Consider the following 922,746-nt stretch of genomic DNA (forward strand, 5'->3'; position numbering starts at 1 on the left):
AAGACCACCGCGCGCACGCCGCAGACCACGCCCGCGCCGACCTCCAACGCGGCGCCCACCTCCGGTGCCCCGAAGACGGACGCCCCGGCCGACGAGGCCAAGGTGCTGCGTGGCGCCGCCGCCGCGGTCGCCAAGAACATGGCCTTGTCGCTGTCGATCCCGACCGCGACCAGCGTGCGTGCCATCCCGGCGAAGCTGATGATCGACAACCGGCTGGTCATCAACAACCACCTGGCCCGCACCCGCGGTGGCAAGATCTCGTTCACCCACCTGCTGGGCTACGCGATCGTGCAGGGCATCAAGGCCTTCCCGAACATGAACCGGCACTTCGCCGAGATCGACGGAAAGCCCAACGCCATCACCCCGGCGCACACCAACCTCGGTCTCGCCATCGACCTGCCCGGCAAGGACGGCAGCCGATCGCTGGTCGTCGCGGCCATCAAGGGCACCGAGTCGATGACCTTCGGCCAGTTCCACACCGCCTACGAGGACATCGTGCGCCGCGCCCGCGACGGCAAACTCACCGCCGACGACTTCAGCGGCGTCACCATCTCGCTCACCAACCCCGGCACCATCGGCACCGTGCACTCGGTGCCCCGCCTCATGCCGGGCCAGGGCGCCATCATCGGCGCGGGCGCGATGGAGTACCCGGCCGAGTTCCAGGGCATGAGCGACGAGCGCATCGCCGACATCGGCGTGGGCAAGCTGATGACGCTCACCTCCACCTACGACCACCGCATCATCCAGGGTGCGGAGTCCGGTGACTTCCTGCGCACCATCCACCAGCTGCTGATCTCCGACGAGTTCTACGACGAGATCTTCCACGGCCTCGGCGTGCCGTACGAGCCGGTGCGCTGGCGCAAGGACATTCGCGAACGCGGCGTCGACAAGAGCACCCGCGTGCTCGAGATGATCGCCGCCTACCGCAACCGCGGCCACCTGATGGCGGACACCGACCCGCTGCGGCTGGTCAAGGACAAGTTCCGCAGCCACCCCGACCTCGACGTCACCCAGCACGGCCTGACGCTGTGGGACCTGGACCGCACGTTCAACGTCGGCGGCTTCCACGGCCAGGAGCAGATGAAGCTGCGCGAGGTCCTCTCGGTCCTGCGCGACGCCTACTGTCGGCACGTCGGGGTGGAGTACACCCACATCCTGGAGACCGAGCAGCTGCAGTGGATCCAGGAGCGGGTCGAGCAGAAGCACGTCAAACCGACTGTCGCACAGCAGAAGTACATCCTGAACCGGCTGAACGCGGCGGAGGCCTTCGAGACCTTCCTGCAGACCAAGTACGTCGGGCAGAAGCGCTTCTCGCTGGAGGGCGCCGAGGCCGTCATCCCGATGATGGACGCGACCATCGACCAGTGCGCCGAGCACGGCCTCGACGAGGTCATCATCGGCATGCCGCACCGCGGTCGCCTCAACGTGCTCGCCAACATCGTCGGCAAGCCGTACTCGAAGATCTTCACCGAGTTCGAGGGCAACATGAACCCGGCCGGGGCGCACGGCTCCGGCGACGTGAAGTACCACCTCGGCGCGCACGGCACCTACCTGCAGATGTTCGGCGACAACGAGATCGAGGTTTCGCTCACCGCCAACCCGTCGCACCTCGAGGCGGTCGACCCGGTGCTCGAGGGTCTGGTCCGCGCCAAGCAGGACCTGCTGGACAAGGGCGACGGTCCGGACGGCTACTCCGTCATGCCGCTCATGCTGCACGGTGACGCCGCGTTCGCGGGTCAGGGTGTGGTCGCCGAGACGCTGAACCTGTCCGGGCTGCGCGGCTACCGCGTCGGCGGCACCATCCACATCGTGGTGAACAACCAGATCGGCTTCACCACCGCGCCGGAGAACAGCCGCTCCACCGAGTACTCCACCGACATCGCGAAGTTCATCGGCGCGCCGATCTTCCACGTGAACGGTGACGACCCGGAGGCCTGCGACTGGGTGGCTCGCCTCGCGGTCGACTTCCGGCAGAAGTTCCGCAAGGACGTCGTCATCGACATGGTCTGCTACCGGCGCCGTGGCCACAACGAGGGCGACGACCCGTCGATGACCCAGCCGTCGATGTACGACGTCATCGACACCAAGCGTTCGGTGCGTAAGGCCTACACCGAGAGCCTGATCGGCCGTGGCGACATCTCGCTGAAAGAGGCCGAGGACGCGCTGCGCGACTACCAGGGCCAGCTGGAGCGGGTGTTCAACGAGGTCCGCGAGCTGGAGAAGTACACGCCGGAACCGAGCGAGTCGGTCGAGGACGACCAGAAGGTCCCGACCACCGTGCAGACGGCCGTGGACAAGGCTGTGCTGCAACGCATCGGCGACGCGTTCCTGCACGTGCCCGACGGCTTCAACGTGCACCCGCGCGTCAAGCCGGTGCTGGAGAAGCGCCGCGAAATGGCCTACGAGGGCAAGGTCGACTGGGCCTTCGCCGAGCTGATGGCCTTCGGCACGCTGATCGACGAGGGTCGCGCGGTGCGCCTGACCGGTCAGGACTCGCGCCGCGGCACGTTCACCCAGCGGCACTCGGTGATCATCGACCGCAAGACGGCCGAGGAGTACACCCCGCTGCACAACATCGGCAGCACCAACCCCGGTTGGTTCGCGGTGCACGACTCGGCGCTGAGCGAATACGCCGCCGTCGGTTTCGAATACGGCTACTCGCTGGGCAACCCGAACGCACTCGTGTTGTGGGAGGCGCAGTTCGGTGACTTCGTCAACGGCGCGCAGTCCATCATCGACGAGTTCATCTCCTCCGGTGAGGCCAAGTGGGGTCAGCTCTCCGACGTCGTGCTGCTGCTGCCGCACGGCCACGAGGGTCAGGGTCCCGACCACACCTCCGGTCGGATCGAGCGGTTCCTGCAGTTGTGCGCCGAGGGCTCGATGACGGTCGCCGTGCCGTCCACCCCGGCGAACTACTTCCACCTGCTGCGCCGCCACGCGCTGGACGGCATCCGCCGCCCGATGATCGTCTTCACCCCGAAGTCGATGCTGCGCAACAAGGCCGTCGTATCGGATCTGAAGGACTTCACCGAGAGCAAGTTCCGTTCGGTGTTCGACGAGCCCGCCTACGAGCAGGGCATCGGCGACCGCAGCAAGGTGAAGCGGATCCTGATGACCAGCGGCAAGCTCTACTACGAGCTGGCCGCCGAAAAGGCGAAGCAGAAGCGCGAAGACGTCGCGATCGTGCGGATCGAGCAGCTCTACCCGCTGCCCACCTACCGCCTGAACGAGTCGCTCGACCGCTACACCAACGCGACCGACATCGTGTGGGTCCAGGAGGAACCGGCCAACCAGGGCGCCTGGCCCTTCTTCGGCCTCAACCTCCCCGAGGTCCTCCCCGACCGCCTCGGCAAACTGCGCCGCATCTCCCGCCGCGCCATGTCGGCCCCCTCCTCGGGTTCCAGCAAGGTGCACGCGGTAGAGCAAGCAGAGATCGTCGCCGAAGCCTTCGAACCGACCAGCTAACAGTTCACCGTTGCCCCCGGACGCCGGGTCGAATCCGCTCCTCCCCGAGCGAATCCGACCCGGCGTCCGGCATTTTCCGTGGTCGACAGTGCACAGTGCCGTCAGTAAACTTCGCCACCATGAGCGACGGGGGTACGCCGACAACATCCGGCCAGCAGGTTTCGGTCGTTCCCGAGCAAGTGCGTGACGTCGGGAAGTACGTCTACGAGTTGGCCGAGGCTTTGCGATCGGCGTTGGATGCTGCCGCCAAAGACGTGGACGGATTGACCAACGGAAGCTGGACCGGCGACTCGGCCACCGAGTTCGCCAACGGCTGGACCGACGTGCGAGACGGAGGCGTTGCGATCATGTCGGCCTTGACCGGCATGGCGGAGAAACTCGGCGTCACCGCCGACACGTATCAGGCTCGGGATACAAACAACGCCGCAGCGCTCAACACGTCCACCCTGGACCTGCCATGAGCTCAGAATTCTCGGTCGACTTGGAACACCTCGATCAGATCGTCGCCCGGCTCGCCGGACTGGCCGGATTCGTCGCCGAGCACCTCGATGAAATCGACGACCGCGTCGCGGCGCTGCACGGCACCGGGTGGGAAAGTGTTGCCGCCGACGCCTATTCCGACGCCCACCGTCAATGGGCCACCGGTGCACGCGAATTCGTCGAGGGGGTGCGCGAGATGAGTGATGCGGCGAAAAAGGCGCACGGCCGCTATACCCGAGCGATCGAACTCAACAGCAAGATGCTGCAAGGGGGCTGAGCCGTGCGCATCGACTGGCAGACCTACTACGACGCCGCCAAGAAATGCCACGATCTCGCCACCGAACTGCGCCAGGCCGACAAGCTGGTGCACGACGCCGTCAAAGGCGAGTGCGCAGGCATGGCCGGCGACGCACCCGGCTGCAAAGAATGGGGCGAGAAGTACGACCGCACCGCACGCGACACCATGCAGTCGTGCACGAACCTGGCTGATGCCCTCACCAACTTCGGCTACGTGCTGTACGCGACCGGCTACAACTACGGCATCGGCAACAAGAGCAATCCGCCACCCGCCCGCCCCGATGTTCGCGAGGTACCGCAATACCAGGTCACCATCCCGACCTCGGTGCGCGACAACGGAATCGGCATCGAACACCACGGTGGAGTTCAGGAACTCTTCGATCTCTTGATCGCGCAGATCCTGGAGAAGTTCGGAAAGCTACCCAACGGCGACATCAAGAAACTCGAGAAGGCCTCGTCCACCTGGACAACCTTCGCCAACCACGAGACCGTCACCGGCGCCGCAGCCCGAATCACCACGATCATTGGACTTTTCGACAACATCAAAGACAAGACGAACCTCCCCCCGCTGCTGAACCACCTCGAAACTCTGCGCAACGGCGCAACCCAGGTCGCAGCCGCAACCCAAAACCTCGCCGCGCCGGTCGCCGACTACCACGCGGGCACCGTCCAAGTCCGCGGAAACATCGAATCCTCGATCACCCAAGCCGAATGGGCCATCGGCCTCACCGTAGTCGCCGCCGCGGCCGCCGCCTTCTTCACCTTCGGTGGCAGCGCCGCAGCAGGAGCCGGTGGTGTCGGCGTCATAGTCACCAACACCATCAACACAATCCGCACCGTCTACCAGGGCAGCAATCTCCTCAAAGCAGTAGGCCTGGCCACCGCCGCCGCCGGAGCCGTCGGCGTAATCAAATCCTTCGACAAGGTCCCCGACCTAGGCACCACCCTCACCTCCCTGGCCTCCATCATCGCGATGCGCGTGCTTATCGATGATTCCGACGACATCAATCCGAGCAATCCCAGCGGTGCATTTACGACAGCTTCGCAAACGACGAAGATCAACAAAATTGCCAGCTACTACGATGTTCCGGTGAAGGATGTAAAAGATGCAATCCATCGCATAAAATCGTATAGCGGATGGCGCGGAGACGGCGCCAATAGAAACCCAGATGTCGTGGTAGATTTGGAAACTGGAGAGGTCTACGTAAAGAAGCCAGATGGCACCGCCTCCGACGACAGCATCGGTAATATACGCGAAGAATTGGATAGATAACAGGCGGGCTGAAATGAATCAGGAGATTACGGAATACGAAGACCGGTGGCTGTTGCGCCCTTTGCGGCACAGCCAGGTTACTCATATCGCATGGGGCTCGGACAACTTCGAGCTGTTGCTGGATCCCCCGTTCCGTATCGTCGCCGGTTACAGTGCCGAGCTGTCACCGAGGTCGTTGTCTCGAGATGATCCCAACCGACACGTAATCACTCACTGGCCGACAACCGAGGTCGAGCGAAACCTTTCGGCACCAATCGTCGCCGCAGTCTTTTTCAAGGTCGGCAGCCTACGGCTGGGCTTCCGAAATGGATGGAACATGTTTGTTTCCGACCGACATCCGGACGTTTCTGTTGCAATTTACTCAGACGATACGTTGCTATTTGACCGGTCAGGCATAGTAGATCAGACGAAGTATCCCGTTGTTCAGGTTGATCCATGGACCGGAAACCGAATCATAGCGCCACCCTGGCCACCCAAACCGGCCGATCTCGACATTGACTACGATTCGGACGATATCAACAGCTGATAGCCGAGATCGAGAACGATTTGCTTCGTCGACGACCGGCCTGTCACCACCCGAGATCTACACCGAGGCCCAACCGTCCCTAGCGAGCCCGGTTTGCAACGATGTCACGGTGCATCCTTTGTTGCGGGCGGCCGTCGTTGCCGCCGTGCTCACGCTGACCGCCTGCTCGTCCGAGGATTCGCATCGGCAAGGGGTTGCCTCCGAAATCAAGTCCACGACCGGCAACCGACCTGCGGACCAGCGTGTCGGTGCGCTTGCCGAGGGGACGCGGATGGCTGAGGCGCTCGTGTTGCCGGCTGAGACCGATCCGGCGCTCGTCTATCCGGGCGTCTCCGGGGTGCTGACCAGGTCGATGCTGTTGGTCAGTGTCGGGCACAACGATGTCATCCGGGATGCCGCAACGAGGAACGGCCTTTTGACCGGATTCATCACCTCGAGCTCTGATAGACCGGGTACCTCATTCAATAAAGTTTTCACACACGGCGTCATGCGATTTCCGGACAAGTCGTCGGCAACCCGCGCCGCCGACGCCCTCGCTCACGCGGCATTGACATCGCGGGGGATGCTGGAAACGGAGTCGCGCCACGCTGTTTCACTGCCGGACGCTCCTGATACGCAGTTCAGCCTGTACAACCTCCACAGTATTTCCAGTGGAACCGACCGCGTCGAAAGTATGGCCTTCACGCCGCATGACAAGTTCGTCATCTTCACCATCGTGTCCGCGAGGACCGAGGCAGAAGCGACGGCGGCGACGATACGAGCTGCTGACCTGCAACGCCCATTGCTCGACTCCTTCGCTCCTACGGAGGAGTCCAAATTTGCCGAGCTACCCACCGATCCGGCCGGGATGTATGCGCTGTCCATCGGCGACGAATCCGCCGAGTCCGGTGCTTACGGCCCCCGTGGCGCAGCGCTTTTCGCATACGATCAGCTCAGCACGCTGAAAATATTTCAGGATGTCGGTATGACGGCCATGGGCGTTCGAGGTACCTATACCTACCGCACCCGTGACCCAGAAGCAGCTCAACAGCTCGCGAACGCATTAGCGGAATCCGCCGTTCGCTACCGCAGAATTCGGAACGACATGCTCCTCCCCGCGGCGAGCCCATCAGCCGCAGCAGCCTCGCGCTGCTGGTCGATCGCCGGTGCCGGCAGCAATAGCTGGCACTGCGTCGTATCGGAAGGCACCTACGTCGGCGAAATCTGGGCCGACAACGAAACCCAGGCGCACGACCTGACGACCGAACAACAGCGCGCCTTCGCCGCAGCCCGATGATCCATGTGGCCGCGCCCGCCACCCCGGCCAACCACTAGAGCAGGTTCCGCAGTCCAAGACCATTGGGCCAAAGGTGACTTGACCTATGGAGCTGGCTCTTGACGACGGTTGCAGCGTGCGTCAAGAGGGTGTTTCGTGCGTTGAGTCGTTGTTACGGGGGTTGGGCACCTCGGGGGCTGGAGCCTGGCGTAGGTAGGGATCAGAGGGCTCCGTATAAACCGCCGGCGTCGATGGGGATTGCGGAGCCGCTGATGTAGGACGCTCGGGACGAGAGTAGGAATTCAACTACTGCGGCGACTTCCGCGGGGGTGCCGATGCGGGCGGTGGGGTTTTTGGTGCGTAGGTGGGTGAGGAGTTGGATGTGGAGGCCGCCGAGCATGTCGGTGTCGATGACGCCGGGGCAGACGGCGTTGATGCGGATGTTGTCTCGGGCGTATTCGGCGGCTAAGGCGCGGGTCAGGCCTACTACGGCGTGTTTGCTGGCGGTGTAGGAGACGGAGAGGCTGTCGGCGGCGCGGAGGCCGGCTACCGAGGAGCAGTTGACGATGGCGCCGGTGGCGTTGGCGGACATTATGCGTAGTTCGTGGCGGAGGCAGCGCCAGAGACCTTTGACGTTGACGTCGAAGACGGTGTCGAATTGGGCTTCGGTGGAGTCGTGGAAGCGGGCGCCGCGCAGGATGGTGTCGGTGCCGATCACGCCTGCGGCGTTGAAGGCGCCGGCGAAGTCGGTGGCGTACTTCTCGACGGCGTCGAAGAAGGAGTCGACGTCGGCGGGGAGGGTGACGTCGGCGGCGATGAATTCGACGTTGTCGCCGAGCTTTTCGCACAGCGCGTGCCCGGCGGCGCGGTCCCGTCCGCAGAACACGACGTGGTTGCGTGGGTCGGCGGCGAGCAGTTCGACGGTCGCGGCGCCGATCCCCCTGGTCCCACCGACCACTACGTGAACCGAACGATTTCCCATGCTGTCCAACCTATTCCGCCGCAGCCAGGCGAGAACCCGCTTGCCGCAATCGTTCCACCACATCGATGAGCACTTCGGGGTCGTGTGCCGCGGTTACCGTGGACCGCAACGCACCACCAGGCCGCGAACTCCACGCGCCGGATAGCGGCAACAAGAACACGTCGGCATCCAGCGCCGCATGGAACCAGCGGGCGGTATCCGCGGCGTCCGGAAACAGCAGCGGCACAATCGCGGTCGCGGAGACACCGGTATCGAATCCGGCCGAGTGCAGCGCGGTCGTCCACGTCGCTCGATTCGTCGCGAGCCGCTCCGTCAACTTATCTCCCTCGCGCAGCAGCAGTTCGACGGATTCGGCGGCCAGCGCTGCCGCCATCGGCGAGATCACCGTGGAGAACGTAGCCCCGCGATGCCGGCGCAGCTGCTCGGCGTACGCGCCTGAGCTGGTGACGAACCCGCCGCCACCGACGAACGCCTTGGCGAGCGAGCCGACCCGGACATCGATGCTTCCGGGCATTCCGTAGTGCGCTTCGATACCACGCCCACCCGGACCGAGCTGGCCCACCGAGGACGCCTCGTCGACGAACAGCACAGCGTTCGCGTCCCGGGCGCAGGCGACGAGGCCGGGCAGGTCGGCGATGTCCCCGCCGACGCCGAAGATCGCCTCGCACACGACGACTCGCCGTCCGCGGGTGGGGAAGCGCTGCAGCTGTGCACGCAGGTCATCGGGGTCGTTGTGCCGATAGATGTGCAGCGCGGCACCGCTGAGCAGGCAGCCGTCCAGCAGCGAGCGATGGCACCGCTCATCGATGAACAACGCGTCGTCGGGCCCGGCGATCGCGGGAATGGCGGAGACGTTCGCCAAATATCCGGAGCTGTACAGGGTGATGGCCTCGCATTGCAGCAGGGCCCGCAGTGCATCGGTCAATCGTTGATGTACGACGGTGTAACCATTGATCGCACCGGACCCGTGTGAGCCGAAAGTCGTGGAACTCCGGGCGAACTCGACCATCGCCGCCCGAATATCCGGGTGAGAGTTCAGGCCGAGATAGCTGTTGGAACACAGATGATCGAAGCGCCGACCGCGAAAATGGATCGTGGTTTCGCTGACCTCCGCGGCGGGCCCGAGCAGCGCGCGCACATCGAGCTGCGCCGGCGTCGGCGCACTGGACGGCGGGGTGGCCACCTTGCGAGCTCCGGTATCGAAGAGAGCTTGCACCAGCTCGGCGGCGGTGAGCGCGTTGGTCATACCGGCCCGCGACGCTCCGGGCCCGGCAACCCTGCTGAGCAGCGCGGCGAACCGGAGCGAGTCGATTCCGAGGGCGTCGAACGGCGCATTCATGTCGGGCTCATCGAGTCCCGTTGCGTAGCGCAGATAGTCACGGATTTGCGCCTCGGTACCCGTGGCCGCGGCATCCCCACTCGGCCTCGGCGCGGACAACATCGCACGCAAGGCCGCGACATCGACCTTCCCGTTGCGCGTCATCGGCATACCGGTCACCGTCAGCACGCGCTGCGGCAGCATGTATTTCGGCACCCGCGCCGCAAGCGAGGCCCGAAAGGCCATGGGCTCGAACCGGATCGAATCATGCACGGGAACGAGGAATACCGCCAGCGCCGTGGCGCCGTCGAGCTCGAACCCGATGGTGGCCGCATCCTTCACCGCGGGCATGGTGCGGCACTTCTCCGAGATATGGTCGAGCTCGATGCGGTAGCCGTTGATCTTGACCTGCTGATCCGCGCGCCCCCCGAACATCACCCCGTGGCGGGGCGAACGATAACCGAGGTCGCCGGTCAGATAAGCGGGAATCATGCTGCCCTCCGGTATTCCGCTACAGAACTTCGTCGCGGTCAGCTCGGCATCCCCCGCATAACCCAGCGCGACTTGCGAACTGCGCACCACGATCTGCCCGGTCTGCAACGGCAAGCAGACCCGGCGTCCCGGCGTGACAACGAGAACGTCGACGTCCTTCATGCCCGAACCGACCGGAATGACCTCGGGCACCCCTGCCAACCCGGCGGCACTGGTGTCGACCTCGAAATAGCCGACGGCCCTTTGTGTTTCCGTAGAGCCGTACAGATTCACGATGCGCGCGCCCGGCGCGACCCGGGCCACCGTCTTCACCTGCGCACGGGTCAGCGCCGCGCCGACGAGAAAGACGGCAGCCAGCTCCGACAAAGCATCTTCGGCACCCGCGAGCAGCCGGATCGCCGCCGGATTGACGCACACGACCTGCACCCGATGCTCGGCCAGCCAACGCGGAAAAGCCTCGGTGACAGTCGAATTGCGATGCTCGGGCACCACGATGGTGCCGCCGAGGTAGAGCGGAGTCATGATGTCCCGCTGCAACGGGTCGTGACCGATGCTCGAACACATACCGAACCTGGCGCCGCGCAGCGAGCCGAATCGACTGTCCATCCAATCGAAGAAGTAGGTGAGCGAGCCGTACCGTCCACGCACCGCCTTGGGCGTCCCGGAGGTCCCCGAGGTGAAGGTGATGATCGCGCAGTCGTCGCGCCGGAACCGTTCAACCTCGTATCGACCGGGCTCGACGGCGGATTCGAGCCCGAGCGACGTGAACGCCCCCGCGATGCCCACACCGGCGAGATCGGCCACATGATCGGCGCCCGCGACCCGCGCGCACTCCTCGATATAGCTGGTGGGAGCCTCGGGATCCGCGATCGATACGGTGATCCCGGACTTGAGCGCCGCCACGAAGGTCGCGACGAGCGTCTCATCCCGGTTGGGCACGAGCAGCAGCGTCTCGCCGGCCCGCACGCCGCGCTGCTCGAGGTCGGCGGCGATACCGTCGGCAGTGTGATCCAGTTCGGCGTAGGAGATCGCCTTGGTGGCCGTTTCGATGGCAATCCGCGACGGGTAGTCGCGAGCCATCTGCACGAAACGGGTGACGAACAGGTCCGGCTCGTCGGCCCGAATTCGCTTCTCCAGACTCGGCCCGGTAAACGCTTCTTGCAGAACCACTTCCGCCCGAGCCAAAACCCCCTGAGCCCACGCGCCGGACATCACCTCGACGACCTCGCGCACCTCGACATCACCGTCTTGCGGTAGGGCAACACTGATTTCGCCGCTACCGATGTGCACCGCGGTCAGCGGCCGGAACCGCTCGATCAACTCGAGGTGCCGCGCCGGTTCGACATCGGAAACAAGATGTCCCGCCGCGACATCGACCGCACGCACTACCGGCGAAGCCTTGATCAATGCACACAGATCCGCCAGCGTATGCCGCTCGACATCGACGCCGGACACATCGACCATCCGCAGCCGCGCCGAAGTCGCGATCACAATACTGGCCCGCGCGCTGAATACCCGATCGAGCAGCGCATGCAATGCCACCGCAACTACAAGGGGCTCCCAGTCCACCCGAGCCACGAAAGCACCGGACCGATAAGCGCGATGCAGCGAATTGTTGTCGAGACCGATGGTGTCATTGCTGAACATGCTCAATTGTTTTGTCCCAGTCGTCATATCGTCGCGTCGAACCTTCGCCGCGCTACCTACTGAAGGGCCACTCCCACTCCGACGGTCACCAGCGCAACGCCCACCCCCGTATCGATCCGCCGCCGTGTCCGCGCCTGCGCGAACCGCGCGTGCAGCCACGTCACAACGCTCGTGACGAAGAGGAACCACGCCGTCACCACTGCCACCGCAACCAAAGGGAGCACCACCGCGTCAGTCACCGTCGCCCCGTCCGGAATGAACTGCGGAATCAGCGCGACGAAGAAGACCGCCGTCTTGGGATTGAGGATGCTGCTACCGAAACCACGGCCCAGATCACGCCGGAAACCCTGCGCCACAACAGGTCTGAGCAACACGTCGCCGGTTGTCCGCCGCGCCTGCACCAGCGCATGCACCCCGAGAAAGATCAGATACGCCGCCCCGAGCAGCCGCACCGCGGTGAACGCCTCCGACGACGTCGCGAGCAGAGCCGACACCCCGGTCACCGCCGCGAGCACCCACAGAAACATCCCGGCCGCCACCCCGAGCGTCGCCGCCGCACCGGCCGCCCAGCCGCTCAGCGCCCGGCTCATGATCACCGCGAGGTCCGGCCCGGGGGACGCCGACACCACCAACATCACCCCGGCGAACGCGGCGTATTGCGTGATGGAGGACATCGTTGGGTCCCCTCCCCCTGAACTCCCTGTATCCGGCGGCGGGCTTCGCCGCAATGCGCTCGGAAGGCATTGGGATAAACGCTATCTCGTCACCCGACAGACGTCATGACAGGAATTCTGGGTGCAGCATGACAACAACTTGCCCCCGGTCGGGGGGTTGTTCAGGCGCGCAATGCAGCGGTAAGTTCCGGGCTCAACGCAAGCGCGGGTAGCGATTCCACCAGCAATTCGATGAGTTGCGCCCGCGGAATGGGTTTTTCGCTCATCCAGGTGAGAATTGTTTCCTCCACGAAGGCGATCCACCCGCGAATGGCCAGCTTCAGCCGCGGCCGATCGGGATCGTCCGGCGGGATCGGAATCTCGGTGAGTACGAGTTCGGCGATGGCGCTGCGGGATTCGTTGACGTAGGTGACCATGCCCGGGTTGTAGCTCGACGGACCGCGCAGGATCGCGTGGTAGGCGGCCCGGTTCTGCTCGACGTAGTCGACGTAGCGCTCGACCGAGTCGCGCAGCATGTCGAACAGGCCGAGGCTGCGGTCCGGCGCCGTCGCGAGCAGGAACTCGGCGCTGACCTGCCGGGCGATGGCCTCATGAAATTCGTTCACCGAGGCGAAGTAGTGGAACAGCAGGCCGCGTGAGATGCCCGCCTGCTTGGCGATGTCCTCGACGGAGATATCTTCCAGTGCCCGCTCGGCGAGCATCTCGGCACCGAGGGTGATCAGTTGTAGTCGGCGCTCGTCCGGGCTGAGCCGGACGCGCTTGGTCTCTCCTGAACCGGAACGACTGCTACTCACACCGACATCCTACTGAACGTGATTCAATACTGTTGACTGCTGCTCAATAAGCCTCTACGCTCGGTTATATGAGTCGCAAGGTTACAGACAAAGCTGTCGGCGACCGGCCCGTCCGCCGTGTCAAGACGATCATCATCGGTGGCGGATTCTCGGGCCTAGGCCTAGCCATCCGCCTGAGCCAGCAGGGTCGAAACGACTATCTGGTGCTCGAACGCGGTAACGATGTCGGCGGCACCTGGCGCGACAACACCTACCCCGGCGCCGCCTGCGACGTGCCCTCGCACCTGTACTCCTACTCGTTCGCACTCAACCCGGACTGGTCACGCTCGTTCTCCCGCCAAGGCGAGATCCAGCAGTACATCAAGGGCGTCGCCGAGAAGTACCAGGTCCTCGACAAGCACGTCTTCAACTGCGACGTCACCAGCGCACGGTGGAACAACGACACCGCCGAGTGGGAAGTCGAGTCGTCCAAGGGCAGCTTCGTCGCCGACACCCTCGTCTCCGCGATCGGCGCGCTCTGTGAGCCCGCGCTGCCGGATATCAAGGGCATCAACGACTTCGAGGGCGAGATCTTCCACTCCGCCCGATGGAACCACGACGCCGACCTGACTGGCAAACGCGTCGCGATCATCGGCACCGGCGCCTCGTCCATCCAGATCGTGCCCGCCATCGCGGACAAGGTCGCCCACCTCGACGTCTACCAGCGCACCGCGCCCTGGCTGCTCCCCCGCATCGACCGCCCGTACACCAAGGCCGAACACCTCGCCTTCAAGTACGTGCCGGGCTTCCAGCGGCTGTCCCGCGCCGCCATCTACGCCGCCCGCGAGACCCAGGTGGTCGGCCTGGCCAAGTTCCCCGCGCTGATGCAGGCGTTCGAGCTGATCGCCCGGGCCAAGCTGCGGTACGAGGTCCCCGATCCGGAACTGCGCGCCAAGGTGACGCCGAACTTCCGGATCGGCTGCAAACGCATGCTGATCTCGAACAACTACTACCCCGCGATCAGCCGCGACAACGTCGACGTGGTCACCGACGGCATCACCGAGGTGCGGGCGAACTCGATCGTCACCGAGGACGGCACCGAGCGGGAGATCGACGCGCTCATCGTGGCGACCGGCTTCCACGTCACCGATTCGCCGACCTACGAGACCATCTCGGGTCGCGACGGTCGCACGCTCAGCGAGGTGTTCGACGAGATCGGTCAGCAGGCCTACAAGGGCGCGACCATCGCCAACTTCCCCAATATGTTCTTCCTGCTCGGCCCGAACGTCGGCCTCGGCCACACCTCGATGGTGTACATGATCGAGTCGCAGCTCAACTACGTGGCCGACGCACTGGCCACCGTCGATCGGCTCGGCCTGAAAACCGTCGAGGTGCGCCGCGACGTGCAGGACGAATACAACGTGGACCTGCAGCGCAAGCTCAGCAAGAGCGTCTGGATCAATGGTGGCTGCGCCAGCTGGTACCTGGACAAGCACGGCAACAACACCACGCTGTGGCCGGACTTCACCTTCGAATTCCGTAGGCTCACCAAGAATTTCGACTTGTCCGCCTATGAAACGACCAAAACGTCCCGAGCCGATGTGAAAGTGGGAGCACAGTGAGCAAAGACGCTTACTTCGTCGACAAGGTTTGTGTGATCACCGGAGCAGGCTCCGGTATCGGTCGCGCACTCGCTGAAAACCTGGCCAAGCGCGGCGCCAAACTCGCGCTGTCCGATATCGACACCGACGGTCTGGCCGAGACCGTGCGCCGCTGCGAACAGCTCGGCGCCGAGGTGAAATCCGATCGGATCAACGTGGCCGAGCGCGAGGCCGTGCTGCTCTACGCCGACGCGGTGCACGCCCACTTCGGCAAGGTGCACCAGGTCTACAACAACGCGGGCATCGCCTACCACGGTGACGTGATCAAGTCCGAGTTCAAGGACATCGAGCGCATCATGGACGTCGACTTCTGGGGCGTCGTCAATGGCACCAAGGCGTTCCTGCCGTTCCTGATGGAGTCCGGCGACGGACACGTGGTCAACGTGTCCAGCCTGTTCGGGCTGATCGCGGTGCCCGGCCAAAGTGCTTACAACGCAGCCAAATTCGCGGTGCGCGGGTTCACCGAGTCGCTGCGTCAGGAGATGCTGGTCGGCAAGCACCCGGTCAAGGTCACCTGCGTGCACCCCGGCGGCATCAAGACCGCCGTCGCGCGCAACGCCACCTGGGCCGAGGGCATCGACGGCAAGAAGGCCGCCTCGATGTTCGACGCGAAGCTGGCCATGCACACACCGGAAATGGCCGCACAGACCATCACCGAAGGCGTGCGCAAGGGCCACGGGCGCGTGCTGATCGGCTGGGAGGCCAAGCTGCTCGACGTGTTCGTCCGGGTCACCGCCTCCGGTTACCAGCGCATCGCCGCCGTCGTGAATCGCCCGTTCCTACCCTGATTCGAGTTTGACCCATGCGGGATCTCAACCTTCCGATGCCCGTCGCACGAGCGGTGCTGCGTCCCATCTTCCGTGCCACGCTGAACCAGCGAGCACCGTGGTGGCTGCAGCGCCGCTTGCTCGAACTGGGCTCGGTAGCGCAATTGGTGCCCGCGGGCACCACCGTGCAACGGATTCGACTCGGCGGCAGGCCCGCCGAACGCCTCACGGCCACCCCGACGCCCACCGGCGCGGTGCTTTACCTGCACGGCGGCGGTTACGCGGTCGGCTCGCCGGCCACCCATCGATCGCTGGCCGCCCGGCTCGCGCACCAAACCGGTGCTGCCGTCTACGTTCCCGACTACCGACTGGCTCCGGAGCATCCGTTCCCCGCCGCGCTCGACGACGCCGAGGCGGCGTTCCTCGAGCTGGTGGAGAGTGCGGGCTACCGCCCGGACCAGATCGCCCTGTCCGGTGATTCGGCGGGCGGCGGATTGTCGCTCGCCACCGCCCAGCGGCTGATCGCCCGGCACGGGCACACTCCGGCCGCGCTCGGCCTGATCGCGCCGTGGACCGACCCGAACCAGATCCCGGAACGCGACGGCGACCTGGTGATCAACCGGCTGTGGTCGCGCGCCTGCGCCGCCGCCTATCTCGGCGACGGAGACTCGAGTGATCCTGGTTACGCGCCGCTCACCGGCGTATTAGTCGGGTTGCCGCCGACCTACGTCCAGGTCGACGTCGACGAGTTGCTGCACGGGCAATGCGGGGACCTGGTCGCCGCACTACGCGCTGCCGGGGTAACGGTGCGATTCACCGAGAGCAACGGCCTGTGGCACGTTGCGCAACTCCAGGCCGCACTGGTCGCCCCCGCCGCCGCGGCGCTCAGCGAACTGGCCGCGTTCCTGCGGGAAGCGATTCAACCGGCGGATGTCCGGGACTTAGGATAACTACGAAGCGGGTCCGTAGCTCGGGTGTTACGCACGGATCCGTTTCTGGTGGTCGACCTCACGGCCCTGACACAGGTGTCGTAGATTACTGACGAGTAAACCCACGTGGAAGGGCACTGATGCGAGAGTTCGAAGTCCCGGCTTCCTACACCATTCCGGAAGACGCGAACAATTCCGACAACGTCTTCCGGCATGCCGAGCAGTCGCCCGACGCGGTGCTGTTCAATGTGCCGGCCGGCAACGGTGGCTGGCGGGATGTGACGGCCGCGGAGTTCGCGAAGACCGTCACCGGCGTCGCCAAGGGCTTGATCGCCTCGGGCATCGAACTCGGTGACCGGGTCGCCATCATGGCCCCCACCCGCTACGAGTGGGCCGTGCTCGACTTCGCCATCTGGGCCGTCGGCGGCTGCACCGTCGCCATCTACGACAGCTCGGCGGCCGAGCAGGCCAAGTGGATCCTGCAGGACTCCGCCACCAAGCTGCTGATCGTCGACAGCGACAAGCACCGCGCCACCATCGATGAGATCGAGGCGGGCGCGCTGACGGAGCTGAAGGAGACCCTGCAGATCGACAAGGGTGTCGTCGACGAGCTGATCAGCCGCGGCGCCGAGCTGGACGACCAGCTCGTGCACGACCGGCGCAAGCAGGTGAACGCCGCCTCGGCCGCCACCCTTATCTACACCTCCGGCACCACCGGTCGCCCCAAGGGCGTCATGCTCACCCACGCCAACCTGTACGCCGAGTCCAGGTCCGACGGGATCGCGCTGGCCACCTTCATCCGGCCGGGCAAGAAGACGCTGATGTTCCTGCCGCTGGCGCACGTCTTCGCCCGCGCGGTCGCGCTGGTCGCGTTCGACGCCAAGGTGACCGTCGCGCACACCTCCGACTGGTCCACCCTGGTCGACCAGTTCGGCACGTACAAGCCGCACTTCATCCTGTCGGTGCCGCGCGTGTTCGAGAAGGTGTTCAACAGCGCGAAGCAGAAGGCGCACGACGGCGGCAAGGGCAAGATCTTCGACGCCGCCGCGGACACCGCCATCGCGTGGAGCGAGGCGATCGACAACGGCGGTCCCGGGCTGGTGCTCAAGCTCAAGCACGCGCTGTTCGACAAGCTGGTCTACAGCAAGCTGCGCACCGCGCTCGGCGGCCAGTGCGACGCCGCGGTCTCCGGCGGCGGCCCGCTCGGCGCGCGCCTGGGCCACTTCTTCCGCGGCGTCGGCGTCACCATCTACGAGGGCTACGGACTCACCGAGACCACCGCGGCGATCACCGTGAACACCCCCGAGAACATCCGGGTGGGTTCGGTGGGTCAGCCGATCCAGGGCCACGCCGCCAAGATCGCTGAGGACGGCGAGCTGCTGCTGCGCGGCTCGGTGGTGTTCGACGGCTACTGGGGTAACCCGGCGGCCACCGAGGAAGCCTTCCAGGACGGCTGGTTCAAGACCGGCGACCTCGGCGCCATCGACGCGGACGGCTTCATCACCATCACCGGCCGCAAGAAGGAACTCATCGTCACCGCGGGCGGCAAGAACGTGTCCCCCGCGCTGCTCGAGGACTCGCTGCGGGCGCACCCGCTGATCAGTCAGGTGATGGTGGTCGGCGACGGGCAGCCGTTCATCGCCGCGCTGATCACGCTGGATCCGGAGGCGCTGCCGGGCTGGCAGAAGAACCACAACGTGCCCGCGGACACCCCGATCGAGAAGCTGATCGAGAACCCGGAGCTGGTCGCCGAGATCGACGCGGCGGTCGCCGAGACCAACAAGAAGGTCTCGCATGCCGAGGGGATCAAGAAGGTCAGCATCCTGCCGGTCGACTGGACGCAGGAGGGTGGCGAACTCACCCCGAAGCTGTCGCTCAAGCGCGCGGTCGTGATGAAGCAGCACGCCGACGATGTAGCGAAGATCTACAGCTGAGCTGAACCGCCTGGAGGCGTCGCCCGCGAGGTTTCCTCGCGTGCGGCGCCTTTCGGCTATGTACAGGCGGCGATCCGGTCGGCTCTGGCTGCCGGTGGGCTAGCTCTGCACTCACCGGATCACAGCCGCCACTCGCGTCGCGATCCGATGCTCGGCCCGAGTTCCCTCGCGGCTCAGCCCGAGTCCTCTCGTGCGAGAAGACTTTTCGGCCTTTTGCGTCGCACCGACTGCTGTTCGGGTTTCAATGGAGCAACCCCATCGCGAACCGGAGGTTGCTGAAATGACTGATGGCGCAAGGAAATTGCTCGCCATGATCCAGGCGGAACTGGCGCCGCGGGACGCGGACAATCGACTCATACCGCTGATCACCACGGGTAAGGCGGCGCGGGCGGTGTTCGCCGCGATCGCCACCGAGGAGTGGCGGATCACCAGCAGCGACTGGCGCAGCTTCCACGCGCTGGCGGCCCGGGCGGACCACCCGCATTCCCGCACCTTCTTCGGCATGCTCGCGCCGGGCGAACAGCAGGCGCAGGAGATGTTGCACGCACTGGTGGTGGCGGCCGGACGGGACCCGGGCACCGAACTGCCGCGCGCGGGCTGCCAAGCGTATGCCGCCTACATGGCCTGGCTGGCGCTGAACGGCGAACCGGCCGCGGTCGCCGCGGGCATCTTCGCGAATCTCGCCACCTTCGGCCGCTACTGCCGCGACGTCGCCGCGGCCATGCGCGAGCACTACGGCTTCGACGACGCCGCCTGCGCGTTCTTCGACCACTTCGCCGCGGACGCCCCGGAGGTCGAACAGCAAGCGCTGCGCGCCATCCAAGCCGGCATCGACTCCGCACGCCTCAACACCGACGAGGCACACCTCTACGCCCGCCTCTTCCAAAGCTACGAACTCATGTTCTGGAACACCCTCGCCGACGAGTTCGCCGAAGAACAAGATCAAGGGGAAGTGGTGTAGGTATCGCGCGAGAGGCGCCGGGCTCAGTTCCCCATGATCTTGGTCGATTTCCCGCGCTATCGCCGTCATTGATTGGTCATATTCTGCGGGCGGCTCGGCAGTACGCTCGAGTTCATGGCCAATCTGCGAGTGCGGGTCGCGGCTGGGATCGTCTCGGCAGCGGTGGCGCTCGGCGTCGCGGAGCTGCTCGCGGCGTTCTTCGGCGCCGACAGCGCACCCCTCAATGCCCTCGGCGCGACCGTGGTCGACCACACGCCCGACGGCATTCGCGAATGGGCCATCAGCACTTTCGGCACCAGTGACAAGGCGGTGCTGTACGCCTGCATGGCGGTGGTCGCGGTGGTCGTCGCCGCGATTGCGGGTGCGGTCGAACGCACTTCGCGGGCAGCGGGTTCGGCGATCCTGGCCGTCTTCGGTGTGGTCGCGGTCTTCGCGGCGGTCGCACGGACCAGTGCGTCCGGTGCGCTGCCGACCATAGTCGGTGTGGGCGTGGGTATCTACGCACTGCGGTTTCTGACCCGGCGGATCGACGCCGCGCAGGAGGAGTTCGACAGCGACACGAGGAGTGGAAGTCGGCGCGCCGATAGCGAATCCGCCGGCGGAGCCGGTGCACCGGCGAGCAGCTCTGCGGACGGCGCAACCACCACCGATACGAGTGCGGCAACGTCAGATCCCGCCGGCGCGAGTGCGACAACCGCTGATCCCGTCGGTGCGAGCCGGGCGGCCGCGACTCCGGAGCGACGGCAGGTACTGCAAGGCCTGCTGGTGGTAGGCGGTCTGGCGGTGGTCACCGGCGTCGGCGGACGGTTGTTCGGGGTGCGGCGCAGCGATGTGTCGGGCGAGCGAGCGGCGGTCGAGTTACCGCAGCCGACTGCGCCGGAGGTGCCGATCGCGCCGGGCGCCGACCTGCGGGTCCCCGGCCTCACGCCTTACCTCACCGCCAACTCGGACTTCTACCGCATCGACACCGCGCTCATCGTGCCGCAGGTCTCCAAGGACGACTGGTCGCTGCGCATCCACGGCATGGTGGACCGGGAAATCCGGCTCACCTGGGCAGATTTGGCGAATCGACCGGCCGTCGAGCGGCTGGTCACGCTGGCGTGCGTGTCGAATCCGGTCGGCGGCGACCTGATCGGCAACGCCCGCTGGCTCGGCTACCGGCTCGATGAACTGCTCGCCGAAGCCGGTCCGCACCCCGACGCGGACATGGTGCTCTCGCACAGCACCGACGGCTGGACCGCGGGCACTCCGCTGTCGGTGCTCACCGACGGCCGCGACGCCCTGCTCGCCGTCGGCATGAACGGCGAACCACTGCCCGTGGTGCACGGCTATCCCGCCCGGCTGGTGGTCCCCGGACTCTTCGGCTATGTCTCCGCGACGAAGTGGGTGACCGAACTGGAGGTCACCCGTTTCGATCGCGCCACCGCCTATTGGACTCGTCGCGGGTGGTCTGCCTTGGGCCCGGTCAAGACCGGCACCCGCATCGACACCCCGCGTCCCCGCGGCCGAATCAAGCAGGGCCGCACCGTCGTCGCGGGCGTCGCCTGGGCGCAACATCGCGGCGTCCGCACCGTGGAAGTGCAGATCGACAACGGCCCATGGCAGCCCGCCCGGCTGGCCGAAGAACACTCCATCGACACCTGGCGGCAATGGACCTTCGACTGGGACGCCGCCCCGGGTCCGCACACCCTGCGCGCCCGCACCACCGACGGCACCGGCGAGCTGCAAACCGCCGAACGCCGCGACGTGGTCCCCGACGGCGCCACCGGCTACCCCTCGGTCACCTTCCAGGTCAACTGAACCACGGCGAACTGTCCGCGCTGTTCACTGGCCGGAATCGCCGGAGAATCCGTCTCTGGCCTCGATGCTGTCGAAGAAACCGGTATCGACCATGTCTTTCACCGCTAGTTCGATGTTCGAGGTGGTGACCTTTTTGAGAATTACCAGATTCGGTTCGGTGAAATAGAGACTGCCACCGGCGATCTCGTCTTCGATGGTTTGCCGCAATCGAGCCGGGTCATAGAAGGAGACCGGGAATACCGAGCCGTCGGCGAACGCGACTTCGACATCGAGCCACCCCTTGTCCGCGGTCTCCGCCTCCCGTCGGCCGTGATACCCGTCCGGGAAAACGACGCGATAGTTCTCTGCCATACCTGAACAACCCCCACCGGCTCCCACGCCGCGTTCGGCAACGACGTGCGGACAGCTTACGGTCCGCGAGCGGCACTGCGCCCACGAAACGAATGTCCGTGCGGCGCAGTGGCACCGAATTGTCAGCCGGTCAGCGACTCCGCTTTGGCAGGCGCATCCTTCGCGTCGGCCACCGGAGCTTTGCCGTGCCGAATGAACAGGGCCGAGGCGATAACGCCGATCAGCAGGATGCCCGCCGGTAGCAGCATTGATTGGCCCAGTGCGGTACTGAACGATTCCTTGACGAATTCGGGGATGGGGCCTTGGCCGGCACCACCTTCGGCTACTTTGCCGCCACCCAGTCCGTTGGCCGACATCCGGGCGGCGATCAAGGCGCTGATCGCCGCGCTTCCGAGCACCGAACCCACCTGGCGGGTGGTGTTGTAGACGCCCGCACCCGCACCGGCCTGCTGCACCGGCAGGTTGTGCGTGGCGGTGGTCGCGAGCGGACCCCAGATGCACGAGTTCGCGAAACCGGCCAGCGCGGCGGACACCAGGAACCAGATGACGGGCGCATCCGGCGTCATCAGCGCCGAGAACCAGAACACCGACACCGCGAACAACGCGAACCCGGCGGTCGGCAGGATCCGCGGGTGCAGGCGGTTGGCGAACCGGCCTACGAACGGCGCGAACACCAGGGTGACGATCGCCATCGGCGCGAACACCAGGGCCGACTCGGTCGGCGACATCTCGCGCACCGCCTGCAGATAGAAGTAGGACGGCACACTGAACGCGGTGACGGTGGCGCCCATCGCGGCGATGGCGGTGTTGGACAGCGCGAAGTTGCGTTCCTTGAACAACTTCAGTGGCAGCAGCGGCTCGCCGGTATTACGCGCCTGGTTCACCGCGAAGGCGGCGAGCACGAGTACGCCGGCACCGATCACCAGCCAGATCCGCAGTGACCAGTCGTTGCTGTTGCCCTCCTGGATGCCGAACACCAGCAGGAACATGCCGACGGCGCTGAGCAGCACGCCGGGGATGTCGAACTTGTGCCGGTTGGTCGGCAGCGCGGGCACCAGCCAGGCGGCCAGCGCGAAGGCGACGATGCCGATCGGCACGTTGACGAAGAAGATCCACTTCCAGCCGAGGCCGTCGACCAGCACCCCGCCGAGGATCGGCCCGACCAGTGTCGCGAGCCCGGCCACGCCGCCCCACAGGCCCATGGCCGCGCCGCGCTTGTCCGGCGGGAAGGTACGGGTGATCACCGCCATGGTCTGCGGCGTCATCAGCGCGGCACCGATGCCCTGGGCGGCCCGCGCGGCGATCAGCATGCCGATGGTGCCGGACAGGCCGCACCACAGCGACGCCGCGGTGAACACGGTCAGGCCGATCAGGTAGATGTTCTTGGGGCCGAAGCGATCACCGAGCCTGCCGGTGACCAGCAGCGGCACCGCGTAGGTCAGCAGGTACGCGCTGGTCACCCAGATCACCTTGGAGATGTCGGCGTGCAGATCCTCCATGATGGCCGGGTTGGCGACCGCGACAATCGTCATGTCGAGCAGGATCATGAAGAAGCCGACAACCAGCGCGGTGAGCGCCAGCCACGGATTGCGTTGAGTGGTCATGGATTCGACAGTTCCTATCTCGGAGGTTCCCGCTGACGGGCGAACGAAGTCGGTGCGCCGCGGCATCAAGGCGGTGCCCCCGCGCCGCGGCGGATCTTGGTCACCGGCGGCACCCCGGTGAGGTCATCACTGGTCCAGCCTTTGTGGTGCTTGACGGGCCGATCGCCGGTGGCCGTGTCGAAGTCCTCCCATTCGAGCGCCCCACTGGCCAATTCGACGAGGAAGCTCTCGAGCCAGGCGATCTCGGCGCCGAGCATGGCGTGCAGGTACGGCAGCGCGATGACGTAGCGGCGCGGCACCCCGCGCTCGCCCGCCCAGCCGATCATCAGCTCGACCTCGGCCAGTTCGGTTTTCAGGTGCTCGGCCCGCTCCCGCAGGATCGCGAGCACCTCGTCCTTGGGCAGGTTGTGTGATTCGCCGAGCGCGATCGGGAACACCGGATACTCCGGGACGGGACAGCGCAGGATCTCGGCGATCCGGCTGCGCAGCGCCGCGCGGCCTTGCTCGGTGATGCGGTAGGTGGTGCGTTCGGGCCGGTTGCCCTCCCGGTCCACCCCTTCGGCCTGCACCAAACCGTGCTCGGCCAGCCGGGTCACCGTGTGATACAGCGAGCCGGGCCGCACCTTGACCAGTACATCTTCCCGGCGCGCGATGAGCAGTTGATACATCTCGTACGGGTGCATGGGCTGCTCCTCGAGCAGCGCGAGCACAGCGATCGCCAGTGGCGTCACTGCCGGACGCGCTTGCTGCGCCATTTCCATCACCTTCCGCAGATCGCTCGCGCGTGGTCAGCGCCCGAGCCGGAGTCATCGGCCCGCGAGGCGAACGTAGCCCCGGCTTCCGACATACTCCACACTAAATACTCCACGTGGAATATACGGTGCGGAACAATGCGATCGCAAGACCTGGTCATCAGGCTCAGAAGTGATCGCGGGCACAGCAAACCGGCCCCCGACATCAGTCGGAGGCCGGGCTGAACTGGACTGTTCGGCGGCTCAGCCGGTGGTTCGCACGCTGAGGTCAGGGGCAACCGGCAGGACAGTGGCGCGACGAAGCCGCCCGGTGCCCGGCGTGCTCGCCCACACGGCCACGGCGAGCAACCCGTCGAGGACCATGGCCAGCACCGCGACCAGCAGCGCGCCGACGAGAACCCGGTCGTACCGGTAGAGGCTGATGCCGTCGAAGATGTAGCGGCCGAGCCCGCCGAGGTTGACGTAGGCCGCGATGGTCGCGGTGGCCACGACCTGCAGGGTGGCGCCGCGCAGACCGGTGAGCAGGATCGGCATGGCGTTGGGCACCTCGACCCGGAACAGGATCTGGGTCTCGGTCATGCCCATGGCGCGCGAGGCGTCGACGACATCGGCGGGCACATTGGCGATTCCGGCGTAGGCCCCGGCCAGCAGCGGCGGAATGCCCACCGTCACCAGGGCGAGCAGCGGCGGGATCAAACCGAGGCCGAGGCCGAGCACCAGAAAGGTGAGCAGGCCGAGCGTCGGCAGCGCCCGCATGGCGTTCGCGAAGCCGACGAGCACGGCCGCACCACGTTTGCTGTGCCCGATCACCAGGCCGAGCGGCAGCGCGACCGCGGCGGACGCGACGATGGTGAGGAAGCTGTACCAAAGATGTTCGGCGACACGGTGTTCGATGCCCGCGGGGCCGTTCCAGTTCGCGCCGTCGGTGAGATAGTGCCAAGCATCGATGAAAAGGTTCATGCCGCAACGCCTTTCGCCTGCGCCGAGCGCGCGTCGGCCCGCACCCATGGCGTGGCCCAGCGGCCGAGCGCGTAGACGAGGCGGTCGAAGATCAGGGCCAGCGCCAAGATCACGATGATGCCGGCGACGATCTCGTCCGGATAGTCACGCTGGTAACCCTGGGTGAACAGTTTGCCGACGCCGCCGACCCCGATCAGCGCGCCGACCGACACCATGGCGATATTGGTGACCACCACCACCCGCAGGCTGGACACGAAAACCGGGATGGCCAGCGGCATGTCGACGGTCAGCGTGCGCCGCAGCGAGCTGAACCCGACCGCGTCGGCGGCGTCGATCACCTCGGCGGACACCGAATCCAGCGCGGCGGGCACGGCGATCACCAGCAGCGCGGTCGAGTACACGGTCAGCGCGATGATCACGTTCAACGGGTCGATCGTCGAAATCCCGACCAACGGTGGGATGATCACGAACAGCGCGAGCGACGGAATGGTGTACGCCAGGCTCGCCACGGTCACCGTCATCCGGCGCAGCCAAGAGACCCGGCGCACCAGCGCACCCACCGGCACCGCGATCACCAGGCCGAGCACCAGCGGCACCAGCGCCAGGTAGAGATGGGTTCTGGTGAACCCCATGATCTCGGCGAAGTTGTCGATCAGGTACCTCACGTCGAGCCCCCGCCGCTCACTTCCTGTTCGAAGAAGTGCCTGTTGCGCTCGGCGTCTTCGACAGCGCGCTGATCGGCGAGCCGTTGCAGGATCTCGGTGGCCAGCACACCGCCCCGCACGGCACCCGAATCATCCACCGCGACACCGACTCCGGACGGCGAGGAGATCGCGGCGTCCAACGCCTGCCGCAGATCACCGGTCGGGGTGAACAGCGAGCCACCCGCGGACGTGCTCGCCGCCAGCGAACGTCCGCCACGCACCGCCTCCACCCCGGTGACGTCGATCCAGCCGACCGGCTTACCTTCGGCGTCCACGATCAATACCCAGTCGCCGCGGTCCAGCCGCAGCGACGGCACCTCCGCCGAGGTCGCGGTCCGAATCTCGTGCAGCGGAACATCTTTCGCCGAACGGAAGGAGAGCCCACGATAGCCGCGGTCGCGTCCGACGAAATCGGCAACGAAATCGGTGGCCGGCTGGGCCAATACATGATCCGGCGGATCGTACTGCTGCAACACCCCGCCGCGGCCGAACACCGCGAGGCGATCACCGAGGGTGATCGCCTCGTCGATGTCGTGCGTGACGAATACGATGGTCTTCTGCAATTCGGCCTGCAGCCTTTGCATCTCGGTCTGCAACTCGGCCCGCACCACCGGATCGACCGCGCTGAACGGCTCGTCCATCAGCAGCACCGGCGGGTCCGCGGCCAGCGCCCTGGCCACCCCGACGCGCTGCTGCTGACCGCCGGACAGCTGCGCCGGATATCGGCCGGCCAGCGACCGATCCAGGCCGACCCGGTCGAGCACCTCCAGCGCCGCCGCGCGGGCGGCCTTGCGCGAATCACCGCGCAGCACCGGCACGGTCGCCACATTGTCGACGACCGTGCGGTGCGGCAGCAGTCCACCGCTCTGGATCACGTAACCGATACCGAGCCGCAGCTTTACCGGGTCGACCGTCGAAATGTCTTGTCCGGCAATGGTGATGCTGCCGGAACTGGGCGTGATCATCCGGTTGATCATCCGCATCGAGGTGGTCTTGCCGCAGCCGGACGGGCCGACGAACACGGTGAACGACCCGGAGTCGATGCGCAGATCGAGGTCGGTGACGGCGTGCGTGCCGTCCGGATAGGTCTTGCTGATACCGCGGAATTCGATATCGGACAACGCTTTTCTCCTACCCGGTGGGGGTCTTCAGCCCCTGCGCGGCCACCCACGCCGCAGCCGCGGCCTTGGGCTCGGTCTTGCTGCTACCGGAGACGGCCTCGTTCAGTTTGATCAGTTCCGCGGTGGTCAGCTTCGCCGAGGCCGCGTTGAGGGCGGCCAGCGCCTTGTCCGACTTCTTGGCCGCGTTGAACAGCGGGACCACGTTCTGCGCGGCGAAGTTGTGCTTCGGATCCGCAAGCACCACAAGGTTGTTCTGCGTGATGGCGGGCGAGGTGGTGAAGATATCGGCCGCGGTCACCTGACCCTCGACCAGCGCGCGCACGGTGGCGGGCCCGCCACCGTCGGCGATCGGCACGAAGTTGTTCGGGGCGATGTCGAGGTTGTAGTTCTTCTTCAGGCCGGGCAGGCCGCCCGGACGCTCCTGGAATTCCGCGGGCGCACCGAATTTCACCTCGGCGGAGTGGGCGGCCAGGTCGGCGATGGACTGCAGGTTCCAGCGTTCGGCGGTGGCCTTGGTGACCACCACCGCGTCGGAATCCTCACCGGGGGCTGGGGTTCCGATGGCCAGCTCCGAACCGAGCGCCTTGGCGAGCGCGCCGTCGACGTCGGCGGCGCTGGTCGCCGTCGCGTTCTTGTCCAGGTATTGCAGCAGGTTGCCGGTGTACTCGGGGATCACCGAGATCGCGCACTGACGCACCGCCGGGACGTAGGCTTCCCGGCTGCCGATGTTCAGCTTGGTCTCGACCTTGAATCCGTTGACTCGCAAGACCTCCGCGTAGATCTCCGCGACGGTCTCGGACTCCGGGAAGTTCGCCGAGCCGACGATGAGGCCGTCGCCTTCGCAGTCGCCCTTGCTCGCGAGCGGGTCGGAGTTGCCGCAGGCGGACAGGATCATGGCGGCGGCCAACGCCGTCGCGGCGACGATGCATCGGACGGCGCGCATGGTGAGCCGCAGCGCCGACCGACCGTGCCGCGCGGCATCGGGGGTGATCGAGGTTTTCACTGGAGTCCTTCCGGCATGACGGGCAGTGCGAGGTCCCGGGGCAGCACAGCCACCGGTACATTCTGGGTGTCCATACTGCCCGCTTCAGGGTCTTCCTGTTAGCTCTGTCGGTCTCTCGGAGAGTTGGTGTCGCCGGATGGTGTTGCCCGCGTCGCTGCGGATGCTGGCTCGATTACTGGTCGTCGCGACCGCCGCACTGGCCGTATCCTGCGGGAACGGTGAGCAGGGCGCGCGGATCACGGTCGGCGCCGGTGACTCGATCGAGTCGGGGCTGCTCGCCGAAATATATGCGGGCGCACTGGCTCGGGCCGGCGCGCGCACGTCGGTCGAGGCGCGGCTGGGCGGGCGCGCCGACTATCTGGCGGCACTCGACGCGGGGCGGGTCGACCTGGTCGGTGAGCACAACGGTGCGCTGCTGGCCTTCCTCGACACCACCGCCCCCGACCGCACGCCCGACCAGGTGCGTAAGGCGCTGAGCAAGTCGCTGCCCGAGGGATTGGTGGTCACCGATGCCGCCGACGGCACCGATCTTCGGCCGCGCGTCATCCTTACCAGCGAGGCGGCGGCGCGCGACAACGTGCGCACCGTCGGTGATCTCGTGCCACGCTGCGGCACGCTCACCATCGGCGTTGCGCCCGTCCCGGACTTGATCGCCCTACCATCCGCGCTCGAACAGGTGGCGGACTGCGCCACGACCGTGCGGTTCCCCGACGCGGCGGCGCTGCGAAAGGCGCTGCTGGACGGACAGGTTCAAGCCGGGCTGCTGACCGGGCCGCCCGCCGTCGTACCCGGGTCGACCGACGGGCTGACGATCCTGTCCGACGCCGACTACGCCCTGCGCGCGGAGAACGTGCTGCCGCTGTTCCGCAAGGGTGTGCTCGACGAGCTGCAGATCAAGAAGCTCAATTATGTTGCGGGCGAACTCACCACCGACGATCTCGCGGCGATGATCCGCGGCGTCCGGGACGAGGGCGCGAAGCCCGCGGAGCTGGCGCGCAGGTGGCTCGATGACCACTCGCTGTAAACACCGCACGTTCGGCACCGGACATCGCTAACGTCTGACCAGTGAGTATCAGGTTCATCGGCGGCTATGTGGCGCTCGTGGCGATTCTGCTGTTCGTATGGGCGACCAATACGGACCGCAATCCCGTGTTCGCGGCATCCCTGATTTTCGCGCTGTGCGCGATGATCGCCATGAACGTCTGGATCCACCTGTCCGATCGTCGGCAACGCAATACACGAAAGGCGCCCCGCCCCGATCGGGACAAGGCGCCTTCCAGCGAGTGATTGTCAGGCAACACCTTCGGCACGCGCGGCGGCCGCGACGGCCTCGGCGACCGCAGGGGCGACCCGCGGGTCCAGCGGGCTCGGCACGATCTTCTCCGGGCCGAGCTCGGCGGCGACGACGCTGAGGATGGCGTCGGCGGCGGCGATCTTCATGCCCTCGGTGATCCGGCGGGCACCCGCGTCGAGCGCGCCCTTGAACACGCCGGGGAACGCGAGCACATTATTGATCTGGTTCGGGAAGTCGCTACGGCCGGTGGCCACGATCGCGGCGTACTTGCGCGCGACCTCGGGGTGGATCTCCGGGTCCGGGTTGGACATGGCGAACACGATCGACTCCGGCGCCATCGAGGCGATGAGCTCCTCGGCGATCAGGCCCGCGGACAGACCGAGGAAGACATCGGCGCCGGTGAGGGCCTCGGCCGCGCCGCCGGACAGCCCGCGCGGGTTGGTCCGGGTGGCCAGCTCGGCCTTCACCGCGTTGAGGTCGGTGCGCTCCCGGGTGATGACGCCCTTCGAGTCGAGCACGGTGACGTCCCGAACACCCGCGGCCAGCAGGATATTCGTGCACGCGACACCGGCGGCGCCCGCACCGGACACCACCACCTTCATGTCGTCGATGGCGCGACCCTGCACCTTGGCCGCGCCGTTGAGGGCGGCCAGCACCACGATGGCGGTGCCGTGCTGGTCGTCGTGCATGACCGGGCAGTCGAGCGCCTCGATGAGTCGCTTCTCCACCTCGAAGCAGCGCGGCGCCGAGATGTCCTCCAGGTTCACCGCGCCGAAGCTGGGGCGCAGCCGGATCACCGTCTCGACGATCTCGTCGACGTCCTTGGTGTCCAGCACAATCGGGATCGAGTTGAGATCGGCGAACTTCTTGAACAGCGCCGCCTTGCCCTCCATCACCGGAAGCGAGGCGCGCGGGCCGATGTCGCCGAGACCGAGCACCGCGGTGCCGTCGCTGACCACCACGACGAGCCGGTCGGTCCAGGTGTAGCGCTTGGCGAGCTCGGCGTCCTGCGCGATCGCCCGGCTCACCTGAGCGACGCCCGGGGTGTAGGCGATCGACAGGTCGCGCTGGGTTTCCAGCGGCGAGCTGAGTTCTACCGAGAGCTTGCCTCCGAGATGTCCCGCGAAAATCTCGTCGTGGGTGATTTCGGAAAGACTTGCAGTGGCATTCGGTGCGTCAGTCACAGGTGACACGATTTCACTCCTGCTCGGGCCGGACAAACCGGGGGACGGTTACCGCCGGGTATATAGGTATTAGTGTCTACAGTCGCTCCACAGGCTCCGCTCCTGTGGATTCTTTATGCTCATCGAGTGCGCAGACCGGTACGTTTCGCGTGTGACGGCGGGTCACAAAAACCCGTTGTCGATTTCGCTGACGTGGCGCGGCACTGATCCGCGGAGCGGGAGCCGGACGGGTGGGTCCGGACAGAACATGCGGCGTGATCCTCGGGTCGCGACGGTGCGTCGCGAGGCGGAGATCTCCGTAACTCCAGTACCCGGCGGTGGCTTAGGTAAAGGAATCCGACACATTCTGCCAGCACGGTCTGCGACTTGCCAAACCGGTCTGGTTCTCGCCGTGTCGCCTGCCCGCACCCAGCTTACTGCGACGGAATTACCGGACGGTAAGCGAAAACTCGCGTACCGCGCCGACCGGGCGGTGAGTTGTCACAACGCGATCGGGTCGGCCGGTGTGAGGTGCGCGGCGGTCGTCGCCGCTGGGTCGTCCGCAGGCAAAATCTCCGGCGCGTCGGGGATCGCCGCCGATCGCGCGCTCAGCACGCCGACCTCGCGGGCATGCGCGACCGCCGGTCCGCGCGCATCGAGCACCAGCGCCTCGCGACGCCCCGACGGACCGCGGGCGTCGAGCACGAGCGTCTCCCGCCGAGGGGCCGGTCCGCGGGCGTCGAACACCAGGGTCTCCCGCCGGATGGACGGGTCGTGCGCGTCGAGCGCGAGCGCCTCGCGCCTGCCCCGCGCGACCGGCTCGCGGGCGGGCGGCACAGCAATCTCCTTGGCACCGACCACGCCCGCGTCCAATGCCGCGATCTCGCGGGCGTCCGGGCGCACCCACACGTTGTCCAGGCCCCCTGACATCAACCGCACCCGCCAATCCGCCTCGGCCCCGGGGTGATCGGTGCGCCGATGCATGCCGCGGCTCTCGGTCCGCGCCAGCGCGCTGTACTTGGTCCATCGCGCCACGGCCAGCAACGCGGCCGCCTGCCTGGCCCGCAACCGATCCAATCCGGTGCCGCCCAGGTCGAATTCGGCGCCGGGCCACATCGAGTCGAGTTCGCCGATGCTGTCGACCAGGCTGCCCGCGCTGCGCCAGTAGCTGCGCCGCAGCGGCAGCGTGTGCTCCTGCACGAGCCCGACCACCGCGCGCGGATCGATCCGGGACACCTCGCTGAGCCCCGCCCCCGGCACCTCGCGCACCGGACTGCGCAGGTCGGCCGCGCGCGCGTACCTGGCCGCACCGGCACCGGCCCACACCCCGGAGGCGATGGCCCAGGCACCGCCCTGACCACCGAAGCCGCTGACCGCGCCGGTGATCAGCTCCCTGGTGGTCACGTCACCCGCGCCGAACAACCCGCCGATCGTGGTCGCACAGTCGTGGTTCGCGACCCGCAATCCGCCCGTGCCGCGCACCGTGCCCTCGAGCACCGCGCGCAGCGGTACCCGGCCGGTGTGGTCGACCAGGCCCTGCTCGGTCAGCCGGCCGCGCATCGCGACGGGCACGTCGTCGAGTGCCGCGAACACCCGATGGCCGTCGGCGATGGCAACGAAGGCGGCGGCGCGGTGGCCTTCGAGGACGGCCCCTGACTCGTCGTACAGGGTGGCGAAATGCAGCCCGAGCTCGGACGCGGACTTCGGCCGGCGAGCCGAGGGCTGCGCATGCAGCACGGGCGTCAGGCCGTACGCACTGGAGAACTCCATGCCAGAGAGTTCGGCGCCGGCTTCCGCGGCGAACAGCAGGCCGTCGCCGGTGTCCACATCCGTGCCCGCGCCGCCGGAGAGGAAGGCACAACCGCCGGTGGCCACCACCACGGCGCCCGCACGGACGGTCCACGCCTGGCAGTGGTTGTGCAGCTGCACCCCGGTGGCCCCGGCGACGCCGCCGTCGCGATCGACGAGCAGTTGCAGGGCCGGATGATGGTCGAGGACGCGCACCCCCGCGTCGAGCGCGCTGCGCCGCATCCGGCGCAGATAACTCGCGCCGTCCAGATACACCCGCAGCGAAGAGCCGGGTCCCGCGCCTGGGAATCGATAACCCCAGCGGGCCAGCTGCTCGACCCGCAGGTGCGTCTCCTCCAGTACGCGGTGCATCCATTCCGGATCGCCGAGTCCGCCGCCGTGTGTGTACCCACGGCGCACCGCCTCGTCCCTCGCCGGGCCGGGGGGAATGTTCCACAACGAGGTGGTGCCGTGCGCGGTCGGCCCGCTGGTGCCGCATCTGGCCTTGTCGGCGAGCACCACTCGGGCGCCGGTGGCGGCGGCGGAGACGGCGGCCCAGGTTCCGGCAGGGCCTCCGCCCAGAACCAGTACGTCCGTCTCGAGTTCGGTCACAATGAGAAATGTTCGGCCACAATTCACGTTGCCGCAACCATTAGCGGAATATTTAGCGGTGGCGTTTCGGATTCGATGTCAGCCGAATGTCATAACGCCGCCCTAGATCAACTCCACCACTGCGTCCACAGCAATAATCCAGCGAAGATAAAAACAACCGCAGATCCGGAAAAGGCGGCGAAACCCCGACGCTTGTCCGAATAAATCTGCGCCGCAACGGCAATCACGGCCACCACCACATGCCACGCCACCGACTCGGCGCCCGGACCCGGGAAGTCCCGGCGCCCCGCCATGACCGCGGTACCGACGATGACCAGCATCAGCGCGACGGTGCCCGCGGCGACGATCCCGCTGAGGCCACGCAGCAGCCTCACGAAGCGATCACCGGCACACCGGTCGCCTTACCCACCAGCACCTCGTATTGCGCTGGGTCGGTGGTGAACTCGCCGAGGCGGATGGTCTTGTTGGTGCCGTGGTAGTCCGACGACCCGGTGGTGAGCAGGCCGAGCTCGGCGGCCAGACCGGCCAGCACCGCGCGGTCCTGCGCCGAATGGTCCGGATGGTCGAGTTCCAAGCCGCCCAGTCCGAGCGTGGCCAGCTCCCTGATGTCGTCCAAGGCGAGCAACCGGCCGCGCTTACGGGCCCGCGCGTGGGCGATCACGCTGACCCCGCCCGCGGTGGCGATCATCTCCACCGCGCGCCGCAGCGGCGTGTCGGCTTTCTCCACGTAATACGGGCCGTGCGGCGCGAGCAATTCGTCGAAGGCGGCGTCGACACTGGGCACCACACCCGCCGCCACCAGTGCCCTGGCCAAGTGCGGCCGGCCCGCGGACGCCCCGGCCGAGCCGAGCACCGCGTCCGGATCGATCGGTAACCCGTCGGCCACCATGCGCTCGGCCATCGCGCGCACCCGCTCGATCCGCTCGCCACGCAACCGCTCCCGCTCGTCGGCGAAACTGCGGTCGGCCGGGTCGAACAGATAAGCCAGCAGATGCACCGGCACCGGCCAGCCGTCCTCGCCGAGGCCGGTGCAGGACATCTCCATGCCGCGGACCAGCGTCAACCCCTGCGGCAGCGCGTCGACCGCCTCGGTCCAGCCCGACGTGGTGTCGTGGTCGGTGATCGCGAGCACGTCCAAGCCCGCGGCGGCCGCGTTGCGAACCAGTTCCGCCGGGGTGTCGGTGCCGTCGGACGCGGTCGAGTGGGTATGCAGATCAATGCGCACGCCCTCAGTCTTACAGTGCTCGATCGGCGGCACTCGCGGGTCCCTGCGTGGTCACGCTTCGCTACCGCCTCCGGGCCCGACGCTCATGCCGCGGGCGTGCGCCCCGAACCGCACACACAGGCGACGTAGCATCGCCGTGTGCCATCGATACCGTCGTTCCGTGGTTCCGGCCGCGGACCACAGCAGCAGCTGCCGCGGATCCCCATCCCGACCGCGCGGGCCATTGTGGACTGTGGCGTCTACGTCGAGGGACAGCGACTGCCCGGCAGATTCACCCACCGCGAGGCGCTGGCCGAGGTGCGCAACCGGGGCGCAGGCTTCGTCTGGGTCGGCCTGCACGATCCGGACGAGCGCCAGATGGCCGATATCGCCGAGACGTTCGGGCTGCACGCGCTCGCCGCCGAAGACGCCGTGCACGCGCATCAGCGCCCGAAGCTGGAGCGCTACGACGACACGCTGGTTTTGGTTATGCGGACGGTCGCCTATGTCGAGCACGAAATGCACAGCGTCAGCGAGATCGTGGAGACCGGCGAGATCATGATCTTCGCCGCGCCGGACTTCGTGGTGAGCGTGCGCCACGGCGAGCACTCCGAACTGGCCTCGCTGCGCAAGGAATTGGAGGCCGATCCGGCCCAGCTGATGCTCGGCACCGGCGCGGTGCTGCACGCGATCGCCGATCACGTGGTGGATTCCTACATCGAGGTGACGCAGTCGATCGAACTCGATATCGACGCGATGGAGGAGGCGGTCTTCACGCCGCGCAATCGCATCACGATCGAGTCGATCTATCAGCTCAAGCGCGAAGTGGTGGAGTTACGCCGGGCCGTGAACCCGCTCGCGGTCCCGCTCCAGATACTCGGGCACAAGCCGGATGTGCCGCTGCCCAAGGAGATTCGGCGTTACATGCGTGACGTGGCCGATCACCACGCCGGGGTGGCCGAGCGGATCACCGATTTCGACGAGGCGCTCAGTGCGTTGATCAGTGCCGTGCTGGCCAAGGTCGGCGTGCAGCAGAACACCGACATGCGCACGATCTCGGCGTGGGTCGCGATCGCCGCGGTGCCGACGATGATCGCGGGTCTCTACGGCATGAACTTCACCCACATCCCGGGATCCGAAGATGTGTGGGGCTTTTGGCTGGTCGTCGTGGTCACCCTGGGCATCTGCATAGGGTTGTACGTCAACTTTCACCGCAACAACTGGCTGTAGCGCCGGATCACAGACTGGCAGCGCCTCTTTCGGGGTCACGCACGTCGATGCCCGCCTCTGCCCATGCATCTCGCAGCGCCTGCGCCCCGCGCACCCGCACCCAGGCCGCCTCGGTCGCGGTCACCGGCGTCACCGCGAAGTACCGCACCGGTTCGGCTGGCTCGGGCAGCACCACCTCGGGAATCTCGCTCTCGCCCAACAACACCGCGGAGAACGGCGCGCCCTGCCACATCGGCTCACCCAGGTCCATCAGCGCATCGGCTTGCAGCACAACACCTTCCACGGCGGGCGCGGCGGCGAGCACCCCGAGCGTCTTGGCCAGTCCCGAACTGGCCCCAGCCGTGCCACGCAACGTGAGCACCAGCTCGGCCCGCGGCCCCTTGACCGGATCGGCAAGCAGCGCAGTGGGATCGCCCATCGGGTGGCGGGAGCCGCCCACCGTCGCGTAATGCACCAGCTCGCCGTCGGCGATGCGCAGGATCTCGATGGGCTCCAAGCCGAGGAACGTCACCGACGCCGAATCGACGCCGGTCGTTTGCACACCGAAGTGGTCCAGCACACCGGCGCGGACCGTCGACACCACCTCCATGCGTCAGATGGCCAGCCGCGCAAGCATGTCCCGCGCCTGCTCGGCGGACTTCGGGTCGCACAGCACGTCGTAGCGCCCGGCCACCAACTGCATGGTGGAGGCGAAGTCGCGCTGCCCCTTGGTCGCCGCGTACGGGATCGAGGTGGAGATCACGCCGAAGATGATGCCGCCGACCAGGCCGACCAGCAGCGGGCCGAGCGCGCCGCTGGTGGTGAACAGGCTCAGCAGCAAGCCGAGGAACAGGCCGAGCCAGGCTCCGCTCACCACGCCGCCACCGATGACCTTGCCCCAGGTCAGCCGGTAGAGGACGCGCTCGACCTGCATCAGGTCGACGCCGACGATGGTCACGTCCTGCACCGGGAACTGGCTGTCGGCCAGGTAATCGACGGCCTTCTGGGCCTCGGCGTAGGTGGGATAGGAGCCGACCGGCCAGCCGGACGGCGGCGTCGGCAGCGCTTGCCGTGCGCGATTCGAGTTCCCCAAGGGATTCGTCATGTCTCTATTCTGCTATTCCGACCGGATTCCCGGTGGTGTGAAACGCGTGGTACGCGTCATTGCCGCGGCCCGGCCCTTTTCCGCGATCACCTGAGCCATTTTCGCACTTGCCTCATCGATCATTTCGTCACCGAGCATCACCGCGCCGCGAGCGCCACCCTCGGCCGAGGTGTGAAAGGCGTACGCGTCCAGGATCAACTCGGCGCGATCGTAGTCGGACTGACGCGGGCTGAAGATCTCGTTGGCCGCCTCGATCTGGCCGGGATGCAGCACCCACTTGCCGTCGAAGCCGAGTGCCGCGGTGCGCGCGGCGGCCCGCCGGAAGCCGTCCACGTCCCGAATCTGCAGGTACGGGCCGTCGATCGCCTGCAAACCGTGCGCGCGGGCGGCGAGCAGGATCGTCATCAGGATGTGGTGATAGGCATCACCGGTGTCGTAGCCCTCCGGCTGCTCGCCGACCACCAGGGTGCGCATGTTGATGCTCGCCATGAAGTCGGCAGGCCCGAAGACCAGCGCCTGCACCCGCGGGCTCGCGGTGGCGATCTCGTCGATATTGCGGAGCCCCAGCGCATTTTCGATCTGCGGTTCGATGCCGATCCGGCCGACCTCGAGCCCGGTCGCCTTCTCCAATTGGGTGAGCAGCAGATCCAGGGCGCGCACCTGGCCCGCGTCGGTGACCTTCGGCAGCAGGATGGCATCCAGGGCCGTGCCCGCGCCCTCGACGACGGTGATCACGTCGGCGTAGGTCCACTGGGTGGTCCAGTCGTTGACGCGGACCACGCGCAACTGGGAGCCCCAGTCGGAGTCGTTCAGCGCCGCCACGATATTCGCCCGCGCCTCGGCCTTCGCGGCCGGCGCGACGGCGTCCTCCAGATCGAGAAATACCTCGTCGACGGGCAGGCCCTTGGCCTTTTCGATCATCTTCTTGTTGCTGCCCGGACAGGCGAGCACCGAACGGCGCGGCTTCAAGATCACTCCCGTCGATCGTGGCGAGGTACTTGCCCCCGCCCGCGAACCTCTAGCCTGGCAAGCATGGCAGCTACCAGGGTGTACGTCGCCAGGCTGGCCGGCCTGGTGGTGTTGGGACCGGACGGCGAGTCTATCGGCCGGGTCCGCGATGTCGTCGTGGCCATCCGGTACGACCGGCAACAGCCCAGGATCCACGGTCTCGTCGTCGAATTGCCCACCCGTCGGCGCATTTTCGTGCCGATCCTGCGGGTCACCGCGATCGAGCCGGGGGTGGTGACACTGAATACCGGGACGGTGAGCCTGCGCCGGTTCACCCAGCGCCCCGGCGAGATGCTCGCGCTCGCGCAGATCGTGGATTCCGCGGTGCGCGTGGAGGATCCGGATCTGCCCGACCTCGCCGGGGTGGATGTGGTCGTGGTCGATCTCGGCATGGAACAGACCCGTACCAGGGACTGGCGGGTCACCAGGGTGGCGGTGCGCGGGCATCGCAGGATCGGGCGCCGCCGCACCGTGCACGTGGTGGATTGGATCCACGTATCCGGGCTGACGCCGACCGAGATCGATCAGCCGGGCCAGGAGGTCACTCAGCTGCTGGAGCAGTTCGAAGGCTTGCGCCCCGCCGATGTCGCGCACCTGCTGCGCGAACTGCCGGAGAAGCGGCGCATCGAAGTCGCCATCGCACTCGACGACGAGCGGCTCGCCGATGTCGTGCAGGAGCTACCCGACGACGAGCAGGTCGATCTGCTCGGCCACTTGGAGGTGCGCCGGGCGGCCGACGTGCTCGAGGCGATGGATCCCGACGACGCCGCCGACCTGCTGGGCGAACTGCCGGTCAGCGAGGCCGAATCGCTGCTCGCGCTGATGGACCCGGAGGAATCCGAACCGGTGCGCCGGCTGCTCGAGCATTCGCCGTACAGCGCGGGCGGCCTGATGACGCCCAAGCCGGTGATCCTCACCCCGTCCACCACGGTCGCCGAGGCGCTGGCGCGGGTGCGCAACCCGGATCTGACACCCGCACTGGCGTCCATGGTGTTCGTGGTCCGGCCACCGACCGCGACACCCACCGGCCGTTATCTCGGCTCGGTGCACATCCAGCAGTTGCTGCGCGAACCACCGGCCCACCTGGTGGGCGGCATTCTCGACGCGGAGCTGGCGCCGCTGCGCCCCGATGTCCCGCTGGCCGCGGTCACCCGCTACTTCGCGACCTACAACCTGGTCTGCGGACCCGTGGTGGACGAGGAGAACCACCTGCTCGGCGCGGTGAGCGTCGACGACGTACTCGACCATCTGCTGCCCGACGACTGGCGGGATCAGGAAGAGCTGCACGAAGGGATAGTCCGTCATGACTGACAAAGGCGGCGCTCGGCAGCGGCTGGAGACGCCGGTCGAGTCCCGGTTCCGGATCGAGTGGGATGCCGAGGCGCTCGCGCGCAGCAGCGAGCGGGTCGCCCGCTTCCTCGGCACCGGCCGCTACCTGGCCATTCAGACGATCATCGTGATTATTTGGATCGCGTTGAATGTCTTCGTCATCGCCTTGCGCTGGGACCCGTATCCGTTCATTCTGTTGAATCTGGCGTTCTCCACCCAGGCCGCCTATGCCGCGCCATTGATCCTGCTCGCGCAGAACCGGCAGGACAACCGCGACCGGGTCTCCTTGGAGGAGGACCGGATGCGGGCCGCCCAGACCAAGGCGGACACCGAATTCCTGGCCCGCGAACTCGCAGCGTTGCGGATCGCGGTCGGCGAAGTGGCGACTCGCGACTATTTGCGCAGGGAATTGGAGGAGTTGAAGGAGATACTCGATCGGATCGAGGGCGCGAGCGACGACAACTCGCAGCGCAAGAAAAACTCCGGCCGAAAGCAGTCGTCCACCCCGGTTTCACCGGCTGTAGCTGATGATTGACGGGAAATACCGAACAACTACCTGACTGGTGGGTAACCTGGACAGCGTTGTCCCGAGCGGGTTCGGGAAGGGGATGTCCCGGACAGCCGCTCAAACGACGTAGAGGATTGGTGTGGCTGAATGCGTATATCTGCTCCGATAACCGTCTCGGCCCTGGTCGTAGCTGGTCTGGTAGCCACAGGCTCGACCTCCGACCCCACCACCTCCACCGGCGCACCGCAGGCACCTGAGGCTTTGCTCGCGTCGTCCGCCAATCCGACGGGCAGTACGGGCAAGGCAAGTGAAACAGGACTGTCTAAGACAGTCGGCCTGCTCCCGGTGACCCAGGAGGCGCCCCGCAAACTACGGGCAATGACCCCGTCCGACGGCTCGGCGCCGTTTGCCGGACGGGTGCCGTTGCAGGAGATCTCGCTCCCGATGATCGGTGGCGCACTGGGGATCCCAGAGGTCGTGCTCGCCGCTTACCGCAACGCCGAGCTCGCGCTCGAATCCTCCACCCCCGGCTGTGGACTGTCCTGGAGCCTGCTCGCGGGCATCGGCCGGATCGAATCCGGCCACGCGGGCGGCGGGCGCACCGACGCCGCGGGCACCACGGTCACCCCGATCTACGGCCCCGCACTCGACGGCACGCTGCCGGGCAACGAGATCATCAAGGCCGCCAGCGGCGGCTACGTGCGCGCGATGGGGCCGATGCAGTTCCTGCCCGGCACCTGGAGCCAGTACGCCGCCGACGGTAACGGCGACGGTGTCGCCGACCCGAACAACGTCTTCGACTCCGCGCTCGCCGCGGGCAAGTACCTGTGTTCGGGCGGGCTGAACCTGCGCGACCAAGCCCAGGAACTACGCGCGGTGCTGCGCTACAACAACTCCACCGCCTACGCGGCCAACGTGCTCAGCTGGGCCGCGGCCTACCGCACCGGTGGCGCGCCGACCCAGGTGACCATCTCCCCCGATCTGATTCCGCCCGGCAGCAGCACCCAGGCCCAGGGCCCGAACATGACCGCGGCGACCTACACGAACGCCGCGCCTGCCACGACCACCCCCGCGGCGCCGCAGACCAGTACGACGACGCCGACGCCGACCGAAGTGATGATCACCATCCCCGGTCTGCCGCCGATCCCGTGCGGCATCTTCTGCCCGCCGCCGCCGAAGCCGCTCAATCCCTGTGAGCCCGCCGTGATTCCGGCGCCCATGCCGCGCCCTGGCGAGCCCGCAGAGCCCGCGATCGTGCCCGGGGCACCCGGACAGACCTTCGGGGCCGGAGCGGCCGCTCCGGCGGATCCCGCGCACCCCGAGCAGCCGCCCGTGGTGCCGGTCTGCACGCCGCCCGAAGCCCAGCAGCAAGCGCAGGCGCCGCAACCGCAATCGCAACAGGCGCCCGCGCCCGAGCAGCGGACGGCGCCGACGCCGGACGCGCCGCCGACGGTAACGGTCGAGCCTGAACCCCCAACGGCTGCGGCGACCCCGACACCGCCGCCGGGTATCACGTTGCCCTTCGGCATCGTGATCCCGCTGCCGCCTGCCCCCCAGGGCTGACGCCAAACTCGAAGCAGGTCACGAAGCAGTAACAAAAGGGTCTCGAATGCGGTAGTCTCCTCTTCGTCAGATCACGAAGGGCTCACGAAGAGCCGTTGGAGGGTCACCGCACAGTGGGGCGTCACCGTAAAAAACCGGCTGTCACCGTCAAGCGCAGCTCGGTTCTCGCACTTACCGGATTGGTTCCCGCTGGACTCGTGGCAGTCACTGCCGCGTCCGATGTGGGTAACGCGAGTCAGGCCGCGGCAGCAGTAGAGCAGCATCTCCCGGGGGATGATCAGATCGCGGTCGGCGCGAAGCCGCAGACCTTGATGGAGCCGGCCGCCGAGACCGAGTTCGTCGTCAACAAGATGGCGAAGCCGAGCGGGCCGCCGGTGGTGAAATCCGTTGCGCTGGCAGATAATCGGCAGCTCGCGGCCCTGCCCGCGGGCCCGATGGGTGTCCCGGGCATCGCGATCGCGGCCTACGAGAACGCCGAGCGCATCCTCGCCGCGGACAACCCCACCTGCAACATGCCGTGGTCGATGCTCGCCGGGATCGGCCGCGTCGAATCCACGCACGCCTACGGCAAGGCCGACGCCGACGGCAACCCGCTCACCCCGGTCTACGGCCCGGTGCTGGACGGAAGCCTGGCGGGCAACAACGTCATTCGCGACTCCGACGGCGGCGAGCTGGACGGGCTGGGCAGTTACGACCGCGCCATCGGCCCGATGCAGTTCCTGCCGCAGACCTGGAAGCGCTATGCCGCCGACGGCAACGGCGACGGCATCGCCGATCCGCAGAACCTCTTCGACGCGGCACTGACCGCCGGAAAGTACCTGTGCGACGGCGGTTTGAACATGCGCGACTTCGCCCAGCAGTCCAAGGCGATCCTGCGCTACAACAACTCGATGGCCTACGTCGCGAACGTCATGGCCTGGGAAACCTCGTACAGCAGTGGTGTCGCACCACGGGCCGGGGACCTGCCCAGAATTTGACACGCCTAAAATTCCTGCCATGCCAGTAGTTACGGAATCGGATGTGCGGGGCGCGCTCGCGAAGGTCGACGATCCGGAGATCCGCAAGCCGATCACCGAACTGGGCATGGTGAAGAGCATTGCGATCAGTCCGGACAGCAATGTGCACATCGAGGTCTACCTGACCACGGCGGGCTGCCCCCTGCGCACCGAGATCATCCAGCGGGTCACCAAGGCCGTGGCCGACGTCGCCGGCGTCGGCGCGGTCACCGTCGACCTCGACGTGATGAACGACGAGCAGCGCACCAACCTGCGCAAGCAGCTGCGCGGCGACTCCGCCGACCCGGTCATCCCGTTCGCCCAGCCCGGCTCGCTCACCCGCGTGTACGCGGTGGCGTCCGGCAAGGGCGGCGTCGGAAAGTCCAGCGTCACCGTCAATCTCGCCGCCGCCATGGCCGCGCGCGGGCTCTCGGTCGGCATCCTGGACGCCGACATCTACGGCCACTCCATCCCGCGCATGCTCGGCACCGACGCCCGGCCGACCCAGGTCGAGAAGATGATCATGCCGCCGCAGGCGCACGGCGTGAAGATGATCTCCATCGCGCAGTTCACCCAGGGCAATACGCCGGTGGTGTGGCGCGGACCGATGCTGCACCGGGCGCTGCAACAGTTCCTCGCCGACGTCTTCTGGGGCGATCTGGACGTGCTGCTGCTCGACCTGCCGCCCGGCACCGGCGACATCGCCATCTCGATCGCCCAGCTGATCCCCGGCGCCGAGATCCTCGTCGTCACCACCCCGCAGATCGCCGCCGCCGAGGTGGCCGAACGCGCGGGCGCCATCGCCTTGCAGACCAGGCAGCGCATCGCCGGCGTGGTGGAGAACATGTCCTGGCTCGACCTGCCCGATGGCAGCCGGATGGAGCTCTACGGTTCCGGCGGCGGCCAGGTGGTCGCCGACCGCCTCACCCGCGCCGTCGGCGCCGACGTGCCGCTGCTCGGTCAGGTCCCGATCGAGCAGGCCGTGCGCGAGGCGGGCGACGAGGGCTCGCCGATCGTCCTGCGCAGCCCCGACTCCCCCGCCGCCAAGGCGCTGCTCGACATCGCCGACAAACTGGCTGTCCGTCGTCGCGGGCTGGCGGGCATGTCCCTCAACATCGACACCACGCGTCACGGATAGCCGCCGCTGCGCGGTTTCGGGCCGAACACCGGGGCCATGGAAGTCGCGTCGGCGGTGCGGTAGTGGATGGGACAGCCCGGTCCCGGCGAGTTGCCTACCTGCGTACGAAATCGGCTGTGCTGGAGACCTCGACGTCCAATTTCCGCGTGGACACCGAGTGCCTGGTGTCGGACCCAGCCAATAAGCTCGTCTCATGCTCACGTTGCTGCTCTACGTGCTGATCGTCGGTCTCGTCGCCGCGGTGCTGTTCCTGCTCGCCAGTGCGGTCTTCGGGCGGGCCGAGGAATTGGGGCCGCTGCCGGAGGGGACGACGGCGACGGTCTTGCCCGCCGAGGGGGTCTCCGGCGCCGATGTGCGGGCGCTGCGGTTTCAGCAGGTGGTGCGCGGTTACAAGGCGTCCGAGGTGGACTGGGCGCTGGCCCGGCTCGCCGGGCGGATCGACGAACTACAGCACCAGCTCGCCGAGGCGCAGGCCGCACGCTGGCAGACCGCGGTCACCCCCGAATCGAAATGAGCTCTCCCGACCCCCTGCGCCGCGCCGAGGACGACGGCCGCATCCGCTGCGCCTGGCCGCTGGAGACCCAGCTGTACCGCGATTACCACGACTTCGAGTGGGGCAAGCCGCTGCATGGCGACGACGCGCTCTTCGAGCGACTGTGCCTCGAGGCGTTCCAGTCGGGGCTGTCCTGGATCACCATCCTGCGCAAGCGGCCCGCCTTCCGGGCGGCGTTTGCCGGATTCTCGATCGCGCGGGTCGCCGAGTTCGGCGAGGCCGATGTGGCGCGGCTGCTCGCCGACCCGGGCATCGTCCGCAACCGCCTGAAAATCGAGGCGGCGATCGGCAACGCCCGGGTTGCCCGCGACCTCGATATCGGACTGGACACATTGCTCTGGTCCTTCGCGCCCGACCCGCGGCCGCGCCCGGAAACGGGCGCCGACGTACCCGCCAGCACACCCGAATCCGTAGCTCTGGCAAAAGAATTGAAGCGGCGGGGGTTCCGTTTCGTCGGACCGACCACGGCCTACGCACTGATGCAGGCGACGGGGATGGTAGACGATCACCTGGCCGATTGCTGGGTCGGCCGGGACGTGTCCGACACAGTCCGACCGGTCACTTTTTGAACTCAGGTATCCGTCCACATCCGCGATAGGGAAGAATGGGACAGGTGTAGCTCGCCAAATGCCGGCGAGCTCGCTGGTTGGTGACAACTGGAGTTCCAAGAAAGTGCGCAGCATATCGCGCAGATCTGGAGGGAGCAGAGGATGGCGGCCATGAAGCCCCGTACCGGGGACGGTCCCCTCGAGGCAACCAAGGAAGGGCGTGGAATCGTCATGCGGGTTCCACTCGAGGGTGGCGGGCGTTTGGTCGTCGAACTCACGCCGGACGAGGCCGCGGCGCTCGGCGACGAACTGAAGAGTGTCACCAGCTGATACCTCAGCGCTGGCAGCTGTGGCCGGCCTGCTGTCCTGCCCGGAATGCGCGCTCGCACTCGAGCCGCGTGATCGGGCATTGCGGTGTGCGCACGGGCACAGCTTCGACATCGCCAAGCAGGGCTATGTCAGCCTGCTGACCGGCGCGTCGACGAAGATGACCGGCGACACCGCGGCCATGTTGGACGCGCGTGCCGCCTTTCAAGGTGGGGGACATTTCGCACCGATCGCCGCCGCGACAGCACAGGCGATCGGGCCGGACGCGCATGCGTCCGGCACAGTGCTGGAGGTGGGCGCGGGCACCGGCTATTACCTGGCCGGTGCGCTCGACGCCGCACCCTCGTGCACCGGAATCGCGCTGGACGTGGCCAAACCGGCCGCCCGGCGCTGTGCCCGCGCCCATGCACGGGCGGCGTCGGTCCTCGCCGACGCTTGGCGTGGGCTGCCCGTCCGCGACGGCACGCTGCGCGCCGTGCTGTCGGTGTTCGCCCCGCGCAATCCGGCCGAGGTCGCCCGCGTGCTCGCTGCGGACGGCCGATTCGTCGTCGCCACCCCCACCGACCGGCACCTGCACGAATTGATCGGCCCGCTCGGCATGGTGACGATCGATCCGGACAAGGACCGCAGGCTCGACGCGGCCATGTCCGGCCATTTCGCGGCGGCAGAACGCGTGCTGGTCGAGTATGCGATGCAGCTCACGCGGGCCGACGTGGCGAACGTCGTCGGCATGGGGCCGTCAGCTCATCACGCCGTGACCGAGGATCCGCGCATCGCCACCCTCCCCGATGCCGTCGAGGTCACCGCCTCGGTCCTGGTCGCCACGTATCTGCCGGCCTAGCCGGCCGACGTCAGAGCTTGCGGACCTGGTCGTACACCTCGACGGTCTGCGCCGCGATCCGCGACCAATCGAATTCGGCGATCGCGCGCGCCCGCCCCGCCGCCCCGAACTCCGCGGCCAGCACCGGATCACCGGCCACCTCGTTGATCGCCGCGGCCAACGCCTGCTCGTACGCCTCCGGCGCACTCGGGTCGTAATGCACCAGCCGTCCGGTGCTGCCGTCGCTGACCACCTCGGGGATGCCACCCACATCCGAGGCGACCACCGCGGTCGCACACGCCATCGCCTCCAGGTTCACGATGCCCAGCGGCTCGTACACCGACGGGCATACGAACACCGTCGCGGCGGCCAGGATCTGCCGGATCTGCTCGGTGGGCAGCATCTCGCGCACCCAGAACACGTTGCCCCGGTTGCGCTGGAGCTCCTCGACCGCGGCGGCCGTCTCCGCCTCCAGCTCCTTGGTGTCGGGCGCGCCCGCGCACAGCACCAGTTGGATGTCCGGGTCGAAGTCGCGCGCGGCGGCGAGCAGATGCCCGACGCCTTTCTGCCGGGTGATCCGTCCGACGAACGCGACGATCGGCCGGTCGGTCCGCACGCCGAGCACCGTGAGCACCGGCCGCGCGCCCGCCGCCACCGGGCCCGGGTACCACACGCCCGCGTCGATGCCGTTGCGCACCACGTGCACCCGGTCCGGGTCGACGGCGGGGTAGGCGTCGAGCACGTCGTGGCGCATCCCCTCACTCACCGCGATGATCGCGTCCGCGTGCTCGACCGCGTTGCGTTCCGACCACGAGGAGAGCCGGTAGCCGCCGCCGAGCTGTTCGGCCTTCCACGGCCGCCGAGGCTCCAGCGAATGCGCGGTGAGCACGTGCGGGATGCCGTAGAGGGTGGCGGCCAGGTGCCCGGCCAGGCCGGTGTACCAGGTATGCGAATGCACGACGTCCACCTGCCCCGCGGCGTCGGCCATACGCAGCTGCGCGGACATCATCTGCACCGCCGCGTTGGCGGCGTAGAGCTGCGGATCGGGTTGGTGCACCACGGCATCGCTGCGCGCGACACCCATGCAATGCACGGTGACCTCGCACAACCTGCGCAGCTGAGCGGTCAGCTGCGTGACGTGCACCCCCGCACCGCCGTAGACCTCGGGTGGGTACTCACGGGTCAGCATCGCGACCCGAAGCCGGTCGTGCGCGCCGGAATCCGCCGTCGAGCGACCGGTGTCCGTGCCGAAACTCACCCGCTTCAAAGTAGACGTTCAGCACCGCTGGGGCCACTCGCGCGCCGGTTACCCGGTAGTTTGGCAGGTGTGAGGAGCCAGCCGCACGTACTCGGGATCGTGCTCGCCGGTGGCGAGGGCAAGCGACTCTTTCCACTCACGGCGGACCGTGCCAAACCAGCGGTGCCGTTCGGCGGTGCCTATCGATTGATCGATTTCGTCCTCAGCAACCTGGTCAACGCGGGTTTTCTGCGGCTGTGCGTGCTCACCCAGTACAAGTCGCACTCGCTGGACCGGCACATCTCGCAGACCTGGCGCCTGTCCGGTTTCGGGGGTGAATACATCACCCCGGTGCCCGCGCAGCAGCGGCTCGGGCCGCGCTGGTACACCGGCAGCGCCGACGCGATCATGCAGTCGCTGAACCTGATCTACGACGAAGATCCCGACTACATCGTGGTTTTCGGCGCCGACCACGTGTACCGGATGGATCCGGAACAGATGGTCAACCATCACATCGAGTCCGGCGCGGGCGTCACGGTGGCCGGTATCCGGGTGCCGCGCAGCGAGGCCAGCGCGTTCGGCTGCATCGACTCCGACGAGTCCGGCCTGATCACCCAGTTCCTGGAGAAGCCGGCGCATCCGCCGGGCACGCCCGATGATCCCAATGTCACTTTTGCGTCAATGGGCAATTATGTGTTCACCACCAAGGTGCTGGTGGATTCGATCAAGGCCGACGCGGACAACTCCGACTCCGATCACGACATGGGCGGCGACATCATCCCGTCGCTGGTCGCCTCGGGGCAGGCCGGCGTCTACGACTTCGCCGACAACGACGTGCCCGGCGCGACCGAACGCGACCGCGGCTACTGGCGCGACGTCGGCACCATCGACGCCTTCTACGACGCGCACATGGACCTGGTCTCGGTGCACCCGGTGTTCAACCTCTACAACCGGCACTGGCCGATCCGCGGCGCCGCCGAGAACCTGCCGCCCGCCAAGTTCGCCCAGGGCGGCCTGGCGCAGGAGTCCATCGTCGGCGCGGGCAGCATCCTGTCGGCCGCCACGGTGCGCAATTCGGTGCTCAGTTCCAATGTGGTGATCGACGACGGGGCGACCGTCGAGGGCAGCGTGCTGATGCCGGGTGTGCGCATCGGCCGTGGCGCGGTGGTGCGCCGGGCCATCCTGGACAAGAACGTGGTGGTCGGCGAGGGCGAGATCATCGGCGTCGATCTGGAGCGCGACCGCGAGCGCTTCGCCATCAGCAACGGTGGCGTCGTCACCGTCGGCAAGGGTGTCTGGGTGTAGCGAAACATTGGACAGCAAGGGCTTTCGGCCCGGAAGATAGAGTCATGTTCAGGCGCGCGCCGTCCGACCCCGCGCTGGAACAGGTCCGCACGCTGACCGCGTCGCTCGACGTGCCGCGACCGTGGCACCTGGAAACCTTCGTCGATCATGTCGCGGCGTTGCTCGGTAAGCCGATCACGCTGTTCGGGCAACCGGATCTGACGGCCAAGGGATTTCCGTGCGGGGTGGTCATCGAACGACCGGACAGTTTCGTCGTCGCCTACGACGCGGCGAGCTCCGGCTACCACGCCGATCACATTGTGCTGCACGAGATCGCGCACCTGCTGCTGGATCACGCGGGCTACGTGTCCCCCTCGTCGCGCCTGCGCACGCTGCAGCAGTTGTTCACCGAAGTGGACACCGACGTTGTGCTCCGGGTGCTGGCGCGGACCGACTACGATGACGTTCTCGAAAACCAGGCGGAACTGTTCGCCTCCCTGGTGATGTCCGAAACCGATGCTCCCCGTTCGGGTTCCGTGCTGGGCCGGGCGATCTTCCGACGCTAGGGTTACGCGCTGATGCTGCCGATCGCCGTGACACTGCCGATCACGGTGGCCTCGTGGTTGTTGCTGACGGTCCGCCTGCTTCGTTTCCGCACCACCCTGGTGGAACGCCGATTCAACATGTTGCTCGTGACGGTGACCGGGATTCTCACGACGCACGAGCCGACGCTGCGCGCCGAGCTCAGCGCAGTCACCGGCGGCCGGCTGAGCATCGGGTTGATCTACCAGTTCGGCGCTATCGGGTTCATGTTCAGCACCGCGGCGAGTCTGCTGGTCGCGGCCGCGATGCTGGGTCGGGTGCAGTCGGCCGCTCTCGTCTACGGGCTGGCCGGCGCGTCCTGTGCGGCGGGCATGCTCTGCTGCGGGCCCGCACAGGGACCGAGCCCGTTCACGATGTACGAAGAGCCGGGCTGGGGCCAGTTCGGCTTCTGGCTGGCGTTGGCGCCGCTGTCCTACTGGATGGTCTTCTACTTCGGCCGGGTGTGCATCACCGAGATGCGCACCCAGCACGCCCGCCGCGAACGCGCCCTGCACGCCACGGTCCTCGGTGCGGGCTGCACCGTCTTCCTGATGTTCAGCCTGACCTTCGTCAGCACCGCCCTGCGCGCGCTGGGGCACGAGAACTGGCTGACACGCGCGCAACTCGTCATCGACAACAACGCGGTGTTTTTCCAAGCGTTGCCGTTCCTGGTGATCGGCGCGGTACCGGTGGCGGCCTGGCTCATCGACGCGATCGGGCTCGATGCCTGGTCGCGGCGCCGGAAACGGCTGCTGCCGTTGTGGTTCGATCTGACGAAGGCCTGCCCCGAGATCGTGCATCGCACCTCGACGCCGATAGCCGCGCACCGCAGCAGATATTTCCTGCACCGCACCGTCATCGAGATCCGCGACAGTGTGCTCATCCTGGCCCGGTACGCCACGCCCACGCCGCCGGAGCTCCGGGCCGCCATCACTTCGTCCGGCCGCACCGCCCCGGAACACGAAGCATTGGACCTCGCGGTGCGACTCGTGCGCGCCTGCGCCGCCAAGGCCCGCGGCGATGTGCCGACGGGAGCGGGCTCGATGCACCACTGCGCCGGTGACAATCTGGTGGAGGAGGCCGCGCAACTCGCCGCCATCGCCGCGCAGTGGTCCCATGCGCACGCGCTGGTGGCCGACCCCGCGATCAGCGCGGCGGCACGGGCGTAGCCGGGCAGAACGGCGCGCAGGGGCCCGGTGTGCGCGGCACCGTCGAGGTCGCCGGCTGCCCGAAGTCGGCGGTGCTGACCAGGTAGACCACCAGCACCGCGCCGACCAGGACCAGGGCAAACGCGATCATCGCCCCGCCCCAGTGGATCGATGGACGCCCGTCGTCATTGTTGTTGTTCAAGATGTAGTAGATCACTCGGGTCGCACCTCTTCCGCAGGCGTCGAGCGGGGCACTACCTCTTCGGTCCGGACGTGCTCTCCAGCAGCATGCTCCTCGAATCGCCGTGTTGTTGCTGTATTCGGCGACTCGGCCGAGGACAGCGCCGGCGACCGGCCCACCCCTCCGGGGTCGGTCACCGGCGATCCGGTTGACCTCCGTGCGCGCTCGGTACCGGCACTCGGCGTTGCGAACGCGACCTCCCGAAGGGCAACCGGCCATCGTACATCCGTTGCGACGCTTTGCATTCCATGATCTGTCACCGATCGGTCCGCGCAATGCCCAGTGCGGCAAGTGAATTCGCCTGCACTGCGCACAGCACGAAAACACGCATCACCTACCGGTGAGCGTGCGCGCGGTGGACTACCTATCGGGGTGCGGGCGGCGCCGTGCAGAACGGTTCGCAGGGGCCCGGGGTCGGGGTGAATTTCGCGGGGCCGGTATCGAAATCGGTGTTACTCACCACCAGCAGCACCACGATCGCGGCGACAATGACCAATCCGAGGAAGAAGAGCGTGGGCCGCAACCAACTCGATCGATGTTCTACGACGACATGGCCGACGTGACCGATTTCGAACAGTTCGTATCCACGCATTTGCTATACCTCCGCCACCATTGGCTGCCCATCGGGTACCCGGAGCGAGGCGGAGGAATCCCATGTCACACACGGATATCCACTATGGGCACCGAATGGTGGCGCGACTAACCGCGCGAGGCGCAGAGCAAACCGTCGCCGACCGGGATCAGCACGCTGGTGAGTTCCGGATCCTCGGCGATCGCACGGGTGGCCGCGCGCACCGCCTGGGTCGCCGGATCACGCTGCGCCGCATCGGGTACCCGGCCGCCCAGTAACGCGTTGTGCAGCAGAATCGCGCCGCCCGCGCGCAGCAGCCGCACCGCCTGGGTGACGTATTGCGGGTGCTCGAGCGGCGCGGCGTCGATGAACACCAGGTCGTAGGCGCCGTCGGCGAGGCGGGGCAGCACATCGAGTGCGCGGCCGTTGATCAGCCGGGTGCGCGCGGGCGGAATATCGGCCGCGCGGAAAGCCTCCTTGGCGGCGCGCTGATGCTCCGGCTCGGAATCAATGGTGGTCAGCGTGCCGTCCTCGCGCATGCCGTCGAGCAGCCACAGCCCGCTGATCCCCGCGCCGGTGCCCACTTCGACCACCGCTTTGGCGTCGAGCAGCTGCGCGTACATGCTCAGCAATGCCCCCACCGACGGCGGTACCGGCACCGCACCGAGCTCGGTGGCCCGTTCGCGCGCGCTGACGAGGATCTCGTCTTCCACGACGGATTCCTCCACGTAGGCGAGATTTCGCTCCAAATTCGATGCCACGGGTATGAGGTTAATGCTGGGCAGCTGGTATCCGCGCGTTCCGAACTCCTGCCCCGCCGGGCAATCTCGCCGCCAGTTTTCTCAGGTGTCCCTCAGCATCTCCATATCCAGGCCATATCAGGACAGGAAAGAGTAGGGGCAACGCAAGACCAGTCGACCTTCGACACGGGACGCGGGAACAACGGCATACAGGTTGTCGGTTGTATCCGAACGTAACGGTTCCACCTCCGAAAGAGATTTCGGAACCGAGCCGAGTTCCGAGTTTACGGTCCCTAGTAGGAGGTAGCCCCATCCACATGGTCGATGCGGCGCGTGAGCACGCCACCCTTCCCGAGCAGATCCTCCCGATCGAGTCCGACGCCGACGAGGCCGTCGATCTCACCGGTACCGCTGCTTTCGATGCCACCGGTGACCGGGCGGCCATGCCGTCCTGGGACGACCTGGTCCGTGAACATGCCGACCGGGTCTACCGCCTGGCCTACCGTCTCTCCGGCGACGCACAGGATGCCGAGGATCTCACTCAGGAGACCTTCATCCGCGTGTTCCGCTCGCTGTCCAACTACCAGCCCGGCACCTTCGAAGGCTGGTTGCACCGCATCACCACGAACCTGTTCCTGGACATGGTCCGGCGCCGCAACCGCATCCGGATGGAGGCGCTGCCCGAGGACTACGACCGGGTTCCGTCCGAGGGTCCCGACCCGGAGCAGGCCTATCACGATGCCCGCCTCGACCCGGATCTGCAGCGGGCGCTGGATTCGCTGGCCCCGGAATTCCGGGCCGCGGTCGTGCTGTGTGACATCGAAGGACTCTCCTACGAGGAGATCGGCGCTACGCTCGGCGTGAAGCTCGGCACCGTGCGCAGCCGGATTCATCGCGGGCGACAGGCACTGCGCGACTACCTTGCGCATAATGGAAGTGAGCAGCGGTTCGCTGCTGAAGCAAGCCTCGGGTGAGCTGGACGAAAGCCGGCATCACCCTACGGATCGGATGATGTCGGTTGGAAGGGTGAGCACCGAATGAGTGGCGACTCCAGCACGCCCGGTCGTCGTCCGCCTCGATTCCGTCCCACCGAGCATCTGGCCAGCGAAGCGGTCGCGGCCTATGTGGACGGCGAGTTGCGGATGAACGCCTATCTGCGTGCCGCCCAACATCTTTCTCAATGCCCGGAGTGCGCGGCCGAGGTCGACGCACAGCAGCAGGCGCGCATCGCGCTGCGCCAGTCCGGCCCGATCGCGATTCCGCACGGCCTGCACGACAGCCTGACCCGAATTCCGCTCGCCGATCTGCCCGGCGGCGCGTCCAGCCAGACCGCGAGTACCAACGGGACTCCGCGCAACGAGGCGGTTTTCGGCTTTCTGACCGATTCGTTCGCCGCGACTCGGTGGACTACGTGGTGGCGCAAGTAGAGTTTCCCGAGTGACTGAGCGTAGCGAGGGAACCATAGGCGCCAACAGGGGGAACCTGCGGCCGCCGGACGCGCCCGTCCTCGGGCCGCGCCCGGTCTATCGACCCCATGTCGACAAGCACACCGCCCGCGCCTTCCGCAGGCCGGCGGGCCTTTCCGGCTCGTTCGCCGAGCCGCTGCCCCGCGGTGCCGGGCCGCTGGCGGGCCAGGACGCCCAGAACCGCCCGCCGGACGCCGTGCTCGCCGAGGCGTTCGGTCGCCCCGAGGGTTCTGCCGAACTCTTGCAGCGCGATCCCGACGCCGCCGACACCAGTACACCGGTGGCCGGTCCGGTCGATCCGTGGCGTGACCCGACTTCCGCAGCCCGCCTCGGCGCCCCCGCGGTGCCGACCCCCAAGGCCGAACCGCTGCCGCAAGCCCACCGCCTCAGTGCCCGCGAGGTCCTCTTCGGCTCCCGCGTCGCCCCCAAGGCGCTCGCATTGCTCGCGCTCGTCGCCCTCGCCGTCGGCGTGCTCGGCGGTCTGGTCGGCAGGCTGACAGCCGAACAGGCCTCCAGCCTCACCTCGCGCCCGGTGACGCTGAAGCAGACCGACGACGACGGCGAGCAGCCGCACAGCCAGATCGCCAACGTCGCCAACGCGGTGCTGCCGTCGGTGGTGTCCATCCGGGTCACCGTCGGCGACAACGGCGCGACCGGCTCCGGCGTGGTGCTCGACGGCCAGGGCTACCTCGCGACGAACAATCACGTGGTCTCGATGGCCGCCCAGGACAAGTCGAATCGGGCCACCATCCAGGTCCAGTTCTCCGACGGCACCAAGGTGCCCGCGAACATCGTCGGGCGCGACCCGAAGACCGACCTCGCCGTGCTCAAGGTCGACGTCAAGAACCTCACCGTCGCCAAGCTCGGCAAATCCGACGACGTCCAGGTCGGCGACGAGGTGCTGGCCATCGGTTCGCCGCTCGGGCTGAGCAAGACGGTCACCTCCGGCATCGTCAGCGCATTGCACCGCCCGGTGAACCTGGAGGGCGAAGGCAGCGACACCAAGGCGGTGATCGACGCGGTGCAGACCGACGCCTCGATCAACCCCGGCAACTCCGGTGGCGCGCTGGTCGACATGGAGGGCAGGCTGATCGGCATCAATACTGCGATCCGCAGCGAATCCGGCGGCTCGGTCGGCCTCGGCTTCGCCATCCCGGTCGACCGGGTGACCAGCGTGGCGCAGACGCTGATCCGCGACGGCGCCATCCATCACGCGCAGCTCGGCGTCAGCGCGCAGACGAAGAACGTGGCCAACGAGGTCATCTCCGGAGCCAGGGTCGCCGATGTCTCGCCGGGCAGCCCCGCCGCCAAAGCCGGCATCGTCGAGGGCGACGTCATCGTGAAAGTCGGTGATCGCGAGGTGACCTCGCGCGACGAGCTCGTCGTCGCGGTGCAGATGCACAAGATCGGCGACACGGTGAACGTGCAGTTGATCCGAGATGGCAGGCGGGTGGACGTGACGGCCACCCTGGAATCCGACTGAGCCGCTGGTCGAATGGCCGGGTAGCCTGGTTGGGTGTTCAGCAGCATCGGCTGGAGCGAGATGATGATCTTGCTCGTCGCCGCCCTCGTGATCCTCGGACCGGAGCGACTGCCCGGCGCGGTTCGCTGGACCACGCGCAGCCTGCGTCAGGTGCGCGACTACGCCAGCGGCGCGACCTCGCAGCTCAAGGACGAGCTCGGCCCGGAGTTCGAGGACTTGCGCAAGCCGCTGGCCGACCTGAACGAGCTGCGCGGCATGAGCCCGCGCTCGATGGTGACCAAACATCTTCTCAATGGCGACGATTCGATCTTCCGCAATATGGAGGACGCACTGCCGGACAAGAAGGACATTTACGGCACGAACAGCGGCATGCCGGACTATCCGATGCCCAAGCTGGAAAAGCCGTTGGAGCGCAACGAACGTCCCCCGATCGACACCGACGCCACCTGAGTTCACCCGCCTAGCGGACCGCCTCGGTCGAGGCTGCCGGACTGCCATTCTCCGACAAATGCCGGCCCGAACGCGTCACGAGAAGGCCGCAGTGTCAACCGAACTAGACACTTTGGCCTGTCCAGCTGTCTAGACTTCCCACATGTCGGCCGATGACGTGGCGCGCGTTTTCGCGATCGAGGACAAGGTCGAGCGATTGAAGGCGGCCACCGATGGTGTGGCTGCGGCCCAGCAGACCATCAACGAGCTCACCAGGATCCGCCGTGCGGTGATCAGGGAGCTCCACGCCGAAGGCTGGACATTCGCCAGAATCGGTGCGGCAGCCGGGCTTTCCCGCGCTCGAATCCATCAGGTGAGTACCCAGGGTCCCGCACCGGAGGGTTTGTTCTTCGGGCACGGGACGCTCACGGTGCTGGTGCCGGAGGTACGGGCGGGCCGAGTGATCGGCGCACCGGATCCCGCGGCGCCGCATCGGCTCGTCGAGCTACTACGCGAGCTGGGCTTCACCGCATCGATCGAACACTTCCTACCCGGCAGACCGGTCGACCTGAACCGGGACGGTCTGATCGTGCTCGGCGGGCCGGAGCTCTCGCCCAGCGTGCGGCAGCTGATCGCGGCCGATCCGCGGCTGCGGCGCGCGGTGGCCAGGGCGGGCGACGCCAGGCGCGGCATCGAGGACCGGGCCGCGCGGCGGGTGTATCGGCCCGGCGGACCCGACCCCCATGACATCGCCTACCTGGCACGACTGCCACGTCCGGACGGGCGCGGCAGCGTGCTGATAATCGACGGCATGCACCCGCCGGGTTCGCTCGGTGCCATTCGTTTGCTCGCCACCCGGCTGGCCACCCTGCACGAACGAGCGAGCACCCACTTGTTCTCGGTGCTGGTCGCCTGCCGGTTCGACCGGGCGACCGGCGAGCCGCTGGAAGCCGAGCTACTCACGCCGGTCTACCGGCACGCCCCCGAAACCCGTTTGCCCGCACCGGGTATCCGTCGCTGATTTCCGCTGACAATCGAGCCGGCACCGGGCGTGGCCGATGACAACCGTGACCGAATTGTGTCTCAGGTCACTCGGGTCTTCCCTTAGGCGAATCGCGGTGCGATGCTTGAATAGCTAGAAGATAACTATGCGTGATAGGTGAGCTCTGATGAGTGTTGAACGTTCGATGGCGGCCAGCTCCGCGCCCACGGTCCGGACGGCGCGACGGCAGCCGGTCGAGCAGGCACCGACCGCCACCGTCGACGCGGCCGAGCCGATCCTCACGACCCATCGGGTCACCTACAGCGACCGGCTGAAATTGTTCATCGGCACCGGTGAGAGCATCGACAACTTCCTGCGCCCGCTGCGCAGGCTGGACGGCCACCACCGTTTCTCGGTCCAGCTGACCCGCCTGCCCGCGCCGATGCGCCCCGCCGACATCACCCCCGCGATCAGCTCCGCACCCGGCCAGAACTATCTGCGCTGCACCGGCTCGGCCGACGCGCTGATCCTGGAGTTGCACACCCGCGTCGACGGCGCGGCGCGCCGGTGTGTCGTCGGCCGTGCGGGCAGCCGCGACGGTGAGCCCGGCATCTGCGTGCAGGTTCCGGAGAGCATGCCTGCGCCGTGGATCTACCCGGACGAGGTGTTCACCGCCGAGGACGCGGCCGAGATCTTCGCGGGCTACTTCCACACCGGCACGGTCCCACCCGGCCTCGCACTGCGCGAAACGGCCGAATGATGCGTGTCCCGAGGAGGCAGTGATGAATCCGCTCGCCATCGCCGGCGGCGCCCTCTTGGCGCTCGGCCTGCTCATCCTGATCGTCACCATGCTGCGCAGACCCGCCGAGTCGCCGGAACACCTGACCGTCGCCGCGCTGCAACGGCGACTCGCCGAGGAGGACGCTCCGGCGGCCGACGCGACGGCCGAACGCCTGGTCGCGCCGGAGATGCAGCACGCGAGCGCGCGGCAACGAGAGTCCTGACCCGCGCGCACGGACGAATAGCTTTCGAGTAGCTAGGCTCGAGGTAGCCGGTCTACTCCGGCGTGCCGGCTCGAGAGAGGATCCGTGCTGATGCGCGCAATGCTCGAGCAGTTGACAGCCCTCGCCGGGCAGGGGCCGGTGGCCCTGGCTCGGGTGGTCGATACGACCGGTCCCGGGCCGCGCGAAACGGGGGCCGCGATGATCGTCACCGGCTCGGGTGAGATCGCCGGCTCGCTGTCGGGCGGTTGTGTGGAGGCCGCGGTCGTCGAGACGGCGCGTCAGGTGCTGGCCACCGGCCAAGCGGTGACCGACCGGTTCGGCTATGCCGACGGCGACGGTCTCGCGGTCGGGCTGACCTGTGGCGGCGAGATCGAGGTCTTCGTCGAAAAGGTGGGACCGGAGCATCTCCCGATGCTGTCGGAGTTGCACCGGCGGATCACCGACGGCAGCCCCGTCGCGCTGGCCACCCGGCTGGACGCGACGGCGCAATGGAAGTTGTCGCACACCGGCTCGGCCGAGCCGTGGCACGGCGTCGATCGCGACGTGCTCGCGTTGCTCGCCGCGGGCCACAGCGGCGTGGTCGGGGCCGACGAATGCGAGGCCGACGCCTCACCGCGTCCGCGGGTTTTCGTGCAGGTCTTCGCCACACCCGCACGGATGATCCTGGCCGGTGCCAATGATTTCGTGCGCGCCCTCAGCCGCACCGGCCGCCAACTCGGCTATCGGGTCACCGTCGTCGATGCCCGCGAAACTTTCGCCACCCCGGCGCGTTTCCCGTCCGCGCACGAGGTCGTGGTGGACTGGCCGCACCGGTATCTGCGCACCGAGCACGAGGCCGGGCGCATCGACGGGCGCACCGTGGTCTGTGTACTCACCCACGACACCAAGTTCGACGTGCCGACCATCGTGGCGGCGTTGGGCATCGAGGACATCGCCTTCGTCGGCGCACTCGGTTCCCGCCGTACACACGCCGAACGCACCGATCGACTACGCGCCGCCGGCGTCACCGAAAGCAGCCTCGCGCGGCTGAAAAGCCCACTCGGCCTAGACCTCAACGCCCGCACCCCGGACGAGACCGCCATCTCCATCGCCGCCCAGATCCTCGCCGACCGCGGCAACGCCTCGGCCCGCCCCCTCGATCGCACCGACGGCCCCATCCACCGCTGACCCAGGCCCAGCAGTCAGCCAAAGGGCGCACCCTTTGTCGGAACCTGCACCGCTTGTGGCCGCCCGGAAGCGGTGCGGATCCCGAGAGAGGGTGCGGGCTCAGCTCAGAGCAGGTGTTCGATGCGCTGGGGGATGTCGCGGATGGATTGGCCGGTGGCGTGGTGCACGGCGTTGACGATGGCGGCGGCGGCGCCGATCATGCCGAGTTCGCCGATGCCCTTGACGCCCAACGGGTTCACCACCGTGTCGTCGACCGGTACGAAGGAGATGTCGACCTCGGGGGCGTCGGCGTTGACCGGCAGCAGGTATTCCAGCAGTGACGCATTGGCCCAGCGGCCGTCCCTGGGGTCGGGCAGGCTGGCCTCCATCAGGGCTTGGGACAGACCCCAGTTCATGCCGCCCAGCACCTGGCTGCGCGCCAGCTTCACGTTGAGCACCCGGCCGGGCGCGAAGGCGCCGACCATCCGGCGGACCCGGACGAGGCCGAGTTCCGGATCCACCGCGACCTCCGCGAACTGGGCCCCGAAGCTCATCTTCGCGTAGCCCGACGGGGCGGTGTCCGGCCGCCAGCTACCGGTGGTCTCGATATCCGAAAGATGGTTGCGCTCCAGCACTTCCGCGTAGGCATCGCACACCGAGGGGTCCTCGATCAATCGCAGCACGCCCGCGACGCCTTCGATCTCGTCGGGCGTCCGGCCGCGCAGCGGCGAGTCGATGTCGGCGACCGCGATGTCGATGAGCTGGGCGAGCAGCTGGGTGCAGGTGGTGTGCACCGCGGCGCTGACCGCGCTCGCGCCGATCGAGCCGACGGTGGCCGCGATATTCGGGTAGTCGGTGTTGCCGATCTCGAAGCGGATGCGGTCGAACGGCATGCCCATGGCGTCGCAGGCGACCTGGGACATGGCGGTCGCGACACCGGTGCCGAACTCCTGGGTACCGGTCTGCACGACCAGTGAGCCGTCCGCACGCAATCGGGCGTGGGCACGTTGCGGCTGGCCCGGTTCGTACACCGGGTAGCCCGCGGTGCCGACACCCCAGCCGATCAACCAGTTGCCGTCGGTGTGTGACCCGGGGGTCTGGTTACGCCCGTCCCAGCCGAAGCGCTCGGCGGCCAGCCGCAGGCAGTCGAGGTAACCGTCCGAGCTCCACGGGTTTCCGCTCTCCGGGTCGACGGCGGCGTGGTTGCGCAGCCGCAGCTCCACCGGGTCGGCACCGAGCTGTTCGGCGAGTTCGTCGATGGCGCATTCCAGCGCGATCATGCCGGACGCCTCGCCCGGCCCGCGCATGAAGGTCGGCGTCATCGTATTGCCCTTGATCAGCCGATACTGCCCCTCCCAGTGCGGGATTCCGTACGCCTTGCTCGCCACCTCCAGTGACGGCTCGGCCCAGTCGTCGAAATGCGAAGTGACGGAGAGCTTGTGGTGCCGCAGCCCGGTGAACCGGCCGTCGGCGTCGCAGACCAGGGTGACGCGCTGCTCCTGCTCTTCCCGTAATCCGGTGCCGTAGAACATCTGCTCGCGGTTCAGGATCACCCGGATCGGCCTGCCCAGCTCGCGCGCGATCAGCGGGGCGAGCGTGACGTGCGGCCACATCAGGGCTTTGGCGCCGAACCCGCCGCCGACATAATCGGCGACGACCCGCACCTTGCTCGGCGAGATGCCGAGGTGGGCCGCGATGGTCAGCTGGCTGGCCACGATGCCCTGGGTGGCGTCGTAGACGGTGACCGAATCCCCGTTCCACATCGCGGCGGTGACCGAGCATTCGATCGGATTGTGGTGGTTGGCGGCGAAGCGGAAGGTCGCGTCGACGGTGTGCGCGGCGGCCGCGCTCGCGCTCGCGAAGTCGCCGCGCGACTGGGATGCGGGGACCATGCCCGCGAAGATGCTGTCGGGCAGGTACTGCTCGGCGCGTCCGTCGTCCAACTGCACCAGGGCGGGTTTCGCGTCGTAGGTGGCCTCGACCAGCCGGGCGGCCTGCTGGGCCACCTCGAAGGTGTCCGCGACCACGACGGCGATCGGCTGGCCGAAGTAGTGGATCGTGGTGTCCTGCATGGGAAAGAAGGTCTGCCCGGGCGAGGGCTGGCCGAACAGCGACGGCATCAGCGGCACCGACGGGACCCGCGGCAGATTCTCGTGGGTGAGCACCGCCACCGCACCGGCGCGCAACGCGTGGCTGACGTCGATAGATGTCACTGTGCCGCTGCCGATCTCGGCACCGACGATCACGCCGTAGGCGGCGTTCGGCATCGGGATCTCGGCGGTATACCTCGCGGCGCCGGTGACCTTGGCATGCCCGTCGATCCGGTCGAGGCCCTGGCCGACGAGCTTCGGGGCGGTGGGTGCGCTCATTTCCGGCCTCCCCGCTGCGTGATCTGCGCGGTGACCGTCTCCAGCGTGCGCACCATGGTGCGCTGTGCCAGTTCGATTTTGAACCGGTTCATCTCGTGGCTGTCGTCGGCGGCCGCGAGCTCGGTGGCCGCCGCCGCGGCGAAATTCTCCTTGGTGGCGGGCTTGCCGATCAGCAGCGCCTCGGCCATCTTGGCGCGCCAGGGCTTGGTCGCCACGCCGCCGAGGCCGATGCGAACATCACTGACCGCGCCGTCGGTCAGCTCGAGCGCCACGGCCGCGGAAGCGGCGGCGAACTCATAGGATTCGCGGTCGCGCACCTTCAGGTAGTGCGAGTTCCGCGCGAAAGGCAACGGTGGCACGTCGATTCGCACGATCAGCTCGTCGGCGGTGATCGGATGTTCGAGATGCGGTGTGTCGCCGGGCAGCAGGAAGAAGTCGTCGAAGGCGATGGCGCGGGTGCCGCGCGGTCCCTGCACCTGCACGACGGCGTCGAGGGCGGTCAGCGGGATAGCCATATCGGAGGGGTGCATGGCGAAACAGTGCTCGCTGGTGCCCAATACGGCATTGCCGCGGTGCAGCCCCTCCTGCGCGCCGCACCCGCTACCGGGGTCGCGTTTGTTGCAGGCGTAGGCGATATCGCGGAACTGCGGGCAGCGCACCCGCTGCATCAGGTTGCCGCCCATCGAGGCCATATTGCGGATCTGCGCGGACGCGCCCTTGGCCAGCGCGATGGACAGGAACGGAAAGCGTTCCACGACACCGGGATCGGCGGCGACCTCACTCATCCGGACCATCGCGCCGATGCGCAGGCCACCGTCGGAGCGGTGCTCCAGGTCGGTGAGCGGCAACCGGTTGATGTCGACCACGTTGTCCGGTTCCATCGCGCCGATCCGCAGCATGTCCACCAAAGTGGTGCCGCCGGCCAGGAATACGGTGTTCGGGCGGGCGGTCACCGCGGCGAGCGCCTGGTCGACCGTCTCGGCGCGGGCGAAGGCGATGGGCTTCATCGGGTCTCCCCCAGCTCGGCCTCGGCGCTCTTTATCGCGTCCCTGATGTTCTGATAGGCGGCGCAGCGGCAGATATTGCCGCTCATCCATTCGGCGATCTCCGCGTCGCTGCCGGTGTGGCCCTCTTCGATGCATTTGATCGCCGACATGATCTGTCCCGGCGTGCAGTAGCCGCATTGGAAGCCGTCGCAGCTGATGAACGCGCGCTGCACCGGATGCAGTTCCTCGCCCTCCGCGACACCCTCGATCGTGGTGACCTCGCGCCCTTCCATGCTCAATGCCAAGGTGAGGCAGGATAATTCGCGCTTACCGTCGACCCATACCGTGCACGCTCCGCACGCACCCTGGTCGCACCCCTTCTTGGTGCCGGTGAGCCGGAGGTATTCGCGCAGGGCGTCGAGCAGGCTGACTCTCGGTTCCAATGCCACCGGGAAAACGTGGCCGTTCACCCGCAATGTCGCCAACGTGTAATCGGGACCGGCAAACTCTGGTTGCCGCGTGTCCTGCTTGGGTAGCTCACCAATAGTCATTGACGTATCTCCTGCTCATGAGCGTGCGATGGGCGCAACACCGTGAAGTACAGAAAGCGAACGTAAGACCATCCCCACCCTAGCGTCCGATCAGCTAACGTGCTGGGCAAAATCGTGAATGCGCACATCGCATACGTTGTCAGCGCAGGTGATTGGGTGAAAAGCAGTGAACCCGAGCGCCGACGGCACCCGGGTTCACTGATCAGGCGGTATTCAGGCCGCTACCCACGCGGGGCGCAGCGTATTCATCGGCGGCCGATCGGCCAGCGACACCTCGGTGCTGTGCGCGGTGAAGGCGTCGCCGATCAGCGGGAACTGGGTGAGCGCGGCGCCGGAGTCCTGCACGCCGCTGCGGCCGAGCACGGTGCCCAGGATCTGCCTGCTCATCACGCCGAGATCGGCCAACGGGCGGTTGCGGTGCGTGCGCACTCCCAGGTTCACCTGCCCGATCGCGGACAGGCCCAGCTGGTCGTAGGTATCGAGCAGCAAGCCGATCTCCACGCCGTAGCCCGGCGCGAACGGCACCGCGGTGAGCAGCTCACGGCTGCCCGCGTATTCACCACCGAGCGGCTGTAGCACCTGCGAGAGCTCGGGGCGCAGCGCGGCGAGCAGCGGGCGGGCGACGAGCTCGGTGACCCGGCCGCCGCCGTGCGCGTCCACCGCGCCACCCTGCCGCAGCGGCCTGCGGTAGTAGGCCTTGACCAGGTGCATGTCGTCGACGGTGAGCAGCGGGCCGAGCAGTTTCGGCACGAAGGCGGGATCGGGGTCGATCAGGTCGGAGTCGACGAAGGCGATCAGGTCACCGCTGGTAACGGCCAGTGAACGCCACAGCACCTCGCCCTTGCCGGGTACCGGGTCCAGCTCGGGTACCGCCTGCTCGCGGGTGATCACCTCGGCGCCCGCGGCGGCGGCCCGCTCGGCGGTGGCGTCGGTCGAACCCGAATCGAGCACGACCAGCTCGTCGACCAGGGTGCCGAGCAGCGGCATGATGCTGGCCACCACGTCGGCGACGGTGTCTTCCTCGTTCAGGGCGGGCAGCACCACGGAGACGGTGCGGCCTGCCTTGGCGGCGACGAGTTCGTCGACCGTCCAGTCGGGGGTATCCCAGGTATTCGTCGTCGCCCAGTGGGGCTCGCGGTGGTGGAATTTCATACCAAACCTCGCAGGGTGCGTGCTGGGGGCCGGATGCCTTGGATCGCGGCGATCATGTCCACCACCCGCCGGGTCGCGGCGACTTCGTGGACGCGGAAGACTCTGGCGCCTGCGGCGGCCGACCATGCTGTTGCTGCCAATGTGCCCTCCAGCCGTTCGGAAAGATCGACACCTAGAGTCTCCCCGATGAAATCCTTGTTGCTGAGTGCCATCAGGACTGGCCACCCGGTATTTACAAGAACGTCCACTCCGCGCAACAACTCGAGCCCGTGATAAGTGTTCTTGCCGAAATCATGGGTCGGATCGATCAGAATCGAATCCTTGCGCACACCGGCGGCCGCCGCGTTTTCGGCCGCCCACACCACGGTATCGGTGACTTCGGCCACGATATCGGCGTAACGAACCCGATGCGGACGGGTGCGCGGCACCGCACCGCCGGTATGACTGCACACGATTCCGACGCCCTGCTCGGCGGCCACCCGCACCAGATCCGGGTCGGCGCCGGACCAGGTGTCGTTGATCAGGTCGGCGCCCGCCTGGACCGCGGCCAGCGCCACGTCGGCCCGCCAGGTATCAATGCTGATCAATAGCTCGGGGTATTTCGCACGAATGGCCGCGACGAACGGGATCACCCGGCGCGCTTCCTCGGCGGCGTCGACCAGCGAGCCAGGGCCTGCCTTCACGCCGCCGATATCGACCAGATCCGCACCCTCGTCCACCGCGCGGGCCACGGCATCCATGGCCGCCGCGTCGGTGAAGGTGGCACCTTTGTCATAGAACGAATCGGGCGTGCGATTCACGATCGCCATCACCAGCGCCCGATCGGTCGCCACCGGCTTGCCGCACAGCGTAGGAAGCGGCGCGACGGTGGTGCGAAACATCCTCCGACTGTACCGACCGGTGTGCGAGCGGTACCGCGCCAGCAGGGGTCAGTTCTTCGGGGCGCGGCCCGCGGCTACATCCTCGGCGTAGTCGTCGTAGGCGGGGACGTAGCCGTCGGAGCGGCCCGCCAGGACGTACAGGGTGCCGTCGCCGTCGGCGGCGTAGCCCTGCTTGCGCAGTTCGACCTTGCGGCTCTTGAAGGTGGAGGTCTGCGCCAGCTCGTCGACGACGCGGATGAACAGCGGGACGGCGTAGCCGGGTAGCTGCCGGTAGGCCAGCTCGGCGATCGCCTTGCCGTCGAACTCCGCGTCCGGGCTCAGCGTCACCGCGGCCATGCCCGCCTTACCGTCGGTGCCCGGCACATCTACGCCGTAGACGACCGCCTCGGCGATCGTGTCGGATCGGGTGAGCGCGCCCTCGACCTCGGTGGTCGCGACGTTCTCGCCCTTCCAGCGGAAGGTGTCGCCGAGCCGGTCCACGAACGCGATGTGATGCCAGCCCTGGTCGCGGACCAGATCGCCGGTGTCGAACCAGACGTCGCCCTGCTGGAAACCGTCGCGCAGCAGCTTCGCCTCGGAGGCTTCCTTGTCGGTGTAGCCGTCGAACGGCGAGCGGTCGGTCACCTTGGACAGCAACAGCCCGACGTGGCCGGTGCCGACCCTGCGCAGCCGGCCGTTGTTGTCGCGCTTGGCTTTTCCGGTCTCTTCGTCGTACTGGACCACCGCGTACGGCAGCGGCCCGAAGCCCGCGGTGCGGTCCACGCTGAACGCGTTGATGAAGGCGACATTCGCCTCGCTGGCGCTGTAGAACTCGACGATCCGGTTGATGCCGAACCGCTGTTTGAACTCGTCCCACAGTTCCGGGCGCAGCCCGTTGCCGACCGCGAGCCGGACCCGGTGCTGCCGATCGGTCGGCTTGGCGGGCTGGTTCAGCAGATACCGGCACAGCTCACCGATGTAGATGAAGGCCGTGGCCTGCTCGCGGATCACCTCGTCCCAGAAACGCGACACCGAGAATTGCCTGCCGAGCGCCAAGGTGCCGCCGGCGCACACCACCGCCGACAGCGCGACGGTCAGCGCGTTGTTGTGGTACAGCGGCAGGCAGCAGTACAGAGTGTCGTTGCCGTGCAGGCGAATTCCGAGCCCGCCGAGGCCCGCCATGCTCTTGGTCCAGCGCAGGTGCGTCATCACGCTGGCCTTCGGCAGACCCGTGGTACCCGAGGTGAAGATCAGGAAGGCCCGCTCCTTGGCGGTGATCTCCGCGCACACCGGCGGATCGGTGGCCGCCGCCGACTCGGCGGCCACCCGCAAGTCGTTGGCGGACAACGTATTCGCGAGCGTCTCGGACAGTGAGTCCAGCGCTTCTTTGCATTCCTCGCCGATCACGTTGAGCACGCTGTTCAGCAGCCCGAAGCTGTGCGCGAGTACGTGGTCGCGCTGATTGTGGTTGAGCAAGCCGACCGTGGCGCCGAGTTTCACCGAAGCCAGCACCACGAACAGGGTTTCGGGCCGGTTGGTCATCAGCACACCGACCACGTCGCCGCGCCCGACCCCGCGCTCGGCGAGCACGGACGCGTAGCGGTTCGCCGCGGCATTGGCCGCGCCGTAGGTATAGGTGGTGCCCTCGAAACGCAGGAACAGGCGGTCCGGGTGACGGTGTGCGGTGCGCTGAAAGTACAGCCCGACAGAGGATTTGTCGTCCGGCTTCACCAGCATGCTCGTCGCGTTGCGCAGCATGCCCGGTGCGTCGAGCGCCATCGCGGGTAGGTGTTTGGCCAGATCCAGCAGGCTCACACGGTCACTCACTTGCCATGCTCCTCATCAGGAAGGTCGAGCTCGCGCCTCCAACGCCGCGAAGGCCGACGGTAGATCGGTGACCACGGTGATGCGGTCCATGGCGGGCTGGGGGACGAATTTACGGTCGTGCAGTTCGTCGAGCCACTGGAAAAGGCCTCGGTAGAAGCCGTTCGGGTCCAACAACACCACGGGTTTATTGTGCTGTCCCAGATAGCCTCCGGTCCAGGTTTCGAAGAACTCCTCGAGCGTGCCGATGCCGCCGGGCAGCGTGAGGAAGGCGTCGGCGCGGTCCTCCATGGTCTGCTTGCGCTGGCGCATGGTGTCGGTGACGATCAGCTCGTCGGCGTCGACATCGGCGACCTCCCGGTGCACCAGGTGTTTCGGGATGACGCCGATGGTGTTCGCGCCGCCCGCCCGGGCCGCGGTCGCCACCTCGCCCATCATCGAGACATTGCCGCCGCCGGATACCAATTGCCAACCGCGCCGGGCGATCTCGGCGCCGACCTGGGCGGCCAGCTCGAGGTAGACGGGATCCACGGTGCTCGCGGAACAGTAGACACAGATCGCGTACGGCTGCACCGGCTCGGTCACCACTGATCCTCCGTGCCCAGCGCATCCTCCGCGCCGTTCGCCTCTGCGTTGGCGAGGATGATCTGCACGACCTCCTCGACGCTGTCGGTTACGTGGATCAGCTCGAGATCACCGGGCGAGATCTTGCCGGAGCCGCCGAGCGAGTCGCGCAGCCAATCGACCAGGCCGGACCAGTACCTGCTGCCGAACAGGATGATCGGGAAACGGGTGATCTTGCGGGTCTGCACCAGGGTGAGCGCCTCGAACAGTTCGTCCAGGGTGCCGAAGCCGCCGGGCAGGCAGATGAACGCCTCGGAGTACTTCACGAACATCGTCTTGCGGACGAAGAAGTAGCGGAAGTTGATGCCCAGATCGACCCAGTCGTTGAGGCTCTGCTCGAACGGCAGCTCGATGCCGAGACCGATCGAGTAACCGCCCGCCTCGCACGCACCCCGGTTGGCCGCCTCCATCGCGCCCGGCCCGCCGCCGGTGATCACCGCGAAGCCCGCCTTGGCCAGCGCGGCGCCGATCGCCCGGCCCGCCTGGTACTCCGGATGATCCGGCCCGGTGCGCGCCGACCCGAAGACCGTGACCGCACGCGGCACCTCGGCGAGCGCGCCGAACCCCTCCACGAACTCGGCTTGGATGCGCAGCACGCGCCACGGGTCGGTGTGCACCCAATCGGTGTCGCCGCGCCGATCCAGCAAATTCCGGTCGGCAGTGCCGATACCGTCCTTGCGGTCGCGGCGGAACATGACTGGCCCGCGGAACTTGGCTGTCGACTTCGGCTTGTTGGCAACCTCGCGGTCAGCGGCGTCAGTGGACATGCGTTCACGCTACCGGGCGGCGAGCGGAGCAACTGCCGGGAGCCGAGAAGTCGTCCCACGTTCAATGACCCGACCCACCCGCGAGACAGACCGGCAACCTGCGGGCAGGCAAGTTCTCGCGATCCGCGCGGCCTACGAGCCGACTGCGATCGGTGCCGGTGTCCGCAGCTGACTAGACCGTCTGGTCATGGGCCCGCGTGCGACGCGTAACTCAGGTCAGCGGCGCAATGGCCACGGCCGATCAGTCCGTTCGACCGCCGGTGAGGTAGGTCCGCAGCATGGCGGTGACGGCGGTGATCTGGTCGACGGGCACGTGTTCGTCGCGTTTGTGGGCGAGGTTGGGGTCGCCGGGGCCGAAGTTGACGGCGGGGATGCCGCGGGCGGCGAAACGGGAGACGTCGGTCCAGCCGTATTTGGCACGCACTCCGCCGCCACCGTGGCTGTTCACCGAGGCGATCAGGTCCTTGGCGGCCGGGGCGGTCAGGCCGGGCAGCGCGCCGGGTGCGGCGTCGGTGACCTCGAAGGTCAGCTCGAGACCGGTGAAGACCTCGCGAACATGCTCGATGGCCTGGGCGACCGTGCGATCCGGGGCGAAGCGGAAGTTGACGTCCACCTCGGCGGCGTCGGGCACCACGTTGCCGGCGACCCCGCCGAACACGCGCACCGCGGACAAGCCTTCGCGGTAGACGCACCCGTCGATGTCGACCTCGCGGGCCCGATAGTCGGCCAGCCGCTGCAAAATCGGCGCCAGGCGGTGAATCGCGTTGTCGCCCAGCCAGGCTCGGGCCGAGTGTGCGCGGATCCCGGCGGTGGTCAGCCGAACCCGCAGCGTCCCTTGGCAACCCGCCTCGATCCAGCCGCCGGACGGTTCGCCCAGCACGGCGAGATCACCCGCGAGCCACTCCGGCAGATCGCGTTCGATGTGCCCGAGCCCGTTGAACTCCGAGGCGATCTCCTCGCAGTCGTAGAAGATCAGCGTCAGGTCGTGCACCGGTTCGGCGACCGTCGCGGCCAGGTGCAGGAACACCGCGTCGCCGGACTTCATATCGACCGACCCGCACCCGTAGAGCACCCGCTCCCCCGCCGCGTTCACCGTGAAGTGCCCGGGCACGTTGTCGGCGATCGGCACGGTGTCGAGATGCCCAGCCAGCACCACCCGCGTCGGCAGCCCCCGATGCGTGCGCGCCAGCACCACATTGCCGTGCCGCAGCACCTCGAACCCACTGGTCTGCTCCCGCAGCGCCCGCTCGACGAGGTCGGTGATCACCGCCTCGTCCCGCGAAACACTCGGGATATCGACGAGGGCGGCGGTCAGCGTAATCGGGCCGGCCCGCAGGTCAATGGTCCCCTACCCACCCTACGACCGCCGCACCCGCGACGGCACCGCCGCGCGTCCTTGTCGCCTGCCGTGCGCAGTGGAGTGCGGCACATGGGCGGGAGCGGGGTCACCGCTGGTGACGATGGGTCGGTAATCTCTGTGGACGTGAGTACTCAGGGAGCAGCTGCAGTCGGTATTGCCAATGTGACCGCGGACGGGACCGTCCTGGACACCTGGTACCCGAGTCCGGAACTCGGCGAGTTCGCCGAGACGGGGACCAAGCGGCTGGACGACGCGCCCGCGGAGTACGCGGCGCTGCTCGGTTTCGACGAGGCGCGTGGCGTCGATGTGGTCGCGGTACGCACGACGATCGCCGACCTGTCCGCCGCGCCGGTCGACGCGCACGACGTCTACCTGCGGCTGCACCTGCTCTCGCACCGGCTGGTCCGGCCGCACGGCGTGAGCCTGGACGGTCAGTTCGGGCTGCTGAGCAATGTGGTGTGGACCAATCACGGCCCGGCGGCGGTGGAAGGTTTCGAGACCACCCGCGCCAAGCTGCGCGCCCGCGGTCCGGTGACCGTGTACAGCGTCGACAAGTTCCCGCGCATGGTCGACTACGTCCTGCCCTCCGGTGTGCGCATCGGCGACGCCGACCGGGTCCGCCTCGGCGCACACCTCGCCTCCGGCACCACGGTCATGCACGAGGGCTTCGTGAACTTCAACGCAGGCACCCTCGGCAACTCGATGGTCGAGGGGCGGATCTCGGCGGGCGGCGTGGGCGGCGACGGCTCCGACGTCGGCGGCGGCTCCTCCACCATGGGCACCCTCTCCGGCGGCGGCACCACCGTCATCTCCATCGGCGAGCGCTCCCTGCTCGGCGCCAACTCCGGCCTCGGCATCCCGCTCGGCGACGACTGCGTGGTGGAAGCAGGCCTCTACCTCACCGCAGGCACCAAGGTCAGCACCCCCGACGGCACCCTCGTCAAGGCCGCCGAATTCAGCGGCCAGAACAACCTGCTGTTCCGCCGCAACTCGGTCACCGGCGCGGTAGAGGTGGTGCCCCGCAAGGGAACCGGCATCGAACTCAACGCCGCCCTGCACGCGAACGACTGATCTGCACGCCTACCGCAACTCGCCGATCGCGCGCGGCATCCAGGTCTGACACAGACGGCTTGTCCTGCCGCACACGAATCGCTACAAGTTCCGTGCGCGGCAGGCGCAAGTCAGGTGAGGCGCTTCTTCTGCACCTTGCCCATGGCGTTGCGGGGCAGCGAATCGACTACGCGGATTTCGCGCGGGCGTTTGTGCGCCGAGAGCTGTTCGGCGACATGGTTGATCAAGTCTTGCTCGATCGAATCCGTTGCGGTGCCGCGCAATACAACGAAGGCGACGATGCGTTGGCCGAGGTCTGCATCTGGGAGGCCCACGACGGCAGTCTCGGCAACCTGCGGGTGGCCGAGCAGCACGGTCTCCACTTCGCCCGCACCGATGCGGTAACCACCGGACTTGATGAGGTCCACCGATTCCCGGCCGACGATGCGGTGGAAGCCGTCCGGATCGATCGCCGCGACATCGCCGGTCTTGAACCACCCGTCCTCGGTCCAGCTGTCGGCGGTGGCGTCCGGCCGGTTGAGGTATCCGTCGAAGAGCATGGGGCCGGAAACCTGGAGCCCGCCGATACTTTCGCCGTCGCGCGCGACGTCGGCGCCGGACTCGTCGCGCAGCCGCGTCCGTACACCCCGCACCGGGGGACCGACCCAACCGGGACGGCGCTCACCATCGGCGCGGGTGGACAGCGTGATCATGGTTTCGCTCATGCCGTAACGCTCGATCGGCGCGTGTCCGGTGAGTTCGCCCAACCGCTCGAACACCGGAACCGGCAACGGCGCGCTACCGGAGACGAGCAGCCGCGCATCGGCCAATTGTTTTGCGGCGTCGGGGTCTTCGACGATCCGCGACCACACCGTCGGCACCCCGAAATACAGCGTGCCCGGCGCGGCGGCATACGCCTGCGGGGTCGGCTTGCCGGTGTGTACGAGCGGGCTACCGACGCGCAGCGGGCCGAGCACCCCGAGGATCAGTCCGTGCACGTGGAACAGCGGAAGCCCGTGCACCAGCACATCGTTCGCGGTCCAGGCCCACGCGTCGGCGAGCGCGTCCAACCCGGCCGCGATGGCGCCGCGGCTGAGCACGACACCTTTCGGCAAGCCGGTCGTCCCGGACGTGTAGAGCACGAAAGCGGTTGTCGCGGGGTCGGGTTCGGGATAGGTATGCCACGACCTGGCGTGTACCCGCACCGGCACGACCGGCAACTCGCTACCCGTAGGGGCCTTTCCGAGCCAGGCTTGTGCTCCGGAGTCGGCCAGGATGTGCGCGAGCTCCGCGGTGCCCGAATCCGGCGGCACCGGAACCACGGTCACGCCGGCGATCAGGCAGCCGACCACCGCGAGCACCGTGGTCACCGTCGGTTCGGCGAGCACCGCGACCCGGTCGGCCCTGGCCACGCGTTCGGCGACCGAGGTCGCGGCGCCGAGTAGATCGCTGCGCGACAGCGTCACCCCGTCGATGGTGACGGCATCCGGGATGTCCGCACCGCTGGCGACGGCGAGCGGGTGCAGGGAACTGAGCAGCAAGGGCGGACCGAACGACATGCGCCCAAACTACTTCCCGCACCTCGCCGTGCTGCCGGAAGCTCGGCCGAGCAGCGGCAAAAACCCACCGATGTGACGGTTGACACAGCCGATGAGGCGGTGAGACAGTTGCCGCATAGCCTTCTCAATGAGACAGGGGTCAATGATGACCAGGTCACTTCGCGCATCGACGCCCGACGCCGCACCGCCGGACGAACTCGATATCACGCAGTTCATCGACGGCATCGCCGGCCTGCTCGGTGGCGCCGCGAACGTCATCATGCAGCTCAGCACCCGGCCGGTCGGCTACGGCGTCCTGGAGAGCACCGTCGACAGCGGAAACGTCATGCTGCACCCGGTCAAGCGGCTGCGCACCACCATCACCTATCTCGCCGTCGCGATGCTCGGCACGGACGCCGAGCGAGCCGACTACCGCGACGCCGTCAACCGTTCCCACCGCCCGGTGCATTCGACCGCGTCGAGCCCGGTGCGCTACAACGCCTTCGATCCCGACCTGCAATTGTGGGTGGCCGCCTGCTTGTACTGGGGTGCGCAGGACACCTATACGTGGCTGCACGGGCCGATGGACGAGGCGACCGCCGACGCCTTCTATCGGCACAGCGCCCGGCTCGGCACCACCTTGCAGGTGCGCCCGGACATGTGGCCCGCCGACCGGAAAGCCTTTGCCGCCTACTGGGATCGGCAGCTGGCCAGGACCACGATCGATCCGCCGATCCGCGACTATTTCCACGATCTGGTCGATCTGAAGATGCTGCCGTTACCGCTGCGGCTGCCTTTCGCGAGGATCCACCGCTTCTTCGTCACCGGCCTGCTCCCCGAACATCTGCGCGACCAGATGGGTTTCACCTGGTCCGCGCGCGACGACCGCGCCCTCGCCCGCGTCCTGCGCACCCTCGGCACCGCCGAGACGTTGCTGCCCCGCCCGGCGCGATTGTTCCCGGTCAACGCCTACCTGCTCGACTTCCGCCTCCGCCGCAAGCTCGGCCTGCGCCTGGTGTAACCCTTCGGTGCCGGGCACAAATGCGCCGGACCCACGCATGTCCTGCCGACATTTCGGCATCGAGCAGTGTTATCTCGATAAAGACGGGCATTCGGCACAAAGGGGACGCGGCTAGGAGGACTCGTGAACCGTGGGACCATCGCGGTGCTCGCCATTGCGCTCTGCTTCGCTTTTCATCCACCCACCGCCGGTGCGAAACCGTTCGAGCCCGACCTGGTGCCGCCACGCACCGCCCTCTCGTTCCGCACCGTGGCAGGCGGCAGCGACTGGAGCACCCCGAACGAACACGAGTCCCGCGCGGCGCTGTCGCTGGTCAAGCTCTACCTGGCCGACTACGCCCTGCGGCACGGCGACGGCGCTGAGCACGATCGCGAACTCGCCGAGCAGATGATCCGCTACTCCGACGACGGTGCCGCGAGCGCGATCGAGGCCAAATATCCGCAGGCGATCGACGCCGTCGCGGCCGAATACGAGCTGTCCGATACTCAGTCCTTCGGTGAGTGGGGCCTGGCCGCCACGAGCACCGCGGACGTGGCCGACTTCCTGATCGGGAAACTGCGCACCGATCCGGGATCGCCGATCTTCGAATGGATGGCCGCGGCAGGCGCCACCGCCGCCGACGGCACCGAACAGGATTGGGGCACCGCCCGCTGGCCGTTCGTGCGCGGCACCAAGTGGGGCTGGTCGGATATCGGCCCGCCCGACGTCGCCTCCGCCTCGTACGGCACCGGTTTCGTGGTGGTCGCGCACACCCACGGCACCGCCGCCGAACAGACCCTCGACCTCATGGCCGCGTTTCCGATGGCCACGGTCGGCTTGCTCGTGGCCAACTAGCGCCGCCGAGCCGACCGATCGCTCTGTGGTCGAAGGGATTTCAGGGCACCCGGAACGACACCACCACATGGTCGCGCGCGAACTGCCGGATCGCCGCGTCGTCGTGCAGCGGAATCACGGTCTGCGGCGTCAGCGCCAGCGACAACGCGGTGCGCGCGATCATCTCCGCCAGCGGCTCCGGGTCGTACGGCGGCAGCTTGCCCTCCTGCTGCAACCGGGCGATGAACTCGGCCACATAGTCCCGGCCGAGCTCGAGGACCGGTGCGCCCTTGATGGTGAGATACGGCAGCACCAACTCGGGTTCGGTCGCCAGCAGCCGGTGCACGAGCCGGTTGTTGCGCAGGCCGGTGATGAACGCGGCGAACAGCTCGATGATCTGCTCCTGTGCATCGGCGTCGCGGTCGACCTGCCGCTGCAGGGCGGCGTCGACCTGCTCGACGAACTCGCGTGTCTGCCGCAACCCGACCGCCTCGATCAGATCGGACTTGCTCGCGAAGCGCCGATACAGCGTGGCCAGCGAGAGACCGCAGCGCCGGGCCACCTCGACCATGCTCGTGCGCTTGATGCCGAAGTCCAGAAAGGCCAGCATCGCGGCGTCCAGCACGCGAGCCTGATTGCGGTCTTCCGGACCGGCGCTCCGCACCAACGGCAGCAATCTGCTCAGCCTCGCCATAACTGCCAGCCTATCCGGATCGCCGAAACGATGACACAAGAACCATTGCAGCGCATCATTGACACAGCCGACGAGGCAGTGAGAAGGTGAGTCAAGAACCTTCTCACCCGTTCGCCCGCTCGCGGCGCGTTCGGCCACCGAAAGACGAGGTCAACGATGACCGCACCGCTGCGCACCCCCGCGCACGACCCGGTTCCGCAGCTCGCCGATCCCCTCACGCCGGCCGGCGTCGAGCAGTACATGGACGGTCTCGCGGCCTTCCTCGGCGGCACCGCCAATGTGATCATGCAGCTGAGCCTGCGCCCGGTCGGCCGCGGCGTGCTGGAGAGCACCGTGGACAGCGGCAAGGTCACCCTGCACCCGGTCAAGCGGTTGCGCACAACCCTGACCTATATCGCCGTCGCCATGATGGGCTCCGACGAGGAACGCGTGGCCTACCGCGAAGCGGTCAACCGCTCGCACCGCCCCATCCGCTCCGGCCCGCAGAGCCCGGTCAAGTACAACGCCTTCGACCCGAAACTGCAGTTGTGGGTGGCGGGCACGATCTACTGGGGCATCGAAGACCTTTACACCCGCATGCACGGACCACTGGACCCGGCGGTAGCCGAGGCGCTCTACCAGTACAGCGCGCGACTCGGCACCACCCTGCAGATGCGGCCGGAGATGTGGCCCGCCAGCCGCGCCGAGTTCTTCCCGTGGTGGGAACAGACCCTGGCGCAGCACCGCATCGAGCCCGCCCTGCGCGACTACTTCGACGACCTCATCGACCTCGAAATGATGCCGCGCCCAGTGCGATTCACCTTCGCCAAGCTGCAGCGGTTCATCGTGGCCGGACTGCTGCCGCAGCATGTGCGCGATGAGATGCGGATGACGTGGACCGAACGCGACCAGGCCCGCTTCGATCGGTTGCTGCGGGGTATTTCTCTCGTACACAACCGGCTGCCGAAGCAGGCGCGGCTGTTCCCGTTGAACGTCTACCTGTTCGACCTGCGCAGGCGGATGCGCCTGGGCAAGCCACTGGTGTAGGAACTTTCGGGCCCTCAGGATTTGCTGACGAGAGCGCGTAGGAAGAACGCGAGGTTGGCCGGCCGCTCGGCCAGCCGCCTGGTCAGATAGCCGTACCACTGGCTGCCGTAGGGCACATAGACCCGCACCGCGCTGCCCGTGGCAGCCAACCGCAGTTGCTCGGCAGAGCGGATGCCGTACAGCATCTGGTACTCGAAACGATCTGCGCCTCGGTCGCTTTCCGCCGCGAGATCCGCGGCGGCGGCGATCGGCACCGGGTCGTGCGAGGCGACCATCGGATAACCCTCGCCGCCCATGAGCACGTCGAGACAGCGTAGATACGAGTCGGTCACCTCGCTCGCGCGCTGGAAAGCGACCTCGGGCGGTTCCCGATAGGCGCCCTTGCACAACCGGATTCGCGACCCAGGCCCGGCCAACGCGCGGCAGTCCGACTCGGTCCGGTGCAGATACGCCTGCAAAACCGCACCGAGCCAGGGGAATTCACCCCGCAGCTCGCGCACGGTAGCCAGTGTCGCCGCGGTGGTGGTGTGGTCTTCGGCGTCGACGGTCACCCACACATCGGCCTGCGCGGCCTTGGTGCACAGGATGCGCAGGTTCTCCGTGGCGATCGCCGGACCGTCCACCGGCAAGGCCTGGCCCAGTGCGGACAGCTTCACCGACACCTCTACCGGCGGCACCACGATCCCCGGCAACGCGGGCCGATCCAGCGCGGCCAGATCGTTGATCAGCGAAAGATACTCGGCCACGGTGGCATCGGCCTGATTCCTATCGGTGGTGTTCTCCCCGAGGAAATCCACACTCACCATGCGCCCGCTGTTCAGCAGTGCCCGCGCCGCGGCGATCAGGTCCGCGCGGGTCTCCCCCGCCACGAACCGCCGCACGATATCGGCGGTGACCGGAATGCCGGTGAGCGCCCGCTTCAACCGCGGCGACTCCGCCGCGGCGAGGATCAGGGGACGCAGCGGATTCACGTCGATCACGCCTGCATGTGCGGGTAGGTGTAGTCGCTCGGCGGGGCGAAGGTTTCCTTGAGCGTGCGTGGCGCCACCCAGCGCAGCAGGTTCAGCGGGGAGCCCGCCTTGTCGTCGGTACCGGAGGCCCGGGCGCCGCCGAACGGCTGCTGACCGACCACCGCACCGGTCGGCTTGTCGTTGACGTAGAAGTTGCCCGCCGCGAATCGCAGTGCGGCACTCGCCTGTTCGATCGCCTGCCGATCCTGCGCGAAGATCGCACCGGTCAGCGCGTACGGCGCCGCCGTGTCGACCTCGGCCAAGATGGATGCGTAAGAGCCGGGTTCGGCGTCGTCGTAGACATGCACCGACAGGATCGGCCCGAAATACTCGGTGCCGAAGGACTCGTCGTGCGGGTCGTCCGCGAGCAGCACCGTCGGCCGGACGAAATACCCTTCGCTGTCGTCGCAGCCGCCACCGACCGGGATGGTGATTCCCGCGTCCCTGGCGCGCCGGATCGCGGCCGCGTTCTTGTCGAAGGCGCGCCGATCGATCAGTGCGCCACCGAAATTGGACAGGTCGGCCACGTCGCCGTAGGTCAGTCCGTCGGTGAGGTGCAGGAAGTCGTCGCCCATCTTGCGCCAGACCGAACGCGCGATATAGGCGCGGGAAGCGGCCGAGCACTTCTGCCCCTGATACTCGAAAGCGCCACGGATCAACGCGGCCCGCAACGCATCCGGTTCGGCCGACGGGTGCGCGACGATGAAGTCCTTGCCGCCGGTCTCCCCGACCAGCCGCGGATAGCCGTGATACCGGCCGATATTCGCGCCGACCTGCTGCCATAGGTATTGGAAGGTCTTGGTGGACCCGGTGAAATGGATCCCGGCGAGCCGGGGATCGGCCAGCGCCACCTCGGACAGGTCGATGCCGTCACCGGTCACCATATTGATCACACCCGGCGGCAGTCCGGCCGCTTCCAGCAACCGCATCGTGTAGAACGCGGACAGTGTCTGCGTCGGCGACGGCTTCCACACCACGGTATTGCCCATCAGGGCGGGCGCGGTCGGCAGGTTTCCGGCGATCGCGGTGAAGTTGAACGGCGTGATCGCGTAGACGAAACCTTCCAGCGGCCGATAGTCGAGCCGGTTCCACACCCCGGCACTCGACTCCGGCTGCTGCGTCATCAGCTGCCGCGCGAACGCCACATTGAACCGCCAGAAGTCGACCAGCTCGCACGGCGCGTCGATCTCGGCCTGCTGCGCCGACTTCGACTGCCCGAGCATGGTCGCCGCGGCCAGGGTTTCCCGCCACGGCCCTGCCAGCAGATCGGCGGCCCGCAGGAAAATGGCGGCCCGCTCGTCGAACGGCAGGGTGCGCCAGCCCGGGGCCGCGGCCATCGCGGCGTCGATCGCGCCTTGTGCTTCCGAATGCGTGGTATCGGTATAGGTTCCCAGCACGTGACTGTGCCGATGCGGCGCGACGATATCGTGCCGCTCGCCGATCCCCGGCCGGTGTTTACCGCCGATCACCAGCGGCACCTCGACGGATTCCGCGGCGATCTCGGCGAGCTTCGCGACCAGCAGTTCCCGCTCGGGACTGCCCGGCGCGTAGGAATGCACCGGCTCGTTACTCGGGGTAGGAACAACCGTGACAGCGTCCATACCCCAGGCTAGCGCTCCGGCGTTGCCGAGGCTCCGGCCCTGCCGCCAGTAATTCGGCGTGTCGTCGCGGCCTTGGTCAGCCTGCGGTAAGCCGTTCAGCGGCGGCGGCGATGCGCTCATCGGTGGCGGTCAGCGCGATCCGCACGTGTTCCGTGCCGGTCGGCCCGTAGAAGTCGCCGGGGGCGGCGAGGATGCCGCGGTCGGCGAGCCACTCCAAAGTGGTCCGGCACGGTTCGCCGCGGGTCGACCACAGGTACAGTCCCGCCTCTGAGTGGTCGATCCGGAAACCGGCCGCCAGCAAGGCCTTTCGCAGGATTTCCCGCCGTGCCCGGTATCGCTCACGCTGCTGCGACTCGTGCGCATCATCGCTGAGCGCGGCGGTCATCGCGGCCTGGATGGGGAACGGCACCATCATGCCCGCGTGCTTACGCACCTCGAGCAGCTCGGCGATCAGCGCGGGATCGCCCGCAACGAAACCGGCCCGGTAGCTCGCCAGGTTGGACGTCTTCGAAAGCGAGTGCACGGCAAGGAGGTTCGTATGGTCGCCGTCGCACACCTCGGGGTCGAGGATGGAGACTGCCCGGCCCTCCCAGGTGAGGCCGAGGTAGCACTCGTCGGAGGCGACGATCACGTCCCGCTCCCTGGCGAACTCGACGACCTTGCGCAGGTGGTCGACCCCGAGCACGCGCCCGGTCGGGTTCGACGGCGAGTTCACGAACAGCAGGGCAGGCGTGCGCGGACCGAGCTGGGTCAGCCCGTCGGCGCGCGCGATCCGGGTGCCCGCGAGCAGCGCGCCGACCTCGTAGGTCGGGTAGGCGACCTCCGGGATGACGACCAGGTCGTCCGCGCCGAGGCCGAGCAGCCGAGGCAGTCCGGCGATCAGTTCCTTGGTGCCGATCGCAGGCAGCACCGCCGCCGGGTCGAGGCCGGTGATCCCGTAACGCCGTTTCAGCGCGTCGACCACGGCCGCGCGCAGCTCCGGCGTGCCGTGGGTGGCCGGATAACCCGGCACCGCGGCCGCCGCGCTCAATGCCGCGCGGATGAGCGGATCGACCGGGTCCACCGGGGTGCCGACCGACAGGTCGACGATCCCGCCCGGATGGGTCGCCGCCTGCGCCTTCACCGAAGCGATGGTGTCCCAGGGAAAATCGGGAAGCAGACTGCTGACCCGGCCACGAACGGACACGGCAGAGCTACTCGCTCGCCATGGGGGGCAGTTCCTTGATGAACGGCGGGTCGTGGTCGACCTGGCCGACCTTGGTCGCGCCGCCGGGCGAGCCCAGCTCGTTGAAGAAGTCGACGTTGGCGTTCACGTAGCCGCTCCACTGGTCCGGGGTGTCGTCTTCGTAGAAGATCGCCTCCACCGGGCACACCGGTTCACATGCACCACAGTCCACGCACTCGTCGGGATGGATGTACAGCATGCGACCACCCTCGTAGATACAGTCCACGGGGCATTCTTCGATGCATGCCTTGTCCTTCACGTCAACGCACGGTTCAGCGATGATGTACGGCACTGCCGTTCTCCTAGTCTGTCCTCACCTTGCGGGGATAGTCCGCCCAGCGAAACCCTATCCGGACACCCCACGCTACTCCGGGTCAGCCTTGCCTAACTTCAGATGTTCCGCACGCCACTTCTCGTGCAGCGCCACCGAAAGCCTACGCGGCTAGCCGACCGAGAGCGGCAGGGCCGAAAACTTCTGCTGCGGAACGCCATACGTGGTGGTCCGTTCGCGGGCCGGCCGGCCGATGCCCGCGGCGATGTCCACCAGTTCCGCGACGGTCTTCGCCGAGCCGTGCTGCGAGCCCGCCATCCGGGAGATGGTCTCCTCCATCAGCGTGCCGCCGACGTCGTTGGCGCCGCTGGTGAGCATCACCCTGGTGCCGGTGGTGCCGAGCTTCACCCAGCTGGTCTGGATGTTGTCGATCCGGCCGTGCAGCATGATCCGCGACAGCGCGTGCGCGGCCTGGTTGTCCCGGTTGGTCGGGCCCGGTCGCGCGGCGCCGGCCAGGTACAGCGGCGCGCTCTGATGCACGAACGGCAGCAGCACGAATTCGGTGAAACCGCCTGTCTCATCCTGGATTCCGCGCAGCACGCGCAGGTGTCCGACCCAGTGCTTCGGGTTGTCCACGTGGCCGTACATCATGGTCGAACTGGAGCGCAGGCCGATCTGGTGCGCGGTGGTGATCACCTCGATCCAGGCGGAGGTCGGCAGCTTGCCCTTGGTGAGCACCCAGCGCACCTCGTCGTCCAGGATCTCGGCGGCGGTGCCCGGAATGGTGTCCAGGCCGGCCTCCTTCAGCGCGACCAGCCAGTCCCGAATGCTCTGCCCGCCGCGCGAAGCGCCGTTGACGATCTCCATCGGGCTGAACGCGTGCACGTGCATCGACGGCACCCGCTGCTTCACCGCCCGCACGATGTCGGCGTAGCCGGTGACCGGCAGATCGGGGTCGATGCCGCCCTGCATGCAGACCTCGGTGGCGCCGTCGACGTGCGCCTCCCAGGCCCGGTCGGCCACCTCGTCCATGCTCAGCGTGAACGCGTCGGCGTCGCCCTTGCGCTGGGCGAACGCGCAGAACCGGCAGCCGGTGTAGCAGATGTTGGTGAAGTTGATGTTCCGGTTCACCACGTAGGTGACGTCGTCGCCGACGGTGTCGCGGCGCAGCTGATCGGCCAGCGCGGCGACGGCCTCCAGGTTCGCGCCGTCGGCCGTGGCCAACGCCAGATATTCGGCGTCGCTGAGCCCGGCCGGGTCCTTCTCGGCCGCCCGCAGCGCGGCGAGCACCTCGGAGTCGAGCCGTTCCGGCGCGACGATCGCGAGATCGCGGGCCTGTTCGCGGATGGTGTCCCAATCGCCGAACGCGCCGACCACATCTTGGCCGATCGCGGAGTCACTGCGGCTCTCGGTGTTGCGCCCCTCGGTATCGATGGCGGTATTGAGGTCGACGCGTCCTGCGGATTCCCAGGACTGGTCCGGCTCCTGCCAGGGCAGGCCGACCGGCATCGCGTCCGGGTTCGCCAGGCCGGTCGCCGGATCGCTCAGCGCGGCGACATGCACGCCGATCCGCGGATCGATCCACGGGCTGCCCGCCCGCACGTACTTCGGATGCGCGGACGTCCGCTCGACCAGCTGGTAACCGGCCGCCTCGGTGATCTCGCGCAGGGTGTCCAGGTTCGGCCACGGCCGCTCCGGGTTCACGTGGTCCACCGTCACCGGCGACACACCACCCCAGTCGTCGATACCCGCGTCGATCAGCGCCTGGCAGTCCTCGTGCGACACCAGATTCGGCGGCGCCTGCACCGGCACGTCCGGGCCGAGCAACAGTCTGGTCACCGCGATGGTGGCCAGGAACTCCTCGATGCCCGCGTCCGGGACATCGCGCATGGCGGTGTCGTCCTTGGCCCGGAAGTTCTGGATGATCACTTCCTGGATGTGCCCGAAAGCCTTGTGCTGCTTACGAATCGCCATGATCGACTCGGCGCGCTCGGCCAGCGTCTCGCCGATGCCGACCAGCAGGCCGGTGGTGTAGGGCACCGACAGCCTGCCCGCGTCGGTGATGGCGCGCAGCCGGACCGCCGGATCCTTGTCCGGGCTGCCGTAGTGACAGTTGCCCTTCTCGGTGAACAGCCGGGTCGCGGTGGTCTCCAGCATCATGCCCATCGACTGCGCGACCGGCTTGAGCCTGGAAATCTCCTCCCACGACATCACACCCGGATTCAAGTGCGGCAGCAGGCCGGTCTCCTCCAGCACCATGATCGAGACGGCACGCAGGTAGTCCAGGGTGGAGTCGTAACCGCGCTCGTCGAGCCACTGCGCGGCCTCGGGCCAGCGGTCCTCGGGGCGATCGCCGAGCGTGAAGAGGGCTTCCTTGCAGCCGAGCGCGGCGCCGCGGCGGGCGATGTCGAGCACCTCGTCCGGTTCCAGGAACATGCCCTTGCCCTCGGCGCGCAGCTTGCCGGGCACCGTGACGAACGTGCAGTAGTGGCACTTGTCGCGACACAGTCGGGTCAGCGGGATGAAGACATTGCGCGAGTAGCTGATCGTCTTCGGCCGCCCCGCCGACTCCAGCCCCGCGTCGCGGACTCTGGCAGCGCTGTGACTCAGATCCTTCAGATCGTCGCCGGTCGCATGCAGCAGCACCGCGGCCTCGTCCACGTTCAACGTGACGCCGTCGCGGGCTCGCCGCAGCGCCCTCCGCATAGCCGATGGCGAAGGCGGTGCGGCAGGAACACTCGGGTTCGGCAGTTCAGTCACGTCTTCGATCATGCGCTAACCATCCGGACCTGTCTCCTTCCGAGGTAATGACTGAGCGTAGCGACCGAGGACTCACCGGGCCGGGACGCTGCGCTCACCACGCGCCCTCTGCGAACGAGGGACCGTGTGAGCGTTGACAACTGCGCGAAGCGCGGCCCTATTCCATCGCCGGGCTAGGAAATCCCGCGGCGACCGGTGTGGTACGGCTGCCAGGTCCGCGCGCCGCACCCGATCGGCAGCCCCGGCGGCCGAAGTTCATGGAACCATGGCAAGCATGTCGCAGCCGCGCACGATCATGGCCGATCCGGCCTGGCGTCCCAGCCCCAAGGCCAAACTCCTGTGGACCGTGCAGGGCGTCCTGGTCTGGGTGGTTCCGTTCGCGGCGCAGCTCGTCTGGGCGATCCTCGACTCCGGGCACCGGGGATGGCAGCTGGTGGTGTTCCTGGTGACGCTGATGCTCGCCGTGCTGAACATCGCGGTGGTGCCGTGGTGGCGGTACGCGGTGCATCGCTGGGAGGTCACCGAAGAAGCGGTCTACACCAGGGTCGGCTGGCTGTCGCAGGAGAGCCGGGTCGCGCCGATCTCGCGGGTGCAGACGGTGGACACCGAACGCGGTCCCTTGGAGCGGCTGCTCGGGCTGGCCACGGTCACGGTGACCACCGCCTCGTCCGCGGGCGCGGTGCAGATCTCCGCCCTCGACCTGCCGGTGGCCGAGGAGACGGTGACCCGGCTGACCCGGATCGCCGCGCAGCATCGCGGAGACGCGACGTGAATTCGGTAGAGGCGCTGGCGCCGGAGACGGATCAACCGTGGTCGCGGCTGGACAAACGAATGCTGTTGGTGCACCCGGTCACCGAGGTGATCAAGTTCATTCCGGTGCTGATCGGCTCGGTCATTCTCGGCACCAGCAGCGGCAACCATGTGTGGAGCATCTTCCCGCTCATCCTGATCGTCGGGTTCGCGCTCACCCGCTGGTTCACCACCACGTATCGGGTCGGGTCGACCCATGTCGAGCTGCGCACCGGGCTGATCCAGCGCAAGAAGCTGGCGGTGCCGCGGTCGCGGATCCGGTCGGTGGACATCGAGGCGGACCTGCTGCACCGCATGCTCGGGCTCGCGGTGCTGGCCATCGGCACCGGGCAGCAGGCGGAGTCGGGCGAGAAGTTCAAATTGGACGCGCTGGACGCACGATTGGTGCCCGACCTGCGTACCGCGCTGCTCGCGCACACCGGAACGCCACAAAGCGTTGCCGGACAAACTGATTCGACAGTTGACCCGACCGGCGTCACGATGGCGAAAGCCCCGGAGGCACGCTCCCGGCGCGAGATCGCCCATTGGAATCCGAGCTGGGTTCGGTACGCGCCACTGTCGCTGACCGGTTTCGCCATCGTCGCACCGATCGTCGGTCTGGCCTTCCAGTACGGCGTCGGCCAGGTGCTGTTCCGCTCCGACGCCGTGCAATGGGTGGAGAACGGCGGTGCGGTGATCATCGCCCTCGGCGCCATCGCGCTCGTCGCGGTAATCGTGCTGGTGGTCAGCCCCGCCGCCTGTGCCCGTTATCTGACAACGTATTTCGGTCTGCGGGTCACCGACGACGGCCGGACGCTGCACCTGCGGCACGGCCTGTTCACCACCCGCCAGATCACCCTGGATCTGGCCCGCTTCCGCGGCGCGACGGTGAACGAGCCGCTGCTGCTGCGCCTGGCCGGCGCCGCCGAGCTGGAGGCGATCATGGTCGGGGAGAACCCGCGCCAGAAGATCCTCCCCCAGGCGCCACGCACCGCCATCGAGCACACCCTGAGCCACCTGCTCGCGCCGAACGAGTTCCAGGACAAGACCATTGCCCGGCCCGCCGGAGGCCCGAGCCCCGGTCGCGCACCGCTGCTCGCGCACGGGCCGGTCGCCCGCCGCAGGCGCCATACCCGCACGCTGACGCCGATCGCCGTTGCGGCGCTCGTCATGCTCGCCTTTTCCGTTGCGGGCGCGGACTTTTCGCCGTGGTGGTGGCTGGTGCCCGCGCTACTGGTTCCGGTCGCGCTCGCGCTCGCGGAGGACCGCTATCGCGGCCTCGGCCACACCGTGCTCCCCGCGACCCCCACCAGCCCGACCTGGCTGATCACGCGTTCGGGTTCACTGGACCGCGACCGTGACTGCCTGGAGGCCCCCGGCGTGATCGGCTGGACCGTCCGGCAGACGTTCTTCCAGCGCCGGGCCGGCGTCGCCACCCTGGTCGCGGCCGCCGCCGCGGGCAAGAAGCGGTACCACGTGGTCGATATCCCGCTCGACGAAGCCTGTGCCCTCATCGATGCGGTGACCCCGGGTCAGCTGGGCAGTCGCTAACGCTTGCTGAACAACCCGGAATTGACGCGGACGTAGATGAACACCAGCGGCGGCACCAGACCGCAGAACAGCAGCAGCACGGTGCGCCAGTCGCTGGCGAGCATGATGTCGCCGCCGGGACCGGTGCTCGCGCAGAGCAGGAACCCGAAAGTCCAAGCGGCCAAGGGCAAGAACATCGCGGCGGTCCTTGGCGAGACAGCACGGGCGCCGAGCACCAGCGCGACATTCACCGCACCGGCCAGCACACCCGACAGCGGGAACGCGGTGCTGCCGAAGTAGAACGGCAGGTACAGCACCTCCAGCGCGAGCGTGATGACCGCGTCGAGCACCAGCACCGCCAAGGTGAGCGGCGCCAGCCAGGGCAGCGCGGCGGTGGGTATCTCCCGGTATGTCACGGGCACCGGACCGTCGACGGCCGCCCTCACGGCACCGGTGGGAAGCCGAGGAGGGTCAGCAGGTGGCTCTGCATATCGACGAACCCGTACAGCACCCTCAGGTACAGGTCGTGTTGCGCCTGCCAGTTCGGCTTCATGCTGTCCACGAACGCGACGATCGCGTCCTGGACCGACCAGTTGTACATGCGAACGAGTCTATTCCGGCGTTGCCGCGGGCGGGACCCGCATGATCACTTGTCCCCATCCATCGGGATGTTGGCGACCACCGGGAACTCGCCGGTGTAGCCCGCGCGCTGCTCGGCGATGGACAGCACCCGCTTGCGCGCGACCAGCCAGCCGACGATCAGCATCGGGATGATCAGCGCCAGTGAGGCGACGGTCCAGGTGCCCACCGGGTAGTCGAAACCGGTCAGCACCACCACGAAGAACAGGAACACCAGCGTCAGCAGGCCCGTATAGGGCGCGCCGAACATCCGGAACGACGGCCGCTCCGCCTTGCCCTGCTGGCACCACCGCCACAGCTGCAACTGGCACAGCACGATGGTGGCCCAGGAGGCGACGATGCCGAGCGAGGCCATGTTCAGCACGATCTCGAAGGCCCGGTCCGGCACCACGCCGTTGAGCGCGATGCCGACCAGCGCGATCAGGCTGGTCAGCAGGATGCCGCCGTAGGGAACGCCGTTGCGCCCCATCACGCCGGTGAACTTCGGCGCGCTGCCGTTCATCGACATGGACCGCAGGATGCGCCCGGTCGAGTACAGCCCGGCGTTGAGACTGGAGAACGCGGCGGTGAGCACCACCAGGTTCATCACACTGCCGATGCCGGGCACGCCGAGCATGGTGAAGAAGGTGACGAACGGGCTTTCCTTGGCCGTGTACGCGGTGTAGGGCAGCAGCAGGCCGAGCAGGACCAGCGAGCCGACGTAGAAGATGGCGATGCGGGCGATCACCGAGTTGATCGCGCGCGGCATGATCTTGGCCGGGTTCTCCGTCTCGCCCGCCGCCGTGCCGACCAATTCGACCGCGGCGTAGGCGAACACGACGCCGGAGACCACGACCACCAGCGGCAGCACGCCGGTCGGGAACAGTCCGCCGTTCTCGGCGATCACGCTCGGCCCGGTCGGGTGCCCCTGCACGGTGAAGCGGCCGATGAGGAAGATGGTGCCGACGATCAGGAACGCGCTCAGCGCGAACACCTTGACCAGCGCGGCCCAGAACTCCATCTCGCCGAACCACTTCACCGAGATGAGGTTGATGCTGAGCACCAGGACCAGCGCGATCAGCGCGAGCAGCCACTGCGGCACGCTGCTGAACCCGGACCAGTAGTGGAAGTACTGCGCGATGGCGGTGGTGTCGGCGATGCCGGTCATCGACCAGTTGAGGAAGTACATCCAGCCGGCCACGAACGCGGCCTTCTCGCCGAAGAACTCACGCGCGTAGGAGACGAACGACCCGGACGAGGGCCGGTGTAGCACGAGTTCACCGAGCGCGCGCAGGATGAGGAACGCGAAGAATCCGCAGACGCCGTAGACGAGGAACAGGCCGGGTCCCGCGTTGGCGAGCCGGCCGCCCGCGCCGAGGAACAGCCCGGTGCCGATGGCGCCACCGATGGCGATCATCTGCAACTGCCGCGGCTTGAGACTCTTGTGATACCCCTCGTCCTCGATGCTGAGGTGCGCCTTGTCGCCGACCGCCGTCATGAACCGCTTCGCCCTCCACATCGATGAATTCGAGATCACGGGAACGGTACCCGGCGAAAGTTTTCGGGGTAACAGCAACCCTCAAGCTACGAATATTCGCAGTTCAGGAGGCATTCGGTGATTATGCCGTGATATGGCAGGAACTGCGGAAGGCTAGCCGGGGAATCGACAGAAGTTCGTTATTCAAGCCCAGCTAACAGATCATGTTCACGGCCGTCCGATCCGACCGAACCCCGGCGACCTCGCACTAGGACGAAGCACTCTTCCGGCAGTACCGGTTGAGCAACATTGTTGGACAGCGCGAATTCGCGGCCGGACGGCGCCACCGTCACCTGGGTGGCATGCGCGCGCAGCGCGGCACGTTTGGCGGCCAGCGCGTCGGACACGTCGAGGGTGGTCGTCACGGTGCGGCTCGGCACGCTCGCGAGCTCACCCTCGGCGGGCAGCCGCCAGCCCGGCGGCAGCCTGCCGGGGAGCCCGTCCACGGTGCGTTTGGCCAGTGCGGCCGTGTGCTGGCGCAGCATGTCGGCGTCGGTGACGGTCCAGTAGAACTTCGGTGTGTCCCAACCACGTTCGGCCGCGGCGGGTATCGCGGCCGTGGTGATCTGGTGGGCGCGAATGTGATCGGGGTGGCCGTAGCCGCCGTTCGGGTCGTAAGTGATCACCACCTGGGGCCGCAGCTCCAGGATCACCTCGGTCAGCGCCTGCACCGCTTCGTCGCCGGATTTCACGAAGACGCGCGGCTTCTCCGCCGCCGGGGTGCCCGCCATGCCGGAATCGCGCCAGTGCCCCGCCCCGCCGAGGAAACGCGGCGGCGCGGCGTCCAAAGCCTGCAAGGCCCTGGTCAATTCGAGGATGCGATAGCCGCCGAGCTGATCGGCGCGGTCGGCGGTGAGCTGCGCCCACTCGTCCCCGATGACCTCGCCCTCTTCGCCGAGGGTGCAGGTCAGCACGGTCACCGGCACGCCGCGGCGGCGGTAGTGCGCGATGGTGCCGCCGGTGGTGATGGATTCGTCGTCCGGGTGCGCGTGCACCAGCAGCAGACCGCCGGTCATTGGATCTTTCGCCACTGTCCGGCGTCACCGAAGATGCCGACCTGGATGCTGCCGCTGAGCGACGCGCCGTCGACCCGAGGGCCCGCCGCGGCGACCAGGTTGTCCTGCACGATCGGCAGCACCGTGGCCAGCTCCCACAGCTTGGGCTCGGCCTCGGCGAGGACGCGGCCGGTTTCGATGCCGCGCAACGCTTCATCGATCGGGAACTGCAGCGCGGGGTCGCACACGCCGGACAGATTGGCGGGCGCGCGCCGCGCCGGATCCGCGCTCTGCTGTGCGGTTCCCGCGGTGCCCGTGGCGGGATCCGGTGGCGGGCAACCATATCGGGAGGCGAGCACGGTGGCCGGATCGGAACCCGCACGCTCCCAGCCGACTATCGCGTCGACCGTTCCTTCGACGAGCTCGCGGCCGTACAGCTGATCGGCGGCCACGCTGCGCACCGTGGCATCGATTCCGGCACTGCGCAATTGGTCGGCGGCGGTGTTCGCGACGGCGAGCGCGGTGAGGTCGCCCTCCACCGCACCGATCCGCATCGTCAGCGACTTACCGTTTTTCGCGACCGGTCGCGGAGTCGGCGCGGGTGAGGTCGGCGAATTCACCGGCGGCGGCTCCGGCGCACGGCCGTAGCCCGCCTCCGCGAGCAACGCGAAAGCCTCTTCGGCCGGTGGTCGCGGCGGGGCCGTCGGCGCGTAACCGGGGTCGGACGGCGAAAGTATTTGCGCGCGAGCCGGTTCCACCCAGCCGCCGGTCTGCGCGCCGACCGTGGCCAGCAGCGCGGGATCGAGCAGTGCGAGCACCGCGCGGCGGACCCGGATATCGCTCACCGGACCGGTCCGGCCGTTGAGCGCGAGTTGCAGCACCCGCGACTGCGGCATGATCGCGGTGCGCACCGACGGGATGGCGGCCAGTTGCGCCTGCGTCGCGACCCCGCCGTGCACCAGCGTCATCTGCGCGTCGTTGGTGCGCAGCGACTCCGCCAGCTGCGCGGGAGTTCCGCCGCGCCGCAACAGGATCTCGTCCGGCGCGGCCGGGGTACCCCAGAAGCGGGCGTTGCGCTCGAGCAGGATCTCCTCACGACCGCGGTCGATGTTCTTGATCGCGAACTGCGCGCCCGACACCCGGATGCTCTGCACCCAGCCGTCCTGGAATCCGCCGGGCGAATCTTTCATCAGATGCGACGGCAGCAGATTGGCGAACAGCTGCTGCCACGCCGGGTACGGCTCGCGCATCGTCACCGTCACCGTTTTGCCGCCGCCCGCGGAGCCGATGTCGGTGATCAACCGATAGCCCGCCGTGTCGACGACACCCGGTTGCGAGATCATCTGCTGCCACAGGAACTGGAAGTCCTCGGCGGCGATCGGCGCACCATCGGACCAGTTCGCCTCGTTGCGCAGCGTGTAGGTGATGGTGAACGGCTCCTGCGCGGTGACCTCGGCCGTGCTGATCAGCGAGGTGTCCGGCACCCAGTCGGTGACGTTGGGCGCCACCGGGTTCGGCACCGGACGGAACGGGCTGGGCAGCACCATCGAGCTCAACGCCGCCGTGGCCGGCGACTGATCCGAACGCAGGTGCGGATTGAAGCCGATGCCGATGGTGTCGATCGCGGCGACCACCGTGGTCTTACCCGGTTTGGCGGGCGTGGTCTTCGGGCTGTCGGTGCTCTCGATCGGCGGTGGCGGGTTCGCCGTGCAACCGGCGAACACCGTCAACGACGCCGTCACGATGACCAGCAGTGTGCGCCAGGTGGCGCGACCGGATACAGCCCCCGAGCTCACGCTGCGCACTCTACCGCGATTTACAGCGCGGCCCGGTCCCGAGCCTTCCGGCGCGACAGTTCGCGACCACGCTCGGTCGCGCCCAGGATCACCTTGCGCACCCGGACCACCTCCGGGGTGACCTCGACACACTCGTCGTCGGCACAGAACTCCATCGCGGCTTCCAGATCGAGCTGCAGCGGCTTGGCCAGCGTCTCGAACACGTCCGCGGTCGAGCTGCGCATGTTGGTCAGCTTCTTCTCGCGGGTCACGTTGATGTCGAGGTCCTCGGCGCGCGGGTTGATGCCCACGACCATGCCTTCGTAGGTGTCCGCGCCCGGCTCGACGAAGAACTGGCCGCGGTCGGCGAGCTGGATCATCGCGAACGGGGTCACCGTGCCTGCCCGGTCCGACACCAGCGCACCGGTGTGCCTGGCCCGGATCTCGCCTGCCCACGGCGCGTAGCCGTGCGATACGGCGTTGGCGATGCCGGTGCCGCGGGTCTCGGTGAGAAAGTCGGTGCGGAAGCCGATCAGGCCGCGCGACGGGACGATGAACTCCATCCGCACCCAGCCCGCGCTGTGGTTGGCCATCTGCACCATCTTGCCCTTGCGGGCGGCCAGCAGCTGGGTGACCGCGCCGAGGTACTCGTCGGGGCAGTCGATGGTGAGCTCTTCGTAGGGCTCGTGCACCTTGCCGTCGACCTGCTTGGTGACCACCTGCGGCTTGCCGACGGTCAGCTCGAAGCCCTCGCGGCGCATCTGCTCGACCAGGATGGCCAGCGCGAGCTCACCACGGCCCTGTACCTCCCAGGCGTCCGGGCGGCCGATGTCGAGCACGCGCAGCGAGACGTTGCCGACCAGTTCCTGGTCCAGGCGCGACTTCACCATGCGGGCGGTGAGCTTGTGGCCCTGCACCCGGCCGACCAGCGGCGAGGTGTTGGTGCCGATGGTCACCGAGATGGCGGGCTCGTCGACGGTGATGCGCGGCAGTGCGACCGGGTTGTCGATGTCGGCCAGGGTGTCGCCGATCATGATCTCCGGGATGCCCGCGATGGCGACGATGTCACCGGCCACGGCGACCTCGCCGGGCTGCCGCTCGACACCGATCGTCTGCAGCAGCTCGGTGATCTTCACCTGCTTGACGCCGTCGGCGTGCATCCACGCGACGTTCTGGCCCTTGCGCAGCTCGCCCTGGTAGATGCGGACCAGCGCGAGGCGGCCGAGGAACGCCGAGGCGTCCAGGTTGGTGACGTGCGCCTGCAGCGGCGCGGCCGGATCGCCCTTGGGCGCCGGGATGTTGTTGAGCAGCACGTCGAACAGTGCGTCGAGGTTCTCCGCGTCGGGCGCGTGCCCGTTCTCCGGACGCTCCTTCGACGCCTTGCCCTCACGACCGGAGGCGTAGAGCACCGGCAGGTCGAGCGCGAGCTCGGCGGCCTCGGCGGCGGAGTCGTCCAGGTCGGAGGCCAGGTCGAGCAGCAGGTCGTGGCTCTCCTCGACGACCTCCTCGATCCGGGCGTCGGGACGGTCGGTCTTGTTGACCACCAGGATCACCGGCAACGACGCGGCAAGTGCCTTACGCAGCACGAACCGGGTCTGCGGCAGCGGACCCTCGGAGGCGTCGACCAGCAGCACGACACCGTCGACCATGGACAGGCCGCGTTCGACCTCACCACCGAAGTCGGCGTGGCCCGGTGTGTCGATCACGTTGATGACGGTGACGGAACCATCCGCGTGGTGCTTATGCACCGCGGTGTTCTTGGCGAGAATGGTGATGCCCTTCTCGCGCTCCAGGTCACCGGAGTCCATCACCCGATCGACGAGCTCGGCTCGTTCGGCGAAGGCGCCGGATTGGCGGAGCATGGCGTCGACCAGCGTCGTCTTACCGTGGTCGACGTGGGCCACGATGGCAACGTTGCGAAAATCGCGCGCAGACGACACGCTGAATCCTCCTGCTGTTAGGTGTTGGTACCGGCCGACCCCTGCAAACAGGTGGAGAATCGAAACTCACCGGGCATTGCGGCCATATACACCCTACCTGCGTTCGGGTCACCCCCACGCTTCAGGCACCGTACTAAGGGTATGCTAACCGACATGGGCAAGGTCAAGGCTAAGCAGGTTTCACGCTTGAAACCAAAGAAAAAGTGCTGTCGAAAAAAGACGCGCTGCCTGAAATGCCCTGTGGTCATTATGCGTATGAAGAAGTGCGAAGCCGCAGGCATCTGCGGCAAAGACCTGAAGAAAGCGCTCAAGCAGGCGCGCGCCGCCTGACCTTTTCGCGCCGCCGCACCGGTCTGCGCGACCCGCTGCGCTCGGCTGATCCGACAATGACGGACATCACTCCCGGCACAGGAGTAGAACCGGGTTATGAGTGCTCCGTTGCTGACCGAAACCGAACTCGCCGCGGCCCTGACCGAACTGCCGGACTGGACCAGGGACGGCGATGTGCTGACCCGCACCGTCCAGGCGCCGACCTTCCTCGCCGGCATCGAGCTGGTCCGCGAGGTCGCCGAAGCGGCCGAGGCCGCCAACCATCACCCCGATATCGATATCCGCTGGCGCAAGGTCACGTTCGCGCTGTCCACCCATGATTCCGGCGGCCTCACCGCGCTGGACGTCGAGCTGGCCCGCAAGATCGACCAGTTCGCCGCAAAGCTCGGCTGATACCACTAGGCGGCGCGCGTACGGCCCACGGCGAGCACGCGCGCCGTCTCCGGCGGGTCCGATTGCGGGCGACGGCCGACCTTGATCACCCAGACGAAGAACACCAGCGCCCCGAGCACGTTCACCGTGCCGAGCCAGGCGAGCACGGCCGGTCGCGGGATGGTCCAGATCGAGTCCTGGGCGAACGAGAGCACCCACGGCACCCCGATCAACGTGGTCACCAGCCAGTAACCCGCCATGATCTTGGCGCCGGGCGCCTGCCGCAGCGGACCGTAGAGCAGCCACAACACCGTCGGCAGCAGCCAGACCCAGTGGTGCGACCAGGAGATCGGCGAGACGAGCAGCCCGAACATCTGCACCACGATCAGCGTGCCCATCCGGTCATCGAACGCGAGCGCCCGCCAGGCCAGCAGGGCCAGCACCGCGACGACCACGACCCCCGCCAGCCACCACGGGCCGGATTCCACGTCGTACCCCAGAATCCGGCTCAGCGCGCCGCGCAGCGACTGGTTCCATCCCGAGCCGACGGGACCGATCCGGTCGGCCTTGCCGATCAGCTTGCCGAAGTAGTGGTCCGCCATATGCGGGGCGATCAGGAAGCTGATCCCGACCGTCGCGCCGAACACCACCGCCGACCACACCACGGTGAGCCAGCGCCGCTGCGCGACGAAGTACAGACCGCTGATCGCCGGCGTCAGCTTGATCCCGGCGATGACGCCGATCAGCCCGCCGGACAGCCACCATCGGGAGCTGCGCACCGCGACCATCGCGCCGAGCACCAGGAAGACGTTGACCTGGCCGTAGTCGATCGTGGTCCGCACCGGCTCCATCCACAGGCCCAGCGCGGTCCAGCCGACGGCCGCGGCCTGCCAGCCCGGCTCGCGCACCCGCTCCGCGCCGAGGATCAATTCCAGCGCGATCCGCACGACGGCATAGAGCGCGGCGACGGTGGCCAGCAACCAGCCGACCGCGACGACCGTGAAAGGCAGGTAGTGCAGCGGGAAGAACACCAGCGCCGCGAACGGTGGATAGGTGAACGGCAGCGGGAAGTCGGGGGTCTTCTCCGCGTAGGTGAAGTCGTAGAGCCGGTCGGTCAGCAACGACGCCGAGCCGTCCACGTACACGTGGAGGTCGACGACGTTGATCCCGTTCTTGTTCAAGAACATCCAGAGCAGCCTGGCCAGCACGGACAGACCGAGTGCCGAGACAGCCCATCGGAGTTGACGGTTCAAATCGCAGGCTTTCGACTCGGGTGCGGTGCGTCGGCCCGGCACCCGGCGATGCGAGTGTTCGGCGACAAGGATGGACGGCTGCGACTAGATTAACCGCAGCGCCGATCCCGGTCGTCGCACCCTGGCATCAGTGGCTCCATGGGAATCACTGATAACATTTGCATCACCTTTAACACCAGTAACACCTGGGGCACGCTAACGTCTGATAACACTGATCGTCCGCACCATCAAAAGGGCGCTGCAGCTGTACACATAGCCGCGATGTCCCTAGAGTGACCCCCGAAACGATGGCTTTTCAGCATCGGCCCCAGATGTACCCGAGGTAAGGACGGCTAGACCAGTGCTTCGCACCCGAGGATCGCGGATTGCATTGTCCGCGCTCGCCATCGCGGCGAGTGCCACGCTTGCCGCGCCGACGACAGCAGTCGCGGCGCCCGCGCCCGCGCCTGCGGCGTCCCCGAACACCGTGCCGATGGTTCCGGAAGGCGTCCCGATCGACGCCCTCGCCGCCCTGGCCCCAGCCATCATCGGTTCGATCGCCGGCCCCGCCGATATCGCGGCTGGTCCGCAGTCCGCCATCCTCGATCAAGCCCGCAGGCTGCTCGCGACGCTGGGCTTGCCGCCGCAGATCAAGTCCACCCTGGAACGGATCATCACCTTCCTGGACGGCAGCGGTGGCGGTGGCCCCGAACTGCCGCAGGACGGCCCGGTCATCGCCCAGTTCCTGTACCCGACCATCGGCAAGGGCTGCATCGGCCCGACCGCCGACTCGATCGGTACCGCGCTCGCCGTGTCCGGCCCGGCCCAGCTGCCGCCGCCCGGACCGAAGGCCGGTCAGGCCGGGTTCGTATTCACCGCGCTCGGCACCAAGGCGCCGACCGCGGAGCAGAACCCGCCGATGACGGTGCAGTGGATGAACCTCGACACTCGGCAGACCGGTTTCCAGCCGCTGACCGACGAGGCCAAGATCAACCCCGGTGGCCCGGCCACGCTGTCCGCGATCGCCGACACCGGTTCCGGCCGGGTCGTCGCGGTGGTGTCCGGCTCGCTGACCACCAAGGCCGACGACGCCGACCCGCGCACCTGCTCGTTCCTGCCGACGCTCGGATTCTTCACCGTCGCATGATTTTCCGCTGAAGGCGGCGACCCATTGTGGTCGCCGCCTTTGTCGTCTGTACGACATCCCGCTGCCGAATCGCCGCGATGACGCATGAGCGGGTGGCGATTGTGGTAGACCGCTAACTATGGCGACGATCGAACATTCGATACGGCCCGGCCACTCCATCCGGAGCAGGCGCTCGCATCGATCGATACTGTCCATCCGATCCGAGGGCTCCATCCTGTCCATCGGCTCGGCCTACTCGATCCTCTCGATCGGCAGCGTCGGCTCGGTGCTGTCGATCGGCTCCATCGGCTCGTTCGGGTCGGCCATCTCCTCGTTCTCGTTCACCAGCCTGGGTTCGGCGTTCTCCGGTTTGTCCCGGTGGTCGCTGTTCTCCTGGCTCGGCGACCACGAGGCACCGGACACGCGCCCGACCTTGCGGGTGGTGCCGGAGGAGGAACCCGATCTGCGTGAAGCGCCGCTGAGCCACTGCCAGACTTAGCCCCGTGTCGAAGTACGGCCGTGTGAGACTTCGACACACGGCCTACGTTCGGCGGGCTACCACTGGCCGAAGTCGGCGGCGAGGATGTTGTTGAGGTCGATGCCGATGCCGTCCAGTGAGCGCTTGTCGATCTCGAACTGGTGCAGGTGCGCGGCGGGGTGCACGACGCCCTTGGAGCCCCAATTGTGTTGCCAGTACCAGGAACCCAGGCCTGCGACGCGGGCCAGTTCGACGGTGGGGGCGTTGGCGTACATGCCGGTGTTCTCCTTGCCGAGCACCGACTCCCAGCCGAGCAGATAGGGCGCGATCATGGCGGCGAAGTCGACTGCGGTCGGGTTGTCGTCGATGGAGGCGTAGATCGGCACGTTGTCGGGACCGCCTGCGGCACGGTGCAAGTCGAGTCCGCGCTGGGCGTGCTTCTTGCCCGCTTCCAGTCCGCCGCGCCAGTCGGCGGTGGGCCCTTTGCCGAATTGGTAGCAGGACACGATGTACAGGCCGGCCTCGTGCAGCTGGTTCACCTCGTCGGCGCGCAGCGGCTTGCCCGCCATCCACTCCGCGCCGGGACGCCGGTCGGAGACGTACCGGATCACGCCGAGATGCCCGGCGTCCCTGATCGACTCCGCCGACGGCACGCCGCCCGAGTAGTCGATGAGGGTGCCGTGCGCATCGGCGGCGGTGGCGGGTGTCGCCGCGGCAGTCAGGCCGAGCGCGGCCGCGGCTGCGGCATACCCGAACAGCTCACGCCGGGACACCGAAATGGAACGCATCGCAGGACTCCTTCGCGCAACCCCGACTATGGCTGGCAGCGTGCCCGGCGCACCTTCCCCAAACATTGTGTACGCGCCGGGAGCCTCGAACGTGTACTTATTTCACCATATTCACTTGGGAACCGCCAGACCCACGGGACACACCCTTTCACATTGGTCACATGGATCGACCTGCCTCGGGCATGGGATGCCGGAATCCGGCACGCTGGATTTCGCGAAGACTCGGCTTCGCAAGAATCGGTTACTCCCGGGCACCGAGACGCGACGATCACCGGCGAGCGGTACCGGCGGCTAAGTCCGGCTGGATGCTTCTGCCGAGTCGGCTGCGTCAGCCTCTGCAGATTCGGACGCGCCAGGTGTACTCCGGGGAGCCGACGACCCGATACGAGCGGCGACGTCGATGGTCCGGCCCGAGCTGTCGGCGAGCTCTTTCCGCACAACCCCGGCGACCTGGGCGATCACCTGCTTCTTGATCCCCGCGAGCGCACCGAGCGTCGCGGCGCGAACACCGTGCGCCTTGAACTCCAGCCGGATATCGTCCGGGTCCGGCGGCGGCACGTCGATGACGATGAGCAGCGGGTCGGCGGCGCGCGCGGTCAGCACCAGCGGCACCTCCACGTCGGCGCGATAACGATTGGCCTTCAGCACGTCCACGGTGATGTCGAGGCTGACCGGCAGCGTCAGGTCGAAAGCGCGTGGCGTGTCCGCCTTGTCGGCCAGCTGTGGCACGCGGACATTGCCCCGCACGGTAACCGTCGCCGATTTTCCCGGCCCGGTCTTGAGCGGACCGACCTCGATCGGCCGTCCCGCCATCCGTTCCACCACGTCGAACACCCGATCCCGGGTGACGATGTGCGAGAAGAACCGATGCCCGAATTCGTCGTAGCCGATCCAGTCGAACTCGGCCTGCTCACGGTGCACCGAAGGGGTGCCGCTCACGATGGCCTCGACGTCGAAGACTCGGCTGCGCCGTGCCTGCGGGTCGGCGAGCATGCCGTTCACCCTGGCCGCGACCTCGCGTTGCACCAGTCCCGCGATCGGGTCGAGCAGCAGTTCCCCGGCCGCGTCCACCGCCTGGGCGCGCAGCACGAAGCTGACATCCGGCGGGGTGACCGGCGGGATATCGATGACGATCAGCAGGGGGTCGGCGGTACGCGCGTGCAGGGTCAGATCGATCTCGACGCGTGCTTCCAGCCGCAATTTCTTGCCGCCGAGCATCACCTTCAACGCCAACGACACCGGCACGGTGACCTGGAAGGTGACGTGCGGACCGCTGTGCACCACCTCCGGCTTGCCGACTTTGCCCTCGGCGACAAAACCCGCGAGGCCGGCCGGCCCCAGCGAGAACGGGCCGATCGTCATGCCGCGGCCGGTCATCCCAGCCACCGCCGCCTCGATCCGGTCCTTCGTCACCGCGGCGGTGACGAAGCGCTCGCCGAAGTCGGCATAGTCGATCCAGGCGGGATCGCTGCTCGTTTCGTCGGTCGGCTGCATCAGATGTTCCGGAACCCTCACCTCTCGATGGACACTCGACACGCTACGCGACCGACATTGCCCGGAACTTGCACGAGTCTGAACCCGAGATCCCCGTCCTGCCGATGAGGGGGAGGCAGGGCGGGGATCGGCGACGGCGCTGCCGGGCGCCGCCACTTCTATCGTAGGGCTATCACCGCGGCTCGCCCGCCCCGCGCTCCCCGCACCGACCGTCGTTGGCCGACAACGGTTCTCACAATCGCCCGAATCCGACAATTCCCCCGGCTTCGGCCAACGGGAACGTGTGGATGCTGATCTCACCGAACTCGTTTCCGCCGATGGTTGTCACGGTGCCTGCGTCGGACTTCAGCACGATGTTGGTGTGCTGACCGAATGGGCTGGAGCCGTCGTAGAGCAGCACGTCACCGGTGCGCGGCTGGTAGCCGATGGGCGCGAACCTTCCGGCGCTCGCGTAGTACTCCTGCAGGGTGTACACCCCGGGGATCCGCCACGAGCCCGAATTCGGGTTCGCCAGCGGTGCACCCGCTTCGCGCATCACCCAGCTCACGAAGTCCGCGCACCACGGTTCGGTCACCCCTTCGGCGTACTTGGTGCCTGCGCCCGGGTCACGAAACTCCCGCTCCGTCACCGCGACGATTCGAGCCTGCGTCTGGTCCAGCGTCGATCGGTCGATCGCGGGAAACTCGGCGCTGCGCTGCCCGACGATCGAGGCCGGGTTCGAATGGTCTTGCCACCAGCGCACTCCCACTGCGCCCGCCACTACGAGCGCGATGACCACCAGCGCCACCGCGAGCCATTGGCCGGTGCGCCGGTCCGGACGGCCGTGCCTAGGACCCGCGCTGCGGGAACGCACCCGATGCGAGGTGCTGACCTGTCGCTCCGCCATCTGTCCCCCGGTTCATCGTGCTCGCGACCGTCGTTGGTCCTTGCTCAGTTGGACGAACGAGGCGGCCTTCCGGTTCCCGCTCGAATAATCATTTCCCTGAATGAAGGTACCGAGGTAGAGTGTCTACCATCCCGGTCCTGGAAGGTAGAACCCAATGGGCTTGAACATAAAAAATGAGAAGGTGCACGCCTTGGTGCGCGAGGCAGCGGAGCGGACGGGGATGTCCCAAACCAGCGTTGTCGAGGAGGCACTGAAACGCATGTTGAAAGAACTCGATGCCGAGCGCGAAGCGGCACGACAGACCCGAAAGGCCCGACTCTGGGAGATCGTGGCGGATATCGACGCCAGGATGACACCGGAGACGCGCACCTTGCTGACCACCGATGATCTCTACGACGATCAGGGGTTGCCCGCATGATCGTCGACGCATCGGCTCTGCTCGCCATCATCAACCAGGAACCCGAACGAGGCAGCTTCATCGATGCACTCGATTCGGCGGAGAGCCGGTCGATGTCGGTGGTCAACCACTTCGAAGTGGCGATCAAAGTAGATCGCAGCCCGGACCCGATCATCGCGCGCCGGTTCGCGGAGTTGATCAACGACGGCGACATCGATCTCGCTCCCGTCTCGCTGGAGCAGGCCGCTATCGCCCGTGCCGCGTATCGCGATTTCGGTAAGGGCAGCGGACACAAGGCACAACTCAACCTCGGCGACTGCTTCGCGTACGCACTCGCCACCGTCACCAAGAAGCCGCTGCTGTACAAGGGCAACGACTTCGGCCACACCGATATCCGATCCGCGGTCTGACCTCGGAGCTCGATTCCGGGCGGCGCGCCGCCGCCCGGAATACCGTCCGGGCGAACCGAATCCGCGCTACCCTCCCAGGACACCGGGCGACGGGGAGGTACGACCCTGGACACGCTGTGGACCTTCGTAGTACACCGGCGACATCAGCTGCTCATCGACTCCTACCTGCATGTGTCGGCGGTGGTGCAGTCGGTCCTGCTCGCGACGATCGTCGCGGTGCTGATCGGCATCCTGGTGCACCGCAGCCCGCTCGGCTCCTCGATCGCGACGGCCGTGGCCAGCGCCATCCTCACCGTGCCTTCGTTCGCACTGCTCGGCCTGCTGATCCCGATCCTCGGCCTCGGTGTCGCCCCGACGATCACCGCGCTGGTGCTCTACGCCCTGCTGCCGATCCTGCGCAACACCATCATCGGCCTGTCCTCGGTCGATCCCGCAGTCACCGACGCGGCCCGCGGTGTCGGCATGAACCGGCTGCGAATACTGACCGTCATCGAACTCCCGCTCGCCTGGCCCGCTGTCTTGGCGGGCATGCGGGTCAGCACGCAGCTGATCATGGGCATTCTCGCCATCGCCGCCTACGCCAAGGGCCCGGGACTCGGCAACCTGATCTTCTCCGGCCTCGCCCGCCTCGGTAGCCCGAACGCGGTGCCGCAGGCCCTGGTCGGCACGGTGCTGATCGTTGTCCTCGCGCTCGTACTGGACGGGATCTACGTCCTGATCGGGCGTCTCACCACCTCGAGGGGAATCCGTGACTGACACCGAAACCCGTTCCGGCGCCACCGAATCGGCGGTGTCCGGCGAGGAGATCGTGCTCGACGGCGTCACCAAACACTATCCCGGCCAGCGTGATCCGGCCGTCGACCGGGTGTCGATGACCATCCCGGCGGGCGAAATCGTCGTGCTCGTGGGGCCTTCCGGCTGCGGCAAGACCACCACCATGCGGATGATCAACCGGCTGATCGAGCCCACCTCCGGCACCATCACCATCGGCGGGCGCGACGCCGCGTCGATGAACCCCGACCAGTTGCGCCGCGGCATCGGCTACTCGATCCAGCAGGCCGGCTTGTTCCCGCACATGACGGTCGCCAAGAATGTCGCGACGGTGCCCGGCCTGATCGGCTGGGACCGCAAGAAGATCGCCGCCCGCACCGACGAGATGCTGGACCTGGTCGGCCTGGACCCCGACACCTATCGCGACCGCTACCCTCGGCAGCTGTCGGGCGGCCAGCAGCAGCGCGTCGGCGTCGCCCGCGCGCTCGCCGCCGACCCGCCGGTGCTGCTGATGGACGAACCGTTCGGCGCGGTCGATCCGATCACCCGCGGCCTGCTGCAAGACGAATTGCTGCGGCTGCAAGGCGAATTAGGCAAGACCATCGTCTTCGTCACTCACGATTTCACCGAGGCGGTCAAGCTCGGTGACCGAATCGCGGTACTGGGCAACCAGTCCCGCATCCTGCAATACGACACTCCGGCGGCGATCCTCGCCGATCCCGCGGACGAGACGGTCGCCGGCTTCGTCGGTGCGGACGCGTCGCTCAAACAGCTCACCCTCACCCGGGTGAGCGATGTCGAACTGGGGCAATGCCCGACCGCCACGGAGGACGAGCCGGTCGAGGCGTTGCGGACCGCGCTGGCCGGGCAGGACTGGCCGTGGGCGCTGGTGCTCGACAAGCAACGACGACCGCTGCGCTGGGTATCGGCCGAGCACCTGGCGCACGCGAACTCGTTGCGCGGCACCGGATCACCGATCGGCGAGCCGCTGTCGCTGCGGTCGACCCTGCAGGACGCGCTGGAGGCCTTGCTCGCCGATCAGACGGCGAACGCGGTGGTCACCGGCAAGCGCGGCGAGTACGTCGGGCTGATCACCATCGACACGCTGGTCGCGCACCTGTCGGCGATGCGCGCCGAGCACGGCTCCGGCCGCCCCGCACCGGGGGCGGCGCCGTGACGGCGGCTGCGGGCACACCACCCGCGACGTCCGCGCCCGCTGCTCAGCGCCGGGCCGAACGCATCCGGCTGCTCATCCAACCGGTGGTCGTGCTGCTGTTGACCGCGGGCGTGCTGGTGTGGGCCTTCGCCCGGGACCTGACCACCACCCAGCAGGCCAGTCTCAATGCCCGCAACATCATGACCGTCACCTGGCAGCACGTGGTGATCACGGCGACCGTCGTCTTGATCGTCGTGGTGGTCGCCGTGCCGCTCGGCACCCTGCTCACCCGGCCCGGATACCGCCGTCTGGCACCGGTTTTCGTCGGCATCGCCAATATCGGCGCGGCCGCACCGGCCGTCGGCCTCATCGTGCTGTGTTATCTCGCCACCCGCACCACCGGCTTCTGGATCGGTGTCGCGCCGATCGCGTTCTATTCGCTGCTCCCGGTGCTGCGCAACACCATTCTCGGCTATCAGCAGGTCGATCAGACCCTCACCGACGCCGGGCGCGGACAGGGCATGTCGGCGGCAACAGTGTTGCGGCGCATCGAGTTCCCGCTCGCGGTGCCCTACATCCTGGCCGGCCTGCGCACCTCGCTGGTGCTGGCGGTCGGCACCGCGACGCTGTCCTTCCTGGTGAGCGCCGGCGGTCTCGGGATCCTCATCGACACCGGCTACAAGCTGCGCGACAACGTCACGCTCGTCGTCGGCGCGGTCCTCGCGGTCGCACTGGCCCTGCTGGTCGATTGGCTCGGCGCACTCGCCGAGCAGTTCCTCGGACCGAGGGGGCTGAAGTGAACCGGTGGTGGCGTGGGCTGGCGGTGGCGGCCGGGCTGCTGCTGGTCGCGGGCTGCGGACTGGAATCCGGTGGCGCGGTACCCCTTCGAGTGGGGCCAGGCAGCATCGGCCCGGTGCCCGAACTCGAAGGCGCCCGGATCATCGTGGGGTCCAAGGACTTCACCGAGCAGAACATCCTCGGTTATCTCATCGAATTCGCCATGTCCGCGGCGGGTGCCGAGGTGCGTGACCTGACGAACATCCAGGGCTCCAACAGTCTTCGCGACGCCCAGCTGCACGGTCAGATCGATGTCGCCTACGACTACACCGGAACCGGGTGGATCAATTACCTCGGCAAGGAGACGCCGATCCCGGACGAGGTCGGCCAGTTCGAGGCGGTCCGCGAGGCCGACCTCGCCGCGCACGGCATGGTGTGGACCGCGATGGCGCCGATGAACAACACCTATGCGCTGGTGACCAGTTCGCGTACCGCCGAGGAGACCGGCGTCCGCACGTTGTCGGACTACGCGGCGTTGATCGCGAAAGACCCTGCGGCCGCGGCCACCTGTGTCGGCACCGAATTCAATGTGCGCCAAGATGGATTCCCCGGCCTGGCCCGCAAATACAACATCGACGCGGGCAAGGTGCGTAAGCAGATCGTGCAGGATGCTGTGGTCTATCAGGCCACTGCCGACGCCAAACAGTGCCGGTTCGGCTCGGTCGCCGCGACTGACGGCCGCATCCCCGCCCTGAATCTCGTGCTGCTGCAAGATGATCAGCGCTTCTTCCCGAAATACAACGCGGCACTGGTGATGCGGAAGTCCTTCGCCGACGCCCACCCCCAGGTCGCGACTGTTCTGGAGCCGATCTCCGAGCGCCTCACCAACGAGGAGATCACCGAGCTGAATCGTCAGGTCGACGTGGAGGGCCGAGAACCGGCAGAGGTGGCCCGCGACTGGATGGTCGCGCAGGGGTTCGTCACCGCTCGGTGATATCGGCACACGCCTAACGACCGCACCCCCTTTGATCTCCCACACATCGAATCGTTTGCGATTTCGGGTGCGGGAAGTCAAAGGGGGTGCGTTTCTTGTGCCGGCGACGAACCGCAGTGGCGCTCGGTGCCTCAGGCCTGCGGGTCACGACCGAGGTAGCGCAGCAGTTCGTCGACCGCGGTGTCCTCGGACTTACCGTCGACGATCGCGGCGTAGGCGCCCCACTGACGCAGCGGCTCAACGATTTCCGTCTCCTCGCCACTGCCGGGTGCGGGGTGGCCGGAGCGCGCTGCGGTGAGCAGGTAGCCGGCCAATTCCTCGGTCAGCGGCGACGGCTGGCCGGTGGCGATCGCGATGTCCCAGGCGTGCACCGCGGCGTCCAGCGCACCCATCACGGCTGCGACCGGCGTGGCGAGCACGCCGTGCGGCAGCGGCGTCGGCACGGATTCGGTGCCGTCGGCGACGGTCGCCCACGCGGCGGCGGTCTGCTCGATCGCGTCGCCGACCAGCGCGGCCGGTGCGCCGTCGATGTGGCCGGACGGCTCGAAGGGGTTCTCGGCCGGGCCGCCGCCGATGCCGAGCGTCGCGGCGTAGGCGAGCTGATCGCCCGCGGCGTGCTGCACCACCTGCGTCACATTCCACTCCGAGCACGGGGTCGGCAGCTGCCACTGGTCGTCGCGGACGCCGGCGACCACGGTTGCCAGCGCGCGGTAGGACTCGGCGAGCACATCGCGCCAGACGGGGTTCAGGGTGGCGATGGCGGTGCTGGTGGCGTTCATGTCAGGGCCTTTCGAGTGGGTGTTTCTTGCTTCTGACATGAGCTTATGAGTCCATTAGGCTGATATCGTTCCTAATTTTCCGGAGGCTTGATGTGACGCCGACCACAGTGCGCGTGCTGCGTTTGCTGGCGCTTTTACAAGACCGCGCCCACACCGGCCGGGAACTGGCCGAGCGGCTGGACATCACCGACCGCACACTGCGCAACGACATCCAGCGCCTGCGCGAACTCGGCTATCCCGTGCAGGCGCAACGCGGCGCGATCGGCGGCTACCGGCTCGGCCGGGGCTCCACCATGCCGCCGTTACTGCTGGACGACGACGAGGCGGTGGCCGTCGCGGTCGCCGTCGGGCTGGCCGAGGACGGCGCCACCGGGATCGCGGATATCAGCGACAACGTCAGCCGCGCCCTGGCCAAACTGGATCAGATCCTGCCGAAACGCTTGCAGCGCAAGGTGATCGCGCTACGCGAGGCCACCGCCATCGGCCCGGCCACCACCGGCTCCAGGGAACCGGATGCTCCGGTCCCGGCCGCGGTCCTGACTACGCTGGCCGGTGCAATCCGTGACGGGGCAACGGTTTTGATCGACCAGATCGACCCGGTGCACCGCGAGGAAGTCGAACCTTATCGACTCATCAATTGGCAGCGCCGCTGGTACCTCGTCGCCTACCATCTCGAAACCCATTCCTGGAGCGCGATTCCCGTCGCCAGAATCCCGCAGGCGAGCCCGGGCAGCCGCCGCTTCGCCGCCCGCGCTTTGCCCGACGACGACCTGGTCGCCTTCGTCATGCGGCACATCGCGAGCACCGCCTGGAAGGTGCACGCGCGGGTCACCGTCCTGGCCCCTGCCGAAACAGTCATCGCCCGAATCAATCCCGCCGTCGGTGTGGTGGAAGCCGTCGACGCCGACACCTGTGTGCTGGTGACCGGTGCCGACGCCCTGGAAACCATCGCCATCTACCTCAGCATGCTGATGATGGACTTCCGCGTCGAAGGTCCGCCTGAGCTGGTCGCGCACATCCGCACTCTGGCCCGTCGCTACACCGAGGCCGTGAGCCCGGACTGATCACAGGGCAGTACGTCGCTGGTATTACTGCTCGGTATGCAGGCATCGAGGGGCGAATCTGCCTGCCCCCGCCCGAAAACAGATAAGGCCGACCCGAGCGAACTCGGGCCGGCCTCGATGCTGTTCGGGTCAGGCGTGTCCCACCGTCGCCGCCGCATCAGGCGCCTTGCGCATCGGGATCAGCGTGGTGAGCACGATCGCGACCACGGCGGCCGCGGTGGCGATGAGGAAGGTGGTGTGGAATCCGTCGCGGGACGGGAACACGTGCACGCCGAGCTGCATGGTCATGTGCGCGAGCACGACGCTCATCACCGCCGACGAGGTGGAGGTACCCACAGAGCGCATGAGCGAGTTGAGGCCGTTGGCCGCCGCGGTCTCGGTGATCGGCACCGCACCCATGATCAGCGCGGGCATCGCGGCGTAGGCGAGGCCGACGCCCGCGGCGACGATCATCGACGCCAGCATGATCTCCCAGACGCTGTTCATCAGCACCACGGCGCACAGGTAGCCGGCCGCGATCACCGCGGAGCCGAGCGCCAGCGTGATCTTCGGACCACGGGCCGCGGACAGCTTCGCCGACACCGGCGAGAGCAGGATCATCACGAAACCGGTTGGCGCCAGCGCCAATCCGGCGTTGACCATGCTGAGGCCGAAACCATAACCGGTCTGCTCAGGCGCCATCAGCAGCTGCGGGAAGGTCAGCGACATGCCGTACAGCGCGAAGCCGACCGCGATCGAGGCCACGTTGGTGAACAGCACCCGCGGCCGCGCCGAGACCCGGAGGTCGACCAGCGGCGCACCCTGACGCAGCTCGTACCAGCCCCAGCCGAGGAACACCACCAGCGAAACCGCGAAAAGGATCAGGGTCGTCGGGCTGCCCCAGCCCCAATCTGCACCCTTGGTGATCGGAATCAGCAACGCCAGCAGTGCGATCGAAAGGCCCATTGCGCCACCGAAATCGAACCGGGACGGGGTGCGCACCGGCGACTCCGGCACGAACACGAAAACCAGGACAGCACAGACCAGGCCGAGCCCCGCCGCGGTCCAGAAGAGCATGTGCCAGTCCGCGTTCTGCGCGATCACCGCGGCCAGCGGCAGGCCGAGGGCGCCGCCGACGCCGAGCGTCGCGCTCATGATCGCCATCGCCGAACCGACCTTCTCGGCGGGCAGTTCGTCGCGCATGATGCTGATGCCCAGCGGGATCGCGCCGACCGCCGCGCCCTGCAGCGACCGCCCGATGATCTCGGGGACCAGCGCGGAGAAGGTCGCGCAGACCACGGAACCGGCGACCAGTGAGAGCAGGTTGGCGAACAGCACCCGTCGTTTGCCGAACATGTCGCCGAGGCGACCGCTGATCGGCGTCGCCACCGCACCGGCGAGCAGGGTCGCGGTGACCACCCAGGAGGCGTTGGACGCCGAGGTGTTCAGCAGGTCGGGCAACGTCGGAATGATCGGGATGACCAGCGTCTGCATCAGCGAGACGACGACACCGACCATACCGAGGGTCGCGATGAGCACGGCCGGCGCCGGACGCCGTCGGTCATCGGTATCGGAGGCGGTCGAAGACGCGTCGGCAGCAACAGTCACGAATGTGCACGCTACACACGATGTGTATCGTGCACAATTTGATATCGCCGTGACGAACACGACATAGTGAGCCCCATGTCCGAATCCGGTCCCGCCGACAACGCGGCCCTCACCCGCCTGGTCTTCGAGCTGACCCTGCTCGCCCGGCACTTCCCCGCGTCGCTACTCCGCCGCCCCGGCTTCCAGCTCGACCGCTCGGCCTTCCTCATCCTCACCAGGCTGGAATTCGACACCGCCCTGAGCCTGCGCGAGCTGTCCGAAGCCTTCCAACTCGACATCTCCACCATCAACCGCCAAGTCGCCGCGATGCTCAAGCAAGGCCTGGTCGACCGCGTCCCCGACCCTGACGGCGGCATCGCCCGCAAAATTCAAGCCAGCAGCAAAGGTCTCGAAGTACTGGCCGCCGACCGGCTGCAGAGCCGCGAAGGCATCGGCACGGTCGTCGCCGACTGGGACGACACCGACGTCGACCAGTTGAGCAGGCTGATCGCCCGGTTCAATCAGTCCGTCGAACACATCGAAGACAACCCGTGGCCGCGACCACGCGAGGTCCGATAGTCGATCCGGTTACCTGGATCGCTTGGCGAAGAATCGGTTTCGGAGTCAGGCGGCGGTGGCGTAGATGCCGGGGGTGATGCCGTAGCAGCGGCGGAACCAGCGGGTGAGGTGAGCCTGGTCGGCGAAGCCGGATTCGGTGGCGGCTCGCGCGACGGGGTGGCCCGCGGCGATCAGGCGGCGGGCGGCGCGGAGGCGGAGCAGGCGTTGGTAATCGCTCGGGGACAGGCCGTAATTGGTGCGGAAGGCGCGGTAGAGGGTGAACCGGCTGCAGCCGCTGGCTTCGGCGAGATCGTCCATGGAGAGCGGGTCGAGGTAGCGGTCGTCGAGGAGGGTGCGGACGCGACGGGCGATGTCGGCGCTCGCGCCGCCGTGCAGGATGGCCGACGAGTTCACCAGCGGTCGGCGGGCACCGCGGCGCACCATGGCGGCGACCGACGCGGCCAGCGCCTCGTCCGCGGCCAGCTCGGTGGCAGGCTGAATCAGGCTGGCGCACAGGCGATGCAACGCGGCGGACAACAGCGGGTCGGGCAGGACAGGGTCGGCGAAAAGCGGTAGACCGGTGGGGCGCCCGGTCTGATCGGACAGCAGGTCGGTGATCAGCTCGCTGCCGATGTGCACGATCGAGTAGGTGAAACCGAGCTCGGTGGTGCTGTGACCGTCGTGCGGCTCGTCCGGGTTGAACGCCATCACCATGCCCGCCGCGCTCACCCGCGACGCACCGCGGCAATCGAAACTCTGCGCGCCGAACTCGGTGAGCCCGAACGAATACGTCTCATGACTGTGCAGGTGGTAGACGTGCCGCTCGAAGTGCGCGTGCATCACCTCGACCGGGCGGTGCGCCATCCGCCGGTACGTCACCCATTCCTGCTCGGCCACCGCACCATTGTCACCGCACCAGCGTTCAATACCGCGCACCGGTCTCGGAACCAGGATCGCAAGCGTGCGTATTCGACTCTTGCTTGTGCTGGTCATGGCGTTGTGGGGCAGCGCGTTCGCCTCCTCGAAGCTGGCGGTGCACGACGTGCCGCACGAGGTCGCCGGGTTCCTGCGGTTCTTGCTGGGCACCGTGGTGCTGGTGATCGTGCTGCGGCTGCCCCGGCTGCCGTCGACTGAGGCGACCCGCGTCGCCGGGCTCGGCCTGATCGGCGTCTTCGGCTACAACGCGCTGTTCTTCCTCGGGCTTTCGCTCGCGCCCGCGGCTGATGGCAGCGTGATCGTGCCGATGACCGCGCCGGTCATCACCGTTCTCGTCCTGGCTGTGCGCTCGCGTACGCGCCCGTCCGGTGCGCGAGCACTCGGTCTTGCGGCCGCGGTGACCGGTGGTGTCGTCTTCTTCGTCGGCATCCCGTCGTCCGGCGGTAACCGTCTGCTCGGCGACCTCGTCTTTCTGGCCGCCGCAGCCTGCTGGGCCTGCTACACCATGCTGGGCGCGCCGATCCTGGCTCGACTCGCCGCCCCTACCGTCACCGTTTATGCGTCCGCGGCGGGCACGGTGGCGCTCGGGGTGTTCGCCGCGCCGGCGCTGCCGAACGTCGCGTGGTCGGAGCTCGGTCTCGAATTCTGGCTCAACCAGGCGTATCTCGGGGTGTTGCCGACGGCGCTGGCGTACGTCCTCTATTACCGCGCCGTCGGGCAGGTCGGCCCGGCCACCGCCGCGACCGCCATGTTCCTGGTGCCCGCATTCGGATTGGCTTGCGCCTGGTTCATTCTCGGTGAAACGATCGCGCCGGTGCAGGGGGTCGGGGCGGCGCTGCTGTTCGTCGGCGCGTGGCTGAACACCCGCAAGGAGACGCCGCGCGAAGCGACACCACCGCCCGTTCAGCCCGTCGCGCTGAGTTCCTGACCAGCACAATGTGTTCCGTGCCTTTGCCGGTCACCGCGGCGACACCGCGCTAGGCTCGGCGGCTGGGTCGGACCCGACGTCTTGGGAGGCGCTTCGATTCACACGAAACAACACGCATGGTGGGACAACTACCTCGTCGCCCTGTTGGGGCTCGTCCTCGCGGCCGGATTCGCCATCGCGGCGATCGGCGCAGCCTCCGGTGGGGCCTATCCGGTAGCGATCGGGCTCGCGGCGCTGGCGGTCCCCTTCGCGATTCCCACCATCGTTCAAGTGCTCGGCGAATTGTTCATCTACCTGCTGATTCCGGTCGCATTGGTCGGATTCGTACTGTTCCTCCCGGTTCTCGCCGTCAGCCCGGCGGCGCGCAAGTGGGCGCGACGGCGGTGGCGAGACCGCTGAAGCCACCGGCCGACGAAGATCACATCGACCGTTCGTCAGCCGTCCGTAGAGTTGTCGGCATCCAGCTTTTTGCCGCGTAACCGAAGGACGGAGGCCGCGGTGTGAGCGAGCGTCAGCGAGTGAACCATGGGCACAGTGCGCCCTCGCGCACGGCGGAGCCGAGCGTCAGCGAGGCGCAGCCGTGAGCGAGCTTCAGGGTGACGGAGTGGTGACCGGCAAAGGCCGGACCTGGGACGTACGCGGTATCGCGTGGTGGCTGCCCGGGCTGGCTGTGATCGTGTCGGGTGTACTGCTGTACTCGCCCTTCGGTGTCTCGCTCATCGAAGGACGGGTCGTTGTCGCGGCTGCGATGCTGATGCTCGGTGGGTCGGCGGCCGCGCGGTGGTGGTGGGCGCGGGCCGACAATCGGCTGCCGGACCACCAGTCCACCGGATCCATGCGCGCTGAACGGTTGCTGGGCGTCGAGGCGCTGGTTGCCATCGGGTTCGGTGCGCTTGGTATCGCTGCATTGACCATGTCGGTGTCGACGTCATTGCTCTGGGTCGGGGCGTGCTGGATCGGGCTCGGCGTCTGCGGGCTGGCGGCCGGTGCGCGCCGCGATGATGTGCTCGTCGCCTCCGCGGCTTTCGCCGGCTGGCAGGTGCTCGCCGGCGTCATCCTCGCGACGCTCCCGTTTCGTACCGGCCTGGATTTCACCGCGTGGACCATCATCACGCTGTTGATCACCGGCGCGGCGATGGTGGTCCGCGGTGTCCGACTGACTGCTCCACTGCCCCGCGCGAGCACGCTGCGCTGGTGGCGGCCGGCCGCGGTGAGCGTGCAGCTGATCGTGCTCGCGGTGGCGGTCGGCTGGTACGGAACGGTCGTCACCCAAGCCGCGCGACAGGACGCGGAGCAAACTCGGCTGGATGCGTTCTATCAAGTGCCGCAAGGCATCACACCCGGTCCGCCGGGCACCGTGATCCGTTCGGCCCCGATGTCGCTACCCGGCGTGAACGGCCACGGCCAGCGCATCCTCTATTGGTCGCAGGACCGGCACGGCACCCCGACGGTGTCCTCCGGCATGGTCTGGACGCCACTCACCGACGGCACCGATCGCCCCATCCTGAACTTCGCGCACGGCACCGTCAGCCTCGGCGCCGAATGCGCGCCGAGCAGACAATCGCAGATCGCCTCGTCGATGCCCTGGCTGAACGACGCGCTGAGCCGCGGCTGGGTGGTCACCGCCAGCGACTACGCCGGCGCCGCGGGCACCGGCGACGGCGAGCACTACCTCGTCGCCACCGACCAGGGCCGCGACGCCGTGAACGCCGCCCGCGCCGCCCGCAACCTCCCCGAGGCGCACGCGGGCACCGACATGTTGATCTACGGCGTTTCGCAAGGTGGCCTCATCTCCCTGGCCGCCGCCGCCCAAACGCCCACTTACGCACCCGAACTCCACCTGGTCGCCGACGCCGCCACCGCTCCCGCCTCCGATATCGCCGGCATCCTCCGCGAGAATCCACCCCAACTCCTCAATGGCTGGGCCGTCACCCCCTTCCTCACCACCCAGTACGCCAAGGCCTACCCCCACCTCGACCCCAACGCACTCCTCACCCCGCAGGCCGCCGCACGCAACCAGGAAATGGCGGCAGCCGGTTGCGCCGCAACACCTTTCGCGGCACTGTTCGCCCGCCTCACCGTCGTCCCCGGCATGGGCGACTACTTCAACGGCGACCCACTCGCCGACCCCGCCTGGCGCCGCGCCTTCGAAGAAAACCGCGCCCCCGACATGCCTCCCGGCATCCCCGTCTACCTGGCCCAAGGCCTCGACGACACCCTCGTCCCCCCGAAATTCACCGCCGCCCTCGTCGACCGCTACTGCACCGCAGGCACCCCCGTGACCACCCAGTGGAACCCCGGCGTCGGCCACGACAACGCCAACGAAAAAGCCGTCGCCCCCCGCGTCATCCAATGGTTCGCCGACCACCTCACCAACGCCCCCACCCCCAACAACTGCGGCCAACCCCTACCCCCCACCCTCACCAGCACGGGTCACTAGCCAGACTCGACCGGCGCTGCCTCGGCCCGCGCTGGAGTGGATGCCGGCGACCTGAGCCGGATCGTCAGTGAGCGCGGTGAACCACGCTGTGGCGCAGTGCTTCCCCGTGCCGGTGTGGCCTGCATCCGCCGCAAGGATCACCCGGGCCCGCACCGCGCCACGCGCTGATCAGGCCACGTAGGGGCGTTCGGCGCGGGCCGAACGGAGGGCAGTTCCCCACCAGATGAGTTGGTCGAGGAGTTGGTCGGCAGCCGCGGCCGAGGGCTTCAGGTCCGTGGGTTTGCCTGTCGTGTCGAAGACTTGGGCGGCGCCGTGGAAGCTAACCGTATCGCGCACGGTGACGGCATGGAGTTCGGCGAACACGTGGCGGAGGTGCTCGACGGCACGTAGTCCGCCGGAAACGCCTCCGTAGCAGACGAATCCGATCGGCTTGGCCTGCCACTGGGTGTAGTGATCATCGATCGCGCTTTTGAGGGGCGCCGGGTAGCTGTGGTTGTACTCGGGTGTCACGATGACGAACCCGTCGGCGGCAGCCAGTCGGGCACCGACGGTCTGCGATGCGCGAGTGCCCGTGGAGTCCGATGCATGTTGGGGCAGTTCGTCTTCCGCCAAATCGATGAGATCGATCGCGATATCGGCACGTGGTTCGGCGTGTTCGACGAACCAGTTGGCGACCGTGGGACCGAAGCGCCCCGGCCGGGTACTTCCCACGATCACTGCGAGCTGAACCGGATTCTCCGTCATGACAATTCCTTTCGACGTGTGCAGGTGACGACTGCAAGCGTCGAACATCAACAATGGTTCAGGTCAAGTCGGCGCGTCGGCGACTGATCACACACCGGGTTCAGCCGGCTACCGGGGCAGGCAGCGAAGGAGCAGATCACGGATCTGGTCGCGGGTCGGGGGCTCCGTAGTTGCCATGCCGCGCAACGTAATTCCCTGCGCCGTATCGGCAAGCAGGGTGGCGGTGAGCTGATCGGTGTAATGGGCATACATCGTTCGAGTCGCTCCGATGAAGCGGTCGGCGATCGGCCGCAGCGTGGGGCGTCGAATAGCCGCGACGTATAGCTCGAGCTGAACAGTCGTAATGGTGCGTTCGGTGGTGAAGCATCCGATGAGCGCGTCCGCCGTCTGGTCGATGACATCGGCGATCGTCAGGTCGGGATGGCTCGCCGGGATGGCCGCCATGATCGCGGCATAGTCGGCCACGCAGATTTCCAGCGCCGCTTGGAGCAGGTCTTCCTTGTCCTTGTAGTGGTACGTGGTGCCCGCGATCGGAACATCCGCCGCCTCGGCGACGGCCCGGTGCGTGAGCCCCTCCACACCGCGTTCGCCGATGACCTGGATCGCGGCTTCCGCAATGCGCCGGCGGCGGTTCGGATCGAACCGCCGTCGCCGGACAGGTTTGGCCTGGACGGCTGGTTCGTCGGCCACTGCGCCTCCATCAGAGCTGTTTCCGCGGGTAGATGCCCTCCAGGGTACATATGTACCTAATGCGAGACGCGTCACAACCCACTGTCGCACCGCCGCGTCTTAAGGTACAAATGTACTCAGTGCGATTTGCTCGACATTCGCCCAGCGGTACGAGCACCCTGATGATGCCGCCTTTCGCAACCAGCCCTTCCGCACAACTCAGCGACGCACGGAAAGCGATGGTCAACAACCATGACGAACACCGCCCCACCCACCGGCACGGTCTCCTCGTACGCGTTTTGGGCCGACGACGGCCGCGCCCTCGCCGAGTTCTACGCAGCGGCACTGGGCTGGCAACTCACCCAAGAATTCCCCGACGAGAACGGTGTCCCCACCGCCTTCATGATCACCGACGGCACCACCACCTACGTCTTCTACACCGCCGCAAAGTTCACCGCCCCGAACTGGCCCGCCGACGAACTGCCCTTCCACCTCGACCTCGCCTTCCCCGACGTCGCAGCAGCCGAGCAACGACTCCTCGCCCTCGGCGCAACCAAACCCGACCACCAGCCCGGCGGCGAAAACTGGACCGTCCTACTCGACCCCTCCGGTCAACCGTTCTGCCTCAGCCAGCCATGGACCGGCGCCTGACGTCACCCGAAATCCCAACTAACAGAAGGAGTTCCCCATGAAAGCCACCGGCATAGCCCCCTGCTTAGGCGTCGCAGACACCACCGCGTCCGTCGCCTTCTACGAAAGCCTCGGCTTCGAAGCCGTCCCCGGCAGCGACAACCCCGAAGACGACATCCGCATGCTCACCTGGCAAGGCAACTTCGCCTGCATGGTCTACAACGCAGACAACCTGCGCCAATGGCTCCCCCAACTCGCAAACTTCCCCACCGGAGCCTTCGGCATGTTCTACCTCTCCGTCAAAGACCACGAGGCGTACACCACCAAAATCCGCCCCCTCGTCAACGTCATCAAAGAACACACCGAACACGGCATGAAACTGTTCTACTTCCAAGATCCCGACGGCTACATCATCGGCGTATCCGAAGAACGCGAATGGTGATCTCGCCTTACTCTCGCCGGTCATGCTTTGCCTCAGCGATCACCGTTACATGGGACGAAGAATAGGATCGATCCGGTTCAGCATGCTGACCAGATCGCTTGCCCCCCGACGGATTTGGGCGTCCGGGTCGCGGGTCAACGTCGAGCAGATCCGCACCGCAGCGTCTCGTTCGTCGGCAAACACGCCGTACACATCGTTCAACGCCGACCCGATCCACTCGGACTGAGTGCCATCCGCGCCGGCGAACGAGGCGGCAACTACCTCAAGCCCCACACATCTTTCCGGCGCAGCAACGCCTCCGCCGTGACAAGGGTTACGAACGTGTCCTCGGCATCCAGTACAAGCGAAGCCAAAACCGCTCGCGCATCAGGCATTTCAGCAAATGCGGCCAGACCATAACCAGCATCGGCCCGGTCGCGAACATCAGCGCTACGCGCAAGCTCGATCAACGCGGCTACCACAGCAGCCCTCGCCTGGTTGCTCATGCCGCCTCCGCAAACATTCGAGTCCCGGTCTGCTGACAGGGCGGCGGACCGGCACCCATGCACGGCCCGCAGCTACCCCGCGTGAGCTGCGAAGATCACCTAATCGGTACTTATTCTCCGGCTGTCGCGAAAAGCTAGACGTTGAAACGGAATTCGACTACGTCGCCGTCGTGCATGACGTAGTCCTTGCCTTCCATCCGAACCTTGCCCGCCGACTTGGCGGCGGCCATGGATCCTGCTTCGACGAGATCGGTGAAGGCCACTACTTCGGCTTTGATGAAACCGCGTTCGAAGTCGGTGTGGATGACGCCTGCGGCTTTGGGGGCGGTGTCGCCCTGGTGGATTGTCCAGGCGCGGGACTCTTTCGGGCCTGCGGTGAGGTAGGTCTGCAGGCCGAGGGTGTGGAAGCCGGCCCGGGCGAGGGCGTGCAGACCGGGTTCGGTCTGGCCGATGGATTCGAGGAGTTCGAGGGCGGATTCGTCGTCGAGTTCGAGCAGTTCGGCCTCGACCTTGGCGTCGAGGAAGACCGCATCGGCCGGTGCGACAGAGGCTTTGAGCTCGGCGACCTTCGCCTCGTCGGTGAGCACGGACTCGTCGGCGTTGAAGACGTAGAGGAAGGGCTTGGTGGTGAGCAGCGAAAGTTCTTTGAGCAGTTCGCTATCCACCTTGTTGCCCGCGGCGAACAGGGTGGTGCCGTTGTTCAGGAGTTCCTGCGCGGCTTTGGCGGCCTCGGCGACCGGCTTGCGGTCCTTCTTGATCTTGGCTTCCTTCTCCAACCGCACGACCGCCTTCTCCAGGGTCTGCAGGTCGGCGAGGATGAGCTCGGTCTCGATCACCTCGATGTCGGCGGCGGGATCGACCCGGCCGTCCACGTGCACCACGTCGTCGTCGGCGAATACACGCACCACCTGGCAGATGGCGTCGGCCTCGCGGATGTTGGCGAGGAACTTGTTGCCGAGACCGGCGCCCTCGGAGGCGCCCTTCACGATGCCCGCGATGTCGACGAACGATACGACGGCGGGCACGATCTTCTCGGAACCGAAGATCTCGGCCAGCGTGTTCAGCCGCGGGTCGGGCAGCGGGACCACGCCGACGTTCGGCTCGATGGTCGCGAACGGATAGTTCGCGGCCAGCACGTCGTTCTTGGTCAGCGCATTGAAAAGCGTCGACTTTCCGACGTTGGGCAGACCGACGATTCCAAGAGTGAGACTCACGAGGACGAGAGTCTACGCCGCAGCCCCGATCGCTTGCCCCGCGCGTCCCCGCAGCGCTCGACGAGTCTCACAGGCCGTCCACACCGTTCACAAGGCCGACATCCGTTGCGAACCGTGTGGCCGCCCTGTGAGATCAACTCAGCGCGGCCGGCGAGCGGGGTCAAGGTGTCAGGGGATGAGGACAACCTTGCCGAGGTTGACGCGCTCCTCGATCACCCGGTGCGCCTCAGCCGCCTCGTCGAGCGCGAACTCCGCGTGCACCGCGGGCCGAAGCTGCCCCGACGCGACGTACTGCCACAGCTCCTGCCGCCAGTGGTCGTACAGATCCGGCTGCCCCTTCGCGATGCGAGAGATCTGGAACCCGATCACCGACTTCGCACCGACCAGCAGGTCGTAAGCCTCGATCGTGCCGCCGCCGGAGCTGTAGGCGACCAGACGCCCGCCGGGTGCGACCGCCGCGACGGCAGGCCCGAGCAGCTCGCCACCGACCGCATCCAGCGCGTAGTCGACCGGCTCGCCCCACGACTCCTGCCCGTACTCGACCACCTCGTCCGCGCCGAGCCCGAGCACGAACTCCGCCTTGGCCCGATCCGAGACCGCACCGACCACCCGAGCCGCACCGCGTACCCGCGCGAGCTGCACCGCAAGATGCCCCACGCCACTGGCCGCCGCCGTGACGAGCGCCGACTCCCCTTCCTTCGGGCTCGCCGCTTCGAGCGCCCCGAGCGCGACCAAACCACTACGCACCAGCGCAACCGCGTCGACGGCGGACGCCCCGTCGGGAATCGGTGTCGCCATCGCCACCGCGAGCAGCGCGTAATCGGCGTACCCGTGCCCGAACACCAGCCCGGTCACCCGATACCCCGGCGCATATCCGGTGACGCCTTCGCCGACGGCCACCACCTCACCCGCAACCTCGCCACCCAGCGCGATCGGCTCGCGCTGTTCGCGCACCTTCCGCACCACCGGCAGGGTCACCCCGATCGCCTCGACCCGGACCAGCAGTTCGCCGGGCCCCGGCGTCGGCACCTCGGCCGACACGACCTCGAGCACCTCAGGACCACCGCTGTGCTCGTACTGGACCCGCCGCATGTACACCTCCAAGCTCGTGAGAAGACGCAACGGTAACCAGCCCCCGCTGTGCGCTCCTACTCGATTTCGGCCCCGAGTGCTCCATCTCACGGACTCGGCACAAGGGCTCCTACGCCGCAACAGCCGGGTTTCGGCTCCAGCTGATCCCGGCCACCTTCGCCAACCGACCCACCCGCGGGTAGCGACTCCGCCACGTCCCGGTCGCCGATCCGGACCGCCGACGAGCCGGTGCGGCGGTGTCGCAACGAGCCGGCACGGCGGCACGGCGGCACAGCGGCACGGCGGCACGGCAGTGCGGCAGTGCGGCAGTGCGGCAGTGCGGCGACGCGAATCAATCCGAAGCTTCGCCAGTTCCCAGTGCGCGCGTCAGAGTCCGCGCCAGACTCTCGGCGAGCCGATCCGGAGCAGGAGTCGCATCCGGCCCCGACTCGTAGAACCGCAGAAACGCCTGATGAAAACAGGCACCGTCGAGCAACGCGGCAACAGTGTCCACCTCGGCATCGGCATCGATCCGACCGAGTTCTCGCTCCGCCCCGAGGTATTCGGCGATGCCGGCGATGGCGTGACCGGGCCCGGCCCCATGCCTGCGCATGGCATCGCGGTGCACGGCCATGCGTTGCGGCTGCGCGAGCAACCCGCCGAGCAGCGGCAGCGACTGCTGATAGAAGCGCAACGCCGCACGAGCGATTGCCGCGAGATTGGCCGGCACCGTGGCGGTTCCGGGCTCGGGCCGGGCACCGACCGGATCGGGCATCCGATGCCGGAGGACATTGAGAATGAGGTCCTCTTTGTCGCTGAAGTGTTTGTAGAGGGCGGCCTCGGAATACCCTGCGGCCTTGGCGATTTCCTTGGTCGTGGCATGGACCACGCCGCGGGTACGCATGATCGTCGCCGCCGCGTCCAAGATCTGATCGCGAGTTCCCACGAGCCCTCCTCTTGACAAGTTAGTAAGCACTCACCATCCTAAGTTAGTAAGTACTCACCAACCTGAAGGACTGGACATGCGACTCACTATCTTCGGAGCAAGCGGCAATACGGGCAGTCGCCTGGTTCGGCAGGCACTCACCGCAGGGCACCAGGTCACCGCCGTGGTCCGCGGCGAACACAGCCTGCTCGACCATCCGCAACTGCGCCTCGTCGTCGCCGACGTGCTGAACCCCGCCGCCATCACGGCCGCGATCCAGGACGCCGACGCCGTGTTCGACACCATCGGAGCACGAGACCGCGGACCGACCTCGGTCTGCACCGACGCCGCGCTATCGATAAGCAAGGCAATGGAATCCGTCGGCGTCCAACGCCTGATCATCACCAGCAACAGCGCCGGAATCGCCGGACCGGGCGATGATTGGAGCACCCGCTTCGTAGTCAAACCCCTGATCCTGCGCCCGCTGCTGCGGCACAGCCTGGCGGATATGGCGGCAGCCGAGCAAGCGGTCCGGGACAGCTCCCTCGACTGGACGATCGTCCGCGCCCCGCAGCTGACCGACAACAAGGCCAAGAACGCCTATCGCAGCGCGATCGACCGCAACGTGACCTTCGGCTTCCGCATCACCCGCGAAGATCTGGCCACCGCCATGCTCGACTTCGCGGCCGACCCGCACACGATCCGCAAGCACGTCAACGTCGCCAACTGACCCGCTTGCGATAACCCTCGCGCGGCGTACCGTGACCTGCATGGAGCCGAGCACCGAGATGGTGACGGCGCGGCCGGCGCCCATGCTCGCGCCGTTCATCGATCACTACATGGGCTACCGCATGGTGGGGTACGCGGCGGGGCTGCACCGCGGTCTGCCGTCGGCGCACATGACGTTCATCGTCAGCATCGGCGCGTCCATTGATGTGGTCGCGCAGACGGATCCGAGCCAGTCACCGCAGGACTACCGCTGTTCGGTGAGCGGGTTGCAGGCCAGCTCGGCGCTCATCGCGCACGACGGCTACCAGGAGGGTGTCTCGATCGCGCTGACCCCGCTCGGTAGCCGCGCGCTGTTCGGTATGCCCGCCGCCGCACTCTGGGATACCTCGGTGGAATGCGCCGATGTGGTCGGTCCGGTAGGCCGCGAGCTGTGGGAACGGTTACAGGAACCGCTCGGCTGGCCGGAGCGTTTCGCCACCGTCGACCGGATCCTGACCCGCCTCGCCTACCCCGATCGTATGGTCGCGCCCGAGCTGGCGTGGGCGTGGCGGTTGGTCGTCGGGTCCGGCGGGGTACTGACCGTCGGCACGCTGGCCGAGGAGATCGGTTGGAGCAGACAGCATCTCGCGCGCCGATTCAACGACGAGTTCGGCTTGAGCCCGAAACTCGCGGCCCGCATCACCCGCTTCGAACGGGCGCGGCGGATGCTCGAGCGCACCCCGTCCTACATCACCATCGCGCAGGTGGCGGCCAGCTGCGGTTATTACGACCAGGCCCACCTGAATCGCGACTTCGCCGAGTTGGCCGGCACCAGCCCGACGAACTGGTTGAGCGAGGAGATTCCATCCGTCCAAGACAGCGACCGGTCCGCCGGACGACGCTGAACGCATGACAAATCCAGCATCTATCGAAACCGCCACCCGCACCGCCGTGTGGCCCACCTTGACCTTCCGCGACGCCCGGGCCATGTCCGCCTTCCTCGTCGAAGCCTTCGGCTTCGTGCAGACCGCGATGTACACCCGGGACGACGACCCGTCGATCGTCGAACACGCCGAACTGCGCTGGCCGCTCGGCGGTGGCGTGATGTTCGGCTCGGCGTGCAAGGACGAGAGCGAGTTCGGTAAGCGCGTGCCGGGCAACGACTCGACCTACGTCGTCTGCGAGGACCCGGACGCGCTGTTCGAGCGCGCCACCGCCGCCGGGGCCGAGGTACTGCGCGGCCTGCGCGACGAAGACTATGGTTCGCGCGGCTTCACGGTCCGCGACCCCGAGGGCAACCTCTGGAGCTTCGGCACCTACTGGGGCGAATAGCCCGGAACACTACGGCGAACAGTCGGGAGCACAGCGTAAGTTCACCTGGGGCCTATGGCCCAGCGGCGTTCAATACCGTTGGGCCGTAGTGATTTTCACCGACCACCGAGTCCGGACATGGCCATGCCGCGGATGAACGCGCGCTGGCCGATCCCGTACACCACCAGCAGCGGCAACAGAATGACCATCGAAGCAGCCATGAGGATCGGCCACTGCGTGTGATACTGCCCCTGCAGACGCACCAATCCCAGTGTGGCGGTGGCGATCTCATTGCGCTGAATCATGACCAGCGGCCACAGGAAATCGTTCCAGACGGTGATCCAGGTGAGCACGCCGAGCACCATCAGGGCAGGACGGGTGTGCGGCAACAGCACTCGCCAGTAGACCTGCCAGGTGGAGCAGCCATCGAGGATCGCAGCCTCCTCCAATTCCATTGGCAGCGTGGCGAAGAACTGCCGCATCAGATAGGTACCGAACGCACTGCCGAACAGCCCAGGCACGATCATCGCCCACGGCGTATCCACCCAGCCGAACGCACGCATCACCAGAAATTGCGGGATCACGGTGACGGTCAACGGCACCATGAGCGTGCCGAGGTAGGCAATGAACAACACCTCACGGCCGCGAAACCGCAAGCGCGCGAATGCGTAACCGGCCAGCGAGCAGAAGAACACCTGGCCCGCGGTGACACACACCGCATACACCGCGGTATTGACCAGCATCCGCCCGAGCGGCAGCAACTCGAACACCGTCCCGTAGTTGGACCACTGCGGGTCCGCAGGCAGCAGCGTCGGCTCGACGATCTCGCCGTCCCGCTTCAACGACCCGGACAACGCCCACAGCACCGGCGCCAACGCGCACCAAGCGATGCCGATCAGCACCGCGTAGATACCCGCACCACGAACCATCCGCCGCATGACCGCCTGCCGCGTGCCGGTCCTCACAGATCCACCGCGCCCCGCCGCGCAAACCGCAACTGCACCAGGGTAAGTACCAGCAGGATGGCAAAGATCACCCACGCCAACGCCGACGCGTACCCCACCTCATAGAACCCGAAGGCGTTCTGGAACAACATGATCCCCAGCAGATACGTCCCCGTTTCCGGCCCACCATTACTACCGGTGAGCGCGTACACCTGATCGAACGCCTGCACCGAGTTGATCACGGTGATCACGAAGACGAACGACAACGGCCCACGAATCAACGGCAGCGTGATCGCCGAAAACCGCCGCAGCGCACCGGCTCCATCGATCTTCGCCGCCTCGTACAGCGGCTCCGGCACCCCTTGCAGCGCGGCCAGCAGAATGACCGTCGCGAACGGCACCCCCTTCCACACGGTGACCACGCTNAGCTGAATGAAATGAAGACGGGTGCAAACGAGATCTAGTCCGTTCTGGGGGCCTCGGAGATGTTTATAAGAGACACCCCGAGTCCGATATTCAGCACCCCGTCCTCGGTGAAGATGAACCGCCACACCACCGCCATCGCCACCGTCGACGCGACCAGCGGCAGAAACGCCACCGTCCGAAAGACCCCGATACCCGCCAACTTCCGGTTCAACGCCGCCGCGATCGCCAACCCGAACAGCACCGTCGGCACCAGCGTCAGCACGGTGAACACCGCACTGTTGCGCAAGGCGATCAAGAACAACGGATCCGCCCCGAACAACCGCTGATAGTTCGCCACCCCCACGAACCGCATCGGCCGAAACAAGTCCCACGAATGAAAACTCAAATACAGCGAAAACCCCAGCGGAAACAGCAGAAACACCACCACCGCACCCACATTCGGCGCCACGAAAGCCCACCCCGCCCGCTCGCGCTTGCGTGCCAGCGTCCCGCGCGCGGTGAGTGGCACACCATGGTGACCCCTTCTCGCGATGCGCCGCAGCCATGTGCCACTCACGGAGCGTCCAGCAGCGCGTCGAGGTCGGCGGTGAACTCGCCGTCGAGAGAGTCGGCGGTGGCGGCACCGCGCAAGACGCGATTGCTACCACGTTCCAGCAGCGCGGAGACCTTGCCCCAGGCGGGCGTCACCGGCAACGGGCGGGAGTTGTCCGGCCCCTCGGTGAAGACCGCAAGGTTGCGGATCTCACGATGCGCGGCGGCGAAACCCGGCGAGTTCATCGCCGATTTCAACACCGGCACGAACAGTCCGGAGGCAGCGATGATGGCCTGCCCCACCGGCCCGGTCGCGAATTTGACGAACTCCCAAGCCTGTTCGATGCGCGGACTGCCCGCCGCGATGGCCAACCCGGTACTACCGACATCGGTGATCGCACCTGGCCCGCCCTGCGGCCCGACCGGCAACACGGTCACATCGATCGAAAGCCCCTCCTGCCCTGCGAATTCGGAATACAACCAATGCCCGCCGAGCACCATCGACGCCCGCCCGGCGCGGAACAGATCCGGTGCCGAAACCGACAGCTGATCAGCCACTTTCGGCGCCACCCGATGCCGCACCGCGAGGTCGGCGTAGAACTGGAAGCCCGCGGCGAACCGGGGATCCCCGAGGTTGGCCCTGGTCGGCGCCACCGACGGCGTGAACCACTCCGCGCCGTTGTTCATGCCGAAGCAGGCCGCCGAGTAGTACGGCACCCAGGCATCCGCGAAACCCCACTGCCGGTCCCGCGTGAGTGTGCGCGCGGCGTCCAGGAATTCGTCGAACGACCACGCGCCGCGCCAGCGAGTGGGCGGCGTCAGCCCGGCCGCGTCGAACAGCTCCCGGTTGTAATAGAGGAACACCCCGGACCACTGCTCGGGTAAGGCGTACTGCCCACCGGCATAGGTGAACGTGTCGTACAGCGCCGGATAACTGTCCGCGCGCAACCTTTCCGCATACTCGGGTTCCTCGGCCAGCAGTGTGCGCAGATCGAGCAGCACACCACGCTCGGCGAGCCCGGCGTAGAGCAGTTCCCACGCCATCACGACGTCGGGGCATTTGCCGCCCGCACAGTAGGTGAGCAGCTGCTGCTGCGGGTCCGGCCCGGACATGATGGTGCGAATCCTGATGTCCGGGTGCCGCTTCTGGAATTCCTGGATGATCGCCAGCCGCACCCGCGCCTCCTCCGGCCTGGCTTGGAAGAAGAAGGTCAGCGCGTCGTCGGCGGACCCGCACCCGGTCGCGGTCAGCAGCGGTGCGGCCAGCGCCGAGCCGAGCAGGGTGCGACGACGAACCGGTGACACGTTGCTCCTCCACGGCGGTGGATACGTGAACCTCGGCAAGGAACGGACCGATCGGCGAATGCCGGAGCCAGCATGGCAGCATACGGATGGCAACATCGCCGTGCGAGGGAACACGCCCACGCGCACGCGCGAACACCCGGAGATCGTGAACATCGGCCGACGGGCAGCTGACGCCCCCGCGGGCCACCCGTACCCGCCGCGTACCCGGATCGAGCCCGCTCGGAGAAACCCACAGAACGAGTCGTCGAGACTGCACGATCCGCGTCGCAATGTTCAGACTTCACTAAGTCCGGCTCATAGCCGCTTCAGTTCAGCTACGTTGTGAACGTTTCAGCAAGTCCAGCTCGATATCACGGGAGAGTAGTTCGCATGGCGACCATCGAATACCTCCGGACAGATCCCGACCTACCTCCCGTGGGTGTCGTGGACCGTTCGCCTATCACGCCTGTTAAAAAGGGAATCTTCGCCGGAATCGCGATAATCGGCGCGATCGCCTGGGCCATCATCGCCATCGCCCGCGGCGAGTCCGTCAACGCGGTCTGGATCGTGGTCGCGGCGGTGAGCACCTACGTGCTCGCCTACCAGTTCTATTCCAGGCTCATCGAATACAAGATCGTCAAACCACGCGACGACCAGGCCACACCGGCCGAGATCCTGGAAAACGGCAAGGACTACATGCCGATGGACCGGCGGGTGCTGTTCGGGCACCACTTCGCCGCCATCGCGGGCGCCGGCCCGCTCGTCGGCCCCGTCCTCGCCGCCCAGATGGGCTACCTGCCCGGCACGATCTGGATCGTGATCGGCGTCGTATTCGCCGGCGCGGTGCAGGACTACCTGGTGCTGTGGGCGTCGACCCGCCGCCGGGGCCGCAGTCTCGGGCAAATGGCCCGCGACGAGCTCGGCGCGATCGGCGGCGTGGCCGCGATCATCGCGGTGCTGGTGATCATGATGATCCTGCTCGCGGTGCTCGGCATCGTCGTGGTGAACGCGCTGGCCGCGACACCGGGCCCGGACGGGGTGCTGCACGGCGGCAGCCCGTGGGGCGTGTTCTCCATCGCGATGACCATCCCGATCGCCCTGTTCATGGGCGTGTACCTGCGCTTCCTGCGCCCCGGCGCGGTCGGCGAGGTCTCCCTCATCGGTTTCGCGCTGCTGATGCTGGCCATCATCTCCGGCAACTGGGTCGCCGGATCCGGGTGGGGCCAGGACTGGTTCACGCTGTCGGGTACCACCATCGCGTGGGGCCTGATCATCTACGGTTTCATCGCCTCGGTGCTGCCGGTCTGGCTGCTGCTCGCCCCGCGCGACTACCTGTCGACCTTCATGAAGATCGGCACCATCGTCCTGCTGGCGGTCGGCGTCCTGGTCACCATGCCCGTGCTGAAGGCGCCCGCCGTCTCGGAGTTCGCGTTCTCCGGTAACGGCCCGTCCTTCGCGGGCAGCCTGTTCCCATTCCTGTTCATCACCATCGCCTGCGGCGCGCTCTCCGGATTCCACTCGCTGGTCTCCTCCGGCACCACGCCCAAGCTGCTGGAGAAGCAGTCGCACGCCAGGATGATCGGCTATGGCGGCATGCTGATGGAATCGTTCGTCGCGGTGATGGCGATCATCACCGCGAGCATCATCGACCAGCACCTGTACTTCGCGATGAACGCGAGCGCAGGCCTCACCGGTGGCACCGCGGAGAAGGCGGCGGCCTACACCAATAGCCTTGGGCTGGCCGGAGATCCGATCACCGCGGCCGATTTGAACAAGGCGGCCTCCGACGTCGGCGAGACCAGCATCGTCTCGCGCACCGGTGGCGCGCCCACGCTCGCCGTCGGCATGTCCGAGGTGCTGCACCGATTCCTCGGCGGCACCGGGCTCAAGGCGTTCTGGTACCACTTCGCGATCATGTTCGAGGCGCTGTTCATCCTCACCACGATCGACGCGGGCACCCGGGTCGCGCGCTTCATGCTGTCGGACTCGCTCGGCAACTTCGGTGGGCCTGCCCGCAAGTTCAAGGATCCGTCCTGGCGGCCGGGTGCGTGGCTCTGCTCGGCGATCGTGGTCGCCGCGTGGGGTTCGGTATTGCTGATGGGTGTCACCGATCCGCTCGGCGGCATCTACACGCTGTATCCGCTGTTCGGCATCTCCAACCAGCTGCTCGCCGCGATCGCGCTGACCGTGGTGCTCACCATCGTGATCAAGAAGGGCCTGATCAAGTGGGCCTGGATTCCCGCGGTGCCACTATTCTGGGATCTGACGGTGACGATGACGGCGTCCTGGCAGAAGATCTTCTCCGCCGACCCGAAGATCGGATACTGGAAGCAGCACAGCAACTACAGCAACGCGCTGGACGCCGGGAAGATCTTGGCGCCCGCCAAGACGGTCGAAGACATGGAGAAGGTGGTGCGCAACACCTTCATCCAGGGCACCCTGTCGATCATCTTCGCGGTGCTGGTGCTGGTCGTGGCGATCGTCGGCGTGCTGGTCTGCGTGCGGGCCTGGCGCGCGGGCGGCGGGCCGAGCAGCGAGTCCGAGGACGAACCGTCGAAGATCTTCGCGCCGAAGGCCTTCTTCGCGACCTCGGCCGAGAAGGAGGTGCAACGGGAATGGGACGCCCTGATCGAATCAGGACAGGTCCGTGCACCCGGCGCCGCGCACACGAAGGCGACGCATTGACCGTGCAGGACGCCACGCGGGACGGCCGGTCGACTCGATCGGCCGTGCCGCGGCGCCTGCGCGATGCTGGAAACGCTTGCGTGACAGCGCTTCGCAAGGTTGTCTGGTATTTCGACTCGATTCTCGGCGGCCAAGACTACCGGCGGTATGTGGACCATCTGGCCCGCAACCATCCCGGTTGCGAGGTGCCGACGGAACGCGAGTACTGGCGGACACGGCACGCGGACGCGGACAACAATCCGACGAACCGCTGCTGTTGAGGCACGGCAGGGCGGTGCGATGAGGGTGCCGCTCTGCCCCGCCGACCGACGGGCCGAGCCGCGTACGCGCGGCTCGGCCCGTCCGCGTTCGGGTGTCCGTCGGAGGGGTGATGGCAGATTCCCGCTAGCGGAGGTTGTGCTCAGCTGACATTGTGGTTGGCGTGACGATCACGGCATTTGATTTCGACCTGTGCTATCGCGCGGTATCGACCAGGGACTCCCGCTTCGACGGACAGTTCTTCACCGCGGTGCGGACTACTGGAATCTATTGCCGCCCTTCCTGTCCGGCGATTACGCCGAAACGGGCAAACGTCTCGTTCTTACCGACCGCGGCGGCCGCACAGCAGGCAGGCTACCGGGCCTGCCGCCGTTGCCTGCCGGACGCTGCCCCCGGTTCCCCGCTCTGGAACACCCGCGCCGACCTCGCCGCGCGCGCCATGCGCTTGATCGGCGACGGCGTGATCGAACGCGGCGGCGTACCCGCGCTGGCCGCCACGCTCGGCTATTCGCAACGGCAGCTGACCAGGGTCTTGACCACCGAACTCGGTGCGGGCCCGCTGGCGCTGGCCCGCGCGCACCGGGCGCACACCGCGCGGCTGCTGATCCAGACGACGGCAATGCCCATGTCGGACATCGCGTTCGCGGCCGGATTCGCCAGTATCCGCCAGTTCAACGACACGGTGCGCGAGGTGTTCGCGGTCAGCCCGACCACGATGCGGGCCGAGGCGCACCGGGTGAAGTCGGGCTCCAACGGGCGCCCCGTGCCCGCCGTCAACGGGACGCTCAGCCTTCGGCTGCCCTACCGCGAGCCACTGGATAAAGCCTGGCTGGAGTGGTTTCTCTCGTCGCATGTGGCACCGGGCATGGAGCTGTGGGAGAACCGCGTCTACACCCGGAACCTGCGCACTCCGCACGGCCATGCGACCACACGGCTCAGCTTCCAGCGCGACCACGTGCGGGCCGAGCTGGCCCTGCACGACATGCGCGACCTGGCACCGACGGTCGCCCGGCTGCGGCACCTGCTCGACCTCGACGCTGATCCGATCGGCATCGACGAGGCGCTGGGTGTCGCTCCGGGACAGCGGGTTTCGGCGCCGGAACTGGCCGACCCGGACACCACTCGGTTGCCGGACGCGGGCGCGGGCTCACCACCGGACGCCGAGACCGCGCTCGAATCGGTCGAGGTGCGGCGGCCGGTCTTCTCCCCCGGCATCCGGGTACCGGGCTGCCTCGACGGGCCGGAACTGTTGCTGCGCACCATGATCGGGCAGCAGATCTCGGTGTCGGCGGCGGCCACGCACACAGCACGGCTGGTCGAAGCGCTCGGCGAGCGGGTCGAAGGCTCGATACCGCTGCTGTTCCCCACGCCTGCGGTGATCGCGGAGCGCGGCGCCGAGGTACTCACCGGGCCCACCCGGCGCATCCGCTCGATCATCGGGGCCGCCGAGGCGCTGGCCAGTGGCGACCTGGCGTTGCATCAGGGGCGTACCTCCGCCGATCTACGCCGCGACCTGCTCGCGCTGGACGGGGTGGGACCGTGGACCGCCGACTACGTGACCATGCGCCTGCTCGCCGACCCGGATGTACTGCTGAACACCGACCTGGTGGTCCGCCAGGGTGCCGCGGTGCTCGGCATCGACCTCACCGACACCGCGCGCTGGGCGCCGTGGCGGTCCTATCCTCTCCATGCACCTGTGGAAGGCGGCGCTGACCGATCGCGCCGACCGATCCAAGGCCGCCAAGTCCACCTCCTCGAAAGCGAGTGCCGAAGCATGAACGCCCCCACCGTTGTTCGCTCCACCCCGCGCCACATCGGTACCAGCACTGCGGATTTCGCGACCACGGACACGCCCATCGGACCGTTCACCGCCCTCGTCGACACCGACGGTATCGTGCTGGCCTCCGGGTGGACCGCCGACGCGGAGAACCTGCGCAGCCTCATCCATCCGACTTTGCGCCCGGCTGAACTGCGCCGACGCGACGCGCTCGGCGAGCTCACCCGAATCATCACCGATTATCACGCGGGCGATCTCACCGCGATCGACAGCGTCCCGGTCCGCCAGCACTCCGGCGAATTCCTGCTGCACGCTTGGGAAGTCCTGCGCAAGGTCCCCGCAGGCGCACCCATCACCTACACCGAATACGCCGCCATCTCCGGTCGCCCCGACGCCACCCGCGCCGCGGCCAACGCCTGCGCGCGCAACGCGGCCGCCCTGTTCATCCCGTGCCACCGCATCTTCCGCATCGGTGGTGCGCTCGGCGGTTTCCGGTGGGGACTGCCGATCAAGCGCTGGCTGCTCGATCACGAGGGTGAGTCGGAGTCTGCGCTGTTCGCCACCACGTGAGGCGCGCTTTCGAGAGCGCGGTCAGGCGACGGTTGCCTCGAGCCGGGAACCATTGCGGCCGCGGCGCACGTGCAGGCGGCTGGGGATGCGCTGGCGCATCTCGTCGACGTGGCTGACCACACCGACCACGCGGCCGCCCGCGCGGAGTTCGTCGAGCACGCCCATCACCGCGTCCAGGGTGTCGGCGTCGAGTCCGCCGAAACCCTCGTCGATGAAGAGGGTGTCCAGCACCAGGCCGCCGGATTCGGCGGCGACGGTGTCGGCCAGGCCGAGCGCCAAAGACAGTGACGCCATGAAGGTTTCGCCGCCGGAGAGGGTTTTGGCGGGGCGGATGGCGCCGGTGTAGTCGTCCCGGATGTCCAGGCCGAGACCGCCGCGGCGGCCGCGCGGGCCCGCCTTGTCGGTGTGCACGAATTCGTAACGGCCACCGGACATTCGGCGCAGGCGCAGCGAACCGGCCTGCGCCACTTCTTCGAGTCGGGCGGCGAGAACGTAAGAGCGCAGCGACATCCGGCGACTGTTCTCGCCGCGACCGGCCACCACTTCAGCGAGTCCGGCCAGCTCGTCGTGTGTGCGCTGTAGCGGCGCGATCCGGTCCACCGCCGCCCACAGCTGGCCGCCGAGATCTTCGAGCAGGGCGACCCGCCTGCTCGCCTCGGCGTGCCCGGCGACGGCGGCGTTCAACTGGGCCTGCGCGGCGGCGACGGCGGCTTCGAGCTCGGTCAGGTCGCCGGGTTCGATTGATGCGGCCGCTCGGATTTCCGGTTCCGCGAGAACGGCTTCCGCGTGCGCGCGGGCCCGGTCGGCAGCGGTCAGTTCCGCTTCGATGCCGGACTGCCGTTGCGGAGTCCGGCTGGCCGCGTTGACCACTCGCGCGTACGCGGTAAGTCGCGCTACCTCGTCTCGTGGTGCGGTGAACGATTCACCTCGCGCAACGTGGGCACTCCGTGCACCGTCGCGGGCGGCGGCAACGCTCGCGTCTGCGACGTCGGCAGCAGCAGCGTCTGCGGTTACCGCCCCGGCTATGTTGTCCCCGGCGCCGTCGGCCCCACCAACACCGCCCCCAGCAGCGTCGGCGGCTACCGCACCGTCCCCAGCAACGCCAGACCCAGCACCGTTGGCTCCAGCAGCGCCGGCCCTAGCAACACCGCCCCCTGCAGCGGCTGCGGCGTCGGTCCCGGCAACTCCGGCCCCAGCAGCGCTTGGCTTGGCCGCAATCTCTTGCTCGGGTACGAAACCGGCTGCACGGGCTAGGTTTTCGACGCGGTCGGCGATTACGGCGACCTGCTCGCAGGCTGCGGCGGCGTCGGCGCGTGCGTCACGCAGGGTGGTGGCGTCGGCGACGAGGGCGGTGAGGCGGGCGTAGCGGCGGTCGATGGTTTCGTCCGCGCCCGCGGCGGCGCGGAGGCGGTCGTTGAGTTCGGTGAGACGGGTTGTCACGGTGACGACATTCGCGGCGACGGTGCTGCGGCGCGAATCGGATTCGCGGAGTTCGTCGTGCAGGCGGGATTCGTCGGTGCGCAGGCGGGCGAGTTCCGCGGTCAGGCCGTCGGCGAGGGCAGCCAGCTCGGCGGTGTCCTCGTAGCGGTCGGTGGCCGCGCGCAGAGCGGCAGCGAGTTCCACGCGGTCGACGTCGCCGCCACGGGCAGTGAGCGCCTCGGTCTCCCGCTCCAGGGCGGTGATCCGGGCGAATACTCGGTCCCGGGCGTCCTCGGCGGCACGTTCGGCCGCGACCGCGGCCTCCTCGGCCTCCTTGGCGACGGCGCCCGCAGTAGGGCGAGCGGGCGCGGGGTGATCGGCGGAACCACACACCGTGCAGGGCAGGCCGTCGGTCAGCCCGGCCGCCAATTCGGCGGCCATGCCTGCCAGCCTGCGTTCGCGCAAGTCGAGGACGCGCTCTTTGGCGTCGTTGTGTGCGGCCCGGGCCGACTCGAACTCGACCCGTGCGTGGTCCAGACTTGTTCGGCGAGAAGCGAGTTCCACCGCAGCGGCGGCGGCCGTCTGGAGACGCTCACATTCGGCGGTCAGGGTGGGCAGCGTGGCGGCCGCGGTGGTTGCCTCGCGCAGGCGCGCCTCGAGGGTGGCGAGGGAGCTGGGGAGCTGCTCACGAAGCCTGGTCAGTTTGGTCACCTGGGTGTTGAGAGCCGCGTCTTCGTCACGCAGCCCCGCCAGCTCCCTGGTGAGCCGATTTGCCGTCGTCGCGTCGGCACGCACTTCGTCCAGTGCGCCGATCTGCCCGCTCCACCGGCGAATCGCGCCATCGATGTCGGCGGCGTCCCTGATGACGGCCGGACCGTGGGCGATCGCAGACTCTACCTCCCCTACCCGATCCGTTCCGGCGCCATGGTGTTTCACGCGGGCTGGCCGATCGCCGTCCACACTCGCCGCCGGCTCGCGCGCCCCGGCGACGTCGCCGTCGGCATTCGTGTACTCGACCAGTTCCGTGCCACCCAGATCGGCGGCACCGGGCTCGAGCAGTCGTGCGGCCAATTGCCTACTGGCGCTGAGTGCCTCAGCTTTCCGCCGGCGCATCAGCATGACGGCGTCGCGGGCCTCGTCGATAGCCGCGGCGACCGGCTCGGCACGCCGGGCCAGTTCGAGTTCGGCTTGCAGGGCGGCGCGCTGATCCGCCGCAGCGGCGTAGTCGTCGAGTTGCTTACGGGCGGTGGACATTCGGCGCCGGAGCTCGTGCAGGCGGCGCTGCTCCTCGGCCAGTCCCCGCACCCGCGCCGACTCCTGCTGGCAGCGTTCGGCTGCCGCGGCCGCGGTGGTCAGGTCGGTGCGCGCCGTGGCGAGCAGGTCCTGCGACCAGCCGACCGCCTCCAGCGGGCCGAGCGTCTCGGCCGCACTCGTGCCACCCGCCACGCCGAGCTGTGCGATCAACCGGTCGATACCTTGCTTGCGGGCATCCAGGTCGGCGGCGGAGGCACGGCGCTTATCCGCGAGCCACTGTTCGGCGCTGCCGAATCGTTCGGTGTCGAAGAGCTTTTCGAGGAGCTTCTCGCGATCTTCGTTGTCCGCCCGCAGGAATCGCGCGAAATCACCCTGCGGCAGTAGCACCACCTGAAAGAACTGGTCGGCGCTCATGCCGAGCAGCCGGATGATCTCATCGCCGATATCCGGTATCCGGGAAAGGTTTTCGCCGCGCCCGTCCAACCAGGCCAGCGTCGCTTTGGCAGGGTCGGTGCGCATGCCGGTGCCGCGCAGCTTCGGGCGTTCGAACTCGGGGATACGGGTCAGGCGTACTCGCCGGCCGCCGAGGGTGGCCTCCAGGATCACCTGCGGCGGTGTCTGATCCGGTGCATGGTCGGAGTGCAGGCGTTTGCTCTCGCCGCGGGCACCGGGGACCCGGCCGTAGAGCGCGAAGGCGATCGCGTCGAGCACGGTGGTCTTTCCCGCACCGGTCTGTCCGTGCAGCAGGAAGAGCCCGTCGGCGCCGAGCGCGTCGAAGTCGACGACCGTGGTCTCGGCGAACGGGCCGAACGCGGTCATCTCCAGCCGGTGCAGCCTCATCCGGCGGCACCACCGCGGTCGGCCGTCGTGCTGCGGCGACCCGTGCGCGGACCGCTCGGTAGCGCGGGGCGAGCGGCAAGCCGCGCCCTCACGCCGAGAGTTCCGCTGCCGAGTCGGCGGCCGTCAGCGCCCGATCGGGTTCCGCCACGGCGGCCGCGAGCGCCCGCTCCAGCCAGGCCATTTCGCCGGCGCTGGGCTCGCCGCGGACGTCGGTGAGGAAGCTCTGCGCTACTTCGGTGTCGCGGCGGCCGTGCACCCGCTCACGGTAGCGCAATTCCGGGTTGCCTTCGGGGCGCACCCACTCGACGTGTACCGCGTGCGGGAAGCGTTCGCGCAGCTTGCGCATCGCGTCGACCGGGCGGGTCGAGTCGGTGAGCACCGCGGAGACGTAGTGCTCCTCGGCCGCCGCGTGGTCCGTATCGGTGAGCAACTCGTCGAGCGTTCCGGTGAGTTTGCTCAGGCCGCGGACCAGGGGCAGGTCGCGCCGTTCGACCGAGTGCAACCCGGCGGCGTCGAGCTCGACGATCCACACCGCCTTGCGATGTGAGCTTTCCGCGAACGAATACGGCAGCGGGGAGCCGCAATAGCGCACGGACTCCGACAGCGTCTGCGGAGAATGCAGGTGGCCGAGCGCGACATAGTCGATGCCGTCGAAGGCGGACATGGGCACGGTCTCCACGCCGCCGACCGAGATGGAGCGCTCCGAACCGGTCGCCTCGCCACCGACGACGAAGGCGTGGGCGAGCACCACCGTGCGCGTGCTGTCCCGCTGCGCGATATCCGCACGGATCCGGCGCATGGCGGCGTCGAGGATCTCCGCGTGCGAACGCGCCTGCGGCACATCGAGTTCCGCACGGGTGATGTCGGGCTCCAGGTACGGAATGCCGTAGAACGCCACGGGACCGTGCTCGTCCTCGAGCAGTACCGGGCGGTCGGCATCGGCGACCGTGGTGCGCAGATACAGCCCGCCCGCCGCCGCGAAGCTCGCGCCCGCGCCGAGCCGCGCGGGCGAATCATGGTTGCCCGAGGTGGCGACGATCCGGGCGCCCGCCGCACGGATGGCCTCGAATCCGCGGTTGCACACCGCGATCGCGTCGGCACTCGGGATGGAGCGGTCGTACACGTCGCCGGGCAGCACCACCACCTCGACCGACTCCTCGGCCACCAGCTCCGCGATCGTGGCCAGTGAACGTGCCTGGTCGGCAAGCAGATCGACCCCGTGGAACGTGCGCCCGATGTGCCAGTCCGAGGTGTGCAGCATCCGCATCCGCGAAACCGTAGGCCACCGCACCGACACAATTCAATTGCCGTGGCCGCCGTGTCGGATTGCCGCCCTTTTCTCCGGCGTGTCAGCGGTGATTCGTCCGGCACTTCGATGGCTGTTCTGCGGCGCACGCACACCTGCTGGCACCGATTCGTGCCGCGAGGTTGTCCCGCTCAGAGTTCCACCGCGAGCAAGGTTTTCGGTGCAGCTCCCTGCGGCGGCGTGCCTCGGGCGACCCACGACCAGCGGCCGCGAAGCGAGGTAGGTCACGAATTCGATTGCCCCGTCATGACCGAGCGCGCCGTATGTACGGCTTGACCACCTCGTTTGCCGACACGGCGCTGGGTAATTGCCAACCGGCGGTACTTGTCGGTGGCGTGCGGCACTATCGGCGTTATGACCGCACCGATGCTTGTCGCACTGATGCTGGTATTCGCCGCTGGAGTCGGACTCGGCTGGCTCGGCCATGCCGCGCGCGCCGGGCATCGGGCCACCGCGGCGGAGGCAAGACTGGCCGCGGCCACCGACAACGAGCGGCTGCTGCGGCAGTCGCTCACCGCGGCGAACGAGGATGCGGCGCGCAGGCATTCGCACGCGATCGGCGCCATGGTCGACCCGCTGCGCGAGGCGGTCGGCGCGCTGAACCAGCACATCCAGCAGGTCGAGCATCATCGGATCAACGCGTATTCGGGTCTGCGCGAGCAGGTGGCGGGCATGCAGCGCACCTCGCTGCAACTGACCAGCCAGACCAGCCAGCTGGTCGCCGCGCTGCGGGCGCCGCAGGTGCGCGGGCGATGGGGCGAGATCCAATTGGAGCGCGTGGTCGAACTCGCCGGCATGACCAGGCACGTCGACTTCGACACCCAGGTGACGCGCGCGGCCCGCGGCAACGGCGCGGGCGACCGGACCGGCAACGTACGGCCCGACCTGGTGGTGAACCTGGCGGGCGGCAGGCACATCGTGGTCGACGCCAAGGTCCCGTTCAGTGCCTATCTCGACGCCAGCACGGTCGACGATCCGGATATGCGGGCCGAGCATCTCACCAGGCATGCGAAACACCTACGCGGGCATATCGACCAGCTGGCCGACAAGGCGTATTGGGCGGCATTCGATCCGGCACCGGAGTTCGTCGTGCTGTTCGTGCCCGGCGATCCGTTCCTGGATGCCGCGCTGACCACCGACTCCGGCTTGCTGGAGTACGCGTTCGGCCGGAACGTGATCCTCGCGACGCCGACCACTTTGATCGCCTTGCTGCGCACGGTCGCGTTCAGCTGGCGGCAAGAAGCACTGTCCCGGGATATGGCAACCGTTCAGCAATTAGGCAAGGAGTTGTATGCCCGGCTCGGCATGACCGGCCGCCATCTGGATCGGCTCGGCGCGCAACTCGGTAAGGCCGTGGACGCTTTCAACTACACCGTGGCATCGGTGGAATCGCGGGTCATGGTCACCGCACGCAAACTGCACGACCTGGAAATTGCGGAAGAGGAGGTGCCGGCAATCCAGCGGGTGGATTCCTGGCCACGCGCGGTGGGCTTCGCCGACGCCGCTGATTAGCCGGGTAACCGCCGTGCCATAACGCCCTCCGGCGCGGCGCCGGTTAGTGTTCACAATGTGGCTGCTTCCCAACGTGTGCGAACCCGGGTGCCCGCGCCGCAACGCTCGATACTGCCGACCGTTCCGGGTCTCCCGGTGGGTGCGGCGGTCCTGATCGCGGTTGCCTGCACGTTTCTGGGTTTCTTGATCGATGCGAACGGCGACAGTACCGATCTGACCGGTACCTTCGCCGCGCTGTACATCGTCGGTTGTCTGGCAGCCGTGCTGACGGTCCGCTATCGCGGCCTGTTCACCACCATGGTGCTGCCGCCGTTGCTGTTGTTCATCGCCGTCCCGCTCGCCTACAAGCAGCTGACCGGCGTCGCGATGAGTTCGATCACCGAAATCCTGCTGAAGCTGGCGGTCCCGCTGGTGGAGCGGTTCCCCACCATGTTCCTCGCCACCGCCCTGGTGCTGCTGATCGGTGGGGCGCGCATCATGATGCAGCGCCGTGGCGAGCCCGGCGAGCGCGCGGCGGAATCGCGGCGCGGCGAAAGCTGGGGCCGGACCGCCACCAAGCGCCCGCGCTCCGGCCGAACCGGCGCCGCAGGCCTGGCCGAGTCGGCCCGCCGCCGCACCCGCCGCCCCAAGGACGAAGCAGACGACCTCGAGCACGACCTCGAGGAGAAGGCCCCGCGGCCGTCCCGCCGGCCCGCACCCTCCGTTGCCGACGCACCGCCGCGGGTCGCCGCGCCTGCCCGGCCTCGCGAGGGGCGCCCCGCCCCGCGCACCGGCGCCCGGCCCGCCGCGGCGCCACCACGCACGGACAACGAACCGCCGCGCGGCAATCCGCCGCGCCGCCGGGGCGACCTGCCGCCGCCGCACCCCCAGCCCAACGTGCGCTACCGCGAACGGGATTCGAGCCGCACCGACCGACGCAGGCCCGAGAACCTATAGCCGCGGTCGTTCAGTTAGTTCAGTCCGCCTGCGAACGGCATCGACCGCCAGTACTCGATGGACGGTGTCAAAGCCTCGGAGAGTATGGGCAGCTGCGGCACCACCGCGAGACAGGCCAGCGTTCTGGCCATGCCTACGGCGTTGATGAAACGCATCAGGCGTTCGTCCAGTGGGCGCAGGCCTCGGCGCTCCGCCGCGGCGTTGTACGCGGCCTCGCATTCGGGGCCCAGAAACGCCAGATCCCATTCGACCGGGCCGAGCGTGGTCAGCTCGAAGTCGGCATACAGCGGTCCACCCGGGGTGTGCACGACATTGACCGCGGGAGCGTCCCCGTGGATCGGCTGGAGATCGATACCGGGGAACTCCGCCTCGAACGCCGCACGCGACCGGATGACGGGCTCCAGGATCTCCCATTCCCGCTGCGCACGATCGAGATCCGCGGCATCGATGAGGTCGGGACTCTGCGCGAGGGCGGCCAGGCTCTCCGTGACCACCGCCGGTTCGGCCGAGGACAGGAACGGCAGCTCGCCCGGGTAAGCGCGCAGCGCGGCGTGCAGGTCCGCGATCAGACCGCAGTTGTGCGCGTAGTCGGGCTCGACGCTCGCGTCCACCTCGACGAACTGCCAGAACGTCATCGAGAAACCGTTGCGCCGCACGGGTTCCCGCGGCACGAGCGGGCTCGGCGGAATCACCGGGACGCCCTGCTCCGCCAGCCACGCCACCACCTCGAGCTCCGAACGCTGGCGTGTCGTTTGCGGGTCGAGGTCGGGCGAGAGCAGGACGGTGGGCACCCGGACCACCACGGGTGACGGGGCGAGGTGCACGACCACGGAGAACGCATCGTGCAACACCTTCGGGTCGGTCACCGTCAGCCCGAGGTCACGGCCCGCCTCGACCGCCGCGGCAACCGCCCGGGTGGTGCGGGCGGCAAGCTGGTCGGATGTCATGGCTGCTGGCATGCCGCGATGGTGTCAGGCCGGGCAGCCCTGGCGCGACATATTTATCGCGCCGCGCACCGGAACCGGCTTCGGACGCTGATCCGACACAACGCGCCGGGCATAGTCGGCCATACGGCTAGGCGCAGGGCGATCAAATCGGCATCGAGCGGGTCTCCGGCCACCACGTCCCCCTCGCGAGCACCACCAGCAGCCAACGGGACACCACGGCGGCAACCACCGAGAGACGCCGCCACCACGTCCCGTTCGTGCGTAGCGTCGGTGGCGGCGGGGACATAACGGCCGCCGCCAGGCCCTTACGGCGATCGCAGCGGACACTGCGGCGGGTCGGGCCGCCCCACGCCCCACCCTCAAACACCATCCACACCGACGGGACACCACAGCGGCAATCACCGAGTCGAACCCGCCGCCATGTCCCCCTCGCGAACGCCACCAACGGCCAACGGGACACCACGGCGTCAACCACCGAGTGACGCAGCCGCCACGTCCCGTTCGTGCGTAGCGTCGGTGGCGGCGGGGACATGACGGCGGGTGTCAGGCCATTACGGCGATCAGAGCGGACCCATGGCAGCAACGAGCGGGTCGGGCCGCCACCACGCCTCATCCGCAAACGCCATCCGCACCATCGGCACACCACAGCGGCAATCACCGAGTCGAACCCGCCGCCGTGTCCCCCTCGCGAACGCCATCAACGGCCAACGGGACACCACGGCGGCGATAACCGAGTGACGCAGCCTCCATGTCCCGTTCGTGCGTAGCGTCGGTGGCGGCGGGGACATGGCGGCGGGCGTCAGGTCTTTACGGCGATCAAGCGGACACCATGGCGGCATCGAGCGGGTCGGGCCGCCACCACGTCCCATCCGCGAACGCCATCCACACCCAGCTCGACGCCGAATGGTTCGGCGCAGCTCGACGCCGAATGGTTCGGCGCAGCTCGACGCCGGATGGTTCACGGCAGCTCAACGGCGCGTCCTTCGCCGCAGCTCAAGGCCGCATGCTTCGCCGCAGCTCAGCGGCGGGTGGTCGTGCGAGTGACCAGCACCAGATGGTTCGGCGGGGATCAGCGCCGGGTAGTGCGCAGCTCGCGGGGCAGCGAGAAGACCAAGGTTTCGTTCGCCGTGGTCACCGGCTGAACATCGGCGTAGCCGTGCTCCTCGAGCATGTCCAGCACACCGCGGACCAGGATCTCCGGCACCGAAGCGCCCGAGGTGATGCCGACGGTGCGGACGTCGGTGAGCCAGGCGGGGTCCACCTCGCGGGCGTAGTCGACGAGGTAGGAGGCTTTGGCACCAGCATTGAGCGCGACCTCGACCAGGCGCACCGAGTTCGAGGAGTTGCGCGAGCCGACGACGATCACCAGATCGCATTCCGGCGCCATCGCCTTCACCGCGACCTGACGGTTCTGGGTGGCGTAGCAGATGTCGTCGCTGGGCGGATCCTGCAGCGCGGGGAAGCGCTCGCGCAGCCGCTGCACCGTCTCCATCGTCTCATCGACGCTCAGCGTGGTCTGTGAGAGCCAAATCACCTTCGACTCGTCGCGCACAGTGACCTTGTCCACCGAGGCGGGGCCGTCCACCAGCTGCACGTGCTCGGGCGCCTCGCCCGCCGTGCCCTCGACTTCCTCGTGGCCTTCGTGGCCGATCAGCAGGATGTCGTAGTCGTCGCGGGCGAACCGCTTGGCCTCCTGATGCACCTTCGTCACCAGCGGGCAGGTCGCGTCGATGGTGTGCAGGTTGCGGGCGGCGGCCGAGCTGTGCACCGCGGGTGAGACACCGTGTGCGGAGAACACCACCACCGAGCCCTCGGGCACCTCGTCGGTCTCGTCGACGAAGATGACGCCCTGCTCACGCAGCGTTTCCACGACGTGGCGGTTGTGCACGATCTCCTTGCGCACGTAGATCGGCGCACCATGCTTCTCGAGCGTCTTCTCGACGGTCTCCACCGCTCGGTCCACGCCGGCGCAGTACCCCCGCGGCTCGGCGAGCAGCACCCGCTTGCCGCCGACGGGATCGACGGTTCCGGCACCCGCGGAGCGGGTGATTCCGACGTTCAAGGGTATGGCCGAGGACATGCCGACAGCTTACGTGCGCCGACCGACTATCCGCCGTCCGGGCAGTGCGCCGAAGTCGCTACCGTGCGGCGAGGCGTGGTCCGTGCGCGCCGGGACATGAGCCAGAATCACTCTCGTGAGCCCCGACCTTTGCATAGCACACCATTTCGGGCAGGCTAGGACCATGTTTCGACCACCGTTCCTGGCCCGGGTAGCCGCCGGGGCCGCCGTTTACGCCGTTGAGGAAACTCGTCGGCTACCCACGGCCGCAATGAATTTACCGATCACCGCCATCAGCCAGCTGCTGCAGACGACGATGCACGTCCAGCAGTTCGTAACGAGCCTCGCGCTCAAGGGCGACGCGGTCTTCGATCGACTGGCCAATGCTCCGGAGGAACAGCCGGAGTGGGCCACCTTCGACGAGGACCTCGACCCGGAGCCGACCCACAGCGGCAGCACGACGCGCACCAGCCGCTTCGACCTGTACGCCGCCGACGACCCCGAGCCGGCCACCTACACGGCTCGCGAGACACTGCCCGCCGAAGCCGCCGCCCGTGCCGCCGAGGGCAACGGCCACAGCACCTCGGTGCCGAGTGCCGACGAGCCGGAAACCGCTGAGCCGGTGTCGGAAACCAAACTCGAGATCGTCCCCGCGGCCGACCCCGCGCCGGAGATCAGCGTGCCCGAAGTAGCCACCCGCTACGACTATGGCGGCATGACCCTGGCTCAGCTGCGCGCCCGCCTGCGCATGCTGACCGTCGAAGACCTCACCGCGCTGCTGGATTACGAGCAGCAGACCCGCAACCGGGCGCCGTTCGTGACCATGCTGACGAATCGGATCGCCACCGTGCAGGCGCAGTGACCGAAACCATGCGCGTGCGCCTCCTCGGGGTGCCCAGCCTCGGCTGCCACGCACACCTTCGTCGACGGTTGGCCGGGTGACCCCCGGTCAACCGGAGCGCACCGGCCAACCGCCTGCATCGGCCCCCGCCGCGCCCGCGAGTTCCGCCGCGCCCGCCAACTCCGCCGAGCAGCCGTACCCGGTGCGCTCCGTCGCGATCAAGGTCGCGCAGTGGATCGATCGGCTCGGCAGCATCTGGGTCGAGGGCCAGATCACCCAGATCAACTTGCGACCGGGCGCCCGCACCGCGTTCCTGGTGCTGCGTGACCCGTCCGCGGACATGTCGCTGTCGGTGACTTGCGACCCGGACCTCATCCGCAAGTCCCCGATCCCGCTGCAGGAAGGCAGCCGGGTCGTGGTCTACGGCAAGCTCTCGTTCTTCACCGGCCGCGGCACACTGTCGTTGCGCGTCATCGAGATTCGCCCGGTCGGCATCGGTGAGCTGCTCGCCCGCATCGAGCGGCTGAAGGCCCTGCTCGCCGCCGAAGGTCTCTTCGACGTGCGGCTCAAGCGGCCGCTGCCGTTCCTGCCCAAGACCGTCGGACTGATCACCGGCCGGGCCAGCGCCGCCGAACGTGACGTCCTGACGGTGGCCAGAAATCGCTGGCCCGCAGTGCGTTTCGAGATTCGCAATACCGCCGTGCAGGGGCCGACCGCGGTGCCGCAGATGCTCGAGGCCCTCGCTCAACTCGACCGCGACCCGTCCGTCGAGGTGATCGTGCTGGCCCGCGGCGGCGGCAGCGTGGAGGACCTGCTGGCCTTCTCCGACGAGGCGCTGTGCCGCGCCATCGTCGCCGCGACCACCCCCATCGTGAGCGCGATCGGCCACGAGCCGGACAACCCGCTCAGCGATCTCGTCGCCGACCTGCGCGCCGCCACGCCCACCGACGCCGCCAAGCGTGTGGTGCCCGACGCCGCCGCGGAATTGGCCGGTGTGCGCGATATGCGCGCCCGCTCCGCCGCCGCGCTGCGCGGCTGGGTCGACCGCGAGACCCGCGCGCTGACCCAACTGCGTTCGCGCCCCGTGCTCGCCGATCCGCTGCGCGAAATCGACCGGCGCCGTGAGGAAATCGAGCGCCTGCGCGCGTCGACCCGTCGCTGCGCCGAGCAGTTCATTCGTACCGAGGCCACCGCGACCCGCCACCTGCGCGAGAAGCTGACCGCGGTGGGCCCGGCCGCCACCCTGGCCCGTGGCTACGCTGTCGTGCAGCGCGTCGCGGGCCCGGAACGGCACGTGGTGCGCACGATCGAGGACTCACCCGCGGGCAGCCAGCTGCGCATCAGGGTCGCCGACGGCGCCGTCACCGCGGCCGCGCTGGGCACCCAGGCACTAGGCCCCCGCACCCAGGACAAGACGGACGACACGAGGAGGAGCTGACCTTGGCCGAGCCCGGCAAGGATGCCGAGACCGAATTGGCTGAGATCGCCACCTTCGGCTACGAGCGTGCCCGCGACGAACTGGTCAATGTCGTGAAGATGCTCGAACAAGGCGGCCTCGACCTCGACGAGTCGCTCGCCCTGTGGGAACGCGGCGAAGCGCTGGCCAACCGCTGCGAGGAACACCTGGCCGGCGCCAGAAAGCGGGTGGAGGACGCGCTGTCCCGCACCGACCTGGAGGGCCAGAGTTGACGATCCGCCGGGCGACGCCGGACATCCACACCACCGACATCGAAGCCAGCCGCGACTTCTACCGGCTGCTCGGCTTCGAAGAGGCGATGGACCTCGGCTGGGTCGTCACCATGGCCTCCCCCGCCAACCCCACCGCCCAGGTGCTACTCATCGGCCCCGGCGCCGAGAAGCTGCAGCCCAACATGAGCGTCGAGGTCGAAGACGTGGACGCCGTGCACGCGGCCATGACCGCCGCCGGCGCCGACATCGTCTATCCGCTCACCGACGAACAGTGGGGCGTACGCCGCTTCTTCGTCCGCGACCCCAACGGCACCATCGTCAACGTGGTCAACCACCGCTAGGGAACATACGCGGTCAGTGACCTTTGGCACTGGACTGCCGCCGCGACGGTTCAGTAGCAAGCAGCCTTCCCCGCCTGGGCGCCGACGACGAAATCTGTGCCGCGAGAAGATGACTCGATATGTGATAGAGCCCATAGTAGAACTCTTCGGTGGGATGGAACCGTTTCCCCTGGCTCGCCGTCCAACACTATTGACGGACAAAGACTTTCGGACTCCGCCCCGCAAGGGAGCCAGATCCGACGGCCGTCGTCGCATTTAGTGAGACCCTCGTCAGCGAGATAGCTGCGGAGGGCTAAAAGCATGGGGGCGGGACATTATGAGGAACACACGACGCGTATCGGCGATTGCCTTCATGCTGGCTGGGCCGTTCATTGTCGGTATCGCAGGCTCGTCGGTCGCAGCGGCCACACCGAGCTACCCGCTGCCGGTAGCGGCCACTACGCTGTTTCAGCCTGTCGCGGAGGGGTTTTCGCCGGTCCAGCGTGCGCCGAAGAAGATCACGATCACAGTGCGCTGTGACCAGGTCAAGAACGGAACGCCGGCCAATGGGCATTCCACCCAACAGGTCGAAGGGACAGGCCGGGCCTTCAATCGGGCCGATGCCCAGAAACTTGCGGAGAAGGATGTCGATAGCAAAATGCCGGCCGGATATCACAAACGGCACTGCCATGTCATCTGACGAGAGGAAGTGATCAGCAACAGTGAGCAGCTATCTGGTTGTCCAGCTGTACTGCACGCCAATGGAGGCGAATGCTATCCGTGCGGCTGTGGCGAGCGAGATCGCGAGGTTTCCGGAGTTCGCCGGTACGCACATCGAGTTCGAGCAGAAAGCTGAGGCCGACTACGAGATGCATCTGCAGTGGGCTGCCGATCACCCAGGGCAGGAGCCCTCGGACCGGGCATATTTCCTCCTCCGGGCGGAATCTCCGGCCGGTATCTCAGAGCCTGTACTGCGGGAAGCAGAGTCCACGGTCACCGATTGGATTGATTCGACCTACAACGCAGATTCCGACAAGGTCGCTGAGGTTCAATGGGGCAGCTACGCCGGAACCAAGCTCCTGAACTGAGTGAATCCACTCGCTGAAGGGCCGTCACCGTTTGTGCGGTGGCGGCCCTTTCACCGGGGCACCATCGTCAACCACCGCTAGGGAAACGTGCAGGCTGGGCCGCCGCCGGAGCTGTCGACCCATCCGGCGCGCAACATCCGCAGTAGTCGGCACAGGTAGTCGCCGGCCGAACCGGGGGCGGCGGAACCGCTGTCGGCGACGAGCGTCGGGGGCGAGTGATCGGGCGGGGTGGCGGCGGTCGCCGTCGCCGGTGCCAGCAGCATGGTGGCGACCGCGAGGCCTGCAATGGTTTTCTTCATAGCTCTGTCCGAGTTCGTCCGAATCCCCGCCCAGCAAGCAGTATTCGACGACTTCGTCCGCTGCGCACGACCCCATTCATCAGGGCCCGACACACACCTGGGGTCAGGGCTTGATCGGCGGAGCGGCTGTGATGGCTTGCGCGAGCGTGACGAACGACTCACGTTGACCGGCGCCGGTGATGAGCACCCGCACCTGGCCGAGGTCAGTGATCCAAGCCGATTCCGAGCCGGGCTCGGCGTAGACGATCCATTTCTGGTCGCCGATCTGCTCGGTACCGGTGGCGTAGCGGGAGCCGAGCACGAATCGGGACAGGGCTTCCTCGGTCGCGCTGCTCTGGCTGAAGCGCATGTAGGCGCCGTGGTTGGTGATATAGCCGACAGTGCTGATCGGTCCGCCGCCGGTGCCGCTGATGTTCTCCCGGCTGCCGGAGTTGGGCGTCCAGTCGGCGGGCACGGCCGGGTTCCGGATGGGGAACGGCAGGCTGCGGGCGTCGGAGGTGAGCGCGGCCTTCGCATCGAAGTGCGGGATCTGCCCCTGCGTCGGACCCTTTGCGGCGAAACTGCATTGGCTCGCCAGGCCGGCGAAAACCACGGCGATCAATACGAGGGGGATCAGCGACCAGAACAGATCCCGGTAGTCGTTCATGATGCGTGGCTTTTGCGGGGACACGCACTCAGTATCCACTCGCGCGTCCGGCGCTCCCGCACGCACCCCGATCGACCGAGCAGGGTGTACGCCCGTCTCAGTTCGAGTGAGACAATCGTCCGGACCGACGCGCGCGGTCATGCAGCTTGCGTTAACCCCAGGACCCCGCGCGCGGCGCACAGCTTTTGTACCGACGCACAGGAGGCACCCCGCAATGACGGCATCTTCCCCGACACCGAGCCGCCGCGAGGCGCCGGACCGCAACCTCGCGCTCGAGCTGGTCCGCGTCACCGAGGCCGGTGCGATGGCCGCAGGCCGGTGGGTCGGTCGCGGCGACAAGGAGGGGGGCGACGGCGCCGCGGTCGACGCGATGCGCCAGTTGGTCAACTCGGTCTCCATGCGCGGCGTGGTCGTCATCGGCGAGGGCGAGAAGGACGAGGCGCCCATGCTGTTCAACGGCGAACTCGTCGGTGACGGCACCGGACCCGAGGTCGATTTCGCGGTCGACCCGGTCGACGGCACCACGCTGATGTCGAAGGGCTCCCCCGGCGCCATCGCGGTGCTCGCGGTCGCCCAGCGCGGCGCGATGTTCGACCCGTCCGCGGTGTTCTACATGAGCAAGATCGCGGTCGGCCCGGACGCCGCCGACGTGATCGACATCTCGGTCCCGATCGGCGAGAACATCCGCCGGGTCGCCAAGGCCAAGGGCCTGTCGAAGTCGGACCTGACCGTCTGCATCCTGGACCGCCCCCGGCATGCCGAGCTGATCCAGCAGGTCCGGGACGCGGGCGCGCGCATCCGGCTGATCTCCGACGGCGACGTCGCGGGCGCCATCGCCGCGGCCAGGCCCGACTCGGGCACCGACATCCTGGTCGGCGTCGGTGGCACCCCCGAGGGCATCATCGCGGCCGCGGCGATGCGCTGTATGGGTGGCGAGCTGCAAGGCATGCTGGCCCCGACAGACGACGACGAGCGGCAGAAGGCGATCGACGCGGGCCACGATCTGGATCGGGTGCTCACCACCGAGGACCTGGTGGCCGGCGACAACGTCTTCTTCTGCGCCACCGGCGTCACCGACGGCGACCTGCTGCGCGGCGTGCGCTACTACGGCGGCGGCGCGTCCACCCAGTCGATCGTGATGCGCTCCAAGTCCGGCACGGTCCGGATGATCGACGCCTACCACCGCCTGACGAAGCTGCGCGAGTACTCCTCGGTCGACTTCATCGGTGACGAGCACGCGGTGCCGCCGCTGCCCTGATCCGGCACCATCGAGAACCAGAGACGCGCAGGCATCCCCTGCGCGTCTCTGCTTTTACAAGCCCCTCGCGGCGAGTCGAATGGCCGCGCGCCGCGACCTGTCGACCACCTCGCGGATATTCCGGGTGCGGCGCAGCCGAGGGTGTGCGAATCACTACAGGCGTGGCAGCCCCATGACGGTCGTCTCGGGCATATGGTCGGAAACATGACGGAGGAGACGCAGTACCGCATCGAGCACGACACCATGGGCGAGGTCAGGGTCCCGGTGGACGCGCTGTGGCGGGCGCAGACCCAGCGGGCCGTGGAGAACTTCCCGATCAGCGGACGCGGCCTGGAGCGCGCGCAGATCCGCGCGCTCGGCCTGCTGAAGGCCGCCTGCGCCAAGGTGAATCGGGATCTGGGGCTGCTCGACCCCGCGAAGGCCAACGCCATCATCGCCGCCGCCGACGAGATCGCCGCGGGCAAGCACGACGACCAGTTCCCGATCGATGTTTTCCAGACCGGCTCGGGCACCAGCTCGAACATGAACGCCAACGAGGTGATCGCCTCGATCGCGAAGGCGAACGGCGTGACCGTGCACCCGAACGACGACGTGAACATGTCGCAGTCGTCCAACGACACCTTCCCGACCGCGGTGCATCTCGCCGCGACCGAGGCGATCATCACCGACCTGGTGCCCGCGCTCGAGCATCTGCGGCTGGCCCTGCTGGACAAGTCGACCGAGTGGCGGACCGTGGTCAAGTCAGGCCGCACCCACCTGATGGACGCGGTGCCGGTGACCCTCGGCCAGGAGTTCGGCGGTTACACCCGCCAGATCGCCGCGGGCATCGACCGTCTCATGGCGACGCTGCCGCGCCTCGGTGAGCTGCCCATCGGCGGCACCGCGGTGGGCACCGGCCTCAATGCGCCAGACGGTTTCGGCGGCAAGGTCGTTGCGGAGCTGGTCCGTTCGACCGGTCTCGACGCGCTGCGTGAGGCCAGGGATCACTTCGAGGCGCAAGCCGCCCGGGACGGACTGGTCGAGGCGTCGGGTGCGGCGCGCACCGTCGCGGTGAGTCTCACCAAGATCGCCAACGACATTCGCTGGATGGGCTCGGGCCCGCTGACCGGCCTCGGCGAACTCCAGCTGCCCGATCTGCAGCCCGGCAGTTCGATCATGCCCGGCAAGGTCAATCCCGTGCTGCCCGAGGCGGTTACGCAGGTCGCGGCGCAGGTGATCGGCAACGACGCCGCTGTCGCGTTCGGCGGCGCGAACGGCGCCTTCGAACTGAATGTCTATATCCCGGTGATGGCGCGCAATCTGCTCGAGTCGATTCGGTTGCTCGCCAATGTTTCCCGGCTCTTCGCCGACAAGTGTGTGCGCGGACTGGTCGCCAATGTGGACCACCTCCGCACCTTGGCGGAGTCCTCGCCCTCCATTGTTACCCCGCTGAATTCGGCGATCGGTTACGAAGAGGCGGCGGCGGTTGCCAAAGAAGCGTTGAAGCACAAGAAGACAATTCGCCAGACGGTTATCGATCGCGGTCTGCTCGATGAGAAGCTCACCGAGGAAGAACTCGACCGCCGATTGGATGTGCTGTCCATGGCGAAGGTCGAAGACCAGAAATAGCAATTACTTTCGCCGCCGCGCGAGCGTCACGTCGGACTCCCTCATACTGGTCCGACGTGACGCTCGACGGAGCGTGGGCGTGGGTAGGTCAGCCTGGCCGAAATACCCACGCGAGGGGACATCAGAAGATGATGCCGAGCGCCTTCAGGAACGCCTTGGCACCGACACCGAAGAGGGAAACCATGCCCTCGACAATTGCTCCAACCATGATTCTTTCCTTTCTCGCTTCCGCATAATGCGGATGTACTCAGCTAATCGCTGGCGACATCGCGTGTGTTTCATCACAACTACGCGAAAAAGAAAAGAATCCGGTCGGCGCGGTAAAACCACGCGCCGACCGGGGGTAATTCAGTCGCGCAGATGCGCGAGTTCGGCGCGAGCCGCTTCGCCGGCTTCACCGAGATCGGTCCGAGTGAAGACGTTCCACCGCTTCAGCAGCGGCTTGAAGACCAACTCGTTCTCCTTGGCCGGGTCGTAGATCCCGGCTACGGCGAGCACCTCATCGCTGGTGCGGCCGTCGGCCAGCGTCACCGAGGGCACCTTGAAGTCGGCGACCTGGTCGGCGATGGCGCGCATCGCCTGATCGGGCGCCACGTTCAGGCCCGCCTCGACCAGCTCGGCGAACACGACCGCCTGCATCTCGTCGTCGAGCGCGATGCGCTCGGCGATCGCGGTGACCATCGGGCTCTCGCCGAGCGCCGCGGTGTTGCGATGCCGGATGGCGGCGGCGACCTCTTCGAAGGCGCAGGCGGCCAGCACGTCGAGCAGGTGCATGCCGGGGCGGCGGAAGCCGTCGGTCATGTGCTTCATCCGCATCCGCTCCAGCTCGACCGGGTCCACCGCCCGGGTCACCATGAGGAAGTTGCGGATCATGATCTCGTGGCGGTTCTCCTCGGCGGTCCACCGGCCGACCCAGCGCCACCACGCGCCGGTGCGCAGGTACTTGCCCAGCTCGCGATGGTACGAGGGCAGGTTGTCCGCGATCAGCACGCTGACGGTCAACGCCAGCTTGGCGACCTCGCTGAGCTCGGACTGCTCCGGCGCCCAGTCGGTCCCGTGGAGAAACGCGAAGTTACGGCCGTCGTCCCACGGCACGAAGTCGTGCGGCTGCCATCCGTCGGCGGCGTCGATGTGGCGACGCAGAATGGATTCCACGTCCAGCGCGAGGGATTCGAGCAACTCGCGATCGGTCAAGAGAGTTTGCACCTAGACAACCTAGCGGTTGAGCCCGAGATACGGGCATTCATTGGATGAGACTGGACGGGCGCCCGGGACCGGCTGAGCCGTCCCGGGCGCCGAACCGACTACCTACTTCGGCGTGACGGTCGTCTTGCCGTCGACCCAGGTGATGGTGCCACCGGAGAAGTCGCTCTCCTTGCCGCCCGCGATGTCCTTCTCGTCGCTGGTGGGGTAGCCGAGCTTGCCCTTGGCGCCGCCGTTGTCTTCCCACGCCTTGCGGATCTCGCCCCAGACGATGTGCGGCTGGCCGTCCTTGGCCTTGTACACGGTGCCGCCGACGAAGTCCTGGTACTTGCCGTCGTCGGGTCCGTCTTCCTGCGCTTCCAGCGGAGCGCCGAGCGGGCCCGCCGGGCCACCGGTCTGCACGTACTTGTCGAAAATGTGCCCGGAGACGGCGATGTCGCCACGCTGCGTCGCGATCTTGGTCTCCTCCGCGGCACCAGAGGTGTGCTCCTCGGTGGTGCCCATCGGGACCGTGGTGGTCATCAGCGCCGAGGCCGCCGACGCTCCCGCCGAAGCCGCGCTGTCGTTCTTGTCGTCGTCGTCATTGCTGCTGCAGCCGGCGATGATCAGGCCGGTCGCGGCGAGCAGGGCAGTGTATCCAGCCGTTCGTCGAGCGAAGTGGTGCATTTCCATCCTCTCGAAAGTGGCTACCGAAAACGTCGCCGACTCGGTGACGCCGCTGGCAGCCTAGGCCGATGTTCAGCAATGACCCGGCGAATCCACCAGGGACACGCCGGGTCATACCGAACAGCTATCGCCGGGATATTACCCGGCAACTGTGAGGGGAAACACACCAACCGACTCAGGCGTTGGGTCCGTACTCCTCCAGCATCTCGGTCACCAGCGCCGCGATCGGCGAGCGCTCACTGCGGGTCAGCGTGATGTGCGCGAACAACGGGTGACCCTTGAGCTTTTCGATCACCGCGGCGACGCCGTCGTGCCGGCCGACCCGCAGGTTGTCGCGCTGGGCGACGTCGTGGGTGAGCACCACCCGTGAACCGGTGCCGAGCCGGCTGAGCACCGTGAGCAGCACATTGCGTTCCAGCGACTGGGCCTCGTCCACGATCACGAACGAGTCGTGCAGCGACCGGCCGCGAATGTGGGTGAGCGGCAACACCTCCAGCATGTCGCGGGCGAGCACCTCCTCCATCACCTCACGGCTGGCCAGCCCGTCGAGGGTGTCGAAGACTGCCTGGGCCCACGGGCCCATCTTCTCGCTCTCGCTGCCCGGCAGGTAACCGAGTTCCTGACCACCGACCGCGTAGAGCGGGCGGAAGACAACCACCTTTCGCTGAGTTCGCCGCTCCAGCACCGCCTCCAGGCCCGCGGTCAACGCGAGCGCGGATTTGCCGGTACCCGCCCGGCCGCCGAGCGAGACGATGCCGATGCTCTCGTCCAGCAGCAGATCGAGCGCGATGCGCTGCTCGGCGGAGCGGCCGTGCAGGCCGAACGCCTCGCGTTCGCGCACCAGCTGGACCCGCTTGTCCGGGGTGACCCGGCCGAGCGCGCTGGAGCTGCTACCCAGCAGCCGGATTCCGGTGTGGCAGGGCAGTTCCCGGGCGTCGTCCAGGTCGAGCACCGACTCCGAGTAGAGCTGGTCGATCTGTCCCGAGCTGACGTCGAGCTCCACCATGCCGGACCAGCCGGAGGTGACGACGTCCTGTGCGTGATATTCGTCGGCTTGCAAGCCCACCGCACTCGCTTTGACCCGTAGCGGAATGTCCTTGGACACCAGCACCACCTGACGGCCCTCGGCCGCCAGATTGAGTGCACAGGCCAGGATTCGGGAATCATTGGTGTCGGTGCGGAAGCCGACCGGAAGGACCGCGGGATCGGTGTGGTTCAGTTCCACCTGCAGCGTTCCACCCTCGGTGCCGATCGGCACCTGCTGATCCAGCCTGCCGTGCAGCAAGCGCAGATCGTCCAGGTTGCGCAGGGCTTCCCGCGCGAACCAGCCCAATTCGTGGTGATGCCGTTTGCCTTCGAGTTCGCTGATGACCACCAGCGGTAGCACGACATCGTGTTCGCCGAACCGGGTGAACGCCCAGGGATCGGACAGCAGAACCGACGTGTCGATGACGAAGGTATTGGCGAGGGAATGCGAGGGGTGTGCACCCTTCGCGGCGGTTCCGCCTTTCGCGGGACGGGGTTGCGCCGGGGGGGCGGGGACGGAGCGTGATGCAGTCACGGTGGGCTCCTCTGTGCCCACGCGGCACCCGCGCGAACGATCTCGCTGGACCGGTCCGTCCTGATGGGACCTGACGTTGCCGTCAGATGCCACGAGGGCCGGGTGCCGGCCCCCTCGTACTGAATAGCTCAGTCACGGTCAGGACCTCCCGTACGAGCCACACCGCCGCGGCCCGCACCAACGACGCTACCGCCGAACTACGCTTCCCCGCTCCCGCACAGGTAGGCGTGTCCGTGAATTTGTCGTTAACCTCACTCGCCGACGCGAACGACCGGGCCGTGGCCGCCGCGCCGAGGCGCCGGTTAGAGTCGCTGGCATGGCCGGTAACGAGGACCTGGAGAAGCTGTCGTCGAAGGAACTGCACGATCGCGCGGTGAAGCTCGCCGTGCGGCACGGGGACGTCAAGTTCCTGTGGCGGTTGCTCACCTCGATCCCGGCCGCCGAGGCCGCCGCGGGCAACCTCGGCGAGAGCGAAGCCGACATCAAGTACGTGCTGCCGATGATCGACGACTACATCCACGCGGGTGACGGTGAGGTCGCCGAGGTGCTGCGGCCGTTCTATCTGGAGTATCTGAACGAGCACAGCTGAGTGACCGCTCAGGTGTGATTCATCCCACCTGAGCTGCGATTACGATGTTCCGTCCGGAACGACGTCGATGGCGCCGGACGGACAAGCGTGCTCCGCCTCTCGTGCCACCGCATGCCGAGCGGGCAGCGGCGCGGGATCGAGCAGCCGCACCTTTCCGTCGTCGGTGTCCTGATCGAAAACCTCGGGTGCGAGCAGCGCGCACATGCCCGCGCCGATGCAGCGGTGCCGGTCGATGGTGATCTTCATCGGTGCCCGCCCGTTACCAGGTGACCGGGAGCCGGTGCACGCCGTAGATGTCCATGTCGTGCCGCAACGGAACCCCTTCGGCCGGGACAGCCAGCCGCAACGTCGGGAAGCGACGCACCAAGGCGGGCAACGCGACTCGCATCTCGACGCGGGCAAGTTGCTGACCGAGGCACTGGTGGATGCCGTGCCCGAAGCCGACATGTCCGACGGCGTTGCGCCGGATGTCGAAGGTGTCGGGATCGTCGAACTTGGCCGGGTCACGGTTGGCCGCCTGGGTCGACAGCGCGACCGTCTCCCCCGCCTTGATCAGCTGACCGTCCAGCTCGACATCCTCGAGCGCCACCCGCGACGAGGTGTGCACGATGCTCAGGTAACGCATGAGCTCCTCGACGGTCTGATCGGCGAGTTCGGGCCGGGCGCGGAGCTCGGCGAGCTGGTCGGGATGCGACAGCAGGGCGAAGGTGCCCAGCGCCAGCATGTTCGCCGTGGTGTCCAGGCCCGCGCCGAGCAGAAGGGTGCCGATGACGGCGAGCTCGTCATCGGTCAGGTCGCTGTCGGTGAGGTCGCTCAGCAGGTCGTCGGCGGGCTCGGCGCGCTTGGCCAGCACCAAGGTGCGCAGGTACTTCTCGCCGTCGGCGAAGGCCGCCACCCGCTCGTCGACGGACGCGGCCATGTCGTTGGCCACGGCGACGAGCTCGCGGAAGGTGTCGCGCTCGGCGGACGGAACGCCGAGCAACTCACAGATGGTCAGCGCGGGAACGGGGAAGGCGAACGCCTCGATCAAGTCGACCGGCCCGCCGTCGCGGACCATGGCGTCCAGATGGTCGGCCGTGATCTCCTCGACGCGCTCGGTAAGCATGGCCATCCGGCGCACGGTGAACTTGCCGGACAACAGTTTTCGATAGCGCGTGTGTTCCGGTGGGTCGACACCGAGCAGGTCGCCCGGCGTCGCGGGCGGCATCGGGCCGCCATCGGCCAGCGGGTTGTGCCCGAGTTCGTAGCGCACGCTGAAGCGCGGGTCGGCGAAGACCGCGCGGACGGTCGCGTGCCCGGTGGCGAGCCAGCCTTGATGGCCGTCGGGGAAAGTCATGCGCACCAGCGGGCGCAGCGCGGCCAGTTCCGCGGGCGGGTCGAAGGGGCAACGGGCCGGGCGCGTGGTGGGGAGTTCGACGGATTCGGAGAGTGGTCGATGCACCATGATTCCTACTTCGTTCGAGTTTGGATATGCCCGAACGCTACGTTGCATTCAATTATCTTCCAACGATGAAAGCAGGCTATCAAGCGATTTCAGCAGGTAGATTCCAGAATTGAATTGCAATGAATATGCCGCTGAATGCACCTGTCTGACATAGGTATTGCAATGGTCTGCCACTGAGCGCAATACTCGCGGAATGGTTCGGCACGGCGAACCACTCGCCAGCGAGGGAGGCGGCGCATGCCGGGTGGCAGGTTGACCCAGGACGATCGCAGGCAGATCGCCGAGGGCCTCGCGCAAGGTCTCGGGTACGCCGAGATCGCCAGGCAGCTGAACCGGCCTACCTCCACCGTCAGCCGGGAAGTCATGCGCAACGGCGGACCCGGTCGCTACCACCCTGGGCGTGCGCACAGAGCGACCGAGTTACGCGCGCGTCGGCACCGATCGCGCGGCGTGACGGCCGAAAGTGCCCCGGCGGCAGGCGATGTGGTGCTCGACGAATTCGTGACGCAGTTCGTCGCGCAGATCACCAGGACCGGAGTTCCGCGCACCGCGGCGGCCGCGCTGGCCTGCCTCTACACCACCGACAGCGGCAGCCTCACCGCCGCCGAACTGGCGCAACGACTTCGGGTCAGCCCGGCCACCATCTCCGCGGCCATCAACATGCTCGAAACCCAGGGCCTCTTGCAACGGGAACGCGATGCCCGCAGCCGCCGGGATCGCTACTTCGTCGACGACAACATCTGGGTGCACGCGACAATGGTCAGCGCGCAACAGGTGTGCGAGCTGGCCGCGGTGACCCGGCGCGGCGCCGAGTTGCTCGGCAGCGACACACCGGCAGGGGTACGCGCGTACAACACCAGCCGATTCCTCGACTTCGTCGGCCACGACATGGTCGAATCCGCCGAACGCTGGCGAAAACTGCTCCAGCAGCAGCGGACTCAGGACTGAGCCGGCCGGTTCAGTCGCGGGAGAACACGGCGCGCCATACCCCGACGGCGGTGCCGCGCAAGAAGTTCTCCCAGCTGAAGTGGTCGTGCCACAGGATGATCCGGCCGTCGCGCAGCTCGAAGGTGCCGGTCACCCAGAAGCCGATCTTCACCGGGCCGAACTGCAGAAAGTCGGTGCGGTCGGTGAGCACGATATTGCCGTCGGCGGCGATGTGGTGCACGTCGACCTCGAAACCGAACGGGTCCCGGTTCAGGTTCCGCAGTATCTTGCGCGCCAGCCCGCCGCCGACATCGGGCAGCGAGGTGTTCTTCCATACAGCGTCCGGGTGCAGCAGTTCCAACGCCTCGTCGACGGCGCCGAGTTCGAGCGCGGAAAGAAACTCCCGCACCGTGGTGATCGCGTCCTGCTGAAGTTCGAGGTCCTGGGTCATGGTCCGACGATAGGCCCTGGCCGGGGGCAGTGGGGAGTTCAGGCGGGCCGATTCAGCCGCCGGCTCGGCGGGCGATCAGGACGCCCAAGCCGTCCAGCACGCGTTCGATACCGAAGTGCAGGGCGTTGTTCGCACCGCCGGAGTCCGGTGCGGTGCTTACCGCCGCAGCCTCCGCCGCGAAGGCCGCGGCGACAGCAGGGTAGCGATCGCCGGCCACGGTCATCATCTCGGCGAACTGCGCGGCGAACTGCACCGACGGATCGTCGCCGAGCGGTTGGGTCTGCTGGACCAGGCTACGGACGTGGCCGTTGACCAGCACGATGGTGTCGAGCTGCTCCGACCCGGTGAGTCCGGTGCCGGCGAGTGCGACGAGGGCGCTTTCCATCCAGCCCATTTCATTGGGGCCGAGCGGACGCGCACCGATGGTCAGTTCGATGGCCCAGGGATGCGCACGGTAGCGCTGGTAGAGCGTCTCGGCCCACCGGCGCAGCCCGGCTCGCCAGCGCTCGGCCTGCGGAACATCGTGCACCGCAGCGGTATCCGGCGGTGTGCCCATCGCGGCGTCGAGCATCAGCGCGGTCAGCTGCTCCTTGCCCGGCACATATCGGTACAGCGACATCTTGGTGAAACCGAGCCGCTCGGCCAGCCGCTGCATGGACAGGTTCGCCAGGCCTTCGGCATCCACGAGTGCGATCGCCTCGGCCACGATCCCCTCCAGCGAGAGGGCTGGTTTCGGGCCGCGCTTGGGCCGCTGCTGGGTGCCCCACAGCAGCTGCACGGTGGTCGGCGTCGGCATTGCCAGATCCTTTCGACGGCAGCTTGACTCGCAAACTGTGTCTACCATACGCTGATCTGTGTCCGACGGAAACAGAATCCCTCGGACACAGATACTCGTCGATGGAGCACTCATGCGTAACCAGACCGTCCTCATCTCCGGCGCCAGCGTCGCGGGCCCTGCCCTCGCCTACTGGCTGCACCGCTACGGCTTCACCGTCACCGTGGTCGAGCGGGCCCGAGGCCTGCGGCCGGGCGGTCAGGCCATCGACTTCAAGGGCCGCACCCAGCTGACCGTGCTGGACCGCATGGGCCTGCGCGACGACCTCGAGCAGCGCAGGACCGGCACCACCGACACCGTCTTCGTCGACGCGAACGGCAACCGGCTCGCCACCATGTCCGGCGACTTCACCGGCGGAGACCTGGAGATCCTGCGCGGCGATCTCGCCGAGATCATGTACCAGCACACTGCGGACCACTGCGAATATCTGTTCGGCGATTCGATCAGCGCGCTCACCGAGCTCGCCGACGGCGTGCACGTCGAGTTCGAGCACGGGCCCGCGCGCACCTTCGACCTGGTCTTCGGCGCCGACGGCATCCACTCCCGGGTACGCGGACTCGTCTTCGGACCGGAAAAGGACTTCGTCGAATACCTCGGCCACTACTACTGCATCGCCGGCGCGGCCAAGTCTGCTGCGGACGCCACCGGACCACGGGCACGCGCCACCGCCTACGGCCACAACACGCCGGGCAAACTCGCCATCAGCGGCGGCCCGAAAGCGCAACAGTTCTACATGTTCGCGTCCCCCGAACTCGACTACTCCCGCGACGACACCGCCGCTCAGCAGCGCATCATCGAGCAGGTCTTCGCCGACGTGCGCTGGGACGTACCGCAGATGCTCAGCGAGCTGGCCGACTTCGACGACATCTACCTCGATTCGCTCAGCCGGATGCGCATGACGGCCGGCTACACCAAGGGGCGGGTCGCGCTGGTCGGCGACTCGGCCTACGGAAACACGTTGGCGGGCTTCGGCTCCGGGCTCGCGCTCATCGGCGCGTACGTCATCGCCGGCGAACTCGCCGTCGCCGACGGCGATTACACGGTGGCCTTCGCCCGCTACGACGAGATCATGCGGAGCTACGCCAAGATCGCCGACAACAACAACACGGGAAAGTTCCTCGCGCCGAAAACGGCCCTCGGCATCCGAGTGCGCAACTGGTTCCTCGGATCGTGGTTGTTCACCCTCATGGCGAAGTACGCCGACAAGGCCGCCAACGACATCGACCTGCAGGACTACCCGGCCATGGTGCGGCAACGCGAGATCAACTGAAAGCGTTGGCCGCAGGGAGTTTTCGATCTTCCTCGCCAATTCGAGGCCGACCGGTATGCGCGGTCGATGCGCCGATCCGGTCGCACCGGAGAATCCGCTGTGTTTCGATGGAACCGAAGCCGGGCGGGGCGCGTCTATAGGGTCAGAGGCACTCATGAAAGGGGACGGTGATGGCGGTGGACAGCCCGTTTCCCGGGTACATCGAGGATGCGAAGGCCGGGGCGTTGACGGTGCGGATGGATCCGCAGGGTTTCGTCGATATCGACAAGGCGTGCGAGGAGCTGATCAATCAGCTGACCGGCATCCGGGCCGACGCACGTGACCTCGGCGAGAAAACCTCCTGGGGCCTCGGCGAGAGCAATCCGCGCCTGTCGTCGGCCGTCGAACTCGTACAACTGTTCCGCGAGAAGGCATTCGGCGGACCGAACAACGCCTACGACACCCTCAGCGACTACGTCACGGTCGCCGAGGAGATCAGGGCGATGTTCAAGGCCATCTGCGAGACCTACCAGCGCACCGATGCCGAATTCGCGGCAAAGTTGCAGGAGATCAGCGCATGAGTCTTGGCCAGCAGGGGAGCCGTTCGCCAGGAATCGGTTTCGCGGCTGCGGCACTCCTGGCGGCCCTGCTGACGGGGTGCGGCACCGAGGCGAAGACGTCCGGCACACCGACAACGTCGACGGCGACCGCGCCATCTGCCACCAAGACAACGGGATCCGATCCACAAGCCACCTTCGATCCATGCACCGCACTCACACCGCAATTCCTCGGTACGCACCAATGGGACGCGTTGCCGCCCTCGCCGAAGCAGAACACTGCGGGCGGCATCAGCTGGAAGGGCTGCCGCTACGTCGCCAAGGCCGGCTACGGCTTCACCATCGAGACCACCAATGGAACCCTCGAGCAAGTACGTCAGAAGTTCCCTGCGGCCGTGGACATCTCGATCAGCGGTCGCAAGGCGCTGCGCTATGAAGCCCGGCCGGACGTTCCCGGTGGATGCTCGATCAACGTCGAGACGAAGAGCGGCTCGCTGTATCTGCTCGTAGACGACCCGACCGGCAAGCATCCACGCAAACTGTCGCCCTGCGACACCGCCACCGAAATCGCCCACGCAGTCGCACCACTGCTGCCCGCGGGCAGCTGAACAATCCCACGGGGGAGCGATCATGAGACAGACCGACGGCCGCGCGATCACCAATCCCGAGAACGCGCAGAGCTTCACACACGCCGAGATCAAGCAGGCGGCCGACGAGATGAACCCGGCCGGGCTCGGCAGCGCGTTCGACGCCTGGTCGAAGATCGCGGCGGCGGTGACGAACGCCGGTCATCAATTCGAGACGGCGATCAAGCAGGCGGTCGAACAGCATTGGGAGGGTGCGGCGGCCGACAGTGCGGTGCGTGGCATCCGGGACTACGCGACCAGGGTCGGTGAGTTCGGCGAGACGCTGAACGCGCAGAGCACGCCCTTGTCGCAGGCGGCGAGCGCGGCCGCGAAGTTCAAGATGTCGGTGCCCGACGTGGTGGACACCTCGACCAATCCGCGCGGAGCCGAGCTACGGAACTCCAGCGAAGAGCAGGCCCGCGACGAGATGACCACCCAGTACATCCAGCCGTACGGGACCACCGCCCCCGCCATTCCAACACTGCCGCCGCCGATCCACCCGATCGCCATACCGACGCCCGGCGGTGACAGCAGTATCGACCCCGGTACCACCCCGGGCACGAGCACAAGTCCCGCCGACAACCGTTCGGGCACTGCGGATTCCAGCAAGCAGGCCGCGACAGCCGAGGCCGACAACCCGACGGAAGCCGGGACCTCCGAAACCGAGGCCACCTCGGAAGAGACCACTCCACAGGCGGTTTCGCAGGAGCAGGGCAACAACGGGGTGCCGACCACTCCTGCCGCCACAACGACGGCCGCGACCACGAACTCCCCGCTCACCACCCCGGCCAGTACGGCAAGCCCGATCACTTCGGCGTTCCCCACCAGCACGCTCCCGTCCACCCCGACGACGGTCGCGGCCGCCGCGGCGAACGGAACTCCGAGCAGGTCGGGCACACCGAGCACTTCCGCCATGCCCAGCACCTCCGCGAGCCCCAGCACGTCCGCGAGCCCGCGCAGCGAAGCTCAACCCGGCACCTCACGCCCCGCACCACCTGCCACCACCACTGGTGCCGCCGGACCACAACCCGCCGCCACCCCCGGCCGACCGGGCACCCCGGGTGTCGCCGGCTATCCCGGCATGTTTCCGCACGGAGCCCGCAGCCGCGGCGAGGACGACGACGAACACAAGTCCCCCGGCTACTTGCGCACCGCCGAGCACGCCAAAGAACTACTGGGTGAAAGGGAGAAGACTGTGCCGCCGGTGATCGGCGAGAAATGACGGGGCAGTGGTCGCTGTCCGCCGAGCAGTTCGCGGCGGCCTGGTTCGGTACCGGCCTCGACCGCTTACCTTTTCCATTCCGCTTCACCAGCCGATTCCCCGGCCTGCGTGAATACCAGACCTACCAGCAAGAATTCCGGGACGAGCTGGCCCGCCCGGAACGCGTCCCGCTCTCGCGTGCCCTCACCGTGCTGGCCCGACCCGATTGGCGCATCGAGCTTTTCGGCTACGACAACACCCGCGACGGCCTCGAACTGCGCGCGATCGGCTGCGCCACCCGCGGCGGCGCCGGCGTGATCGCGCAGCAGACCCCCGCCCCCACCGGCGGCCGGATTCAGTTGCGCCGCTGCCGAACCGAGCAACTCGCGACCGAGCTGGTGCGCCTGCTACCGAACACCGGCGCGGGCACCACCGGCGAAAAATCGTTCCTGCTGGACGATCTCACCGACGAACGCCCCGACCTCTTCGGCAACGCCGAAGCCAGCGAGGTGAAGGAACGCTACCGCCGCTTCTGGCGCCAGCCCTGTGCCACCCGAGGCACCGCGACGGTCCTGCTCGGCCCCCGCAACGCCGAACCACTGCGCACCGGTCGCCTCCGGTGGATCGACGCCGCCGACGGCCGGTATTTCGAGGTCCCCGCCAACCGCGCCTTAATGATCCGCCCCGGCACCAGCGCCGACATCATCCGATATCTGGACGACGCGATCGCCCGCGCCAGGGCCAGAATGGATTCCGCGTAGCGTCGCCCACAACAATGGCCGGCGTAGATCCCGACCTCCGGGCGCTGACCAGCGGCAGCAGCGGGCCGTTCGGGCGCTGAATAGCGGCAACAGCAACCAGTCAGGTGCCGAGTAGCGGCGTACAACTCGGGCTCGTACCTCCGGCAAACACCGAAAATACGAGCCCGACAAAGTTTCGCGACGACGCAGGCTCAGCCGAGCAGGCGCCAGTCCTCCAGCCCGTCGTACAGCGGAACACTCTGCGCCAGCTTGGTCACTCGACCGCGCAGGGTCTCCACATCGGAGGTACCGGCGAGCGCGGTGCCGATGATGTCGGCGACCTCGGTGAACTCGGTGTCGCCGAAACCACGGGTGGCCAGCGCGGCGGTGCCGATGCGCAGGCCGGAGGTGACCATCGGCGGGCGGGGGTCGAACGGAACGGCGTTGCGGTTCACCGTGATGCCGATCTCGTGCAGCAGATCCTCGCCCTGCTGGCCGTCGAGCTCGGAGTTGCGCAGGTCGACGAGCACCAGGTGCACGTCGGTGCCGCCGGTGAGCACGCTGACGCCCTTGTTCTTGACGTCGTCGGCGGTGAGCCGCTCCGCCAGGATCTTGGCGCCGGACAGGGTGCGCTCCTGGCGCTCCTTGAATTCACTGCTCGCGGCGATCTTGAAGGCGACGGCCTTGGCGGCGATGGCGTGCATGAGCGGGCCGCCCTGCTGGCCGGGGAAGACCGCGCTGTTCAGCTTCTTGGCGAACTCCTGCTTGGCCAGGATCACGCCGGAGCGCGGACCGCCGAGGGTCTTGTGCACGGTGGAGGACACCACGTCGGCGTGCGGCACCGGCGAGGGGTGCAGGCCTGCCGCGACCAGACCGGCGAAGTGCGCCATGTCCACCCACAGGTAGGCACCCACCTCGTCGGCGATCGAGCGGAACGCGGCGAAGTCCTGCTGGCGCGGGTAGGCCGACCAGCCTGCCACGATCACCTTCGGCCGGGCGTCGAGCGCGGTCTTGCGCACCTCGTCCATGTCGATGCGGTGGTCTTCTTTGCTGACGCCGTAGAAGTGCGTCTCGTACAGCTTGCCGGAGAAGTTCAGCCGCATGCCGTGGGTCAGGTGCCCGCCGTGCGCGAGGTCGAGGCCGAGCAGCCGGTCGCCGGGGTTCATCAGCGCCATCAGCACCGCGGCGTTCGCCTGCGCGCCGGAATGCGGCTGCACATGGGCGAATTCGGCGCCGAAGAGTTCCTTGACGCGGTCGGGGGCGAGGGTCTCGACGACGTCGACGTGTTCGCAACCGCCGTAGTAGCGCCGGCCGGGGTAACCCTCGGCGTACTTGTTGGTGAGCACGCTGCCCTGCGCCTGCAGCACCGCGCGCGGCACGAAATTCTCCGAGGCGATCATCTCGAGCGTGTCTCGTTCGCGAGCGAGTTCACCCGCCATCGCGGCGGCGAGCTCCGGATCGAGCTCACCGAGAGACTGAGTATTGACCGAGGCCGTCGTCTGCGTCACGGCCTCAGTCTATTGGCCGCCGCTGTGCTGTTCGGCACGGGGTTCGCCCGATGTCGCGACCGCGCCATCGCCTTCGGCCGGGGCGGGGAGGTAGTGGTCGAGCAGAACCGAGAGGTGCTTTTGCGCGTCGGTCAGCGGCTGGGTCGACTTCACCGCGCGCGACTGCACGATGGCGCCCTCCATCGCGCTGATCACGAAACTGGCGAAGGACTTCGCTTCCGCGTCGGGTAGGCCTGCGGTGGCGAAGCCGGCCCCGAGTTTGTCGTGCCAGTCGGCGAAGGCCGCGCCTGCCGCGGCTTGGATGTCGGGTTCGGATTCGGCGAGCGCCGCGCCGACGATCGGGCAGCCGGTGCGGTACGAGCTGGTCTGCAACGTGGTGACCCACCAGCCGATCAGCGCCTCCAGCCACCGATCGGGTGACCGGGACGCGGTGATCTTCTCGATCACGGTCGCGAGGCGAGCACCCGCGATCGTGGTCGCGGTGGCGACCAGCTCGCTCTTTCCGGACGGAAAGTGCTGGTAGAGCGAGTTGCGGGAGGCCTTGCCGCGGTCGAGCAGCGCGGTCAGGCCCGCCGCGTGCACGCCCTGTACGCGCACCAGGTCGATGGCGCTCTCGATCAGCCGCGCGCGTGGGCCGGTCATGCCAGCTCCCTCCGGTACCTGCTTGCGTGAACCGATCGGTTCATGCTCCAATCATGACAGATGTGGACCGATCGGTTCACCGAAAGGACGAATCAATGTCGGAAACCACGCTTGATCTGGCGCAACTGTCCGGCCTGGAGCTGCTCCGGACGGCCATGACGATGGAGGGGCGGCCACCGTTCATCGGCGACCTGCTCGGCATGGAGGTGGACCTGCTCGAGCAGGGCAAGGTGGTGTTCGCGCTGCGCACCCGTCCCGACTTCGCCAACCCGCTCGGCACCACGCACGGCGGCATCTGCGCCACCCTGCTGGACTCGGTGATGGGCTGCGCGGTGCACTCGACGCTCGAGGCGGGCGTCGGCTACACCACGCTGGAGCTGAAGATCAACTACATCCGCGCCGTGCCCACCGACGGCCAGCGGCTCACCGCTACCGGCACCACCATCCACGTCGGCCGCACCACCGCGACCGCGGAGGGCCGGGTCGTCGACGAGCAGGGCCGCTTGGTCGCGCACGCCACCACCACCTGCGTCATCTTCCGTGGAAACCGTTGAGACACAAGGAGTACCGCCTTGCGTGAACGCAGCCCCAGCGCCGCCGTCCGCAAGTTCCGGCGCGAACGCCTCGTCGGCCGCTATCTGGCGAACCCCGCGGTCGGCTTGCTCGACCGTCTCGGCATCCGCTCCGCGCTGCTCGCGGAGTTGGAGACCACCGGCGCCAAAACCGGTCAGCCGCGCCGCGTTCCGGTCACCGTCTCGATAGACGAGCAGGGCGCCTGGCTCATCTCGCAGCACGGCCGCCGCTCCGGCTGGGCCCGCAATATCGTCGCGGACCCGAAAGTCCGCCTGCGCCAAGGCAAACGCTGGTACACCGGCACCGCCGCCTTCGTCCCCAACGACGATGTGGTCGCCCGCGCCCGCAGTTTCGCCAAGGGCCGGGTGCCCGAGTCCGCCGCGGAATGGACCATGAAAGCGCTGGAAAGCGACCCGATTTCGGTGCGTATCACCTTTGCCGACGCCTGAAGCAGCAGCGCTGTAACACCTGCTCCCGCCACCGGATTTCGGGGCATGCGGAGCCGTAACAGGTGCCAGAACCCGACCGGTTAATCTCGTGAGGTTGTCCAACTCAACATCACGAGGTTGTTTATATGTTCAGTCTGATCGCGGTTCCCACCAACCCGCTCGAAGGCCTGCTCCGTCAGCTCGCCTTCATCATGTGTTCCATCTCCTCCGGCACCAACTGCTCGGTCATCCAGTAAGACCGTCGCGGTACGCGCCGAAGATTCGCCCCCGTTGCCACTGCCCGGCAGCGGGGGCGAATCCGTTCCGGATCAGCCGCGACGCACCGCGCCCGGCGTCAGTGGTTCGTCGAGCAGGCGACGGAAACGATCGGCGCGCTCGTCCCCGTCGATGGCGCGGTCGAGCCAGTCGCCGAGCAGTCGGTAGCCCTCCACATAGGTGGAGATGTAGGCGCGCCACAGCGGCGAGGACAGGAAACGCAACGACTGGCGGGCGCGGACCGGGGTGACCAGGCTCCAGGTCTGCAGGAACTCGGCGACCTCGTCCTCGCTGCGGTGTTGATCGTGCAGCAGCAGGGCCGCATCCTGACGGACGCTGATCAGCGCGGCCGCCGCGGTCGAAAGCCGTTCCGCCCGTTCGCCGTCGAAGCGCAGGCCCAGGTCGGCGTAGATCTCCTGGGCCCACTTGCCCCAGCCGGGACCGACGATGGAATGCAGGGCCAGATCGGCCAGACCCTCGGCCATCAGGCACTGGGGCGTGTTCACCAGGAACAGGGTCTGCTCAGCCTGGCCGGCGGCGACCAGCCCGGCCTCCTTACGGCAGTGCTCGGTGTGGTGCCCCGGATACGACTCGTGCGCGATCAGGGTCGGCAGGTGGGTCATGTGCTGCTTGAGATCGGAGTTGATCGCGACGCGGGAGTGGAAGTTGCCGAGGTAGTAGTTGAAACCGGACCAGGGCTTGTCGCCGACCACCTCGTAGGTGACGTGCTCGTGGTCGGGCAGCGGATAGCGCTCGCGGACCAGCTCACGCAGCGCGCTGGAGAAGGCTTCGACGCAGGCCGGCAGCCGCTCCGGCGGGATTTCATCGGCTTTGCGGTGCGCGGCCATGCGTTCGGCCAGCGGGCCGTCGCCGGCCAGCACCTCGTCCATCTGCCGGTGCGCGTCCCGATAGTGCTCGACGTCGCCCGGCGCGATGTGCACGTCGAAGTAGGCGCGGACCTCGTCCACGAAACCGATGTCGTCCCCGGCGAACTTGCGGCCGGAGCATTCCAGCGCCCGCAGGTGCACGTCGAGGAATTCGGTGCGCTCCGCGCTCAGCCCGGCCTCGGGCAACTCGGCGCGCAGCTCGGCGGCCCGGCGGGCCAGCTGCCTGGGCTCCGGCGCGGGGGCGTTCTGCACCTCGCGACGCAGCGCCGGATCGCCGGTGTACGCGTCGACGAATCCGTCCTCTAGCCGGTCGAAGGCCAAGCCGAGCCGCAGGTACTCGGTCACCAGTGGATGCGCTGCCATCCGCCCGACATTAGTCGCTCCGCGGGGGCCCGCGCGCGGCATAATCGCGTGCGGCTGCCCCGTGCTCGCCCGGGTGAAAGCCGTCGGTATCGTCCCGGTCAGCCCCTTATCGGTACCCCGCTTTTCGCACGCTGTTGAGGCAGAGCAGAATTCGGTTATGCGGCGAGAGTTAGACCGAATCACACGGAGCCGGCACGGTATGTGTACGCGTTTGCCGAACTGGAGTGTCGGGTAAGTGGGACGAATGAGCGAGCCCAGTCCGTATGTGGAATTCGACCGGAAACAGTGGCGCACACTGCGAAAGTCGACTCCCCTGGTGCTCACCGAGGAAGAACTGCGGGGCCTGCGCGGTCTCGGCGAACAGATCGACCTCGAAGAAGTCGCGGAGGTCTATCTGCCGCTCGCTCGACTCATCCATCTGCAGGTCGCCGCGCGCCAGCGGCTCTTCGCCGCGACCGCGACCTTCCTCGGCGAGACCCACCCCGATCAGCAGGTGCCGTTCGTGATCGGTGTCGCGGGCAGCGTCGCGGTCGGCAAGTCCACCACCGCCCGCGTGCTGCAGGCGCTACTGGCCCGCTGGGACCACCATCCGCGCGTCGATCTGGTCACCACCGACGGATTCCTCTATCCCACCGCCGAACTCACCCGTCGCGGCATCATGCACCGCAAGGGGTTCCCGGAGAGCTACGACCGCCGCAAGCTGCTGCGATTCGTCACCGAGGTGAAATCCGGCGCGGCCGAGGTGTGCGCGCCGGTGTACTCGCACATCTCCTACGACATCGTGCCGGGCAAGTTCCACTGCGTGCACCAACCCGACATTCTCATCGTCGAGGGCTTGAACGTGCTGCAGACCGGGCCGCGGCTGATGGTCTCGGATCTGTTCGACTTCTCCATCTACGTCGACGCCCGCATCGAGGACATCGAGAACTGGTACGTGCAACGGTTTCTCGCGCTGCGCAAGACCGCGTTCGCGGACCCGAACGCGCATTTCCACCACTACGCCGCCTTCACCGACGACCAGGCGACCGGCGCGGCCCAGGAGATCTGGAACAACACCAACCGCCCGAATCTGGTGGAGAACATTCTGCCGACCCGGCCGCGCGCCACCCTGGTCCTGCGCAAGGACGCCGACCACAGCATCAATAGACTGCGTCTGCGTAAATTGTGATCCCGCTTACAATTTCCAGGCTTCGTCGAGGCGTTTCGCCACATTGATATCGCGAGCCGCGGCAATGTGCGGTTTGTCGATCTCCTTGGCGATATAACGAGCAATGAATCGCCGGATCTCCTGGTCGACGCTGGCGAGGATGCGCAGCAGTTGCCCGCGAATGGTGTCGGTGGCGACATTGATCCGCACGTCGCTGGAGCGCGGGGTGGCGATGTCGATGACCACGCGCAGCGGTTCGGCGGCGCGCACGATCAGCTGTAGATGGATGTGGCCGTCCACCTCGAACCGGTGTTTGTCCAGCGCGAGATCGATGAGCATGTCGACGCTCAACGGGATCTTCAGCGCGAAGGAGATCACCTCGTCGAGATCGCGGCGCACCTCGGCCTGGCCGAGCTGCACCTGCGCGCTCGCCTTGGCCAGCCGCCCTGGGCCGACCCCGATCGGGCCGAAATCGAAGGCGGCGCCGGTCAACTGGTCGAAGGCGCCGAGGATGCGCTGTTCGGTGGCGGCGTATTCGAGGAACCGCCTGCCGAACTCCTCGTAGCTGATGTAGGGCACCGGCTCGTTCGACTTGGCAGGTGCTGCCTGTTGTCCATCGGAGCGGCTGTCGAGCTCACTCATGACGCACCCCGCAATGTCGCAGGGTGGGCGTCAGATCCCGAAGCGGCGGTGCCGTGCCGCGAAGTCGCGCAGTGCTCGCAGGAAGTCCACACGCCGGAATTCCGGCCAGTATGCCTCGGTGAACCATATCTCCGAGTATGCGCTCTGCCACAGCAGGAATCCGGAGAGTCGCTGTTCTCCGGAGGTGCGGATGACCAGGTCCGGGTCCGGTTGCCCGGACGTGTAGAGGTGCTGGCCGATCGCGTTCACGGTGATCGACTGCACGAGATCCTCGCCGGTCTCCCCCGCGGCGATCTCCTGGCGCACCAGCGAGCGCACCGCGTCGGTGATCTCCTGCCTGCCGCCGTAGCCGATGGCCACGTTCACGTGCACGCCGTCGCGGCCCTCGGTGCGTTCGGCGGCGGTGCGCATGCGCTTCGCGATCAGCTCCGGGAACCCGTCGAGCGAGCCGACGATGCGCACGCTCCAATTCTGTTCCGGCGCCGAGAGTTCCTCGACCACGTCGGTGATCACCTCGAACAGCGTCTCCAGCTCGTCGGGATCGCGCTGCAGGTTCTCGGTGGAGAGCAGGTAGACGGTGACCATCTCGATGCCCTCGGCCTGACACCAGCCGACCAGCTCGGCGATCTTCACCGCGCCGACCCGATGTCCGTGGCTCACATCGGTGAATCCGTTTTCCCGGGCCCACCGCCGATTACCATCACACATCACCGCGACGTGTCGGGGATGTTGTTTGCCGGCCAGCTGCTTCATGAGCCGGGCCTCGTAGATGCGATACGGCAAACCCCGCACCTGAACCGGAAGCTCCACGCGGCCACCCTACGCCTCACCGGCGCGATCCCGGCAGCGACCGGGTGCTCCCGGTACAGTGACGGAGGACCGAAACCTACGGTTCCGTAGGTTACCGGTGAGTTCAACCAGGAGGTAGCTCGTGTCCGAATCGGTCGGTGCGGCAGACACCGGAGTGGCCGAAGGATCGGGGTCAGCCGCCGAGTCGGCGCCCGACGCGCTGGTCAAACCCAGGATGCGCGGCTGGATCCACACCTGGGCGGTCGGCATTGCGGCGATCGCCGCGATCGTGTTGGTCGCCAAGGCCTCGACCCTCTCCGCGACCGCGGGCTGGTCCACCGCCATCTACGGCCTGACGGTGTGCGGACTGTTCGGCATCAGCGCCATCTATCACCGGGTGACCTGGCCGACGCCGCAGGCCCGGATCCGGATGAAGCGCGCGGATCACTCGATGATCTTCCTGTTCATCGCGGGCAGCTACACGCCGTTCGCACTGCTCGGCTTGCCCGGCCGCACCGGGCAGACGCTGCTGCTCGTGGTGTGGGCGGGCGCGCTGGCCGGTGTCGCCTTGAAACTGTTGTGGCCCACCGCTCCCGTCTGGGTCGGCGTGCCGCTCTACCTGCTGCTCGGCTGGGCGATCGTGCCGGTCGCCGGGCAGCTGAACACCCAGATCGGCATCGCGCCGCTGATCTTGCTGCTGGTCGGCGGGCTGCTCTACAGCGGTGGCGCGATCCTCTACGCCACCAAGTGGCCCAACCCGTGGCCGACCGTTTTCGGTCATCACGAGTTCTTCCATGCCGCGACCGTGCTCGCCGCGCTCACCCACTATGTGGCGGTCTGGCTCGTCGTCCTCCGCTGACCAGCGCCAACGGCTAAGCTGCTCGATCGTGTTCCTAGTCACTGCCGTTCGCAGCATCGCGCTGCCCGGACGGGCCGTCGTGCGCGTGCGAACGCCATGATCGCCCGGCTGGTCATCTGGGCCCTCAAAGCCCGCGCGGGGCTGGCGGCGGTGGTGATCACCGCCAATCTCAGCGGTCTGGCCGTCATCATCACCGAGCTGTGGCTCAGCGGATCGCTCAGCAGACTCGGCCCCGACTGGATCCGCTCCACCGCGCTAGTGGGTATCTATCCCTCGATCGGCTTCGTGGCCGGGGTCGCGCTCGCCATCCGGGACCGCTCCTCGCATTTCGGCTGGCTCGATCAAGGGCGCAAACCGACCGAGGAGGAGGCGCGGCAGCTGCTCCGGCTGCCGATCACCATCACCGCGCGCGCGTTCGTGGTCTGGATCACCGGCGTCATCATCGCCACGGTGATGCTGATGCGGCTGACGCCGGACAACGATCCCGCGGTGATGGCGGCCCTGTTCACCTTCGGCGGGTTCGAATCGGTGGGGATCACGTTCCTCATCGTCGATCGGCTGATCCGGCCGACCATTCCGATCGTGGCCGCGGTGCTCGGACCCACCATGCACTGGAGTTCCTCGGTGCTGGTCCGGGTGGTGGTGAGCTGGGCGGTCGCGGCGGCCTTGCCGCTACTGATGCTGATCGTGGTGCTGGCCAATCCGGTGGCCGACCCGTCCGACCGGGTACGCACCGCCATCTACCTGTCGGTCGTCGGTCTCGGGGTCGGCGCGCTGGCCACCGCCTTCCTGGCCCGCGCGGTGGCCACGCCGATGCGCACCTTGCGCCGGGCGCTGGACCGCATCACCCGGGGTGATCTCGACGTGCGCGTGCCGGTGGGCAGCACCAGCGAGATCGGGCGGCTGGAGAACTCGGTCAACGAGCTGGTCGCCAATCTGCGTGAGCGGCAACGCATGCGGGACCTGTTCGGCAGGCACGTCGGCACCGAGGTGGCCGAGCGTGCATTGGCCGGCGGCTTGGATCTGACCGGTGACGTGCGGGTGGTGACCGCGCTGTTCGTCGACGTGACCGGTTCGGTCGAGCTGTCCACCGGGTTGCCGCCCGAGGAGTTCGTCGCCAAGCTCAATCGGCTGCTCGCGACTGTTGTCACGGCGACCGAGGAGAACAACGGGCTGGTCAACAAGTTCGAGGGTGATGCCGCGCTGTGCATCTTCGGTGCACCGATCGCCCTGAGGGACAACGCGACTCCCGCTCTGCGTGCGGCTCGTCGGATCCGGGACGAGGTGGTCGCGGCCGGGGAACTCGATATCGGTATCGGTGTCGCGCATGGTCGGGTGTTCGCGGGCGATGTCGGCACCGACACTCGGTTGGAGTACACCGTTATCGGTGATGCGGTCAACGAGGCCGCTCGGCTCACCACCGAGGCCAAAGAGGTGCCGCATCGAATTCTGGTGAGCGGGGCCGTCATCGAGGCCGCTGCGGAGCACGAGCGCGCGAAATGGACGCTCTACGAGACGATCCTGCTGCGGGGCATGAAGAAGCCGACGGCATGCTGGACCGATCTGGACCAACCCGCCGCTGCCGTGCCGGGTGCCGATATGGAACCGTCCGGCACGGCCGACCCGAGCATCGAGCGCAGCGCGGTGGTAGAGGTTCGAACCGCCGCAACGGAAACCGACTGACGCCGCATCTCTATAGTTTGCGCGCTGCTAGTTCCGCGCCAAGGCTTCCTGTAGTTCAGCGACGGTGGACACCGGCAAGTCACAGACCGAGCCGCGGCAGACGTAGGCGGCAGGCTCGCCGTCCACGAGCGGTCGGTCGGCCAGCAGGGGAACCGAGTTCGGCGGGGCGGCAATGACTATCGTGCCGCCGGGCGCCGCGGCACGAGCAGCCGCGAGCAGTTCACTCGACTCGCCCGGAGCTTCTGCGGCGATGGCGACCTGAAGGGGGCCACGGAGCGCGGCCTCGGCGACAGTGAGCCATTGGCCCGCCGACCGTGGTGCGCGGGCCAGCACGAAGGCACCGCGCTGCAGGGTTTGTTCGGCCAGCGCGAAGTACGGGACCGCCCGGTCCGCCTCGCTGACGGCGGCCGCGGTCAGCAGTGCCTCGGCGAGCGAGGACGCACCCGCGGGGGTGGCACCGTCGATGGGATCACGGGGGCGGGTGACCAAAATTTCGGCATCGTCGGCGGTATCGAACCAGCTGCCCGGGATGTTCGGGTCGGCGAAGTGCTGGATTGCCGTGTCCAGCAACCGTTGTGCCTCGTCGAGCCAGCTGAGTTCGCCGGTCGCCTGATGCAGAGCCAGCAGACCGGTGACGAGCCAGGCGTAGTCCTCCAGCACGCCGGGCGACGCACCCGCGACACCGTTCAGCGAGGCGCGGCGCACCCGGCCGTCGACCACGTGCTCGGACAACAGGAATCGGGCGCAGCGGACCGCGGCCGACACCCAGTCGTGCGCCCCGAGCGCGGCCCCCGCCTCGGCCAGTGCCGTGATGGCCATCCCGTTCCAGGCGGTGACGACCTTGTCGTCGCGGTCCGGTTGCGGCCGGCCGTCGCGCGCCTTCCGGAGCGCGTCGCGGATTTGTTCGAGCCGATCGACGTCACCGGGCGCGGGATCGGTGTATCGGGTGAGCACCGAGGTGCCTTGCTCGAAGTTCCCCGCAGTGCTCACGCCGAAAAACTCTGCGGCCCAGGCACCGTCGATCGGTCCGAGTTCACCGACCAGCTCGGCCGGTGTCCAGACGTAGGTCGCGCCCTCCACCCCGGGCTTGCCGGGTTCCAGATGGGTGTCGGCGTCGAGGGCGGAAGCGAAGCCGCCGTGCTCGGTCCCCAGGTCATCGAGCAGGAACTGCACGGTTTCCCGAGTGACCCGGTGCGCCAACGACTCCGGCTCATCCACTGGTGCCCGCCGGGCCAAATGCCCATAGGCACGCAGCAATTGAGCATTGTCGTACAACATCTTCTCGAAATGCGGTATCACCCAAGCCGGATCGACAGAGTAACGCGCGAAACCCCCGCGCAGCTGGTCGTAGATCCCACCCCGCGCCATAGCGTCGGCCGTCCGAGTCACCGCCGCGAGTACGGCCGGATCACCGGTCCGTTCCCAACTGCGCAGCAAACCCTCCAGCAGCGCCGACGGCGGAAACTTCGGCGCCCCACCGAATCCCGCATGCTCGGGATCCTCATCCCGCAGCACTGCCGCCACCGCATGGTCAAGGAGTTCCGCACTGAGCGTGAGATCCGAGTCGGGCAGCCCCCCGGCCTGCGCTCGCAGCGCCTCGGTCACCTGCGCCGACGCCTTGTGCACCTCATCGCGCCGCTGCTGCCAAGTCTCGGTGATCGCCGTAAGCAACTGCGTGAACGACGGCATACCCCCACGCGGCAACTTCGGGTAATAAGTACCGCAGTAGAACGGCTCCCCCTCCGGCGTGAGGAAGCACGTCATCGGCCAGCCCCCCTGCCCCGTCATCGCAACGGTCGCATTCATATACACCGCGTCCAGATCAGGCCGTTCCTCCCGATCCACCTTCACACATACGAAGTTCGCATTCATCAACTCCGCAGTCGCCGCATCCTCGAACGACTCATGCGCCATCACATGACACCAGTGGCAGCTCGCATACCCCACCGACAACAAAATCGGCACGTCCCGCTCCCGCGCCTCCCCCAGCGCCGCCGCATCCCACTCTTGCCAATGCACCGGATTATCCGCATGCTGCCGCAGGTACGGAGAGGTCGCGTTCCCGAGCCGATTCATGACTCCACCGTCTCACAATCACGGTGCACAGGTCGGTAGGTGGTCGATCCGCCGGGGATGCGCGGCACTACGGCCGATCGTCCCGTCAGGTGACCGGGTCGAGAGCGGCCGAGAACAGATGCGGATTGTAGGTCTCAGTCAGGTGCAGCCGGGGTTGGCCGTCGATACCGACGAGGTAGCTCTTGCCAACGGCTACCCGAAGCGAAACCCGAACAGTCCGCCGGTGTCAGTCTGGTCCGTGAGCCGCGTAGCCAGGATGTACGGTGCGGAGTCGAAGGCACCTTCGCTTTGCGTCTCTACGCTGGCCAGAAAGTCGGAGTTCAGCGTGACTATGTATTGAAAACCATGCTGCTCGGCGAGCCTGGCTCCGATATTCAGACACGAGGCGACCTGTCTTCCGTCGATCGCATCGAAAAGGTGGCTGTCGTGCACAAGAATCCGCGGGGCGCGTCCGGCTTGAATGGCCGCGATCAGGCAGACGATATCGAGGATGAAGGTCTCGACGCTGCGGACGCCTGAGCTCGCGTCACCCGAGATGCTCGGATGGACCTCCAGAATTCCCTTAGGGCTAGTCGATATGAGGAGTGCAGCCTCTCGGTCAGTATAGATCTCTGCGCCGAGCTCGTTGAACAAGGCGATCGATTCGTCTAGACGGTCCGCCTGGTCATGCGTCTCCGCGCGTACCGAGGTGACGAGTTCGGCGGTCTTGAGCTTGATCGTGTCGCCAATGGTGCTGATCTCACGAGCCGCGTCAAGTCGCCGTTCGAGGTCGGCCACCTCGGCCTCGCGCTGCGCAAGATCGCGCTGGGCGCTCAAGAAGGTATCGAGTGCGACAGTCTCACTCAGCAGCTGCATGACCTGCGATCGTTGCCGATCAATCGCCCGGCGCTCCCCGTCGATCGCCTCAAGTCGCGATCGGACAGCATCGAGTTCCTGTTCCAAGAACAACCTTCGGTTCCGCACCACGGACTCATGGAAAGCGGCAACTTCCGCGTAGCGCCGTGTCACCGAATCCGGCAGCACCAGGCCGATTTCGGCATATACCCGACCGAGCCGCGCAGTGAGTTCCGTGTCCTCGGCGGTCGACAGGACGTCCTGGAGCGTCTCATTCAATTCCCGCGATCGTCGTTGCAGACTCAATCCTTCATCATTGAGCTTGCGGATCATCCCGGTCAATCGGTCTGCTTCGCGCTGATGATCCGCGTATCTTTCATCGACCTTGAAGGCGTGTAAGTCTGCCCGTACTCGGTCACGAAGCCTGCGGGCCGTAGCCATCTGCGCGCGCAACGCCGACTCATCGAGCGAGAGGTGGGTAAACGCACCCTCCTGCACAGCCTTCCGAATTGCCCTGCTCTGCTTGGTAAGTCGGTCGAGTTCTCCGGCCTTACCGAGCACTTCCGGTGACAGGCCCAACAAGAATCCAAGCTTGACACCGGATTCCCAGTCAGTCTCGGCCTGATGCCCTTTGATGGGATTGCCGAAGTAGGTGCGGAGCAACTGCGCCCACAGTTGCCCGGGGGTCGGACGGGCAGCGGCTTCCGGAATGTGAAAAAGCTCGGTTGCAAGTAGTTCTCGCCAGTCGTCCACACGGAGTTCGGTATTGAATGCAGCACCAAGCCGGCCGTCCAGTCTCACCCTGGCGCTTGGGGATACGGCGCGAGTGACTGACGGTGTCAACACAATGCCCGCGCGTTCCGCAGGAAGTTCGAGTCCAGCGGTAAATTGGTGTTGTGACAGCTCGGCCACCCGGAACTCGCTAGGGAGCTCACCTCCGAAAAGGTAGCGCAGAATCTTGACGAAACTTGTTTTGCCGCTACTGTTCCTACTCTCGCCTTGCTCGGAGCCCGCGCTTCGGTCCGCGAGGAGAATATTTAGTCCTGGACGGAATCGCACGGTCTTAAATCGTGCGTCCGAGGAGGTGAGCTCAGTGAGAAACATGTGTGCGCCTCACACGGCCGTCATCGAACATGTCGATGAGACCCATCGCGTAGAGGGTTGCAAGAGCGAGTGAGAACCAGTCAAAGGTGATGCGCCCGGAGGTCTTTGCCTCTCGCTGGCGCGAGTCGTACCGCCGCCACAACGCAGAAACCGACAGTGGATCACGAAGCTCCTCAAGGAGTTCGGAACCGATGGTGATCAGCGCGCGGTCCGGCGACACTCCCTTAGTTGGTAGAAGCATCGGGCACCTCCACACCGGATGCCGACCCAGCATCGGTTGGCATCTCGAAGATATGGCAGGAGTCGAAGAAGTAGGACAGCACGGCGAACGCGGCGTTCGCCCGCGTCGCGTCCATCCGCACATTGGGGCCAGCGACCGCCGCATAGAGGCGCTCGATAATCTCCGACGGAGCGGTCGTGACCGCTCGGGCCTGTTCGTACAGGGCACGGAAGCGTGCTCCATGGACATCGAAAAGCCCAGGTTCCGAGGAAGATGTATACCAATCGTCAATCCGCGGAGCCAGGAGCCGACCTTCGTTGAACTCCACTCGGTTCGCTTCGGACAGTGCGTTGAAGTCCATTTTGCTCGCGGGCACCGGTAGCACGGCTCCCCCGGTATCAACTGGTCCCGCCCCGGATCCAAGCTTGTCGAGCAAAGGAATCAAGTCTTCCAATTCGACATTGGCGATTCCGGGCGCACCGGGAAAGAGCTCGTTCAAGACCACTGTATCGAGGGTGGAAACGACCTCACACCAAAGCTTCTCCGGATTCATCAAGCGAACTTTCAACGGACGCAAGGATTCGGGACCGTGTGCCCCCTGGATATCGACAATGGCCTGCGTCGCCAGCGGGCCGACGGGAGCATTCGTGACGAAGCGCCAGGTACGAAATGATGGCCACTGATCCACTACACGATCGAAGTCCGATCGGATCTTCTTGGAAAGCTCCCGCTCGGCGTCGCGGCCGGGTCGCTGACCGTAACAGGCGTACATGACGGTCCCGGACTCCGCGAGCCCATCGCAGCCTTTGTCGCCGAACCTCCCAGTCGGCACCGGATTGATGAAGTCGTCATGGAATCGAGCGAGCACCTTCTCGACATAATCCTCGAACTGCGAACCTGACTTGAAACACTCTTGCTGATGTCGGCCGTGGTACCAGTCGAGCCAGTTGGCCGTCAGCACCCTCGACACCTCCATCGCCATCCTCCTCGCCACCCTGACCGGCCCAGATTACCGGCCACCCATAGCTCCACGCGGGAGGATCGCTTGTGCGCGCCCATGTGGCCACCGGCTCACGAGCCAGGTTGGGTACGGGTACAGGTCCGATCCATAAATGCAGCTGTGCACGACACGAACGACCGCGTCGGTCGGATGCTTGAGGACCGGATCGGGGCGTCGATGACGCAAACATCACCGGCGTCGTACATATCCGTGGCTGCACAGTCCCCCGAAGCCGACACCACTCCCGCTCAGGTGGCACTCGCCTGATTATCGGCCCGGGCAGCGACATCGCCTCGGTCTCCGGCACCTGCCGAGTCGCCCGCGTCGGGGAGACGACGCCGCCAACTCTGTCGTCCTCCCACCAACCAGATCGCACGCCTGGGCGGGCTCACATCAACAGCGGGAGCCCGCCACAGCGAGGAGAACATGGCCAGTATCGACCGCTGACCGGTCGTTCCCGAGCCGATTCATGACTCCACCGTCTCACAATCACGGTGCACAGGTCGGGAGGTGGTCGATCCGCCGGGGATGCGCGACACTACGGCCGATCGTCCCGTCAGGTGACCGGGTCGAGATCGGCCGAGAACAGGTCCGGGTTATAGGTCTCGGTCAGGTGCAGCCGAGGTCGGCCGTCGATACCGACGAGGTAGGTCTTGCCCGCGGCGGCCCGGAACCCAGCGGTGAGGGGCCATGGATGGTGACCGGTGGTCAAAACTTGTCGATGCTGTTCGATACCGGCCGACAGCAAGGTCCGGCCGAGTGGCGTGTGCCGGTCGTCGCCGAGAGCAGACAGCGGACTGTCGAGTGCCGTGGCGATGACTGCGCGGTTGTACGAGACCGGGCGCTGATCGGGCGTCATCAGGATCGAGTGCCGAACCAGCACTCGATGCTGCTCCTGCAGCTGCAGGGCTCGACCGACCTCCGGCGGCAATTCGCCTGCGCTCTGCAGGTATTGGTCGTGGACCACGACGGTGACCGAGGTGCGCAGGGCGGCCTCCAGCAGGAGTGTGGTGGTGCCGTTGTTCGCCAGCAGAGCACGGGTGCACGGGTCGGCGAAATCCGTGACAGAAATAGAGCTCGCCGACGACAACGGGGTTGGAATCTTCATGACACGACTCCTCGGAGCAGCAGATCAGTAACGACTGCCAGGAATGCCGGCATCACGAGGACCGTAAGGAATTCGATCAAGCCACTCCCCGGCGGGGCACCAGTGCCGAACAGCAACAGCGACCGGCTATCGGCGGCAGCCCGATCAGGCAGTGGCCCAGCGGTTTACCTCCGCTGGGCCATGTGAGCCGACGTTGCAGGTCGTGATGCCGCCACCCAGGCGTGCGGCCCCGACCGCGGCCTCACCGAACGTCGTCTACTCCGAGCGCTTCTCGATCTCACGCTGCACAGCCTCGAGGACTGCTACATCGTCAGCGTCGTCCTCGGCCTGTCGACGGCGCGCGTCGAACTCCTCGTAGCGTTCCGTGGAGATCCGTTTGGCCTCATCGGCCGAAACGGAACCCGCGTTCCGCAACACACCGCGTTCATAGAACTGGAGGAAGCGGTCGGTCTGGGCAGCCCAGTCCGCCATCGTGATCTGTTCGCGCCGCGCGGCCCGATCCTCAGCGAAGTCGAGGAACATAGTGGTGAGCCGATTGAGATCCTGAATCTCCTTCTCCTCCAGGTAGTTCTTCGCGATGTCCACATCGCCCTTCCGGACGACGCCGCCTTTCCAACTGGTCAAACCCATGTTCGGCTTGCTCACGTCGCAGCGATGCACAACAAGTTCCGCCGCCGTGTGGCTGGACACGGCAAACAGCAGCTTGTTCTGGATCGTCTTGAAGAATGTCTGCGCGACAGCGGCTTTCGGGTCGTAATCGACGCTGGCTGCCGAGAAGACCTCCTTGACCTTCTGGTAGAACCGCTTCTCCGACGCGCGGATATCTCGGATCCGGGCAAGCAGTTCGTCGAAGTAGTCAGCACCCTGTGGATCCTTCAGCCGCGCGTCGTTCATCGCGAAACCCTTGATCAGGTACTCGCGCAGCACGGTCGTGGCCCATCGCCGGAACTGCACGCCCCGCGGCGAACGAACGCGGTAGCCGACTGCGAGGATGACGTCGAGGTTGTAGTGCTCTATCTCGCGCTCGACCTCGCGCCCGCCTTCCGACCGAACTATTCGGAATTTCCGAATAGTTGAGTCCATCACGCACTCGCCGTCGGCATAGATGGTCTTGATGTGCTCGTTGATCGTCGGCACACTCTTGTCGAACAAATCGGACATCTCGCGCTGCGTCAGCCACACCGTGCCGTCGACAGTACGGAGCTGTACTTCGGTGCGACCGTCCTCGGTGTTGTAAACGACGAACTCACCCGGAGTGATAGCGGCAACCCGAACATCGAGGTTCTCCGCAGCGCCGGCTTCGGCGTCGAACGGTTCTTCCATCCTGATTTCTCCCCTGCTTCAGGTACGACAGATGCACCGAGGGCTGCCAACAGGAGAAGCCCGGCAAGCCCACAACCCGAACACTGAACTCGTCAGTGGATTGTCGTAGCATGTAGGAACAGCCAGAAACGTCCGCCAAGACAAATCCGAAGCCCTGCTGGAGTCCACCTCTGGCAGGGCCTCGGCGTATCCAAGGACCGCCATCCGCGATCCCGCCGCAATCGTAGGCGGTGCGACCGACACCGAACCGTACCCGCGCGACGGATCAGGGCAGGGAGGTGAGTAGGGCGGCGCCCATGCGCTGGACGTCGGCGCAGGAGTCGAAGGCGTCGGTTTGGATCTTGGTGGTGCGTACTGCTAGTTCGGTGCTGCCGAAGGGGGCGGGGGTGCCGATGTTGCAGGTTCGTTTGTGGGTGTCCTGGACTGAGCGGTAGAGGACTACCTGGCGGCCGTAATATTCGGTTCGGCGGAGATCTTGGAATGTTCCTGGTTCGAGTAGGTCGTCGATGGTGCGGGTGGAGGTGCCGATCACCAATTCGAAGGATCGGTCGATGGCTTGCCATTGGCACATTCGCCAGGTCGGACGATCAGGATTGGTCAGTCGCTTCTTCGTGGACGTGTCCAGTGCGGCGGCGGAGATCTTGGATTCCGGGAGGGAGCAGGGGTCCCAGAGTGCGTCTGCCACAGGCTGTTCGACCTTGGGTGGGCTCTCGGGTGCAGCGGTCGCGGGTGCAGGTGCGGGCACCTGTGCCGGTGCGGGTGCCTGTGCTGGTGCTGGTGCTGGTGCGGGCGCAGGAGCAGGGGCAGGTGCGCCGGCGTCCCCCGGAACCGGCGCGGGCGCTGCGGGAGCGCTTGTCGCCGAGGCAGTAACGCCGGGCTTCGGCGAAGTATCCGCGGAGTTGGCATCACACCCGGCGAGCAGCATGGCCGCCCCACAGGCCAGCGCCGCGACACTGCGCGCGGTATTCCTTGTGAACATCTCGAAGTTCCTCACTGCCAAGGGATTTCCCCACCGATTGGCTGTTCTCGCCACTGCATCCGCAGCGCGTGCTTCTGGTATCGGTAGAACGACCAGTTTGTTAACGCGACTAAGGAAATGCAGAGGCTCATGGCAGATCGCGGAGCAGACCGTAGTCGCGCTCGTAGATTCGAGGTGCTGCCAGCCGGAGCACCGCGTCACGGACAACCGGGGCCATGCTCCTGGTGCTGTCACGCCGCCGCGTCCGCGCCTGCACCCACCGGGTACGCGGGAGACGCCGCAGCCGATAGCGAGCCAGCAGGTGCTCGATTTCGCCGGTGCCGCCGAGGGATTCGGCCAGGACCAGCGCGTCCTCCACCGACATCGCCACGCCCTGCGCCATATTGGGCGAACTCGCGTGCGCGGCATCACCGATGAGGATGATTCGCCGGGTCCGCCACGTCGAGTCGGTGACCTCCTCGATGGCGGAAAAGTGGGCGTCCGGGCCCGCGAGCAAATCTCGAACCTCCCTGTCGAAATGGGAAAAGTGTTCAGCCAGTGGCTTTCCCATGGGTGCGACGGCAGCCGGTTCGGACATGGACAGATCGGCGTAGCAGTACAGCCGATCCTCGCCGACCGGAACCGCGAGGAACGTCGCCCCTCGCCCGAGCCACACGGTCCAGTCGTGAATATCCGCGGCATTGCCGGTAACGAACCGCCAGCAGACCTGCCCCACATAACGAGCTTCGGCATGCGGACTCACCATGCGCCGCAGCTCCGAGTGCACGCCGTCGGCACCGACCACGACGTCATAGCAGCCGCTGGTCCCATCACTGAACGCCACCTCCACGCCGTCTTCGGACTCGGTGAGCGTGCGCACGGTGACACCGGTCCGGATGGGCAGCCGCAACTTGTCCGCCAGCGCCGACCGCAACCGGTCATAGGTGATACCCACGGGCTGCCCGATACCCCGCCACAGCGCGGCCATATCGATGTCAGCGAGCGTGCGACCCCGGTAATCCCGCAGGCGCTGCGTACGGATCGGCACACCGTCCCGCAGCGCATCCTCGAGTCCGAGCTCGGCCAGCGCCCGAACAGCATTGCCCGGCAGGAAGAGTCCGGCCCCGGCCGGGCTGTGCGTCCGCCGCTCGATGATGTCCACCGACAGCCCGCGACGGTCCAGCGCACCCGCGGCGGCCATCCCGGCGACCCCGGCCCCGACGACGAGAACGTGCAACGGATTCGGCATGTGGTCTCCTCATGGTGGCTGTCCGGCCCACCCCGGAGCCGGTACGGCACCCACCTTCTGCCCCCGCAGAGCCCATGTGCCAGACCAGAAACTGCTCACTTCACCAGCCGCGCACCTCAGGGCGTGAAAGTCTGCAGGTGATCGACGGTGACGAACTTGCTTGCCGGGCCGGCCGCAGCGACCGCCTTGCGCAGCGCCTCGAGCCCACCCCAGTCGCGCGCTGGTTCGGCGAGCGGATAGTCGAAATCGTCCCAGTGCGTGGGCAATACGTAGCGCGGGCCACCGGTCACCTGGAGCAGTCGCGCGACGTAGTCGACGATCTTGCCGCCGCCCGCGGGCAACAGCAGCACGTCCGGGCGCAGACCCGCCAGCTCGGATTCGATGTAGTTGGAGCCACCCAGGTTCAGCACGCTCACCTCGCCACCGCTCACCTCGTAGGCCAGCGTGCCGCCCTCGACCAGATCCCGAATCACCTTGGGCTCCGGCAGTTTTTCCGCGCCGAGCCCCGTCCGGGTACCGGCGAACGCCACCGCGGCCCTGGCCCCGGAGGCCGAGTGCAGCGAGCGCAGCACGCGAATGGTGTAGCCGTCGAAGCGCAGATGTTCACCGCCGGTGGCGATGGCGAGCTGATCCTCGGGGGCACCGAGCGCGGCCATCAGATTCAGGTGGGTCTCGGTGCCGAGCACCGTCGCACCGGTCTTCTTCGCCAGGTACGGCACGTCGGTCAGATGGTCGTAGTGACCGTGGGTGACCAGGATGTGGTCGGCCCGCAGTTCACCGCTGTCCACGTAGCGGTCGATCAGCGCCGTATCGACGGTGATCGCTGTGTTCGGGTCGGCGCCCGCGGCGGTATAGGTTCCGGTATGGAACCTGGTCAGCCAGGGATCGATCAGTACCGTCTTGCCGCCGGGCAGCCGTATTTCCCAGCCGTTGTTGCCCCACCAGCGCAGCGTCACGCCACCGGGCGCCGGAGCACCGGTGACCGAGGTGACGGCCGCCGGGCTCGCGGAATCCGTTCCGCCACAGGCGACTACACCCGCGAGCACCGACGCGCCCGCCGTCATACCGAAGAATTCTCGCCGTCCGAAACCTGTCATGGGGGCACAAGAACACAGGACCGTCGCCGCTGTCCAAGACCGACGGGTCTGCTCGGCGATATCGAAAACGATATCGTCGCAGCGTGGACATGCTGCGTCAGCTGCGGTACTTCGTTGCCGTCGCCGAAGAATTACATTTCGGCCGGGCCGCCGAACGCCTCGGCATCGCCCAGCCGCCGCTGAGTCAACGCATCCGCAAACTGGAAAACGATCTGGGCGCGCGGCTGTTCGACCGGGCCAGCCGCCGGGTCGAGCTCACCGAGGCGGGCCAGATCCTGCTCGCCGAGTCCCGCGATCTGCTCGCCCGCTGGGAGCGCACCACCTCGCTGGTCGGCAAGGCGCATCGCGGCGAGATGGACGCGCTGCGGGTCGGCGTGCCGCCGGAACTGGCGGGCCGGGTGCTCGCCGCGATCCTCACCGCGTTCGAAAGTCGTGAGGTGCGCGTGGATCTGCAGGAGCTGACCACGGCCGAACAGGTCCGCCTGCTCGCCGACCGCCAGCTCGACGCGGGGCTGCTGCAACACCCGGTCGACGTGGTCGGCTTGGAGCTGGGCCCCGCCGTCGACACCCCGGTCGGGGTGGTGCTGCCGCGCGATTCACCGCTGGCCGTGCGCGCTTCGCTCACCCTCGCCGATCTGGCCGGACTCGGGCTGGTGATCTTCCCGCGCGCGGCCGCTCCCGGTCTCTACGACGCGACACTGCGCACCTGCTGGGAGCACGGCTTCCGGCCCGCCCGGGTGCAGCACGCCCGCAATCCCGAATTCGTACTGGGCATGGTGCTTTCCGGTCGCGGCGTCGCCTTCGACCAGGGTCTGGTAGCGCAGAAGGAGCCGAGGGTCGTCTGGCGTCCACTACCGGCGGGCACGTTGCAGTGGCGGCTCTCGCTCGCCTGGCCCGCGCACGCGCCACACCCCCTGGTGGCCGAGCTGGCGGAGCTGATTGTGCGAGTTGTACAGGGCGACGGCAACTCTCGGCCCGCCGCTGTTCAGGAGGTGGCGCAGCGGCCGTGGAACGTGGTGTACGGCAGGCCGTGAACAATGCGGCCGATCGCGTGCGCGGCCGCGGCGCCGATCGCGCGATCCACCTCGGGCAGCCGCTGGGCGAGCGTGCCTGCCCTGGTGAAAACCGCGACGGCATAACGACTTCCGTCCGGATACTCGAGCACACCGATCTCATTGCGCACCCCGGGTAGCGTGCCGGTCTTGCCCCACACCTGCACCTCGGGCGGGAACGCGGCGGCAAGGCGGTGCCAATTCAGCTGCTGGCGCATGAGATCGCGCACCCACCGGCAGGCCTCGGCCGGGCCCGCGCGGTCCTCGCCGATGAGGGTGAGCAGCTGCGTCATTTCGCGCGGCGTGCTCGCGGTGGTCCGCTGCGGATCCAGCGCCCGACTGCTCAGGATCTCCGACGCCGCGAGCGCCGGAAACCGCTCGGCGAACTCGGCCGCGTCCCGCGCGCCGATGTCGTCGGCCATGCTTTGCACGATATGCCGTGGCGCGCCGACGATCCGGGTCCCGGCGAGCCCGAGTTCGCGGACCAGCGAGCGCACATTGTCGATGCCGACCCGCTCGAACAGCAGATCGGCGGCGGTGTTGTCGCTCAGCGTGATGGCGAAGAAGGCGGCATCACGCAGGCTGAGGTCGACGTCGTCGTGGCAACCCGCCGTGCCGACCCCGCCGAGCCGATCCACTGCCCCCGCACGCACCCGATCGGTCGGATCGAGCTGTCCCGCCGCCACCTGCCGGGCGAACTCCAGCACCAGCGGCACCTTCACCACCGACGCGAGCACCACCGGCTCGTCGGCGCCCGACCCCACCTCCGCGCCGCAGTCGAAACACCGGGCGTGCACCCAGCCCTGCACGCCGACGTCGCGAAAGATCTCCTGCACGACTGCTCAAGCTGCCATACCGGCCGCGACCGAACGCAACCGGTGCGGCGCTACCTCGCCGGGCCGCCGAAAAATAGGATGCGCCGGTCGAATTCGACCGGATACAGTTCGCAATGCGCCCGGTGCGCGGACAACGGTCGATTCGACCGAATCGACGGATTCGGTAGCTCGACCGGTAGCGCTACCTGCCGTCGGTTCGAATACGCGTCGAGTCGATGGTGTCCGTTTTCAACCGCGAACACCGGCGTGCAGGAACGCGCACGCACCCTATCCGGTTACGTCTCCGACGTATGCCGAAATGCGGTGAGCGCGCAGGAAATCGGACCGAATACCCGCCATGAAGGAAAGGACGGAATTGCCATGCGCATTTTCACCTTCGCACGTCCGAACGACGACGCAGCGCGGAATATCGGTGCGGCGACGTCCTCGGTGCATGCCGAGCAACACGCACTCCACCGCAACCACGCAGGCCGGCTCGACTACCAGCAGGCCGCAGCCCGCGAGCTGTTGCTGCTGGCGGCCTCGACCGTGGTGCGGATCCGCTAGCGCGGCCTACGGCGTCCGGGCCAGCACTTCCCGGCCGACATAGCCGAGCAGTCGACGATGCCCGGGCTCCCCGTCCGCGACGGGGATCTCGGCATCGAAGACACCGGGACCACGGAACTGGTCGATCCCACCCCGGCTCCGCATGGTGGCGAGAAGTTCGCCGCACAACTCGTCATCGGCCAGATCGGGCCTGCCGATGGCCACCGCGAGATCGACGCCGTGCACCACCAGTTCGGTGAGGTGCACCAGGGCCGCCGCCGAGGCAGGCAGCGCCCCCAGCGAACTGTGCACGGTGTTGTCCAGCGCGTCGGGCCGATGCCAGGCCGCGCGGTCCACCTCCGCCGCCGCCGCGTAGGCGCCCTGCGGATCGCCGCCGAGCCAATCGGATTCGTGATCGGCACCGGAATCCGTGCCGCTCAACGCGGCCGCGTAGACGTGCATGCCGCCCACCGTGTGGTTCAGCACGGTGCGCACATCCCACTCCCGGCAGGGCGTCGGCGCGGCCAAGGAGCTGTCGTCCAAGGCGGCGACGATCACGCTCGTCGCGTCGAGAGCACGGTCGATCTGTCCGATCACGTTGTCCATGAGCTTCCTTCGGTCGAGCGGTCTGGCTGAATTGGTAACACAGGCGGGCGACATACGGAGGCCGTTGCGAAAGCTGCTCGCGGCGAAATAGGTTGCCAGCAGTGTGCTTCTCGGTGGCCAGGCGATTAAGCGGATGCGCGATCCGAATACATCTCGGATACAGTCTGCAATGCGGCGCGAGCGCATGCAACGCTCGTCCCACAACGTTTGAAAACTGTTGCGCAGACACCCTAACGACCGTAGAGCGCGCTATGTAGTGGGCACCCAGATGACAATCACTGCCGATTTCCGCCCCGGTCGTACAGATTTCGGTAACCAGTTCAGGTGCGGTTCAAACCTGTTACTCCCGGTTGAAACAACTTGCCATGCATTGCCGGTTCGCATCACGCGATCAGCCGTCGTCAGGCACGCGCGGCCTACCATGTCGTGACCATGCGCATCGACCTCTGCACCCTCGTCGTCGCGGACTACGACCCGGCGATCGCCTTCTTCACCGAAGCACTCGGCTTCGACCTGATCGAGGACACCCCGTCCCGGACCAACGACGGGCGACCGAAACGCTGGGTCGTCGTCCGCCCGCCCGGCGCCCAGACAGGGCTGCTGCTCGCCCGCGCGGACGGCACGACGCAGGCCGACGTGGTCGGCAACCAGACCGCGGGCCGAGTCGGATTCTTTCTCCAGGTAGCCGATTTCGACGCGGCCTATCGCCACATGGCCTCGCACGGCGTCGAATTCGTCACCGCGCCACGGCAAGAGCCGTACGGCACGGTGGCGGTATTTCGCGATATCGCGGGCAATCGGTGGGACCTGCTGGGCCCCAACTGATCCGAAGCCGTCAGTCGACGTTCTGGCACTCCACGGCGATCTGGTGAAATCCGCACCCGTCTTTCTGATACGCGACGACGCACACCCTGCCGCGCCCGATGCCGTTGACGATCCAGCTCGGATCCGCCTCGGTCGGCGACGACGCGAGATCGCGGTCGATGCCCGGCCCCGCGAAGCTGAGAAATCCGACGAAGCCCTGCCCGATCGCCGAAACCTGGTAGCCGTCGGCGCCGCCGACCACGCACAGACCGACCGGCGATCCGGCCTGCTGGCCTGCGACACCCGCCTGCGCCGTGGTCATCGGTGCCATACCCATCGCACCGATCACTGCTTCGACGAGATCGGCGGTCGAGCCGGTGTGGTCGGCATTTATATTCCCCCACTTGATGTTTCGAGCACAGCTCGCGCTGCGCCACGCGACCGGACAGGTTGCTCCATCCTACGGCTCCAGCACGGCTGTGACCGTGGTCACAGCACCGGCGTTTCGGCCGTAGCATGGTGGGTTCGGACCACGCATTCGCGCTGCGCGCACGTGGGTAAACTCACGTTCGTGCAGCGCAATGCAGGTGTGCTACCAGGAAGGTCGAGCGTGCGATCGTTGAGGGCCCACCGCGGCGCCGGTGTCGTTGTCTCCCGCAGGTCCGTCGGCGACCTGCGCATCGCCCATGGGCGGCCCCGAATTTCGCGCGGCACCGCGCGGTGCTGCTTATGACCGACGAACCCGGTGCGTACCGCAGCGCGAACTCCGACGACCACACGGATCTGATTGCCGCGCTCGGTGTTCCACTCGACGACGAACTTCTGACCTTGGCATTGACGCACCGGTCGTACGCCTACGAGAACGGCGGCATGCCGACCAACGAACGACTGGAGTTCCTGGGCGATTCGGTCCTGGGGCTCAGCGTCACCGAATACCTCTATCTGCGGCATCCGCAACGCACCGAAGGTGACCTGGCCAAGATCCGATCCCGGGTGGTCAACATGCACGCGTGCGCCGAGGTCGCCCGCAGCCTCGGCCCCGGCGGTCTCGGACCGCACCTGCTGCTCGGCCGCGGCGAGGAACTGACCGGCGGCCGCGACAAGACCAGCATCCTGGCCGACGGCATGGAGTCGCTGCTCGGCGCGGTGCACCTGCAGCACGGCATCGGCGTCGCCCGCACCGTGGTGCTGCGGCTGTTCGACGATCTGCTGCAGCGCGCCGCCAAGATGGGCGCGGGCCTCGACTGGAAAACCAGCCTGCAGGAGTACACCGCCGAGCACAGCCTCGGCGTCCCCACCTACGAGATCACGTCCACCGGCCCGGATCACGACAAGGAATTCACCGCGACGGCAGTGGTCGGCGGCGTGGCCTACGGCAAAGGGGTGGGGCGCTCGAAAAAGGAAGCGGAGCAGAACGCCGCCGCTGCCGCTTACGCTGCCCTCGCGCCGGACAGCGAGTGACACTGGCGCGTCACATTGCCGAACCTGCGTAGACGCGCCTGAGACCTGCTGTACCGCAGCCGGTCCGAATCAGGTCTTCTCGGTCCGCCCGTCCGGCTCGGCCTCGTCGGGCCGGGTGGTGATGCCGCGCTCGGTCCCCTCGTCGGCCTCCTGGTCCGGCTCCGGGTGGTCCGGCTCGAAGGTCGCGGGCAGCTTCTTCAGGTGCTTGTTCATCGAACGAACCAGCAGCACCGTGCCCGCGAGCAGGATCAGAATGATGAAGAACCCGAGCGGGGAGGCCTTGCCGAACTCCGGCCCGGTCGGGGTGCCGGGGGTCTGGGCGAGCAGAACCAGCATCACCGCTGCTCGTCTTCGATGCCGGCGAACAGGTCGGTCTCCGGCAGCGCCGTCTTGACCCTGGTCTTGGCCAGCTCGAACTCCTCGGTCGGCCAGAGCCGCTGCTGCAGCTCGAGCGGGATGGCGAAGAACGCGCCGTTCGGGTCGATCTGGGTGGCGTGCGCGCGCAGGGCGTCGTCGCGCTGCGGGAAGTACTTGGCGCAGTCGATCTGGGTGGTGACCCTGGAGAACACGTCGCCGCGCTCCGGGACGTACTTGCGCATCCGGTCCAGCCACTCCTGCAGCGGGAACGGCTCACCCATCCGCTCGTACTCCTCGGCGAAGACTTCCATGCGCCGGGCGGTGAACCCGTGGTCGTAGTACAGCTTCAGCGGCGTCCACGGCTCGCCCGCGTCGGGGAACCGCGCCGGGTCGCCCGCCGCGTCGAACGCGGCGACCGATACCTCGTGGCAGCGGATGTGGTCCGGGTGCGGGTAGCCGCCCAGCTCGTCGTAGGTCGTCATCACGTGCGGCTTGAACTCGCGCACCACCCGGACCAGCGCCTCGGTGGACTCCTCCAGCGGCACCGTCGCGAAACTGCCCTCCGGCAGTGGCGGCAGCGGATCACCCTCCGGCAGACCGGAATCGACGAATCCGAGCCAGTGCTGGCGCACGCCGAGCGCACGCGCCGCGGCGGCCATCTCCTCGCGGCGGATCTCGTCGATCCGGTCGAGGACACCGGGGGTGTCCATCGCGGGGTTCAGGATGCTGCCACGTTCGCCACCGGTCAGCGTCACGATGAGGACGTCGTGTCCTTCGTCGGCATACCGGGCGGTCGTCGCGGCACCCTTACTGGATTCGTCGTCGGGGTGGGCATGCACCGCCATGAGGCGAAGGCCACTCACGTCTCGTTCACCATCGCTCTCGCTCGCGGGTGTCTGGTCTTCGTTCCCTATAGTTCCATTCGACCGACTTTTGTTCCGACGTACCCCCCGGGAGCGACCTTGAGCCAGCGCGATGAAACCTCGCCCGGTGCCGACGCGCCCGATGAATCCGCGGCCGCTGCTGAAGTCACGGTCCCGGCGACGCATAACAGGCCGACCGACCGGTACGGCACCAAACCGCCGGTCGACCGCCGCTGGCTGCCGGTCGCGCTCAGCCTGGCCGTGGTGTTGCTCGGCTGCGGCATCGCCTACATCGGCTACCAGAAGTACGGCCCCAAGGACATCGAGTCCGAACAACTGGGCTACGTCGTGGTCGACGACTCGACGATGGCGATCCGGATCAAGGTCACCCGCAAAGATCCCGCACAGCCCGTGGTGTGCTTCGTCCGGGCCATGGCGCGCGACAGTGTCGAGGTCGGCCGTCGAGAGGTCCTGATCGCCCCGTCTACCAGCGGCACGATCGAGCAGACCACCACGGTCAAGGCGTCCTCGCGACCGGCGTCGAGCAGTATCTACGGCTGCAGTGCCGAGGTGCCCAGCTATCTTCGAGCAGGGTGATTTGCCGCTTTTGCCGCAGCGGTTGTCCTCGAAATTAACTCCGACCTGCACGTTTGTGATTCATGCTAAAATGGCCTGATACACGGTTCCGGGGTTCGGAGCCGTGTTTGCTGCATTGGCGGCCAGCGCTATCTGTTCCGGGTTACGAGCTTTGTCCGGAACCGGGTCTGTCGGGGTTCGATGAACTTCCCAGGATCGCTCTAGCCGTCGACTGGTGCGTGCCCGCCCCACGGGTGGGTACTGCGGCAGTTATCAGGGAATCCCGGCCCGCCGGGAACAACTACTAGGGAGTGATCGAGATGACTGAGACGCAAGTGACTTGGCTGACCCCGGAGTCGCACGACAGGCTCAAGGGCGAACTCGATGCGCTCATCGCCAATCGTCCCGTTATCGCTGCCGAGATCAACGAACGCCGTGAAGAGGGCGACCTCAAGGAGAACGGCGGATACCACGCCGCGCGCGAGGAGCAGGGTCAGCAGGAGGCGCGTATTCGCCAGCTGCAGGAGCTGCTGAACAACGCCAAGGTCGGCGTCGCGCCCACCAAGTCCGGCGTCGCACTGCCCGGCTCGGTCGTCAAGGTCTACTACGACGGCGACGAGTCCGACACCGAGACCTTCCTCATCGCCACCCGCGAAGAGGGCCTGAACGACTCCAAGCTGGAGACCTACTCGCCGGCCTCCCCGCTCGGCGGCGCGCTGATCGACGCGAAGGTCGGCGACACGCGCGAGTACACCCTGCCCAACGGCAAGACCATGAAGGTCACCCTGGTCAGCGCGGAGCCGTACCACAGCTGACGCGTTCGGCCGTCGCGCTGCGTGCCTTCCCGGACGCAGCGGCGCGCAGCTCGGCAGCGCACGCCACGGCCGAGTTCTTCCCCTGAGACACGAACGGCCGCACCCGGATTCCAGGTGCGGCCGTTTCGTCATGTCCGTGGGTTCCTAGCCGCCGAGCGCCTGCTCGATATCGGCCAGCAGGTCGGCGGCGTCCTCGATGCCGACCGACAGCCGCACCAGATCCGCGGGCACCTCCAGCACGGAGCCTTCGGTGGACGCGTGCGTCATCGCGGCCGGGTGCTCGATCAGTGACTCCACCCCGCCGAGCGACTCGGCCAGCGTGAACACCTTGGTGCGCGAGCAGAAGTCGCGGGCCGCGTCCGGACCGCCGTGCAACCGCACCGAGATCATGCCGCCGAACCGGCGCATCTGCTTGGCGGCGACCGCGTGGCCGGGGTGCTCCGGCAGGCCGGGGTAGATCACCTGGGAGATCGCCGGATGCCGGGACAGGAACTCGGCGAGCGTCTCCGCGTTGTCGCAGTGCCGGTCCATCCGCACGGCCAGGGTCTTGGTGCCGCGCAGGGTGAGGAAGGCGTCGAACGGGCCGGGCACCGCGCCCGCGCCGTTCTGCAGGAAGGCGAACGCCGCGTCGAGTTCGGGGTCGTTGGTGATCAACGCGCCGCCGACCACATCGGAGTGACCGCCGAGGTACTTGGTGGTCGAGTGGGTGACGATGTCGGCGCCGAGCAGCAGCGGCTGCTGCAGGTACGGGGTGGCGAAGGTGTTGTCCACCACCAGTTTCGCGCCCGCGCCGTGCGCGATATCGGCCAGCGCCGGGATGTCACCGATACTGAGCAGCGGGTTGGTCGGGGTCTCGACCCACACCAGCTTGGTGTTCGGTCGGATCGCCGCGCGCATCTCGTCTACGTCGAAGACGTGTGCGGGCGAGTGCTCGATGCCCCACTGGCTGAACACCTTGTCGATCAGCCGGAAGGTGCCGCCGTACGCGTCGTCCGGGATGACGATGTGGTCACCGGGGCGCAGCGTGGCGCGAATGGCACAGTCCGTGGCGGCCATGCCGGAGGCGAATGCCCTGCCGTAGGTACCGGATTCGAGCGCGGCGAGGTTGGCTTCCAGCGCGGACCTGGTCGGGTTGCCGGTGCGGGCGTACTCGAAACCGCCGCGCAGGCCGCCGACGCCGTCCTGGGCGAACGTCGAACTCGCGTAGATGGGCACGTTCACCGCGCCGGTCTGCGGGTCGGGATCGAATCCTGCGTGCACGGCCCGTGTGGAGAACCCCAGCTCACTCATAATGGCCAGCCTAATCAGGGGCGATTTCTGGGCAACCCCCTGGTGCTCCACAGTTGACGCGTGTCCGGCATTCGTCCGATGAATCCGATCTAGTTCCGCAGCTGAGCCCGTTGCACCGAAAATTTTCCGAGAAGCACCTGCGGTGACCATGATCTCACCGGCACCTTCCCCATTTAGGCTTAGCGCATGGTGACTGTGGAAGAACTGTTCGCGATCGACTCCCTGCTGTCCGACGAGGAGCGCGAGATCCGCGATGCCGTCGCGACCTTCGCGAATCAACGCCTGCGACCGCACATCGCGGATTGGTTCGAGGAAGGCACCTTCCCGGCCCGCGAGATCGCACCGCAGCTGGGCGAGGTCGGGCTGCTCGGCATGCATCTAGAGGGCTACGGCTGCGCGGGCATGTCGGCCACGATGTACGGGCTGGCCTGCCAGGAACTGGAGGCGGTCGATTCCGGCGTGCGCAGCATGGTGTCGGTGCAGGGCTCGCTGGCGATGACCGCGATCCACAAGTACGGCTCGGAGGAGCAGAAGCAGCAGTGGCTGCCGGAGATGGCGGCGGGCCGCGCGCTCGGCTGTTTCGGGCTCACCGAACCCGATTTCGGGTCCAACCCGGGCGGCATGCGGACCAGGGCCAAGCGCGACGGCACCGACTGGGTGCTCAACGGCTCGAAGATGTGGATCACCAACGGCTCGGTGGCCGATATCGCGGTGGTGTGGGCGCAGACCGAGGACGAGGGCAAGCAGGTGATCCGCGGCTTCCTGGTGCCGGCCGGGACGCCGGGCTTCAGTGCGCGCGAGATGCACCGCAAGCTGTCGCTGCGCGCCTCGGTGACCGCCGAACTGGACTTCGACGATGTTCGGCTGCCCGCCGACGCCGTGCTGCCCGAGTCGCGCGGACTCGCCTCGCCGCTGGCCTGTCTGAGCGAGGCGCGGTTCGGAATCATCTTCGGCGCGCTCGGCGCGGCCCGCGACTGCCTGGCCGCGACCATCGATTACGCGCGCACCCGCGAGGTTTTCGACAAGCCGCTGGCCGCGTATCAGCTGACGCAGGCGAAGCTGGCGAACATGGCCCTGGAATTCGGCAAGGGTCAGCTGCTCGCCGTGCACCTCGGCCGGTTGAAGGACCGTGGCGTGGTGACACCGGAGCAGGTGAGCGCCGGGAAGCTGAACAGCACCAGGGAGGCCATCGCGATCGCCCGCGAGTGCCGCACCATTCTGGGCGCGAACGGCATCACGCTGGACTATCCGGTGCTGCGCCACGCGAACAACCTGGAGTCGGTGCTCACCTACGAGGGCACGGCGGAGGTGCATCAGCTCGTGCTCGGGCGGGCGCTGACCGACGCCAACGCCTTCCGGTGACGCCGTCCATGGATTGAACGCAACGCTCGGCCACCGTGCGTTCGGCCGCACCGAATTCGTACCGGTCGGTCGCGTTTATGAATGGTCGCGGCGAACCGGTTCTGCCCCAATGATTTTCGTGCGGACAATTTGCTGGAACGCACTTTTCCGGCAAAACCGACTGGGTGAAGCGTCACAGTTCTATAAAGACTCGCCGGTTGCTAGCATAGGAACATGTTTCTGCTAGGCCCCGCGTTGCTCGAAGTGTCGGCGCGCAAGATTTTGAACCGCCTGCACAAGACGCACGGGGTACCGGCGCTTGCCGCGGCCGCGGAGCTGCCCGCGCTGTCGGCGGCGCTGGATCAGCACGCCGCCGCGGTGCGCGACATCCTCACGCTCGGTGTCGAGGAATCCGCGCGCATTCCGGTGAGTGTGCTGCTCGCCGGCTACGCACGCGGACTGCTCGATCACGTGCGCGAGGTCGCGGCCGATCGCGGTGCGCCGATGACCGGCGCGGTACCGGACGATCTCGGCAGCTGGGCGAACGCCGACTGGGTGCAGTTGCGCCTGGCGAGCGTGTGCCTGCACCCGTCTCTGCAGCCCGCCTGACGGGCAATAGAACAAACGCGTCCGCCGGAGGCCGAGAGCCCACGGCGGACGCGTTCGTCATTCGAACCGAGCAGGGTGCCTAGCGCCGGTCGCCCGGATCGCGGTACCCCATGTACTCACCGGACTGCTCGTACGAGCCGCCACCACCCTGCATCGCACCCTGATCCCACTGCTGTTGCTGCGCATGCTGACCACGGGTGGCCTGCTGATCCATCCACAGCTGCTCCCGCGAGGCATCCTCGCGACCACGCGAGTAGGCCTCGGCGTGCCCCTTGACCGCGGGCATCTCCTCTTCCAGCCCGCTCAGCCAGTTCTCCCAGCGCTGCTGCATCGGGCGAACCATACCGCCGCCAACGCCGACCACCAGGATGCCGCCGATGGTGGCCAGCACGGTGATCAGGATCGGCATGGTGACCGACATGGCCACCCCGATCTGGTTCAGCGCGGCGACGATGCCGACGCCCCAGATGAACACCGCGGCGATCCGGCCGATCATCGCGCCGTAGGACAGCCCGCCGAGCATGTTGCCGACCAGGTCACGCACCGCGGAGGCGATGGCGCCCGCGATAACCACGATGATGATCGCGACTGCGGCCTTCGGCAGCCAGGAGACGATGCCGTCGAGCAGATCGCTCACCGGATTCGGACCGAAGACGCCGAAGCCGAGCTGCAGCGCGATCAGCAGGATCGCGTAGTAGGCCAGCTTCGCCAGCAGATCGGAGGCGTCGTAGCGGCTGCGCGACATCATCTGCTTGAGCCCGCCACGCTCGACCAGGCGATCGAAGCCGAGCCGGTCGAGCACCTTGTCCACGATCGTCGATACGACCTTCGCGACGATCCAGCCGATGAGCAAGATGACGATGAATCCGGCCAGCTTGGGGACGAACGTGGCCACCGAACTCCACGCGTCCGAGAACCCCTTCTGGAAATCGATAGCCAAACTGGAGGTGTACATGCCCATCCCTTCGCTATCCGATTACGCCATGGCGTTTGCCGAGGCTGCTTCAATGCCGGTTATACCCCTGCTGCATAACTCGAACCATTCGTTTGCAGATAATTTGCCACATTGAGTCATTCGGCGCGACTACTCGCACCGCGGCACGCGGACCCGTACTGTCCATGGTCGAAGGCTCCGAACTGGTCGGTCTTCCTCACAATGCGGCCGTACGCGATGCGGAGAAGATTGTTACGACCTGTCATCGCTGTGCCATCTGAATGTCACCGACACGCCGAGGTGGGTGGCGCACGCTTATCCCGGATCCGGCATCAGGGCAATGCCTCCCGCCTGACGTCACCCGGAGGAGCACGATGAACACACAGACCGCCGACCCCATCGGCCGATGGCCGGTCGATCGCGCCGCGATGCGCCACCGCCCGCCGGGAGCCCGCGATGTTCGTGCGTGATCACGCCCTCCCCGGTCTGGGCGGCACCGCTCGGTCACTGCCGGATCAGCGGGAGCTGGTCGCCGCCTTCGCCAGTAGCCAGGGCGATCCGAACACCGACCACCCCTTGATCGGCTGGGCCCGCACGTTGGCCACCCTGCACCGGCAGCGCCACGGCAATCCGCTCGCGGCCGCGGGAATCGACTGCCGCCGAGTCGAATTGGTCGCCGCCATCGATAAGTGGGTGGCCACTCAGGTGCCCCGCCGCGGGTGCACCGAGCACCTGCGCACCGGATCCCTCGGCGCCACCGTCGATCGCATGGCCGCGGCGCACGCGCACGCCAGCCATCTGCTGCACACCGCCGAGAAGGTGTCCGACGATCGGGTGCACGCGGCGTGGTATCGCCTGGCCTCGCTGGCCGACGAATGGACCGATCTCATCGTCGGCGCGGTACGGAAGGCGTAGTGGCGCACGGGAACCCGGCCTGAATGGACAGTTGTCGCCGCACCGCGCCGAAAACCGCGGTATAGCGCGCGAAAGTGTCCGCGCAGGCCGGGTCAGACCGCTAGCTTGGGTTCCGGCATCGCCATCTGCCGTGCCGAAAACCATCGCATCGCCTTCGCCAGCAGCGGCAGCATCAACACCATGAGCAGCAATCGCATGCTCTGCACACAGGTGATCAACGGCAGGTTGGCATCCATCGACTCGGCGGTGGCCAGCACGGCGTTGATGCCGCCCGGCGTGGTGGCCAGGTAGATGTCGGACAGCTGGAGGTCGACGAAGGTGGCGACGGTGAAGGCGAGGCCCGCGACGATGGCGGACAGCGCGACAATGGTGACCGTCATACCGGGGATCATCCGGGCCATCTCGCGCACGACCGGCTTGGTGAAGCGAGTGCCGACCTCGAAACCGATGAGCACGAACAACAGATCCTTGAACAGATTCGTCGGCGCGTACCCGTGGCTGACGCCCAGCGCGGTGAGCACCGCGGTCATCAGCATCGGCCCGATCAGCGCGGGGCTCGGCAGGTTGAGCCGTTTGCCCACTTTGGTGCCGAGCACGCACAGCATCACCGCGATGGACAACCCGGCCACCTGATCGCCGCGCCCGACGATCATCCAGTACGGCAGATCAGGATTGGTGACCGCGGCGCCGAGCGTCGCATGCTCGGTGACCAGACCCTCGCCGCTGTTGTTCAGCAGCGCGCCGAGCGCGGGCGCACTCACCGCGACCAGCGCGACCCGCAGGTACTGCATGAACGCAACCTGCCGCGGATCGGCGTCCATATCGTCGGCCACCGCGACCACGGCCGCAGAACCGCCGGCCAGTAATCCGAGCGTCGCCGTCGGCAACTCGACATGGGCGAAGCGCGCGAACACGACCGCGACCAGCAGGCTGATCAGCAGCGTCGCCACCGTGACGGCCAGCACCGGCACCAGCGCCATCCCGATACTCGACAACAGCGAGATCTCCAGGTAGCTGCCCATCAGCACCCCGAGCATGGACTGCACACCGCACGAGAGCTGCCGCGGCATCGGGGCGGGCAACTTCCCGGCCAACGCCAGCGCCCCACCGACGACGATCGCTAGAATCATTTGCGGCGCCGGAAAATGCACGCGATCGAGTAACGTCGCCCCGGCAAGCACCGAGGCCAGCAGAGCTACCCATCCGATCACTTGCCTGCGCGTCATACCTAGTAATCCTCGCGGCGACTAGTGAACAGACCGTTACATCTCCGTTATCAGGGTTAACAGCTGGTGTGATCCTGAACGCACAACGCCAATTCCCTGCTCAGAGCGGAAATTAGCGCGCCTGCATCCCTTTTCGTACTACCCCATGAAAAGACGGATAACCACTCGAGCGAACTCGAAGCTCACGGCCGCCCGAGCGCGCAGCCCCGTGACCGCCGAGCTGCCACGTGTACTATTCGCCCGAACCACCCCACCGCGGGAGCTCGGGCACGGCCGGGCTGAGAGGGCGGACCCCAGCGCTTCGCCGACCGCATGAACCTGTCCGGGTAATGCCGGCGTAGGAAGAGCGTTACGGGCATGTCTGCATCGACCCTGCACAACTCCGAACGGCACGAGGCCCCCTTCACCCTCGAGGAGCCCGCCCCGAAGGTGCTGTCCTTCTGGGACCAGAGCGCATTCTGGGCAAATCTGGGTGTCAGCCTCATCGCCTTCTCCGGCGCGTACACCGTGCTGGCACCGAATTCCGATGGCGTACCGCAGATCTCCATTTCTGCGGGCATCCTCGCGATGATCGTCGGCACCGTCGTCGGCGGGCTGATGCTCGGGCTGGCCGCCGTGCCGGGCGCCAAGGCCGGCAAGCCCGCGATGGTGCTGCTGCGCGGTCTGTTCGGCGCGAAACTCAGTTACCTGCCCACCGTGTTGAACATCGCCCAGCTGATCGGCTGGGGCACTTTCGAATTGATCGTCATCGGTGACGCGGCCGACGAGCTGTTCGGCGGCGGCCCACACTGGCTCTATGTGGTGGCCGCGGGCGTGCTGACCACGGCGCTGACCATCTGGCCGCTCGGTTCGGTGCGGCTGCTGCGCCGGTTCGTCACGATCGGCGTGGTGATCGCGCTGGTCTGGTTCTATATCCAGTTCTTCCGCACCGGATTGCCTGACCTGTCGGCCAATCCGGGTCCGCACGGCAGCGGCCCGTTCGGCGCCGACTGGAACCTCTTCTGGATCGCCACCGACGCCGCGCTCGCGGTGTCCATCTCCTGGATGCCGGTCGCGGCCGACTACACCCGGCACTCGCGCAGCACCGGCACGGCGTTCGGCGCGGCCAGCGGGGCCTATGCGATCACCCAGATCGTCGCTTACACCCTCGGGTTGTTCGCGCTGGCCCGGGCGACCGGCGACGGCCAGTACTCGCCGTTTCTCCAGGTGAGTCTCGGTGGGCTGTTCTTCTTCGTGTTCGTCTTGCGCGAGGCCGATCAGTCCTTCGCCAACGTGTATTCCACCGCGCTTTCGATCCAGAATCTCGCGCCGCGTATCGACCGGCGGATCCTGTCGATCGGTCTGGGCGCGTTGATCACGCTGCTCGCGCTGCAGCTGAACATGGCGAACTACTTCGCCTTCCTCGGCCTGATCGGTTCGGTGTTCGTGCCGCTGCTCGGGGTGCTGGTCGCCGACTTCTTCCTGCGCGCGAAAGGCGAGTGGAACACCGCCACCGATGCCCCGCCACGCTGGGGAATGATCGCCGCCTGGCTGGCCGGGCTCTCGGTCTATCAGCTCATCAACCCGGGCGATGCCGGGGTGTGGACGGACTTCTGGGTGCATGTGCAGGAGCAGCTGCACTTCACCAAGCAGGCGTGGATGAGCGCGTCGCTGCTGTCGTTCCTGGCCGCGATGCTGGTCGCGTGGGTTGTCGGCCGGGTCGCGACGCTGCGGAACGAGCGGGCCGCGGTCGGCAAATCCGGCTAGCCGGTGGCCTCGGCTGCCACGATGGAGTCATGGGTGAGATCCGGATCGGCACCTCGGGCTGGGTGTATCCGCCGTGGCGTGGCGTCTTTTATCCGAAGGGCGTCACGCAGAAGCGCGAGCTCGCGTACCTGTCCGAGCAGCTGAACAGCGTCGAGATCAACGGCTCCTTCTACGCGCTGCAGCGTCCGTCGAGTTATCAGAACTGGTCGAGCCAGACGCCGGACGACTTCGTATTCGCGGTGAAGGGCAGCAGATTCATCACGCACATGAAGCGCCTGCGCGACGGTGACGAGCTGCTGGCGAATTTTCTCGCCTCCGGGCTGCTGGCGCTCGGCCCGAAACTCGGCCCCATCCTCTGGCAGCTGCCGCCGAACTTCCAGTTCGATCCGGAGCTGCTCGGCACCTTCTTCACCCACCTCCCGCGCAGCACCACGCACGCCGTCGAGATCGCGAAACGGCACGACCATCGGGTGGATCCGGCGTTCACCACCACCGACGCCGACCGGCCGCTGCGGCACGCGCTGGAGATCCGGCACCCCAGCTTCGTCACGCCGGAGTTCACCGAGCTGCTGACCAAGCACCAGATCGCACTCGTAATCGCCGACGCCGCAGGCAAATACCCGCTGATGGAGGAGGTCACCGCCGATTTCGTCTACATCCGGCTGCACGGTCACGATGAGCTCTACGTCAGCGGATACACCGATGAGGGCCTGGACATGTGGGCCGCCAAGATCCGCACCTGGTCCGCCGCCCACGACGTCTACTGCTATTTCGACAACGACGCCAAAGTCATGGCGCCCCGCGACGCGCTAGCCCTGCGCGCCCGCCTCGAATAAACGCACCTGCCTTGACTTCCCGCACACGGAATCGCAGGCGATTCGATGTGCGGGAACGCAAAAGGATGCGCGAAACCCAATCAGTGGCCAAGGGTTCCGATGCTGAGGAAGCCCAACAGGTCGTGGCGGGTGATGACACCGACGGGCTTGCCCTCTTCGACCACCATCAGCGCGTCGGTATCCGACAACGCCTTGGTCGCCGCCGAGATCGGCTCGCCAGCACCGATCAGCGGGAACGACGGGCTCATGTGCTTGCCGACCGAATCCGTCAGGTGCGCACGGCCTTCGAACACCGCGGAGAGCAGATCGCGCTCGGAGACGCTGCCCGCGACCTCGCCCGCCATCACCGGCGGCTCGGCGCCGACCACCGGCATCTGCGATACCCCGTACTCGCGCAGGATCTCGATGGCGTCGCGCAGGGTTTCCGACGGGTGGGTGTGCACCAGGTCGGGCAGTTCGCCGGACTTGCCGCGCAACACGTCGCCGACCAGCGGTTCGACCGTGCTGCCGTCGAGGCGCTCGCGCAGGAAGCCGTAGGAGCTCATCCACTGGTCGTTGAAGATCTTCGACAGGTAACCGCGGCCGCCGTCGGGCAGCAGCACCACCACGACCGCGTCCGGCTCACGCTTGGCGACCTCGATGGCCGCGACCACGGCCATGCCGCACGAGCCGCCGACCAGCAGGCCTTCCTCGCGGGCGAGGCGCCGGGTCATGTCGAAGGAGTCCGCGTCCGAGACCGCGATGATCTCGTCCGGGATCGCCGGGTCGTAGGCGGAGGGCCAGAAGTCTTCGCCGACGCCCTCGACCAGGTACGGCCGTCCGGTGCCGCCGGAGTACACCGAGCCCTCCGGATCGGCGCCGATGATCTTGACCTGACCGCCGGACACCTCCTTGAGGTAGCGGCCGACGCCGGTGATGGTGCCGCCGGTGCCGACACCGGCGACGAAGTGGGTGACCTTGCCGTCGGTGTCGCGCCAGATCTCCGGACCGGTGGTCTCGTAGTGGCTGTCCGGGCCGCCCGGGTTGGAGTACTGGTCCGGCTTCCAGGCTCCGTCGATCTCGCCGACCAGGCGGTTGGAGACGCTGTAGTAGCTGGCCGGGTCCTCCGGCGCGACGGCGGTCGGGCACACGACGACGTCGGCGCCGTAGGCGCGCAATACGTTGCGCTTGTCCTCGCTCACCTTGTCCGGGCAGACGAAGACACAGTGGTAGCCGCGCTGCTGGGCGACCAGTGCCAGGCCGACACCGGTGTTGCCGGAGGTGGGTTCGACGATGGTGCCACCGGGCTTCAGCGCCCCGGACTGCTCGGCCGCGTCGATCATCTTGACCGCGATCCGATCCTTGGAGCTACCACCCGGATTCAGGTATTCGATCTTGGCCGCCACCAGTCCGGCGTTCGGGCCTACAACAGAGTTCAACCGGACCAGCGGCGTATTGCCGATGAGGTCCACTACATGGTCGGCGATGCGCATGCGACCCATAGTTCCAGATGGTCCCGGTGTGAGTTCGCGCACGCCACGCGCAAGCCCGTCCGGCTCGACAAACCGGGATTCCAGCAAACGCCCATTTAGGATCCGAACCATGAAGCAGCCGAACATCGCCAGGGCCGGCGTTGTGCTGGCCGGAGCGGCACTCGCCGCGCTGGCCGGACCGGGCGCGCAGGCGAATGCAGTGACCATCGAATTCCCGCAGGTGCCCACGCTCGCCTACGGCGGCTGGTGCGGCACCACCATCCGGACCTGGGCCGATGTCGGGCCCGCGTGGCCGGGCCGGGCGATCCTCAATATGCGCGCGCTGCCGGTCGCGGGCATCGGGCCGGGCGACTATCCGCTGGCCCCGCTGTGCGAGGTGCGCACCACCGTGGCCTGGCGCAACACCAACACCGGCGCGGTCGGCAGCTACGACGAGACGATCGTGTCCGGCCTCTACGGCAGCATGCAGTATTCACTGCTCCAGGACACCGGCCCAGGGTTGGTCGAGGTCACCGTCACCACCGATCACGCAAACATTCCCGCCCGCGGCTGGTTCCAGGTTCCCGCTCCGGCTGCCCCGACCGCGTGAAGTCGGTACATTTTCTTGTGTGAACGCACCACGCATCGGCTGGCGGACGGCCGCGGTGACCGGTGCCGCAACAGTCTTGGCCGGTTCCGGCGCGGGCACCGCATGGTGGGCGGCCTCTCGACTATTGATGGCGCAGGCAGGCGCGGCGCGTGGCGTGATCGGCCGCGACACTTCGAAACCACCGGAAGCCGACGGGATCTACTCGGCGGGCTGCCTGACGCCGGAACGCTGGCGCACCGGCAAGCACGCGGACCTGCACCTGATGATCTTCGGTGACTCCACCGCGGCCGGTGTCGGCTGCGTGGTCGCCGACGAGGTGCCCGGCGTCCGCCTGGCCCGTGGCCTGGCGCTGGCTACCGGGCAGCGAATTCGATTGAGCACCAAGGCGATCTCCGGCGCCACCTCCAAAGGTCTGTCCGGTCAAGTGGACGCCATGTTCGTGGCCGGTCCGCCGCCGGACGCCGCGGTGATCCTCATCGGCGCCAACGACATCACCAAGAAGCACTCGGTGCGCGCCTCCGCGCGCAGGCTGGCCGCCGCGGTCTCGCGCCTGCGCCGGGCCGACAGCGTGGTGGTGGTCGGCACCTGCCCGAATCTCGGCACGGTGACCGCGATTCCGCAGCCGCTGCGCACGGTGGTGCACAACTGGAGCGTCCGGCTGGCCAAGGCGCAGACGGTGGCCACCGCCGTCGCGGGCGGCCGGCCGGTGCCGATGGGTTATCTGCTCGCTCCGGAGTTCCGCGCCCAGCCCGAACTCCTTTTCGCCGCCGACGGTTTCCACCCCTCGGCCGCCGGTTACGAGCTGGCCGCGGCCCAGCTACTTCCGGTGCTGCTCGAGGCGTTGGGCGAGGCGACCCCGGCTGCCAGTCCCCTGGGGCGCGACGTAGATTCGATAGGAACCCGCGAGTAACAACCGCGGTTCGCACGTTCCTTCAGACAAAGGAGTCCTCATGCCTGAGGCTGTCATCGTCTCGACCGCCCGCTCCCCCATCGGCCGGGCGGCCAAGGGATCGCTGGTCGACATGCGACCCGACGACCTGACCACTCAGATCGTCCGCGCGGCGCTCGACAAGGTACCTGCCCTGGACCCCAACCAGATCGATGACCTGATCCTCGGCTGCGGTTCCCCCGGTGGCGAGTCCGGCTTCAACATGGCCCGGATCGTCGCGGTCCAGCTCGGCTACGACCTGGTGCCCGGTACCACCGTGCACCGCTACTGCGCGTCGTCGCTGCAGTCCACCCGGATGGCCTTCCACGCGATCAAGGCGGGCGAGGGTGACGTCTTCATCTCCGCGGGCGTCGAGACGGTGTCCCGGTACAAGAACGGCTCCGCCGACAGCTGGCCGAACACGCAGAACCCGCTCTTCGCCGACGCGCAGGCGCGCACCGCGAAGACGGCCGAGGGCGGCGCCGGCGTCTGGCACGACCCGCGCGAAGACGGCCTGATCCCCGACGCCTACATCGCGATGGGCCAGACCGCGGAGAACGTCGCGGGCTTCACCGGGATCACCCGCGAGGAGCAGGACCACTGGGGCGTCCGGTCGCAGAACCGGGCCGAGGAAGCCATCAAGAACGGCTTCTTCGAGCGCGAGATCACCCCGGTCACGCTGCCCGACGGCTCCGTGGTGTCCAAGGACGACGGCCCGCGCGCGGGCGTCACCTACGAGGCGGTCAGCAAGCTGAAGCCGGTGTTCCGCCCCGACGGCACGATCACCGCCGGTAACTGCTGTCCGCTCAACGACGGCGCCGCCGCGCTGGTCATCATGAGCGACACCAAGGCCAAGGAACTCGGCCTGACCCCGCTGGCCCGCATCGTGTCCACCGGTGTCTCGGGTCTGTCCCCGGAGATCATGGGCCTCGGCCCGATCGAGGCGTGCAAGCGCGCACTTTCCCTGGCGGGCAAGTCGATCGACGATATCGACCTGGTCGAGATCAACGAGGCGTTCGCGGTGCAGGTGCTCGGCTCGGCCCGCGAGCTGAAGATCGACGAGGACAAGCTGAACGTCTCCGGTGGCGCCATCGCGCTGGGCCACCCGTTCGGCATGACCGGTGCCCGCATCACCACCACGCTGATCAACAACCTGCAGACCCACGACAAGCAGTTCGGTCTGGAGACCATGTGCGTCGGCGGTGGCCAGGGTATGGCGATGGTCATCGAGCGCCTCAGCTGAGATAGCTAGTACGCAGAAGAGGGCGGTCACCGGAGTGGTGACCGCCCTCTTCTTTGCTTATTAGTCGTTGTTGAAGTAGCTCAGCAGGCGCAGGATCTCAACGTAGAGCCAGACCAGGGTGACGGTCAGGCCGAGGGCGACGCCCCAGGCCGCCTTCTCCGGCGCCTGAGCGCGGATCAGCTGATCGGCGGCGTCGAAGTCGAGCAGGAAGCTGAACGCGGCGATCGCGATGACCACCAGGCTGAAGATGATGGCGATCGGGCCACCGTCACGCAGGCCGAGGCCACCGGAGATGAAGAAGCCGGCGACCAGGTTGCCGATCACCAGGACCAGCACGCCGATCATGGCGCCGACGATCATCCGGGTGAAGCGCGGCGTGACGCGGATAGCGCCGGTCTTGTAGACGACGAGCATGCCTGCGAAGACACCGAAGGTGCCCAGCACCGCCTGCGCGATCATGCCGCTGCCGCCGGCCCCGCCGAAGCTGATGTCGGTGAACATGAACGACAGCGCGCCGACGAACAGACCCTCGAACACCGCGTAGGACAGCACCAGAGCCGGGTTGTCCATCTTGTTGGCGAAGGTCGCGACGAGGACGAGCACCAGGCCGATCAGGCCGCCGCCGATGACGAACCATTTCGCCAGCGAGGGGTCCGCGTTGCTGAAGCCGTAGGAGACGATGGCCGACAGCGCGAGCACACCCAGCGTGATGGCGGTCTTGGTCACCACGTCGTCGATGGTCATCGCCCGGGTGGTGCCCGGCGCCTGCTGGTACGGCTGCGGCTGCTGGTACGGCTGTCCGTACTGCTGACCCAACTGGCCCGCCCCGGCCACGCCTGAGCCGAAGTTGGCGTAGCCATTGCCCTCTTGCTTGGGCAAGTTTCGGAAAACCGGATTGCTTGTGCTACGCACCTGCGTCCCTTTCTGGTCGTTGCCGCTGTTCGTCGAGCTCGCGCTCGATATCCAACTGCTGGGTACAACGTTTACTGCCCGGCGCTAGTTCCCGAAGGCCCGCGCGCAGGCGGACAAAACGGACTCTACCGCTGCTGCGCGTCGTGTAGGCCACGCACGGATCGAGTGACCGTGAATTTGCGGTTGCGACCGACTACCTCGGTGCGCCCGACCATGCGTTCGATCACGCCACGGTAGTTCAGATGCGAATTGAACACCGTCCACAGCTCGCCGCCGGGGCGCAGCACCCGCCCGGTCTCGGCGAACATCTTGATCGCCGACCCGGTGTGCACGGCGGCGCCGACGTGGAAGGGCGGATTGCACAGCACCAGGTCGGCGCTGTTGTCGGCGGCCGAGGACATCGCGTCATCGCGCACCACCGTCACCCGGTCCGCTACCCCGTTGACCGCCACCGTGGCCCTGGCCGAGGCCACCGCGGCCGCCGACTGATCGGTGCCGAGCACCTTGAGGGCAGGCCGGGCCTTGGCCAGCTTTACGGCCAGTATCCCGGTGCCGCACCCGAGGTCGATCGCCTCGCGCGCATCAGGCTTCATCCACTTCAGGTGCTCCAGCAGGAACCGGGTGCCAATGTCGAGCCGGGCACCGGAGAAGGCGGCACCGTGCGCGACCACGTCGAGATCGAGGTCGTCGAGCCGGTCGCGCACCGGGAACGGCGGGTCGCCGACCCGCTTCGGCCCGCTGACCAGCAGGGTGCGCGACTTCTGCCGGCCACGGCTGGCCCGGACCTCGGAAAACGACTGGGCCAGCACGTCGTTCATCGACTTCGTCAGGTACTTGTCCCGACCGCCGGCGACTACAACCACCTCGGGGTCGGCGTAGCGCGCGATGGCGTCGGCGACCTCGGTCAGGCCGGCCAGCGCCCGCGGCAGCCGCAGCAGCACCACCCGGACATCGGCGAGCAGCTCGCGGCCGAGCGGATACGCGGTGTAGCGGTCGCTGAGGCCGAGCGCGCGGGCATTGTTGGCCAGGGCCAGTTCGCCGGTGAGCAGATCCTGGTGCACGCGGACCCCGCGCAGGTCGTGGGCGGTGACCGCGCCGATGGTCAGCGCGCCGTACGCGTCGCCGACTATGGCTATCTTTCCGCTATCGGTGCTGGCGAGCGCCTCGTCGGCGACATCGAGGATCAGCCGATCGGCGGCATCTACAGCGTAGAGGTTTAACGCCTCCACATCTGGATACCGCCGCAGTCGGCTCAGTACGTCCTCGATGGCTGCCACGCCTCAAGTGTGCTAGATCGTTGCCCCAACGTCACATCGGCCCCGGCTAACCTGCTTCGGCGCACCCCGCATGCTGCGATCTATCGACCGGAAGGCGCAGCGTCCCAACCGATCCGGCTCAGTTGGCGCCTGCCTTGCCACCCGTCGCGGTCACCGCGTGCCAGACCCCACCGACGCCTTGCCCGAGCAGGTCGCCCGGCTTCGTGTCCTTGGCGAAGAAGTAGACCGGCCACCCCGCGATGGTGACTTGGCATGCGCCATCAGCACGTTCGATGAAGCCGACGAGTTGCGGATCGACGCCCGCCGCGTACACGGCCTGGCCACGCTGCGCGATCAGCGGCGGCCATTTCGCGGCGCAATCGCCCACGCACGTCGAGGTGGGCGGCTTCGCGGTGTCCTTGTCGAATCGGTACAGCGCGCGGTCGTCGGCCGTAACGTACTGTCCGGCAGCGTTATTGTCCGCGAGGCGCAGTTGCACGGCATTCGTGCCGGTCGGCGCCGTTCCGCTGTAGATCTTCAGCCAGTCCTGCGTCTTGGCCGGCGCCTGGTTCTGCGGCGCGCCGGCCGCGGCCGTGGCCGAGGTGGACACCGCCGGGGCCGGCGCCGCCGATGCCTCGGGCTTCGCCGGGTCGGCGTTTCCGCACGCACTGAGCAAACCGGCGAGAATCACCGAGGCAGCGGCGAATGGCAGCGCGGCTCGCTGGAAGTGCTTGGTCGACAGCATTTTTCAGATCCTCCGGATCGATCGATGACGCGCGATTCGCGTCCGGTCATCCACAACTACGAGGCAGGCTCGCGACCGGTTCACCCGGGGGCCGATCCGACGGCAAACATCGAGAAACCCGCAAATCCCACGCGACGCCCCGACCGCCGTTTACCATCAGCCCCATGCGTAACAGGATGGTGTTGACCATCGTCGCGGTGACGGCATTGCTCGCGGGCTGCGGCGACGACGCCGGATCCACCGCGAACCCGGCTACGCCGACTACCTCGACCACGGGCACCCTGGCCGAGGCGCCGACCGCCCCGCGCGACACCGCGCCCAAGCGGGGCACCGCGTCCGGCGACGCGGGCCTGACCGTCACCGGCATTCGCATCGGCCACCAGCCCGGTTTCGATCGTGTGGTCTACGACCTCGGCGGCAAGGGCACCCCCGGTTGGATCGTGCAGTACACCGACCGCGCCGTGCAGGACGGCAGCGGCAAACCGATCGAGGTAGCGGGCAAGTCGATCCTCGAGGTGCAGATCCTCGGCTCGGTGTACCCGTTCGACAGCGCCGAGACCCCGTACGCGGGACCCGATCCCGCGACCGAACCGAGCGCGCCCGGCATCGCGGGGGTCTACCGCACCACCGTCTTCGAGGGCACCACGCAGTCGTTCATCGGCATCAACGGTGACCGGCCCGGGTTCGCGGTAACCACGCTGACCAACCCGACCCGGCTGGTCATCGACGTCGCCAGCCAGTAGTACCCGTACCGCCAGGGGGTATTGCCATCCATCAGGCCGGCGTCATTACACTGGCCGCGTGGTCGAACGGCACCTTGCACTCCGCGTCACCGGGCTCGCCCGGGCGCTCGGTGTGCTGGTGCTGCTCGCCGGGATCATCGTCATGCATGCGGTGGTGTTCGCAATGCCGAGTCACGCCGGTGCGGCCGCCGGCCATGACTCGATGGCGGGTGCGAGCCGTACCGTTCAGCTGCCTGCGATGGCGATGCCGGCCGAGCCGATGGCGACCGTGGTATTCGCCGACCGGCACGACCCGGTCGACCACGGTCACGAACAAGCCACCGACCTCACCGCGATGCCGACCGTCGCCCAGCTGGGCGCGTCCCTCGGCGAACACGCTGCGCCGGACCTGGATTGCGCGGATGACGGATGCGGTGGCACGCACGGCGGGATGCACGGTTGCGTGTTCATCCTCGCCGCCGCCGTGCTGCTGTTCGCACTGGTGCTGCTGTACCGGATGGCTCTCGATCGGCCGGGCAACGGTGTTGCGCGGCTGCGTCATCGGCGACCACGGCGGGAACGGTCACCGCCGTGGACCGTGCTCACCCTGGCCGAATTGTCGATTCTGCGGATCTGACAGCTCTGCGGCGACCGTTGTCGACGGTCGCCGGCGTTGCCCTGCCCGAAACCCAGTCATGCGCAATTCCCAAGGAGCACAACCATGGTCATCAGCCGTACCCGAATCAGCACCGTCCTCGCCGCGAGCGCCGCTGCCGCCGCCCTCGTTCTCGCGGGTTGTAGCGACAACGACGACATGTCCGGCATGCAGCACGACACGTCGAGCAGCGCGCCCGCCGCGTCGAGCGCACCGGCGGCCCGCACCGACTTCAACGACGCCGACGTCACCTTCCTGCAGATGATGTACCCGCATCACGCGCAGGCGGTCGACATGGCGAAGTTGGTGCCGAGCCACAGCCAGAACCAGCAGTTGCTGGCGCTGGCCGCCGAGGTGGAGCAAGCCCAGGCGCCGGAGATGCAGCAGATCACCACGCTGCTGCAAAGCTTCGGCAAGCCCGCCCCGACCGCAGGTAGCGGCCACGGCGGCCACACCATGCCGGGCATGATGAACCCCGATCAGATGACCGCCCTGCAGGCCGCGCCCGGCCCGGACTTCGACCGCCAGTGGCTGACCATGATGATCGAGCATCACACCGGCGCGGTCGCCATGGCCGAGACCGAGCTCGCTCAGGGCGCGAACGATGAGTCGAAGGCGTTGGCCCGCAGCATCATCGACAGCCAGCGTGCCGAAATCGACACGATGCGGGGCATGCTCGGTCAGTCCTGATCCGATCGGCCTATCGCACCGGGGTGACTCGGTGCGATAGGCCGTAGTACCTCGGCCGCGACCGCCGCCTGCACCGGGCAGCTCGGATTCGGACTCGGCTGTGTGCTCGATGGAATCGCCGCGCGGGCAACGGGAATGGACTGGCCTGGCTCAAGAACCCGGCGGGACGACGGCCTGCCACGCGGGCGCATCCTCCGGTGCCGCGGTGTTGCGGGCGCGCCGACGTACCTGCTCGACGGCCACCAGTGCCACGCCCGCGAGCACCGTCACCACGGCGAAGATCGTGATGGCCAGGGCTGCCGCGCCGAAACCCCACAGCGCCACCACGGCAGCGGCGACGGCGAGCAGCACGCCGATGAACAACAAGCCGAAGCCGGCCCAGTTCCTGGTGTCGGCCAATGTCTCACCCGGCTGCGGCGCCGTCGTCCGGGAGATGTCCGCCGCGTCGTCGAGCGGGGGGATCTCGTACGGGCCATCCACTGTCATGCTGCTACCTCACGCCGCGATACCGGCTGGTCGGCCGGTATCTGATGCGACAGGGATGCCCTGATCTTCTCATCCGAAACGGGACCCCCGGCACTCGTTGTCCGGCATGGCGTTTCGGGCCGGTCAGATCAGTTGTAGGACTTGGTGACTCCGTCGAGCAGCCGTTCCAGGGTGTCGTAGGTGGGGGTGGTGATCACATCGAGCACGTCCTCGGCCACCGGGATGTTGTGCGCGGCCGTCACTTCGGCGAACTGGTCGGCCGCGCCGGTGCGGAAGCCGTGTTCGGCGGCGAGGCGTTGCAGGTCCGGGTCGGTGGACAGCAGGCGGCCGAGCCGGTCGCCCGACTCGCCGAACGGCACCAAGGTGTGCCGGGACAGAATGGTCGGCGACGGGTACAGCATCGTCATGTCCGGCTTGATCTGGCCGCGCACACTGGCGTCCACGTACTGCGACTCGTAGATCCACACCATGGGCGTCGGCCCGATGCCGGTCGCTAGATAGGCGTCGAACGGGCCTTCGCTGCTGCTCTGGGTGTAGCCCTGGCCGACGAAAAGCCTTGCCACCGTGGGCAGGATGTTCTGCTCGGCGTCCGACCCCTGCACGATGGTGTTGTTGTTCGCCACGTAGCCGGCGATCGCCAGGTACATGGCCGCGGAGTTGGAGCTGCGCGGGTCGGTCGTGGAGATCAGCACGTTCTTGCGCACCGGATACGTGGTGTTGTCGTCGAGTTGGTCCCAGCGGGTGTTGTTGCCGACCATGCGCAGGTAAGGACCCATGTCGAAGGTCGACACCGCGCCCTGGTGCACCACGCCCGCCTTCGCCAGCAGCTCGGCGATCGGGGTGAACGTGGCGATCACCATCGGTGACGAGAACGGGATGTACTTCGCAGTCACGTTGCGCTGCCGTTGGATTCGCTCCGCGGCCTGCTCGCTCGACGGAAACGCGAAGTCGTACTTTCCGAGATCGATCGACGTCGCGATCTGCCGCGACCCCGCCGGTTCGACGTCCACCTGCACCCCGTGGCGCGCCAGCGCGTCGACCACCTTCGCGTCCTGGAAGAACGCCATCTTCTCCGACCCGACCACGCCGCGCACCACCGTGATCGGTGCCACCGGCGCCGCCGTATTCGGTGCGCCACCAGGCTGGCGCACCGCCAGCGCCAGCGCGACCACGGTCACCACCACCAACGCCGCGATCACGGCCGCGACCGCCGCCGGAGCGAAACGCTTACTCGCGGACCATGTTTCCTGAATCGTTTCCGGCAGCCCGCCATCCTCCGCCTTATGCTTCGGCTTGCGCGTCCGCCCCGTCTCAGGCCCGACGACAGCCTCCGCAACCTCCCCCGTAGCCGCCAACTGCCGGCGAACATACCGCTCCACCAGGATCGGAATGAACGTCCGCACCGGATGCCCCGCGAACCGCCGCCGCGCAGCGGCCACCGCCCCCTCGATGTACTCCGCAGAGTAAGTGCCGCCGAAGTTTTCGACCAACCGCTCCGTCACCTGACGCAGCGCCTGTTCCTCCCGAACAGTGTCGACAACCACAAAATCTCCTAGGCATCCGGCGACCCACATATCCCCGCGACAGCACCGAAGCCCCACCGCGCCGGCCAACCCTAGCCCCAACCCACCNGACCGGCCAGTCGAGCTAGTAACTGGCGCAGTCGCGGAGGGTGATTCGCGGGTGGGCTTGACCTTGCCCCTGGGGCAAGGTTCGACGATTGTATTCATGAACAACAACGCACTTCAGATTGTCGAAGCTCAGGTCCGCGAACAGGTTGCCGCTTACTGCGCGGCCAATCAGGTGCCGGGGTTCGTTGCCGGTGTTTATCAGGCGGGTGAGCAGGTTGTGGTCGCGCATGGCACGGCGAATGTTGCTACGGGGGCGCCGATGTCGGCGGACACCGGGTTTCTCTTCGGGTCGGTTACCAAGGTGCTGACGACCACGCTTGTCCTTCAGCAGGTGGAGTTGGGGAAGCTCGAGCTCGACGCGCCCGTGGTGCGGTACCTTCCCGAGTTCGCGCTGTCCGTGCCGGGGGCGGCGGACAAGATTTTGGTTCGGCATCTGCTTTCGCACACCAATGGCATCGATGCGGACCTGTACTTTCCGGATGCCGGAGGCCGTGACGCACTGCGCAGTTATGTTGCGGGCCTTGGGGACAACGGGATTCTGTTCGAGGCAGGCGAGCAGCTCAGCTATTCCAATGGCGGCATGATCGTCGCGGGCAGGCTGCTGGAAGTGGTGACGGGGCTGTCGTATCACGCATTGCTGGAGCGCGATATCTATGGACCTGTCGGCATGCGGCACTCCAGCACCTCGGCTGAGCAGGCCATTCTGCGCAGCACCGCGGTGGGGCATTTTCTGAATCCCGAGACGATGACGGCCGAGACCACTCGCATGTTCACGCTGCCCGACACCTGGGGGCCAGCGGGTGGCACGCCGATCGGCACCGTTGCCGACCTGCTCAGCTTCGGGCGAACCCACCTCGCGGGCGGCGTGTCCCCCGTGACGGGTTCCCATGTTCTCACAACGGATTCGACCGCACTGATGCAGCAGGTTTCGCACGATATGGCGTCCCCGAACGTTCCGCCGATGGGTATGGGCTGGGTGCGGTACCCGTTCGGCGACACGACGGTTCTCGCCATGTCGGGCGCATCGCCCGGCGGCGTGTCCCTGCTGTGTGTACTGCCGGAACACGACCTGGTCTTCACCGCGTTCGGCAACAGCTCGGATGCGCTCATGCTGCAAGACCAGCTGCTGCAATGGCTGCTGCGCGAGCACCTCGGCGTCGAGATCCCCGCGCTGGTAACCGAATTCGCGCAGGATGTCGACCTCACGCCGTATGTCGGCACCTACCGTTCCAACCAGCTCCGCATCGACGTCAGCCTCGTGGACGGCCAACTCGAGGAGCGGATGACCTACGAGCCCGCGGACGAGTCGCAGGACCGAATTTTCACCGAGTTCGCCGGTGGCACCACCGCCGCCCCACCGCAGCGGTACGTGCCGATCCGGCCCGGCCTGTTCGCCCCGACCGACTACCCGATGGAGACCTTCGACGGTTATCTCCGACTGCTACTCGTCTCCTACCACGACATCCGCGACGGCAAAGCGCGGTTCCACAACGCGGGCGGCCGGCTGACCCGTCGCGCATGACGGGTTCGACGAGGACTGAAAGGATGGCCGCCATGATCACGATCGGCAAGCTCGCGGATTTCGCCGGAGTGACCACCAAGGCCATCCGCCACTATCACGAGCGCGGTCTGCTCGCCGAGCCCGACCGCGACTCGTCCGGCTACCGGCGCTACACCGCCCAGCACGCCATCGATCTCGTCAAGATCAGAACCTTGGCGGCGGCAGGCGTGCCGCTGGCCCGCGTCAAAGACCTGCTCGACGCCGACCCGGCCGCACTCGCGGCGGCGATCGCCGAGATCGACCGTGACGTCCGGCACCGGATCACGCAGCTACGGCAAACCCGCGACCAGCTGGCCCAATTGCGCGGCGGTGATCGGCTTTTCGTCGCACCGGCGGTCGCCGACTTCCTCGACGAACTGCGCGAGATCGGCGCCAGCGAACGCCAGATCCAGCTGGAGCGCGACGGCTGGATCGTCTTGCAGACCGCCTCCCCCGAGGACGCCGCCTGCTGGCTCGACGAAAAGCACGAACTGCTCACCATTCCCGAGTTCCGGGCCCTGTACCTCGCACACGACGAGGCCTTCCACTGGTCACCGGACGACGCCCGCCTGCCTGCCCTGGCCGAACGCACTCGCACCTGGTTCGCCAACTACCACAGTCGATCCGAGACTCGCCCCGTGCACAATCCCGCGGCCGCCCGCTTGGTCGCCCAGTCCCAGCCCGGGGCGTCCTCCCCCGCCTGGGACCGCCTCGTCCAGCTGATGCGGGGTTAGCGCCTCCGCGCGGTCGCGGACAAAGGGAAGCGCTATGGTCGGCTGGAGTCGCTGCCTAAGGAGATGGTTATGCCTCGTACTGCTGTTGTGACCGGAGCTTCATCAGGGATCGGGAAGGCGACGGCCGCGGCGTTGGCGGCGCGCGGCTATCAGGTGATCGGGACCAGCCGGAAACCGGAGAGTATCGGTGCCGAGGCTCGGGTGGCGGGCGTGGAGTATCGAGCGCTCGATTTGACCGACGCCGGGTCGATCGACGCCTTCGTTGCCGGGCTCGGCGAGATCGACGTGCTGGTCAACAATGCCGGGGAGAGTCAGGCGGGGCCGCTGGCGGAACTGCCGACGGACGCGGTGGAGCGGCTGTTCCGGCTGAATGTGCTGGGGCCGGTCGCGCTCACGCAAGCGGTGTTGCCCGGTATGCGGGACCGCGGGTTCGGCCGGGTGATCATGGTGGGGTCGATGATCGCCAGCTTCCCGATGCCGTATCGCTCGTCCTACGGCGCGACCAAGGCGGCGCTGAAGGGTTTCGCGGTGGCCGCGCGGTTCGAGGAGTCACCGTTCGGGGTGTGGATCAGCACCGTCGAGCCGGGACAGATCAATACGGGCCTGCGGGAACGCCGGACGAAGTACCTGAACGAGGGTTCGCCGCACACCGCCGACTTCACCGCGTTCATCGCGAAACTGGATGAGGCACAAGGGAAAGGCATCACCGCCGAACGGGTAGCCGACACGATCGTGCAGGCCGTCGAGGCCAAGCGACCGCGTCCGCTCTACGCCGTCGGCAGCAATGCCCCCGTCATGTTCGCGGTGCGCAGGCTACTGCCGCGCACAGTGATGGAGCGCCTCATCGCACGCGCACACGGACTGTCGAGGTAGTTCAGGAGGCCGCGACCTGCGCCTGCCACATCCAGTGCAGCTGCTCGAGCCGCGCCGCGAAGCCGATGAACAGGTCCTGCGTGACCGGGTCGGCCTTCTCGGTGGCTTCGATTCGCTCCCGCAGTCGCTGGATCACTGCCGTGAGGTTGCGCACGACGCCGTCGATGACGTCGGTGTCCTGCTGCCAGCCGTCGGGGAAGCCGACCGCACCGCTCTCCTTGGCGACCGTCTCGGCCCGCCCGTCCGGGCTGACGCCGACGGCGGTGGCCCGCTCGGCCGCGGCGTCGGTGAAGTCCCTGGCCGCCGTGACCAGCTCGTCCAGCGCCAGATGCACCGACCGGAAGTTCCGGCCGATCACGTTCCAGTGGGCCTGCTTGGCGATCAGCGACAGGTCGATCAGATCGATCACGGTAGCGCGCAGAGCCTCGCCCGCGACCTTCTGCTGCTCCGTATCGAGGGTGCTGGTGATGGGTTGACTCATCGTTCACGCCTTTCTTGTCGGATCCGTGTCACCGACTGGCCTACCCGCACGCCGCGTCCTAAACGTCACCAGTGACGAGCGCCATCCGATTCCAGTCGCGCGGCATGCTCGGCCAGCATTCCCGCAGGTCCCGACGGCGGCGATTGGCGCCGCCAGATCGCCCGGAACTTCCTGCTCAACGCCACCGGCCCGGCCAGCCGCACCTCGACGAGCGCGCCACTGGTCAGATCGGGACCCGCGATCAGCCTGCTCAATACCGCCGGCGCCACGGCGGCGCGGGCGGCGGCCGAGATCGCGACCGCGGACCCCAGCTCGGCCGCGGGCTGCGCCGGTTGACACTCGGCACCGAGGATCTCCCAGACCGTGTCCCGGGTCCCAGACCCTGGCTCGCGCCACAGCAGCGGCGTGGTCGCCAGCTCCCGCAAGGTCACCGGCTTCTTGCGGTGCGCCCATGGATGCGCGGCCCCGACCACGACCACCAACTCGTCCGCCCCGAGCACCCGGCTACCGAGGCCGGGCGGCGGATGCGGGCCCTCCACGAAACCGATGTCGGCGGCCCCGTCCCGGATCAACTCCTCGACGTGCCGAGTGTTGTCCACTTCCAAGGAGACCGCCACCTGCGGACAGCTTGCCCGTAACGCATTGAGCCACAGCGGAATCCGATGATCGGCGATAGTCTTCGACGCGGCCACCCGTAAGCGCGGCACATCGGCGGCGTGCAGCGCGGCCACACCGGCACTGAACGACCGCGCCGCTTCCAGCACCAACCGCGCGTGCGCGACCACCGACCGCCCCGAATCGGTCAAGGCCGACCCGGTCGGGCTGCGATCGAGCAACCGGAGCCGCAACCGCCGCTCCAGCGCGCTGATCCGCATGCTCGCTGCGGGCTGGCTGATACTGTGCCGCCGGGCGGCCGCACCGAGGCTGCCCAGCTCCGCAACGGAGACGAGCAGATCGAGTACGTCCAGATCGGGCGTCCCCGGCGGTAGCGTCATAACCATTGGTTATGTGCCTGCCCACCGCCCACGGCACCCCCCGTCGTAGCAATTACCCAATCATCCGACCTTATGAGTGGGTTGCCCGGCGCCGCAACGGAAGTCGCCCCTGGTAGCGTCCGGCGCGTGAGCAAGATCCCCGCCGCGGCCGACGAAGCCCGCTTCTGGACCCTGATCGAATCGGCGTGGGAGCTGGTCGGCGACGAACCGGCCGCGCTGCGAAAAGCGTTGATCCACCGGGAAAACGACGACGCGGTGCCCGCCGTCGAGGCGCAGGTGCCGCACTTCCTCGGGCACCTCCGCGGGCTGAGCGAAGAACTGTCGAGCGAAGAACTGACCGCGCTCGACCGCGTGCTCGAGCGAAAACTGTACGACCTCGACCGCGCCGATATCCACGGCGTCACCGGCGGTTCGGACGACGGCTTCCTCTACTGCCGGGGTTTCATCGTCGCGATGGGCCGCGAGTTCTACGACGCCGCGCTGGCCGCCCCGGCGGTCGCCGTGCGGGACACCGACGGCGGGAAAATGTGTTACTTCTTCGCACATCTGCACAACGACCGCTTCGGCGCCTTCCCGAAAACGGAGTCCGGTATTTCCCGGGAGTCCTTTTCGAACCCTGCCGGTTGGAACTGACGCAAGCACCCATTCGGCTGGCTTATGGGGTCCTCCCCATTCGACCGCTACCCCGCCCGGCCGCAGAGCGCGATCGTCTGAGGAATGACGCACGTTCGTCGCCTCTGTCCCGGTCTGCTCCTCGCGGCCGTACTGGCCACCGCGGCAACCTTTCTCGGTAAAGCACTGCCGGTCGCAGGCGCACCGGTGATCGCTTTGGCCTTCGGTGCCGTAGTAGGCGTATTCCTGCGCCGATCCGACGCTGACACAGGCACTTTCGATCCCGGCTTGGCCGTGACGCGGAAACGCCTGCTCGGTGCCGCCATTGTGCTGCTGGGCCTCGGCCTGCCGGTCGGATCGGTGCTCAGTGTCGGTAGGCAGACGGCGGTGGTGTTGATCGGGACGTTGATCCTGGGTGCAGCCGCCGCGGTGGTCGTCGGGCGAATGCTGGCCCTGGACCGGGAGTCGGCCACCCTGGTCGCGGTCGGCACCACCATCTGTGGCGCCTCGGCGATCGCCGCCGCCACCGCGGTACTCAAGCCCGACAGAGATCGGGTCGCCTACGCCCTCGGCACGATCTTCGTCTTCAATGTCGTTGCAGTGCTGGCATATCCACCCTTGGGACGCCTGCTCGGGTTGTCGCAGGAGGCCTTCGGGCTGTGGGCGGGTACCGCGATCAACGACACCTCATCGGTGCTGGCGGCCGGGGTGATCTACGGCCCCGCCGCCGCTCATTTCGCGGTGATCGTCAAACTCGTGCGCAGCCTGATGATTGTCCCGATGTGCGTCGGACTGCATCTCGCGAAGGACCGTAGCGAGCCCGCATCGTCCGCGAAAGCCACTTTCCTACAGTCGTTCCCGCTCTTCGTCATCCTGTTCCTCGTCGCATCGGTGATCGCCGGACTCGGCATGGTGCCGGACTCCTTGGGCCCGCCACTCGCACACTTCAGCGCATGGCTGATCGCCGCGGTCCTCGCCGCGATCGGCACCTCCCTGAGCTGGCAGCAACTGCGCAGCGCCGGATCGCGCCCTCTCCTGTTCGGCGGCATCCTCGCCGTGATCCTCGGAGTGTCCAGCCTCGTCCTGCAGTTCGCCACCGGCTGGTGGTGACGAACGCCTGAACTACCCGGCCAGCCGGTCGGCCTCGTCGAGATGGTCGCGCAGGCCAAGGAATTCCCACCGCTGCAAGGCCAGTGGCACATTTCCTTCGCGCCAGAGCCGGTCGTGGAACTCCTGGAGGTCGAATTCGTCGCCGAGTTCGCGCACCGCCGTGCTGAGCAGGTCCTGGATCTGTAGCTTGCCGATCTGGTAGCTCAAGGCCTGACCGGGATTGCTTGCGAAGAACACGGCTTCGTCCCAGGCGGTCTCGCGATCCATCGGCACGGCGCGGGCCAGCCGGTCGGTCGCCTCGTCGATGGAGAGGTGGCCTAGCGCGAGCTCGATGTCGACCTCGACGCGTAAAGCGCGCAGCCGCATGGCGTTTGCCACGAAGATGGCGCTGGCCGGTGCGTCGTCGAACAGGCCGGCGTGCAGCATCAGCTCCTCGTAGTTGAACGCGATGCCCTCGTTGGGCGCCGAGTCGTAGAAGTAACGCCGAGCGGGATTGTCGTGGTGCCAGCCGATCGCGACCTGCTGGGCGTGCACGCCCTCGTGCACGATCGCGGTGCGCGCGTCGAACGCGGCGGCTCGATCGAAGTACGGCAGGTCCGGGTGCGGTGCCGGGATGTACCGGACCGCATCCTCGTCCATCCGCGACGGGCCGGTCAGGTCGTCGGACACGCCGAGCCAGGTCAGCGGCTCGAGGTACGGCGGCAGTGGCGTGAACCGGTAGTGCCGCAACCACTCCGGCTGACCGAGCAGACCACGGGTAGCGGCGAACTCCCGCACCGCGCGCTCGTCGGCGGCCTGCCGCTCGACGCATTCGTGCACATCGGCGGGCAGCGACGGCGCGGGCGCTTCCCGATGCCTGGTGCGCAGCAGCGTTTCGAGGGCGACCGCCCGATGCCATTCCTGGCTGCCCATCTCGCGCAGCCGCCCTGCCGAATAAGGCAGCAGCGCAACACGATGCAAGAAATAAGCCAGCCCCTCCGGTCCGACAGGCGCCACCTCACCCAGGGTGGGCAGCTGTTCGGTGAGCCAACTCCGGTACGCCGCAACGGCGTCCGCGGCCACCCGGGTCGCGGCGGGCACCTCGGCCGCGTACTCGTCGGGCAGGAAGGGAAGGAGCGCCGTCATCGCGGCTTCGAGCGAACCCGCCGATTCGTCCAGCAGGCGCAGCGTGCTGCGTGTGAACGACGCGCCCGCATGGCCCGCGAGATTCTCCCTGGCCTGCTCGAGCACCAGCGGAACGTGGCGCAGCAGCGCGCTGATCTTCGCCGCCCGCGCATTGTCGAACGGCGACGATCCGAGCAGCTCCACATAGATCGGGCCGAGGCTCTGCTGCACATAGAACCCGGGATTGCACTCCCAGGCGCGGATCAGCTCGAGTTCCCAGTGCACCCTGGCCAGCGCCGAGCCGAGCAGCCTGCCGTCGACCTGCACCGCCACCGGCTCGTCGCACAGGTCGAGCTCGCGGTGCCTGCGGGTCAGCTCGGCGAGGACCGTCCTGAGCTCGGCGATGGCCGCGGGCGACCAGTCGGGCAGCCAGCCCGCCGGCCGTTCCACCCGGGGCAAGTCATCGCTGGAGTCGGGCACTGTCGCCAACCGCCAGTTCCAGAACTCTTCGGCAAGCTTCGCTAGACCCATATCCGCACAATACAATTCGGGACAGCAACCAGCTAGCGGGTCAGGAGATCACCGCGTCGACCGCCTGATTCGCCCCCCGAGGGACTATCTACAGCCCGGCGTGCGAGAACAGGCCGGGTGAACCGATGCCCTGTTGCTGCGGGGTCGCGGGCACGATGCGCTCGAACAGCGCCAGATAGTCGTCGATCATCCGGTCCGCGCTGAAGCGTGCCTGCACGTCGTCGCGGGCGGCGCTTCGATCGAGTTTCTCGAGCTCGGCTACCGCGGCCGCTGCCCCGTTGACGTCGGTCACCAGGAAGCCGGTGACGCCGTCTCGGATGAGCTCCGGCATCGAGCCCAATGGCGTTGCGATGACCGGTGTTCCGGTGGCGAGCGCTTCGACGACCGCGAGGCCGAACGGTTCGGCGAAGCCGATCAGGTGCAGCAGCGCACGGGCGCCGCCGAGCAGTTCGTCCCGGCGTTGCGGGCCCACCGGACCGACGTAGGTCACCGCGGCGTCGTCGAGGTGCGGTTCGACCGCGGTGCGGAAGTACTCCTCGTCCTGCACCACGCCCGCGATGATCAGCGGCAGCCCGGTGAGCCGCGCCACCTCGATGGCCAGGTGTGTCCCCTTGTCGGGATGAATTCGTCCGAGAAAGAGCAGATATTCGCCGTGTTCGGGCCGAAAGGTGAACTGGGCGAGATCGATACCGTGATGAATTGTCGCCGCATAGTTCAGCGTGGGGTGCCGGTCCGCATCGCTGATCGCCACATAGTGCGCGATATCGTCGAATGCTTGATACACCGGCACGATATTCGGCGAGGAAAAGCCGTGAATGGTGGTGACCACCGGGGTCGACACCAGGCGACTGTAGGTCAGCGGCATGAAATCGAAGTGGTTCGCCAGCACATCGAACTCACCGGCCTGCCCGAAAGCCGTCGAATTGTGCAGCGCCTCAGCGACTTTCGCGTCCGAACCCGCGGTTTCCGCGTACCCGGACGGCACCGGCGAAACCAGCTTCGCGGAGGTCTCGGAGTCGGCCGTGGCGAACAGGGTGACGTCGTGTCCGCGCGCGACGAAACCCTCGGCCAGCGTGGCGGCGATGTGCTCCCACGGGCCATAGTTCTTCGGTGGCGTACGATGAGCGACCGACGCGATTACGCCGATTTTCATATAATCCTCGATTACTGGCGAATTCACCGCCGAGAGCCGTCCCGGAACGGGCGGACTTTGATGCCCCTACTCTATCACGGCAGTTATGCGCCACCTGAGTGTTACCATCGAGGCCCAGTGGTCGATCCGCCCGTGTCGTGTTCCGGACCGGATTCTCGAGCGCTCCAGCGCAGCACGATCAGCCGATCGAGTGGCTGGGCAGACAGCGGCACCGGCGGCGCTGACTCGAATCAGGGGAAGGCTGACGATAGAAGCCGTCGCAGCGGGTAAACCGGTGGTATCGACGGACTTTCCGCACGCAAATACCATGCGCTTGCCGCAGAGACGCGACAAGCCGATGCGAAGTTGGCTACAGCATGAGCGAAACCATCACCATCTCCTACGCCCACCTGGTACGACTCAGTGACGACGTCGGGATCTTCGAACACGCCAGGCTCACCACGCCGCGGCACGAGAACGGTTACTGCGTAGACGATGTCGCGCGGGCCCTGGTCGTGGTGGCCCGCGAACCCGAGCCGACCGAAGAGCTCAACGCGCTCGCGCAGGTGTACGCGCGCTTCGTCGTCGAGGCGCTCACCGAGGACGGCCGCTGCCACAATCGCCGTGGCAAGGATCTGAACTGGCAGGACGAACCGAGCGTCGAGGATCATTGGGGCCGCGCCCTCTGGGCGCTGGGCACCGCCGCCGCCCGCAGGCCCGACCTGGCCGAAAAGGCGTTGGCGCACTTCACCATCGGCGCCAGGCAGCGTTCCCAGTTCCCGCGGGCGATGGCCTTCGCCGCACTCGGCGCGGCCGAGGTGCTGCACGCGAACCCCGGAAATCTCCCGGCGCAAGCATTATTGGCCGATACCGCCGCCCTGATCGGCCCGCCGACCCGCCGCCTCGACTGGCGGTGGCCCGAGCCCAGGCTGCACTACGCCAACGCCGTGCTGGCCGAAGCGCTGCTGGTGGCCGGTGCCGCACCGGACCAGAACCGCACGCACGCCGACGGATTGGCGATGCTGCGCTGGCTGCTGGAGATCGAGACCGCGGGCGACCACCTGTCGGTCACCCCGATCGACGGCTGGGCGACCGGCGAGAAACGTCCCGGCTTCGACCAGCAGCCGATCGAGGTCGCCAGCCTGGCCGATGCCTGCGCCCGCGCCTACGACGACACCCGCGACCAGCGGTGGCGGGACGCGGTCATGTTGTGCGAGGCCTGGTTCCGTGGCGAGAACGACGTCTCGACGCCGCTCATCGACCCGAGCAGCGGCGGCTGCTGCGACGGGCTGGAACCCACCGGACGCAACGAGAACCAAGGCGCCGAAGCGACGCTCGCCATGCTGTCCACCATGCAGCAGGCCCGTCGCCTGCAAGTGGCCGAGTGACGGAGGCCGTGGATCGGCCCCGGCCGCCTGCAGGTGGGTGAAAACCGAGCGCTGTACGGTTTTCGAATCGGACCCGCGCCCGAGGTCCAGCACACACTTCGCATGAACAGCCGGCGCAGAGGAGACGACGATGACGTGGTGGCGCAGGCTGACGGCGGCGACTGCGGTGGCAGGGGTTGTCTGCGCACTGGGTGTCTCGGGTGCGCAGGCCGCTCCCGAGCCCGGCGGTCTCGGCAGTGGAAGCGCGGTCGGCAAGGACCCGGACGGCAGCACGCCACCCGGAGGCGCCAATGACTGGGCGTGCCGTCCCACCCCGGCCCATCCGCGACCCGTGGTGCTGGTGCACGGCACCTGGGGTAACCAGAACGACTGGGACGTCCTGGGCCCGCAGCTGAAAGCCGAAGGCTACTGCGTCTTCACGCTGAACTACGGCCGCGACACGTCGAGCGTGCTCGGCGCGCTGCGGGGGATGTACGGCACCGGCGACATCGGTTCCTCGGCCGGTGAACTCGCCGCGTTCGTAGACCGGATCCGCGCCGCCACCGGCGCGGCGAAGGTCGACCTGGTCGGCCATTCGCAGGGTGCGGTGATGTCGCGCCAGTACCTGCGGTTCGGCGAGGGTACCGACACGGTCGGCCGCCTGATCTCACTCGCGGGCACCAACCACGGCTCGACCATGCGCGGTGTCGCGACGCGGCTCCCGCCTGGCAGCACCGCCGGTCTCTCCGTCGCACTGCCGCCGATCGCCGGAGTCGCTGCCGCACAACAGCTCGTGGGCAGCGACTTCATCCGGAACCTCAACGCCGAAGGCGACACCGTGCCGGGCATCGACTACACGGTGATCGCCAGCACGCACGACGACGCTTCCGCCCCGTCGGAAGCCACTTTTCTCCAGGCCGGCCCCGGTGCGACGGTCGACAACGTCTGGGTCCAAGACTTCTGCGCCACCGACACTTTCGATCACGGCACCCTGCCTCAATCCCCCACCGTCGCCTACATCATCAAGAAGGCGCTCGATCCGAGCTACGTCGGCACCGCGTGCGGTTGATCCGAAAAAGCACCGGGCGGTAGAGCTTTCGCCTTACCGCCCGGGGTTCTGTTGCTGTCAGCTCCGATCCGAGACCAGCCGTGGATCCGGATCCTCGTCCTTCGCTGAGGCAGTCCGGTCCGACTCCTCTTCTATCACCGCTTCGCCGCGAGCGACCATACCCGCCTCATCGGAGAGCTTCAGCTGCGGAATGAACAGCGCGAGCAAGAAGATGATGACGCCACCGGGAATCAGGTACCAGAAGCCGGGGACCAGCGCGTCCACGTAAGCACCGACAATCGCGTCGTGCAGCCCATCGGGCAGGTTCTTCACCACCGAGGGCACCAGCGCCCCCGGATCGAGCTTCGCCGCCATGACCTCCGGACCGTGCGACGTGAACGCGTCGGTGAGGCCCTCGGTCAGCCGGCTGGTGAAGATGGAGCCGAAGATCGCGACACCGATCGCACCACCCATCTCGCGGAAGTAGTTGTTGGCACTGGTCGCGGTGCCGATCTGGTTGGGCGTCACGGCATTCTGCACGACCAGCACGATGATCTGCATGATCAGGCCGAGGCCGGCGCCGATCACGAAGAGCATCGCCGACACCACCCACATCGCGGTGTGCGCGTCGAGCCGGGTCAGCCACAGCAGGCCCGCGAGCATGAACAGCGCGCCGAGCGGCGGGTAGACCCGGTAGCGGCCAGTCTTGGTGATCGCCGCCATCGAGCTGATCAGCGTGAGCATCATGCCGAGCATCATCGGGATCAGCAGCAGACCCGACACCGAGGCGGACAGGCCGGTGGCCATCTGCAGGTAGGTCGGGATGAAGCCGATCGCGGCGAACATGACCAGGCCGACCAGCAGGCCGATCACCGAGGTCAGCACGAAGGTGCGGTTTCGGAACAACCACAGCGGCAGCATCGGCTCCTCGGCCCGCGCCTCCACCATGACGAAGGCGGCCACCACGACCACCAGCGCGGCGATCATCGCCACGATCGTGGTCGAACCCCACGCGTACTGCTTGCCGCCCCAGTCGGTGATCAGGATCAACAACGTTGTCGCCGAGGACATCAGCACCACGCCGAGGTAGTCCGGCTTGGTCTTGGGCCGATGGCTGGGGACGCTCAGGTAGCGGAAGGCGATGAACAGCGCCGCGAGACCGATCGGCACATTGATCCAGAAGCACCAGCGCCAGCCGAGCGTATCGGCGAAGAAGCCGCCGAGCAGCGGTCCGGCGACCGAGGTGACACCGAAGACGGCACCCATCGGCGCCATGTACTTGCCGCGGTCCTTGGCGGGCACCACATCGGCGATGATGGCCTGCGCCAGGATCATCAGGCCGCCACCGCCGACGCCCTGCAGGCCACGGAAGACGATGAACTCCCAGAAGCTGGTCGAGGCGGCGGCGCCGACGGATGCGGCGGTGAACGCGGTCACCGCGAACAGGAAAAGCCAGCGCCTGCCGAACATGTCGCCGAATTTGCCGTAGATCGGCATCACGATGGTGGTGGCCAGCAGGTACGACGTCGCGGTCCAGGCCATGTGCGAGACGCCGCCGAGCTCGCCGACGATGGTCGGCATCGCGGTGCCGACGATCATCTGGTCCAGGCTGGCCAGGAACATGCCCGCGATGAGCGCGGAGAAGATGAGCCAGATTCGCTTCTGGGTCAGGACAATGGGGGTAGGCGGCGAGTCAGCCGTGGTGGTCATGTGGCACGTCTCCTAATTTCCGTCGTCGGGCTTGTCGAACAGCCGGGCGGCCATCGCGCAGTGCTCGTGTATCGCCGCGGTCAGCGATCTGCTGGTGTCCTCGGCCGAGGACATCACCGCCCGGGTGGTGATCGCCGTCATGACTCCCGCTGCGAGCGAGGCGAATTCGGCCGAGACCGGTTCGCCCGCCCGCGCGGTGAGCAGTTCACCGACCAGGGCCTCCTGGCGCACACCCGCCGCCATGAAGCCCGCCAGCACCCGCGGCTCGGCTTTGATGAGCTCTACTACCAGCGAAATCGCTTCGCGCACTTCCTCTTCCGGCGCGAAGGAGGCGGCGAAGAGCCAGGTCAGGTCGTGCATCAGCATGCCGCTCGGCCCACCGGCGATGAACGTTTCCCGGGCTTCCGGGGTACCGATCTCCTCGATCGGGCCGACCAACGCGTCGAGCTTGGTGTCGTAGTAGTTGAAGAACGTGCGCGGCGAGACCCCGACGACCTTGGCGATGTCTTCGACGGTGGTCGCGTCGAACCCGCGCTCGACGGCCAGCCGCCGCGCGGCCATACACAGGTCGAGCAGGGTTTGGCGTTTCTTCTGGGCGCGGAGCCCGACCGGGGACTCCGCGGGGGTGGACGGTGGCATGGCCAAAATTTAACACAAACTGCAAAATTTCAGACAGTGCAATATTCTGTGATGGTGCTCACCCCCACGGCTCGGCCCGGCCTCGAAGGAAGGTCCACCCGGCCGCGCCATGGAGCGTGAATAGCCAAGCTGCACAGCCGATTCAGTGTGGATGTCAGTCGAAAAGCGGCAGTGCGGACAACTCGGTGCGCGAGGCGACGCCGAGCTTGGGGTACGCCTTGTAGAGATGGTGGCCGATGGTGCGCGGGCTGAGAAACAGCTGCGCGGCGATATCGCGATTGGACATGCCCCGGCCGGCCAGCCGCACGATCTGCAGCTCCTGCGGGGTGAGCGCGGCCAGAACGCCGGGCGGGCGGCTGGTCGGCACGGCCGCACCACTGGCATCGAGTTCGCTGCGGGCACGGTCGGCCCACGGGGTCGCACCGAGCCGATCGAAGGTCTGCACCGCGGCCCGCAAATGCGTGCGCGCCTCGATGGTGCGGCGCCCGCGGCGCAGCCACTCGCCGTACAGCAGTTGGGTACGCGCCCGCTCCACTGGGCGGGCCTGATCGTGCAGTTCGAGTGCGGCGAGGTAGTGCGCGTCGGCAGCGTCGTCGGTCGCGAGCAAGGCCAGACAACGCTGCACGAGCGCGTCGATCCACGGTTGCCCGGCATGCGCGGCCCAGCCGGTGAATCTGGCGAAAGCCGCTGCGGCACGGTCGGGTTCGCCGATCCGTACCGCGGCCTCGACCAGATCGGGGGTGCAGCGGATGACCGGCAGCCGATACGGCATCGCGTTGCGCACCACCTCTTCGAGACGGCACAGCGCCGCCTCCGCGCGGCCGTATCCGAGATCGAGCAGGCTCAGTCCCCACTGCACCCCCGGCGACCCCAGGGCACTCCCGTTGGCCGTGCCGAAACCCGCCTCGGCGGCCGACCGGCAGGCTTGCTCATCACCTTGTAGCGCAGCGAGATTCACCAGGATGGAGTTGGCCTGGGCGTGCCAACCAGGTTGCCCGGTGTCCAGCGCGATCTGCGCCGCCTCCGTCGCGTTCGCCTGGGCGTCGGCGTATCTGCCGAAGAAGAGCTGCGTGGTCGCCAGATAGGTCAGCGCGGGTGACAGCAGGCCGATTCGTCCATGGTTGCGCAGCAGCGCGGCCACCGAGGCCGCCAACTCGTTGCTCTCGGTGTCCGCACCGGCGGCCAGGCTCGCACTGCCGGTCAGAATGATGCCGCGCAGATCATCGGCCCTGATCCGGCGTGCGGCGGCGGCCACCTCGGGCAGCGGGGGCAGATCGGTGACCGGGCGGCCCAGCGGCAGCCGGGTGAGCCAGATCAGCAACTGGCACACGGGGGCGAGCGGATCGGCGGCAGGCAGGCTCAGCGTCGCCAGCCGCTCGGCGGTCCGGTCGAGCAACACCGAATCGCCGGACTGCCAACTGATGTGCCAAGCCAGAAAGATCATCTCGGTCAGACGCGACTGCGCGCTCGGGTCGTCCTCGGCCACGATCAGATCGATGCCCGTGCACAACAGTGCGTGCGCGCTGCGTAACGCTCCCGTGCCGAAGTCCGCGGCCGCGCGCAGCGCGAGCAGCCGGGCCCGCAGCACCATGCCCGCACCGTCCTCGGGCACCGACTCGGCCAACGCACGGGCCCGGTCGAAATCGCCCATCTCGTTGGCGGCCTCGGCGGCCAGCGTCAACCGCCGCGACCTGGCCGCCGGGTCCGCGGTCAGCTGGCTCGCCCGTTCGTATGCCGCCGCGGCCGCGGCGTGGCCATTGCGCCGGCCCGCACGCGCCGCGGTGTTCTCCAGCACCGCCGCCACCCCTTCGCTGGGGCCGGTGGCCGCCGCGGCCAAATGCCAAGCGCGGCGGTCGATATCGTTCGAGCCGTCCAGCGCCGCGGCAAGCGTGCGATGCACCGCGAGGCGGCCGCTCACCGGTGCGCCCTGGGACACCGCCGCACGCACCAGCGGGTGCCGGAACGTCACCATGTGATCGGCGATCCGGATCAGGCCGGCCTGCTCGGCGGGCACCAGATCGGCGAGACCGAACCCGAGCAGCGCCGCGCTGCGCAACACCAGATCGAGGTCACCGGTGTCCTCGGCCGCGACGAGCAGCAGCGTCCGGGTCGCCTCGGGCAGTTTGCTCACCTGGCCGTAGAAGGCGGCCTGCAACCGGGTGGTCAGCGGGAGCGCGAGCGGCCGCCTGGCCCCCGACAGCTCGACCGCGAACGCGGCCGGAAGTTCCAGCAGCGCAAGGGGATTGCCGCACGCTTCGGTCAGCACCCGGAACCGGACGGTGGGCGTCAGCTCGTTGCCATGCCGGTCCAGCAGGTCGACCGCGTCGGTCTGCGCCAGCCCGGTCACCGTCAACTCGGGCAGGCCGGGCGCCGAGAACGCGGTCTCGCCGTCCCGCGCGGCGAAAAGGACCGCAACACCCTCGGCATGCAATCGTCGCGCGGCGAATACCAGCGCCTCCGCCGACGCGCGGTCCAGCCACTGGGCGTCATCGATGACGCAGAGCACCGGGGTCTCCTCGGCCAGCTCGGCGAGCAGGGAGAGCACCGCGAGACCGACGAGCAGCCGCTCGGTCGACGGCACCGACACCAGTCCGAACGCACCCTCCAGCGCCCGCCGCTGCGGTTCCGGCAGCGCCTCGATCCGGTCCAGGCACCGTCCGAGCAGCATGTGCAGACCGGCGAACGGCAGTTCCGCCTCGGATTCCACACCGGTGCCGCGCAACACCCGCATGCCGTCGGTGGCCGCCGCGTAATCGAGCAATGCCGTCTTGCCGATACCCGGCTGTCCGCGCAGCAGCAGCGCGCCGCTGGCCCCGGCCTTGGCCTGACTCAACAAACGATCGATGACCGCCAGTTCCTCGATACGTCCGTAGAGCATTGCTGGACGCTACCTATCCACGAGCGCCGAGTCCGCAGGCAGTGCTATCTGATGCCTGGTGTTGCCGGGTCGGCGCCGAGGCAGCCGAGGACGAAACAACCCGGCGGCCAATCATCGAAGGGTGGCGCGAGCGACTTACCGAGGCACTCGAGCGGGCCGCAGCCGGGGTAAGCGAAGGGGCCCAGGCCCAAAGCGCCGAAGGTGGCGTCCGGATTCGAGATCATCGGGTCGGCGAGGCTGATATCCGGTTGCTGCACATAGGGTCCCGGGTCCGGCAGGCGCGGTTCCCGGAACGCCGCGACGACGCCGCGCAGCACGTCGTGCGGGAAGCTCACCGCGCCACCTGGAACGGTCACACCGGTCCAGCTGACCAGCAGGCCGAGGCTGGGCACGATGAAGTTGTCCTGGCGCATCATGCCGCCCATCTTCACCGCGTCCGGCGGCAGTCCGGGCAGCTCGACGGTGCAGCGCGGCCCGTTCACCACGAGGAGGAACCCGTAGCACTCGTTGGTCGGCGTCGACTGACTGGCCTGGGCCAGATACTCGGCGGAGATGACCTGATTGCCTTGCCAGTTCCCGTGATTGACGAGCAGCAGGCCGAGCTTGGCGAAATCGTCGGGCGGCAGGACCAGATGCGCGTAGCCATAGGTGTTGCCACTGCGGTCACGAGCCCAGTGATAGTCGCTGCGTTGAATGCCCAACGGGTCGAACAGCTTTCGCTGGGCGTAAGCCTGGAAGTCGGTGCCCACCGCCTGCTGCACCACATAGACGAGCAGGTCGACGGCGCGCTGACTGTATTTCCACACCTCGCCCTGCGGCCGCTCGATCGGCATCGCCAGCGCCTGCGCCACCACGTTCGGGTCGATCTGCGCCAGCCCGGTGATGCCCTCCGAGGCCACCGCCACCTGCATACCCGAGGTCTCGGTGAGCAGGCTGCGCACGGTGATCGCGCGGTGTGCCGCGTCGCCGAGCCCGGCCGGGAGGTAGGTGTCGATCGGAGCATCGAGCCGCAGCCTGCCCTCGTCGACGGCGATGCCCGCGACCATGGAGACCACGCTCTTCGTGCTGCTCCACAGGTTCCACGGGATTCCGCCGGTCTGGTCGTTCCTCGGTCCGGTCGCGATCAAGCAGTTGTGGCGGTAGACCTGCACATTGAGTCGCGACGGGTCCGCCGCGAAGGGCACCGCGGCGCGCAGTGCCGCCGCATCGAGCCCCACTTCCTCGGGTGTCGCGGTCTGCGGTTTCCGTCCGTCGACGACGGCGCACTGCCGTTGTCCGGGCGGCGCGGCATCGGCTGTGCCACCGACGATTTCGATACTGAGGAACATGGTCGCGGCCGTCATCGTCGACACCACAAGGCTTTTCAGTGAACGACGCACTCCGCGCCCCCATTTCTCGACGGGTTCTGCTCGGCACATCGAGAAGGACGGCGTTCCGGTTACCGCCCGGAGTGCCCATAGTTGTCGTGGCCAGCGCGCTGGGGGCAGTGAACAGGACGATGACGCGACGGCGGCCTGCTGTCAACGCAACCGCGCGGCCGCGTCGCCGATCGCCTCGTCGAGGATGGACAGTCCGAGCGACAGTTCGTCCTCGGTGGCGGTCAGCGGCGGGGCGATGCGGAAGACGCCGCCCATGCCGGGCAACTGCACGATGTTCATGTGCAGGCCCAGTTCCAGGCAGCGGCGGGTCACCTGCGCACCTAGTTCGTCCGAGCCCTGTTTGGTCGCGCGGTCCACGACCAGTTCCAGCCCTGCGAGCAGGCCACGACCGCGGATATCCCCGACGACGTTGTGCCGCTCGGCGATTCGCTCCAGCCCACGCCGCAGGAAGGCGCCTAGCTCGGCGGCCCGCACGTCGAGCCCGTCGCGGATGAGCACGTCGAGCACGGTGTTGCCGACCGCGGCCACCAAGGGATCCGCGACGTGTGTGGTGAAGAACAGGAAACCGCGATCGTGCGCCTCCTGCTCGATCTCGGCGCTGGTGAGCACGGCGGCGAGCGGCAGGCCGGCACCGAGCGTCTTGGACAACGTGAGGATGTCTGGCACGATGCCGTCGCGCTCGAACGCGTACCAGGATCCGGTGCGGCACAGTCCGGTCTGCGCTTCGTCGAGGATCAGCAGCATGCCGCGCTCGCGGCATCGCTCGTGCAACGCGGCGAAGTAGCCGGGCGGCGGTTCGACCACGCCACCGGAGCTCAGGATCGGCTCGACGATGCAGGCGGCTAGGCTGCCGACCGATTGGGCGTCGATCAGGTCGAAGGCGAAGTCGAGCTGTCGCTGCCAGTCGAGTTCGCCGGTGGCCGTGGTGAAGTCGGGCCGGTAAGTGTGCGGAACCGGGATGGCGAAGTTGCCGGGGGCGGCCGGACCGTAACCCTTGCGGCCCGCGCTGTAGGTGGCGCTGGCGGCGGCCTGGGTCATCCCGTGCCACGAGCGGGCGAACGAGACGATCTCGTGTTTTCCGGTGACCAGCTTGGCCATTCGGATCGCCGCCTCGTTGGCCTCGGCGCCGGTGGTGAGCAACAGCGCCTTTTCCAGCGGGTCGGGCAACGTGCCCGCCAGCCTGCGGGCGAGGTCGACGACCGGACGGCTGAGCATGCCGCTGAACAGGTGGTCGAGCTCGCCGACCTGATGGCGGACGGTCGCGACGATGTCCGGGTGTGAGTGGCCGAGAATCGCGCTCATCTGGCCAGATGTGAAATCCAGTATCTCCCTGCCACTTTCGGTGTACAGGAAGCTCCCGGCGGCGCGGGTGATGATCTCGGGGGTGAAGGTGCCCGCGCCCGCGTAGCGCACGAGGTGACGGTCGGTGTCGGCCCAGAAGTCCTCGGTGGACCGCGGCGTGTAAGTGGGGGAAGCCATGTTTCGACGGTAAGGACGAGGCGAGCGCCACGTCCATCTCACAATTCCGGCTGTGCTGTTCGGTATAGCCGTACAACAATCGGACCATGCTGAACCCTTGGCGTTTGCGTTTGCTCAGCCAGCTCGACTCCCTCGGCACCGTTCGCGCGGTCGCCCAGGCTGCCAACCTGAGCGCGTCCAGCGTGTCCCAGCAACTAGCGGTACTGGAGGCCGAAACCCGTACGCAGCTGCTGGAACGCACCGGCCGCCGGGTCCGGCTGACACCGGCCGGGTTGATCCTGGCCCGCCGCGCCAGGGCGATCCTCGATCACATGGGCGCGGTCGAGGCGGAGTTGCGCGGCCTCGGCGCCGAGCCGGTCGGACTGGTGCGGCTCGGCGCTTTTCAAAGCGCCATTCATTCGCTGTGCGTGCCCGCGGTGACCCGGCTCGCGCGCACCCACCCGCACCTCGCGGTCGAACTGCACGAGCTCGAACCGCACGAGAGCATGCGGGCGCTGCGGGTCGGCGACGCCGACATCATCATCACCACCACGGATTTCGTGGAACAGCCGCTCGGCCCGGATATCGACATCGTGCCGCTGGCTACCGATCCGATCGTGCTGATACTGCCGCCAGATCGCGCCGCCCGCGGACCGGCCGACCTCGCCGCGTACGCCGACGAGCCGTGGTCCTTCGATATGCCCAAGTCCTACATGGCGAATCTGGCCACCCGGCTCTGCCGGGAATCAGGCTTCGAGCCGCGGATAGTCTGCCGCTTCAGCAATTACATGATGACGCTGCAGCATGTCGAGGCCGGGCTCTCCATCGCGCTGCTGCCCGGACTCGCCGTCGATCCGCGCTATCGCATTGCGGCAAGGGAACTCGCGAGCCCGGTCACCCGATCGATCACGGCGGTTATCCGGCGCGGTGCACCGCCGCGGGCCGCGGTCACCGTGCTGCTCGACGCCTTGCGCAGGCACGGCGATCTACCCGGCGCGTCCGGTCCTATCGAGGGCCGATAGCCGCCCGATCGACAGCGCATCACCCGGCCAAATCGGCCGGAAATCGGTAATTGCCAGGTCGACACGGCCATCCGAGCCGGTAATTGCCGCGTGTCGATAACTTGCATCTGCCCTGGTCAGGGCCGATTTCCTATAACGATTGGATATATAGTTATCGTTTCGTTATCAGCTTAGCGTGTGTCGGAATTTGTTCGACCACGTTTGTGTCGAAGGATGGAAATCGGATCCGCTTGGACTGACAGATCACCGTGATGTTCTCGAATCTATTCGAAGACTTGGTGAAGTCCGGAGCGCCATCACGTGCGGCGTTGCACGACCGAGCCAAGGCCTTCGAAATGACCATCGGAGGACCTGATCATGGCATCGGAAACCGACGACGTCCGATATACCCACCCGCTGCGGCGGGTGTTCTGGTGGACACTTGCCGCGGGAGCAGCAGTCTCCGGCGCGCTCCTGTTCTCCGCCGCAGAGGCTTCGGCCCAGCCAGTTACCGTCCCCGGCCTCGGTACTTTCGAGGTGCCGAACGAAATCCCGCTTCCCCCTGGCCTTCCCGGCGTTCAGGTCGCGAATCCACCGCAGGAGAGCGCGCCATCCGCTGCTCCCTCCGCCGCGCCGTCCCGGGCCGAGTTCTCCGCTCCCGGAATCACGTTCGCGCTGCCGGACATTCCGGGCCTCGAATACTCCAGCCTGGCAAGCCTTCCCGGCATCAAGGTGCCGACGCCGGCGTACCCGCGCGTCGCACCGATGAAGACCACCGGTGAGGTCGCGGTCGACGCCGCCCGCGCCAAGCTCGGCTCCGGCTACAGCGCCAACTCCGCGGGCCCGGACTCCTTCGACTGCTCGGGTTTGGTCCAGTGGTCCTATGGGCAGGCCGGAGTTTCGGTGCCGCGCACCAGCTATGACCAGCTCGCCGCCGGAACCCCGGTGCCGCGCGAGGATTTGCGCCCCGGTGACCTGGTGTCGTTCTACGGCGGCGGCCACTCCGCGTTGTACGCGGGCGACGGCAACGTCATCCACGCCTCCACCTATGGCACCGGCGTCACCATGTCCCCGTTGGCGTCGATGCCGTACGCGGGCGCTTGCCGCTTCCGCAACTAGCACCGTCAATCCTGGTACGCATTCGCTCCACCAGCACAGCTGGGGTGATCCGGATCTCGAGGACGAACGCGCCTGACCTACCCGGCGGATAGGCGGATCAGTCGCCTTCCACCGGTTCGGCGGGAGCAACCGGACTCGATATCCGGATCACACCGGCATCGAGATCGAGGGCGAGCCGGGGAGTATGCGACTGGCCGTCGCTGTCCCCGCTGCCCTCGTCGGTCAGCTTCTTACCCGGAAACAGGTCGCCCATGACGCCCATGAACTCCACGATAGTCCCGGCTCCGGTACGGCACCTATGGCACCGGGCGTCATCGACGCCAGGGTCGGCCGGATGCATCCGGGGGCGGACGGGGCCTGCGACAGACCCTAGGTGACGGGATCGCGCAGGATCGTTGCCAGCATCGCACCGGCGCCCACGGTCGGCAGCATGAGCAGGATGATCGGCGGGGCGCCGAGCGCGGCCAGCGCGGCGACGCCGGTGAAGAGGGTCAGGGCGAATCCGGGGGCATGCTGAATTACCATCTGGCGCTTTCCTTCCGGGCACGCCGGGACCACTGACGGACCCGGTCAGTAGGCAAAGGGGTAGTCGTCGTCGGGGAGCGGGGTGATCATGGACTGCTCGATGCGGTCGGTGATGTCCGCGGCCTCGAAGGCGTCCCGAATGCGCTCGGCCAGCGGGGGGATCGCCGTCTCGTCGAGTCCGGTGGGCACGTCGAAGTCGGATACCGCTGCCTGCTGCTCGGCCAAGTCGGCGGCGCTGCCTGCGGGAATCGTGGTCATGGCGAACCTCCTCACGCTGGTGATCTGGGCCTGGTCGTCGGATAGGTCGAACAGGCCCGGTTACCGGCCGGGCCTGTTCTAGGAAGAGGAACGTGACTTTTCACACGGTCCGCGGCGGCGATGCCGTGCTACCCGTGACGCCACAACGGTGGCTGTGCGCGGATAACTGATCGCACTGTGTTCTCGAACGCGCCTGGTGCTCGGTAGCGACGGCAGCACCACCGACGGACTTGCTGCTCGATATCGTGATCCGGGCCTCACCTCGCTTCCTCTCTCGCGCTTGACCATTGGGCTGTGCAGCGCGGCGGAGGCGGACCGCGCTGAGTGGCCCGCCCGGTCCCGGGCGGACGGCCGCGCAACCGAGCCGGGTGCCCGAAGCACGGCCGGCTCGCGCGCGGCCACGGGCCCGGGACCGGAACCGGCACTCGTGGCGGGGCCGCCATTCGCGCGCGGGCTTCACACAGAATCGTGTCCACCTCGGCGAACAACCGCTCGACCTCGGGGTCCAGCAGCAGCAGTTCGCCGTCGAAGGTGTTGAACGATACTGCGCGAGTATCGATTCCGGTCATGACCCTGCCTCCTGCACGAAGCGTCGGGCCGGGACCGGTCAGGCGTTGATCGCCTGCCGCCGGTCGCTGTGCTCGATCTCGATCTTGCGTGGCTTGGCCTTCTCCGCGACGGGGATGCTCAAGCGCAGCACGCCATCGGTGTAGTCGGCCCGGATGTGGTCGGTGTCGAGGCCCTCACCGAGGAACAACTGGCGGCTGAACACCCCGCGGGAGCGTTCCGCGGCGATCATCGACCGCGACGAGTCCAGCTCGGGGCGGGTCGCCCGAACGGTCAAGACGTTGCGCTCGATATCCAGATCCAGTGACTTCGGGTCGATGCCTGGCAGGTCGAGCTCCACCAGGAACTCGTCGCCCTCGCGCCAAGCGTCCATCGGCATCACCGCGGGACGGGCCGCTGTGCCGAACACCTGCTGCGTGAGACGGTCCAGATCGCGGAACGGATCGGTACGCATCAGCATGGTCGCCACCTCCAACTCACTCCATTCTTCGTCGTCGGATCAGATAACCTGTGTCATCTGACATAGATTTGTTTTAGCACTCTCGACAGGTGAGTGCAAGTGTCTACACTAGAAAATCTGCGAGAGAAGGAGTGACATGCCAGCAGAGCCACAGGGTGGAACGCACCTACCCGATTCGGGACAGGCGGTGTACGGGATCTCGGTGGCCGCCGACCTGGCCGGTATCGGTGTGCAGACACTGCGGCTCTACGAACGGCACGGCCTGGTCCGACCCGCCCGCAGCGACGGCGGCACCCGCCGCTACAGCGGCGATGATCTCGCTCGACTGCACCGCATCACCACGCTGGCCGCCGCGGGGGTCAACCTCGCAGGCATCGGCCGCATCCTCGACCTGGAAGACGCCAACGCCGACCTGCATTCCGACAACGACCGCCTGCGCACCGACAACGCCGCCCTGCGTGCGAACAATCGGCGGCGTTCGGAGTCGTCCGGGTAACCGGCAGTGTGACAATGACGCGAGGCGGACCCGATCTTGTCCGATTCGCTCTATTCTGGCGGCATGTCTGCTCGCCGCTTGGCCGTCCTGCTCGCGCTCGCCCTGTTCGCTGTGCTCGCAGTGTCCGCCTGCACGGTGGAGGGTGCGGGTACCAAGACCGACTGCGGCGTGAGCGGTTGCACGGTCACCTTCGACCGCGGGGTGAACGCCAAGGTCACCATCATCGGGGTGGACGCGGAACTCGTTGCGGTGAACGGCGATACCGTCACGCTGAAGGTGGGTGGCCAGCAGGTCAGCGTTCCGGCCGGGCAGACGCAGTCCGCCGACGGGTTCAATGTCACGGTGCAGGAGGTCACCGCCGACAAGGTCGTCGTCAAGATCGCCAGTGGCATCACCACCGGCTGACCGGCCTGCTCAATCCTCGCTGCGGTACCTGGTGAGGAAGCGGCGCAATATCTCCTTCGGCGCGGTGATGTTTTCCCGGTGACCTAGCTCGGTGAGATAGTCCGCTTCCGCCGGATCGAAATAGCCTGCGTGCCGATATATTTCGATGCGCAGCGCGAGTCCGTCGCCATCGAGTTCGGGATGGAACTGGGTCGCGTACACATGCCGGCCGACGCGGATCATCTGCACCAGGCAACCGGCCGATCCCGCCAGCAATACCGCGTTCGGCGGCACATCCTGGCACGCCTCCTTGTGGCCGCCGAAGGCCCGGAACGACCGTGGAATGCCGCGCAGCAGGGGATCTTCGGCCCCGTGGTCGGACAATTCGATCGTCTGCGCGCCCGCTTTCTCGCTGTACCGTTCGCCGTTCACCGTGCCGCCGAGCACGTCCGCCAGGATGCTCAGCCCATAGCAGGCACCCAGATACGGGAAGTCACGGGCGACGATCTCGAGCAGCAGCTTCTTCAGTCCCGGCTCGAAACGCTGCTGGTAGTCGTACTTCTTGTCCTCCGGTCCGCCGACATTGCTCGGTCCACCGCCGACGATCACCGCCGCGAAATCGTCGAGTTCGAGGTGCGGAAGGCCCTGGTCCATCTGCACCCGCACCACGTCACCGGCGTCGAGTCCGCCCGCACGCAGGATGGCGTAGTACTCGTCGTCCGCCGCGGCGCGCTCGGGTCGTAACTGGAGCAGCAGGCAGGGCTTGGGCATGCACCGATTGTGCAAGATCGACACTCCCGGGACGGGAGTTTGCGCCTACCGGTGGCGTGTTCGCTCCCTGTCGGTCGTACGACCGATACCCCCGATCAGCCGAGACTGTCAGGATCATCGGCAGACGAGTATCGGTCGAGGCACCGGCCCGACCCAGCTGAAGCCGTGCACCGAGGGGTTGATCGGCATTCAGTGCGCGAGCCGCAGGCGCTTGGCCTGCGGCTCGCCATTCTTTCTCGGGGCGAGCTCAGGGTCGGCGGTGACTGGGGTCGGGGTAGGTACGCCCAAAGGATGACAAGGGACGAGACCGCGGGGCGATGTTTCGCACGGGGGTTGCGCGCAGAATCGCTGGAGCGGTTAAGGATCGCAAGGTTTCTGTAGGGAAACTCTTAGCCGCAACGGATTTGATGCACAGGTGCAGATGTGAGAGTTGGGCCTGTCGGCCCGGTTCCGGCCGAGCAGCCCGAACCACCTGCACATCCCGCTGCGAGACCTCGATCTACCTGGTGAAGGAGAAGGCAGTGCCCGTGACGTTCCCGAGTTCCGTCACCACGGCGACACTCGACGCGGCGCAGGACTACCGCCGCCACGGCTGGACCGTCACCGAAACAGCCAACGGTTGCTGCCTGATCACCGACGACCGGATCGCCGCCGTCGAACTCACCGGCGCCATGGCCGCCGCAGTCCGCCGCTTCCTGCGCGCCAACAACCTCTCCGGTCCGGTCATCGAAATCCCCGACGCACAGCGCCGCGAAATCCACCTCGTCCGCGGTGCCACCAAGGCCGCCATGGCGATCGAAGCATTGCGCAACGCAGGCGCGTCCGTGCACACCCACGGCGCCAGCATCCCCCTCCCCCCGACCAGACTCGCCCACGGCGCAGCCTCCTGGTCGATCTCCCCCACCGAGGCCCGCTGGGTGCCGCCGATAGTCGCGATCGCCGCCGCAGTCCGCGCCACCACCCGAACCCACCGCCCCCACCTCGCCGATTTGGCCGGCTGAACCCCGCCTGAAACGTCAACGGTCGCGAACACAGCTGCGCCGAGCCGTACTACTTACTGTCCCATCTTCGGGACAGTTCTTGAATCCTGCCGTGTGGCAAACGACATAAAAACTCACAGATCGGCTGCTCACAGCCGCATGGATTGAGTTGCTGTTGCGATAATGGTAGAAGTTGTTGCATTCCCGCGTTGCGTTCGGGACTCGCCATCGGCACAGTAAGTGGCGAAAACAGAACAGCCGCCCTATGGCCCTGCCGCACTCGGCCGGGGCTACGGCCGGCGATACAACCGACACCGGAGGACGCGTCCGCATCCCGTGTCCATCGGCAGCCTTCAGCGCCGACGCGCGACGCGCGTACTGAATGAAACACGCTGCCGGGCAATGAAATCCAAAGATCTAGGAGTTCCGATGACGGCATCGACCACGCCGTACAGCCGACCCGGCAGTGCTACCGCGGTCAGCGACAGCCGAGACTACGAACAGCTCGAGCCATCGCTGGCGGAGCTCGCTGCATTGGGCCCCGCCGACCGACGTCGCCGCGTTCTGCGCGCACAGATCGTATGCCGGGCGCTGCCGCTGGCCGACCACATCGCCCAGCGCTACGCCGGGCGCGGCGCAGACGCCGACGATTTGATCCAAGTCGCGCGCGTTGGCTTGCTGTACGCCATCGACCGATTCGATCCGTCGCAGGGACCGTCATTCTTGGCCTTTGCCATACCCACCATCATGGGCGAGGTGCGACGCTACTTCCGCGATCACACCTGGGCATTACGAGTTACCCGGCGGGCCAAGGACACCCGAGCCCTGCTCGGCCCGGCTACCGAAGCCTTCGCCCAGCGGCACAGTCGCTTGCCGACCGACCGAGAACTCGCCATCGAACTCGCCATCGAACTCGCCGAGGTCACCCAGGCGAAGCTGGCCGCCAACTGCTATTCCGCCGAGTCACTCGACGTCACCGTCACCGACGAGTCCGGCGCACAGATCCCCCTCACCGACCGGCTCGGCAGTGACGAGCACTGTTACCACCTCGTCGAAGAGGCACTCACCGTAAGGCCGCTGATCGCCGAGCTCACCTCACGCGAACGCCGAGTGCTGATCTGGCGTTACTGCGACTCGATGACCCAAGCCCAGATCGCGGAACGGCTCGGCGTGTCCCAGATGCAGGTTTCCCGAATCTTGATGCGCGTGCTTGCCACCCTTCGGGAACAGGCACTGGGCTGCGCGTCGCGCTAGGGGACATGCCTTCCCGCACCCTTGACCGGTCGGAGCTACGTCGCACCGGCCGCCACACGGCTGTTCCATATATGGGACGGATATGGATCAAATATCTGTGGCTCGAGTCATAGAAACTCGAAGAACTCCCGCTCAGACGAGGCCTCACGGGCCTTTCGCGGCGTTTTCAGCCCGTAACGGTCGCGATGCCGGGTTGCCCTAGTGATGCAAAATTGGCACAGTATGTGTCGGGATCAAAACATGAGCCCGCGACACAACTATCCAACTGGCAAAGGTCCGCACAACGGATCGAACAGGCAGGAGATGCCATGAAGAACATCAAGTCACTGACGGGTACAGCGGTTTTGGCCATCGCTGCCATCGGTCTCACCTCCGGCACTGTCCACGCCACGACATTGCCGGTCGACTCCGTGGACACTCAGTCCACCGTCACCGAATTGCGTGGCGAGGCGCAGGGCGTTGGTCTGACCGTCAGCCCGACCGCGGACAGCACCGGCGTCCGGACCGTGCTGGACGCGGGCGGCTTCGCGCTGACCCCCGACGGCCGGGGTGTGACCGTCTCCGATGACAACGGCACGGTCGTGGAAACGTTGCCGCTCGCCTACCAGGCGGCCGGCCGAACCTACGATCTCCGGCCAGAAGTCGGGGAAGCGGGGCGCAGCCTCGTGCTCACTCCGGTCGGACTGCCGGCGGCCGATCCGGTGCAGCGGGCGGAACTGCCGCTGCACTTCGTCGAGGACGCCTCGGATCTGGCTCGGCACCAGTACAACGCCGGTGTGGGCGCACTCATCGGCGGCGGCCTCGGGGCGCTGATCGGGTTCTTCGTCCTCCCTGTCTTCGGCGCGATCCCCGGCGGCGTCATCGGGGCGCTGCTGGGCGCGGGTATCGGCTGGGTCCAGCCATGAGGCACAACCTGTTCCGTTAGCGGGTGTGGGGCACGCCGTGCCCCACACCCCATCCGCGCGCATACGCCCGCATCGTGACCACCCCCAATATCGGAAGGACCTCCGATGACCGACGATTCCCCGCCACAGCGCATATCGCACACGGACCGGCTTCAGACGTACAGCCTCGAGTTGCCGTCATCAACAGCCGCTGATTTCGAGTTGGCCGAGCAGTTGCGTGCCGGTATCGAACGACGCGAGCGAACCCCGGCCGAAGCGCAGCTGGACAACTACATTCTCACCATCCGAGCGATGGCGACGGTGAGCTTGTCGGAGGCAGAGTGGGTCCGGCGGATGCACTCCGCCGGGATCCCCATCGTCGCGCAGTGGTGCGAGGACGACGACGTAGTAACCGGGTACGGCATCGGGATCCGCGCACTACAACAGGACGGAACTACCGACAGCAGGCCCGCGATCCTGCTGGACGGGCACCTGCCCTGGGATTTGCGGCTGACCGCGTTGCGCGAACACTGGGATGACTGCGACCACGCACGCGAACGCGCCCGGGCCCAATGGCTGCACATGCCGGCCTCGGGAGAATGGGATCGCGAACGGGTAGCTTTCACCGATCCGGCGCTGTGGAAGCGCGCGTCCGGTGATGCCGCGGTGTTCAACGAGTACCTTCGTACGCTCGCCCATCGCAATCGTGGTGAGTGGGCGCGCGCGGCCAGTCGGGTAGCGGGAGTACTCGCCCTGTGGGCACGGCGGACCGAAGGGCCCGCGCCGGCGGTAATGGCTGCGGTAGCGACCCAACTGGGTCGTTCAACGCAGATCACCACCCACGGCATGCGTCGGCCGATCGGTGAAAACGGGTTCCCTGCAGCAGATTTGAGTCTGACCGCGACTGTGCTGACCCAACTACACACTGGATATCAGGATCCACCGGACGAATCGCTCCGACTGTTGCAGGAGCTGCTCATCAGCATCAAGCTCATTATCACGGCTCACCGCTGCCGCGGCGAGATACATCACGTGAGCCGATTAACGGATGCTTGCATCCCTTTGCACAGTGTCTGCAGAGCCTTGCATGTACGCGTCCAACACAACCCGCCATCCGCACGCGGGCCGCAAGGCGAGTGAGCCCAGCGCCGGATCCCACTGTGTTGAGAGCCTTTGAAGTGGGTAGGCCGGATACACCGGCGGCGGAAGCGCAGAGCACCTCCCACGGATAGTTGTTCGACGTCGGCCGGCTCGATGTCGACTACACTGTTCCAATTTTGCAGCAAGCACGCCCACCCCGTGCCGCGACGAATACTAGTCAATAGCGCAACACGTGCTAGGTCGATCCCGGACTGAGCGGGCATTTCGCGGATCTTGACGGTTTGCACCACGCCGACTGTTTTGGGTTATGTCCCGGAACTGGAACACTGCATGGGTGAGTGAACGCATGGAACGGTTCTTGGCGTGGCGAGACCACGTGGCCAGCGGTGACAGCGAGCGCGCCATCGCCGCGCGAATGGGTATCGGTAACAACCGGGTGGGCAGGCATCTGCGGGAAAGCGACCCACCGGTCGCCGAGACTGTCATCGATTTCGCCCGGGCTTATGGCGTGAACCCGGTCGATGGCCTCGTCGCGGCCGGGCTCCTGACCCGAGACGAAGCGTTGCGTGCGGCGGCGAGCGAACCGCTACGTGCCGCCACCGGACTGCAACTGCTCGACGAGCTCGCCCGGCGCGAGAAGGAACGGCTGCGCCGATCCGAAACTGCCGATGACACCGGAACCGAAGCGTCCCCGCCCAAACGCAAGCGCTGGCGGCGCGACATCGACATCTCGGAGGGATTGCTGACATGAGCGGCCACACGATGGTCTACCTCTTCGCCTGTCTGCTTGCGCTGGCGACGATCTGCCTGCGCCTGACTCGCTGGCGGAGTCAGCCGAAATCCCGGCCGCTGACCATCGTGGTAGCACTGCTGATCGTCAGTACTGTGCTGCGCCATCCTGTGGTGTTGGAGAGCGACTGGCTCGATGACCAACTGCCGGAAAACCTGCACCTGGCCAACATCACCGATTTGCTGGGCGATCTGGTTACTGCCGCCGCCGCAGGCTATATCTGCTCGCTGGTCGCCCAGGCCTGGGGATTCGAGCACCTGCGACCATGGATCGTTCGCATCTTCACCGCCGACGCCTTGGTGCTGCTGATGTTGTGGGCAGTCTCGGACGCCCCGCACACCCACATCAAGTACGTCGACCAACTCGGCGGTCCCGCCTTGCTGTACTCCTACGTCGCCGCTACCACCGTGCTGATCTCACACCTCGCCGTGCTGGCCTCGGTCTTGATCGCCCGACTGTCTCGCAAAACCCGCCTGGCCCTTCTTCCGATGGTGCTCGGCGCGTTCCTGGCAACCATCGGAAACCTGATACGCATCGGCAGCCACGTCGCACCCAGCATCTTCGCTGACCTGCGCGAGCACTTCGGCTGGCCGATAATCCTGGCGACCACCCTGCTCTATACCGCCTCCGGGCTCATCGGCTACTTCGCCTATCCACGACGGGCCAAGTCCGCCGTCGGCCCGCAGCCAGGGACTGTCAGGTAAGTACCGACGGGCTATCTGCCGCCTGGCTTGTTTATCGCCCAGATGCCGACGGCGGTGAGCACCAACGCTGCTGTGCCCGCGAGGATCGCGAGGTGCATGCCGGTGACGAAGGCGGCTCTGGCCGAGTCGATGATCGTGGTGTCGCCGTTCGCGTGGGTGAGCGTTTCGGCCAGGGTCGGAGCGAAGTCGCCGCCCGAGCGAAAGATCGCAGTCGACACAGAGCCGAGCAAGGAGATACCGAGCCCGCTTCCGAGTTCGAGGCTTGTCTCCGAGATACCCGCCGCGGCACCGGCTTCATCCAGCGGGACCGACGATACTGCTGCGTCCGAGGCGAAGGTGAACAGCACGCCGTAGCCGAGTCCCGCGATTGTGGACCCGGTCAGATACCACAGGTAGCCGGTATCGACACCGGTCAGGATCAGGACCAGGTTGCCCAACGCGGCCGAGCCGAGTGCGAGCAGAATCGTGCGGGTCGCGCCCCACCGTGCGCCGACTCGGACACCGGCGACCGAGGCGACGAATACCGCTGCGGCCATGGGGATTCCGAGCAATGCCGCGTCGAGCACGTTCCAGCCGAGCACCGACTGGCGATAAGCGCAGGTGAGATAGCTCATGCCGGCCCAGGAGAGCGCGCCGATGGACGCCGCCGCGATCACTGTGGCGAAAGATCGCCGCCGCAACAGGGATAGATCGAGCAGCGGTGTGGGCAATTCCCGCTGTCGCCGGACGAACCAGACCAGCATGCCCACGCCCATGACGGCGCTGACGGTAGTCAGGAGATCGACACCGGTGGCGGCGGCGCGTTTCACCGCGAATACCAGCGGCAGCACGGCAGCCGCGAACAGGCCCACGCTCATTATGTCGAGCGGCCCCGGCTCGGGTTCCTGGTACTCGGGCACCAGAAACGGCGCGGCTACCAGCATCACCAGCACCACCGGAACGTTGATCAGAAACACCGAGCCCCACCAGAATTCGTAGAGCAACGTCCCACCGATCACCGAGCCCGCCGCCGCGCCGCCTGCGAAAAAGGCGGTCCAGACACCGACCGCGGCACTGCGCGCGCGAGCGCCGGTGAACAAGTTGGCGATAAGGGCCAGGCTCGCCGGAAGCAGCATCGCGCTCCCGACGCCGAGTAGTGCCCTGGCCGCGATCAACACACCCACGTTCGGCGCGAACGCTGCCACGATCGAGGCCGAGCCGAACACTGCGGCACCGGCCAGCAGCATCTTGCGCCGCCCGATGCGATCGCCGACATTGCCCATGGTCACCAGTAGCGCCGCCAGACTGAATCCGAAAATGTCGAGAATCCAGATCTCCGCCGTCGCCGAGGGATGCAAAGCGGCTGCGACATTGGGCATTCCGAGATACAGCACCGACGTCTCCATCGAGATCATCAGCACCGGCAGGACCAAGACCGCCAAACCGGCCCACGACCGTAGCGGCGCGCCGCCTTTCGGGGAATCAGCCATGATCGTCTCCGTTCGCAAGTTGAGTAGGCATCGGAGGGGTAGCTCGGATAAACCAGCGCCCCCACCGGACACGGCCAGTGAGGGCGTTCGCCAGTTCGCTGTCGCAGCTCAGAGGAAGATCAGCGGGATGAGCGGCGCTACCGCGCCGATAGCACCGGCAAGAGCACCGACGCCGGCGATGATCGGGGCGAGCGCGAGGGCGGTGAGCGCAGTGAGCATTGGGACTACCTCCTGACGAGTATTGTTTCGCTTACGCGACATACTGTGCCAATTACGGAACACTCCCGCAACTCAGGAACGCAATGAGGTGCCCCAAAAGCGGGCCAAAAAGCTCGGAAATCACGCCATGAGCGGGCGAACATCGAATCTATATGTTTTGCGCCACAGCGCGCACGTCGATCCTCGTGGCCCAAAAATGTAACAGTCGTTAACCTCGGAGTAGGCACTGCACAGAAGGCTGTCGGCGCCCGCTTCACCTCACGGCGCACCCACAGGTGCGGGTGTCGGCCGCCCAGCCATAGAAAGGAGATCGTTTCTGATGCGAGACAATTCGAAGTCCTTCCGGTGGCGGATACCGGCCGGCATCACACTGGCCGGCGTGATGGCGATCGGCACCATCGGGATTGTCACCGACCTGGATCCGATTCCACCGATCGACCTCGTACCGGCGGTGGCCCCCACCTCCGACGGGTCGAATGTCGCCGAGGCCCCGCACTGAATTCTGCAGCCGTCGCGATGCCCAGGGTGGCCTGCACGGGTATGGTCGGGCTTCGGCCGCTGCCGCACAGGAACCGCCTGGTGAAACCACAGGCATCGGCGCTGGTGTCGATGCTGTGAGTGCCCCCAGTCGGACTCGAACCGACACTCGATGGATTTTAAGTCCACTGCCTCTGCCAATTGGGCTATGGGGGCGTCCGGGACAGCGTACCGAGTCGTACGGGTGTACCGGAATTCCGAGTGTTCTAGCTGTGCAACGTGTCGGCATCCTCCTGGAAAAAGTCGGGCATTTGACCAAAGAGTGGGTCGGGGGTGGACACGGGGCGGGTGGTTGTCATCGTCTGGGCGGGAGGGGGATTCGGGTCAGGTCGGTGGCGATGTGGATGGTGCCGGGGAAGTATTTGCGGGCTTCGGTGAGGTGGTCGGTGAGGTCGCGGTAGCGCTGGGAGAAGTGGGTGAGGACCAGCGTGTCGGTGCCTGCTTCGGCGGCGACTCGGGCGGCCTGGCCCGCGGTGAGGTGGCCGTATTCGGCGGCGAGGGAGACGTCGGCGTCGAGGAAGGTCGCCTCGATGACGAGCAGGTCGGTGCCTGCGGCGAGTTCGTGCACGCCGTCGCAGAGGCGGGTGTCCATGACGAAGGCGAAGCTCTGGCCTGGGCGGTGTTCGCTGACTTCGTCGAGAGTGATGGTGCGTCCGGCTATTTCGAGGTGGCCCTGCTGCTGTAGTCGGCCGATGACGGGACCGCTGAGCCCGAAGTGCCGCAGGCGGTCGGGCAGGATGCGACGCCCGGCCGGCTCGGTGAGCCGGTAGCCGAAGGTGTCGACCGGGTGGGACAGCCGGACCGCCGTCACCGCGAACGGCGCGCCGGGGAAGTCCACCGGGCCCGCCGATTCGACCGGGCGGGGGCGCAATTCAGCGCGCTGGTAGTAGGCGGTGGCGTTGACGAGCCGGTCGTAGTATTCGGCGCCGGAGGCGGGGAAGCACACGTCGACGGGGTGCGGCACCTGGTCGAGACTGATGCGCTGCGCCACCCCGGCCAGCCCGAGGCTGTGATCGCCGTGGAAATGGGTGATCGCAATCCGGGTGAGGTCGGTGGCCGACACCCCGGCATAGGTCATCTGCCGCTGCGTCCCCTCCCCCGGATCGAACAGCACCCCTTCGTCGTCCCAGAGCAGCAGATATCCATTGTGGTTGCGCTGCTTGGTCGGCACCTGACTGGCGGTCCCGAGGACGACGAGCTCGCGCTGCGACACCCTGGCCACGCTACCGCCCACCTCGGGCCGCCAGCGCATCCCCAGTTGGACGAGTGGCACACCAGGGAGCTCGCGATGCTCCACGACCGGGTGCCACTCGTCGGCCCACTACTCGACGGGGGTGTTGCGCAGCACCGAGTGCCTGCGGCTGTAGGCGAAGTAGATGAGGAACCCGAGCGCCATCCAGACCAGGAAGCGCAGCCACGTCTCCACCGACAGATTCAGCATCAGCCACAGGCAGGCGAGGACGCCGAGGATCGGGACGACCGGCACCCACGGAACGCGGAAGCCGCGCGGCAGGTCGGGGCGGGTGCGGCGCAGCACGAGCACGCCGATCGAGACCAGCACGAAGGCGAACAGCGTGCCGATGTTGACCATCTCCTCCAGCGTGCCGAAGTCGACGAACCCGGCGAGCAGCGCGCAGACCACGCCGACGATCGCGGTGATCCGCACCGGCGTGCCGTGCTTGCCGGTGTGCGCCAGTTTGCGCGGCATCAGCCCGTCGCGCGCCATGGCGAACAGCACCCGGGTCTGCCCGAGGAACATCACCATGACCACGGTGGTGAGTCCGGCGAGCGCGCCGATGGAGATGATGTTCTTCACCCAGGTGTCGCCGTGGATCGCGAAAGCCGTTGCCAGCGTGGCGTTCTCACCGGCCAGATCGGTGTAGGGCACCATGCCGGTGAGCACCAGCGACACCGCGACATACAGGATGGTGACGATGAGCAGCGAGCCGAGGATGCCGCGCGGCACCGCCTTCTGCGGGTTCTTGGTCTCCTCAGCGGTGGTGGCGACGACGTCGAAGCCGATGAACGCGAAGAACACCAGGCTGGCCGCGGCGAGCAGGCCGTACCAGCCGAAGCTGCTGTGCCCGGCGCCGGTCAGGAAGGAGAACAGCGACTGGCGCAGGCCGTCGCCCTCGGCGCCCGGCTGGGACGGCGGAATGTAGGGCTTCAGGTTCTCCGACTTGAAGTAGGTGATGCCGACGATCAGCACGAGCGCGATCACGGCCAGCTTGATGGCGACGGCCACCGCCGACACCCGCGAGGACACCTTGGTCCCGGTCGCCAGCAGCACACCGAGGATGGCGATCAGCAGGACCGCGCCCCAGTCGAAGGACACCGAGCCGATGTGCACGACCGGCGTCGTGCCCATCACCTCACCGAGGTACTGCGACCAGCCCTTGGCCACCACCGAGGTGGCGAGCGCGAATTCCAGGATCAGGTCCCAGCCGATGATCCACGCGACGAGTTCACCGAAGGTGGCGTAGGAGAACGTGTACGCGCTGCCTGCCACCGGAACCGTCGAGGCGAATTCGGCGTAGCAGAGCGCGGTCAGCCCGCAGGCGATCGCGGCGAAGACGAACGCCAGCGACACCGACGGTCCGGCGACGTTGCCCGCGGTGCGTGCGGTGAGCGTGAAGATGCCCGCGCCGATCACCACCGCGACGCCGAAGACGGTGAGGTCCCAGGCGGTCAGGTCCTTGCGGAGTTTCGAATCCGGTTCGTCGGTGTCCTTGATCGATTGCTCGACCGATTTGGTGCGGAACAACCCGCCCCATGGACTTCCCTGTCCGGTTGCGTCGTCGACCTTTTCGATCGCCACACCTTCTCCTCTACCTCTGGTCATGCTGTCGAACCCGTCTATGCCCGGCTGGCGGCTTAATGCACACCCGCCATGTGCCTGCTGATCCGCGGCGCGATGGCGGCCACGATCAGTCCGGCGCAGACCGCGACGGCGCCGGTGATTCCGAAGTAGGCGATTTCGTGGTCTTGGTCATAGAACCGAGCCAAAGTACCCGACATCGACGTGCCGATGCCAACCGAGAAAAAGTACAGCGCCATCATCTGTGCCCGGAAAGCTTCCGGTGCGAGCTGGGTGGTCACCGCAAGACCGATCGGTGAGAGCAGCAGCTCCGACACCGCGAATCCGGCCAGGACGGCGACGATGAGCAGGATCGGCACGTGCTGTCCGGTGATGAACGACAGCGGCACGAACAGCATGAACGCGAGTCCCATGCCGATCACGCCGAGCGCGAATTTGCGCGGCGTGCTGGGCGCGCGCGAGCCGAGCTTGGTCCACATGATGGCGAACAGCGGCGAGAGCGTGATGATCCAGACCGGCTCGACCGAACTGATCCAGTTCGACGGGGCGGTCCAGCCGAAGATGCGCCAGTCGATCCGTTCGTCGGAGTAGACCGTGAGCACCGTGAAGATCTGCTGGAACAGCGACCAGAACACGGCGTTGGCGATGAACAGCGGGATGAACGCGCGCACCCGGCTGCGCTCGATCGGGGTCACCTTGGCGCTGGTCAGCATCACGATGAAGTAGATAATGGCGGCGACGGCGATGACGCCGGTGGTCACGTCGGGCAGATTGTCCAGGGTCACCAGGCCGGTCGTGAAGACCAGGGAGACCAGCAACGCGGCGGCGGCAAGCAGGCCGATCAGCGGGCTGATCGCGCTGCGCGGCAACGGGTTCGGCACCTCCTGGCCGTGCGTGCCGAGATTGCGCCGGAACACGACGTACTGGATGAGCCCGAGCGCCATGCCGATGGCGGCGGCGCCGAACGCGTAGTGGAAGCCGAGGTGGTCGCGCAGCAGGCCGGTGAGCAACGGACCGCTGAACGCGCCGAGGTTGATGCCGAGGTAGAACAGCGTGAACCCGCCGTCCGCGCGCGCGTCACCCTTCGGATAGAGCGTGCCGAGCAGCGAGGACGCGTTCGCCTTGAGCGCGCCGCTGCCGAGCGCGACGAGTACCAGGCCGACGCCGACACCGGTCAGGCCGGGCAGCACGGCCAGCGCGATATGGCCGGCCATCACCACCACGCCGCCGTAGAACACCGTGCGTTCCATGCCGAGCAGCCGGTCGGCGATCCAGCCACCGAGCACGGTGGACAGATAGACCAGGCCGCCGTAGGCGCCGACGATGCCGACACCGGTGCTCTGGGCGAGCCCGAGCCCGCCGTCGGTGGTCGAGTAGTACAGGTAGTAGCCGAGGATGCTGACCATGCCGTAGTACGAGAACCGTTCCCACAGTTCGACTCCGAAGAGGTTGGTCAACCCGATCGGGTGACCGAAGACGGTACGTCCGGCAATCGGTGAATCAGCCGTTTTCACTTCCGACATCCTCAGACCTTCCCATGTTTGCGACGATTCTTCGGCATCAACACCGAAATCTCGAAGATCCTCGCAGCGTCGCGCCCGGTTGCGGATCGTGCCAGACTGCATAATCGAGCGTTTCCTCAGGCCCGCCCTGGGCATCCGGGAACAACACGCCGCAGCCGAGTCCCCGCCACGGCGACCCCGTCGGACGACGAAAGTGACGCACGGATGGAACCGATAGAGATCACGGTCCCCGCCTCGGTGGCGGATACGTTCGCAGTGCTGGCCGACGGCTGGCTGTACCCGCTCTGGGTGGTCGGCGCCTCGCATATCCGCGATGTCGATGCGGGCTGGCCCGCGGTGGGCACCCGCATCCACCACAGCGTCGGTCCCTGGCCGCTGAACCTGTCCGACACCACCAAGGTCCGTGAGGTGGATCCGCCGCGAATGATCGAGCTGGAGGCGCGGCTGTGGCCGGTCGGTTCGGCCTGGATCCGGCTGGAGCTGAGCGAGGTGACCCCCGAGAGCACCCGGATCAGCATGTTCGAACGCGCGATCAGCGGCCCGGCCGCATTGGTGCCCGACATAGTCCAGGCGCAGCTGCTGGTACCGCGCAACAAGGAGTCACTGTCCAGGCTGGCGGACCTGGTGGCCGGTCGAGCGCGAGAAAGCAAGTCGTCGTAGGCAACCGGCGCTCAACGCACTACGCGATGGACAGCGCGATCCCGTCGAGGATGTCGTGTTCGGAGACGACGAGCTCGGAAATGCCCGCGCGGCGCGCCAATTCGTCGGCGAGCACCTCGGCGATGACGGCGCCGCCGCCGATCACGTCGACGCGGCCCGGGTGCATGGGGCCGAGGGCGGCGCGCTCGTCGTGCGTCATGGCGACCAGGCGATCACACACGGCGCGCAGCTGATCCAACGTGAGGCGAGTGAGATGCACCTTCGCCGAGTCGTATTCGGGCAGATCGAGGGCGACCGCGGCCAGCGTGGTCATGGTGCCCGCGACGCCGACCCAGGTGCGCGCGCCGGTGACGGGCACCTTCGCGAAGGCTTCGGCTAGTCGCTCGGCGGCGAATTCTCTTGCGGCGCTGACCTGTTCGGCGGTCGGCGGATTGCCGGGCAGGCAGCGTTCGGTGATCCGGACACAGCCGATGTCGGCGGAGTAGGCGGCCTGCACGCCGTCGCTGTCGCCGAAGACCAGCTCGGTCGAGCCGCCGCCGAGATCGACCACGACGAAAGGCCCTGCCTCACTGGACAGTTCGCCGATCGCACCGGCGAACGACAGCCGCGCCTCCTCGTCGCCGGTGATCACCTCGGCCTCGGCGCCCGGCACCACGGTGCCGAGTTCGGCGCGGGCCATGGCGAAGAAGTCCTCGCGGTTGGCCGCGTCGCGGGTGGCGGAGGTGGCGGTCATCCGCACCCGGCCGACGCCGGTCTCCCGCATCAACGCCACGTAGTCGGCCAACGCGACCCGGGTGCGCTCGATCGCTTCCGGCGCCAGCGAACCGGTCGCGTCCACGCCCTGGCCGAGGCGCACGATCCGCATCTCGCGGTGCACGTCGGCGAGCCGGCCGTCGGCGAGCACGTCGGCGATCAATAGCCGGATGGAGTTGGTTCCGCAATCGACGGCGGCTACCCGATCACTCATGCCCTGTGCTCCGCTTCGTCGATGCCGGTCCGCTCGTACTTCGGCCAGTCGGCCGGAATCGCGGTACCGCGCAACCCATTGTCGGCGGCCAGCGCCACCGCCTCGTCACCGAACGGATTCACGCCGGGCCCCTTGGCCAGCGCATGCGCGATCAGCACGTGCAGGCACTTCACCCGCTCCGGCATCCCGCCGCCGGTGAAATCGGTACCCAGCGACTCGATCTCGTTCCGCTCGGCCAGATAGCTCTCGTGCGCGGCGCGGTAGGCCGCGGCCAATTCCTGGTCGCCGCTGAGCCGTTCGGTCATCTCGCGCATCACGCCCGCGGATTCCTGCCTGCTCGCCTCGGCGGTGAGCCGCGGGTCGGTCAGGTAGTACAGGGTGGGGAACGGGGTGCCGTCGGGCAGGCGCGGCGCGGTTTTCACGACGGCCGGGATCCCGTCCGGGGTGCGATAAGCGACGGCGAGCACGCCGCGTGGTTCGCGGCCGAGCTGCTTGGCGATGATCGCGAGATCCTGGTCGTTCGGCGCTGTCACCTGGGTCCTTCCGGTCCTGGCGGCGGCCCGGCAGGCGGCAGGCCGGGCGCCGGCGTCTGCTCGGCCGCGGGGGCGGGTTGTGGTTCGGAGATGCTGCGCCACAGTTCGGTGTACCAGGGGTCCGGTTCCCGTGACTTGGTCGCGGCGGTCGGTGCGGCGGGCGCCTCGATGCCGGGCACCTGCACGATGTAGGGGGTCTCGCCGGGCAGTACCAGCCGCAGCCGGTCGCGTGCCTCGGAGCGGATGTAGGCCGGATCCTGTTGCTGCGCACGGCGATCCCGCAGCCGCGCGAGGTCGGCCTCCAGGTCCTTGCGCTGCTGCGCGAGCTGCGAAGCCTCGGCCCGCTGGGTGAAGTACGTGCGCATCGGCACGGCCAGCGTGAGCGCGAGCGCGCACACCACGATGGCGAGGACGACCGCCTTGCCGGTGGACAGACCTAAAATCGTGCGGTCGTGCTTGTCCGCGCCGTGGCCGCTGGTGCGCAACCCGCCCTTCTGCGGCCCGGCCTTCTTGTCCTCCGACCGCCTGCGCGCGGTGCGTTTTACCGCGGCAGGGCGGGCGGCCGTCTCCGTATCGGATCCGGCCTTGGGCCGCGAAGTGGCGGAACGCGACGTGCGGCGGTCCCCACGCCCGGCTGGACTGGTACCTCGCGCACGTCGCTCCGTCATTACGTCCCCTGTTTGACTAACCCTCGAATACGAAGCGCGGGAACGCGACGTCCCCGGCGTACCGTGCGGAATCACCGAGGGCGTCCTCGATGCGCAGCAGCTGGTTGTACTTGGCGACGCGCTCGCTGCGCGCGGGCGCACCGGTCTTGATCTGACCGCTGCCCACCGCGACCGCGAGGTCGGCGATGGTGGTGTCCTCGGTCTCGCCGGAGCGGTGGCTCATCATCGTCTTGTAGCCGTTGCGGTGCGCGAGCTCCACGGCGTCCAAAGTCTCGGTGAGCGTGCCGATCTGGTTGACCTTCACCAGCAGCGCGTTCGCGGCGCCCTTGGCGATGCCCTCTTCGAGCCGCTCCGGGTTGGTGACGAACAGGTCGTCGCCGACGATCTGGATCTTCTCGCCGATCTCGTCGGTGAGCGAGACCCAGCCGTCCCAGTCGTCCTCCGACAGCGGGTCCTCGATGGAGACCAGCGGGTAGGAAGCGAGCAGTTCGGCGTAGAACTGGGTCATTTCGGCGGCGCTGCGCACACTGCCCTCGAACTTGTAACCGCTGCCCGTGGTGTAGAACTCGGTGGCCGCGACGTCGAGCGCCAGCGCGACATCGCTGCCGAGCTTCAGGCCGGTCTTGCCGATGGCGACGCTGATCAGGTCGAGCGCCTCGCGGGTGCCGGCCACGTCGGGGGCGAAGCCGCCCTCGTCACCGAGGCCGGTGGCCAGGCCCTTGGACTTCAGTTCGGCCTTGAGCGCGTGGTACACCTCGGCACCCCAGCGCAGCGCCTCCTTGAAGGTGGGCGCGCCGATCGGGGCGACCATGAATTCCTGGACGTCCACGCTGGTGTCGGCGTGCGCGCCGCCGTTGAGGATGTTCATCATCGGCACCGGAAGCACGTGCGCGTTCGGGCCACCGAGGTAGCGGAACAGCTCCAGGCCGGAGGACTCGGCGGCGGCGCGAGCCACCGCGAGCGAGACACCGAGCAGGGCGTTCGCGCCGAGGCGGGACTTGTCCGGGGTGCCGTCCAGATCCAGCAGCACCTGGTCGACGGTGCGCTGCTCGACCGCGTCCAGGCCGATGACGGCCGGCGCGATCTCGTCGAGCACACCCTCGACGGCCTTCTGTCCGCCCTTGCCGCCGTAGCGGTCGCCGCCGTCACGCAGCTCGACGGCCTCGTGCTCGCCGGTCGAGGCGCCGGAGGGCACGGCGGCCCGGGTCAGGGTGCCGTCGTCGAGGGCGATCTCGACCTCGACAGTGGGGTTTCCGCGAGAATCCAGGATCTCGCGAGCTCCGACCTGTTCGATGATGGCCACGAAAACGACACTCCTTCGGCTGCAGGCACGGTGGGTCTTACGGGAATTGCCGTGCGCTGCGAGCCTGGCCTCCGCCGAGCCGAGCGGGTAACCGGCACTCCGGTGCCGCAGCTCAGACCCGGCGACCGACGCTGTAGGCGGCCGCTCGGTCGCGCACCGTCAGCAGGTAGCTGTTGGACTGGTTGTAGGTGAGCAGCGCTTTCTGCCAGCCGTGCTCGGAGGTCAGGTCGCCGCCGCTGGCGCACAGGTAGCGGGCCGTGCTGAGGGCCGCGTCATCGATGTTCTGCGGATCGGCCACGCCGTCGCCGTTCGCGTCGACGCCCCAGCGCTTCCAGGTTTCCGGGATGAACTGCAACGGGCCGACCGCGCGATCGAAGACCGGGTCACCGTCCAGCGCACCACCATCGGTGTCCTTGATCAGGGCGACACCCGGCGCACCGTCGAGCGGGATGCCGATGATCGGCGGGCGCACCACGCCGTCCGCGTCGATGCGCGAACCGCGATGGGTGCCGTGTTTGCTCTCCACGCTCGCGATCCCCGCGATGGTCGTCCAGGCGATGCCGCAGTCCGGCCTGGACCTGGCCAGGATCGCCGCCGCGTAGCCGTAGGCCTCCAGCGCCACCGACGGCATGGCCATGCGATCCGCCTGTTCCTCGGCCCAGCCGCGCAACTGCAGCGCGGTGCGACCGGGGCCGTCCAGGTCGATCAGTGGCAGCGGGGTGCCGGGGCCGGGCGGAATGCCCTCGGGGATCGGCGGGAGATCACGGTCGATCCCACAACCGGCGAGCGCGAGGGTCACCAGGACGGCGGCCACAGCGCCGGTCTTCTTCAGGAGCACTCCACCTATCATCCAGATCCGGCGGGGTGCTCAGCGAAATCTCAGCCGAGCAGCTCGCGCGTCGCCGAATGCGCCGGTGCCGCGAGTATGGCGTGCGTCTCCCCGGATTCGACGATGCGGCCGTGGTCGAGCACCACCAGACGCGGGCAATGCGCGGCAACCAAACCCATGTCGTGGCTGATCACCAGCAGGCTCATGGCGCGGTCGCGGCGAATCCGGTCCAGTAGTCGCATGATCGAGGTGGCCGTCGCCTGATCCAGCGCGGAGGTGATCTCGTCGCAGATGAGGACCGCGGGTTCGGCGGCGAGCGCGCGGGCCAGCGCGACTCGCTGCCGTTGCCCGCCGGACAGCTCGTGGGGATAGCGGCGGGCCAGCTCGGGAGCCAGCTCGACCGAGGCGAGCAGGTCGCTGACCCGTTGGGCCAGTTGGCGTCTCGGCACCCCGCCGATGCGGCGCAGCGGCCGGCCGACGGTCTGCGCCACGGTGCGGCGTGGGTTGAGCGCGGCACGCGGGTTCTGGGTGACCAGTTGAATGCCATTGCGGCCGCTGGCGGTTCGGCCACGTCCGACGACCGGTATCGCGGTTCCGGCCAGCTCGAGTGAGCCGGTGGCCGAGCGGTGCAGGCCCGCGATCACCCGGGCGAGGGTGGTTTTACCGGCGCCGGATACGCCGACCACCGCGAGTGCCGAGGCGGGGGCGAGCTCGAGGTCTATTTCGGCCAGCACTGAGCGCGCGCCGATCGTCGCGCCGATGTTGCCTGCCCGCAACAGGAGCGGGCCCTGGGCTGGCGAGTCCCGGCTGGGGGCGTGCCAAGCTTCGACCTTGCCCTCCACCGCGAGCACGGTGCCGAGCTCGATGACGTTGTCGGCGATCGCGTGCACGGCGGTGGTGTCGTGGCCGGACAACAGGATGGCGGTGGAACGCTCGGCGGCGACCTCGGTCAGCAGGCGGGCGATGTCGGTGCGCAACGCGCCGTGCAGGCCCGCGAGCGGTTCGTCGAGGATCAGTACGCCGGTCCGGCGAATCAACGCGCGGGCCAGGGCGACTCGGCGCTGCTGGCCACCCGAGAGCTCGCCGGATCGGCGGCGTAGGTGCTCCGCCGAGAGACCGACCAGCTCGAGGGTTTCGAGCACGGTGTCACGAGAGGCGTCCCGGGCGACTTCGTGCAGCAGAGCGTGCACCCGCATCAGGGGATTGAGTGCCGACCCCGGGTCTTGCCCTACGTAAGCCACGTGGGTACGCCGGAACCGCTGCCGGGCAATGGGATCCAGCGCGAACACATCGTGGCCTGCGACGGCGACCGAGCCGGTGCGCCGGACGGCGCCGGGCGGCAACTGCCCGAGTAGTGCCCGCATCAGTGTTGTCTTGCCCGACCCGGAGGGCCCGGTGAGGGCGGTGATCTGCCCTGCCTCGATTTGGAAACTGGTGGGCTCGACCAACTCCTGCCCTGTCGCGCCGTGTATCGACAACTCGTCGACTACTACCGGCGCCGATCCCGTCAGGTCGCCACCGAGAGCCGCAGTGCCACTCCGGCGCGGGCCGGCTGCCGCGCGCGGCGGGTCGTCGTCGATCGATAGGTCGAGAACGGGTTCGCTCACCACCGCTCCCCTCGTCCGAAGGCCGTGACCGCGAGATTCACGCTCACCGCGACGACCGCGATCGCCAGGCTCGGCGCCAGCACCGCCCACGGGTTGAGCAGCATGCCGGACGAGTTCTCGCGCACCATGACCGCCCAGTTACTTGCGCCGAGCGTGGTCGGTAGTTGCAGGAACGACGCCGTGCTGACCACATAGACGGCGGTCACGAAGCGCAGCCCGAGCTGAACGACGATCACTTCGCGTAGGTTCGGTATCACCTCACGGAAGACCAAGTGCGACAGTGTTTCACCACTCGCTCGGGCGGCTTCGACGTACCCCGAGGCAGCGACACCCGCCGCAGCGGCCGCGAAAACCCTTGCGCAGTACGGAGTGCCGAACAGGAGAGCGACGACAATCAGGCCGAGGGGCCCCGCGTCCGGCCATGCGGTCAGCACCAGCAGAATGCCGAGGACGGCGGGCAGCAGCATGGCGAAGTCGACGGCGCGTTCGATCAGCGCGCCGACCCCGGGGCGCAGCGCGGTGACTGCGCCGAGCACGCAGGCCAGCGCCGTAACCGCCACCGCGATCACCGCGGCGAGCAGCAACAGACCCCAACCGCCGTAAAGCAATTGGCTCAGCACGTCGCGGCCCAGCCGGTCGGTGCCCAACCAGGCGTCGGCACCGGCATTACCGAACGGGATACCGACGGGGGTTTCGGCCGGGTGCGGGGCAAGCGCGGGGCCGCACACCGCGAGCAGCGTCACCACCACGGCGGGCAGCACGGTCAGCAGCCGGAGGCGGCGCACTCGACCGCGACCCGGCCGAGCCGTTGCCGCAGCGGGATCACGGGGGCGCAGTAGGCGTTTCATCGAACACCCCGCAACGACCAGGTACGAATCCCGTCGGCGACGGCGAGCACGCACATGATCACCGCGCCGGACAGCGCGACCACCGAGGCGACCACCGCGACATCGCGATCCGCCACCGACCCGGCGAGCACGGCGCCGAGACCCGGGTAGTTGAAGATGGTCTCCACCACCAGCGAGCCGCCGAGCACCATCCCGACCGTGGTCGCGAAACTCGCCACGATCGTCGGCAGCGCGAAGGGCAGCACGTGCCGCACCAGCACGCTGCGTGCGGGAATGCCATCCAGCACAGCGCTTTCCACGTGCGGTGCCTGGGCCGCGTCCACCATCGCGGCGCGCACCACCCGGGTATTCCAGCCGATCTGCGGGATCGCCAGCGCGAGCACCGGCAGCACCAGCATGTCGGGGCTCGCCGGAAAACCGGAGCGATCGGTAATGGTGACGGCGGGCAGCCAGCCCGCGCCGAGCGCGAACACCAGAATCAACAGCGTCGCGACCACGAACTCCGGGATCGCCGCCGCGATGGTTGTCGCGGGTTCCAGCGGCCGCACGGGGCGCTGCGCCCACCAGATGCCCAGCAGCAGCGAGACGAGCACCGTCACCACCAGCGCGAGCCCACCGAGCAGCAGGGTCGGCGGGAACTTGTCGGCGAGCAGCTCGTTGATCGGCCGCCCGCGTGTGGTGCGGCCGAAGTCGCCGGTTGCCACGCCGGAGATCCAGTCCCAGAATCGTTGCGGCAGCGGCCGATCCAGCCCGAGTTCGCGCTCCTTGGCCGCGACCCGTTCCGGCGTCGCGTCCCGGCCGAGCACCGCCCGTGCGGTACTGCCCGGCAGCAGGTCGACGACTACGAAGACCGTTGCCAGCAGGGCGATCAGCAGGGCGATGCGCCGGATCAGCAGGCGCGCGAACGAGATCACCCGGCCAACCAGGCCCGTTCCAGCTGCACCCGCGCGAAACCACCGAGCGTGGGCAGGTCGTGCACCCGCGCGGACGCGATGTCGATGCCGTCGGCTATGCCCCACACCAGGTATCCGCCGCGCTCGTGCTGGATCCGCTGCACGTCGCGACAGGCCTGCGTGTACTCCGAGTCGCTTTGGGCTGCCATGGCTTTCGCGGTGGCCGCGTCGAACTCGGCGTCCTTGAAGTCGGTTTCGTTGCGGTTGGACCGGCTCGACATCAACTTGTCCGCGTAGAACAGCACCGAATCGTTGGTGCCCCAGGAGACGGTGTACAGCGCGCCCTTCAACCAGGTCTGGTCGTAGAAGGCGTTGGAGTCCTGGGTGACCACGTCGAGGCGGACGCCGATGTCGGCGAGCTGGGTCGCGATGACCTTGGCCGACTCCACCTCGCCGGGCGCCTCCGCCTTGGTGATCAGTGGATAGCTGCGGCCGGTGTCGAAATTGGCCTCGCGCAGCAGCGTTTTCGCGCGGTCGACGTCGCGGGTGCGCTGCGCGATGGACTTGTCGTACACCGGGTCGCCGGTGCCCAGGATGTCGTTGGCAACCTTGCCGTAGCCCGAATGCACCTGGCTCACCAGTGCGTTCCGGTCGACACCGAGCCGCAGCGCGGTGCGCACCCTGGCGTCGGCGAACGGTCCGTCCGAGGCGCGCATCGCGACGCCGAGCATGGTGTCGTCGGCGCGGCGGACCACCCGCAGGTCACCACGCCCCTCGGCGGTCCGGCCCGCGATCGCGCCGACGTTGGAGGCGAGGTCGATCTGCCCGCCGAGCACCGCGTTGCCCAGTGCGGTGACGCTCTCGAACATGGTGATCTCGATGGCATCGAGCAGCGGCGGCGTGCCGTGCCACTGCTCGTTGCGTACCAGCCTGGCATTGCCCGCCTGGTACGACTCGAGCCGGAACGGCCCGGTGCCAACGGCTTTGGTGAAGTCGGTGGTGTCCTTCTTGACGGTGAACGTCATCAGCCGGACCAGCAGCGGCAGCTGGGTGTTCGGCTCGGGCACGGTGAGCACTACGCGGTTCGGGCCGTCCGCGGTGATGTCCTCCGCGGCGACCGGCATCTTGGACGCGCCGCCGACCGTGCGCAGCCTGCGCAGCGACCACACGACGTCGTCGGCGGTGACCGGGCTGCCGTCGTGGAAGGTCGCGCCCTCGGCGAGGGTGAAGGTCCAGCGGCGGCGCTGCGCGTCCGGCTCCCACCGAGTCGCCAAGCGCGGCGCGACGTTCGGATCCGCGCCGGGCACGGTGAGCGCGTCGTACACCAGCGAGGTGATCAGGAAGTCGCTGTCGTTGCTCAGGTTGGCGTGCGGATCGCGTTCGATCCGCGCCGCGGTGCCCAGTGCACCGACTCGTAGGGTGCCGCCTCGCTGAGCGGGCCCGGACGACTCCGTCCCCTTCGAGCACGCGGCGACAAATATCACCGCCCCGATGCCGAGCCCTGATTGGAGGAGCTGCCGCCGATTCAAACCCATTGCGCCGCCTTCTTCCTGGACAAACATCCGCGCGCGGTCGGCGAAGTGCTGAGCCAGCGCCGATGCGATCAGGACAGGCTAGCCTAATCGGTTGCGCGTCACGCGACGGAGATTAAGCCAAACTTCACTAGTGTTATACGTTTCTGCTATTTTTAGCAGACTCGCTTAGGTAAGCCTTGCTTAACCGCGCGAGACCGGATAGCTTCGCAGATCGACGTCACTCCTGCTTTTTCGAACGATGCGAAGAAGGGACCCCCTCGGTGAAAGGCGTTCTCTCCGAACGTAAGACGCTTCACCCGCAGGATATCGAACGTCGCGAGCTGCCCGCCGCCGCCGGGCGTGCGGTGCGTGAGCTCGCGCGAGAGATATCTACCACACTGGATTCGACGCTGCCCGACTTAGCCAGCACCGCCGTCACCCTGACCGATGCGATCGTGATCGCGCAGATCGAACGCAGATTCGCCGAATTACCCGCCGACGTGCGGCGCACCATGCGCCCGCCGGCCACCGCAGCAGGCGCGACCATCGTGAGCAAACTGCCACTGACCGATGCCGAATTCGGCCCGACCCCGCCGAGCTGGCGCGAGGCCGCGCAGTGGAGCGGCGATGCCGCGCGGCGCGCGCACTCGTTCGAGCTCGACCTGGTGATGCTGCTGCTCGCCCGTTCGGCCGGTGAGCCTTTCGGCTGGCAGGGCCAGCAGGGCGGACGGCTGGTCAACAACATCCTGCCCTCCCCCGGCCACGAAGACGAACAGTCCGGCGCGAGCAGCAAGACCCTGCTCAGCCCGCACTCCGAAGATGCTTTCCACCCGCAGCGCGCCAACCTGCTGATGCTCGGCTGCCTGCGCAATCCGGACCTGGTCGGCACGACCGTATCCTCGGTCCGGCGGGTCGAACTCAGCGCCGCCCAGCGCAGGCTGCTCAGCACGCCGACGCTGCCGATCCTGCCCGACGTCTCCTACGGCAGTGGGCACGAACAGTATTCGGCCACGCCGCTGCCGACGCTGTGGACCTCGGCTGGGCCGGACGAGACGACGCTGCGCTACGACCCCGCCTATACCCCGCTCGACGACGCCGACGCCGAATACCGCGCGGCCTACGCCCGGCTGACCGCCGAACTGGAGCGCGTCTGCGTTACGGCCGCGCTCACACCCGGTGAAATCTTGCTGGTAGACAACGACGTCGCGGTGCACGGCCGGGTACCGTTCACCGCGCGCTACGACGGCACCGACCGCTGGCTCAAACGAGTGAACATCCGCCTGCCTGATCGACCGCGGCGGTCCGAAGAGGCCGACGAGAATGGGTACGGGCAACGAGTCGTCGCCCCGTTCCGAGCGGCAGAAACTACCGCGTTCGTGTCCGGTGGCCGCGAGTCGGCCCGAACGGACGAACACCGGGAGCACCGTCCGGTGGCGATAGAGCGGGAAGCAGCACATGATCGAGGATCCATTGAACATCCGTGACCGAAGCACCCCGTTACGGGTGCTGAGCCGCAGCGACCTGGCCGGCGTGCCGATCACGCCCGGCGATGTCGTGCGGGCCGTGGAGGACGCGTATCTGGCGTTCGCCGCAGGGGATTCGGACAACCCACGCAAACTCAGCGTCGCGAACCCGGACGGCTGGTCGGTGTCCTACGCGATGCTCGGCCGCGACGGCCGCCGCCGGGTGGTCGCGATGAAGACGTCGTACAAGTTCGATCCCGGCCACGATCGCAGCACCAAGCGCTACTACACGACCATCACGCTCTACGACGACAGCACCGGCGCGCCGATCGCACTGATGGATTGCTCGCGGGTCGGCGCGCTGCGCACCCCGGCGGTGTCGGCGCTGCTTGTGCGCGAGACCATCCGCCGCGGCGCGGAGAGCGTGCTGCTGATCGGCACCGGCACCCAGGGCCGAAACGCGTTGCCGCACTTGCTCGCCGCGAACCCGCAGCTGCGCAAGTTGATGCTGTACGGCACCCACCCCGAAGGGCTGGACGCGGTGCATCGGCAGCTGGCCGAGTACTACCCGCACGCGCTGCTCGAAACGGTCGAAGACCCCCGGGCCGCCGCGGCCACCGCCGACGTGGTGCTGGCCACCGCGGGCCCCGGCACCGAGGTCGCGCTCGAATCCAGTGATCTGGCACCGGGTTCGACGGTGGTGCTCGTCGGCTACGGGCTGGCTCCCTCGACCCTGATCGACGCCGATCGGGTCGTCGCGACCAGCGCGGAGCAGATGACGTTGACCGGGACCGACATGGTCGGGCCGGACGGGCGGCTGCGCGCGGTGGACGCCGAGTTGCCGCAGATCCTGAGCCGTCGCGCGGTCGCACGACGCTCGGACGACGAGCGCATCTTCGTCTACAACAGCGGGCTCGTGCTGACCGACATCGCGGTCGCGCACGCCCTCGCCGAGCGCGCCATCGCCGAGGGGCGCGGCACGGAGGTGCCCCTGTGGGATTAGACGCGGGCGGGGTCGGGGTGACGCGCGGTGCGATCAGCGCCGCCCCGGTCCCGGCGCGCCTGGACGACTGGGAGCGCCGCGTGCTCGGCGACCCGAATCTGCTGGGCGACATCGGCTTCGCGGTGGGCGGCCCGTTCCACGTGCTGTATCCGCCGCGGGTGGGGCGCAATATCCAAGGATTCCACGAAGCCTTCGCGCGGGCGGGGATCGATGGCGTCGTCTACTACGGCAAGAAGGCGAACAAGTCCGCCGCCGTCACCCGCGCCTGCGCGGAACACGGTGCGGGTGTGGATGTTTCCAGCACCGGCGAGCTGACGGCCGCGCTGGCGCAGGGCGTGCGCGGTGCCGAGCTGATGGTGACCGGGCCCGCGAAGTCCGACGACCTGCTCTGGCTGGCCACCCGGCACGGTGCGCTGATCGCGGTCGATGACCTAGATGAGCTCGAACGCCTTGCCGCACTGGGCGACTCGACCGCACCGGTCCGGATCATGCTCCGGGTATTGCCCGCCGCGTCGGCCAGCCGATTCGGGATGACCGAGGTCGAGCTCGACCGTGCGCTGGCCGCGTTCGCCGGTCGTACATCGCTTCGGCTGGAGGGCTTCAGCTTTCACCTGTCCGGCTACGACGCCGTCGCCAGGGCCGAGCTGGCCGGTGCGCTGATCGCTCGCTGCCTGCACGCGCGCACGCTGGGCCAGCCCGCCACCACGCTGTCGATCGGTGGCGGCTTCGGCGTCGATTACGTGCCTGCCGACGCCTGGGCGGAGTTCACCGAGCACGTCGACCGGCGGTGGTTCCACTCGGGCAAGTCGTTCGAGTCCTACTATCCCTATCACTTCCCCGCGCCCGGTCCGGCCATGCTTGCCGCGATCCTCGACCACGACGGGCTCGCACAGCGACTGCGCGACAATGCCATCCGGCTGGCGATCGAGCCGGGCCGCGCACTGCTCGCGCACGCCGGTTTCACCGTCTTCCGGGTCCAGGGCAGCAAGATCCGGCACGTCGACGGCGCGCCGTACCATCTGCTCACCGTCGACGGCACCAGCTTGAGCCTGTCCGAGCAGTGGTTCGACAGCGAATACCTGCCCGACCCGCTGCTGTGGCCCACCCGGCCGGGCAGCACCACCCCGACCAGCGTCGGCGCGGCCACCTGCCTCGACTCCGACATGCTCAGCTGGCGGCGGATCCCGCTACCGCGGGCCGCCACGGTCGGTGACCTGCTGATCTACCCGAATACGGCCGGTTACCAAATGGACTCGAACGAATCCGCCTTCCATGAGCTGCCGATACCGCCGAAGGTGCTGCTGCACGACGCACCCGGCGATCGGCTCCGCTGGACGCTCGACGGCTGACACCCACCACCTGAACTAGGAGAAAATCCATGCCGCTCGTCACGCGCGTGACGGATCTGATCGGCCGCACGCCGCTGTTCGAACTGGCGGCCACCTCGACCGGCACCCGGTTACTGCTCAAGCTCGAGCAGTTCAACCCGACCGGCGCGGCCAAGATCAGAATGGCCCGCGAAATGGTGCTCGATGCGGAGCGGCGCGGGTTGCTGGGAAGTGGCGGGCATATCATCGAGTCGACATCCGGGAACACCGGACTCGGTCTCGCGGTAGTAGCTGCCGAACGTGGGTATCACTTTACCGCAGTGGTCGATCATCACGCATGTAAGGACAAGCTGCGCGCTATGCGAGCAATGGGTGCGGAATTGGTGTTCGTCGCCGATGACGGCGACGACAACCTGGCCACCTCGGCCCGGGAAGACCTGGCCGAGGCGATGGCCGCTGCCCGGCCGGACGCGTACTTCACCGAGCAGCACAACAACGACGCCAACGCGGTCGGCTACTACGCGGTCGCCGAAGAGTTGCTGGAAGACGTTGAGCGGGTCGATATCCTGCTCTCCTCGGTCGGCACCGGCGGTTCGCTGTTCGGCACCGCGACCCGGCTGCGCCAACTCGGTTGTGTGCCACGGGTGATCGGCGTCGAGCCGGTCGGCTCGATCGCCTTCGGCGGCGAGGGCGGCCCGTACTGGCAGTCCGGCACCGGCACCCCGCCCGGCGCGACCATCGGTACTGCCGTGGATTACTCGCTGCTGGACGAGGGCGTCAAGGTGACCGACGTCGACGCCTTCGCCACCGCCCGTGCCGTCGCCGCCCAACTCGGCCTGATGATCGGCGGCTCGGCGGGCGGGTCGGTGCACGCCGCGCTCAGCAGGCTCGACGAATTCCCGCCCGGCTCCACCATCGTCACCCTCGTCTGCGACGGCGGCGAGAAATACCTGGACACCGTCTTCGACGACGACTGGATGGCCGAACGCGACCTGCTCGACCCGGCGGCCGAAGCCGAAGTGCTGGCGATGCTGCACCGCTACACCCCCACTGCCCGCCGGGCCGAGCTCGCGGAGGTTCGATGAAGCACTTGCTGACCGCCCGGTATGAGCGTGCGGAGGTGGCCCGGTGAATCTGTCGGGCTACCGGGCCGACAGCCGTCGGCTCACCGCGCTCGCGACGCCGATCGCGATGACGCAGTTGGCGCAGATCGCGGTGTCCACCACCAACATCGTGCTGATGGGCACGCTCGGCGTGCAGCAGGTGGCCGCGGGCGGGCTGGCGATCGCGCTGTTCAACCAGATTCGCACCATGTGCGTCGGGCTGATCACCGCGAGCGGCAATCAGATTGCCACCGCGGTGAGTTCGGCGGGTAAGCGTGGCGAATCCCCCGACGAAGAGATCAAAGACGTACTGCGGTCGAGCTTTCTGATCGCCACCCTGGCCGGCCTCGTCGGTGGGGTCCTCCTCATCGGGCTCGGCTGGTCGTTGCAGTGGCTCGGCCAGGACGCCGGGGTGCTGGCCGACGCGCGTCCGCTGATGGGCGCGCTGGCGCCAGGGCTGTTGCCGTGCCTGTGGTTCCAGGTGCTGCGGCAGTACACCGTCGGCATGCAGCGCCCGCAGGCCCTGCTGCTGGTCACGCTCGGCTCGGTGCTGCTGAATCTGCTGCTCGCGCTGGGCTTCATCCACGGCCGCGCCGGACTGCCCGAGCTCGGTCTCACCGGTATCGGCGTGGCGACCTCGCTGGTCTTCCTGATCACCTTCGGTGTCTTCTGGGCGATGGTGCGCCGGGATTCCCGGCTCGGTGCCACGCTGCCGCTGCGTCCGTGGCCGGTGCGGCGGTCCACTGTGCTCGCCGAGCTGCGCCTCGGTGGGCCGATCGCCCTCACCTACGGCTCCGAGGCGGGCATGTTCTCGGTGCTGGCCCTCGTGATGGGCAGCATCGGTCCGGCGGCGCTGGCCGCGCACAATGTCGTCTACCAGATCATCTACATCGTGTTCCAGGTCGCCATCGGCCTGTCGCACGGCGCCTCGATCCTGGTCAGCCACGCCGTCACCCGCGACGAATACCAGCACGCCAGGGCGCTGGCCTGGCTCGCGCTGCGGCACGTCGGCGTGGTGGCCGCGATCACCGGCGCGATCTACGTGATCGCACCCGACCTGGTGCTGCGACCGTTCCTGAACTCGAACGACACCAGCACCATCGAGATCGCGCACACCCTGCTGTTGATCGGCATCGTGCTGCAATTCTTCGACGCGGCCCAGAACATCGGCACCGGACTACTGCGCGGCCTGAAGGAGACCAACGCAGGCTTCCGCTTGTCGCTCGTCGGCTACTGGGGCGTCGGCCTCCCCGTCGCCCTACTGCTGGCCTTCCCCATCGGCCTCGGCGCGGCCGGCGTCTGGTGGGGTCTCACCGCCGGCTTGGCCACCACGGCCGTCCTCATGCTCCGCCGCTACTTCGCCATGCTCGACGCCAGGGAACGCGACCGCCCCCGGTTGATCCCGGAAGCCCCGGAAAGCCTCAGCAGCCCGAGCTGATCGGACGGGCGTCGCTGCCACCTGGCGCGACGCCCGTACCCGGGCTCGATCAGATGTGGACGCCGTAGTCGCGGGCGATGCCCGCGAGGCCGGAGGCGTAACCCTGGCCGATGGCGCGGAACTTCCATTCGTTGCTGTGGCGGTACAGCTCGCCGAAGATCATCGCGGTTTCGGTGGAGGCGTCCTCGGTGAGGTCGTAGCGGGCCAGTTCGATGCCGGTCGACGCGTCCACCACGCGGATGAACGCGTTGCGGATCTGGCCGAAGGACTGGCTGCGCGCGTCGGCGTCGTGGATGGACACGGGGAAGAAGATGTTGGTGATGGTCGGCGGGGTGGCGGCCAGGTCGACGTTGATGACCTCGTCGTCGCCTTCGCCCTCGCCGGTCAGGTTGTCGCCGGTGTGCTCGATCGAACCCTCGGGGGAACGCAGGTTGTTGTAGAAGATGAAATGCTGATCCGAGAGCACCTTCAGATCAGGTCCGGTCGCCAGCGCGCTCGCGTCGAGGTCGTAGTCGGCGCCCGTGGTGGTGCGCACGTCCCACCCGAGGCCCACCGCGACCTTGGTGAGGTTCGCTGCCTGCTTCGACAGCGAAACATTTCCGCCTTTGGCCAATGTGACGCTCATGAATCCCTTCCGCGACGGCCCGTTCGCGCCGCCTTCATCTCGATTATTGTCCGGTCCCGGACCTGTTGCGCAGGTTCAGTTCTGACCGTCGGCCCACGCCCGCAGTGTGTTCACGCGACCCTCCAGCGCGTGCAGCTCGGCCGGGTCGAGCACGGTGCGCTGGATGCCACCCGCCACCGCGAAGGCCGACTGCCGATGGTCGTCGATCGCCTCGACATCGATGCGCACCGCGACATAGTCGGCGGCGTCGGGCATCTGCTCGGCAATCACCCGCGCGGTGCCGCGCGCACACAGCGCGACGTTGCCGCCGCCGAGGATCAGCAGCGCCACCTGCGGCCGTTCCCGCAGCCGGGCCAGCGACCCACGATCGAACTTGAGACTGAGCAGGATCTGCCGATCACCGGCGCGCACCGGCCAGGACACCGGGATCGCGTGCGGTCCGGGGTCGGTGGTCACCAGTACCGCGATCGTCTCCCGGGGCCATTCCGGTAGCACGTCCAGCTCGGGATGATCGTCGTGATGATCTGTCGAGTGGTCTTGACGTTGCGCGGGGCTCGCTCCGGCTGCCATCTTTCGTCACCTCATGGATCGTCGAGCGCGACGGGCTGTGCCGCGCTTGATAGCAGTCTAAAGTGCTGGGCCACTTGTGCGCTGGCGCTGGTCCCGATGTCCGGAGTGCTCTCAGCGGACTATCAGGCCGGGGCGAGCGCGCGCAGGGGCAGGGTTGCCGCCCAGTCGCGGGCCATGTCGCGCGCGCGGATTTCGGTGGACGCGTCGTGCCGGGCATGCGCCCCGACCTGGGTGGCGCCGCACTCGACGAGGCGTTCGGCCGCGATCTCGCCGCCGCGGTTGAAGGTGTCGCCGTAGATGCTGTCGCCGAGGCCGAACACGGCGAAGCGCAGGCCGGTCAGGTCGGGGGACGCGGCGGCGAGTTCGTCGAAGAACAACTCGGCACCGGTCGGCAGATCGCCGTCGCCGTAGGTGGAGCACACGATGACGTGGAAGTCGTGCGCGTCGAGGTCGTCGACGGCGAAATCGCTCAGGTCGTAGACCGATACGTCGTAGGCGGAGAGCGCGTCCGCGACGCTGTCTGCGACGGTTTCGGCGGTGCCCATCTCGGATCCGAACAGAATGACGACGCGCACGGCGTTGCGCTCCCTTCTCCGATCAATATTGGTGAGGCTATCCTAACTACGCTGTCCGAGCGGCGCTACCCCGTGGCGTTCGGTCATCGCCCGGTCATGATGACAATCACGGTGCGCGAACGCGCCATCCGGCGTACGCCCAGCACAACCATGCCGAGATGCCTTGCGCGACCGGCGGCTATGCGACCGGCACGGCAAAGGGCCACGCCAGAGGCAGCGGAACGGCAGCAGGTGGGACGGAGTGTCCCGATTGACGAAATGTCACCGTAGATGCATCATTCGTACAGTCCCCATTGTTGTCTGGGACATCTCTCTTCTGCCGGCCGATGATTGTCCGGCCAGCGTGCTGTCTCCCGTGCGCACGCTCGGTCGTTCTTCCGCCGCGCGCACGGATCCAGCACACCCATCCCGACGCTGTGCGTCCTGCCGTGAGTGAGGTGAAAACGAATGGTTAACCGATCGTCTGGAATCCGCGTGATCAATTCGTTCCCGCGCTACGGCATCGTGCCCCACTTCTGAATCCGACCGCGCCGGGCGCGGTGCTGCCCAGCCGGCGTCACGACGCCGGCGGTAGCGCCGCTCGGCCCCGGCGCGGTGCCTCGGAGCTGGGACCCAACGGTGCACGAATGGATGTGGAGAAGAAACTGATGATGGACATGGGGGCTGTGAACCCGACGGCAGTAGAGATGGTGACCCGGCCGATGGCGGGCAACCTCGCCGTATCGGCGGCGATGATCGAGGATTTGGGCTGGCTGCGTAGTGAACTTGCGGCCGCCGAGGTGCCGTTCCTGCTGATCCGCGACAGCGGGGAACGACTCATGCTCGCGACGGACGCCGCACACCAGCTGATGGTGCGCCGGGTGACGGCCGCCGCGACAAGCGCGGGCTTCGCGTGTACCGAAGTGCAGCACAACGTTTTCCGGCTCGGCCGCGACAGCGACCCGGCCCACCACGTCGAGCTGGAGCTGTGGGAGTACCACGGCGACACGGTCGAATGCCCCCGCCCGAATGCCCTCACCCGCAACGTATTCGACCTGGCCGATGTCGAACACACGCAGGTGCTGCTGTTCGACCGCGCCTGGCCGACCTTGGTCGACATGTTCGCGCCGCAGGCCACCGACGTCAACTTCGACATCGACCTGGTGTTCTCCTGGGTAGACGGCTCCGACCCGGAGTTCCGGGCCCGCCGCGCCGGGATGCTGGCGCAGGTGGTGGTCGGCGAGGGCGACGACGCCGACGCGCGCATCCGGCAGATCGACGAGCTGAAATACGCACTGCGGTCGGTGGACAAGAACGCGCCGTGGATCCGGCGCATCTTCATCGCCACCGACTCGGCGGTGCCCGGCTGGCTGGCCGAGCATCCTCGGGTGACGGTTGTCCGTGCGCTGGACCACTTTTCGGACACCAGCGGACTGCCGACGTTCAATTCCCATGCGGTGGAATGCCAGTTGCAGCACATCGAGGGGCTCAGCGAGCACTTCCTGTACTCCAACGACGACATGTTCTTCGCCCGCCCGGTGCGCCCGTCGATGTTCTTCACCGCGGGCGGGGTCAGCCGGTTCATCGAGGCCGACACCAGGATCGGGCCGGGCGGAAACAACGAGCGGCGCAGCGGTTTCGAGAACGCCGCGCGGGTGAACCGGGAACTGCTGGCCGAGCGGTTCGGTCACATCATCACCCGGCATCTGGAGCACACGCCGGTTCCGTTGCGGCGCAGCGTATTACTGGAGATGGAGGCCGAGTTCGGCGCCGACTTCGCGCGCACCAGGGCCAGCCGGTTCCGTTCGGCCACCGACATTTCCGTCACCAACTCGCTGTACCACTACTACGCGCTGCTCACCGGGCGTGCGGTGCCGCAGGAGAAGGCGAAGATGCGCTACGTCGATACGACCAGCCGCAAAGGGCTTGCACTGCTGGACGGTATCGCCGAACGGCGTGATGTCGACTTCTTCTGCCTGAACGACGGAAGCTTCCCGGAGATCACCGAAACCGAACGGGTACAGGCGGTTTCAGAGTTCCTGTCCGGCTACTTCCCGGATCCGGCGCCGTGGGAGCGGCTCAGCGCACCGTCTCGTCATCCGATTCCGGAGTCGTCGCCCGGCGCCGCATGACATGCGGGATGCGCGCGGCGGGCGGGATGACAATGCCCTCCGCCGCGAGCGTGCGAGCAGCCTCCTCGGCCGTCGATGGCGAGCCGACCGTCGGGCCCCGGTCGATCGGCACGACCGAGTGCACCACGGTGTCCGGGTAGATGTGCACGTAGTTGAAGGCCTGCGCACCGTCTCGACCGCGCAGGCCGCCCTGCTCGACGCCGAGATCTTGGCTGTAGCAGGTCGCCGAGGCCACCGAGACCGGGATGCCCGCGAAGGTGGCGTTGGTGGAGAAGTGCAGGTGACCGGCCAGGATGGCCCGGACGTCGCTGCCGTCGAGCACGTCGGCCAGCCTGCGCTGGTCGCGCAGCTCGACGGGGACGGCGAGGTCGAGCACGCACGGAACGGGCGGATGATGCATGGCCAGGATGGTGCCGAAGGGGGCGGGCTCGGCGAGCACCGAACGCAGCCAATCCAGCTGTTCGTCGGAGATTTCGCCGTAGTGGTGGCCGGGGACCGAGGTGTCCAGGGCGATGATGCGCAGGCCGTCGATCAGGTGGACGCGGTCCAGCGGCGCGGTCGATCCTCGTTCGCCGAGCAGCTTGCGGCGCAGGAGACTGCGGTCGTCGTGGTTCCCCGCGACCCACACAATGGGCGCTGGCAAACTTCTTGCAAATGGCTCGATCAAAGCCTTGAGCTTGTCGTACGCCGCGGGTTCACCCTTGTCGGTGAGATCACCGGTGAACACGATCGCGGTCGGCTGGATCCGACTGGCCGCGGCCTGCTCTAGTAACTGGCGTAATCGCTGGTCCGCGTCTACGTCACCGTACAAATCCCCGTCGCCGGCGATCACGTGGGTGTCGCTGAAGTGGAACAACACATGATCCGGTCGCGGGTGCTCCGCGACTCTGCTGATGTGCACCGGACCGAACGTCCTCCCCGGCGGTTTGCCCGCCATTGGCTTCGGATTCCACCGCCAGAATAGCGAAGGACTACTGACAGGTTTCCCGCCAGATGGTGACGACATGCTTTCGGGAAGGTGAGGTTTGCATGTCGAAATCCCGCCGAGGTGGGCCGACGTCAGCGCGCGCCGAATTGATCAGTGACGCGTCTCATAGCCGAATAGGGGTTTGATTCCGCGTGGCAGGCCCGCGTGGCGCGGTTCAGCGGCGGCCGAGGGCGTCGGCGGCGCGGATCGCGTCGAGGGTCATCGCGGCGTCGACGGTGAAGGGCTCGTTGTGGATCGTTTCGCCGGGTGCGGTGGCGCGGGTTGCGATGGCCGACAGCGTATTTTCGTCGGCGTCGGCGAGGCCGAGCGCGGCGAGGGTGGTGGGCAGGCCGACTTCGGTACAGAAGTCGAGGACGGTATTGATCTCGCCGGTCTCGGCACCTTCCAGCACCAGCTGGGTGAGGACGCCGAAAGCGACCTTCTCGCCGTGCAGAAACGCGTGCGTCTGCGGGGCGGCGGTCAGCCCGTTGTGCACGGCGTGCGCGGCGGCCAGCCCGGAGGATTCGAAGCCGAGACCGGACAGCAGGGTGTTGGCCTCGACGATGCGCTCCAGCGCGGGGGTGACGGCGTGCTCGCGCACCGCGGCCAACGCCTGCGTGCCATCCGCCAGCAGCGTGTTGTAGCAGAGTTCGGCGAGGGCGGTGGCACTGCGCGTGGACGCGCCGCCGCGCATATTGCGCACCCGCGCGGCCGTGCAGGTACGCGCCTCGAACCAGGTGGCGAGCGCGTCGCCCATGCCCGAGGCGAGCAGCCGGGCCGGGGCCTGGGCGATGGCGGAGGTGTCCACCAGCACCAGCGCGGGGTTGCGGCGGACCAGCTGGTAGGTCTCGACTTCGCCGGCCGCCGTGTAGATCACCGACAGCGCGCTACACGGCGCGTCACTCGACGCGGTGGTCGGACAACTGATCATCGGCAACGCCAGGTCGTCGGCGACCGCACGCGCCGAATCGAGCACCTTCCCGCCGCCCGCCCCGAGCACCGCGGTGCTGCCACTGTCCCGCACCGCCGCGGTGATCGTCGCGATCTCCGCCCTGGTGCATTCCCCACTCGAAAGATGCACGGTGTAGGCAATTTTCGCGTCCGTCAACGACCGTTCCCACGCCTCGGCCAGCAACCGCTGCGCGCTACGCCCCGCCACGATCGTGACCGGCCCCTCGATGCCCAGCCGCGCCATCTCCGCGCCGAGTTGCTCGGTGGCCGCGCGCCCCTGCACGTAGTGCCCCGGCGACGAAAACACACTCAACATGCGAAACCTCCCGATCCCGAGCCGGGCTGTGCCGAATCCCGTGCACACCGCTGCCCGACCGCCGACGTTCGTTTCGTCAACGCTACGCGTCGGCCGTCCAGTACTTGTACCAATCGTCGCTGGTGAGCGGACGGCGTTCACCTCGAGCGGTTTCCGCGGCGTCTTCGGTGGCGTGGATGGTGGCGGCGAAGGCGAGGGTGGCTTTGCGGAGGCGCTCCTCGGCGCTGTCGGGCCCGCCGAGGTGAACTGTGCGCAGGTCTTCGGGGATCAGGTCGGCGGGCAGGCCCGCCTTGGTGCTGCGATCGCGGATCTTTTCGGCGAGGGCCAGCGCGGGTTGCGCCATGGCGATGCCGTCGAGGCAGGAGCGGCGGGATTTTTCCGCGGATTTGCGCTCTTCCCAGGCACTTTCCTGTGCCGCGATCTTCTCTTCGAGGGAGGTGTCGGCGGCGAAGTCGGCGTCGCGCAGGTAAGGGCTGCGGTTGACTAGCTTGGCCACCAGGGCGGCGGCGACGTCATCGACGGTGAATTCGCCTGCCGCCTGGGCGATCCGGGAGTGGAAGAGCACCTGGAGCAGCAGGTCGCCCAGTTCTTCCTTGATGGTTTCGGCGTCGTTGTGCTGGATGGCGTCGAGCAGTTCGTAGGTTTCCTCGAGCAGGTAGGGGCGCAGCGAGTCGTGGGTCTGGGTGACTTCCCAGCCGCCGAAATTCCACAGGCGATCCATGACTTCCACGGCGCCGGTGAGGCCGGCCGCCACCACCGCGGTGTCGGAGGGCGCCTCGGTCGGCTGGCTGGCGGCGGCGTGGCGGGCGGCCCGCAGCACCGCCTCGTCCCGGTCGGTACTCATCGGGCGGCCGAGACCTCGGTCGCGGTGGTGAGATCTACTGCGCCCTGCGCCTTTCCGTCCAACGCGAGCAGTAGGTCGGCGACGAATTGCAGGAGCACGACGTCGCGGACCCGGTCCGCCCCGACACTGTCCTCGACCCGCGGCAGCGGCAGCGAGATCACCCCGCTGGCCGCGCGGTAACTGGCGCTGGGGTAGATCCGCTTGAGGCGCATCTGCTTCGAGTCCGGCAGTTGCAGCGGCGAGACCTTGAGTGTTGTTCCGGTGACCGCGATTTCGGTAACGCCGTATTCACGGGCCAGCAGCCGGAGCTTGGCGACCGAGACCAGGCGGCCGACCTCGACCGGCAGCGGGCCGTACCGGTCGACGAGCTCCTCGACCACCGAGGCGAGGGTCGAATCGTCCTGCGCGGAGGCCAGTTTGCGGTATCCCTCGAGCCGGAGCCGGTCGCTGCCGATGTAGTCGGGCGGGATGTGCGCGTCGACGGGCAGGTCGATGCGCATCTCCTTGGGTTCCTCGGTGGTGATGGGCCTGCCGTCGGCGGCGGCCCGATACGCCTCGACGGCCTCGCCGACCAGCCGGACGTAGAGATCGAAGCCGACGCCCGCGACGTGCCCGGACTGCTCGGCGCCGAGCACGTTACCGGCGCCGCGGATTTCGAGGTCCTTCATCGCGACGGCCATGCCCGCCCCGAGGTCGGAGTTCTGCGCGATGGTGGCGAGGCGGTCGTAGGCGGTCTCGGTGAGCGGCTTCTCCGGCGGGTACAGGAAGTAGGCGTACCCGCGTTCCCGGCTGCGCCCGACCCGGCCACGCAGCTGGTGCAGCTGCGAAAGGCCAAGGGCGTCAGCGCGTTCCACCAGCAGTGTATTGGCGTTGGAGATGTCGAGGCCGGTCTCGATGATGGTGGTGCAGACGAGCACGTCGAACTCGCGTTCCCAGAAACCGGCCACGGTGGACTCGAGCGCGTCCTCGTTCATCTGACCGTGCGCGACGGCCACCCTCGCTTCGGGCACCAGATCGCGAATCCGCTTGGCGGCCTTGTCGATCGAGGACACCCGGTTGTGTACGTAGAAGACCTGGCCGTCGCGCAGCAGCTCGCGGCGGATGGCGGCGGTGACCTGTTTGTCGTTGTAGGCGCCGACGTAGGTGAGCACCGGATGCCGCTCCTCCGGCGGGGTGAGGATGGTCGACATCTCGCGGATGCCGGCCAGGCTCATCTCCAGGGTGCGCGGGATCGGCGTCGCGGACATGGTCAGCACGTCGACGTGGGTGCGCAGCGCCTTGATGTGTTCCTTGTGTTCGACGCCGAAGCGCTGCTCCTCGTCGACCACGACGAGCCCGAGGTCCTTCCAGCGCACGCCGGTCTGCAGCAGCCGGTGGGTGCCGACCACGATGTCGACGCTGCCGTCGGCCATGCCCGCCAGCACGGCGCGCGCGTCGGCCGGATCGGTGAACCGGGACAGGCCCTTCACGGTGACCGGGAAGCCGGCGACCCGTTCGGCGAAGGTCTGCAGATGTTGTTGCGCCAGCAGCGTTGTCGGCACCAGCACGACGACCTGCTTACCGTCCTGCACCGCCTTGAACGCGGCGCGCACGGCGATCTCGGTCTTGCCGTAACCGACGTCGCCACACACCACCCGGTCCATCGGGACCGGCTTCTCCATGTCCGACTTCACCTCGGCGATGGCGGTCATCTGGTCGACGGTCTCGGTGAACGCGAAGGCGTCCTCCATCTCCTGCTGCCACGGCGTATCGGGGCCGAACGCATGCCCCGGCGCCGCCTGGCGCGCGGCATACAGCTGCACCAGCTCGCCGGCGATCTCGCGAACCGCCTTGCGCGCCTTGCGTTTCGTATTCGCCCAGTCCGACCCGCCGAGCTTGGACAGGCTGGGCAGCTCGCCGCCGACGTAGCGCGACAACTGATCCAGCGACTCCATCGGCACGAACAACCGGTCGCCCGGCTGGCCGCGCTTGCCGGGCGCGTATTCGATGACGAGGTATTCGCGGCGGGCGCCGCCGACGGTGCGTTCGATCATCTCGACGAATCGGCCGATGCCGTGCTGGTCGTGCACCACCATGTCGCCAGCGTTCAACGCCAGCGGGTCGACCTGGTTGCGGCGCTTGGCGGGCAGTCGTTTGCCGTCGCCGGGCGCGGTCATCCGGTTGCCGGTGAGATCGGATTCGGCGACGACGACGAGTCCGGCGTCGTCGAAGACCAGTCCGTCGTGCAGCGAACCGCACAGCACGCCGACCACGCCGTTGCTCGGTTCCGCGCCGGGTTCCAGCGCGGCGGCGGGCACGTCGGCGTCGGCGAGGCGTTCCAGAATGCGTTGCGCCGTACCGTGTCCGGCGACGACGACCACGGCGCGGCCGCCGGTGGCCACGTGCGCGCGCAGCGAGGCGAAGATGGTCGCGACGAGTTCGTCGGAGCCACGCGCGGTCGGCCCGGCCATGACCGGCAGCACCACTTCTTCGGGGACGCCCGCCGTCAGCGGGCTCAGCGTCCACCAGGGCAGCCCGTGCTGGTCGGCGCTCTCGTGCACGACCGGCAGCGCCCGATAGCCGGACGCGGCCAGGTCCAGCCCGTGGGCGCCGAGCGGGGCGGCGGCGCCGAACGAGGCCGCGGTCCAGGACGCCTCCAGGAACTCCTCACCGGTGCGCACCAGGTCGGCGGCGCGGGTGCGGATCTTCTCCGGATCGCAGAGCAGCAGATGGGTGTTTTCCGGCAATACCTCGGTGAGCAGGCGTAATTCGCCGGGCTGCAACACCGGGAGCAGCGCCTCCATACCGTCCACCGGCACGCCGTTGGCCAGCTTCTCCAGCATCTCGACCAGCGCGGCGTCGGCCGCGTTGGCGGCGGCGACCTCGGCGGCCCGCGCGCGCACGGCGGCGGTGAGCAGCAGTTCACGACAGGGCGGCGCGACGACGACCTCGACCGACACCTCGGGCAGCGAGCGCTGGTCGGCGACGGCGAACGGGCGCAGTTCGGTGACCTCGTCGCCCCAGAACTCCACGCGCACCGGATGATCGGCGGTCGGCGGGAAGAGGTCGAGGATGCCGCCGCGCACCGCGAACTCGCCGCGCTTGCCGACCATGTCGACCCGGCTGTAGGCGAATTCGACCAGGCGCGTGAGCAGTTCGTCGAAGTCGAGCTCGGCGCCGACGCGCAGCACGATCGGCTCGATGTCGCCCAGTCCACCGGCCATCGGCTGCATCAGCGACCGCACGGTGGTGACCACCACGCGCAGCGGCGCGGGGAAGGCCGGGTCCTCGGGGTGCGCCAGCCTGCGCAGCACCTCGAGCCTGCGCCCGACGGTGTCGGCGCCGGGTGAGAGCCGCTCGTGCGGCAGGGTTTCCCAGGACGGGAACTGTGCGACCGTCGGCCCGAGCATCTCCTCGAGCTCGACGGTCAGATCGTCGGCCTCGCGCCCGGTCGCGGTGACCACCACCAGCGGCCGTTTCGCCGCGATCGTCGCGGCGACGAACGGACGCACCCCGGACGGCCCGACCAGCTCGACCGAGGACTTGCCGACCAGCTCGGTGACGGTCCGCAACGCGGTGTCGGCCCCGGCGACCGCCGCGAGTCCCGCCAGCGGTGGGCGATGGGTCGGCATCACAACTCCTGAGCTCGAGCCGGGTATTTCCAGCAGCGAGCCGAGTCTAGTCAAGCCCGCCGACACATCGAGCTCGGGCCGTTAGGGCACGTACCTGCGCAGGCGCCGGGCCGCGAACTCGCGGAAGTAGGCCAGCTTCTCGGCCGGCACGATCGACGGGAGCAGGAAGTACCAGACGCGTTCCATCCTGGTCGCCATCTGGTCGATCGACTCGGTGCCGACGGCGATGATGTGCACGCCCGCGGTCATCTCCTGCAGGAGCATGCCGATCACCTCGGCGTCGAGCTCCGGCTGCAAATCGCCTTGGGCGATGGCTCTTTCGGACAGTACGCGGTAGGTGTCGCCCCACGTCTTGGCGATGTTGTCGCCCTGCGCGCCGCGATAGTCACCGATCTGATGGGTCAGCTTGAGCATCGCGCCGACCATCGGATCGTTCATCGATAGGTCGGCCACGACGTAGGTGATGCCGATGCACGCCTCGAGTGCGGGCACCCGGGGATCGAAGAAGCCCTGACACGAGCTGACCAGCCGCTCGTTGCCCTGGTCGACCACCGCGCGCGCCAGCTCTTCCTTCGAGCCGAAGTGAAAGTACAAGGCGCCCTTGGTCACATTGGACTGCGCGATGATCTCGCTCAGACTCGCGTTCGCGTAACCCAAGCGCAGAAAGACATCGGCAGCGCCCGCAAGAACGGAGTCGCGGGTGATCTCCGCGCGCGCTTGCCTAGCCATCAGATCCGCCTGTCATCCTAAAAACCAGCCATCCTGAAGTAGACCGACATCACGAAGTAGACCGACTTACCGCCCGAACAGCACCCAAAGGATGGGTGAACCGTACCACCAGGCGGGCCCTCGGCAGTCAATTCGAGCATTCGACTGGACCCGCTTCGCAATTCGCTGGTTAACAACCCGAGTCACTCCTCGATACCGGCGCGCCACTCCGAGCTGAGGTGCGGGTCGGCCTCCAGATGGCTCAGCCCGTTCCAGCACAGATTCACCAGATGCACGGCGACAACCTCTTTCGACGGCTTGCGTTCGTCCAGCCACCAGGTCGCGGCGGTGGCGACCTGCCCGACCAACGCCTGGGCATAGAGGGTGGCCAGGCTGGTGTCGAAACCGCGGCGATCGAAATCCCCGGCGAGGATGTGCGCCACTTGATTCACAGCCTCGTTGAGCAGGCTGGAGTATCGGCCCTCGGCATTGCCGGTCGGCTGATCGCGCACCAGGATGCGGAAGCCGTCGGTGCGTTCCTCGATGTAGGTGAGCAGCGCGAGCGCGACCTGCTCGAGCCGGACCCGAGAACGATTCTGGGTGAGCGAGGAGACGATCATGTCGAGCAACATCGACATCTCGCGGTCGACCACGACCGCGTACAGACCCTCTTTGCCACCGAAATGCTCGTACACCACGGGTTTGGAGACCTGGGCCCGCTGCGCGATCTCCTCGATCGAGGTGGCGTCGTAACCCCGCTCGGCGAACAGTGCGCGACCGATCTCGATCAGTTGCTGACGCCGCTGGGTACCCGTCATCCGCGGACGCGACACCTTGGGCGGTTCACTGGTCGACATCGCTCCCGCCTCCCTTCGCCAAAGACCGTCCGGTGCCTCAACTGTTCCAGACAGCACCGCAGATTGCGCCGTCAACCCCGGGCGCGCCCCCGATCAACTGCCGCCGCGACCCTGTCGACGCTCCAACTACCGGCAAGAATCGCGGAGAGGCGCGGGTGTATGCGAGGATCTTTCCCGTGCCGTGGCACAGCGGCGGGTGTTCCCGATCCGCCGATGTGACAATCCGCCGTGGTGTAATGGCAGCACCTCTGATTTTGGTTCAGATAGTTCAGGTTCGAGTCCTGGCGGCGGAGCTCGGCAGCACGATGACTATCGTTGGCCCGCACATCGGCGCCCAGCACAGCAGACCCCCGCACGATGAGCAGAGCCAAGCACGATGACAGGCAGCCGAGGGAGATCCATGCCACAGCAGACCGCCGTCGTCGTTCTCGCAGCCGGTGCCGGGACGCGAATGCGGTCGAAGACCCCCAAGGTGCTGCATTCGCTGGCCGGTCGGAGCATGCTCGCACACGCGCTGCATGCGGCGAACGAGATCGACCCCGCATACCTGATCACCGTGGTCGGTCACGACCGCGAGCAGGTCGGCGCCGCCGTCAACGCGGTGGCCACCGACCTGGGCCGGGAGATCCCCCCCGCCATTCAGGAGGAACAGCTCGGCACCGGGCATGCCGTGCAGTGCGCACTGGCCGCGCTGCCCGTCGGCTTCACCGGCGACCTGCTCGTCACCTCCGCCGATGTACCGCTGCTCGACGGGCACACACTGTCCGCGCTGCTCGACGAGCACCGCAGCTACACCGAACGTTCCGCGGTCACGGTGCTGACCTTCGTGCCGGACGACCCCAACGGCTACGGCCGCATCGTCCGTGACGCGAACGGCCGGGTGTTCGAGATCGTCGAGCACGCCGACGCCACCCCGGAACAGGCCGCGATCACCGAGGTCAACTCGGGTGTCTACGCGTTCGACGTGAATGTGCTGCGCACCATGATCAGCCGGTTGTCCACCGCGAACGCCCAGCACGAGCTGTACCTGACCGACGTGCTGCGGCTGGCCCGCGAGGCCGGGCATCCGGTGCACGGCGCTCGCCTGGTCGACGCGGCCAAGGTCACCGGCGTGAACGACCGGGTCCAGCTGGCCAATGCGACCAGCACCCTCAACCGCTACATCCTGGAACGGCATATGCGGGCCGGCGTCACCATCATCGACCCGGCCTCCACCTGGGTGGACGCGAGCGTGCGCATCAGCAGGGACGCGATACTTCGCCCCGGCGTGCAACTGCTCGGCGACACCGTGATCGGCGAGGACGCCGAGATCGGGCCGGACAGCACGCTCAACGATGTGGTGGTCGGCGACGGCGCCCGGGTCATCCGCACGCACGGCGAGGGCGCGATGATCGGCCCCGGCGCGACCATCGGCCCGTTCAGTTACCTACGTCCGGGCACGGTGGTCGGCAATTCCGGCAAGCTCGGCGCGTTCGTGGAAACCAAGAACGCCTCGATCGGCGCGCACTCCAAGGTGCCGCACCTGACCTACGTCGGTGACGCGACCATCGGCGAGCACAGCAACATCGGCGCTTCGAGTGTTTTCGTCAACTACGACGGAGTGACCAAACATCACACCACTGTCGGATCGCATGTGCGAACGGGAAGCGACACGATGTTTGTCGCACCGGTAACGGTGGGTGACGGAGCGTATACGGCGGCGGGTACTGTACTGCGCAGAAGCGTTCCGCCCGGCGCACTCGCGATTTCCGGCGGACCGCAGAAGAACATCGAGGGCTGGGTGCAGCGACACCGTCCCGGAACGGCCGCGGCGCGCGCGGCGGCAGAAGCCAACGCCGCCAAAGACAACTCCGGTCAGGCAATCGAGCAAAAGGATGGCAAACAGCAGTGACCGCGTCATGGATCGACAACCAGAAGAACCTCATGCTCTTCTCGGGACGCGCTCATCCTGAGCTGGCCGAGCAGGTCGCCAAGGAACTCGACGTCCACGTCACGCCGCAGACGGCACGCGACTTCGCCAACGGCGAGATCTTCGTCCGGTTCGAGGAGTCGGTCCGCGGCTCCGACGCGTTCGTGCTGCAGAGCTTCCCCGCGCCGCTGAACCAGTGGTTGATGGAGCAGCTCATCATGATCGACGCGCTCAAGCGCGGTTCGGCCAAGCGGATCACCGCCGTGCTGCCGTTCTACCCCTACGCCCGCCAGGACAAGAAGCACCGTGGCCGCGAACCGATCTCGGCTCGCCTGGTCGCCGACCTGCTGAAGACCGCGGGCGCGGACCGCATCATCACCGTCGACCTGCATACCGACCAGATCCAGGGCTTCTTCGACGGCCCCGTCGATCACATGCACGCGCAGCTGCAGCTCGCCGAGTACATCCGGACGAACTACACCCTCGATCACATCACCGTGGTCTCCCCCGACTCCGGCCGCGTGCGTGTCGCCGAGAAGTGGGCCGACTCGCTCGGCGGCTCGCCGCTGGCGTTCATCCACAAGACCCGTGACCCGCTGGTGCCCAACCAGATCAAGGCGAACCGCGTGGTCGGTGACGTCGAGGGCCGCACCTGCATCCTGATCGACGACATGATCGACACCGGTGGCACCATCGCCGGCGCGGTCAAGGTGCTCAAGGACGCGGGCGCCGGTGACGTGGTCATCGCCGCCACCCACGGCGTGCTGAGCGACCCGGCCGCCGAGCGGCTCGCCGCCTGCGGTGCCAAGGAAGTTGTGGTCACCAACACGCTGCCGATCACCGAAGAGAAGAAGTTCCCGCAGCTGACGGTGCTGTCCATCGCCCCGCTGCTGGCCCGCACCATCCGCGAGGTCTTCGAGAACGGCTCGGTCACGGGCCTTTTCAACGGCAACGCATAGGAACTTACCGCGCAATGGCGGCTCGGACTCCGGTCCGGGCCGCCATTTCTTTTGCGCCGGTTCCGGTTGCTACGGCTTTGCACGGGGATACTGGAGGGTATGGACCGTGAACCGTTGGACACAGACATGGGAGACGACGACCAGGCCGACGAGATCCGCGCCTACCAGCGCAATGTCGAGGATCCGCCGGACGACCTGCGGATTCGTTATCACGAGAACGAGGACGACGGCAGGCTCGGCATCGCCGACGAGCTGGCGCAGGAGTCGACCCCGCGCGAACAGCGCGCCGAGAAGGCCCAGGACGACGAGCGGCCCGCCGAGGTGATCGCCATGGAGCTCGTCGACGATTCCGATTTCTGACGTCCTGCCCGCGGCAGGCTGCCACACCTAGCGCAATCCGCTATGACAGCTCGGTCGCCGTGGTACGCATGACGGACATGCCGGACACGATCCGTGCGCTGTCGGTGGTCGGTGGCGGCGGAACGCAGCGATGGCGGCCGGACGATACGAGGAGGCGCGATGAGTACGCCGCAGAATCCGGAACGTCCCGGCGGTGCGCCGGGGTCCGCGGGCGCGGAGTCCGCGCCGTCGGCGAGTGCGAGCGGGTCGGGAGATCCGTCGACGGACACCGGTGCCGCGCCTGCGTCGCGCGACTCCGGTACGCCGGCGAAATCCACAGAAGCGAGCTCGCCGCCTTCGCTGTCGAAAGATGTTGGTGCGGCGGAACCTTCGAGTGAGCCGTACACCCCGCCGCCGCCCGCGCCCGGTGAGTGGTGGCAGCCGACCGACGCACCGAGCGGACCGCTCGGTGGGCATGCGCAACCGTGGGGTACCGGACCCGCGGGGCCGTCGAGCAGCCAGCCGTCCGGGGACTCGGGACCTGCCGGGCCGCAGAGCAATCAGCCGTCGTGGGGCTCCGGATCGTCCACCCCGCAACCGTATGGAGGGGCGGATCCGTCGGGTCGACAGCAGGCTTGGGGTGCGCCGACCGGTGGTCAGCAGCAGTGGGGTGCGCAGCCCAATCCACAGAATCAGTACCCGCAGTACCCCGGCAGCGGTCAACCCCAAGACTCGGGCGCCCCGTCGCAGTACCCGCAGTATCCCGGCGGCCAGCCGCAAGATTCGAGCCCGCCGCAGTACCCAGGAGGCGGCCCACTCCACGAGGCGAGCGGACCGGAACAGTATCCGCAGGGCGGGATGTACAACTCCCCGCCGAGCGGCGGCTACGGCGAACAGCAGAGTCCGCAGCAAGGCTACGGCGGTTACCCGCAGCAGTCCTACGAGCCGTATGCCACCCCGCGCACCGCGGGCACCCAGGTGTTCTCCATCATCGGATTCGTCTGCGCCGCGGTCGCGGTGTTGTTCTGCCCCATCCTGTTCGGACCCGCGGGCATCGTGCTCGGGCTGATCGGCCACAGTAAGGGCGAATCCCTCGGCAAGTGGGCCGCGATCGCGTCGGGCGTCACCATGATCATCGGCTTCCTGGTGGGGTTCCTCATCTTCAACGGAGACCTGAGAACGTAGATTGCTCGGTATGAGCGAGGCACAGTCATGAACAAGTTCAGCGGCTTTCCGCTGGCGGGGCTGGATTTCTACGAGGATCTCGAGGCGGACAACTCGAAGACGTTCTGGACCGCGCACAAAGACGTGTACGAGACGGCGGTGAAGGCGCCGATGCTCGCCCTCACCGCCGAGCTGGAGCCGGATTTCGGTCCGGCCAAGATCTTCCGGCCGTATCGCGATGTGCGTTTTTCCAAGGACAAGACGCCGTACAAGGACCACCAGGGCGCGTACGTATCGGTGGCGCCGAGCACCGGCTGGTATGTGCAGATCGGCGCGGCGGGACTCTACGTCGCGGGCGGCTTCTACGGCGGTTCGTCGGAACAGATCGCCCAGCTGCGCGCCACCATCGACCACGAGGTGCGCGGTCCGGAGCTGGAGAAGATTCTGGCGAAGCTGACCAAGGCCGGGTACACGATCGGCGGCGAGCAGCTCAAGACCAAGCCGAAAGGCTACGACGCCGACCATCCTCGCATCGACCTGCTCCGGCGCAAGGCCCTGGTCTGCAACAAGGAGTTCGGGGCACCGCCGTGGCTGGACCAGCCACGGGCCGCCAAGGAGATCCGCACCGCCTGGGAGACGATGCGGCCCCTGATCGATTGGCTCGGCGCCGTGGTCAGCGGGGCGACCACCCGGTCGCCCCTGCTCGCTTAATCGCGGGCCGCGAGGACGAGCGCGAAGCGGTTGTCGGGATCGGTCCACACCTGCTCGGTGCTGAACCCGGCGGTGCTCAGCTCCGCGGCGAGACCGTCGAGCCGGAACTTCGCCGAGATCTCGGTCCGCAGCTGCTCGCCGCGGGCGAATCGCACAGTGAGGTCCAGCTCGCGGACCGTGACGGTCATCTCCTCGGTGGCCGCCAAACGCATCTCGATCCACTCGTTGGCCGCGTCCCACAGCGCGACGTGCTCGAACTTGTCCGGCGCGAAATCGGCGTCGAGCCGAGAGTTCAATACGTGCAGCACATTCCGGTTGAACTCCGCGGTGACGCCTGCCGCGTCGTCGTAAGCGGGGACCAACACGGCGGGGTCGATCACCAGCCCCGCACCGAGCAGCAGTTGCTCGCCCGGCTCGAGCACCTCGTAAATGCTGGCGAGGAATTCGGCGCGTTCCGCGGGAACCAGATTGCCGATGGTGCCGCCCAGGAACGCGATCATCCGGCGGCCGCCGCCGGGCAGGTTGTGCAGGGTGTCGGTGAAGTCGCTGACCACCCCGTGCACGGCGAGCCCGGGGAACTCGCCCGCGATCTCGTCCGCCGCCGCGCGCAGCGCCGTGGCCGAGACATCCTGCGGGACATAGGTCTTCAGCGGGCCCTCGGCGGTCAGCGCGGACAGCAGCAGCCGCGTCTTGGCCGCCGAGCCCGCGCCCAGCTCCACCAGCACCTCGGCCTGCGCGACCCGGGCGATCTCGCCGACCACCCGCTCCAGCAGCGCGCGTTCGGTCCGCGTCGGGTAGTACTCCGGGAGCTCGGTGATCTGCTCGAACAATTCACTGCCGCGGGCGTCGTAGAACCACTTGGGCGGCAGCCACTTCGGGTCGGCGGTCAGGCCGAGCCGGGCGTCCGCCCGCAATGCCGAGGTGAGGTCGTCGTCGGATAGGTGGATCTCCAGCGTCGGTGCGGTCATCGTGCGCCTTTCGTGCCGTCGGGCAATGGGTCGATGGAAAGCTGTCCTGGCCGGGCGATCACCAGGCTGCGGTCGGGGATCGACTGCCAATTCAAGTCGTCGTCATAGGGTTCGGAGGCGAGCACCGCGACGGTGTCGGTGATCAGGGCGGACAGCGAGTGGTGCACCGTGGTGGCCCAGAGGGTTTCGCCGTCGCCGAGCAGCAAGTTGAGCCGTGCGTTGGGTGCGTGGCGCAGCACGCCGGACACGAGCAGACCGAGGGCGGTGCCCGGGGAATCCACGAAACCGCTCGGCTCCATTGCGGTGAGCATCTGCCGCAGCAGTACCCAGAGCGTCGCGGCGTCGGTCGGTGCTTCCGCTTCGAGCAGCTGAATCGTCTCGAAGAGTCGGGTCGCGCCGACTTGGGTGGCGGCCATGTCCAGATCGGAGGACACCGCGGTGACGACCGGACGCCAGTTCGGCACCGCGCCGTTGTGACTGAAGGCCCAGCGCCCACTGGTGAACGGCGCACACGCGGTTCGCTCGATCGGCATGCCCACGGTTGCCGACCGGATCGACCCCAGAACGGCGGTCGAATGCAGCTGTGTCAGTACCTCTTCCACCGCCGGGTCGGTCCAGATGGGCGCGGCATTGCGGTACCGGCTGGCGATCAACGTGCTGTTCGGCGAGCCGTCACCGGGTAAGGCACTGGTCGCCAACGGGTTTCGGGTGCCGTCGATCTCGGCGGCGCGCCACCACGCGACACCGAAACCGTCGGCGTTGACTGTGCCGCCGCCGCGCATGTCCCGCGGCGCCCAGGCCTGGGTGCGCAGGGAATGTGTACCGGCCGTGAGCATCTCACCGACGCTGACCGCCGGGCCCAGGTAACCGAGATGTCTGCACATCAGTAACCACCTCTCGTTGGGCGACCGAAAGTTTGCCGCACTGATCTACTCCGCATACCTGGCGGCAGAGACCGGCCGCGGGCAACCTTCGCGCTCACTCGCCCTCCCCCGGCCGCAGATCGCGAGCGAGCCGGAACCCTGAGAAGATCTGCCGTCGGATCGGGTGGTCCCAGTTGCGGAAGGTGCTGCGGCAGGCGACCGGGTCGGTGCCGAACGAGCCGCCGCGCAGCACCCGGTAATCACCGCCGAAGAAGACCTCCGAGTACTCCCGATAGGGGAAGGCGTGGAAGCCCGGGTAGGGGTCGAAACCTGATGCGGTCCACTCCCAGACGTCGCCGATGAGCTGATGCACGCCGGCGGGTGTCGCGCCCGCCGGATAGGCGCCCACGTCGGCAGGTTCCAGGTGGCGCTGGCCCAGATTCGCGGTGGCCGCGTCCGGTTCGGCGTCGCCCCAGGGGAATCGGCGGTCGGCGCCGGTGGCCGGGTCGTGGCGCGCGGCCTTCTCCCACTCGGCCTCGGTGGGTAGCCGCTTGCCCGCCCAGTTCGCGTAGGCCTCGGCCTCGAACCAGCACACATGCACCACCGGCTGGTGCGGGCGCAGCGGCGTCATCACGCCGAAGACGCGACGCCACCAGTGACCGGCGGGGTCGCGCTCCCAGAATTGCGGCGCGACCAGACCCGCCTCCTGCCGGTGCGCCCAACCGCGTTCGGACCACAGCTCGGGGCGCTCGTAACCGCCGTCATCGATGAAGGCCAGGTACTGCTCGTTGGTCACCGGCGCGGCGTCGATGGCGAAGCCTGGCAGTCGAACTCGGTGCGCGGGGCGCTCGTTGTCCAGCGCCCACGGTTCGGTGGACGTGCCCATGGTGAATTCGCCCGCGGGAACGACGACTTCGCCGGTGACGGGAGTAGTCGCGATCGGGACGGCGGGGGCGGTCAATACCGCTGGGCCGGTGCGCAATTGGTGGGTGGCCAGCATGGTCTCGTCGTGCTGCTGCTCGTGCTGGGCGATCATGCCGAAGGCGAAACCGCCATCGATCAGCGGTGCGCCGCGTAAATCGCTGTGGTCCAGCACATCCCACACCTTGTCGCGGACGGTGCCGACATATCCCCTGGCCTGGGTCGGGTCGAGCAGCGGCAGCGCGGGACGGTTCGAGCGGGCGTGCTTGAACGCGTCGTACAGCTCGTCGATGTCGGCGCGCACCGCCTCGCGGCCGCCGACATCGCGGACCAGCCATAGTTCTTCCTGGTTGCCGATGTGCGCTAGATCCCACACCAGCGGGCTCATCAGCCGCGAATGCTGCGCCACCAGTTCGGCTTCGTCGATGCAGTCGGTGAGGGTGAGGGTGCGCTGCCTGGCACGGGTCAGGACCTCGGCGATCCGGTCGCGCAGGTGCTCGGTGTCGGAAACGTCGGCGGCTGGCGGATGGTGAATGGTCACGATAGGTCTCCAGGGGCTGGTTCGGCGTCGGCGTCGGCACGGCTCGACGCCGGACCGGATCGGCAATGCAGACAAGCTCTTCGCACGACCAGGCCTGATGGCAGCTCGACGCTGCCGTACAGCGGCCGCGGTTCGCTCGCTGCCGCTCGTATCACGAGCCGGCTCCGGGACCGTCCGCCCCGGGTCCCTGGCCGCTGCGACATCGTTGCGCGGCGGATTCGATCTCCCGGACCGCCTCGTCCGTAGCCGCATGGGCCGCGGCCAGCGTGAGGAGCTCCACCGCCACGGCCCGGATGTCCAGATCGGCCAGCCCGTAGCGGGCGGCGTCGAGCCAGTGACCCGCCAGCGGCGCGGCGATGGCGGTCGCCTCGGCGACGACGGCACGGCTGGACATCAGCGCGTCGAGCACGTGGATCGGCACGGTCCAGCCGTCGCCGGGCTGTGCGTCGATGTAGCGGACCTCGAGATAACCGGACGCACGCACCGGGGGGAACAGCGTGGTCAGGTGATAGTCGAGGTCGTTGCGGTCGGGGCGGCGGCCCACCTCGTCGTCGAGGGCACCGGTGAGCCAGTCCGCGAAGGTCGCTCCCGGCGGCGGGGACCAGCCGGTAGCGCTGTCACCGGGTGCGCGGGCCTCGTCGTCGGGTCTTCGAACGCACAGCAGCGGCACATCCAGAGCCCACCTGCTGTAGCCATGGATCGGATCCACCCAGTCCATCAGCGGCGGCCGGGTCCTGGCGTTGTCCAGCCGCAGCCAGGCCCGCATGCGTTGCGACGCCCACTCCCCCGCCGGAGCGCCGCGCAGCGCGGGCGAACAGGCGAAGGCGGCGAGCAGGGCCGGGCCGATGGCGTAGAGCGCGGTCCAGCGGGCGGCGATATCGGCGCGATCGGCACCGGCGTCGACGCTGACCTGGGTCGCGGCGGTATTGCACATCATGAGTTTGCCGAACGGGCCGATACCGGCGAAGGTCTGTTCCATGGCGCGATAGCGCGGGAGCTGGAGCAGCCGCTTGGGGCGGCGGTCCGCGTCGGCAGCGACGGAAACGGTGCGGATGGAACGAGATTCGAGGAGTTCCCGCAGGAGGCGGGCATCGTCGCGGAGCGAGGTATTCAGCTGCGCGGCATCAGCGAACGGTGCGCTGGACAATTCGATCTGGCCACCGGGTTCGATGGTGACCCGGCTGCCCCCTGGTAAGGCCAATTCCGGGGAATCGGGGGCGATGGACCGTGGTGCATACGGTCCGAGGGCATCCGCCAGGGCAGTCAACTGGGGACGCGGGGCGGCCGAAGGGCCTGACGCCGAACACTCACCCTGCACGGTGAGCCATTCGAGCTCGGCGCCGATCAGCGTCGGTGGTCCCTGCTTGAAGCAGACGCCGCCGATATACGCCTCGGCGGCGGCTCGCGACCCTAGCTCCCCATCATGGATTACCCGGCTGACCAGCTCCGAATGCTCCAGCGTGACCGCCATACCAACCTCCACTGTGGGTCCGATGCGCTGTGGTTTCGTGTCCGCCGTCGTTCTGTTATCGCCGCGTGGCCGTGCTGTATTCCGCTCGCGGCATCCATCCAGAGTAGCGATCACTACCGACAAGAAATCGACAAGAATCCGAACTGGGGACCGACCGGGCACGGACAGACCCGGTCCCGCCGCGCCCGTTAAGGTCGGAATCATGCTGGCTGAAGATCGTGTCCGTGCCGACACCCCTGGTTGCGCGTCCGGTGCCGAGCCGGGTCCGGTGTTCCTCGACAGCGCCGGATCGTCGCTGCCCCCGCGCGTGGTCCTGGACACCGTCGTCGATCATCTGCGCCGCGAGGCCGAGGTCGGTGGCTATCGCGCCGCGAACGAGCGCCTCGACGATCTCGCCGCGGTGAAGACCGCGATCGGCACGCTCATCAACGCGGCGCCGTCCAGTATCGCGTTGAGCGACAGCGCGACTCGCGCATGGGCCGACTTCTTCTACTCGATTCCGCTGGCCGAGGGTGATCGCATCCTGGTCTCCGAGGCCGACTACGCGAGCAACGCCATCGCGGCGCTGCAGCGCGCCCGCGCCACCGGGGCCACCGTGGAGAAGATCCCGAGCGACAGCACCGGGCAGATCGACCTCGACGCGCTGTCGGCGCTGGTCGACGAGCGGGTCAAGCTGGTCTCGGTGCTGCACGCGCCCACCAACGGCGGCCTGGTCAACCCGGCCGCCGAGGCCACCCGGATCGCGCGTTCGGTCGGTGCGCTGGTGTTGCTCGACGCCTGCCAGTCGACCGGGCAACTCCCGATCAATGTGGCCGAGCTGGACGTCGACGCGCTCTCGGCCACCGGCCGCAAGTGGCTGCGCGGACCGCGCGGCACCGGATTCCTCTACGTGCGACCGGAATTGGCGGCAACGATGGAACCGGGACGGCTCGACTTGCACAGCGCGGAGTGGACCGCCCCGGATGAATACCGCCTCGCCCCCGACGCGAGCCGCTTCGAGTTCTGGGAATGCGATGTAGCCGCGCGCCTCGGTCTCGGCGCGGCCGTGCGGTACCTGCTCGAGCTCGGTCCCGCGAATGTGTACGAGGCCATCTCGGCCCGCGCCGAGCACCTGCGCAAGGCGCTGCCGGAGATTCCCGGAGTGACGGTGCGCGACATCGGCGTTCAGCACAGCGGCATCGTGTCGTTCACCGTCGACGGTGTCGATTCCCTCGCTGTGCGCGATCGGCTTGCCGAGCAGAACATCACGGTGACCGTCAGCCGGGCAGGCTCGACGCTGCTGGACATGACCGGTCGCGGGCTGCAGTCCGTGGTCCGCGCCTCCCCGCACTGCTTCGTGAGCTTCGAGGAGCTGGACCGGTTCGTGGCCGCCGTCGCCGCGCTGTAAGCAACTGCTGGACAGCAGCTCTCAACGAGCGGAATTGCGTTCAGGCCAGATGTAATTCGAGGGCGCGGTCCACGAGCGCGCGGAGATCGGCGGCGGGCGCGACCAGGCGCAGGCTGCGATTCGCCTGGAGTGCGGCGATGCCGTGCAGGTTCGTCCACAGGGCGATCGCACGCTCGGCAGGAGCTACCGAGCCGGCGTCCGCGGCGTCACTCACCAGCGCCACGAACCGCTCGAACAGCGGCAACGTGGTCGCACGAAGATTCTCACCGGAGCCTTCGAGCAGGTCGTGCCGGAACATCAGGGTGAACATCTCCGGCCGCTCGCCGGCGAACTCGACGTACTCGACGCTCATGCGCGCCAGCCGATCTCGGGCGGACCCACCGGGATCGGCCGCGGCGAACCGGTCGATCAGATCGGCGAACCCGCGCGCCGCGATGGCCGCGAGTAGCGCGCGGTGCGTCGGGAAGTGCCTGCGCGGTGCCCCATGTGAGACACCGGCGGCGCGCGTTATCGCACGAAGTCCCAATTGCGCCGCACCGACCTCTTCCAACAGGTCGACACCCGTCCCGACCAGGCGCTCGCGCAGCGGTTCACTCTCGACCATGCAGACATTGTCTACGGCAGCCATCCATCCTCCACATCCGGGTGTAGACACTGTCTACGCCCGTGCGGTAGACATTGTCTACACATTTCGATCGGGAGGTTCTCCGTGTGGTACCGGCTCTTCAAACACGTGTTGCTCGGCCCCGTGCTGCGGGTGCTCGGCAGACCCGAAGTCGAAGGGCTGGATCATCTTCCGCGCACCGGGCCGATGATCGTCGCGGCCAACCACCTGGCGGTGATCGACTCGCTGTACCTCGCACTCGTGCTGCCCCGGCGCGTCACCTTCCTGGCCAAGCAGGAGTACTTCACCGGCACCGGCCTGCGCGGCCGATTCCAGCGGTGGTTCTTCTCGGCGACGGGCCAGGTGCCGGTCGACCGGACCGGCGGGAGCGCCGCGGCCGACGCACTCGCCGCCGCCCCCCGCATTCTCGAGGCGGGCGGCGTGTGGGCCATCCACCCCGAGGGCACCCGCTCGCCGGACGGACGGATCTACCGCGGCCGCACCGGCACCCTGCGGGTCGCGATGGCGACCGGCGCACCGGTGATCCCGGTGGTGCTCTCCGGTACCGATCGCGTCAACCCCCGCGGCAAGCGACTGCCCCGCTTCGGCAAGGTGCGGATCAGCTTCGGCACCCCGCGCTACTACCTGCCCGCCGAGCAACACCACACCGCACGCACCGCGACCGACGAACTGATGCGCGATCTCGCCACCCGCGCCGGCCGCCACTATGTCGACCAGTACGCCACCACTTTTCGCTGACCGGCGCCCCATCCCCGGCCCAGCACGCGTCGTCACCCACCGGCGATCGGTGTGGCGTTGAGCGATGGGCGGACCGAGAAGGCCGGCCACCCGCGCTCCGGACCGTATCCGCGCCTATGTGCGCTCCGTACCGCACATCCGGTTACCCGCGACACTCCAGCAAACGCAGACACGCTGGAAAAGGGTTAACGCCACGCCGGAATGGCGGGATAGTTGAGGGAGGTCGACAGGCGACCGAAGCTGGTGATGAGGGAGTTGACGTTGAGCAGGTTCACCGACGAGATGTATGCGACGGCGCAGGCGTCTACCCGGGGGCTGGTGACCGGCGAACCGAACGCACCGCTGCGGCAGAGCTGGGGCGAGATCCATCGGATCGCCCGGCGCATGGCCGGTGGGCTCGCGGCGGCGGGCATCGGACACGGTGACGCGGTGGGTGTGCTCGCGGGTATGCCGGTCGACATCGCACCGGCCTGCCAGGCCATCTGGATGCGCGGCGCCTCGATCACCATGCTGCACCAGCCGACGCCGCGCACCGATCTGGTCGTCTGGGCGCGCGACACCGAGACCGTGCTGACCATGATCGAGGCGCGTGCGGTGGTGCTCGGCGCCCCGTTCGAGGCGGCCGAACCGCTGCTGCGCGAGCGCGGCATCACGGTGGTGCGGATCGATCAGCTGCGCGACGGCACCGACACCGATCCGGTGCCGACCGCCGAGGACGATATCGCCTTGCAGCAGTTGACCTCCGGATCGACCGGGTCGCCCAAGGCGGTGCGGATCACCCACGGCAACTTCTTCGTCAACGCCTACGCCATGTTCGATCGGGTCAAATTCCAGCTCGACGACGACGTGATGGTCAGCTGGCTGCCGCTGTTCCACGACATGGGCATGGTCGGATTCCTCAGCGTCCCCATGCAAATCGGCGCCGAGGTGGTCTGCGTGACGCCGCTGGACTTCCTGATGCGCCCCTTACTGTGGGCCGAGCTGATCACCAAGTATCGCGGAACCGTCACCGCCGCACCGAACTTCGCGTACTCGCTGCTGGCCCGCAGGCTGAAGCAGGCCGACGACGGCGCGTTCGATCTGAGCAGCGTCCGCTACATGTGGAACGGCGCCGAGCCGGTCGACCCGGACACCATGGAGACGCTGGCCGCGGCCGGAAAACGCTTCGGCCTCAGCCCGATGGCGCTCACCCCCGTGTACGGCATGGCGGAAACGACGCTGGCCGTGTCGATTCCGGATCCCGGCCTGGGCCAGGTGCTCGACGTCATCGACGCCGACCTGCTCGAGGCCCTCGGCAAGGCCGTGCCGGTGCCCGACGAGCACGGGCATCCCGGCAACATCCGCAGGCTGCCCACGCTGGGCTACCTGGTCGACCACCTGGAAGGTCGCGTGGTGGACGCGGAGCATCAGCCGCTGCCGCCGCGTTCGGTCGGCGTGATCGAATTACGCGGGCCCGCGGTCACTTCCGGCTACGTCACGGTCGAGGGTTTCCGGCCGGCGCAGGACGCCGCGGGCTGGCTCGACACCGGCGACATCGGTTACTTCACCGAAGAGGGCTTGATCGTGGTGTGCGGCCGGATCAAGGACGTCATCATCATGGGCGGCCGCAATATCTACCCCACCGACATCGAGCGCGCCGCCACCCGGGTGAGCGGCGTGCGGCCGGGCAACGCGGTCGCCGTGCGCCTGGACGCCGGGCAGAAGCGGGAGAGCTTCGCGGTGGTGGTGGAGAGCAACGACTACCAGAATCCCGAGGCGGTCAAGCGGATCGAGCGCGAGATCGTGCACGCGGTGTTCTCCGAGGTGGGCTCCCGTCCGCGCACCGTCGCCGTGCTCGGTCCCGGCGCACTGCCCAAGACGTCCTCGGGCAAGCTGCGCCGCGCCGCCACCGCCGCGCACCTGCGCTGAGCAGCACTACGCCCGTACCGCCGGTGGTGGTACGGGCGAGTTGAATTCGCTACGTGTTCAGCTGAATAGCCCTGTGAGCTACCGAAAAGCACTGGCAACGTGGCGAATTCGCCACGCCTGCCCTCAATGCACTTGGTTCTGCGCGGTTTCCAATCCGACGCGCAGCAACAGCTCGACGGCGTCGGCGGCCTGCTCGACGATCACCGGGATTTCCTTGCGTTCGGCCGCCGCGAACGACTTGAGCACGTAGTCGGCCGGATCCTGCCGGCCGGGCGGACGGCCGATGCCGATCCGGGTGCGCAGATAGTCCTTGGTGGTCAGCGCGCTCGACACCGAACGAAGGCCGTTGTGCCCGCCCTCGCCGCCGCCGCGCTTGAGCCGGATCTCACCGAAGGGCAGGTCGAGTTCGTCGTGCACGACGATCACCTCGGTGGGCGGCACGGAGAAGAACTTCGCCAGCGCGGCGACCGGGCGCCCGGACAGATTCATGAACGAACGCGGCTTGGCGATCAGCACCTGGCGGCCGTCGAGGTGGGCCTGCAGCAGGTCGGCGCCGGACTTCTTGTGCACGGCAAAACGGCCGCCGACGCGCTGCGCGAGCACGTCGGCGACCAGAAACCCCACGTTGTGCCGGGTGCGCTCGTATTCGGGTCCTGGGTTACCCAGTCCGACAACGAGCGCGGGCCCGGTCGCGGCGTCGGTCATCGAAGAACCGATACCGGAGTACTTACTCGGCGCTCGCGGCTTCGGCGGCGGCCTCGGCAGCCTCGGCGGCCTCCTCGACCTCGGCCTCGGACTGCGGCGCGGTGATGACGTTGACGATCAGCGTCTCGGGATCGACGTTCAGCGTGACGCCCTTGGGCAGCTCGAGCGAGCCCGCGTTGATCTGGGTGCCCGCCTCGACGCCCTCGACCGAGACCTCGATGGACTCGGGAATGCTCATCGCGTCGGACTCGATGGAGATGGTGGTGGCGTCCTGGGTGACCAGGGTGCCGGGCGCGGCGTCGCCGGTGATGATGACGTTCACATCGGCGGTGACCTTCTCGCCCTTCTTGATGATGAGCAGGTCGGCGTGCTCGATGTAGCGGCGAATCGGGTGCACGACAACGGACTTGGTGAGCGCGAGCTGCTTCTTGCCGTCGATGACGAGGCTGAGCACCGCGTTGTTGCCGTGCTCGCGCAGAATGGCGGAGAAGGCGCGGGCGTCGAGCGAGAGGTGCTGCGGGTCGGCCTGGTGGCCGTACAGTACGGCGGGAACGTTGCCCGCGCGACGGGTACGGCGGGCGGCACCCTTACCGAACTCGGTGCGTACGGCGGCTTCGAGAAGGTTGGCGTCGGACATGACTGGATCTACTCCCTACGGCTGTTCCGGGCTGTCAACAGTGCGCCAGGGTCTGTTTCCGCCCTGGCTGATTGGTCTACTCGTCCGACGAAGAACGAACGGGGACGGCCGGAAGCCGAGCCGCGTCGATCACGGTGAACGCAAAATCAGGTCTGCGGTCACCCTCGCCGAGACAACCCGAACACCATACCGCAATGGTTATGCGCAGATGGAATCGGGTGGTCAGGCACAGGTCGTGTCGTGGCCAGGGCGATCGCGTAGATTAGAGCGGTTGCCGATCGGTCGTCTGTGAAAGGTTGTTCCGTTGACCGCCTCCCCTGAGGGACTGCCCGCCGAGGTTTCCCGACGGCGCACATTCGCGGTGATCTCGCACCCCGACGCGGGCAAGTCGACGCTCACCGAGGCGCTCGCGCTGCACGCCAGGATGATCTCCGAGGCCGGCGCGATCCACGGTAAGGCCGGACGCCGCTCCACCGTCTCGGACTGGATGGAGATGGAGAAGGCGCGCGGCATCTCGGTCAGTTCGACCGCGCTGCAGTTCAATTACCGCGCCGAGGGCTCCGACACCGACAGCGTGATCAACCTCGTCGATACGCCGGGTCACTCCGATTTCTCCGAGGACACCTACCGGGTGCTCACCGCCGTCGACGCCGCGGTGATGCTGATCGACGCCGCGAAAGGCTTGGAGCCGCAGACCCTCAAGCTGTTCCAGGTGTGCCGCCATCGCGGCATCCCGGTCATCACCGTGATCAACAAGTGGGACCGGCCGGGTCAGGCGCCGCTGGAACTGCTCGACGAGATCAGCGAGCGGATCGGGCTCACCCCCACGCCGCTGTTCCTGCCCGTCGGCATCGCGGGCGACTTCCGCGGCTTGCTGCGCCGCGGCGACGAGGGCGCCCCGCTCGAATACGTGCACTTCACCCGCACCGCCGGCGGCGCGACGATCGCGCCGGAGGAGTCGCTGACCCCGGAGCAGGCCGAGGCCCGCGAGGGCGAGGCGTGGACGACCGCGGTCGAAGAGAGCGAACTGCTCTCGGCCACCGGGCAGGACCACGACCAGGAAATGTTCCTCGCCGGGCAGACCTCGCCGGTCATCTATGCCTCGGCGATGCTGAACTTCGGGGTGCGGCAGCTGCTGGAGACGCTGGTATCGCTGGCGCCCGCGCCGGGTCCGCGCCCGGACGTGCACGGCGGCGCGCGCGAGGTCACCGAGCCGTTCAGCGCGGTGGTATTCAAGGTGCAGGCGGGCATGGACGCCGCGCACCGGGACCGGCTGGCGTTCATGCGCATCGTCTCGGGTGAGTTCGAGCGCGGCATGGTGGTCACGCACGCACAGACCGGACGGCCCTTCGCGACGAAGTACGCCTTGACCGTGTTCGGCCGGGAGCGCAACACCGTCGACACCGCCTACCCGGGTGACGTGGTCGGCCTGGTGAACGCGACGGCGCTGGCGCCGGGCCACACGCTGTTCGTGGACAAGAAGGTGGAGTTCCCGCCGATCCCGTCGTTCGCGCCGGAGCACTTCGCGGTGTTGCGCGCCGAGAGCGCGGGCAAGTACAAGCAGTTCCGCAAGGCCATCGACCAGCTCGACTCCGAGGGCGTTGTGCAGGTGCTGCGCAACGACATTCGCGGCGACGCGTCCCCCGTGCTCGCGGCCGTCGGGCCGATGCAGTTCGAGGTGGTCACCGCGCGCATGCTGACCGAGTTCAATGTCGAGACCAAGCTGGACAACCTGCCCTACACGCTGGCCAGGCGCACCGATGCGGCGTCGGCGGACGAGCTCGGCAAGCAGCGCGGCGTCGAGGTGTTCACCCGCAGCGACGGTGCGTTGCTCGCGCTGTTCAGCGACAAGTGGCGGCTGCAGTACATCGAGAAGGAATTCCCGAAGCTGACGCTGGAGCCACTGGTCGCGACGGCGGACTGATCACCCGGCTTCGGGTTCGCGCCGCACGGGCGGGGCGCCCGGGTCGCGTTCGACGGACGAGATGACGCCGTCTTTCCGGGAGATGAGGCCCCAGCGGCTCGACGTCAGGCGCAGGCTGGGCAGGTCGCTGAGCGAGACCACCACTTCATAGGTGCGTTCGTAACCGGTGTGCGAAATGCGCCAGTGGCCGTCGTCGCAGCGCACATATTTGTCGGAGTAGAAGGCCGCGCCGCGCAGCAGCATGTTGTGGCCGGGGATGAGCACGGTGTCGGCGAGGTACCAGGTGCCGGTCGCGGAGTCACCGTCGATGTCGATCTCAGGGTGGTCGCAGCGGTGCTCGGTGATGACGTGCGGGCCGAGGGTGTTGCGCATGAAGGCGAGAAACGCGTCGCGCGATTCGAACTGGAGGTATTCGCTGTAGGTGGCGGTGGCCTCGGGAATCATGGTGTCCGCGAACTCATCCCAAGATTTCGTGTCGAGGGTGCGTAGATAGCGGAACTTCAGCCGGCTGATCGCCGTGACGTCGTCCAGTTTGCGATCGTCGACGCGTCGCGCACCCTCGCGGCGTTGCTGCTCGCCCGCGTTCATCCCGGTGACTCGCCCGCCGGCGCCGATCGACGGGTCGCCGCGCTGCTGTGCGCCGACGCCGATCCCCGAGTTGTTCCGTTCCTGCCCGCCACCACCCGTGCTCGGGTCGCCGCGGCCCTGCCCGCCGGTTCCCTGATCCATACTTAACAATCCCATCCGAAGCCCGCCAGCTTCATGATTTGGGAGATTTGTACCATCCGCGTCCGCTTTCTCGGCGCATGGCGACTACGGCCCCACATTGTGTGTCGGTGGTTTACACCGCGATTCTTTGTCCCAAGAATCGGTGGTTGACCGGCTGTGCGCGCAGAATCCCGCGTCAGTTACCGATGGTGAAGCAGGTGCGGCAGAAGTCCTCGCCGAACTCGGTCAGGCGCAGACTCTTGCGCACGATCTTCGGGGCGCGGCCCGCCTTCTTCAGGGCCGCTTCGACCAGTGGTTGCACCTCGAGCACCATGTATCGGCTCAGCACCACCGGGTCGTCGGAGACGGCGGTCAGCCCGAGCCGGTTGAGGTTGATGAGGTAGAGGCGGGACCGATCCGGGTAGCGGACGCCGGCCTGCTCGGGCACCGAGGTCAGATCCCCCTGCACCAGTTCGGAGCCGATGCCGAGCGGCCGGTTGGTGCGCACATCGACCGAGGGCTGCGGGCCGTTCTGCGCCATGAAGCGCAGAATGCGCGCCTCGTCGGGGGCCAGCTCGTCGAGAATTCGGTCGTAGGCGGGGTGCACGTCTTCGGTGAAGTAGACGTCGGCGGACCGGGCGAGCAGTGCGTCGCCGCGTCTGCGGAGCTCATCGATGCTCGCCGAACGAAGATAGGAGCCGACGGCCAGCGCCTGCTGCTGCGCACCGCTGTTGTTACCGGGTCCGTTCGGCGTCGGCACGTAGCTGACGATCTCGCGCACCGAGCCCTCGGTGACGCCGAGCGCGCTACGGGCTATGGAGCGCAACGCATTTCCGGTTCGCTCGGCGATATCGGCGGACGACTCTCCGTCCAGCGCGGCCTGGGTGATCTCCTTGGTGACCTCGTAGGTGGTGCCGACCGCCCACTGACCACCGCGCACGACACTGCCCGCCGCGACGCCGGCCGCCCGGAATACGCCGCGAATCAGCCGAGCCTCGTTGCTGATCTGCCGCTGTTCGACATCCGCACTGCGCTCAACGGCGCGGGAACCGGCTCGGGTGATGTCCTGTCCGGTCCTGTCGTCTGCCACGTCATACTCCGATATCGCCAGGTGAACGAATCCCGCCCCACAGATTACTGCCCCCTGTGTCGCTGGTCATTGTCGCGGTCGGACCCAGTCGATGCGGCATTCCGCACAAACACTGTGACCGATGTCTCGGCATGCGACACTGTGGCCCCGCGCACTGGAGGTGGACCCCGCTAGTCATCTCACAATAAGGTCCCGGTGCCGACATGGTGCTAACTTGATGTTCCGGTGAGGCGGCGGTCACCGGTGTGTCGGCAGGAGGGTGTCGTGTTAGAGAGTGTGTTCGGTGTCCACCCGACAATCCTCCTCGAGCTTCTGACTATCCCACTTTTTACGGGAATCATCGGCTACATCACCAACTGGACCGGCGTGCTCATGCTGTTCCGGCCACTTGCTTTCCATGGCTTCCGACTACCCGGTCTTCGCGCGCTGTATCCCTTCCTGCCCAAAAGAATTCAGGTACTTCCGCTACTGAGTTACGACGGCAGATTCGGCTGGCAGGGCATCGTGCCGTCGCGCGCGGACAAGATGGCGAGCATCGCGGTCGACAAGGGTCTGGCCAAACTGGGGAGTGTCGCGGATTTCTATCGCGAGTTGGAGCCGGACAAGCTCGCCGAGCATCTCGCGAGCATCGCCGACGAACAGATCCAGACGATCGTCGAAGATATTCTCAAGCGGGAGCATCCACAGCTCTGGTACAACCTGCCGAGCCAAGTGCGCGACATGGTCCAAGCCAGAGTCCGGCAACAACTGCCGGATATTCTGCGCGAACTGACCGATGAATTAGGCGCGAATATTGATCAACTGCTCGACGTGAAGCAGATGGTGATTCGTTACTTCCAGGGCAGGCCGCAACTGCTCAACACCCTGTTTCAAGTACTCGGGGCGAAAGAGTTGCGGTTCATGATCAACTTCGGCTTCTACTTCGGTGCGCCGATGGGCGTCGTGCTGGTTGCCCTGCTGCATTTCACCGGGTTGTCGTCGTTGATCGTGCTGCCGATCGGCGGGGTGATCATCGGCTGGGTGGTCAACTGGGTGGGCATCAATATGATCTTCGCGCCCGCCTACCCGAAGTGGTGGTGCCCGTGGCGGCAGGGTCTGCTGATCAAGCGCCAGTCCGAAATCACCGACGGCTACGCCGAATTGGTTTCCAGTCAGGTGCTGACGGTCGCCAACATCGGCGACGAGCTGCTCAACGGCCCGCGCTCGGACCGCACCATCCAGATGCTCGAGGACACCCTGCGCCCCGCCGCCGACCGCGCGCTCGGCCCGGCCAGGCCCGCCGTCAAGTTCATGCTCGGCAGCCGCGACTACGACTCGCTGCAGGACACCTTCACCGCCGAGGCCATGGCCATCGCCCCGATCGCCTTCGCCGACCCGGAGTTCAACGTCCGCCAGGGCAGGCAGATCAACTCCTACATCGCCAAACAGATGGCGGCACTGCGGCCGCCGGACTTCGTCGACATGCTGAGATCGGCCATCAAGCAAGATGAGTGGCTGCTTTTTCTCCATGGCGGCGTGTTGGGCCTGTTCGCCGGATACGCTCATATTCTGATATTCGGAACAGGAGTGGCGACCACATGGCTGTAGCGAAATCCGACCCCGGCGACGATGCCGGGGCCGTCGAGCACTCCGCCGCGGCCGTCGCGCCGTCGACCGAGCTCGCGCGACGGCCGGACAGCAACGTCTTACGCCACGACGAATCACCTTCGCGGGTGGGTTATCCCATCGCCGGGGTGCGCGCGGCGACCGGCGTGGCCAGGGTGGCCTGGTCCGCGGTGACCGGTGCGACCGCGTGGGGTGTCGGCACCGCGGTCGGTGTCACCTCGACGGTCGTGCAACGCAGCATCCAGGGCGTGCCGCCGCGAGAAGTGCTGGCCGAGGCCGAATCCGAGGTGCGCGACCGGGTGCGCCGGGCGCTCGGCTTCCCCGAAGCCCCGAACGAGACTGCCGCGCAAGCCGTTCCCACGCTGCGCGAGCAGGGTGCGGCGCTGCTGCGACTGTCGGCGAGCACGCACGGCGACGAGGAGAACCATCCGGCGTTCGCGGGCATGCTGGCCGAGCTTACCCCCGACGAGGCCCGGATCCTGCGCTTCCTGCGGCTGGACGGCCCGCAGCCCTCCATCGACATCCGGACCGGACGCCCGCGCGCGCTCGGCGCCGAACGCGTCGGGTCGATGCTGACGCTGGTCGGCGAGCAAGCCGGACTGCGCTTTCCGAACCGGATCCAGCAGTACCTGACCAACCTGCGCAGGCTCGGACTGGTCGAGCACGCCCGGGAGCCGGTCGGCAATCCGCACCGATACCAGCTACTGGAGGCGCAGGCGCCGGTGCGCGAGCTGCTGAAGCGCGCCGGGTTCGGCACGAAGATCATCTACCGCAGCGTGGCGCTCACCGGGTTCGGTGGCGACTTCGTGCGGACCTGCCTGCCGGTCGCGATCGAGGACGATCGCGCCGCCGGGCACTGACGACTCCGGCGGCGGTCGACGGGGTCAGTGACCCTCCGCCAGCTCCATCCAACGTTCCTCTGCGGCTTCCTTTTCCGCGATGACCTGCTTGAGCTCGGCCCCGAGTTTGACCAGCTTGTCCGGGTCCGTCGCGGCCTCGGCCAGCGCGGCGTGCAGTTGCCGCTCGCGTTCGTCGAACTTCTCGATGGACCGTTCCAGCTTGGACAGTTCCTTGCGGGCGGCCCGCTGGGTCGCGGCGTCGGTCACCGGCGCGGACTTCGTATCGGCGGCGCCCGAACGGGCCACGGCGTCACCCTGCGCGGCGCGCTTCTTCAGGTACTCGTCGATGCCGCCGGGCAGATTGGTGAGCTTGCCGTCGCCGAACAGCGCCCAGGTGGAGTCGCAGATGCGCTCGATCAGGTAGCGGTCGTGGCTGATGACGACCAGGGTGCCCGCCCAGTTGTCGAGCAGGTCTTCCAGCTGCTGCAGCGTATCGATGTCCAGGTCGTTGGTCGGCTCGTCGAGCAGCAGCACGTTCGGCTCGGCCATCAGGATGCGGGTCAGCTGCAGCCTGCGCCGCTCGCCACCGGACAGATCGCCGACCGGGGTGCGCTGCCTGGCCGGGGTGAAGCCGAGCCGCTCGGCGAGCTGACCCGCCGAGATCTCCTTGTCGCCCAGCATGATTCGCTGCGCGACCTGTTGCACCGCCTCCAGCACGCGCATGTCGGTCGGCAGATCGTCGAGTTCCTGACGCAGCCAGCCGATCTGCACCGTCTGGCCTTGAATGCGTTTGCCCGCCGCCGGTTCCGTCTCGCCGGCCAGCGTGCGCAGCAGGGTCGTCTTGCCGGAACCGTTCACGCCGACCAGGCCGACCCGCTCCCCCGGCGCGAGCCGCCAGGTCAAGTCGCGCACCAACTCCCGGCCGTCCGGGGTGGTGAGGGTGGTGTCCTCCAGCTCGATGACGACGCGGCCCAGCCGCTTTCGCGCGAACGCGGCCAGCGACACACTGTCGCGCGGCGCGGGCACATCGGCGATCAGCGCCTCGGCGGCCTCCACCCGGTAGCGCGGTTTGGAGGTGCGGGCCTTGGCCCCGCGCCGCAGCCAGGCCAGTTCCTTGCGGGCCAGGTTGGCGCGCCGCGCCTCGGAGGCGTCGGCCTGCCTCGCGCGCTCGGCGCGGGCGAAGATCCAGTCGCCGTAGCCACCCTCGTAGGTCTCGACCTTGCCGCCGACCACCTCCCAGGTGTTGGTGGCGACGGTGTCGAGGAACCAGCGATCGTGGGTCACCACCACCAGCGCGCTGCGCCGGTTGAGCAGATGCTGGGCCAGCCACTGCACGCCTTCGACGTCGAGGTGGTTGGTCGGTTCGTCGAGCACGAGCAGGTCGAGCTCGCGGACCAGCGCGGCGGCCAGCGCGACGCGCCGCCGCTCACCGCCGGAAAGATTGTCGATCGAGGTTTCCAGCCCGAGCCCGGCGATGCCGATACCTTCCATCACCGACCGGATGCGCGGGTTGGCCGCCCACTCGTGCTCGGCGACGTCGTCGGTCATCGCGTCGTCGGCCAGCCCCGCCAGCACAACATCGCCCACCGTCGAGCCGGGCGGCAGCACGCCGCGCTGCGTCACCGTGGCGATCCGCAGCCCGCCGACCCGGCTGACCCGCCCACTGTCCGGCGGCTCCAGCCCGGTGAGCACCTCGAGCAGCGTGGTCTTACCGCCACCGTTCAAACCGACAACCCCGATACGCTCGCCCGCGTGGACGCCCATCGATACGTTGTCTAGCAGCGGAGTGATCCCAAAACTCTTGGAGACCTGCTCGAGGTTGATCAGGTTGGACATGAATCCTTCCGGTCCTAACGGTGGCGGGCTCGTTGCTTGCCCAGAGCCAGCGTACTGAGCTCCCCACCTCGCGGTTCCGCGTGCCCACGTCTGGGCTGTCCTCAACGCTTACCCGGGGTCTCGCTGTTGACGACACGGGCGCCGGGCACGGGGCCGCTCGCGGTCCGGACGCTGCGGCAAACACCGGCGCCCGCCAGCTCCGCCGCTACCGCGACTGCGGATTCCTCGCTTTCGCACAGGAACGCGCAGGTCGGGCCGGAGCCGGAGACCAAACCGGCCAGTGCCCCTGCGTTGACCCCGGCCCGCAAGGTCCGGCGCAGCTCCGGCTTCAGCGACAAGGCGGCCGCCTGCAGGTCGTTACCCAGCAGGGGGGCGAGCTGTTTCGGGTCGCCGAAGGCCAAGGCTTGCATCAGCTGTTGTGGTTCGCCGAGCCGCGGCGGGGTGCCGTGCTCGCGCAGCCGGTCGAGTTCGGCGAAGACCGCCGGGGTGGACAAGCCGCCCTTGGCCAGCGCGAGCACCCAGTGAAAGCTGTTGCGGGACAGCACCGGAAGCAGTCGTTCGCCGCGCCCGGTGCCGAGCGCGGTACCGCCGTGCAGCGCGAACGGTACGTCGCTGCCGAGTTCGGCGGCCACGGCGGACAGTTCGTCGCGGGTGAGCCCGAGATCCCACAGTTCGTTGAGTCCGACCAGCGCGGCGGCGCCGTCCGCGCTGCCGCCCGCCATTCCGCCTGCCACCGGAATGCCCTTGGCGATAGCGAACTCCACCAGCGGCGCCCGGCCGGCCAGGTGCGCCAGCCGGACCGCCGCTTTCCACACCAGATTGGTGCGATCGGTGGGCACGTCGGCGGCGCCTTCGCCGGTGACCCGCACGGCCAGCGAGGCCGCGGGGGCGATCTCCACGTCGTCGCTCAGCGACAGCGCCTGGAACACCGTAGTCAGGTCGTGGAACCCATCGGCGCGCAGGTCACCGACTCCGAGATGGAGGTTCACCTTCGACGGCGCGCGCACGGTGATGGGGCTCGGCACAACTGACAGCACGGTGCCCAAGCCTAACGGGTGGTCCCGGCCGTCGCGCCCCCCGATATCGGGCTATCACTCGAGCGGAATCGTATGGTTACAGCAGCGCACCGCCGGTGGCATCGATCCACTGCCCGGTGACCCAGCGCCCGTCGGCGGAGGCGAGGAAGCCGACGACATCAGCCACATCGGCGGGTTGACCGAGCCGGTTCAGCGGCGACATGCGCGACACCATCGCTGCGGTCTCGGCATCATTCAGGAAGTGCGCGTTCATGTCGGTGTCGATCACACCGGGTGCGACCGCATTCACGGTGATCCCGCGCGCGCCGACCTCCTTGGCCAGCACGCTGGTCATGGCATTGATCGCACCTTTGGTCATCGTGTAGGCGATCAGCTCCGGCATGTGCGCCCCGTGGGTGAGGCCGGTGGAGATATTGATGATCCGGCCGCCGTCACGCAGCCGGTCCAGGCCGAGCTTGGTCACGAAGAACGGCGCCTTGGTGTTGACCGCGAAGACCCGGTCGAACGCGGCCTCGTCGGTGCCCGCGATCGGCTCGCGGATGCCGTCGATGCCCGCGTTGTTGACCAGGATGTCCACCCCGTCGGCATGTGCGTCGAAGGCGGCCCACAGTGCCGCGGCGTCGTCGGGCACGCCGAGCTCGGCGCGGATGGCGAAGGCCGAGCCGCCCGCGGCCTCGATCGCGGCGACGGTTTCCTTGGCCGCCTCGTCATTGCCGTTGTAGTGCACCGCTACCCGTGCGCCGTCCCGGCCGAGTCGTTCGGCGATGCCGCGGCCGATGCCCCGGCTGGCTCCGGTCACCAGTGCGGTCTTGCCTGTCAGTGCGCCCATTGTGCGTCCCTTTCTCTAGCGATCACTACAGAATCAGACGTTAGCACATTATCTAGCGATCGCTATAGAATGAGTCCCATGAGCACTCCGACCCGAGGCAGGCCGCGCTCGTTCGACCGAGCGGCCGCACTGGACAAGGCCACCCGGCTGTTCTGGGCGCGCGGCTACGAGGCCACCTCGATCGGTGATCTCACCGCCGCGATGGGCATCGGCGCGCCGAGTCTCTACGCGGCCTTCGGTGACAAGGCGACGCTGTTCAACGAGGCCGTACAGACCTTCGGCGCGCGGTACGGCCAATTCATTGCCCGCGCATTGGCGGAGGAGCCGACAGCCGAGGCGGCGGTGCGGCGCTTCCTGCGCGAGGGGGCGGCGGAGTACACCCGGCCCGACTGCCCGCACGGCTGCCTGGTGATGAGTGCGGGCGTGAACACGACGAGCGGCGAGGTCGCCGACATGCTGCGCGGATTGCGCGAGCGGAACCTCGGCCTGATCAGGGAACGCATTCAGGCCGACATCGACGCGGGCGTGCTCGTCACCGACGCCGACGCGGCGACCCTGGCGCGCTACGTCGGCACGGTCATGCAGGGAATGTCGCAAGCGTCGCGGGACGGGGCGAGCCGAGCGGAACTGGAGAAGGTTGCCGAGTTGGCGATGCACGGCTGGGTGGCGACGACACCGGAAGGATGAGGTCGCGGCGCGATAAATGGCTCTGAAGTATGAAAGGAACAGCGCAGGCACCGTGTGACGATCATCCGGTGATCGAGCAGCCTGAAATTCATGTCGGACCCGCCAGCGGAACGCTGCTGGAGCAGCCGGTTTCCGCACCGTCCGGCCGGATCTTCTGGACATTGGTCGGGCTCTACGTCCTGGCGACCCTGCTCGGCTCGGCGGCGATGCTTGCGCTGCAACCGGTTTCGGGCATCGACCCGCCGGCGCTCGCGCTGGTTCAGTTCGGTCCGGCGCTCGGCGCAGTGGTCACCTGGTTCAGCGGTCGCAGGATTATCAAGCCACTGCTTCCGGCGCCGGTGCCTGCCAAGCAAGTGCGTGCGAATCTCACCTACGTTCTGGTGGCCTGCCTGCTCTGCGGGTTATTGATCGCCGGGGCAACGGCATTCGCGGGGCACGATCTGGTCGGGCCCGCTGCGGTCGGGGGCGTGCCCTTCGTGGTGTTCTTCGTGATTCAGCTCGTCGGCGCGACCGGCGAGGAGATCGGGTGGCGTGGGTTGCTGCAACCGCTGCTGGAATCGCGAGTGCGCCGGTTCGTGGCGATCGTGGTGACCGGTGCGGCATGGGCGCTGTGGCACGTGCAGGCGTTCGGCGCGGGTCCGGTGGTCGCTGTCTCCTTCTTCATCTCCGCGATGGCGTTCGCGGTGCTGCTCGGCAGCCTCGGTACCGGTAGCTGCCGGCAGCGGATTGTGGTTGCGGCGGTGGGGCACTGGTTGATCAATGCCGGGATCTATCTGACCGCCGGGGACGAGACACTCGGCAGCCCGCAGGTCGTATTCATCGCGATGGGGGCTGTTGTCGCGACCGCGGTGACTCTCGCAGTACGGTCGTGGCGGACGCGATGAACGGTCGAATCGCCACTTGCGTGGCATACCCATGGGGGGTATGTTCGTTCATGTCGGGGTACCCCCGGCCCGTATGATGAAAATGAGCGAAGGAGTCGGAGATGCCCAGTTCCACCTACACCGTGACGGGGATGACCTGCGGGCACTGCGTGAGCTCCGTCAAGACGGAGATCGGCAAGATCGACGGCGTCACCAGTGTCGATGTCGATCTCGCCAGCGGTGCGGTCACCGTCGACAGCGCGGCACCGATCGCCGATTCCGAGATCGCCGCCGCCGTGGACGAGGCGGGGTACGAGGTCGCCGTCTGATACCGGACCGGCGGGCGTTCGCCGCCTTCGGGCGCCGAATCAGGCCGGAGCCTTGCACTTTCGGATCGCGGGACCGGACGGCACGCCGGTTCGTCCGGTTCCGCATCCACCACGAAAGCCTGGCTGATCATCCGGCCCGATACGACGCAGGATCAGGTGCGACCGATCGCACTCGAAGTCGCGTCCTCTGCGCAGACCCCCCGAGTGCGGGCGCGTATCGGCGCTATCTAGACTTCTCCCCCGGCGGCGCGGTGCACACCGCACCGTTCACCATGGACGACGCCATGGTCGAATCATCCACAGGCTCATCCACATCCGGCGGCACACTGCGTCAGGGTGCCGAGCACTGAGGTCCGCACTTGCGGGTCTCCGCTCGATCGCTCCGTCGGCAGACGGGCTGACCTGCGCTTACCGCGCCGTGCGAATCGTGAAGACGCACAATCGGATAGACGACACCACTGCGGCCGCCCACGTTGCGACAAAAAGGCAAAAGCCAGTTATCCACAATCTGCATCGCCGGAATTACCGGTGGAACGCGTTGCCGATACAGGTTCGCTGCGCGCGTATTCGCTTCGGCCGCAACACAAACCGACCAGTACGCCTATCTCGATACTCTCCCGGTGACTGCGTTACTCAGGCCTGGGCGGCGAGGCGGACGAACGCCGCTGTGTCGAGGGTTTCACCGCGGGCCGTCGGGGCGATGCCGGCGGCGACGAGACGACGTTCGGCTTCCGCGGGTGAGCCGGCCCAGCCGGCCAACGCTGCGCGCAAGGTTTTGCGGCGTTGTGCGAAAGCCGCGTCGACGACCTCCCAGACGCGGCGGCGATGGTCGTCGTCCATCGACCACGGGGGTTCGGCGTAGCGGTCGACGCGGACCAAGCCGGAATCGACGCGCGGAACCGGCCAGAAGACCTGGGTGCCGACGGCGCCCGCGCGGCGGACGGTACCGAAGAAGCCGGCCTTCACGCTGGGCACGCCGTAGATGCGACTGCCGGGGGCGGCCGCGAGCCGGTCCGCCACCTCGGCCTGCACCATCACCAAAGACACTGTGATGCTAGGCAATTCGGCCAGGAGGTGCAGCAGCACCGGGACCGCCACGTTGTATGGCAGGTTCGCCACCAGCGCGGTCGGCGACACCGGGAGGTCGGCGGCGGCGACCCGCAACGCGTCCGCTTCGACAACCGTCAACCGGTCGGCCAGTTCGGGCGCCCGGTCCGCGACGGTCACCGGGAGGTGCTCGGCGAGCACCGGATCGATCTCGACGGCGACGACCGAATCCACCACGTCGAGCAGCGCCAACGTCAGCGAACCGAGTCCCGGCCCGACCTCGAGCACCACGTCGTCACGCCCGACGCCGGCCGCCGTGACGATCCGGCGCACCGTGTTCCCGTCGTGCACGAAGTTCTGCCCGAGCTGCTTGGTCGGCCGCACGCCGAGCCGCTCGGCCAGCACCCGCACTTCGGCGGGTCCGAGCAACGCGGCACTCCCACGAGCAGCAACTTCAGGTTCGGACACCTGAAGAACCTATCAACCTCCGGGATGTGCCCTGCGCAAACCTGGCCTCGCCGCCTACCGCTGCGGCGCCGGTGCCTTGACGCGGTCGAGGAAGGAATCGATGGCCGCCCACATCGGCGGGTTGAGCTGGGTGTGCGTGCCGGTGCCGGTGACGGTCTGGAAATCGACACCGTTGGCGGCGAACTGGGCGGCCAGTGCGGCGTGCAGTGGAGAGGGCACGACGGTGTCGGTGACATTGAGCAGCAACAGGATCGGGGCGTCGTAGCCGGAAGTCGGCACGGTGAGGTAGGTGTCGAGGGCGGATCGGATGGGCTCGTCGGCGAGCGGCCTGGCGAGCAGGTCGCCGACGCCGAGGCCGCGCACGCGCTCGGTGATGCCGTCCAGGCACCGGGTGCCGACGCTGTCCAAGACCTCTCGCCCCTGCGGGGTGAGGTACTGGTCGACATTCACGTCAGGGCGGGCGGCGCGCAGACCCGCCAGGATGCTGACGAAGAAGCTCATCGCGCCGTCACCACCGCGGACCGCAGGGATGTTCGGCCCGGCCAGTGGCAGCACCTTCTCCACATCGGATTCGGGGTCGATCGCGATGGTGCCGCGGAAATCCAGGTCCGGCGCGTAGCTGGCTTGCAGGTGGCCGGTGCCGAGCGCGGCCTGCCCGCCCTGCGACACCCCGAGCACGGCCCAGGTGCGCGACAACTCGGGATGAGTGGTGCGGGCGGCGCGCAGCAGATCGATGGTGGCGGTCGCCTCCGAGGCGATCTCCAGGTACGGGTGCGGGCCCGTGTCGAAGCGGCCGAGTCCGAGGTAGTCGGGCGCGACCACGGCGAAGCCCTGGCCGAGCAGGCGCTGGATCAGCCGGTCCTCTTTGGACCGGGTCTGCTGATAAGGATGGCCCGCCGGATCGGACTGCCCGCCGCAGCCCGCGCCGAGACCGGTGGTGCCGTGGTCGTAGGCGACGACCGGCCAGCCACCCGCGGGCGGCGTGCCCGGCGGGACGAACAGCGCGCCGCTGGCCTGCCGCGGCGTTCCGTCCGATGCGCGCATCCAGTACTCGACCACCGAGCCACCCGATACCCCGTGCCAGCCGTCCGGCTGGGCGGCGACCGAGATCAGCGTCCCGGGAGTTTCCGCGTGTGCCGGAGCAACATTCACGCACAACGCGGCACTGGCCGACAACGTGGCTACCGCCACCGCACGCCGGCACACCTGAACAACCCTCATCGACCACACCTCACTGACCCGACCCACACCGTCACAAACCTGGACGAGTGTACAGATCAGCGGAATATTGCCTGGTCCCCATGACCGCTCAGCGAATCGAAGGCAACACGAAGGGGTTCCGCCCCGTAACCGCCATCACACGCACAGGTTCTGTTTTCCCGCATAGGGAATCGCATGCAATTTCCTATGCGGGAAAACGAAAGGTGTGCGGCTCGAGGAGGTTCAGCTGATGCCGAGGCGGCTGGTGCAGGCGGGCCAGGCGCCCCAACCCTGCCGGGCGCGGGTGACCTCGGCGATGGCGATCTGCTCCTCGCGGGTCGCGAGGTCGGCGCGGGGTGCGTACTTCAGGCCACCCTGCCGTTCCCAGGTGCTCTGGTCGAACTGGATGCCGCCGTAGTAACCGTTGCCGTTGTTGATGCTCCAGTTACCGGTGGACTCGCAGCGAGCCAGCGCGTCCCAGACCGCTCCGTCGCGCACCGGCGGCACCTCGGTGCCCGGCTTGGCGCCCTTGCGGATGGTCTTCGGCTGCGCGGTCACCGTCACCGTCGAGGCGATCGGCTTACGCTCCACCTCGGCGCCGTTGACCATGGTGACCGCGAACGTGACGTCCTGCACGCCCGGCGCACCCTGGGTTTCCACCACCGAGCGGCTCATGTTCATGGTCGGGTCTTCGATCACGTTCTCCGGCGGGTCGAGCGGCAGCGTCTCCGTCCGCTGCTCGATCCGCTTGCGCGTCACCGTGATTCGGGTGCCATCGGTGAGCGGGGTGGACGCGGCGGGCTCGACGGTGTCCTGCTCGATCAGCGGAACGCCCGCGACCGTGAGCAATTCGCCCACGGTCGGCGCGGCCAACCGCAGGTCGACCGGTGCGCCGCTGCCGTCGATCAGCGAGACCGCCCGTGGCGTCGCGACTTTCAGCGCGGCACCTTCCAGCGGCAGCTTCTCGGTGCGGGCCGGCGAGACGTACACCTCGCTGGGCAGGCTCAGCTGCTCGAGCGCCTCGCCCGCGGTCAGGCCGGTGGTCCACACCTTGCGGGCCTGGCCGTCGACCATCAGCTGCACCTCACGCGCCCGGTTGAGCGTGATGGTGGCGCCGTCGCCGATCCGCGCGGCCAGCCCGGGGGCCACCTTGTCGCGTTCGGTCACCGCGAACCCGGCGGCCCGCAGCACGCCGCGCACGTTGAGCGACATGGTCGTCTCGACCCGCTTCTCGCCGTCGACGACGACCGTCACCGTCTTGCGGTTCACGATCGCGAGCCCGGCGCCGACGATCAGCGTCATCAGCAACGCGCCGACCGCCACGTACAGCAGCGGCGAGCGAGACTGGTTGATCCTCGTGAATGGGGACATGGTCACAGTACGATAACGAGGGGTTTGGGGGTAGACAACCTTCACTGGCTTCAGCTGGAGCTATCAATATCACGAAAAGATATCGACGCCGCAGGTTGATCACGAAATGTGACCTTCATAGTGACCTAGGACACACCCCGCATATCCAGCCCCCTTACGGGTACTCAGAGTGCCGAAAAATAGCGGGTTCGACTCAGATGCCGTAGACGCGACGAGCGTTCGCCGTGGTGATCTTCGCCAATTCGGCCGGGTCCTGTTCGCGCACTTCCGCCAGCGCCCGCACCGTGTACGGCAAGCAATACGGTTCGTTGGGGGCACCACGGAATGGATGCGGGGTCAAATAAGGCGCGTCCGTTTCGACCAGAATGAGCTCGTCCGGCACCACTTTGGCGGCTTCCCGCAACTCGTGCGCATTCTTGAAACTGACCGTGCCGGAGAAACTCAGCACATAGCCCTCGGCCACACAGGCCAGCGCCATCGTGGTATCCGACGAGAAACAATGGAAGATAACGGTATTCGGCGCACCCTCGTCCAGCAGCACCGTCAGCAAATCGTGGTCGGCCTCGCGATTGTGGATCATCAGCGGTTTGCGCAGCCGCTTCGCCAGGCCGATGTGCCAGCGGAAGCCCTCGATCTGCGTCTCGATATCGGCGCAGCCGTCCAGCTTGCCCGGCCAGTAGTAGTCGAGCCCGGTCTCGCCGATCGCGACTACGCGAGGGTCGGCGGCGAGCCGTTCGAGTTCGGCCTTCGCAGCCTCGTCCAGCGCGTTGGCGCGGGTCGGGTGCAGCGCGACGGCGGCGTAGACGCGGGGATCCCAGTGCGCGGCCTGCACGGCCCACTGCGCGGCGGCGAGGTCGTCGGCGACGGTGACCACCTGGCCGACGCCGACCGAGGCCGCCCGGTCCACGATCACGGCGGGGGACGCCGCGTCGGTGGCGCCGCAGGCATCGAGGTGGGTGTGCGCGTCGACGATCGGGGCGAGCGGCTCCGGCAGGTCCGGCGCGGGGCGCTTGTTGCTCATCGGGCACCGCCGTTCACGACACCGGAATCCGTGCCAGGGATATTCGCGCGAAGGTTGGAAACCACGCGCATTACAGTAGACACACCATGAGCGAAGCCGACCGCCCCGCCTTCTATATCACTACGGCCATCGCGTACCCGAACGGTGCGCCGCACATCGGGCATGCGTACGAGTACATCTCGGCCGACGCCATCGCCCGGTTCAAGCGGCTCGACGGGTACGACGTCTTCTTCATGACCGGCACCGACGAGCACGGTCAGAAGATGCAGCAGACGGCCGTCGCCGAGGGCGTCCCGGTGCAGGAGCTCGCGGCGCGCAACTCCGACGTGTTCGAGGCGATGGACAAGACGCTCGACGTCACCTTCGACCGGTTCATCCGCACCACCGACGAGGACCACCAGGCGGCCAGCGTCGCCATCTGGGAGCGGATGCTCGCCAACGGCGATATCTACCTGGGCAACTACTCGGGCTGGTACTCGGTGCGCGACGAGGCGTTCTACACCGAGGAGGAGACCACGCTGCTCGACGACGGCACCCGGATCTCCACCGAGACGAAGACGCCGGTCACCTGGACCGAGGAGTCGAACTTCTTCTTCCGGCTCTCGGCCTACCAGGACAAGCTGCTCGCGCTCTACGAGGAGCACCCCGAGTTCATCGCGCCCGCCACCCGGCGCAACGAGATCGTCAGCTACGTCAAGGCGGGGCTGAAGGATCTGTCCATCTCGCGCACCACCTTCGACTGGGGCGTGCCGGTGCCCGGCCACCCCGATCACGTGATGTACGTGTGGGTGGACGCGCTCACCAACTACATCACCGGCGTCGGCTTCCCGGACACCGAATCCGCTGCATTCCAGCGGTTCTGGCCCGCCGACGTGCACATCATCGGCAAGGACATCACCCGGTTCCACACGGTCTACTGGCCGGCGTTCCTGCTGTCGGCGGGCGTCGAGTTGCCGAAACGCGTTTTCGTGCACGGGTTCCTGTACAACAAGGGCGAGAAGATGTCCAAGTCGGTCGGCAATGTGGTCGACCCGCTGGAGCTGGTGGACACCTACGGCCTGGACGCGGTGCGCTTCTTCCTGCTGCGCGAGATCTCCTACGGGCAGGACGGCAGCTACAGCCACGAGGCGATCGTCGGCCGGATCAACTCGGACCTGGCCAACGAGTTCGGCAACCTGGTGCAGCGCAGCACCAAGCTGGTCGCGCGCGACTGCGGCGGCGTGGTGCCGACGCCGGGTGAGTTCACCGAGGCCGACCAGACACTGCTGGCGTTGACCAATGGGCTGCTCGACCGCTGCCGCGCCGAATTCGACGCGCAGCAAATGCATCTCGCGCTGGAAGCGATCTGGTTGACGCTCGGCGAGACGAACAAGTACTTCTCCGCGCAGGCGCCGTGGGCGCTGGCCAAGTCCGGCACGCCGGAGGATCTGGCCCGCGAGGCGACGGTGCTGTACGTGACGCTCGAGGTATTGCGCATCGTCGCGATCCTGGTGCAGCCGGTGATGCCGGGTTCGGCGGGCAAGATCCTCGATCAGCTCGGCCAGCAGGATCGCAGCTTCGCCGACATCGCGACGCCGATCGTGCCCGGCGTGCCGCTGCCCGCGCCGGAGCCGGTGTACCCCAAGTACATCGAGCCGAAGGAGTGATCCGCACGCGGCCTGCTCGGTCGCGTGCGTCGAATCAGGCTGTGCCCGTGCCGCGTTGGCGGCGCCGCACCATGCTGCTGCGCGCGGGCACACACTGCCTGATGGTCGAGTAGCCCGCGCGCGGCACGGTCCGGCCGAGCGGGCTGTGCTCGATGTGGGCCGGGCCGGCCGCCGGGCGGCTACGGCCGATCGACGCGAGTAGCGCTCGCACCGCGGTGCGCAACAACTCTCGGATTCCCCGTTCGATTCTCCGCCCCGTGTACCACCGCGTACTGAACACCTACCGGAAGGTACCGCACGCGGCCCGAACCCGGACCGAAACGGCCATCGTTGCCCTCCGGCGCGTAATCCCCTGGCGCACAGACGCATAATGCTTGGTTACGAATGCATATGTTCGCTGAACAGGGAGGGCACCGATGCGCCGACAACAGGCGACAGGATCGACACCCATGCCGCAGAACAGCTTCGCCGATCGGCATCGCGCGGCACGAGACGCGGTCCTGGTCTCGCAGCGTGGGCGGCTCATCGAGGCGATGGTCGAATGCGTCGACAGCATGGGGTATTCCGGCACCACACTCACCGATATCGTTGCCCGAGCACGGGTCTCGCGCAGCACCTTCTACGAGCACTTCGCGAACAAGGAAGAGTGCTTCGTCGAGGCGGTGCACACCGGCGTGGACATCGTGGCCACCCGGATCGCCGAGGAACTCGCCCAGCTCGCGCCGGAGGCCGACGCGCACGCCAGGATCGAGTCCATCGTCGTCACCTTCTGCGAAACCGTCGCTGCCGAGCCGGATTTCGCGCGGCTGATCCTCGTCGAGTCGTTCAAGGTGAACCAGGCCGCCGTCGACTTCCGCGACCTGGCCGTCGACCGCTTCGCCGAGCTGTACCGAATTTTCTACGACCAAGCGCGCCAAGCGGATCCGGCCTTACCGGAGGTGTCGGACGAGCTGATCGCCTTACTTCCGGACGCGATCGGCGAGCGGACCCGCCGCGTCATCGTGTCCGACGGCCCCGCTCGCGTGCCCGACCTGGCTCCGCTGTTCGTGCAATTCGTCAAGGCCACACTCGGCCTGTAACCGTAGCGCCGCTTCGCTTTTCAGCGGCGAACAACTACTTCCAGCGCGCGAGCAGCCGCTCGATCTCCGCGGTGAGCGCCCGCTGCAAGAAGGGACCGAAGCTGATCCTGGCCACGCCCTGGTCGGCGAGCACCGCCTTGTCGGACTTGTCCGGCAGACCGACCATGCTGATCGGCAGGGGCAGTTCACCGGTCAGCCTGCGCACGGCAGCGTCGCCGGACGCACCCGCCGGGAAGAGCACGTCGGCACCCGCGGCAGCGGCCAGGCGCAGCCGTTCGATGGCGCGATCGACCCGGTCCGCCTCGTCACCGTCCTGGCGCAGGAACAGGTCGGTCCTGGCGTTGACCACCACGTGCACCCCGGCCGCGTCGGCGAACTGACGCAGGCCGTGCACCAGATCGGCGTGCTCCTGCGGCGCGCGCAGCCGGCCGCCCTCGCTGTGCACGGTGTCCTCGATATTGAGCCCGACGGCACCCGCCTGGAGCAGACCGTCGATCAGCTGCGCCGGTTCGAGGCCGTAGCCCGACTCGATATCCACCGACACCGGCACGTCGACGGCCTCGGTGATCTGCCGGACCCTGGTGAGCAACTCGGCGAAGGTCATCCCCTCGCCGTCGGCGCGGCCGATCGAGTCGGCGACCGGATGACTGCCCACGGTGAGCGCGGCGAACCCGGCGTCCACCGCCACCTTCGCCGACCACGCGTCCCACACGGTGGGCAGGACGGCGGGATCACCGGGACGGTGCAGTGCGAGGAAGGTCTTGGCCTTGCTTTCCAGAGAAGACATAGGACGATCATGCCGCGTCGGCGCGGCGCGCACCATGGCGCGGTTCGTCACCTGACCGCTGTCCCCCCGCACAAACGCCGGTCAGTCCTCGCCGTCGCGTCGGGCGACCAGCACCGCGTCGTAGAGCTCGTTGCGGGAGACGCCGTTCTGGCCGGCGATCTGCGCGCAGGCGTCCTTGAGGCGGAGGCCTTCGGCGGTGAGCGCTTCGACCTCGTCGACCAGGTCGACCGGGTCGGCGAATTTGGGTTGCGCGCCTTCGAGGACGACGGTGATCTCGCCGCGGGCGCCGTCGACGGCCCAGGCGGCGACCTCGGCGAGGGTGCCGCGGATGACCTCCTCGTAGGTTTTGGTCAGTTCGCGGCAGACGGCGGCGCGCCGGTCGGGGCCGAGCACGGTGACGGCGTCGGCCAGGCAGTCGGCGAGGCGGTGCGGGGCCTCGAAGAACACGCAGGCGCGCGGCTCGGTGGCCAAGGTGCGCAACCACTCCCGGCGCTGACCGCCCTTGCGCGGCGCGAAGCCGTCGAAGCAGAACCGTTCCACCGGAAGGGCGGACAGCGCGAGCGCCGTGGTGACCGCCGACGGGCCGGGCAGGCAGGTCACCGGGAGATCGCGCGCCGCACACGCCGCGGCCAGCCGATAGCCGGGGTCGCTCACCGACGGCATGCCCGCGTCGGTAACCAGCAGCACGGTGCGCCCGGCCTCGATATCGGCGAGCAGCGCCGGAATCTTCGCGACCTCCACGTGGTCGTAGAAGCTGATCACCCGCCCGGTGATCTCCACGCCGAGGGCCTTGGCGAGCGATTTGGTCCGCCGGGTGTCCTCCGCCGCGACGATGTCGGCCGACCCGAGCGCGTCGCGCAGCCGCTGTGAGGCATCACCGATGTCCCCCATCGGGGTCGCCGCGAGCACCAGCCTGCCCGGCCCTGTCGCCTCGTCCGCCACCGCACTCCCGTCTCGACCACGTCCGGCATCCACCGAACCTTCGCAGCCTATCGACCCGCCCACCCCGCGCCCGCAGCCCTACTGGGCCACGCGCGGACAAGTGCGCCATGCGCCCGTTTTCGACAGCGGTCAGCGGGTTCGCAGTGCGACGCTGGTGGGACCGGGTACTGGGTATGTGATCGTGACCACGCGGCGAGTACGCGCGTGCTACGGATTTCACACGGTGTCGGGCTCACCGCTGCGGGACCTCGTGGCGCGCACAGCATACGATCGGAGCGTGACACAGGTGACCGACCAGCGTGCGACCGCTCCGTTCGGGTCCGTGCCCTCCTGGTCGAGCCCCGCGCCGCGGCGACCCTCGCCCGATTTCGGGCCGACCGATACGCTGCGCGGCTGGCTCGTCACCGCGTTTCTCACGGCGATCGCGGCGGTAACGCGATTCACCATGCTCAACTACCCCACCGACGCGGGCACCCCGGTGTTCGACGAGAAGCACTACGCGCCGCAGGGCTGGCAGATGCTCAACGGCGGCTGGGTGGAGGACAACCCCGGCTACGGGCTGGTGGTGCATCCGCCGGTCGGCAAGCAGCTCATCGCGATCGGCGAGGCGATGTTCGGCTACAACGGCTGGGGCTGGCGCTTCGCGTCCGCGGTGGCCGGCACCCTGCTCGTCCTGCTGGTGATCCGCATCGTGCGGCGGCTGGCCAGGTCCACCCTGATCGGCGCGATCGCGGGCATCCTGCTGATCGCCGACGGCACCACCTTCGTCTCCTCGCGCATCGGCATGCTCGACATCTTCCTGGCGATGTTCGTCACGGCCGCGTTCGGCTGTCTGATCGTGGACCGGGACGAGGTGCGCGCCCGGTTCGCCAAGGCCGACGCCGAAGGCCGGATCGACGCGACACCGTGGGGACCGCGCCTGGGGGTGCGCTGGTGGCGCTTCGGCGCCGGCGTGCTGCTCGGATTGGCCTGCGGGACAAAATGGTCCGGCGTCTACTTCATCGTCGCCTTCGGCCTGCTCAGCGTCGGCTTCGACCTGGCGGCCCGGCGCGCCTACGGGGTGCGCAGTCCATGGTCCGGCACGGCGATCCGCGATATCGGGCCCGCGCTGTACGCGCTGGTGCTGGTGCCGCTCGGGGTGTATCTCGGCACCTACTGGGCCTGGTTCGCCAGCGAGACCGGCGTCAACCGGTGGGCGGTCGGCAATCAGGTCGGCACCGGCGGGCCGTTCAGCTGGATCCCCGACGCCCTGCGCTCGCTCTGGTTCTACAGCGGCGAGGCGCTCAAATTCCATGAAGGCCTGACCAATTCGGCGGGCAATCACCACCCCTGGGAATCCAAGCCGTGGACCTGGCCGATGGGGCTGCGGCCGATGCTCTACTACTACGCCGACAACGGCGTCAGCGGCTGCGGGCAGACCCAGTGCGTCAAGGCCGTCATGCTGATCGGCACCCCGGCCATCTGGTGGCTGGCCTTCCCGGTGATCGCCTGGATGGTGTGGCGCATCGTGGTGCGGCGCGACTGGCGCTACGCCGCGGTGCTCGTCGGCTACAGCGCGGCGCTGCTGCCCTGGTTCCTCACCCTCGACCGGCAGATGTACTACTTCTACGCCGTGGCGCTCGCCCCGTTCCTGGTGATGGGCATGGCGCTGGTGCTCGGCGACATCCTCGGCCCGTCCCGGCGAATACCCGTGCCGCGCAGTCCGGCCGGCACCTATCTACCGGTCGCGCCCGACGAACGGCACGCCCTCGGCCTGCTCGCCGTCTGCCTCTACCTGGGCCTGGTGATCGCCAATTTCATCTGGCTCTGGCCGATCCTCACCGCGCTGCCGATCACGCCGGGCAACTGGCACGACCACCTCTGGCTGCCCAGTTGGCGCTGAGCACGCGCAGCGCGGCTCAACCCTCCAGTGCCGCTTTGACGTAACGCAGTGCGGCGGTGTCGTCGAGCCCCAGGCGGCGAACGGTAGCGACGTAAGCCGTGGCGGCGCGGCCCGCGACGTCGCGGGTCGGATCCCCGGAGGAGGCGATGAAAGAGCCTTGCCTGCCCCGGGTTTCGACCACGCCGTCGGCCTCCAGCTCGCGGTAGGCGCGCGCCACCGTGTTCGGCGCGAGACCGAGTTGCGCGGCCAGCGCCCGCACGGTGGGGATCTTGGTGCCCGCAGTCAGCTCGCCGGAGCGCACCTTGGCGATGATCCCCATGCGTAGCTGCTCGTAGGGCGGGACAGCCGACTCATGCGACACGGTGATGTTGAACATGGTTGGATCACAACTCATCCCGGGATAGTGGACAGGACAGACAGCGGGGTCCGCCTCTACCGGAACCCAATTCGGAGCCAGGAATGCGCAGCACCTCGATGCCCGCGTCCTCCAGGCGAGCATTCGTCATCTCGTTGCGCTCGTAGGCGGCCACCACGCCCGGCGCGATGGCCAGCGTATTGTTGCCGTCGTCCCACTGTTCGCGTTCGGCGGTGACGCCGTCGAGGCCGGTGTCGATCACCCGCAGCTTGTCGATGCCCATCGCCTTGGCCGCGGCGACCAGGAACGGATCGGGTCCGCTCATCGCGACCCGGCCCTCGCCGTTGCGCCCGCTGTAATCGTCTTCGCGTTGAATGGTGAACGCGCACAGCGAGTCACGCACCGCCGGATACATCACCAGCGCGTCGCTGTCGACCATCGTGCAGACGGTGTCCAGGTGCATGGTCGCCCGGTTCTGCGCGATCGGCACGACCAGCACGGTGTGCGCGAGATCGTCGTCGAACAGGCTGCGCGCCAACGCTTCCGCGCCGGCCGGTGAGGTACGTTCGCCGACGCCCACCGCGACGACGCCGGGCGCCAGCAGCAGCACATCGCCGCCCTCGATGGGCGCGGTGTGCGATTCGTAGGCGCGGCGCACCCCGAGGAAACGCGGATGGAAGGCGTAGATCAGGTCGGTGAGCGAGGTTTCCCGGATCCGGGCGGGCAGCGCGAGCGAGGTGATCGCGACGCGTGGCCCGATCCAGAACGAGGAGTCCCTGGTGAACAGCAGGTTGGGCAGCGGATCGATGACGAAGTCCGCGCCGTGGTGCATCCGGCGCACCAGCGAGGTGGCGTCGGGTCCGAACGGCAGTTCGTCGAAGGTCATCCCGGCCATCAGGATGTTGGCCAGGTCCCTGGCCCGGACGCCGCGCAGGAAGGCGGCGAGCTGGTCGGCCAGCGTGTGCCCGAGCCTGCGCGCGTCCACGGCGGCGGAGATGCCCTGGATGCGGGCGGCGCCGCTGACCGCGAGGGTCTCGGCCAGCAGGTCGGCCAGCAGCAGCACCTCGACGCCGCGCTCGCGCAGCACGCCGGTGAACGCGTCGTGCTCCTGCTGGGCCCGCTCCACCCAGGGAATGCCGTCGAACAGCAGCTGATCGTTGTTGCGCGGGGTGAGCCTGCGCAGTTCGTCGCCGGGCCGATGCAGCAGCACCGTGCGCAGCGTGCCGACCTCGGAGGTCACCGTCAACCGCGTGCCCGGACTGTCGGGGTCCAGCCCGTCCGCGTCCGAGTCCTCTCCGTGCCGCGCGGGCACAGCATCTGCTCCCATGCTCAGACCGTAGTTCGCCGCGGCCTCGAGAGCACGTTATTCGGGCCTTCGTTGTGGTCTTGCGGCGTGGTGCGGCAGTCGCCGTCGGCGGATCGGGCCGACTGGCCGATGCGGGCGATTCCTCCCCCGGCTCCGACTAACCTCAAGTATTGTTGAGGGGAATGGAGGAGCGTGCATGTCGACAGCCGATTGGCGAGCAAAGGAGCTGACCCCCGGGCAGCTTTCCGAGCGTAGCGGAGTAGCAGTTTCCGCGTTGCACTTCTACGAACGCGAAGGACTCATCAGCAGTCGGCGGACCAGCGGCAATCAACGCAGATACGCGCGCGAGACGCTCCGGCGGGTCGCCTTCATCCGCATCTCCCAGCGGGTCGGCATACCGCTCAGCGAGATTCGCGACGCCCTCGATCAACTGCCGGAAGGCCGCAACCCCACCCGCCGCGACTGGGAGACGCTGTCCACCACCTGGCGCGCCGACCTCGACGACCGCATCACCCAGCTGATTCGGTTGCGCGACAACCTGACCGGCTGCATCGGCTGCGGCTGCCTGTCCCTCGGCAGCTGCAAATTGGTCAACGAGCACGACCGGCTCGGCACCGAAGGCCCCGGCGCGCGCGTGCTGGATGTGCAGCTCAATTGTGCTGCGCGGCCAGCAACCGGCTGAACCTGGCGCTGGCGCGCCGCATCACGAACTCGTAGGGCAGCGCGAACTTTCGCGCCCACCAGTAGCCGAAACGGATGTCGAAGGACGTATAGATCAGGAACCGGTTGCGCACGATGCCGCGCAGGATCGAGGCCGCCACATGCTCCGGCGACACCGCGTGCTTGGTGAACGACTCGGTGAGCCGGCGGATCTTCGGTGACTCCCGGTCCACGCCGACCAGCTCGACGCTGTGCACCAGCGGTGTGTCCACCGCGCCGGGCACCACCAGGTGCACCGAGATGTTGTGCTGGTCGAGGTCGAACCGCAGCACCTCCGAGACGCCGCGGATGCCGTACTTGCTCGCGCTGTAGGCCGCGTGCCAGGGCAGCGCGAGCAGACCGGCCGCCGACGAAACGTTGACCAGCGAGCCGCCCTTGCCCGCCCGCACCATCGGCGGCACGAAGTTCTCGATCACATGGATCGGGCCCATCAGGTTGACGTCGACCATGCGCCGCCAATGCTTGTGCTCCAGGTTTTCCACGGTGCCCCAGGCCGAGGTGCCCGCGACGTTCATCACGATGTCGAGGCTGCCGTGCTCCCCGTGCACCTGCTCGGCGAAGGCGGTGACCGCATCGAAGTCGGTGATGTCGAACGCCTGCGCGGCGAGCACGACGCCGCCGTCGCGCCGGATGTCCGCCACCGTGTCGTCCAGCCCGGCGGCATCGATGTCGGTGAGCACCAGTTCGGCGCCCGCCGCGGCGGCGGCCTGCGCGGTGGCCCGGCCTATTCCGCTGGCGGCGCCCGTGATCAGCACCTTCGCCTCCCGCACTGTCCTGCGGCCCGGTCGCCCATTACCTCGCACTGCGCATCCTCATCTCGAATTTCTCGAATCGGCTCACCGCAGGGTAGTCGAGCGCGGCTCAGCGGCCCAGTACGGCGAGCATTCCGGCCACCGCCCTGGGCCAGGTGTACTGCTCGGCCCGGCTGCGGGCCGCGCGCCTGCGGCCGACCGTCGGCAGCGCGAGCACGTCGGTGACCGCCTGCGCGAACGCGGAACCGCGGTCGTCGGCGACCGCGCCGCACTCGGCGGTCACGATGTCCTTTAGTGCCGAGGACCGGCTCGCCACCACGGGGGTGCCTGCGGCCAGGGCCTCCAGCGCGGCGAGGCCGAACGTCTCGTGCGGGCCGGGGGCCAGTGAAACATCTGCGGTGGCAAGCAGTTTCGCCACCATCGCCCGTTCGGAGATGAAGCCGGTGAAGTGCACCGAGGGCAGTCCGCCCGCCAGTGCGGGCAGCGCACGCGCCCGGCGCTCCAAGGCCTCGCGGCGCGGCCCGTCACCGGCGACGACCAGCCGGACCTCGGTGCCCGCCTCGTGCAGGGCGGCGACGGCCTCGATGCTGCGCTCCACCCGTTTCTCCACCGACAGCCTGCCGCAGTGCACCAGCAGCGGATGGCCGGGCACTCCGAGATCGGCGCGCAGTCGGCCATCGTGCCTGCGCGGGCTGAACAACTCCAGGTCCACCCCGAGTGGCACCAGCTCGACGTTCGGCGCGTCGATCCGCCGGAACTCTTCGCGGGCGAACTCCGTGGTGCAGACCACGATGTCGTAGTCGGCGGCGGTGCGGCCGTTGGCCACGTCGGCGCAGCGGCGCGCGGCCCGGCCCGGCATGAACTGGCCGAGCAGCCGGTCGAGTCGTTCGTGCGAGATCATCACCCCGGTGACGTCGCGGCGCCGAGCCCAGCGGCCGAAACCGCGCAGGGTCAGCCGGTCCGACACCTCGAGCACGTCGGGGCGCAGCCCGGTGAGTACATCGGCCACTCGCCGCGGGTCGGCCGCGCGATAGCCGCCGGTCCACGGAATCGCCAAGGCGGGCAAGGTTATTCGCAAAACGCCGGTCGGCAGCAGCTCTTCGGAGCGGCGTGCGCCCGGCACGATGAGCACCACTTCGTGGCCCGCCGTCACGTAGCCCTCGCCGAGGTGATGCAAGGCCGTGCGCAACCCACCCGACCGCGGGCCGTAGAAGTTCGCAAGCTGAACTATGCGCACCTCGCCGATGGTGCAGCCCATCGGGTGATCCTCGGGACCGATGCGCCCAACGCGACGTGAACAGCCGTGGAAGACCCGGCGAACCGGCTTGTCAGGGCTACTCCGGCCACACCTTGATCAGCCCGTGGCCGCTCGCGGCGGGCAGCACCGGCGAGAGCTCGGCTCGCACCGGAATCCACTCGGTGCCGGTGAACCGCACCCGTAGTCGCAGGTGTCTGGCGTCCGTTCCGGTGGGTTCGGCGGCCAGCTCGGCGCAGGCGGCGCGGAAGCCGGCGAGGTCGTCGGGGTGCACCGTCGGGCGTTCGACGGCCCAGCGGTCCAGCGGCGGAGCCGGGATTCTGGTCCACTCGTAGATGAGGCAGGAGGTCAGGCCGACGAAGCCGACGCCGTCGTCCGCCCGCTGCGACACCGCGCGCAGCATGGTCATGTCGACATCGGGCTGGGCAGGCTCGGCATCGGCGAATTCGTGCATCACCGCCCTGATCCGGCGGGCCACCGGATCGGCCCTGGTCACCATCTGGAAGCTGCGCACCACGCCGTCGTCGCCGAGCATGTCGACCTCGCTCTGGTGTCTGCCGTCGAGCGTGCCGACCATCTCGAAATAGTCGATCCGGCCCTCGAAACGCACCATGCGGCCGAAGGCCTCCGGCGGCGTGCGGATCACCCGGACGTCCTCGGGCGCCCTGGCGAACACCAGTTCCTCCAAACCTGGCCCGTGGTGCGCCAATTCGGTGTCGGCGACCCAGTCCCATGCGGCGACCCGCAGCCGCGGCGGCGGCTGTTGCTCGTCGGTCCCGGCCCACACCTGCACGCCGTGCACCTCGTCGAACGCGCAGACGATGGGCACGCCGTGCACGACAAGCCCTGTCTCGCAATGGGTCACGTTCTCCGCGGTCTCGACGCAGCGCTGCACCACCTCGATGATGCGTTGCGGCGCGGCGGCATGCAGTTCCCGGCGGACCCGCAGCAAGCGGGCCCAGTCCTTCACCTTCGTTCCGTCGGACACCAGCGTCGGCACGGTGCACTGCCCATCGGCGGTGCGGCCCAACGTCTCGATCAGCAACCAATCATGTTCGCACAGTTGATGTTCGGGCGAGCGTTCGTCGGTCATATCCCCGCAGTGCCGCGACTCGCCCTCGGCAAGTCGAGATCGAGCGGAATGCGGCCGACCGCCAGATGCGCCTCCACCTCGTCGGCGGGCATCGGCCGGGCGATCAGAAAGCCCTGCGCCCGATAGCAACCGAGCCCGACCAAGGTGCGCGCGGCCACCGCCGTCTCGACACCCTCGCCCACCACACCGAGGCCGAACGAACCGGCAAGTCCGATAATGGATTTCACGATCGCCAGGTCGTCGGTGCTGGCGCCGAGGCGCTGCACGAAGCCGCGGTCGATCTTCACCGCGTCGACCGGCAGCGCCTTCAGATGCGACAGCGAGCTGTAGCCGGTGCCGAAATCGTCGATGGCGATCTGCACGCCCATGCGCTTGAGCCCGCGCAGGGTGACCTGGGTGCGCGCCAGATCCTGCACCACGACGTGCTCGGTGATCTCCAGGCAGATCGAGCTGCCGTCGATGCCGAACAGCCGCAGGATGTCCTCGATTCGCTCCACGAAGTCCAGGCTGACCAGCTGCACCGGCGAAACATTGATGCGCATCACGACATTCGCCGCCAGGCCGCGCCTGCGCCACTCGGCGAACTGGGCACACGCCGACCTGATCACCCAGCGACCGAGCTCACCGGCCAGGTTGGTCGCCTCCGCCACCGTGACGAAGGCGGCGGGCGGCAGCAGACCCCTGGTCGGATGCAGCCAGCGGACCAGCGCCTCCAGTGCGACGATGCGCCCGGTTCGCAGGTCGACCTCGGGCTGGTAGTGCAGCAGCAGCGAGCCGTCGGACACGGCGCCGCGCAGGTTGAGCTCCACGTCGTCCTGCAGCTCGAACTGGGCTCGCATGGCGTCGGTGAACACCGCAACACCGTTGCCGCCGCCCGATTTCGCGGACAGCAGCGCATGGTCGGCGCGGCGCAATACGTCGGCGACGGTGGTCTCGCCGGGGATGCCGACGGCCACACCGATACTCGCCGCGCGACTCACCGATTCCCCGCCGACGGTGACCCGGCGGCCGATGAGCTGCTGGATCCGGGTGCCCTCCTCCTCCGCCGCGACCGCGTCCATCGGTTTGGCCGGCACGATGACGAACTCGTCACCGCCGAGCCGCGCGATCATGTCGTCCGGGTCGAGGTGCTCGCGCAGCCGCGAGGAGAGGGTGCGGATGAAGTTGTCGCCCGCGGTGTGGCCGAGGAAGTCGTTGAGCGCTTTGAGCCGATCCAGGTCCAGGAAGAACGCCGCCACCGGCCCCGGGCTGCCCGGTTTCAGCCGCTCCTCCATGTGCTCGAGCAACGCGCGGCGGTTGGCCAGTCCGGTCAGGTCGTCGTGCAGCGCGATGTAGCGCAACCGCTCCTCGGCGACGACCCGCGCCTGCAGCTGCGCGAACAGCGCGGCGATCGCCTTGAGCACGTTGAGCTCGCGGGTGCTCCACTCCCGGTCACCGGTCTTGATGAAGCCGAGCACGCCGGTCGACTCGCCGCGCGAGAGCAGCGGCACCGCGGCGGTGGTGACGACGGGGATGCCGGAGGCCCGGCGCATCGTCTCCTGGTAGTCGGCGAACTCCGGTGTCGGGCGGGCGATCATCGGTTCGGTCCCGTGCTCGAACGCGCGGAACACCGGATCGGCGCCCTCGAAGTAGACGACCTCCAGCGGATCCGGATCGGGCACCTGCGGCCGGTGCGGCCACTCCGCGATCAGCACCGACGCCCGGCGCTCGCGGTCGGTGTGGCGCACGTAGCTGAAGTCGACATCGAAATATTCGACCAGCTGGGCCAGCACCCGCTCGGTCGCCTCGGCCATGGTCGTGGCGTCGACACCCATCAGCTCGGAGGCGACCTGGGTCACCAATGAGTCGAGCGTCCGCCGAGGCACCTTGTCTCCGATCACGCTATCCACGGGTGTCCACGCCCGGCATCGGCCACCGCCGCCTGCGGAGCCGCCCGTTACGACCCCGGGCAGCAGCCGATTCGCTCAGGCATAGCACCAACGCCATGGTCTCATGCTCAGGTACTCCGAGTAGGTCCGAGAATCGAAGCGACGCCAGTGTATCCACGAAATCCGGGAAAATCGTGGCCGGTGCGCCAGGGAGTCGCGCTTTTCGGCTGCTGTGCGCACCCATCCGTCACCCCACCATTCCGGGGTCGGTATCCGACGCACGGCGGCCGGGCTGTTCGACTCGAATCGGCGAGCCGTGCAATTCATCGGCAATTGCCCGACATCCCCGATTATCCCACCAGATCGGATCGGCCCGATAGCGATCATGGGAATCGGGGTCCGGCGGAAAATGACCTGCTACCGTCCACCCGAAGCCGCCAGCAACCCGGATCGGCGCGGCGGCGGTGCTCGCCTCGACAGCCATACTGTTCCTACTCCGTTGCTCCGCATCCTTACGCGGTCGTCGAACCGGGGCCGACATCTCCACCCGAATCCTGCTTTCGGACGGGTTTGCCTAGGGCAGTATCCGTCATCCGGGAAGAATTGACCAGACGTCTGGTTAATCTTCCGAAAACTGGATGCGCCCCTGTAAATTCCCCCTGGTCAGAACCCATCTCGGGGTTGAGCAAGATACCAGAGTGACTGGTCGGTTCTAGTGCAGCTAACCAGCAGCAAGTCAGACGAGGATGGAGATGAACAGCTCGACCGAGTCCGGCCCCTGCCAGATCTCGATCTCTTCCCGATAAGCCCGGGTGATCTCGGCCGACGCTGTCGCGTCATCGACCTGAGCCCACACGTCCTCCACCGGATCGTGATAGTCGCCGTTCGGCGCGAAGCGGGCGTACACGCCCTTCGGGACGCGCACCAGGACATCGCCGATCGGCACCGACTCGGGTTCGCGGTACTCGAAGCAGACGACAGCGTTGTAATTTCCGGCCGGGTCCGGCACGTACACGGTGTACATCGGTCGGTCCTCGCCCTTGCGGTCGCGCAGACGGTCCTTGAGGAACTCGATCAGGTCGCTGTTGCTGACCTTGAAACTCGGGCGCACCCGGGGCACCACCAGGCCGCCGTAAATCGCCTCACCACGCACTGCGATCGCATAAGTCATCGGGCGTCTACCGCCAGATACAGCTCGATCTTGTAGGCGTGTGGATAACACTCGAAATCACCGGTGTAGGTCCGTTTGATCTGGTTGTGTTCCTCGGCGTACGCGATCTGGGTCCAGAGGTCGGTCATCACCTGCGGAAAGTTACCGACCGAGGAGAACCGCGCATAGGTGCCGCGCGGCAGCCTGGCCACCAGGTGACCGCGGGTGACGTCGCCGAAGGACGCGCACTCGTAGCCGACGATCTGGGTGTTGTAGGTGCCGAGCTCACCGGTGTAGTCGGTATAGGCGCTGGCGAGCGGTCCGCCGAGCTCCTGGTGCAGCACGGTCGCCCAGGCGGCCTCGAGGTCGTGGTCACGCAGCTCTCCGAGCGCACGTTTAGGGCTGCGCACCGGCAACCCGGCAACCCACGTTTCGTCCCGCTCGACGATTTCAAACTGCATGGAAAGACTCTTTCGAGATGAATCCGGGGGCGATGCCCGCATCCGGTCGGCCAGAAAGGCCATGCTATCAACACAGACCGCGTGGTCACGATCACATGTCCGGCTTGTTATCCACGGTCACGACCGTCCCGAACTGGACAAATGACCTGTGCCGGGTAAAGCGACACCGCCGGAAAGTCACTCATGCATAGTGGACATGATCGTTTCGCTTGCCGATCAACTGGCCAACCGTCGACCTCGAACGGAGACCTGATGAACGACAGCCCGATCCACGGCGAACTCGACGAGCGTGCCGCGGCGCTGGCCGACCAGGTGATCTCCTGGCGCAGGCAGCTGCACCAGCATCCCGAGCTGTCCAACCGGGAGGTCGAGACCGCCACCCTCATCGCCGGCCAGCTGCGCTCGCTGCACCTCGACGAGGTGCGCACCGGGATCGCCGGGCACGGCGTCGTCGGGGTGCTGCGCGGCGGACAACCCGGCGACAAGGTGATCGCGCTGCGCGCCGACATCGACGCGCTGCCGGTACCCGACGAATGCGGTGTGGACTTCGCCTCGCACGTGGTCGACGACGCATATCCCGGCGGCCCGTTTCCGGTGTCGCACGCCTGCGGCCACGACTGCCACACCGCGATGCTGCTGGGTGCCGCGAGTGTGCTTGCGGGCGTGCGCGATCGGCTGCCCGGCACGGTGCTGTTCGTCTTCCAGCCCGCCGAGGAGGGCCCGCCGGTCGACGAAAAGGGCGGCGCCCGAGAGATGCTCGCGCAGGGCGTGTTCGCCGACCCGGTGCCGACGATGGCCTTCGGATTCCACGTCACGCCATTTCCCAAGGGCTACATCGGGTATCGGGTAGGCAACCAATTCGGTGCCTCGTGTCTGGTGCGGATCGTCATCACCGGGCAGCAGGTGCACGGCTCGACACCGTGGATGGGTATCGACCCGATGCCCGCCGTCGGCGCCGTGCTCACCGGCATCGGCCAGCTCTACCGGCAGGTGAACGCGTTCGAGCCGATCACCGTATCGATCGGGCACATCGAGGATGTGGGCCGGTTCAACATCATCGGCCGCACCGTCACCCTGTGGGGCACCATCCGCTGTGCCGTGGAAGCCGATATGGCCGAGGTGCAGAAGCGGCTCGGCACGCTGGCTGAACACACCGCGCAGGCCTACAACACCACGGCGACGGTCGACTATCTGCAGGATGTGCCCGCGGTACACAACAAGAAGGAGTGGATCGACGCCGGTCTGCCGACATTCTGCCGGGTCGCGGGGGTCGACCGGGTCGTGCAGACCCCGGCGACGCTCGGCTACGACGACGTCTCGGAGTTCGTCAACAGATACGGCGGGCTGTATGTGACGCTCGGCGTGCAGGATGCCGAGCTCGCCGACAACGGGATGCCGGTGCCCGCGCCGGGCGGCCGCGGGCTGTTCATGAACCACAGCCCGTACTTCTACGCCGACGACGACACCCTCGTCACCGGGGTCCGGTTGCACGCCCACGTGGCTATCGACCACCTGACCGGCGCGCTGGTCCCGGATCTAGAGTGATTCCCGTGTGCCACACCATCGCCGAGCTGGACGCCGCGGTCGCCGACTGCTTCGCGTGCCCGCGCCTGGTCGCCTGGCGCGAGCAGGTGGCTCGGGAGAAACGTGCCGCGTTCCAGCACGAAACCTATTGGGGCCGACCCGTTCCCGGTTACGGGCCCGACGATGCCCGGTTATTCGTCGTCGGGCTGGCACCAGCCGCGCACGGCGGCAACAGAACCGGCCGCATGTTCACCGGCGACCGCAGCGGCGATGTGCTCTACGCCGCCATGCACGCGGTCGGGCTGGCGAACCAGCCCACGGCGACCCATCGCGACGACGGCCTGCGCCTGAACGGCGTCCGAGTGACCTCACCGGTGCACTGCGCACCGCCGGACAACAAGCCGACACCCGCCGAACGCGACCGCTGCAAGCACTGGCTGGCCACCGAATTCGCTTTGCTGGCACCGACTGTCCGCGCCGTCGTGGTGCTCGGCGGGTTCGGCTGGCAGGCGCTGCTGCCCGTGCTGGCGGACGCGGGCTGGGTCATTCCGCGGCCGCGACCGAAGTTCGGGCACGGGGTACACGTGCAGCTGTCCCCGGCCGAATCCGACCGGGCACCGCTGCACCTGTTCGGCTGCTATCACGTGAGCCAGCAGAACACCTTCACCGGCCGGCTCACGCCCGCGATGGTCGAGGCGGTGCTGAGCACGGCAGCGCAGGCCGCGGGGCTCGAGCTCGACGGACCGTCGGCCGGCTAGCTCCGGACAACTCCGCACGCCCGGTACGGCACCGTTATCGTGGTAGCCGGGGAGTCGGGAACTCAGCCGGAAAACCACCATCCACGGGATTTTCGGCAAGGTTCCGACGGAGGAGCCGGGCGGGCTGCGGCACGCCCATTTCGAGCGGAGCGAATGTTGCCCAGTAACCACATGGTGTTCCTGCTACTGGATCTCGTGCTCATCGCGGTGGCGGCGCGGTTACTCGGCAAGCTGGCCGAGCGCCTGGGTCAGCCCGCGGTAATCGGGGAAATCGCGGCGGGAATTATCGCGGGGCCCACAATTCTGGGGGCACATTTATCCGGCATCGTATTTCCGCAGGACGTGCGTTCCTATCTGAGTGCGTTCGCGAATGTCGGGGTGATGATCTTCATGTTCCTCGCCGGGCTGGAGATCGACCGCGGCTCGTTCAACGGCAATCGCCGCGCCGTGGCCACCGTTTCGCTGTCCGCCTACTTCGTGCCGTTCGCGCTCGGTTGCGGTGTCGCGCTGCTGGTTCTGTCGAGATATCACCAGGACAACCGGCTGACCTTCGCGCTGTTCATCGGTTGTGCGCTCGCCGTCACCGCGTTCCCGGTGCTGGCCCGCATCCTGATCGAGCGCGACCTGATGGGCACCAGGATCGGGCAGCTAAGCATGGCCAGCGCGGCCATCGACGACATCCTGGCGTGGATCGTGCTCGCCTTCGTCATCGGGCTGGCCCGGCCGGGCGCGGGCGACCAGTGGCGACTGCTGCTGTTCGTGCCGCTGGTGCTGGCGATGTGGTGGCTGGTGCGACCCCTGCTGGTTCGCGCCTCCCGATCCACCGCGGCGACCAACGACAATACGATGATCTTCCTCGCCGTCTGCGGTGCGCTGGTCTTGGGTGCGGCCACCGAATGGATCGGCCTGCACCTGATCTTCGGCGCCTTCCTGTTCGGCGTCGTCTTCCCGCGCACGCACCGGCCGGTGGTGGAAACCGGTGCGCAACTGCTGAGTTCGGTATTCCTGCCCGCCTTCTTCGTCATCGCGGGACTCCAGGTGGATCTCAGCTCGCTCGACCGTGCGGGCGTCGCCGAGATGGTCGCGATCCTGGTGACCGCGCTGGCCGGAAAGCTCGGTGGCACCTATGTCGCCGCGCGCGTCAGCGGGATCGAGCCGCGCGAGGCCGGTGCGCTGGCGAGCCTGATGAACACCAGGGGGCTCACCGAGCTCATCATCCTGAACGTCGGGCTGACCACGGGACTCATCGGGGTGCAGCTGTACTCGATTCTGGTCGTGATGGCGTTGGTGACCACAGCCATGACGTCGCCGTTGCTGCGGCTGCTCGGGGTAACGCCCGAACTCGGGCGTTTGCCGATCCCGGCGACCACGGAGCCGCGCATGGTGCGGGAGAAGGGCTGAAACCGGCTCGGGCTCTTCGATGTTCAGCGTCGGGTGCGGAAGGTGCGGCGCAAATCGTCGATCCAGGCGTCGGGCAGTTCCCACGGAATGAAATGACCGCCCGCCTCGTGGGCGGTCAGGTTGACGTGGTTGTACCACTCGGCGCGGTCGCTGGCGAGCCAGCTCTGCACGCGTTGCTCGGGAGTCGTTACGCCCGGCGGATTTTCGTGGCCGACGAAGGTGATGCCGGTGGGTGCCTCGATCACCGGGATGCGATCGTGCGCGGGCGTCCACGGGTAACGATTCGCGTTGGCGTAGTAGCGGATCGAGGTGCCGATGGCGTTGTTGACCCAGTAGATCATGGTGTGGGTCAGCAGGTCGTCCTTGGTGAAGACCGTCTCCACGTCGCCGTGGCTGTCGCTCCAGGTGACCCAGCGCTGCAGAATCCAGGCGAGCAGGCCGACGGGTGAGTCGGTGAGACCGTAGGCGAGGGTGCTCGGTTGCAGGACGTGCGCGGCGAGGTGGACGGCGAACCGGCGCTCCAGCGAGAGCAGTTGCCGGTAGGCCGGCTCCGGCAGGTCCGGCGGAATCGGTTGCCCGCCACTGAGATCCCAGGCGCGGTCGCCGCTGAAGAGGGTGAGCTTCTGGCCGGAGCCGATGTGGATGCCGTGCAGTTCGCCGGCGTAGCGGTGGCCGAGTTCGCCGGTGACGAGCGCGCCGACGTCACAGCCCGCCGCGGCGTATTTCTCGTGGCCGAGGGTGTCGGTCATCAGCGTGTGCCAGAGGTCGGCGACCTTCCAGAAGTTCATGTCCGGGTGCTTCGGCAGTGGCGTGGAGAAGCCGAAACCCGGCAGCGAGGGGACGATGACGTCGAACGCGTCCGCCGGGTCGCCGCCGAAGGCTGCGGGGTCGGCGAGCGGGTCGATCACCTTGGCCCAGTGCCAGAAGGTCCACGGCCAGCCGTGGGTGAGGATCAACGGGGTGGGGTTGGGTCCGACGCCCGGTTTGCGCAGGAAGTGGATCGGGACATCATCGATGGTCACTCGGTAGTGCTCGTACGCGTTGATCGCGGATTCGGCTTTGCGCCAGTCGTATTCGTTGATCCAGTACTCGACGAGCTCCTGGAGATACTCGCGGCGGACGCCGTAGTGCCAGTCGTCGTTGCCGACGTCGTCGGGCCACCTGGTCAACCGGAGCCGGATCGCGAGATCTTCCAGTACGTCATCCGACACATGGATGGGCGACGGCTCCAGGAGAAACTGCGGGGTCATGAATGTCCTTCCACTTCAACATGATTGGCAGCTGGTAAGTCGACGTCCATCAGCACGGCCAGCCGCTCCAGGGCAGGCAGTGCCGCACTGATCGCACGGCGCTCCGCAGGGCTCAACGCGTCGGCCAACTGGGTGATCCGGCTGACCCGCTCCTGATGCCGCGACTGCACGATCTGCGCCCCCGCCTCCGTAACCTGCACGAGCACCGCGCGACCATCACCAGGATCCGGCCGCCGCTCGACCAACCCGTCCCGTTCCAGCCGACCGACCAGCTGAGTAATCGCAGGCTGAGTGATCTGCTCGGTCACCTTCAACGCAGTCATCCGCATCGGCCCCCGATGCAGCAGCGTGTGCAACACCGAAAGCGTTGTGAAGGTGTGCTTCTCCGCACTCGGCAACCGAATGGAAGCCCGCGTGACCGCCCCCATCCCCCGAGCGAGTTCGTCGGCATCCAGTTCCCGCCGTGCTGCCATGCCCGAAAATATATCACCGATTTATTTAAATCACTTATGTACTTTGCACACCGCCGAAGGTGCGATCGGCGGCAGTAAGAGGTGCGGCGCTGGTCGGTCGGGCTCGACCGAGTCCTGCTCGGCCCGATTCTGGCCCCCGTTCCGACAGGCCGGGTGGGTTGGGGGGTGTCGGGGCTGGTGGGACCTAGTGTGCGGGGATGGCTAACCTGCATGGTCAGCATGGGCGGCGGCGGACGCGGGCCGAGTGGTGGGCGATGGTGCGGGCTTCGCCGTATCTGCCTGCCACGGTGCTGGTGTTGCTGGTGGCTGCCGCGGCGGGGCTGTTCGCCGGGTCGTATACCTATGCGCTGGCGAATCCGACGCCGCGGTTGATTCCGATCGCCGTGATCGGGCCGCAGCAGGAAGTGTCGGTTCAGCGGTTCCTGGCGGAGATGCAAGGCTCGCTGGATGGTTCGCTGGCGGTGCGCGACTACGACTCCGCGGCGGCAGCGCGGTCGGCGGTCGAGCAGCAGCGGGTGTTCGCCATTGTCACGGCGCAGTCGCCCGGCGTGCGACTCGAGGTGGCGAGTGCGTCCGGTCAGTCGGTCGCTCAGCTGCTCACCCAGGCCGCCACCGAAAGCGGTCCGGCGGTAGGGATTCCGGCCGAGGTCATCGACGTCGTGCCGTTGCAGCGCGGCGATCCGCGCGGGCTCGCGATCTTCTATATCTCGCTGGCCGCGGTAATCATCGGGTTCGTGGGCGCGACCCAATTCAGTGTGCACGCGTCGGCGCTGAACCCGGTCGAGCGGATCGCTTTCACCGCGCTGTACGCGGTGGCAGGCGGCTTTGCCATCGCGGCAGTAGCGGATTGGGTACTCGGCGCACTGCGCCTGCCGTTCCTGGAGTCCTGGGGCATCCTGTCGCTCACGATGTTCACCTCCGGCATGGTGTTCACCATGTTCAACACCTTGGTCGGACGGTGGGCGATCCTGCCGACCTGGGGTCTGATGGTGCTGCTCGGCAACCCGTCCTCCGGCGGGGCGGTGTCCTGACCGCTGCTCCCGTCGCTGCTCGGCCATATCGGCCGCTGGCTGCCGCCGGGCGCGTCGGTGAACGCGCAGCACACCGCGGTGTATTTCGGTACGCACCAGCACATTTTCCCGTTCCTGGTGCTGGCCGGATGGGCACTGGTCGCGTGCGCGGTGTTCTGGATCTGGCGCAACCGCCATCCCGGCGGGCGCAGCACCGAGAACGCGCACACCGCGCGATCAGGACACCGGGAAGTGCTCGGCGAGAAACTTGCCGAAGACATGCCGTGAGAGCTGAGTGCCCCACCCCGCCCAGGTGAAGTCGTAGATGTGTTCGCCGTAAGGCACGGCGAGCAGCTGATTTTCGACACCGACCCGGCGCAGCCGTTCGGCCAGTTCGGCGGAGCCGCGGTAGGGCGCGACGTGGTCGCGGTTGCCGTGCATGAGCAGGGTCGGCGGCACATTCGGCCGGACATAGGTGACCGGGGAGGCCGCTTTGTACCGGTCGGGCACCTCGTCGGGGGTGCCGCCGGTGTAGTCCGCGAGGAAGGAGCGCATCCGCCCGGGCAGGCCGGTGTCGCGCCACGCCTCGGCCAGATCGGGCACCGGGTAGAACGCCGCGACCGCCTTGACCGCCGTATCGGTGACCGCACAACTCGGCGGTACCCGGTCGTCGGCGTAGGCGCCCATCAGCGCGAGATTGCCGCCCGCCGAGCCGCCCGCGATCATCACCCGCTCGGGATCGATGCCGTACTTTGCCGCCTGCTGCTTGACCCAGCCGACGGCACACTTCACATCCCCGGGCGCCTGGTTCCAGCGTGCGGGCGGGGTCATCCGGTATTCGATGGCGAAGACGGCATATCCCTTGTCGTTCAACCATTTATGCCACAGCGGCGCCTCGCCGCGATCACCGTTGCGCCAGCCGCCGCCGTGCACCCAGACCACCGCGGGCCGTGGTCGATCCGACGTGCCCGCGGGCAGCTTCACATCGAGCTTCAGGTCCTGACCGTCGACGGTGTTGTACACGGTGCTCAACGCCTCGACCGGCGCTCCGGTGTTCGTGCCTCCGGACAGGTAGTCGTCGAAGGACAACTTCGCGTCGTGCCGCACCGCCGTCCCCCATGCCGCGGCCAGCGGAAAGCCGCCGGCGACCGTACCGAGCAGGCACACCAGCCCGGTCACCGCCGCCACCCGCCGCACGCCGACCCGGCCCTGGCGCCCGAAGGCGACGAGCGACAATACGAACCCCGTCAGGCCGAGCGGGATCAGGTAGAGCCCGTAGTCGCTCACCACATGCGTCAGCAATACGAAGGGCGCGGGGACGTGCACCGCGATGATCACATAGACGAACAGCATCATCAGCACGGCCAGCACAGCCGCCACTGCCGCAACCAGCCAGCGAAGGACCATTCGCTCATTAACCCACGACCACCCGCACCGGACCGGCTGGCACGCCGATCGGTCCTGGTCACCTGAGTATCACGACTCCTGCCACGCCGCGATCGCGGCGGCCCAGCGCCGATTGTTGGTGAACTCGGAGATCTCCCGGCGGTTGATCAGGATGTAGATCTCCCCCGCCGTGGTCGTCTGCAGGATCATCGGCTTTCCCGCGTTGAGCAGCCCGCCCAGCAATCTGCCGTAGAGGGCGGTGAATTGGCGGCGCAGCGAGATGATCGCCTCCCGCGACAGGGTCAGGTCGCCGGTGTCACTCCAGTCGGTCAGCACCAGGCCGCGTGGGCCGAGTTCGATCCGCCCGCGCCGCGGGAACAGCGCGCGCTGGCTGACGATGCCGGCCGCTCGATCCGCCGCGCTGTGCCTGCGCAGTTCGTCCACCGTGGCGGCGATATAGGTGCCACTGCGCAGTACGTTCGTCATGACGAACACCTTCCCGGATCGAATGCCGAGCACTCCTGGAATTGTCTGGCCGGGCAGCGGTGCGGCACATCGCCCGGTCGACCCCCCGGGCATCCTCCGTAGGAAGTATCTTCCGGCCGCAATGCTCACCCACGAGGAGGACAACCGGCGTCGGCAGCAGGTGTCGCGCCGCTGTTTTGCGTGGTCACGACCCTAGGCTAGGGGGATCGACACCCACTTCTCGCGCAGCGCCTTCTTGCGGAGCGCACTCGGCATCGGCGTGGCCGGCTTGGCGTCGGCAGGTCTACCCCGGGTGTCCCGCGCCCGCGCCGAACCGATGCCGCTGACGTCCAGCCGCACTGCGGCGGGCGTGGATTGGCGCAAGCTCGACCGGCAGGTACGCGGTCGGGTCCTGCTGGCGGGTGACGCGGAGTACGCGACGGCGAAGCGGCTCTTCAACACCCGGTTCGACGATACGAAGCCGACCGCCGTCGTGCAGGTCGGCACGGTCGACGACGTCGCGGCCGCGGTCACCTTCGCGGCCGAGCACGACCTCGTGCTCGCCGCCCGCGCGGGCGGTCACTCGTATGTGGGTGCCTCGGCGGCGACCGGCGCGATGATCATCGACCTGCGCCGGCTGACCGGGGTGAGTTTCCGCGACGGCGAAGCCGTGGTCGCACCCGGCATGACACTGCACGGGGTGTACCGCGAGCTGGACCGTTTCGGGCAGAGCATTCCGACCGGAATGTGCCCGGCGGTCGGCGCGGCCGGGCTCACCCTCGGCGGCGGCATCGGGTTCGAATCCCGCCGTTACGGGCTGACCTGCGACCGGCTCGTCGCGGCGTCGATGGTGCTGCCGAACGGCCGCGTGGCCGAGGTGTCGCCGACCTCCCGGCCCGACCTGTTCTGGGCGCTCCGTGGTGGTGGAGCGCATATCGGCGTGGTCACCTCGCTGACCTATCGCACCTGCCCGGCGACACCGAAAGATATTGTGCACCTGACCTTTCCAGGTTCAGTAGCGGCGCAGGTGATCGCCGGATGGTCGAACTGGCTCGGCACCGCCGACCCCGCCGAGTGGGCCTGCGTCAGCGTGGATGCGGACGGACGCGGCGGGCTGAACTGCTGGATACAGCTGGTGTGCCCCGCCAAAGCGGGCATTCGGGCCGCCGTCACGGTCATGGCGGCGACCGCGAAACCACTGAAGGTGGACTACAAAAGCCTGCCGCACATGGATGCGGTCCTGCATCTCGCCGGCGGCGCGGCCACCCAGCCGCGCGCCCAGTTCACCTGCGGCTCAGACGTTCTCACCGAACTTTCCGCAGCTGCCACCGGTGCGATCATCGAGGCGATCACCGCACATTCCCGCGCGGGCGGCACCGGGTGGGTACAGATCAACACACTCGACGGCGCAGTCCGCGACACCGGCCCCGACGAGACCGCCTTCCCATGGCGCGGGCATGCCGCGCTGGTGGAATGGGGTAACTATCAACAGATCCCGCATGAGAAGGCCGCGGGGTGGATCGCCGAGGCGCATCGTCTCGTCGCACCCTTCTCCGCGGGCGGCTACGTCAACTATCTCGAATCCGGCGATCCGATGGAGCGGTACTTCGCGCACAACTATCCCCGACTGGCGGAGATTCGCCGAAAGGTGGACCCACAGAACCGGATACACACCACGCTCGCCAGCTGACGTGCAGCTGTACTGGAGATGCTCACCCACGCCGATCGGAGTGGGTGAGCGACAAAGATGGCCCGGCTCAGGCGCGTAGTCGACCCGCTAGGAGGTAGGCGCGGGGCGCACGAGAATCGCTCGTGCGTAAAGGAGTTGGAAGCCGATCCGTTGCACGTTCTGCTGCGACTTCGAGCCGGGAAGTGTGCTGACCACGGCCAGGTCGCAGCCTGCCGCGGCGGCGGAGGCGAGGCGGGTCGACAGGAGCGTGGCTTGCACACCGCGGCGCCGGAAGGCGGGCAGCGTTGCCGCGCCACAGAGTTGGGCGACACCTTCGGCGAGGCGCAGACTGGCGCCACCGACGGGCACGCCGTCGATGCGAGCGAGCGAACCGGTGAAGCCGTCGGCGGCGGCCATGTCGCGCATGGCATCGTCGAGGATCTCGCGCGGAAAGTCCTCGTTCGATGCGACACCCTGGGTGTCGGGAGTGGCGAACCCGTCGATCATGACCTCGAGCCAGGTCTCGAAGTCTTCGGTGCGGACTGCCGAAACCTCCACTCCGTCAGCGCGATTCGCCTGCCTGTCCGCTTCGAGGCGCAGGCCGAGCACGTTCTCGAAGCCGGTCAGCAGGTAACCGCGGCGGGTCAGGCGCTCCACGACGCTCGGATCGGCTAGGGTCGACACCTCGAACTGCACCGGTGCGTCGCGCTCGGCATAGGCCTGCTCCACCGCGTCCAGCGTGCTGTCGTCGAAGTCGTCGCCCATGCCGACGCCGACGACCTTGTCGAGCGGCGAGGCCGCGCCTGCCCACACCGCGAGCCCGCTGCCGATGGGCTGCAACAGCACGTTCTCCTGCGGGTTGCGCCGCGCGGCGGCACGGGCGCCCTCGGCCATCAAGGAGCGATCGGCGCGCTCGACGCGCGCCGCCAGGTCCGTTCCCGCGAAAAGGCTCAGTTCAGTCGACATGGCTGCATTCCTACCAGGGGGAACGAGCCGGGCGACACTGCTTTTACCTCAGCCGACGCCACGATGCGCAGGCGACGACGCTGCGGTTTCGTCAGCGGTGCTGCCGAGCGGGAGCACCGACACGAGCATGCCGACACCCGCCAGTGGAATCAGATCCAGGGTGATCATCGGCGACAAGGTGCTGATCGCCATCAGCACCGGACTCCACCACCGCAGTCGCCCGGCCCGTACCAGCAGGATGGTCAGCACGATCAGGCCGACGAAGAACAGCGGCGGCCCCACGAGGTAGAACGCCGGACGCACACCGGGGATGTCCGAGAACGCATTGCTCAGCCGGGACATTTCGGCCTTGTCCGCAGCCTGAGCCGCGAACGCGACGTCCGCCACGAACTGAACGATCGTCGTCGCCAAGCCGATCAAGGTGACGGCTATCGCGCTGTTGCGCACGGCATTCGACGGCAGCAGCCGCCCCATACCCAGCACCGCGGGCACGAACAGCACCATGCCGATCAGCCCGACGATATGCGCGATCTGCCAATCGAGCCCCGGTCCGTACCTGCCGTCCGCCCGGCCGACGAGCCGGATCACGCCGTATCCGGAGAAGAACAGTGGTGCGGCGAACAGCAGCACTCCAGGGGATTTCACGATCCAAGCTTGGCAGGGCCGGGCCGTGCGGGGCCTCCGGGAAAACCCCTGGTTCCCGAATCAGGGTGGCGCCGCAGGCATTCCAGGCTACGGCTGCGGTATCGGGGCGGACTCCGGGAAGATGGCCGGGAGGGCGGTCAGCGCTCGATGGAACGGACCGGGACGCCAGGTCAGGTCAGTGGCTGGCACCGCGAGGCGGACTTCGGGTAGCGCGTCGAGCAGTTGGTCGATCGCGTCCTGGGCGATCAGATAGGCCAACGAGCTGGCGGGGCAGACGTGCGGCCCGGTGCCGAACGCGAGATGAGAACGGTTGCCCGCGTACTGGTTCGCGCTGATCGCCGGGTCGGTGTTGCAGGCGGCCATGCTGATCACCACCGGCTGATGCGCGGGCAACCAGACATCGTCGATGAGGATCGGCTGTCTCGGGAAACTGATGCAGAAGTTCGCCATCGGTGGGTCGTTGAACAGCACCTCGTCGAGTGCGTCGCGGGTGGACAGGCTGCCGCCGAGCACGCTGCCGCCGAAGCGCTCGTCGGTCAGGATCAGCAGCAGAGTGTTGACGATCAGGTTCTGTTGCGGCTCGATGCCCGCGCCGTAAAGCGTGGCCAGCTGATGCACCATTTCGGTGTCGGTGAGCCCGGCGGGATGCTGCAGCATGCGCGTGGTGATGTCGTCGCCCGGCTCGGCCCGCTTCAGCTGGATCAGTTCCAGCAGCGCGCCGATGAGCATCTTGTTGCCCTGGTCGGCGTCGATGCCTTCGAAGATCGCCGCCATGCCGGTCGCGGCCTGCTGGGCGATCTCGGCCGGACAGCCGAGCATGGCGTTCAGCACGGCGAAGGCGAGCGGAAAAGCGTACTGGCGGACCAGATCCGCCGACCCGTCCGCGCAGAACGCATTGATCAGTGGAATTGCGACTTCGGCCACGGTGTCGTGCAGGCGGTACTGATCGACCTTGTCGAGGCCCGCGATATTGGTTTGCCGATAGCGGGCGTGCTCGGCGCCCGCATTGCGTAATGCGTTGGGCCGCCACTGCATCATCGGCAGCACCGGGCAATCGGCCGGCACGCTGCGCTGCCAGGTACGCGGGTCGGCCGGAAAATGGTCGGGATCATTGAAGATCCGCACTGCGGTGTAATAGCCGATCACCAGCGTGGCGGGCACCCCCGCCGCCAATTCCACCGGCACCAGTGACCCGTACTGCGCACGCATCTTCCGATATGCGCCGTGCGGATCCGCCGCGAACTCCGGTGCGTGCAACGACACCCGCGGCCCGTCGGTGTCGATCGGCGAACCGGGCACGGCCCGGTGGTGCGCGGTGGGTGGGGGCTGCGTCATCGCAAAAAACTCCAGGCGGTCGAACTACGAACTCCGTGAGCCTATGCAGCCGTGGGAGCGCATGTGCCGAAATCCGCCGGGTCGAACTCGAAACGTTTTCGCGCCACTCCGCCAACATGTTTGCCACTCATTCGCCGCAATGGTTCCATGAAGCGGCGAGACCTGGTGACGGGATTGGCAGTCGATTTGCCGAGTAGCTCAATTGTGCTGGCGAAAGGAGCCGTCCCGCGATGCGTGCGCGCGATTCAGGTCGATACTGCCGAGGAATCGGCTTCACCGTGGCGCTCACGATCGCGGGAATGGTCGCCGCCACTCCCGCTTTCGCCGAGGTGACCGAGGACGGAAGTATCGCACCGACGGGGGCCAACGATTGGTCTTGCGTGCCGCAGGCGACCCGACCGGAGCCGGTGGTGCTCGTGCACGGCACCTGGGGTAATCAGAACTCCTGGGACACGCTGGCGCCACAGTTGAAAGCCCTTGGCGTGTGCGTGTTTTCGCTCAATTACGGGCATGCCCCGTTCAGCGTTCGCGGCGCGGCGCCCGGCGTTTTCGGCACCGCCGATATTCGCACGTCGGCCAAGGAACTCGGGGATTTCATCGATCGGGTGCGTGCGGTTACCGGTGCGGCGAAAGTCGATATCGTCGCGCATTCGCAAGGCGGGCCACTGACCCGGCAGTACCTACGGTTCGAAGGCGGGGCGTCTCGCGGCGACCCGGCGCGCAACAAGGTCGATGACCTGGTCACCATCGCCGCCACCCACCACGGCACCACGGCCGACGGGCTCGGCCACCTCCTACCCTCGGGCAGCGCGGCCGGTATCGCGGACGCGCTGATCGCCAGGGTGCTCGGTACCGCCGCGGCGCAACAGTTGACCGGCAGCGAATTCATCCGCACGCTCAATGCCGCGGGCGACACCGAACCCGGCGTGCAGTACACGGCGATCGCCAGCCGGGTGGATCGCGTGGTCACCCCGCCCGAAGCGACTTTTCTGCGCGCCGGCCGGAATGCGACCGTCGAGAATTTCTGGGTGCAAGACGTATGCCCCACCGATACTTTCCACCACGGCATCCTCCCCGACTCCCCCGCCGTCGCGTTTCTCGTGCACCGAGCCCTCGGCCTGCCTTACGCCGGCGATCCCTGCCCCGCGCCAGACGCGCTGAATTAGCAGCCACCGGAATCACCATGGCGACGGCGCACGGGGAAGCGCAATTGGCCGATGTCACGATCCACGCCGTGGACGGCTCCGTCGGCTACCCGACGACCTTGGCGGCTGATCATTCGCACGCCCCGAGCGCGGGCCTTTTGTTGTTCTGCGAGAGCCAATTACACGCAGTACTCGCAGGTGCCGTTGGCGGGCAGCTGGATGAAGCACTGCGCGCACACCGCCGCGCGGGTCGGCTGCGGCTTGGTCTCCGCCTGCGCGGCGCTGCTCGGCGCGCGGCGGCCGGCCACCTTGGGCGTGAGCGGCGGGACCGCCCTGTCGGCAGGCATCGCGGCGCCGTAGAACTGGTAGCACTGCCAGCGCGCGTAAGCAGCGTGCAGTTCCATATCATCCGGAATCGGCAGGCCGGCCAGCTCGAGCACGTACTTGTAGGTGTCGCCGACCGTGTGGTTCTGCCGCACGCAGAGCGCGGTGAGCGGTGGCTCCCCCGCACCGTGGCAGCGGCGGGCGATCTTGCGCAGAATCGCGTCCATCCAGGTCCGGGTGGGCGCGCCGGTGTGCACGCCGGACACCTCCTGCACCCGCTCGGCCAGCTCCGCGACGGTGATGAAATGCCCGTACCCGGTGGCGATCTCGGCCAGTTCCGCGTGCGCGGCCAGCGCCCACGCCACTGTCGCCTCACGCAACGACACCGCGGCGCCGTCACCCGCCCGCCATGCTCCCGCCGTTGTGGGTACCGAATTCCTGATCACCCGATCAAGTTAACGCGTGGGGCCGGGAAAAGACGAATGCCCGAGCGGATCTGCGCCGCGGCACCAGCGCGGTCGCCAACTGCCATGTCCAGCAGGTCAGCTGCCACCTCTTGACTATACATACGGTCGACCGTACTTTTGAATTGTGACTACCGACACCGGCCAGAGCCGAGACATGACCTTCGATTCGCGAGCAAAGGACGTGGGTGCGATCCGGACAACGCACCTGTTCGACCTGGTCGTCGATCTGAACCCGCCGTTGGATATCGGTGCGGGACCGTTCGGGCGGCGGATTCTGTTCGGCGCGGCGGGCGGATCGTTCGCCGGCGCGAAGCTGCGCGGCGAAGTGGTGCCGGGCGGCGGGGATTGGACACTGTTCCGGCCGGACCGGTCCATGACGGTGGATGTCCGGCTCACGCTGCGCACCCATGACGACGCCTTGATTCACGTGGCCTACGGGGGACGGTGGACCGTCCGGCCCGAACTGCGCGATGCCATAGCCGATCCCGTCGAGAGTCGCCGGATCGACCCGGCCGACTACTACTTTCGGACGGCCCCGCTCTTCGAGACCGGGGCGGAGCAGTACGCGTGGCTCAACGACATCGTCTGCGTCGGCTCGGGGTATCTGATCGAGGGTGGCGTTGCTTACCAAGTCTCCCAGGTGCTTTGACGCGAGAACGGCGAACGCGCAGCGTGCGCATTCGCCGTTCTCGTTCGACTACCGGTAACTCAGTACACGGTGAACGTTGTTTCGCTGGGGGTGTGCGGGAAATTGGTGTTGATCGTGAACGCCACCTGGCCGCGGCCCGTCACCAACCGGAGGTTGCCGTTTTGCGGGGCGGTCCAGAAGAACGGCGTGCCTTTACCGCCGCCGAGGAATACCGAGCCCGAGCCGCTTGCTCCGGTATCGAGATTCCGCCAGTCGACGACCGCGGTGACCGAACACCACGGCGCCGGAATACCGAATACCTTCAGCCAGCCCTTCAATTGCAGGTCGACCGTTCCCGGTACATCGCCGTCCGGATATACATTGCCCGTGGCCCATACATCGCCGGCGCAGCCGATTCCATCGGCGCCGGTCGAGGTCATCGGCAAGCTGACTCCCACATAATTCGATGCGGAGGCGGGGGCACTCGCGCCGATGAGCGCCGCGATTGCGACGACGGCAACGGCCGATAGCTTGCCGAGTTGTTTGAATGGCATTTCTGCAACCTTCCAACGATGGTGGTGTGCTCGCGCATAGTGCAATGCGAGTTTTGCGAGACGAGATCGGTACGGCAGCGTGCGTAACGATACGTAAGCAACTACGGGGATATCGAAATTCGTCCTCGGCCGTTACTTGGTGAGCGAGACCGCAGCCCGAACGGGAGCCCAGGGGGTTGGGCAAGGCCTTCGGCTCGAGGCCGGTGCGGGTGCGGGTGCGGGTGCGGGTGCGGGTGCGGGGCCAAGGGGTTCGTGGGCTGACGACGCCGAGCGCTCAGGGCGTCGAGCCAGCCGTGCGTTCAGCTCCAGACCGGCCCTTGGCGGAAGCCGCGGGTCGAGGCCCGCGACCGGCATATGCATCGACGCACGAATCTTTCAATTATGCGTATAACTTATCAAAGATACTGATGCCTGTTTATTAAATCCAGGCTTAAGTCTATTTATAGAATGGCTAACCCTTCCGCCTGTCACTAATCGCTTAACCTACACTTTCGGCTGGGAAGTGGGAATGCGAGCAGGCAAGTGAGACCGATCCGTTATAGACACGGTCGAGCGCCTGCCGAGCACTGCTGAGCGCCGCCCGGCCGCTCAGAAGTCGCGTCGCCTTTTTCCGATACGGAGCTACGACACCTCGTTCGGCGTGTCGAAAATACGCGACCCCACCTGCCCGGCCGGCCGTTTCGGCCTATCGATCGATGACACGACCGACGAAGAAAGTTGCCTTACATTGAGATCGCTTGATCCACGCCTCCGCAGAGGTTGGATATTCCCCGGTGCAGTCACCACACTCGTCATCGCCACCGTCGTCGGCCTGGCGGTGACCATCGGCCCGGTCAGCGCGCAACCGGCCACCGATGGTCCCGACGGCCTCGACGACGCGATCAGCGACAGCCTCGTCACACAGCAGGTGGAAGACGCCACCGAGAAGCCACCCGTCGTCGACCGCATGCGCAGCGACGGCGAATGGGTCTTCGGCGCCGCGACCGTCCCCCAGGACAGCGAGAGCGAGGACCCGCCGAAGTCGACGCTGTATGTCGCGAAACACGAGGACGGAGATTGGGAAGTCGCCCTCGAAGGCACCCCCGAATTCGGCCACATGGTCAGTGCCGCACCGGAATCGGTGGTCAGTGGTGGCGAGAAGGCGACCTTGACCGCCGCCGCTACCGCCCAGCCCCGGTCGGCGAATTCCTCGCTCTCGCTACCGTGGAAGCAGGGCCAGAGCTGGTACATGGGCGGTGGGCCGCACGGCATCAGCGGCAGCAGCCGACCGTACAACTCGCTGGACTTCAACGGTGGTGACGGTCGGGTGACCGCCCCGGCGTCGGGTCGCATCTACAAGACGTGCGTCCGCAACGGCAGCGCCGAGGTGAAAATCGTTCACAACAACGGCTTTACCACCTCCTACTACCACATGACCGACATCATCGGCGCCGCCGACGGCACCGAGATCACCGCGGGCACCTACCTCGGCCGCACCGGCACCCAACTGCCGTGCGGCGGCTTCGCCAGCGGTGCGCATGTGCACATGTCGCTGTACAAGGGTTCGCAGCCGGTGCCCGTCAACGGAGTCACCCTCGGCGGCTGGACATTCCGGGAAGGTCCCGATGCCTACGGCGGGTACGCCGAGCACGAAGGTGAGCGGGTGCGCGCCGGCGGCAGGTTGGTCAACTACGGCGGCGGTGACAACTCGAATCCGCCGACCCCGCCGAAGCCGACCGACCCCAAACCGACCACACCCCCGAAGCCGACCGAACCCAAACCACCGAAGCCGACCGACCCTAAGCCGACGACACCGCCGAAGCCCACGACCCCGCCCAAACCGAGCGAACCCAAGCCACCGAAGCCCGATCCCACCTTGGCCAAGGGTGTTGTGCGCCCCCATCCCGATCGAAATCGCAAGGTGAACCTGCGTTCCGGCCCCGGCACCCAGCATTCGGTTGTCGGTGGGGTCCGCGACGGTGAGGTCCTGACCATCGCCTGCACCGCCCGCGGTGGCCGGCTCAACGGCAAATGGGGCAGCACCGACCTGTGGAACAAACTCGACAACGGCAAATGGATCAGTGACGGCTTCCTCGAAACCGGAAGCAATGGACCGGTAGCACCCGCCTGCCAAGAGTCCGGACCTCCTGCCCCCAGCCACCCGCATACCGGGACGGATGGCGAAGCCGACGACAACGAAGCGCCGGAAGACAGTGCGCCCGAAGAAGAATGGTCCGACGGCGACTGGCCGGACGACGAGTGGTCCGACGGCGACTGGTGGCTCGACGATTGGTGGTCCGACGGCGAATGAGGCCGACCCGCCACGGTGGAGGCGCAGCCTTAGCGCGCCTCCACCGTGGCGGCCCGCACCCATTGCGATCTGCGACATCGCTTGCTAGGCTACATTCCAGCAACTCTGGTAATCCAAATTTTAGGATGTGAGCCTTCATGCGAACCTTCGCCATCCGGGCCCTACCCGGCCTCGGAGCCCTACTCGCCGTCACCGCTTTCGCAACCCCCGCCGAAGCCGCCCCACCCGCCAACGCGCAGCAAGCGCGGGACGCCTGCGTCGAATACCTCCTGCAAACCATCCGCGCCATGCCCGAAGGCACCTACCTCGAAGCGCATCCCGACCGCCAGTCGCCACCGGGTTACGCCTCACCCACCGGGACCGGCAGCGCCTTCTTCCCCAACCCCGAGTACTACTCGCTCAGCTATCGATTGCCGAGCGACACCCCGTACACCACCTTGGCCGACGCCGAATCCGCCTGGCAAGACCTCGGATGGCCGCCGGCCCGCAAACCGCCATACCCCAACGGCGCCATCGCAACTCAGGCCCATCCGGCCGACGCATACACACTCGACACCATCGTCGGCGTCGGCCCCGCAGGCACCGCCATCACCATGTCATGTTTCACCACACAGACCTTCCCCGGCGGCGGCCCCACAGCCGCCCCAGCTCCAGCGAGCCTGGTCCAATAGCCGTCAGCCGGTCCCCATTGTCGAGATCGGTGTAGATGCGGGCGACGCGGAACTTCGGTGCGCCAAAGCATTCGGCCTCTCCCGTATAGATCGCCACCAGCGAATCCGGGCCGCGCCACCAGGTATCGGCCAAGCCGCGAACCTCGGTCACGGGTTCGAAGTCGTGCAACGCCAGCATGTCAACCGCCTCACCCCTGATGGTGGTGATCTGCTCGGCCCGGTTGGACGCGTGATAAGCCAGCGCAACCGACTCGATCCATCCTTCGATGCTCGCGTGCAGCGGCACCCACCGAGCGCCGTCGATGCCGAATTCGCCTGCTGGACCGATCATGAACCCGTAAGCCATCGACACCCGCTCCTGGCCGGCGTCGAACCACCCACCCCGCTCGAGCGAATCCACCGGCATCTCGGCCCACAACACCTTGGGCCCGCCCCTCGTAGTCCAGCGACGGCGGCACAACCAGCCCACCCCATCGCCGCTGAAACTCGACCACACGATCGATATGCGTTGCGGGAATACCTATTTCGAGCCCCGCGTCCCGATGCTGTTCGAGCGAGACAAATTCGCAGCGAACACAATTCGTTGCAATGAACCGCTCGGCCCGACGCGTGAGCGGCTCGGACGAATCGATGACAGGCTGATAATCCACTCGGCCGACGGTACGCCGACTCGGCGGTACGAACGACCATGCGCTACTACCGCGTACCTTGCCTACCAGCTGTGCTGCTACTCCACTTCGGGTTACTTGCCACGCACATCAGCTCGGCACCCTGCGCAACCACGTCAACCGGCGTAGACACCATTTGCTGGAAGATTTCCCGTCCGTACACCATAGGGATCTACTGACGCGAAGAACTCTACGTGGCCTGCCGACAAACAATCCTGATACGTGGGTGTCATTCAAACGTTCGACGGACAACTATCCGAAACCGGTGCATGATCACAGCTGCGCGTAAAGCACTGCACAGTCACCGAATCATCTGTGCGGGAAGTGGTTACGAGTGCCGACAGCGGACTCACGGCGCTGACGTCGAGTCGTTCGGCGTGTTGGCTTCGGGCGCAAGCTTGACGCATAACCCACAGTGGAGGATGGTTTGCTTACTTTGTTCAAAAGGGCCGTGGCGATCGCAGCGGGCACCATAGCTATCGGAGCGCTGGGAGTACCCGCAGCCCAAGTGGCGGTCGCCGACCAGGTGTACCCCTATTCGACATCACCGTACTTCGGCGGCGTGGTCAATGTCTCGACCGGGCCAGGAAGCATCACGATCAGAGCTGTGCAAACCACCGTGGGAGCGTTTCCCTACGGCTGCTGGGCAAATGCGCGAAACATGGAGGCCAACTGGACTTCCGGAACCCGTCCGTTCGTGCAACTGTTCCCGCGAATCTGGCAGGTCGACTTCGGGTCACTCCCCAATGGCCGCTATGAGGTGATGCAACGCTGCGCTGACGGCACCAGTCTGCTGCGCGAACGTGCAGTCATCGTGGAGCTCGGCGGGGGCCAAGCCGTAACCCCGCAAGAGACGCCCCCCTTTGATCCCGGTGGGAAGAAGGACAGCGGGACCTGTAGCGAACGTATTCAGCGGATCTTCGGGGACGCGGGGGTGACCGCAGAGCTTACGGAAATCGTCGTCGAGCGATTGGGTGGCCCTCGGCACCTCGAGTCGGGTTTTCAAATTCTTTGTGGTGCCATCGATTCCGACCCGGCCGCATTCTGCCGAGCCGCACAAGCCTACTTCCCGGTCGACCTCGGTATGGACATCATGAACCGCATATACGGCGAAGTCGATCGCCTCCTCGGGCAGGACAACTCCCAGGGACGAGAGGCTGTTATTCAATGGTGGCAAGGAGCTTGCTCACCTCTCAGCCGACGCTGAGTTCAGCGATCGCCGATGCGGCTCAGGTTTCGGAGGCCGCCAACTCCGGAACCTCGAGCGTTGCACCCCTAGTCGCCGGCTCGTAAGCCGAATCCGCAGGCGGCGCCGTGTTGGCTTCAGCGTGCTGCCGCGCTTTCGCGCCTGTTCGCCTTCTTGATGGCTTCGACGAGCTCATCCTTGGACATGGTCGAGCGTCCTGCGATGTCGAGCCTGCGTGCCACGTCCTGGAGATGTTTCTTACTGGCGTTCGCGTCGACGCCCTCCGCGGTTTCTCCGCTGGCGTTCGGCCCGCCGCTTTCGGCGCGCGCATCGGAGGGTCCCTTTTGCTCCTTCGGTTCCCAGTGATCACCCACCTTCTCGTAGCTGTGCTTGAGTGCGGCGTAGGCCACTCGATGAGCGCGTTCCTCGTCGCCGTACTCCTTGATCGCGGAGTCGTAGGTCTCGGCAAAGGTGCGCTGCGCTTTGGCCTCGGACTTGACGAGAGTACTCGGCAGCTCACTCTTGATCGGCTTACCGGCCTTCGTGGTTTTCGGCATACTCGCTCTCCTCCGGTAGGCCCCCGGCATCGCGTACCCGCGCCGATCCGGAACAAACACAAGGATGTGTACCTCAGCGCTGCGAGTCAGCACAGCTCCCAGTACCCCGGGCGGGTTTCCTTGATCGTGCTCTTGCTGTGGATAGTCCAGAGGCCGAGTTTCTGCTTCGAGCCATTGGCATAGGCGTAGCCACCCGATTGATAAGCACGGCCTGCGGTGGTGTGTGCGTAGTTGGTGTCGGTCACGCAGGTGGGTGCGGGAGCGGTGGTGGTCGGCGGAATCGTCGTGGTCGGCGGAATGGTCGTGGTCGGCGCTGTCGTCGTGCTCGGCGGTGTGGTCGGGGCCGATCCACTCGAGAGCTTGCGGACCATCGCCGATATGGCGTCCAGCTGTTTACCGCCGTGCCAGGCATATGCCGCGTCACCGCCGTATCCCCACCAGTTCCAGCAACCGTTCGGATTGGTGGTTCCCGCAGTGCTGAGCGGAATCGCCTGCGGATAAAGAACAATCATGTTGTTGGTGTCGGCGTACTCGTTGAGATAGGCGTTCTTCATGAAGGTGTCGCCGAACGACTGGTAGCTGAAGCCCTGTTTACATCCGTGCAGGGCAACCATGAGACGACACGAAATGCCTTGGGAGCATGCGGGAGGGACATAAGCGAAACCCTTGGCGTCCATGCTTATCGCATTCGCATTGCCGCCGGGTGCGAACGCGTTCTGATCGAATTGGACGAGCTTTCCGCTGAGCGTCCCGGCCGGGCGGTTCACGGTCCCCAGCAGCGCGGTCAGCAGCTCACCCACCGGGTCGTCACCGCAATTGTTGATGAACGGGGATGCCGTGCTGGAACAGGCGACCGGCCCCAGCGGGCTGACCCAGGCGTGCCCGGCCGCACTGTTCTTTCGATAGGTGACGTTCGCGCCGAAACCCGAGTAATAGGTCGCGAGGTCGTCGTTCACGGCTCGGTGGACGGTCGAATCGTTCGTGCCGTGGTAGAGGTATACCGCGTCACCGGCCAGGTTGGCGACGGCGTCGACCTTGCCGGAAGCCGCCAGGGTTCTGGTCTCCTCCGCCAATTGCGCAGGCGACTTGCGTGTTCCGTTCTGCATGCAGCCGGTCTGGGCTCTGACCGCGTAGTCGAAATCCCCCGCACATCGGTACGGACCTGCAGCGAATATTCCCGCCCCGGAGAAGACATCGGAGTAAGCGACATGTAGCTGATTCGCCAGGTACCCACCGGACGAGACGCCCGAAACGTAAGTGGCGCTTATGTTATAACCGCGCAAGGCTTCCGGCGTGGGGCTGGGGACTGCGGCGGTCACCGAACTCATGGTGACGGCCAGCAGTCCAGCGGTGACGGCCAGCGCTCCGGCCAGTTCTTTGATCTTCATTGCGTTTCCTCATCATTGGGGAAAGTTCGACCCGCGAGGGTCGGAAGCGACTTACCCGCTCAGTTCGCACGTTTCCGCCGGATCACCGGACACCGGACGCGGAATCGTCGCGTTCGGCGGCGGCAATAGACCTGTGCCGGACCAGGTTTCGAGCGCGGTGAAGGCGCTGCGGAAGCACGGCAGCATGGGCCGCACCAGATCCGGATGCTGTTCGTACAGCCCATCGGCGTGATTGCCGCCCTCGATCCGGTAATACCGGTGCAGCGCAGCACGACCCTGCCCGCTGATCTGCTCGGCATAGAGGTCCGATTCCTTGCCGATCGGCAGCAGCGCGTCGAGGGTGCCGTGAATCGTGATGAGCGGCCGCTGGATTCGCCCGGTGAGTGATACTCGGCCTAGGGCATCCCGGACCGCGGCCGGACGATCGGCAAAGACGTAGTCGGCCTCGGCACCGGTATAGCCAGGATCGATTTCCTGACGGTAGCTCCGTTGGATGGGTCCCCAGTACGACCTGTCGTGATATTCCCACAACGGCGCCGACTCGGCGGGAAACCCCATGGCGACAACACCGTCGATGGCGGCCGGATTCGCGCGGTAATCCTGGTAGCCGCGCGAGGCGGGCGGCAGATAGGTCAGCGGGTTCGGACCATTCGCCTGCCAGGTGGGCCCCTCCCAGTCCACGCCACCGTCGTAGAGCCACGGCCGATTCTCCAACTGCCAGCGAACGAGGTAGCCACCGTTGGAGATTCCGGCCAGCAGGGTGCGGGTGGCTGGGCGGGCATAACGCTGGGCGACGACGGCCTGCGCAGCGACCGTCAACTGAGTGACCCGGTTGTGCCATTCGACCATCGCATCGCCGGGAGCGTCGCCGTCACGATAGAACTCCGGCCCGGTGTTGCCCTTGTCGATCGCGGCATAGGCGTAGCCCTGAGCGAGCACCCAGTCGGAGATGATGAAGTCGTTGGCGTACTGGCGGCGATTTCCCGGCGTGCCCGCGACCACCAGGCCGCCGTTCCAACGTTCTGGCAGGCGAATGACGAACTGGCTGTCGTGATTCCAGCCATGGTTGGTGTTCGTGGTCGAGTTGTCGGGAAAGTATCCATCGATCTGCATTCCCGGCACGCCGGTCGGATTACGAGCGCTCGGAGGATGTAGCCCCGCCCAATCCGCAGCTACCGTGTGGCCGGAAGCGACGGTACCTGCCGTGGTCAAGTCTGCGAGGCAGGCGGCGTCCTGCCGCTGCGCACCCACCACCAGCGGAGCCACGCACGCCATGGACCGCACGACAGGTTGTCGGGTATTCACCGCTTCTCGCGTGTGCACACCAACGGCGACAAGGGATCCGGCGAGCGCAACGACAGCCGTTACGGTGGCGGAGAGACGGCGAAACAGCGGCATAGTGTTCCTTTTCGAACGGTGATGTCAAAAAGTCTGTTCGCCGGTCAGCCACTTCGACAGGTGCGCGTCACCCACTTTTCCGCCGCTGATCATGGCGGAGGTCACTACCCCCGTACGCGGAGGCCACTCGAATACGGGAAGCGGTGCGCCGGTCAACGTATGGGCGACATGGACATTCGTCGCGGCAAATGTGTCGGCCACCCACATCGTCACGCCACTGGACCACACATAGTGTTTTCGGCAGCACATCTCGAGGTGTGCAGGCACCATGGGTGGTCCACGGCGACCGGGGCGCCGGCCGCGACCTACCGACAGCCCCGACCGGCAGGCGATGGCGACCGGCAACCAACGCCCGGATCGATGCCAGCGCTGCCGATGTCGCCCCGAGCGGAGGCGCTACACCATGATGGCCGTGACGTGCGAGATCTTCCTGGAATTGCTCGAGCGGGAAGCCCCTGCCGTCGAATTCGAAGCGCCACTGCTCGAAGCGCGCACCGCCGGTGCTTCCGCCGCTGAACTGGCCGAGCTGGACAGCGCCAAACGCGCCGCGCTACGAGTCCGCGCGCTGCTGGAGCGCCGAGCTCGCCGGGAGGCCGAATTGGCCGCACTGTTCGACACTGCCGGAGACCTCGCCGGACTACGCGATGTGGACGCGGTCCTGCAAGCCATCGTGCACCGCGCGCGACGGCTGCTGCACGCCGATGTCGCCTACCTGACACTGCCGGATCCACAGCGCGGCGACACCTTCATGCGAGTCACCGACGGGTCCGGCTCGCAGGCCTTCCGATCCACCCGGCTGGCGATGGGCGACGGTCTGGGCGGACTGGTCGCCCAGACCGGAATGCCGTACAGCACCGCGGATTACTTTGCCGACCAACGGTTCCGCCACACCGCGGCGATCGACAGTGCCGTGCGGGAGGAGGGTCTCATCGCCATCCTCGGCGTGCCGATGAAGCTCGGCGACCAGGTCATCGGTGTCCTGTTCGCCTCGCATCGCGACTTCCGGCCCTACGCTCCCGAAGAGATCGCCTTGCTGGTCTCCCTCGCCGCGCACGCGACGATCGCCGTGGATTCGGCGCGGCTGCTCCCCGAAACACGCACCGCCCTCACGGAACTCAGCGCGGCGAGCGCGGCCATGCACGCGCACTACAACACCGTCGAACGCGCCGCGCAGGCACACGACAGGATGACCGATCTGGTCGTTCGAGGCGGCGGCGTAGCGGATGTCGCGACCGTGGCCGCCGACATCCTCGGCGGTGCGCTGCTGGTACTCGACGCCGACGGGCGCAGACTCACCGAAATCGGCGCCCCGGATGCCGGCGCGCATGAGCAATCCGGCGACGAACAAACCGTCGGCGCGCATGAGCAACTCGGCGATGAACAAACCGTCGGCGAAATAGCCGCTACCGCAGCACAACTCGGCCGAACCGTAGTCGCGAAGGAGCTGTGGGCCGCACCGGGCGGCGCAGGCAGTAGACCGTTGTGCACGCTCGTCCTACATCATCCCGGCGAACTGCCGCCCGCCGATCAGCGCATCCTGGAGCGAGCCGCGCTCGTCACCGCACTGTTGTTGCTGTTCCAGCGCAGCATCGCCGAAGCCGAGGGACGAGTACGCGGCGAACTTCTCGACGACCTGCTGGACGGTCGCGTCAACGACGACAAGGCATTACACAGCCGGGCCACACTGCTCGGCATCGATCTGACCCAGCCGCAGATGCTCGTCGTCGCCGAACACGGCGGCCACCACCGCGCCGCAGCGTGGACAACCCACTACGTAATGTCCCGCCACGGTTTGGCCGTAACTCGCGGCCGGCACACCGTCGTGCTGCTCCCCGGCAACGACGCCTCCGCCACCGCCCACTGCGTCGCCAAGGAACTCCGTGCCGCACTGGGTATTTCAGCGACAGTCGCCGGCTCCGGACCAGTCGACCTACCGAACCGCGTGCCCGCCGCCTACCGCGAAGCCCGCCAATGCATCCAGCTGATGAACGCACTCGGCAAACACGGATCATCCGCCAGCGCAGCAGATCTCGGCTTCATCGGCTTGCTCATCAACAGCGGCGATAACGTACTGACCTTCCTGCACACCACCCTCGGCCCCGTAATCGACTACGACCTCCGCCGCGGCGCCCCCCTCATCGACACCCTGGAAACCTACTTCGCCACCAGCTGCAGCCTCAGCAACAGCGCCAAACTCCTCCACATCCACGTCAACACAGTCACCCAACGCCTCGACCGCATCACCGCCCTACTAGGCGAAGGATGGCAGCACCCCGACCGCGCCCTAGAAATCCAACTCGCCCTACGCCTACACCGCCTCCGCGAATCAGCCGCCTTTCCGTCGTGAGGGGATGAAGTGGGCATTCGAGGGAGGAAAGGCCGGGAGTGGCGGTGCGGGGCGTCGACCGCACCGCCACTTGCCACATGTCGCTGACGACATATATGCTTGTCACCATGGGTGAACTGTTCACCATCGAGATCGAGCCGGAGGTGCGAGACTGGCTCGAAGCGCTGCCGGCCAGGCACTTCCTCAAGATCGACGAATACGTCGGCCTACTCGCCGAACGGGCAGAGTCGCTCAGTGAGCCCTACGCCCGGCATCTCGGCGACGGGGTCCGGGAGTTGCGCCCGACTGTAGATGGCGCCGCCATCCGCATCACCTACTGGCTCGCGCCCGGACGGCGAGCGATTCTGCTGACCGTGTTTCGCAAGACCCGGATGCGAGAAGACGCCGAGGTCAAACGCGCGAAACTCGCCCAACAGGTCTGTCAGGCGGAACACGAACCCGCCCATCAAGAATTCACCCGCACAATCGAGAGAGGAGAACTGGACCGATGAGCCACACACGCTGGAAGACCCTGCGGGAGCGCAAACTCGCCGAGGGCTACACCGAACCTGACGATGTCATCGACGCACGCCGCGAAATCCGGCTCTCTATGGCGCTGGCCCAAGCCGTCTACGACCGACGGACCGAACTCGGCCTCACCCAAGCCGAACTCGCCGAACGAGCGGGGCTCACCCAAGCCAAGATCTCGCGCATCGAAGGCTCCGACACCGTGCCAACGCTGCCCCTGCTCGCCAAACTCGCCGAAGCCCTGGACGCGACCCTCAACATCGCCCTCGATGCCGAGGACACCCGAGTCAACTTCAGCAGCCACCAAACCGACGCAGCCTGAACTGAGCAGACAACGACGCTGCCACAATCGGCAGCGAAGGGAGTCTCGATGGTTCGTGGATTCTATCGACAATGGTTCTCTCCCACCCGATTCAATGACGACATACCCTTCGACCTGGCCGCACAAGCTTTGATCGTCCCTCGTGGAGCCGATCGCACCGTGTACCACCAATATCGTGAGTGCGGAGCGCTGGATGCGGATTATCGCCTCGCTGAGCGCTGCGGCCGAAACGCCTGTGTCAAGGTGGTCGGTCTGCAAGCCGCACGCCGCCACGGTGCACCCTGCGTGATGTGCCTGCCCAAAGAGGCTCAAGCTCGATACATTTCAAAATTGACACCCTGCCTAATTTCTACCGAATCAGAGATCCGCGAGGGGATTCTTTTGGTGTGGCGTCGGGACCGGAACGGTATGTGGCACGGAGTTGTGCTGTTCCAGGAGGGCGACGGCCTCGGCCGAGAGATTGTTCCCGCCGACAGACTCCGCAAAACCGCCCCAGATCGTCGCCGTGACATTGTGTCGCAGATCCTGCGTGTATCAATCGCGACATCGAACTGCCCACCTTTGGAGTAGACAAGCCCGGCAGGCGCAAACAGGTGAAGAACCTCGAGAACCGCTCAACTCGTGGGTCGGCTGCGAGCAGGGCGGTGCGAAGCTCGTCAGCAGGGGGTTCGCCAGTGACGTGGAAAGCGTTGCGGCACTGACACGCATCAGTCAAAGCCGTCTCTACGATGGCGACGTGGGAGTGGATGCCTTCGTACGCTGCCGATGCTGGCAGGACGGCCGCACCACCGCCGCGCCGGTACCGGCAGACCTGATCGTTGAAGACGGCGCGGGCTATCTGACGCTCTCGCTGCCCTACGAAGGGCATGAAGATCAGCACCACGGTCTGGACGGCTGGATCCGCGACGGCGCATGTCCGCACGAACATATGGAATTCGCGTCCGAACGAATCTCGAACTGGTCCGGTTATAGACTCTTTCGGTCAGCCCTGGAGGTAGCCGGAGCAGCCGACTTCCCGACCCTGTCCAAGGAACTTCCCGACCGCAACGGTGGTCAGCTGTCACCAATGTCAGCCTCATCTGCGCTCGTCGAGATCGCCGAATTTCGCGACCGGCCCAATGTCGACACCGAAACCACTCTCGTCGATGCCTCGACTGGTGAAACGCTGATCACCGCGGTACCGGCATACGGAGGAGTTTTCAGCTGGGATGGCCGGACGAAACACAACTTCGCACTGGATGCCGCAGCCGGACTCACGATCGTCGACACCGCCGCAGATCCCGAATCGGAGATCTTTCGAGCGCGCAACTTCACCCAGAAAAAGTCGTGGCGGCGCGGATACTGGTTCACCGACCTCGACACCGGACAGCGGACAAAGGTTCCGGTGCACGGACCGATCAATCCGACGAACTCTCCGAGCTACCCGCGCCGGATGCGCGTGCAGAACATGCCGGTCAGCCCAGACCGGTTCGACTACATACTCATTCCGTTGACACGAGTGCTCCAAGCCGCCGTGGACACCAGCAACCCAGTCGTGTGGTGCTAACCGAAACTCCGCACGACTCAGTATTGGCCCTCCCCCAGCGGTGCCGGACTCGGGTCGTCAAACCCGACAGTGGGTCCGGGGCGCAGCCTCGGCTAGGCGGACCGGAGGAAAGAGTCCGGGCAGTCAACGGCTTGGGTAGGTGAACCTGAGAAGGGGGTCCGTGCGGCGAAGCCTTCATGTAGGCAAACCCGAGAAGGGGGTCCGGGGGCGAAGCCCCGCCGGGCGGGGTGTGGGGGCTGCGCCCCCACAAGACACGCGGAACCGAAAAGGCTCGCGCTCTTTGCGAGCACGAGCCTTCCATTCGGTGGACCTGACGGACCAGCATACGAACCGGGCGGTGCTGGTCGACGGGCCGGACATCATGATTCGACCCGTGGGTTCCCGGCCGGTGGCGGGCGGTGGTGACCGATGAGCGGCCACGACGATCGTAGGGCTGCGGATGGATCAGCGGATGGCACTGCGTTCGGGTCGGCGTCTGCTCGGCGTCCTATAGCCGCCACCCCAAACGCCGAACACGGCTACGGCATCCGCGCCGCTCAGAACCATGATCGGGGTTGTGGGTCGAAATCCAGACTCAGTATCAGTACTCATACACCCTCACGCTCCCGGCGGCGCGCCGTCCACCACGGCGGGCACCCGGACGCCGGACCGTGGTTCCGCTTGCTCGACCGCGACCGACGCCTGCTCTCGATCCTGGCCGAACACAGGGTGCTCACCACCGACCAAATTGCCGCCCTGGAGTTCACCTCGACCCGACGCGCACAAGACCGGCTGCGGAAACTGCGCGAGATGGGCATGCTCTTCGCCTTCCGCGAGTCGCTCTACGGCGGCGGCACCAGCCAAACCCGCCACGCCCTCGGTTATCTCGGCGCACGCCTGATCGCCGCACAACGCGCCGAGAGACCACCCGCCCCGGGTGCCCATGCCCTGATGCTGGAACGACTGGCCTGCTCGCCCACCCTCAAGCACCGGCTCGGGTCAACGACTTCTTCTGCGCCCTGGCCGCGCACCGCAACCCCGCTCGCCACCGCGACACCACCAGCCCGGAGCCGGTGGCCGGGTTGACCCACTGGTGGTCGGAGCGGCAGTGCGCCGACTGCTTCCGACTGGAGCTGTACTCCGGGGAAACCGTCGGGTTGCGCCCCGACAGCTACGGCTGCTGGGAACAGCACGACCGCGCGGTGCGGTTCTTCCTCGAATACGACACCGGCACAGAGTCATTGACCATCCTGACCGCCAAAATCGCCACCTACCAACGCTTCCCTACCGACGAGTTCGGCATCCTGCTGTTCTCATTGCACTCGTCCCGCCGCGAGACGGCGTTACGGGCAGCCCTGGGCCGGGCGGTGTCCGGCTACCTCCTCGATATCACGATCGTCACCATGGCCCGTGATGACGCGCATCTCGAGGGCCCCGCAGGCCCGGTCTGGGCGCCGTGGACACCCCACAGCGAAACCGTGACCCAGCGAGTCCACCTGGCCGACTTGCCCGAACGCGGTCCCCGCATCGCCCACCGCACCGATACCAGACAGCCTTACAACGAAGCCGCCTTCGACGCCAACAACCGGCATGCTCGCGTCGTTCTCGACTCGAACCGAGTGAGGACCGACGCGACACACCAGACCGCGAGTTCCGATCCGTCGGAGCAGATCATCATCGAGACAGACTCCTGAACATAGGTAGCCACAGAATCGATTCGGTCCGGTCGCCACCGGCTACTGGGTCAGATCCTGGCTCGTTTCGGCACTCTGGAGTGCCTTCCTTGACTACCGCTACGCCGCGCTCGACGCGCCCATCCCATCACCGCATTCGGGGGGGCATGATCACCGCAGCAGCTCAAGCAGTCGGCTTGCCAGTTCCCTTGTCACGGCGGCGATCACCGTACCGATGGCGAGTTTGCCGACCTCGGAGAGCTTCTCGTCGGTCCGCGGCGAATGGCTGATCCGATCCCGTCGATGCTTGCCTGCCATCACACTTCATCCAATCTGCTTGTCGTCCATTGACGATCATCAGTAGGCCAGGGACGGACGACGCCGGATCAGGCGAACATCGCGGGGTTCTAGGCTGGAGGGGTGGTCAGAACGCAGAGTCCAGCGGATACCGAGCTACTGGCCCACCTCAAGGGAATCGGGTTGCGGGTCAGTGCTGCCCAGCTTGAGCGGTGGCGGCATGCCGGCGCCTTGCCAAAGCACCGGCGAACCTATCCGGGTCGCGGATCGAAATCCGTGTGCGAGATGGAGACGGTCCGCATAGCCGAAGCTCTTGCCGTGACGACCCGGCGTGGCAGATCGATCTATGAATCAGTGCTCGAGATTTTCACCATCGACCCCCATCATCAGGATCTGCTGGATTCCTGCCTGGACATCCCGGAAACCGGGATTCGGTCCGCCCTCATGTGGTTCCTGACCGACGGAAGCCGAACGCTCGACAGGCGTATCGAGCGAGCCATCCAACACCGTCGAGCAACCTCTGAGGATGCGGTCGATATCGCTTATCGACTGGCCTCCCAGCAGTTTCGCCAAGCCAAGAAGAAGTCGGACGACTTCATCAGCCGCACCGACCCCTGGCACCGACTCGAAGGCGACAATGTCGAGATCGAAGCGCTCTGGCACGCTTTGGCTTTCGGCGGCGACGTCGACCCTGGCGCCGACATCGTTGCCGAAGCCATGCTGCGAAGCATGAGCTTATTTTCCGCGGATCCACATGCGCTATACGACGAGGAAAGAATAGCGATCGAAAAGCTCTTCGGCGATCTCGAACGCACAGGGAAAGCACCTGGACACCGCACCCAATACGTTCCGACCGTAACCCTCATGGCTCGACTCGTTGATCTCAAGTTCACGACGATTCGGGAGACCCGCGACAAACTCGCGCGTGTCGCGGAGTTGGGCAGGCTGTGTCTCCTCCTGCATGGAAGACCAGAGTTCGAGGATTCGACTGAACACATGTTCGCGGCCAGCACAAGCTCAATCGACGCGAACGCGCTGTTTCATATGATCGTGCCTATCGCAACGTCATTGCGGACCGATGCCTGGCATCGCATGGCCGCGCTGATCGTATTGATCCTCCTAGAGGACCGCAGCTACCTACCGGCGCTGGATCTTCTTGCAGCGGCAACGCGGAAGTCTCCGCTGCCGGAATAGCGGGCGACCAGGCGTCTGCGATCGTCGGCAGCGGAACCGAAGGGGAGCGGTTGAGGGTGGTGCGTTTGAAGTGCACGTGGATGCCGCCGTTTCCGCACACCACCAGAAGCATTCGAACAAGTGTTGCGATAACCGCCTAAATCCACACCGACTTCAGTGGGTCGAACATGATCATCCACCTCTGTGAAACGCAGGTGTTTGAGCTACTGACTGGTGGCCGTCCAGCGTTGGAGCGGCCAGTCTGGCGCATCAGCCCGCTGCGCCCATCGACCGGGTGGCGGAAGCACCGCTTCCCAGAGGTTGGTCGCAGTGGACCTGTCGAAGGGTGGGAGAGGCGGTAGCGTCATGTGCGCCGTGATATCGCTGCCTGGCTCTTCGTATGTGAATTCGAGGGCATTCGATGCGATTTCCATGTTGACTGCGCGAGTCTCGCTCGGCGTGAGGGCGAAAGGCGGCCGCAGACACAACTCTTCGGGCGTGGCCAGTATCAGCCGGTGTGGGCTAATGGCAAACAGGACCATTGCCGCAGTAAAGAAGCTCGGTGCCGGATGGCGTTGCTGCCCAGGCCAACCAATTCGTACAACTGGTTCATCACAGGTCAGAAGCGGATCTTCTGAAGTTATGAGCCACCAGGTGCGTTTAGCCAGAAATGGAGTGATGTGATTGCGCCAAACCTTGATCGCGGTATCAACCGCGGCAGGCTTGGCCTCGCTGCTGAACTCCGGTTGGGACAGAATTCCCTCGATGATCGCGTGATGCCGTGCTCTCGAATAGGCGATACCAGTAGCGGCACACAGGATTGGCAATATCACCGGATGGTCGAGTGCTTCACGAACGTCAAATCGGTCCCGAGCAGCGCTGATATCGAGATTACTAGCACGTGCCCGAGGGGTGCGCTGGCTTTGCAAGCCGACGAACACTGCAAGATTGCTGGTGAGGTTGGGGTCGCTAATCTTCCCGACTGCACGATTGTCGAGTGCCCGAAGCCAGCGCGCAGCGGCGTCTTCGATCCTTGACATGTGAGTTTCAAACCAGAGGTCTGGTACCTCGTCAGGATCGATACCGGCGCCGACGATCTGATAGAAATACTCGTCGTTCGCGATCTCCTCCGGAACATCGAGGTCGCTGCCACTGGTCGAGATTTCGGTGAAGCGTAGCTGGCCATCGGGGCCAGAGGATGCCCATCGTCGCAGGTACATCTGCGGTACGAAGTGGTGCACGCGCGTCCGTTGAGGGTTATTGCGTGTGCGCTCCTTCGATCGTTCGATCTCAGCATCACTGAGCCATTTGTTGACGATCGTCATGGTCAACAACGATAGCGGTCAGCAGGAACCATCTCTCCGTTGGAAGGTCGAGCGCAGAAGCAGATTTGACCAGATACTTGCGTGCGCTCATAGCCGCATAGTGCGCGGTCCGAAGCGGCCGCCACTGCCAGCCTGAGGACGACTCAGCCCCACCGGAATCGCCGGACGAGTCGGAGTGAACTCACTGCGGTCATCTCAGGCTGCGGGTGGTCGATAACGCGCCGTCGCGATGGAGTGTCCATGTCAATTGCCACCGTCGAGCGACCACCGCGTTGCCAGTCGTGGGACCACGAGCGGGGTGCAGAAAGCGGAACCGGTTCCTGCTCTGTTTTCTAGTCCCTGCGCACGCCCGAACCGCGCGGCATGCGGCAAGACGGGGCATCGAAGGTCTCGACCAGTGTGGTGTGTCTACACCGCTCAGTCATCGGTGGACGAGACGATGGCTGCACTAGCCGAGAGGAGCCACCATGTACCGGGAGACGGGCAGGGACTGTGAAGTGAATGCCATCGAGGAGGCGAGGCTGTGGGAGCTTGCGGAAATCGGTTGGGAAGCCGCGCGGCAACACTGGGCAGCAAAGGGATCATCGAGCCTTGCGCCTTGGCCTGAACTCATGGGGGATACAAAGAAGACCGAATTCGTGCGCGTCCGGGCCATCATCACCGCCGCTAGCAAACAGGCCGCGAGCAGTATCGAGTCTGAACACCTGCAAAATGCGCGTCAGGCAGTCGCCCATGCATCCACAGCGGCCGCTCCTGACGAGCAACAAGCAGCCATCATCGAAGCCCTGCGCTCGCTGGTCGCAGCTGTGGGCGGGCTCGAAACCCTCTAGCTTCTACACCACCCATCACCGCACAGACTCTCGCCCGCTGTTCCTCCCCGGTCCGTCTCTGGAACCACTCGCGTCCGTCACAACGAACCGATCGCCTCACCTCGGCCGGTGCTCGGCACGACAGTGCGTTCGGTCGCCGCCGGGCGACAGCGGGCTTGAAATCAAACCCGGCGCACCCGGGCGAGTTGCGAAAGATGCACAGAGGCGGTGCCGAGCTCGCGATGCGGATCGCTAGTCATGTCGGCTTGGACGCGCTGCGTCAGGGTGGCGATCAAGGCGCGAGGGTCCGGAAAAATTCGATGAGTTGCTCGCGGATGACACCGTATGGATTCTTTCCCTCATCTACCCGGCGCGCCATCTCGATAAGGTCTTCATCGGCCAGGAAAGCAATTAGCTTTTTCTCTTTCAGCCATACCTTACGCCGCGTATCCGCAGCCGACTGCTTCGGCCCCTCCCTGGAAATCAGAAGTCCAAACATGCGAAATGCGTCAACCCACAGATAGTCAGCCAGCTGAGTTACCGAGTTCTGCCCGATCTGATCGGTGTAGTTCTTGAATTCAGCAACGACGAAGTACGTACGATAGTCTGCACGTATCCGCTCCCATACCGACCCTTCATCGGGGATGTCAAATATGGCATCCATAATGTCCAGACCATCGTCGGAGCGAATCTGCAACATTGGAGGATTCAAATGCTGTGCAAATATCTCAGTAAGAATCCCCGCTGCAGATTTCTCATATTCTTTCCACCCGGCCGTTCCTGGCGTTACCGCAGCCAGCCGATCAGTCACTTGTTGTTCGAGTGATAGAGCAGTCCCGCCTTCGGGCTGAGCAAATAGATCCGACAGATCACGCGCATCGGCTTTAGCCTGAACAGCCTCAGCTACCTCGGGATATTTTCTGAGCAGCACATTGAGATCTGCCCGACCAAGCCATCGAATTTTGTTCTCTTCGAGCAAGGACATCGTTGGTGACGGAATCTCGCGGGACGCTACGAACAGCACCTGGTAATTCGGGAATTGAACACGAAGCCCCTCAGCAACAACGACCGCGTGGCGCGCCGCAGTCGACATCCCTCCTTGACCGCGCATGTGCTTAACGATCACCGCAAGCCGAGCGCCGTCTGGCGCTGCACCGAGAGCATCCACGCCGTTGTCTGTGCCGCGGTCGCTACCCGTCGCCGAAAGTTCGAATCCTTCGCGCCGAAGTAGCAGAACCACAAGCGCCTCGAACATCTGCCAATCGAGGCTATCCAGATCCAGCACTCGGGTTCCTCAGCTTTCCGGTCAGCTCACTCGGTCAGGCACTCCGATTGAATAGGCTACTGGCAGTGAAGGTTCCGCACAGTCCGACCCTAATGTTGCCAACTGCTCAACCGGTAGCCCTCTGCACCACCCGAGGCATAGGACGTCACGACAGAACTCGGCAAGTAGGCCCTTGGCAAAGTGATGCATCTTTGATCGCAGTGAGTCTGAGGCTTGTCGGTAGTTGCGCTTGCCGTCACGAAGTTTTTCCGGAGCTACGCGGATTTTCAGGGTGCGAGCCTCTGGCCGTGCACGGCCTCGACCAGGTTTCCGACGGCTCGTACAACCACCTCAGCGTCGGCGACCTGGGCTCTGCCGAATTTGCCCCTGGATCCTCGCAAGGGTTGTCGGTCGACTATGCCACCATGACCGGGCGGGGAGTCTTGGGATGTCGCTGGATGTCGCGGCACAGATCATCGCGGCGGTGGAGAGGGGCGCGAAATGCGGCTGAATAGCGCGTTGGGTGAGCAGGCCACGGTATTCGAGCATCTGTGCCAGTTGGTCAGCCAGGAGTTGGCTGTACTGCTGATCGGGACGGCGGCAGAGTGGGTCCGCGTGTTGGGGTCCAATTACGACGGCGGTGCGGAAGCGATCGTGGGAACGGCCGGTGGCCGCGTGCTGGCCGTGCAGGCCAAGGCCCATGCCGACCTCGGGAAGGAGGCTTCGGCGGTGGAGTCGTCGCTGCGCATGGTCCTGCGCACTCCAGACCATCGCGGCGTCACCGACTTCGCGTGGTGCTCACTGTTCGAGGATAATGTCGCGGCGCGCGGGAGAACGATCCGCGAGGCGGTCGCGAAATGCGAGAGCATCGCGTTGAGCGAGTTCGGCCGCGCTGTCAGGGTGCATTTTGTGCCGCTGACGCAGATCCGGCTCCTGGTCGAGCGGATGTCGGCGGAGTTGACCCAGCTGTATTTCGGTGAGGTGGTGGTCTCGCGCGACGACATTGCGCTGCTGACGAAGTCGGCGTTGGTGGCGACACTGGACAAGGTGGCCGACCCCGGAGAATTCGGACTGCACTTCGAATCCGAACTCGAGTCTGTCCTGCACGTCTTCACTGGTGGGCCCCGACGGGCTGGGGGGATGTTCGACCGACTCGACGCCCTGCGTTACGAGTACTCGAACCGATATCGAGCGGTTCCAGACGTAGTGCGCGCGAAAATCTGCGCGGCCGCCGACTTCGCGCGATTGTCTTCGACCGTCGAGCAGCTTGCCAGCACGCCCGTCGACGAGTTGGCTCGAGCGCAGGAATTCGACGAGGTGTCCGATCATTTCGACACAGTGGGCCGCCATATCTCCGAGGCAGCCCGCCACCTCGATGGGGCAGACCGAGAACGCGATGACCGGGCTCGGTTTGAGAATGAGACCACATTTGCAACCCTGCGCGCCTTCTTGGACACCGCCCGCGCATTGGAGCGGGAAGTGTCGATGCTGAAAACCCTGGCGCGGTCGGTGGATGAACGATGCCTCATCGTGTCCGGTCGCTGGGGCACCGGAAAAACCTATCACCTGGCTCGCCACATCGACGCGATTGCGCGTGCGGGTACACCGGTGCTGTTCGTGCGAGCCAAGTCGTTCACCAAGCCGGATACGGCGATCCTGGAGCAGGATTGGCGGCGACATCTTCCGGGTGCCGGATTGGGAGTCAATGCTTTCCTGGGCCTTCTCGACATCATCGGACACTGCTCGCAGCACCCGTTCATCGTGGCGATCGACGGGTTGAACGAGTGGCAGGTCGACGGCGATTACCGTGAACATCTCCGCCACCTCAGGCAGGCATTGGCCCGGTTCCGAAACATTCGCCTGATCGTCACCTGTCGCCGACCTGGTGCCTACCAACCCGACCTCGACCCGGTCGAATACTGGCATGCCGGTCCTGAAACAGCTGCAATGCGCCGTGCACTCGCCAGCTTCCTCAACATACCGTCGGTGTTTCACCTCGGCCCAGCCATGACCAATCCCCTGTCGGTACGGATCGCTGCCGTGGTCTTTTCGCACGAGAGACTGACACAGCCCGGTGATCACCGGTTGCCGCTGCTGGCGCCCATCGAGTTATCGGATCTGCTTCGCCGCTGGGTCGAGGTGCTCGCCGACGAGTATCCCCACCCACCACGAGCGGCGGTGCGCCAGCTCATCATCGAGACCATCGAGGTCCTCACCGACCACGGTGGGCAGATCACCCGCAGCGCGCTGGCCACGGCACTGCACGCTACCCGCACCGAAACCGACGCCCTGGTCGCGTACCTGATCGACCACGGCCTGTTGGAGGAGTCCGAGGTCGATCCGCATCAGGTCAGGTTCCGCTGGCAACGGGTCGAAGAGACAGCTCGAACGCGAATGCTCGTGCGCCGCGGTCGCGACGCAGTCCTGGCCGAGATACCCACCGACGTCGACGAGCGAACCGACTTTTTGCGGCTGCTCGCTGCCCAATGTCCCGCCGAGCCGAATGTCGGCACCGAATTGCCTATCTGGTTGAGCCGACGAGTACCGGCAACGGAGCTGATGGCGGCGTTCAGCCAGACACTGCAGACCCGAACACTTCACAGCTACACGTCCGCGACACTTGAGCTCGCCGGCACGGCACTGCACGACCCGCAGTTGGGCTCGTACGTCTGTTTCGCAGCTCTGGCCAACGTCCTGGCCGGGCCCGATGCGGTGTCACCGGTATGGCTTGCCCGCACCCTGCAAACAATGCCCCCGGCACTGCGCTCTTCGGTGTGGCCGCGCGTGCTCGATGAATGCCTCGATCACGATGACGACGTCGAGATCCTGAGCGCCATCTACACCTGGATCACCACCACCCCAATTCCTAAGGAGAACCGCACAGCGCTGGCCAACCTGCTGCTCTGGTGGAGCTGGTCACTTCGCAACAGGGAACTGCGCGAGTTCGCCACGCGCTGGTTGTGCGAAGAATTCCACACACACCCCGACCTGCTTGACGAATTGCTCGACGACCCTGACCTGTCACACGACGAACACCGCATCGAGATGCTGGTCACCGCGGTCCTCGGGGTGGAGCTACGCTGGCCCAGCTCAGCACCCGCACAACAGCTCACCGACACCCTTCTGGCGGCCGTGCGGCCGCAAATGTATCGAACCCTCGAACTTTCGTATCGCCTGACTGACAGCGCGTTCCGCCGAACGGGACAGCAGGTGCCCGATTTCCAGGAGTACCTTCTCGGCGCTGAAGATATGCCCCGACGTTCGCGTCGATGGGGAGCCCACCGCCGACCGTGGACGCTCAGCGCTGTAGGAGCCGACGTCGTGGCGTTGTTCGAGGATGGTCAATCTCCCGACGGCAGCAGAGGCTATGAACGACTGCTGTGGAACTCGCTGGGAATCGGACCCAAGCAGCTGCGGCAGATGGGACAGCAGGTCAAGCCCAAGGGCCGATACCGCACGACAGCCGATGAACTCCTCAGCGACATCGTGCGTGAACGGTGGTATCTGCACCAAGCCGCCCGATATCGCATCGGAGGGTCGTGCTGGTCCGGCCACAGGTACGTGAAGGCCGGTTCGAAACAGAACCCGGCCTGCGCTCCCCGTCCTGGAGACCACATCCTGCGCCCCTTCCTCCACATCGACCCCACTGTGCCGCTGACCGCAGGAATCTGGCGCAGCTCCACCGCCAACGACCGCTGGTGGGTGGCCCCAGCTCACACCGACGATGTCTTGGACGCGACGGTGACCGACCCGGCAGGTACTCAGTGGATCATCATGAGAGCCAGCTTTCACTGGAGTGACCCCGCGCAATACGCTCCACCCCGCAGCGAGCTCTACTGGCTGGCACAGTCGAACACATTCCGATTCGCGCAGCCACGCCGTGACGGCATGCCGCACCCCGGCTACAGATCGAAACTCAACGTCCACATCAGCATGCAATTCTTCACACACCAGCCGGTAGCAGGCGCGCCGCCATCGCAGGGATTGTTCTTCGCCGACAGAGCCCGTGAATCGGACATTCGATACGAGCAATGGTGGGATGCGGTCCGCATCATGGACGAATCCGGCACCGACATGCCCGACCACGAAGTAGCACAGCTACTCGGCGCGCAGTGGACAGGGGAAAATCTCGACTACCGCAGCAACGACGGCACGCTCGTCGTCACCGACCCGTCACTGCACACACCGGGACCTCGGGCGCTACTGGTACGACGGGACTACCTCCTCCACGCCCTGACCGCCGCGTCGCAACCATGCAGACTCGAAATCACGAGAACAGATCTGCTGACCAACACAAGGCAGCGCACCAAACAAGGCATCCAGCACTGAGTGTCGACATGAGCAGGGAGCAACCCGCACTTCGGTCACCGCCGATCACCAGGTTGGGAGCGGAATTCGACACGCAGCACACCGCTAGATACGGGCGTCGTTACTCATTCCGATGTCGTGGGCGGGGCCTGAACGGCTTCCGAGAATGGCTACTCGCCCATCATGCTCGCCGTGAATGCAGCCTCGGCTGGTGGGCCTTGATCGAAGATATCGCGCTGCCGGACAAGGAATTCGGCGTCGACCGCACCTCTCGGAACAGGGAGTGCGCCTGCTAGCTGCGATCTTGAACTTCTCGACGTCTTCCTGGCCGAGCGCGAGACTGCGACGTAGCACGCCAGGCCTGCTGCGGCACGGACCCGGATCAGTGCCGGGCAACCTACTGTGACGGCTTGCTAACGCAGTCAGGTCTAGACGCGGATACCCACCCGCTGGCTCAGCTCGCGGACATCGGTGCGCATGCCCGTCGGCGGTTTTTTCAACAGGTTCCGGAGCATGTCACGGGCGAACCCGTTGTATCGGATCGTCTCGGGCGCAGTCTGTTCCGACTTCACCAGCATCATCAGCGCCGCAGTGTTCTCATCGCGCTGCATGTAGGCACGGGCGACCTCGATGAAGTGGCGGCCACGACGGGGCACGGACACGATACGGTCAGTATCGATCGAACGGGCAGCACGCAACGCCTCGCCGGGCTGGCGCAGTTCCACGCCGAGAGTTGTTGCGTGCGCGGCCATAACCGGTTGGCAGAAGCTGGTCTGCACGTGCCGATACGTCGGGCCGAGCTGCCGAGCGATACGGCCGGCCCGCTCAAGGCCGCGCCAAGCATCGCCGGAGCGGCCCCGCCGGCCGTGGACGTAGGCGATCTCGAATTCCAGCGCGCCGACGATGCCGTGCCAATCATCGGGGGTCTCGGCGCGCTCGAGATAGGGAGTGATCTGGTCGATCACGTTGCAGGCCAGCGCAATCGCCTCTTCCCATCGCCCGGAATCACGTAAGGCTTGCACCATCGCCCAGGCGCTGCACGCGATGACATAGGGGTCGTCGGCCTCGTAGCCTTCGTTCACCGCGCGGTCGGCGACCATCCACACCAACTCGGGCGCGGGCTGGTACGCGACGTAGAAATCGGCCAGCTGGTACACACCGGCCAGGGTCCGGCGCGCGGCGCGGCGGTCCTCGGCAGTACGTGCGGCGGCCTGGGCATCGCGGATCAACCAGGCAGTAGCGCACCCAACTGCGAGCGGTGATCGGGGCTGGAGTGGCGGATACGCCATGCCTTGCGCAGCCGCTCATCGAGATGGGCGACGCTGACCCGCCGATCACTGGGCGTGATGCGATAGTCGGTCAGCGCGGCCTGCACATCAGTGAGGGCCGCGTGGCGTTCGCCCGCGAACACCGTGACCGGCACGGCGTGATCGTCTCCGGTGAGCGTGGCGAGATCATCCAGGTCGAGGACGCGGGCAATGCGCAACAACAACCCCAGGCTGGGAGTGCGTTGAATGTTGCCGTTCTCCAGCGCCTTCAACCATTCGGCGGACCGGCCGATCTGCGCGGCCAACACCGGCCGCGCCATGCCGACACGTTCCCGGTGCAGCCGGACCCGCTGTCCGATCTCGGTGGGAGTTGCTGAACCACTCACGAGGACCACCTCCTGGTCGTGTTGTCACGACAATCGCCAGCGTAACGGCATTGGGGGTACGTTCGTACCCGTTCACGGCGTCGGCCGGGCATACGTTCCACATTGCCCCGACGTCGGTTCGATCACCAGTCCCCGGCGTCGGGTGCACTCCAACACCGTTGCAAGGGACATGGAGACACCCGACATGGAAATCATCGTTGCCGCCACCATCATCGCGCTAGTGCTGGTTTTCCAGGCTGCTCACGCGCTGCCGGACGCCGAGCGCAGCCAGCGGCCGAAGCGGCTGACTGTCGCCGACATTCAAGCGCGCCTGGCAGCCGAACCACCACACCCATACGTACCGATCAGCAGGAGGTGGTGAGCGATGGCGTTCACCGAACCCGAGGCGAAAGTCCCTGGCGCACTGTCGAACCTCGACCCGCCGCACACGCTGACCGTGCGGCAACTCTGCCGCGCGACCCTACTGCCCGAGATCTCGGTCCATAGGGCGCTGCTGCGACCGTCGCGCACCGGGCTGGCGATGGGCACCATGCAAGGTCCAGCACAGTGGCGCTGCACGGACCGTGGACGTCTCGCGATCACCCGACCGGTGTACCGCGACTACGCAGGGATCCGACCATGAGCAACTATGTGATCGGATTCCTACGACCGGCCGTGTCCGGCGACCGATGGCGTGAAGACGAGGCGCGGATCCACGCGCATGCCGCGGAGCGCGGGTGGTCGGTGATCCTGGTGTACTACGGCGACCCGGACCGACCCGGCGGCGCGGTGATCAACCGCCTGATGAACCTCGCCTACAGCGAGCACGCCAACGGCGTGATCGCGCCGAGCGCAGACCATTTCGAACCTGACGACATCCCGGCACTCGTCAAGATCACCGAAGTGATCTGCATAGACACCGACACCAAATTCACCACCGCCAGTAACGACGGACAGGACCAGACCGGGCTGGTCAACCGGCGATAGGCGTGTCACCCACCGCCGTGACTGCATCCAAAGCGCCCCAGGGACAAGAGAATCGCCCCTGGGGCGCTCTCCTGCGGCGACACCGATCGTTATTGAACCGTTTCGCACTGAAATGTCGAAATCGGGCCCCTTCTCGGCAGTTAACAGGCGCGACACCCCTATATGCCGGAACCCAGCGGATCCCGTGATTGATGCCGAACTTTGACCGCGGAACACGGAATTGCATCAATTCCGGTCCCGTACGCGGATAAACGCGGGTTCTCCTGCCAGTACAGGGTGACGCCACTCCAAACGCCGAACATCCCACAGGAGCCCCGATGGAACGTCCCGAACCCGGAAAACACGCCCCGACCGGTACAGAACCCGCCAAGCCGCCTGCTCGTGACCGCGCCCATAAACGCTGGCACATCGACCGAGTAGACACCGAAGCGCTGACCACCACCCAACACGACCATGCCGTCACCCTCCTCGCCGACCTCCTCACTGCATGGACCCACCGTCACCACACCGACAACGGCGAACGGAACGCCGCATGACACGCGGCTACCGAAATACCCGCCACACCAACACATTCGAAAACCGATCGAGCGACAATAGACCCGGCGGCGCACCCCGACGCCCGAACCAGAATTCCGTTCTGCCACAGTATGTTTCGGACGTCCACGTTTGCGAGAAGCGTGTATCAATGGGAAGGACCGGCAGCATGGCGGGCACCAAGAAATCCTCACCATCCCGTATCGCCACTGACGTTGCCGTATGGGGACAGGACGTCCGGGTAGGGACTTACACCCGCCGCCCCACCACCGAAGACAACCAGCCCTACTCCATCGAAGCCCAGGACGCCCGCCTGGACTCCTATATCGATTCCCAGCCCGGCTGGCGACACACCGCCAGCTTCACTGACGACGCATCCGGTGCCAGCACCGAGCGGCCAGGTCTGCAATGTGCCCTGCAAGCTGCGCGAGCCGGGGTCATCGACGTGCTCGTGGTCTACCGAGTCGACCGGTTCTCCCGCAACCTGCGTGACCTGGTCACCCTGCTCGATGAACTCGACCGAGCCAAAGTCGTGTTCCGCTCCGCCACAGAACCATTCGACACCTCCACTCCTATGGGTCGCATGCTGGTGCAGATGCTGGGCATGTTCGCCCAGTTCGAACGCGACACCATCATCGACCGCGCCCTCGCAGGCATGGAACGCAAAGCCGCCAAAGGCAAATGGAAGGGCGGCAAACGACCCTACGGCTACCGAGTCGACAAAACCACACAGACGCTAGTGGTCGAAGAAGCCGAAGCCGCGGTGGTGCGCATGATCTTCGACCTTTATTCCTGCCGCCGTCTCGGTGCCCGTGCCGTCGCCGCGGAGTTGAACACTCGCGGACATCGCGCCAGCACCGGCCGCGAATGGTCCGGCCACCACGTCCTGCGATCCTCAACAGCCGGATCTACCTCGGCGAGTTAACCTTCCGCGGCACCACCGTCACCGACACCCACCCCGCCCTCATCGACACTGCAACCTTCGACCACGCCCAATCAGTGCTCGACGCACGCGGGGAATCCCACGCCCACCGCGTCGCCAACTCCTCGGACTACCTGCTGACCGGCCGCCTGCGCTGCCCACGCTGCGGGCGCGCCATGATCGGCACCCGCGCCACCGGACGCTCCCGCACCTACACCTGCTTCAACCGCGCCCGCTACGACACCGACAAGTGCGACTTCACCCGCCTCGACGCCGACTCCGTCGACGCCGCCATCCTCGAAGCCCTGGGCAAGTTCTACCGCACCCGCCACGATCTGATCCGCCGAGCCATCACCGCCCAGAAGCTCCACCATCACGACTCGAGTAGCGGCACCCGCGCCGAACTCGCTGCCGTCTCTGCCGAACTCACCAAGGCCCAACAGGCGATCGACCGCTATCTGAACGCCTTCGAAAACGGCACCCTCGACCCCGAACTCCTCGCCGGACGACTCGGCGAATTGCGGACCAAGACAACCCAGCTCACTACCCGCCGCGACGAACTCACGATCACGCTCGACAACGAACCTGTAGCCCCCGAGACCACCACGCTCGACGGCATCGCGGACCACATCGCGGAAATCATCGCAACCGGCAGCCGCACCCAAGCCAAGGCGCTGATCGAGGCGCTCGTCGCCCAAGTCGCCATCACCGGCCCCGACCGCCTCGTCCCCACATACCGCATCCCCCAACCCGGAAACGACATTGGGGCTGGTACCGCTTCCGCGGTACCAGCCCCAATGGAGTCGGTTCGTGCAATGACACGATCGGTGGAGCTAAGGGGAATCGAACCCCTGACCTTCTCGATGCGAACGAGACGCGCTACCAACTGCGCTATAGCCCCGTGCGGCTCCGGGGAACCGCGCTCAGTCACTCTAGCAAAGGTTGTTGCGAGACTCCGAATCGGGCGGTTTACCTGGGATTATGCGGAGTCACGCTGGTGTTATTCGCCGGCGGCACGGCGCATGTCGCCGCCGCCGGTGCGGTCGCGCAGGGCGCGGGCGGTGGCGGGGTCGAAGGGGTCGAGGTGGTCGAACATGGGGTCTTCGTCGTCGGTTTCGAGCAGGGCGGAGCGGCGGCGGAGGGCGCGGGCGGTGTCGCGGTCCATGGCGGCGCGGGCGGCTTGGGTTTGCCGGGGGCCTGCGCGGTGTTCGCCGAGTTGTTCGGCGCGGCTGAGGCGGGCGGCGCGGCGGCGGCGGATGTCTTCTTCGATGCGGACTTGCTTGCGCAGGTAGGTGAGGTAGCCGACGAGGACGAAGGCGGACAGGCCGCTGCCCCACCAGAAGTGCGGGCTCACGGCGACCGCGAGTCCGCCGCATAGCAGTCCGGCCAGGACGAGGCCGAGGACGGCGCGCTGGCGGAAGGTGTAGCGTGCGGCGCGGGCGATGGCGTCGGCTTCGGGGTCGTAGCCGCCGCGGCCGCGCCGGGTGGGCACGTAATCGAGGTCGTCGGAGTCGGTTTCGTAGTCGCGGCGGGCGAGGTCGTCGGCTTCGTCGTCGAGGTAGTCGTCGTCGGTGACGCGGGCGGGCGCGGTGGAGCGCGCGGGGGGTATCCGGGCCGCAGCCGGTTCGGTGCGCTCTTCGCCCACTACGTCATCATCGGCCGAGTCGTCGTGCGGCGCAGCCGGTTCGTCCACGTCGGCGGATTCGGTGCCGGCAGTGACCGTTTCGGTGTCGGCTGCCTCGGCGTCCGCGTCGGCCTGCTCGAGTTCGGCGTCGCTCAGCTCAGCGTCGTCCAGCTCGGCGTCGCTCAGCTGGGGGTCGGCGAGTTCGGTGTCGTCCAACTCGGTGTCGGCGAGCTCGGCGTCAGCGATGTCGGGATCGGGGTGGGGCACCGCGCCTTCGGTGATCGCGGGCAGGTCACCTTCGGTGACGGGTTCGTCGGCCGGTGTTGTCATCCGGTCCTCCGCATCATCGCTGTGGGGATGCTTTCTCTGTACGCGGCGTGGCCGCCAATTGGGGTCGGTTTCGTGGCCTGCGGCGGGTCCACTCTTGGTGCGCCGCTTGGAATCTCCGCGGACGAGCACTCGGGTGGCGAGTGCCGCGTCGGTGGTCCGCCGAATCCTCGGGTGCCGGTCGGCGAGGATGGGGAACAGGACGAAGACCCAGAGCACTACCAGGCCGATCCACAGAATCGAATTCGGCATTGCCGTCAGCACCTCCGTCCCGGCCTGGTGTGGTCCGTTCGGCCGGCGAGCGGTGCGCAGCACGCCCCGCGTCCGCCCGGCTTCCATCCGTCGCTGCGGCGTGGTCGCCGGTCGCCTCGCAGGCTCCCTGCCGGGGGTGCAGGACGCACCTCCGACGTCCGTAGGTTAATTCCGTGACGCGTCGAGATCCGGCAGGCGCGCCGTGCACATACGCCACACCTGTCACAAAGCCACCAATTCTTCCGCGCGTCGGATGCGCCGGGCGTGTCCGTATTGCACGATTCTCAGGGCAGAACGGCCCGGCCCTCGCGGACGAGCCGGTCGACGACCGTGCCCATGACCTCTTCCACGGTGATGCCGACCAGCAGGTGATCGCGCCAGGCGCCGTCCACGTCGAGGTAGCGGCGCAGCAACCCTTCCTCCCGGAAACCGACATTGCGCAGGACCGCTTGGCTGGCCAGGTTTTCCGGCCGCACCGTCGCCTCGACCCGGTGCAAGCCGACCTGCCCGAAGCAGTGATCGAGGCCGAGCGCCAGCGCCGCGGTCGCGACGCCCTGGCCGCTCAGATCCTTGGCCACCCAATAACCGATCCACCCGGAACGCAGCGCGCCGCGCACGATATTGCCGACGGTCAACTGCCCGCTGAAGGCGCCGTCCACCTCGATCACCAATGGAATCATCGCGCCGCGCCGCGCTTCGGCCTTCAGGCTCGACCACAGCGACGGCCAGTTGGACGCGTGGTTGCGCGCCTCCCAGGCGCCGCGACCGGTGGGTTCCCACGGCTCCAGATGGGCCCTGTCCCGCAATCGGATTCGGCTCCACGCGGCGGCGTCGCGCAGCCGCACCGGGCGCAGCGTCACCTGTCCGGCCCCGACGCGCACCGGACCGAGGCGCGCGGGCCAGCCCGGATGCTGCGTGACCCGGAACACGTTCATCGCCTCCACGCCTCAGCCGCGCTGGGCGAGGAAAGCGACCCTGACCTCGTCACCGGTGCGGATCTCGGTGTCGTCGGGGTCTATCACGATCAAACTGTTCGCCTCGGCGAGCGTGGCGAGCAGGTGCGACGACGCGCCCGCGCCGCCGCCGAGCGGTTGCACGAGGTAGTCGCCGGTGGCCTCGTCGCGCATGAGTTGCGCGCGCAGATAACCCTTGCGACCGGCCATCGAACTGATCGGGGTGATGGTCCTGGCCATGATGATCCGCCGCATGGGATGCCTGCGCCCCAACGCGATTCGGATCAGCGGACGGACCATCACCTCGAAAACGACCAGCGCGCCGACCGGATTGGACGGCAGCAGGAACGTGGGCACCTCGTCGCGGCCGAGCCGGCCGAAGCCCTGCACCGAACCGGGATGCATGGCGACACGGGCTATTTCGAGTTCGCCGAGCCCTTCCAGCGCCTCACGCACCTGATCCGAGGCCCAGCCACCCACCGCGCCCGCGATGACCACGACCTCGGAGCGCACCAGCTGCCCCTCGACCACGTCGCGCAACCGGCGCGGATCCGTGCTCACGATGCCGACCCGGTTGACGTCCGCGCCCGCGTCCCTGGCCGCGGCGGCCAGAGCGTAGGAGTTCACGTCGTAGACCTGGCCGGGGCCGGGTGTGCGATCGATATCGATGAGCTCACCGCCGACCGAGATCACCGACAACCGCGGCCGCGGATGCACGAGCACCTTGTCCTGTCCGACGGCCGCTAGTAGTCCCACCTGTGCGGCGCCGATGATGGTGCCCGCGCGCACCGCGACATCGCCGGGCTGCACATCGTCGCCGATGCGCCGCACGTAGTCGCCGGAGCGAACCGGCTCGTAGATCTTGATCTTCGCGCGACCGCCATCGGTGAAGTCCAAGGGCAGCACGGCATCCGCGAGCGTCGGCAGCGGTGCGCCGGTGTCGACGCGCACGGTTTGGCGCGGCTGCAACCGGATCGGCTGACGCGATCCGGCGATCACCTCGCCGACCACCGGCAGCGTGAGGTCGACCAGTTCGTCGTCCTCGTTGCGAATGTCGGTGCCCGCGGCGGCCACATCGACACTGCGCACCGCGTAACCGTCGATCGCCGCCTGATCGAATCCGGGCAGCGGTCGTTCGGTGACGACGTCCTCGGCACACAGCAGGCCCTGGGCCTCGGAAATCGCGACCCGGACCGGCCGAGGCGCGACCGCCGCGGCGGTCACCTTGATCTGCTGATCCTCAACCGAGCGCATCCAGCCCTTCCTGATCTCTCCGCACACCACCGATCGCACCGCGCGATATCGCTTCGGCACAACCAATTAGCGCACGCGACGGTGAACCATCATTCGTACCCGACGGTCCACTGTCGACGAAACCCACGCTCAGTCGTAGGTGGTCAGCTGCGGATCCCAGTCGGGACCGAGCCGATGCTCCAGCCACTCCCGAAGGGCGGGGCCGTATTCGTCACGTTCCAAAGCGAAATCGACCGCAGCACGAAGATAGCCGCCCGGGTTGCCCAAATCGTGGCGCGACCCACGGTGCACCACGACATGAACCGGATGATCCTCGGCGATGAGCAGCGCGATGGCGTCGGTGAGTTGCAATTCACCGCCCGCGCCCGGCTCGATTCGGCGCAGCGCGTCGAAGATGGCGCGGTCCAACAGGTATCGACCGGCGGCGGCGAAGGTGGACGGCGCGTCGGCGAGCGCGGGCTTCTCCACCATGCCCTTGACCCGCAGCACATTCGGATTCACCGCGTCCGGCACGGTCGCCACATCGAACACGCCGTACGCGCTGACCTCGTCCTTGGGCACGTCGATGGCGCAGAGCACGGTGCCGCCCCGCTTGCGGCGCACCCGGCACATCACGTCCAGCACGCCGGAGGGCAGCACCAGATCGTCCGGGAGCAGCACCGCGATGGCGTCTTCATCGTCATCGAGGGCGGCCTCGGCCTGGGCGACCGCGTGGCCGAGGCCGAGCGGTTCCTCCTGCACCACCGAGGTCACGTCGAGCAGCCCCGGCGCCTTGCGCACCTTTTCGAGGAGCTGGAATTTGCCGCGCTCGGCGAGGGTGCTCTCCAGCACCAGGTCTTCCACGAAGTGCGCGACCACACCGTCCTTGCCCGGCGAGGTGACGATCACCAAACGCTCGGCACCGGACTCGGCGGCCTCGGCGGCGACCAGTTCGATGCCGGGGGTGTCGACCACCGGGAGGAGTTCCTTCGGCACCGTTTTGGTCGCGGGCAGGAACCGCGTTCCCAGCCCGGCGGCGGGCACTACGGCCGTGCGGAAGCACGAAGCCAGCGTGGCATCGCCGGATTGTCCGGCCTTTGCTGTCATGCGCATACCCTATCCATCGTCACAGCCCCTGACTCGACGTCGAGCCGACCGGTATTCCGGTCAGCCTATGGTGATCGACATGGAGATGCCCGGTGAGCGCGAAAAACATGCATGGCGCACCGAAATTCTTGCTCGACGGGCGGCGATGCCTGCCGCGGAGCACGCTGCGGAGGTCGCGGCCCTGGTCACGGCGGTCGGGCAGCTCGACGTGGGCGAATGGGTCTGCGCGTACGTGCCGATGCGCGGCGAACCGGGATCGACCGAGATGCTCGACACAGTGCGGACGGCGGGTGCGCGGGTGCTGGTACCGGTCACCGGTCCGCCGGGACCGTTGAACTGGGCGGAGTACACCGGCCCGGACAGCTTGCGGCGCGCCAGGTTCGGCCTGCTCGAGCCGACCGGCGAGGTGCTACCGACCGACGCGATCGGCCAAGCGGACCTGGTCCTGGTCCCGGCGCTCGCGGTGGACCGGCGCGGTGTCCGGCTGGGGCGTGGGGCGGGTTATTACGACCGGACGCTGGCCGCGGCGGCACCGCAGGCGCGACTGGTCGCGGTGGTCCGGGACGACGAGCTGGTCGACCGGCTGCCCGAGCAGCCACACGACGTGCGAATGGGCTGGGCATTGACCCCACGCGGCGGGCTGCACCGGCTTGTCGAAGATCACGCCGCGGAATGAAAGGTAGATTGGCAACGTTGGCACTGTCGGCTGTAGAGTGCCAGATGACGAAACCTGCGGAGGATGCTGTGCCAACTTACTCGTATGCGTGCACCCAGTGTGACAACCGCTTCGACATCGTTCAGTCCTTTTCCGACGATGCGCTGAGCGTGTGCCCGGAGTGCTCCGGAAAGCTGCGCAAGCTGTTCAATTCCGTCGGCATCGTATTCAAGGGCAGCGGCTTCTACCGCACCGACAGCCGCAGCGGCGCGTCCACCGCGAGCGAGCCTGCCAAGTCCGACAGCGGTTCCAACGGCTCGAAGGACTCGAGCTCGTCGAGTTCCAGCAGCTCGGATTCCAGCTCGTCCAACGGCAGCAGCGCGACCACCAGCACCGCTGTGGCCAGCTGATTCGTCGAGTTATCCCCAGCCACTCAGTTATCCACAGCTAGCCCCTTTTCCGGCCTGGCGGGTGCGCGCACGGTCATAGGCTTTCGCCATGACTCGATCACCCGCCGAGCTCGGTCGTCAGCGCTTCGCAGTGTGGCGCCGACCGCCCTGGGCCGACAGCTTACTCGCCCGACGGCTCGGCGCCGCCGTCCTGATCGTGCTGGCGATCGCCTTGTTCCTGCGCGGCGATCCCGGCGCGGAACGAACGTCCGTCGTGGTCGCCGGACGCGATCTCGTGCCGGGGCACGTGCTCGCCGCGAGCGATCTGCAGTCGAGTCCCCGCGAAGCCGCCGCCCTGCCCGCCGGTGTCGTGCGCAATGCCGCCGACGTGATCGGCGCCACCCTGACGGGGGCGATGCGGGGTGGCGAGATATTCACCGACATCCGCGTCGTCGGCCCGCGCCTGGCCGCCGCCGCGACCGGTGCGCGGGACGCGCGGATCGTGCCGATCCGGTTGGCCGACAACGCCGTCGCCGAAATCCTGCGCGCCGGCGACCGAGTCGACGTGGTCGGCGGCGAAGAGCAAGGCGCGCGCCCGACCCGCACCCTGGCGACCGATGCCGCGGTCGTGCTGGTGTCCAGCCCCGGCGACGGACGGGCCGCGAAGGAACGCGTGGTGTTGGTCGCGATGGACTCCGAACACGCGACGATTGTCGCGGCCGCGTCCCTGCATACCGCGCTCACCGTTGTCTTCCATTGAGTTGTCCACACATTTGCCATCAAGGTCAACTAGCATCGGCGATACCACAGGCGTCGACCGCCGAGCACGACTTGTCAGCTCCACACGTAGAGGAGATATCGGCAATGCTCAAGGGATTCAAGGATTTTCTATTCCGCGGAAACGTTGTCGACCTGGCGGTGGCGGTGGTCATCGGCACCGCGTTCGTCGCGATCGTCACCGCGTTCACCAATGGCATCGTCAACCCGATCCTGGCCGTCTTCGGCGGCAGCGACGAACTGGGGCTCGGTTTCCAGCTCGTTGCCGACAAACCCGCGACCTTCGTCCAGGTCGGCCCGATCATCACCGCTGCGATCAATTTCGCGATCATCGCCGCGGTGCTGTATTTCGTGCTCGTGCTGCCCGCCATGCACGTGAAAAGGAAGTTCAGCCCGGAAGCGGTCGAACTCAGCGACGCGGAGGTGCTCATCCAGATCCGCGATCTGCTCGCCGAAGGCCAACGCAGCGCGGGCGGTAAACACGAATCCTGAATTGCTTGCGCGGCAACGAGAAACGGGCCCGTCGCGCAACGACAGACCCGTTTACTTTGTGCGAGTTGCTATTCGACGTCAGCCGAGGATGAACGGCTTACCCCACAACGTCATCCAGGTGACGACGGAGTCGGTTTCCACGCTGAGACTGACGAACGCCCGCGCCTGCGCATAGCCGTCACAACCGGACAGGTCGATGACCTCGTCGGCCCAGCTCACCGCTCCGATGTTGCCTTCGAACTGATTACGCGTCGGGTACGCCACACTGCCGAAGTACTCGTCCTGCTCCAGATCCAGCACATAGAACGACTTCGCCTGACCGCGCTCGAGCACCAGCTTGGCACCGGTGACCACCCCGGCGTCGGAATCGACTGCGTCCCCGGTCCAGTCCAGATCACCGGTGACACCACCGCCGGCGATGTCCACCTCGCAACCGACGGTGTACCCCGGAAAGATGGAACCGGCTTTGCCACCCGGCGTTCCGGCCAACTCGACCTGCGCCTTGCCCGCCACCCGCGCGGTCCGGTGCCCCGGCACGGCGCCCATGGTCGGCGTGATCGCGACCGACTCGTCGACCAGCGCGAGCCGCACCTCCGTGCCGTCGGCCAGCGTCTTGGTGGTCTCGCCACCGGGCAGCGGAATGAAGATCTCCGCGGTGGCCGCGCCGGTCGAGAACAGGCCCAACGCGACAGTAGCGGCGACCCCGAGTCCGACGCGGGACGTCAGTTTCTTACGGTTGATCATGGTTGTCGACCCCTAGCGGAACGAATTCTCAGGCAGCGAGCAGAGCTGCGCCGACGCGGCTGCCATCGGGGTGGGCAGTGCCGCCGGCGGCAGTCAGCAACAGCAAGCGGACCCGTCGCGGTAGCGACGGGCCCGCTTGACTTGTGCGAGTGGAGTGTTCGGCGTCAGCCGAGGCTGAAGGGCTGGCCCCACAGCGTCACGTACGACATGACGTTGTCGGTCTCGACCTTGACCTTGACGAACGCGCGAGCCTGCGCGTAGCCACCGCAGCCGGACAGGCCGATGGTGGAATCGGCCCAGGTGACCGAGCCGTTGGTGCCCTTGAACGTGATCTGGCTGGAGTGATCTTCGTTGCCGAAGTCGTCGGCCACTTCACGATCGAGCAGGTAGAAGGCCTTCGCCTGGCCGGGGCCGAGGCTCAGGTTGCCGCCACCGTTGACGCCGACGTCACCGTCGCTACCGTCCCACTTGCCACTGGCTTCGACGCCGGCCGAAGCGCCGCCGCCGTCGATGTTGACCTGGCAGCCGACCACGTAGCCCGGGCGGATCTTGCCACCCGTGGCGCCGTCACCGGACACCTCGACCCGCGCCGAACCGGACACCCACGCGTTGCGGTGCACCGGGGTCGAGCCCAGGGACGGGTTGATGTTGGCGGATTCGTTGACCAGACGGACCGTCACCACGGTGCCGTCGGACAGCGTCTTGGTGATCTCGCCACCCGGCAGCGGCACGAAGGTGTCCGCGTTCGCGGCACCGGTGGAGAACAGGCCCACGGCGATGGTTGCGGCGGCACAGACACCGGCTGCCCGCGCCACGTTCTTACGGTTGATCATGTGTAATTCCCTCAGGGGTTGAGTTCGTTTCAGCGAGAAGAGTTTTCGACAGTCGACAGTCGTCAGCCAATGCTGAACGGCATCCCGTAGAGGGTGGTCTTCGAGTAGTGGTCACCGATGATCTCGACCACGGTGTAGGAGCGGGCCTGGGCGTAGCCCGCGCAGCCCTGGATCTCCATCTCGACGTCCTGGTACTCCACGGAGTAGGCACCCGGCTTGGTGATGTCCTTCAGTTCGATCTGCACGAACTTCACGTCGCCCGGACCGAGGTTGATGCCGAACGAACCACCGAGGCCACCACTGGTGAGATTGGCGTTGGCCGACAGGCCGAGGCTGATCGCGTCATCGGCGATGCTGACCTGACATCCGATGATGTAGCCGGTGTTCAGCTGCGACGTACCGTGCGTCGAGGAGTTGTTGGTGCCGGGGTTGTTGGTCGCGCCGTTCCAGGGGCCGACCTTGCCTTCCGGGGTTTCGGTGACATCCGCCGACGCGTTGCCGGAAACCCAGACAACGCGGCCCGCGCCGTTGGCCGCGAGCGACGGCGACACGACGGCATGCTCTCCGGTCCGGGTAATGGTCACACCCGGGCCACTCTTCTGGCCGTCCGGCAACGGCACAAAAACATCGGCGCTGGCGGCGCCGGTCGAAAGCAGGCCCATGGCCACGGCAGCGGCAGCGCCGACGCCCGCTACGCGGGCTCCGCGGCGCAGACCGTTGGTGCGGTTCTCGCTCATACTTCCCCTCATCAGGTTAAAACAGTCAACCTCGACCATCGAGGTTGGACAGGTGGTCCTCGCAGGCCCAGCTCAGTTTGTCGCGCCTTTGTTGCCAGTGTGTAACCGACAATTTAGTTCGGCGCGACGCTCCGGCTGGCGACCGGAACCGAGCCAGGTTCCGCCGGATCGACACGTACGTGCCGCACCCGGGCCCAGGAAGTCCAGTGTGGGTGGCTCGTGCGAACATTAAACGCTAGGTAACGGCGCTGCAACGCAAGCTTTCGTAAAGATCAATGTGATGTAAATCACATTCGTTAACATGCAAACATCGTTTGACGTGCATTTATTAGTGGCGGAGACAGTCGAGACCGACCGCCCGGTGCTGACGAAGTCACTAAAGCGCCAAGCGCTGAATACGGGACAGAGCCGTACATATATCGGCCGAATAACGGCGATGTGAAACAATCACAAGTAAATTACGGCGAGCCGACTTCTCAATACGTAGCTACTACGTAGATTTGGGCAATCAACCGTGGTGCGGCGGCTTCTGCGCACGCAGCCAATCATCGGACGAGGACTCGTTGCCGGAGTCGTCGCCGCGTTCGTCGCTCGTGGTGTCTGGGAGGGTGTCGCCGAAGATTTCGGCGAGACGCGCCGCATCCCTCGCCCGGCGAGCGGCCGGACGAGGGATGTCGTCGGAAGAACCGGAGCCCGAAATTATTCGACCAATCCGGACAGTTCGCCGATCACCTTGCTGGCAAGCGGGCCGAGCGTCGCCATTCCGTCGCGCACCGCGGCCCGGGTGCCGGGCAGGTTGACCACCAGGGTGCTGCCGGAAATGCCGGCCACACCGCGCGAGAGGCCCGCGTCGAGCGACCCGGCCACCCGGCCGGACGCACGCAGCGCCTCGCTGATGCCGGTCAACTCGCGATCGAGCACCTGCGAAGTGGCCTCGGGCGTCACGTCACGCGGGGACATGCCGGTGCCGCCGACCGAGATGACCAGGTCGACACCGCCGATCACCGCGGTGTTCAGCGCATTACGGATCTCGACCTCGTCGGCCTGCACCGACACCGACGCGTCGACGAGGAAGCCTGCCTCGGTGAGCAGCTCGGTGACCAGCGGGCCGAGCGAGTCAACACCTCCATGCGCCGTTCGATCATCGACGACCACCACCAGAGCACGCCCCGCCACCGGAGCATCGATTTCCATGGTGCTCACCGTAGCGCTTGTGCGGATAACCTCTGCGGCCGTGTCGAGCAGCGGCGTCCAGCCACCCTGCAGCACCCGCATCATCGGCCGCCGTCCGCGGGCGCACCGGTGAGGGTCACCTCGACGGTCTTGGAGTTGCTGCCTCGTTCATCGGTATAGGTGACTTTCACCTTGTCTCCTGGTTGGTGCGAGCGAACCGCGGCGACGAGCGCGTCGCCGGTGTTGATGCTGCGATCGTTGAGTTTGGTGATGATCACGCCTGCGGGGATGCCCGCCTTCGCGGCCGGGCCGTCCGGAGTGGACTCCAGCACCCGTGCGCCGTTGATCGAATCCTGCGCCTGGATCTTGACGCCGATCTGCGCGTAGGTGGCGTGGCCGGTCTTGATGAGCTCGTCGGCCACCCGGCGGGCCTGGTCGACCGGGATGGCGAACCCGAGTCCGATCGAACCGCTCTGCTGACCGACGCCGGGCTCGCCGGCGCCGAGGCTGGCGATCGCGGTGTTGATGCCGATGAGCTTGCCGTTGCCGTCGACCAGCGCACCACCGGAATTACCGGGGTTGATCGCGGCATCGGTCTGGATGGCGTCGATCACCGGGTTCACGCCCGCCGGATTCTGCGGGCCCTCGCCCTGCGTCGACACCGGGCGGTTCAGCGCGGAGACGATGCCGGTGGTCACGGTGCCCGCCAGGCCGAGCGGCGAGCCGATCGCCACGACCGACTGGCCGACCTGCAGATTCTCCGACGTGCCGAGCTCGATCGGGGTCAAGCCGGTCTTGCCCGAGACCTTGATGACGGCGAGGTCGGAGACCGGATCGGCGCCGACGATGGTCGCGGGGGCGGAGGTGCCGTCGGAGAACAGCACCTCCATCTTGGCGCCGGGGCCACCGCCCGCGGCCACGTGGTTGTTGGTCAGGATCAGGCCGTCGGAGGAGAGCACCACACCGGAGCCCTCGCCCTCGGCGCGGCTGCTGGCGACCTTGATCATCACCACGCTGGGCAGCACCTTCTGCGCGACCGCCTGGGTCGAGCCCGCCGGGGCGTTGGAGACGTTGTTGACATTGGGTTTCGGCTGATCGAGCGCGTTGCTGATCGTCGAGCGGCCGTCGTCGGAGTGGGTGGCCAGCGCACCGACCGCGCCGCCGACGCCACCACTGACCAAGGCCAGGGCGACCGCGCCCAGCACCAGGCCGGTCCGGAACGGACGCTTGGCGGGCTGAGCCTGCGCCCCGAACGGCGCGCCCTGCTGATCGAACGGTCCGCCCTGTGCCGTCTGCTGATCGAACGGCTGTCCGCCGTACTCCGGGCCGGGGAACGGCTGGGTGTGCTGGTGCGGCGGATACTGGCCCATCGACGGCTGCGCCTGATACGGCGACGGCTGTGCCTCGTACGGCCCGTACCCGGACCCATGCGGCGAGTAGGCGGCATCTGGCCCGTACGGCGCGCCGCCGGGGTTTGCCGGTGCGGCCGGGATCTGATCGGTCGGGTTGGGCTGATCCGGTGCGGTGTGCGCCGGCTCGTCCCGCCGGTCCTTCGAATCCTCGGTCATGGACTCCTCGTTTCTCCTCAGCGTCTGCCGACCAGCTTGACGGCGACTACTGAGAGCGGACTGAGACCGTGCTTTCAATTGTCCGAGACTGTGTACCCACTTCGCGCGGCCGTAAGGCCGCTACCCCCGCCACACAATACGGGTCCGGCGCACGCTTCGCGCGCTGTCGAATTCACCGGATCCCACTCCCTGGAACACGCGTTATGCGGATCTCGTATCCAATAAAGCCCGGCTTTGTCCAGCGCGCGTTTTCAGGCTTCCACCGGTCGACCGGCTTCACCGGGCAGAACGATCCGGATTCGCGCGCCGCCCCGGCTGGAGGTCTCGATGCCGATCGTGCCGCCGTGTTTCGTCACGACCTGCTTGACGATCGCCAGGCCGAGCCCGGAGCCGGGCATGGAGCGCGAGGCGGTGGTCCGGTAGAAGCGTTCGAACACCAGCTCACGTTCGCCCGGCGGAATACCGGGGCCGGCATCGTCGACGGTCAGTTCGAGCAGACCACGCCCGGTTTCGCGCATCTCGACGTAGACCTGAGCCCCCGCCGGACTCCACTTCGCGGCGTTGTCGAGCACGTTGAGAATCGCGCGCTCGAGGCCTGCCTCGTGGCCGTAGACGAACCAGGGCTGGAATGCCGAGACGAACTCGACCGAGCCACGGCGCCGCCGGGCCCGTTCCAGCGCCCGCTCGGCTACCTCGCCGAGATCGACTCGCTCGTACACGGTTTCGGGCGCGTCCTCGCGCGCCAGATCGACCAGGTCGCCGACCAGGTTCGACAGCTCCTCGATCTGCGCCATCACATCCGAACGCAGCTCGGCCATGTCCTCATCCGGAATGCGCGGGGCGCCGGGGCGACTCGACGCCATCAGCAGTTCGGTGTTCGTGCGCAGCGACGTGAGCGGGGTGCGCAGTTCGTGCCCGGCGTCGGCGACCAGCCTGCGCTGCCGGTCCCGTGATTCGGCCAGCGCGCGCAGCATGGCGTTGAAACTCTCGGTGAGCCTGGCGAGTTCGTCGTCGCCGGTCACCGGGATGGGCGTCAGATCGTCGGTGCGGGCGATGCGCTCGGTGGCGGCGGTCAGCCGTCCGATCGGGCGCAAGCCGGTGCGGCCGACCGCCGTTCCCGCCGCGGCGGCCAGCACGACGCCGCAGCCACCGACGACGAACAGCAACCACGCGAGCCGATCGAGCACGTTGCGGGTCGGCTCCAGCCGCTGCGAAATCACCAGCGTCGCGCCCTCGTTCGTGCGCACCGCGAGCACGCGCTGATTGGCGACGGTGCGCAACGACGAACTGGCCTGGCCGTGGAACACCGCCCACTCCGGCGCCCCGACCGGTGGAATCGTCGCCTGCGGTACCGAATACGGGCCGATGTCGGGATAGATCAGCACGATGCCGGTGTCCGGGTAGAACGCGGTCGCCAGCGCCAGATTCTGCAGGTTGAAGCCGTACGGATCGATGGCGGTCACCGCGTTCGCCCTGCTGCGCAGCTCGGTATCCACGTTCGCGTACAGGGCGCGCGCGACCAGCGCGTACGCCGCGATCGAGGTGACCGCGACCGCGATCGCCACCACCGAGGCGGCGAGCAGTGTCACCCGCCAGCGCAGCGAGACGGAGCGGGTGAGCGGGATCGGCGGACGCATCTCCGCCGGATCGGGCGGACGCTGTCCGAGCCCGGCGACCACCGGCCGCTTGGGAACAGTTCGTGCCATGGCTTTCCCCCTACGGGGGCGTCTCCCGCAGCACGTAACCGACACCGCGCACGGTGTGGATGAGGCGCGTCTCGCCCTCGGCCTCGGTCTTGCGGCGCAAATAGCCGATGTAGACCTCGAGCGCGTTGCCGGAGGTCGGGAAGTCGTAACCCCAGACCTCCTCCAGGATGCGACTGCGGGTCAGCACCCGGCGCGGATTGGCCATCAGCATTTCCAGCAGGGAGAACTCGGTGCGGGTGAGGCTGATCCCGCGCTCGCCGCGGGAAACCTCGCGGGTCACCGGATCCAGCGACAAATCCGCGAACGTCATTGCCTCGGAAACCTCGCCGGGATCGGCGGTCGTGCGGCGCAGCAGCGCGCGCCAACGCGCGAGCAATTCTTCCAACCCGGACGGGTTCGGCAAATAATCGTCGGCGCCGGCCTCGAGTCCGGCAACTCGCTCGGACACCGAATCCCGTGCCGTCAAAACCAAAATCGGAAGATCGTCACCGGTGCTGCGCAAGCGCCTGCAGACCTCGAGGCCGTCCATCCGGGGCATCATCACGTCGAGTACCAAGGCGTCCGGCCGCTGACTCGTCGCCTTGTCGAGCGCGTCGACACCGTCCACCGCCAGGTCGACGGAGTAGCCGTTGAAGGTCAGTGACCGGCGCAGCGACTCCCGAACGGCGCGATCGTCGTCGACTACCAGAATGCGCATGCGACCAGTTTGACCGTATCGACTGAGAGGTGACTGAGAGGGGACGCTCGACACGCCGCGCCGGGCTCGGCCCGGCACACGCACACCAGCAGCCGGTCAGCTATCAGCGATCGCACGCCGTATAGATCAATCGTCCAGGAAGTATGTAGACTCACTAACTCAAACGGCGCGAAACCTGTTCCGCGTAGCCATATTCGGCCATCGGCAGACCCAGTCCCTACGGATTGCCGACGGCCAGTCAGCACGGTATGTTCCGTGCGGTAAAAAGAAGACCTTGAGTTGGTTCTCGGCGGGTTGATCCAGACTGCTCCTAGACAGCCACCATTCGGGGACCATGCGCGGAGTGGAGGCGACGGAAGCGGAATGGAAGCTGCACCGCGTTCCTGGCAATTCAGCCTGTCCAACATGTCGGTCACGCGCAAGGTCGGCATCGTCCTGCTGCTGCCGGTGCTGCTCGCCTCCGCCTTCGCCGGACTGCGCATCAAGGACGAGCTCGGGGTGATCTCGAAGCTCGACGCGGCTACCGAGCAGGCCCGCATCCTGCGCCCGATGCTCGAATTCGGCGAAGCCACCGAACAACTCGCGATCGCCGCGGTCAACGCCAGGCCCGAGGACCCGATCGACTCGGTCGCCGCCAAGTTCGATCAGGCGGCCATCGATCTGGAAACCGCGCTGCGCACGAAGAAATCCGACGACGGCACCACCAAGGAACTGCCCGCCGCCATCGCGGTGGCCCGCACCATGCGCAACGGCCTGCGCACCTCCTCCCCCGCGACCATCGGCGGACAGGTCGACGAGGTCGGCACCCGGATCATCACGGCGATCTCGGTGTCCTCGTCGATCGAGGAGATCGTTATCCAGCGCTACTTCCTGCAGCTGGGCTTGATCGCCAACGCCTCTCGCCTGCTCACCCAGGAGCAGATCATGTCGGCGACCGCGGGCGGCGGCAACCCGGCCGCGCTCGCGGGCATGCTGACCACGCTCGGCGCCGAGATGATGCTGACGTACTCCTATCCGCAGATGAGTCCGTCGTCCGCGACCAACGCGCAGGTGCTGACCGACGCGGTGCAGACGCGCATCGGCGCGCTCAGCCAGAACCCGAACAGCCTCGGCAACAACCCGGTGATCACCGATTCGTTGCGCACCAGCTCCGACGCCTACCGCCAGGCCACCACGGCGCTGCTCGGCACCATCGACTCCAAGCTGGCCGACCGGACCATCGAGCTGCGCAGCGCGGTGCTGCGCGACGTCGCGATCGTGATCACCACGCTGCTCGCCGGTCTCGCCCTGGCCCTCGCGGTGGCCCGCTCGCTGGTCGTGCCGATTCGCCGGCTGCGCCACGACGCGTTGCAGGTCGCGCACGTCGATCTGCCGAACGAGATCGAGGTGGTGCGCACCGGCGGCGCGACCCCGAAGATCACGCCGGTCGACATCCGCACCACCGAGGAGATCGGCCAGCTGGCCCGCGCGGTCGACGATATCCACCAGGCCTCGCTGCACCTGGCCGCCGAGCAGGCCCGCCTGCGGGTGCAGATCGGCAGCATGTTCGAGACCCTGTCGCGGCGTAGCCAATCGCTGGTCGAGCAGCAGCTGGCGCTGATCGAGGACCTCGAGCACGACGAGGACAACACCGAGCGGCTGCAAAGCCTGTTCCGCCTCGACCACCTGGCCACCCGGATGCGCCGCAACGGCGACAACCTGCTCGTGCTGGCCGGTACCGCCCTGCGCCGCGGTCAGCTGCACCCGGTCCAGCTCTCCGACATGCTGTGGAGCGCGGTCTCCCAGGTCGAGGATTATCAGCGCGTCGAGATCGGCGCCGTCCCCGACGGCATCGTGGCCGGCGAGCCCGCCATCGACATCGAGCATCTGCTCGCCGAACTGATCGACAACGCGCTGCGTTACTCGCCGCCGACCACACCGGTCACGCTGTCGGTCTCACGCGCCGTCGACGGTGGCTATCTGATCGAGATCATCGACCGCGGCCTCGGCATGTCGACCGAGGATCTGCGCGCCATCAACGACCGGCTGAGCTCCGGTGGTGAGGTCACCGTCGAAACCGCCCGCCGAATGGGACTTTTCGTGGTGGGCAGGCTGGCGAAGCGGCACACCATCACCGCGAGCCTGCGGCGCACCTCCACCACCGCGCAGCAGCCCGGCGTCACCGCGAGCGTGCACCTGCCCGGCGCGCTGGTCGCGCCGCCGCTGGACGCCACCGACCCGACCGGCAAGCCGCTGGAACTGACCGGCGACTACGACCTGCCCGCGCAGCCGCGCACCCTGGTGCCGGTGCCGAGCCTGCCGCAGCACACCTCGCCGCGGTTCGAGGTGAGCAGCTCCGGTCTGCCGCAGCGCAGGCCGGCCATCCGGGTCGCCGAGCCGCCCGGGCAGCCCGCCGTCTCGGTGTCGACGCGGACCAACACTCCGGACACCGATTCCGACGCACAGCCGCCGACGCAGCCGTGGTCGATCAACACTCCGACCGACGATCGCTCCCCCTTTGGTCCACCGACTGTGGGCGTGAGCGCGCCGATCCGGGCGGCCGACGCCGAGCCGGAGCGGCCGGCCGGCCTGTGGGCCGAGCCGGAACCCGAGTCGCCCCAGCGCGAATCGTCCGAGCGCGAATCGTCCCAGCGCGAGCCGGAACCGGAACTGACGGTGCCCCAGCAGCGGGTGCCACGGGAGCCGCAGCAGCGCGAGTCCGAACAGCACAAGGCGGGGCCGAGCGCCGAGCGGGAGCCGGCCCGCACCACCTCACGCTCAGGCCTGCCCATGCGCCGCCCGGCCGCGGTACCGGAACCCGCGCCCAAGCCGACACCTGCCCCCGCACCCGAGCGCACCCCCGAGCCCGCGACGGTCACTTCCTCGCGGTTGCAGCCGGTGGCAGGCGCCTCGCCGACCCCGATCTACCAGCGCATGGTGTCGGAGTGGCTGGTCGAGCCCGCGACGTCGCAGGCCGCCGAGAGCACCTGGACCTCGCCCGCCGACGTCGGCTGGACCGCAGCCGAAGAGGCGACACACCCGACACCTACCGGCCGCACCAGCGGTGGACTTCCTATCCGAACGCCGGGCGCGCAGCTCGTCCCCGGCGGTCTGGCCCAGGCAGACGAATCGGGAGCCCGTGATCCCGAGGAGATTCGGAACAACCTGACCAGGCATCTCAGTGGGGTCCGCAGTGGGCGGGCCAATGCGCAGTACGACGACGGAGGGCTTGCATGACCAACGCGAACAGCACCACGGATGAGAACCTGAACTGGCTGGTCGCCAGATTCACCCGGGACGTACCCGGCGTGTCCCACGCGGTGCTGGTGTCGGCCGATGGCCTGCTGCAGGCGACCAGCCCACACCTGCCGTCGGACCGGGCCGAGCAGCTCGCAGCCGTCACCGCGGGTCTGGCCAGCTTGTCGATGGGCGCGGCGTCGCTGTTCGACGGCGGCAAGGTGATGCAGTCGATCGTCGAGATGCAGCGCGGCTACCTGCTGGTGATGAGCGTGGGCAACGGCTCGCACCTGGCCGTGCTCGCCAACAAGTCGCACGATATCGGGCGGATCGGCTACGAGATGGCGCTGCTGGTCGACCGCGTCGGCACGGTGGTCACCGCCACCGCGCGTACCGCGGTTTGAGCAGGAGATGTCCAATCCCTACGGACCTGGACCCCGACCGACCACGCGCGTCCGACCCTATGCCCTGACCTCCGGGCGTACCGAGCCCGCGGTCGACCTGCCGCTGGAAGCGGTCATCGAGACCCTGTCCTACACTGCGCATCTCGACTGGCCCACCGGTGATGTCCGCACGGATATCCTTCGGCTCGGGACACACCGGCTTTCCGTCGCCGAGATCGCCGCTCACTTGGATCGTCCGCTCGGCATGATCCGGGTGATGATCGGTGACCTCGTGGTAGACGGCATTGTGCGTCTGCATTCGACACTGACTGACGAGGCGAGTTTCGACGAGCGCCGTTCTTTGATGGAGAGGACTTTGCGTGGACTCCGTGCCCTATAAGAAGATCGGGCCCGACACCAACCCCGGCCAGCCCGACGGGGACAATCGGACCGCGTCCACGAAGATCGTGGTGGCGGGTGGTTTCGGGGTAGGTAAGACAACATTTGTCGGCGCGGTGTCCGAGATCGTTCCGTTGCGCACCGAGGCCATGGTGACCCGGTTCTCCGACGGCATCGACGATCTCGCCGATACACCGGAGAAGGAAACCACCACGGTGGCCATGGATTTCGGCCGGATCATCCTGCCGGGCAACCTGGCGCTGTACCTGTTCGGCACGCCCGGCCAGCGACGCTTCTGGTTCATGTGGGACGACCTGATCCGCGGTGCGATCGGCGCCGTGGTGCTGATCGATACCCGCAGGCTGGAGGACAGCTTCGCGGCGGTCGACTTCTTCGAGGCGCGTCAGCTGCCGTTCCTGGTCGCGGTCAACCGTTTTCCGAACGCACCCCGCTTCCCGATCGCCGAACTGCGCGAGGCGCTCGCGGTGCGCGAGAGTGTGCCGATCGTGGATATCGACGCGCGCAACGCCAACGAGGTGCGCCAGTCGCTGGCCGCGGTGACCGAGTACGCCATCCAACGCCTCGCCGCGCAGGAGCGCGAACAGGAACAGGCGGTGCTGTGAGCGGGGCTCTTTCGTGACCTACTTCAGCATGGGTTACTGGATCATCGGTCTGTCCGTTGCGGTTTCCGTGGTCGGTGCGCTGGTCGGCTTCAGTTGCATCCAGCATTCGACCCGCTCGGTGACCTCGAAGTTCCGGGTGGTGTGGCAGGCGTCGGCGGCGATCTCGATCGGCGGGGTCGGGGTCTGGCTGCCGGTGTTCGTCTCGATGCTCGGTGTCACGGTGCCGGGCAGCCTGGTCCGCTACGACGTGTGGAGTGTGGCCGCGGGAGCGGTGATCTCGGTGCTCGCGGTGTGGGCCGCGCTGGCCATCATGGGCCGGACGCTGAACGTCGCGCGCCTGATCGGCGCCGCGGCCATCATGGGCGGTGGTTTCGGCCTGATGCACTTCCTGGCCTTGGACTCCATGCACATTCAGGGTTCGACCACGCTGGCTCCGCTGCTCTTCGCCGGCGCGGTGGCGATCGCGGTCGCGGTCTCGGCCGCCACCCTGTGGTTCGCCCAGCCGAGGCGGCCGTTGTCGCTGCTGATCGGCGCGGCGGTGGTGTTCGCGGCCGGGATCACCGGCATGCACTACACCGATCTGCTCGGGCTGGAGGTCGATCTCGCGACGACCAGCGCGACGCCGCCCGGTGAGGATCTGTTCGGGTTCTTCGTGCCCGCGTTCGTGGTCGGCATGCTGTCGTTGGCCGTTCCGATCAGTGCGATCCTGATCGCGCCGGATCGGCGTACCTCGATTCCGGTGCGGGCGCCCGCGCCGAGTTCCGCGTTCTGAGCTGATTCGGGTGGCCAGGGTTCGGCAATGCCGCCGAATTCCCCGTCGACCCGATTTACAGTGAGAGATATGCGTTTCGGTCTCGACTACGCCGGGGGTCGGCCGGGGGGTGCGGCGATCCGCGCGGCGGGTTTCGACTTCGTGGTCCGGTATCTGTCCGACGGTGGTCCCACGCTGCCAGGCAAATTGCTGACCCCGGCCGAGGCGGATGATCTACGCGCACATGGTGTGTCGATCGCGTCGAACTGGGAGACCACCGCGGCCAGGATGCTGGACGGCTACGGTGCCGGGGTCGTCGATGCGCGGGCGGGCCTGGCGCAGGTGCTGCGCTGCGGGGGCAGGCAGGATCGCCCCATCTACTTTTCCGCCGATTTCGACGCGACGCCGCAGGATCAGCAGCGGATCAATGCCTATCTCGATGGTGCCGCGACTGTGCTCGGTCGCGCGAATGTCGGTATCTACGGCGGGTATTGGTCGGTGAGCCGCGCGCTGGATTCGGGCAGCGCCACCTGGGCTTGGCAGACCGACGCCTGGTCGGGCGGCAATGTGGAGACGCGGCGCAATATTCATCAGACGTTGCGCCAGCCGGTCGTCAATGGCGTGGTCTGCGATTTGAACGTGGCCGAGACAACCGATTTCGGTCAGTGGGATTTTGCCGAGGAGGCGGACGTGACGCCGGAGCAAGAAGCAGTGCTGCGCGATATCCAGATCCAGTTGCGCGGGCCGGGGCTGTCGGGCTGGCCGCAGCTGGGCACCGACGAGCAGGGCCGCAATCGCACGCTGGTGGACGGCGTGGCCGCCGCGTTGGCCCGGATCAGCGAGCTGGAGGACGAGGTCGGTGAATTGCGCACCGAGATCAGCGAATTGGAGGCGACTACCGCCGAGCTGACCGAGCAGGTGGAACGATCGTGCGGTCGGCGGTGGCCGTGGCCGCTGTCGTTGGTCGAAGGGCCGGCGAACTTGGTGGGTGAGCAGTTGGCGCGACTGGAGTCGATGTTGCCCGATCTGCCCGGTTTGCCGGGGCAGGGTGGGGGTACGCAGCACACATCCAGTAGTGATGAGCTGGATTCGCGGGCCAAGCGGTGAGTCGGCTCGTGCGGGCTGTTGTTCCGCAGGGGCGCAGCGGTGGTGCCGCGGCCGGAATGTTGGCGATGAGCGGGTTCTCTCGGAAACCGGGAGAACCCGCCCTCGTGCACGAGGGTACCGGGGCCAGGACACGACCGCATCACTTCCGGGAGACTTTTCCGCCGCTCAAAAACCAACCAACAGTAGGTATTTCGCCTGGTAGCTACCGGGTCGCAATCTGATCGTGCACGAGGTTGCAACGTAGCTCCGAACAGGGCGGTAGCTGTCGGATTGCCATTTGTTCAGGGTACCTAACGAAAGTTGGCTATCAACCCGGCGCGACGGCCGGATCGGCCGTTCCACCCCGGCCCGGCGCGTTCGTCACCCACAACAGCACCGTCCGAGTTATCGTCGGCTGGCACATGGCGTTCATTGAGCGCCGCACATCCAGGTTCGTTCGAAGGAGTTCGCATGGCCGTCAACGTGGTGCTCGACAAGGCTCTCGACAAGGCGTACGAGAACAAGTCGCTGAACGAAATCCTCTCCGCTCCACCCTCGGCCCTCGCCGGTCTCACCGAAGCGCACGACAAGCAGCTGCTCGAGGCGCTCAAGATCAAGACGATCGCCGATCTGGCCAACAACAAGTACTTCCGGCTCGCCGCGACCCTCGCGGACCTCGCCGACAAGGAAGGCTGAGCGAGCTCGGACACGACGACGGCGGGCCCCGCAGGATTTCCTGCGGGGCCCGCCGTTGTTCAGCTCTCAGAGCCGATCGAGGTCGATCAGCCCCCTGCGCACCGCCGCGACCAGCCGGCGCGGCACCTTGTGCACCACACCGGCGACGGTCACCGGCACCAGATCGGGCGGCGTCGCCTTCCACTGCGCGCGCCTGCTGCGGGTATTGGACCGCGACATCTTCCGCTTCGGGACCGCCATCTCAGCCCTCCCCGCGACGCGCGCGCTTGCCGTACTTGCGCTCGAACTTCTCCACCCGGCCCTGGCTGTCCAGCACGCGGTGCGCGCCGGTCCAGAACGGGTGCGAGTCCGAGGTCACGTCGACCATCAGCAGCGGATAGGTGTTGCCGTCGGACCACTGCACGGTGCGCGTGCTGGTCGCGGTCGACCGGGTGAGGAACTGCTTGCCGGTGCCCGCGTCCTCGAACACCACCGGGTGGTAGTCCGGATGGATTCCTGATTTCATTTCGCCTCTCCTCTCGGGCTTTTCACGTCTTCGATCGGCAGCGTCGACTCGGTGCTCTCGCACGGATCGGCATGCCAGGCGCCGAACGGGTCCTCCCACAGCGCGACTCGTTCGGGCGCGCGTTCGACCAGGCGCAGCTCGTCGTCCTCCACCAGCGCCCAGTGCAGGGCCTCGCGGATCTCGTTGGGGTCGGCGTCGTGCACCAGGATCACCAGCGAGATGTCCCGGTCGCCGAACTGGTCGTCCCAGCGCAGCGCGGCCATCGCCCGCCGGTCCGGATCCGCCTGCGCGAGTTCGGCCTCCGACATCGCCGCCAGCCAGCGGCCCGCGCTGCCGACGCGCAGGCCGCCGCCCGCGGACTCCAGCCAGGCCACCTCGTCGGGCTGGGTGGCCAGCCACATCCGGCCGCGGGCGGTCACCACGCCGTCGAACAGCACGTCGAGCGCCTCGTGCAGCCGGCCGGGATGGAACGGCCTGCTTGCCGCGAATTCCAGCAGGGCCACACCGTAATCGCTGGTGAGCGGCGGCTGGCCGCGCAGCAGTGGAGCATGTGCGTCGAACACCCGGCCGCGGCGCGAATGCGCGGCAATGCGCGACAGCAACTCCTCGATCCCGGCCGCGGTGAGCGTCTGCGGATCGTCCACCCAGGCCACCGGCGCGTCGGGGACCAGCCTGGCCAGCACCGCGCCGAGCTTGCCGCGCTCGACCTCGGTCCCCGCCGCCGCGGGCCCCAATGCGATGACCGCGTCGGCGAATTCGACTTGGCCGACGGCCAGCTGCGCCACGGTCCGCTCGTCGTCGGCGCGGGCGAGACCGCGCTCGGCGAGCGTGTCCTCGCCGGTCGCGTCGGCCAGCCACGCGCTCGCGTCCAGGAAGGTCAGCACCGCGTCGATGCGTACGTCCCGTCCGGCCGGTCCGTCGACCCGGCCCAGAATGCCTTCCACCACAACGTGTTCGATGGCGTGGCAGACCGCCTCGGCCTCGAAGGCCGGATCCAGCGCCAGCACGATGCGGTCGACCGAATCCCGCGCGGCCAGCGTGCGCAGCAGCGGCAGCAGGTCGATCCGCAGGGTGCAGGAGACACAGCCGTGCGCGAGCTCGAGCACGTCGGACGTCTCGTAGGTCGCGCTGCGCACCGTGCGGTGCACGATGCCCTCGTTCAGTTGTTTCAGGTCGTGATGGACGACCACGGTGCCGGGCGCTTCCTGGCACAGCGCGGTCGCCGCGTACTCGGCGCCCGCCGCGGCGGGCCCGGCGAATCCCGCGAGCACTACGACCGGTGTTCGCCGGTCGGTCTCCGATGGGACCACGGACAGCACCCCTTTCGATAACGATTTTCATTTGCGTCAGAGCAACGGTACATTGTCGATCAATCGTTGTCGAAAATGATTGTCATCTACCGGAGGGAGCCCGTATGTCGGCCCACTGCCAGGTCACCGGGCGTAAGCCCGGGTTCGGCAAGTCCGTCTCGCACTCGCACAGGCGGACCAACCGCCGCTGGAACCCCAACATCCAGCGCAAGACCTACTTCCTGCCCAGCGAGGGTCGGCGCGTCACGCTGACCGTCTCGGCCAAGGGCATCAAGACCATCGACCGAGACGGGATCGAGGCCGTGGTGGCCCGGATCCGGGCCCGCGGCGACAAGATCTGACGAGGAGAAACCGATGGCGTCCAAATCGACCGAACTCCGGCCGATCGTCAAACTGAAGTCCACCGCCGGCACCGGCTACACGTATGTGACCAGGAAGAACCGCCGCAACGATCCGGACAGGATGGTGCTGCGCAAATACGACCCCGTCGTGCGCAAGCACGTCGATTTCCGCGAGGAGCGGTGAACACGATGCCGCACAACGTCTTTCCGGAGGAGCGCTGACATGGCGAAGAAGTCGAAGATAGCCCGCAACGAGCAGCGAGCCGCCGTCGTCGCGCGCTACGCCGAGCGCCGGGCCGAGCTGAAGGAGCTCATCCGCAAGCCGGCCACGTCGGCCGCCGACCGGGCCGAAGCCCTCGCTGAGCTGCAACGACAGCCGCGGGACGCCAGTCCGGTACGATTGCGCAATCGGGACGCCGCTGACGGACGACCGCGCGGTCACCTCCGGAAGTTCGGATTGTCCCGTGTGCGTGTGCGCGAGATGGCCCACCGGGGCGAGTTGCCCGGTGTGCGCAAATCGAGCTGGTAGACAACCACCGTTCTCGTACGAAGGATCCCTATATGGCAGTCAAGCGAGCACCGTCGAAGAAGGTTCGCGCCGAACAGGCCCGCCGTCCGAAGAAGAACCCGCTCATTGCCGCAGGCATCGAGAAGGTCGACTACAAGGACGTCAACCTGCTGCGCACGTTCATCTCCGATCGCGGCAAGATTCGCAGCCGCCGGGTCACCGGGCTCACCCCACAGCAGCAGCGGCAGGTCGCCGTCGCGGTGAAGAACGCCCGCGAAATGGCCTTGCTGCCCTTCACCAGTCGGTAGTCACTCCGTCGCACAAAAAATGGGACCCCGATCGCTCGGGGTCCCATTTTGTCTTGCGCCGCAATGATTTACGGGATGGTCAGCACCTGGCCCGGGTTGATCGCGTCCGGGTTGTCGATGCCGCTGGCGTTCGCGATCTCCTGGTAGCGGTTGCCGTCACCGTAGAAGCGCTCGGCGATCGCCCACAGGGTGTCGCCCGGCTCGACCGTGTAGGTCTGCGCGGCCGGGGCCGCGGGCGGCGGCGGAACCTCTTCGGCGGCAGGGGCCTCGGCGACCGGCTCCGGCTCCGGGGCCTGCAGCGGGTTGTCGGTCTTGGTGTCGGTGGCCCACAGCGCGCTGCCGTCCTTGCCGTACAGCACCACGTTGCGGTCGGCCTGCACGACCAGCCGGTCCGCGTCCTTGCCGTTGGTCTCGGTGGACCAGGCCGAACCCTCGCCCTTGTACAGCACGAAGTTGCCGTCGTCCTGCAGGGTCGCGCGCTCGACACCCTGGTTGTGAGTCAGGGTGGACCACACCACATTTCCGCCCGGCTCGGCGAGCACCAGGTTGCCGTCGTCCTGCAACGTAAGGGTGTAAGCACCACCCTGCAGGGACTGCCCCAGTCCGAGTTCTTCGCCTACGCGCAGTGTGTCGCCCACGGTACTTCCTTTCGAAGATTCTGAAGAGCATCCGACAATCGATGCGCGCCGCAAACACAGGCGGGCATCTAGGCCGAAGATACTGCTCTGACGGGGGTTACGTAGGGATTACGCGCACGGTTCGCCGAAAGTTCACTGTGGGGTGTGTCCTATTGCCGTGTCATGTTCCGTGTGAGATGGCGGCGGCCGCGCCCACTAGTGTTGTCGGCATGACTCGGATGTCGGGCGGGCGCGCCGCCGCAGCTGTTGCCGTTGTGCTCGGGTGCCTCGCCGCGGCGGGGTGCGGCGGTTCGGATGACGCTGCGCCACAACCGAAAACAAGCACGACGACGAGTGCCGCGCCGAGCACCCCGACCCAGGACACCGGCGGTAACAGCGGCCGCCCGTTCACGGCCGACCCGAGCATCGTGAACGCGCGCCCGATCGCGTTCGACTCCTGGACGCGGCTGGCAGACGACCGGATCGCGGTCAACTTCCAGACCGGCACGCCCGAATGCTACGGCGTGGACGCCACTGTGCGCGAGACTGATTCGACGGTCACCGTCGAGCTGCGTTCGGGCACCCGAGCCGACGCGGTCGGCCGGATGTGCACCATGAACGCGGTGTTCGGCACGCTCGAGCTGACGCTGAAGGCACCTTTGGGCAACCGGCAGGTCCTGGGCGCGGTGTAGGCGGCGGGCGCGCTACGACGCGGGTTCGCCCACGGCATCGGCCAAGGCCGCGAACGCGGGATAGCTGATCGCTTGCGGTGGACCCCAGGTCTGTTGTGCCGTCACCCGCAGCGGCATCGTGATGGCGGCGGCGATCCGGTCCGGCGGCTGCACCGTCGGGTCGTCACACCAGACGAACAGACCCGAGCCGAGGTTGCGGGTGTTCTGGGCCGGCGTCAGGCGGGTGCCGTCCACGAACAGGGTGGGATCCCATAACTGGTAGGCGATGGGCGGTGGCACGTTGCCCACCGCCGTCGGTCCGCCGGTCACGTAGTAGGTCGGCGTGAACGCGGCATTCCTGATCTCGTGGCCCGCGGCGATGAGATCGGCTGGGCTGCGAGCGTTTCCGAAGTACGGCAGGGGCAGCTGCGGGACGCCCGCCCGGCTCCAGTAGTCGACGACGATGTCGGCGCCGATGGCGAAGGTTCCCGCGCCGGCGTGCAATCCGTCATTCCACACGCGCGGCCGCTTGCCGTGCGCGCGGACGATATCCGCGCCCCAGTTGATCAGGCCGAGGAAGGCATCCACCGGCTGCGCCTGCGGACCGTAGGTGGCGCGCGCGTACGCGCCGATCTGCGGGTATTCGTCGAAGCTCGCGACCCGGGCACCGTCGAGCAGGAACTCGTCCGCGCCCAGATGCCAGTAGCGGCCGGGGAACAGCGGCAGGAACTCCTCGAGGATGTCGCGCATCAGGTCGTAGGCGCGCGGATTCGCGATGTCGATGGCCGCGTCGGAGACCCGCCCGTTCGCGCTGCGCAGCTTCAGGTCGGGGTGCGCGGCCAAGATGCCGTTCATGTGGCCGGGGAAGTCGACCTCCGGCATGATCTCGACCTGATATCGCGCCGCGTACTCGATCAGGTCGCGGATGTCCTGCTTCGAATAGTGCTGCGCGGCAGTGATTTCCGGATGCCATTCACTCTCCAAGCGGAAGCCGAAGGTGTCCGAGAGGTGCAGGTGCAGCAGGTTCAGCTTGAGGTAACCCATGCGGCGGATCTGTGCGCGCAGCAGGTCCACCGGCATGAACTCGCGGCCGACGTCCAGCATGAGGCTGCGTTCGCGGTACTGCGGCCAATCGGTCACGGTGCCACCGGGCAGCTCGTTGCGCTGCCGCAGCAGTTGCAGGGCTGAGCTGGTGGCGTAGAACGCACCGGCGAGGTCGGCACCGCGCAGGTCGAGGGTTTCGCCGATCGAAATGCGGTAGGCCTCAGGAGTTTCCGGTGCGCCCGGTACCGGTCCGATGCTCAGCACGATGTCGCCGGCGCTACTAATTGAATCTGATTGCGCAACAACAGTATTGCCCGTGAACGACTGCAAACCGGTGGCGAAATCTGTTGCGGTGTCGCGCAAAGCGTCGTGCGTATAGACCACCCGCGTCTGCGCCCCGAGGGAGAACGCTCCCCTGCCGGGCTCCCAAGCCTTCAGCGTAGGCAGCGTCTGCGGTGCTCCCGGCTCCGCCTCGGCCGAATGCTGTCCACTGAGCGACACCGCCACCGCAGCGATAATCACGACCGCACCCGCAACCACCGCACGAATCGACATGCCTCACTGTACGAAACCCAGCGCCGACAGCACGCCTATCCGCGATCGCCACCGCCAGCCGCCTCGTCGACAACCGCACCGCCATCACCGCAGCCATGCAGGCGCACACTTTTTGATTTCCCGCATACGGATTCGCATGCCATTCCGTATGCGTCAAATCAAAAGGTGTGCGGGAGTTGGTCGCAGGCCCCCAAACGCCGAACGCCACGTCGGTGGACCGACGTGGCGTTCGAAGTCGTTCGGTTCAGTGCGCGAAGTGACGAGACCCGGTCAGGTACAGGGTCACTCCGGCTTCCCGGGCCAGGTCGATGGTTTCCTGGTCACGGACCGAGCCACCGGGCTGCACGATCGCGCGCACACCCGCCTGCACGAGCTGCTGCGGGCCGTCCGGGAACGGGAAGAACGCGTCGGAGGCCGCGACCGAACCCTTGGCGCGGTCACCGGCGCGCTGCACGGCCAGCTGCACCGCGTCCACCCGGTTGACCTGACCCATGCCGACGCCGACCGAGGCGCCGTCGTGCGCGAGCAGGATCGCGTTGGACTTCACGGCACGGCAAGCGCGCCAGGCGAATTCGAGATCGGCGAGGGTTTCGGCATCGGCTGCCTCGCCCGCGGCCAGCGTCCAGTTGGCCGGGTCGTCGCCCGCGGCGTCGAGGATGTCGCGCTGCTGCAACAGTGCGCCGCCGCTGATCGGGCGCAGTTCGGCGCCGGCGCGCAGCGGCGGCTCGGCGATTAGGATGCGCACATTCTTCTTGCGCTGCAACACTTCCACCGCGCCGTCGGCGTAGGCCGGGGCCACGATCACCTCGGTGAAGATCTCCGCGACCTGCTCGGCCATCTCCACGGTGACCGTGCGGTTGGCCGCGATCACGCCGCCGAACGCGCTCACCGGATCGCAGGCGTGCGCCTTGCGGTGCGCCTCGGCGATGTCGGCGCCGATCGCGATGCCACAGGGGTTGGCGTGCTTGATGATCGCCACCGTCGGCGCGGTGTGGTCATAGGCGGCCCGCCAGGCGGCGTCGGCATCGGTGTAGTTGTTGTACGACATCTCCTTGCCGTGCAACTGCTGAGCCTGCGCGAGGCCGAGGCCACCGTCGTTGTTGGTGTACAGCGCCGCCGCCTGGTGCGGGTTCTCGCCGTAGCGCAGCACCGCGGCGCGCTCCCAGGTGCCACCGAGCCAGGCCGGGAACAGCTCGCCGGCCGCCTGCTCGCGCTCGGTCACCCCGGGCACCAGCGTATTCGTCAGCCAGCTCGCGACCGCGACATCATAGCTCGCGGTGTGCTGAAAAGCCTTGGCCGCCAACGCGGTCCGCTCCGCCAGCGTGAAGCCGCCGGACTTCACCGCGCCGAGCACCTCGTCGTAGTCACCGCTGTCCACGACCACCGCCACCGAGGGGTGGTTCTTCGCCGCGGCGCGCACCATCGACGGACCGCCGATGTCGATCTGCTCGACACACTCGTCCGGGCTCGCGCCGCTGGCCACGGTCTCGGTGAACGGGTACAGGTTCACCACCACCAGCTGGAACGCCTCGACGCCCAGCTCCACCAGCTGCTCGACGTGCTCCGGCTTGCGGGTGTCGGCGAGGATGCCCGCGTGCACCCTCGGGTGCAGCGTCTTCACCCGGCCGTCGAGGGTCTCCGGGAAACCGGTGAGCTCCTCGACCTTGGTCACCGGGATGCCCGCGTCGGCGATCTTGCCCGCGGTCGAGCCGGTGGACACCAGCTCGATGCCCGCGGCGTGCAGGCCGGTCGCCAGCTCGATGAGGCCGGTCTTGTCGTAGACGCTCACCAGCGCCCGTTGAATCGCCTTGCGCTCACTCACCGGAGAACTCGCTCATTCGGGATAACTGCCTTTCGTCCGTCGGAAACAATGCCCCGCGTCGCGACGGCGGCGACGACCTGCGCCAGCAACCGCCGCTCGACAACCTTGATGCGCTCGTGCAAACTCGCCTCGTCGTCCTCGGGCAGCACCGGCACCGCCTCCTGCGCGAGGATCGGCCCGGTGTCGACGCCCGCGTCCACCAGGTGCACGGTCGAGCCGGTGACTCGCACCCCGTAGGCGAGCGCGTCACGCACCCCGTGCGCGCCGGGGAAGGCGGGCAGCAGCGCGGGGTGGGTGTTGATGATCCGGCCGCCGAAACGGCCGAGAAAGGTTGGGCCGAGGATCTTCATGAACCCGGCCGAGACCACCAGGTCGGGTGTGTAGCTCGCGACCGCGTCGGTCAGCGCGACATCCCAGGCGGCGCGATCGGGAAAGTCCTTCAGCGCCACCTTGAAGTGCGGCACACCCGCGGCGTCGGCGTGTTCGGTGGCCGCGCACCCGCGGTCGACGCCGACCGCGACGATCTTCGCCGGAAAGTCCGCGGCGGCGGCCGCATCGAGCAGCGCGCGCAACAGCGAACCGGTGCCCGAGGCGAGCACGACCACGGTCGCCGGGGCCGCGGCGGGTGTCCACGCGGCGAGCGGCGACGGGCTGGGGTCGGCAGCCGGCGAGGCCGGCGCGGTGGGTGAGCTCAGGGCTCTACTCCTGCGAGTCGATCCGGATGGCGGACGGAAGAGCTCCGCCGCGATAGAGCCTAACGACCCTCGACCCGGCCACTTTCCGGCAGGTCCGCCTCGACCACCTCGGCATCGACGATGTCCGGTGTGGTATTCGCACCGGGCGCACGCACGGTGTCGATCGCGGTTTGCTCATCGACCAGTTCGCCGTCCAGTTCGACTTCCAGGTCCGCGCCGTCGTAGTCGGCGTAGTCGTCCTCGAAGTAGTCGCGGTGGTCGGTGTACTCGTCGTCGGTGTAGTAGTCGTCCGCGTAATTGTCGTCGGCGTAGTAGTCGTCATCGTCGTCGTACGGGTCGGCATAGCCGTCGGGTGCGGTACCGACCGGGACGAGGAACCAGCGCGCGAATGCCAGCCCGACGTAACCCGGAATGGCCAGCCACGCGAAGGTGACCACGGCGAAGACGGGCAGGTCGAGTCCGATCCGGCCGAAGGTGCCGAGCTCACCGCCCGCGACGACGCCGAGCAGCAGCAAGCCGACGGTGGCCAGCGCCGCCGAGCACAGGGTCGCCCAGGGCGCGTCGATCCGGTCGGTGGAGCTCCGGGCGAGGTCGAGCCCGCCGAGCACGCCCACCGCCGCCGGGATCAGCAACAGCACCGGCCACCAGCCTGCGGCCGGTCCGGTCGGCACCGCCGCCATCAACGGCACGGCCGGAATGGGTCCGCCTGCAACGGAAAACACACCGAACGAGGCGACACCGATCTGCGCGCTGGAGCCGACGAGCACGCCGACCGCCTGCACCACCAGGTTCGGCAGGTAGGCCAGCGAGAGCAGGGTCAGCCCGAGCACCCCGGCGAAATTGCCCGCCCCCTGGTAGGTGTCCCCGACTCGCGGAATGTGCACGAGAAACGAGAGGACGACCAGTGCCGCGGCGCAGCCGAGCAGCCGTAGCATCGCCCGGCCCGCGCCGTACACACCGGAGATCGCCCACTCGGGCAGGCGAAGCAGGACGAACAGCTCACGCCGGTTCCTGGTCGCGATACCGCCCACCGCCGCGATCAGATACAACCCGAAGACCCAGGCGAACGCGGCGAGGGTGTTCGGCGGTTGCAGCGCGACGACACCGGACGCGTCCTCGGCGACCGCGAGACAGATGGCCGTGATCAGCAGTGGACCGCCCAGTGCCGCGCCGACTATCCAGCCGAGATCGGCCCGGGTGCAGTCGGGTTCGACGGCGCGGGCGCATTCCCGCCCGGCCAGCCACAGCACCAGCGCGGTCGGCAGCAGCGGCAGCAGGCCGAGCGAGGTCTTGCCGATCACCAGCGGAACCTGGTGCACGCCAAGCCATCCTGCGGCGATCGCGCCCGAGGTACCGGCGAGGTTGCTGCCCGAGGTCAGCAGCGTGGCGAGCACGAGCACGATGATGGTGGCGAGCGCGTAGGTCGTCGGACGACCGGCAACCAGGACGAGCACCCTGGCGCGCTCCGGGGTCAGCGACAGAAACCCGGCCTCGTCGGGCTCATGCGGCTCGGGCACCTGGCGCGACCCACCGGTCCGGCGGACGAGGGAGTTTCTGGACGAATTCACGAGGCCGCCTCGGGACCGCTCGGCTCCATCGTGCGCTCAGGCGCGCTGCATCCCTGATTCACTCGCTGACGCTCACTCATGACAATTCAGCGTGGCAGCTCCCCCGGCACGAGCGGGTCAGGCGCGCCGGATGGCCCGCGCCGGGGAACTACCGCTACTTGTTGTCGTCGGACGGGCGGAAGGCCTGGGTGGCGTCGGCGGACGGGTCGCCGCCCTGCTCGCCGCCGAACGGCTGGCCCGGCTGCTGCTGCGCGCTCTGCTGGCCCGGCTGCGCGTAGTTCGACGAACCGTACGGCGACTGCTGGGCAGGCTGCTGCGCGGAGCCGAAGTGCTGGGTGGCGTTCTCGTCCGGGCGCGGCTGCTGTGCCTGGCTGGGCGCACCGTACGGCGAACCCTGCTGCGGCCCACCGAAAGCCGTGGTCGGCGGCTGCTGGCCGTATCCGGGCTGCCCGTAGGCCTGGCCCTGCTGACCGTAGGCGGGCTGGCTCGGCTGGCTCTGGCCGTACGGCGAAGCCTGCTGCCCCGCACCGTAACCGGGCTGCTGGCCGTAGGGCGACTGCTGGCCGTAGGGCTGCCCCGGCTGCCCCTGCTGGCTCTGGCCGTAGCCGGGCTGGTTCTGCCCGAACGCGGAGAACGACGACTGTTGCTGCTGGCCGTAGCCGCCCTGATTGAAGCCCGGCTGGCCGGCCGGCCGCGGTGCGGGCGCCTTGACGATGCCCGACTCGAACAGCACCGCACCGACCGCGAGCGCGGCCTGCACGAAGGCGAGCACGAGCAGAGCAAACGCGCCCCACTTCAGCTCGATGCCGTCGGAGAGGGTGAACGAGTGCAGCGCCAGCGCCAGGAAGCCCGCGACGGACGCCGCCGCGGCCGCACCCGTCCAGCTCTGCTTGGGCAGCACCGACAGCGCGGCGAGCAGGCCGCCGAGCAGCAGCAGGCCGAGCAGGGCCGCGCCACCCGCCTCGAACAGGCTCGCGGTCTCACTGTTCGCCACCCGCGCGCCGCCGAAATCGACCGCCTTGGTGCCGACATAGGGCAGGAAACCGAGCAGGAAGTTCAGCACGCCGAGCGCTGCGACACCGACCACCAGGAAGAACGGCAGCCCCTTGGCCTCGGTGCCGGACGCACTCGCGGCGGACGTGGCGCCGGTCGCCGTCGAACCGGAGCTGGGTGGGGTGGAGGGCGCGGGTGTGTTGTACCCGGAGCCCCCGGACGGGTATGACATGTCGTCGTCTCCTAGGTCGAGTCATACGTGGTCTTCAACTGCTGGATCTGCACCTGACGCTACTGCACTCGCTCGTCCGGGTCACCCTCAACAGACCGGGCGGACGACCTGGTCAACCCGGTTCGGCCAGGTCGCGGGCCGTTTGCCAACCGCTAGCACCGCCCTCAGCCCCTCTCAGCAGGGGTTCCGCCACGTCTCACCGGTACAGCCGGTGTGGAACAGCCGGTCGGTGTAGCGCTGCCAGCCGAAGCCCGCCGCGGCGCACTCGGCACGGACGTCGGCGAGCAACGACCGTGCGGCTGCGTCGTCGCCTTCGGCGAACAGCAGCGCGACCGAGACGGCGCGGGCGGCCAGCAGCGGCACGCCGCCGGGCGCGGCCGCGAAGACCTCGTCGAGCAGCGTTCGCGCCGCGCCGGTTTCGCCCTTGGCCAGCAGCACGTCGGCCAGGTCGACGCGGGCCAGGCCGGTCGCGTCTGCCTCGTGGGCAAGGGCGGCGCGGCAGTACGACTCCGCCGCGTCGAGGTGGCCCACGGTGAGCGCGGCGGCGGCGCGGGTCAGATCGTTCAGCGGCAGGATCTGCCGGTCGTCCAATCGGCGGGCGTAGCGGTCGGATTCCTCGGCGGTGGCTAGTGCCTCGTCCAGCCGGCCGAGTCCGAGCAGCGCCTTGGCCCGGTTGCTCAGGCCGCGGGAGAGTCCATGCTCGTCCTGATGCGCCGCGTCGACCGCACTGGATCGGGTGTAGGCCGCAAGTGCCTCGGCGGGCTGTCCCGAATACAGCAGGGCCGTGCCGAGCGCGTCGGCGAACGAGGCACCCTGGGTGTCGCGGACGGCAATCCGCTCCCCCTCGCGCAGCCGGGCGACGGCCTCCGGCAGCCTGCACCGTTCGATATCGACGATGCCCTGGTAATAGCGGACGGTTTGAGCGAGTTCGGCGTCGTAGAGTGGCGCGGCCAGCTCGCCCGCCTTGGCCAGCTGTACCGCCGCGGCCTCCAGGTCGCCGGTCATCAGGGTATGAAAACCGTAGTGGCTCAAGGCCTGTGCCAGCTCGTGCGCGGTGACCTCGGCCGACTCGGTGAGCGCGGCGTAGTGGCGCTGCGCCTCGTGGAACCAGGCCCTGGTCAGCCAGGGCACATGCATCTCCACCGCGAGCCGCAAACCATCGGTGGCCCTTGGTGTTACCGGCGCGCGCTCCAGCGCGGCCAGGATATTCGGCCATTCCGCGAACACCGCGGCGACCGACTCGGCGGCGGCGAATCCGTCGGGCGCACCGATCGCGCGCACCAGATTCAGGCACCAGCGCAGGTGGCCGGCGCGCAGTTGCTCGACCTCCTGCGCCTCCGTCAGCCTGGCCAGCGCGTAGTCACGGACGGTCTCCAAAAGCAGGAAACGTCGTGCCGCGCCGTCCGTCTGGACCGTGACGAGGTTCCGATTCACCAGATCGACCATGGCCGGTGCGATATCGCCTTGCTCGAGATCGCCGACCGGCACCACCGCCTCGGCGGCCTCCAAGGTGCAGCCGCCCGCGAATACGCCGAGCCTGCGCAATACCTTCCGCTCCCGGTCGTCGAGCAGCTCATAACTCCAGTCCAACGCCACCCGCAGGCTGGTGTGCCGACCGCCCGCGACCCCACGCGCACCGCCGACCAGCAGCCGGACCCGATCGTCGATCCGTTGGGCCAGTTGGGAAATCGTCAGTGTCCTGGTGAGACCGGCGGCCAGTTCGATACCGAGCGGCAGCCAGTCCACCGCCGCGCAGATGGCTACCAGGCTGTCCCGCTCCGCCGCCGTCACCAGCCCGTGCAGTCCGGCTCGCTCGATGAACAGCGCCACGGCGACACCGCGATCCAGCGGGCCCAACGGATATACCGACTCCCCGGGTACCGCCAACGGTCGCTGCGACGTCACCAGAATGCTGAAACCCGTTGCTGCCATGACCAATTCGGTCACTGATTCGAGTACGTGCTCCGCATTGTCGAGAACCAGTAGCGCGCCGGCTCCGGCGAGCGCGTCGATGATCCCGGGCAGCGGGGCATTCGGATCGATCGATCCGTCGGCGGCCAGCTCGCCTGCCGCCAATGCCGCTGCCACCGCGGGCAATACATCTTCCGCGCGGTCGAGTGGTGCCAGCTCGACCAGGACGACCGGTCGGCCGGACCGATCGATCGAGCGCGCGAGCTCGGCGGCGAGGCGCGACTTTCCACTGCCCGCGACGCCTACCACGGTGGTCAGGCCCGACTCCGCGAGACGTGTTGTGAGCGTGGCGACTTCACGATCACGGCCGACGAAGCTCGTCATCGGCGTCGCCGGCACCGGCGCGGGGCTACGCCTCGGTCGTGGTTCCGTCGCGGACTCGCTGCTGCCGGTGGCCGTGGTACCCGGTGCGAATTTCACCTGATCGGCCGAGGACAACTCACCACTCGGCACGACCGCCGACGCACGCAACGCCGGATCATGTTCGAGAATGCGGAGTTCCAGCGCACCCGTATCCGGCGAGGGGTCGACACCCAGCTCCTCGGACAATGCCCGCCGCAGCCGCGCCAGCCGGTCCAGCGCGTCGGCCTGCCGCCCCGTCCGATACAACGCCAGCGCCAGCAGACAGGACAGCGGTTCGTGCAGCGGATGCCGCGCGACCAGACCGGTCAGCTCGGTCACCACCTCGCCTGCCGCACCGACTTCGAGGTTCGCCTCCAGTCCCGCGACGGTCAGCGAAAGCCGCCAATCATCGAGCCGCTCCCCTTCGGCCGCCGCGAACGGCACCGTGCGCAGATCGGCCAGCGCGGGCCCCCGCCACAATCCGAGGGCCGCCTCGGCCGCCGCCGCGACAGCACCGTAGTCGCCGGCGCGCCGCGCGGTGTGCAGCCGCTGCGCCGCGGCCTCGGCCGCGAGCAGATCCGTCGCGGCGACCGTCGCCTGATACCCCGCGGGCGTGCGCCCGATGACCTCCGCCAACGGCCCGAGCGCGGCGCGCAATCGCGAAACAACTACCCGCAGTCGCTGCACCGGCCGCTCGACCTCGGCGCCCCACAGATCCTCGGCCAGTCGCCGATCCGGCACCGGGACGCGGTTCGCCAACGCCAACCGCACCAGCACCGCCCGCTCCAGCGGTCGATCGACGGTCACCGCGACACCGTCGGCCCACACCTGCACTGGACCCAACACCAGCACATCCACGCCGACAAGCATGCACCGTCCGGTATGCCCGTGTCTCCCGCATACTGCGCGCATGACGAAGGCCGCCCTCCGATTCGGAGAGGCGGCCTCAGTCATACGAGTGGATCAGGCGGTAACGCTTGCCTTCTCCAGGATTTCGCGAGCCAGCGCGGCGGTCTCGGACGGCGTCTTGCCGACCTTCACGCCCGCCGCCTCCAGCGCGTCCTTCTTCGCCTGGGCGGTGCCCGCCGAGCCGGAGACGATGGCGCCCGCGTGGCCCATGGTCTTGCCCTCGGGGGCGGTGAAGCCCGCGACGTAGCCGACGACCGGCTTGGTGACGTTGGCCTTGATGTAGGCCGCGGCCCGCTCCTCGGCGTCGCCACCGATCTCGCCGATCATCACGATCAGCTTGGTCTCGGGGTCCTTCTCGAACGCCTCGATGGCGTCGATGTGGGTGGTGCCGATGACCGGGTCGCCGCCGATGCCGATGGCGGTGGAGAAGCCGAAGTCACGCAGTTCGTACATCATCTGGTAGGTCAGGGTGCCCGACTTGGAGACCAGGCCGACCGGGCCCTTGCCGGTGATGTTGGCGGGGGTGATGCCGACCAGCGCCTCGCCGGGGGTGATGATGCCGGGGCAGTTCGGGCCGATGATCCGGGTCTTGTTGCCCTTCTCGACGTTGTAGGCCCACGCGTACGCGGTGTCCTGCACCGGGATGCCCTCGGTGATGACCACGAGCAGCGGGATCTCCGCGTCGATGGCCTCGATGATGGCGTCCTTGGCGAACTTCGGCGGCACGAACGCGATGGAGACGTCGGCGCCGGTTTCCTTGATGGCCTCGGCGACGGTGCCGTACACCGGCAGCTCGACCGCGTTGCCGTCCTTGTCGGTGTGCGCGACGGTGGTGCCCGCCTTGCGCGCGTTGACACCGCCGACGACCTGGGTGCCTGCCTTCAGCATCAGTGCGGTGTGCTTGGTGCCCTCGCCGCCGGTGATGCCCTGGACGATGACCTTCGAATCCTTGTTGAGGAAGATAGACATTTCCGGGTTCCTTACTTGGCCGCTGCCAGTTCGGCGGCCTTGTCGGCGCCTTCGTCCATTGTCTGCGCAAGCGTGATCAGCGGGTGCGCGGCATCGGCGAGGATCTGGCGACCCTCGTCCACCTTGTTGCCGTCGAGACGGACGACCAGCGGCTTGTTCGCCTCGGCGCCGAGGATCTCCAGCGCCTTGACGATGCCGTTGGCGACCGCGTCACAGGCGGTGATGCCACCGAAGACGTTCACGAACACGCTCTTGACCTGAGAGTCGCCCAGGATGACATCGAGACCCGCGGCCATCACCTCGGCCGAGGCGCCACCACCGATGTCGAGGAAGTTGGCGGGCTTGACGCCGCCGTGGTGCTCGCCCGCGTAGGCGACCACGTCGAGGGTGGACATGACCAGACCGGCGCCGTTGCCGATGATGCCGACCTCACCGTCGAGCTTGACGTAGTTGAGGTCGTTCTCCTTGGCCTTGAGCTCCAAGGGATCGGTCGCGTCCTTGTCCGCGAAGGCCTCGTGATCCGCGTGGCGGAACTCGGCGTTCTCGTCCAGGGTGACCTTGCCGTCCAGCGCGAGGATCTCGTCCTGCGGGGTGCGCACGAGCGGGTTGACCTCCACCAGGGTGGCGTCCTCCTTGACGAACACCTCCCACAGCTTCTGGATGGTCACGGCCGCGGCGTCGAGCACCTCGGCGGGCAGGTGGCCCTGCTCGGCGATCGAGCGGGCGAAAGCGAGGTCGACACCCTTGACGGCGTCGACGGCGACCTTGGCGAGGCGCTCCGGCTTGGTCGCGGCGACCTCTTCGATCTCCATGCCGCCTTCCACCGAGCACATGGCCAGGTAGGTGCGGTTGGACCGGTCGAGCAGGAAGGAGATGTAGTACTCCTCCGCGATGTCCTTGGCTTCGGCGACAAGGATCTTCTTGGTGATGTGGCCCTTGATATCCAGGCCGAGGATGTTCTGCGCATGCGTGAACGCGTCGTCCGGGGTGGCGGCGTACTTGACGCCACCCGCCTTGCCGCGGCCACCGGCCTTCACCTGGGCCTTGACCATCACCGGCTTGCCGATTTCCGCCGCGATGGCGCGGGCGTCCTCGGCCGTGTCCGTGACGCGGCCCTCGGACGAAGGCACTCCGTGCTTAACGAAGAGCTCCTTCGCCTGATATTCGAAGAGATCCATGTACTCACCGTCTCGTCTGCGTTGTGATGACAACGTCTTTGTTGGCGGCCCGACGTCGGAAGCGGGTCGGGTCGGACTCTAATCAGTCACATGGACGGCCAATCGGCCACGTTCATCCTAAGTGGCGCAGGTCACGGGCCGATAAGCGCGGCGGGAAAACCCCTGGCCAAGGCTACTCGCGAGTAGGTAGTTGACACCACGCCAGGTAGAACCGCCGAACCCGGGGCGACGGCGTGGTCTACTACAAACCGTCGTCGAGCGAGCTCGCTCGCGTGCCCAATGCACAGATAGATATTCCGTGGTGTTACCGTGATCAATCTCACATGTTCGGACAGAAGGGCCGCAGCGCTTGCGGACCCTGCAATCGTTTCGTTACCGTCATTGCGGTCGATGTCACAGCACGGTCACGACTAGGAGGACGGCAAGCTTGATGCAGCACAGCACTCCGCAGATGGAGAGCCGTTCCGCAAACGACTCGTCGACGCCGCTGATCAGCAGGCACCTCGGCCCCGCGAACATCTCCCGCTTCACCACGATGTGGCACCGCCGATGAACCATCGCTCCGCCCTTAAACCTGAAGATCGCGCCCAGTACGGACATCGTTATCGCAACGATGACGAACTGTTCGGGGCGCAGGCTTCCCATGGCAGGCCCTCAGTAGATCGGCAGCGGAACTCCTTGTTCAACGCGGCGCCGGCTCGGGACGACTACAACTCCGCGTCGCGGGCGCCCTACGGGAGCGCCGCGCCGCAGGCGGATTACCACGCCGCACCGTCCTATGGGGCAGCCCCGCAAGGGGACTACAACTTCCGCGCCGCCGGCACGCCGGACGACGGATACCGCGAGAACTCGTGGACCGCGAACGACTCGTGGTCGCAGCAGGATTCGTGGGCTCCGCAGGACGCATGGTCCGACGGCGCCGCTTGGAACGCGGGCGAAGCCTGGGGCGAAGAGCCTTACCAGGCGCCCGAGGACAGCAGCTGGGCCCCGGAAGAGTCCTGGGCGCCCGACACCGAGCCGGAGAACCCGGCCACCCCCACCGTCATCCCCGGCCGGCGCGCCGCCAAGCGCGGTGGCGCACCCCGGCTTCCCGCACCGCCCGCCGCACTCAAGGGACGTGCCGCGGTCGCCGCGGTCGCCGCTGGTGCGGTCGTGGCCGCCGGACAGGCCGCGCTCGCCTCGCCCGACCAGCCCTCGCAGTCCGTCGACTACGAGGCAGCCGGGCAGATCCACGAGATCGCCGCACAGTCCGTCAGCTTGGCCGACCCCAGCACCTCGCCGGAATCGCCCCAGCTGCTCAATGTCTCGGGCCCGACGCATCTCGGCGACTTCAACGACATCCTGCAAAAGGGTCAGAAGTACGCCGAAGATCTGGCGGCGGCGGAAGCAGCGAAGCTGCGTCCGCTGTTCACCAAGTTCGCGGCGGGTAACTTCACCTCCGGATACGGTGCCCGCTGGGGTGTACAGCATCTCGGCATCGACATCGCCGGGCCGATCGGCACGCCGATCGTCGCGGTCGCCGACGGCACCGTGATCGAAGCGGGGCCTGCGGCCGGGTTCGGGATGTGGGTTCGGTTGCTGCACGACGACGGCACCGTCACCGTTTACGGGCACATCGACACCGCTACGGTGTCGCAGGGGCAGCGGGTGATGGCGGGTGATCAGATTGCGACCATCGGTAACCGTGGGTTCTCGACTGGGCCGCATTGCCATTTTGAGGTGTGGTTGAACGGGTCGGACAAGGTTGATCCGGTGCCGTGGTTGGCTACGCGTGGGATCAGCTTGGGGCCTCAGCGGGACTGAGGGGTTCGGGGTTCCGGGCGAAGGTTTGTTGGGGAAAAGCTGAGGGCAGGACGCCTGGCGGCGTCCTCGGGGGTTGGTGCGTTCGGGGTGGACGCCTGGCGGCGTCCTCGGGATCGTCGGCGAATGTCGAGGCACACGCCTGGCGGCGTCGTCGAGGGTGTTGGTGCGTGCGGGGGTGGACGCCTGGCGGCGTCCTCGGGATCGTCGGCGAATGTCGAGGCAGACCCCTGACGGCGTGCTGAGATGTGTTGGTGCGGGCGGGAGTAGACGCCTGGCGGCGTCCTCGGGGCTGGTCAGCACGGGCAGGGACAACATTCCCGAGCTTGGCTTCACCGTGGTGCACGGTTGAATATCTGGTCGCCCCTGCTCGCGCACCCACCAACAGGGTTGAGCGGTCTGTGAACGTGCGCGAAGCGGCCAACAAGGGCGCGAAACGGTCGCCTTCAACCGGCTTTTCATGATCAACGGGACATGGTGGTGGGCGAATGCGGCGTGTCGCCGCAACCATGTACCGTTGATCTTGGTTATGGGGTGCGTGATGATGCGCACGTACTGATCGGGGCGGGGGGGTTTTCTTTTTTACAACTGACCGTGCCGTCGGAAGGGTGGGGGGGGGGGTCGTGGTTGTGNGCTAGCGTCGGGGGTATGGCACGTACAACGACGTACACCCAGTTCATCGCGGTTTCACCGGAACTCGTGTGGGCGGTGGTTGCGGATCCGACGCGGTGGCCGGAGTGGAATCCGGGTGTCACCTCGGTTCGGCTGCACGGTCCGGCCGCGGTGGGCACCACGGGTGACTATCTGCCTCGGGGGCGGGTTGTCGGGACATTGCATGGGCGGACTGCTCCGCCGTTCGTCATCAGCACGTTGGTTCCTGGGCGGGAGCTGAGCATCGAGCAGCCGGAGCCGGCGGGGCGGATGCGGCTGACATGGACGTTGACGCCGCGCGACGGTGGTACCGAGATCAGCCGGCAACTCACCTTCAGCGGACCGTCGGCACCGGTCGCGCGGATGGTGGTGAGTCCGTTGCTGGAATCCGATACGCGAGTGACTTTCGCGAAACTGGCGCAACTGGCGGGGATCAAGCCTGCGGCGACAGCACTGACGGTGGTAATCGCCGGTGGCACTGGCGCGTTGGGCAAACATGTCACAGCCGATCTCACTTGCCGTGGCCATCGAGTGACCGTACTGACCCGGCGACGAGACCCGGCGTTGCCGTTCACTCAGGTGGAGTGGGACGGCCGCACGGTGGGCGATTGGGTTGCGGCGCTGCGTAATCCGGGACCGACGGCGATCATCAATCTGGCGGGCAAGCTGGTCGACGTCCGACCGAGCGCCCGTAATATCGATGAATTGCGCCGCAGCCGAGTGGATTCCACGCGCGCGCTGGTCGATGCGGCCGCCACACTCGACGCGCCCGTCGACTACTGGGTGCAGGCCAGCACCACCGCGATCTGGTCCGATGCGGGCGAAACCCGTTGTACCGAAACAACTCCGCTACCGGTAGGCCTGCCGCAGATGACGGGTGTGGCGGAACCGTGGGAGCGGGCATTCGACGGCGCCAACGCCACCCACTCGACCATCCTGCGCACCTCGATCGTGCTGGACCCGCAAGCTCCCGCACTGAAACGCCTGAGCCAGTTGACCAGAGCGGGTCTCGGTGGACGTGTCGGTCCGGGCGACCAGTGGTTCAGCTGGATTCACGTCGAAGACTGGCTGGCCATCGTGCGCGCCGCCCTCGGCCTCGACCCTCAGGTCACGCTGCCGAACGGAATCCTGGTGGCCGCCACCGACTTCCCGGTTCGCAATCGAGAGTTGATGGCCGCGCTGCGCAGGCACCTGCGCCGCCCACCGGCACCACCCACCCCGACGGCGCTCCTGAAAATCGGCGCGGTGCTCCTGCGCAGCGACGCGGCCCTCGGCCTCACCGGACGCCACGCCACCTCGGAAGTCCTACGGCAGCAAGGCTTCACGTTCCGCTACCCGACCCTGGACGAAGCATTGACCGACCTACTCCCCCACTGAACGGGCCGCCGCACGCCGCAAAGCTACGGGCTACGACGGTGAGCGAGCCCCGGCCGAAGCCCGCCGACAAGCCCGCTACGGAGCTGCTGCGATCGCTAATCCCAGCAGCGCAACAACTTTGGCTACTTCCAACCCGATGTACCAGAAGTGCGCGTGGGAGCGCGGCAACTCCTCCCCGGCCAGTACGCGGTCGGCTCGCCGGCTCAACGGCGGGCGCACCACGAGGACCTGCGCGGCGAGCAGGACCACAGCGACGGCCAGCCACGCCCAGACACTCGGGCCGGGCGCGACCACCAGCGTCGCCAGTACCAGCGCCACGGCCAGCACCGCCTCGACGACGTTCAAGGCCCGGAACACCAGCCGCCCGATGCCGAGACCGAGCGCGAGGGTGACCCCGGGCGCACGGAACTTCAGCGGCGCCTCGAGGAACGAGATGGCCAGCACCATGCCGAGCCAGAGCATCGGAAGCAACCAGAGGACGTGCTGCGCGACCGTGTCCATGGGCGAACCTTACCTAGGCGCGCAGCGGAACCGAAGGCCTGCGCCGACCGGCAGCGGCGACGCTCACAGTTTCACCAGCGTCCTGCTGTACTGCGGAATGAGCCGAATCTTGCCCGCGGTACCGAAGTCGATGGTGACCGTGGCCAGCGGGCCGAAACCCTCCGCGGCGATCACCTTTCCGAGCCCATACTTGTCATCACTCACCCGATCACCCACAGCGAGAACGAGATTGGTGTTGTTGCGGGTAGCGCCACCGGGTGCCGGACGACGCGGCCCACGATCACCGCGCACACCGGGCCGCTGCTCGGACCACCCGTCACCACGAGTCCAGTCGCGTTCCATCCGGTCGTCGTCACCGCGACGACGGATACCACGGGTTGCCGCGGAACCGGTCGGCTCCAACCGACGCCAGTCGATCAGATGATCCGGAATCTCCTGCAGGAAACGCGATTCCGGATTGGAGACAGGCTGCCCCCACCCTGAACGCACCACCGCACGGGTCAGATACAGCCGCTTCCGGGCCCGAGTGATGCCGACGTAAGCGAGCCTGCGTTCCTCGGCCAACTCGGTGGGATCACCCAGCGCCCGCATGTGCGGGAACTGACCGTCCTCCCAGCCGGTTACGAAAACCACCGGGAACTCCAGCCCCTTGGCGGTGTGCAACGTCATCATCGTGACCACGCCGGTGCCCTCGTCCGGGATCTGGTCGGTGTCGGCCACCAGCGAGACCCGTTCCAGGAACGCGGCGAGCGATCCGGGATCCGGTTCGCCCTCGGCCACCTCCGGCAACAGCCCCTCCTGCCGGGCCGCCTCCGCATTGTTGTACGCCTCGGAGCTGAATTCCCGTGCGACGCTGACCAACTCGTTGAGGTTGTCGAGCCGGGCGCCGTCCTGCGGATCGTCGGACGCTTCCAGTTCGGCCCGGTAGCCGGTGCGTTCCAGTACCGCGTCGACGACATTGCCGACGTCGGGAAAGTCGAGGTTCTCCTGGACGCCCGCCGCCCTGATCTCCTCCAGCAGCTCGAGGAAGCCGGCGATCGCACGCTGGGCCCGGGTGTTGAGCAGCGCGACCTTGCCGTCGGCCGCGTCGCGCAGCGCGGCGGCGAAACCGATGCCCCGCTGGTCGGCGTGCACCGCCACACAGGCCTCGGCCCGGTCGCCGATGCCGCGGCGTGGGGTGTTCAGGATGCGGCGGACGCTGACCGCGTCCTCGGGGTTCTCCAGCACGCGCAGGTAGGCGACGATGTCGCGCACCTCTTTGCGCTCGTAGAACCGGACGCCGCCGACCACCTTGTACGGCAGGCCCATCCGGATGAAGATCTCTTCCAGCGCACGGGAGTTGTTGTTGGTGCGGTAGAACACCGCGACGTCGCCGTAGTTGGCCTCGCCCTGATCGACCAGTTTGTCGATCTCGCGCGCCACGAACGAAGCCTCGTCGTGCTCGTTGTCGGCGACGTAACCGGTGATCAGATCACCCTCGCCGGAGTCGGTCCACAGCTTCTTGTCGCGCCGGTTCTCGTTGCGCGAGATCACCGCGTTGGCGGCGGACAGGATGTGCTGGGTGGAGCGATAGTTCTGTTCCAGCAGAATGGTTTCCGCGTCCGGGAAGTCGCGCTCGAACTCCTCGATATTGCGGATGGTCGCGCCGCGGAAGGCGTAGATGGATTGATCCGCGTCACCCACCACACACAGCTCGCTGGGCGGCGCCTCGTCCTCGCTGCGGTCTTCCCGGTGGTGACCGACCAGTTCACGCACCAGGATGTACTGGGCGTGGTTGGTGTCCTGGTACTCGTCGACGAGTACGTGCCGGAACCGGCGCCGGTAATACTCGGCGACCTGCGGGTGGTGCTGCAGCAGCGCCACCGTCTCGCCGATCAGATCGTCGAAATCCAGTGCGTTCGCCGCGCGCAACCGCCGTTGATATTCGGTGTAGACGCGGGCCACCAGAGCGGGCAGTTCGGTCTCGTCCGACTCGGCGTCGGCGCTCGCCTGCTGCGGCCCGATCAGCTCGTTCTTCAGATTCGAGATCGCGGTCGACAGCAACCGAGCGGTGTATTTCTTGGTATCGATGTCGAAGTCGCGGCTGATCATGGTGAGCAGTCGCCGCGAATCATCGGCATCGTAGATGGAGAAATTCGAATTCAAGCCGGGCAGCAGGGCGGCCTGCATCCGCAGAATTCGGACGCAACTGGAGTGGAACGTGGAGACCCACATGTTGTTCGCACGCGGACCGACCAGTCCTATTACTCGCTCCCGCATCTCCGCGGCGGCCTTGTTGGTGAAGGTGATTGCGAGCACCTGACCCGGAGTCACGCCACGGGCGGCGAGCAGGTACGCGATGCGCCGGGTGAGCACGGCGGTCTTGCCGGAACCCGCGCCGGCCACGATGAGCAGCGGCGCGCCACTGTGCACCACGGCGGCACGCTGCTGCGGATTGAGGCCGTCGAGCAGGTGCACGGCTTCTTCGGCGCGCCGACGCTCCCGCTCGACACGCCGTTGCTCCAATTCGGTGGCCGACGGCGGCGGCTCGGGGACAGCGGCCCGCTGCGTTTCCCGCACCGCACCTACCTCCTCGCCATGCCTGACCGCTTCTTCGGTGTTACCACCGGTGAACTGCGGTTTGTGGGTCGAATCCGGCTGCAGGGCGCGACCGGCCTGCGTCTTGGGAGCCACCGTGATGTCCATCGCCCATCCACGCTACCGGCGGACACCGACAGAGATGAAGCCCCGGGCCGTCTCGGTGTCGGTTCGGTACCGCCTCGGCGAACGCCGGATGAACTCCGCAGGCAGGCGCCGCGACGAATCCGTAACCGCCTTCTCAGCAGATTCACAAAACCAAACGTTTTGCATAGCTACCCACCCGTGGCAGACTGGCGACATGATGAGTGCCCACGCGATACATCCGTTTCGGTTACCGACCGGATATCGTCATCGCGGCACCTGTATCTGAGCGCACCGTCCTTGGTAGCCAATTCGAAGGCCCTACCAGGTCTGTTTCACGGTGAAAGAACCGATCGGTAACGAGCCGGGCTCACCCGCCGATCCATGTTCTGACACGAGGAGATGAATGATGAGTACCCCCGCCACGACGACCGGGTCCGATTCGGCGCTGCCGCAGAGCGACGCGGAGATCGACAAGCTCCGTAAGGAGATCGATCGTCTCGATGCCGAGATCCTCGCGGCCATCAAACGTCGCACGGAGATCTCCCGGGTCATCGGCCGGACCAGAATGGCCTCCGGCGGGCCCCGCCTCGTGCACAACCGCGAAATGAAGGTGCTGGAGCGCTTCAGCGAGCTCGGCCAGGAAGGCCACACCCTCGCAATGCTGCTGCTGCGCCTCGGCCGCGGCCGGCTCGGTCACTGACCCCTTTTTCTTCAGGCCGCTCGACGCGGCCATAGACCCATGCGGCAAAAAGCTAGACAACCGCATTCCCCCAGGCCGCCCCGGGTGTTCATCACCCCGGGGCGGTCGTTTCGTCTCTCTCCCGCTCAGCTGAGGGCGATGTACTTGGTGGAGAGGTATTCCTCGATGCCCTCGGTGCCGCCCTCGCGGCCGAAGCCGGACGCCTTGACGCCGCCGAAAGGTGCTGCGGGATCGGAGATCACGCCTCGATTCACGCCGACCATGCCGGATTCCAGGCCCTCGGCGACGCGCAACGCGCGATCCAGGTCCCGGGTGTAGACGTAACTGACCAGCCCGAACTCGGTGTCGTTGGCGGCGGCGATGCCTTCCTCCTCGGTGGCGAAACCGACGATCGGAGCGACCGGCCCGAACACCTCCTCGCGCAGGATCCTGGCCTGCGGCGGCACCTCGCTGAGGATGGTGGCGGGGTAGAACCAGCCGGGACCGCCGGGCGCTTTGCCGCCGAGCCGGAGCTTCGCGCCCACCGCGACGGCGTCCTCGACCAGTTCGCTGACCGTGTCGAGTTGCTCCTCGTTGATCAGCGGGCCGAGGGTGGTGTTCGGGTCGGTGCCGGGGCCGAGCGTGACGCCTTCGGCCATCGCCTCGACGAACTTGCTGGTGAACTCCTCGAGCACGCCGTTCTGCACGTGGAATCGGTTGGCCGCGGTGCACGCCTCACCACCGTTGCGCAGCTTGGCCAGCATGGCGCCCTGCACGGCCGCGTCGATATCGGCGTCGTCGAACACTACGAACGGCGCGTTGCCGCCGAGCTCCATCGACGTGCGCAACAGCCCGTTCGCCGACTTCTCCACCAGCTTCTTGCCCACCTCGGTGGATCCGGTGAAGGTGAGTTTGCGCAGCCGCGGGTCGTCGAGCAGCGGCTGGGTCACCGCGCCGGAACGACTCGACGTGATCACCGAGAGCACCCCGTCCGGTAGCCCGGCCTCGCTGCACAGCTTGGCGAGCAGCAGCATGGTCAGCGGCGTCGCGGAGGCGGGTTTGACGATCATCGTGCAGCCCGCGGCCAGTGCCGGACCGATCTTGCGGGTGCCCATGGCCAGCGGGAAGTTCCACGGCGTGATCGCCAGGCACGGCCCGACCGGCTGCTTGTGCACCATGATCCGGCCGGTGCCCGACGGCGCGTGCAGGTAGCGGCCGTGCACCCGGACAGCTTCCTCGCTGAACCAGCGGAAGAACTCCGCGCCGTACTTCACCTCGTTGCGGCTCTCCGGCAGCGCCTTGCCCATTTCCAGGGTCATCAGCAGCGCGAATTCCTCGGCCCGCGCGGTGATCTGCTCGAAGACCGTGCGCAGGATCTCGCCGCGCTCGCGCGAGGGCCGCGCGGCCCACTCGGCCTGCACCGCGACGGCCGCGTCCAGCGCGCGCACCGCGTCCTCGGGGGTCGCGTCGGCGACCTGGGTCAGCACCTCCCCCGTGGCCGGATTGTGCACCGGGAAGGTGCCGCCGCCGGTGGCGGGCACCGGCCCGCCGATCCACAGCTGCGTCGGGACGGATTCGAGAACTTCGCGTTCGGACACCATGAGGCCAGCGTAGGCCGCGCCGCGGCGGTTCTCACCGAGTCTCCCGGGGTGTTTGCCGTGCGCGCCGCTGGGGCGGTGAGTAACCTCGGCGGACGTGAGCAGCGACATCACCGCGACGGCGGCCTGGCGGAAACTGCACGAGCACTTCGACGGGATCGCGGGGCGCCATCTCAGGGAGCTCTTCGCCGACGATCCTTCCCGTGGCCGTGCCATGACAATCGACGTGGCGGATCTGCACATCGACTTCAGCAAGCACCGCGTCAACCGGGAAACCCTGCACCTACTCGTCGAATTGGCGCGCGAGGCCGGGGTGCCGGAGCGCAGGGACGCGATGTACCGCGGCGAGCACATCAACACCTCGGAGGATCGCGCGGTCGCGCACATCGCGCTGCGCTTGCCCGCGGGTGCGTCGCTGATCGTCGACGGCGCCGACGCGGGCGCCGAGGTGCACGAGGTGCTGCGGCGGATGGGTGAGTTCACCGACGCGCTGCGCTCCGGCGACTGGCGCGGGGCCACCGGCGAGCGCATCAGCACCGTGGTGAACATCGGCATCGGCGGTTCCGATCTCGGGCCGGTGATGGTGTGCCAGGCGCTGCGGCACTACGCCGACGCGGGCCTCGGCGCCCGGTTCGTCTCCAATGTCGACCCGGCCGATCTGGTGGCGAAACTCGACGGACTCGACCCTGCGACAACGCTGTTCATCGTCGCCTCCAAAACCTTCTCCACGCTGGAGACGCTGACCAACGCGACCGCCGCCCGCCGCTGGCTGGTCGACGCGCTCGGTGAGGACGCCGTCGCCAAGCACTTCGTCGCCGTCTCGACCAATGCCGAGAAGGTGGCCGAGTTCGGCATCGACACCGCCAACATGTTCGGCTTCTGGGACTGGGTGGGCGGGCGCTACTCGGTGGATTCCGCGATCGGCCTCGCGGTGATGGCGACCATCGGCAAGGAGCGCTTCGCCGAGTTCCTGGCGGGCATGCACGCGGTCGACGAGCATTTCGCGAACGCGCCGCTGGAGGCGAACGCGCCGGTGCTGCTCGGCCTGCTCGGCGTCTGGTACTCGAACTTCTTCGGCGCGGAATCCCGTGCGGTGCTGCCCTATTCGAACGATCTGGCCCGTTTCCCGGCCTACCTGCAGCAGCTGACGATGGAGTCGAACGGCAAGTCGGTGCGCGCCGACGGCAGCCCGGTGAGCACCTCCACCGGCGAGATCTTCTGGGGCGAACCGGGAACCAACGGCCAGCACGCGTTTTATCAACTGCTGCACCAAGGTACGCGGCTGATCCCGGCGGACTTCATCGGATTCGCCCGCCCCACCGACGATCTGCCCACCCGCGACGGCACCGGCAGCATGCACGACCTGCTGATGAGCAACCTGTTCGCACAGACCAAGGTGCTCGCGTTCGGCAAGACCGCCGAAGAGATCGCCGCCGAGGGCACCGATCCGAAGGTGGTGCCGCACAAGGTGATGCCGGGCAACCGGCCGAGCACCACCATCCTCGCGCCACAGCTCACCCCGTCGGTCGTCGGGCAGTTGATCACCCTCTACGAACACCAGGTGTTCGTCGAAGGCACCATCTGGGGCGTCGACAGCTTCGACCAGTGGGGCGTCGAACTCGGCAAGCAGCAGGCGCTGGCACTGGCACCGTTGCTGACGTCCGCGGAAGAGCCCGAGCCGCAAGGGGATTCGTCCACCGACGCGCTCATCCGCTGGTATCGCGCGAAGAAGTAACGCTCAGCGCCACACCTCGTAGCGTCCGCCGCGTTGGCGCAGCACCAGATCGGCGCGGAACTTGGTGGTGTCGATCAGGTCGGCGTTGCGCAGGTCGCTGTCGTGCACCTTGACTTCGGCGGCCGCGGCGGTGCGGCCGCCGCGAATATGGCGGCGCAGCAACCGTTGCTCGAGCAGCGCCCGCGGTGCGTCGAGATACCAGCATTCGTCGAGCAGCTTGCGCACCGCCGACCATTCCCGGTCCCCGATATCGTCGAGCAACAGGTAATTGCCCTCGGTGAGCACGATCGTCTGCCGCTCGAAGACGATGCCCGCCGGGATCGGATCGCCCACCGTGCGATCGAAGACCGGCCACGGCACCGGCTCGCCGACCGGGGCATCGCGGAGCCTGCGCAGATTCGCCACGAAAGCCGCGGTATCGAAAGTGTCCGGTTCGCCTTTGCGGGCAAGGTTTCCCGCGGCCCGCAGTACCGCGTCGGTCAGGTGATAACCGTCCATCGGCGCGATTTCCGCCACCGGCCCATCGGCATTCAACGCCTTGCGCAGCCGGACCGACAGGGTGGACTTGCCCGCTCCCGGCGGCCCGACAATGCCGAGCAGATACCGGCTACCGTGCCCGGCCGCGTGCTCACGTACCCGCTGTACGAGCGCGCTCAACGATGTTTCGGCATACGCCCTGTCCACCACAGTCACCCTACCGAGCGAATTCCGTAGGCCGGCCCGAGCAAAACAAAAGGACATCTCACCGAGCCCTTGCCGGGCCCGGTGAGATGTCCGATTTCTACCGGGAGTTGTTCTTAGGTACGGGCCTGCTGTTGCGGCAGCTTGGTGGCCTTGGTGGCATTTGCCACCTGGACACAATCAGCAGCCGTGGTGCCGGCAGTTCCGTTGCGGACATTGGTATTGCACGCGTTCTTCAGTGCGGTGGACAATGCCGCGTAGTTGGAACTCGACGTGAGCAGTGTCTGGGTGGTCCAGTACAGCGCCGCGGTCTTCTCCAGGCCGATCGCGGTGACGTTGACGCTGTTGAGGCTGCCGCCGTCGACCATCAGCTGCGCGGTCTTGTTGCCGACGCCGCTGTTGATGTGCACACCGCCGCTGTCACCGGTGCCGGTGTACCAGTAGCGGCCCCGGTACGTGTCGGGATCCTGGTAGGCGTTCGGGTTCTTCATGTCGCGGATCACGCCGATCGAGCTGCAGGCGCCGAGCTTCCACCGGTTGGCGGCGGTGTTGCACGGGTTGCTGGTGTTCACCAGGAAGGTGAGCTCGCCGAAGATGTCGGACATGGACTCGTTGATCGCACCGGGCTCGTTGCGGTAGACGAGGCCGTTGGTGTGCTGAGTCACGCCGTGGGTGAGTTCATGGCCGGTGATGTCCTCGGTGGTGAGACCCGAACCGTAGGCCATGTAGCTGCCGGACCAGAAGGCGTTCTGGTACGGGCACGCGGTGGTGGTGCAGAGCCGGACCGTGGCGCGCAGCGCCTTACCCTTGCCGTCCCCGGTGTCGGAGCCGATGAGGTTGGTCAGGTTCGCCAGCTTGGTGTACTTGGCGTAGAAGGCCTCGGTGTTGCCCAGGTAGTTGTAGATGTCATCGACATCCTTGATACCGACCGGGGCCTGGCCCTCGGACCTGGTGGAGCGCAGCGTTCCGGTGCCGCAGCCTGCCCGGTTGGGGTCGATACGCCGGTTCGCGTTGTCGCACACCACCCGGTTGAGGTGCTTGGTCTCACTCCAGCTGTCCAGCACCTTGTTGGTGCTGTTGGCGTCGACGAAGACGATCCACTTGGCGGGCTCGCCCTTCTTGTCGTCGCTGGCGCCGTTGATCTCGACCTTGAACGCCGGGACTGCGACACCCTGCGCCTCGCCCTTGGCGGCCAGCTTCGCGTCGTACCAGAAGGCCTTCGTATCGTCCACGGCCAGCTTGTCCGGCGCCGTCTTGCTCTGCTCGGCAACCTTCTTCAGCGCGGTGGCCTGGATCTGCGCGGTCGGCGTCGTCGTCGTGAACTTGCCCTTCGACTTCTTCGCGAGCGCGCCGGTCACCGAGATCAGCGCACCGTCGGCGGTCAGCGACTGCGCCGCCGATGCGCCGAACACCTGCACCTTGTCGATCTCCTGACGCAGCCGGACCGTGGACCCCTCACCAACCTGGAACACGGACTCGACCACCAGGTCGCCAGCGGTTTCGCCATTTCCGCTGAGCGCCTTGTGCACACCGGGCGCGTGCGCCTGTGCGGCGGCGGGCGCTTCGGCGGGCGTGCCCGACGGCGCCGGAACCAGATCCTTGGGCACCACCTGCTGGACGGCGCCTTCGGAATCGGTCGTTACTTCTTTCGGGACCGCGGACAGATCGGAACCCGCCGGCGCGGATGGACTCACCGGCGGCGCGCCACCGGCCGGGCCGGGCGCGAACATCATTGCCGCAACAGCAATTAACGCGAGGGCGGAATTTCGTCCCGCCCGTATATGTGTGGGTTTCATGACCAAGTAGAACCACATACCGGCGGTCAACTCGACTGGAGACGAGACTGGGGAAAACGATAGCTGGGCTGGGAATCTTCGGGCTATCGACGGGCGGGGGCCGCCAATTGTTATGCGCGAATATCTTTGACGGCTATTGATATTGGACGGTGTATCACCATTCCTCGGCGCGCTACCGGCTCGGGCAATTGCCCGAGCCGATAACCCGAGATACGAGGCTGAAACCTAAAGCACTCAGCGAGAACAGGTTTCATCGCACCCCCCTAGTGCAGGTACGAATCGGTACCCCGGTTAAAGATCAACAACATCTCGTATCGGTTCGCCAGAACTACTGGTGCCCAATCTCTTCGGATGTTCCGAGGTGCGGGAACCAACTCAGACCAACGCGCGCTCCAGGATGGCCCCGGTGTCCACGCCGGTCGGCAGCGTACCGAAGGCAATGCCCCAATCGTCGCCGAGCCGACTGGCACAGAAGGCATCCGCGACGGCCGGATGTCCGTGCCGCACCAACTGCGCGCCTTGCAATACCAGGGCCATGAGCTCGACAACGCGGCGGGCGCGGTATTCGATGTCGCTGAGATCGGCGAGTTCCTTGCCGACCCGGGCGATGGCGTCGTCGAGCCGCGGGTGCGCACCGCGCGCCAGCGAGACCTCGGCGAAGTAGGCCTCGACGGTCTCCGGCTGACGACCCATGGCGCGCAACGCATCCAGCGCCGCGACATTGCCGGAGCCTTCCCAGATCGACATCAGCGGCGCCTCACGGTAGAGCCGCGGCATCCCCGACTCCTCGGCATAACCGTTGCCGCCGAAGCACTCCAGCGCCTCGGCCGCGTGCGAGGGTGCGCGCTTGCAGACCCAATACTTGGTGACCGCCAACGCGATTCGGCGCAGCGCCGCCTCGGCCGGGTCGCTGGTCGCCCGGTCGGTGGCCCCGGCGAGTCGCATCATCACCGTGGTCGCGGCGTCGGACTCGATCACCAAGTCCGCCAGCACATTACGCATGGCCGGTTGATCGATCAGCTTGGCGCCGAATGCTTCTCGATGCCTGGCGTGATGCGCGGCGAACACCACCCCGGTCCGCATGCCGGTCGCCGAGCCGATCACGCAGTCCAGCCTGGTCATGTTCACCATCTCGATGATGGTCTTGACCCCGGCGCCCTCCGCGCCGACCAGCCAGCCGGTGGCGTTCTCGTATTCGATCTCCGAGGACGCGTTGGACTTGTTGCCGAGCTTGTCCTTGAGCCGTTGGATACGAAGGGGATTGCGCGTGCCGTCCGGTAGCACCCTGGTCAGCAGGAAACAGGACAGCCCGCCGGGCGCCTGGGCCAGCGTGAGGAACATGTCCGACATCGGGGCCGAGGTGAACCACTTGTGCCCGACGATCCGGTACGAGCCGTCGGGTTGCGGTGTCGCCGTGGTGGTGTTGGCGCGCACGTCCGAGCCGCCCTGCTTCTCGGTCATCGACATGCCCGCGATCAGACCGGCTTTCGACGACGGCTCGCGCAGGCCGAAGTCGTAGACCCGGGAGCCGAGCAGCGGTTCGTATTTCGCCGAGAGTTCCTTGTTGTGCCGCAGTGCGGGCACCACGGCGTAGGTCATCGAGATGGGGCACATGTGCCCCGCGTCGGCGGCACCCCAGGTGTAGAACTTCGCCGCCCGGGCGACATGTGCGCCGGGTCGCTCGTCCAGCCACGGCGCGCCGTGCAGGCCGTGCGACACAGCGACATTCATCAGGTCGTGCCAGTGCGGATGAAACTCCACCTCGTCGACCCGGTGGCCGTAGCGGTCGTGCGTGTGCAGCACCGGCGGGGACTCGTTGGNGTCCAGCCACGGCGCGCCGTGCAGGCCGTGCGACACAGCGACATTCATCAGGTCGTGCCAGTGCGGATGAAACTCCACCTCGTCGACCCGGTGGCCGTAGCGGTCGTGCGTGTGCAGCACCGGCGGGTACTCGTTGGCCAGCCGCCCCCACTCCTGCGCCTCGACACTGCCTGCGAGCACGCCGAGTTCGCGCACCTCGGCCTCGGCCCAGCCCGCGCCCTCGCGGTGCAGGCCCTCGAGCAGTGCAGGATTCCGCGAGACATCGAACGGCGCGAGGTCGGGCACCTGGTTGAAGACTTCATGCGTCTGCATCGGACACTCCTGATTTCTGCCGAGCGAGCGAACCGCTCGGCGCCGCGCGCACGCCGAGTGCGCGTAGTGCGAAGGTAATGAGTTCGGGGACAACGGATTCCCCGTGTGGCGCGGCCGCGAGCGGGCCGACCAGCACCTCGCCGATCGCGCCGACCAGCGCGGCCGCACCGGTCCTGGCGTCCTGCGCGGGCAGTTCACCGCGCGAAACACCCGCCGCGACAGCCGATTCGAAGGCCTCGGCGAAGGCGCGGCGGAAGTGCAGCCGCTCGGTGTCGACCACCGTATCGACGGGCTCGACGAGCAGCACATAGGCGAGTTGCGGATTCTTCAGCGCACGCCCGGCAAACGTCTCCACCGCGGCGCTCACCCGCTCCACGGCCGTGCCGGTCGCACTGGCCGCGACCACGGCGGCCACCTCCCCGGCCACCACCTTGCGGAAAACCGCGGTGACCAGTTCCGCTTTGCCCGCGAAGTTCTTGTACACGGTGCCGGTGGCCACGCCTGCCTCCGCCGCGACCGCGGCCATGGACATCCCGGCGTAGCCCGCCTCGGCCAGCACCTTGGTCGCAGCCTGCACGATCAGCCCCGCCTGCGCGTCCAGGCGGGCCTGCACGGCGGGGGTTCTGCGGTAGGCCACGCAAGAAGTGAACCATGGATTCATTTCTTGCCACAAGGGGGGTTTTACGGCGTATGGTCGGATCGTGATCGAGCGGAACGAACGAAACAACGAGGTGGCGTCGTGACTGTACGAATCGAGCGCAAGGGCCCGGTGACCACCGTGATCCTGCACCGTCCCGAAGCGCGCAACGCGGTCGACGGGCCGACCGCCGCGGCGCTGGCCGCCGCCTTCCGCGAGTTCGACGCCGATCCCGACGCCTCGGTGGCGGTGCTCTGGGGCGACGGCGGCACCTTCTGCGCGGGCGCCGACCTCAAGGGACTCGGCACCGAACGGTCCAATGTGGTCACCGAGGACGGCGACGGACCGATGGGGCCCACCAGGATGCGGCTGTCCAAGCCGGTGATCGCCGCCGTCTCCGGTTACGCGGTCGCGGGCGGGCTGGAGCTCGCGCTGTGGTGTGATCTGCGAGTTGCCGAGCAGGACAGCATCTTCGGTGTGTTCTGCCGCCGCTGGGGTGTCCCGCTCATCGATGGCGGCACCCTGCGCCTGCCGCGGCTCATCGGCGCCGGGCCCGCCATGGACATGGTGCTCACCGGCCGTCCCGTCGACGCGGCGGAGGCGCTGCGGATCGGCTTGGCGAACCGCGTGGCCCCGACCGGCGAGGCCCGCAGCGCCGCAGAGCAGCTCGCCGCCGAGCTCGCCGCACTGCCGCAGGCCTGCCTGCGCTCGGACCGGATGTCGCTGCTCGAGCAGGACGGCATGGACGAGGAGACCGCACTGCGCAACGAGTTCCGGCACGGCATGACCGCATTGGCCAACGGCGCGCTCGAAGGGGCGCAGCGCTTCGCCGCCGGTGCGGGGCGCCACGGCGCGCAGGCGTAGGTTTCCCGGCACGAGCGAGAGCGAGGTGTTGCGGTGCGCCCGATGGGCCGGTTGAGCGTCGTCGACGAGATCTTCCTGCGTACCCATCGCGGCCTCGGCACTCCCATTGCGCTGCAAGGCTTGTGGCGCACGGCCGACCGTATCGACCCTGAGTTGCTGCGCGGGGTGCACGCGGCGCTGCGCACCGGGCCGCTGGGGCGGCGGGTGATTCGGCCGCGGGTGCCCGGTGTCCGCCGCGGCTGGCAGCCGAATACGCGCGCGCATCCGCTGGTACTCACCGAACAGCCGCTGGCCGTGAGCGCTCTACTGGAGTGGGCCGACGCGCAGGGCGCCGATCTCGATCCGGAATACGGACCCGGCTGGCGACTGTCCGCCGTCGCGCTGGACGACGGCGGTTCCCTTGTCTCCCTGACTTGTTCGCATGCACTCGCCGATGGTCGAGCGCTCGTGCACGCGGTGGACGATGCTCTCGGTGGTACAGCCTTGCCCGCCTCCGCCGCAGCCGAGTCGGATTGGGCCGATGCCCGCCGCCAGTGGTCGATCGTGCTGCGCGGCACGGGACGGGCACTACGCAAAGGTATTCCGGAACGCCCGCGTCACGCGACCATCGGCGATATCAGCATCCCGCCCGGCACGCAGACACCAGGCGCGATATTTCAATGCGCCGTATCGGACTGGGAGCGGGCGGCCACCGCACGGGACGGCACGGCCAACAGTCTGTTCATCGCGGTGGTCGCGAACATGCTGTGGGCCAGTGACTTTCCGCGAAAGACGATCGACGCGAGCCTCCCGGTCGACACCCGCGACGAACCACGCGTCGACAACGACCTCGCGATGACCGACATCACCATCGACCGCACCGATACCCCGGCAACGATTCGCGAGAAGTCCCGCGCCGCCTACGAGCGCCGGATGACCAGCCCCGGCGGTATGCCGGAGGAGCTACTGCAGGTGATCCCCGACCCGTGGGCGTACGCGTTGTCCAAGGGTGCCGGCGAACGAGACATCCTCTGCTCCAACATCGGCACGCTGCCCACCAGCCTGCGCATGCTCGGACCGCACCACTGCCTCGGCGTCGCCGCCCGCGCCATCCACCCCGGCCTGACCGCCGCGTTATGGCCGAGGACGCGCCTGTCCGGCTATCTCTGCCGGATCGCCGACGACTACGTTCTCTCGCTGGTCGGCCTCGACCCGGTGCATATCGAATCCGCTACTGCGCTGGGCGATCTGGCACAGCAGACGCTGTCCTCGTTCGGGCTGTCCGCACACAGGTGGTGAGTGGTTTCACTCCGTCGCGTCGAGGTCGCAGGCCGTGAGAGCGGCGGCGAACAGTTGTGCGTGATCGGGACGATTGGGGTCGTAGCCGGTGACCGTGGCGATCCGGTTGAGGCGGTAGTTGAGCGTATTGCGATGCACGACAAGCGCGGCCGCGGCCTGCTGCCGGTTGTAGTCATTGGCGAGCAGCGCACGCAGGGCGTCCAGCAAGTGTGGCTGGTCCCGGAGCGGATCGAGCAGCGAGAGCAGCCAGGTACGGGCCGGGCCCGGACGGGCGAGTTGATACTGCAACGCCAGATCGGCCATCCGGTACACCGCCGCGGGACGGCCGAGTTGGAATGCCAGCCTGGCTATTTCGCCCGCCTCCTCCACCGCGGCAGGTATCCCGTCGACGCCCGCGGCGAACGCGAGCCCGGCGACCGCCCGCGCACCGGTGCCCTGGGCGACGCGGGTGACGAAAGTGTCCAGCGCGGTGGCTGGTTCACCCTCGGCAACCGGCACCAGCAGCACACCGCCGCCGCGCTCGACGGTGCTCAGGACGCGACCGGACACCGCATCGATCTCGCTCTGCACAATGCGCAGCACCGGCCGGTTCCCGCCCGTCGCCGGTTCGGCCACCCGGAACACCAGCACCTGGAACCCGCCGTCCAGCGAGATACCGAACCGCTCGGCCAGCAGATCGGCGGGTGTGCCGTGCACCAAGGCCTGCGCCACAGCACGTTTGGCCTCGCGCTGCTCCCAGTGCAGATCCTGCCGCTCCCGCAGATAGGCGCCCGCTACCCCGGGTGTCACGGCGCCGAGGTAGCCGAGCACATAGGGCACCGCGGCCAGTAATTGCTCGCGCTGCTCCGGCGTCGTCGCCGTAGCGGCCACCGAGTTCCACGCGGCGACCGCGCCGTGGTGATACACCGAAAGCACGGTGTCCAGCGGGATCCCGTCCCTGGCGCGGCGCACCGCGACAGCGATCAGCTCCGACAATTCGTCCGGGCGCGGTGCCCGCCGTTCGGCCAGCGAGCGGAGGAACAGCCGCAGATTCGCCTCGGCGGCGCGCGGCAGGTCCCGCCCGATCATCTCCGCGGACAACTCCCGATACGAGGGCACCTCGCCGAGCACTCCGGCCAGCAGATCCCGGGCGACCTCGGGTAGCACGTCGCGTACTTGGCCGGATAAGTCGTCCAGTGCAGCGGAATCGGGAGCAGCGGTCATCCGCACATTGTTTGCACAAACAAACCGGTCCGCACAATAGGCAGTTCCGGACAACTTCTTCAGTGCACGAGACCAAGATCGGATCCCGTCCGGTGCACAAATAACGGCCCTGATTCCGTTGCGTGCGGACGGTGACAAACGCCGTGCCGAACTCACCGCACCGGCACGAGGCTCGGCTCGGTGCGGTCGAGGACATCGGCGGGGACCGGGAGACCCGGCTCGAGGTCGGCCGAGTCGATCGGCTCACCCCATACCTGGCGCACCGGCAGCACCCCCGCCCAGACACCGCCGTTCTCGATGTCGGCCGGGTCGTCGTTGGGGCCACCGGCCCGGATTTTCACCGAGGCTTCGGTGAGGTCCAGCGCGAGCACCATGGTGGCGGCCAGCTCCTTCTTGCTCGGCGAACGCACCCGGGACCAGGCGCCCGGTGCGGCGTGTTCGGTGATCACCTGGAGCGCGTGCAGCCGCTCGGCGGGGTCGGTGAGCTCCACCGCGCTGCCGTGCACCACCGCCGAGCGGAAGTTCATCGAGAAGTGCATCGCCGAACGGGCATAGACGATCCCGTCCACCAGGGTGACCGCGACCGAGATGTCCCCGGCGAGGGCCGCGCGCAGATTGCCGGCACCCGTCGAACCGTGCAGATAGAGGGTGTCTCCGTCGCGTCCGTAGATGGTGGGTAGCACGACCGGCGCGGCACCGAGCAGCACGCCGAGGTGGCAGACCAGACCGGCGTCCAGGACCGCGTCCAGGTCCGCGCGTTCGCTGCGTGCTCGTTCCTTCGACCGGGTGAGCGTGCTGCGCGGCGTCGGCGAGAGCGGGGTGCGGGAGTCGGCTGATCGCGTCATAGGACCAGCATCGGTGCCCAAGTGGCATTATCAAAGTGCCAATTCAGCGAAATTCACACAGTCCAATCGCGAGGTGACCGGTGCTCGACGAACTTCCCCTGCCACTCGACCGCGCACTGCCGGAACCGCTGTCGGTGCAGGTCGCCGACGGATTACGGGCCGCGGCGAGCAACGGCCTGCTGCGTGGCGGTGACCGGTTGCCGTCGTCCCGGTCGCTGGCCGAACGGCTCGGCGTGAGCCGCACCGTGGTGGCCGCCGCTTTCGACCAGCTACACGCCGAAGGCTGGATCAGCGGCAAGCGCGGTTCCGGCACGTACCTGACCACCGCGCCGCCCGCCGCACCCCGACGCGCGCTGCCTGCCGACGGCGCGGGTGACGACCCGGCGCTGCTCGATCTGCAACCCGGCGCGCCGTGCTCCGACGCCATCGACCGCCCCGCCTGGCGCCGCGCCTGGCGAGCCGCCGCCGACCTCTCCCCGCTGGTGCGCAAAGACCGCGCGGGCGAGCCGGATTTCCGCGCGACGATCGTCGAACACCTGCTGCGCCATCGCGGTCTCGGCGCGGGCAGCGATACGGCGGTGCTCGCGACGGCCGGAACCAGTTCCGCGGTAGGCGAACTCGCCGCCGCCCTGCTGTCGCCGGGCGACACCATCGCGATGGAAGACCCCGGATACAGCCGGGCCGCAGGCGCTTTCGCGGCGGCTGGGGTCCGCGTCCTGCCCGTCCCGGTGGACGCGCACGGGCTACGCGTCGACAAGCTGCCACCGAACATCAAGGCCGTGTATTGCACTCCGGCGCACCAGTTTCCGCTCGGCGCCCGGCTGCCCGCCGCCCGCCGGGTGGAGCTGGTCGAGCACGCCCGCCGCGACGGGCTGCTGATCATCGAGGACGACTACGACGGCGAACTGCGGTACGACACCGCCCCGTTGCCGCTGCTGGCGGCGATGGCGCCGGACGTGGTGGTGCACCTCGGCACCACGAGCAAGATCCTCTCGCCGAGCCTCGGCGTCGGCTGGCTGGTCGCCACGCCACGGATCGCCGATGCCGTTGTCGCGCATCGGCATCGCACCGGAACCAGTCCGAGTCCGGCGGGCCAGCAGGTGTTCGTCGCGCTCGCGGCCCACGGCGACCTGGCCAGGCATCTGCGCCGGCTACGCCGCGAGCTGCCGCCACGCCGCGCGCTGATGGTCACCGAGCTGCGCCGCCACGGCCTCGATGTGCTCGGCGACGACGCGGGCTCGCACGTGGTGGTACCGCTCGCCTCGGCCGAGGCGGAGCAGCGTGCCGTGGCCGCCGCACGGGCGCGGGGTGTCGCGCTCGATCCCCTTTCTCGATATCACCTGAGCGCACAGCGTCACCACTTCGGCATCACCCTCGGCTACACCGCGCTGTCCTGGTCCGACCTGGCCAGGGCCGTGCCGATCGCCGCCGCGTGTCTGGCACAGCCGTAGCATGGTCCGCATGACCGAACAGGACGTGTTGGCCCGCATCAAGGCACTGGTCGACCAGGAGCACGAACTGCGCGCGCAGGCCGCCAAGGGCGAATTGGACCCGCAGGCCGAGCGCAGGCAACTCGCCGAGCTCGAGGTGATGCTGGATCAGGCGTGGGACCTGCTGCGGCACCGCAGGGCGCGGATCGACCAGGGCGAGTCGCCCGACGGCGCCGAACAGAGTTCCGCCGCCCAGGTCGAGGGTTACCTGCAATAACCATGCCGAGTACACCTGCCGAATACGACGTCATCGTGATCGGCGGTGGCCCGGCCGGTGAGAACGCCGCCGCCTACGCCATCGCCGGGAGCGACCGCACCGCCGCGATCGTGGAACGCGAACTCGTCGGCGGCGAATGTTCCTACTGGGCCTGCATTCCGAGCAAGGCACTGCTGCGGCCCGGCCATCTGCTCGCGGCCGCGCAGGCCATGGACGGCATCACCGCCTCCGGCCTCGAGGTCGAGGCGGTGCTGCGGCGGCGCGACTCCTTCGTCAGCGGCCTCGACGACACCTCGCAGGTCGACTGGGCCCGCGACCATCGCATCGAGGTCATCCGCGGCACCGGTCGGCTGGCCGGGGTGCGGCAGGTCGAGGTCGACGGGCAGGTGCTGCGCGCCAGGCACGCGGTGGTGCTGGCCACCGGCACCCGGGCGAGCATCCCGGACGTGCCCGGCCTGCGCGATGCGCTGCCGTGGATCTCCCGCGACGCCACCAACTTGCACGAGGTCCCCGGCCGCGTGGTGATCATCGGCGGCGGCGTGGTCGCCTGCGAGGCCGCGACCTGGCTGGCCGCGCTCGGCGCGCAGGTCAGCATGGTCGTGCGCGGCTCCGCGGTGCTCGCGTCGGCCGAACCGTTCGCCGGCGAGCGCGTGATCGCGGCGCTGCGCGAGCGCGGTGTGCGCGTCCTTCTCGGCACCGAACCGACGAGCGTGCACCGGCCCGACGCTAAGGACACCGGCGAAGGCCGGATCCACGGCGGCCCGGTCACCGTGCGGCTGCACAGCGACGAGGGCGATACCGAACTCGAAGCCGACGAGATCATCGTGGCCGCCGGGCGCACACCGGCGACCGAAGGACTCGGCCTGGACTCCGTCGGCCTGAAGGACGGTTATGTGCAGGTCGACGATCAGCTGACCGCCACCGCGGTCGACGGTGACTGGCTGTACTGCGTCGGCGATCTGAATCATCGTGCCGCCCTGACGCACATGGGCAAATACCAGGCCAGGGTGTGCGGCGATGTGATCGCCGCCCGCGCCGAGGACAGGCCGCTGGATGGTGCCCGGTTCACCGCGAGCGCCGACCACGAGCAGGTCCCGCAGGTGGTGTACACCGCGCCGGAGGTCGCGTCCGTCGGACTGACCGAGGCGGCGGCCCGCAAAGCCGGTCATGCCGTGGAGACGATCGAGCTCGATATCTCGGTGGCCGGATCGGCGTTGGCGCGCAACGACTTCGCCGGGCACGCCAAGCTGGTCATCGACACCGGCACCGATACGTTGCTCGGTGCCACCTTCGTCGGCCCGGAGGTGGGCGAACAGCTACACGCGGCCACCATCGCGGTGGTCGGCAAGGTGCCGCTGGCCACCCTGTGGCACGCGGTGCCCGCCTTCCCCGCGGTGAGCGAGTTCTGGCTACGCCTGTTGGAGACACGACGGCCGTAAGTACCATTGGCGGATGGTGGCATCGACAGATATCCAGACCGCCGACGGAGTCGTGCGCGGTCGTCGTGGCCGCCGCGTGCTGCGCTGGCGGTCCCTGCCCTACGCGGCCGCGCCGGTGGGCGACTTGCGTTTTCGGGCACCGCAGCCGGTCACGCCGTGGACCGGGGTGCGCGAGTGCACCGAGTTCGGGTTCGCGGCGATGCAGCATCGGGCGGGCGCGCGGATCGGGCCGCGCCGATACCAGCCGACCCACGAGGACTCGCTGACACTGAATGTCACCGTGCCCGCGACGCCGTCGGAGCGGCCGCGGCCGGTGCTGGTGTTCGTCCACGGCGGTGGCTACCTCACCGGCACCTCGGCTCTCGGTTTGTACTCCGGCGGGCGGCTCGCGGTGCGCGGCGACGCCGTGCTGGTCTCGCTGAACTACCGGCTCGGCGCGTTCGGCTATGTCGATTTCGGTGAATTCGCCACGCCGGAGCACCCTTTCGAGTCGAACCTGGGTTTGCGCGATCAGGTCGCCGCGCTGGAGTGGGTGCACACCAATATCGCCGCGTTCGGCGGCGATCCCGGCAACGTGACCATCTTCGGCGAATCCGCCGGCGCCCATGCCGTGCTCAGCCTGCTCGCCGCGCCTGCCGCCAAAGGCCTTTTCCACCAGGCGATTTCGCAGAGCCCGCCGGCCGACTGGGCGATGACCGCCGACGACGCCCGCCGCTTCGCCCGCCGCTGTGTCGAAGCGCTGGGTGCGACACCGGACCGGGCCGCCGAGGCGCTACGCACCGCGAGCGCCAACGACATTCGGCGCGCGGTCGACCGCACCAGCAATCGGGTCCTGCGCGAACGCCGCGGCCTGTTCCCCGTCGCCCCGACGGTCGACGGGGTCGTTCTCCCGCAGTCCCCGATCGATGCGATCACCGACGGCAACGCCCATCGCGTACCGCTGATCATCGGCACGAACCGGGACGAAGGCACCCTGTTCGCGAAGTTCGCGGATTCGCTGCCGACCACCCCCGACCGGCTGCGCGCCGCACTGGGCGACGACGGCCGAATCCCGGATCGCCGCCGCCTATCCCGGCTACCCGAACGCCAAGGCGGCTGTGCGCGCGGGCGGCGACTTCGTCTTCTGGCGCCCCTCGGTCACGGTCATGGCGGGGCATAGCCGCCACACCCCCACTTACGCCTACCGCTACGACTTCGCCCCGCGCTCCCTGCAACTGGCGGGCTTGGGCGCCACCCACGCCTCCGACCTGATCCCGGTCTTCGGCGGCGGCGATACCCCCTTCGGTCGCGCCATCACCGCGGCGGGCGGGCGTCGTGGCCTCCAGTCCGTCACCGACCAATTCCAGGACAACTGGCTCGCCTTCGCCCGCACCGGTGCGCCGCTGCCGTCCTGGCCGCCCTACACCGAAGCTCGCCGCACCACCTTGATCATCGACTCGCCCACCCGCCTGGAGCACGACCCGGACAAGGCCAAACGGCTTGCCTGGGAAGGTGTCCGGGTGCCGACGCTGACCTGAGCGGTTACTTGAGCAGCCGCGACATGCGCCGGTCGGCGAGGACCTTGCCGCCGGTCTGACAGGTCGGGCAGTACTGGAACGAGCGCTCGGCGTAGGACACCTCGCGCACCGTATCGCCGCAGACCGGGCAGGGCATACCGGTACGCGCGTGTACCTGCATGCCGGAACGCTTCTCGCCCTTGAGGCGGGCGGCATCCTGGCCGACCGAGCGCTGCACGGCGTCGGTCAGCACCGCGCGCATGGCCGCGTACAGCTCGCTGACCTTGTCCGCCGCAAGGGTTTTGGTGTTGGCGAACGGCGAGATCCGTGCGGTGTGCAGGATTTCGTCGGAGTAGGCGTTGCCGACGCCCGCCAGCAGGGTCTGATCGACTATCGCGGTCTTGATCCGCTGCGAGGTGCCGCGCAGGATTTCGGTGAACTGCTCCTCGGTCACCTCGAGCGCGTCGGGCCCGAGCCGGGCGATACCGGGCACCAGCTTCGGGTTGTCTACGATGTAGACCGCGAGCCGTTTCTTGGTCCCCGCCTCGGTGAGATCGATGGCGGGTGTCGCGCCCTCGGGGGTGAAGAAGTGCACCCGCAGCGCCAGCGGACTCTTACCGCCCGGCTTCGGCGGCGTCTGACTCGGTTCGTCGATCCACCGCAGCCAGCCACCGCGGGACAGGTGGGTGATCAGCCACAACCCGTCGCAGTCCATTCCCAGAAACTTGCCCCAGCGCCCCGCGCCGGTCACGTCCCGGCCGGACAGTGCGGTCACCGGCGGGTCGAACGTCTTCACGGCACTCAGCGCCGCGACATCCACACGCCCCACCACGGCGCCGACCGCATGCTCCCGCAGAAACTGCGCCAGCGCCTCCACTTCAGGTAGTTCGGGCACACGCCCAGGCTACCGGCCCACACCGACAAGAGCAGGGCAGTCAGGTCCGGCGAAGCAGGTAGATGTCCATGATCCAGCCCTTCTCGGCCCGCAGCCCGGCGCGCCGGTCCACGATCTCCCGCTCCACCTCGCGCAGTGGGCCTTCGATGAGGATCTCGTCCGGCATGCCGAGGTAGGCGCCCCACCAGATGTGCACGTCCGCGCCGGGCACCTCGGTGAACGAGCAGTCGCCGTCCAGCATCACCACCGCCGCGTCGGCGAGCCCCTCCTCGCGCAGCCGCCGGCCGGTGGTGATGTGCACCGGCTCGCCGATGCCGTGCAGCACCATGCGATGCCGCGCGGCCAGGGCCTGCACGCTGGTGACACCCGGAATCACCGTGTAGTCGAAGTGCACCGTGCCGCGCGCGAGCACCCGCTCGATCATCCGCAGGGTGCTGTCGTACAGCGACGGATCACCCCACACCAGAATGCCGCCGACCCCATCGACCTGTGCGAACGCGTCTTCCAGTACGGCGGAGCGCCGCTCGTGCCAGTCCTCGACGACACCCCGATAGTCCGCCGGTGCCCGGTCCCGCGGCGGGGCCGCGATCTCCCCGATCCGGTACGGCCGATCCACGTGCTCGGTCAGGATCGCGGTCCGCACCTCGACCAGCTCGCGCTTCTCCGCACCCTTGCCGATGACGAAGAACACCTCGACCTGCCGCATGGCCTTGATGGCCTGCACCGTCACCTGGTCGGGATCGCCGGCGCCGATGCCGATCACGTAGAGCTTGCGCATGCGCCGAGCTTGCCAGGCGGCGTTTCTACTAGAGTTGGCAGCCGTGGCGACCGATACCCAGTACGAGGATCTGCTCCGGCTGGTGCTGGAGTCCGGCACGAAAAAGGCGGACCGCACCGGCACCGGCACGCGCAGCATTTTCGGCCATCAGCTGCGCTATGACCTCTCGGCCGGCTTCCCGCTGATCACCACCAAAAAGGTGCATCTGAAGTCGATCGTCTACGAGTTGCTCTGGTTCCTCCGCGGCGAATCCAACGTGAAATGGCTGCAGGAGCACGGCGTCTCCATCTGGGACGAATGGGCCGACGCCAACGGCGAACTGGGCCCGGTCTACGGCGTGCAGTGGCGGTCCTGGCCGACGCCGGACGGCGTGCACGTCGACCAGATCTCCGAGGTGCTGCACACCCTGCGCACCAACCCGGATTCCCGGCGCATGCTCGTCTCCGCCTGGAACGTCTCCGAGCTGGACAAGATGGCGCTGGCCCCGTGCCACGCGTTCTTCCAGTTCTACGTGGCCGACGGCCGGCTGTCCTGCCAGCTGTATCAGCGCAGCGCCGACCTGTTCCTCGGCGTGCCGTTCAATATCGCCAGCTACGCGCTGCTCACCCAGATGGTCGCGCAGCAGACCGAGCTGGAGCTCGGCGATTTCATCTGGACCGGCGGCGACTGCCACATCTATGACAACCATCTCGATCAAGTCCGCGAGCAGCTGACCCGCGAGCCGTTCCCGTTCCCCACGCTGCACCTGCGCCCCGCGCCGACGCTGTTCGACTACGCCTACGAGGACGTGGAAGTCGTCGGCTACCAGCATCATCCGGCCATCAAGGCACCCGTTGCGGTGTGAGCGGCCGGGCTCGACGGAAGCAGCTTCGGGTAACGGAGGAACAGTGAACACCGCATCGGACACAGCGTGACGCGCACCATCGGGTTGATCTGGGCGCAAACCCCCGACGGCGTGATCGGTTTCCAGAACTCCATCCCCTGGCGCGTGCCCGAGGACATGGCGAATTTCAAGTCGGTCACCATGGGACATCCGGTGGTGATGGGCAGGCGCACCTGGGATTCGCTGCCGCCGAAATTCCGTCCGCTGTCCGGGCGCCGCAACATCGTGGTGACCAGGCAGGCGGACTGGGCGGCCGAGGGCGCCGAGCGGGCCGGATCGGTGGCCGAGGCGCTCACATTGAGCGGGCAGGACACCGTGTGGATCGCCGGGGGTGGTGAGATCTACCGCGTCGCTATGGATTTCGCGACCGACCTGCTCGTCACCGAGGTGGACACCACCGTCGAAGGCGATGCGTACGCCCCCGCGATCGGACCCGAGTGGACCACCGACGACACCGAACCGTGGCACGACTCGACCTCCGGTCTGCGCTACCGGATCCGCCGCTACACCCGCCGCGAATCCGACTAGTCGGCAAACTCTCCGCATCGATCGTCGCGGCCGCACGACACCGTTCGATCACAGAAGCCCCGGCCCGTGCAAACAGGTCTCGAGGCCACAGCCGGTCGGGCATACTCCTGAATAAGCGGGGCCGGGCCTTCGTCCGTCCGAGCCCCCGAGCCGGTGCGAACAGCCCCCGCACCGGCTGTTGTCATTTGCGAAAGGCGGTCCATGGACAAGAAATCGCTGACTGCGGTTGCTCGACAACAACTCAAGATTGCGAGCACCGCCAGCAGCGGGCGTAGTTCGCAAACGATCTACGGTGGTCACGCGAATTCGCTGCGCCAGACGGTGGTCGGACTGAGCGCGGGCCAGAGCCTGGCCGAGCACGACAACGCGGGCGAGGCCACCCTCCTGGTGCTCAGCGGCACGCTGACCCTGATCAGCGGCAGCAACGAATGGAAGGGTTCGGCGGGCGACCTGCTCGTGGTGCCCAAGGCCAGGCACAGCGTGATGGCCGTGGACGACGTGGCCTTCCTGATGACGGTCGCGAAGTAGCAGCGGCGGTGGCCGTGCCACCTGGCCGGCGGGTCCGCTTCGGGCACTAGGCTGATGATCATGAGTGAGCCGCAGCCGATCCTCGATGCGCTCACCCCGGCTGCGATCTTCCTGGTCGCCACCATCGATGCGGGCGGCGAGGCTGTGGTCCGCGATACCCTCGCCGACGTGCAGGGTTTGCGCCGCTCGGTCGGGTTCCGGATCCCCGGTGCGGGCCTCACCTGTGTGGCCGCGATCGGCTCGGCGGCGTGGGACCGGCTCTTCGCCGGACCACGGCCCGCCGAGCTGCACGAATTCCCCGGTTACGTGGGCAAGCACCATCGGGCCCCGGCGACACCAGGCGATCTGCTGTTCCACATTCGGGCGGAGAATCAGGACGCCTGCTTCGAGCTGGCCATGACCATCGGCGACCGGCTGGCGGGCGCGGCCACCATCGTGGACGAGACCGTCGGGTTCCGCTACTTCGAGCAGCGCGATCTGCTCGGCTTCGTCGACGGCACCGAGAATCCGGAGGGCAAGTCCGCCTACGCGGCCGCGCTGGTCGGCGACGAGGACCCCGAGTTCCGGGACGGCAGTTACGTGATCGTGCAGAAGTACCTGCATCCGCTGGCGGATTGGCGGGCGTTGTCGATCGAGGAGCAGGAGAAGGTGATCGGGCGCACCAAGCTCGACGATTTCGAGCTGTCCGACGCCGACAAGCCCGCCGACTCGCACGTCGCGGTGAACACCATCGTGGACGCCGACGGCACCGAGCGCGAGATCCTGCGCGCCAACATGCCGTTCGGCAGCGTCAAGGACGGCGAATTCGGTACGTACTACGTCGCTTACGCGGCCACCCCGAGCGTCACCGAGTTGATGCTCACCCGGATGTTCGTCGGCACCGAGGAGGCGGCCTACGACCGTCTGCTCGATTTCTCCATCGCGGTCACCGGCACCTCGTTCTTCGCACCGTCGCTCGACTTCTTCGATGAGCTTCCCCCGCCACCGGCGGACGCCGGGACGGCGGAAAACGTGCAGCCCAACGACATCGGCTCGGGCTCACTCGGTATCGGCACGTTGAAAAGGAGCAGGCAGGCATGAACAACCTCTATCGCGAACTCGCGCCGATCACCGCCGAGGCATGGTCGGCGATCGAGGAAGAGGCGACGCGCACCTTCAAGCGGCACATCGCCGGGCGCCGCGTCGTCGACCTGTCCGGACCGCACGGCCTCGACTACGCCGCGGTCGGCACCGGCCACACCACCCCGATCAGCGCGCCGGACGAGGGCGTGCAGGCCAGGCAGCGGGTGGTCGCGCCGCTGGTCGAGCTGCGGGTGCCGTTCCGGCTGTCCCGCGAGGAGCTCGACAACGTCGAGCGCGGCGCGATGGACACCGATCTGGATCCGGTGAAAGACGCCGCGAAGAAGATCGCGTTCGCCGAGGACCGGGCGATCTTCGAGGGCTATCCGGCCGCGAATATCACCGGCATCCGGGCGAGTTCGACCAATCAGGCGATCGCACTGCCGAGTGATCCCCGGCTGGTGCCGGAGTCGGTCACCCAGGCGCTCACCGCGCTGCGGCTGGCCGGCGTCGACGGGCCGTACTCGGTGCTGCTGAGCGCGGACCTGTTCACGGCGGTGAGCGAGACCTCCGATCACGGGCACCCGATCCGCACGCACATCGAGCGGCTCATCCCGGACGGCGAGATCATCTGGGCGCCCGCCATCGACGGCGCGTTCGTGCTGACCACCCGCGGCGGCGACTACGACCTGCGCATCGGCCAGGACCTGTCGATCGGCTACCTCGCGCACGACACCGAGTCGGTGCAGCTGTACTTCCAGCAGAGCCTGACGTTCCTGGTGTACACCGCCGAGGCCGGGGTCGCCCTCGAAGCCTGAGACTTGCCCGTGTGCTGCGGCACGACGCGCGGTAGCGTGTGCCGCAGCACGCCGGAAGTGGGTAGGTGAGATGACGATGGTGCGGGCGGGTGTGGTGCCCACGCAGCGTGCGGCGCTCTACAGTTCCCTCGGGATCCTGGTGACCGTCGTACTGTGCACGGCCGTGATCGGCCTGTTCGGGGTGAACCGGGTATTCACCGGCTTACTGGCCGGTGCCGTGGCGGGGATTGCCGGGGTGGCGGCGCTGTTCGCCAGGGACGCCGTCGTGCTCACCGAGCGGGGGATCTACCGGCGCACCCCGTGGACCGAGGCCAGCATCGACTGGGACCGCGTGGTCGCCGGGCGCTTCACGCTGGACGAGCGGTCCCGCTGGTCGCTGGCGCTCGACCTGATCGGCGGCGACGAACAGCACGGCGAGCTGGTGCTGCTGTCCATTCCGCCGGTGCTGCGCCCGGTGTCCGGCGCCTACGACCTCCGCAAACGCGAGCAGGTGAACGAGATCCGGGCCCTGCTGCGGCGCAAGCGCATACCGGTGACGGTGCTGCCGGAGATCGCAGGCGCGTTGCAAGAGCACTGGCAGATCGCGCCGCCTACCCGCTGACCAGGAACGGCCGCGGCCCGTTTCGGATACGTTGGCACCTATGTCGATGACGAAGGGCTCGAACGTCCCGGTGCCCATGGCCGCCGTCCGGATCGAGCTCGGCTGGCAGAGCGGCCCCGGGGTGCCCGACGCCGACGCCTCGGCGCTGCTGCTGGCCGCCGGAAAAGTGCGCAACGACAACGACTTCGTCTTCTACAACCAGCCCGCGCATCCGTCCGGCGCGGTCCGGCACGAGGGCAAGCAGCAGGGGCCGACGGTGCTCGACGTGCTGTCGGCCGACCTGGGCCGGGTCGAAGCGCAGATCGACACCATCGTCATCGCGGCCTCGGCGGACGGCGGCACCTTCGGCCAATTCCACGGCCTCTACGTCCGGCTGGTGGATCCGGGCAGCGGCGCGGAGGTGGCGCGGTTCGACAGCACCGGTGCGACCACCGAGACCGCGTTCGTGCTCGGCGAGCTGTACCGGCGGCAGGGCGGGTGGAAGTTCCGTGCGGTCGGGCAGGGGTACGCCGCCGGATTGGCCGGTCTGGCCACGGATTTCGGGATCTCGGTGGACGACGCCCCGGCGACCCCGCCTGCCGCACCGCACCAGTTCACGCCGCCGCCACCGCCCGCCGCGCCGCCGCACCAGTTCACTGCGCCGCCACCACCGCCCGCGCCCGCTCCGCAGTACGCCCCGCCGCAACCGCAATTCACGCCGCCGCCCAACCCCTACGGCGCACCTCCGCAGGGCGGTATGCCGCCGAATACCGGTGCATCACCGAACTTTTCGTCGCACCCGACACCCCAGCAACCAGCCACCCCGGAGGCTGCGGTCAACCTCAGCAAGATCTCGCTGACCAAGGACGCCCCCTCGATCTCGCTGACCAAGCAGGGCGCGACCGGCGGCGTGATGCGGATCAACCTGAACTGGTCCGGCAACACGGCCCCGGCGCGGCGCGGTTTCGGCAAGCGCAAGGCAGGCCTCGACCTGGACCTGTGCTGCTTCTGGGAGCTGACCGACGGGACGAAGGGCTCCATCGGCCCGCTCGACGGCTTCGGCTCGCTGCATCAGGCGCCCTACATCCTGCTCGACAAGGACGATCGCACCGGCGCGGTCGCAGCGGGCGAAAACCTCGACATCAACCTCGACCACACCGCGAAGTTCCGCCGGATCCTGGTGTTCGCCTCGCTGTACGAGGGCACCGATGATTTCCGCGGTGTCGAGGCGACCGCCACGCTCTACCCGGTCGGCTCGCCGCCGATCGAGATGTCGGTGAGCGGGTGCACCGACAACTCACGGGAGATGGTGCTCGCGCTGATCGAGAACATCAACGGAGAGTTCGTGGTTCAGCGTCAAGGCGTGTTCGTCCGGCCGCCCGCCCGGCGCCCACTCTGGGGAAAGATGGAGGTCGACAAGGCCTACCGCTGGGGTCTCGAGTGGGGACGCAGCGCCGGGAAGTAGGGCTCAGGCTGTTTCGAGCTGTTCGAGCAGCCGCTGTGCCTCGTCGCGCAACGCGTCCAGATCACCGGGCCAACCGAGCACCCGCAGCGCCGCCTCGGGGATGGTTCGCGCCGCGGCGGCCGGCGCCGCACCCTCGTCCGAGCGGATGCTGATCACCATCTCGACCAGCCGGAACGGCAGGGCCTCGGCGCCCGCGATGCCCGCCCCGCCGGCCTCGGCCAGCACCTCGGCCGCCAAAGCCTCGTAGTGCCCGCGCAGTTCGTCGCGCCGTAGCCGGAACGTGGCGAACCGTTCGGTGCGCAGCTCCGGAAGCAGGTACAGCGCACCGAGATTCCAGCGCGCGGCGCAGAGCTGGCCGACGTCGAACCAGGCCAGCGCGTAAAGGCGGGCAGGCGCGGTCGCCGACACGCTCCCCAGTCGTTCGGCGAGTTCCAGTGGGGCAGCTATGGTTTCGGCAAGCAGCGCATCGAGGATGTCGTCCTTGGCGGCGAAGTGATGATAGAGCGATGCCTGACGGATGCCGACCGCGTCGGCGACCACACGGGTGGAGGTGTTCGCGTAGCCATTGGTGGTGAACAGCTCCCCGGCAGCGTCCAGGATCTCGGCGCGCGGCGTCTGGCCGCGACGGCGTCGCTGCTCCACACGAGGACGGCCGGGGCCGAGGTTTGTCACAAGGCTCATTCTGGCAGGTATCAGCTGGACCGATCCGCGACGGTCGGTCCCCCGGTAGGCCGCGGCGAGGTTTCTGTCACCTGATAGAAATCTCGGCAACGCAGAAGTAACCGGGGTTACCGCAAGCGATACACGCGGGTCACCGAAAGCGCGATCGCCACCGCAAAACTGTCATCTGATAGGTATTGGCCGCTCGCCGAAGGACCCTCATGGCCACAACGTTCGCCCCCGCCCCTCCGCCCGACACCAGCCGCGACGGCGCCGATCTGGCCCGATTCGGCTATCAGCCCGTGCTCCGGCGCAAACTCGGCCGCTACGCCTCGTTCGCCGCGGGTTTCTCGTTCGTCTCCATCCTCACCACCATCTTCCAGTTCTTCGGCTTCGGCTATTCGTTCGGCGGCGCCGCGTTCTTCTGGACCTGGCCGATCGTGTTCGCCGGACAGTTCCTCGTCGCGCTGAACTTCGCCGAATTGGCTGCGCGCTACCCGATTTCGGGCTGCATCTACCAGTGGTCACGCCGGCTCGGCGGCGAGCTCGTCGGGTGGTTCGCGGGCTGGATGATGGTGATCGCGCAGATCGTCACCGCCGCCGCGGCGGCGATCGCACTGCAGGTGGTGCTGCCGTCGATCTGGAGCGGGTTCCAGGTCATCGGCGAAGACACCGCGCTCACCTCGTCGTCCGGTGCGACGAACGCGGTTCTGCTGGGCAGCATCCTGCTGACGATTACGACAGCGATCAACGTGCTCGGTATCGACCTGATGTCGCGGATCAACTCGATCGGCGTCACCGTCGAGATCGTCGGTGTGCTCGCGATCATCGCGCTGTTCTTCACCCATACCGAGCGCGGGCCCGGCGTGGTGTGGCAGACCGATCAGGCCGTGCCCGGCTCGTACAGGGCGGCGTTCCTGGTGTCCGGGCTCATGGCGGCCTACGTGATGGTCGGTTTCGACTCCGCCGGTGAGCTTTCCGAGGAGACGAAGAATCCGCGCCGGGTCGCGCCACGTACCATCCTGGCCGCGCTGTCGGTGTCCGCGCTCGGCGGCGGGCTGCTGTTGCTCGGCGCGCTGATGGCCGCGCCGAGCCTGTCCGACGGTGCGCTGGCCACCGAGGGTCTCGCCTATGTGCTCACCTCGAAGCTGGACAGCCCGGCGGGCACGGTGCTGCTCGGCTGTGTCGCGGTGGCGATCACGGTGTGCACGTTGGCCATTCAGACGGCCGGGACGCGGTTGATGTTCTCGATGGCCAGGGACGGAAAGCTGCCGTTCGCCCGGCGCCTCGCCGGGGTGCACCCGCGCTTCGGTACTCCGGTGCTGCCCGCGGTGGTCATCGGGCTGCTCGGTATCGGCCTGCTGGTGCTCAATCTGGGCAATGCCGCGATCTTCGCGACCCTGGCCAGCGTGTGCATCGTGACGTTGTACCTGGCGTATCTGCTGGTCACGGTGCCGCTGCTGGTGCGGCGGGTCAAGGGTATGCCCGCCGACGAAGCGAGCGAGCCCGGCTTGTTCAGCCTGGGCCGCTTCGGGATTCCGATCAACGCGCTCGCCGTGCTGTGGGGTGTCGCGATGGCGGTGAACCTGGCCTGGCCGCGACCCGAGGTGTACACGCCGAACGGTGGCAGTTGGTGGATGCTTTGGGCCGCAACGCTGTTCGTGCTGTTGGTGGTCGCCGTCGGGGTGGTCGTGCACTGGTTCGTCGCACGCACGCCGGGCACCGTCGAAAGCCCCGAGCCCGCAACAGAATCCACCTGACCGGTCGCGTGGTGGTGGTGCCGGCCACCACCGCGCACTCGTTTCCCGTCGAGCAGCGCAAGGGAGCGCTTGCGCAGGCGAAGTCCGAAATCGGTGCGAGCGCCGGCCAATGCTCGACCCGAATCCTGCGAAGGAGCTGACGATGACGAACACCGCATCCACCACGGGTGCCCGGGCGCATGCGCGCTCGCAGGCCGCCGCGGCGGCGACCACGGAACCCGTCCTACCCGACGGCGTCGAGGCCGCGAGAATCACTTTTGCCCAGCGCATTCCGGGCGCCGGATACGCGAATATCTTGCTGGGGCGCGGTACTCGGATCCGGTTGCGCGATCCGGCCGGAGCCGCGTGCGCGCACCTGCTGCTGCTGCGCGCCGATGCCCCGTGGGAACGGCTGAATGTCGCTGACACGGTGAAGGTTCCGTGGCAGGCCTACCTGGGCAACGGCCATCCGCTGCTGTCCGACCAGGGACGCATCCTGGCCACCGTGCTCGCCGATACCTCGGGCAAGCACGACGCCCTGTGCGGGCCGACCGCCGAGGCGCGACAGCTGCTGCGCCTGGCGGGTGCCAAACATGGGCTGGAGCCGCGCGATATCGGGCCGACGGTGTCGTTCTTCCGCGGTGTACGGGTGGCCACCGACGGCGCGCTGACCGCCACCGGCAGCGCAGCGGCGGGCGCCTCGATCGACCTGCTGGTGCATCTGCCGGTGATCCTCCTGGTCGCCAATGCCGCACATCCGCTGGACGACCGGGCCGCCACCGAGCTCGATGTCGTCGCGTGGGCCGCACCGGAAGAGCTCACCGCCACCCACAACCGCGACCCGGAATACCAACGGGCCGTGCAGAACACCGAGACGGCCTGGGCGGCCGCCCGCACGCTGGAGGTCGGGAAATGAACAGGCAGATCGTGCTCGACGAGACCGTGCCCGCCCGCTCCCCCTGGTCGGCGATCGTCAAGGCGGGCGAGCAACTGGAGATCATCGATCTGCACGGCAACCAGGCGGTGGACTGCCTGCTGTACTCGGCGGCCGACCACACCGACCGCTACAGCGCGCAGGCTACCGTCGCCGCGCAGCGCAATATCTTCCTCACCACCGGCAGCGTGCTGCGGACCGACGCGGGCACCGCCCTGATGACGGTGATCGCCGACGAGGTGGGCAACCACGACACCATCGCGGGCGCCTGCTCCCAGGAATCGAACACCCTCCGCTACGGCCACCACACCCGCCACCAGCATGCCTGCGTGGAGAACTTCCTCACCGCCGCGCTGCACTGGGGCCTCGGCAAGCGGGACCTGGTGTCCAACATCAACTGGTTCATGAACGTGCCGGTGGAACCCGACGGCACCCTCGGCATCGTCGACGGATTGTCCGCTCCCGGAAAGAAAGTGACGCTCCGGGCCGAGATCGACACGCTGGTGCTCGTCTCCAACTGCCCGCAGATCAACAACCCCTGCAACGGATTCGATCCCACCCCGGTGCGCATGGTGGTGTCGAAATGACCGTCACCGACCTATCCGGCGCCGTTGCGCATGCGGCTGGAGCCGATTGCGCGGCGGCGGCCACCACACCCGTGCCCGCGTCCGTCGAGATCATCCGCCCCGGCATGCTCACCACGGTGCAGGATTGGCCGGGGCGAACCGGATACTGGCACGTCGGCGTCCCGCCGTCGGGGCCGATGGACGATCTGTCGTTCCGGCTCGGCAACCGGGTGCTCGGCAATGCCGAGGGCACGGCCGGACTGGAGTGCACCCTCGGCGGTCCGGCACTGCGGTTTTCGGCGGCCACCTGGGTATGCGTCACCGGCGCACCGGCCGAGGTGACGCTGAACGGTGTTCCGGTGGAGCAATGGCGAACCATGCAGATTCCGGCCGGGGGCGTACTCGATGTCGGTGCCGTCCGTGGACCCGGCATGCGCTGCTACGTGCTACTCACGGGCGGTATTCAACTGCCCGAATATCTGGGCAGCACAGCAACGTTCACTCTCGGACGGTTCGGCGGCAGCGCGGGTAACGCGCTGCGAGCCGGCGAAGTATTGACACTCGGACCATCGCACGATCCGCTGGCGACCGCCGTCCCCATGGACGACCAGCCGGTGCTCGCCCGGCGCTGGGAGCTGGCGGTGACCGAAGGCCCGCACGGCGCACCGGAATTCTTCACCCGCGCCGACTTCGACACCATCCTCGGCACCGACTACACGGTGCACTTCAACTCCGACCGCACCGGCGTCCGGCTGATCGGACCGAAGCCCGACTGGGCCCGCAGCGACGGCGGCGAAGCGGGCCTGCATCCGTCGAACATCCACGACACCCCGTATTCGGTCGGCGCACTGGACTTCACCGGCGACACACCGATCCTGCTCGGCCCCGACGGCCCAAGCCTCGGCGGTTTCGTCTGTCCGGTCACCGTGGTGGCCGCCGATCGCTGGAAGCTCGGGCAGCTGGCCCCCGGCGACGCGGTGCGTTTCGTGCCGATCCGCAGTGATCGCGCCGCTTCGGTGCGCGACCTCGGCGCCGGGCGCCGCGCCTGCTGGCCGACCGTGCTGTCCGCGGGCGGTGACGGCGACGACGGAATACTGCGCCGCACCGAGGTCGACGACGAGACCGGCGTGACCTATCGCCGCGCGGGCGACGACGCCGTACTCGTCGAATACGGCACCATGACACTGGATCTCGGCCTGCGCGCCCGGGTGCACGCCCTGCATCAGCACCTGCTCGCCGCGCGGGTACGCGGCGTGACCGAGCTGACCCCCGGCATCCGCTCGTTGCAGATCCGGGTGGACCCGCACCTCCTGCCGGTGCCGACGCTGCTCGACCTGCTGGCCGAAGCCGAACGACACCTGCCCGCCGCGGACCAACTCGTGGTGCCGAGCCGCACCGTGCATCTGCCGCTGTCCTGGGACGACCCGGCCACCCGCGAGGCCATCACCCGCTACATGCACGGTGTGCGCGCCGATGCCCCGTGGTGCCCGTGGAACATCGAGTTCATCCGCCGCATGAACGGATTGGCCGCGGTGGCCGACGTTTACGACACCGTCTTCGGCGCCGAGTACCTCGTCCTTGGCCTTGGCGACGTGTACCTGGGCGCACCCGTCGCCACGCCGATCGACCCGCGCCACCGCCTGGTCACCACCAAATACAACCCCGCGCGCACCTGGACGCCGCAGAACGCGGTCGGCATCGGCGGCGCTTACCTGTGCATCTACGGCATGGAAGGCCCCGGCGGCTACCAGTTCGTGGGTCGGACCACCCAGGTGTGGAACCATCATGCGGGCCCGCTCGCGGGCCACCCCGGCGCGGACCGGCATCCGACCGGCGCGGAAACACCGTGGCTGCTGCGCTATTTCGACCGGATCCGCTGGTACCCGGTCGAGGCCGACGAATTGCTCGACCTACGTGCCGATTTCGCCGCGGGCAAGGCCCGGGTACCCGCCGAGGACGGTGAATTCCGCCTCGCCGACTACCGCGAGTTCCTCGCGGCCAACCACGAGTCCATCAGCGACTTCCGCGCCGTGCAGGCGACGGCCTTCGCCGCCGAACGCGACTCGTGGCGGCAGGCCGGGGAGCTCACCGCGGGGTAACGACGTTCACCAGCCGAACAGCTCGGCCATGTCGATCGAGTCGTCGTCCCACGCGCGTTCGATCGCGTCGCGCTCGGCTACCGGGAGTTCGGGCGACCACCCGCAGCGGCGCCAGAAGTCTTCCCGGTGTTCCTGGGTGAATGGTCTGGGTTTGTCCATGGGCTGCACCTCGCCGACGGTCCTGACCCAATTGTGGGCCTGCTCCGGCGGCGACATGCCGGAACAGGCCCACCTCCTTCGGGTTTCAGCGCAGCTCGCGGAAGAACTCCCGCACATCCGTGGTGAGCAGCTCGGGCTCCTCCATGGCCGCGAAGTGGCCGCCGCGGTCGACATCGTGCCAGCGCGTGATGGTGTTCTCGGTCTCCGCGTACCGGCGGATACCGACGTCGTGCGCGAAAACCAGTGCGGCCGTAGGTACGCCCGAGTTCGCCTTCGTCGCGCCCCAGGGCGCTTCCTGCGCGTAGCCGACGTACGCCGACGAACCGGCCGTACCGTTGAGCCAGTACAGCATCACATTGGTCAGCAACCGATCCCGATCAATGATCTTGTCCGGCTCGACATTTCGCGGATGTGTCCACTCGCGGAACTTGTCCATGATCCAGGCGAGTTGTGCGACCGGCGAATCCACCAGCCCGTACGCCAGCGTCTGCGGGCGGGTGGACTGAATGGCGATGTAGCCGTACTCCTCCTGCATGAAGGCCTCGATCCGGCGGATCCGATCCTGTTCCAGCTCGGTCAGGCTCGCCAGTTCCGCCTCCGACAGCGGCAGCGACGGGAACGGGCCGGGACCGCCGTTGACGTGCACGCCCGCCACCTGGTCCGGTGCGGTCCGGCCGACCTCGGGACTCACGTCGGCACCGATGTCACCGCCCTGCACGCCGTACCGCTCGTAGCCGAGCCTGCGCATGAGCTCGGCCCACGCCTGCGCGATCTTCTCGACGGTCCAGCCCGCCTCGGTGACCGGCCCCGAGAAGCCGAAGCCCGGCAGTGACGGAATCACCAGGTGGAACGCGTCTTTCGGGTCGCCGCCGTGCGCCCGCGGATCCGACAGCGGCCCGATCACGTCGAGGAACTCGACCACCGAACCCGGCCAGCCGTGCGTCATCAGCAGCGGCAGCGCGTCCGCCTCGGGCGAGCGGACGTGCAGGAAATGGATGCGCTGCCCGTCGATCTCGGTGGTGAACTGAGCGTAGGAGTTCAGCTGCGACTCCGCTGCCCGCCAGTCGTATTCGGTGCGCCAGTAGTCGACCAGCTCACGCAGCCATGTGGTCGGCACGCCGGTGTCCCAGCCGTCACCGGGCAGCGGTGCGGGCCAGCGCGCGCCGTCGAGCCGAGTGCGCAGGTCATCGAGCTGCTGCTGCGGGATGTCGATGCGGAATTCGTGGATCTCGTTGCTCATGAGTAAAACGATATGACCCACCTAGGACAGCTTCCGCCCTAGCTTTCCGGCAGACTGAAAATCATGTTGGAAACCTCCGCACGACTGCTCCGGCTGCTGTCGCTCTTGCAGACGCCCCGTGACTGGACCGGCACCGACCTGGCCGAACGCCTCGAGGTCGACGTACGCACGGTGCGCCGCGACATCGATAAGCTGCGCAATCTCGGCTACCCGGTGGACGCCACCCCCGGTGTCGCGGGCTACCGGCTCGGCGCGGGGGCCAAGCTACCGCCACTGCTGCTGGACGACGACGAGGCGGTGGCGGGCGCCATCGGCCTGCGCACCGCCGCGGGCGGCACCATCACCGGCATCGAGGACAGCTCGTTGCGTGCGCTCACCAAGCTCGAACAGGTGCTGCCGTCCCGGCTGCGGCACCGCGTCAGCCTGCTGCAATCGGTGACCGTCACGGGGTCGGCCGGTGGTCCGACGGTCGACCCGGACACGCTCACCGCGATAGCGGGCGCCATCCGCGACAGTCATCGCCTGCGCTTCGACTACCGAAGCCATGACGGCACCACCTCATTGCGCACCACCGAACCACATCGCCTGGCGCACACCGGCCGCCGCTGGTACCTCATCGGCTGGGACGTCGACCGGGCCGACTGGCGCACCTACCGCGCGGACCGGCTACATCCCCGCATCCCGACCGGGCCGCGCTTCACCCCGCGCGCGGCACCCGACGTCGACCTGTCCGGGTACGTCTCCCGAGGCGTGTCGAGTGCGCCGTACCGCTACACCGCAAGCATCACTCTCGGCGTGCCCGCCGAGGTCGCCGCCGACCGAATCGCGCCCACCGTCGGCGTGATCGAGGCGGCGGACGCCGAAACCTGCTTGCTCCGAACAGGATCCAATTCGCTCGATGAGCTGGCCATCTACGTGGCCACGTTCGGGTTTCCGTTCCGCGTGCACGAGCCTCCGGAGCTGGTCACGCATATCCGCGAGCTCAGCGCCCGGCTCGCCGAATCGGTCGGCTAGCTCAGACGACGATCACCGTTTTGCCTTGGGCGTGCCCGGTGAGCACGTGCTGCACAGCCTCGGCCGACTCCGCCAGGGAAAAACTCTGCTCGATCAGCGGTCGGAGGGTGCCGTCGGCAGCCGACGCCGCCAAGAACTCGAGATCCGCGCGGCGCGGACGCATGAGCAGCAGTGCGATCCGCTGGCTCGTGAACAGGTTGGCCAGCAGCACCTTTGCCATCCACAGCACCGGCCCCGCCCAGTTCCCGCCAGGTGCGCCCGCCGAGGAGACGAAGACACCCGTCGGGGCCAGTACTCGGCGGCAGTCCCGCAGTGATCGGTTGCCGACCAGGTCGAGCAGCACGTCATACCGCTGCTCGCCGACGGTGAAATCCTCGACGGTGTAATCGATTACGTGGTCGGCGCCCAGTGCGCGCAGCACCTCGACGTGCCGGGTGCTGCACACGGCGGTGACTTCGGCGCCGAACGCCTTGGCGAGCTGGATCGCGAAGCTGCCGACCCCGCCCGAGGCCCCGTTGACGAGCACCGTCTGCCCGGCTCGCAGCCGACCGGCGTCGCGCAACCCTTGCAGCGCCGTCATGCCCGAATCGGGCAGCGCCGCAGCGGCTTCGATCGCGAGCCCGTCGGGCACGTGGGCGAGCCGCTCGTGCGGGACGCACACGTACTCCGCGAAGGCGCCCGAATCCGCCGCACCGAATACCGTGTCACCGGGCCGGAATCCGGTCACCTCGCCGCCGACCGCGACCACCTCGCCGGCGAGGTCATGTCCGATGATCGGATCCTTGGGCCGCCGCAGGCCGAAGCCGAGCCGCAGCAGATAGGGCGTGCCGGTGAGCAGATGGATATCACCCTGGCTCACCGACGCGGCCCGCACCCGGACCAGCACCTCGTCCGCGCGTGGATTCGGCCGATCGACCAGCTCGGTCCGGAGCACCGCACCGGTACCGTAGCGCGGCGCGACGATCGCCGTCATCGTGCGGACATCGACTGTGGATTGCGGGCTCTGCGCCTCGGACATGGGATTTCCTCGCGTGAAACGGTTACTTACAGCGTAAGTCCCTCGCCACGGACGGTACGCTTACACCGTAAGTCCGTCAAGAGAGGTGTCCATGCCCAAGACCGCCGCCCCCGGCACCTCGCGCGCGCCGCTCAGCCGGGAGAAGGTGCTGCACACCGCCGTTCGACTCGCCGACGAGCATGGCCTCGCGGCATTGTCCATGCGCAAACTGGCACAGACGCTCGGCGTCGAGGCGATGTCGCTGTACAACCACGTGACAAACAAGGACGACCTACTCGACGGCATCGCCGATCTGGTGGTCGCCGAGATGGGCATCCCGGAGGTCGGCGGCGACTGGAAAGCGGCCATGCGCGCGCGGGCCATGTCCGCGCACGAGGTGCTGCTGCGGCATCCGTGGGCGACCGGCTTGATCGGCTCGCGGCTCAATGTCGGCCCCGCCATGCTGCGCTACGTGGACGCCACCGTCGGCTGCCTCCACTCGGCCGGCTTCTCCTACCAGCAGGCCGACCGGGCGTGGAACGCGATGGACAGCCACATCTACGGATTCACCTTGCAGGAGGTGAACTTTCCGTTGCAACCGGACGAGTACGCCTCCGCCGCAGCGCAGTTCCTGCCACGGATACCCGCTGATCAGTTTCCGTACATGAACGCGCTGTCACAGTTGGTGATCGACGGGAAGCACTCGGGCACAGCCGATTTCACCTTCGGCCTGAACCTGATCCTGGACGGACTCGAACGACTGCTAGGCGAATCCGCCGACTGAGCATCACTGCCCCTCGGCCCCCAGCGTCGCCTCCGGATTGGTGGTGTCGCGAACAATGCGCAGCGCACCGATCAGCCCGTCGAGCTGCGCGGGCGTCAACAGTCCGGTGAACCAGCGCTCGACCGCGGCCACATAGTCCGGCAGCACCTGCGCGAGCCGCTGCGCGCCGGATTCGGTCAGCACCGCGTACGCACTGCGCCGGTCGCCGGGGTCGAGCGCGCGCTCGACCAGCCCGTACCGGGCCAGCCGATCGACCAGGCGGGTGACACCGCTGGTGGAGAGCGCCGTCTGGGCGGCCAGATCCGTCATGCGCAGCCGCCGATCGGGCGAACGACTCAGGCGCATCAGCGCATTCATATCCAGCCCGGACAGGCCGTGCGCCTTCCACACCGGCGTCAGCTTGGCGACCAACCCTTCGTGCGCCTCGAACAGCAGGCCCATGGTGGTCAGCCGCGGGTCGTCGAACAGGTCCGCATCCATGCCACCAACCTACCTCGCACTGATTGCTTCGCGGATAGTTGACACGAGGAATACTCTGTATTAGAAATATGCATACGCATTATTCCTCACAACAACTACTGGAGCATTCGATGTCTGACACCACCGCCTGGGTCGCCGGTTTTCGTTCCGCGGTTATCAGCCCTTACGAGCAGGTCAAGCTCAGCGAATCACGGACTTTCGCCGACCAGACCGTGCGTCAGGCGCTGCACCTGGCCGGCGGCGGCGAGCAACTGCGCGTCCGGCTGACCAACCTGTACGGGCGGGAACCGCTGGTGATCGGCGCCGCGCACGTCGCGCTGCGCAAGACCGGCAACGAGATCATCGCCGAGACCGACACGGTCCTGCGGTTCGACGGCGCGGACCAGGTCACCATCCCGGCGGGCGGCGCGGTGATCAGCGATCCGGTCGAGCTGGCCGTCGCCGCGGGCACCGATCTCACGCTGAGCCTGTACCTGCCCGAGCAGACCGGACTCGCGACCCGCTCGCACGAACCCAGCGAAATCGCCTACGTCGCTGCCGGAAACGTTGCCTCGCAGGTGGATCTCGGTGCGGCCGAGGAAGTTCCCGCGCGCTTCTATGTCACCGGCGTCGACGTGCTCGCTCCTGCGCACACACCCATCGCCGTCGCGCTCGGCGATTCGTGGTTCGAAGGCGTCGGCTCGACCATGAGCGCGAACCGCCGCTCGGTGGACGCCCTCAACGACCGACTCGACCGCGGCTGGGTCGTCAACCAGGGCATCGGCGGAAATCGACTACTGACCAACGAGATCGGCGTGCCCGGCCTGGACAGGTTCAGCCGGGACGTCCTCGACGTCCCCGGCGTCACCAGCCTGCTGATCAACTTCGGCATCAACGACCTCATCCTGGGCGGCATGTCGGGCGAACCACCCGCCACCACCGAAGAACTGATCGCCGGTTTCACCGAGCTGGCCCGCCGCGCCCACGACGCGGGCCTGACCATCCACGCCGCCACCATCGGCCCCTACGCGGGCTGCGTCTACCCGGGGATGCCGATCGAGCAGACCCTGCCGACCCGGCGCGAGGTCAACGAATGGCTGCGCGGCACAGATGTTTTCGACGCCGTCTTCGACGTGGCTCGCGCAGTGGAAGACCCGGAACGCCCGGACTTCATCCGCCCCGCATACGACAGCGGCGACGGCATGCACCTCAACGACGCGGGCTACCTCGCCATGGCCGAGACCGTCGACGTTGCGGCGTTGTTCCGCTGAACCACCGAGGCGGGTCGTCGCGCAGCGCGGCGACTCGCCTTCAGCGATCCAGATCCGTTGCGGCCCTTACTGTCTGTTCGATCGCACCGTCTACTGCGGATTGGAACGCGCGGCCTTCACGCAGCGCGGCGCGACCGCCTGCGAACATCGCGCCGCACAACCCACCCACCAGCGTCGCCGCCCGTACCGGGTCCAGCTGTCCGGGGAATGCCGCACACAATGCCCGAGCCAGCCGGTCCTCCACCTCGAAAAGTCGCTGCAACGTGGCCCCACGCAGCGCGGGGACGGACATCAGCAGCCGCAGGCGCGCAGCTTCCAGTTCACCGCTCGGATCGCGCGGCCCGCCCACCATCTCGGCGAGTATCGCCCGCATGGCGTCGGCCAGCACCGCGCCGACGCTCGCGTCGGCGTCCCGCTGCTCGATCGTCGCGAGCCCCACGCCGAGCAGGGTGCCGCCCTCGGCGAAGAGCACCGCCTCCTTGGTCGGGAAGTGGTTGAAGAACGTGGCGGGCGAAACATCCGCGGCCGCAGCGATTTCGGTGACTGTCGTCTCGTCGTAACCCTTGGTCTCGAACAGGCGGTACGCCGCTTCGGCAATGGCCACTCTGGTGCGCTGCTTCTTGCGCTCGCGCAACCCCGGTTCACCCATGGCAGCAGCTTACTATATCGACCTCAATCTTACAGTTGCTCTATTTTTAGAGTAGCTCTAACATTGTGGCATGTGCGGAATCACCGGATGGGTCTCCTTTCAGCGAGACTTCTCGACAGCAACCACCGAAACCCTCGACGCGATGACGGCCACCATGGCGTGTCGCGGACCCGACGACAGCGGCGTCTGGATCGCGCCGCACGCAGCCCTCGGCCACCGCAGACTGGCCGTCATCGACTTGGCGGGCGGCACTCAGCCGATGACCATCGACACGCCGGAAGGCGTTGTCGCCATGGTCTATTCGGGCGAGACCTACAACTTCCGCGAACTGCGGTCCGAACTGCACGCCCGCGGGCACCGGTGCACCACCGAGTCCGACACCGAGGTCGTGCTCCGGGCGTATCTGGAATGGGGCGCGGCCTTCGCCGAGCGGCTGAACGGCATGTACGCGTTCGCCATCTGGGATACGCGCACCGAGCAGCTGGTCATGGTGCGGGATCGGCTGGGCATCAAGCCCTTCTATTACTACCCCACCGACGACGGTCTACTCTTCGGCTCAGAGCCCAAGGCCATCCTGGCAAATCCTGTGGCCGACAAGACGATCGGGCTGGACGGCCTGCGCGAGTTGTTCACCACGATTGCCCGGCCGGAGCAGGCGTTCTGGGAGGGAATGCGGCAGGTGCCGCCGGGCACGGTGCTGACCGTCGGCCGCGACGGTATCCGCGCCACCACCTACTGGTCGCTGCGCACCATGGAACACCGCGACGATCGCGCGACTACGGTGCGTACCGTCCGGGAGTTACTGGAGGATACCGTTGCCCGGCAACTGATTTCGGACGTCCCGCGATGCGTCCTGCTGTCCGGCGGACTGGACTCGTCCGCGCTCACCGCCCTCGCCGCGCGACACCTGCGCGACTCCGGCGAGCGACTGCGCAGTTTCAGTGTCGAATTCCAAAACCAGCAGCGGGATTTCGTGCCCGACGAGTGGCGGATCACCCTGGACGCGCCCTTCGCCCGCGCCGTCGCCGATCATGTCGGCTCCGAACATCGCGACATCGTGCTCGACGGCGCCGCCCTGTCCGATCCGGCGGTCCGGGCCGCCGTGGTCACCGCCCGCGACGTACCCACGGGCTTCGGCGACAGCGAGACATCGCTCTACCTGTTGTTCAAGGCGATCCGCGAACACTCGACCGTCGCGCTGTCCGGCGAATCCTCCGATGAGCTCTTCGGCGGTTACCGCTGGTTCGCCGAGGCCGCGGCGCACGGCATGTCGACGTTCCCGTGGCTGTCGGTGCTACCGCAGGCATTCGTGCAGCGCACCAGACTGCTCGATCCCGACCTGACCGCCGCCCTCGACCTCGACACCTATCTCGCGGACAGCTTCGCGGACGCTGCCGCCGAGGTCGCCGGGCTGGACGGCGAGAGCGAACTGGAGTTCCGGATGCGGCAGGCCTCATACCTGCACCTCACCCGTTTCCTGCGCGCCATGCTCGACCGCAAGGACCGGATGAGCATGGCGGTCGGCCTCGAAGTCCGCGTGCCCTACTGCGACCACCGCCTGGTCGAGTACGTCTACAACGCGCGGTGGTCGCTGAAATCCTTCGACGGACGGGAGAAGAGCCTGCTGCGTGCGGCCAGCGCCGACCTCCTGCCACGCTCGGTCGTCGAGCGCGTCAAGAGCCACTATCCGATCACCAAGGATGTGGCGTACACCGAGTCGGTGCGCGCGCAGGCGAGCGATCTCCTTGCCACCCAGCAACATCCGGTCTTCCAGCTGTACGACTACGACGCCGTCACCAAGGCTGTCGACCGCCCCGCCGACCAGTTGATCGAGCCCGACCGCTTCGATCTCGAACAGCTGCTCGACTTCGCGATCTGGCTGGACCATTACGCGCCGTCGTTCACTTAGCCGGGTCGCCCGGCAGCCAACCCACGCAACACAATGGCGAGGCCGCCGCGAAACTCTTCGTCCACCGACATCTTTCGGGCCTGCGCCGCGGTCGCGGTCAGTGTCGGATACTGCTCGGGCGACAGTTGCGCGATGGCCGTGGTCGCGGGGGCATTGATCGACGCGTAGTGCTCGTTCTCCAAGGACCCGAGCAGGAACGCGACCAGCGTGCGCTGCGCGATCACTCGATCGGCCCCCTCGAACCCACCCTCGGTGAGCACCGCCAGCATGGCCTCCATCCAGCGCAGGGTGGCGGTCGAGTTCTTCCGGTGCCGAGGCACCAGCGGCACCGTCGCGGGGTGTGCGGAGATGGCCGCCCGCATCCGCTCGAGCAAGGTGGTCAGGCGGTCGCGCCAGTGTGAATCGTCCGGGGTCGAGACGTCGATCCCGGCGAGCACCTCGTCCACAACCAGGATTTCCAGTTCCTCCCGGTCGGATACGTAGCGGTACAACGCCATGGTGGCCATCCGCAGTTCTTTCGCCACGGCTCGCATGGTGAGCGCGGACAGCCCGTCGCGGTCGATGACCGCGAGCGCGGCGACGCCGAGATCGGACTTCGTCAGCGAACGAGGACGTGGCATGGGTTGACAGCGTACAAGCTACGCGCATACTGGACGTAGGCGTACAAGGTACGCCTACGAAAGGAAACGCTCATGTCTTTACCGACCTCTGTCTCCCCTCGGGTATTGACCACGATCTCCGACACTCCTGTGCCCGTGCCTGATCCAGATCGCCTGATACACCTGCAATTCCGCCGATTCGCCGGTTGCCCCGTCTGCAATCTGCACCTGCGCTCGATCGTCGCGCGCCGCACCGAGATCGCGGCCGCCAACATCCACGAGGTGGTCGTATTCCACTCCAGCGCAGCCGAATTACGTAAATACACCGAGGACATCCCGCTCGATCTGATCGCCGATCCCACCCGCGAGCTGTACCGCGAGTTCGGCGTCGAATCGTCACCGCGCGCACTGCTCGACCCGCGCGGCTGGCCCACGATCCTGCGGGGCGTCGCGCACGCCGCCCTTTCCACGCTCCGCAAAAAGCAACCCGCTCCCCCGACGAAGCCCGAGGGTGGCAGCCTCGGCCTCCCCGCCGACTTCCTCATCGCGCCGGACGGTCGCGTCCTCGCGGCCAAACACGGCGTGCACGTCGACGATCAATGGTCGGTCGACGAACTGCTCGCGCTAGCACCCGTTTCGGAGCGCCGCTGTTGACCATCGTGCAAAAGCCCGCTCTGGCAAGGGCATCCGCGCTGACCTTCGGCGGCTTGCTGGCCGGCGCGTTCGGCTACGGCGCCGTGAACGTGCTCTACGCCTTCCGCAAGGTCCCGCTCGACGTCCGCTTCACCTTCCACACCGCTCTGATGTCGGTGAACGGCCTGGTCATGCAGTCACTCATGGGCCTCACCATCCTCAGCTGCCTGGTGCTGGCATTCCGGACCACCGGCCGCGACCGCTGGTTCGCCGGAACCGCTGCGGCACTGGCTGTTTCCTCGTTCGTGATCACCCGGCTCGGCAACATACCGATCAACCAGCACATCAAGGTGTGGGCGGTGAACGGCCCGCCTGCCGACTACGCCGAGACCCTCGCCCGCTGGGAGGCCTTCCATTTCGCCCGCACCACCTGCGCGCTACTGGCCTTCCTCCTGATCGTCACCCGCACCCTCGCCCCAGCGAAAAGAGCACTGCCATGATGACCGTCGAACTGTTCGTCGCCGACGAACAGCTGAGCACCGAACGGAAACACCAACTCGCCGAACGGATCCTGCGAGACCTGACCACCGAGCCAGCGGCGCCGGACTCGGTGATGGCAAAGGCCCGTGAACTCACCCATGTACTCGTGCGCACACCCGAGAACTGGGCCACCGGCGGCCCGAGCATCGCCGGAGCACCGCGCTACTTGGTACGCCTCACGGTCCCCAGCGCATGGAGCAACACCAGCGAATTCGGCGACCACATCATCCCCCTGATCACCCGCGCCATCGCCGACACCGAGCCCGACCCCACCCGCCTCACCCGAGACCCGCACTGCCTGGTCCAGATCATCGGCCTGCGCGAACACAACATCGGCCCCCTAGGCCGAAAAACCACCATCTCCGACATCACCAAACTGATGACCGACGACTACCGAGCAACCGCCACCCCCGCCGAGGCCCCCGAAGGCCACGCCATCGACCCCGTCTGCGGCATGCCGGTCGAACTCGCCACCGCCCACATCACCCTGACCCACAACGGCACCGACTACGCCTTCTGTGCCCCGGTGTGCCGCAAGGTATTCGCCGACGAACACTTGATCAGCGTCGAGCACTGACCCGAGCAAGCCTGCCGATCAGGGCAGCAGTGTTGCGGGATCAATCGTGAATTCGAAAGGACTGCGCAGGGTGACGGTGTCGCCGGCCGCCACCCTGTGCGTCAGCTCGTAGGTCTTGTCGTCACCGAGTTCGTGAGCGAAGAGAACCGGCAGGCACTCGCCGGACAACTGGCCCCTGAACGGGTTGATCTCGAATCGCCAGTAGTTCGGAATTCCTGCCTCGCCGTAGAGAACCGGCTTCGCCATCCGGTCCTGCAAGGTTGTCGATTTGGAGACCACCTCGACCGCCAGCTTCACCTGCTCCACTGGGATCCCACGGTCATCCAGATCGAAGGGGACGGTCACCACCATGAGATCCGGGATCGGCTCGTCGTCACCGATCAGCACTCCGAGGCCCTCTACAACGATGTGACCGGACGGAACGACTGCGTCGAGGGCACGTTCCAAACCCTTGATCAGCAGTTGATGCCGCGGCTTGGGTGCGGCGTTCACGACGAGCTGGCCATTCAACACCTCGTAACGCAGTCCGTCTTCGGGAATGTTGTCGAGGTCGGCAGCCGTCCAATGATCAGCGTGGGGCATCGGCATCGCCATACGGCACCTCCAACCTTGTCGAACGGGGGCAACTGAAGTCCTGCTTGATTCCGCCCGAGTCTAGCTGAACGTGCTGGCCAATCCGCCTGTGAAGAGCATGTTTGTGCTCTTCACAGGCGGATTGCCGCATATTGTCCCTACTCCGCGATCACGATCTTGATCTCGGCGTCCGCCGCGTCGGTCGCGTCGCCCGGGGTGACGAACCAGTGGCTGACCTCGCCGTCGGCCAGGTCGGCGGGGATGTCGCCGGTCGGCACGACCGAGAGGGCGCCCGCGGTGGCGGAGGCCAGGAACTCGAGCATGGCCGCGCGGCCGGAGGGGGCCGTGGTGTACGTGGTCGACTCGTAGTCGATGCCGTACTCCTCGCGGACGTGTTCGGCCTGGGCCAGCGCCTCGGTCTGGGTGACCGCGAGCACGCCGTCTCCGTTCGGCACGATGAAGGCCGGGTGGTCCTCGCCGAGCGGGCGGACCCGGTCCGCGTAGGAGACCGGGTGCGACGGTGCCGCGACCAGGTCGGCCTGCATGCGCGGCTCGGACGGGACCAGCCACTGGATCGGGCTGTCCGGCACCGGGTTCGGCGTGATGCCGAAGGTGGCGCCGGCGGTGGCCATCTCGTCGGCGGACAGGTCGCCGGCGAACAGCAGTGCCGCACCAGCCTTCTGCACCGCCCAGGCCGCGATCGCCGCGTCCAGCGAACGCGGCAGCGCCACCGCGACGATGTCGCCCGGCCCCGCACCACGATCGATGAGCACCCGCGCCAACTGCGAGGAGCGTCGATCCAGTACGTGGTAGGCGATTTCGTCGCCGTCGGCGAGCAGCGCGGGCGCCTCCGGATCCTCCTCGACCACCTCGGCGAGCACCTTGGCGACCGTGTGCGCACCGACCCGGCCCACCGGTTCCGGCGTGGTTGCCGTTGCCGTGATGCCGGATTCGGCGAGCAGGCGAGCCCGCTCACCGGCATCGAGGATGTCGATGTCGCCGACGAGTCCGTCCGGATCGCCGAGCAGCGCCTCCAGCACGCGGATCAACCGCGCGGACATGATCTCCACCTCGTCCGCGCCGAACCGGCTGCCCAGGTACTTCAGCGTCAGCTCGATCGTCGACTCGGCGGTCACCAGCAGCGTCAACGGGTAGTGGGTGGCGTCGTTGACGCCGACACCGGTCACCGACATGCCGTCGATGGAGCTGGCGGCCGAGATGGCCTCCTTGTCCATCGGATACGACTCGAACACCAGCAGCGTGTCGAACAGCGATCCGGTGCCCGCCACCCGCTGGATGTCGGTGAGCCCCACGTAGTGGTGCTCGAGCAGGTCCGCTTGATCGTGCTGCAACCGCTCCAGCAGCTTGCCGATGGTCTGGCGGTCGTCGATGCGCAGCCGCACCGGCAGCGTATTGATGAACAGACCGACCATCGACTCGACACCGGGCAGTTCGGCGGGCCGCCCGGAGACGGTGGCGCCGAACACCACGTCGCCGCGGCCGGTGAGCCGGCCGAGCAGGATGCCCCAGGCCGCCTGCACCAGCGTGTTCACCGTGACGCCCAATTCGGCGGCGTGCTTGGTGAGCTGACGGGTCCGGTCGGCGTCGAGCTCGGTGATCTGCTTGCCGATCTCGTACTGCTCGACCGAACGTGGTTGCGGCGCAAGCAGCGTCGGCTCGGACACGCCGTCCAGCGCGGTCGCCCACGCCCGCAGCGAGGCCTCGCGGTCACGCCCGGCCAGCCAGCCGAGGAAGTTGCGGTACGAGGCCACCCGCGGCAGCGCGGACGCATCGCCACGAACCGCGTAGAGCACCAGCAGATCCCGCATCAGCAACGGCATCGACCAGCCGTCCAAGAGGATGTGGTGCGTGGTAATCGCCAAGTGCCACTGACTCTCCGCGCTGCGGAACAAGGTGAACCGCAGCAGCGGCGGCACCGCCATGTCGAAGTGCGTCGCCTGGTCGGCCGCGACCTGCCTGCGCAGTTCCGCGGTCCGCTGCTCGGCGGGCAGTTCGGTGAGATCCACCTCGCGCCACGGCGCTTCGATGCGATCCAGCACGACCTGCACGGCCTGCCCGTCGGAGTCGGTGACGAACGCGGTGCGCAGGTTCGGGTAACGATCGATGATGCCCTGCGCCGCCGCGTGCAACCGCTCGACGTCCAGCGCGCCGCCGAGGTCGACCACGGCCTGCATGGTGTACACGTCGACCGTCGCCTGGGTCATCATCGCGTGGAACAGCAGACCGGACTGCAACGGCGAGAGCGGCCACACCTCGGCCAGCGCCGGGTAGTTGCGTTCCCACAGTTCGATATCGGTCTGGCCGACCCGCACCAGCGACATGTCGGACGGGGTGAAGCCACCCGCGTCCGGTCGGCGCGCGTGTGTGGCCAGCGCGGTGAGCGCGGCGACCCAGTGGTCGGCGAACTCCTGCACCTGTTCCCTGGTCAGCAACCCGGTCGGGAAGGCGAACGCGGCACCGAGTTCCGGTCCGTGCGCGCCGTCGGTGACGATCGCGTTGATGTCGATCGTCGCGTTGGCGGGCATGTCGAGATCCATGTCGCCGTCGAGCTGACCGAGGTCCGACACCGGCACCCAGCCGATCTCGGCGAGCTGCTCCGGGATTTCCCCGGCCGACATCCGGCCCAGATAGTTGAAGCTGATCTGGCCCGCGGCGCCGAGCCGCTGCCCGGTCGCCTGGTTCAGGTAGCGCAGCAGGCCGTAGCCGAGGCCCTTGTCCGGCACCCCGAGCAGCTGCTCCTTGATCGACTTCACGATCTCGCCGAGCGCGGCGCCACCGGCGAAGGCGTCGGACAGGTCGGCATCGCCGAGGTCGAGCCGGACCGGGTAAGCCGTGGTGAACCAGCCGACCGTGCGCGAAAGATCCGCGCCCGGAACGACTTCCTCTTCACGACCGTGGCCCTCGAGCTTGACGAGTGCCGCCGAGCCCGCGCCGCGCCAGCGGGCGACCGCCATGGCCAGCGCGGACAGCAGCCCGTCGTTCACGCCGCCGCGGTAGAGGCCGGGGATCGCGGTGAGCACCGCGTCGGTGACCTCGGCGGGCAGCGTGACCTCGACCCGCTCGACCGTGGCGAAGGTATCGACCGCAGGGTCGAACGGCCGCGCACCGATCAACGGATCCGGCGTCGTCGAAACCTGCTGCCAGAAGGGCAGTTCCGCGACCCGCGCGGGCGAGGACGCGGCCTCCACCAGGCTGTGCGCCCAGCGCCGCATCGAGGTGCCGTTGGCGGGCAGCGCGACCTGCTGACCGGCGGCCAGCTGCGACCACGCCACCGCGAAGTCCGGAATCAGGATGCGCCAGGACACGCCGTCGACCACGAAGTGATGGGCGACGATGAGCAGCACGTCGCGCCGCTCGCCCTCGAAGGCGAACCAGATGAACTGCGCCATCACCGCATTCGCCGGATCCAACCGGCCGAGCGCGGCATCGAACGCAGCGCTGCCGACCCGCTTCAGCTCAGCGTCGTCGACGTCGGCGGCGAGATCGACCCGATGCACCATGGCATCCACGTCGACCGCGCCGGGCGCCAGCGCCTCGAACGCCCACTGATCGTCGGTGCGGCGCAACTGGGTCCGCAACACGTCGTGGTGGTCGAACACCGCCGCGATGGTCCCGACGAGCGTCGTCCGGTCGATGCCGTCCGGCAGGCGCAGCGCCATCGTCTGCGAGAAGCGGTCGTAGGACGAGCCACTCGCGAGGATCTGCGTCATGATCGGCGTCAGCGGGATCTCGCCGACTCCGCCGCCGGGCAGCTCCTCCAGCTTCACCTGCTCCGATCCCGCACCGAGGGTGGCGATTTCGGCGAGCGAGGCCACGCTGCGCCGCTCGAACACGTCGCGCGGGGAGAACACCACGCCGCGGGCCTTGGCCCGCGAGACCAGCTGGATGGACAGGATGCTGTCGCCGCCGAGCGCGAAGAACGAGTCGTCCAGGCCGATCTGCTCGACCCCGAGCACCTCGGCGAACACCTCGGCGATGACCGCCTCGACCTCGCTGGCCGGTGCCCGGAACTCGCGCGGCGCGAGCACCGGCTCGGGCAGCGCCTTGCGATCGAGCTTGCCGACCGGGGTCAGCGGGATCTCGTCGAGCACCATGATCGCCGAGGGCACCATGTGCGGCGGCAGACTGCGCGCGGCGTGCTCGCCGAGCCGGGCCGTATCGATCTCGTGGCCGGGCACCGCGAGCACATAGGACACCAGAATCGTGGCGCCCGCCGCGGTCTGCTTGCCCAGCGTGATCGAGAACTCGACGTCCTCGTGCGCGGCCAGCACGGTGTCGATCTCGCCGAGCTCGATGCGGAAGCCGCGGATCTTCACCTGGAAGTCCGAGCGGCCGACGTAGTCCAGCTCCCAGCGCACCTCCGGCACCGCGGCATTGCCCGCGCGCTCGCCCGGCTCGGCGAACCAGCGCACCACGTCACCGGTGCGGTACATGCGCGCGCCCTCGTTGCTCCACGGGTTGGCGACGAACCGTTCCGCGGTCAGGTCGGGGCGGTTGTGGTAACCACGGGCCACCGCGCCACCGGCGAGGTAGAGCTCACCGGCGACACCCGGCGGCACCGGGTTGAGGCGCGCGTCGAGCACCAGCGCGGACATGCCGCGCACCGGCAGACCGATGGTGACGTGCCGGCCCGGGGTCAGGCTGGCGTAGGACGAGATGATCGTCGTCTCGGTCGGGCCGTAGGCGTTGAAGTACTTCCGGCCCGGGTACCACTTGGCCAGCAGCTCCGGCGTGGTGACATCGCCACCGACGGAGACGACTTCGAGCGCGTCCAGGTCCGCCGGGTCCACCGTGCCGAGCACGGCGGGGGTGATGATCGTGTGCGTCACCCGCTCGGTGCGCAGCAGCTCCGCCAGATCCGGGCCACCGATGATGGTCGACGGCACGATCACCAGCGTGGCGCCGGTGTAGGCGGCACACAGCCATTCGAGCACCGACGGGTCGAAACTCGGCGAGCAGATGTGCAGGAAGCGGTGGTGCGCCTCGAGCTGGTACAGGTCGGTGGCGACACCGACCAGGCCACCCATGCCGGCGTGGGTCACGGTGACGCCCTTGGGCATACCCGTCGAACCCGACGTGTAGATGACGTACACGGGGTGCCGCATCGCCAGCGAGGAGATGCGGTCCGCGTCGGTCACCGACTCCGGCGACTTGGCCGCGATCTGCTCGTCCAGCGCGGCATCGTCGAGCCGCAGCCATTCGACGTCGCGCGGCAGCCGATCCACGTACTCGCTCGCGGTGATACCGATGACCGCGCCGGAGTCGTTGATCATGTGCCGCATGCGGTCTTCGGGGTAGGTCGGGTCGACCGGCACGTGCGCGCCGCCCGCCTTCGCCACCGCCCAGAACGCCGCGACCATCTCGTAGGAACGCGGGAACGACAGCGCCACAATGCGTTCCGGACCGACACCGCGGTCGATCAGCACCCGCGCCAGCCGCGACGAGTACTCGTCGAGCTCGCGGTAGGTGATCGAACGACCCAGGTAGCGGACCGCGATCTGGTCCGGGTTCAGCTGCGCGCCGCGCTGCAGCAGATCCGGCAGCAGCCCGGTGGCCATCACGTCTTCGCCGTGCACGTGCGTCAGCAGGTCGTACTCGGCCTCGTCCAGCAGCGGCAGATCGCCGATCGGCGTCTCGCGGTCGCCGGCGATCGCGTCGAGCAGCCTGGTGAAGCGCTGCGCGAAGACCTCGACGGTCGCGTCGTCGAACAGGTCACGGGCGAAGGAGAACTCGGCGTACATGCCCGCGCTGTCCGCGGCCGGCGCCTCCCGGATCGTCAGCGACAGATCGAACTTCGCGGTGTCGACGTCGAAATCGACCGCGCCCACATGCAATCCGGGCAGTTCGAAGCTGGTCTCCGGCAGGTTCTCGAACGACAGCGCCACCTGGAACAGCGGGTGCCGCGCGGTCGAGCGCTCCGGGTTGAGCAGCTCGACCAGTCGCTCGAACGGCAGGTCGGCATGCGCGAACGCCTGCAGGTCCGCGTCCTTCGTCCTGGCGAGCAACTGCCCGAAGTTGAGGTCGCCCTCCACGTGTGAACGCAGCACCAGCGTATTGACGAACATGCCGATCACGTCGTCGAGCTCGGCCTCGCCACGACCGGCCACCGGCGTACCGATGGCGATGTCGTCGGTGCCCGACATGCGCGCCAGGAACAGCGCGAGCGCGGCGTGTACCAGCATGAACATCGTCGCGTTCTGCTCGCGCGCGACCTCGGTGAGCCGTCGGTGCAGTTCGCCGCCGATCGGGAACACCACGCGGCCACCGGCGAACGACTGGGTCGTCGGCCTGGTCCGGTCGGCGGGCAGGTTGAGCTCGTCGGGCAGCCCGGCCAGCGTGCTGCGCCAGTACTCGGCCTGCTGCGAGATCAGGCTCTCCGGATCGGTCTCCGAGCCGAGCACATCGCGCTGCCACAGGCTGAAGTCGGCGTACTGCACCGGCAGCGGCGCCCAGCCCGGCGGCACGCCGGCCGAGCGGGCCGCGTAGGCCAGCATCACATCGCGGGTCAGCGGGCCCATCGACCAGCCGTCGGCGCTGATGTGGTGCACGACGAACACCAGCACGTATTCACCGTCGTGGATCCGGAACAGCTTGGCCCGCAACGGAATCTCGGCGGTGACATCGAACCCGGCGGTGATCACATCGATGATCCGCTGCTGAATGTCTTCGACGGCAACGTTTTCCGGCGTCAGATCCGGCACCGACTGCTCGGCGGGCATGATCACCTGGTTGGCCGCGCGACCCTGCTCCGGATACACCGTGCGCAGCGTCTCGTGCCTGGCGATGACGTCGCCGACGGCCGCTTGCAGCGCGGCGACGTCGAGCTCGCCGGTGAGCCGCACCGCGACCGGGATGTTGTTGACCGCGGAGGCGGTGTCGAACTGGTTCAGGAACCACATGCGCTGCTGTGCCAGCGACAGCGGAATCTGTTCCGGACGCTGACCCGCCACGAGGGCGCGGCGGCCACCGGCACCGGCGTGCTGCTCGACCTTGACGGCCAGACCGGACACGGTGGACGCCTCGAACAGCGCGCGCACCGGCACCCGAGCGTCGAGCGCGGCACCGATGCGTGCGGCGACCTGGGTGGCCAGCAGCGAGTTACCGCCGAGGCCGAAGAAGTCGTCATCGGCACCGACCCGCTCGACACCGAGCACCTCGGAGTACACCGACGCCACAATCTCTTCGATCGGCGTGGACGGGGCACGGAAGACCTGAGCCTCGAACTCGGGCTCGGGCAGTGCTTTCCGATCCAGCTTGCCGTTCACATTGAGCGGCAACGCATCCAGCACCACGAACGCCGACGGCACCATGTACGACGGCAAACCATCGATGAGCGCCGACTTCACCTGCGCCACATCGACATCACCGTCGGACGGCACCAAGTAGGCAACCAGGCGATCACCGGTCTTGGGATCGGACTTGGCGACCACCGCAGTCTGCGCGATCTCCGGCAATGCCAGCAGCGCCGCCTCGATCTCACCCAACTCGATGCGGAAACCACGGATCTTCACCTGGAAGTCGGTGCGGCCCCGGTACTCCAGCTCACCGGAGGCATTCCACGCCACCAGGTCACCGGTCCGGTACATCCGCTCACCGACCTGGAACGGGTTGGCCACGAACCGATCCGACGTCAGATCCGCACGACCGAAGTAACCCCGCGCGAGCTGCGCACCAGCGAGATACAGCTCACCCGCGACACCGTCCGGCACCGGCCGCAGCCGCGAATCCAGCACGTAGACCTGGCTGTTCCACTCGGGCAGGCCGATGGACACCGAGGTCTCGTCCGCCCTGGTCACCCGATGGCTGGTGATGGACACCGCGGCCTCGGTCGGGCCGTACAAGTTGAACAGCTCGGTGCGGGAGTGCTCCCGCACGAACCGCTGCGCCAGCGCGCCCGGCAGCGCCTCACCGATCGCCAGCACCCGCCACAGCGAGTTGGGGAAATCGCCTGCGGTGAGCGCGTCGAGCATGGACGGCACGACATGGAGCGTGGTGACCCACTCACGGGCCATCAACTCGTTCAAGTACGCCGGATCCTGATGACCATCAGGCGAGGCGATGACCAGTCGGCCACCGCACACCGCCGCCGACCAGAACTCCCACACCGAAAGGTCGAACGTCGCAGCCGTCTTCAGCAGAATCGCATCCGCCGCATCCAACCCGAACTCAGTCACCTTCCACTGCAACTGATTCGCGATCGCACCATGCGAAACCGCCACACCCTTAGGACGACCCGTCGAACCCGACGTAAAGATCACGTACGCGGTATTCGCCGGACGCAACGGCGCAACCCGATCGGCATCGGTGATCGGCGCCTTGTCCACCTCGTCCAGATCCAGCTCATCGATCCGCACCAAAGGCGCGACATCGGTGGCGAACTCGGCGTCGGCATTGGTCAGCACACACACCGGTGCTGCGGTCTCGAGGATGTAGCTCGTGCGCTCCGCAGCCTGCGCGGGATCCACCGGCACATACGCACCACCGGACTTCGCGACGGCGTACATCGCCACGATCAGATCCACCGAGCGCCGGAACGCCAGCGCCACCCGCGACTCCGGGCCGACACCGATCGAGATCAGATGCCGCGCAAGGCGATTCACCCGAGCGTCGAGATCGGCGTAGGTGATCGACGCACCGTCCGCGGTGACCAGCGCGACTTCCTTCGGACCGGCGGCCACCGAGGCATCGAGCAGCGATACCAGCGTCGCCGCCGAATCCACCGGGTAGTCGGTCGCGTTGCGGCCGCTCACCAGCTGGCTGCGCTCCGCGGCCTCGAGCAGTTCGATGTCGCCCACCGCGGTGCGCGGCGCGGCGACGATCTCGCCGAGCAGGCGCGCGAACCGATCGACGAAGCCCTGCACCGTATCCCGATCGAACATGTCGGTCGCGTAGGTGAAGAAGCCGGTGATGCCCTCGGGATCGCCGGAGTCGCCGTAGCGGTCGGTCGCGATCAGGTGCAGATCGAACTGGGACAGCGCGGTGTCGATGTCGAGCCCGGACACCGTGAGCCCCGGCAGTTCCAGCCCGGCCTGCGCCAGGTTCTGGAACGACAGACCCACCTGGAACAGCGGATGCCGCGCGGTGGAGCGGACCGGGTTGAGCACCTCGACGAGCCGCTCGAACGGCACATCGGCATTGGCGAAGGCCTGGATGTCGATCTCGCGCTGCCTGGCAAGCAGTTCGGTGAACGGCTCCCCGGCGTCGACCCTGGTGCGGAACACCAGCGTATTGACGAACATGCCGATCAGGTCGTCCAGGGCGGCCTCGCCACGGCCCGCCATCGGCGTGCCGATCGCGATGTCGCCGGTGCCGGACAGGCGGGCCAGCAGCACCGCGAGCGCGGTGTGCACGACCATGAACAGCGTCGCGCCCTCGGCCCGGGCCAGCTCGATCAACGCCTGATGCGTCGCGGCGTCGACGTGCAGCTCGACCTTGCCGCCGGCGAAGGACTGCACCGCGGGGCGCGGCCGATCCGACGGCAGATCCAGCTGATCCGGCAGGTCCGCCAGCGCCTGGCGCCAGTAGGCGACCTGCTTGGCCGCCAGCGACTCCTGATCGTCCTCGCTGCCGAGCAGCTCACGCTGCCAGATGCTGTAGTCGGCGTACTGCACCTCGAGCGGCGCCCAGTTCGGGGCCTCGCCCGCCGACCGCGCGGCGTAGGCGATCATCAGGTCGCGGGTCAGCGGGCCGACCGACGAACCGTCGCCGGAGATGTGGTGCACGACCATGGCCAGGACGTATTCCACGTCCGGGGCCGGAGCGGAATCGGTTTGCTCCCCGGCGATCTGGAACAGCGCGACCTTCATCGGCACCTCGGTGGTGACGTCGAACATCGTCGAAGTCAGTGCCACCACGGCGGATTCGATCTGCGCGGGGGCGACCACACGCACTTCCAAACGCGGCACGGCCTGCGCGGGCGGCAGAATCACCTGCACCGGACCGCTGTCGGTCTGCGGGTAGATGGTGCGCAGGATCTCGTGCCTGCTCACCAAATCCGCGATCGCGGCCCGCAGTGCGGCGACATCGAGCGCGCCGGTGAGCCGCACCGCGATCGGCACGTTGTACGCCGCCGACTGGGTGTCGAACCGGTTCAGGAACCACATGCGCTGCTGCGCGAGCGACAGCGGAATGTGTTCCGGGCGTGGGCCTGCCGTCAGCGCCTTGCGGCCACCGGCGTCGGCATGCTGCTCGACCCGGACCGCCAGCGCGGCGACGGTCGAGGCCTCGAACATCAACCGGACCGGCACCCGTGTGTTCAGCGCCTCGCCGAGGCGGGCGGCGACCTGGGTGGCCAGCAGCGAGTTACCGCCCCAGGCGAAGAAGTCGTCGTCCAGGCCGAGCCGCTTGGACTCCGCCCCTTCCCGATCCGAGATGCGCAGCACGTCGGCGAAGGTGTTCGCCACGATCTGCTCGATCGGCGTCACCGGCGCGCGGAACACCGCCTTCTCGAAGGTGGGCGCGGGCAACGCCTTCCGGTCCAGCTTGCCGTTGGCGTTCAGCGGCAGCACGGGCAGCTCGACGAGCACCGACGGCACCATGTACGACGGCAGCTCCGCGGCGAGCGCGGACTGCAACCCGCGCTTGTCGAGCTGACCCGCCCGCGGCACGACGTAGGCGACGAGCCGGTCACCGATGTTCGGATCGGTGTGCGCGAGCACGGCGGCCGCGGTGATCGCGGGCTGGCGCAGCAGCGCGGCCTCGATCTCACCGAGCTCGATGCGGAAGCCACGGATCTTCACCTGGAAGTCGGTGCGGCCGCGGTAGTCCAGCTCACCGGCGGCGTTCCACGCCACCAGGTCGCCGGTGCGGTACATGCGCTCGCCGGGCGCGCCGAACGGGTCGGCGACGAACCGGTCGGCGGTCAGCTCGGGCTTGCCGAAGTAGCCGCGCGCCAATTGCGCACCGGCCAGGTACAACTCGCCGGAGACGCCGGCCGGAACCGGACGCAGCCTGGTGTCGAGCACGTAGACGCGGCTGTTCCATTCCGGCGCGCCGATCGACACCGAGACCTGATCGGCGTCGGTGACCAGGTGGCTGGTGATCGACACCGCGGCCTCGGTGGGGCCGTACAGGTTGAACAGCTCAGCGGCGTTGTCGCGCCGGAACCGCTGTGCGGTCGATGCGGGCAGCGCCTCACCGATGGCGAGCACCCGGCGCAACGACGGCGTCAGGCGGCCCGCGGCCTCGGTGAGCAGTGAGTCGAGCATCGACGGCACCACATGCAGGGCGGTGACGCCGGTGCCGCGCATCAGCTCGTTGAGGTAGGCCGGATCGCGGTGACCGTCGGCCGCCGAGATGACCAGGCGGCCACCGGACGCGGCGGCGGTCCAGAATTCCCACACCGACAGGTCGAACGTCGCCGCGGTCTTCAGCAGGATCGCGTCGTCCGCGCCGAGGCCGAAGGTCGCGATCTCCCACTGCAACTGGTTGACGATCGCCGCGTGCGGAACCGCGACGCCCTTGGGCTGGCCGGTCGAGCCGGACGTGAAGATCACGTAGGCGGTGTGCGCCGGAGTCAGCGCGGCGCGGCGCTCGTCGCCGGTCACCGGACCGGCCGCGAACGTGCTCAGGTCGAGTGCGTCGAGCTGGACGACTTCGGTGGTGGCGGTACGGAATCCGTCGCGACCGGTGGTCAGCACACAGACCGGTGCCGCGGTGGCGAGGATGTAGTCGGTCCGCTCGGCGGGCTGGTCCGGATCGATGGGCACATACGCCGCACCGGATTTCGCGACCGCGTACATGGCGACGACCAGATCGGTGGACCGACGGATGGCCAGCGCCACCCGATCCTCCGGGCCGATGCCGCGCTGGATCAGGTAGCGGGCCAGGCGGTTCACCCGACGATCCAGCTCGGCGTAAGTGACCTGCTGCTGACCGGTCGGATCGTCCGCGACAAGCGCGATCGCCTCCGGTGCCGCCGCGACGGAGGCGTCCAGCAGCGACACCAGCGTCGCGGTCGGATCGACCTCGTGCGCGGTGTCGTTCCAGGTGCCCAGGATGCGGGTGTGCTCGTCGGCTGCGAGCAGGTCGATCTCGCCGACCGGCAGGGTGGCGTCGGCGACCACCGCGTCGAGCACCCGCACGAAGCGGTCCGCGAAGCCCTGGACCGTGTCCTCGTCGAATAGATCGATGGCGTAACCGAATTCGGTGATGATCTCGGCGGGCGTGCCGTCCTCGGCGTACCGGTCGGAGAGCGTGACGTGCAGGTCGGTCTTGGCCAGCTGCGAGTCGAAGTTGACCGCGCTCACCGAGAGGCCGGGCAGTTCGAAGGGGGTCTCGGCCAGGGTCTGGAACGAAAGACCCACCTGGAACAGCGGATTGCGCGCGGTGGAACGCACCGGGTTGAGCACCTCGACGAGCCGCTCGAACGGCACGTCCGCGTTGGCGAACGCCTCGAGGTCGCGCTCCTTGACGTCGGCGAGCAGATCGGCGAACCGGTCGCCCGGCTGCACCCGGGTGCGGAACACCAGGGTGTTGACGAACATGCCGATCAGGTCGTCGAGTTCGCGTTCACCGCGGCCCGCGATCGGGGTGCCGACCGCGATGTCGTCGGTGCCGGACAGGCGCGAGAGCAGCACAGCCAGCGCGGCGTGCACCACCATGAAGAGCGACGCGTTGTTGGCGCGGGCCAGCTCGTGCAGGCGGGCGTGCCGCTCCGGGGAGATCTCGAAGCGAATCGCCTTGCCGTGGAACGACTGCGCGGGCGGGCGCGGCCGGTCGGCGGGCAGCTCCAGCTGGTCGGGCAGCCCGGCCAGTGCGGTCTGCCAGTAGCCGACCTGCTGGGCGGCCAGGGATTCCGGATCGTCCTCCGAACCGAGCACCGAACGCTGCCAGAGCGCGTAATCGGCGTACTGCACCGGCAGCGGAAGCCACTGCGGCACTTCGCCTTGCGCGCGGGCCACGTACGCGGCCATCACGTCGCGGGCCAGCGGGCCCATCGACGAACCGTCCGCCGCCACGTGGTGCACGGTGAACGCGAGCACGTGCTCGTCCGGCGCGATCCGGAACAGCGCCACCGCCAGCGGCACCTCGACGGTGACGTCGAAGGTGGTCATCGCGAACGCGATCACCGCGTTGAGCAGCTCGTCCTCGGTGACGTCGACCGGGGTGAGCGCGGCCGCCGACTCGGCCGCCGGGCGGATCACCTGGTGCGGCCCCTCCGCGGAGCGCGGGTAGGTGGTGCGCAGCACCTCGTGCCGGGCGAACACGTCGCCGATCGCCTGCTCCAGCGCGGCGACATCGAGGGTGCCCGACAACCGCACCGCGAGCGGGATGTTGTCGACCGCCGAAGTAGCCGTGTCGAACTGGTTGAGGAACCAGTAGCGCTGCTGCGCCGGCGAGAGCGGGATCCGGTCCGGACGCTCCCCGGTCTCCAGCTTGGGCCGGTGCCTGCCGGAGCCCGCGTTGCGCTCGACCCGGGTGGCCAGCGCGAACACCGTGGACGCCTCGAACAGGTCGCGGACCGCCAGTTGGGTGTCCAGCGCGGCGCCGAGCCGCGCGGTCACCTGGGTGGCCAGCAGCGAGTTGCCGCCGAGTTCGAAGAAGTCGTCGTCCAGGCCGACCCTGGCGACGCCGAGCACGTCGCCGAAGGTGCCCGCGACGATCTCCTCGATCGGCGTGGACGGGGCCCGGAACACCTTGGCCTCGAACACCGGCGCGGGCAGCGCCTTGCGGTCCAGCTTGCCGGAGGCGTTGAGCGGGAACTCGTCCAGCACCACGAAGGCCGAGGGCACCATGTATGCGGGCAGCTCGCCGCCGAGTTCGGTGCGCACACCGTCGATGTCGACCACGTGACCCGCGGTCGGCACGACGTAGCCGACCAGCTGATCGCCGAGTCGGTCGTCCGAGCGCACGACCACCACGGCCTGCGCGATGGAATCCAGTGCGGTGAGCGCGGATTCGATCTCACCGAGCTCGATCCGCAGACCGCGCAGCTTCACCTGGAAGTCGGTGCGGCCCAAGTACTCCAGTTCGCCGCGCGGGGTCCAGGTGACGAGGTCACCGGTGCGGTACATCCGCTCGCCGTCCGCGCCGAACGGGTTGGCCACGAAGCGATCCGCGGTGAGCTCCGGGCGCGCGACATAACCGCGGGCCAGTTGCACACCGGCGAGGTACAGCTCACCCGCGACGCCGACCGGCACCGGGTGCAGCCGCGAATCCAGCACGTACACCTGGGTGTTGAACACCGGGGCGCCGATCGGCACGGACACCGCGTCGGACTCGTCCACCTCGTGGAAGGTGACGTCGACCGCGGCCTCGGTCGGGCCGTACAGGTTGTGCAGGCGCGCACCGGTGAGTTCCTGCATGCGCTGCGCGGTGGCGGCGGGCAGCGCCTCACCGGAGGCGAAAACATTGACCAGGCTGGTGCATTCGTCCGCGCGCTGCTCGGCGACGAACACCGACAGCATCGACGGCACGAAGTGCGCGGTGGTGACCTCTTCGGCGGTGATCACCTGGATCAGGTAGCCGGGATCGCGATGGCCGTCCGGCTTCGCGACGACCAGGCGCGCGCCGATCTGCAAGGGCCAGAAGAACTCCCACACCGACACGTCGAAGGTGGCGGGCGTCTTCTGCAACACCACATCGGTGGTTTCCAGGCGGTACTCGGCCTGCATCCACACCAGGCGGTTGACGATCGCCCCGTGGCTCACCGCCACACCCTTCGGCCGACCGGTGGAACCGGAGGTGAAGATCACGTATGCGGTGTTCGACGGGCGCAGCGGCGCACGGCGATCCGCGTCGGTCACCGGCGCGTCGGCGTAGTCCGACAGCTCCAGGCCGTCGATATGCACGGCCGGGGTCTGGCCGGCGTCGAACTCGTCCCGTGCGGTGGTCAGGACACACACCGGCTGCGCGGTATCGAGCACGTAGTGGGTGCGCTCGGCCGGATGATCCGGATCCAGCGGCACATACGCGCCACCGGCGACACTCACCGCGTACATGCCGACGACCAGTTCGATGGACCGGCGCATACCCAGCGCGACCATCGAATCCGGGCCGACACCCAGCGAGATCAGGTGCCGGGCAAGGCGATTCACCTGCGCCGCGAACTCGGCGTAGGACAGAGTTGTCCCCTCGAAGGTCAACGCCGCGTTATCGGGGGTCCGAGCGACCTGCGCCTCGAACATCGATACCAGCGTCGCCGTGTCGTCCACCGCATGCGCGGTGTCGTTCCAGCGCGCGACCACCTGGGCGTGCTCGGCCGAGTCCAGCAGCTCGACATCGCCGATCGCCCCCGACGGGTCCGCGACGACGGCGGTCAGCAACCGGACGAGCCGGTCCGCGACGCCCGCGATGGTGCCCGCGTCGAACATGTCGGTGGCATAGGCGAATTCGGCGGTCATGCCGTCGGCCGCACCGTCGGCATCGAACCGGTCGGACAGGCTCAGGTGCAGATCGAACTTGGCGGTCACCACGTCCAGCGGCACCCCGGCGACCTCCAGGCCGGGCAGCTCGAACGAGGCCTCCCCGGTGTTCTGGAACGACAGCATCACCTGGAACAGCGGGTGCCGCGCCTGCGAGCGGGCCGGGTTGAGGATCTCGACCAGCCGCTCGAACGGCAGGTCCGCGTGCCCGAAGGCGGCGAGGTCGCGGTCCTTGGTGCGCGCGACCAGCTCCGCGAACGAGTCCGCCGGGTCGACCGCACTGCGCAGCACGAGCGTATTGACGAACATGCCGATGGCGTCGTCGAGCACGGCCTCACCACGACCGGCCACCGCGGTACCGATGGCGATGTCGTCGCTGCCGGACAACCGGGCCAGCAGCGCGGCGAACGCGGCGTGCACCACCATGAACAGGCTGGCGCCGTGCGCCCTGGCGAGCGCGTTCAGCTCCCGCACCAGCTGCGGGTCGAGCGAGAACTCGTACACCCCACCGCGATTGGACGCGACGGCGGGCCGCGAGCGGTCCGCGGGCAGGTCCAGCTGGTCGGGCAGCCCGGCCAGGCTGTCGGACCAGTAGGCGACCTGCTGCGCGATCAGCGAGGCCGGATCGTCTTCGGAGCCGAGGGTTTCCCGCTGCCACAGCGCGAAGTCGGCGTACTGCACCGGCAGCGGCGACCAGGCGGGCGCCTCGCCGCGCGAGCGGGCCGCGTAGGCGATCATCACGTCGCGGGCCAGCGGGCGCACCGACCAGCCGTCGCCGGAGATGTGGTGCACTACGAAGACCAGCACGTGGGTGTCGGGCTGTGAGCCGTCCATCGAGCCTGCGACGCGGAACAGCTGGGCCCGCACCGGCACCTCGGTGGTGACGTCGAAGCCGGTCAGCACCAATTCGCTGACCCGCTCCTGGATTTCGGTCTCCGACACCTCGATCGGGGTCAGCTCGATGGTCTCCTGCCCGGCGGGCAGCACCACCTGAACACCTTGGCCGTCGGCGGTTTCCGGGTAGACGGTGCGCAGCACCTCGTGCCGGTCGACCACGTCGGCGACGGCTTGGCGCAGCGCGTCGGTGTCGAGCGAGCCGGTGAGCCGGACGGCGAGGGGGATGTTGTTGACCGCGGTCTGGTTGTCGAACCGGTTGAGGAACCACATCCGCTGCTGCGCGAGCGACAACGGGATGCGGGGCGGGCGCCGGCCTGCCACGAGTTCGCGGCGGCGGCCGGTGCCCTGGTGGGCTTCCATCCGGGCGGCCAGCGCGGCGACGGTCGGCGCCTCGAACAGCATCCGCACCGGGACCCGGGTGTCCAGTGCGGCGCCCAGGCGGGCGACCACCTGGGTGGCGATGAGCGAGTTGCCGCCGAGGTCGAAGAAGTCGTCGTCGAGGCCGACGGCGCGTTCGCCGTCGGTGCTGGTGAGCCCGAGCACCTCGGCGAAGGTGTTGGCCACGATCTCTTCGATCGGGGTGGACGGTGCGCGGAATTCCCGTGCCTCGAAGGCGGGTGCGGGCAGTGCGCGCCGGTCCAGTTTGCCGTTCGGGTTGAGCGGCATGGCGTCGAGCACCACGATCGCGGCGGGCACCATATACGACGGCAGTCGGGTGGACAGGTGTCCCCTGAGGTCGTCGACGTCGACGGTGGTGTCGCCGACCGGGACCACGTAACCGACCAGCTGATCGCCGGTGTGCGCGTCCGAGCGCACCATGGCGACGGACTGGGCCACCGAATCGTGTGCGGCGAGCGCGGTTTCGATCTCACCGAGCTCGATGCGCAAGCCGCGCAGCTTCACCTGGAAGTCGGTGCGGCCGATGTACTCGATGGCGCCGGTGTCATCGCGGGTCACGAGGTCACCGGTGCGGTACATCCGGGCGCCCGCGGCACCGAACGGGTTGGCCACGAAGCGATCCGCGGTCAGGTCGGTGCGGCCGAAATAGCCGCGCGCCAGCTGCGCACCGGCCAGATACAGCTCGCCTGCGACACCCGACGGCACCGGCTGCAGGCGCGAATCCAGCACGTACGCCTGGGCGTTCCACACCGGCAGGCCGATGGGCACCGCGCCGGTCACCTCGTCGGCGACCGGGCCGTGCGTGGCGTGCACGGTGAATTCCGTTGGGCCGTAAAGGTTGTACAGCGCGGCCGAGCTGACCCGGCGGATGGCGTCGACTGCCTCGGCGGTGAAGGCCTCACCGGCGACGAACAGTGTCCGCAGCGAGGCGAGGGACGCACCGGCGCCGGTCGCGTCGACGTTTCCGGCGAAGACGGTCAGCATCGACGGCACGAACGAGGTCATGGTGACGCGCTCGGCGGCGATCACGTCCGCGAGGTACTGCGGATCGCGATGCCCGTCCGCACTGGCCACCACGATGCGGCCGCCGGTGGTCATCGGGCCGAACAGCTCCCACACCGACACGTCGAAGGTGGCGGGCGTCTTGAACAGCACGATGTCGTCGGCGCCGATGCCGTATTCGCCGGTGATCCAGCGGATCTGGTTCACCACGGCGGCGTGCGGCACCGCGACGCCCTTCGGGCGACCGGTCGAGCCGGACGTGAAGATCACGTACGCCGGGTGTTCCGGCCGCAGCGGCACGAGGCGTTCGGCATCGGTGACCGGCTCGTCCGAGTAACCGGACAGGTCGAGCTCATCGATCGACAGGGTGGTGCGGCCCGCGGCGTCGAACGCGTCGCGCGAGGTGGTCAGCACACAGACCGGGCCGGCCGAGTCGAGCACATAGTTCACCCGTTCGGCGGGCTGGTCGAGGTCGAGCGGCACGTAGCCGCCACCGGCCTCCTGCACCGCGTACGCGGCGACGACCAGGTCCACCGAGCGCCGCAGACCCAGGGCGACCAGGGTCTCCGGGCCGACACCGGCCTCGATCAGCTTGCGCGCCAACCGGTGCACGCGGGCACCGAATTCGGCATAGGTGAGCGAGGTGCCCGTTGCGGGATCGACCACTGCGACCGAGTCCGGGGTGGCCTGCGCCTGCGCGGCGAACTCGGCGACCAGGGTGGTCGGTGCGCCGAGGTCGTGCTCGGTGGCGTTCCAGCCGCGCAGCGCCTGCTCGGTCTCCTGCTCGTCCAGCAAGGAGATATCGCCGATCGGCCGATCCGGTTCGGCGGCAAGAGCTTTCAGCAGCCGGTGGAACCGCTGCCCGAGCTCGGCCATCGTTTCCGCGTCGAAAAGATCGGTGGCGTAGATGAATTCGGCACTGATACCCGCCGCCGCGGCACCCGCGCCGTTTACCGGTTGGGTGGCGTTCTTCTCCGACAGCGTCAGCTGCAAGTCGAACTTCGCCGTATCGATCGGCAGCTCGACACCGCTGACCGTCAGGCCCGGCAGTTCGAGGCTGTTCTGGCCGAGGTTCTGGAACGAGAGCAGCACCTGGAACAACGGGTGCCGCGCCTGCGAGCGCGCCGGGTTCAGGATCTCGACCAGCCGCTCGAACGGCAGGTCCGCATGCCCGAACGCGGCGATATCGGTCGCCCGCACCGTGCGCAGCAGATCGGTGAACGTCGCGGCGCTGTCGATCGGGGTCCGCAGCACCAGGGTGTTGACGAACATGCCGATCAGGTCGTCCAGCGCCCGCTCGCCACGGCCCGCGACCGGGGTGCCGATCGCGATGTCGCGCTCGCCGGACAACCGGGCGAGCAGCACGGCCAGCGCCGTGTGCGCGACCATGAACAGCGTCGCGCCCCTGGTCCGGGCGAGTTCGGTGAGCCTGCCGTGGGTTTCGGCATCGATCTCGAAGGTGTGCGTCGCGCCGCGACCGGACGCGACCGCGGGGCGCGGCCGGTCGGTGGGCAGGTCGAGCTGATCGGGCAGCCCGGCCAGCGAGTTCGACCAGTACGCGATCTGCTGGGCGATCACCGATTCCGGATCGTCCTCGTCGCCGAGCACGGCGCGCTGCCACAGCGCGAAGTCGGCGTACTGGACTTCCAGTGGCCGCCAGGCGGGTTCGCCGCCTTCGACGCGGGCGCCGTAGGCGGTCATCACATCTCGGGTCAGCGGGCCCATGGAGAAGCCGTCGGCCGAGATGTGGTGCACCACCAGGGCCAGCACGTGCTCGGTCGGGCTCACCTCGAACAGCCTGGCCCGGAACGGCACCTCGGTGGTGACGTCGAAGGCGGTCAGCACCAGCTCGGAAAGCCGTTGCGGCAGTTCGGCCTCGGTGACCTCGAAGGGCGCGAGGTCGGGGATCACCTTGCCGGTGGGCACGGTCTGCTGATGCGCGGTGCCGTCCACCTCCGGGTAGAAGGTGCGCAGCGACTCGTGCCGGGCCAGCACGTCGGCGACGGCGATCTGCAGCGCCTGCCGGTCGAGCAGACCGGACAGCCGCACCGCGGCCGGGATGTTGTCCACGGCCGAGTCCGGGTCGAAGCGGTTCAAGAACCACATGCGCTGCTGGGCCAGTGACAGCGGCACCAGCGCGGGCCGCTGCTGCGGCACCAGGGCCGCCCGGGCACCCGCGCCGGCGTGCGTCTCCGCGCGGGCCGCGAGCGCGACCACGGTGGACGCCTCGAACAGCTCACGGACGCCGAGATCGGTGTCCAGCGCGGCGGACAGCCGCGCGGCGACCTGGGTGGCGGACAGCGAGTTACCGCCGAGCGCGAAGAAGTCGTCGTCCAGGCCGACCCGCTCCACGCCGAGCACCTCGGCGAAGGTGGCCGCGACGATCTCCTCCACCGGGGTCGTCGGCGCGCGGAACACCGCGGCCTCGAACACCGGCGCGGGCAGCGCCTTACGGTCCAGCTTGCCGGAGGCGTTGAGCGGGAACTCGTCGAGCACGAGCACCACCGACGGCACCATGTACGCGGGCAACCGCTCCGCCAGGTCCTCGCGCAGCAGCTCGGTGTCCACCCGAACGTTCGGCGCGGCAATGACATAGGCGACGAGCTGGTCGCCGGTGTGCTGGTCACCGCGGACCACCACGACCGACTGAGCGACCTCGTCCAGCGCGGTGAGCGCGGTCTCGATCTCGCCGAGCTCGATCCGCAGACCGCGCAGCTTCACCTGGAAGTCGGTGCGGCCCAGGTACTCCAGCTCGCCGGAGGACGTCCAGGCGACGAGGTCACCGGTGCGGTACATACGCTCGCCGGTGGCGCCGTAGGGGTTGGCCACGAAGCGGTCACTGGTCAGATCCGGCCGCGCGACGTACCCGCGGGCCAGCTGGGTGCCCGCGAGATACAGCTCACCCGCGACACCCACCGGCACCGGGCGCAGCCGCGAATCCAGCACGTACACCTGGGTGTTGTAGACCGGCGCACCGATCGGGACGGTGTCGGTATCGGTGTCGACGACCTCGTGGAAGGTGACGTCGACCGCGGCCTCGGTCGGGCCGTACAGGTTGTGCAGCGCCGCACCGGTCAGCTCACGCAGTCGATGTGCGGGCTTGGGCGGCAGCGCCTCACCGGAGGCGAACACCAGCCGCAGCGAGTCGCACTGCGCCGCAGCGGCATCGGCGACGAACACCGCGAGCATCGACGGCACGAAGTGGGTGACGGTGATCCGCTCGGTGCTGATCACCTCGGCCAGGTAGGCCGGATCGCGGTGCCCGTCCGGCTTCGCGACGACCAGGCGCGCGCCGATCTGCAAGGGCCAGAAGAACTCCCACACCGATACGTCGAAGGTGGCGGGCGTCTTCTGCAATACCGCGTCGGTGGTGTCCAGCCCGTAGGCGGACTGCATCCACACCAGGCGGTTGACGATCGCCGCGTGCGAAACACCGACGCCCTTGGGGCGACCGGTGGAGCCGGACGTGAAGATCACGTACGCGGTATTGGCCGGCCGCAACGGCGCCCGGCGATCCGCGTCGGTGATCGCCGCTTCGGGCAGCCCGCTCAGGTCGAGCAGGTCGATGCGCACCTGCGCGGTATCGATGTCGAGATCGGTGCCGGAGGTCAGCACACACACCGGATCGGCCGTGGCCAGAATGTATTCGGTGCGCTCGGCCGGGTGATCCGGGTCCAGCGGCACGTAGGCGCCACCGGCCACCGTGACCGCGTACATGCCGACGACGAGATCGATCGAGCGCCGCATGCCAAGCGCCACATAGGATTCCGCGCCGACACCGCGGGCGATCAGCCAGCGGGCCAGCTGGTTCACCCGTCCGGCGAACTCGTCGTAGGACAGATGTGTCCCCTCGAAGCTCAGCGCGGTCGCGTCGGGCGTGCGGGCGGCCTGCGCGTAGAACTTCGAGACGAGCGTCGCGGCCGCATCCACCTCGTGCGCGGTGTCGTTCCAGCCGGACACCACGAGCTCGCGCTCCGCGGTGTCGAGCAACTCGATATCACCCACCGGCACAGTCGGTTCGGCGTTGATCGCGGTCAGCACACGGATCAGACGGTCGGCGATGCGCCGCACGGTCTGCTCGTCGAACAGGTCACGCAGGTAACCCGCGCGGATCCGCAGTCGCGAATCCAACTGTGCGATAAGCGTCAACGGGTAGTGCGTGGCATCGGCCGCGTCGAGGCCGACCACCGCCATACCGTCGATGTCCGAGGCCTGTTCCTGCAGGCCCGCGGCGTCCACCGGGTAGGACTCGAACACCACCAGCGTGTCGAACAGGCCACCGATGCCCGCGGCGGACTGGATGTCCGCGAGGCCGACGTAGTGGTGATCGAGCAGATCCGCCTGCTCGCCCTGGGTCCGGGCCAGCAGCTGCTGCGCGGACTCCGCCGGGTCGAAGCGCACCCGCACCGGCACGGTATTGATGAACAGGCCGACCATCGACTCCACGCCGGACAGGTCCGCGGGCCTGCCGGACACCGTGGTGCCGAACAGCACGTCGTCCCGGCCGGTCATCCGGCCGATGAGGATGCCCCACGCGGTCTGCAGCACGGTGTTCGGCGTGACGCCGAGCGAGCCGGCCAGCGCGGTGAGCCGCGCGGTGGCCGCCTGGTCGAGCTCGAAGAAGTACTCGCCGGAGAGCGAGGTGATCTCGCGCCCGGCATCCGGGCGGGCCAGCAGCGTCGGCTCGGTGACACCGCGCAGCGCGTCGGTCCACGCGGCCATCGAGGCCGCATGATCCTGCTGCGCGGTCCATTCCAGGAAGTGCCGGTAGGACCGCACGGCGGGCAGCACGCTGGTGTCCGCGTGTGCCGCGTACAGCACCAGCAGGTCCTGCATGAGCAGCGGCATGGACCAGCCGTCGAGCAGGATGTGATGGTTGGCCACCACGAACTGCCAGCGGTCGCGCGCCACCTGGATCAGCGTGAAGCGGATCAGCGGCGGCTCGGTCAGATCGAAGCGCTGCGTGCGGTCGGCGGCGATGAGGTCGTCGCCGTCGCCCTGCTCGATCCGGTCGTGCTCGGACCAGGCGACCCGGACGCTGTCCAGCACCACCTGCACCGGGCTGCCGTCCCGATCGGTGACGAACGCGGTGCGCAGGTTCTCGTAGCGGTCGACCAAAGCCTGTGCGGCCGAACGCAACCGGGCCGCGTCCACCCGCCCGGTGAGGGTGAGCACAGCCTGCGCTGTGTACACGTCCACCGAGGTGGCGGCCAGCCTGGCGTGGAACAGCAGACCGGCTTGCAGCGCGGACAGCGGCCAGATATCGGCCAGGTTCGGGAAACGCCGCTCCCAGCCGTCGATATCGCCCTGCGTGCTGCGCACCAGCGCGAAGTCGGACGGCGTGTGCCCGCCCGCGCCGGTCGAATTGGCGTGCCGGGCAACCGCTTCCAGCGCGGTCGTCCACAGTTCGCCGAATTCGCGCACGGCGGCGGCGTCGAGCAGCGTCGACGGGTAGCCGATGTTCGCGGTCAGCTTGTCGCCGACCACGATCGCGTTGATGTCCAGCGGCGCCATCGCGGGCATGTCCGCGTCGTAGGCCCCGCCCAGCGCGCCGAGCTCGGCGGCCGGGATCCAGCCGAAGCCGCGCAGCGACTCGGGCACGTCACCCTCGGCGACGCGGCCGAGGTAGTTGAAGCTGACCTGGCCGGGCAGCTCGACGGGCAGTTCGGCGGCGGTCTCCGGGTTCAGGTAGCGCAGCAGGCCGTACCCGACACCCTTGTCCGGCACCGCGAGCAGCTGCTCCTTGATCGCCTTGACGGCCTGGCCCAGTGCGGGACCGCCGGCCAGCGCGGCATCGATGTCGATGCCGGACAGCTCGAAGCGGACCGGGAAGATCGCGGTGAACCAGCCGACCGTGCGCGAGAGGTCCGCGCCGGGCACGATGTCCTCTTCGCGGCCGTGGCCCTCCAGGCGGATCAGCAGCGACTCGTCGCCGCGGGTACCGGCCCGGCGCGCCCGCCACTTGGCGGTCGCCAGGGCCAGCGCGGTGAGCAGGCCGTCGTTCACGCCGCCGTGGAACAGGGCGGGCACCGTGGTCAGCAGGGCCTTGGTGACCTCGGCGGACACCTCGACCTGCAGCTTCTCGATGACACCCGAGGTGTCGAGCGCCGGGTCCATCGCACGCTCGGTCAGCAGCGGATCGGCCGCGTCGACCACCGAACGCCAGTGGTCGAGCTCGGCGACCCGCTCGGCACTGCGCGCCTCGCGTTCGAGCGCGTGCGCCCAGGCCCGCATTGAAGTGGCCGGTGCGACCAGCTCGGGCTGCTGGCCCGCGGTGCGCTGGCCCCAGGCCGCGACGAAGTCGGGCACCAGGATGCGCCAGGAGACGCCGTCGACCACCAGGTGATGGCCGACGACGATCAGCCGTCCGGCGCGCTCGCCGTTGGACGGCTCCAGCCAGACGAACCGGATGACAACGCCCGCAGCGGGATCCAGCCGATCCAGCGAGGAATCCAGTGCGGCGGAAGCGATCTCGATCAGCTCGGCATCGTCGGCGGCCGCGTCGAAGGTGACGTGGTCGACCAGTGCGTCCACGTCGACGGTGCCGGGGGCGGCGGTTTCGAGCAGCCACTCCCCCTCGACCTGCCGCAGGCTCGCCCGCAGCATGTCGTGCCGGTCGATCACCGCGCCGACGGTCGCGACGATGCCTGCCCGGTCGATGCCGACCGGCAGTTCCAGCGCGAGGGTCTGGTTGAACCGGTTGAACGAGCCGCGCCGCTCCGCCATGAAGCGCACCACGGGGGTCAGCGGCATCGGGCCGACGCCACCACCGGGCAGTTCGGCGAGCACCACGGCCGAAGCCGCCGCGGCGTCGGCGGTCTCGGCCACCGCCGCCAGCCCGGCCACGGTGCGCTGCTCGAAGACGTGCCGTGGGCTGAAGACCACGCCGCGCGCCTTGGCCCGCGAGACCAGCTGGATGGAGACGATGCTGTCGCCGCCCAGTGCGAAGAACGAGTCGTCGACGCCGACCCGCTCCACGCCGAGCACCTCGGCGAACACCTCGGCGATGGTCTGCTCGACCGGCGTACGCGGCGCCCGGAACACGACCTCGGTCGCGAACACCGGCTCCGGCAACGCCTTTCGGTCCAGCTTGCCGACCGGGGTGAGCGGTACCCGATCGATCACCATGATCGAGGACGGCACCATGTACGCGGGCAGCCGGTCCTCGACAAAGGCGGTCAGCGCCGCGACGTCGATCGAACGACCCGGTGCCGCAACGACATACGACACCAGCGAGGTGGCACCGGCCGAACCCTTGTGGCCGACGGTGACCGCGAAGGCGACGTTCTCGTGCGCGGCCAGGGCCGCGTCGATCTCGCCGAGCTCGATGCGGAAACCACGCACCTTGACCTGGAAGTCGGACCGGCCGACGTACTCGACCTCGCCGGTGCGGGTCCAGCGGACCACGTCACCGGTGCGGTACATCCGCGCGCCGGGAACCGCCGGATTCGCCACGAAACGGTCGGCGGTCAGGCCGGGACGCGCGTGATAGCCGCGAGCCAGCTGGATGCCCGACAGATAGAGCTCACCTGCGACACCCACCGGCACGGGCCGGAGCTGGGCGTCCAGGATCAGCGACTGCATGCCGCGGGTCGGGCCACCGATGGTGACCAGATCGCCCGGCGTCAGCGCGTCGCTGATGTTGGTCATGATGGTGGTCTCGGTCGGGCCGTAGCCGTTGTGGAAGCGCCGGCCCGAACCGTCCGGCGCGCCACCCCACTTGGTGACCAGATCGGCGGGGACCGCCTCACCACCGGCGACGATCACCCGCATGTCGGCCAGCGCGGCCGGATCGAGCGAGGCGAGCACCGACGGCGTGATGAACGCGTGCGTGACGCGCTCGGCGCGGATCAGCTCGGCCAGTTCCTCGCCGCCGTACACACCGGGCGGGCAGACCACCAGGGTGCCGCCGCGGCCGATCGCCAGCAGGAACTCGAGGATCGAGGCGTCGAAGCTCGGCGACGCGAAATGCAATGCGCGCGTAGACGAGTCGACGTCGTACCGAGCGTTCTGCTCGTCCCGGAAGTTGGCGAGGCCGGCGTGGGTGACCACGACACCCTTGGGCACACCGGTGGAACCGGAGGTGTAGATGACATAGGCGGGGTGCACCGGACTGACCGGCCGCACCCGATCGGCGTCGGTGATCGCGGCCGCGTCGAAGCCGGACAGCTGCAGCTCGTCCAGCACCAGCCACTCGACCGAGTCCGGCAGGTCGGCGCGCACCGAGGTGACGGTCAGGCCGACCGGGGAGCCCGAATCGGTGACCATGTGTGCGATGCGGTCGGCCGGGTAGGTCGGGTCGATCGGCACGAACGCCGCGCCGGACTTGGCGACCGCCCATTCGGCGAAGTACGAGTCGTCCGAGCGCGGTACCGCGACCGCGACCAGGTCCTCGGTACCGAGACCACGCTCGATCAGCAAGCGGGCCAACCGGTTCGAGCGTTCGTCGAGCTCGGCGTAGGACGTGGTCCTGCCCTGGAATACGACGGCGGGGGCCGCAGGGTCGATGGCGGCGGCCTCGGCCAGCAGCTCCGGCAGCGTGCGCGGCGGCGTGGCCAACGCGCCGGTGCGCGCGGTCAGGTCGGCCCGCTCGGCGGCGTCGAGCACGTCGATCCGGCCGACCGCGACGGCCGGGTTCGCGGCGATCGCCTCGAGCACCCGCTGCCAGCGCTGCGCGATCTCGGCGGCGGTCGACTCGTCGAACAGGTCGGTGGCGTAGGTGAGCGCCAACGCCATGCCCGCCGTGCCGGGTTCGCCCTGCTCCGAGAGCGTGAACTGCAGGTCGAAGCGCGCCACGTTCTCTTCGAGATCGAGCGCCGACACCGACAGACCCGGCAGTTCGAGGGTGGTGCGGTCCAGGTTCTGGAAGGCCAGCATCACCTGGAACAGCGGGTTACGCGCCTGCGAGCGTTCCGGTGCGAGCAGCTCCACCAGTCGTTCGAAGGGCACGTCGGCATTGCCGTAGGCATCGAGGTCGGTGCGCCGCACCCGATCGACCAGCTCGGTGAACGATTCACCGGCGTCGATCCCGGTGCGCAGCACCAGGGTGTTGACGAACATGCCGACCAGGTCGTCGAGCGCCTGCTCGCCGCGGCCCGCGATCGGCGTGCCGACGGTGATGTCGTCCGCGCCGGACAGCCGCGACAGCAGCACGGTGAGCGCGCCGTGCAGCACCATGAACAGCGACGCACCGCGTTGGCGCGCAATGTCTTCCAGCGCGGCGATCAGCTCGGCGGGCAGCTCGCGGTGCAGCGTCGCGCCGCGCAGCGAGGCGATCGCCGGGCGCGGCCGGTCCGCGGGCAGGGTCAGCTCGTCCGGGACACCGTCGAGCACGCGCTGCCAGTGCGCCACCTGGCGCGCCATCAGCGAGTCCGGATCGTCCTCGGTGCCGAGCACCTCGCGCTGCCAGACCGCGAAGTCGGCGTACTGCACGGCCAGCGGCGCCCAGCCGGGCGCGCTGTCCTGGGTGCGGGCCGAGTAGGCGAGCATCACGTCGCGGGTCAGCGGTCCCATGGAGAAACCGTCGGCCGCGATGTGGTGCACCACGACGACGAGCACGTGCTCGTCCGGGCCCGCGCTGTAGAGCCGGGTGCGCAACGGAACCTGTTCGGCCACATCGAATCCGGTGGTGACGAAGTCGGTCACCACGGCGGTCAGGTCGGCCGGATCCACCTGCACCGGGTGCAGGTCTAGCGCGATGTTCTCGGCGGGCACGATCACCTGGACCGGGGTGCCACCGTGCTCCGGGTAGCGGGTGCGCAGCGACTCGTGCCTGCGCACCACGTCGGCCACCGCGAGCCGCAGCGCGGCCACGTCGAGCGCACCGGTCAGCCGGATGGCGATCGGCAGGTTGTAGGCCGCCGAGGAGGTGTCGTACTTGTTCAGGAACCACATGCGCTGCTGCGCGAACGACAGCGGCACCAGCGCGTCGGCCGACCGGGGCCGGGCGACGAGGCGGGCGCGGGCGGCACCGTCGGCGTGCGACTCCACCCTGGCGGCCAGCGCCGCCACAGTGGGCGCCTCGAACAGCGCGCGCACCGCGACCGTGGTGCCGAGCGCGGCACCGATGCGGGAGACCACCCTGGTGGCGATGAGCGAGTTGCCGCCGAGTTCGAAGAAGTCGTCGTCGACGCCGACCCGCGGCAGGTCGAGCACCTCGGCGAACACCGCGGCCACGGTCTCCTGCCCCGGGGTGACCGGCGCGCGGAAGGCGCGGGCCTGCACGGCGGGCGCGGGCAGCGCACGCCGATCGAGCTTTCCGTTGACCGTCAACGGAATCCACTCGAGCCGCACCAGCGCGGAGGGCACCATGTACGACGGCAGCCGCTCGGCGGCGCCGTCACGAACGTGATCGAGCACCGGGACCACGTCGGGCTCGGCCACCACGTAGGCCACGATCCGCTGATCGCCCGGCTGGTCCTCGCGCACGATGACCGCCGCCTGGGCGATGCCCGGCTGGGCCAGGATGGCGGACTCGATCTCGCCGAGCTCGATGCGGAAGCCGCGCACCTTCACCTGATCGTCGGCGCGGCCCAGGTATTCGAGCTCACCGAAGCGGTTCCAGCGCGCGAGGTCACCGGAGCGGTACAGGCGCGAGCCCGCCGCGTCGGAGCCGCCGAGCGGGTTGGCGACGAACCGGGTGGCCGACAGATCGGGGCGGCCGAGGTAGCCGCGCGCCAATTGCGGTCCCGCGACATACATTTCGCCCGCGACACCGACCGGGACCGGCCGCAACCGGTTGTCGAGCACGTAGACCCGCAGGCCCGCGATGGCCCGGCCGACCACGCTGCCGGAGGCGGCCGCGATGGTCGCGGCATCCAGCGCGCGGTAGGACACGTGCACCGTGGTCTCGGTGATGCCATACATATTGACCAGCAGCGGTGCTGAATCACCGTGACGGGCAACCCAATCCGACAGCCTGCGGAGTTCCAGGGCCTCGCCGCCGAACACCACGTAGCGCAGGGCCAGCGGTGCGGCATCCGGCGCGGCGTTGCGATCCGCCTCGGCCAGTTGGTAGAACGCGGACGGGGTCTGGTTGAGCACCGTGACCCGTTCGGCGCGCAGCAGTTCCAGGAACTGCTCGGGCGAGCGCGAGGTGTAGTAGTCGACCACCACGAGGGTGCCGCCGAACAGCAGCGGGCCCCACAGCTCCCACACCGAGAAGTCGAAGGCGTAGGAGTGGAACAGCGTCCACACATCGTCGGGGCCGAAACCGAAGTCCCGATCGGTATTCGCGAACAGCCGCACCACATTCCGGTGCGCGACCGCGACTCCCTTCGGGCGGCCGGTCGAGCCGGAGGTGTAGATCACGTACGCGACATGGTCGGGCGAGAGCGCCGCGTTCCGGTCGGCGTCGGTGATCGGCGCGTCGTCGGCGTCCTCGATATTGCCGGTCTCCACGGCGAAACCGTCCAGCACCACGCTCGGCAGGTGCACCGGCACCGTCACCTGGACCGTCGAGTCCAGGATCACGCTGGTCGGCTGGGAATCGGCGAGCACGTAGGCGATGCGCTCGGCCGGGTAGGTCGGATCGACCGGCACATAACCCGCGCCCGTCTTCACCACCGCGACCAGCGCGACCACCAGATCGAGCGAGCGCGGCAGGATCACCGCCACCAGCGACTCCGGCCCGGCGCCGTCCGCGATCAGCCTGCGCGCCAGCACATTCGCGCGCCGGTCCAGCTCGCTGTAGGTCAGCGTCTCGACGCCGAAGCGGGCCGCGATGCGGTTCGGGTGCGCGGCGACGGCCGCGTCGAACACGGTCACCAGCGTGGTCTCGGGATCCCCGAAAAGACCTGCGCCGCCGTCCATTCCGGACGACACCCAGCGCTGGGAGACATCGAGGCGCTCGGCCTCACCGAGCAGATCGATATCGCCGACGGCGATCTCGGGGTCCTCGGCGACGGTCTGCAGCACGCGCACCAGGCGGTCGGCGAACGAGGCCACCGTCTCCGGATCGAACAGTTCGGTGGCGTAGTTCCAGGACATGGCCAGCGCGCCGTCCGCGGTCTCGCCCACGGTCAGCTGCACGTCGAACTTCGCGGTGCCCGGGTCGAATTCGACGACGTCGAGGTCGAGGCCGGGCAACTGCACGGTGCCCATCTCGGCGGCCGAGGCCGCCTCGAAGGTCAGCGCGACCTGGAACAGCGGGTGGTGCGCCTGCGAGCGGGCCGGGCTGATCACGTCGACCAGCCGCTCGAACGGCACGTCGGCATTGCCGAAGGCGGCCAGGTCGGTCCGGCGCACCTGCTCGAGAAGGTCGCTGAACCGCGCGGCCGGGTCGACCTCGCTGCGCAGTACCAGCGTGTTGACGAACATGCCGACCAGGTCGTCCAGCGCCCGTTCGCCACGTCCGGCGATCGGGGTGCCGATGGCGATATCGGTGCTGTTGGACAGCCTGCCCGCCCACGCGGCCAGCGCGGCGTGCACGACCATGAACAGCGTGACGCCGCGGCGGCGGGCCAGCTCGGCCAGTGCGGCGTGCAGTTCGGCATCGACGGAGAAGCCATGCGTGCCACCGACGTTGGAGGCGATCTCCGGCCGGGGGCGGTCGGCGGGCAGCTCGATCTGATCGGGCAGATCGCGCAGCTGCTCGACCCAGTAGGCGATCTGCTGGGCGGCCACCGACTCCGGATCGTGCTCGACGCCGAGCACGTCGCGCTGCCACAGCGCGTAGTCGGCGTACTGCACGTCCAGGGGCGCCCAGGCGGGTGTCTCGCCACGGGTGCGCTCGCTGTAGGCGACAACCACGTCACGCAGCAGCGGCCGCAGCGAGAAGCCGTCGGCGCTGATGTGGTGCATGACCAGCACCACAACGTGATTGCGCTCATCAGTACTGAGCAGGCTTGCGCGGAAGGCGATCTCGCGGGTGACGTCGAAGTGGTAGCTCGCCAGCTCGACGATGCGCGCGGGCAGCTCGGCGGCGGTGACCGGCTCGGCGGTGACCGTGAACGACACCTCGGAGACGGGCAGAATGTGCTGGTAGCCGGTGCCTTCCAGCTCGGGGTAGACGGTGCGCAGCGCCTCGTGGCGGGCCAGCACGTCGCCGATCGCGGCATTGAGCGCCGCGACATCGAGGTCGCCGGTGAGCCGGATGGCGACCGGGATGTTGTTGACCGCCGTGCGGTTGTCGAACCGGTTGAGGAACCACATCCGCTGCTGGGCGAGCGACAGCGGCACCAGATCGGTGCGCTCCTGCGGCACCAGCGGCGCCCGGCCGCCCTGTCCCGCAGCAGTTTCCACCCGGGCGGCGAGCGCGGCGACAGTCGACGCCTCGAACAGCACACGCACCGGGACCTGGGTATCCAGCGCCTCGCCGAGTCGCGCGGCCACCTGGGTGGCCACCAGCGAGTTGCCACCCAGCTCGAAGAAGTCGTCGTCCAGGCCGACCCGCTCGACCCCGAGCACGGTGCCGAAGGTGTCGGCGACGATCTCCTGCACCGGGGTGCTCGGCGCGCGGAAGGTCTTGGCCGCGAACGTCGGTTCCGGCAGCGCCTTGCGGTCCAGCTTGCCGGAGGGGTTCAGCGGGAACTCGTCGAGCTCCACGTAGGCCGAGGGCACCATGTACGCGGGCAGCTGCACGCCGAGCGCGGCCTTGACCGACTCGACGTCCAACGCGCGGTCCGGGTTGCCGACCACGTACGCGACGAGCTGGTCGCCGGTCCGCTCGTCGGTGCGCACCAGCACCACCGCCTGCGCCACCGATTCCAGTGCGGTGAGCGCGTTCTCGATCTCGCCGAGCTCGATCCGCAGACCGCGCAGCTTCACCTGGAAGTCGGTGCGGCCCAAGTACTCCAGTTCGCCGTCCGCGGTCCAGGAGACCAGGTCGCCGGTGCGGTACATGCGCTCGGCCTCGCCGAACGGGTTCGCGATGAACCGCTCGGTGGTGAGATCCGGGCGGGCCACATAGCCGTGGGCCAGCTGCGCACCGGCCAGATACAGCTCGCCGGGCACGCCGACCGGAACGGGCCGCAGCCGCGAATCCAGCACGTACACCTGGGTGTTGAACACCGGCGCGCCGATCGGCACCGAGCTGGTGTCCGCCTCGGTCACCTCGTGGAAGGTGACGTCGACCGCGGCCTCGGTGGGGCCGTACAGGTTGTGCAGCCGGGCGCCGGTCAGCGCGCGCAACCGCTGCGCGGTGACTGCGGGCAGCGCCTCACCGGAGGCGAAAACGTTACGCAGACTGCCGCATTCGGCCGCCCGCTCCTCGGCGACGAACACCGAGAGCATCGACGGCACGAAGTGCACCGTGGTGACGCGCTCCTCGATGATCAGGCGCGCCAGGTAGGCGGGGTCGCGGTGGCCGTCCGGCTTGGCGACCACCAGGCGGGCGCCGACCTGCAAGGGCCAGAAGAACTCCCACACCGACACGTCGAAGGTGGCCGGTGTCTTCTGCAGCACCACGTCGTAGGCCGCGAGGCCGTACTCCGCGTGCATCCAGACCAGGCGGTTGACGATGGCCGCGTGCGAGACCGCGACACCCTTCGGGCGGCCGGTCGAGCCCGAGGTGAAGATCACGTAGGCGGTGTTGGCCGGGCGCAGCGGCTTGTGCCGGTCCGCGTCGGTCAGCGGCGCGTCGGAGAACTCGGACAGGTCGAGCTGATCGATGCGCACCTGGCGCGAGCCCGTCGACTCCAGGTCGGAACCGGAGGTCAGCACGCACACCGGGCGCGCGGTCTCCAGGATGTAGTCGGTGCGCTCGGCCGGGTGATCCGGGTCGAGCGGCACGTAGGCGCCGCCCGCCGCGTTCACCGCGTACATGCCGACGACCAGATCGATCGAGCGCCGCATGCCCAGCGCCACATACGATTCCGGGCCGACGCCGTTCTTCTTGAGCCAGCGCGCCAGGCGGTGCACCCGGCCGGCGAACTCGGCGTAGGACAGACTTGTCCCCTCGAAGGTCACCGCGTGCGCGTCGGGCGTGCGCGCGACCTGTGCTTCGAACAGCGAGACCAGGGTCGCGGCGGCGTCGCCGACCGGCGAGGTCAGGGCCGCGTCCACCGGGAATTCGGTGTCGTTCCACTGCTCGACGACCAGCGCACGTTCGGCCGGGTCCAGCAGTTCGATATCGCCCACGGCCGCCGTCGGTGCGGCGGCGACACCGCCGAGCACGCGCAGGAAGCGCTCGGCGAAGGTGTTCGCGAAGGCGACGTCGAAAAGGTCGGTGGCGTAGAGCAGTTCGGCGTCCATCGCCGCTTCGGTGCCCTGCACCTCGCTCAGCGTGAGCTGCAGGTCGAACTTCGCGGTCGGCTGGTCGATGCCGAGCTCGGACACCGTCAGGCCCGGCAGCTCGAGCGACGCGCGGCCCAGGTTCTGGAACGAGAGCATCACCTGGAACAACGGATGCCGCGCCTGCGAACGAGCCGGGTTGAGCACCTCGACCAGCCGCTCGAACGGCACGTCGGCGTGCGCGAAGGCTTGCAGGTCGCGCTCACGGACCTGCGCGAGCAGGTCGGCGAACGACGCGTCGGTGTCGACCTCAGCCCGCAACACCAGGGTGTTGACGAACATGCCGACCAGGTCGTCGAGGGCCTGCTCGCCACGACCCGCCACCGGGATGCCGATGGCGATGTCGTCGGAGCCGCTGAGCCGGGCGAGCAGTGCCGCGAAGGCGCTGTGCACCACCATGAACAGCGTGGTGCCGTGCGCGTGCGCGACCCGGTTCAGCTCGTCGATCAGCTCGCCGGGCACCCGGAAGCGGTGTGTCGCAGCCTGATACGACGCGACGGCGGGCCGGGGACGCCCGGCCAGGCGCAGCTCGTCGGGCAGGCCGGCGAGCGCGGTGCGCCAGTAGTCGAGCTGCTCGGAGATCAGCGAGGGCGGATCGTCCTCGGAGCCGAGCGTCTGCCGCTGCCACAGCGCGAAATCCACGTACTGGACCGCGAGCGGCGGCCAGCCCGGCTCGACGGCCGAGGTGCGCGCCACGTAGGCGGTCATCAGGTCGCGAACCAGCGGGCGCATCGAGAAGCCGTCCGCCGCGATGTGGTGCACCACGACCACCAGGACATAATCCTGGTCGCCGAGCTGGTAGGCGCGCAGCCGCACCGGCGGCTCGGCCGTCACGTCGAAGCCACGCTCGACGAATTCGTACATGGCGCCGAGCAACTGGCCCTCGGCGACCGGGAAGACCTCCAGGTCGGGAATCGCCCTGGTGGCGGGCAGCACCCGCTGGTAGGCGAGGCCGTCCTGGGACGGGTAGACGGTGCGCAGCGATTCGTGCCGCGCGACCACGTCGGCGACCGCGCCACGCAGCGCGTCCAGATCCAGCGCACCCTCCAGCCGCACCGCGGCCGGAATGTTGTTGGCGGCGGAGTCGGCGTCGAAGCGGTTGAGGAACCACATCCGCTGCTGCGCCAGCGAGAGCGGCGGGTGCTCGGGGCGCACCTGTGCCGTCAGCGCCTGGCGCGCACCGGTGCCCGCCCGCGACTCGACCCGGGCGGCCAGCGCGGCCACCGTCGGCGCCTCGAACAGCGCCCGCACACCGACCTCGGTGTCCAGCGCCGCGCTCAGCCGCGCCACCACCTGGGTGGCGACCAGCGAGTTGCCGCCGAGCTCGAAGAAGTCGTCGTCCACGCCGACGCGCGGCAGCCCGAGCAGCTCGGCGAAGACCTCCGCGACGATCTCCTCGATCGGGGTGGCGGGCGCACGGAAACGCTTGGCCTCGAACACCGGAGCGGGCAGCGCCTTGCGATCGAGCTTGCCGCTGGCGTTGACCGGGAAGGAGTCGAGCACGACCAGCGCGGCCGGAATCATGTAGCCGGGCAGCGATTCGGCCAAGGCGGCCTTGACCGCGTCCGGGTCGATCACCGAATCCGATTCGGCGACAACGTAACCCACCAGCTGATCGCCGGCGTGCGGGTCGGTGCGCACCACGACGACCGACTGCGCGACACCGGGCTGCGCGAGCAGCGCGGCCTCGATCTCGCCGAGCTCGATCCGCAGACCGCGCAGCTTCACCTGGAAGTCGGTGCGGCCCAAGTACTCCAGCTCGCCGTCGACCGTCCAGGTAACGAGGTCACCGGTGCGGTACATCCGCGCGCCAGGGGCGCCGTACGGATTGGCGACGAAACGATCCGAGGTCAGGTCCGCCCGGCCGAGATAGCCGACGGCCAGCTGATCGCCCGCGAGATAGAGCTCACCCGCGACACCCGGTGCGACGGGGTGCAACCTGGCATCGAGCACGAAGACGCGCGTATTCCACACCGGCCTGCCGATCGGCACCGAGACCGTATCCGCGTCCGTCGCTTCGTGATACGTGACGTCGACGGCGGCCTCGGTCGGGCCGTACAGGTTGTGCAGCCTGGCGCCGGTCAGCTCGCGCAGCCGCTGCGCGGTCTGCGCGGGCAGCGCCTCACCGGAGGCGAACACCTGCCGCAGCCGCGAGGACGGGTAGCCGTCCGCGTCGCCGGACTCGGTGCCGAGGGTGGAGACGAACACCGACAGCATCGACGGCACGAAGTGCGCCGTGGTGATGCCCTGCTCGGCGATGAGCTGGGCGAGATACACCGGGTCGCGATGGCCGTCCGGCTTCGCGACGACCAGGCGGGCGCCGGTCTGCAAGGGCCAGAAGAACTCCCACACCGACACGTCGAAGGTGGCGGGCGTCTTCTGCAGCACGGCGTCGGCGGGCCCGATCGGGTACTCGTGCTGCATCCACAGCAGCCGGTTGACGATCGCGGCATGGCTGACCGCCACGCCCTTCGGTCGCCCGGTCGACCCCGAGGTGAAGATGACGTAGGCGGTGTTGTCCGGCCGAAGTGGCCGGGTGCGTTCGGCATCGGTGATCGGCGCACCGCTGGAGGCGGCCATGCCCGGCACGCCCTCGATGCCCTCGATCGCGATGACCGAGACCTCACGCTGCAGGTCGATGCCGAACCCGTCGGCGGACCGGTACAGGATCATCCGCGGGCGCGCGGTGTCCACGATGTGGTTGATCCGGTCGGCGGGCTGATCCGGGTCCAGCGGCACGTAGGCCGCACCCGTCTGCAGCACCGCGTACATCGCGATGACCAGCTCGTTGGAGCGGCGGATCGACAGGGCGACAAGCGATTCCGGTCCGACACCGGCCTTGATCAGCTGCCTGGCGATGCGGTTGGCCCGCACCTGCAGTTCCCGGTAGGTGAGCCGTTCCTCGTCGAAGACCAGCGCCACCGCGTCCGGCGTGGCCGCGGCCTGCGCGTCGAACAGCGAGACCAGCGTCTCGGCGGGTACCGGATGCGCGGTGTCGTTCCAGTCGACCAGCACCTGCGCCTGCTCTTCGGGCGCGAGCAGATCGATGTCGCCGATCGGCACCGTCGGGTCGGCGGTGACCGCGGCGAGCACGCGGTCCAGTCGCCGCGCGAAGGCGGCCACGGTGTCCGGGTCGAAAAGGTCTTCGGCGTAGGAGAATTCGGCCGACATACCGGCCGCGTCGCCCAGCTCGTCCTGGGTCTCCTGCAAAGTCAGCTGCAGGTCGAACTTAGCCAGGCGCGCGTCGTAGTCGACGCCGTTGACCGAGAGGCCCGGCAGTTCCAGGCTGGCCTGCCTGGTGTTCTGGAAGGTCAGCATCACCTGGAACAGCGGATGCCGCGCCTGCGAGCGCGCCGGGTTGAGCACCTCGACCAGCCGCTCGAACGGCACGTCCGCGTGCGCGAAGGCGTGCAGATCCTTCTCCCTGGCCTGCGCGAGCAGGTCCGCGAAGCTGGCCGCGCCGTCGACGTCGGTGCGCAGCACGAGCGTATTGACGAACATGCCGATCAGGTCGTCCAGCGCGGCCTCACCGCGCCCGGCCACCGGGGTGCCGATGGCGATATCGGCGGTGCCGCTGGCGCGGGCCAGCAGCACGGCCAGCGCGCTGTGCATCACCATGAACAGCGAGGCGTTGTGCCTGCGGCCCAGATCGACCAGCGCGCGCTGGGTCTCCCCGGAGATGACGAACGGGTAGGTACCGCCGCGATAGGACGCGGCGGCGGGCCGCGGCCGATCCGAGGGCAGCACCAATTCGTCGGGCAGATCGGCGAGTTCGCGGGTCCAGTACCGAATCTGGTTGGAGATCAGCGAACTCGGGTCGTCCTCGGAGCCGAGCACCTCGCGCTGCCACAGCGCGTAGTCCGCGTACTGGACGGGCAGCGCCGACCAGGCCGGCGCCTCCCACGAGGTGCGCGCGGCGTAGGCCACCATCACGTCGCGGGCCAGCGGGCCCATCGACCAGCCGTCGGCGGAGATGTGGTGCACCACCATGCCGAGCACGTACTCGGTCTCGCTGATCTCGAAAAGCCTTGCGTGCAACGGCACTTCGTTGGTCACGTCGAACGCCATCGAGGCGAGCTGGACCAGGTGGTCGATCAGGTTGTGCTCGGTCACCGGCACCGGCGTCAGGTCGGGCACGATCTGCGCCGCGTCCAGCACCACCTGCACCGGGCCGGTCTTGGTCTCCGGGAACACGGTGCGCAGCGACTCGTGCCGGTCGATCACGTCGATGACCGCGACCTGCAGCGCGGCCACGTCGAGATCGCCGGAGAGCCGGATGGCGACCGGGATGTTGTTGACCGCCGAGGCGGTGTCGAACCGGTTGAGGAACCACATGCGCTGCTGGGCGAGCGACAGCGGCACCTCCTCGGGGCGGTTGCGGGCCACCAGCGCCTTGCGCGCGCCGTCACCGGCGTGCGACTCGACCCGGGCCGCGAGCGCGGCCACGGTGGACGCCTCGAACAGCATGCGCACCGGCACCCGGGTGTCCAACGCGATACCGAGGCGCGAGGCGACCTGGGTCGCGATCAGCGAGTTGCCGCCGAGCTCGAAGAAGTCGTCGTCGACGCCGACTCGATTGATGCCGAGCACCTCGCCGAAGATCTGCGCGACGATCTCCTCGATCGGCGTTGTCGGCGCCCGGAATTCGCGCACCTCGAACACCGGCGCGGGCAGCGCCTTGCGGTCCAGCTTGCCGCTCGGGTTGAGCGGGAACGCCTCCAGCACCACGATCGCCGACGGCACCATGTAGGCGGGCAGCGTGCGATGCAGCGCGTTCTTGATGTTGTCGATGTCGACCGGGCCCGCCGGGGTGACCACGTAGGCGACGAGCTGATCGCCCGCGACGGTGTCCATGACGAGCACGACCGCCTGGGTGACGGCCGGGTGGTCGAGCAGCGCGGCCTCGATCTCGCCGAGCTCGATGCGCTGGCCGCGGAACTTCACCTGGAAGTCGGTGCGGCCGATGTATTCCAGCACGCCCGCGGCGCCGACCTCGGGATCGCGCGGCTCGACCCAGCGCACCAGGTCACCGGTGCGGTAGAGCCGGGCGCCGGGCGCGCCGAACGGATCGGCGACGAAGCGTTCCGCGCTCAGGTCGGGGCGGCCGTGGTAGCCGCGGGCGGTCTGCACGCCGCCCAGGTACAGCTCGCCGGGCACACCGACCGGGACCGGGGCCAGGCCCGCGTCGAGCACGTAGGCCTGTGCGTTCCACACCGGGCGGCCGATCGGCACCGAGCTGGGGGCCACCTCGTTGAGGTGCCAGGCGGTGGCGTGCACGGTGAACTCGGTCGGGCCGTACAGGTTGTGCATCGCGGCGGTGGAGAACTGCCGGAACGCGGTGACGGTGGCGGGCGGCAGCGCCTCACCGGCGACCAGAACCGCACGCAGCGAGGCACATTCGGCGGTCGACGCGGCACCGGCGAACACCGAGAGCATCGACGGCACGAACGAGGTCATGGTGACGTGGTGGCGGCCGATGATCTCCGACAGGTACATCGGATCGCGGTGCCCGTCGGGTGCGGCGATGAGCATGCGGGCGCCGACGGCCAAGGTGCCGAACAGTTCCCACACCGACACGTCGAAGGTGACGGGGGTCTTCTGCAGGATCACATCGGCGGGGCCGATGCGGTATTCGCTGGTGATCCAGGCGATCTGGTTGAGCACGCTGGCGTGGCTGACCGCCACACCCTTGGGCCGGCCGGTGGAGCCGGAGGTGTAGAGCACGTAGGCGGTGTTCGCGGGGCGCAGCGGCCCGCGCCGCTCGGCGTCGGTGACCGGCTCGTCGCCGAACTCGCTCAAATCCAAAGTGTCGAGGGCGAGTACCGGGCAGTCGGCCGACTTGACGTGATCGGACAGGGTGGTCAGCACGCACACCGGCGTGGAGTTGGCCAGCACGTACTCGGTGCGCTCGGCGGGGTGATCGGGGTCGATCGGCACGTAGCCGCCGCCCGCGGTCATGGTGGCGTAGATGGCGATCAGCATGTCCACCGAGCGGCGGATACCGACGGCCACCAAGGTTTCCGGGCCGACGCCCTCGGCGATCAGCTTGCGCGCCAGGCGATTCACCCGAGCCGCGAACTCGGCATAGCTCAGCTGTACCTGCGGGCCGAACTCGCCTGCGCTGCGGGTGCCGCCGTCGAACAGCACGGCGATGTCGTCGGGCCGTTGCCGGACCTGTTCCTGGAACAGGTCGAGAACGGTCGCCGCGGGCAGTTCGTGCGCGGTCTGGTTCCAGCCGGTGAGCACCGTGGTGCGCTCAGCGTCGTCGAGGATGTCGATGTCGCGCACCGCAACCTGCGGTGTGCTGACGGCGGCTTCGAGCACGCGCAGGTAGCGGCGGCCGAACTCGGCGACGGTGGCGGCGTCGAACAGGTCGGTGGCGAAGGAGACCACGGTCGCCATGCCCGCCGGTTCGCCTTGGGCGCCACGTTCTTCGGTGACGGTCCACTGCAGGTCGAACTTGGCGATGTCGACGTCGAGTTCGTCGGCGGTGACCGAGAGCCCGGGTAATTCCAGTGTCGCGTGCGACATTTCCTGGAACGAGAGCATCACCTGGAACAGCGGATGCCTGGCTTGGGAGCGGGTCGGGTTGAGCACCTCGACCAGGCGCTCGAACGGCACGTCGGCGAACGCGAACGCGGCGAGGTCGGTTTCCCTGGTGCGCGCGAGGAATTCGGTGAACGGCTCGCTGCCGTCGACCTCCGAGCGCAGCACCAGCGTATTGACGAACATGCCGATCAGGTCGTCGAGGGCCTGCTCGCCACGCCCGGCGACCGGGGTGCCGATGGCGATGTCGTCGGTGCCGGACAGGCGAGCCAGCAGCACGGCCAGCGAGGCGTGCATGACCATGAACAGGCTGACGCCCTGGGCGCGGGCCAAGGCCGAAAGCCGCTGGTGCAGTTCGGCATCGATGTCGAAGCTGACCCGGCCGCCGCTGAAGCTCTGCACCGGCGGGCGCGGGCGGTCGGTGGGCAGGTCGAGCTGATCGGGCAGCCCGGCCAATGACCTGCGCCAGTAGGCGATTTCGCGGGCCGCCATCGAACCTGGATCGGATTCGGCGCCGAGCAGCTCGCGCTGCCAGACGCTGAAGTCCTGGTACTGCACCGGCAGCGGCGCCCAGCTCGGCGCCTGCCCCGCGGCGCGCGCGAGGTAGGCGGCGGCCACATCGCGGGCCAGCGGCCCGAACGAGAAGCCGTCCGCGGCAATGTGATGCACCACGAACGCGACCGCGTAGTCGGCGACACCGTTGTCCCGGCCGCCGGTCACCGCGTAGACCCGCACCCGGATCGGCAGCTCGCGGGAGACGTCGAACCCGGTGGACGCGAACGCGGTGAGCACACCTTGCAGTTCGGCCTCGGCGATCGGCTCGACCGTGATGCCCAGATCCACCTGGTCCATCGGCAGCACCTGCTGGTAGCCGCCGTCACCGGACTCGGGGAAGATCGTGCGCAGCGATTGCTGGCGTGCGACCACGTCGGTCAGCGCGGCCTGCAACGCGTCCAGATCGACCTGGCCGCGCAACCGCACCACGAACGGCAGGTTGTAGGCGGGCACCGTCGAGTCGAACTGGTTGATGAACCACATCCGCTGCTGCGACAGCGACAGCGGCACCCGCTCTGGCAGCTGCTGGGCCACCAGCGGCGGCTTGGCACCCTCGGTGGCGGTGGCGTTTTCGGCGCGGGCGGCGATCCCGGCCACGGTCGGCGACTCGAACAGCGCCCGCACCCCGATCTGGGTACCGAACGCCACGCCGATCCGCGAGACCACCTGGGTCGCGACCAGCGAGTTGCCGCCGAGGTCGAAGAAGTTGTCATCGATGCCGATGCGGTCCTGGCTCAGCACGTCGGCGAAGATGCCCGCCACGATCTGCTCGGCCTGGGTACGCGGCGCGCGGAAGCTGGTCTCGTCCACGCTGAACACCGGCTCCGGCAACGCTTTACGGTCCAGCTTGCCGGAGGTGTTGAGTGGGAAGGCGTCCAGCACCATGACCGAGGCGGGCACCATGTAGCTCGGCAGCTTCTCGGCCGCGAACCTGGTCAGCTCCGTCGGATCGACCGAATGCCCCGGCGCCGCAACCACATACGCCACCAACTGCTGACCGGTGGCGGTATCCATCACCAGCACCACGGCCTGGCTGACCGCCGGATGAGCCAGCAGATCGGTCTCGATCTCACCGAGCTCGATGCGCTGACCACGGAACTTCACCTGGAAGTCGGTGCGGCCGATGTATTCCAGCGTGCCCGCGTCGTTCCAGCGCACCAGGTCACCGGTGCGGTACATGCGTTCGCCGTTGGCGGACAACGGGTTCGCGACGAAACGATCCGCGCTCAGATCCGGGCGGCCGCGATACCCGCGGGCCAGCTGACGCCCGCCCAGGTAGAGCTCACCCGGTGCGCCGATGGCCGCCGGGCGCAGCCGCGAATCCAGCACGTAGACCGAGACATTCCACTCCGGGATGCCGATCGGCACGGTGACCGTGTCGGCGGCGGTCGCCTCCCAGTAGGTCACCGAGACCGCGGCTTCGGTGGGGCCGTACAGGTTATGCAAGCCGGCCGAGGTGATCGCGCGGAAACCGGCGGCGGTCTCCGGGGGCAGTGCCTCGCCGATCACGAAAACGGCACGCAGCGTCGCACATTGCGCCGGGGTCGCGTGCGCGACGAACACCGTCAGCATCGACGGCACGAAGTCGGTCACGGTGACCCCGTGCCGCTCGATCATGTCCGCGACGTAGAGAGGGTCGCGATGGCCGTCCGGCGCGGCGATGACCAGCTTCGCGCCGACCAGCAACGGCAGGAAGTAACCCCACAGCGACACATCGAACGTGGTCGCGGTCTTCTGCAGGTACACGTCCTCGGCGGTCAGCCGGTACTCGTCGAGCATCCACAGCTGCTGGTTGACGATCGCGTGATGGGTGACCGCAACGCCCTTGGGGCGACCGGTCGAACCCGAGGTGTAGATGACGTAGGCGGTGTTGTCCGGGCGCAGCGGCGCGAGCCGATCCGCGTCGGTCACCGGCGCTGCGGAGTACCCCGACACATCCAGGGTGTCGAGCCGCACCTGCCGCACCGACTCCGGCAGTTCCAGCTCATCCGCCGAGAGCGTCAGCACACAGACCGGTGCCGCGCTGTCGAGGATGTAGGCGGTGCGATCGGCCGGATGATCCGGATCGATCGGCACATACGCGCCACCGGCCTTCAGCACCGCGTGCATGCCGACGACCAGCTCCAACGACCGCCGCATACCCAGCGCGACCAGCGATTCCGGGCCGACACCGTCGGCGATCAGGTACCTGGCCAGCCGGTTGACCCGCGCGTCGAACTCGGCGTAGGTCAGCGTCGCGCCCTCGAAGTCGAGAGCGATGTTGTTCGGCGCCAACGGCATCTGCGCATCGAGCAGCGCGGACAACGTGGTGACCGGCACGTCCTCGGCCGAGTCGTTCCACTCCAGCAGCGAACGCTCCCGCTCGGCCGCGGTGGTGAGGTCCAGCGCCCAGATCGCGGCGTCCTGCTCGGCCGCGAGGAACCGGTCGAAGAACTCCAGGAAACGCGAATGATGGCGCCGCGCTTCGTCTTCGGTGTAGAGATTCGGGTTGGTCTCGAAGTCGATGTGCGAGCGGGTGCCCGCGACCGACTGATAGAAGTTGACGCCGAGGTCCTCGATGCTGCCGGTGGACAGCACGTGCAGCTGACCGACCATCGGGCCCATCACCAGCTCGTCGTGGAACAGCATGATGTTGACCCACGGACCGAAGAACTCGGTGGTCACCACACCGTCACCGGCCGCGTCCCGGCGGATGTCCTCGTGCCGGTACCGCTGATGCCGCAGCGCACCGGACACCGCCACCGTCACCTGCTGGAGCAGTTCCCCGACGGTCGTACCGTGCCCGACGTGCAACCGCAGCGGCACGATGTTCGACGAGACACCACCAGAGCGGCGCATCGCCGCGGTAGTACGCGCGGTCACCGGCAGACTCAGGATGACGTCCTCGACGCCGTTCCACTGCGCCAGATAACCAGCGAACGCGGCCAGCAGCAGCCCGGCCGGCGACGAATCATGGCGCCGCACAGCCGCATCGAGCAGCGCGTTCTGCTCGTCGGACAGCGCGGCGCTGGCGATGCCGTTGATCGCGGCGGGCGGGGCGGACCGGCCGGTCAGGCTGGTGCCCTCCTCCAGCCCGGCGACCCGCTCGGCCCAGTACTCCTTGTCGGTGCCGAAGCGCTTGCTCTCGCGGTAGGCGATCTCCTGCTCATAGAGCGTGTGCAGATCGGTCGCCTTGGACGCGGCCGGCTCGGTGCCGTTGACGTAGGCGGTGTAGAGCTCGGCGATCCGGTTCAGGTTGGTCATGGCGCCGAAGCCGTCGAGCGCGATGTGATGCGCCCGCGAGTACCAGTACCAGTGGTCGTCGGCCAGTTGCAGCGCCGCGATCATGATCAGCCGGTCGGTGGTCAGATCCATCGGGCGGCTGTACTCGGCGCGCATCCACGCCATCGCGGCCGCGGCCGGATCGGCCTCGTCACGCAGGTCTACATAGGTGACGTCGTCGTAGTCGGCGATGCCGTGATCGATGAACTGCAACGGCTCGCCGTCGCGTTCGATGATGCGCAGGAAGCCCGAACCGAGCTCGTGCGAGGTGTCGATGCTCGCCTGTTTCAGGATCTCGACATCCAGCACACCGTGCAGGTCTACGTACTGCGCGATGTTGACCGGCACCTGCGGGTCGACATGCTGCGCGTACCAGATGCCCAGCTGTGCAGGAGACAGCGGGAAGTAGTCCGAACCAGCGTGCGCCCGTTCGCCACCAGCTTCGCCGTTTCCGCCGAAATCCAGCCGGTCCAACCGTAACCTCGCTTCCGGAACACCACGCAAGCGCTCCCCGACGACACCCGGACAGGACGCTCACCTATCCCAGCGTGGCGCCCGCGTCTCGGGGTTCAATTCTCATAATCAATCAGGCAAAAAAGCTCATTGGCACTATCTGTCCGCCAGGGTGACCTTGTTACATAGGCGCGACCGCGCCCACTACCCGCCGACCGGCGATGCCGGGAACCTCGCTACAGATCACCGAACCAATCTACCGTCGTCGGCGGCACCGAACCAACCAACCTCGATAGCCGACGGACATCATCACAGGCAGTAGAGGTGTCAGTAATTTGCGGTCCTCATGTTGCAGACCTCACATCCTGCGCGACGCGCTGCGCCGGAGATGCGGCGGGTCACCGATCGCGCACGCGCGCCGGGTCGGAGAGGTGGGATTGCGCACACGACACCGGGTCTGCCAGCGCCCGGCCGACCAGGATGACCGCGGCCTGACGCAGCCCGGCGGCCTCGACCTGATCGGCGATGTCGGCGAGGGTGCCGCGCAGGATCAGCTGGTCGGGCTGGCTGGCGCGGTACACGACGGCGACCGGGCAGTCCGGGCCGTAGTCGGCGACGAGCTCGGCGGCCAGCGTGCGGATGCGGGTGATCGCCAGGTGCAGCACGAGGGTGGCGCCGGTCGCCGCGAAATTGACCAGCGCCTCGGTGTCCGGCATCGCGGTCGAGCGGGCCTGGGTGCGGGTCAGTACGACCGACTGCACCACCTCGGGGACGGTGAGTTCGGTGCCGAGCAGTGCGGCCGCGGCGGCGTAGGCGGGCACGCCGGGAGTGACGTCCCAGGCGATGCCGTGCGCGTCCAGCCTGCGGGTCTGTTCGGTGAGCGCGGAGTAGAGCGACGGGTCACCCGAACACAGCCGGGCCACGTCTTTGCCGGATTCGGTGGCGCGCACCAGGTGTTCGGTGATCTGGTCGAGGTCGAGGTGCTGGGTATCGATCAGTTCGGCGCCGGGGGCGCAGTGCCCGAGCACCTCGGGGTCGAGGTAGGTGCCCGCGTACAGGCACACCGGCGACTTTTGCAGCAGGGCGACCGCGCGCAGGGTCAGCAGATCGGCCGCACCCGGCCCGGCCCCGATGAAGTGCACGGTCATGCGGGTGAGTGTATTCAGCGCGGGATGCGTCAGCCCGTCGTGTCGAAGTGCGCGATCACCTTGGTCGGCCGCAGACGGACGACGAGTTCGCCGGGCACGCCGTTGCGCTTGCCGAATTCCTCGGCCCGGTCGGCGCCCATGTAGCGGCCGCCGATCTCGGTGGCGGTGCGCAGCAGTTCTTCGGGGTCCTCGGACAGGGTCACGGTGCCCTGCACCTGCACCGAGGGGTACGGCATCGCCTCGACATCGACGATCACCGCGATGCGGCCGTCGCGCGCGAACGCCCTGCCCTTGGCGGTGTCCTTGCCGGTGTTGAACACCAACTCTTCACCGTCGAGCACGAACCAGACGGGCGTCACCATCGGGCGGCCGTCGGCGGCGACGAACGCCACCTTGCCCGTCCGCGTGCCTGCGGAGAGGAACTCGCGCACCTGGGGATCCGAGAGGGAAGCCATTGCTTCACCCTAGGGGCAGGCGGAGGGTTGGACGGCGCACCGGCGGGCGCATGTCGCGAGGGCTTGCCATGCGTTACGGCCAGCGCGACGGCAGATCGGCGGCGCGGTCGTACTCGCCGCACACAGCACCGGCGGCATATCTCAGATCGCACCTTGTTCGCGGGCGCGGGCGACGGCCGAGGTGCGGGAGCGGACACCGAGTTTCGCGTAGATGTGCACCAGGTGGGACTTGACGGTGGTTTCGCTGAGGAACAGTTCCTTGGCGATCTCCCGGTTGGCGCGGCCGTCGGCGACCAGCCGGAGCACCTCGATCTCGCGGGAGCTCAGGGTGGTGTCGGCGCGGCGCACCCGGGTCATCAGTTTCGAGGCGACCGCGGGCGACAGCACGCTCTCCCCCGCGGCCGCCGCGCGGACGGCGGCGAGCAGTTCGGTGGGTGGAGTGTCCTTCAGGATGTAGCCGCAGGCGCCGGCTTCGATGGCGCCGAGGATGTCGGCGTCGGTGTCGTAGTTGGTGACCACCAAGACATTCGGCGGCTGCGGCAGCGCGCGCAGCTCGGCGGTGGCGTCCGCGCCGGAGCGGCCCGGGCCGAAGCTCAGGTCCATCAGCACCAGATCCACCGGGGTGGTCGCGCAGAACGCGACGGCCGCCTCGCCGGTGGGCACATCGCCGACAACCGTGATGTCGTCGCCGCCGTCGAGCAGTGCGCGCAGGCCCGCGCGCACGATGGCGTGGTCGTCGGCCAGCAGCAGGCGGATCATGCGTGCTCTCCCGGTCGGGCCGAATCCGGTTCGGGTGCGGCGGGTTCGAGGGGGAAGGAGACGGTGACCGCGGTGTGGCCCGGTTCCGACTCCACCGCCATGGTGCCGCCCTGTTGCTCGACGCGCGACCGCATGGCGGCCAGACCGAACGAGCCGGACGGTGGATGCGCGAGGACGTCAGGGGCGATACCCACTCCGTCGTCCACCACGTCGAGCAGGACCTCGGCGTCGGCGTAGGTCAGCGTCAATCGCATGCGGGCGGCCTCGGCGTGCTGCACCACATTCGAGACCGCGCCCTGCGCGATGCGTACCAATGCGGCCTCTACCGGCATCGGCAGTCGCTCGGGTGTGCCTTCGACCACCAGTTGAGTGGCGAGCGTGGAAGTGTTGGCGCGCAGGCAGATTCGTTCCAATGCCTGAGCCAGTGACTGACCGTCCAGCGCGGCCGGGGCCAATTCCGCGATGAGCCTGCGGGTTTCGGCGAGGTTCTCCGCAGCGGTCTCCCTGGCCAACTGAATCCGTTGCAGCGCGGGGTGATCCGGTGCCGATTGCTCCGCGGCGTGCAGCAGCAGTTGAATGCTGCTCAACCCCTGGGCCACGGTGTCGTGGATCTCCTTGGCCAAGCGTTCACGCTCGGACAGCTTGCCCGCCGTTCGTTCCTGATCCGCGAGTATCGCTCGGGTACTGAGCAATTCATCGATCAGCCGCTGTCGTTCGGCGGACTCGCGGAACAGCGCCTGGTAGCCGAGGCCGATGCCGACGGCGACCGCCGCGCCGAGAATCGGGCCGATCGCGCCCGCTACCGACCAGCCCCGGTGCGCCCCGAACCCCACAACCGCGATGACCGTGGCAGCCGCCACGGCGAGCAGGCTCCATGGACGCGGGAGTAGATGCAGGTAAAGGAAGAACAGCCCGAAGGCCAGGTAACCGGCGTCGGGAGCGAGCAGGACCAGGCCGAGCCACCATCCGGTCAGGGCGATCAACCAGATTGCGATGCCGCCGCGGCGTGTGCTCAGTAGGTGGCCCGCGAAGTACGTCAGCAGGAAACCCGCCGTCAACGCCACCACCGGGATCGGATGCGGCGCCCCTGGCAGCAGCGCCCGCACGGCGATCACCACCGCCAACGCCGTCACCAGCACATGCAGTCCGAGCCGCAGCGCGGTGAAGACGGGGGTGAGCGGTGACGAGTGCACCTTGCCAGCTTATGTGCGGCAACCGGACGGGCATCCATCGAAAGGTGTAAAACGCCACCCACCGTTCGATGGTGCGCCTTTCCTTCCCGCGCGCGATGGCCGCAGGCCCGCCACGCGGAACAGTGAAGGCATGTTCGTAGCACTGCGAGACCTGCGCGCCGCCCGCGGCCGCTTCCTGCTCATCACGCTGGTCGTCACCCTGGTGGCGCTGCTCGTGAGTTTCCTGAGCGGGCTCACGGCGGGGCTCGCGCACCAGAACATCTCCGCCGTCGAATCACTGCCCGGCGATACCGTCGTCTTCGCCGACACCGGTGCCGCGCCGTCCTTCGACGCCTCCTCGCTCACTGCGGAGCAAATCGCCTCGTGGCAAGCCGCGGCCGGCCCGAGCGGCACCGTCGACCCGATCGGCATCAGCCACGGCAAGGTCGATCCGAGCGGACGAGCGTCGGTGCAGGTCGCGTTCTTCGGTACCACCGGAACAGCTTTCGGCAACCGATCGGCAACCGAGAACGGCACCGTGGTGCTCAGCACCGGCGCCGCCAAGGATCTCGGTGCGGGCGCGGGCGATTCCGTGACTATCGGTGGCCGCGCTTTCACCGTGGCCGGGGTGCACGGGGACGACTGGTACAGCCACACACCGGTGGTGTGGACGACCCTGTCCGATTGGCAGGCGATGAGCCCACGCTCGGGCGCGGCCACCGTGCTCGCAGTGTCCGGCGTCGCAGACCAGGCGGCAGTGAACGCCACCGCACACACCCAGACCACCAGCTCGTCCGGCGCACTCTCCGCCCTCAGCGCCTACGAAGCCGAGAACGGCTCACTGACCCTGATGACAGTGCTGCTCTTCGCCATCTCAGCCCTGGTGATCGGCGCATTCTTCACCGTCTGGACCGTCCAGCGCATGCCCGACATCGCCACCCTCAAAGCCCTCGGCGCCACCTCCGGCTCCCTGGTCCGCGACGCCCTCGCCCAAGCCGCGATCGTCTTGACCGCCGGCGTCGCCGCCGGACTCGGCATCACCACTGCGGCAGCCGCTTTCATGGGCGACGCCCTCCCCTTCGTACTGAGCCCCGCAACCACCCTGCTGCCCGCGCTGGCACTGATCGTGCTCGGCCTACTCGGCGCCGCCTTCGCCCTCCGCTTCCTCTTCACCACCGACCCACTGACCGCCCTGGGCGCGGGCCGCTGACCATAAGCACTGAGCCACTGGAGTTTCCGAGATGACAACCACCACCACCCGCACCACCACCGCCCTCGACATCACCGACGTAACCCTCACCTACCCCGACGGCACCAGCCGCCTCACCGCCCTGGACCGAGTGAGCCTGCACGTCACCGGCGGCTCCGTAGCCGCCATCACCGGCCCCTCCGGCTCCGGCAAATCCAGCCTCCTCGCCACCGCCGCCACCCTCATCCGCCCCGACTCCGGCCACATCACCCTGCAAACCCCCACCGGCACCACCGATCTCGCCACCCTCACCCGCCGCGAAGCCGCCACCCTCCGCCGCTCGTCCATCGGCATCGTCTTCCAACAACCAAACCTAATCCCCGCCCTGACCGCCCTAGAACAACTAGAGGTAATGACCCACCTCGGTCAACGCACCTTTACCTCCGCGAAGCAGCGCCGCGAAACCCACACCAAGGCAACAGAACTACTCGAATCAGTCGGTCTAGCCGACCAGCACTCCAAACGCCCCGCCCAACTCTCCGGCGGCCAACGCCAACGCGTCAACATCGCCCGAGCCCTGATGAACAACCCATCCCTACTGGTAATCGACGAACCACCCAGCGCCCTCGACACCGAAAGAGGCGCCGCCATAATCGATCTCATCCTCACCGTAGCCCGCAACCACCACGCCGCCACCCTCCTGGTAACCCACGACCAAACCCACCTCCACCGCATGAACGCCGTCTACCAAATGGTCGACGGCCACCTCACCCAAACCACCCCCGCAACCTCATAGATTCCAGACGCGAATCACCAAAACTGCAACGTTCCAATGTAATTCGTTCCAAGCCAGGCGTGATGACCACTCATTTCCCTGTCTCTGGCTACTGCTATTTTCCGTTCATGCCCAGCCCATTTCTCGAGATATTCATCGACCTGTTCCGGCGACGCCCTCAGCTGGCCGCCGAGCTACTAACAACCGTGCTGGACAACGAAGTACCCCAACCAGCCAACGCTTGCTTGGAGGCCCCCTTGCGGAACCGAGTCCACAAATTCCACGCTCCCTTCTCGCGCTTCTTCTACGCCTGGGGACAAACCGATGCGCTACTGGTCACCCTCGAATCGAGAGGCCTACTCGCCTCGTCCGAAAGTCGGGCGCTGGCAAAGGCCTGCACATCCCTCTGCCATCTCGACATCGACTATCTCGATATGTTCCTCCGCCGTGCTGCCAGCGCCGCCTCCGTAGAAGAGGTTTTCGCCGGCCACCTACCTGATCAGGATCTATTTGCCGACGCCGAGTAGGGCGCTTCGCTCGCGGTGGACCTTGGCGCGGAGGGCGTCTACGAAGGCGGCTACTTCGGGGCGGCGGAGGGTTTCCGCCCGGGCTACGAGCCAGTAGGCGAGTTTGACGGAGACGGCTTCGGGGAGGACTCGGGTGAGGTCGGGGTGGCGGTCGGCCATGAAGCAGGGGAGCAGGCCGATGCCTGCGGCGGCTCGGGTGGCTTCTACGTGGACGAAAACGTTTGTCGAGGTTACTGATTCGCGCATGGTGGGGGCGAAGCTGGAGGCGAGGTCGAGGTCGTCGACTTGGAGCATGGAGTCGATGAAGTAGACGAGGGGGTGGTGGACGAGGTCTTCGACGCGGGCTGGGGAGCCGTGTTCGCGCAGATAGTCTCGGGCGGCGTAGAGGCCGAGGCAGTAGTCGGCTAGGCGGGTGGCGGTGGCGCGGTGGACTTGGGGTTCGCCGACGACTACCTCGAGGTCCAGGCCGGAGCGCTGGGTGGATGCGCGTCTGGTGGTTGCCACGATTTCGACGGTGATCTTGGGGTGTTGGCGTTGCACGTCGGCGGCGGCGGGGGCGGCGAGGTAGGCGCTGAAGCCGTCGGTTGCCGAGATGCGCACCACGCCTTCGAGAACTCGGCTGCCGTCGGCGTCGGCGGCCAGTGACTTGACGGCCGACTCGACGACCTCGGCTGCCGCCAACGCCTCCCGGCCGAGTTCGGTGAGCTCCCAGCCGCCGGCCGCTCGGGTCAGCACCCGGCCGCCGAGCGTGTGTTCCAGTGCGGCGATGCGCCGGGAGATGGTCGTGTGGTTGATGCCGAGTTCTTCGGCTGCGGATACGAAGCGCCCGGACCGGCCGACGGCCAGCAGAACCAGGAGGTCATCCGCGCTCGGCCGCCGGGCCGACCCAGATGACACATCCCTCATATCTGCATCATCGCAGATAGCTACTGCACAACTAGTCATTGCGGTCACACGCATCTGCACTAATACTTCGTTGCAGCCGAGATTTGTGGGGGCCATCACATCTCTATCGCGGTGTGACCCCCGGCACGAAGGAGAGTTCGATGAGCGTGCGCAGTGCATTCAGGCCTACGGGCGGCGAGCCCGGCGGGGTGCCGACCGGCTTGAGACGGGTGGTAGCCGCGTCGATGGCAGGCACGGTCGTCGAGTGGTATGAGTTCTTCCTCTACGGCACGGCCGCGACGCTGGTGTTCAGCAAGGTGTTCTTCGCCAAGGGCACCAGCGATCTGGACGCGATCCTCGCCGCCTTCGTCACCTACGCGGTCGGTTTCGCCGCACGCCCGTTGGGCGGCATCGTCTTCGGGCATTTCGGCGACAAGTACGGCCGCAAGAAGCTGCTGCAATTCAGCCTGATCCTGGTGGGCGCCTCCACCTTTCTGATGGGCTGCCTGCCGACGTTCGGCCAGATCGGTTACTGGGCGCCGGCACTGCTGGTCACCCTGCGCTTCATCCAGGGCTTCGCGGTCGGTGGTGAATGGGGCGGCGCGGTGCTGCTGGTGGCCGAACACAGTCCGAGTCGCAGCCGCGGCTTCTGGGCGAGCTGGCCGCAAGCGGGCGTACCGATGGGCAACCTGCTCGCGACGGCGGTGCTGCTGATCCTGACCACCTGGCTCTCCGATGCCGCCTTCCTCAGCTGGGGCTGGCGCGTGGCGTTCTGGCTGTCGGCGGTGGTGGTGCTCGTCGGCTACTACATCCGCACCAAGGTCACCGACGCCCCCATTTTCGTTGCCGCGCAACAGGAAGTGGAGAAGATCAAGGCGACCTCGCTCAGCGTGGTCGAGGTGGTCAAGCGGTACCCGCGCGGCGTGCTCACCGCCATGGGGCTGCGTTTCGGTGAGAACATCCTGTACTACCTGGTGGTCACGTTCACCATCACCTATCTCAAGGTGCAGGTGCACGTCGACACCTCGGTCATCCTCTGGTGGCTGCTCGCCGCACACGCCGTGCATTTCCTGGCGGTCCCGGTGGCCGGCTGGTTCTCCGACCGGTTCGGCAGGCGACCGGTGTATCTGGTCGGCGCGCTCACTGCGGGCACCTGGGGCTTCTTCGCCTTCCCGATGATGGACAGCGGGCACTACGGACTCATCATGTTCGCCATCATCATGGGCCTGGTGTTCCACGCGATGATGTACGCCGGGCAGCCCGCGATCATGGCGGAGATGTTCCCGACCCGGATGCGCTATTCCGGTGTGTCCCTCGGCTATCAGGTCACCTCGATCGTGGCCGGATCGCTCGCGCCGATCATCGCCGTCCGGCTGCTCAACACCTACAAGTCCGCGGTACCCATCGCGATCTACCTGGCCATCGCCGCGGCGATCACCGCGTTCGCGGTGCTGTTCGCCCGGGAAACGAAAGGTGTCACCTTGGAAAGCATCGACCTCGCCGATGCCGAGTACCTAGCCGCGCAGCCCGCCCCGGTGGCCGCCAAATGAGCGACCTGACCGGCCGTTCCGCACTGATCACGGGCGGCGCCAGTGGCATCGGCGCCGCCTGCGCGCGGGAGCTGTGCGCCCGTGGCGCACTGGTCACCATCGCCGATATCGATGATGTGGGCGCCAAGGCGCTGGCCCGCGAGCTCGGCGGAAAGCCCTGGGCGGTAGACCTTCTCGATGTCGAGGCACTCGAAACGCTCGACCTCGAGGTAGACATCCTGGTGAACAACGCCGGGGTGCAGAGCATCAGCCCGATCGAGGACTTCGCACCGCAGCAGTTCCGGAACCTGCTCACCCTGATGGTCGAGGCGCCGTTCCTGCTCATCCGGGCGGCCCTGCCGCACATGTACCGGCAGGGCTTCGGCCGGATCATCAATATCTCGTCGGTGCACGGGATCCGGGCTTCGGAGTACAAGTCCGCCTACGTGACCGCCAAGCACGGCCTGGAGGGCCTGTCCAAGGTCACCGCGCTGGAGGGCGGCAGGCACGGCGTCACCAGCAACTGCGTCAGCCCCGGCTACGTGCGAACCCCGTTGGTGGACAAGCAGATCGCCGATCAAGCCAAGGCGCACGACATCCCCGAGCAGGAAGTGCTGGAGAAGATCCTGCTCACCGAGAGCGCGATCAAACGGCTGGTCGAACCGGAAGAGGTTGCCGCACTGGTGGGTTGGCTCGCGTCGGCGGACGCGGGCATGGTGACCGGCGCGAGTTACACCATGGACGGTGGGTGGAGCGCTCGATGATCGAGCCTTCACCCCAGGGCGGACAGCGCCATCCGGCGCAGGATCGGCCTGGCGCGCGCGGCGGTCGCCGTGGTCGCGCTGTGTGGCGTGGAGTTGATCAGTCCGAAGGCGGCGTGGGCCTGCACCCGCGCCGTCTCCTCGGGTAGCCCGGGGTGCAGGTCGCGCAGCACGGTGACCCAGATTTCCACGTACTGGCGCTGGGTGCGGCGTAGCTCCCGGCGGGCGGCGGCGGGCACGTTCTCGAGGTCGCGGTCCTGGATACGGATCAGCTCGGGATCGCCGAGCGCGAAGTCCAGGTGGAAGTCGACGAGACCGTCCAGCGCCTCGGCCGGACCGGCGGTGCGCGCGACCACCGCCTTGCCACCGTCGAGCAGCCGCTGACTTACGCCGACGAGCAGCTCCACCAGCAGCGCTTCCTTGTTCGGGAAGTGGCGGTAGACGGCGGGCCCGCTGATTCCGACGGCCGCACCGAGGTCGTCCAAGCGCATGCCGAGGAACCCGCGGTCCGCGATGAGCCGCGCTCCTGCGTCGAGGAGCTGCTGCCGTCGCTGCGCCTTCAGCTGTTCGCGGCGGGTGAGCGTGACGGGGTCAGTGCTGGTCACACGCGCTCCTTTCGCCAAATCTGGACATCTCGGTTAACCAAGATTAACCTGGATTCCAGTTATCGGCGACTAACTGGCGCACCCGTAGCCAGCCCACCACCCTCATTGAGTCGCTCCGCGACGATGACCCAGAGGATCACGTCATGACCGTTACCGAAGAGGCCGTCGACAACCGAGTCGCCCACAAGGCGCTGGTGGACGACCTGAGCGCCCGGCTCGCCGCCGCGGCGCTCGGCGGACCTGTGAAGGCCAGGGACCGCCATGTGGCGCGCGGCAAACTGCTGCCGCGCGAGCGGGTGGATCAGCTGCTCGACCCCGGCAGCCCATTCCTCGAGCTCTCCCCCTTGGCCGCGACCGGGATGTACGGCGACGAATCTCCCGGCGCCGGCATCATCACCGGGATCGGCCGGGTGTCCGGCCGTGAGTGCGTGATCGTGGCCAACGACGCCACCGTCAAGGGCGGCACCTACTACCCGATGACGGTGAAGAAGCATCTGCGCGCGCAGGAGATCGCGCTGCAGAACCAGCTGCCCTGCCTGTATCTGGTCGATTCCGGCGGCGCCTACCTGCCCGAGCAGGACGAGGTGTTCCCGGACCGCGAGCACTTCGGGCGCATCTTCTACAACCAGGCGACCATGAGCGCCAAGGGGATTCCGCAGATCGCCGCGGTGCTCGGTTCCTGCACCGCGGGCGGCGCGTACGTGCCCGCGATGAGCGACGAGGCGGTGATCGTGCGCAATCAGGGCACCATCTTCCTCGGCGGCCCGCCGCTGGTGAAGGCGGCGACCGGCGAGGTGGTCACCGCGGAGGAACTCGGCGGCGGCGAACTGCATTCGCGCACATCGGGTGTCACCGACCATCTGGCCGAGGACGACCGGGACGCGTTGCGCATCGTGCGCCGCATCGTCGCGACCCTCGGCCCGCGTCCGGCGAGCCCGTGGGAGGTGCTGCCGACGGTCGCGCCCGCCGCACCCGAGTCGGAGTTGTACGACGTGGTGCCGGTGGATCTGCGCACGCCGTACGACGTCCGCGAGGTGATCGCCCGGCTCGTCGACGGAGACCCGCACGGGGACAGCGCCTTCCACGAGTTCAAGGCCGAATACGGCAAGACGCTCGTCACCGGTTTCGCGCGCATCCACGGCCACCCGGTCGGCATCGTGGCCAACAACGGCGTGCTGTTCAGCGAATCCGCCATGAAGGGCGCGCACTTCATCGAGCTGTGCGACAAGCGCAAGATTCCGCTGCTGTTCCTGCAGAACATCACCGGATTCATGGTCGGTCGCGACTACGAGGCCGGGGGCATCGCCAAGCACGGCGCCAAGATGGTCACCGCGGTGGCCTGCGCGCGGGTGCCGAAGCTGACCGTGGTGATCGGCGGTTCGTACGGCGCAGGCAACTACTCGATGTGCGGTCGCGCGTATTCGCCGCGCTTCCTGTGGATGTGGCCCAATGCCAGGATCTCGGTGATGGGCGGCGAGCAGGCCGCCTCCGTCCTGGCGACGGTGCGCGGCGATCAGCTCGACAGCTCGGGGCAGCCGTGGTCGGCCGAGGACGAGGAGGCGTTCAAGGCGCCGATCCGCGACCAGTACGAAAGCCAAGGCAATCCCTACTATTCGACGGCCCGGCTCTGGGATGACGGCGTGATCGACCCCGCCGACACCAGAACTGTTCTCGGGCTCGCCCTCTCGGTCTGCGCCCAGGCGCCGCTCGAGCCCGTTTCCTACGGCGTCTTCCGGATGTGACTCTGATGCTGAACAAATCTCATCCCGTCGGCTTCGACACCGTGCTCGTGGCCAACCGCGGCGAGATCGCGGTGCGCGTCATTCGCACGTTGCGCGCCATGGGCATTCGCTCGGTCGCGGTCTACAGCGACGCCGACGCCGACGCCAGGCATGTGCACGAGGCCGATACCGCGGTGCGGCTCGGTCCGGCCGCCGCCCGCGACAGCTATCTCGCGATCGACAAGGTGGTGGACGCCGCCGTACGCACCGGCGCACAGGCGGTGCACCCAGGGTACGGATTCCTTTCCGAGAACGCCGCTTTCGCCGCCGCGCTCGCGGACGCGGGCATCGTCTTCCTCGGCCCGCCCGCCCGGGCGATCGAGGTGATGGGCGACAAGATCGCGGCGAAGAACACCGTCTCCGCGTTCAACGTGCCGGTGGTGCCGGGCATCGCCAGGCCCGGCCTGACCGACGCCGACCTGATCGAGGCGGCCCACGAGGTGGGCTACCCGGTGCTGGTGAAGCCCTCCGCCGGTGGTGGCGGCAAGGGCATGCGGCTGGTCGAGGACCCCGCGCGGCTGCCGGAAGCGCTGCTCAGCGCGCGTCGCGAGGCCGCCGCGGCGTTCGGCGACGACACGCTGTTCCTGGAGCGCTTCGTCACCCGCCCCCGGCACATCGAGGTGCAGGTCCTGGCCGACCAGTTCGGCAACGTGCTGCACCTGGGCGAACGCGAGTGCAGCCTGCAGCGCAGGCACCAGAAGGTGATCGAGGAGGCGCCGTCCCCGCTGCTCGACGCGGCGACCAGGGCCAGGATCGGCGCGGCCGCCTGCAATACCGCGCGCAGCGTCGACTATGTCGGCGCGGGCACGGTCGAGTTCATCGTCTCCGCCGACCGGCCGGACGAGTTCTTCTTCATGGAGATGAATCCCCGCCTGCAGGTGGAGCATCCGGTCACCGAGCTGGTCACCGGCGTCGACCTGGTGGAGTGCCAGGTCCGGGTCGCGGCCGGGCAGAAGCTCGCGGTGGAGCAGGACGAGATCCGGATGATCGGGCACGCCATCGAGGCCAGGGTGTACGCCGAGGATCCCGGTCGCGGGTTCCTGCCGACCGGCGGCACGGTGCTCGACCTGTGCGAGCCGGAAGGCACCGGGGTCCGGGTGGATTCGGGCCTGCGCACCGGCACCGTGGTCGGCAGCGACTACGACCCGATGCTGGCGAAGGTCATCACGCACGGCGCCGACCGGACCTCCGCGATCGCGAAACTCGATCGGGCACTGGGCGATACGGTGCTGCTCGGGGTGACCACCAATATCGAGTTCCTGCGCTTCCTGCTGGCTGACCCGAATGTCGCTGCGGGACAGCTGGATACCGGCCTGCTGGATCGCCGGGTCGCCGACTTCCAGCCGGCCCCCGTCGATGACGAGATGTTCCTGGCCGCGGCCGCTTACCGGTGGCTGCGACGCTGGCCGACCACCCCGGACGATCCCTGGCAGGTTCCGTCCGGCTGGCGCATCGGCGACGCCGCGCCGACCCCGATCCGGCTGGCCGGCGGCGACCGCATCGAGCACGTGTACCTCACCGGCTCCCCCGCCGACGCGACCGCTCGTATCGACGACGGCCAATCCCTCTCACTCACAGCGGCTTTCGTTGAGAACGTGCTGACGCTGACCCTGGACGGCATCCGGCAGGAATACCGGGTCGCCGAACACGACGGGCACCTGTGGCTGGCCGGACCCACCGGCATCGCCATGCTGCGCGAAGTGGCCGAGGCCAGCGTGCGCGGTACGACCGAGCATGTCGGTGACGCCGAGATCACCAGCCCCATGCCGGGTTCGGTGATCGCGCTGCAGGTGGACAACGGTGCCACCGTCGCGGCCGGCGCGCCCATCGTCATCGTGGAGGCGATGAAGATGGAGCATTCGCTCACCGCTCCGATCGCCGGAACCGTCGAAATCCTCGTCGCACCAGGCACTCAGGTGCGACTGGACCAGGTACTCGCCCGCATCATCGCGACGCCCGCCGCCGAAGAGCCGGCGTCGCCACCCGATTCCGGCGCAGGCCGGAAGGCCGGGGAAGACTCGAATACCGCCGAGCCAGAAGGAAACCAAGCATGACCGACTTCCTGTCCACCGGCGCACTGCCGCAGGAGTACCGCGATCTGGCGATGACGGTGCGCGATTTCGCGCGAACGGTGGTCGCCCCGGTGGCCGCCGAGCACGACGCGAACCACACCTTCCCGTACGAGGTGGTCGCGGGCATGGCCGAGATGGGCCTGTTCGGCCTGCCGTTCCCGGAGGAGTACGGCGGCATGGGCGGCGACTACTTCGCGCTGTGCCTGGCCCTGGAGGAGCTCGGCAAGGTCGACCAGAGCGTGGCCATCACGCTGGAGGCCGGCGTCTCCCTCGGCGCGATGCCCATCTACCGCTACGGCAACGACAAGCAGAAGCTCGAGTGGTTGCCGCAGCTGACCAGCGGCCGGGCCCTCGCTGCCTTCGGGCTCACCGAGCCCGGCGCGGGCAGCGACGCGGGCGGCACCCGGACCACCGCCATCGCCGACAGCGGCGAGTGGGTCATCAACGGCAGCAAGCAGTTCATCACCAACTCCGGCACCGACATCACCACGCTGGTCACGGTGACCGCGGTGACCGGCGAGGTCGGCGGCAAGAAGGAGATCTCCACCATCCTGGTGCCGACCGACACCCCCGGGTTCGTCGCCGAACCCGCCTACAACAAGGTCGGCTGGAACGCCTCGGACACCCACCCGCTGAGTTTCACCGACGTCCGGGTGCCGCAGGACAACCTGCTCGGCGAGCGCGGCCGCGGCTACGCGAACTTCCTGCGCATCCTCGACGAGGGCCGGATCGCCATCGCGGCGCTCGCGGTCGGCGCCGCGCAGGGCTGCGTCGACGAGAGCGTGCGCTACGCGAAGGAACGCGAGGCGTTCGGCCAGGCCATCGGCCGTAACCAGGCCATCGCCTTCAAGATCGGCAGAATGGAAGCGCGCGCCCATACGGCGCGCACCGCCTACTATGACGCCGCGGCACTGATGCTGGCGGGCAAGCCGTTCAAGAAGCAGGCCTCCATCGCCAAACTGGTGGCCAGCGAGGCGGCGATGGACAATTCCCGGGACGCTACCCAGATCTTCGGCGGCTACGGCTTCATGAACGAATACCCGGTGGCCCGGCACTACCGGGACAGCAAGATCCTCGAAATCGGTGAGGGCACAACGGAGGTGCAGTTGATGCTGATCGGACGGGAGCTCGGGCTGTGACGGACTTGACCGATGGCTTGCGCCGGGTAGTGCAGACCGGCATGTGGTTCGAGGAGCTCGAGACCGACGTGCTCTACGAGCACCGGCCGGGCCGCACCATGACCGAGACCGACAACGTGCTGTTCAGCACGCTGACCATGAATCCGCAAGGGCTGCACATCGATGCGGCCTACAGCGACGCCCAGGAACCGTTCCATCAGCGCCTGGTCAATTCGCTGTTCACCCTCGGCACCATGGTCGGCCTCTCGGTGGCGCACCTGACCCAGGGCACCACCGTCGCCAATCTCGGCTTCACCGAGGTGAAGTTCCCCGCCCCGCTGTTCCACGGCGACACCGTCTACGCCGAGACCGTCGTGCTGGACAAGCGGGTCTCCAAGAGCAGGCCGGGCGAGGGCATCGTCACCTTCCGCCACACCGCACGCAACCAGCACGGCACCGTCGTGGCGGTGGCGGTACGCAACGCGATGATCCGCTTGCGACCCGAAGGCGGACAGCCGTGACGTGGCAGCTGCCAGGGCCCGCCTGGCTGTTCTGCCCGGCGGACCGACCGGATCGCTACGAAAAGGCCGCCGAGGCAGCGGATGTGGTGATCCTGGACCTGGAAGACGGCGTCGCCGCCGCGGACAAGGCGGCGGCGCGCAAGGCCCTCGTCGAGACACCGCTGGATCCCGAGACCACCGTGGTCCGCGTCAACGCGGCAGGCACCGACGAGCACTCGCTCGACCTCGCCGCGCTGGCCGACACCGGCTATCGGCGCATCATGCTGCCGAAATGCGAATCCGCCGAACAGGTCTCGGCCCTGGCCGAGTACGAAGTGATCGCATTGATCGAATCGCCGCTCGGCGCATTGACGGTCGACCGAGCGATGACGGCACCCAATGCGATCGGCGTGATGTGGGGCGCCGAGGACCTCGTCGCCGGACTCGGCGGCAACTCCAGCAGGCACGCCGACGGCAGCTATCGCGATGTGGCGCGCCATGTCCGGTCCACCACGCTGCTCGCGGCCAAGGCGTACGGCAAGTTCGCGCTCGACTCGGTATATCTCGACATCCGCGACCTCGATGGCCTGCGCGCCGAGGCGCTCGACGCGGTCGCCGTCGGATTCGACGCGAAGGTCGCCATCCACCCCAGCCAGATCGCGGTCATTCGCGCGGCGTACGCCCCGGCGGCAGCCGAATTGGACTGGGCCAGAAGGGTACTCGACGAAGTGCCGAAGCATCGTGGGGTGTTCGCCTTCGAGGGGCGCATGGTCGACGCCCCCGTCTTACGCCATGCCGAGCAGATCGTGCGGCGCGCCGAGCGCGCCTGAACCCGAGTTCGAAAGCCAGGAGGATTGCGGTGCAACCACAGTGGGTGCCGACCGAGCAGGATATCGCCGACGCCAGGATCACCGACTTCGCGCGGTTCGTCACGGCACGCACCGGCCGCGCCGTGCCCGACTACCACGCACTGTGGCAGTGGTCCGTCGAGGAGATCGCCGAATTCTGGCACGCGGTGTGGGACTACTTCGAGCTCGGCGATATCGCCGGTGAGGTGCTGGCCGACGCGGAAATGCCGGGCGCGCAATGGTTTCCCGGCACGCGGCTGAACTATGTCGATCAGGTGGTTCGCCAGTTCCGCACCGACCGTCCCGCGATCATCGCCGTCGGTGAGGACGCCGAACGGCGCGAGGTGTCCTGGGTCGAATTGATCGACCACACGGCGGCCTTGGCTCGAACCCTGCGGGGCCTAGGGGTGCAACCGGGCGATCGGGTGGCGGGCTACCTGCCCAATATCCCGGAAACCGTCATCGCTTTCCTGGCGACCGCGAGCATCGGCGCGGTATGGACCGCCTGCGGCCAGGACTACTCGCCCAAGGCCGCGCTGGATCGGCTCGGCCAGCTCGAACCCACCGTGCTGATCACCGTGGACGGCTACCGATTCGGTGGCAAGGCCCACGACAAGCGCGCCGACATCGCCGCGCTGCAAGCCGGTCTCGGCACCCTGCGCGGCACGATCGCCGTGTCTCAGCTGGGGCTCGACGTGGCGGATGCGACGCCGTGGCGAGACGCGATCGCCAGCGACGAGGCCGCGCCCGCCGTGATCGAGACGGAGACGGTCGATTTCGATCATCCGCTGTGGATTGTGTTCTCCTCCGGCACCACCGGGCTGCCGAAGGGCATCGTGCACGGGCACGGTGGAGTGCTGCTGGAGCATCTCAAAGCCGTTGCCCTGCAAACCGACATCGGGCCGGACGACACCTTCTTCTGGTACACCAGCCCGAGCTGGATGATGTGGAACTTCCAGATCTCCGGCCTGCTGGTCGGCGCGACCGTCGTCTGCTACGACGGCAGCCCCACCTATCCGGCGCCGGATGCGTTGTGGCGCATCGCCGCCGAGACCCGCACGACCATGCTCGGCACCAGCCCCGGCTACGTGCTCGCCTGCATCAAGGCGGGCGCCGTGCCGCGCACCGAGCACGACCTGTCCGCACTGCGCGCGGTCGGCATCACCGGCGCGTCACTGCCCACCTCGTCGGCACTTTGGCTGGGCGAGAACACCGGTGACCATGTCCAGGTCAACTCGATCAGCGGCGGCACCGACGTGGTGTCGGCCTTCCTCGGTGGCGTGCGCACCGTGCCTGCCTGGCCGGGCGAGCTGTCCGCGCGCTTCCTCGGCGCCGCGATAGAGGCCTTCGACGGCACCGGCCAGCCGGTCCGCGGCGAGGTCGGCGAGCTGGTCATCACGAAGCCGATGCCGTCCATGCCGGTGCGGTTCTGGCACGACGCGGACGGAAAGCGGTACCACGACGCCTATTTCGACATGTACCCCGGTGTGTGGCGGCACGGCGACTGGATCACCATCACCGACCGCAACTCCATCGTCGTGCACGGCCGCTCCGACTCCACCCTCAACCGCCACGGCATCCGGATGGGCAGCGCCGACATCTACCAGTCCGTCGAGCGCCTGCCCGAGATCGCCGAGGCGCTGGTCATCGGCGCCGAACAGCCGGACGGCGGCTACTGGATGCCGCTGTTCGTCGTGCTCGCGCCCGGCGCCGAACTCACCGACGACCTGAAGACCCGGATCAACACCACCATCCGCACCGAGGTCTCCCCGCGCCACGTGCCCGACGAAATCCTGGTAGCCCCGGGCATTCCGCACACCAGGACCGGCAAGAAGCTCGAGGTGCCGATCAAGAAGCTCTTCCAAGGGGCCGACGCCACCCGGGTCGTCGAGCGCAGTGCCGTCGACAACCCGGACCTGCTCGATTGGTACGCGGCCGTCCGACCGAACGTCGAGAGTTAGCACCCGGCCGCGTGTATTCAGTGCGGTTACGGGTGAATACGAACTGTTTCATAGACCCCTGCCCGCGCATCTCCTAGCGTGGTGGTGGACAGGCTCGTCCCTTACCCCGGCGGAGGTGGCATCGTGGCCGCACAGGACGTCCGAGCGCGCGACGAGATCGCCGCCTATCCACCGGGGTCGCGACTGCCCGGCATCGTGCAGAGCATCCTGTTCCAGGTCGATCGGCAGCGGTTCGTGCCCGCGTTGGCGCGCCGGTACGGTGACGTCTTCACACTGCGGATCCCGCCGTTCGCCGACCATGCCGTGGTGTTCTCCCGCCCCGAGCACATCAAGGAGATCTTCGCGGGCAACCCGCACGACCTGCACGCGGGCGAGGGCAACCAGATCCTCGGCCACGTGATGGGCAGCCACTCGCTGCTGCTCACCGACGAGGACGAACACGCGCGCGCCCGACGGCTGCTGATGCCCGCCTTCAACGGCTCGGCGCTGCGCGCCTACCGCGACCTGGTCGCCGACATCGCCGTCGCCGAGATCGCCCGCTGGACACCGGGTGCCACACTCATCACGCTCGACCGGATGAACGCGCTCACCCTCGAGGTGATCGTGCAGGTGGTTTTCGGGGTCACCGATGAACACACCCGCGCCGAACTCGGGCCGCGACTGAAGCAGATCGTGAATCTGAATCCGCTGGTGTTTCTCGGCTTCAAGGCGAATCTGCTCGCCCGGCTCGGACCGTGGAAGCGGTTCGCCGACAACCTGCGCGCGGTCGACGCCCTGCTCTACGCCGAGATCGCGGCCCGGCGGCGCGCTCCGGATCTGGCCGAGCGCACCGATGTGCTGTCCCGGCTGCTGCACGCGGGCACCGGCGACGACCACGACCCGCCGCTCACCGACGCCGAACTGCGCGATCAGCTCATCACCCTGCTGCTGGCCGGGCACGAGACGACCGCGTCGGCGCTGTCCTGGGCGCTGTACGAGCTCGCGACCCGTCCGGACATCCAAGAGCTGGCCTACGCGGCCGCGCGCAACGACGACGACAAATATCTGGAAGCCGTCATGAAGGAGGCGATGCGGCTGCACGTCGTCATCAACGGAACCAACCGAAAACTGACCAGGGATATGACAATCGGCGGCAGGCGACTGCCCGCGGGCACGGTGGTGAGCACCTCGATCCTGCTCGCACACCGCAATCCCGACAGCTACCCCGACCTCGCCGTCTTCCGGCCGGAGCGTTTCCTCGCCGGTGAGGTGGCGCCGAACACCTGGTTCCCGTTCGGTGGCGGGGTCAGGCGCTGCATCGGCGCGGGCTTCTCGCTGATGGAGAGCACCGCCGTGCTCCGGGAAATCCTTGTGCGACATTCGCTTTCGCTGCCCGAGGGCACGGAACCGGAACGTGGGAAGACCCGCAACATCACCACGGTCCCCAGAGGCAAGGCGCGCCTGGTCATCACGCCACGCGCCTGAAGGGACCCGCGCACTCGACACTGCATGGTTGCTGAGCAGTTGTGGCAGCGATCACATTGACGACTCCCGCCTACAGGTCGCACGGACTCGCGCCGCTTTCCGGCAGGTAGTGCGCTTATTCGGCGTGACCTGGGGCACCCGGGCGGTTCGGCGGGCGCCCGCGCCGAGCCGTAGCCCGTCTCACCAGCCCTGATCAGTACGATGTCCGCATGAGTGTCGACAATCGCCGTACGGCGCGGAAGGCGAGCACCGGCGACTCGGCACCCCGCGAGGTCCGGCGCAGGCCGAAGAATCGCCGGGCCCAGATCGCCGCGGCCTCGGCGGCCGCGTTCGGCGCGCTCGGCTATCACGGCGTGAGCATGGAGGACATCGCCTCCGGCCTCGGCATCAGCTCCGCCGCGCTGTATCGGCACTATCCGAGCAAGTACGCGCTGTTCCGTGAGGAATTGCTGCGGGTGGGCCGGGCGATGACCGAGGCGGTCGAGCTGCCCGCCGAAGCCGCGGCATGGTCGCCCGACCAGCGGTTACGGCACGTGCTCGACGCGCTCATCACCGTCACCATCGAGAATCGGCCGACCATCACCCTGGTGCGCTGGGAGGGCCGCTACCTCGAGCCCGACGATGTGACGACGCTGGACGACCAGCAGCTCACCGTGCTCGGCGCGCTCGGCAGCCAGCTCGCCGAGCTGCGGCCGGAACTGAGCGAGGACGACACCCGGGTACTGCGGATGGCCTTGCTGAGCACGATCACCAGCATCGCCGACCACCACGCCACGCTGCCGGCGAAATCGCTTGCCCGGCTGCTCGGTTCGGCATGTCAGCCGATCGTCGGCGCGCAGTTGCCTGCGGAGCAGCCCGCCGAGCCGCTGCAGGTGGTCGAGATCCCGGATTCGTTCAAACATGAACTGCTGCTGCGTAAAGCGGTGGAGCTGTTCCATGAGCGCGGCTACCCGAATGTCAGCGTGGAGGACATCGCCACCGCCGCCGGGCTCTCCGCGGCCTCGGCGGTGTACCGGTTCTATCGCGGCAAGAGCGACCTGCTCGCCGCGGCCTTTCGCCGTGCCGCGGAACGGGTTTCGGGCGCGGTCGGCCCGGCGGTGGCGAGTGCGTCGAGCCCGGAGGGCGCCCTGACGACGCTGATCGACCAGTATGTCGCGGGGTCGTTCGCCGAGCGCGCGCTCACCTACGTGTATTTCACCGAGTTCCAGCATGTTCCGGCGGAGGAACGCGCGGTGCTGCGAAACATCCAGCGGCTCAGCGTCGAAGAGTGGGCGCGACTGCTGCGCGAGGTGCGCCCGGAACTCTCGCCCGCCGAGGCACGGTTCCTCATCCACGCCGCGTTCGCGCTGGTGGTCGACCTCGGCCGCGCGTTCGACAATCAGCCGATGGCGGCGCAGGGACGGGTGCGGCTGCTGATGCAGCTCATCCTTTTCGGGCGTCCCGCCGCGGCCTGAGCTGACCGGCTCGACGGAGGTACCAACCGGTCGCTTATGTTATGCGGCATTCCAGATAGGTGCGGTCGAAGAGTTACAGGTAGGTTCCGCTATCCGGCCTCCGTTGTGATCTACCATTCAGTTTGAGTTCGGGATGCAAAGGCCCCTCTACCGAGCGTCCGATTGGGCTACCATCGCCGCATGGGTGCCCAGGAAGGCCGCGCTGCGGACAAGGCGTCCGACGGAACAGCGCCGCGCGTGGTCCGCCGGCGGCCACGGGATCGACGCGCCCAGATCGCTGCGGCCTCCGCAGAGGCGTTCGGGTCGCTCGGCTACCACGGTGTGAGCATGGAGGACATCGCGTCCCGGCTCGACATCAGCTCGGCCGCGCTGTATCGCCACTATCCCAGCAAATACGCGCTGTTCCGCGAGGAGGCACTGCGGCTCGGTGCGCTCAGCGAGGCGGCGGTGCGCCTGCCGGACTCGGCGCGCGGGCTGCCCGCCGCCGTACGGCTCGGGCGCGTCATCGACGCCCTCATCGCGTCCTCGATCACCAATCGCCGCAGCGCCGCGCTGCTGCGCTGGCAGCGCCGCTATCTCGAGGACGCCGACGCCGCCATCCTGGACGACCAACTGGCGACAGTGCATTCGGTCCTCATGTCGCTGCTGGGCGAGGCCCGTCCGGAGTTGGACAAGGCGGACCGCGCCGTCCTGTCGGCCGCGATACTGAGCGTGCTCAGCAGCATCGGCGACCACCACGTGTCGATCCCGGTGCGCGCGTTGACCGCACTGCTCGGCGCCGCCTGCCGCGCCGCCGCCGACTGCGTGCTGCCGCCACCGGCGCAACATCCCGAACCCCTTGCGGTAACCGAGATTCCGTTGACCTTCAAACACGAGCTGCTGCTCGCGCGCGCGATCGAGTTGTTCCACGAACGCGGCTATCCGAATGTCAGCGTCGAGGACATCGCCACCGCGGCCGGGCTGCCCGCCTCCTCCGCGGTGTATCGCTTCTACCGCAGCAAGGGTGACATCCTGGCGGCCGCGTTCCGCCGTGCGGCAGACCGGGTTTCGGCCGCGATCGGCCCTGCGGTCGCCGCTGCCGACGGCCCCGAGCAGGCCCTGACGACACTGATCGAGCTGTACGTGGCGGGTTCGTTCGCCGAACGCGAGCTGACCTTCGTCTACTACGCCGAGATCAGTAACGTGCCCGCCGACGCTCGCACGGCCCTGCGAAACATCCAGCGGCTCAACGTCGAAGAGTGGGCGAAGCTGCTCGTCGGCGTGCGCCCCGAACTCGCCGCCGCCGACGCCAGACTGCTGGTGCACGCGGCCTTGGCGCTGGTGGTCGATCTGGGTCAGCGCTTCGGCTCCACGGATCCGGCGTGCTCGCGGCAACGGGTGGTCCACCTGATGCGGGTCGTGCTGTTCGGACGCGACGCCGAGTAGCTACGGCTGCTGCGGCGGGGCCAGCGGCGAGTTCACCTTGTTCACCAGCCAGCGGCCGTCGACCTTCTCCAGGCGCATCACCATGGACAGCTGGCCGGGGGCGGGCTTGCCCTGGGTGCCCATGCTGGTGATGGTCTGCCCGATCACCACGATGGCCTCGGCGGAGTGCTCGTCACCGGTCTTGATCGCGCACTGGACGTCGTTGACCTTCGACACCACCTCGCCCTGGGTGAGCACCTCGCGCAATTCCTGGCTGGTGCTGTCGAATTGTTTCTTCCAGTCGCCGGTCGCGCCGTCGAGCACGGCGGCGAAGTAGGGGTCGAGCTTCTTCGCGTCGTAGTCGGCCAGGATCGGCGCGTAGGCGCATGCGGCGGTGCGCGCGTCCGCGTTGGCGGCCAGAGTAGCCTTGTTGCCCTTGTTCTGCACGTAGAAAATGACGCTCGAAGCGACTGCGGTGCAGAGCAATACGGCCCCCGCCACACCGAGCACGAGCTTTCCGACTCGGCCTGGCCGGAACCGATCGAACCGGCCGGCAGGCGCAGTCTGATCCGAGTCCTTCTCTGCCACAACATCACTCGATGCGGCGGAATCCTCGGGTAGTTCATTGTCGGTCATAGTGTGCTCCTCTATCTACCAGGTGCCGGTCGGGACAGCTCATTGCCGGTGACGCCGGGCGGCGGCCCGGAACCGTTGTCCGGCACGTTCGGTCGCGGCGCGTTCGCCGAACCACGCACCTGCAGTGCCGGATTGCTCGTGACGCAGTAGTTGTAGAGCCGGACCCTGGTGTCGACGGTCTTCGTGGTCGGCACCACGGGCACGGTCTCGTAGTCACAGCTCGGCCGTGGCCATGGGTCGACCAGGGTGTGGTACGCGTTGTCATGGGCCGGAATGCCGATCGCCTCCGAACCCGTGCGCAGCGCCGGGAACAGCGCCGCGATGGCGGGAGCCCGCAGCTTGGCGGCCTTGGTGATCGCGACGAAGTTGGTGACCAGGTTGGTCATCGGATCCTCGGTGTCGCGCACGATGCCGCCGAGGGTGGCCAGCTGACCCGGCCCGAGGTCGAGGAACTTGCGCACTTCCTGATCCGCGGCGGTCAACTGCTGGAACAGCGCGCTGGAGCCGGTGGTCAAGGTGGTCAGGTCCGGCTGCGCGTGGCTGGTCGTATCGGCGATCACCTGGAGGTTCTCGATGAGTTGCCTGGTCTGCGGCAGTAGGTCGGTCAATCCGGCCATGGCCCGGCTGATACCGGAGATCATGTTGCGCAGCCGATCCGGGCCACCGGCCAGCGCCTTGTCCAATTCATCCACGATGACGTTGGGCCGCCCGGGATTCATCCCGCCGATCAGCCCGCTCATGCTCCCGAACACCGACTGCATCGTCACCGGCGCCGTCGTCCTGGCGCGCTCGATCACGGAGCCGTCGGCCAGATACGGCCCGCTGTCCGCGTCCGGCCGGAAGTCGAGATACTGCTCGCCCGCCGCGGAGAGCCTGCCGACGGCGACCGTGCCGCCCACCGGAATCCTTGCGGTCTTATCGATTTCGGCGATCGCGGCGACGCCGTCACCGGAGATGCGCACCTCCTCGACCCGGCCGACGCGGGTACCGCGGAAGGTGACGTCGTTGTTCGGTGCGAGACCGCCGGAGCTCTGCAACTCGACCCGCACCGTATACGTGCTCGGCAGCGGATTGATCCGCAGCACATAGACACCCAGGTAGGACGCGCCGAGCACGAGCACCACGATCAGACCGATATTGGCCACCGCGACCCGATGCCGGACCAGCCATTGCCACAGGGGGACGGCAGCCGGCGAAGCCGGCGGGGTGGGTGAGCTCAGCGGCGGATTCATCGGCCACCGCCTTGCAGCCGGCCGATGACCTTCTCGATGACCTGCGCCAGGCTGCCGATGAAGGCGGGCACGTCACCGATCTCGGGTGGCCTGCTGCCCTTCGGGTCGGTCAGCGCACCGACACTGAGGTAGGACACGGTGGCCGCGACCGCGAGCGCCGGGCCGTCCAGGCTGGCCGAGATCGACGGGTAGATGGCGTGCAGCCCGTCGAGGGCGCCCGCCAGATCGTCGCCCATCTTGGTGAAGCCGGACATCAGCCGCTGGATGCTGTCGAACAAGCCGAGGAATTCCGGCCCGGTGGTGTCGGTGAAGTCACCGAGCGCGGCCATGGTCACCGAGACCTTCGCGATGAGATCGGCGATGGCCCTGTTGTTTTCGGCGACGAGTCCGATCAGCGGCGGGAAGGTGTCCGCGGCGGCACCCAATTCGGCTTTGCGCCTGGCCAATTCACCGGTGAGGGTATTCAGCCCGGTCAATACGCCGTCGATGTCGGCGGTGCGCCGATTGAGTGCGGTGAGCACATCGGTCATCTCGGTGATCAGATGCGACAGCTCCGGGGCGCGCCCGCCGAACATGGAGTTCATCTCGGCGGTGATCCGGGCCGCCTGGTTCAGGCCGCCGCCGTTGAGCAGCAACGAGACCGACATCATCAACTGCTCCACCGAGGCGCCGGTCGCGGTGTGCTCCGGGGCGATGGTGTCCCCGGGCCGCAGCAGCTCGGCGCCGTCCTGTTTCGCGGGCAGCGTCATCGCGACGAACATGTCGCCGAGCGGGGTGGCCTGGCGCAGCTCGGCGGTGGTCCCCCGAGGCAGCTGAATGTCCTGGCGGATCTGCATCTCCACGTCGGCGAGGAAGTCGGTGGTGCTGATCGCGGACACCATGCCGATATCGGAGCCGCCGATCTTCACGTGCGCGTTGGCGGGCAGGTTCAGTGCGTCCCGGAACACCGCGTGCAGGGTGTAGCCGGGACCGCCGATGCCCGGCTTCGGCAGCGGCACGTTGTCCACCGTCACCGCGCAGCCCGAGGTCGCGCCGATCGCCACGGCGACGCACAGCGTAGTCAGTGCCCGCGCCCTCATTTGGTCAGTCCGAGCAGCGCGGCGGTGAGCCCGAAGTCCGGGCCGAAATCCTGGATCTTGCCGGACCGGCAACCATCCAGGCGCATCTGCACCCGCTCGCAGAACACCGACAGGGCCTCGCCGTCGAGCACCGCCTTGTCCAGCAGGCCGTGCAGGCGCAGCGCCTGATGTTCGCGGCTGGTCGCGTTGGCGAGGTTCTGGAAGAACAGCGGTGTCACGTCGGCGATCTCGGTGACCGCACGCGCGTTGGCCCGCATCTGCCCGGTGAGGGCGGTGAATGGTTGAGCGCGCCGGGCAATTGCTCGGGGTTGGTGCCGGCCACGGTCGGGGTGTTGGTGACGAAGTCGTTGAGCTGGGTCAGCACCGCCTGCAAGCCCGGCGCCTGGTCGCCCATCAGCTGCACCATCTCAGTGAGCCTGCCGCTGAAATCGCGCACCGTCTGGTCGTTCTCGGCGATGATCTGGGTGATCTCATTGAGTTTCACGATGGTGTTGGAGATCTGATCTCCGTTGGCCAAGCTCACCTCGAACGCCGAGGACATGGCGTCGAGGGTCTCGCGGAGCTTGTCGCCGTTGCCGTCGAGCAGCGGGAAGAGTACCCGGCTCGCCATCGGCCCGGACTCGTTGTCGCCCTTCAGCGCTCGGCCCAGTTGATCGAAATTCTCCAGGATCCGATCGAGTTCCACCGGGGTGCGCGTGTGCTCGAGCGGGATGTGCGCACCGTCGGCCAGCACCGGGCCGGTGCCTTCGTAGGCGGGCGCGAGTTCGACGTGCCGGTTGGTGATCAGCTGCGGCGACACCAGCGCGGCGATCGCGTCGGCGGGCACCTTGACGTCCTTGTCGATGGACATGGTCACCTCGACGTAGCTTCCTCTGGCCGTCACCGTGTCGACCCGGCCCACCGGGACCCCGAGGATCGCGACGTCGTTGCCCGCGTACAGGCCGGCGACGTTCTCGAAATCGGCGCTGATCCGCAGGCGTTCGCCGAGATACTGGTCGGGCAGCCCGCTCAGGCTGTCCGGCAGCAGCGAGCACCCGGACGCCACCGCGGCGACCCAGCACAGCACGGCGGTTTTGAGGAAAGTACTTATCTTCATCAGTTGCACCCCTGTACCGCACCGGCGAAACACAACCAGTTGTCCGGGAAAACCCACGGCGCCCACACGTCGCCGTAGGGCCCGTTGCCGAGCGCGTTGTTGAACTGCCGCAAGGCAACCGGCATGATCTCGTAGAGCGAGTCGAGGTTGTCCCGGTTCTTCTCCAGGCCCTCGGACATGGTGTTCAGGCTCTGGATCATCGGCCCGAGTTGATCGTTGTTCTCCAGGCCCATCTCCTGCAGCAGCCGGGAGAGCTCGGCGACGTTGTCCAGCAACGACTTCAGCATGTTCTGCCGCACCGCGACGGCGTTGCCGATGGCCTCGCCGCGGGTGAGCAGCAGCAGCACGCTGTTGCGGTTGTCCGACACCAGCTGCGACACCTGATCCATGCTCTTCAGCAGCACATCGACCTCATCACGGCGGTCGTTGATCACCTTGGCCAGCGCGCCGATGCTGTTCAACGCCTCGACGGTGAGCTGCGGCGAGTCGCCCATCTGCCTGCTGAGCAGGTCCAGCGACTGGCGCAGCTTGGCCGGATCGATCCGCTCGATCCGCTCGAACGACGACTTGTACACCGGGTCACGGATGACCTTGCTGAGGTTGTACGGCACCGACGTGTTCGCCAGCGCGATCCGGTTGCCCGGCAACCCTTTTCCATTGCCGGGCACCAGCTCGACGTGCAGCTTGCCGAGGATCGTCGTCATCTTGATGGCCGCGTGCGCGTCCGGGCCGAGCCGCAGATCCCGGCGCACCCGCAGGTCGACCAGCACCTTCGCACCGTCGAGCCGCACCGCGCGCACCGAGCCGACCTCGATGCCGGACACATCCACCGACGCACCCGCCCGCAGCCCGGCCGCCTGGGCGAACTCCGCCTGAATGGTCTTGTCCCCCAACCGGGCCTGGGACAGCACGCTGGAGCCGACCAGCAGCAGCACCACCGAACCCGCCGCGAGCAGCCCGAGCCACAGCAGCCGGTTCCGCGGCAGCCGGACGCGCCCGATCAGCGATCGCGCTCGTGTCATCATCGGCACACCTCCGATTGCGAATTCCCGCCGACCTGGGAGAAGAGCCCCGGCGGCAGCAGCACACCCCACAGCGAGACATCGAGACGGCAGATGTAGGCATTGCCGTAGGCGCCATAGCTGGTGAACCTGGCGATGCCGTTGAGCAGGCTCGGCAGCTCGACGGCCGCCTGGTCCAGCGAGGCGCCGTTGAGCAGCAGCAGCGCCACACCGCTCGTCGCATCGTCTTGCGCCCGAGCGATGTTCGGCTTCACCTGAGCGATCAGCCGCGCCAGCGAGTCGGTCGAGGTGGCCACCTGATCGACCGACCCCTTCAACGACTCGCCTTGCGCGTAGAGCGACTCGACCAGCGAACGCGCCTGGGTGATCAGCGTTTCCAGTTCCCCGCTGCGATGGGCGAGCCCGGCGATGACACTGCTGAGGTTGCCGATCACGTCGCCGAGAATCTGGTCCCGCTGCCCGAAGGTGCCCGCCAGCTCGGCGGCCTGGGTGATCAACGCGCTCAGCGAGACATTGTTGCCCTGCAAGGCCTGGATCAGCGTCTCCGACAGCGAATTGATCTGATCCGGTTGCAGCACACTGAACAGCGGTTCGAACCCGGACAGCAACGCGGACACGTCGAACGACGGTTCGGTGCGCTCGAGCGGTATCGCCGCGCCCGCCGCCAGCGTTTGTCCGCCACTCGTGCCCGGCACCAGCGCGATATAGCGCTGCCCGATCAGGTTCTGGTAGCGCACCATGGCCTTGGTGGTGGTGGTCAGCCGCTGCCTGCGCTGGATCCGGAACTCGATGCGGGCCCGGTAGTCGCCGTCGAAGTCGATCGCGTCCACCCGGCCGACCCGCACCCCCGCCATCCGGATGTCGTCGCCGACCCGCAGGCCGAGCACATCGGAGAACGTCGCGGAGTAGGAGTCGGTGTCGCCGGGGACCGAACGCTGCAGGGTGGACCAGATCGTGTACGTCAGCACGATCGCGACCACGGCGAAGAGGCTGAAGCCGGCCAGCGCCTTACCTGATTTCATGATCAGCTACCGCCCTTGTCCGCCGGGGTGACCGAGCCGCCCGCCAGCAGCGGCGACAGCAGCAGATACTGCGCCGCGGTCGGCTGGCCGCCGACAATCGCCGCGACGGCGTCCGGGCCACGTAAGCCGTTGGGCCCGTCGGTGTTCGGTGCCGGATCCTTCGCCGCGGCCGGTGCCGTGAGCCCGGGAATCATCGGAATGCCTGGAATGCTCGGCAGCTTGGGCACGATCGGCGCAGGACCTGCGGCGTCCAGCCACTGCGGTGCCAGCTGTTCCGGAAACTCCTGTGGCGGCGCGACTTCCGGTATCGAGGCACCGCCGCAGCGTGGCCCGGCCATGCTGCCGTACCGCGGGCAATCCGCGGCCGTGTACTGCTGAAACGGCGTGAAGGACACGTCCATCTTCCAGATCATCTGGCGACTCGGCCCGAAACCGAACACCGAGCGCAATTTCTGCAGGGACACATTGAGATTGGCCGCCGTCTGCTGCAGGGCATCCGGATCCTCGGCCAGGCTGCCGAACAGTTCGCCGACACCGGAGACCACCTCCTTGCCCGCATCGGGGTTACGCGCGAACAGCGAATTCACCGAGTCGACCGCCCCGTTGGCGTTGGTGAGCAGCGCGACGAGCTTGTCCCGCCGCTCCGTGAAGGTGCGCGCGGTGGTCACCGACTCCGAGAGCACACCGACCAGCTCGGGCGCGGACGTGCTCAGCGCGGTCGCGGCCCGGCCGAGATCGCCGAGCAGATTGCCGATTCCCGGGATGGCGTGTACCTGGGTGAGCCAGGTGTCGAGGCGCTCGATGGTGGAGCCCGGCACCCGCGCGGCCGGGTCGAGGGCGTCGGCGAGGGTGGCGAGCACCCGGCCCAGCTTCTCCGGCTGGATGTGATCGAGCACGTCGCGCAGCACGCTGAGCGTGGTCTGCAATTGCACGGTGCCCTCGCTGGTGTCCTCGGGAATCTCCGCCCCCGCACGCAACGTCTCCCGGGTCGGCCCGTTGTCGACGAGCTCGATCGCCGTCACGCCGAAGATGTTGTTGGGGATGACCCTGGCCGTGACGGCCGCCGGGATCAGCGCTGCCACCGCGGGTTTCAGGTTCAACTCGGCGCGCTGCCGTTCACCCTTCGCGACGACCTGCACGTCGGCCACCGAGCCGACGATCATGCCGCGAAACTTCACATCCGCGTTCTCGGGCAACCCGTCACCGGTGCTGGTGAGCACGGCGACCACGCCGACGTTGTCCTCGAAGCGGCCGGTGTAGCGCAGTCCGAGCAGGTACAGCAACAGCAGCACTACCGCCGTGAGCGCGATGCCCGCGAGGGACAGCTGCCGCGGGGTCGGTCCCCGGCCACTCGGGTCGATGATCATCGCGGCCCCTATCCCGAGATCCGGATACCGGGGTCGATGCCCCAGATCGCCAGCGTGAGAAACAGATTCGCGAACACCATGACGACGATCACCATCTTGATCGCGCGCCCGGCCGCTTGGCCGACGCCTTCCGGACCACCGGTGGCGACATAGCCGTAGTAGCACTGCAGGAACGTCGAAATGAGCACGAACACCATCACTTTGAGCACCGAGAAGAAGACGTCGGCGCCGTTGAGGAATTGGAAGAAGTAGTGGTCGTAGGTGCCCGCCGAGGTGCCGCCGAGAAACAGCACCGACAGCTTGGTCATCAGGTACGCCACCGCCAGTCCCACGCTGTAGAGCGGGACGATGGTCAAGGTCGCCGCGATCATCCTGGTTGTGATCAGGTACGGGAGCGGGCGGATGGCAATGGATTCCAGCGCATCGATCTCCTCGGAGATGCGCATCGCGCCCAGCTGCGCGGTGAATCGGCAGCCCGCCTGGATAGCGAAGGCCAGCGTCGCCAGGATCGGCCCGATCTCGCGGGTGGTGGCGAACCCTGAGATGGCGCCGGTCAGCGGGTTCATGGTCAGCAGGTTCAGTGCCGTATAGGACTCCATGCCGACGGTGATCCCGCCGAACCCGCACAGGATGATGACGACGCCGACGGTGCCACCGCCGACGACCAGCGAGCCGTTGCCCCAGCCGACGTCCGCGGTGAGCCGCAGCACCTCTTTGCGATAGTGCTTCAGCGTGAACGGAATTGCCGCGATCGCCGCGACGAAGGTGATGGCCTGATGGCCGAGTCGCCGATTGGCGCGCACCGGTCCGCGCGCGAACTCGCCGACCACCCGGAACGGCTGCAACGCCGGCGGCGTATAACGCGAACCCATCTCAGATCACCTTCGCCGGGAACAGCGTGTTGTACACCTGGGTGATGATGATGTTGGTGGCGAACAGCATCAGCGCCGAGTTCACCACCGCAGCGTTCACCGAGTTGGCGACGCCGCCGGGTCCGCCCCTGGTGTGCAGGCCGATGTCGCAGGCGATGATCGCGGTGAGTGCGCCGAAGATGGCGGCCTTCAGCAGCGCGACGATCATGTCGTTCGCCACCGCGAAGGAGGAAAAGCTGCTGATGAACGAGCCCGGCGTACCGGCCTGGGCATACACGTTGAACAGGTAGCCGGTGGCGAAGCCGACGAAGACCACGAAGCCGCACAGCAGCATGCTCACCAGCACCGCCGCCGCGAGCCGCGGCGCGACCAGCCTGCGGATCGGATCGACGCCCATCACCTTCATGGCGTCGATCTCCTCCCTGATCGTGCGGGAGCCGAGATCGGCGCAGATGGCCGAGCCGACCGCACCGGCGATCATCAGGGAGGTGACCAGCGGCGCGCCCTGGCGAATGATGCCCAGCCCGCTGACGGCACCGATGAAGGTGGTCGCGCCGACCTGGCTCACCAAGGCGCCGATCTGAATCGAGACCACCACCGCGACCGGTATCGCGACGAACACCGTCGGCGCCGCCGATACGCTCGACATGAACGCACACTGTTTGATGAATTCCTGGAACGGGAACCGGCGCGTGAGCAGTGCGCGGAACATCTCCAGCACCGCGTCGCGGCCCAGGGTCACCTGCCTGCCCAGCGTCTCCAGCGACCGCTGGGGGTGCCGCTGCCACAGACCCCTGAGGTCGTCGACGGCTTGCTCGAGATCGGTACGGCCCGGCGGCCGTTGGGTGCTGGTCATCGATCGCCGCCTCTCACGCGGTGCCGCTCAACTGCCGCTGCAGCAGCACGAGCAGCAAGCCGAGGCCGGCGGCACCGGCCACGACGGCGCTCAAAACGACCAACCACAATCCGAACCGCAGCACCGGATTGACCCGCGTATGCCCCGCGAGCACCTTCACGCCGATCACCAGGACGTCGATCAGCCAGACCAGGATCATCATCAGGTCATGCACACATTCGAGAAGGTGAGCACGGGCCAGCACACGATCGAACCCAGGAACGAGATCACCACGTCGATGCCGTGCATACCGCGCAGGTGGCTGGTGTGGGTCAGCGTCCAGACCACGCCGATCAGGCCGTACGGGATGCCGAGGATGATCAGCGTCCCCAGGAACTCCGAGACCTTCATCTCGTAGCTGAATAAACGATCCAGCCTCTTGAGCATGCGTGTCCTTTCGCGTGCCGGTCGACGTGACCGGCCGCCCACGGCAGGACCCACAAGAGATCCACCGTTGGATCCGTGCCGGACGCCACACGGTCCGGTATGGGGCCGTATGTTACGCACGATTCCGGACTTTACGGAACCCTTTCGGGTAGATTCGTAGCGGTAGCGGCCAGACTTTCCCCATGCAGTCCAACCCGTTGACGCGCCGAGTCCGCCGGGCTTAAGTTATCAACAGTTCACAGGCTGTTACGCCACGCGGAGTCGATTCCGACACGAAAGGACTCCCATGACCGCCGCTCACTCCTCCGAGCACGCCGCCGCCCCGCTGTCCAAGGACCGCACCCGGATCCAGATCGGCGCCACGCACCGGCCGACCACCAAGCGGGCCATCAAGTTGACCGACGCGCTGGACTTCTGGTCCTTCGCGGGCGCCGCGGCCAATGTGGTGATGCAGCTGGCGCGCCCGGGTGTGGGGTACGGCGTCGCGGAGAGCAAGGTCGAATCCGGCTCGCTGATGCACCATCCGTGGAAGCGGGCTCGCACCACCACGCAGTATCTGGCGGTCGCCATTCTCGGCACCGAAGCGGAGCGCCTCGCCTATCGGGAGGCGGTGAATGTCGCGCACCGGCAAGTACATTCGGCGCCCGGCGCGCCGGTGAAGTACAACGCCTTCGACCGGAATCTCCAATTGTGGGTCGCCGCTTGCCTGTACATCGGCTTCGAGGACACCTACCAACTGCTGCAAGGCCGGATGGACGACGAGCAGGCCGAGGCGTTCTATGTGTCGTCCTCGACGCTCGGTACCACCTTGCAGGTGACCGAGGACATGTGGCCCGCCACTCGCGCGGACTTCGATCGGTACTGGAACGAGGCCTGCGAGCAGGTCGCCATCGACGAGTACGTGCGCGCCTATCTGACCGATCTACTGGAGCTGCGGATGATCCACTGGTATCTGCGGCTGCCGTTCCGAAACCTGTTGAAGTTCCTCACGATCGGCTTTCTCGCGCCGATCTTCCGCGAACAGCTCCAGGTGCGGTGGACGGCCACCGATCAGCGGCGCTTCGAGCATCTGTTCGTATTCGTCGCCTTCGTGAACCGATTCATCCCGCGCTTCCTCCGGCACGGCGGCACCTACACGTTGCTCGCGGACGTGCGGCGTCGAATCCGTAAGCAGCGCAACCTCATCTGAACGCCGACAGCGCATGACTCCGCCGTCCGGGGCGAACAGCCCGGACGGCGGAGACCCCTCGATCCGCACAAACGATTACGGGCAGAGCGCGTGGCCCAGCAGGCCGACCAGATCCGGCATCGCATCCGGATCCTTGGTGAACGTATAGGTCACCGCGCGCCCCTCCGGTGTCGCACCGGACATGCCGACGAAGCCGTAGATCCCGCCCGAATGCCCCAAATACTCTGCACCGCAGGATAATTCGAGAATTCCCAAGCCGAGCCCATAGTGCATCTGGGTCTCCGCGTCCATCAGCACACCGTTTCGCATCTCGCGCAACTGAGCCTCGGGGACCACCCGACCGGCGGCCAGCGCCGAATAGAAGCGATTCAAGTCGGCACCCGTGGAGATCAGCCCCCCGGCCGCCCACGGCACCGACGGTTCGATGCGCGACACATCGGTCACCTTGCCGTCCACTACCCCATAGCCTTTGGGATGCGGACTGCGGATCTCGCGATCGCCCGCCGCGGGCAGATATGTGTCCGCCAGCCCGTGCGGCTGCAGAATGCGCCGGTTCAGTTCGTCGACATACGGTGCGCCGGTGACTTTTTCGACGAGCATGGCCGCGACGTAGTAGTTGGTGTTGTTGTATTCATATCGGGTCCCCGGCGCGAAATCGGCAGGCCGCTGTAGCGCGATCGCCATACCTTCGGCCGGTGTCATGATGCGGTTCTCCAACGCCGCGCGATACTCGTCGACCCGTGGATCCGCGGCCACCTCCGGTAGCCCGCTCTGATGACGCAGGATCTGGCGCACGGTGATCACCCGCCCATCGATCCCCTCCCCGCGCAGCAGCCCGGGCAGATACGTGTCCACCGGCTCGTCCAGCCGCACCTTGTCCTCCGCGACCAGCTGCAAAACGATCGCACTGACAAAGGTTTTCGCGATACTGCCCACCCTGACGTGCTGGGCAGGCTCGGTAGGAATCTTCGCGCCGGTGTCGATATCGGCGACACCGCTGGTGAGCACCACCGTCTCGCCGTTGTCGGTGACGGTGGCGATCGCCCCGGTGACCCCCGACCCGACAATGCCGTCGATATCGGCCTGCACAGCGCGAATCTTGGTGTCCGGCACCCCACCGGACGCGTTCTCGGGCTTCGACTCCGACGTACACCCGGCAAGCAGGGCAACCGCGGAGAGGGCGACGATGATCGGTGCACAGCGCATGCCTGAACGCTATGGAGCGGACGGCCTCGCCCACATCAGGGACGGACCCCGATATTCCCCCGATCTCCCCTCCCCTACAAGGATGAGGCAGCACCGAGTCCATCAGAATTCCGATGTCTGATATCGGCGTTCCCATTGGCCAGTCTACGGCGACGCTCGTACTGTCGACCGTATGGCGAAAATACTGTTCGTACTGACCGGTGCCGACACCTGGACCCTTGCCGACGGCACCCCGCACCCGACCGGCTTCTGGGCCGAGGAGTTCGCCGTGCCGTACGAGGCGGCCAAGGCGGCGGGCCACGAGATCGTTGTCGCCACCCCCGGCGGCGTCGTGCCGCCGGTCGACCAGGGCAGCCTGGCGCCCGAATTCAACGGCGGCCAGGAGGGTGCCGACAAACGGGCCGCCGTGCTCGCCGCGAGTGCGGAACTGCAGCACCCCGTCAAGTTGTCCGAAGTAGACCTCGCCGACTACGCCGCCGTCTTCTACCCCGGCGGCCACGGTCCGATGGAGGACCTCGCGGTGAACGCCGAGTCGGGCCAACTGCTCACCGCCACCTTGGCATCCGGCAAACCGCTCGCGGTGGTGTGCCACGGCCCTGCCGCGCTGCTCGCTGCCGTCGGCGCCGACGGCACCAATCCCTTCGCGGGCTACCGGCTCACCGGCTTCACCAACGCGGAGGAGCGCCAGGGCGGCCTGGCCGACAAGGCCAAGTGGCTGCTGCAGGATCGACTCGTCGAACTGGGCGCGGATTTCCGCGAGGGCGAGCCATGGGCGCCGCAGGTCGTGGTCGACCGTAACCTGATCACCGGGCAGAACCCGGCCTCGTCCGCGGCGGTGGCGCAGGAACTGCTGCGGGCGCTCGGCTGACGTTTCGCCGCTCGCGAAACGACCCCGCAGGGGGAATCGCCGGGGCGGCGACAACGTTGCTGCCAGTAGCGACGTCGCCGTGCCGACGTCACACCGGCTCGCCCGCTCTCGCGCAATTCCCCTTCGGAAGGAACCGAACTCATGAGCACCAACCTGCACGCGCGGCCCGCCGCGGCATCCGGCACCTTCGCGCTCGGCGGTGACCTACCCGTCCACCGGCTCGGCTACGGGGCCATGCAGCTGACCGGCCCCGGCGTCTGGGGTGACCCCAAGGATCCCGACGAGGCGGTCCGGGTGCTGCGACGGGCCGTCGAGCTCGGCGTCACCTTCATCGACACGGCCGACTCCTACGGCCCATTCGTCAGCGAACAGCTCATCCGTAAGGCCTTGCACCCCTACGCCGATGACCTGGTGATCGCCACCAAGGGCGGGCTCACCCGGGGCGGTCCGGGCGACTGGCGTCCGGTCGGCAGGCCCGAATACCTGCGCCAGCAGACCGAACTGAGCCTGCGCAACCTCGGCGTCGAGCAGATCGATCTCTACCAGTTGCACCGGATCGACCCGCAGGTGCCGCTGGCCGACCAGCTCGGCGAACTGGTGCTGCTGCAGCAGGAGGGCAAGATTCGCCACATCGGCGTCTCCCAGGTGAGCGTCGAGGAGCTGCGCCGAGCCCGCGAGATCGCCACCATCGTCTCGGTGCAGAACCTGTACAACCTGGCCAACCGCGCCGACGAGGATGTGCTCGAGTACGCCGAGCAGGAGAACATCGCGTTCATCCCCTGGTTCCCCATCGCCACCGGCGAACTCGCCAGGCCGGGTGGCCCGCTCGACGCGATCGCCAAGGAAAACGGCGCGACCCCCGCCCAGCTCGCGCTCGCCTGGCTGCTGCGCCGCTCGCCGGTGGTGCTGCCGATTCCAGGCACGTCCAGCATCGCGCACCTCGAGGAGAACACCGACGCCGCGCGCATCACGCTGACCGACAAGGAGTTCGAGGCGCTGTCCGCGGCCGCCTGATTCCATCCCGACTCGAGGCGGGCCCGGCTTCGGCCGGGCCCACCTTGCTTCACTTCTCGGCCGCCCGGCGGAAACAGCAGGCCGAGGCGGCGAGGTATTGGTGACAGCGGGCACCGTGGCCGCCGTGCACGGTGAGGATGAACCGCGCTCGTTCGTAGCTGAGGTCCACCGGATCCTGTGCGCAGTCGCGACTCTGCACCAGCCACAATTCCCGCACATCCGAGTGCAATACGTCCATAGTTCACCTCTGCGTAAACGTCAGTGCACCCGGCACCGAAAGGCGCCCCCGGAATCGCGCGCGACACGGATGGATCGGGCCGTGTCGGGACCATGCGGCGGATTCTGGAATGCCGGCGCCCTGGTACGGGTTTGGGCAGAACCCCGGCGCCGGGTGCAGATTCAGCGTGCACGTTGCGATTCGGTGGATAACAGTCCCGAATGCGGTAAATGCGGGTAGTTTCCGTTTGTATCAGCCTGGTGCGAGGAAGCGGGACCTATGGTTGAGATCGACTGGACGGGCGAGGATGTCCGTGCGCTTCGCGCCGCGATGCGGCGAAGTCGGTACGAATTCGCGCGTCTGGTGGGCGTCACCCCGCGCACCGTGGTCTTGTGGGAAAACGGCCGGACAACCCGGATGCATGCCGCAAGCCAACGTCTGCTCGACCGGGTCGTGTCAGAAGCCGATCCGGTCGTCGTCGCACGATTCGAGCGGGCCGTCACCGCGGGCCGGGGGGCCGGCTTCGACATCGAAGCCGCCGACTCGGCGCCCGATACGGAAACCCAGCTCGGTAGGGACATCGGGCTCGACAAGGAAGTCGAGGATGACGACGTGAGAAGGCGAGAGTTATTGGCCTGCATCGGGGTCGGCCTGACCGGTAAGGCCGCCGACCTGGTCGCGGCCGAACCGGAGAAAATGCTGGCCACCCTGGACGCCGGATCGATCAGCGAACGACGGCTCGGCCTGCTGGAGCAGTCGGCCGAGGCGCTCGGCAAACGAGTGGTTCAGGTGCCGCCGCACGAGCTGCTGCACACCACACTCGAGCAATTCCGTACCGTCCGTGGCACTCTCGCGCAGCGCCAGGCCACCCACCATCAGGTCCGGCTGGTGCGCACCGCGGGCAGGCTGGCCAACGTCGTCGGCGAAATCCTGTTCAACGAAGGTCATTTCGGACAAGCGCGACTCTGGTACGGCACCGCGATCCACGCCGCGCAGGACATCGGTGATCGTTATTCCGAGGATATCGCGCTGGCCGGTCTCGCATATTTACCGACGTATAGTGACAAGCCGAAGGAAGTCTTGAACTTGCTCGGCGGCCGTCTCGAAGAAAATCCGGCGCACGGCCCGGCGGCGGCCTGGCTGTGGGGAATGGCGGCCCGCGCCCATGCCAGCCTCGGAAATGCCGTCCAGTTTGTCCGGTGTATCGAGAAATCCGGTCGCGCATTGGAAAATGTTGGCCAAGAAGAGCTTACGGTCGGCATCTTTTCTTATCGCCCGGAGAAACTGGCCTTCTATCAGGCGATCGGCTACTCCAATCTCGGCCGCGCCGCCGAAACCGCAAAGGCCGCGGCCCATGCGCTGGCCCTGTACGACCCACAGGAAACAATGGAGCCCGCCCTCGTCCGGTTCGAGCATGCCACCGCGTTGCTGAGCGCCGGTGAGGTCGATGAAGCGTGTTCCGTTGCGACACAAGCGATCACCGGCAACAACACCTATATCGGGCTGACCGTCACCAAACGCGCCGGGAAGTTCGATACCGCGCTCACCGGCTTTCGCGGGCGCGCGGTCACCGAGTGGCGCCAGCAGGCCCGCTCGATCATCGAGTCGGCGCGCACGAAGGCCTAGCCGACCGCCGTTCGACGCCCGCGCACCATACGATCCGCTGATCGGTACGGACCGCCGCCGGGCGCCGGTGCGGCGCTAGGACTTCGCGGCGTCCTGCGGGCGGCGGCGGTGCATGATCGCATCCAGCCAGCCGCTGATCTGTTGGGTCTGCGCGGGAGTCGGGCGACCGGCCTCCCAGCGATGGGCCGCTTCGATCAACGTCTCCGGCAGGCTGGGGGTGAACCGTTGATTCGTCATACGTCCATGATGCACTGGGGCGCAGCGAAGTACGAGTAGGGGGCGGGGCGCGCCGGTCTGCAGGGGGGATGTTGACCGGCGCTCCCCGCCTATACGGGTGGTTTCGGGGTTCGGTGGGCGCTCAGGAACTTTCGTTGGCCGAGGCCTCGATGAGTGATTTGGGACGCATATCGAGCCAGTGTGTTTCGACGTAGTGCAGACAGGCTTTACGGGCGGCGGCACCGTAGGCGATGGTCCAGCCGCCGGGGACGGCCGCGAAGATCGGCCAGAGCGAGTGCTCGCCGTCGTCGTTGATCAGTACGTAGAACTGGGCGCCGTCGTCGTCGAAAGGGTTGTTCATCGGGTTTCCTTTTTCCTGGTTGGGTCAGGTTTGGGGGGGTCTGTGCGGTGCCGATACACCGGAGTGGGCCTGCGATTCGGCCGGTGCGCGCCGTGGGTGGGTGCAGCGGCCGACGGCGTCGAACCCGGCAGCGCACGGCGCAGGTGTCGGGTTACGCGAAATATGGTGTGGCCGAACTCACGACGACGAAGGCGGTGCGAGGCCTTGGTGGCTACCCCGACGGCGGATGCGCCGGGCGGATCGGGGGCTGGGCGAGGGCGGGGCACTGGAATCCCCGTCGGTGCCGGACCTTCCCTGTGTCCGGCACCGACGAAGTCTGTAGTGACCGGTCGGCCGTCGATGATCGCGAGCTGCGGATCGAACTCGGTCACGCCCTCCACCAGGGTACTGGCGCACACCGACAAGTCGGGCGATTCGACACCGATTGCCGGAATTCGGGCGGGGCGAGCGATCTTCCAGCGCACCGGGCCGCCGCTGAGCGAGCTGTACCCCCGACAGATACAGCTCACTCGGCGCTGCGGTCTGGGGAGGCGCCGGGGCCGCGCGCTGAACCCGCACAACTCCGTATGGTGCACCAGAGGCTGCCCATATGGCGAAACGATGACGGTCGACAACGTTCCTCCAACTTCACTGCCGCTGCGCAACGCGCCCGGCTGCCAGCTACCTCGCACGGAAGTGACTCGTGCATTGCGAACATTAGGCGTTGGATCAATAAGCTGGACGATTTTCCGTTAAAGACTTTGTGACGTTCGACTGCCGCCGGACCGGCGGAGATCATCGGCGAGGTGTTCCGCGATCAGCACCGCCGTGGCCTGCGGCCCGCGGCTCAGCGGCACCGGCACGACGGAGAGATCGGCCACCGTCAAGCCGGCTACGCCGTGCACCCGGCCTGACTCGTCCACGACCGCGCGCTCGTCGCCGGCCGGCCCCATGCGACAGGTCCCGGAGAGATGTTGCGAGGTAGCCAGATTGGCGTGCAACCACGCCGCCGCGGCCGCCGGCTGGTGCGGCATCGGGTCGGTGCGCGGTGTCGCCGACATCTCGTGCAACACCTCCGTGGCGATCCCTACGGCGGCGCGCAGCCTGGCCCGATCGTGCTCGGTCGAGAGATACCGATGCTCGATCACCGGCGGTACCGCGGGATCGGCCGACCGCAGCCGCAGCACCCCCGCGGAACTCGGTCGCATCAGCGCGACGCCGAGGCGCTGTGCGCCGGGTGTGAAAGCGACCGTGTAGGGCCGGATCTCGATGTCGTCCAGCTCGAGCACGTATTCCAGGGGGACGGTGGCCCGCTCGGCCGGCCCTGATCGGTATTCGAGACCGATCTCGGGATGGTCGGTGAACCAGGCGCCGACGGGGGCCGCGTGCACGACCGGGATATCGAGTGCCCGCAGCTGTTCGGGGTCGCCGATGCCCGAACGCAGCAGCAGCGTGGCGGATTCGATCGCGCCGGCGCTCAGCACGATGTGGTCCGCCCAGAGGGTGTCGGCCCGGCCGTCGTGCCACACGTCGACGCCGACCGCACGGGTGCCGTGAAAGCGCAGGCGCAGCACCGGCGTAGCGGCCTGCACGGTGAGGTTCGGTCTGCCCAGTGCGGGCAGCAGGTAGGCGGACGCGGTGCTGACCCGCTTGCCGTCGTCGGTACTACACGGCACCCGGCCGATGCCGGCGGTGGCCCCCGCCGGTCCGTTGAGGTCGGGTATCTCCGGAAACCCCAGTGCCGCACAGGAAGTGGCGAAGTGTTCGCTCACTGGCACCGGGTTCTTGTTGCGGTGCACCGGGATAGGCCCGGACCGGCCGTGCCAGGGCTGATCGCCGAAGTCGAGGTCACGCTCCGAGCGGCGGTATGCGGGCAGCACCGTGTCGAACGACCAGGCCGTCGACGACCCGAGCGCCCGGCTCCATGCCGCGAAGTCCGCCGCGGTGGCCCGCACGAAGTAGCTGCCGTTGACCGCACCCGAGCCACCGAAAAGCTTGCCGCGCACGATGTTTCCCATGACCGCGGCACCGTCGTCGGCGAGGGTGACCGGGTAACGCCACAACCACGCCGCGTCCGCGCCGATCGGCAGGCGGGTGGCATCGAGCAGCGCCGCGGGAAAGCCCTCCGGCGCGAGCCCGACCGAGCCGGCTTCGAGCAGCCGGACGGAGTGTTCCGGGTCCGCACTCAGCCGCGCCGCGAGCACACAGCCCGCGGTACCGCCCCCGACGATGAGCGTGTCGGTCATCCGAGCCCTGTCCGATCAGTGTGTGCGCGCCCGATCGGTGATCAGTGCGACGGCGCAGTGGGTTTCAGCGATTCCGGGCTGCGCGCACGGAAGGCACCCACCCAGAGGCCGGTGCCGTAGGCGATGTCGTCGAGCCGCTTGTAGGCCACGTACCGCACCGGATCGAGGCCACCGGCGTCGCGATGGGTGAACCAGTCCGCGAGCCCGTCCGCGACCGCCATGGTGATCGCGATGCGCCGAATCCGCTTCGATGCCAGCATCGCCAGCAGCGTCACCGGCCAGTAGTGCCTGCACATCGCCGAGGCCAGCCGCCACAGACCGGCGAAGAAACCACGGGACAGGTAGATCGCGGCGATCCGGGTCGGGTTGTCCAGTTCCGCGAAGACCCGGCGTAGTCGGACCAGCGCCGTGAGCAAGGTGAGCAGCCCGCCGATCAGCCCCCACTTCGACAGCGTGGCGAACAGGAACGCCGCCACCATCGTCCAGGAGGGCAACGACAGCGGCGAGACCATGCCCGGGTGGCGCTCGCCCAACGGTGCTGCGCCCGTGCCGTAGAACATCTTTCGGCCGAACCAGGCCCGGAAGGACACCCGGTGGTCGTGCGCGACGTGCGCGGCCGGTTCGTAGCGCAGCCGCCAGCCGGCCTGTTCGAGCCGCCAGCACAGGTCGACGTCCTCGGCGACCAGCATCGACTCGTCGAAGCCGTCCTGCGCCAGCAGCGCCCGGCGGCGCGCCAGCAGCGCGGCGCTGGGCACGTAGGAGATCAGGCCGTGCGACTGCACCGCGGCTTCCCGCCTGCCCAGATCCAACGAGGAGCGGGTGTGCTCGTAGCGGGCGAGGGCATTGGACTCCGGGTCCAGCGCGACGATCCTGGGGGCGACCAGCGCCACCTCCGGATCGCTGAAGTGCCCGAGCATCACCTCCAGCCAGCCGCTGCGCGGCACCACGTCGGAGTCCAGGAACGCGACGAAGTCGGTTGTCGCGGCCTTCAATCCGGCATTGCGCGCGGCGGCGGGCCCTTGCTTCTCGTCGTGGCGCAGCACGGTCACCCGGCAGCGGGTGCCCCGATCGCGCGGGATCTGCACCGGCTGATCCGAACCGTCGTCGACCACGATGACGTTGTGCCCGCGCAGCGCGGCGAGCAGCCTGGCGAGTCCGTCGGCGTTGTTGTGCAGCGGCACGATGACGGTGACGTCCTCGGGGGACGGCAGCAGGCGGGGACGCGGGTTGGCGACCCCGGAGTCGAGCAGCCGTCTGGCAACGGTCGCGGACTTCGGGCCGGTCACCTCGAGGTACCCGTCGCCGATCATCTCGGCGGCCTCCGGGGCAAGTCGCAGCAACCGAGCGGGCGAACCGCCGATCAGGACCCGGCCTCCGGAGTATGCGCGTACCCGTGGATCAATCCGCACCCCGAATCCGTCGGGCAGGCGATCATGGCGCATTCCTGGCATGCTAGGCGGAGATTCGCGCGCGAGCATCATCAGTCCGGTTAAAAGGACAGAATTCCGCATCAAACAGGGTCGTTCGGGCCCCTGACACGTGTTGCGGCAGACGACGAAGCGCCGAGCCGCGTCCGAATCCAGCATCCGGCAACGCAACGGCAATCGGCCGGTCGCGACCGGAAGCCACCCGCCGCGCGGCGGGCAGCATCCGACTGGCTACTCCCATGGCATCAGGCGAGCGGGTTCTCGTCGCCGGCCCGCGCGGGTCGGCGTTCAGGTGGAAATACGCTCGGGCGCGTCACGGACAGCGTCAACGGCACCGGCGCGGAGGTGCGCGCACCGGTGCGCGGCGTCACTCGCCGGGAGTGGTCGACCGACGAGCGCGGGATCAGCCGCGCGGGGTCGGCCAGCGCCGCCTCGCCGTAGCCCTGGACGCACTCCGGGTCGGGTCCGTCGGCGGGCAGGCCGGTGAAGAACTTGGCCGCCATGCAGCCGCCGCGGCACGAGTCGTAGTGGCTGCACGACGCGCAGGCGCCGCCGCCGCTCGGCTCGCGCAGTTCGGCGAACAGCGCCGAGTCGTGCCAGACCGAACGAAAACCGCCGTCCGACACCACGTTTCCGGCATGGAACCGGTCGTGGATGGCGAACGGGCAGGCGTACACATCACCGAGCGGGTCGACCAGGCAGACCACCCGGCCCGCGCCGCACATGTTCAAACCGGGCAGCGCCTGCCCGAACGCGGACAGGTGGAAGAACGAGTCGCCGGTGAGCACACCCTCGCCGTTGCGCACCAGCCAGTCGTAGAGCACCCGCTGCTGCTCCTGGGTCGGATGCAGGTCGTCCCACACGTCCGCGCCGCGGCCGGACGGCCGCAGCCGGGTCAAACGCAAGGTGGCGCCGTACTTTTCGGCGATCGCCCGGAACTCGTCGAGCTGACCGATGTTGTGCCTGGTCGCCACGACGGACACCTTGGCATCCCGGAAACCCGCTGCCGCAAGGTTTTCCAGCGCACGGATGGCCATGTCGTAGGAACCGGGACCGCGCACCGCGTCGTTGACCGCCGCGTCGGCGCCGTCCAGCGAAATCTGTACGTCGACATAGTCGCTCGCGGCCAGCCGGGCGGCGACCTCCGGAGTGATCCGAACTCCGTTGGTGGAGAACTTCACTCCGACGTGGTGTGCCGTCGCGTAGTCGACCAGCTCCCAGAAGTCCGGGCGCACCGTCGGTTCGCCGCCGCCGATGTTCACGTAGAAGATCTGCATGCGCTCGAACTCGTCGATCAGCGCCTTGCACTGCTCGGTGCTCAGCTCGCGGGGATCGCGGCGGCCGGACGAGGACAGGCAGTGCACGCAGGACAGGTTGCAGGCGTAGGTCAGCTCCCAGGTGAGGCAAATCGGTGCGGCCAGACCGGTTTCGAACCGATCGACCAGCCGCACCGCCGTGTCGGACGGCGGGACCACCCCCGCCGTCGACGATGCCGGAGCCCTGCTCACGGCGGCGGGCGCCACCGGGGCATCGGCGGGCGCACCGACGATCATGTCGGAATCGACCAGCTGTGTCAGGGCTTTCACGTACTGCGCGGCATTCGCGTCGGTGACGCCCGCCGCCCGCATGGCCGTGCGCGCGGTGCCGTGCTCCGGCAGCGACCGCACGATCTCGACGATCCGCGGGCTCTTCAGGAAGGAGAGCTTGCGGGTGCCGAAGTGGTAGAGCAGCGCACCGAACGGTTCCGGCCGCAAAGCCACCCTCGGATGCAGCTGCCATCGGGTATCGAGATCGAGCATGGTCGGACCGCCTCTCTCAGTAAACGCCGCACATACCGTCGATGGACACCTCTTCGATGAGGGTCTCCTCGACCAGCGGTGCGGCGTCTTCGTGTGCCTCGACGGTGCCGACCGGTCCCGAGTGGTCGGTGTCGGTGTGTCCGTTCGATCCGAATTCCGGCATGTCTACCTCCGAGCGAGCGATCCGTGACCGCGGCCACCGATGTAGCCGCCGTCACACGATAACGTCATTCGCTGACAAAATGGAACAGGTTCTTCCTATCGACTTCGGCGCGGCCGGGCGGTCCGGTGCGTGTTCGGGCCTGGTCGGGCCCGACGCGGATGCTCATCGCCGAGGGCCGTCCCGCCCACCCGGGTCCGATGGACGCGCATAGACTTCGGGTGGGAAGTAGCTGAACAGGACGGACGGGCGAACCGCGCCCGCGGTGGTAGAGGTGGCATGGGAGTCGGACGAATGCAGGCGAGCGGAGGCGGCAATACCCTGTCGGAGTCCGAGATCGTCGAGGCGGCGCTGCGCGTGGTGCGCGAGGACGGTGTGGAGAAGTTGTCGATGCGGCGACTCTCCCGCGAACTCGGTGTCTCACCGATGGCGCCGTACTACTACGTCGCCGACAAGCGCGAGCTGCTCGACCTGGTCGCCACCGCCGCGCTGACCGGAGTACGCACGCCACCACCGGAATCGGGCCCGTGGCAACACCGGCTGCGCGATCTCATCGACCAGATCGACGACAAACTGCGCAAGCACCCCGGCCTCGGCGATGTGCTGATCGAGCAGATGCTCGGCAAACAGCTGGATCTGATCGCGGCCATCATGGAGATCTTGCTCGAGGCCGGCTTCACCGATCGCAATGTGCTCGCCGCGTACGCGACCATCCACACCTACCTGTTCGGCCGCAGCCGGGTGAACCCGCGCGATCGCGCGCCGCTGTCGGATGTCGCACTGCCCGACGCGGTCGAGCGCGCCACCAAATACATGGCGGACCTGCGCGGCAAGTACGCCTACGACTTCGGCATGGAGGTGCTGATCGCCGGTCTGGAGGCTCAGCTTGTCCGGCAACCGAAGTCCGACGTACGATAAAACTGCAACACGTTCTAGTTTTGGCGCTGTGCAGGCGCCCTTGCCAGGTTCGAGAGGGACGACATGACCACAGTCGAGGTTCCACACGGCTCGCGTTCGGTCGTACTGCGGGTAGCCGCGGTGATCACCGAGACGACCGATACCTGTTCGCTGGTCTTCGACGTTCCGGACGAACTGGCCGAGCGCTTCCGCTACCAGCCCGGCCAGTTCCTCACGCTGCGCATCCCCAGTGAGCTGACCGGCTCGGTGGCCCGCTGCTACTCGCTGGCCAGCTCGCCGTACACCGACGACCGACCGAAGGTCACCGTCAAGCGGACCGTGGCAGGCTACGGTTCGAACTGGCTGTGCGACAACGTCAAAGCGGGCGACTCGCTCGAAGTGCTGCCGCCCTCAGGGGTTTTCACGCCCAAGGATCTCGACGCCGACCTGCTGCTGTTCGGCGCGGGCAGCGGCATCACGCCGGTGATGTCGATCCTCAAGTCGGCGCTCGCCAGGGGCAGCGGCCGAATCGTATTGGTGTACGCCAATCGCGACCACGACGCGGTGATCTTCGCCGACGAGCTGCGCGAGCTCGCGGACAAGCATCCGCAGCGGCTCAGCGTGATCCACTGGCTCGAGCACCTGCAGGGGCTGCCGACCACGGAAGGGCTGGCCGCCCTGGTCGCTCCGTACCAGAGCTACGAGGCGTTCATGTGCGGGCCCAAGCCGTTCATGGATCGGGTGCACGACGCGCTCGCGCAGCTCGGCGTGCCGCGCTCGCGCACGCATGCCGAGGTGTTCAATTCCCTTGCGGGCGACCCGTTCGCGGACCAGGCGCCGGTCGCGGTGTCCGACGAGGAAGCCGCCGGTGCGGCCACGGTCGAGGTCGAACTCGACGGCGAGGTGCACGAGCTGAAATGGCCGCGCAAGCAGACGCTGGTGGACATCATGCTGGCCAAGGGCCTCGACGTTCCGTACTCCTGCCAGGAGGGCGAATGCGGGTCGTGCGCGTGCACCGTGCTCGAGGGCGCAGTGGAGATGGACAACGCCGAAATCCTCGACCCGGAGGACATCGAGAACGGTTACATCCTGGGCTGCCAGGCACATCCGGTGACGGATCACCTCAAGATCCAGTTCTGACGCCCCGCTACTGCGCGCGATAGTGCGCGCGCAGTTCCGGATCGAGGTGTTCGGTGGCGTAACTCAGTGCGGTGCGGCCCAATTGGGCCGCGTGCTGGTCCAGGAAGCCGGTCAGCAGCCGCTGATCGATGCGCTTGCCGACCTCGCGCAGCATCCAGCCGAGCGCCTTCTGGATGAGGTCGCGCCGGTCGTCGAGGAGGCGCTCGGCCAGCTCGAATGTTGTTGTGGCGTCGCCGGATTTGATGAACGCGAAAGTGGAAAGCAGGGCAACCCGGCGCTCCCACAGCGAATCCGCCCCAGCCAGTTCGAACAGCAGGTCGCGGGGTTTGTCCAATAGCCAAGGGCCGATGATGTTCTCGGCGGACACGTCGACCAGGTCCCAGTTGTTCACCCGGCCGCGGCGCACGGCGGCCAGATAAAGCCGCACCATCTCGGCGCGCGCCGCGTCATCGAAGGTCTTCGGCTTGGACGCCTTGGCGAACCTGGCGTTGAGGATGACCAGGCCGGCCAGCCGAGCCTCGTGCACGGGACTGTCCAGCAGCACCTCGATCTCGTCGAGTGACAGTGCCGCAAAACGTTTCGCGATGCCGCGCGTCACCGGTACGCGCACACCGAGGAAGACGTCGCCCTCGCCGTACTCCCCGGCCCGGTCTTGAAAAACCGTTGCAGATGGCTCGCGTCCGCGGGAACCGCGACGGCCACCAGCGCCGCTTGCACGTCCGCGGCGGTCGGCGCGACCTCGGTCATCGCGCGAACCTACTTCCGGCACAGCGGTTCAACCTTGGGCGCCCAGGATTCTGCCGGATTCGAAGCTGGCCGCACTGGCGGGCAGCGCACCGGGACGTCCGCTGTTGCGTACGATCACCGCACCGTTGCCCGGTGTGGGGCGGCCGAGCGCGTCCATCCGCCGGATGGTCTGCGCGGCAACGGCTTGCGCGCTGTCGAAGAGCCGGACGCCGTCGGGCAGGGCGGCGACGATGGAGTCGATCACCAACGGATAGTGGGTACAGCCGAGGACTACGCCTTCGACGTCGTCCGGGGTCTGCTCGACGGCGCGGGCGATGGATTCGCGGGCCGCGACCAGGTCACCCCGATCGATCGAGTCCGCGAGACCGTGACAGGCCACGCCGACCACATCGGCGTCGCCGCCGAACTTGGCGATCAGATCCGCCTGATACCGGCTCGCGGTGGTCGCGGCGGTGGCCCAGACCGCCACCGAGCGGCAGACCGCGGCCGCCGGCTTGATCGCGGGCACGGTGCCGATGACCGGCACATCCGGCCCGACCTCCACCCGCACATGCTCCAACGCGGTGACGCTGGCGGTATTGCACGGAATCACGATCACTTCCGCGCCGAGCCCGATGGAGGTCCGGGCGGTCTCGACCACGCGGTCGATCGTCCACTGCTCGGGTTTCGGTCCCCACGGTGCGCCGTCGGGGTCCAATTGCAGCAGCAGATCCACGTCCGGCCGCAGCTTGCGCAGCCAAGCGGATGTGGGCAGCAGCCCGAGACCCGAATCGATGAGCGCGACGATCACAGAGACAACCGTATTACAGTGCCCGGCCGGGTCCCGCGCGGCAGCGGCCCGATCGGCCGTCGGACGACGCAGCCAGGGTAGTTCCTGGGGTCGGGTGCGCGACCGAACTCAGCTGGGGGTGAGCAGGTCCGACACCGGCGCGCCCGCGGCGATCTTGGCTCTGGTCTTCATCACTTGGGCCGTCATGCCCGCACCGACAACACCGGTGAGCTTGCCGTCCTGGGCGTAGTAGGCGAGGAATTTGCGACCGTCGTCGACGACGAGATGCACCTCGTCGGTGGCCGTCGGCGTGCCGAGCGCCTGGATCTTCACCTCGTACTGGTCGCTCCAGAAGTACGGGACCCTGGCCGCGGTCGGCGGGGCGGCGCCGAGCATCGCGCAGGCCACCAGGCGGGCCTGCTCGCCCGCATTGGTCCAGTGTTCGACCCGCTTACGGTGGCCGGTGTCGTGCAGCCAAGCGGCGACGTCGCCGACCGCCCAGACGCGGTCGGCCGAGGTGCGGCCCACCTCGTCGGCCAGTACCCCGCCGCCTGCGGCGGGATCGGCGAGCGCGATGCCGGAATCGGTGAGCCATTCGGTCACCGGACGCGAGCCGATGCCGATCACCACCAGGTCGGCGGCGACCTCGGTGCCGTCGGCGAGGAGGGCGCCGCGCACCCGGCCGTCGTCGGCGAGCAGCGTGTCCAGCCCGGTGCCGCAGCGCAGGTCGACGCCTTCGTCGCGGTGCAGCCTGGCCACCAGCGCGCCGACCTGTTCGCCGAGGACCGAGGCGAGCGGGGTCGGTTGCGGCTCGACCAGCACCACCGCGATGCCGCGGCTGCGGAAGCTGGCCGCGAGCTCGCAGCCGATGAAGCCGGCGCCGACCACGAGTGCCGTTGTCGCCTCGGCCAATTCGGTACGAAGCGCGGTCGCGTCGGCGTGACCGCGCAGCACGTGCACGCCCTGCGCGTCCGGCAGGCCGGGCAGCAGGCGCGGGCGCAGGCCGGTGGCGATGATCAGCTGGTCGTAGTCGAGGGTCGAGCCGTCGGCCAGCCGTACCTGCCGCGCGGCGGTGTCGACGCCGGTCGCGGCGGTGTCCAGGCGCAGCTCGATCTGCTTCTCGGTGAAGAACTCACCGGGACGCAGGGTGGTGTCGTCGGTTTCACCGCGGACGAACTGCTTGGACAGCGGCGGCCGGTCGTACGGCAGGCGGGACTCGTCGCCGAGCAGGATCAGCCCGCCCTCGTACCCGGCGCGGCGCAGTTCCTCGGCGGTGCGCAGGCCGGCGAGCCCGGCGCCGACGATCACGATCGGCGCGGCGTCTGTTGCGGAAGGTGACACGCAGCTCACCCTAACGTCTGCTTGGTTCGGCGCCGGAGTGAACCCGATCACTCGGCGATGGCGGACAATCGTAGCCGTTTAGTTATTGATCGGGCGGTCAATCAGGTCTATACCGAAGGAAGGACATATTCCTGAGCCCTAGGAGGCACACCATGTTCACCGAAAGCCGCGCACAGGACTTCCTCGCCGTAGTGCTGGGGATCTTCGCCGCGCTCTCACCCCTGTGGCTGGAGACCACCGACAAAGCGATGTGGTCGCTGATCGTGCTGGGCGTGCTGATCGCCCTCACCGGCCTCACGCAGATGTACCGGCCCGCACTCGGCGCCAACGCCGACTACGCGATGGGCCTTTTCGGCGTGTTGCTGTTCATTTCCCCCTGGGCCATGGACTTCACGGATTACCGCGGCGCATCCTGGACCGCATGGGTAGTCGGGGTAGTGACGGCGGTGGTCGCGGTAGCGGCGCTGCCGACGGTGTCGGGACGGCTGCACGGCGCGGCGACCCACCACTGATGCAGATGCCGAAACCCGGTCGCCGAGCCGCGGCTCAGCGACCGGGCAAGGAACCGAGGGCCGGGCGGCGGCGCAGCGCGAAAGTCGACGGCGACGCCCGGCAACTCATTCTGGACGCCGCCGAAAAGTTGTTCGCGGCACAGGGATTCGATGCCACCGCGACAGCGGCCATCGCTGGTGCCGCCGAGGTGCCGAAAGGTCTTGTCTTCTACTACTTTCCGACCAAGGATTCGATCCTGTCGGCGCTGATGGACGAACGGGTGCCGATGCATCCGATCGACGACATCGACACCGTGGTCGCGCCCGGCGATCCGGCCGCCAGCCTGGTCGCGCTCGATGCCGCACTCAACCTGCGCGACCACCATTCGTCGGTGCTGCGGGTGATCATGTGGCGCGAGGCCGACACCCATCCCGATGTCCGGCGCCAATTGCGCCATCTGCGTGATCAATTGCTGGATGTCACCGCGCGGGTATTGCAGGCCAGCGCGCCGGCCCCGGTGCGCCCCGGCACGTTGCGCGCGTGCGCCGCCGCCTGGGTCTCGGCCATGTTCGCTATCGCGAGCACCGACCGGTTGCACGCATTGGACGGTGTACCCATTCCCTCCGCCGAAGACGTTTTGAATGTCGCTCGGGTGGTTGCCGCGGGCATGACCCAGCTCGGCTGACCTCCGAAGTTATCCACAGGGTGCGTGTTATCCACATTCGGCGGATGGTGGGTATTGCGGGGCGCCGGCTTCGGCCAGGATCGCGGTATGGACGCACCGCAACTGATCTCGCGCAGGCAGGCCTTGGCCGCCGGGATGTCCGACAGCCAATTGCAGCGCCTCTGCCGCTCCGGAAAATGGCAGCGGATCCGCGCCGGGCATTATGTGAATGCGCCGCAGCCGGCGCTCACTCCGGCGGGCCGCCATCTGATGCTGGTGCTCGCGATGTGCGAGGCGATGTCCGATGACGCTGTGGCGAGCCATTGTTCGGCGCTGGTGCTACACGGCTTGCCGACCTGGTCGCTCCCGCTCGAGCGGGCGCACGTCACGCGTGACCGAATCGCCGGTGGGCGGATCCGGAAACAGCTGGTCCTGCATTCGGCGCAGCTGACACCGGACGAGATCACCCTGATCAATAGCGTTCGGGTGACCACCGCGCCGCGGACGATCTTCGATATCGCGCGCTCGGCAGGTTTCGAACACGCGGTCGTCTGTGGCGACAGCGCACTGCGCCAAGGACTCACCACCGCCGACGCATTGGGCGAACATCTCCAGCGGGCCTCGCACCGCCGCGGATCGCGGCAGGCCGCTCGGGCCATCGAGTTCCTGGACGGACGCAGCGAGAGCGTCGGTGAGTCGCGTAGCCGGGTGGCCTTTCATGAAAGCGGTTTGCCCGCGCCGGAATTGCAGGCGCGGGTGCTCACCGATGATGAGGTGTGCGTCGGGCGGGTCGACTTTCTGTTCGACGGATTGGGTGTGATCGGCGAATTCGAGGGGCAGAGCGAGCAGCGCAATGAATTGAGCGGTGCGCGCCTGCCCGCGCAATGGACGGTTGCGGCACAGGACCAGGACGACCAATTACGCGCACTCGGGTGGGAGGTGGTCCGTTGGACCTGGAGCGATCTGGATGACCCTGCGCAGCTTGCCGAACGCATCCGCGCTGCCGCCGAGGTCGCGGGACGCGCTCACCGCACCGGGCATTGGATTCCGACGCCGCGGAGTTGAGCCCGCCCGACTGATGGGGTGCGCCGGGACGGAAACAACCTGCTGCGTCGCTCATTCCGAGTGCCTACCAGTGCGCGACCTGGGTGCCCCGCGTACTGGCCAGCAGTGCGGTCAGGGATCGAGTGGGGTTGGGGAGGTGAGGAATTCGCTGACGTCGCGGGCGAAGTGCGCGTGCTTGACGACACCCATGTGGCTGGTGCCGGGATAGATGATCAGGCGGGAGTTGGGGATGCCGTCGGCGGTGTGGCGGAAGTTCTCGGTGCTGTAGGCCGCGTCGCGTTCGCCGCCGAGGACGAGGGTCGGCGCGGTGATCTCGGCGAGGCGGTCGGACAGGTCGAATTCGTCTTCGGCGCGGACGAACGCGAGGGTGTCCGCCGGGTTCTTCGGGCGGCCCAGCGGGTCGATCAGCCACATGCCGACACCGGCCAGCCGGGCGAGCAGCGGCGACGAGGCGGTGATCGGCGCCAGGTGATGCAGTGCGCGCCGACCCGCGAACGCCGCTTCGCCGTAGCGGATCTGGGCTTGTTTGGCGAGCGGATCCAAGCGGTAGCCGGACGAGGCGATGACCAAGCGGCGGACGGCGCCCGGATGATCCGCCGCCAGCTGCAGCGCCAGCGACCCGCCGGACGACACACCGAGCACATCCACCGGCTCACCGAACTCCGCCTGCAGCGCGTCCGCGTGCTGCGCCGCGATCTCGCCCATCGTGGTGCCCTCGGCCATCCCCGGCGCCCGATTCACCGCGTAGACGCGAAAGTGCCGGGCCAACGGCGTCAGCATCTTGATCTCCGAATTACGCATCCAGCCGCTCGGATTCGCGTGATCCGGGGTGAACCAGCGCAGGAACGCCAGCGGCCGCCCGGCACCCAGCGCCAGGTAGGGCAGCCCATGCCGCAGCGCCCCCTCGGCGATGTCGAGCTCAGCGGCGAGGTTCTTGCTCATCACGTTCCTCCGATGATTCGGTGTTGTTCGCATTCGACGCTAATCGACCCGACCGACGTTCCGCGATAACCTCCGAGGTCATCAGATCACCTCCCTGCGCGACCGTGGCCGGAACATGTTGCGCCACAATGGCTAGTCTGGGAGCCATGCGAATCGCGGCACTCGCTGCCTTGATCTTGGCGCTGAGCGCCTGTTCCCAATCCACCTCGGGCCAACCACAGCCCGCCCCCGGCCCACCACCGGCGACCTCGACCACGGCCGCGCCGCCCTCGACACCGGCCAGCCCGGAAAGCCGCATGAAGGACCGGATCGCCTGGGTCCAAGCGGGCACCGAGGTCGACCCGAGCCGCTACCACTCCGCGAGCACCGGCACCGGCGCCGCCGCCGACCTGAAGAGCGATATCGCCTTCATCAGCCCCTCCGGAAAAATCAGCTGCATCACCGGAACCGTCTATCAGCTAGACGGATTCAACTGTGTAGTGAAACTGAAGAACCCAGTCCCCCAACCGCACGACGGCTTCGGAAACTGGGACGGCGGCTACGTCAACTACTCCGCGAAAACCCTCACCGTAGGCCAATTCCGCGGCGACCCAGGCCTTTTCATCCACGGCGACGGCCAAACCCTGCCCTACGACAGCAAACTCACCTTCGGCGACTACACCTGCCGCATCGCCACCGACGGCCTCACCTGCGTCAACCCCACCACCCGCACCGGCGCCCACCTGAGCGACGACGCCATAGTCCCCTTCGGCTGCCTCCGCGAAGCCCAATCACCCCCCGACTCCCCAGTCGGCCGAACCTACACCTGCTGATCGCCCCACCGCCGCATTCGGCACCAGCAAATTCAGTCCCCCGAAACGCCGAACGGCGCCGCTCCTTTCGGAGCGGCGCCGTTCAGTTTCAGTGATTCAGGAAATCACTTGATGATCTTCGTGACGCGACCGGCGCCGACGGTGCGGCCACCTTCACGGATCGCGAAACGCAGGCCCTCTTCCATGGCGATCGGCTGGATCAGCACGACCGACATTTCGGTGTTGTCGCCCGGCATAACCATCTCGGTGCCCTCGGGGAGGGTCACAACGCCCGTCACGTCAGTCGTACGGAAGTAGAACTGGGGACGGTAGTTGTTGAAGAACGGCGTGTGCCGGCCGCCCTCGTCCTTGGACAGGATGTAGGCCTGGCCCTCGAACTCGGTGTGCGGGGTGGTGGTGCCCGGCTTCACGATGACCTGGCCGCGCTCGACATCTTCGCGCTTGATGCCACGAACCAGCAGACCGACGTTGTCGCCGGCCTGGCCCTGGTCGAGCAGCTTGCGGAACATCTCGATACCGGTGACCGTGGTCTTGGTCGAGGTCGGCTTGATGCCGACGATCTCGACTTCCTCGTTCACGTTGACGATGCCGCGCTCGACGCGACCGGTGACGACGGTGCCACGACCGGTGATCGTGAACACGTCCTCGACCGGCATCAGGAACGGCTTCTCGGTGTCGCGGACCGGGTCCGGGATCGACTCGTCGACAGCGTTCATCAGCTCGACGATGGACTCGGTCCACTTCGGGTCGCCCTCGAGCGCCTTCAGGCCGGAGACGCGCACGACCGGCGCGTCCTCGTCGAACTCCTGGGCGGCCAGCAGTTCGCGGACCTCCATCTCGACGAGCTCGAGGATTTCCTCGTCGTCGACCATGTCCGACTTGTTCAGCGCGACCAGGATGTAGGGCACGCCGACCTGACGGGCGAGCAGCACGTGCTCGCGGGTCTGCGGCATCGGGCCGTCGGTCGCGGCGACCACGAGGATGGCACCGTCCATCTGCGCCGCACCGGTGATCATGTTCTTGATGTAGTCAGCGTGACCCGGAGCGTCGACGTGCGCGTAGTGGCGCTTCTCCGTCTGGTACTCGACGTGGGAGATGTTGATCGTGATACCACGAGCCTTCTCCTCCGGCGCCTTGTCGATCTGATCGAACGCGAACGCGGCGTTCAGATCCGGGTACTTGTCAGCCAGCACCTTGGTGATCGCTGCGGTCAGCGTGGTCTTGCCGTGGTCGACGTGACCGATGGTGCCGATGTTGACGTGCGGCTTCGTCCGCTCGAACTTCGCCTTCGCCACTGTGGTGTCCTCCTGGACTTGTTGGTGCGTGCAGTTGCAGCAGTGCGGTTATTACTGGGGTCGTACTGACTCCCGGCTGGCGGGGCAAGTGCTTGGTGGCTTACCCCAGAGGGCTTGCCGCAAGTCTTGCACTTGCTCCGCCGGTGTTGTTACTCGCCGGTCGCCTTGGCGATGATCTCCTTCGACACGTTGGCCGGAACCTCCGCGTACGAGTCGAACACCATGGAGTAGTTCGCTCGGCCCTGGGTCTTCGACCGCAGGTCACCGATGTAACCGAACATCTCCGAGAGCGGAACCAGCGCCTTGACGACACGGGCACCACTGCGTTCCTCCATGGCCTGGATCTGGCCACGGCGGGAATTCAGGTCGCCGATCACATCGCCCATGTACTCCTCGGGCGTGATGACCTCGACCGCCATCAGCGGCTCGAGGATCACCGGACCGGCCTTACGGGCCGCTTCCTTCAGGGCCTGCGAGCCGGCGATCTTGAAGGCCATTTCCGACGAGTCGACGTCGTGGTACGCGCCGTCGAGCAGAACGACCTTCAGGTTCACCAGCGGGTAGCCCGCGAGCACACCGTACTGCATGGCATCCTGCGCACCGGCGTCCACCGAAGGGATGTACTCGCGCGGCACGCGGCCACCGGAGACCTTGTTCTCGAACTCGTAGGTCGCGCCGTCCTCGCCGATGAACGGCTCGAGGGCGATGATGACCTTCGCGAACTGGCCGGAGCCACCGGTCTGCTTCTTGTGGGTGAACTCGAGCTTCTCGACCTTCTTGGTGATCGTCTCGCGGTAGGCCACCTGCGGCTTGCCGACGTTCGCCTCGACCTTGAACTCGCGACGCATGCGGTCGACGAGGATGTCGAGGTGGAGCTCGCCCATGCCGCCGATGACGGTCTGGCCGGTCTCCTGGTCGAGCTTGACCGAGAAGGTCGGGTCCTCTTCCGAGAGACGCTGGATCGCGGTGCCCAGCTTCTCCTGGTCGGACTTGGTCTTCGGCTCGATGGAGACCTCGATGACCGGGTCCGGGAAGGTCATGGACTCGAGCACGATCTGGTTCTGCGGATCGCACAGGGTGTCACCGGTGGTGGTGTCCTTGAGGCCGATCACCGCGTAGATGTGACCTGCCGAGGCGGCCGGAACCGGGTTCTCCTTGTTGGAGTGCATCTGGAACAGCTTGCCCAGACGCTCCTTCTTGCCCTTGGTCGAGTTGATGACCTGGGCGCCGGAGTCGACCTTGCCGGAGTACACCCGGACGTAGGTCAGCTTGCCGAAGAAGGGGTGCACCGCGATCTTGAACGCCAGGGCCGCGAACGGCTCGTCGGCGCTCGGCTTGCGGGTCAGCAGCTCCTCTTCCTTGCCGGGCACGTGGCCGGTGGTGGCCTCCACGTCCAGCGGCGAGGGCAGGTAGTCGATGACCGCGTCGAGCATGGGCTGAACGCCCTTGTTCTTGAACGCCGAGCCACAGAGCACCGGGTAGATCTCGGAGTTGACCGTGAGCTTGCGGATCGCGCCCTTGATCTCCTCGAGCGAGAGCTCCTCGCCGCCGAAGAACTTCTCCAGCAGCGCCTCGTCGGACTCCGCGACGGTCTCCAGCAGTTCCTGACGGTACTGCTCGGCCCGCTCTTTCAGGTCCTCCGGGATCTCGACGACCTCGTACTCTTCGCCGAGCTTGGTCTCGCCCCGCCAGACCTTGGCATTGTTCTCGACCAGGTCGACGATGCCCTCGAAGGTGTCCTCAGCGCCGATCGGCAGCTGGATGACCAGCGGCTTGGCACCGAGGCGGTCCTTGATGGTCTGCACGGTGAAGTAGAAGTCCGCGCCGAGCTTGTCCATCTTGTTGACGAAGCAGATTCGCGGCACGTCGTACTTGTCGGCCTGACGCCACACCTGCTCGGACTGCGGCTCGACACCTTCCTTGCCGTCGAACACCGCAACGGCGCCGTCGAGCACGCGCAGCGACCGCTCCACCTCGACGGTGAAGTCGACGTGCCCGGGGGTGTCGATGATGTTGATCTGGTTGTCGTTCCAGAAGCACGTGGTAGCCGCGGAGGTGATGGTGATACCACGCTCCTGCTCCTGCTCCATCCAGTCCATGGTGGCCGCGCCATCATGAACCTCACCGATCTTGTAGGTGATGCCGGTGTAGAAGAGGATGCGTTCGGTTGTGGTCGTCTTGCCCGCATCAATGTGGGCCATGATGCCGATGTTGCGGACCTTGTTCAGGTCGGTGAGCACGTCCTGTGCCACGGAAATCTTCCCCGCTCGTAGCTAGATGGGATTTTCGGGGACGACCCTGTGGTCGTCTCTATGTCAACGCCGGAAGCGGCAGGTTGGTGCCGCGCCGACAGTGTGCCTCCCGACCCCAGACGATGGGCCGGGCAGACGTCACCAGCGGTAGTGCGCGAAGGCCCGGTTCGACTCGGCCATCTTGTGGGTGTCCTCGCGGCGCTTCACCGAAGCACCGAGGCCGTTGCTGGCATCGAGGAGCTCATTGGCCAGACGCTCGACCATGGTCTTCTCGCGGCGAGCGCGGGAGTAGTTGACCAGCCAGCGCAGGGCCAGCGTGTTGGAACGGCCCGGACGAACCTCGACGGGCACCTGGTAGGTGGCACCACCGACGCGGCGGGGCTTGACCTCGAGGGCAGGCTTGACGTTGTCCAGCGCGCGCTTGAGGGTGACGACCGGATCGGTGCCGGTCTTCTCGCGCGCCTGCTCCAGCGCGCCGTAGACGATGCGCTCGGCCGTGGACTTCTTGCCGTCCAGCAGGATCTTGTTGACCAGCTGAGTGACCAGCGGGGACCCGTAGACCGGGTCGTTGATCAGCGGACGCTTGGGTGCGGGGCCCTTGCGTGGCATATCAGCTCTTCTCCTTCTTGGCGCCGTAACGGCTGCGGGCCTGCTTGCGGTTCTTCACACCCTGGGTGTCGAGCGAGCCACGGATGATCTTGTAACGCACACCGGGAAGGTCCTTCACACGGCCGCCACGAACGAGCACCATCGAGTGCTCCTGCAGGTTGTGGCCCTCGCCCGGGATGTAGGCCGTGACCTCGACCGCGCTGGTCAGGCGAACGCGCGCGACCTTACGCAGCGCGGAGTTCGGCTTCTTCGGGGTCGTGGTGTACACGCGAGTGCACACGCCACGACGCTGCGGGCTGCCCTTGAGCGCCGCGGTCTTCGTCTTGGAGACCTTGTCGCGGCGACCCTTGCGGACCAGCTGGTTGATGGTTGGCATAGACCGGCTTTCCTTATTAGTTACGCGGTGTCTGGAACTTCATGTCTTTGTCATCGAGCTTTCACTCGCACGTCCGGCCACGTTTCACGTGCCCCGAGGTCGGGCGTGTCGCGCGCGGTGTAGGGCCCGAAATGCGGGCACGCTGGAGGTGTCAGCCGCTTTCGCTGGCCTACGGTCACGCACGAACTTGCCCGTATGCTTCCGGGCACAGCGATCCACGATACTCGTGGTCGCGACACAGGGTCAAAGCGGGGTGGCTGCAGACCCCGCTACCTGGCCAGGTTCAGCGTCAACTCTACGAGTTTCTTGGCGCCCGCGCACGGATCCGGATGCGCCGAGCCGGGCCGATAGTTGATCCAGAAGCCGATCACACCCTGATCCGCGGCCCCCGCACTGACGCCACAGGAGTCCGGATCGTTCGGCCGCCGCGTCTCCAGCCCGCGCCGCCCCTGCACGGTGATGTTGTTGGTCAGGTAACCCAACTTGTCGTTGGTGGTCTTCTCGTTGTTCAGCGAGCCGATCTCGTACCAGTTCAGGGTGACCATGGCGCTGCTCGAACCCTGCACGTCCCACATGCAGACCGCGCCGTAGAAGGACTGCATCGCCATGGCGCCCTGGCTCACCGCGTCGCCGACCTGGTTCAGCGAGACGATGTCGCATTCGCGCAACAGCTTGTCGAAGTTGGTGTTCACCGATTCCCCGGTCCCCGAACCGGCGGGATGTGCCGAACCGCTCACCGTCTGACCGCAACCGGCGACGGTCACCGCGAGGGCCGACACGGCGGCCGCGGTGAGTATGGCGCGCGCGCGACGCAACTGCATTGCCGTCCTCCCCCTCACTTCAGCCGCCGCACGGTCAGCTCCGCCAGCTTGTGCATCCGGTCGCACGGGTTGCCGTCCGGCGCGAACATGCCGTAGGACATCGACCATTCGAAGAAGTCGTCGTCGAGCTGCACGGCGAGATCGCAGACCTTGCTGTCCGGCTCGAGCGCCTGCCAGCCGGTGCGCCCACCGACCTCGATCGCCTGGGTGGTCCGCCCCTGCGTGGTCACCCACGCCTTCTCGCGGTCGATCGGGCTGCCCCGGTACGACGCGAAAGTGACGCTGGGCGAACCCAATCCGGCGGACTGCCAATTGCAGCCGACCGAATTCTTCAGCGCCTGGGAGATCTGACCGAGCCCCGCGAGATCCCGCACCTCGTCGTCGGTGGCATGCCCGCACTCGCCGACGAACGGGCCGAGCGTGGCGACCTTCGGCGGCGGCCGCAACGGAGTGTTCGAAGTATCCGAGTCGCCGCGCGATCCGCACGCGGACAGCAACAGCGCGAAGACCGTGCCCGTGACGATCGCCGACTTGATCCGCATGCCTGAGACTCTACCGGCGCGACGGTGTCGGCGACCTGCTCGGCCGACCGGCCCGGCTGACCTCAGGCGTCGGCGAGCCGGCACCTGCCCTACCCGCTACTCGTGCGGGACGCGCAGTTCGTAAGCACCCATCGAATCGATGTAGGTGCACTGCGCCGGACCCGTCTTGTATCTCGACATGGCGCCGAGGCAGGCGTCGAGAGAGGGGTAATAGGTGGGCGTGGGTTCGGCGCGGGAGGTGGCGTCGGTGCCGAGAGCGAGGGCGACGGCCAAGGAGAACGCGGCGGCGGATCTGTCGAGCACTGCGGCGGCCCCTTAAGCATCCGGCGAGTCCACGGAGCGTACTGCCGGATGCTCAGGGCCACAACCGATCACAGATTGCCGCGGGCCTCCTGTTCGCGTTCGATCGCCTGGAAGAGCGCCTTGAAGTTGCCCTTGCCGAAGCCGAGCGAGCCGTGCCGCTCGATCAGCTCGAAGAAGACGGTGGGGCGGTCGGTGATCGGCTTGGTGAAGATCTGCAGCAGATAGCCGTCCTCGTCGCGGTCGACCAGGATGCCGCGGCGCTGCAGTTCCTCGACCGGGACGCGGACGCGACCGATCCGGGCGCGCAGTTCCGGGTCCTCGTAATAGGAGTCGGGCGCGTCCAGGAACTCGACGCCTTCGCGGCGCAGCGCGTCGACACAGGCCAGGATGTCGCCGGTGGCGAGCGCGATGTGCTGGACGCCGGGGCCGCGGTAGAACTCGAGGTACTCGTCGATCTGCGACTTCTTCTTGCTGACCGCGGGCTCGTTGAGCGGGAACTTCACCCGGTGGTTGCCGTTGGCGACGACCTTGCTCATCAGCGCCGAGTACTCGGTGGCGATGTCGTCACCGACGAACTCGGCCATGTTCGTGAAACCCATGACGCGGCGGTAGAACTCGACCCACTCGTCCATCTGGCCGAGCTCCACGTTTCCGACGACGTGGTCGATCGCCTGGAACAGCCGGTTCGGCGCGCCCTCGCGCGGCTGGTAGCCGGCTCGGCGCGCGACGTAGCCGGGCAGGTACGGCCCGTTATAGCCGGAACGGTCCACCAGGGTGTGCCTGGTTTCGCCGTAGGTGGCCAGGGCGGCGGACCGGACGGTGCCGAATTCGTCTGTCTCGTCGTGCGGTTCGACGAGCACGGTGGCGCCGTGGGTGCGCGCCCACTCGACGCAGCGGTCCACGTCCGGCACCTCGAGCGCGATGTCGACGACACCGTCGCCGTGCCGGTCGTGATGGGCGACGAGCGGGCTGTCCGGGTCGACCGCGCCCTTGACCACGAAGCGGGCGCCGCCGCTGCGCAGCACGAACGCCTTGTGGTCGCGGTTACCGGTCTCGGGACCCGAATACGCCTCCAGTCGCATACCGAAGGCGGACTCCAGGTAATGCGCGGTCTGGGTCGCGTTACCGACAACCCAGACCAGGGCATCCCAGCCGATGACGGGAAAGTTGTCGACACTGGTGTCGTGGTCCACGAGTCCGACGAGCTTGCGCAGCTCACCGTCGGTGGGGGCGGTGCCGGACTGGCTCTGTGCCGTGCTGGACCGGGCATTCGGCATCTGCTCGATGGTCATGCACCAAGTAATCGTCAGGGTCGCCGGTTAGGCAACAGCGGCGATTTTCGTTAGACACTCTGGCGAATCCGGCTAGGAAGTGCCCCGAAATGCTGGACAATTTGAATAGCATCAGCTGGCTGGTGCTATCCAAGGCTGGAAGGCCAGCCTGTGCTCGGAACGGAGGCCGCCAATGTCACGCACGCCGGCGAAACTGGACGAACTCGATCTCGCGATCCTGACCGCGATGCATGAATACCAGAAGGCGGGCATCCTCGAGCTGTCCCGCCGGACCCGGGTGGCCAGGGCTACGGTGCAGTCCAGGATCGGGCGGATGGAGGAATCCGGCGTCATCGCCTCCTACGACCCGCAGATCGACGTTACCGCAGCGGGTTTCGACGTGCAGGCGTTCGTCACGCTGGAGATCGCGCAGGGGGCGCTGGACTCGGTCGCCGCCGAACTCGACATGATCCCAGGGGTTTTGGAGGCCTACGCGACCACCGGTTCCGGCGATGTGTGGTGCCGGATCGGCGCCGACTCGCACGCAGGACTGCAAGCGGTGCTGCTGAGCATCGACCGGACCTCGTCGGTGGTGCGGTCGCACAGCGTCATCGTGTTGTCGACCGTGGTGCCGTTCCGCACCCTGCCGCTCTTGCGCACCCTCGATCCGGCGGGCGGCACGAAGGCGCCGGCGTATCGCGCGGCGCACGAACGGTAGCGGAGCTCAGGGCCGCACGTCGGCGCCCACCTCCAGGATCTCCACCCGCGGTTCCTTGTCCGCCTCCAGAAAGGCGAGCAGGGCAAACGATTCGGCTTCCACCGCGGCGCGCTCGGCCTTCGTCCACTTGCGAGTGGGGCTGATCCGCAGCCGCGCCGTACCGGACTCCGGAAAGATCTTGTAGAGACCGGCGAGGAAGCCGTCGACCAGTACCGGGGCGACCGCGGCGGCGAAGGCGCGCAGCGGCGGCGCCGCGCCGTCCGGCACGATCCTGCTCCGATCCTGGTGCGAGAGAAGGGCATTGTCGTACCAGCCGAGCAAGCGCACCGGCGCCGGGAGCTCCGGATCGGCGAGTTCGGCGTCGGCGGCGTCGTAGAGCGTGCGGCCGCGCTCGTCGGTGTAGGTGCGCACGCGGTCGCCGAGCTGGGCGATCGCCTGCTTCATGCCGAGCAGCTTCGACCAGGTCTGCATGTCCATGGTGGACGCCGGGCCGAAGGCGCGCAGGTACCGAAGCAGCAACTCCGCCAACGGATAGTTGGGGTCGAGCGGTGCGCCGAGCCACGGCTCGATCCGGGACCAGACCGGCCTGCTGCTGTCCTTCCACTTGCCGCGCGGCGGGGTCTGCAGCACCGGCAGCAGAATGAGCCAGGCCTGCGCGACCATGGCCGGGTTGCGGTCCGGGTAGCACTCGGCGGCGTGCAGTCGCAGGTCGGCGGCGGACATCGGCTCGTCGCCGAGCACCCGTTCGCCGTGCGCGCGCACCTCGTCGGGGTCAAGGCCGACCAGCGCACCGTAGTTGAAACCCTTTCGGAAGGGGATCTTTTCGTGCTCCGGCTGCATGAGTGGCGCGATCCGGAGCGCGTCCGGCGGGGTAACCATGTGAATAGTGCCGCGCATCAAGGTGATTCGGACCAGTGAGCGGTCCTCCAGTGCATCGGACACTGTCGCGGGATCGAAATCCGCTATGCGACTCCACAATGCGACGAACGGCGGCGGCGAGTCCTGCGCTTGCAGACCGACGAGGTGGTCGCACATCTCGTGCACGGTGAGCTGCGAGCGTGCCAGCAGATGCTGGCGGGCGAGCAGCGTGCGGTTCAGTATCCGGTCGGAGAGCATCATGCTTCGCTTCGCCTCAGCGCAGCGTGACCACAACCTTGCCGGTCGCCGTCCGGTTCTCCAGCGAGGCGATCGCCTCGGCCGCGCGGTCCAGCGGGTAGAGCACCGGCTCGGGCGCGGCGATCTTGCCCGCGGCCAGCAGCGGCGCCACCTCGGCCCACTGCTCGGACAGGTAGCCGGGGTGCGTCATCACCCATTCGCCCCAGGCCGCGCCGATCACCTCGACGTTCTTCAGCAGCAGCCGGTTCACCTTCACCGTGGGGATCTCACCCGCGGTGAAGCCGACCACCAGCAGGCGGCCCGCCGACGCGAGCGAACGGATGCTATCGGTGAAACGGTCGCCGCCGACCGGGTCGAGCACGATATCCACACCGCGACCGCCGGTCAGTTCCTTGACCGCCGCGAGCCAGCCCTCGGCCAGCACCACATCGGTGGCGCCGTTCGCGCGGGCCACCTCCGCCTTCGCCTCGGTGCTGACCACCGCGATCACCCGGCCCGCGCCGAGCGCGGTGGCCATGCGCAGCGTCGAGGTGCCGATGCCGCCCGCGGCGCCGTGCACCAGCACCGTCTCGCCTGCGGCGAGCCTGCCGCGGTTACGCAGGCAGAAGTGCACGGTCAGATCGTTGAACAAGATGCCTGCCCCGGACTCCAGGGAGACGTTGTCGGGCAACGGGAACACCATCTGCGCGGGCGCGACAGCGGTCTCGGCCATGGCGTTGCCGAGCAACGTCAGCGCGACCACCCGGTCGCCGGCCTTGACGTGCGCGTCGGCCGGCGCTTCGCGCACGATGCCCGCGACCTCGCCGCCCACCACGAACGGCAGTTCCGGCTTCATCTGGTACAGCCCGCGCGACATCAGCACGTCCGGGAACGCGACACCGGCGGCGTGCACGTCGATCACCACGCCACCCGGATACGACTTGGGCTCCGGGATGTCCACGATCTCGACCGACTCCGGTCCCTCCAGCTTGCTGACCTGGGCTGCGCGCATCTGCCGACCTCTCTGTCGTGGCACCGGCCTCGTCCGCGCCGGCGCCGCCGTGATCAACGTAACCCGCGTCGCCGCGCCGTGCGCACCCTGCCTCGTTGTCTCGCCGTGCGTGACCGCCGCGACCTGCTCGACGCCCCTGTTCCGCGGACCCCGTTTTGCTATGCTGACCGCGACCTATGGTCGGGCGTGAAGGGGGACTCATGGTCGAGCGCAATCAACCATCGTCGACGAGCGTGCAGGTCGATCCGGACGCACTGCGATCCTTCGCGCAAACCCTCGGCACCGAAGCGGGCGAGGTGACCGGACTCAACGCGGGCGGCGCGTTCACCGCCGCGGCCACGGCGCTACCCGGCACCGAATTCGGTACCGCCGCACAGCAAGCGAACGATGTGGTGAACCGCTGCCTGCAACGGATCGGCAATCGGCTGACCACCATCGCCGACAATATGCACAACGCCGCCGGGAAATACGAACTGGCCGAGGACGACTTCACCGCGAAGCTGCGCGCGATCGGACTGCCATGACACTTACCATCCCCGACGTCGAGAACTGGAAACCCGAACAGCTCACCGCCGCAGGCGAACACGCGGGGACCGTCTCGCAAGGGTTGGATGCCGCCGTCGGCAAGGGAGCCAGCGCGACGAAATCGCTGGAGGACGGCAAGAAGTGGTCCGGAACGGCCGGGGCCGCCGCGAACGCGCGCATGGACACCGAGAAGACCAAGGCCTCACCGGTCAGCGCCGCACTGCTGGAATTGAAGACAGCCTTCACTTCTCAGACTGCGAACCTGGTCGAAGCGAAAACCAAGGTGCTGCAACTGCGCGACGACGCCGTCAATCAGGCACCGCCCTTCGATGTGGAGCCTAATGGCACCGTCAACGCGACGACCCGGATCGCGGCTTTGCGCGAGCATTCGGACAAGGCGAACCTAGAGGGACTGATTTTCCAGGAGTCGCTGCAGGCGGCTACTCGGACCTGGGAACTGACCAATGCGCTGAAGACCGCGGAAACTGTTGCCAACCAGGCGAAGACACAGGTCGATGCGGCGGTGCGCAAATTGGAGCAGGCGTTCGGCGGACTCGGCGAGCCAGCGACCAATGTGGCGCCACCGGTTAATACGGCGCCGGCCAGCGTCGCGGCGGCGACTCCGGTGAGCAGCAGCCCTTCGTCGAACAAACCGAGTTACGCGATGGGGAACAACAGCAATTCGGGGTCGTCGGTCGGCAGTCCGTACAGCGGAAGCTATTCGGGGAGTTCGAGCGCGCCCACCGGGCCGTTGCCGAGCGGCGATATGGCGAAATGGATCGCGGAGGCGAAACAGAAACTCATCGAAATGGGTTACGACCCCAAGGATATCGATGAGCGGGCCATCGCCATGATCATCCAGCACGAGTCGGCGGGTAACCCCTATGCGGAAAACCGGTGGGACAGTAACTGGCTGGCGGGGCACCCGTCGAAGGGGCTGATGCAGACGATCGACAGCACCTTCAACGCCTATAAGGCACCGGGGCACGACGACATCTGGAATCCGGTGGACAACATCATCGCCGGCGTTCGTTATTCGATCGATACGTACGGCTCGGTCAAGAATGTGCCCGGCGTGGTGGCCGTCGAATCGGGTGGCGCTTACCGAGGCTACTGACGGTCCCGCTCATCGCTGGGCATTGGCGAGCACCGCGTATTGCGCGGCCGCCCGTTGCTGCGTTTCCCATAGTCGGGCGCCGAGCACCAGTGCCACGTATCTGCGGTACGCGACAAAGCAGCGGAACTGCGCTTCCTTCGGCGCGACATAGTCCTGCACGCACAACGCGCCGGGCACATCCGCTGGAGGATCCACCGCACGCCGGTCCACCGGGTTGCCGAGTTCGGCGGACTCCGCGACGAAGCGCGCCGCGGCGGCGTCGTCCGCGGTTCGGAAGCCGAAAGCGCTGGGCGCCACCGCAACCCGATCGACCCCCGCGCGGCGCAGCACCGGCAGCCGACCCGATTGGTCCAGCACGTAATTCAGGTAGCCGCGCAGCGTCAACACCACCTCGCCCTGCCCATCGGGCCCGGCGACAACGCCTTGGTCGTGCATGACCCGGGCCAGCAACCCGTCCGGATCCTGGTGCAGCGTGCTGAAGTTTCCGACCGGTGTCGGCGTGAACTTGTCGAGTTCGGCCACCTCGGCATCGAGATACTTCTGCGTCGCCTCGACCAGTCGATTGATGTCCGCGGTCCGCGAATCCGCGAGCACACTGATCACGTAGATCCCGTGCGCGGTCGTGCTACCCAGCGTCGGAACCGACGGACGCCAATGGGCCCGCGAGTCCGGGTACTTCGGCAGGCTGACCGCGACGTTCTCCGGGTTGAGGGCGAAATCCACCGCGTCGAGTTCGGCCGCCGCCGCCTTCGCCGCCGCCGCATCCCGCAAACGCAGCACCGTCACGGTGAGGCCCTCGCGCTGGCGACTGCCGGCCGCCGCCGTGGTGAGCGGCAGCACGTCCTCGGCCGAACCGGTCGAGAAACCGAGGACGAAGCCGTGATTCAGCAAGACCGGAATCGTGGGCTCGGCCAGATAGCGCGTCACCGACTGGACATCGGTATGCATGAGCGCCGACGCGCCCGCGGAGTATGTCGGGTCCACTTCGTGCGGACTCAGGACCGCATCCGCCATGCGCGCGGCCTCCAGCCGGGCGTACCCGACATCGTCGAGGCGCGCCGGGACCTTGGCCGGCGTGGTCGGAAACTTGCCCGTATCCAGCGAACGCACGTCGATCTCGGACGAGATGCCGGTGCCGTGCACCGTCGATGCGCAACCCCCGGCCCCTACTACGGCGGCGAGAACAACGACGATTGCCGTGACCGCGCGTGGATTCCAGTTCATCAGCTCACCCGGGGAAGGTTGTCGAGGACATTCTGCAGCACCAATTGCGCTGTCAGACATCTGAATTCGGGACGCTCGTTGAGCGTCGGGTTCGCCACCTGCACGGTCACCACCTCCGCGTCGGTGCTGTTGATGCCGCGATACTGACCGCGACGTTCACAGGTGGGCGATCGCAGGTCCGCCTCGTCGGTGAAGACGATATTGCCGCCACCGAGATCGAACGGGATCGGCTTTTCGGTCGGCACCAGCACCTTCGAGCGTTCCAGCGCGACGGTGACCGTGCCGGTCGAGAGCCACTTGCAGGTGTGCAGCTGATCCGGAGCGCCGCGGACCTGCTCGCCGATATTCAGCTTGACGACGCTGGAATCGACCAGGGCGCACGGATCATGCGGCGCGAGTGAGCTGCGCAAGCCCGGAAGTTGTGGCGCGCGTTCGGTCAGCCGGCGGGCCAGCTCCGCGGCCGCGTCGTCGGCGACGCCGCACCTTTCCTCGGGTTGCGCGCCCTGCACCCGGACCACGATCCCGAACTGCGGATCCGTTGTCGCAGGCAACAGCGCCCGCCCGCAGCTGTCGGTCCCGCTGGTCACGTCCTCCAGGACCGGCACTCCCGCAACACGTTTGCCGTTGTCCCGATAGCCCTCGGTGCGCTTGATGTCGACGTCGAACCGGTACCCGCCCGCCTCGCCCGAGCACGTTCCCCATTGGGTGGAGTTCGGCTCCGTCGTCCAATTACCCAGCGCGGAGACCAGTGGCTCGTGGACGGCGGCGCAGACATCCAGCGACCGGAGCTTCGTAAGATTCAGCGCGGCAAGTGGATTCGCCACCGGACCGGCCGGTCGCTCGTCCTCGCCACCGAACATGGCCGTGCCGGCCAGGACGCCGACAACCAAGACCACCACGGCCGCGGCCGCGATCAGCACCCGCTTCCGACGCCGGTGCAACACCCCGGCGCGTTGGATCTCGACGAGCGCTTGCAGGCGCTGTTCGAATTCGGCGCTGTGCGACGCCGGGGCGGGTGCCGGCGCGGCACCGACGAACTGAGTGGCCTCCGGGTCGGCCAGCAGCGCCGACATCTCCGCTTCCTGCGCGCCGATCGCCTTGTGCACCTGCGTCGACCAGGGACTGTGCTGCGGCGGCAGCGGGCCGAGGAAGTCGAGCAGCTGGGCCGGCGTAGGGCGTTCCTGCGGGTCCTTGCGCAGGCACGGTTCCACCAATTCCCTGACCTCGGGCGGCAAGCCGCTCAGGTCGGGATCGGTGTGCACGATGTTGTAGAGCGTGTGCGGCAGCGAGGCGCCCGCGAAGGGACTGGCGCCGCCTGCCGCCATCGCGAGCACCGCGCCGAGGGAGAAGATGTCGCTCGCCGGAGTCAGCGGCAGCGACTGCGCCTGCTCCGGGGACATGAACGCGGGCGAACCGATGATCGAACCGGTGTGGGTGAGTTCGGATCGGCCCTCGACCGCTCGGGCGATACCGAAGTCGATGACCCTCGGGCCGTCCTCGGCGAGAATCACATTGGCGGGCTTCAGATCTCGATGAATGAGACCGACGCCATGGATGGCCTGCAGCGCCGAGGCGAGGCCGATCGCCAGCTTGTGCACTTCCTCCGGGGTCAGCGGGCCGTAGTCCTGGACCGCCTTGTCCAACGGCACCCCCGGCACGAAAACCGAAGCAAGCCAAGGTTCTTCCGACTCGACGTCGAAGTCGATCACCGCGGCGGTGAAGGCGCCGGAGACCTGCATGGAGGTCTGTACCTCGCGGCGGAACCGTGGCAGGAAGTCCTGCTCGGTCACCAGGTGCTGGTGCACCTGTTTGATCGCGACCAGGCGGCCGTCCGGGCCGACGCCGAGCAGCACCCGCCCCATGCCGCCGGAGCCGAGCTCGCCGAGCAGCCGGTATCGGCCGATCTGCTGCGGTTCATCGCGCTCGAGCGGTGTCACCATCACAAGCTCCTCAGTCGGGCCACGACACTACCGAGCACTGCTTCAGTAGCGGCACAGGCTGTTTCGGCGTTGCCGAGCCCGGTCGGTCGCGCGGTCACGGCGATCATTTCTCCTCGGTCTTCGATGGTCGGCCGGACCAGCCACGGCGCTTCGGCTTCCATCACCGCGGCGGTGTACGCGCCGGTGACCCGTTGGGAGGCTTGCACCTCGAGCCGGAAGCGAGCACGGAACTCCGGGTTCTTGGCGAGATGGCGATGGACCATCTTGACCGCGACCAACCGGCCGTCGGGTGCACGGCCGAGCAACACCCGGCCCATGGCGCCCTGGCCGATGACCGCGATCAGCCGGTGGCGGCCGGCCGTGCGCGGATCGTGTCGCCCGAGCGGCTTCACCGTGTTCCTCCCCTGTAGTGCCTGTTCGGGATCGTACCGGCGCGGGTCGGTCACGTCCTGATGTCGCCGGGTGCGGGGTCAGGCGAATGTCCGGTCGGCCGCGGCGAGGGCACGTTCGGCCGGTTTGCCCGGTTTCGCGGGGAGATCCGAAACGCTCATGTCTCCCATGATGCCTGGTAGAAGCGTTGTCGATGGGGATACCGTTGGTAACGGACGCACTCGACGCGATGGTGTGACGTACGCCCCGTAAAGTCGTCTCACAACAGCACCACACGAAGAACGCGGCACACCGTGCAGCGCGAGGAGCACCAGTGTCACTCGATCAGCCACTCGCCCCGCTTCCCCAGGAGGGCATGGGCTTTGCTTCGGCGTGGCCCATCCGGGCGGGCGATGTGGACCCCTACGACCGGCTGCGGTTCGACGCCGTCGCCCGCTACCTGCAAGACATCGCCTGGGAAAATCTGCACAAGACGTTCTTTCACCGCACCGATCCGAATTGGATCGTGCGCCGCACGGTGATCGACGTGATCCGGCCGATCCTGTGGCCGGACGAGGTGCAGCTGTTGCGCTGGTGCTCGGCGCTGTCGACTCGCTGGACGAATATGCGCGTGCGGGTGACCAGCACGAACGGTGGCCTGATCGAGACCGAGGGTTTCTGGATCAATATCAGCGAGGCGACCGGGATGCCCGCGCGGATCAGCGACGAGGGCCTGGCTTATCTCTCCCGGACGACCCAGGAACACCGGCTGCGCTGGCGGCCTTATCTGACCGACGCCACGCCGTCGGAATCCGACACCGATATGCCGTTTCCGGTGCGCGCGACCGACATCGACCAGTACAACCACGTCAACAACGCCTGCTACTGGCAGGCGGTGGAACAGTTCATGGTCGAGTACCCGAAGCTGCTCGCCGGTCCGCATCGCGCGGTCATCGAGTACGTCGCGCCGGTGCTCGCGCGCCAGCATGTGACCGTGCGCAGCCGCTACGAGCCGGGTGATCGCACCGGGCGGCCGGTGCTGCGACTGTGGTTCGTGGTCGGTGGCACCACCACGACCGTTGTCCGCATCATGCCGCTGCCGCCGGAATAGGCAGGCCCCGGCGCGCTGAGGAACGCAGGCGCGCGAACAATGTGATTCGACCACGCCGACCCGAAGCTCGCATCAGCCGAAACCCCGAAATCCGAACGCGCCGACCGGAAACTCGCGATTCCGGTCGGCGTGCCCGTCGACTCAGCCGCGTGCGGCCTTGAGCAGGTCCTCGCGCGTGGTGAACTTGACCCGAGGCCGTCCGGCGGACTTGCCCGCGGCCCGCTCGGCCTGATCGATCGCCCGCCACCCTTCCCGGTCCACCAGGTCGCTCTGCCGCTGGCCGAGCAACGCCTTCAGCGCCGCCCGATCCGCCTCGGGCGCAGCGAGTTTGCCGCTGGTGAAGTCGGAGATCAGGTTCTCCACCGTCTCCTCGGCGTCGATCCGGTTCGAGCCGATGACACCGCGGGCGCCACGCTTGATCCAGCCGCTCGCGTACACCCCGGACAGCGGCGTGCCATCCGCGCTGAGCACCCGGCCGTGCTCGTTCGGCATCACTCCGCGCCGCTCGTCGAACGGCACGTCGGCGACGGCCGCGCCGCGGTAACCGATCGAACGCAGCACCAGTGAGGCGTCCATCCGCTCGGTGCGCTCGGTCTGGCGCGCCAGCAGTTGGCCGTTCTCCTCGAACAATTCGTTGTGCGCGAACTCGATCGCCTCGACGTGGTCGGTGCCGGCGAGCGCGGTCGGCGAGGCCAGGTAGCGGAAGACGATGCGCTTGTGCGAAGGGTCGCGCCGCCCGCCCGCGTACTCCTCGGCGAGGGTGTATTTGAGCTTCAGCGACGGCTCGACCTGCGGGTCGTCCAGCAGCGCCTGGCTGGCGTGATCGAGCGCCAGGTCGGATTCGTCGACGATCACGTCGATGCCCTGCAGATGGGCCAGCGCCAGGAACTCCGACGACGTGTACGCCGCCTGCAGCGGGCCGCGCCGGCCGAGCACCACTACCTCGCGAATATTGCTGCGCCGCAGGGCGTCCAGCGCATGGTCGGCGATGTCGGTCTTGGCCAGCTCGTCGGGGTCGACGGTCAGCACGCGGGCGACGTCGAGTGCGACATTGCCGTTGCCGACGATCACCGCCCGCTCACCGGACAGGTCGAACTGCCGGTCCGCGAAGTCGGGGTGGCCGTTGTACCAGGCGACGAACTCGGTGGCCGAGTGGCTGCCCGGCAGATCCTCACCGGGAACGCCGAGCTTGCGGTCGGTCGACGCGCCGACCGCGTAGATGACGGCGTGATGGTGCCGCAGCAGCTCCTCGTGCGAGATGTGCGTGCCGACCTCGACATTGAGGTAGTACTGCAGGGTCTCGCGGCGGAACGCGGACTCGAACAGGCTCGACACCGTCTTGGTGCCCGGGTGATCGGGGGCGACGCCGGCCCGGACCAGACCCCACGGGGTCGGCACCCGGTCGAACATCTCGATCTCCACGTCCGCCCTGCGCAGTAGCTCGTCGGCCGCGTAGCAGGCCGCCGGGCCCGCGCCGACGATCGCGACCCGCAGGGTGCCGAGCTCCTTCGGCGGCCGCGGCGGCGTCACGATCGGGTCGAAGTTCGATTCCAGCGGATGCCGTTCGAAATAGGCCGCATTGATCTCACGGTATCTGGCCAGCGATGCGGTCAGGTCGTCCTCGGAGAAGATCGCCTCGACCGGGCACGCATCGACGCACGCACCGCAGTCGATACAGGTGTCGGGGTCGATGTAGAGCATCTCGGTCGTCGCGAACTCCGGTTGGTCCGGGGTCGGACGGATGCAATCGACAGGGCACTCGGAAACGCAGCTGGCGTCGTTGCAACAACGCTGCGTGATTACGTAGGCCATATTGTGCAGATCCTCGAAGATGTACGTGGGCTGTAGGCCACCCGGTGGGCAGAGGTGGACAGAAACGGCACAGCGCGGAACCACCGCGATGTGACGCCGCTTTCAGTTTGCCTCGAGTGTGGTCGAGGCCATGCGACCGGAGGCCTTACGGTATCCCCATGGTGCGGACTCTGATCCTCATGCGGCACGGCAAGTCGGCCTATCCCGACGGTGTCGGCGACCACGAGCGCCCGCTGGCGCCGCGCGGACAACGCGAGGCAGGCTTGGCGGGTGAGTGGTTGCGCAAGACGCAGCCGCCGATCGACGCGGTGCGGTGCTCCACCGCGACCCGCACCAGGGAAACCCTCGCCGCCACCGGTGTCACCGCGCCGGTGGTCTACGAAGCGGGCATCTACGAGGCCTCCCCGCAGAGCCTCATCGAGCTGGTCCAGCTCAGCGACGACGACGTGTCGACGCTGCTGGTGATCGGGCACGCGCCCGGAATGCCGTGGACGGCATGGGAGTTGGCGAGCAACCGCAGTTCGACGGCCGCCATCGAGCTCAGCCGTAAGTTCCCCACCTCGGCGCTGGCCGTGCTCGAATTCGACCGGCCGTGGACGCAGATCGACCCGGGGACCGGTGAACTCGTGCGTTTCCACATCCCCCGCTGAACAGGTAGTCAGTTCAGCAGCTTGCCGCCGACCACCACGACCGCGCCGAGCACGACCAGCAGCACGAACGCGGCGAACCCGCCGAGCAGCCACCACACGACGGCGAGCGCGAGCACCACCGGCGCCACCGCGATAGCGGCGATCACCGGGCTTTCCTTGACCGTTGCCAGGGCCGAGCGGGCCCTGATCCGGTTGACGTCCTTACCAGGCATGTCCCCAGGGTAGGCCGGAAGCCAGGACTTTGTCGGCCACCGGTGGGATGCTCGGTCGATGGATTGGAAAATCGAGCTCATCGCGATCCCGGTGACCGACGTGGATCGCGCCAAAGACTTCTACACCAAGATCGGATTCAACGCCGACCACGACCACCGGGTCGACGAGAACATGCGCTTCGTACAGCTCACACCACCCGGCTCCGGCTGCTCGATCTGCATCGGCGAGGGCGTCACCGACGCGGCCCCCGGCAGCGTGCGCGGCATGCAGATCGTGGTCGCCAGCGCGGAGGACGCATACAAACACCTGGTGGCGGCCGGCGTGGACGCCTCACCGGTGGAAGAACTGGCCTGGGGCAAGTTCACCTACTTCGCCGACCCCGACGGAAACCAGTGGGCCGTGCAGGAATTGCCGCAGTACAACTGAGCTTCTCGAGACCCGCGCTGGATTCAGTCCAGCTGATCCAGCGCGATCTCCAGGGGGCAGGGTGAGGTGGTTGTGAAGGTTTCGGTTGCTTCGCCGTTGTCTACGTAGCCGAGTTCGTCGGTGAGTCGCAGTGCGAGCAGGCTTACCGGCGGGGTCGGGGCGACGATCCAGTACTGGGGGATGCCCGCGTCCTCGTAGTCGCCGCGCTTGGTGCGGTAGTCGGTGCGGCGGGAGCCGGGTGAGACGATTTCGATGACGACGACGACGCCCGACGAACGCAGGATCCCACCTTCGGCTTTGCGTCGGTCGACCTCGGATCGCCGCACGATCACCATGTCCGGCCTGCGTACCGTCGCCGGCCCCTCCACGGGAGCCAGCTCCAGGTCGATATCGATGTCGGGCACCGCGACCAATTCCGGGGGCAGTTGGGTGCGTAGCTGGGACCAGAGTTCGACGCCGACGAGATTGTGCTCCGGTTCCGGCGACGGCACCATCAACAGCTTCCCCTCCTCCAGCTCCAAGCGATACCGATCGTCCTCACCGAGCGCCACGTAGTCGGCGATGGTCAACAGCCGTCCTGGCTCCGGAAGTGCGGTCACGCTCGCTCCTCAGCTCGCCCCCTGGTCGGCTCCAGTGTCCCACGCAAGGTACTCGGGCGGCCGGAACGCGACCGCGGCTATCCGTAGATTGGACTTGCTTGGAGTGCACTCCAGGTGACTAGCGTCGTCGGTGTTCAACGGGAAGGGCGAGGGTCGTGAGTGAAGGCGCACGGGACGAGCGGGGCAGCGACTGGGAGCGGCCGAGGTATTCGATCGGTGAGGTTGCCGAACGGTCGGGGCTGAGCCGGGACACGCTGCGCTGGTATGAGCGGATCGGGCTGATGGATTACGTGGGCCGTGATCATGCCGGTAAACGGCGCTTCAGCAATCGCGATCTGGAGTGGCTGGCGCTGATCGGCAGGCTGCGCACCACCGGGATGACGGTGGCGGACATGGTTCGCTACGCCGAGCTGGTGCGGGCCGGGGAATCGACGTTCCCCGAGCGGCTGGAGATGTTCCGCACTACGCGCGCCGAGGTCCTCGCCAAGATCGATGAACTTCGCCAGACCGTGGCCGTGCTGGATTACAAGATCGATATCTACGAGGGCAAGGCACAGCTTGCCCGCCCGGCCACGATCACCGTGCAAGACCGTGAAGGGATCAAGGTATGACCACTACCGGAACGCTGCCGAAAACCACGCTGGGCACCAGCGGCATCGAGATCAGCGTGCAGGGACTGGGCTGCATGGGGATCAGTGAGTTCTACGGCACCAGCGACCTGGCCGAATCACGGGCGACGCTGGACCGGGCGCTGGAACTGGGCGTCACGCTGTTCGACACCGCCGACGTCTACGGCCTGGGTCACAACGAGGAGTTCCTCAGCGACTTCGTGCGAGCCAACCGCGACCGGGTGGTGCTGGCCACCAAGTTCGGCATCGTCCGCAAGGCAGACGATCCGGCCTACCGGGGCATCGACAACTCACCGGCATACATCCGCAACTCCGTGGAGGCCAGTCTGCGCAGGCTCGGCATCGACGTCATCGACCTGTACTACATGCACCGGCGCGACCCGGCGGTGCCGATCGAGGACACCGTCGGCGTGCTGGCAGATCTGGTGCAGCAGGGCAAGATTCGCACGATCGGCCTGTCCGAGGTGACCGGTCCGGAGCTGCGCGCGGCGCAGACGGTGCATGCGATCGCGGCCGTGCAGTCCGAATGGTCGATCTTCTCCCGGGATGTCGAGCGAACGGTGGTGCCCGCCGCCATCGAGCTCGGCGTGACCTTCGTGCCGTACTCGCCGCTGGGCCGCGGCTTCCTGACCGGTGCGGTCCAGGAACTCGGGAAAGACGATGTGCGGCGGGTGTTTCCGCGCTTCGCCGAGGACAACGCGGCCCGCAACGCCGAACTGCTCGCGCCGCTGCACACCATCGCCGAGGCCCGCGGGATCACCATGGCACAGGTCGCGCTGGCCTGGCTGCACGCACAGGCCCGGGTGCACGATCTCTCGGTGGCCCCGATTCCCGGCACCCGCAGTAGGACTCGGCTTGCCGATAATGTTGCGGCCGCGACCATCGAGCTGACCGCCGACGAACTGGCGACGCTCGCACCGATCGCGGGCCAGGTGGCCGGAAACCGCTACGCGGACATGTCTTTCACGTCCGCAGGCCGGGAATAACAAGCACCACAACAGATCAGGAGTTCAACCGTGTCCACGCTGACGCTCAATGTCCGCTTCGCCGCCAAGCCGGGCCGCGAGGCCGAGCTGCGCGAGGTGTTGCAGGAAATGATCGAGCCGACCGTCGCCGAGCACGGCTGCCTCGGCTACGAGCTGTACCTGCACCCCACCGATCCGAGCCGGGTCGTCCTGCTCGAGGAGTGGGTCGACGCCGACGCCTTGGCCGCGCATTTCGAGACCCCGCATCTGAAGCAGTGTGCGGCAGCCTTGGACGAAATCCTGGTCGAGCCGTTCCAGCTGCGGCGATTCACCGAGATCTGACAACAGCCGAACAGTGCGCCGGCCCGGCGATCCGAACGCGGATCGCCGGGCCGTGCTGTCTCAGTGGAACGTTCGCCCGCCCAGCGAGGCGCTGATGATGGCGGGCGGCGTCCACCCGGCCATCAGATTCGCCCGCTCCTGCGGGGTGAGATCCTGCCTGGCCCAAATACGGTGCGCGCTGCGACGGCAGGCGGCGACCAGGGTGGGGGCGGTGCGGTTGCGGAACCTCATGACACTTCTCCTTCTACGGACCTCCATGTTTGTCCCGCGCACGAGCCCGCGCGAGCAGTGCCGAACGATCTCTACGAGTTCTGTATGCCGGTGTAAATGGACGCGGACCCCGGTCCGTTTAAACCTGCCCCGGCCGTACGACCGGGTACCCGGCTCACTACCATCCAGTGGAGTGAAGCCCGATGTACCGCACGACCGCGTCTGGATCGACAAGCAGACGCCCGCCGCGTTCCGCGCCCTCAGCAAGGTCGCGAGCGAAGTCCGCGCCGCGGGCGCCGCGGTCGGCCTGGACCGCAAGCTCATCGAGCTGATCAACCTGCGCGTTTCCCAGCTCAACGGCTGCGCCTTCTGCCTGGACACGCACCAGCGAGCCGCGCTCGCCGCGGGAAACACCGAACAGGAACTCGCCGTGCTGCCCGCGTGGCGGCGCACCGAGCTGTACACACCGCAGGAACAGGCCGCCCTCGCACTGGCCGAGATCACCGCCACGCTGCCGGACGAGGCGACAATGGAGCGTGACTACGCTTTCGCCCGCCAGCACCTGACCGACGATCAGCTGTCCGTCGTTGTCTGGGCAGCCACCACGATCGGCGCGTTCAATCGCGTGTCGATCCTCAGTAAGCATCCGGTACGCGCATCGAAGGAGAAGTCGACCATGACCGCAGCTGCCTCGGAATCCAAGGTTGTCCGCAACGACGAGAAGAACCGGTACGAGGTGACCTACGGCGGCGAGCTCGCCGGGTTCGCCGAGTACGAGGAGCGCGACGACGAGACGGTGTTCACGCACACCGAGATCGATGGCGCGTTCTCCGGCAAGGGCCTGGGCAGCACGCTGGCCAAGCAGGCCATCGAGGACGTGATCGAGCGGGGCCGGGTGATCCGCCCGCTGTGCCCGTTCATCAAGGCTTACCTGGACAAGCACCCGCAGTACGACGCGCAGGTGATCGGCAAGGGTGTCACCCGGTGAGGGAGCGCACAGCGTCCGGAACGACGCGGTCGTGAGCGACCTCGATCCGCATCCGGCGGAGACGCTCTGCGAGCCCGCACCGGGCCCGGGGCCGGTGGCCGAGCTCTACCCGGCGCGTGAGGTACCGCTCGGCGGCGTACGCGGCGTCTTCGTGGAACGTGTACTGCCGCAACGGGACCTGCCGACAGTCGGGGCGTGGTGCTTCCTGGATCACTTCGGCTCGCCCACGGTCACCGATACCGGGGCGTCGCCGGATATCGATCCGCATCCGCACATCGGCCTGCAGACGGTGACCTGGCCGTTCGACGGCCGGATCCGCCACCGCGACTCGGTCGGCTCCGATGTGCAGATCCAGCCGGGGCAGCTGAATCTGATGACCTCGGGGCGCGGCATCGCGCACTCCGAATACGGTGTCGCGGGCGCGCACGCCGGGCACGGTCTGCAGCTGTGGATCGCCTTGCCCGGCAACAAAACCGGGATCGACCCGCATTTCGAGCAGCATCGCGACCTGCCCGTTTATCAGGCGCCGGGACTGCAAGCCATCGTGCTGATCGGCACGCTGGCCGGCGTCACCTCCCCCGCCACCGCCTACACGCCGATCGTCGGCGCGGACGTGCGGCTGGCACCGGGTGCGGCGACGCTCCCGCTGGAGCGCGGCTTCGAGCACGCGCTGATGGTGATCGAGGGCGAGGTGACGGCCGACGGCAGCCCGCTGACCGCGGGCCCGCTGCTGTACCTCGGCACCGACCGGGCGGAGATCTCGCTGACCAGCACGGCCGGTGCGCATTTCGCGCTGATCGGCGGTGCGCCGTTCGGCGAGGAACTGGTGATGTGGTGGAACTTCGTCGGCCGCAGCCACGAGGACATCGTGGCGGCCCGAAATGATTGGGAGAACCGCGATCTCAGCCGCTTCCCGGATATCGCCGGCCACCCGCCCGAGCAACGCATCCCGGCGCCACCACTGCCGGGTCTGCATCTCAAGCCGCGCAAACGCCGGATCGGTACGGCCAGAACCTGATTCGCGTTCGGCTTACGCCACGAGCATGCGAACTGCATACAAATATGCATGCGATACGCATGTGATTGGCAAGGGCCAGCTAGGCTGGCACCATGAGCAGACGGGCGACCGCCAAGCCTGGGACCGCCGCCGACGGCGGGCCCGCGTTGTTTCGACTGGTTCGATTCTGGTCTCGGCGCTGGATCAACCGGACGTCCGCGGACCTACCCGAGCAATTACGGCACGCTCAGCACGTCCAGGTGGTCGAGGCGGTAGCCGCCACCGTCGAACAGGGCGCCGAGGCCACCATCACCTCGGTGGCACATCAACTCGGACTTGATCATTCGGGCGCCAGCCGGATGGTGCGTGACGCCACCGCGGCGGGCCACCTTTCCCGCGCCGAGTCCGAGCACGACCGGCGCCGAACGTCCTTGGCGCTGACCACGAGCGGTGAGCGCCTGCTCGCCGATGCGCGCGACTGGCAGCGCCAGGTCTTCACCGAACTCACCGCCGACTGGGACGACCTCGACCGGCAGCGGTTCGCCGGCTACCTGCGCAGGTTGAGCGGCGAACTCGAGCGGTGAGCCGAGTTGCGCTGCGACCGAGCCGTTCTACCGGTTCGAACCGCCGTCCCGGCCGCGCCTGATACTGTCGCCGACGAAAAACACTGCGCAGGGGCAGCGCTACCGAAAGAACACGATGAGAGTCTCCAGAATCGCCGCGACGGCACTGCTGGCCTTGGTCGCCACGGTCATCAGCACGAGCGCCACGCATGCGGATCCCACCACCCCCGACACCGCGCTCGATGTGCACGGATCCTTCGCCGACATCGCCTATCAGGTAGCGGCATCCGAGGATCGGCGCGCCGCGGTGACCACCATCCAGGACGGTCGTTTCGACCTGATCCACGACGGCCGGGTCGTCACGCTGACCGGTCACGACGGCAACGTCGTCGCCGCGCTCCCGATGGCGCTGCGCGTCGGCGACAAGCGAGTGGCGCTGCATCCGGTCATCGAGCAGTCGGGCCACCGGCTTACTCTCGTTCCGGACAACATGTCGCAGACGCCACTGCGCGATGTCAGCAGCCAGGAGCGGTTCTTCGCCGAGGTCGAGAAGGCCATGCCGATTGTGCTGGCGGGCGCGGGAATCGGCGCGGCGATCGGCTTCGTGCTCGGCTTCCCGCTCGGGCTTTTCGTGCTCGACTTCATCACGGTGCCGATCACCACGGTGCTCGGCGCCGCGATCGGCGCGGCGGCCGGGCTCGCCATGGGCGGCGGTCAGCCCGCGATCGACGCGGCGCTCGACTATGCCACCGGCGCACCCTGATCCGCTCAGTTTTGCGCGGAATCCTCGATGTCGCTGGTGGCGCCCAGGGTCTGCGTTCCGATGACGCGCAGCAGATCCAGCTTCTCCGCCGCGTCCGTGCCGGGGCGGGGTAGGTAGACCAGCAGGCGCTGGGCGGCGTTCGGCGTGAGCAGCGTTTCGCAGATCGTGTCGATCAAGCCGACCTGCGGGTGCCGGATGCGCTTGGTGTCCGAAAGTCGCACCGCTACTTCGTGTTCGTCCCAGAGCCGGTCGAATTCGATGCTCGCGGAACGTAATACGCCGATGAACTCGGCGACGTCGGCATCGCCCGCTCTGCGCGCGGCCGTCGCCCGCAGGTCGGCGACATGCTGGCGGCCCAAGCGATCCCAGTCCTCCTCGGGGAAGGTCGCGCGCGTCTCGATATCGGTGAACCAGCGGTAGGCGTAGAAGCGGTCCCAGCCGCGGCAGGTGCCGTGATCACCGACGAGCAGGGTGTGCATGCGGTTCTGCACGAGTACCTCACCGAGGTCGGTGACCACGGTGGCGGCGGTGTCGTCCAGCTTGGCGAGCAGGTGCATCAGTCCGGGGCCGACGTGTTTGTCGGTGTGCTCGCGCCCCGGCGGCGACTGGTCGCACAGATGGTAGAGGTAGTCGCGTTCGTCGCTGCTGAAGCGCAGCGCGCGGGCCAGCGAGGCGAGCACCTGGGTGGACGGCCGCGGCCCACGCGACTGCTCCAATCGGGTGTAGTAGTCCGTGGACATGCCGGCCAGCAGCGCCACCTCGTCCCGGCGCAGGCCGGGAGTGCGACGCCGGACACCGGGTGGCAAACCCACGTCGGCGGGCGTCAACTGCTCCCGCCGGCGGCGCAGGAAGTCGGCGAGCTCGGTGCGGTCCATAACACCACTGTTCCTCGAGCCGGGCCGCTCAGCCAGGGACCGGCGATCCCCCGATAAACAATCTCTGCCGCGATCGCTGCGGGAAGCGCAGGCTGGTCGCATGACGACATCGAAGATTCCCGCAGTTCAGCTCGGTAAGACCGGGCCTTCCGTCAGCCGCATCGGCCTCGGCGCGATGGGGATGTCCGGCATGTACGGCGCCGCGGACGACGCCGAATCGACCGCAACCATCCACGCCGCGCTCGACGCGGGCGCGAACCTCATCGATACCGGCGATTTCTACGGCGCCGGACACAACGAGCTACTGATCGGCAAGGCCATCGCCGAGCGGCCGCGCGAGGACGTGGTGCTCAGTGTGAAGTTCGGCGCGCTGCGCGGCCCCGGCGGTACCTGGGGCGGCGTGGACAATCGGCCCGAGGCCTTGCGCAACTTCCTCGTCTACAGCCTGCAGCGGCTCGGCGTCGACTATGTCGACGTCTACCGTCCGGCCAGGCTCGATCCGAACGTCCCGATCGAGGACACGGTCGGCGCGATCGGCGAGCTCGTCGAGGCGGGGTATGTGCGGCACATCGGGCTGTCCGAGGTCGGCGCCGACACCATCCGGCGCGCCGCGGCCGTGCATCCGATCGCGGACCTGCAAATCGAGTACTCGCTGATCTCGCGCGGTATCGAGGCCGAGATCCTGCCGCTGTGCCGCGAGCTCGGCATCGGTGTCACCGCCTACGGTGTGCTGTCGCGCGGCCTGCTCAGCAGCTCGGTGCAGGCCGGGACCACGTTCGCCGCCAACGACTTCCGGGCGCACAGCCCGCGCTTCCAGGGCGAGAACCTCAGCCGGAACCTGCAGCTGGTCGACGCGCTCGCCGAAATCGCCGCGGCCAAGGATGCTTCGGTCGCGCAGCTGGCGATCGCCTGGGTGTTGACCCGCGGCGACGATATCGTGCCGGTCATCGGTGCGCGCCGGCGCGAGCGTTGGGCGGAAGCGATAGGCGCACTGGATGTTTCGCTGACCGAGGACGAGTTGGCGACTATCGAGGCTGCGGTGCCCGCCGAGCAGATCGCCGGTTCGCGGTATGCCGCCGAGCAGATGGCGATGCTCGACAGCGAGCGCTGAGCCGAGAGCGGCGGGCGCGGTCGGACGCGCGCCGGATCACTTCCGGCGCGGCCGGATCACGGCGGTGAATGCCGCTGCGGCGACCGACTTTCCGGTGTTGTCGGTGATGTTCACCGGCACCTCCAGCTCGATCGGCGTCCGTGCCGCGATATCCGCCCGCACCTGCTGCAAAATCTCCCCGGATACCTCGGATGTCGCAAGGTACGGACCGGCATCGCCTTTGGCGCGTGCCCGATATTCGATCCGCCCGTCCCTGGCCACGATGAAGGTCTCGCCCATCAGGTCCACGATTCCCGAGACCGACGCACCCATCGCCGCGGTCTCGGCCAGGCCGAACAGCACCGCCGCGTGCAGATCACCGTTGTGGTTGAGATGCTCGGCCCGCGGCGCCATCCGCACCACGTTTCGTCCGGCATCGAACTCCACCCCTTCGATCCCGGTGAATTGGATGAACCCCAGCTTCTGGAACCCTGCCATCACCAACTCGCCCATGGCCGCGCTGTCCATCGCATCTCCCACTACATAACTGAAACGTGTTCCATTTTCATACCGTGGTGGGCACGCGTTGTCCACGCGAAGCGCGAGACCGGGCTCGTGGATACGTTGCGGCGCAAGCCGGACCGCGGGTACTCCCCGTGCGTCAGGGGCGCGGATAAGCCTTCGGTAGCTGGTAGCCGCGTTCGGCGAGCACGGTGCGCAACAGGTCCGGACGATTGGTGATGAGGCCGTCCACGCCGAGGTCGATCAGCGCGGTCATGGTGGCGCGGTCATCGACCGTCCACGGCACCACGCGCATCTGCTGCCGGTGTGCGGCCCGCACCAGTTCACGCGTCGTGAACGGCCGATAGCCCGGATCCTCGACGCTGCCGTCCTGCGGGTCACCATGCACCGGCGAGACGGCATCGGCCCCGAAAGACGCTGCGGCGCTGACGAACTTCCGCTGCAGTGTCCCGGGGAAGTCATCGATGTCGAGGCCGCCCAACCAGGGCGACGCCCCGGGCTGGTCGGCCTGCAGGAACTGCTGCCCGTTGGTCAACGCGACGATCGGCAGTTCCGGCGCCACCTCCCGCATGCGCATCAGGGCGCCCCAGTCGAAACTCTGGATGGTGACCTGATTTTCGAGGTGTGCGCGCCGGACTTCCGCCGCGACCACCTGCACGAACTGCTCACGCGGCGCGGTTTGCTCCGGCGCGCCCGCCTCCACCTTGGTCTCGATGTTCAGCATGACCTCATCGGCTCGATAAGCATGCACGAGATCGAAAACCTCTGACAGCAGCGGCATTCGAGCGCCCGGCACGGTGCGTTGCTCGGGAAAGGCCGCCAAACGCAGTGAGCCGCAATCGATGGTGCGCACCTGCGCCAACGTCAGGTCGCGAATGAACCTGGTGCCCGGCACATAGGGGAACTCGGGATCGCCGAGGAAGGCGGGCGCGGTGTCGACGCACTTGTTGGGATTGGGGTCCCGATCGTGGGTGACCACCGCGTAGCCGTCCTCGGTGATCTGCACGTCCAGCTCCAGCGTGCGCACGCCGAGCTCCAACGCGTTCGCGAAGGCGGCCACCGTGTTCTCCACCACCAGGGCGAGGCCACCGCGGTGCGCCTGCAGATCGAATTGCACCGGCGGCACGTCCGCCGACGCCGCACCCGCGTTCAGCAGACCGGCCAGCAGGATCGCCGCGACTCCGAGTACCGACGTTCGACGCATACACCCCATTGTGGCCGCCTCCGCCGACGCGGCGGTGACGTCCGCATGAATCCCGGACGGATTACGGAATCAGCACCACCTTGCCGGTCGTCGCCCGATTCTCCAACGCGGCATGTGCTTTCGCCGCCTGGTCGAGCGGGAAGGTCTGGACAGCCGGCACCATGGTGCCGTCGGCGGCCGCGGCCAGCGCGCGGGACTCTTCGCCGCGCACCTCACGCGGCTTGCTCAGCATGATCGATAGCGCATCGATCACCGTAATGCCCTGTTCCCCCAGCTTTTCCGGGTCCGGTTCGAAGGACTCCCTGGAGGCGTTTCCGTAGGTGACGTACCGCCCGCCCTCGGCAAGCAGGGACACTGCCGCCCGGCCTTTCTCGCCCATCACACCGTCAAGCACCACCGTCACTGCACGGTCGCAGAACGCCTGCCGGACCTGGTCGGTCCAGTCGGGCTCGTTGTAGTCGACGGCGAGATCGGCGCCGAGTGCGTCCACCGCAGCGACCTTGGCCGGTCCGCCGGCCGCGCCGATGACCCTGGCGCCGATATTGCGGGCGTGCTGGACGATCAATCGGCCGACCCCGCCCGCCGCCGAATTCACCAGGACCAGATCGTCGGCCGTCAGCGCCGCGATATCGAGGACCTCGACGGTGGTGGTGCCGGTGACGATCATGGCGACGGCGGTCGAATAGTCCAGCGCGGCCGGAATCCGGTGCAGCGCAGGCAACTCCGCGACCGCCCACTCGGCGTAGCCGCCGGAGGTGCTGCGCGGCGTCACCACGGCGGCGTCGAGCCACGACAGGTCCACGTCCGGCCCGATCGCGTCGACGACGCCCGCGACCTCGCCGCCGAAGATCGAGGGCAGCTCGGGTAGCGGCGGGCCGATCGGCAGGCCCGCCCGCATCGCCGTTTCGATCAGGTGCACACCGGCCGCCCGGACGGCGATGCGCACCTCGCCCGGACCCGGTTTCAGATCCGGAACCTCCTCGTAGCGCAGGTTTTCCGGGGGGCCGAATGAATGCAGGACTACGGCGCGCACAGCAACTCCTCTGGTCAGAACTCGTTCGAGCTTCGGTGACCAGCGTGCAACCTAAACGTTAGTTGATGTCAATTCGCTCCTCGTCGGCCTGCCGGATGCCGTCCTCATCCAGGTCTCGCACGTCGTCCCAGACCGCCAGCGCGACGATGCCGAGCAACAGCAGGGCACCGAGCGTGACCACCAGTGGATAGTTCACTGGCCGGATCAGGCCAGGCCACCGGGTTTTCCGAGTAGCTCGGCTAGGGCGGCGTCGATGAACCGGGTGTCTTCGGGATTGCTGCCGTGGCCGGCGAAGTGGCCCCAGATGCCGGGGATCACCCGGAGTTCGGCATGGCGCATGTGGCCGACGGCCCAGGCCTCGTCCTCCGGCGGGAAGTACAGGTCCTTCTCGGCGGGCATGACCAGGGCGGTGGCCTTGATAGAGGCGAGGGCGGCTTCGGTGTCGCCGTCGAAGCCGGGCGTGCGGCCGACGTCGCCGTGCTGCCAGGTCCACAGCATGGTGAGCAGGTTGTTCGGGTCGCGGCCGTCCAAGAAGAAGCCCTCCCAGAAGCCGATCAGGAAGTCCTCGAGGGAGGTGTACCCGAGTTTCTCGTACTCCTTCTCCCAGTAGAAGGCCTGCGAGAAACCCCAGCCCGCGTAAACCCTTGCCAGCGCGCGCAATCCGGAGGTCGGCCAGTGTTCGCCGTACCAGCCGCCGGCGAAGGCCGAGTCGGCGGTCAGGGCCGCCTTGACGCCCTCCAGGAAGACCTTGTTGTGGTCGCTGGTCCGGGCTGAGCCGCAGAACGGGGCGATGCGCTCCACCATGTCCGGGTAGCTCACCGCCCACTGGTAGGTCTGGCCCGCGCCCATGGACCAGCCGGTCACCAAGGCCAGTCGCTCGATGCCGAAACGCTCGGTCACCAAACGGTATTGCGCGGCCACCTGGTCGTACACCGTGATGTCCGGAAAGCGGGCACGGTCATAGGGTTGCAGCGTATTGCTCGGCGAGCTGGACAGGCCGTTGCCGATCATGTTCGGCACGATGATGAAGTACTCCGCCGGATCCAGCGCCATCCCCGGACCGATCAGCCACTCGTTGTCCCAATGTCGCCCCGAATACCACGTCGGATAGACGATGGCATTGCTCTTGTCCGCGTTGAGCTCACCGTAGGTGGCGTATGTCAGGAAGGCACCACGCAGCGTGGCACCGTGCTGGGTGGTGAAATCACCGAGATCGAAGATCTGGTGGTCGGTCATGAAGCGACTCGCTTTCGCAACGGGCGGAACAGGATTCAGCAGGTCCCAGCCGCCCGAGCGCACCATCCACCGACCAAACCCCTTCAATTGAAAATATTCTTACAGAAAATATTCCCCGCGAAGTAAATTTCGCATCACTCTTCCGACACCGTGAAGACGCTCTACCAACGCAAACGGCCCCCGCTCCTGGAAGGGAGCGAGGGCCGGATGTGTTGCGGTACCGGGCTAGCGGTAGTCGCTGAAACCGTAGTCGTCGAGCGGGACTGCGGCGCCGGTGGTTTGGCCGAAGCTGTCCGGGCTGTAGTAGGTGTCGTCGTAGGACGGCACCGCGTACGCGGCGGCACGGGCTTCTTCGGTCGGCTGCACCGTGATGTTGCGGTAGCGGTTGATACCGGTACCGGCCGGGATCAGCTTGCCGATGATCACGTTCTCCTTGAGGCCGATGAGCTTGTCGGAGCGGCAGTTGATGGCCGCGTCCGTCAGCACTCGAGTGGTCTCCTGGAAGGACGCCGCCGACAGCCACGAATCCGTCGCGAGCGACGCCTTCGTGATACCCATCAGCACCGGGCGACCCGCCGCGGGCTCATTGCCCTCGGCGACGACGCGACGGTTGGAGGCCTCGAACTCGGAACGCTCGGTGAGCGAACCCGGCAGGAACTCCGTGGCACCCGAGTCGATGATCGTCACGCGACGCAGCATCTGGCGCACGATGACCTCGATGTGCTTGTCGTGGATCGACACACCCTGCGAGCGGTAGACCTCCTGGACCTCGTGGACCAGGTGGATCTGCACCTGACGGGGACCCATGATGCGCAGCACCTCGTGCGGATCCGCCGCGCCTTCCAGCAGCTGCTGGCCGACCTCGACGTGGTCACCATCGGAGAGCAGACGCTCGGTGCCGTCGTCGTGCTTGAAGACACGCAGCCGCTGCCGCTTCGAGAGCTTGTCGTAGACAACCTCTTCGCCACCGTCATCGGGGATGATGGTGATCTTGTAGAAGCGGTCGTCGTCCTCCATCCGGACCCGGCCACTGACCTCGGCGATCGGAGCCTTGCCCTTCGGCACGCGGGCCTCGAACAGCTCCTGCACCCGGGGCAGACCGCCGGTGATGTCATCGCCCGCGACACCACCCTGGTGGAAGGTACGCATGGTCAGCTGGGTACCGGGCTCACCGATGGACTGCGCGGCGACGATGCCGACGGCCTCACCGATGTCGACCAGCTTGCCGGTGGCCATCGAACGGCCGTAGCAGGTGGCACAGACACCGGTACCGGTGGTGCAGGTCAGCACGGAGCGGACCCGGACCTCGGTGATGCCTGCCCCGAGCAGCGCGTCGATCGCCGGGTCGCCGAGGTCGGCGCCCTTCGCGATGACGAGGTTGCCCTTGGCGTCCACCGCGTCCGAAGCGAGCGTGCGAGCGTACGCGGAGGTCTCCACGTGCGCGTCGCGGATGAGCGAGCCATCCGCCTGCTTGTCGGCGATGTGCACGATGATGCCGCGCTCGGTGGCGCAATCGTGCTCGCGCACGATCACGTCCTGCGAGACGTCCACCAGACGACGGGTCAGGTAACCCGAGTCGGCGGTACGCAGCGCGGTATCGGCCAGACCCTTACGAGCACCGTGGGTGTTGATGAAGTACTCGAGCACGGTCAGGCCCTCACGGAACGAGGACTTGATCGGGCGCGGGATGAACTCACCCTTCGGGTTCGTCACCAGACCCTTCATACCGGCGAGGGTACGAGTCTGGGTGAAGTTACCCGTGGCGCCCGACTCGACGATCGTGATGATCGGGTTGTCCGGCGGGTAGTGCGCCCGCAGTGCCGTACCGACCTCTTCGGTCGCTTCCTGCCAGATCTTGACCAGGGCGTTGTTGCGCTCCTGGTGATCGAGCGCACCACGCTGGTACTTCTTCTCGATCTGATCGGCAAGCGCCTCGTAGCGCTCCATGATCTCGGTCTTCTCCGGCGGCACCAGCACGTCGGACATGGAGACCGTCACGCCGGAACGGGTGGCCCAGTAGAAGCCCGCGTCCTTCAGCTTGTCGACGGTCTGCGCGACCACGATCATCGGGTAGCGCTCGGCCAGATCGTTGATGATCGTCGCCTGACGCTTCTTCGGCATCTGCTCGTTGATGAACGCGTAGTCCGCCGGCAGCAGCTCGTTGAACAGCACGCGACCAAGGGTGGTCTCGGCAATCCACGCGTCGCCGCGGGTCCAGCCCTCCGGGAACAGCTTCGCCTCGATGTCCTTCGGCGGGCGCTGGTGGATGAGGCGCACCTTGATCAGCGAACGCACGGTGAGCTCACCGCGGTCCACCGCCATCTGTGCCTCGGCAGGCGAGGAGTAGACGCCGAACTCGGCCTTGTCCTTGCCCGAGGCCTTGTACTCGCCCTTCGCGCCCTCTTCGAGGCGGGTCAGGGAGTACAGGCCGGGCACCATGTCGGGACGCGGCATGGCGGGCGGCCGGCCGGAGGCGGGCGACAGGATGTTGTTCGAGGACAGCATCAGGATGCGGGCCTCGGCCTGCGCCTCCGCGGACAGCGGAAGGTGCACGGCCATCTGGTCACCGTCGAAGTCGGCGTTGAACGCTTCACAGACGAGCGGGTGCAGCTGGATCGCCTTACCCTCGACGAGCTGCGGCTCGAACGCCTGGATGCCGAGGCGGTGCAGGGTGGGCGCGCGGTTCAGCAGCACCGGGTGCTCGGCGATGACCTCTTCGAGGACATCCCACACCTGGGGACGCTGACGCTCGACCATGCGCTTGGCGGACTTGATGTTCTGCGCGTGGTTCAGGTCGACCAGACGCTTCATCACGAACGGCTTGAACAGCTCGAGCGCCATCAGCTTCGGCAGACCACACTGGTGCAGCTTCAGCTGCGGGCCGACCACGATGACCGAACGGCCCGAGTAGTCGACGCGCTTGCCCAGCAGGTTCTGCCGGAAACGACCCTGCTTGCCCTTGAGCAGATCGCTCAGCGACTTCAGCGGGCGGTTACCCGGTCCGGTGACCGGGCGGCCGCGACGGCCGTTGTCGAACAGCGCGTCCACGGACTCCTGCAGCATCCGCTTCTCGTTGTTGACGATGATCTCGGGCGCGCCGAGGTCGATCAGTCGCTTGAGGCGGTTGTTGCGGTTGATCACGCGGCGGTACAGGTCGTTCAGGTCGGAGGTGGCGAACCGGCCACCGTCGAGCTGAACCATCGGGCGCAGCTCCGGCGGGATCACCGGAACGGCGTCGAGCACCATGCCCATCGGCGAGTTGCCGTTGGTCTGGAACGCCGCGACGACCTTGAGCCGCTTGAGCGCGCGCAGCTTCTTCTGGCCCTTACCGCTGCGGATGGTCTCCCGCAGGCTCTCCGCCTCGGCGTCGATGTCGAAGTTCTCCATCAGCTTCTGGATGGACTCCGCACCCATGGCGCCGGTGAAGTATTCGCCGTAGCGGTCGATCAGCTCGCGGTAGAGCACCTCATCGACGATGAGCTGCTTGGGCGCCAGCTTGGTGAAGGTGGTCCAGATCTCGTCGAGCCGATCCAGCTCACGCTGGGACCGGTCGCGCAGCTGACGCATCTCGCGCTCGCCGCCGTCCTTGACCTTGCGGCGGACGTCGGACTTGGCACCCTCGGCCTCGAGCTCGGCCAGGTCGGCCTCGAGCTTCTGGGCACGGGCCTCGAGGTCGGCGTCGCGCTGGTCGGCGACCGCCTTCTTCTCGACCTCCATCTCGGCTTCGAGCGTGCTGAGCTCGTTGTGGCGCAGCTCGTCGTCGACCGCGACGATGACGTAGGCGGCGAAGTAGATGATCTTTTCCAGATCCTTCGGCGCCAGGTCGAGCAGGTACCCGAGGCGCGAGGGCACGCCCTTGAAGTACCAGATGTGGGTGACCGGTGCGGCCAGCTCGATGTGGCCCATCCGTTCACGACGCACCTTGGCGCGAGTGACCTCGACGCCACAGCGCTCACAGATGATGCCCTTGAAGCGGACACGCTTGTACTTGCCGCAATAGCACTCCCAGTCCCGGGTAGGACCGAAGATCTTCTCGCAGAAGAGCCCGTCCTTCTCCGGCTTGAGGGTGCGGTAGTTGATGGTCTCCGGCTTTTTCACCTCGCCGAAAGACCACTGGCGGATGTCGTCCGCGGTGGCCAGGCCGATCCGGAGTTCATCGAAGAAGTTGACGTCTAGCACGTAACTTCCTTTCCCCTATAAGGGTCGAATTCGAGCAAAAAGTTCACTAGTTGGTGGAACGCGGGGCCGGATGCCGTTCTGTTGGAACGGCATCCGGCCGACCGCCTAGTTCGCCAGATCGTCGACGGTGGCCGCTTCGTTCCTGGACAAGTTGATGCCCAGGTTCGCCGCGGCGCGCTCCAGATCCTCGTCGTCGCCGTCGCGCATCTCGATCGCGGCGCCGTCGGAAGACAGCACCTCGACGTTGAGGCACAGCGACTGGAGTTCCTTGAGGAGCACCTTGAAGGACTCCGGAATGCCCGGCTCCGGAATGTTCTCGCCCTTGACGATCGCCTCGTAAACCTTGACGCGACCGACCACGTCGTCGGACTTGATCGTCAGCAGTTCCTGCAGCGTGTAGGCCGCGCCGTAGGCCTGCATGGCCCAGCACTCCATTTCACCGAAGCGCTGACCACCGAACTGCGCCTTACCACCGAGCGGCTGCTGGGTGATCATCGAGTACGGGCCGGTCGAACGGGCGTGGATCTTGTCGTCGACCAGGTGGTGCAGCTTCAGGATGTACATGTAGCCGACCGCCACCGGGTACGGGAACGGCTCGCCGGAACGGCCGTCGAGCAGGGTGGCCTTGCCGTTGTCGTCGACCATGCGCTCACCATCGCGGTTCGGCAGGGTCGAGGCGAGCAGACCGGTCAGCTCCTCCTCGCGGGCGCCGTCGAACACCGGGGTGGCGATGTTCGAGTCGGCCGGGGCCGCCAGCATCTCCTCCGGCAGCGCCTTGGCCCAGTCGGGACGAGTCCCGTCCGCACCGACGCCGACATCCCAGCCCGCCTTGCCGATCCACCCGAGGTGGGTCTCCAAGATCTGGCCGATGTTCATACGACGCGGCACACCGTGGGTGTTCAGGATGATGTCGACCGGGGTGCCGTCCGGCATGAACGGCATGTCCTCGGTCGGCAGGATCTTGCCGATAACACCCTTGTTGCCGTGGCGACCGGCGAGCTTGTCGCCGTCCTGGATCTTGCGCTTCTGCGCCACGTACACGCGCACCAGCTCGTTGACACCGGGAGGCAGATCGTCGTCGTCCTCGCGCGAGAACACGCGGATGCCGATGACCTTGCCGGACTCACCGTGCGGCACCTTCAGCGAGGTGTCGCGCACCTCGCGCGCCTTCTCACCGAAGATCGCGCGCAGCAACCGCTCCTCGGGGGTCAGCTCGGTCTCACCCTTCGGGGTGACCTTGCCGACGAGGATGTCGCCGTCACGAACCTCGGCGCCGATGCGCACGATGCCGCGCTCGTCGAGGTCGGCGAGGACCTCGTCGGAGACGTTCGGGATGTCCCGGGTGATCTCCTCGGCACCGAGCTTGGTGTCGCGGGCGTCGATCTCGTGCTCTTCGATGTGGATCGAGGTGAGAACGTCCTCTTCCACGAGGCGCTGCGACAGGATGATCGCGTCCTCGTAGTTGTGGCCTTCCCACGGCATGATCGCGACGAGCAGGTTCTTGCCCAGCGCCATCTCACCGTTCTCGGTGCACGGACCGTCGGCCAGCACCTGGCCGACCTCGACCCGCTGGCCCTCGTCCACGATCGGCCGCTGGTTCGCGCAGGTGCCCTGGTTGGAGCGGGCGAACTTGCGCATCCGGTAGCTCTTGCGAGTCCCGTCGTCGGCCATCACGGTGACGTAGTCGGCGGAAACCTCCTCGACCACACCGCCCTTCTCGTTCACCACGACATCGCCGGCGTCGACAGCGGCGCGCAGCTCCATGCCGGTGCCCACCACGGGGGCCTCGGAACGGATCAGCGGAACCGCCTGACGCTGCATGTTCGCACCCATCAGGGCGCGGTTGGCGTCGTCGTGCTCGAGGAACGGGATCATGGCCGTCGCGACCGACACCATCTGGCGCGGCGAGACATCCATGTAGTCGACCTCATCGGCGGCGACGAGCTCGTTCTCCTCGTTGCCGCGACGGCAGAGCACCCGGTCCTCGAGGAAACGACCGTCGGCGTCGACCGGCGAGTTGGCCTGCGCACGGACGTGCCGGTCCTCTTCGTCGGCGGTGAGGTACTTGACCTCGTCGGTCACCCGGCCGTCGACCACCTTGCGGTACGGCGTCTCGATGAAACCGAACGGGTTGACCCGCGCGTACACCGACAGCGAACCGATCAGGCCGATGTTCGGGCCTTCCGGGGTCTCGATCGGGCACATCCGGCCGTAGTGCGAGGTGTGCACGTCACGGACTTCCAGGCCGGCCCGCTCACGGGACAGACCACCCGGGCCAAGGGCCGACAGGCGGCGCTTGTGGGTGAGGCCCGACAGCGGGTTGTTCTGGTCCATGAACTGCGACAGCTGCGAAGTTCCGAAGAACTCCTTGATCGCGGCGACGACCGGGCGGATGTTGATCAGGGTCTGCGGCGTGATCGCCTCGACGTCCTGAGTCGTCATCCGCTCGCGGACCACGCGCTCCATGCGGGAGAGGCCGACCCGGATCTGGTTCTGGATCAGCTCGCCGACGGTACGCAGGCGACGGTTACCGAAGTGGTCGATGTCGTCGACGTCGACCGGGACCTCTTGACCGCCGGGGGCGGTCATGACGCGGTCACCCGCGTGCAGGCGGACCAGGTACTCGATCGTGCTGACGATGTCTTCCTTGGTGAGCACCGATCCGGTGACCTGCTCGCCGAGGTGGATACCCAGCTTCTTGTTGATCTTGTAGCGGCCGACGCGCGCCAGGTCGTAGCGCTTCTCCTTGAAGAACAGGTTCTCCAGCAGGGTCTGCGCGGACTCCTTGGTCGGCGGCTCGCCCGGACGCAGCTTGCGGTAGATGTCCAGCAGCGCCTCGTCCTGACCGGCGGTGTTGTCCTTCTCCAGCGTCGACATCATGATCTCGGAGAAGCCGAAACGCTCGACGATCTCCTCGTTCGTCCAACCGAGCGCCTTGAGCAGCACGGTGACCGGCTGACGACGCTTGCGATCGATGCGCACACCAACGGTGTCGCGCTTATCGATGTCGAACTCCAGCCACGCGCCACGCGACGGAATGACGCGCACGCTGTGCAGGTCCTTCTCGGTGGTCTTGTCGACCGAGTGGTCGAAGTAGACGCCCGGCGAACGAACCAACTGCGAAACGACGACGCGCTCGGTGCCGTTGATGATGAACGTGCCCTTGTCGGTCATCATCGGGAAATCTCCCATGAAGACCGTCTGGCTCTTGATCTCACCGGTGTTGTTGTTGATGAACTCCGCGGTGACGAACAACGGCGCCGCGTAGGTCATGTCCTTGTCTTTGCACTCGTCGATGGAGGCCTTGACCTCTTCGAACCGAGGGTCAGAGAAAGACAGGGACATCGAGCCGGAGAAGTCCTCGATCGGCGAAAGCTCCTCGAGCACCTCCTCGAGTCCCCCGACTAGCCCGACATCGCCGCGAAGGGCGACCTTTTCACGCCATGACGGCGAACCGATCAACCATGCAAATGAGTCCGTCTGTAGATCGAGAAGTCCGGGCACCTCCAAGGGTTCACGGATCTTCGCGAAAGACACCCGCAACGGGGCTCCGGGGATTCCGGCAACTGCCTTGGTCTGGGTGGAGACTGCCAAGATGCGTCCTTCCAGCACCTCACGCGCGTCGCGTGGTGGTCCGCGACCGTCGCTTGTCTGCTACGAATTCCGCTGGTTACAACCCGAACGAAACCCGAACAGGCAACAACGGAAGTAACACCGGAAGGTGGAACTTTCGTGTGCAAATCGAGGTATGGACAGGAGGCAGCCAGCGCAACGTCCAACCGTACACCAACCGTCACGGGGGTGTCAACCTACCACCCGTGCGCACATTCACGTGGCTGGCGCGCCGTGTCCGAATCGCTGGCTGCGTCGAGGACGACGGGGCGTAATGGAGCCACTGTGACAGCTGCCGCTGTTGTGAATAGCGTGACGGCTCCGGCGAAACTCGTCAAGTAGGCGGGCCCTACCAGGGCCGAGTGAGATCGACTGGGCCGCTACACGATCACTGGTCGACGATGTCGCTGGCCAGCCAGCGATCGCCCACCTTCTGCATATGCAGCACGACCGGACCCGCCACACTCTGCTGCGCCGCGCCGTTCTTCGTCGCGCTGACCACCAGGTTGACCAGCAACTCGGCGCGATCACCAGTGAGCAAAGTCACACCGATTGGTTCGGCTTTGGCATCGGCGCTGGTCTGGGCCTGTTTTACCGCCGAGATGGTGGTGTCGGCGTACTTGTCCAGATCGGCCAGCATCTTGCCGGTGAGCACCTGGCGAGCCGTGTCGCGGTAGCCGTCGATGTTCTTGACGTCGTAGGCATAGACCGTCTTCAGCGCGTGATCGGCGGCCGCGCGCACTTCCTCGGTGGCCTTGTTGTCGACGAAGGCCTTGTTCGAATCGTCGACGCCGGGACGCGAGGCGGCGACCGCCGCGAATCCGCCGAGCAACACCGCGGCGATCAGGCAGCCGGCGACCAGGGACCAGAACGAGCGCCCCGGCTTGCCGGAGCCCGCGCCGCGGGAAAGCTTCCTTCGGACGCTCACGCGCTTGCCCTGCTCAGGCTGCTGCGCCGCGGGGGCCTGGCGCGGTGTGGTGGGGCGATTGGTGCCTGTCACCCGCGGCTTGCGGCTCGGCGTGCTGCGCGGCGCGGCGGCGCGGGACTGCTGTTCGCCGGCCGGGCGGCGCTTGGAGGTGACCCGGTTGATCGGTTTGCGAGAGGTCATGACTGGTTCTCCTACGATCCCGGCTTGGGCGGGGCGGGCGGCTGGTCGGCGGGCGGCGCCTGCGGGGACTGGCCCTGGCCACCGCTCAGCAGCACCGGCTGGCTGAGCGAGGAGATCTGCTCGGCCTTCCAGACGTCACCGGTCTTGGTCACGTCGACATTCCAGGTGTAGCGGTAATCGGCCGGCGGCTTGTCCTTGCCGTGCTCGGTCACCTGCAGCACGACCAAGGCCGAGGCCTTGTCGTTCTCGCTGTTCAACGTGGTCAGCGCGGAACCGAGCACCTTGGACGTCATGCCGACGCCGGTCTGCTTGGCCAGCGTCTCAGCCTGGTCCTTGTTCTTGTCCGCCGAGTCGAGCAGCGCGCCGGTCATCGAGGAGCGCGCCAGTGCCAGCGAGCCGGGGACGTCGTCGAGGTTCATCGAGGTCATGTTGAGCGCGGCCTGGCGGGCGGCGTCGAGTGCGGTGTCGCGGGCGTCGGCGCGCGGGGCGTCGCTGATCGCGGCGCGCACCCAGCCGGTGCCGAACCAGGCGGCAGCGACGAGGGCGACGACCAGTGCTGCCGCGGAGCCGACCAGCGCGCAGGTACGGAGGATGCCGGTGCGGCCGGGCGTCTCAGCCGGAGCCTCAGCAACCACGTCGGACTCGACCACGCCGTCAGCGGAGTCCGGTGATTCCTGCGGCTCGTTCGAATCGAGCTGCTTTTTCACATCTGCGCTCACGACTGAGCCTCGCTAACGCTCAGCTCAGCCGTTCGCGCAGGGCGCGCTGCGTCTTCGGTTCGTTCGCTTCGCTCACTCACACGAGCCACCCTAACGTCATCGTTGCTGGTCACCGCTTCGGCGTGACTCCCATCAGGGTTGCCAGCTGCACGGCGATCGGAGTCAGGTTCAGCCGTTCCGGATCGGTCTTGGGGGTCGAATCCCACGGCTGCTCGACCCGCGGATCGGCGAGGTCGGCCCGTTCACCGCCGCGTACGGCGGTCGGGTTACCTTGCGGCACAAGGCACTTGGCGTCCTTGTTGAAGGGGAACTCGTCGCGCGTGTCGTCGAAGTTCGGGTTCTGCGCCTTCATCTGTTCGAGGATCCGCTGCGTTCCCTCGTACCCGACGGTACAGGCGGGCGGATTGTTGGCCTCGAGCACCAGACCGAAGTGCGTGGTGCCGTCGCCGGGCGCGGTGGCCGAACCACCGATCGACAACTGCGGCAGGAACTGCAGCAGCGGGCGGATGGCATAGAACTTGGGCGAGATGGCCTGCAGCAGCAGCCGCAGGTTCGCCAGGTCCTGGGTGAGCGCGCCGCCGCTTTCGTGCAGCAGCGCGTCGATCTGCTGGCCCGCGTCGCTGCCGGTGCCGATCAGCCTGCGGATGTCCGGATCGCTGGAGCGCAGCTGCGCGGTGAGCTTGTCCAGGCCGTCGCTGAACTCGCGGATGGCGCCGGACTGCTCGGCCTGGGTGCCGAGCACGACCTTGCTGTCCCGGATCAGCTGGATGGTCTGCGGCAGCGTCTCGTTGAACGTGCTGGTGAACTTGTTCAGCGAATCGACGAAGATCTGCAGGTCGTCGCCCTTGCCGTCGAACGCCTTGCCGAGCTCGCGCACGGTGGTGTTCAGCGCCGCCAGATCGACCGAGCGGGTGAAGGAGTCCACGCTGGCGACCAGCTGCTCCACCGGCACCGGCGTGGTCGCCGAGGTGATCACCGAATTGTCGTGCAGGTACGGCCCGGTGTCGGTGTCCGGCTGCAGATCGACGTACTGCTCACCGATCGCGGAACGGTTGGCCACCACGGCTTTCGCGGTCGCGGGGATCTTCGGCGAGCCCGAGTCGATGATGAGGTGCATCAGCACGCCGTCACCGGTGAGTTCCAGCTGCCCGACCCGGCCGACCGGCACGCCGCGGTAGGTCACCTCGGCGCCCTTGTAGATGCCGCCGGTCTGCGCCGCCTGCACCCGCACGTCGTATTGACCGAAACCGAGCATGTGGTCGAGCCGAATGTATTTGGCGCCGACGTACACCACGCCGACCACCGCGACGACGGCGAACGCGATCAACTGCCAGCGGACCAACTTCGTCATCGCGGACCACCCACTCCCAGCTGCTCCAGAATCGCGCCCACCGGATTCGGCGGCACACCCGGCGCGGGCGGCTGCGCCATGTTCGGCGGCAGCGGCAGGATCGATACCGTCGGCCAGCCCGGCCGCGGGCCGTTGCCGTTGTAGTACGGGTTGGTCGGGTTCACCGGCACCGGCGGGCCGAGCGGCGGCGTGTACACCGGATCCGGTTTGCCGACACCGAGATTGCTCAGCGTGACGCCGATCTGCTGATCCACCGACAGCCAGGTGTTCACCGACCCGCCGAAGGTGGACTCCAGCGTGGAGTCGGGGAACGGATAGGTCGGGATCAGCGGCAACGCGCTGATCAGATCCGGCGCGGCCTTGCCCAGCTCCTGCAGGGTGGGGCGCAGCGAGGTCAGGTCACGGATGAGGTCGTCCTTCGAGTGGTTCAGCACGTCGAAGCCTGCCTCGCCGACCCGATCCAGCTGGCTGAGCAGCCCGACCAGCTGGGGGCGCTGCTCCTCCAGGATCTTGACGCCCTGCGGCAGCTCGTCCAGGATCTTGCCGATCTGCTCGGTCTGGCTGCTCACCCGGCTGCTCAGCACATCGAGACCGTCGAGCGCCCTGGTGATGTCGTTGACCTGATCATCGAGGCCCTTGATCAGGATGTTCGCCTGCTCCAGTAGCGAACGCACCCGATCCTCGCGGCCGCCGATGGTCTTGTTCAGCTCGGTGACGATCGGCTGCAGCTGTGCGACGCCACCACCGTTGAGCAGCAACGACATCGCGCCGAGCACCTGCTCGATCTCGGTGGCGTGCCTGGTGTTGGCGAGCAGGATGGTCGAACCGTCGGTCAGCTTCTTCGCCTCCGGCTCGACCGCCGGCTTGGACAGCTCGATGAACTTCTCGCCGAGCAGATTCGACTGGCGCACCTCGGCCCGCGCGTTGGCGGGCAGGTCGACCGAGGAGTTCACCACGGCCCGCACGGTCGCGGTCCACTGGTCCTTGCCGATCTTGATGTCCTCGACCCGGCCCACCGGCACGCCCTCGACCTTCACCGCGGACTGCGGCACCAGATCGAGCACGTCGTCGAACTGGATATCGATGCGCATCGGGTGCTCGCCGACATCGGCGCCACCGGGCAGCGGCACGCTGTAGATGCCGTCGGAGGAGCACGAGGTGACCAGCGCTGCGGCCAGCCCGAGGGCCATGGCGATGCCGAGACCTCGTGTGACGGAACGGATTCGGTGACTCACCGCTCACCTCCCTGCGACGGCGGCAGCCGATCCGACGGGACACCGGGCACCGTGCCCGGCACCGGCGCCCGCTGCTGGTTCTCGCCACTGAGGATGCCGAACGGCAGGATCAGCGTCGGCGTCTGCACCCCGGCGGTGATCTGGTCGGAGATCTCCTTGCAGTGGTCCAGGATCGGGCGCATCTGCCTGCCGAGCGCCTCGAACTGCGGATCGCCCGGCCGCAGCTTGGACACGTCGATCAGCTTGCACATGACCCCGAACGGGTCCTGCAGATCGGTGAAGTTGGCGCGCATGTCGAGGGTGCCGGACTCGGCGTTGTGGATATTGATCAGGTTGCTGAGCGCCAGCGGCAGCACCGGCAGCGCCGCGGCCAGGTCGTCGCGCTGATCCGACAGCGTCTTGGTCAGCGTGACCAGGCCCTCCGCATTGCTGGCGATCAGGTCGCGGTTGTTGTCGATGAACCGGGCGACGTCGCCGAGCGCGACGGACAGCAGATTCAGCGCGGCGCCGAGGTCGTCGCGCTCGCTCGCCAGGAAGCTGGACAGGTCGGCGAGCTGCACGTTGAACTGGCGCACCTGCGCGTCGTTCTGGGCCAGCATGGCGACGAAGCTCTGCAGATTCTTGACGGTGTCGAAGATGTCGCCGCGCGCGTCGGACAGGTACTTGGCGGCCTTGGACAGCTGGGTCAGGCTGTTGGCCAGCGCCTCGCCGTTGCCGTCCAGGTTCGCGGCGCCCGTGCGCACCAGCTCGTTGACCGCACCCTCTTTATTGGCGCCGTTGGGGCCCAGCGCATCCGAGAGTTCGGTGATGCTCTTGTACAGCTGGTCCACCTCGACCGGGGTGACCGTGCGATCGCGCGGGATGGTCGCGGTGCGTGGCATTTTCGGCCCGCCGGTGTACACCGGGGTCAGCTGGATGTAGCGGTCGGACACGATGGAAGGCGTGATCTGCGCGGCCCGTGCTTCGGCAGGGACGTCGTAGGAGCGATCGACGCTCATGACGACCTTGACCTGATCGCCCTGCGGCTCGACCGAATCCACCCGGCCGACCGGCACGCCGAGCACCCGCACGTCCGAGCCCTCGTAGATGCCGACCGAACGATCGAAGTAGGCGGTGATCTTGGTGGTGGTCAGCCGGTCGAACGTCCACCACAGCACCCCGGCGGCGACCACCGCCACCACCACGACGAGCGCGATGGTGATCTTCGTGCCGCGCCCCGAATCACGCAGCGCCTGCAACCGATCCGCCATGTCAGTTACCTCCCATGTTGCGGATCGGCGGACGGGCGCCGGGGATCTCCGGCAGCGCGGGCGGGATCAGGTTGACGATCACCGCGTCGAACCAGCGGCCGGTGCCGAGCACATTGGCGTAGAGCCCGTAGAACGGCGCCGCGAGCTCCAAGGTCTTGGAGATGTTCTGCTGGTTGGCATTCAACAGATCGATCGAGCCGCGCAGATTCTTCAGCGCGGGACCGATCTGCTCCTCGTTGTCGTGCACCAGCGCGGTGAGCTCCGCCGACACCGTCTTGGCGCCGGAGAGCAGCTGCGCGATCGACTGCTGCCGGATGTTGAGCTCGGCCAGCAGCTGTCCGCCATTGGCGAGCAACCGCTCGAACTCCGCGTTGCGGTCGGCGAGCACCTTGGTGGTCTGCCTGGTCGCGGCGAACAGCTTCTTCAGTTCCTCGTCGCGTTTGGCCAGCGTCTCGGACAGGCGCGCGACGCCGTCGATGGAGCCGCGCAGCTCCGGCGGCGTGGTGGCGAACGCGTCGGAGAGCACCCGCATGCTGGTGGCCAGCTGCGCGGTATCGATCTGGTCGATGTTCTTCGCCGCGTCACTGAAGGCGTCCACCACGTCATACGGAGAAACGGTGCGCGACAACGGAATCCGGGTCGCGGGGTCGGCCGCGCGGGAGCCCTTCGGGTCCAGCGCCAGGTACTTCTGGCCGAGCACGGTCTTGATCTGGATCGAGGCGGTGGTCTCGCTGCCGATCCAGGCGTCCTGGGTGCGGAAGTCGACCAGCACCTTGGCGCCGTCGAGGCGCACGTCGGACACCGAACCGACCTTCACGCCCGCGATGCGGACCTCGTTGCCCTTCTTCAGGCCTGCCGCCTCGGAGAATTCGGCGGTGTACTTGGTGCCCGCGCCGATGATCGGCAGCCGGTCCAGGAAGAACGCCGACACCGTCACCAGCAGCACCATCGCGAGGCCGAGCACCCCCATGAAGACGGGGCTGCGGCGTCCGAGCAGAATCCGGTCGTCCATCAGCGGGCCTTCCCGGAGCAGCGCGGCGCGGCGTTGGTGTAGAGCGGCTGGTTGATCGTGGGCAGGCCGGCGGGCAGGTTCAGCTGCGGCGCCTCCACCGCGCCGGGGCCGACGACGATATCGATACCGCACAGGGAGAACTGGAACCAGGAGCCATAACTGCCTACCCGGCCGAGCTTCTCCATCTTGACCGGCAGGTTGGCCAGCACCGCGTTCACGTCGTCGCTGCGCTCGTTGATGGTGCCGCTGAGCTGGCTCAGCCCGGCGATCGAACCCTGCAGCGTCGGGCGCACCGGGACGAGCAGATCGGCGGTGGCCGAGGCCAGGTTGCCGAGCGAGGTCACCGAGCGGCCGATCGTCTCGCGTTCCGCGGGCAGCCCGCTGACCAGCGCCTCGGTATTGACGATGAGCTGGTTGAACTGGTCGTCGCGCTGGTTGACCGTGTCGAGCACGGCGGTCAGGTTGCGGACGAGCTCCCCGATCACCGCGTCCTTGTCCGCGATCTTGTTGGTCAGGCTCGCGGTGGTGGCCACCAGGTCGTGGATCGTGCCCTGCTCACCCTGGAACACCTGGATGATCTCGAAGGAAAGCTTGTTCACGTCATCGGCGGTGAGTGTGCGGAACAGCGGGCGGAAACCATTGAACAGGGTGGTCAGGTTGAGCGCGGGATTGGTGCGCTCCAGCGGGATGGTGCCGCCCGCGTTGAGCTTGCGGCCCTGCTCACCGGTGCCCTGTTCGAGCGCGATGTAGCGCTGGCCGACCAGGTTGCGGTAGCGGATGCTCGCGGTGGTCGAGGCGGGCAGCCAATCCCGGTCGGTGAGTTCGAATTTCACCTCGGCCAGGCGCTTGTCCACGATCGAGACGTCGGTGACCTTGCCGACCCGCACCCCGGCGATACGCACCTCGTCACCCGCGTTCAGCGAGGTGACATCGGTGAAACGAGCCTTGAACTTGGTGCCGCCGCCGCTGTAGTTGGCGATGGACAGGCCGAGCATCGTGGTGGCGAACAGCGTCACGATGACGAAGATGATCAGCTTGGTCAGCGGCCCGCCCAGCCCGCGCAGGGTCTCCTTCATCGCACGCTCACCTCGCTGCCACGGAACGCGGGCGCGCCGGCCCTGGTCACCCAGCTCGGCACCTGATCAGGCGAGACACCGTGCGCCGCACCGTAGATCGCGCCGAGCGACTGCTGCTCCAGCGGCGAGCCCGCGATGGTCGCGACATTGCCCGCCGGGTACACCCCGAACTGCGGCGGCGACAGCTTGCCCGTCACCTGGTCGCCGGGGTCACGGCTCGGCACCGCGTAGGAGCCGTCGTTGTTCGCTCCGCCGGTGTACTGGCCGGGGTCGACGCCGAGCGGCTTCTCCGGAATGCACCAGGGCCCACGGTCGTCCAGCCATCGCGGCTCGTCCTGGTTCGGCAGGTACTTGCCGCGCGGATTGGTCAACTCGATGGTCACCCGGGTGCCCGGATGCTCGGTGCCCTTGCCGAGGATCTCGTCGATGCGCGGCTTGAGCTGGGCGAAGTTCGCCATCACGCACGGGAAGGTCGGCGAGTAGGTGGCCAGCATTTCCAGCAGCGGGCGCGAATCGGCGGACAGGTCGATGATGTTGTCGCGGTTGGCGACCAGGAAATCGGCGGTGTTCGACGAGGCGGGTGTCAGCACCGCGTACAGCGAGTCGATGTCCCAGCGGCGCTGCACCACGGTCGCATTGGTGGTTCGCAGGTTGTCCAGCGCGTTGACCAGCTGCGGCGCGGCGTCGGAGTAAGTGGCGGCCACCTCGGCGAAGCTGCGCAGATCCTCCTGCAGGTCCGGCAGCACGCCGTTGACCTGACGGAAGATGTTGTCCAGCTTGTCCACACTCTCACCGAGCGCGAGACCCTGACCCGACAGCGCCTGGGAGAGCGCACCGAGGGTGGCGGCGAGGTCCTGCGGCGGAATCGCCTGCAGCAGCGGCATCAGGTCGTCGAGCAGTTTGCTCAGTTCGATCGCGTTGCCGCTCTTGTCCTGTTGCAGCACCACGCCGTTGGTCAGGTGCGCCGCGCTGCGGTCGGCGGGGATCACCAGATCCACATAACGCTCGCCGAACAGCGTCTTCGGCAGCAGCCGCGCGGTCGCGTTGGCCGGGATCTGGTCCGCCTTGTCCGGCTGGATGGCGAGATTCAGTGTCACCCGACCGTTCTCGGAGTAGCTGGAGCGCACCTCGCCGACACTGATGCCGCGCACCTTCACGTCCGCGTTCTTGGTCAGCGCGTTGCCGACACTGTCGGTGACCAGGTCGACGTCGACCGTCTTCACGAACTGCTTGTTGTAGATCGCGATGGTCGTCGCCAGGAACAGCGCGACGACCACGAAGAACGCGATGCCGAGCAGCCGGACGCGCAACTTCTCGGTCGACCGCCAAGCCTGCACGCCACGCGCGCTCATCCGGCCACCCGCACGGTCGTCGTGGTCCCCCAAATCGCCAAGCTGAGGAAGAAGTCGAGCACGTTCACCAGCACGATGGCGGCCCGCACCGCGCGACCGACCGCGACGCCGACCCCGGCCGGTCCGCCGGTGGCGTGGAAGCCGTAGTAGCAGTGCACCATGATGATCACGAACGCGAAGACCAGCACCTTGAGGAACGAATAGAGCACGTCTTCAGGTGGTAGGAACAGGCTGAAATAGTGGTCGTAGGAGCCGCTGGACTGCCCGTTGAACCAGATGCTGATCATCCGCGAGGCCAGGAACGTACCGAGCAGGCCGACGATGTAGAGCGGGATCACCGCGAGGAAGCCCGCGATCACCCGGGTGGTGACCAGGAACGGCACACCGGGCACCGCCATCACCTCGAGCGCGTCGATCTCCTCGGAGATCCGCATCGCGCCGAGCTGCGCGGTGAAACCACAGCCCACCGTCGCGGACAGCGCCAAAGCCGCGACCAGCGGCGCGATTTCGCGGGTGTTGATATAGGCGGTGAGGAAGCCGGTGAGCACCGAACTGCCGAGCGCGTCCAGTGCCTTGAAGCCCTGCAGGCCGACGACCACGCCGACCGAGCCGGACATGAACACGATGACGCCGATGGTGCCGCCGATCACCGCGAGCGCGCCGCTGCCGAAGGTCACCTCGGCGAGCAGCCGCATGACCTCCTTGCGGTAATGCACGGCGGTGCGCGGGATCCAAGCGATGGCGCGCGAGTAGAACGACATCTGCTCGCCGGCCCGGTCGATCACCTTCAGCGGTGCGCGCACGATGTCGCCGGCCCGGCGAAGCGACTTGGCGAGAACGGGGTTGCGGTACTGGGTGGCCACCGGTCAGGCGCCCTTGGCCGGGACGACCTGCAGATACACCAGGGTGAGGATGAGGTTCACGAAGAACAGCACCAGGAAGGTGATGACCACCGATTGGTTCACCGCTTCACCGACTCCTTTCGGACCCCCTTTGGGATGCAACCCCTTGTACGCGGCGATCACACCGGCGATCAGGCCGAACACCAGCGCCTTGATCTCACCGATCCACAGGTCGGGCAACTGCGCCAGCGCGGAGAACGAGGCGAGATAGGCGCCCGGCGTGCCGCCCTGCAGCAGCACGTTGAAGAAGTAACCGCCCGCGATGCCGACCACCGAGACCAGGCCGTTCAGCAGCAACGCAACCAGCGTCATGCCGAGCACCCGGGGCACCACCAGCTTGGCCACCGGATCGACGCCGAGCACCTCCAGCGCGTCGATCTCCTCACGGATGGTGCGCGAGCCGAGGTCGGCGGCGACCGCCGAACCCGCGGCACCCGCGATGATCAGCGCCGTCACCACCGGCGCCGCCTGCTGCACCGTGGCGAGCACGCTCGTTGCGCCGGTGAAGGATTCGGCGCCGAGCTGCTTGATCAGCGAACCGGTCTGCAGCGCCACCACCGCGCCGAACGGGATAGCGACGAGTGCGCTGGGCAGGATCGAGACGCTGGCGATGAACCAGGACTGCTGGATGAACTCCCGCCACTCGAACGGCCGGCGGAACGTCTTGCGCAACACGTCCACGAACAGCGCAAAGATGTTGCCGGCCTGGCCGAACCCCGACTCCAGTGGAGTCCGCAATCGCGCCAGGGAGGAATTCACGATCGCAGATGTTACCCGTTAGTTGTGTTGTGTCGAGTCGTGGTCTCGTACGCGCCGCCCTGGTAACCACCCAGGTCGCTGTTGTTGTACGCCAAGACCTGGGTCTCGTCGTTCTGATCAAGTGACTCGCGAATCGCGGTCTGCGCCGCGTGCGGCAGGGTGTGCATGATCTCGCGGACCCGCTCCTTGCGGCGCAGCACGGCCTGACGCACCGGCATGCCGGGGGTGGCCTGCATCTGCGGAATGATGCCCTCGACCTCTTCGGCGCCGCCGTGGTGATGCCCGGCGTCGAACATCGCTTGCTCGCGCGCCATCTGGGCCTCGTCCTTCTCCTCGGACATGCCGATCGGGCCCTGCATGCGCCCGTTGAGGAACTGCTTGACCACCGGCTCGTCGGAGGTCAGCAGCACCTCGCGCGGACCGAACATGACCAGCTGGCGGCGGAACATCATGCCGATGTTGTCCGGCACGGTGCGGGCCAGGTTGATGTTGTGCGTGACGATGAGGATCGTCGCGTCGATCTGCGCGTTGATGTCGATCAGCAACTGGCTGATGTAGGCGGTACGCACCGGGTCGAGGCCGGAGTCCGGCTCGTCGACCAGGATGATCTGCGGATCGAGCACCAGGGCACGGGCCAGGCCCGCGCGCTTGCGCATACCGCCGGAGATCTCGCCGGGCAGCTTGTTCTCGGCGCCGAGCAGACCGGTCAGCTCCAGCTTCTCCATGACGATCTTGCGAATGTCGGATTCGGACTTCTTCGTGTGCTCACGAAGCGGGAACGCGACATTGTCGAAGAGATTCATCGAGCCGAACAGCGCGCCGTCCTGGAACAGCACGCCGAAGAGCTTGCGAATCTCGTAGAGCTCCTTGTTGGAGCAGGTGGTGATGTCCGTGTCGCCCACGTAGATCGAGCCGCGCTCCGGGCGCAGCAGGCCGATCAGCGACTTCAGAAAGACGGACTTGCCGGTACCCGACGGGCCAAGCAATGCGCTGACCTCACCGGTCGGCAAGGTCAGGGAGACATCCTGCCAAATTCGCTGGGATCCGAAGGACTTGGTAACACCTTCGGTTCTGACCTCGACGCCCACGCCAACCTCCACAATTTCTCAGCGAGCTGCCCACCGGCGAACCGCGTGCTGGGTCAAGCGGTGTGTCACGTCACAGTGGGTCGGGCCACTGTATCCCAAGACCGAGACGACGCACACCCCAACCTGACTGAAGAGTAACCCCGTTTCATGTGGTATTTCCTGATTGTTCGCGCGGGCCGCCGTAAACAGCAAACAGGCGGCCCCCGAAAAGGGGACCGCCTGTCGGGCGATTCGGTCGCGGAATTACTTGACCGAAACCTTGGCGCCGGCGTCTTCCAGCTTCGCCTTGGCAGCCTCGGCGGCATCCTTGGCAACCTTCTCCAGGATGGCCTTCGGGGCACCCTCGACGAGGTCCTTGGCTTCCTTCAGGCCCAGGCCGGAGACGATCTCGCGGACCACCTTGATGACCTGGATCTTCTTGTCGCCCGCACCCTCGAGGATGACGTCGAACTCGTCCTGCTCCTCGACGGCCTCGGCAACGGCGCCCGGGCCGGCGGGGCCCGCGACGGCGACCGGAGCGGCGGCGGTGACCTCGAACTTCTCTTCGAACTTCTTGACGAAGTCCGACAGCTCGAGCAGGGTCATGTTGCCGAAGGTCTCCAGCAGTTCGTCAACGTTGGCCATGATGTTGTTCCTTTCGGTAGTTGTTGTCTATGAGGGCGAGCCGCGCGCGAATCACCCGCACGGGGTTATTCAGCGGCAGCGGCGGTGTCGCCACCGGCTTCGGCCTGCTTCTTCTCGACGAGCGCGGCGGCAAGGCGAGCCACCTGCGACGCCGGAGCGTTGAACAGACCGGCGGCCTTGGCCATGTTGCCCTTCATCGCACCGGCCAGCTTGGCCAGCAGGACCTCGCGGGACTCCAGGTCGGCGATCTTCTCGACCTCGGACACGGACAGCGGTGCGCCGTCCATGTAGCCGCCCTTGATGATGAGCGCCTTGTTGTCCTTGGCGAAGGTCTTCAGGGCCTTCGCCGCGGTAACCGGCTCACCACTGATGAAGGTGATCGCGGTCGGTCCGACGAACAAGTCGTCCAGGCCCTGCACGCCCGCCTCGGCGGCAGCGCGCTTGACCAGGGTGTTCTTGGCGACGGAGTACGTGGCTTCGGCGCCGAGCGCACGACGCAGCTCGGTGAGCTTGCCGACCGACAGACCACGGTATTCCGTGACCACGGTGGCGGTCGAGCTCTTGAACTGCTCCGCGATCTCCTCGACCGCAGTGACCTTCTCGGGTTTTGCCATACTTCGCCTCCTCTCTGATGGTCGGTTCGAACGAACTACCGGGTCAGGGGACGGCGACAAAACAAACGCCCCGGACGCAAGGCGTTCCGGGGCGCACAACAATCACACGGCCTCGGTTCTCCCTGCGTGGGCCGCCGGCAATGTCGCCGGACCTTCGACCGAACCCATGCGGGCTCGACGACCAACGGTCTTCGGTAGAACGGATTTGGGTAGGAATCGAACTAGTCGATAACTGTTGTCCAATGTACCTGGACCCACCCCCAACTGCCAAAACGGGGTGCTCCCACGACGAATCGGGACCATTCAGCGCTCGAATTGTTGTGTCTCGAATCACATTCACTATCCGGATGTGGCTGAGATCGCCCCTCTTAGCCGTTACCTAAGGTGACAGTTACTGTTTGACTGCTTGACTATGGCAACCTCCATAGTCGATCCACCGGTGCTGCTGGAACGACGTAACCAGCGCTTTCTCGCCTTGGCCGTGATCTGCCTCGCCGAGCTGCTCGTCGTTCTGGACAACACCATCGTGAACGTGGCACTCCCCTCTATCGGGGTGCAGCTGCAAACCGGCGTCAGCGGCCTGCAATGGGTCGTCGACGCGTACACCCTCACCTTCGCGGGCCTGTTGCTCGCCTTCGGCAACCTCGGCGACCGGCTCGGCCGCCGCCGGATCATGATGGTCGGCCTGGTCGGCGTGGGCGCCATGTCGGTCGCGGGCGCGCTGTCCGGCTCGATGGGTGGCGTGATCGCCGCGCGCGCCGCGATGGGCGTATTCGCCGCGGCCGTCTTCCCGGCGACGCTGGCGCTGATCATCAACATCTTCCGCGACAAACGCGAACGGGCCCTCGCCATCGCGGCGTGGACGGCCATGGCCGGGTTCGCCATCGCGATCGGGCCGATCTCAGGCGGCTGGCTGCTGGCCCACTTCACCTGGCACTCGGTTTTCTGGATCAATGTGCCGCTGGCGCTCATCGCGCTCGTCGCCACCCTGCTCTGGGTGCCCGAATCCCGGGCCACCCAGGTCGGCAGGCTCGATCTGCCCGGTATCGGGCTGTCCATCGCGGGCATCACGCTGGTGGTGTGGTCCATCATCGAGGCGCCGCGCTTCGGCTGGCTGTCCAGTACGACACTGAGCACCGGTGCGCTCGGCGTCGCCATGCTGGCCGCGTTCATCATCTGGGAATTACATACTCCCGCACCGATTCTCGATATGACACTGTTCCGCAATCGGCGATTCTCGATGCCCGCCTTGGCGATTGCGATCTGCTACTTCTCGATGTTCGGTTTCCTTTTCCTCATCACCCAGTATTTCCAAGGGGTGCGGGAATACACGCCGCTCGAATTCGGCATCGCCTCATTGCCTTTCGCGTTTTCGGTAGCGATCGGCGCGCCCATTGCCACCCTGCTCGCCCAGCGGTTCGGGCCGACGCCGGTCATCGTGACCGGGCTGCTGAGCACCGGGCTCGGGTTGTATCTGGGCGGGCAGGTGACGGTGGACAGCCCCTACCTCACCGATGTGCTGCCCTCGATGGTGTTCATGGCGCTCGGCGTCGGCATCGTGCAGGGACCGGCCACCGAGTCGATCATGGGATCGCTGCCGCTCAACGAGGCGGGTGCGGGGTCCGCGGTCAACGACACCACCCGCGAGATCGGCGGCACCCTCGGCGTCGCGGTGCTCGGTTCGATCGTGGCGTCGTACTACACGACCAGGATCGCCCCGCGGGTAGACGCGCTCCCGACCACGTTGATGAGCGAGAACGAGCGGGGTCTGGTCAAATCCAGTCCGCTCAGCGTGCTGGAGATCCGCAAGCGCCCACTGCCACCGTTCTTCGAGAGCCAGCGCGAAAACCTCATCGTGGCAATGAAAACGGCGGCGCTCGAAGGCTCGCATACCGCCTCGCTCGTCGCGGCGGGTGCAGTCGTGGTGTGCGCGGTGATCGTGGCGATATTCCTGCCGTGGGGTGCGCCGGAGGGTGAGTCGGTCCTGCTCGCGTGGCGGAAAGAAGCTGAGCCCCAAGAGGATCCGGTCAACTGACCGCACGCGGACGTAGGTCGGAATCCGGAAGGGTTCCGGCCTTCGCCGGTATCAGTGCGCTGTTCTGGCCACCAGATTGTTCAGTGCTTCGATTGCACCACTGCGGAATTCGGTAGTGCCGACCAAGCCGTCCGGTCCGACGTCGTCCCGGCCGACCGGCAGCCGGGCACAACCGTCGGGGTCGACGTCGGCACCCACGTAACCGAGGACGAGCGCCAGTGTCGCGGCGGCCCCTTCACCCCGGTCGGGTGCGGCCACGTTGATCCATGCGGTGGGCTTTTCGTAGAGGTCGGCGCTGCCGACGGTCCAGTCCAGCAGATTCTTGAGGCTGCCAGGCAGCGTGCCCGCGTATTCGGGGGTGCAGAACAGCACCGCGTCGGCCTGCGAAAGCTGTTCGCGCAGTGCGAGAACCGACGGATGTGCGGTGCCGTCGTAATCCGGGTTGAAAGCAGGCAGGTCGGCAAGGCCGCCGAACCAGCGCACGTCGACCTCGGCCGGCGCGAGCGCCTGCACTGTGCGCAACGCGGCGGAATTGGTCGACGCACCGCGAGTGCTACCGGAGATGAGCAGGACAACCGTCACCGCTGTACCAACCATGCCGGACCTGGAAATAGTCCGATACCGGAAAAGCACAAGGGCGGGAACGCGTAATGCGTTCCCGCCCTTGCGGACTCTGTCCAGGTGCTACTTACGCGTCCTCGTCCAGGAGGTTGCGGGTGCGGTTCGGGTCCACCGGGATGCCCGGTCCGGTGTTCGTCGAGACCGTCACCTTCTTGACGTAGCGGCCCTTGGCGGTCGACGGCTTCACACGCAGGATCTCCTCCAGCGCGGCACCGTAGTTCTCCACCAGCTTGGCGTCGTCGAAGGAGGCCTTGCCGATAACGAAGTGCAGGTTGGCCTGCTTGTCGACGCGGAAGTTGATCTTTCCGCCCTTGATCTCGTTGACGGCCTTGGTCACGTCGTTGGTGACCGTGCCCGTCTTCGGGTTCGGCATCAGGCCACGCGGTCCGAGGACACGCGCGATCCGGCCGACCTTGGCCATCTGGTCCGGGGTGGCGATCGCGGCGTCGAATTCGAGCCAGCCGCCCTGGATCCGCTCGATCAGGTCCTCGGCGCCGACTGCGTCCGCACCGGCGGCTTCGGCCTCGGCGGCCTTCTCACCGGCCGCGAACACGATGACGCGGGCGGTCTTACCGGTGCCGTGCGGCAGGTTGACCGTGCCACGCACCATCTGGTCCGCCTTACGGGGATCCACGCCGAGACGAACGGCGACCTCGACGGTCGCGTCGGTCTTGGTGGTGGCGGTCTCCTTGGCCAGCCGCGCTGCGGCGAGCGGGGAGTACAGGGTGTCGCGATCGACCTTCTCGGCCGCGGCGAGATACGCCTTGCTTCGTTTTGCCATAATTCTCTGTCCTTAAGTGTCTGGTTCAGCCGTGGTTTGCGGGCCTGGCCGGCCCTCCCACCTGGAGCTGCGGAGGCTCAGCCCTCGACGGTGATGCCCATCGAACGCGCGGTACCCGCGATGATCTTCGCCGCCTGATCGATGTCGTTGGCGTTCAGATCTTCCTGCTTGGTCTTGGCGATCTCGCGCACCTGATCCATGGTCACCTTGGCGACCTTGAGGCGGTGCGGCTCAGCCGAACCCTTCTGCACACCGGCGGCCTTGAGCAGCAGCCGAGCGGCGGGCGGGGTCTTCAGCTTGAAGTCGAACGAGCGATCCTCGTAGACCGAGATCTCGACCGGAATGACGTTGCCACGCTGCGACTCGGTCGCGGCGTTGTACGCCTTGCAGAACTCCATGATGTTGACGCCGTGCTGACCGAGCGCGGGACCCACCGGAGGGGCGGGGTTCGCCTGGCCGGCCTGGATCTGAAGCTTGATGATCCCGGCGAGCTTCTTCTTCTTGGGGGGCATCTTTCTTTCCTAGGTGTCTGTTTTCCTTGCTCTTTGCAAGTGCTGGTGTTGCGGTCCGCAGCCGGGCGGATGCCGTCGGCCGCTCACGTAACAGGACTAAATCTTCGCAACCTGGGTGAAGCCGAGCTCGACCGGGGTCTCGCGGCCGAAGATCGACACGAGCACCTTGAGCTTCTGCTGCTCGGCGTTGACCTCGGAGATGCTGGCGGGCAGCGTCGCGAACGGGCCGTCCATCACGGTCACCGACTCGCCGACCTCGAAGTCGACCTCGATGGTCGGCTTGGACACCGACTCGGCGGCGGACTCGGCCGAACCCGCGGCACCGGCGGTGGCGGCGGCCTTCTTCTGCTGGGCGGCGGGGACCAGGAACTTCACCACGTCGTCGATGGACAGCGGCGACGGGCGCGAGGTGGCGCCGACGAAACCGGTGACACCGGGGGTGTTGCGCACGGCGCCCCAGGACTCGTCGTTGAGTTCCATCCGGACCAGGATGTAGCCGGGCAGCACCTTGCGGTTGACGTTCTTGCGCTGGCCGTTCTTGATCTCGGTGACCTCTTCGGTCGGCACCTCGACCTGGAAGATGTACTCCTCGAGGTCCAGGTTCTGCACGCGGGTCTCGAGGTTGGCCTTCACCTTGTTCTCGTAACCGGCGTAAGAGTGGATGACGTACCAGTCACCGGGGGCGCGACGCAGCGCGGCCTTCATTTCCGCGACCGGGTCGGCGGGCTCTTCGTCGATCGGAGCGGCCGCAGCGGCCTCGTCGATCTCCGACGCGGCGCCCTCGGAGTCCACGTCCTCGGAGTCTTCGACGGTCGTGGCGTCGTCGGTCGTGGGATCCACCACCGCGTCCTCGACCGGGAACTCTTCGTTTGTGTCGTTCTCCGGGGTGCTCACTGGGGCACTCGCTTCCTGTGTCGTCACGTACATCCTCTGCGTGCCGGGGCCGGGCGCGCGGCGGAACTACTCCACCCGTGTCCGCCCCGGGATCGGCCGGCGGCGTCGGCGTCGATCTCTAGCCGAACAGCCAGTTGACACCCTTGATGAACGCCACATCCAACCCGCTGATGAACGCGACCATGAAGATCACGAACACCAGAACAACGCTCGTATAGGTGACCATCTGCTTCCGGTTGGGCCAGATCACCTTGCGCAGTTCCGCGACTACTTCACGCAGGAACTTGATCAAACGCTTGAACGGATTAGCCGTCTTCGTGCGTTCGGCCCGATCGGTCTTGGCTGCCTTGCGCGACGAAGGCCGATCGAGTGTGGCGATCGAACCTGTGTCGGACGACGCACCGCGAGTCCGCCGGGCGGAACGCTTGCCGCTCGGCCGGGCCACCGCGGCGGTGTCATCGCCGTCGTCGGTCGCATGCGCGCCGTGGCGAGAATCCCGCTCGTCGACCACGTCGATCCTTTCGTCGCTGGCATGCTGGTTCTTTTCGAGCGACCTGCATGCAGTCGCTGCGGAAAGGCAGGGGCGACAGGACTTGAACCTGCAACCTGCGGTTTTGGAGACCGCTGCTCTGCCAGTTGAGCTACGCCCCTTCGGCTGGACCGTATCGGCTGTCCAACCACTGTTCGGTATTCAGTTGTAGAACTCCGGTGCCACCACATGACACGCGCGCTGCTTTCGCAGTCGCCGGCCCCGTGGGCGAAACCTTGACGGCTTCACCTGGAACCAGCCCTACAGAGCAGCGCGCAGCGGCTGGTGACCCCAGAAATCCGAGTGTACGTTACCGCCCGCGTCGATAGCCAATCAGGGTCAGGCGACCAGGTCAGGCTGTATCCAGTTGGCCTGATCGGGGCCCTGCATGGTCACGCAAGCTACCGCCTCCGGGCCTGATCCTCTCAGGCCAGTTGCACGGTTGCCGTCGCGCGCCCGAAGATCTTGCGCCCCGCCGACTTCGCCACGATGGCGACGACCGCGGTCCGCGTCTCCGGATCCACCGACTTCACTTTACCGGTGTACTCGATCTCGGCGGCCTCGTCGGTGCCGACGTAGACCGGGCTGGTGAAGCGGACGTTGTACTCCTTGACCGCGCCGGGATCGCCGAGCCAGGAGGTGACGAAGCCGCCGCCGAGGCCCATGGTGAGCATGCCGTGCGCGACCACGTTGTCCAGGCCGACGAGCTTGATGACCTCGTCGCTCCAGTGGATCGGGTTGGCGTCGCCGGAGACACCGGCGTAGTTCACCAGGTCGCCGCGGGTGAGCCGGACGATGCGGGCGGGCAGTTCGTCGCCGACCGCGATGTCGTCGAAGCTGATCGCATGCTTGCTCGGCGTGATCTCGGGCACCGTGGCCGGCTGCACCGGCGCGGCAACGACATTGGCGCGCGGCTTGTGGTCCGGTGCGTCCTCGCCGATGCCGTGCATCAGCACGTTGCGCACGGTGTCGTTGAGGTTCGGGTCGATGTCGCCGCCGCTGCGGCCGATGAGCGTGGTGTAGGTGGTGAGCACCAGCTCGTCGTTCTGCGCGGTGACGATGTTCTTGGTGACGATGATGTCGCCGCCGAAGGCCTGCCGGAACGAGTGCAGGTAGACATCGCAGACCAGCTGGTCGCCGACCTTGATCGGCCGGTGGAACTCCAGGATCTGGTCGGTCTGCAGAATCTGGCTCAGGTCGTAGCCGGTGACAATCTGCTCGAAGAGCTTGCGCTGGGCCAGAATGCCGACCAGGGAGATGAAGGTCAGCGGCGCGAGCAGGCCGTCGTAGCCGTACTCCTGCGCGAGGTCCTCGTCCCAGTGCACCGGGTGGTAGTCCTGCACGGCGCGCGCGTATTCGCGCACCTTCTCGCGGCCGACCTCGTAGTAGTCGTCGACGCGGTAGTGGTGACCGACCATCGAGGCCGCGTGCGCCGCGGGGTCGAAGGTCTCGACCGCCTGAACCGCTTCGTCTGTACCGGTGTTGATTGTCACGGGAGGACTGTACCTATCTGACCCCGAGCCCGGAGTCGGCGGAGCGTTCACGAGCGGGCCTCGCTAGCGCGCGGCTTCCGTCGTGACCGCAGTGGCGGCTGTGACTCTCGTTCCCTCGCTATTGCTCGCTCACCTACCGCACCCGACCGCGAAAATGCGTCAGGGCCGGACAAACGTCCGGCCCTCGCACTGTCACGATCCGAGATTGCCGGGAGCAATCAAACTCCCAGCGCCGATCCACGCGGCAGCATCACGCGTGGCGGACTAGCGGGATTCTTTGTGTCCCCGGTGCGTGCCGCAGTTCGGGCAGAACTTCTTGAGTTCCAGCCGATCCGGGTCGTTGCGCCGGTTCTTCTTGGTGATGTAGTTGCGGTGCTTGCACTGCTCGCAGGCCAAGGTGATCTTTGGCCGGACATCGGTGGACTTCGCGGCCACGATATTCCTTCTTTCGGGTCAACCAGTTGGTCTGATCGGTTTTGGTAGCGATGGCCGGACTTGAACCGGCGACACAACGATTATGAGTCGTTTGCTCTACCGACTGAGCTACACCGCCACGGGGTCGCATTGCTGTGGTGCGGCGCCCCGGCTTCCACCAGAGTGGAAACTATATGCGATGCCGAGTCGGTCACCACCGGCAATCCGGCGAGCCCCCTAACGGAATCGAACCGTTGACCTTTTCCTTACCATGGAAACGCTCTGCCGACTGAGCTAAGGGGGCATGACTACTTCCGCACCAGGACTAGAACGTTGGACCCCGGCGCGGCGAAGTCTTGAACGAGGTTACACACCCAACGGTCAGAGCTCCAAACCGGGTGGTCAGGAGCCTTTTTCCGGAGATCATCCGGGCCGAGCACGGCATCGAGAGCGGCCGGCGGACCCGGTAAGCACGAAACCCCCGCGGATCGAAGTCGATCCACGGGGGTTCCGGGTGGCAGATGTAGGATTCGAACCTACGTAGGCTTTCGCCGACGGATTTACAGTCCGCTCCCATTGGCCGCTCGGGCAATCTGCCGTCGCGCTCTCGGCGCGAAAAGCAGAATACATCCACCCCCCGCCCTGATTGCAAACCGGCTGGCCATCGGCCATGCGGCGGGACTACGGTCACGCTCCGGGGTACAACTAACGTGACCGATCAACCGGTCGAGCGAGCAGTTAGACCGCCAGGACAGGAGCGAAGTGTGGCCGATTCGTCATTCGATGTCGTCAGCAAGGTCGAACGTCAGGAGGTCGACAACGCCCTGCACCAGGCCGAGAAGGAGCTGACCACCCGGTACGACTTCCGTGGCACCGGCGCGGCCATCGAGTGGTCCGGCGAGGACAAGATCGTGCTGACGGCCGAGGCCGAGGAGCGGGTCAAGGCGGCGCTGGAGGTGTTCAAGGAGAAGCTGATTCGCCGCGACATCTCGCTCAAGGCGTTCGACGCCGGCGAGCCGGTCGCCTCCGGCAAGACCTACAAGATCACCGGAACACTGGTGCAGGGCATCGACACCGAGCATGCGAAAAAGATCACCAAGAAGATCCGCGACGAGGGCCCGAAGGGCGTGAAGGCGCAGATCCAGGGTGAGGAACTGCGGGTGAGCAGCAAGAAGCGCGACGACCTGCAGGCCGTCATCTCGCTGCTGAAGGGCGAGGATTTCGGCATCGCCCTGCAGTTCGTCAACTACCGCTAGCGAGTGGCCTAGGGCTTCGGGCCGCCCGCCATTTCCTCCAGGCGAGCGATGCGCTCGGCCATCGGGGGGTGCGTGGAGAACCAGCGGGCGGCACGCTCGCCCGCTCGGAACGGGTTGGCGATCATCAGGTGTGACTGGGCGGTCAATTGCGGCTCAGGCGGCAACGGGGCGGCTTGCACGCCGCGCTCCAGTTTGCGCAGCGCCGAGGCGAGGGCGAGCGGGTCGCCGGTGAGTTCGGCGCCGGACTGGTCCGCCTGATATTCGCGGGAGCGGGAGACGGCCAGCTTGATCAGGCTCGCCGCGATCGGCCCGAGCAGCGAAACGAGCAGCACGCCGAGCATGTTCGGGCCTTCGCCGTTGCGATTGCCGCCGAACGCGGAGGCGAAGAAGGCCAGGTTGGCCAGGCCGGAGATGACCGCGGCGAGCGCGCCTGCGACCGACGAGATCAGGATGTCGCGGTTGTAGACGTGCGATAGCTCGTGGCCGAGCACGGCCCGTAGCTCCCGCTCGTCCAGGATCTGCAGGATGCCGCTGGTACAGCAGACCGCGGCGTGCCGGGGACTGCGGCCGGTGGCAAAGGCGTTGGGGGCGTTGGTCGGGCTGATGTAGAGCCGCGGCATCGGCTGGCGCGCGGTGGTCGCCAGCTCACGCACGATCCGGTAGATCACCGGCGCTTCCAGCTCGCTGACCGGTTGCGCGTGCATCGCCTTCAACGCGAGTTTGTCGCTGTTGAAGTACGCGTATGCGTTCATGCCGACGGCGAGCAGGATGGCGATGATCAGGATCGTCGGGCTGCGGAACGCCGCGCCGGCGAGCACGATCAAGGCCGACAGGCCGACCATCAGTCCGAAGGTCTTCAACCCATTCGCGTACCCGTGCCCGTGCATCGGTCTCCTTGCCCACTCCCCCGAACGTTGAGTGTTGACAACGGGTCAACGATAGAAGCACGAAGCAAAGTTCCTGCTGAACTCAGCCGACGCGCTCGATCGTGTAGCGCACGAGGTGTTCGAGGGCGTCGTTGGCGGGTCCGGCGGGCAGCGCGGAGAGTTCGGCGTGCGCGATGTCGGCGAAGCCTTGCAGCTTCTCCTTGGCCAGCACCATGCCGTGCGAGCGGGACAGCAGGTCGAGGGCTTCCTCGACCTCGGCGTCGGTTTGCAGCGGGTTGGCGAGCAGTTTGCGCAGGCGGTCGCCGTCGGCGCCCTCGTCGCGCAGCGCGTACAGCACCGGCAGCGTGTGCACGCCCTCGCGCAGGTCGGTGCCGGGGGTCTTACCGGACTGCTCGGCGGCCGAGGAGATGTCGATGATGTCATCGGAGATCTGGAAGGCGGTGCCGACCGCGTCACCGAGGCGGGCCAGCCGCTCGACGTGCTCGGTGCCCGCGCCGGAGAAGGTGCCGCCGAAGCGACCGGCGGCCGCGATCAGCGACCCGGTCTTCTCCCAGACGACGCGCAGGTAGTGCTCGACCGGGTCCTGGGATTCGCGGGCGCCCATGGTCTCGCGCATCTGGCCGGTGACCAGTTCGGCGAAGGTTTCGGCGATGATGCGGACCGCATCGGGGCCCAGCGTCGAGGTGAGCCGGGAGGCGTGGGCGAACAGGTAGTCGCCGGCCAGGATCGCGATGTTGTTGCCCCAGCGCGAGTTCACGCTCGGGGCGCCGCGGCGCATGGTGGCCTCGTCCATCACGTCGTCGTGGTACAGCGTGGCCAGGTGCACGAGTTCGACAACGGTGCCCGCGGTGATCAGCGCGGGATCGGTCGGGTTCGGGCCGAGCTGGCCGGTGAGGATGGTGAACAGCGGACGGAACCGCTTGCCGCCGGCTTTCGCCAGGTGCAGCGCCGCCTCCTGCAGGAAGTCTTCGCCGTCGGACAGCTCGTCGACCAGGAGCTTCTCGACCTCTTCCAGGCCGTTGCGCACGGTCGCCGCGAGTTCGGTGTCGACGAGATCGACCCCGGCCACCACGGTGCTCTCGTCCTTCACAGCCGATGTGCTCATTTCTTCTCCCACCGATCCGTCCGACCCCACGATAGAGAACCTAGCGTGTCCCCAGCGGATGGCCCATGAACACCGTCACTATGCGGTGTATCAGACACTTTCGCACACCATTTTCCGCGCGCCGCGCCGACCCGCGTGGCGGCTGACGCGCCCGCCGTCGACACGAACAAGATTGCCCTGCAAGTATTGAGCGCATGGGTTCACCGGAAGTCACTCCCGCGGGCGGGGACGCGCTGCCCAGCAGGGCCGAGGTCCTGGTCGTCGGTGCCGGTCCGGCCGGATCGGCCGCGGCCGCCTGGGCCGCGCGGGCCGGGCGCGACGTGGTGCTGCTCGACTCCGCCGTCTTCCCCAGGGACAAGACCTGCGGCGATGGGCTGACCCCGCGCGCGACGGCCGAGCTGGAACACCTCGGGCTCGGCGATTGGCTGCGCGCGCACACCGTCAACCACGGTTTGCGGATGACCGGCTTCGGCAGGGAGGCCCTGCTGCCCTGGCCCGCCGGATCGTTCCCGACATACGGAAGTGCCGTCCCACGAACCGAACTCGACGACAAGCTGCGCGAGACCGCGGTGAAGTCCGGCGCGCGGATGATCGACGGCAGCAAAGTGGTCGATGTCACCCGCGACGGCGACCGGGTCACCGGTGTGACGGTGCGAACCGCGACCGGCACGCACACCATCGGCTGCACGACGCTCATCGTCGCCGACGGGGTGCGTTCGCCGATCGGACGCCTGCTCGGCCGCACCTGGCATCGGCAGTACGCCTACGGCACGGCGGCCCGCGCCTACATCAAGTCCGGCCGCAGCGACGACCAGTGGATCACCTCGCATCTCGAGCTGCGCGACGCCGACAACGTGCTGGTCCCCGGCTACGGCTGGGTCTTCCCGCTGGGCAACGGCGAGGTCAATATCGGGGTCGGCTCGCTGGCCACCGAGCAGCGCCCGTCGCATATCGCGCTGAAGCCGCTGCTGGAGCACTATACGAAGCTGCGCTTCGACGAATGGGAGTTCGAGGGTTCGCTGCGCGCGGTGGCCTCGGCGCTGCTGCCGATGGGCGGTGCGGTGTCGAATGTGGCGGGCCGCAACTGGGTGCTGGTCGGTGATGCCGCGGGCTGTGTGAACCCGTTGAACGGCGAGGGCATCGACTACGGCCTGGAGGGTGGGCACATGCTGGCCGGGTTGCTGGACGAACCGGACCTCACCCGCATCTGGCCCGAGCTGCTGCGCAAGAAGTACGGGCGGACCTTCTCGGTGGCGCGGCGGATCGCCGGACTGGCCACCCATCCGCGCATGGTGCCGATCGGCGGGCCGCCGGTGATGCGGTCGAAGTACCTGCAGCGCACCGCGGTCCGGGTGATGGGCAACCTGGTGACCGACGAGGATGTGGATCTGACCGCGCGGGCCTGGCGGGCAGCGGGGCGGATGTCGATGCGCGCCGACGACCTGCCGCCCTTCTCCTGATCCCCAGACCTGCGCTTTCCCTGAGTCGGCGGCATGAGCGACCGGTAGGCTGAGCCTGCCTTTGCCCTCGTGACGACAGGTTTCAGCCATGGGTGCACAACCAGCAGGTGGCTTACCCGCGTTGTATTTGCTGCCGCATCTACGGCGGGCCCGCGACCTCGCGGATCGGCAGTATGCCGATCCGCTCCGTCTCGATGAATTGGCCGCTGCCGCAGGGGTTTCCAAATATCACTTCCTGCGGGCGTTCGCCGCGGTCTACGGGCTGACGCCGGCCGCGTACCTGGCGGAGCGGCGGATCGAGCGCGCGCAGGATCTGCTGCGCTCCACCAATGTCACGGTGACCGAGGTGTGCATGCTGGTCGGCTACAGCAGCCTCGGCTCGTTCAGCAGCAAATTCCGCCAGCTGGTCGGCGTCTCACCCTCGGAGTATCAGGCCAAGTTCGCCGATGGGGCGCCGCGCATTCCGGGGTGTTTCGTGTTCATGCACGGGCTCAGCGACCGGAAGCGCGATAGCTAAGCCGGCGTGGGGTTCTCGATGCGGAACACCGCGCAGCGCGGGGCCGCTGCCGCGAACTCGTCGGGGTCGGCGGACTCGACCAAGCCGAGCTTGATGAAGAACGGCACACCGTGCGGCACCTCGCGCGGGAATTCGCGCAGGATCGCGGCGCGTTCCTCGGCGGGCAGTTCGATCAGGTCGACGCGGTGGCGTTTGCGGCCCTCAGCCAGGATGCCCCAGTGGCTTTTGCGCGCGTTGCGCACCCACTCGGCCTTGCCGTGACCGACGACGTAGCGCGCACCACGCACGGTCAGCGGTGAGACCGGAGTGGTCCGTAGCTCGCCGGAGGCCCTGCCGGGCACCGAGAGCACCCGCATCGTGCCGATCGTTAACCCCAGTCGGTTCAGCGTGATCACGACCCGGTTCATCGGTTTCAGCCAGCCGGGCAGGCCCAGTTTCGTTTCCATGACAACTCCTTTCAGGTCGGCCATGGCAGATCGCCGTCGCCGATCCGTCGTGCGGCGCGCTCTACCCACCGCAATTCGGTGTCGAGTAGTTCGCGTTGCAGTTCGCCCTCGATCAGGACGATTTCCGGAATTCCGGTCGCCTGCGCCGCAGCCAGGTCGGCGGTCAGCTCGGCCGTGGCGGCGCGCAAGGCCGCGGCCCGCCGGGCCAGCAGTTCGGCCGCGCGCTCCGGTGCCAGGTTGAGGATGTGCGCGAGACCGGCCGGGAAGCGCGGGTATTCGTTGATCGGCTCGGCGAGATATTCATCGAGCAGCGAATCGAGTTCGCCGCGTCCGGTGGCGGTGATTTCGTAACTGGTGCGTTCCGGGCGCGCACCGGCCCGGCTGGTGCCCACCGGCTCGATCAGTCCGCTCGCGGCCAGCCGGGCGACGGTGTCGTAGACGGATCCGCCGCGCATCCGCACCACCCGGCCGACGTGGCGGTCCTTGATGAGCGCCTGCATCTCGTAGGGGTGCATGGGGCGCTCGTTGAGCAGGCTCAGAACGGCCAGTGCCAAGGGAGTTCTGCGGGCTCGCTGTGCCGCCATCACGCTCCAAATATTCGAACTCGAATAACCGAACTCGACTATACCGCGAAGACCGCAATTTCCGAGAAGCATCCGGTCGAGGAGCCGCCATAGCCTTGCCGCATGACAACGATCACGAACGTCTCGCTGGTCACCGTGTACGTCACGGACCAAACCGAATCGAAGCAGTGGTACATCGACAAGCTGGGCTTCGTCGAGGTCGCCGACATCACCATGGGCGACAACGGGTTCCGCTGGGTCACCATCGCGCACCCACAGCACCCGGAGCTGGAGATCGGCCTGATGATCCCCGGCCCGCCACTGGACGACAACCTGGCCGAGGCCATCCGCCGCGCCCTCGCGAACGGCACGCACGGCGCGCTCGGCCTGCGCACCGAGAACTGCCAGAAGACCTTCGAGGAGCTCACCGCCAAGGGCGTCGAGTTCGTGCAGCCGCCCGCCGAACGGCCTTACGGCACCGAGGCCATCGTCCGGGACAACTCCGGGAACTGGCTGGTGCTGGTGGAGCAGAAGGAGTACTCCCCGGAGGACTTCAAATAAAACGAAACCCGTCGTCCCGGGCTAGCTGCCGGGACGACGGGTGCAGGTTCTGCGGTGGGTCAGGCAGTCGCCTGCGCGGCGACCCACTCCTCGATGAACTTGCGCTCGCTGTTGAGCACCCGATGGTGCAGCTGCTCGGCGAGCGGCTCGATGGCGCCGCCGACCAGCGGCACCTTCACCTGCACGGTGCCGACCACCTCGATCTCGGAACCCTCGGCGGTCGAGCGCATTTCGTAGGTGCCCGACATCTCGGTGGCGATGCCGCCGGTCTCGCCCTCGAAGGTGCCCTTGGCGACCTCGCCGGTGAGCGCCTGCCAGTTGTCGGTGCGCGAGAGCATGAGCTCGCTCTTGAGCACCTTGCTCACCACGCTGGGAATCTTGTCCTGCGCGGCCTTTTCGGTCATGTGGATGCGGATGGTGCCCTCGCCCTCGGGATGCGAGAGGTCCAAGGTCGCGGTCTCGGCGTCGGCGAAACGCGCCTGCCAGACTTTCTCGTCGGTAAGTGCCCGGTGAAGATCTTCGACCGGGACGGTGTAAGGCACGGTGAAGCTGAATTTTCGGGACATGCGCGACACGGTAGTCCAGTCGATCGGTAGCCTGTTGCGGTGTTGGAAACCACGCAGTCTGATCGGCGATCGATCCGCCTGCGGCGGGCCAGAATCGGCGTGCTCACGGCTGCCACGGTGATCAGCGTGCTCGTCGTGCTCCTGGTGCTGGCCGCCTGGCGCAACGACTACCTGATCAGCTCGGACAAGGGCGTGGCCAGCGCCGAGGTGCTCTCCGCAGGCCGGCTGCGCTCCGCGGTCATGTACGTGACCCCCGATGGTGAGACACACAATCCGAAGGTCGGCGTGCTGTACCCGACCAACCTCACCGCGGGTGAGCGCATCCGGGTCGAATACAACCGCGCGGACCCCGATCTGGTGCGGGTGGAGGGGCGCGATGTGCGCGTCGCCATCCCACCCGCGCTGTCGGTGATCGTCGTGGTGTGGCTGATCGCCCTGCCTACGCTGTGGCTGCTGATTCGGCTCAGCAGGCGGCGGCCGAGCGCGAGCTGAACTACCGAGCCGGGGTCGGCCCGAGGAGTTCGCTCGATCTTTAGGTGTCCTTCACGCATGCGTGGCGAGACGGCGCGATCCGGCCGTCAACCTGAGAGAGTGCGTGTAGCGATCGTTGCCGAGTCGTTTCTGCCGAATATGAACGGCGTCGTCAACTCCGTGCTCCGGGTGCTCGATCACCTGGATCGGCACGGCCACGACGCCCTGATCATCGCGCCGGACACCACGCGCGGGCTGGCCCCCGCCGCGCGCTGGCACGAGCGGTTCCGGGTGCATCGAGTGCCCGCGGTGATGGTGCCGAAGATCAGTTCGCTGCCGGTGGGACTGCCGCAGCCGGGCATCGTCTCGGCCATCGAGGATTTCGACGCCGACGTGGTGCATCTGGCCTCGCCGTTCCTGCTCGGGGCCGGCGGTCTCGCCGCGGCCATGCGGCTGGATCTGCCCACAGTGGCGGTGTACCAGACCGACGTCGCCGGATTCGCCAAGAGCTACGGGCTGGCGCTGGCCAGCCGGGCGGCCTGGGCCTGGACGCGGCGCATCCACGAGGGCGCGACCAGGACATTGGCGCCGTCGCGGGCGGCCGCCGAAGATCTGGCGCAGCACGGTATTCCGCGCGTGCACCGGTGGGGTCGAGGCGTGGACATCGCGCGGTTCACCCCGCAGGCCCGTCGCACGGAACTGCGTGACTCCTGGCTCGACGGCGACAAGCTGGTGGTCGGCTTCGTCGGACGGCTGGCGCCGGAGAAGCACGTCGAGCGGCTCGCGGTGCTGGCGAACGACCCGGATATCCAGTTGGTGATCGTCGGCGACGGGCCGGAACGCGACCGGCTCGCCCGGATGATGCCGACCGCCGTGTTCACCGGCGAGCTCGGCGGCAACACCCTGGCCGAGGCGTACGCGAGCCTGGACGTGATGGTGCACGCGGGCGAGCACGAAACCTTCTGTCAGGGTGTGCAGGAAGCGCTCGCCTCCGGCATCCCGGTGATCGGCCCCGACGCGGGCGGGCCGCGCGACCTGATCGCGCACTGTCGCAACGGTTATCTGCTCCCGGTCGACCGTTTCACCGAACTGTTGCCGAGTGCCGTTGGGGCACTGCACGACCCGGTGCTGCGGGCCCGATTCGCCGGGGCCGCACGTAAATCGGTGCTGCACCGCACCTGGCCGGCGATCTGCACCGAACTGATGGGGCACTACGCGGACGTGACCGGTAACCGAATGCGGCTACCGCATACGGCATAACGCCGGGCCGGTCCGAACGGCCGAACGCGGCGCGATGTGATCGAACAATCTCCCTACCTCCCTCGGCGCGCCGCGCTGCGAGAGTTAGGGTCAACCGTGGCGAAAACAGAATCGACCAGGGCCTCGTTGGACAAGCAGCCGCGCGAGGTGGCGACGATGTTCGACGGTGTCGCGCGACGGTACGACCTGACCAACACCGTGATCTCCGGCGGCCAGGATCGCTACTGGCGCTGGGCGGTGCGCAAGGCGCTGGCGCCGCGCCCGGGCGAGCGGATCCTCGACCTCGCGGCGGGCACCGGGGTGTCCACGGTCGATCTGGCGAAATCCGGCGCCTGGTGCCTGGCCGCCGACTTCTCCCAGGGCATGCTCGCCGCAGGCAGGCACCGCAAGGTGCCGATGGTGGCGGCCGACGCGCTGGCGCTACCGTTCGCCGACGACTCGTTCGACGGGGTGACGATCTCCTACGGGCTGCGCAATATCTCCGATACCGAGGCCGCGCTGCGCGAGATGCTGCGGGTCACCAAGCCGGGCGGCAGGCTGGTCATCGCCGAGTTCTCCACGCCGGTCGTGCCGGGTTTCCGCACCGTATACATGGAATATCTGATGAAGGCGCTGCCGAAGGTGGCCCGCGCGGTCAGCAGCAATCCGGACGCCTACGTCTACCTGGCCGAGTCGATCCGCGCCTGGCCGAACCAGCGGCAACTGGCGCTGCGGATCGCGAGCACCGGGTGGTCCTCGGTGAAGTGGCGCACCCTCACCGGCGGCATCGTCGCGCTGCATCGCGCGTACAACCTGGGCTGATCAGCGACCTGCGTCACCCCTCACCGGCGATTTTTCCGCCTGTGAGGGGCAATGTCATCTGGCGATAACGCGCGGTAAACCCGCCGCAATCGGCGATGGCCATGATCGGGGCATGGTGGACGCAGGCACGACGCGCGCGGACGGCACCGCGCGGACGGCATGCTCGTACTGTGGCGTCGGTTGTGGCGTCACGGTGCAGACGCGGGCCGGCGCCGACGGGGCACCGGTGATCGCCAAGGTCAGCGGGGACAAGCTGCACCCGGCGAACGCGGGCAGGCTGTGCACCAAGGGCGCCACCCACCTGGAACTGATGCGCGCGCCCGGCCGGATGGAGACCGCGTTCCGACGGCCCGAACGCGGGCAGGAGCCGGTGCCCGCGCCGGTCGACGACGTGGTGCGCGAGGCGGCCGACCGGTTGCGGGCGATCCTCGACGAGCACGGGCCCGACGCGATCGCGCTGTACGTCTCCGGGCAGCTGTCGCTCGAGGCACAGTACCTGGCGACCAAACTGGCCAAGGGCTACCTGCGCACCGTGCACATCGAGGCCAACTCGCGGCTGTGCATGGCGAGTGCGGGTACCGGGTACAAGCAGTCGCTCGGCGCGGACGGGCCGCCCGGCTCCTACGACGACTTCGAGCACGCCGACCTGTTCTTCGTGATCGGCGCGAACATGGCCGACTGTCATCCGATCCTGCACTTGCGCATGGTCGATCGGGTCAAGGCCGGTGCCAAGCTGATCGTCGTCGACCCGCGCCGCACCGATACCGCGGCGCGCGCCGACCTGTTCCTGCAGATCGCGCCCGGCACCGACCTGGCGCTGTTGAACGGACTGCTGCATCTGCTGGTCGAGAACGGTGACGTAGACCAGGATTTCATCGCCGAGCACACCGAGGGCTGGGCCGGGATGCCCGAGTTCCTCGCGGACTATCCGCCCGCGCGGGTCGCCGAGATCACCGGGCTCGCCGAAGCCGATATCCGGACCGCCGCACAGTGGATCGGCGCGGCCGGCGAGTGGATGTCGCTGTGGACGATGGGGCTCAACCAGTCCACCCACGGCACCTGGAACACCAACGCGCTCTGCAATCTGCACCTGGCCACCGGCGCCATCGGCCGCACCGGCAGCGGACCGTTCTCGCTGACCGGACAGCCGAATGCGATGGGCGGCCGCGAAATGGGGTACATGGGTCCTGGCCTGCCGGGCCAGCGCAGCGTGCTCTCCCCCGCCGACCGCGCGTTCGTGGAAACCGCCTGGGGACTCGAGGCAGGCACGATTCGCGACGAGGTGGGCCCGGGCACCATCGAGATGTTCCGCGAGCTGGCGGCGGGCAACATCAAGGCCGCCTGGATCATCTGCACGAATCCCGTTGCCACGGTGGCCAACCGCAAGACCGTGCTCGACGGACTGGAGGCGGCCGAACTGGTGATCGCGCAGGACGCGTACGCCGAAACCGCCACCAACGCCTACGCCGACCTGTTGCTGCCCGCCACGCTGTGGGCCGAAGCCGATGCGGTGATGGTGAACTCGGAGCGCAACGTCACGCTGCTGCAGCGTTCCGTCGATCCGATCGGCGATACCCGCCCGGACTGGCTGCTGATCGCCCAGGTGGCCACCGCGATGGGCTTCCCGGGCTTCGACTTCGCCTCCGGCGCCGAGGTTTTCGCCGAGATCAAGCAGTTCGCCAACCCGGCCACCGGATATGACCTGCGCGGCATGGATTTCGAGCGACTCAGGGAAGGGCCGATGCAGTGGCCGTGTCCCGAAGGCGCCGGCGCGCGCAATGCGATTCGCTATCTCAACGACGGGGTCAGCCAGCCGCTGCACGTCGACGCCGCCGGTCATCGGCCGAGGCTGGCGTTCGCCACCCCGAGCAGGCGCGCCGTGTTCTGGCCGCGCCCGCATCTGCCGCCCGCGGAACTGCCCGACGACGACTTCCCGTTCGTCCTCAATACCGGTCGGCTGCAGCACCAATGGCACACGATGACCAAGACCGGCAAGATCGACAAGCTGAACAAGTTGAACGGGCAGCCGTTCGTCGAGGTGCACCCGGCCGACGCCGAACGTCTCGGGGTGCGCGCGGGCGACCAGCTCGAAATCGCCTCGCGGCGTGGGCGGGCCGTGCTGCCGGTGCAGATCAGCGACCGGGTCCGGCCCGGCGACTGCTTCGCGCCGTTCCACTGGAACGACGAGCACGGTGAGTATCTGACGATCAACGCGGTCACCAACGACGCCGTCGACCCGGCTTCACTGCAGCCGGAGTTCAAGGCGTGCGCGGTCTCGCTGCGCAGAGTGGCGGTGCCGGAGGCCGATCCGCCGCACTCGCCCGCGGTGCCGACGCCCGCGCTGGCCGCCGCGCATCCGCTGGCCGCCCTGTTCGGGCTGGACGCCGCCGTCACCCCGATGCTCACCGAGACCGAGCGGATCTATCTCAGCGGGTATCTCGCTGCGCTACAGGCGGTTCCGGTGACCGGCCAGCCGGTGCTGCCCGCCGCCGCGCCGATGTCCGCGCAGAGCAGGCTGTGGATCGATGGCGTGCTGGCAGGCATGTACTCCCGCGCCGCGGCACCCGAGGCGGCGAGCGCCCACCCGGTGACCGTGCTGTGGGCCTCGCAGACCGGCACGGCGGAGGAACTCGCCGCGACGGTGGCCGCGCGGCTCACCGAATGCGGTTTCGCGCCACGACTGCTCGACATGGACTCGTGTGCGGTGGACGCGCTGACCGGTGACGTGCTGGTGATCAGCAGTACCTTCGGCGACGGCGGGCCACCGGACAACGGCGCCGACTTCTGGAACCAGCTGGACAGCAAGGCGATTCGCCTCACCGGCGTGCGTTATGCGGTGTTCGCCCTCGGCGACTCCTCGTACGACGACTTCTGCGGGCACGGCCGCAAACTCGATGAACGGTTCGCCGAATACGGTGCGGTGCGGCTGCTCGACCGCGTCGACAGCGAGCCGGATTTCCTGGAGCCCGCCGAGCGCTGGCTCGATGCGATCGTGGCGCTGCTCGGCGAGGGCGTGGAAACCGCTGCGCCGGAAACTGATCCGGGCCCGCCTGCGAAAGTACCGGCACCCAGTCGAGGCGGCGGCACCATGACGGCGGTGCTCACCCGCGCGACCGCCCCCGCGCCGGGGCGCACCCGGCGGGAGATCGCGCCGTTCACCCGGCACGCACCGGTCCCCGCCGCGCTGGTGCGCAACGAGCCGCTCACCCTCAGTGACTCGCCGAAAGAGGTGCGGCAGTTCGGCTTCGATCTGCGGGGCCTGGAGGCCGACTACGAGGTCGGTGACTCGCTCGGCGTCTGGCCGACCAACGACACCGCACTGGTGGACGAATGGCTGACCGGTGCCGGACTCGATGGCCGCCGGATCATCGAGGTCGACGATCGCGAACTGTCGCTGGCCGAGGCGTTGCGCACGCACTACGACATCAGCAAGGTGAGCAACGACCTGCTCACCTTCATCGCCGAACGCAACCCGAACACCCGGCTGGCCAAACTGCTGCGGCGCGACAATCGCATCGAACTCGACAACTACCTGTGGGACCGGCAGGCCGTCGACGTGCTGCGCGACTTCCCGGTGCGGGCCGATTTGGTCGACTGGCTCGGCATACTGAAAAAGCTGCAGCCGCGCCAGTATTCGATCTCGTCGAGCCCGTTGGTCAGCCCCGACGAGGTGCAGCTGACCGTCGGCGTGGTGCGCTACGGCGATCCCGCCGCCACCGGATCGTCGGCCCGGCGCGGCGGCGTCTGCTCGACCTTCCTGGCCGATCGAGCGGGCACCGGACCCACCGCCGTGCCGATCTTCCTGCAGCGCGCACCACACTTCCGGCCGCCCGCCGACCCGACCGCCGCGATGATCATGGTCGGGCCCGGCACCGGCATCGCGCCGTTCCGCGGCTTCCTGCAGGAGCGCCGCGCGCTCGGCTGCACCGGCCGCAACTGGCTGTTCTTCGGCGAACAGCACGCCGCGCGCAACTTCTACTACCGGACCGAACTGGAAGACATGTTCCGCTCCGGCTTCCTCACCCGCCTCGACCTGGCCTTCTCCCGCGACCAGCGGGAGCGGATCTATGTGCAGCACCGGATGATCGAGCACGGCGCCGAGCTGTGGTCCTGGTTGTGCGACGGCGCGCACCTCTACGTCTGCGGCGACGCGACCAGGATGGCGAAGGACGTGGACGAAGCGCTGCTGCGCATCGCCCGCGTCCACGGCAACCTCGACGAAGCGGGCGCCCTCGCCTTCCGCAAACAACTGGTCGCGCAGAAACGCTACGTGCGCGACGTCTACTGAACGACGCACGGGTTCGGCTACACCGCAGGAGGATTGAGGCGGGTGAAGTCGGCGAGGCGGTAGTACGGGTAGTAGGGGTAGGGCGGGGTGGTGGCGCTGGCCTTGTCGAGGCGGGTTATCTGGTCGGGGGTCAGTTCCCAGCCGATGGCGCCGAGGTTCTGGCGTAGCTGGTCCTCGTTGCGGGCGCCGACGATGACGGTGGCGACGGTGGGGCGGCGCAGCAGCCAGTTGAGGGCGATCTGCGGGACGGTCTTACCGGTTTCGGCGGCGAGTTCGTCGAGCACGTCGACCACGTCGTAGAGCTTGTCGTCGTCGACCGGCGGGCCAGCGGCGGCGGTCTGGTGCAACCGGCTGCCCTCCGGAAGGGGTTGGCCGCGCCGGATTTTGCCGGTCAGCCTGCCCCAGCCGAGCGGGCTCCAGACCACCGCGCCGACGCCCTGATCCTGACCGAGCGGCATGAGCTCCCACTCGTAGTCGCGGCCGACGAGCGAGTAGTACACCTGGTGCGCGACATAGCGGGTGAGCCCGTGCTTGTCCGCCGCGGCAAGGGATTTCATCAGCTGCCAGCCGGCGAAGTTGGAGGCGCCGAGGTAGCGGATCTTGCCCGCGCGCACCAGATCATCCAGTGCGGCAACAACTTCTTCGACGGGGGTGCCCGCATCGAAGGCGTGCAGCTGGAACAGGTCGATGTAGTCGGTGCCGAGCCTGCGCAGCGAGGCTTCCACCGCGCCGACCAGCCGGGCGCGGCCGGAACCGGCCTGCGTCGGGTCCGGGCCGGTGGGCAGCGAGGCCTTGGTGGAGATGAGCAGCTGATCGCGCCTGCCCTTGATGGCCGCGCCGAGCACTTCCTCCGAGGCGCCGTCGGAGTAGACGTCGGCGGTGTCGAACATGGTGACGCCCGCCTCCAGGCTGATGTCGACCAACCGCCGCGCCTGCTCGGCATCGGTGTCGCCCCAGGCGCTGAACAGTTCGCCGCGTCCACCGAAGGTGCCTGCGCCGAAGCTCAGAGCCGGAACGTGCAGACCTGATGCACCAAGCCGCCGGTACTCCATTGTGACTCCTAAAGGGTCTATAGTTCCGTTAACACGTCGAACGGTACACCCGATCGACGCTAAATGAAACTGGAGACCCATTATGACTGGAGACGAGGCGGTTCCCGGCTCGATCCGCCCTGGTGGCCGCACCGCTCGGGTGCGCGAATCCGTATTGCACGTCGCGGGCGACCTGCTCGCCGAGCGCGGTTTCGCGCACCTGGACCTCGCGGAGGTCGCGGCCGCCGCCGAGGTCGGCAAGACCACCGTCTACCGCCGCTGGCGCACCCCCACCGGTCTGGTCACCGACCTGCTGGCCGAGATGGCCGAGCAGTCGCTGCCGCATGCCGACACCGGATCGCTGCTCGGCGACCTCACCGCCAATGCCCGCCTGGTCGCCCGAACACTGACGGATCCCCGGCAGGGCAGGCTCTTTCAGGCCGTGATCGCCGCAGCCACCTGTGACGAGGCCGCCGCTGCGGCCCTGCGCCGCTTCTACGACGTCCGGCTCACCGAGTGGTCACCTTGCGTCGAACGGGCCGTGGAACGGGGCGAGGCGCCCGCAGGCACCGATCCCCGCGCCGTGCTCTCGGCAGTGTCCGCCCCGCTGTACTACCGCCTGCTCGCCAGCGGCGACCCGATCGATGAGCACGCCGTGACGTCCGCCGCCCGCGCCGCCGTAAACGCGGTCAGCGCAGGCATATTCGTCACCGGCGAACAGTGAGTCGCGCTACCCGGCCCAGGCGGCGCTGCGACCGGTGAGCGCGAGCACCCGGTCGAGCGCGGAGGCCTCGGCGGGGACCGGGAGCACCGGGCCGAAAAGACCCGGGGTGCCCTCGGGCGGGTTCTCCCGGAGCATGTCGAGCAGGATGGCGAGATCGGTGGCCGTCGCAGTGAAAGGCTGACCGGTGGCCTCGGCCAGATCCCAGCCGTGCACGACCAGCTCGTCGAGCGCGACCATGGCCATCACCGGCGCCTGCTCGCTGACCCCGCCCGCCTCCGTCACGCCGTCCCAGGCGCCCGGTTCGCGCCACGCGGCGACCAGCGCCTTCAGTTGCGCGGGAATGCGCGTGCGCCAATCGCCCGTCAGCGCGCGCTCCTCCCCCACGGTGGGTGCGACCGACCCCCCGACCGCCTCCTTCGTCGCCGCCTGGCGGAACGCCTCGGTCAGGTCGACGACGTGGGCGAGCAGATCGCGCACGGTGGTATCCGCGCACGGCGTCTCGTTGGCGAGCTGCTCATCGGTGATGCGGACGACTACGGCCTCGAGTGCGGTGGCGGCCGGTTCGAAATCGAATTCCGGGTTCATGGGTTCTCCTGGGCAGGTCGGACGGCTCCTCTTGTGCAGACGGTGCGGCGCAGCGGGATTCATCGGTGCGCGCCTGCGCGGAGGTCGGCGGCCCGCCCGAGCCCTCGCGGCGCCGCGTGTCGCCGGCCGAATTCGCCTGGCTGCCAGGCCCGTCCGACCCCGCCGACCGGCGTACGCCGCGACCAAGTCGTGACCGCGAAAAGCGCTGGAAAAGCGGACAATTGGTAGATGAAGGGTGATCGAGTAGAGATCGTTGTCGACTTCGGCGACGGGTCTCGCAGTTATGAAGTGGCCGCCACCCGTGCGGGGCGCCGAGTCGAGGTACGCATCGCGCGCGGTGTGGTGGAAGTCAGCGAGGTGACGCGCACCGGGACACCGGTGCGGACCGCACGATTCATGGCAGGGCGCACGCTGGCCCTCGTCGAATATCCGGCCAACGGCACCGGGGCGCTCGACGGCGAGTAACCGGACGCCGCGGGGTTGCTCGGTGACCGGACCTGGCGCATGCTCGACAGTGCTGGACTGTTGTCCGCCTTGATTGTGGCGCGCCACAACTGGGTACGCCCCGACCGAGACCCACTGCGGAGAGGAGCGCACGATGACCGATCGCAGCACGTCCACCGAGATGAATGCCGTTCCGGAGGCCGACCTGGCCGAACAGTCCATGCCCGCCTACCCGGACGACGCACGCTACGCCGACGACGAACCCGACCAGGACGGCGCCATCGACCAGGAGATTGCCGAAAGCGTCGCCCGCGACACCTGGAGCGCCGATCCGGCCGACGTGTTCGAACAGTCGATTCCCGTACCCCTCGACGACGAGCCGGATCCGGCCTGATCGCGGTAGCCCGGGCAGTCCGGCTCAGGGACCGATCTTGGCGCGCACCGTCGCGTGCAGCTCGCGCAGGCTGGAACGCTCGGTAGCGACCTCGAGCACCCGGGTGCCGTGTGCGTTGCCCGCCAGTTCGACGGCCAGCTGCTCGGGATCGACCTGCCGGTGCGGGATGCGATAGGCCGCACACAGCGCGGCGAGATCCATCCCGTGCGGGGTGCCGAAGACGCGCTCGAAGACGCCCGCGTACTGCGGGTCGCCCTGCTCGAGCAGTTCGAAGATGCCGCCGCCGTCGTCGTTGGCCACCACGATGGTGAGATCGGCGGGGCGTGGCTCGCCGGGGCCGATCAGCAGGCCGGCGGCGTCGTGCAGGAAGGTCAGGTCGCCGATCAGCGCCACGGTGCGGCCCTCGTGCCGCAGCGCCGCACCGACCGCGGTGGACACGGTGCCGTCGATGCCCGCGACACCGCGGTTGGACAGCACCCGGATGCCCGGGCGCGGGTGCGACACCAGCGCGGCGTCGCGCACCGGATTGGAGGCGCCGAGCAGCAACTGGTCGCCGTCGCGCAGCGCGTTCATCACCACGGCGGCCACGTGCAGTCCGGTCGGCTTGGGATGCCGGTCGAGTTCCTCGCGCACCACCTGATTGGCTTTCGCGTCGAGTTCGCGGCAGTAGGCCAGCCACTCCAGGCGCGGGGCGCCGGTGGTGACCGCCCTGGTTCCGGTGCCGAGCACATTGCCGGAGACATCGGGCCAGCGCGGGCCGGTGGTGAGCGCGTAGACCCGAACCGCCGGATCGGCAAGGACTTTGGAGACCTGACGGTGCAGTGTCGGCCGTCCGGTGATGATGGCTTGGCGCGGCTTCAGCAGCGGCAGCGCGAGCGGATGCAGGGCGGGACCGTGCATCGGGGCGGTGGGTTCCGCGACCGTCGGCAGGTCGGCGAGTTCCGGCCGCAGCCCGGCGCCGGGCCCGGAGATGACGACGGTGTCGGGGGTGAGATCGAGATCGAGCGGCACATCGAGCGTGGCGTATTGGGTTTTGGTCCACGCCTGGTCGTCCGCGCGGCCGCCCGGCGCCGTCTCGCCCGGCGCCAGATTGGGCACCAGCGGTTCGCGCAGCGGGATGTCGAAGTGCACCGGGCCCGCATTGCCGGAGCGGGTGCCGCGGGCCGCCGCCAGCACCCGGCAGACGGCCGAGCGCCACTGACTGTTCTGGTGGCCGTACGCCACACAGTCGGCCGTCTGGGCCTCCTCCTCGGCGAGGCCGAGGCTGATGGTGGCGCGGACCTGGCTACCGAACAGCCCGAGCTGCTCCACGGTCTGATTGGCGCCGGAACCGAGCATCTCGTAGGGCCGGTTGGCGCTGAGCACCACCAGCGGAATGCGCGCGTAATTGGCCTCCAGCACGGCCGGGCCGAGATTGGCCACCGCCGTCCCCGAGGTCATCACCACGGGCACCGGCAGGCGGCTGGCCACCGACAATCCGATGGCGAGGAATCCGGCCGTCCGCTCGTCGATGCGCATGTGCAGCCGCAGCCGACCGGCCGCGTCGGCGGCCTGCAGTGCGAAGGCCAGCGGCGCGTTGCGCGAGCCGGGACACAGGACGACGTCGCGCACACCCCCACGCGCGAGTTCGTCCACCACGACCTGCGCTTGTGCTGTAGACGGGTTCACCTCTCCAGCCTCTCAGACAGTGCGCGTCCCGTCTTCGTCGCCCTGCTCACACCCGGCGAGGGTGTTGCACTCCCACGAAACGCAGAACGCGCCGCACATCGGAAAGTACGGCCGCAGGCGGCCGGTCGATGTGCGACGCGTTCGTCGTGCACGGTCTTGATTCAGTTGGCGTGCTTCTGAATCAGGTCGCCGACGCGCGGCAGCGCCTCGATGACGTTCTTCTTCGCCGACGAACGCATCGACGAGTAGACCTTCTTCAGCGCGGGCCGGGTGGAGGCTTCGGCGCGGGCGTCGGTGACCGAGAGCAAGGCCTCGGCAACCTCGTCGGACTTGGCGACCAGCAGATCGCCGAACGTGCCGGACCCCGTAGCGGTGTATTCCTGCCAGAACGGGTCCAGCTGCGCAACGAGTTTGGGCGCCAACGACTCCAGGGCGTCGGGCACGATCGACGGGCTGATCTTCTTGACCGCCGCGTAGCCACCCTTCACAGCCAGGCCGGACGCACCACCCTTGTCCGAGACCTCGGCATCAAGAACCTCGACGGCATCGGCAAGGAAAGCCGGGCGCTTGGCGTCGTCGAGCAGGGATTCAGACAGTGCTGCAACCACTTTCAGGTCCTCCGGAATAGGTTTCGATGAACGAGCAGGCGCAACTATACGCATCCCCGCGCAACTGGTCGCGGCACTCACCCGCTAACGCGGTGCGTCCCAAACGTGGCCTGCGCCACCGCAAATACAGACCGGACGGTCGCTCATGGCTGCCACGGCAGCAACTGGACCATCAATCCTTCGCAGTCGGCGAGCACATTGCCCTGCTCATCGAGCAATTCGGCGGTGATGAAGGTCTTGCGGCCCTCGATCCGATCGACCCGCCCGCGCACGGTCAGCGGCGTCTCCAGCGGGGTGATCTTGCGGTAATTCACATGGAGATACGCGGTGCGACTGATTGGTCGTCCGGCGTAGTGCACGATCATGCCGAGCAGATCGTCGAACAGCAGCGGCAGCACGCCGCCGTGCGCGGCGCCGTTGCCGCCGAGGTGGAAACGGCGGAACTCACCGGTCATCCGGATGCCGTCCGGACCCGCCTCGGTCACCCGCCACGGCAGCAACAGCAGACTGCCGCGGCCGGGCAGTTCGACGGCGCGGCCCGCCGGTCCCTGCAATTCCGGTGCGCGGTAGGGATCCAGCAGCGCGATCAGCTGTTCGGCCTGGGCGAGCGCGTCACCGAAGACCTCGTCGGGTGCGTCAACGGAAACCGCGAGATCCTGCAAGGTGCGCATCGCCTCGACGAACGGGGCGAAGTTGCGCCCGATCTTCGCGCGGGACACCTTCGGAAATCCCCCGTGTTTCTCGTACCGGGACTCGTCCACCGCACTGCGGTCGATAACCGGTTTCACTCGCTCGTTCATACCTGCACGGTAACCCGTTGTTTTACACCGTCAAGTCGGGACACTTCGGACACCGGATCAGCCACCCGCGCACCGAGGGCAATAATCACTGGGGTGACGTTCACTCCGAAGTTGTGGCGACCCGTCCCCGGGTTCGAGAATCTGACCGACATCACCTACCACCGGCACATCGAACAGGGCACGGTCCGTGTCGCGTTCAATCGACCGGAGGTACGCAACGCGTTTCGCCCGCATACGGTCGACGAACTCTATCGGGCATTGGACCACGCGCGGATGACCCCGGACGTCGGCGCGGTACTGCTCACCGGCAACGGCCCCAGCGAGAAGGACGGCGGCTGGGCCTTCTGCTCCGGCGGCGACCAGCGCATCCGCGGCCGCAACGGCTACCAGTACGCCAGCGGCGACACCGCGGACACCGTCGACCAGGCGCGCGCGGGCCGGTTGCACATCCTCGAGGTGCAGCGGCTGATCCGGTTCATGCCGAAGGTGGTCATCGCGCTGGTGAACGGCTGGGCCGCGGGCGGCGGGCACAGCCTGCACGTGGTCTGCGACCTGACGCTGGCCAGCCGCGAGCACGCCCGCTTCAAGCAGACCGACGCCGACGTCGGCAGCTTCGACGGCGGTTACGGCAGCGCCTATCTCGCGAAAATGGTGGGCCAGAAGTTCGCCCGCGAGATCTTCTTCCTCGGCCGCCCGTACACCGCCGAGGAGATGCACCAGATGGGCGCGGTGAACAAGGTGGTCGACCACGCCGAGCTGGAAAATGTTGCGCTGGAATGGACCGCGGACATCAACGGCAAGTCACCGCAGGCGCAGCGCATGCTCAAGTACGCGTTCAACCTGCTCGACGACGGACTGGTCGGCCAGCAATTGTTCGCCGGTGAGGCGACGCGCATGGCCTACATGACCGACGAGGCCGTCGAGGGCCGCGACGCGTTCCTGGAGAAGCGCAAGCCCGACTGGACCCCCTACCCCTGGTACTTCTGACATGGACATTCTCAGCAGCCGAATCATTCTGCGGCCCGCCGATTACCAGCGGACCCTCGACTTCTATCGCGACGGGCTCGGGCTGGCGATCGCGCGTGAGTATCCGGGCGGCACGGTGTTCTTCGCCGGGCAGTCGCTGATCGAGGTGGCCGCGCACGGCGGATCCGGTGAGTCGTCGTCCTTCCAGGGCGCGATCTGGCTGCAGGTGCGCGACGTCGCGGACGCGGCCGCGGAACTCGCGGTGAAAGGCATCCCCATCGACCGGGCACCCGTGCAGGAACCGTGGGGACTGATCGAAATGTGGGTGCGCGACCCCGATGGGGTGCCGATCGTGCTGGTCGAGGTGCCGCCCTCGCATCCGATCCGCAGGGATCCGCGCTGGTCAGCGGACTGACATTTCATTTGTACGCACACTCGGCCACCGGACCGAGTTGCCAAGGCGCGCCACGGCGAGGACGATAGCGCTCGGAAGGCCCCCGACCGCCGATGTCCGGCCCGGCCACCATGCGTAACCCGTCCGACGAGTGAATCGCAGTCTCGATGCCTGGCGTACCTGAGCCCCATTTCCTGGGGGCGGCCGCACATGTCTCGCGCCGCCCCCGCAAACCGACCACCCGTTCCGCGTTCGGCGACGCGGCCATGACACGATCGCTGACGTGAGCGAGCGCAGTGGGGTTGTGAGTAAGCCCAACGGGTGTCTTGGCGCTGGTGAGGTGGTCGCGAGCGAGCGAGCCATCGGCACAGCGTCTTCGCGAACGACGGAGCCGAGCGCCAGCGAGGTGCAGTCGTGAGTCGTACTCTTCGCACTTTGCCGATGCCCACCGGCTCCGGTGCGGGCGAGGTGCTGCCGCATCTGCGAGAAGCGTTGGAGGGCAGCGGTCCCGCGTGGCTGCCGATCCCGACCAGCGACCGCCGCGAGGCCAGGCGGCTCAGTGACGCGCTCGCGCCCGGCGAGACGATCGATGACGAGGTCGCGCTCGTGGTGACCACCTCCGGTACCACCGGGGTGCCCAAGGGCGCGATGCTCAGCGCCGCCGCGCTGCGGGCCAGTGGCACCGCTACGCACGACCGTCTCGGTGGTCCGGGCAGCTGGCTGCTCGCCTTGCCGACGCACCATATAGCGGGCATTCAGGTGCTGCTGCGCAGCATCCTGGCCGGCACCCAGCCCACCATTCTCGATGTGTCGGGCGGTTTCCTGCCCGAGGCGCTGGCCGGTGCCGTGTCGAGCATGCGCGGCGATCGCCGCTACACCGCGCTGGTGCCGACCCAGCTGATCAAGGCGCTGGACGCACCCGTCGCCGCGGCGGCGCTCGCCGCATTGGACGGTGTTCTCGTCGGCGGTGCGGCCACGCCGCCGCCGGTGTACGAGCGCGCGAAAGCGGCCGGTATCAACGTTGTTCGCACCTACGGCATGAGCGAGACCTGCGGCGGGTGTGTGTACGACGGCATCCCGCTGGACGGCACGCAGGTTCGCATCGAGGACGGCCGGGTGCTGCTCGGCGGTGCGATGATCGCCTCCGGTTACCGCGGCCAACCGGGCCATCCCGCCTTCGCCGAGCCCGGCTGGTTCCGCACCGAGGACGCGGGTGTCTTCGACGACGGCAGGCTGCGTATCACCGGCCGGCTGGACGAGGCGATCATGACCGGCGGGCTCCTGGTGATCCCGCAGGTCATCGAGGCCGTGCTGATGAACCATCCGGCGATCCGCGAGTGCGTGGTGCTCGGCCTGCCGGACGAGCGCCTCGGCCAACGCGTCGCGGTCGTGGTGGTCCCCGCGCCCGGGGCTGTGCCGACCCTCGAGGAACTGCGCGAATTCGTCGCGGCCGAACTCGATGCCTTCGCGGCCCCCCGCGAACTCACCCTGGTCGACGAGATCCCGATGCGCGGCCCGGGCAAGCCCGACCGCACCATGCTGCGGGAGAACCTGCTCGCCGACTCGGCGCGCTGACCCGGGCGGCTCAGTCCGCGAACGGGTCTCGGACGGAAATAGCCGGGTACTTGCGAAAGTCCCTGTCCCGGCTGTAGATCGTCGACACGCCGTGCTCGAGCATGAGTGCGACGATCACCGCGTCGGGCACCTCGTTGCCGCGTCCGCCACCGACCTGGCGATAGCAACGCCAGAAGTTTTCACCCTCGGCGACCACCCGGATCGACGGCGACGCCAGCACCGCCTCGACTGCCTGCTGTGCCGTCGCGATCGGTAGGGGCGACGAGCAGATCGTCGGGTGCGTGACGATGCGCAGATAGCTCTGCAAGACGGGCCAGAAGAGGGTGGTCAGTTCCGGCCCGCGCAGCAGGTCTTGCACGAGCGCGGCGGCCTGCCGGTGCACCGGCGAACCGGTATCCGAGGCATAGATCAGGACGTTGGTGTCGACGGTGCGCGACATCAAGCATCCACGTCCAGCGCCGCGTACAGCGCGTGCTTGTCCTCGATATCGACTCGCAGGCCCAGAGTCGTGCTCGGCCAAGCGATATCGGCGGCGACTACCTGCGCGTCCTCCGCGAGCGTACGAGCGAGCAGTTCGGAAACCAATTGGCCCAAGGTCTTTCCCTCCCGTTTGGCCCGACGCCGCAGCTGTTCCAAGACGACCGCGTCGATGTCTATTGTCGTGCGCATGCATCTGATGCTACTCGGAATCGCATCTGATGCAAGAGCGGTGACACTGCCGTGCAAGGGTCATGCAAGAGGGGGGCCACACAGTCATCCTCATGACTTCTTTCACACCCACTTCAGCACTCGCCGTCGAGGCGGACGAGCTGGTCAAGGTGTTCGGGGACCAGCGCGCCGTCGACGGGGTGAGCCTGGCCGTGCCGCAGGGTTCGGTGTACGGCGTGCTCGGGCCTAACGGCGCGGGCAAGACCACAACCATCAAGATGCTGGCCACGTTGCTTCGCCTCGACGGCGGCAGCGCCCGCATCTTCGGCCACGATGTGGTCGCCGAACCGACGGCGGTGCGCTCCCTCGTCGGCGTCACCGGGCAGTACGCCTCGGTCGACGAGGACCTGTCGGCCGCCGAGAATCTGATCCTGTTCTCCCGCCTGCTCGGCCTCAGCCGGACCGATGCTCGCCGCAAGACGGTCGAGCTGCTCGAGGAGTTCGACCTGATGGAAGCGGCGGCCAAGCCGCTGAAGAACTTCTCCGGCGGCATGCGGCGCAGGCTCGATCTCGCCGCCAGCCTGATCGCGACGCCGCCGCTGCTGTTCCTCGACGAACCGACCACCGGACTCGATCCGCGCACCCGCGCGCAGATGTGGGAGACCATCCGCAGACTGGTCCGCGGCGGCACCACGGTGCTGCTGACCACCCAATACCTCGACGAGGCCGACCAATTGGCCGACCGCATCGCGGTGATCGACCACGGCAGGGTGATCGCCGACGGCACCGCCGACGAACTCAAGGCCTCGGTCGGCGGTTCCTCGCTGCACCTGACCCTGGTCGACCGCGCTCTGCTCGAGACGGCCCGCCGCATCGTCAGCGAATTCCTCGGCGTGGACGCCGTGGTCACGCCCGAGGCCGGTCGGCTCACCGCACCGCTGCGTGACGCCGGAGTGACCGCCGATCTGCTGATCCGCCTGCGCGAGCGGGAGATCGGGATCGACGAGATCACCGTCAGCAAGCCGAGCCTCGACGAGGTCTTCCTCACCATCACCGGCCACCCGGCCGCCGACAACGATTCCGAACGGAGCGCGGCATGACCACCATCACCGCACCGACCACACCGCGCCGCGCGGCGCCGGTCAACATTCCCGCGGTCAGCAACCGTCTCCCATTGCGCCGCACCGTCGAAACCTCGTTCACGATGGCCTACCGCGGCCTGCTGAAGATCAAGCACAACCCGGAACAGCTGTTCGACGTGACGGTGCAGCCGATCCTGTTCACCGCGCTGTTCGCCTATATCTTCGGTGGCGCGATCGGCGGCAGCGTGCACGACTATCTGCCGACCCTCATCCCGGGCATCCTGGTCCAGACGGTGATCCTGACCTCGGTCGTCACCGGCACCCAGCTGCGCGAGGACATGGACAAGGGCGTCTTCGATCGGTTCAAATCCCTGCCGATCGCCCGCATTTCGGCGCTCGCCGGTGCGCTCATCGCCGACATGGTGCGCTACACCATCGCGACGGTGCTCACCATTGTGGTCGGGCTGTGCCTCGGCTACCGGCCCGGCGGCGGTTTCGCCGGTGTGTTCGCCGCCGCGCTGGTGATCATCGCGTGCTCGTTCGCGGTCAGCTGGATCTGGGCGCTGGTGGGTGTCACCGGCAAGAGTGCCTCCAGCGTGCAGGGCATTTCGATGATCATCATGTTCCCGCTGACGTTCATGTCCGGCGCGCTGGCGCCGGTGCAGACGATGCCGGGCTGGCTGCAAGGCGTGAACCACGTGAATCCCGTGTACTACATGGTGAACGCGTGCCAGGACCTGATGAACGGCAACGTCTACGGCGCCAACCTGGCCTATTCGCTGATCGGCTCGGTGGTGGTGATCGCCGTTTTCGCCCCGCTCGCCGTCAAGGCGTACATGCGCCGGGCATGACAGCCGAAAACCGAAGGGACACCATGCCGGGCGACAGTGGTCGCCCGGCATCGTGTCGTCGGCACATCGAACAGGCGGATCAGCGTGTGTGCTGAAACTCCCGCAATAGCTGCAGGATTCGTTCGGCCGAGGCCTGTCTGCGCAGCGGGACCGCCGCGGCCCGCGCCTGCGCGAACCGGTCCGCACCGAGCAGCCGGGCGGCCAGCTCGGCGTGGGTCGACCAGCGCATGGACGGATAGTCCTGGCGGCAGTACACATTCGGTGCCAAGGCGACCAATTCCAGCCCGCGGATCGGATCCTGCCCGGCGGCGATCGCATACGAGCCGACGGCGCAGGCGATGCCGCCGATCTGCGGCAGATCGGTGTACTGCACCATCATCGCCGGCGCACGCGCGATCAGTTGCTCGACCAACTCTCGCGCCGTCTCGGCCGCGCCGTACAGCACCCGCGCATCCACCGCCGAAGCGGCGAGCATGAGCAGGCCCTGCCCTGGACCGCTGTCGACGTCCGGCCAGCCGGACAGCTTCAATGCCCGGTCGTAGCGGTGCAGACCCTCCGCGATATCGCCCTTGGCGAGTGCCACCTCGGCGGCACTGTGCAGGACGACAGCGAGCAGATGATTCTTCGCCGGAACGGTGTTCTCGACTTCGGATGAGCTGAAGGCAAGGTCGAGCTCGTGCTCGGCCGCCGCCGGTTCGCCCGCCCCCAACAGCGCCGCGACCAGCATGCTGCGGGTCTCGACGGTGTCCTCGTAGGCACCGAGCCGTTGCAGCATGTCGAGCGAACGGTGGTAGTGCACAACCGCTTCCGCGTACTCCGCGATCTGGCCGTATACCTGGCCGAGGTGCCTGCTCACCATGGCCGCGTTCCATACGTTCTCCGGCCCGAAGATGTCCTGCGCGCGGACCGCGTCCACCGTCGAGCCGCGCACGTCGCCGAGGTTCTCCTTGATGTTCGCGCGCAACAGCAGTGCGCTGCCCCGGGTTTCGGCATCCCGGGATCGAACGGCCCGCGCGATCAACCTGGCCAGGCCGCGACCGTCGGGCCTGCACAGCACGAGGCCGCTGACGAAGCGCAGGCTGGAGCTGAGATCGGTACGGCCGCGCTGCATTCGGCGCACCCGGGTACGCATCCGGGCCAGTTCGCGCACCGCGCCGGGCAGGTGGGTGAAGTGCAGGACCATCGTCTGATAACTCATCAGCACCAGATCGGCGGGTGGCGCGTCCGGGCTGCTCGCGTCCGGCTCGAGCGGGGCGATCCGCCTGGCCCAGGCGATCACCTCCATGTGCGAGCCGCGCAGCATCCACAGGCCTGCGACGACCGGAAAGACGGTGTAGGCGGTGTCGGCGTCCCGATTGTCGATCGCGGTGCGCAGCGTCGCGAGTAGATTGTCCAGCTCGGTGGCCACCGACAGCGCGAGCCGCACCTGGTCACCGGTGGCGTAGCCGCCCACCACGTCCACGGCGAAAGCCCTGGCCCACGCCATCATTCGAGCGGTGACCAGATCGGCTTCGCCCGGCCGGGCGGCCAGCTGCTCCTCACCGTATTCGCGAACCGTCTCCAGCATGCGGTACCGGGTGCCGAGCGCGTCCTCGTCCAGCACGGTGAGCAGCGACTGGTTCACCAAACCGTCCACCGCCGCGGCGACATCGTCGATCTCGGGGCCGCCCGCGACCACCTCGGCGGCGGACAAGGTGAAACCGGCTGGGAATCGGCACAATCGGCGCAGGGCAGCCTGCTGCGCGGTGTCGAGTAGATTCCAGCTCCAGTCGATCACGGCGTGCAGGGTGCGGTGGCGCTCCGGCGAACTGCGATCGCCGTGGCGAAGCAGCGAAAACCGGTCGGTCAGGCCGAGATTGATCTCCTCGACACTCATCGCCCGGACCCGCGCGGCGGCGAGTTCGATGGCCAACGGCAGCCCGTCGAGGGTGTGGCACAGCTGCGCGACCACGTCGGGGTCGAGCCGCACACCAGGGCGGATCGACCTGGCCCGCGCCGCGAACAACTCCGTCGCGGGCGACCCGGCCGGATCGATCGTCAATGACGGTAGCGGATAGACGGTTTCGGCGGTGATCATCAACGGCGCCCGGCTGGTGGTCAGCACAGTGAGCCGATCGGCGGCACCGATCAGGTCGGCGACCACCACCGCGACGCCATCGATCACATGCTCGCAGTTGTCCAGGATCAACAGCATGGGGCGCGCGGACACGGCTTCGTGCAGGCGCTTACGGGCATCGACGCGGCTGATCAAGTTGGTGGTGCCGTACGTCAGGTCGCTCAGGCCGAGCACGGCGCTGATCGCGGCCTCGATCTCGACCGGGGCGTCGGCGGCGTCGGCCCGGAGCGAGGCCAGTTCCACCAGCACCACGCGGCGGGCGCCCGCGACGCGGGCACCGACTTCGTTGGCAATGCGCGTCTTTCCCGACCCGCCTGGGCCGAGCACGGTCGTCACCCTGGACGTGCGCAGCAGGGTGTCGAGCGCGGCCAGATCGTCCTCGCGACCGAGTAGTGCGTTGGGCGCCGCCCGCAGACCGATCGCCGCGGGCACACCGAACTCGGTGGTGGCGTCGAGTGGTGCGGGACTGCCGTCGCCGGAAAGTGTTGCAGGGCTGGGTGTCTGCGGACGACTCTCAAAGCGGACGGCAGAACCGTTGGGGCTCAATGGTTCGCCGCGCAGGATCGCGGTGTTCAGCTCGACGAGCGCAGGTCCGGGGTCCGCACCGAGGTGCTCGACCAGCCGAATTCGGAAGGCGGCGAACGATTCCAGGGCCTCGTTGGGCCGGCCCGCCGTGGCGAGCAGTCGCATCACCGCCAGCTGAGCCGACTCGTCCACCGGGTTGACCTCGGCCCGGAGCCGGGCAATGCGCAACGCACCGTCGAGGTCGCCGATCGACTCGCGGGCCGCCAGCTCGAGCGCGTCCAGTTCGGCCAGCCTGCTCGTCGCCGCGGCGTCCAGTGCGTCGGCGACCTCGCCCGGCGGCAGATCGGCGCCGGGTTCGCCACGCCACAGCGCACGGGCCTGCGCGACCAGCTCGAGGCAGCCCGCATCGTCGCCCGCGGTCCGGCAGGCGCGGGCCTGCTGCCCGAGTTCGGCGACGCGCGTCAGGTCCACCTGGCCCGCGGGCAGGGTCAACCGGTATCCGGCGGGCCCGATTTCCAGCGCACCGTCCGGCAGCGCGGAACGCAGCCGGGACACCTGGGTGTGCAGTGCGTTCATCGGCGCGCGCGGCGGCTGCTCGCCCCACACGTCGTCGATCAGCGACTGGGCGCTGCGGCTACGGCCGGGCCGCAACGCCAGAGCGGCGAGCAGCAAGCGCGAACGCGCACCGGGTGGCGCGGTGAGCGCGCCGTCTCGGCGCAGCGCGATCTCGCCCAGCAGGGCGACCACCACCGGTTCACCTGCGGGCGCCCGCAACAGTTGACCGCGACCGTTCGGGCCGCTCTGATCCGACAACATCCCGCGGCCATCGTATGCGAGCGGCGCTGACCGGGCCGACATGGTTTTCACCCCATTTCCAGTGGTCGGTCGCCTACGCTGTGCGCATGGCTGAGTTCGAAGTGGTCCGGCAGGCCGTGATCTCGGCCGAGCCGTCGCGGATTCACGGGCTGATCGATAACCTGCACGAGTGGACCAAGTGGTCGCCGTGGGAGGAGATCGATCCGCAGCTGCAGCGCACCTATTCCGGGCCGGACGCCGGCGTCGGCGCCAAGTACGCCTGGATCGGTGACCGCAAGGTCGGCAGCGGAAACATGGAGATCATCGCAAGCGCCGAGCGCGAGGTCGGTATCCGGCTGATCTTCGAGAAGCCGTGGAAGGCCACCAACCAGGTCGTGTTCGAGCTGAACCCGACCGAGTCCGGTGCCACCGAGGTGGTCTGGCGGATGACCGGCGAGCAGCGGGGGTTGATGCGCGTGCTGTCGAAGGTGATCCCGACCGACCGGATCGTCGGCAAGGACTTCGAGAAGGGGCTCGCCCGGTTGAAGGCGGTCGCCGAGGCCAACGGGCGCTGAGCGGCTGACAGCGGCGGGCGAGCGGGTCCGGACCCGCTCGAGCGCGGGCTCTGAGCGGCCCGGATCCGGTGGCGACATTATGCTGCGGGAATGGCTACTGCAGCGCAATGGATCGAGGGCGCGCGTCCACGCACCCTGCCGAACGCAATCGCCCCCGTGCTGGCAGGCACCGGTGCCGCCGCCTCGCTCGACGGCGCGGTGTGGTGGAAAGCCGTTCTGGCGCTGCTGGTTTCACTGGCCCTGATCATCGGCGTCAACTACGCCAACGACTACTCCGACGGCATTCGCGGCACCGACGACGTACGGGTCGGCCCGGTACGCCTGGTCGGGCAGCGCCTCGCCTCGCCGACGGCGGTGCGCAATGCGGCAATGCTGAGCCTGGGCATCGCGGCGGTGGTCGGCCTCGTGCTGGCGGCGACGACGGCGTGGTGGTTGCTGCTCGTCGGCGTGGCCTGCCTGGCGGGTGCCTGGTTCTACACCGGCGGCAGCAAGCCCTACGGCTACAGCGGATTCGGTGAGATCGCGGTGTTCGTCTTCTTCGGCTTGATCGGTGTGCTCGGCACCGAGTTCGTGCAGGCGGAGCGGATCGACTGGGCCGGTGCGGTGCTCGCGGTCTCGGTCGGCGCGTTCTCCAGCGCGGTGCTCGTCGCGAACAACCTGCGCGACATCCCGACCGACTCGCAATCCGGAAAGGTCACCCTCGCGGTCAAACTCGGTGACCCGCGCACCAGGACGCTGCAGCTCGCCCTGCTGACCGTCCCGTTCCTCGGCACCCTGCTGCTGGTGGCGCGCACCCCGTTCGCGCTGGTCGGCCTGCTCGCCATCCCGCTCGCGGTGCGCGCCAATGCCCCGGTCCGATCCGGCAAGGGCGGCCTGGAACTCATTCCCGCGCTGCGCGATTCCGGCCTGGCAATGCTCGCCTGGTCGGCGCTCACCGCCTTGGCCATCAGCTTCGGGTAACTAGTCGCCGTCCGGGACCAAGATGCCCAGGACCCAGTTGACGATCGAGACGATCAGGCCGCCGATGATCGCCGCCCAGAGGCCGTCGACGCGCAGGCCGTAGTCGGTGGTCTCGGTGATCTTCGCGGTCAGCCACAGCATGAGCGCATTGATCACCAGCAGGAACAGGCCGAGCGTGACGATCACCAGCGGCAGCGACAGCAGCTTGATGATCGGCTTGACCAGTGCGTTCACCACCGTGAACACCACGGCGACGGCGAGCAGGACGATAATCTTGCCGCCGTTGCCGTGCTCCGCCGGACTGATGATGTCGATCTTGTCGACCCAGGCGGCGGCCAGCCAGATGGCTACCGCGTTGATGACCAACCGAATCAGAAGCTGCATGCGCTCATGCTAAGGCGAGTGCCGGGCCTGCGCTCGGCCCGACGCGGCCGACGCCGGACTTCAGCGCGTCATGCGGTGCACCCGGCCGCCGCTTCAGGCCGCGCGATCGAGCAGCGCGAGCACCTTCGGCCGCAACTCGTGTATCCGGTCGGAACCGCCGAGCAGGCCGAAGGTCGTCTGATTGGGGGCACGCAGGATCCCGAGCAGCAGATGCCCGGATTCGATGGCCTTGTCCTTGCGCGCCAGCGCTTCCCGCAGCGACAGTTCGAGCACCTTTTTCGCGTCCCGGGTGAACGGGATGTGCCCGAAGTCGCCGCCGCGACCCCAGCCGAACAGGCCACGCTTCTCCTCCCGCGGTGCCGCGCGATCGAGGGCGTCCTCGCCGAAGTTCTCGGCCAGGGTCTCGCGCACGGCGTCGAGATCGATGCCGATCGAACGCAACGCCTCCGCGTCCTCCGCGCCGAGCGGTTCGCCCTTTCCGCGTTTGGCCAGCGCGCTCATCACACTGTCGTGGGTGATGCCCGCGTCGGCCAGTAGCGCCTTCAGATCGTGCTCGCCCTGCGACAGCAAGCCGAGCAGCACGTGCTCGATCTCGATGGTGGCGGAGCGCAGTTCGCGCGCGTCCTCCTGGGCCGTCACGACGGCCAATCTCGCCGACTTGGTGAACCGTTCGAACATCAGCGGTTCCTGCCTTTCCGGTTGTATTTCTGGTGGGCTGCCTGCTTGCTGACCTCGAGCGCCTCCGCGATCGCCTGCCAGGACCAGCCCTGTTCGCGAGCGTTGGCCACCTGGATCGCCTCGAGGCGTTCGAGCAGCCGTCGCAGGGCGAGCACCGCCCGCAGCCCGACTTCGGGGTCGGGGCTGCCCGCGGCGGCCGCCAGAGTGGTTGCTTCTGTCATGTCGTCAATTTTGATTGACGACAAGGACGATTGTCAACAAAAATTGACGCGCTGCGCGTTCGCTTTCAGCGAAGGAGTGGGCGGACAGCACGAAGGCCACCTTCGATCGGGTGCTGTTCCCGAGTGAAGGTGGCCTTCAATGGATCGTTAAGTAGCGTTCGGCCCGACCCGATGAGAGGTGCTCAGCCCGTCCATTCGCCGGTAGCGGCGAACTTGTCCAGGATCGCGGTCGGTTCGGCAAGGCTCAGGCCCTGGGACTCGACCCACGCGTCATCGAAATACGTTCCGGCATAACGGTCTCCGCCGTCGCACAGCAGCGTGACCACGCTGCCGCCGCGCCCAGCGGCCAGCATCTCGGCGATGATGCCGAATACGCCCCACAGGTTGGTGCCGGTGGAGCCGCCGACTCTGCGCCCGAGCACCCGGCTCGCGTATCGCGCCGCCGCGATGGAGCCCGCGTCGGGCACCTCGATCATGCGATCGACCACCTCGCCGACGAACGACGGCTCCACCCGTGGCCGGCCGATTCCCTCGATGCGCGAAGACATTCCGGTCTCATAACCCGCGTCGCCGGTCTCGTAACCGCCGAAGAACGCGGAGTTCTCCGGATCGACGACGGCCAATTTCGTTGCGTGCCTTCGGTATCGGATATAGCGGCCGATGGTGGCGCTGGTGCCGCCGGTGCCCGCGCCCACCACCACCCACTCCGGCACGGGATGGGACTCCAACGCCATCTGCTGGAAAATGGATTCGGCGATGTTGTTGTTGCCGCGCCAGTCGGTGGCGCGCTCGGCATGGGTGAACTGGTCCATGAAATGGCCGCCGCACTCGGCGGCGAGGCGGGCCGCCTCGGTGTACATGTCGGGTGGGCGTTGCACGAAATGGCAACGGCCGCCTTGCGCTTCGATCAGCGCGATCTTCTGCGGCGAGGTGCTCGCGGGCATCACCGCGACGAAATCCAGTCCGAGCAGCTTCGCGAAATACGCCTCGCTGACCGCGGTGGAGCCCGAGGTCGCCTCGACCACCGTGGTGCCCTCGCCGACCCAGCCGTTGCAGATCGCGTACAGGAACAGGGATCTGGCCAGCCGATGCTTGAGACTGCCGGTGATATGGGTGGATTCGTCCTTCAGATACAACTGGACATTCCACCCGGCGGGCAGCGGGTAGCGCAGCAGGTGGGTGTCCGCGCTGCGCTGGGCGTCGGCATCGATGAGCCGCACCGCGTTGTCCACCCAATCGCGCGGGGTGCTGCGATCGCAGGACTTCACGATGTCCCCTGATTGTCCTCGGGGGCCTCGCCGCGCAGCCGGGCGCGCAACTGGGCCTTGTCGTGCCTGCGGCGTTCGTCCACCACCGCGATGTCCTCGTTGACCCGGGTGCGCAGCCGCTTGAACAGCGTCAGCGACAGCGGCATGGCGATGATCAGCGCGAACAGCGCGGCGACCACCAGCGGGATGTCCACCGACACCAGCCGGGCCACCAGCATGATCAGCACGGTGATCAGCACGACCAGGCCCAGCCTGGCCACCGTGTACAGACCGAGATCGCGGGCGAGCCGACGGCCCGCGCCAGCGGTTTGCTGTCCTGGAGCACCATCAGGTGGAGTTGCGTCACTCACGTCGATCAGCCTATGCGAAGCTGTTGCCCGCGCTCGGCGCACACCTGTTGCCGAGGTCGTAGAGCGTATCCGATTTGTCTATTACTTCCCCTTTACCAACAGTAGGTGGTTCGAGTACCTAGGGGTTTCAGTGCAACGATGTCGCCATCTGATGAGGGAACTGTCGAGAACGGAGAGGTTTGCTATGAGTGCGATCACCGTCGGCGGCCAGGACACCCTGCTGACACCAGGGCAGGTTGCTGCCATGTTCCACGTCGATCCGAAGACGGTCACCCGCTGGGCTCATGCCGGGCGTCTCGGATCGTTGCGCACACCGGGCGGACATCGCCGGTTCCGCGAATCAGAGGTAATGCAGCTGCTCAAGTCGCTCACCACCGAGGCGACCGCACGCTGACTGCGGGCCGCGCGGGCCCATCGTGCCGGGGCCCGCGCCCACCCGTCACACTGATTTCACGGCTGCGGTGTGCGCGGGTTGCGCACGGGACTACCCTCGTAACCAGGAGGTGAGCGACGTGACGTACCTGTTGGCACTCATCGCGGTCGTGGCAGTCGCGGTGTTGTGCTGGAAAGCGTTCGGCCCCGAGAAGACTGCCGGACCGACCGCCGGCCCTACGCGTCCACCGCAGCGCAAGCGTGTCGTCGGCCCGGACGACGACCCGGAGTTCCTCTGGCGGCTATCCCGCCAGCATCGCGACGGAGAACCCGGCAGCACCGAGCGCTGAGCGTTCGCCCCGGATCCCCTTTCGCGCATTACATCTCACCGTCGGCGTAGTTGCGCGCGTGCAACCCTTCGCTCGCGCGTAGTCGGTTCGCGAGCATCGCCAGATAGTGCTGCGCCTCCACGGACAGGCCCGCCGCCGTCTGCGCCAGCCTGCGCAACGCACTGTTGTTCAACTGCTCGACCACACTTCCGTCCGCGTCGACAACCGCAGCCGGGAGATAGGTGAAGTAATCGGAATCCAAGAGCCCGTCTCCTCGAAACTGTGTGCGCAGGATCAGCGCATCGCATGTAGACAGGACACGGCGTTTCGCCGAACGGCACGCCGCGATGGACGTGATGTGCGCCACTACGTTGCCGACGGCGGTTTTCCGAGTGACCGGCGGCCTCGCCCGGAGCCGCGCCGGCGGCCCCGCAAGGAACTCCTGATCCGAAGGCCCCTTGCGCCATCGACTATCGGCCGGCAGAAGTCGAAATGGTAGAAACCACAAGGTATTCAATACTGCACAGTATTCAGTACTGAAAGAAATTTGATACTGCGAGGTATTGAATACCAAAAGGTACTTTCTACATATTTTGCAGCAATATTTTGCGGCATTTACCGCATGTTCCACATCGACACTGTGTAGCGTCTGGATTTCTTGAAACCCCTGATATGACAAGTGGTGGCGCGGTGCTCGGTGTTGATGGCTGTCTGGAACGCATCATGGACATTCCCGGCGCGCGCAGCGCGACCCTGGTGGACGCCGCCAGCGGACTGGCGATCGCCACCGCGGGACTGCACCAGGGTGTCGACCAGCACGAAGCCGCGGCCAGCAGCACCGACGTGGTGCGCGCCGTCCTCGACTGTCCCGCGTTGACGAACGGCCACCACGACGAGAACCTCACCGAGATCATCGTCTGCGGCACCCACGTATATCACCTGCTGAATCTGGTGCACGGCGACTTCGACGGCCGTCTTTTCGTCCATGTCCTCTTGGACGACGACACCGGCAACTTGGCGATGGCGCGGTTCCGGCTGCACGGAATTCTCGCCGAATTCGCCGAGGCCGGTCATGAGCGGTGAGCTCGCCGACGAACTGCGCAAACTGGAAAACGAAAAACGTACCGGTGTGCTGTTCGTCGGCGACGGCGCCTTTCATCTCGCCGAAGGCGCTGTCACCGCCGCCGATTGCCTGCGGACGAGCGGGCTGGCCCGGCTGGTATCGGAAGCGGGCGTAGCGACCGCCGAGGACTGGCGTGCCGCCGAGGGCGGACATCCTGACCGGGTGCTGGCCCAGCCGCGACTGGAAATCCTCGCGCTGCTCTCGGTTTTCGATGCCGCCTACTTTCTGCTCGACAGCCCCGCGACCCCCGAATTCCGGCCCGCGCCACCGCATTGGCTAGCCGCGGTCTGCCGTATCGCGCCACACGTGCTGGTCCAGGAATGTGTGCGCCGCGGCGACTCGGCGGGCACGCCGTGGCCCGCGCGGCTGGTCGACCGCGCGCCGGTCGTGCCGGTCCGCCGCAGCAGACGACGCGTCGTCCTCACCGCGGGCCAGGCCGAGGTGCTTGCCGCCGCCGACACTCGCCGCAGTGTCACCGGGATCGGCGAATACCTCGGCCGCACCACCTATGGCTGCCTGGTGGCGGTGCGGGAACTGACCGCGGCCGGGCTGATCGAGCCGCCGGTCCCGGTGCTGCCCGCCGAGGCCATGGTCAACCCGCTGCGCGCCGACGCCGTACCGCCCCGGCGCCGCCGCGTCCGACCGAGCGGGTCCGTTGCCGCTCAGGACCGCTGGGAACCGGTCGATCCTGGCCTGCTCGTTCGCCTGCGGGCGGCTTTGGAGGATGCGTGACCGCGCGGAAAAGACTGCTCGGCGAACTGATGGGGAGGTTGACCAAGGTGTCGATGTCCGGACCCGAACCGAACGCGGCGGTGCTGGCGGAACTGAAAGCGCTACGCGAACGCGTGCCGCGGCTGACCGGCACGCTGGTGGCCTCCAGCGACGGGCTGCTCGTCGCACACGATCTACCCGCGCACATCGAACCCGGCGGGATGGCCGCGCTGGCCGCCGCGCAGCTGTCGCTGTCCTACCGGCTGGCGACGACCGCACACGGGGGCGGGTTCAACGAGGTCGTGGTGCACGGCGCCGAGGGGCACGTGGTCGTCTACGCGGCGGGCTGGACCTCGTTGACCGTGCTGGCCGGCCCCGAAGTGAACGTCGGCAGGCTCCATCTGGAATCCCGTCCGGTGGCTCGGGCGATCGCCGACCACATGGCGGCCGCCAACGGAAAAGACCAGGCAACGAAAACCGAATGAAAGGAACAGACATGTCCAACCTGGATCTGTCACTGAAGGACATGATGGTGATCGACGGTGCGATCGGCGCCGCCGTCGTCGACTACAACAGCGGCATGGCGCTAGGCACCCTCGGCAGTTCCAAGGCACTGGACCTCCAGGTCGCCGCAGCGGGTAACACCGAGGTCGTGCGCGCCAAAATGCGCACCATCGAGCAGCTCGGCCTCAACGAGGGCATCGAAGACATCCTCATCACGCTGTCCGGCCAGTACCACCTCATCCGCCCGATGACCGGCCGCAAATCCAAGGGCCTGTTCCTCTACCTCGCCCTCGACCGCACCCGCGCGAACCTCGCCCTGGCCCGCCACCGCATCAAGAGCATCGAGGAAGAGCTCGAGGTGTAGTCCACCCGGCATGCCACTGCCTGGATGGCATCAGTTCGAGCCGCAAGCCCCGCCCGCAATCTGATCCGAGAGCGGGGCTTGCGCCGATCAACTACGCATTTTTTTGCGTACTCGAACAACAAACAAGCCTAGTTCGCGGGAACATGATTACCTCCGAAATATGACCAGCATTTTCCGATCCGCGATATGCCCTTACATCGCCGGCCAGGAAGCTCTCGTGCCGACACAGGCAGGAATTCGGCGCCACGGGGAGCGCAGGCCCCTATCATTCCGCTGTTGCCTGACACCAGGAACTAGAACTAATGCACCATTATCCGCTCCAGGAAGGCGCATCCAATGGGCTCGGTAGAACTCGGATCGGCGGTTGTTTTTATCGGCTCTGCGGCGCTGACCGCGATGGGCGGCGGACCGGCGCTTGTCGCCCTCGGCTCCGCGGCGCTGACCGCGGCAGCGGTCGGGGCCGGAATAGCGGCCAACGTCATCGGGATTCCGGCCAGCATCATTGCGATGCTTCTCGGGCTGGGATTGCTGCCACCGCGTCCGTGAGGAATCGGCTATCTACTGCCCGAACCTGACCTACACCGGATCAGGTAGACGGCGCTAGTTGAGCCCGGCGTAGGAGTGCAATCCGCTGATCACCATGTTGATGATGAACATCGCCCTCGACGTTTGTGGGAATGGTCGGCGATTGTCGCGTTGCCCCGAACTGCAGGTTTCCGCTGGCTCCGTTGGTAAGGAAGGAGAGCGAGTGTCGGTGCTGCGTACTCACTGCGTACCAAGGTGTCTCCACACTGTCAGGAGCGTGCAGGGCCGCTGACCACACGATTTACCTATCTAGCTACTGCGGCGGTGGTGTGGTTCAACTCCGTCACTGTCGTCGCGGTTGTCGTCAGACGTGTCGTCGAATTGGTCCCCCGGAGCAGGTGGTATCCGACCCCGGCTCTCTCGGACCTCTATTGGCGCCGGGGAGATCTCGCCTACTTTCCTGCGGACCGAAAAATAGGCCGGCCAGTTTAAAAATTCGGCCGGCCTTGACGAGGGCTGCGGCCGGCTGCTAGGAATGAGGTAGCCGCCAAGCCCGCAAGCCGCCGATCGACTCGGCCAACCGGGTTACGCCCAGCAGTACGACAGGAGCACGTGAGTGACACTTGATGCAGGTCCCGATAGCAGCGGGATCGATGAGTTGCGAAAGCTTGCGGGTACGAAGCTGAGGCCTGCGCGGTTCACCGCGACCGGGCAGTCATTCCAGATGGGCGAGATGACCGGGATTGTCACCGCGTTACCCATCGTTGCCGTGGTCAGCCTTAACGTCGACGAGGTAATGACCCGGAGCGACTACGAACTGGAAGGGATAGAGCCCGGCAACCGGGTGATTTCCCTCGACCACGTCAAGAAGATTAAGAAGGGTCTCCGAAAGCACGCTAACAAGCTTTTGACAGGCACCTTTACGCTCGCGATCGCGAAAGAAGGTGTAGATGTCGAGTTGCTAGCGCCGATCAGCGACGGAATCGACATCGTCAAGTTCTCGGTCCTCGCTGGTCACCGGGTCGTGATCGTGGATGCCCAGCACCGCAACCTTGCGGTTCGTGAGCTGTGGGACGAGACGATGGATGCGGTTCGACAAGGTGTACTGGGAGCCGATGAGATCGCCGAGTTCCTGCGAGCATCGGCCATCCCGGTCTTGATTTTGCTGGAGGGCGACAAGGACGAGATCTCTCGAATGTTCGTCACGATGGCGAGCACGAAGCCGATCTCGCCCTCGCTGATCGCTGTTATGGACCGCGAACAGTTCGCAAACCGGATCGGCCTGGAGGTTGCGAGGCGGTGGAAACTACTCTCCCGTGCCAATCGGCTCGCTTTTCAGAGTTCGACGGCCACGGGCGACACTGTCTATTCCGCTGCTGCCGTGCGCGGCGCCGTGGCAAACCTCTTCATCGGTTACAAGGACCGAACGCCCGACATGAGGGAAGAGAATCTCCGCCGGCACTTCGGGGTTGTCGAGAACCCCGAGAACGAGAATCTGGAGCTGGAGGAACAGCACGCTGTAGAGCACGCTGCGGACGAGGCTCTCGACTATCTCGACTACGCGTTCGCCCGGTTGCCGGGTTGGAAAGACATCGCGTCGGGGACGGATCCGAAGGAGTTCCGCGCCCAGTTCGTTCACGGTACCCCGGCTGGGCTTTACGTCGTCGCGGGCGTGATCTGCGCCGCGCGGATGTCTAGCGGTGTCGACCCGAAGTACGTCATTGATCTCATGGCTAAGCACGTGAAATGGCGGCGCGATGCACGGGTCATTGAAGACGAGAAAACCAAGGTCCCGACTCATCCAGATTTCGAGGGGACTCTGGTCGTGACGGAGGGCGTGGTCAACGAGACCGGCGACGTGGTTGGTTGGAGAACTCGCACTGGCGGTGGTGCACGCACCAACTACGAGAAGGCAGCGCGCAGTGTGATCGATCGCCTGATCAAGGTGGATCCCGAACTGTCCGTTCTCCGATCCGACCAGGTCCAGATCGACATGGGACTCAAAGCCGGAGGTAAGCGTGGCCGGCCGCGCAAGGCATAGGAGAAGGAGCTAAGGAGATGCAGATGGAAGAAGCCGCTCGCACTAGGCAGCGGTGGGAGGCCGCCGGTCGTCCCGCATGCGACCCGCACACCCTTGTCTCCGAGTACTACCTCGGTACGCGTACGGGCGACAAGGTCTGCACCAAGTGTGGCGGCAACTTTCTGAATGGGTCACCGGTCGGATAGGGCGACTAGAGGCTTCAACCTGCGAGCACTTAGCGCTCCGGAATCTGTCGGTGATGGTGTGTAGATTGCGGGCATAATTTTGGGCGAGATGCTCAGCGAAGTACTGACCTTGCAAGCGAACTACACGTCAAATCCTAAGAGCCCGTTGATGGCTCGCCGCAAGCAGCTAGTTGAAGTCGAGATCCGAGATGTAATCGGTTCGGTGTTGGCTCCGGTGTTCCCGAGCTGGGAAGCGGGTGGAAGCAACGGGAAGGGCAACCCTGCTGAGGTCCCGTGGACTCGCTACTATGACCCAGTCCATAGTCCGGCGCCGACCGACGGGTGGTATGCGGTCTACCTGTTCGATGCGGCCGGAGAGTCGGTGTACCTGTCTCTGAACCAGGGCACTACGACCTGGAGTGTGGACAAGCAGGACTTCATCTTTAAGCCCAAAACCAAATTGTTGCCGCGGGTGCAGTGGGCGCGAGACATCCTGTCCGCCAGTAACGCTGGGCCGAAGACGTTTGACTCGATCAGCCTCAAGGGGCGTCAGCCGCTCGGGCGGGTCTATCAGTTCGGCAACGTACACGGCATCGAATACCGGTTGGATGCGATGCCGGCCGAGGAAGAGCTGCATGACGACTTGGTCCGTATCGGTCACATGTTGGAGCGGCTGTACGATGCCGACGCGCTCACAGCCTACATCCCTGGCGATGAGCCCCCGGAGATCGTGGACGCTGAACTGGCATCGGCGAACGCGGCGGGCAACACGCGCAAACGCTCTAAGGGACAAGGGTTCCGGCTAACCAAGCCTGAGCAGACCGCGATTGAGCGGCATGCAGTGAATCTGGCCGCCGAGTACTTCAAGGATTTGAAGTACCAGGTCAAGGACACTGGCGCATCCAAGCCGTATGACTTGCTGGCGACTCGTGGTGAGGAGGAGGTGTACGTCGAAGTCAAGGGCACCATGTCTCTGGGCGAGCAGATCATCTTGACGCGCAACGAGGTTGAGCACCACCAGCAGAATCCGAACAACGCTTTGGTGGTTGTCCACTCGATCCGGCTAGATCGCACTCAGCAGCCTCCGGTGGCCTCTGGCGGTGTGCGGGTGGTGACCCAGCCCTGGAAGATCGATGAATCTGGGCTGACCGTTATCTCGTACCGGTACCAGATCCCCCCGGCCTAAGGCAGGCCCTTCCTCGCAACACTCCGCTGACTGTTGTCCTTCTTCCGGCAGTTGGTGCGGGATAGCTATCCGCCGCCTACTACTCCCCCTGCTTCCTCATACTTGCCATCCCTGAAGCGAGAGAGGGCGTGTCAAGGATGGCGAAGCCACCGCGTAGCGGACACCGTAGGTGGTCCTTGACTCGTCCGAGTGAGGTCGGATACTTCGGCAATGAGGAGGCGGGGGCCTGTGAGGATGCACCCGCTAGTATTCGAACATGGGTTCGAGTCGTGGGCCGCAGCGTACGGAGGGTACGGAACCGGAGTTGGCGTACCCGAATGCGACGGGTCACTACTACCGGACGGCGGTGGAGCATCCGAAGCCGGTGTGGGTTCGGTTGGATGCCATCGTGATTCGTGATCCTGGAACGCCGAAGCACACGAATGGCTCGGGGGTGATCATGGAGGGTGAGCGTCCGGGGGTACTGACGCATTGGGTGCCGACGGTGGCGGGAGATTGGATGGGTCGGGTGACGTTCAGCGTGCAGTACGCCGATGGCCGGCCGGATCTTCGCGTGGCTGATCAGCTGGTTCCGGCGTATGCCCTTCGCCCGCGAACCGAGGAGAGGTGATCGGTCCGCCTTCCCCACCGCGGCTTTCGTCCCGTACTTGCCTGCGCCGGTCCGGGACCACAGCCAGTCACCCCGTACGGCGCCGGTCGATTAGAGATCGGCTGCGGAGGCAGCGTCGGGTACGGCTCACGTCGTGCCCACACCTATTCGGATATGCCCAAAGCGACCCAGAGTGTCCTGGAGTGGCAGTTGTGAACGCAAGCGCGGTTACCGACGTGCCGACGCGCCCGCCTGCCGCAGCTTGCGGAGGCCGGCGGGCGCGCGGCGCGGCGCGGCGGTAGCCGCGCGGGCGGCGCGCAGCGCCGCTCTTGATCCTCAATGGCGGAATTCGGCAACAACCGTCGTAGTTGTCGTGTCGTAGTTGTCGCGCGAACGGTGGATGCCGTGACTAGTAGCGGGCCGACTCGGCATGAGCCGACCCGTAGCGGGCCGACTCGTAGTGGTCATCCGATGGCTTTCGCCGGAATCGACTGCGTTCCAACAGTTCCGGCCGGATAGCTGACGTAGGGTGGTGCCACCTCTTCCCGAGGGGCGATGGACATGGTCCACACATCGCGCCCAGGGAGGAGGTGGTGGGTTTGGCGAAACATCGCCGGAAAAAGCAAGAGGCTCCGGTCGACTACGGCATCATCCTGATAGTTGCCGCCGTGGTCGCCGGAGCGCTCGTGCTGGTCCGCTGGAAGCGGGCTAATTAACCCACAGGTGGGGCGTCGCTCACAACGGCGTCCCACCACCCAGCATCACTCGCGTGACATGTACAAATGTACACACCGTACGCACCGTACGCACTTGATCCCGGCTGGTCGAACGCCGGATATGCGGCAGAAGCGGATGCTTGCGGTTGCACTACGGCGTCAGCGCCACCGGTGGATTGCCGGGTAGTTGGTGTTGATCGAGTTCGGTGGCGGTAGCCCAGTTCCACCATAGTTCTGCGGTTGGTGAGAGGCGGAGTTCACCGTCGAGCATTGTGCCCAGGGGGCAGCTCAGTGCGTTGTGCGGGACGCTCCCTGTCAGTCCAGCTCCCACTGGTCGACTTCCCGCACTTGAATCGCGGTGTGCGCGTCGCCTCGTTCGATTCGTCCATCGGAATGTTGGCGCCACGCCAGGCCGGCGGCGTCGGTGTACTGCACCTCGAACGTCACCGACTTTGTGTCGTCCGCGTACACCCTTACGTCGGTGAACCATGCCCCGTTCTCCGTGAGATGCGGGTGGAGAAGGTTCTTGTTCGGCAATGTTTCCAATACTTGACCGGTGCTCGATGGGGACTGCGGCATTACGCGCCCAGGTTCGCCTTTGTAAACGCGGTCGACAAAAGGAACGGACACGTCGAAAAACCGCTCCCGGGAACGGTTCTCGATCCTAAACTCCTTGATGACATCGGGAACCAAGAAGCTGTCGGCGTGATAGATGGTCAGCAACCGAGCTTGCGCCATCGCATCCGATTCCCGCACCTCAGCGGCAGCGAGACGGTCGGCGCGGGCTTGTGCGCTGGACACCATGATGCCGTACGCCGCGATCAAAAAAGCTGCGGCAGTGGCAATCCCAGCCGCCCACGTCCCCCACGCCGAGAACCACCCCACAGTGATGTCCCGCGGTGAACAGATCATCTTCAAGATTGTTACCACCACGAACGCGACCAGGAACCCGCAAACCACCCACCAGCAGCCGGCCCATACCTTCTTGAACGCAATCTCTGCACCCGAGGTCGCTGTGTTGTCCACAAACCCAAGGCTCTCACCTGTCGATCCCTGTGGTCGTGAGGCGCGGGAGCGTGTCGAACCAGGCTCAGTGCGTTGTGGGTCGCCTAACGCGCGCTCTTCGGGCAATACCGGACGTTCTGAGTGCGTCAGTTCACCTGACTGGCCGCCGGTAAGACCCGCTTATCGGCGGTTGCCCGAAGATCGACAACTAGGCCCTGAACAACCTGTGCGCCAGGGAGAATTGTCTCCATGACTGGGCTCACGCTGACGACCGAGCGACGCACGGAACTGGCGGCACTGCTGGAGGATGAGCAGCGGCTCCGGCTGGAGTATCCGAAGGTGGCGGAGTACCTCGACACGGCTCCGATGCTGCCGGGGACCGACGACGCCGCGGCGGACGCCGCATTCGATCTCAGACTTGTGCACTACATGACCGGTGGGGTGTCCGAGTCGGAAAATCCATACTGGGACATCGTGGCGCCATCTGTTGGCGTCGATGATGGGCGTCGGGTTATCAACGGCGGCAGGCGAAACGGCAGTGCGCGGCTAGCGTTCGCTCAAACAATTCTCCAGGCGGCGTACGCCTATGCGGTGCCGTCGCCGGAGTCGATTGAGTGGATGGCACGGTTCAGCAGAGGGCGAAGAGTGCTGGAGCTGGGCGCTGGGCGTGGGTACTGGGCCGGGCAACTCGCCGCCCACGGCGTAGATGTCGCCGCGTTCGATGTGGAGCCACCGAACAGCACTGTGAACGTTTCGTTCCCGCAGGCCGCGGGTCAACTGGACGTGTGGCACACAGTCGGCGGTTTGGACGAGTTCGACGCCGAGCTCAACGCAGACTGCGTGCTGTTTCTGTGCTGGCCTCCGGGATGGGGAGACCCGATGGCATCGCGAGCCTTGGATGCGTTCGAGGCGCAGGGAGGCCGGCGGTTGATCTACATCGGGGAGCCGAAGGGCGGCAAGACCGGCGACGATGCGTTCTTCGACCGGGTCTCCGAACAGTGGTCATTGGAATCTGCTGACGCCCAACATGTCTCGTGGTGGAATCTGGCCGATGTAGCGCAAGGCTGGGTGCGTTCCGCGGATAGGTAGACACGAAAATGCCCGGCCGAAACGAGCGACCGGGCATCGAGGGCCGTACCTCCGCTCAGGGCTGAGGATCGAGCGCCATTCTGAAGACAAAGGAGTCGTAGCGGTCCTTGGGGTACGACACGTCGGCGACCATCAGGACGCGGTCATCCGTCGTGAGGAATCGTTGGTGGACGGTCTTGACGAAGTCCCCTGGTGCGACGGCAAGCCATTCGGCGTGGGCTGGGACTGGTGGTCGGTCGGCCATGGTCTCTTCGAGGATGTTGGCGGCGGCGACGTCTGTGCCTGGCGGCTGGTAGCTGTCTGAGATCGAGATTGGTCGACCACTTTCGGACGCCTTGGTGACCACGTGGGTCACCTCGCTCCCCAGGGAAACGCCGAGCAAAGCCGCCAGCTCGTCATCAGCACGTATCGATGCCGTCTGCCGCTCGATCTGGACATCGTCGGCACCGGCTGCCGACTCGTTTCCGAAAGTCACCTCGGGGTCTTCCATCTGACGTTCCGGCGAAACGCGCACGAGCGTTGGGCGAGAAGCGACGAACGTGCCGCGTCGTTCGACCGTGTACACGAGCCCCTGCCGCAACAGGAGGTCGACCACTTTGCGGATGACGATCTCGGAAACGCCGTGCTGCTTGGCGAGTTCGGAGTAACTCCTTAGCTGAGTTCCTGCTGGTAGCGCGCCGCTGCGGATATCCCGGGCGATCTCTCCCGCGATGGAAACATACGCAGGCTCAGCCATAGGTGCGTCCTTTCGAGTCACTAGCTCGTTCCTGACAATCATGTTCAGTATACGCAGCTGCGTATACGCAAATCTTCAAAGTACGCGGTGGCAGGCCGCGAGCCGTCAAGCCCTCTAGCAATCTGCGTATACGCAAGCCTTGTGCGTATACGCAGCTGCGTATACGCTGTTGTGTATGCACAGACTGGCAATCGCCAGCTGGGTCAATCGACAGCAGGAGAAGCGCAATGGCGATCAAGAGGGGCTATCAGTTCCAGATCCCGTTCAAGGTGGCGTTCCCGCAGGGCTTGGTCCTGTTGGGGGAGATCACGCGGATGACGAAGTACAACCCGAACCCGAACGCCGCGCCGGAAGGCATGTTCGATCTGGATCGGGAGGGGCAGGGCACGGGTTTGCCGTTGTGGAAGGCCACGGTCACCGATCCGCATGAGGACAAGGCCAAGCGCGCGAGTTTCGAGGTCATCTTCATCGCGGACGTTCAGCCGATCCCGGTGAACGAGGAGATCGTGCCCGGTACCGGGATGCGGATGATCGAGCTCGAAGGGCTTACCGCGGAGCCGAAGGTGATGGGTCAGGGCGAGTTCAAGTACCTCGGCTTCACCTACCGGGCCACCGGCATCGTCGGCGACAACTCCGGGGCGAAGGTCCCGCCGGCCGATCCGGGTGCCTCGCGTCCTTCCAAGGCTGCGTAGTCATGACCGACGATCGGACTCCCGAAGAGCACATGGCCGATGTCGCGTCGGCCACCCTCGATCGGCTGGATCGGATCTGCCTGGAGTTGGAGTTGCTGGCAAGCCAGTTGGGGATGCTGGGCGGTTTCGCGCTCGAACATCCCGACCTGGGAGTAGACGGCAACTACCTGCTCGGGGCCAGTGACGGTGCGGTGAGGATGCTGCTGCGAGACACCCCGGAGGAAGTCCGGACGCTGGCGTCGCGGTTGCCGCTTCGTGGTCTCGAATTCGGTTGCGAGACAACGCAATGAGTACAGGTCGAGCGGCCGCGGTGAGCATGCACCTGACTCGGGGTTTCGCCGTGGTCACTATCGTCGGTGTCGGCGCTGCCGCGTTCCGGTTGTCCTTCGCCACGTTGAAAGACCTCGCCGTTATCGCGCATGTCCCGGCTGATCAGGCGTGGCTGCTGCCGGTGGTCATCGACGGCACGATCCTGCTGGCGACATTGGGCACGTTGGTGCTGGCCAACAGTCCCGATCGCCGGTACTTCGTGCGGCTACTGATCATCGGCGCGGTCGTGTCCATCGTGGGCAACTGCCTGCACGCGGTCGTGTCCGGGCTGGTGCTGCCGGTGTGGGCCTCAGCGGTCCTGGCGGCCGTGGTCGCGGCTATCGCCCCGGTCTCGCTGCTCGCCGACACTCACGGCCTGGCCGTCCTTCTGCGTGCGGCACAACACAATTCGACCCCTGCCCCTGCCCCGGTCCCACTGGCCGATGAGGTGGCCGACCAACCAGCGGAAACCCCCGCGCCTGCTCCCGAACCGGAGCCGGTCCCGTCGGTGGTTCCGCGTCCCCGCCCGGCCGTGGTGCCGGTGCGTTCGATTCGTCCCGTGCGGCCGGTGCAAGAAGCCCTGCCGATCACGGTTTCCTGACCAGGAGTCCCTGACATGAGCATTTACCTGAATACCACTGTCTTCGTTGACGATTCCCCCAAGGCCGATTACCGGCCCGCCCATGACTACACCTACGGCAAAGACGGCCAGTACCAGGGCCATGCCGATGCTGCGGTGTGGATCGATCTCGGCCGTGATGCTCGCCTGGCGCTGGGCATCGAGGAAGCTCGGGCACTGGTGACCGGACTGGCTCGGGCACTGTGCGAGCACAAACAGGCCATCGCCGACACCGCCGCGACCCGCGTCGATCTGGTGAAGGTGGCAGCGTGATGTCCACCTTCAATGTCGTTCCGAATCCACCGTTCCTGGCCGTCGTTCTCGGTGTGCCTGCGGTGACGATCATGGCGACAGCAGTGCTGCTCACCACAGACCGCTCCCCGGCTCCGGTGTCCTATCAGGCCAGTCCCCGTGCTGATGGGTGCGTGATGTTCTGCGAGGACGTGCCGAAAGCATCGTTCCGGGATGCCAACTGCGCTGATGCACCGCCGCTGATCAATTTCAGGCCGTGGAAATGCGACCCCATCGATACGCCCAAGCCGAAGGGTGGCCGGTGATGACTACTCCGATCATGGGCGAGTTGCGGCACGTGAAATACGTTGCGGCATCACCGTTTCAATCGGTCGAGTCGGCGGCTCGGATGTCGTTCCTGGTCGGCGGGACCGAGGTCCGGCTCAGTCTCGATGATGCCCGGCTGTTGTCGGAGGTGCTGCCGAACGTGCTCGCTGAGCATTCGGTGTCGCTGTCGTTCGAGCCGTTGCGGGGGTTGGTCTGATGGCGCTGACTGATCTCGTTCCCGCCGGTGGTGCGGTCCTCGGCGTGGTCCTGGGTGCGGGTGGGCTGGTGTGGCTGCGGTCCCTCGGTGCCGGCGCTCGTCCTGTGACGGCTGAGGACATTGCCTCGGCTGCTCCGATCGAATTGCGTACCGCTGTCTACATCCTGGCCGATCCGCTCCAGACCAACCTCATGCTTGCCGCGCTGGGCCTGGGCTCGGTGAAGGACGGTTTCCCGAAGCTCGAACGCTACGACTACTCGACGTTCGGGCTGGAGGTCGACGTGCTGATGCTCGGTGGTCAGTCGCTGGCTGACTGGTCCAAGGACGAAACCCTCAACCAGTTCGCTACCTATCTCGGGGTGCCGAAGGTGACAGCGTCGTCGCCTGAACCGTCCTGGGTCCGTCTTCAGGTGAGAGTGTTCGACACCCTCGTCGCTCCGGCAACGAGGCCGGAAACGGTCCACAACGTGGTGGATCTGGAGGCGGTCCCGGTCGGGGTCACCGAGGACTACGAGACCTGGCGGCTACGGGTTCTCTACGCCCATATCCTGCTCGCCGGTGCCACCGGTTCGGGCAAGGGCTCAGTCATCTGGTCGATCCTGGCCGGCCTCGGGGTGGCGATCCTCGCGGGCCTGGTGGATGTCCGGCTGGCCGACCCCAAGGGCGGTGCCGAATTCGGGCGCGGTGAGAACAAGCTGTTCACCCGCTTCGCTGTCGACACCGACTCCATTCTCGCGATGCTGCGGGAAGCGGTCGAGGAGATGGACGAACGGCTGGTGCGGATGCGTCAGGCCGGTCTGCGCAAACTCGTCCCCACCACCGACGAACCGCTGATCCTGATCATCATCGATGAGGCCGCCTCGCTGTCGTCCTATGCCGACCGTGCCCAGCAGGAGGAGTTCCGTCAGCTGACCGGACTGCTGCTGTCCAAGGGCCGCGCGGCGGGGGTGTCGGTGGTCGCGGCGTTGCAGGACCCGTCGAAGGAGACGATGCCCAACCGGCAGCTGTTCCCGGTCCGGATCGGGCTGCGCCTGGACGAACCGACCCAAACCGCCATGGTTCACGGGCAGGGTTCACGGGATCGGGGTGCGCGCTGCGACGAGATCAACGAGCACACCCCCGGTGTCGGCTACGTCGGTCAGGACGGCTCTACCGGGTTCGTGCGGGTGCGTGCGTTCTGGGTCTCCGACGAGGATGCCGACGCGATCGTGGACGCCTACTCTCCGGCAGCTGAGATCACCGGTCCCACACAGGATTACACCGGTTTCGACCCTGATGACCTCGGCGACGAGAACGAAGATGGGGTGGCGGCATGAAGCGAGGGTTCGTGACCGAAACGCACGTCGTCATCTACTGCGACATGTGCGGTGACATCTACACCGAAAACACCGGTGAGTCGATCTGTTTCGACTCCACCCAGCAAGCCGTGGACTACATCGGGCTCCGTTCGGCCGGTGTCGGCTGGGTCTATGACGGTGACCGGATCTGGTGTGACGGCTGCATGGCCGCTGATCACTGCGACCGCAACGGCCACCAATTCCCCGCCGCCTGGCAAGCCACCAAACGCCTGCTCGGCATCTCCACCCGTTCGCGCACCTGCATCGTGTGCGGCATCCCTGAAATCGAGGCCCTGCCATGACCATTCGCCACCTGACCCCCGCCGAGGGTTTCGACCGTGACGACATCGACGCCGCGATCCACCTCCGCTCGGCCCGCCGCTGCCACCTGGAACGCCGCGGCTTGGACTCGGTCGCCATCGCGGTACGGCTACTCGCCGAAACCGGGGAGGCTCCCGGCTGGGATGACGGGCTGGACGACGTCGACGCCGAAGACCCCGACTGGGATTGGGCGGCATGACTGGTCGTCAGCAGGTGCAGTGGGGCGTGCTGATCGGTCAGACGGTGCGCCCCCTGCCCAAGGCCCGCAACGTCACCGACGCGGTCCTCTACGCCTGTCACCTCGATGTCAGCAAGCGCATGAAAACCAGTGTGGTGTACCGGGACTCGGACACTGACAGCTGGTGCAGATGGATCGATGAAACTCCGGTGCCGACACAGCTGGCGCTGGATCTGTACGACAAGGAGGCCCAGTGATGGCCACGAAATCCAGTGAGACACACAAGGAACCGGCCGAGATGGTCCTGGAAGCCCTCGCGATGCTGGTGTGGCTGACTCTCAAGGCGGCCGTGGTGGCGCTGTGGTGGGCGGTGTTGTTCCCGGTGGTGTCGGTACCGGTCGCGGGAGCCCTCGCCGCCGGCCTTTTCATCGGGTGGCCGTGGTCGGTCGTGGTGGTCGGGGTGTCCATCGCGGGGATGGTGCTCTGGCGCCGCAGGAGTCCGGAGACCTTCGAGCGGTGGCTCACCGGCCGGGCCCGCGCACGGTTTCTTCGCTGGTGGCGTTACCGGCTTCGCTGGGACAAGCGCCTGGAGTCCTGCAAGCTCACCGTAAGCCGCGACGGGTCGACGTTCGTTCCGCGGCTGCTGATGGCTGAGATCGGCGACGGCATGGACTGGGTTCGGGTGAAGATGCTGCCCGGCCAATGCCCCGCCGACTACGAAAACCGTGTCGAGCGCCTGGCCCACACCTTCGAAGCCCTGGAATGCCGAGCGAACATCGTCGGCCCCGGCGTAGTCGAGCTGATGTTCCGCTACGCCGATGCCCTCGCCGAAACCGTCGCGGTACCCCCTGTCGACACTGCTCGCTTCCGGAAGGACGCTGCCTGATGAACCCCGACACCGAAGCATCCAAGGCGGGAGGGACAGCGGCTCAGCGCCGCGCCCTACCCAACCTCTACGAGATCGCCCAGGCCGCCGCCGAGCAGCACCAGGTCTGCAAACGGCCTATCGCGATGCGGATCGAGGACCCCAAGACCGGCACGGTCACCTACGAGGGATCACCGTGTAAGTCCACCATCGAATCGGTGTGCCCGGCGTGTGCCAAGGCCAACCGGCTGCTGCGGATCGCTCAATGCCGTGAGGGCTGGCACGCCGAAACCGAACCCGTCGCCCCCACCACGGACCCGACCGAGGTTCAGGCCGAATTGCTCACTGCCCGAGCGGATCTCGTAGCCCAGTACCGGCAGGCTCTCGCCGAGGGTGATGAGGAGTTGGCGGTCGGTATCACCGAGGTGATCCGGGACCTGGACGCCGAGCTGCGCGCAACCGGGCTGCGTGGTCGTCTCCCGGCCCTGGACGCCACCGCCAAGGACCGGCGTCGACGCTCCACCAGGCGGCGTCAGGACGTGCCGGACCTGCCCCGCCGCAAGGTCACCAAACGCACTGTCGGCGCACCGATCGGCGGACACCTGTCGAGCATGTTCGTCACCTTGACCATGCCCAGCTACGGGCGCATAAATAGTGACGGCGCGGTCAACGAGCAGGGTGAACCGTGCTCGGATGGTTCCCCGGCCGACCCCGACCGCTACGACTACCCCAGCGCCGCTAGGGATATCGTGTTCTTCTCCCGGCTGGTCGACCGCTGGATTCAGAACCTGCGCCGCTGCGTCGGCTACGACGTGCAGTACTTCGCCACCGTCGAACCACAACGCCGGGGAGCCCCACACCTGCACATCCTGATCCGTGGCGCGATCTCCCGCGAAGTCCTCAAGCAGGTCACCGCGGCTACCTACCACCAAGTGTGGTGGCCGCGCTTCGACGCCGAGAACCAGGTCTACGGCGGCACGCACCTGCCCGTGTGGGACCACCGTAAGGCGACCTTCGTGGATCCGGAGTCCGGTCGGGCGCTGACCTACTGGGATGACGCCCTGGACATCCTCGACACCGTGGATGACCTCGAGCCTGCGCATACGGTGCGGTTCGGGACGCAGATGGACCGCAAGCAGATCACCGGCGTCGCTGCCGGGACCGAAAAGGCCGGCCGGACCATCGGCTACGTCACCAAGTACCTGGTCAAGTCCATCGCCGAAATCGTCGAACCACAGTCGGACCGCGCCGCCGAGCACTACGACCGGTTGCACGCCCAGTTGCAGCACACCCCGTGCTCGCCACGCTGCGCGGTCTGGCTCAAATACGGCATCGTCCCCCAGGGCGCCAGCGACAAGACCGTGCCCGGTCGCTGCCGGGGCAAAGCCCACCGCCGAGACACCCTCGGCCTGCCCGGCCGCCGAGTCCTGGTCTCCCGGAAGTGGTCCGGCAAGACCCTGCCCGACCACAAACAAGACCGGGTCGAGTTTGTTCGGCAACTGCTCGCCGACGCCGGAATCACCAAACCCGACACAAGTCACTTCAAGGTGACCCCGGTCGAACCCGGCGACAAGGCCCGGCCCCTGCGCGAGCACCTGATCATGGGCGCGATCGCCAAACGCACCACCTGGCGCGCGGAATACCTCAAAGCCCGGATAGCGGCCGACCTCCCAGAGCTTCCAGAAACTTCGGCAATTCAGCAACCAGCGGCATAGGGACGAAGGAATCGACATGTTTGAAGAAGACACCTATCTACGGGCGAAGGACTGCGAAGCACTTACCGGCATCCCTGAGGCGACGTGGCGGTGGTGGGCTCATGTCGGACGCGGGCCTGCCAGCTTCAAGCTTGGTGCGCGCCGACGTGTCTGGCGTAAGTCGGTCGTGCTGGCATGGATTGCGGAGCAGGAAGCAAGCGCGACCCTCGGTGGTGCTGCATGAGTGGGGTCCGCCGGAATCGTCGCGCGGGCGTCGAGGATCTGTGGACCAAGGACGAACGGCAGCCAGACGGCACGGTGCTGCGCGTTCCCTCCAAGCTCGATGGCAAGGGAAAGCGTTGGCGCGCAAGGTATGTCGATGACAGCGGCAACGAGCACACTATGCGATTCACCCGGAAGGCGGATGCAAAATCATGGCTCGATGCGCAGGTCGCGACCCTGGTTCAGGGCACTCATGTTGCGCCGCGCGACTCCCAGCAGACCGTGGAGCAGTGGGCCAACGAATGGCTGAAGGGCTACGCCAACCATCGCGATACCACTGTCGAGCTGGCGGGCTGGCACGTCAAGAAGATCAACGCGGGGCTCGGTTCGCTGCAACTGTCAGCGGTTCGGCCCTCGACGGTCAAGAAGTGGATGGTGGCGCTCAAGGCTGAGGGTCTGGCCGACAGCTACGTCTATAGTCTGCACTCGCGGTTGGCGCAGATCCTCGGCGACGCAATGCACGATGGCCTGTTGGCGCGTAACCCGTGTTCACGGCGCACCTCGCCGAACACTGGACAGCAGAAGGTCTACGTAGCGACACCGGAGCAGGTGTGGGCGCTGCATGACGCGATGCCTGCACATCTTCGGGTTGCGGTGCTGCTCGGCTCGTTCGTGGGCCTCCGCGTATCGGAAGCTGCCGGACTCCGAACGACCGACGTCGACTTCGGTAATGGCATCGTGCACCCGTGCCAGCAGTGGCCTGCGCGCCCGCTGAAGACCGAGTCGAGTACCAAGCCGGTACCGGTGCCCCCGGAGCTCGTCACGATGATGGAGGAGTCGGCGCGGACGTTTCCCGGTGAGCGCCTGGTGTGCGATGAGTTCGGCAAGCCGGTCTCGCCGTGGGTAATCGCATGGAACCTGCGGGCGGCGAAGGTGAAGGTGCCTGGGCTGCCTGGGGAGTTCAGCTTTCAGGACTTCCGCCATTTCTACGCGTCCCTGCTGATCCGCCGAGGTGCTGACATCAAGGCCGTCCAGGCTCGCCTTCGCCACGGTAGCGCGATCACCACGCTGCGCTACTACGCCCATCTGTGGCCCGACGCGGACGAGACAACCCGCCTCGCGGTCGGTGCTGCGATCCGGGATTGGCCCGGTTCCACTGCGTACTCACTGCGTACCGAGGCCGGCAAGCCGGACCCAGGCGAGGACGAAGACGGCCCAGATGCCCAGGTAGAAGCCGTTTAGTTCAGTCCCGCGTAGGAGTGGAGGCCGCTGATCACCATGTTGATGATGAAGAGGTTGAAAAGCATTGCTACGAAACCGGCTACGTTGATCCAGGCCGCTTTGGTGTCGCGCCAGCCGGAGGTGGCTCGGGCATGTAGGTAGGCGGCGTAGAGGACCCAGGCGATGAAGGAGCAGGTTTCTTTGGGGTCCCAGCCCCAGAAGCGGCCCCAGGCGGCTTCGGCCCAGATGGCGCCGAGGATGACGCCGGCGCCGAAGAGGGGGAAGCCGATGATGGTGGTTTTGTAGGCGAGGCGGTCGAGGGTGCGGGCGTCGGGGAGGCGGCGGGCGATGGTGCCGAGGACGCTGTTCGACTCCTGGCCTTCGGGCTGGCGGATCCGGTAGAGGAACAGCAGGCTGGCGACGCCGGCGAAGAGGAAGACGCCGCTGCCGATGCTGACGATGGTGACGTGGATGGGCAGCCAGAAGGACTTCAGCGCGGGCACCACGGGGGCGGCGTCGGCGTAGAGCATGGTGCCCGCGAGGAACAGCAGGATCAGCACCGGGACGAGCAGGAATACCCACATCGCGCGATAACGCTGTTCGCGCAGGAACAGCGCGCCCATCAGCACCGCGGCGGCGGTGGCCATGGTGACGAACTCGTACATGTTGCCGAGCGGGAATCGGTGCGTCGCGAAACCACGCAGCACGATCGAGCCGATGTGCAGCACGACGGCGACGACCAGAACCGAGAACGCCATATTGCCGAGCCGCTCGGACAACGACTTCGCCGGCGGCTCGACGACCCGGCCCGGCAGCGCGGGATCGACGCTCGGCCCGCCGACGCCGACGAGTTCGCGCTCCGCGACCTGACGGCTGCGCGCGGTGGCGTACTGCCAGATCAGCAGCACGAGCACCAGCGCGTAGACCACGATCGCGGTCTTGAACGAGAAATCGCTGTAGCGCGCGATGGTCTCGTTGATCGGCATCTCTACTCTCCCGTGGTCTTCGCGTCGGCCGAGTCGGGCCGCGCCTCCAGCAGGCGCGCGCGTAGCCGGTCGAACTCACTGCCCCAGCCCGCCTGATCGGTCCGGGCCAGCCCGCCCATTTCTACTACGGTGCGTCGTTTGCCCAAGGTACCGGCTTGCCCTTCGGCGGGGTAGACCCGGACCCAGATCCGGCGCCGCTTCACCAGCAGCGAGACCAGCAGGCCGAGCATCATGGCCACCGCGCTCACCAGCACCCACTGCTGCGCCGGATCGTGCGACACCTGCAGATTCACGAATTCCTGGGCGCCGTCGAAGGTCACCTTGGTGCCGTTGGGCAGGCTGGTCGACTCGCCGGGACGCAGGTTCACCCTGGCCTCCTTGGCCAGTCGCCCCTGCTTGACCTGCTCGGGATCGAGCGCGAACAGCGACTGCGGTTTGCCGGTGTCCAGGCCGGTGTCACCGCGATAGATGTCGACGGCGACGGCCGGATCGTTCATCGCGGGGTACGACGAGGTCATCAGGCTGCCGTGGAACAGCGCGGTCGGCGCGAACAGGCCCTCGATGGCGATCTGGTTCTTGCGCCGCTCCTCGTCGGTGGCGTACATGCCGCCGGGCGGGTCGATGCGCAGCACGCCGCTGGACAGGAAGGTCATCGCGTCGTCGGGGCGCCACTGGATGGTCTCGGTGCGGGTCTGCCCGTTCGGGAAGGTGACCGTGAAGGTCGGCGCGAAACCGTGGCCCTGCAGGTAGATACGGTCGCCCGCGACCCGCAGCGGATGGTTCACCTGGAGCCGCGTCGCGCGCCAGGTGTCGCTCTGCAGATCGTCGCCGGACTGGTATTCGATGTTCGAGGTGAACATCTCGGCCTGCCCGTTGTTCAGGTAGTCGGCCTTGAAGTCCTTGACCCGCACGCAGATCGGCGCCATGCCGGTGCCGTCGTTGACATTGCCCGCCTTGAACGAGTCGAAGACGGCGGGTGAGGTGGTGCAGAAGCCGGGCCCGTTGTTCGCGATGACGATGACGCTGCCCTCGTAGCCGAACAGCTTGCCCACCGCGATGGCGACCAGCAGGCAGACCAGCGCGAGATGGAAGACGAGGTTGCCGAGTTCGCGGGTGTACCCCTTCTCCGCGGCAAGGGTGATCTCACCGTCCCTGGCACCCGGCCGGACCTCGGTGCGCCAGCCGCGCAACTCTTTACGCACCTGCGCGACGACCTCGTCGGGTGCCTGCTCGGCGCTGCCCGAGTAGTGGTGCGGCAGCCGGGTCAGGTTGCGCGGCGCGCGCACCGGCGGGGTGCGCAGCGCGCGATGGAAGACGAGGTTGCCGAGTTCGCGGGTGTACCCCTTCTCCGCGGCAAGGGTGATCTCACCGTCCCTGGCACCCGGCCGGACCTCGGTGCGCCAGCCGCGCAACTCTTTACGCACCTGCGCGACGACCTCGTCGGGTGCCTGCTCGGCGCTGCCCGAGTAGTGGTGCGGCAGCCGGGTCAGGTTGCGCGGCGCGCGCACCGGCGGGGTGCGCAGCGCGCGGTAGTGGTCGACACAGCGCGGCAGGATGCAGCCGACCAGCGAGATGAACAGCAGCACATAGATGGCGGTGAACCAGAAGCTGCCGAACACGTCGAACAGCTCGAACCGGTCCATCCACGGGCCGAGCGTCGGCCGATCGGCGATGTACTGGGCGACCTTCTGCTCGTTGAGGTTTCGCTGCGGCAGCAGGGCGCCGGGAATGGCGCCCAACGCGAGCAGGAAAAGCAGCACCAGCGCGGTGCGCATGCTGGTGAGGCCACGCCAGGCGTTGCGGGCGAAGGCCACCGCACGGCCCAGCCGGGATTGCCTCGGCACCGCGGCGGGTTCGGTCACCGGATTCTCCGTCACGGTCATATCGGCAGTGTCACCTCGGAGACGAACGCGTCGCGCACCCAGCCGACGAACTGATCCCACACGCCGGTGACCAGCGCGGCGCCGACCAGGACGAGCAGAATGCCGCCGGCGACCTGGATGGCGCGCGAGTTGCGGCGCAGCCAGCCGACGCCGCGCAGCGCGCTGGCCGACCCGAACGCCAGGATCACGAACGGCAGGCCCAGACCGAGGCAGTAGGCGACGATGAGCGCGACCCCGCGCACCGCGGTGGTGCCTTCGGTGCCAGCGGCCACCGCCATCACACCGGACAGGGTGGGCCCGAGGCACGGCGTCCAGCCGAGCGCGAAGACGCCGCCGAGCAGCGGCGCGCCCGCGATGCTGGTGAACCTGCGCGGCTCCATTCTGGTGTCGCGCTGCAGCGCGGGGATCAGGCCGATGAACACCAGGCCCATCAGGATGGTGACCACGCCGCCGATGCGTTGCAGCAGTTCACGATTCACGTTCATGGTCTGGATGACGCCGAAAACCGTTGCGGTGGCGAGCACGAATACGACGGTGAACCCGGCGACGAACAGGCCGGCCGCACCGGCCACCCGCATCCGGCCGGCCCGCAGGTCGGCCTTGGCCGACTCGACCGCCACCGAACTCGATTGCGCCCCTTCGGCTTGCGCGACGGTGGCGGGCGGCGCCTCGGCACCGACGAGCCCGGCGAGATAGGACAGATAGCCCGGCACCAACGGCACCACGCACGGCGAAGCGAAGGAGACCAGGCCCGCCAGCAGGCAGGCGCCCAGCGCCAGCAGCAACGGTCCGGTCGCGGCCGTCTGCTGGAACGAATCCCCCACGGCGGCGAGCGGCATTACCCGGTCACCGGTGTCATGACCGGGCCACCGGTGTCACGCGGGGACTCACCCGGCCTCACCCTCCGGCGCCTGCTCGGCCGGTTCGGTGTCGCCGCGCAGCACGACGCGCTGCTCGGTGGGCTCGGTCGACTCGAACAGCACGCCGAAGTCCAGCAGCGAGTCCGCCGCGACGCTGCGCGGCACGGTGGCGATGCCCTTCCATCGGTCGTCCACGGCCCAGGCACCGCCGATTCGGCGGGCGCCCTGCCGAGGGCGACAGGCACGCAGGGTACGGGTACGACGATCGCGATTCACTGTGCTTCCTCCGAGGCGATTTTTTGAACAATCGGTTGCAGATCGTCGGCCAGCAATGAGCGCAGGAACACCGCGGCGACGCGATGCTGACGATCCAAGATCAGGGTGGTGGGAATGACGCTGGTCGGGAAATTGCCACCGAGGGCCAGCAGGGTGCGCATGGACGGGTCGTAGATGGACGGGTAGCCGACCTTGTTGTCGACGACGAAGTCCTGGGCCTTGTCCTGTTGCGGGTCACGGACATTGATGCCGATAAAGGCGACACCGCTGTCTTTCGTTGCGGCGTAGACCTTTTCGAGCGCGGGCGCCTCCGCGCGACAGGGTCCGCACCACTGGCCCCACAGATTGAGTACCACGACTTTGCCCGGATAATCCTGCACCGAGGTAGTTTTGCCCTCGGTCATCAGATCGGGCCCGGCCAGCTTGCCGATGGTGCCGCGCGAACTCGGTGGGTCGTAGAAAATTTCGGTCCTGCCGCCGGGCGAGACGAATTCGAAGGTGCCGCCGGAGGCCACCGCGTCCTTACCGCCCGAGCAGCCTGCCAGCGTCACCACCAGGGCGACGCAGGCCAGCAGTACCGGAACGACCCGCCGGGCCGATCCGGCAGGCGGTTCAGTGGAGGCGGTGCACCCGATCATGCGCCGTGTACCGAGGGATCCGAACCACCGGCGGGCTCGGAGTAAACGATGTCGACGAGGGTGTCGCCCTGGTAGACCAGCGAGGTCAGCGACGCGAGCGAGCACTGGCGCTGGCGCGGGTCGTGCCAGAGCCGCTGGCCCTGCAGGAACCGGCGCAGCGTCCAGACCGGCAGCTGATGCGACACCAGCACCGCCTCACGCCCGGCCGCTTCCACCCGCGCCTTGTTCACCGCGGCCAGCATGCGGTGCGCGATCTGCAGGTACGGCTCGCCCCAGGACGGGGTGAACGGATCGCGCAGCTTCCACCAGTGCCGCGGCTTGCGCAGCGCACCGTCGCCGACGGAGACCCGCAGCCCCTCGAAGGTGTTGCCCGCCTCGATCAGGTTCTCGTCGGTGCGCACGAGCAGATGATGTTGTGCCGCAATCGGTTCCGCGGTTTCCTGGGCTCGCTGCAGCGGCGAGGCGATCACCACGGCGATATCGTGCTCGGCCAGCGCCCGCGCGACGGCACCGGCCTGCGACCGGCCCGCCACCGACAGGCTGAACCCGGGCAGCCTGCCGTAGAGGATCCCGTTCGGGTTGTGCACCTCGCCGTGGCGCAGCACGTGCACGATCGTCTCCACCGGCGCGGTGCCACCATCGTGCAGCGGCGCTTCCCGCGGCGTCGCCTTCGACTCGGAAGGTGTTGCGGCACTGTCGTTTTCCTCGACCGCCGGAATGCGATCGGCCGAACCCGATGCGGCGGCGGCGAATTGCGCGCCCGCGTCGATGACGGTCGACTCGGCGGCGGAGTCGGCGCTCGGCCCCGCAGCCAGTCCGGCAACAGACCCGGTGGACGGCTCCCCGTCCGACTCGACAACACGCGAGTCGGCGACCGGCGCTGCGCCCATCCCGGCAACAGACCCGGCCGCAGCCGACTCAGCGGCACTCTCGCCGGCCGACGCGGCACCGGTCTCGGTGACCGGCGCGGCAGCTGCTCCGGCAACGCCCGAAATGACCGCATCTGAGGCGGGCCTCGTCTCCGCGACCGGTGCGGCGCCCAACCCGGCAACAGACCCGGCTGCATCCGAATCGGCGGCGACGGCATCGATGCCCGCCTCGACCGCGGCTGCGTCGGCAGTGCCCGCGGCGTCGGCGGAATCAGTGGCGGACTTTTCTAGCTCGCGCTTGTCGGCATCGGGCTGATCGTGATCGGAGCTCACGCGCGGGATCCTTCGGGAGTGGCGGCCGCGGCCGCGTGTGCGGCGGCGGGCAGGGCGGCGGCGATACGGTCGAACGCGTCCTCGTCGAGCGCCGCGGACACGAACCACGCCTCGAACGCGCTCGGCGGCGCGTACACGCCACCGTCGAGCAGTGCGTGGAAGAACGCGGGGTAGCGCCAGGTCTGGCTGGCCTTGGCGGCGGCGTAGTCGGTGACCGGGCGTTCGGCGAAGAACACGCTCACCATATTGCCCGCGAACTGCACCTGATGCTCGACGCCTGCGGCGCTGAGCGATTCGCCGAACAGCGCGCCGAGCCGTTGTGCGTTCCGATCCAGTGCGGCGTACACCGCGTCGTCGGCCGCACGCAGCGTAGCCAGGCCCGCGGCGACGGCGACCGGGTTACCGGAGAGCGTGCCCGCCTGATAGACCGGGCCGAGTGGGGCGAGGTGGTTCATGATCTCGGCGCGGCCACCGAACGCGGCGGCGGGCAGGCCACCGCTCATCACCTTGCCGAAGGTGTAGAGGTCGCCTGCGACGCCCTCGCGGCCGAACCAGCCCGCCGGACTCACCCGGAAGCCGGTCATCACCTCGTCCATGATGAGCAGCGCGCCGTGGTCGGCGGTCAGCTTGCGCAGTCCCGCGTTGAAGCCGGGCAGCGGCGCCACCGCGCCCATGTTGCCCGCGGCGGCCTCGGTGATCACACACGCGATGGAGTCGGGGTGCGCGGCGAACGCGGCGGCGACGGCATCGAGATCGTTGTAGGGCAGCACGATGGTGTCGGCCGCCTGCGCGCCGGTGACGCCGGGCGAGGTGGGCAGCCCGAGGGTTGCTACGCCGGAGCCCGCGTCCGCGAGCAGCGCGTCCACATGGCCGTGGTAACAACCGGAAAACTTGATGATCTTGGTGCGGCCGGTGTAGCCGCGCGCCAGCCGCACCGCGCTCATCGTGGCCTCGGTGCCCGAGTTCACCAGGCGCACCCGGTCCACCGGGGCGACGCGCTCGATGATGGCCTCGGCCAGTTCGATCTCCGCCTCGGTCGGCGCGCCGAACGACAGGCCACCGACCGCGGCTCGCTGCACCGCGTCGACCACCGCGGGATGCGCGTGCCCGAGAATCATCGGGCCCCACGAGCACACCAGGTCGACGTACTCGTTGCCGTCCGCGTCGACGAGGGTGTAACCGTGCGCGGACGCGATGAATCGCGGTGTGCCACCGACAGAGTTGAAGGCACGCACCGGCGAGTTGACACCGCCGGGAATCACCGAACATGCCCGGTCGAAGAGCTGGGCGGAAACCGGCACCGATGCGCTGGTCACGCGCGGAGAAGAACTCACGACCTCCAGTGTCTCAGCCCGTTCGGATCGGGTCGACGACAGGGTGTAGTGGGGGTGACGCAGACCGCAACACGCCGGGGCACTGTTTACGCCGTATTCGATCGCCCTGAGATTGCTGGTGCGTAATCTCGGGCGTCACCATTCATCTGCCCCGGAGGATTTCTATGCGGTTTGCCATGTTCAGTGCTGCTGTATCCACCGCGCTCGTCGGTGCGACCGTCGCGTTCGGCGCCGGTTCGGCCGCGGCGGTGGAACCGGTCGCACAGCCCGATCGGATCGGCGTGCAGCTGAGTCATGAGGAGACCAGGATGGTCGCCGACGGTCCCATTCCGGCGGTGGTCACCATGTTCGTGCCGCTGAACCGGATCGGCGTGGGCCTGAAGGCCGATACCGCGATCTACAAGGATGAGAACGGCGGCGTGCACGCGTCGTTGCGGCAGACGATCGTGGAAGCGGCGAATCATTCCGACGGAACGATCACCCTGTTCCTGAACGCCCCGGGTACCCGCAACGGCCGCGTGCTCGACGTCTATCAGAACTGGAGCTGAGCCAGGCTCAGCTGTACATGCACGGTGCCTGTGCGGACACGGTGTGCAGGTAACACATGAAGGTGTTGTACGGGCCCGCGGAGCCGGAGTCCGGCACCAGCACCGGCGCGTCCACGGGGCTCACCGCGGTGTCCACCGCGGCCGCGGGCTCGAGCGGAAGTCCGGGGTTCGCACCCGCTGGCGCGGCACCGATCCCGATCGCGGCGCATATCGCCAGTGCGGCACAGACTTTCACAGCAAGCCGGTTCATCAATCCCAATCCTTGGTAGACACAGGTTTACGGCCGAAATACTAACGGCCGCAGCGGGATTGTTGTCAGGTAATGCCGATGCACCAGAGCGCGAAGCCAGTGGTCGCCAGGCAGGCCAGCGGCGCGGGCAGCGCGTGCAGCAACGGCGACGGCGGGGTCTGCACCAAAACGGGCACCACCGCGGCCGGTGCGGCCGGGGAAACCTCGGCGGGTGCCGCGACCGCCGGGGTCACCGTTGCCGCGCCGATCAGGCCCGCGGCGGCGGCGCCGAGGAGCGTTCGCTTGACCGTGACTGTGGGTTTCATGGTTTCGATGTTCCCGCGATCGGCGGGCCGAAACGGTGCGGCGGTCAGCGGCGCCGGCGAACGCGCACCGCGCGGGTAACCGCGTCGATGGCGAACAACCCGGCGATCGCGAGCAGCACCGCGGCGAGCAGCAACCACGGCGCGACGTAGCGGGTGGCGACGAACTCCGGCGCCTCCCCCAGCGCGGCGAAGGTGCTGGTCTGGATGCCGTTGCGCCAGCTCAGCACTGCGGCGACGAGGCCGAGCAGCACCACACCGAGTTCGACGGCGATCACCGTGATCGATGTCTTCAACGGTCCGTTCCCTTCTCGCTGTGCTGGTCGGCGGCGGTCTCCGGTGCCGAATCGTCCGGCGGCGGATCGGTTTCGGGGGCTTGGCCGATCGCCGTGGTCAACGCGGCCCGCAGTGCTCGATGGTTCTTCGCCCACGCCTGCACCAGGCTGCCGTCGGACAACCGTAACCCGATGCCGGTGCGCCGTCGGGGCACGCCGCTCAACTCCCCCAGCGCCCGCGCCGATTCCCAGTCCTCGTCGTCCCAGGAGTCTTCATCGCGTTCGGGCAGCACGGCATCGATCGAACTAAGCGGCAGTGTCTCGGTGCCGTCGCGCAGCGTGGCCTCGGTGAGTTCGACGCTGACGTGCCGCCGGCCGGCGGTCACCTGCAGCACCACGAACAGGGCGATCAGCGAGCCACAGAACAGGAGAGCGAACCAGTGCACGGAGCTACCGGTCGCGATTTCCAGCACGAAAATGATCAGACACAGAATGGGGCCGTAGGCCACGGTGCGCCACCGAGCACCCGGCTCGGCGAACAGCACGCCGGAATCGTCGAGCGCCTTGCTCACGCGACGCCCACAGCGTCACGAATCGGCAAGGCGGAGCGCGGAATCAGCGAGTGAGACCGGGCAACAACAGCACGGCGACGGTGAGCACCGCGAACAGGATCAGCAGGCTCAACACGGCCAGTTCCCGCCGAATGCTTTGCGGCTGTTGGATCACCACTCGCACCGATGCCTCCGATTCCCCGGAGCCATCTGACGGATTTCCCTACGCGAGGTAAGACAACGTCTGACAAACAACTACCGGTTCCCATGTCCACTGTGACAACCCTCACGATACATGCCGGCCGTGCCCCGACAAATTCGGGCGCCAACCGTTCACCGGCGGCTCATCTGGAAATAAGCGGTCGGTTCCGGGCGGTGCGCCAGGTAGATCGCCCCGCCCGCGAGCACCGCCTGCACGATCGCCGCGCCGCCGGCCACCAGCGAGGCGGCGCTGGTCACCGAGTTGAACGCGAACAACGCGCCGACGCCGATCACCACGAGCCACGCGCCGACCACGGTCAGCAAGGTGCGCGCCCACAGCTTTCCGCGCGCGAATTGGTGCACGATCAGCAGCGCCAGCACGGCGACGCCGAGCCCGAGGAACACCGCTATGACGTAGACCAGCGTGACCATCAGCTCGGCACTGGCCAGGGTGACGTGCGGGTCCTGCTCCTTGGCCTGGTCGAGGACCTGCTGGGCGAAGGTGCGCCGCTGCGGCAGCGCGGCCAGCACCGACGCGATCAGCTGCACGACGCCGAATCCGACCACGCCCCACCACAATTGCCGGGCGGTACCGACATCCACCGGCATCGGCGCGGGGGTGGGCGCGGTGCCGACCGGTCTCGGCGGGTTCGTCACGACAACCAGTGTGCGGCCTCGGTCGCCCAGTAGGTGAGCACGATGTCCGCGCCCGCCCGCCGGATCCCCATGAGCGACTCGAGGATGGCGCCGCGCCGATCGATCCAGCCGCGTTCGGCGGCGGCGGTGATCATCGCGTACTCGCCGGAGATCTGGTACGCCGCGACCGGAACGGTGGAGTGGTCGGCGACGTCGCGCAGGATGTCCAGGTAGGACATGGCCGGCTTGACCATCACGATGTCCGCGCCCTCGGCCAGGTCCAGCTGGAGTTCGCGGATCGCCTCGCGGCGGTTCGCCGGGTCCTGCTGGTAGCTGCGCCGGTCGCCTTCCAGCGACGAGGCGACGGCCTCGCGGAACGGGCCGTAGAACGCCGAGGCGTACTTGGCGGCGTAGGCGAGGATGCCGGTGTCGGTGCGCCCGACCGCGTCCAGGCCGCGCCTGATCGCGCCGACTTGGCCGTCCATCATGCCGCTGGTGCCGAGCAGGTCCGCGCCCGCGGCGGCCTGGGCCAGCGCCATCTCGACGTAGCGGTGCAGGGTGGCGTCGTTGTCGACCGAACCGTCGGGCCCGAGTACCCCGCAGTGCCCGTGATCGGTGAATTCGTCGAGACAGGTGTCGGCCATGAGCACCGTCGAGTCGCCGACCTCGTCGGCCAGCGCGCGCAGGCCGCGGTTCAGGATGCCGTCCGGATCGCTGGCCTGGCTGCCGGTGGCGTCCTTGTCCTCGTGGCGCGGCACGCCGAACAGCATCAGCCCGCCGACGCCCGCGGTCACCGCTTCGACGGCGGCCTTGCGCAGCGAATCCATCGAATGCTGCTGCACGCCGGGCATCGAGCTGATTTCCCGTGGCTCTTCCAGGCCGTCGGCCACGAACATCGGCAGCACCAATTGCCGTGGCTCCAGCGTGGTTTCGGCCACGAGACGACGCATGGCGGGGGTACGGCGCAACCGCCGTGGGCGGTCCAATCCGGTCATAACCGCACGATACGCCCGGCGCCGGGCGCGGTCGCGAGCGCCCGTCACCTCGCGCGCGAGGCAGCTCGATCCGCCGGGACGGAGTCCGCCGTTTCGCCACGACAACGGCTCGACCGCGGGCCCGGCATGCACACACCGGCCCGCCGAGCCCGAGTACGGGGGCAACGGTGTGTGAAATCACACATGCCGCGCAGGCCGATGGCGCATACTCCGACAAGAGGGCGAGACCCCCTGGGGGACAGCATGACCGAACCGCACACCGAAATCTCGCTGGCCCGAGCCGCCGACTTCGAGTCGTGGGTTGCGGTCCTACTGTCGGACTGGTGGCCGGTGCTCACCGGTGGACTCACACCACCGGCGACGACCCTGCGCGCCTGGCGCGCCGCCGACGCCACCGGGCAGATCTTCCGCGTCGAGTTCATCGCCCGGCAGCTGGCCGAGCCCGAGCTGATGACGGTGGCGCGGCGCGCCTTCGACGACCTCGGCATGACACCGGACGAGCGCGAGATGACGCAGAGCCTGGGCAGGCACCTGGTCGGGCACACCGAGGACGCCACCGTGCAGCTGCGTTTCTCCGACACCGCGCACACCATCTTCCTGCGCCTGCAGAGCAGGCCGTGTCAGGTCTCCACCGCCGCCGGGTGGCAGCTGAGCGCCATACCCGACGCCACGCTGCCGTTCCCGAACACCACGACCGGGCCGATGGACATCCGGGTGGCCCGCAACAGCGCAAGGCATCTGCTCGCGCAGCACAGCGCGCGGTTCGCCACGCCTGCCGATCCGTTCCAGCTCGGACCGCAGGGGCACGTCTCCGATGTGGGCTGGGCGTTCGTCTTTCCCTGGTCGACCACGTCCTGGTACGCCGACGGCACCTCGCCGGTGCTGGAGCCGGGCACCAAGGGGCCGATCGTGGTGGTGAAGGACACTGGAGATACCTGGTTGCTCGACAGCCTGAGCAGCTACGAATCCCAGCTCGCCGAGTACGCCGACGCCAACGGTTACCGGCACGGCACGCCCGATCCGGCCTGAAAGGTCCGCGATGACCCGAACCGCTCCGTCATGACATCGCCTGCGCCGGATGCCCGGCCCGATCCGGTGCCCACCGCGCACCAGCGCAGGCTCGACACGCTGCGCGCCATGGCCGAGCGCGGCGACCTCGGCGCCATGGCGCAGCTAGCGCACCTGCTGCGCGAGGCGGACGAGCTGGACGGCGCCGAGCACTGGTTCCGCACGGCCGCCGAGCGCGGCAGCGCGGCCGCCATGACCGATCTCGGGCTGCTGCTCGGCACGCACGGCCGGATCGCCGAGGCGGTGCGCTGGCTGGTGGCGGCGGACGCCGCGGGCTGTCCCGGTGCGGGCCTGCACCTCGGATTGCTGCATCTGGAGCGCGGCAAGATCGATGACGCCGAACGATGGCTGCGGCCCGCGGCCGAGGCCGGGTCGCCGGAAGCGTTGTGCAACATGGGCGTTGTCGCCAATCGACGCGGTTGCAACGACGAGGCCGAACAGTGGTACGAGCGCGCCGCCCAGGCCGGAAACCCCACGGCCATGCGAACTTTGGGCCTCTACATGGCGAGGCGCGGCGAACTGGACCGGGCCGTCGAGCTGCTCACCGAGGCGGTCCGGCGCGGGCGCACCGACGCCATGGCCATTCTGGGCTCACTGCATCTGGACCACGAGGACACCGCGGCGGGCGAGTACTGGTTGCGGCGCGGTGCCGAAGCCGGCGACCCCGACTCGATGTTCCATCTCGCCCTGTTCCTGCGCGAGCAGGATGCCGCTCCGTTCGCAGGCGATCTGAGCGAGCCGGGCGTCCTGCGCGCGGCCGCGGCGATCGCCACCGGCCGGACACCGGCCCAGCAAGAAGCCAGGCAACTGCTGGAACGCGCCGCCGCGCTGGGCCATCCGCAGTCGCTGCACCTGCTGCACGACATCTGACGATCGGGTTCGCCAAAACCGTTGCGGCCAGCGGTTTTTGTCGGTGCCCTTCGATATAATCGAAGGAGTGTTCGAGGGGGCTCGCCGAGTCCCCGATCGCAACGGGAGGGAAGCCTGTGCCCGCGACGAAGACCGTCCTCATCGATCGTCCCTACACACCGCTGGAGAAGAAGCCGCTGCCCGCTGGGCGGCCGCGGTCGTGGTACGTCCGCCACAACCGCAAGCTCAAGGCGATGCGCCTGACCATCGCCCTGCTGGATTCGGGGGTCTACAACCCGAGCAACGCCAACAACAAGCGGATTCGGCACACCGCCGAGGTCGTCGGCGTTCGCCCACCCTCCGATACCACCTGCAACATGGTGCGCACGCTGATGCGCAAGCGGTACTGAGGCACCGCTGATCGGGCCGGCGGTATCCGCACCGGACGCCGTCGGTCCCGGGCTATGGCGTCGCGAAAAGCACCCTGCCCGTATCGAACTCGGTACGGGCAGGGTGAGCAGAGCGGGTCAGCGGCTGCGGCGGCTCTTCTTCCGCGGCGGGGGCAGCAGGCCCTCGGCGCGGAGCCGGGCCGCATGTTCGGCCAGCGCCTCGACCAGCGGACCGACCTGGGCGACCTCGGGCTGCACATCGACCCGCAGACCGAATTCGATGGCGGTCTCGGCGGTCTTGGGGCCGATGCACGCGACGATGGTGCGCGTGTGCGGCTTGCCCGCGATGCCGACCAGATTGCGGACCGTGGAGGACGAGGTGAACAGCACGGCGTCGAAACCGCCGGTCTTGATCATCTCGCGGGTCTCCGCGGGCGGCGGCGAGGCCCGCACCGTGCGGTAGGCGGTGACATCGTCGATCTCCCAGCCGCGATCCCGCAGGCCCTCGGCCAGCGTCTCGGTGGCGATGTCGGCGCGCGGCAACAGAACCCGGTTCACCGGATCGAAAACGTCGTCGTAGGGCGGGAAGTCGGCGAGCAGGCCCTCGGAGGACTGTTCGCCGCTGGGCACCAGCTCCGGGTTGATGCCGAACGAACGCACCTTGTCCGCGGTGGCCTCACCGACGCAGGCGATCTTCACGCCGGAGAAAGCCCGTGCGTCCAAACCGAACTCGGCGAACTTCTCCCACACCGCGCGCACCGCGTTGGTGGAGGTGAACACCACCCACTGGTAGCGGCCGTCGACCAGGCCCTTCACCGCGCGCTCCATCTGCGCGGGGCTGCGCGGCGGCTCGACCGCGATCGTCGGCACCTCCATCGGAATGGCGCCGTGCGTGACCAGCCGTTCGCTCATCTCGCCCGCCTGATCCTTGGTGCGCGGCACCAGCACGGTCCAGCCGTACAGCGCCCGCGACTCCCACCAGGACATCTTCGAGCGCGCCGCGACCACCTTGCCGATGGTCACCACCAGCGGACCGACCAGCTCGGAGGCGGCGCTGTTCAGCGTGGCCAGGGTGGCCTCGATGGTGCGCTGCTGCCGGGTGGTGCCGCGCACGGTCACCGCGACCGGGGTCTGCGGCGCCATGCCGTGCTCCACCAGGGCACTCGCGGTTTCGGCCAGGTGGCCCGAGGTCGCGTGCAGCACCAGCGGTCCGGGCGCGGCGGCCAGCGCGGCCCAGTCGCCCTCGCCGCGCACGTCGGCCTCGGTGTGCCCGGAGCCGAGCGCGATGCCCGCGTAACTCGGCACCGCCGAGCCGTTGGGCAGGCCGGGCAGCACCTCGAACACCATGTGCGAGCGGGTCACCGCGTTGACCTCGGCGATCACCGAATCGGTCGTCAACGGGTCACCGGCGACGACGCGAACCACGTCGTGGCCGTTGCGGGCCTCGGCGATCAGCGTCTTGGCCACCTCGGCGGGCTCGCCCAGGGCGGGCCGCACGTCGACCGAAGACTCACCGTCGGCGCCGGGCTCGACCGCGGTCCCGATCAGGGCGAGCACGCCCTTGTCGACGTCGGGGTCGGTGAAGGCGAGCGTCGCGCGCCCGATCACCTCGCGAGCGCGCACGGTGAGCAGCGCCGGGTCCCCGGGACCTGACCCGACGAAAAGGATCCGACCAGGATGCTTCTTGGTAGCTCGACCGCTCATTGGTTGTTCTCCATTGGGCTGGGTTGGGTGAAGTCTCGGGCGGGCGCATTCACCGCCTGTGTATCCGAACCGATTTCCGGTTCGAGGGCGCTGAGCCCTTCAGAGGCGCTGGATTGTTCGGTGACACTGAGCAATTCGCGCGCGCCCAGATCGAGCAACTCGCGAGCCAGCGCGCGGCCGAGCTCATCCGCATTCGCAGGCGCTCCGACTATCGAGGCACGAAGCACATCGGAGCCGTCGACGGCGGCCGCGCAGCCGCGCAGCGACAGTTCGTCGAAGATCCGGCCGTCCTCGTCGATCGACTCGACCACCTCGGCGAGCGCGCCGATCGGCGCGGTGCAGCCCGCCTCCAGTTCGGCGAGCAACGCCCGCTCGGCAACGACCGACGCGCGGGTGGGGGCATCGTCCAGTGCGGTGAGCACCTCGATGAGTTCTTTGTCGTCGCTGCGGCATTCGACGGCCAGCGCACCCTGGCCCGGCGCGGGCAGCATCTGCACCGGCTCCAAGGCCTCGGTCACCGCGTCGAGCCGGTCGATTCTGGCCAGGCCCGCTCTGGCGACCACGACCGCGTCGAGTTCGCCTTCGCTGACCCTGCGCAGCCGGGTGTCCAGGTTGCCGCGCAGCGGCACGATGTCCAGGCCGAGACCGAGCGCCCGCAGCTGCGAGACGCGCCGCGGCGCGGAGGTACCGACGCGGGCACCCGCGGGCAGCTCGCCGAGCACCAGGCCGTCGCGGGCGACCAGCGCGTCGCGCGGATCCTCCCGGACCGGAATGGCGGCGATGGTGAAGCGCGGGTCCTGGGCGGTCGGCAGGTCCTTGTAGGAGTGCACCGCGATGTCGATGGCGCCTGCGGCCAGCTCGTCGCGCAGCGCCGAGGTGAATACGCCGACGCCGATCTGCTGCACCGGTTCCGACGACAGATCACCGGCGGTCTTGACCACGACCAGCTCGGCTTCGTGTCCGGCGGCGATCAGCGCGTCGCGGATGGTGGCCGACTGGGTGAGCGCGAGCAAGCTGCCTCGGGTACCGATGCGCCACGGCGCACCGGTGCTGCCTGCCGTCACGTTGTCCTCTTCCTGCACGAGTGTCATGCCCGCACCTCACGGGTGCGCGGCGCGGCCATGTCGGCCTTTCGTCGCACGGTGCCGCTGGTTCGTTCGCCCCGCGCGCTCATGCCGGGTGCCCCTGTTCGTCGGCGCGGTGGCTCGCCGTGAAGTCGTCGGCCAGCGCGATATCGGCGTCGGTGAGCAGGATGCCCGCGTGGTCGCCGATCGCGGTGATCTCCATCGGCGCGGCAACCGCCTGCGCCGCACCCGGTTTCAGCTCAAACAGCTCGCGCAGCGCCTCGGCGTAGCTGTCGCCGCCGGGCGTGGAGGCCAGCTGCTTGACCCGCACCGTCGGCGCGTGCAGCAGCTTGTCGACCACCCGGCGCACCGTGCGGGCCACCTCGTCGCGTTCCGGATCGGCCAGGCTGGGCAGCCGCGAATCCAGCCGCAGCAGTTCGGCTTCGACCACCTCGGCGGCGCGCTGGCGTAGCGCGGCGACGGTCGGGGTGACCTCGGCCATGCGCTGGCCGGTCAGGTATTTGGCGAGTTCGTCGGCGACGATCGCGCGGGCGGCGGCGGTGTCGTCGGCGGCCGCGCCCGCGGCCGGATCGCGCTGCAAGGTCTCGATGTCGATGACCGTCACGCCGGGCAGTCCGGCCACCGCGTGTTCGACGTCACGGGGCAGGCCGAGGTCGCAGAACACCAACGGCCGCTCCGCCGTGGCGGATTCGAGGCCGCGCTCGCGCTCGGTCAACGCCCGGTGGGTGTCGGCCAGCGTCACCACGTTGCCGACCGCGCCGGTACAGGTGATGACCACATCGGCGAGGGCCATCGCCTCGGTGAGCCTGGACAGCTCCATCGCCTCGGCGGCGACGCCGTAGCTGCCCGCGGTCTCCGCGAGCCGCGCGGCCCGCGCCATGGTGCGGTTCACCACGATGATCCGGCCGATGCCGGCCCGCGAAAGATGCGCCACCGCAAGGCTGCCCATCGCACCGGCGCCGACCACCACCGCGGTCTGCCCGGCCAGCGGGCCGAGCACGTGCTGCGCGCGATCCAGCGCCACCGAGACCACCGACGCGCCGGCCCGATCGATGCCGGTCTCCGAATGCACCCGCTTGCCGACCCGCAGCGCGTGCTGGGCCAGCTCGTGCAGCGTCCGGCCGACGCCTGCTGCGCGTCGGCGGAGGCGTAGGCGCCGCGGATCTGGCTGAGCACCTGCTGCTCGCCGATCACCATCGAATCCAGGCCGCTGGCCACCGCGAACAAGTGTTCGGCGGCGGCCTCGCTGTAGCGGACGTAGGCGTGCTTGGTCAGATCGGGCAGCGGCAACCCGGAATGCTTGGTGAGCAGGTCGCCGACCTCGGCGAGACCGCCGTGGAAGGCGTCGACTACGGCGTAGACCTCGACCCGATTGCAGGTGGAGACGATCATCGCCTCGGAGACGTGGCTCGAGGTGAGCATGCGGTCGATCAGCTTGGGCCGGTCGGCGTCGGTGATGGCAACCTTTTCCAGCACCGAGACGGGCGCACTCCTGTGCGAAATCCCGACCAGAAGTACGCTCATGGAGAAACCACCGATCCCTTGCTGCTTGGCTCCGTTGCCGTATGCGAGGACGCCGTATGCGCGGCTGCCGAATGCTTGAGTGCCTGATGGATCGCCGAGGTGTGCGCGGTGGGCGCGCGGCGGCTGAGCCTGCCCGCGGCGGGGCGCGTGGCCTCGGTGTTCGCCGGAGCCTCGGACGTGTTGTCCGCGTTGCGCACTCGCTCGAACGACAGCATCTGCAGTTCGACCGCGAGATCGACCCGGCGCAGTTCGACCGTCGCGGGGGCGATCAGCTCACAGGGCGCGAAGCTCAGGATGGATTGCAGCCCCGCCGCGACCAGCCGGTCGCAGGCGTCCTGGGCCGCGTCGTCGGGCACGGTGATGACCGCGATGGTGGGTTCGAGCGCGGCGACCGCCTCGGCCAGCCCGGCGACGTCGCGCACCACCAAACCGGCGACCGGCAGGCCGATCACCTCGGGGTGGTTGTCGAAGATGCCGACCACGGTGAAGCCACGCCGCTGGAACCCGCCGTAGCCGACCAGCGCCCGGCCGAGATTCCCGGCGCCGACGAGCACCACGCGGTGTCCCTGCGACAGGCCGAGCACATCCTCGATCCTTGCCCGCAACCTGGCTACGTCATAGCCGACACCCCGTACGCCATTGGGTCCGAGGAAGGAAAGGTCCTTGCGCAACTTCGCCGAATTGACACCCGCCGCGACAGCGAGTTCCTCACTCGATACGATGGCAACACCTTCGTCGGCCAACGTGGCGAGGACCCGGAGATAGGTCGCCAGTCGCGCGACGGTGGCCTGCGGGATGTCCTTCTGCAGAGCCCTGCCGGAGACGCCGCCCGGCGCCTCATGCTGCTCTGTCACGTCGTCGGCTCCTCGTTCCGGCCCGATCGGGTTACGGTTCGTCGCTGGACCTCTGACCCGGGACGGTCCGGTGCCATGGTCGAAGTGTCGGAATGCTGTGTCTTTACGCGGTGGGCCCGCAGCCTCGGCAAGCGGGTCCGCGTGCCACCACCGTAACTGCTTGTGCAGCCCTTCACAAAGTCGGTGAAATTGGCCTCATTTTCCGCCGCGACCAGCGCTGCGGCGGAAACGGACAGTCATCGCTACCGGTCAGCGGCTCAGGTCGGCCCGCAATCGGGCCTCGTCAACGTCGAAATAGCTGTGCTCACGACCGTTGAGCAGCACTACCGGCAACCGGTCACCGAACTCCGCGCGCAGGCCGGGATCGGTGGCCGCGGCCGCGTCGACATCCACGGTTGCGGGCTCGATGCCGTAATCGGCGCAGATCACCCGCAGCTGGTCCAGCGCGGTCGCGCACAGGCCACAGCCGGATCTCGTCAACAGGGTCACCGAAGGTGTGGGATTGGTCATGGCGGATATTAAATCCCCTCGCCACGCCGGGATCGGTGTGCCAGGTACTGCGCTGACTGTCGGCCGACCCGGTTACTGTGGACGTGGTTCGCGCGACGGGCGGAGGTACTGGTGCCGGAACGATCGAAGGTGGCAAGGGCCGGATTCATCGCGGGACGATTCGGCGAGTTTCCGGCGCGGTGGAATCTGGGCCCGATCGGTCAGGGTCTGCAGGATCAGCTGGCCCGCATCCCGCGCAGCCCCTTCGGCCCCAGCGAGGAAGAGCTGCGGGCCAATCTGGCCGGTGAGGCCAGTGCGGACGCCGCATTGTCGTTGCACGACGCCGAATTGGCGCTGGCCGAGGTGGACGAGACCGGCCCCGAGGTGCCGCGCGACCTGACCGCGGCGGCGTTCTTCGATGTGGACAACACCATGGTGCAGGGCGCGTCGATCGTGCACTTCGCCCGAGGTCTGGCCGCGCGCAAGTACTTCAAGACTTCCGATCTCGTCGATGTCGCCTGGAAGCAGGTCAAATTCCGGGTCACCGGACGGGAGAACAGCTCCGACATGGTCAGCGGCAAGGAGAAGGCGCTGGCGTTCATCGCCGGGCGCCCCACCGCCGAACTGGCCGCGCTCGGCGAGGAGATCTACGACGAGATCATCGCCGACAAGATCTGGCCCGGCACCAGGGCGCTCGCGCAGATGCACCTGGACGCGGGCCAGCAGGTCTGGCTGGTCACCGCGACCCCGGTCGAGCTGGCCCAGGTGATCGCCAAGCGGCTCGGGCTCACCGGCGCGCTCGGCACGGTGGCCGAGAGTGTGGACGGCACCTTCACCGGACGACTGGTCGGCGACATCCTGCACGGGCTCGGCAAGGCGCACGCGGTGCGCACGCTGGCGATCCGAGAAGGGTTGAACCTCAAGCGTTGTACCGCGTACTCGGACAGCCACAACGACGTGCCGATGCTGTCGTTGGTCGGCACCGCGGTCGCCATCAACCCCGATTCGGACCTGCGCGAAGTGGCGAAGAACCGGGGCTGGGAGATCCGCGACTTCCGCACCGGCCGCAAGGCCGCGAAGATCGGCGTGCCGACGGCCCTGGCGCTCGGCGCGGCCGGCGGCGCCGTCGCGGCCGCGGTCACCCGCCGCCGCGACCACTGAACCGCCGCAAGCGGTAGCGCACCCGGCGGTCCGGCGAACGCCGGAAACCAGTGCGGCCGAGGGGTTTACCGACTGGTGCCCGGCGTTCGCCGGACCAACGGGGTCGCTACGGTCCGGTGCCGGTCGACTCCGTTCCCGAAACGATCACGAGCGCCTCAGCCGGTGAAAGGGTTGCGGCGCTTGGTCAGCAGCTTGTAGAGCGTCGACTGGATGGTCTCGCGGACCTGGTCGGTCACCTCGAACATGGTCATCGGGTCGTCGGCCGCCTCCGGCTCGTAGCCGGTGGTCGGGATGGGGGCGCCGAACTCGATGTACCACTTCGACGGCAGCGGCAGCGCACCCAGCGGGCCGAGCAGCGGGAACAGCGGCGTCACCGGGAAATACGGCAAACCGAGCAGCCGGGCGAGCGGCTGCAGATCGGCCAGCTTGGGGTAGATCTCCTCGGACCCGACGATGGAGCACGGGATGATCGGCACGCCGGTGCGCACCGCCGCGGCCACGAAACCGCCGCGACCGAACCGCTGCAGCTTGTAGCGATCGGCGAACTGCTTGCCGACGCCCTTGAAGCCCTCCGGGAAGACACCGGTGAGCTCGCCGGAGCGCAACAATCGTTCGGCGTCCTCGCGGCAGGCCAGCGTGTGCCCCGCCTTGCGGGCGAGCGAACCGAGCACCGGGGTTTCGAAGATCAGGTCGGCGGCCAGCAGGCGCAGCGCCCGCTGCTTCGGGTGCCGGTCGTGGATGGCCAGCTGCAGCATCAGCCCGTCCAGCGGAATGGTGCCCGCGTGGTTGGCCACGATCAGCGCGCCGCCCACCTCCGGGATGTTCTCCATGCCACTGACCTGCACCCGGAACCACAGCTCCGACATCGGGCGCAGCGCGGGCAACAGCACCGATTCGAGCAGGTGCTCGTCGAAACCGAACTCGTCGACCTGGTAGTCGCCGGTGATCCGGCGGCGGGCGAAGTCGGCGGTCTTGCCGATCTGCTTGCCGATGGCGCCGCGCACCAGGTCCGACAACGACTGTGGCGCAGACGGTTCGGCGGCCGCCAAGCGTTCGGTCAGCGAGGTCACCGGGCTGGGCGCTTCGCCGTGTACCGGCTCCGGCCAGCGCCGCGCGGTCGGCCGATGGCGCACCTCGTCCTGCACGTCGTGGAGGTGGATGACTTTCGCTACGTCGTTCATTGCTGTGCTCCCGTACCGGCCCCGAGCAGGCCGAGCAGTTTGTTCTCTGCGGCATCGATCCACGCGGGATCGACTACGGGCCGCAACGCTGCGCCCCCGATGAAGTCGTCGAAGGCCTGCACCGTGGTCCAGCGCGGTACGAACCCGAGTTCGGCCCGCATCCGGGTGGTGTCCAGGCCACAACCGAAATGGAAATAGTCGAGCTGTTCGCCGGAGAATTCGCGCATCACCGGACCCATCAGCACCCGGCCCGCGGTGCGGAACAGCGCGAACGGCACCGGTAGTTCGATCCGGCCTGCCCGCCGGACCGCTTGGGACAGGGCGAGCGCGCCGTCGCCCGCGATGTTGTAGGTGCCGCCGCGACCGGTCAGCGCGGCATGCGCCAGCGCGGCGACCGCGTCTTCCTCGTGCAGCAGCTGGATGCGCGCGTCGCGGCCGAACACCGTCGGCGTGATCGGTGAACGCAGATACTGCACGCCGCGGCCGGCCAGCCGCGGCCCGACAATCGGCGCCAGCCGCAGAATCGTAGTGGCGATATCCGGGCGGCGTCGCCCCAGTCCGCGCAGAAAACCTTCGATGTCGATCATGTCGCGCGCGAACTCACCGCGTGGCGGGGTGCGCGCGCTCATTTCCTCGGTGAATTTCGCGGGGTCCTTCGCGCTGCAGCCGTACACGGCCGATGAGGAACGCACGACGACCGTGCGCACCGTCGGCGCCTTCTGGCACACCGCGAACAATTGCATCGCGCCGAGCACGTTGAGGTCCTTCATCACCGGTCGCCCGGCACCGGCCGGCGGCCTCGCCAGCACCGCGGCATGTACCACGGTGTCCACCGCACCGCCATCGATCACCTTGCGGATCAACGGATTTCGGATGTCCGCGCGAACGAATTCGGCACGGCCCATGCGCCGCTGCAACTCTCGGCTCGGGGTCATCGTGTCCACGGCGATGATGCGTTCGATGTCGGGATCCTGCGCGAGACGAGCGACCACGTTGCCGCCGAAGAAGCGACTGGCACCGGTCACCAGCACGACCTTCGGCGTGTGTCCGTCTCGAGCGTCAGAAGCCACCGGCACCGCATCCCACCTTGGCAAGCCCCCATTTCATTTATTTCCCCGGTTCCTAGGGTAGCCGCTGCGTTCACGGGTTCCGTTGGGATTAACAAGGATCTAACGATGACTTCGGTCACCTGATACACGGCGTAGTTTCAAAATTCAGCATTTCAAACAAAAAGGCCCGCCACCTACTGGTGACGGGCCTTCGAGCTGACGCGCAGCGCTTACTTGCCGAGTTTGCGCCGCTGCACGCGTGTGCGGCGAAGCAGCTTGCGGTGCTTCTTCTTCGACATGCGCTTGCGGCGCTTCTTGATCACAGAACCCATAGGGTTGTTCCTCGCGTCTCTCTACTCGGCGCGCACGCTACACACGTACGCCAACTGACCGGTCGCTCGGCAAGCCTCACGCCCAGTGTCCGCGCCGCCGGGTACCACCGGACACCACAAAGTGATGCCACCGGCGGGCGAACACGAACCGAGGGTCCATCGTACCGGCACGTCCAGCTAGCTTCGAAACCGCCTGATCCAACGCCGCCGGACTCGGTCCGTCGGCGGGCCGCACCCCGTGGAGCGCGGTCGGATCAGTTGTTCATCCGGCGTCGAAGTAGGACGTCTCCAGATAGTCGTGCACCGCTTTGGCGTGCACCCGGAACGAACGACCTACCCGCACTGCGGGCAACTCACCGGAATGCACCAGCCGGTACACCGTCATCTTGGACACTCGCATCAGGCTCGCCACCTCGGCGACCGTGAGGAACTGAGTGCCGCCGAGCATGGGTTGACCCTGCGACCCGGAACCACCTTGCGTCCGGGAACCAGCCCGGGCGCCTGAGGGACCTGAGCCACTCGAACTTCCTGAGCTACTTGCAGACATCTTGTTAGACATCATTGCACCATTGACCTCCGGCACGTCCGCGCCGCCGGCTTCCCCACCGGCGGAACAGACACGCACGTGCTCCTTGAAGCTTAGCGGGACCAGTGGTGTTACTGCGACGGGAGTGAGAAATCAGCTTTTCCCTTCGGAAACCAACCGGTCGCGCGCTGTTAGTCCGCGGCGGTGCCCTGCTCGGCAGAACGCTGCTTCGCGGCGTGCAGCGCCTCCAGGAAGGCCGAACGGACCCCGCCACGCTCGAGCTCGCGGATCGCGGCGGCGGTGGTGCCCGCCGGCGAGGTGACCGCGGCCCGCAACTCCACCGCGCTCTGCTCGGACTCGTCGAGCAGCGCCGCCGCGCCGACCATGGTCTGCACCACCAGCTGGGTGGCCACCTCGCGGGTCAGGCCGAGCCCGACGCCCGCGTCCACCATGGCCTCGACGACCAGGAAAAAGTAGGCAGGCCCCGAACCGGAGACCGCGGTGACCGCGTCCATCTGCGACTCCGCGACGGTCACCACCTTGCCGACCGCGCCCAGCACCTCGGTCACCAGCTCCAGCTGCGGCGCTCGCGTGTGCCGGCCCGGTGCGATGACGCTCATGCCCTGGCCGACCAGCATCGGGGTATTCGGCATCACCCGGACCACCGGGAACCCGGCGGGCAGCTTCGCCTCCAGCCGCGCCGTCGGCACGCCCGCGGCCAGCGAGACGAGGATCTGGTCCCGATCGTTGCCCACGCTCGGATCGTCGCTGAGGGCGGCCTTGCCCAGCGCGGTCATCACCGCGTCCACGTCCGCCGGCTTGACCGCGACGACCAGCAGGTCCGCGCCGACCGCGGCATCGGCCACCGAATCGGTCACCCGCACGCCGAAACGCTCGGCGATCTGCGCGCCGCGCTCCGGAAAGGTCTCGACGACAACCAGGTCCTTTGCCAGCCGCCCCGATTCGAGCAGACCCGCGATCAGCGCCTCCCCGATGCGCCCGCCACCGATAACCGCAATTCTCGTCATGGGGGTTAAGGCTAGACGGCGCTCATCGCTGCGGAATCAGCGCCAGCTGGCGGCTCTGGGCTACCACGGCACCTGTGCTGTCGAGCACCAGCTGGTCTTCGTCGAACATGCGGCCGCCTACCTCGTGGGTGGTCGCGATGACGCGCAGCCAGCCGGGGGCGGGTTTGCGGCGCAGGAAGCTGACCATCTGGACGGTGGGCGACCAGCCGAAGTGGCCGAGGTTGTACGGGACCGGCGGGCTGATGTCGGTGGCCATCATCGCGAAGAACGTGGCGACGTCCGGGTCCTGCTCGTCGGCGGGCCGCGGGCGCATCCACAGGCGCAGTCGCGGTTCGGCGGTTTCGCCGTCGAGGAAGCGGGCCCACTCCCGGTCGATGTAGAGCTCGGCGGCCTGGCCGACGTGCACCACCCGGCCCATCGGCGAGCCCGGCTCGTAGCCGACCGCGTCGGCCGGCGGTTCGACCGGCATGTCGCTGTGTTCGCGCGCGAACCGCGGCTCGGCGTCGTCGAGGTGGCCGAAGGTGAGGGCGGTGCGCACCAGGGTGCGGCCGTTCTGGATCAGGTTCACATCGGCCAGGCAGATCTGGCGGCCGATCTTGCGGATGTGCACCTCGTATTCGGCATCTCCCGGATCGGGTGCGCCGAGGAAGTCGGAGCTGGCGACGATCGGCGCCATGTCGGCCAGCGCGGGATCGGCCGTACGCAACCATTTCAAGCCCGCCGACGCGCTGGCCGCGACCATGGTGCCGCCGTGCACCTTCTTGCCGATCGTCCAGGTCTTGCCGATGGTGCCCAGGTAGCGGCCGGTATCGGGGATATTCGGGGCCAACTCGGTCAACGTGAGTACCTGGCTGAACGGGGCATCGGTCGCGGTGACCTGTGTTAGACCCAGCTCCGTTGTCATCGTCACTCCTGTCGTCCAGCGGCCGCGTCGGCGATCAGGCTTAGTGATACGCGGCGTTCGTACAGCGTAGAACGAGCGGGCTCGGCATGCGCATTCCCCTTGGCCGGACGGCGGCGATGTGCGTCACAGTACTGAATCAGGCGTGGCGCCGAATCAGGCGTGCCGGGCCGTGGTCGGCGCGGGCGCGGTCTGGCCGTTGAGATGCAACCGCGCGAAGGCGAGCGTGCGGTGCAGCATGGCCGCGCGGGCCTGCGTGGTCCGCGCGTTCTGGGTGTTGATCTCGGCGACCGCCTGACCGGCGAAACCGTTGCGTACCAACGTGTCACACACCTCGACGCACGGCTGGGTGCCTTCGCCGGGCACCAGATGCTCGTCGTGCGCGGCGCCGCGGCCGTCGGCCAGATGCAGGTGCGCCAGGCCCTGCCCCATCCGGGCGGCCAGCGCGAGGGGATCCGCACCCGCGGTGGCGGTGTGCGAGAGATCGAGCGTGTAGTGCTCGAAACCGGTGTCGGTCGGGTCATAGGACGGACTGAACGCGGTGAGCCCGACGCCAGGCCCGCCCCGGCGCTCCAGCCGCTTGACCGACCGGGCGCCGCGCCCGAAGAGGGTGTCGGCCCGCATCGGGAACATGTTCTCCACCGCGACGATGACCGAACTGTGTTCCTCGAGCTCGGCGACCTGGTCGGCGAAGTTCTCGGCGTAGCGCCGCTGCCAGCGGAACGGCGGATGCACCACCACGGTGCGCGCGCCGAGCGCCTCGGCGGTGCGCACGCTGCGTTCGAGCTTGGCGACCGGGTCCGAGCCCCACACCCGCTGCGAGATCAGCAGGCACGGCGCGTGGATCGCGATCACCGGCACGCCGTACTTGCGGGCATAGGACTGCACGGTGGCGATGCTCTGGCTCGCCGGTTCGGCCCAGACCATCAATTCGATGCCGTCGTAACCGAGTTCGGCCGCGTACCGGAAGGCCGCCTCGGTGTTCTGCGGGTACACCGACGCGGTGGAGAGCCCGACGAGGATCTGGCGCCGATCCGGCGCACCCCCGGACTCCCCCGGCGCGACCGCCGCGGGTCGCGCCCCGGCAGCGGGGGCGCGGTGCACCCTGGTCTGGTCTGCCTGTCCGGTTTTCCCCACTGGCGCTCCCTGCCTCAGTTCGTACTGAGCAGAAAGGCTAGCGGTCCCAGCGTCACGAAGACGCCGACGACGACCGCGATCACAGTGCTCAGCACGTCGTCGGTCCGGCGCAGGATCCGTACCAGCGCCACCAGACCGAGGATCACGATCATCGCCAGGGCCAGCGCCACCCAGGGGAGCATCTCCCACATCCGCTCGAAACCCTTGAACAGCAGCATGCCCGCGACGGCCGCGCCGGTGCTCTGACCACCCAGGATCATCCACTGGCGGCGGTTGGCGTCGTACTCGGCCTTCCTGGCCGCCCGGGCCGACCGGCGCGGCGTGGCGTGCTCGGACTGCTCGTCCTCGTCGAGGTCGTCGAGGTCGTGCTCGGCGTCCAGGTCGACCGGCTCGAAGAAATCGGTTTTGCCGTCGTACATCTCGAGCTCATCGACCGGGGCACGGCCCGAATCGCGTTTGCCGCGACCGCGTTTGCCCCGTCCGGCGGCGTCGGCCGCGCGTTCGGCGCCCGCGCGTTCGGCCCGCTCGACACCGTCCCGCAGCAGATCGCCCGCGACCGTCTGGCCGGAAACGAGCTGCTGGTCCTGACTGGCCAGCGACCAGGCGGCGGTCGAAATACCCTCGACCTCGGGCGGCGGGTCGTTGCGTTGCGGCGCATCGGGTTTGCGTCTTCGCGCCGACCAGGCGGGCAGGGCGCCCTCGGCAGATCCGTTGCGCTGTGGTGCTCTTCGCGGTGGTTCCGGCGGCGGCTCGGGCGTCGGCGCCCACGGTGCCGTGGCTCGCGACTCCGGCAGTTCGGGCTCGTAATCCGCGGCCGACGGCGACCACGCGGCGGTCGACGGTGCGGCCTCTTCGGCCTCGGCCTCGGCGGCGCGACGCCGGGCGGCGCGGCCACCGGTGGCGCCGTTGCGCTCGGCGCGGCCGTTGGTCGCGCCCCGCCCGCCCTGGTCGGGCGCGGCGACCTCACGCAGCGGGCGCACCTCGGTGGTGGCGTCGTCGTGGTCGTCCTGCCTGCGGCGGCGACCGGAGCGCGGCGGCTCGTCGGCTACCGGGTCGCTCGCGTAGGGATTGGGCGACGGGGCGTACGGATTGGGGGACGGCGCATACGGGTTCGGCGAGGGGGCGTACAGGTCGTCGACCGGCGTGCGCGAGGACAGCGGATCGGCGGGGGCACCGTGCCGCGAGGCCGGCATCTCCCGGCCGGGCATCACCCGGTTGGATCGGCCCGGCAACGGGTCGGCGGCCGGCTCGGGCGGGGCGTACGCGGCGAGCGGGTCGTACATCGAGATCGGCCCGGAGATCGGTGAATAGGCCGCGGGGTCCGGCGCGGGTGGCGCGTATGAGACAGGTTCCGGCGCAGGCGGTTCGTAGGCCGGAGCCTCGTAGACCGGTTCGTCGGGCACGTCGGCGTCGGGCGCGGCGTGCGAGGAGTGACCGCTGCCGATGACAGGCATGTCACCGGTCAGCTCGGCCACCGAGATCCCGCGACCGCCGCGGCGGCGTCGGCCGCCACCCGCGGAAGACGCGCCCTGCTGCCCGTTGCGGGCCAGCAGCTCGGCAACCGATAGCTGTTTGGAATCGTCGCTCATGATTTCGCCTCGCCGGCGCGCCCATTCATGACGACACCGTCCCTATCGGCCCCGGTAGCACGGCAGCACCGAGCACCGGGTCGCCGCTGTCGGTCGCCGGGCCCGGTAAGCAGGTTGCTCGGGGTCCGCCATTCATGTCGGTATCCAGTTTGCGCAGGATCAGTCCTTCTCGCAGCGCCCATGGACAAATCTCCAGGGATTCCAGCGATAGTGCCCGCATACTCGCCTCCGCGACCAATGCGCCAGCCACCAATTGCTGTGACCGATCGGAACTTACGCCTTCCAATTCTGCACGGTCCGCGGCCGTCATCCGCGAGATGAACGCAATCAGCTGACGCAGACCTGAGCTGGTGAGTGTACGACGCACCCGCGGGCCCGCCGCCGAGGGTGCCGCTCCGGTCAGCCTGGCCAGCGAGCGGAAGGTCTTCGAGGTGCCGACGGCCAGGTCCGGTTTACCGGCGTCGAGCAGCTGTTTGGCGGGCAGCGTCAGCTCCGCGTCGAGCCAGTCGCGCAGCACATTGACCCGGCGCTTGCCCGGCGGATCCTCGCGCAGCCACTCTCTGGTCAACCGTCCGGCACCGAGCTGCAAGGACAGCGAGACATCGGGTTCTTCGTCGCCGCCGTTGGTCATTTCCAGCGAGCCGCCGCCGATGTCGAGATTGAGGATGCGTCCCGCGCTCCAGCCGAACCAGCGGCGCACCGCGAGGAAGGTCAACCGCGCCTCGTCGACACCGGAGAGCACCTGTAAATCGACGCCCGTCTGCGCGCGGACCCGGCCGAGCACGTCCTCGGAATTAGTCGCCTCGCGCAGCGCGGAGGTGGCGAACGGCATCAGCTCGACGCACCGGGAAGTCTCAGCGATGCTGGCGAATTCGGCGACGGTGGCGATCAGCCGCTGGGCGCCCGCCTCGGTGATCCGGCCCTCGCCGTCGATGTTCTCCGACAGCCGTAAAGTGGCCTTGGTAGAGCTCATCGGCATGGGGTGACCACCCCGATGCGCGTCCACCACCAGCAGGTGGACGGTATTGCTTCCGACATCGAGTACCCCAAGCCGCACAAGAACACGGTACTGGGTGATCCGGTCCTATAGGTTAAGCGACTGAACTGTTAGCGTTCCGAGGTGTGACGGTAGGCGCATCAGCGAGTGGGCCGGCGCGGCCCCGACCAGCGGGGAAGATCGATCCGAGTCCCGAAGTCGACATGGATTTCCCCCGCGAATGGATCGAGTTCGTCGATCCAGCAAACGACGAGCATCTGATCGTCGCGGATCTGACCTGGCTACTGTCGAGCTGGACGTGCGTGTTCGGCACCCCGGCCTGCCAGGGCATCATCGCCGAGCGCCCCGATGACGGGTGCTGCTCGCACGGCGCGTTCCTGTCCGACAAGGAGGACCGCAAGCGCCTGCAGAACGCTGTGAAAATGCTCACACCAGCGGATTGGCAGCTGATGGGCGAGGCGACCGACGCCGCGGGCAAGGTCACCAAGAAGGGTTACCTGGAGCTCGACGAGCTCGAAGACGAGCCCGCGCTGCGCACCCGCCGGTTCGACGGCGCGTGCATCTTTCTCAATCGGCCCGGCTTCGCGGGCGGCGTCGGCTGCTCGCTGCACTCCATGGCGCTGCGCCGCGGCATCGAACCGCTCGAGGTGAAGCCGGACGTGTGCTGGCAGCTGCCGATCCGGCGCACCCAGGAGTGGGTGGACCGGCCCGACGGCGTGCAGATCCTGCGCACCACGGTCACCGAGTACGACCGGCGCGGCTGGGGTGCCGGCGGCGAAGACCTGGACTGGTACTGCTCCGGCTCGCCCGATGCCCACGTCGGCACGCGGCCGGTGTGGCAGTCCTACGGTCCGGAATTGAAGGAGCTGCTGGGCGCTCCGGCCTACGACGAACTGGCCAGGCACTGCAAGCGTCGAGCGGGGCTGGGTCTCATCGCGATTCATCCGGCGACGGTGCACGCGGACCGGATGCGTGACAGTTCGAACACCGCGACCGGGTGAGCCCCCGGAATGCGAGCTTGCACCCCGTTCACCTGTAGGGCATGCGATCTTCACCCGTTTGCGGTTTGATGTGCGGTCATGTCCAAGAAAGTTTTGACCCTGGCCGCCGTTTCGCTCGGCGCCGCACTCTGTCTCCCCGCAATGGCGCACGCCGAGCCGAACGGTGATCCCGCCAAGTACGCCGATTTCACCGCCGACTTCCTGCCTGCCAACACCCCCGACGCCGTGAACGCCGCGAAGGTGGGCAAGAACCTGATCATGAGCCCGTACGGCACCTCGCGCACCATCGCCTGCCGCGGCACCAACGCCGCGGACGTCTACGACTGCATGCAGGAAGACGACCTGGGCTGGATCTCGTTGCGCAAGATCGACGTCCCCGGCGTCGGCCCGACCTGGACCTACCTGCCCTAAGACCTAGAACTGCATAACGAACTACGGCCGAGGGCTTCGCAGCGCCCTCGGCCGTAGTTGTGTCAGCTCACGCCTCGAGTTTGTAGCCCAGCCCGCGGACCGTGACCAGATGTTCCGGCTTGGCCGGGTCTGCCTCGATCTTCGAGCGCAGGCGCTTCACGTGCACGTCGAGGGTTTTGGTGTCGCCGACGTAGTCGGCGCCCCAGACGCGATCGATCAGCTGGCCGCGGGTGAGCACCCGGCCGGAGTTGCGCAGCAGGTATTCGAGCAGGTCGAATTCCTTGAGCGGCAACGTCACCGGCTTGCCGTTGACCAGCACGGTGTGGCGGTCCACATCCATCCGGACGGGGCCCGCTTCCAGCACGCCGCTCTCATTGGTGCCGTCCAACTCGTCGCCCGCGCCGCGGCGCAGCACGGCCCGAATGCGCGCGATCAGCTCGCGCGCCGAGTATGGCTTCGTCACGTAGTCGTCGGCGCCGAGCTCCAGCCCGACCACCTTGTCGATCTCACTGTCCCTTGCCGTCACCATGATCACCGGTACGCCGCTGCGGGTGCGCAACTGCTTGCACACGTCCGTGCCGCTCATGCCTGGCAGCATGAGATCGAGCAGCACGATGTCGGCACCGGACCGATCGAACTCGGCGAGCGCGGATGGTCCGTCACCGACAACGGTGACCTCGAAACCCTCCTTGCGCAGCAGGAACGCGAGCGGATCGGCCAGCGACTCCTCATCCTCGACGATCAACACACTCGTCATCTGCGTGCCTCCACACCATTGGGTCGGCCCGGCCCCGAGGGGCGCGGGCTTGTTTCTCTCATGCTCACCGTCGGACCGGCGGAATCCTCTTCTCCGTCGGCCTCGTGGTGGGCAGGTATTCGCAGGGTGAACGTCGAACCGGTGCCCAGCTTGCTCCACAACGTGATCTCACCGTTGTGGTTGGCAGCCACGTGCTTGACGATAGCCAGGCCGAGGCGGGTACCGCCGGTGGCGCGCGAGCGGGCCTTATCGGACCGGAAGAAACGTTCGAACACCCGCTCTTGGTCTTCCTTGGCGATACCGATGCCGCGATCGGTCACCGCCATGGCGACATGGTCGCCGCGTAGGGAACGGCTCACCGACACGTGTGAGCCGGCCGGTGAGTACGCTATCGCGTTCTCCACCAGGTTTGATAGGGCTGTGACCAGCAAGGTTTCGTCGCCGAGCACCTCGAGCCCGCTGGGCCGGTCGGTACTGACGGTGATGCCCGCGGCCTCGGCGGCGGTGCGCGAGCGGTCCACCGCCTGCATCACCACGGTGTCCACGTCGACCACTTCGAGCTCGGGCAGCTTCTCCGCACCCTGCAGCCGGGACAGCGCGATGAGTTCGGTCACCATTTTGCCGAGCCGGCGCGATTCGCCGAGTACGCGCTGCCCGAAGTGGCGCACCGCCTCGGGGTCCTCGGCGGACTCGAGCATGGCCTCGGCCAGCAGGCTCATCGCGCCGACCGGGGTCTTGAGCTCGTGGCTGACGTTGGCGACGAAGTCGCGCCGGGTGGCCTCCATCCGGGCCTGCTCGGAGTCGTCGTCGGCGAAGAGCACGGTGAAGTTGGTGTCCTCGCGCGATAGCTGGCGGGCCACGCCGCGCACGGCGATGCGGCCGCGGCCGGGCACCGGGTTCTTCGCGGTGAGGTCGAACTCGGCGGACTCGCCGGTGGCCAGCACCTTCTCCACCGCGGCCCAGGCGCGCTCGTCGAGCAGGCGGTTGCGGACCAGGCCGAGCTCCTCGGCCCGCGGATTCACCAGCACCACGTCGCGGTACTCGTCGACCACCGCGATGCCGCTCTCGGAGGCGAGCACGATCAGGTCGAGCACCTGCGACATCGTCAGGCCGGAGTCGGCCTGCCGCCTGGCCTGCTGCCTGGCGTTCATATAGGGGATAAGTAGCCCGCCGACTGCCAGACCTACGACAGCCGCAAGGACTGCCAGTAGCACGGCTTGCGGAACACTCACACTTGAATCGTACGGTCGCGTAGGACGTATCCAACTCCGGGTGCACGATGTTTCGTGCAGGTCATAGCTACTTACGACCCTGTTAGCCCGCCGTTTACGTACTGTTCCGCCGCTCCGGGACTTCGGGCCGGATTCAGGTGCGGCGTAAGTGCCGTCGGCGGGCGGCGGAAAGGTCGTCGGCGGAGTTAGCTGGTACCCGGTGAGTCAGCCATGTTCTTGCGAAATCGGTCGTCTTCTTCTGCTTCCGAAATCAATTGTCTCTGTCGGGCTTGCGGGTCAGTCGTCTTCGTCGTCCGGGCCGGCGAGGCCTGCGCTGACGGCCCGGCCGTGTTTGTCCACCCATTCGCCGAGGGCGTAGATGGGGACGAGCAGGTCTCGGCCTGCTTCGGTGAGGCGGTATTCGACGCGGGGCGGGGCCTCGGCGTAGCGGTGGCGTTCGATGAGGGTCATCCGCTCCATCCGGCGCAAGGTCTGCGTCAGCATCTTCTGGCTGATGCCGCCGATCGACGCGCGCAGGTCGCTCGGGCGCATCGGGCCCTCGCGGAGCATGTAGACGACGACCGGTAGCCAGGAGTTTCCGAAGACGTCGACGCCCATCCGGGCCGGGCAATCGGACTCGAAGTCGCCGTAGGGCGTGAACTCCACCCGTTCGGCGGTGATCGGCTCGGCGTGCACGGCGGTCATGCCACCAGCATGCCAGCGTTGTTGGGCACCCGCAGGTGCCTATCGATCTTCCTAGCGTTTGTACCGAGACCTTTCGAGCTAGGAGTGGATATGCGAATCGGAATCATCGGTGCCGGGGCGATGGCGCGGGCGCTCGGCGGTGGGTGGGTCACGGCGGGGCACGAGGTCCGCACCGGGGCCAGGTCGGCGGCCGCGGCCGAGGAGCTGGCGGCCGCGATCGGGGCGCAGGCCGGAAGCATTCGCGACGCCGCGGAGTTCGGCGAGGTGGTGTTGCTGGCGCTGCCGGTGGACGCGTTGGACGAGGTGTTGCGGACGGTCGACGGGCTGCTCGACGGGCGGACCGTGGTCGACTGCACCAATGCCTACGAGCCGGACGCGGCCGCGCCCGAGGGGGCGACGGCGTTCGTGCTGTCGGAAGAGGCTGTCGCCGAACGCATCGCGGCGGCGGCGCCGGGCGCGCACGTGGTGAAGGCGTTCAATCTGTGTGCGGCCGAGGTGTGGGAATCGGATGCTCGCGTATTCGAGCAGCGCAGGCTGGGGGTGCCGCTGTGCGGTGACGACCCGGACGCGCTGGCCCGGGTGGCAGCTCTGGTGGAAGATCTGAAGCTGCAACCGGTTTCGGCAGGCGGGCTGCATCGCGCCAAGTATCTGGAGGCCGTGTCGGTGTTCACCGTCGGGCTCTGGTTCGCGGGCGAGGACGCGCGCGCCATCTTCCCGCCGCTGGAGGCGGCGTTCGCCGTGGTGGATCAGTAACCGGTGCACCCGGCCTGAGCGCGCACTATTCGCTCATACCCCGCGGGATAGAGCTGTGATGGGCGATAAGTGCACGCTCAGACCGGGTTACGGTTTACCAGCCCGGGTTTCCGCGCACCGGGATATTCACGAAACTTGGCTGGTTCTGGTCCAGCAGCAGGTGCTGCGGGCGCAGACCGCTCTCCACCAGCAGCGGGGTCGGCGGCAGACCCTTCGGGAAGTTGCCCGCGTAGACGTCGACGCGCAGCCGATGCCCCGGCTTCAGCACCGCCTCGATGCCGGGCACCGAAATATCCAGGGCCGTCGGCTGTCCCGGCACCGTCGGCTGCCTGCTGTCCAGTGACAGGTCGGGCACCGGGTCGGTGTAGTCGCCGTTCGGCAGGCGGGTGCTGCGCGCCTCGTCGATGGCGCGCAGCGAGGCGACCAGCTGACCCGAGGACAGCACGGTCGACTGCCCGTCGGGAGCGACGTCGTTCACCGTGGCGACCCAGTACCCGTCGGTGGCGTCCTGGATCGTATTGAGCCGCACCGCGATCGGGCCGGAGATGGTGGTCGGCTCGGCGACCGGCGCGCTGGTGAAGGTGAGCCCGTTGAGCTCCTGGATCCGCGAATCGATCCCGCAGGCGTTGATGATCGAGAGCACACCGATGGTCTGCTGGGCCGCGTCGCGCGAGCACAGGCCGGTGAGACCCGGCGCGACGGTGAGCCGGTCCACGCTCGGGCTCGGCGCGGCGAACAACGAGCCGTCGTGCACGCTGGCCGCGGTCCCGCTCGGCACGGCGGACAGATACATCCGGCGATGCTCGGTGCCCGGCTGCGGGAACGAGGGCGCGGTGATCCAGCCGCCGCCCTGCTGCCGGACGGTCACCGGGCCGTATTCATCGATGCCGTTGTCGATGCCCTTGAGCCACTTGTCGAACCAGGCGCGCTGCAGCACGTCCATGCGCGGCGGCAGGCCGGGACGACCGGACTCGTTGCCGTTGCTGATGTGGTAGCCGTCGCCGACGAACAGCTGCTTCTGCCCGGGCGGCAACGGAATCCGCCGATAGACGTCGGCCTGCGAATTGACGAACACGTCGTGCCAGCCGCCGGTCACGAAGGTGGGCACGGTGATTCGGGTCGGGTCGGTCTCCCAGGCCTGCCGGAACGAACTGTCGGAGTGCAGCACCTCCTGCACCTTGGGGCTGAGCTGATTGATATCCGGCGTGATCAGCACATTCACCAGCGCGTCGACGAAGGTGAATGGATCGGCCAGCCGATCCATCAGCCACTTCATGTCGAACTGGCCGCGCAACACCGACGCCAGATCCGGCACCAGCTTGCCGCCGTTGACCGCGGCGAGCCAGGCCGGCATGAAGGTGATGCCGAAGCCGCCGCCGGGGGCGACCAAGTCCCGGAACGGATTCCGGCTCGGCACCACCGGGAAGATCGCCTTCAGCGCGGGTGGGTTCTTAGCGGCCACCTGCAGTTGGTTCAGCCCCGAATAGGAGACGCCGTTCATGCCGATGTCGCCGGTGGACCACGGCTGCCGGGCCGCCCAGTCGATCACCTCGACGGTGTCCTGCTGTTCCCGGTAACGCAGCAGGTCCCAGATCCCTTGGGAGAAGCCGGTTCCCCGGACGTCGACGACGACCTGGGTGTATCCGCTCTTGATCAGCTGCCGGTCCACGGTGAAGTTGCGCAGCAGGCCGCCGCCGAGCGCTTTGGTGAGATCGGTGATGCCGGAGAACGGCGTGCCGGACAGGTCGACGTCGCGGGCCACCTGCAGCACCGCGTCCGACAGCCACGGGATCGAGATCATGCTGTCGGCGATCATCGAGCCGAGCTTGGTGTAGGGCGTCATGTTGACGACGGTCGGCGTCGGCGTCGAAATCGGTTGTCCCGCCGCGTCGGCCGGGTGGTAGACGTTCCCCTTGAGCACGGTGCCGTCGCTCATGGTGATCGGCACGTCCCATTCGATGAAGACGTTCGGATACTGCTGCGGGCCGTCCTCGGTCGCGGCCCACGCCGCCCCGGTCGCGCCGCCGTCCGGCCCGACGGGGCCGGCCGCCGCAGAGGGCGAAAGGAAGGGGGCCAAGGCCACGGCCGCGACAACCAAGGCCGCGGTGCGGAGCGCATACCTCATTGAATCCACTCTCTTAGGGGAACGGTTGCTCTCTAACTAGAGGGAGGGAAACAGAATCGGCTGGTCCGCGCTGGAAAATCGCGAAAGTTCGTGCATGCTCACAAGCTGTCGCTCGCGAAATCAGCGGTACGCCGAAAACGCGAAAGGGCGCCTTCGCTCGAATCATTCGAAACGAAGACGCCCTTGCGAGATATTCAGGCCGGCCTCACCAACCGGGGTTTCCCCGCACCGGCACATTCACGAAACTCGGCCGATTCGGATCCAGCTGCACATGCTGTGCCTTCAGCCCGGTATCGAGCAGCATCGGCAGAATCGGCAACCCCTTCGGGAAATTACCGGCATAGACATCGACGCGCAGCCGATGGCCCGGCTTCAGCAAAGCCTCGGTGGCGGGCATGGTGATATCGAGAGTCGTCGCCTCCCCGGGCACCGTCGGCTGCCGGTGCTCCAGCGAGGTGAACGGCCGCGGATCGGTGTAGTCACCGTTGGCCGCCTTACTGCTGTTGGCCTCGTCGATCTCGCGCAGCGACGCCATGATCTGTCCGGAGGACAGCACCGTGGACTGGCCGTCCGGCGCGACATCGTTGACCGTGACCACCCAGTAGCCGTCGGCCGCGTCCTGAACCGTATTGAGCCGCACCGCGATCCGCCCGGACACCGAGGTCGGCTCGGCGACCGGCGCACTCGTGAAGGTGAGCCCGTTGGTCTCCTGGATCCTGGAGTCCTTGGCGCAGCCGTCGATGATCGACAGGATGCCCGCGCTGCCCTGTGCCGCGTCGTTGGAGCACAGGCTGGTCAGGCCGGGCGCGATGGACAACCGCGCGGTATCGCCGTTGGCGGCCGCGGTGAGCGAGCCGTCGTACACGCTGTTCGCGGTGCCACTCGGGTTGGCGGACAGGTACATCCGCTGATGCGTCGCGGACTGCGCATCGGCGGTCACGCTCGGCTCGGCGAACGAACCGGTGGTGATCCAGCCACCGCCCTGCTGGCGCAGCGTGACCGGGCCGTAGCCGTCGATGCCGTTGTCGATGCCCTTGAGCCACTTGTCGAACCACGCGCGCTGCAACACATCCAGCCGCGGCGGCAGGCCCGGCTTGGCGTACTCGTTGCCGGAATTGACGTGGTAGGTGTTGCCCATCAGCAGTTGCTTCTGCCCGGCGGGCAGCGGAATCTCGTTGTAGATCTTCGATTCCGAGTAGGTGAACAGGTCGTGCCAGCCACCGGTCACGAACGTCGGCACCTGGATCTTGGACGGATCGCTGAGCCAGCCGTCGCGCGGGCGGGAAGTCCCGGTCAGCAGTTCCTTCGCTCGCGGATCGAGGTCCTCGACGCGCGCGGTGGTGTAGACGTTGAGCAGGACATCCATGAAGGTCAACGGATCTTTTACCCGATCGGCCAGCCACTGGGTGTCGAACTGCCCGTTGAGCACCGACGCCAGATCGGGCACCAGCTTGAGGCCGTTGATGGCGGTGAGCCACAGCGGGATGAAGTTGAAGCCGAAGCCGCCGCCGGGGGCGAGCACGTCGTTCATCAGGTCGCTGCCGGGCACCACGGGGAAGATCGCCTTCAGTGCGGGCGGGTTCTGCTGCGCGGCCTGCACCTGGTTGATGCCGGAGTAGGAGATGCCGTTCATGCCGATGCGGCCGTTGGACCAGGGCTGACGGGCGGCCCAGTCGATCACCTCGACGGTGTCCTGCTGTTCGCGCTGGCGCAGCATGTCCCAGGTGCCCTGGGAGAAGCCGGTGCCGCGCACGTCGACGACGACCTGGGAGTAGCCGCTCTTGATGAGCTGGCGGTCGACGGTGAAGTTGCGCAGCTCGCCGCCGCCGAACGCCTTGGTCAGGTCGGTGACGCCGGACAACGGGGTGCCGCTCATATCGATCTCGCGGAACAGCCCGAGCAACGCGTCGGACAGGCCGGGGATGGACTGCGCGTGGTCGGCCAGGTTCGACACCAGTTTGGTGTAGGGCGTCAGGTTGACCACGGTGGGCGTCGGCGTATCGATCGGCCGGCTGGCCGCATCCGCAGGGCGATAGACATTGCCCTTCAACACCGTTCCGTCACTCATCGTGATCGGGACGTCCCACTCGATGTGGATGTTCGGATACTGCTGCGGACCGTCCTGGGTCGCCTGCCAAGCCGCGCCCGCGGCTCCGCCGTCGGGGCCGGTCGGGGCCGGTGCGGCGGAAGCGCCGCTGGTGAGGAACGGGACGAGCATCGCGGCGGCAACTGCCGCGACTGTGAACCGCAACGCGTGCTTCATCAGGAGTGATCTACCTCTCGGGCTGGTCGAACGACCAAAGTGTACATACCTACTTGTCGGTAATGACAAGGGGTAACACGTACCGATTCCGAATAGAGGTTCACATACAGCAACTCCGATGGCAATACCTCGCCCAAAGCGCTGGTAGAGCGGGTTTTGCCAGCAAACCACCTCGAGAACCAACACTTACTGTGCAATCACCCGAACTCGCCATTCACCACTGGCACTCAGCGCACCTATGTGGCGCAGAGCACCTCTGACCAGCAGAGATGCCTCTCCACGGCCGATCCCTCAGCAACTAACCAGCACGATCACGGGTCCCGTTCGATGTGCGGAAACGGCAACGCGCCGCATCCCGATTCGGATGCGGCGCGTTGCCGGGCCGGGGAGAGCGCTACTTACCGCCCTGATTGGCGACGGCGGCAGCGCCCGCGGCGGCCGCTTCCGGGTCCAGGTACTCGCGGGGGCGCACCGGGCGGAGGTTGTCGTCCAGCTCGTAGCGCAGCGGGATGCCGGTGGGGATGTTCAGGCCGGCGATGTCCTCGTCGGAGATCTGATCGAGGTGCTTGACCAGGGCGCGCAGCGAGTTGCCGTGCGCGGCGATCAGGACGGTCTTGCCGGTCAGCAGGTCCTTGGAGATGGTGTCCTCCCAGTACGGGACCATTCGGCGCACCACATCGAGCAGGCACTCGGTCTTCGGGACGTCGATGTCGGCGTAGCGGGCGTCGCCTTCCTGGCTGTACTCGTCGTCCGGGTCGATCGGCGGCGGCGGGGTGTCGTAGCTGCGGCGCCACAGCATGAACTGCTCGTCGCCGTACTTGTCCTTGACCTGCGCCTTGTTCTTGCCTTGCAGCGCACCGTAATGCCGCTCGTTGAGGCGCCAGTCCCGGATAACCGGAATCCAGTGCCGGTCGGCGGCGTCCAGCGCGATGTTCGCGGTGCTGATCGCGCGGCGCAGCAGAGAGGTGTAGACGACATCGGGCAGGATGCCGTGCTCGGCCAGCAGCTCCCCCGCCCGCTTGCCCTCGGCGATGCCCTTGTCGGTCAGGTGCACGTCCACCCAGCCGGTGAACAGGTTCAGGGCGTTCCATTCGCTCTCGCCGTGGCGCAGCAGCACGAGGGTGTACGTCATGCGGCCATCTTTCCATGTGCGGAAAATGCCGTCACATCGTTCCCCGGCGGCCCGCGGTCACCGGCTGGGCCAGGTACCGCGGGTGTCTTACGGTCAGCCGAGGTCGTCGGTGCCCGCGTCGCCCGTCGCCAGCACACCCGCGCCGACCAGGGTGGCGCCGTTGGTGATGTCGGACAGCACCACGCTGATGCCGCGCAGGAACTCCAGGCGCGCGTGCTCGGCCAGCGCCGCGCGCAGCGGATCCCACAGCGGCGCACCGGATTGCGCGAAGCCACCGCCGATGACCACGCGGTCGACGTCGAGCAGCGCCGCCGCGGAGGCGATCGCCTGACCGAGCGCGGTACCTGCCCGGTGCAGCGCCGCGAGGGCGATCTCGTCACCGCGGTGCGCGTCTTCGGCGAGTTGGATGCCGGTGCTGCCCTGCCAGCCCTGCGCGACCGCCCAGCGCACCGAGGACATGCCGCTGGCGACCGCCTCGACACAGCCGACGCCACCGCACAGGCAGGGCACATCCCAGCCGGGCACCACGATATGGCCGATATGGCCGGCGTTGCCGGTGCGCCCGAGGACCACCCGGCCGTCCGCGATGAGCCCGCCGCCGATGCCTGAGGACACCGTCAGCGCCAACCCGTTCGGCACGCCACGCAGCGCACCGACGTGATGCTCGGCCAGTGCCAGGCAGGCGCCGTCGATGGCGAATCTGATTGCCGCCGCAGGGAACAGCTCCTGTACCGCGGCGACGATCGCGAAGCCCGATTTCCATTCCGGGATGTTCAGCGGGGCGGTGATGCCGGTGCGTACGTCGACCGGTCCGGCCGAGCCGATGCCGACGGCGGTGATCGTCGCGTCACCCGCCACCGCGCGCAGCAGGTCGCGACAGGCCGCCCAGACATCTTCGCGCGGCACATTCACCCGGCGCACGTCGCGCACTTCCTTGCCGGTGTGCACCACACCGGCCGCGAACTTCGTCGCGCCGATATCGAGTGCGAGAACGGTCATCGCGGTTTATCGGCGGTGTCTACCAAGTGTTCGAAGGCGCGCAGGTTTTTCAGCGATTCCCCGCGCGAGACCCGCCACTTCCATTCCTTGCGAATGGATTCGGCGAAACCGAGTTCGAGCAGCACGTTGAAATCGGCGTCGACCGCCTCCAGGATCTGGCCGAAAACGCGGTCGAGTTCGTCGGCGGTGACGGCGTGCGCGGAGATCTGACCGACCAGGTAGATGTCGCCGACCCGGTCCAGGGTGTACGCCACGCAGTAGAGCCTGCGATTGCGGCGCAGCAGGAATTTGTAGACGCCCTCGAAGTTCTCGTCCGGTTTGCGGCAGACGAACGACTCGATGCGCACCCCGTGCTTGCCGACGGTGAGCATCACCGAGGTCTTGAGCTTGCGCTCACCGGGCAGGATGACGACGAACGTCTCCTCGCCGGAGCGGGTGTATTCGATCTCCCGGTCGCGCAGCGTCTCCTCGATCAGCTGAGCGGTTGCCTGCACCTCGTTCACCGGCGTGCTCCCATCCGGCGCCGCCACAGCGCCCGCGACCTGGCCTGATTCGGTTCCAGGTTAGTGCGTTCACCGGGTACCCACTCGCGCACGTCGGCACGCAGCGCGTTGCTGCCCCCGGTGATGCGCCCCGCGCCGAGACCGGCCCGCTCGGCCCGGAAATCGGTCAGTGCGGCGGAGTAGCTGGCGAGCAGTCCGTCGGCGGTGTGCTCCCAGGAGAAGTTGGCGGCATGCTCGACCGCGCGCCCGCTCATCCGGCGCAGGCGTTCGGGGTCGTCGAGCAGATAGCTCAAGGCACCCGCCCAATCCGGGGTCCGATGGCCGGGCACCAGCAGGCCGCTTTCGCCGTGCCGGACCGCGGTACCCAGCCCGCCGACGTCGGCGGCGAGCACCGGGGTGCCGCTGGCCTGGGCCTCGATCGCGACCAGTCCGAAGGATTCGTTGTAACTCGGGACCGCGACGAGATCGGCGGCGCGGTAGACGAGCACCAGCCGGTCCGGCGGCTGCGGCGGCATGAAGGTAACGCGGTCGGCGATGCCGAGGGCGGCGGCCAATTCGATCAGCGCGTCCGGCCGTTCCAGGCCGGTGCCGGACGGCCCGCCGACGATCAGGACACGCAGCTTATGGGTGGGATCGGTGTGCAGCACCTCGGCCGCGGCGCGCACCAGCACATCCGGCGCCTTCAACGGCTGGATCCGCCCGACGAACGCGACCACCTGCTCGTCCGCGGCGAGGCCGAGTGCCGCACGGGCCTCGGCTTTGTCGCCCGGCTGATACCGGGTCAGGTCGGCACCCGGTGGCACCACGTCGATTCGCTCTGGCTCCGCGCCGTACAGTTCGACGAGCTGGCGGGCCTCGTCCGCGGTATTGGCGACCAGCCGATCCGCCTCGGCGATCACCTGCTTCTCGCCGATCTCGCGAGTCAGCGGCTCCGGACAGTCACCGTCGGCGAGCGCGGCGTTCTTGACGGCGGCCAGGGTGTGCGCGGTGTGCACCAGCGGCACCCGCCAGCGGTCCCTGGCCAGCCAGCCGACCTGACCGGACAGCCAGTAGTGCGAATGCACCAGGTCGTAGTAGCCCGGCAGATGGCGCGCCTCTTGGCGCAGCACTTCCGCGGTGAACGGGCAGAGCTGGGTGGGCAGATCGTGTTTGTCGAGGCCTTCGAACGGGCCTGCCACCACGTTGCGCACGAGCACGCCGGGGCCCGCTTCTTGCACGGGCGGCAGATTGGAGGCGGTGGCCCGGGTGAAGATCTCCACCTCGGTACCGCGTCGAGCCAGCTGCAAGGCGGTTTGCAGCACGTAGACGTTCATGCCGCCCGCGTCGCCGGTGCCCGGTTGAGCCAGGGGTGAGGTGTGCACCGATAGCACGGCGACACGGTTCGGCCGTAGGTCCGGGCGTTGACTCACACTATCCATAGTGCACGTTGCATTCCCGGCCTCCATGCCGTCACGCTGCCAAGTGAGAGCTATCACAGACGATTGGTGAACTCACTCACAACTGGGCGGCGGCGCCACCTGGGACGACTCGGATTTCCCCAGTCCGGTTCGACCGATTCACAAACTGTCGGCGAACATGCTGATCTCGCCTACGAAGCGGGCCGGGTCCTCGATGAACAGCCCGTGCTGGGCCCCCTCCCAGAACGAGGCGCGCGCGTCGGGCACCGCCTCGAAGACGTAGCGGCCGTTCTCGATCGGGACCACCGGGTCGGCGGTGCCGTGCAGCACCAAGACCGGAATATCCAGGGCGCGAAGGGTTTCGGTGTTGTCGACGGTGCGGTAGAACAGCGCCTTGCGTACCGCGGGCGTGGTGGCGAGGCTGGTGCCGAACAGGCGCTGGGCGTCGGTGCCCTTGTCCGCGCCGGGGCCGGTATTGGCATTGCCGAAGGCGCCGAACGCGCGCACCGCGCGACCCGCGCTCTCCTCGAAGACGCCCGGCATGGCGGCCTGCATCGCGGCGCCGCTCGCCGCGCCGGGCACGCCGCGCCCGATATTGGCCTGCGAACCGGTGAATACGGCGCCCGCGAGCGCGCCGGTGCCGTAGGCGGTCAGGTAGTCGCTGAGCACGATGCCGCCGTAGGACCAGCCGAGCAGGATCGCGCCGGACTCGATGCCCTCCCCCGCCAGCACGGCCGCGACGTCGGCCGCCCAGTTCTTCGGATCGTCGTAGCCCGTGGCGGGCGCGTCGGAGTAACCGTGGCCACGCAGGTCGACCGCGATCACCCGGAAGCGGGCGGCGAGGTCGTCGGCCGCCCGGCCCCAGCAGCGCAGATTCGCCGACCACCCATGCAACAACACCAGCGGCCGCGCGTCGGCCGGACCGCTGACGCGATAGACGATGTTGGTGCCATCCGCGCTCACCGCGTCCCGTATAGCCATGACGTCAGGCTAACGGTGATCCCCGCAACAGCGCTCCTGTCCGCAAACGGCCTGCATTTAGGATCGCAGGCATGAGCACTCGCACCGCTGTCGTCACCGGAGCCAGCTCCGGCATCGGGGAGGCCACCGCCCGGGAACTGGCCAAGCAGGGCTACCACGTCTACGTCGGCGCCCGCAGGCTCGATCGCCTGCAGCGCGTCGCCGACGAGATCGGCGGCACCGCACTGGAACTCGACGTGACCTCCGACGACTCGGTGCGCCTTCGCCGACGCGGTCGAGCGGGCCGACCTGCTGGTGAACAATGCGGGCGGCGCCAAAGGCCTGGCCACGGTGGCCGACGCCGACCTGGACGACTGGCGCTGGATGTGGGAGACCAACGTGCTCGGCACGCTGCGCGTCACAAAAGCGTTGCTGCCCAAGCTGATCGCCTCCGGCGACGGCCTCATCGTCACCATCACCTCGGTCGCCGCCTTCGTCGCCTACGACAACGGCGCGGGCTACACCTCGGCCAAGCACGCCCAGGCCGTACTGCACCGCACCCTGCGCGGGGAGCTGCTCGGCCAGCCGGTGCGGCTCACCGAAATCGCCCCCGGCGCAGTGGAAACCGAGTTCTCGCTGGTGCGTTTCGACGGCGACGAGGAACGCGCGGCGAAGGTCTACGAAGGTATCGATCCGCTGGTCGCGCAGGACATCGCGGAGATCGTCGGCTTCGTCGCCTCGCGGCCGTCGCATGTGAACCTCGACCAGATCATCGTCAAGCCCCGTGATCAGGCGGACGCGGGTCGCTTCGCACGCCGCAACTGACGCGTTATAGCCGAAACGCATTATTCACCGGCGAGCGCCGGTTCGCCGCACAATTGCTGAGTCAACGACGGGCCTCGGCTGCCGTTAGCATCGGATGCTTCGACGTCGTCTACCTCGGATCGGAGTTGTGCGCATGTTCAAGGGGTTCAAAGAGTTCCTGATGCGCGGGAACGTCATCGACCTCGCCGTCGCCGTCGTCATGGGCACCGCGTTCACCGCGGTGGTCACCTCGGTCACCAAGGGCGTGGTGAACCCCCTGCTAGCCGTGTTCGGCAGCCAGAACGAGCTGGGACTCGGCGTCCAGTTGATCGCGAGCAAGCCGGCGACCTTCATCCAGGTCGGCCCGATCATCACCGCGTTCATCAACTTCTTCGTGGTCGCCGCCGTGCTGTATTTCGTGCTGATGCTGCCGATGAAGACGATCAAGAACCGTTTCGGCACCACCAAGGCGGCCGAGCCGACCGAGACCGAACTGCTCATCGAGATCCGCGACCTGCTCGCCGAACGCCACGACGCCGTGCGCGCCCAGCGGGCCGCGGACCAGGCGATCGAGAACGATCCCGAGCTCGATACCTCGCTGCGCCGCTAGGCGACACAGGGCCTAGGTCAGGTCCAGATCGAACGGATCTCGTCGGCCGCGCCCTTGCCCTGCCGCAGGCCCGTGCCGAACACCGCGGTCCAGGCCGACCCGTCGTTGAGGTCCGGCCCGAAGATGTCGAGCGCGACGGGGTCCGGCACGATCCGGGCGACCCGTTGCACGCTCGACGGCATCGTCGTCGCGAAGAGGTGGGCGAGCGGCTCGATGAGCACCAGTGTGCACATGCCTTCGGCCAGATCGGCATTCGAGCCGTTGCGCAGCGCGCCGTCGACATAACGACGGCCGTTGATGGTGACCGGCGGGGCCATCCCGGGCATCGCGGTGCTCGCCGTGATCACCAGGTGCACGGGCACGCCGTCGGTACCGCGCCACACCTTCGGCGCACCCGAATGAATATCGACGGTCGGGATGAGCAGTCGCGGGTGCGGCCAATCCCCCTCGCCCACCATGGTTTTCAAGCCCTCGATCCGTAACCGTTCGGGTCCGGTGGACGCGCTCAGCGCCAACTCGGCAACGCGCGGCCAGGCGGTCGCGGCGTCCGGGCCGCGGAGCAGTTCGAGCACCTGCGCCGTCACCACCGGATCCACCTGCGGCGCGGGACCCGCGGCGGTCGGCGGTTCCGCGTGTGCGGCCAGGTCACGTCCGTCGGCCAGCAGCGCCCCGACAATGGCGCCCGCCGAGGTGCCGACCAGCAGATCGGCGTCGGCCAGCTCGATGCCGTTGCGGCGCAAGCCTTCCGCCACCCCGAGCAACCAGGCGGTGCCGACCACCCCGCCCGGACCGAGCACCACCGCACGCCCGTCGTTCACCAGTTCACCTTCTCGTCGAGCACATCGATATCAACGAGTCGAACCTACCGTGGCGGGCCCGGTGCGACCGGGGTCGCGGTGATGACCGAGGTAGAACCGTCCAAGGCGGACATGGTTTTCCAGGTGGCCCAGTCGATGGTCCAGTCGTACAGGTCGCCATCGGCGGCCGAGAGCGGGATGGAGGTGCCGGTGACTTCGACCGGGTCGCCGTAGAGCGCGGTGCCGAAGTAGGCCTGCGCGTCGGCGGGCGAGAGGTTGATGCAGCCGTTGGTGACGTTCGAGGAACCCTGGGCGGACAGCGATTCCGGGTTGGCGTGGATGAATTCGCCGTTGTTGGAGATGCGTACGGCCCAGCGTTCGCGAACGTTGGTGTAGAACGGCGGGTTCGACATCATGAAGTCTTCGTACTTCTCGGTGACCACGTGCAACCCGGAGCGGGTGACGTTGCGCGGCTCGTTGCCCTCGCCGTAACTGACCGCGAAATCGAAGATGGTCTGGCCGTCGCGCACCACCTGCATGCGGTGGCTCGGCGCGTTGGCCTTCACGATCTGGCTGCGGCCGATGCGGAAATCCGTTGTCAGATCGGAGTATCCGTAGTTGCCGTCGCCGAGATCCAGGCCGTAGAGCTTGGCCGCGACGTGCACCGTGGTGCCGGGCGCCCAGTAATTCTTGGGGCGCCAATGCAATCGCGAGCCGTTGTCGTCGGGGAACCAGGCCCACGCGCCCTCGGTGGGCGGGTCGGTGGTGATGGTCATCGCCTTCTCCACCGCGGCCTTGTTCTGCACGGAAGCCTTGAACTGCAGGATGATCGGCGCGGCGATGCCGACCTCCTGGTTGTCGGCGATGTTGATGGTCGCCGGAACGGTGGTCTTGGGCGCGAGCGTGGTGAACGTGCCGTCGATCGGGATCGGCTTGCGATCGGTGCCGACCGCGGTGCCGGACCAGGTGTAGGTGGCGTCGTAGCCGAGCGGCTCGGTGATGGTGTAAACGCGCTTGTCCGGGGAGAATTCACCGGCGACCTGTTTGCCGTTGGCATTGGTCAACGCCACCTGATCGATGGTGCCGTCGGTGACGGTGACCGAGACGGGTGCCGTCGGGTTGACCTTCTTCGTGTTGTTCTCCGGCGCCAAGGCGACCTTGGCGACGGGGCCTGCTTCGCGGGAGGAGTTGCTGTTACCGCCGCTGCCGGTGCTGCATCCGGCCACCAAGGCGACCACGACGAGCAGCACGGCCGATACCGCGGCGACCGGTCTACGGATCACTGGACGCTTGCTCACCACATCGAATTTACGCGGGCAAACTCGTTCGATTGACTACCGAAAGGTGTGGTGTCGGTTTCACCGGCTACAACGTCAGGCCGACCGTGACCGGTTCGGGCTCGAGCCGGATGCCGAATCGCTCGGCCACGCCATCGCGCACCGTCCTGGCCAACTGCACCAGATCGGCGGCGGTCGCGGCCCCGCGATTCGTCAGCGCGAGCGTGTGTTTCGTGGACAGCCGGGCGGGTGCGTCGGGCGCGGGGAAACCCTTGGCGAAACCGGCGCGTTCGATGAGCCAGCCCGCGGAGAATTTGACCCCGTCCGGCGCCGGATAGGTCGGCACCGTGACATCACCCACATGCGCCGAGATCGCGGCGCGCACCTCGGACACGCGATCCTCGGGCACAACCGGGTTGGTGAAGAAGGAGCCTGCGCTCCAGGTGTCGTGATCGGCGGGGGCGAGGACCATGCCCTTGCCCGCGCGCAGGCGCAGCACGGCGTCGCGGACCTGGGCGGCCGGGCGGGATTCACCGTTCGCGGCGCCGAGCAGGGTCGCGAGCTCGCCGAAGCGCAGCGGCACGCTCGCACCGCTCGGGTCGAGGGCGAACTCGACCGCGAGCACCAGTGCGTCGTCGCGGTGCTTGAGCACGCTGGTGCGATAACCGAAACCGAGCTCGTCGGGCTCGACCCAGCGGATCGCGCCGCTGCGGCGGTCGAGCAGTTGCACCCGGCGCAGCAGGTTCGCCACTTCCGCGCCGTACGCGCCGACGTTCTGCACCGGCGTCGCCCCGGCCGAACCCGGGATGCCGGACAGGCACTCGAGGCCACCGAGCCCCGCGGCGACGGTCGCCGCGACGACCGCGTCCCAGTTCGCGCCCGCCTCGGCCCGCACACCGTCCGCGCCGAGCTCGACGCCCTCGGTCGCCACCCGCACCACCACGCCGTCGAACCCGTCGTCGCTGATCAGCAGGTTGGAACCGCCCGCGATGAGCAGCACCGGAATCCCCGCCGTATCCAGTGCGCGCACCGTCGCCACCAGCGATTCGGTGCTCGCGCACTCGGCGACGGTGGCCGGACCACCGACCCGCAGCGTGGTCAGCTCGGCCAGCGGCACCGATTCGCGGATCCGGGCGCCGGTGGCGGCCAGCACATCCGACGGCACCACACGTGAAGTTCGCACAGGCAGACGGTAGCGTGTCCGACCATGGCTACACCGCTGGCGTACACGGCCCGCTACTCGCATCCCGCTGCCGCCGTGCGCGCGGCGTTCGCGAACGACCAGTACTGGAAAGACCGCGTTGCCGAGGTCGGCGGGCCGAATGCCCGGCTCGACTCGGTGAGCGTGCAGGGCGACCAGATCCGCGTCCAGCTGGTGCAGGCCATCGCCGCCGAGCTGCTGCCCGCCGCGATCACCGCGGTCCGCCCCGGCGACCTGATCATCCCCCGCGTGGAGAACTGGACCGGCGACGCCGCCACCTTCTCGGCGACCGTCGAGGGCGCGCCCGCCGAGGTGCGCGGCACCATCACGCTGAAAGAGGACGGCGCGGGCTCGACCGCCGCCGCCAACGGCACCATCGAGGTGAAGATCCCGCTGTTCGGCGGCAAGATCGAGGCCGCGATCGCCGAGCACCTGACCGAGGTGCTGAAGAACGAGGAAGAGTTCACCAACACCTGGCTCGCCGCGCACTGACACGCGGGAAATCAGCTCTGCGGAGCGGGAAGTTGTTGCGACAGCACACTTCCCGCTCACCTCTTTTGTGGACCATACCGCCGAGCGAGGCCGGGGCCGCGCCACCCAGTAATCTCTGCATCCATGGCCCGTCGATTGGATTACTCCGCGCGCTACCCGTTGCACACCACCAAGGAGCTGTACGCGGCGCTGTCGAACCGCGACTACTGGGACGCGCGGATGGCGGAGATGCGGAAGTACTCGCCGGGCAACGAAGTGGCGCACCTGGAGGCCGGTGACGGCGGCATCGACGTCGAACTGCACCACATCCTGCCGCGCGACATGCTGCCCGAGATCGCCCAGGCCGTGATGCGCAAGGACATGGTGATCACCCGCAAGGAGAGCTACGGGCCGTTCGGCGCCGAGGAGATCACCGGCAAATACTCGGCCTCGATCCCGGCCGGGCCCGGCAGCCTCGGCGGCACCATCCGCCTGTTCCCCACCGAGACCGGCTGCACCATGCGCTTCTCCTCGGAGGCGAAGGTGTTCATCCCGATGGTCGGGCCGCGGCTCGAGCAGCTGATGCTGGTGAACCTGATCGACCTGTTCCGGGCCGAAGCCGAGTTCACCGTGCAGTGGCTCGACGACCACCACCCGACCCGCTGACCAAACCCTTAGGCTCCATCACCCGCGGCACCACCGGCGTCAACCGGCTACGCCGCAGCGATCGCTGGTTGACCCATGACGAATCGGTGGTGGCGCGGCTGCGCGCGGCGACCGATCCGCTGGTCGTCGATCTCGGTTACGGGGCCAGCCCGTGGACCACATTGGAATTGGCGGCACGGCTGCGCACCGTGCGACCGGAGGTCCGGGTCGTCGGCCTCGAGATCGATCCGGCCCGGGTGGTGCCCGGTCGCGACGGCGTCACCTTCGCCCGTGGCGGGTTCGAATTGGCCGGGCTGCGACCGGTTCTGGTGCGCGCGTTCAACGTGCTGCGGCAATATCCGGAAGCCGCGGTGCCCGAAGCCTGGTCGACCATCCTGGGCAATCTCGCCCCCGGCGGCCTGCTGATCGACGGCACCTGCGACGAACTGGGCCGCCGCTGCGCCTGGGTGCTGCTGGACCGCGCCGGTCCGCAATCGCTCACCCTCGCCTGGGATCCGTTCACCGTCGCCCAGCCCTCCGACATCGCCGAGCGCCTGCCGAAAGCGTTGATCCACCGCAATATTCCGGGCGAACGAATCCACACCCTGCTCACCGCCGCCGACCGAGCCTGGGCCCGCGCCGCACCCCTGGCCCCGTTCGGACCGCGCATCCGCTGGCGCGCCGCCGCCGAATCGCTACGGCAGGAAGGGTTTCCACTGCGCACGTACCGTCGCCGCATGCGCGACTGCGTGCTTTCGGTGCCGTGGGATACGGTCGCGCCGAAACTCGAACCGCCCCGGGCGCTCTGAGGCTCTCACCACAGCCGTGACCGGTGCCTGCGCCGACTTGCTGTGCGTCACTGATATTTTCGTGCGTCGATCACGCACGCTTGCACGCGTCGGTTATGCGCTGGCCAGGGCCCGATAAACCCTGGCGGCCGCGCGTGGTGTCAGACTCGCACCGGCGGTGCGGATTTCGTCGCTCGCGCAGCGGTTGATGGCGACCGCGTCGGCGACCACCTCGTCGAGTGCGGACTGGCCGATGTCCGCCTCGGCCAGATCGAGCACCGTGCGTAGCGGTGTTGTCACCAAGAATGGGCCCGCCGACTCGATTTCGGTGCCGATCAGCGACCGGCGCAGCACCACCAGGCGCGGGGTCACCGGCGGGCGGCCCGAACCCACCGACAGGTGCAGGAAGCGGGGGCGTAGTCGGCCGATGCCGTGCAGTTCGGCCGCGCTGTGATGGGAGACCGCCGCGGCACCGTCGAACCAGGCTGCCCACATGGCGTATTCGTCGAGCGGACCGGCGGGCCATTCGGCCAATCGCAGCAACCCGACTCCCGCCCTGGTCACCGAGCCGTCGCCGAGCGCGATCCGGACCCGCGCCTCACACCGGGTGCGCACCACCTGGCGGGTGGTGAAGAAACCCGCGTGGCGACCGGCCAATCGCCGCAGCACACGCCAGCCGTGTTCCGCGGAACCGAGGGCCCGGCCCGCCGCCTCGCCAGCCATGTGCCTAAGGCTACGCTCGAATCCTGTGTCACATGTCACATTCGAACCCCTCATCGCCCCCTCAGAGACGGCACAGAAACGTCGGGAAGAATCAGCCGCATGAGTACGCAGCCAAGGCCCACCAAGACGATCACCCGGCGAGCCCTGCTGATCGCCCTGACCGTGGTAGCGATCCTGCTGGCCACGGCCTTGGCCGGCGGCGAGGCGTACGCCAGGCACACCGTCTCCCAGTGCATCAGTACGCAATTCGAGAAGGAGATGGGCTCGAAGATCGATGTCGGCTTCGGTGCCAAACCGATGCTGATCACCTGGATCGACGGCAAGGTGCCGACGGTGAAGGTGGACAGCGACGACACCAAGTTCGGCCCCGCGGTCGGCATGGTGGTGCACGCCGAGTTCCACGGCGTCGAGGTGACCGACAACGGCCGCGGCGGCGGCGTGATCGGCAGTTCGTCCGCCGACGTCAGCTGGCACAACGACGGCATCCGGCAGACGCTCGGCGGCCTGGTCAGCGGCGTGCGCTCGTCGGCGGCCTCGGACATGCTCACCCTGGACGTGCTCGGCGGGCTGGCTCAGTTGCAGGTCAAGCCGGTGATCAAGGGCGGGGTCATCGAGGTGGAGACGATGTCGGCGCAGCTGCTCGGCATGGGCCTGCCCACCGACCTGGTGCAGGGCATCGTCGAGGTGTTCACCAAGAGCCTGCAGAGCTACCCGTACAACATGGCGCCGACCGAGGTGAAGGTGACCGACGACGGCATCGCGGTCAAGCTCGCGGGCGGTCGCGCCGAGCTGCCCGCCGCCGAGAACGCGAACGCCACCTGCGCCTGAGCCGGCGACGGTCCGAACTCAGCGCCGGCTCAAGCGGGGAACCCGTCGAGCACCTCGCGCGACTTCGACAACCCGAGTCGCGTCGCGCCCGCCGCGATCAGTTCCGCCGCGGCCTCGGCGGTGCGGATACCGCCGCTCGCCTTGACCCCGAGCCGCCCGCCGACGGTCGCCGCCATCAGCTCGACCGCGTGCACGCTGGCGCCGCCCGCGGGGTGAAAACCGGTGGAGGTCTTCACAAAATTCGCGCCCGCGCGCTCGGCGACCCGGCAGACTTCCACGATCGCGGCGTCCGGCAGCGCGGCGGCCTCGATGATCACCTTGAGTACCGCACGGTCGCCGATCGCCTCGCGCACCGTGACGATGTCGGAGAGCACCGCGTTGTAGTCGCCGGCCAGCGCCGCGCCGACGTCGATGACCATGTCCACCTCGGTCGCGCCCTGGTCCACCGCGAGCCGGGCCTCGGCGCCCTTCACCAGCGAATGATGTTTGCCGGACGGGAATCCGGCGACGGTCGCGACCACCAACCCCTGCGCGCGCACCGGCAGCATCGACGGAGACACGCAGATCGCCAGCACCCCCAGTTCGCGGGCTTCGTAGATCAACGCGGCGACGTCGTCGGGGGTCGCCCCCGGCGCCAGCAGTGTGTGATCGATCATGGCGGCCACTTCGGCCCTGGTGAGTGACGCGGAACTTGCCATGAGCTGAGAGTCTGGCACACCGGTGGCGAATTCCGTTGCGCGCCTGGCGACACTCCCGCACACTCGTACTGGTGACAGATCGCCGGTAGTGACGCAGCGGTCGACTGATTAACGTGTGCGGATGGGCCCCTACTTTGTTCGGGAGGAGACGACACCGTGCTGATCCGTCGCGAGCGCGCCGACGACATCGCCGAGATCGCCGCCGTCCATCGCAGCGCGTTCGGTCCGCTTCAGGCGGACGGCGACCGTACCGATGAACCGCCGACTGACGACGGTGCCGATCCCCCCGAGGTCGATCTGGTCGCCCGGCTGCGCAGCGACCCCGGCTGGATCCCGACCCTCTCGATGGTGGCGGTCGAGTACAAAACCGTCATCGGCCACGTCTGCCTCACCAGGGCCGCCGTCGGCCCCTTCCCTGTGCTCGCGCTGGGTCCGATCGGTGTCGTCGCCGAACACCAGCACAGCGGTGTCGGCTCCGCGCTCATGCACGCGGCCCTCGGCGCCGCCGACGCCCTCGACGAACCACTGGTCTGCCTGCTCGGTCACCTCGACTACTACCCGCAATTCGGCTTCGTCCCGGCCGCGCGCCTCGGCATCACCCCCGACGTCCCCGCCTGGATATCGCACTTCCAGGTCCGCCCGCTCAGCGCCTACGACCCTCGCATCACGGGCGAATTCCACTATCCCGAACCGTTTTACGATCTCTGACCGCTCCCCTGTCGCATCCCAGCAAACCTCCTGCTCTCCTTTCCACGCTGACCTGGAAGGATGAGCGGCATGAGTTCCGCTCCACCCGCCCTGGACGATCGACGCTTCGTGCTGACGCTCGGCTGCCCCGACCGTCCCGGCATCATCGCCCGGATCACCTCGTTCATCGCCGAGTTCGGCGGGTCGATCGTGGAGGCGGGCTATCACTCCGACACCGACAACGGCTGGTTCTTCACCCGGCAGGCGATCAAGGCCGCGACGGTGCCGTTCGGTCTCGCGGAACTGCGCGACCGATTCGCGGGCGTGGCCGCCGAGCTGGGGCCGGAGACGGAGTGGCAGCTACTCGACTCCGGTGCACGGCGCAGAGCGGTGCTGCTGGTCAGCAAGGATGGGCACTGCCTGCACGACCTGCTAGGGCGCGCCGCCAGCGGTGAGTTGCCCGCGACGATCGAGGCGGTGATCGGTAATCACCCCGATCTGGCCGAGATGTGCGACGCCCACGGGGTGAAGTTCCATCACGTGCCGTTTCCGAAGGACCCGGCCGACCGTGGGCCCGCCTTCGCCGAACTACAGGCGCTGGTCGACTCGCACCACCCGGACGCGGTGGTGCTCGCCCGTTTCATGCAGGTGCTGCCGCCGGAACTGTGCGCGCACTGGGCAGGGCGGGCGATCAATATCCACCACAGCTTCCTGCCCTCGTTCGTCGGCGCCCGCCCGTACCACCAGGCGTTCGCGCGCGGGGTGAAGCTGATCGGCGCCACCTGCCATTACGTCACCGCGGAGCTGGACGCGGGCCCGATCATCGAGCAGGACGTGAGCCGCATCGACCACGCCGACGACGTGCGCGACATGGTCCGGCAGGGCCGCGACATCGAACGTGTCGTGCTCGCGCGTGGCCTGCGCTGGCATCTGGAGGGCCGGGTGCTCGTGCACGGCCGTCGCACGGTCGTATTCACCTGACCGGGCGCAGCTGGGGAATCAGCCCGCGATCTCCGCGCGGCGCGGGCGCACCGATTCGAGGACGCGCGCCAATTCCTCGTTGAACTGCTCGTAGGCCTCGGTATTGCCGAGGTGTCCGGTCGGCAGCTCGGTGAAGCGCGCGAGATGGCCCGTCTCCCTGAGCATTTCCGCGATCCGCTCGGAATGCACCACGGGCGTCATGTCATCGAACGATCCGGCGATCACCGTGGTGGGCACCACCAGGTTCCGCGCACCCTCACCGACATTCATATCGGCGAGCAGCCTGCCGAACCTGGCCCGCACCATGGCCGGACACGACCGCACGATGGCCATGCTGAAGTCGAGCAGGTCGCCCTTGGCCTTGGTGGTCATGATCGACCGCGCGAACAGCCACCGCACCGGCGCGATCGGCGGGAAGACGAGCGGGGCGCCGAGCCCGAGGCGGCCGAACAGGAACGGCAGCGGCACCTTCAGCTCCAGCAGCCGCATCGGCCGGTTCAGCAGCGGCACCACGGTGGTCTCGAAGACGAGCCGATCGGCCGCGGTATTGGTGAGCAGCACAGCGAGCGCCTGCTCGGCGACCTGTTCGGGATAGCGCGCGGCCCACGCCTGCAGCGTCATGCCGCCGAGGCTGTGGCCGACCAGCACGGCCCGCTGGCCCGGCCGCAGCGCCGCGGTGAGCACGGCATCCAGGTCGTCGGCGAGCAGCTCCATGCTCAGCATGCTGGTGCCGTATTCGCTCTCGCCGTGGCCGCGCTGATCGTAGGCGACCACGCGGTACTCGCCGGCGAAGGCGTTGATCTGGGCGTTCCAGTATTCGATGCAGCAGGTCCAGCCGTGCACCAGCACGATCACCGGGCGGTCGGCGGGGCCGTAGGAGTGGACGCGGAGCCGGACACCGTCGCGGGTGGTCACCGGGATCACCTCGGGCACGACGGTGGGCGGGTTGAACGCCGTGGTCGCGTAGGTACGGGACCGCAGGTTCGCGCGGTGTGCGTCGAGCAACCCCCGAAGCTGACCCGGGAAGTTCACCAACGCAGTCGGCAGCTTGGCACGCATCGGACACTCCTTTGTGTTACTGCTCGATACAGTAACTCCGATTCGTGCCGCTAGCTAGTGCTAGCACCGCAAAAGTTATCGAGTATTCGTCGATTACCAGCGTGGCCCCCGCTGCACCTCGTCCACCTTCGGCCGAACATCGGCCAGGTAGATGCCGGTGGCGATGATGGCGATGAAGGAGAGCAGCCCGAGACCCGCGGGCGAGAGCAGAAGCAGCAGCACCGCGACCCCGAGGATCGCCAGCCAGATCGGCTTGGTCAGTTTGTCCACCGCGGTAAACGCGTCCGGACGCTGCCGCACGGCATGAATCAGCGCAAAGATCGTCGCGCCTAGCGCCGCCAGCCACAGCACGAGCAGGATCATCCCGGTCAATCCGTGCACCATATTCACCTCACCCATCATACGAGCAACGCCCCCGCACACCAGAGTGTGCGGGGGCGTTGCTCGGTCGAACTCCAATACCCTTGCGGCCCTTACGAATCAACGCTCGGAACGCACGGTGTATCGGTCAGCTCATGCCTTCTTGGGCGCGGCCTTCTTCGCGGGGGCCTTCTTGGCCGGGGCGGCCTTCTTGGCGGCAGGCGCTGCGGGGGCGGCAGGCGCGGCAGGCGCACCGTTCTCCTCGGGGGCCGGGGTGGTCTCGGTGGTCACCGTGACGACCTCGGCGTCGACGACCGGCGCGGGCGCCTCGCCCTCGACCTTGGCCGGGCGGCCGAGCAGGCCGTTGACCCGGCCCAGCACGTCCTCCGCGCGGGTGGCGGCGTCCTTGTACAGCGTCTCGACGCGCTCGATCTGCTCCTCGACCAGGTGGTTGGCGCGCAGCCGCTCCACGGTCTCCTCGCCGCGCACGGCGAGATCGGCGTAGATGTCGAGCACCTGGTGGTAGTACTTGTCGGCCAGCGTGCGCAGTTCCTCGGGGGTGAACTTCTCGCGCAGCTCGGCGAGGTCCTCCGGCAGTTCCGAGGGCAGTCCGGCGAGCCGCTCGCGCAGCGTCTCGAACTGGGCCTGCACGTCGGCGGGCACGTTGGCGAAGCGCTCGCGGGCCTCGTCGACCCGGGCGGAGACGTCGGTCGAGGCGGCGCGCTCACGCACCTGGGTGACGACATCGGTCACGACGGCGTAGATGGCGTCGCCCGCACCGACGGTAGCGAGCAGCGGCTTGGTCACGGTCGGGTTCTTCTCGGTCATGTTTCTTCGTTCTCCTGGCGTGGCGGAGTTTCGGTTGGTGTGCGCGGAACGACGCTGTCCCCATCCCCCCCGGGCTCGTTCCCTCCGTTTTCCCGGCGAAACGATTCATAGATTTCGAGCAGCACCTGCTTTTGCCGTTCGCTGATCGACGTATCGGCGAGCAGGGCATCCCGGACCGGGCTGTGTGGCCGCTGTTCGAGATAGCCGGCCCGGACGTACAACACCTCCGAAGACACCCGCAGTGCCTTGGCGATCTGCGCGAGTACCTCGGCGGATGGATTGCGCAATCCGCGCTCGATCTGGCTGAGGTACGGATTGCTCACTCCCGCAAGGGTGGCGAGCTGACGCAGCGAGACTTGCGCGGCCTCTCGCTGTGCCCTGATGAAGCCTCCGATGTCGTGCGCCGCGTTCACCACGCGGGCCGCTTTTTCTCCGACGCCGGCCGATTGCTCGGCCGAACTATCGGTGTACTCGGCGGAAACCTCGGGCTGGTCTGCCATCACTCACCTTCTGGCGGTTGTACGAGTTCAATTCTAGGGCAGGGTGCTAACTATTGCAAGCAGTCTGCTAGCACCCTCTCGGCAAACATTCGGCGCGCTGCTGCTCAGCCGCCGAACATCAACTGCGAGATCGTGTAAATCGCCAGGCCCGCAAGCGAACCGACGACCGTTCCGTTGATGCGGATGAATTGCAGATCACGCCCGACCTGCAATTCGATCTTCTTACTTGCCTCGTCCGCATCCCACCTGGCAACCGTATCGGTGACCAGGGTGCTGATCTCCCCGGCATAGTTCTCCACGAGATACCTTGCCCCCCGGTCGATCCAGCCGTCCACCTTCGCGCGCATGTCGGCGTCGTCGCGCAGCCGCTCGCCGAGTTGCTGCACGTTCTCGCCGACCTTACGCCGCAGCGTGCTGTTCGGGTCGTCGGCCGATTCCAAGATCAAACGTTTGGCCGCGCGCCAGGTCGCCTCGGCCATCCCGGTGATTTCCTCGCGGCCCATGATCTGCGCCTTGATCCGCTCGGCCTTCTTGATCATCGCGTCGTCGTGCTGCAGATCGTCGGCGAATTCCTCGAGAAAACGATTCGCCGCGAGCCGCACCTCGTGCTCGGGATTGGACCGGACCTTCCAGGTGAACTCGACCAGTTCCCGGTAGATCCGTTCGGACAGCAGAATATTGACGAATTTCGGCGCCCACTGCGGTGCGTCGCGCAAGACGATGCGGTCGATCGTCTCCTGCGAACCCAGCGCCCACTGGTGCGCGCGCTCGGCGAGCAGATCGATCAGCGCGAGCTGCCGGTTGTCGGCGAGCAACTCCGCGAGCACCCGGCCGATCGGCGGACCCCACAGCGGTTCGGCGATCCGCTTCACGATCGTCTGGTCGATGATCTGCTCGACGTCCTCGTCGCGCAGCGCCCCGACCACCGCGCGCAGCAGCGTGGAACTCTCCTCGGCCACCCGGGCGGCATGGCCGGGATCGGCCATCCACCGGCCCACCCGCCAGGAGATCTGTGCCGAGGTCACCTTGGCCGAAACCACCTCGGGCGCCAGGAAGTTGGTGCCGACGAAGGTGCCGAGGCTCTCGCCGAGCTGGTCCTTCTTCTTGCGGATGATCGCGGTGTGCGGGATGGGCAGGCCGAGCGGATGCCGGAACAGCGCGGTCACCGCGAACCAGTCCGCCAGCGCGCCGACCATGCCCGCCTCGGACGCGGCGCGCACATAGTCCACCCACCCGTCGCTGCCGCGCGATTCCAGCCAGCGACAGAACAGGTAGATCGCCGTCGCCACGGCGAGCAGTCCGGTGGCCAGTGCCTTCATCCGCCAGAGGTCGCGGCGTTTGCTTTCCTCGTCGAGGACCGCGGCGAAGCCGAACGGGGCGGCCGCCGCGGGCGCCGGGGGCGTTTCCAGGACCGCGATGTTGCCGGGAGCTTTCTCCATGGCTCCATTCTGCTGTGCCGGACGGCGGCCCCGCTTGAGGCGCGGAAGATGTGCAACCTGTCGCATCCCGACCCAAACGCGCATATCACCAGCGACCGGGACATAAGCTGGAGGCGAACGGAGAATCCGACTAACAAGGGAGCCCACGCTGTCCACCGATGACCTTGTCGACGTCGGCGAGATCGCCGACCGACCGGCGGCGGTGCGCACCGGCCGACAGGATGGCCGCAAACGCCGATGGCGCCAGCACAAGATCGACCGCCGCGAGGAACTCGTCGACGGCACTCTTGCCGCTGTTCGAGCACGCGGCTCCAATGCCGGTATGGACGAGATCGCCGCCGAGATCGGCGTCTCCAAAACCGTCCTGTACCGGTACTTCTCCGATAAGAACGACCTGGTCCACGCGACCATGCAGCGGTTCATCGAGACCACTCTGATGCCACGGGTCTACGGCGCGATCAGCCTCGACGCGGACGAATATCAGCTGGTCCGTTCGGCCCTTGGCGAGTACGTCGGCACGGTCGACGAGGACCCCGAGGTCTATCGGTTCATCATGGGCAACGGCTCGGCCGATCAGTCCTCGCTCGCCGAATTCGAGAAACTCTTCGCCGAGGTGGTCGCCGCGGTGATCATCGACCGCGCGACCGCGAAGGGCATCCAGACCGAGGGCGCGATGCTCTGGTCCTACGTGCTGGTCGGTGGCATCCAGCTGGCAACGCACTGGTGGACCACGAACAAGACGATGTCGCGCGAACAGGTGATCGACTACCTGACCATGATGGCCTGGAGCGCGATCGACGGGATGGCGCGTGCCAACGGCTCGCGCGAGGTGTTCAACGCGCAACCGCACGTGCTCCCGACACCCGGTGCGAACTCGGCGAACTGATCAATCGCCCGACTTCCGGGGTGCTAGCTGGGGTGCTAGCAAAAGTGTGACGACGGGCTCGACTTTGCCGCGAGGTTGGCTACTCTGAACCCGAGCGGTGCGCCCAGTGGGCCACGTCACCGCCCCGCGCACTGGCACCAATGGAGGTACCTCGATGGCGAAGCAAGTACCGACCTCTCGGCTTGCTCGTGGCACCAAGCTAGGTGCCGTCGCAGCCAGCTCGGTGATTCGCACGCAACGCGCGCGGCTGTCGATGCGGGGTAGATCCGAGGCCGTGCGCGCGAAGATGGCCGAGGAGTCGATGATTCGCACCACCGAACAGGTGGTCATGGTGCTCGGCACCATGAAGGGCGTGGCCATGAAGCTCGGGCAGATGATGTCCGTGCTGGATATGGACCTGGTGCCGGAGGCGCATCGCGAGCGGTTCCAGAAGCGGCTCGCGGTGCTGCGCAACGCCGCGCCGTCGGTGTCGTTCGAGTCGATGCGCCAGGTGATCGAGGACGATTTCGGCCAGCCGCTGAACAAGATCTTCGCCGAGTTCGAGGCCGAGCCGATCGCGGCCGCCTCCATCGGCCAGGTCTACCGGGGCATCCTGCACGACGGCAGGCAGGTCGCGGTGAAGGTGCAGTACCCGGGCATCGACGCCGCGGTGCGCGCGGACCTGAAGAACCTGGCCATGTTCCGCCGGGTGCTGCAATCGGCGATGCCGTGGGTGACCCCGGCCGTGCTCGACGAGCTGCGGCTCAACATGGAGAGCGAACTCGACTACCAGGCCGAGGCCAACACCCAGTTACAGATCGCCGAGCTCTACGCCGGGCATCCGTTCATCGTGGTGCCCCGGTCGATGCCGGAGCTCAGCACCACGCGCGTGCTGGTCAGCGAATACGTGGCGGGCAAGGGCTTCGAGGAGATCCGCCAGCTACCGGACGCGCAGCGCGACCGGATCGGCGAGATCATCTACCGCTTCTACGTCGGTTCGCTGTTCACCTTCAACGAGTTCTGCGGCGACCCGCACCCGGGCAACGTGCTGCTCGCCGAGGACGGCAAGGTCGGCTTCCTCGACTTCGGCCTGTTCAACCGGATGGATCCCGAGCACGTGCAGTTCGAGCTGACCTGCCTGCGCGCGGCCGCCGAGGACCGCGCCGAAGACCTGCGGGAGTTGATGATCGAGCGCGGCGTGATCGACTCGCCGGACGAGATCGGCGCCGAGGAATGCCTGGAATACGTGCTCGCCGCCTCCGAATGGTGTCTGATCGACGAGGAATTGACGATCACCCCGGAGCTGGCCAGCGGCGCGTTCCTGCTCGCCGTCGACCCGAGGGCCAGCGAGTTCGCCGGGATGAAGCAGCAGAACCTGCCGCCGGAGCACCTGTTCTCCCGCCGGGCCGATTTCCTGACCTTCGGCATGCTCGGCCAGCTCGGCTGCACGGCGAACTGGCATCAGATCTCCCGTGAATGGCTCTACGACGAGCCCCCCGTCACCGAACTCGGCAAGGCCCATCACGCATGGCTGGCCGAGCATCCGCCGGCCGCGCCGAAGAAGCCGCGCGCCAAGGCGAAGAAAGTCCCGAAGCCCAGCTCCAATGCGTAACCCGCAGAACGGAAGACCATGGCAGACACACGCGAATTCGACATCGTCCTTTTCGGCGCGACGGGTTTCGTAGGCAAGCTCACCGCGGAGTACCTGCTCACCGCCGCGCCGGAATCCGCGCGCATCGCGCTGGCCGGCCGCTCGCTGGACAAGCTCACCAAGGTGCGCACCGAGCTCGGCCCGGTGGCCGCGGACTGGGGACTGGTGGTGGCCGACTCGACCGACGAGGCCGCGCTCGCCGCGCTGGCCGCGCGGACCAAGGTGGTCGTCACCACGGTCGGCCCGTACCTGCGCTACGGCTTGCCGCTGGTCGCCGCCTGCGCGAAGGCAGGCACGCACTACGCCGATCTCACCGGTGAGCCGCTGTTCATCCGGGATGCGATCGACCAGTACCACGAGCAGGCCGTCGCGACCGGCGCGAAGATCGTGAATTCCTGTGGGTACGACTCGATTCCGTCGGATCTGAGCGTGTATCAGCTGTACCGGCGCTCGCTCGAGGACAACACCGGCGAGCTGGAGGAGACCACGCTGGTCGCCTCGCTCAAGGGTGGTGTCAGCGGCGGCACCATCGACTCGGGCCGAGCCATGATGGAGGCGATCGCCGCCGACCCGAGCAAGGGCTCGGTGCTGACGCACCCGTACTCGCTGAGCCCGGACAAGTCGATGGATCCCGACGTCGGCCGCCAGTCCGACCAGGCGCTCTCGCGCGCCAGCGCCATCGACCCGAGCCTGGACGGCTGGGTGAGCACGTTCGTCATGGCCGCGCACAACACCAAGATCGTGCGCCGGACCAACGGCCTGCTCGGCTGGGTGTACGGCAAGAACTTCCGCTACCGCGAGGTGATGAACGCCGGCACCTCGCCCGCCGCACCGCTGGTGGCCGCGGGCATGGCGGGCGGCATCGTCGCGACCATGGCCGCGGGCGCGGGGCTGTCCCGGGTATCGTTCGGCCGCAAGCTGCTCGATCGGGTGCTGCCGAAGCCGGGCACCGGTCCGAGCGAAAAAGCCCGGGATAGTGGGTGGTTCGCCATGAAGACGTTCACCCGCACCTCCTCGGGCGCGAAGTACGTGGCGACCTTCTCGGGCAAGGGCGACCCCGGCTACAAGGCGACGGCGGTGCTGCTCGGCGAGAGCGGATTGTGCCTGGCCTTCGACACCGACAAGCAACCCGAGCTGGCAGGCGTGCTCACGCCGGGCGCCGCGATGGGCGACGCGCTCACCGAGCGGCTGCGCGCGGCGGGGATGACCATCGAGGTCGCGCGGGCCTGAAGGCAGTGCGGCGGACGAATGCAGGAGTGATCGGTTGAACCTGGCACGACGCACCATGAACCATCCGGCGCTGGCCGCGGTGTACGAGCGGGCCTGGCGACCCACGCTGTTCTATCTGGCCAGCGGGCGCAGCACGGCGTCGGATCGCCGCGATGCCGTGCGCACGCTGCGGCTCGACGGTGCGCAGAAGGTGCTCGATATCGCCTGCGGGCCCGGCAATTTCACCCGCCACCTGAGCAAGGCGTTGACCGGTGACGGCTTCGCCGTCGGCCTCGACTATTCCGAGCCGATGCTCGCCAGGGCCGTCACCGACAATGCGGGCCCGCGCGTCGGTTATTTGCGCGGCGATGCCCGCGTGCTCCCGTTCGCCGACGGCACGTTCGACGCGGTGTGCTGCTTCGGTGCGCTCTATCTGATCCCCGACCCGCTCGGCGCCACCCGCGAGATGCTGCGTGTGCTCGCGCCGGGCGGGCGGATCGCCATCACCACCAGCTACCGCGCGGATAATCCGTTCGGGCAGGTCAGCCGGGTGATCGGCGGGTGGAGCGGGTTGCGCGTCTTCGACACCAGGACGTTCCCGGACCTCTTCGCCGAGGCGGGGCTGGTGGATATCGAGCAGGACGTGCACCGGTTGCTGCAATACGTCAGCGCTACCAGGCCTGCGTGAACGCGTAGCCGCAACACCGGACTGGATCGCGCGAGTCGGAAACGATCTTCGGCTCGCCGGGGATACCTCTAGTGTCCATCCAGAACGTAGTTGTGCCACCAACATTCGCCGTGGTGTCACCCTCGCCGGTGCGTGAACCCGATTCCGGGGCCGTGAGGAGAGCAGGCGACGAAAATCGGAGAACTGGTGCGGCATTTGCTGGTTATGGCGGCCTGCGTTGTGACAGTGGTGGTTTCGATGGTGACCGGGGCTCCCTCAGCGGTCGCCGATCCGGGCTCCCCCACCGAACAGCTGCAAGCGGAACTCGATCGATTGGTGCAGGCACTCGGTGTTCCGGGCGCTCAACTGGTGGTCGGTGGGGCCGGTCTGAATACCGAACTCGACAGCGGCGCTGGAAATCTGGTCACCGGCGGCGCTTTCCCGCACAACGCGCAAGTGCGGATCGCCAGCAACACCAAGACTTTCGTGGCCACGGTGCTGTTGCAGTTGGCCGCGGAACAGCGGGTGCAACTGGATGCGCCGGTGGAGCAATACCTGCCGGGCGTGGTCGCCGGGCCCGGCGGCGACGGGAATCTGATCACCGTGCGAGATCTGTTGCAGCACACCAGCGGAATACCCGATTACCTGACGCAGTTGAGTCTTGCGTCGGTCGCCGAATTGCGGACACCGCGGTCACCGGCGGAATTGATCCGGCTCGGTCTCGACCAGCCCGCCGAATTCGCGCCGGGTTCGAGTACCGGATATTCCAATACCGGTTTTCTGCTGGCGGGCGAATTGATTCAGCGGCTGACGGGTCAGCCGGTGGGTCTGGAGGTGACCCGCCGGATCATTCTCCCGCTCGGTCTCCGCGACACCTATTGGCCGTTGTTCCCACTGGAGAACGTCATTCGGCAACCGCACCCGCGGGGCTATCAGGAGTTCGACGGCGTGCTGGTCGACATCACCGATATCGATCCAGGCTGGGGTCTGTCCGACGGCGCGATGGTTTCGACCGGGGCCGATCTGAATCGGTTCTTCATGGCCTTGCTGTCCGGTGAGCTACTGCCGCCCGCGCAGCTGGCCGATATGCAACGCACCGTCGAATCCGGCGATCCGTTCCGCGACGACGATTTCGGGCTCGGCCTGTTCCGCCGGGTCAACGCCTGCGGTCTCGAGAGCTGGAGTCACGGTGGCGCGATGACCGGCTTCGTCGTCGTCAATGCCGCGACGGCGGATCGCGCGGTCACCCTCAGCATGAATCAATTCCCCGACCCGGTCACCACTTTCCTGCACCGGGTCGCGATGAACAACGTCATCGACGCGGCCCTCTGCGCCGGTTGACCGGCCGCGCCCATCGACCCGCCGCGCGGTTCGCTGCGCTACGGGTCGATGGGCGAGAAGTTTCGGGGTTCAGCTGCCCGCGCTGCCGGTGGACGGGCGTGCGCGACGCAGGTCGCAGGCCACCCGATCGGCGTCCGGCCGGTCCTCGCCGGAGCGGGCGCAGCCCTGCGCGGTGTAGCCGTGCACGTCGTAGCCCTGTCGGTCGTAACCCCACCTGTCGAAGCCCCAGCGGTCGTAACCCCACCGGTCGTAGCCCCAGACGTCGTAGCCGTCCGGACCATAGGGATCTTCCGGCTCAGCGGGTTTCGGATGGGTCGTGACGGGCGGTTCGGTGGTGACCGGCGGCTTGGTGGTGACCGGCGGCGTGGTCGTCACCGGCGGGGTCGTGGTCACCGGGGGCACGGTGGTGACCGGCGGCGCGGTCGTCACAGGGGGGACCGTGGTCACCGGCGCGATGGTGGCGGGCGCGGTAGTAGCCGGGGTTTGATCAGGGGTTGCGAATGCCGGTATGACAAGCGCGGCGGGAGCAAGCGCCACCGTCCCGGCGACGGCGGCCAGCAGGACCGACTGCCGAACGGTGCGCGAACTTCTCCTCCACTGCGACATGGTTGACCTCCAACTCGAGATGAGCGCGCTCACCGCACCCGAGTCCCCTATCGGTCGAATGTCCAGATTTGCTACAGGGCAGCGACTTTCGCGCCGACCCTACTTTCCGGGGCTTGTGGATCCGATTACCACCAGCTCGGCTGGTCGCTCGGACCGACGCGGTCGGAGATCTGCGCGACCAGTTGCCACGGCCGCTGCGTATCGGTGGTCGCTTTGCCGCTGGTCAGGATTGCCCCGGCCAGCCCACGGGCCGGGTCGGCCCAGCCGTACTGGGTGGTCAGTCCGCTGCGGCCGAAGTGGGTCGGGGTGTCGCGCCCGAATTTCGACTTCCGTCCGCCCAGTTCGAAGCCGGCTCGGCTCACCCGCCCGGCCAGCCCGGGCATGCGGTCGGCCGGTTGGATCGCGTCGCGCAGCGTGCTCTCCCGGATGATCCGCACGCCGTCCAGTTCGCCGCCGCGCGCGAGGATTTCGTAGAACCGCGACAGTTCGACGGCGGTGGTGACGAGATTGCCCGACGGGAGTTCGGCGGTGAGGAAGGTCCGGGTCGCCGATTCCGAGACCGCGCCGCCCATCCCGCCGCCGAGTGCCTTGCGCGCCAGGTATTTCGAGATGCGCGAGGGTCCCGGCCCGGTTTTCACGCCTGCCACCACTTTGTCGACGTCCTCGGGTCGTACGCCGAAGTTGTTCCACCGGAATCCCAGTGGGTCCAGCACCTGCTCGGCGAGGTGTTCGCGCATGCGTTTTCCGGTCGCCCGCTGCACGAGCAACCGTTGGATCAGCCCGCTGGTGAGCGCGTGGTAGATCCGGAATCGCCCGGGCGGCCAACTGGGGACCAGATCGGCCAATCCTTGCGCGGCCAATTCCTCGTCGACGACCAATTCGAACCCCTTGTAGGGCGGCGTCACGAACGGCACGCCTGCCGAATGCGACAGCACGTGGCCGATGGTGATGCGCTCCTTGCGGTTGGCCGCGAACTCGGGAATGTAGGTGCACACCGGGTCTTCGAGTCGAAAAGCGCCCTGCTCCACCAGCATGAACATCACCGCCGCGGAAACTCCTTTCGCGGTGGAGAATCCGCAGAACGGGGTCTCCGGCGTCGCGAGCACCCGCACCGCGTCCGGCCCGTCGCCCGGCGCGTTCCCCCACCCGTGCCCGATGGCCCGGTTCAATACGATCTTGCCGTTGCGCCGCAGGCACACCTGGATCGCGGGCGTCGTGCCCAGTCGATACCAGTCCCGCACCGACTCCCACAGCGCGTCGACGTCGGCCGCGGCCAAGGCGGCCGCCGCGGGATCGTGCTCGTCGCCGACCGTGGTCACCGAGTCCAGATCCTCGGCCACCGTCACCAACGTGCCAGGGAGTGCGCTCATTCGCCCAGCATATCGACCATTCGGCGGCATTCCGGATCGGTCCGCGCGGGCGCGGCGCTCAGCTCGGCAGCCATCTCGCCTGCGGATGCACGATCTCGTCGAGCTGGAGCACGGCGTCGTCGGCGGCGTGCAGCGTCAGCTGACAGACCAGCACGGCGGCGGGCCTGGCCGACCCGAGCACGCGCCGCTCGTCGGCGGTGGCGAGCCGGGCGCCGACCCGGTCGCGCAGGTAGGCGACCCGCAGACCGGTCACCGATTCGAGATAGCGCAGAGTGCCGCCGGGCAGGCGTTCGGTCCGCAACAACAAGGGCGCCACTGCGGCGAGCGCGCCGTCGAACCAGGACGTCGCGAGCTCGGCACCGCCGGATCCGTTGCCCGTCAACCGCTTTCGCATGATCACCGGCCTGCCGCTCGGCAGTGCCAGCACCTCGGCGACCGGGGCGGGCGCGGCGACGAGGGCGGCCGCCAGCACGGTCACCGACTCGTCCTCGGCATACGCCGAACCGTAGCGCGGCACTTGCTCGCGCAGCACCGGACCGCCGGTCCGGTCGGCCACATAGGTCCCGGAGCCGCGCCGGGACTCCACAATTCCCTGCTGCCGCAACGTATTCAGCGCCTTGGCCGCGGTCGGCCTGGCCACCTGCCATTGGGCGGCGAGTTCGCGTTCGGAGGGCCCCTCGGCCCCCGCCGCGAGCTCACCGCGCTCGATGCGATCGCGGAGGTACTCCGATATCCGCAGATATTTCGGCAGTACTTCATCGATTTCGGGCACCGGGTCGCCTCTCTGCGCACACCGCCGCCGGCCGCCGCAGGCCGGCGAAGAATGCAACAATCGTGCCCCACATCACAGGCACAGCGCGAGACCAAGCCGGTCCCCAGAGGGGTTACCGCCCGGTAGAGTGCCCATCCAGTACGGCACTGCGCCAGCGGACCGAACAGCCAGTGGACCGAACAGAGGGGGTTCCCAGATGGCGGTACCGGACACCGGCCAGGGGACGGCGAGGCAACTGTACGCGGCGGCCACCGGGGCGAGTGGGGATCGGCCGTTCGAGCTGGCCACCGACGTCGCCGAGAATCTCGCCGCCGCGTGCGATCAACTCGTCGAGGACCTGCACCGGGCCATGGCCACCGGGCAGCTGGTGACCGAGGTGACCGGATTTCCGAATCTGCCTAGCGGCCAAGGCCTTACCCGCGGCTTCGGCGGCAAGGGCAGGCAGTACCTCGATACGCTGGCCGCCTTCCAGGAGACGGCGCTGCTGTTCAAGGCCGCGTACCTGGCGGCGGGCAAGAAGTTCGCCGACGCCGAAGCCGCGCACAAGGCCGCCCTGGACCTGGTCGCCGAACACTTAGAGGCACGATGAACCATCCTCGCGTCGGGCCGCAGGCGTGCTCCGGCACCACACCGGGCCCGGCCGGGCGCCGTCGAGCGGGCTGAGGGGATCGCCGTGGCAGACTCCGCCGCCCGCGCGGCCGCCGAGCACATCCGCCAGGAACTGGCCGGATTACGCTCCGGCACCACCGATCCCGCGTACGCGCCGGAGCGGGAACGATTCGGCTCCTACAGCCACCAGGAGATCTGGGACCTGGTCCACGAAGCGCTCGACCCGGCGGCGCTGGGCCATGCATCAGCGGTGTGGCAGTCCAACGCGGACGCGATAGCCGAAGCGTTCCAAGCCTTTTCCGACACCGCCAACCGGGAATTCGCCCGCTGGTCGGGCCGCGCCGCCGACGCCGCATTACGGGCGACCCGGCAATTCGTGCTCGCCGGTACCGACGCCCACGACGTATGCCGGGCGGTCGCGCGCCTGCTCGAGCTCAATTGCGATGCCGCGCAGGCGATCCGGGCCGCAATTCCACCGCCCGTGCCGTATCGGCCGCTGGACGATCCGGCCGCCGAAGCGGTGTACGGCGGCAAGCGGCGCATGGCGCACGACAGCGCGGCGGCCGATATCGAGGCCGATGTCCGGGACACGATGACCTACGTCTACGCCCCGACCATGCCCGCCTCCGGAAACCACGTGCCGCGCTTCACCCCACCACCCGAGGGGCCACTGCCCGCGGGCGATGGGGGCGCCGGACAGTGAAATGGGTGCTCACCCCGGACGAGTTCTCGCATGTCTGGGAAAACGAAACCAGCCTCGACCGCAGGCCCTACCCGGTCAACATGGTGCCCGCGGCCACCGTGCGCACCGAATCCGAGTACGCCGCATTGCGTTTGCCGCAGCGCTTCGCCCGCCAGGCCGACCCCGACCTGGCCGCCGCCCTCATGCTGTGCGGGCGCTCCGACGCGACCACCATCACCGTCGCAGGCGAGCGGAATACGCCCCCGCGCAACGGGTCCGGCGCCGACACCGAGCGCATCCTCGCCTTCGCCGCGGTGGTGCACAACCATGCGGGCATCCTGGTCGCCACCCCGGAGAAGGTGACCGTGCTGATGTGCCACGCCCGCGCGGTCGGCGAGCGCCTGGTGCAGATCATCGGCTCGGCCCCGGCCGGTCGGCTCACCGCCATGCGGGAGCCGCAGGACGCGGTGCTGGCCCCGGACCGCACCGAGCCGTTCGGCACCAACGGCCATCGCGGCGCCGCCCGATTCCGGCAGACGCTGCGCAAGCCGGTGGACGGGCGCGGGTTCCTGACCGTCACCGTGGAACCCGACAATCCGATGTCGCCGCCGACGCGCCATCGCACCTGGCTCGATTTCACCGGCGACGGGCGCTACCTGCTGACCACGTCCCAGGACCTCATCCTCACCCCGGTCTCCGACGACGACTTCGCGGCCCAGCTGATCGGGCTCGCGCACATCCGCTGAGGCGCGGGCCCGCTGTGGTAGTTGTGTGAGATGGCGAAGAAGCACTGGTCCGTTCCGGCCACCGAGGCGCTGAAAGCCGATGGCTTGAAGATCGCCGACCTGGACACCTCCGGCACGCCCGGATTCGACGGTGACAAGGCGGCCGGACAGGAGCTGCTCGCCGAGCGCACCGCGGTGCTGTCGGGTCTGCAGGAAAAGCTTTATGCCAATGGACGATCCGGCGATCTGCGCAATGTGCTGCTGGTCTTGCAGGGCATGGACACGGCGGGCAAGGGCGGCATCGTCCGGCACGTCATCGGCTCGGTCGATCCGCAGGGCGTCGACCACCACGCGTTCGGGGTGCCGACCGAGGAGGAGCAGCGCCACCACTACCTGTGGCGCATCCGCAACGCGTTGCCGCGCGGCGGCCAGCTCGGCGTCTTCGACCGCTCGCACTACGAGGACGTGCTGGTGGTGCGGGTACACAACCTGGTTCCGCAGAAGGAGTGGGAACCGCGCTACGACGAGATCAACACCTTCGAGCGCGAACTCGTGGACGAAGGCACCACGCTGGTGAAGGTCGCCATGTTCGTCTCCCTCGACGAACAGAAGAAGCGGTTGATGGAACGCCTGGAACGACCGGACAAATACTGGAAGTTCAACCCCTCCGACATCGATGAGCGCGGCTTCTGGCCCGCCTACCAAGAGGCCTACCAGGCCATGCTCGACCGCACGTCCACCGACTACGCCCCCTGGCACGTCATCCCGGCCGACCGCAAATGGTTCTCCCGCCTGGCCGTCACCGAACTGCTCATCGACGCCCTGACCGGCCTCGACCTCGATTGGCCGCCGGCCAATTTCGATGTCGCCGAACAAAAGCGCCGCCTCGCCCAAGCCTGACCCCGTTCACACGAGCGGGCGGACCTGCTCGGCGACGAAGCGGACGAAGCCCTCGGGATCCGGCTCGTCGGCCGTCGGCAGGACGATGACAGTCGCGGCACCCGCCTCGGCCAGTGCACGCACCGCGGCGGCCACGGCGTGCGCGTCACCGGCGACGCCGGCGCCGGGCGCGTGCTGCGGGGTGCGTTCGGCGGCCAGCCTGGCCGCGGCGTCCGGGCCGGTGGCGGCCAGCAGACTCGCGACGATCACATGCTCGTCGGTGCGCCCCGCCGCGGCGCGGCCCTGCTCGATCAGCGCCCGCGCGGCGCGCACACCGTCGGCATCGGTGATCGAATCCAGCAGCGTCCCATCGGCGTGCGCGCCACACAGCTCGATCGAGCGCGGTCCGCGGGCGCCCGCGTAGATCCGCGGCGGTGCGAGCGGCGGCCAATCCAGCGCTACGTCGTCGAGCTGGACGTAGCGACCCGAGGTGGTGACCCGTTCGCCGGCGAGCAACGCGCGCAACGCGTCCAGATATTCACCGAGCAGCGTGACTGGGGACGCCACCCGCGCCCCCACTTGCCCCATCCAGTCCTGCACGCCGTGTCCGACGCCGAGCTGCACCCGATCGGGGAACAGGCGATAGAGCGTGGCGGCCTCCATTGCGGTCAGCGCCACGTTCCGCAGCGGCACCGGGAGCAGCCCGATACCAACACCCAGCCGCTCGGTCCATGCCAGAACCGCAGCGGCACTGGCGATTCCGCTCTCCAGGAAACAGTCCTCCCAGAGCCAGAGCTGGTCGAGCCCGGCCGCCTCCGCGGCCATGGCCACGGCACGCAGCCGTTCCGGCGGATTCTGCGGGCGAAATACGGCACCGAGGACAGTCATCCCACCATTCCTACTCGGCGGGTCCGACAACGCACGAGATTCGCGGCCGCGTCAGCGCCCGATATTTCGGAATCTCTCAGGTTGACCCACGATGATGTGGCCGTGGCCCGACCACGCGGGGACGAGTTTCGCTCTCTACCATCGTGGCGGCAGGTACCGGCAGTCGAGCGAAAGGCGTGGTGAACGCACGGTGAGCAAGAACCCGGGTGGGAAGAAGAATCCGCTGCTGGCGGCGGATCGCGCCGACCGCAACCGCAAGATCTTCATCCAGGTGGCCGTGGCCGCCGTACTGGTCGCGCTCATCGCGGCGATCGGTATCGGTGTCGCGGTGAAGAAGGCCCGCAGGGACGACCCGGGGCCGAGCCCGGCCATCGCGGCGGCCGCGAACCAGAACGGGTCGGGCATCACCGGAACGATCACCGACAACGGCGCCATCCGGATCGGCAAGCCCGATGCGAAGGTCACCGTCCGGGTCGTCGCCGACCTGCAGTGCCCCGCCTGCAAGGCCTTCGAAGAGGCCAACGGCAAGGTGCTCGACGAGGCCGTGCAGAACGGTACCGCCGTGGTCGAGTACAACGTGATCGCGTTCCTGGACAAGGCCTCCAGCACGCGTTACTCGACGCGCGCGGCGAACGCCTCCTACTGCGTCGCCGAGGCGGACCCGTCGAAGTACATCTCCTGGGTGTCGGCGATGTTCGCCCAGCAGCCCGCGGAGGGCGGCGCGGGCCTGACCGACGACAAGCTGGTGCAGATCGCGAAGGCCGCGGGCTACCCGGATTCGGTGGCGAGCTGCATCACGGATGTGAAGTACGACAAGTACATCCAGGCCCGCACCGATGAGGTGCTCAACAGCGGCATCAAGTCGACCCCGTCGGTCTTCGTCAACGGCAAGCAGATCCAGTCGAGCCAAGAGCTCATGGGACCCGGCGGCCTCGCACCCGTGATCGCCGCCGCCGCGGCGCAGTGATCACCGCCCCGCCCCGGGCCGCCTGGATCCTTCTGCTCGGTGGGCTGGCCGGCTGGCTGGCCTCGGTGGCGCTGACCGTCGAGCGGTTCAAGCTGTTCACCGAGCCGGGCTACACCCCGTCGTGCAGCATCAATCCGATCCTGTCCTGCGGTTCGGTGATGGTGACCGAGCAGGCCGCGGTGTTCGGGTTCCCGAACCCGCTCATCGGCATCGTCGGCTTCTCGGTGCTGGTCACCCTCGGGGTGCTGTCGGTGGTCGGGGTGGGGTTCCCGCAATGGATCTGGGGCGGGCTGTGGCTCGGCCTCGCGGCCGGGGTCGGCTTCGTCTGCTGGCTGATCTTCCAGAGCCTGTACCGGATCAACGCGCTGTGCCCGTACTGCATGGTGGTGTGGGCGGTCATCACCCCGCTGCTCGCGGTGGTCACCGATCAGCTCTGGGGCGGGTCACGCGGCCCGCTGCGGGTGCTCGCGGAGTGGCGCTGGACCATTGTCGCGCTGTTCTACGCGGTGGTGTTGTTGCTGATCTTCCTGCGGTTCCAGGATTACTGGCTGTCGCTGGTCTAGTTCGGCGTGCCCAGCGCGAGCACCAGGGTGACCGTGCGACGGCCGCCCGCGGCGTCGAGGATCTCGAGCTCGATCGTGTCGTGCGGCTTGTGCACGTTGATCGCCGCGTGCAGCGCGCGAGCCGAGGTGATCACGCGACCGTTCACGGCCTGATCACCTCGCCGCGCGCGAGCCCCGCCGCGTAGGCGGGTAGCCCGTAGAGCGCCAGATCTATCCGTGCCCCACTCGGTTTCGCGTCGGTGGTCAGCACGCCGAGCGTTGCCGTCGGGCCGATGTGCACGGTGTCGGTCGGGATGCCGGAACGGATCTGCTCGACCACTCGCATGGCGGTATCGATCGGTACCGCATAGCCGTTCGGCGGTCTGCTCGCCGCGCGCGCCGGATCGCCCGACGCCGCGGCGATCACGCCGACCACCGCACCCTCGCGATCGGCCAGCGCACCGCCGGATTGTCCCGAGCTGACCGCCGCGGCGACCTCGAGCATCCCGGTGAGCGGCTTGCGGGACAGGTCGGCGGAGTTCAACGCGACGATGGTGCTGTCCAGATCGGTGAGGGTGCCCTGGATCGCCGTCGGCGTACCGCCGAGCCCGCCCGCGTTGCCGATGGCCAGCACCTCGTCGCGCACCCGCACGCCGGCCGAGCTGCCGATGCGGGCGGTCACCAGATCGGCCGCGCCGGACAGCGCGAGCAGCGCGATATCGACGCCCGCGTCGTAACCGAGCACGACAGCGTCGTAGGTGCGCCCGTTGCCCACATCGGTGACGCGCACCGTGTCCGCGCCTTTGACCACATGATGGCTGGTCAGCACCTGACCGTCAGGGGTGAGCACGATGCCCGAACCGGCGGCGCCGAGCCCGAACGGCGCGGCCGACGCGCTGATATCCACCAGCGCCGGGTCGACCACAGCGGCGACGGCCAGCGGGTCCAGCGGCGGCGGGGGCTGCTCGATGATCGGCGCGGGCAGCTCGCTCGCCGCGGTCGGCCAGCCCGGCAATTCGCCCCGGTAACCGAGGAATCCGGCCACGGCGAGCAGCGCGGCGACGATCATCGCCAGCGCGCGGCCCCCATACCGTTGCTCATTCATCGCACTCCGCCTCGATGCCATGCGAATTTTATTGTGGCCGGAGATCTTCACCGTAGATCGAAATCAGGTCGATGACCGCCGCTGCCCGCCGAAATACCCGCGTGTTCGTAATTCAGGCGTGTCCGTTATGTGTCATGTTTGGCAAGTGGAGGCATGCGGCGGTAGGCATGTATGCATGACCAATGCTGCTGCGTACGCTCTATCCACACCTGATGGCGCATTCGAGAAGGTGACGATCGAACGCAGGGACCTGGGTCCGCGCGACGTGCTGATCGACATCAAATTCGCGGGTATCTGCCATTCCGACATTCACACCGCGCGCGACGAGTGGGGCGGCACCAAGTACCCCTGCGTACCGGGTCACGAGATCGCGGGCCTGGTCGCGGCGGTGGGGTCCGAGGTGAGCAAATATCAGGTCGGCGACCGCGTCGGGGTCGGTTGCATGGTCAATTCCTGCGGTAAGTGCGGACCGTGTCTGGCCGACGAGGAGCAGTACTGCACCCGCGGCGCGACCATGACCTACAACACGCCCGTCGATCCGGCCGTGCAGGCCGGCGGGTACACCATGGGCGGGTACTCCACCCAGATCGTGGTGACCGAGAACTTCGTCGTCGGCATCCCCGAGGGCATCGGGCTCGACCAGGCCGCACCCCTGCTGTGCGCGGGCGTCACCCTGTTCTCGCCGCTGCGGCACTGGAACGCCGGGCCCGGCAAGAAGGTGGCCATCATCGGCATGGGCGGCCTCGGGCACGTCGGGGTGAAGATCGCCGCCGCGCTCGGCGCCGAGGTGACCGTGCTCAGCCACTCGCTGAGCAAGCAGGACGACGGCAAGCGGTTCGGCGCCAGTCACTACTACGCGACCAGCGACCGGCAGACCTTCCGCGAGCTGCGCGGCCGGTTCGACCTCATCCTCAACACCGTCTCGGCCGACCTGCCGATCGACGACTACCTCAAGCTGCTGAACCTGGACGGCACCCTGGTGATCCTCGGCCTCCCGGAGAACCCGATGACCGTCAAGCCGTTCACCATCGCGGGCTATCGGCGCTCGCTGGCCGGGTCGATGATCGGTGGCCTGGCGCAGACCCAGGAGATGCTGAACTTCTGCGCCGAACACGGCATCGGCGCGGAGATCGAGGTGATCTCCGCCGACGAGATCGACGGCGCCTACGACCGCGTGGTCGCCAGCGACGTGCGCTACCGCTTCGTCATCGACGTGTCGACCATCTGAGGTAATACCGCGGAACCGGTCCGATCACCGAAACGGACGCGGGACGGCGACATATTTCCGCGGATACCTTCCAGATCCACGCAACTTTCCGGAGCACTCGGAAGAAATGGATCTGGCATGGACATGGTGCGATCGCACACGAATCTCGGGCTCTTCCTCATCGACAAAGAATCGGGCGCCGCGATCGCGCGGCACCCGGTCTATGCGGAGGTGGTGGTGACGCGGTGCGGCGGTGGCTCACACACGCTCGACGACGGGACCGCGAATTCGGCGTCCGGCGAATCGACGGACTGCGAATCCGAGATCGAATGGGCCGCGCCGCTCGGTGTGCTGTGGACCGACCACGTCGGGTATGTGTCCTTCGATCTGACCCGGTTGCCCGCGCCGGTCGGTCGCCGGCTCGACAACACGGTCTCCGTGCGCCGATACGGTGCGGCCGCGGTCGCCGAGACGGGCGACGACTTCGACAGCGGCGAAACGATGACCATCCGCGCGCTCGCCTACGGTGCCGCCGAATGGGTGGACGTGCTCGACCAGAACCGGTTCACCGCGGGTGCGGTGGTCGGCCGAATCGTCATGCCGCCCACCGGGCTGGCGCCGCCGCATTACGAGGGCGGGATGGCGACCATGCAGAATCCCACTCTCACCGACTGGCAGCTGTCACCGTCCTCGTTCGCCACCAACCCCAACCAATTGGTCGGGGAGAACGGCTGCGAAAACCTGTACCCGGCCACGCTGTCGCTGCACGAATTCACCACCCGCCAGGTGGTCCGGCTCAGCGACGATCCACCCGGCATCACCATCCCCGAGCCTTATCGTGCGGCCTACATCGATGAGTACAAGGTCACCTGGAGCGCCCTCGGTCATTCGCTCGGCGAGATCCTGTACAGCCTGCCGCTCGCGCCCGGCGAATCGGTGAAACTCGCCATCCTGGACTGGTCCTGGGACAGCCTCACCCGCCGGGACGAGCAGACCAAGCTCACCGAGGACGTGCTGCACCGGACGCACCGGGACCGCACGATCAGCGAGACGGTGCAGGCCGGGCTGCGCGAAATGCAGCACGGCTCCAACTTCATGGGTGGTGTCGCCCACTCCGGCGGCGGCAGCGGCAGCGCGAACGTCGGCGTCGTCGGTCTCGGCGGCGCGGTCGGCGATGCCTGGAGCATGGGCGGCAGCACCGCGACCAGCGACGGCAGCCGCGACCTGACCGCGGAGAATGTGCAGCGCCTCAGCGACAGCTTCAGCCAGGCGAGTTCGGCGCTGCGCGAGATCAATTCGACGGTCGTGGTGCAGGCCAGGCAGGAGCAGCACGAGTCGATCCAGACCCGCACGTTCTCGAACTACAACCACGCGCACACCCTGACCATCCTGTATTACGAACTGCTGCGGCACTATCGGGTCGCGGTGCAGTGGGTGCGCCGCCGCCCCGCGGTGCTGGTCCAATACCCCGCGCCCATCATCGATTTCGACGACGCGCAACTGCTGCGGCACCGCGCCGTCCTGGAGCCGGTGCTGTTGGACCCGGCTCTCGCACCGGGCTTCGCGGCGTTGGCGAAGAAGGATCTGGTCGCCAGGAACCAGCTGCTGCACGGCGTCGACCCGGCCACTTTGGACAGGCCGCAGCCCCAGTTCTGGGAGGGGGATCTGCGATTCGGTCTGTTCGAGTTCTACGTCAAGCCCTCCGAGGGCGGCGGGGACACCACCGACCAGCAGGTGATGCTGAACCTGATCCTGTTGGACGGCAACAATGTGGTGCACCGCCCGCTGCTGCTCGAATGGGAGAAGGGAGACCTGACCCGCAACGTCAATACCGCTGAGCGGCTGAACGATACGGCGACGGCCACCTTCATCTCCAAGCCGGACCAGCCGGTGCCGTGGCGTGACCTGGTCGGGTTCGAGTTCGTGCTGCACGAGGACAACAACTGGCGGGCGGATCGCCTGGCGATCAACGCCTTTCACCCCGGTGGCGCCATCGCACTGCTCGACAACGTCGACGTGGACCTGTTCTTCCGGCAGAACGGCTCTTCCAACACCGTCACGTTCATCCGGCGTCCCGGCCCCCGCCCCGCCGATCTGCCGCCGACCTGGTCGCCCGCCAAATCGCTGACGCCGGAGGAGTTTCAGCACGCCCAGCGGCTGCTCGACCACGTCGATACGAACAACGCCTACTACAACCGCGCCGTCATGCTCGCCACCCGGACCGCGGATATCAGCGTCGCCTTCGAGACGATGCCGTGGGCGGACGGCAAGACCCTCGCCGACGTGGCCGTGCCGACACCGCTCGAAGTTTTCGGCAACCATGTCGCGTACCCGCTGACGGCGGCGGGGACCGTCGTCATGGACCCGCCGCCCGAGGCGCAGACCGAACGCCTGATCACCATGCCGACCCGCGGCGTGTTCGCGGAAGGCAAACTGGGCCACTGCAATGTCGCGGAGGAGATCGACAACACCCGCTTCTGGAAGTGGGAGGAACACCCGATCCCGATCCAGGCCCCGGAGATCGCGCCCGTCGTGCCGACCACGCCGACACCGGTCCCGACCAACCCGACGCCGACGCCGTTCCCGCAGTCGCTGGTCAACGTCGTCGCGCCGAGTCCAGCGCCGGATCCGGTGGGGCTGGCCGCCGCACTGCAATTGCTCGGCACGCCCGGCATCTTCCGGGACATGTCCGGCCGCGCCGAGGTCGCCGATCTGTTGAAGAAGCTGTCCGACAATACGATCTCGATCGCCGAGGCCGCCACCAAGGCGCGCGAGATCCAGTCCAAGTACGGCAGCGCCGGCGCGGGCACCGGCGACGGATCGACGGCAGCACCGGCCGCCGGGCTCGGCTCGGGACGTACCTCGCCGAGTGACCGGTCGTCGACGACCACCCAGGATCTGCAGGACTTGCAGCACGTGCTCGGCAATGCGCAGGCGAAGAACCTGATCACGGCCGAGGCGGCGAAGGAGGCGTACGCCAGGGCGCTGCGCGGCGCCTACGACCCCGACTATACGAACGCCTCGACCAGGAAACCCACTGCGGCCGTGCCGATTACGGCGGCGACCGACGCGCAGCTCGGTCAGGCGGCGGCCGTCGAATTCTTCGACGCCACCGACATCGACAACTACTTCCTCGATGTCACGGGCAAGACCTTCGCGGGGTGGTTCACCGCGACCCTGGCCGGGCGGGGCAGCTGGGGACCGCTGTCGATGTCGATGGACACCGACACGCTCAACCGCTTCATCGACACCTGGAATGCCTTCCCGCCCATCGTCGGTACCGACCGCGGCGTCGGCGCCAAGGGGATCACGCTGCCCGAATTCGCCACGCTGATGGCCAAATTCCTGCACGAGACGGGTGGCAAGCTGCAGTTCCGCGGCGCGGAAACCGTTGGCGGATACGGCCATCCAGGCCTGTCCTACGCCTTCGACTCCTTCCTCATCCAGCGACCGGGCGAGGCGGCCTTCACCAAGGCCTCCTACAACACCGGCAACGGCAATCACACGGCGTTCGCCTGCTTCCACGACCCGATCTACCTCGCCGCGTTCGGCACCCTCGCGCCCACCGACCAGGCCGTGCGTGACCGCTCGGAGTGGCGGGGCACGACCTGGCCCGCCGGGGTGCCGACGTCGATCGACAGCTCGACCGCGTTCTTGCAGGAGGCGGACTTCTACAAGTTCCGCGGCCGCGGCGCGATCCAATCCACCGGGCGGGCCGCCTACCTGCCGATCGTGGATTTCGTGCGGACCTACGCGGGCGACGATGCCCGGATCATCGCGGTCAAGGACCGGTGGACGAACCTGGCGAGCACCCTTGCCGCTCAGGGTGTCCAGCTGACCGGCAACGACGACTTCGCCACCGCGTCGAGCAACGCCGACTGGGACGCGCTGTTCGCCACCGTCACCATCCAGGCGGTCGCCATCCGCGGCCACAACAACCTGGCGGGCAAGCACTATCTGCCGATGTCGAGCAGCGCGCCGGTGCTGCGCGGCACCGGTCGCGGCTCGGCATACTTCGTCGCGATCGCGATCGCGGGGAACAACCCGTCCTACGGCAACGACGTCCGCCAGCGCATGCTCGATTTCATCGGCACCCTGTGGCGGACACCGCTGCCGTCGGCCGGTTCGATCGAGATCTGATCCGCGGCCGGGCCCCGGGGATCCGATTCCCGGGGCCCGGAGGCGCACTGCAGCGGGCACCTCAGTGCGGAATGCGGGGTGAGATCGAATCGGGTGGGTACGTTGGCGATGTGGCTTCGGACGAGGACGACAACGCGACACCGCCCGCGGAGGCACCCACCGGCGAAGCCGTGGTTACCGCGGAGATGACGACCACCCCGCCGCCGTGGCTGCTGCGGGCGTTTCTGCTCGCCGCCGCCACGGTGGCCGGGCTGTTCGCGGGCTTCTGGGCGCTGACCAGGCTCCAGGGCTTGCTCACCATTCTGCTGGTCTCGCTGTTCCTCGCCTTCGCCATCGAGCCTGCGGTGAACTGGCTCGCGCGCCGCGGGATGAGGCGCGGACCCGCCACCGGGGTGGTCTTTCTCGTCTTGATCACGGTCGTCGTCGCCTTCTTCTGGACGCTCGGCGCACTGCTGATCGAGCAGGTCACCGCCCTGGTCACCAACGCGCCGGAGTATGCCGACCAGGGCATCGACTGGATCAATCACACCTTCAAGACGAACCTGTCCGGTACCGATATCGAGCGATATACCAGCGACTGGAGCAAATACCTCGAGGGCGCGGCCGGCAACGCCTGGGACATCGGCACCCGGACGGTCAGTGTGGTGTTCCAGTCCCTCGGCGTTTTGCTCTTCACCTATTACTTCGCCGCCGACGGCCCGCGCTTCCGCAACGCCGTGTGCTCGCTGCTGCCGCCGCGCAAGCAACGACATGTGTTGCGCGCCTGGGATATCGCGGTGGAGAAGACCGGCGGCTACATCTACTCGCGCGGATTGCTCGCCCTCGCTTCGACGGTGGCGCACTACGTCGCGCTGCGGGTGCTCGATGTGCCGTCGGCGTTCGCGCTGGCACTGTGGGTCGGCGTTGTCTCGCAGTTCATTCCGACCGTCGGTACCTACCTGGCCGGCGCGCTGCCGGTCATCGTCGCGCTGGTGCACGACCCGTCCGACGCCGTGTGGATTCTCGGCTTCATCGTGGTGTACCAGCAGTTCGAAAACTATGTGCTGCAACCGCGAATCACCGCGACCACCCTGGACATGCACCCGGCCGTCGCCTTCGGCGCGGTGCTGGCCGGCGCCGCGTTACTCGGCGCGACCGGTGCGCTGCTCGCCATACCGGTCACCGCGACCGTGCAGGCCTTCTCCGGGGCCTACATCCGGCGCTACGAGGTGCAGACCGATATCGACGTGCGCGCGCCGCTGCCGCCACCGCCGCCGAAGCCCCATCGAAAGTGGGCTCGCCAGTTGACCATCCGGTTCACCGGAGCTGAGCGACCGAAGGACGAGTAGCCGCGCACCGGCGCAGTTGCTCGAGCAGCGCCGAGGCGACCTTGCCCAGCTGCGCGCGGCTGTGCTGCGCGGTGTCGTGCTCGACCTGGATGGTGAGCCGGTCACCGACGGTGAAGACGGTGAGCTTCGGCGGCATGCCCGGCCCCATCGCGAAGACGTCGTCGCGCACGTGCCCGAGGCCCGGCGGTGTCGAATGTGCGGGCAGGCGGCCGATATTGGACATGGCCAGGGTGGGTGCCGCGGCGAACGCGGCGGCCGTCGCCGGATCCGTGACGCGCTGCGCGGCCAGCAGGAATCGGCCCGCGTCGCGTCGCGCTACCGCGGCCTGCATACCGGCCGCCACCAGCAGACCTAGTTCGATCGGGTTGTGCTCCGGCCCGACCTCGGCCGGGGTGCCGACACCGGACGCGACATTCAGCATCGTGCCCGCGGGCAGCGGTGGCACCAGCTCATTACGCAGATCCATGGCGTGCCCGCAGAGCAGCGGCAGGGCACCGGTGGCCGGTTCGAGCTGCGTGCGCCAGGCCACCAGTGCGGCGCCGCAGAGCAGGCTGTTCACCGAGATCCCGTGCGCGCGAGCGGAATCGACCAGTGCACCGGTTTCGGTACTGTCCAACTCGATGCGCCGCACCGCGAAACGGCCGAGGAGATCGTCGCCGACGCCGTCCCCGTCGCAGGGCAGCGCGCGTGGCGCCGCGGCCGGGTCGATCATCGTCACGCCTGCGGCGGCGAGTTCGAGGAACTCGGCCACCTCGGCATCGGAAAAGACCTCGGCGAGGCGGGTATCCATCGCCTCGGGCAGCGACTGATCCGAGTCATCCACCGGCAGTGGGCTTCCCGCGACGTGCGCGGTGTAGCGCCCCCACAGCTCCGCGAGCAGCGCGAAAGCCGAACGGCCATCGGCGATTCCGTGGTGGATGGTCAGCACGAGCTGCTGACGCTCACCGGCCCGCAAGAGGTGGGCGCGGAACAAGCCGCCGGTCCAGTCCCGCGGACCGTTCACCAGCCGCAGATAGTCGGCCTCGTCACCGTCGGTGACGTCCAGGCGCGGGCGATAGTCGTCGTCGCGGCGCAGGTACATCGTGCCGTCGGACTCGGTGATCACCCGGCTGCGCAACATCGGGTGCACGGCGGCCAGCTCACCGAGGACCCGGCGCAGCAGCTCGGGATCGAGCGCTCCGTGCACGGTGGAGCCGATGTACAGCGGCATGCCGCCGGTGGGGACGCTGCCGAGCTTGGTGTCGGTACCGAAGAACGTGGATTCGAACGGGGAAATGAGGCGCTGTGCGGTCATGTGCTCGAACATACGCATGTTTCAAACGCTTGTCACAAACAGTTGTATGAAACGGTCGTCACAAACACCCGTATGCCCGGTTGCTATCGTGCGAAGGTGGGAACCCGAGACGACCTGCTCGCCGCGGCCAAGCAGTGCCTGGCCGAACGCGGCTACGCGCGCACCACCGTGCGCGACATCGTGGCCGCCTCCGGCACCAACCTGGCCGCGATCAACTACCACTTCGGCACCCGGGACAAGCTGCTCAGCCAGGCCATGATGGAGTCGAGCGCGACCGCGGTGCAGGCGATCCTCGACTCGCTGCCCGCCGACGACACCGCCGATCCGGCCGTCCGCATTCGCGCATTCCTCGAGGCACTGATCCGCTCGTTCACCGAGGAACGGCTGCTCTGGTCCGCCAATATCGAGAGCTTCGTGCAGGCGCTGCACTCCCCCGAGCTGCGCGCCGAACTCGGCACCGCGCAAGCCCGTGCGCGCCAAGCGCTTTCACGTGTGGCCGACAGCGCCACACCCGATCCCGCCATCGGCGCGGTGGTGCAGACCCTGATCGGCGGCCTGCTCGTCCAATGGCTGATCGACCCCGCCAACGCGCCGTCCGCCGAGACCATCGCGGCAGGCCTGCGCGCACTGGCCGCGGCGGCCGACCCGGACTGAGTACACGGGGTAACCGCCCGGCGAACCCACCGGCCCGTGCTACCGTTCCCGCCCGTGCCGTTCACCGATGCTGGAACGATGGCGATTCTGCTGGCGCTGGTTTCGATGTGCTCCACGCTGTTCGGCGGTTTCGTCGCGGTGCGCATCGGCGACCGCCGGCACCTGGTGCTCGGCTTGGCCGCAGGCGTGATGCTCGGCGTGGTCTTCTTCGATCTGCTGCCGGAGGCACTGGAACAGTCCGGCCAGCACGTTCTGGGGGTGCCCGCGGCGCTGATCGCCGCGGTGGTCGGGTTTCTCACCATCCACGTCATCGAACGCGCGGTCGCCGTGCACACCGGACACGAGCAGGAATTCGGCTCGCACACACACGGTTTCGAATCCGTCGGCCTGCTTGCCGCATCCGGCTTGATCTTTCACAGTCTGCTGGACGGTTTCGGCATCGGTCTCGGCTACCAGGCGGGCGCCACCGTCGGCGCCGCGGTGGCGATCGCGGTCATCTCGCACGACTTCGCCGACGGCTTCAACACTTTCACCATCTCCACCCTCTACGGCAGTGCGCGCAAGCGAGCGCTGACCCTGCTCGCGCTGGACGCCATCGCCCCGGTGGTCGGCGCGGTCCTCGGCACGCTCATCCAGGTACCGGACGGCGTAGTCGGGCTCTACCTCGGGTATTTCGCCGGGTTCCTGCTGTATCTGGCCACCGCGGACATCCTGCCGGAAGCACACGCCGTCCACCCCTCCCGCCTGACCCTTGCCTGCACCGTGACGGGCGCGGGAATCATGCTGCTCGTGGCCGCACTGAGCCACTGAGCCACTGAGCCACTGAGCCACTGAGCCACTGAGCATCGACCGCTAGCAACCAAGGTTGACTATCTGCAATTTAGTCAACTAAAGTTGCTTGCATGCCCACCCCTGAAATCCCGGATTCCGGCGACCCCGCCGACCGGCTCGCGGCCGTGGTCGCGTTGCGGCGCTTGGCCGATCAGCTGGAGGACGCCGCCGTCGAAGAGGCCATGCGGACGGGCTGGAGCTGGCCGCAGGTCGCCGAGGCGCTCGGCGTCACCCGGCAAGCGGTGCACAAGAAGCACGCCAAGCGGCTCATCGCCGCGGGCGTCAGCCTGAGGAGGCGATGATGATTCTGACCGCATTCGACGAATACCTGCATACGGTCCTCACCGAGGGCAGCAGCGAGGCGCAGCGGGACGGCTCGGCGACCGTCGAGGCCCAGCACCTGCTGCTGGCGATCGCCGCGCAGGAGGGCACCGCGCCGCAGCGTGTCCTGGCCGCGGCCGGGCTGGATCACCAGGCGATCCGCGACGCGCTGCACCGCGAGTTCGAGCACAGCCTGAGCGCGGCGGGTGTGTCCCTCGCCGGGCTGGATGTGCCGCGCGCGAAGGGCTACGGCAAGGGCTCCCCGAATGTCGGCGCCTCTACCAAGCTCGCGCTGGAGCGCGGGTTCGGTTCCGTTGCGCGCAAACGAGATCCGCGGCCCGCGCACGTGCTGCTCGGCATTCTGCGGGCCGAGGTCGGGACGGTACCGCGCGCGCTCGCACTGGCCGGTGTGGACCGGACCGAGCTACAAGCCCAGGTGCAGCACACTCTCGAGGAAGCGTGATGGCAGCGCATCCGGAGGTTCAGCAACTGCTGGACGAGGCGGTGCGTGAGCGCGGCCTGCCGGGCATCGTCAGCGAGATCCGCGACGCTCGCGGCCGCTGGTTCGGTGCGGCAGGGGTGGCCGACACCTCGACCGGCCGCCCGCGTGCCGAACATGAGCAGTTCCGAATCGGCAGCGCCACAAAGGCGTTCACGGCGACGGTGGTCCTGCAACTGGTCGCCGAGGGCAGGTTGAGCCTCGACGACACGGTGGAGCGGTGGCTACCTGGACTGGTGGCAGGCAACGGAAACGACGGCAGCGCGATCAGCATTCGGCAACTGCTCGACCACACCAGCGGGCTGTTCAACCACACCGACGACGAACAGGTGCGCTCCGCCGAGGGCTGGCGGCCCGAACAGCTGGTCCGCATCGCGACCACACACCCGCCCTACTTCGCCCCCGGTGCGCACTTCCGATACGCCAACACCAACTACATCCTCGCCGGACTGCTCATCGAGCAGGTGACGAATGCCCCACTCGCGCAAGAGATCAACCGCCGGATCTGCGAACCTCTCGGCTTGACCGGAACCTACTGCGCAGGCGCCGCGACCGAAATCCGCGGGCCGCACCCACGCCACTACTCCACTTTGTTCGACCCCACGCCGGACGCCACGGTCCACGACATCACCGAAATGGACCAGACCTGGGCCGGCGCCGCAGGCGACATGGTCTCGACCACCGGAGACCTCCAGGTCTTCTTGCACGCACTGCTGACCGGGCGGCTGCTGCCACCGACCCAGCAGCGAGAAATGTGGACCACCGTGTCCACCGAAGGCGCGGAGTGGGTCCCGGACACCAGATATGGCTGCGGCGTGTTCGAACAGCAGCTGCCATGCGGCACAACGGTTTACGGTCTCGGCGGAGCCACTATGGGCTCGTGGATGTGGGCGATGGGCAGCCGGGACGGCGAGCGCATCGTGGTGACGCACACCAACGGCGACTGGAACGACCCGCTGGAGGTCTTCCTCGCGGTGCTGGACACCCAGTTCCGCTCGACTATGCCGGCCGCTCACTGAACGACAAAGGCCGCCTCCCCGTATGGGAAGGCGGCCTTGATCTTTCAGCTAGTGAACTTAGGCGCGCGCGGCAGGAGCCTGCTCACGGGTCGCCCGGGTGCGCGGCGCGGCGCCACGGACCGGCCGGGCCGCGGAACGGCCCGCGTTGTCGAAACCATGGGCTGTGGCGCCGTTCGCGCCACGCCCGGCCCGGCTGCGCGACTGGCCACCGGCGACGTGTGCCGCGGCGTCGCCGCCACGCCCACCACGACCACGCGACTGACCACCGGCGACACCGCGCGACGCGGTGTCATCGGTACTGCGCGCGGTCCGGCTGCGCGGCTGCCCACCGGCGGGCGCGCCGTCACGTGCGCCACGACTACGGGCCTGACCGGCAGGCGCGCTGTAGCGACGATCGCCACCACCACGGCGGTTGCGGTTGCCCTGTCCTTCGGAGGTCGACGCCACAGGCATCGCGCTCGGTGCGACCCGCGGCGCGACGGTGCCGACCAGCGCCGTCACCGGTGCGGCGTCCGCGGTCACCCGCTGCGAGGCGACATTGATGTTCGCCTTGCGCAGCAGTGCCGCGACGTCGCGGCGCTGCTCGGGCAGCACGACGGTGACGACATCACCGGAGCTGCCCGCGCGGGCGGTGCGCCCGGAGCGGTGCAGGTAAGCCTTGTGCTCGGCGGGCGGATCGACGTGCACGACCAGCTCGACGTCGTCGACGTGCACGCCGCGCGCCGCGATATCGGTCGCGACCAGCACGCGAGCCGAGCCGTTGGTGAAGGCGGCCAGGTTGCGGTCGCGGGCCACCTGCGAGAGGTTGCCGTGCAGGTCCGTCGCGGGAATGCCCGCGGTGGTGAGCTGCTTGGCCAGCTTGCGGGCCTGGTGCTTGGTGCGCATGAACAGGATGCGGCGGCCGGAGCCCGCGGCCAGCGTCTCCACCAGGATCCGCTTGGCCTCGACGCCGCCGACCTCGAAGACGTGATGGGTCATCGCGGGCACCGGCGAGTCCGCCGTGTCGACCGAGTGCGTGGCCGGGTTGCGCATGAACTGCTTGACCAGCTTGTTCACGCCGTTGTCCAGCGTCGCGGAGAACAGCAGTCGCTGGCCGCCGCTCGGGGTCGAGGCGAGGATGCGGGTCACCGCGGGCAGGAAGCCGAGGTCGGCCATGTGGTCGGCCTCGTCCAGCACGGTGATCTGCACGTCCTGCAGCGACACCAGACGCTGACGCATCAGGTCCTCGAGCCGGCCGGGGCAGGCGACGACGATGTCGACGCCGGTGGAGAAGGCCTTGGCCTGCCGGTGCTGGGAGACGCCACCCATGATGGTGGTCACCTTCAGCCCCGCGGCGGTGGCCATCGGCTCGAGCGCGGCGGCGATCTGGGTGGCCAGCTCACGGGTCGGGGCGAGGATCAGGCCGCGGGGACGGCGGCCCGGCTTGCGGTCTCCACCGGCGAGGCGGTCGACCATCGGGATGGAGAAGGCCAGCGTCTTGCCGCTACCCGTCTTGCCGCGGGCGAGCACGTCGCGACCGGCCAGGGTGTCGGGCAGGGTGGCCGCCTGAATCGGGAACGGAGCGGTGATGCCGCTCGCCGTCAGGGCGCCGACCAGCTTCGCGCCGACGCCGAGAGCGGCGAAGGACGTGGTGGCGGCAGGGTTCGAAGAAGGATTCGTCATATGAGGTGGGTGTGCCTTCCAGGCATCGGGGTGTACCCCAGCGCTGCGCAGGACTGCCGTCCGTGCGTTCGGTGTTATGACACCCAGCTGAGGCGCCGACGCGAAAGGTAAGACATCCACGACGGATCGAGAGGGAGCGTGAAGATCAACGCTTGCCTCGGGTAACTCTACCGCAACCTCGAGTATTCCTCGACGCCAGGTTGCCAGTGGGTTACGTCACTCCTCGCCCGGGCCAGGAATGACCGGCGCAGGCTCGCCCATCTGTGATCCAGCGCCGGCGCACCGCCAACGAAAACCGCCCCCTGCGAAAACAGGGGGCGGCCAACGTAGTTCGGCTACTCGCTCGCGAGCGCGCGTCTGCGCACCCGTCGCGCCGCGGCCACCATGTTGCGCAACGACGGCTCGAGCTGCCAGTAGTGCCTGGTCTTGAGCCCGCCGTCCGGATTGGCCCATAGTCGTTCCGGCGTAATGGCTTCCGCCGCGGCGGTGAGCAGTTCGTCCAGCTCGTCGATGTCCGGGATCCGCGCCGAGCGGCTCTCGTAGACACCGGGACCGACACCGTGGCTCAGCCCGTGGTCGGTGCCGCTGTCCGCCTTGAGCGCCTTGACCACCCAGTCGATCGAGCGGGTAGCCACGATCGCGGTGACGTCGCAGTCGAGTTCCTCGATCGCCTCGACCACCTCGGCGCGGCCGGAATAGCCGATGTGCGTGTGGATCTGGGTTTCCGGCTTCACCCCGGAGGTGGCCAGCCGGAACGCGCCGACCGCCCAGCGCAGGTACTCCGCCCGCCCCTCGGGCCGCAGCGGCAGCATCTCCCGCAGCGCGGGCTCGTCGACCTGGATGATCGCGATGCCGGCCCGTTCCAGGTCCACCACCTCGTCCCGGATGGCCAGCGCCACCTGATCCGCGGTCTCGTGCAGCGGCAGGTCCTGCCGGACGAAGGAGCGCGCGAGCATGGTGACCGGACCGGTGACCATGCCCTTGACCGGCTTGTCGGTCAACGACTGGGCGTAGCTGATCCACTCCACCGACATCGGCGCGGGCCGCGACACATCGCCGTAGATGATCGGCGGCCGCACGCAGCGCGATCCGTACACCTGCACCCAGCCGAAGTGGGTGGTCGCGAAGCCGTCGAGCAGCTCGGCGAAGTACTGGATCATGTCGTTGCGCTCGTGCTCGCCGTGCACCAGCACGTCGAGCCCGATGTCCTCCTGCAGCCGGATCGTCGCCTCGATCTCGGCTTCGATCCGCTTCTTGTAGTCGTCGAAGGACAACCGGCCCTGGCCCAGTTCGTAGCGGGCCTGCCGAATCTTGTTGGTCTGCGGGAAGGAACCGAGCGTGGTCGCCGGCACCGGCGGCAGATTCAGCTTGGCCTGCTGGGCCTCCCGGCGCACCGCGTACGGCTCGCGCGCCCGCATATCCGGCGTGACCGCGTAAACCCGTTGGCGCACCGCGTGTTTCTGCTTGAAGTGCACCTCGGTCGGTCGCTTGCGCCAGCTGTCCGACGGGCCGTCGGTGAGCGCCTTGGCGAGCGAAACCACCTCGCCCACCTTCTGTTTCGCGAAGGCGAGCCGGTCTGCGACATTACCGAGGATGTCGTACTCGATGAGCAGGTCGTAGGGCACGTGCAGCAGCGTGGTGCCGGTTGACACGACCAGGTCCGGGCACACCTGTGCGAGCTGGTTGAGGTACTCGAGCGTGACGTAACGGTCGGCGCGCCAGACGTTCTGACCGCTGATCACCCCGGCGTACAGGCGCTTCCGGCGAATGCCCGGAATCTCCGCGAGCTCCTCCGGCCGGATGCGGTAGCTGGCCAGGTCGAGCCCGATGGCCTCGACATTGCTGGCCGCCAGGATGCGCAGCGCCTCACCGAAATCGCCGTACTGACCGGTGACGAGCATGCGCGGCCGCAGCGGCGCCTTCGAAAGCCGTTGGTAGGCAGCCTCGAACGCGGCCAGCTCGGCGGGCGTGCGCTCACTGGTGAACGCGGGCTCGTCCAGCTGCACGCAGGTGGAGCCGCGCTTGGCCAGGATCTCGAAGAGCTCCTCGTAGGCAGGCAGCAGCCGGTCGAGCAGCTTCAGCGTGTCGAACTCGTCCTCACCGGGGACCTGCCCCGCCTTGGACAGCAGCAGCAGCGACACCGGGCCGAGCACCACCGGTCGCAGCTCGATGCCCTGCGCCTTGGCCCGGTCGAATTCGTCGAGCAACGCCTCGGGATGCAGCGAGAATTCGGTGTCGGCGTCCAATTCCGGCTGGCGGTAGTGGTAATTGGTGCCGAAGAACCGCACCAACTCCAGCGGCGGCAGATCCGGCCTGCCGCGCGCCATCAGGAAATAGAAGTCCAGCGGATCCATCTCGTCGCGGAACGGCTCGAACCGCTTGGGCACCGCGCCGAACATCAGCGCGTTGTCGAGCACGTGGTCGTAGAACGAGAAGGTATTGCCGGGGACCTGGGTCAACCCGGTGGCGGCGAGTTCGTTGAACTGCCGTTCCTGAATGTCACGGCCCACCGCGAGCAACTCTTCGCGGGGAATCGCACCGCGCCAATAGGCCTCGAGTGCCCGCTTGAGTTCTCGATGCGGCCCGATGCGCGGATAGCCGAGAATGCTCGACCCGTAGCCGTCGGTCACGTTCACCATGAGCGCGCTGCTCCCTTCGATGGCTGTGCGGCGCCCACTACGAAGACTGGACGCCGCACGCTATTGCGCCTGGGTTGAATCGAAACGAGCTCAGGCCCGGTTGTACTGGTAGAAACCGGCGCCGGTCTTCTTGCCGAGCAACCCAGCTTCGACCATACGCATGAGCAGCGGCGGAGCCGAGTACAGCGGCTCCTTGAATTCCTGGTACATCGAGTCGGCGATCGACTTGACGGTGTCCAGGCCGACCAGGTCGGTCAGCGCCAGCGGGCCCATCGGGTGCGCGCAGCCGAGCACCATCGCCTTGTCGACGTCGTCCTTGGTGGCGAAGCCGGACTCGACCATCCGGATGGCCGAGAGCAGGTACGGCACCAGCAGCGCGTTCACCACGAAGCCGGAGCGGTCGGCGGAGCGCACGACCTGCTTGTCCAGCACATCACCGGCGAATGCCTCGGCCCGCTTGGACACGGCCTCGCTGGTCTTCAGCGTGGTGACCAGCTCGACCAGCGGCAGCACCGGCACCGGGTTGAAGAAGTGCATGCCGACCACGCGCTCGGGCTGGGTGGTGGCGACGGCGATCTTCATGATCGGGATGGAGGAGGTGTTGGAGGCCAGCACCGCGGACGGGTCGGTGACGACCTTGTCCAGCTCGGCGAAGATGGCGGTCTTCACCTTCTCGTCCTCGAGCACCGCCTCGACCACCAACTGGCGGTCGGCGAAGTCGTTGAGGTCGGAGGTGAACCGCAGTCGCCAGGCGGCCTGCTCGCGTTCCCGCTCGGTGATCTTGCCGCTGCTGACGCCGCGGTCCAGCGAACGAAGGATGCGGGCACGACCCGCGGCGGCCAATTCCCTGGTCTGTTCGAAGACGAGCACGTCGACGTGCGCCCTGGCACACACCTCCGCGATTCCGGCACCCATTTGTCCGGCGCCGATGACACCGACGCGTTGAATCTTCTCGCTGCTCACGTCCCGCTCCTGCTGTTGGTCTGGCTAGTCGGTGGCTGGAAGGGGTGTGCTCTGGTGTGAGCGGCCCTTCGATGGTCCAAGGTATAGGGATGCCCTCCCCGCCGGGGCTGTTCAGGCGGGGAGGGCGGTACACCCCTACAGGGGGTTATCGGTATTCACGTCGGGAACCTCATTCCCTGAGCGAATCACGAGTGGCTCAGTGGAACTGGCCCTCTTCGGTGGAGCCCTTCAGCGCCGCGGTGGACGTGTTCGGGTCGACCGTGGTGGCGATGGTGTCGAAGTAGCCGGCACCGACCTCACGCTGGTGCTTGATGGCGGTGAAGCCACGCTCGGTAGCGGCCTTGAACTCGCGCTCCTGCAGGTCGACGAAGGCGGTCATGCCCTCACGGGCGTAGCCGTAAGCCAGGTCGAACATGCCGTAGTTGAGCGAGTGGAAGCCGGCCAGGGTGATGAACTGGAACTTGAAGCCCATCGCGCCGAGCTCACGCTGGAACTTCGCGATGGTCGCGTCGTCCAGGTGCGCCTTCCAGTTGAAGGAGGGCGAGCAGTTGTAGGCCAGCAGCTGGTCCGGGAACTCGCTGCGCACCGACTCGGCGAACTTGCGCGCGACCTCGAGGTCCGGCACGCCGGTCTCCATCCAGATGAGGTCGGCGTAGGGGGCGTAGGCCTTGGCCCGCGCGATGCAGGGCTCGATGCCGTTCTTCACACCGAAGAAGCCCTCGGCGGTGCGGGTCCCGTCCAGGAACTCCCGGTCGCGCTCGTCCACGTCGGAGGTGATCAGGGTGGCGGCCTCGGCGTCGGTGCGGGCGATGATCACCGACGGCACGTCGGCGACGTCGGCGGCCAGGCGCGCGGAGGTCAGGGTGCGGATGTGCTGCTGGGTGGGGATCAGCACCTTGCCACCGAGGTGGCCGCACTTCTTCTCCGAGGCCAGCTGGTCTTCCCAGTGCACACCGGCGGCACCGGCGGCGATCATGGCCTTCTGCAGCTCGTAGGCGTTCAGCGCGCCACCGAAGCCGGCCTCGGCGTCGGCGACGATCGGCGCCAGCCAGTTGCTGACCGAGGTGTCACCCTCGACCTTGGCGATCTCGTCGGCGCGCAGCAGCGCGTTGTTGATGCGGCGCACCACCGACGGCACCGAGTTCGCGGGGTACAGCGACTGGTCCGGGTAGGTGTGGCCGGACAGGTTCGCGTCACCGGCGACCTGCCAACCGGACAGGTAGATGGCCTTCAGGCCGGCGCGGACCTGCTGAACCGCCTGGTTACCGGTGAGGGCGCCCAGCGAGTTGATGTAGTCCTCGTTGTTCACGAGATCCCAGAGGATCTCCGAACCGCGGCGAGCGAGGGTGGCCTCTTCGACGACGGTGCCCTGGAGCTTCGACACCTGCTCGGCGGTGTAGTTACGGGTGACGCCCTTCCAGCGGGGGTTGGTGTCCCAGTCCTGCTGGATTTCCGCAGCGGTCTTCGGGGTGCCGGCGTTCGACATCTCTGACTCCACTTCCTCGTTTTAAGTCGATTGCCCCACGGCCGAGCAGTGAAACAGCTCGAACTGCTGGAGCGGCAATTTGCAGGCTTGCTAGGCCCATGGGGTGTACTTCCACACGATTGCACAATGCGAAATGGCCGTCTACCTGTTGCTAATGCGAATCTAAGCTAGGTTTCGATCCCGGTTTGCTAACTTTGCGAAATTAGCGGGCTAATTGCAAACGGTGAACCTACCGGCTGGTAGCCCTGACGTGCGGTTTTAGCGTAACGCTCGTACTGTTAGAGATCGGCGGCACATCGGTCGTCGACCGGGCGCGGCATTCCGGGTTGTGAGGACGTTCACAAGTCCGGGCGGGTGCCGCCCATGTGGGCCACGCCACCCTCGCCTGGGCCGGGCGCGCGGCGTCGGGCAGACTGAGGCGAATCCGAACTTGGACATGCGTCCGGCGCCCTGGCGTCGCGAACGGCAGCACTGCCTGGACAACCGACAGGGCTGCGCACCCGAACAGGAGTCCCCATGCGGAAATCGGTCCTAGCCGCTGCGTTCACCCTCGCCTGCACCGCAGGCCTGCTGAATCTGCCGGTCGCGACAGCGGCGCCCGCTGGCACGGTCGAGTCGGTCGCCCCGCTGACCCCGGCCGCGACCCTGCCGGGCTCGGTGAACTCGGCCCGCCTGCTGTACAGCTCGACCACCGCGAACGATGTGCCCGCCACGGCGAGCGCGGCCGTCTACTTCCCACCGGGCGAGCCACCGGCGGGCGGCTGGCCGGTGATCGCCTGGGCCCACGGCACCGTCGGCCTCGGCGACAATTGCGCGTACAGCGTCGCGGGGCCCGGGGCGGTCGAACGCGACTGGGCCTATCTCGGAACGTGGCTACAGCAGGGCTACGCGATCGTCGCCGCCGATTACGCCGGGCTCGGCACCCCGGGTGAGCATCCGTATCTCAACGGGATCGTGGAGGCGCACAATGTCGTCGACGCGGTCCGGGCGGCCACCGCGCAGTATCCGTCGCTCGCCAAGAAGTGGGTGGTCGTCGGCCAGTCCCAGGGTGGCGGCGCGGCCGTCTATACCGCGCGCTACGCCACTGAATTCGGCGGTCCGGAGCTCGACTACCGCGGCGCGGTCGGCACCGGCGTACCCGCGTATATCGAGGACATCCTGACTCCGCTCGGCCCGGGCATGCCGCCGGTGAAGCTGAGCCCGCACTCCACGGGCTACACGCTCTACATCCTCAACGGGCTGCGCACCACCTACCCGGAGCTGAACATCGAGTCGTTCCTCACCGACGCGGGCCGCTCGTGGCTGGCCAAGGCGCGCGAGGACTGCCTGGTACCGCTCGGCGACGAGCTCGCGGCCGCGGGCGTGGTGCTCGGCAACCTGTTCAGTAAGCCGCTCAACCAGATCCCCGACCTGCACGGACTGCTCACCCGCTACCTCGGGCTGCCCGAATCCGGCTACGACAAGCCGGTATTCCTGGGCCAGGGACTGCGCGACACCGACGTCATCACGCCGGAGACGCTGCGATTCGCCGCCGTATTGCAGGCGAACGGGCAGCCGGTGCGATTGCACACCTACCCGGAGGACCACAGCGGCGCGGTGAACGCGTCGCTGCGGGATTCGGTGCCGTTCGTGCGTGGCCTGTTCGGCTGATCCCCCCGCGGAACTGCGCGGCCGGTCCCCCGCCGGCCGCGCATTTCGGCTAGCCGGACAGGCTGGTGAGCGTGCACATCATTACCGCGAGCGGGTGGATGACGCCCTCGCAGCTCTTGGCGACCGACTCGACCGGGGTGTACTCGCCCAGCGGCAGCGGGGCCGCCGTGGCCGCTCCGCTGCCGATCAGGGTTGCCGCGCCGACCAGGGCGGCGGCGACAATTCCACGTACTGCGAACATTCGAACTCCTCATGCATCAGCTGGACGCCGAACCTGTCGGCGCGCACAAGCATTGCACGACTCGAATTGTGTTGCCGCATAACCGAGTCGGCGCAGCGATCAGCTGCCCAGCGGCGGGCCGCCCGCTAGCCGGACAGGCTGCTGATCATGCAGACCAGCAGGGCGAACGGGTGGGGGACGCCGCCGCAGGTGCCCTGAACGGTCTCGACCTGGGGCGCGTGCGGCTCGAGCGGCAACGGCGCCGCGGCGGCCGATCCGGCGCCGATCAGGGTGGCGGCACCGATGATGGCGGCGGCGGCGAATCCACGTACTGCGAACATTCGAACTCCTCGTGCATCGGGTAGACGGCCGAACCTTAATCGGCGAGCCCCTCGCTACGCATGACCCGAATTATGTTGCCTCGTCCGACCCGGCGCGGAAGTCAGCCGGTCCGCGCCGGATGGACCCGGCGCCAATGCTCGGCGATATCGATGCGGCGGGTGATCCATACCTTGTCGTGCGACTGCACGTGGTCCAGGAAGCGTTCCAGCGCGGCGGTCCTGGCCGGGCGGCCGACGATGCGGCAGTGCAAGCCGATCGACAGCATCTTCGGACTGCCCTGCGCGCCTTCGCGATACAGCACATCGAAGGCGTCGCGCAGGTGCGCGAAGAACTGCTCGCCGGTGGCAAAGCCCGCGGCCGAGGCGAACCGCATGTCGTTGGTGTCCAGCGTGTACGGCACCACCAGGTGGTCTCGGCCGTGCACGGTGACCCAGTAGGGCAGGTCGTCGGCGTAGGAGTCCGCGTCGTAGACGAAGCCGCCGTGCTCGACCACCAGCTCCCGGGTGTTCGGGGAGTCGCGCCCGGTGTACCAGCCCAGCGGTGCCGCACCGGTGAGTTCGGTGAGGATGCGCACCGCCTCGGCCATTTCCGCGCGTTCGGTGTCACGGTCGGTCAGCTGGTAGGACTTCCAGCGCAAGCCGTGACAGGCGATCTCGTGGCCGAGTTCGCGAAAAGCGGCTACCGCCTCCGGGTTTCGCCGCAGAGCGTGGGCGACAGCGAAAATGGTCAGCGGCAGGCCGCGGCGCTCGAAAACGCGCAGCACGCGCCACAGCCCGGCGCGGGAGCCGTACTCGTAGAGCGACTCCATGCTCATGTGCCGGTTCGGAAAAGCCTGCGCCGGCGTCATTTCCGAGAGGAAGGTCTCCGAGTGCTCGTCGCCGTCGAGCACGTTGAGCTCGCCGCCCTCCTCGTAGTTCAGCACGAACTGGACGGCGATCCGCGCATCGCCGGGCCACTGCGGATCGGGCGGTGTCGGGCCGTAGCCGAGGAAGTCGCGGCTCGGCGCGACCGGCTCGCTCATCCGCCGAGCTCGCCGAACAGCCGCAGCCGGGCGAGACCACCGTCGGGGTAGATGTCCAACCGCACCTCCTCCACCGACGCCGCCATCGGCGCGATGGCGAACTGGTGCCTGGTGTCGGGCAAAAGATCGGTGCGCGGCAGCAATTCGAGCTCGGTGCCGTCGTTGGTGCGCCCGGTCAGGCGCGCCGCGCCGGGACTGTTGCCGAGGAAGTACGAGGTGTCGATCTCGGCGAGCCGGATCAGGCCGGGCCCGGCGAGCCGGATCCGCACCCAGTCGTTGCCGTCGTCGCGGCGGCGCGCGGTCTCCCAGCCGTCGCCCATCCGCCGGGCCAACCCGGGATACAGCAGCTGATTCGGCGAACTGTAGAAGCGGTTGGAGCAATCGAGCACCAGCGCACCGTTTTCCAGCGCCGCCAGATCGAGCGGGCCGAGCCCCAGCAGCCGGGGGTCGGGGCTGCCCTCGCCGTGCACCCGCAGCCGCGCCACCCCGCCGTCGGGGTGCATGGTGAGTTTGACGTGGGTCCACCGCCGTTCGCTCGCGACGGCGAACGGATTGCGGCTGTCCCCGGCCACTGGCGCGTGGTCGATCAGCGTTTCCCAATCGTCGCGGGCGGCAATGCTTTCCGCGGACGGATAGTCGGCGACCTCCAGCGCGGCCACCGAGACCGCGGGCGGATAGTTGCCCTTGAACCAGGCGGTGTCGACCACGACGCCGCGGATCACGCCGGGCACGCCGAGCCGCACGATGGCGAAGTCGTCGCCGGGACGGCCGCGGTGCCTGCGGGTTTCCCAGCCGTCGTAGACCTGGCCCTTGTGCCCGAAGGTCGCCGGCTGGTACTCGGCCGGACCCGGGTTGATCAAATTCTCCTTCTCCGCGAAGAATTCGTCGTTCGCCCAGATCACCGAACCGCCGAGCGGGCGAACGGCCAGGTCGGGCAGCAGGGTGAAGTCCGCGGCGGGTGCCGCGCTGCCCGTGGGATGGACGCGCACCTGCGGCGCGGATTTCCCGCCGCCGGTGACGATTTCGGCGGTCATGACCGTACCTCCTGCGGAATCGGCGCTCGCGTGACCAAGGCACGCAATACCGCCGGTGACAATTCGGGCGCTCGGGCGGCGAGGTCTTCGGCGGTCCGGGCGCCACATTCCACGCCGCGTAAGACGGTGGCCGCCAACGCTTCCGCGGTGGCCGGTTCATCCATGACCCCGCCCGAGCGGCGGTCCAGGTAGGCCTGCAACCGCGGCACGGCCACGTCGATCGCCTGCCGGAAGAAGTCGTAAGTCGCCAGCCAGCGGGTGACCAGGTGACCGGGGTGCATGTCCCAGCCCTGGTAGTAGCCGCGGCGCAGCGACCGGCCGACCAGGCGGTGGTGATTGCGCAGCGCCGCTTCCGGCTCGGTGTCCGGCACGATCTGGGTGGAGCCGTCGCACACCCACACGCCGGTCTGCGCGGCCGCCACCTGCATGACCGATTTCGCGTAGTCCGCGGCGGGGTGGTCGAGTGCCTGGTCCGGCGCGGCGACACCGCAGGCGGCGGTGTAGTCGTAGGTGCCGAAATGCAATGCGCTGCATCGGCCCTCGGCCAGGCCGATCATGCGGGCGATCGGCGCGGTGCCGTCGGCGGCGATGATCGCCTGCGGACTCTCGATCTGCAGCTCGAAGCGCAGCGTGCCCGCGCGCAGCCGGTAGCCGCTCTCCAGCCCTTCACACAGTGCGACCAGCGCCGGGACCTGCTCGGCGGCTCGGATTTTGGGGACGGTGAAGACGAAACCCGCAGGCACGTCGACCATGGCCGCCAGCACCAGCTCGAGGGTGCGCACGGTGCGGTTGCGTTCGCCGACGGCCAGACCCTTCGTCCGGATTCCGTAGCTCTGCGGACGGTACGGCGTATAGGCCCAGGTAGCGAGCACCGCTCCCGCGGCACTGGCCGCCTCGTCCTCCTCCGCGTCCGTGCGGAAGCCGTAACCGTCTTCGAAGTCGATGCGCAGATCCTGAATCGGATCCTGCGCCAGCCGCTTGCGCACGTCGGGTAGCGAACCCGTCGAATCCAGCTCGGCCAGCAGGTCGTGGTGGCGATCGAGCAACTCGACAGCCGCCGCGCCCCAGGTGCTCGGGGTGTCCTCCATGATCCGGTCGGCCGGCACATAGGCGGTGTGGATCGGCTGCGCCCGCCCATCCGTCCCCGGATAGCGCGTACGCAACTCCGTGTCGACGGTATCGAGCATGGCATCGATCCTGGCCCGGACATTCTCCGGCAACCGTGTCACCTTCGGTCTCCTTCCTGCATGGCGCGCCAGATCCGATCAGCCGTCATCGGCAACCGATCAGGCCGCACCCCGACAGCATCGCGTATCGCGTTCGCCAGCGCCGGGGCGACCGGGTTGTACGGGGACTCGCTCATCGACTTGGCGCCCAGCGGGCCGAACTCGTCGGCGGTGTCGGCGAAGTACACCTCGGTGCGCGGCACGTCGGCGAACTGCGGAATGTGATAGTGCCGCAGGGAGTGCGTGGTGATCACGCCGCGCTCGCTGCGCATGTCCTCGTACAGCGCCGTGCCGATGGCCTGCGCGACGCCGCCCTCCACCTGCCCGCGGCACTGCACCGGGTTGAGCACGGTCCCGGCGTCGGCGGCCTGGATCGACTGGAGGATGCGCACCGCGCCGGTGTCCGGATGCACGGCCACCCGGAAGGCGTGCACGTTGAAGCTCACCGAGCGCGGCGTGCCCGCGTGCTCGCCGTGCGCGGTCAGTTCGCCGTCGGCCAGCAACTCGGTTACGCCAAAAACCTGGTCGCCGCACCGGACTCCGTGGGCGACCAGCACGCAGTCGTGCTCGGGCAGCCCGGCCAGCTTCGCCGCTCGGGCCAGCAGCAGTCTGCGCAATTCGAGCGCCGCCGCGTAGCTTGCCTTGCCCGCCACCACGATTCCGGTGGAGCCGAACGCGCCGGTGTCGTGCCCGATCAGATCGGTGTCGGATTGCCGGACCACGATGCGCGCCGCGTCGGTCTCCAGCGCCGTGGCCGCGAGCTGCGCGTGCACGGTGGTGGTGCCGTTGCCGAATTCCGCGGTGCCGACCCGGAGTTCGTACCGGCCGTCGGGCAGCAGGGTGATCGTCGCGTCCGCCGAATGCCCGCGTGGCGGGATGGTCGCGATCATCGCCACCGCCATGCCGGTGCCGGTCCGCCATTGCGGGCCGGGCGCCGCTGTTCCGTTGCCCCGCAACAGTGCTCGTTCGGCCAGGTCGAGGCACTGGTCCAGGCCGTAACTGCCGAAGCTCAGGTCGCTGTCGTCCACCTCGGCGCCGACGAACTCGTCACCGGGCACCACCACATTGCGCCGCCGGAACTCGAACGGATCGATGCCGAGTTCGCGCGCCAGCTCGTCCAGCGCGGACTCGATCCCGAAGATCACCTGCCCGAGTCCGTAGCCGCGGAAGGCGCCGGAGGGAATGTTGTTGGTGTACACCGCCTGCGCGTCCACCCGCTTGTTGGCGCAGCGGTACACCTCGATCGACTCGCCGACGCCGTGGAACATCACCCCGGCACTGTGGTTGCCGTACGCGCCCGCGTCGGCGAGCACGTCGACCGCCAGTGCGGTCAGCACCCCGTCGGCGCCAGCGCCCGCAGTCACCTCGACCCGCATCGGATGACGGCAAGTGGCCGAGGTGAACTCGTCTGCCCTGGTGAATTCGTACTGCACGGGCCGCCCGGTCCGCAGTACCGCCAGGGCGATCAGGTCCTCGGCCAGCATCTCCTGCTTGGCGCCGAACCCACCACCGACCCTGGTGGCGAACACCCGCACCTGATCGCGCCGCAGCCCGAACACCTGACAGAGTTCGTTGCGCACCAGGAACGGCACCTGGGTACTGCACCGGATGACCAGCCTGCCCTCGCCGTCCAACCAGCCGATCCCGCCGTGTGTTTCAAGATGCACGTGTTGTCCGCGCGGCGAATGCCACACGCCGCGCACGACTTTCGCCGCCGCCGCGAACCCCGCCGACACCTCGCCGACCTCGCCGTGGATCTCGGCGATCAGATTGCGCGCCGGATCCGCGATCCGCGCCGAATCCGGTTTCTCCGCATGGAGTTTCGGGGCATCCGGCGCCAAGGCCTCGGCCGGATCGAACACCGCGGGCAGCACCTCGTACTCGACCTGCAAGGCCCGGCAACCGGCGCGGGCAGCCGCCGAACTCTCCGCGACCACCGCCGCGACCCGTTGCCCGGCGAAGCGCATCGTGCGATCGAGCACAAAGGTGTCGTCGGGGTCGTCGGCCCGCAACTCGTGCCGGGCGGTGGAGAACGCCACGTCCGGCGCGTCCGCGTAGGTGAGCACGGCGTGCACGCCCGGCAGGGCCTCGGCCGCTGCCGTGTCGATGGACACGATGCGGGCGTGCGCGTGCGGACTGGGCAGGACCGCAATGTGCAGTGGCGCGGTGGGCGGCGAGACCTCAGGTGCACCAGGAGAATTCGCTTCCTCGGTGCCGTCGTTCGCCACCGACGGCATGGCGTCGAGATCGATGTCGAAGGTGAACGGCTCTGCGCCACGCACGATCCGCGCCCCGGCGGGCGCGCCGACTCCGCTACCGGCGCGTCCGGCGACCGCGTGCTCGTGTCCCGCGCATACTCCGGCGCCATCCGCTTCGGCAGGTGCTCGGCCGGTCAGCGCCTCGGCGATGGACCGATAACCCGTGCAACGGCACAGGTTTCCCTTCATCAGCTCGGGCAACTCGGCGTCGGCTGGGCCGTCTTCGGTACCGCAGCCGAGCCCGGCCGCGGTGACCACCATTCCCGCGGTACAGAACCCGCATTGGAAGGCAGCGTTCTCGACGAAGCTGCGCTGCACGGGATGTGGGTCTTCGGCGGTGCCGAGCCCAGCGGCCGTCGTGACCGCACGACCGGCGACCCGATGAGCCGGAATCAGGCAGGAGTGCACGGTCGTTCCGTCGAGCTGCACCGAGCAGGCACCGCAATCGCCGGTGTCACAACCCTTTTTCACGGACGAAGTGCCTTGCTCGCGCAGCAGAGTGCGCAGGCACTGACCCGGGCGTGGTTCGGCCTCGACGGGCCGGCCGTCGACTTCGAATCTCATGACCGCCCCCCATCACGTAGCTCGTCGGCGACCTCGCGAGCGAGTACGCCGGTGACATGGCGACGCCAGTCGGGCGCGCCATGCGGGTCGTCGAACCACAGCGACGGAGCTATCCCGGCGACCATGGCATCGATCTCGGCCTGACTCGGCGGCGCGGCGAAATCCAGCACGACCGGCCGATCGGTAGCGGCGGTGATGGTGACGACGCATCGACCACTGGGCTCACGGCGCCCCATCACCACGGACCCGGACCGGCCGAGCGGCGCGAGCGCCACCTTCCGGAAACTGGTGTGCGCCAGCAGACTCGCCGTCGGCACGGTGATCGAACGCAACACCTCGCCGGCCCGCAGCACATTCTGCTCCGGACCGAGTACGAACTCCCGCAACGGAATCCGGCGGTCCGCACCGTCCCGATCCCACACCAGCGCGACACCGTCCAGTGCGGTCAACGCCGCGAGCACACCACCGGCGGGCAACGACAGACACACGTTGCCACCTACCGTGGCAGTGCGCCAGATCTTGTGTGACGCAAGCAAAGCCCGGCAACCCTGCGCGAACAGCCTTGTCCCCGGCCAGTCTTCGCGCAGCAACGGCGCACCGAGCTCGCGACCTGGCACCGCGCCGGCGAACTCGGCCAGCGTGCAGGTCGCCGCGATCTCCAGCCCGTCCGGCACCACGGTGTACGCGGGCCAGCCGAGCGCGGTGATGTCGATCAGCCGGTCGAGCTGGTTGTGCGGCTCGGAGAACAAGTAGGTCCCGCCGGCGAGCACCGCGCACGAACCACCGACGGCACCGAGGTCAGCGCGTTTCCGCGCCACCGACACCTCCCGGATCGTGTCCAGGTCCACGTCTCACCTCACTTCATTGCCGCTACGGCCACAGTAGGAGCGGGGAGTTGCCGCAATGTTGCACAACTCCCGCCCCAGATTGCGCGGCCGTTACCTGACCGCCCACTCCGCTTCCCGGGATCGCCCGCACACCCCCGCGGCACTCGACGTCCGTTCCGTCCGCCCCGAGCCATTCAGAGGCGGCACCGTTCCAGTATCCCGCACCTGCCCTGAACTGGCCCAATGCCAATTCAATACCTGCCGGTCTATTTATCCCGGCTACCCGCACAGGCCGCGAGAATCGCGTGCCGGCACCACCCCCGCGCGACACGCCGCACCCCCGGTCCACGGCGCGCTGTCGACACGCGCGATCGAACACGTTCCACACTCGACAACCGGGCAGCCGCCGGATTAATCTCCATCGCGGCCCGCTCTGTGTGACATTTCCCACGCATCGCCGGACCGTCCCTTACTGATGTGGGCCACCGGCGGCGCCTGCTGTCGGCAGCCATGCCCCGACGCGGAAGGGCCACCGATCACCGCCAACCAGCGGGCGGCGACCGCCGACCCCGAGTTGCCAGTGCCCCGCGCCGCGGACGCACCGTCCTCCTGGCTGATGACAGCGGACGATTTCCCCCTGACCGAGCGCGACCTCCATGTCCTGCGTCGCACGTTTCGGGACGACACCGAACTCGACCACTGGCTACCGGGCGGCGAACAGTACCGCCGCCGGGCATACCAGTGCTTCGACCTGGCCACAGCTCGGTTGGCCGAGGACGGGCCCGGCGCCCTCACCGCGATCGACCAGCCGCCGCCGTATGTGCAGTCCAAGCAGATCAACCCGGTGGCCGGCGATATCGAGCGCACCTTCGAGCTGATCCCGCCCGAGCACCCGGCGACCGAGCCGACCAAGCAGATCGCCGCCGCCGTCGCCCGGTTGCTCGCGGCCAACGGCGTGCTGTCGGCGCACACCACGCCGCACTGCCTAGTCGACGCCCACTACATGCGCCTGATCGCGCCCGGCCATCCCGCGCCGGAGGGTAAGCACCGCGACGGCCTGATCGCGGGCTCCGCACACCTGATCCAGCGGACCAATGTCACCGGCGGCGTCTCCGCCCTCTACGATCGCTACGACCCGGACCGGGAGCTGTGCGGCTTCGTCCTGGAAAACCCACTCGACTCCTACGTCTTCGACGACGAACGGGTACTGCACTACACGACGACAATCACGGTGACCGATCCCGACGCGGGCGCCGGGTTACGCGATGTCCTGCTGATCGGATTCAGAAAGCGTGAATAGTTCGACAACGACCTTCGTCGACCAGCTGCCCCGGCTGCTGCCCGACGACGAGCTCGTGCAGCTGGCTGCCGGGCTCACCGCGGTCCCCTCCTTCACCGGACAGGAGACGCCGCTGGCGTTCCATGTCCGGAATACCCTCGCCCGCAACGACATCCACGCCTACCACCAAGAGGTACAGCCCGGCCGCCTGCAGACGATCGCGCGGCTCGGTCCGGAGCACGGCACCCCCGCGCTGCTGCTCAACGGCCACCTCGACATGGACCCGCTCGGCCGCGACCAGCCGGGCAAGCCGTTCACCGCCCGGCGCGAGGGCGACCGGCTCTACGGTGCGGGCCTGCACAACATGAAGAGCGGTCTCGCGGCGATCCTCGGCGCGGCGATAGCGGTGCGCCGCAGCGGAATGGCGCTGCGGCGTCCCCTGCTGCTGGAGTTCGTCGTCGGCGAGCTGCAAGGCGGGGTCGGCACCAAGCACGCCCTGCGCAGCGGGCTCACCGCCGATGCCGCCGTGGTTCCCGAGCCGTACTCAGTGCGCCGGGTGATCACCCGCACCGCCGGAGTGCACAAGTTCGCCATCGTGGTGCGCGGCACCACCGCACACACCAGCAGGCACCACGAAGGCGTGGACGCGGTCGCGGTGTTGCGCCGCGTGCTCGATCTGCTCGACACCGCGGACCTCGGCCTGCGTAACAGCGAATTCCCGCCGCTGCCAAGGCTTCAGGTGGCCAGCCTGATCGCGGGCCGCGGCGAGGCACACGATCTGTCCGGGGTGAGCTACTGCTCGGACAAGGCCACCGCCCTCGTCGATCTGCGCTATCCGCCGCCGCACGAACCGCACAACGTCAGCAAGGCCATCGATATCGTGCTGGACCGCGTGCGCGATGCCTTCCCCGAGGCCCAGATCGCAGTGGAGCACCCGGTCGATCCGCAGTACCGGGTCGGCGGCACCGATATGCCGCCGATGGACATGCCCGCCGACTGCGCGGTGGTGCGCGACATCGCCGAACTGCTGCCGCGGGTCTCCGATTTCCAGGTCGAGGAGACCGGACTGGCGCTGCCCTACTCCTACTGCGGCAACGACACCACGCACCTGAGCCGGGCGGGCATCGAATGCTGCCTGTTCGGGCCGCGCGGTGCCACGCCCGACACCGAACACCACGTGCTGATCAGCGAAATGCGGGCCTGCGCAGACACTCTCGCGCTGTTGACCGAACGGCGCTGCGGATAAACCGCGCTCACCTGCCTCGGGTGCGCAACTCCGTGCGCATCTGCGCCGCGAGCTGCACCCCGATGCTGTCGTACAGTGCGACCGCCTGCGCGAGCAGCGCTTCGGCCTCGCCCCGGGCGCCGGTCGCCGACGCGACCCCGGCCAGGCTGCGCAGTGCGTCGGCGCGCCCCAGCGGATCGCAGATCCGGTACGCGACACCCATCGATTCGGTGTAATACCTTCGGGCGGAGTCGAATCGGCCGAAGTGCCGCTCGATATGCCCGAGCCCGCGCAGCGCGTCGACCTGCCCGAGCGGGTCATTGATCTCGACGGCGATCTCGTAGGCACCCTGGAACATGTCGCGGGCTTGGGCGGGCGATCCCGACTTACGCGCGAGATTGCCGAGGCCCCACAGGGTCCAGCCCTCGCCGTAGCGGTCGTGGATGCGGCGCGCGATCTCCAGCGCGTCGTCGAAATAACGCCGCGCCGTCTCGTGGTCACCGACCAGCCGTTCGATGTGGCCGAGCCCGCGCAGCGCATCGCCCTCCAGCTTCTGATGATTCAGGCTCCTGGCGATGTCCAGCGCCTCGGCGTAGCGGCGTTCGGCGCCCTCGGGGTCGCCGAGGCGCCGGATCACCTCCGCGAACCCCCACTGCGCGGTGGCGATGCGCACCGGATCGTCGATCGCCTCCGCGATGGCCAGCGCCTGCGCCGAGCAGTTCCACGCGGCGCGGTACTCCGACGAGGCCCGCTCGACATGCGCGAGTCCGTCCAGGGCGTCGCATTCGGTGGGCCGATCGTCGATATCCCGGGCAATGGCAAGCGCTTCGCTGAAATAGCGTCGCGCCGCCTTGTGGTCGCCGGTGACCCGCGCCGTCTGCCCGAGCTCGCACAGCACGGCCGCGTGGCACTGCCGATCGGTCAGGTCCACCGCGATCTCGCTGGCCAGCCGGAACCCGGCGCACGCCTGCTGGTGCTGCCCGATCAGCCGGTCGATACGGCCCTTGCCCACCAGCGCCCAGGCTTGCGCGCGCCGATCGGCGATCTCGACGGCGATATCCAAGGCCCGTGCGTAGAGGCGCAATGCCAGCGACCAGTGACCGGTGCCGGACAGGTGCGAGGCCAGGCGGGTGGCCAATTCCGCTGCCGCCGAGGAGGCTTCGGCGCCGCGCAGGCAGCTGACCAGCATCTCGCGTTCTCTGGTGAGCCAGGCTCTGGCCCGCGCCGTGTCGGCGGACGGGTTCGAAAGATGTTCGCTGCCGGACGGATCGAAGAGCTGATGTGTACTGGCCCGGCGGGCCACCGCGAGACCGGCCCCGACCAGGCGGTCGACCACCTTCGCGTACTCCACCGGTGCGTCCTCCCGTTCGGCGTGCAGGCGCGCGCACAGCCGGGTCAGGTCGTGCATCCGGTAGCGCGGGCCGCCGGGACCGCCGGGCGACGGATCCAGGAAGCCTGCCTCGAAAAGCCTGCGCACCAACGTCTTCCCGTCACGCAGCGGCACCGCGGCCATGGTCGCCATCGCCTCGGCGGTGATCTCCGGCCCGGGGAACCAGCCGAGCAGCCGGACAGCGCGCTGCAGCCCGGCATCACCCAGCCGCTGATACGACAGCTCGAACGCGGCCCGCAGCGATTCGTCCTCGGCCGCGAACCGATCCAGCAGATGTTCGGTCGCCGAACCATTCGTGCGATCCGCGGGGGCGCGCTTGATCCGCTCGGTCAGTTGCGCGATGTCGGCCGCGCTGTCGGCCAGCATGGCCTCGCCGTGGTGCGCGATCTGGCCGCCGATCAGCCGGATGGCCAGGGGCAGCCGGCCCGCGGTCTGCAGAATCTGGCGCACCGCGCCCCGATCGTAGCCCGACCGCAGATTACCCAGTTTGACCAGCAACTCCTCCGCCTCGTCCCACTCCATCACGTCCAGCCGCAGCGGTGCCGCCTCGGCCAGCCCGGTGAGCTTGCTCCGGCTGGTGATCAGCACGAAACAGCCCGGCGCCTGCGGCAGCAGCTGTTTCACCTGGGCGCTGTCGAGCGCGTTGTCGAATACGATCAGCATCCGCCGCTGCCGGGTCGCACCGCGCCAGCGGTGCGCCCGTCCGGCCAGGTCCGCGTCGATGGTCTCGCGCGGCACGCCGATCTGCAGCAACAGTTGCTCGAGCACGTCGACCGGTTCGCGCGGCTCCCGGCCGAGGGTGTACCCGTGCAGGTCGACCCAGATGGTGCCGTCCGGGTAGTGCTTACCGAAGATCGCGACCGCGTACCTGGCCAGCGCCGTCTTGCCGATGCCGGTGAGCCCGACGATGACGTGCACGGCGACCGTCCCGCTGCGCAGGTGCGCGGCAACCCGTTCGCGCAGCTGCGTTTTCGGACCTTCCCTACCGGTGAAGTGCGGCACCTCGGCGGGCAGGTCGCGACCCGCGCGCACCGGCTGGCGGCCGACGGATCGCCTGGCCACCACCTCGTGATACTCCAGCCGTTCCGCGTGCGGCATGTAGGACAGATCGGCGAGGTCGATCAGCTGGTCCCAGGTCGTACCGTAAATGGTGGCAAGGTTTTTCAGCACGCGAATGGTGGGCCTGGCACCGCTGGGCCGGTGGTCCTCGTCCTCGGGTTCGGTGCCATCCCTGGCGAAGGGCCAGGCCTCGTACTCCGAGATCCGGCTGGCCTTCATCGCCGCCCGCGCGCTGTCGGTCAGCTCGTTGTACCGCTCGGCGACCGCGGCCTGGGTCAGTCCGTTGGCGTAGCGCCAGGCCGCGCGTGGCCGGTATCCGCGCTGGCGCAGTTCCCCCGCCAGCGGTTCGAGCAGCTGCAGCTCGGTCAAACCCAAGTCCGCCAGTCGATCACGCAGGCGCCGCCGTTGCTCGGCGGTGAGGGTGCCGCCGGGACGCCGGTGGTCGGTTCGGCCGGATCGATCCATCCCGCCACCCTCCCGCGCGCGATGCCTCCGGCAAGGGCGCGGCCTGCGCCAGGAGAATCGAGACGCTGATTGTGATTAATTCCTTGGTAGCAGTAGCGTTTTCCCAGGTCAAGTAATTGCGTCAAGCCGATAAAACGCCGCACCCGCTGGGATCGCCCCGCACCCGCCCGAACTGCCATCCTGGAAGGTGTCACCGGGACAACGTGACAACGCGGGGCGGATGAAAAGAGGTCGCACGATGGCGATTACGGCGACAGGCTGGCTGATCACCAGTGACGTGGTGCACGAGGCCGCGTTCCGGATAGATATTCCCGAACAGGACCGGGGCAGGTGGGTGCTGTCCTACCTGCCGACCAACCGGCGGCTCAGCAGAAATCAGGCGATGGCGGGCATGGTGCTCGCCGAGATGATCGTGCTCGAGCAGCCGCACCCGGCCGGGCTCGATCACGAGGTCGCGCAGCTGCACGCGACGGAGCTCGACTGCACGCTGCACGACGTCATGAGCCTGCTGGCGTTGCGGGCACCTGCCGGATCGAGCGAACCGGAGCCGCCGGTCGACCCGACCGATGATCGGCTGAGATCCGCTGCCGCACTGGCCCATGGCCTGTCGTCTTGGGCAGCCTGAGCCCGATCAGAGTCGCCGCGTGCGCCTTTCACCGGTAGCCGGGTAAACCTGGACCGAGCTACCGCGCCTTGGCGACCAATGCCGCTTGTGCCATGGACACCTGCGCTCCGACGACGTCCTCGTCGACGGTGCGCAGCAGACCATCGCGTACCACCTCGCGGCCGTTGACGATCAGCGCCGCGAGGGGCGGCGCCGAACCGAGCACCAGCGCGGTCACCGGATCGTCGATGCCCGCGTGCGCCGGGGTGTCCAGCCGCCACAGCGCCAGGTCGGCGAGCTTGCCCGGTTCGATCGAGCCGATCTCGGCGTCGCGGCCGAGCACACGCGCGCCGCCGATCGTGGCCAGCGCCAACGACGTTCGTACCGTCATCGCGCGCGGGCCGCCGGTGTTGCGCGCGAAAAACAAAGCATTGCGCGGCTCTTCGATCATCGAGCTCGACTCGTTGCTCGCCGCGCCGTCGACGCCGAGCCCCACCGGCACGCCCGCGCGCACCAGATCGGCGGTGCGCGCGATACCCGCGCCGATGCGCGCGTTCGACGTGGGGCAATGCGCCACTCCGGTACCGGTTTTCGCCATGGTCTCGATCGCTGAGTCGTCCAAATGGATGGCGTGGGCCCACCAGACATCGGCGCCGACCCAGCCGAGCTGCTCCATGTACTGGGCCGGCGTGCAGCCGAATGTCGCTGCGCAATAGTCTTGTTCGTCGATCGTCTCGGCGACGTGGGTGTGCAGCCGAACTCCCGACTCGCGGGCCAGCGCGGCCGACTCCCGCAGCAGCTCCGGCGTCACCGAGAAGGGCGAGCACGGGGCGAGGGCGATGCGCAGCATCGAGTCGAACGACGGATCATGGTGGCGGGCAATGGCCGCCGCGCTGTCGGCCAGGATGTCGTGCAACGACTGCACCACATGATCGGGCGGCAGGCCACCCGCGCTCGCACCGAGATCCATCGAGCCTCGGCACGGATGGAAACGCAGGCCCACCTCGGCGGCCGCGGCGATCTCGGCGCCGAGCAGGTCGCCGCCTTCGCGCGGGAACACGTAGTGATGGTCGGTCGTGGTGGTGCAGCCGGTGCGGGCCAGCGCGGCGAGCCCACCGGTCGCCGCGATCCGCACCGCTTCCTCGTCGATGCCCGCCCAGATGGGGTAGAGCGTGGTGAGCCACTCGAACAGCGTGTTGTCCGCGGCCAGACCCCGGGTGATCCACTGATAGAGGTGGTGATGGGTGTTCACCAGGCCGGGGGTCAGCAGGCAGCCTCGCCCGTCGATGCGCCGCACCTGGCCGTCGAGCACCGGTGCCGCGCCCGCGCCGACGGCCTCGATCCTGTTGCCGCGCAGCACGACATAGCCGTCGCGGTACTCGGTGCCGTGCGCGTCGACGGTCGCGACGGCACTGCCCTCGATGACCGTCACGGCAGCCATGCGGGTCCCGCCTCGGGTGCGTCGGCCCGCTGCACGGTCGCGTGGATCAGGCCGTACGGGCGATCGGCGGCGTAGTACACCTCGCCGTTGTTCTCGAGTGCGAAGCGGTCCAGGTCGTAGTCGAAGTGGTGCTTGTTCGGCGCGGCCAGCCGGATCTCGGCCAGCACGGGGTAGGCCGTCAGCGCGGCCTTGCCCATCTCGAACAGGGTCTGCTGCAACGCCTTCGAGTGGTGCGTCGCGAACGTCTCGACCAGCCGCGCCCGGACGCCGGCGTACACCTCGTCCCAAGCGATCTCGGTGGTGCCCGCGAAGCGCCATTGCACCGCCAGCGCGGTGGCCAGCATTCGATCGTGCGTCGGGGCGAGCACGGTGAATTCGTCGCTCAGGAAGTCGGCGAACTCCGACCCGGTCGACTTCAGGATGGTCAGGTCTTTCACCCCGCCGATCACCCAGGCCTGCCGCTCGGCGCCGGTACCCGCCACCGTGACCGCGGCGGTGCGCACCTCGGGTCCCTGCCGGACCCACGTGTGCTCGTGTTCCCGTCCGTCGACCGACACCCGCTGCCAGGCATACTCGTCGACCTCGACGCGCGCGCTGGTCACCGGCTCGACCTCGTCGACGAAATGCCCGGCCAGGGCCAGCGCGTAGTCCTCGATCGCCTGTAGCCCAGGCTGTTTCGCGTAGGCGAAGGCGGTCTGCTTCTGGGTATCGGTGGGCAGCACCTTGCGCTGATCACCCGAGACATAAGCGTCGGCGAAGTCCCCGCGCAGCACGGTGGACACGTTCACGTCGCGGATCTCGTGGCGCGCGGTCTGCCGCCAGATCCGGACGATCCGGTTCTCGGCCTTGCCGTATCGGTGGTCGGTCAGCTCGATCGGCCCGGTCAACTCCATGCTCGGTCAGCTCCCTCGATAGGTGGAAAAGGCGAACGGCGACAGCAACAACGGGACGTGATAGTGCCGCTCCTCGGTGACGGCGAACGTCACCGACACTTCGGGATAGAAGGTGTCGACGTGTTGTCCGGCGAAGTAGGCGCCGGTGTCGAACACCAGCCGATAGGTGCCCGGCGCGAGGGACTCGGCCAGCGCGCCGATCCGGCCGTCCGCGTCGGTCGTTCCCGAATCCAGCTGCTCCGCACCGCGATACAGCGTTACGGTGACGTGCTGGGCGGGCGTGCCGCGTACCGCGTCGAGCACGTGGGTGCTCAGCGTGCTCATCGGGTCGCCGCCAGCAGTGCGCGCAGTCGGATTCGGTTGATCTTCGCCAGTTCGGTTCGCATGACCCGCCTTTCGGTCTCGGCATCGTTGCCCAGTCGGTCCTCGAGGATCGCGAGCAGCTCGCTGCCTGATCTACCGCTCGCGCACACCAGATAGAGGTGGCCGAACCGCGCCTCGTAAGCCCGGTTTCCGGCCGCGAGCGCCGACCGTACCGCGTCCGCCGCGGTGGCCACCCCCGCTTGCTCCCGCGCCGAGGCCGCCGTGTCGGGCCGCTCGCCGATCCTGGGGTGCCCGGCGAGCGCCTGATCAATCTCGGACTCGGGCAGCCCGGCCAGCACCGCATCGGCGGTGTCGAGCAACGCGCCGACGCTCGGATACGGTCGCGCTGCGACCAGCGCGCGGGCCCACTCGGGCGACGAGCAACACGTGAGCAATGCCTCGGTCGCCGTGTGCGCAGGCAGCGCGTGGAACCCGGCGAGATCCGCCCCGTCGTCCGTCATCGGACCAGCATCGAATACGACCCGCCCGGCCGCCACCCGAAAGAGATAGATCACGCCCGGCGTGTCGCCGCAAAGAAAATGGCCGGGCAGGGCCCCGAGCAGCACTCTTCCGGCACGCGCGGCCCGCGGTTCCGGACTACCGTCGTACCCATGGCTGTACCCGATCGCCCGGCCACCCCGCCGAACTGTGCGGGCATCCTGCTCGCCGCGGGCGCCGGAACGCGCTACGGCCGGCCGAAAGCGCTGGCCGAAGGCGGCGCCTGGCTGCGCGGCGCGGTGGCCGCGCTGCGCGACGGTGGGTGCGATCCGGTGATCGTGGTGCTCGGTGCCACCGGTCCCGATCCGACGCCGCTCGACCTGCCCGCCGACGTCCAGTCCGTCTGGGCCGCGGACTGGGCCACCGGGCTCGGTGCGTCGGTCCGGGCCGGGCTGATCGCCGCCGCGCGCACCCCTGCCCGCTTCGCCGCGATCATGCCGGTGGACACCCCGGACGTCGGCGCCGATGTGGTCGCCCGGGTCACCGCGGCCGCGTTCACCGCGCCGAGCGGCCTGGCCCGCGCTGTGTTCCACAACACACCGGGGCACCCGGTTGTGCTCGCCCACAAGCACTGGACCTCGATATGTCAGGAGGCCGTAGGAGATTCGGGTGCGCGCACCTATTTGTCGCGCAAGAACGATATGGTGTGCGTCACGTGCGACGATTTGGCGACGGGCGTCGATCGTGACTACCCGGCCTCGTCCGCACGGTGATCGGAGCGAGCAGATGCGGGACATCGTCGACGACCTATTGCGGGTATGGCATTCCGGGCGGACCGGCGGGCTGGCCACCATAGTGCGCACGATGGGCTCGGCACCCTTACCGGTCGGCTCGGCCATGCTCGTCGATCCGGACGGTGGCGTCTACGGCGCGGTCACCGACGGCGGGCTCGAGGAGATCGCCTACGAGGCCGTGCTGCATGCCGCGCGAACCGGTCAGCGCACGATGCACCGCTACGGCGTGGCTACCGGCATGGAGGGTAGCGCGGACCGCGACGGCATGATGGATGTGTTCGTCGAACCGTTCTCGCGCAGGCACTTTCCCGAGTTTCCCCTCGTCGCCGCGGAGATCGCGGCGCACCGCCGGATCACCGTGTTCACCGTTGTGTGGAACTCCGATGCGGACCTGATCGGCCAGCACCTGATCACCGACAAACGCCACGGCACCGAGCTGCTCGCGCTGCCGGATTCCGATGTGTTCGTCGCGTCGTTCGCCCCGCCGCCGCGGCTGATCATCTTCGGCGCCAACTCTTTTGCCGCCGCGCTGACCGTGCAGGCCAAGCTGCTCGGCTACCGGGTCACCATCTGCGACTCGCGGGAGAACTTCGCCAAGCCGGAGAAGTTCCCCGGCGCCGAGGTGGTCGTCGACTGGCCGCACCGGTACCTGAACACGCTGTCCTCGGCCGGTGAAATCGACAGCAGCACCGGCATCGTCGTCACCTCCCACGACCCGAAGTTCGAGATCCCGCTGCTCACCGTCGCGCTCCGACTACCCGAGCTCGGCTACCTCGGCGCCATGGGTGCGCGCACCGTGCACACCCAGCGCATGGAAGACCTCCGGGCGGGCGGCTTCTCCGAGGCGACGCTGTCCCGGTTGCATTCCCCCGCCGGGCTGGACGTGGGCGCGCGCACCGCCGCCGAGATGGCCGTCGCGATCGCCGCCGAGCTGATCGCCGCCAGGACCGAGCAGGCCGGACGGCACGCGCAGTCCAGCACCAACCCGCAGCCGCTGAAAACTGTTGTCGGACTGAGCAGTTAAGCCTTCAGGCCCGGGTTCTCCGCATACACCTCGCGCAGCACGGACAGGTCGAACAGCTGATCGGCCGTGATCGCCAGCTCGGCCGACCGCAGTGCGGTGATGTTCTGCTCGATCAGCCGGTCGGTCATGGTCAGCAGGCCGTTGGCGGCGGTATCCGGTGAGATGACCAGATCGTTCTGCGCCACCGCCTCTTTCGTCTGCTCGGCCAGGTCGAGCTTCTGATCCTTGCCGTACACCTCGACCGCGAGTCGCGCGGACTCCGCCGGGTCGGCCACTGCGTCCTTCCACCCCTTGATCTCGGCGACGAGGAAAGCCTTCAGCTTCTCCCGCTCCTTGTCGATGGTGGCCTGTTTGACGGTGAGTGTCTCGGCCACCAGTGGCAAGTTGTAGTCGGCGAACAGGAAGTGCGTGTTCGCGAATCCCTTGGCCGTCAGCGTGATCGGCTCGTTGGTCACGTAACTGACCCAGCCGTCGACCTCGCCGTTGGCCAGTGGGGACGGATCGAACTGCGCGGGCACGATGGTGACATCGCCCGGCTTCATGCCGTTGGCGGCGAGCAAGGCATGGAAGATCAGCTGATTGGTGTCCTGCACCCCGATCTTGCGGCCCTTCATGTCCTCGGGCGTCTTGATCGGCTTCGCGGCCGAGCTGACGATCGCGAAGGGGTTCTTCTGATAGGTGGTGGCGACGATCTTGGCGGGCAGACCCTCCAGCACCGCTCGGGCGGTGGTCTGCGGCGCGGAGAGGCCGAGCCAGATCTTGCCGGTGTCCAGCCCGGCCTCCACCGAGGTGCTCGCCGCGCCGCCCGCGATCAGGTCGACCGAGCCGAAACCCGCCTCCTTGAAGTAGCCCCTGCTGTCGGCGAAATACTCCCCGGCGAATTCGATGTTCTTCAGCCAGGACAGCTGGATCGCGACTTTTCCGTACTTTGAGCCGTCCGGGGTGGAGCCACCCGACGAGTCGGTGGCGTCGCCGCCACACGCGGCGAGCAGACCGGTACCGCCGAGCGCGGCGCCTGCCAGCGCGGAGTAACGAAGAAGAGACCGTCGGTTCAGTGTCGGCCCGGACGAAAAACGATGTACGGGTGTCATGGCCAGAATCTAGGTGGATTGCGTTTCATTTTCTTTACTTCGACGTTCCGAGCGATGATTTGCTCGAATTTCCCGCTAGGAGTTACCGGCATCGGCGCCGAACCGGGCCAGCACCAAGTTCTCCAGCACCCCGACGATCGCGTAGAGCAGCACCGACACGATGGTGACGATGACGATCGACGACCACAGCTGATTGTATTGGAACGTCGGGATGGCCCGGATCAGACTGGCGCCCAATCCCGTTCCGCTGCCGAGCCATTCGCCGAGCAGCGCACCGATCAGCGCGCCCGGCACCGAGATTCGCGCCGCGGCGAACACCGAGGGCAGCGCGGCGGGCACCGCGACCATGCGCAAACCCGTCCATCGGGACCCGCCGTAGGCGGTGATCAGATCCATCGCCTGCTGCGGCGCGTTGCGCAACCCGGCCATGATCATCACCAGCGCCGGGAAGAACACCACGATCGCGGCCAGCACGGCGACCCCGCCGACCCCGCGGCCGAACACCAGCACGATGATCGGGGCGAGCACGACCAGCGGCACCGAGCGCAGCAGCATCGCCACCGGCAGGAAGGTCTGCTCCACCGCGGCGAACGATACGAACAGCGCGGCCACCACCAGCGCGGCGAGCATGCCGCAGCCGAAGCCGATTGCCGCGTCCCGCAACGTGATCTGCAAATCGTCGAGCAGCACCGCCCGCGCGGCACCCGCGCCGGGGGAGGTCACCAGGTAGCGCCAGATGTCCTCCGGCGACTTGCCCACTCGCGGACCGACCTGTGGAAACGCCTTCAGGAAGACGTACCAGATCACCAGCATCAACAACAGCGAGGTGAACAGCGGGAACAAGAACTTGCCGATTCGCCCGACCACTTTCATCGCCACTCCTCCGCGCTGACGCGCACATCATGTCCCGCAGTGATCGTCGGCAATTCGATGCAGGCCAACGGAATTCGTGCGTGCCGCAGTTCGGCGGTGCTCATCGCGCCGCCTGGGTGGTCCACGGCGCGACGACGCGGGCGGCCAGTGCGATGACCGCGTAACCGAGCCCGGCCAGCGCCGCTGCGGCCAGGGCCATACCCCAGGTGCGTGGCACGTTGTAAGCCGTCTGCGCGGCGGTGAGCGCGACGCCGATCCCGCTGTCGACACCGCCGAGGTACTCGCCGATGATCGCGCCGAGCACCGCCGACGGTGCCGCGATCTTCAACGCCGCGAACGTATTCGGCAACGCCGAGATCAACCGCACCCGGTACAGCTGTTGCCAGCGCCCGCCGCCGTAGGCCCGCACCAGGTCCAGGCTGGTCCGATCGGCCGAGCGCAGTCCGGTCACCGTGCCGACCATGGTGGTGAAGAAGCAGTACATCGCGGCGAGGAACACCGTCGGAGTGCGGCCGCCGAACACCACCAGGATGATCGGACCGAGCGCGAGCAGCGGCGTGCAGTAACTCAGAATCGCCAGCTGCGTGGCCAGCGATTCGATCTGCGGGATCACCATGATGAGCATTGCCAGCGCGATGGCGAGACCGTTGCCCCACAGGAAGCCCTGGAGCGCGCCGAGTGCGGTGATCCGGAAATTCGGGCCGTACAAACCCCATCCGTCGGAGTACATGGTGTGCAACACCGTCCACGGGCTCGGCACGGTGCCACCCGCGACACCGAGCGCGGCGAGCAGCCACCACACCCCGACCAGCCCCGCGACGCCGAGCACTGCGCCGATCCGCTTCATGCCGGCACCGCGCCGGTACTCGACTTCCCGGCGGCGGTGCCCAGCGCACCGCCGGTGCCGGACTTGCCGAACAGCAGTTCCGACAGGTAGTCGTGCAGCCGATGGAATTCGAGGGTCCGCATCATCTCCGGGGTGCGCGGGCGGGGCAGATCGATCTCCACCAGTTCCAGCACCCGGCCCGGGCGCGGACTCATCACCGCGACCACGTCGGAGAGGAACACCGCCTCGGCGATGCCGTGGGTGACCATCAGCGTGGTCGCGGGCTGCTCCGTCCAGATCCGCAGCAACTCCAGGTTGAGGCGCTGCCTGGTCATATCGTCGAGCGCGCCGAACGGTTCGTCGAGCAGCAGCACGGTGGGCTGCACCACCAGCGCCCTGGCGATCGAGACGCGCTGACGCATGCCGCCCGACAGCTGGGCGGGCTTGGCCTTCTCGAAACCCTCCAGCCCGACCAGCCGAATCAGGTCCGCGATCAGCGCCGGGTCCGCCGTCCGGCCCGCCACCTGCAAGGGCAACTTGATGTTCGACTCCACCGAGCGCCACGGCAGCAGCGCCGAATCCTGGAAGGCAATGCCGAGCTCGTGGCGGCGCACCAGCTCGGCGGGGGTCTGGCCGTCGATGAGGGTCGTACCCGCGGTCGGCGTTTCCAGCCCGGCCAAGATGCGCAGCACGGTCGACTTGCCGCAGCCGGACGGGCCGAGCAGCGACAGGAACGTGCCCTGCGCGGTGTGCAGGTCGACGGAGTCCAGCGCCGGCACCGTTTTCCTGCCTACCCGGAAGGTTTTGGTCAAGCCGCTGATCTGAATTCCGGTCCCCCCGGTACTGCTCTCGCCACGCATGACCGTCACCCTAGAAGCGAGCCATTGCGCCGATATTGCGAATCGGGATCCCAGATTTCGCCGTCGTTACGCGCCGACGTGTTTTCGATCGCCGCGAGCCGATATCGCGCCGATGGATGACATCGGTCCGCGCGCGGGTTGCACCACAGGTGAACCCGATCATCGCGCTGCTCGACGCCAAGCTGCACATCGCAGGCTCGGAGATCCTCTGGCGCGAGGTGATCGGTAATGGTTTCGGCCTCGCCTCCGCCATCGGTGGCATGCGCCGTCGCGTCTGGGCCTGGCCGATCGGTATCGGCGGGAACGCGCTGCTGTTCACCGTTTTCGTCGGCGGCGTCTTCAACACCCCGCAGCAGCTGAACATGGCGGGCCAGGCCGGGCGCCAGCTGATGTTCATCGCGGTCAGCGTCTACGGCTGGTGGAGCTGGCACCGGCACGCCAACGAGACCGGTCTCGAACACCGCGGCGTCGAGCCGCGCTGGGCGAGCAATCGCGAACGTCTAGTCCTGGTCGCCGCCATGCTGCTCGGCACCGCCGCGTTCGCCCAGCTCTTCGCCGTCATCGGCTCGTACGGTCCGTGGGCCGAAGCTTGGATCTTCACCGGCTCGGTGCTGGCCACCTACGGCATGGCCCGCGGGCTGGCCGAGTTCTGGCTCATCTGGATCGCCGTCGACCTCGTCGGCATCCCCCTGCTGGTGAAGGCGGGCTACTACCCCTCGGCCACCCTCTACTTCGTCTATGCGGGCTTCGTGGCCTGGGGTTTCGTCGTCTGGATGCGCAGCATCCGCCCGGTGCTCCCGCCCGCTGCGGTGCCGCTGGCCACGACCCCCTAGAAAAAGTCCGGCTTCCTCCGATGAATCGGCGTCCCCGCACCGGTAGGTACTGGCGAAACCTTCGGAGGAGGACTTTTCGCCATGACGATGACTGTTCGACAGCGCTGGGTGCTCGCGGTGACCTCAGTGGCCGCGCTGATGACGGTGCTGGATGCGCTGGTGGTCACCACCGCCCTGTCCGCCATCCAGCGGGAGCTGCACGCGTCGATCGCCGAGCTGGAATGGACGATCAACGCGTACATGCTGAGCTTCGCGGTGCTGCTGATGGCGGGCGCGGCGCTCGGTGACCGGTACGGCCGCAGACGGGTGCTCGCCGTCGGACTAGGCCTGTTCGGGCTGGCGTCGGCGGCGTGTGCGCTGGCACCGAGTCTGGAGTGGTTGATCGCCGCGCGGGCGGTGCAGGGTGTCGGCGCCGCGGCGGTCATGCCGACGGCGACCGCGCTGCTCTCGGCCGCGTTCCCGCCGGAGCAGCGGAGCAAGGCGCTCGGATTGTTCGCTGCCGTCACGGGATTGGCGACCGCGGGCGGGCCGCTGGTGGGCGGCGCGGTGGTGCAGGGCTTGGCGTGGCAGTGGATCTTCTGGCTCAACATTCCGATCGCCGCGGTGCTGATTCCGTTGCTGTGCACCAGGATCCAGGAAAGTTTCGGCCAGGCGCGAAAAGTGGACCTGCTTGGCATTCTGCTGGTCAGCGCCGGTGCGTTCGGGCTGGTGTGGGGACTGCTGCGCGGCAACGAAACCGGTTGGGCGAGTGCCGAAGTGGTGCTGGCGTTCGGCCTGGGCGCGCTGGCGATAATCGGCTTCGTCCGGTGGGAGCTGCGTATCGACGCACCGATGATGCCGATGCGTTTCTTCGCATCGCGGGCCTTCGCGGCCGGAAATGTGGTGGGATTCCTGCTTTCCGCGTCGATCGCGACCGGCGCGTTCTTCTTCGCGCAGTTCCTGCAGATCGTGCTGCGCGCCGATCCGCTCGGCGCCGGTCTGCGATTGGCGCCGTGGACGGTGACGCTGTTCGTGGTCGCGCCGATCGCCGGACGCCAGGTCAACCGATTCGGTGAGCGGCCGCTGATCGTGCTCGGGCTTTCCATGCAGGCGGCGGGCTACTGCTGGATCACGCTGATCGCCGATCCCGCGCTGTCCTATGCCGCCCTGGTCGCGCCGTTCGTGCTGTCGGGGATCGGCGTCTCGATGACGATTCCCGCCGCACAGAGCGCGGTGCTGCGTGCGGTGCCGATGGCGGCGGTCGGTGCCGCGTCCGGCACCTTCAATACGATGCGCCAACTCGGTTTCGCGTTCGGCGTCGCGTTGCCCACCGCGGTGTTCGCGGCGGTCGGCGGGCTCGAGTCGGCCGGTGCGTTCAGCGCGGGCTTCGCCGCCGCGATGGGGACGGCGGCCCTACTGGCACTCGTGGGCGCGGCGGTCGGTGCGCTCATTCCCGCCGGTACCCCGGTCGCTACGGAGGCGACAAGATCCGCACCGAGGCCTGCGGATCTGTCGGGGACCAGCGCATGACCAGCAGCCGAATCGGCTCCGGCGCAGTAGGTTGTCCACCCATGACGGTCAGCGCGGATTTCACCGCCAAGGCGATGGCGCACCGCCCCGAGTTGCTCGCGCACTGCTACCGCATGCTCGGCTCCATCCACGACGCCGAGGATCTGGTGCAGGAGACCATGCTGCGGGCCTGGCGCGCGGCCGACCGGTTCGACCCCGAGCGAGCCTCGCTGCGCACCTGGCTGTACCGCATTGCGACCAATGCCTGCCTGACCGCGCTGGAACAGCGCGCCCGTCGAGCCTTACCGGTCGATCTCGGTGGTCCCGCCGAGACGGTGCGGATGCGCCCGGAGCGACATCCGGAACTGCCCTGGTTGGAGCCGATTCCCGATGGGCTGCTCGGCAATTCGGCCGACGACCCGGCCACGGTGGTCGCGGCCCGCAGCGGTATCCGGCTGGCCTTTGTCGCCGCGCTGCAATATCTGCCCGCCCGGCAGCGGGCCGTGCTGATCCTGCGCGACGTGCTGGCCTGGTCCGCCGCCGAGGTCGCCGATTTGCTCGACACTTCCCCTGCCGCAGTCAACAGCGCGCTGCAACGCGCACGCACCCAGCTCGCCAAGGTCGCGCCGATGGTCGATCAGATGTCCGAATCCCTCAGCCCAGCCGAACGAGCGGTGATCGACCGCTATGTCGCCGCGTTCGGCGACAGCGATATGGCGGGGCTCAGCAAGCTGCTTGTCGACGACGTCGTCTTCGAAATGCCGCCCGCCCTGGTGTGGTTCGCGGGACGGGCCCAGGTGCTGGAGTTCTTCGCGGACAAGGTGGGCCGGGGCAAGGAGGCTTGGCGGGCGATTCCCACGGCCGCCAATACCCAGCCGGCCGTCGCCTACTACCTGATCGACGAAACCGGCGTCCACCGAGCACATTCCATTCATGTGCTCGGCACGAAAGACTCGTCGATCGAGCGCATCACCGTCTTCCTCAACCGGGACCTGTTCCCGCTCTTCGGGTTACCGCTTACCCAGTGAGCTGCTGAGCGCCGGGGGACTTCAGTCTTTTTGTGTCGCAGCGTCGGCGAAGAGCTTGGCGAGGGTTTCCGCGATATTGGCGGACCGGTCGAAGTGGTAACCGCGATCGGCGGCGTGGCCCGCGAAGAGGTGCCAGGCGGAGGAGGTGAGCATGCGGGCGATGGTTTCCTGGTCGGGGCGTTCAGCACCGGGCGGGGTGCCGATGTACTGCGTGACAATGCCCTCCACCAGGCCGACCAGCCCGTAGACGAGCGGGCGGTACGGCACCACGTCGATGGCGAGCATGGTCGTCCACGACGAGAACTGTTGCCACAGTGCCTCGGCCACCCGGTGTCTGCCGATGGTCAGGCTGGTCTCTCCCGCCGCGTGCCCGTGCACCGGACCGTTCTGCCCGAACTGATACAGAGTGGGATGTTCGGCCGCCCAGCTCACCACCCGGCGCATGATCTCGTGGAACATCTGCTCCGCGGTCTTGGTGGGGTCGAGCACGAACAGCGCCTCCACCTCGGCCACGTAGTGGTCCAGGATGTACTCGCGCACCCGGGCGTCCAGGTCTTCCCGATTGTCGAACTGCCGGTAGACCACCGAGCGCGCCAGTCCGGCTCGCTCGGCGATCTGCTGGATGGATACCTCGGCGGCCGGGCCGTGCTCCTCGATCAACGCGACGGCCGCCGCCAGGATCTGTGCCTGCCTGGTCGAGTTGTGTTCGTCCCAGCGCTGTCCGCCCGAGCGCCTGCGATGGCTACGCATGTGGGCGGGTTTCACGGTTATCGACTATACGGCGGTGTCCGCGCGCTCCAGTTCCGGCAGGAACCGGGGCCGCATCAGCAGCGGTCCGTCCGGACCACCGGTGAACGAGATCTGCCGTCGCACGCGCTGATCCGACACCGCGTCGAACTGCAGCTGCTGGGCGAAGGTGGCGACGACGAGCGCGGCCTCCATGTTCGCGAATCCCGAAGCGACACACATTCTTTTGCCCGCGCCGAACGGCATGGTGGCCCGTTTGTGTTCGCGCGCTACGTTTTCCGGCAGGTACCGGCTCGGATCGAACTGCTCCGGCCGCTCCCACACGCGCTGATTGTGGTGCGACCCGTGGATCAAGGTGATCACCGTGGTGCCCGGTTCGATCAGGTAACCACCCAGTGCGTCCGGCTCTTTCGCCGTTCTGGCCAGCCCGACCACCGGCGGCAACACCCGCATGGTCTCGGCGACCACGGCCTGCGTCCACGGCAGCCGATCGAGGTCGGCGGCGGTGGCCGGGCGCGAACCGAGCACCGAACGCACCTCCTCGCGTAGTCGCTCGCGAGCCTCGGGATGCTCGGACAGCAGCTGCCACACCCAGGTCAGCGCGGTCGCGGTGGTTTCCATGCCGGCGCCGACGAAGGTCATCAGCTCGTCGTGGATCTCCTGGTCGGTGTACTGGTAACCGGTCTCCGGATCCGAGGCGTCGATCAGCGCGGCGAGCAGGTTGTCCTTGCGGGTGATCCGGCCTGCGCGATGGTCGGCGATCAAGCCGTCCACCACACGCTCGGCATGGCGCAGGTCGCGCATGGTGCGCGGCTCGACCACCCAGCCCGCCGCCCGCATGATGCGCATCGGCAGCCGCGAGTTCCCGGCGTCGTCCCGATGGCGGGAATGCCGGTGCAGCCAGGTCGCGACGTGGTGCAGCGGATGACTGAGATTGGTCATGAAACCGCGGCCGAAGAACCGCAGCAGCCGATAGAGCACCACCTCCGACATCGGGCCGGTGATGTCGGTGCCGAACATCGTGCGCGACGTGACATCCAAAGTGAGCCGGTTCATTTCGGCGTTGACGTCGACCACACCGTCACCCGCCGACAACTGCCGGATCCGCGCCACCGCGTCCCTGGCCGCCTCGACCATGATCGGGGCGAACCCATCGACGTTGCGCTTGGCGAAGATCGGCTGCACCAGCCGCCGATTGCGCTGCCACAGTTCGTCGTTCAGATCGGTCACCAGTCCGCGCCCGAACGCCACCGCGAGCATGTCGTAGTCGGGGCTCTTGGTGTAGTTGTTCTGATTGGTCACCAGCACATGCCGTGCCAACTCGGGACTGCGCACGATGACGAACTTCGCGAACGGCACCCTGGCCACGATCACGTCGTCCTGACCGGGGAAATTGGTCACGTAGTCCAGCACCGTGTGATCGCGCACCCGGGGCAGGATGCCCAGCGACAACCGCACCGACTCCCACCAGCTCACCGGCGTGTTGTGCCATCGAATGAAGGTCGGCGCCCAGCGGGGCGGGTGCAACGTGGAATCGACTTCGGCAGCAGTGGAATCGACATCGGCCATAGCGGGCTCACCTTGCCTGAACGTTCATATGGGACGTGCTGTCTCACTCAGGTTAATGAGACGCCATGACCCAGTCAATGGGTGACGCAGCGGCCCCGCCTACGCGAGACGCAGCACAGCCCGGCAGGCATCCGTGGCCTGCCGGGCTGTTCGACTGGACTGCGAGCTACTAGTTGGGCGTGTCACCCTCGTAGTCCATATTCGCTGCCTGGTCTTCCCTGGTAGCGGCGGCGTCGTCGGTCGCATCCGGCTGGTCGACCTCGTCGCGGTCCACCTCGGTGTCGTCGGGACGGTTGGTACCGGGTTCAGTGGTCATGGCCTCGTGCATGCCCGGCGCCACCGGGTTCAAACAGGGTGGCGCGGCTACACCACGTCGACCCGCACCCCGGTCGCGCGGATCGCCGCTACCGCCGACGGGTCCGCGTCGGTGTCGGTGACCAGCGCGTGCACCTGCTCGATGCTGCAAATACGGGCAAGAGCGGTGCGCTCCAGCTTGTCGGCGGTGGCCACCACCATGACGTGCCGGGAGCGGCGCACCATCTCGGTGGTGACGCCGGCCTCGTCGATGTGCCTGCACTGTGCGCCGCCCTCGGCGGAGATGGCGTTCACGCCGAGGATCAACTCGTCCAGGCGCAGCTCGGCCAGGGCGCGTTCGGCGAGGGGGCCGTGCAGTTCGTAGGACTCGCGCCGGGCCACCCCGCCCAGCACGACGGTGCGCATGTGCGGTCGCAGCACCATCTCACCGGCGATATTGAGGGCGTTGGTGACGAGCGTCAGTTGCTCATCGCCGGTCATCCCCAGGTCGGTGCGCCCGGCCAGGGCCCTGGCCACCGCGGTGGTCGTGGTGCCGCCGTTCATCGCGATGACCGCGCGCGGATCCACCAGTGACGCAGCGTGTTCCGCGATCCGCTGCTTGGCCTCCCCGCTGGTCTGGCGGTAGCGGGCGGGCAGGTCGTAGGCGACCGAGGTCGCGACGACACCGCCGTGCGTTCTGGTCGCCAGCTGCTGTTCGGCGAGCGCGGTGAAGTCGCGCCGCACGGTCGCCGAGGAGACGCCGAGGCGTTCGGCGGCTTCCTCCACCGAGAGCCGGCCGGAGTCGGCGAGCAGTTCGAGCAGCCGGTTCCAGCGCTGTGGTCGGTCGGTCGGTCCGGTCATCTCATACCGCCCTGCGGCATTCGAACACACCGACCTGTTGTTTTTCCTGGCACGCGAACAATCTGATCACAGGCACGCTGCCGAACGTAGAGATTCCGGTACCGCGATGCCAAGCCGGGTGCCGGCTCAGCGGTGCCCGGCGGCGGCCGTGGCCAGCGGAATCGCGCGGAACGAGGCCGCCCCTTCGAGCTGTTTTCACTGATTCAGATCAGGTGAGAGCGAGTCCGGAGTTCACGAAGTACGCGATCTCCTCGCAGATTTCATCGAGACCGATCACCGTGCCGGGCAGGGTGCTCTGGACCAATTCCTGAGCCAAGGAATTCACCGCGCCGATCACCGCGAGGGCGAATAGGTCGAAGCGCCTCGATTTGGTTTCGCCGCGCTCTACCGCCCGCTCGGCCTCGCTGATGATGAGCGCGGAAAGCAGGCGGCGCTGCTCCCGGCGCCATTCCTCCACGGCCGCGCTCACACCGACGACTTCGACATAACAGACCCGCGCGGAGCGGTGATCCTGACAGGTCACCGCGAGATAAGCGCCGAAAACCCGGACCACCCTGGTCGACAGCGGCTCGCCGGCGGATTCGGCCAGCGCCTCCAGCGCCCGCTCGACCGCGTGCGAGGTGATCCGATTGACCAGCGCGATCAGCAAAGCCTCACGGCTGCCCATATCTTCATAGAAACTGCGCGTGGATACATTGGCTTCCGCGCACAGGCGCTCGATGGAAGTGGCTGCGTAACCGTGGGTTCCGAATAATTCGAGCGCGGCGTCGATCAATCGCGTTTGCCGCTGGGCGACCCGCTGCTCCCGGGACAGCCCGCCGTAGCTGCGACCGTCCTTTGCATCCTCTGCCCGCCGTGCCACCGTTCGATGCTACCGCGCACCCCCGCCGCCATACCGGCACGGACATCGGCCCGCGGCAGGTGCACCACAGCTACTTCTGCTGGCCGATCGCGTATCCGACCAGGGCTTGCGCCAGCGGCGGCAGTATCTCCGACAGTGCCTGCCCGAATTGCGGTTCCGTGAGAGTGCTCACCGGACTGGTGATCGAGCAGCCCTCCGGTGCGGCGACACCGTTGAGCCGGTCCTGCAACCAGAAGAACGCGCCGGGCAGATGCGTCGGGACTCCGGAGATATGTTCGGCGAGGAGTTCCCGGACGTAGGTCACGCTCGGCGCGCCCTCGGCGCAGTATTTATCCACGATGGCGTCGGTGCCCGCGATCGGAATGAGCTCGTCGTGCTGCGCGTGATAGAAGTAGATCGGCACGGTCGGCTGCTGCTGTCCGAGTGAGTTGTCCGCGATGGCCGCCCGTATCTCCGGCAGGTTCAATGGATCACCGCCCTGAAAACTGCCGAAGTAATTGAATCCGGGGAACAGGGCCGCGCCCTGCGGATGGCACAGTACCTTCTTCGACGCCATGACGAATTGCCCGAGCAGATCGACTCTTTCGCGCATTACCCGCTGCATGTCCGGATATTCGGTCGCAATGCCGACGATCGCGGCAGAGATGAGGCCCGCATAGACGCCGCCATTGTTGTGCCGCACCACCCCGGCGTAGTCGCCCGCCGCGACACCGCCCGCCGCGACGCCGACGATATTGAGTTCGGGCGCGTAACTCTGCTTGATCTCCGGCACGAAGGCCGACGGAATCGTGCCACCGGAGTAACCCCACAGCGCCGTCGGTGTCTGCGGCCCGTTCAACTGTGCCGGGGCGAAGTTCTCGGCGGCCCGAATGCCGTCGAGCGTTGCTTGCGCGTTCATACGCGAGGCGCCGTACGCCGAATTCGGGCCCTGGTAATCGGGCATCGCGATGGTCCAGCCTTGCCCGAGACCCGCGGCGATCGGGATGAGCGTCTCCGCCGCGTTCACGTAATCGACCGGGATGGCACCGGATTGGGCGACATAGGAGGGGGCGCAGTACTGCGCGACGCTGTCCTCGGCGATCTGATAGGACAGCAGCTTCGAGCCACCGGCGGGCGCCGGCCCGCGCGGCTTCAGGATCGTGGTGACCGTCGAGATCGGCTCGCCATGACTGTTGGTGGTGCGATAAAGCAACTGCCACGCATCGACATTCAGCTGCACGATGCCCATGAACGCCGGGTAGATCGCCCGCGCGCGCAGGATCTCACCCGGTTGCGCCGCGGCGACCGCACCCGCGGCGGGCCGATAGAAGTCGTCGAGTTCGGGCGGCAGGGTCAGCGCGGGTGCGGGCTCGACCCGGACACCGCTCTGCTCGCCCGGCTCCGCCTGTCCCGAACCGAGTGCCGTCCACGCCGCCATCAGCGCGATGACGCCCAGGACGACGACGCGCCCACCATTGCGCACGCTCATCGAAGTGCCTTCCCGTAACCGCTCGTTACCGATATTGGTAAGAGATATTTTCAGATAACGGGCCAGAAGTCCAGTCTCAGACAGTGATGTGGTTCATGGACAGGAAAACGGCGGGTGGTGTCGCACACCACCCGCCGTACCCGACTACTTGACGCTGCCCGCCGTCAGACCTGCGACGAGGCGCTTCTCGATGAACGCGAACAGGATCACGACCGGGATGATGCCGACCGTGGAGATAGCGAAGACGTATTGCCACGACGTGTCGTACTGGCCGATGAACTTCGTCAGCGCCACCGACAGCGGCTGGTTCTCGGCGGTGGTCAGCACCACCAGGCTGGCGGCGAACTCGTTCCAGCAGGAGACCACCACGAAGATCGTGGCGGTGACGATGCCGGGCCAGACCAGCGGCAGGGACACCCGGACCAGGGTCTGCCAGCGACTCAGGCCGTCCAGCATCGCGGCCTCCTCGATCTCCACCGGAATGGAGGCGAAGAAGCTGTGCAGGATCCACACCGCGAACGACAGGTTGAACGCCGCGTTCACCAGGATCATCGCCAGCCAGGTGTCGTTGATGCCGATCGCGAAGAACTCCCGGATCAGACCGGTCACCAGCACCGTCGGCTGCAACATCTGGGTGACGAGCACCAGGCCCAGGAACACCGCGCGACCCGGAAACTTGTGCCGCGCTGTGTAATACGCGGCCGGAATGGCGACGAGCAATACGAGTACCGTGGCGCACACCGAAATGATCACGGTGCTGGCCATGTTGAAGGCCAGCGGTGTCTCCGGCGTGTCCCACATGGTGGCGTAGTTGTCCGGATGCCACGACTCGGGGAAGTAAGTCGGTGGGATGCGCAGGATTTCGGGCCTGCTCTTCAGCGAGCCGAGCACCATCACGATGAACGGCACCAGGAACAGCGCGGCGAGCACGACCCCGACCGCGGTCAATTCCCAGCGGCGCCGTTTCGGTTTCGCCGCGCGACGCTCGCCCGATGCGGCCACTTCTACCGCACCCGTTACCTTTTCGAGGTGCGCCACGTCTGCCGTGGTCATCGGTCGACCTCCTGTGCCGTGCGGGACACCCGGTCGATCGGCGGGTGCGACTGCGGTCTCGTCACCCGTCGACCTCCTGCGTCGGCCGGATCACCTTCACGTAGATCGCGATGATGACGATGATCAGCACGAAGTTCAGCACGCTCATCGCCGCGGCCGTGTCGATCTCCTGGTTCTGCCGGATCAGTTTGAACATCAACGTGGTGGTGGTGTCGGCCTCGAAACCCGCGATGCTGCCGGTGATCACCTGCAGAATCGGCAACGAGTTGAACGAGTTGATGATGTTGATGATCGTCGCCACCGCGATGGCCGGACGCAGCTGCGGCAGCGTGAGAAAGCGGTAGCGCTGCCACGCACTCGCGCCGTCGACCCGGCCCGCCTCGCCGACCTCGGCCGGAATCGATTGCAGCCCGGCCAGAATCGTATAGGTGGTGAACGGGATCGAGACGAACACCGCGACCCCGATCGCGACCAGGAACGCGGGCGTCGGCTGCTTGGTGAAGCCGAAACCCCGGTCCAGCAAACCGATATCGACCAGGAACCGGTTGGCGATGCCGACGTCGGGATCCAGCATGTAGTAGAAGATCGTCGTCGTCATCACGACCGAGGCCGCCCACGGCACCAGGATCGCCATCCGCACCGCGGTGCGGCCGGGGAAGTCCTTGGCCAGGAACTGGGCCAGCCCCGCCGAGAGCACCAGGGTGATCAGCACGACGGCGACCACCCAGACCACCGTGTGGACCAGGACCGAGCCCAGCTCCGAAATCCCGAAGAGCCTGCGGAAATTCGCCAGCCCGGCCGGGCCGCGATCCTGACCGTAGGCGCTCAGATCCCTGGTACTGGTCCACACCATGTAGCAGGCCGGAAAGGCGACGATAGCCGCGATCAAGACCAGCGCGGGCCCGATCCACGGTATCGCCGCCAGAGTTCCTTTCCGTCGCACGCTATTTCGCGGCTTCCTGAACACGCGCCAACACCTGGGCCGGGTCGGTGCCCTGGGCGATAGTGCCCATCTGCTGCCGGATAGCGCCTTGCGCCGCAGCCCATTTCGCGTTGTTGCTCGGGTAGAACTTGGCCACCGCGAGGGTCGGGCCGAACGCCTTGGTTACCGGGTCCGCGGCCAGCTTGGCGGCCGCGCTGTTGGTGATCGGGATGAAGCCCTCTTTGGACACGAAGTTCGCGTAGACGTCGGCGCTGTAGAAGAAGTCGAGGAACTTCTTGATCGTCTCGGTCTTCTTGCCGTCCTTCTTGAACGCCATCAGGTGATCGGCGACGCCGAGCGTCACCGGGGTGCCGGACTTGGTCGGCGTCGGCGCGGTCGAGTACTTCAGCGCGGGGTTCTTCGCGGCGATCTGACCGATGGTCGGGGGCAGGCCCTCGATCATGCCGATCTTGCCCTGGATGAACGCGTTGATGACGTCCTTGCGGTCGGTCGCTCCCGGATTCGGCTGGGTGACACCGGCATCGGCGAGCTCGCGCATCGCGCGCACGCCCTCCAGGTTTTGCGGGGTGTCGACGGTGATCTTGTCACCGTCGGCCCACTGGCCGCCCGCGCCGAAGGTCCAGATCGAGGTCTCGCCCTGGGCTTCCTCGCTGCCGAGCGGCAGGCCGTAGCCGGAGACGCCGCCGCCGAGCGCCTGGATCTTCTTGGCCGCGTCGGTGAGCTCGGCCCAGGTCTTCGGCGGCGAGGTGATGCCGGCCTTCTCGAACAGCTCGGTGTTGTAGAACAGGGTGCGGGTGGAGGCGAACAGCGGCAGCGCGTACTGGGTGCCGTTGAGCGAGGCGTTCTTCGCGAAGCCGGGCTGGATGTCGGAGAGCACCGACGGCGAGACGATTTCGTTGGCGGGATACAGCATCCCGTCGCTGGCGAAGCTCGCGTAGGCGTCGATGTTGAGGATGTCCGGGGTGGTCGACGTCGACTGGAGCTTGGTGCGCACCACATCGTTGATCGAGTTCCAGGACTCCATCTGCAGGTTCACCTTGATATCAGGGTTCTTCTGCTGGAAATCCGCGATGATGCCGTCCCACAGCGCCTTCGTACCGGTGGCCCCGTCACTGTAGGCCGGGGCTAAGAAGTTGATCGTGGTGTCGGAGTCGGCGTTATCTTTCGAGCCGAACCCACAGGACGAGATCGCCAGCGCGAGGCCGGTGACCATCGCGACCCCCGCAAGCACGCCGTGGAGTGGTCTTTTCACGAGTAGAACCTTTCAAATTTGCACACCGGGCGCCACTGGACAGCCGATGATGGGATCGAACTGATCGACCGACTATCAACATAGACCCAAGCTTGATCATATGTGACCGATTCGCTCGTAAATTTGACATGAACGATCACCGGGCGGATTCTGTTGTTGTGCCGATCTCCGCCGAAACCACGCCCGTGACCCACCTGGCCAACGAGGTCGCCACCCAGCCTGACGACTGGGCGCGCGCCGAAACGATCGCTGCCGAACATCGCGACATCCTCCCCCACAAGGGCGAGCGAGTCGCCGTGATCGGTTGCGGCACTTCCCTGTTCATGTCCAAAGCGATCGCGGCGCTGCGCGAGGGCGCAGGCCACGGTCTGACCGACGCCTGGCCCGCCAGCGAGGTCCGCTACGGCCGCGACTACGACCGCTACCTGGTGATCTGCCGCTCCGGCACGACCACCGAGGTGGTCAACGCCATGCGGGACATCCCAGCACACATTCCCCGCACCGTCATCTGCTCCAGCCCCGGCACCCCGGTGCTCGAGCTGGGCGATGCGATCCTGATCGACGAGGTCGACGAGGAATCGGTGGTGCAGACCCGCTTCGCCACCACCGCCCTGGCGATCCTGCGCTGGCACCTCGGCGAAGACCTCGCCCCGGTGATCGAGCAGGCCCGCAAGGTGCTCGCCGAGGATCCGGCCGCGTCGCTCGCCGACGTCCGGCACGCCGAGGAGATCAGCTTCGTCGGCATGGGCTTCGCCGCCGCCATCGCCGAGGAGTCCGGGCTGAAGCTGCGCGAATCCTGCCAGTCCTGGACCGAGTCCTACCTGGCCACCGAGTACCGGCACGGCCCGATCGCCATCTCCGCGCCGGGCCGCGCGGTCTGGGCCTTCGGCCCGCTGGTGCCGAACTTCGCCACGGATATCGCGAGTACCGGTGCGCACTTCGAGCACCGCGACATCGACCCGATGGCCGATCTGCTGCGCGTCCATCAGCTCTGTGTGCTGCGCGCGGCCGATCTCGGCCTCGACCCCGATCACCCGCGTGGGCTCAATCGCTCGGTCGTCCTCGACCAGTGATCGGACCGACCCGGTGAAACTCGAACCAGCCAGGCCCGCGCCGCAGCACGAACCGGGAACTACTGTGCCAAGCATGGGAGTCGTGCAGGACCCGAGGGCCGTTGCCGAGAGCACGGCGTCCTCGACCAGTGCCGCCGGTGCCGCGGCCGGGACTGCCGGGTCGACCGCGGCGGCTCACCGCGGCGGCACAATGACGCGCCCGGTTGCGGCGACCCCGCAGCCGGGCGCGTTGGCCGAGGACGCACTGGTGCTCGGGCTCGATGTCGGCGGCACCACCATCAAGGGTGAGATCACCGATGCCGCGGGCCGGGTGCTTGCCGTCGGCACCGTCGCGACCCCGCAGGGCGAAACGGCCTTCGACGCGATGGGGGCGCTCGGCGATCAGTTGCTCGCCGAGCTGACCCCCGAACTGCGCGACCGGGTCGGCCGGGCCGCCGTCGTGCTGCCGGGCATCGTGGACACCGTCCGGTCGATCGCGGTGTTCAGCAGCAATGTCGGGTGGCGGGACGTGCGGGTCGGCGATCGGTTCGTCACCCGGTGGGGCATGCCGGTGCTCATCGAACACGATGTGGCCGTTGCGGGTTGGGCCGAATGGCGTTTCGGGGCCGGGCGCGGTTACGACAACGTGTGCGTGGTCATCCTCGGGACCGGCATCTCGGGCACCCTGTCCGTCGGCGGGCACCTGCTGCGCAGTTCGTACGGTCAGGTCGGCGAATACGGGCATATCCCGGTGCGCGCCGACGGCCTGCCGTGCTTGTGCGGCAACACCGGGTGCGTCGAAACCGTGGCTTCAGGGGCGGCGATCGCCCGTGCTTACACCCGTCGCACCGGTCGCGAGATCAGCGGTGCCGCAGAGGTATTCGCGCTGGTGGACACCGATACCGACGCCAAAGCGGTGCTCGGGGACGCGGTCGACGCGCTCGCCGACGGTCTGATCGGGATCGTGCACGCTGCTTGCCCCGAACTGATCATCCTCGGTGGTGGACTGGCGGGGGCGGGAGCCGCGCTCACCGATCCGCTGCATCAGGCGATTGCCGACCGGCTTCGGCTGTTCTCCGCTCCGCACGTGGTGCTGGGTGAATTCGGGGCTCGCGCCGGGTTGATGGGTGCCGCGCTGTTCGCCAGGCATGGGGCGCTCGCATGAGCGGGGCCGAGTCGACCATCCGGGGGCGCGTCGTTTCCGCGAGCGCACAGCTCGATGACGGCGTGGTCACCGTGGTCGACGATCGGATCAGTGCCGTGTTGCCGTTCACCGAGTGGGTTGCGGCGCATCCGGATTCGGCTGCGCCCGCCTTCTCCGGCACGGTGCTGCCCGGGCTGGTGGACATGCACAACCACGGTGGATTCGGACATCGGTTCGACACCGTCGACGCGGCGGAAGCGCGGGCGGCGGCGGAGTTCCATCATGCGAGCGGGTCTACGACCGTGGTGGCCAGCGTGGTCACGGCGGCCGCCGCGGACATGGTCGCGCAGACCGCTGTGCTGCGGGAACTGGCGGAAGACGGGTTGCTCGGCGGCATTCATGCCGAGGGGCCGTTTCTTTCGGAGGCGCGCTGCGGGGCGCAGGATCCCCGGTTCCTCCGCGATCCGGATCTCGAACTGACCGACCAGCTGCTCGCCGCAGGCGGTGGGCAGCTGCGGATGATGACGCTGGCGCCGGAGCGTTCCGGCTATGACGCTGTCGCGCAACGGCTTACCGATCACGACGTGGTCGTTGCGCTGGGGCACAGCAACGCCGACTACACGTCGTTCCTGAAAGCATTGCGGCCCACCGGGTTCGGCACCGTGGCCACTCATTTGGCGAACGGCATGCCGCCGCTGCATCACCGCGATTCCGGTCCGGTCGGCGCATCGCTGGTCGCCGCAGCCGCGGGGCACGCGGCGGTCGAGCTGATCGGGGACGGTGTGCATGTGGACCCCGGTTTCGCCGCGCTGGTTTTCGCGACCGCGCCGGGACGGGTCGCGCTGATCACCGATGCCATGCAGGCGGCCGGGCTGTCGGACGGCGAGTATCAACTCGGTCCGCAGTCCGTGACGGTGCGTCAAGGGGTCGCTCGGATCGCGAACGGTTCGATCGCGGGCGGCATCAGCACGTTGCTCGACTGCGTGGCGCGGGCGGTGCGCGACTCCGGCGTGTCACTGGCCGACGCGGTGCTCGCGGCCACCTCGACCCCGGCGGCCGCCCTTCGGCTACCCGACGTCGGCGACCTCCGTACGGGCTATTTTGCCGACCTTTTGATAGTTGATGAGACGCTCCGCTTGCGCCGGGTGCTCAGGCGAGGACAGTGGTTGTCGTGATCCTCACCGTGACGATGAACCCGGCCTACGACATGACCTACCGTGTCGAGCACTTCGAGCGCGGGCAGGCGCATCGGGTCCGCTCGGTCGAACAACGCATCGGCGGCAAGGGTATCAACGTCACCCGGGTGTTGAATCAGCTCGGAAAATACGCCAGGGCAACGGGTTTCGCCGATCACGCGTTCGCCGCCGCGGCCGAGCTGGAGATGCCCGTCGACTTCGTGCACGCCCTGCCCTGGGTACGGCGCACGGTGGTGATCAGCGAGTCCGAGGACGGCACCGCGACCGCGCTGTGGGAACCCGGCGCCAGGGTGTCCAATCCGCACGCCGCCGAACAGCTCGCGGTCCGCGTCGCGGGCATGCTGCCCGACATCGACGGCCTGGTCATCTCGGGCTCGCTGCCCGGCGGCATCGCCGATACCTTGCCCGCGGAGATCGCCCGCACCGCCATCGCGGCCGACGTGCCGACCATCTGCGATGTCGACGGCGAGGCGCTGCGCCTGGCCGCCCAGATCCCCGGCGTCATCCTGATGCCCAACGGCGACGAGCTGTACCGGCTCACCGGTATCAAGTCCGCCACCGCCGACGAAGTCGTCACCGCGGCGTTCCCGCTGATCGAGGCCGGCGTCCGCGCCGTCATCGCCACCCGGGGCGCCGACGGCATGGTCGCCGTCACCGCCGAGGGCGCCTGGTTCGCCACCCTGCCCGAGCCGCTGGCCGGAAACCCCACCGGCGCGGGCGATTCCGCCACCGCCGCGGTGATCGCCGCCCTCACCGCCGACACCGCCCCCGCCTGGCCCGCCATCCTCACCGACGCCGTCGCCACCTCCGCCGCGGCGGTCGTGATTCCCGTCGCCGGGGAGATCGACCGTTGCCTGCGCACCCGGATCGCGCCCACCGTCCGGGTCACCCAGCTGGACCTACCCACCCGCCAAGAAACCACCCCCTGAGTCCGATGCCGGGTGTGGTGAGCTTTCAGGAGATTTCGCTATGCCGCTGACACCCGTTTCCGCCTTGGTCGCCGCCGCCAGCCCGGGCGGGCTCGGTGCGTTCAATGTGATCACCCTCGAACATGCCGAAGCCATCGCCGCCGCCGCCGAGTCGGCGAAACGACCTGTCGTGCTGCAACTTTCGGAGAACACCGCGAACTACCACGGCAGCCTGGCCCCGCTGGCCCTGGCCTGCCTGCGCATCGCCGCGGACAGCACCGCCGACATCGCCGTCCACCTCGACCACGCCACCTCCGCCGAATTGATCCGCACCGCAGTAGATCTCGGCATCCGCTCGGTCATGTACGACGGCTCCACCCTCGACTACGCCGCCAACCTCGCCGCCACCGCCGATATCACCCGCTGGTGCCACGAGCGCGACGTGCACGTCGAAGCCGAACTCGGCGAAGTCGGCGGCAAAGACGGCGCCCACGCCCCCGGCGTCCGCACCGACCCAGACGAAGCCGTCGAATTCGTCGCCGCCACCGGCGTAGACGCCCTAGCCGTAGCCGTCGGCTCCTCGCACGCCATGCACACCCGCACCGCCACCCTCGACAACGACCTCATCGCCCACCTCGCCGCCAAGGTCCCCGTCCCCCTCGTCCTGCACGGCTCCTCCGGCGTCCCCGACGAAGGCCTGCGCGCCGCCGTCCAACACGGCATCACCAAGGTCAACATCGCCACCCGCCTCAACGTCCTCATGACCGAAGCCATCCGCACCACCCTCACCACCACCCCCACCCTCTCNGGGTGGGGTCCTCGGGGGCGGCGCCGTTCTGTGGCCAGGCGTGGGCTTCCAATCGCGTCTGCACGCGCGAAACGTCTGCCTCCGAGGGCATTTCGTTGGTGACCTTGGTGATCATCACTTGAATGTCGGTTTTGTCGGCGGGGAAATCACCGGAACCTGCTAGTTCGGCGGCGATTTGGCGGACCTCGTCGTCGGAGAGGCGGCGGCGGAGCAGGGCGAGCAGGGGGATGTAGTCGGCTTCCGGGACACCGTCCGGATAGCCGGCCCGCAGCCAGTCGATGATGGCGTTCAGGAAGGGTGGCATCGGTGAACGCTGCTTGCTCAGTCGAGGTCGGCGGGTGGGTCGGCGAGTGGCCAGCCGCCTGCCGCGAGGTGCGAGGCGACCCGGGCGACGTCCACCTCGTCCGGCTGTTCCTTCGCGACCCGCGCGATGGCGTCCTCGATCTCGGCGCGGGTGATCTCGCTGTTCGGGTTCTCCGCGGCCAGTTCCTCGGCGATCGCGACCACCTCGAAATCGGTGATATGCCGGTGCAGCACCGCGAACAAGGCGACATAGTCGGAGTGCGGGATGCCCTGTGGGTAGCCGGCCCGCAGCCAGCCGATGATGCGGCCGAGTACCTTCGGCCTGAGCTCTGCGGGTTTCGCTTGATCGGTCACATTGCGCCCTTCAGGACTGTCCGAACAGGTGAATGCCGAACCTCGCGGCGATGAAAGCCTTTGCCGTATAGAGGATCCCGGTGATGATCGCCGCGATGATCAGTCCGAAGCAGAGTAGCGCGACGGTCAGCGCGGGGTAGTTGCGTTGCGTCACCCGGCCGTCCGGGGTCACCGTCTCCGCCATCGACCAGAACCGGACGCCGACCGCGAAGACCATCGGCAACCCCGCCCCGAGTATCAGGCCGGCCAGCGCGACCTTCCACAGGGAGTTCAGATTGGTGATGAGCGTATGCACGTCCTACTCCTCTCTAAACCTGTGCCGACCGCGGCGACTTACCGGGTTCCGCCGTCGCGTTCCCGCCGGCACCGCCGGTCGGGGCCGAGTCGTTCGGGTCGCCCGATTCGTCCTGCTCGGCGGACTGCTCGTCCCGCGCCGCCTCGGCCTTCGCAACACTGGTCGGCGCGCCCGGCGTGTCACCCGGCCATTCGTTGACGTTGGTGGTGTCGACCGGATCCTTGCGGGAGCGCAGATAGATCAGCCCCGACAGTGCCAGCAGGATCGCGAATACCACCAGTACACCGGCCAACCCGCCGATGAAGTGCGCGATCGCCCAGCACACCGCGCCGGCCAGCCCGGCCAGCGGCAGCGTGAACAGCCAGGCGACCACCATGCGCCCCATCACGCCCCAGCGCACCTCGGCACCCTTGCCGAGTCCGGTACCCAGGATCGAGCCGGTCGCGGTCTGCGTGGTCGACAGCGGCAGCCCGAAGTGGGCAGAGGTGAGAATGATCGCCGCCGACGCGGATTCGGCGGCCAGCCCCTGCGGCGACTCGATCTCGACGAGCCCCTTGCCGAGGGTGCGGATGATCCGCCAGCCGCCGAGGTAGGTACCGGCCGCGATGGCGACGGCACAGGCGGCCATCACCCACAGCGGCATCTCGTCGTTCTTGGTGAGCGAGCCGTGCGCGACCAGCGCGAGGAAGATGACGCCCATCGTCTTCTGCGCGTCGTTGGTGCCGTGCGCCAGCGAGACCAGCGACGCCGAACCGATCTGGCCCCAGCGGAAACCCGTCTCCACCTTCGCCGGATCGGACTTCTTGGTGATGCGATAGACCAGCCAGGTGCCGATGGCCGACACCATCGCCGCGATGATCGGCGCGAGCACGGCGGGCAGAATGATCTTGGTGAGCACGCCGTCCGAGCCGGCCGCCCAGATCACGCCGCTGAAACCGAGCGCGGCGAGAGTGGCACCGATCAGGCCGCCGAACAGTGCGTGCGAGGAACTGGACGGCAGGCCGAACAGCCAGGTGAGCAAGTTCCAGAGAATGCCGCCGACCAGTCCGGCGAAGACGATGATCAGCAGATCATGCCCCTGCACGGCATCGAGGCGGACGATGCCCTTGGCCACGGTGGCGGCGACGGCGACCGAGAGAAAGGCGCCGATCAGATTGAGCACCGCGGACAACGCGACCGCGACGCGCGGCCGGAGCGCGCCAGTGGCGATCGAGGTCGCCATGGCGTTGGCGGTGTCATGGAAGCCGTTGGTGAAATCGAATGCGAGTGCCGTGACGATGACGATCAGGAGAACCAGTAATTCGACGGTCACGTGTCCAGTGTGCGGCACGGGTCAATATGATTGCCAGGTGGTTGCGGTTAACCGCGCGTCGCCGGTGCGATAAAGTTGGATCCTGTCCCCTATCAGCCGAATCGGGTGCAGCCGGGGGTCACCGGCGTACCGGCGAAGCGATCGTCTATCCAGGCATGAGTGCCGGGGATTCCGCTGGTACTGACGATAAAGTGTTCACCGGGATAAATCTGAAAATTCACCTGGGTACCGCCGCGGCACCAGTCGGCGTAGAGGTTCTCGGCCCCCGCCAGCGGCACCCAGAACTCGTTCAGACCGTGATACATGAACACCGGGACGGTCGGCGGCATGGCACCGAGCCGATTCTGCGCCAGGATCTCCCGAATGAACGGCAGTTCGGTCGGCGCCGCCGCATCGGTGAGCGCCTGCACCGGAATGGGCGCCACGATGCCGACGAACTCCTCGGCCGCCATGCAGAAATCCTTGCCGATGCGCGCCATGCGCCAGCCGTTGTCGTTCATCAGGTCGAGCATCTCCGGGTACTCCCGCGCCAACCCCAAGGTCGCGGCGAGGAACACCCCGGATGCGGCGTCGCGGCCGTTCATGGTGTCGAGCAACAGGGTGAAATCTGCGGGCACGCCACCGAACGCGGCGCCGACGAGATTGATCTCCGGGGCATACGCCGGCGCCAACTGCGCCGCCCACCCCGACGCGATGGCGCCGCCGGAATAGCCGGTGACCACGGTCGGCGCGTCCGGTGCCAGGCCGAGTTCCGGCGTCTGGACCGCGGCACGGATCGCATCGAGCACCGCATGCCCGGCCATCAGGCCCGCCGCGTATGCCTGACGCGGACCCTGATGATCGGGCACCAGCACCGCGTACCCCTTCGACAGCGGGATCTGCGCCTGCCACAGCTTGCTCGACACCATCCGCAGCTCATAGGACGGCGCGCACCGGTGCCCGAGTGAATCGATCGCCGGGTTCAAGCTCACCAGCGGACGAGGGCCGGGGCCGGGCCACGGGGCCGTCGGCAACAGCAGGGTGGCCACCACCGGGACCGGATTGCCCTTCGCGTCGGTGGAGCGGATCAGCAGCTCGGTCGAGGTCAGCGGGACCATCGTCACCCCGGTGCCGCCCGGACGCGACGTGAGTACCGTTCCGGGGTTGCGACTTTCGAAGCCGACCGGCGGCACATAGAACGGATCGCCCAGCGGCGTCGGCATGATCCCGGCGACTTCGCGGGACGGGAACAGCAATTCATCGAGCGGACTGGCATGCGAATTGACGCCCAGCACCGCGCCGAACGCCACCAGTACCGCAAGGGCAACGGCACACAGCCGCCCCGTCATCGCACCCACTTGACCCCGCTCCCGAAGCAGCAACCTGCCGAACCCCTGCAGTCTGACGTGGACCTACACCCCTGAGGAGCCCACACTTGCAGTGGCAGAGCAATCTTCGCACCGGCCGTTGCGAACCGCCCGATATCGGCCGGACTCCCGCGCGTCGCCGACGAACGAGCGTGGCTGCGATCGCCCTCGCGGTGCTCACCTCCCACCCGCGCGACAGCGCACGGGACGTGGCTGCGGCGAAGTGCGAGTGGGCGCTCCGCTACGTCCCGAGCGACGGGCACGTTGTGCGCGCAGCGCGGCGGACACTCCGCCATGCCCCCGCTGTGCGACCGGGTTCTGCGTGGAGGGCGCGGAACGCTCCCCACAGCGGTGGCGCACGGTGACGTCCCGTTCGACGACGGGCTACGGAAGAAGTGTGCGGACCGCGTCGATGGTGTCGGCTTCGGCGGGATCCTTGTCGGGGCGGTAGCGGACCACGCGGGCGAAGCGCAGCGCCACCCCGCCGGGATAGCGGGGGCTGACCTGGACTCCGTCGAGGGCGATCTCGACGACGAGTTCGGGCCACAGGTAGACGGTCTGCTCATCGCGGGCGCGTTCGTGCCGGGGGAACTCGGCCGTCTGCCATTGCAGCAGTGCGTCGGTCAGACCCTTGAAGGTCTTGCCGACCATGACGGGCTCGCCGGTTTCCGGGTCGCGAGCACCGAGGTGCAGGTTCGACAGGTAACCGGTGCGGCGCCCGTAGCCCCATTCCGCGCCGAGGACCAGCAGGTCGAGGGTGTGCGTCGGCTTGATCTTCTGCCAGGACCTTCCGCGCCTGCCCGCCGCGTAGGGCGCGGACAGCGATTTGATCATCACGCCCTCGTGGCCCGCCGCGAGCGCACCGTCGAAATACTCGGCGGCGGCTTCTTCATCGGGCCGGATCAGTGCGGGAATGCTCTGCGCGGCGGCTACTTTGGTGAGCGCGGCGCGGCGCTCGGACAGCGGGGCGTCGAGCAGGTCGGCACCGTCCAGGTGCAGGCAGTCGAAGAAGTACGGGTGCAGCAGCAGTTCCCTGGTGGAACTCACCTCGGCGAACCGGCTCATCGTCTCTTGAAAGGGCCGCGGCCGTCCGGCATCGGTGAGCGCGAGGGTCTCGCCGTCCAGCACGACACTGGTGCAATCGAGCCCGGCGACCAGCTCCACCAGTTCCGGCACGCCCGCGGTGATGTCGCGCAGTGTCCTGGTGAACACCCATACCCGCGAACCGTCGCGATGCACCTGGATCCGTGCGCCGTCCATCTTGATCTCGACGCTCACGTCGCCGTCGAACTCGGTCAACGCCTCGTCCAGCGAGGCGCCGGGCGAGGCGAGCATCGGCTGGATCGGCCGGCCCACCTCCAGCCGGAATTCGCTGAGTGCCTCGACACCGCCGGTCAGTGCGGCGATCGCGGTCACCGGCAGCCGCCCGGACAGCATGTACGCCCGGCGCACCAAGTCGACCGGCACTCCCGCGGCCACGGCGACGGCCTCACTGACGATCGCGGTGAGCGCCCCTTGGCGCAGCTCACCGGTGAGCAGGCGCAGCAGGAACGCCTGCTCGTCGGCGGTCGCGGCGGTCCAGAGTGCGGAGAGCAGAGCCTTGCGCCGGGCCGCCGATCCGGCACCTGAGGTCTCGGCCAGATCGCACAGTGCGGCATCGACCGCCGAAACCGTCAGCGTGGCAACGAGTGCCGGAGTAGTGTCCACCGCGGTGAGGGTGCGCCAGCCGGTGCCGATCCGTCCCTGTCGTAGCTCGCCGGATGCCCACGCGACCACCGGCGCGAGTTCGTCCGGCGCGGCGGCGGTCAACAACTCGGCGAAGGTGGCGATCTTCGTCTTGCGTGACCTGGTCGCGCGGACCGTCTCCGAAGCCTGGACGACATGCGAGAACAACACGAGTCGACGGTAACGCCTCCCTGTGACATATCGCTCAGCACTGCTGCTAATTCCCCATTGGCAGGCTTGCGAAAACGCCCATAAACTGGACGCATGGCCAAGACTTACGTCGGGGCGCGGCTTCGTCAGCTGCGGACCGAACGGGGGCTGAGCCAGGTCTCACTCGCCCAGAAGCTGGAGATCTCGGCGAGCTACCTCAATCAGATCGAACACGACGTGCGTCCGCTCACCGTTCCGGTGCTGCTGCGGATCAGCGAGGTGTTCGGCGTCGACGCGACCTTCTTCTCGTCCCAGGACGACACCCGGCTCATCGCCGAGCTGCAAGAGGTCGTGATGGACCAGGAGCTCGGCATCGAGGCCGACACCCAGGAGATCGCGGACATGGTGTCCGCGCATCCGAGCATGGCCCGTGCGCTGGTCAACATGCACAACCGCTACCGCAACACCTCCGCCCAGCTGGCCGCCGCCACCGAGGACCGGTTCTCCGACGGTTCCGGCAGCGCGGCGATCAGCAAGCCGCACGAGGAGGTGCGTGACTTCTTCTACCAGCGGCAGAATTACATCCACGAATTGGACACCGCCGCAGAGGAACTCACCGCCCGCATCCGGTTCCACGGCGGCGATGTGAACAGCGAGGTGGCGCGGATCCTGCGTTCGCACGACGTACGGATCGTGGAGCGCATCGACCTCGGCGAGGGCGTGCTGCACCGATACGACGAGCAGACGCAGCGGCTGGAGATCGCGCCGCACCTGTCCGGTGGTCAGCGCACGTTCAAGCTCGCCGCCGAGCTCGCCTACTTCGAATGCGGCGGGCTGCTCGAAAAGCTGGTCGAGGAGGGCAATTTCGCCTCCGAGGACACCCGCAAGCTGGCGATGCTCGGGCTGGCCAACTACTTCGCGGCGGCAACCGTATTGCCCTACACGCACTTTCACGAGGTCGCCGAAGACTTCCGCTACGACATCGAGCGGCTCTCCGCGTTCTTCACCCAGAGCTACGAGACCATCTGCCACCGGCTTTCGACCTTGCAGCGGCCGAAACTGCGCGGCGTCCCGTTCTCCTTCGTGCGGGTGGACCGGGCGGGCAATATGTCGAAGCGGCAGTCCGCCACCGGGTTCCACTTCTCTGCCAGCGGCGGCACCTGCCCGCTCTGGAACGTCTACGAGACCTTCGCCTACCCCGGCAAAATCATGACGCAGATCGCGCAGATGCCCGACGGCCGCAAATACCTGTGGGTCGCCCGCACGGTGGAGCGCCGGGCCACCCGCTACGGCCAGCCGAGCAAGACCTTCGCCATCGGCCTCGGCTGCGAGCTGCGCCACGCGGGCCGGGTGATCTACGCCGACGGCATCGACCTCGACGAAGTCCAAGCCACCCCCATCGGCGCGGGCTGCCGGGTCGGCGAGCGGCTCAACTGCCCGCAGCGGGCGTTCCCGCCGCTCGGCAAGGTCCTCGACATCAGCGAACACCGCAGCTCGGTGTCCCCGTACGTGCTGAAGTAGGCGTTGGACCGCGCGAGTCGACCCCAGACAATGACGAAGGCCGGCATCGTCTTTTGATGCCGGCCTAGTCAGGTAGCCGTGAACGGTTCCGGCCTAATCAGGCAGCCGCCAACGGTCCCGACCTAGCCAAGCGGCCGTCAACAATGCCGACCTAGCCAGGCGGCCGACAACAGTCCCGACCTAATCACGCAGCCGCAACGGTCCCGACCTCGTCAAGCGGACGCCAACAATGCCGACCTAGCCAGGCGGCCGACAACAGTCCCGACCTAATCACGCAGCCGCAACGGTCCCGACCTAGCCAGGCAGCCGCCAACAATGCTGACCTGACCAGGTGGCCGCCGACCACGCCGCCGACCAGCAGCGCTGCGACGAGGTGATCGGATCGGCAGAGTGGCCGTCAACTCCACCGAATACTCAGGCAGCCAATGTCTTTCGCTGAATCCGCAGACCCACCAGGGTCATCGCCAGCGCGGCGACGAGCAGGGCGGCCAGGGTCCAGGCGAGGGCGGAAAAGCCGTGGGGGGCAGCGGCGGCCGCTACCAGTGGGCCTGCGGTGGCGCCGACGTAGAAGCTGAACATTGCGACTGACATTGCGGCGGCGCGGGATTCGCCGCCTAGCTCGCCCGCGCTCTGCAAGACTGCGGGGGCGATGATGCCGAGTCCGCCGACGAGCACGGCCAGGAGGATCGTGAGCACCGCGAGGTGCGTGCCCTCGAAGGTGGCGGCCACCATGGCGGCGGTGGCGACCAGCACGCCGAGCACGATCTGGCTGTGCTTGGACAGTCGCGCCAGCGGCACGGCCAGCAGCGGCAGCGCCACCATCACCGGCAGTGCACCTGCGCGCAGCGTGAGCAGTTGGCCGGAGTCCGTGACCACACCGGTGAGTTCGAGCCCGGTGTAGATGCCGACCATCACCGCCATGCTCATCGCGCCCGCCACCAGCATCGGTAGCAGCGGCAGGATGCGCAGCACCGCGGGGATCGCGGCGTAGCTGTGCCGCAACGGCAGGCCTCGGCCGGTCGGGGCGTCGTCGAGCATCACGGCGCGCAATGCGAAGGCGAGCACCGCGAAAACGACTGCGGAGCCGAGGAATACGGTGCGCCACGGGAACGAGGCGACCACGGCCTGCGAAACGATCTGCGCGACAACGGTTGCGGCGAGGAACGAGGTGGCGATGGACATGGTCACCACCGCGCGGTGCGCGGGTGCGATGCGGGTGGCGACGTAGGCCATGATCGCGGGCGGAATGGATCCGACGACGAGGCCCTGCACGATGCGCAGCACCAGGGCGACCGGTGCGCTGAACGCCAGACCGGTCAACAGGGTGACCACTGCGGCGACCAGCATGCCGGTCATCAGCACCCGGCGATGCCCGTAGCGATCCGACAGCGGTCCGAACAGTACGAAGCCGCCCGCGTAGCCGAAGGCGAACGCGCTGATGATCCAGGTCATCACACCGGAGCCGACGTTCCAGTCGGCTTTCATGGCCGTGAACAGGGGAATCGGCACATACATCTGGCCGGTGGCGAGCAGTGCGGCGAGCACGAAGACGGGCAGGGTGCGCGCGGTGTGGGCGCGCGGGGAGGCGCTCGGGGTGGGCGCGGTGGCCGGAGTACCGGTCGTCAGCGGAAGGGTCGGCGTAGCCATGGGGACGACAGTAGGACTGCGGCTAGATGGTTGTCAACCAAATAGTTGGTTTAATGAGATGGTAAAGTCGGGACCATGACGGCCACGATGAAGCGCAGTGACGCGACGAAACAGGCGCTGCTGCGTGCCGCGCGTGACGAATTCGCCGAATACGGCCTGGCGGGCGCGCGTGTCGATCGCATCGCCGAGGCGGCGGGGGTGAACAAGGAACGCATCTACGGCCTGTTCGGCAGCAAGGACAAGCTCTTCGACGTGATCCTGATCGACACCATGCGCGAGTTCATGGACGTGGTCCAGCCGTTGACCGAGACCGACCCCGGCCGCTACGTCGGCAAGCTGTTCGACTACCACAACAACAACCCGCAACTGCTGCGGCTGCTGCTGTGGGAGGGCCTGCACCGCGGCGTCGACGCACACGACATCGACGGCTGGCGCGCCCAGCACTACGAGCAGAAATTCGACAGGGCCAGCGAACAATTCGGCGTCGAAGCCCAGTACGCGGGCCGATTGCTACTCGCCCTCTGCGGCATGTCCAACTGGAGCCTGGCCGTGCCGCAGACCACCCGCCTGCTGCTCGGCGACAACGCCGAGGACAAGGACGCGACCCGAGAGTTCATGCAGGAGTTCGCCAGGGCGGCGATGCGCAACTTCCCACCCGCCCCGGAGCAAGACGCAGCAGCGGAACCCACGCCGGTCAATGACTTGACCACCCCGGCGGACCAACCGACACGCGTCGACCGAGCAGCGCAGCGACTCCGCGACGCCCAAGCAGCAGCCGACGCGGCCCGCGACGAGCTGGCCGCCGCCCTACGCGCCGCGCACGCCGAAGGCACCAGCGCCAACCAACTGGCCCGCCAGGTCTCGGGCACCCTGTCCCGGCCAGTGGTGCTGAAACTGTTGGCGGAGTAGGCAGAACAACGGCAGATCGCCGCTGAGAAGACAGAGAGCGCTGCCACAACACGCCTCGCCCGAGGGCGGGCGCACGCCCAGAACGCGTACCCGACGAACAAAGCCGGGACGACGGACGCGCCGCCATACCCATGATCGCCCGACGACGGGCGAAGTCCGAACGACACAGCCGCCGAACACACCGGCGCCGGACGACGAGTAGGTCGCCCGGCGCCACCTGCGGGCTAGAAAGCCGCTTCGTCCAACTGCATGATGTCGTTGTCGATCGCGGCGATGACCGCCTTGTTCGCGGTCAACTCCGGCAGCACATTCTTCGCGAAGAAGCTTGCCGCAGCGACCTTTCCGGTATAGAACGCCCGATCCTTCTCCGACGCCTCGGAAGCCAGTGCGGCGGCCGCGATCTCGGCCTGCACCAGCAACCGCCAGCCGATGAGCAGGTCACCGACCGAGAGCAGGAAGCGCACCGAGCCGAGACCGACCTTGTACAGCTCGGCCGGATCCTGCTGACCCGCCATCAGGAAGCCGGTCAGTGTGGCCGCCATCGCCTGCACATCGGCCAATGCCGTACGCAGCAGCTCGCGTTCGGTCTCGAACCGCCCGCTCTTGGTGTCGAGGAACGCGGCGATCTGTCCGGTGACGTGCCCGATCGCTACGCCCTTGTCCCGAATGATCTTGCGGAAGAAGAAGTCCTGCGCCTGAATCGCGGTGGTGCCCTCGTAGAGCGAGTCGATCTTCGCGTCGCGGATGTACTGCTCGATCGGGTAGTCCTGCAAGTACCCCGAACCACCGAGGGTCTGCAGGGATTCGGTCAGGTACTGGTAGGCCCGCTCCGAGCCGACACCCTTGACGATCGGCAGCAGCAAATCGTCGACCCGATGCGCCAATTCGGCGTCCGCGCCCGAAACCAGCTCCGCCACATCGGGATTCTGATGCGCCGCCGTGTACAGATACACCGCGCGCAAGCCCTCGGCGTACGCCTTCTGCAGCGCCAGCGAGCGCCGCACGTCCGGGTGCCGGGTGATCGGCACGCGGGGCGCGGCCTTGTCGCTCATCTGGGTCAAGTCCGCACCCTGGATGCGCTGCTTGGCGTAGTCCAGCGCGTTCAGGTACCCGGTGGACAGCGTGCCGGTGGACTTGATGCCGACCACCATGCGCGCGTTCTCGATCACCTGGAACATCTGCGCGATGCCGTTGTGCACGTCACCGACCAGCCAGCCGACCGCGGGCACCTCGCCGCCGAAGGTCAGCTCACAGGTGGGCGAGGACTTCAGGCCCATCTTGTGCTCGACATTGGTCGCGTACACGCCGTTGCGGGCGCCGAGCTCGAGCGTCTCGGGATCGAACAGGAACTTCGGCACGTAGAACAGCGACAGGCCCTTGGTGCCCGGTCCCGCGCCTTCCGGGCGGGCGAGGACCAGGTGGAACATGTTTTCCGCGGTGTCGCCGACATCGCCGCCGGAGATGAACCGCTTGGTGCCCTCGATGTGCCAGGTACCGTCGGGCTGCTCGATCGCCTTGGTGCGGCCCGCGCCGACATCGGAGCCGGCGTCCGGCTCGGTCAGCACCATGGTGCCCTGCCAGCCGCGTTCGTAACCCTCGGTGGCCCAGCGCTGCTGCTGCTCGTTGCCGACGTTGTAGAGCACCGAACCCATCACCGGGCCCATGTTGAAGAAGCACGCCGCCGGGTTGGCACAGACGATCATCTCCTGGACGGCCCAGACCACCGCGGCGGGCGCGGGCGTGCCGCCCATGCCCTCGGGCAGGCCGAGCCTGCTCCAGTCGGCGTCGTGCGCGGCCGTGATGGACTTGCGCAGCGCGTCGGGCACCGAGATCGAGTAGGTGGCCGGGTCGAAGGCGATCGGATCGCGATCGGCCGCCGCGAAGGACTCCGCGATCGGCCCCTCGGCCAGCCGCTTCACCTCGGCCAGGATCTCGCGCACGGTGTCGGAGTCGAGATCGCCGTAGGCGCCAGTGTCGAGCAGCTTGTCCAGCCCGAATACCTCGAACAGATTGAACTCGATGTCTCGCACGTTCGCCTTGTAGTGGCCCACGACGGTCCTCCCAGGGTTTCGGCCGTTCTGACGATGTACAAACGCAGCCTGCCGTACCGCGGCGACGCTACGCAACCGTAAGCTCGGCGCCCCCTCACCGAGGTTCACCAGCCGGTAACCGCAAACGTTCACACGGACGAAACAGACGAAATGGACTCGTCACCGAGAGATATTCCGGCGCAACAACTTCTGTCTAACGTTCGCTGCACGAATACACCCGCTGTATACACCCCCGGCGACAGCCCTGACCGGTGCGAAAGCGGAGGTATTCGCCGCGGTGCACGCCGTGCCGCCGAATTACCTGATGCAGTGAGAAGGGTCCCGCCCCATGTCAGATACCCGTGCCATCCCTCGATCCCGCTCCCGGCGCATGGTCGAAACGGTGGCCCTTCCCGCCGCGGTCGCGCTCGCCGGATTGTTGCTGACCGCCTGCGGCGCCAAAGACGACGCAGGCACCACCGGTTCGAACGCCGCCTCCTGCGTCGATACGTCGAAGGATTCGATCAAGGTCGGCTCGCTGCACTCGCTGTCGGGCACCATGGCGATCTCCGAGGTCACCGTCGCCAACTCGACCAAGCTGGCAGTCGACCAGATCAACGCCGCGGGCGGGGTGCTCGGCAAGAAGATCGAGCTGGTGCTCGAGGACGGCGCGTCGGACCCGAAGACCTTCGCCGAGAAGGCGGAGAAGCTCATCAGCGCCGACTGCGTGGCGGCGGTGTTCGGCGGCTGGACCTCGTCGAGCCGCAAGGCGATGAAACCGAAGTTCGAGAGCCTGAACTCGCTGCTCTACTACCCGGTGCAGTACGAGGGCCTGGAGGACAGCAAGAACATCTTCTACACCGGCGCGACCACGAATCAGCAGATCATCCCGGCGCTGGATTACTTGAAGCAGAAGGGCATTACCTCTCTTTACCTGGTCGGCTCCGACTATGTCTTCCCGCAGACCGCGAACCGCGAGATCAAGGCGTACGCGAAGGCCAACGGCATCGAGATCAAGGGCGAGGACTACACGCCGCTGGGCTCGACCGACTTCTCCACCATCGTGAACAAGGTGCGTAATGCCAAGGCGGGCGCGGTGTTCAACACATTGAACGGCGACTCCAATGTGGCGTTCTTCCGCGAATACACCAACGCGGGCCTGAAAGCCGCTGAGATGCCGGTGGTTTCGGTGTCCATCGCCGAGGAAGAGGTCGCGGGCATCGGCGCGCAGAACATCGCGGGCCAGCTGACCGCGTGGAATTACTACCAGACCGTCGACAGCCCGGTGAACAAGAAGTTCGTCGCGGATTACAAGGCCGCGTTCGGCGCGGACAAGCCTACCTCGGACCCGATGGAGGCCGCCTACGCCTCGGTCTTCCTGTGGAAGAACACCGTGGAGAAGGCGAAGTCGTTCCAGGTAGCCGATATTCAGGCCGCGGCCGACGGCGTGAGCTTCGAGGCGCCCGAAGGCCTGGTCACTCTAGACGGCTCGAACCATCACATCACCAAGACCGCCCGGATCGGCGAGATCCGGCCGGACGGGCTCATCTACACGGTGTGGGACTCGGGTAAGGCGATCACGCCCGACCCGTACCTGAAGTCCTACGAATGGGCCAAGGGCCTCAAGTAATTCGCCCGATCGGTGTGGGGTGGCCGCGGTCTCGCGGCCACCCCACACCGGCCCGATATCCGAGGAGTCCGGATGGACGTCGTGATCGGTCAGCTCTTCACGGGGCTGAGTCTGGGATCAATTCTGTTGCTCGCCGCGCTGGGCCTCTCGCTGACCTTCGGTCAGATGGGCGTGATCAATATGGCGCACGGCGAGTTCATCATGGCCGGGTGCTACACGACTTATGTTGTGCAGAAGGTCATTTCGTCGGCGGGCGTGTCACTGGTGGTGTCGCTGCTGGTCGGTTTTCTGGTCGGCGGGCTGCTGGGCGCGGCGCTGGAGATGGGCCTGATCCGCTGGATGTACGACCGGCCGCTGGATACCTTGCTGGTCACCTTCGGTGTCGGGTTGGTGCTGCAACAGCTCGCCCGTGATCTTTTCGGTGCGCCGGCCAAGAATGTCATCGCGCCGGAATGGCTCAGCGGCGGTGTCACCATTCTGGGCGCCGTGGTGCCGAAGAGCCGCATCTTCATTCTCGTGCTCGCCGTGGCCGCGGTGATCACGCTGGCGACCGTGATGAAGACGACGCCGATGGGGCGTCGCATCCGGGCGGTCGTGCAGAACCGGGGGTTGGCTGAAACCAGCGGCGTATCAAGCCGTTTCACGGACATCAGCACCTTCTTCATCGGGTCGGGCCTGGCGGGGGTGGCCGGTGTCGCGCTCACCCTCATCGGTTCGACCAGTCCGACCATCGGACAGAGCTATCTGATCGACGCGTTCCTGGTCGTGGTGATCGGCGGGCTCGGCCAGATCAAGGGCACGGTGATCGCGGCGTTCGCGCTAGGCCTGCTCAACTCCTACATCGAATACTCGACCACCGCGTCGATCGCGAAGGTCATCGTGTTCGTCGTCATCGTCATCTTCCTGCAGGTGCGTCCACAGGGCCTGTTCACTGTCCGGACAAGGAGTTTGGCATGACCACGCTGGTAGCACGGTGGCGCGCACACTCGACACTGACCGCACTGGGCGGCTTCGGCTTCGCCGCCATTCTGTTGTTCGCGGTGGCGCCCGCGGTGCTCAGTGACTTCCGGTTGAACCTGCTCGCCAAGTTCCTCTGCTTCGCCATTGTGGCGGTCGGCATCGGATTGGCTTGGGGCCGAGGCGGCATGCTGACGCTGGGGCAAGGCGTGTTCTTCGGTATCGGCGCCTACATCATGGCGATGCATCTGCAGATGGCCGATGCCGCGCGGCTGGGCAACGAGGTGCCGGAGTTCATGGAGATCTCCGGCATTCGCGAATTGCCTTCGTTCTGGCAGCCTTTCGCGTCCGCACCGGTGGCGCTGATCGGCATTCTGGTGCTGCCCGCGCTGGTGGCGGCGGTGCTCGGATACGGCGTGTTCAAGCGGCGGGTCAAGGGCGCCTACTTCGCCATCCTCAGCCAGGCGCTGGCCGCGGCGCTGGCGATCCTGCTCACCGGGCAGCAGGCCATCGGCGGATTCACCGGGCTGTCGGACTTCCGGGCCTTCTTCGGATTCAAGCTGTCCGATCCGGTGAACCGGAAGATGCTGTTCTTCATCGCGGCGGGCACGCTGCTGGTGGTGGTCGCGCTGGTGCGGCAGCTGATGCGCAGCCGGTACGGCGAGTTGCTGGTGGCGGTGCGTGATCAGGAGGAGCGGGTGCGTTTCCTCGGGTACGACCCGGCCAACGTCAAGATCGTCGCGTACGTGGTGGCGGCGTTCTTCGCCGGTATCGCCGGTGCGCTGTTCACCCCGATCGTCGGCATCATCTCGCCCGCCGATATCGGCGTGGTGCCCTCCATCGCTTTCCTGATCGGCGTCGCGATCGGCGGCCGGACCACCCTGCTCGGCCCGGTACTCGGCGCGATCGGTGTGGCCTGGGCGCAGACCGCGTTCTCCGAAGAGTTCCCGTCCGGGTGGACGTATCTGCAAGGCGTGCTGTTCATCGTGGTGATCGGCTTCATCCCGGCCGGGCTGGCGGGCGTCTGGCCGATGCTGAAGGGCTTCCTGGACAACAGGTTTCGCCGAGCTCAGCCAGCAGTGGCCATACCGGCGGTCGTCGAACCGCAGCCCGAGATCGAGCCGGAAAAGGTGGAAACCCGATGACCACACCCGAGCCGAAACCCGGCGGCAATGCCGGCATGTCGAGCGAGTACCTCGAAATCCGGGGCCTGTCGGTGAGTTTCGACGGCTTCAAGGCGGTCTCCGACGTCGACCTCACTGTGCTGCAAGGTGATCTGCGTTTTCTGATCGGCCCCAACGGCGCGGGCAAGACCACGCTCATCGACGCGATCACCGGCCTGGTCCCGGCGACCGGATCGGCGCAGAAGACCGGCGTCGAACTGCTCGGCAAGAAGGTGCACCAGATCGCCAGGCTCGGCATCGGCCGCACCTTCCAGACGGCGAGCGTGTTCGAGCAGCTCAGCGTGCTGCAGAATCTCGACATCGCCGCGGGCGCGGGCCGCTCGGCGCGCACCATGCTGCGCCGCCGCAAGTCGGTGCTGCCCGCCATCGAGGAGGTGCTGGAGATCACCGGCCTCGGCGACCTGCGCGACAAGCCCGCGGGTGTGCTCGCGCACGGTCAGAAGCAGTGGCTGGAGATCGGCATGCTGCTGGTGCAGAACGCGTCGGTGCTGCTGCTCGACGAGCCGGTCGCGGGCATGAGCGCCGAGGAGCGGGAAGAGACCGGAAACCTGTTGCGCCGCATCGGCGGTGCGCGCATCGTCGTCGTGGTCGAGCACGACATGGACTTCATGCGCGCCTTCGCCAGCTCGGTGACCGTGCTGGCCGGCGGCAAGGTACTCAGCGAGGGCACCGTCGAACAGGTGCAGGCGGATCCCAAGGTGCAGCAGGTGTATCTCGGCACGGCCGCCGCGATCGGGACCGCGCTGGCAGACCCGGCCACGGTGAAGGAGTCCGTCTGATGCTCGAGCTCATCGATATCCATTCCGGTTACGGCCGGACCGAGGTGATCCACGGTGTGTCGGTGACCGTTCCGGATGACAGCGTGGTGGCCATCATGGGGCACAACGGCGCGGGCAAGACGACGCTGCTGCGCACCGCGGTCGGGCTGATCGGCGCCAAGTCGGGTCAGATCAGACTCGATGGCGAGACGATCACCAAACTGTCTCCGTCGCGGCGGGTCCGGCGCGGAGTCGCGTATGTGCCGCAGGGGCAGCAGAGTTTTCCACAGTTGACCACGGCGGAGAATCTGCAGGTGGTCGCCGACGGCCGCAAGCGCGGCAAGGCGTTGATCGACGAATCGCTGGACCTGTTTCCCGCGCTGCGGGAACTGCTGGGCCGCAAGGCCGGTCTGCTCTCCGGCGGGCAGCGTCAGCAGTTGGCGATCGCCCGTGCGCTGATCACCGAGCCGCGGCTGCTCATCCTCGACGAACCCACCGAGGGCATCCAGCCGTCCGTGGTGGCCGAAATCGAGCGCACCATCATCGATTTGACCCAGCGCGGTGGGTTGAGCGTGCTGCTGGTCGAGCAGCACATCGGCTTCGCACTACAGGCGGCGCAACGCTATTACATCTTGGCCGCCGGTCGGGTCACCGCAACGGGTGCGGGCGGCGCGGGCGCGGAGACCGCGGTTCGCTCGGCGATGGCGATCTGAGCCGGTCGCTATGCCGGGTGTTGGACGGATCCCGTTGCGCGAGCGGGTGTATCACTCGCTGCGCCGGGATCTGGCCGCCGGGCTGTTCGTACCGACCGAGCGGCTCGGCGAGAAGCGGCTCGCGGAGCTCTACGCGGTGTCGCGCACGCCGGTGCGCGAGGCCCTCGCCCGGTTGCAGGCCGACGGGCTGGTCGAGCGGCGCTCCGCCGGACTGTTTCCGTACCGGCCGCGGCTCGACGAGCTCGATCACCTGTATGAACTGCGCATCGTATTGGAGGCGAGGGGGATGCAACGGGTCCGCGCCGACCCACGTAGCGCCGCACACGATCTCGACTTGATCCGGGCTGAGCTCGACACCTGGCGGACGCTGCGCAACAACCCACCTGAGCCGGGCCACGCGCTGGCCGCCGACGAGCAGTTCCACACCGTCCTGCTGACGGCGGCAGGCAATGCCGCGCTGGCAGAAGCACTTACGGTGGTGCACCGCAGAGTTCGCCCGGTGCGCACGCTGGACGCGCCGACGCCCGATCGGGTCGCCACCATGATCGCCGAACATATTGCGATCGCCGAGCAACTGTTGTCCGGCAACGTGCAGGCCGCCTTGCAGGCCCTCACCACGCATATCGATAGTTCCCGCGCCCACGTCCTCGCCCGCGCTCAGCAGGCGCTCGAACTCACCAAACTGGCTCAGGCCGTGCGGGATTGACTAATTCGTATGTTCCGCTCAGCAGTCCGGCTGGAACGGCCAGCAGGTTGTCGGCGGGGTCGTGGTCGGTGCCGGGGTTGTCGTGCTGGTTTCCTCGGGTGTCGGGTGCGAAGAATCTCGCGCCAACGAGGTGGCGACCACGCCGATCACCGCGAGCATCCCGACGACCGCCAGCGCGACCACGGCCCATCCGGCGTAGGAATGCCGTTTGGTAGCAACCCCCGGCGTCGGCTCCACCCGGGGTTTGGGCGGGCGCGGGATGACACTCGGGGTCTCCTGCGGCACCTCTTCGAAACCGGCGGCGATCAGGTCCGCCCGGGACGGTGCGAGCTCGGCGAGGCCGAGTGCGGTGCAGTCCCGGAGCACGCGGTCGGCCGTCCACTTCCGCGCCCCGGCCGAGAACCCTTCGAGATAGATGCGCAATTCGGTGGCATCGGCGACATTGCCGACGACGACATCGAGCCCGGGACGCAGGTTGGTGCGCGACGGACGCACCACCGCGCCGCGAAACGGCACCAGAACAACGGCGCCGCACACGTGCCCGGGGTCGAGCAACGCCCGCTCCAGCGTGGTCTTCACCGTGTGAATTCCGTGTTCCAGCCGATCGGAGGGGCTGCCGGCCGGCTCGTCCAGGTCCGCGTCGGCGTCACTGATCTTCCATGGGCCCTCGGCGGCGATGCTGAGAATGCCGCTCTGCCTGCGGCGAAAGCCCTTGACCTCTAGCACGGTCAGCCCGCGCGGCGTCCAGATCACCGCGTCGATCTGCCGGTCGCCGACCCGCAGGTCGACCACGGCGAGGGCGGCCGAGGGGTAGGAGCGCAGACATTCGACGAATTCTTGTTCGGCCCCGGACAGCTGTGCCCCGGGCCTGACCCTCACCAGCATGTCGAGCTTGTCCGCCTCTCCGCATCATCAGGCCGTGCCGGATCAGCGCTACATAGCTGCGCTGCCGGGCCGCGGTCTGGAGCGTGGCGAGCTCTGTGCGCCCCATCGAGCTACCCGTATCCGCACGAAATCGATCGTAACGGTGTAATCCCTAGGCTGCGCGGGCAATTCGGCAGCTGCCTGACCTGGGCAGCCTTCGGTCTCGGCCGTGGCCATCGATCCGGGGCGTACTCGCCGGTAGGCTGACGGCTCGGCCCGGCGCCGCCCGGCCGCTCACCCCCCGTCTCCGGAGGAGCCGACCGAGCATGGTTTCAGCGCTGCGACCACGCATTTCACCTGGACGCCTGCGGGAGCTGGGTCCGATCAACTGGGTTGTCTGGCAGGTGCTTTCCAAGGCCGCGGGCACCGACGACGCCCACCTGTTCAGCACGCTGGGCCGCACCAGGGGACTGTTTCGCGGCTGGCTGCACTACTCCGGCAAACTCATGCCGGGCGGCAGGCTGCCCCGGCACGAGTCGGAGCTGGTCATCCTGCGCGTCGCGCACCTGCGGGAGTGCGAATACGAGATGGACCACCACATTCGGCTCGGCAAACGCGCCGGGGTGACGGCGGAGATCCTCGACCGCGTGCGCACCGGACCGGACGCACCGGGCTGGACCGACAAGCACCGCGCCCTTCTCGCCGCCGTCGACCAGTTGGTGCAGACCCGCGACCTGGACGACGCGCACTGGGCGGCGCTGGCCGAGCACTACGACGAGCGCAGCCTCATCGAGATCGTGCTGCTCGTCAACCAGTACGAGGGGCTGGCCGCCACCATCACCGCCCTGCGCATCCAGCGCGACGGGGTGTAACGCAGCCGCTCAGCGCTTTTCGATAAGCGCGGCCAGGCCGTCGAGCACGCGGGCGAGCCCGAATTCGAAGGCATGGTCGGCGCTGTAGGCGGCGTCGTAAGCCATCCCGGCGGTTGCTCCGACGCGGGCGCCGACCGGGTATTGCCGCGGGTCGAAGACCTGCTCCAGCAGCGGCGCGGCGCGCTCCCACCACTGGTGATCCGACATCGCGCTGTCCGCGGCGGCGCGGGCGGCGTCGATCGCGATGCGGGCCACCGAGGTGACGAAACCGAGGACGTAGGTGAGTGACGCGTCCATGGCGACGTCGTCCAGGCCCAGGCCCTCGAAAGCGCGCAGCTCGTGGTCGTATTTGGCGGCCATGCCCGGGCCGAGTGGCGGACGAGTGGTCGGCAGGTAGGCGACCCACGGATGGCGAGTCAGCATGGCGCGGTTCGCGATCGCGATGGTGGTGACCCGATCGCGCCACGGCAGTTCCGACAGGTCCGCGCGGTCCATCTCGGCGTAGACCTTGTCCACCATCAGGTCGATCAGCTCGGCCTTGCCCGGCACGTAGGTGTAGGTGGCCATGGGGGTGAGGCCTAATTCGGTAGCGACGGCGCGCATGGTGAGCGCGTCGATGCCCGCGGTGTCGGCAATCTCGATGGCGGCGGCGACCACGGCATCCACGCTGCTGCGCTGCTTCGGGCCGCGCGTCGGCGTCTGGCTGCCCGCGACCCGCCACAACAATTCCAGCGTGCGAACGGGATCGCCCGCGCTGCTGCGATCCTGTTTGCCGCGACGCGGCCGCTGCGTCGAACCCTCGTCCACCCTGCCTCCTCGCCTGGTCGGTCCGATCGTATCGGCGTGACGCAGGTCATAGTGCGGCCGCCCGGGAATTCTTCTACAAAGTACAGCGTACTAAGTATAGAGTCAATTGATCCCCGAGGAGGGCTCATGAAAATCACCGCTTCCGCCATCTCGCTCAACGTCCCCGATCCGCAAGCCTCGGCGAAGTTCCTGATCGACCACCTCGGCTTCGTCGAGAAGATGTCGGCCGACGGCTTCGTTTCGCTGGAGCGGCCCGACGCCGGGATGAATGTGGCTTACCTGCGCACCGGGCTGGCGAGCTTCAAGCCGAAGAGCCAGGCCGGCAGCGCGGGCGAGGGACTGCTCGTCGTGTTCGTGGTGGACGACATCGACGCCGAGTACGCCCGTCTGCAAGGCGAGGGCGTGCCGATCGTCACGCCGATCGAGACCGAAGAGTGGAACGAGCGCTACTTCCAGATGAGGGATCCGAACGGGATCATCGTGCAGCTCGTGCAGTGGGTGTGAGCGCATAGCGGTGGGGTTCCGCACCCGGAACCCCATCGCGCATCCCGGCCTGGACGGACACTTTCGCCTAGTTGAGCGGCAATTCAGCGCAATGATCGCGAAAGTGTCCGTGCAGCACGGTTATCCGAGCGCCGCCCGGAACACCTCGACCGCAGGCGTGGACGCCCGGCCCAGCAGCTTCTGCAGATCACCACTGTGCACATCGAGAATGCCGGTGGCGATGCCGGCGTCCGCGTCGGCGAGAGTCTTCGCGTAAGCAGCGGGCAGCCCCGCCCGCTCGAGCGCGGCGGCATAGTCCGCCTCGGCCAGGTTCTCGTAGCGCACCGGCTTACCGGCCGCCTCCGAAATCACCTGGGCCAGATCGGCATACGTGAGATGCTCGTCGCCGCCGAGCTCGTACACCTGACCGGCGTGCCCGTCGGTGGTGAGCACCTTCGCGGCCACCGCCGCGTAGTCGGCCCGCGCCGCACCGGCCACCCGGCCCTCCCCCGCCGCGCCGTGCAGCACACCGGACTCGACCGCGTGCGCGAGCCCGCCGAGGTAGTTCTCCCAGTACCAGCCGTTGCGCAGAATCACATGCGGGACAGTCGCCGCCGCGAGCACCGCCTCGGTGCCGATGTGCTCCTGGGCGAGGATCAGCGGGTTCTCCGTCGCGCGCGGAATGCTGGTGTAGGCGAGCAGCTGCACGCCCGCACGCTCGGCGGCGCGAATCACGTTGGTGTGCTGCGCCACCCGGGCGCCGAATTCATTACCGGAGACCAGCAGCACGCGATCGACCCCGGCGAGCGCACGGTCGAGCGACTCGGCGTCGTCGTAGCTCGCCTGGCGCACCTCGGCGCCCAGTTCGGCGAGGTCGGCGACCTTCTGCGGATCACGCACGATCGCGACCACCGAGGTGGCGCCCTCGCGCAGCAAAGCCTGTACGGCGAGACGGCCCAGCTGTCCACTGGCACCGGTGACGGCAACGGTCATGACTACCTCCAAGAGTATGTACGGTTCGGCAAGCACTAACTATTAGTAAGTACTATGCATTCATACACCACTTTGGTCAAGATAGGTACTATCGGGTGCATGAGTACGCAGCGCACATCGTCGCCAGATCTGGACGATCCGACGCTGGAAGCCGACGTTTTCGCGAAGGACTGCACGTCACGCCCGGTTCTGCAGAATGTGACCAGCCGCTGGGGCACGCTCGCCCTGGTCGCACTGCGCGACGGCTCATACCGCTTCAGCGCACTGCGCAGGCGCGTCGACGGCGTCAGCGAGCGCATGCTCTCGCAGACCCTGCAGGCGCTGGAACGCGACGGCATGGTGCACCGCGAGGTGCACGAAACCATTCCGCCGCGGGTCGAATACACGCTGACCGAGCTCGGCGCGCAGGTCGCCGAGCAGCTCCACTCGCTGATCCACCTGGTGGAGCAGAGCATGCCGCAGGTCCGTGCCGCCCAGGAGACCTATCACCGGGACTGACCCCCGGTTACGCGTGCCGGGAAGAGACCCGGATCACACGCGGTTGAATAGCACCATGGAACTCGCCCAAGCAGTCGACTTCGCCCGCAAACACCAGAGGTCGATCCTCACCACGATCCGGCGCAACGGCCGCCCGCAACAGTCCAACGTGCTGCACGTGATCGGCGGCGACGGCCTCATCCGCATCTCCATCACCGCCGACCGGGCGAAGTACCACAACCTGGTGCGCGAACCCTGGGCCGCGATCCACGTCAGCCGCGAGGACTTCTTCGCCTACGCCGTGATCGAGGCCATCGCGTCGGTCACGCCGGTCGCCGAAGATCCGCACGACGCCACCGTGGACGCGCTGGTCGACTACTACCGCGCCGCGAACGGTGAACACCCCGACTGGGACGACTACCGCCGCGCCATGGTCGCCGATCGGCGCGCCTTGGCCATCCTCACCCCGACGCACGCCTACGGCATGCTCTGATCAGCGCTTCAGCAGATCCGACACCGTGACGAAGGTGTAGCCGGCGGCGCGGAGTTCGGCGACGATGCGCGGGATGGCGGCCAGCGCGGGCGCCGCGTACTCGTGCATGACGTGCAGCAGAATGATCGAGCCGGGGCGGACCTGCGCCACCGTGTCGGCGACGAGTTTGTCGGCGCTCGGCTTCCCGCCGGAGTCGGGCTCGACATCCCAGGTCACCGTGGTGCGGTCGTGGTCGGACAGATACTTCGGCAGCGCCCACAGCTTCTTGCCGTTGGGCGGCCGGAACGTAATGGGGCCCTGGTAGCCGGTTTTCGCGATCTCGGCGTCGGTGCGTTCGACCTCGTCGCGGACGGTGCCGGCGGAGACCAAGACCATCCGGCGATGGTTGTAGGTGTGGTTGCCGATCTCGTGGCCGGCCTCGGCGATCGCTCTGCCGTGCGCCGGGTGGGCGGCGAGGTCACGCCCGTTCAGATAGAACGTGGCCGTAACCTGGTTGTCAGCAAGCGTTTTCAGCACCTCGGGCGCTTTGTCGGTCGGACCGTCGTCCAGCGTCAGCGCGACCACCTTGTCGGTGGTGTCGACCCGGTCCACCAACCGCCCCGCTAACTGGTACGTCCGCGAATTCATCAGGTAATAGCCGCCGACCGCCGCCGCCAGCACGACGACGAGCACCAATGCACCACCGATGAGCCACTTCCGCATCACTGCTGTCTAGCAGAACTTTTCGACGTCGGCGAGCCGAGCACCAGCCCGCCTCGGTACGAAAAACGGTGGCGCCCAGACCTTCAGGTCCGGACGCCACCGTCGGCGATCAGCGGTCGATCAGAAGTTGATCATGTGACCGGCGAGGCCGTGGAAGGCTTCTTGCAGCGCCTCGCTGAGCGTGGGGTGGGTGTGCACGTTGCGGGTGAGCTCGTTGATGGTGAGGTCCCACTTCTGCGCCAGGGTGAGCTCGGGCAGCAGCTCCGAGACGTCCGGGCCGATGAGGTGGCCGCCGAGCAGCTCGCCGTACTTGGTGTCGGCGACCAGCTTGACGAAACCGGTCGGATCACCGAGGCCGTGCGCCTTGCCGTTGGCGGTGAACGGGAAGGTCGCGACCTTCACGTCGTAGCCCTCGTCGCGGGCCTGCTGCTCGGTCAGGCCGAAGCTGGCGACCTGCGGCTGGCAGAAGGTGGCGCGCGGCATCATCCGGTAGTCACCGAGGGTGACGGTGTCCGCGCCCGCGATGGTCTCGGCGGCGACCACACCCTGCGCCTCCGCGACGTGCGCGAGTTGCAACTTGGCGGTCACGTCGCCGATGGCGTAGATGTGCGACACGTTGGTGCGCATGTAGTCGTCGATCGCGATGGCGCCGCGGTCGGTGAGCTGGACGCCTGCCGCCTCCAGGCCGTAGCCCTCGACGCGGGGCGCGAAGCCGACGGCCTGCAGCACCTTGTCGACGGTGACCGTCTCCACGTTGCCGGACTTGTTGTCCTTGATCGCGACGGTGACCTTCGAGCCGTCGTCGTCGATCGACTGCACGGCGGCACCGGTGCTGATGGTGATGCCGAGCTTCTTGTACTGCTTGGTGATCTCCTTGGAGACATCGGCGTCCTCGTTCGGCAGCGCGCGGTCCAGGAACTCCACGATGCGCACGTCGACGCCGTAGTTCTTCAGGACGTAGCCGAACTCCATGCCGATCGCGCCCGCGCCGACGATGAGGATCGAGCCGGGCAGGTCGCGGGTGAGGATCTGCTCCTCGTAGGTGACCACGTTGTCGCTGAGCTGCGTGCCGGGCAGCAGCTTGGTGACGGTGCCGGTCGCGATGATCGCGTTGTCGAAGGTGACGGTCTCGGTGCCGCCCTTGGACAGCTCGACCGAGAGCGTGTTCGCGTCGGTGAAGGTGCCCTTGCCGTCGAACTCGTCGATCTTGTTCTTCTTCATCAGGAAGTGGACGCCCTTGACCCGGCCGTCCGCCACCTTGCGGCTGCGGTCGAACGCCACGCCGAAGTCGAAGCTCACCTCGCCCGAGATCCCGAAGGTCCTGGCTTCCTTGGTGAAGATGTGCGCGAGCTCTGCGTTACGCAGCAACGCCTTGGAAGGGATGCAGCCGACGTTCAGGCACACACCGCCCCAGTACTTTTGCTCGACGATCGCGGTACGGAGGCCTAACTGTGCCGCACGGATGGCGGCGACGTAACCGCCAGGACCGGCACCGAGAACGACAACGTCGTAATGGGAAGTCACGACACCGAGCCTAACTCTGTCGCTGGGAGTTGGCCCACCGGTCCCCCACAACAATGCGCCGTAGGCCACACCTGGGCGAAAGTTCGGTGTTCGCGCGGGCGATCGGGTAGGGATCCGGACATTTCGGCTCGCTACTGTGAGGCCGTGCTGGAGAGTCGATCGAGGGGCGGTGCGGCGCCTATCGACGGCACCGCGTCGACGCATCTGATCCGGCTCGTCCGGGATACCGCCCGACGGGCCGGTGTCGGCGCGGACCAGCTCGCGGCGATCCACGGCATCGATGACGGGGTGCTCGCCGGGGAGCTCAATCGCATTCCGCTGAGCTCGCTGGTGCGATTGTGGGAGCTACTCGCGCGGCTCGGGCCGGAGCCGGGTGCGGGGCTCGCCGTGGTCGCTGCCGCGCCGCTCGGGACCTTGACCACCTGGGACTACCTCGTCACGAACGGGCCGACGCTGGCGGACGCGCTGCGGGCCGCGCAGCCGTACCACCGGTTGGTCACCGCGGCGGCCGAGGGGTTCGACCTCGCGCACGACGGCGATCTCACCGTCGGGTTCCGCACCACCGCGGGTGACCCGGCCGTCGCCGCGGTGATCAACGAGTATGTGCTCGCCTACTACCTGCGGCGCGCCCGCGAAGCCACCGGACGCCGGGTGATCCCGGCCCGCGTCGCGTTCAGCCGGGCCGCGCCGCACAACCACGACGCACTGCTCGACGCGTTCGGCACCGACCGCATCGAGTTCGACGCACCGGCCGACACCATCACCTTCACCGCCGCGGACGCCACCGCCGCACTACCCCGCGCCGACCCGATGCTCGCGGACCTCCTGCGCAGCCACGCCGACCTGGTCCTGTCCACCGCCCGCGTGATCCCCGGCCCACTGGAAGCGTTCCGCGTCGCGCTGGCCGCCGCCCTCGCCGCCGGTGACGCGTCACTGGCCACCGTCGCCCGCCGGCTGGCGGTCAGCCCACGGACCCTGCAAAGGCAGCTCGCCGAGCACGGCACCAGCTGGCGCGCCGAGTACGACCAGGTCCGCTACGAACAGGCGAAAACCCTGCTCGCCGAAGGACACCTGACCACCTCCGCCATCGCCGACCGCCTCGGCTTCACCGACGACCGCGCCCTCCGCAAAGCCGTCCACCGCTGGACCGGAACCTCCCCCACCCACCTCAGAACCAACTGACCCTGCCAGACGTGTCGCGTTTGGACCGGGGGGTGGCGTTTCCGGACCTGGGGGTCGGGGGTTCGGGCTCATAACGTTCTCGGTACCGGATCGAACGGTTCGGGGAGACAGCGAAGCAGAGGCAGAGCGATGAGCATTCAGACCACTCAGGGACCGGTCACCGATGGTGTGTTGCCGCAGATCTCCCAGGAGATTCAGCTGGCGGCGCGGCCGGTCGGTGCGCCGACCGCGCAGGATTTCGCGTTGGTGCGGCGGCCGATCGAGGAGCTTGCCGACGGGCAGGTTCTGGTGCGCAACACCTGGATGTCGGTGGATCCCTACATGCGGGGACGGATGGACGACCGGCCGTCCTACATCGCGCCGTTCGAATTGGGTGCGGCACTGGAGGGTTCGGCGGTCGGCGAGGTGATCGCGTCGAAGGCGGCGGGCATCGCGGCGGGCAGCACGGTGTCGCACTTCGCGGGCTGGCGGGGGTACGCGGTGCTCGACGCGGCTGCGGTGACCCCGATCGACACCTCGCTCGCCGCGGCACACCACTACCTCGGCGCGCTGGGCACCACGGGCCTCACCGCGTACGCCGCCCTGACCGATGTCGCGCCGGTGAAACCCGGTGACACCGTGTTCATTTCGGCTGCCGCGGGCGCGGTGGGCAGTGTGGCCGGGCAGATCGCCAAGGCGCTCGGGGCGGCCAGGGTGATCGGGTCGGCGGGTGGTCCCGCCAAGACCCGGCTGCTGCTGGACGAATTCGGCTTCGACGCCGCGATCGACTACCGGGCAGGCGATCTGGCCGGTCAGCTCGCCACGGCCGCGCCGGCGGGCATCGACGTCTACCTGGACAGTGTCGGCGGCGAACATCTGCGGGTTGCCGTCGAGGCCATGCGGCCGAAGGGGCGGATCGCGCTCGTCGGCGCGATCAGTGGCTACAACGGCGACACCGCCGAGCCGGGCCCCGACCTGTACAAGGCTGCAACACGGGAGGTTTCGCTGCGCGGCATGCTGGTGAACAGCTACTTCCCGATCTTCGGCGAGTACATCGGCAAGGCAGCGGCTTGGTTGGCCGACGGCACGATCCGCACCACGGAGACCGTCTACGAGGGCATCGAGCAGGCGCCCGCCGCGTTCCTCGGTGTGCTCTCCGGTGCCAACACGGGCAAGATGCTGGTCCGCCTCGGGTGAACCCGGCGAGCAGCGGTGTGGCGCGGCCGCTGCGGTCGCGCCACTTGTCGCACCCCGTCGTAATAATGAACCGATGGTGACAGCTGACGACGTGCGCCGGATCGCGATGAGCCTGCCGCGAACCACCGAGGCGCTGGTCCGCGACCGGGTCAAGTATCGGATTGGCCGGATCGTCTACTTGGCGCTGTCCGCCGACGAAACACGCATGGGTTTCGCCTATCCCAAGGCCGAACGAGCGGCATTGGTCGCCGCCGAGCCGGACAAGTTCATGATGCCGCGCCCGTCGGACGAGCGGTACAACTGGGTTCGGGTGCGGCTGGCCGCCATCGATGAGGCGGAGCTGACCGAGCTCGTAATCGAGGCCTGGCGCATGTGCGTGCCCAAGCGGGTGGCCGCCGAACATCTCGGCTAGTCGCGCCACACCTGCGCGGCGACCCGGGCGAAGTTGCCACCGAACACCGCAGCTCGATCGGCGGCACTGAAGCCCCGCCGCGCCAGCACCTCATCGAGGCCGGGCACCCGCTCCGTGCCGAGCAACTCCTCCGGCGGAACCCATTGCAGTGGGCCCCATTTGGTGTACGACTCGGGAAACAGCTCGGGATGGTCGGCGAGCATCCCGTTGAAGTCGTCGGCGTCGAACGAGTAGTCCGAGCCGATCCCGATGTGCTCGATGCCGACCAGCTCCACGCCGTGCTCGACGTGATCCGCCATCGCCTCGATCCGCGCGGCGCCTTCGTCAACGCCGTTGCGGCCCAAGAAGATACCCACACCATTGACTCCGATCACGCCACCGGTGGCGGCACAGGCCTTCGCCTGCTCGTCGGTGATGTTGCGCGGATGCTCCCATAGCGCGGCGAAATTGGAGTGGCTGTAGATCATCGGCACCTGGGTGTACGTCGCCAGATCCAGTCCGGTGCGCCGCGAACAATGGGAGCCGTCGACGAACATGCCGACCTCGTTGAGGGTGCGCACGAGGTCGCGACCGAATGCGGTGAGCCCGGTGTCCTCGGTATCGAGACAGCCGCTCCCCGCCTTGTTCGCGCTGTTGTAGGTAGGCAGCATCGAACGCACGCCCAACTCGTAGAACAGCGCGACATTGTCCAGGTCACCACCGAGCGGCCCCGAGTCCTCCAGATCGAAGGCGAGGGCGATGGTTTCCGGATCGCCGATATCGGAGTGGCTGTGCACCAACCGGAATCGACCATCGGCGAGCGCGTCCGCGCGATATTGCCGGGTCAGCTTCAGCGAATCCTCCGTCGTATGCGGCGAATACCCGACATTCACCGACAGGTACGACCCGAGCGGATAACGCGCGAGGTCCGCGATCCGCGCCGAAGGCACCAGCGGTAAACAGCAGTGCTGCTCCCAGAGAAACGGCGGCAAAGAAACCTCCTGGTCGGATCAGCGTCGAACTCGCGATCCTACTGAGCCGGTGCCCGGACCACTGTCAGGTGCGTGCGGTGTCGAACGCGTATCGAACCGATATACCAAGGTCACGAATCCTTTTCGAGTACGTTGCGGCAGTAACACCCTGCCCGATTCGCCCGATTCATCGAATAATTCGTTCTTACTGCCTGAAGGCGGTGCGGCATGCGTCGCATATTTCTGTTGTTCACCTCCGTCGCGACTCTCGTCGGCCTGTGGATCATTCCCGGACCGGCCGCGGCAACTCCCTCCTACTGCGGATTGGTGTGGGGTTCGCTCGATAAGGCGAGCCCTCCGATGTCGACCGGCCCGGTCAACGGCGTTCGGTCCGGTCGGCACGAATGCTTCGATCGGCTCGTCATCGACCTCGCCGGTTCGGCGCCTGGCTATCACGTCGGCTATGTCGACCGGGTGACGATGGACGGGTCCGGCACACCCGTGCCGCTGCGGGGTGGGGCGTTCCTGGCTGTGGTGGTGCACGCGCCCGCATACAACGAGGCGGGGCAACCCACCTACCAGCCGCAGAACCGCAATGAGCTGGTGAATGCGGCCGGTTACCAGACCTTCCGTCAGGTGGCCTGGGCCGGCTCGTTCGAGGGGCAGACCACGGTCGGTCTCGGCGTCCGCGCACGGCTGCCGATGCGGGTGTTCACCCTCGACGGACCGGGTAGCGGAGCACGGGTCGTGGTGGATGTAGCGCACTTCTGGTAACCCCGGGGACCTGATCGGCGCCGCTCGGCAACAATGTGGGGATGAGTGGCGTTGAGCAGAATGTGACGGACCCTTACCTCTGGCTCGAAGAAGTGACCGATGAGCGGGCCCTCGACTGGGCGCGCGCACACAACAGCGTGGTCGTGGAGCGATTCGCGACCTCCGACCGGTTCAGCGAGCTCGAACATCGCATTCTGGACATGCTCGACACCGACACCAAGATCGCGTACCCGGGCCGGCGCGGCAGCTGGCTCTACAACTTCTGGCGCGACGCCGAGCATCCGCGCGGGGTGTGGCGGCGCACCACGTTCGCCGAGTACGCCAAGGAATCGCCCCACTGGGACGTGCTGATCGACCTGGACGCGCTGGCCGCCGCCGAGGACGAGAACTGGGTGTGGGGCGGGGCCGCCGTGCTGCGCCCCGAGCAGTCGCGGACCCTGATCAGCCTGTCGCGCGGCGGCGCGGATGCCAAGGTGGTGCGCGAGTTCGACATGGCGACGCGCACCTTCATCGACCCGGCCGACGGCGGCTTCTTCCTGCCCGAGGCGAAGTCCGAGATGCGCTGGATCGACATCGATTCGGTGTACGTCGGCACGGATTTCGGCCCGGGCTCGCTGACCGAGTCCGGCTACCCGCGCATCGCCAAGCGCTGGCAGCGCGGCACCGAGCTGGCCGACGCGGTGACCGTCTTCGAGGGCGAGCCCGGCGATGTCGCGGTCTCGGCGGGCTATGACCGGACCCCCGGCTACGAGCGCCATTTCATCGGCCGAGCCACCGACTTCTTCAACGAAGAGGTCTATCTGCTCGAAAACGACGGCACGCTACGGCATCTGGAGATCCCCTCCGACGCGAGCGAGTCCTGGTACAAGGATTGGCTGCTGGTCCGGCTGAAGTCGCCGTGGGAGGTGGGCGGCGCCGCCTATCCCGCGGGCGCGCTGCTGGCCATGGACTTCGAGAAGTTCCTCGCCGGCGGACGGGAATTCGAGGTGATCTTCACCCCGGACCCACACACCTCGCTGCACGGTTACGGCTGGACCGAGAACCATCTGCTGCTCATCACCCTCGAGGACGTGCAGACCAAGCTCTACGTGCTGACGCCGGGCACCGACGGCTGGCGCAAGGAGTCGCTGGCCGACACCCCGCCGATGGCCACCACCAGCGTGCTGAACCTGGACCCGCTCGAGGGCGGCGACGAATTCATGCTCACCACAAGTGGATTCACGACGCCCGCCACGCTGCTGGCCAGCTCGGTGGGCGGCGCCACCGAGCAGCTCAAGCAGGAGCCCGGCTTCTTCGACGCCGACGGCATCGAGACCGAGCAGTTCTTCGCGACCTCCGACGACGGAACGCAGGTGCCGTACTTCGTCATTCGCCATCGCGACCGCAGGGGGACCCCCGGCCCGACGGTGATGTCGGGCTACGGCGGCTTCGAGGTCTCGCGCACGCCCGCCTACAGCGGCGCGTCCGGCATGGGCTGGCTGGAGCGCGGCGGCACCTGGGTGATGACCAACATCCGCGGCGGCGGCGAGTACGGGCCGCAGTGGCACACCTCGGTGCAGAAGGCCAACCGGCACAAGGTGTACGAAGACTTCTCCGCGATCGCGAAAGACCTTGTGACGCGCGGCATTACGACCGCCGATCAGCTCGGCGCGGTGGGCGGCAGCAATGGCGGCCTGCTGATGGGAGTGATGCTGACCCGCTACCCGGAGCTGTTCGGCGCCATCGTCTGCCAGGTGCCGCTGCTGGACATGAAGCGTTATCACCTGCTGCTGGCGGGTGCCTCGTGGATCGCCGAATACGGTGACCCGGACAAGCCGGAGGAGTGGGAGTACATCAGCAAGTACTCGCCGTATCAGAACGCGCGGGCCGATGTGGCCTACCCGCCGATCCTGCTCACCACGTCCACCAGGGACGACCGCGTGCATCCTGGGCACGCCCGCAAGATGGCCGCGTTGCTCGAAGAGCAGGGCCACGAGTTCTGGTACCACGAGAACATCGAGGGTGGTCACGGCGGCGCGGCGGACAACAAGCAGTCGGCGTTCCAAGCCGGGCTGATCTACGAGTTCTTCACGCAGATGCTGATCGAGCGGCGCGGATAACGACCGATTCCCGGGACCTGGGCCTACGGTGTAGCTGATGTCTACGCCGTAGACCCGGGTTCGAGAGGAGAGCTGGTCGTGGATTCCGACAACGCCGTCGAGGTGCCCCGCGCACGGCGCGCCCGCACCCGGCGCGCAAACCCGGCGCCCACGACGCGGACCGCGTTGAACCGCGACTATATCGCCGCGGTCGCGCTGAACCTCATCGATCGCACCGGTGTCGACGGATTCTCGATGCGCAAACTCGGCACCGCGCTCGGCGCCGACCCGATGGCCGCCTACCGGCACTTCACCGATCAGCAGGAGCTGTTCGACGCCATCGCCGACACCATGTTCGCCGAGCTCGACATGGAATCCCTACCGTGGCAAGAACCTTGGCGCGATCTGATGCGCGCCTACGCGCACCGGCTGCGCTCCACGCTGCGCAGGCATCCGAACGCGGTGCCGGTCTTCGCGACGCGTCCGGTGCGCAGCGACCTGGCCGTCGAGACAGGCAGCTGGATGGTGGAACACCTGCAGGGCGCGGGCTTTTCGGCGGCCATCGCGCGGCAGCTGACCCGCTGCCTGCGCGAGTACACGATCGGCCACATCCTCAGTCACGCCATCGCCGCGGTCGCCGCACAGCGCAGCGAGGAGCACGCGGAGCCGGAAGCGGACCACTTCGACGTGGGCCTGGACGCCATGCTCGACGGGTTCGACCGCCATCGCGAGGTCGGCCGCAGGCCCGGCTAACGATCGCGCAGCCACTTCTCGATCTGATCGATGGTGGTGGTGTTCTCCCGGATCCAGCCGTTGTGCCCCAGCGATTCCGGCTGATGCCAGGTGGTCACCTCGGCCTTGGGCAGCTTGGCCAGCAGGTGTTCGGCGGAGCCGGGCGGGGTGAGGTCGTCGCCGGTGACGGTGATGGACAGCACCGGCAGCTTCAGCCGGGAGATGCGCTCCTCGTAGTCGATGTCCGCGCCGACCGGCTGGAACCGGCCGGTGCGGGCCAGCCGCGCCCAATCCGCGATCAGCACCTTGGACTGGCGGCCGAAGCCGCCCGCGGCGATCCGGTCCCCCGGCCAGAAGCCGGCCAGGTTGGCCGTCAGCGAGGCGGCCGCCGTGCCGAACAGGATGCCGGGACTCGAAAGCCCCGGGTAGCCACGGTAATACGGCGTCCCGGAGGCGACCAGGATCAGCCCGCCGAGCCTGCCGCGGATCCGCGCGGCGGACATGACGGCGAACTGCCCGCCCATGCTGTGCCCGAGCAGATACGGCGTGCTGGCCGGGAACCGGTCGCGCACTACCTGGAAGATCGCCGGGAAGTCGACCGACACCAGCTCGTGGTAGCCGTAGGTGCTGGCGGCGCTCGGCTTCGGCGTGCTGTCCCCGTTGCCGCGCAGCTCGCCGATCGCCAGGTCGAAGCCGCGCGCCGCCAGTTTCACGGCGAACGACTCGTAGTACCCGCCGGGGACGCCGAGCCCGGGCACGATCACCAGCACCGGGCGCGGCGCATCCGGGGTGACCGGATGTCGATGGGCACCGGCGGCCGGGATCAGCCGCACCGGAACCGTACTGCCATCCGGCATTTGGATCGGAACCGTTTCCATCCCGCGCACGCTACCGGCCCCGGTGCCGCCGCGCCTCGGCTGCTCGGCGCTCAGGCGCCGACCGCCCCCATGATCACCCTGCTCAACACCCTGATCACGTCGTCGAGCGGCGGGCGCGGGTCGGCACCACTCCACGAATCCACCACGTAGTTGACCGCGCCGATGATGGCGAGCACCCGCATCTCGTAGTCACCGGTCGGGATCTCGCCGTGCATGGCCGCGTCCTCCGCGGCACCCGCCAGCAGCGAACCCCACACCCGGCGCAGTTCGAGCCGGAACTTCTCCACCTTCGGGCCCGCACCGACCACCTCGACCAGTGCGACGCGCGCCTTGCGCGGGTCCGACCCGATGGACTCGACGTACGCCCGGACGGACGCGTCGATGATCTCGAGCGCACTCGCGTCGGCCTTGCTCTCCAATGACTTGGCGACCGCGTCGCGCGACTCGCGATCGATCTGCTCGTAGAGCTCGAGTAGTAGGGACTCGCGCCCGGTGAACTCCTCGTAGAACTGTCGCGAGGAGAGTCCGGCGTCCTTACAGATGGCGCCGACCGAACTATTGGCGTAACCGTCGCGCGCGAAGACCGTCAGGCCCGATTCCAGAAAACGCGCACGCCGCTGACGTTGCCGGTCCTCGACGGGTTGCCCGGCATACATTCGACCCGTATTCGCATCCTGTGACATTGGGCCAGACAATACAGAAGGCCGAGAAGCACTCGACATGGATCGGGTCCTTGGTATCAACCCGCAACTGACCAGGCGTTTGCCGAAAGTTGGCAGGGTGGTTACCGACTCGGCACCCCCTCATCGAACCCCTCGCCAGCAGTAGAGAATACCGATTGGTAAGCACGCTTTAAGGCGGTTCGTGCGCACCGGATCTGCGAAGCGCACCGGCCTTGCTCTTGTCACTGAATGTTTGCCGAGCCAGTCGATACGACGGCGCCGAGCGGGCCGCACGCGATTTTGACGGGAATTCGTAGAATTATTCTTTTTCCGAACTGGTCCGCTGGTTATGCCTGATTCGTCCTGTCCGCCAGGCAACTTCGCGAAGTAGTGGTACTTCGCAATAGCGCGCCGATTAGTTCGAGGTGGACGCACCGCCACCTTCACCTCAGCCGCGGCAACCGTGCCCCATTAGGGTGAATCGCATGCTGACTGCGTTGCTCTACGGGCTCGGCACCGCCGTCCCCCTGGTGATCGGCGCCGCCATCGGCCTGCGGTGGACCTTGCCGAAACCGTTGCTCGCGTCGTTGATGGCGTTCGGCGCGGGCACCATGATCGCCGCGGTCTCCAACGAACTCTTCGAGCCCGCGTTCCAGCAGGCGGGTGCGCTGATCGCGGCCGTGGCGCTGTTCGGCGGCGCCGGGGTGTACGTGGTGGCCAACCATCTGATCGAAACCAAGTTGGGCGCCAACGCTATTGGGTGGGCGCTACTGCTCGGCACGGTGCTGGACGGCATTCCGGAGAACACCGCACTCGGCGTCACCCTCGCCGGTGGCGGCGGGCTGGCACTGTTGGTCGCCGTCGCGGTGGGCAATGTGCCGGAGGCGATCAGCGGGGCCGCGCTGATGCGCGACAAGCACGGGGTGCAGCGCCTTGGTCCGCTATGGCTCTGGGCGGCAACGGGTTCGGTGCTCGTGGTGGTCACCGTGCTGGGGAATACGTTGTCCGACAACCTTTCCCAGACCAACATCAGCACCGTGCAAGCGTTTGCGGGCGGCGCGACCCTCGCGGTACTCGCCGACTCGCTGATGCCCGAGGCTTATCGCGAAGGCGGCTGGTGGGTCGGAATGGCCACCGCCGCAGGATTTCTCGTGGCGTTCCTGCTGGGCTGACGTGGCCGTCGACGCCGCGCCCCTGCCTACTTCTTGGTGGCGGTAGGAGTTTCGGGGCGGACGGAGTCGAAAAGATCGGCGCAGCGGGTCAACAGGTCCTGCAGTGTCGCGCGTTCGGCGTCGGTGAAGCCCGCCGCCACCGCGCGTTCGACCCGGACCGCCCTGGCGTCGGCGTCGCGCATGACGGCGGCACCCGCTTCGGTGAGGCGGGTTTCCAGGATGTTCTTGTGCCACGCGTGCGGGGTGCGTTCGATGAGGCCGCGGTCCTGCAGGTTGGTCAGCACCGTGTTCATCGTCGGCGGCGTCACGCCGCACAGCCGAGCCAGCGCGGCGGCCGAGATGCCGGGGTTCTCATCGAGGTACAGCAGCGCGGCGTACTGCGCGACGGTGACGCCCGCGGGCTTCAGCGCAGCATGCTTCGCCGTCTGCAGCGCCTGCTCGGCGCGCTTCACGTAGGAGCCGAGGCGCTCGGCGGCGGGCAAGGACGTCATGTCCGCATGGTATCTGCCCGTCTTCACCTAACACTCTTGACGATCATTAGAACTCTAATCTATCTTCGTGCTCGTATTCAGATGTGACTACATCCGAGCGATAGACCTGATGAGAGGCGACCATGTCCCACGCAACGCGCCGCCGCATGGCAACCATCGCCATCGCGGCGTCCTGCACCGCCGCCGCGGCCTGCGGTGCCAGCGAAAACACCGCGCAGCCCGCCGCGCCGTCCGCGCGGATCACCGCCGCCTACGCGCTACCGAGCGACCGCGCCTACCCCGAAGGCATCGCCGCCGATCCGCGCACCGGCGACACCTACGTCGGCTCGTACAGCACCGGGGCCGTCTACAAGGCCGCGCCGGGGAGCAAGCAGGCCGAGACCTTCCTCCCGGAGGGCGCCGACGGCCGCAAGACCGCCAACGGCCTGAAGGTCGACCAGGCGGGACGACTGTGGGTGACCGACTCGACCGCCGGAGTCGCCGTGTACGACACCGCATCCCGCGTCTTGATCGCCCGCTTCGACGCGCCGGGCCCGGCGGCACGCTTCGTCAACGATGTAGCCATCACCCCGGACGGCACCGCCTACCTGACCGACTCCGTGCGCGGCGTCGTCTACCGCATCACCGCAGACGATGTCGCCCGCGCCGCGTCAAACGGCGGACGTGCCGATATGACAACACAATTCGATCTGAACCCGGTGCTCGCGCCGCGCGCACCTGGCGGCTTCACGCTGAACGGCATCGTGGCCGACGCCGGTGGCCGCTACTTGTTCGTTGTCGATATGGCCGCAGGCGAGCTGTTCCGCATCGCCCTCGCGCCGAACGCCGCGGACCCGATCCGCAAGGTCGCGCTGCACGGCGGCAACCTGACCCACGGCGACGGCCTCGAATTGCACGACAACACGCTGTGGGTGGTGCAGAACACCGACAACGCCATCGCCCGCTGGACGATGACCGACGACGGCGCCACCGCGACCCTGGTCCAGCGCATCACCGACGCGGCCCTGAGCATCCCCACCACGCTGGTCCGCACCGGCGACCAACTCCTGGTGGTCGCTTCACAATTCGACAAGGGTGGACCGATGGGACCCGGCACCCCGCAGCCGTTCGCCGTGCTCGCCGTCGACGGAATCTGACGGACTTGAATGTAGGTTAGCCTAACCTGTACAGTCGATCTCGAAGCAAGCGGAAGGGACTCCGCAGACGCCGGAAGCCGGTCCACCCGAGGGTGGACCGGCTTCCGGTTTCTAGAGGTGTTGCCGAGTGGCTGGACTCAGAAGTCCATGCCGCCCATGCCACCGGTCGGGTCGCCGGCGGGCGCGGCGGACTTCTCCGGCTTGTCGGCGACGACGGCCTCGGTGGTGAGGAACAGAGCCGCGATGGACGCCGCGTTCTGCAGCGCGGAGCGGGTGACCTTCACCGGGTCGGCGACACCGGCGGCAAGCAGGTCCTCGTACACGCCGGAATCGGCGTTGAGGCCGTGGCCGGCCGGCAGGTTGGAAACCTTCTCGGCGACAACGCCCGGCTCGAGGCCGGCGTTGAAGGCGATCTGCTTCAACGGAGCCGACAGGGCGACGCGCACGATGTTCGCGCCGGTCGCCTCGTCACCGCTGAGCTTCAGGTCGTCCAGCGCAGGCGCCGACTGCAGCAGGGCCACGCCGCCACCGGCGACGATGCCCTCTTCGACGGCGGCCTTGGCGTTGCGCACGGCATCTTCGATGCGGTGCTTGCGCTCCTTGAGCTCGACCTCGGTCGCGGCACCGGCCTTGATGACCGCAACACCGCCGGCCAGCTTGGCCAGACGCTCCTGCAGCTTCTCCCGGTCGTAGTCCGAGTCCGAGTTCTCGATCTCGGCACGGATCTGCTGCACGCGGCCCTTGATGGCCTCCGCGTCGCCCGCGCCCTCGACGATGGTGGTCTCGTCCTTGGTGATGACGACCTTGCGCGCCTGGCCGAGCAGCTCGACACCGGCGGTCTCCAGGGAGAGGCCGACCTCTTCGCTGATGACCTCGCCACCGGTGAGGATGGCGATGTCGGCGAGCTGCGCCTTGCGGCGGTCACCGAAGCCCGGCGCCTTGACGGCAACGGACTTGAAGGTGCCACGGATCTTGTTGACCACCAGGGTCGACAGGGCTTCGCCCTCGACGTCCTCGGCGATGATCAGCAGCGGCTTGCCGGCCTGGATGACCTTCTCCAGCAGCGGCAGCAGGTCCTTGACGGTCGAGATCTTCGAGCCGACCAGCAGGATGTACGGATCCTCGAGGACCGCTTCCTGACGCTCCGGGTCGGTGACGAAGTAACCCGAGATGTAGCCCTTGTCGAAGCGCATGCCCTCGGTGAGCTCCAGCTGGAGCCCGAAGGTGTTGCTCTCCTCGACGGTGATGACACCTTCCTTGCCGACCTTGTCCATGGCCTCGGCGATCAGCTCACCGATGGACGAGTCGCCCGCGGAGATACCAGCGGTAGCAGCGATCTGCTCCTTGGTGTCGATCTCCTTGGCGGACTCCAGCAGGCGAGCCGTGACGGCCTCGACAGCCTTCTCGATGCCGCGCTTCAGACCGAGCGGGTTCGCGCCGGCCGCGACGTTGGGCAGACCCTCACGCACGAGCGCCTGGGCGAGCACGGTGGCGGTGGTGGTGCCGTCGCCCGCGACGTCGTCCGTCTTCTTGGCGACTTCCTTGACCAGCTCGGCGCCGATCTTCTCGTACGGGTCCTCCAGCTCGATCTCCTTGGCGATGGAAACACCATCGTTGGTGATCGTGGGGGCGCCCCACTTCTTCTCCAGGACAACGTTGCGACCCTTCGGCCCCAGCGTCACCTTGACCGCGTCGGCGAGGGCGTTCAGACCCCGCTCGAGGCCGCGCCGGGCCTCTTCGTCGTACGCAATTGTCTTGGCCATTGCGTTGAGATCCTCCACATGTATATGGCTGACACACAGGAACGACCGCAGGTTGGGTCGCCCTAATACGCTGGCCAGGTGCGGTGCCCGCGACGGACGACCGAGGGTGTCGATGGAACCCGGTCTCACCGTCCCGACCTGGCACTCACAGCTTTAGAGTGCCAACGCCATTTCTAGCACTCGGAGGTGCCGAGTGCAAGGTCCGGGGTGCTCCCGCGCCGCTCGGCTCGCAACTTTCGGCACCGGGACTAAGCCCGGTCGTCGACCCGCAACACCAGGGCCACGAACGCGTCGGTCCTGCGCTCTTCCGGGGACCTCGGCTCGCCGCCCTCCACGGTGACGAGCTCGGCATCGTGCAACAACAACTCCGCTTCGACCCGCATGATCGCCCGAATAAATGGGGGCGCCACCTCGGGGGGAAGATCTCCGTTGACGACATAGCTGCCGTCCGGCTGTGACTCTGTGGACACATAAGAAAGCGCACGCAGCAGATCGGCGCGTCGTTCCCCCGCGATTAGGTCGGAATCCGTTTCATCCGCCATTGCTATAGCTTAGCGGGCCACTATGGCGGGTAGGTTCCGGAGGGGAATCATGATCATTTCCGGCAGCCTCGGCGAAGGGGGACGGCAGTGCGTGAACTGCCCTTCGAATCGCTCTATCGGCACGATTTCGCCCGGGTGGCGGTCGCCGTGCCGCGGGTGCGGGTCACCGACCCGGCCTACAACGTCGAGCAGACGCTGGCGCTGGCCAGGGCGGCGGCGGCCGACGGAGTGGTGCTGACCGTTTTCCCGGAGCTCGGCCTGTCCTGCTACACGGCCGACGATCTCTTCCACCAGGACGCGCTGGACGACGCCGTCCAAGCGGCGCTGGCGCGGGTGGTCGCTGAGAGCGCCGACCTGGACACGGTGCTGGTGGTCGGTGCGCCGGTGCGGACCCAGGGGCGACTGTTCAACTGCGCCGTCGCGATGTGCCGCGGCGTGGTGCTCGGTGCGGTGCCGAAGAGTTATCTGCCGAACTATCGGGAGTTCTACGAGAAGCGGCAGTTCGCGGCGGCACGGGAGAACCTGGAGACGCACGTCACGATCGCCGGGCAGCGGGTGCCGTTCGGCGCCGACTTGCTGTTCGTGGCGAACAACCTCGACGGGTTCGTCTTCCATCTGGAGATCTGCGAGGACGGCTGGGTGCCGTTGCCGCCCAGCGGTTTTGCCGCGCTGGCCGGGGCGACGGTGCTGGTGAACCTGTCGGCGAGCAATATCGTCATCGGCAAGGCCGACTACCGCAGAGCGCTGTGCACCTCGCATTCGGCGCGCTACCTGGCCGCCTACCTGTATTCGGCGGCGGGACACGGGGAATCGACGACCGACCTGGCCTGGGACGGGCAGGCGCTGGTGTGCGAGAACGGTGATCTGCTCGCCGAGGGTGTCCGGTTCGCCGATCATCCGCAGTTGGTCACCGCCGACCTGGATCTGCGCCGTCTGGCCGCGGATCGACTGCGCACCACCAGCTTTGCTGACAATGTGCACGACCACCGGGAACGGCTGGCTCGGCTACGGCGGATCGAGGTGGAACTGCCGATTCCCGCGGGCGTGGTGGAACTGCGGCGCGAGATCGAGCGCTTCCCTTACGTGCCGGCCGATCCCGCGGTGCGCAACGATCGCTGCGCCGAGGTGCAGCACATCCAGGTCGAAGGGTTGAGCACCCGGCTGCGCGCCACCGGGATGGAGCGGGTGGTCATCGGAGTGTCCGGCGGGCTGGACTCCACGCAGGCGTTGATCGTCGCGGCCGAGACGATGGACCGGCTCGGCCTGCCCCGGGCAAATGTCTTGGCGTACACCATGCCCGGCTTCGCGACCAGCACCCGAACCCGCACCGACGCGCACCGGCTGATGGACGCGCTCGGCGTGACCGCGCAGGAGATCGATATCCGTCCGTCGGCGACGCAGATGCTGCGCGACCTGGGCCACCCGGCCGCCGACGGCGTGCCGCAGTACGACGTCACCTACGAGAACGTGCAGGCGGGCGAGCGCACCTCGCACCTGTTCCGGCTGGCGAACCAGCACGGCGCGCTCGTCGTCGGCACCGGCGATCTGAGCGAACTCGCCCTGGGCTGGTGCACTTTCGGCGTCGGCGACCACATGGCGCACTACAGCGTGAACGCCTCGGTCCCCAAGACGCTGATCAAGTACCTGATCGCCTGGTCGGTCGAGACCGGGCAGTTCGGGGCCGCGGCGGGCGAGGTACTCACCTCGATCCTGCAGACCGAGATCTCGCCGGAGTTGGTGCCCGACAACGCCGCTTCGAGCACCGCGGCGCCGAGTCAGAGCTCCGAAGCCACCGTCGGCCCGTACGAACTCCAGGATTTCCACCTCTACTACCTGCTCCGCTTCGGCTACCGACCCAGCCGCATCGCCTATTTGGCCAGGCACGCGTGGTCGGACCCGAACCGCGGCCGCTGGCCCGATCTGATCCCCGCCGACCAGCGCAACGCCTACGAGCTCGCCACCATCAAGCGGTGGCTCGCGGAGTTCCTGCGCCGGTTCGTGCAGACCAGCCAGTTCAAACGCTCGACGCTGCCCAACGCGCCGAAGGTCGGCTCCGGTGGCTCGCTGTCCCCGCGCGGTGACTGGCGGGCGCCGAGCGACGCGTCGGCCGCGGCCTGGCTGGCCGAACTCGAGCGCAATGTGCCGGACGCCTGACCGGCTGTGCGCCAACGACATCCGGCTCGGGCAAGCTACTCGCCGAACAAGCGCAGCCGGACGGAGTCCACGCACGGCCGGAGCGACGGCGGCGGTTCCCCTTATGGTGGCGGGGTGAGTGAAGCACCCGGCTGGAATGCCATCGACGGCGCGCTGCGGCCGTTGTACGGCGATATCGAACCTTTCCATTGGGCCACCGATCACCGCTGGTCGCTCGGCGGTCCCGACCCGCTCGACGGGATCAGCGCGTACTCACGCACCGAGCCGGTCCCGCACTGGCACTACATCAGTTACGGCATGACCGAGCTGTACGAGAAGGAGTGGGACAACCCGGCGGAGTCCGGCTGGGGGTTCGAGTTCACCTTCCGGCTGGTGCGCAAGCCCACCGACACCGAGCCGCCGGTGTGGCCCGCGAACTTCCTGCAGAACCTCGCCCGTTATGTCTTCCAGTCCGGCAAGTGGTTCGAGCCGGGACACACCATCAAAGCGAACGGCCCGATCGCCGCCGACCGGCCGAACTCCGGCATTCGCGCCGTCGGCTTCACCGTCGACCCGGAGCTCGGCACCATCGAAACCCCGCACGGCAGCATGCGATTCCTGCAATTGGTCGGGCTGACGATGCCCGAGTACCGGGCCGCGCAGGGCGGTAAAACGTTGGAACTACTGGCGGAACTGGCACCGCATCTTCCGCTGTACGTCACCGATCTCGATCGCGAGCCGTTGGTTGCCGAGCCGAAACCCCAAGCGCAATGGCCACGTTGGGGTGGCGGCCTGCGCGGGCGGGCGTAGCTCGGCAGTTTCAGGCCGCGCACCACCGCCTCATTGCTTTTTGGGCATGTACGGGGCGAGCAGTTCGACAATATGAACCTCGGTCTTCGTCTTGTCCATGCCGAGACCGGTGAGCAGGCCGTCCCCGTTCTCCTGTTCGAGCAGCGCGAGCAGGATGTGTTCGGTGCCGACGTAGTTGTGGCCCAGGCGAAGTGCCTCGCGGAAGGTCAGCTCGAGCGCCTTCTTGGCCTCCGCGTCGAACGGAATGAGCGGCGGCACGTCGCCTGTACCGGCGGGCAGCGCGGCGGCCACCGCTTCGCCCACGGCCTCCAGCGAGATCCCGCTGGTGAGAATCTCTTTCGCGCCGATGCCTTCGGGTTCGGACAGCAGGCCGAGCACCAGGTGCGCGGTACCGATCTCCGAGTTACCCGCGGCGCGTGCGGCTTCCTGCGCGGCAATGACGACCCCGCGGGCCCGCTCGGTGAACCGGGCGAAGCCCGCACTGGGATCCATCAGAGCATCTTGGTCCAGACCGCCGGGGCCTTTCGGCACGAAGCGCTTCTGCGCGGCCTGTTTGGTGACGCCCATGCTGGCGCCGATGTCGGTCCACGAGGCGCCGGCGCGGCGGGCCTGGTCGACGAAGTGGCCGATCAGGTGATCGGCCAGTTCGCCGAGGTGATTACCGGTGACCACGGCGTCGGACAGTTGGTCGAGCACATTGTCGGGTCGGGCTTTCTTGATGCCATCGATCAGGTCGTCGAGGCGATATGGCTGCGTCATGCCGTCAACGATAGGTTGACGATCCGTCAGCGTCAACCCGAAGTTGACGAAACCTGATCCACTACCGGACGCCAGTGCCGTAGCCGCCGAAATGGTGCACTGTTCAGGGGCGGGCCGCCCATCCCGCACCCCGAACGACCTGCTCTTTCACCCACGCCGCCGGTCGCCCGGTCAGCACGGTTCGCGCAGGCGAGTCGTCCGCGTGCAGCACCTGGATGAGCCCGTCCCGACGGCCGAGGCTCAGACACTGGACGACATACCGGAACCGCAACTTCCCCGGTTCCGCGCCACGAAGCCGGGCAACAATCGCATCGGCCGCGTACTTGCCCGTGGGCAACGCGGTCGCACAGGCCATCCGCAGGTCGCGCCCGCCGGGTCCGGCGATCACGGCGCTGTCGCCCGCCGCGTAGACGTCCGGGTGCGAGATCGACCGCAGCGCAGCGTCTACCAGCACCCGGCCCGTCCCGTCGACCGAAAGGCCCGCTCGCCGCGCCAGATCCGGCACGGCGAAACCCGCGGTCCACACGGTCGCGGCGGCCTCGATCAGCGTGCCGTCCGCCAGCCGCGCCCCCGCCGCGGTCACCTCGAGCACCTTGGCATCGGAGCGGATCTCGACACCGAGCCGCTCGAGCACGCGGCGAATATGCTTGCGCGCCCGGGGCGACAACCATGCACCCGGCTCCTCCGGGCTGAGCAGGCACACGCGCGAATCAGGATGTGACTCAGCGAGTTCCGCAGCCAGCTCGATACCCGTGGCACCGGCACCGACGACAAGAACAGTGCCGGACGGAGCTTCGAAACGGCTCACGTCCTCCGGCGTCGACACCGAGTAGGCATGCTCCGCAAGGCCGGGAACACTGGCCCGGTCCGCGATACTGCCCAGTGCGTAGACGAGGGTGTCGTATTCGAGAACCGTTGCGGTGTCCAGCAATACCCGCTTACTCGCGGTATCGATCTCCGTCGCGCGAGCGCGCACGAAATGGATCTTCTTGTTGTCCAGCAGTTCCCGCAGGCTCCACGTCGGAATCTGTTGCCCGGCGGCCTGCTGGTGCAGCCGTACCCGTTCGACGAAGTCGGTGCGCGCGTCGACGACGGTGATCCGCGCCCCGCGCGCCTTGCTCGCGAGGCGGCCCGCTGCCGCCAGTCCCGCGTACCCGGCGCCGAGGACGACGATCCGATGCTGTCCGGTCATGAGGTGGCTCCTTTTCGTTCGGCCGACACCCTTCAGATCGAACAGCCCCACCATTGCTGACAATTTTCGGGCGTGAAGCACGTCACGCTGCCGGCGACTTACTGCGCGGCACCCGTGGACTCGGCGAAATAGGCCAGTTTCTCGGGGTTGACGACCAGCCGCAGCGTGGCCACCGCGCCGTCGACCAGCTCGATGCCGACGACGAGCATCGGCGCACCGTTCACCCTGGCCACCGCGGCGGGCGCACCGTTGACCTCCTCGACGAGCAGCTCCATGCCGGGCACCTCCCACCGCAACAGCCCGACCAGGTACCGCGCGACCTTGTTCGCACCGACGATCGGCCTGCGCGCCGCGTTGATCTGATCGCCGCCGTCCGCGATCGACACCACATCGGCGGTGAGCAACTGCTCCAGCGACTCGATGTCACCGTTGCGCGCCGCCTTCAGGAATCGTTTGATCAGCTCGCCCGCGTACTCGGATGGCACATCGAAGCGGGCCCGGCCCGCGCGCACCCGCAGCCCGGCCCGCCGGTAGATCTGCTGCGAGTTGCCCTCGGTGATGGTGAGCATGTCGGCGATCTCGCGATGCGCGTAACCGAACGCCTCGCGCAGCACGAACACCGCCCGCTCCACCGGGGTCAACCGCTCCAACGCGGTGAGCAGCGCGAAGGAAACCAGTTCGCGCTCTTCGACGGTCTCCAGCGGACCGAGCTCGCCGTGCTCGGTGGCCACCGGCTCGGGCAGCCACGGCCCGACATAGGTCTCCCGGCGGGCCCGCGCCGAGATCAGCCAGGCCCGGCATTGATTCACCAGCACGGTGGTCAGCCAGGCCTCGGCGGAACGGATTCGGCTGCGGTCGGCCGCGTCCCAGCGCAGATAGGTCTCCTGCACGGCGTCTTCGGCTTCACCGGCGGACCCGAGCATCCGGTAGGCGAGTGCGAACAGCCGGGGGCGATGCGTCATGAACACGCCCAACCCGTCCGGCTCCATCGCTACCCTCTTTCGCGCCCGCCCGCCGGGTATGACCGTACCGCTCGCCCGGGTGGACAACCGCATGTGTTCGGTCACCGCCGAATCCGCGATACCGAGCAGCCGCTTCAGGCCGAATCCGGCGACGCCGAAGCCGCCGACACCCCAGCCACTGAAACCGAAGCCACCTATCGCCAGCGTGCCCATACTGCAAGAGCATTCCTGGGCGGGCTTTCCAAGACCTTAAGAAAACCCAGCAGGCTCAGCGGGACAGGTCGTTGCCTTCGCGCTGCTTGCCACCCGGCCTGCGTAACCGCAGGCGAGCAGTGGAGCCGCGGATCGCCGGGCGGCGGATCACCGGCCGCCGCTGGGCCCGCCGTTGCGCGCGCCGCTCGGCGGGCTTGTGCGTCCAGGTTTCCGGGCGGGCGGCGACCCAGCGCTGCGAGTGCCAGGCGAAGGGAATGTGGCACAGGTACAGCGCGACCAGGATCAGCAGCAGCACGATCGGGTAGGTGACCAGCAGTGCTGCGGCCAGCGCGACGAGCACGAGCAGCCCGGCGGCGGCCTGCGGCGCCACCGACACCGACTTCATGGCCAGCGTCGGAATGGTGCTGACGCACAACGCCGCGGCGGCGACGGTCCACGCCGAGACCGCGTAGAAGCCGACCCACCAGCCGTCACCGAACACCTCGAACAGCGCGACCGGCACCATGGCGATGAGCGCGCCCGCCGGGGCGGGCACGCCGACGAAGTACTCGCGCGACCACTCCGGCCGGGTGTCGTCGTCCAGCAGGGTGTTGAACCGGGCCAGCCGCAGCACGATGCTCACCGCGAACAGCAGCGCGACGATCCAGCCCGCGGTCTCGCTGTGCAGCAGCGACACGTAGAGCACCAGCGCGGGGGCGACACCGAAGGAGATGGCGTCGGACAGCGAGTCCAGCTCCGCTCCGATCGCGGTGGTGGCGTCCAGCATTCGGGCCAGCCGGCCGTCCAGCGTGTCCAGCACGGCCGCGGCGCCGATCATCGCCAGCGCGATGTCGAGCCGGTTGTCCAGCCCGAACTTCACCGCGGACAACCCGGAGCACAGCGCCAGAATGGTCACCACGCTCGGCAACAGCCGGATGGGGCGGCGCCGCCGTCGCTGAATCGGAGCAGCCGCCTCCATCATGAAGCGGCGGGCGTCGACCCGAGCACCGCGAGCACGGTCTCGCCGCCGATGGTGCGCTGCCCCGGCTCGACCAGCAGCTGCGTGCCGGCCGGGAAGTAGGTGTCCACCCGGGAGCCGAAGCGGATCAGGCCGTAGGTGTCGCCGATCGTGAGCACGTCGCCGACCTGGGCGTCACACACGATGCGGCGGGCGAGCAGGCCGGCGATCTGCACCACGACCACCTGATGCCCGGACGGGGTGTCGAGCACCATGGTGTTGCGCTCGTTCACCGCGCTGGCCTCGGGCAGATCCGCCGAACGGAACTGACCCGGCTGATGCAGCACCGTGCGCACCACACCGGACACCGGAGTGCGCTGCACGTGCACGTCGAGCACGGAAAGGAAGATGCTCACCCGGGGCACGGGCTGGTCGCCGAGGCCCAATTCCGCAGGCGGAGCGGCGGTATCGACGAGGGCGATCTCGCCGTCGGCGGGCGCGACCACCGCGCCGGGGCGGTTCGGCGGCACCCGATTGGGGTGCCGGAAGAAGGTTGCGCACGCGGCCGCGGCGAACAGACCCGTCCGGCGCACCCACTTTCGCTTGCCGCCGAGGACAGCGACCGCTAGGGGTGCGGCAACGAACGGAAGCCCGGCGGGGTGCAGCGGGGGGATCGCGTTGCGAACCAAATCGGCGACGTGGCCGACTCCGGTGCGTTCAGGCGTGCCGGGCGGCGTGGGACGGCGGGCCACAGGCTCCTCTTTCGTGCTAGATGCAGTCGGATTACGCCCTCCACGATAGGACCGGCGCAAGCGTTCACACCTTACGGGAAAGGAGCCTGTGGCACCGGTGCCGTCAGCTTCGGACTCGACGTCCCATCACCAGGCCGACCAGGAACAGCAACACCACCGCGCCACCGAGGCAGGTGAAGAAGCTGAACCAGAGGCCACCGCCTTCGACGTCGACACCGAACAACTTCAGTAGGAAACCACCGAGTAGGCCACCGACGATGCCTACGACAATATTCAACAGAATGCCCTGCTGGGCATCGGTCTTCATGATCTTGCTGGCAATCCAGCCGGCAAGACCGCCGATGATGATCCACCCGATAATCCCGAGACCGAGCATGGTGTCCTCGCAATCCGCGTCTACCGTCCATGCGTACCTGGAACGGTTCACACATAGTTGGGGCATGCCGACAGGAGCAATCAGCATGCTAATCGCGGTATACCCGGGGTTTGTGAGAATACGCACGGCGAAACGCCGGATCTCCGGCTAATATGAGGGGGCCTCATGTCTACGGCTCCGTAGGTGGCGGTTGATGAGGGATCCATTTTCGATGCTTCGGGGACAACCCGGCGGCGGTGCCGCAGGTACATAGGAGACGCACATGGCTGCTCGAATCGCCCAGACCACCGGGGCAGAGCACACGGCGATCCTCGGGCTCGGCGTATACCGCCCGGTCCGAGTCGTCACCAACGACGAGGTGGCGGGGCCGATCAACTCGAGCGACGAGTGGATCCAGACCAGGTCCGGGATCAAGACCCGGCGCTTCGCCGGAGAATCCGAAACCGTGCAGAGCATGAGCGTCGCCGCCGCCAAGGGCGCGCTCGAGTCGTCCGGGATCGCGGTCGATCAGGTCGACTGCGTGATCGTCGCGACGTCGACCCACCTGCTGCTCACCCCGGCCGCCGCACCGCGGATCGCGACCGAACTCGGCATGAACGGCTCGGCCGCCTTCGACGTTTCCGCGGGCTGCGCCGGCTTCTGCCACGCGCTCGCACTCGCCTCGGACCTGGTCCGCGGCGGCACCGCAGGCCACGTGCTGGTGATCGGCGTGGAGAAGCTGACCGACACCATCAATCCGACCGACCGCTCCACCGCGTTCCTGTTCGCCGACGGCGCGGGCGCGGTCATCGTCGGCCCGTCCGACGAGCCGGGCATCGGCCCGACGGTGTGGGGCTCCGACGGCACCCAGCACCACGCGATCCGCCAGGACAAGGACTGGGTCGAGTTCTTCCGCGAGATCGAGGAGAAGGGCACCGACGCGGTGCGCCCCTACCTGGCGATGGAGGGCACGGCCGTATTCCGGTGGGCCGCACACTCGCTGGAGAAGGTCTGCCGCGACGCCATCGACCGGGCCGGGCTGTCCACCGACGACCTGAACGCGATGATCCCGCACCAGGCCAACGGCCGCATCATCGAGATCATGGCGCGGGTGCTGAAGCTGCCGGAGAACTGCGCACTGGCCAACGACATCGAGGAGACCGGCAATACCTCGGCCGCGTCCATCCCGCTGGCCATGGAGGCGATGCTGCGCAAGGGCGAGTCCAAGCCCGGCGATACCGCGCTGCTCATCGCGTTCGGCGCGGGACTTTCCTACGCCGCCCAGGTAGTGACGCTGCCCAAGTTCGCGATCACGGTGTAATCAGCGCGCATCAACACGCGCCCCGGCGCATGATCAAGCACGCGCCCCGGCGCACAATCAACGCAGCCCCCAGGTGACCTTCACGGTGAAGGTCACCGTCTGCGTGCCCGGTTCCAGCGGAACCGATTGCGGCGCAGCGTCTTGCGCCGACATCTTGTTCGCGCTGTCATCGTCGTGGCTGCTCGCCTCGGTGATCGTGTCGACCTCGGTCAACCGCACCCCGGCGAGCACCGCGTACTGCTCGGCGCGCGCCTTCGCGTCGGCGAACGCCCGGGCTCGCGCGTCGGCGAGCAACTGCGAATTGTCGTCGATGGCGAAAGACACCGAGCGCAGCCTGGTTTCGTTGCCGCCCGCCTTGATCGCGCTGTCCAGCACGCCGGAGGCCTTGGTCAGATCGCGCACCACGACGCGCACCGAGTTGGTGGCGCGGTAGCCGATAACGGTGTCGCCGCCGTTCGGTCCGCCCGAGTACTGGGGCTGGATCGAGACGTCGGTGGTGCGCACGTCTTCCCGGGTGGCGCCCGCGCCGACGACGGCGTCGGTCATCGCCTTGGCCTTGTCGTTGGCGCGGGCGATGGCGGCCGAGACATTCTCGGCGGTCACCTCGACGCCGAGGTCGGCGTTCAGGATGTCCGGCGCGCCGCGCACCTGGCCGCTGCCGACGACGGTGACGTGCCGTTCGGGTCCCGGGTCGTCGGTGCCGCAGCCCGTCATCAGCACGGTACCGACTGCCATCGCGGCACCGGCCGCGGACCAGCGCGTCATTCGTCGCATACTCGGCAACTTACGCACCGAACCCGCTGCGCCGGACGCGAACACGCCGACTAGCTGTGGGCCTCGGCGGCCTTCTTGATCTTGTCGAGCGTCTCGTGCATGCCGCGGACGAGCTCTTCCTCGAACGGCGCCTCGCCGCCGAGCGCGGCGTTGATCGACTTGCGGGAGAACCAGGTGGTGCCGTTGGGGAAGTCGCGGCGCTCGACCAGCCGGGTGCCCGACTCGGTCGGCTCCAGCGTGTAACTCCAGATCGCGCGGTTCTCGTTGATCTTGAAGGCGAACGCCTGGTTCGCCTCGTACCGCACGATGCGCGCGGTGGTCGGCCAATACTTCTTGCCGTCGGTATTGAGGTTGAGCACCCAGGTGCCCGCCTTGGGTTTACCGAGCGGCAGCATGCGCACGCACTGCGGGCTGAACTCCGGCATCCGCTTCAGGTCCGAGACCACCGCCCACACCCGGTCCGGCGGCGCGGCGATATCTATGGCGACTTCGAGGTTCTTCGGCAACGTTGCCTCCGGGATCCATGCGAACGAGCCGACAGGGAGTCCGGCCGAGCGCGCTTGATGGGTGATACACATTTTAATCGGGAAGACAGTTGGGTCACATTCAGCATGTTGCGCGCTGATCTTGGTAATGGCCAGCGCACAATGCCGGATAGAAGAAGCAAAGACACTGCCTCCAGCTTTCCCGCCAAACGTGAGGTGATCGGCCGTGAACCTGCGCTCCCTCTTACATCGCCGGCATGCGAACAATGTTCCGCTGCTGCCCGCCATCGAGCCCGACGGCGGCCCGCCCGGCCGCGACTCCTCCGCCGAGACCCTCGAGCGACTGCTCACCCCCACCGAACTCGACCTGATTCGCCACCACAAACTGTGACGTGGGCCGGCCCGGGTTGTCCGCCGGCAGTGAAAGCCGACGACACGGTTTGTACCGACGTTCATACTCGTTAGGTGACTTCACCCGCTGCCACGAAACCGGCCATCTTGAGCGTCGATGACGATCCTGGGGTTTCCCGAGCGGTCGTGCGCGACCTGCGGCGCCGCTACGGCGCCGACTACCGGATTCTGCGCGCGGAATCGGGCGCCCAGGCGCTCGACGCGCTGCGTGAGATGAAACTGCGCGGCCAGCCGGTCGCCGTCTTGATCGCCGACTACCGGATGCCCGGCATGGACGGCATCGAATTCCTCGAGCAGGCGATGGACCTGCATCCCTACGCGCGCCGGGTACTGCTGACCGCCTACGCCGATACCAGCGCCGCGATCGACGCGATCAACGTGATCGACCTGGACCACTATCTGCTCAAGCCGTGGGACCCGCCGGAGGAGAAGCTGTACCCGGTGCTGGACGGCCTGCTCGACGCCTGGCGCAGCAGTGAGCACCGGCCGATCACCGAGACCAAGGTGGTCGGCAACCGTTGGTCGCCGCGCTCCTCGGAGGTGCGCGAGTTCCTGGCCCGCAATCAACTGCCCTACCGCTGGTACCTGGCCGACGAGCCGGAGGGCGCGCGGCTGCTGGAGGCGGCGGGCGCCGATCCCGAGCGCTGTCCGGTGGTGATCACCGCGGCAGGCGAGGCGCTGGTGCAGCCGTCGGACAGCCTGCTCGCGGAGAACGTCGGGCTCACCGTCAACGCGACCGGCGACTTCTACGACCTGATCGTGGTCGGCGGCGGGCCCGCGGGTCTGGGCGCCGCGGTATACGGCGCCTCCGAGGGCCTGCGCACGGTGCTGGTGGAGCGCACCGCGACCGGCGGACAGGCCGGGCAGAGCTCGCGCATCGAGAACTATCTCGGTTTTCCGGACGGAGTGTCCGGCGGCCAGCTGGCCGATCGGGCGCGGCGACAGGCCGCGAAGTTCGGCGCGGAGGTGATCACCACCCGCGAGGTGGTCGGGCTCGAGGTGAACGGGTCCGCGCGCACGGTGCGGTTCGCCGACGGCGGCAGGCTGTGCGCGCACACGGTGATCATCGCGACCGGCGTCGACTACCGCCGCCATCCGGCCCGCGGCGTGGACGACTTCACCGGGCGCGGTGTCTATTACGGGTCCGCGATGACCGAGGCCTCCGAGTGCGCCGACCGAGATGTGTACATCGTCGGCGGCGCGAACTCCGCGGGACAGGCGGCGGTGTTCCTGTCGCGCAACGCGAAAACGGTGCACCTGGTCGTCCGGTCCGGCTCGCTGGACAACTCGATGTCGCACTACCTGGTCCAGCAGATCGCCCAGATTCCGAATATCCAGGTGCACACCAACACCGAGGTGACCGCCGCCGACGGCGACGACCACCTGCAGCAGATCGTATTGCGCAACAACGTGTCCGGCGTCGAGGAGAAGGCCGAGGCGGAGCGGCTGTTCCTGTTCATCGGCGCCGCACCGCAAACCGACTGGCTCGACGGCGTGGTCAAACGCGACGAGGCGGGTTACGTGCTGGCCGGCCCCGATCTGCTGGTCGACGGCGCGCGACCGGCCGGCTGGGAATTGCCGCGGCCGCCGCATCATCTGGAGACGAACGTGCCCGGCGTCTTCGTGGCGGGTGACGTGCACGCCGACTCGGCCAAACGCGTCGCCTCGGCGGTCGGTGAGGGTGCGATGGCCGTCATGCTCGTGCACCGGTACCTCGCGTGACCGCGGCGCGAGCGACGGGCACGGAGGCGGCAGCCTGCGTAACCACGGAGTGCCCCGGGAGCGCCGCCGATCAGACACAGGAGGCTGGCAAGTGAATTCGAATGAGACGGCAGGGCGCAGCAGCCGATCGGTCTGCGACCCAGCGGAATTGCGCACCCTGTTCCTGTTCGAGAAGCTCGACGACGCACAGCTGGACCGGCTGTGCCGGGACGGGCGCATCGAAACCATCGAGCCCGGCGTGGTTTTCCACGAGGGCGAGCCGGCCACCTGCTTCTATGTGCTGATAGACGGCGAGATCGTGCTGACCAAGCTGTCCGGCGGCACCGAGATCGAACTGGTCCGCACCCAGCACCACGGCGCCTACTCGGGCGCCTGGATGGCCTACATCGGCGACAAGGTCGACCAGACCTACAACGGCACGATGAAGGTGACGCGCCCGTCCCGGTTCTTCGTGCTCGACGCCTCGACCTTCGCCGCCATGATGCACGAGTGGTTCCCGATGGCGGTGCACCTGCTGGAGGGCGCCTTCTTCGGCAACCGCAATGCCAACGCGCGCGTCGGCCAGCGCGAGCGGCTGCTCGCCCTCGGCTCGCTGTCCGCGGGGCTCACGCACGAGCTGAACAATCCCGCCGCGGCCGCGGCGCGCGCGACATCCGGTCTGCGCGAACGGGTTGCGGGCATGCGGCACAAGCTGGCCATGATGGCCGACGGCAAGTTCGATACCGCGTCACTCGGCGCGCTGGTGCGGCTACAGGAGGAGGCCGCGGCCCAGGTGGCCAAGGCGCCGGAGCTGACGCCGATGGAGGCCGCCGACCGCGAAGACGTGCTCGGCGAGTGGCTGGAGGAGCACGGCATCAGCGACGGCTGGAACCTCGCGCCGAACTTCGTGCAGGCCGGATTCGACGTCGACTGGCTCGAACGGGTGTCGGCAACCCTGGAGGGCTGCACCGAGCAGGTGCTCCAGGGCGCGATCCGCTGGCTGAACTACACCATCGAGACCGAGCTGCTGATGAACGAGATCGCCGACTCGACGACGCGCATCTCATCGCTGGTCAATGCGGCCAAGCAGTACTCCCAGATGGATCGGGCGCCGTTCCAGGTGGTGGACATCCACGACCTGCTCGACAGCACCCTGGTGATGCTCAGCCGCAAGATCGGCGACGGGGTCGAGGTGGTCAAGGACTACGACCGCGCACTGCCCGAAGTGCCTTGCTACGCAGCGGAATTGAATCAGGTGTGGACCAACCTGATCGACAACGCGGTGTACGCGATGAACGGCCAGGGCACGCTCACTATTCGTACCAGGCACGAAAACGACTGTGCCGTCATCGAAATCGGCGACTCCGGCCCCGGGATTCCGGAGGAGGTGCGCAGCCGGATCTTCGAGCCGTTCTTCACCACCAAGCCGATGGGCGAGGGCACCGGACTCGGCTTGGACATCTCGTTCCGAATAGTGGTGAACAAGCACGACGGCGACATCCAGGTCGACTCCGAACCGGGCAACACCCGGTTCACCGTCTGGCTGCCGCTGAACCGCACGCCGGACGAGCCGGCGGCGGAGAATGTCGAACCCGAATCCACCGTAGGAGGTCAACGATGACGCAGGAGTTCGAGGGCATCGATACGGCGGTGCCGCCTACCGGCACCGGTTGTGTGGAATGCGAAGCGGCGCAGGGTTGGTGGGTGCATCTGCGCCGCTGTGCCCAGTGCGGGCACGTCGGCTGCTGTGACAGCTCGCCGGACCAGCACGCCAGCCAGCACGCGAAAGACACCGGCCACCCGTTCGTGCAGAGCTTCGAGCCGGGCGAGGACTGGTACTGGAACTTCCGGACCGAGCAGATGTACGGCGACGGACCGGAACTCACTCCGCCGCACAGTCACCCCGCCGATCAGGGTGTGCCCGGCCCGCGCGACCGGGTCCCCGCGGACTGGCAAGCACACATCCACTGAGCCGCGCCGACCCGGTACGCTGCACCGAACGCGCCGGAGGTTCCGGCACACGATCCACCGGGGAAAGCACGGTATGAAGCGAACTTCCGCCATCGTCCTGGCCATCGGGACGGTGGCTCTGCTGGCAGGCTGCGGCCAGTCCGCGGACGATTCCAGCGATGCGAACGGTCTGCGCAAGGGCTCGGCCACGAGTACCACCTCGGCCGCGCGGTCATCGTCGCCGGCCGCCGCGCCGAGCGCCCCCGGCAGCGCGCCGACCGCCGGGCAGCCGGGCACCCCCGCGTCCACCGAGCCGTCGCAGACCAGCTGCGCCGAGTTCAAGAAGCTGGACAACGACGCGCAGAAGGCGCTGATCGAGCAGATCGTCGCCGAGCACCCGGACAGCACGTTCGCGGGTAGCCCGAACGTCGCGCTGGGCACGGCGAAGCTGGTCTGCCTGTCCGGCAGCGTGGCCGAGACGCCGGTCGCGGTGGCCGCCGGGATCGTGCCCAAGAACAAGTAGCACCGGCCCGTCCCCCACGGTGGCGCGGCGCGGCAGAATGGCACAGTGGCAGAACTGGCGCTCACCGCTCGATTGAATCCCTCCGCTGCCGACGCACGCCGCGGCGTGGTGCGGCTGCATCCGGAGGCGCTGACCGCGCTCGGGTTGCGTGAGTGGGACGGCATCGCGCTGGTCGGCGCGCGCCGCACCGCCGCGGTGGTCGGCGTCGCACCCTCGGGCACCCCCGCGGGAGTGGCGCTGCTCGACGACGTGACGTTGTCCAATGCGGGCCTGCGCGAGGACGCGACGGTGGTGGTCGCGCCGGTCACCGTCTACGGCGCCAAGCAGATCTCGGTGAGCGGCTCGGTGCACGCCACCCGCACCATTCCGGCGGCGACGCTGCGCCAGGCGCTGCTGGGCAAGGTGGTGACGGTCGGCGACACGGTCTCGCTGCTGCCGCGTGATCTGAGCCCGGAGATCAGCTCCGCCGCGGCCTCGCAGGCCCTCTCGCGCACCTTCGGCATCGCGTGGACCACCGAACTGCTCACCGTCACCGCCACCGATCCGCGCGGACCGGTCAGCGTGCAGCCGAACACGGCGGTCGTCTGGGGCGCGGGCGTGGTGGCGGCCAGGGACGCGGCCGACCGAGCGCTGGCCGGTGCGCCGATCCCGCCGGGCGAGGCCTCGCGCGGCGCGACCGAGGCGGCGGCCTTCGACGGCGCGGCGGTCGCGCACGGTGCGTCGAACGGCCGGAGCGCGGCCACCCGGCACACCGATCCGCTGATCACCGTCAAGGATCTGGCGGGTGCGCACAGCCAGGCGACCAAGCTCGCCGAGTGGCTCAGCCTCGCCCTCGACGAACCCGAGCTGCTCAAAACCCTCGGCGCCACACCACATCTCGGCGTCCTGATCACCGGCCCGGCCGGCGTCGGCAAGGCCACGCTGGCCCGCGCGGTCACCGCACCGCGCCGCATCGTCGAGCTGGACGGCCCCACCATCGGGGCCGCGGAGAGCGGCACCCGGCTGCGCGAGGTGGCCGAGGCGGTGGCCGAGGTCTGTTCCGGACAGGGCGGCATCCTGCTGATCACCGATATCGACGCGCTGCTGCCCGCGCAGGCCGAACCGGTCGCTACCCTCATCCTGGATCAGCTGCGTGGCGCGGTCGCCGAGCCGTCCGTCGCCCTCTTGGCCACCACGGCGCACCCCGCCGGGATCGACCCCCGGCTGCGCGCGCCCGACCTCTGCGACCGGGAATTGGCGCTCGCACTACCCACCGCCGCGGTCCGCAAGTCGCTGCTGGAACAGCTGCTGCGCCGGGTGCCGACCGCCGGCCTGAAACTCGACGAAATCGCCGCCCGCACACCGGGATTCGTGGTCTCCGACCTGGCCGCGGTGTGCCGGGAGGCGGCGCTGCGGGCGGCCTCGCGGGCGAGCAAGGAGCACAGCGATCCGCAACTGACCCAGGAAGATCTGCTCGGCGCGCTGAAAGTCATTCGGCCACTGTCGCGTTCGGGGATGGACGAGCCCGCCATCGGCAGCCTCGGCCTGGACGAGGTCGGCGACATGGTGGAGACCAAGCAGGCGCTGACCGAAACGGTGTTGTGGCCGCTGCGCCATCCGGATTCGTTCGCGCGCCTCGGCATCGATCCACCGCGCGGGGTGCTGCTCTACGGTCCGCCGGGGTGCGGCAAGACCTTTCTGGTGCGCGCGCTGGCCAGCACCGGCCAGCTCAGCGTGCACACGGTGAAGGGCGCCGAGCTGATGGACAAGTGGGTCGGCTCCTCCGAGCGCGCGGTACGCGAATTGTTCCAGCGCGCACGCGATTCCGCGCCGTCGCTGATCTTCCTCGACGAGGTCGACGCGCTGGCGCCGCGGCGCGGCCAGAGCGGGGATTCCGGCGTGGGCGACCGGGTGGTCGCCGCCTTGCTCACCGAACTCGACGGAGTGGAACCGCTGCGCGATGTGGTGGTGCTCGGCGCGACCAACCGCCCGGAGCTGATCGACCCGGCGCTGCTGCGGCCCGGGCGGCTGGAGCGGCTGGTGTTCGTGCCGCCGCCGGACAGCGCGGCGCGGCTGGAGATCCTGCGGACCGCGGGGCGCTCGGTGCCGCTGGCCGCGGATGTCGACCTCGCCGCCCTGGCCCGCAAGCTCGACGGCTACTCCGCGGCGGACTGCGTAGCAATGCTGCGCGAGGCCGCGCTGACGGCGATGCGCCGTGACCTGGACGCCGCGGATGTCACCGCGGCGGACGTGGCGGCGGCGCGCACTGTCGTCCGGCCCTCTCTCGACGCACTGCAAGTGGAGTCGCTGCGCCGCTACGCGGAGACGCGCGGCCAGCCGACAGGCAGCGAGGGCCGGTACCTATAATTCGGCAACCTCGCCGTAATCGCACTTTCCTGGCATTTCGCCCATTTCGACATGCGTTGGCAATGTGTGGGCAATCACAGATTCGCCGGTCGCGCGCAGGTATGTTCGGCCTGTGCGGCGGATGGGCAATGCGTTCGACGCGATCACGGTGTTCTTCAGCGCCGCGGTCGCGGGTGTGACGCTGTTCCTGCCGGTCACCTTCGCCTCGATCCGGGAGAGCACGCCCTATCAGCTGGCGAACCTGTGGAACAGCGTGCCGCGTGGCGCGGCCATCGGGGTGATCGTCGCGGTCGCCGTCGCGGTGGTCGTCGGCGTCACCGCACGCCCGGCGACCGCGTGGGTGGTCGCCCTGGTCGGCACCGTCGCGCAGCTGATCAATCACATTGCCGGGCACAATGCCTCCTCGGCCGACATGCTGACCACCCAGAACTACATCGACGCGGTGTGCGCGGGGATCGTGCTCGGCGGGCTCGGTGTCGCGGCACTGCGCACGCCGGTGCTCGCCGCGGCGTTCGCGCTCGGCGGTGTCGGGTTCTTCGTATTCAGCGACCTCGCGGATGTCCTCGATATCAATGACGATCCGTTCGACGTGCTGGAGTCGCCGCCCAGCTGGCTGATCGTGCTGGTGCTGGCGCTGTTGATCGTCAGTGCCCTGCGCAATCGCGCCAGGATCGGCGAGCCCGAGCCGCTGCGGCTGTCGATCGAACTACCGGTGGCGCCGATCCTCGCGGCGATGGTGCTGGCCCTGGTGATCCTCGCGGTCACCGAGTGGCTGCAACGGCAGTACATCACCGCGCCCGCCATCAACCACGCGGTCGATATCGGGTTCACCGCCGCCGCCACCGTGTGCGCCGCGACCGCGGCGGCGATGCTGCTGCCCGGCCGCGACGGGTACGGCGTCTATCTCGCGGTCAGTCTGACCGCGACCGCCGATGCCTTCGGCTACGCCCATCGGCCCGGCTGGAGCGTCTGGATCCTGCTCGCGCTGGCCACCGTCGGCATGCTCGCGGGCGCCCGCATGCCCTCGGCGCCCTTGGCCGTCACCCTGCTCGCCGGCCTCGCCGTTTTCGCCATTCTCGTGCCGCCGGAATCGAACTGGATCCTTTTCTCGGCGGGCAGCGTGGTGCTCGCGCTCACCGCGGGCTATTGCTGCGCCACCGCCCGGCCACGCCATGCTCCCAGCGGCGTGCTGGCGATTGCCGCTCTGTACCTGCCGACGGTCATCTCCGTGTTGCCCGACGACAACAAGAGCTGGCAGCTGCCCGACGGCGCGGCCCACGACTCGACCCCCGGGCGGGCCGCACTGGCCATCGTGCTCGGCAGCGCGGTCGGCCTCGCCGTGCTGCACCGCTTCCGGCCGCGCGGCCGCCCGCAATCGACCGACCCCGCGGCGGACGCGGCGTTAGCGGATATATAGCCCCGGCGTCGTCATATAGCCGACGCCATACCCGGCGAGTACGCGGAAATCCCCAGGCTCCACGTAGGATTGTCCCGCACCACCCCGCCGCCCCTACCCGACGGAGTGTAGTTTGCTCGCAATCCTGCTCGCCCTCGCCGCAGCCGCGCTCGTGGCGCCGCTGTGGGTAAGGGCACTGGGGCGCAACGCTTTCTACGTGCTCGCGCTGGTCCCGCTCGGCGGCCTGATCTGGGTGATCGCGAATTGGGGTAGCACACAGCGGGTTCGGCTGGAGTGGGCGCCGAGCATCGAGATGAACATCGATCTGCGGTTCGACTCGCTCGCCGCGATCATGTCGGCGCTGGTGCTCGGCATCGGTGCGCTGATCCTTTGCTACTGCGCTAGATATTTCGAGGACGACGAGCCGCGCCTCGGGGTGTTCGCGGCCGAGATGGTCGGCTTCGCCGGCGCCATGTTCGGCCTGGTGACCAGTGACAACATGCTGTTGCTGTTCGTTTTCTGGGAACTGACCACGGTGCTGTCGTTCCTACTGGTCGGCCACAATGCCGAGCAGGCGAACAGCAGGCGCGCCGCCATCCAGGCGCTGCTGGTGACCGCCGCGGGCGGGCTGGCGATGCTGGTCGGCCTGATCATCCTCGGCGAGGCGAACAACAGCTACCTGCTCTCCGATCTGCTGGCGCGGGCACAGCCGCCGAACGGACTCGCGGTGAACGTCGCGGTGGTGCTGATCTTGATCGGCGCGTTGAGCAAGTCCGCCGTCGTGCCGCTGCACTTCTGGCTGCCCGGCGCGATGGCGGCGCCGACGCCGGTCAGCGCCTATCTGCACGCCGCGGCCATGGTGAAAGCCGGTGTGTACCTGGTGGCGCGGCTGGCGCCGGTTTTCGCGGAGAACCCCGTCTGGCATCCGCTGGTGCTCACCCTCGGCGTGGTGTCGATGCTGCTCGCCGGGTTGCGGTCGCTCGAGGTGGTCGATCTGAAGCTGGTGCTGGCCTTCGGCACGGTGAGCCAGCTGGGCTTCCTGATCGTGCTGGTCGGCCTCGGCACCCCGGACGCGGCGCTGGCCGGGGTCGCGATGATCGTCGCGCACGCGTTGTTCAAGGCGTGCCTGTTCATGGTGGTCGGCGTCATCGATCACGGGGCGGGCACCCGGGATCTGCGTAAGCTGTCCGGGCTCGGCCGGCGCGCTCCGGTGCTGTGCGGCATCGCGATGCTCGCGTCGTTGAGCATGGCCGGGATTCCGCCGCTGGTCGGATTCGTCGGTAAGGAGAGCGCACTCGGCGCGATCCTCGAGGCGGACACCCTCGCCGCGCCCGCACGGGTGGCATTGGCGGCCGGTGTGGTGCTCGGGTCGATGTTGACCGTCGGCTACAGCATTCGTTTCGTCTGGGGCGCCTTCGCGGACAAGCCCCAGGTCGCGCGGCCGACCGCGCACGGAGCACACCGGGTGCGCCGCGTCGCCGACTACGCCACCGAAAATGCCGGTCCGGCTGCGGGTTCCGGTGTCACGGAGGGACATGTGCGCGAAGACGGTGGCTGGCACGCACCGGGGGCGCTGTTCCTGGCCGCGCCCGCGATCCTCGCGGTGGCGAGCCTGGTCGCCGGACTCGGGGCGCCGTGGACCGATCGGCTGCTCAGCCCCTACGCGGGAACGTTTTCCGAGGAACTACTGTCCTATCTCTCGCTGTGGCACGGCTTTACCGTCCCGCTGGCGCTCACCGTCCTGGTGATCGCGGGCGGCATCGCCCTGTTCCGGCTGCGCGATCGGCTCCGCGACCCCACCCGGCCGCGGCTCGGCAATGCCGACCGGGCCTACGACGCGGCCCTGCGCGGCATGGACCAGCTGTCGCTGCGCATGACCGGCGCGGTGCAGCGCGGATCGCTGCCGCTGAGCCAGGCGACCATCCTCGGCACGCTGATCATCCTGCCGTCGGTGCTGCTCGCCCTCGGCACCCGCACCGGAGTCGAACTGCGCCTGTGGGATTCGCCGTTGCAGGCGGTGCTCGGCGGCATCATGGTCGCGATGGCGCTCGGCGCGACCGTGCTGCGCAACCGGCTGGCCAGCGTGCTGGTGGTCGGGGTCACCGGCTATGGCTGCGGCGTGATCTTCGCGCTGCACGGCGCACCCGATCTGGCGCTGACCCAATTCCTGGTCGAGACCCTGACGCTGGTGATTTTCGTGCTGGTGCTGCGGGCGTTCCCGGCGGAGATCGAGGCGGGCCGGGCCACCCCGTTCAAGGCGCGCAGGGCGGTGCTGGCCGCGCTGGTCGGCGCGACGGTGACGGTGCTGGGCGCCTTCGCTGTCGCCGCCCGCACCGCTGAGCCGATCTGGCAGCGAATCCCGGACGCCGCATACCAATTCGGCGGCGGCAAGAACGCCGTCAACGTGCTACTCGTCGATATTCGCGCCTGGGACACCCTCGGCGAGATCTCGGTGCTCGTGGTCGCCGCCACCGGTGTCGCCTCGCTGGTATTTCGCAGCCGCCGCTTCGGCAGCGCCCCGCGCGCCGCCGACTCGCCGAACTACGACCCGGATCTGGTGAGCTGGCTGCCCGCCGGACGACTAGTCGATCGGGCGGACCGCTCGATGGTCATGCAGATCACCACCCGGCTGGTGTTCCCCACCATCATGGTGCTGTCGGTGTACTTCTTCTTCTCCGGCCACAACGCTCCCGGCGGCGGTTTCGCAGGCGGGCTCACCGCCGGACTCGCGCTCACGCTGCGCTACCTCGCAGGCGGCCGGTACGAACTCGGCGAGGCGCTGCCGGTCGACGCGGGCCACCTGCTCGGCGCGGGACTGACCCTGTCCGCCGGAACCGCCGTCACCTCACTGTTTTTCGGCGCACCGCCGCTGTCCTCGGCGATCTTCGAGGTGACGCTGCCGGTGCTCGGCCACCTCAAACTGGTGACCGCGCTGTTCTTCGATCTGGGCGTGTATCTGATCGTCGTCGGACTGGTGCTCGACGTGCTGCGCAGCCTCGGCGCCCGGCTGGACAGCGAGCTCGCCTCGAACGAAACCACCTCCGTATCAGGAGGTTCGGCGCGGTGACGGCCAATCTGACGCTGTTGATCGTGATCGGGATCCTGGTCGCCTGCGGGGTGTATCTGATCCTGGAGCGCGCGGTCTCGAAGATGCTGCTCGGCATGATCCTGTTCGGCAACGCGGTGAACCTGTTGATCATCACCCTCGGCGGCCCGGACGGCCGGGCGCCGATCCAGGGCCAGACCGACACCACGCATCGCGACACCGCCGACCCGCTCGCCCAAGCCATGGTGCTCACCGCCATCGTGATCACCATGGGGCTGGCGGCTTTCGTGCTGGCGCTCGCCTACCGCTCCTTCACGATCACCACCACCGACGATGTCGAGAACGACCAGGAAGACGTCGATGTCGCCCGCAGGCGCGAGCGAGAGGACCCGGAAGATTGAGCCTCTCCCCCGGACTGCTGCCTACCCTCATGCCGCTCCCAGTGCTGGTGCCGATGCTCGCGGCGGCGGGCACCCTGGTCTTCGGGCGCAGGCCACGGACCCAGCGCACGCTCATGCTCGGTGCGCTGAGCGCGGTGGTCGTCATCTGCGGGCTGCTGCTGTATCTGGCCGACCGCGACGGCACCACCGCGCTGCAGGTCGGCGGCTGGGAGACCCCGATCGGCATCACCCTGGTGGTGGACCGGCTGTCCGCGGCGATGCTGCTCGTCTCGTCCATCGTGCTGCTCGCCGTCGCGATCTACGGTTCGGGGCAGAACATCCGCGACGGCGACGAGCGGCAGCCCACCTCGATCTACCGGCCCACCTATCTGGTGCTGACCGGCGGTGTTTCGGCCGCGTTCCTGGCCGGTGACCTGTTCAACCTGTTCGTCGGCTTCGAGATCCTGCTCGCCGCGTCGTTCGTGCTGCTCACCGTCGGCGGCACCGAGGAACGCATTCGCGCGGGTGTGTCCTATGTGATGGTCTCGATGCTGGCCTCGCTGATCTTCCTGACCGGCATCGGCATGACCTACGCGGCCACCGGCACGTTGAACCTGGCCCAGCTCGCGCAGCGCATCGGCGCGGTGCCCGAGGGCACCCGCACCGCCATCTACGCGGTGCTGCTGGTGGCGTTCGGCATCAAGGCCGCGGTGTTCCCACTGTCGAACTGGCTGCCCGACTCCTACCCCACCGCGCCCGCGCCGGTGACCGCGGTGTTCGCCGGCCTGCTCACCAAAGTCGGTGTGTACGCGATCATCCGGACGCACTCGCTGCTGTTTCCCGGTGGCGAGTTCGATTCGATCCTGCTGGTGTGCGGGTTGCTCACCATGCTGGTCGGCATCTTCGGCGCGATCGCGCAGAGCGACATCCGGCGACTGCTGTCGTTCACGCTGGTCAGTCACATCGGGTACATGATCTTCGGCGTCGGGCTGGCCAGCACCGCCGGCCTGGCCGGCGCGGTTTTCTATGTGGCGCACCACATTCTGGTGCAGACCGCGCTGTTCCTGGTGGTCGGCCTGATCGAGCGGCAGGCGGGCTCGACCTCGCTGCGCAGGCTGGGCGGGCTGGCCTCGGCGAGTCCGCTGCTGGCCGTGCTGTTCTTGGTGCCCGCGCTGAATCTCGGTGGCATACCGCCGTTCTCGGGCTTCATCGGCAAGGCCACGCTGTTGCAGGCGGGCGTGCAGAACGGCAGCGTGCTGGCCTGGACGCTGGTGGCGGGCTCGGTGCTCACCAGCCTGCTCCCGCTCTATCCCGTCGCGCGGGTGTGGAGCAAAGCGTTCTGGCGCCCGCGGGTGGGGGCGCCGGAGGGCCCCCTCACCGCCGCGAAAACGCCGTCGCTGATCGAGGACTCGACCGACGTGCACTACGACGATCGCCCGCGCCCGGGCCGGATGCCGCTGTTGATGGTCGGCTCGACGGCGGCGCTGGTGGTGATCGGGCTGAGCCTGACGGTGCTGGCCGGCCCGATCCTCGGCATCGCCGACCGGGCGGCGGCGGATCTGCGTGATCCCGGCGTGTACATCACCGCGGTGCTGGGCAACGGGGCGGACGGGTCGGGGGCGAGCCGATGAGCGGGGTGAGCCGCGAGATCGTCGTGCGGATCAGCGTGCTGAGCTGGCTCACCGTCGTCTGGATCGCGCTGTGGGGCGATCTCAGCATCGCCAACCTGCTGGCCGGGCTCGCGGTGGGTGCGCTGATCATGGTGGCGCTGCCGCTGCCGAGGGTGCCGGTCAACGGGCGGTTGCATCCGCTGTCGCTGGTCGAATTGGTCGTGGTGGCAACGTATTACGCGATCGAGTCCAGCTTGCAGGTGGCGTGGTTCGCGATCCGGCCCGCGCCGCCGCCGGTCTCCGGGGTGCTGCGCGTCTACCTGAGTACCAAGTCCGACCTGGTACTCGTGCTGTGCACGGACCTGCTGAACCTGATCCCGGGCACCATGGTGCTGGAGATCGATCGGCGCCGCTGCGTGGTCTACGTGCACGTGCTGGACGTGAGCAGCGACGCGGCGGTGGACAAGTTCTACCGGACCACCCGGCGCCTGGAGAAACTGCTCATCGACTCGTTCGAGCGCCACTCCGAATGGCGTTCCAGCAAGGTGCCGGAGGCGGAACTGTGACCGTTGTCGCCATCATCGCCGGTGTGCTGCTGACGGCCGCCGCCGTGATCACCAGCTATCGCATTCTGGCCGGACCGAGCACCCTGGACCGGATCGTCGGCATCGACTCGCTGATGGCGATCGCCGCGTCCGGGCTGGCCGTCTGGGCGGCCTACAGCCAGGACACCACCATCATCCCGGCGATCATCGCGCTGGCGCTGGTCGGCTTCCTCGGCTCGGCCGCCGTCACCCGCTTCCGGGTCAAGGACGAACAGTGACACCCCGACGGAGACCAATGATGCTGAGACAACGGATATCTCGGGACGGCGGCCACCGATGACCGTGTGGCAGTGGATCTCCGCCGTGCTGATCCTGTTCGGCGCCACCCTGGCGCTGACCGCGTCGATCGCGATCGTGCGCTTCCCCGACACCCTCACCCGCATGCACGCCGCCACCAAACCTCAGGTGGTCGGCCTGATCCTGGTGCTGGAGGGCGCGGCGATCGAGCTGGTCGGTCACGGCAATGTCTGGGCTCTGGTGCTGGTCGGGCTGTTCACGCTGATCACCGCCCCGGTGGTGGCCCATCTCATCGGCCGCACCGCTTACCGGGAACAGCGCCACCGCGACGGACTGCTCACCGTCAACGAACTCGGCGACACCATCGACTCGGTCGACTGAACAGGGCCTGGCCGGCCGAGTCCGGCTCAGCGCGTGGCGGTCTCGACTTCGCGTTGCGAGGCAACGGTCTGCCGCTGCCCGGCGAACCAGGTGGCGTGGAAGCCGGCGGCCATGCCCGCGAGCAGCGCGAGCACGACCGTGCCTGCCAGCACCGGGTATTCGGCCATCGGCACCGACAGGTAGCGGTAGGACAGCAGCAGTACGGCGAGCACCACGGTGCCACCCGCGACGAGCCGGATGCGGAACCAGCCCCAGCCGCGTTCCGGATCGCGCAGCGCCGACTCGACGGTCAGGCACAGCACCGCGCCCGCGACCAGGTCGACGCCGTAGTGGTAGCCGAAGCCGAGGGTGGCGATCACCGTGGCCAGCAACCAGAACGCGCCACCCCAGCGCACCAGGCTGGGCGCGGGGCCGCCGTCGGTGTCGCGGCGGGTGTGCAGGAAGACCGACAGCGCCCAGGCCGTGTGCATCGACGGCATGCAGTTACGCGGCGTCACCGAGTCGAACGGCATCGGCATCGGATTGCGGTCCAGCGGCGGCACCACGCCCGGCCAATAGTTGCCCAGTTGCAGCCCGTTCCCGTCCGCGCCGAACGCGAACATCGGCCCGACCACCGGGAAGATCACGTAGACGACCGGGCCGACCAGCCCGAGCACCAGGAACGTGCGCACCAGATAGTGCGTCGGCCAGCGACCGCTGGACACCACCCGGCGCAGCTGCCACACCGCGACCGCGATCGCCGCGACCGGCAGTTCGATGTACACCCAGTGCAGCACCCCGTAGACGACCGGCCCGAGCACATCGAGCACCCGCCCCATCACCCAGGACGGATCGCCCAGCGCGTGGTCGGCGAGTAGCACGTATTCGTCGAGCACCGCAGGCCTGCTCATGATCGTGACGTGCAACCACACGTCGCCGACCTTGGTGGCGAGGATGAGCAGCGCGCCGAGCGCGGCGGCGTGCAACGCACTGCGTCGTTCGGTCCCGTCCCAGCGCAGCCAGGCGACTATCGCCAGCCCGGTGAGCACGATGACCGGTCCGTTGCCGACCGCGAACGACGCACCGCTCAGCAGCCGGATGCCCGCCCACACCGCGTCGATGGCCACGGCCGCGCTCAGCGCGATGATCCGGTGCCGCGTCGAAATGCCGACCAGCGCAAGGATCAAGCCCGCCCACGGCACCGACATCGATTTGGGGGTGCCGACGTAGTCCTGCCACAGACTCCCGAGCGGACCCTGGACCCCTTCGCGTACCGCCACGATTTGCAGCGCGATCAACAGCACCGGCACCGCGGCAACGCCTGCCGCAACCCACACCCGGGTCGGCGGCACACGCAACCGAGGAGCGGCGCTTCCTACTCTGGGTCCCGGGTCTTCGACAAGCACGTCGACCATAGTAAACGGGGGGTGAACGCCATCCCACCGCCCGACTGAACAGTGGGCGACCGATCGCCGGGCGGTATTACTGCTCGAGCTCCTTGACCAGCGCGTCTACCACCGCGACCAGGTCGCCCTGCGCCGCGGCGGCGACTTTGCGCTGCCGCTGGTATGACGCACCTCGCTCCGGAATCTCCGCGACGAAGGCCAATTCGTCCGAGCAGCCGAGCCGTTTGGCGGTCGGCTCCAGCCGGTTCAGCAGGTCCGTCACGTCGTCGGTGACCAGCCGCTCGTTGCTCTTGTCGTCCACGATGACGATCGCGTCCAGCCCGTAGCGGGCGGCCCGCCACTTGTTCTCCTGCACGTGCCACGGCGGCAACGACGGCAGCGTCTCGCCCTCGTCGATCCGGCGGTCCAGGTCGACGATCAGGCAGTGGATCAGCGCGGCCAGCGCCGCCAGTTCGGCGCGGGTGGACGTCCCGTCGCACACCCGCACCTCGATGGTGCCCCACTTCGGCGCGGGCCGGATGTCCCAGTGCATGCCGCCGAGCTGTTCGAACACACCGGTTTTGAACTGGTCGTGCACGAAATGCTCGAACTGGTGCCAGTTTTCGAACTGGAACGGCAGGCCCGCGGTGGGTAGTTGCTGGAACATCAGCGTGCGGTTGCTGGCGTAGCCGGTGTCGGCGCCCGCCCACATCGGCGAGGACGCGGACAGCGCGAGCAGATGCGGGTACTGCATCAGCAGCGCGTTCAGGATCGGAAAGACCTTGTCCCGGTGCGAGACCCCGACATGCACGTGCACGCCCCAGATCATCATCTGGCGGCCCCACCACTGGGTGCGCTCGATCAGCTCGTCGTAGTGCTCCGAGCGGGTCAGCTGCTGGGCCGACCACTGCGCGAACGGATGGGTGCCCGCGCAGAACAGGTCGACGCCGAGCGGGTCGGCGGCGCGCCGCACCGCGTCCATGGTGCCGCGCAGATCGTCCACCGCCTCGCCGACGGTGTCGTGTACCCCCGTGACGAGCTCGACGGTGTTGCGCAACAGCTCCTTGGTCACCTGCGGGGTGCCGTCGTGTGCTTTCAGGTCGCCGAGCGAATCGAACACCGCCGCAGCGGTATTCGACAGATCGCGACTCACCTTGTCGACGAGCGCGATCTCCCACTCGATGCCGATGGTGGGCCGGGGCGAACCCGGGAAGGAAACATGTTCTCTACCTGCCCCGGCCATGTCGGCTCCTGCGCTACTGGATCACACCGCAGGCGACGCGGCCACCCGCGTCGCCCGTTGCTAGCGTCGTGTCATCCGGGCCGGCAACGCCGTCGGCACGGAGGTATCGGTTCGGGATGTTGCCGAAGTTGTCGGCGTCGGCGTGGATCATCAGCGCCTTGTTCTTCAGCTCGTCCAGGGTCACCGAGTCGGTGGTGGTGACCAGCTTGGCCGAGCCGTCCGAGCGCACCTGCAGCGAGCTGAGGTCGCCGCTGGCCGGGTGCGTGTTCGCGCTGCCGACCTGCAGATGGCCACCGGCGGAGAGGAAGTCGCCGGACGGGCCGCCGGTCGGCGCGACCGAGTTGGGCTCGCACTTGCCGATCGAGTGCACGTGCAAGCCGTGGAAGCCGGGGCGCAGGCCGTGCGCCTCGACGGTGACTTGCAGGTGGTTGCCGTCCTTGACGAAGTTCGCCGTGCCGACCGAGGAGCCGGAGGCGTCCTTCAGGTCGACTTTCACACCCGCGTTCGAGTCGGCGGTACCGGTTTCCTTGCCGAACTCGCTCGACGGCGGGGCGGCCGCACCGCTCCACACCGGCGGGGTCGTTCCCTTGACGTCACTCGACTCCTGGCTGTTGGTGCAGCCTGCGAGGCCGAGTACCGCGACCGCGAGCACCGGGGTCACAGTCCGCCAGGACGGGCGTCGAGTTGTGGACGGGGCCATCGGGGAACTCCTTTACGAGTACCGAGTTTACGAGTAAAGCTGGGTGGACACGTTCGTTACCGGACAAGATGATGCCACGCCCGCCGTGTTGCGCAGTGACAGGCCCGTTCAGCGGCAGGTCACCCAGTTGCGGCGACCGGTCGCCAGTTGTCAGTTACCCGTCACGATGACGGTTACACCGGGCGAGGACTCGCCCAAACCACTCGACTTCGGTTCCGCGGTGATGCCCAACTCCTGCGCGATGGCCAGTCCGGCTTCTTTGTCGCCCGCCGAATTGCCGTAGTACACGGTCGTTTTCGGGATATTGACGCCGGGGTAGTTGCCCGTCTCGACGACATTCCAGCCTTCGGCGGTGAGCTGATTGGCGGTCTTGCCTGCCAGCCCGGCGATCATGCTGTTGTTGAGCACGCGCACCGGAACGGACTTGGCCGCGGCACCGGTGGGGGTGGTCGGCGCCGGGGTGGTGGTCGGCGGCGCGGTCGTGGACGACGGCGGCACCGTGCTGGACGAAGTGGGTGCGTCGGCCGATGTCGGCGCGGCGGTGGTCGGCTTGACGGCCGCGGTCGGGGCCGGGGCCTGCGGGACGGAAGTCGCCGACGCCGACTGTTCGGATCCCGCGTTGTCCACATCGGACTTCGACAGCGACATCGCACCCAGTCCACCGAACACAATGGCCAGTGAAATCAACACCATCGCCAACGCTCGCAATGGCGGCCCACCGGAGGTGGGATTCGGGTAGCTCACCTACTCGAGCCTAGCCCGGTCATACCTGGAATCCGAGCCGTCGCGCGGCCCTGGCTTTTTGCCGGCTCGCTCGCAACCGGCGCAGCCGCTTGACCAGCATCGGGTCGGCGGCGAGCGCCTCCTGCCGATCCACCACAGCATTGAGCACCTGGTAATACCGGGTGGGCGACATGCCGAACAGCTCCCGGATGGCTTCTTCCTTGGCCCCCGCGTACTTCCACCACTGGCGCTCGAAGGCCAGGATGTCGTGTTCACGACGGCTGAGATTGTCGCCGTCGCCCGTCGATTCCGCTGCCGTGACATCGTCGCTCGCGGAAGGGTCGCCCTGGATCGCGGAAAGATTCCGTGCCGCTGCGCCGTCCATCTTGCTCCCTCGCCGAGTTACCACCAGACGAAAAATGGTGCTTGTACGTCGCGGATCATTCAACCACGAGACCGTGGGATAGCCAGGGGTACGGCGCGGCGTGTTCGCTACCTGCCGGTAAGCGTGTCGCGGGAAGGTTGCCGCCCCCGCACGGCCGGCGGCCCAGCGGCGCGGCAATAATTGTGTTCATGGCTATCCTCCCGATCGTGATCGTCGGCGACCCGGTTCTGCACAACCCGACCGAGCAGGTCACCCAGTCACCGGAGGAACTGGCCGAGCTCATCGCGGACATGTACGAAACCCTCGATGCCGCGCACGGTGTCGGTCTGGCCGCCAATCAGGTCGGCGTGCCGCTGCGGCTGTTCGTCTACGACTGCCCCGACGTCGCCGCCGACGGCACCGCGAGCAGGCGCCGCGGCGCGGTGATCAACCCGGTGCTGGAGACCTCGGCGATCCCGGAGACCATGCCGGACCCGGACGACGACGAAGAGGGCTGCCTCTCGGTGCCCGGCGAGCAGTACCCGACCGGGCGGGCCGAGTGGGCGAAGGTCACCGGCACCGACGAGCACGGTGCGCCGGTGGAGCTCGAGGGCAAGGGCTTCTTCGCCCGCATGCTGCAGCACGAGGTCGGCCACCTGGACGGCTTCCTCTACGTCGACGTGCTGATCGGGCGCAACGCCCGCGCGGCGAAGAAGGCGATCAAGCGCAACGGTTGGGGCACACCGGGACTCAGCTGGATCCCCGGGACCGTCGCGGATCCGTTCGGCCATGACGACTGAGGGCACCTTTCCAGAAATTCCGCTCGGCCGTCGGGTAGTGCTGCGCTACCGGTTGCCCGCGGGTTATCCACAACCACTCACCGATGTGATCGGCGAACTGATCTCGCTGGATCCGCCGACCGTGCGCGCCGCCGACGGGCGGACCGTCTCGGTGACCCCGGACCAGGTGGTCGCGCTGAAAGCGGTGGGGCCCAGGCCGATTCGGACCAAGGAGATCAGGTCGCTGGAGGCCGCGGCGGCGGACGCGTGGCCCGGGGTCGAGCACACCTGGATCGACGGGTGGTTCGTGCGGGCCGGGCACGGGTTCACCGGACGCGCCAATTCCGCGCTGCCACTGGGTAGTTCCGAGGGTCCCGCGGTACTGACGCCGGACGCCATCCACCGGGTCGGCGAGTGGTACACCGCGCACGGCCTGCCGCTGCTGCTCGCGCTGCCCGACCGGCTCGCGCCCATCCCGCCGGGGTGGGACAGCTGGCGCGAGACCGTCGTGCTGGCCATCGATATCGAGAATTTCGTGCTCCCGCAGGGGCCGTCGATGGTGCGGATCGCCGGCGCGCCGGACGACGCCTGGTTGCAGTTGAACCGTTTCGAGGGCGAAGTGGTGACGCCGCAGCGACTTTCGACGCCGGAACCGAATGTCGAGGTGCTGACCGCGGTGCGCGACGGCGAGCTCGGGTTCGCCTCGCTCGGCGTGCCGACACCGATCGCGATCGGGCGTGGCGCGGTCACCACCGCGCCGGACGGCCGCCGCTGGGTCGGGCTCACCTGTGTCGCGGTGGGCGCGGAGCACCGCAGGAAAGGGCTCGGCTCGCTGGTGTGTGCCGAGCTGATCCGGTGGGGTCACGGGCGCGGCGCGACGCACGCGTACCTTCAGGTCGAGCAAGGCAACAGTGCTGCCATCGCGCTGTATCGCGAGCTCGGTTTCGTCGAACACCACATGTATCGCTATGCGGCGCCTGCCGCGCTCGCCCGTACTGCCGACCTGCGGTAGAACGGAATAAGACCCGCATCAAGGAAGGCAGCTGTGCGTCTCGCCACCTGGAACGTCAATTCGATCCGCTCCCGGCTCGATCGGGTTGCGGAGTTCCTGGACCGCCAGGACATCGATGTGCTGGCCATCCAAGAGACCAAGTGCCGCGACGACCAGTTCCCGTTCGAGCGTTTCGACGAACTCGGCTACGAGGTCGCCCATCTCGGCATCAACCAGTGGAACGGGGTCGCGATCGTCTCCCGGGTCGGGCTGACCGACGTCGAGCTCGCCTTCCCGAACCAGCCCGGCTTCGACAAGGAGGCCGGTGAATCGCTGATCAGCGCGCCCGTCGTCGAGTCGCGCGCGCTCGGCGCCACCTGCGGCGGTGTCCGGGTGTGGAGCCTGTACGTGCCCAACGGCCGCGCCCTCGCCGACCCGCACTACGCCTACAAGCTGGAATGGCTTGCCGCGCTACGGGAAAGCGGTGCCCGCTGGCTCGCCGACGACCCGCAGGCAAAGATCGCCCTGGTCGGCGACTGGAATATCGCCCCCACCGACGACGACGTCTGGGCCCCCGAGCTGTTCATCCACAAGACGCACACCTCGCAACCCGAACGCGACGCCTTCCAAGCATTCCTCGACACCGGCTTCGCCGACGTCATGCGCCCTTACGCCCCCGGCCCCGGCGTCTACACCTACTGGGACTACACCCAACTCCGCTTCCCCCGCAAAGAGGGCATGCGCATCGACTTCATCCTCGCCTCCCCCACCCTCGCCGCCACCACCAAAGACGCCTTCGTCGACCGCGAGGAACGAAAAGGCAAGGGCGCCAGCGACCACGCCCCGGTAATCGCCGAATTCACCGTCTAGGCGGGCAACTCAGCGCACCCAAGCCTTCAACGGCTCCGTATCGAGGGCGACGTTCACCGGGTCGGGGAGTTCGACGGTGGCACCGAACTGGACCTTCAGGATTTCCTCGTATCGGCTTCCGCGAGGCCTACTGTGGACCGTCACCTCACATGAATCTCGATCGATCAAGAGGTACACAGGTATCCCGGTCTCCGCGTACGCCCGTGGCTTCTCCTGACGATCGCGACGCTCAGTGTCTTGATCACCGGAGGTCACCTCGGCTACCAAGAGAACCGGCTCGGGATCAGCCCACTCGCCTTGGCCGACGAATGCGTCAGCGTCCGCCAGCGCGCCATCTGGACGAGCACGGCCCTTCCGGTACCGCTCGATCTTCAGGCCCCGCTCCGGGGTCAAAAACAATTCAGGACGGAACATCATGAAAACTCGGATCAACCACTGGATGATCCGATCGTGATCCCCATCCGGCATTGCCTTTGCCCCCAGCTGTCCGTCGATGAACTCGAGTTTCACACCCTCCGCGATACGATCGGCCGCCCGAGCGAGTTCCTCGAACTCCTCGGTGGTCATCAGAGACTCAGTTGCCATAAGAGGCTCCTCGACAGCGGTCATAGCAAAACAGTACCGGCAGTGACCGACAACAACGTTGGTCTCTCCGGATGCACGTCGCAGCAACGCCGAGGTACTGGACCATGAGTAACAGCCTACGTTTACGGGTTCATTTCGTAGGTTCCCGCGAGGGATCTGGCCTGGGCCAATACTTGATCGAAGCGGGGGCGGTCGGCGATCGGGCGGCGGATGAGGTCGAGGGCTCGGGTTTGCTGGGCCTTGGTTGCGGCGGGCTTGGTGTGCAGGGTGAGGGCGTTCTCCTTTTCACATCCGGCGGCGCCGGCGGAGGGGTAGGGGGCGGGGTCCGTGGTTCCCGTGTTCTTTTCAAAACTAGACCAAGTAGTTGCAGGCGCGGTTCATCCTTAGGCGTGCCGAGTGACACNTTGCTGGGTGGCGGTGGGGGATGCGGCGGCGAGCAGGGTTTGGAAGGCTAAGGCCTGGTCCAGGAAGACGGCGACATTCGGTATGTGGGTGAACTTTTCGAAGACCTGGCGCCAGTCGCTGAAGCGGATGCGGCCGAGGCCGCTGCTGGGTCCCTGGCGGAAGAGGAATTCGTCGTCGGCGGGGTCGCGGCGGGTCGGTACCGGAGCGTAGGCGGCGCCGGCCAGTTCGGTGCGCAGCTTCGGGATCGCGGCGCCTGCGCGGGGCGCGAGCTTGCGGCTCGACCAGCTGAGTGCACCCGAGACGGCGCGGACCGCGCTCTTCGGTGCGGCGCCCGCGCCGGGCAGCAAGCGCAGTGCGGCCAGGCCGGCGTCGGCGGGGTGGAACATGTAGTTGGCCATGAACTTCAGCGACAGCGCCATGTTCACGTGCACGGTGCCTTCGAGCCGGGGCAGTCCGAACAGGCCGAGCATCGCGATCGGGAAGTACATGTCCTTCTCGAAACCGCGGGCGGCGATCACATCGGCGAGATCCTCGATGATGCGCTGCCCCTGCCGGGTGACGGTCATCTTCTCGATCGCGTTGAACAGCAGGTAGCGCCGGTCTTCCGGGGAGGCGGAGCGCATGTAATCGATGGCCCGCTCGCTGTAGAGCTTCATTGCCATCAGCCGCGCGTACGAGTCGGTCAGCAGTGACTGCACCTGCGGGAACTCGGTCACCTTGTGTCCGAACAGGATTCGATTCTCGGCATGCGTCACGGCCTCGTAGTAGGCGTGCTCACAGGCGCCGACGGCACCGAAGCCGAGATTGAACTTGCCGACATTCACGGTGTTCATCGCCGCATGGAAAGCCGCCTCACCGCGGTGCAAAATGTCTTCCTCGGCAACGGGATAGTTCTCCAGATCGAAAGCCGCCACATACATCTGGCTGTCCACGACATTGCCGCGCAGATGGTAGTTCTCGTGCTGGCTGTCGGCGAGGAAGAACAGGTAGCCCTCGTAATCCTGCTGTGTCGGTTTGCTTTCCAGCGCCTTCGAGCTGTCGATGATCGGCTTGTCGGAGCGCCGGCCGAACACCGAGACCAGCGCGGCCTGGTTGCCGTTGCCGATGTAGTGCTTGGCGCCGGTGGCCAGGTAACCGCCGCCGGGCTGCGGCGCGACCATCATGTCGGTCGAGTAGACGTCGGCGCCGTGCTCCTTCTCGGACAGACCGAAGGCGAAGATCTCGCCGGAGGCCAGCAGGGCGGCGGCGCGCCGCTTGGCCGCCGCGTTGTCGCTCTGCCAGATCGGGCCGAGGCCGAGAATGCTGACCTGCCAGACGTACCAGTACTGCATGGAGTAGAAGCCGAGGATCTTGCTCATCATCGCGATCCGCGCGGTGTCCCAGCGCTTGTTCGGGTCGCCGTCCGCCTCGGCCGCCGGTGTGAGGAAAGTCGCGAAGACCGCCTCGCGCTTCACGAAATCGAGGAACTCCGCGTACCAGACCCGATCCCGATCCTCCTGCTTGAGCACCGCTTTGCCACGGGTCTCGAACCAATCGACGGTCGCGCGCAGCAACCGGCGGGTCTCGGCGTCGAATTCGGTGAATTCGCAGGTCTTCGGGTTGAACAGGGTTTCGGTCATCACTGACTCCTCGGCTGTGGCATAACGCTCGCACCCGCGTGCAGGGCGCTCGACAAAGACAGCCGGCACTATCCCGCCGACTTCATGCACGACTGTAGCATTAACCTTCACCAATGTAGGAAGTTGATCTACAGGCGCGGGACCAGCGAGAACTCCGCAACATGCGCTGCTATGTTGTGCTCATGGGTAGCGATTCGGCCGTGCGACCGCGGCAACGAGCGCCGCACCTCGGCCCGGAACGCCGCCGCCCGCAGGTGCTCGACACCGCGCTGGCCATCGCCGTGCAGCACGGCATCGCGGCGATCACCATGGCCGCCATCGCCGAACGGATGAACGTGACCCGGCCGGTGGTCTACGCCTGCTTCGCCGACCGCGTCGAACTGATCGAAGCGCTGATCCAGCGCGAAGAGAGCTACCTGGTCGACGACCTGCTCGGCGTGATGCGCCGCCGCGACGTGGACGCCGGCGAGACCGTGTTCATCGAGGGCTTCCGCGCGCTGCTGGAGAAGGCCGCCGCCCGGCCCGACGCCTGGCGCCTGCTGTATGGCAATCCCGATCCGGCCGTTGCGGATTCGTTCGGCCGCGGCCGTGCGCTCGCCATCGAACGCTGCAGCACCCTGCTGCGCCCGACCCTGCGCGCCTGGGGCACCGAAGATGCCGAACGCAAGCTGCCGGTGCTGGTGGAGCTGTGGGTGTCGGCCGGTGAAGGCGCGGTGCGCACGCTGCTGGCCGGGGAGGGCGGCTGGACGGCGCAGGATCTCGGCGCCTTCGTCGGCGCAGCGGTCTACCGCGCCCTGCGGCACGCCTGAGCTCCCCCGCCTCTCCGCGAATTCAGGCCAGACTCGGGTGCCAGGACGGTGGCGTTGGCGACCGGCGGGGAGTAGCGAGTTGGGTTAGCCGGTACCCGGGGAGTTACCCATGTGCTTGCGAAATCAGTGATCAGCTAGGCGAAATGCCTCCTAGAGTCCCGATGTTCCGGCAGAATCCGCGCTGACGGGGGCGGATTCCGCCACTGCGCCCGCGCGCCCATCACTACGATGGGGACCAGTTGAACCAGGCCACAAGCCAGGCAGGAGGTGCGGTCATGGCGTTCTATCGACAAGTAGGAGCGGTGCCGCCGAAACGGCATACGCAACATCGGGACGAGCAGGGGCAGCTCTACTACGAGGAGCTGATGGGCGAGGAGGGTTTCTCCGGCGATTCCTCACTGCTGTACCACCGTGGGCTGCCGCCCGCGATCGTCGACTCGACGGTGTGGGAACTGCCCGATCAGTCCACCACCCCGAATCATCCACTGCGGCACCGGCATCTGCGGTTGCCCGAGTTGTTCCCCGACGACACCCCGGCCAGGACCGACGCGGTGACCGGACGCCGCCTGCTGCTCGGCAACGCCGACGTACGCATCTCCTATGTCGTGGCGAAGGGCAGTTCGCCGCTGTACCGCAACGCGATCGGCGACGAGCTGGTCTATGTGGAATCCGGTGCCGCGGTGGTCGAAACCGTCTTCGGCCCGCTGCCCGCGCGCCAGGGCGATCAGGTGCTCATCCCGCGCGCGACCACCCACCGCTGGCTGCCGACCGGCCCGGAACCCTTGCGCGCGTATGTGATCGAGGCGTCCAGCCACATCACCCCGCCGAAGCGGTACCTGTCGAAGTTCGGCCAGCTGCTCGAGCACGCGCCCTACTGCGAGCGCGACCTGCACGGCCCGGCGGAGATCCTGACCGCGACCGGCACCGACGTGGAGGTGCTGGTCAAGCACCGTCCCGGCGGCAAGGTCGTCGGCACCCGGCTGCTGTACGCCAGCCACCCGTTCGACGTGGTCGGCTGGGACGGCTGCCTGTATCCGATCACCTTCAACATCAGCGATTTCGAACCGATCACCGGCCGCATCCACCAGCCGCCGCCGGCGCATCAAGTCTTCGAGGGGACCAACTTCGTGGTCTGCAATTTCGTGCCGCGCAAGGTGGACTATCACCCGCTGTCCATCCCGGTGCCGTACTACCACTCCAACGTCGACTCCGACGAGATCATGTTCTACTGCGGCGGAAACTACGAGGCACGCAAGGGATCCGGCATCGCGCAGGGTTCGGTGTCGGTGCATCCCGGCGGCTACGCGCACGGCCCGCAACCCGGCGCCTACGAGCGCAGCATCGGGCTCGACTACTTCGACGAACTCGCGGTCATGGTCGACACCTTCCGGCCGCTGGAACTCGGCGAAGGCGCCCTCGCCTGCGAAGACCCGGCGTACGCGTGGACCTGGTCCGGACGGGGGCCCGCGTGAAGACTCGCGTCGAAGTACCCGACGATTCCCTCTTCGGTGCGGACAACCTGCCGTACGGTGTGTTCGCCCCGGATGGCCAGAACTACCGCGTCGGCACACGATTGGGCGACTCCGTCGTCGATCTCGCTGCGGCACTGGGTGATCCGGAGTTCGCCGAACCGAGCCTGGCCGCGCTCATGGCGCGGGGGCCGGACCATTGGCGCGAGGTGCGTGAACGCATCCGCGAACTGGTCGGCAACGAAATCGACAGCGCCGCAGTACATGCGCTGTCCGAGGTGAAGCTCGCACTGCCGGTGGCGATCGGCGACTACGTCGACTTCTACGCCAGCATCGACCACGCGACGAACCTCGGCCGCCTGTTCCGGCCGGACAGCGAACCGCTGCTGCCGAATTGGCGGCATCTGCCGGTCGGCTACCACGGGCGGGCAGGCACCGTGGTGGTGTCCGGCACCGAGGTGATCCGGCCGTCCGGCCAGCGCCGGACCGATTCGGGCACACCGGATTTCGGTCCGTCCCGGCGCCTGGACATCGAGGCCGAGCTCGGCTTCCTGGTCGGTGTCGGTTCCGAACTCGGCGATCCCATCGAGACCGGCGAGTTCGCCGAGCGGGTGTTCGGCGTCGCACTGGTCAACGACTGGTCCGCCCGCGATATCCAGGCGTGGGAGTACCAGCCGCTCGGCCCCTTCCTCGGCAAGTCCTTCGCGACCTCGATCGCACCCTGGGTCACGCCGCTGGCCGCGCTGGAAGCCGCGCGGGTATCGACACCGGAGCAATCCCCGGAGCCCCTGCCCTACCTGCGGGAAAAGGAGCCGTGGGGTCTCGACATCGACCTGACGGTGACCTGGAACGGGGACGTGGTCGCGCGGCCGCCGTTCTCCCGGATGTACTGGTCGCCCGCGCAGATGCTGGCCCACCTCACCGCGAACGGCGCCGCCACCCGCACCGGTGATCTGTACGCGTCCGGCACCATCTCCGGCCCGGAGCCCAACCAGCGCGGGTCCTTCATCGAACTCTCCTGGGGCGGTAGCGAACCCGTGGTGGTGGGCGGCCAGAAGCGCACGTTCCTGGAGGACGGCGACGAGGTGGTCATCACCGCGTCCGCACCGGGTCCCGAGGCCGGGCGCATCGGTCTCGGCGAGGTCAGGGGGCGGATTCTGCCCGCACGCCGCCGCGACTGACCCGAGTAGCCGGACAACAACGACGCGGGGCGGGCCGAATGATTCGGCCCGCCCCGCGTCTTTTGCAATAAAACTATTGTCCCGCAACGGCTCCGCGTCCGGCATTGACCACGGTGACGAACCGGGTCAGGTCCTCGGTGAGGGTGTCGACGCCGTCCGGGGCTCCGCCGTCGTCGTGATGGTGCAGCCAGTCCGCGACCAGTTCGAACATGCCGCCGATGGTGGCCAGCGCCAAGGCCAGCCGCGCCCGCTGCACGCCGGCGTCGCTCGCCGGTTCACCGCTCCACACCCGGTCCAGGAAGGCCCCCGACCATCGCCGGTTGCTGCGCCGCATCCGCTCTACCGCGGGCGAGATGCCGCCCGCCTCACCGAAAGTCACCCTGGCCAGGCGCGGGTCGTCGGCGATCGCGTGCACGAACGCCTCGATCACCGGCACGGCGCGCTCCGGCCAGGCCAGGTCGGCGGCCGCGGCGGCGCCGGCGATCACTCGTTGCTGGATCTGCGCGGTGAGTTTTTCGAGCAGTGCGATGTAGCACGCTTCCTTGCTGTCGAAATGGTCGTAGAACCCCTTGGTTCCGACATACGCGCGCTGGCAGATCTGCTCGATCGATGTTCCCGAATAGCTGTGTTCGGCAAACAGTTCGGTGGCCGCGTCGAGCAGTTGATTGCGCCGCTGTGCGCTGCGCTGTTCGGCGTCGAGTCCACGGATCCGGCGGCGAGCCGGGCCCTCGGCAGGCCGCGCGGCGGATTTGCTGCGGGTCATACCTCGACCATAGCTCGATGCGCTTTAGAAAGAGTTCTTGTTGATAACAGGCTCTCATGTTGTAATCGCTGTCACATGATGAGGAAGGACGCACACGTGTCAGTGATCACAGGGGATCGGACCGGCCGTATCCACCGGTCGGGGCGCACGGTGGCCGCGCTGGTGACCATGGCGTTCGCCATGGCCGCCGTGCTGCTCGCGGGCGCAGTCACTCCCACGCAGGCCACCGCAATCCCACTCCCGCACGAGGATTCGTTCTACCAACCGCCCGAAGGCTTCGAAGCCCAGGAGCCTGGCGCCATTCTCCGGTCCCGCGAGGTACGTCTCGCGGCGCTGACCGTTCTTCCGGTGAATGTGCGGGCCTGGCAATTGCTTTATCGCACTACGGATCTGAACGAACAACCCACCGCCGCCGTGACCACGGTGGTGCTGCCCGCGCTGGCCGATCCGAATCGTTCCCGGCCGCTGGTTTCCCTGCAGTTCTACTACGACAGCGCCAATCTGGATTGCTCGCCCTCGTTCGTCTTGCAGCAGGGCGCCGGCCTGGCCGGACTCGAAGGCATCCATTCACAGAGCGAACTGCTCGGGCTGGCCGCGTTGATCAGCCAAGGCTGGGCGGTCTCCATCCCGGACTACGAGGGCGTCAACGGCCACCTCACCGTGCCCAAGGAGCCGGGTTACATGACGCTCGACGGCGTCCGTGCCGCCGAACGTTTCGAGCCGCTGGGGCTGGACGGCGCAAACACCCCCGTCGCGTTCTGGGGTTACTCGGGCGGCGGTATGGGCTCCGGCTGGGCGGCCGAAATGCAGCCGACTTACGCGCCTGAACTGAACGTGAAAGGCATCGCGCTCGGCGCGCCGACCTCGGATGTGGTGTCGCTGCTGCATGTGAACGGCTCGATGTTCTCCTCGCTGATCGGCATCGGCATTTCCTCACTGCGCAAGGCGTATCCGAAGTTCCGGGAGGCCTCCGATCGGTATCTGAAGCCGGAGGGGCGGGCGCTGATGGACCAGACCGAGCGGCAATGTCTGCCGCGCAACGCGCTCACCCAGATGTTCGTCGACTACGGGCGGTTGCTGACCATTCCGATTCCCGACTTCCTCGCGGTGCCCGAGATCAAGGAGGTCTTCGACTCGACGGTGCTCGGCCGCAACATTCCTACCGCGCCGATCTTCCTGTACCAGGGCGTGTTCGACGAGGCGGTGCCGGTGTGGACCAATGACCGGCTGTCCCAGCAGTGGTGTGCCGGTGGCGCATCGGTGCTCTACAAGCGTGATCACCTCAGTGAGCATTTGAGTTTGCCGTCGCTCGGCATGGCCGACACGCTCAATTGGCTTAAAGCGCGGCTCGCGCCGAACGCGCCCGATCAGTTCGGCTGCCGAACCGAGAACGTCGTGTCCATGCTGGCCGATTTCAACGCGCTGCTGACGCAGATCGAGATCAACCTGAACGCCACCTTCGGCGCGCTCGGTTTCCCGATCGGCCCCCGCGAGCGTTAGTCAGCGAGCACCCAGGCCTGCCCTCGACCGGAACCCACCGGTCGGAGGCAGGCTTTTCTCGTTCCACTGCGATGAATTCCGGTCGCCCAGCCCGTCTGCACAGATATCTATCAACTCCGGCCGGGAGGACCACCATGCAAAAGATCGTCACCAACCTCTGGTACGACACTCAGGCAGAAGAAGCCGCCGAGTTCTACTGTTCGCTGTTCGCCGACTCGAAGATCACCCACGTCCAGTACCACACCGAGGCGACCAACCGTCCGACCGATCTCGCGATCACCGTCGACTTCGAACTCAACGGACAGCAGTTCACCGCCATCAACGGTGGCGGCGATTACAGCTACACCCATGCCATGTCGCTGCTGGTCAACTGCGAAAGCCAGGACGAGGTCGACCGGCTCTGGGAGGCGCTGCTCGCCGACGGCGGCAAGGAGATCGAATGCGGCTGGCTCAACGACAAATACGGGGTGCCGTGGCAGATCTGGCCCGCCGAGGCCACCGAGCTGGTCACCGGAGACGACCGGGAAGCTGTGAACCGCGCCATGCAGGCCATGCTCGGGATGCGGAAGATCGTGCTGCAGCAGATGCGCGACGCCTACAACGGCAAGACCGACTGAGCTCGTACGGCCGGCGCCGGACCGATGCCACCGGCGCCGACCTGCGTTTTCCACCGATCACCTGACGGGCGTTCAGGGTCAGCAGGTACTGTCTGCTTGGAAAATTTCACACGCCAACGGGGGCTCGCACCAGCGGGCTGAGAGGACGGCTAGGGCCGTCGACCGTATGAACCTGACCGGGTAATGCCGGCGTAGGGAGGAAAATCATGGCATCTGTTGCGTCCAAAGACGGCTCCGAGACAGTCGACACTGTCACCACCGGACCCATCGAAGGCAGCGTCAAGCACTATCACGAGGTCGACGGGCTGCGCGTCCCGGTGCGCCGGGTGAACCTGACCAACGGTGAGCACTTCGACGTCTACGACACCTCGGGGCCGTACACCGACGACTCGGCCGAGATCGACCTGGAGTCGGGCCTGCCGAAACTCCGCGACACCTGGGCCAAACCCGAGGTCGACGGGCCGCCGACCCAGCTCGCCTGGGCCAGGCAGGGCATCATCACCCCCGAGATGCGGTTCATCGCCGCCCGCGAGGGCGTCTCGCCCGAGCTGGTACGCGACGAGGTCGCTATCGGTCGCGCGGTGATCCCCGCCAACCACAAGCACCCGGAGCTGGAGCCGACCATCATCGGCAAGAAGTTCCTGGTGAAGATCAATGCGAACATCGGCAACTCGGCCGTCTCGTCCTCCATCGCCGAGGAGGTGGAGAAGATGGTGTGGGCCACCCGCTGGGGCGCCGACACCATCATGGACCTGTCCACCGGCAAGAACATCCACGAGACCCGCGAGTGGATCCTGCGCAACTCCCCCGTGCCGGTCGGCACCGTGCCGATCTACCAGGCGCTGGAGAAGGTGAACGGCGATCCGACCAAGCTCACCTGGGAGATCTACCGCGACACCGTGATCGAGCAGTGCGAGCAGGGCGTGGACTACATGACCGTGCACGCAGGCGTGCTGCTGCGTTACGTGCCGCTGACCGCCAAGCGGGTCACCGGCATCGTCTCGCGCGGCGGATCCATCATGGCCGCATGGTGTTTGGCGCATCACCAGGAGTCGTTCCTGTACACCAACTTCGCCGAGCTGTGCGACATCCTGGCGAAGTACGACGTGACCTTCTCCCTCGGTGACGGCCTGCGCCCCGGCTCCATCGCCGACGCCAACGACGAGGCGCAGTTCGCCGAGCTGCGCACGCTCGGCGAGCTGACGAAGATCGCGAAATCCCATGGCGTGCAGGTGATGATCGAGGGCCCCGGCCACGTGCCGATGCACAAGATCGTGGAGAACGTGCGGCTGGAGGAGGAGCTGTGCGAGGAGGCGCCGTTCTATACCCTCGGCCCGCTCGCCACCGACATCGCGCCCGCCTACGACCACATCACCTCGGCGATCGGTGCCGCGATCATCGCGCAGGCCGGCACGGCGATGCTCTGCTACGTGACCCCGAAGGAACACCTCGGGCTGCCCAACCGCGACGACGTCAAGGTCGGCGTGATCACCTACAAGATCGCCGCGCACGCCGCCGACCTGGCCAAGGGGCACCCGCACGCGCAGCAGCGCGACGACGAATTGTCCAAGGCGCGTTTCGAATTCCGCTGGCGCGATCAGTTCGCGCTGTCGCTGGATCCGGACACGGCCCGGGAATACCACGACGAGACCATGCCCGCCGAGCCCGCCAAGACCGCGCACTTCTGCTCCATGTGCGGTCCGAAGTTCTGCTCGATGCGCATCTCCGCCGATGTCCGGGAGTACGCGGCGCGCAACCAGCTCACCGACGTCGAGGCGATCGAGGCCGGGATGGCGGCGAAGTCCGCGGAGTTCGTCGACAACGGTAACGCGGTCTACCTGCCCGTCGTTTCGTAGGTTTTCGACGGGTTCGCCTGTCCGGCAACGCATCCGGTTCCCGTACACCGCTTCAGGTGCGCGGGAACCGGTCGTTTCCGTCCCGTCGCATGATCGCCAGCAGTGCCTCGAGATGATCGGCCGGGACGACTTCCATCCGGTCGCCGCTGCCGCGGATGGTCGCGGCGATGTCGACGGTGATTCGGTTGCGCCACCAGTAGATCGAGCGGCTTACCGGTCTCGACTCGGCTTCGCCCGCGACGAGCAGTTGGGCGAGCAGGCTGGTTCCGGCGAAGACGGTGGGACCGGTGATCGGGTGCACGAGCAGGTGGGTGTGCCCCGGGATGACTAGCAGGGCACCCCAGGGTCCGATGACCGGATAGTCGTCGAGCCAGCGCACGTGCGCCGTAACGAAATCCGAAGCGCCGTAGATCATTTGGATATCGATATCGTCCATGCCGTCGACCTCGGCCGCCATCAGGTCGAGCCCACCCTGCGCGCGGGTGTTGCGCTCGGCGATCTCGAACAAGTCGGATTCCTTTGCGCCCCAACGCAGTGCCGCCGTATACGTCACCGGCGTCATGATCTCACCGAAGTCGACCAGCACCCGCTGCAGCAGGCCGGGCGCGACCAACCGCCGCACATCATTGATCAACCCCTTCGTGCGCGCCGAGCAGAGCCGTGTCCGCAACAGTGGCCGCACCGACTCCAGCCGCGCCAGCTCGAGATGCCCCGCGGTCAGATCCGCGATCTGCATCTCCAGCCGATCACCGACCAACGCCGCCCACAGTTGCCGCGGCGCCCGAGCAACCCGACGCTCCAGCCGAGTACTCGGCAGCACGATCCGAACCCCCGCCCCACCACTGAGCACGAACTCCCCATCGGACTCCGCGCACCCGAACCCGTGCCGCAGCGCAACCTCACTGACCAGCAGTTTCCATAGACCCGAGGACGACTCCCGCATGACCCCTCGCTCTCGGCCGATTCCCACCTTCTTCCCAGTGTATCGAACATACGTTCGAAACTGGAGGGGCTGTGGTGCATCCTGAGCTAGGACTCAGAACGACGGCGTGGCAGCGGAGCGCTTCGGCCGATCGCGCGGAGGCGGCGGCGTTCCAGGAGATATCCCAGCGCAACCACGGCGATCATCACGGGCACGATGGTGCGCAGGTCGATCGGCATGCCGAACAGGTGCGGGACATCAGCGGCGAACTGTGCGTCACGGTGCGACGCACCCGGAAACAGAAACGCGCAGGCGGCACCGGCCCACCAGACACCGGCGAACAAAGCGCCCACCGCCAGTCGTTCCTGGCCATAGCCGGGGCGCCAGAGATAGATCAATGCCAGTCCACCCAAGATGGTGGCCAGCGAGATCGTAATGCCGTCATGGAATTTGGCATGTGCGGTGAAAGCGGGGTTGAAAATGTGCGTGGAATTGTAGTCGTCGACCCACTGCAGAACGGCGTTGCCAACAGCGGCTATGGAGAGTAGCCACCGACCCGTCATGGCCTTTACCCCCACTTCGGAATCCGTTGTCTTCGGTGACCGAAAGCGCGGCGATACGCCCATGAACCTATTCAATGGCAATCCGTAACTTCGGCGTTCGCGCCACGCCGGAGCTGCGTCGTCACCCGGTTCCACGCAAGTCGGAGCTCATTGCGCTTGACCCTGACGTTGCGTGAGGCTCGACGATGCATTCATGACCGACACGTTTTCCGCATTCGATATCAGCCCCGTTCCTGATCCCGCACTCGACGCCGAGCCTGCGGAGCTCTACCGCGGCATCTACGCGATGCCGATGTTCGTCACGGTGCCGACGGCGGATCTCGCCGGGTCGGTGGACTTCTGGGTTCGTGGTCTCGGGTTCTTCGATCTGTTCACGGCGCCGGGGCAGGTTACGCATCTGCGGCGGTGGGCGTTTCAGGATGTTCTGCTCGTTCCGGGTGAGCGGCCTGGCCACGCGTCGGCGGTGAGCGTGAGTTTCGCGTGTGTGCTTAGCCAGGTCGAGCAGATTGCGACCGCGTGTGAGCAGTTGCGGCCGGGCTGTACGACGGGGCCGCGGGAGATGCCGTGGAACTCGGTGGAGCTGGAGGTGGTCACGCCGGAGAACGTCCGGGTGATCATGACGGCGGCCCGGCCGTACGATGCGAACGGTGCGGCAGCCGAGTATCTGCGGGACATGGGTATCCCGGCGCCCGAGCAGTGATCGGCGTCGGGGCTGACACACTGGACAGTGTGACGAATCGCCCCTTCGCCGAGGCAGCGACAGGCGCCGGCCGCACGGTCGGCGCCGTCGCCGCGCTGGTAGGTGTCACCGTCCGGACGCTGCACCACTGGGATGCGATCGGGCTCGTCTGCCCCTCCGAGCGCAGCTACGCGGGCTACCGGCTCTACACCGCCGAGGACATCGCTCGCATCCATCGGGTGCTGGTCTATCGCGAGCTCGGGGTACCGCTGAACCAGGTCGGGGCGTTGCTGGACGCACCGGCCACCGATGCGACGGCGGCACTGCGCAGGCAGCGCGACGAGGTTCGCGAGCGCGTGGCCCGGCTGCAACAGATGGGCGACGCGCTGGATCGCCTGATCGAAGCGAGGGAGTCCGGCATCCTGCTGCCCGCCGAGGAACAGGTGGCGATCTTCGGTCAGCACTGGCAACCCGCTTGGGCAGGCGAAGCGCGCGAGCAGTGGGGTGACACCGCCCAGTGGGCGCAGTTCGCCGAACGTGCCGCGGACCGCACCGCCGAGCAGTGGCAGCAGATCGCCGAGAGCGTCGAGGCGCTCAACGCGGACCTGGCCGCCGCGTATCGCGCAGGCACGGCGCCGGGCAGCGACCTGGCCAACGCGCTGGCCGAGCGGCACCGAGCCTCGATCGGCGTCTACTTCGACTGCACTCGTTCGATGCAGGTCTGCTTGGGCCGCAGGCACACTGCCGACCCGGGCTTCACCGCGTTCTACGACGCGATCGAGCCCGGCTTGACCGTCTGGCTGCGCGACATCATCGACGCCAACGCCCGCGCCAACGGCATCGACCCCGAAACGGCTACCTGGGATTGACAACACTCCCCGATGCGCGTCCAAGTCCGTGCACGACTGCGGCGAATCGCGAGAAGCGGTCTCCTATGAGGGGGCAAGCGAAGGAAACTAGTGGGAGCCGGTGACCCGGAATCCCTTGGGAACCAACCAGACTGCGACAACAGCGACGACGGCCACAATGGCGGCGGAGACGTACGCGGTGGTGGTGAGCGCCGCGTCGAACGCGTGCCGGGCGGCGGCGAGGACCTGTTCGCGAGTCGCGGTGTCCAGCCGGCCCGCCACCTCCACCGCACCTCCGATGGATTCCCTTGCCGTATCGAGGTTTTCGCCACGCAACGGCAGGTCGACCATATTCTCGGTGAAAACGCGCCCGTGGATGCTGCCGAGCAGCGCGACGCCGAGCCCGATCCCCAGCTCGTAGTTGGTTTCGGAGACCGCACCGGCCTGCCCGGCGCGTTCGGGCGGCACCGCCGAGACCAGGACGGCGGCGGCCGCGGTGATCGCCAGGCCGTCACCTAGGCCGAAGGACGCGAGCACCAGTGCGACAACGGGATACGTGGTCGGCTCGGGACTCAGCGCGAGCCCGAGGAAGCCGAGCGCCAGCGCGCCGAGTCCGAGGGCGAGCACGGCTCGAACGCCGATGTGCTGCATCAACCACGGCGTCGCCAGCGACGCGACCAGCAGCGTCAAGGCCGAGGGCAAGGTGCGCAGCCCAGCCTCGGACGGCGAGTAGCCGTGCACGTACTGCAACCACAGCGAGATCAGGAACAGCGCGGCGCCGATCGCGAGCATGGCGAGCAGCGTGGCGAGCGCGGCGGCGGAGAAGGCGCCGTTGCGGAACAACCGTATGTCTAGCAGCGGATCGGCGGCGCGGAGCTGGCGGCGCGCGAACCAGGCGAGCAGCAGCACACCGAGCACGAGGATCACCCAGTCCACCGGGTCGGGTGTGCCCTTGGCGACATGCTTGATCCCCCAAGCCAATCCGACAATGCCCGCGATGGACAATACGGCGGCCAGCCAGTCCAGCGAACCCGACTGTGGCGCACGGTATTCCGGCAGCAGCCAGGCACCGACCAGCACCGTCAGCACGACCACCGGCACGTTCAACCAGAACGCCGACGCCCAGCCGAACTGCTCGACCACCACGCCGCCGACGAGCGGGCCGATGGTCGCGCCCGCGCCGGCCACCGCGGCCCAGATGCCGATGGCGAGGGTGCGCTCGCGCGAGTCGGTGAAGATGTTCCGGATCAGCGACAGCGTCGACGGCATCACCATCGCGCCGCCGATGGCGAGTAGCACCCGACCGGCTATCAATTGCCACGAGCTCTGCGACGTCGCCGCCACCACCGAAGCGACACCGAAAAGCACGAAACCCGCCAGGAAGAGCAGCTTTCGACCAACCCGGTCGCCGACCGCACCCGTGGTGATCAGCAGGCCGCCGAGCACCAGTCCGTAGACGTCGATGATCCACAGCTGCTCGAGCTGCCCCACCTGCAGATCGGCGATCAGCGAGGGCAGCGCGACGTTCAGAATGGTGGCATCCATCGCCACCAGCAGCAGGCTGGCGCACAGCACGGCCAGCATCACCCAGCGGGTACCACCTACCGCCGACCCCGCGGCATTCGTCTCCGGCACGCTCGCAGCCATCCTGCCTCCTCACCCACCCCCGGCCCAGCATTCACCGAGTCGCAGCAAACACCAAGTAACCGGGCCGTCGGCGCTATCGGAGGGACTGGTCGATCAGCAGGCGGGCGGCACGATCGGTGCGGTGCACGTCGCCGGTGATCACGCGATCTTGGAGGATGCCGCGCAAGCCCGAAACAAGCAGTGTCGCTACGAGTTCCGGATCGTCGACGGAGGGCAGGCTGCGCAGGCCCGCGGCGAGCGCCTCGATGAAGGTCGCGATGGCGGTCTCGGCGTACTCGGCATACGGGCTGTGCGCCGCACACGCGGCACCGAGGACCTGCAGCATCACCCGGACGCTGGTGCGGCCGTCGCCGGAGGTGTTGGCCTGCCAGAACTCCCACAGTTGCGTGCGCAGCTCGGCGGCGCCGGCGACCTGCGCGAAGAGCGCCGTGAGGTCCGGGCGCTGGGTGGCCAGCGCCTGGACCAGCAGCTCCTCCTTGGTGGTGAAGTAGTAGATCAGCATGCGCGAGCTGGTGCCGAGGGCGGCGGCGAGCGGGCGCAGCGACAGGTCGACGAGGCCGTGGTCGGCGATATAACGCACGACGGCGTCGAGCAGCTCGGCACGTTTGGCGTGGTCGAGGGGGCGGGCCATGAGTTGACTGTAGCGACTGGTACAGGTATCCATGTCATCGTGACTGTAACAATCGCTTCAGAAACTCGGGAGTCCGTCGTCGTCACCGGCTACGCGGCCACCACGTCGCTGGCCGAGGACATGGATACGACCTGGTCGGAGCTGCTGCTCGGGCACAGCGGCATCGGCGTGCTCGCGGCGGACTTCGTCGCCGAGTACGACCTGCCGGTGCGCATCGGCGGGCAGCTGCAGTCGCATCCGGGCGAGCAGCTGACGCGGATCGAACGGCGGCGGCTGTCCTATATCGAACAGCTGGCGCTGGTGCTCGGCCGCGCGGTCTGGCAGCGGGCCGGCGCCCCGGAGGTGGACGGCGAACGGCTCGCCGTCGCCATCGGCACCGGGCTCGGCGGTGGGGACGCGTTGATCGACGCGGTCGACGCGATGCGAGCAGGCGGCTATCGGAAGGTGTCGCCGATGTCGGTGCCGATGGTGATGCCGAACGGGCCTGCGGCCACCGTCGGACTCGAAATCGGCGCCAAGGCAGGCATTTTCACGCCGGTTTCCGCGTGTTCGTCCGGCTCCGAGGCGATCGCGCAGGCCTGGCGGCTGATCAGCACCGGCGAAGCCGATGTGGTGGTGACCGGCGGCGTCGAGGGTCACATCGACGCGGTGCCCATCGCGAGTTTCGCGATGATGCGGGCGATGAGCACCCGCAACGACGAACCCGAGCGGGCGTCGCGGCCGTTCGACCGGGACCGGGACGGCTTCGTCTTCGGCGAGGCGGGCGCGCTGCTGGTGCTCGAATCCGAGCGGCACGCGCGGGCCCGTGGCGCCGAGATGCACGGCCGGGTGCTCGGCGCGGGCATCACCTCCGACGCCTATCACATCGTCGCTTCGGAACCGGCGGGCATCGGCGCGACTCGGGCCATGCGCAAGGCGATACAGACTGCGGGGCTACAAGTTTCGGATATCCAGCACATCAACGCCCACGCGACCGCCACCTCGATCGGCGATGCGTCGGAGGCCAACGCGATCGCCGCCGTCACGCCGGACGCGTCGGTCTACGCACCCAAATCCGCACTGGGACATTCGATCGGCGCGGTGGGCGCACTCGAATCCCTCGTCACCATGCTGACGCTGCGCGACCAAATCGTCCCGCCCACACTGAATCTCGATAACCGCGATCCGGCGATCGACCTGGATATCGTCAGCGGCGCCGCACGCAAGCTGCGCATCGACTACGCCCTGAACAACTCGTTCGGCTTCGGCGGGCACAACGTGGCGTTGGCGTTCGGCCGGGTCTGAGTTCGCGGTACTCGAACTGTCAGCGCCCGAGAATCGCGGTCGCGGTCAGGGACGCCGCTCCCACCGCCACGCGAACTCGCCGGCCTTGGGCGGGGGGCCGGGCAGATCACCGTCCACGGACAGGCCCGCCACCAGCATGGCGAGCACCCGGCGGCGCAGCTGCGCGGTGCGTTCCGGATCGGGCATGGCGATGGCGGCACACGATTCCAGGATCAGTCCCAGATCCTCGGCGGTGACGCCGGGCCGCAGTTTGCCGGTGGCCTGCGCGCGTCGCACGATCTCGATGTTCGCCTCGGCGGAGTGCATCACGTCGGGCAGGAAGGACTCGTCCGGCGTGAAGGTGCCGGCCAGGTGCACCGTCAACGAGTGCACGTCGGCGTCGACGACCCGCTCCAGGAATTCGACCAGCGCCCGCCAGCCGTCCGAATCGGCCAGCGCCGCATCGGCTTCCACGTTGTAGCGGCGCAGGCCCTCATGGCAGAGCGTGCGCAACAGGACTTCTTTGCTCGGATAGCGCCGATACAGCGCGCTGATCCCCACCCCCGCCCGCTCGGCGACGGCGGCGATCGGGGCATTGGCATCGGCCAGGAACACCGACCGCGCGGCATCCAGGATCAGCCCGTCGTTGCGGGCCGCCTGCGCCTTGCGGCCGGGTAAGGCCTTCTGAGCTGGAGCGTCTGATGACTTCGGCATGATTCCAGCTTACCACTTGAACGGAATGATCCGTTCTGTTACGGTTCAAACAGAACGAAGCATTCCGTTTCAAAAGGAGTTCAGATGTCCACCATCACCCCCTTCCGCATCGCCATCGACCAGGCCGAGCTGGACGAGCTGCAGGCCCGGCTGGCCCGCACCCGCTGGGCCGACCAGATCCCCGGCTCGGGCGACACCTACGGGGTGAGCATCGACCGGGTCCGCCACCTGGTGAACTACTGGCGCGACGGGTTCGATTGGCGCAAGGTCGAGGAGACGCTGAACGCGTACCCGCAGTTCACCACCGAGATCGACGGCCAGAACATCCACTTCCTGCATGTGCGGTCGCAGCAGGACAGTGCCGAGGCGCTGCCGCTGATCCTGACCCACGGCTGGCCGGGCACGTTCGTCGAATTCCTCAACGTCATCGAGCCGCTGATCGCGGCCGGGCACGATCTGGTGATCCCCTCGGTGCCGGGGTACGGATTCTCCGGTCCGACAACGGAAGCCGGCTGGAACGACACCAGGATCGCCAAGGCCTGGGCCGAGCTGATGCGGCGGCTCGGCTACGACAAGTACGGCGCGGTCGGCAATGACGGCGGTGCGCAGATCTCCCCCGAGCTCGGCCGGGTCGATCCGGAACACGTTGTCGCCGTGCAGGTTTCCCAGGTCTACTCGTTCCCGACCGGCGATCCGGCCGAGCTGGCCGATCTCACCGAGGACGAGGCGCAGTCCTTGGCGACCCTGGACTGGTTCGTCAAGAACAAGATGGGGTTCAACATCCTGCAGTCGCAGCAACCGCAGACCTTGGCGCACGCGCTGATGGATTCGCCGGCCGGGCTCGTCGGCTGGAACAGCCAACTGCTCGGACCCGACCTCGACGATGATTTCGTGCTGACCAACATCGCGATCCACTGGCTCACCGGCACAGCGGGTTCCGCTATCCGGCACTACTTCGAGAAGTCCAAGGCCGACCAGCCGACCGGACCGACCTCGGTTCCGCTGTCGCTCTCGGGTTCCAACGGCGACTTCCACGGCATCCGCCGCTTCGCCGAACGCGACCACAGCAACATCGTCTCGTGGCGGACCCACGACGTGTACACGCACTACCTGCACCACGTCGCGCCCGAGCTGATGTCCACCGAGATCACCGAGTTCTTCGCGCAGTACCGCTGACCGTCGCAGCTACAGCCCACATCCGGCCGGGTGTGGGCTGTTTTGCGTCCCTAGAGCCCTACTGAGCTGGGCGAACAAAAAACTTGTCGTCAGGTATTGAAACGGAATGATCCGTTCTGTTAGAGTTGGAACAGAACGAAACATTCCGTTTCACAAGGAGAACGCCATGAGCACCATCAAGCCCTTCCAGATCAACGTCCCGCAGACCAAGCTGGACGATCTGGCGGACCGGCTGCGCCGCGCCATCTGGCCGAGCGAACTGCCGGGTGTCGGCGACTCCTACGGCGTGCCCGGCGATCGGGTGCGCAGCCTCGCGCAGTACTGGCTGGAGAGCTTCGACTGGCGGGCGCTGGAGGCGAAGCTGAACTCCTACCCGCAGTTCACCACCGAGATCGACGGCGAGGACATCCACTTCCTGCACATCACCTCGTCGCGGCCGGACGCCGTTCCGGTGATCCTGACGCACGGCTGGCCGGGCTCGATCCTCGAATACCTCGACGTCATCGCCCCGCTGACCGAGCCGGAGTCGGCCGATGCGCCCGCCTTCCATCTGGTGATCCCGTCGCTGCCCGGCTTCGGCTTCTCCGGCCCGACCCGCAGCACCGGCTGGAACCGGGTGCGCACCGCGAAGGCGTGGGTGGAGCTGATGGACCGGCTCGGCTACCAGCGCTACGGCGCGATCGGCAACGACGCGGGTTCGATGATCGCGCCCGAGATGGCCAAGCTGGTGCCGAACAAGCTGATCGGACTCCATGTGACGCAGCTGTTCTCGTTCCCGTCCGGCGATCCGGCCGAGTTCGAGGGCATGTCCGGGGAGGACATGGCGGCGCTGGGGCACCTGCAGTGGTTCCACGACAACAAGATGGCGTTCAACACCTTCCTCAGCCAGCAGCCGCAGACCCTGGCCTACGCGCTGACCGACTCACCGGTGGGCCTGCTCGGCTGGAATGCCCAGCTGATGGGCGAGTCGCTGGACCCCGATTTCATCATCGGCAATGTGGCGCTCTACTGGCTGACCGGCACCGCGAGCTCGGCCACTCGGTTCTACTACGAAGACGCGCACGCCACCGAACAGCTGGACGGGCCGACCACCGTGCCGACCGCGCTGGCCATGTTCAAGGGCGACTTCCAGTCGATCCGCCGGTTCGCCGAGCGCGACCACAAGAACATCGTCCGCTGGAACTCCTACGACGCCGGTAGCGCGCAGGGCGGGCCGAACGACGCGGCGGGTCACTATGCGGCGCACGAGGCGCCGGAGATCCTGGTAGGCGACATTCGGGAGTTCTTCGCCCAGCTCAGCTGAGCGCGACCACACGGCCCGCACCCGCCCGTCGGGAGCGGGCCGTCGGCATGCGCCAGACACCCGAGACTGTCTCTTATGCCATCGAGACTCACGGCCATGGTTCGTCTCACTCCGCGCTGTTGTACTTGATTCACCAACAGCTCAACGGCTTTCACCAAGGAGAGAGACACCATGAAAATCGCAGTCTTCGGAGCCACCAGCACGGTCGGTCGCCTGGTCGTCGCCCAAGCCATCGAGCAGGGTCACGAGGTGACCGCCTTCACCCGCAGCGCGGTAGGGATCGAGCAGCGGCACGAGCGGCTGCACGTCGTGGAAGGTGATGTGCTGGACACGCATTCGGTCGAGCGCGCGGTCGCCGGACAGGACGCGGTGCTCGTCTCGCTCGGCGCGGGCCGCAAGGGCGTCATCCGGGCCGAGGGCACCCGGGCGGTGCTCGAGGCGATGAATCGGACCGGAGTGAAGCGGTTGATCGTGCAGACCACCCTCGGTGTGGGCGAGAGCCGGGCCAACCTGAACTTCGTATGGAAGTACCTGATGTTCGGCATGCTGCTGCGCCAGGCCTACGCCGACCACGTGCAGCAGGAGACCTACGTGCGCGCTTGCGATCTGGACTGGACGATCGTGCGGCCCAGCGCCTTCACCGATGGTCCGCGCACCCGTGGCTTCCGGCGCGGCTTCCCCGCGGACGAGCGCGGGCTCTCGCTGAAGATTTCCCGCGCCGACATCGCCGACTTCATGCTCGAGCAGCTGACCGACACCACCTACCTGCGGCAGACTCCGGGTATCTCGAATTGAGTGGCCGGCCACCACTCCCGACCTAAGCGTGCTCGTGCAGTTCACCCCAGGCCGGGAACGGGTCCGGGTAGCCGGCCCACTCGGCCGGCCCCGCGGCGAACTCCGCATCGGTGAGCAACGCGCTGTCGAGCAGGGCACGCACCTTGTCCTGATCGAGTTTGATACCGATGAAGACAATCTCTTGTCCGGCAGGCACTTCCAGCGCCGACCACCACGCGGCGGGCTCGAAGACGAGATTCGGCCCGGCCTGGGACCAGACGGCCGCCAAGGTGGCGCGGCTGGCGATCCAGCAGAAACCCTTGCTGCGCAACAGCCCACGCAGTTCACCGAGCGCCTCGGACAGCCGCAGCGGATGGAACGGCCGGTCGGCGGTGTAGGTGAGGCTGCGGATGCCGTACTCCTCGGTCTCCGGCGGGTGCCCGCCCGCCAGCTCCTCGTCCCAGCCTTCGGTCTCCGCCGCGACGACCGGGTTGTACCGGCCGGTGCCGAGCACGTCGCTCAACTCGACGATGCCATTGGTCGTGCGCAGCACGTGGGCGCGCGGATTGAGTTTGCGCACAGTCGCTTCCACCGCGCCCGCGGCCGCCGCACCGACCAGATCGGTCTTGTTCACCAGCAGCACATCGGCGAACTCCACCTGATCCACCAGCAAGTCGGCGATGGTGCGGGCATCGCCCTCGCCCGCTTGCAGATTCCGCTCGGCCAGCGCCTGCCCACGGGCCACCTCGGCGAGGAAGGTGGACGCGTCGACCACGGTCACCATGGTGTCCAGCCGCGCGATGTCGCCGAGCTTGAACCCGTCCTCGAACTCCCAGTCGAAGGTGGCGGCCACCGGCATCGGCTCGGAGATGCCGGTCGACTCGATCACCAGCTGGTCGAAGCGCCCCTCCCGCGCGAGCCTGCCCACCGCCTCGATCAGGTCCTCGCGCAGCGTGCAGCAGATGCAGCCGTTGGTCAGCTCGACGAGCTTCTCCTCGGTGCGATCGAGGTGCCCCTGGCCGGCCACCAGCGCGGCATCGATGTTGACCTCGCTCATGTCGTTGACGATGACCGCGACCCGGCGGCCCTCCCGGTTGGCGAGGATGTGATTGAGCAGTGTCGTCTTGCCCGCGCCGAGGAAGCCGGACAGCACGGTGACGGGGAGCAGGTCGACAGGCGGTGAGGTGATCATTCCTTAATGATAATGGTTTTCATTTGCTGTCAGCCAGCCGGGTCGACGGTTGCGCGTGGCAACTCGGGCCGACGGTCGTAGGGTTTGTCTGGTGAAGCTGTTGCCATTGACCCCCGACGGGCAGACCCCCGTCCGGGTGCTCACCATTGCCGGGACCGACTCCGGTGGCGGCGCCGGAATCCAGGCCGATTCGCGCACCATGGCCCTGTGCGGGGTGCACGCCTGCGTGGCGGTCGCGGCGGTGACGGTGCAGAACTCGGTGGGGGTCAGCGACTTCCACGAGATCCCACCGCACATCGTGGCGGGCCAGGTCCGCACCGTGGCCACCGATATCGGGGTCGGCGCGGCCAAGACCGGCATGCTGGCCTCGACCGCCATCATCGAGGCCGTCGCGGCGGTCTGCCGGGAGGTGGGCATCGGCCGGGACGGGCAGATCCCGCTGGTGGTCGATCCGGTCGCCGCCTCCATGCACGGCGACCCGCTACTGCACGAGGAGGCCCTGGATGCCGTCCGGCACACGCTGATCCCGCTGGCGACGGTGGTGACGCCGAACCTCGACGAGGTCCGGCTGATCACCGGCATCGAGGTCACCGACGACGCGTCCGCCCGCTCGGCCGCCGAGGCACTACACAAACTGGGTGCGCAGTGGGCGATCGTGAAGGGCGGGCACCTGCGCGCCTCGGAGTACAGCACCGACCTGCTCTTCGACGGCGCGCAGTTCCTGGAGTTCACCGCGCCGCGCATCGGCACCGGCAACGATCACGGCGGCGGGGACACCCTGGCCGCGGCGATCGCGTGCGCGCTGGCCAACGGGTATCCGGTGCCCGAGGCGGTGGAGTTCGCCAAGGAGTGGACCTATCGGTGCCTCGCCGCGTCGTACGACCTCGGCGCGGGGCACGGTCCGGTGTCCCCGCTGTGGCGGCTGCACCACGACTGACAGCACAGCAACCCCCGGAAATTGGGGGGTGATCCACCGCCCGAGCAGCCCCTTAAGGGGGCGGTTCTTGTCGGTGGGTGCTGAGACAATAGAGGTGTCGCAAACGCGGTTGGCCTCGACGAAGCGGTCGATCAGAACAACGTCGTTCGGGTGGATGCGACCAAAGGTTCCAGCGCCGCCCCCGGCGAGGCCGCGGTCGGCGAGGCAAGGCGCTATTCGCCGGAAAAGGCAAGGTGCAGTGGCAGATCAGTGTCGATGACGATGCCGTTGAGCCGGGCATTGGCCTCGGTGAGCGCGGCGATGGTCTCGGCAAGGTAAGCAACGAACTTCTCGATCGGCATCGGCTGCGTCTTCAACCGGTTCGCGCCGAGCCACCAGTCGGTGGCCGAACCGACCGCGCCGAAGATCGAGTAGATGACGAGCTCGACACTGTCCACCTCGACCGCGGTGTCGGCTACCAATTCGGCGAACAGATCAGCGGCCCGTTTCGCGGACTGCCGCGCCGATTGCAGCGCGCGTTCGGAATCGTCGGACTGCTGCGCGAAATGACTGTGCAGCATGAACCGGAAAACGTTGGGGTGCTGCGACACCACCAGCGCGTACTCCGCGGCACCGCGGCGCACCAGCTCGCGCGCCGAGTCGTTGGTCAGATCCACGCTCGACATCAGCTGCTCCCACAGCATGTCGCGCACCCGGTCGACGATGGCGTTGTACAGGTCGGTCTTGTCCTCGAAGTGCCGGTACAGCTTGGGTTTTGCCGCGCCGGCCTCCTTGGCGATATCGCCCATGCTGACTTCCGGGCCGAACTTGTCCAGCGCGCGGAACGCCGCGTCGACGAACTCCTCCCGCACCTTCAGCCGGTGCTCCCGCCAGCGCTCCGTGCGTGCGTCGACGCGCTTGCGTGGCACCTCGTCCAGTTTTCGCCCGCTGCGCATCACAATTCCGGATGCTACCTGCTACCAGCGGTACCGATGACCGGGTCGCGCCGTTGACATCGGCTGAGGCGTGGGACACACTCGGGAAACTACCCAGAACCGGTGGTATCAGGTTCCGAACGCAGAGAGCCGGTGGGGACGATGACGTCCGCGATCCACACCCGAGTCCTCATTGTCGGCAGCGGTTTTTCCGGCCTCGGCATGGGCATCGCCCTCGACAAGGCGGGTATCCACGATTACCTCATCGTGGAGCAGGCCGCGGAGATCGGCGGCACCTGGCGCGACAACACCTATCCCGGTTGCGCCTGCGATGTGCCGACGCATCTGTATTCGTATTCCTTTGAGCCACGCACGACTTGGCGGCGGTTGTTCTCCGGGCAGCAGGAGATCTTCAACTATCTGAAGGACGTCGCCGAGAAGTATCGGCTGCGGCCACACATCCGCTTCCGGCAGCACATGGCGCACGGGTATTGGGACGAAAACGAGCGGCGCTGGCACGCGTTCAGCGCGGACGGTCAGGAATATGTCGCGCAGTTCCTCGTGTCCGCGGTTGGCGCGCTGCATATTCCGAGCATTCCGGAGTTTCCCGGCAGCGCGGACTTCACCGGTGCCGCATTCCACTCGGCGCAGTGGGATCACGCGGTCGACCTGGCAGGCAAGCGGGTGGCGGTGATCGGAACGGGCGCCAGCGCAGTGCAGTTCGTGCCGGAGATCATCGGCGAGGTGGCGGCATTGACGGTCTTCCAGCGCACCCCGCCGTGGGTGATGCCGCGCGCGGACGTGGAGTTCTCCGAACGTTTCCGGCGTGCGCTCGTCCGGGTGCCCGGCCTGCGGATTGCGCTGCGCAACGGAATCTATTGGGGCGCCGAGGTCGGCGGGTACGCGATGAACTGGCGGCCCGCGCTGCTGAAGGTGCTCGAGCGGGTCGGCAGGCGCCATATCGAGCGCCAGATCTCAGATCCGGTGCTGCGGGCACAGGTGACGCCGGACTATCGGGCGGGCTGTAAACGACTGCTCGGCTCGGATACCTACTACCCGGCGCTCGCCGATCCCAAGACCGAGCTGGTCACCGCACGCATAGACCATTTCACCGAGGACGGCATCGTCACCACTGACGGTGTCGAGCGCCAGGCCGATGTGATCATCTACGGCACCGGCTTTCGCGTCCTCAATTCGTACAAGAATCTGCCGATGGTCGGCCTGCGCGGGGTGGACCTGACCGAGCGCTGGGACCGGGAGGGTGTGCAGGCGCACCGCGGGATCACGGTCGCCGACATGCCGAACGCCTTCTTCCTGGTCGGGCCGAACACCGGCCTCGGCCACAACTCGATGATCTTCATGATCGAGGCACAGATCCACTATGTGCTGCAGGCGATTCGGCGGGTGCGCGAGCAGGGCGCGGTCGCGTTGGTGCCGCGGCGGGCGGCGCAGGACCGATTCAATGCCCGGCTGCAACAGGGACTTTCGCGTTCGGTGTGGAACACCGGTGGCTGCCAGAGCTGGTATCTGGACGAGCACGGCAACAATCGCACGCTGTGGTCCGGGTTCACCTGGCAGTACTGGCTGCAGACCAGGCGGCTCGACCCGGCGGAGTACGAGTTCATCGGCCCCGCACCGAGTTCCCCGACGCGGCGCACGGTCGTCCTGGAAGACATTCCGATGCAAACCTTTCCAACGCCCCACCGCAACGGTCGATCGACCCACCCGCCCCGCAACCCCGAGGACGTTCAATGAAGAACTTCACCGACAAAGTCGCCGTGATCACCGGCGCGGGCTCCGGCATCGGCCGGGCGCTGGCGCTGGAACTCGCCCGGCGCGGGGCTCGGCTGGCGCTGTCGGACATCAACACCGAATCAGTGGCCGACACCGCGGGGCGTTGCGAAAAGCTCGGTGCGACAGCGGTTCCCTACGAGCTCGACGTCGCGCACCGGGCTGCGGTGTACGCGCACGCGGCGGCCGTGCGCGGCGAATTCGGACAAGTGAACCTGGTCATCAACAACGCGGGCGTGGCCCTCGGCGCCGATGTCGAGGACATGACGTGGGACGACTTCGACTGGCTGATGAACATCAACTTCTGGGGTGTCGCGCACGGCACCAAGGCCTTCCTGCCCGACCTCATCGGCTCCGGCGACGGGCACATCGTCAATGTGTCCTCGGTGTTCGGGCTGGTCGGCGTGCCGACGCAGAGCGCCTACAACGCAGCGAAATTCGCGGTGCGTGGCTTCACCGAGGCGCTGCGGCAGGAGATGCGGATCGCCGGGCATCCGGTCGGTGTCACCTGCGTACATCCGGGCGGCGTGAAGACGAATATCGCGGTGAGCGCCCGCGGTATCCCCGACGACGTGGACGTGGAGACGATCCGTCGCGGCTTCGACGCACTCACCCTGACCAGCCCGGATGCCGCCGCGAAAACCATCCTGCACGGCGTCGCGAAGAACAAGGCCCGCGTGCTGATCGGGGCCGATGCCCGCGCCATCGACCTGATACCGCGCCTGCTAGGACCGGCCTACGAGGACCTCGGCGTCCCGCTGTACCGGGCGGGCAGGCGGACGGCGGCACGGTTCGGTATCGCCTTGTAGGACAGGGCGACTAGCGACGCCGGGCCGCGCCGGAGCGCGGCGGCACCGGTGGCGGCGGAATCAGCAGGCCTGCGCTGGTGCGTGAGCCCGCCTGCTTGAGTCGTTCGTGCACCGGGGTGAGTTCGAAGCTGTGCACGCCGTCGAGGGTCGCCATCTTGGTGGTCACATAGTGGTACAGATCGTCGGCGGTGTCCGCGGTCAGCACGGCGAAGATGTTGAACGGCCCGGTTACCGCTGCGGCGTAGGCGGTTTCGTCGTGCTCGGCGATGGCGCGGCCGATCGCAGCCAGTTGCGCCGGGGCGACCCGCAGCCAGAGGAAGGCCGACAGGCTGGAACCCATTGCGGCAGGGGCGATGTCGAGATCGAAATAGAGAATGCCGGCGGCCTGGAGGGCGGCAATGCGGCGCGCCACCCGGCCGATGCTCATGCCGGTGGCGCGCGCCAGGACCGAGTAACTTGCGCGCCCGTCGCGGGCCAGCAGCTCGAGTAGGGCGTCGTCCTCGTCCCGGAGCTGCAGGTCGGCTTCGGTGTAATCCGTTGTGGCCGCCGCGTGCTCGCCCTCGACACGCTTGGCCTGCCTGCCGCGCCAGTCGACCGCCCCCGGTCCGACGAAGCGGTGCAGGATCATCGCCGCAGCGACGTCGTGCACCGGCGCCGTGCGCTGGAGTCGCTGCACCAGCAGGTCGTCACGATCCTGCTGGGTGCGCGGGTGCAGCGAGAAGTTCACCTCGGCGCCCGCCGCCGCGATGGCGACCCACGCGGCGTCGTCGCGGCGGGCCAGCGCCTCACCCACCTGCCGCGCGCCGTCCGGACGGCAGTGCACCCGGATGATCCAGTCGTTCTCGCCGAGCGCACGGGAGTCGACGGCGCCGATCACCCGGACCACGCCGTCGCGGCGTAGCCGCCGGTAGCGACGGGCGACGGTCTGCTCGGCGACGCCCAGTTCGGCGGCGACCCGGTTGAACGAGACCCGGGGATCGAGCTGCAGCGCCTGCACGATCTGCGTATCAACCGCATCCAAGATGGAGTTTTTGCCTATTCCAGCGGCGCTCATAGGGAGGAAATGTACGCCGAGTCCGCATCGTGGCGTCCGTTCGACCTGGTTCTCCGGATACTCGACGCCGTCTCCAACTCCCCGATTTCGAGAGAGGACAACGGTTTTGCGCAAATGGTTGCCGCTGCTGACGGTGTGTCTGGGCACCTTCATGCTGTTGGTCGACGTCACCATCGTGAACGTCGCACTACCCGACATGCGGAACGACTTGAACGCGTCGTTCAGCTCACTGCAATGGGTCGTCGACGGCTACGCCCTCGCCATGGCGGCGCTTATGCTCGGCGCGGGCTCGATCGCCGACCTGGCCGGGCATCGCCGCACCTACCTGGCCGGATTGTCGTTGTTCGCGGCAGCCTCGCTGCTCTGCGGCCTCGCACCGAACCCGACCGTGCTCATCCTCGCCAGGGTGGTGCAGGGGATCGGCGCGACCACCATGGCGTGCACCACCTTCGCCCTGCTGAACAACGCGTACACCGAACGGGACCGCGGCGCCGCGTACGGGGTCTGGGGCGCTGTCGCGGGCGCGTCCAGCGCCATCGGGCCGATCATCGGCGGCGTGCTCACCGATCTCGCGTCCTGGCGCTGGATCTTCTTCGTCAACCTGCCGGTCAGCGCGGTGGCCGTGGCGCTGTGCCTGTGGGTACTCGCCGACGGGGAGCGGGCGCAGCGCGGCCGGATCGACGTCGCCGGCATGGCGGCGTTCACCGTCAGCGCGGCGGCCGCTACCTACGCGCTGATCCGGGCCAACGAGCACGGCTGGTCCAATCCGCTCACCTGGTGGTTGCTGCTGGTCGCGGCGGTGTCGCTGGCCGTGTTCCTGCTCGTCGAACGGGCTTCGGCACACCCGATGCTCGACCTCGCGCTGCTGCGTGACCGCTCGTTCGTCGGCGTGCTCGTCGCCGCCGGTGCGCTGTTCTTCGCCGCCTTCAGCGCGCTGATGTACACCCAGATCTGGCTGCAGTCGGTGCTCGGACTGAGCGCGATCCAGGCGGGTGCGGTGGGACTCCCGTTGTCCGTCATGGCTTTTCTGGTGTCCGGTGGCTTCGGCCGGTATCTGCACGGCGAACACCGCGGCCGGATCATCGCGGGCGGTCTCTTCGCCACCGGGCTCGGCGGTGTGGCCGGCGCGCTGCTGGTGCACGGCGAAGCGGGTTGGGCGGCACTGGTTCCTGGCTTTCTGGTCATCGGGCTCGGGGTCGGCCTGGCCACCGCGACGTTGAGTTCGGCGGCGATGGCGGCGGTTCCGTGGCAGCGGGCCGGAATGGCAACGGGCGCGGTCAATACCGCGCAGCAGCTGAGCTTCACCCTCGGGATCGCCACGCTGGGCAGTGTTTTCACGGCACGAGCGGCAGACGTGCTCGCCGAGCGTGCGGTGCCGGAGGCGCAGGACTCGGCGCGAGCGGTGGGCGGCGGGCAAGCCGCGGTGCTGGTGCAGCAGGTGCCAGCCGAGGCGCAGTCCGCGCTGGCGGCGACGGTGCGGGCCGCCGCGGCGGCGGGTGTCCAGGGCACGCTAGCGGTCAGTGGGGTCGTCGGCTTGATCGGCGGCGTACTCGTGCTGTTGCTGATGCGGCGACGCAGCGGTCCGGTGTCGGAGGTGGCCGAAGAGGCGGCACGAGTGCCCGCCTGATCGGCGCGAATTCCGGGCGGCCTGTCGCACGGGCCGATCGCGGAACTGTCGCTGAGCGAGCGCCGAGCGCCTCGCTCAGCGGCGGTCAGCGCTTCTTCGGATCGATGATGCTCTGCTCGGGCGCGGACTTGGTCTTCTTGTCCGCTCGCTTCTCTTTCAGCGACTTCCCGGATTTCTTCGACATCGAGCTGCGCGGAGACTTGTCGGACAAACGTGGTCCTTTGCTCGGAGGACCTGAACGGTCCCGATCCCCCGACCGTACGCTACGCCCGCCGTCGCGGGGACCGATCCGCGCTGGTCGCCACGCCCCCAGGAACCTCACAGCTGGGGCCCAGCTCCGTGACAACGTGGCGGCCGAAGGTAGTCCCTATGACCGAGACTGTGACCGTCGCGGCGGCGGAATTAGCCGAGACACCGGGTGCGCCCGTGCTGGACGTGGTGATACCCGTCTACAACGAAGAGACCGACCTCGGCATCTGTGTGCGCAGGCTGCATGCGTATCTGCGCGAAGGGTTCCCCTTCCCGGCGCGGATCACGGTGGCCGACAATGCCAGCACCGACGCCACCCTGCAGGTCGCCGAGCTGCTGGCCGAGGAGCTCGACGGCGTGCGGGTGCTGCACCTGGATGCCAAGGGGCGTGGACGGGCGCTGCGTGCGGCCTGGGAGCATTCCGATGCGCAAGTGGTCGCCTACATGGATGTGGACCTGTCCACCGACCTGAACGCGCTGCTGCCTCTGGTGGCGCCGCTGATCACCGGGCATTCGGACCTGGCGATCGGCACCCGGCTCAGCTCGTCCTCGCGGGTGGTGCGCGGGCCGAAGCGCGAGATCATCTCCCGCTGCTACAACCTCTTGCTGAAAGCCTCACTGCAAGCGCACTTTTCGGACGCGCAGTGCGGGTTCAAGGCGATGCGCAGCGAGGTGGCGCGGCAGTTGCTGCCGCTGGTGCGCGACGGGGAGTGGTTCTTCGACACCGAGCTGCTCGTGCTCGCCGAGCGGGCCGGGTTGCGCATCCACGAGGTGCCGGTGGACTGGATCGACGATCCGGACAGTCGCGTCGACATCGTCGACACCGCGCGCAAGGATCTGCTCGGTATCGGGCGGTTGACGCGGGCGCTGGCCACCGGGGCGTTGCCGCTGGAGGAGTTGCGCCGTGCGGTGGGGCGCGAACCGCTGGTACCGGGGGTGCCGCTCGGCATGGTCGGTCAGCTGGTTCGTTTCGCCATCGTCGGCGTGCTGAGCACGCTGGCTTATCTGTTGCTCTACGTGGTGTTGCAATCGTTCACCGATGCGCAGGTGGCGAACTTCCTGGCGCTGTTGATCACCGCGGTCGCCAATACGGCAGCCAACCGGGCGTTCACGTTCGGGGTGCGCGGGGCGACGGGTGCGGTGTCGCACCAGTTCCAAGGGTTGGTGATCTTCGGTATCGGACTGGCACTGACCAGTGGATCGCTGTTCACCCTGCACCATTGGGCGCCGGACGCGCCGGTGCATCTGGAACTGTTCGTACTGGTGCTCGCCAATCTGGTGGCCACGATTCTGCGATTCGTCGGCTTGCGGTGGGTGTTCCGGAATACGCCGAATCCGGCGCGCAAGGCGCTCGCAACGACCGGCTCCGACGCTGATTCGGGCGCAGACCACGAGGAAGGTGTTCGATGACCGCGACCCTGGCGCCGCCCACCGCGGCTCCGGCACAGCCCGCGCCCGAGCGCAGGACCCGGTGGGAATTCCCGGCATTGGCGGTCTTGCTGATCGGCACGACTATCGCGTACCTGTGGAATCTGAGCGTGAATGGCTGGTCGAATTCGTTCTATTCCGCTGCGGTGCAAGCCGGTTCGGTGTCGTGGAAGGCGTTCTTCTTCGGGTCGTCGGATGCGGCGAACTCGATCACCGTGGACAAGCCGCCCGCCTCGCTGTGGCTGATGGAGCTCTCGGTGCGGGCGTTCGGGTTGAACAGCTGGAGCATTCTGGTGCCGGAGGTGCTGCTCGGTGTCGCGAGCGTGGCGCTGCTGTGGGCGACGGTGCGCAGGCCCTTCGGGCCCGCCGCCGGGCTGCTCGCCGGACTGGTGCTCGCGGTGACTCCCGTTGCGGTGCTGATGTTTCGGTTCAACAATCCGGATGCGCTGCTGGTCTTCCTGATGGTCGCCGCGGCGTGGGCGATCACCCGGGCGGTCGAGGACGGGCGCTGGCGTTGGCTGGTGCTGACCGGAGTATTCGTCGGGTTCGGCTTTCTCACCAAACAGCTGCAGGTGCTGCTGGTTGTTCCGCCGCTGGCCCTGACCTATCTGCTCGCGGGGCCACCCAAGCTGGGCAAACGCATCGTGCAGCTCTTGGCCGCGGGTGTGGCCATGGTGGTCGCGGCCGGTTGGTGGTTGCTCGCGGTGGAACTGTGGCCTGCCTCGTCGCGGCCGTGGATCGGTGGGTCGCAGAACAACTCGATTCTCGAGCTCACGCTCGGTTACAACGGGCTCGGCCGGCTCAGCGGCAACGAGAGCGGCAGTGTCGGACCCGGTGGTGAGCTGCCGCCCGGGGGCAACGGCATGTGGGGTAGCACCGGCATCACCCGCATGTTCGAGGCGGCGCAGGGTGGCCAGATCGCCTGGCTGATCCCCGCCGCACTGGTGGCCTTGATCGCCGGAATACAGTTGCGCGGCAAGGCTCCCCGAACCGATCCGCGACGGGCCGCGCTGATCCTTTGGGGCGGTTGGCTGTTGGTGACCGGCTTGACCTTCAGCTTCATGGCGGGCATCTTCCATCAGTACTACACGGTGGCGCTGGCTCCGGCCGTCGGCGCGCTCGTCGGCGCGGGAGCTGTGCTGCTGTGGCGCGAGCGGCACCGGCTGTGGGTGCGGGCGATGCTCGCGCTCGCCGTCGGGCTCACCACGGCGACCGCGTGGATGCTGTTGTCCCGCAGCGTGCACTGGGTGCCGTGGTTGCGGTGGACCGTGCTGGTTGTCGGTGTACTGGCGACAATCGCCGCGCTCGTGCCCGTCCGGCGCAAGCTCGCCGTCGTCTCCGCGCTGACCATCGCGTTCACCGGACTGGCCGGGCCGACCGCGTATGCCATCGACACCATCGCCACGCCGCACGAGGGTTCCATCCCGTCGGCGGGTCCGAATGTGGGCGGGTTCGGCATGTTCGGCAGGCCACCGTGGGCCGAGGGGGCGAACGGCATGCCGGACGGTCCCGGCGCACCTCCGCCCGGCGGTGCACCGAACGGCCGCGCACCCGGCGGGCACCCCGGAAACGGGCCGGGCCAGGGCGCGATGCCGGCCGGTGGTCCCGGGCGGGAAATCATCACCGCGGGTGGCCTACTCGGTGCCGGCAAACCGAGCGAAAAGGTGGTGGCCCTGCTCGAAAACAACGGCACCACCTACACCTGGGCCGCCGCTGCCATCGGCTCGAACAGCGCTGCGGGCTACCAACTGGCCACCGAACTGCCGGTCATGCCCATCGGCGGCTTCAACGGCAGCGACCCCTCCCCTACCCTCGACCAATTCAAAGAATATGTAGCCCAGGGAAAGATCCACTACTTCATCGGCAGCAAACGAGGTGGGTACAACGGCGGATTCGGCCCCGCCCCCTCCGGCTCCAGTTCCCAGATCTCCCAATGGGTTCAGGAGAACTTCACCGCCACCGAAGTAGACGGAGTCACGCTCTACGACCTCACCACCCGCTGAATCGCCTCGATCCGCACCGGAGGCGTGAAAGACCCGTAGCGGCAGCGAGTTTCGCTTGCCGCTACGGACCGTGGTGCACCGGGCTACTACGCGGCCGGGTAGGTGGCTTCGAGCCACTCGGCATAAGTGGGACCGGCGAGGACAGCGTGCGGGCTGGGGAGCAGTGTGCCGTCTTCGAAGGCTTCGCGGTCCGGGTTCTGCGGGTCGCTGGACTCGATGATGTGGGCAGGGCCGCCGCGGCGGGCGGCGAAGAGGGTCGCGGCGCCTGCCATGGTTTCGGGTTGCGGGCCCGCGATTTCGGGGAACGGAGTCGCGGTGGCGGTCGGGTTGACGGCGAGGTCGACGAGCGCTTCGGCGACGGTGCGTGCGGCCACCAGCTGGGTGCGCATAGCGGCGATATGGGCTGTGTCGCCCTGGGTGCCCCACTGGGTCATCACCTCGACCAGTTCGTGGAACTGGGCGGCGCGCAGAATATGCACGGGCAGCGGGCCTTCCAGCAGCTTCTGCTCGTGGACCAGCTTGGCGGCGTTGTAACCCGCGGTGGCGTTGTCGATGCCGATGATCGACACGGCGACCAGATGCTCGACACCAGCCTGCTGACCGGCCTCATGCAAATTGCGGGCGGCCTTGGTGAAGAATTCGGTGGCGATGTCCTTGTCGGCGGAGGGGGTGCTGGCGGCGTCGATGACGACCTGCACACCGTCGAGCGCCTCGACCAGACCCGCGCCGGTCTCGAGGTCGACGCCGTTCTGCCGCGAGAACGCGACGACCTCGTGCCCCTGCTCGGTCAGCACATCCACCACATGCTTGCCCAGCCGTCCGGTCGCCCCGGCCACCGCGATCTTCTTGGTCGTCGTCATGCTTCCCGCTCCTCTGTGTCACTGCGTTGTTCCGCGTTCACAGAGAGGACGACACAGCGTCAGCGAGTGTGACATCCCGCAAAAGGCCAGGTAGCAGCCGTTCAGCTGAGCATTGCCAGCAGGCGCTCGTGCACGACGTCCCGGACGACGGGAGCGAGATCGGGTTTTTCGGCGAGTAGTTCGAGCATGCGCAGGATTTGCAGGGCTTCGATGCGCAGGGGCAGTTCGGGATCCGTGGAGTCGAAGCCGGCGCTCTCGAGAAAGTCCGGCCAGGCGGCGGGGAGGGGGCCGGCGAGGCTGACCGACCAGGACCACCAGGCGGGGTCGAAGAGGGGGTCGGCCAGGCGGATGGACTCGAAATCGAGGAGGCCGGTGATGGTTTCGCCGTCGGTGAGGATGTTGACGGGGGTGAAGTCGCCGTGCGCGAGCACGGTGGGGCGGTCGGCGAAGAGCGTGGGCAGGGATTTCAGGGTCCGGTCGAGATTGGTGCGGTGCGCCGGGCCGAGTTGCAGGGGTGCGGCCCAGCCGGTCGCACTTTCGACGAGGCGAGTGGGACTGGCCCAGAGGTCGTCGAGTTGCAGGCCCGCGGTGGGCAGGCGGCGGAAAGCGGCGAGCAGGGTGCCCATCTCACGGGCGAGGGTGGCGAATCGCGGGCTGTCGAGATCGAGTTCGCCGCTGGCCGGGACCGGGACGCCGGGCAGGGCGTCGAAGACGATCCAGGCCGGGTCGGCGTCGAGATCGAAGCGGCGGATGCGCGGAATGGTGATGCCGCGTTTGGCGGCGGGCTCCAGCAGGGTGTGCATCACCCGCAGGCGGCGTTCGGCGTCGTCGGGATTGCGGTAGCGCTGCAGCACCATCCGGTCGCCGTCGGCGAGGGTGAGCAGGTCGGTGCGGTTCTGGAAACCCCATTCGGCGGGCGCGCTACCGGCAATCGGCTGGCCGAGGGTCTGCTCGAGCCCGCCGTACTCCGCACTGTCCATACGGCAGACCCTAAGGCACGCACGGACTGTTGCGCGCCGATCGGCTCAGCACATTCAGCGCGGCGCGTTCAACGCCGCGTGCAGCGTCGCCGCCCACTGCTGGACGATCTGCTTGCGACGCGCGGAGTCGTCGGTGAGCACATCGGCCAGGCCGAGACCGCGGGCCAGGTCGAGGGTGGCCTGGACCAGGTGGTGGGTGACCGGATCGGCGTCGTCGACACCGAGCGCCTCCACCGCGCGCCGGTGCGAGACCCGGCCGAATTTGGCCTCCAACGGGACAATTCGCTCACGCAGCGCCGGATCGGCGGCCGCGTGTGTCCAGACCTGCAGCGCCGCTTTGAACAGTGGGCTGGTGTAGGACTCGACCAGGCCGGCCACCACGGCCTCGGTCCGGCCGACCCCGCCGGCCAGGGCGGCGACCGCGACCGCCTCCTCCCTGGCCTGCTGGGTCCGGCTGTCGAACATGTACTCCAGCGCGGCGGTGATCAGGTCCTCCCTGGTCGGGAAGTGATGCTGCGCCGCGCCCCTGGACACCCCGGCCCGCTCGGCGACGACCGCGACCGTCGCTGCCGCCCAGCCGGTTTCGGCCAGGCAGTCGATGGTCGCCTCCAACAGGCGCTGCCGGGTGGCTCGGCTGCGGTCCTGCTTGGGTTCGTGGGGTGTCGCCATGGGGCTATTCTGCCCAGCTCGGCGGACGGCGCTGCAGGAAGGCCGCCATGCCCTCGTGCACCTCGGCGGTGCCGAAGAAGCTCGCCGAGCGCTTGGCCAGCTCCTCGGCCGAGGCGTCGAACTCGGCCAGCACGGCCGCGTTCACCAGTCGCTTGCTCTCGGCCAGCCCCTGCGGCGAGCCCTTGCGCAGCTCCGCACGCAGCCGCGCCACCTCGGCCACCGGGTCGGCGGCGCTGGTGGTGATCAGCCCGATCTGTTCGGCGATGTCGGCACCGAACTTCTCGCCGGTCAGGAAGTACCTGCTGGCCGCACGCGAGGTGAGCCGCGGCAGCAGGGTCAGCGAGATCATGAACGGGGCCAACCCGATTCGCACCTCGGTGAGGGCGAAACTGCTGGTCGGGCCTGCTACCGCAAGATCGCAGGCCGCGACGATGCCCATGCCGCCCGCGCGCACATTGCCGTCGATCTGCGCGATCACCGGCTTCGGGGTGGCGAGCAGGCGGCGCAGGACACCGATCATGGTGCGGGTGCGGTCGTCGGCCGCCACCGCGGGGTCGGCATTGCTCGCCTCGGTGAGGTCGGCGCCCGCGCAGAAGGTGTTGCCGGTGTGCGCGAGCACGATGCCACGGACCGCGTCGTCGGCGGCCGCGTCGTCGAGCCCCCGCAGGAGTTCGGCAACGAGCTTGGACGACAACGCGTTCCGGTTGTGCGGCGAATCGAGCGTGAGCGTCGCGAAGCCGTCCGCGACGTCATAGCGGACGAACGGCCCGGTCACGGTCTCGGTCATGGGGAAGGCCTCTCAGTAGGACTTCGGCAGGCCCAGCGAGTACTGGGCGACGAAGTTCAGCACCATTTCACGGCTGACCGGGGCGATCCGGCCGATCCGCGCGGCCGCCAGCATGGCGGCCAAGCCGTACTCCTTGGTGAGACCGGCGCCACCGTGGGTCTGGATCGCCTGGTCGAGTGCCTTGATACTCGCCTCGGCCGCAGCGTATTTCGCCATATTGGCGGCCTCGGCGGCACCCATCTCGTCACCGTTGTCGTAGAGCGTCGCCGCCTTGCGCATCATCAGCTTCGCCAGCTCCAGCTCGATCTTCACCTGGGCCAGCGGATGCGAAATGCCTTGGTGCGCACCGATCGGCGTCTTCCACACGGTGCGTTCCTTGGCGTACTCCACGGCACGGTCGATGGCGTAGCGGCCCAGGCCGATGGCCATCGCGGCGCCCATCACCCGCTCCGGGTTCAGGCCGGCGAACAGCTGCATCAGCGCGGCGTCCTCCTTGCCGACCAGCGCGCTGCCGGGCAGGCGGACATCGTCGAGGAACAGCGTGAACTGGTGATCCGGCTCGATGATGTCCATTTCCTGGGGCGTCTTGTGGAAGCCCTCGGCGTCGGTCGGCACGATGAACAAGGCGGGCTTGAGCTTGCCGGTCTTGTGATCCTCGGTGCGCGACACGATGAGCACGGCCTCGGCCTGGTCCACGCCGGAGATGAAGATCTTGCGGCCGTTGAGGATCCAGTCGTCACCGTCGCGGCGCGCGGTGGTGGTGATCTGGTGCGAGTTGGAGCCCGCGTCCGGCTCGGTGATGCCGAACACCATCTTGGCCGAGCCGTCGCCGAGCTTGGGCAGCCACTGCCGCTTCTGCTCGTCGGTGCCGTACTTGGTGATGATGGTGCCGCAGATGGCCGGGGAGACGACCATGAGCAGCAGCCCCGCGCCCTGGGCGGCGAGTTCCTCCATGACCAGCGCCAGCTCGTACAGGCCCGCCCCACCGCCGCCGTACTCCTCGGGCAGGTTCACGCCGAGGAAGCCGAGTTTGCCTGCCTCGTCCCACAGTTCGGTCAGCGGCTCGTTGGCGCGCGCCTTCGGCAGCACGTAGTCGCGGTAGTTGTACTTCGCGGCGAGCGCGGCGACCGCGGCCCGCAGCGCCGTCTGCTCTTCGGTTTCGATGAAACTCATTTTGTCTCCTGGGATTCCGTGCCCTCGGCAGGGTCGACGACGGCGAGTACGGCACCGACTTCGACCTGCTGGCCGACGGTGACATTGACGGCGCTGAGCACACCGGCGGCGGGCGCGGCGATGGTGTGCTCCATCTTCATCGCCTCCAACCACAGAATGGGCTGGCCCTGTTCGACGCGGCTGCCGACCTCGGCGCCGAGCCGGATCACGCTGCCCGGCATGGGCGCCAGCAGCGAGCCGGTGGCCACCTGGTCGGCGGGGTCGCTGAAGCGCGGCAGTCTGCGCACGCTGACCGGCCCGAGCGGGGAGTCGACACACACCTGATCGCCGTAGCGGGCGACAGCGAAATGCCTTCGCACCGAGCCTTTTTCGCCGGGAACGGCGAGCACGACGCGATCCGGCGTGGCTTCGACGAGCTCTAGTCCGTCGAAACCGTCCACCGCGACGACACCGCGGGTGTAGCGGTAGCCGATGTCGTGTGTCCCGCTGGTGCGGCTCTCGAACAGCTTGTGCGTCGACTGGGACGGCAGGTTCCGCCAGCCACTGGGCAGCCCGCCGCCGACCCGGGCGGTGCGGCGATTGGCCGCGGCGTCGGCCAGCGCGGCGGCCACGATGGACAGCGCCTCGTCGGACTCCGACACCAAAGGTGCCGACAGGGTGTCGAGTCCGTGCGTGCCGAAGAACGCGGTGTCGGTGTCGCCCGCCAGGAAAGCGGGGTGCCGCAGCACCCGCACCAGCAGGTCGCGGTTGGTCACCAGACCGTGAATCTTCGCCCGATGCAAGGCGTTGGCCAGCAATCGCGCTGCCTCGCTGCGGGTTTCGGCGTAGGAGATGACCTTGGCCAGCATCGGGTCGTAGTGCACGCCGACCACCGACCCGTCCACCACGCCGCTGTCCAGGCGCACACCCGGGCGGTCCAGCAGGCCGAATTCCGTTGCCACCGAAGGTATGTCGATGTGATGCACGGTGCCGCTCTGCGGCTGCCAGTCATGCGCCGGGTCCTCGGCGTAGAGCCGGACCTCGATCGAATGCCCGTACATCGCCGGGGGTTCGGCGGCGAGCGTGGCCGCGGAAGCCACCTCTAGTTGCAGGCGAACCAGATCCAGGCCGGTGGTGCATTCGGTGACCGGATGTTCCACCTGGAGGCGGGTATTCATCTCCAGGAAGAAGAAGTCGCCGCGCTCGTCGGCCAGGAATTCCACGGTGCCCGCACCGGTGTAGCCGATGGCGCCCGCGGCCAGCCGAGCCGCTTCGAACAACCGCTCGCGCATTCCGTCGACCCGCTCGACGAGCGGCGAGGGCGCCTCCTCGATCACCTTCTGGTGCCTGCGCTGGATGGAGCACTCGCGCTCGCCGACCGCCCAGATGGTGCCGTGCGTATCGGCCATCACCTGCACCTCGATGTGGCGGCCGGTCTCCAGGTACCGCTCGCAGAACACCGTGGGATCGCCGAAGGCGGACGCCGCCTCGCGCCGCGCCGCCTCGATCTGCGCCTCGAGGTCGCCGAGGCTGCGCACCACGCGCATGCCGCGACCACCACCACCGGCCGACGCCTTGATCAGGACCGGCAGGTGCGCCTCGGTGACCTCGGCCGGGTCGAGCTCGGCCAGCACGGGCACACCGGCGGCGTCCATCATCTTCTTCGAGGCGACCTTGGAGCCCATCTGCTCGATGGCCTCGACCGGCGGCCCGATCCACACCAGCCCGGCGGCGAGCACCGCCTTGGCGAAATCGGCGTTCTCGGAAAGGAATCCGTAACCGGGGTGGATCGCGTCCGCACCGGCGGCCAGCGCCGCCTCGATGATCAGTTCGCCGCGCAAGTAGGTCTCCGCAGGCGTATTGCCCGGAAGCAGCACTGCCGCATCGGCTTCGGTGACATGGGGCGCCGCGGCGTCCGCGTCGGAGTAGACCGCTACGGTGCCCAGACCCATCCGCCGGCAGGTGGCGAACACCCTGCGGGCGATCTCGCCACGGTTGGCGACCAAGACAGTGTCGATCAGCCGGCCGCCTGCGCCCATGGAATCGCTGCGCGATGTAGTCATGGTCCCCCTCACATTCGGAAGACGCCGAAGCCATCGGCGCCCTTGATCGGGGCATTGTGAATGGCCGACAAGGACATTCCCAATACCGTTCGGGTATCGCGCGGATCGATGACGCCGTCGTCGAACAGGCGCCCGGACATGAACATGGCCAGCGACTCGGCCTCGATCTGCGCCTCGATCATCGCGCGCATCCCAGCATCGGCCTCCTCGTTGAACGGCATACCCTTGGCCTCGGCGGCCGCCCGGCCGACGATCGAGATGACACCGGCCAACTGCGCACCACCCATGACGGCGGATTTCGCACTGGGCCAGGCGTAGACGAAGCGCGGGTCGAAGGCGCGCCCGCACATGCCGTAATGCCCGGCACCGTAGGAGGCACCCATCAGCACCGAAATATGCGGCACCTTCGAGTTGGAGACCGCGTTGATCATCATCGCGCCGTGCTTGATGATGCCGCGCTGCTCGTACTCCTTGCCGACCATGTAGCCGGTGGTGTTGTGCAGGAACAGCAAGGGAGTGTCGGTCTTGTTGGCTAACTGGATGAACTGGGTCGCCTTCTGCGACTCCTCGGAGAAGAGCACGCCGCGCGCGTTCGCCAGGATGCCGATCGGATACCCGTGCAGCTCAGCCCATCCGGTGACCAGGCTGCCGCCGTACAGCGGCTTGAACTCGTCGAAGTCGGAGCCGTCGACGATGCGCGCGATCACCTCACGCGGGTCGAACGGGATCTTCAGATCGGTGGGCACGATGCCGAGCAGGTCCTCGGGGTCGTAGAGCGGCTCGATCACCTCGGCGCGCGGCGCGGGGCCCTGCTTGCGCCAGTTGAGCCGCCGGACGATGGAGCGGCCGATGCGGATCGCGTCCTGCTCGTCGACCGCGTAGTAGTCGGCCAGGCCGGAAACACGGGCGTGCATGTCGGCGCCGCCGAGCGATTCGTCGTCGGACTCCTCGCCGGTGGCCATCTTGACCAGCGGCGGGCCGCCGAGGAACACCTTGGAGCGTTCCTTGATCATCACCACGTGGTCGGACATGCCGGGGATGTAAGCACCGCCCGCGGTCGAGTTGCCGAAGACCAGAGCGATGGTCGGGATACCCGCGGCCGAGGCCTGGGTGAGGTCGCGGAACATCCGGCCGCCGGGGACGAAGACTTCTTTCTGCGTCGGCAGATCCGCGCCGCCGGACTCGACCAGGGAGATCACCGGCAACCGGTTCTCCCGGACGATGTCGTTGATGCGCAGCGTCTTTCGCAGCGTCCACGGGTTCGAGGTGCCGCCGCGCACGGTCGGGTCGGGCGCGACGATCATGCATTCGACGCCTTCGACGATGCCGATGCCCGCGATAGTGCTTGCGCCGACGTGGAATTCGCTGCCCCAGCCTGCCAGCGGGCACAGCTCCAGGAATGGCGAGTCCTCGTCGATGAGCAGTTCGACGCGCTCGCGCGCGGTCAGCTTGCCGCGCTTGCGGTGCCTGGCCAGCTTGTCCGGGCCGCCACCGGCGATCGCCTTGGCGAACTCACCCTCGACCTCAGTGAGCTTGGCCGCCATGGCTTCCGCCGCCGCGGCGTACTCCGGCGATGCGGTGTCCAGCGTGCTGCGCGGTGTCGTCATGACTGGTACCCCAATCGTTTGGCGGCGAGGCCGGTGAGGATCTCGGTGGTGCCACCGCCGATGCCGAGGATGCGCATGTCGCGGTACTGGCGTTCCACCTCGGATTCGCGCATATAGCCCAGCCCGCCGAACAGCTGGACGGCCTGGTTGGCCACCCACTCGCCCGCTTCGACGGCGGTGTTCTTGGCGAAGCACACCTCGGCGATCAGGTCGGTCTCGCCGTTCGCGCTGCGCTGCGCCACGTCTCGGGTGTACACGCGGGCCACGTCGATGCGGCGGGCCATCTCGGTGACCGTGTTCTGCACGGCCTGCCTGCTGATCAGCGGGCGGCCGAAGGTTTCCCGGCTGCGCACCCACTCCAGAGTCAGGTCGAGGCAGCGCTGCGCACTCGAATACGCCTGCACCGCAAGGCCGACCCGCTCGCTGACGAACGCGCCCGCGATCTGGAAGAAGCCGGAGTTCTCCGGGCCGACCAGATTTTCCGCGGGCACCCGCACGTCCACGTAGGACAGTTCGGCGGTGTCGGAAGCGCGCCAGCCCATCTTGTCCAGCTTGCGGCTGACCGTGAAGCCCGGCGTTCCCTTCTCCACCACGAGCAGCGAAATCCCGCCGGAGCCAGGGCCACCCGTGCGTACCGCGGTGACCACGTAGTCGGCGCGGCAGGCCGAGGTGATGAAGGTCTTGGCGCCGTTGACGATGTAGTGGTCACCGTCGCGGCGCGCGGTGGTGGTGAGATGCCCGACGTCGGAGCCGCCGCCGGGCTCGGTGATGGCGAGCGAGCCGATCTTCTCCCCCGCCAGCGTCGGGCGCACCCAGCGCTCGATCTGCGCGGCATTACCCGAGGCGATCATGTGCGGCACCGCGATGCCACAGGTGAACAGCGAGGCGAACAAACCACCGGAGGCGCCGGCCTGGTGCATTTCCTCGCAGACGATCATCGCGTCGATGCCGTCACCGCCGGAACCGCCGACGGACTCGGGGAATTGGATGCCCAGCAGGCCGAGCGCACCGGCCTTCTTGTGGAGTTCGCGCGGGATCTCCCCCTCGCGCTCCCACTGGTCCATGTAGGGCAGGACTTCACGCTCGGCGAAACCCCTTACGGTCGCGCGTAATTCGCGCCGCTCAGGCGTATTCCACGGACTGACACTCATGACAACAGCTCCAATGGGATGTCGAGATGACGGGACCGCAACCATTCGCCGAGTCCCTTGGCCTGGGGGTCGAATCGAGCCTGATAGGCGACGCCCTGACCGAGTAGGCCTTCGATGATGAAGTTCACCGCCCGCAGGTTGGGCAGCATATGCCTGGTGACCGTCAGCGGGGCGGTTTCGGGCAGTAGCTCTTTGACCCGGTCGACGGTGAGCGTGTGCGCCAGCCAGCGCCACTGCTCGTCGGTGCGTACCCAGACACCGATGTTGGCGTTACCGCCCTTGTCGCCGCTGCGGGCCAGGGCAATCGTGCCCAGCGGAGCACGGCGGGTTTCGCTGCTGGGCAACGGCTCCGGCAGTTCGGGCTCGGCAACGTCGGCCAATGTCAGTGTGTCGGAGGCGGGCGCGATGTCGACGCGCGAGCCGTCCGGCAGCACCGCGATGTGCGGCACCTCGGTGGCGGCGACGAATCCCGGCGTATACACGCCGTAGGGAGAACCGTTGCCCGGCAACGTGGTAAAGCTGCAGCCCGGGTAGCTGGCCAGCGCCAGTTCGACGGCCACGCTGGAGAACGCGCGCCCGACCTTGTTCGGGTCCGGATCGCGCACCACGCAGCGCAGCAGCGCGCTGGCCTGCTCCTCGGTCTCGGCGTCCGGGCGGTCCAGCCGCGCCAGCGTCCAGTCGAGTTCGGCGGGCCGGGTCGGCAACCAGGACTCCAATTGCCGTTGCGCCAGTGCGGCTTTCGCCTCGATGTCGAGGCCGGTGAGGATGAACTCCATCTCGTTGCGGAAGCCGCCGAGCGTGTTCAGCGACACCTTCAGCTGCTCCGGCGGGGCCTCACCGACGACGCCCCTGATCAACACCCGGTCGCGGCCGTCGTCAGCGAGGCGGATGGAGTCCAGTCGCGCGGTCACGTCCGGCCCGGCGTACCTCGGTCCCTGGATCTCGTACATCAGCTGCGCTTCGACGGTGTCGACGGTGACCGCGCCGCCGGTGCCGTCGTGCTTGGTGATGACGCTGCTGCCGTCCCTGCGGATTTCGGCGATCGGGAAGCCCGGCCTGCCCAGATCTTCGAGCTCGGTGAAGAACGCGTAGTTGCCGCCGGTGGCCTGGGTGCTGCATTCGATGACGTGCCCGGCTACCACCGCGCCCGCGAGTGCGTCGTAATCGGTTCGGCCCCAACCGAAGTGGGCCGCCGCCGGGCCGACGATCACCGAGGCGTCGGTGACCCGGCCGGTGACCACGATGTCGGCGCCCGCGTTCAGGCATTCGACGATGCCCCAGGCGCCGAGGTAGGCGTTGGCGGTGAGCGGTGCGCCGAGGTCGAGTTCGCTTGCGCGCGCGAGCAGGTCGTCGCCTTCGACGTGCGCGATCTTCGCGTCCAGGCCGAGGTCGGCGGCCACCTTGCGGAGGCGCTGCGCCAGGCCGGCCGGGTTGAGGCCGCCCGCGTTCGCGACGATCTGCACGTTGCGTTCCAGCGCGAGCCCGAGGCAGTCCTCGATCTGCTTCACGAAGGTCTTGGCGTAGCCGAGGCTCGGATCCTTCATCCGGTCGCGGCCGAGGATCAGCATGGTGAGCTCGGCGAGATAGTCGCCGGTGAGCACGTCGAGCTGCCCACCCTCGAGCATCTCGCGCATGGCGCTCAGGCGGTCACCATAGAAACCGGAACAGTTGCCGATCCGGAGCACATCCGGGTCGGCGGCCAGCACACTCATCAGTGGGAATGCCTCCTGTAACGGCGGACAGGGCACAACCGCGTGCCGCACCCATGAAGTCCGCGTTCCGGAGACCAGCATCACACCCGCGCCAGAAAAAAGCAAGCGCGCGTGCTTGTTAATGATCAGTGGTTCAGATCACGTTCGACTGGCCGCCGATCGAACACCCTTATCCAACCCGCACGCGCGGGTTTGCGAGCGCCGTTCGCGTGAGACCAAGGGGCCGCGAAAAGGCAGCGTCGCGGGCGCTGCAAATAGACACAGTGTCCTCCGACGTCACTGTGTTGATCCTGTTCGCGCTTGCCGGGTTTCTGCTCGGCGGGGTCTACTCCACCTGGAAAACGGCGCGCAAGCTGGCGATCGCGCTGGCGGTGCTCGCCGTGCTGGCGATCGCGGGCGGCATCGCCTGGTGGATCGGCAACTGACTCAGTTCTCGGACAGCTTGAAGATGCGCAGGTCCTCGGGAACCCCGCTCAGCGGCGCGGCAAAGAAGCTGCGGCGGTACGGCTTCACCGTGTGACCCAGTTCGGCCAGGGTCTCCGGCAGCAGCGACTGCAGCGTCGCCTCGGACAGCATGGTGTTGCCGTTGCCGCCCGCCTCCATCACCCTGGCCGCGATGGTGACGTCCACGCCGAGCCAGTCGCCGCCGATCTCACGCGGTGAGCCGGTGTGCAGTCCGATCCGCATCTGCGGGCGGTAGTCGCGCACCTTGACGTCGGCCAGGTTGCGCTTGGCATTGATCGCGGCGCGCACGGCCCGTTCGGCCGAGGGGAACACCGCCATCACGCCGTCGCCCATCCGCTTGACCACCTGACCGCCGCGCTCGGCGATCGGCGGCTCGATGGCCTTGGCGACCCGGCGCAGCAGCTCCAGCGTGGCCTCGTCGCCCGCGGAGAGCGACCAGCTGGAGAAGGCCACCAGATCAGTGAACATGACAGTTACTTCTGCGTTACCTTTGCCGCGGCCGACGCGTTCCAGCATCGCCTGCCAGACCTGCAATGCGCCGAAACCGATTTCCCGAGCCGCACTCGGAGTGTCACCCACCAGTTTGTCCGCGGCACGCGCGACGGCGCGCGCGCCACCGGGGCCGGTCACCGACAGCGGATCGCCGAACGAGGGATCACCTGGCAGCTGCTCACGCGCTTTGCGGAGCACACCGATGAAGTCCGACCGATTGTTCGCCACGTTCATCAACGCCGAGAGCTGACCTTTATGCAGCCCAGCACGGGAACGACGGATCGGACCGTCCTCGTCCGCGGGCACCAGCGGGATGACGACCTCGGGCGGACGGCCGTTCTCGTCCTCCGGCTCCGACCCGGGCGCAGCACCGCCGGGAGGTGTTTCGCTCACGCCCAGAGGGTATCTCAGCCGACCTGTCGTCGGCGGATCGCTGATCATGGCCACCTGCTACCTCCCGACGGACTGAGCGGGCACAACATTGGGGCCGCCGATGGATAACGAGCTGGTTGCTGACTCGAACTCTACTCGCGGTTTCAGCATGGTTGAAGCGACGTGTTTCACAGTTTTTGCGATGTTCACATGGGCCATTGACCAGTAATAATGCGGCCTCGGACATCCGTCCTCGCAAGCGCTCCCGGCGGCACTTCCGTGAAACGCCATCGGCCCGGTGCGAAGGAATCGCACCGGGCCGATGTCACACCGTCCGCCGGGCAGTGGCGGGGCGGTGACGGGGCGCGCGGACCTCCCGACAAGGTCGGCGCCCCAGACCCGAGTGGCGAGGGAAGGCAACTCGGGTGGTTTGTGCCGTCAGGCGTCGCGCTGGTTGATCATGACCAGCGCTGCACCGTAGACGATCGCGGTGAAGCCGATGAAGTAGAGCAGGCTGCCCCACGGACCCCAGTGCCAGTTGGCGCCGGACTCGGAGACGCTGAGGAAGTGGCTCGCGTTCTGGAAGGGCAGGAAGGGTGTGACATTGCGGCCGAAGCTGCCGAAGGCGCCGAGCAGCGGCTCGATCAGCAACGACCACAGCACGATCAGCGAGATCGCCGCCGCGGACTGCCGGACCAGCACGCCGACGCCGATGGCGACCGCGATCATCAGGAAGGCGTAGATCGGGATGCCGTAGACGGCCCGCCACTGCCCGTCCAAGGTCAGGTTCGCCGCGGGCGCGGACCCGCCGATGGCCTTGGCCACGCCGATGGCGACGAAGGCCAGGATGGTGGTGAGCACGGCGCTGAAGGCACCGACGAGGACCGTCTTGGTCACCAGCACCTTGATGCGATTGGGCACCGCCTGGAACGTCGTGCGGATGACGCCGAACCGGTACTCGCTGGTCACGGTCAACGCCGCCATGATCATCAGCACCATCACGCCGAAGCCGACGACACCCGCCGTCGCGGTGCTCACGTCGAGCACCGGGGTCCCGTCCGCGGGGTTGTCGCCTGCGGACTTGGTGACCAGCGCGAACAACGCGGCGAGCCCGATGGCGAGCACTACGACGATGCCGGAGCACCACCAGGGCGACCTGGTCGAGGTGAGCTTGATTCGTTCTGCTGCCAGCACGCCCATCAGAGCGCACCTCCCATCGCCTGATCGAAGCCTTCGCCGTGGTACTGCACCGCGCCGCCGGTCATCCGCATGAACGCCTCTTCCAGCGAAGCGCGTTGCGGCGCAAGCTCGAACAGCGTGATGTCGTTCGCGCCGGCCAGCTTGCCGACCGCGTCACTGGGCACACCCGCCACGACGAGCGCCGGCCCGTCCTGACCGCTGCCGTCTTCGCGGACCGTCATGCCGTTCGAGGTGAGCACGCTGCGCAACTGGTCGAGCTGCGGGCTGCGCACGCGCACCGACTGCTCGGAGGCGCGCCCGATGAATTCCTGGGTGGTGGTGTCGGAGATGAGCTGGCCGCGGCCGATCACCACGAGGTGTTCGGCGGTCTGCGCCATTTCCGAGAGCAGGTGGCTGGAGACCAGGACGGTGCGTCCCTCGGCGGCCAGCCGCTGCATGAAGCGGCGGATCCAGAGGATGCCTTCGGGGTCGAGGCCGTTGACCGGCTCGTCGAACAGCAGCACCTGCGGGGCGCCGAGCAGCGCACCGGCCAGGCCGAGTCGCTGGGACATGCCCAGGGAGAAGCCGCCTGCGGTCTTGCCCGCCACCTCGGACAGGCCGACCAGCCGCAGCACCTCCTCCACCCGGGACTTGGCGATGTCGTTGGACGCGGCCATCCACTCCAGGTGGGCGCGCGCCGAACGATTCGGATGCACCCACTTGGCGTCGAGCAGCGCGCCGACGGTGCGGAGCGGATGGTCCAGTTCGCGGTATGGCTTGCCCAAGATGTGTGCGGTACCTGCGGTCGGCTTGTCCAGCCCCAGGATCATCCGCATCGTCGTCGACTTACCGGCTCCGTTCGGGCCCAGGAACCCCGTCACCTGTCCGGGTCGAACGGTGAAGGAAAGATCCTGAACCGCGACGGTCTGCCCGTAGTGCTTGGTCAGCCCTCTCAGCTCGATCATGATGACCAGCATTCCGGAAAATGCCGCGACGCGCGTCACTACAAAGTGTCGAGTTCGATCATCCTCGAGGACTACACCACCCTGACTATCGGCCTACAGCACCCTGACCTACCGCCTGAGCAGGCCCGATCCGGTAGACGACCTGGTCAGAGCGAGGGGGACGACGCCTGCGCCCAGAACCGTTTGGGAATGCGACCCGCCTGGCGCGCCAGATAACCCGCACGCACCGCGGCCGCCATCGCCTCGGCCATCAACTCCGGTTGACGGGCCCTGGTGACCGCGGTGGCCAGCAGCACGGCCGAGCAGCCGAGCTCCATGGCCAGGGCGGCGTCGCTGGCGGTGCCGATGCCCGCGTCCAGGATGACCGGGACCTTCGCCTCCGCGACGATCATCTCGATGTTGTGCGGGTTGCCGATGCCGAGACCGGTGCCGATCGGCGAGCCCAGCGGCATCACCGCGACGCAGCCCGCGTCCTCGAGCCTGCGCGCGAGGATCGGGTCGTCGGTGGTGTAGGGCAGCACCACGAAACCGTCGTCGACGAGTTGCTCTGCGGCGGTGACCAACTCGATCGGGTCGGGCAGCAGGGTGCGCTCGTCGGCGACCACCTCCAGCTTGACCCAGTTGGTGTCGAGCGCCTCGCGCGCCAGTTGCGCGGTGAGCACCGCCTCGGCCGCGGTGCGACAGCCCGCGGTGTTGGGCAGCGGCGCGATGTTCAAGCGCTTCAACAGATCCAGCACGCCGGTGCCGCCCGCGGCGTCCACCCGGCGCATGGCCACGGTGGTGAGCTCGGTGCCGGAGGCGATGAGCGCCTCCTCGAGCACGGCGAGGTTGTCCGCGCCGCCGGTGCCCATGATGAGGCGGGAACCGAACTCGCGGTCCGCGATGCGCAGTGGGGCGTAAGCACTCTCGACGTCAGCCACCCTGGACCGCCGTCAGTACCTCGATCTGCCAGCCGCGACCGACCGGCTCGTCCCAGCGGGACTTGGGGAACACCGCGCCGTCCACCGCGAGCGCGATGCCCTGCGACGGCAACTCCAGGCGGGTGAGCAACTCACGGACGGTGAGGGTTTCGGCGAACTCGTGATCTGTGCCGTTCACGGTGACGCCGATGGGTACGGATGTCGAAGTCATCGAACTCCTCCTGCGGATGACAAAGGGGACGGCTGGTGAGCCGCCGGAAAACGTTGCGGGTCGGCGGGTTCCGCCGCGGGCAACGGGGTATCGGTGAGCTGGGCGAGCACCGCGTCCACGGTGAGCGGCATGGTCAGCATGCCGTTGCGGCCGTGGCCGGTGGCCGCGATCACCCGGTCGCTCAATCGGCCGAGCAAGGGCAGGTTGTCCGGGGTGCCCGGGCGCGAACCCGCGCTCGCCTCGGCCAGCTCGTATTCGCCGATGCCCGGGAAGATGGCCTCGGCGTCGGCGATCAGGTCACGCACACCGGCGACGGTCACCGCGGTGTCGAAACCTGCCTCGTATTGTGTTGCGCCGACCACGATTCCATCAGGGCGAGGGACGAGGTACACCGACCGGCCGTGCACCCTCGCTCGGACGACGCGATGCGGTGCGGGGGCGACGCCGGGACGGTGACGCAGGCGCAGGATCTCGCCCTTGATCGGACGGACCGGCAGTCCGGGCCACAGCCGCGCGGAGCTGGCGCCCGCGGCGAGCACGACCTGATCGTAGGTGAGTTCGTCGAGTGCCGTGACGGATTCGGCGCGGACCTGCACGCCGGCGGCCGCCGCGGCCTCGCGGAGCGCCGCGAGCAGGCGACGGTTGTCGACGGCGGGCTCGGCGGACGCGTGCAGCCCGGCCCGCACCGTGCGTGCGAGATTCGGTTCCAGCGCGCGCACACCCGCGCGGTCCAGCACCTGGAGCTCGTGCCCGCGGCCACCGACCCACTCGGCGACCGTGCGCAGGTCCGCCGCGTCGGCCGCGTCCAGCGCGACGGTCAGTGTCGCGTCGGCCACCAGCACCGCGACGCCGGTGGCGGTCTCGACCCGGGCCGCGAACTCCGGCCAGCGAGCCAGCGAGGCGGCGCCGAACGCGAGCACCCGGTCCTCCCCCGGCCAGCCCTCGGACAGCGGGGCGAGCATGCCGCCCGCCACCCACGAGGCGCCGGATCCGACGGCGGGATCGAACAGGGTGACCGACCAGCCCGCCTCAGCGGCCCGCCAGGCCACACCGAGCCCACGAGACCGTACTAGATCTCGTATGCCGTCTTCTGCTTGAAAAAAAAAAACCCCCCCCCCCCCCCACCCCCCCCCCCACCCCCCCCCTCTTATTTCCCTCTTCCAAACCAAGAGCCCGTACTAGATCTCGTTCGTCGTACTCTGCTTGAAAACAACACACATTCACATACCGCATGTCTATTTCTTCATCTCTTTCTACAACCATTCNCCCCGGGAGCGCTTGGCAACCGCTCGCCTCTATCTCTGTACCGACGCCAGACGGGACAAGGGCGATCTGGCCAAGTTCGCCGAAGCGGCCTTCGCGGGCGGGGTCGACATCATCCAGCTCAGGGACAAGGGTTCGCCCGGCGAGGCGAAGTTCGGCCCGCTGGAGGCGCGCGCCGAACTCGGTGCCCTCGCCGAGCTGAAGGCCGCCGCGCGCAGGCACGGCGCGCTGGTCGCGGTGAACGACCGCGCCGATATCGCGCTCGCCGCGGGCGCCGACGTGCTGCACCTCGGCCAGGGCGACCTGCCGCCCTGGTACGCGCGCCGCATCCTCGGCCAGGACGTGGTGATCGGGCGCTCCACGCACAACCGAGCGCAGGCCGGGCTGGCCGCGATCGACGAACACATCGACTACTTCTGCACCGGGCCGGTCTACGCGACCCCGACCAAGCCGGGCAGGCAGGCCGCGGGCATCGAGCTGGTGCGCTCCACCTCCGACGCGCACCCGACCAGGCCGTGGTTCGCGATCGGCGGGATCGACGCGAACAACCTGCCCGACGTGCTCGCGGCGGGCGCGGACCGCATCGTCGTGGTGCGCGCGATCACCGAGGCGCGGGACCCGGAAGCCGCTGCCCGGCAACTCAAGACGGCGCTGCTCGCCAACGCCTCCTGATTCGTGTTCGGGCCGGGCGGGTATTGGTTCAGGAGAGGACTTGACCGAGGGTGAGCGAGAGCACGGCCTCGGTAACGGGGGTGCCGTTCGGTACCGGGTCGACGGGTGGTGGTGCGGTGTCCACCGGATCGACGATCCTCGCGTAGCCGCCGGGACCGTGGGGGTCGCAATGCAGCCAGAAGAAACCTCGATCGGCCAGCTCGACCGTGCGCGGCAGCGCGGCGGCGACGGCTTCGTCTTGCGCGAGTTCGTCCAGGCAGACCCGGGCGGGCGCGGCGCGCAAGGCCGGCCAGGAGACGGCGAAGCCGGGATGCAGCAGCCGGGCGTCGACCTCGGCCTCGGGAATCCAGGCCAGTTCGGAGCTTTCCTTGTTCCGGCTGGTCGGCAGCGTGGTGACGGCGTCGGCGATCACCGTGGTGTAGGTCCAGCCGCTCGGCGCGGACGCGGTCACCCGCTCGCCGCGCACCCGGACGTCGGCGGGGTCGATGCCCGCCTCCTCCCACGCCTCGCGCACCGCGGCGTGCACCGGGGTCTCGTGGCTGTCCCTGGCGCCACCGGGCAGCGCCCAGGTGCCGCCCTGATGACTCCACGCCGCCCGGTGCTGCATCAGCACCGCCGATCCGCCGCCGGCGAGCGGGGCGCGCAGCAGCAGTCCGGCAGCTCCGAAACGACCCCAACGCCGCATGCCAATGGGGTCGCGCGACCACCCGTCACCGTCACCACGCATCTGGTACCCATCCTCGTTCCGCCGTCGCGGCACCGGCGTCCTACAGCCAAGCAGGGGTATTTCACACGCCACGGCACCGCTACGACCACAATAAACTCCGCAACGACAGACACGGGGTGACCGGATATCCGGTCGGTCCGTCGAGAAATCCGCGAATGCGGCCCAAACTGGGGAGGTGGACATGGCTCGGATCGAGCAGGCGACGGCGGTACTCCGGCCGTCGCCCACCGCCGAGCTCGCCGCGCGGGATAGTCCGGGGGCACTGCGCGCCGCGTTCATGCGCGAGCAGTTCGACCCGGCCCGGATGCGCCTGTTCGCCAGTTCCTCGCCGGGACGGCTGATCGCGATCGGACTGGTCCTCATCGGCGTGTGCCTGGCCGCGGGCTGGGTGACCGGTTCGACGGTGAGCGACCGGCAGCAGACCCTGGACGTGTTGCTCGACGACACCGAGCCGGACGCGTACTCGGCGCATCGGCTCTACACCTCGCTGTCCATCGCCGACGCCGCGGCCAGCACCGCGTTCATCGCGGGCGGGCTGGAGCCGCAGGCGGTGCGGGATCGCTACAGCCAGGCGGTCGGCGAGTCCGCCGCGGAATTGGTGGCGGAGGCCGGCCGGGCCGCGGGCACCGCGCCGGGCGTGCCCGACAACACCGATGCCCAGCTGCGCACCGGCATCGCCACCAGCCTGCCGGTGTACACCGGCATCGTGGAGACCGCGCGCGCGAACAACCGCAGCGGCTACCCCGTGGGCGCCGCCTACCTGAGCGAGGCCTCCAACCAGATGCAGACGGCGGTGCTGCCGATGGCCGAGGAACTGCACAACCGGCGTTCGGCGGCGGTGACCGAGGCGCAGCGCAACCACGTCCGGCCGCCGTGGACCGCCATCGTGCTGGTGCTGCTCGCGCTGGCCGCGCTGGTGTGGGCGCAGTTCGACCTGGCGAAACGCTGGCGGCGGGTGCTCAATCCGGGGCTGCTGCTCGCCTCGGCGGCGGTGCTGGTGCTGTTGGCGTGGACCGTGGTCGCGGGTGCGGTGTCGGCCACCTCGATGATCAACGGGCGCGACGACGGTGCGGTGCCCGCCTCGCGGCTCACCGAGAGCCGGATTCTGGCCCAGCAGGCGCGTTCGGCGGAGACGCTGAAGCTGGTGAACCGGGACGCGACCGGCGACTACGACCGGACCTATGACGCGAACATCGCCCGCCTCGCCGATCTGCTCGGCGGCTATCCGAGTTCCGCGCCCGCCGCCGACGAAGTGCGCAATGCCATTCCGGCCCTGGGTCGTTGGCGGGTGGCGCATCAGCGCATGAACGACACACTGGCCCGCGGTGACTACAACGGCGCGGCCACGGTGGCGACCGGGCCGGGCGCCGCCGATGTCGCGGCCCAGGTGGACGCACTGGACAAGGCACTGGAGCAAGGCATCGACGAAACGCGGGATACATTGCGCGACAACATCTCCCAGGCAGCGCGGGTACTCGACTTCCTCGGGCCCGGCGCGCTGGTGCTCGGCATCATCGCGGCGGGCTGCGTCGGCCTCGGACTGTGGCCGCGACTGCGGGAGTACCGATGAGGCGCGGGCACGGCATCCTCGCCGTCGCACTCGCCGCCGTCGCGCTGGTCGGTGGCTGTACCAGCGACGCGCCGCCGCCGCTGCCGACCAGCACCGCCAAATACACCGAACCGCCGTTGCCCGCCAAAGCCGTTCCGGTGCTGACCGATTCGCCGATCGCGACGCCGAAGGACCAGCAGTGCGGCGACCCGACGGCTAGCCTGCGCCCGACCGGCGAGGGCACCGCGGCGCGCGGGCCGACGATCGATGCGATCCGGGCCCGCGGCAGGCTGATCGTCGGGCTGGACGCGGGCAGCAACCTGTTCAGCTTCCGCGATCCCACCTCCGGCGCCATCGTCGGCTTCGACGCCGATATCGCCAGGGAGATCGCGCGCGACCTGCTCGGCAGCCCGGACCTGATCGAATATCGCACCCTCGGCTCGGCCGACCGGGAACAGGCGCTGCAGAAACACGACGTGGACCTCGTCGCGAAGACCATGACGATCACCTGTGAACGGCGCCAGAAGGTCACCTTCTCCACCGTGTACCTGCGGTCCAAACAGCGCGTGCTCGCGATGAAGAGCTCGGGCATCAACGGCATCGCCGACCTCGCGGGCAAACGGGTGTGCATCGTGCGCGGCACCACCTCGCTCGACCGCATCCGGCACTATCAGCCCGCCGCCACCGTGCTCTCGGTGCCCACCTGGGCCGACTGCCTCGTCGTGCTGCAGCAGCGGCAGGTCGACGCGGTGAGTACCGACGACTCCATCCTGGCCGGCCTGGCCGCGCAGGACCCCTACACGGCCGTGGTCGGCGACACCATCAGTGTCGAGCCCTACGGCATCGGGATCCCCAAGGGTGACGACGATCTGGTGCGCTTCGTGAACGGCACGCTGGAACGCATCCGCAACGACGGCACCTGGGATCGCAGCTACGCCCAATGGCTGACCGTGCTCGGCCCGTCGCCGGGGCCGCCCGCACCGAATTATGTGGACTGACGGCCGATGAACACAGCTGACGACGCCACCTCCGAGTCGGACGAATCCGTCTCCACCCCAACGGTTTCTGGTGAGGGTGTGGACGCGCCTGCGCACGTCGAGCTGTCGCGGGAGGTGGACGAGCCCGGCCATACCGAACTATCGCGGGGTTCACGGGAGGTGGACGAGCCTGCGCACACCCAGCTGTCGCGAGGATCGCGGGAGGCGGACGAGCCCGCACACACCGAACTATCGCGACGATCGCGAGAGGCGGACGAGCCCGCACACACCGAGCAGTCGCGAGGTTCACGGGAAGCGGACGAGCCCGCACACACCGAACTGACAACGGGTTCGCGAGAGGTAGACGAGCCTGCGCACACCGAGCTGTCACGAGGTGCGCGGGACGTGGACGAGCCGGTGCACACCGAACTCGCCCGCGGTTCCCGCCCGACACCCAGCGCGGCGGCCTCCGCCGAAACCGTCATCGGCGCATGGCGTACCGACTCCGAGCCGGATTCGGCGGCGACGATGCGAACCTCCGGACGCAGCGTGCGCACCGCGCGATCCCGGGCGACGGTGCGCAAGCTCGGCGGCGGGCTGGTGCCGATCCCGACGGTCGAACCGGCCGACCCGCGCGCCGCCGTCTTGACCGATCCCGTTGTGTCGGAAGGCAAACGGTTCTGCTGGCGGTGCGGCAACCCGGTCGGCCGGGCCACCGCCATCCGGCCCGCGCTGACCACCGGCACCTGCGATACCTGCGGCGCCCCTTACGATTTCCGGCCGTCGCTGCACGAAGGCGACATCGTGTCCGGTCAGTACGAGGTGCAGGGCTGCATCGCGCACGGCGGGCTCGGCTGGATCTATCTGGCGATCGACCGCAATGTCAGCGATCGCTGGGTGGTGCTCAAAGGCCTGCTGCACACCGGTGACGCCGAAGCCCAGGCCGTCGCCGTCGCCGAGCGCCAATTCCTGGCCGAGGTGGCGCACGCCAGCATCGTGAAGATCCACAACTTCGTCGAGCACACCGACCAGGACGGCGCGCCGATCGGCTACATCGTCATGGAGTACGTCGGCGGCCGGTCGCTGCGCGAGATCCTCAACTCCTACGACCGCCCGCACCGGATGCCGGTCGCCGAGGCCATCGCCTACCTGCTGGAAATCCTGCCCGCGCTGGAGTATCTGCATTCGATCGGGCTGACCTACAACGATCTCAAGCCCGACAACATCATGGTCACCGAGGACCAGGTGAAGCTGATCGATCTCGGCGCCGTCGCCACCATAGAGTCGTACGGAAACCTGTACGGCACCAGGGGATTCCAGGCACCGGAGATCGCGAAGACCGGACCCACCGTCGCGTCGGACATCTACACTGTCGGGCGCACCCTGGCCGTGCTCACCCTCGAGATGCCGATGGAGCACGGCCGTTATCTCGACGGCATCCCCGATCCCGCGGATCATCCGGTGCTGGCGCGCTACGAGTTCTTCCACCGCCTGTTGCTGTGCGCGACCGATCCGGACCCGGAGCGCCGATTCCCGTCCGCCCGCGCCATGTCCGCGCAGATGTCGGGCGTGCTGCGGGAAATCCTCGCGATGGAGACCGGGACCGAGCACCCGCAGTTGTCGACGGTGTTCAGCCCGCCGCGGACCAGCTTCGGCACCGAGGAACTGATCAGGCAGACCGACGCGTACGCCGATGGCCGGGCGCGCAGCAAGTTGCTCGAAGCCCGCGATGTGGTTGCGGCACTGCCGGTTCCGCTGCTCGACTCGGGCGACCCGTCGGCGCCGCTGCTGGCCTCCACCGTGCATGCCGAGCCCGCGCAGTCGCTGGAGGCCATCCGGGCCGCCCAGGAACGGGCCGAGACCGACCCCGACAATGCCCCGGAGACCTTGGATCTGGAGCTTCGGCTGGCCGAGGCCCGGGTGCGGCTGGACCTCGGCGAGTCGGCCTCGGTGTTGCATCTGCTGTCCCGGCTGCCCGAAAACGATTGGCGCGTCAGCTGGTATCGCGGGCTGGCCCAGTTGCTCGACGTGGAATACGAGCAGGCTTTCGCCAGCTTCGACGGTGTGCTGTGCGTGCTGCCCGGCGAGATCGGTCCCAAGTTGGCGCTGGCCGCGACCGCGGAACTGATTCTGCAACATTGGGATTCGCCGGATCCGGACCAGTGGCGGGCGTACGCGGAGAAGTTCTACGACACCGTCTGGCGCACCGATCGTGCGGTGGTGAGTGCCGCCTTCGGACTGGCCAGGCAGCTCGCGGCGGTCGATCGTGTGGTGGACGCGGTGCACGCGCTAGACGAAGTACCCGCCGCCTCACGGCATTTCACCACCGCCCGGATGACCGCGGTTCTGCTGTTGCTCACCGCCGCCCCGGTGGCCGAGCTCGACGAATCGACCTTGCACATCTCCGCCTCCCGGGTGCAGAGCCTGCCCGCCGGCGAGGGGCGCGCGGTCCAGATGCGGGTGCTCGTCCTCGGTGCCGCGCTGGCCTGGTTGCAGGCGGGCAACACCCCGAAACGGCCCGATGCCACACTGTTCGGCGCCCCCTTCACCGAACGGTGCCTGCGGGAGGGCACCGAGGCGGGCCTGCGCGCGCTGGCGCGCAGCGCCCCCGGGCGGAACCACCGCTACGCGCTGGTCGATCTCGCCAACTCGATCCGCGCCAAGACCTGGGTCTGAGACGCTCACGAAATCCTCATGATGGGTCCGGCAGGATCTGTCTCGGATCAGGTTCGGGCAGCACATCACTGCCCGCCACCACCGCATGTCACCGGGACAGCGATGCCCTCGCCGGTCTCGGGCCCGCCGCCGCGGACTGCCCTCCGGGTCGGCGCTGACATGTGACGGGAGATCCGGCCCGGTCGGTCTTCCCTCCCGACCGGGCGCTCACCCGCCTCTCCGCGTATTCACGCCAGAGTCAGGTGCCGCGGGAGTGACGTCGGCGAGCGGCGGTAATTAGGCGGTCGGGTTGGCCCGTGCCCGGCGAGTTACCCATGTGCTTGCGAAATCTGTTGGCTGCGAATGGGAACAGATCGTTTCGGTGGCGGGGTGGGTGTCAGGCGCTTTCCGCGACCTGGTGGGCGGCGCGGGCGATGGCAAGTTCTTCGTTCGTGGGGACGACCAGTACGGCGACCTCCGCGTCCGGCGGTGAGATACGCCGGGCGGTGCGGCCTTTCGCGGTGTTCGCCGTGGGGTCGACCTCGATGCCGAAGCGGGACAGGCCGGCCAGAGCGTCGGCGCGGACCTGCGGGCTGTTCTCGCCGACACCTGCGGTGAAGGTGATCGCGTCGACTCCGCCCAGGTCGATCAGGTATGCGCCGAGGTAGCGGCGCAGGCGGTGGATGTAGACGTCGTAGGCGAGTTTCGCCGCGGTGTCACCGTTGTCGATGAGGCGCTGCAGTTCGCGGAAGTCGTTGACGCCGGACAGGCCCTTGATGCCGGAGTCCCGGTTCAGCAGCTTGTCGACCTGGTCAATGTCGAAGTGGGCCGAGCGGACCAGGTGCGCGATGATGCCCGGGTCGAGATCGCCGGACCTGGTGCCCATCACCAGGCCCTCCAGCGGGGTCAGGCCCATGGTGGTGTCGGTCGGGTGCCCGCCGCGGATCGCCGAGGCCGAGGCGCCGTTACCCAGGTGGAAGACGATCTGGTTCAGCTGCGCCGGGTCGCGGCCGAGCAGCTCGGCGACCTGCCCGGACACGTACTCGTGCGAGGTGCCGTGGAAGCCGTATTTCCGGATACCGTGCGCGGCAGCGACTTTGGCGTCGATGGCGTAGGTCTTCGCGGCGTCGGGCAGGCCGTGGAAGAACGCCGTGTCGAACACGGCCACCTGCGGCACGTCGGGCAGCAGCTCCCTGGCACTCTCGATACCCGCGACATTCGCCGGATTGTGCAGCGGGGCAAGCGAAGACAGGTCGGAGATCGCCGCGAC

The 922,746-nt window shown here is 67.7% G+C and carries 860 protein-coding genes, 7 tRNA genes, 15 pseudogenes and 1 riboswitch (1 of these 883 running past the window's edge); of the genes and pseudogenes, 410 read left to right on the plus strand and 472 right to left on the minus strand.

The window, feature by feature from the left end; translation table 11 throughout:
• From DBO33_RS36295 to DBO33_RS36315, 6 genes are all read left to right on the plus strand, one after another.
• On the plus strand, nt 1-3,465 hold a 3,465-nt coding region (locus DBO33_RS36295; RefSeq protein ID WP_234391239.1), incomplete at its 5' end, for a multifunctional oxoglutarate decarboxylase/oxoglutarate dehydrogenase thiamine pyrophosphate-binding subunit/dihydrolipoyllysine-residue succinyltransferase subunit.
• Between the two features lie 119 nt (nt 3,466-3,584).
• Nucleotides 3,585-3,926 carry a WXG100 family type VII secretion target gene (locus tag DBO33_RS36300; protein ID WP_107659067.1) on the plus strand — a complete coding sequence of 114 codons (342 nt, stop codon included), beginning with the start codon at nt 3,585-3,587 and terminating at the stop codon, nt 3,924-3,926.
• Nucleotides 3,923-4,222, plus strand: a complete 300-nt coding sequence (locus tag DBO33_RS36305; protein ID WP_107659068.1) for a WXG100 family type VII secretion target — start codon at nt 3,923-3,925, stop codon at nt 4,220-4,222. The genes DBO33_RS36300 and DBO33_RS36305 overlap by 4 nt, the downstream gene beginning before the upstream one ends.
• Before the next feature lie 3 nt (nt 4,223-4,225).
• On the plus strand, nt 4,226-5,515 hold the full coding sequence (locus DBO33_RS36310; RefSeq protein ID WP_234391240.1) for a hypothetical protein: 1,290 nt from the start codon (nt 4,226-4,228) through the stop codon (nt 5,513-5,515).
• Nucleotides 5,516-5,528: 13 nt separating this feature from the next.
• The gene (locus DBO33_RS43265; RefSeq protein WP_159080698.1) at nt 5,529-6,041 is read left to right on the plus strand and encodes a hypothetical protein; all 513 of its coding nucleotides are present in this window, start codon (nt 5,529-5,531) and stop codon (nt 6,039-6,041) included.
• 109 nt (nt 6,042-6,150) lie between these two features.
• Nucleotides 6,151-7,317: a DUF7373 family lipoprotein gene (locus DBO33_RS36315; RefSeq protein ID WP_159080699.1), complete on the plus strand. Its 1,167-nt coding sequence runs from the start codon at nt 6,151-6,153 to the stop codon at nt 7,315-7,317.
• Nucleotides 7,318-7,516: 199 nt separating this feature from the next.
• On the opposite strand, the gene DBO33_RS36320 is transcribed toward DBO33_RS36315, so the two are convergent.
• The 4 genes from DBO33_RS36320 to DBO33_RS36335 all read right to left on the minus strand — a co-directional run bounded on the left by DBO33_RS36320 (nt 7,517) and on the right by DBO33_RS36335 (nt 13,203).
• Nucleotides 7,517-8,278 carry an SDR family NAD(P)-dependent oxidoreductase gene (locus DBO33_RS36320; RefSeq protein WP_107660897.1) on the minus strand — a complete coding sequence of 254 codons (762 nt, stop codon included), beginning with the start codon at nt 8,276-8,278 and terminating at the stop codon, nt 7,517-7,519.
• A 10-nt stretch (nt 8,279-8,288) separates the two neighbouring features.
• Complete coding sequence (locus DBO33_RS36325; protein WP_107659070.1) at nt 8,289-11,762, minus strand: aminotransferase class I/II-fold pyridoxal phosphate-dependent enzyme; 3,474 nt, start codon at nt 11,760-11,762, stop codon at nt 8,289-8,291.
• A 29-nt stretch (nt 11,763-11,791) separates the two neighbouring features.
• Nucleotides 11,792-12,409 (minus strand): LysE family translocator, encoded by a 618-nt coding sequence (locus DBO33_RS36330; RefSeq protein ID WP_107659071.1) that lies wholly within the window; start codon nt 12,407-12,409, stop codon nt 11,792-11,794.
• Between the two features lie 161 nt (nt 12,410-12,570).
• A complete protein-coding gene (locus tag DBO33_RS36335) occupies nt 12,571-13,203 on the minus strand; it encodes a TetR/AcrR family transcriptional regulator (protein ID WP_107659072.1) in 633 nt (210 codons plus the stop codon).
• Nucleotides 13,204-13,271: 68 nt separating this feature from the next.
• On the opposite strand from DBO33_RS36335, the gene DBO33_RS36340 reads away from it, so the two are divergent.
• From DBO33_RS36340 to DBO33_RS36365, 6 genes are all read left to right on the plus strand, one after another.
• Nucleotides 13,272-14,804 (plus strand): flavin-containing monooxygenase, encoded by a 1,533-nt coding sequence (locus DBO33_RS36340; RefSeq protein WP_107659073.1) that lies wholly within the window; start codon nt 13,272-13,274, stop codon nt 14,802-14,804.
• Nucleotides 14,801-15,631 carry an SDR family NAD(P)-dependent oxidoreductase gene (locus DBO33_RS36345; RefSeq protein ID WP_107659074.1) on the plus strand — a complete coding sequence of 277 codons (831 nt, stop codon included), beginning with the start codon at nt 14,801-14,803 and terminating at the stop codon, nt 15,629-15,631. The genes DBO33_RS36340 and DBO33_RS36345 overlap by 4 nt, the downstream gene beginning before the upstream one ends.
• 14 nt (nt 15,632-15,645) lie before the next feature.
• Nucleotides 15,646-16,560 (plus strand): alpha/beta hydrolase, encoded by a 915-nt coding sequence (locus DBO33_RS36350; RefSeq protein ID WP_107659075.1) that lies wholly within the window; start codon nt 15,646-15,648, stop codon nt 16,558-16,560.
• 119 nt (nt 16,561-16,679) lie between these two features.
• The gene (locus DBO33_RS36355) at nt 16,680-18,473 is read left to right on the plus strand and encodes an AMP-dependent synthetase/ligase (RefSeq protein WP_107659076.1); all 1,794 of its coding nucleotides are present in this window, start codon (nt 16,680-16,682) and stop codon (nt 18,471-18,473) included.
• Between the two features lie 280 nt (nt 18,474-18,753).
• On the plus strand, nt 18,754-19,434 hold the full coding sequence (locus DBO33_RS36360) for a transcriptional regulator (RefSeq protein WP_107659077.1): 681 nt from the start codon (nt 18,754-18,756) through the stop codon (nt 19,432-19,434).
• A 114-nt stretch (nt 19,435-19,548) separates the two neighbouring features.
• Nucleotides 19,549-21,234, plus strand: coding sequence for a molybdopterin-dependent oxidoreductase (locus tag DBO33_RS36365; protein WP_199856861.1), 1,686 nt, complete (start codon nt 19,549-19,551; stop codon nt 21,232-21,234).
• Nucleotides 21,235-21,258: 24 nt separating this feature from the next.
• Here DBO33_RS36365 and DBO33_RS36370 read toward each other — a convergent pair whose 3' ends face one another.
• From DBO33_RS36370 to DBO33_RS36400, 7 genes are all read right to left on the minus strand, one after another.
• Entirely contained in the window at nt 21,259-21,585 is a 327-nt protein-coding gene (locus DBO33_RS36370) for a hypothetical protein (RefSeq protein WP_107659079.1), read from the minus strand.
• A 122-nt stretch (nt 21,586-21,707) separates the two neighbouring features.
• The gene (locus DBO33_RS36375; protein ID WP_107659080.1) at nt 21,708-23,189 is read right to left on the minus strand and encodes a DHA2 family efflux MFS transporter permease subunit; all 1,482 of its coding nucleotides are present in this window, start codon (nt 23,187-23,189) and stop codon (nt 21,708-21,710) included.
• Nucleotides 23,190-23,254: 65 nt separating this feature from the next.
• On the minus strand, nt 23,255-23,944 hold the full coding sequence (locus tag DBO33_RS36380) for a PadR family transcriptional regulator (RefSeq protein WP_107660898.1): 690 nt from the start codon (nt 23,942-23,944) through the stop codon (nt 23,255-23,257).
• Nucleotides 23,945-24,184: 240 nt separating this feature from the next.
• A complete protein-coding gene (locus DBO33_RS36385; RefSeq protein ID WP_107659081.1) occupies nt 24,185-24,901 on the minus strand; it encodes an ABC transporter permease in 717 nt (238 codons plus the stop codon).
• On the minus strand, nt 24,898-25,566 hold the full coding sequence (locus DBO33_RS36390; RefSeq protein ID WP_107659082.1) for an ABC transporter permease: 669 nt from the start codon (nt 25,564-25,566) through the stop codon (nt 24,898-24,900). The genes DBO33_RS36385 and DBO33_RS36390 overlap by 4 nt, the downstream gene beginning before the upstream one ends.
• A complete protein-coding gene (locus tag DBO33_RS36395) occupies nt 25,563-26,726 on the minus strand; it encodes an ABC transporter ATP-binding protein (protein ID WP_107659083.1) in 1,164 nt (387 codons plus the stop codon). The genes DBO33_RS36390 and DBO33_RS36395 overlap by 4 nt, the downstream gene beginning before the upstream one ends.
• A 10-nt stretch (nt 26,727-26,736) precedes the next feature.
• Nucleotides 26,737-27,669 (minus strand): ABC transporter substrate-binding protein, encoded by a 933-nt coding sequence (locus DBO33_RS36400; RefSeq protein ID WP_107660899.1) that lies wholly within the window; start codon nt 27,667-27,669, stop codon nt 26,737-26,739.
• 196 nt (nt 27,670-27,865) lie between these two features.
• On the opposite strand from DBO33_RS36400, the gene DBO33_RS36405 reads away from it, so the two are divergent.
• Nucleotides 27,866-28,753 carry a glycine betaine ABC transporter substrate-binding protein gene (locus tag DBO33_RS36405; protein WP_107659084.1) on the plus strand — a complete coding sequence of 296 codons (888 nt, stop codon included), beginning with the start codon at nt 27,866-27,868 and terminating at the stop codon, nt 28,751-28,753.
• 41 nt (nt 28,754-28,794) lie between these two features.
• Entirely contained in the window at nt 28,795-29,016 is a 222-nt protein-coding gene (locus DBO33_RS36410; RefSeq protein WP_107659085.1) for a hypothetical protein, read from the plus strand.
• Between the two features lie 3 nt (nt 29,017-29,019).
• On the opposite strand, the gene DBO33_RS36415 is transcribed toward DBO33_RS36410, so the two are convergent.
• From DBO33_RS36415 to DBO33_RS36430, 4 genes and pseudogenes are all read right to left on the minus strand, one after another.
• Nucleotides 29,020-30,216, minus strand: coding sequence for an NAD(P)-dependent malic enzyme (locus tag DBO33_RS36415; protein ID WP_407670574.1), 1,197 nt, complete (start codon nt 30,214-30,216; stop codon nt 29,020-29,022).
• A gap of 861 nt (nt 30,217-31,077) precedes the next feature.
• A pseudogene (locus DBO33_RS36420) lies at nt 31,078-32,586 on the minus strand (FAD-binding protein); the annotation flags it as partial.
• A 107-nt stretch (nt 32,587-32,693) separates the two neighbouring features.
• The gene (locus DBO33_RS36425) at nt 32,694-32,906 is read right to left on the minus strand and encodes a hypothetical protein (protein WP_325050778.1); all 213 of its coding nucleotides are present in this window, start codon (nt 32,904-32,906) and stop codon (nt 32,694-32,696) included.
• A 50-nt stretch (nt 32,907-32,956) separates the two neighbouring features.
• Nucleotides 32,957-33,811, minus strand: coding sequence for a PHP domain-containing protein (locus DBO33_RS36430; RefSeq protein WP_107659088.1), 855 nt, complete (start codon nt 33,809-33,811; stop codon nt 32,957-32,959).
• 138 nt (nt 33,812-33,949) lie between these two features.
• On the opposite strand from DBO33_RS36430, the gene DBO33_RS36435 reads away from it, so the two are divergent.
• Nucleotides 33,950-35,020 (plus strand): magnesium and cobalt transport protein CorA, encoded by a 1,071-nt coding sequence (locus DBO33_RS36435; RefSeq protein WP_107659089.1) that lies wholly within the window; start codon nt 33,950-33,952, stop codon nt 35,018-35,020.
• Nucleotides 35,021-35,027: 7 nt separating this feature from the next.
• Here the strand turns inward: DBO33_RS36435 and DBO33_RS36440 are convergent, their stop codons facing one another.
• From DBO33_RS36440 to DBO33_RS36450, 3 genes are read right to left on the minus strand one after another with little or no spacing between them, the layout of a single operon-like run.
• Nucleotides 35,028-35,609, minus strand: coding sequence for a suppressor of fused domain protein (locus DBO33_RS36440; RefSeq protein ID WP_107659090.1), 582 nt, complete (start codon nt 35,607-35,609; stop codon nt 35,028-35,030).
• A 3-nt stretch (nt 35,610-35,612) separates the two neighbouring features.
• Nucleotides 35,613-36,104 carry a general stress protein gene (locus tag DBO33_RS36445; RefSeq protein ID WP_107659091.1) on the minus strand — a complete coding sequence of 164 codons (492 nt, stop codon included), beginning with the start codon at nt 36,102-36,104 and terminating at the stop codon, nt 35,613-35,615.
• A 12-nt stretch (nt 36,105-36,116) separates the two neighbouring features.
• On the minus strand, nt 36,117-37,079 hold the full coding sequence (locus DBO33_RS36450) for an HpcH/HpaI aldolase/citrate lyase family protein (RefSeq protein ID WP_267897909.1): 963 nt from the start codon (nt 37,077-37,079) through the stop codon (nt 36,117-36,119).
• 57 nt (nt 37,080-37,136) lie between these two features.
• Between DBO33_RS36450 and DBO33_RS36455 the strand changes: the two genes are divergently transcribed.
• The 9 genes from DBO33_RS36455 (at nt 37,137) to DBO33_RS36495 (ending at nt 44,914) form a co-directional block, all read left to right on the plus strand.
• Complete coding sequence (locus tag DBO33_RS36455; RefSeq protein WP_107659092.1) at nt 37,137-38,423, plus strand: magnesium transporter MgtE N-terminal domain-containing protein; 1,287 nt, start codon at nt 37,137-37,139, stop codon at nt 38,421-38,423.
• Complete coding sequence (locus tag DBO33_RS36460) at nt 38,416-38,976, plus strand: DUF1003 domain-containing protein (RefSeq protein WP_107659093.1); 561 nt, start codon at nt 38,416-38,418, stop codon at nt 38,974-38,976. Before DBO33_RS36455 ends, DBO33_RS36460 begins: the two co-directional genes overlap by 8 nt.
• Before the next feature lie 351 nt (nt 38,977-39,327).
• Nucleotides 39,328-40,512: a lytic transglycosylase domain-containing protein gene (locus tag DBO33_RS36465; protein ID WP_325050781.1), complete on the plus strand. Its 1,185-nt coding sequence runs from the start codon at nt 39,328-39,330 to the stop codon at nt 40,510-40,512.
• Between the two features lie 113 nt (nt 40,513-40,625).
• Nucleotides 40,626-41,489 carry a lytic transglycosylase domain-containing protein gene (locus DBO33_RS36470; protein WP_107659095.1) on the plus strand — a complete coding sequence of 288 codons (864 nt, stop codon included), beginning with the start codon at nt 40,626-40,628 and terminating at the stop codon, nt 41,487-41,489.
• Between the two features lie 19 nt (nt 41,490-41,508).
• A complete protein-coding gene (locus tag DBO33_RS36475; protein ID WP_107659096.1) occupies nt 41,509-42,645 on the plus strand; it encodes an Mrp/NBP35 family ATP-binding protein in 1,137 nt (378 codons plus the stop codon).
• Between the two features lie 193 nt (nt 42,646-42,838).
• Entirely contained in the window at nt 42,839-43,159 is a 321-nt protein-coding gene (locus tag DBO33_RS36480) for a DivIVA domain-containing protein (protein WP_107659097.1), read from the plus strand.
• Nucleotides 43,156-43,767: a DNA-3-methyladenine glycosylase I gene (locus tag DBO33_RS36485; protein WP_107659098.1), complete on the plus strand. Its 612-nt coding sequence runs from the start codon at nt 43,156-43,158 to the stop codon at nt 43,765-43,767. Before DBO33_RS36480 ends, DBO33_RS36485 begins: the two co-directional genes overlap by 4 nt.
• Before the next feature lie 141 nt (nt 43,768-43,908).
• Entirely contained in the window at nt 43,909-44,076 is a 168-nt protein-coding gene (locus tag DBO33_RS36490) for a DUF3117 domain-containing protein (RefSeq protein WP_011211259.1), read from the plus strand.
• Entirely contained in the window at nt 44,063-44,914 is an 852-nt protein-coding gene (locus tag DBO33_RS36495) for a putative RNA methyltransferase (RefSeq protein ID WP_234391242.1), read from the plus strand. Before DBO33_RS36490 ends, DBO33_RS36495 begins: the two co-directional genes overlap by 14 nt.
• A gap of 10 nt (nt 44,915-44,924) precedes the next feature.
• On the opposite strand, the gene glgA is transcribed toward DBO33_RS36495, so the two are convergent.
• Nucleotides 44,925-46,082, minus strand: coding sequence for a glycogen synthase (glgA, locus tag DBO33_RS36500; RefSeq protein WP_107660901.1), 1,158 nt, complete (start codon nt 46,080-46,082; stop codon nt 44,925-44,927).
• 138 nt (nt 46,083-46,220) lie between these two features.
• Between glgA and glgC the strand changes: the two genes are divergently transcribed.
• The 3 genes from glgC to DBO33_RS36515 are packed head-to-tail and all read left to right on the plus strand — an operon-like array spanning nt 46,221 to nt 49,165.
• Nucleotides 46,221-47,435, plus strand: coding sequence for a glucose-1-phosphate adenylyltransferase (gene glgC, locus DBO33_RS36505; protein WP_107659100.1), 1,215 nt, complete (start codon nt 46,221-46,223; stop codon nt 47,433-47,435).
• 44 nt (nt 47,436-47,479) lie between these two features.
• Nucleotides 47,480-47,980, plus strand: coding sequence for a hypothetical protein (locus DBO33_RS36510; protein ID WP_107659101.1), 501 nt, complete (start codon nt 47,480-47,482; stop codon nt 47,978-47,980).
• A 12-nt stretch (nt 47,981-47,992) separates the two neighbouring features.
• The gene (locus tag DBO33_RS36515) at nt 47,993-49,165 is read left to right on the plus strand and encodes a DUF6545 domain-containing protein (RefSeq protein ID WP_107659102.1); all 1,173 of its coding nucleotides are present in this window, start codon (nt 47,993-47,995) and stop codon (nt 49,163-49,165) included.
• On the opposite strand, the gene DBO33_RS36520 is transcribed toward DBO33_RS36515, so the two are convergent.
• From DBO33_RS36520 to DBO33_RS36530, 3 genes are all read right to left on the minus strand, one after another.
• Nucleotides 49,143-49,361, minus strand: coding sequence for a hypothetical protein (locus DBO33_RS36520; RefSeq protein WP_107659103.1), 219 nt, complete (start codon nt 49,359-49,361; stop codon nt 49,143-49,145). The two genes, DBO33_RS36515 and DBO33_RS36520, sit on opposite strands and share 23 nt — an antisense overlap.
• Before the next feature lie 388 nt (nt 49,362-49,749).
• Nucleotides 49,750-49,977 carry a hypothetical protein gene (locus DBO33_RS36525; protein ID WP_107659104.1) on the minus strand — a complete coding sequence of 76 codons (228 nt, stop codon included), beginning with the start codon at nt 49,975-49,977 and terminating at the stop codon, nt 49,750-49,752.
• A gap of 107 nt (nt 49,978-50,084) precedes the next feature.
• Nucleotides 50,085-50,717 (minus strand): O-methyltransferase, encoded by a 633-nt coding sequence (locus DBO33_RS36530; RefSeq protein WP_370465379.1) that lies wholly within the window; start codon nt 50,715-50,717, stop codon nt 50,085-50,087.
• A gap of 296 nt (nt 50,718-51,013) precedes the next feature.
• Here DBO33_RS36530 and sigE point away from each other — a divergent pair, with 296 nt between their 5' ends.
• The 8 genes from sigE to DBO33_RS36570 all read left to right on the plus strand — a co-directional run bounded on the left by sigE (nt 51,014) and on the right by DBO33_RS36570 (nt 57,227).
• Nucleotides 51,014-51,670, plus strand: coding sequence for an RNA polymerase sigma factor SigE (gene sigE / locus DBO33_RS36535; RefSeq protein ID WP_107659106.1), 657 nt, complete (start codon nt 51,014-51,016; stop codon nt 51,668-51,670).
• A gap of 63 nt (nt 51,671-51,733) precedes the next feature.
• Nucleotides 51,734-52,123, plus strand: coding sequence for a zf-HC2 domain-containing protein (locus DBO33_RS36540; protein WP_107659107.1), 390 nt, complete (start codon nt 51,734-51,736; stop codon nt 52,121-52,123).
• A 10-nt stretch (nt 52,124-52,133) separates the two neighbouring features.
• Nucleotides 52,134-53,645, plus strand: coding sequence for a S1C family serine protease (locus tag DBO33_RS36545; RefSeq protein ID WP_107659108.1), 1,512 nt, complete (start codon nt 52,134-52,136; stop codon nt 53,643-53,645).
• A gap of 33 nt (nt 53,646-53,678) precedes the next feature.
• The gene (gene tatB / locus DBO33_RS36550; RefSeq protein ID WP_107659109.1) at nt 53,679-54,095 is read left to right on the plus strand and encodes a Sec-independent protein translocase protein TatB; all 417 of its coding nucleotides are present in this window, start codon (nt 53,679-53,681) and stop codon (nt 54,093-54,095) included.
• Nucleotides 54,096-54,237: 142 nt separating this feature from the next.
• On the plus strand, nt 54,238-55,095 hold the full coding sequence (locus DBO33_RS36555; protein WP_107659110.1) for a hypothetical protein: 858 nt from the start codon (nt 54,238-54,240) through the stop codon (nt 55,093-55,095).
• A 148-nt stretch (nt 55,096-55,243) separates the two neighbouring features.
• Complete coding sequence (locus tag DBO33_RS36560) at nt 55,244-55,816, plus strand: hypothetical protein (RefSeq protein WP_159080700.1); 573 nt, start codon at nt 55,244-55,246, stop codon at nt 55,814-55,816.
• 22 nt (nt 55,817-55,838) lie between these two features.
• Nucleotides 55,839-56,060 carry a hypothetical protein gene (locus DBO33_RS36565; protein WP_107659112.1) on the plus strand — a complete coding sequence of 74 codons (222 nt, stop codon included), beginning with the start codon at nt 55,839-55,841 and terminating at the stop codon, nt 56,058-56,060.
• Between the two features lie 90 nt (nt 56,061-56,150).
• Complete coding sequence (locus DBO33_RS36570) at nt 56,151-57,227, plus strand: XdhC family protein (protein WP_199856862.1); 1,077 nt, start codon at nt 56,151-56,153, stop codon at nt 57,225-57,227.
• A gap of 104 nt (nt 57,228-57,331) precedes the next feature.
• On the opposite strand, the gene DBO33_RS36575 is transcribed toward DBO33_RS36570, so the two are convergent.
• The 9 genes from DBO33_RS36575 to dapE form a co-directional block, all read right to left on the minus strand.
• On the minus strand, nt 57,332-59,575 hold the full coding sequence (locus tag DBO33_RS36575; protein WP_107659114.1) for a xanthine dehydrogenase family protein molybdopterin-binding subunit: 2,244 nt from the start codon (nt 59,573-59,575) through the stop codon (nt 57,332-57,334).
• Nucleotides 59,572-60,582, minus strand: coding sequence for an FAD binding domain-containing protein (locus DBO33_RS36580; protein ID WP_107659115.1), 1,011 nt, complete (start codon nt 60,580-60,582; stop codon nt 59,572-59,574). Before DBO33_RS36580 ends, DBO33_RS36575 begins: the two co-directional genes overlap by 4 nt.
• Nucleotides 60,579-61,112 (minus strand): (2Fe-2S)-binding protein, encoded by a 534-nt coding sequence (locus DBO33_RS36585; protein ID WP_407670575.1) that lies wholly within the window; start codon nt 61,110-61,112, stop codon nt 60,579-60,581. The genes DBO33_RS36580 and DBO33_RS36585 overlap by 4 nt, the downstream gene beginning before the upstream one ends.
• A gap of 213 nt (nt 61,113-61,325) precedes the next feature.
• On the minus strand, nt 61,326-62,264 hold the full coding sequence (locus DBO33_RS36590; protein WP_186818664.1) for a glucosyl-3-phosphoglycerate synthase: 939 nt from the start codon (nt 62,262-62,264) through the stop codon (nt 61,326-61,328).
• Nucleotides 62,261-63,145 (minus strand): dihydropteroate synthase, encoded by an 885-nt coding sequence (folP, locus tag DBO33_RS36595; protein ID WP_107659117.1) that lies wholly within the window; start codon nt 63,143-63,145, stop codon nt 62,261-62,263. Before folP ends, DBO33_RS36590 begins: the two co-directional genes overlap by 4 nt.
• 48 nt (nt 63,146-63,193) lie before the next feature.
• Entirely contained in the window at nt 63,194-64,951 is a 1,758-nt protein-coding gene (locus DBO33_RS36600; protein ID WP_267897910.1) for a long-chain-acyl-CoA synthetase, read from the minus strand.
• Between the two features lie 15 nt (nt 64,952-64,966).
• Nucleotides 64,967-65,536: an LOG family protein gene (locus DBO33_RS36605; protein WP_107659118.1), complete on the minus strand. Its 570-nt coding sequence runs from the start codon at nt 65,534-65,536 to the stop codon at nt 64,967-64,969.
• Nucleotides 65,530-66,339, minus strand: coding sequence for an LOG family protein (locus DBO33_RS36610; RefSeq protein ID WP_107659119.1), 810 nt, complete (start codon nt 66,337-66,339; stop codon nt 65,530-65,532). Before DBO33_RS36610 ends, DBO33_RS36605 begins: the two co-directional genes overlap by 7 nt.
• 241 nt (nt 66,340-66,580) lie before the next feature.
• Nucleotides 66,581-67,681, minus strand: a complete 1,101-nt coding sequence (gene dapE, locus DBO33_RS36615; RefSeq protein ID WP_107659120.1) for a succinyl-diaminopimelate desuccinylase — start codon at nt 67,679-67,681, stop codon at nt 66,581-66,583.
• 141 nt (nt 67,682-67,822) lie between these two features.
• On the opposite strand from dapE, the gene dapD reads away from it, so the two are divergent.
• Nucleotides 67,823-68,770 (plus strand): 2,3,4,5-tetrahydropyridine-2,6-dicarboxylate N-succinyltransferase, encoded by a 948-nt coding sequence (gene dapD / locus DBO33_RS36620; RefSeq protein WP_107659121.1) that lies wholly within the window; start codon nt 67,823-67,825, stop codon nt 68,768-68,770.
• A gap of 110 nt (nt 68,771-68,880) precedes the next feature.
• Here the strand turns inward: dapD and DBO33_RS36625 are convergent, their stop codons facing one another.
• The gene (locus DBO33_RS36625; RefSeq protein ID WP_199856863.1) at nt 68,881-70,308 is read right to left on the minus strand and encodes an acyl-CoA synthetase; all 1,428 of its coding nucleotides are present in this window, start codon (nt 70,306-70,308) and stop codon (nt 68,881-68,883) included.
• A gap of 145 nt (nt 70,309-70,453) precedes the next feature.
• Here DBO33_RS36625 and DBO33_RS36630 point away from each other — a divergent pair, with 145 nt between their 5' ends.
• On the plus strand, nt 70,454-71,308 hold the full coding sequence (locus tag DBO33_RS36630; protein ID WP_107660905.1) for an oxygenase MpaB family protein: 855 nt from the start codon (nt 70,454-70,456) through the stop codon (nt 71,306-71,308).
• Between the two features lie 123 nt (nt 71,309-71,431).
• Nucleotides 71,432-72,142 (plus strand): hypothetical protein, encoded by a 711-nt coding sequence (locus DBO33_RS36635; protein ID WP_107659122.1) that lies wholly within the window; start codon nt 71,432-71,434, stop codon nt 72,140-72,142.
• 40 nt (nt 72,143-72,182) lie between these two features.
• On the opposite strand, the gene DBO33_RS36640 is transcribed toward DBO33_RS36635, so the two are convergent.
• Complete coding sequence (locus DBO33_RS36640; RefSeq protein ID WP_107659123.1) at nt 72,183-72,815, minus strand: TetR/AcrR family transcriptional regulator; 633 nt, start codon at nt 72,813-72,815, stop codon at nt 72,183-72,185.
• A 156-nt stretch (nt 72,816-72,971) separates the two neighbouring features.
• Here DBO33_RS36640 and DBO33_RS36645 point away from each other — a divergent pair, with 156 nt between their 5' ends.
• Nucleotides 72,972-73,841 (plus strand): oxygenase MpaB family protein, encoded by an 870-nt coding sequence (locus DBO33_RS36645; RefSeq protein ID WP_107659124.1) that lies wholly within the window; start codon nt 72,972-72,974, stop codon nt 73,839-73,841.
• Between the two features lie 14 nt (nt 73,842-73,855).
• On the opposite strand, the gene DBO33_RS36650 is transcribed toward DBO33_RS36645, so the two are convergent.
• The 5 genes from DBO33_RS36650 to DBO33_RS36670 form a co-directional block, all read right to left on the minus strand.
• Nucleotides 73,856-74,812, minus strand: a complete 957-nt coding sequence (locus DBO33_RS36650) for a proline dehydrogenase family protein (RefSeq protein WP_107660906.1) — start codon at nt 74,810-74,812, stop codon at nt 73,856-73,858.
• 5 nt (nt 74,813-74,817) lie between these two features.
• Nucleotides 74,818-76,452: an L-glutamate gamma-semialdehyde dehydrogenase gene (pruA, locus tag DBO33_RS36655; protein WP_107660907.1), complete on the minus strand. Its 1,635-nt coding sequence runs from the start codon at nt 76,450-76,452 to the stop codon at nt 74,818-74,820.
• 76 nt (nt 76,453-76,528) lie between these two features.
• On the minus strand, nt 76,529-77,638 hold the full coding sequence (gene dapC, locus DBO33_RS36660) for a succinyldiaminopimelate transaminase (protein ID WP_107659125.1): 1,110 nt from the start codon (nt 77,636-77,638) through the stop codon (nt 76,529-76,531).
• A 7-nt stretch (nt 77,639-77,645) separates the two neighbouring features.
• Nucleotides 77,646-77,969, minus strand: a complete 324-nt coding sequence (fdxA, locus tag DBO33_RS36665; RefSeq protein ID WP_107659126.1) for a ferredoxin — start codon at nt 77,967-77,969, stop codon at nt 77,646-77,648.
• 150 nt (nt 77,970-78,119) lie between these two features.
• Nucleotides 78,120-80,720 (minus strand): bifunctional FO biosynthesis protein CofGH, encoded by a 2,601-nt coding sequence (locus tag DBO33_RS36670; RefSeq protein WP_107659127.1) that lies wholly within the window; start codon nt 80,718-80,720, stop codon nt 78,120-78,122.
• Between the two features lie 262 nt (nt 80,721-80,982).
• Here DBO33_RS36670 and DBO33_RS36675 point away from each other — a divergent pair, with 262 nt between their 5' ends.
• Nucleotides 80,983-81,480, plus strand: coding sequence for a PH domain-containing protein (locus tag DBO33_RS36675; protein ID WP_107659128.1), 498 nt, complete (start codon nt 80,983-80,985; stop codon nt 81,478-81,480).
• A 59-nt stretch (nt 81,481-81,539) separates the two neighbouring features.
• Nucleotides 81,540-83,048 carry a PH domain-containing protein gene (locus DBO33_RS36680; protein ID WP_107660908.1) on the plus strand — a complete coding sequence of 503 codons (1,509 nt, stop codon included), beginning with the start codon at nt 81,540-81,542 and terminating at the stop codon, nt 83,046-83,048.
• Here the strand turns inward: DBO33_RS36680 and DBO33_RS36685 are convergent.
• The 6 genes from DBO33_RS36685 to typA form a co-directional block, all read right to left on the minus strand.
• Nucleotides 83,045-83,443 carry a hypothetical protein gene (locus DBO33_RS36685; RefSeq protein ID WP_234391243.1) on the minus strand — a complete coding sequence of 133 codons (399 nt, stop codon included), beginning with the start codon at nt 83,441-83,443 and terminating at the stop codon, nt 83,045-83,047. The genes DBO33_RS36680 and DBO33_RS36685 overlap by 4 nt on opposite strands.
• A gap of 26 nt (nt 83,444-83,469) precedes the next feature.
• Nucleotides 83,470-83,628, minus strand: a complete 159-nt coding sequence (locus DBO33_RS43690) for a hypothetical protein (RefSeq protein WP_167768841.1) — start codon at nt 83,626-83,628, stop codon at nt 83,470-83,472.
• Nucleotides 83,629-83,673: 45 nt separating this feature from the next.
• Nucleotides 83,674-85,143, minus strand: coding sequence for an amino acid permease (locus tag DBO33_RS36690; RefSeq protein ID WP_107659130.1), 1,470 nt, complete (start codon nt 85,141-85,143; stop codon nt 83,674-83,676).
• A gap of 179 nt (nt 85,144-85,322) precedes the next feature.
• The gene (gene mshB / locus DBO33_RS36695) at nt 85,323-86,198 is read right to left on the minus strand and encodes an N-acetyl-1-D-myo-inositol-2-amino-2-deoxy-alpha-D-glucopyranoside deacetylase (protein ID WP_107659131.1); all 876 of its coding nucleotides are present in this window, start codon (nt 86,196-86,198) and stop codon (nt 85,323-85,325) included.
• A complete protein-coding gene (locus tag DBO33_RS36700) occupies nt 86,195-87,982 on the minus strand; it encodes an ABC transporter family substrate-binding protein (protein WP_234391244.1) in 1,788 nt (595 codons plus the stop codon). The genes mshB and DBO33_RS36700 overlap by 4 nt, the downstream gene beginning before the upstream one ends.
• 11 nt (nt 87,983-87,993) lie before the next feature.
• Nucleotides 87,994-89,892, minus strand: a complete 1,899-nt coding sequence (gene typA, locus DBO33_RS36705; RefSeq protein ID WP_107659132.1) for a translational GTPase TypA — start codon at nt 89,890-89,892, stop codon at nt 87,994-87,996.
• A gap of 153 nt (nt 89,893-90,045) precedes the next feature.
• On the opposite strand from typA, the gene DBO33_RS43695 reads away from it, so the two are divergent.
• Together DBO33_RS43695 and DBO33_RS36715 are read left to right on the plus strand one after the other, a co-directional pair.
• Nucleotides 90,046-90,222 (plus strand): hypothetical protein, encoded by a 177-nt coding sequence (locus DBO33_RS43695; protein WP_167768842.1) that lies wholly within the window; start codon nt 90,046-90,048, stop codon nt 90,220-90,222.
• Nucleotides 90,223-90,318: 96 nt separating this feature from the next.
• A complete protein-coding gene (locus DBO33_RS36715) occupies nt 90,319-90,615 on the plus strand; it encodes a 4a-hydroxytetrahydrobiopterin dehydratase (RefSeq protein WP_107659134.1) in 297 nt (98 codons plus the stop codon).
• A gap of 5 nt (nt 90,616-90,620) precedes the next feature.
• Here DBO33_RS36715 and DBO33_RS36720 read toward each other — a convergent pair whose 3' ends face one another.
• On the minus strand, nt 90,621-91,847 hold the full coding sequence (locus DBO33_RS36720; RefSeq protein ID WP_234391245.1) for a mannosyltransferase: 1,227 nt from the start codon (nt 91,845-91,847) through the stop codon (nt 90,621-90,623).
• 340 nt (nt 91,848-92,187) lie between these two features.
• On the opposite strand from DBO33_RS36720, the gene DBO33_RS36725 reads away from it, so the two are divergent.
• The gene (locus DBO33_RS36725; protein WP_107659136.1) at nt 92,188-92,973 is read left to right on the plus strand and encodes an Rv1157c family protein; all 786 of its coding nucleotides are present in this window, start codon (nt 92,188-92,190) and stop codon (nt 92,971-92,973) included.
• 118 nt (nt 92,974-93,091) lie between these two features.
• The gene (locus DBO33_RS36730; protein ID WP_107659137.1) at nt 93,092-93,451 is read left to right on the plus strand and encodes a hypothetical protein; all 360 of its coding nucleotides are present in this window, start codon (nt 93,092-93,094) and stop codon (nt 93,449-93,451) included.
• 56 nt (nt 93,452-93,507) lie between these two features.
• Here DBO33_RS36730 and DBO33_RS36735 read toward each other — a convergent pair whose 3' ends face one another.
• From DBO33_RS36735 to DBO33_RS36745, 3 genes are all read right to left on the minus strand, one after another.
• Complete coding sequence (locus DBO33_RS36735) at nt 93,508-94,218, minus strand: DUF1906 domain-containing protein (protein ID WP_107659138.1); 711 nt, start codon at nt 94,216-94,218, stop codon at nt 93,508-93,510.
• A 291-nt stretch (nt 94,219-94,509) separates the two neighbouring features.
• Nucleotides 94,510-95,712 carry a hypothetical protein gene (locus DBO33_RS36740; protein WP_234391246.1) on the minus strand — a complete coding sequence of 401 codons (1,203 nt, stop codon included), beginning with the start codon at nt 95,710-95,712 and terminating at the stop codon, nt 94,510-94,512.
• Nucleotides 95,713-95,944: 232 nt separating this feature from the next.
• Nucleotides 95,945-96,598, minus strand: coding sequence for a CHAP domain-containing protein (locus DBO33_RS36745; RefSeq protein WP_107659139.1), 654 nt, complete (start codon nt 96,596-96,598; stop codon nt 95,945-95,947).
• Nucleotides 96,599-96,752: 154 nt separating this feature from the next.
• Here DBO33_RS36745 and DBO33_RS36750 point away from each other — a divergent pair, with 154 nt between their 5' ends.
• The 6 genes from DBO33_RS36750 (at nt 96,753) to DBO33_RS36775 (ending at nt 101,103) form a co-directional block, all read left to right on the plus strand.
• Nucleotides 96,753-97,016, plus strand: coding sequence for a type II toxin-antitoxin system VapB family antitoxin (locus DBO33_RS36750; RefSeq protein ID WP_107659140.1), 264 nt, complete (start codon nt 96,753-96,755; stop codon nt 97,014-97,016).
• Nucleotides 97,013-97,405, plus strand: coding sequence for a type II toxin-antitoxin system VapC family toxin (locus tag DBO33_RS36755; protein ID WP_107659141.1), 393 nt, complete (start codon nt 97,013-97,015; stop codon nt 97,403-97,405). The genes DBO33_RS36750 and DBO33_RS36755 overlap by 4 nt, the downstream gene beginning before the upstream one ends.
• Nucleotides 97,406-97,510: 105 nt before the next feature.
• Nucleotides 97,511-98,161, plus strand: a complete 651-nt coding sequence (locus DBO33_RS36760) for an ABC transporter permease (RefSeq protein ID WP_107659142.1) — start codon at nt 97,511-97,513, stop codon at nt 98,159-98,161.
• Entirely contained in the window at nt 98,154-99,353 is a 1,200-nt protein-coding gene (locus tag DBO33_RS36765) for an ABC transporter ATP-binding protein (RefSeq protein WP_107659143.1), read from the plus strand. The genes DBO33_RS36760 and DBO33_RS36765 overlap by 8 nt, the downstream gene beginning before the upstream one ends.
• Entirely contained in the window at nt 99,350-100,132 is a 783-nt protein-coding gene (locus DBO33_RS36770; protein ID WP_107659144.1) for an ABC transporter permease, read from the plus strand. The genes DBO33_RS36765 and DBO33_RS36770 overlap by 4 nt, the downstream gene beginning before the upstream one ends.
• A complete protein-coding gene (locus DBO33_RS36775) occupies nt 100,129-101,103 on the plus strand; it encodes a glycine betaine ABC transporter substrate-binding protein (protein WP_107659145.1) in 975 nt (324 codons plus the stop codon). The genes DBO33_RS36770 and DBO33_RS36775 overlap by 4 nt, the downstream gene beginning before the upstream one ends.
• A 131-nt stretch (nt 101,104-101,234) precedes the next feature.
• On the opposite strand, the gene DBO33_RS36780 is transcribed toward DBO33_RS36775, so the two are convergent.
• Complete coding sequence (locus DBO33_RS36780) at nt 101,235-101,882, minus strand: TIGR03086 family metal-binding protein (protein WP_107659146.1); 648 nt, start codon at nt 101,880-101,882, stop codon at nt 101,235-101,237.
• A 92-nt stretch (nt 101,883-101,974) separates the two neighbouring features.
• Here DBO33_RS36780 and DBO33_RS36785 point away from each other — a divergent pair, with 92 nt between their 5' ends.
• Complete coding sequence (locus DBO33_RS36785; protein WP_107659147.1) at nt 101,975-102,946, plus strand: helix-turn-helix transcriptional regulator; 972 nt, start codon at nt 101,975-101,977, stop codon at nt 102,944-102,946.
• 129 nt (nt 102,947-103,075) lie between these two features.
• Here the strand turns inward: DBO33_RS36785 and DBO33_RS36790 are convergent, their stop codons facing one another.
• Complete coding sequence (locus DBO33_RS36790) at nt 103,076-104,533, minus strand: MFS transporter (RefSeq protein WP_107659148.1); 1,458 nt, start codon at nt 104,531-104,533, stop codon at nt 103,076-103,078.
• A gap of 75 nt (nt 104,534-104,608) precedes the next feature.
• Here DBO33_RS36790 and DBO33_RS36795 point away from each other — a divergent pair, with 75 nt between their 5' ends.
• Nucleotides 104,609-105,091, plus strand: coding sequence for a MarR family winged helix-turn-helix transcriptional regulator (locus tag DBO33_RS36795; RefSeq protein ID WP_107659149.1), 483 nt, complete (start codon nt 104,609-104,611; stop codon nt 105,089-105,091).
• 45 nt (nt 105,092-105,136) lie between these two features.
• On the opposite strand, the gene DBO33_RS36800 is transcribed toward DBO33_RS36795, so the two are convergent.
• Nucleotides 105,137-105,967, minus strand: coding sequence for an AraC family transcriptional regulator (locus tag DBO33_RS36800; protein ID WP_199856866.1), 831 nt, complete (start codon nt 105,965-105,967; stop codon nt 105,137-105,139).
• 64 nt (nt 105,968-106,031) lie between these two features.
• On the opposite strand from DBO33_RS36800, the gene DBO33_RS36805 reads away from it, so the two are divergent.
• The 3 genes from DBO33_RS36805 to DBO33_RS36815 all read left to right on the plus strand — a co-directional run bounded on the left by DBO33_RS36805 (nt 106,032) and on the right by DBO33_RS36815 (nt 109,374).
• Complete coding sequence (locus DBO33_RS36805; RefSeq protein ID WP_159080701.1) at nt 106,032-106,934, plus strand: DMT family transporter; 903 nt, start codon at nt 106,032-106,034, stop codon at nt 106,932-106,934.
• A gap of 81 nt (nt 106,935-107,015) precedes the next feature.
• Nucleotides 107,016-107,333, plus strand: a complete 318-nt coding sequence (locus DBO33_RS36810; protein ID WP_107659151.1) for a hypothetical protein — start codon at nt 107,016-107,018, stop codon at nt 107,331-107,333.
• Nucleotides 107,334-107,514: 181 nt separating this feature from the next.
• Nucleotides 107,515-109,374, plus strand: a complete 1,860-nt coding sequence (locus DBO33_RS36815) for a lipase family protein (protein ID WP_107659152.1) — start codon at nt 107,515-107,517, stop codon at nt 109,372-109,374.
• A gap of 168 nt (nt 109,375-109,542) precedes the next feature.
• Here DBO33_RS36815 and DBO33_RS36820 read toward each other — a convergent pair whose 3' ends face one another.
• Complete coding sequence (locus tag DBO33_RS36820; protein ID WP_107659153.1) at nt 109,543-110,118, minus strand: NADPH-dependent FMN reductase; 576 nt, start codon at nt 110,116-110,118, stop codon at nt 109,543-109,545.
• Nucleotides 110,119-110,226: 108 nt separating this feature from the next.
• Nucleotides 110,227-110,808 (minus strand): TetR/AcrR family transcriptional regulator, encoded by a 582-nt coding sequence (locus tag DBO33_RS36825; RefSeq protein WP_107659154.1) that lies wholly within the window; start codon nt 110,806-110,808, stop codon nt 110,227-110,229.
• A 231-nt stretch (nt 110,809-111,039) separates the two neighbouring features.
• Between DBO33_RS36825 and DBO33_RS36830 the strand changes: the two genes are divergently transcribed.
• Nucleotides 111,040-111,438, plus strand: coding sequence for a VOC family protein (locus DBO33_RS36830; protein WP_107659155.1), 399 nt, complete (start codon nt 111,040-111,042; stop codon nt 111,436-111,438).
• 37 nt (nt 111,439-111,475) lie between these two features.
• Complete coding sequence (locus DBO33_RS36835; protein ID WP_107659156.1) at nt 111,476-111,859, plus strand: VOC family protein; 384 nt, start codon at nt 111,476-111,478, stop codon at nt 111,857-111,859.
• A gap of 257 nt (nt 111,860-112,116) precedes the next feature.
• Here DBO33_RS36835 and DBO33_RS43700 read toward each other — a convergent pair whose 3' ends face one another.
• The 4 genes from DBO33_RS43700 to DBO33_RS36855 all read right to left on the minus strand — a co-directional run bounded on the left by DBO33_RS43700 (nt 112,117) and on the right by DBO33_RS36855 (nt 115,575).
• Nucleotides 112,117-112,344: a hypothetical protein gene (locus DBO33_RS43700; RefSeq protein WP_199856867.1), complete on the minus strand. Its 228-nt coding sequence runs from the start codon at nt 112,342-112,344 to the stop codon at nt 112,117-112,119.
• 134 nt (nt 112,345-112,478) lie between these two features.
• Nucleotides 112,479-113,558, minus strand: a complete 1,080-nt coding sequence (gene ychF, locus DBO33_RS36845) for a redox-regulated ATPase YchF (RefSeq protein ID WP_107659157.1) — start codon at nt 113,556-113,558, stop codon at nt 112,479-112,481.
• 168 nt (nt 113,559-113,726) lie between these two features.
• Nucleotides 113,727-114,650 (minus strand): quinone oxidoreductase family protein, encoded by a 924-nt coding sequence (locus DBO33_RS36850; protein ID WP_107660911.1) that lies wholly within the window; start codon nt 114,648-114,650, stop codon nt 113,727-113,729.
• 331 nt (nt 114,651-114,981) lie between these two features.
• Nucleotides 114,982-115,575 (minus strand): TetR/AcrR family transcriptional regulator, encoded by a 594-nt coding sequence (locus tag DBO33_RS36855; protein WP_107659158.1) that lies wholly within the window; start codon nt 115,573-115,575, stop codon nt 114,982-114,984.
• Nucleotides 115,576-115,651: 76 nt separating this feature from the next.
• On the opposite strand from DBO33_RS36855, the gene DBO33_RS36860 reads away from it, so the two are divergent.
• From DBO33_RS36860 to DBO33_RS36870, 3 genes are read left to right on the plus strand one after another with little or no spacing between them, the layout of a single operon-like run.
• A complete protein-coding gene (locus DBO33_RS36860) occupies nt 115,652-116,284 on the plus strand; it encodes an NAD(P)-dependent oxidoreductase (protein WP_107659159.1) in 633 nt (210 codons plus the stop codon).
• A 40-nt stretch (nt 116,285-116,324) separates the two neighbouring features.
• On the plus strand, nt 116,325-117,167 hold the full coding sequence (locus DBO33_RS36865) for a helix-turn-helix domain-containing protein (RefSeq protein WP_107659160.1): 843 nt from the start codon (nt 116,325-116,327) through the stop codon (nt 117,165-117,167).
• Between the two features lie 4 nt (nt 117,168-117,171).
• Nucleotides 117,172-117,594, plus strand: coding sequence for a VOC family protein (locus DBO33_RS36870; protein WP_107659161.1), 423 nt, complete (start codon nt 117,172-117,174; stop codon nt 117,592-117,594).
• Between the two features lie 95 nt (nt 117,595-117,689).
• On the opposite strand, the gene DBO33_RS36875 is transcribed toward DBO33_RS36870, so the two are convergent.
• The 3 genes and pseudogenes from DBO33_RS36875 to DBO33_RS36885 form a co-directional block, all read right to left on the minus strand.
• Nucleotides 117,690-118,511 (minus strand): carbohydrate ABC transporter permease, encoded by an 822-nt coding sequence (locus tag DBO33_RS36875; RefSeq protein WP_107660912.1) that lies wholly within the window; start codon nt 118,509-118,511, stop codon nt 117,690-117,692.
• A 23-nt stretch (nt 118,512-118,534) separates the two neighbouring features.
• Nucleotides 118,535-119,427 (minus strand): annotated as a pseudogene (locus DBO33_RS36880) (carbohydrate ABC transporter permease).
• A 68-nt stretch (nt 119,428-119,495) separates the two neighbouring features.
• Nucleotides 119,496-120,779, minus strand: a complete 1,284-nt coding sequence (locus DBO33_RS36885; protein WP_234391247.1) for an ABC transporter substrate-binding protein — start codon at nt 120,777-120,779, stop codon at nt 119,496-119,498.
• Nucleotides 120,780-121,148: 369 nt separating this feature from the next.
• On the opposite strand from DBO33_RS36885, the gene DBO33_RS36890 reads away from it, so the two are divergent.
• From DBO33_RS36890 to DBO33_RS44845, 4 genes and pseudogenes are all read left to right on the plus strand, one after another.
• Entirely contained in the window at nt 121,149-123,443 is a 2,295-nt protein-coding gene (locus tag DBO33_RS36890) for a carbon starvation CstA family protein (RefSeq protein WP_107659162.1), read from the plus strand.
• Nucleotides 123,444-123,523: 80 nt separating this feature from the next.
• On the plus strand, nt 123,524-123,703 hold the full coding sequence (locus tag DBO33_RS43705) for a YbdD/YjiX family protein (protein WP_107660914.1): 180 nt from the start codon (nt 123,524-123,526) through the stop codon (nt 123,701-123,703).
• A gap of 161 nt (nt 123,704-123,864) precedes the next feature.
• Nucleotides 123,865-125,479 (plus strand): annotated as a pseudogene (locus tag DBO33_RS36900) (DNA-3-methyladenine glycosylase 2 family protein).
• A gap of 311 nt (nt 125,480-125,790) precedes the next feature.
• A pseudogene (locus DBO33_RS44845) lies at nt 125,791-126,048 on the plus strand (methylated-DNA--[protein]-cysteine S-methyltransferase); the annotation flags it as partial.
• A 21-nt stretch (nt 126,049-126,069) separates the two neighbouring features.
• Here DBO33_RS44845 and DBO33_RS36910 read toward each other — a convergent pair.
• The gene (locus DBO33_RS36910; protein ID WP_107659164.1) at nt 126,070-129,561 is read right to left on the minus strand and encodes an AAA family ATPase; all 3,492 of its coding nucleotides are present in this window, start codon (nt 129,559-129,561) and stop codon (nt 126,070-126,072) included.
• An 88-nt stretch (nt 129,562-129,649) separates the two neighbouring features.
• Nucleotides 129,650-130,828, minus strand: a complete 1,179-nt coding sequence (locus DBO33_RS36915) for an exonuclease SbcCD subunit D (protein ID WP_107659165.1) — start codon at nt 130,826-130,828, stop codon at nt 129,650-129,652.
• A 393-nt stretch (nt 130,829-131,221) separates the two neighbouring features.
• On the opposite strand from DBO33_RS36915, the gene DBO33_RS36920 reads away from it, so the two are divergent.
• On the plus strand, nt 131,222-132,379 hold the full coding sequence (locus DBO33_RS36920; RefSeq protein WP_107659166.1) for a DNA recombination protein RmuC: 1,158 nt from the start codon (nt 131,222-131,224) through the stop codon (nt 132,377-132,379).
• A gap of 57 nt (nt 132,380-132,436) precedes the next feature.
• Nucleotides 132,437-133,315 carry a DUF6542 domain-containing protein gene (locus tag DBO33_RS36925; RefSeq protein ID WP_199856868.1) on the plus strand — a complete coding sequence of 293 codons (879 nt, stop codon included), beginning with the start codon at nt 132,437-132,439 and terminating at the stop codon, nt 133,313-133,315.
• A gap of 14 nt (nt 133,316-133,329) precedes the next feature.
• On the opposite strand, the gene DBO33_RS36930 is transcribed toward DBO33_RS36925, so the two are convergent.
• Nucleotides 133,330-134,274, minus strand: a complete 945-nt coding sequence (locus DBO33_RS36930) for an aminoglycoside phosphotransferase family protein (protein WP_107659167.1) — start codon at nt 134,272-134,274, stop codon at nt 133,330-133,332.
• Nucleotides 134,275-135,331: 1,057 nt separating this feature from the next.
• On the minus strand, nt 135,332-136,342 hold the full coding sequence (locus tag DBO33_RS36935) for a 4-hydroxy-3-methylbut-2-enyl diphosphate reductase (protein ID WP_107659168.1): 1,011 nt from the start codon (nt 136,340-136,342) through the stop codon (nt 135,332-135,334).
• A 163-nt stretch (nt 136,343-136,505) separates the two neighbouring features.
• Here DBO33_RS36935 and DBO33_RS36940 point away from each other — a divergent pair, with 163 nt between their 5' ends.
• The 6 genes from DBO33_RS36940 (at nt 136,506) to DBO33_RS36965 (ending at nt 140,259) form a co-directional block, all read left to right on the plus strand.
• Nucleotides 136,506-137,183 (plus strand): lipid droplet-associated protein, encoded by a 678-nt coding sequence (locus tag DBO33_RS36940; RefSeq protein ID WP_107659169.1) that lies wholly within the window; start codon nt 136,506-136,508, stop codon nt 137,181-137,183.
• 76 nt (nt 137,184-137,259) lie between these two features.
• Nucleotides 137,260-138,600 (plus strand): exodeoxyribonuclease VII large subunit, encoded by a 1,341-nt coding sequence (xseA, locus tag DBO33_RS36945; protein ID WP_107659170.1) that lies wholly within the window; start codon nt 137,260-137,262, stop codon nt 138,598-138,600.
• Nucleotides 138,601-138,602: 2 nt separating this feature from the next.
• Complete coding sequence (locus tag DBO33_RS36950; protein ID WP_107659171.1) at nt 138,603-138,851, plus strand: exodeoxyribonuclease VII small subunit; 249 nt, start codon at nt 138,603-138,605, stop codon at nt 138,849-138,851.
• Entirely contained in the window at nt 138,848-139,192 is a 345-nt protein-coding gene (locus tag DBO33_RS36955; protein ID WP_107659172.1) for a VOC family protein, read from the plus strand. Before DBO33_RS36950 ends, DBO33_RS36955 begins: the two co-directional genes overlap by 4 nt.
• A 316-nt stretch (nt 139,193-139,508) precedes the next feature.
• Nucleotides 139,509-139,871, plus strand: a complete 363-nt coding sequence (locus DBO33_RS36960; protein WP_159080703.1) for a hypothetical protein — start codon at nt 139,509-139,511, stop codon at nt 139,869-139,871.
• 22 nt (nt 139,872-139,893) lie between these two features.
• Complete coding sequence (locus tag DBO33_RS36965) at nt 139,894-140,259, plus strand: hypothetical protein (protein WP_107659174.1); 366 nt, start codon at nt 139,894-139,896, stop codon at nt 140,257-140,259.
• Between the two features lie 77 nt (nt 140,260-140,336).
• Here the strand turns inward: DBO33_RS36965 and DBO33_RS43275 are convergent, their stop codons facing one another.
• A complete protein-coding gene (locus tag DBO33_RS43275; protein WP_159080704.1) occupies nt 140,337-140,558 on the minus strand; it encodes a hypothetical protein in 222 nt (73 codons plus the stop codon).
• 103 nt (nt 140,559-140,661) lie between these two features.
• A complete protein-coding gene (locus tag DBO33_RS36975) occupies nt 140,662-141,228 on the minus strand; it encodes a DUF4245 domain-containing protein (RefSeq protein ID WP_107660917.1) in 567 nt (188 codons plus the stop codon).
• 190 nt (nt 141,229-141,418) lie between these two features.
• On the opposite strand from DBO33_RS36975, the gene glpX reads away from it, so the two are divergent.
• Nucleotides 141,419-142,462, plus strand: a complete 1,044-nt coding sequence (gene glpX / locus DBO33_RS36980) for a class II fructose-bisphosphatase (protein ID WP_107659175.1) — start codon at nt 141,419-141,421, stop codon at nt 142,460-142,462.
• A gap of 204 nt (nt 142,463-142,666) precedes the next feature.
• The gene (locus DBO33_RS36985; protein WP_107660918.1) at nt 142,667-144,070 is read left to right on the plus strand and encodes a class II fumarate hydratase; all 1,404 of its coding nucleotides are present in this window, start codon (nt 142,667-142,669) and stop codon (nt 144,068-144,070) included.
• Nucleotides 144,071-144,418: 348 nt separating this feature from the next.
• Here DBO33_RS36985 and DBO33_RS36990 read toward each other — a convergent pair whose 3' ends face one another.
• From DBO33_RS36990 to DBO33_RS37000, 3 genes are all read right to left on the minus strand, one after another.
• Nucleotides 144,419-145,276, minus strand: a complete 858-nt coding sequence (locus tag DBO33_RS36990) for an acyl-ACP desaturase (RefSeq protein ID WP_107659176.1) — start codon at nt 145,274-145,276, stop codon at nt 144,419-144,421.
• 102 nt (nt 145,277-145,378) lie between these two features.
• Complete coding sequence (locus tag DBO33_RS36995) at nt 145,379-145,939, minus strand: LGFP repeat-containing protein (RefSeq protein ID WP_107660919.1); 561 nt, start codon at nt 145,937-145,939, stop codon at nt 145,379-145,381.
• 175 nt (nt 145,940-146,114) lie between these two features.
• Nucleotides 146,115-147,500, minus strand: coding sequence for a PhoH family protein (locus DBO33_RS37000; protein WP_107660920.1), 1,386 nt, complete (start codon nt 147,498-147,500; stop codon nt 146,115-146,117).
• Nucleotides 147,501-147,816: 316 nt separating this feature from the next.
• Between DBO33_RS37000 and DBO33_RS37005 the strand changes: the two genes are divergently transcribed.
• Complete coding sequence (locus DBO33_RS37005; protein ID WP_107659177.1) at nt 147,817-148,089, plus strand: hypothetical protein; 273 nt, start codon at nt 147,817-147,819, stop codon at nt 148,087-148,089.
• 39 nt (nt 148,090-148,128) lie between these two features.
• Here the strand turns inward: DBO33_RS37005 and DBO33_RS37010 are convergent, their stop codons facing one another.
• Both DBO33_RS37010 and DBO33_RS37015 read right to left on the minus strand, forming a co-directional pair.
• A complete protein-coding gene (locus tag DBO33_RS37010; protein WP_107659178.1) occupies nt 148,129-148,335 on the minus strand; it encodes a ferredoxin in 207 nt (68 codons plus the stop codon).
• Between the two features lie 13 nt (nt 148,336-148,348).
• Nucleotides 148,349-149,533 carry a cytochrome P450 gene (locus DBO33_RS37015; RefSeq protein ID WP_107659179.1) on the minus strand — a complete coding sequence of 395 codons (1,185 nt, stop codon included), beginning with the start codon at nt 149,531-149,533 and terminating at the stop codon, nt 148,349-148,351.
• 237 nt (nt 149,534-149,770) lie between these two features.
• Between DBO33_RS37015 and DBO33_RS37020 the strand changes: the two genes are divergently transcribed.
• Nucleotides 149,771-150,481: a GbsR/MarR family transcriptional regulator gene (locus DBO33_RS37020; RefSeq protein WP_107659180.1), complete on the plus strand. Its 711-nt coding sequence runs from the start codon at nt 149,771-149,773 to the stop codon at nt 150,479-150,481.
• A 10-nt stretch (nt 150,482-150,491) separates the two neighbouring features.
• On the opposite strand, the gene DBO33_RS37025 is transcribed toward DBO33_RS37020, so the two are convergent.
• A complete protein-coding gene (locus DBO33_RS37025; RefSeq protein ID WP_107659181.1) occupies nt 150,492-150,911 on the minus strand; it encodes a limonene-1,2-epoxide hydrolase family protein in 420 nt (139 codons plus the stop codon).
• Nucleotides 150,912-150,963: 52 nt separating this feature from the next.
• A complete protein-coding gene (locus tag DBO33_RS37030; RefSeq protein WP_107659182.1) occupies nt 150,964-151,707 on the minus strand; it encodes a TetR/AcrR family transcriptional regulator in 744 nt (247 codons plus the stop codon).
• A gap of 112 nt (nt 151,708-151,819) precedes the next feature.
• Between DBO33_RS37030 and DBO33_RS37035 the strand changes: the two genes are divergently transcribed.
• The 5 genes from DBO33_RS37035 to DBO33_RS37055 all read left to right on the plus strand — a co-directional run bounded on the left by DBO33_RS37035 (nt 151,820) and on the right by DBO33_RS37055 (nt 156,140).
• Nucleotides 151,820-153,016 carry an FAD-dependent monooxygenase gene (locus DBO33_RS37035; RefSeq protein ID WP_107659183.1) on the plus strand — a complete coding sequence of 399 codons (1,197 nt, stop codon included), beginning with the start codon at nt 151,820-151,822 and terminating at the stop codon, nt 153,014-153,016.
• A 170-nt stretch (nt 153,017-153,186) separates the two neighbouring features.
• Entirely contained in the window at nt 153,187-153,576 is a 390-nt protein-coding gene (locus DBO33_RS37040; protein WP_107659184.1) for a hypothetical protein, read from the plus strand.
• Entirely contained in the window at nt 153,573-154,160 is a 588-nt protein-coding gene (locus DBO33_RS37045; RefSeq protein WP_107659185.1) for a DUF3558 domain-containing protein, read from the plus strand. Before DBO33_RS37040 ends, DBO33_RS37045 begins: the two co-directional genes overlap by 4 nt.
• Before the next feature lie 22 nt (nt 154,161-154,182).
• Nucleotides 154,183-155,400, plus strand: a complete 1,218-nt coding sequence (locus DBO33_RS37050; protein ID WP_107659186.1) for a hypothetical protein — start codon at nt 154,183-154,185, stop codon at nt 155,398-155,400.
• On the plus strand, nt 155,397-156,140 hold the full coding sequence (locus DBO33_RS37055) for an ESX secretion-associated protein EspG (protein ID WP_107659187.1): 744 nt from the start codon (nt 155,397-155,399) through the stop codon (nt 156,138-156,140). Before DBO33_RS37050 ends, DBO33_RS37055 begins: the two co-directional genes overlap by 4 nt.
• A 191-nt stretch (nt 156,141-156,331) precedes the next feature.
• Here the strand turns inward: DBO33_RS37055 and glyA are convergent, their stop codons facing one another.
• The gene (gene glyA / locus DBO33_RS37060) at nt 156,332-157,627 is read right to left on the minus strand and encodes a serine hydroxymethyltransferase (protein WP_107659188.1); all 1,296 of its coding nucleotides are present in this window, start codon (nt 157,625-157,627) and stop codon (nt 156,332-156,334) included.
• Between the two features lie 9 nt (nt 157,628-157,636).
• A complete protein-coding gene (locus DBO33_RS37065) occupies nt 157,637-158,269 on the minus strand; it encodes a TetR/AcrR family transcriptional regulator (protein ID WP_107660921.1) in 633 nt (210 codons plus the stop codon).
• Between the two features lie 95 nt (nt 158,270-158,364).
• On the opposite strand from DBO33_RS37065, the gene DBO33_RS37070 reads away from it, so the two are divergent.
• Both DBO33_RS37070 and DBO33_RS37075 read left to right on the plus strand, forming a co-directional pair.
• Nucleotides 158,365-158,823 carry a PaaI family thioesterase gene (locus tag DBO33_RS37070; RefSeq protein ID WP_107660922.1) on the plus strand — a complete coding sequence of 153 codons (459 nt, stop codon included), beginning with the start codon at nt 158,365-158,367 and terminating at the stop codon, nt 158,821-158,823.
• An 18-nt stretch (nt 158,824-158,841) separates the two neighbouring features.
• Nucleotides 158,842-159,291 (plus strand): nitroreductase family deazaflavin-dependent oxidoreductase, encoded by a 450-nt coding sequence (locus DBO33_RS37075; protein WP_107659189.1) that lies wholly within the window; start codon nt 158,842-158,844, stop codon nt 159,289-159,291.
• Nucleotides 159,292-159,599: 308 nt separating this feature from the next.
• Here the strand turns inward: DBO33_RS37075 and DBO33_RS37080 are convergent, their stop codons facing one another.
• On the minus strand, nt 159,600-160,796 hold the full coding sequence (locus DBO33_RS37080) for a DUF885 domain-containing protein (protein ID WP_107659190.1): 1,197 nt from the start codon (nt 160,794-160,796) through the stop codon (nt 159,600-159,602).
• A gap of 235 nt (nt 160,797-161,031) precedes the next feature.
• Between DBO33_RS37080 and coaA the strand changes: the two genes are divergently transcribed.
• Nucleotides 161,032-161,964: a type I pantothenate kinase gene (gene coaA / locus DBO33_RS37085; RefSeq protein WP_107659191.1), complete on the plus strand. Its 933-nt coding sequence runs from the start codon at nt 161,032-161,034 to the stop codon at nt 161,962-161,964.
• 6 nt (nt 161,965-161,970) lie between these two features.
• On the opposite strand, the gene DBO33_RS37090 is transcribed toward coaA, so the two are convergent.
• Complete coding sequence (locus DBO33_RS37090) at nt 161,971-162,585, minus strand: hypothetical protein (RefSeq protein WP_234391248.1); 615 nt, start codon at nt 162,583-162,585, stop codon at nt 161,971-161,973.
• Nucleotides 162,586-162,615: 30 nt separating this feature from the next.
• Nucleotides 162,616-163,395: an isoprenyl transferase gene (locus DBO33_RS37095; RefSeq protein ID WP_107659192.1), complete on the minus strand. Its 780-nt coding sequence runs from the start codon at nt 163,393-163,395 to the stop codon at nt 162,616-162,618.
• A 214-nt stretch (nt 163,396-163,609) separates the two neighbouring features.
• On the opposite strand from DBO33_RS37095, the gene trhA reads away from it, so the two are divergent.
• Both trhA and DBO33_RS37105 read left to right on the plus strand, forming a co-directional pair.
• Nucleotides 163,610-164,233 (plus strand): PAQR family membrane homeostasis protein TrhA, encoded by a 624-nt coding sequence (gene trhA / locus DBO33_RS37100; protein WP_107660924.1) that lies wholly within the window; start codon nt 163,610-163,612, stop codon nt 164,231-164,233.
• Between the two features lie 96 nt (nt 164,234-164,329).
• On the plus strand, nt 164,330-165,916 hold the full coding sequence (locus DBO33_RS37105) for an adenylate/guanylate cyclase domain-containing protein (RefSeq protein ID WP_107659193.1): 1,587 nt from the start codon (nt 164,330-164,332) through the stop codon (nt 165,914-165,916).
• A gap of 27 nt (nt 165,917-165,943) precedes the next feature.
• Here DBO33_RS37105 and DBO33_RS37110 read toward each other — a convergent pair whose 3' ends face one another.
• The 9 genes from DBO33_RS37110 to DBO33_RS37150 form a co-directional block, all read right to left on the minus strand.
• A complete protein-coding gene (locus DBO33_RS37110; RefSeq protein ID WP_107659194.1) occupies nt 165,944-167,992 on the minus strand; it encodes a thioredoxin domain-containing protein in 2,049 nt (682 codons plus the stop codon).
• A gap of 192 nt (nt 167,993-168,184) precedes the next feature.
• Nucleotides 168,185-169,738, minus strand: a complete 1,554-nt coding sequence (locus DBO33_RS37115) for an ABC-three component system protein (RefSeq protein WP_199856869.1) — start codon at nt 169,736-169,738, stop codon at nt 168,185-168,187.
• A gap of 178 nt (nt 169,739-169,916) precedes the next feature.
• Entirely contained in the window at nt 169,917-170,171 is a 255-nt protein-coding gene (locus DBO33_RS37120) for an ABC-three component system middle component 6 (protein WP_107659196.1), read from the minus strand.
• Nucleotides 170,155-171,126 carry an ABC-three component system protein gene (locus DBO33_RS37125; protein ID WP_159080705.1) on the minus strand — a complete coding sequence of 324 codons (972 nt, stop codon included), beginning with the start codon at nt 171,124-171,126 and terminating at the stop codon, nt 170,155-170,157. Before DBO33_RS37125 ends, DBO33_RS37120 begins: the two co-directional genes overlap by 17 nt.
• A 580-nt stretch (nt 171,127-171,706) precedes the next feature.
• On the minus strand, nt 171,707-172,258 hold the full coding sequence (locus DBO33_RS37130; RefSeq protein WP_107659198.1) for a chorismate--pyruvate lyase family protein: 552 nt from the start codon (nt 172,256-172,258) through the stop codon (nt 171,707-171,709).
• Nucleotides 172,259-172,513: 255 nt separating this feature from the next.
• Nucleotides 172,514-173,395 carry a virulence RhuM family protein gene (locus DBO33_RS37135; protein WP_234391249.1) on the minus strand — a complete coding sequence of 294 codons (882 nt, stop codon included), beginning with the start codon at nt 173,393-173,395 and terminating at the stop codon, nt 172,514-172,516.
• A gap of 451 nt (nt 173,396-173,846) precedes the next feature.
• Nucleotides 173,847-174,560 (minus strand): DUF3558 family protein, encoded by a 714-nt coding sequence (locus DBO33_RS37140; RefSeq protein ID WP_159080706.1) that lies wholly within the window; start codon nt 174,558-174,560, stop codon nt 173,847-173,849.
• Between the two features lie 127 nt (nt 174,561-174,687).
• Entirely contained in the window at nt 174,688-175,788 is a 1,101-nt protein-coding gene (locus DBO33_RS37145) for an FAD-dependent monooxygenase (protein WP_107659200.1), read from the minus strand.
• 116 nt (nt 175,789-175,904) lie between these two features.
• Entirely contained in the window at nt 175,905-176,885 is a 981-nt protein-coding gene (locus DBO33_RS37150; protein WP_234391250.1) for an MBL fold metallo-hydrolase, read from the minus strand.
• An 89-nt stretch (nt 176,886-176,974) separates the two neighbouring features.
• Between DBO33_RS37150 and DBO33_RS37155 the strand changes: the two genes are divergently transcribed.
• Nucleotides 176,975-177,919 (plus strand): LysR family transcriptional regulator, encoded by a 945-nt coding sequence (locus DBO33_RS37155; protein WP_234391455.1) that lies wholly within the window; start codon nt 176,975-176,977, stop codon nt 177,917-177,919.
• On the opposite strand, the gene DBO33_RS37160 is transcribed toward DBO33_RS37155, so the two are convergent.
• Complete coding sequence (locus DBO33_RS37160) at nt 177,871-178,773, minus strand: serine hydrolase (RefSeq protein WP_107659203.1); 903 nt, start codon at nt 178,771-178,773, stop codon at nt 177,871-177,873. The genes DBO33_RS37155 and DBO33_RS37160 overlap by 49 nt on opposite strands.
• 360 nt (nt 178,774-179,133) lie before the next feature.
• Between DBO33_RS37160 and DBO33_RS37170 the strand changes: the two genes are divergently transcribed.
• On the plus strand, nt 179,134-179,319 hold the full coding sequence (locus DBO33_RS37170) for a hypothetical protein (protein ID WP_107659205.1): 186 nt from the start codon (nt 179,134-179,136) through the stop codon (nt 179,317-179,319).
• A gap of 6 nt (nt 179,320-179,325) precedes the next feature.
• On the opposite strand, the gene DBO33_RS37175 is transcribed toward DBO33_RS37170, so the two are convergent.
• Nucleotides 179,326-179,904: a TIGR03086 family metal-binding protein gene (locus DBO33_RS37175; protein ID WP_107659206.1), complete on the minus strand. Its 579-nt coding sequence runs from the start codon at nt 179,902-179,904 to the stop codon at nt 179,326-179,328.
• 432 nt (nt 179,905-180,336) lie between these two features.
• On the opposite strand from DBO33_RS37175, the gene DBO33_RS37180 reads away from it, so the two are divergent.
• Nucleotides 180,337-180,729 carry a VOC family protein gene (locus DBO33_RS37180; RefSeq protein ID WP_107660925.1) on the plus strand — a complete coding sequence of 131 codons (393 nt, stop codon included), beginning with the start codon at nt 180,337-180,339 and terminating at the stop codon, nt 180,727-180,729.
• 10 nt (nt 180,730-180,739) lie between these two features.
• Here DBO33_RS37180 and DBO33_RS37185 read toward each other — a convergent pair whose 3' ends face one another.
• On the minus strand, nt 180,740-181,039 hold the full coding sequence (locus DBO33_RS37185) for a hypothetical protein (RefSeq protein ID WP_159080707.1): 300 nt from the start codon (nt 181,037-181,039) through the stop codon (nt 180,740-180,742).
• Between the two features lie 398 nt (nt 181,040-181,437).
• Here DBO33_RS37185 and rnc point away from each other — a divergent pair, with 398 nt between their 5' ends.
• Complete coding sequence (rnc, locus tag DBO33_RS37190) at nt 181,438-182,169, plus strand: ribonuclease III (RefSeq protein ID WP_107659208.1); 732 nt, start codon at nt 181,438-181,440, stop codon at nt 182,167-182,169.
• A gap of 69 nt (nt 182,170-182,238) precedes the next feature.
• Here rnc and DBO33_RS37195 read toward each other — a convergent pair whose 3' ends face one another.
• Nucleotides 182,239-182,505 (minus strand): hypothetical protein, encoded by a 267-nt coding sequence (locus DBO33_RS37195; protein WP_107659209.1) that lies wholly within the window; start codon nt 182,503-182,505, stop codon nt 182,239-182,241.
• Nucleotides 182,505-183,371 carry a mycothiol conjugate amidase Mca gene (mca, locus tag DBO33_RS37200; protein ID WP_107659210.1) on the minus strand — a complete coding sequence of 289 codons (867 nt, stop codon included), beginning with the start codon at nt 183,369-183,371 and terminating at the stop codon, nt 182,505-182,507. The genes DBO33_RS37195 and mca overlap by 1 nt, the downstream gene beginning before the upstream one ends.
• A 117-nt stretch (nt 183,372-183,488) precedes the next feature.
• Between mca and DBO33_RS37205 the strand changes: the two genes are divergently transcribed.
• Both DBO33_RS37205 and greA read left to right on the plus strand, forming a co-directional pair.
• Nucleotides 183,489-183,986: a DUF4307 domain-containing protein gene (locus DBO33_RS37205; protein ID WP_234391251.1), complete on the plus strand. Its 498-nt coding sequence runs from the start codon at nt 183,489-183,491 to the stop codon at nt 183,984-183,986.
• A gap of 299 nt (nt 183,987-184,285) precedes the next feature.
• Entirely contained in the window at nt 184,286-184,780 is a 495-nt protein-coding gene (greA, locus tag DBO33_RS37210; protein WP_040738717.1) for a transcription elongation factor GreA, read from the plus strand.
• 144 nt (nt 184,781-184,924) lie between these two features.
• Here greA and DBO33_RS37215 read toward each other — a convergent pair whose 3' ends face one another.
• Complete coding sequence (locus tag DBO33_RS37215) at nt 184,925-186,070, minus strand: cystathionine gamma-synthase (protein WP_107659212.1); 1,146 nt, start codon at nt 186,068-186,070, stop codon at nt 184,925-184,927.
• A gap of 186 nt (nt 186,071-186,256) precedes the next feature.
• On the opposite strand from DBO33_RS37215, the gene DBO33_RS37220 reads away from it, so the two are divergent.
• Nucleotides 186,257-187,432 (plus strand): acyl-CoA dehydrogenase family protein, encoded by a 1,176-nt coding sequence (locus tag DBO33_RS37220; RefSeq protein ID WP_107659213.1) that lies wholly within the window; start codon nt 186,257-186,259, stop codon nt 187,430-187,432.
• A 213-nt stretch (nt 187,433-187,645) separates the two neighbouring features.
• The gene (locus tag DBO33_RS37225) at nt 187,646-188,020 is read left to right on the plus strand and encodes a DUF6401 family natural product biosynthesis protein (protein ID WP_107659214.1); all 375 of its coding nucleotides are present in this window, start codon (nt 187,646-187,648) and stop codon (nt 188,018-188,020) included.
• A gap of 79 nt (nt 188,021-188,099) precedes the next feature.
• On the opposite strand, the gene DBO33_RS37230 is transcribed toward DBO33_RS37225, so the two are convergent.
• Nucleotides 188,100-188,975 (minus strand): mechanosensitive ion channel family protein, encoded by an 876-nt coding sequence (locus DBO33_RS37230; RefSeq protein WP_107660926.1) that lies wholly within the window; start codon nt 188,973-188,975, stop codon nt 188,100-188,102.
• Nucleotides 188,976-189,410: 435 nt separating this feature from the next.
• On the opposite strand from DBO33_RS37230, the gene DBO33_RS37235 reads away from it, so the two are divergent.
• Nucleotides 189,411-189,869 carry a DUF4254 domain-containing protein gene (locus DBO33_RS37235; protein WP_107659215.1) on the plus strand — a complete coding sequence of 153 codons (459 nt, stop codon included), beginning with the start codon at nt 189,411-189,413 and terminating at the stop codon, nt 189,867-189,869.
• 92 nt (nt 189,870-189,961) lie between these two features.
• On the opposite strand, the gene DBO33_RS37240 is transcribed toward DBO33_RS37235, so the two are convergent.
• On the minus strand, nt 189,962-191,095 hold the full coding sequence (locus tag DBO33_RS37240; protein ID WP_107659216.1) for an AbrB family transcriptional regulator: 1,134 nt from the start codon (nt 191,093-191,095) through the stop codon (nt 189,962-189,964).
• A gap of 357 nt (nt 191,096-191,452) precedes the next feature.
• Here DBO33_RS37240 and DBO33_RS37245 point away from each other — a divergent pair, with 357 nt between their 5' ends.
• On the plus strand, nt 191,453-192,841 hold the full coding sequence (locus tag DBO33_RS37245) for a purine-cytosine permease family protein (protein WP_107659217.1): 1,389 nt from the start codon (nt 191,453-191,455) through the stop codon (nt 192,839-192,841).
• A 29-nt stretch (nt 192,842-192,870) separates the two neighbouring features.
• The gene (locus DBO33_RS37250; RefSeq protein ID WP_107659218.1) at nt 192,871-193,677 is read left to right on the plus strand and encodes a DUF72 domain-containing protein; all 807 of its coding nucleotides are present in this window, start codon (nt 192,871-192,873) and stop codon (nt 193,675-193,677) included.
• An 80-nt stretch (nt 193,678-193,757) separates the two neighbouring features.
• Here the strand turns inward: DBO33_RS37250 and DBO33_RS37255 are convergent, their stop codons facing one another.
• The gene (locus DBO33_RS37255; protein ID WP_107660927.1) at nt 193,758-195,149 is read right to left on the minus strand and encodes a cystathionine beta-synthase; all 1,392 of its coding nucleotides are present in this window, start codon (nt 195,147-195,149) and stop codon (nt 193,758-193,760) included.
• Nucleotides 195,150-195,258: 109 nt separating this feature from the next.
• On the opposite strand from DBO33_RS37255, the gene DBO33_RS37260 reads away from it, so the two are divergent.
• The 3 genes from DBO33_RS37260 to DBO33_RS37270 are packed head-to-tail and all read left to right on the plus strand — an operon-like array spanning nt 195,259 to nt 197,909.
• Nucleotides 195,259-195,738 (plus strand): hypothetical protein, encoded by a 480-nt coding sequence (locus tag DBO33_RS37260; RefSeq protein ID WP_107659219.1) that lies wholly within the window; start codon nt 195,259-195,261, stop codon nt 195,736-195,738.
• 19 nt (nt 195,739-195,757) lie between these two features.
• On the plus strand, nt 195,758-196,648 hold the full coding sequence (locus DBO33_RS37265; protein WP_107659220.1) for an SGNH/GDSL hydrolase family protein: 891 nt from the start codon (nt 195,758-195,760) through the stop codon (nt 196,646-196,648).
• Nucleotides 196,649-196,688: 40 nt separating this feature from the next.
• On the plus strand, nt 196,689-197,909 hold the full coding sequence (locus DBO33_RS37270) for an acetyl-CoA C-acetyltransferase (protein ID WP_107659221.1): 1,221 nt from the start codon (nt 196,689-196,691) through the stop codon (nt 197,907-197,909).
• A gap of 60 nt (nt 197,910-197,969) precedes the next feature.
• On the opposite strand, the gene DBO33_RS37275 is transcribed toward DBO33_RS37270, so the two are convergent.
• From DBO33_RS37275 to DBO33_RS37285, 3 genes are all read right to left on the minus strand, one after another.
• Nucleotides 197,970-198,821: a Bax inhibitor-1/YccA family protein gene (locus DBO33_RS37275; RefSeq protein WP_107659222.1), complete on the minus strand. Its 852-nt coding sequence runs from the start codon at nt 198,819-198,821 to the stop codon at nt 197,970-197,972.
• 125 nt (nt 198,822-198,946) lie between these two features.
• A complete protein-coding gene (locus DBO33_RS37280) occupies nt 198,947-200,098 on the minus strand; it encodes a class I SAM-dependent methyltransferase (protein ID WP_107659223.1) in 1,152 nt (383 codons plus the stop codon).
• Between the two features lie 118 nt (nt 200,099-200,216).
• Nucleotides 200,217-200,822, minus strand: coding sequence for a hypothetical protein (locus DBO33_RS37285; RefSeq protein ID WP_107659224.1), 606 nt, complete (start codon nt 200,820-200,822; stop codon nt 200,217-200,219).
• Nucleotides 200,823-200,986: 164 nt separating this feature from the next.
• Here DBO33_RS37285 and DBO33_RS37290 point away from each other — a divergent pair, with 164 nt between their 5' ends.
• The 3 genes from DBO33_RS37290 to DBO33_RS37300 all read left to right on the plus strand — a co-directional run bounded on the left by DBO33_RS37290 (nt 200,987) and on the right by DBO33_RS37300 (nt 202,889).
• Nucleotides 200,987-201,565 carry an AMIN-like domain-containing (lipo)protein gene (locus DBO33_RS37290; RefSeq protein ID WP_107659225.1) on the plus strand — a complete coding sequence of 193 codons (579 nt, stop codon included), beginning with the start codon at nt 200,987-200,989 and terminating at the stop codon, nt 201,563-201,565.
• Between the two features lie 58 nt (nt 201,566-201,623).
• A complete protein-coding gene (locus DBO33_RS37295; protein ID WP_107659226.1) occupies nt 201,624-202,181 on the plus strand; it encodes a DUF6153 family protein in 558 nt (185 codons plus the stop codon).
• Between the two features lie 84 nt (nt 202,182-202,265).
• Nucleotides 202,266-202,889 carry a DUF305 domain-containing protein gene (locus DBO33_RS37300; protein ID WP_107659227.1) on the plus strand — a complete coding sequence of 208 codons (624 nt, stop codon included), beginning with the start codon at nt 202,266-202,268 and terminating at the stop codon, nt 202,887-202,889.
• Between the two features lie 150 nt (nt 202,890-203,039).
• Here the strand turns inward: DBO33_RS37300 and DBO33_RS37305 are convergent, their stop codons facing one another.
• Nucleotides 203,040-203,375, minus strand: coding sequence for a hypothetical protein (locus tag DBO33_RS37305; protein ID WP_107659228.1), 336 nt, complete (start codon nt 203,373-203,375; stop codon nt 203,040-203,042).
• 128 nt (nt 203,376-203,503) lie between these two features.
• Nucleotides 203,504-204,919, minus strand: a complete 1,416-nt coding sequence (locus DBO33_RS37310; protein WP_234391252.1) for a three-helix bundle dimerization domain-containing protein — start codon at nt 204,917-204,919, stop codon at nt 203,504-203,506.
• Nucleotides 204,920-205,103: 184 nt separating this feature from the next.
• Here DBO33_RS37310 and DBO33_RS37315 point away from each other — a divergent pair, with 184 nt between their 5' ends.
• The 3 genes from DBO33_RS37315 (at nt 205,104) to DBO33_RS37325 (ending at nt 208,153) form a co-directional block, all read left to right on the plus strand.
• Nucleotides 205,104-206,528, plus strand: a complete 1,425-nt coding sequence (locus tag DBO33_RS37315; protein ID WP_107659229.1) for a serine hydrolase domain-containing protein — start codon at nt 205,104-205,106, stop codon at nt 206,526-206,528.
• 32 nt (nt 206,529-206,560) lie between these two features.
• Entirely contained in the window at nt 206,561-207,280 is a 720-nt protein-coding gene (locus tag DBO33_RS37320) for a MerR family transcriptional regulator (RefSeq protein WP_107660929.1), read from the plus strand.
• Between the two features lie 69 nt (nt 207,281-207,349).
• Complete coding sequence (locus tag DBO33_RS37325; RefSeq protein WP_107659230.1) at nt 207,350-208,153, plus strand: SDR family oxidoreductase; 804 nt, start codon at nt 207,350-207,352, stop codon at nt 208,151-208,153.
• A 1-nt stretch (nt 208,154) separates the two neighbouring features.
• On the opposite strand, the gene DBO33_RS37330 is transcribed toward DBO33_RS37325, so the two are convergent.
• Entirely contained in the window at nt 208,155-208,634 is a 480-nt protein-coding gene (locus DBO33_RS37330) for a Dps family protein (protein ID WP_107659231.1), read from the minus strand.
• 65 nt (nt 208,635-208,699) lie between these two features.
• Nucleotides 208,700-209,629 (minus strand): LysR family transcriptional regulator, encoded by a 930-nt coding sequence (locus tag DBO33_RS37335; RefSeq protein ID WP_107659232.1) that lies wholly within the window; start codon nt 209,627-209,629, stop codon nt 208,700-208,702.
• A 126-nt stretch (nt 209,630-209,755) separates the two neighbouring features.
• Between DBO33_RS37335 and DBO33_RS37340 the strand changes: the two genes are divergently transcribed.
• Nucleotides 209,756-210,262 (plus strand): DUF4240 domain-containing protein, encoded by a 507-nt coding sequence (locus tag DBO33_RS37340; RefSeq protein ID WP_199856872.1) that lies wholly within the window; start codon nt 209,756-209,758, stop codon nt 210,260-210,262.
• A gap of 84 nt (nt 210,263-210,346) precedes the next feature.
• Nucleotides 210,347-211,351 carry a YeiH family protein gene (locus DBO33_RS37345; RefSeq protein WP_107659234.1) on the plus strand — a complete coding sequence of 335 codons (1,005 nt, stop codon included), beginning with the start codon at nt 210,347-210,349 and terminating at the stop codon, nt 211,349-211,351.
• A 12-nt stretch (nt 211,352-211,363) separates the two neighbouring features.
• Here the strand turns inward: DBO33_RS37345 and DBO33_RS37350 are convergent, their stop codons facing one another.
• Both DBO33_RS37350 and DBO33_RS37355 read right to left on the minus strand, forming a co-directional pair.
• On the minus strand, nt 211,364-212,986 hold the full coding sequence (locus tag DBO33_RS37350; protein WP_107659235.1) for a DUF885 family protein: 1,623 nt from the start codon (nt 212,984-212,986) through the stop codon (nt 211,364-211,366).
• An 88-nt stretch (nt 212,987-213,074) separates the two neighbouring features.
• Nucleotides 213,075-214,139 (minus strand): glycosyltransferase family 4 protein, encoded by a 1,065-nt coding sequence (locus DBO33_RS37355; protein ID WP_107659236.1) that lies wholly within the window; start codon nt 214,137-214,139, stop codon nt 213,075-213,077.
• Nucleotides 214,140-214,495: 356 nt separating this feature from the next.
• Here DBO33_RS37355 and DBO33_RS37360 point away from each other — a divergent pair, with 356 nt between their 5' ends.
• A complete protein-coding gene (locus DBO33_RS37360) occupies nt 214,496-215,506 on the plus strand; it encodes a glycosyltransferase (RefSeq protein ID WP_107659237.1) in 1,011 nt (336 codons plus the stop codon).
• A 130-nt stretch (nt 215,507-215,636) separates the two neighbouring features.
• On the plus strand, nt 215,637-216,554 hold the full coding sequence (locus tag DBO33_RS37365; RefSeq protein ID WP_107659238.1) for an esterase/lipase family protein: 918 nt from the start codon (nt 215,637-215,639) through the stop codon (nt 216,552-216,554).
• A gap of 57 nt (nt 216,555-216,611) precedes the next feature.
• Here the strand turns inward: DBO33_RS37365 and DBO33_RS37370 are convergent, their stop codons facing one another.
• The 5 genes from DBO33_RS37370 to DBO33_RS37390 all read right to left on the minus strand — a co-directional run bounded on the left by DBO33_RS37370 (nt 216,612) and on the right by DBO33_RS37390 (nt 224,618).
• On the minus strand, nt 216,612-218,243 hold the full coding sequence (locus DBO33_RS37370; RefSeq protein WP_107659239.1) for an MDR family MFS transporter: 1,632 nt from the start codon (nt 218,241-218,243) through the stop codon (nt 216,612-216,614).
• A 12-nt stretch (nt 218,244-218,255) separates the two neighbouring features.
• A complete protein-coding gene (locus DBO33_RS37375; RefSeq protein ID WP_107659240.1) occupies nt 218,256-218,882 on the minus strand; it encodes a TetR/AcrR family transcriptional regulator in 627 nt (208 codons plus the stop codon).
• A gap of 154 nt (nt 218,883-219,036) precedes the next feature.
• Complete coding sequence (locus DBO33_RS37380) at nt 219,037-221,760, minus strand: helix-turn-helix transcriptional regulator (RefSeq protein WP_107659241.1); 2,724 nt, start codon at nt 221,758-221,760, stop codon at nt 219,037-219,039.
• Nucleotides 221,761-221,804: 44 nt separating this feature from the next.
• Nucleotides 221,805-223,103, minus strand: a complete 1,299-nt coding sequence (locus tag DBO33_RS37385; RefSeq protein ID WP_107659242.1) for a serine hydrolase domain-containing protein — start codon at nt 223,101-223,103, stop codon at nt 221,805-221,807.
• Nucleotides 223,104-223,280: 177 nt separating this feature from the next.
• On the minus strand, nt 223,281-224,618 hold the full coding sequence (locus DBO33_RS37390) for an aspartate aminotransferase family protein (RefSeq protein WP_107659243.1): 1,338 nt from the start codon (nt 224,616-224,618) through the stop codon (nt 223,281-223,283).
• Nucleotides 224,619-224,704: 86 nt separating this feature from the next.
• On the opposite strand from DBO33_RS37390, the gene DBO33_RS37395 reads away from it, so the two are divergent.
• Nucleotides 224,705-225,619 (plus strand): LysR family transcriptional regulator, encoded by a 915-nt coding sequence (locus tag DBO33_RS37395; protein WP_107659244.1) that lies wholly within the window; start codon nt 224,705-224,707, stop codon nt 225,617-225,619.
• A 357-nt stretch (nt 225,620-225,976) separates the two neighbouring features.
• Nucleotides 225,977-226,717, plus strand: coding sequence for a C40 family peptidase (locus DBO33_RS37400; RefSeq protein ID WP_107659245.1), 741 nt, complete (start codon nt 225,977-225,979; stop codon nt 226,715-226,717).
• A 97-nt stretch (nt 226,718-226,814) separates the two neighbouring features.
• Here DBO33_RS37400 and DBO33_RS43710 read toward each other — a convergent pair whose 3' ends face one another.
• From DBO33_RS43710 to DBO33_RS37410, 4 genes are all read right to left on the minus strand, one after another.
• Nucleotides 226,815-226,979, minus strand: coding sequence for a hypothetical protein (locus DBO33_RS43710; protein WP_199856873.1), 165 nt, complete (start codon nt 226,977-226,979; stop codon nt 226,815-226,817).
• A gap of 107 nt (nt 226,980-227,086) precedes the next feature.
• A complete protein-coding gene (locus DBO33_RS43280; protein ID WP_159080708.1) occupies nt 227,087-227,242 on the minus strand; it encodes a hypothetical protein in 156 nt (51 codons plus the stop codon).
• Between the two features lie 45 nt (nt 227,243-227,287).
• Complete coding sequence (locus tag DBO33_RS37405; RefSeq protein WP_107659246.1) at nt 227,288-227,500, minus strand: hypothetical protein; 213 nt, start codon at nt 227,498-227,500, stop codon at nt 227,288-227,290.
• Nucleotides 227,501-228,107: 607 nt separating this feature from the next.
• On the minus strand, nt 228,108-228,527 hold the full coding sequence (locus DBO33_RS37410; RefSeq protein WP_107660930.1) for an Hsp20/alpha crystallin family protein: 420 nt from the start codon (nt 228,525-228,527) through the stop codon (nt 228,108-228,110).
• A 136-nt stretch (nt 228,528-228,663) separates the two neighbouring features.
• Here DBO33_RS37410 and DBO33_RS37415 point away from each other — a divergent pair, with 136 nt between their 5' ends.
• Nucleotides 228,664-229,023 carry a MerR family transcriptional regulator gene (locus tag DBO33_RS37415; protein WP_107659247.1) on the plus strand — a complete coding sequence of 120 codons (360 nt, stop codon included), beginning with the start codon at nt 228,664-228,666 and terminating at the stop codon, nt 229,021-229,023.
• A gap of 63 nt (nt 229,024-229,086) precedes the next feature.
• A complete protein-coding gene (locus DBO33_RS37420; protein WP_107659248.1) occupies nt 229,087-229,428 on the plus strand; it encodes a hypothetical protein in 342 nt (113 codons plus the stop codon).
• Between the two features lie 9 nt (nt 229,429-229,437).
• On the opposite strand, the gene DBO33_RS37425 is transcribed toward DBO33_RS37420, so the two are convergent.
• Nucleotides 229,438-230,178 carry a glutamine amidotransferase gene (locus DBO33_RS37425; protein WP_107659249.1) on the minus strand — a complete coding sequence of 247 codons (741 nt, stop codon included), beginning with the start codon at nt 230,176-230,178 and terminating at the stop codon, nt 229,438-229,440.
• Between the two features lie 521 nt (nt 230,179-230,699).
• Here DBO33_RS37425 and DBO33_RS37430 point away from each other — a divergent pair.
• From DBO33_RS37430 to DBO33_RS37455, 6 genes are all read left to right on the plus strand, one after another.
• On the plus strand, nt 230,700-231,179 hold the full coding sequence (locus DBO33_RS37430; protein WP_107660931.1) for a hypothetical protein: 480 nt from the start codon (nt 230,700-230,702) through the stop codon (nt 231,177-231,179).
• 408 nt (nt 231,180-231,587) lie between these two features.
• Nucleotides 231,588-232,412 carry a SigB/SigF/SigG family RNA polymerase sigma factor gene (locus DBO33_RS37435; RefSeq protein WP_107659250.1) on the plus strand — a complete coding sequence of 275 codons (825 nt, stop codon included), beginning with the start codon at nt 231,588-231,590 and terminating at the stop codon, nt 232,410-232,412.
• Nucleotides 232,413-232,720: 308 nt separating this feature from the next.
• Nucleotides 232,721-233,317: a hypothetical protein gene (locus DBO33_RS37440; RefSeq protein ID WP_107659251.1), complete on the plus strand. Its 597-nt coding sequence runs from the start codon at nt 232,721-232,723 to the stop codon at nt 233,315-233,317.
• Between the two features lie 105 nt (nt 233,318-233,422).
• Nucleotides 233,423-234,436 carry a hypothetical protein gene (locus tag DBO33_RS37445; protein ID WP_107659252.1) on the plus strand — a complete coding sequence of 338 codons (1,014 nt, stop codon included), beginning with the start codon at nt 233,423-233,425 and terminating at the stop codon, nt 234,434-234,436.
• A 295-nt stretch (nt 234,437-234,731) separates the two neighbouring features.
• Nucleotides 234,732-235,148 (plus strand): hypothetical protein, encoded by a 417-nt coding sequence (locus tag DBO33_RS37450; protein ID WP_159080709.1) that lies wholly within the window; start codon nt 234,732-234,734, stop codon nt 235,146-235,148.
• Entirely contained in the window at nt 235,145-235,891 is a 747-nt protein-coding gene (locus DBO33_RS37455) for a hypothetical protein (RefSeq protein ID WP_107659254.1), read from the plus strand. Before DBO33_RS37450 ends, DBO33_RS37455 begins: the two co-directional genes overlap by 4 nt.
• 11 nt (nt 235,892-235,902) lie before the next feature.
• Here DBO33_RS37455 and DBO33_RS37460 read toward each other — a convergent pair whose 3' ends face one another.
• On the minus strand, nt 235,903-237,360 hold the full coding sequence (locus DBO33_RS37460) for an MFS transporter (RefSeq protein ID WP_107659255.1): 1,458 nt from the start codon (nt 237,358-237,360) through the stop codon (nt 235,903-235,905).
• Nucleotides 237,361-237,898: 538 nt separating this feature from the next.
• Here DBO33_RS37460 and DBO33_RS37465 point away from each other — a divergent pair.
• The gene (locus DBO33_RS37465; protein ID WP_107659256.1) at nt 237,899-238,078 is read left to right on the plus strand and encodes a hypothetical protein; all 180 of its coding nucleotides are present in this window, start codon (nt 237,899-237,901) and stop codon (nt 238,076-238,078) included.
• A 120-nt stretch (nt 238,079-238,198) separates the two neighbouring features.
• Here DBO33_RS37465 and DBO33_RS37470 read toward each other — a convergent pair.
• The 4 genes from DBO33_RS37470 to DBO33_RS37485 all read right to left on the minus strand — a co-directional run bounded on the left by DBO33_RS37470 (nt 238,199) and on the right by DBO33_RS37485 (nt 242,457).
• A tRNA-Leu gene (locus DBO33_RS37470) sits at nt 238,199-238,272 on the minus strand.
• 139 nt (nt 238,273-238,411) lie between these two features.
• Complete coding sequence (locus DBO33_RS37475) at nt 238,412-239,329, minus strand: ribonuclease Z (protein ID WP_107660932.1); 918 nt, start codon at nt 239,327-239,329, stop codon at nt 238,412-238,414.
• Nucleotides 239,330-239,437: 108 nt separating this feature from the next.
• The gene (locus tag DBO33_RS37480) at nt 239,438-240,934 is read right to left on the minus strand and encodes an APC family permease (RefSeq protein WP_234391253.1); all 1,497 of its coding nucleotides are present in this window, start codon (nt 240,932-240,934) and stop codon (nt 239,438-239,440) included.
• Between the two features lie 56 nt (nt 240,935-240,990).
• Nucleotides 240,991-242,457: a peptide MFS transporter gene (locus DBO33_RS37485; RefSeq protein ID WP_107659257.1), complete on the minus strand. Its 1,467-nt coding sequence runs from the start codon at nt 242,455-242,457 to the stop codon at nt 240,991-240,993.
• Between the two features lie 204 nt (nt 242,458-242,661).
• On the opposite strand from DBO33_RS37485, the gene DBO33_RS37490 reads away from it, so the two are divergent.
• Complete coding sequence (locus DBO33_RS37490; protein WP_107659258.1) at nt 242,662-243,117, plus strand: SRPBCC family protein; 456 nt, start codon at nt 242,662-242,664, stop codon at nt 243,115-243,117.
• A gap of 19 nt (nt 243,118-243,136) precedes the next feature.
• On the opposite strand, the gene DBO33_RS37495 is transcribed toward DBO33_RS37490, so the two are convergent.
• From DBO33_RS37495 to DBO33_RS37535, 9 genes are all read right to left on the minus strand, one after another.
• Nucleotides 243,137-244,084 carry a Ppx/GppA phosphatase family protein gene (locus DBO33_RS37495; RefSeq protein WP_107659259.1) on the minus strand — a complete coding sequence of 316 codons (948 nt, stop codon included), beginning with the start codon at nt 244,082-244,084 and terminating at the stop codon, nt 243,137-243,139.
• Entirely contained in the window at nt 244,081-244,617 is a 537-nt protein-coding gene (locus DBO33_RS37500) for a DUF501 domain-containing protein (protein WP_107659260.1), read from the minus strand. Before DBO33_RS37500 ends, DBO33_RS37495 begins: the two co-directional genes overlap by 4 nt.
• Nucleotides 244,614-245,285, minus strand: coding sequence for an FtsB family cell division protein (locus DBO33_RS37505; RefSeq protein ID WP_107659261.1), 672 nt, complete (start codon nt 245,283-245,285; stop codon nt 244,614-244,616). The genes DBO33_RS37500 and DBO33_RS37505 overlap by 4 nt, the downstream gene beginning before the upstream one ends.
• A gap of 16 nt (nt 245,286-245,301) precedes the next feature.
• Nucleotides 245,302-246,588: a phosphopyruvate hydratase gene (gene eno / locus DBO33_RS37510; RefSeq protein ID WP_107659262.1), complete on the minus strand. Its 1,287-nt coding sequence runs from the start codon at nt 246,586-246,588 to the stop codon at nt 245,302-245,304.
• A gap of 112 nt (nt 246,589-246,700) precedes the next feature.
• Entirely contained in the window at nt 246,701-247,438 is a 738-nt protein-coding gene (locus DBO33_RS37515; RefSeq protein ID WP_107659263.1) for a lytic transglycosylase domain-containing protein, read from the minus strand.
• 29 nt (nt 247,439-247,467) lie between these two features.
• The gene (locus DBO33_RS37520) at nt 247,468-249,024 is read right to left on the minus strand and encodes an ABC transporter ATP-binding protein (RefSeq protein WP_234391254.1); all 1,557 of its coding nucleotides are present in this window, start codon (nt 249,022-249,024) and stop codon (nt 247,468-247,470) included.
• Nucleotides 249,021-249,872 (minus strand): ABC transporter permease, encoded by an 852-nt coding sequence (locus DBO33_RS37525; RefSeq protein ID WP_107659265.1) that lies wholly within the window; start codon nt 249,870-249,872, stop codon nt 249,021-249,023. The genes DBO33_RS37520 and DBO33_RS37525 overlap by 4 nt, the downstream gene beginning before the upstream one ends.
• Nucleotides 249,869-250,786, minus strand: coding sequence for an ABC transporter permease (locus tag DBO33_RS37530; RefSeq protein ID WP_234391255.1), 918 nt, complete (start codon nt 250,784-250,786; stop codon nt 249,869-249,871). The genes DBO33_RS37525 and DBO33_RS37530 overlap by 4 nt, the downstream gene beginning before the upstream one ends.
• On the minus strand, nt 250,783-252,300 hold the full coding sequence (locus DBO33_RS37535; RefSeq protein ID WP_107660935.1) for an ABC transporter substrate-binding protein: 1,518 nt from the start codon (nt 252,298-252,300) through the stop codon (nt 250,783-250,785). The genes DBO33_RS37530 and DBO33_RS37535 overlap by 4 nt, the downstream gene beginning before the upstream one ends.
• Nucleotides 252,301-252,560: 260 nt before the next feature.
• Here DBO33_RS37535 and DBO33_RS37540 point away from each other — a divergent pair, with 260 nt between their 5' ends.
• The 5 genes from DBO33_RS37540 to DBO33_RS37560 are packed head-to-tail and all read left to right on the plus strand — an operon-like array spanning nt 252,561 to nt 258,614.
• Entirely contained in the window at nt 252,561-253,763 is a 1,203-nt protein-coding gene (locus tag DBO33_RS37540; RefSeq protein ID WP_107659266.1) for a TauD/TfdA family dioxygenase, read from the plus strand.
• Nucleotides 253,735-254,745 (plus strand): ornithine cyclodeaminase family protein, encoded by a 1,011-nt coding sequence (locus DBO33_RS37545; RefSeq protein WP_199856874.1) that lies wholly within the window; start codon nt 253,735-253,737, stop codon nt 254,743-254,745. Before DBO33_RS37540 ends, DBO33_RS37545 begins: the two co-directional genes overlap by 29 nt.
• Nucleotides 254,736-256,094: an alanine racemase gene (locus DBO33_RS37550; RefSeq protein ID WP_234391256.1), complete on the plus strand. Its 1,359-nt coding sequence runs from the start codon at nt 254,736-254,738 to the stop codon at nt 256,092-256,094. Before DBO33_RS37545 ends, DBO33_RS37550 begins: the two co-directional genes overlap by 10 nt.
• Nucleotides 256,095-256,123: 29 nt before the next feature.
• Nucleotides 256,124-257,158, plus strand: a complete 1,035-nt coding sequence (locus DBO33_RS37555) for a PLP-dependent cysteine synthase family protein (protein WP_107659269.1) — start codon at nt 256,124-256,126, stop codon at nt 257,156-257,158.
• A 43-nt stretch (nt 257,159-257,201) separates the two neighbouring features.
• Nucleotides 257,202-258,614, plus strand: coding sequence for an MATE family efflux transporter (locus DBO33_RS37560; RefSeq protein WP_107659270.1), 1,413 nt, complete (start codon nt 257,202-257,204; stop codon nt 258,612-258,614).
• A gap of 49 nt (nt 258,615-258,663) precedes the next feature.
• Here the strand turns inward: DBO33_RS37560 and DBO33_RS37565 are convergent, their stop codons facing one another.
• From DBO33_RS37565 to DBO33_RS37575, 3 genes are all read right to left on the minus strand, one after another.
• The gene (locus DBO33_RS37565) at nt 258,664-259,239 is read right to left on the minus strand and encodes a TerD family protein (RefSeq protein WP_107659271.1); all 576 of its coding nucleotides are present in this window, start codon (nt 259,237-259,239) and stop codon (nt 258,664-258,666) included.
• Nucleotides 259,240-259,314: 75 nt separating this feature from the next.
• Nucleotides 259,315-259,809, minus strand: coding sequence for a hypothetical protein (locus DBO33_RS37570; protein WP_107659272.1), 495 nt, complete (start codon nt 259,807-259,809; stop codon nt 259,315-259,317).
• Nucleotides 259,810-259,931: 122 nt separating this feature from the next.
• On the minus strand, nt 259,932-260,384 hold the full coding sequence (locus tag DBO33_RS37575; RefSeq protein ID WP_107659273.1) for a flavodoxin domain-containing protein: 453 nt from the start codon (nt 260,382-260,384) through the stop codon (nt 259,932-259,934).
• 647 nt (nt 260,385-261,031) lie between these two features.
• On the opposite strand from DBO33_RS37575, the gene DBO33_RS37580 reads away from it, so the two are divergent.
• The gene (locus DBO33_RS37580) at nt 261,032-262,495 is read left to right on the plus strand and encodes a stealth family protein (RefSeq protein WP_107660937.1); all 1,464 of its coding nucleotides are present in this window, start codon (nt 261,032-261,034) and stop codon (nt 262,493-262,495) included.
• On the opposite strand, the gene DBO33_RS37585 is transcribed toward DBO33_RS37580, so the two are convergent.
• From DBO33_RS37585 to DBO33_RS37610, 6 genes are all read right to left on the minus strand, one after another.
• The gene (locus DBO33_RS37585; RefSeq protein ID WP_199856875.1) at nt 262,443-263,396 is read right to left on the minus strand and encodes a phosphodiesterase; all 954 of its coding nucleotides are present in this window, start codon (nt 263,394-263,396) and stop codon (nt 262,443-262,445) included. The two genes, DBO33_RS37580 and DBO33_RS37585, sit on opposite strands and share 53 nt — an antisense overlap.
• A 241-nt stretch (nt 263,397-263,637) precedes the next feature.
• Nucleotides 263,638-264,729 carry a glycerol dehydrogenase gene (locus DBO33_RS37590; protein ID WP_107659274.1) on the minus strand — a complete coding sequence of 364 codons (1,092 nt, stop codon included), beginning with the start codon at nt 264,727-264,729 and terminating at the stop codon, nt 263,638-263,640.
• An 82-nt stretch (nt 264,730-264,811) separates the two neighbouring features.
• Nucleotides 264,812-265,573, minus strand: a complete 762-nt coding sequence (locus DBO33_RS37595) for a MazG family protein (RefSeq protein WP_107659275.1) — start codon at nt 265,571-265,573, stop codon at nt 264,812-264,814.
• Nucleotides 265,570-269,184 carry a transcription-repair coupling factor gene (mfd, locus tag DBO33_RS37600; RefSeq protein WP_107659276.1) on the minus strand — a complete coding sequence of 1,205 codons (3,615 nt, stop codon included), beginning with the start codon at nt 269,182-269,184 and terminating at the stop codon, nt 265,570-265,572. The genes DBO33_RS37595 and mfd overlap by 4 nt, the downstream gene beginning before the upstream one ends.
• A gap of 81 nt (nt 269,185-269,265) precedes the next feature.
• Nucleotides 269,266-269,913 carry a TetR/AcrR family transcriptional regulator gene (locus DBO33_RS37605; protein ID WP_014988187.1) on the minus strand — a complete coding sequence of 216 codons (648 nt, stop codon included), beginning with the start codon at nt 269,911-269,913 and terminating at the stop codon, nt 269,266-269,268.
• A 182-nt stretch (nt 269,914-270,095) separates the two neighbouring features.
• Nucleotides 270,096-270,710 carry a TetR/AcrR family transcriptional regulator gene (locus DBO33_RS37610; RefSeq protein WP_107660938.1) on the minus strand — a complete coding sequence of 205 codons (615 nt, stop codon included), beginning with the start codon at nt 270,708-270,710 and terminating at the stop codon, nt 270,096-270,098.
• Between the two features lie 261 nt (nt 270,711-270,971).
• Here DBO33_RS37610 and DBO33_RS37615 point away from each other — a divergent pair.
• From DBO33_RS37615 to DBO33_RS37640, 6 genes are all read left to right on the plus strand, one after another.
• Nucleotides 270,972-271,042: transfer RNA gene (locus DBO33_RS37615), tRNA-Gln, on the plus strand.
• A gap of 107 nt (nt 271,043-271,149) precedes the next feature.
• Nucleotides 271,150-272,640, plus strand: a complete 1,491-nt coding sequence (gene glmU / locus DBO33_RS37620; RefSeq protein WP_107659277.1) for a bifunctional UDP-N-acetylglucosamine diphosphorylase/glucosamine-1-phosphate N-acetyltransferase GlmU — start codon at nt 271,150-271,152, stop codon at nt 272,638-272,640.
• Nucleotides 272,637-273,617 (plus strand): ribose-phosphate diphosphokinase, encoded by a 981-nt coding sequence (locus tag DBO33_RS37625; protein WP_107659278.1) that lies wholly within the window; start codon nt 272,637-272,639, stop codon nt 273,615-273,617. Before glmU ends, DBO33_RS37625 begins: the two co-directional genes overlap by 4 nt.
• A gap of 99 nt (nt 273,618-273,716) precedes the next feature.
• The gene (locus DBO33_RS37630) at nt 273,717-273,977 is read left to right on the plus strand and encodes a hypothetical protein (RefSeq protein WP_107659279.1); all 261 of its coding nucleotides are present in this window, start codon (nt 273,717-273,719) and stop codon (nt 273,975-273,977) included.
• A 159-nt stretch (nt 273,978-274,136) separates the two neighbouring features.
• Nucleotides 274,137-275,141, plus strand: coding sequence for a hypothetical protein (locus DBO33_RS43285; protein WP_159080710.1), 1,005 nt, complete (start codon nt 274,137-274,139; stop codon nt 275,139-275,141).
• A gap of 27 nt (nt 275,142-275,168) precedes the next feature.
• Nucleotides 275,169-275,831 (plus strand): DUF2461 domain-containing protein, encoded by a 663-nt coding sequence (locus DBO33_RS37640; protein WP_107659281.1) that lies wholly within the window; start codon nt 275,169-275,171, stop codon nt 275,829-275,831.
• Here DBO33_RS37640 and egtD read toward each other — a convergent pair.
• The 4 genes from egtD to egtA form a co-directional block, all read right to left on the minus strand.
• Nucleotides 275,828-276,799 carry an L-histidine N(alpha)-methyltransferase gene (egtD, locus tag DBO33_RS37645; RefSeq protein ID WP_107659282.1) on the minus strand — a complete coding sequence of 324 codons (972 nt, stop codon included), beginning with the start codon at nt 276,797-276,799 and terminating at the stop codon, nt 275,828-275,830. The two genes, DBO33_RS37640 and egtD, sit on opposite strands and share 4 nt — an antisense overlap.
• Entirely contained in the window at nt 276,796-277,683 is an 888-nt protein-coding gene (locus DBO33_RS37650) for a class II glutamine amidotransferase (protein ID WP_107659283.1), read from the minus strand. The genes egtD and DBO33_RS37650 overlap by 4 nt, the downstream gene beginning before the upstream one ends.
• Nucleotides 277,684-277,777: 94 nt before the next feature.
• A complete protein-coding gene (gene egtB / locus DBO33_RS37655) occupies nt 277,778-279,124 on the minus strand; it encodes an ergothioneine biosynthesis protein EgtB (protein ID WP_107659284.1) in 1,347 nt (448 codons plus the stop codon).
• A 151-nt stretch (nt 279,125-279,275) separates the two neighbouring features.
• Nucleotides 279,276-280,595, minus strand: a complete 1,320-nt coding sequence (gene egtA, locus DBO33_RS37660) for an ergothioneine biosynthesis glutamate--cysteine ligase EgtA (protein ID WP_107659285.1) — start codon at nt 280,593-280,595, stop codon at nt 279,276-279,278.
• Between the two features lie 202 nt (nt 280,596-280,797).
• Between egtA and DBO33_RS37665 the strand changes: the two genes are divergently transcribed.
• A complete protein-coding gene (locus DBO33_RS37665; RefSeq protein ID WP_107659286.1) occupies nt 280,798-281,982 on the plus strand; it encodes an aminotransferase class V-fold PLP-dependent enzyme in 1,185 nt (394 codons plus the stop codon).
• Nucleotides 281,983-282,022: 40 nt separating this feature from the next.
• Here the strand turns inward: DBO33_RS37665 and DBO33_RS37670 are convergent, their stop codons facing one another.
• Nucleotides 282,023-282,586 (minus strand): TetR/AcrR family transcriptional regulator, encoded by a 564-nt coding sequence (locus tag DBO33_RS37670; RefSeq protein WP_107659287.1) that lies wholly within the window; start codon nt 282,584-282,586, stop codon nt 282,023-282,025.
• 105 nt (nt 282,587-282,691) lie between these two features.
• Here DBO33_RS37670 and DBO33_RS37675 point away from each other — a divergent pair, with 105 nt between their 5' ends.
• Together DBO33_RS37675 and DBO33_RS37680 are read left to right on the plus strand one after the other, a co-directional pair.
• Nucleotides 282,692-283,345 carry a lysophospholipid acyltransferase family protein gene (locus DBO33_RS37675; protein WP_107659288.1) on the plus strand — a complete coding sequence of 218 codons (654 nt, stop codon included), beginning with the start codon at nt 282,692-282,694 and terminating at the stop codon, nt 283,343-283,345.
• A gap of 261 nt (nt 283,346-283,606) precedes the next feature.
• Nucleotides 283,607-285,253 (plus strand): fatty acyl-AMP ligase, encoded by a 1,647-nt coding sequence (locus tag DBO33_RS37680; protein ID WP_107660939.1) that lies wholly within the window; start codon nt 283,607-283,609, stop codon nt 285,251-285,253.
• 123 nt (nt 285,254-285,376) lie between these two features.
• Here DBO33_RS37680 and pth read toward each other — a convergent pair whose 3' ends face one another.
• Together pth and DBO33_RS37690 are read right to left on the minus strand one after the other, a co-directional pair.
• Entirely contained in the window at nt 285,377-285,958 is a 582-nt protein-coding gene (gene pth / locus DBO33_RS37685; RefSeq protein ID WP_107659289.1) for an aminoacyl-tRNA hydrolase, read from the minus strand.
• A 22-nt stretch (nt 285,959-285,980) separates the two neighbouring features.
• The gene (locus tag DBO33_RS37690; protein WP_107659290.1) at nt 285,981-286,595 is read right to left on the minus strand and encodes a 50S ribosomal protein L25/general stress protein Ctc; all 615 of its coding nucleotides are present in this window, start codon (nt 286,593-286,595) and stop codon (nt 285,981-285,983) included.
• Between the two features lie 304 nt (nt 286,596-286,899).
• Between DBO33_RS37690 and DBO33_RS37695 the strand changes: the two genes are divergently transcribed.
• A complete protein-coding gene (locus DBO33_RS37695) occupies nt 286,900-288,519 on the plus strand; it encodes a peptide chain release factor 3 (RefSeq protein ID WP_107659291.1) in 1,620 nt (539 codons plus the stop codon).
• Here the strand turns inward: DBO33_RS37695 and DBO33_RS37700 are convergent, their stop codons facing one another.
• Together DBO33_RS37700 and DBO33_RS37705 are read right to left on the minus strand one after the other, a co-directional pair.
• Nucleotides 288,520-289,107: a nuclear transport factor 2 family protein gene (locus DBO33_RS37700; protein WP_234391458.1), complete on the minus strand. Its 588-nt coding sequence runs from the start codon at nt 289,105-289,107 to the stop codon at nt 288,520-288,522. It abuts the gene before it with no gap.
• 316 nt (nt 289,108-289,423) lie between these two features.
• Entirely contained in the window at nt 289,424-290,317 is an 894-nt protein-coding gene (locus DBO33_RS37705) for an Abi-alpha family protein (protein ID WP_107659292.1), read from the minus strand.
• Between the two features lie 264 nt (nt 290,318-290,581).
• Between DBO33_RS37705 and DBO33_RS37710 the strand changes: the two genes are divergently transcribed.
• The gene (locus tag DBO33_RS37710) at nt 290,582-291,904 is read left to right on the plus strand and encodes a hypothetical protein (RefSeq protein WP_199856876.1); all 1,323 of its coding nucleotides are present in this window, start codon (nt 290,582-290,584) and stop codon (nt 291,902-291,904) included.
• Nucleotides 291,895-292,782 (plus strand): Abi-alpha family protein, encoded by an 888-nt coding sequence (locus DBO33_RS37715; RefSeq protein WP_107659294.1) that lies wholly within the window; start codon nt 291,895-291,897, stop codon nt 292,780-292,782. The genes DBO33_RS37710 and DBO33_RS37715 overlap by 10 nt, the downstream gene beginning before the upstream one ends.
• Nucleotides 292,783-292,806: 24 nt before the next feature.
• On the opposite strand, the gene DBO33_RS37720 is transcribed toward DBO33_RS37715, so the two are convergent.
• From DBO33_RS37720 to DBO33_RS37730, 3 genes are all read right to left on the minus strand, one after another.
• A complete protein-coding gene (locus DBO33_RS37720) occupies nt 292,807-294,597 on the minus strand; it encodes an ABC-F family ATP-binding cassette domain-containing protein (protein WP_107659295.1) in 1,791 nt (596 codons plus the stop codon).
• Between the two features lie 101 nt (nt 294,598-294,698).
• Nucleotides 294,699-295,634 carry a 4-(cytidine 5'-diphospho)-2-C-methyl-D-erythritol kinase gene (locus DBO33_RS37725; RefSeq protein ID WP_107660941.1) on the minus strand — a complete coding sequence of 312 codons (936 nt, stop codon included), beginning with the start codon at nt 295,632-295,634 and terminating at the stop codon, nt 294,699-294,701.
• Between the two features lie 76 nt (nt 295,635-295,710).
• Nucleotides 295,711-296,463, minus strand: a complete 753-nt coding sequence (locus DBO33_RS37730; protein ID WP_107659296.1) for an SDR family oxidoreductase — start codon at nt 296,461-296,463, stop codon at nt 295,711-295,713.
• A gap of 78 nt (nt 296,464-296,541) precedes the next feature.
• Here DBO33_RS37730 and DBO33_RS37735 point away from each other — a divergent pair, with 78 nt between their 5' ends.
• The 3 genes from DBO33_RS37735 (at nt 296,542) to DBO33_RS37745 (ending at nt 298,342) form a co-directional block, all read left to right on the plus strand.
• A complete protein-coding gene (locus DBO33_RS37735) occupies nt 296,542-297,150 on the plus strand; it encodes a TetR/AcrR family transcriptional regulator (protein WP_107659297.1) in 609 nt (202 codons plus the stop codon).
• A 68-nt stretch (nt 297,151-297,218) separates the two neighbouring features.
• Nucleotides 297,219-298,034 carry a CPBP family intramembrane glutamic endopeptidase gene (locus DBO33_RS37740; protein WP_159080711.1) on the plus strand — a complete coding sequence of 272 codons (816 nt, stop codon included), beginning with the start codon at nt 297,219-297,221 and terminating at the stop codon, nt 298,032-298,034.
• A 101-nt stretch (nt 298,035-298,135) separates the two neighbouring features.
• On the plus strand, nt 298,136-298,342 hold the full coding sequence (locus DBO33_RS37745; protein WP_107659299.1) for a heavy-metal-associated domain-containing protein: 207 nt from the start codon (nt 298,136-298,138) through the stop codon (nt 298,340-298,342).
• Nucleotides 298,343-298,975: 633 nt separating this feature from the next.
• On the opposite strand, the gene rsmA is transcribed toward DBO33_RS37745, so the two are convergent.
• The 4 genes from rsmA to DBO33_RS37765 all read right to left on the minus strand — a co-directional run bounded on the left by rsmA (nt 298,976) and on the right by DBO33_RS37765 (nt 303,449).
• Entirely contained in the window at nt 298,976-299,857 is an 882-nt protein-coding gene (gene rsmA / locus DBO33_RS37750) for a 16S rRNA (adenine(1518)-N(6)/adenine(1519)-N(6))-dimethyltransferase RsmA (protein WP_107659300.1), read from the minus strand.
• A gap of 54 nt (nt 299,858-299,911) precedes the next feature.
• The gene (locus tag DBO33_RS37755) at nt 299,912-301,078 is read right to left on the minus strand and encodes an alpha/beta fold hydrolase (protein ID WP_107659301.1); all 1,167 of its coding nucleotides are present in this window, start codon (nt 301,076-301,078) and stop codon (nt 299,912-299,914) included.
• A gap of 222 nt (nt 301,079-301,300) precedes the next feature.
• A complete protein-coding gene (locus tag DBO33_RS44620; protein WP_107660942.1) occupies nt 301,301-302,428 on the minus strand; it encodes a resuscitation-promoting factor in 1,128 nt (375 codons plus the stop codon).
• A 193-nt stretch (nt 302,429-302,621) separates the two neighbouring features.
• Nucleotides 302,622-303,449 carry a TatD family hydrolase gene (locus DBO33_RS37765; RefSeq protein ID WP_107659302.1) on the minus strand — a complete coding sequence of 276 codons (828 nt, stop codon included), beginning with the start codon at nt 303,447-303,449 and terminating at the stop codon, nt 302,622-302,624.
• Between the two features lie 41 nt (nt 303,450-303,490).
• On the opposite strand from DBO33_RS37765, the gene metG reads away from it, so the two are divergent.
• The gene (gene metG / locus DBO33_RS37770; protein WP_267897924.1) at nt 303,491-305,095 is read left to right on the plus strand and encodes a methionine--tRNA ligase; all 1,605 of its coding nucleotides are present in this window, start codon (nt 303,491-303,493) and stop codon (nt 305,093-305,095) included.
• A gap of 34 nt (nt 305,096-305,129) precedes the next feature.
• Here metG and DBO33_RS37775 read toward each other — a convergent pair whose 3' ends face one another.
• The gene (locus tag DBO33_RS37775) at nt 305,130-305,375 is read right to left on the minus strand and encodes a hypothetical protein (RefSeq protein ID WP_159080712.1); all 246 of its coding nucleotides are present in this window, start codon (nt 305,373-305,375) and stop codon (nt 305,130-305,132) included.
• A gap of 169 nt (nt 305,376-305,544) precedes the next feature.
• On the opposite strand from DBO33_RS37775, the gene DBO33_RS37780 reads away from it, so the two are divergent.
• Complete coding sequence (locus DBO33_RS37780) at nt 305,545-306,174, plus strand: TetR/AcrR family transcriptional regulator (RefSeq protein WP_234391257.1); 630 nt, start codon at nt 305,545-305,547, stop codon at nt 306,172-306,174.
• Between the two features lie 34 nt (nt 306,175-306,208).
• Here the strand turns inward: DBO33_RS37780 and DBO33_RS37785 are convergent, their stop codons facing one another.
• Together DBO33_RS37785 and rsmI are read right to left on the minus strand one after the other, a co-directional pair.
• Nucleotides 306,209-306,961 (minus strand): isocitrate lyase/PEP mutase family protein, encoded by a 753-nt coding sequence (locus tag DBO33_RS37785; RefSeq protein WP_107659306.1) that lies wholly within the window; start codon nt 306,959-306,961, stop codon nt 306,209-306,211.
• A gap of 81 nt (nt 306,962-307,042) precedes the next feature.
• Complete coding sequence (rsmI, locus tag DBO33_RS37790) at nt 307,043-307,903, minus strand: 16S rRNA (cytidine(1402)-2'-O)-methyltransferase (protein ID WP_107659307.1); 861 nt, start codon at nt 307,901-307,903, stop codon at nt 307,043-307,045.
• 277 nt (nt 307,904-308,180) lie between these two features.
• Here rsmI and DBO33_RS37795 point away from each other — a divergent pair, with 277 nt between their 5' ends.
• Nucleotides 308,181-309,785: a dolichyl-phosphate-mannose--protein mannosyltransferase gene (locus DBO33_RS37795; protein WP_107659308.1), complete on the plus strand. Its 1,605-nt coding sequence runs from the start codon at nt 308,181-308,183 to the stop codon at nt 309,783-309,785.
• A 16-nt stretch (nt 309,786-309,801) separates the two neighbouring features.
• On the opposite strand, the gene DBO33_RS37800 is transcribed toward DBO33_RS37795, so the two are convergent.
• Complete coding sequence (locus DBO33_RS37800; protein ID WP_107659309.1) at nt 309,802-310,161, minus strand: GntR family transcriptional regulator; 360 nt, start codon at nt 310,159-310,161, stop codon at nt 309,802-309,804.
• Nucleotides 310,162-310,168: 7 nt separating this feature from the next.
• Nucleotides 310,169-311,467, minus strand: coding sequence for an arginine deiminase (gene arcA, locus DBO33_RS37805; RefSeq protein WP_234391258.1), 1,299 nt, complete (start codon nt 311,465-311,467; stop codon nt 310,169-310,171).
• A gap of 175 nt (nt 311,468-311,642) precedes the next feature.
• Here arcA and soxR point away from each other — a divergent pair, with 175 nt between their 5' ends.
• Nucleotides 311,643-312,128, plus strand: a complete 486-nt coding sequence (gene soxR, locus DBO33_RS37810; protein ID WP_107659310.1) for a redox-sensitive transcriptional activator SoxR — start codon at nt 311,643-311,645, stop codon at nt 312,126-312,128.
• Here the strand turns inward: soxR and DBO33_RS37815 are convergent.
• The 7 genes from DBO33_RS37815 to DBO33_RS37845 all read right to left on the minus strand — a co-directional run bounded on the left by DBO33_RS37815 (nt 312,097) and on the right by DBO33_RS37845 (nt 318,745).
• Nucleotides 312,097-312,921, minus strand: a complete 825-nt coding sequence (locus DBO33_RS37815) for an SDR family oxidoreductase (protein ID WP_234391259.1) — start codon at nt 312,919-312,921, stop codon at nt 312,097-312,099. The two genes, soxR and DBO33_RS37815, sit on opposite strands and share 32 nt — an antisense overlap.
• 106 nt (nt 312,922-313,027) lie before the next feature.
• Nucleotides 313,028-314,155 carry a glycosyltransferase gene (locus DBO33_RS37820; protein WP_107660944.1) on the minus strand — a complete coding sequence of 376 codons (1,128 nt, stop codon included), beginning with the start codon at nt 314,153-314,155 and terminating at the stop codon, nt 313,028-313,030.
• Between the two features lie 97 nt (nt 314,156-314,252).
• A complete protein-coding gene (locus DBO33_RS37825; RefSeq protein ID WP_107659312.1) occupies nt 314,253-315,266 on the minus strand; it encodes a GAF domain-containing protein in 1,014 nt (337 codons plus the stop codon).
• Nucleotides 315,263-317,080, minus strand: coding sequence for a putative bifunctional diguanylate cyclase/phosphodiesterase (locus DBO33_RS37830; RefSeq protein WP_107660945.1), 1,818 nt, complete (start codon nt 317,078-317,080; stop codon nt 315,263-315,265). The genes DBO33_RS37825 and DBO33_RS37830 overlap by 4 nt, the downstream gene beginning before the upstream one ends.
• Before the next feature lie 301 nt (nt 317,081-317,381).
• Entirely contained in the window at nt 317,382-317,618 is a 237-nt protein-coding gene (locus DBO33_RS43290; RefSeq protein WP_159080713.1) for a hypothetical protein, read from the minus strand.
• 252 nt (nt 317,619-317,870) lie between these two features.
• Nucleotides 317,871-318,305, minus strand: coding sequence for an effector binding domain-containing protein (locus DBO33_RS37840; protein ID WP_107659313.1), 435 nt, complete (start codon nt 318,303-318,305; stop codon nt 317,871-317,873).
• A complete protein-coding gene (locus tag DBO33_RS37845; protein WP_040738955.1) occupies nt 318,302-318,745 on the minus strand; it encodes a GyrI-like domain-containing protein in 444 nt (147 codons plus the stop codon). Before DBO33_RS37845 ends, DBO33_RS37840 begins: the two co-directional genes overlap by 4 nt.
• Nucleotides 318,746-318,997: 252 nt before the next feature.
• Between DBO33_RS37845 and DBO33_RS37850 the strand changes: the two genes are divergently transcribed.
• The 3 genes from DBO33_RS37850 to DBO33_RS37860 all read left to right on the plus strand — a co-directional run bounded on the left by DBO33_RS37850 (nt 318,998) and on the right by DBO33_RS37860 (nt 322,428).
• A complete protein-coding gene (locus tag DBO33_RS37850) occupies nt 318,998-320,290 on the plus strand; it encodes a M20 metallopeptidase family protein (RefSeq protein WP_107659314.1) in 1,293 nt (430 codons plus the stop codon).
• Nucleotides 320,291-320,295: 5 nt separating this feature from the next.
• Nucleotides 320,296-321,027, plus strand: a complete 732-nt coding sequence (locus DBO33_RS37855) for a uracil-DNA glycosylase (protein ID WP_107660946.1) — start codon at nt 320,296-320,298, stop codon at nt 321,025-321,027.
• A 153-nt stretch (nt 321,028-321,180) separates the two neighbouring features.
• Nucleotides 321,181-322,428 (plus strand): cation:proton antiporter, encoded by a 1,248-nt coding sequence (locus DBO33_RS37860; protein ID WP_107659315.1) that lies wholly within the window; start codon nt 321,181-321,183, stop codon nt 322,426-322,428.
• Nucleotides 322,429-322,451: 23 nt separating this feature from the next.
• Here DBO33_RS37860 and DBO33_RS37865 read toward each other — a convergent pair whose 3' ends face one another.
• The gene (locus DBO33_RS37865; protein WP_107659316.1) at nt 322,452-323,678 is read right to left on the minus strand and encodes an epoxide hydrolase family protein; all 1,227 of its coding nucleotides are present in this window, start codon (nt 323,676-323,678) and stop codon (nt 322,452-322,454) included.
• Nucleotides 323,675-324,151, minus strand: a complete 477-nt coding sequence (locus tag DBO33_RS37870; RefSeq protein ID WP_107659317.1) for a MarR family winged helix-turn-helix transcriptional regulator — start codon at nt 324,149-324,151, stop codon at nt 323,675-323,677. The genes DBO33_RS37865 and DBO33_RS37870 overlap by 4 nt, the downstream gene beginning before the upstream one ends.
• 197 nt (nt 324,152-324,348) lie before the next feature.
• On the opposite strand from DBO33_RS37870, the gene DBO33_RS37875 reads away from it, so the two are divergent.
• Together DBO33_RS37875 and DBO33_RS44300 are read left to right on the plus strand one after the other, a co-directional pair.
• A complete protein-coding gene (locus tag DBO33_RS37875; RefSeq protein ID WP_234391260.1) occupies nt 324,349-325,182 on the plus strand; it encodes an ABC transporter permease in 834 nt (277 codons plus the stop codon).
• A gap of 57 nt (nt 325,183-325,239) precedes the next feature.
• A complete protein-coding gene (locus DBO33_RS44300) occupies nt 325,240-325,449 on the plus strand; it encodes a hypothetical protein (RefSeq protein ID WP_234391261.1) in 210 nt (69 codons plus the stop codon).
• Here DBO33_RS44300 and DBO33_RS37880 read toward each other — a convergent pair.
• Entirely contained in the window at nt 325,399-326,568 is a 1,170-nt protein-coding gene (locus DBO33_RS37880) for an alpha/beta hydrolase (RefSeq protein WP_107659318.1), read from the minus strand. The genes DBO33_RS44300 and DBO33_RS37880 overlap by 51 nt on opposite strands.
• A 69-nt stretch (nt 326,569-326,637) precedes the next feature.
• Nucleotides 326,638-327,033 carry a hypothetical protein gene (locus tag DBO33_RS37885; protein WP_107660947.1) on the minus strand — a complete coding sequence of 132 codons (396 nt, stop codon included), beginning with the start codon at nt 327,031-327,033 and terminating at the stop codon, nt 326,638-326,640.
• Nucleotides 327,034-327,268: 235 nt separating this feature from the next.
• Here DBO33_RS37885 and DBO33_RS37890 point away from each other — a divergent pair, with 235 nt between their 5' ends.
• Nucleotides 327,269-328,702: an FAD-binding oxidoreductase gene (locus DBO33_RS37890; RefSeq protein WP_107659319.1), complete on the plus strand. Its 1,434-nt coding sequence runs from the start codon at nt 327,269-327,271 to the stop codon at nt 328,700-328,702.
• Between the two features lie 87 nt (nt 328,703-328,789).
• On the opposite strand, the gene DBO33_RS37895 is transcribed toward DBO33_RS37890, so the two are convergent.
• From DBO33_RS37895 to DBO33_RS37905, 3 genes are all read right to left on the minus strand, one after another.
• Nucleotides 328,790-329,647 (minus strand): GNAT family N-acetyltransferase, encoded by an 858-nt coding sequence (locus tag DBO33_RS37895; protein WP_107659320.1) that lies wholly within the window; start codon nt 329,645-329,647, stop codon nt 328,790-328,792.
• Nucleotides 329,648-329,695: 48 nt separating this feature from the next.
• Nucleotides 329,696-330,292, minus strand: coding sequence for a hypothetical protein (locus DBO33_RS37900; protein WP_159080715.1), 597 nt, complete (start codon nt 330,290-330,292; stop codon nt 329,696-329,698).
• A gap of 87 nt (nt 330,293-330,379) precedes the next feature.
• Nucleotides 330,380-331,627 carry a cytochrome P450 gene (locus DBO33_RS37905; RefSeq protein WP_107659322.1) on the minus strand — a complete coding sequence of 416 codons (1,248 nt, stop codon included), beginning with the start codon at nt 331,625-331,627 and terminating at the stop codon, nt 330,380-330,382.
• A 278-nt stretch (nt 331,628-331,905) separates the two neighbouring features.
• Here DBO33_RS37905 and DBO33_RS37910 point away from each other — a divergent pair, with 278 nt between their 5' ends.
• On the plus strand, nt 331,906-332,793 hold the full coding sequence (locus tag DBO33_RS37910; protein WP_159080716.1) for an esterase/lipase family protein: 888 nt from the start codon (nt 331,906-331,908) through the stop codon (nt 332,791-332,793).
• A gap of 158 nt (nt 332,794-332,951) precedes the next feature.
• Here DBO33_RS37910 and DBO33_RS37915 read toward each other — a convergent pair whose 3' ends face one another.
• Nucleotides 332,952-333,542, minus strand: a complete 591-nt coding sequence (locus tag DBO33_RS37915; protein WP_234391262.1) for a hypothetical protein — start codon at nt 333,540-333,542, stop codon at nt 332,952-332,954.
• Between the two features lie 145 nt (nt 333,543-333,687).
• Here DBO33_RS37915 and DBO33_RS37920 point away from each other — a divergent pair, with 145 nt between their 5' ends.
• Nucleotides 333,688-334,212 (plus strand): DUF3237 domain-containing protein, encoded by a 525-nt coding sequence (locus DBO33_RS37920; protein WP_199856877.1) that lies wholly within the window; start codon nt 333,688-333,690, stop codon nt 334,210-334,212.
• Nucleotides 334,213-334,271: 59 nt separating this feature from the next.
• On the opposite strand, the gene DBO33_RS37925 is transcribed toward DBO33_RS37920, so the two are convergent.
• Complete coding sequence (locus DBO33_RS37925) at nt 334,272-334,631, minus strand: hypothetical protein (RefSeq protein ID WP_159080717.1); 360 nt, start codon at nt 334,629-334,631, stop codon at nt 334,272-334,274.
• An 841-nt stretch (nt 334,632-335,472) separates the two neighbouring features.
• On the opposite strand from DBO33_RS37925, the gene DBO33_RS37935 reads away from it, so the two are divergent.
• Entirely contained in the window at nt 335,473-337,035 is a 1,563-nt protein-coding gene (locus tag DBO33_RS37935) for a peptidoglycan DD-metalloendopeptidase family protein (protein ID WP_107659327.1), read from the plus strand.
• Nucleotides 337,036-337,172: 137 nt separating this feature from the next.
• On the plus strand, nt 337,173-337,706 hold the full coding sequence (locus DBO33_RS37940; RefSeq protein WP_107659328.1) for a hypothetical protein: 534 nt from the start codon (nt 337,173-337,175) through the stop codon (nt 337,704-337,706).
• Here the strand turns inward: DBO33_RS37940 and DBO33_RS43715 are convergent.
• The gene (locus DBO33_RS43715) at nt 337,639-338,112 is read right to left on the minus strand and encodes a hypothetical protein (protein WP_199856878.1); all 474 of its coding nucleotides are present in this window, start codon (nt 338,110-338,112) and stop codon (nt 337,639-337,641) included. The two genes, DBO33_RS37940 and DBO33_RS43715, sit on opposite strands and share 68 nt — an antisense overlap.
• Nucleotides 338,113-338,801: 689 nt before the next feature.
• On the opposite strand from DBO33_RS43715, the gene DBO33_RS37950 reads away from it, so the two are divergent.
• Entirely contained in the window at nt 338,802-339,581 is a 780-nt protein-coding gene (locus tag DBO33_RS37950) for a hypothetical protein (RefSeq protein ID WP_234391263.1), read from the plus strand.
• A gap of 116 nt (nt 339,582-339,697) precedes the next feature.
• Here the strand turns inward: DBO33_RS37950 and DBO33_RS37955 are convergent, their stop codons facing one another.
• From DBO33_RS37955 to DBO33_RS37965, 3 genes are all read right to left on the minus strand, one after another.
• On the minus strand, nt 339,698-340,117 hold the full coding sequence (locus tag DBO33_RS37955; RefSeq protein WP_107659330.1) for a ChaB family protein: 420 nt from the start codon (nt 340,115-340,117) through the stop codon (nt 339,698-339,700).
• A gap of 86 nt (nt 340,118-340,203) precedes the next feature.
• Nucleotides 340,204-341,505, minus strand: coding sequence for an extracellular catalytic domain type 2 short-chain-length polyhydroxyalkanoate depolymerase (locus DBO33_RS37960; protein ID WP_107659331.1), 1,302 nt, complete (start codon nt 341,503-341,505; stop codon nt 340,204-340,206).
• A gap of 51 nt (nt 341,506-341,556) precedes the next feature.
• Entirely contained in the window at nt 341,557-342,780 is a 1,224-nt protein-coding gene (locus DBO33_RS37965; RefSeq protein WP_199856879.1) for an alpha/beta hydrolase family protein, read from the minus strand.
• A gap of 526 nt (nt 342,781-343,306) precedes the next feature.
• Here DBO33_RS37965 and DBO33_RS37970 point away from each other — a divergent pair.
• The 6 genes and pseudogenes from DBO33_RS37970 (at nt 343,307) to DBO33_RS37990 (ending at nt 349,298) form a co-directional block, all read left to right on the plus strand.
• Nucleotides 343,307-345,250: a helix-turn-helix domain-containing protein gene (locus tag DBO33_RS37970; protein WP_199856880.1), complete on the plus strand. Its 1,944-nt coding sequence runs from the start codon at nt 343,307-343,309 to the stop codon at nt 345,248-345,250.
• A 107-nt stretch (nt 345,251-345,357) separates the two neighbouring features.
• Entirely contained in the window at nt 345,358-345,741 is a 384-nt protein-coding gene (locus DBO33_RS37975; RefSeq protein ID WP_107660949.1) for a type II toxin-antitoxin system RelE/ParE family toxin, read from the plus strand.
• Complete coding sequence (locus tag DBO33_RS37980) at nt 345,738-346,079, plus strand: helix-turn-helix domain-containing protein (protein ID WP_107659333.1); 342 nt, start codon at nt 345,738-345,740, stop codon at nt 346,077-346,079. The genes DBO33_RS37975 and DBO33_RS37980 overlap by 4 nt, the downstream gene beginning before the upstream one ends.
• A 48-nt stretch (nt 346,080-346,127) precedes the next feature.
• On the plus strand, nt 346,128-346,649 hold the full coding sequence (locus DBO33_RS43295; protein WP_159080718.1) for a hypothetical protein: 522 nt from the start codon (nt 346,128-346,130) through the stop codon (nt 346,647-346,649).
• Nucleotides 346,650-346,758: 109 nt separating this feature from the next.
• Nucleotides 346,759-347,625 carry a hypothetical protein gene (locus tag DBO33_RS37985; RefSeq protein ID WP_159080719.1) on the plus strand — a complete coding sequence of 289 codons (867 nt, stop codon included), beginning with the start codon at nt 346,759-346,761 and terminating at the stop codon, nt 347,623-347,625.
• Between the two features lie 408 nt (nt 347,626-348,033).
• Nucleotides 348,034-349,298, plus strand: a pseudogene (locus DBO33_RS37990) (replication-relaxation family protein).
• 150 nt (nt 349,299-349,448) lie between these two features.
• Here the strand turns inward: DBO33_RS37990 and DBO33_RS43300 are convergent.
• Nucleotides 349,449-349,595: a hypothetical protein gene (locus DBO33_RS43300; RefSeq protein WP_159080720.1), complete on the minus strand. Its 147-nt coding sequence runs from the start codon at nt 349,593-349,595 to the stop codon at nt 349,449-349,451.
• Between the two features lie 102 nt (nt 349,596-349,697).
• Between DBO33_RS43300 and DBO33_RS37995 the strand changes: the two genes are divergently transcribed.
• Nucleotides 349,698-350,768 carry a hypothetical protein gene (locus DBO33_RS37995; RefSeq protein WP_159080721.1) on the plus strand — a complete coding sequence of 357 codons (1,071 nt, stop codon included), beginning with the start codon at nt 349,698-349,700 and terminating at the stop codon, nt 350,766-350,768.
• A 203-nt stretch (nt 350,769-350,971) separates the two neighbouring features.
• Here DBO33_RS37995 and DBO33_RS38000 read toward each other — a convergent pair whose 3' ends face one another.
• Nucleotides 350,972-352,072, minus strand: a complete 1,101-nt coding sequence (locus tag DBO33_RS38000) for a DUF4238 domain-containing protein (RefSeq protein WP_107659336.1) — start codon at nt 352,070-352,072, stop codon at nt 350,972-350,974.
• A gap of 467 nt (nt 352,073-352,539) precedes the next feature.
• Between DBO33_RS38000 and DBO33_RS38005 the strand changes: the two genes are divergently transcribed.
• On the plus strand, nt 352,540-352,902 hold the full coding sequence (locus tag DBO33_RS38005) for a hypothetical protein (protein ID WP_107659337.1): 363 nt from the start codon (nt 352,540-352,542) through the stop codon (nt 352,900-352,902).
• Between the two features lie 271 nt (nt 352,903-353,173).
• Here the strand turns inward: DBO33_RS38005 and DBO33_RS38010 are convergent, their stop codons facing one another.
• Nucleotides 353,174-354,166 (minus strand): restriction endonuclease, encoded by a 993-nt coding sequence (locus DBO33_RS38010; protein WP_107659338.1) that lies wholly within the window; start codon nt 354,164-354,166, stop codon nt 353,174-353,176.
• 480 nt (nt 354,167-354,646) lie between these two features.
• On the opposite strand from DBO33_RS38010, the gene DBO33_RS38015 reads away from it, so the two are divergent.
• Nucleotides 354,647-358,474: an NACHT domain-containing protein gene (locus tag DBO33_RS38015; protein WP_107659339.1), complete on the plus strand. Its 3,828-nt coding sequence runs from the start codon at nt 354,647-354,649 to the stop codon at nt 358,472-358,474.
• Between the two features lie 407 nt (nt 358,475-358,881).
• On the opposite strand, the gene DBO33_RS38020 is transcribed toward DBO33_RS38015, so the two are convergent.
• Nucleotides 358,882-359,682 (minus strand): hypothetical protein, encoded by an 801-nt coding sequence (locus tag DBO33_RS38020; RefSeq protein WP_234391264.1) that lies wholly within the window; start codon nt 359,680-359,682, stop codon nt 358,882-358,884.
• Nucleotides 359,679-360,107 (minus strand): helix-turn-helix domain-containing protein, encoded by a 429-nt coding sequence (locus DBO33_RS44305; protein ID WP_234391265.1) that lies wholly within the window; start codon nt 360,105-360,107, stop codon nt 359,679-359,681. The genes DBO33_RS38020 and DBO33_RS44305 overlap by 4 nt, the downstream gene beginning before the upstream one ends.
• A gap of 169 nt (nt 360,108-360,276) precedes the next feature.
• On the opposite strand from DBO33_RS44305, the gene DBO33_RS38025 reads away from it, so the two are divergent.
• The 5 genes and pseudogenes from DBO33_RS38025 to DBO33_RS43720 form a co-directional block, all read left to right on the plus strand.
• On the plus strand, nt 360,277-360,468 hold the full coding sequence (locus DBO33_RS38025) for a hypothetical protein (RefSeq protein WP_159080722.1): 192 nt from the start codon (nt 360,277-360,279) through the stop codon (nt 360,466-360,468).
• A gap of 3 nt (nt 360,469-360,471) precedes the next feature.
• Nucleotides 360,472-360,729, plus strand: a complete 258-nt coding sequence (locus tag DBO33_RS38030) for a hypothetical protein (RefSeq protein WP_107659341.1) — start codon at nt 360,472-360,474, stop codon at nt 360,727-360,729.
• Nucleotides 360,726-361,073, plus strand: a complete 348-nt coding sequence (locus tag DBO33_RS38035) for a hypothetical protein (protein WP_107659342.1) — start codon at nt 360,726-360,728, stop codon at nt 361,071-361,073. The genes DBO33_RS38030 and DBO33_RS38035 overlap by 4 nt, the downstream gene beginning before the upstream one ends.
• A gap of 317 nt (nt 361,074-361,390) precedes the next feature.
• Nucleotides 361,391-361,609, plus strand: coding sequence for a hypothetical protein (locus tag DBO33_RS38040; protein WP_107659343.1), 219 nt, complete (start codon nt 361,391-361,393; stop codon nt 361,607-361,609).
• 167 nt (nt 361,610-361,776) lie between these two features.
• Nucleotides 361,777-362,777 (plus strand): annotated as a pseudogene (locus DBO33_RS43720) (recombinase family protein); the annotation flags it as partial.
• A 580-nt stretch (nt 362,778-363,357) separates the two neighbouring features.
• On the opposite strand, the gene DBO33_RS38050 reads toward DBO33_RS43720, so the two are convergent.
• From DBO33_RS38050 to DBO33_RS38070, 5 genes are all read right to left on the minus strand, one after another.
• Nucleotides 363,358-363,430, minus strand: a tRNA-Ala gene (locus DBO33_RS38050).
• Between the two features lie 99 nt (nt 363,431-363,529).
• The gene (sepX, locus tag DBO33_RS38055) at nt 363,530-364,732 is read right to left on the minus strand and encodes a divisome protein SepX/GlpR (protein ID WP_107660950.1); all 1,203 of its coding nucleotides are present in this window, start codon (nt 364,730-364,732) and stop codon (nt 363,530-363,532) included.
• Nucleotides 364,733-365,016: 284 nt separating this feature from the next.
• Nucleotides 365,017-365,667, minus strand: coding sequence for a GNAT family N-acetyltransferase (locus DBO33_RS38060; protein ID WP_107660951.1), 651 nt, complete (start codon nt 365,665-365,667; stop codon nt 365,017-365,019).
• A 12-nt stretch (nt 365,668-365,679) separates the two neighbouring features.
• Nucleotides 365,680-366,939 (minus strand): molybdotransferase-like divisome protein Glp, encoded by a 1,260-nt coding sequence (gene glp, locus DBO33_RS38065; protein ID WP_107660952.1) that lies wholly within the window; start codon nt 366,937-366,939, stop codon nt 365,680-365,682.
• A 129-nt stretch (nt 366,940-367,068) separates the two neighbouring features.
• The gene (locus DBO33_RS38070; RefSeq protein WP_107660953.1) at nt 367,069-368,025 is read right to left on the minus strand and encodes a UTP--glucose-1-phosphate uridylyltransferase; all 957 of its coding nucleotides are present in this window, start codon (nt 368,023-368,025) and stop codon (nt 367,069-367,071) included.
• Nucleotides 368,026-368,104: 79 nt separating this feature from the next.
• On the opposite strand from DBO33_RS38070, the gene DBO33_RS38075 reads away from it, so the two are divergent.
• From DBO33_RS38075 to mscL (DBO33_RS38090), 4 genes are all read left to right on the plus strand, one after another.
• Nucleotides 368,105-368,701 carry a 5-formyltetrahydrofolate cyclo-ligase gene (locus tag DBO33_RS38075; protein WP_234391267.1) on the plus strand — a complete coding sequence of 199 codons (597 nt, stop codon included), beginning with the start codon at nt 368,105-368,107 and terminating at the stop codon, nt 368,699-368,701.
• A 68-nt stretch (nt 368,702-368,769) separates the two neighbouring features.
• Nucleotides 368,770-369,090, plus strand: a complete 321-nt coding sequence (locus DBO33_RS38080; RefSeq protein WP_107660954.1) for an FmdB family zinc ribbon protein — start codon at nt 368,770-368,772, stop codon at nt 369,088-369,090.
• Between the two features lie 88 nt (nt 369,091-369,178).
• Complete coding sequence (locus DBO33_RS38085; RefSeq protein WP_107659345.1) at nt 369,179-369,829, plus strand: SAF domain-containing protein; 651 nt, start codon at nt 369,179-369,181, stop codon at nt 369,827-369,829.
• Between the two features lie 104 nt (nt 369,830-369,933).
• Complete coding sequence (mscL, locus tag DBO33_RS38090; protein WP_107659346.1) at nt 369,934-370,338, plus strand: large conductance mechanosensitive channel protein MscL; 405 nt, start codon at nt 369,934-369,936, stop codon at nt 370,336-370,338.
• 78 nt (nt 370,339-370,416) lie between these two features.
• Here mscL (DBO33_RS38090) and DBO33_RS38095 read toward each other — a convergent pair whose 3' ends face one another.
• From DBO33_RS38095 to DBO33_RS38125, 7 genes are all read right to left on the minus strand, one after another.
• Nucleotides 370,417-371,082 (minus strand): MspA family porin, encoded by a 666-nt coding sequence (locus tag DBO33_RS38095; protein WP_107659347.1) that lies wholly within the window; start codon nt 371,080-371,082, stop codon nt 370,417-370,419.
• A gap of 164 nt (nt 371,083-371,246) precedes the next feature.
• A complete protein-coding gene (locus DBO33_RS38100) occupies nt 371,247-371,915 on the minus strand; it encodes an MspA family porin (RefSeq protein WP_107659348.1) in 669 nt (222 codons plus the stop codon).
• 62 nt (nt 371,916-371,977) lie between these two features.
• Complete coding sequence (locus DBO33_RS38105) at nt 371,978-372,652, minus strand: MspA family porin (RefSeq protein WP_107659349.1); 675 nt, start codon at nt 372,650-372,652, stop codon at nt 371,978-371,980.
• A gap of 699 nt (nt 372,653-373,351) precedes the next feature.
• On the minus strand, nt 373,352-373,846 hold the full coding sequence (locus DBO33_RS38110; RefSeq protein ID WP_040739017.1) for a MogA/MoaB family molybdenum cofactor biosynthesis protein: 495 nt from the start codon (nt 373,844-373,846) through the stop codon (nt 373,352-373,354).
• 80 nt (nt 373,847-373,926) lie between these two features.
• Nucleotides 373,927-375,393, minus strand: coding sequence for a S1C family serine protease (locus DBO33_RS38115; protein WP_107659350.1), 1,467 nt, complete (start codon nt 375,391-375,393; stop codon nt 373,927-373,929).
• Between the two features lie 251 nt (nt 375,394-375,644).
• Nucleotides 375,645-377,099 carry an ATP-binding protein gene (locus DBO33_RS38120; RefSeq protein ID WP_107659351.1) on the minus strand — a complete coding sequence of 485 codons (1,455 nt, stop codon included), beginning with the start codon at nt 377,097-377,099 and terminating at the stop codon, nt 375,645-375,647.
• 10 nt (nt 377,100-377,109) lie between these two features.
• Entirely contained in the window at nt 377,110-377,796 is a 687-nt protein-coding gene (locus tag DBO33_RS38125) for a response regulator transcription factor (RefSeq protein ID WP_107659352.1), read from the minus strand.
• A gap of 363 nt (nt 377,797-378,159) precedes the next feature.
• Here DBO33_RS38125 and DBO33_RS38130 point away from each other — a divergent pair, with 363 nt between their 5' ends.
• The 7 genes from DBO33_RS38130 to DBO33_RS38160 all read left to right on the plus strand — a co-directional run bounded on the left by DBO33_RS38130 (nt 378,160) and on the right by DBO33_RS38160 (nt 384,950).
• On the plus strand, nt 378,160-381,012 hold the full coding sequence (locus tag DBO33_RS38130) for a sensor histidine kinase (protein WP_107659353.1): 2,853 nt from the start codon (nt 378,160-378,162) through the stop codon (nt 381,010-381,012).
• A complete protein-coding gene (locus tag DBO33_RS38135; RefSeq protein ID WP_107659354.1) occupies nt 381,009-381,416 on the plus strand; it encodes a roadblock/LC7 domain-containing protein in 408 nt (135 codons plus the stop codon). Before DBO33_RS38130 ends, DBO33_RS38135 begins: the two co-directional genes overlap by 4 nt.
• A 7-nt stretch (nt 381,417-381,423) precedes the next feature.
• On the plus strand, nt 381,424-381,795 hold the full coding sequence (locus DBO33_RS38140; protein ID WP_107659355.1) for a DUF742 domain-containing protein: 372 nt from the start codon (nt 381,424-381,426) through the stop codon (nt 381,793-381,795).
• The gene (locus DBO33_RS38145; protein WP_407670644.1) at nt 381,785-382,417 is read left to right on the plus strand and encodes a GTP-binding protein; all 633 of its coding nucleotides are present in this window, start codon (nt 381,785-381,787) and stop codon (nt 382,415-382,417) included. Before DBO33_RS38140 ends, DBO33_RS38145 begins: the two co-directional genes overlap by 11 nt.
• Before the next feature lie 13 nt (nt 382,418-382,430).
• Complete coding sequence (locus tag DBO33_RS38150; protein ID WP_107659356.1) at nt 382,431-383,189, plus strand: MHYT domain-containing protein; 759 nt, start codon at nt 382,431-382,433, stop codon at nt 383,187-383,189.
• 69 nt (nt 383,190-383,258) lie between these two features.
• On the plus strand, nt 383,259-384,275 hold the full coding sequence (locus DBO33_RS38155) for a glycoside hydrolase domain-containing protein (protein WP_159080723.1): 1,017 nt from the start codon (nt 383,259-383,261) through the stop codon (nt 384,273-384,275).
• 450 nt (nt 384,276-384,725) lie between these two features.
• Nucleotides 384,726-384,950, plus strand: a complete 225-nt coding sequence (locus DBO33_RS38160; protein WP_107659358.1) for a hypothetical protein — start codon at nt 384,726-384,728, stop codon at nt 384,948-384,950.
• 66 nt (nt 384,951-385,016) lie between these two features.
• Here the strand turns inward: DBO33_RS38160 and rpmF are convergent, their stop codons facing one another.
• The 3 genes from rpmF to mrf are packed head-to-tail and all read right to left on the minus strand — an operon-like array spanning nt 385,017 to nt 386,774.
• A complete protein-coding gene (gene rpmF, locus DBO33_RS38165; protein ID WP_107659359.1) occupies nt 385,017-385,190 on the minus strand; it encodes a 50S ribosomal protein L32 in 174 nt (57 codons plus the stop codon).
• A 1-nt stretch (nt 385,191) separates the two neighbouring features.
• Entirely contained in the window at nt 385,192-385,455 is a 264-nt protein-coding gene (locus DBO33_RS38170; RefSeq protein ID WP_107659360.1) for a type B 50S ribosomal protein L31, read from the minus strand.
• Nucleotides 385,452-386,774, minus strand: coding sequence for a ribosome hibernation factor-recruiting GTPase MRF (gene mrf, locus DBO33_RS38175; RefSeq protein ID WP_107659361.1), 1,323 nt, complete (start codon nt 386,772-386,774; stop codon nt 385,452-385,454). The genes DBO33_RS38170 and mrf overlap by 4 nt, the downstream gene beginning before the upstream one ends.
• A 95-nt stretch (nt 386,775-386,869) precedes the next feature.
• Between mrf and rpmB the strand changes: the two genes are divergently transcribed.
• Genes rpmB through rpsR form a run of 4 tightly spaced genes read left to right on the plus strand, consistent with a single transcriptional unit; the run spans nt 386,870 to nt 387,922 of the window.
• A complete protein-coding gene (gene rpmB, locus DBO33_RS38180; protein WP_107659362.1) occupies nt 386,870-387,106 on the plus strand; it encodes a 50S ribosomal protein L28 in 237 nt (78 codons plus the stop codon).
• A 13-nt stretch (nt 387,107-387,119) separates the two neighbouring features.
• Nucleotides 387,120-387,290 carry a 50S ribosomal protein L33 gene (rpmG, locus tag DBO33_RS38185; protein ID WP_011211511.1) on the plus strand — a complete coding sequence of 57 codons (171 nt, stop codon included), beginning with the start codon at nt 387,120-387,122 and terminating at the stop codon, nt 387,288-387,290.
• A gap of 39 nt (nt 387,291-387,329) precedes the next feature.
• Nucleotides 387,330-387,635, plus strand: coding sequence for a 30S ribosomal protein S14 (gene rpsN, locus DBO33_RS38190; RefSeq protein WP_107659363.1), 306 nt, complete (start codon nt 387,330-387,332; stop codon nt 387,633-387,635).
• Nucleotides 387,636-387,667: 32 nt separating this feature from the next.
• On the plus strand, nt 387,668-387,922 hold the full coding sequence (rpsR, locus tag DBO33_RS38195; RefSeq protein ID WP_040738992.1) for a 30S ribosomal protein S18: 255 nt from the start codon (nt 387,668-387,670) through the stop codon (nt 387,920-387,922).
• 68 nt (nt 387,923-387,990) lie between these two features.
• Here the strand turns inward: rpsR and DBO33_RS38200 are convergent, their stop codons facing one another.
• Complete coding sequence (locus DBO33_RS38200) at nt 387,991-388,560, minus strand: LysM peptidoglycan-binding domain-containing protein (protein WP_107659364.1); 570 nt, start codon at nt 388,558-388,560, stop codon at nt 387,991-387,993.
• Nucleotides 388,561-388,769: 209 nt separating this feature from the next.
• Between DBO33_RS38200 and DBO33_RS38205 the strand changes: the two genes are divergently transcribed.
• Complete coding sequence (locus DBO33_RS38205) at nt 388,770-389,231, plus strand: hypothetical protein (RefSeq protein ID WP_234391268.1); 462 nt, start codon at nt 388,770-388,772, stop codon at nt 389,229-389,231.
• A 12-nt stretch (nt 389,232-389,243) separates the two neighbouring features.
• Here the strand turns inward: DBO33_RS38205 and DBO33_RS38210 are convergent, their stop codons facing one another.
• The 9 genes from DBO33_RS38210 to DBO33_RS43310 form a co-directional block, all read right to left on the minus strand.
• On the minus strand, nt 389,244-390,809 hold the full coding sequence (locus DBO33_RS38210) for a beta-N-acetylhexosaminidase (protein WP_107659366.1): 1,566 nt from the start codon (nt 390,807-390,809) through the stop codon (nt 389,244-389,246).
• A 244-nt stretch (nt 390,810-391,053) separates the two neighbouring features.
• Nucleotides 391,054-392,631: a bifunctional phosphoribosylaminoimidazolecarboxamide formyltransferase/IMP cyclohydrolase gene (purH, locus tag DBO33_RS38215; protein ID WP_107659367.1), complete on the minus strand. Its 1,578-nt coding sequence runs from the start codon at nt 392,629-392,631 to the stop codon at nt 391,054-391,056.
• Entirely contained in the window at nt 392,628-393,326 is a 699-nt protein-coding gene (purN, locus tag DBO33_RS38220) for a phosphoribosylglycinamide formyltransferase (RefSeq protein WP_228540331.1), read from the minus strand. The genes purH and purN overlap by 4 nt, the downstream gene beginning before the upstream one ends.
• 59 nt (nt 393,327-393,385) lie before the next feature.
• Nucleotides 393,386-394,894, minus strand: coding sequence for a cell division protein PerM (locus tag DBO33_RS43305; protein ID WP_159080724.1), 1,509 nt, complete (start codon nt 394,892-394,894; stop codon nt 393,386-393,388).
• A 154-nt stretch (nt 394,895-395,048) separates the two neighbouring features.
• The gene (locus DBO33_RS38230) at nt 395,049-396,119 is read right to left on the minus strand and encodes a DUF5336 domain-containing protein (RefSeq protein ID WP_107659369.1); all 1,071 of its coding nucleotides are present in this window, start codon (nt 396,117-396,119) and stop codon (nt 395,049-395,051) included.
• Between the two features lie 174 nt (nt 396,120-396,293).
• Nucleotides 396,294-399,290 carry an AfsR/SARP family transcriptional regulator gene (locus tag DBO33_RS38235; protein ID WP_159080725.1) on the minus strand — a complete coding sequence of 999 codons (2,997 nt, stop codon included), beginning with the start codon at nt 399,288-399,290 and terminating at the stop codon, nt 396,294-396,296.
• Nucleotides 399,291-399,395: 105 nt separating this feature from the next.
• Complete coding sequence (sucD, locus tag DBO33_RS38240; protein ID WP_069161670.1) at nt 399,396-400,310, minus strand: succinate--CoA ligase subunit alpha; 915 nt, start codon at nt 400,308-400,310, stop codon at nt 399,396-399,398.
• A gap of 11 nt (nt 400,311-400,321) precedes the next feature.
• Nucleotides 400,322-401,488, minus strand: coding sequence for an ADP-forming succinate--CoA ligase subunit beta (gene sucC / locus DBO33_RS38245; RefSeq protein ID WP_107659371.1), 1,167 nt, complete (start codon nt 401,486-401,488; stop codon nt 400,322-400,324).
• 393 nt (nt 401,489-401,881) lie between these two features.
• On the minus strand, nt 401,882-402,133 hold the full coding sequence (locus DBO33_RS43310; RefSeq protein WP_199857081.1) for a hypothetical protein: 252 nt from the start codon (nt 402,131-402,133) through the stop codon (nt 401,882-401,884).
• A 33-nt stretch (nt 402,134-402,166) separates the two neighbouring features.
• Between DBO33_RS43310 and DBO33_RS38250 the strand changes: the two genes are divergently transcribed.
• Both DBO33_RS38250 and DBO33_RS38255 read left to right on the plus strand, forming a co-directional pair.
• Nucleotides 402,167-403,291: a M23 family metallopeptidase gene (locus DBO33_RS38250; RefSeq protein ID WP_234391269.1), complete on the plus strand. Its 1,125-nt coding sequence runs from the start codon at nt 402,167-402,169 to the stop codon at nt 403,289-403,291.
• A gap of 645 nt (nt 403,292-403,936) precedes the next feature.
• On the plus strand, nt 403,937-405,316 hold the full coding sequence (locus tag DBO33_RS38255) for a DUF1731 domain-containing protein (RefSeq protein WP_107659373.1): 1,380 nt from the start codon (nt 403,937-403,939) through the stop codon (nt 405,314-405,316).
• A 75-nt stretch (nt 405,317-405,391) separates the two neighbouring features.
• On the opposite strand, the gene DBO33_RS38260 is transcribed toward DBO33_RS38255, so the two are convergent.
• Both DBO33_RS38260 and pcrA read right to left on the minus strand, forming a co-directional pair.
• Complete coding sequence (locus DBO33_RS38260; RefSeq protein WP_107659374.1) at nt 405,392-405,817, minus strand: hypothetical protein; 426 nt, start codon at nt 405,815-405,817, stop codon at nt 405,392-405,394.
• Between the two features lie 63 nt (nt 405,818-405,880).
• The gene (gene pcrA / locus DBO33_RS38265; RefSeq protein WP_199856882.1) at nt 405,881-408,502 is read right to left on the minus strand and encodes a DNA helicase PcrA; all 2,622 of its coding nucleotides are present in this window, start codon (nt 408,500-408,502) and stop codon (nt 405,881-405,883) included.
• A gap of 385 nt (nt 408,503-408,887) precedes the next feature.
• On the opposite strand from pcrA, the gene DBO33_RS38270 reads away from it, so the two are divergent.
• Nucleotides 408,888-409,181, plus strand: a complete 294-nt coding sequence (locus DBO33_RS38270) for a chorismate mutase (RefSeq protein WP_107660958.1) — start codon at nt 408,888-408,890, stop codon at nt 409,179-409,181.
• Nucleotides 409,182-409,306: 125 nt separating this feature from the next.
• On the opposite strand, the gene DBO33_RS38275 is transcribed toward DBO33_RS38270, so the two are convergent.
• Nucleotides 409,307-410,761, minus strand: coding sequence for an NAD-dependent succinate-semialdehyde dehydrogenase (locus DBO33_RS38275; RefSeq protein ID WP_107659375.1), 1,455 nt, complete (start codon nt 410,759-410,761; stop codon nt 409,307-409,309).
• 94 nt (nt 410,762-410,855) lie between these two features.
• On the opposite strand from DBO33_RS38275, the gene pgi reads away from it, so the two are divergent.
• Nucleotides 410,856-412,493, plus strand: coding sequence for a glucose-6-phosphate isomerase (gene pgi / locus DBO33_RS38280; RefSeq protein WP_107659376.1), 1,638 nt, complete (start codon nt 410,856-410,858; stop codon nt 412,491-412,493).
• A gap of 3 nt (nt 412,494-412,496) precedes the next feature.
• On the opposite strand, the gene DBO33_RS38285 is transcribed toward pgi, so the two are convergent.
• The 4 genes from DBO33_RS38285 to DBO33_RS38305 all read right to left on the minus strand — a co-directional run bounded on the left by DBO33_RS38285 (nt 412,497) and on the right by DBO33_RS38305 (nt 417,740).
• Complete coding sequence (locus DBO33_RS38285; protein WP_234391270.1) at nt 412,497-413,177, minus strand: nucleoside/nucleotide kinase family protein; 681 nt, start codon at nt 413,175-413,177, stop codon at nt 412,497-412,499.
• 113 nt (nt 413,178-413,290) lie between these two features.
• Entirely contained in the window at nt 413,291-414,907 is a 1,617-nt protein-coding gene (locus DBO33_RS38290; RefSeq protein WP_159080727.1) for a M4 family metallopeptidase, read from the minus strand.
• Between the two features lie 438 nt (nt 414,908-415,345).
• Nucleotides 415,346-417,103, minus strand: coding sequence for an acyl-CoA dehydrogenase family protein (locus DBO33_RS38295; RefSeq protein WP_234391271.1), 1,758 nt, complete (start codon nt 417,101-417,103; stop codon nt 415,346-415,348).
• Nucleotides 417,090-417,740 (minus strand): TetR/AcrR family transcriptional regulator, encoded by a 651-nt coding sequence (locus tag DBO33_RS38305; RefSeq protein WP_107659379.1) that lies wholly within the window; start codon nt 417,738-417,740, stop codon nt 417,090-417,092. Before DBO33_RS38305 ends, DBO33_RS38295 begins: the two co-directional genes overlap by 14 nt.
• 102 nt (nt 417,741-417,842) lie before the next feature.
• Between DBO33_RS38305 and DBO33_RS38310 the strand changes: the two genes are divergently transcribed.
• Both DBO33_RS38310 and DBO33_RS38315 read left to right on the plus strand, forming a co-directional pair.
• Nucleotides 417,843-418,604, plus strand: a complete 762-nt coding sequence (locus DBO33_RS38310) for a crotonase/enoyl-CoA hydratase family protein (protein ID WP_107659380.1) — start codon at nt 417,843-417,845, stop codon at nt 418,602-418,604.
• 42 nt (nt 418,605-418,646) lie between these two features.
• The gene (locus DBO33_RS38315) at nt 418,647-419,882 is read left to right on the plus strand and encodes a hypothetical protein (protein ID WP_199856883.1); all 1,236 of its coding nucleotides are present in this window, start codon (nt 418,647-418,649) and stop codon (nt 419,880-419,882) included.
• Nucleotides 419,883-419,888: 6 nt separating this feature from the next.
• Here the strand turns inward: DBO33_RS38315 and DBO33_RS38320 are convergent, their stop codons facing one another.
• Entirely contained in the window at nt 419,889-421,085 is a 1,197-nt protein-coding gene (locus DBO33_RS38320; protein ID WP_107659382.1) for a PucR family transcriptional regulator, read from the minus strand.
• 152 nt (nt 421,086-421,237) lie between these two features.
• Complete coding sequence (locus tag DBO33_RS38325; protein WP_107659383.1) at nt 421,238-421,930, minus strand: pyridoxamine 5'-phosphate oxidase family protein; 693 nt, start codon at nt 421,928-421,930, stop codon at nt 421,238-421,240.
• 80 nt (nt 421,931-422,010) lie between these two features.
• Between DBO33_RS38325 and pdxR the strand changes: the two genes are divergently transcribed.
• The 4 genes and pseudogenes from pdxR (at nt 422,011) to DBO33_RS38345 (ending at nt 426,593) form a co-directional block, all read left to right on the plus strand.
• Nucleotides 422,011-423,381, plus strand: a complete 1,371-nt coding sequence (gene pdxR / locus DBO33_RS38330) for a MocR-like pyridoxine biosynthesis transcription factor PdxR (protein ID WP_107659384.1) — start codon at nt 422,011-422,013, stop codon at nt 423,379-423,381.
• A gap of 10 nt (nt 423,382-423,391) precedes the next feature.
• On the plus strand, nt 423,392-423,637 hold the full coding sequence (locus DBO33_RS38335; protein WP_107660959.1) for a DUF2630 family protein: 246 nt from the start codon (nt 423,392-423,394) through the stop codon (nt 423,635-423,637).
• Between the two features lie 2 nt (nt 423,638-423,639).
• The gene (locus tag DBO33_RS38340; RefSeq protein ID WP_107659385.1) at nt 423,640-425,076 is read left to right on the plus strand and encodes a dihydrolipoyl dehydrogenase family protein; all 1,437 of its coding nucleotides are present in this window, start codon (nt 423,640-423,642) and stop codon (nt 425,074-425,076) included.
• 13 nt (nt 425,077-425,089) lie between these two features.
• Nucleotides 425,090-426,593 (plus strand): annotated as a pseudogene (locus DBO33_RS38345) (carboxylesterase/lipase family protein).
• Between the two features lie 4 nt (nt 426,594-426,597).
• On the opposite strand, the gene DBO33_RS38350 reads toward DBO33_RS38345, so the two are convergent.
• Entirely contained in the window at nt 426,598-427,467 is an 870-nt protein-coding gene (locus DBO33_RS38350; RefSeq protein WP_107659386.1) for an Fpg/Nei family DNA glycosylase, read from the minus strand.
• A gap of 40 nt (nt 427,468-427,507) precedes the next feature.
• Nucleotides 427,508-428,245 (minus strand): precorrin-6A synthase (deacetylating), encoded by a 738-nt coding sequence (gene cobF, locus DBO33_RS38355; RefSeq protein ID WP_107659387.1) that lies wholly within the window; start codon nt 428,243-428,245, stop codon nt 427,508-427,510.
• On the opposite strand from cobF, the gene DBO33_RS38360 reads away from it, so the two are divergent.
• From DBO33_RS38360 to DBO33_RS38390, 7 genes are all read left to right on the plus strand, one after another.
• On the plus strand, nt 428,244-429,089 hold the full coding sequence (locus DBO33_RS38360; RefSeq protein WP_107659388.1) for a thymidylate synthase: 846 nt from the start codon (nt 428,244-428,246) through the stop codon (nt 429,087-429,089). The genes cobF and DBO33_RS38360 overlap by 2 nt on opposite strands.
• 66 nt (nt 429,090-429,155) lie before the next feature.
• Nucleotides 429,156-429,656, plus strand: coding sequence for a dihydrofolate reductase (locus tag DBO33_RS38365; RefSeq protein ID WP_107659389.1), 501 nt, complete (start codon nt 429,156-429,158; stop codon nt 429,654-429,656).
• Nucleotides 429,657-429,857: 201 nt separating this feature from the next.
• Nucleotides 429,858-430,184 (plus strand): cupin domain-containing protein, encoded by a 327-nt coding sequence (locus tag DBO33_RS38370; protein ID WP_107659390.1) that lies wholly within the window; start codon nt 429,858-429,860, stop codon nt 430,182-430,184.
• Between the two features lie 60 nt (nt 430,185-430,244).
• Nucleotides 430,245-431,264 carry a Dyp-type peroxidase gene (locus tag DBO33_RS38375; protein WP_107660960.1) on the plus strand — a complete coding sequence of 340 codons (1,020 nt, stop codon included), beginning with the start codon at nt 430,245-430,247 and terminating at the stop codon, nt 431,262-431,264.
• Nucleotides 431,261-432,061 carry a family 1 encapsulin nanocompartment shell protein gene (locus DBO33_RS38380; RefSeq protein WP_107659391.1) on the plus strand — a complete coding sequence of 267 codons (801 nt, stop codon included), beginning with the start codon at nt 431,261-431,263 and terminating at the stop codon, nt 432,059-432,061. The genes DBO33_RS38375 and DBO33_RS38380 overlap by 4 nt, the downstream gene beginning before the upstream one ends.
• Nucleotides 432,062-432,131: 70 nt before the next feature.
• The gene (locus DBO33_RS38385) at nt 432,132-432,662 is read left to right on the plus strand and encodes a hypothetical protein (protein WP_107659392.1); all 531 of its coding nucleotides are present in this window, start codon (nt 432,132-432,134) and stop codon (nt 432,660-432,662) included.
• Nucleotides 432,663-432,702: 40 nt separating this feature from the next.
• Nucleotides 432,703-434,106, plus strand: a complete 1,404-nt coding sequence (locus DBO33_RS38390; protein ID WP_107659393.1) for a TerD family protein — start codon at nt 432,703-432,705, stop codon at nt 434,104-434,106.
• Between the two features lie 3 nt (nt 434,107-434,109).
• Here DBO33_RS38390 and DBO33_RS38395 read toward each other — a convergent pair whose 3' ends face one another.
• Complete coding sequence (locus DBO33_RS38395) at nt 434,110-434,778, minus strand: TetR/AcrR family transcriptional regulator (RefSeq protein ID WP_107659394.1); 669 nt, start codon at nt 434,776-434,778, stop codon at nt 434,110-434,112.
• A gap of 209 nt (nt 434,779-434,987) precedes the next feature.
• On the opposite strand from DBO33_RS38395, the gene DBO33_RS38400 reads away from it, so the two are divergent.
• The 4 genes from DBO33_RS38400 to DBO33_RS38415 all read left to right on the plus strand — a co-directional run bounded on the left by DBO33_RS38400 (nt 434,988) and on the right by DBO33_RS38415 (nt 440,104).
• Nucleotides 434,988-436,526, plus strand: coding sequence for an amino acid permease (locus DBO33_RS38400; protein WP_107659395.1), 1,539 nt, complete (start codon nt 434,988-434,990; stop codon nt 436,524-436,526).
• Between the two features lie 142 nt (nt 436,527-436,668).
• Nucleotides 436,669-437,421, plus strand: coding sequence for a DUF1989 domain-containing protein (locus tag DBO33_RS38405; RefSeq protein ID WP_107660961.1), 753 nt, complete (start codon nt 436,669-436,671; stop codon nt 437,419-437,421).
• Nucleotides 437,418-438,026 carry an urea amidolyase associated protein UAAP2 gene (locus tag DBO33_RS38410; RefSeq protein ID WP_107659396.1) on the plus strand — a complete coding sequence of 203 codons (609 nt, stop codon included), beginning with the start codon at nt 437,418-437,420 and terminating at the stop codon, nt 438,024-438,026. Before DBO33_RS38405 ends, DBO33_RS38410 begins: the two co-directional genes overlap by 4 nt.
• A 71-nt stretch (nt 438,027-438,097) precedes the next feature.
• Nucleotides 438,098-440,104, plus strand: coding sequence for a 5-oxoprolinase/urea amidolyase family protein (locus DBO33_RS38415; RefSeq protein ID WP_199857062.1), 2,007 nt, complete (start codon nt 438,098-438,100; stop codon nt 440,102-440,104).
• A 6-nt stretch (nt 440,105-440,110) separates the two neighbouring features.
• On the opposite strand, the gene DBO33_RS43730 is transcribed toward DBO33_RS38415, so the two are convergent.
• Nucleotides 440,111-440,263, minus strand: coding sequence for a hypothetical protein (locus tag DBO33_RS43730; RefSeq protein WP_199856885.1), 153 nt, complete (start codon nt 440,261-440,263; stop codon nt 440,111-440,113).
• 85 nt (nt 440,264-440,348) lie between these two features.
• Complete coding sequence (locus tag DBO33_RS38425; RefSeq protein WP_107659399.1) at nt 440,349-441,503, minus strand: epoxide hydrolase family protein; 1,155 nt, start codon at nt 441,501-441,503, stop codon at nt 440,349-440,351.
• A 63-nt stretch (nt 441,504-441,566) separates the two neighbouring features.
• On the opposite strand from DBO33_RS38425, the gene DBO33_RS38430 reads away from it, so the two are divergent.
• Nucleotides 441,567-442,517, plus strand: coding sequence for a helix-turn-helix transcriptional regulator (locus tag DBO33_RS38430; RefSeq protein ID WP_107659400.1), 951 nt, complete (start codon nt 441,567-441,569; stop codon nt 442,515-442,517).
• 1 nt (nt 442,518) lies between these two features.
• On the opposite strand, the gene DBO33_RS38435 is transcribed toward DBO33_RS38430, so the two are convergent.
• Entirely contained in the window at nt 442,519-443,535 is a 1,017-nt protein-coding gene (locus tag DBO33_RS38435) for an NAD(P)-dependent alcohol dehydrogenase (protein ID WP_107659401.1), read from the minus strand.
• A gap of 91 nt (nt 443,536-443,626) precedes the next feature.
• Here DBO33_RS38435 and DBO33_RS38440 point away from each other — a divergent pair, with 91 nt between their 5' ends.
• Nucleotides 443,627-444,298 (plus strand): TetR/AcrR family transcriptional regulator C-terminal domain-containing protein, encoded by a 672-nt coding sequence (locus DBO33_RS38440; protein WP_107659402.1) that lies wholly within the window; start codon nt 443,627-443,629, stop codon nt 444,296-444,298.
• A gap of 3 nt (nt 444,299-444,301) precedes the next feature.
• Here the strand turns inward: DBO33_RS38440 and DBO33_RS38445 are convergent, their stop codons facing one another.
• The gene (locus tag DBO33_RS38445; protein WP_107659403.1) at nt 444,302-444,778 is read right to left on the minus strand and encodes a MarR family winged helix-turn-helix transcriptional regulator; all 477 of its coding nucleotides are present in this window, start codon (nt 444,776-444,778) and stop codon (nt 444,302-444,304) included.
• Nucleotides 444,779-444,888: 110 nt separating this feature from the next.
• On the opposite strand from DBO33_RS38445, the gene DBO33_RS38450 reads away from it, so the two are divergent.
• Nucleotides 444,889-446,028 carry a GDSL-type esterase/lipase family protein gene (locus tag DBO33_RS38450; protein ID WP_107659404.1) on the plus strand — a complete coding sequence of 380 codons (1,140 nt, stop codon included), beginning with the start codon at nt 444,889-444,891 and terminating at the stop codon, nt 446,026-446,028.
• A gap of 40 nt (nt 446,029-446,068) precedes the next feature.
• Here DBO33_RS38450 and DBO33_RS38455 read toward each other — a convergent pair whose 3' ends face one another.
• The gene (locus DBO33_RS38455) at nt 446,069-446,677 is read right to left on the minus strand and encodes a TetR/AcrR family transcriptional regulator (RefSeq protein ID WP_107659405.1); all 609 of its coding nucleotides are present in this window, start codon (nt 446,675-446,677) and stop codon (nt 446,069-446,071) included.
• Nucleotides 446,678-446,747: 70 nt separating this feature from the next.
• Between DBO33_RS38455 and asnB the strand changes: the two genes are divergently transcribed.
• Nucleotides 446,748-448,586, plus strand: coding sequence for an asparagine synthase (glutamine-hydrolyzing) (asnB, locus tag DBO33_RS38460; protein WP_107659406.1), 1,839 nt, complete (start codon nt 446,748-446,750; stop codon nt 448,584-448,586).
• On the opposite strand, the gene DBO33_RS38465 is transcribed toward asnB, so the two are convergent.
• Entirely contained in the window at nt 448,583-449,206 is a 624-nt protein-coding gene (locus DBO33_RS38465) for a TetR/AcrR family transcriptional regulator (RefSeq protein ID WP_107659407.1), read from the minus strand. The genes asnB and DBO33_RS38465 overlap by 4 nt on opposite strands.
• Nucleotides 449,207-449,278: 72 nt before the next feature.
• Here DBO33_RS38465 and DBO33_RS38470 point away from each other — a divergent pair, with 72 nt between their 5' ends.
• From DBO33_RS38470 to DBO33_RS38480, 3 genes are read left to right on the plus strand one after another with little or no spacing between them, the layout of a single operon-like run.
• Nucleotides 449,279-449,839, plus strand: a complete 561-nt coding sequence (locus tag DBO33_RS38470; protein ID WP_107660962.1) for a peroxiredoxin-like family protein — start codon at nt 449,279-449,281, stop codon at nt 449,837-449,839.
• Nucleotides 449,840-449,844: 5 nt separating this feature from the next.
• On the plus strand, nt 449,845-450,318 hold the full coding sequence (locus DBO33_RS38475) for a DUF1772 domain-containing protein (protein ID WP_234391461.1): 474 nt from the start codon (nt 449,845-449,847) through the stop codon (nt 450,316-450,318).
• Nucleotides 450,315-450,935: a YHS domain-containing protein gene (locus DBO33_RS38480; RefSeq protein WP_107659409.1), complete on the plus strand. Its 621-nt coding sequence runs from the start codon at nt 450,315-450,317 to the stop codon at nt 450,933-450,935. The genes DBO33_RS38475 and DBO33_RS38480 overlap by 4 nt, the downstream gene beginning before the upstream one ends.
• A gap of 18 nt (nt 450,936-450,953) precedes the next feature.
• On the opposite strand, the gene DBO33_RS38485 is transcribed toward DBO33_RS38480, so the two are convergent.
• From DBO33_RS38485 to DBO33_RS38510, 6 genes are all read right to left on the minus strand, one after another.
• Nucleotides 450,954-451,517: a Uma2 family endonuclease gene (locus DBO33_RS38485; RefSeq protein WP_234391272.1), complete on the minus strand. Its 564-nt coding sequence runs from the start codon at nt 451,515-451,517 to the stop codon at nt 450,954-450,956.
• A gap of 149 nt (nt 451,518-451,666) precedes the next feature.
• Nucleotides 451,667-495,259 carry a non-ribosomal peptide synthetase gene (locus DBO33_RS38490; protein ID WP_107659411.1) on the minus strand — a complete coding sequence of 14,531 codons (43,593 nt, stop codon included), beginning with the start codon at nt 495,257-495,259 and terminating at the stop codon, nt 451,667-451,669.
• A 377-nt stretch (nt 495,260-495,636) separates the two neighbouring features.
• Entirely contained in the window at nt 495,637-496,386 is a 750-nt protein-coding gene (gene cobM / locus DBO33_RS38495) for a precorrin-4 C(11)-methyltransferase (protein ID WP_107659412.1), read from the minus strand.
• 29 nt (nt 496,387-496,415) lie between these two features.
• Nucleotides 496,416-496,841 (minus strand): PPOX class F420-dependent oxidoreductase, encoded by a 426-nt coding sequence (locus DBO33_RS38500; protein ID WP_107659413.1) that lies wholly within the window; start codon nt 496,839-496,841, stop codon nt 496,416-496,418.
• Between the two features lie 141 nt (nt 496,842-496,982).
• On the minus strand, nt 496,983-497,600 hold the full coding sequence (locus DBO33_RS38505) for a response regulator transcription factor (protein WP_107659414.1): 618 nt from the start codon (nt 497,598-497,600) through the stop codon (nt 496,983-496,985).
• Complete coding sequence (locus DBO33_RS38510) at nt 497,597-498,793, minus strand: sensor histidine kinase (protein WP_107659415.1); 1,197 nt, start codon at nt 498,791-498,793, stop codon at nt 497,597-497,599. The genes DBO33_RS38505 and DBO33_RS38510 overlap by 4 nt, the downstream gene beginning before the upstream one ends.
• Before the next feature lie 130 nt (nt 498,794-498,923).
• Here DBO33_RS38510 and DBO33_RS38515 point away from each other — a divergent pair, with 130 nt between their 5' ends.
• From DBO33_RS38515 to DBO33_RS38525, 3 genes are all read left to right on the plus strand, one after another.
• Nucleotides 498,924-499,982 carry an ABC transporter permease gene (locus DBO33_RS38515; RefSeq protein WP_107659416.1) on the plus strand — a complete coding sequence of 353 codons (1,059 nt, stop codon included), beginning with the start codon at nt 498,924-498,926 and terminating at the stop codon, nt 499,980-499,982.
• A 31-nt stretch (nt 499,983-500,013) separates the two neighbouring features.
• Nucleotides 500,014-500,757 carry an ABC transporter ATP-binding protein gene (locus tag DBO33_RS38520; protein ID WP_107659417.1) on the plus strand — a complete coding sequence of 248 codons (744 nt, stop codon included), beginning with the start codon at nt 500,014-500,016 and terminating at the stop codon, nt 500,755-500,757.
• Between the two features lie 62 nt (nt 500,758-500,819).
• Nucleotides 500,820-501,263 (plus strand): hypothetical protein, encoded by a 444-nt coding sequence (locus tag DBO33_RS38525; RefSeq protein ID WP_107659418.1) that lies wholly within the window; start codon nt 500,820-500,822, stop codon nt 501,261-501,263.
• On the opposite strand, the gene DBO33_RS38530 is transcribed toward DBO33_RS38525, so the two are convergent.
• Nucleotides 501,243-502,169 (minus strand): LysR family transcriptional regulator, encoded by a 927-nt coding sequence (locus DBO33_RS38530; RefSeq protein ID WP_199856887.1) that lies wholly within the window; start codon nt 502,167-502,169, stop codon nt 501,243-501,245. The genes DBO33_RS38525 and DBO33_RS38530 overlap by 21 nt on opposite strands.
• Nucleotides 502,170-502,309: 140 nt before the next feature.
• Here DBO33_RS38530 and DBO33_RS38535 point away from each other — a divergent pair, with 140 nt between their 5' ends.
• Together DBO33_RS38535 and DBO33_RS38540 are read left to right on the plus strand one after the other, a co-directional pair.
• Nucleotides 502,310-503,698: an MFS transporter gene (locus DBO33_RS38535; protein ID WP_107660964.1), complete on the plus strand. Its 1,389-nt coding sequence runs from the start codon at nt 502,310-502,312 to the stop codon at nt 503,696-503,698.
• Nucleotides 503,695-504,441: a 3-hydroxybutyrate dehydrogenase gene (locus DBO33_RS38540; protein ID WP_107659419.1), complete on the plus strand. Its 747-nt coding sequence runs from the start codon at nt 503,695-503,697 to the stop codon at nt 504,439-504,441. Before DBO33_RS38535 ends, DBO33_RS38540 begins: the two co-directional genes overlap by 4 nt.
• A gap of 8 nt (nt 504,442-504,449) precedes the next feature.
• On the opposite strand, the gene DBO33_RS38545 is transcribed toward DBO33_RS38540, so the two are convergent.
• Nucleotides 504,450-505,043, minus strand: coding sequence for an SACE_7040 family transcriptional regulator (locus DBO33_RS38545; RefSeq protein ID WP_107659420.1), 594 nt, complete (start codon nt 505,041-505,043; stop codon nt 504,450-504,452).
• Nucleotides 505,044-505,186: 143 nt separating this feature from the next.
• Between DBO33_RS38545 and DBO33_RS38550 the strand changes: the two genes are divergently transcribed.
• The 9 genes from DBO33_RS38550 (at nt 505,187) to DBO33_RS38590 (ending at nt 517,666) form a co-directional block, all read left to right on the plus strand.
• Nucleotides 505,187-506,785, plus strand: coding sequence for a carboxyl transferase domain-containing protein (locus DBO33_RS38550; RefSeq protein ID WP_107659421.1), 1,599 nt, complete (start codon nt 505,187-505,189; stop codon nt 506,783-506,785).
• Nucleotides 506,786-506,790: 5 nt separating this feature from the next.
• The gene (locus DBO33_RS38555) at nt 506,791-508,878 is read left to right on the plus strand and encodes an acetyl/propionyl/methylcrotonyl-CoA carboxylase subunit alpha (RefSeq protein WP_107660965.1); all 2,088 of its coding nucleotides are present in this window, start codon (nt 506,791-506,793) and stop codon (nt 508,876-508,878) included.
• Nucleotides 508,875-510,035: an acyl-CoA dehydrogenase family protein gene (locus DBO33_RS38560; RefSeq protein ID WP_107659422.1), complete on the plus strand. Its 1,161-nt coding sequence runs from the start codon at nt 508,875-508,877 to the stop codon at nt 510,033-510,035. Before DBO33_RS38555 ends, DBO33_RS38560 begins: the two co-directional genes overlap by 4 nt.
• A 41-nt stretch (nt 510,036-510,076) precedes the next feature.
• Nucleotides 510,077-510,535, plus strand: a complete 459-nt coding sequence (locus DBO33_RS38565; protein ID WP_234391462.1) for a MaoC family dehydratase — start codon at nt 510,077-510,079, stop codon at nt 510,533-510,535.
• Nucleotides 510,532-511,344 carry an HpcH/HpaI aldolase/citrate lyase family protein gene (locus DBO33_RS38570; protein WP_107659424.1) on the plus strand — a complete coding sequence of 271 codons (813 nt, stop codon included), beginning with the start codon at nt 510,532-510,534 and terminating at the stop codon, nt 511,342-511,344. Before DBO33_RS38565 ends, DBO33_RS38570 begins: the two co-directional genes overlap by 4 nt.
• A 29-nt stretch (nt 511,345-511,373) precedes the next feature.
• Entirely contained in the window at nt 511,374-513,323 is a 1,950-nt protein-coding gene (locus tag DBO33_RS38575; RefSeq protein ID WP_107659425.1) for an acetoacetate--CoA ligase, read from the plus strand.
• Between the two features lie 123 nt (nt 513,324-513,446).
• Nucleotides 513,447-514,787 (plus strand): cytochrome P450, encoded by a 1,341-nt coding sequence (locus DBO33_RS38580; RefSeq protein ID WP_107660966.1) that lies wholly within the window; start codon nt 513,447-513,449, stop codon nt 514,785-514,787.
• Between the two features lie 209 nt (nt 514,788-514,996).
• Nucleotides 514,997-516,241 carry a TetR/AcrR family transcriptional regulator gene (locus DBO33_RS38585; protein WP_107659426.1) on the plus strand — a complete coding sequence of 415 codons (1,245 nt, stop codon included), beginning with the start codon at nt 514,997-514,999 and terminating at the stop codon, nt 516,239-516,241.
• A 180-nt stretch (nt 516,242-516,421) separates the two neighbouring features.
• Complete coding sequence (locus tag DBO33_RS38590; protein ID WP_107659427.1) at nt 516,422-517,666, plus strand: TetR/AcrR family transcriptional regulator; 1,245 nt, start codon at nt 516,422-516,424, stop codon at nt 517,664-517,666.
• On the opposite strand, the gene DBO33_RS38595 is transcribed toward DBO33_RS38590, so the two are convergent.
• The 11 genes and pseudogenes from DBO33_RS38595 to DBO33_RS38645 all read right to left on the minus strand — a co-directional run bounded on the left by DBO33_RS38595 (nt 517,667) and on the right by DBO33_RS38645 (nt 527,253).
• On the minus strand, nt 517,667-518,281 hold the full coding sequence (locus tag DBO33_RS38595; RefSeq protein ID WP_107659428.1) for a hypothetical protein: 615 nt from the start codon (nt 518,279-518,281) through the stop codon (nt 517,667-517,669). It lies immediately after the preceding gene.
• Between the two features lie 11 nt (nt 518,282-518,292).
• Nucleotides 518,293-519,513, minus strand: a complete 1,221-nt coding sequence (locus DBO33_RS38600) for an MCE family protein (protein ID WP_107659429.1) — start codon at nt 519,511-519,513, stop codon at nt 518,293-518,295.
• Entirely contained in the window at nt 519,510-520,592 is a 1,083-nt protein-coding gene (locus tag DBO33_RS38605; protein ID WP_107659430.1) for an MCE family protein, read from the minus strand. The genes DBO33_RS38600 and DBO33_RS38605 overlap by 4 nt, the downstream gene beginning before the upstream one ends.
• Nucleotides 520,589-521,688 (minus strand): annotated as a pseudogene (locus tag DBO33_RS38610) (MCE family protein). The gene DBO33_RS38605 and the pseudogene DBO33_RS38610 overlap by 4 nt, the downstream one beginning before the upstream one ends.
• Entirely contained in the window at nt 521,688-522,713 is a 1,026-nt protein-coding gene (locus DBO33_RS38615) for an MCE family protein (protein WP_407670583.1), read from the minus strand. Before DBO33_RS38615 ends, DBO33_RS38610 begins: the two are co-directional and overlap by 1 nt.
• Nucleotides 522,710-523,732, minus strand: a complete 1,023-nt coding sequence (locus tag DBO33_RS38620) for an MCE family protein (RefSeq protein ID WP_107659432.1) — start codon at nt 523,730-523,732, stop codon at nt 522,710-522,712. Before DBO33_RS38620 ends, DBO33_RS38615 begins: the two co-directional genes overlap by 4 nt.
• 2 nt (nt 523,733-523,734) lie before the next feature.
• Nucleotides 523,735-525,099, minus strand: coding sequence for an MlaD family protein (locus tag DBO33_RS38625; RefSeq protein ID WP_107659433.1), 1,365 nt, complete (start codon nt 525,097-525,099; stop codon nt 523,735-523,737).
• Between the two features lie 8 nt (nt 525,100-525,107).
• Nucleotides 525,108-525,971 (minus strand): ABC transporter permease, encoded by an 864-nt coding sequence (locus DBO33_RS38630; protein WP_107659434.1) that lies wholly within the window; start codon nt 525,969-525,971, stop codon nt 525,108-525,110.
• Between the two features lies 1 nt (nt 525,972).
• Nucleotides 525,973-526,827: an MlaE family ABC transporter permease gene (locus DBO33_RS38635; protein WP_107659435.1), complete on the minus strand. Its 855-nt coding sequence runs from the start codon at nt 526,825-526,827 to the stop codon at nt 525,973-525,975.
• A 13-nt stretch (nt 526,828-526,840) separates the two neighbouring features.
• Nucleotides 526,841-527,029, minus strand: coding sequence for a hypothetical protein (locus tag DBO33_RS38640; protein ID WP_107660967.1), 189 nt, complete (start codon nt 527,027-527,029; stop codon nt 526,841-526,843).
• A complete protein-coding gene (locus DBO33_RS38645; RefSeq protein ID WP_107659436.1) occupies nt 527,029-527,253 on the minus strand; it encodes a hypothetical protein in 225 nt (74 codons plus the stop codon). The genes DBO33_RS38640 and DBO33_RS38645 overlap by 1 nt, the downstream gene beginning before the upstream one ends.
• A gap of 286 nt (nt 527,254-527,539) precedes the next feature.
• On the opposite strand from DBO33_RS38645, the gene DBO33_RS38650 reads away from it, so the two are divergent.
• On the plus strand, nt 527,540-528,442 hold the full coding sequence (locus tag DBO33_RS38650; RefSeq protein ID WP_107659437.1) for an oxygenase MpaB family protein: 903 nt from the start codon (nt 527,540-527,542) through the stop codon (nt 528,440-528,442).
• A 75-nt stretch (nt 528,443-528,517) separates the two neighbouring features.
• On the opposite strand, the gene DBO33_RS38655 is transcribed toward DBO33_RS38650, so the two are convergent.
• Nucleotides 528,518-529,648 carry a serine hydrolase domain-containing protein gene (locus DBO33_RS38655; protein WP_107659438.1) on the minus strand — a complete coding sequence of 377 codons (1,131 nt, stop codon included), beginning with the start codon at nt 529,646-529,648 and terminating at the stop codon, nt 528,518-528,520.
• A 172-nt stretch (nt 529,649-529,820) separates the two neighbouring features.
• Here DBO33_RS38655 and DBO33_RS38660 point away from each other — a divergent pair, with 172 nt between their 5' ends.
• Nucleotides 529,821-530,516, plus strand: a complete 696-nt coding sequence (locus DBO33_RS38660) for a type 1 glutamine amidotransferase domain-containing protein (RefSeq protein ID WP_107659439.1) — start codon at nt 529,821-529,823, stop codon at nt 530,514-530,516.
• A 141-nt stretch (nt 530,517-530,657) separates the two neighbouring features.
• Nucleotides 530,658-531,530: an aldo/keto reductase gene (locus tag DBO33_RS38665; protein ID WP_107659440.1), complete on the plus strand. Its 873-nt coding sequence runs from the start codon at nt 530,658-530,660 to the stop codon at nt 531,528-531,530.
• A 49-nt stretch (nt 531,531-531,579) separates the two neighbouring features.
• Here the strand turns inward: DBO33_RS38665 and DBO33_RS38670 are convergent, their stop codons facing one another.
• The gene (locus DBO33_RS38670) at nt 531,580-531,768 is read right to left on the minus strand and encodes a hypothetical protein (protein WP_107659441.1); all 189 of its coding nucleotides are present in this window, start codon (nt 531,766-531,768) and stop codon (nt 531,580-531,582) included.
• Nucleotides 531,769-532,026: 258 nt separating this feature from the next.
• On the opposite strand from DBO33_RS38670, the gene DBO33_RS38675 reads away from it, so the two are divergent.
• A complete protein-coding gene (locus DBO33_RS38675; RefSeq protein ID WP_107659442.1) occupies nt 532,027-533,373 on the plus strand; it encodes a helix-turn-helix domain-containing protein in 1,347 nt (448 codons plus the stop codon).
• Between the two features lie 75 nt (nt 533,374-533,448).
• Here the strand turns inward: DBO33_RS38675 and DBO33_RS43315 are convergent, their stop codons facing one another.
• The 6 genes and pseudogenes from DBO33_RS43315 to mftA all read right to left on the minus strand — a co-directional run.
• Entirely contained in the window at nt 533,449-533,610 is a 162-nt protein-coding gene (locus DBO33_RS43315) for a hypothetical protein (protein WP_159080728.1), read from the minus strand.
• A gap of 121 nt (nt 533,611-533,731) precedes the next feature.
• Nucleotides 533,732-533,950, minus strand: coding sequence for an MbtH family protein (locus DBO33_RS38680; protein WP_107659443.1), 219 nt, complete (start codon nt 533,948-533,950; stop codon nt 533,732-533,734).
• 731 nt (nt 533,951-534,681) lie between these two features.
• Nucleotides 534,682-536,175, minus strand: coding sequence for a mycofactocin dehydrogenase MftG (mftG, locus tag DBO33_RS38685; RefSeq protein WP_107659444.1), 1,494 nt, complete (start codon nt 536,173-536,175; stop codon nt 534,682-534,684).
• Nucleotides 536,176-536,216: 41 nt separating this feature from the next.
• Nucleotides 536,217-537,617, minus strand: a complete 1,401-nt coding sequence (gene mftF / locus DBO33_RS38690) for a mycofactocin biosynthesis glycosyltransferase MftF (protein ID WP_107659445.1) — start codon at nt 537,615-537,617, stop codon at nt 536,217-536,219.
• A gap of 230 nt (nt 537,618-537,847) precedes the next feature.
• Nucleotides 537,848-539,401, minus strand: coding sequence for a mycofactocin radical SAM maturase (gene mftC / locus DBO33_RS38695; protein WP_107659446.1), 1,554 nt, complete (start codon nt 539,399-539,401; stop codon nt 537,848-537,850).
• Between the two features lie 16 nt (nt 539,402-539,417).
• Nucleotides 539,418-539,495: pseudogene (gene mftA / locus DBO33_RS44630) on the minus strand (mycofactocin precursor MftA); the annotation flags it as partial.
• 360 nt (nt 539,496-539,855) lie between these two features.
• On the opposite strand from mftA, the gene mftR2 reads away from it, so the two are divergent.
• Together mftR2 and DBO33_RS38710 are read left to right on the plus strand one after the other, a co-directional pair.
• Entirely contained in the window at nt 539,856-540,479 is a 624-nt protein-coding gene (mftR2, locus tag DBO33_RS38705; RefSeq protein ID WP_107659447.1) for a mycofactocin system transcriptional regulator MftR2, read from the plus strand.
• A 63-nt stretch (nt 540,480-540,542) separates the two neighbouring features.
• Entirely contained in the window at nt 540,543-541,598 is a 1,056-nt protein-coding gene (locus tag DBO33_RS38710) for a ferredoxin--NADP reductase (RefSeq protein WP_107659448.1), read from the plus strand.
• Between the two features lie 7 nt (nt 541,599-541,605).
• On the opposite strand, the pseudogene DBO33_RS38715 reads toward DBO33_RS38710, so the two are convergent.
• The 3 genes and pseudogenes from DBO33_RS38715 to DBO33_RS38725 all read right to left on the minus strand — a co-directional run bounded on the left by DBO33_RS38715 (nt 541,606) and on the right by DBO33_RS38725 (nt 544,455).
• Nucleotides 541,606-542,345 (minus strand): annotated as a pseudogene (locus DBO33_RS38715) (DNA alkylation repair protein).
• Nucleotides 542,346-542,373: 28 nt separating this feature from the next.
• A complete protein-coding gene (locus tag DBO33_RS38720) occupies nt 542,374-543,135 on the minus strand; it encodes a glutamate racemase (protein ID WP_107659449.1) in 762 nt (253 codons plus the stop codon).
• 108 nt (nt 543,136-543,243) lie between these two features.
• A complete protein-coding gene (locus DBO33_RS38725) occupies nt 543,244-544,455 on the minus strand; it encodes an NAD(P)/FAD-dependent oxidoreductase (RefSeq protein WP_234391273.1) in 1,212 nt (403 codons plus the stop codon).
• Nucleotides 544,456-544,607: 152 nt separating this feature from the next.
• Here DBO33_RS38725 and DBO33_RS38730 point away from each other — a divergent pair, with 152 nt between their 5' ends.
• From DBO33_RS38730 to DBO33_RS38740, 3 genes are all read left to right on the plus strand, one after another.
• Nucleotides 544,608-544,967: an SPW repeat domain-containing protein gene (locus DBO33_RS38730; protein WP_107659451.1), complete on the plus strand. Its 360-nt coding sequence runs from the start codon at nt 544,608-544,610 to the stop codon at nt 544,965-544,967.
• Nucleotides 544,967-545,632, plus strand: coding sequence for a TetR/AcrR family transcriptional regulator (locus tag DBO33_RS38735; RefSeq protein ID WP_107659452.1), 666 nt, complete (start codon nt 544,967-544,969; stop codon nt 545,630-545,632). Before DBO33_RS38730 ends, DBO33_RS38735 begins: the two co-directional genes overlap by 1 nt.
• 87 nt (nt 545,633-545,719) lie before the next feature.
• Nucleotides 545,720-546,676, plus strand: coding sequence for a type IV toxin-antitoxin system AbiEi family antitoxin domain-containing protein (locus DBO33_RS38740; protein WP_159080729.1), 957 nt, complete (start codon nt 545,720-545,722; stop codon nt 546,674-546,676).
• Between the two features lie 111 nt (nt 546,677-546,787).
• Here DBO33_RS38740 and DBO33_RS38745 read toward each other — a convergent pair whose 3' ends face one another.
• Nucleotides 546,788-547,618 (minus strand): alpha/beta fold hydrolase, encoded by an 831-nt coding sequence (locus DBO33_RS38745; RefSeq protein ID WP_107659454.1) that lies wholly within the window; start codon nt 547,616-547,618, stop codon nt 546,788-546,790.
• 146 nt (nt 547,619-547,764) lie between these two features.
• Here DBO33_RS38745 and DBO33_RS38755 point away from each other — a divergent pair, with 146 nt between their 5' ends.
• Nucleotides 547,765-548,430 (plus strand): hypothetical protein, encoded by a 666-nt coding sequence (locus tag DBO33_RS38755; protein ID WP_159080730.1) that lies wholly within the window; start codon nt 547,765-547,767, stop codon nt 548,428-548,430.
• A gap of 104 nt (nt 548,431-548,534) precedes the next feature.
• Here DBO33_RS38755 and tuf read toward each other — a convergent pair whose 3' ends face one another.
• The 8 genes from tuf to hppD form a co-directional block, all read right to left on the minus strand.
• Nucleotides 548,535-549,725, minus strand: coding sequence for an elongation factor Tu (gene tuf / locus DBO33_RS38760; RefSeq protein WP_107659457.1), 1,191 nt, complete (start codon nt 549,723-549,725; stop codon nt 548,535-548,537).
• A 149-nt stretch (nt 549,726-549,874) separates the two neighbouring features.
• A complete protein-coding gene (gene fusA, locus DBO33_RS38765) occupies nt 549,875-551,977 on the minus strand; it encodes an elongation factor G (protein WP_107659458.1) in 2,103 nt (700 codons plus the stop codon).
• Between the two features lie 138 nt (nt 551,978-552,115).
• Complete coding sequence (gene rpsG / locus DBO33_RS38770) at nt 552,116-552,586, minus strand: 30S ribosomal protein S7 (RefSeq protein WP_040739280.1); 471 nt, start codon at nt 552,584-552,586, stop codon at nt 552,116-552,118.
• A gap of 1 nt (nt 552,587) precedes the next feature.
• Nucleotides 552,588-552,962, minus strand: coding sequence for a 30S ribosomal protein S12 (gene rpsL, locus DBO33_RS38775; protein ID WP_019049359.1), 375 nt, complete (start codon nt 552,960-552,962; stop codon nt 552,588-552,590).
• A 269-nt stretch (nt 552,963-553,231) separates the two neighbouring features.
• Nucleotides 553,232-553,783 carry a DUF3558 domain-containing protein gene (locus DBO33_RS38780; protein ID WP_107659459.1) on the minus strand — a complete coding sequence of 184 codons (552 nt, stop codon included), beginning with the start codon at nt 553,781-553,783 and terminating at the stop codon, nt 553,232-553,234.
• A 14-nt stretch (nt 553,784-553,797) separates the two neighbouring features.
• Nucleotides 553,798-554,325, minus strand: a complete 528-nt coding sequence (locus tag DBO33_RS38785) for a DUF3558 domain-containing protein (protein ID WP_107659460.1) — start codon at nt 554,323-554,325, stop codon at nt 553,798-553,800.
• Between the two features lie 96 nt (nt 554,326-554,421).
• Nucleotides 554,422-554,628, minus strand: coding sequence for a hypothetical protein (locus tag DBO33_RS38790; protein WP_107659461.1), 207 nt, complete (start codon nt 554,626-554,628; stop codon nt 554,422-554,424).
• 68 nt (nt 554,629-554,696) lie between these two features.
• Nucleotides 554,697-555,905, minus strand: coding sequence for a 4-hydroxyphenylpyruvate dioxygenase (gene hppD, locus DBO33_RS38795; protein ID WP_107660969.1), 1,209 nt, complete (start codon nt 555,903-555,905; stop codon nt 554,697-554,699).
• A gap of 187 nt (nt 555,906-556,092) precedes the next feature.
• On the opposite strand from hppD, the gene DBO33_RS38800 reads away from it, so the two are divergent.
• A complete protein-coding gene (locus DBO33_RS38800) occupies nt 556,093-556,617 on the plus strand; it encodes an Lrp/AsnC family transcriptional regulator (RefSeq protein ID WP_107659462.1) in 525 nt (174 codons plus the stop codon).
• Between the two features lie 6 nt (nt 556,618-556,623).
• Here the strand turns inward: DBO33_RS38800 and DBO33_RS38805 are convergent, their stop codons facing one another.
• Together DBO33_RS38805 and DBO33_RS38810 are read right to left on the minus strand one after the other, a co-directional pair.
• Complete coding sequence (locus DBO33_RS38805) at nt 556,624-557,736, minus strand: winged helix DNA-binding domain-containing protein (RefSeq protein ID WP_107659463.1); 1,113 nt, start codon at nt 557,734-557,736, stop codon at nt 556,624-556,626.
• Nucleotides 557,737-557,749: 13 nt separating this feature from the next.
• The gene (locus DBO33_RS38810) at nt 557,750-558,724 is read right to left on the minus strand and encodes an NADPH:quinone oxidoreductase family protein (RefSeq protein WP_107659464.1); all 975 of its coding nucleotides are present in this window, start codon (nt 558,722-558,724) and stop codon (nt 557,750-557,752) included.
• A gap of 200 nt (nt 558,725-558,924) precedes the next feature.
• Here DBO33_RS38810 and DBO33_RS38815 point away from each other — a divergent pair, with 200 nt between their 5' ends.
• Both DBO33_RS38815 and DBO33_RS38820 read left to right on the plus strand, forming a co-directional pair.
• Nucleotides 558,925-559,248, plus strand: coding sequence for a type VII secretion target (locus tag DBO33_RS38815; RefSeq protein WP_107659465.1), 324 nt, complete (start codon nt 558,925-558,927; stop codon nt 559,246-559,248).
• A gap of 83 nt (nt 559,249-559,331) precedes the next feature.
• Entirely contained in the window at nt 559,332-560,366 is a 1,035-nt protein-coding gene (locus tag DBO33_RS38820) for a lytic transglycosylase domain-containing protein (RefSeq protein ID WP_234391274.1), read from the plus strand.
• Nucleotides 560,367-560,375: 9 nt separating this feature from the next.
• Here the strand turns inward: DBO33_RS38820 and DBO33_RS38825 are convergent, their stop codons facing one another.
• The 3 genes from DBO33_RS38825 to DBO33_RS38835 are packed head-to-tail and all read right to left on the minus strand — an operon-like array spanning nt 560,376 to nt 563,922.
• Nucleotides 560,376-561,590, minus strand: coding sequence for a DUF7373 family lipoprotein (locus tag DBO33_RS38825; RefSeq protein ID WP_159080731.1), 1,215 nt, complete (start codon nt 561,588-561,590; stop codon nt 560,376-560,378).
• Nucleotides 561,590-563,530 (minus strand): serine/threonine-protein kinase, encoded by a 1,941-nt coding sequence (locus DBO33_RS38830; protein ID WP_107659468.1) that lies wholly within the window; start codon nt 563,528-563,530, stop codon nt 561,590-561,592. The genes DBO33_RS38825 and DBO33_RS38830 overlap by 1 nt, the downstream gene beginning before the upstream one ends.
• A complete protein-coding gene (locus DBO33_RS38835; protein ID WP_159080732.1) occupies nt 563,530-563,922 on the minus strand; it encodes a protein kinase family protein in 393 nt (130 codons plus the stop codon). The genes DBO33_RS38830 and DBO33_RS38835 overlap by 1 nt, the downstream gene beginning before the upstream one ends.
• A 311-nt stretch (nt 563,923-564,233) precedes the next feature.
• Here DBO33_RS38835 and DBO33_RS38840 point away from each other — a divergent pair, with 311 nt between their 5' ends.
• Nucleotides 564,234-565,010, plus strand: a complete 777-nt coding sequence (locus DBO33_RS38840) for an acyl-[acyl-carrier-protein] thioesterase (RefSeq protein ID WP_186818791.1) — start codon at nt 564,234-564,236, stop codon at nt 565,008-565,010.
• A 141-nt stretch (nt 565,011-565,151) separates the two neighbouring features.
• Here the strand turns inward: DBO33_RS38840 and DBO33_RS38845 are convergent, their stop codons facing one another.
• A complete protein-coding gene (locus DBO33_RS38845; protein WP_107659471.1) occupies nt 565,152-566,822 on the minus strand; it encodes an FAD-dependent oxidoreductase in 1,671 nt (556 codons plus the stop codon).
• Between the two features lie 158 nt (nt 566,823-566,980).
• On the opposite strand from DBO33_RS38845, the gene DBO33_RS38850 reads away from it, so the two are divergent.
• Nucleotides 566,981-567,472 carry a SixA phosphatase family protein gene (locus tag DBO33_RS38850; protein ID WP_107659472.1) on the plus strand — a complete coding sequence of 164 codons (492 nt, stop codon included), beginning with the start codon at nt 566,981-566,983 and terminating at the stop codon, nt 567,470-567,472.
• 8 nt (nt 567,473-567,480) lie between these two features.
• On the opposite strand, the gene DBO33_RS38855 is transcribed toward DBO33_RS38850, so the two are convergent.
• Nucleotides 567,481-567,684 (minus strand): hypothetical protein, encoded by a 204-nt coding sequence (locus DBO33_RS38855; RefSeq protein WP_107659473.1) that lies wholly within the window; start codon nt 567,682-567,684, stop codon nt 567,481-567,483.
• A 58-nt stretch (nt 567,685-567,742) separates the two neighbouring features.
• On the opposite strand from DBO33_RS38855, the gene DBO33_RS38860 reads away from it, so the two are divergent.
• The gene (locus DBO33_RS38860; RefSeq protein ID WP_107659474.1) at nt 567,743-568,111 is read left to right on the plus strand and encodes a glyoxalase superfamily protein; all 369 of its coding nucleotides are present in this window, start codon (nt 567,743-567,745) and stop codon (nt 568,109-568,111) included.
• A 23-nt stretch (nt 568,112-568,134) separates the two neighbouring features.
• Here the strand turns inward: DBO33_RS38860 and DBO33_RS38865 are convergent, their stop codons facing one another.
• A complete protein-coding gene (locus tag DBO33_RS38865) occupies nt 568,135-568,710 on the minus strand; it encodes a Uma2 family endonuclease (protein WP_107659475.1) in 576 nt (191 codons plus the stop codon).
• Between the two features lie 155 nt (nt 568,711-568,865).
• On the opposite strand from DBO33_RS38865, the gene DBO33_RS38870 reads away from it, so the two are divergent.
• Genes DBO33_RS38870 through DBO33_RS38880 form a run of 3 tightly spaced genes read left to right on the plus strand, consistent with a single transcriptional unit; the run spans nt 568,866 to nt 570,646 of the window.
• Complete coding sequence (locus DBO33_RS38870) at nt 568,866-569,321, plus strand: MerR family transcriptional regulator (protein ID WP_107659476.1); 456 nt, start codon at nt 568,866-568,868, stop codon at nt 569,319-569,321.
• The gene (locus tag DBO33_RS38875; RefSeq protein ID WP_107659477.1) at nt 569,318-570,325 is read left to right on the plus strand and encodes an aldo/keto reductase; all 1,008 of its coding nucleotides are present in this window, start codon (nt 569,318-569,320) and stop codon (nt 570,323-570,325) included. Before DBO33_RS38870 ends, DBO33_RS38875 begins: the two co-directional genes overlap by 4 nt.
• 30 nt (nt 570,326-570,355) lie before the next feature.
• Entirely contained in the window at nt 570,356-570,646 is a 291-nt protein-coding gene (locus DBO33_RS38880; RefSeq protein ID WP_234391275.1) for a putative quinol monooxygenase, read from the plus strand.
• A 60-nt stretch (nt 570,647-570,706) separates the two neighbouring features.
• Here DBO33_RS38880 and DBO33_RS43740 read toward each other — a convergent pair whose 3' ends face one another.
• On the minus strand, nt 570,707-570,877 hold the full coding sequence (locus tag DBO33_RS43740; RefSeq protein ID WP_167837573.1) for a hypothetical protein: 171 nt from the start codon (nt 570,875-570,877) through the stop codon (nt 570,707-570,709).
• 172 nt (nt 570,878-571,049) lie between these two features.
• Between DBO33_RS43740 and DBO33_RS44850 the strand changes: the two are divergent.
• The 5 genes and pseudogenes from DBO33_RS44850 to DBO33_RS38905 all read left to right on the plus strand — a co-directional run.
• Nucleotides 571,050-571,511: pseudogene (locus tag DBO33_RS44850) on the plus strand (carboxymuconolactone decarboxylase family protein); the annotation flags it as partial.
• Between the two features lie 21 nt (nt 571,512-571,532).
• Nucleotides 571,533-571,844 (plus strand): GNAT family N-acetyltransferase, encoded by a 312-nt coding sequence (locus DBO33_RS44855; protein WP_407670645.1) that lies wholly within the window; start codon nt 571,533-571,535, stop codon nt 571,842-571,844.
• A gap of 31 nt (nt 571,845-571,875) precedes the next feature.
• A complete protein-coding gene (locus DBO33_RS38895; protein WP_107660971.1) occupies nt 571,876-572,862 on the plus strand; it encodes a pirin family protein in 987 nt (328 codons plus the stop codon).
• Nucleotides 572,863-572,954: 92 nt separating this feature from the next.
• Nucleotides 572,955-573,425: a MarR family winged helix-turn-helix transcriptional regulator gene (locus DBO33_RS38900; RefSeq protein WP_107659480.1), complete on the plus strand. Its 471-nt coding sequence runs from the start codon at nt 572,955-572,957 to the stop codon at nt 573,423-573,425.
• A 115-nt stretch (nt 573,426-573,540) separates the two neighbouring features.
• Nucleotides 573,541-574,167, plus strand: coding sequence for a hypothetical protein (locus tag DBO33_RS38905; protein ID WP_107659481.1), 627 nt, complete (start codon nt 573,541-573,543; stop codon nt 574,165-574,167).
• A gap of 5 nt (nt 574,168-574,172) precedes the next feature.
• On the opposite strand, the gene DBO33_RS38910 is transcribed toward DBO33_RS38905, so the two are convergent.
• Nucleotides 574,173-575,042: a helix-turn-helix transcriptional regulator gene (locus DBO33_RS38910; RefSeq protein WP_107659482.1), complete on the minus strand. Its 870-nt coding sequence runs from the start codon at nt 575,040-575,042 to the stop codon at nt 574,173-574,175.
• 100 nt (nt 575,043-575,142) lie between these two features.
• Here DBO33_RS38910 and DBO33_RS38915 point away from each other — a divergent pair, with 100 nt between their 5' ends.
• Complete coding sequence (locus DBO33_RS38915; RefSeq protein ID WP_107659483.1) at nt 575,143-576,153, plus strand: aldo/keto reductase; 1,011 nt, start codon at nt 575,143-575,145, stop codon at nt 576,151-576,153.
• 36 nt (nt 576,154-576,189) lie between these two features.
• Here DBO33_RS38915 and DBO33_RS38920 read toward each other — a convergent pair whose 3' ends face one another.
• The 20 genes from DBO33_RS38920 to rplJ all read right to left on the minus strand — a co-directional run bounded on the left by DBO33_RS38920 (nt 576,190) and on the right by rplJ (nt 601,008).
• The gene (locus tag DBO33_RS38920; protein ID WP_107659484.1) at nt 576,190-576,660 is read right to left on the minus strand and encodes a PaaI family thioesterase; all 471 of its coding nucleotides are present in this window, start codon (nt 576,658-576,660) and stop codon (nt 576,190-576,192) included.
• Nucleotides 576,661-576,793: 133 nt separating this feature from the next.
• Nucleotides 576,794-577,858, minus strand: a complete 1,065-nt coding sequence (locus DBO33_RS38925; RefSeq protein ID WP_107659485.1) for a glycerophosphodiester phosphodiesterase family protein — start codon at nt 577,856-577,858, stop codon at nt 576,794-576,796.
• Between the two features lie 61 nt (nt 577,859-577,919).
• Nucleotides 577,920-578,891 carry a zinc-binding dehydrogenase gene (locus DBO33_RS38930; protein WP_107659486.1) on the minus strand — a complete coding sequence of 324 codons (972 nt, stop codon included), beginning with the start codon at nt 578,889-578,891 and terminating at the stop codon, nt 577,920-577,922.
• Between the two features lie 58 nt (nt 578,892-578,949).
• Nucleotides 578,950-579,087, minus strand: a complete 138-nt coding sequence (locus DBO33_RS43320) for a hypothetical protein (RefSeq protein ID WP_159080733.1) — start codon at nt 579,085-579,087, stop codon at nt 578,950-578,952.
• 8 nt (nt 579,088-579,095) lie between these two features.
• Nucleotides 579,096-580,127, minus strand: coding sequence for an alpha/beta fold hydrolase (locus DBO33_RS38935; RefSeq protein WP_107660972.1), 1,032 nt, complete (start codon nt 580,125-580,127; stop codon nt 579,096-579,098).
• Between the two features lie 225 nt (nt 580,128-580,352).
• Complete coding sequence (locus DBO33_RS38940) at nt 580,353-584,306, minus strand: DNA-directed RNA polymerase subunit beta' (RefSeq protein ID WP_107659487.1); 3,954 nt, start codon at nt 584,304-584,306, stop codon at nt 580,353-580,355.
• A gap of 105 nt (nt 584,307-584,411) precedes the next feature.
• Nucleotides 584,412-587,918, minus strand: coding sequence for a DNA-directed RNA polymerase subunit beta (gene rpoB, locus DBO33_RS38945; RefSeq protein WP_107659488.1), 3,507 nt, complete (start codon nt 587,916-587,918; stop codon nt 584,412-584,414).
• Between the two features lie 388 nt (nt 587,919-588,306).
• Nucleotides 588,307-589,026: a hypothetical protein gene (locus DBO33_RS38950; protein ID WP_107659489.1), complete on the minus strand. Its 720-nt coding sequence runs from the start codon at nt 589,024-589,026 to the stop codon at nt 588,307-588,309.
• Between the two features lie 11 nt (nt 589,027-589,037).
• Nucleotides 589,038-589,745 (minus strand): hypothetical protein, encoded by a 708-nt coding sequence (locus tag DBO33_RS38955; RefSeq protein ID WP_199856889.1) that lies wholly within the window; start codon nt 589,743-589,745, stop codon nt 589,038-589,040.
• A gap of 109 nt (nt 589,746-589,854) precedes the next feature.
• On the minus strand, nt 589,855-591,096 hold the full coding sequence (locus DBO33_RS38960) for an MCE family protein (RefSeq protein ID WP_107659490.1): 1,242 nt from the start codon (nt 591,094-591,096) through the stop codon (nt 589,855-589,857).
• Entirely contained in the window at nt 591,093-592,286 is a 1,194-nt protein-coding gene (locus tag DBO33_RS38965) for an MCE family protein (RefSeq protein WP_107659491.1), read from the minus strand. The genes DBO33_RS38960 and DBO33_RS38965 overlap by 4 nt, the downstream gene beginning before the upstream one ends.
• A gap of 41 nt (nt 592,287-592,327) precedes the next feature.
• The gene (locus DBO33_RS38970; protein ID WP_107659492.1) at nt 592,328-593,581 is read right to left on the minus strand and encodes an MCE family protein; all 1,254 of its coding nucleotides are present in this window, start codon (nt 593,579-593,581) and stop codon (nt 592,328-592,330) included.
• A gap of 1 nt (nt 593,582) precedes the next feature.
• Entirely contained in the window at nt 593,583-594,593 is a 1,011-nt protein-coding gene (locus tag DBO33_RS38975; RefSeq protein WP_199856890.1) for an MCE family protein, read from the minus strand.
• A complete protein-coding gene (locus DBO33_RS38980) occupies nt 594,593-595,669 on the minus strand; it encodes an MCE family protein (protein WP_199856891.1) in 1,077 nt (358 codons plus the stop codon). Before DBO33_RS38980 ends, DBO33_RS38975 begins: the two co-directional genes overlap by 1 nt.
• Complete coding sequence (locus DBO33_RS38985; RefSeq protein ID WP_107660975.1) at nt 595,666-597,021, minus strand: MCE family protein; 1,356 nt, start codon at nt 597,019-597,021, stop codon at nt 595,666-595,668. The genes DBO33_RS38980 and DBO33_RS38985 overlap by 4 nt, the downstream gene beginning before the upstream one ends.
• Nucleotides 597,018-597,782 carry an ABC transporter permease gene (locus tag DBO33_RS38990; protein ID WP_226887528.1) on the minus strand — a complete coding sequence of 255 codons (765 nt, stop codon included), beginning with the start codon at nt 597,780-597,782 and terminating at the stop codon, nt 597,018-597,020. Before DBO33_RS38990 ends, DBO33_RS38985 begins: the two co-directional genes overlap by 4 nt.
• A 105-nt stretch (nt 597,783-597,887) precedes the next feature.
• Nucleotides 597,888-598,682: an MlaE family ABC transporter permease gene (locus DBO33_RS38995; protein ID WP_107659493.1), complete on the minus strand. Its 795-nt coding sequence runs from the start codon at nt 598,680-598,682 to the stop codon at nt 597,888-597,890.
• An 11-nt stretch (nt 598,683-598,693) separates the two neighbouring features.
• Complete coding sequence (locus tag DBO33_RS39000) at nt 598,694-599,770, minus strand: ABC transporter ATP-binding protein (protein ID WP_107659494.1); 1,077 nt, start codon at nt 599,768-599,770, stop codon at nt 598,694-598,696.
• Nucleotides 599,771-600,013: 243 nt separating this feature from the next.
• Nucleotides 600,014-600,394, minus strand: coding sequence for a 50S ribosomal protein L7/L12 (gene rplL / locus DBO33_RS39005; protein ID WP_107659495.1), 381 nt, complete (start codon nt 600,392-600,394; stop codon nt 600,014-600,016).
• Between the two features lie 65 nt (nt 600,395-600,459).
• A complete protein-coding gene (gene rplJ, locus DBO33_RS39010; protein ID WP_107659496.1) occupies nt 600,460-601,008 on the minus strand; it encodes a 50S ribosomal protein L10 in 549 nt (182 codons plus the stop codon).
• Between the two features lie 412 nt (nt 601,009-601,420).
• On the opposite strand from rplJ, the gene DBO33_RS39015 reads away from it, so the two are divergent.
• Nucleotides 601,421-603,043 (plus strand): MFS transporter, encoded by a 1,623-nt coding sequence (locus DBO33_RS39015; protein ID WP_107659497.1) that lies wholly within the window; start codon nt 601,421-601,423, stop codon nt 603,041-603,043.
• Between the two features lie 51 nt (nt 603,044-603,094).
• On the opposite strand, the gene DBO33_RS39020 is transcribed toward DBO33_RS39015, so the two are convergent.
• From DBO33_RS39020 to DBO33_RS39070, 11 genes are all read right to left on the minus strand, one after another.
• Nucleotides 603,095-603,625, minus strand: a complete 531-nt coding sequence (locus DBO33_RS39020; RefSeq protein WP_199856892.1) for an NADPH-dependent FMN reductase — start codon at nt 603,623-603,625, stop codon at nt 603,095-603,097.
• 106 nt (nt 603,626-603,731) lie between these two features.
• On the minus strand, nt 603,732-604,445 hold the full coding sequence (rplA, locus tag DBO33_RS39025; RefSeq protein ID WP_107659499.1) for a 50S ribosomal protein L1: 714 nt from the start codon (nt 604,443-604,445) through the stop codon (nt 603,732-603,734).
• Between the two features lie 77 nt (nt 604,446-604,522).
• A complete protein-coding gene (gene rplK, locus DBO33_RS39030; RefSeq protein WP_107659500.1) occupies nt 604,523-604,957 on the minus strand; it encodes a 50S ribosomal protein L11 in 435 nt (144 codons plus the stop codon).
• A gap of 96 nt (nt 604,958-605,053) precedes the next feature.
• Nucleotides 605,054-605,851 carry a transcription termination/antitermination protein NusG gene (gene nusG, locus DBO33_RS39035; RefSeq protein WP_371865773.1) on the minus strand — a complete coding sequence of 266 codons (798 nt, stop codon included), beginning with the start codon at nt 605,849-605,851 and terminating at the stop codon, nt 605,054-605,056.
• Nucleotides 605,852-605,969: 118 nt separating this feature from the next.
• Complete coding sequence (secE, locus tag DBO33_RS39040; RefSeq protein ID WP_159080734.1) at nt 605,970-606,362, minus strand: preprotein translocase subunit SecE; 393 nt, start codon at nt 606,360-606,362, stop codon at nt 605,970-605,972.
• A gap of 67 nt (nt 606,363-606,429) precedes the next feature.
• A tRNA-Trp gene (locus DBO33_RS39045) sits at nt 606,430-606,502 on the minus strand.
• A 303-nt stretch (nt 606,503-606,805) separates the two neighbouring features.
• On the minus strand, nt 606,806-607,867 hold the full coding sequence (locus DBO33_RS39050; protein WP_107660977.1) for a fused (3R)-hydroxyacyl-ACP dehydratase subunits HadA/HadB: 1,062 nt from the start codon (nt 607,865-607,867) through the stop codon (nt 606,806-606,808).
• A gap of 270 nt (nt 607,868-608,137) precedes the next feature.
• Complete coding sequence (gene rpmG / locus DBO33_RS39055; RefSeq protein WP_014988500.1) at nt 608,138-608,308, minus strand: 50S ribosomal protein L33; 171 nt, start codon at nt 608,306-608,308, stop codon at nt 608,138-608,140.
• Between the two features lie 42 nt (nt 608,309-608,350).
• Nucleotides 608,351-608,426: transfer RNA gene (locus DBO33_RS39060), tRNA-Met, on the minus strand.
• A 92-nt stretch (nt 608,427-608,518) separates the two neighbouring features.
• Nucleotides 608,519-608,591, minus strand: a tRNA-Thr gene (locus DBO33_RS39065).
• A 211-nt stretch (nt 608,592-608,802) separates the two neighbouring features.
• A tRNA-Tyr gene (locus tag DBO33_RS39070) sits at nt 608,803-608,885 on the minus strand.
• 166 nt (nt 608,886-609,051) lie between these two features.
• Here DBO33_RS39070 and DBO33_RS39075 point away from each other — a divergent pair.
• Complete coding sequence (locus DBO33_RS39075; RefSeq protein WP_135233588.1) at nt 609,052-609,543, plus strand: YajQ family cyclic di-GMP-binding protein; 492 nt, start codon at nt 609,052-609,054, stop codon at nt 609,541-609,543.
• Between the two features lie 8 nt (nt 609,544-609,551).
• On the opposite strand, the gene htpX is transcribed toward DBO33_RS39075, so the two are convergent.
• On the minus strand, nt 609,552-610,430 hold the full coding sequence (htpX, locus tag DBO33_RS39080; protein WP_107659504.1) for a zinc metalloprotease HtpX: 879 nt from the start codon (nt 610,428-610,430) through the stop codon (nt 609,552-609,554).
• 82 nt (nt 610,431-610,512) lie between these two features.
• A complete protein-coding gene (locus tag DBO33_RS39085) occupies nt 610,513-611,535 on the minus strand; it encodes a polyprenyl synthetase family protein (protein ID WP_107659505.1) in 1,023 nt (340 codons plus the stop codon).
• A gap of 194 nt (nt 611,536-611,729) precedes the next feature.
• On the opposite strand from DBO33_RS39085, the gene DBO33_RS39090 reads away from it, so the two are divergent.
• Both DBO33_RS39090 and DBO33_RS39095 read left to right on the plus strand, forming a co-directional pair.
• Nucleotides 611,730-612,995 (plus strand): geranylgeranyl reductase family protein, encoded by a 1,266-nt coding sequence (locus DBO33_RS39090; protein WP_107659506.1) that lies wholly within the window; start codon nt 611,730-611,732, stop codon nt 612,993-612,995.
• A gap of 88 nt (nt 612,996-613,083) precedes the next feature.
• On the plus strand, nt 613,084-613,512 hold the full coding sequence (locus tag DBO33_RS39095) for a helix-turn-helix transcriptional regulator (RefSeq protein ID WP_107659507.1): 429 nt from the start codon (nt 613,084-613,086) through the stop codon (nt 613,510-613,512).
• Here DBO33_RS39095 and DBO33_RS39100 read toward each other — a convergent pair.
• Nucleotides 613,509-613,958 carry a PNPOx family protein gene (locus DBO33_RS39100; RefSeq protein WP_107660978.1) on the minus strand — a complete coding sequence of 150 codons (450 nt, stop codon included), beginning with the start codon at nt 613,956-613,958 and terminating at the stop codon, nt 613,509-613,511. The genes DBO33_RS39095 and DBO33_RS39100 overlap by 4 nt on opposite strands.
• A gap of 11 nt (nt 613,959-613,969) precedes the next feature.
• Nucleotides 613,970-614,542 (minus strand): PadR family transcriptional regulator, encoded by a 573-nt coding sequence (locus tag DBO33_RS39105; protein ID WP_107659508.1) that lies wholly within the window; start codon nt 614,540-614,542, stop codon nt 613,970-613,972.
• Between the two features lie 102 nt (nt 614,543-614,644).
• On the opposite strand from DBO33_RS39105, the gene DBO33_RS39110 reads away from it, so the two are divergent.
• Nucleotides 614,645-615,082 (plus strand): VOC family protein, encoded by a 438-nt coding sequence (locus DBO33_RS39110; protein ID WP_107659509.1) that lies wholly within the window; start codon nt 614,645-614,647, stop codon nt 615,080-615,082.
• A 59-nt stretch (nt 615,083-615,141) separates the two neighbouring features.
• On the opposite strand, the gene DBO33_RS39115 is transcribed toward DBO33_RS39110, so the two are convergent.
• Nucleotides 615,142-615,648: a DUF2505 domain-containing protein gene (locus tag DBO33_RS39115; protein WP_107659510.1), complete on the minus strand. Its 507-nt coding sequence runs from the start codon at nt 615,646-615,648 to the stop codon at nt 615,142-615,144.
• A gap of 39 nt (nt 615,649-615,687) precedes the next feature.
• Between DBO33_RS39115 and DBO33_RS39120 the strand changes: the two genes are divergently transcribed.
• From DBO33_RS39120 to DBO33_RS39135, 4 genes are all read left to right on the plus strand, one after another.
• Nucleotides 615,688-616,140, plus strand: coding sequence for a DUF3592 domain-containing protein (locus DBO33_RS39120; protein WP_107659511.1), 453 nt, complete (start codon nt 615,688-615,690; stop codon nt 616,138-616,140).
• A 99-nt stretch (nt 616,141-616,239) separates the two neighbouring features.
• Nucleotides 616,240-617,379 (plus strand): glycosyltransferase family 4 protein, encoded by a 1,140-nt coding sequence (locus DBO33_RS39125; protein WP_107659512.1) that lies wholly within the window; start codon nt 616,240-616,242, stop codon nt 617,377-617,379.
• Between the two features lie 96 nt (nt 617,380-617,475).
• A complete protein-coding gene (locus DBO33_RS39130; protein ID WP_107659513.1) occupies nt 617,476-618,180 on the plus strand; it encodes a demethylmenaquinone methyltransferase in 705 nt (234 codons plus the stop codon).
• Between the two features lie 112 nt (nt 618,181-618,292).
• Nucleotides 618,293-622,468: a bifunctional nitrate reductase/sulfite reductase flavoprotein subunit alpha gene (locus DBO33_RS39135; RefSeq protein WP_107659514.1), complete on the plus strand. Its 4,176-nt coding sequence runs from the start codon at nt 618,293-618,295 to the stop codon at nt 622,466-622,468.
• Nucleotides 622,469-622,485: 17 nt separating this feature from the next.
• Here the strand turns inward: DBO33_RS39135 and DBO33_RS39140 are convergent, their stop codons facing one another.
• Nucleotides 622,486-623,520: an aldo/keto reductase gene (locus DBO33_RS39140; RefSeq protein WP_107659515.1), complete on the minus strand. Its 1,035-nt coding sequence runs from the start codon at nt 623,518-623,520 to the stop codon at nt 622,486-622,488.
• Nucleotides 623,521-623,602: 82 nt separating this feature from the next.
• Between DBO33_RS39140 and DBO33_RS39145 the strand changes: the two genes are divergently transcribed.
• The gene (locus DBO33_RS39145; RefSeq protein WP_107659516.1) at nt 623,603-624,223 is read left to right on the plus strand and encodes a TetR-like C-terminal domain-containing protein; all 621 of its coding nucleotides are present in this window, start codon (nt 623,603-623,605) and stop codon (nt 624,221-624,223) included.
• A 6-nt stretch (nt 624,224-624,229) separates the two neighbouring features.
• On the opposite strand, the gene DBO33_RS39150 is transcribed toward DBO33_RS39145, so the two are convergent.
• Nucleotides 624,230-624,808, minus strand: a complete 579-nt coding sequence (locus tag DBO33_RS39150) for a TIGR03086 family metal-binding protein (protein ID WP_107659517.1) — start codon at nt 624,806-624,808, stop codon at nt 624,230-624,232.
• Nucleotides 624,809-625,036: 228 nt separating this feature from the next.
• On the opposite strand from DBO33_RS39150, the gene DBO33_RS39155 reads away from it, so the two are divergent.
• Together DBO33_RS39155 and DBO33_RS39160 are read left to right on the plus strand one after the other, a co-directional pair.
• Nucleotides 625,037-625,273 (plus strand): hypothetical protein, encoded by a 237-nt coding sequence (locus DBO33_RS39155; RefSeq protein WP_107659518.1) that lies wholly within the window; start codon nt 625,037-625,039, stop codon nt 625,271-625,273.
• A gap of 133 nt (nt 625,274-625,406) precedes the next feature.
• Nucleotides 625,407-625,646, plus strand: coding sequence for a hypothetical protein (locus DBO33_RS39160; protein WP_199856893.1), 240 nt, complete (start codon nt 625,407-625,409; stop codon nt 625,644-625,646).
• Nucleotides 625,647-625,670: 24 nt separating this feature from the next.
• Here DBO33_RS39160 and menD read toward each other — a convergent pair whose 3' ends face one another.
• The 3 genes from menD to DBO33_RS39175 form a co-directional block, all read right to left on the minus strand.
• Complete coding sequence (gene menD / locus DBO33_RS39165) at nt 625,671-627,314, minus strand: 2-succinyl-5-enolpyruvyl-6-hydroxy-3-cyclohexene-1-carboxylic-acid synthase (RefSeq protein ID WP_107659519.1); 1,644 nt, start codon at nt 627,312-627,314, stop codon at nt 625,671-625,673.
• Between the two features lie 161 nt (nt 627,315-627,475).
• The gene (locus tag DBO33_RS39170) at nt 627,476-627,922 is read right to left on the minus strand and encodes a DUF6918 family protein (protein ID WP_107659520.1); all 447 of its coding nucleotides are present in this window, start codon (nt 627,920-627,922) and stop codon (nt 627,476-627,478) included.
• Between the two features lie 143 nt (nt 627,923-628,065).
• The gene (locus tag DBO33_RS39175) at nt 628,066-628,722 is read right to left on the minus strand and encodes a PaaI family thioesterase (RefSeq protein ID WP_107659521.1); all 657 of its coding nucleotides are present in this window, start codon (nt 628,720-628,722) and stop codon (nt 628,066-628,068) included.
• Between the two features lie 93 nt (nt 628,723-628,815).
• Here DBO33_RS39175 and DBO33_RS39180 point away from each other — a divergent pair, with 93 nt between their 5' ends.
• The 3 genes from DBO33_RS39180 (at nt 628,816) to menE (ending at nt 631,657) form a co-directional block, all read left to right on the plus strand.
• Entirely contained in the window at nt 628,816-629,709 is an 894-nt protein-coding gene (locus DBO33_RS39180) for a 1,4-dihydroxy-2-naphthoyl-CoA synthase (protein ID WP_107659522.1), read from the plus strand.
• A 1-nt stretch (nt 629,710) separates the two neighbouring features.
• A complete protein-coding gene (locus DBO33_RS39185; protein WP_107659523.1) occupies nt 629,711-630,103 on the plus strand; it encodes a VOC family protein in 393 nt (130 codons plus the stop codon).
• Nucleotides 630,104-630,523: 420 nt separating this feature from the next.
• Nucleotides 630,524-631,657 carry an o-succinylbenzoate--CoA ligase gene (menE, locus tag DBO33_RS39190; RefSeq protein ID WP_107659524.1) on the plus strand — a complete coding sequence of 378 codons (1,134 nt, stop codon included), beginning with the start codon at nt 630,524-630,526 and terminating at the stop codon, nt 631,655-631,657.
• Between the two features lie 10 nt (nt 631,658-631,667).
• Here menE and DBO33_RS39195 read toward each other — a convergent pair whose 3' ends face one another.
• Both DBO33_RS39195 and DBO33_RS39200 read right to left on the minus strand, forming a co-directional pair.
• Entirely contained in the window at nt 631,668-632,096 is a 429-nt protein-coding gene (locus tag DBO33_RS39195; RefSeq protein WP_107659525.1) for a TA system VapC family ribonuclease toxin, read from the minus strand.
• Complete coding sequence (locus DBO33_RS39200; RefSeq protein ID WP_107659526.1) at nt 632,096-632,326, minus strand: antitoxin; 231 nt, start codon at nt 632,324-632,326, stop codon at nt 632,096-632,098. The genes DBO33_RS39195 and DBO33_RS39200 overlap by 1 nt, the downstream gene beginning before the upstream one ends.
• Before the next feature lie 92 nt (nt 632,327-632,418).
• Here DBO33_RS39200 and DBO33_RS39205 point away from each other — a divergent pair, with 92 nt between their 5' ends.
• A complete protein-coding gene (locus DBO33_RS39205) occupies nt 632,419-633,405 on the plus strand; it encodes an ATP-binding cassette domain-containing protein (RefSeq protein ID WP_107660980.1) in 987 nt (328 codons plus the stop codon).
• Nucleotides 633,402-634,238, plus strand: coding sequence for an ABC transporter permease (locus DBO33_RS39210; RefSeq protein ID WP_107659527.1), 837 nt, complete (start codon nt 633,402-633,404; stop codon nt 634,236-634,238). Before DBO33_RS39205 ends, DBO33_RS39210 begins: the two co-directional genes overlap by 4 nt.
• 79 nt (nt 634,239-634,317) lie before the next feature.
• Here DBO33_RS39210 and DBO33_RS39215 read toward each other — a convergent pair whose 3' ends face one another.
• Entirely contained in the window at nt 634,318-637,695 is a 3,378-nt protein-coding gene (locus DBO33_RS39215) for an AfsR/SARP family transcriptional regulator (protein ID WP_107659528.1), read from the minus strand.
• Between the two features lie 86 nt (nt 637,696-637,781).
• On the opposite strand from DBO33_RS39215, the gene DBO33_RS39220 reads away from it, so the two are divergent.
• Together DBO33_RS39220 and DBO33_RS39225 are read left to right on the plus strand one after the other, a co-directional pair.
• The gene (locus DBO33_RS39220) at nt 637,782-638,249 is read left to right on the plus strand and encodes an SRPBCC family protein (protein ID WP_107660981.1); all 468 of its coding nucleotides are present in this window, start codon (nt 637,782-637,784) and stop codon (nt 638,247-638,249) included.
• A 90-nt stretch (nt 638,250-638,339) separates the two neighbouring features.
• A complete protein-coding gene (locus tag DBO33_RS39225; protein WP_107659529.1) occupies nt 638,340-639,209 on the plus strand; it encodes a 1,4-dihydroxy-2-naphthoate polyprenyltransferase in 870 nt (289 codons plus the stop codon).
• Here DBO33_RS39225 and DBO33_RS39230 read toward each other — a convergent pair whose 3' ends face one another.
• The 5 genes from DBO33_RS39230 to DBO33_RS39250 form a co-directional block, all read right to left on the minus strand.
• On the minus strand, nt 639,210-639,593 hold the full coding sequence (locus tag DBO33_RS39230; RefSeq protein WP_107659530.1) for a phage holin family protein: 384 nt from the start codon (nt 639,591-639,593) through the stop codon (nt 639,210-639,212).
• A 93-nt stretch (nt 639,594-639,686) separates the two neighbouring features.
• Entirely contained in the window at nt 639,687-640,271 is a 585-nt protein-coding gene (locus tag DBO33_RS39235; RefSeq protein WP_107659531.1) for a Clp protease N-terminal domain-containing protein, read from the minus strand.
• A complete protein-coding gene (locus DBO33_RS39240) occupies nt 640,271-640,492 on the minus strand; it encodes a helix-turn-helix domain-containing protein (RefSeq protein WP_107659532.1) in 222 nt (73 codons plus the stop codon). Before DBO33_RS39240 ends, DBO33_RS39235 begins: the two co-directional genes overlap by 1 nt.
• Before the next feature lie 182 nt (nt 640,493-640,674).
• Nucleotides 640,675-641,760 carry an L-cysteine desulfhydrase Cds1 gene (gene cds1, locus DBO33_RS39245; protein WP_107659533.1) on the minus strand — a complete coding sequence of 362 codons (1,086 nt, stop codon included), beginning with the start codon at nt 641,758-641,760 and terminating at the stop codon, nt 640,675-640,677.
• Nucleotides 641,757-642,110 carry a DUF4229 domain-containing protein gene (locus DBO33_RS39250; RefSeq protein WP_107659534.1) on the minus strand — a complete coding sequence of 118 codons (354 nt, stop codon included), beginning with the start codon at nt 642,108-642,110 and terminating at the stop codon, nt 641,757-641,759. The genes cds1 and DBO33_RS39250 overlap by 4 nt, the downstream gene beginning before the upstream one ends.
• Nucleotides 642,111-642,294: 184 nt before the next feature.
• On the opposite strand from DBO33_RS39250, the gene DBO33_RS39255 reads away from it, so the two are divergent.
• Nucleotides 642,295-642,504 (plus strand): BldC family transcriptional regulator, encoded by a 210-nt coding sequence (locus DBO33_RS39255; protein WP_040739417.1) that lies wholly within the window; start codon nt 642,295-642,297, stop codon nt 642,502-642,504.
• A gap of 118 nt (nt 642,505-642,622) precedes the next feature.
• Entirely contained in the window at nt 642,623-642,832 is a 210-nt protein-coding gene (locus DBO33_RS39260) for a hypothetical protein (protein ID WP_107660982.1), read from the plus strand.
• Between the two features lie 28 nt (nt 642,833-642,860).
• Here the strand turns inward: DBO33_RS39260 and DBO33_RS39265 are convergent, their stop codons facing one another.
• On the minus strand, nt 642,861-643,073 hold the full coding sequence (locus DBO33_RS39265; RefSeq protein WP_107659535.1) for a hypothetical protein: 213 nt from the start codon (nt 643,071-643,073) through the stop codon (nt 642,861-642,863).
• Between the two features lie 410 nt (nt 643,074-643,483).
• Between DBO33_RS39265 and DBO33_RS39270 the strand changes: the two genes are divergently transcribed.
• The 7 genes from DBO33_RS39270 to DBO33_RS39300 all read left to right on the plus strand — a co-directional run bounded on the left by DBO33_RS39270 (nt 643,484) and on the right by DBO33_RS39300 (nt 649,429).
• Nucleotides 643,484-643,894: a hypothetical protein gene (locus DBO33_RS39270; protein WP_234391278.1), complete on the plus strand. Its 411-nt coding sequence runs from the start codon at nt 643,484-643,486 to the stop codon at nt 643,892-643,894.
• The gene (locus DBO33_RS39275) at nt 643,884-644,666 is read left to right on the plus strand and encodes a hypothetical protein (protein ID WP_107659537.1); all 783 of its coding nucleotides are present in this window, start codon (nt 643,884-643,886) and stop codon (nt 644,664-644,666) included. The genes DBO33_RS39270 and DBO33_RS39275 overlap by 11 nt, the downstream gene beginning before the upstream one ends.
• Entirely contained in the window at nt 644,663-645,130 is a 468-nt protein-coding gene (locus tag DBO33_RS39280; protein WP_234391280.1) for a roadblock/LC7 domain-containing protein, read from the plus strand. The genes DBO33_RS39275 and DBO33_RS39280 overlap by 4 nt, the downstream gene beginning before the upstream one ends.
• A gap of 11 nt (nt 645,131-645,141) precedes the next feature.
• Nucleotides 645,142-645,513 (plus strand): hypothetical protein, encoded by a 372-nt coding sequence (locus DBO33_RS39285; RefSeq protein WP_107659538.1) that lies wholly within the window; start codon nt 645,142-645,144, stop codon nt 645,511-645,513.
• A 336-nt stretch (nt 645,514-645,849) separates the two neighbouring features.
• Nucleotides 645,850-646,059, plus strand: coding sequence for a hypothetical protein (locus tag DBO33_RS39290; RefSeq protein WP_107659539.1), 210 nt, complete (start codon nt 645,850-645,852; stop codon nt 646,057-646,059).
• Nucleotides 646,060-646,654: 595 nt separating this feature from the next.
• Nucleotides 646,655-648,079 carry a DNA sulfur modification protein DndB gene (locus DBO33_RS39295; RefSeq protein ID WP_159080735.1) on the plus strand — a complete coding sequence of 475 codons (1,425 nt, stop codon included), beginning with the start codon at nt 646,655-646,657 and terminating at the stop codon, nt 648,077-648,079.
• Nucleotides 648,080-648,352: 273 nt separating this feature from the next.
• Nucleotides 648,353-649,429 (plus strand): MrcB family domain-containing protein, encoded by a 1,077-nt coding sequence (locus tag DBO33_RS39300; RefSeq protein WP_159080736.1) that lies wholly within the window; start codon nt 648,353-648,355, stop codon nt 649,427-649,429.
• A 1,620-nt stretch (nt 649,430-651,049) separates the two neighbouring features.
• Here the strand turns inward: DBO33_RS39300 and DBO33_RS39310 are convergent.
• Nucleotides 651,050-651,760, minus strand: a complete 711-nt coding sequence (locus DBO33_RS39310; protein WP_107659543.1) for a hypothetical protein — start codon at nt 651,758-651,760, stop codon at nt 651,050-651,052.
• A gap of 318 nt (nt 651,761-652,078) precedes the next feature.
• On the opposite strand from DBO33_RS39310, the gene DBO33_RS39315 reads away from it, so the two are divergent.
• A complete protein-coding gene (locus DBO33_RS39315; protein WP_234391281.1) occupies nt 652,079-652,828 on the plus strand; it encodes a methyltransferase domain-containing protein in 750 nt (249 codons plus the stop codon).
• A gap of 55 nt (nt 652,829-652,883) precedes the next feature.
• On the opposite strand, the gene DBO33_RS39320 is transcribed toward DBO33_RS39315, so the two are convergent.
• Nucleotides 652,884-653,564, minus strand: coding sequence for a GntR family transcriptional regulator (locus DBO33_RS39320; RefSeq protein WP_107659545.1), 681 nt, complete (start codon nt 653,562-653,564; stop codon nt 652,884-652,886).
• Between the two features lie 227 nt (nt 653,565-653,791).
• On the opposite strand from DBO33_RS39320, the gene DBO33_RS39325 reads away from it, so the two are divergent.
• From DBO33_RS39325 to DBO33_RS39390, 14 genes are all read left to right on the plus strand, one after another.
• A complete protein-coding gene (locus DBO33_RS39325; RefSeq protein WP_107659546.1) occupies nt 653,792-654,256 on the plus strand; it encodes a hypothetical protein in 465 nt (154 codons plus the stop codon).
• A gap of 2 nt (nt 654,257-654,258) precedes the next feature.
• Nucleotides 654,259-654,546, plus strand: coding sequence for a hypothetical protein (locus tag DBO33_RS39330; RefSeq protein WP_107659547.1), 288 nt, complete (start codon nt 654,259-654,261; stop codon nt 654,544-654,546).
• Nucleotides 654,543-655,166, plus strand: a complete 624-nt coding sequence (locus DBO33_RS39335) for a DUF2637 domain-containing protein (RefSeq protein ID WP_234391282.1) — start codon at nt 654,543-654,545, stop codon at nt 655,164-655,166. The genes DBO33_RS39330 and DBO33_RS39335 overlap by 4 nt, the downstream gene beginning before the upstream one ends.
• A gap of 15 nt (nt 655,167-655,181) precedes the next feature.
• Nucleotides 655,182-655,457 (plus strand): hypothetical protein, encoded by a 276-nt coding sequence (locus DBO33_RS39340; RefSeq protein ID WP_107659549.1) that lies wholly within the window; start codon nt 655,182-655,184, stop codon nt 655,455-655,457.
• Nucleotides 655,457-655,741, plus strand: a complete 285-nt coding sequence (locus tag DBO33_RS39345) for a hypothetical protein (protein WP_107659550.1) — start codon at nt 655,457-655,459, stop codon at nt 655,739-655,741. The genes DBO33_RS39340 and DBO33_RS39345 overlap by 1 nt, the downstream gene beginning before the upstream one ends.
• Nucleotides 655,741-655,959, plus strand: a complete 219-nt coding sequence (locus DBO33_RS39350; protein WP_107659551.1) for a hypothetical protein — start codon at nt 655,741-655,743, stop codon at nt 655,957-655,959. The genes DBO33_RS39345 and DBO33_RS39350 overlap by 1 nt, the downstream gene beginning before the upstream one ends.
• Nucleotides 655,959-657,275 carry an FtsK/SpoIIIE domain-containing protein gene (locus DBO33_RS39355; RefSeq protein WP_107659552.1) on the plus strand — a complete coding sequence of 439 codons (1,317 nt, stop codon included), beginning with the start codon at nt 655,959-655,961 and terminating at the stop codon, nt 657,273-657,275. The genes DBO33_RS39350 and DBO33_RS39355 overlap by 1 nt, the downstream gene beginning before the upstream one ends.
• An 11-nt stretch (nt 657,276-657,286) precedes the next feature.
• Entirely contained in the window at nt 657,287-657,598 is a 312-nt protein-coding gene (locus DBO33_RS39360) for a hypothetical protein (RefSeq protein ID WP_234391283.1), read from the plus strand.
• Nucleotides 657,595-657,816: a hypothetical protein gene (locus tag DBO33_RS39365; protein ID WP_107659554.1), complete on the plus strand. Its 222-nt coding sequence runs from the start codon at nt 657,595-657,597 to the stop codon at nt 657,814-657,816. The genes DBO33_RS39360 and DBO33_RS39365 overlap by 4 nt, the downstream gene beginning before the upstream one ends.
• A complete protein-coding gene (locus DBO33_RS39370; protein ID WP_107659555.1) occupies nt 657,813-658,052 on the plus strand; it encodes a hypothetical protein in 240 nt (79 codons plus the stop codon). Before DBO33_RS39365 ends, DBO33_RS39370 begins: the two co-directional genes overlap by 4 nt.
• Nucleotides 658,052-658,681 carry a hypothetical protein gene (locus tag DBO33_RS39375; protein ID WP_107659556.1) on the plus strand — a complete coding sequence of 210 codons (630 nt, stop codon included), beginning with the start codon at nt 658,052-658,054 and terminating at the stop codon, nt 658,679-658,681. Before DBO33_RS39370 ends, DBO33_RS39375 begins: the two co-directional genes overlap by 1 nt.
• Entirely contained in the window at nt 658,681-660,375 is a 1,695-nt protein-coding gene (locus DBO33_RS39380; protein ID WP_199856894.1) for a replication initiator, read from the plus strand. The genes DBO33_RS39375 and DBO33_RS39380 overlap by 1 nt, the downstream gene beginning before the upstream one ends.
• Before the next feature lie 16 nt (nt 660,376-660,391).
• Nucleotides 660,392-660,598, plus strand: coding sequence for a helix-turn-helix transcriptional regulator (locus tag DBO33_RS39385; protein WP_107659557.1), 207 nt, complete (start codon nt 660,392-660,394; stop codon nt 660,596-660,598).
• A gap of 74 nt (nt 660,599-660,672) precedes the next feature.
• On the plus strand, nt 660,673-661,818 hold the full coding sequence (locus tag DBO33_RS39390; RefSeq protein WP_234391284.1) for a tyrosine-type recombinase/integrase: 1,146 nt from the start codon (nt 660,673-660,675) through the stop codon (nt 661,816-661,818).
• Here DBO33_RS39390 and ccsB read toward each other — a convergent pair.
• The 7 genes from ccsB to hemL all read right to left on the minus strand — a co-directional run bounded on the left by ccsB (nt 661,815) and on the right by hemL (nt 668,976).
• On the minus strand, nt 661,815-662,783 hold the full coding sequence (gene ccsB / locus DBO33_RS39395) for a c-type cytochrome biogenesis protein CcsB (RefSeq protein ID WP_107659559.1): 969 nt from the start codon (nt 662,781-662,783) through the stop codon (nt 661,815-661,817). The genes DBO33_RS39390 and ccsB overlap by 4 nt on opposite strands.
• 2 nt (nt 662,784-662,785) lie before the next feature.
• Nucleotides 662,786-664,666 carry a cytochrome c biogenesis protein ResB gene (gene resB, locus DBO33_RS39400; protein ID WP_199856895.1) on the minus strand — a complete coding sequence of 627 codons (1,881 nt, stop codon included), beginning with the start codon at nt 664,664-664,666 and terminating at the stop codon, nt 662,786-662,788.
• Nucleotides 664,663-665,505, minus strand: a complete 843-nt coding sequence (locus tag DBO33_RS39405; protein ID WP_107659560.1) for a cytochrome c biogenesis CcdA family protein — start codon at nt 665,503-665,505, stop codon at nt 664,663-664,665. The genes resB and DBO33_RS39405 overlap by 4 nt, the downstream gene beginning before the upstream one ends.
• A 48-nt stretch (nt 665,506-665,553) precedes the next feature.
• Nucleotides 665,554-665,721, minus strand: coding sequence for a hypothetical protein (locus tag DBO33_RS43325; RefSeq protein ID WP_159080737.1), 168 nt, complete (start codon nt 665,719-665,721; stop codon nt 665,554-665,556).
• Between the two features lie 77 nt (nt 665,722-665,798).
• On the minus strand, nt 665,799-666,440 hold the full coding sequence (locus DBO33_RS39410; RefSeq protein WP_107659561.1) for a TlpA disulfide reductase family protein: 642 nt from the start codon (nt 666,438-666,440) through the stop codon (nt 665,799-665,801).
• A complete protein-coding gene (locus DBO33_RS39415; RefSeq protein ID WP_107660986.1) occupies nt 666,437-667,087 on the minus strand; it encodes a histidine phosphatase family protein in 651 nt (216 codons plus the stop codon). Before DBO33_RS39415 ends, DBO33_RS39410 begins: the two co-directional genes overlap by 4 nt.
• A 551-nt stretch (nt 667,088-667,638) precedes the next feature.
• Nucleotides 667,639-668,976 (minus strand): glutamate-1-semialdehyde 2,1-aminomutase, encoded by a 1,338-nt coding sequence (gene hemL / locus DBO33_RS39420; protein ID WP_107659562.1) that lies wholly within the window; start codon nt 668,974-668,976, stop codon nt 667,639-667,641.
• A 164-nt stretch (nt 668,977-669,140) separates the two neighbouring features.
• On the opposite strand from hemL, the gene DBO33_RS39425 reads away from it, so the two are divergent.
• Entirely contained in the window at nt 669,141-669,524 is a 384-nt protein-coding gene (locus DBO33_RS39425; protein ID WP_234391285.1) for a hypothetical protein, read from the plus strand.
• Nucleotides 669,525-669,531: 7 nt separating this feature from the next.
• Here DBO33_RS39425 and DBO33_RS39430 read toward each other — a convergent pair whose 3' ends face one another.
• The 6 genes from DBO33_RS39430 to hemB all read right to left on the minus strand — a co-directional run bounded on the left by DBO33_RS39430 (nt 669,532) and on the right by hemB (nt 672,734).
• Entirely contained in the window at nt 669,532-669,774 is a 243-nt protein-coding gene (locus tag DBO33_RS39430; protein ID WP_159080738.1) for a hypothetical protein, read from the minus strand.
• 65 nt (nt 669,775-669,839) lie between these two features.
• A complete protein-coding gene (locus tag DBO33_RS39435) occupies nt 669,840-670,079 on the minus strand; it encodes a hypothetical protein (protein ID WP_107659565.1) in 240 nt (79 codons plus the stop codon).
• 44 nt (nt 670,080-670,123) lie between these two features.
• Nucleotides 670,124-670,372, minus strand: a complete 249-nt coding sequence (locus tag DBO33_RS39440; RefSeq protein ID WP_107659566.1) for a hypothetical protein — start codon at nt 670,370-670,372, stop codon at nt 670,124-670,126.
• Nucleotides 670,369-670,923 carry a hypothetical protein gene (locus DBO33_RS39445; protein WP_107659567.1) on the minus strand — a complete coding sequence of 185 codons (555 nt, stop codon included), beginning with the start codon at nt 670,921-670,923 and terminating at the stop codon, nt 670,369-670,371. The genes DBO33_RS39440 and DBO33_RS39445 overlap by 4 nt, the downstream gene beginning before the upstream one ends.
• 312 nt (nt 670,924-671,235) lie before the next feature.
• Nucleotides 671,236-671,760, minus strand: coding sequence for a hypothetical protein (locus DBO33_RS39450; RefSeq protein ID WP_107659568.1), 525 nt, complete (start codon nt 671,758-671,760; stop codon nt 671,236-671,238).
• Nucleotides 671,757-672,734 carry a porphobilinogen synthase gene (gene hemB / locus DBO33_RS39455; protein WP_107659569.1) on the minus strand — a complete coding sequence of 326 codons (978 nt, stop codon included), beginning with the start codon at nt 672,732-672,734 and terminating at the stop codon, nt 671,757-671,759. The genes DBO33_RS39450 and hemB overlap by 4 nt, the downstream gene beginning before the upstream one ends.
• Nucleotides 672,735-672,977: 243 nt before the next feature.
• Between hemB and DBO33_RS39460 the strand changes: the two genes are divergently transcribed.
• From DBO33_RS39460 to DBO33_RS39470, 3 genes are all read left to right on the plus strand, one after another.
• Nucleotides 672,978-673,763: a hypothetical protein gene (locus DBO33_RS39460; RefSeq protein ID WP_107659570.1), complete on the plus strand. Its 786-nt coding sequence runs from the start codon at nt 672,978-672,980 to the stop codon at nt 673,761-673,763.
• A gap of 30 nt (nt 673,764-673,793) precedes the next feature.
• Nucleotides 673,794-674,672 (plus strand): tetratricopeptide repeat protein, encoded by an 879-nt coding sequence (locus DBO33_RS39465; RefSeq protein ID WP_107659571.1) that lies wholly within the window; start codon nt 673,794-673,796, stop codon nt 674,670-674,672.
• A gap of 116 nt (nt 674,673-674,788) precedes the next feature.
• The gene (locus DBO33_RS39470) at nt 674,789-675,061 is read left to right on the plus strand and encodes a hypothetical protein (RefSeq protein ID WP_107659572.1); all 273 of its coding nucleotides are present in this window, start codon (nt 674,789-674,791) and stop codon (nt 675,059-675,061) included.
• Between the two features lie 117 nt (nt 675,062-675,178).
• On the opposite strand, the gene DBO33_RS39475 is transcribed toward DBO33_RS39470, so the two are convergent.
• The 5 genes and pseudogenes from DBO33_RS39475 to DBO33_RS39495 all read right to left on the minus strand — a co-directional run bounded on the left by DBO33_RS39475 (nt 675,179) and on the right by DBO33_RS39495 (nt 680,717).
• Nucleotides 675,179-676,744: a bifunctional uroporphyrinogen-III C-methyltransferase/uroporphyrinogen-III synthase gene (locus DBO33_RS39475; protein WP_107659573.1), complete on the minus strand. Its 1,566-nt coding sequence runs from the start codon at nt 676,742-676,744 to the stop codon at nt 675,179-675,181.
• Nucleotides 676,741-677,835 carry a hydroxymethylbilane synthase gene (gene hemC, locus DBO33_RS39480; RefSeq protein ID WP_107659574.1) on the minus strand — a complete coding sequence of 365 codons (1,095 nt, stop codon included), beginning with the start codon at nt 677,833-677,835 and terminating at the stop codon, nt 676,741-676,743. The genes DBO33_RS39475 and hemC overlap by 4 nt, the downstream gene beginning before the upstream one ends.
• 79 nt (nt 677,836-677,914) lie before the next feature.
• Nucleotides 677,915-679,353 (minus strand): annotated as a pseudogene (locus DBO33_RS39485) (glutamyl-tRNA reductase).
• Nucleotides 679,350-680,207, minus strand: a complete 858-nt coding sequence (locus DBO33_RS39490; protein ID WP_107659575.1) for a redox-sensing transcriptional repressor Rex — start codon at nt 680,205-680,207, stop codon at nt 679,350-679,352. The pseudogene DBO33_RS39485 and the gene DBO33_RS39490 overlap by 4 nt, the downstream one beginning before the upstream one ends.
• A 249-nt stretch (nt 680,208-680,456) precedes the next feature.
• Nucleotides 680,457-680,717, minus strand: a complete 261-nt coding sequence (locus DBO33_RS39495) for a glutaredoxin family protein (RefSeq protein WP_107659576.1) — start codon at nt 680,715-680,717, stop codon at nt 680,457-680,459.
• 186 nt (nt 680,718-680,903) lie between these two features.
• On the opposite strand from DBO33_RS39495, the gene DBO33_RS39500 reads away from it, so the two are divergent.
• Entirely contained in the window at nt 680,904-681,857 is a 954-nt protein-coding gene (locus tag DBO33_RS39500; protein WP_234391465.1) for an HAD family hydrolase, read from the plus strand.
• Nucleotides 681,858-682,012: 155 nt separating this feature from the next.
• Here DBO33_RS39500 and DBO33_RS39505 read toward each other — a convergent pair whose 3' ends face one another.
• The 9 genes from DBO33_RS39505 to DBO33_RS39545 form a co-directional block, all read right to left on the minus strand.
• Nucleotides 682,013-683,038 carry a lysophospholipid acyltransferase family protein gene (locus DBO33_RS39505; protein ID WP_107659578.1) on the minus strand — a complete coding sequence of 342 codons (1,026 nt, stop codon included), beginning with the start codon at nt 683,036-683,038 and terminating at the stop codon, nt 682,013-682,015.
• The gene (locus DBO33_RS39510) at nt 683,035-684,108 is read right to left on the minus strand and encodes an NAD-dependent epimerase/dehydratase family protein (RefSeq protein WP_234391466.1); all 1,074 of its coding nucleotides are present in this window, start codon (nt 684,106-684,108) and stop codon (nt 683,035-683,037) included. Before DBO33_RS39510 ends, DBO33_RS39505 begins: the two co-directional genes overlap by 4 nt.
• Before the next feature lie 209 nt (nt 684,109-684,317).
• Complete coding sequence (locus tag DBO33_RS39515; RefSeq protein WP_003402602.1) at nt 684,318-684,419, minus strand: 30S ribosomal protein bS22; 102 nt, start codon at nt 684,417-684,419, stop codon at nt 684,318-684,320.
• 262 nt (nt 684,420-684,681) lie between these two features.
• Nucleotides 684,682-684,966 carry a helix-turn-helix domain-containing protein gene (locus DBO33_RS39520; RefSeq protein ID WP_370465384.1) on the minus strand — a complete coding sequence of 95 codons (285 nt, stop codon included), beginning with the start codon at nt 684,964-684,966 and terminating at the stop codon, nt 684,682-684,684.
• A 170-nt stretch (nt 684,967-685,136) separates the two neighbouring features.
• The gene (gene proC, locus DBO33_RS39525; RefSeq protein ID WP_107659580.1) at nt 685,137-685,973 is read right to left on the minus strand and encodes a pyrroline-5-carboxylate reductase; all 837 of its coding nucleotides are present in this window, start codon (nt 685,971-685,973) and stop codon (nt 685,137-685,139) included.
• Nucleotides 685,974-685,995: 22 nt separating this feature from the next.
• Nucleotides 685,996-686,877 carry a thioesterase family protein gene (locus DBO33_RS39530; RefSeq protein WP_107659581.1) on the minus strand — a complete coding sequence of 294 codons (882 nt, stop codon included), beginning with the start codon at nt 686,875-686,877 and terminating at the stop codon, nt 685,996-685,998.
• A gap of 153 nt (nt 686,878-687,030) precedes the next feature.
• Nucleotides 687,031-687,897 carry a sugar phosphate isomerase/epimerase family protein gene (locus DBO33_RS39535; RefSeq protein ID WP_107660987.1) on the minus strand — a complete coding sequence of 289 codons (867 nt, stop codon included), beginning with the start codon at nt 687,895-687,897 and terminating at the stop codon, nt 687,031-687,033.
• Nucleotides 687,898-688,025: 128 nt separating this feature from the next.
• Nucleotides 688,026-689,600 carry a hypothetical protein gene (locus DBO33_RS43745; RefSeq protein WP_199856896.1) on the minus strand — a complete coding sequence of 525 codons (1,575 nt, stop codon included), beginning with the start codon at nt 689,598-689,600 and terminating at the stop codon, nt 688,026-688,028.
• A 25-nt stretch (nt 689,601-689,625) separates the two neighbouring features.
• Complete coding sequence (locus DBO33_RS39545) at nt 689,626-690,657, minus strand: Ppx/GppA phosphatase family protein (protein ID WP_107659582.1); 1,032 nt, start codon at nt 690,655-690,657, stop codon at nt 689,626-689,628.
• A 143-nt stretch (nt 690,658-690,800) separates the two neighbouring features.
• On the opposite strand from DBO33_RS39545, the gene DBO33_RS39550 reads away from it, so the two are divergent.
• Together DBO33_RS39550 and DBO33_RS39555 are read left to right on the plus strand one after the other, a co-directional pair.
• Nucleotides 690,801-691,598, plus strand: a complete 798-nt coding sequence (locus DBO33_RS39550; RefSeq protein ID WP_107659583.1) for a hypothetical protein — start codon at nt 690,801-690,803, stop codon at nt 691,596-691,598.
• A gap of 78 nt (nt 691,599-691,676) precedes the next feature.
• Complete coding sequence (locus DBO33_RS39555) at nt 691,677-692,009, plus strand: hypothetical protein (RefSeq protein ID WP_234391286.1); 333 nt, start codon at nt 691,677-691,679, stop codon at nt 692,007-692,009.
• A 67-nt stretch (nt 692,010-692,076) separates the two neighbouring features.
• Here DBO33_RS39555 and DBO33_RS39560 read toward each other — a convergent pair whose 3' ends face one another.
• The 3 genes from DBO33_RS39560 to DBO33_RS39570 all read right to left on the minus strand — a co-directional run bounded on the left by DBO33_RS39560 (nt 692,077) and on the right by DBO33_RS39570 (nt 694,682).
• Nucleotides 692,077-692,766, minus strand: a complete 690-nt coding sequence (locus DBO33_RS39560) for a response regulator transcription factor (RefSeq protein WP_069160635.1) — start codon at nt 692,764-692,766, stop codon at nt 692,077-692,079.
• Nucleotides 692,763-693,998, minus strand: coding sequence for a sensor histidine kinase (locus DBO33_RS39565; RefSeq protein ID WP_107659584.1), 1,236 nt, complete (start codon nt 693,996-693,998; stop codon nt 692,763-692,765). The genes DBO33_RS39560 and DBO33_RS39565 overlap by 4 nt, the downstream gene beginning before the upstream one ends.
• Nucleotides 693,999-694,274: 276 nt before the next feature.
• A complete protein-coding gene (locus DBO33_RS39570) occupies nt 694,275-694,682 on the minus strand; it encodes a winged helix-turn-helix transcriptional regulator (protein ID WP_107659585.1) in 408 nt (135 codons plus the stop codon).
• Between the two features lie 90 nt (nt 694,683-694,772).
• Between DBO33_RS39570 and DBO33_RS39575 the strand changes: the two genes are divergently transcribed.
• On the plus strand, nt 694,773-695,435 hold the full coding sequence (locus tag DBO33_RS39575) for an NADPH-dependent F420 reductase (RefSeq protein ID WP_107659586.1): 663 nt from the start codon (nt 694,773-694,775) through the stop codon (nt 695,433-695,435).
• 94 nt (nt 695,436-695,529) lie between these two features.
• Here DBO33_RS39575 and DBO33_RS39580 read toward each other — a convergent pair whose 3' ends face one another.
• The 7 genes from DBO33_RS39580 to DBO33_RS39610 form a co-directional block, all read right to left on the minus strand.
• Entirely contained in the window at nt 695,530-697,560 is a 2,031-nt protein-coding gene (locus tag DBO33_RS39580; protein WP_107659587.1) for a CocE/NonD family hydrolase, read from the minus strand.
• Between the two features lie 205 nt (nt 697,561-697,765).
• Nucleotides 697,766-699,823 carry a CocE/NonD family hydrolase gene (locus DBO33_RS39585; RefSeq protein ID WP_107659588.1) on the minus strand — a complete coding sequence of 686 codons (2,058 nt, stop codon included), beginning with the start codon at nt 699,821-699,823 and terminating at the stop codon, nt 697,766-697,768.
• A 394-nt stretch (nt 699,824-700,217) separates the two neighbouring features.
• Entirely contained in the window at nt 700,218-700,955 is a 738-nt protein-coding gene (locus DBO33_RS39590; protein ID WP_107659589.1) for a phosphoglyceromutase, read from the minus strand.
• Nucleotides 700,956-701,048: 93 nt separating this feature from the next.
• Complete coding sequence (locus tag DBO33_RS39595; protein WP_107659590.1) at nt 701,049-701,954, minus strand: ROK family protein; 906 nt, start codon at nt 701,952-701,954, stop codon at nt 701,049-701,051.
• Nucleotides 701,951-702,448: a type III secretion system chaperone family protein gene (locus tag DBO33_RS39600; protein ID WP_107660990.1), complete on the minus strand. Its 498-nt coding sequence runs from the start codon at nt 702,446-702,448 to the stop codon at nt 701,951-701,953. The genes DBO33_RS39595 and DBO33_RS39600 overlap by 4 nt, the downstream gene beginning before the upstream one ends.
• A 5-nt stretch (nt 702,449-702,453) precedes the next feature.
• Nucleotides 702,454-703,875, minus strand: a complete 1,422-nt coding sequence (gene mshA, locus DBO33_RS39605; protein WP_199856897.1) for a D-inositol-3-phosphate glycosyltransferase — start codon at nt 703,873-703,875, stop codon at nt 702,454-702,456.
• 138 nt (nt 703,876-704,013) lie between these two features.
• Nucleotides 704,014-704,835 carry an alpha/beta fold hydrolase gene (locus DBO33_RS39610; protein WP_107659591.1) on the minus strand — a complete coding sequence of 274 codons (822 nt, stop codon included), beginning with the start codon at nt 704,833-704,835 and terminating at the stop codon, nt 704,014-704,016.
• Between the two features lie 71 nt (nt 704,836-704,906).
• Between DBO33_RS39610 and DBO33_RS39615 the strand changes: the two are divergent.
• Both DBO33_RS39615 and mscL (DBO33_RS39620) read left to right on the plus strand, forming a co-directional pair.
• Nucleotides 704,907-705,639 (plus strand): annotated as a pseudogene (locus DBO33_RS39615) (SDR family NAD(P)-dependent oxidoreductase).
• Nucleotides 705,640-705,772: 133 nt separating this feature from the next.
• The gene (gene mscL / locus DBO33_RS39620) at nt 705,773-706,228 is read left to right on the plus strand and encodes a large conductance mechanosensitive channel protein MscL (RefSeq protein WP_107659592.1); all 456 of its coding nucleotides are present in this window, start codon (nt 705,773-705,775) and stop codon (nt 706,226-706,228) included.
• A gap of 17 nt (nt 706,229-706,245) precedes the next feature.
• Here mscL (DBO33_RS39620) and DBO33_RS39625 read toward each other — a convergent pair whose 3' ends face one another.
• From DBO33_RS39625 to DBO33_RS39635, 3 genes are all read right to left on the minus strand, one after another.
• A complete protein-coding gene (locus tag DBO33_RS39625) occupies nt 706,246-707,046 on the minus strand; it encodes a patatin-like phospholipase family protein (RefSeq protein WP_199856898.1) in 801 nt (266 codons plus the stop codon).
• Nucleotides 707,047-707,090: 44 nt separating this feature from the next.
• Nucleotides 707,091-708,323, minus strand: a complete 1,233-nt coding sequence (locus DBO33_RS39630; protein WP_234391287.1) for a L,D-transpeptidase — start codon at nt 708,321-708,323, stop codon at nt 707,091-707,093.
• Nucleotides 708,324-708,390: 67 nt separating this feature from the next.
• Nucleotides 708,391-709,485, minus strand: a complete 1,095-nt coding sequence (locus DBO33_RS39635) for a UDP-N-acetylmuramate dehydrogenase (RefSeq protein ID WP_267897911.1) — start codon at nt 709,483-709,485, stop codon at nt 708,391-708,393.
• Nucleotides 709,486-709,509: 24 nt separating this feature from the next.
• On the opposite strand from DBO33_RS39635, the gene DBO33_RS39640 reads away from it, so the two are divergent.
• The 3 genes from DBO33_RS39640 (at nt 709,510) to DBO33_RS39650 (ending at nt 711,428) form a co-directional block, all read left to right on the plus strand.
• Complete coding sequence (locus DBO33_RS39640) at nt 709,510-709,995, plus strand: DUF2505 domain-containing protein (RefSeq protein ID WP_107660991.1); 486 nt, start codon at nt 709,510-709,512, stop codon at nt 709,993-709,995.
• 123 nt (nt 709,996-710,118) lie between these two features.
• Entirely contained in the window at nt 710,119-710,640 is a 522-nt protein-coding gene (locus DBO33_RS39645; RefSeq protein WP_107659596.1) for a DUF2505 domain-containing protein, read from the plus strand.
• Nucleotides 710,610-711,428, plus strand: coding sequence for a class I SAM-dependent methyltransferase (locus DBO33_RS39650; RefSeq protein WP_234391288.1), 819 nt, complete (start codon nt 710,610-710,612; stop codon nt 711,426-711,428). Before DBO33_RS39645 ends, DBO33_RS39650 begins: the two co-directional genes overlap by 31 nt.
• Nucleotides 711,429-711,521: 93 nt before the next feature.
• On the opposite strand, the gene DBO33_RS39655 is transcribed toward DBO33_RS39650, so the two are convergent.
• On the minus strand, nt 711,522-712,130 hold the full coding sequence (locus tag DBO33_RS39655; protein ID WP_107659597.1) for a hypothetical protein: 609 nt from the start codon (nt 712,128-712,130) through the stop codon (nt 711,522-711,524).
• A 99-nt stretch (nt 712,131-712,229) separates the two neighbouring features.
• Between DBO33_RS39655 and DBO33_RS39660 the strand changes: the two genes are divergently transcribed.
• Nucleotides 712,230-712,958, plus strand: a complete 729-nt coding sequence (locus DBO33_RS39660) for an LmeA family phospholipid-binding protein (protein ID WP_107659598.1) — start codon at nt 712,230-712,232, stop codon at nt 712,956-712,958.
• Nucleotides 712,959-712,987: 29 nt separating this feature from the next.
• Here DBO33_RS39660 and deoC read toward each other — a convergent pair whose 3' ends face one another.
• The gene (gene deoC / locus DBO33_RS39665) at nt 712,988-713,656 is read right to left on the minus strand and encodes a deoxyribose-phosphate aldolase (protein WP_107659599.1); all 669 of its coding nucleotides are present in this window, start codon (nt 713,654-713,656) and stop codon (nt 712,988-712,990) included.
• A gap of 156 nt (nt 713,657-713,812) precedes the next feature.
• Here deoC and DBO33_RS39670 point away from each other — a divergent pair, with 156 nt between their 5' ends.
• Together DBO33_RS39670 and purU are read left to right on the plus strand one after the other, a co-directional pair.
• A complete protein-coding gene (locus DBO33_RS39670) occupies nt 713,813-714,364 on the plus strand; it encodes a GNAT family N-acetyltransferase (RefSeq protein ID WP_107659600.1) in 552 nt (183 codons plus the stop codon).
• A gap of 69 nt (nt 714,365-714,433) precedes the next feature.
• Nucleotides 714,434-715,324, plus strand: a complete 891-nt coding sequence (purU, locus tag DBO33_RS39675; RefSeq protein WP_107659601.1) for a formyltetrahydrofolate deformylase — start codon at nt 714,434-714,436, stop codon at nt 715,322-715,324.
• Nucleotides 715,325-715,342: 18 nt separating this feature from the next.
• Here the strand turns inward: purU and DBO33_RS39680 are convergent, their stop codons facing one another.
• The 5 genes from DBO33_RS39680 to DBO33_RS39700 all read right to left on the minus strand — a co-directional run bounded on the left by DBO33_RS39680 (nt 715,343) and on the right by DBO33_RS39700 (nt 719,510).
• On the minus strand, nt 715,343-716,383 hold the full coding sequence (locus tag DBO33_RS39680; RefSeq protein WP_107659602.1) for an alpha/beta fold hydrolase: 1,041 nt from the start codon (nt 716,381-716,383) through the stop codon (nt 715,343-715,345).
• Between the two features lie 93 nt (nt 716,384-716,476).
• Nucleotides 716,477-716,782, minus strand: a complete 306-nt coding sequence (locus DBO33_RS39685) for a DUF2516 family protein (protein ID WP_107659603.1) — start codon at nt 716,780-716,782, stop codon at nt 716,477-716,479.
• Nucleotides 716,783-716,896: 114 nt separating this feature from the next.
• A complete protein-coding gene (locus DBO33_RS39690; RefSeq protein WP_107659604.1) occupies nt 716,897-717,571 on the minus strand; it encodes a heparin-binding hemagglutinin in 675 nt (224 codons plus the stop codon).
• On the minus strand, nt 717,568-718,071 hold the full coding sequence (locus DBO33_RS39695) for a helix-turn-helix domain-containing protein (RefSeq protein ID WP_107659605.1): 504 nt from the start codon (nt 718,069-718,071) through the stop codon (nt 717,568-717,570). Before DBO33_RS39695 ends, DBO33_RS39690 begins: the two co-directional genes overlap by 4 nt.
• A 104-nt stretch (nt 718,072-718,175) precedes the next feature.
• Complete coding sequence (locus tag DBO33_RS39700; RefSeq protein ID WP_186818796.1) at nt 718,176-719,510, minus strand: DUF445 domain-containing protein; 1,335 nt, start codon at nt 719,508-719,510, stop codon at nt 718,176-718,178.
• Between the two features lie 202 nt (nt 719,511-719,712).
• Between DBO33_RS39700 and DBO33_RS39705 the strand changes: the two genes are divergently transcribed.
• The 5 genes from DBO33_RS39705 (at nt 719,713) to DBO33_RS39725 (ending at nt 725,243) form a co-directional block, all read left to right on the plus strand.
• Nucleotides 719,713-720,396: a TetR/AcrR family transcriptional regulator gene (locus DBO33_RS39705; RefSeq protein ID WP_107659606.1), complete on the plus strand. Its 684-nt coding sequence runs from the start codon at nt 719,713-719,715 to the stop codon at nt 720,394-720,396.
• A gap of 154 nt (nt 720,397-720,550) precedes the next feature.
• A complete protein-coding gene (locus DBO33_RS39710; RefSeq protein WP_107660994.1) occupies nt 720,551-721,987 on the plus strand; it encodes an ABC1 kinase family protein in 1,437 nt (478 codons plus the stop codon).
• An 18-nt stretch (nt 721,988-722,005) separates the two neighbouring features.
• Nucleotides 722,006-723,256, plus strand: a complete 1,251-nt coding sequence (locus tag DBO33_RS39715) for a saccharopine dehydrogenase family protein (protein ID WP_107659607.1) — start codon at nt 722,006-722,008, stop codon at nt 723,254-723,256.
• Nucleotides 723,257-723,290: 34 nt separating this feature from the next.
• The gene (locus DBO33_RS39720; protein WP_107659608.1) at nt 723,291-723,923 is read left to right on the plus strand and encodes a class I SAM-dependent methyltransferase; all 633 of its coding nucleotides are present in this window, start codon (nt 723,291-723,293) and stop codon (nt 723,921-723,923) included.
• Between the two features lie 237 nt (nt 723,924-724,160).
• A complete protein-coding gene (locus DBO33_RS39725) occupies nt 724,161-725,243 on the plus strand; it encodes a serine hydrolase domain-containing protein (protein WP_159080739.1) in 1,083 nt (360 codons plus the stop codon).
• A gap of 69 nt (nt 725,244-725,312) precedes the next feature.
• On the opposite strand, the gene DBO33_RS39730 is transcribed toward DBO33_RS39725, so the two are convergent.
• The 3 genes from DBO33_RS39730 to DBO33_RS39740 form a co-directional block, all read right to left on the minus strand.
• On the minus strand, nt 725,313-725,672 hold the full coding sequence (locus tag DBO33_RS39730; RefSeq protein WP_159080740.1) for a hypothetical protein: 360 nt from the start codon (nt 725,670-725,672) through the stop codon (nt 725,313-725,315).
• Between the two features lie 302 nt (nt 725,673-725,974).
• The gene (locus DBO33_RS39735) at nt 725,975-727,219 is read right to left on the minus strand and encodes a serine hydrolase (protein WP_107659611.1); all 1,245 of its coding nucleotides are present in this window, start codon (nt 727,217-727,219) and stop codon (nt 725,975-725,977) included.
• Between the two features lie 58 nt (nt 727,220-727,277).
• Entirely contained in the window at nt 727,278-727,991 is a 714-nt protein-coding gene (locus tag DBO33_RS39740) for a GntR family transcriptional regulator (RefSeq protein ID WP_107659612.1), read from the minus strand.
• Nucleotides 727,992-728,187: 196 nt separating this feature from the next.
• On the opposite strand from DBO33_RS39740, the gene DBO33_RS39745 reads away from it, so the two are divergent.
• The 4 genes from DBO33_RS39745 (at nt 728,188) to DBO33_RS39760 (ending at nt 730,907) form a co-directional block, all read left to right on the plus strand.
• Complete coding sequence (locus DBO33_RS39745) at nt 728,188-728,580, plus strand: hypothetical protein (protein WP_107659613.1); 393 nt, start codon at nt 728,188-728,190, stop codon at nt 728,578-728,580.
• Between the two features lie 84 nt (nt 728,581-728,664).
• Nucleotides 728,665-729,303 (plus strand): hypothetical protein, encoded by a 639-nt coding sequence (locus DBO33_RS39750; protein WP_107659614.1) that lies wholly within the window; start codon nt 728,665-728,667, stop codon nt 729,301-729,303.
• A 5-nt stretch (nt 729,304-729,308) separates the two neighbouring features.
• Nucleotides 729,309-730,028, plus strand: a complete 720-nt coding sequence (locus DBO33_RS39755) for an ESX secretion-associated protein EspG (protein WP_234391289.1) — start codon at nt 729,309-729,311, stop codon at nt 730,026-730,028.
• A gap of 30 nt (nt 730,029-730,058) precedes the next feature.
• On the plus strand, nt 730,059-730,907 hold the full coding sequence (locus DBO33_RS39760) for a polyphosphate kinase 2 family protein (RefSeq protein WP_107659616.1): 849 nt from the start codon (nt 730,059-730,061) through the stop codon (nt 730,905-730,907).
• A 6-nt stretch (nt 730,908-730,913) separates the two neighbouring features.
• Here DBO33_RS39760 and DBO33_RS39765 read toward each other — a convergent pair whose 3' ends face one another.
• A complete protein-coding gene (locus tag DBO33_RS39765) occupies nt 730,914-731,774 on the minus strand; it encodes an LLM class flavin-dependent oxidoreductase (protein WP_107659617.1) in 861 nt (286 codons plus the stop codon).
• 190 nt (nt 731,775-731,964) lie between these two features.
• On the opposite strand from DBO33_RS39765, the gene DBO33_RS39770 reads away from it, so the two are divergent.
• Together DBO33_RS39770 and DBO33_RS39775 are read left to right on the plus strand one after the other, a co-directional pair.
• Nucleotides 731,965-732,741 (plus strand): DsbA family protein, encoded by a 777-nt coding sequence (locus DBO33_RS39770; protein WP_234391290.1) that lies wholly within the window; start codon nt 731,965-731,967, stop codon nt 732,739-732,741.
• Nucleotides 732,738-733,304 (plus strand): vitamin K epoxide reductase family protein, encoded by a 567-nt coding sequence (locus DBO33_RS39775; protein WP_107659619.1) that lies wholly within the window; start codon nt 732,738-732,740, stop codon nt 733,302-733,304. Before DBO33_RS39770 ends, DBO33_RS39775 begins: the two co-directional genes overlap by 4 nt.
• Here the strand turns inward: DBO33_RS39775 and DBO33_RS44315 are convergent.
• Complete coding sequence (locus DBO33_RS44315) at nt 733,301-733,450, minus strand: hypothetical protein (protein WP_234391291.1); 150 nt, start codon at nt 733,448-733,450, stop codon at nt 733,301-733,303. The genes DBO33_RS39775 and DBO33_RS44315 overlap by 4 nt on opposite strands.
• Complete coding sequence (locus DBO33_RS39780; protein ID WP_234391292.1) at nt 733,447-734,388, minus strand: S1C family serine protease; 942 nt, start codon at nt 734,386-734,388, stop codon at nt 733,447-733,449. Before DBO33_RS39780 ends, DBO33_RS44315 begins: the two co-directional genes overlap by 4 nt.
• Nucleotides 734,389-734,563: 175 nt before the next feature.
• Here DBO33_RS39780 and DBO33_RS39785 point away from each other — a divergent pair, with 175 nt between their 5' ends.
• The 3 genes from DBO33_RS39785 to DBO33_RS39795 all read left to right on the plus strand — a co-directional run bounded on the left by DBO33_RS39785 (nt 734,564) and on the right by DBO33_RS39795 (nt 741,063).
• Nucleotides 734,564-735,616 (plus strand): NAD(P)-dependent alcohol dehydrogenase, encoded by a 1,053-nt coding sequence (locus DBO33_RS39785; protein ID WP_107659620.1) that lies wholly within the window; start codon nt 734,564-734,566, stop codon nt 735,614-735,616.
• A gap of 117 nt (nt 735,617-735,733) precedes the next feature.
• Nucleotides 735,734-739,735: a hypothetical protein gene (locus DBO33_RS39790; RefSeq protein ID WP_107659621.1), complete on the plus strand. Its 4,002-nt coding sequence runs from the start codon at nt 735,734-735,736 to the stop codon at nt 739,733-739,735.
• A 110-nt stretch (nt 739,736-739,845) separates the two neighbouring features.
• Nucleotides 739,846-741,063: an AI-2E family transporter gene (locus DBO33_RS39795; RefSeq protein WP_234391293.1), complete on the plus strand. Its 1,218-nt coding sequence runs from the start codon at nt 739,846-739,848 to the stop codon at nt 741,061-741,063.
• On the opposite strand, the gene DBO33_RS39800 is transcribed toward DBO33_RS39795, so the two are convergent.
• Complete coding sequence (locus DBO33_RS39800; protein ID WP_159080741.1) at nt 741,032-742,357, minus strand: phthiocerol/phthiodiolone dimycocerosyl transferase family protein; 1,326 nt, start codon at nt 742,355-742,357, stop codon at nt 741,032-741,034. The two genes, DBO33_RS39795 and DBO33_RS39800, sit on opposite strands and share 32 nt — an antisense overlap.
• Nucleotides 742,358-742,453: 96 nt before the next feature.
• Here DBO33_RS39800 and DBO33_RS39805 point away from each other — a divergent pair, with 96 nt between their 5' ends.
• From DBO33_RS39805 to DBO33_RS39825, 5 genes are all read left to right on the plus strand, one after another.
• Nucleotides 742,454-743,011, plus strand: a complete 558-nt coding sequence (locus tag DBO33_RS39805) for a TetR/AcrR family transcriptional regulator (protein ID WP_107660996.1) — start codon at nt 742,454-742,456, stop codon at nt 743,009-743,011.
• Nucleotides 743,012-743,089: 78 nt separating this feature from the next.
• Entirely contained in the window at nt 743,090-743,821 is a 732-nt protein-coding gene (locus DBO33_RS39810; RefSeq protein ID WP_107659623.1) for a ZIP family metal transporter, read from the plus strand.
• Between the two features lie 92 nt (nt 743,822-743,913).
• Entirely contained in the window at nt 743,914-744,144 is a 231-nt protein-coding gene (locus DBO33_RS39815) for a hypothetical protein (RefSeq protein ID WP_107659624.1), read from the plus strand.
• Nucleotides 744,144-744,626: a Clp protease N-terminal domain-containing protein gene (locus DBO33_RS39820; RefSeq protein ID WP_234391294.1), complete on the plus strand. Its 483-nt coding sequence runs from the start codon at nt 744,144-744,146 to the stop codon at nt 744,624-744,626. Before DBO33_RS39815 ends, DBO33_RS39820 begins: the two co-directional genes overlap by 1 nt.
• Entirely contained in the window at nt 744,626-745,681 is a 1,056-nt protein-coding gene (locus DBO33_RS39825) for a serine hydrolase domain-containing protein (RefSeq protein ID WP_107659625.1), read from the plus strand. Before DBO33_RS39820 ends, DBO33_RS39825 begins: the two co-directional genes overlap by 1 nt.
• Nucleotides 745,682-745,738: 57 nt before the next feature.
• On the opposite strand, the gene DBO33_RS39830 is transcribed toward DBO33_RS39825, so the two are convergent.
• From DBO33_RS39830 to aceA, 4 genes are all read right to left on the minus strand, one after another.
• The gene (locus tag DBO33_RS39830; protein WP_107659626.1) at nt 745,739-747,343 is read right to left on the minus strand and encodes a DEAD/DEAH box helicase; all 1,605 of its coding nucleotides are present in this window, start codon (nt 747,341-747,343) and stop codon (nt 745,739-745,741) included.
• A gap of 335 nt (nt 747,344-747,678) precedes the next feature.
• Nucleotides 747,679-749,982 carry a 5-methyltetrahydropteroyltriglutamate--homocysteine S-methyltransferase gene (gene metE, locus DBO33_RS39835; protein ID WP_199856899.1) on the minus strand — a complete coding sequence of 768 codons (2,304 nt, stop codon included), beginning with the start codon at nt 749,980-749,982 and terminating at the stop codon, nt 747,679-747,681.
• 90 nt (nt 749,983-750,072) lie between these two features.
• Entirely contained in the window at nt 750,073-750,945 is an 873-nt protein-coding gene (locus DBO33_RS39840; RefSeq protein ID WP_107659627.1) for a 3-hydroxybutyryl-CoA dehydrogenase, read from the minus strand.
• Between the two features lie 196 nt (nt 750,946-751,141).
• A complete protein-coding gene (aceA, locus tag DBO33_RS39845; protein ID WP_107659628.1) occupies nt 751,142-752,431 on the minus strand; it encodes an isocitrate lyase in 1,290 nt (429 codons plus the stop codon).
• A 516-nt stretch (nt 752,432-752,947) separates the two neighbouring features.
• Between aceA and DBO33_RS39850 the strand changes: the two genes are divergently transcribed.
• Nucleotides 752,948-754,081 (plus strand): alpha/beta hydrolase family protein, encoded by a 1,134-nt coding sequence (locus tag DBO33_RS39850; protein ID WP_107659629.1) that lies wholly within the window; start codon nt 752,948-752,950, stop codon nt 754,079-754,081.
• Nucleotides 754,082-754,130: 49 nt separating this feature from the next.
• Here DBO33_RS39850 and DBO33_RS39855 read toward each other — a convergent pair whose 3' ends face one another.
• The 7 genes from DBO33_RS39855 to DBO33_RS39885 form a co-directional block, all read right to left on the minus strand.
• Nucleotides 754,131-754,322: a hypothetical protein gene (locus DBO33_RS39855; RefSeq protein ID WP_107659630.1), complete on the minus strand. Its 192-nt coding sequence runs from the start codon at nt 754,320-754,322 to the stop codon at nt 754,131-754,133.
• A gap of 125 nt (nt 754,323-754,447) precedes the next feature.
• Nucleotides 754,448-754,642, minus strand: a complete 195-nt coding sequence (locus DBO33_RS39860) for a hypothetical protein (RefSeq protein ID WP_107659631.1) — start codon at nt 754,640-754,642, stop codon at nt 754,448-754,450.
• A gap of 101 nt (nt 754,643-754,743) precedes the next feature.
• Nucleotides 754,744-755,664: an allantoinase PuuE gene (gene puuE, locus DBO33_RS39865; protein WP_107659632.1), complete on the minus strand. Its 921-nt coding sequence runs from the start codon at nt 755,662-755,664 to the stop codon at nt 754,744-754,746.
• Nucleotides 755,661-756,698 carry an allantoicase gene (gene alc, locus DBO33_RS39870; RefSeq protein ID WP_234391295.1) on the minus strand — a complete coding sequence of 346 codons (1,038 nt, stop codon included), beginning with the start codon at nt 756,696-756,698 and terminating at the stop codon, nt 755,661-755,663. The genes puuE and alc overlap by 4 nt, the downstream gene beginning before the upstream one ends.
• The gene (locus DBO33_RS39875; RefSeq protein ID WP_107661000.1) at nt 756,695-757,885 is read right to left on the minus strand and encodes a DUF6986 family protein; all 1,191 of its coding nucleotides are present in this window, start codon (nt 757,883-757,885) and stop codon (nt 756,695-756,697) included. The genes alc and DBO33_RS39875 overlap by 4 nt, the downstream gene beginning before the upstream one ends.
• 38 nt (nt 757,886-757,923) lie before the next feature.
• Nucleotides 757,924-760,746: a molybdopterin-dependent oxidoreductase gene (locus tag DBO33_RS39880; protein ID WP_107659633.1), complete on the minus strand. Its 2,823-nt coding sequence runs from the start codon at nt 760,744-760,746 to the stop codon at nt 757,924-757,926.
• Entirely contained in the window at nt 760,743-761,594 is an 852-nt protein-coding gene (locus DBO33_RS39885; protein WP_107659634.1) for an FAD binding domain-containing protein, read from the minus strand. The genes DBO33_RS39880 and DBO33_RS39885 overlap by 4 nt, the downstream gene beginning before the upstream one ends.
• A gap of 595 nt (nt 761,595-762,189) precedes the next feature.
• On the opposite strand from DBO33_RS39885, the gene DBO33_RS39890 reads away from it, so the two are divergent.
• Nucleotides 762,190-762,873: a 2OG-Fe dioxygenase family protein gene (locus DBO33_RS39890; RefSeq protein WP_159080742.1), complete on the plus strand. Its 684-nt coding sequence runs from the start codon at nt 762,190-762,192 to the stop codon at nt 762,871-762,873.
• On the plus strand, nt 762,866-764,098 hold the full coding sequence (locus DBO33_RS39895; protein ID WP_107659636.1) for a M20 family metallopeptidase: 1,233 nt from the start codon (nt 762,866-762,868) through the stop codon (nt 764,096-764,098). The genes DBO33_RS39890 and DBO33_RS39895 overlap by 8 nt, the downstream gene beginning before the upstream one ends.
• 7 nt (nt 764,099-764,105) lie before the next feature.
• On the opposite strand, the gene DBO33_RS39900 is transcribed toward DBO33_RS39895, so the two are convergent.
• A complete protein-coding gene (locus DBO33_RS39900) occupies nt 764,106-766,991 on the minus strand; it encodes a tetratricopeptide repeat protein (RefSeq protein WP_107659637.1) in 2,886 nt (961 codons plus the stop codon).
• A gap of 238 nt (nt 766,992-767,229) precedes the next feature.
• Between DBO33_RS39900 and DBO33_RS39905 the strand changes: the two genes are divergently transcribed.
• Nucleotides 767,230-767,616, plus strand: coding sequence for a hypothetical protein (locus DBO33_RS39905; protein ID WP_107659638.1), 387 nt, complete (start codon nt 767,230-767,232; stop codon nt 767,614-767,616).
• Nucleotides 767,617-767,674: 58 nt separating this feature from the next.
• Here the strand turns inward: DBO33_RS39905 and DBO33_RS39910 are convergent, their stop codons facing one another.
• Genes DBO33_RS39910 through uraD form a run of 4 tightly spaced genes read right to left on the minus strand, consistent with a single transcriptional unit; the run spans nt 767,675 to nt 770,753 of the window.
• Nucleotides 767,675-769,036, minus strand: coding sequence for an 8-oxoguanine deaminase (locus DBO33_RS39910; RefSeq protein ID WP_107659639.1), 1,362 nt, complete (start codon nt 769,034-769,036; stop codon nt 767,675-767,677).
• Entirely contained in the window at nt 769,024-769,929 is a 906-nt protein-coding gene (gene pucL, locus DBO33_RS39915; RefSeq protein ID WP_107659640.1) for a factor-independent urate hydroxylase, read from the minus strand. Before pucL ends, DBO33_RS39910 begins: the two co-directional genes overlap by 13 nt.
• Nucleotides 769,930-769,935: 6 nt before the next feature.
• Nucleotides 769,936-770,253: a hydroxyisourate hydrolase gene (gene uraH / locus DBO33_RS39920; RefSeq protein WP_107659641.1), complete on the minus strand. Its 318-nt coding sequence runs from the start codon at nt 770,251-770,253 to the stop codon at nt 769,936-769,938.
• Entirely contained in the window at nt 770,250-770,753 is a 504-nt protein-coding gene (gene uraD, locus DBO33_RS39925) for a 2-oxo-4-hydroxy-4-carboxy-5-ureidoimidazoline decarboxylase (protein ID WP_107661001.1), read from the minus strand. The genes uraH and uraD overlap by 4 nt, the downstream gene beginning before the upstream one ends.
• A 150-nt stretch (nt 770,754-770,903) precedes the next feature.
• Between uraD and DBO33_RS39930 the strand changes: the two genes are divergently transcribed.
• Nucleotides 770,904-771,503, plus strand: coding sequence for a nucleotidyltransferase family protein (locus tag DBO33_RS39930; RefSeq protein ID WP_107659642.1), 600 nt, complete (start codon nt 770,904-770,906; stop codon nt 771,501-771,503).
• Nucleotides 771,504-771,516: 13 nt separating this feature from the next.
• Complete coding sequence (locus DBO33_RS39935) at nt 771,517-772,548, plus strand: XdhC family protein (RefSeq protein WP_107659643.1); 1,032 nt, start codon at nt 771,517-771,519, stop codon at nt 772,546-772,548.
• On the opposite strand, the gene DBO33_RS39940 is transcribed toward DBO33_RS39935, so the two are convergent.
• The 4 genes from DBO33_RS39940 to DBO33_RS39955 form a co-directional block, all read right to left on the minus strand.
• On the minus strand, nt 772,545-773,639 hold the full coding sequence (locus DBO33_RS39940) for an ABC transporter substrate-binding protein (RefSeq protein WP_107659644.1): 1,095 nt from the start codon (nt 773,637-773,639) through the stop codon (nt 772,545-772,547). The genes DBO33_RS39935 and DBO33_RS39940 overlap by 4 nt on opposite strands.
• 75 nt (nt 773,640-773,714) lie before the next feature.
• Nucleotides 773,715-774,512 carry an ABC transporter permease gene (locus DBO33_RS39945; protein WP_107659645.1) on the minus strand — a complete coding sequence of 266 codons (798 nt, stop codon included), beginning with the start codon at nt 774,510-774,512 and terminating at the stop codon, nt 773,715-773,717.
• A 100-nt stretch (nt 774,513-774,612) separates the two neighbouring features.
• A complete protein-coding gene (locus DBO33_RS39950) occupies nt 774,613-775,359 on the minus strand; it encodes an ABC transporter permease (RefSeq protein ID WP_107659646.1) in 747 nt (248 codons plus the stop codon).
• Nucleotides 775,356-776,198: an ABC transporter ATP-binding protein gene (locus DBO33_RS39955; protein ID WP_107659647.1), complete on the minus strand. Its 843-nt coding sequence runs from the start codon at nt 776,196-776,198 to the stop codon at nt 775,356-775,358. The genes DBO33_RS39950 and DBO33_RS39955 overlap by 4 nt, the downstream gene beginning before the upstream one ends.
• Nucleotides 776,199-776,314: 116 nt before the next feature.
• Here DBO33_RS39955 and pnuC point away from each other — a divergent pair, with 116 nt between their 5' ends.
• The 3 genes from pnuC to DBO33_RS39970 all read left to right on the plus strand — a co-directional run bounded on the left by pnuC (nt 776,315) and on the right by DBO33_RS39970 (nt 779,547).
• A complete protein-coding gene (gene pnuC / locus DBO33_RS39960; RefSeq protein WP_107659648.1) occupies nt 776,315-777,031 on the plus strand; it encodes a nicotinamide riboside transporter PnuC in 717 nt (238 codons plus the stop codon).
• An 81-nt stretch (nt 777,032-777,112) separates the two neighbouring features.
• Nucleotides 777,113-778,540 carry a DHA2 family efflux MFS transporter permease subunit gene (locus tag DBO33_RS39965; protein WP_199856900.1) on the plus strand — a complete coding sequence of 476 codons (1,428 nt, stop codon included), beginning with the start codon at nt 777,113-777,115 and terminating at the stop codon, nt 778,538-778,540.
• Between the two features lie 41 nt (nt 778,541-778,581).
• Nucleotides 778,582-779,547, plus strand: coding sequence for a sigma-70 family RNA polymerase sigma factor (locus DBO33_RS39970; protein ID WP_107659649.1), 966 nt, complete (start codon nt 778,582-778,584; stop codon nt 779,545-779,547).
• Between the two features lie 21 nt (nt 779,548-779,568).
• Here the strand turns inward: DBO33_RS39970 and DBO33_RS39975 are convergent, their stop codons facing one another.
• The 9 genes from DBO33_RS39975 to DBO33_RS40015 all read right to left on the minus strand — a co-directional run bounded on the left by DBO33_RS39975 (nt 779,569) and on the right by DBO33_RS40015 (nt 788,596).
• Nucleotides 779,569-780,312 (minus strand): TetR/AcrR family transcriptional regulator, encoded by a 744-nt coding sequence (locus DBO33_RS39975; protein ID WP_159080743.1) that lies wholly within the window; start codon nt 780,310-780,312, stop codon nt 779,569-779,571.
• A gap of 9 nt (nt 780,313-780,321) precedes the next feature.
• Nucleotides 780,322-781,863 (minus strand): cytochrome P450, encoded by a 1,542-nt coding sequence (locus tag DBO33_RS39980; RefSeq protein WP_107659651.1) that lies wholly within the window; start codon nt 781,861-781,863, stop codon nt 780,322-780,324.
• Nucleotides 781,864-782,032: 169 nt separating this feature from the next.
• Nucleotides 782,033-782,179 (minus strand): hypothetical protein, encoded by a 147-nt coding sequence (locus DBO33_RS39985; protein WP_159080744.1) that lies wholly within the window; start codon nt 782,177-782,179, stop codon nt 782,033-782,035.
• Between the two features lie 47 nt (nt 782,180-782,226).
• Entirely contained in the window at nt 782,227-783,018 is a 792-nt protein-coding gene (locus DBO33_RS39990) for a DeoR/GlpR family DNA-binding transcription regulator (RefSeq protein ID WP_107659653.1), read from the minus strand.
• Between the two features lie 208 nt (nt 783,019-783,226).
• Nucleotides 783,227-783,880: a TetR/AcrR family transcriptional regulator gene (locus tag DBO33_RS39995; RefSeq protein ID WP_107659654.1), complete on the minus strand. Its 654-nt coding sequence runs from the start codon at nt 783,878-783,880 to the stop codon at nt 783,227-783,229.
• A 70-nt stretch (nt 783,881-783,950) separates the two neighbouring features.
• Complete coding sequence (locus DBO33_RS40000; RefSeq protein WP_107659655.1) at nt 783,951-785,348, minus strand: lipase family protein; 1,398 nt, start codon at nt 785,346-785,348, stop codon at nt 783,951-783,953.
• Between the two features lie 144 nt (nt 785,349-785,492).
• A complete protein-coding gene (locus DBO33_RS40005; RefSeq protein WP_107659656.1) occupies nt 785,493-786,401 on the minus strand; it encodes a carbohydrate ABC transporter permease in 909 nt (302 codons plus the stop codon).
• Between the two features lie 61 nt (nt 786,402-786,462).
• Nucleotides 786,463-787,344 carry a carbohydrate ABC transporter permease gene (locus DBO33_RS40010; protein WP_199856901.1) on the minus strand — a complete coding sequence of 294 codons (882 nt, stop codon included), beginning with the start codon at nt 787,342-787,344 and terminating at the stop codon, nt 786,463-786,465.
• Between the two features lies 1 nt (nt 787,345).
• Complete coding sequence (locus tag DBO33_RS40015) at nt 787,346-788,596, minus strand: extracellular solute-binding protein (protein ID WP_234391296.1); 1,251 nt, start codon at nt 788,594-788,596, stop codon at nt 787,346-787,348.
• Between the two features lie 128 nt (nt 788,597-788,724).
• Between DBO33_RS40015 and DBO33_RS40020 the strand changes: the two genes are divergently transcribed.
• The 5 genes and pseudogenes from DBO33_RS40020 to DBO33_RS40040 all read left to right on the plus strand — a co-directional run.
• On the plus strand, nt 788,725-789,669 hold the full coding sequence (locus DBO33_RS40020) for an SIS domain-containing protein (protein WP_199856902.1): 945 nt from the start codon (nt 788,725-788,727) through the stop codon (nt 789,667-789,669).
• Between the two features lie 73 nt (nt 789,670-789,742).
• Entirely contained in the window at nt 789,743-790,813 is a 1,071-nt protein-coding gene (locus DBO33_RS40025; RefSeq protein ID WP_107659658.1) for an ROK family protein, read from the plus strand.
• Nucleotides 790,810-791,967, plus strand: a complete 1,158-nt coding sequence (locus DBO33_RS40030; protein ID WP_107659659.1) for an N-acetylglucosamine-6-phosphate deacetylase — start codon at nt 790,810-790,812, stop codon at nt 791,965-791,967. Before DBO33_RS40025 ends, DBO33_RS40030 begins: the two co-directional genes overlap by 4 nt.
• The gene (locus tag DBO33_RS40035; RefSeq protein ID WP_107661005.1) at nt 791,964-792,917 is read left to right on the plus strand and encodes a hexose kinase; all 954 of its coding nucleotides are present in this window, start codon (nt 791,964-791,966) and stop codon (nt 792,915-792,917) included. Before DBO33_RS40030 ends, DBO33_RS40035 begins: the two co-directional genes overlap by 4 nt.
• Nucleotides 792,918-792,957: 40 nt before the next feature.
• A pseudogene (locus DBO33_RS40040) lies at nt 792,958-793,668 on the plus strand (class II fructose-bisphosphate aldolase); the annotation flags it as partial.
• Between the two features lie 13 nt (nt 793,669-793,681).
• Here the strand turns inward: DBO33_RS40040 and DBO33_RS44320 are convergent.
• The 6 genes from DBO33_RS44320 to DBO33_RS40070 form a co-directional block, all read right to left on the minus strand.
• Nucleotides 793,682-794,008, minus strand: coding sequence for a DUF3349 domain-containing protein (locus DBO33_RS44320; protein WP_107659660.1), 327 nt, complete (start codon nt 794,006-794,008; stop codon nt 793,682-793,684).
• A 17-nt stretch (nt 794,009-794,025) separates the two neighbouring features.
• Nucleotides 794,026-794,361 carry a DUF3349 domain-containing protein gene (locus DBO33_RS40050; protein WP_107659661.1) on the minus strand — a complete coding sequence of 112 codons (336 nt, stop codon included), beginning with the start codon at nt 794,359-794,361 and terminating at the stop codon, nt 794,026-794,028.
• A 10-nt stretch (nt 794,362-794,371) separates the two neighbouring features.
• Nucleotides 794,372-794,656 (minus strand): hypothetical protein, encoded by a 285-nt coding sequence (locus tag DBO33_RS40055; protein WP_107659662.1) that lies wholly within the window; start codon nt 794,654-794,656, stop codon nt 794,372-794,374.
• 13 nt (nt 794,657-794,669) lie between these two features.
• Nucleotides 794,670-795,968, minus strand: a complete 1,299-nt coding sequence (locus tag DBO33_RS40060; RefSeq protein ID WP_107659663.1) for an inorganic phosphate transporter — start codon at nt 795,966-795,968, stop codon at nt 794,670-794,672.
• Between the two features lie 92 nt (nt 795,969-796,060).
• Nucleotides 796,061-797,296 carry a lipase family protein gene (locus DBO33_RS40065; protein ID WP_107661006.1) on the minus strand — a complete coding sequence of 412 codons (1,236 nt, stop codon included), beginning with the start codon at nt 797,294-797,296 and terminating at the stop codon, nt 796,061-796,063.
• Between the two features lie 402 nt (nt 797,297-797,698).
• Entirely contained in the window at nt 797,699-799,210 is a 1,512-nt protein-coding gene (locus tag DBO33_RS40070) for an ATP-dependent DNA ligase (protein ID WP_107659664.1), read from the minus strand.
• Between the two features lie 93 nt (nt 799,211-799,303).
• Between DBO33_RS40070 and ramB the strand changes: the two genes are divergently transcribed.
• The gene (gene ramB / locus DBO33_RS40075) at nt 799,304-800,710 is read left to right on the plus strand and encodes an acetate metabolism transcriptional regulator RamB (protein ID WP_107659665.1); all 1,407 of its coding nucleotides are present in this window, start codon (nt 799,304-799,306) and stop codon (nt 800,708-800,710) included.
• Between the two features lie 414 nt (nt 800,711-801,124).
• On the opposite strand, the gene DBO33_RS40080 is transcribed toward ramB, so the two are convergent.
• Nucleotides 801,125-802,357, minus strand: coding sequence for an MFS transporter (locus tag DBO33_RS40080; RefSeq protein ID WP_107659666.1), 1,233 nt, complete (start codon nt 802,355-802,357; stop codon nt 801,125-801,127).
• A 75-nt stretch (nt 802,358-802,432) separates the two neighbouring features.
• Here DBO33_RS40080 and DBO33_RS40085 point away from each other — a divergent pair, with 75 nt between their 5' ends.
• Nucleotides 802,433-803,266: a TetR/AcrR family transcriptional regulator gene (locus DBO33_RS40085; protein WP_234391297.1), complete on the plus strand. Its 834-nt coding sequence runs from the start codon at nt 802,433-802,435 to the stop codon at nt 803,264-803,266.
• Nucleotides 803,267-803,490: 224 nt separating this feature from the next.
• Here DBO33_RS40085 and DBO33_RS40090 read toward each other — a convergent pair whose 3' ends face one another.
• Nucleotides 803,491-805,317 carry an acyl-CoA dehydrogenase gene (locus tag DBO33_RS40090; RefSeq protein ID WP_107659667.1) on the minus strand — a complete coding sequence of 609 codons (1,827 nt, stop codon included), beginning with the start codon at nt 805,315-805,317 and terminating at the stop codon, nt 803,491-803,493.
• A 370-nt stretch (nt 805,318-805,687) separates the two neighbouring features.
• Between DBO33_RS40090 and urtA the strand changes: the two genes are divergently transcribed.
• From urtA to DBO33_RS40120, 6 genes are all read left to right on the plus strand, one after another.
• Nucleotides 805,688-806,926, plus strand: coding sequence for an urea ABC transporter substrate-binding protein (gene urtA, locus DBO33_RS40095; RefSeq protein WP_107659668.1), 1,239 nt, complete (start codon nt 805,688-805,690; stop codon nt 806,924-806,926).
• Between the two features lie 72 nt (nt 806,927-806,998).
• Nucleotides 806,999-807,883 (plus strand): urea ABC transporter permease subunit UrtB, encoded by an 885-nt coding sequence (gene urtB / locus DBO33_RS40100; RefSeq protein WP_107659669.1) that lies wholly within the window; start codon nt 806,999-807,001, stop codon nt 807,881-807,883.
• On the plus strand, nt 807,880-809,028 hold the full coding sequence (gene urtC / locus DBO33_RS40105; RefSeq protein WP_107659670.1) for an urea ABC transporter permease subunit UrtC: 1,149 nt from the start codon (nt 807,880-807,882) through the stop codon (nt 809,026-809,028). The genes urtB and urtC overlap by 4 nt, the downstream gene beginning before the upstream one ends.
• Nucleotides 809,025-809,846: an urea ABC transporter ATP-binding protein UrtD gene (urtD, locus tag DBO33_RS40110; protein ID WP_107659671.1), complete on the plus strand. Its 822-nt coding sequence runs from the start codon at nt 809,025-809,027 to the stop codon at nt 809,844-809,846. Before urtC ends, urtD begins: the two co-directional genes overlap by 4 nt.
• Nucleotides 809,846-810,538 carry an urea ABC transporter ATP-binding subunit UrtE gene (urtE, locus tag DBO33_RS40115; protein WP_107659672.1) on the plus strand — a complete coding sequence of 231 codons (693 nt, stop codon included), beginning with the start codon at nt 809,846-809,848 and terminating at the stop codon, nt 810,536-810,538. Before urtD ends, urtE begins: the two co-directional genes overlap by 1 nt.
• A gap of 10 nt (nt 810,539-810,548) precedes the next feature.
• Nucleotides 810,549-811,244 carry a GntR family transcriptional regulator gene (locus tag DBO33_RS40120; RefSeq protein WP_107659673.1) on the plus strand — a complete coding sequence of 232 codons (696 nt, stop codon included), beginning with the start codon at nt 810,549-810,551 and terminating at the stop codon, nt 811,242-811,244.
• Between the two features lie 18 nt (nt 811,245-811,262).
• Here DBO33_RS40120 and DBO33_RS40125 read toward each other — a convergent pair whose 3' ends face one another.
• On the minus strand, nt 811,263-812,129 hold the full coding sequence (locus DBO33_RS40125) for a nuclease-related domain-containing protein (protein WP_107659674.1): 867 nt from the start codon (nt 812,127-812,129) through the stop codon (nt 811,263-811,265).
• Nucleotides 812,130-812,446: 317 nt separating this feature from the next.
• On the opposite strand from DBO33_RS40125, the gene DBO33_RS40130 reads away from it, so the two are divergent.
• Nucleotides 812,447-812,980, plus strand: a complete 534-nt coding sequence (locus DBO33_RS40130; RefSeq protein WP_107661008.1) for a carboxymuconolactone decarboxylase family protein — start codon at nt 812,447-812,449, stop codon at nt 812,978-812,980.
• Between the two features lie 9 nt (nt 812,981-812,989).
• On the opposite strand, the gene DBO33_RS40135 is transcribed toward DBO33_RS40130, so the two are convergent.
• Entirely contained in the window at nt 812,990-813,787 is a 798-nt protein-coding gene (locus DBO33_RS40135; RefSeq protein ID WP_107659675.1) for a TetR/AcrR family transcriptional regulator, read from the minus strand.
• 126 nt (nt 813,788-813,913) lie between these two features.
• On the opposite strand from DBO33_RS40135, the gene DBO33_RS40140 reads away from it, so the two are divergent.
• Nucleotides 813,914-814,291 (plus strand): VOC family protein, encoded by a 378-nt coding sequence (locus DBO33_RS40140; protein ID WP_107659676.1) that lies wholly within the window; start codon nt 813,914-813,916, stop codon nt 814,289-814,291.
• Between the two features lie 120 nt (nt 814,292-814,411).
• Here DBO33_RS40140 and DBO33_RS40145 read toward each other — a convergent pair whose 3' ends face one another.
• Entirely contained in the window at nt 814,412-815,263 is an 852-nt protein-coding gene (locus tag DBO33_RS40145) for an SDR family oxidoreductase (RefSeq protein ID WP_107659677.1), read from the minus strand.
• A 99-nt stretch (nt 815,264-815,362) separates the two neighbouring features.
• On the opposite strand from DBO33_RS40145, the gene DBO33_RS40150 reads away from it, so the two are divergent.
• Both DBO33_RS40150 and DBO33_RS40155 read left to right on the plus strand, forming a co-directional pair.
• Nucleotides 815,363-815,761 carry a winged helix-turn-helix transcriptional regulator gene (locus DBO33_RS40150; RefSeq protein WP_107659678.1) on the plus strand — a complete coding sequence of 133 codons (399 nt, stop codon included), beginning with the start codon at nt 815,363-815,365 and terminating at the stop codon, nt 815,759-815,761.
• A 55-nt stretch (nt 815,762-815,816) separates the two neighbouring features.
• Nucleotides 815,817-816,233 carry a PPOX class F420-dependent oxidoreductase gene (locus tag DBO33_RS40155; protein ID WP_107659679.1) on the plus strand — a complete coding sequence of 139 codons (417 nt, stop codon included), beginning with the start codon at nt 815,817-815,819 and terminating at the stop codon, nt 816,231-816,233.
• Here the strand turns inward: DBO33_RS40155 and DBO33_RS40160 are convergent, their stop codons facing one another.
• Together DBO33_RS40160 and lpdA are read right to left on the minus strand one after the other, a co-directional pair.
• Complete coding sequence (locus DBO33_RS40160) at nt 816,234-816,935, minus strand: polysaccharide deacetylase family protein (RefSeq protein WP_107659680.1); 702 nt, start codon at nt 816,933-816,935, stop codon at nt 816,234-816,236.
• Nucleotides 816,936-817,055: 120 nt separating this feature from the next.
• A complete protein-coding gene (gene lpdA / locus DBO33_RS40165) occupies nt 817,056-818,459 on the minus strand; it encodes a dihydrolipoyl dehydrogenase (protein WP_107659681.1) in 1,404 nt (467 codons plus the stop codon).
• A 144-nt stretch (nt 818,460-818,603) separates the two neighbouring features.
• Here lpdA and DBO33_RS40170 point away from each other — a divergent pair, with 144 nt between their 5' ends.
• The 3 genes from DBO33_RS40170 to DBO33_RS40180 all read left to right on the plus strand — a co-directional run bounded on the left by DBO33_RS40170 (nt 818,604) and on the right by DBO33_RS40180 (nt 821,229).
• Nucleotides 818,604-819,641, plus strand: a complete 1,038-nt coding sequence (locus tag DBO33_RS40170) for an AraC family transcriptional regulator (protein ID WP_107659682.1) — start codon at nt 818,604-818,606, stop codon at nt 819,639-819,641.
• 129 nt (nt 819,642-819,770) lie between these two features.
• A complete protein-coding gene (locus DBO33_RS40175; protein WP_107659683.1) occupies nt 819,771-820,817 on the plus strand; it encodes an NADP-dependent oxidoreductase in 1,047 nt (348 codons plus the stop codon).
• A gap of 73 nt (nt 820,818-820,890) precedes the next feature.
• Nucleotides 820,891-821,229 (plus strand): MmcQ/YjbR family DNA-binding protein, encoded by a 339-nt coding sequence (locus DBO33_RS40180; protein ID WP_107659684.1) that lies wholly within the window; start codon nt 820,891-820,893, stop codon nt 821,227-821,229.
• Here DBO33_RS40180 and DBO33_RS40185 read toward each other — a convergent pair.
• A complete protein-coding gene (locus DBO33_RS40185; protein WP_107659685.1) occupies nt 821,226-822,200 on the minus strand; it encodes a dipeptidase in 975 nt (324 codons plus the stop codon). The genes DBO33_RS40180 and DBO33_RS40185 overlap by 4 nt on opposite strands.
• A gap of 207 nt (nt 822,201-822,407) precedes the next feature.
• Here DBO33_RS40185 and DBO33_RS40190 point away from each other — a divergent pair, with 207 nt between their 5' ends.
• The 3 genes from DBO33_RS40190 to DBO33_RS40200 all read left to right on the plus strand — a co-directional run bounded on the left by DBO33_RS40190 (nt 822,408) and on the right by DBO33_RS40200 (nt 825,784).
• On the plus strand, nt 822,408-822,953 hold the full coding sequence (locus DBO33_RS40190; protein ID WP_107659686.1) for an AMIN-like domain-containing (lipo)protein: 546 nt from the start codon (nt 822,408-822,410) through the stop codon (nt 822,951-822,953).
• A 41-nt stretch (nt 822,954-822,994) separates the two neighbouring features.
• Entirely contained in the window at nt 822,995-825,052 is a 2,058-nt protein-coding gene (locus tag DBO33_RS40195; RefSeq protein ID WP_107659687.1) for a prolyl oligopeptidase family serine peptidase, read from the plus strand.
• 78 nt (nt 825,053-825,130) lie between these two features.
• Nucleotides 825,131-825,784 (plus strand): TetR/AcrR family transcriptional regulator C-terminal domain-containing protein, encoded by a 654-nt coding sequence (locus DBO33_RS40200; protein ID WP_107659688.1) that lies wholly within the window; start codon nt 825,131-825,133, stop codon nt 825,782-825,784.
• Here DBO33_RS40200 and DBO33_RS40205 read toward each other — a convergent pair.
• Together DBO33_RS40205 and DBO33_RS40210 are read right to left on the minus strand one after the other, a co-directional pair.
• A complete protein-coding gene (locus DBO33_RS40205; protein WP_107659689.1) occupies nt 825,781-826,641 on the minus strand; it encodes an alpha/beta hydrolase family protein in 861 nt (286 codons plus the stop codon). The genes DBO33_RS40200 and DBO33_RS40205 overlap by 4 nt on opposite strands.
• Before the next feature lie 50 nt (nt 826,642-826,691).
• Nucleotides 826,692-827,324: a TetR/AcrR family transcriptional regulator gene (locus tag DBO33_RS40210; RefSeq protein ID WP_228540259.1), complete on the minus strand. Its 633-nt coding sequence runs from the start codon at nt 827,322-827,324 to the stop codon at nt 826,692-826,694.
• A gap of 464 nt (nt 827,325-827,788) precedes the next feature.
• On the opposite strand from DBO33_RS40210, the gene DBO33_RS40215 reads away from it, so the two are divergent.
• Complete coding sequence (locus tag DBO33_RS40215; protein WP_107659691.1) at nt 827,789-828,475, plus strand: ZIP family metal transporter; 687 nt, start codon at nt 827,789-827,791, stop codon at nt 828,473-828,475.
• A 26-nt stretch (nt 828,476-828,501) separates the two neighbouring features.
• Here the strand turns inward: DBO33_RS40215 and DBO33_RS40220 are convergent, their stop codons facing one another.
• Nucleotides 828,502-828,966 carry a MarR family winged helix-turn-helix transcriptional regulator gene (locus tag DBO33_RS40220; protein WP_199856905.1) on the minus strand — a complete coding sequence of 155 codons (465 nt, stop codon included), beginning with the start codon at nt 828,964-828,966 and terminating at the stop codon, nt 828,502-828,504.
• Between the two features lie 122 nt (nt 828,967-829,088).
• Between DBO33_RS40220 and DBO33_RS40225 the strand changes: the two genes are divergently transcribed.
• The gene (locus DBO33_RS40225) at nt 829,089-830,102 is read left to right on the plus strand and encodes an SMP-30/gluconolactonase/LRE family protein (protein ID WP_107659692.1); all 1,014 of its coding nucleotides are present in this window, start codon (nt 829,089-829,091) and stop codon (nt 830,100-830,102) included.
• A gap of 137 nt (nt 830,103-830,239) precedes the next feature.
• Here the strand turns inward: DBO33_RS40225 and groL are convergent, their stop codons facing one another.
• Entirely contained in the window at nt 830,240-831,865 is a 1,626-nt protein-coding gene (groL, locus tag DBO33_RS40230; RefSeq protein WP_107661010.1) for a chaperonin GroEL, read from the minus strand.
• A gap of 248 nt (nt 831,866-832,113) precedes the next feature.
• The gene (locus DBO33_RS40235; protein ID WP_107659693.1) at nt 832,114-832,407 is read right to left on the minus strand and encodes a hypothetical protein; all 294 of its coding nucleotides are present in this window, start codon (nt 832,405-832,407) and stop codon (nt 832,114-832,116) included.
• Between the two features lie 87 nt (nt 832,408-832,494).
• Here DBO33_RS40235 and DBO33_RS40240 point away from each other — a divergent pair, with 87 nt between their 5' ends.
• Together DBO33_RS40240 and DBO33_RS40245 are read left to right on the plus strand one after the other, a co-directional pair.
• The gene (locus DBO33_RS40240) at nt 832,495-834,561 is read left to right on the plus strand and encodes an NAD(+) synthase (RefSeq protein ID WP_107659694.1); all 2,067 of its coding nucleotides are present in this window, start codon (nt 832,495-832,497) and stop codon (nt 834,559-834,561) included.
• Between the two features lie 114 nt (nt 834,562-834,675).
• Nucleotides 834,676-835,350, plus strand: a complete 675-nt coding sequence (locus tag DBO33_RS40245; RefSeq protein ID WP_107659695.1) for a suppressor of fused domain protein — start codon at nt 834,676-834,678, stop codon at nt 835,348-835,350.
• A 30-nt stretch (nt 835,351-835,380) separates the two neighbouring features.
• Here DBO33_RS40245 and DBO33_RS40250 read toward each other — a convergent pair whose 3' ends face one another.
• The 6 genes from DBO33_RS40250 to DBO33_RS40275 form a co-directional block, all read right to left on the minus strand.
• Entirely contained in the window at nt 835,381-836,109 is a 729-nt protein-coding gene (locus DBO33_RS40250; RefSeq protein ID WP_107659696.1) for a Clp protease N-terminal domain-containing protein, read from the minus strand.
• Between the two features lie 103 nt (nt 836,110-836,212).
• Entirely contained in the window at nt 836,213-837,301 is a 1,089-nt protein-coding gene (locus DBO33_RS40255) for an NAD(P)/FAD-dependent oxidoreductase (protein WP_107661011.1), read from the minus strand.
• A 98-nt stretch (nt 837,302-837,399) separates the two neighbouring features.
• Entirely contained in the window at nt 837,400-838,476 is a 1,077-nt protein-coding gene (locus DBO33_RS40260) for an RNA polymerase sigma-70 factor (RefSeq protein ID WP_107659697.1), read from the minus strand.
• Nucleotides 838,477-838,531: 55 nt separating this feature from the next.
• Nucleotides 838,532-839,434: a CDP-alcohol phosphatidyltransferase family protein gene (locus DBO33_RS40265; RefSeq protein WP_107659698.1), complete on the minus strand. Its 903-nt coding sequence runs from the start codon at nt 839,432-839,434 to the stop codon at nt 838,532-838,534.
• Nucleotides 839,434-840,165, minus strand: coding sequence for a phosphatidylserine decarboxylase (locus tag DBO33_RS40270; protein ID WP_107659699.1), 732 nt, complete (start codon nt 840,163-840,165; stop codon nt 839,434-839,436). Before DBO33_RS40270 ends, DBO33_RS40265 begins: the two co-directional genes overlap by 1 nt.
• A 103-nt stretch (nt 840,166-840,268) precedes the next feature.
• Nucleotides 840,269-840,541 (minus strand): GlsB/YeaQ/YmgE family stress response membrane protein, encoded by a 273-nt coding sequence (locus DBO33_RS40275; protein WP_107659700.1) that lies wholly within the window; start codon nt 840,539-840,541, stop codon nt 840,269-840,271.
• A gap of 262 nt (nt 840,542-840,803) precedes the next feature.
• Between DBO33_RS40275 and DBO33_RS40280 the strand changes: the two genes are divergently transcribed.
• Complete coding sequence (locus DBO33_RS40280) at nt 840,804-841,841, plus strand: beta-ketoacyl-ACP synthase III (protein WP_107659701.1); 1,038 nt, start codon at nt 840,804-840,806, stop codon at nt 841,839-841,841.
• A 57-nt stretch (nt 841,842-841,898) separates the two neighbouring features.
• Here DBO33_RS40280 and DBO33_RS40285 read toward each other — a convergent pair whose 3' ends face one another.
• The gene (locus DBO33_RS40285) at nt 841,899-842,615 is read right to left on the minus strand and encodes an SIMPL domain-containing protein (RefSeq protein WP_407670592.1); all 717 of its coding nucleotides are present in this window, start codon (nt 842,613-842,615) and stop codon (nt 841,899-841,901) included.
• 50 nt (nt 842,616-842,665) lie between these two features.
• A complete protein-coding gene (locus DBO33_RS40290) occupies nt 842,666-843,121 on the minus strand; it encodes an SRPBCC family protein (RefSeq protein ID WP_107661012.1) in 456 nt (151 codons plus the stop codon).
• 205 nt (nt 843,122-843,326) lie between these two features.
• On the opposite strand from DBO33_RS40290, the gene DBO33_RS43330 reads away from it, so the two are divergent.
• The 13 genes from DBO33_RS43330 (at nt 843,327) to mnhG (ending at nt 857,686) form a co-directional block, all read left to right on the plus strand.
• Complete coding sequence (locus DBO33_RS43330) at nt 843,327-843,491, plus strand: hypothetical protein (protein WP_159080745.1); 165 nt, start codon at nt 843,327-843,329, stop codon at nt 843,489-843,491.
• Between the two features lie 74 nt (nt 843,492-843,565).
• Nucleotides 843,566-845,233: an FAD-dependent oxidoreductase gene (locus DBO33_RS40295; protein WP_107659703.1), complete on the plus strand. Its 1,668-nt coding sequence runs from the start codon at nt 843,566-843,568 to the stop codon at nt 845,231-845,233.
• A 91-nt stretch (nt 845,234-845,324) separates the two neighbouring features.
• Entirely contained in the window at nt 845,325-846,833 is a 1,509-nt protein-coding gene (locus tag DBO33_RS40300; protein WP_107659704.1) for an ATP-binding protein, read from the plus strand.
• Nucleotides 846,830-847,183, plus strand: a complete 354-nt coding sequence (locus DBO33_RS40305; protein ID WP_107659705.1) for a UBP-type zinc finger domain-containing protein — start codon at nt 846,830-846,832, stop codon at nt 847,181-847,183. Before DBO33_RS40300 ends, DBO33_RS40305 begins: the two co-directional genes overlap by 4 nt.
• Nucleotides 847,184-847,256: 73 nt before the next feature.
• Nucleotides 847,257-847,685: a hypothetical protein gene (locus tag DBO33_RS40310; protein WP_107659706.1), complete on the plus strand. Its 429-nt coding sequence runs from the start codon at nt 847,257-847,259 to the stop codon at nt 847,683-847,685.
• Nucleotides 847,686-847,730: 45 nt separating this feature from the next.
• The gene (locus DBO33_RS40315) at nt 847,731-850,031 is read left to right on the plus strand and encodes an AAA family ATPase (RefSeq protein WP_107659707.1); all 2,301 of its coding nucleotides are present in this window, start codon (nt 847,731-847,733) and stop codon (nt 850,029-850,031) included.
• A gap of 121 nt (nt 850,032-850,152) precedes the next feature.
• The gene (locus DBO33_RS40320) at nt 850,153-851,448 is read left to right on the plus strand and encodes a hypothetical protein (RefSeq protein ID WP_107659708.1); all 1,296 of its coding nucleotides are present in this window, start codon (nt 850,153-850,155) and stop codon (nt 851,446-851,448) included.
• 112 nt (nt 851,449-851,560) lie between these two features.
• The gene (locus DBO33_RS40325) at nt 851,561-854,494 is read left to right on the plus strand and encodes a Na+/H+ antiporter subunit A (RefSeq protein WP_107659709.1); all 2,934 of its coding nucleotides are present in this window, start codon (nt 851,561-851,563) and stop codon (nt 854,492-854,494) included.
• Nucleotides 854,491-854,874 (plus strand): Na(+)/H(+) antiporter subunit C, encoded by a 384-nt coding sequence (locus DBO33_RS40330; protein WP_107659710.1) that lies wholly within the window; start codon nt 854,491-854,493, stop codon nt 854,872-854,874. The genes DBO33_RS40325 and DBO33_RS40330 overlap by 4 nt, the downstream gene beginning before the upstream one ends.
• The gene (locus DBO33_RS40335; protein ID WP_107659711.1) at nt 854,871-856,484 is read left to right on the plus strand and encodes a Na+/H+ antiporter subunit D; all 1,614 of its coding nucleotides are present in this window, start codon (nt 854,871-854,873) and stop codon (nt 856,482-856,484) included. Before DBO33_RS40330 ends, DBO33_RS40335 begins: the two co-directional genes overlap by 4 nt.
• Before the next feature lie 5 nt (nt 856,485-856,489).
• A complete protein-coding gene (locus DBO33_RS40340; protein WP_107659712.1) occupies nt 856,490-857,029 on the plus strand; it encodes a Na+/H+ antiporter subunit E in 540 nt (179 codons plus the stop codon).
• Nucleotides 857,026-857,286: a monovalent cation/H+ antiporter complex subunit F gene (locus DBO33_RS40345; protein ID WP_107659713.1), complete on the plus strand. Its 261-nt coding sequence runs from the start codon at nt 857,026-857,028 to the stop codon at nt 857,284-857,286. Before DBO33_RS40340 ends, DBO33_RS40345 begins: the two co-directional genes overlap by 4 nt.
• Nucleotides 857,287-857,344: 58 nt before the next feature.
• A complete protein-coding gene (gene mnhG, locus DBO33_RS40350) occupies nt 857,345-857,686 on the plus strand; it encodes a monovalent cation/H(+) antiporter subunit G (protein WP_107659714.1) in 342 nt (113 codons plus the stop codon).
• Between the two features lie 26 nt (nt 857,687-857,712).
• Here mnhG and DBO33_RS40355 read toward each other — a convergent pair whose 3' ends face one another.
• From DBO33_RS40355 to DBO33_RS40375, 5 genes are all read right to left on the minus strand, one after another.
• Entirely contained in the window at nt 857,713-859,002 is a 1,290-nt protein-coding gene (locus DBO33_RS40355; protein ID WP_407670646.1) for a phosphatase PAP2 family protein, read from the minus strand.
• 145 nt (nt 859,003-859,147) lie between these two features.
• On the minus strand, nt 859,148-860,293 hold the full coding sequence (locus DBO33_RS40360; RefSeq protein ID WP_107659716.1) for a glutamate--cysteine ligase: 1,146 nt from the start codon (nt 860,291-860,293) through the stop codon (nt 859,148-859,150).
• A gap of 13 nt (nt 860,294-860,306) precedes the next feature.
• The gene (sodC, locus tag DBO33_RS40365; RefSeq protein ID WP_107659717.1) at nt 860,307-860,993 is read right to left on the minus strand and encodes a superoxide dismutase[Cu-Zn]; all 687 of its coding nucleotides are present in this window, start codon (nt 860,991-860,993) and stop codon (nt 860,307-860,309) included.
• 150 nt (nt 860,994-861,143) lie between these two features.
• Entirely contained in the window at nt 861,144-861,737 is a 594-nt protein-coding gene (locus tag DBO33_RS40370; RefSeq protein WP_107659718.1) for a LytR C-terminal domain-containing protein, read from the minus strand.
• Between the two features lie 19 nt (nt 861,738-861,756).
• Nucleotides 861,757-862,101, minus strand: coding sequence for a DUF3263 domain-containing protein (locus DBO33_RS40375; protein WP_107659719.1), 345 nt, complete (start codon nt 862,099-862,101; stop codon nt 861,757-861,759).
• 188 nt (nt 862,102-862,289) lie between these two features.
• Here DBO33_RS40375 and DBO33_RS40380 point away from each other — a divergent pair, with 188 nt between their 5' ends.
• From DBO33_RS40380 to DBO33_RS40390, 3 genes are read left to right on the plus strand one after another with little or no spacing between them, the layout of a single operon-like run.
• Nucleotides 862,290-862,880, plus strand: a complete 591-nt coding sequence (locus DBO33_RS40380; RefSeq protein ID WP_107661013.1) for a peptide deformylase — start codon at nt 862,290-862,292, stop codon at nt 862,878-862,880.
• Nucleotides 862,870-863,871 (plus strand): N-acetylglutamate synthase, CG3035 family, encoded by a 1,002-nt coding sequence (locus tag DBO33_RS40385; protein WP_107659720.1) that lies wholly within the window; start codon nt 862,870-862,872, stop codon nt 863,869-863,871. The genes DBO33_RS40380 and DBO33_RS40385 overlap by 11 nt, the downstream gene beginning before the upstream one ends.
• Nucleotides 863,872-863,904: 33 nt before the next feature.
• Nucleotides 863,905-864,720, plus strand: a complete 816-nt coding sequence (locus DBO33_RS40390) for an exodeoxyribonuclease III (protein ID WP_107659721.1) — start codon at nt 863,905-863,907, stop codon at nt 864,718-864,720.
• A gap of 9 nt (nt 864,721-864,729) precedes the next feature.
• On the opposite strand, the gene DBO33_RS40395 is transcribed toward DBO33_RS40390, so the two are convergent.
• Together DBO33_RS40395 and DBO33_RS40400 are read right to left on the minus strand one after the other, a co-directional pair.
• Nucleotides 864,730-865,329 (minus strand): Uma2 family endonuclease, encoded by a 600-nt coding sequence (locus DBO33_RS40395; protein ID WP_107659722.1) that lies wholly within the window; start codon nt 865,327-865,329, stop codon nt 864,730-864,732.
• Nucleotides 865,330-865,709: 380 nt separating this feature from the next.
• Nucleotides 865,710-867,329 (minus strand): annotated as a pseudogene (locus DBO33_RS40400) (acyl-CoA dehydrogenase family protein); the annotation flags it as partial.
• 182 nt (nt 867,330-867,511) lie between these two features.
• Between DBO33_RS40400 and DBO33_RS40405 the strand changes: the two are divergent.
• The 3 genes from DBO33_RS40405 to fahA all read left to right on the plus strand — a co-directional run bounded on the left by DBO33_RS40405 (nt 867,512) and on the right by fahA (nt 870,788).
• Nucleotides 867,512-868,138 (plus strand): TetR/AcrR family transcriptional regulator, encoded by a 627-nt coding sequence (locus DBO33_RS40405; RefSeq protein WP_107661014.1) that lies wholly within the window; start codon nt 867,512-867,514, stop codon nt 868,136-868,138.
• A gap of 275 nt (nt 868,139-868,413) precedes the next feature.
• Nucleotides 868,414-869,610: a homogentisate 1,2-dioxygenase gene (locus tag DBO33_RS40410; RefSeq protein ID WP_107659723.1), complete on the plus strand. Its 1,197-nt coding sequence runs from the start codon at nt 868,414-868,416 to the stop codon at nt 869,608-869,610.
• Entirely contained in the window at nt 869,607-870,788 is a 1,182-nt protein-coding gene (gene fahA / locus DBO33_RS40415; RefSeq protein ID WP_234391298.1) for a fumarylacetoacetase, read from the plus strand. Before DBO33_RS40410 ends, fahA begins: the two co-directional genes overlap by 4 nt.
• A gap of 73 nt (nt 870,789-870,861) precedes the next feature.
• Here fahA and DBO33_RS40420 read toward each other — a convergent pair whose 3' ends face one another.
• Nucleotides 870,862-871,551 carry a TetR/AcrR family transcriptional regulator gene (locus tag DBO33_RS40420; protein WP_107659725.1) on the minus strand — a complete coding sequence of 230 codons (690 nt, stop codon included), beginning with the start codon at nt 871,549-871,551 and terminating at the stop codon, nt 870,862-870,864.
• 96 nt (nt 871,552-871,647) lie between these two features.
• Here DBO33_RS40420 and DBO33_RS40425 point away from each other — a divergent pair, with 96 nt between their 5' ends.
• From DBO33_RS40425 to thiC, 3 genes are all read left to right on the plus strand, one after another.
• Nucleotides 871,648-873,051 carry a lipase family protein gene (locus tag DBO33_RS40425; RefSeq protein ID WP_159080747.1) on the plus strand — a complete coding sequence of 468 codons (1,404 nt, stop codon included), beginning with the start codon at nt 871,648-871,650 and terminating at the stop codon, nt 873,049-873,051.
• Between the two features lie 134 nt (nt 873,052-873,185).
• Complete coding sequence (locus tag DBO33_RS40430; protein WP_107659727.1) at nt 873,186-873,668, plus strand: VOC family protein; 483 nt, start codon at nt 873,186-873,188, stop codon at nt 873,666-873,668.
• A gap of 106 nt (nt 873,669-873,774) precedes the next feature.
• Nucleotides 873,775-873,883, plus strand: a riboswitch (TPP riboswitch).
• A complete protein-coding gene (gene thiC / locus DBO33_RS40435; RefSeq protein ID WP_107661015.1) occupies nt 873,875-875,524 on the plus strand; it encodes a phosphomethylpyrimidine synthase ThiC in 1,650 nt (549 codons plus the stop codon). It overlaps the preceding riboswitch by 9 nt.
• Before the next feature lie 52 nt (nt 875,525-875,576).
• Here thiC and DBO33_RS40440 read toward each other — a convergent pair whose 3' ends face one another.
• Nucleotides 875,577-876,467 carry a hypothetical protein gene (locus DBO33_RS40440; protein ID WP_107659728.1) on the minus strand — a complete coding sequence of 297 codons (891 nt, stop codon included), beginning with the start codon at nt 876,465-876,467 and terminating at the stop codon, nt 875,577-875,579.
• Between the two features lie 86 nt (nt 876,468-876,553).
• The gene (locus DBO33_RS40445) at nt 876,554-877,072 is read right to left on the minus strand and encodes a DUF6640 family protein (RefSeq protein ID WP_159080748.1); all 519 of its coding nucleotides are present in this window, start codon (nt 877,070-877,072) and stop codon (nt 876,554-876,556) included.
• Between the two features lie 130 nt (nt 877,073-877,202).
• On the opposite strand from DBO33_RS40445, the gene DBO33_RS40450 reads away from it, so the two are divergent.
• On the plus strand, nt 877,203-877,709 hold the full coding sequence (locus DBO33_RS40450; RefSeq protein ID WP_107661016.1) for a VOC family protein: 507 nt from the start codon (nt 877,203-877,205) through the stop codon (nt 877,707-877,709).
• A gap of 29 nt (nt 877,710-877,738) precedes the next feature.
• Nucleotides 877,739-878,557, plus strand: a complete 819-nt coding sequence (locus tag DBO33_RS40455) for a MerR family transcriptional regulator (RefSeq protein ID WP_107661017.1) — start codon at nt 877,739-877,741, stop codon at nt 878,555-878,557.
• A gap of 87 nt (nt 878,558-878,644) precedes the next feature.
• On the opposite strand, the gene DBO33_RS40460 is transcribed toward DBO33_RS40455, so the two are convergent.
• On the minus strand, nt 878,645-880,183 hold the full coding sequence (locus tag DBO33_RS40460; protein ID WP_199856906.1) for an MFS transporter: 1,539 nt from the start codon (nt 880,181-880,183) through the stop codon (nt 878,645-878,647).
• A 73-nt stretch (nt 880,184-880,256) separates the two neighbouring features.
• Complete coding sequence (locus DBO33_RS40465; protein ID WP_107659730.1) at nt 880,257-880,814, minus strand: TetR/AcrR family transcriptional regulator; 558 nt, start codon at nt 880,812-880,814, stop codon at nt 880,257-880,259.
• Nucleotides 880,815-880,853: 39 nt separating this feature from the next.
• Here DBO33_RS40465 and DBO33_RS40470 point away from each other — a divergent pair, with 39 nt between their 5' ends.
• Nucleotides 880,854-882,098 carry a KasA/KasB family beta-ketoacyl-ACP synthase gene (locus tag DBO33_RS40470; protein ID WP_107661019.1) on the plus strand — a complete coding sequence of 415 codons (1,245 nt, stop codon included), beginning with the start codon at nt 880,854-880,856 and terminating at the stop codon, nt 882,096-882,098.
• Between the two features lie 45 nt (nt 882,099-882,143).
• Here the strand turns inward: DBO33_RS40470 and DBO33_RS40475 are convergent, their stop codons facing one another.
• The gene (locus tag DBO33_RS40475; protein WP_107659731.1) at nt 882,144-882,791 is read right to left on the minus strand and encodes a TetR/AcrR family transcriptional regulator; all 648 of its coding nucleotides are present in this window, start codon (nt 882,789-882,791) and stop codon (nt 882,144-882,146) included.
• A gap of 84 nt (nt 882,792-882,875) precedes the next feature.
• Here DBO33_RS40475 and DBO33_RS40480 point away from each other — a divergent pair, with 84 nt between their 5' ends.
• The 3 genes from DBO33_RS40480 to DBO33_RS40490 all read left to right on the plus strand — a co-directional run bounded on the left by DBO33_RS40480 (nt 882,876) and on the right by DBO33_RS40490 (nt 886,065).
• Complete coding sequence (locus tag DBO33_RS40480; RefSeq protein ID WP_107659732.1) at nt 882,876-883,967, plus strand: epoxide hydrolase family protein; 1,092 nt, start codon at nt 882,876-882,878, stop codon at nt 883,965-883,967.
• A gap of 166 nt (nt 883,968-884,133) precedes the next feature.
• Nucleotides 884,134-885,270 (plus strand): epoxide hydrolase family protein, encoded by a 1,137-nt coding sequence (locus DBO33_RS40485; protein WP_107659733.1) that lies wholly within the window; start codon nt 884,134-884,136, stop codon nt 885,268-885,270.
• A 171-nt stretch (nt 885,271-885,441) separates the two neighbouring features.
• Nucleotides 885,442-886,065, plus strand: coding sequence for an NAD(P)-dependent oxidoreductase (locus DBO33_RS40490; RefSeq protein ID WP_107659734.1), 624 nt, complete (start codon nt 885,442-885,444; stop codon nt 886,063-886,065).
• A 22-nt stretch (nt 886,066-886,087) separates the two neighbouring features.
• Here the strand turns inward: DBO33_RS40490 and DBO33_RS40495 are convergent, their stop codons facing one another.
• Entirely contained in the window at nt 886,088-887,236 is a 1,149-nt protein-coding gene (locus DBO33_RS40495) for a GTP-binding protein (RefSeq protein ID WP_107659735.1), read from the minus strand.
• Between the two features lie 91 nt (nt 887,237-887,327).
• On the opposite strand from DBO33_RS40495, the gene thiD reads away from it, so the two are divergent.
• Nucleotides 887,328-888,173, plus strand: a complete 846-nt coding sequence (thiD, locus tag DBO33_RS40500) for a bifunctional hydroxymethylpyrimidine kinase/phosphomethylpyrimidine kinase (RefSeq protein ID WP_107659736.1) — start codon at nt 887,328-887,330, stop codon at nt 888,171-888,173.
• A 212-nt stretch (nt 888,174-888,385) separates the two neighbouring features.
• Here thiD and DBO33_RS40505 read toward each other — a convergent pair whose 3' ends face one another.
• On the minus strand, nt 888,386-889,108 hold the full coding sequence (locus DBO33_RS40505; RefSeq protein ID WP_107659737.1) for a TetR/AcrR family transcriptional regulator: 723 nt from the start codon (nt 889,106-889,108) through the stop codon (nt 888,386-888,388).
• Nucleotides 889,109-889,249: 141 nt separating this feature from the next.
• Here DBO33_RS40505 and DBO33_RS40510 point away from each other — a divergent pair, with 141 nt between their 5' ends.
• Both DBO33_RS40510 and DBO33_RS40515 read left to right on the plus strand, forming a co-directional pair.
• The gene (locus DBO33_RS40510; protein WP_107659738.1) at nt 889,250-890,842 is read left to right on the plus strand and encodes a flavin-containing monooxygenase; all 1,593 of its coding nucleotides are present in this window, start codon (nt 889,250-889,252) and stop codon (nt 890,840-890,842) included.
• On the plus strand, nt 890,839-891,687 hold the full coding sequence (locus tag DBO33_RS40515; protein ID WP_107659739.1) for an SDR family NAD(P)-dependent oxidoreductase: 849 nt from the start codon (nt 890,839-890,841) through the stop codon (nt 891,685-891,687). The genes DBO33_RS40510 and DBO33_RS40515 overlap by 4 nt, the downstream gene beginning before the upstream one ends.
• A gap of 10 nt (nt 891,688-891,697) precedes the next feature.
• Here DBO33_RS40515 and DBO33_RS40520 read toward each other — a convergent pair whose 3' ends face one another.
• A complete protein-coding gene (locus tag DBO33_RS40520) occupies nt 891,698-892,708 on the minus strand; it encodes an Lrp/AsnC family transcriptional regulator (RefSeq protein WP_159080749.1) in 1,011 nt (336 codons plus the stop codon).
• A gap of 139 nt (nt 892,709-892,847) precedes the next feature.
• On the opposite strand from DBO33_RS40520, the gene DBO33_RS40525 reads away from it, so the two are divergent.
• The gene (locus DBO33_RS40525; RefSeq protein WP_107661020.1) at nt 892,848-894,368 is read left to right on the plus strand and encodes an MFS transporter; all 1,521 of its coding nucleotides are present in this window, start codon (nt 892,848-892,850) and stop codon (nt 894,366-894,368) included.
• Nucleotides 894,369-894,453: 85 nt separating this feature from the next.
• Here DBO33_RS40525 and DBO33_RS44515 read toward each other — a convergent pair whose 3' ends face one another.
• On the minus strand, nt 894,454-894,579 hold the full coding sequence (locus DBO33_RS44515; RefSeq protein WP_255508388.1) for a hypothetical protein: 126 nt from the start codon (nt 894,577-894,579) through the stop codon (nt 894,454-894,456).
• 158 nt (nt 894,580-894,737) lie between these two features.
• On the opposite strand from DBO33_RS44515, the gene DBO33_RS40530 reads away from it, so the two are divergent.
• Nucleotides 894,738-896,027 carry a bifunctional glycosyltransferase family 2/GtrA family protein gene (locus tag DBO33_RS40530; RefSeq protein ID WP_234391299.1) on the plus strand — a complete coding sequence of 430 codons (1,290 nt, stop codon included), beginning with the start codon at nt 894,738-894,740 and terminating at the stop codon, nt 896,025-896,027.
• The gene (locus tag DBO33_RS40535) at nt 896,024-898,048 is read left to right on the plus strand and encodes a glycosyltransferase family 39 protein (RefSeq protein WP_107659741.1); all 2,025 of its coding nucleotides are present in this window, start codon (nt 896,024-896,026) and stop codon (nt 898,046-898,048) included. Before DBO33_RS40530 ends, DBO33_RS40535 begins: the two co-directional genes overlap by 4 nt.
• An 86-nt stretch (nt 898,049-898,134) precedes the next feature.
• Here DBO33_RS40535 and DBO33_RS40540 read toward each other — a convergent pair whose 3' ends face one another.
• The 9 genes from DBO33_RS40540 to DBO33_RS40580 form a co-directional block, all read right to left on the minus strand.
• Nucleotides 898,135-898,908: an SDR family oxidoreductase gene (locus DBO33_RS40540; RefSeq protein ID WP_107659742.1), complete on the minus strand. Its 774-nt coding sequence runs from the start codon at nt 898,906-898,908 to the stop codon at nt 898,135-898,137.
• A 101-nt stretch (nt 898,909-899,009) separates the two neighbouring features.
• The gene (locus DBO33_RS40545; protein ID WP_107659743.1) at nt 899,010-899,888 is read right to left on the minus strand and encodes a phosphotransferase family protein; all 879 of its coding nucleotides are present in this window, start codon (nt 899,886-899,888) and stop codon (nt 899,010-899,012) included.
• Nucleotides 899,889-899,942: 54 nt separating this feature from the next.
• A complete protein-coding gene (locus tag DBO33_RS40550; protein ID WP_107659744.1) occupies nt 899,943-900,557 on the minus strand; it encodes a TetR/AcrR family transcriptional regulator in 615 nt (204 codons plus the stop codon).
• A 4-nt stretch (nt 900,558-900,561) separates the two neighbouring features.
• Nucleotides 900,562-901,344, minus strand: coding sequence for an enoyl-CoA hydratase family protein (locus tag DBO33_RS40555; RefSeq protein WP_107659745.1), 783 nt, complete (start codon nt 901,342-901,344; stop codon nt 900,562-900,564).
• Nucleotides 901,345-901,356: 12 nt separating this feature from the next.
• Nucleotides 901,357-902,517, minus strand: coding sequence for an acyl-CoA dehydrogenase family protein (locus DBO33_RS40560; protein WP_107659746.1), 1,161 nt, complete (start codon nt 902,515-902,517; stop codon nt 901,357-901,359).
• Nucleotides 902,514-904,559 (minus strand): acetyl/propionyl/methylcrotonyl-CoA carboxylase subunit alpha, encoded by a 2,046-nt coding sequence (locus DBO33_RS40565; RefSeq protein ID WP_234391300.1) that lies wholly within the window; start codon nt 904,557-904,559, stop codon nt 902,514-902,516. Before DBO33_RS40565 ends, DBO33_RS40560 begins: the two co-directional genes overlap by 4 nt.
• Before the next feature lie 8 nt (nt 904,560-904,567).
• Nucleotides 904,568-906,166, minus strand: coding sequence for an acyl-CoA carboxylase subunit beta (locus tag DBO33_RS40570; protein ID WP_107659748.1), 1,599 nt, complete (start codon nt 906,164-906,166; stop codon nt 904,568-904,570).
• On the minus strand, nt 906,163-907,317 hold the full coding sequence (locus DBO33_RS40575; protein WP_107659749.1) for an acyl-CoA dehydrogenase family protein: 1,155 nt from the start codon (nt 907,315-907,317) through the stop codon (nt 906,163-906,165). The genes DBO33_RS40570 and DBO33_RS40575 overlap by 4 nt, the downstream gene beginning before the upstream one ends.
• Nucleotides 907,314-909,029, minus strand: coding sequence for an acyclic terpene utilization AtuA family protein (locus DBO33_RS40580; RefSeq protein ID WP_107659750.1), 1,716 nt, complete (start codon nt 909,027-909,029; stop codon nt 907,314-907,316). Before DBO33_RS40580 ends, DBO33_RS40575 begins: the two co-directional genes overlap by 4 nt.
• A 263-nt stretch (nt 909,030-909,292) precedes the next feature.
• Between DBO33_RS40580 and DBO33_RS43750 the strand changes: the two genes are divergently transcribed.
• Complete coding sequence (locus DBO33_RS43750) at nt 909,293-909,454, plus strand: hypothetical protein (protein ID WP_199857082.1); 162 nt, start codon at nt 909,293-909,295, stop codon at nt 909,452-909,454.
• A 1-nt stretch (nt 909,455) separates the two neighbouring features.
• On the opposite strand, the gene DBO33_RS40585 is transcribed toward DBO33_RS43750, so the two are convergent.
• From DBO33_RS40585 to thiO, 6 genes are all read right to left on the minus strand, one after another.
• Complete coding sequence (locus tag DBO33_RS40585; RefSeq protein ID WP_107661021.1) at nt 909,456-910,220, minus strand: adenylate/guanylate cyclase domain-containing protein; 765 nt, start codon at nt 910,218-910,220, stop codon at nt 909,456-909,458.
• Nucleotides 910,221-910,796: 576 nt separating this feature from the next.
• Nucleotides 910,797-911,558 (minus strand): ABC transporter permease, encoded by a 762-nt coding sequence (locus DBO33_RS40590; RefSeq protein WP_107659751.1) that lies wholly within the window; start codon nt 911,556-911,558, stop codon nt 910,797-910,799.
• Entirely contained in the window at nt 911,558-912,502 is a 945-nt protein-coding gene (locus tag DBO33_RS40595; RefSeq protein ID WP_107661022.1) for an ABC transporter ATP-binding protein, read from the minus strand. The genes DBO33_RS40590 and DBO33_RS40595 overlap by 1 nt, the downstream gene beginning before the upstream one ends.
• A 146-nt stretch (nt 912,503-912,648) precedes the next feature.
• Nucleotides 912,649-913,422 carry a thiazole synthase gene (gene thiG, locus DBO33_RS40600; RefSeq protein ID WP_107659752.1) on the minus strand — a complete coding sequence of 258 codons (774 nt, stop codon included), beginning with the start codon at nt 913,420-913,422 and terminating at the stop codon, nt 912,649-912,651.
• Nucleotides 913,415-913,633 (minus strand): sulfur carrier protein ThiS, encoded by a 219-nt coding sequence (gene thiS / locus DBO33_RS40605; RefSeq protein ID WP_107659753.1) that lies wholly within the window; start codon nt 913,631-913,633, stop codon nt 913,415-913,417. Before thiS ends, thiG begins: the two co-directional genes overlap by 8 nt.
• Nucleotides 913,630-914,682 (minus strand): glycine oxidase ThiO, encoded by a 1,053-nt coding sequence (thiO, locus tag DBO33_RS40610; protein WP_234391301.1) that lies wholly within the window; start codon nt 914,680-914,682, stop codon nt 913,630-913,632. Before thiO ends, thiS begins: the two co-directional genes overlap by 4 nt.
• Nucleotides 914,683-914,878: 196 nt before the next feature.
• Here thiO and thiE point away from each other — a divergent pair, with 196 nt between their 5' ends.
• Entirely contained in the window at nt 914,879-915,568 is a 690-nt protein-coding gene (thiE, locus tag DBO33_RS40615; RefSeq protein WP_107661024.1) for a thiamine phosphate synthase, read from the plus strand.
• A gap of 28 nt (nt 915,569-915,596) precedes the next feature.
• Here thiE and DBO33_RS40620 read toward each other — a convergent pair whose 3' ends face one another.
• Nucleotides 915,597-916,295, minus strand: a complete 699-nt coding sequence (locus DBO33_RS40620; RefSeq protein ID WP_107659754.1) for an NUDIX hydrolase — start codon at nt 916,293-916,295, stop codon at nt 915,597-915,599.
• Between the two features lie 181 nt (nt 916,296-916,476).
• On the opposite strand from DBO33_RS40620, the gene DBO33_RS40625 reads away from it, so the two are divergent.
• Genes DBO33_RS40625 through DBO33_RS40635 form a run of 3 tightly spaced genes read left to right on the plus strand, consistent with a single transcriptional unit; the run spans nt 916,477 to nt 921,497 of the window.
• A complete protein-coding gene (locus DBO33_RS40625; RefSeq protein WP_107661025.1) occupies nt 916,477-917,865 on the plus strand; it encodes a hypothetical protein in 1,389 nt (462 codons plus the stop codon).
• Nucleotides 917,862-918,842, plus strand: a complete 981-nt coding sequence (locus DBO33_RS40630; RefSeq protein WP_107659755.1) for a glutamate ABC transporter substrate-binding protein — start codon at nt 917,862-917,864, stop codon at nt 918,840-918,842. Before DBO33_RS40625 ends, DBO33_RS40630 begins: the two co-directional genes overlap by 4 nt.
• 6 nt (nt 918,843-918,848) lie before the next feature.
• Nucleotides 918,849-921,497 carry a tetratricopeptide repeat protein gene (locus DBO33_RS40635; RefSeq protein ID WP_234391302.1) on the plus strand — a complete coding sequence of 883 codons (2,649 nt, stop codon included), beginning with the start codon at nt 918,849-918,851 and terminating at the stop codon, nt 921,495-921,497.
• Nucleotides 921,498-921,873: 376 nt separating this feature from the next.
• Here the strand turns inward: DBO33_RS40635 and DBO33_RS40640 are convergent, their stop codons facing one another.
• On the minus strand, nt 921,874-922,746 hold the 3' portion of the coding sequence (locus DBO33_RS40640; protein ID WP_107659756.1) for an acetate kinase. Its footprint extends 336 nt past the window's final position; 873 of the gene's 1,209 nt are visible here — the last part of the coding sequence; its start codon lies beyond the right edge, outside the window; its stop codon occupies nt 921,874-921,876.

The organism is Nocardia suismassiliense, from assembly GCF_900269665.1.
In the GTDB taxonomy this organism is placed as follows: Bacteria; Actinomycetota; Actinomycetes; order Mycobacteriales; family Mycobacteriaceae; genus Nocardia; species Nocardia suismassiliense.

Coding starts and splice junctions, on each gene's coding strand:
- DBO33_RS36300 (WP_107659067.1), top strand. CDS start 3,585: ATGAGCGACGGGGGTACGCCGACAACATCCGGCCAGCAGGTTTCGGTC.
- DBO33_RS36305 (WP_107659068.1), top strand. CDS start 3,923: ATGAGCTCAGAATTCTCGGTCGACTTGGAACACCTCGATCAGATCGTC.
- DBO33_RS43265 (WP_159080698.1), top strand. CDS start 5,529: ATGAATCAGGAGATTACGGAATACGAAGACCGGTGGCTGTTGCGCCCT.
- DBO33_RS36320 (WP_107660897.1), bottom strand. CDS start 8,278: ATGGGAAATCGTTCGGTTCACGTAGTGGTCGGTGGGACCAGGGGGATC.
- DBO33_RS36325 (WP_107659070.1), bottom strand. CDS start 11,762: ATGACGACTGGGACAAAACAATTGAGCATGTTCAGCAATGACACCATC.
- DBO33_RS36330 (WP_107659071.1), bottom strand. CDS start 12,409: ATGTCCTCCATCACGCAATACGCCGCGTTCGCCGGGGTGATGTTGGTG.
- DBO33_RS36340 (WP_107659073.1), top strand. CDS start 13,272: ATGAGTCGCAAGGTTACAGACAAAGCTGTCGGCGACCGGCCCGTCCGC.
- DBO33_RS36350 (WP_107659075.1), top strand. CDS start 15,646: ATGCGGGATCTCAACCTTCCGATGCCCGTCGCACGAGCGGTGCTGCGT.
- DBO33_RS36355 (WP_107659076.1), top strand. CDS start 16,680: ATGCGAGAGTTCGAAGTCCCGGCTTCCTACACCATTCCGGAAGACGCG.
- DBO33_RS36360 (WP_107659077.1), top strand. CDS start 18,754: ATGACTGATGGCGCAAGGAAATTGCTCGCCATGATCCAGGCGGAACTG.
- DBO33_RS36365 (WP_199856861.1), top strand. CDS start 19,549: ATGGCCAATCTGCGAGTGCGGGTCGCGGCTGGGATCGTCTCGGCAGCG.
- DBO33_RS36370 (WP_107659079.1), bottom strand. CDS start 21,585: ATGGCAGAGAACTATCGCGTCGTTTTCCCGGACGGGTATCACGGCCGA.
- DBO33_RS36375 (WP_107659080.1), bottom strand. CDS start 23,189: ATGACCACTCAACGCAATCCGTGGCTGGCGCTCACCGCGCTGGTTGTC.
- DBO33_RS36380 (WP_107660898.1), bottom strand. CDS start 23,944: ATGGCGCAGCAAGCGCGTCCGGCAGTGACGCCACTGGCGATCGCTGTG.
- DBO33_RS36385 (WP_107659081.1), bottom strand. CDS start 24,901: ATGAACCTTTTCATCGATGCTTGGCACTATCTCACCGACGGCGCGAAC.
- DBO33_RS36400 (WP_107660899.1), bottom strand. CDS start 27,669: ATGCGCGCCGTCCGATGCATCGTCGCCGCGACGGCGTTGGCCGCCGCC.
- DBO33_RS36405 (WP_107659084.1), top strand. CDS start 27,866: ATGGTGTTGCCCGCGTCGCTGCGGATGCTGGCTCGATTACTGGTCGTC.
- DBO33_RS36425 (WP_325050778.1), bottom strand. CDS start 32,906: ATGCTGGTCATCGTCGGTACCGCGGTCATGGCGGGGCGCCGGGACTTC.
- DBO33_RS36440 (WP_107659090.1), bottom strand. CDS start 35,609: ATGGAGGTGGTGTCGACGGTCCGCGCCGGTGTGCTGGACCACTTCGGT.
- DBO33_RS36445 (WP_107659091.1), bottom strand. CDS start 36,104: ATGACGAATCCCTTGGGGAACTCGAATCGCGCACGGCAAGCGCTGCCG.
- DBO33_RS36455 (WP_107659092.1), top strand. CDS start 37,137: ATGGCAGCTACCAGGGTGTACGTCGCCAGGCTGGCCGGCCTGGTGGTG.
- DBO33_RS36460 (WP_107659093.1), top strand. CDS start 38,416: ATGACTGACAAAGGCGGCGCTCGGCAGCGGCTGGAGACGCCGGTCGAG.
- DBO33_RS36465 (WP_325050781.1), top strand. CDS start 39,328: ATGACCCCGTCCGACGGCTCGGCGCCGTTTGCCGGACGGGTGCCGTTG.
- DBO33_RS36475 (WP_107659096.1), top strand. CDS start 41,509: ATGCCAGTAGTTACGGAATCGGATGTGCGGGGCGCGCTCGCGAAGGTC.
- DBO33_RS36480 (WP_107659097.1), top strand. CDS start 42,839: ATGCTCACGTTGCTGCTCTACGTGCTGATCGTCGGTCTCGTCGCCGCG.
- DBO33_RS36485 (WP_107659098.1), top strand. CDS start 43,156: ATGAGCTCTCCCGACCCCCTGCGCCGCGCCGAGGACGACGGCCGCATC.
- DBO33_RS36490 (WP_011211259.1), top strand. CDS start 43,909: ATGGCGGCCATGAAGCCCCGTACCGGGGACGGTCCCCTCGAGGCAACC.
- glgA (WP_107660901.1), bottom strand. CDS start 46,082: ATGCTGACCCGTGAGTACCCACCCGAGGTCTACGGCGGTGCGGGGGTG.
- DBO33_RS36510 (WP_107659101.1), top strand. CDS start 47,480: ATGTTCAGGCGCGCGCCGTCCGACCCCGCGCTGGAACAGGTCCGCACG.
- DBO33_RS36515 (WP_107659102.1), top strand. CDS start 47,993: ATGCTGCCGATCGCCGTGACACTGCCGATCACGGTGGCCTCGTGGTTG.
- DBO33_RS36525 (WP_107659104.1), bottom strand. CDS start 49,977: ATGCGTGGATACGAACTGTTCGAAATCGGTCACGTCGGCCATGTCGTC.
- sigE (WP_107659106.1), top strand. CDS start 51,014: ATGGTCGATGCGGCGCGTGAGCACGCCACCCTTCCCGAGCAGATCCTC.
- DBO33_RS36540 (WP_107659107.1), top strand. CDS start 51,734: ATGAGTGGCGACTCCAGCACGCCCGGTCGTCGTCCGCCTCGATTCCGT.
- DBO33_RS36555 (WP_107659110.1), top strand. CDS start 54,238: ATGTCGGCCGATGACGTGGCGCGCGTTTTCGCGATCGAGGACAAGGTC.
- DBO33_RS36560 (WP_159080700.1), top strand. CDS start 55,244: ATGAGTGTTGAACGTTCGATGGCGGCCAGCTCCGCGCCCACGGTCCGG.
- DBO33_RS36565 (WP_107659112.1), top strand. CDS start 55,839: ATGAATCCGCTCGCCATCGCCGGCGGCGCCCTCTTGGCGCTCGGCCTG.
- DBO33_RS36570 (WP_199856862.1), top strand. CDS start 56,151: ATGCGCGCAATGCTCGAGCAGTTGACAGCCCTCGCCGGGCAGGGGCCG.
- DBO33_RS36575 (WP_107659114.1), bottom strand. CDS start 59,575: ATGAGCGCACCCACCGCCCCGAAGCTCGTCGGCCAGGGCCTCGACCGG.
- DBO33_RS36580 (WP_107659115.1), bottom strand. CDS start 60,582: ATGAAGCCCATCGCCTTCGCCCGCGCCGAGACGGTCGACCAGGCGCTC.
- DBO33_RS36585 (WP_407670575.1), bottom strand. CDS start 61,112: ATGACTATTGGTGAGCTACCCAAGCAGGACACGCGGCAACCAGAGTTT.
- DBO33_RS36590 (WP_186818664.1), bottom strand. CDS start 62,264: ATGAAATTCCACCACCGCGAGCCCCACTGGGCGACGACGAATACCTGG.
- folP (WP_107659117.1), bottom strand. CDS start 63,145: ATGTTTCGCACCACCGTCGCGCCGCTTCCTACGCTGTGCGGCAAGCCG.
- DBO33_RS36610 (WP_107659119.1), bottom strand. CDS start 66,339: ATGTCCACTGACGCCGCTGACCGCGAGGTTGCCAACAAGCCGAAGTCG.
- DBO33_RS36625 (WP_199856863.1), bottom strand. CDS start 70,308: ATGTCGTTCGGTCCGCCCTTGCTGCTCAGTTCCCTGCACCCGCTCGCC.
- DBO33_RS36630 (WP_107660905.1), top strand. CDS start 70,454: ATGACCAGGTCACTTCGCGCATCGACGCCCGACGCCGCACCGCCGGAC.
- DBO33_RS36640 (WP_107659123.1), bottom strand. CDS start 72,815: ATGGCGAGGCTGAGCAGATTGCTGCCGTTGGTGCGGAGCGCCGGTCCG.
- DBO33_RS36645 (WP_107659124.1), top strand. CDS start 72,972: ATGACCGCACCGCTGCGCACCCCCGCGCACGACCCGGTTCCGCAGCTC.
- pruA (WP_107660907.1), bottom strand. CDS start 76,452: ATGGACGCTGTCACGGTTGTTCCTACCCCGAGTAACGAGCCGGTGCAT.
- DBO33_RS36670 (WP_107659127.1), bottom strand. CDS start 80,720: ATGATCGAAGACGTGACTGAACTGCCGAACCCGAGTGTTCCTGCCGCA.
- DBO33_RS36675 (WP_107659128.1), top strand. CDS start 80,983: ATGTCGCAGCCGCGCACGATCATGGCCGATCCGGCCTGGCGTCCCAGC.
- DBO33_RS36680 (WP_107660908.1), top strand. CDS start 81,540: ATGCTGTTGGTGCACCCGGTCACCGAGGTGATCAAGTTCATTCCGGTG.
- DBO33_RS43690 (WP_167768841.1), bottom strand. CDS start 83,628: ATGTACAACTGGTCGGTCCAGGACGCGATCGTCGCGTTCGTGGACAGC.
- DBO33_RS36690 (WP_107659130.1), bottom strand. CDS start 85,143: ATGACGGCGGTCGGCGACAAGGCGCACCTCAGCATCGAGGACGAGGGG.
- mshB (WP_107659131.1), bottom strand. CDS start 86,198: ATGACCGGCGGTCTGCTGCTGGTGCACGCGCACCCGGACGACGAATCC.
- DBO33_RS43695 (WP_167768842.1), top strand. CDS start 90,046: ATGGGCAAGGTCAAGGCTAAGCAGGTTTCACGCTTGAAACCAAAGAAA.
- DBO33_RS36715 (WP_107659134.1), top strand. CDS start 90,319: ATGAGTGCTCCGTTGCTGACCGAAACCGAACTCGCCGCGGCCCTGACC.
- DBO33_RS36730 (WP_107659137.1), top strand. CDS start 93,092: ATGGCGACGATCGAACATTCGATACGGCCCGGCCACTCCATCCGGAGC.
- DBO33_RS36735 (WP_107659138.1), bottom strand. CDS start 94,218: ATGCGTTCCATTTCGGTGTCCCGGCGTGAGCTGTTCGGGTATGCCGCA.
- DBO33_RS36740 (WP_234391246.1), bottom strand. CDS start 95,712: ATGCAGCCGACCGACGAAACGAGCAGCGATCCCGCCTGGATCGACTAT.
- DBO33_RS36745 (WP_107659139.1), bottom strand. CDS start 96,598: ATGGCGGAGCGACAGGTCAGCACCTCGCATCGGGTGCGTTCCCGCAGC.
- DBO33_RS36750 (WP_107659140.1), top strand. CDS start 96,753: ATGGGCTTGAACATAAAAAATGAGAAGGTGCACGCCTTGGTGCGCGAG.
- DBO33_RS36755 (WP_107659141.1), top strand. CDS start 97,013: ATGATCGTCGACGCATCGGCTCTGCTCGCCATCATCAACCAGGAACCC.
- DBO33_RS36780 (WP_107659146.1), bottom strand. CDS start 101,882: ATGAACGCCACCAGCACCGCCATCGCCACCCTGAACCCCGTCTGGCGC.
- DBO33_RS36795 (WP_107659149.1), top strand. CDS start 104,609: ATGTCCGAATCCGGTCCCGCCGACAACGCGGCCCTCACCCGCCTGGTC.
- DBO33_RS36820 (WP_107659153.1), bottom strand. CDS start 110,118: ATGACGGAGAATCCGGTTCAGCTCGCAGTGATCGTGGGAAGTACCCGG.
- DBO33_RS36830 (WP_107659155.1), top strand. CDS start 111,040: ATGACGAACACCGCCCCACCCACCGGCACGGTCTCCTCGTACGCGTTT.
- DBO33_RS36835 (WP_107659156.1), top strand. CDS start 111,476: ATGAAAGCCACCGGCATAGCCCCCTGCTTAGGCGTCGCAGACACCACC.
- DBO33_RS43700 (WP_199856867.1), bottom strand. CDS start 112,344: ATGAGCAACCAGGCGAGGGCTGCTGTGGTAGCCGCGTTGATCGAGCTT.
- DBO33_RS36850 (WP_107660911.1), bottom strand. CDS start 114,650: ATGCGGCGGGTCCAGTACGAGCACAGCGGTGGTCCTGAGGTGCTCGAG.
- DBO33_RS36860 (WP_107659159.1), top strand. CDS start 115,652: ATGCGACTCACTATCTTCGGAGCAAGCGGCAATACGGGCAGTCGCCTG.
- DBO33_RS36865 (WP_107659160.1), top strand. CDS start 116,325: ATGGAGCCGAGCACCGAGATGGTGACGGCGCGGCCGGCGCCCATGCTC.
- DBO33_RS36870 (WP_107659161.1), top strand. CDS start 117,172: ATGACAAATCCAGCATCTATCGAAACCGCCACCCGCACCGCCGTGTGG.
- DBO33_RS36875 (WP_107660912.1), bottom strand. CDS start 118,511: ATGCGGCGGATGGTTCGTGGTGCGGGTATCTACGCGGTGCTGATCGGC.
- DBO33_RS36890 (WP_107659162.1), top strand. CDS start 121,149: ATGGCGACCATCGAATACCTCCGGACAGATCCCGACCTACCTCCCGTG.
- DBO33_RS36910 (WP_107659164.1), bottom strand. CDS start 129,561: ATGAGGCTGCACCGGCTGGAGATGACCGCGTTCGGCCCGTTCGCCGAG.
- DBO33_RS36915 (WP_107659165.1), bottom strand. CDS start 130,828: ATGCGGATGCTGCACACCTCGGACTGGCACATCGGGCGCACGTTCCAC.
- DBO33_RS36920 (WP_107659166.1), top strand. CDS start 131,222: ATGACCGCACCGATGCTTGTCGCACTGATGCTGGTATTCGCCGCTGGA.
- DBO33_RS36930 (WP_107659167.1), bottom strand. CDS start 134,274: ATGCCAGCAGCCATGACATCCGACCAGCTTGCCGCCCGCACCACCCGG.
- DBO33_RS36935 (WP_107659168.1), bottom strand. CDS start 136,342: ATGTCCTCGGCCATACCCTTGAACGTCGGAATCACCCGCTCCGCGGGT.
- DBO33_RS36940 (WP_107659169.1), top strand. CDS start 136,506: ATGTTTCGACCACCGTTCCTGGCCCGGGTAGCCGCCGGGGCCGCCGTT.
- DBO33_RS36960 (WP_159080703.1), top strand. CDS start 139,509: ATGAGGAACACACGACGCGTATCGGCGATTGCCTTCATGCTGGCTGGG.
- DBO33_RS43275 (WP_159080704.1), bottom strand. CDS start 140,558: ATGAAGAAAACCATTGCAGGCCTCGCGGTCGCCACCATGCTGCTGGCA.
- glpX (WP_107659175.1), top strand. CDS start 141,419: ATGACGGCATCTTCCCCGACACCGAGCCGCCGCGAGGCGCCGGACCGC.
- DBO33_RS36985 (WP_107660918.1), top strand. CDS start 142,667: ATGACGGAGGAGACGCAGTACCGCATCGAGCACGACACCATGGGCGAG.
- DBO33_RS36995 (WP_107660919.1), bottom strand. CDS start 145,939: ATGCACCACTTCGCTCGACGAACGGCTGGATACACTGCCCTGCTCGCC.
- DBO33_RS37005 (WP_107659177.1), top strand. CDS start 147,817: ATGGCCGGTAACGAGGACCTGGAGAAGCTGTCGTCGAAGGAACTGCAC.
- DBO33_RS37010 (WP_107659178.1), bottom strand. CDS start 148,335: ATGAAGATCACCATCGACCGGCACCGCTGCATCGGCGCGGGCATGTGC.
- DBO33_RS37015 (WP_107659179.1), bottom strand. CDS start 149,533: ATGGTGCATCGACCACTCTCCGAATCCGTCGAACTCCCCACCACGCGC.
- DBO33_RS37020 (WP_107659180.1), top strand. CDS start 149,771: ATGCCGGGTGGCAGGTTGACCCAGGACGATCGCAGGCAGATCGCCGAG.
- DBO33_RS37025 (WP_107659181.1), bottom strand. CDS start 150,911: ATGACCCAGGACCTCGAACTTCAGCAGGACGCGATCACCACGGTGCGG.
- DBO33_RS37030 (WP_107659182.1), bottom strand. CDS start 151,707: ATGCCGACGCCGACCACCGTGCAGCTGCTGTGGGGCACCCAGCAGCGG.
- DBO33_RS37035 (WP_107659183.1), top strand. CDS start 151,820: ATGCGTAACCAGACCGTCCTCATCTCCGGCGCCAGCGTCGCGGGCCCT.
- DBO33_RS37040 (WP_107659184.1), top strand. CDS start 153,187: ATGGCGGTGGACAGCCCGTTTCCCGGGTACATCGAGGATGCGAAGGCC.
- DBO33_RS37045 (WP_107659185.1), top strand. CDS start 153,573: ATGAGTCTTGGCCAGCAGGGGAGCCGTTCGCCAGGAATCGGTTTCGCG.
- DBO33_RS37050 (WP_107659186.1), top strand. CDS start 154,183: ATGAGACAGACCGACGGCCGCGCGATCACCAATCCCGAGAACGCGCAG.
- DBO33_RS37055 (WP_107659187.1), top strand. CDS start 155,397: ATGACGGGGCAGTGGTCGCTGTCCGCCGAGCAGTTCGCGGCGGCCTGG.
- DBO33_RS37065 (WP_107660921.1), bottom strand. CDS start 158,269: ATGACCGGCCCACGCGCGCGGCTGATCGAGAGCGCCATCGACCTGGTG.
- DBO33_RS37070 (WP_107660922.1), top strand. CDS start 158,365: ATGTCGGAAACCACGCTTGATCTGGCGCAACTGTCCGGCCTGGAGCTG.
- DBO33_RS37080 (WP_107659190.1), bottom strand. CDS start 160,796: ATGGCAGCGCATCCACTGGTGACCGAGTACCTGCGGCTCGGCTTGGCC.
- DBO33_RS37090 (WP_234391248.1), bottom strand. CDS start 162,585: ATGAGTGAGCTCGACAGCCGCTCCGATGGACAACAGGCAGCACCTGCC.
- trhA (WP_107660924.1), top strand. CDS start 163,610: ATGCGCGGCTGGATCCACACCTGGGCGGTCGGCATTGCGGCGATCGCC.
- DBO33_RS37105 (WP_107659193.1), top strand. CDS start 164,330: ATGATCGCCCGGCTGGTCATCTGGGCCCTCAAAGCCCGCGCGGGGCTG.
- DBO33_RS37110 (WP_107659194.1), bottom strand. CDS start 167,992: ATGAATCGGCTCGGGAACGCGACCTCTCCGTACCTGCGGCAGCATGCG.
- DBO33_RS37120 (WP_107659196.1), bottom strand. CDS start 170,171: ATGCTTCTACCAACTAAGGGAGTGTCGCCGGACCGCGCGCTGATCACC.
- DBO33_RS37125 (WP_159080705.1), bottom strand. CDS start 171,126: ATGGAGGTGTCGAGGGTGCTGACGGCCAACTGGCTCGACTGGTACCAC.
- DBO33_RS37130 (WP_107659198.1), bottom strand. CDS start 172,258: ATGAAGATTCCAACCCCGTTGTCGTCGGCGAGCTCTATTTCTGTCACG.
- DBO33_RS37140 (WP_159080706.1), bottom strand. CDS start 174,560: ATGTTCACAAGGAATACCGCGCGCAGTGTCGCGGCGCTGGCCTGTGGG.
- DBO33_RS37145 (WP_107659200.1), bottom strand. CDS start 175,788: ATGCCGAATCCGTTGCACGTTCTCGTCGTCGGGGCCGGGGTCGCCGGG.
- DBO33_RS37150 (WP_234391250.1), bottom strand. CDS start 176,885: ATGACAGGTTTCGGACGGCGAGAATTCTTCGGTATGACGGCGGGCGCG.
- DBO33_RS37155 (WP_234391455.1), top strand. CDS start 176,975: ATGCTGCGTCAGCTGCGGTACTTCGTTGCCGTCGCCGAAGAATTACAT.
- DBO33_RS37170 (WP_107659205.1), top strand. CDS start 179,134: ATGCGCATTTTCACCTTCGCACGTCCGAACGACGACGCAGCGCGGAAT.
- DBO33_RS37175 (WP_107659206.1), bottom strand. CDS start 179,904: ATGGACAACGTGATCGGACAGATCGACCGTGCTCTCGACGCGACGAGC.
- DBO33_RS37180 (WP_107660925.1), top strand. CDS start 180,337: ATGCGCATCGACCTCTGCACCCTCGTCGTCGCGGACTACGACCCGGCG.
- DBO33_RS37185 (WP_159080707.1), bottom strand. CDS start 181,039: ATGGCACCGATGACCACGGCGCAGGCGGGTGTCGCAGGCCAGCAGGCC.
- rnc (WP_107659208.1), top strand. CDS start 181,438: ATGACCGACGAACCCGGTGCGTACCGCAGCGCGAACTCCGACGACCAC.
- DBO33_RS37195 (WP_107659209.1), bottom strand. CDS start 182,505: ATGCTGGTTCTGCTCGCCCAGACCCCCGGCACCCCGACCGGGCCGGAG.
- mca (WP_107659210.1), bottom strand. CDS start 183,371: ATGGCGGTGCATGCCCACCCCGACGACGAATCCAGTAAGGGTGCCGCG.
- greA (WP_040738717.1), top strand. CDS start 184,286: ATGACTGAGACGCAAGTGACTTGGCTGACCCCGGAGTCGCACGACAGG.
- DBO33_RS37215 (WP_107659212.1), bottom strand. CDS start 186,070: ATGAGTGAGCTGGGGTTCTCCACACGGGCCGTGCACGCAGGATTCGAT.
- DBO33_RS37220 (WP_107659213.1), top strand. CDS start 186,257: ATGGTGACTGTGGAAGAACTGTTCGCGATCGACTCCCTGCTGTCCGAC.
- DBO33_RS37225 (WP_107659214.1), top strand. CDS start 187,646: ATGTTTCTGCTAGGCCCCGCGTTGCTCGAAGTGTCGGCGCGCAAGATT.
- DBO33_RS37230 (WP_107660926.1), bottom strand. CDS start 188,975: ATGTACACCTCCAGTTTGGCTATCGATTTCCAGAAGGGGTTCTCGGAC.
- DBO33_RS37235 (WP_107659215.1), top strand. CDS start 189,411: ATGTTCGTGCGTGATCACGCCCTCCCCGGTCTGGGCGGCACCGCTCGG.
- DBO33_RS37240 (WP_107659216.1), bottom strand. CDS start 191,095: ATGACGCGCAGGCAAGTGATCGGATGGGTAGCTCTGCTGGCCTCGGTG.
- DBO33_RS37245 (WP_107659217.1), top strand. CDS start 191,453: ATGTCTGCATCGACCCTGCACAACTCCGAACGGCACGAGGCCCCCTTC.
- DBO33_RS37250 (WP_107659218.1), top strand. CDS start 192,871: ATGGGTGAGATCCGGATCGGCACCTCGGGCTGGGTGTATCCGCCGTGG.
- DBO33_RS37255 (WP_107660927.1), bottom strand. CDS start 195,149: ATGCGCATCGCCGACCATGTAGTGGACCTCATCGGCAATACGCCGCTG.
- DBO33_RS37260 (WP_107659219.1), top strand. CDS start 195,259: ATGAAGCAGCCGAACATCGCCAGGGCCGGCGTTGTGCTGGCCGGAGCG.
- DBO33_RS37270 (WP_107659221.1), top strand. CDS start 196,689: ATGCCTGAGGCTGTCATCGTCTCGACCGCCCGCTCCCCCATCGGCCGG.
- DBO33_RS37285 (WP_107659224.1), bottom strand. CDS start 200,822: ATGCTGTCGACCAAGCACTTCCAGCGAGCCGCGCTGCCATTCGCCGCT.
- DBO33_RS37290 (WP_107659225.1), top strand. CDS start 200,987: ATGCGTAACAGGATGGTGTTGACCATCGTCGCGGTGACGGCATTGCTC.
- DBO33_RS37300 (WP_107659227.1), top strand. CDS start 202,266: ATGGTCATCAGCCGTACCCGAATCAGCACCGTCCTCGCCGCGAGCGCC.
- DBO33_RS37305 (WP_107659228.1), bottom strand. CDS start 203,375: ATGACAGTGGATGGCCCGTACGAGATCCCCCCGCTCGACGACGCGGCG.
- DBO33_RS37315 (WP_107659229.1), top strand. CDS start 205,104: ATGAACAACAACGCACTTCAGATTGTCGAAGCTCAGGTCCGCGAACAG.
- DBO33_RS37320 (WP_107660929.1), top strand. CDS start 206,561: ATGATCACGATCGGCAAGCTCGCGGATTTCGCCGGAGTGACCACCAAG.
- DBO33_RS37325 (WP_107659230.1), top strand. CDS start 207,350: ATGCCTCGTACTGCTGTTGTGACCGGAGCTTCATCAGGGATCGGGAAG.
- DBO33_RS37330 (WP_107659231.1), bottom strand. CDS start 208,634: ATGAGTCAACCCATCACCAGCACCCTCGATACGGAGCAGCAGAAGGTC.
- DBO33_RS37335 (WP_107659232.1), bottom strand. CDS start 209,629: ATGACGCTACCGCCGGGGACGCCCGATCTGGACGTACTCGATCTGCTC.
- DBO33_RS37345 (WP_107659234.1), top strand. CDS start 210,347: ATGACGCACGTTCGTCGCCTCTGTCCCGGTCTGCTCCTCGCGGCCGTA.
- DBO33_RS37350 (WP_107659235.1), bottom strand. CDS start 212,986: ATGGGTCTAGCGAAGCTTGCCGAAGAGTTCTGGAACTGGCGGTTGGCG.
- DBO33_RS37355 (WP_107659236.1), bottom strand. CDS start 214,139: ATGAAAATCGGCGTAATCGCGTCGGTCGCTCATCGTACGCCACCGAAG.
- DBO33_RS37360 (WP_107659237.1), top strand. CDS start 214,496: ATGAGCGAAACCATCACCATCTCCTACGCCCACCTGGTACGACTCAGT.
- DBO33_RS37365 (WP_107659238.1), top strand. CDS start 215,637: ATGACGTGGTGGCGCAGGCTGACGGCGGCGACTGCGGTGGCAGGGGTT.
- DBO33_RS37370 (WP_107659239.1), bottom strand. CDS start 218,243: ATGACCACCACGGCTGACTCGCCGCCTACCCCCATTGTCCTGACCCAG.
- DBO33_RS37375 (WP_107659240.1), bottom strand. CDS start 218,882: ATGCCACCGTCCACCCCCGCGGAGTCCCCGGTCGGGCTCCGCGCCCAG.
- DBO33_RS37380 (WP_107659241.1), bottom strand. CDS start 221,760: ATGCTCTACGGACGTATCGAGGAACTGGCGGTCATCGATCGTTTGTTG.
- DBO33_RS37385 (WP_107659242.1), bottom strand. CDS start 223,103: ATGACGGCCGCGACCATGTTCCTCAGTATCGAAATCGTCGGTGGCACA.
- DBO33_RS37390 (WP_107659243.1), bottom strand. CDS start 224,618: ATGGCTTCCCCCACTTACACGCCGCGGTCCACCGAGGACTTCTGGGCC.
- DBO33_RS37395 (WP_107659244.1), top strand. CDS start 224,705: ATGCTGAACCCTTGGCGTTTGCGTTTGCTCAGCCAGCTCGACTCCCTC.
- DBO33_RS37400 (WP_107659245.1), top strand. CDS start 225,977: ATGGCATCGGAAACCGACGACGTCCGATATACCCACCCGCTGCGGCGG.
- DBO33_RS43710 (WP_199856873.1), bottom strand. CDS start 226,979: ATGGGCGTCATGGGCGACCTGTTTCCGGGTAAGAAGCTGACCGACGAG.
- DBO33_RS43280 (WP_159080708.1), bottom strand. CDS start 227,242: ATGGTAATTCAGCATGCCCCCGGATTCGCCCTGACCCTCTTCACCGGC.
- DBO33_RS37405 (WP_107659246.1), bottom strand. CDS start 227,500: ATGACCACGATTCCCGCAGGCAGCGCCGCCGACTTGGCCGAGCAGCAG.
- DBO33_RS37410 (WP_107660930.1), bottom strand. CDS start 228,527: ATGCTGATGCGTACCGATCCGTTCCGCGATCTGGACCGTCTCACGCAG.
- DBO33_RS37415 (WP_107659247.1), top strand. CDS start 228,664: ATGCCAGCAGAGCCACAGGGTGGAACGCACCTACCCGATTCGGGACAG.
- DBO33_RS37420 (WP_107659248.1), top strand. CDS start 229,087: ATGTCTGCTCGCCGCTTGGCCGTCCTGCTCGCGCTCGCCCTGTTCGCT.
- DBO33_RS37425 (WP_107659249.1), bottom strand. CDS start 230,178: ATGCCCAAGCCCTGCCTGCTGCTCCAGTTACGACCCGAGCGCGCCGCG.
- DBO33_RS37435 (WP_107659250.1), top strand. CDS start 231,588: ATGACGGCATCGACCACGCCGTACAGCCGACCCGGCAGTGCTACCGCG.
- DBO33_RS37440 (WP_107659251.1), top strand. CDS start 232,721: ATGAAGAACATCAAGTCACTGACGGGTACAGCGGTTTTGGCCATCGCT.
- DBO33_RS37445 (WP_107659252.1), top strand. CDS start 233,423: ATGACCGACGATTCCCCGCCACAGCGCATATCGCACACGGACCGGCTT.
- DBO33_RS37455 (WP_107659254.1), top strand. CDS start 235,145: ATGAGCGGCCACACGATGGTCTACCTCTTCGCCTGTCTGCTTGCGCTG.
- DBO33_RS37460 (WP_107659255.1), bottom strand. CDS start 237,360: ATGGCTGATTCCCCGAAAGGCGGCGCGCCGCTACGGTCGTGGGCCGGT.
- DBO33_RS37465 (WP_107659256.1), top strand. CDS start 237,899: ATGCGAGACAATTCGAAGTCCTTCCGGTGGCGGATACCGGCCGGCATC.
- DBO33_RS37485 (WP_107659257.1), bottom strand. CDS start 242,457: ATGTCGGAAGTGAAAACGGCTGATTCACCGATTGCCGGACGTACCGTC.
- DBO33_RS37490 (WP_107659258.1), top strand. CDS start 242,662: ATGGAACCGATAGAGATCACGGTCCCCGCCTCGGTGGCGGATACGTTC.
- DBO33_RS37495 (WP_107659259.1), bottom strand. CDS start 244,084: ATGAGTGATCGGGTAGCCGCCGTCGATTGCGGAACCAACTCCATCCGG.
- DBO33_RS37505 (WP_107659261.1), bottom strand. CDS start 245,285: ATGACGGAGCGACGTGCGCGAGGTACCAGTCCAGCCGGGCGTGGGGAC.
- DBO33_RS37515 (WP_107659263.1), bottom strand. CDS start 247,438: ATGATAGGTGGAGTGCTCCTGAAGAAGACCGGCGCTGTGGCCGCCGTC.
- DBO33_RS37525 (WP_107659265.1), bottom strand. CDS start 249,872: ATGAAACGCCTACTGCGCCCCCGTGATCCCGCTGCGGCAACGGCTCGG.
- DBO33_RS37535 (WP_107660935.1), bottom strand. CDS start 252,300: ATGGGTTTGAATCGGCGGCAGCTCCTCCAATCAGGGCTCGGCATCGGG.
- DBO33_RS37545 (WP_199856874.1), top strand. CDS start 253,735: ATGATCGAGGATCCATTGAACATCCGTGACCGAAGCACCCCGTTACGG.
- DBO33_RS37555 (WP_107659269.1), top strand. CDS start 256,124: ATGCCGCTCGTCACGCGCGTGACGGATCTGATCGGCCGCACGCCGCTG.
- DBO33_RS37565 (WP_107659271.1), bottom strand. CDS start 259,239: ATGAGCGTCACATTGGCCAAAGGCGGAAATGTTTCGCTGTCGAAGCAG.
- DBO33_RS37570 (WP_107659272.1), bottom strand. CDS start 259,809: ATGGCAGCCGGAGCGAGCCCCGCGCAACGTCAAGACCACTCGACAGAT.
- DBO33_RS37580 (WP_107660937.1), top strand. CDS start 261,032: ATGATGGACATGGGGGCTGTGAACCCGACGGCAGTAGAGATGGTGACC.
- DBO33_RS37590 (WP_107659274.1), bottom strand. CDS start 264,729: ATGTTGAGTGTGTTTTCGTCGCCGGGGCACTACGTGCAGGGGCGCGCG.
- DBO33_RS37595 (WP_107659275.1), bottom strand. CDS start 265,573: ATGAGTACCGACCGGGACGAGGCGGTGCTGCGGGCCGCCCGCCACGCC.
- mfd (WP_107659276.1), bottom strand. CDS start 269,184: ATGCCGACCCATCGCCCACCGCTGGCGGGACTCGCGGCGGTCGCCGGG.
- DBO33_RS37605 (WP_014988187.1), bottom strand. CDS start 269,913: ATGGCTAGGCAAGCGCGCGCGGAGATCACCCGCGACTCCGTTCTTGCG.
- DBO33_RS37610 (WP_107660938.1), bottom strand. CDS start 270,710: ATGACGGGTACCCAGCGGCGTCAGCAACTGATCGAGATCGGTCGCGCA.
- glmU (WP_107659277.1), top strand. CDS start 271,150: ATGCCACAGCAGACCGCCGTCGTCGTTCTCGCAGCCGGTGCCGGGACG.
- DBO33_RS37630 (WP_107659279.1), top strand. CDS start 273,717: ATGGACCGTGAACCGTTGGACACAGACATGGGAGACGACGACCAGGCC.
- DBO33_RS43285 (WP_159080710.1), top strand. CDS start 274,137: ATGAGTACGCCGCAGAATCCGGAACGTCCCGGCGGTGCGCCGGGGTCC.
- DBO33_RS37640 (WP_107659281.1), top strand. CDS start 275,169: ATGAACAAGTTCAGCGGCTTTCCGCTGGCGGGGCTGGATTTCTACGAG.
- egtD (WP_107659282.1), bottom strand. CDS start 276,799: ATGACCGCACCGACGCTGGAGATCCACCTATCCGACGACGACCTCACC.
- DBO33_RS37650 (WP_107659283.1), bottom strand. CDS start 277,683: ATGTGCAGACATCTCGGTTACCTGGGCCCGGCGGTCAGCGTCGGTGAG.
- egtA (WP_107659285.1), bottom strand. CDS start 280,595: ATGGCGGTCACGCTGGAGCATTCGGAGCTGGTCAGCCGGGTAATCCAT.
- DBO33_RS37665 (WP_107659286.1), top strand. CDS start 280,798: ATGCTGGCTGAAGATCGTGTCCGTGCCGACACCCCTGGTTGCGCGTCC.
- DBO33_RS37670 (WP_107659287.1), bottom strand. CDS start 282,586: ATGGTCGAGAGTGAACCGCTGCGCGAGCGCCTGGTCGGGACGGGTGTC.
- pth (WP_107659289.1), bottom strand. CDS start 285,958: ATGACCGACGCCGCGACCGGGCCCGCGCTCGTTGTCGGACTGGGTAAC.
- DBO33_RS37690 (WP_107659290.1), bottom strand. CDS start 286,595: ATGTCCGACGCCAACCTTCTCGAAGCCGCCGTACGCACCGAGTTCGGT.
- DBO33_RS37700 (WP_234391458.1), bottom strand. CDS start 289,107: ATGAACGCGGGCGAGCAGCAACGCCGCGAGGGTGCGCGACGCGTCGAC.
- DBO33_RS37715 (WP_107659294.1), top strand. CDS start 291,895: ATGGCTGTAGCGAAATCCGACCCCGGCGACGATGCCGGGGCCGTCGAG.
- DBO33_RS37720 (WP_107659295.1), bottom strand. CDS start 294,597: ATGTCCAACCTGATCAACCTCGAGCAGGTCTCCAAGAGTTTTGGGATC.
- DBO33_RS37730 (WP_107659296.1), bottom strand. CDS start 296,463: ATGGGCGCACTGACAGGCAAGACCGCACTGGTGACCGGAGCCAGCCGG.
- DBO33_RS37735 (WP_107659297.1), top strand. CDS start 296,542: ATGAGCACTCCGACCCGAGGCAGGCCGCGCTCGTTCGACCGAGCGGCC.
- DBO33_RS37745 (WP_107659299.1), top strand. CDS start 298,136: ATGCCCAGTTCCACCTACACCGTGACGGGGATGACCTGCGGGCACTGC.
- DBO33_RS37755 (WP_107659301.1), bottom strand. CDS start 301,078: ATGAGGGTTGTTCAGGTGTGCCGGCGTGCGGTGGCGGTAGCCACGTTG.
- DBO33_RS44620 (WP_107660942.1), bottom strand. CDS start 302,428: ATGTCCCCATTCACGAGGATCAACCAGTCTCGCTCGCCGCTGCTGTAC.
- DBO33_RS37765 (WP_107659302.1), bottom strand. CDS start 303,449: ATGAGCAACAAGCGCCCCGCGCCGGACCTGCCGGAGCCGCTCGCCCCG.
- DBO33_RS37780 (WP_234391257.1), top strand. CDS start 305,545: ATGCCGCAGAACAGCTTCGCCGATCGGCATCGCGCGGCACGAGACGCG.
- DBO33_RS37785 (WP_107659306.1), bottom strand. CDS start 306,961: ATGTCTTCTCTGGAAAGCAAGGCCAAGACCTTCCTCGCACTGCACCGT.
- DBO33_RS37800 (WP_107659309.1), bottom strand. CDS start 310,161: ATGTTCAACATCACCGTGTCGCATGAGTCGGCTGTCCCGCCCTACGAG.
- arcA (WP_234391258.1), bottom strand. CDS start 311,467: ATGGGAGCAGATGCTGTGCCCGCGCGGCACGGAGAGGACTCGGACGCG.
- soxR (WP_107659310.1), top strand. CDS start 311,643: ATGTCGACAGCCGATTGGCGAGCAAAGGAGCTGACCCCCGGGCAGCTT.
- DBO33_RS37825 (WP_107659312.1), bottom strand. CDS start 315,266: ATGACCGACGAACGCTCGCCCGAACATCAACTGTGCGAACATGATTGG.
- DBO33_RS37830 (WP_107660945.1), bottom strand. CDS start 317,080: ATGGGTGTCGACGCCACGACCATGGCCGAGGCGACCGAGCGGGTGCTG.
- DBO33_RS43290 (WP_159080713.1), bottom strand. CDS start 317,618: ATGGCTGTCGAGGCGAGCACCGCCGCCGCGCCGATCCGGGTTGCTGGC.
- DBO33_RS37840 (WP_107659313.1), bottom strand. CDS start 318,305: ATGACTTATGCGATCGCAGTGCGTGGTGAGGCGATTTACGGCGGCCTG.
- DBO33_RS37845 (WP_040738955.1), bottom strand. CDS start 318,745: ATGCAGTTTGAAATCGTCGAGCGGGACGAAACGTGGGTTGCCGGGTTG.
- DBO33_RS37850 (WP_107659314.1), top strand. CDS start 318,998: ATGAACGACAGCCCGATCCACGGCGAACTCGACGAGCGTGCCGCGGCG.
- DBO33_RS37860 (WP_107659315.1), top strand. CDS start 321,181: ATGTTGCCCAGTAACCACATGGTGTTCCTGCTACTGGATCTCGTGCTC.
- DBO33_RS37865 (WP_107659316.1), bottom strand. CDS start 323,678: ATGACCCCGCAGTTTCTCCTGGAGCCGTCGCCCATCCATGTGTCGGAT.
- DBO33_RS37870 (WP_107659317.1), bottom strand. CDS start 324,151: ATGGCAGCACGGCGGGAACTGGATGCCGACGAACTCGCTCGGGGGATG.
- DBO33_RS37875 (WP_234391260.1), top strand. CDS start 324,349: ATGGCTAACCTGCATGGTCAGCATGGGCGGCGGCGGACGCGGGCCGAG.
- DBO33_RS37880 (WP_107659318.1), bottom strand. CDS start 326,568: ATGGTCCTTCGCTGGCTGGTTGCGGCAGTGGCGGCTGTGCTGGCCGTG.
- DBO33_RS37885 (WP_107660947.1), bottom strand. CDS start 327,033: ATGACGAACGTACTGCGCAGTGGCACCTATATCGCCGCCACGGTGGAC.
- DBO33_RS37895 (WP_107659320.1), bottom strand. CDS start 329,647: ATGTCGACTGAACTGAGCCTTTTCGCGGGAACGGACCTGGCGGCGCGC.
- DBO33_RS37905 (WP_107659322.1), bottom strand. CDS start 331,627: ATGACGCAGCCCCCACCCACCGCGCACCACCGGGCCGTGCCCGGTTCG.
- DBO33_RS37925 (WP_159080717.1), bottom strand. CDS start 334,631: ATGACCTCGACCGGCGCCGATGGAATCGGCTGCGCCGGCGATGTATGG.
- DBO33_RS37940 (WP_107659328.1), top strand. CDS start 337,173: ATGCGAACCTTCGCCATCCGGGCCCTACCCGGCCTCGGAGCCCTACTC.
- DBO33_RS43715 (WP_199856878.1), bottom strand. CDS start 338,112: ATGCCGGTGGATTCGCTCGAGCGGGGTGGGTGGTTCGACGCCGGCCAG.
- DBO33_RS37955 (WP_107659330.1), bottom strand. CDS start 340,117: ATGCCGAAAACCACGAAGGCCGGTAAGCCGATCAAGAGTGAGCTGCCG.
- DBO33_RS37960 (WP_107659331.1), bottom strand. CDS start 341,505: ATGAAGATCAAAGAACTGGCCGGAGCGCTGGCCGTCACCGCTGGACTG.
- DBO33_RS37965 (WP_199856879.1), bottom strand. CDS start 342,780: ATGGCGTGCGTGGCTCCGCTGGTGGTGGGTGCGCAGCGGCAGGACGCC.
- DBO33_RS37970 (WP_199856880.1), top strand. CDS start 343,307: ATGATGGCCGTGACGTGCGAGATCTTCCTGGAATTGCTCGAGCGGGAA.
- DBO33_RS37975 (WP_107660949.1), top strand. CDS start 345,358: ATGGGTGAACTGTTCACCATCGAGATCGAGCCGGAGGTGCGAGACTGG.
- DBO33_RS37980 (WP_107659333.1), top strand. CDS start 345,738: ATGAGCCACACACGCTGGAAGACCCTGCGGGAGCGCAAACTCGCCGAG.
- DBO33_RS43295 (WP_159080718.1), top strand. CDS start 346,128: ATGGTTCGTGGATTCTATCGACAATGGTTCTCTCCCACCCGATTCAAT.
- DBO33_RS43300 (WP_159080720.1), bottom strand. CDS start 349,595: ATGGCAGGCAAGCATCGACGGGATCGGATCAGCCATTCGCCGCGGACC.
- DBO33_RS38000 (WP_107659336.1), bottom strand. CDS start 352,072: ATGACGATCGTCAACAAATGGCTCAGTGATGCTGAGATCGAACGATCG.
- DBO33_RS38005 (WP_107659337.1), top strand. CDS start 352,540: ATGTACCGGGAGACGGGCAGGGACTGTGAAGTGAATGCCATCGAGGAG.
- DBO33_RS38015 (WP_107659339.1), top strand. CDS start 354,647: ATGCGGCTGAATAGCGCGTTGGGTGAGCAGGCCACGGTATTCGAGCAT.
- DBO33_RS38025 (WP_159080722.1), top strand. CDS start 360,277: ATGGAGACACCCGACATGGAAATCATCGTTGCCGCCACCATCATCGCG.
- DBO33_RS38030 (WP_107659341.1), top strand. CDS start 360,472: ATGGCGTTCACCGAACCCGAGGCGAAAGTCCCTGGCGCACTGTCGAAC.
- DBO33_RS38035 (WP_107659342.1), top strand. CDS start 360,726: ATGAGCAACTATGTGATCGGATTCCTACGACCGGCCGTGTCCGGCGAC.
- DBO33_RS38040 (WP_107659343.1), top strand. CDS start 361,391: ATGGAACGTCCCGAACCCGGAAAACACGCCCCGACCGGTACAGAACCC.
- sepX (WP_107660950.1), bottom strand. CDS start 364,732: ATGCCGAATTCGATTCTGTGGATCGGCCTGGTAGTGCTCTGGGTCTTC.
- DBO33_RS38060 (WP_107660951.1), bottom strand. CDS start 365,667: ATGAACGTGTTCCGGGTCACGCAGCATCCGGGCTGGCCCGCGCGCCTC.
- glp (WP_107660952.1), bottom strand. CDS start 366,939: ATGCGCTCGGTTGAGGATCAGCAGATCAAGGTGACCGCCGCGGCGGTC.
- DBO33_RS38070 (WP_107660953.1), bottom strand. CDS start 368,025: ATGACAGCAAAGGCCGGACAATCCGGCGATGCCACGCTGGCTTCGTGC.
- DBO33_RS38075 (WP_234391267.1), top strand. CDS start 368,105: ATGGAGATGCCCGGTGAGCGCGAAAAACATGCATGGCGCACCGAAATT.
- DBO33_RS38085 (WP_107659345.1), top strand. CDS start 369,179: ATGACTCGATCACCCGCCGAGCTCGGTCGTCAGCGCTTCGCAGTGTGG.
- mscL (WP_107659346.1), top strand. CDS start 369,934: ATGCTCAAGGGATTCAAGGATTTTCTATTCCGCGGAAACGTTGTCGAC.
- DBO33_RS38095 (WP_107659347.1), bottom strand. CDS start 371,082: ATGATCAACCGTAAGAAACTGACGTCCCGCGTCGGACTCGGGGTCGCC.
- DBO33_RS38100 (WP_107659348.1), bottom strand. CDS start 371,915: ATGATCAACCGTAAGAACGTGGCGCGGGCAGCCGGTGTCTGTGCCGCC.
- DBO33_RS38105 (WP_107659349.1), bottom strand. CDS start 372,652: ATGAGCGAGAACCGCACCAACGGTCTGCGCCGCGGAGCCCGCGTAGCG.
- DBO33_RS38110 (WP_040739017.1), bottom strand. CDS start 373,846: ATGGAAATCGATGCTCCGGTGGCGGGGCGTGCTCTGGTGGTGGTCGTC.
- DBO33_RS38115 (WP_107659350.1), bottom strand. CDS start 375,393: ATGACCGAGGATTCGAAGGACCGGCGGGACGAGCCGGCGCACACCGCA.
- DBO33_RS38120 (WP_107659351.1), bottom strand. CDS start 377,099: ATGGCACGAACTGTTCCCAAGCGGCCGGTGGTCGCCGGGCTCGGACAG.
- DBO33_RS38125 (WP_107659352.1), bottom strand. CDS start 377,796: ATGCGCATTCTGGTAGTCGACGACGATCGCGCCGTTCGGGAGTCGCTG.
- DBO33_RS38130 (WP_107659353.1), top strand. CDS start 378,160: ATGGAAGCTGCACCGCGTTCCTGGCAATTCAGCCTGTCCAACATGTCG.
- DBO33_RS38135 (WP_107659354.1), top strand. CDS start 381,009: ATGACCAACGCGAACAGCACCACGGATGAGAACCTGAACTGGCTGGTC.
- DBO33_RS38140 (WP_107659355.1), top strand. CDS start 381,424: ATGTCCAATCCCTACGGACCTGGACCCCGACCGACCACGCGCGTCCGA.
- DBO33_RS38155 (WP_159080723.1), top strand. CDS start 383,259: ATGCGTTTCGGTCTCGACTACGCCGGGGGTCGGCCGGGGGGTGCGGCG.
- DBO33_RS38160 (WP_107659358.1), top strand. CDS start 384,726: ATGGCCGTCAACGTGGTGCTCGACAAGGCTCTCGACAAGGCGTACGAG.
- rpmF (WP_107659359.1), bottom strand. CDS start 385,190: ATGGCGGTCCCGAAGCGGAAGATGTCGCGGTCCAATACCCGCAGCAGG.
- DBO33_RS38170 (WP_107659360.1), bottom strand. CDS start 385,455: ATGAAATCAGGAATCCATCCGGACTACCACCCGGTGGTGTTCGAGGAC.
- rpmB (WP_107659362.1), top strand. CDS start 386,870: ATGTCGGCCCACTGCCAGGTCACCGGGCGTAAGCCCGGGTTCGGCAAG.
- rpmG (WP_011211511.1), top strand. CDS start 387,120: ATGGCGTCCAAATCGACCGAACTCCGGCCGATCGTCAAACTGAAGTCC.
- rpsN (WP_107659363.1), top strand. CDS start 387,330: ATGGCGAAGAAGTCGAAGATAGCCCGCAACGAGCAGCGAGCCGCCGTC.
- rpsR (WP_040738992.1), top strand. CDS start 387,668: ATGGCAGTCAAGCGAGCACCGTCGAAGAAGGTTCGCGCCGAACAGGCC.
- DBO33_RS38205 (WP_234391268.1), top strand. CDS start 388,770: ATGACTCGGATGTCGGGCGGGCGCGCCGCCGCAGCTGTTGCCGTTGTG.
- DBO33_RS38210 (WP_107659366.1), bottom strand. CDS start 390,809: ATGTCGATTCGTGCGGTGGTTGCGGGTGCGGTCGTGATTATCGCTGCG.
- DBO33_RS38230 (WP_107659369.1), bottom strand. CDS start 396,119: ATGTCATACCCGTCCGGGGGCTCCGGGTACAACACACCCGCGCCCTCC.
- sucD (WP_069161670.1), bottom strand. CDS start 400,310: ATGTCTATCTTCCTCAACAAGGATTCGAAGGTCATCGTCCAGGGCATC.
- sucC (WP_107659371.1), bottom strand. CDS start 401,488: ATGGATCTCTTCGAATATCAGGCGAAGGAGCTCTTCGTTAAGCACGGA.
- DBO33_RS43310 (WP_199857081.1), bottom strand. CDS start 402,133: ATGGGAAGCCTGCGCCCCGAACAGTTCGTCATCGTTGCGATAACGATG.
- DBO33_RS38255 (WP_107659373.1), top strand. CDS start 403,937: ATGGCACGTACAACGACGTACACCCAGTTCATCGCGGTTTCACCGGAA.
- DBO33_RS38260 (WP_107659374.1), bottom strand. CDS start 405,817: ATGGACACGGTCGCGCAGCACGTCCTCTGGTTGCTTCCGATGCTCTGG.
- pcrA (WP_199856882.1), bottom strand. CDS start 408,502: ATGGACATCACGGTGGCTCCCAAGACGCAGGCCGGTCGCGCCCTGCAG.
- DBO33_RS38270 (WP_107660958.1), top strand. CDS start 408,888: ATGAGTACCCCCGCCACGACGACCGGGTCCGATTCGGCGCTGCCGCAG.
- DBO33_RS38275 (WP_107659375.1), bottom strand. CDS start 410,761: ATGGTGTCCGAACGCGAAGTTCTCGAATCCGTCCCGACGCAGCTGTGG.
- DBO33_RS38290 (WP_159080727.1), bottom strand. CDS start 414,907: ATGATGTTCGCGCCCGGCCCGGCCGGTGGCGCGCCGCCGGTGAGTCCA.
- DBO33_RS38315 (WP_199856883.1), top strand. CDS start 418,647: ATGGGCCGGTTGAGCGTCGTCGACGAGATCTTCCTGCGTACCCATCGC.
- DBO33_RS38320 (WP_107659382.1), bottom strand. CDS start 421,085: ATGACCGCTGCTCCCGATTCCGCTGCACTGGACGACTTATCCGGCCAA.
- DBO33_RS38325 (WP_107659383.1), bottom strand. CDS start 421,930: ATGACGCGATCAGCCGACTCCCGCACCCCGCTCTCGCCGACGCCGCGC.
- DBO33_RS38335 (WP_107660959.1), top strand. CDS start 423,392: ATGACCGAACAGGACGTGTTGGCCCGCATCAAGGCACTGGTCGACCAG.
- DBO33_RS38340 (WP_107659385.1), top strand. CDS start 423,640: ATGCCGAGTACACCTGCCGAATACGACGTCATCGTGATCGGCGGTGGC.
- DBO33_RS38360 (WP_107659388.1), top strand. CDS start 428,244: ATGCGCCGAGCTTGCCAGGCGGCGTTTCTACTAGAGTTGGCAGCCGTG.
- cobF (WP_107659387.1), bottom strand. CDS start 428,245: ATGCGCAAGCTCTACGTGATCGGCATCGGCGCCGGCGATCCCGACCAG.
- DBO33_RS38370 (WP_107659390.1), top strand. CDS start 429,858: ATGGACAAGAAATCGCTGACTGCGGTTGCTCGACAACAACTCAAGATT.
- DBO33_RS38375 (WP_107660960.1), top strand. CDS start 430,245: ATGAGTGAGCCGCAGCCGATCCTCGATGCGCTCACCCCGGCTGCGATC.
- DBO33_RS38380 (WP_107659391.1), top strand. CDS start 431,261: ATGAACAACCTCTATCGCGAACTCGCGCCGATCACCGCCGAGGCATGG.
- DBO33_RS38385 (WP_107659392.1), top strand. CDS start 432,132: ATGACGATGGTGCGGGCGGGTGTGGTGCCCACGCAGCGTGCGGCGCTC.
- DBO33_RS38390 (WP_107659393.1), top strand. CDS start 432,703: ATGTCGATGACGAAGGGCTCGAACGTCCCGGTGCCCATGGCCGCCGTC.
- DBO33_RS38400 (WP_107659395.1), top strand. CDS start 434,988: ATGGCCACAACGTTCGCCCCCGCCCCTCCGCCCGACACCAGCCGCGAC.
- DBO33_RS38405 (WP_107660961.1), top strand. CDS start 436,669: ATGACGAACACCGCATCCACCACGGGTGCCCGGGCGCATGCGCGCTCG.
- DBO33_RS38410 (WP_107659396.1), top strand. CDS start 437,418: ATGAACAGGCAGATCGTGCTCGACGAGACCGTGCCCGCCCGCTCCCCC.
- DBO33_RS43730 (WP_199856885.1), bottom strand. CDS start 440,263: ATGGACAAACCCAGACCATTCACCCAGGAACACCGGGAAGACTTCTGG.
- DBO33_RS38425 (WP_107659399.1), bottom strand. CDS start 441,503: ATGAGCAACGAGATCCACGAATTCCGCATCGACATCCCGCAGCAGCAG.
- DBO33_RS38430 (WP_107659400.1), top strand. CDS start 441,567: ATGTTGGAAACCTCCGCACGACTGCTCCGGCTGCTGTCGCTCTTGCAG.
- DBO33_RS38435 (WP_107659401.1), bottom strand. CDS start 443,535: ATGTCCGAGGCGCAGAGCCCGCAATCCACAGTCGATGTCCGCACGATG.
- DBO33_RS38440 (WP_107659402.1), top strand. CDS start 443,627: ATGCCCAAGACCGCCGCCCCCGGCACCTCGCGCGCGCCGCTCAGCCGG.
- DBO33_RS38445 (WP_107659403.1), bottom strand. CDS start 444,778: ATGGATGCGGACCTGTTCGACGACCCGCGGCTGACCACCATGGGCCTG.
- DBO33_RS38450 (WP_107659404.1), top strand. CDS start 444,889: ATGTCTGACACCACCGCCTGGGTCGCCGGTTTTCGTTCCGCGGTTATC.
- DBO33_RS38455 (WP_107659405.1), bottom strand. CDS start 446,677: ATGGGTGAACCGGGGTTGCGCGAGCGCAAGAAGCAGCGCACCAGAGTG.
- asnB (WP_107659406.1), top strand. CDS start 446,748: ATGTGCGGAATCACCGGATGGGTCTCCTTTCAGCGAGACTTCTCGACA.
- DBO33_RS38465 (WP_107659407.1), bottom strand. CDS start 449,206: ATGCCACGTCCTCGTTCGCTGACGAAGTCCGATCTCGGCGTCGCCGCG.
- DBO33_RS38470 (WP_107660962.1), top strand. CDS start 449,279: ATGTCTTTACCGACCTCTGTCTCCCCTCGGGTATTGACCACGATCTCC.
- DBO33_RS38480 (WP_107659409.1), top strand. CDS start 450,315: ATGATGACCGTCGAACTGTTCGTCGCCGACGAACAGCTGAGCACCGAA.
- DBO33_RS38485 (WP_234391272.1), bottom strand. CDS start 451,517: ATGCCCCACGCTGATCATTGGACGGCTGCCGACCTCGACAACATTCCC.
- cobM (WP_107659412.1), bottom strand. CDS start 496,386: ATGACCGTGCACTTCATCGGGGCCGGGCCGGGTGCGGCCGATCTGCTG.
- DBO33_RS38500 (WP_107659413.1), bottom strand. CDS start 496,841: ATGGCTTCCCTCTCGGATCCCCAGGTGCGCGAGTTCCTCTCCGCAGGC.
- DBO33_RS38505 (WP_107659414.1), bottom strand. CDS start 497,600: ATGATCCGCCTGCTGCTGGCCGACGACCACGCCATCGTGCGCGCGGGC.
- DBO33_RS38515 (WP_107659416.1), top strand. CDS start 498,924: ATGTTCGTAGCACTGCGAGACCTGCGCGCCGCCCGCGGCCGCTTCCTG.
- DBO33_RS38520 (WP_107659417.1), top strand. CDS start 500,014: ATGACAACCACCACCACCCGCACCACCACCGCCCTCGACATCACCGAC.
- DBO33_RS38525 (WP_107659418.1), top strand. CDS start 500,820: ATGACCACTCATTTCCCTGTCTCTGGCTACTGCTATTTTCCGTTCATG.
- DBO33_RS38530 (WP_199856887.1), bottom strand. CDS start 502,169: ATGAGGGATGTGTCATCTGGGTCGGCCCGGCGGCCGAGCGCGGATGAC.
- DBO33_RS38535 (WP_107660964.1), top strand. CDS start 502,310: ATGAGCGTGCGCAGTGCATTCAGGCCTACGGGCGGCGAGCCCGGCGGG.
- DBO33_RS38540 (WP_107659419.1), top strand. CDS start 503,695: ATGAGCGACCTGACCGGCCGTTCCGCACTGATCACGGGCGGCGCCAGT.
- DBO33_RS38550 (WP_107659421.1), top strand. CDS start 505,187: ATGACCGTTACCGAAGAGGCCGTCGACAACCGAGTCGCCCACAAGGCG.
- DBO33_RS38555 (WP_107660965.1), top strand. CDS start 506,791: ATGCTGAACAAATCTCATCCCGTCGGCTTCGACACCGTGCTCGTGGCC.
- DBO33_RS38560 (WP_107659422.1), top strand. CDS start 508,875: ATGACCGACTTCCTGTCCACCGGCGCACTGCCGCAGGAGTACCGCGAT.
- DBO33_RS38565 (WP_234391462.1), top strand. CDS start 510,077: ATGTGGTTCGAGGAGCTCGAGACCGACGTGCTCTACGAGCACCGGCCG.
- DBO33_RS38585 (WP_107659426.1), top strand. CDS start 514,997: ATGAGTGTCGACAATCGCCGTACGGCGCGGAAGGCGAGCACCGGCGAC.
- DBO33_RS38590 (WP_107659427.1), top strand. CDS start 516,422: ATGGGTGCCCAGGAAGGCCGCGCTGCGGACAAGGCGTCCGACGGAACA.
- DBO33_RS38595 (WP_107659428.1), bottom strand. CDS start 518,281: ATGACCGACAATGAACTACCCGAGGATTCCGCCGCATCGAGTGATGTT.
- DBO33_RS38600 (WP_107659429.1), bottom strand. CDS start 519,513: ATGAATCCGCCGCTGAGCTCACCCACCCCGCCGGCTTCGCCGGCTGCC.
- DBO33_RS38605 (WP_107659430.1), bottom strand. CDS start 520,592: ATGAGGGCGCGGGCACTGACTACGCTGTGCGTCGCCGTGGCGATCGGC.
- DBO33_RS38615 (WP_407670583.1), bottom strand. CDS start 522,713: ATGATGACACGAGCGCGATCGCTGATCGGGCGCGTCCGGCTGCCGCGG.
- DBO33_RS38620 (WP_107659432.1), bottom strand. CDS start 523,732: ATGAAATCAGGTAAGGCGCTGGCCGGCTTCAGCCTCTTCGCCGTGGTC.
- DBO33_RS38625 (WP_107659433.1), bottom strand. CDS start 525,099: ATGATCATCGACCCGAGTGGCCGGGGACCGACCCCGCGGCAGCTGTCC.
- DBO33_RS38630 (WP_107659434.1), bottom strand. CDS start 525,971: ATGGGTTCGCGTTATACGCCGCCGGCGTTGCAGCCGTTCCGGGTGGTC.
- DBO33_RS38635 (WP_107659435.1), bottom strand. CDS start 526,827: ATGACCAGCACCCAACGGCCGCCGGGCCGTACCGATCTCGAGCAAGCC.
- DBO33_RS38640 (WP_107660967.1), bottom strand. CDS start 527,029: ATGATGATCCTGGTCTGGCTGATCGACGTCCTGGTGATCGGCGTGAAG.
- DBO33_RS38645 (WP_107659436.1), bottom strand. CDS start 527,253: ATGCTCAAGAGGCTGGATCGTTTATTCAGCTACGAGATGAAGGTCTCG.
- DBO33_RS38650 (WP_107659437.1), top strand. CDS start 527,540: ATGACCGCCGCTCACTCCTCCGAGCACGCCGCCGCCCCGCTGTCCAAG.
- DBO33_RS38655 (WP_107659438.1), bottom strand. CDS start 529,648: ATGCGCTGTGCACCGATCATCGTCGCCCTCTCCGCGGTTGCCCTGCTT.
- DBO33_RS38660 (WP_107659439.1), top strand. CDS start 529,821: ATGGCGAAAATACTGTTCGTACTGACCGGTGCCGACACCTGGACCCTT.
- DBO33_RS38665 (WP_107659440.1), top strand. CDS start 530,658: ATGAGCACCAACCTGCACGCGCGGCCCGCCGCGGCATCCGGCACCTTC.
- DBO33_RS38670 (WP_107659441.1), bottom strand. CDS start 531,768: ATGGACGTATTGCACTCGGATGTGCGGGAATTGTGGCTGGTGCAGAGT.
- DBO33_RS38675 (WP_107659442.1), top strand. CDS start 532,027: ATGGTTGAGATCGACTGGACGGGCGAGGATGTCCGTGCGCTTCGCGCC.
- DBO33_RS43315 (WP_159080728.1), bottom strand. CDS start 533,610: ATGACGAATCAACGGTTCACCCCCAGCCTGCCGGAGACGTTGATCGAA.
- DBO33_RS38680 (WP_107659443.1), bottom strand. CDS start 533,950: ATGAACAACCCTTTCGACGACGACGGCGCCCAGTTCTACGTACTGATC.
- mftG (WP_107659444.1), bottom strand. CDS start 536,175: ATGACCGACACGCTCATCGTCGGGGGCGGTACCGCGGGCTGTGTGCTC.
- mftF (WP_107659445.1), bottom strand. CDS start 537,617: ATGCGCCATGATCGCCTGCCCGACGGATTCGGGGTGCGGATTGATCCA.
- mftC (WP_107659446.1), bottom strand. CDS start 539,401: ATGCTCGATCTCGATACCCGATGGCAGCTGCATCCGAGGGTGGCTTTG.
- mftR2 (WP_107659447.1), top strand. CDS start 539,856: ATGCAGGCGAGCGGAGGCGGCAATACCCTGTCGGAGTCCGAGATCGTC.
- DBO33_RS38710 (WP_107659448.1), top strand. CDS start 540,543: ATGACCACAGTCGAGGTTCCACACGGCTCGCGTTCGGTCGTACTGCGG.
- DBO33_RS38730 (WP_107659451.1), top strand. CDS start 544,608: ATGTTCACCGAAAGCCGCGCACAGGACTTCCTCGCCGTAGTGCTGGGG.
- DBO33_RS38735 (WP_107659452.1), top strand. CDS start 544,967: ATGCAGATGCCGAAACCCGGTCGCCGAGCCGCGGCTCAGCGACCGGGC.
- DBO33_RS38740 (WP_159080729.1), top strand. CDS start 545,720: ATGGACGCACCGCAACTGATCTCGCGCAGGCAGGCCTTGGCCGCCGGG.
- DBO33_RS38745 (WP_107659454.1), bottom strand. CDS start 547,618: ATGAGCAAGAACCTCGCCGCTGAGCTCGACATCGCCGAGGGGGCGCTG.
- DBO33_RS38755 (WP_159080730.1), top strand. CDS start 547,765: ATGCGAATCGCGGCACTCGCTGCCTTGATCTTGGCGCTGAGCGCCTGT.
- rpsG (WP_040739280.1), bottom strand. CDS start 552,586: ATGCCACGCAAGGGCCCCGCACCCAAGCGTCCGCTGATCAACGACCCG.
- rpsL (WP_019049359.1), bottom strand. CDS start 552,962: ATGCCAACCATCAACCAGCTGGTCCGCAAGGGTCGCCGCGACAAGGTC.
- DBO33_RS38780 (WP_107659459.1), bottom strand. CDS start 553,783: ATGCAGTTGCGTCGCGCGCGCGCCATACTCACCGCGGCCGCCGTGTCG.
- DBO33_RS38785 (WP_107659460.1), bottom strand. CDS start 554,325: ATGCGGATCAAGTCGGCGATCGTCACGGGCACGGTCTTCGCGCTGTTG.
- hppD (WP_107660969.1), bottom strand. CDS start 555,905: ATGCCGAATGCCCGGTCCAGCACGGCACAGAGCCAGTCCGGCACCGCC.
- DBO33_RS38800 (WP_107659462.1), top strand. CDS start 556,093: ATGTCACGCACGCCGGCGAAACTGGACGAACTCGATCTCGCGATCCTG.
- DBO33_RS38805 (WP_107659463.1), bottom strand. CDS start 557,736: ATGATGCTCTCCGACCGGATACTGAACCGCACGCTGCTCGCCCGCCAG.
- DBO33_RS38810 (WP_107659464.1), bottom strand. CDS start 558,724: ATGCGCGCAGCCCAGGTCAGCAAGCTGGAGGGACCGGAGTCGGTCGAG.
- DBO33_RS38815 (WP_107659465.1), top strand. CDS start 558,925: ATGGTCGAGCGCAATCAACCATCGTCGACGAGCGTGCAGGTCGATCCG.
- DBO33_RS38825 (WP_159080731.1), bottom strand. CDS start 561,590: ATGAACTGGAATCCACGCGCGGTCACGGCAATCGTCGTTGTTCTCGCC.
- DBO33_RS38830 (WP_107659468.1), bottom strand. CDS start 563,530: ATGGTGACACCGCTCGAGCGCGATGAACCGCAGCAGATCGGCCGATAC.
- DBO33_RS38845 (WP_107659471.1), bottom strand. CDS start 566,822: ATGGCCTACGTAATCACGCAGCGTTGTTGCAACGACGCCAGCTGCGTT.
- DBO33_RS38850 (WP_107659472.1), top strand. CDS start 566,981: ATGGTGCGGACTCTGATCCTCATGCGGCACGGCAAGTCGGCCTATCCC.
- DBO33_RS38855 (WP_107659473.1), bottom strand. CDS start 567,684: ATGCCTGGTAAGGACGTCAACCGGATCAGGGCCCGCTCGGCCCTGGCA.
- DBO33_RS38860 (WP_107659474.1), top strand. CDS start 567,743: ATGGATTGGAAAATCGAGCTCATCGCGATCCCGGTGACCGACGTGGAT.
- DBO33_RS38875 (WP_107659477.1), top strand. CDS start 569,318: ATGACCACTACCGGAACGCTGCCGAAAACCACGCTGGGCACCAGCGGC.
- DBO33_RS43740 (WP_167837573.1), bottom strand. CDS start 570,877: ATGAGGTTCCGCAACCGCACCGCCCCCACCCTGGTCGCCGCCTGCCGT.
- DBO33_RS44855 (WP_407670645.1), top strand. CDS start 571,533: ATGACCGCAGCTGCCTCGGAATCCAAGGTTGTCCGCAACGACGAGAAG.
- DBO33_RS38900 (WP_107659480.1), top strand. CDS start 572,955: ATGAGCAGACGGGCGACCGCCAAGCCTGGGACCGCCGCCGACGGCGGG.
- DBO33_RS38905 (WP_107659481.1), top strand. CDS start 573,541: ATGAGAGTCTCCAGAATCGCCGCGACGGCACTGCTGGCCTTGGTCGCC.
- DBO33_RS38910 (WP_107659482.1), bottom strand. CDS start 575,042: ATGGACCGCACCGAGCTCGCCGACTTCCTGCGCCGCCGGCGGGAGCAG.
- DBO33_RS38915 (WP_107659483.1), top strand. CDS start 575,143: ATGACGACATCGAAGATTCCCGCAGTTCAGCTCGGTAAGACCGGGCCT.
- DBO33_RS38920 (WP_107659484.1), bottom strand. CDS start 576,660: ATGGACAGCGCGGCCATGGGCGAGTTGGTGATGGCAGGGTTCCAGAAG.
- DBO33_RS38925 (WP_107659485.1), bottom strand. CDS start 577,858: ATGCGTCGAACGTCGGTACTCGGAGTCGCGGCGATCCTGCTGGCCGGT.
- DBO33_RS38935 (WP_107660972.1), bottom strand. CDS start 580,127: ATGACCGACCACCAGATCTTCGATCTCGGTGATTTCACCACCCAGCAC.
- DBO33_RS38950 (WP_107659489.1), bottom strand. CDS start 589,026: ATGACCTCTCGCAAACCGATCAACCGGGTCACCTCCAAGCGCCGCCCG.
- DBO33_RS38960 (WP_107659490.1), bottom strand. CDS start 591,096: ATGACGAAGTTGGTCCGCTGGCAGTTGATCGCGTTCGCCGTCGTCGCG.
- DBO33_RS38965 (WP_107659491.1), bottom strand. CDS start 592,286: ATGGCCCTCGGGCTGGCCGCAGCGCTGGTCACCTCGTGCTCCTCCGAC.
- DBO33_RS38970 (WP_107659492.1), bottom strand. CDS start 593,581: ATGGCGGATCGGTTGCAGGCGCTGCGTGATTCGGGGCGCGGCACGAAG.
- DBO33_RS38975 (WP_199856890.1), bottom strand. CDS start 594,593: ATGGACGACCGGATTCTGCTCGGACGCCGCAGCCCCGTCTTCATGGGG.
- DBO33_RS38980 (WP_199856891.1), bottom strand. CDS start 595,669: ATGAAGGAGACCCTGCGCGGGCTGGGCGGGCCGCTGACCAAGCTGATC.
- DBO33_RS38985 (WP_107660975.1), bottom strand. CDS start 597,021: ATGAGCGCGCGTGGCGTGCAGGCTTGGCGGTCGACCGAGAAGTTGCGC.
- DBO33_RS38990 (WP_226887528.1), bottom strand. CDS start 597,782: ATGTCGTTCTACTCGCGCGCCATCGCTTGGATCCCGCGCACCGCCGTG.
- rplL (WP_107659495.1), bottom strand. CDS start 600,394: ATGGCCAACGTTGACGAACTGCTGGAGACCTTCGGCAACATGACCCTG.
- rplJ (WP_107659496.1), bottom strand. CDS start 601,008: ATGGCAAAACCCGAGAAGGTCACTGCGGTCGAGGAGATCGCGGAGCAG.
- DBO33_RS39015 (WP_107659497.1), top strand. CDS start 601,421: ATGGCAACCTCCATAGTCGATCCACCGGTGCTGCTGGAACGACGTAAC.
- rplA (WP_107659499.1), bottom strand. CDS start 604,445: ATGGCAAAACGAAGCAAGGCGTATCTCGCCGCGGCCGAGAAGGTCGAT.
- rplK (WP_107659500.1), bottom strand. CDS start 604,957: ATGCCCCCCAAGAAGAAGAAGCTCGCCGGGATCATCAAGCTTCAGATC.
- htpX (WP_107659504.1), bottom strand. CDS start 610,430: ATGCACGGGCACGGGTACGCGAATGGGTTGAAGACCTTCGGACTGATG.
- DBO33_RS39085 (WP_107659505.1), bottom strand. CDS start 611,535: ATGAGCACATCGGCTGTGAAGGACGAGAGCACCGTGGTGGCCGGGGTC.
- DBO33_RS39090 (WP_107659506.1), top strand. CDS start 611,730: ATGGGTTCACCGGAAGTCACTCCCGCGGGCGGGGACGCGCTGCCCAGC.
- DBO33_RS39095 (WP_107659507.1), top strand. CDS start 613,084: ATGGGTGCACAACCAGCAGGTGGCTTACCCGCGTTGTATTTGCTGCCG.
- DBO33_RS39100 (WP_107660978.1), bottom strand. CDS start 613,958: ATGGAAACGAAACTGGGCCTGCCCGGCTGGCTGAAACCGATGAACCGG.
- DBO33_RS39105 (WP_107659508.1), bottom strand. CDS start 614,542: ATGGCGGCACAGCGAGCCCGCAGAACTCCCTTGGCACTGGCCGTTCTG.
- DBO33_RS39110 (WP_107659509.1), top strand. CDS start 614,645: ATGACAACGATCACGAACGTCTCGCTGGTCACCGTGTACGTCACGGAC.
- DBO33_RS39115 (WP_107659510.1), bottom strand. CDS start 615,648: ATGTCCCGAAAATTCAGCTTCACCGTGCCTTACACCGTCCCGGTCGAA.
- DBO33_RS39135 (WP_107659514.1), top strand. CDS start 618,293: ATGGTGGACGCAGGCACGACGCGCGCGGACGGCACCGCGCGGACGGCA.
- DBO33_RS39140 (WP_107659515.1), bottom strand. CDS start 623,520: ATGGAGTACCGGCGGCTTGGTGCATCAGGTCTGCACGTTCCGGCTCTG.
- DBO33_RS39145 (WP_107659516.1), top strand. CDS start 623,603: ATGACTGGAGACGAGGCGGTTCCCGGCTCGATCCGCCCTGGTGGCCGC.
- DBO33_RS39150 (WP_107659517.1), bottom strand. CDS start 624,808: ATGAACCCGGAATTCGATTTCGAACCGGCCGCCACCGCACTCGAGGCC.
- DBO33_RS39155 (WP_107659518.1), top strand. CDS start 625,037: ATGAAGGGTGATCGAGTAGAGATCGTTGTCGACTTCGGCGACGGGTCT.
- DBO33_RS39160 (WP_199856893.1), top strand. CDS start 625,407: ATGACCGATCGCAGCACGTCCACCGAGATGAATGCCGTTCCGGAGGCC.
- DBO33_RS39175 (WP_107659521.1), bottom strand. CDS start 628,722: ATGAACGAGCGAGTGAAACCGGTTATCGACCGCAGTGCGGTGGACGAG.
- DBO33_RS39185 (WP_107659523.1), top strand. CDS start 629,711: ATGGACATTCTCAGCAGCCGAATCATTCTGCGGCCCGCCGATTACCAG.
- menE (WP_107659524.1), top strand. CDS start 630,524: ATGCCCACCGGCTCCGGTGCGGGCGAGGTGCTGCCGCATCTGCGAGAA.
- DBO33_RS39195 (WP_107659525.1), bottom strand. CDS start 632,096: ATGTCGCGCACCGTCGACACCAACGTCCTGATCTATGCCTCGGATACC.
- DBO33_RS39200 (WP_107659526.1), bottom strand. CDS start 632,326: ATGCGCACGACAATAGACATCGACGCGGTCGTCTTGGAACAGCTGCGG.
- DBO33_RS39205 (WP_107660980.1), top strand. CDS start 632,419: ATGACTTCTTTCACACCCACTTCAGCACTCGCCGTCGAGGCGGACGAG.
- DBO33_RS39210 (WP_107659527.1), top strand. CDS start 633,402: ATGACCACCATCACCGCACCGACCACACCGCGCCGCGCGGCGCCGGTC.
- DBO33_RS39215 (WP_107659528.1), bottom strand. CDS start 637,695: ATGTTGTCGGATCAGAGCGGCCCGAACGGTCGCGGTCAACTGTTGCGG.
- DBO33_RS39220 (WP_107660981.1), top strand. CDS start 637,782: ATGGCTGAGTTCGAAGTGGTCCGGCAGGCCGTGATCTCGGCCGAGCCG.
- DBO33_RS39225 (WP_107659529.1), top strand. CDS start 638,340: ATGGCTACTGCAGCGCAATGGATCGAGGGCGCGCGTCCACGCACCCTG.
- DBO33_RS39230 (WP_107659530.1), bottom strand. CDS start 639,593: ATGCAGCTTCTGATTCGGTTGGTCATCAACGCGGTAGCCATCTGGCTG.
- DBO33_RS39235 (WP_107659531.1), bottom strand. CDS start 640,271: ATGTTCGAACGGTTCACCAAGTCGGCGAGATTGGCCGTCGTGACGGCC.
- DBO33_RS39240 (WP_107659532.1), bottom strand. CDS start 640,492: ATGACAGAAGCAACCACTCTGGCGGCCGCCGCGGGCAGCCCCGACCCC.
- DBO33_RS39255 (WP_040739417.1), top strand. CDS start 642,295: ATGAGTGCGATCACCGTCGGCGGCCAGGACACCCTGCTGACACCAGGG.
- DBO33_RS39270 (WP_234391278.1), top strand. CDS start 643,484: ATGACAAGTGGTGGCGCGGTGCTCGGTGTTGATGGCTGTCTGGAACGC.
- DBO33_RS39275 (WP_107659537.1), top strand. CDS start 643,884: ATGAGCGGTGAGCTCGCCGACGAACTGCGCAAACTGGAAAACGAAAAA.
- DBO33_RS39285 (WP_107659538.1), top strand. CDS start 645,142: ATGTCCAACCTGGATCTGTCACTGAAGGACATGATGGTGATCGACGGT.
- DBO33_RS39290 (WP_107659539.1), top strand. CDS start 645,850: ATGGGCTCGGTAGAACTCGGATCGGCGGTTGTTTTTATCGGCTCTGCG.
- DBO33_RS39300 (WP_159080736.1), top strand. CDS start 648,353: ATGCTCAGCGAAGTACTGACCTTGCAAGCGAACTACACGTCAAATCCT.
- DBO33_RS39320 (WP_107659545.1), bottom strand. CDS start 653,564: ATGGCTGAGCCTGCGTATGTTTCCATCGCGGGAGAGATCGCCCGGGAT.
- DBO33_RS39325 (WP_107659546.1), top strand. CDS start 653,792: ATGGCGATCAAGAGGGGCTATCAGTTCCAGATCCCGTTCAAGGTGGCG.
- DBO33_RS39330 (WP_107659547.1), top strand. CDS start 654,259: ATGACCGACGATCGGACTCCCGAAGAGCACATGGCCGATGTCGCGTCG.
- DBO33_RS39335 (WP_234391282.1), top strand. CDS start 654,543: ATGAGTACAGGTCGAGCGGCCGCGGTGAGCATGCACCTGACTCGGGGT.
- DBO33_RS39340 (WP_107659549.1), top strand. CDS start 655,182: ATGAGCATTTACCTGAATACCACTGTCTTCGTTGACGATTCCCCCAAG.
- DBO33_RS39345 (WP_107659550.1), top strand. CDS start 655,457: ATGTCCACCTTCAATGTCGTTCCGAATCCACCGTTCCTGGCCGTCGTT.
- DBO33_RS39350 (WP_107659551.1), top strand. CDS start 655,741: ATGACTACTCCGATCATGGGCGAGTTGCGGCACGTGAAATACGTTGCG.
- DBO33_RS39355 (WP_107659552.1), top strand. CDS start 655,959: ATGGCGCTGACTGATCTCGTTCCCGCCGGTGGTGCGGTCCTCGGCGTG.
- DBO33_RS39365 (WP_107659554.1), top strand. CDS start 657,595: ATGACCATTCGCCACCTGACCCCCGCCGAGGGTTTCGACCGTGACGAC.
- DBO33_RS39370 (WP_107659555.1), top strand. CDS start 657,813: ATGACTGGTCGTCAGCAGGTGCAGTGGGGCGTGCTGATCGGTCAGACG.
- DBO33_RS39375 (WP_107659556.1), top strand. CDS start 658,052: ATGGCCACGAAATCCAGTGAGACACACAAGGAACCGGCCGAGATGGTC.
- DBO33_RS39380 (WP_199856894.1), top strand. CDS start 658,681: ATGAACCCCGACACCGAAGCATCCAAGGCGGGAGGGACAGCGGCTCAG.
- DBO33_RS39385 (WP_107659557.1), top strand. CDS start 660,392: ATGTTTGAAGAAGACACCTATCTACGGGCGAAGGACTGCGAAGCACTT.
- ccsB (WP_107659559.1), bottom strand. CDS start 662,783: ATGCCGATCAACGAGACCATCGCGCGCTACAGCGATTTCTCGTTCAAG.
- resB (WP_199856895.1), bottom strand. CDS start 664,666: ATGACCGTGACGGAGAATCCGGTGACCGAACCCGCCGCGGTGCCGAGG.
- DBO33_RS39405 (WP_107659560.1), bottom strand. CDS start 665,505: ATGCCGCTCGCCGCCGTGGGGGATTCGTTCCAGCAGACGGCCGCGACC.
- DBO33_RS39410 (WP_107659561.1), bottom strand. CDS start 666,440: ATGATCGGGTGCACCGCCTCCACTGAACCGCCTGCCGGATCGGCCCGG.
- DBO33_RS39425 (WP_234391285.1), top strand. CDS start 669,141: ATGCGGTTTGCCATGTTCAGTGCTGCTGTATCCACCGCGCTCGTCGGT.
- DBO33_RS39430 (WP_159080738.1), bottom strand. CDS start 669,774: ATGAACCGGCTTGCTGTGAAAGTCTGTGCCGCACTGGCGATATGCGCC.
- DBO33_RS39435 (WP_107659565.1), bottom strand. CDS start 670,079: ATGAAACCCACAGTCACGGTCAAGCGAACGCTCCTCGGCGCCGCCGCC.
- hemB (WP_107659569.1), bottom strand. CDS start 672,734: ATGACCGGATTGGACCGCCCACGGCGGTTGCGCCGTACCCCCGCCATG.
- DBO33_RS39460 (WP_107659570.1), top strand. CDS start 672,978: ATGACCGAACCGCACACCGAAATCTCGCTGGCCCGAGCCGCCGACTTC.
- DBO33_RS39465 (WP_107659571.1), top strand. CDS start 673,794: ATGACATCGCCTGCGCCGGATGCCCGGCCCGATCCGGTGCCCACCGCG.
- DBO33_RS39475 (WP_107659573.1), bottom strand. CDS start 676,744: ATGAGCGGTCGAGCTACCAAGAAGCATCCTGGTCGGATCCTTTTCGTC.
- hemC (WP_107659574.1), bottom strand. CDS start 677,835: ATGACACTCGTGCAGGAAGAGGACAACGTGACGGCAGGCAGCACCGGT.
- DBO33_RS39495 (WP_107659576.1), bottom strand. CDS start 680,717: ATGACCAATCCCACACCTTCGGTGACCCTGTTGACGAGATCCGGCTGT.
- DBO33_RS39505 (WP_107659578.1), bottom strand. CDS start 683,038: ATGAACGACGTAGCGAAAGTCATCCACCTCCACGACGTGCAGGACGAG.
- DBO33_RS39515 (WP_003402602.1), bottom strand. CDS start 684,419: ATGGGTTCTGTGATCAAGAAGCGCCGCAAGCGCATGTCGAAGAAGAAG.
- DBO33_RS39520 (WP_370465384.1), bottom strand. CDS start 684,966: ATGTCTGCAAGTAGCTCAGGAAGTTCGAGTGGCTCAGGTCCCTCAGGC.
- proC (WP_107659580.1), bottom strand. CDS start 685,973: ATGACGAGAATTGCGGTTATCGGTGGCGGGCGCATCGGGGAGGCGCTG.
- DBO33_RS39530 (WP_107659581.1), bottom strand. CDS start 686,877: ATGACAACGGAGCTGGGTCTAACACAGGTCACCGCGACCGATGCCCCG.
- DBO33_RS43745 (WP_199856896.1), bottom strand. CDS start 689,600: ATGAGCGACGATTCCAAACAGCTATCGGTTGCCGAGCTGCTGGCCCGC.
- DBO33_RS39550 (WP_107659583.1), top strand. CDS start 690,801: ATGGATTTCCCCCGCGAATGGATCGAGTTCGTCGATCCAGCAAACGAC.
- DBO33_RS39555 (WP_234391286.1), top strand. CDS start 691,677: ATGTCCAAGAAAGTTTTGACCCTGGCCGCCGTTTCGCTCGGCGCCGCA.
- DBO33_RS39560 (WP_069160635.1), bottom strand. CDS start 692,766: ATGACGAGTGTGTTGATCGTCGAGGATGAGGAGTCGCTGGCCGATCCG.
- DBO33_RS39570 (WP_107659585.1), bottom strand. CDS start 694,682: ATGACCGCCGTGCACGCCGAGCCGATCACCGCCGAACGGGTGGAGTTC.
- DBO33_RS39575 (WP_107659586.1), top strand. CDS start 694,773: ATGCGAATCGGAATCATCGGTGCCGGGGCGATGGCGCGGGCGCTCGGC.
- DBO33_RS39580 (WP_107659587.1), bottom strand. CDS start 697,560: ATGAGGTATGCGCTCCGCACCGCGGCCTTGGTTGTCGCGGCCGTGGCC.
- DBO33_RS39585 (WP_107659588.1), bottom strand. CDS start 699,823: ATGAAGCACGCGTTGCGGTTCACAGTCGCGGCAGTTGCCGCCGCGATG.
- DBO33_RS39590 (WP_107659589.1), bottom strand. CDS start 700,955: ATGACGTACACCCTCGTGCTGCTGCGCCACGGCGAGAGCGAATGGAAC.
- DBO33_RS39595 (WP_107659590.1), bottom strand. CDS start 701,954: ATGACCGTTCTCGCACTCGATATCGGCGCGACGAAGTTCGCGGCCGGT.
- mshA (WP_199856897.1), bottom strand. CDS start 703,875: ATGGATAGTGTGAGTCAACGCCCGGACCTACGGCCGAACCGTGTCGCC.
- DBO33_RS39610 (WP_107659591.1), bottom strand. CDS start 704,835: ATGGCTATACGGGACGCGGTGAGCGCGGATGGCACCAACATCGTCTAT.
- mscL (WP_107659592.1), top strand. CDS start 705,773: ATGTTCAAGGGGTTCAAAGAGTTCCTGATGCGCGGGAACGTCATCGAC.
- DBO33_RS39640 (WP_107660991.1), top strand. CDS start 709,510: ATGGCTACACCGCTGGCGTACACGGCCCGCTACTCGCATCCCGCTGCC.
- DBO33_RS39645 (WP_107659596.1), top strand. CDS start 710,119: ATGGCCCGTCGATTGGATTACTCCGCGCGCTACCCGTTGCACACCACC.
- DBO33_RS39655 (WP_107659597.1), bottom strand. CDS start 712,130: ATGGCTGGCGAGGCGGCGGGCCGGGCCCTCGGTTCCGCGGAACACGGC.
- DBO33_RS39660 (WP_107659598.1), top strand. CDS start 712,230: ATGAGTACGCAGCCAAGGCCCACCAAGACGATCACCCGGCGAGCCCTG.
- deoC (WP_107659599.1), bottom strand. CDS start 713,656: ATGGCAAGTTCCGCGTCACTCACCAGGGCCGAAGTGGCCGCCATGATC.
- purU (WP_107659601.1), top strand. CDS start 714,434: ATGAGTTCCGCTCCACCCGCCCTGGACGATCGACGCTTCGTGCTGACG.
- DBO33_RS39680 (WP_107659602.1), bottom strand. CDS start 716,383: ATGCGTGCCAAGCTGCCGACTGCGTTGGTGAACTTCCCGGGTCAGCTT.
- DBO33_RS39685 (WP_107659603.1), bottom strand. CDS start 716,782: ATGGGTGAGGTGAATATGGTGCACGGATTGACCGGGATGATCCTGCTC.
- DBO33_RS39690 (WP_107659604.1), bottom strand. CDS start 717,571: ATGACCGAGAAGAACCCGACCGTGACCAAGCCGCTGCTCGCTACCGTC.
- DBO33_RS39695 (WP_107659605.1), bottom strand. CDS start 718,071: ATGGCAGACCAGCCCGAGGTTTCCGCCGAGTACACCGATAGTTCGGCC.
- DBO33_RS39700 (WP_186818796.1), bottom strand. CDS start 719,510: ATGGAGAAAGCTCCCGGCAACATCGCGGTCCTGGAAACGCCCCCGGCG.
- DBO33_RS39710 (WP_107660994.1), top strand. CDS start 720,551: ATGGCGAAGCAAGTACCGACCTCTCGGCTTGCTCGTGGCACCAAGCTA.
- DBO33_RS39715 (WP_107659607.1), top strand. CDS start 722,006: ATGGCAGACACACGCGAATTCGACATCGTCCTTTTCGGCGCGACGGGT.
- DBO33_RS39725 (WP_159080739.1), top strand. CDS start 724,161: ATGGTGACCGGGGCTCCCTCAGCGGTCGCCGATCCGGGCTCCCCCACC.
- DBO33_RS39735 (WP_107659611.1), bottom strand. CDS start 727,219: ATGAGCGCACTCCCTGGCACGTTGGTGACGGTGGCCGAGGATCTGGAC.
- DBO33_RS39745 (WP_107659613.1), top strand. CDS start 728,188: ATGGCGGTACCGGACACCGGCCAGGGGACGGCGAGGCAACTGTACGCG.
- DBO33_RS39760 (WP_107659616.1), top strand. CDS start 730,059: ATGGCGAAGAAGCACTGGTCCGTTCCGGCCACCGAGGCGCTGAAAGCC.
- DBO33_RS39765 (WP_107659617.1), bottom strand. CDS start 731,774: ATGACTGTCCTCGGTGCCGTATTTCGCCCGCAGAATCCGCCGGAACGG.
- DBO33_RS39780 (WP_234391292.1), bottom strand. CDS start 734,388: ATGAATGAGCAACGGTATGGGGGCCGCGCGCTGGCGATGATCGTCGCC.
- DBO33_RS39785 (WP_107659620.1), top strand. CDS start 734,564: ATGACCAATGCTGCTGCGTACGCTCTATCCACACCTGATGGCGCATTC.
- DBO33_RS39790 (WP_107659621.1), top strand. CDS start 735,734: ATGGACATGGTGCGATCGCACACGAATCTCGGGCTCTTCCTCATCGAC.
- DBO33_RS39800 (WP_159080741.1), bottom strand. CDS start 742,357: ATGACCGCACAGCGCCTCATTTCCCCGTTCGAATCCACGTTCTTCGGT.
- DBO33_RS39810 (WP_107659623.1), top strand. CDS start 743,090: ATGGCGATTCTGCTGGCGCTGGTTTCGATGTGCTCCACGCTGTTCGGC.
- DBO33_RS39815 (WP_107659624.1), top strand. CDS start 743,914: ATGCCCACCCCTGAAATCCCGGATTCCGGCGACCCCGCCGACCGGCTC.
- DBO33_RS39820 (WP_234391294.1), top strand. CDS start 744,144: ATGATTCTGACCGCATTCGACGAATACCTGCATACGGTCCTCACCGAG.
- DBO33_RS39825 (WP_107659625.1), top strand. CDS start 744,626: ATGGCAGCGCATCCGGAGGTTCAGCAACTGCTGGACGAGGCGGTGCGT.
- DBO33_RS39830 (WP_107659626.1), bottom strand. CDS start 747,343: ATGACGAATCCTTCTTCGAACCCTGCCGCCACCACGTCCTTCGCCGCT.
- metE (WP_199856899.1), bottom strand. CDS start 749,982: ATGGTGAACGTGACCGACGGCTACGGGTCGAGCATTCTCGGCTATCCG.
- aceA (WP_107659628.1), bottom strand. CDS start 752,431: ATGTCGAACGCCGGCACCCCGAAGACCGCTGCGGAAATCCAGCAGGAC.
- DBO33_RS39850 (WP_107659629.1), top strand. CDS start 752,948: ATGCGGAAATCGGTCCTAGCCGCTGCGTTCACCCTCGCCTGCACCGCA.
- DBO33_RS39855 (WP_107659630.1), bottom strand. CDS start 754,322: ATGTTCGCAGTACGTGGAATTGTCGCCGCCGCCCTGGTCGGCGCGGCA.
- DBO33_RS39860 (WP_107659631.1), bottom strand. CDS start 754,642: ATGTTCGCAGTACGTGGATTCGCCGCCGCCGCCATCATCGGTGCCGCC.
- puuE (WP_107659632.1), bottom strand. CDS start 755,664: ATGAGCGAGCCGGTCGCGCCGAGCCGCGACTTCCTCGGCTACGGCCCG.
- alc (WP_234391295.1), bottom strand. CDS start 756,698: ATGACCGCCGAAATCGTCACCGGCGGCGGGAAATCCGCGCCGCAGGTG.
- DBO33_RS39875 (WP_107661000.1), bottom strand. CDS start 757,885: ATGCTCGATACCGTCGACACGGAGTTGCGTACGCGCTATCCGGGGACG.
- DBO33_RS39880 (WP_107659633.1), bottom strand. CDS start 760,746: ATGAGATTCGAAGTCGACGGCCGGCCCGTCGAGGCCGAACCACGCCCG.
- DBO33_RS39890 (WP_159080742.1), top strand. CDS start 762,190: ATGACAGCGGACGATTTCCCCCTGACCGAGCGCGACCTCCATGTCCTG.
- DBO33_RS39900 (WP_107659637.1), bottom strand. CDS start 766,991: ATGGATCGATCCGGCCGAACCGACCACCGGCGTCCCGGCGGCACCCTC.
- DBO33_RS39905 (WP_107659638.1), top strand. CDS start 767,230: ATGGCGATTACGGCGACAGGCTGGCTGATCACCAGTGACGTGGTGCAC.
- DBO33_RS39910 (WP_107659639.1), bottom strand. CDS start 769,036: ATGGCTGCCGTGACGGTCATCGAGGGCAGTGCCGTCGCGACCGTCGAC.
- pucL (WP_107659640.1), bottom strand. CDS start 769,929: ATGGAGTTGACCGGGCCGATCGAGCTGACCGACCACCGATACGGCAAG.
- uraH (WP_107659641.1), bottom strand. CDS start 770,253: ATGAGCACGCTGAGCACCCACGTGCTCGACGCGGTACGCGGCACGCCC.
- uraD (WP_107661001.1), bottom strand. CDS start 770,753: ATGACGGACGACGGGGCGGATCTCGCCGGGTTCCACGCGCTGCCTGCG.
- DBO33_RS39930 (WP_107659642.1), top strand. CDS start 770,904: ATGGCTGTACCCGATCGCCCGGCCACCCCGCCGAACTGTGCGGGCATC.
- DBO33_RS39935 (WP_107659643.1), top strand. CDS start 771,517: ATGCGGGACATCGTCGACGACCTATTGCGGGTATGGCATTCCGGGCGG.
- DBO33_RS39940 (WP_107659644.1), bottom strand. CDS start 773,639: ATGACACCCGTACATCGTTTTTCGTCCGGGCCGACACTGAACCGACGG.
- DBO33_RS39945 (WP_107659645.1), bottom strand. CDS start 774,512: ATGAAAGTGGTCGGGCGAATCGGCAAGTTCTTGTTCCCGCTGTTCACC.
- DBO33_RS39950 (WP_107659646.1), bottom strand. CDS start 775,359: ATGAAGCGGATCGGCGCAGTGCTCGGCGTCGCGGGGCTGGTCGGGGTG.
- DBO33_RS39955 (WP_107659647.1), bottom strand. CDS start 776,198: ATGCGTGGCGAGAGCAGTACCGGGGGGACCGGAATTCAGATCAGCGGC.
- pnuC (WP_107659648.1), top strand. CDS start 776,315: ATGACATCGGTCCGCGCGCGGGTTGCACCACAGGTGAACCCGATCATC.
- DBO33_RS39965 (WP_199856900.1), top strand. CDS start 777,113: ATGACGATGACTGTTCGACAGCGCTGGGTGCTCGCGGTGACCTCAGTG.
- DBO33_RS39970 (WP_107659649.1), top strand. CDS start 778,582: ATGACGGTCAGCGCGGATTTCACCGCCAAGGCGATGGCGCACCGCCCC.
- DBO33_RS39980 (WP_107659651.1), bottom strand. CDS start 781,863: ATGGCCGATGTCGATTCCACTGCTGCCGAAGTCGATTCCACGTTGCAC.
- DBO33_RS39985 (WP_159080744.1), bottom strand. CDS start 782,179: ATGACCACTGAACCCGGTACCAACCGTCCCGACGACACCGAGGTGGAC.
- DBO33_RS39990 (WP_107659653.1), bottom strand. CDS start 783,018: ATGACCGGACCGACCGACCGACCACAGCGCTGGAACCGGCTGCTCGAA.
- DBO33_RS40000 (WP_107659655.1), bottom strand. CDS start 785,348: ATGAGCGTGCGCAATGGTGGGCGCGTCGTCGTCCTGGGCGTCATCGCG.
- DBO33_RS40005 (WP_107659656.1), bottom strand. CDS start 786,401: ATGACCACGGCAGACGTGGCGCACCTCGAAAAGGTAACGGGTGCGGTA.
- DBO33_RS40020 (WP_199856902.1), top strand. CDS start 788,725: ATGAACGATCACCGGGCGGATTCTGTTGTTGTGCCGATCTCCGCCGAA.
- DBO33_RS40025 (WP_107659658.1), top strand. CDS start 789,743: ATGGGAGTCGTGCAGGACCCGAGGGCCGTTGCCGAGAGCACGGCGTCC.
- DBO33_RS40030 (WP_107659659.1), top strand. CDS start 790,810: ATGAGCGGGGCCGAGTCGACCATCCGGGGGCGCGTCGTTTCCGCGAGC.
- DBO33_RS40065 (WP_107661006.1), bottom strand. CDS start 797,296: ATGACGGGGCGGCTGTGTGCCGTTGCCCTTGCGGTACTGGTGGCGTTC.
- ramB (WP_107659665.1), top strand. CDS start 799,304: ATGGCCAAGACTTACGTCGGGGCGCGGCTTCGTCAGCTGCGGACCGAA.
- DBO33_RS40080 (WP_107659666.1), bottom strand. CDS start 802,357: ATGGCTACGCCGACCCTTCCGCTGACGACCGGTACTCCGGCCACCGCG.
- DBO33_RS40085 (WP_234391297.1), top strand. CDS start 802,433: ATGACGGCCACGATGAAGCGCAGTGACGCGACGAAACAGGCGCTGCTG.
- urtA (WP_107659668.1), top strand. CDS start 805,688: ATGGTCGAAACGGTGGCCCTTCCCGCCGCGGTCGCGCTCGCCGGATTG.
- urtB (WP_107659669.1), top strand. CDS start 806,999: ATGGACGTCGTGATCGGTCAGCTCTTCACGGGGCTGAGTCTGGGATCA.
- urtC (WP_107659670.1), top strand. CDS start 807,880: ATGACCACGCTGGTAGCACGGTGGCGCGCACACTCGACACTGACCGCA.
- urtD (WP_107659671.1), top strand. CDS start 809,025: ATGACCACACCCGAGCCGAAACCCGGCGGCAATGCCGGCATGTCGAGC.
- urtE (WP_107659672.1), top strand. CDS start 809,846: ATGCTCGAGCTCATCGATATCCATTCCGGTTACGGCCGGACCGAGGTG.
- DBO33_RS40120 (WP_107659673.1), top strand. CDS start 810,549: ATGCCGGGTGTTGGACGGATCCCGTTGCGCGAGCGGGTGTATCACTCG.
- DBO33_RS40125 (WP_107659674.1), bottom strand. CDS start 812,129: ATGCTGGTGAGGGTCAGGCCCGGGGCACAGCTGTCCGGGGCCGAACAA.
- DBO33_RS40140 (WP_107659676.1), top strand. CDS start 813,914: ATGAAAATCACCGCTTCCGCCATCTCGCTCAACGTCCCCGATCCGCAA.
- DBO33_RS40145 (WP_107659677.1), bottom strand. CDS start 815,263: ATGACCGTTGCCGTCACCGGTGCCAGTGGACAGCTGGGCCGTCTCGCC.
- DBO33_RS40150 (WP_107659678.1), top strand. CDS start 815,363: ATGAGTACGCAGCGCACATCGTCGCCAGATCTGGACGATCCGACGCTG.
- DBO33_RS40155 (WP_107659679.1), top strand. CDS start 815,817: ATGGAACTCGCCCAAGCAGTCGACTTCGCCCGCAAACACCAGAGGTCG.
- DBO33_RS40160 (WP_107659680.1), bottom strand. CDS start 816,935: ATGCGGAAGTGGCTCATCGGTGGTGCATTGGTGCTCGTCGTCGTGCTG.
- DBO33_RS40175 (WP_107659683.1), top strand. CDS start 819,771: ATGAGCATTCAGACCACTCAGGGACCGGTCACCGATGGTGTGTTGCCG.
- DBO33_RS40180 (WP_107659684.1), top strand. CDS start 820,891: ATGGTGACAGCTGACGACGTGCGCCGGATCGCGATGAGCCTGCCGCGA.
- DBO33_RS40190 (WP_107659686.1), top strand. CDS start 822,408: ATGCGTCGCATATTTCTGTTGTTCACCTCCGTCGCGACTCTCGTCGGC.
- DBO33_RS40195 (WP_107659687.1), top strand. CDS start 822,995: ATGAGTGGCGTTGAGCAGAATGTGACGGACCCTTACCTCTGGCTCGAA.
- DBO33_RS40205 (WP_107659689.1), bottom strand. CDS start 826,641: ATGGAAACGGTTCCGATCCAAATGCCGGATGGCAGTACGGTTCCGGTG.
- DBO33_RS40210 (WP_228540259.1), bottom strand. CDS start 827,324: ATGTCACAGGATGCGAATACGGGTCGAATGTATGCCGGGCAACCCGTC.
- DBO33_RS40215 (WP_107659691.1), top strand. CDS start 827,789: ATGCTGACTGCGTTGCTCTACGGGCTCGGCACCGCCGTCCCCCTGGTG.
- DBO33_RS40220 (WP_199856905.1), bottom strand. CDS start 828,966: ATGACGTCCTTGCCCGCCGCCGAGCGCCTCGGCTCCTACGTGAAGCGC.
- DBO33_RS40225 (WP_107659692.1), top strand. CDS start 829,089: ATGTCCCACGCAACGCGCCGCCGCATGGCAACCATCGCCATCGCGGCG.
- groL (WP_107661010.1), bottom strand. CDS start 831,865: ATGGCCAAGACAATTGCGTACGACGAAGAGGCCCGGCGCGGCCTCGAG.
- DBO33_RS40235 (WP_107659693.1), bottom strand. CDS start 832,407: ATGGCGGATGAAACGGATTCCGACCTAATCGCGGGGGAACGACGCGCC.
- DBO33_RS40250 (WP_107659696.1), bottom strand. CDS start 836,109: ATGACGCAGCCATATCGCCTCGACGACCTGATCGATGGCATCAAGAAA.
- DBO33_RS40255 (WP_107661011.1), bottom strand. CDS start 837,301: ATGACCGGACAGCATCGGATCGTCGTCCTCGGCGCCGGGTACGCGGGA.
- DBO33_RS40260 (WP_107659697.1), bottom strand. CDS start 838,476: ATGGGCACGCTGGCGATAGGTGGCTTCGGTTTCAGTGGCTGGGGTGTC.
- DBO33_RS40265 (WP_107659698.1), bottom strand. CDS start 839,434: ATGGAGGCGGCTGCTCCGATTCAGCGACGGCGGCGCCGCCCCATCCGG.
- DBO33_RS40275 (WP_107659700.1), bottom strand. CDS start 840,541: ATGCTCGGTCTCGGGATTATCGGGTGGATCATCATCGGCGGTCTTGCC.
- DBO33_RS40280 (WP_107659701.1), top strand. CDS start 840,804: ATGGCTGCTCGAATCGCCCAGACCACCGGGGCAGAGCACACGGCGATC.
- DBO33_RS40285 (WP_407670592.1), bottom strand. CDS start 842,615: ATGCGACGAATGACGCGCTGGTCCGCGGCCGGTGCCGCGATGGCAGTC.
- DBO33_RS40305 (WP_107659705.1), top strand. CDS start 846,830: ATGACGCAGGAGTTCGAGGGCATCGATACGGCGGTGCCGCCTACCGGC.
- DBO33_RS40310 (WP_107659706.1), top strand. CDS start 847,257: ATGAAGCGAACTTCCGCCATCGTCCTGGCCATCGGGACGGTGGCTCTG.
- DBO33_RS40320 (WP_107659708.1), top strand. CDS start 850,153: ATGGGCAATGCGTTCGACGCGATCACGGTGTTCTTCAGCGCCGCGGTC.
- mnhG (WP_107659714.1), top strand. CDS start 857,345: ATGACCGTGTGGCAGTGGATCTCCGCCGTGCTGATCCTGTTCGGCGCC.
- DBO33_RS40360 (WP_107659716.1), bottom strand. CDS start 860,293: ATGGCCGGGGCAGGTAGAGAACATGTTTCCTTCCCGGGTTCGCCCCGG.
- sodC (WP_107659717.1), bottom strand. CDS start 860,993: ATGGCCCCGTCCACAACTCGACGCCCGTCCTGGCGGACTGTGACCCCG.
- DBO33_RS40375 (WP_107659719.1), bottom strand. CDS start 862,101: ATGGACGGCGCAGCGGCACGGAATCTTTCCGCGATCCAGGGCGACCCT.
- DBO33_RS40380 (WP_107661013.1), top strand. CDS start 862,290: ATGGCTATCCTCCCGATCGTGATCGTCGGCGACCCGGTTCTGCACAAC.
- DBO33_RS40385 (WP_107659720.1), top strand. CDS start 862,870: ATGACGACTGAGGGCACCTTTCCAGAAATTCCGCTCGGCCGTCGGGTA.
- DBO33_RS40395 (WP_107659722.1), bottom strand. CDS start 865,329: ATGACCGCTGTCGAGGAGCCTCTTATGGCAACTGAGTCTCTGATGACC.
- DBO33_RS40405 (WP_107661014.1), top strand. CDS start 867,512: ATGGGTAGCGATTCGGCCGTGCGACCGCGGCAACGAGCGCCGCACCTC.
- DBO33_RS40410 (WP_107659723.1), top strand. CDS start 868,414: ATGGCGTTCTATCGACAAGTAGGAGCGGTGCCGCCGAAACGGCATACG.
- DBO33_RS40420 (WP_107659725.1), bottom strand. CDS start 871,551: ATGACCCGCAGCAAATCCGCCGCGCGGCCTGCCGAGGGCCCGGCTCGC.
- DBO33_RS40430 (WP_107659727.1), top strand. CDS start 873,186: ATGCAAAAGATCGTCACCAACCTCTGGTACGACACTCAGGCAGAAGAA.
- thiC (WP_107661015.1), top strand. CDS start 873,875: ATGGCATCTGTTGCGTCCAAAGACGGCTCCGAGACAGTCGACACTGTC.
- DBO33_RS40440 (WP_107659728.1), bottom strand. CDS start 876,467: ATGCGGGAGTCGTCCTCGGGTCTATGGAAACTGCTGGTCAGTGAGGTT.
- DBO33_RS40445 (WP_159080748.1), bottom strand. CDS start 877,072: ATGGGCGTATCGCCGCGCTTTCGGTCACCGAAGACAACGGATTCCGAA.
- DBO33_RS40450 (WP_107661016.1), top strand. CDS start 877,203: ATGACCGACACGTTTTCCGCATTCGATATCAGCCCCGTTCCTGATCCC.
- DBO33_RS40460 (WP_199856906.1), bottom strand. CDS start 880,183: ATGGCTGCGAGCGTGCCGGAGACGAATGCCGCGGGGTCGGCGGTAGGT.
- DBO33_RS40465 (WP_107659730.1), bottom strand. CDS start 880,814: ATGGCCCGCCCCCTCGACCACGCCAAACGTGCCGAGCTGCTCGACGCC.
- DBO33_RS40475 (WP_107659731.1), bottom strand. CDS start 882,791: ATGCCGAAGTCATCAGACGCTCCAGCTCAGAAGGCCTTACCCGGCCGC.
- DBO33_RS40480 (WP_107659732.1), top strand. CDS start 882,876: ATGTCCACCATCACCCCCTTCCGCATCGCCATCGACCAGGCCGAGCTG.
- DBO33_RS40485 (WP_107659733.1), top strand. CDS start 884,134: ATGAGCACCATCAAGCCCTTCCAGATCAACGTCCCGCAGACCAAGCTG.
- DBO33_RS40490 (WP_107659734.1), top strand. CDS start 885,442: ATGAAAATCGCAGTCTTCGGAGCCACCAGCACGGTCGGTCGCCTGGTC.
- DBO33_RS40495 (WP_107659735.1), bottom strand. CDS start 887,236: ATGATCACCTCACCGCCTGTCGACCTGCTCCCCGTCACCGTGCTGTCC.
- DBO33_RS40505 (WP_107659737.1), bottom strand. CDS start 889,108: ATGCGCAGCGGGCGAAAACTGGACGAGGTGCCACGCAAGCGCGTCGAC.
- DBO33_RS40510 (WP_107659738.1), top strand. CDS start 889,250: ATGACGTCCGCGATCCACACCCGAGTCCTCATTGTCGGCAGCGGTTTT.
- DBO33_RS40515 (WP_107659739.1), top strand. CDS start 890,839: ATGAAGAACTTCACCGACAAAGTCGCCGTGATCACCGGCGCGGGCTCC.
- DBO33_RS40530 (WP_234391299.1), top strand. CDS start 894,738: ATGACCGAGACTGTGACCGTCGCGGCGGCGGAATTAGCCGAGACACCG.
- DBO33_RS40535 (WP_107659741.1), top strand. CDS start 896,024: ATGACCGCGACCCTGGCGCCGCCCACCGCGGCTCCGGCACAGCCCGCG.
- DBO33_RS40540 (WP_107659742.1), bottom strand. CDS start 898,908: ATGACGACGACCAAGAAGATCGCGGTGGCCGGGGCGACCGGACGGCTG.
- DBO33_RS40545 (WP_107659743.1), bottom strand. CDS start 899,888: ATGGACAGTGCGGAGTACGGCGGGCTCGAGCAGACCCTCGGCCAGCCG.
- DBO33_RS40550 (WP_107659744.1), bottom strand. CDS start 900,557: ATGGCGACACCCCACGAACCCAAGCAGGACCGCAGCCGAGCCACCCGG.
- DBO33_RS40555 (WP_107659745.1), bottom strand. CDS start 901,344: ATGACCGAGACCGTGACCGGGCCGTTCGTCCGCTATGACGTCGCGGAC.
- DBO33_RS40560 (WP_107659746.1), bottom strand. CDS start 902,517: ATGAGTTTCATCGAAACCGAAGAGCAGACGGCGCTGCGGGCCGCGGTC.
- DBO33_RS40565 (WP_234391300.1), bottom strand. CDS start 904,559: ATGACTACATCGCGCAGCGATTCCATGGGCGCAGGCGGCCGGCTGATC.
- DBO33_RS40570 (WP_107659748.1), bottom strand. CDS start 906,166: ATGACGACACCGCGCAGCACGCTGGACACCGCATCGCCGGAGTACGCC.
- DBO33_RS40575 (WP_107659749.1), bottom strand. CDS start 907,317: ATGAGTGTCAGTCCGTGGAATACGCCTGAGCGGCGCGAATTACGCGCG.
- DBO33_RS40580 (WP_107659750.1), bottom strand. CDS start 909,029: ATGAGTGTGCTGGCCGCCGACCCGGATGTGCTCCGGATCGGCAACTGT.
- DBO33_RS40585 (WP_107661021.1), bottom strand. CDS start 910,220: ATGAACGTGGCGAACAATCGGTCGGACTTCATCGGTGTGCTCCGCAAA.
- DBO33_RS40590 (WP_107659751.1), bottom strand. CDS start 911,558: ATGGGCGTGCTGGCAGCAGAACGAATCAAGCTCACCTCGACCAGGTCG.
- DBO33_RS40595 (WP_107661022.1), bottom strand. CDS start 912,502: ATGATCGAGCTGAGAGGGCTGACCAAGCACTACGGGCAGACCGTCGCG.
- thiS (WP_107659753.1), bottom strand. CDS start 913,633: ATGACTTCGACATCCGTACCCATCGGCGTCACCGTGAACGGCACAGAT.
- DBO33_RS40620 (WP_107659754.1), bottom strand. CDS start 916,295: ATGCGTGGTGACGGTGACGGGTGGTCGCGCGACCCCATTGGCATGCGG.
- DBO33_RS40625 (WP_107661025.1), top strand. CDS start 916,477: ATGGCTCGGATCGAGCAGGCGACGGCGGTACTCCGGCCGTCGCCCACC.
- DBO33_RS40630 (WP_107659755.1), top strand. CDS start 917,862: ATGAGGCGCGGGCACGGCATCCTCGCCGTCGCACTCGCCGCCGTCGCG.
- DBO33_RS40635 (WP_234391302.1), top strand. CDS start 918,849: ATGAACACAGCTGACGACGCCACCTCCGAGTCGGACGAATCCGTCTCC.